This is a genomic window from Bifidobacterium sp. ESL0819 (assembly GCF_052606245.1).
On the sequence record NZ_CP199587.1, the window covers coordinates 288,358 to 1,211,103 of the forward strand.

At 59.3% G+C, this 922,746-nt stretch carries 710 protein-coding genes, 17 tRNA genes, 6 rRNA genes, 1 other RNA gene, 9 pseudogenes and 1 riboswitch (1 of these 744 only partly in view); of the genes and pseudogenes, 365 read left to right on the forward strand and 378 right to left on the reverse strand.

What is annotated here, in order from left to right; genetic code table 11:
- Positions 1-310: the beginning of an Rne/Rng family ribonuclease gene (locus ACUIAD_RS01330; RefSeq protein WP_445343424.1), read on the reverse strand. Its footprint begins 2,357 nt before the window's first position; the window shows 310 of its 2,667 coding nt (coding positions 1-310); it begins with the start codon at positions 308-310; its stop codon lies beyond the left edge, outside the window.
- 236 nt (positions 311-546) lie between these two features.
- Positions 547-1,776, reverse strand: coding sequence for a succinyl-diaminopimelate desuccinylase (dapE, locus tag ACUIAD_RS01335; protein WP_445343425.1), 1,230 nt, complete (start codon positions 1,774-1,776; stop codon positions 547-549).
- Positions 1,777-1,920: 144 nt separating this feature from the next.
- On the opposite strand from dapE, the gene ACUIAD_RS01340 reads away from it, so the two are divergent.
- Positions 1,921-2,865, forward strand: a complete 945-nt coding sequence (locus ACUIAD_RS01340) for an AEC family transporter (protein ID WP_110452823.1) — start codon at positions 1,921-1,923, stop codon at positions 2,863-2,865.
- 39 nt (positions 2,866-2,904) lie between these two features.
- Here ACUIAD_RS01340 and ACUIAD_RS01345 read toward each other — a convergent pair whose 3' ends face one another.
- From ACUIAD_RS01345 to ACUIAD_RS01380, 8 genes are all read right to left on the reverse strand, one after another.
- Complete coding sequence (locus tag ACUIAD_RS01345) at positions 2,905-4,269, reverse strand: Maf family nucleotide pyrophosphatase (protein ID WP_445343427.1); 1,365 nt, start codon at positions 4,267-4,269, stop codon at positions 2,905-2,907.
- Entirely contained in the window at positions 4,259-5,311 is a 1,053-nt protein-coding gene (thrB, locus tag ACUIAD_RS01350; RefSeq protein ID WP_445343428.1) for a homoserine kinase, read from the reverse strand. Before thrB ends, ACUIAD_RS01345 begins: the two co-directional genes overlap by 11 nt.
- The gene (locus ACUIAD_RS01355; RefSeq protein WP_445343429.1) at positions 5,311-6,651 is read right to left on the reverse strand and encodes a homoserine dehydrogenase; all 1,341 of its coding nucleotides are present in this window, start codon (positions 6,649-6,651) and stop codon (positions 5,311-5,313) included. The genes thrB and ACUIAD_RS01355 overlap by 1 nt, the downstream gene beginning before the upstream one ends.
- A gap of 110 nt (positions 6,652-6,761) precedes the next feature.
- The gene (locus ACUIAD_RS01360; RefSeq protein WP_445343430.1) at positions 6,762-8,333 is read right to left on the reverse strand and encodes a diaminopimelate decarboxylase family protein; all 1,572 of its coding nucleotides are present in this window, start codon (positions 8,331-8,333) and stop codon (positions 6,762-6,764) included.
- Between the two features lie 26 nt (positions 8,334-8,359).
- On the reverse strand, positions 8,360-10,117 hold the full coding sequence (gene argS, locus ACUIAD_RS01365) for an arginine--tRNA ligase (RefSeq protein ID WP_445343431.1): 1,758 nt from the start codon (positions 10,115-10,117) through the stop codon (positions 8,360-8,362).
- Between the two features lie 43 nt (positions 10,118-10,160).
- Positions 10,161-10,550 (reverse strand): Rid family detoxifying hydrolase, encoded by a 390-nt coding sequence (locus ACUIAD_RS01370; RefSeq protein WP_445343432.1) that lies wholly within the window; start codon positions 10,548-10,550, stop codon positions 10,161-10,163.
- A gap of 103 nt (positions 10,551-10,653) precedes the next feature.
- Positions 10,654-12,408, reverse strand: a complete 1,755-nt coding sequence (spxB, locus tag ACUIAD_RS01375) for a pyruvate oxidase (RefSeq protein WP_445343433.1) — start codon at positions 12,406-12,408, stop codon at positions 10,654-10,656.
- 269 nt (positions 12,409-12,677) lie between these two features.
- A tRNA-Arg gene (locus ACUIAD_RS01380) sits at positions 12,678-12,753 on the reverse strand.
- A 364-nt stretch (positions 12,754-13,117) separates the two neighbouring features.
- Here ACUIAD_RS01380 and ACUIAD_RS01385 point away from each other — a divergent pair.
- Positions 13,118-13,747: a hypothetical protein gene (locus ACUIAD_RS01385; RefSeq protein WP_181414514.1), complete on the forward strand. Its 630-nt coding sequence runs from the start codon at positions 13,118-13,120 to the stop codon at positions 13,745-13,747.
- A 29-nt stretch (positions 13,748-13,776) separates the two neighbouring features.
- On the opposite strand, the gene ACUIAD_RS01390 is transcribed toward ACUIAD_RS01385, so the two are convergent.
- From ACUIAD_RS01390 to ACUIAD_RS01400, 3 genes are all read right to left on the reverse strand, one after another.
- On the reverse strand, positions 13,777-14,742 hold the full coding sequence (locus ACUIAD_RS01390) for a tetratricopeptide repeat protein (protein ID WP_445343434.1): 966 nt from the start codon (positions 14,740-14,742) through the stop codon (positions 13,777-13,779).
- Positions 14,743-14,859: 117 nt separating this feature from the next.
- On the reverse strand, positions 14,860-15,891 hold the full coding sequence (locus tag ACUIAD_RS01395) for a hypothetical protein (protein ID WP_110452676.1): 1,032 nt from the start codon (positions 15,889-15,891) through the stop codon (positions 14,860-14,862).
- Positions 15,888-16,955: a hypothetical protein gene (locus ACUIAD_RS01400; protein ID WP_445343435.1), complete on the reverse strand. Its 1,068-nt coding sequence runs from the start codon at positions 16,953-16,955 to the stop codon at positions 15,888-15,890. The genes ACUIAD_RS01395 and ACUIAD_RS01400 overlap by 4 nt, the downstream gene beginning before the upstream one ends.
- An 82-nt stretch (positions 16,956-17,037) precedes the next feature.
- On the opposite strand from ACUIAD_RS01400, the gene ACUIAD_RS01405 reads away from it, so the two are divergent.
- A complete protein-coding gene (locus ACUIAD_RS01405) occupies positions 17,038-17,973 on the forward strand; it encodes an FKBP-type peptidyl-prolyl cis-trans isomerase (RefSeq protein ID WP_445343436.1) in 936 nt (311 codons plus the stop codon).
- Positions 17,974-18,065: 92 nt separating this feature from the next.
- Here the strand turns inward: ACUIAD_RS01405 and ACUIAD_RS01410 are convergent, their stop codons facing one another.
- The 15 genes from ACUIAD_RS01410 to ACUIAD_RS01480 all read right to left on the reverse strand — a co-directional run bounded on the left by ACUIAD_RS01410 (position 18,066) and on the right by ACUIAD_RS01480 (position 31,379).
- Positions 18,066-18,977 (reverse strand): cysteine ABC transporter substrate-binding protein, encoded by a 912-nt coding sequence (locus ACUIAD_RS01410; protein ID WP_110452678.1) that lies wholly within the window; start codon positions 18,975-18,977, stop codon positions 18,066-18,068.
- A gap of 82 nt (positions 18,978-19,059) precedes the next feature.
- Positions 19,060-19,935: an amino acid ABC transporter ATP-binding protein gene (locus ACUIAD_RS01415; protein ID WP_445343437.1), complete on the reverse strand. Its 876-nt coding sequence runs from the start codon at positions 19,933-19,935 to the stop codon at positions 19,060-19,062.
- Positions 19,928-20,602 carry an amino acid ABC transporter permease gene (locus ACUIAD_RS01420; RefSeq protein WP_445343438.1) on the reverse strand — a complete coding sequence of 225 codons (675 nt, stop codon included), beginning with the start codon at positions 20,600-20,602 and terminating at the stop codon, positions 19,928-19,930. The genes ACUIAD_RS01415 and ACUIAD_RS01420 overlap by 8 nt, the downstream gene beginning before the upstream one ends.
- A complete protein-coding gene (locus tag ACUIAD_RS01425) occupies positions 20,589-21,242 on the reverse strand; it encodes an amino acid ABC transporter permease (RefSeq protein ID WP_445343439.1) in 654 nt (217 codons plus the stop codon). The genes ACUIAD_RS01420 and ACUIAD_RS01425 overlap by 14 nt, the downstream gene beginning before the upstream one ends.
- A 431-nt stretch (positions 21,243-21,673) precedes the next feature.
- Positions 21,674-21,916, reverse strand: a complete 243-nt coding sequence (nrdH, locus tag ACUIAD_RS01430) for a glutaredoxin-like protein NrdH (protein ID WP_110452682.1) — start codon at positions 21,914-21,916, stop codon at positions 21,674-21,676.
- A gap of 230 nt (positions 21,917-22,146) precedes the next feature.
- Positions 22,147-22,956, reverse strand: a complete 810-nt coding sequence (nucS, locus tag ACUIAD_RS01435) for an endonuclease NucS (RefSeq protein ID WP_445343440.1) — start codon at positions 22,954-22,956, stop codon at positions 22,147-22,149.
- Positions 22,957-23,043: 87 nt separating this feature from the next.
- Positions 23,044-23,340 carry a F0F1 ATP synthase subunit epsilon gene (locus ACUIAD_RS01440; RefSeq protein WP_110452684.1) on the reverse strand — a complete coding sequence of 99 codons (297 nt, stop codon included), beginning with the start codon at positions 23,338-23,340 and terminating at the stop codon, positions 23,044-23,046.
- A 2-nt stretch (positions 23,341-23,342) separates the two neighbouring features.
- Entirely contained in the window at positions 23,343-24,827 is a 1,485-nt protein-coding gene (atpD, locus tag ACUIAD_RS01445; RefSeq protein WP_110452685.1) for a F0F1 ATP synthase subunit beta, read from the reverse strand.
- A gap of 8 nt (positions 24,828-24,835) precedes the next feature.
- Positions 24,836-25,786 carry a F0F1 ATP synthase subunit gamma gene (locus ACUIAD_RS01450; protein WP_445343441.1) on the reverse strand — a complete coding sequence of 317 codons (951 nt, stop codon included), beginning with the start codon at positions 25,784-25,786 and terminating at the stop codon, positions 24,836-24,838.
- Between the two features lie 3 nt (positions 25,787-25,789).
- Complete coding sequence (atpA, locus tag ACUIAD_RS01455) at positions 25,790-27,448, reverse strand: F0F1 ATP synthase subunit alpha (RefSeq protein ID WP_110452687.1); 1,659 nt, start codon at positions 27,446-27,448, stop codon at positions 25,790-25,792.
- Positions 27,449-27,494: 46 nt separating this feature from the next.
- Positions 27,495-28,322: a F0F1 ATP synthase subunit delta gene (locus ACUIAD_RS01460; RefSeq protein WP_445343442.1), complete on the reverse strand. Its 828-nt coding sequence runs from the start codon at positions 28,320-28,322 to the stop codon at positions 27,495-27,497.
- Between the two features lie 51 nt (positions 28,323-28,373).
- Positions 28,374-28,916 (reverse strand): F0F1 ATP synthase subunit B, encoded by a 543-nt coding sequence (locus ACUIAD_RS01465; protein WP_110452689.1) that lies wholly within the window; start codon positions 28,914-28,916, stop codon positions 28,374-28,376.
- A gap of 50 nt (positions 28,917-28,966) precedes the next feature.
- Complete coding sequence (gene atpE, locus ACUIAD_RS01470) at positions 28,967-29,194, reverse strand: ATP synthase F0 subunit C (RefSeq protein WP_015022486.1); 228 nt, start codon at positions 29,192-29,194, stop codon at positions 28,967-28,969.
- 131 nt (positions 29,195-29,325) lie between these two features.
- Entirely contained in the window at positions 29,326-30,141 is an 816-nt protein-coding gene (gene atpB / locus ACUIAD_RS01475) for a F0F1 ATP synthase subunit A (RefSeq protein ID WP_110452690.1), read from the reverse strand.
- Positions 30,142-30,332: 191 nt separating this feature from the next.
- Positions 30,333-31,379 (reverse strand): homoserine O-succinyltransferase, encoded by a 1,047-nt coding sequence (locus ACUIAD_RS01480; RefSeq protein ID WP_110452691.1) that lies wholly within the window; start codon positions 31,377-31,379, stop codon positions 30,333-30,335.
- A gap of 95 nt (positions 31,380-31,474) precedes the next feature.
- Between ACUIAD_RS01480 and ACUIAD_RS01485 the strand changes: the two genes are divergently transcribed.
- Positions 31,475-31,551: transfer RNA gene (locus ACUIAD_RS01485), tRNA-Met, on the forward strand.
- A 173-nt stretch (positions 31,552-31,724) separates the two neighbouring features.
- Here the strand turns inward: ACUIAD_RS01485 and ACUIAD_RS01490 are convergent.
- Entirely contained in the window at positions 31,725-33,251 is a 1,527-nt protein-coding gene (locus tag ACUIAD_RS01490; RefSeq protein ID WP_445343443.1) for a DUF2130 domain-containing protein, read from the reverse strand.
- 117 nt (positions 33,252-33,368) lie between these two features.
- On the reverse strand, positions 33,369-33,782 hold the full coding sequence (locus tag ACUIAD_RS01495) for a hypothetical protein (RefSeq protein WP_110452693.1): 414 nt from the start codon (positions 33,780-33,782) through the stop codon (positions 33,369-33,371).
- A gap of 836 nt (positions 33,783-34,618) precedes the next feature.
- On the opposite strand from ACUIAD_RS01495, the gene ACUIAD_RS01500 reads away from it, so the two are divergent.
- Positions 34,619-35,626, forward strand: a complete 1,008-nt coding sequence (locus ACUIAD_RS01500) for an aldo/keto reductase (RefSeq protein ID WP_445343444.1) — start codon at positions 34,619-34,621, stop codon at positions 35,624-35,626.
- 119 nt (positions 35,627-35,745) lie between these two features.
- Here ACUIAD_RS01500 and ACUIAD_RS01505 read toward each other — a convergent pair whose 3' ends face one another.
- The 3 genes from ACUIAD_RS01505 to ACUIAD_RS01515 form a co-directional block, all read right to left on the reverse strand.
- Entirely contained in the window at positions 35,746-36,711 is a 966-nt protein-coding gene (locus ACUIAD_RS01505) for a hypothetical protein (RefSeq protein WP_445343445.1), read from the reverse strand.
- Between the two features lie 193 nt (positions 36,712-36,904).
- Complete coding sequence (locus ACUIAD_RS01510; RefSeq protein ID WP_445343446.1) at positions 36,905-37,042, reverse strand: hypothetical protein; 138 nt, start codon at positions 37,040-37,042, stop codon at positions 36,905-36,907.
- Positions 37,043-37,059: 17 nt separating this feature from the next.
- Positions 37,060-37,362, reverse strand: a complete 303-nt coding sequence (locus tag ACUIAD_RS01515; RefSeq protein WP_445343447.1) for a hypothetical protein — start codon at positions 37,360-37,362, stop codon at positions 37,060-37,062.
- Between the two features lie 35 nt (positions 37,363-37,397).
- On the opposite strand from ACUIAD_RS01515, the gene ACUIAD_RS01520 reads away from it, so the two are divergent.
- The 4 genes from ACUIAD_RS01520 (at position 37,398) to ACUIAD_RS01535 (ending at position 39,964) form a co-directional block, all read left to right on the forward strand.
- Positions 37,398-37,889, forward strand: coding sequence for an inorganic diphosphatase (locus ACUIAD_RS01520; protein ID WP_445343448.1), 492 nt, complete (start codon positions 37,398-37,400; stop codon positions 37,887-37,889).
- Between the two features lie 149 nt (positions 37,890-38,038).
- A complete protein-coding gene (locus ACUIAD_RS01525; protein WP_445343449.1) occupies positions 38,039-38,485 on the forward strand; it encodes a DUF3290 family protein in 447 nt (148 codons plus the stop codon).
- A 3-nt stretch (positions 38,486-38,488) separates the two neighbouring features.
- Positions 38,489-39,133 (forward strand): DUF421 domain-containing protein, encoded by a 645-nt coding sequence (locus tag ACUIAD_RS01530; RefSeq protein ID WP_445343450.1) that lies wholly within the window; start codon positions 38,489-38,491, stop codon positions 39,131-39,133.
- A 267-nt stretch (positions 39,134-39,400) separates the two neighbouring features.
- Positions 39,401-39,964 carry a manganese efflux pump MntP gene (locus tag ACUIAD_RS01535; protein WP_445343451.1) on the forward strand — a complete coding sequence of 188 codons (564 nt, stop codon included), beginning with the start codon at positions 39,401-39,403 and terminating at the stop codon, positions 39,962-39,964.
- 1 nt (position 39,965) lies between these two features.
- Here the strand turns inward: ACUIAD_RS01535 and ACUIAD_RS01540 are convergent, their stop codons facing one another.
- Complete coding sequence (locus ACUIAD_RS01540) at positions 39,966-40,628, reverse strand: hypothetical protein (RefSeq protein ID WP_445343452.1); 663 nt, start codon at positions 40,626-40,628, stop codon at positions 39,966-39,968.
- Positions 40,629-40,791: 163 nt separating this feature from the next.
- On the opposite strand from ACUIAD_RS01540, the gene ACUIAD_RS01545 reads away from it, so the two are divergent.
- From ACUIAD_RS01545 to valS, 4 genes are all read left to right on the forward strand, one after another.
- Positions 40,792-41,622 carry a winged helix-turn-helix transcriptional regulator gene (locus ACUIAD_RS01545; protein WP_445343453.1) on the forward strand — a complete coding sequence of 277 codons (831 nt, stop codon included), beginning with the start codon at positions 40,792-40,794 and terminating at the stop codon, positions 41,620-41,622.
- 61 nt (positions 41,623-41,683) lie between these two features.
- Positions 41,684-42,331 (forward strand): endonuclease III, encoded by a 648-nt coding sequence (gene nth / locus ACUIAD_RS01550; protein ID WP_110452826.1) that lies wholly within the window; start codon positions 41,684-41,686, stop codon positions 42,329-42,331.
- A gap of 10 nt (positions 42,332-42,341) precedes the next feature.
- Positions 42,342-43,874, forward strand: coding sequence for an ABC transporter substrate-binding protein (locus tag ACUIAD_RS01555; RefSeq protein WP_445343454.1), 1,533 nt, complete (start codon positions 42,342-42,344; stop codon positions 43,872-43,874).
- Positions 43,875-43,918: 44 nt separating this feature from the next.
- Positions 43,919-46,660: a valine--tRNA ligase gene (valS, locus tag ACUIAD_RS01560; RefSeq protein ID WP_445343455.1), complete on the forward strand. Its 2,742-nt coding sequence runs from the start codon at positions 43,919-43,921 to the stop codon at positions 46,658-46,660.
- A gap of 340 nt (positions 46,661-47,000) precedes the next feature.
- On the opposite strand, the gene ACUIAD_RS01565 is transcribed toward valS, so the two are convergent.
- Both ACUIAD_RS01565 and rho read right to left on the reverse strand, forming a co-directional pair.
- A complete protein-coding gene (locus ACUIAD_RS01565; RefSeq protein ID WP_445337665.1) occupies positions 47,001-47,423 on the reverse strand; it encodes a chorismate mutase in 423 nt (140 codons plus the stop codon).
- Positions 47,424-47,727: 304 nt separating this feature from the next.
- Entirely contained in the window at positions 47,728-49,608 is a 1,881-nt protein-coding gene (gene rho, locus ACUIAD_RS01570) for a transcription termination factor Rho (protein WP_445343770.1), read from the reverse strand.
- Positions 49,609-49,874: 266 nt separating this feature from the next.
- Between rho and ACUIAD_RS01575 the strand changes: the two genes are divergently transcribed.
- Complete coding sequence (locus ACUIAD_RS01575) at positions 49,875-50,492, forward strand: TetR/AcrR family transcriptional regulator (protein WP_445343456.1); 618 nt, start codon at positions 49,875-49,877, stop codon at positions 50,490-50,492.
- Between the two features lie 61 nt (positions 50,493-50,553).
- Here the strand turns inward: ACUIAD_RS01575 and ACUIAD_RS01580 are convergent, their stop codons facing one another.
- The 11 genes from ACUIAD_RS01580 to rmuC form a co-directional block, all read right to left on the reverse strand.
- The gene (locus ACUIAD_RS01580) at positions 50,554-52,143 is read right to left on the reverse strand and encodes an NAD(P)/FAD-dependent oxidoreductase (RefSeq protein ID WP_110452706.1); all 1,590 of its coding nucleotides are present in this window, start codon (positions 52,141-52,143) and stop codon (positions 50,554-50,556) included.
- 138 nt (positions 52,144-52,281) lie between these two features.
- Complete coding sequence (locus ACUIAD_RS01585; protein WP_015022511.1) at positions 52,282-52,596, reverse strand: DUF2469 domain-containing protein; 315 nt, start codon at positions 52,594-52,596, stop codon at positions 52,282-52,284.
- Complete coding sequence (locus ACUIAD_RS01590; protein WP_258333204.1) at positions 52,596-53,699, reverse strand: GNAT family N-acetyltransferase; 1,104 nt, start codon at positions 53,697-53,699, stop codon at positions 52,596-52,598. The genes ACUIAD_RS01585 and ACUIAD_RS01590 overlap by 1 nt, the downstream gene beginning before the upstream one ends.
- Before the next feature lie 191 nt (positions 53,700-53,890).
- The gene (gatB, locus tag ACUIAD_RS01595) at positions 53,891-55,393 is read right to left on the reverse strand and encodes an Asp-tRNA(Asn)/Glu-tRNA(Gln) amidotransferase subunit GatB (protein ID WP_445343457.1); all 1,503 of its coding nucleotides are present in this window, start codon (positions 55,391-55,393) and stop codon (positions 53,891-53,893) included.
- 24 nt (positions 55,394-55,417) lie between these two features.
- Positions 55,418-56,971, reverse strand: a complete 1,554-nt coding sequence (gatA, locus tag ACUIAD_RS01600; RefSeq protein WP_445343458.1) for an Asp-tRNA(Asn)/Glu-tRNA(Gln) amidotransferase subunit GatA — start codon at positions 56,969-56,971, stop codon at positions 55,418-55,420.
- A 4-nt stretch (positions 56,972-56,975) separates the two neighbouring features.
- Entirely contained in the window at positions 56,976-57,272 is a 297-nt protein-coding gene (gatC, locus tag ACUIAD_RS01605) for an Asp-tRNA(Asn)/Glu-tRNA(Gln) amidotransferase subunit GatC (RefSeq protein ID WP_015022515.1), read from the reverse strand.
- Between the two features lie 43 nt (positions 57,273-57,315).
- Positions 57,316-58,305 carry an ABC transporter permease subunit gene (locus ACUIAD_RS01610; RefSeq protein WP_445343459.1) on the reverse strand — a complete coding sequence of 330 codons (990 nt, stop codon included), beginning with the start codon at positions 58,303-58,305 and terminating at the stop codon, positions 57,316-57,318.
- Positions 58,302-59,249, reverse strand: a complete 948-nt coding sequence (locus tag ACUIAD_RS01615; protein ID WP_445343460.1) for an ATP-binding cassette domain-containing protein — start codon at positions 59,247-59,249, stop codon at positions 58,302-58,304. The genes ACUIAD_RS01610 and ACUIAD_RS01615 overlap by 4 nt, the downstream gene beginning before the upstream one ends.
- Positions 59,246-59,971 (reverse strand): TrmH family RNA methyltransferase, encoded by a 726-nt coding sequence (locus tag ACUIAD_RS01620; RefSeq protein ID WP_110452712.1) that lies wholly within the window; start codon positions 59,969-59,971, stop codon positions 59,246-59,248. Before ACUIAD_RS01620 ends, ACUIAD_RS01615 begins: the two co-directional genes overlap by 4 nt.
- Positions 59,968-60,645, reverse strand: coding sequence for an orotate phosphoribosyltransferase (locus ACUIAD_RS01625; RefSeq protein ID WP_258333189.1), 678 nt, complete (start codon positions 60,643-60,645; stop codon positions 59,968-59,970). The genes ACUIAD_RS01620 and ACUIAD_RS01625 overlap by 4 nt, the downstream gene beginning before the upstream one ends.
- Positions 60,646-60,682: 37 nt before the next feature.
- Positions 60,683-62,035, reverse strand: coding sequence for a DNA recombination protein RmuC (rmuC, locus tag ACUIAD_RS01630; RefSeq protein WP_445343461.1), 1,353 nt, complete (start codon positions 62,033-62,035; stop codon positions 60,683-60,685).
- A 176-nt stretch (positions 62,036-62,211) separates the two neighbouring features.
- Here rmuC and ACUIAD_RS01635 point away from each other — a divergent pair, with 176 nt between their 5' ends.
- Positions 62,212-64,275, forward strand: a complete 2,064-nt coding sequence (locus ACUIAD_RS01635; protein WP_445343462.1) for a P-type ATPase — start codon at positions 62,212-62,214, stop codon at positions 64,273-64,275.
- A 103-nt stretch (positions 64,276-64,378) separates the two neighbouring features.
- Here the strand turns inward: ACUIAD_RS01635 and clpB are convergent, their stop codons facing one another.
- The 8 genes and pseudogenes from clpB to ACUIAD_RS01675 form a co-directional block, all read right to left on the reverse strand.
- Entirely contained in the window at positions 64,379-67,186 is a 2,808-nt protein-coding gene (gene clpB, locus ACUIAD_RS01640) for an ATP-dependent chaperone ClpB (RefSeq protein ID WP_110452715.1), read from the reverse strand.
- A gap of 159 nt (positions 67,187-67,345) precedes the next feature.
- Positions 67,346-68,161 carry a fumarylacetoacetate hydrolase family protein gene (locus ACUIAD_RS01645; RefSeq protein WP_445343463.1) on the reverse strand — a complete coding sequence of 272 codons (816 nt, stop codon included), beginning with the start codon at positions 68,159-68,161 and terminating at the stop codon, positions 67,346-67,348.
- A 66-nt stretch (positions 68,162-68,227) separates the two neighbouring features.
- A complete protein-coding gene (locus ACUIAD_RS01650) occupies positions 68,228-69,040 on the reverse strand; it encodes a YggS family pyridoxal phosphate-dependent enzyme (RefSeq protein ID WP_110452717.1) in 813 nt (270 codons plus the stop codon).
- A gap of 244 nt (positions 69,041-69,284) precedes the next feature.
- Positions 69,285-70,328, reverse strand: a complete 1,044-nt coding sequence (gluQRS, locus tag ACUIAD_RS01655; RefSeq protein WP_258333190.1) for a tRNA glutamyl-Q(34) synthetase GluQRS — start codon at positions 70,326-70,328, stop codon at positions 69,285-69,287.
- A gap of 88 nt (positions 70,329-70,416) precedes the next feature.
- The gene (locus ACUIAD_RS01660; RefSeq protein WP_110452718.1) at positions 70,417-71,763 is read right to left on the reverse strand and encodes a metal-dependent hydrolase family protein; all 1,347 of its coding nucleotides are present in this window, start codon (positions 71,761-71,763) and stop codon (positions 70,417-70,419) included.
- A 233-nt stretch (positions 71,764-71,996) separates the two neighbouring features.
- A complete protein-coding gene (locus ACUIAD_RS01665; protein ID WP_445343464.1) occupies positions 71,997-72,611 on the reverse strand; it encodes a GntR family transcriptional regulator in 615 nt (204 codons plus the stop codon).
- A gap of 320 nt (positions 72,612-72,931) precedes the next feature.
- Positions 72,932-73,054, reverse strand: coding sequence for a hypothetical protein (locus ACUIAD_RS01670; RefSeq protein WP_445343465.1), 123 nt, complete (start codon positions 73,052-73,054; stop codon positions 72,932-72,934).
- Positions 73,033-74,019 (reverse strand): annotated as a pseudogene (locus tag ACUIAD_RS01675) (PTS transporter subunit IIC). Before ACUIAD_RS01675 ends, ACUIAD_RS01670 begins: the two are co-directional and overlap by 22 nt.
- Positions 74,020-74,911: 892 nt before the next feature.
- On the opposite strand from ACUIAD_RS01675, the gene ACUIAD_RS01680 reads away from it, so the two are divergent.
- The gene (locus tag ACUIAD_RS01680; protein ID WP_445343466.1) at positions 74,912-75,289 is read left to right on the forward strand and encodes a hypothetical protein; all 378 of its coding nucleotides are present in this window, start codon (positions 74,912-74,914) and stop codon (positions 75,287-75,289) included.
- A gap of 53 nt (positions 75,290-75,342) precedes the next feature.
- Here the strand turns inward: ACUIAD_RS01680 and ACUIAD_RS01685 are convergent, their stop codons facing one another.
- Positions 75,343-75,744, reverse strand: a complete 402-nt coding sequence (locus ACUIAD_RS01685; RefSeq protein ID WP_445343467.1) for a hypothetical protein — start codon at positions 75,742-75,744, stop codon at positions 75,343-75,345.
- 101 nt (positions 75,745-75,845) lie between these two features.
- Here ACUIAD_RS01685 and ACUIAD_RS01690 point away from each other — a divergent pair, with 101 nt between their 5' ends.
- Positions 75,846-76,706, forward strand: coding sequence for an Ltp family lipoprotein (locus ACUIAD_RS01690; RefSeq protein ID WP_445343468.1), 861 nt, complete (start codon positions 75,846-75,848; stop codon positions 76,704-76,706).
- Positions 76,707-77,062: 356 nt separating this feature from the next.
- Positions 77,063-78,367, forward strand: coding sequence for a tyrosine-type recombinase/integrase (locus tag ACUIAD_RS01695; protein ID WP_445343469.1), 1,305 nt, complete (start codon positions 77,063-77,065; stop codon positions 78,365-78,367).
- A gap of 9 nt (positions 78,368-78,376) precedes the next feature.
- On the opposite strand, the gene ACUIAD_RS01700 is transcribed toward ACUIAD_RS01695, so the two are convergent.
- Entirely contained in the window at positions 78,377-78,682 is a 306-nt protein-coding gene (locus tag ACUIAD_RS01700) for a hypothetical protein (protein WP_445343470.1), read from the reverse strand.
- A gap of 137 nt (positions 78,683-78,819) precedes the next feature.
- Here ACUIAD_RS01700 and ACUIAD_RS01705 point away from each other — a divergent pair, with 137 nt between their 5' ends.
- Both ACUIAD_RS01705 and ACUIAD_RS01710 read left to right on the forward strand, forming a co-directional pair.
- Positions 78,820-79,365: a hypothetical protein gene (locus ACUIAD_RS01705; RefSeq protein ID WP_445343471.1), complete on the forward strand. Its 546-nt coding sequence runs from the start codon at positions 78,820-78,822 to the stop codon at positions 79,363-79,365.
- Positions 79,366-79,586: 221 nt separating this feature from the next.
- On the forward strand, positions 79,587-80,807 hold the full coding sequence (locus tag ACUIAD_RS01710) for an AbiH family protein (protein WP_445343771.1): 1,221 nt from the start codon (positions 79,587-79,589) through the stop codon (positions 80,805-80,807).
- A gap of 62 nt (positions 80,808-80,869) precedes the next feature.
- Here the strand turns inward: ACUIAD_RS01710 and ACUIAD_RS01715 are convergent, their stop codons facing one another.
- The 25 genes from ACUIAD_RS01715 to ACUIAD_RS01835 all read right to left on the reverse strand — a co-directional run bounded on the left by ACUIAD_RS01715 (position 80,870) and on the right by ACUIAD_RS01835 (position 102,433).
- Positions 80,870-81,109 carry a phage holin gene (locus tag ACUIAD_RS01715; RefSeq protein ID WP_445343472.1) on the reverse strand — a complete coding sequence of 80 codons (240 nt, stop codon included), beginning with the start codon at positions 81,107-81,109 and terminating at the stop codon, positions 80,870-80,872.
- 13 nt (positions 81,110-81,122) lie between these two features.
- Entirely contained in the window at positions 81,123-82,370 is a 1,248-nt protein-coding gene (locus tag ACUIAD_RS01720; RefSeq protein WP_445343473.1) for a GH25 family lysozyme, read from the reverse strand.
- A 66-nt stretch (positions 82,371-82,436) separates the two neighbouring features.
- The gene (locus ACUIAD_RS01725; RefSeq protein ID WP_445343474.1) at positions 82,437-82,751 is read right to left on the reverse strand and encodes a hypothetical protein; all 315 of its coding nucleotides are present in this window, start codon (positions 82,749-82,751) and stop codon (positions 82,437-82,439) included.
- Between the two features lie 11 nt (positions 82,752-82,762).
- Entirely contained in the window at positions 82,763-84,514 is a 1,752-nt protein-coding gene (locus ACUIAD_RS01730; RefSeq protein WP_445343475.1) for a hypothetical protein, read from the reverse strand.
- Positions 84,515-84,524: 10 nt separating this feature from the next.
- The gene (locus ACUIAD_RS01735) at positions 84,525-85,736 is read right to left on the reverse strand and encodes a hypothetical protein (protein ID WP_445343476.1); all 1,212 of its coding nucleotides are present in this window, start codon (positions 85,734-85,736) and stop codon (positions 84,525-84,527) included.
- Positions 85,733-86,611, reverse strand: coding sequence for a hypothetical protein (locus ACUIAD_RS01740; protein ID WP_445343478.1), 879 nt, complete (start codon positions 86,609-86,611; stop codon positions 85,733-85,735). Before ACUIAD_RS01740 ends, ACUIAD_RS01735 begins: the two co-directional genes overlap by 4 nt.
- 11 nt (positions 86,612-86,622) lie before the next feature.
- Positions 86,623-87,498: a hypothetical protein gene (locus ACUIAD_RS01745; RefSeq protein ID WP_445343479.1), complete on the reverse strand. Its 876-nt coding sequence runs from the start codon at positions 87,496-87,498 to the stop codon at positions 86,623-86,625.
- Positions 87,495-90,797: a phage tail tape measure protein gene (locus ACUIAD_RS01750; protein ID WP_445343480.1), complete on the reverse strand. Its 3,303-nt coding sequence runs from the start codon at positions 90,795-90,797 to the stop codon at positions 87,495-87,497. Before ACUIAD_RS01750 ends, ACUIAD_RS01745 begins: the two co-directional genes overlap by 4 nt.
- 15 nt (positions 90,798-90,812) lie before the next feature.
- Positions 90,813-91,130, reverse strand: coding sequence for a hypothetical protein (locus ACUIAD_RS01755; protein WP_445343481.1), 318 nt, complete (start codon positions 91,128-91,130; stop codon positions 90,813-90,815).
- A gap of 44 nt (positions 91,131-91,174) precedes the next feature.
- Complete coding sequence (locus tag ACUIAD_RS01760; protein WP_445343482.1) at positions 91,175-91,645, reverse strand: hypothetical protein; 471 nt, start codon at positions 91,643-91,645, stop codon at positions 91,175-91,177.
- An 89-nt stretch (positions 91,646-91,734) separates the two neighbouring features.
- The gene (locus ACUIAD_RS01765) at positions 91,735-92,286 is read right to left on the reverse strand and encodes a phage tail tube protein (protein WP_445343483.1); all 552 of its coding nucleotides are present in this window, start codon (positions 92,284-92,286) and stop codon (positions 91,735-91,737) included.
- Between the two features lie 80 nt (positions 92,287-92,366).
- Positions 92,367-92,762 (reverse strand): tail completion protein gp17, encoded by a 396-nt coding sequence (gp17, locus tag ACUIAD_RS01770; RefSeq protein WP_445343484.1) that lies wholly within the window; start codon positions 92,760-92,762, stop codon positions 92,367-92,369.
- Positions 92,759-93,130 (reverse strand): hypothetical protein, encoded by a 372-nt coding sequence (locus tag ACUIAD_RS01775; RefSeq protein WP_445343485.1) that lies wholly within the window; start codon positions 93,128-93,130, stop codon positions 92,759-92,761. The genes gp17 and ACUIAD_RS01775 overlap by 4 nt, the downstream gene beginning before the upstream one ends.
- Position 93,131: 1 nt before the next feature.
- Entirely contained in the window at positions 93,132-93,566 is a 435-nt protein-coding gene (locus tag ACUIAD_RS01780; protein ID WP_445343486.1) for a DUF6093 family protein, read from the reverse strand.
- 3 nt (positions 93,567-93,569) lie between these two features.
- Positions 93,570-94,064, reverse strand: coding sequence for a hypothetical protein (locus tag ACUIAD_RS01785; protein WP_445343487.1), 495 nt, complete (start codon positions 94,062-94,064; stop codon positions 93,570-93,572).
- Positions 94,061-95,044 (reverse strand): phage major capsid protein, encoded by a 984-nt coding sequence (locus ACUIAD_RS01790; RefSeq protein ID WP_445343488.1) that lies wholly within the window; start codon positions 95,042-95,044, stop codon positions 94,061-94,063. Before ACUIAD_RS01790 ends, ACUIAD_RS01785 begins: the two co-directional genes overlap by 4 nt.
- A 9-nt stretch (positions 95,045-95,053) precedes the next feature.
- A complete protein-coding gene (locus ACUIAD_RS01795; RefSeq protein WP_445343489.1) occupies positions 95,054-95,617 on the reverse strand; it encodes a hypothetical protein in 564 nt (187 codons plus the stop codon).
- Positions 95,618-95,707: 90 nt separating this feature from the next.
- On the reverse strand, positions 95,708-95,968 hold the full coding sequence (locus ACUIAD_RS01800; RefSeq protein WP_445343490.1) for a hypothetical protein: 261 nt from the start codon (positions 95,966-95,968) through the stop codon (positions 95,708-95,710).
- Positions 95,965-97,236 (reverse strand): VG15 protein, encoded by a 1,272-nt coding sequence (locus ACUIAD_RS01805; protein WP_445343491.1) that lies wholly within the window; start codon positions 97,234-97,236, stop codon positions 95,965-95,967. The genes ACUIAD_RS01800 and ACUIAD_RS01805 overlap by 4 nt, the downstream gene beginning before the upstream one ends.
- Before the next feature lie 3 nt (positions 97,237-97,239).
- On the reverse strand, positions 97,240-98,628 hold the full coding sequence (locus tag ACUIAD_RS01810) for a phage portal protein (protein WP_445343492.1): 1,389 nt from the start codon (positions 98,626-98,628) through the stop codon (positions 97,240-97,242).
- Positions 98,622-100,415: a terminase gene (locus tag ACUIAD_RS01815; protein ID WP_445343493.1), complete on the reverse strand. Its 1,794-nt coding sequence runs from the start codon at positions 100,413-100,415 to the stop codon at positions 98,622-98,624. The genes ACUIAD_RS01810 and ACUIAD_RS01815 overlap by 7 nt, the downstream gene beginning before the upstream one ends.
- Positions 100,415-100,795, reverse strand: a complete 381-nt coding sequence (locus tag ACUIAD_RS01820) for a hypothetical protein (RefSeq protein ID WP_445343494.1) — start codon at positions 100,793-100,795, stop codon at positions 100,415-100,417. Before ACUIAD_RS01820 ends, ACUIAD_RS01815 begins: the two co-directional genes overlap by 1 nt.
- Before the next feature lie 19 nt (positions 100,796-100,814).
- The gene (locus ACUIAD_RS01825) at positions 100,815-101,432 is read right to left on the reverse strand and encodes a bifunctional DNA primase/polymerase (protein WP_445343495.1); all 618 of its coding nucleotides are present in this window, start codon (positions 101,430-101,432) and stop codon (positions 100,815-100,817) included.
- A gap of 252 nt (positions 101,433-101,684) precedes the next feature.
- Positions 101,685-102,038 (reverse strand): HNH endonuclease, encoded by a 354-nt coding sequence (locus ACUIAD_RS01830; RefSeq protein ID WP_445343496.1) that lies wholly within the window; start codon positions 102,036-102,038, stop codon positions 101,685-101,687.
- Between the two features lie 125 nt (positions 102,039-102,163).
- A complete protein-coding gene (locus tag ACUIAD_RS01835) occupies positions 102,164-102,433 on the reverse strand; it encodes a Thoeris anti-defense Tad2 family protein (RefSeq protein WP_445343497.1) in 270 nt (89 codons plus the stop codon).
- A gap of 104 nt (positions 102,434-102,537) precedes the next feature.
- On the opposite strand from ACUIAD_RS01835, the gene ACUIAD_RS01840 reads away from it, so the two are divergent.
- Together ACUIAD_RS01840 and ACUIAD_RS01845 are read left to right on the forward strand one after the other, a co-directional pair.
- The gene (locus ACUIAD_RS01840; RefSeq protein WP_445343498.1) at positions 102,538-102,699 is read left to right on the forward strand and encodes a hypothetical protein; all 162 of its coding nucleotides are present in this window, start codon (positions 102,538-102,540) and stop codon (positions 102,697-102,699) included.
- Positions 102,700-102,798: 99 nt separating this feature from the next.
- Complete coding sequence (locus ACUIAD_RS01845; RefSeq protein ID WP_445343499.1) at positions 102,799-103,599, forward strand: hypothetical protein; 801 nt, start codon at positions 102,799-102,801, stop codon at positions 103,597-103,599.
- On the opposite strand, the gene ACUIAD_RS01850 is transcribed toward ACUIAD_RS01845, so the two are convergent.
- The 24 genes from ACUIAD_RS01850 to ACUIAD_RS01965 form a co-directional block, all read right to left on the reverse strand.
- Positions 103,583-104,038, reverse strand: coding sequence for a DUF488 domain-containing protein (locus ACUIAD_RS01850; RefSeq protein ID WP_445343772.1), 456 nt, complete (start codon positions 104,036-104,038; stop codon positions 103,583-103,585). The genes ACUIAD_RS01845 and ACUIAD_RS01850 overlap by 17 nt on opposite strands.
- Positions 104,039-104,175: 137 nt before the next feature.
- Positions 104,176-104,934, reverse strand: a complete 759-nt coding sequence (locus tag ACUIAD_RS01855; RefSeq protein WP_445343500.1) for a hypothetical protein — start codon at positions 104,932-104,934, stop codon at positions 104,176-104,178.
- Positions 104,931-105,224, reverse strand: coding sequence for a hypothetical protein (locus tag ACUIAD_RS01860; RefSeq protein ID WP_445343501.1), 294 nt, complete (start codon positions 105,222-105,224; stop codon positions 104,931-104,933). Before ACUIAD_RS01860 ends, ACUIAD_RS01855 begins: the two co-directional genes overlap by 4 nt.
- Complete coding sequence (locus ACUIAD_RS01865) at positions 105,221-105,406, reverse strand: hypothetical protein (protein WP_445343502.1); 186 nt, start codon at positions 105,404-105,406, stop codon at positions 105,221-105,223. Before ACUIAD_RS01865 ends, ACUIAD_RS01860 begins: the two co-directional genes overlap by 4 nt.
- Positions 105,403-105,603 carry a hypothetical protein gene (locus tag ACUIAD_RS01870; RefSeq protein WP_445343503.1) on the reverse strand — a complete coding sequence of 67 codons (201 nt, stop codon included), beginning with the start codon at positions 105,601-105,603 and terminating at the stop codon, positions 105,403-105,405. The genes ACUIAD_RS01865 and ACUIAD_RS01870 overlap by 4 nt, the downstream gene beginning before the upstream one ends.
- Positions 105,600-105,854 carry a hypothetical protein gene (locus tag ACUIAD_RS01875; RefSeq protein WP_445343504.1) on the reverse strand — a complete coding sequence of 85 codons (255 nt, stop codon included), beginning with the start codon at positions 105,852-105,854 and terminating at the stop codon, positions 105,600-105,602. The genes ACUIAD_RS01870 and ACUIAD_RS01875 overlap by 4 nt, the downstream gene beginning before the upstream one ends.
- Positions 105,851-106,108 carry a hypothetical protein gene (locus tag ACUIAD_RS01880; RefSeq protein WP_445343505.1) on the reverse strand — a complete coding sequence of 86 codons (258 nt, stop codon included), beginning with the start codon at positions 106,106-106,108 and terminating at the stop codon, positions 105,851-105,853. Before ACUIAD_RS01880 ends, ACUIAD_RS01875 begins: the two co-directional genes overlap by 4 nt.
- The gene (locus ACUIAD_RS01885) at positions 106,105-106,371 is read right to left on the reverse strand and encodes a hypothetical protein (RefSeq protein WP_445343506.1); all 267 of its coding nucleotides are present in this window, start codon (positions 106,369-106,371) and stop codon (positions 106,105-106,107) included. Before ACUIAD_RS01885 ends, ACUIAD_RS01880 begins: the two co-directional genes overlap by 4 nt.
- A complete protein-coding gene (locus ACUIAD_RS01890) occupies positions 106,368-106,778 on the reverse strand; it encodes a hypothetical protein (protein WP_445343507.1) in 411 nt (136 codons plus the stop codon). Before ACUIAD_RS01890 ends, ACUIAD_RS01885 begins: the two co-directional genes overlap by 4 nt.
- Entirely contained in the window at positions 106,775-107,287 is a 513-nt protein-coding gene (locus ACUIAD_RS01895) for a hypothetical protein (RefSeq protein ID WP_445343508.1), read from the reverse strand. Before ACUIAD_RS01895 ends, ACUIAD_RS01890 begins: the two co-directional genes overlap by 4 nt.
- Entirely contained in the window at positions 107,284-108,171 is an 888-nt protein-coding gene (locus tag ACUIAD_RS01900; protein ID WP_445343509.1) for a hypothetical protein, read from the reverse strand. Before ACUIAD_RS01900 ends, ACUIAD_RS01895 begins: the two co-directional genes overlap by 4 nt.
- The gene (locus ACUIAD_RS01905) at positions 108,146-108,550 is read right to left on the reverse strand and encodes a hypothetical protein (RefSeq protein ID WP_445343510.1); all 405 of its coding nucleotides are present in this window, start codon (positions 108,548-108,550) and stop codon (positions 108,146-108,148) included. Before ACUIAD_RS01905 ends, ACUIAD_RS01900 begins: the two co-directional genes overlap by 26 nt.
- A gap of 69 nt (positions 108,551-108,619) precedes the next feature.
- Positions 108,620-109,018 (reverse strand): DUF2493 domain-containing protein, encoded by a 399-nt coding sequence (locus ACUIAD_RS01910; protein WP_445343511.1) that lies wholly within the window; start codon positions 109,016-109,018, stop codon positions 108,620-108,622.
- Positions 109,011-109,388 carry a hypothetical protein gene (locus tag ACUIAD_RS01915; RefSeq protein WP_445343512.1) on the reverse strand — a complete coding sequence of 126 codons (378 nt, stop codon included), beginning with the start codon at positions 109,386-109,388 and terminating at the stop codon, positions 109,011-109,013. Before ACUIAD_RS01915 ends, ACUIAD_RS01910 begins: the two co-directional genes overlap by 8 nt.
- Positions 109,385-109,534 (reverse strand): hypothetical protein, encoded by a 150-nt coding sequence (locus ACUIAD_RS01920; RefSeq protein WP_445343513.1) that lies wholly within the window; start codon positions 109,532-109,534, stop codon positions 109,385-109,387. The genes ACUIAD_RS01915 and ACUIAD_RS01920 overlap by 4 nt, the downstream gene beginning before the upstream one ends.
- Positions 109,515-110,030, reverse strand: coding sequence for a single-stranded DNA-binding protein (locus ACUIAD_RS01925; protein ID WP_445343514.1), 516 nt, complete (start codon positions 110,028-110,030; stop codon positions 109,515-109,517). Before ACUIAD_RS01925 ends, ACUIAD_RS01920 begins: the two co-directional genes overlap by 20 nt.
- Before the next feature lie 211 nt (positions 110,031-110,241).
- The gene (locus ACUIAD_RS01930; RefSeq protein WP_445343515.1) at positions 110,242-110,400 is read right to left on the reverse strand and encodes a hypothetical protein; all 159 of its coding nucleotides are present in this window, start codon (positions 110,398-110,400) and stop codon (positions 110,242-110,244) included.
- Positions 110,387-111,202: a recombinase RecT gene (locus tag ACUIAD_RS01935; RefSeq protein WP_445343516.1), complete on the reverse strand. Its 816-nt coding sequence runs from the start codon at positions 111,200-111,202 to the stop codon at positions 110,387-110,389. The genes ACUIAD_RS01930 and ACUIAD_RS01935 overlap by 14 nt, the downstream gene beginning before the upstream one ends.
- A complete protein-coding gene (locus ACUIAD_RS01940; protein ID WP_445343517.1) occupies positions 111,202-112,128 on the reverse strand; it encodes a YqaJ viral recombinase family nuclease in 927 nt (308 codons plus the stop codon). Before ACUIAD_RS01940 ends, ACUIAD_RS01935 begins: the two co-directional genes overlap by 1 nt.
- The gene (locus ACUIAD_RS01945) at positions 112,121-112,339 is read right to left on the reverse strand and encodes a hypothetical protein (protein WP_445343518.1); all 219 of its coding nucleotides are present in this window, start codon (positions 112,337-112,339) and stop codon (positions 112,121-112,123) included. The genes ACUIAD_RS01940 and ACUIAD_RS01945 overlap by 8 nt, the downstream gene beginning before the upstream one ends.
- The gene (locus ACUIAD_RS01950) at positions 112,336-113,031 is read right to left on the reverse strand and encodes a hypothetical protein (RefSeq protein ID WP_445343519.1); all 696 of its coding nucleotides are present in this window, start codon (positions 113,029-113,031) and stop codon (positions 112,336-112,338) included. The genes ACUIAD_RS01945 and ACUIAD_RS01950 overlap by 4 nt, the downstream gene beginning before the upstream one ends.
- Complete coding sequence (locus tag ACUIAD_RS01955; protein ID WP_445343520.1) at positions 113,028-113,282, reverse strand: DivIVA domain-containing protein; 255 nt, start codon at positions 113,280-113,282, stop codon at positions 113,028-113,030. The genes ACUIAD_RS01950 and ACUIAD_RS01955 overlap by 4 nt, the downstream gene beginning before the upstream one ends.
- Positions 113,283-113,363: 81 nt before the next feature.
- Entirely contained in the window at positions 113,364-113,594 is a 231-nt protein-coding gene (locus tag ACUIAD_RS01960) for a hypothetical protein (RefSeq protein WP_445343521.1), read from the reverse strand.
- A complete protein-coding gene (locus ACUIAD_RS01965) occupies positions 113,591-114,421 on the reverse strand; it encodes a phage antirepressor KilAC domain-containing protein (RefSeq protein ID WP_445343522.1) in 831 nt (276 codons plus the stop codon). The genes ACUIAD_RS01960 and ACUIAD_RS01965 overlap by 4 nt, the downstream gene beginning before the upstream one ends.
- Here ACUIAD_RS01965 and ACUIAD_RS01970 point away from each other — a divergent pair.
- Complete coding sequence (locus ACUIAD_RS01970; RefSeq protein ID WP_445343523.1) at positions 114,381-115,106, forward strand: hypothetical protein; 726 nt, start codon at positions 114,381-114,383, stop codon at positions 115,104-115,106. The two genes, ACUIAD_RS01965 and ACUIAD_RS01970, sit on opposite strands and share 41 nt — an antisense overlap.
- Before the next feature lie 161 nt (positions 115,107-115,267).
- Here the strand turns inward: ACUIAD_RS01970 and ACUIAD_RS01975 are convergent, their stop codons facing one another.
- Both ACUIAD_RS01975 and ACUIAD_RS01980 read right to left on the reverse strand, forming a co-directional pair.
- Positions 115,268-115,690 carry a hypothetical protein gene (locus ACUIAD_RS01975; protein WP_445343524.1) on the reverse strand — a complete coding sequence of 141 codons (423 nt, stop codon included), beginning with the start codon at positions 115,688-115,690 and terminating at the stop codon, positions 115,268-115,270.
- A 1-nt stretch (position 115,691) separates the two neighbouring features.
- Positions 115,692-115,940 carry a helix-turn-helix domain-containing protein gene (locus ACUIAD_RS01980; RefSeq protein WP_445343525.1) on the reverse strand — a complete coding sequence of 83 codons (249 nt, stop codon included), beginning with the start codon at positions 115,938-115,940 and terminating at the stop codon, positions 115,692-115,694.
- Between the two features lie 131 nt (positions 115,941-116,071).
- On the opposite strand from ACUIAD_RS01980, the gene ACUIAD_RS01985 reads away from it, so the two are divergent.
- Both ACUIAD_RS01985 and ACUIAD_RS01990 read left to right on the forward strand, forming a co-directional pair.
- A complete protein-coding gene (locus tag ACUIAD_RS01985; protein WP_445343526.1) occupies positions 116,072-116,284 on the forward strand; it encodes a hypothetical protein in 213 nt (70 codons plus the stop codon).
- Between the two features lie 826 nt (positions 116,285-117,110).
- Positions 117,111-117,611 carry a hypothetical protein gene (locus ACUIAD_RS01990; RefSeq protein ID WP_445343527.1) on the forward strand — a complete coding sequence of 167 codons (501 nt, stop codon included), beginning with the start codon at positions 117,111-117,113 and terminating at the stop codon, positions 117,609-117,611.
- 150 nt (positions 117,612-117,761) lie between these two features.
- Here ACUIAD_RS01990 and ACUIAD_RS01995 read toward each other — a convergent pair whose 3' ends face one another.
- The 10 genes from ACUIAD_RS01995 to ptsP all read right to left on the reverse strand — a co-directional run bounded on the left by ACUIAD_RS01995 (position 117,762) and on the right by ptsP (position 127,674).
- Entirely contained in the window at positions 117,762-118,265 is a 504-nt protein-coding gene (locus ACUIAD_RS01995) for a GNAT family N-acetyltransferase (RefSeq protein WP_445343528.1), read from the reverse strand.
- 14 nt (positions 118,266-118,279) lie between these two features.
- Positions 118,280-118,846, reverse strand: coding sequence for a Panacea domain-containing protein (locus ACUIAD_RS02000; protein WP_445343529.1), 567 nt, complete (start codon positions 118,844-118,846; stop codon positions 118,280-118,282).
- Positions 118,847-119,285: 439 nt separating this feature from the next.
- Positions 119,286-119,359: transfer RNA gene (locus tag ACUIAD_RS02005), tRNA-Lys, on the reverse strand.
- Positions 119,360-119,454: 95 nt separating this feature from the next.
- A complete protein-coding gene (locus ACUIAD_RS02010) occupies positions 119,455-120,975 on the reverse strand; it encodes a formate--tetrahydrofolate ligase (protein WP_445343530.1) in 1,521 nt (506 codons plus the stop codon).
- Positions 120,976-121,015: 40 nt separating this feature from the next.
- Positions 121,016-122,542 carry a C69 family dipeptidase gene (locus ACUIAD_RS02015; RefSeq protein ID WP_445343531.1) on the reverse strand — a complete coding sequence of 509 codons (1,527 nt, stop codon included), beginning with the start codon at positions 122,540-122,542 and terminating at the stop codon, positions 121,016-121,018.
- 193 nt (positions 122,543-122,735) lie between these two features.
- Positions 122,736-123,308: a YbhB/YbcL family Raf kinase inhibitor-like protein gene (locus tag ACUIAD_RS02020; RefSeq protein WP_445343532.1), complete on the reverse strand. Its 573-nt coding sequence runs from the start codon at positions 123,306-123,308 to the stop codon at positions 122,736-122,738.
- Positions 123,309-123,515: 207 nt separating this feature from the next.
- Positions 123,516-125,060: a PTS ascorbate transporter subunit IIC gene (locus ACUIAD_RS02025; protein WP_110452726.1), complete on the reverse strand. Its 1,545-nt coding sequence runs from the start codon at positions 125,058-125,060 to the stop codon at positions 123,516-123,518.
- Between the two features lie 89 nt (positions 125,061-125,149).
- The gene (locus tag ACUIAD_RS02030; protein WP_024626949.1) at positions 125,150-125,422 is read right to left on the reverse strand and encodes a PTS sugar transporter subunit IIB; all 273 of its coding nucleotides are present in this window, start codon (positions 125,420-125,422) and stop codon (positions 125,150-125,152) included.
- A 78-nt stretch (positions 125,423-125,500) separates the two neighbouring features.
- A complete protein-coding gene (locus ACUIAD_RS02035) occupies positions 125,501-125,947 on the reverse strand; it encodes a PTS sugar transporter subunit IIA (protein WP_110452727.1) in 447 nt (148 codons plus the stop codon).
- Positions 125,948-126,024: 77 nt separating this feature from the next.
- Positions 126,025-127,674 carry a phosphoenolpyruvate--protein phosphotransferase gene (ptsP, locus tag ACUIAD_RS02040; RefSeq protein ID WP_445343533.1) on the reverse strand — a complete coding sequence of 550 codons (1,650 nt, stop codon included), beginning with the start codon at positions 127,672-127,674 and terminating at the stop codon, positions 126,025-126,027.
- A gap of 232 nt (positions 127,675-127,906) precedes the next feature.
- On the opposite strand from ptsP, the gene ACUIAD_RS02045 reads away from it, so the two are divergent.
- Together ACUIAD_RS02045 and ACUIAD_RS02050 are read left to right on the forward strand one after the other, a co-directional pair.
- Positions 127,907-128,173, forward strand: coding sequence for an HPr family phosphocarrier protein (locus ACUIAD_RS02045; protein ID WP_110452833.1), 267 nt, complete (start codon positions 127,907-127,909; stop codon positions 128,171-128,173).
- A gap of 52 nt (positions 128,174-128,225) precedes the next feature.
- Positions 128,226-129,284 carry a LacI family DNA-binding transcriptional regulator gene (locus tag ACUIAD_RS02050; RefSeq protein WP_445343534.1) on the forward strand — a complete coding sequence of 353 codons (1,059 nt, stop codon included), beginning with the start codon at positions 128,226-128,228 and terminating at the stop codon, positions 129,282-129,284.
- Positions 129,285-129,302: 18 nt separating this feature from the next.
- Here the strand turns inward: ACUIAD_RS02050 and ACUIAD_RS02055 are convergent, their stop codons facing one another.
- From ACUIAD_RS02055 to ffs, 5 genes and pseudogenes are all read right to left on the reverse strand, one after another.
- Entirely contained in the window at positions 129,303-130,463 is a 1,161-nt protein-coding gene (locus ACUIAD_RS02055; RefSeq protein WP_110452730.1) for a DNA polymerase III subunit delta', read from the reverse strand.
- A gap of 350 nt (positions 130,464-130,813) precedes the next feature.
- Positions 130,814-131,467: pseudogene (gene tmk / locus ACUIAD_RS02060) on the reverse strand (dTMP kinase); the annotation flags it as partial.
- On the reverse strand, positions 131,464-134,370 hold the full coding sequence (gene topA / locus ACUIAD_RS02065) for a type I DNA topoisomerase (RefSeq protein WP_445343535.1): 2,907 nt from the start codon (positions 134,368-134,370) through the stop codon (positions 131,464-131,466). The pseudogene tmk and the gene topA, both read right to left, overlap by 4 nt.
- 148 nt (positions 134,371-134,518) lie before the next feature.
- On the reverse strand, positions 134,519-135,538 hold the full coding sequence (locus ACUIAD_RS02070) for a phosphatase PAP2 family protein (RefSeq protein WP_445343536.1): 1,020 nt from the start codon (positions 135,536-135,538) through the stop codon (positions 134,519-134,521).
- Positions 135,539-135,634: 96 nt separating this feature from the next.
- An RNA gene (gene ffs / locus ACUIAD_RS02075) (signal recognition particle sRNA small type) lies at positions 135,635-135,725 on the reverse strand.
- 230 nt (positions 135,726-135,955) lie between these two features.
- Here ffs and glf point away from each other — a divergent pair.
- Positions 135,956-137,134, forward strand: coding sequence for a UDP-galactopyranose mutase (glf, locus tag ACUIAD_RS02080; protein WP_110452734.1), 1,179 nt, complete (start codon positions 135,956-135,958; stop codon positions 137,132-137,134).
- Between the two features lie 238 nt (positions 137,135-137,372).
- On the opposite strand, the gene ACUIAD_RS02085 is transcribed toward glf, so the two are convergent.
- Positions 137,373-138,515 carry an inositol-3-phosphate synthase gene (locus ACUIAD_RS02085; RefSeq protein WP_110452735.1) on the reverse strand — a complete coding sequence of 381 codons (1,143 nt, stop codon included), beginning with the start codon at positions 138,513-138,515 and terminating at the stop codon, positions 137,373-137,375.
- Between the two features lie 194 nt (positions 138,516-138,709).
- Between ACUIAD_RS02085 and ACUIAD_RS02090 the strand changes: the two genes are divergently transcribed.
- Entirely contained in the window at positions 138,710-140,956 is a 2,247-nt protein-coding gene (locus tag ACUIAD_RS02090; RefSeq protein WP_110452736.1) for a transglycosylase domain-containing protein, read from the forward strand.
- An 84-nt stretch (positions 140,957-141,040) separates the two neighbouring features.
- Here the strand turns inward: ACUIAD_RS02090 and leuA are convergent, their stop codons facing one another.
- The 8 genes from leuA to ACUIAD_RS02130 form a co-directional block, all read right to left on the reverse strand.
- Positions 141,041-142,951: a 2-isopropylmalate synthase gene (gene leuA, locus ACUIAD_RS02095; RefSeq protein ID WP_445343537.1), complete on the reverse strand. Its 1,911-nt coding sequence runs from the start codon at positions 142,949-142,951 to the stop codon at positions 141,041-141,043.
- 223 nt (positions 142,952-143,174) lie between these two features.
- The gene (locus ACUIAD_RS02100) at positions 143,175-143,795 is read right to left on the reverse strand and encodes a DUF5701 family protein (protein ID WP_110452738.1); all 621 of its coding nucleotides are present in this window, start codon (positions 143,793-143,795) and stop codon (positions 143,175-143,177) included.
- An 84-nt stretch (positions 143,796-143,879) separates the two neighbouring features.
- Positions 143,880-144,572 (reverse strand): L-ribulose-5-phosphate 4-epimerase, encoded by a 693-nt coding sequence (locus tag ACUIAD_RS02105; protein ID WP_445343538.1) that lies wholly within the window; start codon positions 144,570-144,572, stop codon positions 143,880-143,882.
- 94 nt (positions 144,573-144,666) lie between these two features.
- Positions 144,667-146,058 carry an MFS transporter gene (locus ACUIAD_RS02110; protein WP_445343539.1) on the reverse strand — a complete coding sequence of 464 codons (1,392 nt, stop codon included), beginning with the start codon at positions 146,056-146,058 and terminating at the stop codon, positions 144,667-144,669.
- Positions 146,059-146,160: 102 nt separating this feature from the next.
- On the reverse strand, positions 146,161-147,117 hold the full coding sequence (locus ACUIAD_RS02115) for a sugar kinase (RefSeq protein ID WP_445343540.1): 957 nt from the start codon (positions 147,115-147,117) through the stop codon (positions 146,161-146,163).
- Between the two features lie 236 nt (positions 147,118-147,353).
- Complete coding sequence (locus tag ACUIAD_RS02120) at positions 147,354-148,223, reverse strand: L-ribulose-5-phosphate 3-epimerase (protein ID WP_445343541.1); 870 nt, start codon at positions 148,221-148,223, stop codon at positions 147,354-147,356.
- Entirely contained in the window at positions 148,220-148,903 is a 684-nt protein-coding gene (locus ACUIAD_RS02125) for a 3-dehydro-L-gulonate-6-phosphate decarboxylase (protein ID WP_445343542.1), read from the reverse strand. The genes ACUIAD_RS02120 and ACUIAD_RS02125 overlap by 4 nt, the downstream gene beginning before the upstream one ends.
- Complete coding sequence (locus tag ACUIAD_RS02130) at positions 148,900-149,889, reverse strand: phosphotriesterase family protein (protein WP_445343543.1); 990 nt, start codon at positions 149,887-149,889, stop codon at positions 148,900-148,902. The genes ACUIAD_RS02125 and ACUIAD_RS02130 overlap by 4 nt, the downstream gene beginning before the upstream one ends.
- A 261-nt stretch (positions 149,890-150,150) precedes the next feature.
- On the opposite strand from ACUIAD_RS02130, the gene ACUIAD_RS02135 reads away from it, so the two are divergent.
- Positions 150,151-151,164 carry a sugar-binding transcriptional regulator gene (locus tag ACUIAD_RS02135; RefSeq protein WP_445343544.1) on the forward strand — a complete coding sequence of 338 codons (1,014 nt, stop codon included), beginning with the start codon at positions 150,151-150,153 and terminating at the stop codon, positions 151,162-151,164.
- Positions 151,165-151,273: 109 nt separating this feature from the next.
- Here the strand turns inward: ACUIAD_RS02135 and ACUIAD_RS02140 are convergent, their stop codons facing one another.
- From ACUIAD_RS02140 to ACUIAD_RS02195, 12 genes are all read right to left on the reverse strand, one after another.
- On the reverse strand, positions 151,274-152,362 hold the full coding sequence (locus ACUIAD_RS02140) for an aspartate-semialdehyde dehydrogenase (protein WP_110452744.1): 1,089 nt from the start codon (positions 152,360-152,362) through the stop codon (positions 151,274-151,276).
- 19 nt (positions 152,363-152,381) lie between these two features.
- Positions 152,382-152,945 carry an ACT domain-containing protein gene (locus tag ACUIAD_RS02145; protein WP_015022547.1) on the reverse strand — a complete coding sequence of 188 codons (564 nt, stop codon included), beginning with the start codon at positions 152,943-152,945 and terminating at the stop codon, positions 152,382-152,384.
- Entirely contained in the window at positions 152,942-153,775 is an 834-nt protein-coding gene (locus ACUIAD_RS02150; protein WP_445343545.1) for an aspartate kinase, read from the reverse strand. The genes ACUIAD_RS02145 and ACUIAD_RS02150 overlap by 4 nt, the downstream gene beginning before the upstream one ends.
- A 331-nt stretch (positions 153,776-154,106) precedes the next feature.
- Positions 154,107-154,712 (reverse strand): recombination mediator RecR, encoded by a 606-nt coding sequence (gene recR / locus ACUIAD_RS02155; protein ID WP_445343773.1) that lies wholly within the window; start codon positions 154,710-154,712, stop codon positions 154,107-154,109.
- Positions 154,712-157,663, reverse strand: a complete 2,952-nt coding sequence (gene dnaX, locus ACUIAD_RS02160; RefSeq protein WP_445343546.1) for a DNA polymerase III subunit gamma/tau — start codon at positions 157,661-157,663, stop codon at positions 154,712-154,714. Before dnaX ends, recR begins: the two co-directional genes overlap by 1 nt.
- Before the next feature lie 71 nt (positions 157,664-157,734).
- Positions 157,735-158,130, reverse strand: a complete 396-nt coding sequence (locus ACUIAD_RS02165) for an Rv3654c family TadE-like protein (protein WP_445343547.1) — start codon at positions 158,128-158,130, stop codon at positions 157,735-157,737.
- Between the two features lie 3 nt (positions 158,131-158,133).
- Positions 158,134-158,511: a TadE family type IV pilus minor pilin gene (locus ACUIAD_RS02170; protein WP_110452748.1), complete on the reverse strand. Its 378-nt coding sequence runs from the start codon at positions 158,509-158,511 to the stop codon at positions 158,134-158,136.
- Positions 158,498-158,878 (reverse strand): DUF4244 domain-containing protein, encoded by a 381-nt coding sequence (locus ACUIAD_RS02175; protein WP_258333198.1) that lies wholly within the window; start codon positions 158,876-158,878, stop codon positions 158,498-158,500. The genes ACUIAD_RS02170 and ACUIAD_RS02175 overlap by 14 nt, the downstream gene beginning before the upstream one ends.
- A gap of 185 nt (positions 158,879-159,063) precedes the next feature.
- Positions 159,064-159,606: a pilus assembly protein gene (locus ACUIAD_RS02180; RefSeq protein ID WP_110452749.1), complete on the reverse strand. Its 543-nt coding sequence runs from the start codon at positions 159,604-159,606 to the stop codon at positions 159,064-159,066.
- Positions 159,597-160,259 carry a Flp pilus assembly protein TadB gene (locus ACUIAD_RS02185; RefSeq protein WP_445343548.1) on the reverse strand — a complete coding sequence of 221 codons (663 nt, stop codon included), beginning with the start codon at positions 160,257-160,259 and terminating at the stop codon, positions 159,597-159,599. The genes ACUIAD_RS02180 and ACUIAD_RS02185 overlap by 10 nt, the downstream gene beginning before the upstream one ends.
- Positions 160,252-161,361, reverse strand: a complete 1,110-nt coding sequence (locus ACUIAD_RS02190; RefSeq protein WP_445343549.1) for a CpaF family protein — start codon at positions 161,359-161,361, stop codon at positions 160,252-160,254. The genes ACUIAD_RS02185 and ACUIAD_RS02190 overlap by 8 nt, the downstream gene beginning before the upstream one ends.
- Positions 161,358-162,179: an ATPase gene (locus ACUIAD_RS02195; RefSeq protein WP_181414499.1), complete on the reverse strand. Its 822-nt coding sequence runs from the start codon at positions 162,177-162,179 to the stop codon at positions 161,358-161,360. The genes ACUIAD_RS02190 and ACUIAD_RS02195 overlap by 4 nt, the downstream gene beginning before the upstream one ends.
- An 840-nt stretch (positions 162,180-163,019) precedes the next feature.
- Here ACUIAD_RS02195 and ACUIAD_RS02200 point away from each other — a divergent pair.
- The 5 genes from ACUIAD_RS02200 (at position 163,020) to ACUIAD_RS02220 (ending at position 170,665) form a co-directional block, all read left to right on the forward strand.
- Positions 163,020-165,266: an RNA degradosome polyphosphate kinase gene (locus ACUIAD_RS02200; RefSeq protein WP_110452753.1), complete on the forward strand. Its 2,247-nt coding sequence runs from the start codon at positions 163,020-163,022 to the stop codon at positions 165,264-165,266.
- A gap of 61 nt (positions 165,267-165,327) precedes the next feature.
- A complete protein-coding gene (locus tag ACUIAD_RS02205) occupies positions 165,328-166,407 on the forward strand; it encodes an NUDIX hydrolase (protein ID WP_110452754.1) in 1,080 nt (359 codons plus the stop codon).
- A 13-nt stretch (positions 166,408-166,420) separates the two neighbouring features.
- A complete protein-coding gene (locus ACUIAD_RS02210) occupies positions 166,421-167,116 on the forward strand; it encodes a thymidine phosphorylase (protein ID WP_181414517.1) in 696 nt (231 codons plus the stop codon).
- 247 nt (positions 167,117-167,363) lie between these two features.
- A complete protein-coding gene (upp, locus tag ACUIAD_RS02215; protein ID WP_110452756.1) occupies positions 167,364-168,002 on the forward strand; it encodes a uracil phosphoribosyltransferase in 639 nt (212 codons plus the stop codon).
- A gap of 587 nt (positions 168,003-168,589) precedes the next feature.
- Complete coding sequence (locus ACUIAD_RS02220) at positions 168,590-170,665, forward strand: FtsX-like permease family protein (RefSeq protein WP_445343550.1); 2,076 nt, start codon at positions 168,590-168,592, stop codon at positions 170,663-170,665.
- Here the strand turns inward: ACUIAD_RS02220 and ACUIAD_RS02225 are convergent.
- Positions 170,634-171,719, reverse strand: a complete 1,086-nt coding sequence (locus ACUIAD_RS02225) for a glycerophosphodiester phosphodiesterase family protein (protein WP_445343551.1) — start codon at positions 171,717-171,719, stop codon at positions 170,634-170,636. The two genes, ACUIAD_RS02220 and ACUIAD_RS02225, sit on opposite strands and share 32 nt — an antisense overlap.
- A 181-nt stretch (positions 171,720-171,900) precedes the next feature.
- Between ACUIAD_RS02225 and ACUIAD_RS02230 the strand changes: the two genes are divergently transcribed.
- Entirely contained in the window at positions 171,901-172,761 is an 861-nt protein-coding gene (locus ACUIAD_RS02230; protein WP_445343552.1) for an aldo/keto reductase, read from the forward strand.
- A gap of 604 nt (positions 172,762-173,365) precedes the next feature.
- On the opposite strand, the pseudogene ACUIAD_RS02235 reads toward ACUIAD_RS02230, so the two are convergent.
- The 4 genes and pseudogenes from ACUIAD_RS02235 to dnaB all read right to left on the reverse strand — a co-directional run.
- Positions 173,366-173,617: pseudogene (locus ACUIAD_RS02235) on the reverse strand (phasin family protein); the annotation flags it as partial.
- Positions 173,618-173,870: 253 nt separating this feature from the next.
- Positions 173,871-174,671: a type 1 glutamine amidotransferase gene (locus tag ACUIAD_RS02240; RefSeq protein ID WP_445343553.1), complete on the reverse strand. Its 801-nt coding sequence runs from the start codon at positions 174,669-174,671 to the stop codon at positions 173,871-173,873.
- Positions 174,672-174,697: 26 nt separating this feature from the next.
- The gene (locus ACUIAD_RS02245) at positions 174,698-176,092 is read right to left on the reverse strand and encodes a MurT ligase domain-containing protein (protein ID WP_445343774.1); all 1,395 of its coding nucleotides are present in this window, start codon (positions 176,090-176,092) and stop codon (positions 174,698-174,700) included.
- Positions 176,092-177,432 (reverse strand): replicative DNA helicase, encoded by a 1,341-nt coding sequence (dnaB, locus tag ACUIAD_RS02250; RefSeq protein WP_445343775.1) that lies wholly within the window; start codon positions 177,430-177,432, stop codon positions 176,092-176,094. Before dnaB ends, ACUIAD_RS02245 begins: the two co-directional genes overlap by 1 nt.
- A gap of 417 nt (positions 177,433-177,849) precedes the next feature.
- Here dnaB and ACUIAD_RS02255 point away from each other — a divergent pair, with 417 nt between their 5' ends.
- On the forward strand, positions 177,850-179,241 hold the full coding sequence (locus tag ACUIAD_RS02255) for an MATE family efflux transporter (protein WP_445343776.1): 1,392 nt from the start codon (positions 177,850-177,852) through the stop codon (positions 179,239-179,241).
- 141 nt (positions 179,242-179,382) lie between these two features.
- Here the strand turns inward: ACUIAD_RS02255 and ACUIAD_RS02260 are convergent, their stop codons facing one another.
- The 11 genes from ACUIAD_RS02260 to ACUIAD_RS02310 all read right to left on the reverse strand — a co-directional run bounded on the left by ACUIAD_RS02260 (position 179,383) and on the right by ACUIAD_RS02310 (position 196,013).
- Positions 179,383-179,721: a P-II family nitrogen regulator gene (locus ACUIAD_RS02260; protein WP_110452764.1), complete on the reverse strand. Its 339-nt coding sequence runs from the start codon at positions 179,719-179,721 to the stop codon at positions 179,383-179,385.
- 17 nt (positions 179,722-179,738) lie between these two features.
- Entirely contained in the window at positions 179,739-181,004 is a 1,266-nt protein-coding gene (locus ACUIAD_RS02265; RefSeq protein WP_110452765.1) for an ammonium transporter, read from the reverse strand.
- Positions 181,005-181,193: 189 nt separating this feature from the next.
- A complete protein-coding gene (ftsY, locus tag ACUIAD_RS02270) occupies positions 181,194-182,345 on the reverse strand; it encodes a signal recognition particle-docking protein FtsY (RefSeq protein ID WP_445343777.1) in 1,152 nt (383 codons plus the stop codon).
- A gap of 220 nt (positions 182,346-182,565) precedes the next feature.
- Positions 182,566-183,129 carry a hypothetical protein gene (locus ACUIAD_RS02275; RefSeq protein WP_445343554.1) on the reverse strand — a complete coding sequence of 188 codons (564 nt, stop codon included), beginning with the start codon at positions 183,127-183,129 and terminating at the stop codon, positions 182,566-182,568.
- Positions 183,130-183,295: 166 nt separating this feature from the next.
- Positions 183,296-183,991: an FtsX-like permease family protein gene (locus ACUIAD_RS02280; RefSeq protein ID WP_445343555.1), complete on the reverse strand. Its 696-nt coding sequence runs from the start codon at positions 183,989-183,991 to the stop codon at positions 183,296-183,298.
- 129 nt (positions 183,992-184,120) lie between these two features.
- A complete protein-coding gene (locus tag ACUIAD_RS02285) occupies positions 184,121-186,481 on the reverse strand; it encodes a hypothetical protein (RefSeq protein ID WP_445343556.1) in 2,361 nt (786 codons plus the stop codon).
- Between the two features lie 48 nt (positions 186,482-186,529).
- Complete coding sequence (locus ACUIAD_RS02290; RefSeq protein WP_445343557.1) at positions 186,530-187,219, reverse strand: hypothetical protein; 690 nt, start codon at positions 187,217-187,219, stop codon at positions 186,530-186,532.
- Positions 187,220-187,662: 443 nt separating this feature from the next.
- Positions 187,663-189,513: a SpaH/EbpB family LPXTG-anchored major pilin gene (locus ACUIAD_RS02295; RefSeq protein WP_445343558.1), complete on the reverse strand. Its 1,851-nt coding sequence runs from the start codon at positions 189,511-189,513 to the stop codon at positions 187,663-187,665.
- A gap of 48 nt (positions 189,514-189,561) precedes the next feature.
- Complete coding sequence (locus tag ACUIAD_RS02300) at positions 189,562-192,246, reverse strand: DUF7927 domain-containing protein (RefSeq protein WP_445343559.1); 2,685 nt, start codon at positions 192,244-192,246, stop codon at positions 189,562-189,564.
- Positions 192,247-193,251: 1,005 nt separating this feature from the next.
- Positions 193,252-194,286 carry a class C sortase gene (locus tag ACUIAD_RS02305; protein ID WP_110452773.1) on the reverse strand — a complete coding sequence of 345 codons (1,035 nt, stop codon included), beginning with the start codon at positions 194,284-194,286 and terminating at the stop codon, positions 193,252-193,254.
- 1,163 nt (positions 194,287-195,449) lie between these two features.
- Positions 195,450-196,013, reverse strand: coding sequence for a GNAT family N-acetyltransferase (locus tag ACUIAD_RS02310; RefSeq protein WP_445343560.1), 564 nt, complete (start codon positions 196,011-196,013; stop codon positions 195,450-195,452).
- Positions 196,014-196,148: 135 nt separating this feature from the next.
- On the opposite strand from ACUIAD_RS02310, the gene ACUIAD_RS02315 reads away from it, so the two are divergent.
- The 3 genes from ACUIAD_RS02315 (at position 196,149) to ACUIAD_RS02325 (ending at position 200,856) form a co-directional block, all read left to right on the forward strand.
- A tRNA-Lys gene (locus tag ACUIAD_RS02315) sits at positions 196,149-196,221 on the forward strand.
- Between the two features lie 1,652 nt (positions 196,222-197,873).
- Entirely contained in the window at positions 197,874-198,941 is a 1,068-nt protein-coding gene (locus tag ACUIAD_RS02320) for an SIR2 family protein (RefSeq protein WP_445343561.1), read from the forward strand.
- Positions 198,942-198,975: 34 nt separating this feature from the next.
- Positions 198,976-200,856, forward strand: coding sequence for an ATP-binding protein (locus tag ACUIAD_RS02325; protein WP_445343562.1), 1,881 nt, complete (start codon positions 198,976-198,978; stop codon positions 200,854-200,856).
- Between the two features lie 646 nt (positions 200,857-201,502).
- Here the strand turns inward: ACUIAD_RS02325 and ACUIAD_RS02330 are convergent.
- From ACUIAD_RS02330 to ACUIAD_RS02355, 6 genes are all read right to left on the reverse strand, one after another.
- Entirely contained in the window at positions 201,503-204,583 is a 3,081-nt protein-coding gene (locus ACUIAD_RS02330) for a cation-translocating P-type ATPase (protein ID WP_445343778.1), read from the reverse strand.
- 622 nt (positions 204,584-205,205) lie between these two features.
- Positions 205,206-206,714, reverse strand: a complete 1,509-nt coding sequence (locus ACUIAD_RS02335; protein ID WP_445343563.1) for a HAMP domain-containing sensor histidine kinase — start codon at positions 206,712-206,714, stop codon at positions 205,206-205,208.
- A complete protein-coding gene (locus ACUIAD_RS02340) occupies positions 206,702-207,433 on the reverse strand; it encodes a response regulator transcription factor (protein WP_445343564.1) in 732 nt (243 codons plus the stop codon). The genes ACUIAD_RS02335 and ACUIAD_RS02340 overlap by 13 nt, the downstream gene beginning before the upstream one ends.
- A 130-nt stretch (positions 207,434-207,563) precedes the next feature.
- Positions 207,564-208,388 (reverse strand): ABC transporter permease, encoded by an 825-nt coding sequence (locus tag ACUIAD_RS02345; protein ID WP_445343565.1) that lies wholly within the window; start codon positions 208,386-208,388, stop codon positions 207,564-207,566.
- Between the two features lies 1 nt (position 208,389).
- Complete coding sequence (locus ACUIAD_RS02350) at positions 208,390-209,247, reverse strand: hypothetical protein (protein WP_445343566.1); 858 nt, start codon at positions 209,245-209,247, stop codon at positions 208,390-208,392.
- On the reverse strand, positions 209,244-209,939 hold the full coding sequence (locus tag ACUIAD_RS02355; RefSeq protein WP_445343567.1) for a lantibiotic protection ABC transporter ATP-binding protein: 696 nt from the start codon (positions 209,937-209,939) through the stop codon (positions 209,244-209,246). The genes ACUIAD_RS02350 and ACUIAD_RS02355 overlap by 4 nt, the downstream gene beginning before the upstream one ends.
- Positions 209,940-210,616: 677 nt before the next feature.
- Here ACUIAD_RS02355 and ACUIAD_RS02360 point away from each other — a divergent pair.
- From ACUIAD_RS02360 to ACUIAD_RS02415, 12 genes are all read left to right on the forward strand, one after another.
- A complete protein-coding gene (locus tag ACUIAD_RS02360) occupies positions 210,617-210,883 on the forward strand; it encodes an N-6 DNA methylase (RefSeq protein ID WP_445343568.1) in 267 nt (88 codons plus the stop codon).
- 124 nt (positions 210,884-211,007) lie between these two features.
- Positions 211,008-212,297, forward strand: a complete 1,290-nt coding sequence (locus ACUIAD_RS02365; protein ID WP_445343569.1) for a DNA cytosine methyltransferase — start codon at positions 211,008-211,010, stop codon at positions 212,295-212,297.
- On the forward strand, positions 212,284-214,920 hold the full coding sequence (gene drmD / locus ACUIAD_RS02370) for a DISARM system SNF2-like helicase DrmD (RefSeq protein WP_445343570.1): 2,637 nt from the start codon (positions 212,284-212,286) through the stop codon (positions 214,918-214,920). Before ACUIAD_RS02365 ends, drmD begins: the two co-directional genes overlap by 14 nt.
- Positions 214,921-215,500: 580 nt before the next feature.
- The gene (locus ACUIAD_RS02375; RefSeq protein ID WP_445343571.1) at positions 215,501-215,968 is read left to right on the forward strand and encodes a hypothetical protein; all 468 of its coding nucleotides are present in this window, start codon (positions 215,501-215,503) and stop codon (positions 215,966-215,968) included.
- A gap of 35 nt (positions 215,969-216,003) precedes the next feature.
- Positions 216,004-219,336, forward strand: a complete 3,333-nt coding sequence (gene drmA / locus ACUIAD_RS02380) for a DISARM system helicase DrmA (protein ID WP_445343572.1) — start codon at positions 216,004-216,006, stop codon at positions 219,334-219,336.
- A 1-nt stretch (position 219,337) separates the two neighbouring features.
- A complete protein-coding gene (gene drmB, locus ACUIAD_RS02385; protein ID WP_445343573.1) occupies positions 219,338-221,113 on the forward strand; it encodes a DrmB family protein in 1,776 nt (591 codons plus the stop codon).
- Positions 221,095-221,754 carry a phospholipase D-like domain-containing protein gene (locus tag ACUIAD_RS02390; protein ID WP_445343574.1) on the forward strand — a complete coding sequence of 220 codons (660 nt, stop codon included), beginning with the start codon at positions 221,095-221,097 and terminating at the stop codon, positions 221,752-221,754. Before drmB ends, ACUIAD_RS02390 begins: the two co-directional genes overlap by 19 nt.
- Positions 221,755-222,313: 559 nt before the next feature.
- Complete coding sequence (locus tag ACUIAD_RS02395; RefSeq protein ID WP_445343575.1) at positions 222,314-223,384, forward strand: iron-siderophore ABC transporter substrate-binding protein; 1,071 nt, start codon at positions 222,314-222,316, stop codon at positions 223,382-223,384.
- 44 nt (positions 223,385-223,428) lie between these two features.
- Positions 223,429-224,478 (forward strand): FecCD family ABC transporter permease, encoded by a 1,050-nt coding sequence (locus ACUIAD_RS02400; RefSeq protein ID WP_445343576.1) that lies wholly within the window; start codon positions 223,429-223,431, stop codon positions 224,476-224,478.
- 44 nt (positions 224,479-224,522) lie between these two features.
- Positions 224,523-225,539 carry a FecCD family ABC transporter permease gene (locus ACUIAD_RS02405; protein WP_445343577.1) on the forward strand — a complete coding sequence of 339 codons (1,017 nt, stop codon included), beginning with the start codon at positions 224,523-224,525 and terminating at the stop codon, positions 225,537-225,539.
- A gap of 5 nt (positions 225,540-225,544) precedes the next feature.
- Positions 225,545-226,444 carry an ABC transporter ATP-binding protein gene (locus ACUIAD_RS02410; RefSeq protein ID WP_445343578.1) on the forward strand — a complete coding sequence of 300 codons (900 nt, stop codon included), beginning with the start codon at positions 225,545-225,547 and terminating at the stop codon, positions 226,442-226,444.
- A gap of 178 nt (positions 226,445-226,622) precedes the next feature.
- Positions 226,623-227,594 carry a siderophore-interacting protein gene (locus tag ACUIAD_RS02415; protein WP_445343579.1) on the forward strand — a complete coding sequence of 324 codons (972 nt, stop codon included), beginning with the start codon at positions 226,623-226,625 and terminating at the stop codon, positions 227,592-227,594.
- A gap of 209 nt (positions 227,595-227,803) precedes the next feature.
- On the opposite strand, the gene ACUIAD_RS02420 is transcribed toward ACUIAD_RS02415, so the two are convergent.
- The 8 genes and pseudogenes from ACUIAD_RS02420 to ACUIAD_RS02455 all read right to left on the reverse strand — a co-directional run.
- Entirely contained in the window at positions 227,804-228,394 is a 591-nt protein-coding gene (locus tag ACUIAD_RS02420) for an anthranilate synthase component II (protein WP_445343580.1), read from the reverse strand.
- A complete protein-coding gene (locus tag ACUIAD_RS02425; RefSeq protein ID WP_445343581.1) occupies positions 228,375-230,012 on the reverse strand; it encodes an anthranilate synthase component I family protein in 1,638 nt (545 codons plus the stop codon). The genes ACUIAD_RS02420 and ACUIAD_RS02425 overlap by 20 nt, the downstream gene beginning before the upstream one ends.
- A 450-nt stretch (positions 230,013-230,462) precedes the next feature.
- A complete protein-coding gene (locus ACUIAD_RS02430) occupies positions 230,463-231,911 on the reverse strand; it encodes an MFS transporter (protein ID WP_445343582.1) in 1,449 nt (482 codons plus the stop codon).
- Positions 231,912-231,951: 40 nt separating this feature from the next.
- Positions 231,952-232,875, reverse strand: a complete 924-nt coding sequence (locus ACUIAD_RS02435) for a nucleoside hydrolase (protein ID WP_445343583.1) — start codon at positions 232,873-232,875, stop codon at positions 231,952-231,954.
- Between the two features lie 34 nt (positions 232,876-232,909).
- Positions 232,910-233,728: an energy-coupling factor ABC transporter ATP-binding protein gene (locus ACUIAD_RS02440; RefSeq protein ID WP_445343584.1), complete on the reverse strand. Its 819-nt coding sequence runs from the start codon at positions 233,726-233,728 to the stop codon at positions 232,910-232,912.
- Entirely contained in the window at positions 233,725-234,573 is an 849-nt protein-coding gene (locus ACUIAD_RS02445; RefSeq protein ID WP_445343585.1) for an energy-coupling factor ABC transporter ATP-binding protein, read from the reverse strand. The genes ACUIAD_RS02440 and ACUIAD_RS02445 overlap by 4 nt, the downstream gene beginning before the upstream one ends.
- Positions 234,570-235,388: an energy-coupling factor transporter transmembrane component T gene (locus ACUIAD_RS02450; protein WP_445343586.1), complete on the reverse strand. Its 819-nt coding sequence runs from the start codon at positions 235,386-235,388 to the stop codon at positions 234,570-234,572. Before ACUIAD_RS02450 ends, ACUIAD_RS02445 begins: the two co-directional genes overlap by 4 nt.
- A 146-nt stretch (positions 235,389-235,534) precedes the next feature.
- Positions 235,535-236,185 (reverse strand): annotated as a pseudogene (locus ACUIAD_RS02455) (ECF transporter S component); the annotation flags it as partial.
- 178 nt (positions 236,186-236,363) lie between these two features.
- On the opposite strand from ACUIAD_RS02455, the gene ACUIAD_RS02460 reads away from it, so the two are divergent.
- The gene (locus tag ACUIAD_RS02460) at positions 236,364-238,307 is read left to right on the forward strand and encodes a PfkB family carbohydrate kinase (RefSeq protein WP_445343587.1); all 1,944 of its coding nucleotides are present in this window, start codon (positions 236,364-236,366) and stop codon (positions 238,305-238,307) included.
- 76 nt (positions 238,308-238,383) lie between these two features.
- On the opposite strand, the gene ACUIAD_RS02465 is transcribed toward ACUIAD_RS02460, so the two are convergent.
- The 4 genes from ACUIAD_RS02465 to ACUIAD_RS02480 all read right to left on the reverse strand — a co-directional run bounded on the left by ACUIAD_RS02465 (position 238,384) and on the right by ACUIAD_RS02480 (position 242,507).
- The gene (locus ACUIAD_RS02465) at positions 238,384-238,761 is read right to left on the reverse strand and encodes a hypothetical protein (protein WP_445343588.1); all 378 of its coding nucleotides are present in this window, start codon (positions 238,759-238,761) and stop codon (positions 238,384-238,386) included.
- Positions 238,762-239,143: 382 nt separating this feature from the next.
- Positions 239,144-240,112 (reverse strand): carbohydrate ABC transporter permease, encoded by a 969-nt coding sequence (locus ACUIAD_RS02470; protein WP_110452897.1) that lies wholly within the window; start codon positions 240,110-240,112, stop codon positions 239,144-239,146.
- Positions 240,109-240,945: a carbohydrate ABC transporter permease gene (locus tag ACUIAD_RS02475; protein ID WP_445343779.1), complete on the reverse strand. Its 837-nt coding sequence runs from the start codon at positions 240,943-240,945 to the stop codon at positions 240,109-240,111. The genes ACUIAD_RS02470 and ACUIAD_RS02475 overlap by 4 nt, the downstream gene beginning before the upstream one ends.
- A 224-nt stretch (positions 240,946-241,169) precedes the next feature.
- Positions 241,170-242,507, reverse strand: coding sequence for an ABC transporter substrate-binding protein (locus ACUIAD_RS02480; RefSeq protein WP_445343780.1), 1,338 nt, complete (start codon positions 242,505-242,507; stop codon positions 241,170-241,172).
- A gap of 478 nt (positions 242,508-242,985) precedes the next feature.
- Between ACUIAD_RS02480 and ACUIAD_RS02485 the strand changes: the two genes are divergently transcribed.
- The 5 genes from ACUIAD_RS02485 to ACUIAD_RS02505 all read left to right on the forward strand — a co-directional run bounded on the left by ACUIAD_RS02485 (position 242,986) and on the right by ACUIAD_RS02505 (position 247,923).
- Positions 242,986-243,384 carry a VOC family protein gene (locus ACUIAD_RS02485; protein ID WP_181414522.1) on the forward strand — a complete coding sequence of 133 codons (399 nt, stop codon included), beginning with the start codon at positions 242,986-242,988 and terminating at the stop codon, positions 243,382-243,384.
- Positions 243,385-243,674: 290 nt separating this feature from the next.
- A complete protein-coding gene (locus tag ACUIAD_RS02490) occupies positions 243,675-244,568 on the forward strand; it encodes a 3-hydroxyacyl-CoA dehydrogenase (protein WP_445343589.1) in 894 nt (297 codons plus the stop codon).
- 100 nt (positions 244,569-244,668) lie between these two features.
- Complete coding sequence (locus ACUIAD_RS02495; protein WP_110452892.1) at positions 244,669-245,562, forward strand: 3-hydroxyacyl-CoA dehydrogenase; 894 nt, start codon at positions 244,669-244,671, stop codon at positions 245,560-245,562.
- A gap of 349 nt (positions 245,563-245,911) precedes the next feature.
- Entirely contained in the window at positions 245,912-246,097 is a 186-nt protein-coding gene (locus ACUIAD_RS02500; protein ID WP_445343590.1) for a hypothetical protein, read from the forward strand.
- Positions 246,098-246,261: 164 nt separating this feature from the next.
- Complete coding sequence (locus ACUIAD_RS02505; RefSeq protein ID WP_110452842.1) at positions 246,262-247,923, forward strand: MFS transporter; 1,662 nt, start codon at positions 246,262-246,264, stop codon at positions 247,921-247,923.
- Positions 247,924-247,932: 9 nt separating this feature from the next.
- Here ACUIAD_RS02505 and ACUIAD_RS02510 read toward each other — a convergent pair whose 3' ends face one another.
- Entirely contained in the window at positions 247,933-248,343 is a 411-nt protein-coding gene (locus ACUIAD_RS02510) for a DUF4186 domain-containing protein (RefSeq protein ID WP_445343591.1), read from the reverse strand.
- A gap of 215 nt (positions 248,344-248,558) precedes the next feature.
- Between ACUIAD_RS02510 and ACUIAD_RS02515 the strand changes: the two genes are divergently transcribed.
- Positions 248,559-249,848, forward strand: coding sequence for a class I SAM-dependent methyltransferase (locus ACUIAD_RS02515; RefSeq protein WP_110452844.1), 1,290 nt, complete (start codon positions 248,559-248,561; stop codon positions 249,846-249,848).
- 210 nt (positions 249,849-250,058) lie between these two features.
- Here the strand turns inward: ACUIAD_RS02515 and ACUIAD_RS02520 are convergent, their stop codons facing one another.
- The 8 genes from ACUIAD_RS02520 to ACUIAD_RS02555 all read right to left on the reverse strand — a co-directional run bounded on the left by ACUIAD_RS02520 (position 250,059) and on the right by ACUIAD_RS02555 (position 259,363).
- Positions 250,059-250,604 (reverse strand): FMN-binding protein, encoded by a 546-nt coding sequence (locus ACUIAD_RS02520; protein ID WP_445343592.1) that lies wholly within the window; start codon positions 250,602-250,604, stop codon positions 250,059-250,061.
- 1 nt (position 250,605) lies between these two features.
- Positions 250,606-251,433 carry an ABC transporter ATP-binding protein gene (locus tag ACUIAD_RS02525; protein WP_445343781.1) on the reverse strand — a complete coding sequence of 276 codons (828 nt, stop codon included), beginning with the start codon at positions 251,431-251,433 and terminating at the stop codon, positions 250,606-250,608.
- Positions 251,434-251,477: 44 nt separating this feature from the next.
- Positions 251,478-252,644: an ABC transporter permease gene (locus tag ACUIAD_RS02530; RefSeq protein ID WP_445343782.1), complete on the reverse strand. Its 1,167-nt coding sequence runs from the start codon at positions 252,642-252,644 to the stop codon at positions 251,478-251,480.
- Positions 252,645-252,660: 16 nt separating this feature from the next.
- The gene (locus ACUIAD_RS02535; protein ID WP_445343593.1) at positions 252,661-253,971 is read right to left on the reverse strand and encodes an ABC transporter permease; all 1,311 of its coding nucleotides are present in this window, start codon (positions 253,969-253,971) and stop codon (positions 252,661-252,663) included.
- 21 nt (positions 253,972-253,992) lie between these two features.
- The gene (locus ACUIAD_RS02540; protein WP_445343594.1) at positions 253,993-255,267 is read right to left on the reverse strand and encodes a Fe-S-containing protein; all 1,275 of its coding nucleotides are present in this window, start codon (positions 255,265-255,267) and stop codon (positions 253,993-253,995) included.
- A gap of 13 nt (positions 255,268-255,280) precedes the next feature.
- Positions 255,281-255,901, reverse strand: coding sequence for an iron transporter (locus tag ACUIAD_RS02545; RefSeq protein WP_445343595.1), 621 nt, complete (start codon positions 255,899-255,901; stop codon positions 255,281-255,283).
- Positions 255,898-257,712 carry an FTR1 family iron permease gene (locus ACUIAD_RS02550; RefSeq protein ID WP_445343596.1) on the reverse strand — a complete coding sequence of 605 codons (1,815 nt, stop codon included), beginning with the start codon at positions 257,710-257,712 and terminating at the stop codon, positions 255,898-255,900. The genes ACUIAD_RS02545 and ACUIAD_RS02550 overlap by 4 nt, the downstream gene beginning before the upstream one ends.
- A 160-nt stretch (positions 257,713-257,872) precedes the next feature.
- Entirely contained in the window at positions 257,873-259,363 is a 1,491-nt protein-coding gene (locus tag ACUIAD_RS02555) for an amino acid permease (protein ID WP_445343597.1), read from the reverse strand.
- A gap of 303 nt (positions 259,364-259,666) precedes the next feature.
- Between ACUIAD_RS02555 and ACUIAD_RS02560 the strand changes: the two genes are divergently transcribed.
- The 3 genes from ACUIAD_RS02560 to ACUIAD_RS02570 all read left to right on the forward strand — a co-directional run bounded on the left by ACUIAD_RS02560 (position 259,667) and on the right by ACUIAD_RS02570 (position 264,680).
- Positions 259,667-261,130: an amino acid permease gene (locus tag ACUIAD_RS02560; protein WP_445343598.1), complete on the forward strand. Its 1,464-nt coding sequence runs from the start codon at positions 259,667-259,669 to the stop codon at positions 261,128-261,130.
- Between the two features lie 89 nt (positions 261,131-261,219).
- A riboswitch (Lysine riboswitch) is annotated at positions 261,220-261,398 on the forward strand.
- Between the two features lie 96 nt (positions 261,399-261,494).
- Positions 261,495-262,970 carry an amino acid permease gene (locus ACUIAD_RS02565; RefSeq protein ID WP_445343599.1) on the forward strand — a complete coding sequence of 492 codons (1,476 nt, stop codon included), beginning with the start codon at positions 261,495-261,497 and terminating at the stop codon, positions 262,968-262,970.
- A gap of 204 nt (positions 262,971-263,174) precedes the next feature.
- Positions 263,175-264,680: an amino acid permease gene (locus ACUIAD_RS02570; RefSeq protein WP_445343600.1), complete on the forward strand. Its 1,506-nt coding sequence runs from the start codon at positions 263,175-263,177 to the stop codon at positions 264,678-264,680.
- Between the two features lie 222 nt (positions 264,681-264,902).
- Here ACUIAD_RS02570 and ACUIAD_RS02575 read toward each other — a convergent pair whose 3' ends face one another.
- The 9 genes from ACUIAD_RS02575 to fbaA all read right to left on the reverse strand — a co-directional run bounded on the left by ACUIAD_RS02575 (position 264,903) and on the right by fbaA (position 281,490).
- Entirely contained in the window at positions 264,903-270,704 is a 5,802-nt protein-coding gene (locus ACUIAD_RS02575; RefSeq protein ID WP_445343601.1) for a discoidin domain-containing protein, read from the reverse strand.
- 564 nt (positions 270,705-271,268) lie between these two features.
- Entirely contained in the window at positions 271,269-271,961 is a 693-nt protein-coding gene (locus tag ACUIAD_RS02580) for a helix-turn-helix transcriptional regulator (RefSeq protein ID WP_445343602.1), read from the reverse strand.
- A 111-nt stretch (positions 271,962-272,072) separates the two neighbouring features.
- Positions 272,073-273,422 carry a D-serine ammonia-lyase gene (locus ACUIAD_RS02585; protein ID WP_445343603.1) on the reverse strand — a complete coding sequence of 450 codons (1,350 nt, stop codon included), beginning with the start codon at positions 273,420-273,422 and terminating at the stop codon, positions 272,073-272,075.
- A 54-nt stretch (positions 273,423-273,476) separates the two neighbouring features.
- Positions 273,477-274,823: a GntT/GntP/DsdX family permease gene (locus ACUIAD_RS02590; protein ID WP_445343604.1), complete on the reverse strand. Its 1,347-nt coding sequence runs from the start codon at positions 274,821-274,823 to the stop codon at positions 273,477-273,479.
- Positions 274,824-274,988: 165 nt separating this feature from the next.
- Positions 274,989-276,038, reverse strand: a complete 1,050-nt coding sequence (ilvC, locus tag ACUIAD_RS02595; RefSeq protein ID WP_110452859.1) for a ketol-acid reductoisomerase — start codon at positions 276,036-276,038, stop codon at positions 274,989-274,991.
- A gap of 264 nt (positions 276,039-276,302) precedes the next feature.
- Positions 276,303-277,664, reverse strand: coding sequence for an MFS transporter (locus ACUIAD_RS02600; RefSeq protein WP_110452860.1), 1,362 nt, complete (start codon positions 277,662-277,664; stop codon positions 276,303-276,305).
- Positions 277,665-277,963: 299 nt separating this feature from the next.
- Positions 277,964-278,932 carry an FAD:protein FMN transferase gene (locus ACUIAD_RS02605; protein WP_445343605.1) on the reverse strand — a complete coding sequence of 323 codons (969 nt, stop codon included), beginning with the start codon at positions 278,930-278,932 and terminating at the stop codon, positions 277,964-277,966.
- Between the two features lie 9 nt (positions 278,933-278,941).
- Positions 278,942-280,243 carry an adenylosuccinate synthase gene (locus tag ACUIAD_RS02610; protein WP_445343606.1) on the reverse strand — a complete coding sequence of 434 codons (1,302 nt, stop codon included), beginning with the start codon at positions 280,241-280,243 and terminating at the stop codon, positions 278,942-278,944.
- Positions 280,244-280,425: 182 nt separating this feature from the next.
- Positions 280,426-281,490 carry a class II fructose-bisphosphate aldolase gene (gene fbaA / locus ACUIAD_RS02615; protein WP_110452863.1) on the reverse strand — a complete coding sequence of 355 codons (1,065 nt, stop codon included), beginning with the start codon at positions 281,488-281,490 and terminating at the stop codon, positions 280,426-280,428.
- Between the two features lie 273 nt (positions 281,491-281,763).
- On the opposite strand from fbaA, the gene ACUIAD_RS02620 reads away from it, so the two are divergent.
- The 5 genes from ACUIAD_RS02620 (at position 281,764) to rlmB (ending at position 287,577) form a co-directional block, all read left to right on the forward strand.
- Positions 281,764-282,756, forward strand: a complete 993-nt coding sequence (locus ACUIAD_RS02620) for a nucleoside hydrolase (protein WP_445343607.1) — start codon at positions 281,764-281,766, stop codon at positions 282,754-282,756.
- 13 nt (positions 282,757-282,769) lie between these two features.
- Positions 282,770-284,179: an MFS transporter gene (locus tag ACUIAD_RS02625; protein ID WP_110452865.1), complete on the forward strand. Its 1,410-nt coding sequence runs from the start codon at positions 282,770-282,772 to the stop codon at positions 284,177-284,179.
- An 832-nt stretch (positions 284,180-285,011) separates the two neighbouring features.
- Complete coding sequence (gene dcd / locus ACUIAD_RS02630) at positions 285,012-285,593, forward strand: dCTP deaminase (protein WP_445343608.1); 582 nt, start codon at positions 285,012-285,014, stop codon at positions 285,591-285,593.
- A 107-nt stretch (positions 285,594-285,700) separates the two neighbouring features.
- A complete protein-coding gene (locus tag ACUIAD_RS02635) occupies positions 285,701-286,471 on the forward strand; it encodes a carboxymuconolactone decarboxylase family protein (RefSeq protein WP_110452866.1) in 771 nt (256 codons plus the stop codon).
- Between the two features lie 113 nt (positions 286,472-286,584).
- Positions 286,585-287,577, forward strand: a complete 993-nt coding sequence (rlmB, locus tag ACUIAD_RS02640) for a 23S rRNA (guanosine(2251)-2'-O)-methyltransferase RlmB (protein ID WP_110452867.1) — start codon at positions 286,585-286,587, stop codon at positions 287,575-287,577.
- 381 nt (positions 287,578-287,958) lie between these two features.
- Here rlmB and ACUIAD_RS02645 read toward each other — a convergent pair.
- From ACUIAD_RS02645 to ACUIAD_RS02655, 3 genes and pseudogenes are all read right to left on the reverse strand, one after another.
- Positions 287,959-289,368 (reverse strand): annotated as a pseudogene (locus ACUIAD_RS02645) (DUF4032 domain-containing protein); the annotation flags it as partial.
- A 170-nt stretch (positions 289,369-289,538) separates the two neighbouring features.
- Positions 289,539-290,666 carry an ABC transporter ATP-binding protein gene (locus ACUIAD_RS02650; protein ID WP_110452869.1) on the reverse strand — a complete coding sequence of 376 codons (1,128 nt, stop codon included), beginning with the start codon at positions 290,664-290,666 and terminating at the stop codon, positions 289,539-289,541.
- 286 nt (positions 290,667-290,952) lie between these two features.
- Positions 290,953-291,351: a carboxymuconolactone decarboxylase family protein gene (locus tag ACUIAD_RS02655; protein ID WP_110452870.1), complete on the reverse strand. Its 399-nt coding sequence runs from the start codon at positions 291,349-291,351 to the stop codon at positions 290,953-290,955.
- Positions 291,352-291,523: 172 nt separating this feature from the next.
- Between ACUIAD_RS02655 and ACUIAD_RS02660 the strand changes: the two genes are divergently transcribed.
- The 7 genes from ACUIAD_RS02660 (at position 291,524) to ACUIAD_RS02690 (ending at position 298,992) form a co-directional block, all read left to right on the forward strand.
- A complete protein-coding gene (locus tag ACUIAD_RS02660) occupies positions 291,524-293,545 on the forward strand; it encodes a serine/threonine-protein kinase (RefSeq protein ID WP_445343609.1) in 2,022 nt (673 codons plus the stop codon).
- Between the two features lie 61 nt (positions 293,546-293,606).
- Positions 293,607-294,530 carry a DsbA family protein gene (locus ACUIAD_RS02665; RefSeq protein ID WP_445343610.1) on the forward strand — a complete coding sequence of 308 codons (924 nt, stop codon included), beginning with the start codon at positions 293,607-293,609 and terminating at the stop codon, positions 294,528-294,530.
- A 110-nt stretch (positions 294,531-294,640) separates the two neighbouring features.
- Positions 294,641-294,714, forward strand: a tRNA-Thr gene (locus tag ACUIAD_RS02670).
- Positions 294,715-295,129: 415 nt separating this feature from the next.
- Positions 295,130-296,539: a G5 domain-containing protein gene (locus ACUIAD_RS02675; RefSeq protein WP_445343611.1), complete on the forward strand. Its 1,410-nt coding sequence runs from the start codon at positions 295,130-295,132 to the stop codon at positions 296,537-296,539.
- Positions 296,540-296,571: 32 nt separating this feature from the next.
- On the forward strand, positions 296,572-297,453 hold the full coding sequence (gene rsmA / locus ACUIAD_RS02680) for a 16S rRNA (adenine(1518)-N(6)/adenine(1519)-N(6))-dimethyltransferase RsmA (RefSeq protein ID WP_110452874.1): 882 nt from the start codon (positions 296,572-296,574) through the stop codon (positions 297,451-297,453).
- Positions 297,450-298,370 carry a 4-(cytidine 5'-diphospho)-2-C-methyl-D-erythritol kinase gene (locus tag ACUIAD_RS02685; RefSeq protein WP_445343612.1) on the forward strand — a complete coding sequence of 307 codons (921 nt, stop codon included), beginning with the start codon at positions 297,450-297,452 and terminating at the stop codon, positions 298,368-298,370. The genes rsmA and ACUIAD_RS02685 overlap by 4 nt, the downstream gene beginning before the upstream one ends.
- A 10-nt stretch (positions 298,371-298,380) precedes the next feature.
- On the forward strand, positions 298,381-298,992 hold the full coding sequence (locus ACUIAD_RS02690; RefSeq protein WP_181414521.1) for a LytR C-terminal domain-containing protein: 612 nt from the start codon (positions 298,381-298,383) through the stop codon (positions 298,990-298,992).
- 66 nt (positions 298,993-299,058) lie between these two features.
- Here the strand turns inward: ACUIAD_RS02690 and ACUIAD_RS02695 are convergent, their stop codons facing one another.
- Positions 299,059-300,483 (reverse strand): CCA tRNA nucleotidyltransferase, encoded by a 1,425-nt coding sequence (locus ACUIAD_RS02695; protein ID WP_110452877.1) that lies wholly within the window; start codon positions 300,481-300,483, stop codon positions 299,059-299,061.
- A 108-nt stretch (positions 300,484-300,591) separates the two neighbouring features.
- On the opposite strand from ACUIAD_RS02695, the gene ACUIAD_RS02700 reads away from it, so the two are divergent.
- From ACUIAD_RS02700 to ACUIAD_RS02720, 5 genes are all read left to right on the forward strand, one after another.
- Positions 300,592-301,233: an NUDIX hydrolase gene (locus ACUIAD_RS02700; RefSeq protein ID WP_375315008.1), complete on the forward strand. Its 642-nt coding sequence runs from the start codon at positions 300,592-300,594 to the stop codon at positions 301,231-301,233.
- Positions 301,230-303,443: a DUF6049 family protein gene (locus ACUIAD_RS02705; RefSeq protein WP_110452879.1), complete on the forward strand. Its 2,214-nt coding sequence runs from the start codon at positions 301,230-301,232 to the stop codon at positions 303,441-303,443. The genes ACUIAD_RS02700 and ACUIAD_RS02705 overlap by 4 nt, the downstream gene beginning before the upstream one ends.
- Complete coding sequence (locus ACUIAD_RS02710) at positions 303,440-307,654, forward strand: lipid II flippase MurJ (protein ID WP_445343613.1); 4,215 nt, start codon at positions 303,440-303,442, stop codon at positions 307,652-307,654. The genes ACUIAD_RS02705 and ACUIAD_RS02710 overlap by 4 nt, the downstream gene beginning before the upstream one ends.
- A gap of 241 nt (positions 307,655-307,895) precedes the next feature.
- A complete protein-coding gene (locus ACUIAD_RS02715; RefSeq protein WP_445343614.1) occupies positions 307,896-309,179 on the forward strand; it encodes an aminotransferase-like domain-containing protein in 1,284 nt (427 codons plus the stop codon).
- A 3-nt stretch (positions 309,180-309,182) separates the two neighbouring features.
- Positions 309,183-310,385, forward strand: coding sequence for a D-alanine--D-alanine ligase family protein (locus tag ACUIAD_RS02720; protein ID WP_445343615.1), 1,203 nt, complete (start codon positions 309,183-309,185; stop codon positions 310,383-310,385).
- Positions 310,386-311,191: 806 nt separating this feature from the next.
- Here ACUIAD_RS02720 and ACUIAD_RS02725 read toward each other — a convergent pair.
- Positions 311,192-311,542, reverse strand: a complete 351-nt coding sequence (locus ACUIAD_RS02725) for a hypothetical protein (protein WP_445343616.1) — start codon at positions 311,540-311,542, stop codon at positions 311,192-311,194.
- A gap of 108 nt (positions 311,543-311,650) precedes the next feature.
- Here ACUIAD_RS02725 and trxB point away from each other — a divergent pair, with 108 nt between their 5' ends.
- Positions 311,651-312,592 carry a thioredoxin-disulfide reductase gene (trxB, locus tag ACUIAD_RS02730; RefSeq protein ID WP_445343617.1) on the forward strand — a complete coding sequence of 314 codons (942 nt, stop codon included), beginning with the start codon at positions 311,651-311,653 and terminating at the stop codon, positions 312,590-312,592.
- Positions 312,593-313,055: 463 nt separating this feature from the next.
- On the opposite strand, the pseudogene ACUIAD_RS02735 reads toward trxB, so the two are convergent.
- From ACUIAD_RS02735 to rpmH, 8 genes and pseudogenes are all read right to left on the reverse strand, one after another.
- A pseudogene (locus ACUIAD_RS02735) lies at positions 313,056-314,048 on the reverse strand (ParB/RepB/Spo0J family partition protein); the annotation flags it as partial.
- Between the two features lie 607 nt (positions 314,049-314,655).
- Positions 314,656-315,621 carry a ParA family protein gene (locus ACUIAD_RS02740; RefSeq protein ID WP_445343783.1) on the reverse strand — a complete coding sequence of 322 codons (966 nt, stop codon included), beginning with the start codon at positions 315,619-315,621 and terminating at the stop codon, positions 314,656-314,658.
- 2,045 nt (positions 315,622-317,666) lie between these two features.
- Complete coding sequence (locus ACUIAD_RS02745) at positions 317,667-318,548, reverse strand: 16S rRNA (guanine(527)-N(7))-methyltransferase RsmG (protein WP_445343618.1); 882 nt, start codon at positions 318,546-318,548, stop codon at positions 317,667-317,669.
- A 431-nt stretch (positions 318,549-318,979) separates the two neighbouring features.
- Positions 318,980-319,621: a Jag family protein gene (locus ACUIAD_RS02750; RefSeq protein ID WP_445343619.1), complete on the reverse strand. Its 642-nt coding sequence runs from the start codon at positions 319,619-319,621 to the stop codon at positions 318,980-318,982.
- Between the two features lie 178 nt (positions 319,622-319,799).
- Positions 319,800-320,822: a membrane protein insertase YidC gene (gene yidC / locus ACUIAD_RS02755; RefSeq protein ID WP_110452889.1), complete on the reverse strand. Its 1,023-nt coding sequence runs from the start codon at positions 320,820-320,822 to the stop codon at positions 319,800-319,802.
- A 2-nt stretch (positions 320,823-320,824) separates the two neighbouring features.
- Positions 320,825-321,136 (reverse strand): membrane protein insertion efficiency factor YidD, encoded by a 312-nt coding sequence (yidD, locus tag ACUIAD_RS02760; protein WP_445343620.1) that lies wholly within the window; start codon positions 321,134-321,136, stop codon positions 320,825-320,827.
- A 107-nt stretch (positions 321,137-321,243) separates the two neighbouring features.
- Positions 321,244-321,636, reverse strand: a pseudogene (gene rnpA / locus ACUIAD_RS02765) (ribonuclease P protein component); the annotation flags it as partial.
- Positions 321,637-321,662: 26 nt separating this feature from the next.
- A complete protein-coding gene (rpmH, locus tag ACUIAD_RS02770; RefSeq protein ID WP_015022700.1) occupies positions 321,663-321,797 on the reverse strand; it encodes a 50S ribosomal protein L34 in 135 nt (44 codons plus the stop codon).
- Positions 321,798-322,128: 331 nt separating this feature from the next.
- On the opposite strand from rpmH, the gene dnaA reads away from it, so the two are divergent.
- The 8 genes from dnaA (at position 322,129) to ACUIAD_RS02810 (ending at position 334,163) form a co-directional block, all read left to right on the forward strand.
- On the forward strand, positions 322,129-323,874 hold the full coding sequence (dnaA, locus tag ACUIAD_RS02775) for a chromosomal replication initiator protein DnaA (protein WP_110451442.1): 1,746 nt from the start codon (positions 322,129-322,131) through the stop codon (positions 323,872-323,874).
- A gap of 414 nt (positions 323,875-324,288) precedes the next feature.
- Positions 324,289-325,413, forward strand: coding sequence for a DNA polymerase III subunit beta (dnaN, locus tag ACUIAD_RS02780; RefSeq protein ID WP_110451443.1), 1,125 nt, complete (start codon positions 324,289-324,291; stop codon positions 325,411-325,413).
- Positions 325,414-325,441: 28 nt separating this feature from the next.
- Entirely contained in the window at positions 325,442-326,704 is a 1,263-nt protein-coding gene (recF, locus tag ACUIAD_RS02785) for a DNA replication/repair protein RecF (protein WP_445343784.1), read from the forward strand.
- Positions 326,701-327,198, forward strand: a complete 498-nt coding sequence (locus ACUIAD_RS02790; RefSeq protein WP_110451445.1) for a DUF721 domain-containing protein — start codon at positions 326,701-326,703, stop codon at positions 327,196-327,198. Before recF ends, ACUIAD_RS02790 begins: the two co-directional genes overlap by 4 nt.
- Before the next feature lie 293 nt (positions 327,199-327,491).
- Entirely contained in the window at positions 327,492-329,531 is a 2,040-nt protein-coding gene (gene gyrB, locus ACUIAD_RS02795; protein ID WP_219997302.1) for a DNA topoisomerase (ATP-hydrolyzing) subunit B, read from the forward strand.
- Positions 329,532-329,664: 133 nt separating this feature from the next.
- Positions 329,665-332,292 carry a DNA gyrase subunit A gene (gene gyrA / locus ACUIAD_RS02800; RefSeq protein ID WP_258333111.1) on the forward strand — a complete coding sequence of 876 codons (2,628 nt, stop codon included), beginning with the start codon at positions 329,665-329,667 and terminating at the stop codon, positions 332,290-332,292.
- A 103-nt stretch (positions 332,293-332,395) separates the two neighbouring features.
- Positions 332,396-332,989 (forward strand): DUF3566 domain-containing protein, encoded by a 594-nt coding sequence (locus ACUIAD_RS02805; protein ID WP_181414367.1) that lies wholly within the window; start codon positions 332,396-332,398, stop codon positions 332,987-332,989.
- Positions 332,990-333,047: 58 nt separating this feature from the next.
- Positions 333,048-334,163 (forward strand): VanZ family protein, encoded by a 1,116-nt coding sequence (locus ACUIAD_RS02810; RefSeq protein ID WP_445343621.1) that lies wholly within the window; start codon positions 333,048-333,050, stop codon positions 334,161-334,163.
- Here ACUIAD_RS02810 and ACUIAD_RS02815 read toward each other — a convergent pair.
- A complete protein-coding gene (locus tag ACUIAD_RS02815) occupies positions 334,109-335,062 on the reverse strand; it encodes a DMT family transporter (protein ID WP_445343622.1) in 954 nt (317 codons plus the stop codon). The genes ACUIAD_RS02810 and ACUIAD_RS02815 overlap by 55 nt on opposite strands.
- 417 nt (positions 335,063-335,479) lie before the next feature.
- Between ACUIAD_RS02815 and ACUIAD_RS02820 the strand changes: the two genes are divergently transcribed.
- Both ACUIAD_RS02820 and ACUIAD_RS02825 read left to right on the forward strand, forming a co-directional pair.
- The gene (locus tag ACUIAD_RS02820) at positions 335,480-336,190 is read left to right on the forward strand and encodes a LytR/AlgR family response regulator transcription factor (RefSeq protein ID WP_046322082.1); all 711 of its coding nucleotides are present in this window, start codon (positions 335,480-335,482) and stop codon (positions 336,188-336,190) included.
- Positions 336,187-337,554, forward strand: a complete 1,368-nt coding sequence (locus tag ACUIAD_RS02825) for a sensor histidine kinase (RefSeq protein WP_110451450.1) — start codon at positions 336,187-336,189, stop codon at positions 337,552-337,554. Before ACUIAD_RS02820 ends, ACUIAD_RS02825 begins: the two co-directional genes overlap by 4 nt.
- Here the strand turns inward: ACUIAD_RS02825 and ACUIAD_RS02830 are convergent.
- The 10 genes from ACUIAD_RS02830 to ACUIAD_RS02875 form a co-directional block, all read right to left on the reverse strand.
- The gene (locus tag ACUIAD_RS02830; protein WP_110451451.1) at positions 337,518-338,567 is read right to left on the reverse strand and encodes a glycosyltransferase family 2 protein; all 1,050 of its coding nucleotides are present in this window, start codon (positions 338,565-338,567) and stop codon (positions 337,518-337,520) included. The two genes, ACUIAD_RS02825 and ACUIAD_RS02830, sit on opposite strands and share 37 nt — an antisense overlap.
- 175 nt (positions 338,568-338,742) lie before the next feature.
- The gene (locus ACUIAD_RS02835; RefSeq protein ID WP_445343623.1) at positions 338,743-339,414 is read right to left on the reverse strand and encodes a hypothetical protein; all 672 of its coding nucleotides are present in this window, start codon (positions 339,412-339,414) and stop codon (positions 338,743-338,745) included.
- The gene (locus ACUIAD_RS02840) at positions 339,407-341,836 is read right to left on the reverse strand and encodes a glycoside hydrolase family 3 C-terminal domain-containing protein (RefSeq protein WP_445343624.1); all 2,430 of its coding nucleotides are present in this window, start codon (positions 341,834-341,836) and stop codon (positions 339,407-339,409) included. The genes ACUIAD_RS02835 and ACUIAD_RS02840 overlap by 8 nt, the downstream gene beginning before the upstream one ends.
- A 245-nt stretch (positions 341,837-342,081) precedes the next feature.
- Positions 342,082-345,069: a glycoside hydrolase family 3 N-terminal domain-containing protein gene (locus tag ACUIAD_RS02845; RefSeq protein WP_445343625.1), complete on the reverse strand. Its 2,988-nt coding sequence runs from the start codon at positions 345,067-345,069 to the stop codon at positions 342,082-342,084.
- A 344-nt stretch (positions 345,070-345,413) separates the two neighbouring features.
- Positions 345,414-346,457: a LacI family DNA-binding transcriptional regulator gene (locus tag ACUIAD_RS02850; RefSeq protein WP_445343626.1), complete on the reverse strand. Its 1,044-nt coding sequence runs from the start codon at positions 346,455-346,457 to the stop codon at positions 345,414-345,416.
- A gap of 222 nt (positions 346,458-346,679) precedes the next feature.
- Complete coding sequence (locus ACUIAD_RS02855; protein ID WP_258333085.1) at positions 346,680-347,510, reverse strand: carbohydrate ABC transporter permease; 831 nt, start codon at positions 347,508-347,510, stop codon at positions 346,680-346,682.
- A gap of 53 nt (positions 347,511-347,563) precedes the next feature.
- Positions 347,564-348,430 carry a carbohydrate ABC transporter permease gene (locus tag ACUIAD_RS02860; RefSeq protein WP_110451759.1) on the reverse strand — a complete coding sequence of 289 codons (867 nt, stop codon included), beginning with the start codon at positions 348,428-348,430 and terminating at the stop codon, positions 347,564-347,566.
- 234 nt (positions 348,431-348,664) lie between these two features.
- Entirely contained in the window at positions 348,665-350,020 is a 1,356-nt protein-coding gene (locus ACUIAD_RS02865; RefSeq protein WP_445343627.1) for an ABC transporter substrate-binding protein, read from the reverse strand.
- A gap of 107 nt (positions 350,021-350,127) precedes the next feature.
- Positions 350,128-352,266 carry an alpha-galactosidase gene (locus tag ACUIAD_RS02870; RefSeq protein WP_445343628.1) on the reverse strand — a complete coding sequence of 713 codons (2,139 nt, stop codon included), beginning with the start codon at positions 352,264-352,266 and terminating at the stop codon, positions 350,128-350,130.
- A gap of 320 nt (positions 352,267-352,586) precedes the next feature.
- Positions 352,587-355,907, reverse strand: a complete 3,321-nt coding sequence (locus ACUIAD_RS02875) for an Ig-like domain-containing protein (protein WP_445343629.1) — start codon at positions 355,905-355,907, stop codon at positions 352,587-352,589.
- 716 nt (positions 355,908-356,623) lie between these two features.
- Here ACUIAD_RS02875 and ACUIAD_RS02880 point away from each other — a divergent pair.
- The 6 genes from ACUIAD_RS02880 (at position 356,624) to ACUIAD_RS02905 (ending at position 366,505) form a co-directional block, all read left to right on the forward strand.
- Positions 356,624-357,541 (forward strand): alpha/beta fold hydrolase, encoded by a 918-nt coding sequence (locus tag ACUIAD_RS02880; RefSeq protein WP_110451458.1) that lies wholly within the window; start codon positions 356,624-356,626, stop codon positions 357,539-357,541.
- A 531-nt stretch (positions 357,542-358,072) separates the two neighbouring features.
- Positions 358,073-359,597, forward strand: a 16S ribosomal RNA gene (locus ACUIAD_RS02885).
- Between the two features lie 407 nt (positions 359,598-360,004).
- Positions 360,005-363,072 (forward strand): 23S ribosomal RNA (locus tag ACUIAD_RS02890).
- A 165-nt stretch (positions 363,073-363,237) separates the two neighbouring features.
- Positions 363,238-363,354: ribosomal RNA gene (gene rrf, locus ACUIAD_RS02895) — 5S ribosomal RNA — on the forward strand.
- The 16S, 23S and 5S rRNA genes sit together here, the layout of an rRNA operon.
- Before the next feature lie 232 nt (positions 363,355-363,586).
- A complete protein-coding gene (locus ACUIAD_RS02900) occupies positions 363,587-364,882 on the forward strand; it encodes an MFS transporter (RefSeq protein WP_110451459.1) in 1,296 nt (431 codons plus the stop codon).
- 69 nt (positions 364,883-364,951) lie between these two features.
- Positions 364,952-366,505, forward strand: a complete 1,554-nt coding sequence (locus ACUIAD_RS02905) for a glycoside hydrolase family 32 protein (protein WP_445343630.1) — start codon at positions 364,952-364,954, stop codon at positions 366,503-366,505.
- A gap of 110 nt (positions 366,506-366,615) precedes the next feature.
- On the opposite strand, the gene ACUIAD_RS02910 is transcribed toward ACUIAD_RS02905, so the two are convergent.
- The 8 genes from ACUIAD_RS02910 to ACUIAD_RS02945 all read right to left on the reverse strand — a co-directional run bounded on the left by ACUIAD_RS02910 (position 366,616) and on the right by ACUIAD_RS02945 (position 378,056).
- Entirely contained in the window at positions 366,616-367,002 is a 387-nt protein-coding gene (locus ACUIAD_RS02910; RefSeq protein WP_258333088.1) for a nuclear transport factor 2 family protein, read from the reverse strand.
- Positions 367,003-367,124: 122 nt separating this feature from the next.
- Complete coding sequence (locus ACUIAD_RS02915) at positions 367,125-367,997, reverse strand: formate/nitrite transporter family protein (protein WP_110451461.1); 873 nt, start codon at positions 367,995-367,997, stop codon at positions 367,125-367,127.
- 82 nt (positions 367,998-368,079) lie between these two features.
- Entirely contained in the window at positions 368,080-370,902 is a 2,823-nt protein-coding gene (locus ACUIAD_RS02920) for an ABC transporter ATP-binding protein/permease (protein ID WP_445343631.1), read from the reverse strand.
- Positions 370,903-370,997: 95 nt separating this feature from the next.
- Complete coding sequence (locus ACUIAD_RS02925) at positions 370,998-374,456, reverse strand: FtsX-like permease family protein (RefSeq protein ID WP_445343632.1); 3,459 nt, start codon at positions 374,454-374,456, stop codon at positions 370,998-371,000.
- A 2-nt stretch (positions 374,457-374,458) separates the two neighbouring features.
- On the reverse strand, positions 374,459-375,160 hold the full coding sequence (locus tag ACUIAD_RS02930; RefSeq protein ID WP_445343785.1) for an ABC transporter ATP-binding protein: 702 nt from the start codon (positions 375,158-375,160) through the stop codon (positions 374,459-374,461).
- Positions 375,161-375,323: 163 nt separating this feature from the next.
- Positions 375,324-376,775: an ABC transporter ATP-binding protein gene (locus ACUIAD_RS02935; protein ID WP_445343633.1), complete on the reverse strand. Its 1,452-nt coding sequence runs from the start codon at positions 376,773-376,775 to the stop codon at positions 375,324-375,326.
- Entirely contained in the window at positions 376,753-377,451 is a 699-nt protein-coding gene (locus ACUIAD_RS02940; RefSeq protein WP_445343634.1) for an energy-coupling factor transporter transmembrane component T, read from the reverse strand. The genes ACUIAD_RS02935 and ACUIAD_RS02940 overlap by 23 nt, the downstream gene beginning before the upstream one ends.
- On the reverse strand, positions 377,448-378,056 hold the full coding sequence (locus tag ACUIAD_RS02945; RefSeq protein WP_110451466.1) for an MptD family putative ECF transporter S component: 609 nt from the start codon (positions 378,054-378,056) through the stop codon (positions 377,448-377,450). The genes ACUIAD_RS02940 and ACUIAD_RS02945 overlap by 4 nt, the downstream gene beginning before the upstream one ends.
- Before the next feature lie 219 nt (positions 378,057-378,275).
- Here ACUIAD_RS02945 and ACUIAD_RS02950 point away from each other — a divergent pair, with 219 nt between their 5' ends.
- The 5 genes from ACUIAD_RS02950 to ACUIAD_RS02970 all read left to right on the forward strand — a co-directional run bounded on the left by ACUIAD_RS02950 (position 378,276) and on the right by ACUIAD_RS02970 (position 385,454).
- The gene (locus tag ACUIAD_RS02950) at positions 378,276-380,390 is read left to right on the forward strand and encodes an ATP-binding cassette domain-containing protein (protein ID WP_445343635.1); all 2,115 of its coding nucleotides are present in this window, start codon (positions 378,276-378,278) and stop codon (positions 380,388-380,390) included.
- On the forward strand, positions 380,374-382,137 hold the full coding sequence (locus ACUIAD_RS02955; protein ID WP_445343636.1) for an amino acid ABC transporter ATP-binding/permease protein: 1,764 nt from the start codon (positions 380,374-380,376) through the stop codon (positions 382,135-382,137). The genes ACUIAD_RS02950 and ACUIAD_RS02955 overlap by 17 nt, the downstream gene beginning before the upstream one ends.
- Before the next feature lie 759 nt (positions 382,138-382,896).
- A complete protein-coding gene (locus ACUIAD_RS02960; RefSeq protein ID WP_445343637.1) occupies positions 382,897-383,493 on the forward strand; it encodes a TIR domain-containing protein in 597 nt (198 codons plus the stop codon).
- Between the two features lie 51 nt (positions 383,494-383,544).
- A complete protein-coding gene (locus tag ACUIAD_RS02965) occupies positions 383,545-384,690 on the forward strand; it encodes a toll/interleukin-1 receptor domain-containing protein (protein WP_445343638.1) in 1,146 nt (381 codons plus the stop codon).
- A complete protein-coding gene (locus tag ACUIAD_RS02970) occupies positions 384,684-385,454 on the forward strand; it encodes an SLOG domain-containing protein (protein ID WP_146208589.1) in 771 nt (256 codons plus the stop codon). Before ACUIAD_RS02965 ends, ACUIAD_RS02970 begins: the two co-directional genes overlap by 7 nt.
- 1,539 nt (positions 385,455-386,993) lie before the next feature.
- Here ACUIAD_RS02970 and ACUIAD_RS02975 read toward each other — a convergent pair.
- Together ACUIAD_RS02975 and ACUIAD_RS02980 are read right to left on the reverse strand one after the other, a co-directional pair.
- Positions 386,994-387,066 (reverse strand) — tRNA-Ala (locus tag ACUIAD_RS02975).
- A gap of 37 nt (positions 387,067-387,103) precedes the next feature.
- Positions 387,104-387,177: transfer RNA gene (locus ACUIAD_RS02980), tRNA-Ile, on the reverse strand.
- A gap of 104 nt (positions 387,178-387,281) precedes the next feature.
- On the opposite strand from ACUIAD_RS02980, the gene ACUIAD_RS02985 reads away from it, so the two are divergent.
- Together ACUIAD_RS02985 and ACUIAD_RS02990 are read left to right on the forward strand one after the other, a co-directional pair.
- Positions 387,282-387,890: a M48 family metallopeptidase gene (locus ACUIAD_RS02985; protein WP_445343639.1), complete on the forward strand. Its 609-nt coding sequence runs from the start codon at positions 387,282-387,284 to the stop codon at positions 387,888-387,890.
- Between the two features lie 455 nt (positions 387,891-388,345).
- Entirely contained in the window at positions 388,346-389,113 is a 768-nt protein-coding gene (locus ACUIAD_RS02990) for an SDR family oxidoreductase (RefSeq protein ID WP_445343640.1), read from the forward strand.
- 75 nt (positions 389,114-389,188) lie between these two features.
- On the opposite strand, the gene nhaA is transcribed toward ACUIAD_RS02990, so the two are convergent.
- The 3 genes from nhaA to ACUIAD_RS03005 all read right to left on the reverse strand — a co-directional run bounded on the left by nhaA (position 389,189) and on the right by ACUIAD_RS03005 (position 393,047).
- Positions 389,189-390,562 carry a Na+/H+ antiporter NhaA gene (gene nhaA / locus ACUIAD_RS02995; RefSeq protein WP_445343641.1) on the reverse strand — a complete coding sequence of 458 codons (1,374 nt, stop codon included), beginning with the start codon at positions 390,560-390,562 and terminating at the stop codon, positions 389,189-389,191.
- Between the two features lie 412 nt (positions 390,563-390,974).
- The gene (locus ACUIAD_RS03000; RefSeq protein WP_110451473.1) at positions 390,975-391,454 is read right to left on the reverse strand and encodes a Dps family protein; all 480 of its coding nucleotides are present in this window, start codon (positions 391,452-391,454) and stop codon (positions 390,975-390,977) included.
- A 219-nt stretch (positions 391,455-391,673) separates the two neighbouring features.
- Positions 391,674-393,047 carry a hemolysin family protein gene (locus tag ACUIAD_RS03005; protein ID WP_445343642.1) on the reverse strand — a complete coding sequence of 458 codons (1,374 nt, stop codon included), beginning with the start codon at positions 393,045-393,047 and terminating at the stop codon, positions 391,674-391,676.
- A gap of 156 nt (positions 393,048-393,203) precedes the next feature.
- On the opposite strand from ACUIAD_RS03005, the gene ACUIAD_RS03010 reads away from it, so the two are divergent.
- Both ACUIAD_RS03010 and ACUIAD_RS03015 read left to right on the forward strand, forming a co-directional pair.
- Positions 393,204-393,767 carry a peroxiredoxin gene (locus ACUIAD_RS03010; RefSeq protein ID WP_015021096.1) on the forward strand — a complete coding sequence of 188 codons (564 nt, stop codon included), beginning with the start codon at positions 393,204-393,206 and terminating at the stop codon, positions 393,765-393,767.
- 120 nt (positions 393,768-393,887) lie between these two features.
- Positions 393,888-395,639: an FAD-dependent oxidoreductase gene (locus tag ACUIAD_RS03015; RefSeq protein WP_445343643.1), complete on the forward strand. Its 1,752-nt coding sequence runs from the start codon at positions 393,888-393,890 to the stop codon at positions 395,637-395,639.
- A 148-nt stretch (positions 395,640-395,787) separates the two neighbouring features.
- Here ACUIAD_RS03015 and ACUIAD_RS03020 read toward each other — a convergent pair whose 3' ends face one another.
- Positions 395,788-396,801, reverse strand: coding sequence for a LacI family DNA-binding transcriptional regulator (locus tag ACUIAD_RS03020; RefSeq protein WP_445343644.1), 1,014 nt, complete (start codon positions 396,799-396,801; stop codon positions 395,788-395,790).
- A gap of 326 nt (positions 396,802-397,127) precedes the next feature.
- Here ACUIAD_RS03020 and ACUIAD_RS03025 point away from each other — a divergent pair, with 326 nt between their 5' ends.
- The 5 genes from ACUIAD_RS03025 (at position 397,128) to ACUIAD_RS03045 (ending at position 404,169) form a co-directional block, all read left to right on the forward strand.
- On the forward strand, positions 397,128-398,390 hold the full coding sequence (locus tag ACUIAD_RS03025; protein ID WP_110451477.1) for an ABC transporter substrate-binding protein: 1,263 nt from the start codon (positions 397,128-397,130) through the stop codon (positions 398,388-398,390).
- Positions 398,391-398,415: 25 nt separating this feature from the next.
- Positions 398,416-399,402, forward strand: coding sequence for a carbohydrate ABC transporter permease (locus ACUIAD_RS03030; RefSeq protein ID WP_110451478.1), 987 nt, complete (start codon positions 398,416-398,418; stop codon positions 399,400-399,402).
- 1 nt (position 399,403) lies between these two features.
- The gene (locus ACUIAD_RS03035) at positions 399,404-400,264 is read left to right on the forward strand and encodes a carbohydrate ABC transporter permease (RefSeq protein WP_110451479.1); all 861 of its coding nucleotides are present in this window, start codon (positions 399,404-399,406) and stop codon (positions 400,262-400,264) included.
- A gap of 101 nt (positions 400,265-400,365) precedes the next feature.
- Positions 400,366-402,486 (forward strand): alpha-galactosidase, encoded by a 2,121-nt coding sequence (locus ACUIAD_RS03040; protein WP_445343645.1) that lies wholly within the window; start codon positions 400,366-400,368, stop codon positions 402,484-402,486.
- A 45-nt stretch (positions 402,487-402,531) separates the two neighbouring features.
- Positions 402,532-404,169: a glycoside hydrolase family 36 protein gene (locus ACUIAD_RS03045; protein WP_445343646.1), complete on the forward strand. Its 1,638-nt coding sequence runs from the start codon at positions 402,532-402,534 to the stop codon at positions 404,167-404,169.
- Positions 404,170-404,576: 407 nt separating this feature from the next.
- Here the strand turns inward: ACUIAD_RS03045 and ACUIAD_RS03050 are convergent, their stop codons facing one another.
- Positions 404,577-407,336, reverse strand: coding sequence for a phosphoenolpyruvate carboxylase (locus tag ACUIAD_RS03050; RefSeq protein ID WP_445343647.1), 2,760 nt, complete (start codon positions 407,334-407,336; stop codon positions 404,577-404,579).
- Between the two features lie 306 nt (positions 407,337-407,642).
- Between ACUIAD_RS03050 and ACUIAD_RS03055 the strand changes: the two genes are divergently transcribed.
- Entirely contained in the window at positions 407,643-409,589 is a 1,947-nt protein-coding gene (locus ACUIAD_RS03055) for a threonine/serine exporter family protein (RefSeq protein WP_258333112.1), read from the forward strand.
- Here the strand turns inward: ACUIAD_RS03055 and trpS are convergent.
- On the reverse strand, positions 409,586-410,674 hold the full coding sequence (trpS, locus tag ACUIAD_RS03060) for a tryptophan--tRNA ligase (protein ID WP_445343648.1): 1,089 nt from the start codon (positions 410,672-410,674) through the stop codon (positions 409,586-409,588). The two genes, ACUIAD_RS03055 and trpS, sit on opposite strands and share 4 nt — an antisense overlap.
- A gap of 153 nt (positions 410,675-410,827) precedes the next feature.
- Here trpS and ACUIAD_RS03065 point away from each other — a divergent pair, with 153 nt between their 5' ends.
- On the forward strand, positions 410,828-411,211 hold the full coding sequence (locus tag ACUIAD_RS03065) for a DUF3073 domain-containing protein (RefSeq protein WP_110451485.1): 384 nt from the start codon (positions 410,828-410,830) through the stop codon (positions 411,209-411,211).
- A gap of 163 nt (positions 411,212-411,374) precedes the next feature.
- Here the strand turns inward: ACUIAD_RS03065 and ACUIAD_RS03070 are convergent, their stop codons facing one another.
- Positions 411,375-411,794: a sterol carrier family protein gene (locus tag ACUIAD_RS03070; RefSeq protein ID WP_110451764.1), complete on the reverse strand. Its 420-nt coding sequence runs from the start codon at positions 411,792-411,794 to the stop codon at positions 411,375-411,377.
- Between the two features lie 123 nt (positions 411,795-411,917).
- Positions 411,918-412,148 carry a hypothetical protein gene (locus ACUIAD_RS03075; RefSeq protein WP_110451486.1) on the reverse strand — a complete coding sequence of 77 codons (231 nt, stop codon included), beginning with the start codon at positions 412,146-412,148 and terminating at the stop codon, positions 411,918-411,920.
- Positions 412,149-412,302: 154 nt separating this feature from the next.
- Between ACUIAD_RS03075 and ACUIAD_RS03080 the strand changes: the two genes are divergently transcribed.
- Positions 412,303-413,064 carry a rhomboid family intramembrane serine protease gene (locus ACUIAD_RS03080; protein ID WP_258333090.1) on the forward strand — a complete coding sequence of 254 codons (762 nt, stop codon included), beginning with the start codon at positions 412,303-412,305 and terminating at the stop codon, positions 413,062-413,064.
- Positions 413,065-413,533: 469 nt separating this feature from the next.
- On the opposite strand, the gene crgA is transcribed toward ACUIAD_RS03080, so the two are convergent.
- Positions 413,534-413,974, reverse strand: a complete 441-nt coding sequence (gene crgA, locus ACUIAD_RS03085) for a cell division protein CrgA (protein WP_110451487.1) — start codon at positions 413,972-413,974, stop codon at positions 413,534-413,536.
- A gap of 90 nt (positions 413,975-414,064) precedes the next feature.
- Here crgA and ACUIAD_RS03090 point away from each other — a divergent pair, with 90 nt between their 5' ends.
- Both ACUIAD_RS03090 and ACUIAD_RS03095 read left to right on the forward strand, forming a co-directional pair.
- Positions 414,065-414,820, forward strand: coding sequence for a DUF881 domain-containing protein (locus ACUIAD_RS03090; protein ID WP_110451766.1), 756 nt, complete (start codon positions 414,065-414,067; stop codon positions 414,818-414,820).
- Complete coding sequence (locus ACUIAD_RS03095) at positions 414,821-415,936, forward strand: class E sortase (protein WP_110451488.1); 1,116 nt, start codon at positions 414,821-414,823, stop codon at positions 415,934-415,936.
- 293 nt (positions 415,937-416,229) lie between these two features.
- Here the strand turns inward: ACUIAD_RS03095 and pknB are convergent, their stop codons facing one another.
- From pknB to ACUIAD_RS03130, 7 genes are read right to left on the reverse strand one after another with little or no spacing between them, the layout of a single operon-like run.
- The gene (gene pknB / locus ACUIAD_RS03100; protein ID WP_445343649.1) at positions 416,230-418,392 is read right to left on the reverse strand and encodes a Stk1 family PASTA domain-containing Ser/Thr kinase; all 2,163 of its coding nucleotides are present in this window, start codon (positions 418,390-418,392) and stop codon (positions 416,230-416,232) included.
- The gene (locus ACUIAD_RS03105; protein WP_110451490.1) at positions 418,389-419,381 is read right to left on the reverse strand and encodes a serine/threonine-protein kinase; all 993 of its coding nucleotides are present in this window, start codon (positions 419,379-419,381) and stop codon (positions 418,389-418,391) included. Before ACUIAD_RS03105 ends, pknB begins: the two co-directional genes overlap by 4 nt.
- On the reverse strand, positions 419,378-420,841 hold the full coding sequence (locus tag ACUIAD_RS03110) for a penicillin-binding transpeptidase domain-containing protein (RefSeq protein WP_445343650.1): 1,464 nt from the start codon (positions 420,839-420,841) through the stop codon (positions 419,378-419,380). The genes ACUIAD_RS03105 and ACUIAD_RS03110 overlap by 4 nt, the downstream gene beginning before the upstream one ends.
- On the reverse strand, positions 420,838-422,382 hold the full coding sequence (locus tag ACUIAD_RS03115; RefSeq protein ID WP_110451492.1) for an FtsW/RodA/SpoVE family cell cycle protein: 1,545 nt from the start codon (positions 422,380-422,382) through the stop codon (positions 420,838-420,840). Before ACUIAD_RS03115 ends, ACUIAD_RS03110 begins: the two co-directional genes overlap by 4 nt.
- A 2-nt stretch (positions 422,383-422,384) precedes the next feature.
- Positions 422,385-423,953, reverse strand: coding sequence for a BofC C-terminal domain-containing protein (locus ACUIAD_RS03120; RefSeq protein ID WP_445343651.1), 1,569 nt, complete (start codon positions 423,951-423,953; stop codon positions 422,385-422,387).
- Between the two features lie 6 nt (positions 423,954-423,959).
- Positions 423,960-424,475 carry an FHA domain-containing protein FhaB/FipA gene (locus ACUIAD_RS03125; protein ID WP_375314986.1) on the reverse strand — a complete coding sequence of 172 codons (516 nt, stop codon included), beginning with the start codon at positions 424,473-424,475 and terminating at the stop codon, positions 423,960-423,962.
- A gap of 36 nt (positions 424,476-424,511) precedes the next feature.
- Positions 424,512-425,216, reverse strand: coding sequence for an FhaA domain-containing protein (locus ACUIAD_RS03130; protein ID WP_110451495.1), 705 nt, complete (start codon positions 425,214-425,216; stop codon positions 424,512-424,514).
- 229 nt (positions 425,217-425,445) lie between these two features.
- Here ACUIAD_RS03130 and ACUIAD_RS03135 point away from each other — a divergent pair, with 229 nt between their 5' ends.
- The 5 genes from ACUIAD_RS03135 (at position 425,446) to ACUIAD_RS03155 (ending at position 435,705) form a co-directional block, all read left to right on the forward strand.
- Positions 425,446-427,875, forward strand: coding sequence for a prolyl oligopeptidase family serine peptidase (locus ACUIAD_RS03135; RefSeq protein ID WP_445343652.1), 2,430 nt, complete (start codon positions 425,446-425,448; stop codon positions 427,873-427,875).
- A 155-nt stretch (positions 427,876-428,030) separates the two neighbouring features.
- Positions 428,031-429,338 carry a chloride channel protein gene (locus tag ACUIAD_RS03140; protein ID WP_445343653.1) on the forward strand — a complete coding sequence of 436 codons (1,308 nt, stop codon included), beginning with the start codon at positions 428,031-428,033 and terminating at the stop codon, positions 429,336-429,338.
- Between the two features lie 275 nt (positions 429,339-429,613).
- Positions 429,614-432,250 (forward strand): YhgE/Pip family protein, encoded by a 2,637-nt coding sequence (locus ACUIAD_RS03145; RefSeq protein ID WP_445343654.1) that lies wholly within the window; start codon positions 429,614-429,616, stop codon positions 432,248-432,250.
- On the forward strand, positions 432,247-434,577 hold the full coding sequence (locus tag ACUIAD_RS03150) for a YhgE/Pip family protein (protein ID WP_445343655.1): 2,331 nt from the start codon (positions 432,247-432,249) through the stop codon (positions 434,575-434,577). Before ACUIAD_RS03145 ends, ACUIAD_RS03150 begins: the two co-directional genes overlap by 4 nt.
- 36 nt (positions 434,578-434,613) lie before the next feature.
- On the forward strand, positions 434,614-435,705 hold the full coding sequence (locus tag ACUIAD_RS03155) for an alpha/beta fold hydrolase (protein WP_110451500.1): 1,092 nt from the start codon (positions 434,614-434,616) through the stop codon (positions 435,703-435,705).
- 21 nt (positions 435,706-435,726) lie between these two features.
- On the opposite strand, the gene ACUIAD_RS03160 is transcribed toward ACUIAD_RS03155, so the two are convergent.
- Positions 435,727-438,579 (reverse strand): heavy metal translocating P-type ATPase, encoded by a 2,853-nt coding sequence (locus tag ACUIAD_RS03160; RefSeq protein ID WP_110451501.1) that lies wholly within the window; start codon positions 438,577-438,579, stop codon positions 435,727-435,729.
- 120 nt (positions 438,580-438,699) lie between these two features.
- Between ACUIAD_RS03160 and ACUIAD_RS03165 the strand changes: the two genes are divergently transcribed.
- Both ACUIAD_RS03165 and ACUIAD_RS03170 read left to right on the forward strand, forming a co-directional pair.
- Complete coding sequence (locus ACUIAD_RS03165; protein WP_110416674.1) at positions 438,700-438,981, forward strand: metal-sensitive transcriptional regulator; 282 nt, start codon at positions 438,700-438,702, stop codon at positions 438,979-438,981.
- A 164-nt stretch (positions 438,982-439,145) separates the two neighbouring features.
- Complete coding sequence (locus tag ACUIAD_RS03170) at positions 439,146-440,510, forward strand: dicarboxylate/amino acid:cation symporter (RefSeq protein WP_110451502.1); 1,365 nt, start codon at positions 439,146-439,148, stop codon at positions 440,508-440,510.
- Positions 440,511-440,933: 423 nt separating this feature from the next.
- Here ACUIAD_RS03170 and ACUIAD_RS03175 read toward each other — a convergent pair whose 3' ends face one another.
- Positions 440,934-441,266, reverse strand: coding sequence for a glycoside hydrolase family 88 protein (locus tag ACUIAD_RS03175; RefSeq protein ID WP_445343656.1), 333 nt, complete (start codon positions 441,264-441,266; stop codon positions 440,934-440,936).
- A 260-nt stretch (positions 441,267-441,526) separates the two neighbouring features.
- Here ACUIAD_RS03175 and ACUIAD_RS03180 point away from each other — a divergent pair, with 260 nt between their 5' ends.
- Complete coding sequence (locus ACUIAD_RS03180; RefSeq protein WP_445343786.1) at positions 441,527-441,580, forward strand: hypothetical protein; 54 nt, start codon at positions 441,527-441,529, stop codon at positions 441,578-441,580.
- A gap of 74 nt (positions 441,581-441,654) precedes the next feature.
- Here ACUIAD_RS03180 and ACUIAD_RS03185 read toward each other — a convergent pair.
- Together ACUIAD_RS03185 and tgt are read right to left on the reverse strand one after the other, a co-directional pair.
- A tRNA-Leu gene (locus tag ACUIAD_RS03185) sits at positions 441,655-441,737 on the reverse strand.
- Positions 441,738-441,793: 56 nt separating this feature from the next.
- A complete protein-coding gene (gene tgt, locus ACUIAD_RS03190) occupies positions 441,794-443,092 on the reverse strand; it encodes a tRNA guanosine(34) transglycosylase Tgt (protein WP_445343657.1) in 1,299 nt (432 codons plus the stop codon).
- Positions 443,093-443,323: 231 nt separating this feature from the next.
- Between tgt and ACUIAD_RS03195 the strand changes: the two genes are divergently transcribed.
- From ACUIAD_RS03195 to htpX, 5 genes are all read left to right on the forward strand, one after another.
- Positions 443,324-445,216 carry a trypsin-like peptidase domain-containing protein gene (locus ACUIAD_RS03195; protein WP_445343658.1) on the forward strand — a complete coding sequence of 631 codons (1,893 nt, stop codon included), beginning with the start codon at positions 443,324-443,326 and terminating at the stop codon, positions 445,214-445,216.
- Positions 445,217-445,388: 172 nt separating this feature from the next.
- Entirely contained in the window at positions 445,389-447,356 is a 1,968-nt protein-coding gene (locus ACUIAD_RS03200) for a heavy metal translocating P-type ATPase (RefSeq protein ID WP_445343659.1), read from the forward strand.
- A 74-nt stretch (positions 447,357-447,430) separates the two neighbouring features.
- Entirely contained in the window at positions 447,431-448,927 is a 1,497-nt protein-coding gene (locus tag ACUIAD_RS03205) for an FAD-dependent oxidoreductase (protein ID WP_445343660.1), read from the forward strand.
- Between the two features lie 265 nt (positions 448,928-449,192).
- Complete coding sequence (locus tag ACUIAD_RS03210) at positions 449,193-450,203, forward strand: D-alanine--D-alanine ligase family protein (protein WP_445343661.1); 1,011 nt, start codon at positions 449,193-449,195, stop codon at positions 450,201-450,203.
- A 137-nt stretch (positions 450,204-450,340) separates the two neighbouring features.
- Positions 450,341-451,276, forward strand: a complete 936-nt coding sequence (gene htpX, locus ACUIAD_RS03215) for a zinc metalloprotease HtpX (protein WP_110451510.1) — start codon at positions 450,341-450,343, stop codon at positions 451,274-451,276.
- A 214-nt stretch (positions 451,277-451,490) separates the two neighbouring features.
- Here the strand turns inward: htpX and nagA are convergent, their stop codons facing one another.
- From nagA to ACUIAD_RS03235, 4 genes are read right to left on the reverse strand one after another with little or no spacing between them, the layout of a single operon-like run.
- Positions 451,491-452,789 (reverse strand): N-acetylglucosamine-6-phosphate deacetylase, encoded by a 1,299-nt coding sequence (nagA, locus tag ACUIAD_RS03220; protein WP_445343662.1) that lies wholly within the window; start codon positions 452,787-452,789, stop codon positions 451,491-451,493.
- Positions 452,790-452,828: 39 nt separating this feature from the next.
- Positions 452,829-453,617, reverse strand: a complete 789-nt coding sequence (gene nagB / locus ACUIAD_RS03225; RefSeq protein WP_110451512.1) for a glucosamine-6-phosphate deaminase — start codon at positions 453,615-453,617, stop codon at positions 452,829-452,831.
- Complete coding sequence (locus tag ACUIAD_RS03230) at positions 453,614-454,720, reverse strand: ROK family protein (RefSeq protein ID WP_445343663.1); 1,107 nt, start codon at positions 454,718-454,720, stop codon at positions 453,614-453,616. The genes nagB and ACUIAD_RS03230 overlap by 4 nt, the downstream gene beginning before the upstream one ends.
- Positions 454,721-454,725: 5 nt before the next feature.
- A complete protein-coding gene (locus tag ACUIAD_RS03235) occupies positions 454,726-455,064 on the reverse strand; it encodes an AGE family epimerase/isomerase (protein ID WP_181414374.1) in 339 nt (112 codons plus the stop codon).
- 299 nt (positions 455,065-455,363) lie between these two features.
- Between ACUIAD_RS03235 and ACUIAD_RS03240 the strand changes: the two genes are divergently transcribed.
- From ACUIAD_RS03240 to ACUIAD_RS03265, 6 genes are all read left to right on the forward strand, one after another.
- The gene (locus ACUIAD_RS03240; protein ID WP_110451515.1) at positions 455,364-456,482 is read left to right on the forward strand and encodes an ROK family protein; all 1,119 of its coding nucleotides are present in this window, start codon (positions 455,364-455,366) and stop codon (positions 456,480-456,482) included.
- Positions 456,483-456,605: 123 nt separating this feature from the next.
- A tRNA-Gly gene (locus ACUIAD_RS03245) sits at positions 456,606-456,676 on the forward strand.
- Between the two features lie 185 nt (positions 456,677-456,861).
- Entirely contained in the window at positions 456,862-457,242 is a 381-nt protein-coding gene (locus ACUIAD_RS03250) for a hypothetical protein (RefSeq protein ID WP_445343664.1), read from the forward strand.
- A gap of 667 nt (positions 457,243-457,909) precedes the next feature.
- The gene (locus ACUIAD_RS03255; protein WP_110451768.1) at positions 457,910-458,143 is read left to right on the forward strand and encodes a DUF2188 domain-containing protein; all 234 of its coding nucleotides are present in this window, start codon (positions 457,910-457,912) and stop codon (positions 458,141-458,143) included.
- A 191-nt stretch (positions 458,144-458,334) separates the two neighbouring features.
- Positions 458,335-459,147 carry a hypothetical protein gene (locus ACUIAD_RS03260; RefSeq protein WP_445343665.1) on the forward strand — a complete coding sequence of 271 codons (813 nt, stop codon included), beginning with the start codon at positions 458,335-458,337 and terminating at the stop codon, positions 459,145-459,147.
- Positions 459,148-459,178: 31 nt separating this feature from the next.
- Positions 459,179-459,934 carry an alpha/beta hydrolase gene (locus tag ACUIAD_RS03265; protein ID WP_110451518.1) on the forward strand — a complete coding sequence of 252 codons (756 nt, stop codon included), beginning with the start codon at positions 459,179-459,181 and terminating at the stop codon, positions 459,932-459,934.
- A gap of 6 nt (positions 459,935-459,940) precedes the next feature.
- Here the strand turns inward: ACUIAD_RS03265 and ACUIAD_RS03270 are convergent, their stop codons facing one another.
- Positions 459,941-462,166, reverse strand: a complete 2,226-nt coding sequence (locus tag ACUIAD_RS03270) for a cation:proton antiporter domain-containing protein (RefSeq protein ID WP_445343666.1) — start codon at positions 462,164-462,166, stop codon at positions 459,941-459,943.
- A 571-nt stretch (positions 462,167-462,737) separates the two neighbouring features.
- Between ACUIAD_RS03270 and ACUIAD_RS03275 the strand changes: the two genes are divergently transcribed.
- Positions 462,738-465,473 (forward strand): cation-translocating P-type ATPase, encoded by a 2,736-nt coding sequence (locus ACUIAD_RS03275; protein WP_445343667.1) that lies wholly within the window; start codon positions 462,738-462,740, stop codon positions 465,471-465,473.
- Positions 465,474-465,532: 59 nt separating this feature from the next.
- Complete coding sequence (locus tag ACUIAD_RS03280; protein WP_445343668.1) at positions 465,533-465,961, forward strand: nucleoside deaminase; 429 nt, start codon at positions 465,533-465,535, stop codon at positions 465,959-465,961.
- A gap of 9 nt (positions 465,962-465,970) precedes the next feature.
- Here the strand turns inward: ACUIAD_RS03280 and ACUIAD_RS03285 are convergent, their stop codons facing one another.
- On the reverse strand, positions 465,971-466,858 hold the full coding sequence (locus ACUIAD_RS03285) for a sulfite exporter TauE/SafE family protein (protein ID WP_445343787.1): 888 nt from the start codon (positions 466,856-466,858) through the stop codon (positions 465,971-465,973).
- Positions 466,859-467,042: 184 nt separating this feature from the next.
- Between ACUIAD_RS03285 and ACUIAD_RS03290 the strand changes: the two genes are divergently transcribed.
- The 4 genes from ACUIAD_RS03290 to ilvA all read left to right on the forward strand — a co-directional run bounded on the left by ACUIAD_RS03290 (position 467,043) and on the right by ilvA (position 474,259).
- Positions 467,043-468,017, forward strand: coding sequence for a ketopantoate reductase family protein (locus ACUIAD_RS03290; protein ID WP_445343669.1), 975 nt, complete (start codon positions 467,043-467,045; stop codon positions 468,015-468,017).
- A gap of 60 nt (positions 468,018-468,077) precedes the next feature.
- Complete coding sequence (locus tag ACUIAD_RS03295) at positions 468,078-469,988, forward strand: glycoside hydrolase family 13 protein (protein WP_445343670.1); 1,911 nt, start codon at positions 468,078-468,080, stop codon at positions 469,986-469,988.
- Positions 469,989-470,150: 162 nt separating this feature from the next.
- Positions 470,151-472,616, forward strand: a complete 2,466-nt coding sequence (gene otsB / locus ACUIAD_RS03300; RefSeq protein WP_445343671.1) for a trehalose-phosphatase — start codon at positions 470,151-470,153, stop codon at positions 472,614-472,616.
- Positions 472,617-472,993: 377 nt separating this feature from the next.
- Positions 472,994-474,259, forward strand: coding sequence for a threonine ammonia-lyase (ilvA, locus tag ACUIAD_RS03305; protein WP_445343672.1), 1,266 nt, complete (start codon positions 472,994-472,996; stop codon positions 474,257-474,259).
- A gap of 208 nt (positions 474,260-474,467) precedes the next feature.
- On the opposite strand, the gene ACUIAD_RS03310 is transcribed toward ilvA, so the two are convergent.
- Positions 474,468-475,223 (reverse strand): Sir2 family NAD-dependent protein deacetylase, encoded by a 756-nt coding sequence (locus ACUIAD_RS03310; protein ID WP_445343673.1) that lies wholly within the window; start codon positions 475,221-475,223, stop codon positions 474,468-474,470.
- Positions 475,224-475,868: 645 nt separating this feature from the next.
- Between ACUIAD_RS03310 and ACUIAD_RS03315 the strand changes: the two genes are divergently transcribed.
- The 9 genes from ACUIAD_RS03315 (at position 475,869) to ACUIAD_RS03355 (ending at position 486,739) form a co-directional block, all read left to right on the forward strand.
- Positions 475,869-477,393: ribosomal RNA gene (locus tag ACUIAD_RS03315) — 16S ribosomal RNA — on the forward strand.
- A 408-nt stretch (positions 477,394-477,801) separates the two neighbouring features.
- A 23S ribosomal RNA gene (locus tag ACUIAD_RS03320) occupies positions 477,802-480,869 on the forward strand.
- A 165-nt stretch (positions 480,870-481,034) separates the two neighbouring features.
- A 5S ribosomal RNA gene (gene rrf / locus ACUIAD_RS03325) occupies positions 481,035-481,151 on the forward strand.
- Between the two features lie 305 nt (positions 481,152-481,456).
- Positions 481,457-482,125 (forward strand): SDR family oxidoreductase, encoded by a 669-nt coding sequence (locus ACUIAD_RS03330; protein ID WP_445343674.1) that lies wholly within the window; start codon positions 481,457-481,459, stop codon positions 482,123-482,125.
- Between the two features lie 181 nt (positions 482,126-482,306).
- Complete coding sequence (locus ACUIAD_RS03335) at positions 482,307-483,059, forward strand: tyrosine-protein phosphatase (RefSeq protein ID WP_445343675.1); 753 nt, start codon at positions 482,307-482,309, stop codon at positions 483,057-483,059.
- A 437-nt stretch (positions 483,060-483,496) separates the two neighbouring features.
- On the forward strand, positions 483,497-483,661 hold the full coding sequence (locus tag ACUIAD_RS03340) for a hypothetical protein (protein ID WP_181414377.1): 165 nt from the start codon (positions 483,497-483,499) through the stop codon (positions 483,659-483,661).
- A gap of 981 nt (positions 483,662-484,642) precedes the next feature.
- Positions 484,643-485,461, forward strand: coding sequence for a hypothetical protein (locus ACUIAD_RS03345; RefSeq protein WP_445343676.1), 819 nt, complete (start codon positions 484,643-484,645; stop codon positions 485,459-485,461).
- Positions 485,462-485,506: 45 nt separating this feature from the next.
- The gene (locus ACUIAD_RS03350; protein WP_445343677.1) at positions 485,507-486,445 is read left to right on the forward strand and encodes an aldo/keto reductase; all 939 of its coding nucleotides are present in this window, start codon (positions 485,507-485,509) and stop codon (positions 486,443-486,445) included.
- Between the two features lie 42 nt (positions 486,446-486,487).
- Positions 486,488-486,739, forward strand: coding sequence for a hypothetical protein (locus tag ACUIAD_RS03355; RefSeq protein WP_110451533.1), 252 nt, complete (start codon positions 486,488-486,490; stop codon positions 486,737-486,739).
- Positions 486,740-486,770: 31 nt separating this feature from the next.
- On the opposite strand, the gene ACUIAD_RS03360 is transcribed toward ACUIAD_RS03355, so the two are convergent.
- Positions 486,771-487,616, reverse strand: a complete 846-nt coding sequence (locus ACUIAD_RS03360) for a nitroreductase family protein (RefSeq protein ID WP_445343678.1) — start codon at positions 487,614-487,616, stop codon at positions 486,771-486,773.
- 210 nt (positions 487,617-487,826) lie between these two features.
- A complete protein-coding gene (locus ACUIAD_RS03365; protein WP_445343679.1) occupies positions 487,827-488,105 on the reverse strand; it encodes a DUF4235 domain-containing protein in 279 nt (92 codons plus the stop codon).
- A 148-nt stretch (positions 488,106-488,253) separates the two neighbouring features.
- Between ACUIAD_RS03365 and ACUIAD_RS03370 the strand changes: the two genes are divergently transcribed.
- Positions 488,254-488,955 (forward strand): histidine phosphatase family protein, encoded by a 702-nt coding sequence (locus tag ACUIAD_RS03370; protein WP_445343788.1) that lies wholly within the window; start codon positions 488,254-488,256, stop codon positions 488,953-488,955.
- Between the two features lie 135 nt (positions 488,956-489,090).
- On the opposite strand, the gene ACUIAD_RS03375 is transcribed toward ACUIAD_RS03370, so the two are convergent.
- Positions 489,091-489,333 carry a hypothetical protein gene (locus tag ACUIAD_RS03375; RefSeq protein WP_146208591.1) on the reverse strand — a complete coding sequence of 81 codons (243 nt, stop codon included), beginning with the start codon at positions 489,331-489,333 and terminating at the stop codon, positions 489,091-489,093.
- 321 nt (positions 489,334-489,654) lie between these two features.
- On the opposite strand from ACUIAD_RS03375, the gene ACUIAD_RS03380 reads away from it, so the two are divergent.
- The 3 genes from ACUIAD_RS03380 (at position 489,655) to ACUIAD_RS03390 (ending at position 492,858) form a co-directional block, all read left to right on the forward strand.
- Positions 489,655-490,509: a carbohydrate ABC transporter permease gene (locus tag ACUIAD_RS03380; protein ID WP_110451537.1), complete on the forward strand. Its 855-nt coding sequence runs from the start codon at positions 489,655-489,657 to the stop codon at positions 490,507-490,509.
- Positions 490,506-491,342, forward strand: a complete 837-nt coding sequence (locus tag ACUIAD_RS03385) for a carbohydrate ABC transporter permease (protein ID WP_110451538.1) — start codon at positions 490,506-490,508, stop codon at positions 491,340-491,342. Before ACUIAD_RS03380 ends, ACUIAD_RS03385 begins: the two co-directional genes overlap by 4 nt.
- A 175-nt stretch (positions 491,343-491,517) precedes the next feature.
- On the forward strand, positions 491,518-492,858 hold the full coding sequence (locus ACUIAD_RS03390; RefSeq protein WP_110451539.1) for an ABC transporter substrate-binding protein: 1,341 nt from the start codon (positions 491,518-491,520) through the stop codon (positions 492,856-492,858).
- Positions 492,859-493,083: 225 nt separating this feature from the next.
- Here the strand turns inward: ACUIAD_RS03390 and ACUIAD_RS03395 are convergent, their stop codons facing one another.
- Positions 493,084-495,591 (reverse strand): TIM-barrel domain-containing protein, encoded by a 2,508-nt coding sequence (locus tag ACUIAD_RS03395; RefSeq protein WP_445343680.1) that lies wholly within the window; start codon positions 495,589-495,591, stop codon positions 493,084-493,086.
- 165 nt (positions 495,592-495,756) lie between these two features.
- Positions 495,757-496,776, reverse strand: a complete 1,020-nt coding sequence (locus tag ACUIAD_RS03400) for a LacI family DNA-binding transcriptional regulator (RefSeq protein ID WP_110451541.1) — start codon at positions 496,774-496,776, stop codon at positions 495,757-495,759.
- 206 nt (positions 496,777-496,982) lie between these two features.
- On the opposite strand from ACUIAD_RS03400, the gene ACUIAD_RS03405 reads away from it, so the two are divergent.
- Positions 496,983-497,585, forward strand: a complete 603-nt coding sequence (locus ACUIAD_RS03405) for a YesL family protein (RefSeq protein WP_110451542.1) — start codon at positions 496,983-496,985, stop codon at positions 497,583-497,585.
- 158 nt (positions 497,586-497,743) lie between these two features.
- Here ACUIAD_RS03405 and ACUIAD_RS03410 read toward each other — a convergent pair whose 3' ends face one another.
- Positions 497,744-499,504: a glycoside hydrolase family 13 protein gene (locus ACUIAD_RS03410; RefSeq protein WP_445343681.1), complete on the reverse strand. Its 1,761-nt coding sequence runs from the start codon at positions 499,502-499,504 to the stop codon at positions 497,744-497,746.
- Between the two features lie 420 nt (positions 499,505-499,924).
- Here ACUIAD_RS03410 and dnaK point away from each other — a divergent pair, with 420 nt between their 5' ends.
- The 5 genes from dnaK (at position 499,925) to ACUIAD_RS03435 (ending at position 506,199) form a co-directional block, all read left to right on the forward strand.
- The gene (gene dnaK, locus ACUIAD_RS03415; protein WP_445343682.1) at positions 499,925-501,823 is read left to right on the forward strand and encodes a molecular chaperone DnaK; all 1,899 of its coding nucleotides are present in this window, start codon (positions 499,925-499,927) and stop codon (positions 501,821-501,823) included.
- A 1-nt stretch (position 501,824) separates the two neighbouring features.
- On the forward strand, positions 501,825-502,571 hold the full coding sequence (gene grpE / locus ACUIAD_RS03420; RefSeq protein WP_445343683.1) for a nucleotide exchange factor GrpE: 747 nt from the start codon (positions 501,825-501,827) through the stop codon (positions 502,569-502,571).
- Positions 502,572-502,715: 144 nt separating this feature from the next.
- Positions 502,716-503,717, forward strand: coding sequence for a DnaJ C-terminal domain-containing protein (locus ACUIAD_RS03425; RefSeq protein WP_445343684.1), 1,002 nt, complete (start codon positions 502,716-502,718; stop codon positions 503,715-503,717).
- Positions 503,718-503,769: 52 nt separating this feature from the next.
- The gene (locus ACUIAD_RS03430; protein ID WP_110451770.1) at positions 503,770-504,309 is read left to right on the forward strand and encodes a heat shock protein transcriptional repressor HspR; all 540 of its coding nucleotides are present in this window, start codon (positions 503,770-503,772) and stop codon (positions 504,307-504,309) included.
- Positions 504,310-504,501: 192 nt separating this feature from the next.
- Positions 504,502-506,199, forward strand: a complete 1,698-nt coding sequence (locus tag ACUIAD_RS03435) for a DEAD/DEAH box helicase (RefSeq protein WP_445343789.1) — start codon at positions 504,502-504,504, stop codon at positions 506,197-506,199.
- 82 nt (positions 506,200-506,281) lie between these two features.
- On the opposite strand, the gene ACUIAD_RS03440 is transcribed toward ACUIAD_RS03435, so the two are convergent.
- The gene (locus tag ACUIAD_RS03440; RefSeq protein ID WP_110451548.1) at positions 506,282-507,394 is read right to left on the reverse strand and encodes a LacI family DNA-binding transcriptional regulator; all 1,113 of its coding nucleotides are present in this window, start codon (positions 507,392-507,394) and stop codon (positions 506,282-506,284) included.
- A 334-nt stretch (positions 507,395-507,728) separates the two neighbouring features.
- Here ACUIAD_RS03440 and ACUIAD_RS03445 point away from each other — a divergent pair, with 334 nt between their 5' ends.
- From ACUIAD_RS03445 to ACUIAD_RS03475, 7 genes are all read left to right on the forward strand, one after another.
- Positions 507,729-509,375 (forward strand): ABC transporter substrate-binding protein, encoded by a 1,647-nt coding sequence (locus tag ACUIAD_RS03445; RefSeq protein WP_219997298.1) that lies wholly within the window; start codon positions 507,729-507,731, stop codon positions 509,373-509,375.
- A 133-nt stretch (positions 509,376-509,508) separates the two neighbouring features.
- Positions 509,509-510,489: an ABC transporter permease gene (locus ACUIAD_RS03450; RefSeq protein WP_110451550.1), complete on the forward strand. Its 981-nt coding sequence runs from the start codon at positions 509,509-509,511 to the stop codon at positions 510,487-510,489.
- Positions 510,490-510,494: 5 nt separating this feature from the next.
- Complete coding sequence (locus ACUIAD_RS03455; RefSeq protein WP_445343685.1) at positions 510,495-511,463, forward strand: ABC transporter permease; 969 nt, start codon at positions 510,495-510,497, stop codon at positions 511,461-511,463.
- Positions 511,460-513,130, forward strand: coding sequence for an ABC transporter ATP-binding protein (locus ACUIAD_RS03460; RefSeq protein WP_219997299.1), 1,671 nt, complete (start codon positions 511,460-511,462; stop codon positions 513,128-513,130). The genes ACUIAD_RS03455 and ACUIAD_RS03460 overlap by 4 nt, the downstream gene beginning before the upstream one ends.
- 65 nt (positions 513,131-513,195) lie before the next feature.
- Positions 513,196-514,071 carry an alpha/beta fold hydrolase gene (locus ACUIAD_RS03465; protein WP_445337671.1) on the forward strand — a complete coding sequence of 292 codons (876 nt, stop codon included), beginning with the start codon at positions 513,196-513,198 and terminating at the stop codon, positions 514,069-514,071.
- Positions 514,072-514,113: 42 nt separating this feature from the next.
- The gene (locus tag ACUIAD_RS03470; RefSeq protein ID WP_445343686.1) at positions 514,114-517,851 is read left to right on the forward strand and encodes a hypothetical protein; all 3,738 of its coding nucleotides are present in this window, start codon (positions 514,114-514,116) and stop codon (positions 517,849-517,851) included.
- Positions 517,852-518,261: 410 nt separating this feature from the next.
- On the forward strand, positions 518,262-519,449 hold the full coding sequence (locus ACUIAD_RS03475) for a glycoside hydrolase family 1 protein (protein WP_258333094.1): 1,188 nt from the start codon (positions 518,262-518,264) through the stop codon (positions 519,447-519,449).
- A 219-nt stretch (positions 519,450-519,668) separates the two neighbouring features.
- On the opposite strand, the gene ACUIAD_RS03480 is transcribed toward ACUIAD_RS03475, so the two are convergent.
- The 3 genes from ACUIAD_RS03480 to ACUIAD_RS03490 all read right to left on the reverse strand — a co-directional run bounded on the left by ACUIAD_RS03480 (position 519,669) and on the right by ACUIAD_RS03490 (position 523,190).
- A tRNA-Ala gene (locus tag ACUIAD_RS03480) sits at positions 519,669-519,741 on the reverse strand.
- Positions 519,742-519,824: 83 nt separating this feature from the next.
- A complete protein-coding gene (locus tag ACUIAD_RS03485) occupies positions 519,825-520,505 on the reverse strand; it encodes a VTT domain-containing protein (protein ID WP_110451555.1) in 681 nt (226 codons plus the stop codon).
- Between the two features lie 1,128 nt (positions 520,506-521,633).
- A complete protein-coding gene (locus ACUIAD_RS03490; RefSeq protein WP_445343790.1) occupies positions 521,634-523,190 on the reverse strand; it encodes a dolichyl-phosphate-mannose--protein mannosyltransferase in 1,557 nt (518 codons plus the stop codon).
- 250 nt (positions 523,191-523,440) lie between these two features.
- Between ACUIAD_RS03490 and rsmI the strand changes: the two genes are divergently transcribed.
- The gene (rsmI, locus tag ACUIAD_RS03495) at positions 523,441-524,370 is read left to right on the forward strand and encodes a 16S rRNA (cytidine(1402)-2'-O)-methyltransferase (protein ID WP_445343791.1); all 930 of its coding nucleotides are present in this window, start codon (positions 523,441-523,443) and stop codon (positions 524,368-524,370) included.
- Here the strand turns inward: rsmI and ACUIAD_RS03500 are convergent.
- On the reverse strand, positions 524,334-524,783 hold the full coding sequence (locus ACUIAD_RS03500; RefSeq protein WP_445343687.1) for a variant leucine-rich repeat-containing protein: 450 nt from the start codon (positions 524,781-524,783) through the stop codon (positions 524,334-524,336). The two genes, rsmI and ACUIAD_RS03500, sit on opposite strands and share 37 nt — an antisense overlap.
- 8 nt (positions 524,784-524,791) lie before the next feature.
- Positions 524,792-525,403, reverse strand: a complete 612-nt coding sequence (locus tag ACUIAD_RS03505; protein ID WP_445343688.1) for a hypothetical protein — start codon at positions 525,401-525,403, stop codon at positions 524,792-524,794.
- 293 nt (positions 525,404-525,696) lie between these two features.
- Between ACUIAD_RS03505 and metG the strand changes: the two genes are divergently transcribed.
- The 5 genes from metG to gndA all read left to right on the forward strand — a co-directional run bounded on the left by metG (position 525,697) and on the right by gndA (position 536,255).
- Positions 525,697-527,568, forward strand: coding sequence for a methionine--tRNA ligase (gene metG / locus ACUIAD_RS03510; RefSeq protein ID WP_110451558.1), 1,872 nt, complete (start codon positions 525,697-525,699; stop codon positions 527,566-527,568).
- Positions 527,569-527,794: 226 nt separating this feature from the next.
- The gene (locus tag ACUIAD_RS03515; protein WP_445343689.1) at positions 527,795-530,815 is read left to right on the forward strand and encodes an HAD-IA family hydrolase; all 3,021 of its coding nucleotides are present in this window, start codon (positions 527,795-527,797) and stop codon (positions 530,813-530,815) included.
- A gap of 406 nt (positions 530,816-531,221) precedes the next feature.
- A complete protein-coding gene (locus ACUIAD_RS03520) occupies positions 531,222-532,178 on the forward strand; it encodes a TatD family hydrolase (RefSeq protein ID WP_110451560.1) in 957 nt (318 codons plus the stop codon).
- Positions 532,179-532,354: 176 nt separating this feature from the next.
- Positions 532,355-534,676: a KUP/HAK/KT family potassium transporter gene (locus ACUIAD_RS03525; protein WP_110451561.1), complete on the forward strand. Its 2,322-nt coding sequence runs from the start codon at positions 532,355-532,357 to the stop codon at positions 534,674-534,676.
- A 112-nt stretch (positions 534,677-534,788) separates the two neighbouring features.
- Positions 534,789-536,255, forward strand: coding sequence for an NADP-dependent phosphogluconate dehydrogenase (gene gndA / locus ACUIAD_RS03530; protein ID WP_445343690.1), 1,467 nt, complete (start codon positions 534,789-534,791; stop codon positions 536,253-536,255).
- A 433-nt stretch (positions 536,256-536,688) separates the two neighbouring features.
- On the opposite strand, the gene gnd is transcribed toward gndA, so the two are convergent.
- Positions 536,689-537,567, reverse strand: a complete 879-nt coding sequence (gnd, locus tag ACUIAD_RS03535) for a phosphogluconate dehydrogenase (NAD(+)-dependent, decarboxylating) (RefSeq protein WP_445343691.1) — start codon at positions 537,565-537,567, stop codon at positions 536,689-536,691.
- A gap of 86 nt (positions 537,568-537,653) precedes the next feature.
- Positions 537,654-538,316, reverse strand: coding sequence for a gluconokinase (locus ACUIAD_RS03540; RefSeq protein ID WP_110451564.1), 663 nt, complete (start codon positions 538,314-538,316; stop codon positions 537,654-537,656).
- Positions 538,317-538,742: 426 nt separating this feature from the next.
- Here ACUIAD_RS03540 and ACUIAD_RS03545 point away from each other — a divergent pair, with 426 nt between their 5' ends.
- The 5 genes from ACUIAD_RS03545 to ACUIAD_RS03565 all read left to right on the forward strand — a co-directional run bounded on the left by ACUIAD_RS03545 (position 538,743) and on the right by ACUIAD_RS03565 (position 542,693).
- Entirely contained in the window at positions 538,743-540,062 is a 1,320-nt protein-coding gene (locus ACUIAD_RS03545; RefSeq protein WP_445343692.1) for a GntP family permease, read from the forward strand.
- A 35-nt stretch (positions 540,063-540,097) separates the two neighbouring features.
- Entirely contained in the window at positions 540,098-540,937 is an 840-nt protein-coding gene (locus ACUIAD_RS03550; protein WP_110451566.1) for an alpha/beta fold hydrolase, read from the forward strand.
- A gap of 124 nt (positions 540,938-541,061) precedes the next feature.
- Positions 541,062-541,751, forward strand: a complete 690-nt coding sequence (locus ACUIAD_RS03555; protein ID WP_445343693.1) for a FadR/GntR family transcriptional regulator — start codon at positions 541,062-541,064, stop codon at positions 541,749-541,751.
- Positions 541,752-541,971: 220 nt separating this feature from the next.
- The gene (locus ACUIAD_RS03560; RefSeq protein WP_445343694.1) at positions 541,972-542,202 is read left to right on the forward strand and encodes a hypothetical protein; all 231 of its coding nucleotides are present in this window, start codon (positions 541,972-541,974) and stop codon (positions 542,200-542,202) included.
- A gap of 338 nt (positions 542,203-542,540) precedes the next feature.
- Positions 542,541-542,693, forward strand: coding sequence for a hypothetical protein (locus ACUIAD_RS03565; protein ID WP_445343695.1), 153 nt, complete (start codon positions 542,541-542,543; stop codon positions 542,691-542,693).
- A 380-nt stretch (positions 542,694-543,073) separates the two neighbouring features.
- Here the strand turns inward: ACUIAD_RS03565 and pgl are convergent, their stop codons facing one another.
- The 3 genes from pgl to zwf form a co-directional block, all read right to left on the reverse strand.
- Positions 543,074-543,865 carry a 6-phosphogluconolactonase gene (gene pgl, locus ACUIAD_RS03570; RefSeq protein WP_445343696.1) on the reverse strand — a complete coding sequence of 264 codons (792 nt, stop codon included), beginning with the start codon at positions 543,863-543,865 and terminating at the stop codon, positions 543,074-543,076.
- Between the two features lie 79 nt (positions 543,866-543,944).
- A complete protein-coding gene (locus tag ACUIAD_RS03575; RefSeq protein ID WP_110451570.1) occupies positions 543,945-544,952 on the reverse strand; it encodes a glucose-6-phosphate dehydrogenase assembly protein OpcA in 1,008 nt (335 codons plus the stop codon).
- Positions 544,949-546,430 carry a glucose-6-phosphate dehydrogenase gene (zwf, locus tag ACUIAD_RS03580; protein ID WP_445343792.1) on the reverse strand — a complete coding sequence of 494 codons (1,482 nt, stop codon included), beginning with the start codon at positions 546,428-546,430 and terminating at the stop codon, positions 544,949-544,951. The genes ACUIAD_RS03575 and zwf overlap by 4 nt, the downstream gene beginning before the upstream one ends.
- Positions 546,431-546,662: 232 nt before the next feature.
- Between zwf and ACUIAD_RS03585 the strand changes: the two genes are divergently transcribed.
- On the forward strand, positions 546,663-547,328 hold the full coding sequence (locus ACUIAD_RS03585; protein ID WP_445343697.1) for an HD domain-containing protein: 666 nt from the start codon (positions 546,663-546,665) through the stop codon (positions 547,326-547,328).
- On the opposite strand, the gene ACUIAD_RS03590 is transcribed toward ACUIAD_RS03585, so the two are convergent.
- The 4 genes from ACUIAD_RS03590 to ACUIAD_RS03605 all read right to left on the reverse strand — a co-directional run bounded on the left by ACUIAD_RS03590 (position 547,307) and on the right by ACUIAD_RS03605 (position 552,162).
- Positions 547,307-548,212, reverse strand: coding sequence for a hypothetical protein (locus ACUIAD_RS03590; protein WP_445343698.1), 906 nt, complete (start codon positions 548,210-548,212; stop codon positions 547,307-547,309). The genes ACUIAD_RS03585 and ACUIAD_RS03590 overlap by 22 nt on opposite strands.
- Before the next feature lie 82 nt (positions 548,213-548,294).
- Complete coding sequence (locus ACUIAD_RS03595) at positions 548,295-549,356, reverse strand: ATP-binding cassette domain-containing protein (RefSeq protein WP_445343699.1); 1,062 nt, start codon at positions 549,354-549,356, stop codon at positions 548,295-548,297.
- A complete protein-coding gene (locus ACUIAD_RS03600) occupies positions 549,353-550,588 on the reverse strand; it encodes an FtsX-like permease family protein (RefSeq protein WP_445343700.1) in 1,236 nt (411 codons plus the stop codon). The genes ACUIAD_RS03595 and ACUIAD_RS03600 overlap by 4 nt, the downstream gene beginning before the upstream one ends.
- A 101-nt stretch (positions 550,589-550,689) precedes the next feature.
- On the reverse strand, positions 550,690-552,162 hold the full coding sequence (locus ACUIAD_RS03605; protein ID WP_445343701.1) for a DHA2 family efflux MFS transporter permease subunit: 1,473 nt from the start codon (positions 552,160-552,162) through the stop codon (positions 550,690-550,692).
- Positions 552,163-552,322: 160 nt separating this feature from the next.
- Between ACUIAD_RS03605 and ACUIAD_RS03610 the strand changes: the two genes are divergently transcribed.
- From ACUIAD_RS03610 to ACUIAD_RS03620, 3 genes are all read left to right on the forward strand, one after another.
- Positions 552,323-555,817: an SNF2-related protein gene (locus ACUIAD_RS03610; RefSeq protein WP_445343702.1), complete on the forward strand. Its 3,495-nt coding sequence runs from the start codon at positions 552,323-552,325 to the stop codon at positions 555,815-555,817.
- A gap of 593 nt (positions 555,818-556,410) precedes the next feature.
- Positions 556,411-556,545 carry a hypothetical protein gene (locus tag ACUIAD_RS03615; protein WP_445343703.1) on the forward strand — a complete coding sequence of 45 codons (135 nt, stop codon included), beginning with the start codon at positions 556,411-556,413 and terminating at the stop codon, positions 556,543-556,545.
- Between the two features lie 285 nt (positions 556,546-556,830).
- Entirely contained in the window at positions 556,831-557,058 is a 228-nt protein-coding gene (locus tag ACUIAD_RS03620; protein ID WP_445343704.1) for a hypothetical protein, read from the forward strand.
- A gap of 136 nt (positions 557,059-557,194) precedes the next feature.
- On the opposite strand, the gene ACUIAD_RS03625 is transcribed toward ACUIAD_RS03620, so the two are convergent.
- Entirely contained in the window at positions 557,195-557,611 is a 417-nt protein-coding gene (locus tag ACUIAD_RS03625) for a glycerophosphodiester phosphodiesterase (RefSeq protein WP_110451578.1), read from the reverse strand.
- A gap of 804 nt (positions 557,612-558,415) precedes the next feature.
- The gene (locus ACUIAD_RS03630; RefSeq protein WP_445343705.1) at positions 558,416-558,700 is read right to left on the reverse strand and encodes a hypothetical protein; all 285 of its coding nucleotides are present in this window, start codon (positions 558,698-558,700) and stop codon (positions 558,416-558,418) included.
- Between the two features lie 263 nt (positions 558,701-558,963).
- On the opposite strand from ACUIAD_RS03630, the gene ACUIAD_RS03635 reads away from it, so the two are divergent.
- Complete coding sequence (locus ACUIAD_RS03635; protein ID WP_445343706.1) at positions 558,964-560,214, forward strand: MFS transporter; 1,251 nt, start codon at positions 558,964-558,966, stop codon at positions 560,212-560,214.
- Positions 560,215-560,465: 251 nt separating this feature from the next.
- Here ACUIAD_RS03635 and ACUIAD_RS03640 read toward each other — a convergent pair whose 3' ends face one another.
- The 12 genes from ACUIAD_RS03640 to ACUIAD_RS03695 form a co-directional block, all read right to left on the reverse strand.
- A complete protein-coding gene (locus ACUIAD_RS03640; protein WP_445343707.1) occupies positions 560,466-560,846 on the reverse strand; it encodes a hypothetical protein in 381 nt (126 codons plus the stop codon).
- A 98-nt stretch (positions 560,847-560,944) separates the two neighbouring features.
- A complete protein-coding gene (locus tag ACUIAD_RS03645) occupies positions 560,945-561,535 on the reverse strand; it encodes a hypothetical protein (protein ID WP_445343708.1) in 591 nt (196 codons plus the stop codon).
- Between the two features lie 529 nt (positions 561,536-562,064).
- On the reverse strand, positions 562,065-562,433 hold the full coding sequence (locus ACUIAD_RS03650) for a TIGR02328 family protein (RefSeq protein ID WP_445343709.1): 369 nt from the start codon (positions 562,431-562,433) through the stop codon (positions 562,065-562,067).
- 102 nt (positions 562,434-562,535) lie between these two features.
- Positions 562,536-563,276 (reverse strand): SDR family oxidoreductase, encoded by a 741-nt coding sequence (locus tag ACUIAD_RS03655; protein ID WP_445343710.1) that lies wholly within the window; start codon positions 563,274-563,276, stop codon positions 562,536-562,538.
- Between the two features lie 60 nt (positions 563,277-563,336).
- Complete coding sequence (locus ACUIAD_RS03660; RefSeq protein ID WP_445343711.1) at positions 563,337-564,869, reverse strand: UDP-glucose--hexose-1-phosphate uridylyltransferase; 1,533 nt, start codon at positions 564,867-564,869, stop codon at positions 563,337-563,339.
- Positions 564,866-565,945: a phosphotransferase enzyme family protein gene (locus ACUIAD_RS03665; protein ID WP_445343712.1), complete on the reverse strand. Its 1,080-nt coding sequence runs from the start codon at positions 565,943-565,945 to the stop codon at positions 564,866-564,868. The genes ACUIAD_RS03660 and ACUIAD_RS03665 overlap by 4 nt, the downstream gene beginning before the upstream one ends.
- On the reverse strand, positions 565,932-568,127 hold the full coding sequence (gene gnpA / locus ACUIAD_RS03670) for a 1,3-beta-galactosyl-N-acetylhexosamine phosphorylase (RefSeq protein WP_445343713.1): 2,196 nt from the start codon (positions 568,125-568,127) through the stop codon (positions 565,932-565,934). Before gnpA ends, ACUIAD_RS03665 begins: the two co-directional genes overlap by 14 nt.
- A gap of 49 nt (positions 568,128-568,176) precedes the next feature.
- Complete coding sequence (locus tag ACUIAD_RS03675; protein WP_110451585.1) at positions 568,177-569,082, reverse strand: carbohydrate ABC transporter permease; 906 nt, start codon at positions 569,080-569,082, stop codon at positions 568,177-568,179.
- Positions 569,082-570,038, reverse strand: a complete 957-nt coding sequence (locus tag ACUIAD_RS03680; protein ID WP_110451586.1) for a carbohydrate ABC transporter permease — start codon at positions 570,036-570,038, stop codon at positions 569,082-569,084. The genes ACUIAD_RS03675 and ACUIAD_RS03680 overlap by 1 nt, the downstream gene beginning before the upstream one ends.
- A gap of 131 nt (positions 570,039-570,169) precedes the next feature.
- On the reverse strand, positions 570,170-571,495 hold the full coding sequence (locus ACUIAD_RS03685; RefSeq protein ID WP_110451587.1) for an ABC transporter substrate-binding protein: 1,326 nt from the start codon (positions 571,493-571,495) through the stop codon (positions 570,170-570,172).
- A 297-nt stretch (positions 571,496-571,792) separates the two neighbouring features.
- A complete protein-coding gene (locus tag ACUIAD_RS03690) occupies positions 571,793-577,258 on the reverse strand; it encodes an endo-alpha-N-acetylgalactosaminidase family protein (protein ID WP_110451588.1) in 5,466 nt (1,821 codons plus the stop codon).
- A gap of 486 nt (positions 577,259-577,744) precedes the next feature.
- The gene (locus tag ACUIAD_RS03695) at positions 577,745-579,070 is read right to left on the reverse strand and encodes an MFS transporter (protein ID WP_110451589.1); all 1,326 of its coding nucleotides are present in this window, start codon (positions 579,068-579,070) and stop codon (positions 577,745-577,747) included.
- A 152-nt stretch (positions 579,071-579,222) separates the two neighbouring features.
- Between ACUIAD_RS03695 and ACUIAD_RS03700 the strand changes: the two genes are divergently transcribed.
- The gene (locus ACUIAD_RS03700) at positions 579,223-580,218 is read left to right on the forward strand and encodes a glycosyltransferase (protein WP_445343714.1); all 996 of its coding nucleotides are present in this window, start codon (positions 579,223-579,225) and stop codon (positions 580,216-580,218) included.
- Here the strand turns inward: ACUIAD_RS03700 and ACUIAD_RS03705 are convergent.
- Together ACUIAD_RS03705 and ACUIAD_RS03710 are read right to left on the reverse strand one after the other, a co-directional pair.
- Positions 580,191-582,227, reverse strand: a complete 2,037-nt coding sequence (locus ACUIAD_RS03705) for a DUF6541 family protein (protein WP_146208594.1) — start codon at positions 582,225-582,227, stop codon at positions 580,191-580,193. The genes ACUIAD_RS03700 and ACUIAD_RS03705 overlap by 28 nt on opposite strands.
- Before the next feature lie 18 nt (positions 582,228-582,245).
- Positions 582,246-583,169 carry a glycosyltransferase gene (locus tag ACUIAD_RS03710; RefSeq protein ID WP_445343715.1) on the reverse strand — a complete coding sequence of 308 codons (924 nt, stop codon included), beginning with the start codon at positions 583,167-583,169 and terminating at the stop codon, positions 582,246-582,248.
- A 220-nt stretch (positions 583,170-583,389) separates the two neighbouring features.
- Between ACUIAD_RS03710 and ACUIAD_RS03715 the strand changes: the two genes are divergently transcribed.
- The gene (locus tag ACUIAD_RS03715; RefSeq protein ID WP_110451594.1) at positions 583,390-584,136 is read left to right on the forward strand and encodes an SDR family oxidoreductase; all 747 of its coding nucleotides are present in this window, start codon (positions 583,390-583,392) and stop codon (positions 584,134-584,136) included.
- Between the two features lie 18 nt (positions 584,137-584,154).
- Here the strand turns inward: ACUIAD_RS03715 and ACUIAD_RS03720 are convergent, their stop codons facing one another.
- Positions 584,155-584,775: an isochorismatase family protein gene (locus ACUIAD_RS03720; RefSeq protein WP_110451595.1), complete on the reverse strand. Its 621-nt coding sequence runs from the start codon at positions 584,773-584,775 to the stop codon at positions 584,155-584,157.
- 348 nt (positions 584,776-585,123) lie between these two features.
- Here ACUIAD_RS03720 and ACUIAD_RS03725 point away from each other — a divergent pair, with 348 nt between their 5' ends.
- Complete coding sequence (locus tag ACUIAD_RS03725; protein WP_445343716.1) at positions 585,124-585,894, forward strand: GNAT family N-acetyltransferase; 771 nt, start codon at positions 585,124-585,126, stop codon at positions 585,892-585,894.
- A gap of 26 nt (positions 585,895-585,920) precedes the next feature.
- On the opposite strand, the gene ACUIAD_RS03730 is transcribed toward ACUIAD_RS03725, so the two are convergent.
- From ACUIAD_RS03730 to ACUIAD_RS03745, 4 genes are all read right to left on the reverse strand, one after another.
- The gene (locus tag ACUIAD_RS03730) at positions 585,921-588,194 is read right to left on the reverse strand and encodes an ATP-binding cassette domain-containing protein (RefSeq protein ID WP_445343717.1); all 2,274 of its coding nucleotides are present in this window, start codon (positions 588,192-588,194) and stop codon (positions 585,921-585,923) included.
- A complete protein-coding gene (locus tag ACUIAD_RS03735; protein ID WP_445343718.1) occupies positions 588,191-588,628 on the reverse strand; it encodes a MarR family winged helix-turn-helix transcriptional regulator in 438 nt (145 codons plus the stop codon). The genes ACUIAD_RS03730 and ACUIAD_RS03735 overlap by 4 nt, the downstream gene beginning before the upstream one ends.
- Positions 588,629-589,152: 524 nt before the next feature.
- A complete protein-coding gene (locus tag ACUIAD_RS03740; protein ID WP_445343719.1) occupies positions 589,153-591,024 on the reverse strand; it encodes an ATP-binding cassette domain-containing protein in 1,872 nt (623 codons plus the stop codon).
- Entirely contained in the window at positions 591,021-592,310 is a 1,290-nt protein-coding gene (locus ACUIAD_RS03745; protein WP_445343720.1) for an ABC transporter permease, read from the reverse strand. The genes ACUIAD_RS03740 and ACUIAD_RS03745 overlap by 4 nt, the downstream gene beginning before the upstream one ends.
- A 146-nt stretch (positions 592,311-592,456) precedes the next feature.
- Between ACUIAD_RS03745 and ACUIAD_RS03750 the strand changes: the two genes are divergently transcribed.
- Positions 592,457-593,200 carry a TetR/AcrR family transcriptional regulator gene (locus ACUIAD_RS03750; protein ID WP_445343721.1) on the forward strand — a complete coding sequence of 248 codons (744 nt, stop codon included), beginning with the start codon at positions 592,457-592,459 and terminating at the stop codon, positions 593,198-593,200.
- Between the two features lie 492 nt (positions 593,201-593,692).
- Here ACUIAD_RS03750 and ACUIAD_RS03755 read toward each other — a convergent pair whose 3' ends face one another.
- From ACUIAD_RS03755 to ACUIAD_RS03770, 4 genes are all read right to left on the reverse strand, one after another.
- Positions 593,693-595,030, reverse strand: a complete 1,338-nt coding sequence (locus ACUIAD_RS03755; RefSeq protein ID WP_445343722.1) for an MATE family efflux transporter — start codon at positions 595,028-595,030, stop codon at positions 593,693-593,695.
- 408 nt (positions 595,031-595,438) lie between these two features.
- Positions 595,439-595,526 (reverse strand) — tRNA-Ser (locus tag ACUIAD_RS03760).
- Positions 595,527-595,652: 126 nt separating this feature from the next.
- Entirely contained in the window at positions 595,653-597,095 is a 1,443-nt protein-coding gene (locus tag ACUIAD_RS03765; protein ID WP_445343723.1) for a catalase, read from the reverse strand.
- Between the two features lie 338 nt (positions 597,096-597,433).
- Positions 597,434-598,876 carry an Nramp family divalent metal transporter gene (locus ACUIAD_RS03770; protein ID WP_445343724.1) on the reverse strand — a complete coding sequence of 481 codons (1,443 nt, stop codon included), beginning with the start codon at positions 598,874-598,876 and terminating at the stop codon, positions 597,434-597,436.
- 176 nt (positions 598,877-599,052) lie between these two features.
- Between ACUIAD_RS03770 and ACUIAD_RS03775 the strand changes: the two genes are divergently transcribed.
- Positions 599,053-599,754 (forward strand): metal-dependent transcriptional regulator, encoded by a 702-nt coding sequence (locus ACUIAD_RS03775; RefSeq protein WP_445343725.1) that lies wholly within the window; start codon positions 599,053-599,055, stop codon positions 599,752-599,754.
- Between the two features lie 37 nt (positions 599,755-599,791).
- On the opposite strand, the gene ACUIAD_RS03780 is transcribed toward ACUIAD_RS03775, so the two are convergent.
- Positions 599,792-600,769, reverse strand: a complete 978-nt coding sequence (locus tag ACUIAD_RS03780; RefSeq protein WP_445343726.1) for a glycosyltransferase family 2 protein — start codon at positions 600,767-600,769, stop codon at positions 599,792-599,794.
- A 169-nt stretch (positions 600,770-600,938) separates the two neighbouring features.
- Here ACUIAD_RS03780 and ACUIAD_RS03785 point away from each other — a divergent pair, with 169 nt between their 5' ends.
- From ACUIAD_RS03785 to ACUIAD_RS03795, 3 genes are all read left to right on the forward strand, one after another.
- Positions 600,939-602,585 carry a glycosyltransferase gene (locus ACUIAD_RS03785; protein ID WP_445343727.1) on the forward strand — a complete coding sequence of 549 codons (1,647 nt, stop codon included), beginning with the start codon at positions 600,939-600,941 and terminating at the stop codon, positions 602,583-602,585.
- Positions 602,585-603,517, forward strand: coding sequence for a glycosyltransferase family 2 protein (locus ACUIAD_RS03790; RefSeq protein WP_445343728.1), 933 nt, complete (start codon positions 602,585-602,587; stop codon positions 603,515-603,517). Before ACUIAD_RS03785 ends, ACUIAD_RS03790 begins: the two co-directional genes overlap by 1 nt.
- 114 nt (positions 603,518-603,631) lie before the next feature.
- Positions 603,632-605,710, forward strand: coding sequence for a DUF6541 family protein (locus ACUIAD_RS03795; RefSeq protein ID WP_445343729.1), 2,079 nt, complete (start codon positions 603,632-603,634; stop codon positions 605,708-605,710).
- Positions 605,711-605,716: 6 nt separating this feature from the next.
- Here ACUIAD_RS03795 and ACUIAD_RS03800 read toward each other — a convergent pair whose 3' ends face one another.
- Positions 605,717-606,895, reverse strand: a complete 1,179-nt coding sequence (locus ACUIAD_RS03800; RefSeq protein ID WP_445343730.1) for an acyltransferase family protein — start codon at positions 606,893-606,895, stop codon at positions 605,717-605,719.
- A 139-nt stretch (positions 606,896-607,034) separates the two neighbouring features.
- Between ACUIAD_RS03800 and ACUIAD_RS03805 the strand changes: the two genes are divergently transcribed.
- The 10 genes from ACUIAD_RS03805 (at position 607,035) to rplI (ending at position 615,202) form a co-directional block, all read left to right on the forward strand.
- Positions 607,035-607,874, forward strand: coding sequence for an ABC transporter permease (locus ACUIAD_RS03805; RefSeq protein ID WP_445343731.1), 840 nt, complete (start codon positions 607,035-607,037; stop codon positions 607,872-607,874).
- A complete protein-coding gene (locus tag ACUIAD_RS03810; protein ID WP_445343732.1) occupies positions 607,874-609,148 on the forward strand; it encodes an ABC transporter ATP-binding protein in 1,275 nt (424 codons plus the stop codon). Before ACUIAD_RS03805 ends, ACUIAD_RS03810 begins: the two co-directional genes overlap by 1 nt.
- 38 nt (positions 609,149-609,186) lie before the next feature.
- Entirely contained in the window at positions 609,187-609,945 is a 759-nt protein-coding gene (locus ACUIAD_RS03815) for an IspD/TarI family cytidylyltransferase (protein ID WP_110451620.1), read from the forward strand.
- Positions 609,945-611,075, forward strand: coding sequence for an NAD-dependent epimerase/dehydratase family protein (locus tag ACUIAD_RS03820; RefSeq protein ID WP_445343733.1), 1,131 nt, complete (start codon positions 609,945-609,947; stop codon positions 611,073-611,075). Before ACUIAD_RS03815 ends, ACUIAD_RS03820 begins: the two co-directional genes overlap by 1 nt.
- A complete protein-coding gene (locus ACUIAD_RS03825) occupies positions 611,068-612,216 on the forward strand; it encodes a LicD family protein (RefSeq protein WP_445343734.1) in 1,149 nt (382 codons plus the stop codon). The genes ACUIAD_RS03820 and ACUIAD_RS03825 overlap by 8 nt, the downstream gene beginning before the upstream one ends.
- Before the next feature lie 61 nt (positions 612,217-612,277).
- The gene (rfbB, locus tag ACUIAD_RS03830) at positions 612,278-613,273 is read left to right on the forward strand and encodes a dTDP-glucose 4,6-dehydratase (protein ID WP_445343793.1); all 996 of its coding nucleotides are present in this window, start codon (positions 612,278-612,280) and stop codon (positions 613,271-613,273) included.
- A 139-nt stretch (positions 613,274-613,412) separates the two neighbouring features.
- Positions 613,413-613,709 carry a 30S ribosomal protein S6 gene (gene rpsF, locus ACUIAD_RS03835; protein ID WP_110451624.1) on the forward strand — a complete coding sequence of 99 codons (297 nt, stop codon included), beginning with the start codon at positions 613,413-613,415 and terminating at the stop codon, positions 613,707-613,709.
- 126 nt (positions 613,710-613,835) lie between these two features.
- The gene (locus tag ACUIAD_RS03840; RefSeq protein WP_445343735.1) at positions 613,836-614,453 is read left to right on the forward strand and encodes a single-stranded DNA-binding protein; all 618 of its coding nucleotides are present in this window, start codon (positions 613,836-613,838) and stop codon (positions 614,451-614,453) included.
- 36 nt (positions 614,454-614,489) lie between these two features.
- Entirely contained in the window at positions 614,490-614,738 is a 249-nt protein-coding gene (gene rpsR, locus ACUIAD_RS03845; protein WP_015021310.1) for a 30S ribosomal protein S18, read from the forward strand.
- A 14-nt stretch (positions 614,739-614,752) separates the two neighbouring features.
- Positions 614,753-615,202 (forward strand): 50S ribosomal protein L9, encoded by a 450-nt coding sequence (gene rplI, locus ACUIAD_RS03850; protein ID WP_110451626.1) that lies wholly within the window; start codon positions 614,753-614,755, stop codon positions 615,200-615,202.
- A gap of 152 nt (positions 615,203-615,354) precedes the next feature.
- Here the strand turns inward: rplI and ACUIAD_RS03855 are convergent, their stop codons facing one another.
- The 3 genes from ACUIAD_RS03855 to ACUIAD_RS03865 all read right to left on the reverse strand — a co-directional run bounded on the left by ACUIAD_RS03855 (position 615,355) and on the right by ACUIAD_RS03865 (position 617,736).
- Complete coding sequence (locus ACUIAD_RS03855) at positions 615,355-615,702, reverse strand: phenylpyruvate tautomerase MIF-related protein (RefSeq protein ID WP_445343736.1); 348 nt, start codon at positions 615,700-615,702, stop codon at positions 615,355-615,357.
- Positions 615,703-615,813: 111 nt separating this feature from the next.
- Positions 615,814-616,320, reverse strand: coding sequence for a GtrA family protein (locus ACUIAD_RS03860; protein ID WP_445343737.1), 507 nt, complete (start codon positions 616,318-616,320; stop codon positions 615,814-615,816).
- Between the two features lie 78 nt (positions 616,321-616,398).
- On the reverse strand, positions 616,399-617,736 hold the full coding sequence (locus tag ACUIAD_RS03865; protein ID WP_445343738.1) for an MFS transporter: 1,338 nt from the start codon (positions 617,734-617,736) through the stop codon (positions 616,399-616,401).
- 210 nt (positions 617,737-617,946) lie between these two features.
- Between ACUIAD_RS03865 and ACUIAD_RS03870 the strand changes: the two genes are divergently transcribed.
- Together ACUIAD_RS03870 and ACUIAD_RS03875 are read left to right on the forward strand one after the other, a co-directional pair.
- The gene (locus tag ACUIAD_RS03870) at positions 617,947-618,603 is read left to right on the forward strand and encodes a histidine phosphatase family protein (protein ID WP_110451778.1); all 657 of its coding nucleotides are present in this window, start codon (positions 617,947-617,949) and stop codon (positions 618,601-618,603) included.
- Between the two features lie 80 nt (positions 618,604-618,683).
- Positions 618,684-619,544, forward strand: a complete 861-nt coding sequence (locus ACUIAD_RS03875; protein ID WP_445343739.1) for a hypothetical protein — start codon at positions 618,684-618,686, stop codon at positions 619,542-619,544.
- Positions 619,545-619,595: 51 nt separating this feature from the next.
- Here ACUIAD_RS03875 and ACUIAD_RS03880 read toward each other — a convergent pair whose 3' ends face one another.
- The 3 genes from ACUIAD_RS03880 to ACUIAD_RS03890 form a co-directional block, all read right to left on the reverse strand.
- The gene (locus ACUIAD_RS03880; protein ID WP_445343740.1) at positions 619,596-620,603 is read right to left on the reverse strand and encodes a DUF805 domain-containing protein; all 1,008 of its coding nucleotides are present in this window, start codon (positions 620,601-620,603) and stop codon (positions 619,596-619,598) included.
- Between the two features lie 180 nt (positions 620,604-620,783).
- Positions 620,784-621,572, reverse strand: a complete 789-nt coding sequence (locus ACUIAD_RS03885; RefSeq protein ID WP_445343741.1) for an ABC transporter permease — start codon at positions 621,570-621,572, stop codon at positions 620,784-620,786.
- Positions 621,569-622,672 (reverse strand): ABC transporter substrate-binding protein, encoded by a 1,104-nt coding sequence (locus ACUIAD_RS03890; protein WP_445343742.1) that lies wholly within the window; start codon positions 622,670-622,672, stop codon positions 621,569-621,571. Before ACUIAD_RS03890 ends, ACUIAD_RS03885 begins: the two co-directional genes overlap by 4 nt.
- A 314-nt stretch (positions 622,673-622,986) precedes the next feature.
- Between ACUIAD_RS03890 and ACUIAD_RS03895 the strand changes: the two genes are divergently transcribed.
- From ACUIAD_RS03895 to ACUIAD_RS03945, 11 genes are all read left to right on the forward strand, one after another.
- The gene (locus tag ACUIAD_RS03895) at positions 622,987-623,991 is read left to right on the forward strand and encodes a LacI family DNA-binding transcriptional regulator (protein ID WP_445343743.1); all 1,005 of its coding nucleotides are present in this window, start codon (positions 622,987-622,989) and stop codon (positions 623,989-623,991) included.
- A 344-nt stretch (positions 623,992-624,335) separates the two neighbouring features.
- Positions 624,336-626,732, forward strand: a complete 2,397-nt coding sequence (gene nrdD, locus ACUIAD_RS03900; RefSeq protein ID WP_110451779.1) for an anaerobic ribonucleoside-triphosphate reductase — start codon at positions 624,336-624,338, stop codon at positions 626,730-626,732.
- Between the two features lie 69 nt (positions 626,733-626,801).
- A complete protein-coding gene (gene nrdG / locus ACUIAD_RS03905) occupies positions 626,802-627,524 on the forward strand; it encodes an anaerobic ribonucleoside-triphosphate reductase activating protein (RefSeq protein ID WP_445343744.1) in 723 nt (240 codons plus the stop codon).
- Positions 627,525-627,580: 56 nt separating this feature from the next.
- Positions 627,581-629,107 carry a glutamate--tRNA ligase gene (gene gltX, locus ACUIAD_RS03910; RefSeq protein ID WP_445343745.1) on the forward strand — a complete coding sequence of 509 codons (1,527 nt, stop codon included), beginning with the start codon at positions 627,581-627,583 and terminating at the stop codon, positions 629,105-629,107.
- Between the two features lie 68 nt (positions 629,108-629,175).
- Positions 629,176-629,248 (forward strand) — tRNA-Glu (locus tag ACUIAD_RS03915).
- A 41-nt stretch (positions 629,249-629,289) separates the two neighbouring features.
- A tRNA-Gln gene (locus ACUIAD_RS03920) sits at positions 629,290-629,361 on the forward strand.
- A 316-nt stretch (positions 629,362-629,677) separates the two neighbouring features.
- Entirely contained in the window at positions 629,678-630,853 is a 1,176-nt protein-coding gene (locus ACUIAD_RS03925; RefSeq protein ID WP_110451636.1) for an NAD(P)/FAD-dependent oxidoreductase, read from the forward strand.
- 305 nt (positions 630,854-631,158) lie between these two features.
- Positions 631,159-632,211 (forward strand): cytochrome d ubiquinol oxidase subunit II, encoded by a 1,053-nt coding sequence (cydB, locus tag ACUIAD_RS03930; protein ID WP_110451638.1) that lies wholly within the window; start codon positions 631,159-631,161, stop codon positions 632,209-632,211.
- Between the two features lie 62 nt (positions 632,212-632,273).
- A complete protein-coding gene (locus ACUIAD_RS03935; protein ID WP_445343746.1) occupies positions 632,274-634,232 on the forward strand; it encodes an ABC transporter ATP-binding protein/permease in 1,959 nt (652 codons plus the stop codon).
- 67 nt (positions 634,233-634,299) lie between these two features.
- Positions 634,300-636,111 carry a thiol reductant ABC exporter subunit CydC gene (cydC, locus tag ACUIAD_RS03940; RefSeq protein WP_445343747.1) on the forward strand — a complete coding sequence of 604 codons (1,812 nt, stop codon included), beginning with the start codon at positions 634,300-634,302 and terminating at the stop codon, positions 636,109-636,111.
- A 263-nt stretch (positions 636,112-636,374) separates the two neighbouring features.
- On the forward strand, positions 636,375-637,868 hold the full coding sequence (locus ACUIAD_RS03945; protein WP_110451640.1) for a cytochrome ubiquinol oxidase subunit I: 1,494 nt from the start codon (positions 636,375-636,377) through the stop codon (positions 637,866-637,868).
- 224 nt (positions 637,869-638,092) lie between these two features.
- Here the strand turns inward: ACUIAD_RS03945 and ACUIAD_RS03950 are convergent, their stop codons facing one another.
- Complete coding sequence (locus ACUIAD_RS03950) at positions 638,093-639,052, reverse strand: polyprenyl synthetase family protein (protein WP_445343748.1); 960 nt, start codon at positions 639,050-639,052, stop codon at positions 638,093-638,095.
- Positions 639,053-639,280: 228 nt separating this feature from the next.
- Here ACUIAD_RS03950 and ACUIAD_RS03955 point away from each other — a divergent pair, with 228 nt between their 5' ends.
- Entirely contained in the window at positions 639,281-640,753 is a 1,473-nt protein-coding gene (locus tag ACUIAD_RS03955) for a serine/threonine protein phosphatase (protein WP_445343749.1), read from the forward strand.
- An 8-nt stretch (positions 640,754-640,761) separates the two neighbouring features.
- Here ACUIAD_RS03955 and ACUIAD_RS03960 read toward each other — a convergent pair whose 3' ends face one another.
- Entirely contained in the window at positions 640,762-641,565 is an 804-nt protein-coding gene (locus ACUIAD_RS03960; RefSeq protein WP_445343750.1) for an IclR family transcriptional regulator, read from the reverse strand.
- A gap of 136 nt (positions 641,566-641,701) precedes the next feature.
- Between ACUIAD_RS03960 and leuC the strand changes: the two genes are divergently transcribed.
- From leuC to ACUIAD_RS04010, 10 genes are all read left to right on the forward strand, one after another.
- Positions 641,702-643,105, forward strand: coding sequence for a 3-isopropylmalate dehydratase large subunit (gene leuC, locus ACUIAD_RS03965; RefSeq protein ID WP_110451644.1), 1,404 nt, complete (start codon positions 641,702-641,704; stop codon positions 643,103-643,105).
- Between the two features lie 46 nt (positions 643,106-643,151).
- Complete coding sequence (gene leuD / locus ACUIAD_RS03970; protein WP_110451645.1) at positions 643,152-643,838, forward strand: 3-isopropylmalate dehydratase small subunit; 687 nt, start codon at positions 643,152-643,154, stop codon at positions 643,836-643,838.
- A gap of 112 nt (positions 643,839-643,950) precedes the next feature.
- Entirely contained in the window at positions 643,951-644,910 is a 960-nt protein-coding gene (locus tag ACUIAD_RS03975; RefSeq protein WP_181414386.1) for a CPBP family intramembrane glutamic endopeptidase, read from the forward strand.
- 167 nt (positions 644,911-645,077) lie between these two features.
- Positions 645,078-647,129 (forward strand): CPBP family glutamic-type intramembrane protease, encoded by a 2,052-nt coding sequence (locus ACUIAD_RS03980; protein WP_445343751.1) that lies wholly within the window; start codon positions 645,078-645,080, stop codon positions 647,127-647,129.
- 103 nt (positions 647,130-647,232) lie between these two features.
- On the forward strand, positions 647,233-648,282 hold the full coding sequence (locus tag ACUIAD_RS03985) for a lysostaphin resistance A-like protein (protein WP_445343752.1): 1,050 nt from the start codon (positions 647,233-647,235) through the stop codon (positions 648,280-648,282).
- A gap of 151 nt (positions 648,283-648,433) precedes the next feature.
- Complete coding sequence (murA, locus tag ACUIAD_RS03990) at positions 648,434-649,756, forward strand: UDP-N-acetylglucosamine 1-carboxyvinyltransferase (protein ID WP_110451781.1); 1,323 nt, start codon at positions 648,434-648,436, stop codon at positions 649,754-649,756.
- Positions 649,757-649,770: 14 nt separating this feature from the next.
- Positions 649,771-650,664 carry a lysophospholipid acyltransferase family protein gene (locus tag ACUIAD_RS03995; protein WP_110451649.1) on the forward strand — a complete coding sequence of 298 codons (894 nt, stop codon included), beginning with the start codon at positions 649,771-649,773 and terminating at the stop codon, positions 650,662-650,664.
- Positions 650,665-650,779: 115 nt separating this feature from the next.
- Positions 650,780-651,778 (forward strand): NAD(P)H-dependent glycerol-3-phosphate dehydrogenase, encoded by a 999-nt coding sequence (locus tag ACUIAD_RS04000; protein WP_445343794.1) that lies wholly within the window; start codon positions 650,780-650,782, stop codon positions 651,776-651,778.
- A 293-nt stretch (positions 651,779-652,071) separates the two neighbouring features.
- On the forward strand, positions 652,072-653,220 hold the full coding sequence (locus ACUIAD_RS04005; RefSeq protein ID WP_445343795.1) for a D-alanine--D-alanine ligase family protein: 1,149 nt from the start codon (positions 652,072-652,074) through the stop codon (positions 653,218-653,220).
- Positions 653,221-653,289: 69 nt separating this feature from the next.
- Positions 653,290-655,818, forward strand: coding sequence for a GmrSD restriction endonuclease domain-containing protein (locus ACUIAD_RS04010; protein ID WP_445343753.1), 2,529 nt, complete (start codon positions 653,290-653,292; stop codon positions 655,816-655,818).
- A gap of 26 nt (positions 655,819-655,844) precedes the next feature.
- Here ACUIAD_RS04010 and ACUIAD_RS04015 read toward each other — a convergent pair whose 3' ends face one another.
- Entirely contained in the window at positions 655,845-656,750 is a 906-nt protein-coding gene (locus ACUIAD_RS04015) for a mechanosensitive ion channel family protein (protein ID WP_445343754.1), read from the reverse strand.
- Positions 656,747-657,199 (reverse strand): GNAT family N-acetyltransferase, encoded by a 453-nt coding sequence (locus ACUIAD_RS04020; protein WP_445343755.1) that lies wholly within the window; start codon positions 657,197-657,199, stop codon positions 656,747-656,749. The genes ACUIAD_RS04015 and ACUIAD_RS04020 overlap by 4 nt, the downstream gene beginning before the upstream one ends.
- Positions 657,200-657,398: 199 nt before the next feature.
- On the opposite strand from ACUIAD_RS04020, the gene ACUIAD_RS04025 reads away from it, so the two are divergent.
- The gene (locus ACUIAD_RS04025) at positions 657,399-658,070 is read left to right on the forward strand and encodes a sugar O-acetyltransferase (RefSeq protein ID WP_258333102.1); all 672 of its coding nucleotides are present in this window, start codon (positions 657,399-657,401) and stop codon (positions 658,068-658,070) included.
- On the opposite strand, the gene ACUIAD_RS04030 is transcribed toward ACUIAD_RS04025, so the two are convergent.
- On the reverse strand, positions 658,030-658,842 hold the full coding sequence (locus ACUIAD_RS04030; protein ID WP_445343756.1) for an ABC transporter ATP-binding protein: 813 nt from the start codon (positions 658,840-658,842) through the stop codon (positions 658,030-658,032). The two genes, ACUIAD_RS04025 and ACUIAD_RS04030, sit on opposite strands and share 41 nt — an antisense overlap.
- 439 nt (positions 658,843-659,281) lie before the next feature.
- Here ACUIAD_RS04030 and ACUIAD_RS04035 point away from each other — a divergent pair, with 439 nt between their 5' ends.
- The 4 genes and pseudogenes from ACUIAD_RS04035 to rsmD form a co-directional block, all read left to right on the forward strand.
- Positions 659,282-660,307, forward strand: a complete 1,026-nt coding sequence (locus ACUIAD_RS04035; RefSeq protein WP_445343757.1) for a helix-turn-helix transcriptional regulator — start codon at positions 659,282-659,284, stop codon at positions 660,305-660,307.
- Positions 660,308-660,431: 124 nt separating this feature from the next.
- Positions 660,432-660,626: a 50S ribosomal protein L28 gene (gene rpmB, locus ACUIAD_RS04040; RefSeq protein ID WP_015021347.1), complete on the forward strand. Its 195-nt coding sequence runs from the start codon at positions 660,432-660,434 to the stop codon at positions 660,624-660,626.
- A 101-nt stretch (positions 660,627-660,727) separates the two neighbouring features.
- Complete coding sequence (locus ACUIAD_RS04045; RefSeq protein WP_445343758.1) at positions 660,728-663,202, forward strand: ATP-dependent DNA helicase RecG; 2,475 nt, start codon at positions 660,728-660,730, stop codon at positions 663,200-663,202.
- A gap of 10 nt (positions 663,203-663,212) precedes the next feature.
- Positions 663,213-663,818 (forward strand): annotated as a pseudogene (gene rsmD / locus ACUIAD_RS04050) (16S rRNA (guanine(966)-N(2))-methyltransferase RsmD); the annotation flags it as partial.
- A gap of 39 nt (positions 663,819-663,857) precedes the next feature.
- On the opposite strand, the gene trmD reads toward rsmD, so the two are convergent.
- On the reverse strand, positions 663,858-664,808 hold the full coding sequence (gene trmD, locus ACUIAD_RS04055; protein WP_110451658.1) for a tRNA (guanosine(37)-N1)-methyltransferase TrmD: 951 nt from the start codon (positions 664,806-664,808) through the stop codon (positions 663,858-663,860).
- Positions 664,809-665,086: 278 nt separating this feature from the next.
- Between trmD and ACUIAD_RS04060 the strand changes: the two genes are divergently transcribed.
- Positions 665,087-666,490, forward strand: coding sequence for an MFS transporter (locus ACUIAD_RS04060; protein WP_110451659.1), 1,404 nt, complete (start codon positions 665,087-665,089; stop codon positions 666,488-666,490).
- 28 nt (positions 666,491-666,518) lie between these two features.
- Here the strand turns inward: ACUIAD_RS04060 and ACUIAD_RS04065 are convergent, their stop codons facing one another.
- Positions 666,519-667,535, reverse strand: coding sequence for a YdcF family protein (locus tag ACUIAD_RS04065; RefSeq protein ID WP_445343759.1), 1,017 nt, complete (start codon positions 667,533-667,535; stop codon positions 666,519-666,521).
- 357 nt (positions 667,536-667,892) lie between these two features.
- On the opposite strand from ACUIAD_RS04065, the gene ACUIAD_RS04070 reads away from it, so the two are divergent.
- The 3 genes from ACUIAD_RS04070 to ACUIAD_RS04080 are packed head-to-tail and all read left to right on the forward strand — an operon-like array spanning position 667,893 to position 670,914.
- Positions 667,893-668,711 (forward strand): (Fe-S)-binding protein, encoded by an 819-nt coding sequence (locus ACUIAD_RS04070; protein ID WP_445343760.1) that lies wholly within the window; start codon positions 667,893-667,895, stop codon positions 668,709-668,711.
- Positions 668,708-670,213, forward strand: a complete 1,506-nt coding sequence (locus ACUIAD_RS04075; RefSeq protein WP_110451661.1) for a LutB/LldF family L-lactate oxidation iron-sulfur protein — start codon at positions 668,708-668,710, stop codon at positions 670,211-670,213. The genes ACUIAD_RS04070 and ACUIAD_RS04075 overlap by 4 nt, the downstream gene beginning before the upstream one ends.
- Entirely contained in the window at positions 670,210-670,914 is a 705-nt protein-coding gene (locus tag ACUIAD_RS04080) for a LutC/YkgG family protein (RefSeq protein ID WP_445343761.1), read from the forward strand. The genes ACUIAD_RS04075 and ACUIAD_RS04080 overlap by 4 nt, the downstream gene beginning before the upstream one ends.
- Before the next feature lie 119 nt (positions 670,915-671,033).
- Here the strand turns inward: ACUIAD_RS04080 and rimM are convergent, their stop codons facing one another.
- The 5 genes from rimM to ffh all read right to left on the reverse strand — a co-directional run bounded on the left by rimM (position 671,034) and on the right by ffh (position 675,145).
- On the reverse strand, positions 671,034-671,621 hold the full coding sequence (gene rimM / locus ACUIAD_RS04085) for a ribosome maturation factor RimM (RefSeq protein WP_445343796.1): 588 nt from the start codon (positions 671,619-671,621) through the stop codon (positions 671,034-671,036).
- A gap of 14 nt (positions 671,622-671,635) precedes the next feature.
- Positions 671,636-671,869, reverse strand: a complete 234-nt coding sequence (locus tag ACUIAD_RS04090; RefSeq protein WP_015021362.1) for an RNA-binding protein — start codon at positions 671,867-671,869, stop codon at positions 671,636-671,638.
- Positions 671,870-671,904: 35 nt separating this feature from the next.
- Positions 671,905-672,363, reverse strand: a complete 459-nt coding sequence (gene rpsP, locus ACUIAD_RS04095; protein ID WP_110451664.1) for a 30S ribosomal protein S16 — start codon at positions 672,361-672,363, stop codon at positions 671,905-671,907.
- 171 nt (positions 672,364-672,534) lie between these two features.
- Complete coding sequence (locus tag ACUIAD_RS04100; protein WP_445343762.1) at positions 672,535-673,497, reverse strand: endonuclease/exonuclease/phosphatase family protein; 963 nt, start codon at positions 673,495-673,497, stop codon at positions 672,535-672,537.
- A gap of 31 nt (positions 673,498-673,528) precedes the next feature.
- A complete protein-coding gene (ffh, locus tag ACUIAD_RS04105) occupies positions 673,529-675,145 on the reverse strand; it encodes a signal recognition particle protein (RefSeq protein ID WP_445343763.1) in 1,617 nt (538 codons plus the stop codon).
- A gap of 320 nt (positions 675,146-675,465) precedes the next feature.
- Here ffh and ACUIAD_RS04110 point away from each other — a divergent pair, with 320 nt between their 5' ends.
- The 4 genes from ACUIAD_RS04110 to ACUIAD_RS04125 all read left to right on the forward strand — a co-directional run bounded on the left by ACUIAD_RS04110 (position 675,466) and on the right by ACUIAD_RS04125 (position 679,869).
- Positions 675,466-676,776 (forward strand): ABC transporter substrate-binding protein, encoded by a 1,311-nt coding sequence (locus tag ACUIAD_RS04110; protein WP_110451667.1) that lies wholly within the window; start codon positions 675,466-675,468, stop codon positions 676,774-676,776.
- A 31-nt stretch (positions 676,777-676,807) separates the two neighbouring features.
- Entirely contained in the window at positions 676,808-677,743 is a 936-nt protein-coding gene (locus ACUIAD_RS04115; protein ID WP_110451668.1) for a carbohydrate ABC transporter permease, read from the forward strand.
- A 20-nt stretch (positions 677,744-677,763) separates the two neighbouring features.
- Entirely contained in the window at positions 677,764-678,645 is an 882-nt protein-coding gene (locus ACUIAD_RS04120) for a carbohydrate ABC transporter permease (RefSeq protein ID WP_445343764.1), read from the forward strand.
- Between the two features lie 99 nt (positions 678,646-678,744).
- The gene (locus ACUIAD_RS04125) at positions 678,745-679,869 is read left to right on the forward strand and encodes a glycoside hydrolase family 172 protein (protein WP_445343797.1); all 1,125 of its coding nucleotides are present in this window, start codon (positions 678,745-678,747) and stop codon (positions 679,867-679,869) included.
- A gap of 5 nt (positions 679,870-679,874) precedes the next feature.
- Here ACUIAD_RS04125 and ACUIAD_RS04130 read toward each other — a convergent pair whose 3' ends face one another.
- Positions 679,875-680,903 carry a LacI family DNA-binding transcriptional regulator gene (locus ACUIAD_RS04130; RefSeq protein WP_445343765.1) on the reverse strand — a complete coding sequence of 343 codons (1,029 nt, stop codon included), beginning with the start codon at positions 680,901-680,903 and terminating at the stop codon, positions 679,875-679,877.
- 4 nt (positions 680,904-680,907) lie between these two features.
- On the reverse strand, positions 680,908-682,485 hold the full coding sequence (cysS, locus tag ACUIAD_RS04135) for a cysteine--tRNA ligase (protein WP_445343766.1): 1,578 nt from the start codon (positions 682,483-682,485) through the stop codon (positions 680,908-680,910).
- Between the two features lie 90 nt (positions 682,486-682,575).
- Here cysS and ACUIAD_RS04140 point away from each other — a divergent pair, with 90 nt between their 5' ends.
- A complete protein-coding gene (locus ACUIAD_RS04140; RefSeq protein ID WP_445343767.1) occupies positions 682,576-683,301 on the forward strand; it encodes a type 1 glutamine amidotransferase in 726 nt (241 codons plus the stop codon).
- A 2-nt stretch (positions 683,302-683,303) separates the two neighbouring features.
- On the opposite strand, the gene ACUIAD_RS04145 is transcribed toward ACUIAD_RS04140, so the two are convergent.
- The 9 genes from ACUIAD_RS04145 to coaD form a co-directional block, all read right to left on the reverse strand.
- A complete protein-coding gene (locus tag ACUIAD_RS04145) occupies positions 683,304-685,268 on the reverse strand; it encodes an ATP-binding cassette domain-containing protein (protein WP_445343768.1) in 1,965 nt (654 codons plus the stop codon).
- 56 nt (positions 685,269-685,324) lie between these two features.
- Positions 685,325-685,984, reverse strand: coding sequence for a sugar O-acetyltransferase (locus tag ACUIAD_RS04150; protein ID WP_445342860.1), 660 nt, complete (start codon positions 685,982-685,984; stop codon positions 685,325-685,327).
- 30 nt (positions 685,985-686,014) lie between these two features.
- Positions 686,015-686,569 (reverse strand): acetolactate synthase small subunit, encoded by a 555-nt coding sequence (gene ilvN, locus ACUIAD_RS04155; RefSeq protein WP_110451675.1) that lies wholly within the window; start codon positions 686,567-686,569, stop codon positions 686,015-686,017.
- 14 nt (positions 686,570-686,583) lie between these two features.
- On the reverse strand, positions 686,584-688,524 hold the full coding sequence (locus ACUIAD_RS04160) for an acetolactate synthase large subunit (RefSeq protein ID WP_445342861.1): 1,941 nt from the start codon (positions 688,522-688,524) through the stop codon (positions 686,584-686,586).
- A gap of 216 nt (positions 688,525-688,740) precedes the next feature.
- On the reverse strand, positions 688,741-689,502 hold the full coding sequence (gene rnc, locus ACUIAD_RS04165) for a ribonuclease III (RefSeq protein WP_110451786.1): 762 nt from the start codon (positions 689,500-689,502) through the stop codon (positions 688,741-688,743).
- 142 nt (positions 689,503-689,644) lie between these two features.
- Complete coding sequence (gene rpmF / locus ACUIAD_RS04170; RefSeq protein ID WP_110451677.1) at positions 689,645-689,839, reverse strand: 50S ribosomal protein L32; 195 nt, start codon at positions 689,837-689,839, stop codon at positions 689,645-689,647.
- Between the two features lie 64 nt (positions 689,840-689,903).
- The gene (locus tag ACUIAD_RS04175; protein WP_445342862.1) at positions 689,904-690,524 is read right to left on the reverse strand and encodes a YceD family protein; all 621 of its coding nucleotides are present in this window, start codon (positions 690,522-690,524) and stop codon (positions 689,904-689,906) included.
- Entirely contained in the window at positions 690,521-691,210 is a 690-nt protein-coding gene (locus ACUIAD_RS04180) for a cell division protein (RefSeq protein ID WP_258333104.1), read from the reverse strand. The genes ACUIAD_RS04175 and ACUIAD_RS04180 overlap by 4 nt, the downstream gene beginning before the upstream one ends.
- Entirely contained in the window at positions 691,210-691,719 is a 510-nt protein-coding gene (gene coaD, locus ACUIAD_RS04185) for a pantetheine-phosphate adenylyltransferase (RefSeq protein WP_445342863.1), read from the reverse strand. The genes ACUIAD_RS04180 and coaD overlap by 1 nt, the downstream gene beginning before the upstream one ends.
- A 62-nt stretch (positions 691,720-691,781) precedes the next feature.
- Between coaD and ACUIAD_RS04190 the strand changes: the two genes are divergently transcribed.
- The gene (locus ACUIAD_RS04190; protein ID WP_110451787.1) at positions 691,782-692,093 is read left to right on the forward strand and encodes a DUF3039 domain-containing protein; all 312 of its coding nucleotides are present in this window, start codon (positions 691,782-691,784) and stop codon (positions 692,091-692,093) included.
- Positions 692,094-692,108: 15 nt separating this feature from the next.
- Here the strand turns inward: ACUIAD_RS04190 and ACUIAD_RS04195 are convergent, their stop codons facing one another.
- Positions 692,109-693,128, reverse strand: coding sequence for an aldo/keto reductase (locus ACUIAD_RS04195; protein ID WP_110451681.1), 1,020 nt, complete (start codon positions 693,126-693,128; stop codon positions 692,109-692,111).
- The gene (locus ACUIAD_RS04200) at positions 693,128-694,474 is read right to left on the reverse strand and encodes a nicotinate phosphoribosyltransferase (protein ID WP_110451682.1); all 1,347 of its coding nucleotides are present in this window, start codon (positions 694,472-694,474) and stop codon (positions 693,128-693,130) included. The genes ACUIAD_RS04195 and ACUIAD_RS04200 overlap by 1 nt, the downstream gene beginning before the upstream one ends.
- 107 nt (positions 694,475-694,581) lie before the next feature.
- On the opposite strand from ACUIAD_RS04200, the gene ACUIAD_RS04205 reads away from it, so the two are divergent.
- The 4 genes from ACUIAD_RS04205 to ACUIAD_RS04220 all read left to right on the forward strand — a co-directional run bounded on the left by ACUIAD_RS04205 (position 694,582) and on the right by ACUIAD_RS04220 (position 699,935).
- Entirely contained in the window at positions 694,582-695,220 is a 639-nt protein-coding gene (locus tag ACUIAD_RS04205; protein WP_445342864.1) for a Pr6Pr family membrane protein, read from the forward strand.
- 66 nt (positions 695,221-695,286) lie between these two features.
- The gene (gene rph, locus ACUIAD_RS04210) at positions 695,287-696,051 is read left to right on the forward strand and encodes a ribonuclease PH (protein WP_110451684.1); all 765 of its coding nucleotides are present in this window, start codon (positions 695,287-695,289) and stop codon (positions 696,049-696,051) included.
- A 35-nt stretch (positions 696,052-696,086) separates the two neighbouring features.
- Positions 696,087-696,776 (forward strand): RdgB/HAM1 family non-canonical purine NTP pyrophosphatase, encoded by a 690-nt coding sequence (gene rdgB, locus ACUIAD_RS04215; protein ID WP_110451685.1) that lies wholly within the window; start codon positions 696,087-696,089, stop codon positions 696,774-696,776.
- Positions 696,777-697,109: 333 nt separating this feature from the next.
- Entirely contained in the window at positions 697,110-699,935 is a 2,826-nt protein-coding gene (locus tag ACUIAD_RS04220) for a hypothetical protein (protein WP_445342865.1), read from the forward strand.
- A gap of 78 nt (positions 699,936-700,013) precedes the next feature.
- Here the strand turns inward: ACUIAD_RS04220 and ACUIAD_RS04225 are convergent.
- Positions 700,014-700,094: transfer RNA gene (locus tag ACUIAD_RS04225), tRNA-Leu, on the reverse strand.
- Between the two features lie 39 nt (positions 700,095-700,133).
- Positions 700,134-700,206: transfer RNA gene (locus ACUIAD_RS04230), tRNA-Thr, on the reverse strand.
- A 120-nt stretch (positions 700,207-700,326) separates the two neighbouring features.
- On the opposite strand from ACUIAD_RS04230, the gene ACUIAD_RS04235 reads away from it, so the two are divergent.
- The 20 genes from ACUIAD_RS04235 (at position 700,327) to ACUIAD_RS04330 (ending at position 726,355) form a co-directional block, all read left to right on the forward strand.
- Positions 700,327-701,451: a mannose-1-phosphate guanylyltransferase gene (locus ACUIAD_RS04235; RefSeq protein WP_445342866.1), complete on the forward strand. Its 1,125-nt coding sequence runs from the start codon at positions 700,327-700,329 to the stop codon at positions 701,449-701,451.
- A gap of 128 nt (positions 701,452-701,579) precedes the next feature.
- The gene (gene pgi, locus ACUIAD_RS04240; protein ID WP_445342867.1) at positions 701,580-703,277 is read left to right on the forward strand and encodes a glucose-6-phosphate isomerase; all 1,698 of its coding nucleotides are present in this window, start codon (positions 701,580-701,582) and stop codon (positions 703,275-703,277) included.
- Between the two features lie 220 nt (positions 703,278-703,497).
- A complete protein-coding gene (gene rplS / locus ACUIAD_RS04245; RefSeq protein ID WP_110451689.1) occupies positions 703,498-703,869 on the forward strand; it encodes a 50S ribosomal protein L19 in 372 nt (123 codons plus the stop codon).
- Between the two features lie 145 nt (positions 703,870-704,014).
- Entirely contained in the window at positions 704,015-704,779 is a 765-nt protein-coding gene (gene lepB, locus ACUIAD_RS04250; protein WP_445342868.1) for a signal peptidase I, read from the forward strand.
- Entirely contained in the window at positions 704,751-705,494 is a 744-nt protein-coding gene (locus tag ACUIAD_RS04255) for a ribonuclease HII (RefSeq protein WP_445342869.1), read from the forward strand. Before lepB ends, ACUIAD_RS04255 begins: the two co-directional genes overlap by 29 nt.
- Positions 705,495-705,533: 39 nt before the next feature.
- Positions 705,534-706,655 (forward strand): LacI family DNA-binding transcriptional regulator, encoded by a 1,122-nt coding sequence (locus tag ACUIAD_RS04260; protein ID WP_110451692.1) that lies wholly within the window; start codon positions 705,534-705,536, stop codon positions 706,653-706,655.
- A 103-nt stretch (positions 706,656-706,758) separates the two neighbouring features.
- Positions 706,759-708,372, forward strand: a complete 1,614-nt coding sequence (locus ACUIAD_RS04265; protein ID WP_445342870.1) for a xylulokinase — start codon at positions 706,759-706,761, stop codon at positions 708,370-708,372.
- Between the two features lie 63 nt (positions 708,373-708,435).
- Positions 708,436-709,128: an L-ribulose-5-phosphate 4-epimerase gene (locus ACUIAD_RS04270; RefSeq protein ID WP_445342871.1), complete on the forward strand. Its 693-nt coding sequence runs from the start codon at positions 708,436-708,438 to the stop codon at positions 709,126-709,128.
- A gap of 48 nt (positions 709,129-709,176) precedes the next feature.
- Positions 709,177-710,691, forward strand: coding sequence for an L-arabinose isomerase (gene araA / locus ACUIAD_RS04275; RefSeq protein ID WP_445342872.1), 1,515 nt, complete (start codon positions 709,177-709,179; stop codon positions 710,689-710,691).
- 198 nt (positions 710,692-710,889) lie between these two features.
- Entirely contained in the window at positions 710,890-712,896 is a 2,007-nt protein-coding gene (locus tag ACUIAD_RS04280; protein WP_445342873.1) for a pilin N-terminal domain-containing protein, read from the forward strand.
- A gap of 193 nt (positions 712,897-713,089) precedes the next feature.
- Entirely contained in the window at positions 713,090-713,917 is an 828-nt protein-coding gene (locus ACUIAD_RS04285) for a hypothetical protein (RefSeq protein ID WP_110451697.1), read from the forward strand.
- Positions 713,918-714,075: 158 nt separating this feature from the next.
- Entirely contained in the window at positions 714,076-715,599 is a 1,524-nt protein-coding gene (locus ACUIAD_RS04290; RefSeq protein WP_445342874.1) for a class C sortase, read from the forward strand.
- 129 nt (positions 715,600-715,728) lie between these two features.
- Complete coding sequence (locus ACUIAD_RS04295) at positions 715,729-716,577, forward strand: aldo/keto reductase (protein ID WP_445342875.1); 849 nt, start codon at positions 715,729-715,731, stop codon at positions 716,575-716,577.
- Between the two features lie 54 nt (positions 716,578-716,631).
- Entirely contained in the window at positions 716,632-717,429 is a 798-nt protein-coding gene (locus ACUIAD_RS04300) for an HNH endonuclease family protein (protein WP_258333106.1), read from the forward strand.
- Positions 717,430-717,638: 209 nt separating this feature from the next.
- Positions 717,639-719,633, forward strand: coding sequence for a family 43 glycosylhydrolase (locus tag ACUIAD_RS04305; RefSeq protein WP_445342876.1), 1,995 nt, complete (start codon positions 717,639-717,641; stop codon positions 719,631-719,633).
- A gap of 120 nt (positions 719,634-719,753) precedes the next feature.
- Positions 719,754-721,079, forward strand: a complete 1,326-nt coding sequence (locus ACUIAD_RS04310; protein ID WP_445342877.1) for an ABC transporter substrate-binding protein — start codon at positions 719,754-719,756, stop codon at positions 721,077-721,079.
- A 190-nt stretch (positions 721,080-721,269) separates the two neighbouring features.
- Positions 721,270-722,106, forward strand: coding sequence for a carbohydrate ABC transporter permease (locus tag ACUIAD_RS04315; protein WP_445343798.1), 837 nt, complete (start codon positions 721,270-721,272; stop codon positions 722,104-722,106).
- Complete coding sequence (locus tag ACUIAD_RS04320) at positions 722,103-723,071, forward strand: carbohydrate ABC transporter permease (RefSeq protein WP_110451704.1); 969 nt, start codon at positions 722,103-722,105, stop codon at positions 723,069-723,071. The genes ACUIAD_RS04315 and ACUIAD_RS04320 overlap by 4 nt, the downstream gene beginning before the upstream one ends.
- A gap of 25 nt (positions 723,072-723,096) precedes the next feature.
- Positions 723,097-725,247 carry a beta-galactosidase gene (locus tag ACUIAD_RS04325; RefSeq protein ID WP_445342878.1) on the forward strand — a complete coding sequence of 717 codons (2,151 nt, stop codon included), beginning with the start codon at positions 723,097-723,099 and terminating at the stop codon, positions 725,245-725,247.
- Positions 725,248-725,296: 49 nt separating this feature from the next.
- Positions 725,297-726,355 (forward strand): LacI family DNA-binding transcriptional regulator, encoded by a 1,059-nt coding sequence (locus tag ACUIAD_RS04330; protein WP_445342879.1) that lies wholly within the window; start codon positions 725,297-725,299, stop codon positions 726,353-726,355.
- On the opposite strand, the gene ACUIAD_RS04335 is transcribed toward ACUIAD_RS04330, so the two are convergent.
- A complete protein-coding gene (locus tag ACUIAD_RS04335) occupies positions 726,356-727,927 on the reverse strand; it encodes an MDR family MFS transporter (protein WP_445342880.1) in 1,572 nt (523 codons plus the stop codon). It abuts the gene before it with no gap.
- Positions 727,928-728,256: 329 nt separating this feature from the next.
- Between ACUIAD_RS04335 and ACUIAD_RS04340 the strand changes: the two genes are divergently transcribed.
- The 5 genes from ACUIAD_RS04340 to ACUIAD_RS04360 all read left to right on the forward strand — a co-directional run bounded on the left by ACUIAD_RS04340 (position 728,257) and on the right by ACUIAD_RS04360 (position 733,198).
- Positions 728,257-729,405 carry a phosphate ABC transporter substrate-binding protein PstS gene (locus tag ACUIAD_RS04340; RefSeq protein WP_110451708.1) on the forward strand — a complete coding sequence of 383 codons (1,149 nt, stop codon included), beginning with the start codon at positions 728,257-728,259 and terminating at the stop codon, positions 729,403-729,405.
- Complete coding sequence (pstC, locus tag ACUIAD_RS04345; protein ID WP_110451709.1) at positions 729,402-730,355, forward strand: phosphate ABC transporter permease subunit PstC; 954 nt, start codon at positions 729,402-729,404, stop codon at positions 730,353-730,355. The genes ACUIAD_RS04340 and pstC overlap by 4 nt, the downstream gene beginning before the upstream one ends.
- A complete protein-coding gene (gene pstA, locus ACUIAD_RS04350; RefSeq protein ID WP_110451710.1) occupies positions 730,352-731,332 on the forward strand; it encodes a phosphate ABC transporter permease PstA in 981 nt (326 codons plus the stop codon). The genes pstC and pstA overlap by 4 nt, the downstream gene beginning before the upstream one ends.
- 31 nt (positions 731,333-731,363) lie before the next feature.
- Entirely contained in the window at positions 731,364-732,143 is a 780-nt protein-coding gene (pstB, locus tag ACUIAD_RS04355) for a phosphate ABC transporter ATP-binding protein PstB (RefSeq protein ID WP_110451711.1), read from the forward strand.
- A 68-nt stretch (positions 732,144-732,211) separates the two neighbouring features.
- A complete protein-coding gene (locus tag ACUIAD_RS04360; protein WP_110451712.1) occupies positions 732,212-733,198 on the forward strand; it encodes an AEC family transporter in 987 nt (328 codons plus the stop codon).
- 4 nt (positions 733,199-733,202) lie between these two features.
- Here the strand turns inward: ACUIAD_RS04360 and ACUIAD_RS04365 are convergent, their stop codons facing one another.
- On the reverse strand, positions 733,203-733,406 hold the full coding sequence (locus tag ACUIAD_RS04365; protein ID WP_110451713.1) for a hypothetical protein: 204 nt from the start codon (positions 733,404-733,406) through the stop codon (positions 733,203-733,205).
- A gap of 207 nt (positions 733,407-733,613) precedes the next feature.
- On the opposite strand from ACUIAD_RS04365, the gene ACUIAD_RS04370 reads away from it, so the two are divergent.
- Positions 733,614-735,014, forward strand: coding sequence for an NCS2 family permease (locus tag ACUIAD_RS04370; protein WP_110451714.1), 1,401 nt, complete (start codon positions 733,614-733,616; stop codon positions 735,012-735,014).
- A gap of 693 nt (positions 735,015-735,707) precedes the next feature.
- Here ACUIAD_RS04370 and ACUIAD_RS04375 read toward each other — a convergent pair.
- Complete coding sequence (locus ACUIAD_RS04375; protein WP_110451715.1) at positions 735,708-736,715, reverse strand: G5 domain-containing protein; 1,008 nt, start codon at positions 736,713-736,715, stop codon at positions 735,708-735,710.
- 154 nt (positions 736,716-736,869) lie between these two features.
- Positions 736,870-737,214, reverse strand: coding sequence for a thioredoxin (trxA, locus tag ACUIAD_RS04380; RefSeq protein ID WP_445342881.1), 345 nt, complete (start codon positions 737,212-737,214; stop codon positions 736,870-736,872).
- Positions 737,215-737,385: 171 nt separating this feature from the next.
- On the opposite strand from trxA, the gene ACUIAD_RS04385 reads away from it, so the two are divergent.
- From ACUIAD_RS04385 to ACUIAD_RS04475, 19 genes are all read left to right on the forward strand, one after another.
- On the forward strand, positions 737,386-738,015 hold the full coding sequence (locus tag ACUIAD_RS04385; protein WP_110451788.1) for an NUDIX hydrolase family protein: 630 nt from the start codon (positions 737,386-737,388) through the stop codon (positions 738,013-738,015).
- Positions 738,016-738,038: 23 nt separating this feature from the next.
- Positions 738,039-738,896, forward strand: coding sequence for an alpha/beta fold hydrolase (locus ACUIAD_RS04390; RefSeq protein ID WP_445342882.1), 858 nt, complete (start codon positions 738,039-738,041; stop codon positions 738,894-738,896).
- A complete protein-coding gene (gene nudC, locus ACUIAD_RS04395) occupies positions 738,893-739,930 on the forward strand; it encodes an NAD(+) diphosphatase (protein WP_445342883.1) in 1,038 nt (345 codons plus the stop codon). Before ACUIAD_RS04390 ends, nudC begins: the two co-directional genes overlap by 4 nt.
- A gap of 87 nt (positions 739,931-740,017) precedes the next feature.
- On the forward strand, positions 740,018-741,616 hold the full coding sequence (locus ACUIAD_RS04400) for a L,D-transpeptidase family protein (protein WP_445342884.1): 1,599 nt from the start codon (positions 740,018-740,020) through the stop codon (positions 741,614-741,616).
- 39 nt (positions 741,617-741,655) lie between these two features.
- The gene (gene gcvH, locus ACUIAD_RS04405; protein WP_110451720.1) at positions 741,656-742,069 is read left to right on the forward strand and encodes a glycine cleavage system protein GcvH; all 414 of its coding nucleotides are present in this window, start codon (positions 741,656-741,658) and stop codon (positions 742,067-742,069) included.
- Positions 742,070-742,079: 10 nt separating this feature from the next.
- Positions 742,080-743,270 carry an App1 family protein gene (locus tag ACUIAD_RS04410; protein WP_445342885.1) on the forward strand — a complete coding sequence of 397 codons (1,191 nt, stop codon included), beginning with the start codon at positions 742,080-742,082 and terminating at the stop codon, positions 743,268-743,270.
- Positions 743,271-743,277: 7 nt separating this feature from the next.
- Positions 743,278-745,701, forward strand: coding sequence for a S9 family peptidase (locus ACUIAD_RS04415; protein ID WP_445342886.1), 2,424 nt, complete (start codon positions 743,278-743,280; stop codon positions 745,699-745,701).
- Positions 745,702-745,767: 66 nt separating this feature from the next.
- Positions 745,768-746,811, forward strand: a complete 1,044-nt coding sequence (locus ACUIAD_RS04420; protein ID WP_110451722.1) for a 3-isopropylmalate dehydrogenase — start codon at positions 745,768-745,770, stop codon at positions 746,809-746,811.
- A 707-nt stretch (positions 746,812-747,518) separates the two neighbouring features.
- Positions 747,519-747,806, forward strand: coding sequence for a TM2 domain-containing protein (locus ACUIAD_RS04425; protein WP_375314984.1), 288 nt, complete (start codon positions 747,519-747,521; stop codon positions 747,804-747,806).
- On the forward strand, positions 747,788-749,032 hold the full coding sequence (locus ACUIAD_RS04430) for a lipoate--protein ligase family protein (RefSeq protein ID WP_445342887.1): 1,245 nt from the start codon (positions 747,788-747,790) through the stop codon (positions 749,030-749,032). Before ACUIAD_RS04425 ends, ACUIAD_RS04430 begins: the two co-directional genes overlap by 19 nt.
- A gap of 124 nt (positions 749,033-749,156) precedes the next feature.
- Positions 749,157-749,876 (forward strand): Crp/Fnr family transcriptional regulator, encoded by a 720-nt coding sequence (locus ACUIAD_RS04435; RefSeq protein WP_110451724.1) that lies wholly within the window; start codon positions 749,157-749,159, stop codon positions 749,874-749,876.
- A gap of 41 nt (positions 749,877-749,917) precedes the next feature.
- A complete protein-coding gene (locus ACUIAD_RS04440; protein ID WP_258333107.1) occupies positions 749,918-752,212 on the forward strand; it encodes a transglycosylase domain-containing protein in 2,295 nt (764 codons plus the stop codon).
- Positions 752,213-752,346: 134 nt separating this feature from the next.
- On the forward strand, positions 752,347-753,708 hold the full coding sequence (locus tag ACUIAD_RS04445; protein ID WP_375314985.1) for an NADH:flavin oxidoreductase/NADH oxidase: 1,362 nt from the start codon (positions 752,347-752,349) through the stop codon (positions 753,706-753,708).
- 8 nt (positions 753,709-753,716) lie between these two features.
- The gene (locus ACUIAD_RS04450; RefSeq protein WP_110451725.1) at positions 753,717-754,460 is read left to right on the forward strand and encodes a polyprenol monophosphomannose synthase; all 744 of its coding nucleotides are present in this window, start codon (positions 753,717-753,719) and stop codon (positions 754,458-754,460) included.
- A gap of 218 nt (positions 754,461-754,678) precedes the next feature.
- Positions 754,679-755,554: a DeoR/GlpR family DNA-binding transcription regulator gene (locus ACUIAD_RS04455; RefSeq protein WP_110451792.1), complete on the forward strand. Its 876-nt coding sequence runs from the start codon at positions 754,679-754,681 to the stop codon at positions 755,552-755,554.
- 82 nt (positions 755,555-755,636) lie between these two features.
- Positions 755,637-756,920 (forward strand): galactose-1-phosphate uridylyltransferase, encoded by a 1,284-nt coding sequence (gene galT / locus ACUIAD_RS04460; RefSeq protein WP_445342888.1) that lies wholly within the window; start codon positions 755,637-755,639, stop codon positions 756,918-756,920.
- Positions 756,917-758,179 (forward strand): galactokinase, encoded by a 1,263-nt coding sequence (gene galK / locus ACUIAD_RS04465; protein ID WP_110451727.1) that lies wholly within the window; start codon positions 756,917-756,919, stop codon positions 758,177-758,179. The genes galT and galK overlap by 4 nt, the downstream gene beginning before the upstream one ends.
- Before the next feature lie 110 nt (positions 758,180-758,289).
- On the forward strand, positions 758,290-758,562 hold the full coding sequence (locus tag ACUIAD_RS04470) for an ACT domain-containing protein (protein WP_110451728.1): 273 nt from the start codon (positions 758,290-758,292) through the stop codon (positions 758,560-758,562).
- 10 nt (positions 758,563-758,572) lie between these two features.
- On the forward strand, positions 758,573-759,937 hold the full coding sequence (locus tag ACUIAD_RS04475; RefSeq protein WP_445342889.1) for a PFL family protein: 1,365 nt from the start codon (positions 758,573-758,575) through the stop codon (positions 759,935-759,937).
- Between the two features lie 14 nt (positions 759,938-759,951).
- On the opposite strand, the gene ACUIAD_RS04480 is transcribed toward ACUIAD_RS04475, so the two are convergent.
- Complete coding sequence (locus tag ACUIAD_RS04480) at positions 759,952-760,605, reverse strand: tRNA (cytidine(34)-2'-O)-methyltransferase (RefSeq protein ID WP_110451730.1); 654 nt, start codon at positions 760,603-760,605, stop codon at positions 759,952-759,954.
- A gap of 142 nt (positions 760,606-760,747) precedes the next feature.
- Between ACUIAD_RS04480 and ACUIAD_RS04485 the strand changes: the two genes are divergently transcribed.
- The 4 genes from ACUIAD_RS04485 to ACUIAD_RS04500 all read left to right on the forward strand — a co-directional run bounded on the left by ACUIAD_RS04485 (position 760,748) and on the right by ACUIAD_RS04500 (position 770,462).
- Entirely contained in the window at positions 760,748-761,752 is a 1,005-nt protein-coding gene (locus tag ACUIAD_RS04485; protein ID WP_445343799.1) for an A/G-specific adenine glycosylase, read from the forward strand.
- Between the two features lie 31 nt (positions 761,753-761,783).
- Entirely contained in the window at positions 761,784-762,452 is a 669-nt protein-coding gene (locus ACUIAD_RS04490) for a hypothetical protein (RefSeq protein WP_110451732.1), read from the forward strand.
- Between the two features lie 194 nt (positions 762,453-762,646).
- Entirely contained in the window at positions 762,647-766,213 is a 3,567-nt protein-coding gene (rpoB, locus tag ACUIAD_RS04495; RefSeq protein ID WP_445342890.1) for a DNA-directed RNA polymerase subunit beta, read from the forward strand.
- Between the two features lie 88 nt (positions 766,214-766,301).
- Positions 766,302-770,462: a DNA-directed RNA polymerase subunit beta' gene (locus tag ACUIAD_RS04500; protein WP_445342891.1), complete on the forward strand. Its 4,161-nt coding sequence runs from the start codon at positions 766,302-766,304 to the stop codon at positions 770,460-770,462.
- 387 nt (positions 770,463-770,849) lie between these two features.
- Here ACUIAD_RS04500 and ACUIAD_RS04505 read toward each other — a convergent pair whose 3' ends face one another.
- The 5 genes from ACUIAD_RS04505 to ACUIAD_RS04525 form a co-directional block, all read right to left on the reverse strand.
- Positions 770,850-773,261 (reverse strand): transglutaminase family protein, encoded by a 2,412-nt coding sequence (locus ACUIAD_RS04505; RefSeq protein ID WP_445342892.1) that lies wholly within the window; start codon positions 773,259-773,261, stop codon positions 770,850-770,852.
- Positions 773,258-774,502, reverse strand: coding sequence for a DUF58 domain-containing protein (locus tag ACUIAD_RS04510; protein ID WP_445343800.1), 1,245 nt, complete (start codon positions 774,500-774,502; stop codon positions 773,258-773,260). The genes ACUIAD_RS04505 and ACUIAD_RS04510 overlap by 4 nt, the downstream gene beginning before the upstream one ends.
- A 2-nt stretch (positions 774,503-774,504) precedes the next feature.
- Complete coding sequence (locus tag ACUIAD_RS04515) at positions 774,505-776,037, reverse strand: AAA family ATPase (protein ID WP_258333109.1); 1,533 nt, start codon at positions 776,035-776,037, stop codon at positions 774,505-774,507.
- Positions 776,030-781,468 carry an Ig-like domain-containing protein gene (locus ACUIAD_RS04520; RefSeq protein ID WP_445342893.1) on the reverse strand — a complete coding sequence of 1,813 codons (5,439 nt, stop codon included), beginning with the start codon at positions 781,466-781,468 and terminating at the stop codon, positions 776,030-776,032. Before ACUIAD_RS04520 ends, ACUIAD_RS04515 begins: the two co-directional genes overlap by 8 nt.
- 175 nt (positions 781,469-781,643) lie before the next feature.
- The gene (locus tag ACUIAD_RS04525; RefSeq protein ID WP_445342894.1) at positions 781,644-783,200 is read right to left on the reverse strand and encodes a serine/threonine protein kinase; all 1,557 of its coding nucleotides are present in this window, start codon (positions 783,198-783,200) and stop codon (positions 781,644-781,646) included.
- Between the two features lie 155 nt (positions 783,201-783,355).
- Between ACUIAD_RS04525 and ACUIAD_RS04530 the strand changes: the two genes are divergently transcribed.
- From ACUIAD_RS04530 to ACUIAD_RS04560, 7 genes and pseudogenes are all read left to right on the forward strand, one after another.
- Positions 783,356-787,975, forward strand: coding sequence for a PD-(D/E)XK nuclease family protein (locus ACUIAD_RS04530; protein ID WP_445342895.1), 4,620 nt, complete (start codon positions 783,356-783,358; stop codon positions 787,973-787,975).
- Complete coding sequence (locus ACUIAD_RS04535; protein ID WP_445342896.1) at positions 787,972-792,012, forward strand: UvrD-helicase domain-containing protein; 4,041 nt, start codon at positions 787,972-787,974, stop codon at positions 792,010-792,012. Before ACUIAD_RS04530 ends, ACUIAD_RS04535 begins: the two co-directional genes overlap by 4 nt.
- A gap of 127 nt (positions 792,013-792,139) precedes the next feature.
- On the forward strand, positions 792,140-792,880 hold the full coding sequence (locus ACUIAD_RS04540) for a GNAT family N-acetyltransferase (RefSeq protein ID WP_445342897.1): 741 nt from the start codon (positions 792,140-792,142) through the stop codon (positions 792,878-792,880).
- Positions 792,867-794,177: an MFS transporter gene (locus ACUIAD_RS04545; RefSeq protein WP_445342898.1), complete on the forward strand. Its 1,311-nt coding sequence runs from the start codon at positions 792,867-792,869 to the stop codon at positions 794,175-794,177. The genes ACUIAD_RS04540 and ACUIAD_RS04545 overlap by 14 nt, the downstream gene beginning before the upstream one ends.
- A gap of 27 nt (positions 794,178-794,204) precedes the next feature.
- On the forward strand, positions 794,205-794,942 hold the full coding sequence (gene dapB, locus ACUIAD_RS04550; protein ID WP_110451743.1) for a 4-hydroxy-tetrahydrodipicolinate reductase: 738 nt from the start codon (positions 794,205-794,207) through the stop codon (positions 794,940-794,942).
- 40 nt (positions 794,943-794,982) lie between these two features.
- Positions 794,983-795,888 carry a 4-hydroxy-tetrahydrodipicolinate synthase gene (gene dapA / locus ACUIAD_RS04555; RefSeq protein WP_110451744.1) on the forward strand — a complete coding sequence of 302 codons (906 nt, stop codon included), beginning with the start codon at positions 794,983-794,985 and terminating at the stop codon, positions 795,886-795,888.
- Positions 795,889-796,422, forward strand: a pseudogene (locus ACUIAD_RS04560) (MBL fold metallo-hydrolase); the annotation flags it as partial.
- Positions 796,423-797,028: 606 nt separating this feature from the next.
- Here ACUIAD_RS04560 and ACUIAD_RS04565 read toward each other — a convergent pair.
- Positions 797,029-797,217 (reverse strand): hypothetical protein, encoded by a 189-nt coding sequence (locus ACUIAD_RS04565; protein ID WP_445342899.1) that lies wholly within the window; start codon positions 797,215-797,217, stop codon positions 797,029-797,031.
- A 225-nt stretch (positions 797,218-797,442) separates the two neighbouring features.
- On the opposite strand from ACUIAD_RS04565, the gene ACUIAD_RS04570 reads away from it, so the two are divergent.
- The 29 genes from ACUIAD_RS04570 to ACUIAD_RS04710 all read left to right on the forward strand — a co-directional run bounded on the left by ACUIAD_RS04570 (position 797,443) and on the right by ACUIAD_RS04710 (position 831,063).
- Entirely contained in the window at positions 797,443-797,736 is a 294-nt protein-coding gene (locus ACUIAD_RS04570) for a WXG100 family type VII secretion target (protein WP_110451745.1), read from the forward strand.
- 427 nt (positions 797,737-798,163) lie between these two features.
- Positions 798,164-799,897 (forward strand): serine/threonine protein kinase, encoded by a 1,734-nt coding sequence (locus ACUIAD_RS04575; RefSeq protein WP_445342900.1) that lies wholly within the window; start codon positions 798,164-798,166, stop codon positions 799,895-799,897.
- The gene (locus tag ACUIAD_RS04580) at positions 799,894-800,337 is read left to right on the forward strand and encodes a hypothetical protein (RefSeq protein ID WP_445342901.1); all 444 of its coding nucleotides are present in this window, start codon (positions 799,894-799,896) and stop codon (positions 800,335-800,337) included. The genes ACUIAD_RS04575 and ACUIAD_RS04580 overlap by 4 nt, the downstream gene beginning before the upstream one ends.
- Before the next feature lie 715 nt (positions 800,338-801,052).
- Complete coding sequence (locus ACUIAD_RS04585) at positions 801,053-805,666, forward strand: Ig-like domain-containing protein (protein WP_445342902.1); 4,614 nt, start codon at positions 801,053-801,055, stop codon at positions 805,664-805,666.
- Positions 805,667-805,669: 3 nt separating this feature from the next.
- Positions 805,670-810,241 carry an FtsK/SpoIIIE domain-containing protein gene (locus ACUIAD_RS04590; protein ID WP_445342903.1) on the forward strand — a complete coding sequence of 1,524 codons (4,572 nt, stop codon included), beginning with the start codon at positions 805,670-805,672 and terminating at the stop codon, positions 810,239-810,241.
- A gap of 242 nt (positions 810,242-810,483) precedes the next feature.
- Positions 810,484-810,753 (forward strand): FHA domain-containing protein, encoded by a 270-nt coding sequence (locus ACUIAD_RS04595; RefSeq protein ID WP_181414401.1) that lies wholly within the window; start codon positions 810,484-810,486, stop codon positions 810,751-810,753.
- A complete protein-coding gene (locus ACUIAD_RS04600; protein WP_445342904.1) occupies positions 810,746-811,048 on the forward strand; it encodes a DUF5344 family protein in 303 nt (100 codons plus the stop codon). Before ACUIAD_RS04595 ends, ACUIAD_RS04600 begins: the two co-directional genes overlap by 8 nt.
- A gap of 119 nt (positions 811,049-811,167) precedes the next feature.
- The gene (locus ACUIAD_RS04605; RefSeq protein ID WP_445342905.1) at positions 811,168-811,686 is read left to right on the forward strand and encodes a hypothetical protein; all 519 of its coding nucleotides are present in this window, start codon (positions 811,168-811,170) and stop codon (positions 811,684-811,686) included.
- Positions 811,683-813,248 (forward strand): putative T7SS-secreted protein, encoded by a 1,566-nt coding sequence (locus ACUIAD_RS04610; protein WP_445342906.1) that lies wholly within the window; start codon positions 811,683-811,685, stop codon positions 813,246-813,248. Before ACUIAD_RS04605 ends, ACUIAD_RS04610 begins: the two co-directional genes overlap by 4 nt.
- 15 nt (positions 813,249-813,263) lie before the next feature.
- Positions 813,264-814,064, forward strand: a complete 801-nt coding sequence (locus ACUIAD_RS04615; RefSeq protein WP_445342907.1) for a hypothetical protein — start codon at positions 813,264-813,266, stop codon at positions 814,062-814,064.
- 429 nt (positions 814,065-814,493) lie between these two features.
- Positions 814,494-814,766 (forward strand): hypothetical protein, encoded by a 273-nt coding sequence (locus ACUIAD_RS04620; RefSeq protein WP_445342908.1) that lies wholly within the window; start codon positions 814,494-814,496, stop codon positions 814,764-814,766.
- 110 nt (positions 814,767-814,876) lie between these two features.
- On the forward strand, positions 814,877-815,449 hold the full coding sequence (locus ACUIAD_RS04625; protein WP_445342909.1) for a DUF805 domain-containing protein: 573 nt from the start codon (positions 814,877-814,879) through the stop codon (positions 815,447-815,449).
- A gap of 448 nt (positions 815,450-815,897) precedes the next feature.
- Positions 815,898-816,608, forward strand: a complete 711-nt coding sequence (locus ACUIAD_RS04630) for a hypothetical protein (RefSeq protein ID WP_445342910.1) — start codon at positions 815,898-815,900, stop codon at positions 816,606-816,608.
- Between the two features lie 196 nt (positions 816,609-816,804).
- Positions 816,805-817,128, forward strand: coding sequence for a hypothetical protein (locus ACUIAD_RS04635; protein ID WP_445342911.1), 324 nt, complete (start codon positions 816,805-816,807; stop codon positions 817,126-817,128).
- A gap of 208 nt (positions 817,129-817,336) precedes the next feature.
- A complete protein-coding gene (locus ACUIAD_RS04640; RefSeq protein WP_445342912.1) occupies positions 817,337-817,744 on the forward strand; it encodes a hypothetical protein in 408 nt (135 codons plus the stop codon).
- Complete coding sequence (locus ACUIAD_RS04645; protein ID WP_445342913.1) at positions 817,741-819,282, forward strand: hypothetical protein; 1,542 nt, start codon at positions 817,741-817,743, stop codon at positions 819,280-819,282. Before ACUIAD_RS04640 ends, ACUIAD_RS04645 begins: the two co-directional genes overlap by 4 nt.
- Before the next feature lie 18 nt (positions 819,283-819,300).
- Entirely contained in the window at positions 819,301-820,080 is a 780-nt protein-coding gene (locus ACUIAD_RS04650; protein ID WP_445342914.1) for a hypothetical protein, read from the forward strand.
- Positions 820,081-820,222: 142 nt separating this feature from the next.
- Positions 820,223-820,930 carry a hypothetical protein gene (locus tag ACUIAD_RS04655; RefSeq protein ID WP_445342915.1) on the forward strand — a complete coding sequence of 236 codons (708 nt, stop codon included), beginning with the start codon at positions 820,223-820,225 and terminating at the stop codon, positions 820,928-820,930.
- 286 nt (positions 820,931-821,216) lie between these two features.
- Entirely contained in the window at positions 821,217-821,771 is a 555-nt protein-coding gene (locus tag ACUIAD_RS04660) for a DUF805 domain-containing protein (RefSeq protein ID WP_445342916.1), read from the forward strand.
- A gap of 33 nt (positions 821,772-821,804) precedes the next feature.
- Positions 821,805-822,329, forward strand: coding sequence for a hypothetical protein (locus ACUIAD_RS04665; protein WP_445342917.1), 525 nt, complete (start codon positions 821,805-821,807; stop codon positions 822,327-822,329).
- The gene (locus tag ACUIAD_RS04670; protein WP_445342918.1) at positions 822,313-822,765 is read left to right on the forward strand and encodes a YbjN domain-containing protein; all 453 of its coding nucleotides are present in this window, start codon (positions 822,313-822,315) and stop codon (positions 822,763-822,765) included. The genes ACUIAD_RS04665 and ACUIAD_RS04670 overlap by 17 nt, the downstream gene beginning before the upstream one ends.
- Before the next feature lie 635 nt (positions 822,766-823,400).
- Entirely contained in the window at positions 823,401-823,673 is a 273-nt protein-coding gene (locus tag ACUIAD_RS04675; protein ID WP_445342919.1) for a hypothetical protein, read from the forward strand.
- Between the two features lie 110 nt (positions 823,674-823,783).
- Positions 823,784-824,356, forward strand: coding sequence for a DUF805 domain-containing protein (locus ACUIAD_RS04680; protein ID WP_445342909.1), 573 nt, complete (start codon positions 823,784-823,786; stop codon positions 824,354-824,356).
- A gap of 180 nt (positions 824,357-824,536) precedes the next feature.
- Positions 824,537-824,938 (forward strand): hypothetical protein, encoded by a 402-nt coding sequence (locus ACUIAD_RS04685; protein ID WP_445342920.1) that lies wholly within the window; start codon positions 824,537-824,539, stop codon positions 824,936-824,938.
- A gap of 3 nt (positions 824,939-824,941) precedes the next feature.
- Positions 824,942-825,382: a YbjN domain-containing protein gene (locus tag ACUIAD_RS04690; protein WP_445342921.1), complete on the forward strand. Its 441-nt coding sequence runs from the start codon at positions 824,942-824,944 to the stop codon at positions 825,380-825,382.
- A gap of 73 nt (positions 825,383-825,455) precedes the next feature.
- A complete protein-coding gene (locus tag ACUIAD_RS04695) occupies positions 825,456-826,688 on the forward strand; it encodes an FHA domain-containing protein (protein ID WP_445342922.1) in 1,233 nt (410 codons plus the stop codon).
- Positions 826,689-826,759: 71 nt separating this feature from the next.
- Positions 826,760-827,470, forward strand: a complete 711-nt coding sequence (locus tag ACUIAD_RS04700; RefSeq protein WP_445342923.1) for a hypothetical protein — start codon at positions 826,760-826,762, stop codon at positions 827,468-827,470.
- 747 nt (positions 827,471-828,217) lie between these two features.
- Positions 828,218-829,129 (forward strand): 4-hydroxy-tetrahydrodipicolinate synthase, encoded by a 912-nt coding sequence (gene dapA / locus ACUIAD_RS04705; protein WP_445342924.1) that lies wholly within the window; start codon positions 828,218-828,220, stop codon positions 829,127-829,129.
- Positions 829,130-829,191: 62 nt separating this feature from the next.
- Positions 829,192-831,063, forward strand: coding sequence for a ribonuclease J (locus ACUIAD_RS04710; protein WP_445342925.1), 1,872 nt, complete (start codon positions 829,192-829,194; stop codon positions 831,061-831,063).
- A gap of 102 nt (positions 831,064-831,165) precedes the next feature.
- On the opposite strand, the gene ACUIAD_RS04715 is transcribed toward ACUIAD_RS04710, so the two are convergent.
- On the reverse strand, positions 831,166-832,230 hold the full coding sequence (locus tag ACUIAD_RS04715) for a 2,3-butanediol dehydrogenase (RefSeq protein ID WP_110451797.1): 1,065 nt from the start codon (positions 832,228-832,230) through the stop codon (positions 831,166-831,168).
- A 115-nt stretch (positions 832,231-832,345) separates the two neighbouring features.
- The gene (locus tag ACUIAD_RS04720) at positions 832,346-833,122 is read right to left on the reverse strand and encodes a lipase family protein (protein ID WP_445342926.1); all 777 of its coding nucleotides are present in this window, start codon (positions 833,120-833,122) and stop codon (positions 832,346-832,348) included.
- A gap of 194 nt (positions 833,123-833,316) precedes the next feature.
- Here ACUIAD_RS04720 and pepN point away from each other — a divergent pair, with 194 nt between their 5' ends.
- The 3 genes from pepN to ACUIAD_RS04735 all read left to right on the forward strand — a co-directional run bounded on the left by pepN (position 833,317) and on the right by ACUIAD_RS04735 (position 838,127).
- Entirely contained in the window at positions 833,317-835,932 is a 2,616-nt protein-coding gene (gene pepN / locus ACUIAD_RS04725; RefSeq protein WP_445342927.1) for an aminopeptidase N, read from the forward strand.
- A gap of 134 nt (positions 835,933-836,066) precedes the next feature.
- On the forward strand, positions 836,067-837,443 hold the full coding sequence (gene glmM, locus ACUIAD_RS04730; RefSeq protein WP_445342928.1) for a phosphoglucosamine mutase: 1,377 nt from the start codon (positions 836,067-836,069) through the stop codon (positions 837,441-837,443).
- A 30-nt stretch (positions 837,444-837,473) separates the two neighbouring features.
- Positions 837,474-838,127, forward strand: a complete 654-nt coding sequence (locus ACUIAD_RS04735) for a peptide deformylase (RefSeq protein WP_110451801.1) — start codon at positions 837,474-837,476, stop codon at positions 838,125-838,127.
- On the opposite strand, the gene ACUIAD_RS04740 is transcribed toward ACUIAD_RS04735, so the two are convergent.
- Positions 838,076-838,807: an SOS response-associated peptidase gene (locus tag ACUIAD_RS04740; RefSeq protein WP_445342929.1), complete on the reverse strand. Its 732-nt coding sequence runs from the start codon at positions 838,805-838,807 to the stop codon at positions 838,076-838,078. The genes ACUIAD_RS04735 and ACUIAD_RS04740 overlap by 52 nt on opposite strands.
- Before the next feature lie 224 nt (positions 838,808-839,031).
- Here ACUIAD_RS04740 and ACUIAD_RS04745 point away from each other — a divergent pair, with 224 nt between their 5' ends.
- Complete coding sequence (locus ACUIAD_RS04745) at positions 839,032-840,150, forward strand: zinc-binding dehydrogenase (protein ID WP_110451802.1); 1,119 nt, start codon at positions 839,032-839,034, stop codon at positions 840,148-840,150.
- 123 nt (positions 840,151-840,273) lie between these two features.
- Here ACUIAD_RS04745 and ACUIAD_RS04750 read toward each other — a convergent pair whose 3' ends face one another.
- Both ACUIAD_RS04750 and ACUIAD_RS04755 read right to left on the reverse strand, forming a co-directional pair.
- Positions 840,274-841,404, reverse strand: a complete 1,131-nt coding sequence (locus tag ACUIAD_RS04750) for a glycerate kinase (RefSeq protein ID WP_445342930.1) — start codon at positions 841,402-841,404, stop codon at positions 840,274-840,276.
- Positions 841,405-841,592: 188 nt separating this feature from the next.
- Positions 841,593-841,805 (reverse strand): hypothetical protein, encoded by a 213-nt coding sequence (locus ACUIAD_RS04755; protein WP_445342931.1) that lies wholly within the window; start codon positions 841,803-841,805, stop codon positions 841,593-841,595.
- Positions 841,806-841,959: 154 nt separating this feature from the next.
- Between ACUIAD_RS04755 and ACUIAD_RS04760 the strand changes: the two genes are divergently transcribed.
- Together ACUIAD_RS04760 and ACUIAD_RS04765 are read left to right on the forward strand one after the other, a co-directional pair.
- Entirely contained in the window at positions 841,960-842,124 is a 165-nt protein-coding gene (locus ACUIAD_RS04760; protein WP_445342932.1) for a sugar diacid recognition domain-containing protein, read from the forward strand.
- Positions 842,125-842,185: 61 nt separating this feature from the next.
- Positions 842,186-842,812 carry a helix-turn-helix domain-containing protein gene (locus ACUIAD_RS04765; protein WP_445342933.1) on the forward strand — a complete coding sequence of 209 codons (627 nt, stop codon included), beginning with the start codon at positions 842,186-842,188 and terminating at the stop codon, positions 842,810-842,812.
- 12 nt (positions 842,813-842,824) lie between these two features.
- Here the strand turns inward: ACUIAD_RS04765 and ACUIAD_RS04770 are convergent, their stop codons facing one another.
- A complete protein-coding gene (locus ACUIAD_RS04770; RefSeq protein WP_445342934.1) occupies positions 842,825-843,532 on the reverse strand; it encodes a DUF4391 domain-containing protein in 708 nt (235 codons plus the stop codon).
- 193 nt (positions 843,533-843,725) lie between these two features.
- On the opposite strand from ACUIAD_RS04770, the gene ACUIAD_RS04775 reads away from it, so the two are divergent.
- A complete protein-coding gene (locus ACUIAD_RS04775) occupies positions 843,726-844,751 on the forward strand; it encodes an alpha/beta hydrolase (RefSeq protein WP_445342935.1) in 1,026 nt (341 codons plus the stop codon).
- Positions 844,752-844,864: 113 nt separating this feature from the next.
- Positions 844,865-845,068 carry a hypothetical protein gene (locus ACUIAD_RS04780; protein ID WP_110451808.1) on the forward strand — a complete coding sequence of 68 codons (204 nt, stop codon included), beginning with the start codon at positions 844,865-844,867 and terminating at the stop codon, positions 845,066-845,068.
- A gap of 49 nt (positions 845,069-845,117) precedes the next feature.
- On the opposite strand, the gene ACUIAD_RS04785 is transcribed toward ACUIAD_RS04780, so the two are convergent.
- The gene (locus ACUIAD_RS04785) at positions 845,118-846,488 is read right to left on the reverse strand and encodes a sugar porter family MFS transporter (RefSeq protein WP_445342936.1); all 1,371 of its coding nucleotides are present in this window, start codon (positions 846,486-846,488) and stop codon (positions 845,118-845,120) included.
- A gap of 307 nt (positions 846,489-846,795) precedes the next feature.
- Between ACUIAD_RS04785 and ACUIAD_RS04790 the strand changes: the two genes are divergently transcribed.
- Positions 846,796-847,752, forward strand: a complete 957-nt coding sequence (locus ACUIAD_RS04790; protein WP_445342937.1) for a nucleoside hydrolase — start codon at positions 846,796-846,798, stop codon at positions 847,750-847,752.
- 51 nt (positions 847,753-847,803) lie between these two features.
- Complete coding sequence (locus tag ACUIAD_RS04795; protein ID WP_445342938.1) at positions 847,804-849,192, forward strand: MFS transporter; 1,389 nt, start codon at positions 847,804-847,806, stop codon at positions 849,190-849,192.
- A gap of 163 nt (positions 849,193-849,355) precedes the next feature.
- Here the strand turns inward: ACUIAD_RS04795 and ACUIAD_RS04800 are convergent, their stop codons facing one another.
- The 5 genes from ACUIAD_RS04800 to ACUIAD_RS04820 all read right to left on the reverse strand — a co-directional run bounded on the left by ACUIAD_RS04800 (position 849,356) and on the right by ACUIAD_RS04820 (position 858,645).
- The gene (locus tag ACUIAD_RS04800; protein ID WP_258333120.1) at positions 849,356-849,484 is read right to left on the reverse strand and encodes a hypothetical protein; all 129 of its coding nucleotides are present in this window, start codon (positions 849,482-849,484) and stop codon (positions 849,356-849,358) included.
- A 248-nt stretch (positions 849,485-849,732) separates the two neighbouring features.
- Entirely contained in the window at positions 849,733-850,056 is a 324-nt protein-coding gene (locus ACUIAD_RS04805) for a hypothetical protein (RefSeq protein WP_445342939.1), read from the reverse strand.
- Positions 850,057-850,734: 678 nt separating this feature from the next.
- A complete protein-coding gene (locus ACUIAD_RS04810; protein WP_445342940.1) occupies positions 850,735-854,505 on the reverse strand; it encodes an RCC1 domain-containing protein in 3,771 nt (1,256 codons plus the stop codon).
- 241 nt (positions 854,506-854,746) lie between these two features.
- Complete coding sequence (locus ACUIAD_RS04815; RefSeq protein WP_445342941.1) at positions 854,747-857,998, reverse strand: RCC1 domain-containing protein; 3,252 nt, start codon at positions 857,996-857,998, stop codon at positions 854,747-854,749.
- A complete protein-coding gene (locus ACUIAD_RS04820) occupies positions 857,938-858,645 on the reverse strand; it encodes an InlB B-repeat-containing protein (protein ID WP_445342942.1) in 708 nt (235 codons plus the stop codon). The genes ACUIAD_RS04815 and ACUIAD_RS04820 overlap by 61 nt, the downstream gene beginning before the upstream one ends.
- Before the next feature lie 148 nt (positions 858,646-858,793).
- Here ACUIAD_RS04820 and ACUIAD_RS04825 point away from each other — a divergent pair, with 148 nt between their 5' ends.
- Positions 858,794-858,949 carry a hypothetical protein gene (locus ACUIAD_RS04825; protein ID WP_445342943.1) on the forward strand — a complete coding sequence of 52 codons (156 nt, stop codon included), beginning with the start codon at positions 858,794-858,796 and terminating at the stop codon, positions 858,947-858,949.
- Positions 858,950-860,133: 1,184 nt separating this feature from the next.
- Here ACUIAD_RS04825 and ACUIAD_RS04830 read toward each other — a convergent pair.
- The 4 genes from ACUIAD_RS04830 to ACUIAD_RS04845 all read right to left on the reverse strand — a co-directional run bounded on the left by ACUIAD_RS04830 (position 860,134) and on the right by ACUIAD_RS04845 (position 864,169).
- On the reverse strand, positions 860,134-860,697 hold the full coding sequence (locus ACUIAD_RS04830; RefSeq protein ID WP_445342944.1) for a hypothetical protein: 564 nt from the start codon (positions 860,695-860,697) through the stop codon (positions 860,134-860,136).
- A 353-nt stretch (positions 860,698-861,050) separates the two neighbouring features.
- Positions 861,051-862,469: an MFS transporter gene (locus tag ACUIAD_RS04835; RefSeq protein ID WP_445342945.1), complete on the reverse strand. Its 1,419-nt coding sequence runs from the start codon at positions 862,467-862,469 to the stop codon at positions 861,051-861,053.
- Positions 862,466-862,915, reverse strand: coding sequence for a MarR family winged helix-turn-helix transcriptional regulator (locus ACUIAD_RS04840; protein ID WP_110451817.1), 450 nt, complete (start codon positions 862,913-862,915; stop codon positions 862,466-862,468). Before ACUIAD_RS04840 ends, ACUIAD_RS04835 begins: the two co-directional genes overlap by 4 nt.
- Before the next feature lie 231 nt (positions 862,916-863,146).
- Positions 863,147-864,169 (reverse strand): LacI family DNA-binding transcriptional regulator, encoded by a 1,023-nt coding sequence (locus ACUIAD_RS04845; RefSeq protein ID WP_110451818.1) that lies wholly within the window; start codon positions 864,167-864,169, stop codon positions 863,147-863,149.
- A gap of 299 nt (positions 864,170-864,468) precedes the next feature.
- On the opposite strand from ACUIAD_RS04845, the gene ACUIAD_RS04850 reads away from it, so the two are divergent.
- The 5 genes from ACUIAD_RS04850 (at position 864,469) to ACUIAD_RS04870 (ending at position 876,373) form a co-directional block, all read left to right on the forward strand.
- Positions 864,469-865,335, forward strand: coding sequence for a carbohydrate ABC transporter permease (locus tag ACUIAD_RS04850; RefSeq protein ID WP_445343801.1), 867 nt, complete (start codon positions 864,469-864,471; stop codon positions 865,333-865,335).
- A complete protein-coding gene (locus ACUIAD_RS04855) occupies positions 865,332-866,300 on the forward strand; it encodes a carbohydrate ABC transporter permease (RefSeq protein WP_110452897.1) in 969 nt (322 codons plus the stop codon). The genes ACUIAD_RS04850 and ACUIAD_RS04855 overlap by 4 nt, the downstream gene beginning before the upstream one ends.
- A 104-nt stretch (positions 866,301-866,404) precedes the next feature.
- Positions 866,405-867,760 (forward strand): ABC transporter substrate-binding protein, encoded by a 1,356-nt coding sequence (locus ACUIAD_RS04860; protein WP_445342946.1) that lies wholly within the window; start codon positions 866,405-866,407, stop codon positions 867,758-867,760.
- A gap of 293 nt (positions 867,761-868,053) precedes the next feature.
- On the forward strand, positions 868,054-872,637 hold the full coding sequence (locus ACUIAD_RS04865; RefSeq protein ID WP_445342947.1) for a discoidin domain-containing protein: 4,584 nt from the start codon (positions 868,054-868,056) through the stop codon (positions 872,635-872,637).
- A 19-nt stretch (positions 872,638-872,656) separates the two neighbouring features.
- Positions 872,657-876,373, forward strand: coding sequence for an immunoglobulin-like domain-containing protein (locus ACUIAD_RS04870; protein WP_445342948.1), 3,717 nt, complete (start codon positions 872,657-872,659; stop codon positions 876,371-876,373).
- A 132-nt stretch (positions 876,374-876,505) separates the two neighbouring features.
- Here the strand turns inward: ACUIAD_RS04870 and ACUIAD_RS04875 are convergent, their stop codons facing one another.
- Together ACUIAD_RS04875 and ACUIAD_RS04880 are read right to left on the reverse strand one after the other, a co-directional pair.
- Positions 876,506-877,381: a class I SAM-dependent methyltransferase gene (locus tag ACUIAD_RS04875; protein ID WP_445342949.1), complete on the reverse strand. Its 876-nt coding sequence runs from the start codon at positions 877,379-877,381 to the stop codon at positions 876,506-876,508.
- 142 nt (positions 877,382-877,523) lie between these two features.
- Positions 877,524-877,596 (reverse strand) — tRNA-Arg (locus ACUIAD_RS04880).
- Between the two features lie 194 nt (positions 877,597-877,790).
- On the opposite strand from ACUIAD_RS04880, the gene ACUIAD_RS04885 reads away from it, so the two are divergent.
- Positions 877,791-878,816, forward strand: a complete 1,026-nt coding sequence (locus ACUIAD_RS04885) for an endonuclease/exonuclease/phosphatase family protein (RefSeq protein ID WP_445342950.1) — start codon at positions 877,791-877,793, stop codon at positions 878,814-878,816.
- Between the two features lie 8 nt (positions 878,817-878,824).
- Here the strand turns inward: ACUIAD_RS04885 and ACUIAD_RS04890 are convergent, their stop codons facing one another.
- Positions 878,825-879,136, reverse strand: coding sequence for an exodeoxyribonuclease VII small subunit (locus ACUIAD_RS04890; RefSeq protein ID WP_445342951.1), 312 nt, complete (start codon positions 879,134-879,136; stop codon positions 878,825-878,827).
- A 105-nt stretch (positions 879,137-879,241) separates the two neighbouring features.
- Positions 879,242-880,516: an exodeoxyribonuclease VII large subunit gene (gene xseA / locus ACUIAD_RS04895; RefSeq protein ID WP_445342952.1), complete on the reverse strand. Its 1,275-nt coding sequence runs from the start codon at positions 880,514-880,516 to the stop codon at positions 879,242-879,244.
- Positions 880,517-881,022: 506 nt separating this feature from the next.
- Between xseA and ACUIAD_RS04900 the strand changes: the two genes are divergently transcribed.
- The 5 genes from ACUIAD_RS04900 to ileS all read left to right on the forward strand — a co-directional run bounded on the left by ACUIAD_RS04900 (position 881,023) and on the right by ileS (position 895,331).
- Positions 881,023-886,512, forward strand: a complete 5,490-nt coding sequence (locus tag ACUIAD_RS04900; protein ID WP_445342953.1) for an acyl-CoA dehydratase activase-related protein — start codon at positions 881,023-881,025, stop codon at positions 886,510-886,512.
- 84 nt (positions 886,513-886,596) lie between these two features.
- Entirely contained in the window at positions 886,597-887,250 is a 654-nt protein-coding gene (locus ACUIAD_RS04905) for a sugar O-acetyltransferase (RefSeq protein ID WP_110451825.1), read from the forward strand.
- A 733-nt stretch (positions 887,251-887,983) separates the two neighbouring features.
- On the forward strand, positions 887,984-890,284 hold the full coding sequence (locus ACUIAD_RS04910; RefSeq protein ID WP_110451826.1) for a glycoside hydrolase family 3 N-terminal domain-containing protein: 2,301 nt from the start codon (positions 887,984-887,986) through the stop codon (positions 890,282-890,284).
- A gap of 153 nt (positions 890,285-890,437) precedes the next feature.
- Positions 890,438-891,712, forward strand: a complete 1,275-nt coding sequence (locus ACUIAD_RS04915; protein ID WP_445342954.1) for a glutamate-cysteine ligase family protein — start codon at positions 890,438-890,440, stop codon at positions 891,710-891,712.
- A 274-nt stretch (positions 891,713-891,986) separates the two neighbouring features.
- The gene (ileS, locus tag ACUIAD_RS04920) at positions 891,987-895,331 is read left to right on the forward strand and encodes a mupirocin-resistant isoleucine--tRNA ligase (RefSeq protein WP_181414417.1); all 3,345 of its coding nucleotides are present in this window, start codon (positions 891,987-891,989) and stop codon (positions 895,329-895,331) included.
- A 105-nt stretch (positions 895,332-895,436) separates the two neighbouring features.
- Here ileS and ACUIAD_RS04925 read toward each other — a convergent pair whose 3' ends face one another.
- Positions 895,437-896,384: an aldo/keto reductase gene (locus ACUIAD_RS04925; RefSeq protein WP_110451828.1), complete on the reverse strand. Its 948-nt coding sequence runs from the start codon at positions 896,382-896,384 to the stop codon at positions 895,437-895,439.
- A gap of 167 nt (positions 896,385-896,551) precedes the next feature.
- Here ACUIAD_RS04925 and ACUIAD_RS04930 point away from each other — a divergent pair, with 167 nt between their 5' ends.
- Complete coding sequence (locus ACUIAD_RS04930; RefSeq protein WP_445342955.1) at positions 896,552-897,508, forward strand: SPFH domain-containing protein; 957 nt, start codon at positions 896,552-896,554, stop codon at positions 897,506-897,508.
- A gap of 57 nt (positions 897,509-897,565) precedes the next feature.
- On the opposite strand, the gene ACUIAD_RS04935 is transcribed toward ACUIAD_RS04930, so the two are convergent.
- Positions 897,566-898,417, reverse strand: a complete 852-nt coding sequence (locus ACUIAD_RS04935; RefSeq protein WP_110451830.1) for a patatin-like phospholipase family protein — start codon at positions 898,415-898,417, stop codon at positions 897,566-897,568.
- Between the two features lie 68 nt (positions 898,418-898,485).
- Positions 898,486-899,271 carry a glutamate racemase gene (gene murI / locus ACUIAD_RS04940; RefSeq protein ID WP_110451831.1) on the reverse strand — a complete coding sequence of 262 codons (786 nt, stop codon included), beginning with the start codon at positions 899,269-899,271 and terminating at the stop codon, positions 898,486-898,488.
- 67 nt (positions 899,272-899,338) lie between these two features.
- Here murI and dapF point away from each other — a divergent pair, with 67 nt between their 5' ends.
- On the forward strand, positions 899,339-900,304 hold the full coding sequence (gene dapF / locus ACUIAD_RS04945; RefSeq protein WP_110451832.1) for a diaminopimelate epimerase: 966 nt from the start codon (positions 899,339-899,341) through the stop codon (positions 900,302-900,304).
- Here the strand turns inward: dapF and ACUIAD_RS04950 are convergent, their stop codons facing one another.
- On the reverse strand, positions 900,305-900,913 hold the full coding sequence (locus ACUIAD_RS04950) for a vitamin K epoxide reductase family protein (RefSeq protein WP_181414418.1): 609 nt from the start codon (positions 900,911-900,913) through the stop codon (positions 900,305-900,307).
- A gap of 72 nt (positions 900,914-900,985) precedes the next feature.
- On the opposite strand from ACUIAD_RS04950, the gene ACUIAD_RS04955 reads away from it, so the two are divergent.
- The gene (locus ACUIAD_RS04955) at positions 900,986-901,894 is read left to right on the forward strand and encodes a PHP domain-containing protein (protein WP_110451834.1); all 909 of its coding nucleotides are present in this window, start codon (positions 900,986-900,988) and stop codon (positions 901,892-901,894) included.
- A 64-nt stretch (positions 901,895-901,958) separates the two neighbouring features.
- Here the strand turns inward: ACUIAD_RS04955 and ACUIAD_RS04960 are convergent, their stop codons facing one another.
- Both ACUIAD_RS04960 and ACUIAD_RS04965 read right to left on the reverse strand, forming a co-directional pair.
- Positions 901,959-902,198, reverse strand: coding sequence for a DUF3107 domain-containing protein (locus tag ACUIAD_RS04960; protein WP_110451835.1), 240 nt, complete (start codon positions 902,196-902,198; stop codon positions 901,959-901,961).
- 88 nt (positions 902,199-902,286) lie between these two features.
- Positions 902,287-903,915 (reverse strand): phosphotransferase, encoded by a 1,629-nt coding sequence (locus ACUIAD_RS04965; RefSeq protein ID WP_110451836.1) that lies wholly within the window; start codon positions 903,913-903,915, stop codon positions 902,287-902,289.
- A gap of 103 nt (positions 903,916-904,018) precedes the next feature.
- Here ACUIAD_RS04965 and ACUIAD_RS04970 point away from each other — a divergent pair, with 103 nt between their 5' ends.
- On the forward strand, positions 904,019-905,509 hold the full coding sequence (locus tag ACUIAD_RS04970; protein ID WP_181414419.1) for an ATP-dependent helicase: 1,491 nt from the start codon (positions 904,019-904,021) through the stop codon (positions 905,507-905,509).
- A gap of 39 nt (positions 905,510-905,548) precedes the next feature.
- Here the strand turns inward: ACUIAD_RS04970 and ACUIAD_RS04975 are convergent, their stop codons facing one another.
- Positions 905,549-907,177: a zinc-dependent metalloprotease gene (locus ACUIAD_RS04975; RefSeq protein ID WP_110451837.1), complete on the reverse strand. Its 1,629-nt coding sequence runs from the start codon at positions 907,175-907,177 to the stop codon at positions 905,549-905,551.
- Positions 907,178-907,271: 94 nt separating this feature from the next.
- Between ACUIAD_RS04975 and ACUIAD_RS04980 the strand changes: the two genes are divergently transcribed.
- The gene (locus ACUIAD_RS04980; RefSeq protein ID WP_110451838.1) at positions 907,272-908,138 is read left to right on the forward strand and encodes a S16 family serine protease; all 867 of its coding nucleotides are present in this window, start codon (positions 907,272-907,274) and stop codon (positions 908,136-908,138) included.
- A 51-nt stretch (positions 908,139-908,189) separates the two neighbouring features.
- Positions 908,190-908,606 carry a DUF3052 domain-containing protein gene (locus ACUIAD_RS04985; protein WP_110451839.1) on the forward strand — a complete coding sequence of 139 codons (417 nt, stop codon included), beginning with the start codon at positions 908,190-908,192 and terminating at the stop codon, positions 908,604-908,606.
- Positions 908,607-908,755: 149 nt separating this feature from the next.
- Here ACUIAD_RS04985 and ACUIAD_RS04990 read toward each other — a convergent pair whose 3' ends face one another.
- Positions 908,756-910,300 (reverse strand): MDR family MFS transporter, encoded by a 1,545-nt coding sequence (locus ACUIAD_RS04990; protein WP_445342956.1) that lies wholly within the window; start codon positions 910,298-910,300, stop codon positions 908,756-908,758.
- A 121-nt stretch (positions 910,301-910,421) separates the two neighbouring features.
- Here ACUIAD_RS04990 and ACUIAD_RS04995 point away from each other — a divergent pair.
- The 9 genes from ACUIAD_RS04995 (at position 910,422) to ACUIAD_RS05035 (ending at position 920,983) form a co-directional block, all read left to right on the forward strand.
- Positions 910,422-910,495, forward strand: a tRNA-Val gene (locus tag ACUIAD_RS04995).
- Positions 910,496-910,596: 101 nt separating this feature from the next.
- Positions 910,597-912,291 (forward strand): DivIVA domain-containing protein, encoded by a 1,695-nt coding sequence (locus ACUIAD_RS05000; protein WP_445342957.1) that lies wholly within the window; start codon positions 910,597-910,599, stop codon positions 912,289-912,291.
- Positions 912,292-912,330: 39 nt separating this feature from the next.
- Positions 912,331-913,587, forward strand: coding sequence for a 1-deoxy-D-xylulose-5-phosphate reductoisomerase (dxr, locus tag ACUIAD_RS05005; RefSeq protein ID WP_445342958.1), 1,257 nt, complete (start codon positions 912,331-912,333; stop codon positions 913,585-913,587).
- Positions 913,584-914,813: a flavodoxin-dependent (E)-4-hydroxy-3-methylbut-2-enyl-diphosphate synthase gene (gene ispG, locus ACUIAD_RS05010; RefSeq protein WP_181414421.1), complete on the forward strand. Its 1,230-nt coding sequence runs from the start codon at positions 913,584-913,586 to the stop codon at positions 914,811-914,813. Before dxr ends, ispG begins: the two co-directional genes overlap by 4 nt.
- 101 nt (positions 914,814-914,914) lie before the next feature.
- On the forward strand, positions 914,915-916,567 hold the full coding sequence (locus ACUIAD_RS05015; protein WP_110451842.1) for an alpha/beta hydrolase family protein: 1,653 nt from the start codon (positions 914,915-914,917) through the stop codon (positions 916,565-916,567).
- A 15-nt stretch (positions 916,568-916,582) separates the two neighbouring features.
- Positions 916,583-917,305 carry a DNA repair protein RecO gene (recO, locus tag ACUIAD_RS05020; RefSeq protein ID WP_110451843.1) on the forward strand — a complete coding sequence of 241 codons (723 nt, stop codon included), beginning with the start codon at positions 916,583-916,585 and terminating at the stop codon, positions 917,303-917,305.
- A 3-nt stretch (positions 917,306-917,308) separates the two neighbouring features.
- Positions 917,309-918,103: an isoprenyl transferase gene (locus ACUIAD_RS05025; RefSeq protein ID WP_110451844.1), complete on the forward strand. Its 795-nt coding sequence runs from the start codon at positions 917,309-917,311 to the stop codon at positions 918,101-918,103.
- A gap of 165 nt (positions 918,104-918,268) precedes the next feature.
- A complete protein-coding gene (locus tag ACUIAD_RS05030) occupies positions 918,269-919,699 on the forward strand; it encodes an amidohydrolase (protein WP_110451845.1) in 1,431 nt (476 codons plus the stop codon).
- 87 nt (positions 919,700-919,786) lie between these two features.
- Positions 919,787-920,983, forward strand: a complete 1,197-nt coding sequence (locus ACUIAD_RS05035) for an MFS transporter (protein ID WP_110451846.1) — start codon at positions 919,787-919,789, stop codon at positions 920,981-920,983.
- 233 nt (positions 920,984-921,216) lie between these two features.
- Here ACUIAD_RS05035 and ACUIAD_RS05040 read toward each other — a convergent pair whose 3' ends face one another.
- Entirely contained in the window at positions 921,217-922,740 is a 1,524-nt protein-coding gene (locus ACUIAD_RS05040; RefSeq protein WP_110451847.1) for a glycoside hydrolase family 32 protein, read from the reverse strand.
- Positions 922,741-922,746 lie beyond the last annotated feature (6 nt).

Below are 922,746 nucleotides of genomic sequence, written 5' to 3' on the forward strand. Positions count from 1 at the left end.
CGTCCTGGCCGGAGTGGTCCTGCAAGTTCTGATCAGCCGACTGATCCTCCTTGGGCTTGCGGGCGCGACGACGACGGGCGGCAGAGGGCTTCGACTCGTCCTCCTCCTTGGCCTTGCGGGAGGTCTTGCGCTTCTCGGCTTCGACCTTCACAGGCACATCGGCACCAGCAGCGCCGGCCACCCTGACCACACGCCGTCCAGAGCGGCGGCGGGTGCCGGAACCAGGGGCCCCCTCGACCTGCCGTTCCTGCCCGCCGCTGATGGCGGACCTGCTATCCTTGGCATCCTCATTATTCGTTTTTTCGGGCACAATGCTCCTTGCGGCACGCCGCCTCGTGCCGCTCTCACGGTTCCGATCCGTCCTCACGCTGCACTCTCACTGCAGCCGCGCACCTGCGTACGCCCGATCGAAACGCCTTGGCAAAAAGTCTTCCTGACGCAGGCGGACACCGACGCCCGAACGGATTATTGGGTCTCCGTCCAGGGGGATCAACGCCTACGCTGCAAGTGGTCAGGCAGAACCACCGTCCTCTAGTATGGCACAGATCAGCAGCGGTCAGGTCCATTGAGCCAGTTGACCAGTATTGCTTCCAACCGGACCAGGTCATCCAGGGGCACCTGCTCATCGGCCTTGTGGGCCAGCAGAGGGTTCCCTGCGCCCAGGTTGACAGCTGGTAGGCCGAGGGCTGAAAATCGCGCCACATCAGTCCACCCCAGCTTGGCGCGAGGCTGCTGGCCTGTGGTCTGAGCAACCAGGTGCGCCAGCGAACGAGCCCAAGGCGAATCCAGACCCGGACGAGCCGCGGGCGATTCGTCGCACATGCGCACCGAAAATCCCTTGAAGACCCCACCCCGGGCCACATGCTCGCCATTGCCCAGCTCGGCGCCCGTACCCTGGCCCATCATCAGCTCCTTGGCCTGGGACAGGCTCTTGTCAGGGGCGAATCGGTAATTGACGTGCACCCGGCAGCGGTCAGGAATGACGTTGGTGCCCAGACCTCCCTCGATCATGGTGGCGTTGAGCCCCTCCCGGTAGTCCAGACCGTCCACCCGCACGGTAGCTGGGCGGTACTGCTCCAGTCGATTTAGAATAGGCGCCGCCGCGTGGATGGCGTTGCTGCCCATCCAGGCCCGGGCGGAGTGGGCCGTCGTGCCGTGGGTGATCAGATCGAAGCGCATGGTTCCGTTGCAGCCAGCCTCGATGGCGCAGTCGGTGGGCTCGCCGATGATGGCGAAGTCCCCCCGAACCCAGTCGGGATGGGCGGTCACCACTCGGCCCAGCCCGTTCAGATCGGCCTGGACCTCCTCATGGTCGTAGAAGACGAAGGTCAAGTCATAGACCGGCTTCCGCAAAGTGAGCGCCAGGTGGAGAAAGACGGCATCCGAGGCCTTCATGTCGGCGGTGCCCCTGCCATGCAGCACCCGGGAACCGGGGTGGGCGGCGGCCAGGTCGGCGCGGATGGCCGGGTCGCCGGGCTCCAGCCAGCGCGGGGGCAGGTTCCCATCAACCGGCACAGTGTCCAGATGACCGGCAAGGACGATGCGGTGGGGACGATCCAGCTGAGTGGAGGCCACGACCGTGTCGCCGAGCCGTCGGACCAAGAGGTCAGCGCGTGAGGATAGGGCCTTTTGAACGGCATCGGCCAAGGCGGTCTCCTGACCGCTGACCGAGAGCATAGAGGTCATGGACTCAAGCATCCTTGCCAGGGCCTGGGCTGGTTCAACCCCTTGGATGCCAGCGAGAAGATCGATATCCGTCTGCGTGTTCTTGACCATAGTGCCATGCTAGCGGGCCAAGGGGGCACGGATGGACCTGTAGCCCCATGAGCAAGGCCCAGGTGGCACAATGGGGGCGACGGAGGCGGCGGCACTCGGCTTGGAAGGCAGTCGTCCACCATGCGAGATGAGGAGGATGCCGGAGTGACTGGACTGCTCAGTGCCATGGAGGGATTTTTCATCATCGGCGTGGTCATCGCCGTGGGCTATGTGGCCGCCCGCTTCCATGTAGGCGGTCCCACGGCCCAGCTGGTGCTCAACAAATACTCCTTTTTTGTGTCAACGCCCTGCCTGATGTTCGCCATCCTTTCCAAGCAGAAGCTGTCAGTCATCTTCCACCCCAGCATCATTGTGGCCTTCCTGTCGGCGGCGGCCGTAGGCCTGCTCTTCGTAGCTATGAACGCCGTCAGCTTCCATCTGCCTGCTGCCGAAGCCACCATCGGCGCTCTCGACTCTCTCTATTTGAACTCCAATAACATCGGGCTGCCCGTGGCCGCATACATTCTGGGCGACCCCACTCTGGTGGCGCCTATCCTGGTCATGCAGCAGGCCCTGTTCACCCCCATCGGATTGACCGTCCTGGACGCGACCACCAGTGGCAGGCTCTCGGTCAGAACCATTCTCAAACAGCCCCTGAAGCAACCCATTCTCATCGGCTCCCTGGGCGGCATAGTGATTTCGGCCATCAGCGCCCAGACCGGCCATTTCGTCATTCCCGACTTCGTCTACAAACCCATCGACATGATCGGGCAGTCTGCTGTGCCCATGATCCTCATGGCCTTCGGCATGTCCCTGCGGGGTTCGCAACCCATGAGCCAGGGCACCAACCGTCGGGCCACCCTATGCACCGTGATCCTGAAGAATCTGATCATGCCCATAATCGCCTATCTGCTGGCCCGGTTCATGATGGGCTTCAGCGGAGCGGAGCTGTACGGGTGCGTGGTTCTGGCCGCTCTGCCTACCGGTCAGAACGTCTACAACTACGCGGCCCGTTACGAGGTGGGAACCACCTTCGCCAGGGACAGCATACTGCTGAGCACGATCAGCTCGCCTGTGGTCATCGCCCTGGTCGCTGTGCTTCTGAGCTGATGGGCGCGGTCAGGCCTCGAGCTTCTGCATAGGTCTTGTTCAGGCAGACTTCCGACGCCCTTCGGCCGCGAGAGCCTCCAAACGTTGCCGAAAATGCGGCCAGTCCTGGCCGAAGGCCTTCAGAAGGGGCAGATCCGCGACCTTGTTCATATCCACCCATTCCAAGGCGATGCTCTCATCGTCATTCATGTGCGGATCGACATGGTGGCCGGGACGCTCGAAGGCCAGGATGGTCGTGTAGCCCCAGGGACCATGGTCCTCCAGGTAGGAGCCCACAACCTGAATGTCCTCAGGGCGAATGTTGGCCTCCTCATAGCTCTCGCGCAGACCGCCCTCCAGGGGGTTCTCCCCATCGGAGATGGCGCCGCCCGGCACACCCCAGGTGCCCCCCTCGGCGCTCCAGCGTGCCCGGTGCTGCAGAAGCACGCTGACCGGTGCGCCCGTGCGGGCATCGCGCCGGGCCAGCAAGACGCCTGCAGCCCCGTTGAGTCCCCAATGTCGTTTGCCGCAGGCGCAGTCCACCCACCCGTCGCCAGGCTGATGAACGTTCTCCTCGGGGGCGACCAATCCTTCAGGACCCTGCAGCGATCCGTCAACGCGTCGCCTCTCAGGCAGAACCCGTTCGGCCCATAGGTCAGCCCAGGATATGCCCAGCTCCTGGGCCAGGGCACGCAGGGTGGGCATGCTCAATCCCATCACCCCGCTGGGATCGCCCTCGATGCTCTGAATGAAGGCGCTGCCCAACCCCTCCAAGGTGAAGGCCCCGGCCACCTCCAAGGGTTCTCCGGTGGCTACATAGGCCTGCATGGATGATTGATCGTAGTCCCCGAAGGTCACTTGAGCGCTGCTGACCGCTCGGACCCGACGGCCAGTGGCCAAATCAATCAGACAGTGGCCTGTGACCAAGGTGCCGGTCCGGCCGCGTATGGACATCAGCCGCTCCATAGCACGCTCCGGCTTGTGAGGCTTGCCCATGACGGCCCCGTCCACGCAGAACAGAGAGTCGCATCCCAGCAGAAGGGGCCCGCGCCCGGCGCCGATCATCCCGCCCCAGGTCCCGATGACCTGGCTCATGGGATTCCGGGTGGATGCACTCGAATCGTCCTGGCTCAAAGGCTTGAACGTGACCAGATCGCCCCGAGAGCGCCTTTCGGCATCCTTGACAGCGTCCATGGTCGCTTGTACAGACGATGCCTTGGCTTCGGCCAAGACACTGACGCGTTCGCGCGCATCCAGATCCTCCAGATGACAACCCAGTTTACGGGCCTGTTCAGCCAGCACAGCCGGTTCATTCACCCTGGAGGGTCGAATGATGGGGTCGATGCCAGCCTGGGAAAGAAGCCTACGTCTGGATGGAGAGGATGAGGCCAGGATAAGCGGGATATGCCTGTCTTCAGTGTTCACGATTGCCTTCCTGGTCCCGGTCCACCTGGACCCCCTTGCGATCCACGTCCAGCGACAGAATCCGCCAGCGGCCGGAATCCAGATAGTCCTTGGCGAGGGCCCGCAGCTCCTTTTCGGCATCCCCGTAGTGCAGGACGATAATGCAGGGGCCGGCTCCTGAGACGGCCGCAGCGTAACCGTGACGGCGCAGGAGCTGCAGAAGCTTGGTGGAGGAGGGCATGAGTCCGGCCCGGTATGGCTGATGGAGTCGATCCTGAGTTGCCACGAAGAGCCGGGCATTGGCCCCGGCAGCCTGCTCAGTCGCCTCGACCCCCTGGTCATCCAGTGACCCGGGGTTCAGAGCACCGGGAATCAGGGCTGCCCGTGACAGATTATGAACGGCATCCGCGTAAGGCACCCGGCCCGGCAGAGCCTGCCGGGCCTTCTGCGTGGACAGGTGAGCGCCGGGAACGAAGACCGTTGCTCTGATGGCCGGATCCACCTTGTAGCGCAGGGTGTGGTAGCCGCCCTCCAAGGGCACGCCCCCGGCTATGGGCAGGGAGCCCACCCCCTCGTCGGTAGCCAGATCGTATGAGACGGTCAGCCCCCCGTAGACGGCAGGCGCCACATTATCCGGATGTCCCTCAATCTGGGCGGCCAGTGCGAAGACGGCATCGCGGCGCAGGGGACCGGCATGTGCGAAGGCTGCAGCCGCCGCGATCCCGGCCACTATGGCCTCGGCGCTGGAACCCAGCCCCCTGGCCTGGGGTATGCGGTTGACGGCGCGCATGATGAACCCGAACCTCGGCAGTCCAAAGACCTGGCAGGCCAGCCTGAAAGTGGAGACGACCAGATGGGTCTCATCTCGAGGCAGGGTTCGTTCCCCCTCGCCCTTGATGACGACATAGGCGCTGGTGTCGCCCGGGTCCACGGAACGGGTGAAGACGATGTCGTCATGGTAGTCCAGCGCCAGGCCGACCGCATCGAAACCTGAACCCAGGTTGGCGCTGGTGGCTGGCACATGCACCCGAACAGTTGCCGGACCCTCTGTCACAGCGGCCATTATTGAGCCTGCCGATCAAAGACGCGCAGGATGGAAGCCTGCCCAGTGACCGAGTCGAAGGTGGAGATCCGCTCAACCACCTGTCGGAGGGCCACCTCATCGCACAGGTGGGTGACCACGCGCAGCTGCTGGATCTCGCCGCTGTAGCCCGGGTCGTGCAGGGTGGGCTTGATGTCCTGGTTGACTCCGTTGATGGAAATGCCTGCCTCGGAAAAGACCTGGGCGATGGCCGCCAGCACGCCAGGCTTGTCGTGGATCAGGAAGCGGACGGCAAAGGCGGCCCGGGATGAATCCAGAGGAGCCATGGGGATGTTGGCGTACATGGGGATCCCCGGCCCCATGCCATGCTGGACAATGTGGCGGGCTTCGGTGACCACATCACCTACAACGGCTGATGCGGTGGGCGCTCCGCCTGCACCCCGGCCATAGAACATGAGGTCGTCGGCGGCCTTGGCGGTGACGAAGACAGCATTGAAGCTGCCATGGACCGAGGCCAGAGGGTGGCTGTCCGGGATCAGCGCCGGGTAGACCCTGGCGGAGATGCCCTGTTCGCCGCATTCAGCCACGGCCAGAAGCTTGATGACACGGTGCTCGGTTCGCGCAGCCGCGATATCGTCGGCGGTGATGGCGCGGATTCCCTCCACTGGCACATCGTCCAGCCGCACATCGGTGTGGAATGCCAGCGTAGCCATGATGGCGGCCTTGGCAGCTGCGTCCAGCCCGTCCACATCGGCAGTCGGATCCGCCTCAGCAAAGCCCTTGTCCTGGGCATCGCGCAGAGCCTGGTCGAATTGAAGACCCTTGGTGGTCATCTCATCCAGAATGTAGTTGGTAGTCCCGTTGACGATGCCCACCAGACTGGTGATGCCGTCGCCCACCAAGGACTCCCGCAGAGGCCGCACGATGGGGATGGCACCGCCCACGGCCGCCTCGAAGTAGATGTCGACGCCCCGCTCTTCAGCAGCGCGGTAGAGCTCTGGGCCGTGCTGGGCCAGGAGGGCCTTGTTGGCGGTGACTACGCTGGCGCCGGATCCGATGGCCTTGAGCAGCAGGGTGCGGGCTGGCTCGATGCCGCCAATCAACTCGATGACGATGTCCGCCCGGGTGACCAGATCGGCCGAGTCGGTAGTCAGCAAGGATGGATCGATCCAATCATCCTTGGCCTTGTCAGGATTGAGGACGGCGATGCCCACCAACTCCAGGGGGCGGCCCACTCGACTGGCCAGATCCCGGCTCTGCTCCACCAGGAGGCGGGCGGTCTGAGAGCCCACGGTCCCGGCCCCCAGAAGCGCTATGCGTATGGGCCTGACGGCCTCCTGCTGCTGCATATTCTTGGGCATATGGATCCTCCATCCGCCCCAACGGGGCCGGTCACCGGGTGTTGCTTCATCTTAGAGAGCCAATTCGACACCCGCATTGACGCCATGAGCTGGTTCCACCGGGGCGCTGCTCATCCCTGATCCAAGGCCAGCAGGTCGTCAATGGTCTGTCGCCGCAGCATCAGATGGGCGCCGGACTGGTCCAGACCGACCACAGGAGGGATCAGGGCCTGGTTATAGTTGCTGGCCATGGTCCGTCCGTAGGCACCAGTCACCGGCACCAAAAGCAGGTCACCTCGGCGGATGTCCGCAGGCAGAAGCACCTTCTGCACCAGAATATCCCCCGATTCACAGTGCTTGCCCACCACACGGCCCTGAACCCTGTCCGCGCTGCCGTGCCGGTTGGCCAGAACAGCCGTGTATTCGGCCCCGTAGAGGGCCGGACGGATGTTGTCGCTCATGCCGCCATCAACCGAAACGTAGGTGCGCACGCTTCCGTCAGACAGGAAGACTGGCTTGACGGTGCCCACCCGATACAGGCTCATGCCGCAGGGAGCCACGATCCAGCGGCCGGGCTCGAAGGCGATGACTGGCATTGGTATGCCCAGTCGACGGTTGACGGCTGTCATGTCGGCCCCCAGACTGGTCAGGGTCTGATCCAGATCCATCCGATCCTCATCCGGAGTGTAGGGCACGGAAAAACCGCCGCCCAGATCCACCTCGGGCATCAAATATCCGTCGGTGGCCCAGAAGGTGTGCCTCAGCAGCATCATGCGTCGGGCGGCCTCGATGAAGGCCGAGGAATCATGGATCTGGGAGCCGATATGGGTATGGATGCCTACCAGTTCCAGTTCCTGCTCATGGGAGCGAATCTCCTTGAGCAGGGCGATAGCCGGTCCGTCAGCTAAAGCGGACATGGCTTTGATTCGGGCAGGATCAGCTGGTTCGTCGGATCCGTTGGCAGTCGAATACAGGGCCGAAGAGAACGGTGATACCACGGAATCGCCAGGAGCAGAGGACCGATCTTTCTTCGCGGCCGCCGAAGCATCTGCCCCGGCCTGTCCAGAGGCTCCAGGCTCAGGGCCAAGGTCCAGCAGGCCCACATCGGTGCCCTGGGGCAGCAGGGGGATGCCGAACTTCTGATCCTCATGGGCAGTCGAGATGTACTCGTGTCCGCCGGCATGCACGCCTACAGTCACCCGGAGCATGACCCTGGCACGACGCCCCTGCGCCCTTGCAGCAGCGGCGATTCGGGCAGGCTCATCAGGCGCATCGACGACGATGGCCCTATAGCCCTCCCTGACAGCCAGATCGATCTCCTGGTCGGACTTGTTGTTGCCGTGCAGAACCAGACGACGGCCAGGGGCGCCAGCAGCCTGGGCGATCAGCATCTCGCCCAGGGAACAGGTGTCGATATCCAGCCCTTCGCGCAGCATGATCCGCACGGTCTCCTTGCTGAGAAAGGCCTTGCCGGCATAGCTGACCCTGGTGGTCGCACCACCCAGGTCTCGCAGAGCAGCTTGGCGGAAGGCCGAGGCCCGTTCCGCCATCATCGCCGTATCCATCAGATACAAGGGGGTGCCGTAACGCTTGGCCAGGTCCTCCATTGAGCACCCATGCATGGTCAGCATGCCCCGGCTGTCCCGCTGCAGAGCGCCAGGCCAGAACCCGTCGGACCCCAGCCCGCACATCCGTGTTTCCATCAACGACCTCCCGGCGACTCTGAGGATTACATACGGTCCGGGGCCTGGACGCCCAGCAGTTCCAGGCCGTTGGCGATGACCTGCTGCACAGCGTCATTGAGACGCAGACGCGCCGCCGCACGGGCTGGCTGTGGATTCCTGTCCTCGTCCTGGTCCAGATCCGCTCGGCCGGTCGGCTCCATGGGCACCACGCGCTCCAGGTTGTACCAGCGGTGATAGACCCCGGCTAGCTGCTCCAGGTAGTGGGCCACCCGGTGTGGGGCCTTCTGGTCGCCGGCAGTCTGAACCACATTGGGGTAGAGGGCCAGAACGCCCAGAATATCGTTGTCAGCAGCAGTGTCCAGCAGGGACAGATCAGCTCCGGAACGGTCGATACCTGCCTGGGCTGCGTTTCGATCCACGTTTTTAGAACGGGCGTGCGCGTACTGCACGTAGTAGACGGGATTGTCGTTGGTATGCGAGGCCAGCAGGTCCAGGTCGATGTCCACGCTCTGGTTGTAGTCGGTGCGGGCCAGGGAGTACCGGGCAGCGTCCACGCCTACGGCATCCACCAGATCGTCAATGGTGACCACGTTGCCTGCCCGCTTGCTCATGCGCACGGCCTGGCCATCCTTGATGACATTGACCAGCTGGCCGATCAGGATCTGCATGTTCACCCCGGGAGTATCCCCGAAGGCCGCACAGATGGCCATCATCCGGCCGATGTAGCCGTGATGGTCGGCGCCCAGCATATAGATGGCCTCGTCGCAGGGGTCCTTGGCCCTGCGTCTCTTGTTCAGGTAGTAGGCGATGTCTGCCGCCACGTAGGCTGCGTGACCGTCGGATTTGATGATCACCCGGTCCTTGTCGTCGCCGTAGGTGGTGGAGCGGAACCAGGTAGCCCCGTCCTTCTCGAAGATGTCGCCCTTGGCCCGCAGCTCCTCAATGGCCCGGTCCACCTGGCCGGACTCATACAGACTGTTCTCATGGAACCAGACATCGAAATTGACCCGGAAGTCACGCATGGACTGCTGAATCTCTGCGAACATCATGGGCACGGCCCGGGTGCGGAAGGCCTCGCGCTGGGGGCTGTCACCCTCGGCGCCGTCCTCGTCGCGCACCCTGGGCATGGCCAGGATGTCCTGCCCCTCGTCGGCGGCTTCCTTGACCACCCGCGAGGCGATCTCATCAATATAGGAGCCCTTGTAGCCGTCAGCGGGCACGGGCTCGCCGTGCGCCGCCGCTACCAGCGAGCGGGAGAAGCGGTCAATCTGCGTGCCATGATCATTGAAGTAGTACTCCCTGACCACCTTGGCGCCGTTGGCCTCCAGGACACGGGCCATGGAATCGCCCACGGCCGCCCAGCGCGTGCCGCCGATATGGATGGGGCCCGTGGGATTGGCCGAGACGAATTCCAGATTGAGCGTGCGCCCGCTTAGGTGATCATTGCTTCCGAAAGAGGATCCCGCTTTCAGGACGGCATCGACAACGGCAGCCGCCGAGGCCGAGTCCAAGGCGATATTGATGAAGCCAGGACCTGCCACATCCACCTGCGCGATTCCATCGACCTTTCGCAGAGCCTCAGCCAAGGTCTGGCCCAGCTCGGCAGGCCTCATGCCGGCCTTCTTGGCCAACTGCATGGCGATGTTGGTGGACCAGTCCCCGTGTGAACGGTCCTTGGGACGCATGACCGCCAGATGGTCGTCATCAGGAACCATGCCGGGCTCCAGGCTTCCCAGGTGGCCTGACTGGGCCATCTGAACAGCGGTCGAAGAGATGATACGGGCAAGTGCTTCAGGACTCATGCCCTCAAGTCTAGCGACGGCGGGGACCAGCAACCGGCCTGTCTCAGGCCAGTGCCACAACCTCAATCTCGACCAGAGCCCCCTTGGGGATGTCCGCACCGCCAAAAGCCACGCGGGCCGGCCGCACAGAGCCAATGAAAACCTGGGAGTAGGCCTGATCTACCTGGGTGAAATCCTCCACCCGCCGCATAAGAATAGTGGCCTTGACCACCTTCTCCATACCGGTTCCAGCTGCATCCAGAATGCTCTTGATGTTCTTCAGGGCCTGAGTGGCCTGGTCAGCCGCAGTGCCATCCACAAGATCGCCAGTATCCGGGTCTATGCCCAGCTGTCCGGAGACGAAGACAAAGCCCCCGGCCTTCACGGCCTGGCTGTAGGCCCCCAAGGCCTGGGGCGCATATGGCGTGCCGATCTCTTCCGGTCCATCTTCCATGGATTCGTCCTTTCCTCAGGTCCGCCGCACCCACGCCGGGCCGAAGCCCCGGGCGGACACCGTCCACTATAGGAGTGTCCGTCCGGCAGAAGCGGTACCAGTCTCAGCCCTTGCTAGCCTCCTGGCCCATCCAGTAGGCTAGCGAGCGCAGATCGCCGGCCTCGTAGGTCTTGACGAAGTTCTTGACCTGGTCCGGATCCGAGCAGGTCTCCGGGAACCGCATGTAGCGAGTATCCAGAGGACTGGCTCCTGTCAGCTTGATGTCGATGACCGAAGACCTGTCGGCCTTGCGGGCCTCGGAGAAGGCGTGGCGGGCATCGGCCACCGTGCGCACGGTGAAGCCCAAGGCACCCATGCCCTCGCCGATCTTGGCCCAGTCAGTGTCGGGCAGGTCCACTCCGCTCAGAGGCTGATGGCTGTCATCGCGCTGCTCGGCCTCGATGTAGCCCAGGGAGCGGTTGGAGAAGACCACGTTGATGACTGGGGCATGGTACTTGAGCTGTGCCATCACCTCCTCGCCGAGCATGGCGAATCCGCCGTCTCCGCTCAGGGAGTAGACGGTCGATTCCGGATGCTCCAGCTTGGCGGCCAATGCGGCCGGCACGGCGTAGCCCATGGTGGCATGCTTGCCAGAAACGGTCCAGCGGTTGGTAGGCTTCAGATGCAGCAGACGCAGGAAATCGATATCCACATTGCCCACGTCTGGAATAACGATGTCATTGTCCTCAAGCTGCTGATCGATGATGTGGTAGACGGGCTCGGGCCTCAGAGGCGTGCGAGTGTCCTCGGCGAAGGAGGCCAGCCACTGATCCCAGTTCTCCTTGCTGCGCAGGCAGGCCCTGTAGAAGACGGACTCCTCCTGGTCCTGACCAGCGGCGGTTATCGCCTTGAGGGCCTCGCGGGCATCGGCCTGGATGGCCAAGACCACATTGGCCTGGAAGCGCTTGCCCAGCTTGACCGGATCCAGATCGATCTGAATGACCTTGGTGTTGGGAGTGACGAACATGGACCCGAAGGGGTTGTCCGAACCCACCCAGACTGTCAGATCCGAAGTATAGATGGCCTCCGTGGCGGTCTTGGTGGCTACACGTCCGGCCGACTGCAGGTAGGCAGGATAGGTGTCCTCCACGATCCCCTTGGCCGGGAAAGTGGAGACCATGGGCATCTTGAAGCGCTGGGACATGGCGACCAGCTCATCGCGGGCTCCGGCAGCGCCCTGGCCGAAGTACAGCAGCGGCGCTTTGGCGGACTGAATGATCTCCACTGCCTTGCTCACCTGGTCAGCCGCAGGCTTCAGAGGCTCCGGCTTGCGGAAGTTGGCCGCAGATGCCACTGGGCGGTCGTCAATCTCGGCCCAGGCCAGGTCCTTGGGAATAATGACCACGGAGACCCCATGGTTGGCGTAGGCCCGGCGAATGGCCTCGTCCACCAGGGCCGGCAGCCCTTGGGCATTAGTGGCGGCCCGGGCGAATACGGCCACATCGGTAAAGATTGGCACCTCGTCCATGGCCTGGAAGAAGTCGATGTTCATAAAGGCCTGGGGCACCTCGCCCACCAGAGCCAGCACCGGCACGCCGTCCTCACGAGCATCGTAGAGGCCGTTGAGCAGGTGGACCGCCCCGGGGCCCGACGAGCCGAAGCATACACCGATCCGGCCGGTCAGCTTGGCCTCTCCGGCGGCAGCCAGGGCTCCGGCCTCCTCATGACGGACCTGGATGAAGTCGATGCGCTCGCGCTCGTTGTGGATGGCATTCATCATGGAGTCGAAGGAGCCGCCGGGCAGACCGTAGATGCGCGGCACCCCCCACTGCTCCAGGACGTGAAGGACGGCATCCCCAGCATTGATTCGATTGGCCATGTGATCTCCTTTGCTTCACCGCGGAAAGGAGGCTCCGCCACAACACGGAAACGTCTGTCCTCCCCGACGTTCGGTCTTACCCTTTCACTATGGCACCTGAAAACGAGGATACAAGCGGGCCAGGGGCCATATTCCTCAAAAGCTTAGTGATTCACCACACATATGGCGCACGCATTTGATTATTCACCTGACTTGATGAGTGGCATTGCGAAAGGGAAAATCATCTCAAAGAAACCCCCTACGTGCTTGGTGCTCACAGAGGTTTGTTTTGGTGGGCTCGAAGGGATTCGAACCCTCGACCTTCTGTTCCGGAGACAGACGCTCTATCCGCTGAGCTACGAACCCGACAGCCACTTTCCAGTGGACAACAGAAACCATACTAGGACACTTTGCGCATTTTCGCACCCATGCGCGTCCTGACGTGTTGGCCTAGCTCCTGCCATTTTCGGCGTGTTACCGTAAAATTGCGCGTACCTGATAGGTATTGTGATGGCAAGGCCTCGTGTCACCGCCCCGGTTGCGCCATTGCATCCTCATGCGGTGGCACGAAGCCGCCAACATTCCCGGATGATCTTCTCTCGGGATAATTCACACAGTAGTTCCTTCACCCGGCCATCACAAGCGACCTTCACATACTTGGACTCTAAGGTGTGCTTTGGACAGTGAATGGTGGCCGCGCCCGGCCTACCGTACCATGGGATACATGGCCATTGATGAGGACGAGGACGATTTCGAATTCGAGCGCAGATTCTTTTGCCGAAACCTTCCTCGGGAGCTGCTCGGGGAGAGCCGGCCGACCCTGATCGTGCAGAGCTACTACGTTCATGAGGACAACTTCGCCCTTAGGGTGCGTCTGCAGGGCCAGGTGAACCCGGTGGTGCCCATGACGGCCCGAACCGATGCCCTGCACACTCTGCTTGAGGAAGGCGATCATTTCGATGCCGCCTCCATGACAGCCAAGGGTCCCTCCGTCGGCGGCACCCGCTACGAAGCCGAACGAGCCATCGATCCGGGAATCGCCCTGGAACTGATCCTGCGCGGCGGCATTCCCATCGTCAAGAACCGATATGGAGTCTGGCTGGACGAGGACTGGTGGAACCTGGATGTCTTCGGGGACGGCAACGCTCCCCTGGTGGTGGCGGAAGTGGAGCGGACCGGGCCAGTGACTGACCTGACCATCCCTGATTTCTGCGCCACGGAGATCACGGACGACGCTCGATTTTCCAACGACGGGCTGGCCGACCACCCCTTTGGCGAATGGGCGGCAGACTTCGACCAGGAACTCAAAGCCGAAGGGCCGCGCTTCCTGACCAACTTTGACGGGAACCGCGAGTCCTGACTCAGAAACCGGCCAACGTCGGCAACTGATCAGTACAACAACGTGGACAGACGGCGACGGGCCTTGGCCAGCCGAGGATCCGTCGGTTCAGGAATGACGAAGTACTCCAGCAGACGACGGCGGATAGGATCGGTCTGATCCCGGTGCCCGGCCAGAAAGTCCAACAGGCGATCAAAAGCATCCTGGATCTGGCCGCCGATCATGTCCACGTCAGCCACATCCAACTGGGCCTGCAGATCGTCAGGAGCATCGGCAGCCGCCTGACGGACCTTGCGGACATCGGCTTGGGCTGAACGGGCCATCAGCAGGCACTTGGCCTGTTCACGCTTGGCCAGATCGTCAGTCGAATCAGCCTGGACCACTTTGCCGTAAGCCTCGGCTGCAGCTGCGTAGTCGCCCTCTTGGGCCAGTCGGTGGGCCTCCTGATGGGCAGGTGGAACAGCATCAGCCGCTGCCTGGCCAGCCTGGTCGTCCTCCTGCGGATCGTTGGTCTCCTGGTAGGGGGCGCTCCCAGTGATGCCGGCCTTCTGCGCCATCTGGACCACCTGGGGAATGAGCTGCTCGGTGATCTGGTTCAACTCCTCATCGGTGGGCAGCCCCTGCAGGATTGGCATGGGCCGGCCGGCCAGCAGGGCAAACAGGGCCGGAGCTCCCTGCACCTGGAAGGTCTGGGCGATCTGCGGATAAGATGCAATGTCGATGCGGGAGAGCTGAATGCGCCCCTCCTGACCTTTGACGGCTTGGGCCAAACGGGTAGCCAGGGGGAAGAGTCGGTCGTCGGTGGGCACCCAAAGCAGGATCAGAATAGGGAAGGTGGCTGAGGTCTGGACCATAGCCTGGAAGCTGGATTCTGTGGTATCGATCACATAGCCGCCTGCAGCGGGCGCACCGCCCTGCTGGCCTGGCTCGGCATCGACCTGGTGTTTGAGCGCGCCCAGGTCGACCGCTCCTGCCAGAGAGAGGCCCGGCTGTCCCTGCCCGTCCTTGTTCGCCATGTCAGTCCTCCTTAACCATGCGGTTGCCGACTGCAGCTTCGGCCCGCTCTGGATTGCATACTCCTGGAAGCCAATCTAGTCCGAGGCGCGGGCGTTCACCTAGCGCAATCCCGCCACTCAGACTGCTTCCACCTTGATGGGCTCACGCTCGGCACCCACAGCCCTGATGGGCTCATGCGAGTCTGCCGAAGGCACGTAGAGGGCGATCACGTTGACATAGGTGACCTTCATGGTGCTGGTGGGCTTGCCCTGCCCGAATAGGGCCGTCTCGGCATCCGAGGCCGGCGAGGACTCACGGCCTTCACCCGCCTGCCGAGTCCAGACAGAATCGATGCGAGCCACGATCAGGTCTCCCCCATCGGAAGAGTGCATGACCCGCAGTTGCCCCTGTGCCGGAGCGAAGGTCTGCGACTGACTGCCCTTGTTGGCCTCGATTCCCTGCTGAACCACCTGAGTCAGCGTGCCAAGAGAAGTGCGGAAGTCATCCTGGGCGAACTCCTTGGCATACTTGCTGCTCTGGGGGTTCTGTAAAAGGTCGGCATAGCGGCGCACGGCCTCCACTGGCGTAGCCTTGAGCCCCTGATCGTCGCCCTGTCCCATCCTGGCGCCGATGGTGGCCACCGGGAACTTAGGCAACTGAGCTCCTTGGAAGAGTCGGGCCACCCCCCAGAGCTTGTAATTCTCATGGGCGGACTCCTGGTCCAGAACCAAGAGGCGCTTGGACTGCTGATCCTGTGTTGTGGTGGTAATCGAGAAAACCGAGCGCGGCCAGCCTGGATCACCGGGGATGACCGTCTGAGCGATGGTGGCAGGAATGGTCGTCTTGGGGTCCAGCTGCCCTGTGGCCTGAGCGATGGTCAGCTCGCTGGTGCGTATCTCCAGCTGAGGGCCGCTGACTCGCTGGGCCAGCCCGGCTGGGTCCTTGGACGCGTTCGCCTGATCCAGAACTGCCCCGATGCTCTTACGGATACGGGCCTCCTGGGCCGGAGTCAGGTTGGGCGCAGGAGCGGTGGTCGCGGTGCTCTGAAGCTCGGCTTGGCGGGCCTGGGGAACCTGCCCTTCGCAGCCGGACAACCCGGGCAGAAGGGCAAGAGACAAGGCCAGCGCCGCTGCAACCCCCACCCTGTTCATCTGCTTGTTCCCGCTCATCGGTCTTCCTCCTCCTCGTGAGCCAACCTGGCCAAGTAGGAAGCCATCTCCTGGTCGCTGATGACCGCAGTGGATGACGCATCGTCGGCTCCCCGATCGCCGCTGACAGTGCGGCCGCCGCCATTCTCCTGGCGATCGGCGACCAGGTTCCTGTTGCGCGGATCGATCACCGTCGGCGACTTGAGCGGGGATTCCGGATCTCCCTGCCGCTCTTGGCCACGAGCGTGACGCCGACCTGAAGCTGAGTAGCGCCACTGCCCCAGATTAGGCAGAATGGCCTTGCGCAGCGCCTGGGCCACACTGATCTCGGGAGATTCCTTAGCCTCCTGTTCAGGTTCGGCCTGCTTGCGGCGTTTGGCCGGATCCATGGCGAATACCGTGGCCGAAAGAACGGCCAGCAGGGCCAGCAGCCCACCGGCGAAGTAGAAAGGCATGGCGAAGTTGGGCAGCTTGTCCCGCTGCCAGAGCATCTCCAGCCCCAGGGAATGACCCTGAGGAGCCGCCACCAGCAGAACGGCCTGCGGATCGTCGGTTTTCAGGGACATGGACACGCCGCTCTCTTCACAGGTGACCCGTTTCCACATATCAGAATCCTTAAATGCCACTCCCTGATCATTTTTGACGGCCTTGCCGGGGCTGGTGTCCTTGCCGACGGACAGGGTCTGCCAATTATCCAGACCGCGCACCCGAGCCACGCCATGTCCGGCCGTCCAGCCAGATGCATCCTTTGCCGTAGTCAGAGCCATGCAGACGGTGGGCTTCTGTGATTTGCCATCCGCGGACCCGGAATTCCCAGTCGGCACCGCATCCACACGCATGGTCACTCTGCTGTCCACCAGGGGAAGCACACCTGGATCGGTCACTGCATAGGCGGCGTTCGTGCGCGCATGCGCATCCACATGAGCCGAAGGCTTCCAGACCGTGGCGTTGAGAATACCCAGCACAATGGACGCTACAGCCAGCAGGCCGAAGATGGGGGTGACGATGCCGCGCATGATGGTGCTATGGCGCGAAGGCTTGTCAGGCCGCGTCATCTCATAGGTTCCTTCGGGTACTTGCTTCATAGTATCGACATTCTACCTTCGGCTCCCTAATATCTGGTTGCTAGCACAGGGAAATCACCCATAAGCCCTAAACTGGTCTTCTATGAGCATCATCGCAAGGAAATCAGGCAGCAAACGTCTGCTGAGCATCATGACCGCTCTGGCTCTATGTCTTGGGCTGTCGGCCTGCGGCGGGAGATCTGACGGGGGCGGCCACTCGGGCGACACCATGCAGGGCGTATCAGCCAAAGGCAAACTTGGCAGCAAGCCCGACATCAGCTTCAAGACCCCCTTCAAGGTCAAGAACCAGACCCATCAAGTCATCCAGGAGGGCGACGGCGAGGTCATCCGCGACGGGGATCGCGTATGCGCAAGAAGCCTGGCCTTGGATGCCAAGACCGGCAAGGTGATCAACTCCACCTGGGACAAGAGCAGCCCGGAGTGCTCCATTGTCATCAGCAGGAAATCTATCCCGGCATTCTATGACACCTTCAAGGGCCTTAAGGTCAACTCCACCGTGGCCGTAGGCATCGAAGAGTCAGGCTCCGGCAGCAGCCAGGCAACCGACTCCTATATCATGGCCCTGACCTTCGTCTCCCGGTCCAGGAACCTGACCCGCGCCCAGGGCCAGAAGGTGACCAACCTGCCGAGCGACCTGCCCAAGATCAGTCTGGACGACAAGGGCAAGCCCTCCCTGGATCTCAACAGCTACCAACCCAAGGGAGGGCTGGTGGTCCAGCCCCTGATCAAGGGCAGCGGAGCCAAGGTCGGCCAGCATCAGAGCGTCAGCGCCAACTACACCGGCTGGCTGGCCTCCGACGGCAAGCAGTTCGACTCCTCCTGGGACCGGGGTCAGGCCAGCGACTTCAGTCTGGACCAAGTGATCAAAGGCTGGCAGCAAGGTCTGGCCGGCCAGACGGTGGGCTCCCAGGTCCTTCTGGTCATTCCGCCCGACCTGGGCTATGGCAGCCAGAAGCAGCAGAGCATCCCGGCCAATTCGACCCTGATCTTCGTGGTCGACATCCTGGCCGCCTACTGACCAGTCAATCCACTAACTCAGACAGACAGGGCCCGCTCCCATCCAGTCGCATTCGGATGGGAGCGGGCCCTGTCATAAACCAGACGGCCAGGTCAGTCCTTGCCGCCCTCGACCACAATCTCGTCGGGGTTGGCTGCGCTGCCGTAGACCGGCTCAAGGGTCTTGCGGTAATCCTCATGGAAGAACCGCTCCTGGCCCAGTTTCTCCAGCTCCTTATTGATGTAGTCCAGCAAGGGCTTATTCCCCTTGCGCACAGCCGGAGCGATGACCGCCTCGTCCCCAAGCTTGGTGATGCCGACCGAGAAGCCCTTGTTGGCCTTGGCCCAGGCCAGCACCTCGGTGTTGTCGGTGCTCATGGCATCGCCGCGATGGTCCAGCAGGGCGTTGTAGGCATCGGCGTACTGGTCGTACTTCTGCAGCTTGACTTCCGGATAGTGCTGCTCGAAATAGGGCTCAGCCGTAGTCCCCTTGGCGATGATCAGAGTCTTGCCATTCAGCTCCTTCACGTCTTTGATCGGCGCCGAATCCGGGGAGACCACGCCCAGGTAGACCTTCATATAGGGCTTGGCGAAGTCCACCTTGCGAGCGCGATCATCAGTAACGGTGAAATTGGCCAGGACCACGTCCACCTTGTTGCTTGACAGCACATCCACGCGAGCGGCCGGGTCCACCGAAGTGTATTCGGGCTTGACGCCCAGGTCCTTGGCCAGTCGCTCGGCCAGGACCACATCGTAGCCCTGGTTCCTGCCGTCCTTGTCCACGTAGCCGAAGGGGGCCTTGTCGGTGAAGACCGCCACCCTGAGCTTGCCGGACTTAGTGATCTGCTCCGGAGTGCGTGCAGACCCGGATGCTGCTGTGGAGCCGGAGCTGCTGCCCGAACCGCTTCCAGCGTCACTGGGGGTGGCGGCCGAAGGGCCGCAGGCAGCCATGGAAGCCATCATCGCGATCGTCGCCCCTGCGGCCAGCGTCGCCCGTATCAATCGGTTCACTACCCTTGCGGTCATGATCCCTCTTTTCCTGTTCTTTTTCCTATGGCCGCCCCTGGGGCGGTTCCGGCGAAGGCCGCCGGACGAATATGCGAAGTCCTCATCGGGACTTCAGATCCTGGTCCTGATCCCGCCTGCGCTCATAGGTGAAGGTGGACAGGAAGCGTTGCGCCCGGTCAGTGGCCGGGTGGGTGAAGAAGGCCTCCGGATCGTCGGACTGTTCGACCAGAGAGCCTCCATCCAGGAGGACGATGTGGTCGGCTATACCCCTGGCAAAGGCCATCTCGTGGGTGACGATCATCATAGTCAGCCCCTGGTCGGCCAGCTCCAGAATGACCTGGAGGACCTCGCGAACCATCTCCGGATCCAGAGCAGCGGTCACCTCGTCGAAGAGCATGATCTCGGGATGGAGGATGAGCGCCCGGCAAATGGCCACCCTCTGCCGTTGGCCGCCAGAGAGCTGGCTGGGCCAGGCATCCCTGCGGTCGGCCAGACCCACTCGGTCCAGCAGCTCCAGAGCCTCCTGACGTGCCTGGTCCCGCTTGCGCTTCTGGACCAGGACGGGCGCCAGGGTCACGTTGTCCAGAACGGTCCTGTTGGGGAAGAGGTCGTAGCTCTGAAAGACCATGCCGATCCTGGTGCGCAAGTCGGAGCTGCGACTGCCCGACATAAGGCCGCCAGGACCTCCGCTGCGCTTGCCCAGGGGGTGACCGGTCTCCACCACCTGACCGTCCAGAAGGATGCGGCCGCCCTGTATGGGCTCCAGCCCGGCTATGGTCCGCAGCAGGGTGGACTTGCCTGAGCCCGATGGGCCCAGGACCACAAAGACCTTGCCCTTGGGCACCTGGAAGGAGATGTCATTGAGCACAGGGCTCTGCGCCTGCGGATACTGCTTGACCAGATGCTCCACGGTCAGCACCGCCCGTTCCTCCTGGTCATCCTGTTGCCGGTTCGCCGTCGTTTGCCCCTCAGTCATGAGCCCACCTCTTTTCCAGATGCCGGGCCGCCAAAGACAGGGGCCAGCAGATGAAGAAATACATAAAGAAGATCACCCCGTAGATCCACAGGGTCGCCTGCGGATAAGCGAATCGGTTGGCATCGATGATCTGCTGGCCGACCTTGATGACTTCAATGACCCCCAGCAGGGCGGCCAGGGAGGTGGTCTTGACGATCCTGGTGGCCAGGTTGACACTCGCCGGCAGCAGTCGGCGCAGGGCCTGCGGAAGGATGATCCTGGAGAAGGTCTGCCAGGACCCTAGTCCCAGCACGTAGGCCGACTCCATCTGCGTGCGGGGGATGGACTCCAGAGCCCCTCGAACCAGGTCGCCCAGCTCTGCTCCGCCCCAGAGCACAAAAACCAGCAGGCAGGCGCCGGTGGCGTCAAGATTCAGGTTCCATGCCCTGGACAGCCCGTAGAAGGCGATGAAGAGCAGAGCCAGCTGGGGCATGATGCGGATGAAGTCCAGGTAGATCCTCATCAGGAAGCGAATCAGACGGTTGCGCAGGGTCATCAGCCATCCGGTCACCAACCCCAAGGGCAGGGAGAGCAGGACCGAGACGCCGGCTATCCAGACGGTCACCCAGAGCCCCTGGAAGAGTCTGGGCATGACCCCTGGCTGGAAAAGCACATCAACGCCGTGCATAGTCGAACCTCCGCTCAAGAACGGTCCCGATGACGGAGATGGGCAGCAGGATGACCAGATATGTGACGATGAGCAGAGTCAACGACTCGTAGGTGTCGTAGGAGGTACCCATCAGGTCCTTGGTGACATACATGACGTCGGCCAGAGCGATGGCTGAGACCACCGAGGATTCCTTAACCAGGAAGATGATGTTGGCCACCACGCCCGGTATGGCGCTACTCAGGGCCTGGGGCAGCACGATCCTTGACAGGGTCTGGCCTCGTGTGAATCCCAGGACGCGGGCTGACTCGATCTGCACCCGAGGCACCGCTTCCAGTCCGCCACGCATGGCTTCGGCCATGTAGGAGCCGCCCAGGAAGGCCAGCCCTACGATGGCGCAGGTCTGAGCGCTCCAGTTGACCCCAAGCTTAGGCAACCCGAAGTAGAGGAAGTAGAGCTGCACCAGGAGCGGGGTGTTTCTTGACAGCTCGATGTATACCCTGGCCACCTGCGAGAGCAAAGGGATCCTGAAGACCTCCAGCCCGGCGCAGACCAGTCCGAACAGCATGGAAAACACCACGCCGAAGAAGGAGATGAAGACCGTTACATAGGCCGCATTGACGAAAAAGTGCAGATTCTGCGCCATGAAGGTCCAATTCATGCCCTCGCCCCCTTACTCGTTTGCGTCCTGTTCATCGTCTCCTCTTCACTGCTTCCCGCACTCTTCCCGCTGACTGCCGCTGTCCGTCCCTCCCCCGCACGATTGCCGAATAACCCGAATAACTAGGCCACCGTCTGAGGCATACAATCGACAATCCTAGAGAATGCGAGCTGCTTTCCTCTGCTTTTCGATATACGAATACCGGATACCGCGTTATCATCCGCTCTCACGGGTGCCTGGACGGCCATCCATAATCATGCTGAGCCCATCAACCAAGCAGTGCCGAACCAAGGAATGCCGATTCACCAGGCACTTGCAGAACAATATTCAGTTAATTACCTGCCAACCTGACATTTATCAGCCCGACAGCTCACCAAGCTATCAAAAAAGCCCGGTCCACATATTCGTGAACCGGGCTCCGAGTCCTTTGATCAGGCGAAGACCTTGGCGCTCTGTGCTGCCTTCCTGATCAGATCGGGGCGATACCCGCTCCACGTCTCCTGGTCAGTGACTACGATGGGGGTCTGCTTGAATCCCTGGGCGATGAACCGGTCGATCAAGGTCTGATCCTCGGTCAAATCCACCTGCTCGAACTCCAGCCCCTGCTTGGTCAGCTGACGCTTGGTGGCATCACACTGGGGACAGTGCGCCTTGGTGTAGACCGTAATGGACATGTCCGCATCTCCCTTAGATATAGCCAATGACATCCCAAGCTCTATAGCCGTCTGCTTAGGACCTGATGTTTGCACTCTACACATTCCTAGGCGCCAGCACAATACCATCCGTAGTGGCGTGTCAGGCCATAAACCCCAACATCTAGTAGCCTTTGAGGTCTTGACCAGCCAAGGAAGGATCTATGTGAGATGCATGACATACTTGCCATCCACGACAGGAACCCCCCCCCTCAGAAGAGGGTCAGTTCGTTACTGTCGACACCCTTCATGGCCTCATAGTCCAGTATCAGGCACTCGAATCCCCTGTCCTCTGCGAGAACTCTGGCCTGGGGGGTGATGGTCTGGGCGGCGAAAATCCCACGGACAGGAGCCAGCAGAGGATCGCGGTTGAGCAGCCGGCAGTAGCGGGTCAGCTGTTCCACACCGTCGATGCCGCCATGCCGCTTGATCTCGATGGCCACATGCTGCCCCTGGCCGTCCACGGCCATGATGTCTACTGGGCCGATGGGCGTGGGGTACTCCCGGCGCACCAGCGTGGCTCCCGGGCCGATGCGGTCGATCTGTTCGGCCAGGTAACGCTGCAGATGTGCTTCCACACCGTCCTTGACCAACCCCGGATCCGTCCCCAGGTCATAGCTGTCGTCGGCATAGATCTGATAGAGCCTGATGGTGAGCACATCGCTGGATTTCACGGCCGAAACGCGCAGAACCTTACGAACAGGCCGACACTGGTCCTGATTCTGCTCCTGCTCCTGGGCGATCAGCGCATCGGGCGCAGCGGCTTCGACGACCTCGTCCGGCTCGGCCCCAGCCACGGAATCAGCCTTGATGCCTGCGCCGTCTTTGCCTGTCTCCTCGGGTTCGATCTCCCTGATGGTGCAGGGGGCGCACATCCAGTTCAGGGGTTTGTAGGAACCCAGCTCAGAAAAGATCAGACAGCTCATGTCGGCCTTGATCAGCAGGACGCGTCTGGCCGGCGGCAGGCTGGCATTGAGACGCCCGGAATATTCGGCGGAGCAGTCGGCAACAATGATTCGCACAGATGCCAATATATCAGTCGCCGTTCCGGGCGAAGAAGAAAAAGCCCGGCCGATGCAGGAGCACCAGCCGGGCGGAAAGGAAAGAAGTCAGGAGCGTTGTCCCTGAGCAGCATCCTCCAGGTAGTGGTCCACGGCCACAGTCAGCTTGTTGCTGTCGAAGGAGGCGAATCCGCCGTCCACATGGAAGGACTGACGACCGCCATCAGTGGCCTGAACCCGGATATTGCCCTCCTGCAGCAGGGTCAGCACCGGCTCATGGTCAGACATGATGCCCATGGACCCTTGGGTGCCGGGCACGGTGACCGACCGCGCCTGACCCGACCAAATGGGCCTGTCTGCCGAGACGATGTTGACCTGCATGGAGGCCTTGCCCGTGTCCGCCATGACTACCGGTATTCCTTCTGCATATCGTGCCACTTGTGCTCAAGGTCGTCGATGCCGCCGATGCCGGAGAATGCCTGCTCGGGCACGTCGTCGTAGGCGCCATCGCAGATGCGGGTGAAGGCCTCGATGGTCTCGTCCGCAGGCACGTAGGAACCCTTGCGGCCGGTGAATTTCTCGGCCACGTAGAAGTTTTGGCCCAGGAACTGCTCGATCTTGCGGGCGCGGTTGACAGTGGTCTTGTCCTCCTCGCCCAGCTCGTCGATGCCGATCAGAGCGATGATGTCCTGGAGCTCCTTGTTCCTCTGCAGAATAGCCTTGACTCGGTTGGCGCAGTCATAATGGGCCTGCCCCACATAGCGCGGATCCAGAATCCTGGAGGTGGATGCCAGTGGATCCACAGCCGGGTAGATGCCTTGGGAAGCGATGTCACGGCTGAGCTCAGTCGTGGCGTCCAAGTGGGCGAAGGTGGTCGCAGGGGCCGGGTCGGTGTAGTCGTCCGCTGGCACGTAGATGGCCTGCAGGGAGGTAATGGAGTGGCCCCTGGTGGAGGTGATCCTCTCCTGCAGAGCGCCCATCTCGTCTGCCAGGTTGGGCTGGTAGCCCACGGCCGAGGGCATGCGGCCCAGCAGGGTGGAAACCTCGGAGCCGGCCTGGGTGAACCGGAAGATGTTGTCGATGAAGAGCAGCACATCCTGGTTCTCCACATCACGGAAGTACTCCGACATGGTCAGGGCGGTCAGAGGGACGCGCAGACGGGTCCCCGGGGGCTCGTCCATCTGGCCGAAGACCAGTGCAGTCTTCTCCAGCACCCCGGCATCGTCCATCTCCCCGATCAGATCGTTGCCCTCACGGGTGCGTTCGCCCACGCCTGCGAAGACGGAAACGCCGCCGTGGTTCTGCGCCACGCGCTGGATCATCTCCTGAATGAGCACGGTCTTGCCCACGCCTGCGCCGCCGAACAGGCCGATCTTGCCGCCCTCCACGTAGGGGGTCAGCAGGTCGATGACCTTGATGCCGGTTTCGAACATCTGGGTCTTGGATTCCAGTTGATCGAAGGCAGGTGGATTCCGATGGATGGGCCACCGCTCGGTGACCTTGACCTGCTCACCCTCCTTCTTGTTGAGGATGTTGCCGGCCACGTCAAAGACGTGTCCCTTGGTCACGTCGCCCACGGGCACCATGATAGGCCCGCCCGTATCGGTGACAGTGGCGCCGCGGACCAGGCCGTCGGTGGGCTTCAGGGCCACGGTGCGGACCGTGGAATCGCCCAGATGCTGCTCCACCTCCAGCATGATGGTGGTCAGCGACTCGCCCTCGGTATTCGAGGACTTGCTCAGATTCACGGTCAGGGCATTGTAGATGTCCGGCAGGTGACCTGCCGGGAACTCCACATCGATGACCGAACCCTGGACTCGGGTGACGCGCCCCTTGGAGGCCGAATCCGGCTTGCGGCTCGCTGTGGTCGGCTGTTCTTGCTGTGCAACCATTGGCGTTCCTACTCTTCCTCTTTGTTGAGCGCATCGGCGCTGCCGACGATCTCGGTAAGTTCCTGCGTTATGGCCGCCTGACGAGTGGCATTGAGCTCGCGAGTCAGGTCGTCGATCAGCCCTTTGGCGTTATCAGTGGCGGTATGCATGGCATTCTGTCTGCTGGCGGTCTCCGAGGCAGCCGACGTGAGCAGGCATTCATGGATGCGCGACTGAATGTACTTGGGCAGAACGGCATCCAGCACCTCCTGTGAGCTGGGCTCAAAGTCGTAGATGGCCGCATGGCGGTTGCCTTTGGGCCCATGCTCATCCTCCGGCACGGGGGCATCGATAGCCTCCTCAGGCTGCTCCTGGTCAGGCCTGATCAGCTCCAGGGGCAGCATGCGCAGCACCCGAACCTTCTGCACCACCATGTTAATGAATTCAGTGAAGACGATGTAGAGCTCAGAGACGCCGCCCTTGGCCGCTGGAGTCATATACGTATCCAGCAGTGCCTGGGAGATCTCCCTGGCTACATCCACACCAGGCCGATCGCTTTCGCCCTCCCAGGTCTTGACGATGCTGCGGTTGCGGTAGCGGTAATAGGAGACGCCCCGACGTCCGTAGACGAAGAGCTGGGGCTGTCGGCCCTGCTGGTCCAGACGGGCCAGCAGAGACTCCGTTTCGCGGATGACCGAGGAGGTGTAGGCCCCGGCCATGCCACGGTCGGCCGTCAGCGCCAGCACGGCCACGCGCGGGTTCTTCTCGTCCTTCCTGACAATGGGGTGGCGAATGTCGTCCGTGTGGGTCACCAGAGCCTGAACTGCATCGAAGATCGCATCGGAGTAAGGCTTCGCCTCCAGAGCCACAGTCCTGGCCTTGGCGATATGCGAGGAGGCTATCATCTCCTGGGCATTGAAGATCTTCTCCAGCGCCGACGTGGAGGCGATCCTTGACTTGAATGCGAGTTGTGAGGCCATGGTCTACCGCTTCCCGGCCTTGCTGCCGCTCTTGCCATCGGCCACCAGCTTCTCCTGCTGGACGGCTACCGGCTGCTCCTGCTCCTGGTCGGCTTTGCGCCCGTCCAAGGTCTGGCCCTTGTGGGTCACGAAAGTCTTGGCGAACTCGTCCACGGCCTTGTCCAAGGCCTTTTCCGTATCGTCGGTGAAGTCCTCCGTGTCACGAATGGTCTTGAGGACGTCGGTGTTGTGGTCCAGATAGTCCAAGAGTCCCGACTCAAAGGGCAGCACATCCTCCAGGTCCAGGTCATCCAGCTTGCCATGGGTGCCCACCCAGACGGAAACGACCTGCTTCTCCATGGAGTAGGGCGTGAACTGGGGCTGCTTGAGCAACTCGGTCAGTCTAGCGCCACGGGTCAGCTGAGCCTTGGAGGCCGAATCCAGATCCGAGGCAAACATGGCGAAGGACTGCAGGGAGCGGTACTGAGCCAAGGAGATCTTCAGGGTCGAGGAGACCTTCTTCAGAGCCTTGGTCTGTGCGGCGCCGCCCACGCGGGAGACGGAGATGCCCACGTCCACGGCAGGACGCTGGTTGGCATTGAACAGATCGGACTGCAGGAAGATCTGCCCGTCGGTGATGGAGATCACGTTGGTCGGAATGTAAGCCGAGACGTCGTTGGCCTTGGTCTCGATGATGGGCAGGCCGGTCATGGATCCGCCGCCCAGATCATCGGAGAGCTTCGCGCAGCGCTCCAACAAACGCGAATGCAGGTAGAAGACGTCGCCAGGGTAAGCCTCACGCCCCGGCGGACGACGCAGCAGCAGGGAGATTGACCGGTAGGCCTCGGCCTGCTTGCTCAGGTCGTCGAAGACGATCAGGACGTGCTTGCCGCCGTACATCCAGTGCTGGCCGATGGCCGAACCGGTGTAAGGGGCTATGTACTTGAAGCCTGCCGAGTCGGAAGCCGGGGAGGCCACGATGGTGGTGTACTCCATGGCGCCGGCCTCTTCCAGGGAGGAACGGACCGAGGCAATGGTGGTGCCCTTCTGGCCGATGGCCACATAGATGCACCGCACCTGCTTCTTGGGATCTCCGGACTCCCAGTTGCGCTTCTGATTGATGATGGTGTCGATGGCGATGGCCGTCTTGCCGGTCTGCCGGTCGCCAATGATCAGCTGGCGCTGACCGCGGCCGATGGGTGTCATGGCGTCGATGGCCTTGATGCCGGTGGCCAGGGGCTCGTCGACGGGATGCCGGTGCATGACGTCGGGGGCCTGAGCCTCCAGAATTCTGCGACCCTCGCTCTTGATTTCGCCCAGCCCGTCAATGGGCTCGCCTAGGGGGTTGACCGTACGCCCCAGATAGCCGTCGCCGACGGGCACCGAAAGCACCTCGCCGGTCCTGTGGACTTCCTGGCCCTCTTCGACGCCTGCGAAGTCGCCCAGGATGACCACGCCGATCTCGCGGGCGTCCAGGTTGAAGGCCAGACCCAGCGTGCCGTCCTCAAAGGTCAGCAGCTCGTTGGCCATGCAACCAGGCAGTCCCTCCACATGCGCAATGCCGTCACCAGCGGTACGGACGTATCCCACCTCCTGGGTGGGGGTGTCCGTCGGCTTGTAAGACTCGACGAACTGGTCGAGCGCCTTGCGCACCACGGCGGGATCAATGGTCATTTCTGCCATGATCACTCCTTATTTCTGTTCTTGTTCAAGTCTTTAGGCTCCCTGCTCATCCTGCCACGGCCATCCGCCGGTTCAGGTGCTTCAGCTGGGTGGCCACCGTGCCGTCTGTGGAGACCGAGCCGTACTGGACTTTCATGCCGCCCAGTACTGAGGGGTCGACCACCGAGTTGATGTGAACCGGCTTACCCAGCTTGCGCCCGTAGACCTCCTGCAGGCGGCTGATCTGCTCGTCCTTCATGGAGATCGCCGTAGTGACGGTGACCATGACCTGGTCCATGTGCTCAGAGAAGCGATCCACCAGCCAGACAATGGTGTCCGGAAAACGCCGTCCGCGCAGATCGATTGTGGCGTTCAGAGCCATCTGCTCGGTGACCTCATGCAAATGCTGCCCGTCCAGGAGCGCCCTGAGCAGATCGGCTCGGGCCGTGGAATCACTGTACTCGTCCGAGAGCCGGAAGAGCACCAGGGGCATGCCAAGCAGAGCCGAATGAATTTCAGCCAATTCTCCGGCCACCTGGTTGGTAATGCCGAGAGCATCAGTGTAATAGCTGGCTGCGTCCACCGCCATGTCCTCAGCCGCGTTGGCGATGTGCACGACACGACTCCACTGACGATCAGCCAGGTCATGGAGAATATCCACAGTCAGCGGATCGGCCTTGTCAGTCAGGATGGTGTCGATTACGCGCCACTTGTCCTCTGACGGACGGGAGGGATCGGTCAGTGCACGCTCCAGAGGCCTGTTGGCATCGAGCAGAGTCACGAAAGCATAGAGCTCCGTAGCCACACGGAGGGCATCTTTCCCCTTGCTCTTGAGCAAAGGAGCATACTTGGCCCTGGTCTCCTTGTCGGAGCTCAGCGAAGTCTCTCCCCGCATGTCACCTCCCCTTTCGCGGAACGGTCGTTCCCGTCATTCGCCGATCCGTCATCATGCCTGCCGCTTGTCCGAGGACTGTCCATCCTGGTCCGCGATGATCGAGTCGATCATGGAGGACTGCACGGCACCATCCTGAAGCTGCGAGCCCAGGATCTTTCCGGCAAGAGCCGTAGCCAGCGTACCCACCTCGCCCTTGAGCGAGACCAGCGCCTGCTGCTGCTGGGACTGGATGGAGCGCTGGGCGTTCTCAGTGATCTGGTTGGCCTCGGTCTCGGCGCGGGACCTGGCATCAGCCACGATCCTGGAAGCCTCGGCCCGGGCGTCATCCCGAATTTGGGAAGCCTCAACACGAGCCTTGCTCAGCTGATCCTGATACTGCTTACGGGCCTGATCCGCTTCCTCACGAGCCTTGGCGGCCTTCTGGATGTTGCCCTCGATCTTAGTCGAGCGCTCATCGAAGATGGCCTGGAACTTGGGCATGAAGAACTTATAGAAGAAGACGGCCAAGATGACCAGGATGACCAGCGACCAGAAGATATCGTAAATCGGAGGAATAAACAGCTTGATCCCTTCGCCTGCCGCTAGAGCATACATTGGCTCCTCCTTTCCTTTATCGAAGCCGGATCATGCAAGAATCGCACGGCTCAGGCAATGAAGAGCGCTACGAATCCCAGCAGGGCCAGCACCTCGATCAGAGCCAGGCCGATGAACATGGTGGTGCGCAGCTGTCCGCTGATCTCAGGCTGGCGAGCCATGCTCTCGACGGTCTTGCCGACGGCGATGCCCAGACCCAGCGCGGGGCCGAGAGCTGCGATGCCGTATCCCAGGATGCTCAGATTGCCGGAGACCTCAGCAAGTGTGATGATGTCCATTTATTTTCCTTTCCTCCACCGTTGCCGGTTCTTGTATTGTGGTTCGGCCCCGACCCCCGTCTACTGGTCGGAACCAACGAATATGTAGACTGCGACCGCTTAAAACGCCGACCGCGGCTTGTTCTTTTCGCTCAACCTTCTTCAGGGTAACTCATGGAGATGTAAACCGTGGTCAGGATGGCGAAGATGTAGGCCTGAAGGGCCGCCACGAAGATTTCAAAGGCCGTCAGGGCGAAGCCCAGAACGAACCAGCCCACGCCAGCCAGGGCCAACACCTTATTGCTGGCCTCAACAATGTAGAACTGGGTAAAGGCTAGAGTAACCGCCACCAGCAGATGACCGGCGATCATGTTGGCGAAGAGTCGGATGGTCAGAGAGGCCGGCTTGACGATGACCATCTCCAGAAGCTGGATGGGCGTCAGGATGATATAGAGGGGCCAGGGCACACCCGCTGGGAAGAGCTCCGACTTGAAATAGCCCCAGACGCCCTGCTCACGGAATCCCGCTGCCATGTACTGGCAGAAAGTCCAGATGGCGAAAACCAGAGGCATGGTGATAGTGGCCGTGGCCGCTATGTTCATGCCTGGCACGATGCCGCAGAGGTTGAAGACCAAGATGGTCAAGAAGATGGTCGTGATCATGGGCACGTAGCGCTTGCCACGAATTTCGCCCAAGGTGTCATAGACGACCGAGTCACGGATGAACTCGATGACCCACTCAATGGCCCCCTGCCAGCGGGAAGGGATCAGCTTGGCCCTTGCGGCAGTGATTCCAAGCACCAGAAGAATGATGACCATGGCCACGAACCTGATCAGGATGATCCGGTTCATGGCAAAGGGCGTTCCCTGGAAAAGAATCTCAGGAGGCAGGAAATCTTCGATGGAAGGCAGCTCGCTCGGCTTGGCCATGGCCAGACTGAAAGCTTCACTTCCCATTGCCTCTAGCATCTATCGCCTCCTGAACGACACAGTGAACACTATAGCGCGCATGCGACTCATGGCTGCACCGTATGGGTAGTGTAGCCCACACCAAGAGCCACGGTAACCATACATTCATCCAGTGTGCCACAGATGGTGCCCGAAGGTCGAATCCGCCCCGCGGTGCAGACAGGCTGATGACGAATGAGATTCAATTGTCATCAACTATCAACAGCTCCAGGAATAAGCCCGTACCCGTCACCAGCCAAGGGACGATACCCGTCAGCACGTGGGCGTCCAGGAGCGTGCCTGATGGATCTGTCGGTGCCTAGTCGACCCGCCGCCCGCAGGGTCGGCACCTGGTCCAAGTCATAGGGGGTGGTCTCGTATACCCAGTTCAGCCAGTTGCGCCAGAGCAGGTTGGCATGTGCCCGCCAGGAAAAGACCGGCTCCAGTCTGGGATTGTCATGGGGGTAGTAGTTGACCGGGAAAGGCACCTGGTCCAGACCCTTGGCCATGTCGCGCTGGTACTCATGGGCCAAAGTGCCACGGTCGTACTCCCAGTGGCCCAGCACGAAGATCTCTGAGAAATCCTGGGTGCTGATAAGCCCGGGACCAGACTGGGGACCCCAGGTCAGCACCTGCAGATCCGGGCAGGCCCGCACCTGGTCCTCATCCACCCCGGCCCAGCGGGAGTGGGGCTGCAGGGCGATCTCGTCGAAGCCATTGGTAATGAAGCAGTACTCGTCTTGCAGGTACTGGGGGAAGACCCCGAAGACCTTGCGATCCAGGTTGCGCTTGGCAATGCCATGGCGGTAGTAGAGCCCGGCCATGGCCCCCCAGCACAAGTACATAGTGGAGAAAACATGGGTGGATGCCCAGTCCAGAATATGGGTCAGCTCATCCCAGTAGTCGACCTGCTCGAAGTCCATCTGCTCCACCGGGGCGCCCGTCACGACCAGACCGTCATAGCAGTTGTCCCGGAATGAGTCCAGATTCTCGTAGAACTTGACCAAGTGATCCATGCTGGTGTGCATGGCCTGATGGGTGGAGGTCTTCATGAAGTCGATCTCCACCTGAAGCGGCGATTTGGAGATCAGCCGCAGCAGCTGGGTCTCGGTCTGCACCTTGGTAGGCATCAGGTTGAGGATGACCAGCTTGAGCGGACGCATCTCCTGGCGCTCCGCCTCGTGGCTTTCCAGGGCGAAGATGCGCTCCGAATCCAGGATGGATCTGGCCGGCAATCCGGTGGGGATGGTGATAGGCATGGCTCCATTATCTCCCAAGTAAAGCCTGCCCACACACGGACTTGACAAGTGCGTTGGAATCCGTAACATAGATAACTGCTGTGTCGCACAGCCGACGCGGGGTGGAGCAGTTCGGTAGCTCGCTGGGCTCATAACCCAGAGGTCTCAGGTTCAAATCCTGACCCCGCTACCAGTAAGGCTCGGATTCATCTGGATTCCGAGCCTTTGTTGCTGTCTTGGCGTGCCTGTCGCCGATCAGAACAGTTGCCGACATGGTGCAGCCAGTCATAGCTGAACGACTCGACCGTAAAAGTCAGAGACAGCTGTCTGCATTCAACTCCTCACTTGGCTGCACCATTCACGTTCTCAGGCTCCTATGGCTTTGGACTTCTTTACTTCGTCGAACTTGGCCTTCATGGTCTCATTGTTTCTGGTCAGTCTTCGTATGGTCACGTCCTGCGCCTTGTTGTTGGCCAGACGAAGCTGGTTCTCAGAGCCCAGCAGGGCATCCTTGATCTTGTTCAGGTGGTTGATGGATTTATCGATCTCCTCTACTGCATTCTTGAACTTTTTCGAGGCGATTTCGTAATTGCGGCCAAAAGCGTTCTTGAAGGAGTCCAGCTCTTCCTCAAAATGCGTTATATCGATGTTCTGCGCCCTCTCCTCTTCAAGTTCATTCTTGTATTGCAGAGAGTTCTTGGCGGCATCCCGGAGCAGGGTGATTATCGGAATGAAGAACTGGGGACGGACAACATACATTTTCGGGTAGCGATAAGAGACATCCACGATACCCGTGTTGTACAGGTCGCTGTCAGGCTCCAGCAGGGAGACCATGATGGCATATTCGCAGTCCTTCTCTCGCCTGTCCTTGTCGAGCTCCTTGAAGAAGTCCTCGTTCTTGTGCTTGGTGGAGGTGGTGTCCATCTCGTTTTTCATTTCGAACATGATGGACACGATCTCCGTGCCGGAATCGTCCCAGTCGCGGAAGATGAAGTCGCCCTTGCTGCCCGTCCTGGCATCGTTGTCCTTCTCGAAGTAGGCATGAGGAAAGGCCGTGGACCGCAGCTTGTTGAACTCGATCTGGCAATGCTGCTCAAGCGTCTCCCCCACCATCTTGGTAGACAGCTTCGCCTTCAGATCACGCAGCCGCTCAATCTGATCGTCACGGTCCTGGATCTGGACCTCGTAACGATCCTTGAGCGACTTGGCCTCGACCTTGCTCTGCAGCTCGACCTTGTCCAGACTGCTTTTCAGCTCAGCTATCTCGGAATCCTTATCTGCAGCAACCGCCTGCAGCTGCGACTTCAGCTGCTCCTTGGAGAGCCTCTCCTCCGACTCCTTCTCAAGCTGCAGCCTCTCAAGCCTGCCCTTGAAATCGTCCCGCTCCTTCTCCACCGGACTCAGAGCCTGAGCAAGCTCCTGCTTCTTCTGCAACTCAAAAGCATCCAGCCGATTCTGCAATTTGACGATCTGGGCGTCTTTGTCCGCTGCCGCCTTCTGCAGCTCACTCTTGGAATTAGCCTCTGCCAGATCAAGCGCCTGCTGCTTCTCCGACTCTGCCTTGTCCAGCTTGGCGCTCAGATCGTCCTTCTCCTTTTCGACCTTCCTCAAGGCTTCTGAAACAGCCAGTTCCTTAGCGGCTTGCTCGGACTTCAGCTTTGCCTGCAACTCCTGTATCTGGGCATCCTTTGCGCTTTTGGTCTTCTGCAGCGTCTGCTCGGCCTGCGCCTGATCCAGTTCGCGGATCTTGCTATTCTCGCGTTCAGCCTGCTCAAGCCGTTCATGAAGCTGCCTGTCAAAATCCTTGTCACGTACCTGCTTCAGAATATCGGCGTATCCGGCCTCATCGATGGTGAACGCGGTTCCGCATTTGGGGCAAATAATCTCGGGCATCTGCACCTTTCCTTCTAAGCCTCTCTTAAAACCTATCTTTGCTTCAATCAGTTTGTACTGAAAACTGAGCGACTACGACACTTGATAAACAACTATATTTGACCTATGCCGATGCCATCACAAGGATTCGATAATCATGGACCAGGTGATGATCTGCCGAATCGCGCCACAGGCGCGGCGATAGTCTCCTGCCTGCCTTGCAGCATCGAAAGCTGCTGCCACGATCGGCTCTTCAACGCCAGCCGCCTCTGCAATCCACAGTAGCGATGCCGCGTTCTCCAATTTGTTGAAACAATCTTTCGCGCTGTTATTCGGCTTCCGCCGCGAATAGGCACCTGATCCGTAGGTTGCGTTATCTGCAAACCACTGCACCATATGCTGTTTTTCTGTTCTTGAACGTACATCCGGCGAATTGCCCACCTCGCGAATGTACTTATCGGAATACGGGTAATGCGAGCGCTTGAAACGCAATAAATGCGAAAAAGCAACGCAGCTCATATCATTTCCACTTGCCACGTCAGCCTTCTTCATTAAAGGTTAGCTTCAACTTTTCATTAATTGTATCAACTGAGAAAGAGAGCATGTCCAGTTGGAAACCAGCTCAGTCGCAATGCTCAGAACACGTCCATTTTCCAAAGACAGGGAATACGAAAAGGGAATACCGCATATGAACGTGTCAATAAACATCAATCATTACCCCTACGGCGGGTATATTCGAAATCCGGTCTCACCACAGCTCAGACTCAGGACTTCAAGATTGAGAACCGGCTGATCCAAACCGCTCTCGCAGAATCAAACCATCCTTATCAGCAATTCCAGAGTACCGGATCATAGCAACCAGACATACCATAAAAGACTCTTGTCGTTGACAAAGGGCGATAAGAAGACATTGCCTCTATAAATATTACAAATATTATTGTGTTTTCCAAATACAGAAAGAGCCAAAGCACATACCAATCGCGATAAGCTATAAAGTGGTACATTCGATTTTTTGAATCCACTGGCCGTCGGTCAGCAATGCTGCCTATATCAGCTCTGAAGGACAGAGGGAACAGCGGAGTCCAGGAAAGCATCTACGCGCTTTTGCTTGCTCAAAAGCTGCTGCGCAAATCCGACTTGGTAAGCCTCAACCCCAAATCCCAACCCTTGCTATCAATGAAGACCGCATTCACTCATATTCAAGCTTGTACTGCTTATATTCCTAGTCACAGCTCATAAATGGTAAGCAATAAAATGCCTTGGATGCCCCTTTGCCTAGTACCCTTTGCGTAGTACTTGTGCGCTCCCAAGCCAAAGAAGTAGACTTCCACCGACTCGAACTTGCTAGCATGATTGCATCTGCACCAAGGAAGGCCAAGGGGGTTCAAATGCAGTACACACAACTGGGCAAGACAGGCATCAACATATCGAAGATCTGCGTGGGGTGCATGAGCTTCGGCAAACCGGGCACCATGCATGACTGGACATTGGATGAGGAAGGGACTGACGCGGTCGTTGCGCACGCACTGGATCTGGGCATCACCTTTTTCGATACAGCCAACGGCTACTCGGCCGGGACCAGTGAAGAGTATCTGGGGAAGGCACTCAAAAGGCATTCAAGCCGCGATCAGGTGGTCATCGCTTCCAAGGTCTACTTCAACGAAGGGCGGCTCTCTTCCAAGGCCATCCATCGGGAGATCGAGGGGACGCTCAAGCGGCTGGGCACCGACTACCTGGATCTTTATATCATCCACAGGTTTGACTATGGAACGCCCATCGAGGAGACCATGGAAGCGCTGAACGACCTGGTCAGCGCAGGCAAGGTGCGAGCACTGGGGGCCTCAGCCATGTATGCCAGCCAGTTTCAGGACATGCAAAAAGTCGCCCAGGACAACGGCTGGACCCCTTTCAGCGCCATGGAGAACCACTACAACCTGCTCTACCGGGAGGACGAGAAGGACCTGATTCCCTTTTGCAGAAAGACGGACGTCTCACTCATGCCCTACAGCCCTCTGGCTGCCGGCCATCTGACACGTCCCACCTGGACCGCCGACACCCTGCGCAGCGCCACTGACAAGGTCTCGCGCGGCAAATACGACCGGGCCGAAGACAACGATCTGACCATCATCGACCGTGTGCAAAAAGTGGCCGAGCGACATGGCGTACCCATGGCCCAGGTAGCCATCGCCTGGCAGTGGGCCAAAGGCGTCGCCTCACCGATTATCGGCGCCACCAAGGCCCGCCATCTCGACGATGCCGTGGCTGCGCTGGATTTGGAGCTCACGCCTGAAGAGATCGCCTCCATGGAGGAGCCCTACCTGCCGCACGAGACAGTAGGAGCCATCGACAGCAACCCTCCTGAAGGCGTGGTGCTACTGGACGCGGAGGAGAATTAAGGCAATCCCCTGGCCTGAAGCGTGGGTGTTGGATCTAATGACTCATGATCTAATGCCGGGTCATACCTTTATCGCTGTGTCAGACCAAGGAAACAGCTGAAGGACAAGCCCTCATGGGCTCAGGCCAGCCTATACCCATCAGACCTGTCCGCATTCGCCAGATCCGCTGAATCATCCGAATTCTCGACTGCTCCCGGAACAGTCAGGGCATCGAAGCTCTCAGCATCTTCAGAAGCTGTCAGCGTATTCGACGTTCCCGATGCCTGCTGATTCTCGGATGTCTGCGAATTGACCATGTCTAAATCCAGTACCGTTTTATAATCACGATCCGCGTCAGACTGCGAATAGCCAAAGTGAGCCTCGTCCATAACGGAAATCAGGTGCATGCCCATAGGGCGCATGGTCGTCCAGGTAATCCCTCCCGACAACGCTCCACCAATGATCGGCACAGCCTTGGAAACCCCTGTGGCAAAGACTTTCTTAGTCATCTTTACGGACATAGTCTTGGCCACCGATTTGACGATCGGATAGATCACTCCCTTTGTCAAGGCCTTCTGCGGCAGACGCTTCAACACGGATTTCCCCAGTTGCGTAGAGATCAAACGCACCGCCGAACTGGCACCAGTAAGGCCAAGCATGACGCCGAGGTACAAAAGCAATTGATTCCCGATCACGCCATCATCCGGCAGGACGGCTTCCCAGAAATCCTCCTCTCCATACAGATAGGCGATCTCTTGCGCCGTTATCAAAACAAAAGCATAGAACTGGGCCACATCTGCTGGAATTGTGGCAGCCATGGTAAACCCACCCGGCACTCCAGCCAAGAAAGATGCACCGGCGGATTGCCCCGTTCGTTTCAGCACGATTTGCCGTGCCATCTTAAGAAGAATCTTCCGATCGCAACCGGCGGCCACTGGGCCCCTCTTCACTATGTCGTCAATGACCTGCCGTGGAGCACTGGCGAACTGCTCACGCAGAAACCGCTCACGATCCACTTTCATCCCTGGAATTCGCACAGCCTGATTCAGCACCACCATCAAAGCTTTTCTGCCATCTTTAGAGCTTTCGGTGTTTTCCTTCGCCATTGCTAACCTTCTCCGCCGCCATCCTTGGCCGATATTTCACGAGGTCGATTGTATCCAAGAAACCAGACGATCACATCCATAACTGCTCTGATAACGTGATCAGACGGGACATCGACGCTGAAGATTAGCTGCAAGATGCAGGAAAGCCATCTTCAGTACAGTCGCTGAACTCAAGCATGAGGCTGACAATCCATCAAGCAGCTGACCGGGCGGCCGCCTGCGGCACTGACCAAGGCCAGATATCGCGCGGCGTGGCCACCACCTTGACCAGATCTGCCGGGGCTTCGGTCATCGTGAACAGGGGACCGCCATGGATATCCGAACCAGCCATGATCCGTCCATGCTGAATCAGGATGCGCCCATTCTTTTCCAGAGCCCGGTAGCGGAATCACGCAGATCCAGGATTTGCCGGTTCTGGGCTTCGATGTAGGAGTGCGGCGATCGAGGGCCGACTGACTGGTCAACTTGACAAACGGTGCCCTTCCAGAGGACTTTTCCACAGTCCAGGATGATCCCAAACTCCGGCTGCTCGACAGTCACTACCAGCTGCCATGCCCAGCGATGCTCCTCAGGCAGAGCCCCGCTCTTCCAGATGGCTCTAGCCCTATTGCCGGAATGTGCCGCGGGACGGTTATGCTGTGTATGAGACATTCCTATGCTGTCCAGACCGAGAAGGAGACAGGACAATGGCAGAGACATTCGACGTGCTGGTCGAGATTCCCCGGGGCTCCCGCAACAAGTATGAGATGGACCACGACAGCGGCCATATCAGGCTGGACCGCACCCTCTTCACCTCCATGGGCTACCCCGACGACTACGGCTACATCGACGGGACCCTGGGCGAGGACGGCGATCCCCTGGATGCCCTGGTCATGATTCCCGATTCGGTCTTCCCGGGCTGCATCGTCGAATGCCGCGCCGTAGGTCTCTACCACATGGTCGACGAGGCCGGCGGGGACGACAAGGTCCTCTGCGTGCCTGCTGACGTCCGCTACGATGCCATCAAGGACATCGATGACGTCTCCGACTTCCACAAGCAGGAGATCAAGCACTTCTTCGAACAGTACAAGGCTCTGGAACCAGGCAAGGAGGTCATGCCCGGCGACTACTGGACCAATGCCGAGGCTGCCGAGACCCAGATCAAGGCTGCACGCAAGCGCCTGGCAGCGCAGCACTGACTTTTCAAGGCCGACCAGTCGGCGCAACCACCCCGGCAAGGGCCCAACCACCGCCCGAACCGGGGTTTTGCATGCTCAAATCCTCCCAAAACGCGTCCGGCCGTCTACGATTGCCAATTGCTGGTGCGCGCGCAACGGCAGGAGCGGCTATGACTTTCTATACGTACCAATACCTCAAGGGCGGTCAGACCAACTGGACCATGATCAGGATCATCGTGGTCGTCGTTCTGGCCCTGGCCTTCCTCTTCTTCCTGTTCATGTACTCCCGCCACCGCTGGAACCATAAGTACAAGGATCTGTCCATCATCCTGGCCACCCTGCTACTGCTGGCGGCGGCCATCCAGTACAGCGACTACACCAATCTGCGCACAGCCAGTCTGCAGAGCGGACAGCTGACCACGGTCATCGACAAGTCCGCAGCCAAGCTCAAGGTCAAACCTGAGCAAATCAGCATCAACGACACCTCGCGCAACAACGACATGATCATCAAGACTCCCAAGGGCTACTACACCCTGGTATTCAACAGCTCAGGCTCCGAATTCCTGCTGCAGCGCGCCTACCTGTACCGCCCAGACATCACCGTGATCGGAGAGTGACCCATGGATATCAATTTCTACGTCAACGTGGCCCTGAAGCTGATCGTCGGTCTGCTCTTCATCACCCTGCTCATCAATGTGACCGGCAAGGGGAATCTGGCGCCCACCTCGCCCATGGACCAGTTGCAGAACTACGTCCTGGGCGGCATCATCGGCGGGGTCATATACAGCGACAGCATCTCCATGGCCCAGTACATCGTCATCCTGCTGATATGGGCGGCACTGATCCTCATCACTCGATACGCCAAGACCCACATCCATGCAGTGGGCAAGTACATCGACGGCGAACCGGTCACCATCATCAAAAACGGCAAGCTGCTGGTCCAAAACTGTCTCAAGGTCAATCTGACGGCCAAGGAGGTGGACTTCAAGCTGCGAACCAAAGGCATCAACGACATCCGCGACGTCAAGCGGGGCATTGTCGAGCAGAACGGCAGCCTGACCATCATCTCCGAGGGCGACAAGGACGTGCGCTATCCGGTGGTCATGGATGGGCGGGTCAATCCCGATGTACTTGACGCCATGGGACGGGACGAGCACTGGCTTGACGAGCAGCTGGCCAAGCAGGGCATACGCAAGATCAGCGATGTGTACATGGCACGCTTCCAGAACGGCGAGTTCTACGCCGTCACCTACCAGGACAAGTAGCGCCGTCCACGCGGCAGAGAGCAGCCTGATTGTGACCCATGGCACATTAAAAGGCCGATTCGATATCCTGTCATGCTTGATCGTTCCAGCGCTGACAGGTAAAATCTAAGCCTATATTGTCATGGCGTAGCATGTGAACGGCATTCAACGAATTCAAAGCCGACTCCAATCGGCAGTTCCGCGCTGGACGCTCCCGAGGCGTAGGCGGGTTTGAGGAGACCTGGTCGAGGCCCATCCCTCCAGGGATGAACCCTTTCAAGGAATGCCGTGTTCTTCAGATTGCTGTTTATTGCCTTAGGTGTATCTTCTGACGCTTTTGCGGTCTCCATCAGCAAAGGACTGTCCGTGGACCGACTGCGGGCCCGCCATCATTGGCTGGTCGGACTTTGGTTCGGCGGGTTCCAGACTCTGCTGCCCCTGCTTGGCTACTTCGCAGCCTCCATGCTGCAGGACTCCCTGGCCGCCGTGGATCATTGGATTATCTTCGGCATCCTGTCGGCAATCGGGGTCAATATGATTCGCGAGGGCGTCTACGGCAAGGAAGAGGAAGCGAACGAAGAAGAGAGCTTCTCTTGGCGGCGAATGCTTCCTGCGGCCATAGCCACCAGCATCGATTCATTCGGCGTGGGTGCGGGCCTGGCCCTGCTGGGCATCAACGTCTGGCTGTCCGCGCTGGTCATCGGGCTGGTGACTGCTGCGGCCTCCGTAGTGGGGCTGCGCATCGGATACGCCGTCGGCTCACGCTGGCGCAAGCCGGCCAGAATCGCCGGCGGCATCATGCTAATAGTCATGGGTATCCAGATCCTTCTGGATCACCTGATGAATGCCTAGCTCAGATCGTCGTCTGGAGGACCAAGGCGGCCAGCACCACGCCGGCTCCAGCCAGAAGGATCGACATCAGCGCCAGACCAATGGCCCCACGCCGATCAGCTGCTTCCTGGGCCCAGCGATGGCCCGCAGTCATGAGCCCGAGCAGCAGCAACAAGGCCACAAGCACCACCAGGATCGATATCGGGTCAGATTGCAATCCCCTGATCAGCTCTGGCAGGAAGATCCATCCCGATGCGGCGACAGCAGTGACCCCGCCCATGGCGGTTGCAGAAATGCCTCGGATGACCATCCGCCTGTCCCGCCGCAGCATCTGCCGAACGAACATGAAAACAGCCAGGAGAGCCAGCAGGAATGCCGCAGTCGACAGCCAGACAGCGAAGGCGCCAGGTCCCTGCACGACCAAGGCCGGCACTAGGCAGATCAAGGTCAGCAGACCGAACATGGCCCGGTCGGGAGCGGGTCGAATGCCCCGGCCCACCAGGGGCCAGGAGGCCACCAGGGCCAATGCCAGCACCAAAACCAGGACGGCCTGCACCCATCGACCGATCCGAGGCTCCGCCAGCAAGCCCGCCGCTGTGCCCGGCAGAATCAAGGCCGCCAAGGCCAGCATCTGCGTCAGCGCGGGCGCGCGCCCATCCCGTGTTTCTTGTGCGGTCTGCGCCATGGGTCCTCCTGCCTGTCCCCGTCGGGGAGCCATACGTCACATCCTAGGCCAAGGCCATCCTGTGAACTCAGAGCCCCGGTGACGGGCCGATTGTACAATGATGACGACTGTTCAACGAATCCACTCCCGGTATGGATGAACGGACAGGGAAGAAGGTACCCCCGTGACGGATCTGACCTTGATGACCTGCGCCGAGGACCCGGCATCGGTTCTGCCAGCCTTGGCCCTGCTCTCCCATCGAGTGCGCGTTCTGCCCCTGGACGCCGCCTCTCTGGTAAGGATGCCCGAGGACACGGTGCTGCTGATCGATGCCAGCGACGACCTGGCCGAGGCCAAGACCCTCTGCAACCTAACCCGAGCCTCCGGTCTGTCCACGCCCATCATCCTGATTCTGAGCGAAGGCGGCTTCACTGTGGTCAATGCCAGCTGGGGCGTGGCTGACGTAATCATTCAGTCCGCATCTCCAGCCGAGGTCGAGGCCCGGCTGCGTCTGATCTGCCAGCGCGCGACCCCGACACGCAAGCCGGATGCCCATCCAGAGGAAGCCGAGGACCAGGTGCCCAGCGGTCAGGTTCGCTCGGGCGATCTGGTCGTGGATACCGAAAGCTACACAGCCCGAATCCATGGTCGTCCCATCAACCTGGCTTACAAGGAGTTCGAGCTGCTCAAATACCTTGTTCTGCATCCCGGCAGGGTCTTCACCAGGGCGCAGCTCCTCCAGGAAGTCTGGGGCTATGACTATTACGGCGGCACTAGAACTGTGGACGTGCATGTGCGGCGGCTCAGGGCCAAGCTGGGCAGTGAGCACGAGCACCTGATCGGCACGGTCCGCAATGTGGGCTACCGGTTCGACCCGCCCTCCCCGGCAAGGACAACCTCCGTCCCCAAGCCCACGCCGGATGCCGGGACCGACCCAGACCCAGCCGAGCAAGAGAACAGCCAGGCCGAGCGACCCAAGGAACCTACGAAGAAGAAAACCGATCATAGTGACTGATGCATCATCAAACCGAAAGCGCCCCCAGGGCAGGGAAAGCAGGGCCCGGCGTCTGGCCCGCATGCACGAGGAGTACCGCATCCTCTGCCAGGTCTTTCCCGAGGCAGTATGTGCCCTGCACTTCCGCAACCCCTTCGAGCTACTAGTGGCCACGGTTCTGAGCGCCCAGACCACCGATAAGCGGGTCAACTCGGTGACCCCCGAACTCTTTGAGCGCTACCCTGATCCCGCAGCCATGGCCCAGGCCCAGCCGACCGATCTGGAGGCCATAATCCACCCGGTGGGCTTCTACCACGCCAAAGCCCGCCACCTGTCAGGACTCTCCCTGATGCTGACAGAAGACTACGGCGGCGAGGTACCCCAGACCATGGAGGAGCTGACCAGTCTGCCCGGCGTAGGGCGCAAGACCGCCAACGTGGTCCTCGGCAACGCTTTCAATATCCCCGGATTCCCGGTGGACACCCACGTCACTCGGGTCACCGGCCGACTGCGCTGGCGGACCGACTGGCGCAGCACCCACCCCGATCCGGTCAAGATCGAGCATGAGATCTGCGACTGCTTCCCGCCCGAGGACTGGACCAATCTGTCGCACAGGCTGATCCTCCACGGCCGAGCCACCTGCCACGCCCGCAAGCCCGACTGCCTCCACTGCCCCCTGGCCGAAACATGTCCCAGCGCCGAGCTTCTGTCCGGACCAGCCTCCCGGTAGAATCAAAACCATGGCACGCGGCAGACACAAGCAAATCAGATCCGGAATCGTATTTCTCCTGGTACTGGCAGTGCTGACCGCAGGCACCTACATGGCCTGGCCCCTGGTGACAGGCCAAGGAGGGTGGCGGCTGCCGTGGAACCAGGAAGGTCCGGGCCAGGTCGTACGCATCCGGGCCCGTCAGGCCCCCGTCTCACTGGATATCCGCACCGAACCCGGACGATCCACTGACCAGGCCCTGATGAGCAACGTCTATCAGACCCTGACCAGGCCCGATGCACAGGGTCGGCCGACGCCCGGCCTAGCTCAGAACTGGGAAGTCTCCGCAAACGGACTGCTCTATACCTTCCATCTGCGCAAGGATGCCCGCTTCGCCGATGGACGCCGCCTGACCTCGGAGGACGCCCTCTGGTCCTTGCATCAGATCATCGACCACCAGTACCAGGGTTATCGTGACCTGGACGGACTGGCCAAAGTAACCGACCCCGATGAGGCGACACTGGTAATCGGATTGAAGAGCCCGAACGTCAGGTTGCTGACTGCCCTGAGCGGTCGTGCAGGCATTGTCTACGACCGCCAGGCGAGGGTCAACTACTCTACTCAATCAGCCGGTTCCGGCCCCTACCAAGTTGCTGATTGGCAGCCGGGCGCCAGTCTGACCCTGACTGCCAACCAGTCCTATCGAGGCCCGGACAAGGCTGCCATTCGCAAGGTGATCTTCAGCTATACCGGCAGCCCGCAGCAAACCGTCAAGGATCTGGACCAGGGACGCCTGGACGCTGTAGTGGACATGGATCCGGACACCGCCAGGCAGGCTGGCAAGGCATCAACCGCCACACCCAGCACAGACAATGTGGTCTTGATCTTCAACAACAAGGCATCCAGCGCACTGTCCGACCAGCATGTACGCGAGGCAGTCCGCTATGCCCTGGACCGTGAAGCACTGGCCAGGCTGGAAGGAGGCGCAGCCAAAGCGCTGGGCGGGCCGCTCAATCAGCTGAGCCCCGGCTATGATCCTGGTCTGCAGGCCTTCCCCTTCGACCAGGCCCAGGCGGTTCATCGGTCCTCCTATTACCGTCCGTCCTTCTTCCATGGCGGTCTGCGTCTGGTCTATTCCCGCGAATTCGGCAGCCAGGTGGGCGAGCTGATTCGTACGCAGCTCAAGGCAGTAGGCCTCCCCAGCCAGGTCTCCATGGTGGACCAGCCCGCCTTCCGCGACCAAGTGCTCAACCGCCGCGACTACGACATGACCCTGCTGGTCATGGACAATGACGAAATCGACCGCTTCGCCGACCCCGACTCCATCATGCTCTTTGACAACGTCGATATTCAGAACTCCTGGAAGCAGGTGACGGCCAGCACCGACCAGAACGTCTATGCCGAGCGACTGCGGGCCTTCGCCCGACAGGTCAGCGACCTCTCCCCCAGCGACTGGCTCTATCAGCGTACGCCCCTGGTCCTTAAGGCCCCCCGACTCCAAGGCATGCCCAGCTCTCTGCTGGACCGCTATCTGCCCCTGTGGAACCTGCGCGTCCAGGGGTGAAAAGGCCGGAGCCCCTTGTCACTGTTCGTCCATAAAATGCTGGTATGTCTGCTGAACACCAAGGAATCGTCAATGCCCATCTGACCCCCCTGCCTGACAGGGTGGGCGTGGATGGCCTGGAGGAAAAGTGGTGCCGCGACTGGGACGAGTCCGGCGTCTACCGCTTCCGTAATACCCGCGAGCGCTCCGGCGTCTACTCCATCGACACCCCACCGCCCACGGTTTCGGGACACTTGCATGTGGGGCACGTCTTCTCGTACACCCATACCGACGTGATCGCCCGGTTCAAGCGGATGCAGGGATACGACGTCTTCTACCCCATGGGCTGGGACGACAACGGTCTGCCTACCGAGCGGCGGGTCCAGAACTACTACGGGGTTCGCGTAGACACCTCGCTCAAGTACGATCCGGACTTCAAGCCCCCCTTCCACGGGACCAAGGGCAAGAAGATCAGCGCCAAGGACCAGGTGCCCGTCTCCCGGCAGAACTTCATCGAGCTATGTGAGGAGCTGACCGCTGAGGACGAGAAGCTCTTCGAGCGGCTCTGGCGGTCGCTGGGGCTGTCGGTGGACTGGTCGCAGACCTACCACACCATCGGCGAGCATCCCCGCCGTGTAGCGCAGAAGGCCTTCCTGCGGAACCTGGCCCGGGGCGAGGCCTATCAGAAGGAGGCCCCCGGGCTCTGGGACGTGACCTTCCAGACCGCCGTGGCCCAGGCTGAACTGGAGTCGCGCGAGTACGACGGCTTCTACCATCGGGTGGCCTTCCGATTCGCGGACGGCAGCCCTATCTACATCGAGACCACCAGGCCTGAGCTGCTGGCGGCCTGTGGCGCCCTGATCGCCCATCCAGACGACAAGCGCTACCAAAAGTACTTCGGTCAGAAGGTCTACTCCCCTCTGTTCAAGGTGGAGGTGCCCATTCTGGCCCATCCAGCCGCTGAGATGGACAAGGGCGCCGGCATTGCCATGTGCTGCACCTTCGGCGACGTGACCGACGTGCAGTGGTGGCGGGATCTGAACCTGCCCACCAGGTCCATCATCCAGCGCAATGGACGAATCGTCATGGACGTGCCGGATTGGATCACCGATGAAGGCGGACGGGAAATCTTCGAGCAGACCGAGGGCAAGACCACCTTCTCAGCCCGTAAGGTCATCGTGGACGCACTGCGCGAGTCCGGCGACCTGGACGGAGAGCCCAAGCCCACCAAGCGCATGACCAACTTCTACGAGAAGGGCGACAAGCCACTGGAGATCGTCACCTCCCGTCAGTGGTACCTGCGCAATGGCGGCACCGACCAGAAACTCAACAAGGAGCTGCTGGGGCGGGGCGAGGAGCTCAACTTCCATCCGGACTTCATGCGGGTGCGCTACAACAACTGGGTCGAGGGGCTGAACGGCGACTGGCTGATCTCCCGGCAACGCTTCTTCGGCGTCCCCTTCCCCCTCTGGTACCCGGTCAGGGAGAACGGCGAGACCGACTACGCCCATCCCATCACCCCGGCCGAGGACAGGCTCCCCATTGATCCCAGCACTGACGTGCCCGAGGGCTTCGAGGAATCCCAGCGTGACCAGCCCGGCGGATTCACAGCCGAAAAGGACATCATGGACACCTGGGCCACCAGCTCCCTGACTCCTCAAATCGTAACCCACTGGGCCGAACCGAGCGAGGAGGATCAGGCCCTCTTCAAGGCCACCTTCCCCATGGATCTGCGTCCCCAGGGGCAGGACATCATCCGCACATGGCTCTTCAGCTCCATAGACCGAGCCCACCTTGAGAATGGCTGCCTGCCCTGGAGCGACGCCACCTTGTCCGGATGGATCCTGGACCCGGACCACAAGAAGATGAGCAAATCCAAGGGCAACGTGGTAGTGCCCGACGAACCCATCAAGAAGTATGGTGCCGATGCCGTGCGCTACTGGGCATCCTGCGCACGGCTGGGTCTGGATGCCACCTACGACGAGGGACAGATGAAGATCGGTCGCCGTCTGGCCGTCAAGCTCCTCAACGCTGCCAAGTTCGCCCTGGCCATCGGGCGGGAGGACGAGAGCCATAAGGTCGCCCTGGCAGCAGAGGTCACCTGGGACCCCGCTGACGTAACGGTCCCGCTGGATCGCGCGGTCCTGGCCAACCTTGCACAGGTGATCGACCAGGCAACCAAGGCCCTCGAAGCCTACGAGCACTCCAAGGCCCTGGAGGCGACCGAATCCTTCTTCTGGGACTTCTGCGACAACTACATTGAGCTGGCTAAGAACCGTGCTTACGGAACTGCGGATGCCACCGGCAGGACCCCTGACCAGGCCCAGGTGCTCAGCGCCCGCACGACCCTGGGACTGGTCCTGGACGCTCTCGATCGTCTCCTGGCCCCCTTCCTGCCCTTCGCCACTGAGGAGGCATGGCAGTGGATGCACCAGGGGGAAGGGTCGGTTCACCGGGCCTCCTGGCCTCGTTCGGAAGACTACCAGGCAGCTGCCCAGGGCCAGGATCCGGATCTTCTAACCTGGGCAGGCAGAGCCTTGGCCTCACTGCGCCGCATCAAGTCCGAGGCCAAGGTCTCCATGAAGACCCCCATCCTCTCCGCCTCCCTCAGCGTGGCGCCGGAGGGCCTGGAAACCGTGAAGGCTGCTCTGGACGATATAGCAGAAGCAGGCAGGGTCACCGGGGATCTGAATTTGGTCGAGGAAGCAGCAGAGCCCGAGTCACCTGGGGCGACCGACGATGAGTACGGCATCCGGGTAGCCGCTAGCCAACTGGGCGAGCCCCCTGCCAAAAAGCCTCGCAAGTAAGATTCACAATCTCCAATACAGCCGGGGTGGACCAGCGATAAGGGCCACCCCGGTTATTTATCCGTAAGGCCGATTGCACTGCCATAATCAGCACAATCGTCTAATAGGCGGTGACTGCTGACCCAGCCGATAACCCATCTGCGGGCGGATACCAGGTCACCATCTCCGCGACTTCTCTAGAGCGCAGTATCATCAGACGGCAGGCACGACTCTGCCCGACGCTTTACAGAGGAGGATTCCTAGGTATTTACAGACAGGGCGGTCTCTCCTCATCGTCAATATTGTAGCCAGCGGTATAAGAAGCCAACCATGCCGTTGACCATTATCCCTGATGCGACTCTCAGCAGGAGCTGGCCTGACTGGCCAGTCGCTCGTGACCACGCTTGGCGGCATCGGCCACCAAATGCAAATAAGCCTCAGCCAGGTCAGGATCCAGCCCGCAATCCTCTGCCTTGCCCCGCAAGGTCGCCACCTGGGCAGCCTCCCGCTGCAAATCCGCCGAGGCGAATCCCGCTCGAGCCTTGAGCAGACCGATGCGGCGCGTAACCCGGAACCGCTCCGCCAGCATGGTGACAATGGCGGCATCAATGGTGTCTACATCAGTACGCAGCTCTGCCACCTGACGGGCAGCGTCTGCCTGGGGACCATCGCCCTGCACCTGGTCATCGATTACCGTTTCCTCTATGTTCGTTTTGCCCATGGAGAACCAGTTTAATCCGGCCCTTACAGCTTCGACGACCTGGCCCATGATGGAGTTCGACATTGTGTGCTCGAGTGAATACCGGCATCAGAGGGAGTCTTGTCGATGCGGATCGGAAAAGCAGACCCTGCCTTACTCACAACTAGTTAGCCATCCACTCCTTGACAGGCAGCACAGGCATGATTCAGCTGGTTATAGTCGGTCTGCCGGCCACGGATCCGCCATTGGTTGCATGAGAAAGCTGCAAGGTCCAGATGGATCCAATGCACCAAGGTGGCTGTCACGCACCACCGCATATGCATTGGGCCCCATCCACGAACCGAATCGCGAATGGGGTCCAATAAACGTATCAGGCCTCAGACCCGAGTCACTTCTGAGCAAGCATGGACTGGTTGATGGCCGCCAGGAAGTCTCGGTTGGTTGCGGTCTTCTTCAGCCTAGGCACCAGGGTCTGGTAAGCCTGCTCGGTTTCCATGCCGCCCAGGAGGCGACGCAGACGATAGACCACAGCCAGCTCCTCGGGTGCGGTGATCAGCTCCTCGCGTCTGGTTCCGGATGCATTGATGTCGATGGCGGGGAACATGCGCTTATCAGCCAGATCCCTGGTCAACCTCAGCTCCATATTGCCGGTGCCCTTGAATTCCTCGAAGATGACCTCGTCCATCTTGGACCCGGTCTCCACCAGGGCCGATGAGATGATGGTCAGGGACCCGCCGTTCTCGATGTTGCGTGCAGCGCCGAAGAAGCGCTTGGGCGGATAGAGGGCCTGCGCGTCCACGCCGCCGGAAAGGATGCGTCCGGAGGCAGGAGCCGAGATGTTGTAGGCGCGAGCCAGACGGGTCATGGAGTCCAGCAGGACCACTACATCCTGCCCCAGCTCCACCAGGCGCTTGGCCCGTTCGATGGCCAGCTCAGCCACAGTGGTGTGATCGCTCGCGGGCCGGTCGAAGGTGGAGGAAATGACCTCGCCTTGGACAGTGCGCTCCATGTCAGTGACCTCTTCAGGCCGCTCATCCACTAGAACTACCATCAGATGCACCTCGGGGTTGTTAGCGGTGATGGAGTTGGCGATGGACTGCAGGGTCAGGGTCTTGCCGGCCTTGGGCGGCGAAACGATCAGACCGCGCTGACCCTTGCCAATGGGAGCGACAATGTCGATCAGACGACCAGTGATGTTCTTGGGCTGGGTCTCCATCCGCATGCGCTCCTGCGGATAGAGAGGGGTCAGCTTATTGAAATGGGGCCGACCGGCAGCTTCTTCAACACTAAAGCCATTGATGGTGTCGATGGCTTGAAGAGGAACGAACTTCTGCCGCTGATTGCGGTGCTCGCCCTCCCGCGGCGGACGAATGGAGCCATGCACGGCATCGCCCTTACGCAGGCCGTACTTCTTGACCTGGCCCATGGAGATATAGACGTCGTTGGGTCCTGGCAGGTAGCCTGAGGTGCGCACGAAGGCGTAGGAATCCAGCACATCCACGATGCCGGCTACGGGGACCAGATCCTCGGGCTTGAAGCTCTCCCTAGGCTCATAGTCACGATCCCGGACGCTATTGCGGTGGTTGTTGCGGTTGCGCCGGTCGTTACGATCGTTGCGGTCATTGTGATCGCCCCGGTTTCGGCGATCATAGCCGTTATGGCGGTAGTCGCGCCCATCCTCGCCGCGATCCTCGTAGCTCCGACGGCGGGGCCGGTCATTCCGTGAGGGCAGAGCCGCCAGAATGTCGTCCAAATTGCGCACTGAACCGGAACCAGAGCCGCCGCGCTCTTCACTACGCTCACGCTCACTCCGGCCATGACTGGCGTGGGAGCTGCGGGATGAATCCATGCTGCGGTGACGACGACGGGATATGACCACGTTCTCGTCGTCGGCTACAGTACGGGGGAATCGGTTCCGACGCTCTGAGCGGTCGTTCTTGTGGTCGTCAATGCCCAGAACTTCAAAAAGATCTCCAACGGGACGCTCATCCTCGGACCCAGTGGTTGTGGACTTCTGTGCGTCTTGAGCGGAGGGTTTCGTATCCTGCCCGGCCTGGCCCCTGTCAGCTCCTGTCGGTTGCTGATCGGTGGTCTGGCTCCTCTTAGCCACGGCGGTTGCAGCCTTTGGCTTGCCTACGGTCACGCCCTCGGGTGCCTCGCCGCCTGAACGGGCCGCCTCGATCGTTTCGATCAGAACCGGCTTGCGCATGCCGGAAATGCCACGCAACCCCAGCTGCCGGGCCAATTCCTTGAGTTCGGGCAGCTTCATGGAATGAATATCTTGGCTTGTTGCCACTGTTATAATGCCTTTCCTTCGCTATGCCCAATTAGGCTAGGCAAATAGCTTGAGAATTTTGCGGGGGTGCCGCTCATGAAAATCCGATGCCGACTCGGCTTATCGAACTTCCACAAGCCTACAACGAGCGCACGACCGGTGCAAGAACCGGCCTGCGTGTCCAAAATTCATAGGCAAACCTCTACACTGGGCGTATGAATGACCGATCATCTCTGCGTGAACAACGACGGAGCGAATTCGTGACTACGGCCATGCGGGTCTTCGACCGGAAAGGCGCCGCAAAAACCTCCCTACGCGACGTGATCCACGCCATGAACCACGGCAGGGGCGTAGGAATGAGCGTTTTTTATTACTATTTCAACTCTAAAGACGATCTGATAGACGCCTGCGTACGCACCTACCTAGCCTCCTATGTGGACCATGTGGTCGACATTCTGCAGAACCCTGAGCTAAGTGTTCAAGAGGCGCTGAATGAGATATGCCCGCATCTGATAAGGGCCATCTGGAAGATGGATGTCATCTTTGCGGACAAGGCCAACTGGTACAACTACCTGAGCACCAACAGCAGTGTGATGGAGGGCTTCGTCAAGCAGATCATCGATCCTCTGACCAAGGCCCTGGATCGCTGGCTGGATCGGGGCGACCTGCCGCAGACCACGCTGACACGGACAGCAGACACCCGTACCGTAGCCTGGCTGATGGCCGACGGTCTTTCATCCATCGTCAGCAACGGCAGAGGAGCCGCCGGCCACCCGCAGATCAGAGAGATCGTCCGCCAACGTGTCCGCGAAAGCGTGGCCTTCTTCTCGCAGCTTCTCGGCCTGCCCCTGAAAGCGCCGGCCATCGCCCTGTCGTAAAGGCAAAGCCCCCGAACCACATGGCCGAGGGCTTGAAATCAAATGAAGACTTGGGCCCCGGCTACTTCTCCTCGTGATAGGACTTCTCGGTGTTGACGTTCCAGACATTGGTCTTATCGGCACGCCCCGATTTGATGTTGGCCACGGCTTCCATGGACGTGGCCATGGAGTGGTCCTGGTTGTTGTAATGGTGCTGCCCGTTGCGGCCTACGCAGTAGAGGTTGCCGAAGGAGTCCAGCCATTTGACCAGCTCCGGCATTTGGGCGTAGGTGTCGAAGTAGGCCGGGTAGGCCTTGACCACCCGCTCTCGGTGCGAGTCCAGCACATCGGCAGGACCGTTGATGATACCCATCCTCGTGAGCTCCTTGATGGCGAATTCAGTGGTCTGCTCATCGCTCATGCTCCAGAAGTCATCGCCTTCCTCGCAGAAGTACTCCAGACCGATCCAAACGGTGCCATCCACGTTCTTGACCATATAGGGACTCCAGTTGTTGAAGATCTGGATACGGCCCATCTTGTAGCCGGGGTCCTGCACATAGATCCAGCAGTCGGGCACAATGGGCGGATCGCCCAGGGTCTTGATCGAGGTGGTGTTGCGGATGCGCAGGTGGCGGACCAGCAGGCCAACGGTCACGAAGTCTCGGTAGGGCAGGCCCTGAGCCACCCTGACCATTTCCTTATCGGTGGAAGGCTCCTCATGGGCGATGGCCTCCACCAGATCCTTGATGGGCATGGAGGAGATGATCTGATCGGCCTGCAAGGTCACCTCCCTGCCATCGGCGTTGCGGTAGATCACGCCGGTCATGCGGCCATCGCTCTGGGTCAGCCCGACCACGCGGGCATCAGTGATCACATGGACTCCATGCTCCACATTGCGACGCTCCACAGTCTCCCAGAGCTGCCCTGGACCCAGCTTGGGATACCAGAACTCTTCAATAAGGCTGGTCTCGACCTGATGAGCGTCGCGCTTCTTGGGCAGAAGCTTTTGGAAGGCGTTCTTGAGCACGCCCATGATGCTGAGCCCCTTGACCCGCTGGGCACCCCAGTCAGCACTGATCTCGCGAGGATGGCGCCCCCAGAGCTTTTCGGTGTAGCCCTCGAAGAACATGGAGTAGAGCTTGCGGCCGAAGCGGTTGATATAGAAGTTCTCCAGATTGTCTTCAGGCAGCTTGTGGACGACGGACTTCAGATAGCTGAACCCGGCCTGCATAGTCAGCTTGAAGCCCAGGGCCCTGAGGGTGTTGACCGTCAAAGAGATGGGATAGTCGAAGAAGTGGTGGTTCCAGTAGATTCTGGAGACGCGGTGCCGTTTGAGCATGACCCTGTCGGTCTTCTCCGGGTCGGGGCCGCCGGGCTCCAGATCGTGATGGCGACCGAGTTTTTTATCGTCATAGGAGGGCGCTCCCTGCAGAGGCAGGACCTCCTTCCACCAGTCCATGATCCGGTCATCCTTGGAGAAGAACCGGTGGCCGCCGATGTCCATGCGGTTGCCGTTGTGCCGAACCGTGCGGGAAATGCCGCCAAAGGCATCAGTGGCCTCCAGCACGGTGACGTCATAATGCTCGTCGCCGCCGTCCTTGACCAGTTCCCATGCCGCCGTCAAGCCGGCGGGCCCTCCGCCGATGACGATCACGGACTGCTTGCGCTCCATGCCAACCTCCTGAAAACCGTATGAAATCATCACCACTGTACCCGGATCGTCCCCGGCCGGAGACTGACGAGGAACTTCCCACACGAATTCCCGCCATTGCGTGGAATAAACGTGATGATGCTGGCCCTTGCGCGCTGTTTAGCCCAGCGAGTCAGGGATGTCGATGTCTGTCTTTTGCACTTCCTCCACATTGACGTCCTTGAAGGTGACGATGCGGACGTTCTTGACGAACCTGCTGGACCGGTAGACGTCCCAGACCCAGGCATCGGTCAGCCGAACGTCAAAGTAGACGTCCTGCCCAGCGGATCGGACATTGAAATCCACCTTATTGGCCAGGTAGAACCGCCGCTCGGTTTCGACCACGTAGGTGAACAGCTTGATTACATCCCGGTACTCGCGGTACAGAGCCAGTTCGGCATTGGTCTCGTAGTTGTCGAGATCCTCGGCACTCATCAGCTACCTCCATTCGCGCGATCACGGCCATGGCCAAGCGTACGCCACCAGGCGCGCTTGGAACGCTTGGACTCAGCCGACCCATAGGCCCAATCCGACGCTGTATGCTCCTCGCCAGACTGCTCAACAACCGATCCTGCAGAGCCTGATTCCTCCTGCGCTGTCTCAGAGTCCGTCTGACCAAGGCCCGCCTTCCCATGATTATTGCTGTCGGACCCCGCCTGCTCTTCAGCAGATTTTCCTGAACGCGAACCGCCATCCCTGTCTGGATTGGCCTGGTCGCCTGGCACCTGCGTGTCCTGCAATGCCGGGACGGACCCCCCAGGTTCGGATTCGCTTATGACGCCTTCCCCATCCGCAGCGTAGCCGTGTGCGACAAGGGCCTCAGCCACGCCGGGATTGTCGCGGATGACATGCATGCCGAAGGCATTCAAAGAGCGTATGGGATCATATTCATCGACCAGTGCGTCCATGACGATCTGATCCTGATACTTGCCATTCTCGGCATCCCAGAGCGCATCACGGGAGGTTCCCGAGATCATGAAGCCCAGGGACTGGTAGACGGAGATTGACCGTGTGTTTTTCTCTGGCACAGCCACCCAGATCCGATGCAGGCCCAAGCCCGTAGGAGCAGCAGCGTACCCATAAGTCATAATTCTGGGCATGGCGTCGCGGGAGTACCCCCGCCCCCGGAAGTGCCGCCCCAGGACCACCTGGATCCTGGCCGAGCGAGACCAGCCGTCCACGTCGATCAGGAAGATCATGCCGATGACCCCCTTAGTGGCATCAGCGTCAGGCGAGCCGTCCTGGTCGGTGTCAGCATCAGTGACCATGGCCCAGGCCAGTGTGCGGCGGGACTCGGGATCGCCCACGCCCGAATCGCGGGCAGCCAAACCCTTGGACCAGGCCACTGACCGTCGTACCCAGGCGTTGACCACGGCCCGTTCGGCATTAGGCCCCTTGCCGGTGATGCCGGTGGAATTGTAGAAGGCCTCCAGCTGGTCCATTGCCGTCAGATCGGCGATGACCGCCGGACGCAGGTGCAACATCTCGCCCCGGATATAGGGGATCTCGATCCTGTCGGGCAGCTGTCCGTCCGCCATGTCGTCTGATCCATCGGTATGCGTTTGCGGTCGGTCGTTGCCCCTGCCGCTCATAGACATCACGTCACCTCCATGATCGCCACCCTGCGATGGCAATCAATTGTAATCCCTTGCCCCTGGGAAAATCATGAGAGGCTGGGCGGGTCCGCCTGCCCGACCCCGAGGCGATCAGGCCGACGGACCGGGCGCGCTCAGGACCGGGCTATGCGCTCCATAACGATCTTGCTGACCGCCTTGGCATCGGCTTGGCCCTTGGTGGCCCGCATGACCGCTCCGATAATAGCGCCCATGGGCTTCATATTGCCGCCTTTGAGCTTGGCCACAATGTCCGGGTTGTCCTTGAGGGCCTGATCGACAGCGGCATCCAGAGCCCCATCGTCGGAAACCACCTGGTAGCCGTGCTTCTTGACGACCTCGCTGGGCGTGCCTTCACCGGCCAGTACGCCGGAGACGGTTTGCTTGGCCAGCTTGTCATTGAGCTTTCCGTCTACAATCAGCTGTTCCACATCGGCGACATCCTGAGCCGAAATGGGCAACTCCTGCAGGCTGACCCCACGGGCATTGGCCTCGCGGGAGATCTCGCCCAGCCACCACTTGCGAGCACCGGTAGCCGTGGCACCGGATTTGACCGTATCCTCAATCAGATCCACAGCATCGGCGTTGACCGCGTCCTGCATCTGCCGGTCGGTGAAGTCCCACTCCTTCTTGAGACGGGCGCGACGTTCGCGCGGCATCTCAGGCATCTGGGCCTTGAGCTCTTCAATATGGTCCTTGGTCACATGGACCATGACCAGGTCGGGGTCGGGGAAGTACCGGTAATCGTTGGCATCGGTCTTGACACGGCCGCCTGCCGTAGTCTGTGTGGACTCGTCCCAATGGCGGGTCTCCTGCAGCACCTCGCCGCCGGACTCCAGCAGAGCCGCCTGACGGCGAATCTCGTAGGTCAGGGTCTTCTCGATGCCCTTGAAGGTGTTGACGTTCTTGGTCTCTGACCGAGTTCCCAGAGGGGCATCCGGTCCGGCATGCAGGGAGACGTTGACATCGGCGCGCATGTTGCCCTGCTCCATGCGGGCGTGGGAGATGCCCAGGGCCCGGACGATGTCGCGGATGGCCCGGACATAGGCCCCGGCCACCTCGGGGGTGCGTGCCCCGGCGCCCTCTATGGGCTTGGTCACAATCTCGACCAGTGGCACACCAGCACGGTTGTAGTCCACTAGGGAGTGGTCTGCACCTTCGATGCGGCCATCGGCCCCGCCCACATGGGTGTTCTTGCCCGCGTCATCCTCAACATGGGCCCGCTCGATGGGCACACGGAAGATGCTGCCGTCATCCAGCTCCACGTCCAGATAGCCTTCGCCGTTCAGAGGCTTGTCATACTGGGAGATCTGGTAGTCGCGGGGCATGTCCGGGTAGAAGTAGTTCTTCCTGGCGAACTGGCTCCACTCGTTGACCTTGCAATGCAGAGCCAGGCCAAGCTTGACCGCATAGTCGATGGCGGTCTTGTTGACCACCGGCAGGCTGCCGGGCAGGCCCAGGGAGACCGGAGTCAGCTGGGTGTTGGGCTCGCCGCCGAACTCGATATGGGCCGGGCAGAAGAGCTTGGTGTTGGTGCAGAGCTCCACATGGACCTCCAGGCCGAACACCGGGTCGTACTTGGCCACGGCATCGGCGTACTTCATAAGTTTCTCAGCCATTGTGATTCCGCTTCCTTCCGATGCCTACTTGGTCGAATCCTGAGCCAGGCCATCCAGCCAGGGGGTGGACAGCTTCCGGGAGATGGGCCCGCCCCACTGTTCCTCCAAGGCCGCCTCAAGAGCGGCGGCAGGCCGGTACATGACCTCGTCGCGCATCTGGGGGGCGAAGAACTGGAAGCCGACAGGCAGTCCATCATCGCTGAGCCCGGCAGGGATCGACATGGCCGGGGTGCCGGCCAGGTTGGCTGGAATGGTAGCCACGTCGTTCAGGTACATGGCCAGCGGGTCGTCCACCTTCTCGCCAAAGCGGAAGGCCGTGGTCGGCGAAGTGGGCGATACCAGGACATCGGCCTGCTCGAAAGCCTTCTCGAAGTCACGGATGACCAGGGTGCGGACCTTCTGGGCCGAACCGTACCAGGCATCGTAATAGCCAGCGGACAGGGCGTAGATACCCAGGATGATCCTGCGCTTGACCTCGTCGCCGAACCCGGCCTCACGAGTGGCGGACATCATGTTGGCAGCCGTCTGGGGGACGCCTTCAGGAGGCATGACCCGCAGACCATAACGCATGCCGTCATAACGGGCAAGGTTTGAAGAAACCTCGGAGGGCATGATGATGTAGTAAGCAGCAAGCGCGTAGGGGAAGTGCGGGCAGGAAACCTGAACCACCTCGGCGCCCATGGACTCCAGCAGGGAAACGGCCTCGTTGAAGCGGGCCTCCACGCCGGGCTGGTAGCCCTCGCCGCCCAGCTCCTTGACCAGCCCCACCTTGAGGCCTTTCAAATCGCGCCGCTGACCCTGGCGAGCAGCCTGGGCCAGAGGAGGAACCGGCTTGGGAATGGAAGTGGAGTCGCGCTTGTCATGGCCGCCGATGACCTGCTGCAGCAGAGCCGCATCCAGCACGGATCGGGAAACCGGACCAATCTGATCCAGGGAGGAGGCCATGGCGATGGCCCCGAACCTGGAGACGCCACCGTAGGTGGGTTTGACGCCCACAGTGCCAGTCAGGGATCCAGGCTGGCGAATGGACCCGCCAGTGTCGGTGCCCAAGGCCAGCGGAGCTTCGAAAGCGCCTACGGCCGAGGCCGAGCCGCCGCCTGAGCCTCCCGGGACACGCTCGGTATCCCAGGGGTTGTGCGTGGGCTTGAAGGCCGAGTGCTCGGTGGAGGACCCTTGGGCGAACTCATCCAGGTTGGTCTTGCCCAGAATGGGCATGCCTGCGGCCTTGAGCTTCTTGATGACGGTGGCGTCGTAAGGCGGCACCCAGCCCTCGAGGATCCTGGAGGCGGCCGTAGTGGGAATGCCCTTGGTAACGATCATGTCCTTTATGGCGATGGGAACGCCCGCCAGTTCCGGCAACCCCTCGGCACCTTCGCGGGCCAGGCGCTTGTCGAAAGCGTCGGCCTGCTCCAGGGCCTGATCGGCGCTGACCTGCAGAAATGCATCAATGCTGGGCTCAGCAGCCTCGATCACATCCAGATGAGCCTGAACCAATTCACGGCTGGAAACCTGTCCCGACCGCAACTGCGCGGCCATGTCGGAGGCGGATTGCTTAACCAATTCTTCCTGTGCGCTCATCGTCTCACTCCTCGCCCAGAATGCGCGGAGCCACGAACATGCCTGACTCGGTGACCGGCGCCCCTGAGAGCGCAGCCTCCTGGGTCAATGGCTCTTCGGCCTCATCGGGACGCAGATAGGCCTCCAGGGGGATGGGGTTGGCAGTGGGAGGCACGTCATCACCAGCCACCTCCTGGACCTTGGTGATGGAATCGGCGATCACGTTGAGCTCGCCCTTGAGGCGGTCAGCCTCCTGATCAGTCAAGGCAATACGGGCCAGATCGCCCAAATGCTTGATCTCTTCACGTGTAAAAGTTGGCATACCACTTATCATATGGGTGCTCTATGACACGCAGAAGGCAAAGTCAGTTGATGTCGGCCCGCCTGAAAACCAGGGTTCCTAGAGCGCAGCAGAGGGCAGTCCAAGCCGCCATGATCAGACCAGCCTGCCACCATGTGGGCCACCATCCGCCGCCTGCCTCTGTCGCCCGGTTCAGGCCTGAAAGAAAAGTGCCCAGAAGGCTGGCCGGCATCAGCCTCAGGAGGATCTGCAGTCCTGCGGCATGAGCGCCCGGACCCCACAGCAATCCCAGAATCAGTGGCAGGATCAAGGTCAGCCCCAGAACCAAGCTGATCCCGCCGACCTTGGATCGGCTCAAGGCTCCAAGACCCAGGCCCATCAAAGCGAAAAGGGCCAGCATGAGCGGGCCGCCCAGCAGATCAATCAGGACAAGCCCGGACTTGTCAGCAGGCAAGGGGCCAGATCTACCTGATGGAAGCAGGGTCTCAAGGATCCAGCTGAACAGCAGGCCCACCTGCGCCGCCAACCAGATCAGCAAGGCCAAGGCAAGACCCTTAGCCATCAGAACCATGCCTCGACGAGGATTGGCCATCAGCGTGCTCTCAATGGCGGCATCCGAAAACTCACGTGTAACGGCCAAAACACCCAGAATCCCGGCAACGATCATGCCCGGGAACAGACCTGAAGCGCCAGCCAGCCAATTCACGGCCATGGGTGTATGCAGGAGGTTGGCCAGTAGGCAGCCAGACCCCCGGTCGAGTCCAACCATGCCTCGAGCCGACCTGACGGCCAGGATGGTGCTCAACGGCTGCAAGAGCATGACGATCAGAAGCAGAACCCAGGTCGAGCGCTGGAAGCGCATCTTGCGCAGCTCCGCCCGGACCGCTCCAGAAAGTGTCAGCCGATTGGACTGACGGCACGCACCCAGAAAGGTCGAACATGGAGTCTGACGCAGCCAGACAAAGGCGGAACCATGCCGTGGGATCGCGTCATCAGGGTTCGCAGCTATGTTTCGCCTACTGCGGCGGGCTCGACGATCGCCGTCGGCACTCATAGCCTTGCCTCCGGCCTGCGCTGCAGCTCTCCCCTTCCTCCATGGACGACATCCTTATAAGCCTGTTCCAAGGAGATCTGCTCCTGCTGGAATTCATAGAGCACCACTCCCTCCTGGGCCAGGATAGAGGCCGTTGAGGCCAGAGGCGCGCCCTGGATGCGGAAGCGGGCGGCATCGGGCGGGCAATTCTCGTCTGGCGGCAGGCGGGTGATGCGTATTCCGGCAGCTGTTGCCAGAGCGGCTTTCAATTGGTCGGGCTGCGGCGTCACTGCATAGATGGACTCATGGGAGTGCTCGCCAATGAACCGGGCCACGGTCGTCCTCTCCAAGATCCGTCCTCTGGCAATGATGACCAAATCGTCGGCAATTCGAGCCATTTCACTCATCATATGGGAACTTAGGAGAACGGCCCTGCCTTGCGAGGCAAAGCTGCGGCAGAGGTCTTTCACTAGTTTGATTCCTGCAGAATCCAGGCTCTTAAGCGGCTCATCCAGAACCAGGTTATGCGGATCGCCTAGTAGCGCTGCGGCGATGGCCAGCCGCCTGCCCATCTCAAGAGAAAGGGAGCCCGTGCGTCTGTCGGTGACCGATTGCAGACCGACCATATCCAAAACCTGACCCACCCGTTGACGATCCAAGCCGTTGGTCGCTGCCAGGGCCAGCAGATAATCCTTGACCCTGCAGAAAGAGTGGGCGCTATGTGGGTTCAGCACTGCGCCCGCCGTACGCATGGGCGATGCGAGCCGAACGAAGGGCTGGCCGTCGAACAGGACCCTGCCTGCATCAGGGCGCACCAGTCCCAGAGCGATGCGGAGAGCGGTCGACTTACCGGCGCCTTTAGGCCCCAGCAACCCCGTCACCTGGCCGTCCTCGGCCGTGAAGGAGACGTGGCTCAGCGCCTTGCGGGACCCGAAGCGCTTGGTCAGTGAGTCGATGACGATCATGGCTGAGTTCCCTGGCCTGACCGACCCGCCACCCCGGCATGCTGACAGATCCAGGAATGCATGGCCACGGCGGCGGCAGCCCCGGCGTTGATGGAACGCACGGACCCGAACTGGGAGATGTAGACCACATCGTCGGCCAGCTCCAAGGCCTTCTCGGACAGGCCCGGCCCCTCAGCGCCGAACATGAGCAGGCACCGACGAGGGAAGCTATAGGTCTCCATGGGAACAGCCCCGGGGACGTTGTCAATAGCGATCATACGGGGCATGGATTCCCCCTGCCTGGCTGCCTCTTCCTGCAGTGTGACCGCCATGGTTGCTATGTCGGGATCATGTACCACGTGCTGGTAGAGCTCGGTCATCAGCGAGCCCTTGCGATTCCATTTGTGAGGACCCACTATATGGACGCGACGGACAGCAAAGGCGTTGGCCGTTCGGACCATGGAGCCGATGTTGAAGTCGTGGGTCCAGTTCTCCACAGCCACCTCAAGATCATGACGGCCCCGGCGATCCAGGTCGTTCCGAATGGCCTCGACCTTCCAGTAGCGATACCTGTCCAGGACGTTGCGGCGATCCCCCTGATCCAGCAGTTCAGGGTCATAGCGCGAATCCATTGGCAATGGCCTGTCGGGGTGTTCCTGGTTCCAGGGGCCAACCCCCACCTGCCGGAAGATCGGCTCATCTGACGCCATGGCCGCTCGGGTCACTGGATCGGGCTCCCTCATGAACGCTCCGAGGAACCTTCGGCCGCTTCGGCGAATTGATCCTCTTGGTAGGCGTAGATGAAAGGCAGCCGCCGCCGGGATCCGTCCACCGGATCGACCACCTGAATGCTGCCGTCAGTCCGGCCTCCCACCAATGAAGCGATGGCCAGCGTCTTCGCTCCCTGACGCTGGATGATCCCGCAGTCAAGATTGAGCTCGTTGTCCTTGTCCAAGGTGACCAGGGATGAGGTCTGCACATAGGATTTCCGGCCCAGCCAGGCGTCCAGCAGGATGACACGTCTGCCCTTGATGGACGGGCCTTTGATGGAGGGGTAGACGAAGTCCATAACGAAAGCGTCCAGATCCTGCCCACGCGAGGCTGCAGCATGAAGCATGGCATCGGCCAGTGGCACAGCAGCGGCGGTCAAGGCTCCAACTGCATCGAAGTCGTCGACTGAATAGCCGGCATCTTCCAGGGTGTCCAGAAGAACATGCCCGGCCAGTTCGGCCCCACGGTGATGGAAAGTGACCCCGCTCAGCTCAGTGAAGGGACGCCCGCCAATCTCCTCGGCCAGGAGTTCACGCAACTGGTCAACCGGCCCAGGCAGCTCCGTGTCCGATTCACGCCCGACCAGACCAGGCGACCCCGTGGGCCTGAAGGATGAACCCTCTTGTCTCTTCGTTGCCTCGTTCATGCTTATCAGATTAGCGCCGGAGGCCCCTAAGCGGCGCTCACTGCTCCTGGTCGGGCAGGACCTCCGGGGCGGTCAGCTCTTTGATGTTGCCCCTGTCCGAATCGATCACGCCGACCGATTCGATCACCTTGGAGGGGTCCATCTGCTGCAGCTTGCGGGCGGTGACCAGTACTCGCGACTCCAGGGAGGAGGCAAACCTGTTGTAGGCGGTAACCGTGGCAGTGATGGAGCGGCCTAGCTTGTTGGCCCGCTCGCCCAGAACCACAAAGCGGTCATAGAGCTCATGGGTAAGCGTAAAGAGAGTGCGGGCATCCTCGGACAGGTTCTGCTGTTGCCAGGCGTAGGCCACCGACTTGAGCACTGCCCAAAGGGTCACGGGCGAGGTCAGGGCCACTTTCTGCGCAAAGGCATCGTCCATCAGCGTGGGGTCCACCTCCAGGGCGGCCTGCAGAAGGGAGTCGTTGGGAATGAAAGCCACCACGAAATCTGGAGCCGTTTCGAAGGCGTTCCAGTACTCCTTGTCAGCTAGGACCTTGACGTGCTCGCGCAGGGCCCGGGCATGTGCCTGGAGCAGCTCGTCCCGGCGGCGCAGCTCGTCATCCGAGGCTGTGTCAGGGATCTCGCAGGCCCGCTGGTAGTCGGAATAGGGGGCCTTGGCATCAATGGGAATAGTTTTGCCGCCGGGCAAGTGGACTACCATATCGGGACGCAGGACGCGACCGTCCGAGGCTGTGACCACCACCTGGGTATCAAAGTCCACATGCTCCATAAGCCCTGCCGACTCGACGATATTCCTGAGCTGGGCTTCGCCCCAGGCGCCGCGCACCTTGTTGTTGCGCAGGGCCGAAGCCAGGGAGCTGGTCTCCTTGTCCAGCCGCCCCTGCTGCTCGCCCAGACTCTTGAGCTGCTGTCCCAGGGAGCCCATCTCCTGTTTGCGGCCCTCCTCGATCTGGGCCACCTTGTGTTGGAGGGCGTCCAGGTTCTTCTGCACGGGGGCCAGCGCCGAGAGCACCTTGCTCTCCTCCTCAAGGTTCTGAGCCTGCCTGCGTCGCTTCTCCTCTTCCTGAGCCTGAGCACGGCGACGCTCCTGCTCGATCCTGATCTGCTCGGCCTGCTGGGACTGGGCCAGCTGGGACTTGACAAAGGAGAGCTCGCGGTTCAGGCCATCCACCTTGGTCCGCGCCTCCACCAGAGCCGCCTCGGATCCGCGAAGCCGGTCCTGGGCCTGATCCAACTGCGAGCGCAGCTCATCCACTTGAACATCAGACCCCATGCTGACGGCCCTGCGGCCCTGGGCACGCCCCAGCACATATCCGGCTAACCCTCCCAGGACCATACCGATCAGCAGAAGAAGCACCACCATGACCACTGACGACGTAGAATCGAACATATGTTCTAGTTAACCCCGAGCGCTGGACCCGGAAGCCGGGTCGTTACGGCAGGCTGTCGACGATAATTCGAGAATTCGTTTTTTCCGCAAGGAATCGGCCTTAAGACCGGCGTCGGGCCGCAATGCAGGGCAGAATAGGGAACATCGAGGGGTTGTAGCAAGACCGAAGGAGATCCGTGGGTATCGATATCTTCCTGGCGATAGCCGATCTGGTCGTGGCCTGTGCGGTCACCTGGCTGATCCTCTGGTACTTCCTTATGCCGTCGGCTCATGTCAGCGGTCAGGGTGCAGGCGCAGGCTTTGCCGCGAACTTTCCTTGGCGCGATCCCGAGAATTGGGGCCAATGGGGGGCCGATCTGGACTCCCGCAGCCACCGCCTGATCAGGCCGACCATCGTCAGCGCCCTGCTGACTGCGCCTGTGCTGGCTCTGGATCTGTTCGATCGTTTCGGACCCGACATGATCCCTTCATGGCTGGCCAGCCCTTGGGTGCAGGCTATTCTGATAACCCCAGTCATCTTCTACTGCGGCCGCGAAATACTCATGGACGGATGGAAGGCCATGACCGAGCATCGCTGCACCCCTGACCTCCTGGCCATGCTGGCCACCAGTCTGGCCTACCTGTATAGCCTGGCCACATGCTTGGCCGGATCTCTGTTGCCGGAGGGCTCACGGTCCCCGTACTTTGATCTGATCGGCGTGGTCATCACCCTCCTGCTGCTGGCCAGAGTCATGAGTACCAGAATAGAAGCCTCCCTGGTGGCATCCTTGAACCATCTGATGCAGATCCAACCAGCTTCAGGCCTGGTGGCTGATCCCAAGCACCCGCAGACAGTTCCTGACCAGGTCCTTGAACGTGATCGAATCCGCCCAGGCGATCTGCTCCTGGTGCGCACAGGCGAGCGTCCAGCCGCTGATGGGGTTGTGGAGTCGGGGTCGGCCCTGGTTGACGAAAGCGAGCTGACCGGCGGCGACCGCCCCAGGGCATGCGGACCTGGCGACCGAATTCTGGCCTCAAGCAAGATTCTGGAAGGGCGACTGTCCATCCGTGTGGACGCCGCAGGCGACAACACCTATGCAGCCAAGCTCGTGAAGATCATCCCCCGGGCCCTGGTCGAGCGCTCCCCCGGCATGCGCAGGATGGACCGGATTGTCCACACCGCCATCGCCCTGATCATGATCCTGGCTGTCTGGACCTTCATGCTCTGGCTTATGCTGGGGCCGCAGCCCCATCTGGCCCACGCTGTAGGCAATGCCGTCTGCGTACTGACCATCGCCTGCCCCGCCGTCGCATCCATGACCATCCCCATGGCTTTCCGGACCAGCTTGGAGACAGGTCTGGCCCACGGTCTGCTCTTCACCTCGCCACGAGCCATGAACCACCTGGGCCAAGTACGCACGCTGATTCTGGACGATTCATCCCTACTTGATCCCAGCAACCCGGAAGACCAGGGAGTCCACGCGGAATCGCTCACTCGGGCCGCGACCCATCTGCGCTCCTTGCGGGTGGGCAGTCTGATCCTGGACGGAAGTCCCCAACCGGACGACAGGATTGAGCGGGCAGCACGTCAAGCGGGCGTAGATATGCTGATTACCCGGCTGACCCCCGAGCGCAAGCGCGAGTGCCTGGACCGGCTCAATCACGACCTGACCCGAACCAGCAGGGGCGTTCCGGCGGATCCAGCCGGTCAAGACGCCGCCTCCTCTGGGCGGCAGAGCCAGACCAGGCTGGTGGCCCTGGCAACTGCAGCAGCCGCTGATCATGAGCTGACAGCCAAAGCCCGGGTAAGCATCGCTTTAGGGCCCCAAGTTCAAACTGGCGCAGACGGCACAGACCTGCTGCAACCGGATCTTATTCTGCACCAGGGCGACTTGGACGGAACGGGCAGGGCCATCGAGCTGAGCCGAGCCACCGCCCAGGTCATCAGACAGAACCTGGTCTGGTCCACTGTCTACAACCTCGTCACCCTGGTCCTTGCCACTGGAATCTGCCAACCCCTCCTGGGCTGGATGCTCAACCCTATGATCGCAGCAGTAGCGGGGGCCATGTCCACCATCCTGGCCATGCTCAACGTTCGTCGCCTGCATCGGCTGCGACACCTGCGCCGCCGCTGGCTGCACCTGGCCCTGGTTGACACTGACCAGCTTCCGACGGTGGCGGCACGACGCCCCCAAGTCATTGTCGACAGCCAGTGGGAGTCCATGCAAGAGGGCAGAGATCCGGCGACCGCTATGGACTGAATCCACAGAGAACAGTCTGCGGCACAGAAAGGGGTCGGCACCCGGGGATGATCCCGGCGCCGACCCCAATTCATGAGTCATGAATGCTGATTGCAGCCTGGCCTCAGTGAGACTGGCCCTGGCCTTGATCATCGCCACGCGCGGCATGACGGCCTCGATCATCATCACGTCCGCCATCGCTTTGATCGCCAGCAGCCTGCTCGGCGTCACCTGTTTCGGCGTCACCATCAGCAGTCACACCGTCGACCGTGACCGAGTCGTCTACCAGATTCTCGGTAGGCCAGGCAGTCAGCTCCAGGTGGTCGCCTCCGGTCTGGTCCACCAAGACCGTATCGCCGTCGTGGACCTTGCCAGCCAGCAGCATCCTGGCCAGCTGATCGCCCACCTCGGTCTGCACCAGCCGACGCAAGGGTCGGGCACCGAATGCCGGATCGTAGCCCATGTTGGCCAACCACTCCCTCGCGGAGTCGGTGACGTCCAGGGTGATGCGCCGATCGGTCAGCCGCTGGGCCACCTGACGGACCTGAATGTCCACAATGGAACCCAGCTCGTCGCGGGTCAGGGGGTGGAAGATGACCAGATCATCCAGACGGTTGATGAACTCGGGCTTGAAGTTGGCCTGCACGGCATCCATGACGGCCTTGCGCTTGCCCTCCTCGTCCAGGTCGTCCCGGACCAGGAACTGCGAGCCCAGGTTGGAGGTCATGATCAGGATGGTGTTCTTGAAGTCCACCGTCCTGCCCTGACCGTCAGTCAGCCTGCCGTCGTCCAGGACCTGCAGAAGCAGGTCAAAGACCTCTGGGTTGGCCTTCTCCACCTCGTCAAAGAGGACCACCGAGTATGGCCGCCGACGCACAGCTTCGGTCAGCTGGCCGCCCTCCTCATAGCCGACATAGCCGGGGGCAGCGCCGATCAGCCGTGAGACCGAAGCCTTCTCCATGTACTCTGACATGTCGATGCGGACCATAGCCTTCTCGTCATCGAAGAGGAAGTCAGCCAGAGCCTTGGCCAGCTCTGTCTTGCCCACTCCGGTGGGACCCAGGAACATGAAGGATCCAGTGGGCCGGTCGGGATCGGCGATACCGGCACGCGAGCGCCGGACCGCGTCGGATACCGCATGGATGGCCTCCTGCTGGCCGACCACCCGCTTGCCCAGGTAGTCCTCCATATGCAGAAGCTTCTCGTTTTCGCCCTCCATGAGTCGTCCCACAGGGATGCCGGTCCAGTCAGCAACAATCTCTGCCACGGAATCCGCATCCACATGATCAGGGACCATGGGCTCCTGTGCGGGGCCTCCAGCGATGTCAGCTCCCTCGGGACCTGCTTCATTGGCGGCATTCTTAGCCTGCTCGGCGGCATTCTCCGCTTGGGCCAGCTGCTTGCGAATGCCAGGGATCTCTCCGTAGAGAATGCGGGAAGCCTTCTCCAGGTCGCCCTCACGGGTGGCCTTGTCGGCCTCGACCCGCTTGGCATCCAGCTGAGCGCGCAGGTCGCCGACCTTGTTGTGGCCAGCCTTCTCGTTCTCCCAACGGGCCTTGAGGCCGCCCAGCTTCTCGCGGGAATCCGCCAGCTCGGCCTGCAGCTTGCTCAGACGGTCCTTGGAGGCAGGGTCATCAGCTTTCTTCAGCTGCATCTCCTCCATCTCCAGACGGGTGACGCGGCGTTGAAGCTCGTCAATCTCCTCAGGCTGGGAGTCCAGCTCCATCCGCAGATGGGCAGCGGCCTCGTCAACCAGGTCAATGGCCTTATCGGGCAGCTGGCGACCAGAGATGTACCGGTTGGACAGCGTAGCTGCCGCCACCAGGGCGTCATCCCCGATGGTCACCTTGTGGTGAGCCTCGTAACGCTGCTTGAGACCACGCAGGATGGCCACGGTATCCTCCACGGAGGGCTCGCCCACGAAGACCTGCTGGAAGCGGCGCTCCAGAGCCGGATCCTTCTCGATGTTCTCCCGATATTCGTCCAAGGTGGTGGCGCCGATCAGACGCAGTTCTCCTCTGGCCAGCATGGGTTTAAGCATGTTGCCCGCGTCCATGGACCCTTCGACGGCACCCGCCCCGACGATGGTGTGGATCTCATCGATGAAGGTGATGACCTGACCGTTGGCGCTCTTGATCTCATTGAGAACGGCCTTGAGACGCTCCTCGAATTCGCCACGGTATTTGCTGCCAGCCACCATAGAGCTCAGATCGAGGGAGATCAGTCTCTTCCCCTGCAGGGTGGTGGGCACGTCGCCGGCCACGATACGCTCAGCCAGGCCCTCGACCACGGCCGTCTTGCCCACGCCGGGCTCGCCGATAAGGACCGGGTTGTTCTTGGTCCGCCGGGACAGGATCTGCATGACACGGCGAATCTCCTGGTCCCTGCCGATGACCGGGTCCAGCTTGCCCTCCTTGGCCTGTGCAGTCAGATCGGTGGAGTACTTCTCCAGAGCCTTATAGGTGCCCTCGGCATCTGGGCTGGTCACCTTGGCACCGCCGCGCACTTGTGGCACGGCCTTGCGCAGGGTATCGGCCTGCAGACCGCTTCGGTTCAGAATATCGGCAGCCTGCGAGGGACCTTGGGCGATGGCGATGAGCAGGTGCTCGGTGGAGACGTACTCGTCACCCATGGCCTGCATTTCCTTCTCCGCCTGGGCAAGGGCCATGCTGAGCTGACGGCTGGCCTGGGGCTGCGAGGCCGTGGAACCACTGGCCGACGGAAGGGCCACCAAGGCCTGACGGACCTCGGCTCCGACCCGCTGGCTGTCGCCGCCGGCCGCCTGGATCAGTCCAGGAACCACGCCGGACTGCTGACGCAGCAGCGAGTCCAGCAGATGGAGCACATCCACCTGGGGGTTGCCAGCCGCCGAGGCCGACTGGATAGCATCGCCTATGGCCTGCTGAGCCATGGTGGTGAAGTTTTCGTTCATAGAGCATCCTCCAACATTCTTCGGCGGGGCCAGCCGAGCCAGTCGGATAGTCCCCGTCACGGGTTCATCTGTCTTCTACAACAGCGAAAGAAGGATGCCTATTCCCAAACTTGAGTCCAATAGGCTCAAGTTTTTTAAGTTCCGTGTTTCTACCGCTTGCTATTCGTCGATGACCACATTGCGCAGGTACCCAATCCCCTCCACGCAGACCGTGGCCTCATCACGGTTTTTCAGCGAACCAGAGGCGTGCGGGGTCCCGGTCATGATGACGTCGCCGGGCAGCAGGGTGGCGAAGCTGGAGATGAAAGCGATCTGTTCAGGAATGGAGTGGATCAGGTTAGCGGTGGTGCCGCTGGCTTCGGGAACCTCTTCCCCATTGAGCTTGAAGGAGATCCTCGCATCTCGATAATCCAGGTCGGTCTCGATCCAAGGCCCGAGAGGGCAGGCGGTGTCAAAGCCCTTGCAACGGGTCCACATAGGATCGTCCTTCTGCAGGTCACGCAGGGTCACGTCATTGACGCAGGTGTAGCCCAGCACATAGTCCATGGCCTTGTTGGCGCTCACCTTCCGAGCCATCCTGCCCATGACGACGGCTACCTCTGGCTCATAGTTCATGTCTTTGCTGTACGAGGGCTTGACGATGGGATCGTCAGGGCCGATAACCGAGGTGGAGGGCTTCATGAAGAGCATGAGCTTCTCTGGAGGCTCCGGATTCGAGGACTGGCCGCGCTCGGCCATGTAGGCGGCATGAGCACGGTAGTTCTTGGCCGCCCCGTAGATCTTGGAAGGAATGACCGGGGCCAGAAGCCGCACATCCTCGTCGTCCAAGGGGTAGCGCTGGCCGGTGGGCTCGACCTGCTGGCCGGTCAGGGGGTAGCCGCTCAACTCGACCAGATAGTCCTTGCCGTCCTGCTTGTCAGTTTGAACAAAGGCGTATCGTGGGGTGTCCTTGTAGGAAAAGCGTGCGATTCTCATAGGGCACAGTCTAGCCCCAGGCGGGGCCTCCTGACAGGTTCAGGCTCCGAAACAGACAGCGGCCGGTCAGATAAAAGCCCGTGGGCCGAAGATGGCTGTGCCTACACGGACCTCGGTCGATCCCTCTGCCACCGCATAATCCATGTCTCCGGTCATGCCCATGGACAGCATAGTGCAGGCGTCGGTGCCCGGCTCCCCCGAATCCCTGATGCGATCGCGCAGGCCGCGCAAATGTGCGAATCCGCTTCTGATGACCGCCTCATCATCCACATGTGCGCCGACGGTCATCAGCCCCTTAAGCTGGATCCCCTCCATAGCGGCCAGCTCGTATGCCAGATCCAGAGCCTGATCGGGGGTGCATCCCGACTTGGCCTGCTCGCCGGACTCGTTGACCTCGAGGAGTATGCCCGCAGTTGTGCCCGCAGCCAGTGCCCGCGTGGCCAGCTTTCGAGCCAGCGAGGGCCCGTCGACTGACTCGACCGTGTCGACATATGGCAGGATCTTATTGATCTTGTTGGATTGGAGCTGCCCGATAAGATGGAAGCCCACGCTGGATGAATCACTGTCTGCAGCGTCAGCGCCAAGAGCCAGCCCCCTCTGCCGACAGAGCTCCAGCAATCCCTGGGCCTTGGCAGTGACCTCCTGGGGGCGGTTCTCGCCGATTCGACGCACCCCGGCATCAATGGCTGCCATGATCTCGCCTACATCGCGGGTCTTAGTGGCCGCCAGCAGCATCACCGAGCCTTCTTCTCGGCCGACGGAGTCCTCAGCTTTGGCGATCCTTTCAGCCACACGCTTGACCCCTTCCGCAATCTGCCTGGCTCGCTCCTGGCTGATCTGCCGATTGCCCAGATCCTTGTGGTCCATATAGGCGACCATGACCCGCTACCTCCTTAGAAATCCGGAAGCCTTGACTGAGGCCATGGTAGCCAGTGGCTCATACTGGAATTCACTCGAATCTCGGGCATCAAACAGCAAGACTGATGAACCGGAATCCATGAGTCACCTTACAAGGTCACGAATATTGCTCTTCAGCAGTCGCTCAACAAGAATTCCCGCAAGCCTGAAAGTCATCAGGCAAGCACTTTCGGCAAATCATCAGCGCAGCTCAGGGCCGGAGAACTCAAAGATTCGGCTTTGCGCCAGAAACGTTCAGCTTGCTCAGATCCAGCATTCGATCCTTGCGGTCAGCAGCCAGTGTGTTCCACGTGAAACCATCCAGCAGCTCCTGCGCACTCGCAGGTCTGGGCTGATCCAGGAGTCCCAGGAGCCATCCACAGACCCCCAGCACCTGCCTGGCTGACCAGCCGTCTTTTCTGAGCGAGCCCAGGTCCGGCGATCCGAAACGCTTGGACATCCTCCTGCCGTCCACGCCATCGATCAGCGGCAAATGAGCGTACTGAACACGAGGAGCCTGCGGCTGAAGATGATTCCTGATCCACATCTGAATGGCTGTGGACCTCAGCAGGTCTCTTCCCCGCACAATCTGATTGACACCCATGGCCAGGTCATCCACCGTCACCGCCAGCTGGTAGGAAACCAAGCCGTCCGCGCGCCGAACAACAACATCGCCGACCTGCTTGGGCAAGTTGAAGGACTGCAACCCGAAGACCAGATCGTCGAAGCGACAGACTGCATCCGACTCATCGGGCTGATCCGGGACTGCAATCCGGAGGCTGTGCCTCCGCCCCTGGGTCAGCCTTTCACCGACTACCTGACGGGAAAGTCCTCGGCAGGTGCCTGGGTAGACAATGAACCCGTCGCCTTCATTAGGCGCCGATGCCGCGCGGATGTCTGCACGGGAGCAGAAGCAGGGGTAAATCAAAGGCTGCCTGTCGATCAATTGCTGCGATTCCAGCTGCTGCAATGCCTTGCCGTAAGCATCGGCGCGCTGGGACTGGTAGACCACCTCGCCATCCCAATCCAATCCCAGCCATGCCAGGTCATCCATGATCCAGCGATCGGCATCCTTGACCACACGCGGCGTATCTATGTCTTCGATTCGAAGCCGCAGAACCCCGTCAGACCCTTGCGACCTGACACCCAGCCAGGCCGCCAGGCATGCATAGATATTGCCTAGATGCATCCGCCCAGTCGGCGAAGGCGCCAACCTTCCTACGACCTTGGTCTGGTCTGTCCGGTCCGCTCTCGGCTCTCCCATTTGCATACCGACATGCTTGCATACCACCCGGTCATCGGGAAACCATCAGTCGGTCACACTATTGCATGCCTCTGGATGGCCACAAAGCAAATGATCAGAAGCTGTCGAGCAGGCGGTCAATCTCCTCGAAGTGCTTGACCTCAGGCCGCCATACCGGCTTGCCGCGGACGATGACCAGCTTGGGATCAGCCAGCGTGCGCACATCCTCAGCGGGGTCCTTGTCCAGAACGATCAAATCCGCATCTTTGCCCGTGTCAACAGAGCCTGTGATATTGTCGAAGCCCAGGTTTCGCGCATTGACCTGGGTAGCGGCGTGGAAGGCCTGCGCCGGGGTGAAGTCGGCATACCGCACCAGATAGTCAAGCTCTCGCCAGGTACCGTACTGGGGCACGAAGGTCATGCCTGTGTCGGTTCCTACACCAACGGCAATGCCATGCTCATGAGCCTGCTTGGCGCTCTTGATCATGCCGTCGACGACCAGCTCGGAATTGCCGCGAACTATATCGCTGATCCCCAGCTCTTGCTGACTGATCTTGACCAGAGGCAGTCCGGCGGACAGGGTGGGGTCCAGAGCAGAGAAGCCACGAAGCGAGCGCGGATTGTCAAGGAAGAGCCCGATCATCTCGTCATCAAGAGCACTGCCATGCTCGATGGTGTCCACGCCAGCCTTGAGAGCGGCCTTGACCCCCTCTGGGCTCTGGGCATGCGCCGCAACCAGCACGCCAAACTCATGGGCCTCATCGCAGACTGCAGCCATTTCCTCCTCAGTCATCTGCGGGCTGCCGGCCTCGCCAAGCTTGGTGGCGTCGGTGACGCCACCTGTTGCGGCCACCTTGATGGCATTGACCCCATGGTCCAGATTCTCCCTGGTCCGGCGCCTGGCCTCTTCGGGGGAGGAACAGGACAGAGCAATGAAAGGATCGCCGTGCCCTCCGGGAATCGCCAGGAGAGGGCCGGCAGCCAGCATGCGTGGACCAGTCAGCTCATCAGCATCAATCCGGTCGCGCAGACGAACAGCCTCATAGCCCACATCGCCCAGGGTACGAATGGTCGTGACGCCCGAGTTCAACAGCGTAGAAACGTTGCCTTTGATCCTGGCGTCCATGAGGACTCTGCCGGCAGGGCTGTGCACCACCTTCAAGCCGGCACTGACCACACGCGGAGACAGGTCGGTTCCCCCAGACAGCGGCTTGCCGTCAGCAAAGAGATGGGTATGCGCATTGATAAGCCCAGGCGCCACAAACTTGCCCGTAGCGTTGACCCGGCGGTATCCGGAAGGCACATAGGCCAGCGGCGTGGGACAGACCTGCTCTATCCGGCCATCCGTGGACACGAGAACAGACATATCCTTCTGAACCGTGCCTTGTTCATCCCCAGTCGCGATATTGGCATGCTCCAGCACAAACGGTTCGCGCTTCGTCCTGCCTAGAAGACGCCCCATGGTCGTACCTGCCTTCCCATCTCCGATGCACTCTGCGAGGAATCAAGCGTATATTCTCAATACTATCCACTGCAGGACGAACCATTCAAGCATGACAAGCCTGACGCACAAGCAAAGGATGCCATTCCAGAAGCAGCCCGACAGCGGACTTTCAAAGTCATCGCCACAGATCGTTGACAACCTCTTTGAACGGGGAGCGTCACCCGGAGTCCGGATGCTGTTGATGACGAACTCTATTTCGGAATACGAAGGCGGTTGAAGAGCCACGCCGAATGCCACCACCGAACCAAATCCGTCGAAGACGGTGGAATCCATGGCCAGCAAGAGCCAGCCCAAATCCATATGAAAGTATCCAGCGACCGTGAATCGGTATTCTCGATGCGGACTACGGCCTCGTTTCTGGCGAGCCTGACGTCGTATTGTTCCTCAATGAAGCTATAGCGGGATCCATCGGAGAAATCATGCTCGAGTATTTCCGGAAACCGGGCAACCGACGGGTATGCGCAGATATAATTATGCAGATTGCCGCCGACACGGCGCAGTCGTTCCAGCTCGATCAGGTCTGCCTGAGCATCGATACCCAGCCTGGATGCAAAATCGGCATTCTCGACAATCCTGTTGCCAAGTACTCGCGCCTTGACTGTTCGGCCTAGGTCACGCTGCTGGCGCCAGAATCCCTCAATGTGGCCGTTGATCACCTCGCGAGAGGACGAGGACGACTTCAACCTGAAGGTACCCTTGCCCTGGCTGCGAACAATCAATCCCCCACGAATCAAATATTCTCTGGCATGGCGAACTCTAATGCGACTGACATTGCAGCGTGTGCAGAGTCCGGACTCCGTGGGCAACTGCGCCCCATCCCTTCATCCGTTTGACGCTTCCGCACCAATGGTCTCGCACGGACACACGCTTGGAAATTCCATCTACAATCGCAAAACCGACCCACCTGATTTCATGGCCTTCGTGAATTGAAATCCCACGACCTGCGCAAATCGGAGACTCGCTGTCCTCAATGATCGTAAAAGACCCTACCCGTTTCTGCCGGCAAATGGGCCAAGCAGCAATATTCTCCAGCTACGGATGGGCTACGGAACTAATATTCAAAATCAGTTAGTCCCATGACCCTTCCTCATCGCCGCCTCTGCCAACTTCAGATAGGACAAAGGCTTCAGATCCAGGCGACGGCTTCAGCCTTGTCAGTTGAGTCAGCTGCAGCGGCAATGGTCTTCTTGCGCTTGTTTATGAAGCAGGAAACCACATAGGCCAGGATCAGCACGACGATGATTCCCAAATCAGAACGGCGTTAGGAGCGAAGGTGAAGGTGACCGGGAAGTCCAGTGCAGGCTTGGCGTTCTTGACCAGGTGCCCGCTGATGCCCTTGAGGGCAGGAACGCTCTCGCCTAGGACCACACGAACATCCGCCAGGATGATGTAGACGCCGACAGAGAAAGTCGTAGCCTGCAGGACCACATAGACGATGAAGTCCTGTCCGTCGCTGAGCTTGCTCTCGATATAGCCGGGACCAGCGAAAAGCGCCACGATGACATAGATCACAGCCATGGACAGGGCCACGATGACTGTTGTATCGCGCAGGAAGCCCCGGTTCTTTGGGAAGCTGATATCCTCAGTTGATTTGGAAGGATGCTTCCTGCTGCGCGTGAGCGTAGCCACAAGGCCACCGTGGGCGATGCACGAGCCGCCGGTGTGCCCAGGGCCACATCGTCGGCATCAGTCACCTTTTTCATGAAAGGCTGCGGACTGCGGGCGAAAAGGTCGCAACCAGGCCCTGAGCGATTGAGCTACAGAGCAGGGTCTGCCAGGTGGAGAACCCGGCCGCCGCGAAGATGACGGTTATCACGTGGCCATATAGAAGGCCACGTATCCTGACAAGTACACATATTTGAAATATGAAGTTGCCGAAAGAAGGACATTGACAATCATTGCGAAGAAGAAGAGCGCAGCTACGGATCCGTACCTGACCAGAGCCGTGCCGACTATGGCCTCGTTATTGGGAACAACGCCCTGGAGATGGAAGGCATGCTGGAACATATTCCCAAGGGGGGTCAATGCATTGGTCACCACGCCAACGCCAGAGGCAAGGACCAGAAAGCCCGCGAAGGTCCGTATGGTCCCCTTCATGACATCCGTGGCAGACTTGCGCTGCAGAATCAGGCCGATCAGGGAGATCAGCGCAACGATGACGGATGCCGTCGGAAATGTCCAAAACCGGTGACCACGTCCGCTGCCTCCTCCCAATCGGCTACTCCCTTCCTATACATGACGGTGCCTTCTGCGAAACGCTGGTCCAGCAATTTGCCTCCTCGCATACGATGAAGCCCATCTGCTCCCTAGCGAATGATCGCGGAAGGATGGATACCTCCCTTGGAATCTTCGACCTCGAATTCCGCAAACGTTATAACAACATGACAATATGATGTCTACAGTTGTGTGTTCAAACGCCATATCGTTCAAGCACCATATTCCAAGCTTGCTAATAAGACCCGGGACGGTAGGATCGCCAGATAGGTGACCGGCCTCCACCCGCCAGGTCGATAACGCTGGAGTGGACAGCCAATCCCTTGCCCCTTTCCCCTGAAGACAGCAGAGGACTCCTAGGATCAGCACAAGGCTCGCAAAGAACCCGCTGATGAAGTAGTTGACCAGAGAGCCCGAAGCGTTGACAGTACAGAAGTGTTCGAAATCGGCGCGAACTCATTGGTCATGCGGTAGTTCGTGAGGTAGCAGGCATAGACGACCAGGTGGCCTGGGGCCGCTCAGACCAATTGCGGCAGCTTATGAGGCAGGACCCGACTCTGGGGAAAGATGCCGATAACAGTCGGTCCCAAAATCTTGGCCGGCTGATGCGGGCTCCTGATCCCGCGTCGAATATGAGCGCGACGAACATGACCTCGAACCCCTATCCCACTGCAATAGGGAGCCGACCAGTATGGTGACCCGTCAAACAATCTTTGACAAGCCTTGTACTAGCTCGCGTCCTACGATTGCTAACACGGAAGAGATCGGCCGCTTTTAACGCGTTGGTTACATCTCGTGTTCGCCACACCTGAACATTCAGGTACCTTCCAGCTGACTATGCCGTGCTCAGCTCCTGCTAGGCTTCTAGCAGCACTGACGACGAAGGAGTTCTATGCTGCAGATGGGGAAGGACTGGCGTGCTCTCATAGGGAATGCCTGCTGGTCATGGATCCTGGGGTACATACCGATGATCTTCAAGGCCATCTCCATTGCCACAACGAACTACAGTTTCGACGGCACATACATACTCAGCCAGGAAACCGGCCTAATCACGAAGAAGACGACGAACGTTGACCTGCGTCGCGCAAAGATGATCAACGCCACGGACAGTCCCTTCTCAGGCGGGTCGATAACCATCATGGAGAACAATGGCCGCTCCTACCAATTCCCGTACATCAAGCACGCCAGAGAAGTCGCTCAGGACCTAAGATCAGTGGCCGAGGAAAGCAGCAGACAGGCTGGCGACGTGAGAAACGTGATCATTGCCTAAGAAATGATCTTCAGTCCCCGCTTCGGCGGGGCTTTTCTTTTACGAAGATTTTGTCACACAAATGTCACACAGAATCGTGTTTCAGGCGAACTCCACGACCAATAGAAAAGCCCCGCAGCCTTTGCGGCTGTAGGCTTTTGACTCCGTGTCCCCACGGGGGCTCGAACCCCGGACACGCTGTTAAGAGTCAGCTCATCTACTGCCGGAAACGCTGCACCCTCGTCCACGAGCTCATCCGCTGTCAGCACGCCGACGCCACCAGGGACGGCGTTTACGGCCCGCGTCTGGAACGCCGGACGCGACGCGAAACCGCATTGAAGCTTGTCAACCCGATCGAATACCAGACAGCCGAAGTCATGCACGAAGGCGACCACTACCGGATCGCCTGCGAACTCGACGTCACCCTCCAAATCATCCAGGACCACCAGCGCATACTCGATTCGAGCCGCATGCATTGCAAAGCACAGAGCCAATCCCCATAAGCATGACCATCGTACAGAACAACTGGTAGCCTGCTGGTAGTCATAGAGGATGAAGAAAGAGGGATAAATAAGTCATGTCCAACGCCGAACAGACCCCACAGACCCCACAGACCCCACAGACACCCGTGCCCCCGTGGATGCAGCCGCCGGAGGAAAAGCCGATTTACAAGAGGGTCTGGTTCTGGGTCGTCATCGCCGTGGTCGCCATTCTTGCTTTTGCCGTAACCGCGGGATCAGACATCAAGCTGACCATCAGCGCCCCCAAGATCGAGACAGCCGGCATATCACAGCAGCTGAACAAGATGAAGAAAACCCCAAAGGACCCTGAAACCCCTGCCAACCCTAACCCTGACGATCACCAGGCGGCTCTGGCCAAGGCGCAAGACTACTCTGAGATTCTGCACAAGAGCAAACAGGGCATCTACGATGAGCTCACCAGCGAGGATAAATACACGCCCGAGGCCGCCCAGTACGCCATAGACCATCTCAAAGCCGACTACAACGCCAATGCCCTTGCCGAAGCCAAACACTACCAGAAAAGAATGCACATGAGCAAGCGGGGCATCTACGATGAGCTCACCAGCGAGGATAAATTCACGCCAGAGGCCGCCCAGTACGCCGTAGACAACCTCAAAGCCGACGACAACGCCGCTGCTCACGCCAGAGCCAAATATTGCCTGGAAATAAGACACGAGAGCAAGGAGGGCATCTACTACGACCTCACCACCGAGGATAAATTCACGCCCAATGTCGCCCAGCACGCCGTAGATAATCTCAAAGCCGACTACAAGGCCACTGCTCTCGCCGCAGCCAAAGACTACAAGAAGTACACGAACATGAGCCCAGCAGAAATCCGGCATCAGCTCGCCAGCCAGTACGGAGGTAAGTTCACCCCCGAAGAAGCGGCTTACGCCGTCCAGCACCTCAATCAGTAACCAGATCCCAACAAATCAGCCCCGCTCCGTCGGGGCTTTTCCTTTGCGAAGACTTTGTCACTTAAATGTCACACAAAATCGTGTTTCAGACGAATCCCCCAAATAAAGAAAAAGCCCCGCAGCCTTTGCGGCTGTAGGGCTTTGACTCTGTGCCCCCACGGGGGCTCGAACCCCGGACACGCTGATTAAGAGTCAGCTGCTATGCTATAATTCCCTTGTTGGCATTCCAACGATTTATCTCCAGAAATGGCTTGATTACAACGATTAACACCATGAACAGTATCCAATCGGTACCCGATCAGTACCCGAACGGATAGTATACATATAGTATACATTCGCAAAAATCAGGAGGTCCGATGGGCAGGAGCTCGACAGGCGTATACCGTCCTCGCGCGTACACGACAGCATCAGGAGAGACCCGATACCGGGCCATGGTCCCGATAGGCTACTACCCGTCAGGGGCACCCAAGCGCAAGACCGTCACCGCTGCCAGCTATCGCGCCTGCCTGCAGAAGCTCACCGACCTGCTCAAGGACATCCAGCAGCACGGCACCCCCAAGGAGCTCTCCTCGACTTTCGGCGGCTATGCCGAAACGTGGCTTGAAAACAAGAAGAAGGAAGTAAGACCCAAGACATACACGATGTACAAGACCATCTTGGACGTGCATCTGCACGAGTACGCCGGCTACCCCATCGCCAAGATCAAGCCCAGCATCATCCGCAGCCTCATCAACAACGCGCAATCCTACGACAAGCACGGAAACCCGAGCGGCCCGGCAGGACTCAGCCTGCAGAAGCAAATCCACACCTGCCTCAACCAGATCATGAGCGCAGCGCTCGCAGACGGGATGATAGACAGCAATCCCGTGCTTACCGTGCCTGTCCCCCACCGGGTCGGTGCCGAGAAAGAGCGGAAGGCCTTCAGTGTGCCTGAGATGAAGGCCATGTTGCGAGCAGCCAGCGACCCTGACCTGATGGACCCAGCCATCGGCGTGCGCATGTGGTTCCGTCTGCTTACCGGCATGCGACAGGGCGAAATACTGGGGGCCGAATGGGCCTCCTATAATTCTCGGAAATCCACCTACACCGTCGACTGGAAGCTCCAGGAAGTGCCCAAGGAGCACGGGTGCGGCACTCCGCACGACGGAGTCTACCCGTGCGGCAAAAAGAAAGCCGGCCTATGTCCGGAAGCCACATGGCGCATCCCCGCCAACTATGACCTGCGCCCTCTCGTAGGACTGTGCGCACTCACAAGGCCAAAAAGCCAGTCAGGCCGCGTCATCCCCATCATCCCTCCACTCAAGGCACTCCTCGCCCGCTACCGTAAAGCCGCAGGCAAGCAAGTGGTCAACGACCTGATCTTCCGTCACGAGGACGGCAGCCCCATCAAAGGCAAGGAAGATACTGAAGACTTTGATCATCTCATGAGGCTGGCCGGCATCAACCCCGCCGAACACACAGGCCATGAGACCAGGCACAGCGTCGTCACCCTGCTGGCAGCCCAAGGAGTCGACTTTCAACTCATTCGCGAGATCGTCGGTCACTCCTCAGATGCCATGGTGGAGCACTACCGTCACGCCGACGACAGCGAACGACTCAAAGCCATGGAGACGCTGGATGAGAGCCTGGGTCTGGAGCAGATCGGCTGGGCCAGCAAGTAGCCCACTCCTCTATATATGACTGTATCTGCGCTCTATCTCTCTGACTGTCTTCTCTGTGGCCCCGTATCGGATATCTGCGAGGTCTGCTCTGATCTGCTGGTGGATGGTTTCCAGGCGCTCGCGGTCCTGTCGGCTGATTCTGGCCTGCTGCTCCTGGTCGATGATCTGGTCGAGTCTCTTGTGCAGGAGGATGGTCAGCTGCTTCCGCTCGTCATCGGAGGCGGGTGTGTAGCCGGGATGGTTGTCGGGGATCTGGGAGATGTCATCAGGGATATAGGCCATACCTGGATGATAGGCCGGTATTGGCAGAATCATGCGGAAAGCAGATGCTCAGTTATTGCTACATGCACCACCACGCCATGGAAGGCAAAGCAGCCATCACCCTCAGCCAATACCTCGAATAATATCCGCCATCTGAGTGCGAAGGTAAAACAGCATGAGATACTGAAGATATGAGCTTCGATATGACCACATGGGTACAGATCGCAACCCTGATAATCACGTTTTCTACTCTGTTTTATGCGATCCACAAATACAATGACTCTCGCAGACCGCTCCTGTTCGTCTATACTTCGCTCGATACCATACACGAGAGCATTAGCACCTCTGGACCAGAAACAGTCGACACGAAAGCAGTCGTCTACTCCGTGAAGAACATCGGCAAACGCCCGGCCAAGAACATCACCATACGCATAAGCCCGCCGTTCCTGTCCGGGGAGACGGAATATTACGGCGACAGGATCAGCATACTTCTGCCGGATGAACAGCATGACATCTACAGGGATTTCCAACCCGAGTATCCTGACACGAGTCCGGAAAGCCCACTCAACAAGACCCGAACATTCTTTCTGCGATATAAAGCACCGGGTAAGTGGTTCATCCCATACCGGAATTTCCAGCGGATTCTCCCTGCTGACGCCTACTCCCTAAGCACCCAACGGCTGCAGTCCGCCGGAATATCGCGAACCATCCAGTCAAGAAGCATGCACAAAAGCTAACTCTTTGGTTTAAGCGCCATGCCGTCCGTATTGAATCGAGAGAGAACGACGGCATGGCAATTCCAGCCTACACGGCAACGACGGCACAGGATGGGCTGGTCGGAAAATGTGGATAAGTCGGATTCGGTATAACATTCAGTCGTAAATTTTTCCACAGTGCACTAAATGCCGCATTTCGGGAGAAAGGGGAGACAATTTTGTTACCAGATAGACAAGTGCTGGTGTTGGGGAACGGGTTCGACCTCCAATGCGGGCTGAAGACAAGGTTTGAAGACTTCATGCAGCCCCGGATCGCCAGGGTGAAAAAAATGGAGGATATACTGTCGTCTTCCGAAGATCTCCCGTTGATCACGGTCCGTGGGCCAGACGGCCATGAATTACACGGGAATAATCTATCCTATCTGCTTTGGGAAAAAGACCTTACCGTATGGGATTTCATACTTCTCGAAGATAAACAGAAACGCGCCTGGTATGATGTCGAAGAGTGCATTAAGGACTGGGTGAACTATAGCTCACCATCAGCCTCAAGCAAGCCGCACCTACGACAAATTTGCGACACCTTCGGGAAACCCGACAAAGATCATTGGCCTGATCTGCAGGGCCCAATAAAAGCAGACCAGTGTGTCCTGGCTTATGCAACGGATTTCTACAGATGGGACGGGCAGTATAGTACTCTTCTCGATATCCTGTCAGACCAGTTGCGTTACTTCGAGGGTTCGTTCGCGGCCTATATACTCGATCAAATCACGTTCAACAATCGTTATGCATCTTATGTAGATACTCTGATAGGTTGCCTGGCCAACGATGAAATGCCGGAACAGGTCCTCGACATAAATTACACCAAGGGCCGGTATTCAGCGAGTAGTAAATCCACTAACATACTGGACTTCAATTACACGGACCCGGTCAAACTAATGTGGGAAAACAGCCCGACCTGCTTAAACGTCCATGGTTTGGCCAGGGAAAACGACATCATCTTCGGCATAGACGGGACGAACGTGAACCCAGAACAGGAATCCTATGCGAACATCGTCAAATTCACGAAAACCTACCGTATCATGGCGCTCAACAATGTCCCCCACCGATCATTGGTCCGCCCCTATCTGTCCAGCGACCCGGACAACGCGACAAGCACAATCAAGTTCTTCGGGCATTCGTTGGCGGAAGCCGATTACTCATACTTCCAAGCTATCTTTGATGAGGTCAGCCTGTACGAAAGCAACACCCGTTTGATTTTCTACTACAACAGGAAACGACCGGATGGGGGAAACGCAAAGGAGGAGATGTTCGAGAAAGTCAACCACCTAATCACTACGTACGGGCAGACTCTCGACAACAAAGACCACGGCAAAAACCTGCTGCACAAGCTGCTTTTGGAAGGCAGACTGATTATCAAGCAGGTACCCTTAAATTCACGTGAAGTCTATATAGCAAACGATTAAACACAAAAAACGCCCCCGCTCCGGTTTCCCGAAGCGAGGGCGATTGTGTTATGGACAGGCCGCTACTTGCTGAGCGATGCTTTGGCCTCGCTACCTGCAATGCAGCCTGCGATGAGCACTCCCAGCGCGTAAATCGTAGTCACGATGGCGTCCGTGTGGGGCAGACCCCAGATGGGGCCGACGCTGTGGACGAAGGCACCCAGCAAAGGCAAGAACGCAAGTCCTACCCATTTGAGGATCTGGTAGAGCCAGTCGGGCAGCCAGTAGGGCCTGCCCTCGTCCTCGGAGTTCGTATCGGTCATATGTATCACCTCCTTAGTAGTGGAGTACTTCTCCGGCGTAGATCAGGCCTGGGTTGCCGGACCGGTAGCCGTGGAGCTGGCTTTGGGGGATGCCGAGTCTGGCGGCGATCCCGGAGAGCGTGTCACCGCGGCGCACAGTCACGGTCCGTCCTCCGCCTCCACCACCATTGCCAGTGGCGAGACGCTGACCGGGATGGATGATGTAGGGCGAGCTGATACCGTTAAGTCTGGCGACAGTGGGCCAGGAGCCGCCGAAGACGGCGCTCAGGCAGTCGCCGGGACGCACCACATAGATGCCGGACCCTGTACCTCCGCCCGTGTTGCCTCGCAGCCGCTCGTTGACTACGGCCATGACCTCGCTGTACCTGTTGCCCAGCAAGGCTCGCCTCTGCGGATCGTTGCCGTACTCGCCCCGGATCACTGCCGTGGCGAGACTGCCCACGTCACCGACAGGCGCACCCTGGGAGGGCGTAGGAGCCGGTGTGACGGGATTGGGCTGCGTGCCGACCGGGGCGTTGGCATACTTGGCCCAGGTCAAAGCATCGCCGTAGAACCAATTGACGTCCACGGCATTCCCCACACCGGGCACATGCCCCGTGGAGGAGTACTGCCAGGCGGCAGCGAAAGGCCAGGGTGCCACCGAGTAAGGCGGTGCCCCAGGGTCTCTCAAACGCTCACCCGTGTAGCCTCTCGGGTAGCCGGCCACCCAGAGCCCGTAGTCGGCTCCTGCCACGGCCCGCCAGTCGCCCGCGCTGATCGTGGACGCCGACATGTAGATGATCGGCTTGGTACCCCAGTATGAGGCCACCCGGTCAAGCCACCTCTTGGCCCACTGGGTGTCACCCCTGTGGGAGGCTGGTGGCTCCCAGTCGAGGAAGGGGATCACGCCCGCATGGACCAGGCCTCTGGCGTTGGATTGGGCGTTGAAGTGGTCGGCCTCTGCCTCCGGACTGTTGCCGTACTCGGGGCGCGCATAACCGTAAGCGCCTATCCTCAAGCCCGCAGCACGGTTTGCGGCAAGCTGGCAGTCCGCGGCGGGATTGACGTAGCCGGTCCCCTCCGTGATCTTCGTGATCGAGAACGAGGCTCCCGAGTCTCGGGCCGCCTGCGCGTTGTAGCAGCCCTGATAGGAAGCGTTATCGAAGCCCGCGTCGGCGTTTGCGATCCCGGGGCTGAGCATCGCCAGGACGGCGAGCGCCCCCACCATGATCCGCCCGTATCCGGGCTTGGCGCGGGCGTGCCGCGCATGAGACCATCGCATGCATATCCTCCTAATTTTTGGCATGAAAAAAGCCGCCCGGATGGGCGGCAGGACAGGTGATAGAGGTCAGTCGACGGTGGGCAGGGCCTTGATCTCCTCGTAGATCTTGGTCCCCGTCCCGTTGCCGCCTAGGCTGTGGTAGGCGCGGTAGACGCGGTCGGCCTCGTCCATGACCGCCACCGGGATATGCCCCAGGGGCACGTACTTGGCGTGGATCTCCAGCAGCTCGGCTCTCAGGAGGGTGCGCAGGCCCGTCTCCATGGCCTGATCACGCGCCTCCTCCTTACGGTGGCTTTTCAGCAGCCAGCCGCACAGACCGCCCACGCCCGTCAGGAGCATGGGCACGATGGATTCCAGCAGGGTCATCATCACGTCAGGCATCCACAGGCCTCCTAGTCAAGCTGACCGGCGTAGGGGAAGATGAACTGGGCAACAGCCCATGAGCGCGGGTCCCCTGAGTGGTTCATGAAATTGATCACCTGCGGGTCCGGATCCGTATCAGAGCCGATGAAAGCGCCAGCCGCGTAGGCGTACTGCATGGTGCACACCACGTTCATCCCGGCATGAGGATAGACCTTGCGGATATGTGCGACCTGCGTGTACTGGTTGTCGGGCAGGCTGCCTTGCACGGCCACGGTCATATAGCACATGCCGCCCGCGATATCCAGACGCGTGCGGTTCACGTAATTGCTGAAACCCGGGTAGAAGTCGATCCACTGGTCTAGAGGCACGTTAATATGCGGCGTGTAAAACTCGGAATTGACACGTATGCTTCCGTTATCCGTAATTGAATTAATAGCAATATGCTTAGCAGTTAAAGCAACGCTAGTCTCTCCATTATTGTCGTGGTCTACTGCAATTTCCGGCTGTTGCGTAGTGGTGCCCATAAAAAGCTTGCTGGACAGCCCGTCATGGTCTCCCCAGATCAGCCAGTACGGGTGCGTCGGGTCATCCCCGATGCCCTGCAGGCCGCCCAGGGTGGTCCCTTGGATCAGGGTCTGGCTCAGCTGGATGCGGTCGCCGCTGGAGGCGGTCTGAAAACCTCCCACGGCCTGCACCCCGTCCCCGGAGGCGCGGAAAAGATACTTGCCGTCCCTGCCCTTGGCCCAGAAACCCGACGAATCGAAACCCACCAGGCCGTCGGGAGTGGAAAACAGGCCCGACCTGACGATGGCGGCCGTCAGCATCCCCACATCGATCTCGTCGGCCTTGATCTTGCGCACGAGCAGCTTCTCCAGCAGCGCCTCGGACGCGGTCACCTTGTCAGCCACGACGGCACCGTCCGCCAGGCTGATGGTGCCCACGCTGCCAGCCACCAGCACCTGCTGCGCCATGAGCACATAGTCGGTGAAAGCCTGGCCGTTCCACACCTGGATGCCGGTCACATTATTGGCCTGGTCCAGCTGCATCCACAGGTCACCCAGGGCCAGCCCGTCGTGCGCAGGTTCGGATGCCGCGGCGATGATCCGGTTCTTCCCGTCGGCTATGGTCTTGGCCTGGCTGGCCTTGCGGCCGGCGTCTGCCGCAGCCTTGCCCGCGTCGGCGGCCACCTGGCTGGCGCTGGCTGCGGTCTGCTTGACCCCGGCGACCTCGTTGATGGCCTTCTGCGCCTTATCCTGCGCAGCCTGGATCTCGTCGGCACCAGCTACGCTCTTGACCGTCACGCTGATAGGCGCAGTCGGACCGGACCCGTTGGGTGCCGGGCTGCCGTCCTCCGCATGCGCATCATCCCAGGCTCGGGCTGTCACCTGATGGACGCTGCCAGCCTCATACGGGCCCAGCGGGACGGTGCCCTGGACCCGCAGCTGGCCAGCCTCCGTGCCGTCCACCAGGATCTGGACGTGGTCGAAGTCGGCAGGCACACCATCCCGAAGAGTGCCGTCCCAGGTGACCAGGATCATGCCTGCAGCCGAGTCCACACTCACGCCGGTGGGCATTCCCGGAGGGGTCGTATCCCCCACCCAGGGGGCGATGCCCTGCTCGCCTGCCATCTCGCCGGCTATCAGCTTGGTGCCGTTCGCCGTGGGGATGGTGACGCTGCCGATGTTGCCTGTCTGCTGCCGGCTGGCCATGTCCAGGGCTCCCGCAGCCAGGGCGGCCAGCTGCTCCCCCGGGGATTGCGGCGCGATCAGCGGATGCTGCACGATGCGCTCCTTACTGGTACGGATCTTCCAAAATATCGAAGGTCACTTTGGCCGTGTCGGTCTGGTCTCCGCTCAGGAGCATGACCGCAGTCCGATACTCTCCGTCCGGCAGACTCGGATAGCCTTGAATGCTCAGCGTGACCGGCATGCCAGGCCGCAAAGAGGCCGGTGACAGGGCCACATTGTCGGCGGTCTGGTCGCCGAAATGCACCTGCGCGGTGATCTGGATGAGCTTGCGCCGACCTGCCTGCAGCTGCGCCTGCGCGTGGGATTCGAGCACGGCCAGATTGTCGGTGTCCGTGTCCGAGTAGGTGGACTCACGCAGGATCTGCGGGTCCGGGCCGCTGGTGATACCCGACAGGTCCTGGGCCAGAGCCGTGAGCACGCTCTCATCGCTCCCAGCACCCGTCGCATACACCCGCTGGACCGGGGCGGCATGCGCCACCTGCAGGTCATCCAGCAGCGATGCACCCGGATGATAAGCCAAGACGACCGGAGGCGTAGACGCAAACAGCCTACGGTCCCCGTCGCTGCCGGCCTCGAAACGGATGCGCACATGCGACCCGTCCCCAGTCAGGTACGGGATGAAAGCGAAGTCCGGCCCGTCCTGCAGGTCGGCGATATCGCACAAGAGCTTCTTGCACCCGTTGTTCTGGATGTTCCAGGCTTTCCATGAGGTCTTCTGGCGTGTGCCTTTTTCGCCTTGGTAGGGCCAGTCGACGGGCAGGGTGCCGCCTTGCTTGCGGCTGGTGGCGTACAGGCCGGCCTCGCACATAATGCCCCGGTAGGACAGGCCGTCCACGCCGATCACATCCGTGCTCTTGCCGTCCTGGTAAGCGCCTTCCCGGACTACAAGCCGCTGGGAGAGCAGCTCCAAGGGCGAGGAGATGGGGAAGGATGTGTCCTGCTGCGTGTCCTGCCGCTCCCCTATCACGCCCCAGATGGCCGGGTCGCCGAAGTCGTCGCCCGCCATCGAGCCCGACCAGGTCAGACACAGGGCCCGCCTGGTCGAATCCAGCAGTAGGCTCCGCTGGTCAGGCGAGGAGGCCGGCAGGGCCGACCAGGGCAGCGTCAAATTGGAGGCGCTCCGGTCGCCGGGCTCCCGCGCCGTGGTCGTGAAAGACGCATCCCGGATGCCCACCTGCCATTGGAAGCTGGGCACGTCCACGGGGGCGATGACCTGCCCGTCGCGCGCGTCAGTCAGCCAGGTCCGCCAGCTCACTGGGCCACGCCCTCGTCGATGACCTCCACCGTGCGCAGCCCACGCCACGTGAACCTTGGCCGTCCCAGGTTCGGCCTGGCCAGTACATCCACCGTATGCGGCCTGCCGCCCTTGAGGACCAGGCTCCACTCCACATGCTGACGCGCCCACACATGCGACACCAGGCACTCGTCCAGGCCGTCGCCCATATCCTGATCGTCGACCACGGGCATCGCATAGAAGCTGCCCACCTGCTCCCCGTCCACGCTCGCTCGGAACGTGAAGCGCACGGTGACCATCCGGTCGGTGGGCATCATCCGCGTCACTGTCGGAGCCTGCGGCCACCATCTGGTGGACCAGTCCTGAAGGTTCGTTCCTGTATTACTCCCGTAGCCGATGCGGCCCATCCGAGCCCCATACGGGATCGCATAATCCACATCCCCATGCTCCATGGCCGACGCGGTGCTCATCGCACCGGCAGGCATCATCCGGTAGCCGACCACCAGGCCCCCGGCCTCCACCTCCGGCTCCACCGGGGACGCGGACGGCGTGCCCTGCTGCACCTTCACATGCACCTTGTTGTCAGGCTGGCCCGTGCAGGAGACGATATAGATCGCATCAATACGCGGGTAGGCAGAGTCCCCCGCATCAACCGTGTTCTCCGTGACCGGAGACCCTGCACCATCCCACCAGGCGATGCTCATGCCGTCCGCATCCCCCATGGAGCACACAGCCACCCCCGGGCTCACCCCGTAGCGCAGATCCTGACGGCCCGACACCACCAGGCCCGACACCACGCCAGGGCTCTCCCACTGGGCGGCGATCACCCGCCGGTGAGTCAGCGCATCACAACCCTGCCCCTCACTGTCCGGGGCCACACCCAAAGCTGTAGACATCAAAACCTCCTCTATAAGTACGTGTCACGGACGCCGACCGTCACCCAGCCCGATCCAGGCGACAGCAGCTGCACCGACAAAGACCCCATCGGCGGGATCGCAGGGAAGCCGCGTCGGGTGAGCCGCCTGCTCACATCCACGCCCCCCATGGACGCCGTCTGCGTCCGACAGTCCAAAACCAGTGGCACGCGGCCCACGCTCCCCGACCACTGCACCGATCTGCCATCCGAGCCCGCCAGTAGCACCCCGTCAGGCATCGGACCAGTCACCGTGATCACCGGATACGCCGTAGCGCTCCCCACATTGCGCAGCAGGGCCACGCTCTGCGGGCTCCCAGCATCAGCCCCATACGAGAGCGGATATGCCAGACCGAGGCCCTTATTCCCGTATGACAGGCCGCCGGACAAGGACGCTGTAGGGAAAAGCTGCACGTCCATCGACCGCCAGGACAGGCGCTCGGGACGACGGCACAGGACGGTGATCAGGCCCGTATCGGTCTGCATGGCGATGTTTTGTGGTGCCTTGTCGGGGAGCACCTGGAGCACCTCGCCCACCTGGTAGGTGTCCTCGGGAGGGTCCACGACCCGCAGGCGGACCAGCCGGTGCGTCAAAGCGCCCAGCAGGCCGCGCAGCTGCTCCAGCCTGCCCCGGTCGCCGGCCAGCAGCCGGTAGGAGATGGATACGGTGCGCGCCCCGTAAGCGATGTCCGCCTCGCCCACGTCATGGTCGCCGTCGCCCCACTTGCGGGGCGTGGCCTCAGTCCGCGACTCAGGAGTGCCATGCCAGCCGTCGATCTCCCGCAGGATCATCTCCCTGTCCCCGTCATCCCCGTACAGGCGGCACAGCTCCCGGTCCCCGCTCTGCGGGTAGAAGACCACCGTGCTCACAGCATGCCCCCTTTCCGCAGCAAGCCAGCGGTGAGATGCCGCACCTTGGCCGCGTCCAAAGCCGACTGCGCGTAAGGATCCTGCACCACATGCTGCTCGAAGGTGACCGGCTGCTCATACACGATCCGCGGCTCCTGACTGGCTGGCAGAGGCAGATTCGGGGTGATCGGCGTGGCCTCGTACTTCTGCACGTAGCCGCCTTCCGCGTACCTCTTGTAGGCACCCGAGTTGATTGCGTCGAAGAACCGCACCCCGAGGGCGCGGACCTGCGACTCCTTGATGACGTACTCGCCGTTGGACAGACGTGCCGCCACATCGTCGCTTGTCCCCGTGCCTGGCCCCACTACGAGGCCTCCGGTAGCCATGGGAGGCCCTCCCGGCATTCCTGGCAGCGGGCTGTGATAGTTGCCGGTGTTGATGTACTTGTCAATGAAGTTGCGCTCGAAGTTGATGGTCTTCGTCTGCACGGCAGGCATGCTGTCCACATACGCCCTGGCAGCCCTGAAGCTGCTATCGTTGGCGTTGATTATGCCAGTCTTGGGGTCGATGGTCCAGCCCTGCACCGCAGCCAGCGTCTGCCAGAAGGGATCCCCGTTGGCTTTCAGCTCGCCCGTCTTAGGCAGGATCTCCGCGCCGTTGGCGAGCGCCAGGGCGATGTCGAACTGCTTCTTGTCGAGGTCCAGCGTGCCGGTCTTGTGGTTGATCTTCACGCCGTTGACATCGGCCACCTTCTCAAGGAAGGCCTTGTCGTCCCCCTTGATCTGGATGGTCTTGCCGTCGTCAAGTGCTTTGGCCTTGGCTTTCACCTGCTCCAGCACGGAGCTGGCCTCGTCCTTGACCTTGAGGGGCTTGGCGTTGGCTTTCTCTATCTGGTCCATCAGGTCCTTGACCCGTCCCGAGGACAGGCCAACCGAGTCGGCGAAAGCGGCGGCATCGCCGTCGCTCATGCCCATGGCTTTCGCATAATCAATGACCTTCTGCCGACCCTGCTCCATGACCTGGGTAACCTTGTCAATGCCTTCGCCGTCACGGGCATGAGCCTCGGCGGATTGCTGAGCAGCTTCCACAAGGCCTCTCAGAGCATCCCTGTTGGCCTGCCCTTTTGCGGTGTTCTGATCCAGCGTCGCACCGTTCTTCTTCACCGCCTCATCAGCCGTCGTCAACGCTTTGCCCCACTTGGTATCCGCATCAAAGGCGCTCAGTTTGAAGCCGTAATACTGTTTCAGCGCGTCCACGGCCTCGCCCAGCGCAGAGGACTCCTCGTCCAGCCCTTTGCTGGATGCATTCAGCTGGTTTGACAGGATGGAGGAAGCGTCGGCGGCTTTCTGGGTCTGCTCGGCTGACTGGCCCTGCGCCTGAGCGTGCTGGCCGGCCGCGTCGGCTGCTTTCTTTTCACTCGAAGCCAGCTCGTCCTTGCCCTCCTTGTTGCGTTTCGTCTCTTCCGTGGAGTTCTTGTACTCCCTGGTCAGCTGGGAGAGCTTGGTCTGGCCCTCGGTGATGACCCCGTAGTACTGGCTGCCGGACTGCTTGTTGGCCTCTAAAGCCTTGTTGACCTCGTGGATGGCGTCCTTGTCGCCCTGTACGGCGCGGGCGAAGGTGCCTGCGCTGATGCCGCAGGCCTGGAGCATGTCGTCGAGAGTGTGGAAGCCTGTGTCGACGTATTGCACCCAGCCCCAGTCGACGTTGTTGTTACTGGTGATCATGTCGACGAGCTTTTCGCTGGCGTCTCCGCCTTCGGCCATGGCCTGGGTCAGCTCGTCTTGCGCGGCCTTGGCCTGTGCCGCATGGTCGGAAAAAGCCGTTAGCGCTGCTCCTGCCAAGCCTAGAGCGATCCCCCACGGACCGCCCAGCAGGTCGACGATGCCAGCGCCGGCGCTTTTGAGCGCGCCCATGCGCAAGGATGACCCGCTGGTGGCAGTGCCCACGCGGCGCATCTGCTCCTCGTAGGTAGCAGCTGACAGCTTGACCTGCTCCACCGCTGCACCGAAATGCCCCATCGCGGCCTGCACGCGCTGCACCGGGTCGACGACCAGGCCGAAGCTGCGGCTCAGCGCGCTGGTGCTCTGCGCCGTCTGTCCGAAGACCTTATGCAGGCCTACGCCGGCTCCGGCTGCCAGGCCGAGCATGACGACCGTCTGCTGCACCGGGGCAGGCAGGTCGCCGAAGGCTGTCACCAGCCTGGTGACCGACTGCAGGACGCTGCGGATGGGCCCGTTGGCACCGGACCCGATCTTGATAAGGGAAGTCTCCACCGCGCCGCTGAACTGCTCGATGTCGCCTTTCAGATTGTCGGTCAAGGCTGCGGCCTGCTTGGCGGCGAAGCCCTGCTGGTTGACCTGCTTGGTGTATTTGTTGACGCCTTCCGCGCCCTGCTCGTACAACGTGTTGCCCACGCTCATGGCCGCGTTGGAAAACAGGACGCCCATGGCGTTGGCCCGCTGCTCCGGGGTGAGGGCCGACAGCTTCTCCTTGAGCTGGCCTGCAAAATTCGCCAGGCCGACAAAATTCCCCTGGCTGTCATACATGCTGATGCCCAGCTGCTGCATCTCCGCCTTAGCGGGGCCAGAGGCACTGGTCAGGCCGATCAACGCGGACCTGAGCTGCGTGCCAGCATCGGAGCCGACGATGCCCTGGGAGGCCATCATGGTGATGGCTCCGGTAGTGTCCTCGATGCTCATGCCCAGCTGGCTGGCGGTCGTGCCCACCATTTTCAGAGCCTCGCCCATGTCGGAGACCCCGCCCTGGGCCGTGTTCGCGCCTGCTGCCAGCAGGTCGGCCACATGGCTGGCCTGGTTTCCCTGCAAGCCGAACTCGTTCAATGCGGATGCGGTAAGTTCGGCGGCGTCGGCGACACCCATCTGCCCGGAGGCCGCCAGGTCGAGGGCCCCGTCCAGTCCGCCCTGGAGGATGTCCGTCGTGGATACTCCGGCTTTGGCCAGCTCGTTGATGGCATCGGCGGACTCGGTGGCGCTGTACACGGTGCGCGCCCCGGCCTCCAAAGCCGCATCCCTGAGCCGCCCCATAGTATCGGCGGAAGCGCCGGTGTTGGCTTCGACCGCGCTCATCGAAGCGTCGAAATCCATGAAGGCCTTGACGGCTGCAACGCCCACGGCGGCACTCAGGGCACCCACGCCCAGGGCCACCTTCTGGCCCATGGCGGAGAACCGCTCGCCTTTGCTCATGGGGCGTTCCAGGGCTGTGGACAGCTCCGTGGCGGAGGCTGAGGCGGCCTGCATCTTGGCGGTGTAGTCCGTCGAGTCGGCCATGAGCCTGATGACGATGTTCTGGTTGAGCGCCAAAATGCACCTCCACGGTTATCTGGGGTTGAGTCTGGTGGTCTGCGAGTTGGGGGCTTCCACGATGCCGGATTCCTGGAAGCTGGCCATGGCTTTTTCGCGCATCTCGCTGACGAAGCAGGTTTCGACGGCAGCGCCGCTGAATGCTGCTCTCACGGCGTGCCTGTCGTGGCAGAAGCTGATGTCCATGCCGCAGACAGGGCACTTGTGGGCCCGTTCGTAGGTGTCCAGGGCCATCATCCAGTCGCGTTCGTATTCGTCCCATTCGATGGGATCGTCGGGGGTGGGCTGCCAGCCGAGCCAGCGCTTGTAGGAGATGCCCAGGCTGCGGGCCACGCGCAGCTGGGCCAGAACGTCGGGATGATGCGCGAGCCAGTCCGCTAGCCGATCAGGTCGCGCACCGCTTTTGGGAGCGCGTCGATGGGCGTGTTCAAAGTCTGGATGGTCTGGATCAGGTCGGCCACCTGGATGTCGGTCAGCGAGCCCATCAGCCCGGCCAGGTTCTCCCCTTCCAGGTCGATGTCCTCGCCGTCCTTGTAGCGGGCTTTGACCAGCATGCGGGGCACCGCGTCGGCGACCATGCCCTGCAAGTCCTTGACGGCCCTGTCGCCCTTGACCTGCGTATGGTCGATGACGATCGCGTTCCAGGGGCTGGAGGGCAGGCCCCGGAGGGTGAGCACCAGAGTGCTTTTGTCCAGGTCCCTGACCATGCCGGCCAGCCTCTCCTTGTCCTTTTGGCTTGGCTTGTCCTGGGCGGTGACCCGGTTGCTCAGGTCGATGATGTCGCTCATCAGCTGCAGGTCGGTGACGATCTCCACGTCCCTGGTGATGGGCTTGACGGCGATAGGCATGCGTGCTCCTTAAAAGTATGTGTGCTCCTGAAACGGGGGGGAAGGTCCCCGCATGGCCGGAGCACAGGGTCATGCGGGGAAGCAATGAATCAGGCCGCGACGGTGGCGGTCTCGTCATAGGAGCCGGGGGCCACTGAAAAACTGGTCTGGCTCTTCGTCAGGTTATTTTCCGCGTGGGCTACGGGTACGGTGATGCCGATCGTGACCTTGAAGACTGAGACGGTCTGTCCCTCCTCGAAAGCGAGCTGGGTCTTGTTGCGGCGGCGGACGAAGTAGCCCTGCACCCCCTTGCGCAGCGTCTCGAAGGCCTCGTTCGGCTCGTCCGTGTTCACGTTGTTGACGATCTGGAGGGAGCCGCCGTCGAACTTCTCCGCGCCGGGTATTTCACCGGACTGAGCGGAGGCCTCGCGGTCGTCCTTGATCATCTCCTGCGTGTGGTTCAGTTTCCACCCGGTACTGTCCAGGTATTGGGACAGGTTCAGATTCCCTTCTTTGTTCAGTTCGGCCACGGTCGGCTTGGACATGTCCTTGATGCCGTCGAAGCCGGGCACGAAGATTGTCAGAATGTTGCCATCCTCGATGGTCGCCGTGGGCAGTCCCGTCGCGACGGCGGGAGCGGTGGGGTTGGTCGTATCAGCCATTGGTTTCCTCCAATTGATTGGTTCCGGATATGCAAAGACCCCGCACGATGGCGGGGTCCATTGGTTCAGGTTTGGTTTGGTCAGGAGCTCCAGGCGAAGCGCCAGGTGAGCACGCGCATCAGGAAGGGGGCGGATGTTTTCGGGTCGGTCAGTTCGGCCGCGTACAGGCCGGAGTCCTGGTCGGGGATCAGCCTGCTGATCCTCCGGTCGGCGGGCTTGGCACCGTCCAGGGCGGCTTTGAGCCGGTCCATGGCGATGCTGATCCCGTCGCCCTGGCGGCCGACGACGCGGATGTCGAGCACCCCGTCATGGGAGACGGCATGCAGGTCCTCCGCCCCGCTGCGACCGGTCTCGGAGACGCGCACCACCACCCAGGGCGGGCTCTGCCCGGTGGCCACATCCTCATACACCGTCCAGCCGGGCATGGGGGGCACCAGGGCCATGACGGCTTTCCTCACCTCCACGGTCCGGCTCATAGCTTGGACGCCGCCTCTCTGACATACCGGGCGGTCGGCTCCAGCTCGGCCTCGCCGTGCTCATAAAACTTATGATGGCCGCCTCCACGGCTGGTGCCGAAGAAAGCCAAGTTGGCCAGGCTGGATGCGCCGCCCTGCTCGGGTCCGATATCCGCCTCAACGACCGGACCCCGCTCCTGCATGTCGTAATGGATGCGGATGCGGCGGAAGGCGTGGTTGCTGGAGGATTGCAGGTCCTCGCTCACGCTCTGCTTGATGTTCTGCGCCCCGTGCTTGACCGCAGCAGCGACCAGCGACTGGTTGCGCAGGGGCACGGCGGCGAGCGCCTTGGCCAGGTCCTTGACCTGGCTCACATCGATGGTCGGCATGTCAGTCCTCCTCGGGTATCTCCTGCACGTTCCACCGTCTGGCGGTCGCCAGCGTCTTCTCGCTCTGCATGTTGACCAGGCGCATGCACCTGCCCTTCAGGTCCGGGTCCTTGGAGTCGACCACTAGGGCCACGTCCTTCTCGCGCAGGCCCGTGGCGCTGATGGGCAGGTGCAGGTAGAGGCTCCATTCGGGCACGAGGCCGCCAATGTTGGAGGAGTCGCCGGACGCGGTGCTCACCTGTGAGGCCATGCCCCCGGAGGTCTGCACCTTGCCAGGCCCCTCGTACATGACCTCGCCGGTGGGCGTTTCAGCGCCCGTGACGGGGTCGACGGCTGGCTTTCCGGGCCGGCTGATGCGGATGGTGTCGGTCATGCGGCTTTCGGCGTAGGCGCGCAGCTTGGCCATGTCGGGCTGCCTAAACCGTCTTCTGGTCATGCTTCACCCCGTGATTCTGGCCATGAGAAACGGGTCACCATCAAACCATTCGCGGCGCATGTCGCTGCTGGCGGCTTCGCTTCGGGTGGTGCCGATGACGCCGATGCCGGCGATGACCGGGGACTGTCTGGCGGTGAGCCTGGACAGGGTGGCTTTCTCGGTGGCGGTCAGGTACAGGCCCGACTCCTCCACTTTCCGGCTGCCCCCGTCCATGCCGTCGTCCGCCTGCAGGTTCCATTGGGTCTCAGCATTCGGATTGGTGTACATGCGTCCGGCGCAGGCCAGGCACACGTCTTGCAGCTCCTCGGGCAGATCGTCGGGCAGTTTGCCTTCCTCGCCGGTCCAGTCGCGGCCGGTCTGGCTGCGGATCAGGTTGGATGCCGCCCGCAGGCACCGTTGGGCGCGTTTGCGGTCGGCATCCTCCTTGTCGGCGGGTATGTCCTCGCCCAGCCATTCGGCCAGGTCTTCAGGCTCGGCGAAGGCCGGGCGGGTGCTCACTTCGCGTCCTGGTCGCCGCTAGAGGCCTTCTTCGTGCCGGGCGCTGCCGGGGCTGCTGGGGTGACGAAGCCGGCGGGGTACTGCTTGCCCTTCTCCTTGACTCGGGTCAGCGGGTTGGCGACGGCGAAGCCGACGCGCATGACCACGCGCAGTGCCTGGGAGTCCTGCTGCATCAGGTTGTACACGACCTTGCCGTTCTCGTCGGAGATGACGCCCTGGTCGAAGACCTGGTAGCGGATGTCCTGGCGGACGCCGTACACGAATTTGGTCCAGTCGGCTCCCAGCAGGACGGCCTTGTCAGTGGTCCATGCGCCGTTCATGACCTCGTTGAGCGGGTACCCGTACAGGGTGGACGGCTTGCCTTGTGCAAGGGAGGGCACGTAGATGGGGGTGCCGTTCGCGTTGCGCAGGCCGGCCAGCCGCCAGCCGAAGCCGGGCATGGTGGCGAAGCCGTTGAGTGCGAACCCGGCCTCGCTGAGCTTGCGGCCCAGCTTGGTGACATCGTCGGCGAGGTCCTTGCCGGTTCCTTCAGGGACATTGTTGTCTGCGGCTGTGGCTCCGGCGAGGATGTCGGTGCCCCAAGAGGAAGGCTTGTCGATGCCGAAGATGGCGGCCTGGTCGACCTTCTTGCCCATGGCTTCAGCGATGAGCGGCTTGATGGTGTCCCATAGGTTGATCTGGCTGTCGTCCACGACGCTGTCGGGGATGGGCACGATGACGGCCATCTCCTCGGCGGTCATGGTCACGTCCTCCCACCCGGTCTTGGCAGTCTGCTTGAGGCCACCCTCACTTACCCAGTAAGCGTCGGGCAGGGATGCCAGGACGGGCTGTTTGTCCTTCTTGGCGCTCATGGGCACTCTCCTTGCCCGCGTCATGATGACGGAGCTCTGCGGCATGGCCTGGATGATCTCCTTGCTCACCTGGTCGGGGATCAGGGAGCCGGACAGGTCGTCGCGGGTGATTACGTTTGGTTCGCTCATGGTTGTCTCCTAGCGGTTGCTTTCCAGTGCGTCGCGCACCCAGTCCTTGGACTTGGAGGCTGTCGGATCGTTGCCTCCTGTCGGGTTGGCGCGCAGCACCGGGTTGGTTGGTTTCCTTCCCGCATCAGAGGCGGCCTGCGCTTCGATGCGTGCCGCGAGCTTCGCGGCCTTGTCGGCGATCTGCTCGGGGGTTCCTGCCCCGATCAGGTCATAGTCTTCCTCGCTCAGGCAGGGGTGCTTGGCGCGGGCTTCGGCCCATGCGGCCTTGGCCTGCACTTGGGCGAGCCTGTCTTGCGCCTCTTTCAGGTCGCGGTCGGCCTTCTGCCTGGCGGTGAGCTTCTCGTCCTCGTAGGCGCGGTTCTTCTGGGCGAGGTCCTCCTTCTCGTGGCGGAGGTTCTCGATCAGGTGCCAGGCCTTCTCCGGGTTGAAGTCCTCGCCGTTCCGCTCCCAAGGGGGTTGCTGCTTGGCCTCATCGTGCCCGCCCTGCTGATCCTCCTGCTGGGTCTGTTGCGTCTGGTCCTGTTCTGCGTCCTGTTGGGCGCTGCTCTTGACGGGGTCGGCTTCGTCGGCCATGGCTGCTCCTTTTCCGCCCGTCCTGCGGGCATGAAAAAAGCCACCGGGAACTTCCCGATGGCTGATAGGTGTGGTTGGTCTAGTTGACGGTCATGTGGACAGGTACTCTCTGAATGGCTCCAGCTCGATGAACTCGGGGTTTTCGGACATCCGTCTGACCTGGTCGGGGAAGCGTGTCTTCAGTTCAGGATGGCTTCCTGCAGCGTCGAGCGCGCTTTCGATGGCCGCCAGCGGTTCGCCTGCCGTTATGGCGTCCTCAGTGTCGCCCTCGCCGAACTCGTCGATGCCGCGGATCGCATCCAGGCACTGCCGGGCCAGGCCCATCATCTCCTCGAAGCTGATGTCGGTCATTTTTGCGCCTCCCTCCAGAATTTCCCTCGGCTGGGTCCTGCCGCCATTCTACCGTTCTCGGTCACTCTGGTGACCCCCTTGCCTCCGGCCGGGTAGGCGTGGTCGATGAAGAACCGTCCGCCGCGCCGGTAGGCCCTGACTTCGATCTGGACTCCGTCGACGGTTTTGCCGAACCGCCATAGGGACCGGCTGGTTTCGCCTTTCTTTGCCCAGTCGGGGTCGGCCATCACCCTGCCGATCCCGGCGATGATGCGCTGCCCGTCCCATTCCTTGGGGAATTCGGTTTTGCCGTTGATGCCGCTCCCGTACTGGTGTCCGCCTTTCTTGTGGACGGGGTCGCCGTGCAGGATGTGGTCCTGGGACTGTCTGCTCAGCGGTGCAGTGTTGCCCGGCCAGCTGCGGGGCATGGGCCGTGAGCCGCCGTCCAGGCTTCTGATCTTGCGCATCCACCCGTTCTCGGCCCGGCGTTGCATCGCTTGGCTGGTGCCGGTGCTGCTGGGGCTGTCCCGGTATGCGCCCTGCCGGCGCATGATGGGCAGGATCCTGTCGTAGGTCCTGGGCTCGCCCTTGGGCAGGCTTTCAGCGGCCCGGTAGTAGTCGTCCACGAACCTGCGTTCCTGCCTGTCCGGCTTCCAGTCGCCGTAGACGACTTCGACGGTGCACCCGCAGTGCGGATGGTAGGCTCCGCCTCCCCGCTGGGAGAGGGCCTTGCGTTCGCTGGTGTATACGGGGCCTCTGCCGACGAGCATGGCGCAGAAGGTGCAGGGGTTGCCGTCAGCGACCCTCCGGTAGCCGATGGCCCTGGGGTCCTTCCGCGCCCACTCCTGGACCGTGCCCCGCCCGCCGGCGAGGACGGCCTCATGGAACGCGCCGAGGAAGATCCGTCTGGCGGCCTCGTACGCGTCCTGCTGGGTCTGGCCCATGCTCATGTGCCATTTGACGTTCGTGGAGCCCATCCACTCTAGCTGGTCTCCGACCGCGTCCCTGTCGAATCGGGGCACGTCCACGCGGATGCCGCTCCCGCCTTCAAGCTCGGCCTGCCGGAATTGCGGCAGGTAGAGGAGCGCCTCCTGCTGGCTGATGTGGTACCAGGTCTCCAGAAGGTTGAGCATGGTCTGCTTCCAGACGGGCTGGCTGGCGTCCAGGTCGGCCAGGTTCAGGCTGGAGTCCCAGAGCCTCCTGGCCTGGCTGTCGGCGGTGATGGCGAGCCTGACCTGGCTGCGCCGGTGCTGGTCCGTGAGCACGGCCCCCTCGCTGGTGAGCGCCATGGCCTACTCCCCTGTGTCTGGATGCAGCTGCGCCGTATAGGCTTTCACGGCCATGTCGTCCGGGGTGGGATGGGCCTGCTGGTAGTCGCGCCAGGAGTCGGCCATGGTCTTGGTCACGCCGGGGATCATGTCCCACAGCTCCTGCTGGGGCACGCCCAGCATCTGCGCGGCCTTGCCGAGTGCGTCCACGGCCTGGCTCATGGTCCTGGTGTCCGTGTCCTTCCATATGGGGGTCATCCTGAAACAGGAGGCATCCTCGTCCCGGCCTTCCACGGCGGCGCACAGGCGCAGCGTGTCCAGGTGGCTGATGCCGAAGGACGCCCGGCGTTCGTTGCGTTTGGCATAGAAGCCCGCCCGGCTTTCCTCGATGCCCGCGTCGCCCACGTTGACCATCTTGCCGAAGGCGGTGGTGGGGGTCTGGCTGACTGCGGCCAGCTCCTCCACGTCGGACTGCTTGGACTCCACCAAGTTGCCCAGGTCCGTCTCCGCCAGAGTGCCGAAGCTGACGCCCTCGCCGCCGGCCAGCATGTCGTCCTGGCCCATCTGGACCTTCTTCGCGGCCCGCTGCTGGTCGGTCAGTTGCCCCATGTCCAGGCCGGTGGCGGTGCGCACCTTCCAGGAGTTGTAATGCTGAGCCAACAGCTTGTCGTAGTTGTCCTTGTTCAGTCTGGACGCGAGGGGGATGTAAGGCTCTACCTCGCCAGGGGTGCGCCCTTCCAGGTCCTGCTGGTTGGTGTAGCGCACCACGGGGCATACGGGGCTGCCGTGCGGGTCGGTCGCCAGGTGGGGCGTGCAGGAGACGAACGTGTAGGAGCCCTCCACCCGGGTCCACAGCCACACGTTCCAGCTGTCCCACAGCTCGAAGCTCTCCTGAGTGGGGCTGATCCTGCGCACCCGGAGGAAGATCTGCGGGAAGGTGTCGCTTGCCGGGTCGTCGTACAGGGCGATGGCCTCCCTGGGCGAATAGCAGTCGATGCGCGACTCCACGCCCCCGTCCGGCGCGTCCACGGCCCTGACCGCCGTGTAGGCGGTCCCATAGGCGAGGGCGGACTGGTGCAGGGCGATCTGCCGGCGTCCCATGCGGCTGCGCTCCCACGGCTGCCAGAAGTCGGCCTCCCGCTGCTGGTTGTCGGCCCCCTGGATGTCCACGCCCTCCAGGTAGAGGGTCTGGGCGAGGGTGGTGACCACCAGGCGCAGCCATGGGGTCTGACCCATGTCCCTGAGCATCCGATGCTCCTGGGTGGCTTTCTTGAGCCTGATGGGCTTGGGGTTCCACCGCCACCACCGGTCGATCCGGTTCATGGCGTTCAGCTCGGAGCCCCAGGCGGGCAGGAGCAGGCCTCGGAGGGCGTTCCGCGCCTCCTGCTCGGTGGAGTATTCGGTGGTCACCATACCTGTCCGCCTCCCTGCTTGCGGGTGTTGAGGTACTCGCGTCTGATCATGCGTGCGCCGATGGCGCATATGGCCAGGTCGATCTTTCGTCTGGACTCGCGCCCTTCCTTGGCGATGCTCATGCCCGCCCTGGTGGGCTGCCTGCGCGCGTTGAGCATGTGCTGGCGCAGCCGGGCGTCCCCGTCATGCGGGAAATCCCCCGCCGTGATGTCCGAGTAGGCCTGGTCGACTGCCGTGACGAAGCGTTTCTGCACGTCCATGCGCACCATGTCGAACATGACCGCATGCTTGTCCCGGCCTTGTGGCTGCGCCCAGACCTTCAGCCTCCTGCCGTAGTCCCTGTGCCAGGCATCGAAGAGCGAATCCCAGTAGCGCAGGCCGGTCTCATCATCCAATACATGGCTGGGGTCGCCCCAGAAGCCGACCACCCGGTAGTCGTTCATGGCCTTGCGGATCGCGTCGTCGACGCTCTCCCTGGGCACGCGCCACCCGTCGCCCCGCTTGCCTGCGGGCCGCTGCCACATGCCCAGCGGCTTCACGAACCCGTCGCTGACCCGGCAGGCGACCAGGCCGGTGGCGTCATCGTTCAGCGAGCAGTCCAGGAAGAGGGTGATCCGTTCGCCATGCTCCAGCATGAGGTCGGGCCGTTCGTTCGCATCCCATTCCTGGGCTGTCACGTAGGCGTCCTCCGGTGCCATGCACTGGTTGTACCATTTGCGCCTCGATTCGCTGACCGGGTTCTTGGGGTTGATGATCTCCTTGACGATGCGCTTGGTGGACAGCCAGACGGAGTCGCCTCGGATGTCCTCGATGACCCTGGGAATCGTCTCCTCGCTCATGGGCGTGTCAGGAGCGGCCTCAATGCTGTCGTACAGGAGCCCGAAATCCATGTATTTGGGCCGTTTGCCCAGGTCGTCGCTGTCCGGGTCGCCCTGCGTGCCCTCCCAGGCCTCCCTGACCCGCTGGGCGACTGAGTCCTCCCCGTCCCGGTAGGCGTTGCAGATGTCCAGCATCTTCACGCTCACGCTGTCCTCGCGCTTGGCCGTGTTGCCCGAGAGCACCCCGTCCATGTCCAGGCCGCCGTTCGAACTGTTCCAGTTCTGCGTCTCGTTGCGCACCAGGAAGGTGGGCCTGCCTCCCTCCAGAGCCAGGGGGCTGCTGGTGACGGCCTCGATCTGCCGGCTGTCGCCCATCGCGTACATGTTCAGCTTGCCCAGCTGGATGCCGTAGTAGCGTCTGGTCTCTGCCGGGATCAGGCCGGGCAGGAGCTTCATCGTGTTCTTCGTCTGCTCCTGGGAGACCGCGCACACCTGCACCCAGGCGTTCGGCTCGTCCCGGCCCACCGGGTCGCCGTTCGTCTGATCCCAATGGTCGAACGTCAAAGGAGCGAAGCAGCTGGTGACCGCGCCGCCTGCGGCCATCGGGTCCTTGCCCCAGCCTTTCAGCCGCTGGAGCACCGCATTGTCATGCAGTGGGTGCCCGGTGTCGTCAAGCGCGTAGTACCACAGCCAGAATCTGGCCTGCTCCGGTGTCCACTTCCACGGCGCTCCGGCTTTCGAGTCGCGCAGCCAGTAGCCGCTCCAGGCCAGGAAATCCCATCCTAGGGTGATCCTGGGCAGCAGCCAGCCGTCCTTGTCGCGTTTCCAGGTGGGGCCGATGCACACCGGTGCGGTATGCCATTGGGGTGCAGGCTCCGAGGCGAGCGACTCACGGTACCATGCCTTGATCTCCTCAAGCTCCCCGGAGCGGTCCGGGACGACCGACACCCGTTTGAGGAGTCTTGCCATCAGCCAGCCCCGTAAGCCTTCCCCCACCTGCTCTGCGCCACCGACCGCATTGTGGAGGAGCGGGAGCCGACGGAATCCATGCCCTCCTGCTCGTCGGGGATGTCGATCTGCTTCATCAGCGCCGCGAAATGCGCTTCGTCCTGTCGAAGGTTCACCAGCAGCGGGTGGGCTACGATCTGCCCCTGGCTGCCCTTCACCGTCAGATGGTCGCCGATGGCCCGACGCTCCTTGGCTATCCGGTCCTCCGTGTAGCAGGCGTTCTCCAGGATGCGCAGCTCCACGTCCGTGAACTCGATATATGCTGTCAGGTCCTTCCACAGGCGCTGACCCTTGCCGCCCTTGACCAGCCCCTGGGGCATGCGCTGAGTCTTCCTCGCCACAACGCACCCCCTAAGATGCTCACACGGCCAGTCTCCCGATGATGTCGAAAAGAAAAGTAAGATCCGCGAGCCTGGCCGGGCTGTCCCGCCAGGCGTGGCCCGTGTAGGTCATATACCGGCCCTGCGAGTAGGCTTCCGCGTCCATCAGACCGCGCACCTTGATGCCTTTGCGTTCGGAGCACCGGCCCCAGATGTGCAGGCCCTGTCCGGAGGGGCTGATCTCAATCCAGGTCCTGCCGGCCACGGGGGCGAGCAGCATCTTGGCCCAGTCGGCCAGGTGGCCCCGGGAATCGTAGCAGTGGTCCAGGTCGATGCAGGCGAACCCGCCGCCCAGGGCGAAGCCCAGGCCGTCCCCGACCGTGGACTGCTCTGCCGTGGGCAGGCTGGTCCAGGTGGACGGGTCGGTACTGGAGGCCGGGGACTCGTCGAAGCGGACCGGACGTTTGCTGGTGCCGTCGCCCCGGTGGACCAGTTGCCAGCGCAGCCACCGGTCGGCCATGGCCATGTCCGGGGGCACCGGCATCGTCCTGCCCGCCCGGTGGGCCCGCTGACGGCAGGCGTCCGAGCAGAATCTGCGCCGGCGACCCCTCCCCGCATGCTCGGAGAGCGGCTTGCCGCAGAACTCGCATCGTGTCATGCTTTAATTATATCGTGACATGGCTCTGAAAACAAGAAAACCAAGCGATATCAGGTATTGAATTCATTACGTGACAACAGTAAAAACATGGTTTCTGTCACGGAATGCAGAGCCTGGCGCATTGCCAGGATGCCCCTGCAAGCCACGGAAGCAGGCCTCAGAACAGCCAGCGCCATGTGACCCAGGAAAGACGGAATCCGGGCGAAAAACGAGTGGAAAGGCGCACGCATAATCGGAGGTGCTATCCGGCGGTTAATCCACGGTGCCCGGGGAGGTGCCCCCCACCCCGGGTGGAATCGATCCCGGATTTTTTTCGACGGGATGAAGCCTGGTTTTACGATACCATGAATTGCGCGCTGCGGTTTCCCTTGCTGTTTTGGCTTTGTGGCAAGCGCTTGAAAGCCATTGCAGGTTGTCCAGGCTGTTGTCGTCGCCTGGGATGATGTGGTCGCAGTCTGTTCCGATGCCGTTGCAGCCTTTGGCATGATGCTTGGCTTGGCATTGGCCGTTTGCTCTGGCTTTGACTTCGGCTCTGATCCGCTGCCAGTCTGGGGGAAGCCGGTCATGCCTGTGCGATGTGTTCCATCTGCTGCGCTTGCTTGGCATGGCCGCTCCTGGGTAGGTATAGGGATAGGGTGCCTGGCTCGCGTCCAGTGGTTGGGTTTGTGGCGTGGCCAGGCAAGTAGATGCCCGCAGGCGGAAGGAAATGGGAAAACCTGCGGGCAAGTGTGTTATTTGGCGATGGCTTTTCCTGTGGCGTCGCATAGCTGCCAGTCGTTGGACAGGAGCTCGATCTGGGTGGGGATCCAGGGGATGTATCCGTATCGGGATGCGGCGGTCAGGTAGTCGTGGGTGGGCTGTCCTGCTGCCCTGGTCGGGTAGTCGTCCTGCGCTTTGCGCAGCATGATGCCCACGTCCTGCTTCCAATGCGGAAGGCGTATAACGACGACCTCATCGCGATGGTCCTTGAGGTATTTGAGCGCCTGGTCGAATCCAGTCATGAGGCCTCCTTCGGTCAAGTGGTTCGGCTTATGCTGGTGTCATGTGTCAATATGATCCGGAGTGTCCGGTGCATCGTCATCGTCCTGGGACGACGTGCCCTGTGGTGTATCGCAAACAGCGTGCTGCAATCAAGGCCAAGCAGCGGAGGAAAGCCATGTGCATCACCATTATCTTGTATGCGATCATCATCGCATTTTTTATTGCAATACATATGCATCCGGAGATGATTCATGCGATTGGCGGCTGGATAGCGGGCATTGCTTGACTTATCCACAACCGTCTGATGCTGCCGTCAACACCTCTTATACTTGACTGTATGACGCATCCTCCACTTGGGTTGTATGAAGACGCGGAAGTCTTGATCATGGCCAAGACGTACCCTGTGCAATCACACGAGTACAACGAATTGGTCTGCACTGCAGGGCTGCGCGTCGATACCAACCCGTATACCCTGATCAGGCTGTATCCGATACCGTTCAGGCAGCTCGACCGTAAATCCCAGTACAGCAAATGGGAGGTGATCAAGGTCAAGATCCGCAAAAGAAAGAAAGACCATCGGCCGGAAAGCTATGGAGTAGACAGCGATACTATTCAACGGACCGGAATAAGAATCGGTACCCGACACGGGTGGAGCGAAAGATGCTCATACCTAAGCTCCTACTTGGATCAGACGGATGCCTGCACTCTCCTAGGCAACGCGAAAGCACACAAAACCGATGCCCAGTCGCTGGCTTTGGTCAAGCCGAGAGAGGTAATCACCACATCTCTAGACATCAACCCCGAATACGTGCAAGCGCGCAAGGAGAAGCCTAAAAGAGAGCAGGTTGAGACTCTGTTCGGGCAAACGCTTCAATCAGTCTGGCCGTCACCTGTGATACTTAAGTACACCTACCTGTGCCAAAGCAAACATTGCCGATCTCATACACAGTCGGTGATCGATTGGGAAGTACAAGCGGCAGCATATAACCAATGGGAGAAATACGGTCCCGATGAAGCAGTGAATTTCATCCGTAAAAAATTCATCACTGATGTCTGCTCTAGCAAGAAAGATCTGTGGTTTTTTGTCGGGAACGTGCATAAGCGCCCTGCCGACTTCATGATCCTCTCGTTCTTCTATCCTGATCGCGGCGTGGCGGATATAAGACAGCCTACCCTATGCGCCTAAGCAGTTCCTTTATCACGGAACGGTGGCATTGGCCCTCGTTCTTTTCGAAGCACAAGAGCAGTATGCGTTCCTGCGATGAGAGATCAGCCAGGTATTGCAGCGCATCCCTGGATTGTTCGTTGTTCATGGCCTTCTCGTAAAGCTGCTTGGCGTTTATCTGTTCCGACAGTGAAGATGAGGTAAATCCGGCCCTGTTGAACTTCGGGTTTCCGAGAGCCTTGAGATGAACGTAGTTGATCCCCTCCATGCCGAGCCACTGGCTGAGGTGGGCTTTGGTGAACCCGGGCTTATGCGACCATGGGGTGAGCCGTACATCCACCACGGTGGTGATTTCCCAGTCCGTGCAGTCCTTGACCAGGTCAGGAAATTCCTTGCCCTCATAGCCCCATCCCATGACCCGGCTCTTACGCCGGCTTAAGGTCTGCGGTCTGCTTTCCATCGTCAACACGCCAGTTCCATTCATCATCACAACCATTGTAGCTAAATGCAACATCAATGACAAAGGGCCGGACATCTCTGCCCGACCCTTACAATAAAACCAACTGTAGTTAAGTATCGCACTCAAGGTGCAATTTGTCAAGTGGCTAGGCGCATGTGTTCCGCGCATGCCAGCAGCTCAGGCTTGGCCCATTGCCATATGCCGCTGACATCCGTCTCCACTGGGTGCAGCAGGCCTCGGCTGTGCCAGTTGCTCACGTCTCCCCGCTTGATCTCGATGCCGGTCTCCTGGCTGATCCACTGTGCCGCGAGCTTGGGCTTGCCGGTGATGTACTGGCCGGTCATGCGCTCGCGCCTTGCCCGTCTGACTTCGGCCACCGCCCAGGTGCTGCCGCACTCCTGGCAGGTGACCATCGTGTCATCGGGCAGGCCGACGAGTTGGGCCCCGCATTCGGGGTTGAGGCAGCGTCCGTGGATGATCCGGTCCTGTGGCGGCGTGGTGCGCATCCTAACCCGGTGGAGCGCTCGGGTCATGCACTTGTAGTCTCGGCCTGAGTTTGGCGCGTCGGCGAGCCTGCCCATCCTGGCTGCCAGTTTGGAGAGCAGCTGTGGGGCTTTGCCGCCCCATAGTCCGATGTCTCCGGCCACGTCCTGGATGGTGTCCTCCACCTGGTCGTACAGGTCGGCGGCGCTGATGTCGATGGGTGCAGGTGCGAAGGCCGGGTGTGCGGCTCCCCCGCCGTGCGAGGCAAAACGGATCTCCCTCCGCTCCACCTGCTTGAGATCCCGCATGCCGAGCCTGAGCCCGTGGATGGTCTTGGCGAGCTCCTGCCGGTGGGTCTTGCAGAGAGGACCTCGTGGCAGGCCCTCGCAGATCGGACATTTAGCTTGGCTCACCGGTCGCTCCCCGCCTCGATTTTGTCCCGGCATTCGCGAAAGCCTCGGAAGAACTCGCTGATGCCATTGAACAGCATGCCTACCTCGTATCCACGTTTGCGCTGATGCCTGTAGTATTCCCGTTCCAAGTTCAACGCCTCCTGTATGACATCGGCCGGCAGGGTCTTGGGCACAGTCTTGGCGTGCTCCCATCGGCTTTCGTCTGGTTTGCTGACATGGTCGATGTGGTCGTCATCTGGTGCCCATGGGTTGAGCGGCGGATTGCTGATGTTCGTCGCTTTGTAACTCAAAATTCTGGTCCTTCCATGTCCAAATTCAGATTATCGGCTTGCTGATGTAACTCACGCGAGACCATCTCCCGCATGGCTTGGATGACGGCTGGCGAGTATCCGTATTTGCGTTGCAGCTCCTCGTCGGATGCATGCCTGCGGATGTCCTGCAGAGCCTTTTTCTGCTGGCTGGCGCGGGTCATGACTGCGGCCATATCGTCGAGATGACACATCCAGACGCGAAAAATGCCACGAACGCGAACAGGAAGGCCAGACCTATGAAACCGCTTGAGATAACGTACTTCTCCCGACCATGAAAAACCTGTGAAATGATGAGGCTCGCCACAGTGAGCACTATGTCCACTGCGAATATGATGATCGCCTGAAGTTCGTTGTTCATGACTCCTCCCTGAGCGTGGTGGCTTTCGTGTTCGGGCCCACGTCTGCAGGTACTCCGATGGTGGTGACGTAGCTGCCGGCGATGCATGCCACGATGATCCCGCACATGGCGGCACCGAAGCATAGCCCCGTGATTACAGTCAGCCATTCGTGCGTGCTGATGGCCAGCCCGATGCTGATGCCTTCGAGCATCATCATCATTGCCTGCAGTACGATCATCCAGTACTGAGGTCGGTATTTGATGATTCTCATGCTTTCTCCTCTAAATTTTTTGAATCTTCCGCGTCGGGTCCTGGGACCTGCTGCCACTCCTCGTCCAGATGCCAGTGCTTTGGGCAGTAGTCGCGTCCGTCCTTGTGCAGCCAGACGTCGTCATCCGTACCTACGAAGACCGCCACGGCGACTGCATAGCTTTCGCAGGAGCCGTATCTGCCATAGCTGGCGATCCGGTCGCATCCGGGCCAGTCGCAGGCCAGTGTGTGCGCAGGAAAGGCCATGTCGCTCATGACTGCTCCTTCGGGTCGGGGCCGGGCACTCGGTGGGGCCACTCGTAGTGCCAGTGTTCCGGGCAGTAGTCCTTGCCTGTAGCCGGATCGTGGAGGAAGTCCTTGTCCAGGAAGTCGTTGTACTCCTCGTCAGGCAGGTAGGCCCACTCGCTGACGGCCTGCTCGTAGGTGGCGTTGCCGCCCCAAGTGTCGTCCTGCGCGGTCTCCTTGCAGCCCGGCCAGTCGCAGGCGAGGCGATGATAGGTTAGCACGCGGTCGCTCATGATTCATCCCCAGTATGCTCTGAAACTGATTCTTTGCCGTCTTCCTGCCGTTTTCCCGTGCTGTCCGCACTCGGATTAGGGTTTGCGGCTGAACGGGGCTTGTAGGCCTGTTTAAATGCTTCGGCGTAACTGCGCGCGTAGTGACCGCCGTAAAAGCCATCAGTGGTGGCTGCCTGCGGGTCCTCTCCCTTGTCGATAGCCTCGCGCATGCGCCGCTGCATGGGTGTATCTGTCACCGGTGGTCGGTACGACAGGGCTCTCAGGCTGACGGCGATGTCCACCAGGGCCATCGAGGCCACGTCCAGAGCCCGGTAACCGTTGTTTCCCTCGCACTGCGACCAGTCGATGGCATCAGCCAACGTGTCGACCGGCATCGTTAATTCACTCATGTTTCTCCGCTTGCTCATGCTGCTCCTCCTAGGGTGTCTTTGAGGCTCATGGCCCCGATCTGCGTCTGGCCACGGCCCGCGAAGTGATAGCGCTTCGGGCGGTGCTTGGCGGGCTTGGGCGCTTCGATGGCCTGCCTGTGCGCGGCTTCCACGGCCAGTGCGTGCGCTTGCTTGACTGGCTGGTCTAGGCTGATCGCGTGGATCAGCTGCCTGCGGTAGGCGAGGGCATGCTCCGAGTCGATGCCCGCCTGGTCCATGAGCCGGCCGATCTCCGCCTGCTCGGGAATGCGTGCGGCTCGCATTCGTCTGGTGAGGATGTTCACGTCGCCGGAGCGCATCCAGTCGGTGCCCGGGTGGGAGCCGTAGAACTCCTCCACGGCGGCATTCGCATCACGCAAGGTCACCAGATCATCCAGTTCATGCCAAAACTGCTGAGCGTCCGAGTCTTCGAATGGTGCGTTGCCGTGGTGGGTCATGATCTTCGCGTACACCAGCGCAGCCTCGGAGTATTTGATCTGCTTGCTCATGCCGTCAGCTCCTTTCTCGTCTGCCGCTTTCGTTCCTGCTCTTGCTCTTGGGCTATCGCCCTCTCGACGACCTGCCGGTTATGGTTCAGATTCTGCTGGGAGCGGCTGGCTGCCGGTGCCCGCTGCTGGGCTCGAGGCTTGGGCTTGTTCTTCCAGCCCCCGTCGTGCAGCCACTTGCTGGCGGAGGGGATGTACTTGGGGTCCCGGTGCTCGTCGCGGAGCATCTGAGCCCCCTGCAGGAGGGCCACCAGGGTCACCCGCTCCGTGCCCGTCCGTCTGAGCACGCGCTTGAATTCCCTGACGGCAGCATCGGGGTAGTCGTGGTTCGGGTACAGGCTCCAGAACTGTTCGAAGCTTCTTGTCGGCTCCGAGGTGGGTTCATGGGTTTCGGGTTCGGATTCGCTCCGCCCCCCTTGGGGGGCTATAGGGGGTATCTGTTCCCCTGTTCCCCTGTTCCCCTGTTCCCCTGTTCCAGTGCGTAGACTCTCGTTGGGTCTAATTAGACTCTCATTAAACAGGTAGAGAGGGGTCTCGGAATCGGCGGAAGGACGCGGATATCTCGGCTTGTTCGGGTTCGGCACCCTCTGGTGCTTCCCCCAGTTCGTGATCGCCAGATAGGTGTTCCCATCCTGAGAATAAATCTCAATAAGACCACGCTCAAAAAGCGCCTTTAAACCCTCCTTGACTCTAATTAGAGTCTCATTAGAGTCTCGTAACATGTCCCCTGCGAACAGATCACCGACGATGTCCTTGAGGCTGAAAAGCCCTACGCCGTTGTCGTCCACATAGGACCACAAGCCGATGAAAAGCAGCCGGTCGGGGATGGACAGTGCGTCGATGTCGTCGCTGCGCCAGAACTCAGGCTTTATGCTCCTGATCCGCATTTTTCCTTCCTTTCACTGCTCGTTGGCATCCGCAGGACTGTGCGCGCCCTGAGACCATGTCCTTGCCCGCGTGGACTCCTATCCGCCCGCAGTCGCACAGGCAGGTCCACATGACCACCCCGTGCCTGTTGCCCGCATAGGAGAGCACAGTCAGCATCCCGTAACGGTCGCCCCGCAAGTCCTTGATGCGTTTTTGACAGCCGGGGAAACGGACCAGGGGCTTCGGGGTTCTGTGCAGGGCGGGCATGTCCTGCTTGGATGCACGCCCATCATGCTCGGGGTCGACCTGGTGCAAGCGGCGCGTATACCCTCGCCTGCCCGCGGTCGGCTCGCGCAGCATGCGGGCGATCTTGAGAGTCCGCTCGTCAAGCCACGTCATGACGCCCTCCCAACCAGGCAAGCAGGACAGCCGCCGCCAGCAGGGCCAGCGCACCCAGATCATCCGTACTCATGACGCGGCCTCCGGGTAGATCCTGGTCTCGATGCCGGCAGCCACAGCACGCCGGATCATGTCCCAAGTGCCCAGGCTCGGCCCATCGGCAGGAGCGTTGGGAAAGGCCAGGCACAGGTACGCACCATGGTCGACCATGGTCTGATTGCTGACCTCCACAGCGTCCTTGGGGTGCTGCTTGAAGTCAGCCGGGTACGTCTCCACCGCGGCACCCCTGTCACGTGCCAGTCGACGGGCCATGGCATCCACGCCGTCCGGGCACCCGCCTTGGATGATGACGAAATTCATGCCACGGCATATCTCGTGAATATCATCCAGCCTTTCACCCAACAATGCGTAGTCGTCCTGGGAGTCCCGTTTGCGTCCGCCAGTGACGATGATTCGCAGGTCACTCATGGTCAGCCTCCTCGTCGGGTGCTCCTGCGAGCCTTGCCAGGGTGTCCAGGTCCATGAGCACGTACTGGTCGCGCATCCGCTTGCCGCCCCTGCCGGGACGGTGGAAGACCACCATCCCGTAGTCGGCTCCCGCGTTCGCCGCCTCATCCTGCGCCTGCCCGAGCCAGATGGAGAGTTCAAATTTATTCCAATCTTTGCACTCCAGGATCAGGCTCTTTTTGTGGATGTACAGGCCCTTGATGTCGCCCTCGTCAGCTTTCCCGTGCAGGGCCTCCCGGTGGATCATGCCCTCCGGGTCGCCGATACGGGAACGCAGATAGTCCAGGACGGCAGTCTCGAACCTGGTGCCTTTCTCTTTCTGCCGGCTCATATCAGGCCCTCCATGTATCTCCTGTCACGCTCCAATTCGGCCTTCCGCTCGGCAGTCTCCTCGCGTCTGAGCTCGGCAGCCTCCACCGCATCCCAGTCGACCGGCTGCTCAATACCCGCAAAGGGATCAAAAGACCGGATCGTCATTGCCGGCACCTCCCCACGGGTCCTGCTGCTGGGCGGCGGGAGTCTGAGCCTGCTGGCCAACCCACTGCTGGGGTCCGCTACCCCACTGCTGAGACTGTTGGGGAGCCCGCTGCTGTCCGTTGCCGTTCCTGGTCACCTGGGCCGTGTTCCGTGTCAATGCGGGCCCGATCTCGTCCAGGCGCAGCTCCACGACTGTCCGGTTGTTGCCCTCACGATCCTGATAGGAGCGCTGCACCAGACGACCCTGGGCGATCACCCTCATGCCCTTGGCCAGGCTGGCCTGAATGTTGGAAGCCATGGGGCTGTATGTGGAATCCCAGGCTGAGCAGCGCATGAACAGCGTCTCCCCGTCCTCCCACTGGCCCGAGTTCCTATTGAACTGTCTTGGCGTGGATGCGATGGTCAGATTTGCAACCATTCCCCCGTTGGACGTGGTGCGCACCTCCGGGTCCGCCGTCAGATTGCCCACCACCGTGATATACGTGTCGCCAGCCATTAGTCTTCACCTCTAAAAACTTTGAAATTGATTGGATTGTCCTGAGTCTGAAAGCGACGGGTCGTACGATGCCGCTCCTCGGCCTCCTGATTGCACATGAAGCCATGCCACTGGGCACGGGCGCAGAAGGAGGAGTGGCACTTGTCGCATACGCCCGTCGCGGCGTGCGTGCAGTAGATGCACTTGCAACTGGGACTCGTCTGCAAGCTCATCAGCGGTCACCCCGATCCAGACACCAGCCCCAGCCCGCCAAGGCAGCCAGGTCGACAAGACCCAGCTGCGGGTGGACAAACGTCCAGATCGTCGAGAAGAAAGCCACTGTGCCGCATACGGCTGCGGCACACAGCCATAAAAGGTCAATGGGAGGCATCAGGAGCCTCCTGCTGGTCGAAGCTGGGCTGTGCAGGCTCCAGCTCGTGGGCCGTGGAAGCCTGCTCGATGACTGGATGGAACACGTCCCTGTAGTCGGGTGTGCTCTCATCGGCCGCCACGGCCGTTGCAGCGTTCACGCTCACCGGCAGGTAGGGGAAGACACGGCGAATGACGGTCTTCTTGGCCATCGCCTCATAGTCGGTCACCCAGGGGCCGCTCCCGGAGGCCTTCGACCTGTGGCGGATCTGATCGACCTCGTTTTTAGTCATGTGCTCGAACACGAACCCGCCCGTCATCAGCTGCGCGTCCACGAACACGTCGGTCAGAGTACTCTCCGAGTGCGGGGCGTCCCTGTTCTGCTCGAACGTGAAATGCTGCCCCGTCTCGTCCTCCCAGCTGCGGAACTTGTCGCCCTGGTAGACGGCCTGCGCGTGGATGCTTTTGATCTGCCCGCTGCGCCTGGCCAGGTCGATGATCCCCTTGTACCCAAGGATGAAGGTCGCCTGCTTGCCGTAAGGCAGGATGTACGCCCTGCCCAGCCCGTCCACGTCGGAAGGCTCCAGGCCCAGCGCCGAGCATTTCATGAAGCAGCTGAGCACGCTCTCCGGCTGGCATTCCGCCAGCTTCGGGTTCTTGTTGATCGTGGACACGCACAGCTGGTACAAGCGTTCACCACTCATGTTGTTGCCGATCACCGCCTGGATGCGCGGCCAGCTCTGCTCCAGCATCTCCCGCAGCCTCTTCTGCGGCTTCGCCGTCTGCAGTTGCTGCCCCTGCGTCCTTGTCGCCAGTTCACCCATCACTTGTCTCCTTTGATCTCTCGCACGTCCAGCTGCCGGTAGGAGGATGCCGCCACCATGTGCGCCGGCTTGCTCCTATGCCTGTACGTGACCCTGTACCTGCCGTCCGTCAGCCCCTCGCGGGAGCCGACCATCACCTTCAGCCGGTCTGCCAGGTCCTCCTTATGCTTTTTCGCGTCCTGCTCCTCGCTGCGCCAGTCCAGATAGTCGGACACCAGCGTTGAGAACGCCTCATCCGGCGCAGGCTCCACGCCCTGTTCAGGGTCGGGCCACATCTTGTCCACGTCTCCTCCAGTCAGCTCCGGCATCACACCCTTGAGCACAAACTCGTCCCAGAAGGACTCGCACGCCCGGGTGACCGCCCGGATGTCCTCCTCATCCCGGTCGACCGTGAACTCCAGGAACTCCCGGTTGCCCACCAGGGCGAACACGAACGCCCTCCGCCAGCCGGTCACTGCCAGATAATGCGTCACCTGCGTCAGGTAGTAGGCGGGCACGCCATCCTCCCAGTCACGGGCCCTGGATTCGCCCACCGTCTTGATCTCCAGCACGCTGCGCACGCCAGGACCGTCAGCAGGATCATGCACCACGCCATCCAGGCTCGCCTGCATGCAGGGATGCCCGCGGCTGCGAAACATGGCGTGAGGCTCCACCACACGCCAGCCGGGGTGCCGGGCACGGAACTCGCGACGCAGCTGCGGCTCCAGCCAGTTGCCCACCTTGATGGCAGGCTTGCCGCTGATATCCTCCGGCTGGCTGCGACCCGTCTTCTCCAGCCACACATCCAAAGGCGTCCGATACTTGTTCAGACCCATGATCGCCGCCACATCACTGCCGCCAACACCCTTGGCACGCTGCGCATGCCACTTCGCATCAACCTCGGCAGGAGAGCCCTTGAAACGGATCACATCAAACCCGTCACTCATCGTCGGCCCCCTTCCCGGAGATGCACTTGAGCGGCAAATGCTCCGCCATGTCCTCGTCGGTGACGAACTCACTCATCCAGGAGCGGTCAATCGGTGTCGGATGCCACGGGGTCAGATGCAGCCACTTGTCTTTGCCATCCTGGAATCGGACCCAGAGGTCGCCGTCCTCGTCCTCATACACGCCCACAGCATCAGGTATCTGCGTCATCACGCGGCCTCCGTGGTAAAAGTGGCTCCCTTGGAGGTAATCCTCAGGACCGATGCCAGCTCATCGCCGGGCTCAGGCGCTCTCCCAGTCACAAAATGCACGGGAGTCAAAGGCATCAGATTGGCCATATACTTATCGCTCTTGGCTGGCTGGTCGAGAGCATCAGGCTCCACAGACCGCCAAGGCCCGTCACCCGTCGACTTCGCAGACCTAGCCCAAAACTCACCCAAACCGTCCTTGTAAAAACCAGGCTTCACAGGGACCTTCACCTTGCGCCGCAAAGCAAAGGGAATCAGGTACAGGTCAATGAGCATGCGGCTGGGAGTATCCGTGACAACCTGCGGATGGTAATCATCCGGCCAAGTCTTATCCACGGTGTAGAGTCGGCCATTGACCACCACAGCGTCGCCATGGATCACATCCTTGACATCGATCCGGTCCCAGTCGCGCTCATCCCACACCAGGTCCAGGCTCTTCACGCCTCCCGTCAGCTGGAAAGAGCCGTCCTTAGAGCACAGCACTGTGTACCCTTCATCGCCCCTTTCATCGGAGCTGGCCATGCAGATCGCGACCTTTTCATCGAACCATAGGCCAAGCCGGCCTTCAACCACGGCACCGCTGTCCATGACAGCCCGCACATGCTTGCCCTCGTACTCATCGCGGCGCAAGTCCTCATACCATTGTTTTTCACTCATTTTCTTCCCTTACGTTTGATTGATTTGATAGCCATCCGTCGTCTCTTCAGCGAGCGCCGACGGTGTTTATGGCGACTGCTTATTGCGTGCATCCTGGAGTGGGTGATCAGCGCCCACCGGCTCACCTGCTCCAGACTGTCCGCCGCATCATCCAGCAGAGCATCCACCTCATCAGCGTCATAACCCTGATGCAGCCAGCCGCGCGTAGTAAACAGCCGGCACCGGATGTCACGGGGTGTGATCAGAGTCATCAGACCCACCCCCCAGCCCATACAAAGCACGAGTCGCAGGATCAAGACGCTCCAGCTCCAGCTGAGCCAGCTCAGATGGAGTCATGACGCCTGCTCCCGTTTTTTGCGGTCCGCTCGGAAGGGCCATGTCTCAACCTCGGCCTGCAGATCTGTAGCCAGGAAACCTCCGTTCTTGCCCGGCTTGGGCTCCCGGTACAAGTGGCCGAACCGTTCTTCGAAAACATCCTTGCCATACGGGGTGCGGCCCCTGGCCTGCTCCTTGTCCAGAAGCTCGAAAATCACCGGCGAATCCTGCGCCGCATTCCTGCTCATGCCGCCCTCCTCAGATCCTTGCTTTGGACGGCATCAAGCCGGTCCTGGCTGACATGCCTGGCGATCAGGCTCAAACCCTTGGCGGTCACCCTCACCTGCGGGGCAAACGCAAACGAGGAGCCATCCTTGAGCCGGCCGGTACTCTGATAGGCGCGCATCATCAGATGACCCGCATTCACCCGCTCCTGGGAGGCGACCCAATGACCGTCACGCCGATACACCCATCCATGTGAGGACAGCCAGTCCGCCAGGTCCCTGACGCGCATCGCGCAGCCGGCCCCGCTGAGCATCTTCGCCGCCTCAGCCACCGAGTAGGAGCCGGAAGCGTCAGCCAGCAGGTCCAAAGCCTTGGCCTTGGGCTGCAATTCGCCCACCCGCTTCTCAGCCACAGCCCTGGCCGCACGCTCATCCTTAAGAGCGGTAGCCAGACGGATCAGATAATCAGGGTCAGACAGGGTACGCTCGACCACATCCTCCGACATGTACGCACCATGCCTGCGGATAGAAGGCAGCACATCATGGGTCACCCAACGCTGGAACTCGCTAGCCTCCGGCTTGTCCGAGCGAAGCACGATCTTGTACAGGCCTGACTCGTTGACGATCCAGCCCTCGCCCTGACGACCTAGATTGAATCTAGACCGTTCATCCTGGTCAAGCCGCTTGGCCAGATCGGAGGCATTCTGGACCCCGAGCACTTTCGCCACATCGGAAAGCACCCACCAGGTCTGCCCCGTCTCAAACGTAAGAGTCCTTACTCGATGGCCCTTAAAATCAAAGGGCTGTATAATGTCAGTTGACATTGGATATTTACCTACTTTCTTTGTCATCGCCGCAGTTGCCGCTGCGGCATTCTTCTTTTGTGAGAGAATTTTTGATATGCACGATCTTGTGGACGCGGCAACGATTCTCGGAACGCTCGTCTCCATTGCCACGTTCGTCTTTGTCCTGGCCGACTGGGTCAAGAGTCTTCGTTCCGTAGTCGACTTCGCATGGAGTGCGTACGCCTGGGGTACGACCCCATACGAAGACGGACACACCACACGCCAGGTGTCCATAACCAATCTTGGCAAGGGCACCGCCCTCCTTGTCTTCATAGTTTTCGTTCATGCGACCGTGGTCCCCAAAGGCGAGCCACTGGTCCCGTCGTGGGTCGTGCGGCAGGGGACCGTCCTCAACTTCGACCTGGAGGACTATGACCCCGACCAGACCTGGATCCTCATCGGCTGGATATCAGCGGAAAACCGCGAGAAAGTATTCACCGAATGGACTTGCGCCAGCGAATCGTCTCCACTGGCCAACGCAGAAAGAGCATCAGCAGAAAAGCAGCGAACCAGAATTCGGAAGCGCATACGAGCACGACGCAACAAGCCACTGGGCCCAGGAAAGTGGAAGCGGTCATATTGCCTAGCAAAAGATTTAGAAACAGGAGGATATGAAGCAGCATTGCAACAAATGCACATATCACCGCCGTTTGATGCCATTTCTCCTTCGGGGATTCTCCGATGTACATAGAACGCAGAACAGCATCCGAATGCGCCCGTAGAACAGCCCCCAGCTGATCATCAGTGACGTATTCAATATTGTTCCTCGCCCCCATCGCCTCGGCTTCCGATAGCCTCCGACCCGTCTGTCCACGCACCGGACTTTGGCCCGTCTCGATTTGTGTTGTCATCTCACGCCGCCAGCTCGCTGTCAGCAAGACGCTGCCTGATCCAAGACTCGACAGGCAAGCCATGACCATTAAGGTGATAGGACACCGTACTGGTGGATACGCCCAGCAGAGCCGCCCAAGCACGCAGATTGCCTTCCACCCCATCCACCGAGATGATCTGCTCAAGCGACTTTGACGTGTTGTCGGCAAGAGTGATCCACTGGCAGTTTTCAGGGCAATAGTCGCCATCATTGTCGATGCGGTCTATGCTCAGCCCGTCACGGTAGCCGTTGCTTAACGCCCACTGCTCGAAGGCCTTGAAGTCATGCCATTGTGGGCATACCTTGATGCCGCGGGCACCATACCGGTCGTAATGCTGGTTGTTCGGCTTCTCGCAACGCCGCTTCATGCTGTCCCAAATGCAATACAAATGAGTGCGATCCATATCACGCCGCCTTACCTATAGGCAACAAGCAGAACTGTGCAGACGTGAACGAACTAGGGTCGTACCCAGCCAGGTTTGCAAAACGGTCAATATCTGTTAAAGAAAAGTCGACTCTTCCTGAAAGTCGACTTGACAAGGCATATCGAGAAATGCCCAGTGATTCGGCAACGGCGGTAGTTGTGAGCTTTTGAGCCGCCATGACTGCGCGAATCCTCGCAGCCACTATCTGATTGATGTTGGTAATGCTCATGGCTACATGATGACACTATTTACTGTCATTAGCAAGTCAGAATTGTGAAGATTTGTTTATTCGATGTCACTTGACATTATTTTTCCCTTGATTCGTGTACCATAGCACCTATGGGAATGAAAAAGATAGGTATGAGCGACTTCGGCTACCAGGTCAGCAAGGCTGTTAGAGCAGGCATGGGCGTACGCCGTCTTTCTGGAAGGGCGCTGGGCTCGCAGATAGGTAGGAGTTACACCTATGTGCAAGCCCGCATCAAAGACGAGAAGGAATGGGCACTTTCAGATATCGAGCGAATCTGCAACGCCTGGGGCATCACACCAGATGAGCTCCTTAATCAACACTGATTCAGTTTTCCCCATTGCCAGCGCCAGCTGCTCAATCTCCCCCATCACTAAGCGTCCAGGGTTTTTCTTTACCACCCGCGCTTTCGGGATAGATACCCCGAGACAGTCGGCAATATCCGACGCTGACATATCACACCAACGTATAACTACATGAGCTTCTTTAGCGGTGTACAACATACTCCAATCTAGTGTTTTGGCTTCTTTGCTTTACGTGCATCAGACACACTGACGCTCCATTACGTGTACACTGCTACTAGCACCTCCTTTCAGGTGTACATGATCGAAGGGGTCCAGCTTCTTGGCGGGAGAGGGCCCCTTTTTCCATGCCACCGGCGCTCCGTCTCCACATAGAGACCATGCAAACCAAGCGTCTTCACCAAACCAACATACTTTGTTCGAATAAAACCCGAGTTTGTTCGAATGGTGATTCAAAGATATGACTTCGCCGACCGGGTGTCAATTTGGTCTGGGTATGCCTTCGCTGGTCGCATTTTGTCGAGTCTGCGGTAGTGCACCGAGATTTGGCTCCTAGGTCATGCCGTCTGCGAGGCGGCGTCTTGTTTTGTGACTTGCACCACTGTACCTGACACACGAGAGATGACAAAACGTTACATCAACTGGTATTATTGAGGTTTCGACCCATAAAACAATCTTTGTCAAACGTTGTGTTTGCTTATGTCAAACGATTGCCAAATACGTCAAGAATCGTCGTATTTCACACCATTGTCACACTTCGTGTTCGCTACACCTGAAAATTCAGGATACTCACAGCTTGACATGCCCGGATGGTAGCCTCGTATCACCAACGTCGGTGAAAGGCATGACAGTGAGAGATTCAATCGGGAAGAATCTGAAGAAAAAAGCAACTGTGCTTGCGACCATTCTAGCGCTTGGGCTTTCTCTTGGAGCCTGCGGCGCTCAAAATGGGTCGGCGCAAGGGGCCGAAGGGCAGCAAAAGGCATCGCAAAGCAGCGGTACAAATTCGCAGAAGAAAGTGAGAACTTACACGGATGAGGACGTGGAGAACACCAAGGCTGAGTGTTCGAAGTTTAACCATCCGGGCGGCGATCTCATAGATACCGTGGCAGACACCAAGAACGTCCTGGACTACACCTCGCTGGGAGGGGTGATGAGCGAAGGCCTTGAGTCGGATGTATTCCAATGCGTCGTCAAACATCTGGATATCCCTCACGACGTTGTCAAAGAAATCAACATGAAGTCGGACGCCGCGCAGACTGACACTGTCGGGAACCTGAACATCAAATGGACCCATGAGGACGATGGGCTCATCGGCATCTACATGTCCACGCATAGCTTGGATCAATAGCAAAATAGGTACCCTGTACGCCATCTATGGACAGGCCCCGCTTCGGCGGGGCTTTTCTATATGCGCGCCGGAAGCGTTTTCCACGAAGTCTGAGGTGAGCCTATTTTTTCATTAAACAATTCTAATGAAACCGCGCATTGCCTAAGAAGTCTAGGCGCGTCGTAGACTCAAGCGAAGATCGTAGATCATCTTTTTACGGTCTGACGGCAAGGACCTGAAGCCCTGGCGCTCATACCAGCCGACGAGAGCATCATCCTTTGCCTGCACATATAAAAACCTTGTTGCACTGATTTTGGACACATTTAATGCTAATTGCTTCGCCTGTTCGACAAGCCAAGTCCCCAGCCCGCAGTGCTGCTTGCTAGAGCTCACGCCCAGTCTTCCCAGCAAGGCGACCGGAATATTGCTGCCTGACAAATCAGAGGACTTTGGCAAGTTGCTCTTCCTAAGATAATGAGACGTCAAAGTAAAGAATCCCGACACGTTTCCATCCGCATCGAGACAGACATGGACAACCGCCGACCCTGCTGTGTGAAATCGCAATGCCTGACTATGGAACCAGTCATCAATCTCGATTCGACCACAGCTGAACGAATCCACTTGCACAGCTTCAGTCAGTGTGGTCAGACTCCAACCAGATTGCAGCTGTGCCATGAGAGATGATCCTCCTAAGCGAACGTCTTTTCAATCCACTCCATGTCTTCTTCTGTTATGAATGTCTGAGTGGAGAGATCAGCCATGTATGGGATGAACTTCTTTTGACTCTCAGGCGGATCGACCTCGAGCATTTCGAAATACTTGCTGATACTCTCATCGGTGATGATTTCATCGGATGAGAGTCTGGCGTTTTTCCAAGGATCTTGCTCATGACTCATTTTTTCGAGCATGTCGCCTAGCGCATTATCATTAACATCGTCGACGCAGTCCAGAACCCTATCAATTCGGCACTTCTGAATAACACTGAGCTCAGTGTCCTCAGTCGCCTTTTCTTTGGGTGTCGGAATATGCCAGGACTTGATATATCGCTTACCGCGACAATACGGCCATATGCTGTCAACAACCGGGCCATGAGACCATGCGCTGACAACGTCATCGAAAAGTGGATCATCTGCCGCCGCAAGCGACCAACCCTTGCAAAGGTACATCAACTTTTGCAAAGCGTAAGTAGTAGTAGAATGCCCTCTTTCCTCACGCTTCGCTAAAATATAGCGTGCAACGCTACGAGCATCAACCATGGCAGAACACCTCCTCTTGACGATCACAAATTATGCGGACAAATACTATTCGTTCGTACCGCGGAATCACCCTCAACAGTCAAACGGATGCATTTGAGTTGAACACCGGCACAATCGCTGGTATTAACTTAACATACATTGCTGTGGATAACTAGATTTTGCTGTGGACAACCATGTGCATAAATGAAACTTTCACAAACCCGTTAAGCTGCAATCCAAATCCCACAATCAGATCATGCAACCTTCTATAGTGCCATATTTTCTACTAGAACTCCTCAATCATCGGCCCGCTTCGGCGGGGCTTTTTCTATGCTCCGGGAGTGTCGGAATAATCGGATGCAATTTAGTATACATTTAGTATACATTTTGAGACCTGCGGGCCTTGGCCCGAATAAAGGAAAAGCCCTACAGCCTTTGCGGCTGTAGGGCTTTGACTCTGTGCCCCCACGGGGGCTCGAACCCCGGACACGCTGATTAAGAGTCAGCTGCTCTAGCCAACTGAGCTATAGGGGCAGGGCACTTTCCAGAGCCATGTAGATACTATACACGGTTTCGACAGACCTGCAACACGGCGCGTCACAGGCCTACCGAATCCTGCCGTTGCTGGCTCAAACGATCTTGGGCATAGGTGTTGTCAGTGAGGTGGTCAGGTTCACCTGCAGAAGACCGGCCCCCGTATGGGCTTCGACCTTCTTCAGGGTGACTGTGCGTTTGTCCTCATCTGCCCGGTCATCGTCGGTCATAGTAGCCGGCGATTTGACCGCCACCACCGTCAGATCCTCGATGGGGATGCCTGCCTTGTTGCACAGCTCGGAGGCCGCCTGGAGACTGTCCTGGAAGCCCTCACGCTCAATAACGCGATCGGCCGGCACCCCGTAGGCGCTCCGGGCGATCCACCGAATTCGATCCGGCACGGACATGCCATGCAGGCTGGCTGTATCCGCCCGGGCGTTCGTGGGCTCCTGCAGGGCCTTGATCAGATCGTCCAGCTGAGGCTCAAGGGCCTTGCCCCCGTCACGGAAGAGATTGCCCGCAATGGGCTTGCGGAAGCCCAGACCGTCGGCGGTCTGTCGCAGGGAATCCACCTGGTCGTCCTCGCCCTCCCAGAGGTTGATCAGCGGGAAGGTGGAGATGCCCAGTCCCTCCAGACGGTGCACGTGGAAGGGATAGCGCCAGCTCAGCTTGGGATCGTCCTGCCATGTGGTGGCACGGGTGACGACCACGGCGGCGGCCGGCCACTGGGCGCCGTACTCACGGGCGGCGATGTCCAGCCACTTCTGGGCACCGGCATCAGCTCCATAGCCCGCCTCGACGACGACCACGTCGTGCCGGGCGCAGGCCATCTGCACGGACACCAGGCTGGGAATGCCGATAGAGACGTTGGCGAACGGTCCGCCATGCACATAGACTGGAGAACCCTCCAGAGTCTGAGTGAAGGCGGGTTTGACCGCGTCGGTCAGAATTCCGGTGATCCGCCACAGATCCACAAACTGCCCGAAGGTGACCGGAGAACCATCCAGGGTCCCCGCGACCATGGCAGCCACGCGCTGTTCGATCTCCTCCATGCTCCGGGAGAGCACCACAATCTGCATGAGCTCACAGGTGGGCGTCAGCACGGTCCGCTCAGGCAGGTCGCCCTTGCCGCGATCCACCGTGATCTGCCTCAGGGACCGGGAGGGGACCTCACTGACCCTGGGCACCAGAACAGTGTCCAACCGACCCTCGTCCACAGCCTTCTCCGCAAAGGAGACCAGCAGGTTCTGGGCGGATTCGATGGCCGCCATCTCCCCGCACAGACCCCAGTCCACCAGCTCAGGATGCGTCAGGGAGGACTTGCCGCCACCGGAGGCGCCGCCTTTGGACCCGGCTGCGGTAATGCCCATGCTGGGTTGGCGCAGGACAGCCGCGGCATCCACTCCCCGGGCGCGCAGGGCATCGATCAGGGCAATGGTGGTTGTTGTCTTGCCCTCGCCCCGCGAGGCCTTGAGCGGCGTGTCTGCGGTGACCAGCAGCACCCGTCCATGCTTGCGCGGCATGTCCGGATGCTCCCGCAAGTCCTTCAGGTAGCCAAAGGCGTCGATCTTGCCAAACAGGCCGTATGGCCTGACATAATCGTCGAAGTCGGTCATGGGGCTCTCCTTCTTTGTGGTCCTTGTCGATTCAGATGGCTCAGTTGTCTGACAGGTGGTATCCGTTGCGCATGCCCATGCTGACCGTATAAAGCACCTGGCCCAGCAGGTCATCGGTCTCCTTGCGCAGACGGTCGGCCATGTCCTGGTTTGCAGCCTCCAGAACCTGGCGGACCTTAGGGTTGTCCGTGCCCTTATCGGCGCCCTCCAGCCTGGTCACCTGTTCGTCAGCAGCGGCGATCAGACGATGGCCCTCGCCTCCAACGCTCTGCTGGTAGCGTTCGACTGCAGATGAAGTGCCGGCGAAGGCCGAGTCGCACAGTGCAGCAATCAGCCGGTCGGACCAATAGAGGCTGTCGGTGGAGACACGATCCGTAGCGTTAGCGAGATAATCAGGCGTACGTTCCACATTGGCATAGAAGGGAACCAGGGCGTTGAAAGCGTTGGACCCGTAGGACATCCACTGGATGGCCCGGCAGGATTCAGGCCGGTAGGGGCGCAGCTGGATCAGGGCCAGCTGGTCGTTGCGATTGATGCCAATGGGCCGGTAGAGCCCCTTGGTGTGCTCGTCGCCGGTCCGCCCATAAGGATCATATGGCGTGCCCTGATAGTGGGAGCTGAGCAAGTATTTGACATCCTCCACCGTGATCAGACGCTCGGGCTGGCGGCACCAGGGGATGTTGTCGCTGGTGGGAGCATGATCAGCATCCGGCCCGTCCCAGATCTCGTCATAGGGATTGAGGAAACGCTGCATGTACCAGGCGCGAGGCGTGTTGTACACATGGTCTGAATCGCTATGGGAACCAAAGGCATCACGGGGATTGAAGGGCGAGGCCGACTCCACAGCCAGATCCAGATGGTTGTCAGCAATGAACTCCCGCAGGTCGGCTGAGCAGAGGTGGTCGGTTTGATCCCCGAAAGCATCGTCCAGATCGAACTCGTCGATGCCCAGCTGATTGGGCATGGTCACATAGGAGTCATCGGGCACACGCTTGGCTATCCAATGGTGGCCGCCCACGGTCTCCATCCACCAGATCTCGTCCACGTCGCTGAAGGCGATGCCGTTCATCTCATAGGTGCCGTAACGCTCCAGCAGGGAGCCCAACCGCTGGACGCCATCCCGTGCCGAGTGGATATAAGGCAGGACGATGGTGACCAGATCCTCCTCGCCGATGCCTCCGGGCACCTCGGCCAGGTAGCCCTCATCGCCGGGATGGCCCTGGGCAGGGGTGAGCTCCACCAGCGGATCGGCACCCAGAACACGCTCGTTGGTAGTGATGGTCTCGGTGGCTGACATGGCCACGTTGTCGCTGTTGACGCCCGCTTCGGCCCAGAGCCCCTGATCAAGCACGGCGTTGGGCACCGAGGTGTAACGCATGGGATCCTTGGGCAGATCCATCTCCAGGTGGCTGATCACGCTGCGGTAGTGCCGAGGCTGCTGGTCGGGAGCGACCAGGACGAAACGCTTGGGACGGAACTCCCCGTTGGCTGAATCCTCATTCCGAGCAATAATGGTGGATCCTTCGTAACTGGCGTGTTTACCTATCAGAAGCGTGGTGCAGGGCATATAAACGTCTTCCTTTTATCTGGTCACGGTCAACTGTCATCACCAGCCTGGAGGTCGGGGAATACCTGTCCGCCCGACTGCGTGTGCAGACAGGGATGACGGCCGTCTGCGCACTTGGGGCATGGCCTCACTCTAGTGCCAGACCGCCCCAATATCAGTCCCAATATCAGGGGATGTGCGCTAAATCAAATTCTCATGCCTCGGCTGGCAGCCAGACCCGAGCCGCAGCCGCCGCAGGCTGAGCGGAATGAATGGCATGGACCAGGGCGTTCAGCCAGAATCCCTCTTCCAAACCAGCAAGAGCCTCCTGCGTGGCCCAGACCGAGAGCACATAGTCATGGGCCTGGTCTGGAGGGGTGGGACCGTTGTAGCGCATGAGCACAGCGGGATCGTCGGCGATCTCCTCCTCCATGACCAGCGGCGAGGCGGCCGAAGTCCGGCCCTGAGGCACGCCAGGAATCAGATTGGGCAGGTTTCTGGAGAAGTCCTCGGGAATGGACAGGACGGAGCCACCGTCCTCATCAGGCTGCAGGGCAGCCAGAGCTTCTACAGGCAGATTGGCCACGGACCAGTGGATCCAAGGGAAGCCGCAGACCGGCACGGAATCAGGATCCACCAACATCCAGTGCAGATATCGGGCCTCCTGGGGCACCCCTTCAAGCCGGAAGGGGAAAGAGACTACAGGACGTCCCTTGCGCGTGAGGGACTGAGGGGCGCGCTTGGCATACCGATCGGGAATGGTGCCGAAATCAGTGTTAATCCTCATGTCTCGATTCTCGCCCGCACAAGCGACGGGGTCAAGTGCATCCGCTAAAGAAGCTTGGCGCAATTAAGCCCAACGCACTGGTTCAAGAGTGCTAGAGCCGCCCGTTTCCTTTCCGCATGAAAGGAAACGGGCGGCTCTATCTTGTATTGGAGAAAGGAATCAGCCGAACCCTTCCTCCTGGCGCCTATAAGACGCGCTTGCGCATGCCTATTCGGCTTTCGCAGCCTCGGCGGCCTTGGTCTTGGCACGAGCGGCCTTGGCGGCTGCACGAGCCTGAGCCTTGGCCTCCTTCTCTTCAGCCTCGACACTGGCGATGAACTCAGCATGCTTGGCGGCAGGCATCCATCCGGTGTTGACCACCTTGACCTGCCAGATCCAGGCCAGGGCGAAGATCACCACAGCCATGACCACCAAGGCCACGGCCCCGACAGGGATGCCCAGCTGGGCCAGCTTGCCGACCACGGTGCCGTACCAGGCAAAGTCCGCATCGCCGAAGGTGGCGTTGGACAGGCCAAAGCTGCCCAGAACCGTCATCAGGATGGCCGGCAGGAAAGTGATCAGGAGACCATTGATGAAGCCGCCGACCACGGCCCCGATGCGGCCGCCGGTCGCATTGCCGAAGACGCCGGCACCGCCGCCATCGAAGAAGTGGGGCACCATGCCCGGCAGGATCAGGGCCAGACCCCAGACGGGCCCGAGCCAGACGGCGATGATGACCAGGGCCACCAGACCGCCGGCGAAGGAGGCCAGGAAGCCGATCAGGGACGCGTTGGCACCGTAGGGGAAGACAATGGGGATATCCAGGGCAGGACGGGCACCGGGGACCACCTTGTTGGCGATGCCCTGGAAGGCGGGCACCAGCTCGCCCAGGATGATGCGAACGCCGTAGAGGATGATGCTCACGCCGATGCCGAACTGCAGAGCCTGAGCGAAGGCGGCCATGAAGAAGGCTCCCCAGTTGGCCGGATGGGAGGGGAAGACGGCGAAGGCGACCTTGGCAGGCTTAAAGGCGGTCCAGACAGCGAAGACCAGGTAGAGGACGACCATGAGCAGGGTGGTGGAAACCATGGAATCACGCAGGAAGCTCAGCCCCTTGGGGAAGTCGATGTCCTCAGTGGATCGCGACTTCTTGCCCACAGCGCTGCCGACTGCGCCTGAGACCACATAGCCCAAGGTGTTGAAGTGGCCGATGGACAGCTTGTCGCTGCCGGTCACCCGGTTCATGTATGGCTGGGCAAAGGCGGGCATGGCCACCATGATCACGCCCATGAGCAGGGAGCCGATCAGCACGATGAGCAGGTTGTTGCCCTTGCCGAACCCAATCGAAAGGACCAGAGCCAGCAGGGTGGACATGAAGACCATATGGTGGCCGGTCAGGAAGACGTACTTGAGCGGGGTGAACCGTGCCAGCAGAATCATGATGATGAAGCTGAGCACGATGATGTAGGCGGAGGCTGCACCGAACTGGCTGGAGGCCTGAGCCACGATAACCTCGTTGGTGGGGACGACCCCGTGGGCGCCAGTGGCCTTGAAGACCAGCTTGCCGAAGGGATCCAAGGCGTTGGTCACCACGGTGGCGCCGGCGCCCAGAATCAGATAGCCCATGGCCGCCTTAAGGGCGCCAGAAATGACCTGGCCCGCGCTCCGTTTCAGAGCGATCAGGCCGATGGCCGCCACGATGCCAATCAGATAGGCGGGCACATTCAGAATCTCCTGGCTGATGAAGTTCAGCACCGCAAGGAAGACATTCATTGTTTGTCCTTACTATTTCTCTCTTGTTCTCAAACTTAAAAGAGCGAGCATTCCATCGGTCTGACGATGAAGGATGCCCGCCGGGCGCATCAGTCGGCGTACTGCTCCAGAATGCCCTTGATCTCGTCCTTGTCCATGAAGTTCTGGACAGTCTCGACCGGGGTGGTGGTCCCCTCCAGCTCGGGCGCCAGCTGGGGCGAAGTCAGCACCAGGTCGTTCATGTTGGCGGTGCCCTTGGCGCTGCCTGCGTCAGAGGTGGTCACAGTCACGTCCATGCCCAGCTCCGATGCCACCTGCTCCACGTTGACCTTGAGCAGAACTGAAGTGCCGATGCCGTTGCCGCATACGCAGAGAATATCCATGAGTTGCTCCTTTGTTCCTTGTTTGCTTCTACTGCTTCTTGTGTTTGCCATGCTGGAATCCGCAAAAGCGGGTCCCGCTCACGATTCGAGAATGGCGCGGACCTCGCCAGGAGTGCCGGCCTTGGCCAGCTGCTCGGTCTTCTTCGTGTCCGTCAGAGCACCGGCGATGGCGGACATCACCTGCAGGTGCTCCTGCTCATCCCGGCCGGCCAGACCGATCACTAGGGAGACCGGATCGTTGGCCTTGTTGCCGAACTCCACGGGCGTGGACAGCCTTACCCAGCTCAGGCCGGTTCCCAGAACCGCCTCGCTGGGCCGGGAATGAGCCAGAGCCAGACCGGGAGCGATAACGATGTAGGGACCCATCTTCTCGACAGTCTCGATCATCTGGTCCGTGTAGGCATCGGTGGTGAACCCCGAGGCCGCCAGCCTGTCGCCCGCCTTGCGGATGGCATCCCGCCAGTCAGTCGCCGGTACATCCAAGGCGAAGGATGTGTCGGGAAGGAAGGCTTGGAAATCCGTCATGTCTGCTCCTTGCTCGTGCTGTTTGACTTGATCGACTGCACCGGATCTGATGGGTCTGCACAAATCCGGTCGCCTGCTCACCACCCCTGGGGATGGTAGAACTCTCCGTCCAGAGCCTTGGCGGCGAGCGCCTTGGCCTCATCCATGGTGTGCTTGGCCAGTTCGGCGCGAACATCATCCAGGGCGACCGGAGTCATGGACAGGCTGGTCACGCCGATTCCAGCCAAAACCACGGCCAGGTCCGGATCGGCAGCAGCCTCGCCGCAGACTCCGACAGGCATGTTATCGGCCTGACCGGCATCAGCGATGAGCTTGATGGCCCTGAGGACGGCAGGATGCCAGGCGGTCTGATAGGAGGCGACCGAACCCAGCGTGCGATCTGCGGCCAGCGTGTACTGGGTCAGATCGTTAGTGCCAATGCTGACGAAATCGGCCACCTTGGCCACCTTGTCGGCCATCAGCGCAATTGAAGGAACTTCGGCCATGACGCCCACGCGCTTGAGCCCCTTGCTCTTGCCCAGACGGACGAAATAGTCAGCCTCATGTTCGTCGGCGACCATTGGCGCCATGACCCATAGGTCAGCATCCGTCTCGGCATCGGCCCGGGCCAGAGCCTCCAGCTGATCCTCCAGGACCCGGCTGTGGACCTTAAGCGTGCGCAGACCGCGCAGCCCCAGGGCCGGATTGGGCTCGTCGGCCTGGGTCAGGAAGGGCAGAGGCTTGTCAGCGCCGGCATCCAGCAGACGAATGACCACCTTGCGACCGGGGAAGCGTTCAAGGAGAGCCTGGTAGGCCTTGGCCTGCTCCTCGACGCCGGGTGCCTGCTCGTTGCCCAGGAAGAGGAACTCCGAACGGAAGAGTCCAACACCTTCGGCTCCATACTCCAAGGCCGGATCGGCATCCGCAGGCTTGCCGACATTGGCCAGGAGGGGAATCCTGGTTCCGTCCTTGAGCTGGCCTGGGCGGCCTCGCAAGGCCTTGGCCTGATCCGCTTCGCGACGGGCCTGCTCAGCTTTTTCAATCTGTTCCTGGGTGGGTTCAGCCGTCACCTTGCCGGCAGCGGCATCGACGATGACCGTCTGTCCGTCGGACAGCCCTGCCGCGTCCAGAGCGCCTACGACAGCGACGATCCCCCTGGACCGGGCCAGAATGGCGGTATGGCTGGTTGGGCCGCCCTCAATGGTGACAATGGCCAGAACCTTGGTCATGTCCAAGCTGGAGGTGTCGGCCGGAGACAGGTCAGGGGCGACCAGAACGAATGGCTTGTCGCTTTCCGGCACGCCCGGTGCCGGGACACCGAGCAGATGGGCGATGACACGCTGCCCAACATCATGCAGATCGTTGGCCCGCTCCCCCATGTATCCGCCGATGGCCTGGAGCTTTTCCTCAAAGTCGGCAAAGGCCTCATAGACGGATCGCTCGGCGGTCTTGCCACCGTCCAGCAGGGATCGGATCGAGGTCTTCAGGGCCGGGTCCTGAGCCATCTGAGCCAGGGCGGTCAGAATCGGAGCAGCATCCTTGGCCCCCTGCCCATCCTGGGCGGCCTTGGCGCGCGCAAGCAGGTCCTTGTTGACAGATGCCAGAGCGGATTCGACCCTGCTGAATTCAGCATCCGCCGTCAGGTTGTCAGGCCTCGCCTCATCGCCGGGCACGTCCAGTCCGGCCGCCATATGGATAACCGGACCAACGGCAACGCCGCGGCCAATGCCCACGCCTTGGATCTCCATGTCGCACTCCTTAGTGCCTGGCCACTGCACGAGAGCCGCCCTGAGGCAAACTGAACAACGGCAGTGGAAACGTTCTTCATGCAACGATGTTCAGTATACACATATTCATTCGTTTTTCAACGGTAATCGTTTTCTGTAATTCCTCTTTTGCAGTGGTAAGATAACCAGCGTATCCACCACCAGACTTGCCGGTGCGACAGGACCGGCCATATATTCAGGAGAGATGATCACCATGGCAACAGCACAACGTTCCACTGTCATCACCGACCCGGTGGGCATTCATGCCAGGCCCGCTTCGGAATTCTCGCAGGCCGCCGCCTCCAGCGGATGCAAGGTTACCATAGCCAAGGGCGACGGCAATCCTGTAGACGCCGGCAGCATTCTGATGGTCATGAGCCTGGGAATCGCCAAGGGCGACAAGGTCACCGTGACCGTCGAGGGCGACGAGGCCGAGACCGTGGCGGACTCCCTGGTCACCAAGCTGACCCAGGCCGAATAACTCCGTCACCAGAGGCAGCCGACATCAGCGGAAAGGATCTTCGAGGGAGCCAATGGGACAGACAGCGGACAACAAGCCTTCCATTGCCAACGTCGCAGCCCTGGCCGGAGTTTCGACGGCGACTGTGTCCCGTGTCCTTTCCGGTCATAGGCGCAAGAACGATGACATCAGTCGCAGGGTTAGAGCTGCGGCTGAGAAGCTTAATTACTCAGCTAACTTCGCTGCTAGCGCGCTCCGCTCGGATCGCAGCAGAACCATGGGGCTGATCCTATGCGGGGTCCCCACGGGCATGGCAGGGTCCATCCTGGATATGCTCAGCAGGAGACTGACCGAGCAGGGGCGCTATCTGCTGGTCATATCTGCCAGGGACGACCAACAGCGCGAAGCTGCCATCAGGTCCATGGCGGCCCGGCAGGTCGAAGGAATCATCGTCGTCCCTTCGCCGGATGACGACCCGGATGGCATGCCTGCCGATCTGCCATCCGGGCTGCCCATCGTCCAGGTCGGGGGCAGACCGCTCTCCTACCACACCAGCTGGGTCGGCATGGACCAGGCGGCCTCAATGCGGCTCATCATCGCCCACCTGGCCGAGCAGAACGCACACGCAGTGGCCTATCTGAGCCGTGAGTTGGACACCAGCGCGGCCACCGAGCTCTTCACGACTTTCTCCACCTTGACCAACACCCTGGGCATGACGCCTCAGCCGGACTGGGTCCAGTTCGGTCCCTGCAGCATGCGCCGCGGTTACGATGCCGTCATGACCATGCTCACTGAGGGAAACGACCATCCCGACGCCATCATCTGCGGGGACGACTCGTTGGCTCTGGGCGCTCTGATGGCCTGCAGCCAACTGGGCTTCCAGGTTCCCGACCAGGTTAAGGTGGCCGCCTTCGTGGACAGCCCGGCCTGCCAGATCAGCAGCCCGACCTTGACTGCAGTCAAGACCCCCATAGAAAGCATTGTCCAAGAGGTGCTGCGGCTGGTCGATGCCAAGGGACAGTCCATTCTCCCCTCCCATGTGGCTCTACCACCGGCGCTGGAGTGCAGGGAATCGACCTGGTCGCCAAGGATCGGCAGCAGTGATATGACCTTGCCGGGCACTTTTGCCTGATGAACCCTTGGTTTGGGCTTAGACCAGCAGGGTGCAGAAGAGGGCTTCGAAGACGAGGAGCGGCGAGCCGTTGGCGGCCAGCCTCCTGCGAGCTCGGGCAATCAGCTGAATGCGGTCGATGGCCCCCTGCCTGGAAAGCCTGACGGACAGATCGGCAATTGCTGCTCGATTCTCCAAATTGACCAAGCCAGCCTCCTCCTCGGCGCCGTTCTGCAGGACACCCACATCCCGGTAGACGCTGGCCAGAGTGCTCAAGTTGCGGTCCAGCACATCCCGGGTCAATCTGGTGACCCGTCGGCGAACCTGATCCTTGCCGCCCAAGGCATGATAGGCCCCACGAAGCTGACGGGGAATGCGTTCCTTGTCCTTAAGCCCATTGATCTGCCGAAACTCCCGCTCGTCCCTGGACACCTCATCGTCCACGGTGGCAGTAGCCTGATCCCGGGCCGCATCGACCACCCGACCAGCCAGAACAACGGCATCCGAAGCGCGCCGCAGGCCCAGCAGGCCCACCACCAGCTCATCACGGTCGGCCAGGACCTGATCCCTTGTGGCGTAGAGACGGGCGATGCCGATGTGCCCCTGGGCCAGACGGGCGGCCTTGGCGGCCAAGGACCGGTCCACCCCCACCTGATCAGTCAGAAAATCGGCCACTGCAGTGTTGGAAGGCACCGCCAGGTTGAGCACCCTGGTCCGTGAACGAATGGTGGGCAGCACGTCCTGGGCGCTGGGTGCGCACAGAAGCCAGATGGTATGCTCGGCGGGCTCCTCGATCTCCTTGAGCAGCACATTGGTAGTCCGCTCCAGCATTCGATCCACGTCTTCGATGATGATGACCCGCCAGCGCGAAGTTGATGGCATCTGCTCCGAGGTCATGATCAGCTCCCTGACCTCGTCGATGCCGATGGTGACCTTGTTGGTGGACAGTATGGTCACATCCGGATGGGTCCCGGCCAGTACCTGCTGGGTAACGCGGGTAGGCTGATCGCTCAATCCCTGGTCAGGGCTGATCAGGGCAGCTGCGAACGCCCGGGCCAGATTGGATCGCCCTGATCCAGGAGGACCGCAGATCAGCCAGGATTGCGCCACCTCGTCATGGCCCTGGGCCTGAGCGGCCACCGTCCGCTTGAGCAGATCAACCGTGGGCTGCTGACCCACGATGGCATCCCAGACACTCATCGCGTTTTCCGCAGGAGCCGGGACCGGAGCAGCCAGCGAGCGCGGGAACCCAGAGGAGCCGAATCATCATCAGCAGCACCGCCAACTGATCCTGCGTCCATGGGCTGACCGTACTGGTCGCCATCAGGCTGATCCTGCAAGTCGGCATCAGCCTCCGGTGCCTGGGACGTACCAGCGTCCTCAGTCCAGTCCGATTCGGCAAACGAATCATCGTCCTCATATTCTGCAGCCGATTCATCCTCGACGGCATCGTCCTGACCATCAGCGCCAGCGCCATCATTCTCATCATCAACATCAGAGAGTTCATCGTCGGCCTGCGGCAGATCCGGCTCGCGGCCTTCGACCAACTTATCCAGATCGTCTTGGATGATCTGCCAGACCTGGTCGATGGACTGAGTGGCGTCGATAACCAGGAACCGGTCGGGCTCCCTCTGAGCCAGCTGCAGAAATGCCTGACGCACATGCTGCTGAAAGTCGTCGCCAGCCGACTCCAGCCTATCGGGCTCATGATCCAGACGCAGCTTGGACTGGTCTGGATCTGCATCCAGCAGGTAGGTGCGCTTGGGCAGAAGGCCCTGACTGGCCCACAGACTCAGCCGACGGATCACATCCGCCGACAGATCACGGCCTCCGGCCTGATAGGCCACTGAGGAATCCAAGTAGCGATCGCAAAGCACAATGTCTCCTCGATCCAGAGCCGGACGCACAACCTGAGCCACATGCTCGGCCCGATCCGCCGCATAGAGCAGGGCTTCGGTCCTGGGGGCCAGGTCGTCGGAGGCATCAACCACATCAGTGCCCCCGGTCACGGCAACCGACGGAAAGGCGGCCAGACCGTGCAGAACGAGTTCCCGAATGGTCAACCCGACAGGGGTGCCGCCTGGCTCGCGGGTGACCAGGGATCGCAGACCGCACTCCTGCAGATAGTTGTGTGCTCGTTGAACCTGGGTGGTTTTGCCTGCCCCGTCCATGCCTTCGAAGGAAATGAACAAACCGTCGCTCATGCCTGATTCTCCGTAGTCTTGACAGTCTTGGTGGACTTGGCCTTCTGTGTGGCCTTGCGGGTGCGAGCAGACGACTTGGCGGCTGTAGATTTGCCGGACATCGATTTCCGCGTTGCTGACTTTCGTGCTGTCGACTTGCGGGTGGTCGACTTGCGGGTGGTCGACTTGCGGGTGGTCCTGCCACGCCGCTTAGCTGGTCCTGCCGCGCGCTTCTCCGCCAGCAGGCGGAAGGCCACCTCTGGTTCAATGGACTGGGCCGTGTACTGCTTGGGCAGGGTCCTGTTGGTCTGCCCGTCGGTGATGTAGACACCGTAGAACCCGTCCTTGATGGTGACGGGTTTGCCACTGTCAGGATCTGTACCTAGCTCACGAAGAGGAGGCTTGGCCGTACCCCGGGAACGCCGTCCATACTTGGGCTGGTCAAAGAGGGTCTTAGCCCCCGCCTGATCGATGGTGAAGATCTGTCCCTCGTCGGTCAGCGAACGCGTCTCGGTGCCGCCGTCAGCCTTAGTGGCCGTCAGGTAGGGGCCATAACGACCGTTGCTGGCTGTGACTGTGGCCTGGCTAGTTTCTCCTGTTTTTGCATCGGTCAGTTCGATGCTGCCCACCGTCCTAGGCAGGCTGAGCAGCTTCAGAGCATCCTCCAGGGTAACCGTGTCTGGATCCATGGTCTTGAAGAGCGAAGCCATCTTGGGCTTAGAACCAGTCTGCTTGGCTGTCCGTGCAGTCTTGCCAGTCGTCTTTTTCTGCTCAGCCGCTTCCTCTTCGGGGCTGATCAGGGCCACATAGGGCCCGAATCGGCCCTTGCGCACTTCGACCCGACCGCCGGTCTTCGGATCCTTGCCCAATTGTCGAGGACCGCCGGCATTGGCAGCGATCAGCTCATGGCCTGCCGCTACAGTCAGCTCGTCCGGAGCCATGGTTGGCGGCAACGAGGCCCGCTTGGGGTTGCCGTCGGCATCCAGGTCGGCTGTATCCTCCAGATAGGGACCGTATCGTCCGACCCTCACCTGCAGGCCATCGCCGATCTCGATGGTGTTGATCCTGCGGGCGTCGATGTCCCCCAACTGGGCCACCTGCTCCTGCAGACCCTGATGCGCCTGGTCTGCGTTCTGAGCAGCGCCCGGGCCTGAGCCAAAGTAGAACCGGGTAAGCCAATCCTTGCCTCGCTCCTTGCCATGAGCGATCATATCCAGGCCATTCTCCATCTGCGCCGTGAACTGGTAATCCACGTACTGAGGGAAATTGGTCTCCAACAATCTGACTACCGAAAAGGCCAGCCAGGAGGGGATCAGGGCACGGCCGCGCTCGTAGACGTACCCACGGTCGATGATGGTCGAAATAATGCTGGCATAAGTGGACGGCCTGCCGATCTCCTTGGCCTCCAGGGTCTTGACCAGGGAGGCCTCAGTGTAGCGTGCTGGCGGCTGGGTTTCATGTCCCTCAGGCTCTACGGCGGCGGCGCGAAGCACATCCCCCTTCTGGACCGGAGGCAGGCATGAATCCTCATCGGTCTGTTCTGAGCCCGAACCCACAGCTTTAAGGAAGCCCGGGAACTGGATGACAGTGCCTGAGGCCTGGAAGAGGGCTGCACCCTCCTCTCCGGCCTGTGCCGACAGACGGACGGTGGCTGTGGACCCGGTGGCGTCAGCCATCTGCGAAGCCAGGGTGCGCCGCCAGATCAGGGTATAGAGCTTGAGCTGGTCAGGGGCCAGACGGTCGGCCAGCTCCTGGGGCCTGTGGAATGTGGAACCAGCGGGCCGGATGCACTCATGAGCCTCCTGGGCGCCGGCAGTCTTGGTCACATACTGCTTGGACTCTGCCGAAAGATATTCGGCCCCATATTCACGCTCGACCCCTTTCCGGGCAGCGGCAATGGCCTCCTGGGAGAGGGTGACCGAATCCGTACGCATATAGGTGATGAACCCATTCTCATAGAGTCCTTGGGCGGCGCGCATGGTGGCCCGGGAGCTCATACCCAGCCGGTTGCCTGCCGTCTGCTGCAGAGTAGACGTAGTGAAGGGGGGCTGAGGACGCCGCCGATAAGGCTTGGTCTCCATACCCGTCACCGTGAAGTCCTGCTCCTTCAGCGCCTCAGCCAGGCTTCGAGCAAACTGCTCATCCAGCTGCAGGACCTGCTCCTTGGCGGCCGCTTCAGTCAACCGGCCCTTGGAGGTAAAATCCTTGGAGACCGCCAGCCGCCGCCCGCCCAGGCTGATCATGCGCGCCTGAAAACCGCCTGACGATGTCGATTTCCCGCCATCCTCCTGCACCAGATGCGCCAGCAGATCCCAATAGGAGGCCTTGACGAAGGCCATGCGCTCACGCTCACGCTCCACAATCAACCGAGTCGCTACAGACTGGACCCGCCCGGCACTCAGACCAGGGCCCACCTTGCGCCAGAGCACCGGGGAAAGCTCATAGCCATAGAGCCGATCCAGAACTCTGCGGGTCTCCTGGGCATCAACCATGTGGGCATCCACGTCCCTGGTGTGCTTGAGCGAATTCTTGATGGCCTCTGGAGTGATCTCATGAAAGACCATGCGCTTTACCGGCACCTTGGGTTTGAGGGTCTGGACCAGATGCCAGGCGATGGCCTCCCCTTCTCGATCCTCATCAGTGGCCAGGTAGAGTTCGTCGGCGTTCTTCAGCGCTTTCTTGAGCTCGGATACCGTGTGCTTCTTCTTATCATCCACGATATAATAGGGCTTAAAGCCATCGTTCACGTCTACGCCGAACTTGCCATAGGCCTTCTTTTGGGAGGCCGGGATCTGCGATGGCTGGGCCAGATCGCGAATATGGCCCACCGAGGCCATGACCGTGTAGCCCTTGCCCAGGTACCCGCCGATCTTCTTTGCCTTGGTTGGCGACTCAACAATGACGAGCTTATTGCCGGATGCCATGGCCTCTCCTTATATTGTGGTCTTTCGCACGCCATCTTACTCACGAGGTTCCGTAACCGTGCAAATCAGGGGGTCATGTGCACGTGTGTGTATCCCTGGGCCCGGTGGTGGATGAATCAGAGATATTCAGTACGCCCAGAGACCGACCTCAGTTATTTTGGGGCGGGGCCGGGGGGCGGCCGACAAGGCCCATCCTGGTCAGAGGCGAGGCCGTGATCTGCCTCATCGCCAGAACCAGACCCAACGTCACGGACAGAACCGCGGCCATCAGTATGACAGCCGAGCAGTGAACCCCATAGGCGGTCCATCGGGCGCCGATCTCCAGACCAGGACTGACCTGCCAGATGACATAGCAGGCGTAAAGAATCCCAAGAAATCCTGCTGCCAACATCAGAGTGGAGACAATCTGAATCGAAGCAGAGGACATTCGAGTCCCAGGGGCATCCATCCCGGTTCCTCGAGTGGCAGCCAGAGCGATAAGACAGAGACCGGCCGGAATAAGAATGCCCATGACCACGTCTGAGGGACGGTGCCAGCCCCCCTGCACCAGCGAGCAGCCCACCGACAGGTCAAAGGCGAACCCTACCAAGGCGACTAAGGCTCTCCAAACGCGCGGCACCACACACAACAGGACCAGGACTACCGCCAGAGCGAGGATGGTATGCCCGGATGGTGCTGAATTGGCTGTGGAGGCCTGAGTACGGATCAGCACAGGGCGAGGCAGGAAGCGCTTAAGGATACGCGCCGCCCCGTAGACCACCAAAGCATAAACAGCAACCTGCCCGAGCAGCCACCACCGGCGGTGCACTAGAACAACCGCCAGGGCTGAAAGACCCAGCACCACGCATATCGCTGCAGTCACATAAGGAATGGTGAACAGTCCCAGGTACGCCTTGGCCAAGGGCGCCTGGTCAAGAAAACCTCGAAAGTTAGTTAGGGCCATGTCGTCATAGGTCTGCCCTGACACAGTCCACACGGCCGCCCACCAGACCAATGCCGCCAGACCCAGACAGGCCAGGCCGGTGACCAGGCACAGAACCACGGCTGAAATCCGGGGGCGAGACGTCAAAGGATCCCGGTCAACATGACTCTTGCTCGCTTTGGTCTGCTCATTCGGGTCCCGGTACCAGGCCTGCTGTGCTTTGCCCTGCTTGTGCTTTTTGGTCATACCTCAAGACTCTATCCAACCCCTGGGTCGACAGCCGACACCTCATCAGACGAACGCGTTGTTTTCACGACTCCGGCCAGTTCAGTCGGTAAATATGAAAAACTCCCACGCACCCGCCAGAGGCCACTTACCCTTGCTGCATTCCTGCCCTGGGGGGATTGGGTGACATAACGCCACGTGAGAGCAAGTCACCATGATAGCAGACAGGTTCCACTTGTCCATCGGGAAGCGCCGACCCCTTCAGTCAGGTGCGCATTCGGTCGACATCGCCGCCTGCCGCTTGCCCGACCAGATCCGCCCGCTAGCATATAGACAGCAGGATCGCCGTACCTCAAGCGGCTGATCACGGATCAGGCCGGGCCCTGGCAATAGACAGACCCGGCATCACAGCGACAAGGGATGGATGGCTGAAGACGAATGGCTGACTTAGATGCTGATTTGGTGATTGTGGGCGCTGGCCTGTTCGGTCTGACCGTGGCCCAGCAGGCTGTCGAGCACAGCGGTGCGCGGGTGCGGATCATCGACGTGCGCGATCACATCGGCGGCAACGCCTACTCCTATATGGACGAGGAAACCGGGGCCGAAATCCACAAGTATGGTGCTCATCTCTTCCACACGTCCAACCGCAAGGTCTGGGAGTATGTCAATCGCTTCACCGAATTCACCGACTACACCCACCGGGTCTACACCACCCACAAGGGCGAGGTCTATCCCCTGCCCATCAACCTGGGCACCATCAACCAGTTCTTCCACGCCCACTACACCCCTGAGCAGGCCCGGGAACTGATCCGGGAGCAGGCCGGCGAGCTGGCCGGAACCGATCCGGGCAACCTGAACGATCAGGGGATCAGCCTGATCGGCCGCCCCCTCTATGAGGCCTTCATCAAGAACTACACGGCCAAGCAGTGGCAGACCGACCCCTCCCAGCTGCCTGCCTCCATCATCAAACGGCTTCCGGTGCGATTCAACTACGACAGCCACTACTTCAAGGACACCTGGGAGGGCCTGCCCAAGGATGGCTACACGGCTTGGTTCGAGAGGATGATCGACGACCCACGCATCCAGGTGAGCCTGAAAACCGACTTCTTCGACACCTCCCAGCCCTGGAACCGGGACGCTCTGGTGGGACAGGTCCCCGTGGTCTACACCGGCCCGGTCGACCGCTACTTCGACTACCGTCTGGGCGAGCTCAAGTGGCGGACCGTGGACTTCAAAGAGCGCCGCTACGACGAGGACGACCACTTCGGCTGCCCGGTCATGAATTTCTCCGATCCCGACGTGCCCTACACCCGTGCCATCGAGTTCAAGAACTTCAACCCCGAACGCTACGACCAGCAGAACCACGAGCGCACCGTGGTCTGGGAGGAGTACAGCCGATTCGCCGGCAAGGGCGACGAACCCTACTACCCCATCAACACGAGCGACGACCGCGCCCTCTACACCCAGTACAAGCAGCTGGCCGCCCAGGAGCCGAAGGTGGTCTTCGGCGGCCGCCTGGGCACCTATGCTTACTACGACATGCACCAGGTCATCAACTCGGCCCTGGATGCCTGGGACAAGCGAGTCGCTCCCTTGGCAGGCCCTGCCAAGGACTGAAACCGGAACCTGATTTCCGCCGACCTTCTAACGGCAATCCTTGGAGAGAGCCCAAGGCGAAGAGTCCGGCACGAGTCGAAGTCGGCAAATCCGGAGCCGCCGTTCCAATTAGAATACGAGAAGGCCGACCACTTACGATAAGCGGTCGGCCTTTTCCAGACCAGGAATCTGCCATTCATGCCTCCGGGACAACCGTTGAAGCGACGCCTCAGAAATCGATCAGACAGAATCCGCAGACTCAGGCGTGCCAGACGTCCTTGCCGTTCTCCTTGGCGGTCTTGACATCGGCATCCAGGGCGCTCTCGTCGCCTTCCACCTTGCCGACGATATAATCCTCGACCAGCTGGCGGGCCTCGTTGTCCTCATGCTGGACAGCGGGGGACTTCATAAAGTAGGAGCTGGGTGCCAGCACCGGGCCAGCCAGGTGGCGGTCCAGGGCGATCTTGGCGGCGCGCAGGGCATCAATGACGATGCCCGCTGAGTTAGGAGAATCCCAGACCTCCAGCTTGTACTCCAGATTCAGCGGCACATCACCGAAGGTGGTGCCTTCCAGACGCACGAAGGCGAACTTGCGGTCATCCAGCCAGGCCACATAGTCGGAGGGGCCGATGTGGACGTTGTGGGGATCCATATCGTGAGGAACGATGGAGGTGACTGCGCGCGTCTTGGAAACCTTCTTGGACTCCAGACGAGTACGCTGCAGCATGTTCATGAAGTCCATGTTGCCGCCCACATTCAGCTGGTAGGTGCGGTCCAGACGAACGCCGCGATCCTCGAAGAGACGAGCCATGACCCTGTGGGTAATGGTGGCGCCTACCTGGCTCTTGATGTCGTCACCCACGATGGGCAGGCCTGCATCGCGGAACTTCTGAGCCCACTCGGGGTCGGATGCGATGAAGACGGGCAGGCAGTTGACGAAGGCGCACCCGGCCTCGATGGCGGCGGCAGCATAGGCCTTATCGGCCTGCTCAGAGCCGACGGGCAGGTAGGAGACGAGGACGTCGACCTTCTTGTCGCGCAGAACCTGGGCCACATCCACGGGTTCAGCATCCGACTCGGTGATCATCTTGCGGTAGTACTCGCCCAGCCCGTCGCCGGTCGGCCCACGCAGAACCTCCACGCCCTTATTGGGGACGTCGCAGAACTTGTAGGTGTTGTTTTGCGAGGCGAAGATGGCCTCGCTCAGGTCCTTGCCGACCTTGAGGGAATCCACATCGAAGGCGGTCACGAACTCCACGTCACGAATGCGGTAGCCACCGAAGTTGGCGTGCATGATGCCGGGGATCTTGTCATCGTCCTTGGCGTCCTTGTAATACTCGACTCCCTGTACCAGCGAGGAAGCGCAGTTGCCCACGCCCGCTATAGCTACACGGATGCTCATACAAACTCCTCTGATTTACTGAGTTATTTCCAACCTAAGCATACCTTCTCCCCGTGGATGGCATGATGGAATGGATCCTCATATGCGCCCCCGCTGGCAGAACAGCCCCCCAAGGAAGGCGCAAACGTACGAAAACGATGAACGTTCAGCCCTAGGTCGAACAGTTTTCAGCCCGGCCGGATAGCGTAGTTAGCATGGCCAATCAGACTCGTTCAGTCAGTTCGACCTCACCCGCACGCAGGACCCAGTCCGGAGCGCACGGGGGCAGGAATCGCACTGACAAGCCCGTATCGCGACATGCTGACCAGCACCCTCAGGGTGGCGGACCTCGTCGCGGTCGGGGCCGCAAGTCGCATCGTTTGCTCAAGTGGACCCTGGCCCTGCTGGGACTGGTGCTGGTCGCCGGGGCGGCAGCCTTCGCCTACCTGTATCTGACCACTGAGATCATCCCGCCGGAAAAGCAGGCTCTGGCGCAAAAGACCACCGTCTACTATGCGGATGGCACCACTCCCATCGGGAGCTATGCCAATCAAAACCGGGAGATCATCGACTGCGCGGTCCTGCCCAAGTATGTGGGCAACGCGGTCGTCGCCTCGGAGAACCGCTCCTTCTACAAGGACAACGGCATCGACCTGAAAGGCATTAGCCGGGCGCTGCTCAACAACGTGACCAAAGGCACCCGACAGGGAGGGTCCACCATTACCCAGCAGTATGCCGAGCGCTACTATTTGGGCGAGACCACCTCCTACAAGGGCAAGCTGCGCGAGGCTATTCTCTCCCTAAAGATCTCCAGGACCGAGAGTAAGGACACGGTCCTGTGCAACTATATGAACACCATCTACTTCGGACGCGGCGCTTACGGGATCCAGGCCGCCGCCCAAAACTATTTCGGCAAGGATGCCAAGGATCTGACCATGCCTGAGTCAGCCATGCTGGCCGGCATCATCCCCGCCCCGGCCTCCTGGGATCCGGGGGTCAATCCCAAGCAGGCCGAATCGCGCTTCCGCCGTGTGCTGGCCATTATGGAAGAGGACCATTACATCAGTCATCAGGACCGGGCCAGCGCTCAAATGCCGCAGACCATCAAATACATGCCGCAGAACGTCTACCAAGGGCCCAACGGCTACCTGCTGCGCATGGTCCGCAACGAGCTGTCCTTGGGCAAAAAAGCTCCTTTCACCGCGGACGACCTGGATACAGGCGGCTACCGGATCATCACCACCATTCAAAAGGACAAGCAGGATCTGATGTTCCAGGTAACAAGCCCGTCCACAGGCAACAAGCATCTGCCAGCCACCCTGCAGACCGGAGGGCTCTCGGTAGACCCCAAGACCGGGGCGATCATCTCCTTGTATGCCGGGGACGACTACCTGACCCACCAACTCAACAACGTGGACCAGGCAACCTTCCAGGTGGGTTCGACCATGAAGGCTTATACGCTCTTAGGCGCCATCCAGGATGGGGTAAGCCTGGACACGGTCTTCAACGGCAATTCCCCGCGCACCTTCTCCAGCGTGGGCAAGTCCGTCGCCAACGCCGGGAATGTCAGCTACGGAAACATCAATCTCTATTCGGCCTTCGCCAACTCGGTCAACACGGTCTTCATGGACCTGGGCGAACACGTGACCTCGCACAAGATTGCCCAGATAGCCCACACAGCAGGCATCACCGGGAAGATCGACGATACAACCACCTTCGACACCCTAGGCGTGGACGCCCTCACGGTATATGACGTGACCCAGGGCTACGCCACCTTGGCCAACGGGGGACGACGACCCAAGCTGCACCTAGTAGCTCAGGTGAAGGATGCCAAGGATCAGGAGCTCTATACGGCCACGATCCAGTCGGATCAGGTCTTCAACGCCGAACAGGTGGCCCTGCTGCAGAAGGCCATGACCACTACGGTCCAGCACGGCACTGCATCCTATGCCCGTTCCCTGGGGCGGCCTATCGCCGGCAAGACCGGCACAGCCAATGACCAGACCGCAATCTCTTTCATCGGTTTCACTCCCTCGGTTCTGACCACCTTCGCCATCTGGAACCAGGGGGAGGACGGCAGCGCCCTGAAAGTGCCGGATCGCTATCAGAGCGAGTTCTATACGGTACAACTCTTCACCAAGTACATGAAGTCAGCCCTGGGCAACAGTCCGGTAGAGCGTTTCTCAGACGCTGAGGACCACGGCAGGATCGGTGGCCCCGAAGGCAACTGGGGCACTGGATCCAAAGCGAGCTATCGGAACACGCCCAACCGGGAATACTCATATGAGCCCCAGCAACGCGGCCAGCGCCAGAACAACGGGCGAGGGCAGTCCGGATCCGGCAGCGGTTCAGGTGCTGGCACCGGAGGCGGCACCGAGGGCGATGACAACAGCGGCAACGCTGAGAGCGGAAACGAAGGCAACACTCAGGGCAACTCCGAGAGTGAGCCGTCCCAACAGTAAACCATTGCAAATGACCAGGTCCGATCCGAGCGTAGCCCTGCGTCCGGATCAGACCTGAAGCAATGGTATGGGATCTCCTGCCTTTCAGCCGCGCTGGAAGCGGTTGAGGGCCGAGATGATGGCTTTGAGGGAGCTGGTGGAGATGGACGAATCAATGCCCACGCCCCAAATCACTCGGGACCTTGCCGGTTCACCCACTTGGCATTCCACGTAGGAAGCCGCCAAGGCATCCGTGCCGGCGGTCATGGCATGCTCGGCGTAATCGAGGACCGAGACGGTCTGGTCCAGGGACTTGAGCGCATCCAGGAAGGCCGCGATCGGACCATTCCCACGTCCCTGAACATGGCGGCGCACCTCTGGATCGCCTGGGACAAGCCCTCGGTCCAGCAGGGCGGCATCAAGAACCGTATCAGAGCCGTCCTCGCCGGAGGTGACTGCAACATTCAGCAGCTTGAAGCGTCCCCACTGGTGCAGGGTCTCGTCACGCTGATCAGCCATGGACTCGCCGCCGACCACGCTTCCCCCGGCCTCCACGGGCAGGTACTCGTCCTTGAAGAGCCGCCAGATGTCGGCATCCTTGACCTCGCGCTTAGTCCTATCGGCATAGCCCTGGACCAGCCGTTCGAACTCCACCTGGAGACGCTTGGGCAGGTCCAGATGATGGTTGGATTTGAGCAGGTAGGCCATGCCGCCCTTGCCCGACTGTGAATTGACTCGGATGATGGCCTCATAGCTGCCGCCCACATCCTTGGGGTCAATGGGCAGATAGGGCACCAGCCAGAGGAAGTCGTCGGGGTTGGCGTTGGCGCGCAGAGCCGCCTGCTGCCGGGCATCCAGCCCCTTCTTGATGGCATCCTGGTGGGAGCCGGAGAAGGCAGTAAAGACGAAGTTGCCGACATAGGGGTGCCGCTCGGAGACGGCGATCTGATTGCAGTACTCCACCGTCCGACGAATGCCGGGCATGTCGAAGAAGTCCAGCTGGGGGTCGATTCCCTGGACCAGCAAGTTCAGCCCCACAGTGCAGATGTCGACATTGCCGGTGCGCTCGCCATTGCCCAGCAGGCAGCCCTCCACCCGGTCAGCCCCGGCCAGCAGACTGAGCTCGGTGGCGGCCACGGCCATGCCCTCGTCGTTGTGAGGGTGCAGGGAGAGCACCACCGCATCCCGGTCCTTGAGGTTGGTGGATATGTACTCCACCTCGTCAGCAAAGACGTTGGGGGTGGTCATCTCCACGGTGTTGGGCAGGTTGATGATCATGGGGTGCTCCGGCGTAGGCCGGATCACGTCGATGACCGCGTTGCACACCTCTAGGGAATACTCGGGCTCTGCACCGGAGAAGGACTCAGGCGAGTACTCATAGGAAAGATCAGTGCCACCGGCATCGGCCTCCAGCGAGCGGCAGAGTTCGGCCGCATCCGTGGCCAGCTGTTTGATCCCGGCCTTGTCCTTGTGGAAGACGACCTCCCGTTGCAGGACCGAAACCGAGTTGTAGAAGTGGACCACGGCTCGTTTGGCCCCACGCAGGGCCTCGTAGGTGCGGCGAATCAGGTGCTCGCGAGCCTGGGTCAGGACCACGATGGTCACGTCGTCGGGAATCAGCTCGCGCTCTATCAGGAGGCGGATGAAGTCGTAATCGGTCTCGGATGCCGAGGGAAAGCCCACCTCGATCTCCTTGAAGCCCATGGAGATCAACAGATTCCAGAATCTCAGCTTGCGCTCGGAATCCATGGGATCGACCAGGGCCTGATTGCCGTCGCGAAGATCCACTGAACACCAGCGCGGCGCCCGCTTCAGCGTCTTGCCCGGCCAGGTGCGCTGCGGATAGTCAAAAGGCACCTGCTTGTTGTAGGCCACATACTTGTTGTAAGGCATGGCACTGGGTTTCTGCGGCGAACCCACGAACTTAGGGGGAGGCAGCAGCAGGTCGTTGTTCCCTCCATTGGACGCCGCGGCCTGGGCCGCAAGATCAAACACGGATGCACGATCCTGATCCATCTCTCCTCCTTCTTTCATTCGTCGGAAACCGCAATGCCACCCGGCCATGGGCGTTCAGGCAGGCCGAAACCGTACCGGGGGTGCCATTATCTTACCGGAGGTGAGCAGGGACATGCGGTCCGGGTCCGCATTCCGACGCAGAGCAAGGCGAGCGCACAGGGACTGGCATAATCTGTGGGTTGCCGGACGGTGCAGGCACCAAAGGAGCGCTCACTGCAAAAACTCACTGGAAGAGGGAGACTCCTCGACGTCCCTCGCAGTAGGCGTTGCCCAGCCAGGTGTGACGCGAGTTGGGCCAGACCGAACCAAGACGGGGGGCGTTCTGGCTCATCCAGATACTGGGGACGCGCCCATCGGCGCTGTGGGAGCCCAGCAGATTGAAGCCGTTCTTGATCGCCAGCCAGTCGGGATGCTGCGTGGCGATGGCCAGACCCTCCTCCAAGGTCAGAGGCAGACGATCGTCGGAGTCGATCAGTTTACTGGCCACGTCAGGTTCACGGTTGGTGTAGCAGGTGCCGGTGTGCGGATCCAAGACAATGTAGAAGGGTCCCTCGGGCGGCTCAAACCCGTTCTGAGGCATGAAGCTGGCGATGTCACGCGGAGGCATGGTGGTAAAACCAGCCATGCGATTTATGCTGGTCCGGGCGATCAGCGACTCAGGCGAGACCAGCTCCCGGGTGGGGATGAGCAGGATCTGCTCGCCCAGCTCAGTGGACTCCAGCGCGGAGATCAGGGGCTGGGCCAATGCTCTGAAAGCTGCAGCGCTGATGTCCGCCACATCCGGATAGCCCAGAGCCACGATCCGATCCAGTTGCCGCTTCACTTCTTGGGAAGATCTGGTCATGGCCTCCAGTGTAATTCGAATCTGCCGCGACGAGCACCCGCACCGTTCACATTCGCCTGCCGGAGCGAGGCATCCTAATCGTATTCAGTGTTGGCCGTACACGTGCTGGTAGCGGTCGTTCAGACTGGTCACGTCCTCGTCGGACAGGGGCACGGGCGTGCCGATCTGCTCAGCAGCCCACACCGTACGCGCCACCTCCTCCGTCATCGCTGCCGCCTTTACCGCAGCCTCGGCATCCGCACCGACCGTGAAGGGGCCGTGATTGCGCATGAGCACTGCAGGACAGCCCGGGTGCTCCGCCAGGGTTTCGACAACCCCACGACCTATCTGGTCCGAACCGATCAAGGCGAAGGGACCCACCGGCACCGGACCGCCGAACTCATCGCCCATCATCGTCAAAACGCATGGAATTGACCGGCCTACTGCCGCAAAGGCCGTCGCGAAAGTCGAATGCGTATGCACCACGCCGAACACATCAGGCATATGCCGGTAGATGTAGGCATGTGAAAACACATCCGAGGAGGGGGCGGCGGATCCGTCCACCACATGCCCCTCCAGATCCGTGACCACCATTGATTCCGGCGTCAACTGCTCATAGCGCACCCCTGATGGCTTGATCACCAGCAAGTCGGCCGAATGCAGACGCTGCGAAACATTGCCAGCCGTCCACACCACCAGACCCCACTTGATCAGCTGCGCATGCAGGGCAGCAACATGCGCGCGGACCAGACCTACTTCGACACGTACCTCATCAGAAAAATCAGCCAAGGACGTCATAAGAACCACCACCATCTCCAATATGGGGCCGACCCTTCCTGCGAAAAGCCGGCCCGGTTTGATTACCTGCACATGCAGACCATGCTGCGCACCCTCACAGGCTTTCCAGATCCTTGCCCTTGGTCTCCTGGGCAAAGAGGTATATGACGGCGCCAATGACCAGGCAGACACCGAAGAAAGTGAATGCCGTGGTGACAACGCCAATGTTGATGTGCTGGGAGACATAGTCGCCGCCGACCAGGAGCCCCATGAATATTGGGCCTACTATCTTGGCCGTGGCGCCAATGCCATATCCCAGTCCCAGTCCGGTAGAGCGGACATCGTTGGGGAACTGCTCGCCGCCGAAGGCGTTGAGAATGCCGAAGACACCGTCGGCGAAAGTCATGATGACCAGAACGGCAATGTAGAACTGCCAGCCTGAATTATGGAAGAAGGCCGCGTAAAAGCATCCCAAGGCCCCGATGATGCCGAAGGAGAACATAGTCCAGCGCCGACCGATGACATCAGCCAGCCAGGCAGAGCCGAATCTGCCTATGCAGTCGGCCACGGAGACGCCCATGAACAGGTAGGCCACCATTTGCGTTGAAAAACCGAAGGCATCCTTCATCAGCGTCTGACCCCAGGATTGGATGGCGAAGGAACCCAGAATAAAGCAGAAGGATCCGACCGAAATGATGGCCAACGGCTTTAAATGCTTGGACAAAAGCAGACGATAGCTGGCCTTCTGCTCCTGCTCGACCTGCGGCAGGGCACCGACCTGGTTCGCGGGAAGCTCAAGAGCCCATGCCAAGGCCTTGCGGGCATCGTCGTCACGACCCACGCTCTGATAGAAACGGGGCGACTCGGGCACCGTCGCCAACCAGAGCAGAAGGAGGACGGGGATAACGCCTAGGGCCACCAGCAAGCGCCAATTGTCGCCGATCAGACTCTGCGAGACGGATCCCAGAAGCAGACCCATGGGGATGAAGACCGAAGCCAGGCCGGAAAGCATGCCGCGCTGCTTGGCAGGCACGAATTCCTGGACGTAAGGGATGGAGATGATGTTCAGGCCGCCTACGCCGATGCCCACGCCGATGCGCAGGATGGCCAGCAGAATCCAGGCACCGTCAGGCAGGAAGATCGACAGAGCCGTGAAGACCACAAAGCAGAGAACACACCACTGGAAGGCATGCCTGCGGCCGAAGCGATCAGCCAAACGCCCCCAGAGAATGGATCCGATGACTGTGCCCAGCCCCGAGCAGGCCAGGATGATTCCAGCGGAGATCCCGGTCAGGTGCCAGGCCGAGGTCAGGAGGGAGACCACGAAACCGATCAGGAACATATCGAAGAACTCGGATATGTTGCCGGCTATGGCCAGACCGATGATGCTTTTTTGATGTCCGGTCAGGGGACGAGCGTCTATCTGCTCGTAAGCGGTCAGCGCCTCCCCGGCCTGCGTGACATGTGTATCACTCATAATGGGTGCTTTTCTTTCTCGAATGATCATGATGATGGCGGCCCGACCCCGGTATGGGTCTGGCCTGAGGATCCAGGCCGTCTTCTCCCTCTTTGGAGAAAGCTGCAGCGAACCCGGATCGTGAAGGAGCGATCAGCGATTGATGTCCCCGCCCAGCGGAATATCCAGTTCCTGAGCACGGATACGGGTCAGATCGCCCATATGCGTCAGTGCATACTCGGCGGCCCGCTGTCCCCACCTGACACCGCACTCCACATCATCGGAGAGGAAGCCGTGGAGAGTGGCGGCCACGAAGGAATCTCCGGCGCCGGGGCGGTCCACCACCGGAACCGTTGTGGTGACGTACTTCCTGATCCCCTTGGAAGTCCTCAGATAAGGACCATCCAGGTGATTGGTGGAAACGATGTACTCATTGCCGAAGCGCTGGTAGAGCTGTTCGCAGACCTCCTCTCCGGTCCCTTCGATTCCGAAGACGCTTTTGGCGTCCCTGATGGAGCAGAAGAGCATGCGGGCCTTATGAGCAATAGGCTCCAGAACCCTTCTGGCCTGATCTCCCGTCCAGAGCTTGCTGCGGAAGTTCACGTCAAGGGCGATATCGATCCCCCGCTTTTCTGCCTGTTCGGCTGCGTAGGTCACCACCTGGGCCGTGGTATCGGTCAGGGCCGCCGTGATGCCGGTCAGAAAAAGCAGACGGGTATCCAGCATCCGGTCCCAGTCATAGTCTTCGATCCCCGTCGATCTGAAGGGGGTGTATTCGCGGTCGTAGATGACATTTGCCGGCATGGGGGGCTCGCCCGGCTCCATGAAGTAGAGAGCGATTCGGCTGGCTGGCTTGCGAACCATGGTGCTTAGATCAACGCCCACGGATCTGTACTCGCTCAGGACGTATTCGCCCAAGTCCCCCTCCGGCAGCGAGGAGGTCCACAGGGTCCTGCGCTGAAGCTGAGCCAAGACTCCAGCTACGTTGGCCTCGGAACAGGCGGGGTTCATCAGGACCGACCTTGCATTCATCAGCCGCTCCCCCCTCCTGACCGTGAGCCTGATCTGCCCCTCTCCTATGGTCGAAAGGTCATATGCATGTTCTGCCATCACTTGCTCCTTGTCTACACGGTCGTTTTTCCAGCATGGACCACGACGTCCGTTTCAGTCCGTATTACGACCTCTTGCGTTCAGACTCGCACCGATCGGATCGACCCCTTTAGGGACGACTGCTGGCACCATAGCCTCCCTGCCGATGCCAATGGGGTGGAGGACCGGCACAGCCCACCCCGGTTCACAGCCGTGACGGCACCAGCCTTGGGGCCCTTACGGCTGTGACCTCTGCCTCAGTCTCTAGGGCCAAGCACCTCCATGCCAGCCCCTCGCAGCCAGGTTTCCACTTTCTCTTTTGCATTCATGACGATCTGATCGGCCTGGTCCGAATCATCATTCCACATCTCCAGCATGATCCGCCCCGACCAGGACTGCCGGGCCAGCTCGGCGAAAGCCGTGGGAAAGTCGGCGCAGCCCTCTCCCATGATGATGCGGCGCGGCTGTCCCGGTAGCACATCCTTGACGTGGATTGCCAGCATTCTGCCAGCCCCTGCCCTGAGCTCAGACACGGCATCCAGCTCCTGCTCGTAAAGATTGCCGATATCCGGGTACATGCTCAACCAGGAGGACCCGATCTGATCGCAGATGGACAGACCCTTGGCAATGGAGGTGATGTCATTGCCATCCACATTCTCTATGCCCAGCATGATGCCGGCCTGCGCCGCATACTCAGCCGCCTTGGCCAGAACCTCCACATACCTGGCGCGCTGGTCAGGATCAGGGTCCTCGTAGTAGGCGTAGTAACCGGCTACCTGGATCAGTGGAATGCCTGCCTCATGAGCCAGATCGATCGCCTTGAGGAAGATTTCGTAGGCCCGACGGCGGATAGTCGGATCGGCCGAGCCTGGGCCGACCTTGCGGTGGCAGCTCAGACAAATCCCTCCGACCTGGACGCCCTGGCGGTCTGCAGCCTGGCGGAGCGCGTAAGCCTGGGCGGCCGTCCAGTCCAGACGGGCCATCCGCTTGTCGCTCTCGTCGATGGACAGATCCATGAAGGTGAATCCATCGGCCGCCGCCTGGGATATGAATGCATCCCAGTCATCCGGTTCGGCGGGAGACCTCAGCGCCTTCTCATAGATGCCCAGGGTGATGCTGCCACTCATTGCGGCCACACCCTGCCAATGGTCTCCCGCAGTTCAGTGGCGGCGGCCAGGGGGTCATCAGCCTTGACAATGCCGCGACCCGAGATCACCACTCCGACGGGGACTCCTTGGAAGAAGGGCAGATCCTTGGCTGTGACTCCGCCGGTCACAGTGACCTTGAAGCCCATCTGATGCAGCTCAAGGATGCGGTTTTTGTCATCCTCCCCCCAGGTCAGCTTTCCGGCCGCTTCAGCATCGCGAGAACGGTGGACGATGACCTGAGTAGCTCCAAGTCGCCGCCATTCGTTCGCCTGTTCGGGATCGTAGGTCTCGCCAAGCTCAATCTGGACCTCGCCGCCAAACTCTTGGGCCACCTTCACCACCTGCTCGACGGTGGTCATGCTGGCACCGGCGACCACCGAGACCCAGCTGGCACCCGCCTCGAAGCAGGCGCGGGAGATGACCGCACCGGCCTCTGCGATCCTGACATCCGCCAGGATGGTCTTATTGGGATAGAGGGCGCGGATCTCACGCACGGCCCTGAGTCCCTCGGCAATGATCAGGACGGTTCCGCACTCGATGACATCGATCTGGCTGATAGCCGCGTTCAAGGGCTTCAGGGCCGATGGCATATCAAAGGTGTCCAGAGCGATCTGGAGTTGGGGACGTTCCAGAGTCTTGTCTGCCGCCATTGCGCTCATGCCTCCTTACGGAAGGAGAAGAAGTTGTGGGCGTTGCGGATGAGCAGCTTGTCCACATAGTCGGGATCAAAGCCTTCGGCGATCATGCGGGGGCCATCCACTGCAGGGTTGTAGTCCACGCCGCTCACAGAGCCGTAGACCTTCTGGTAGGAGCGCTTGCCCGAGTCCGTGCCCAGGAGGATACGGTCCTCATAGCCATCTTTCTTGAAAGCCTTGAGCTCCATCATTCTGTTGGAATCGGGCTGATACTTGATCCTGTTGGTGCCGTCGATCTCCAGGTAAACGCCCAGATCCAGGATCTCCTCCAAGTAGTAGACATCAGCATTGCGCTGGATGTGACCGATGGCGATCTGGTCGGCTGGAACCCCCAGTCCGATCAGGGTCTGAGCCTGTTCCAGGCCGCAGGTTCCATAGGTGGTGTGCGTGTTGATGGGAGCGCCGGTTTCGATGGCCGCCTTGGCAGCAGCCTCCATGCACTTATGCTCGAAGGGCGTGATCTCTCCGTAGGCAGTGCCGATCTTGATGACGCCCGCCTTATAGGGGCTGCGATCCACCAGGGGACCGGTGTAGTCGTTGCGATCTATGCCCTCGCGGATATCAGCGATGACCAGGTCGGCGATCTGATCCACGCTGTAGCGGTTGATCCAGTGTGACTGAGTCTCCAGGTAGACATGCTCCCGATGGAAGCCGGTGGCCCCTATGATCTGCAGATTCTCCACCGAGCGTGCCACCTCAGCCAGCTTCTCGATGTCGCGGCCGCAGTTGATGGGGCACATATCGACCACGGTGCCGCCCTGCTTGCTCCACTTCAGAGAGGCATTGGCGAAATAGCCGGCCTCGGTCTCTGCCTTCTCGACTGAATCCAGTTGATGGTCCTTGTCCAAGTAGACCTCACCAGCACCCACTCGGATCAGATGGTCGTGGCTGTTGACTACGCCAAGCGTGCTCGGATCGACATCTCCCAAAATCGTTCGTGCGAATGCCATATGAACTCCTTTGTTGTTGTGCTCTGCGACTTCGCGGCACCGGTCTTCAGGCTCTTCCTGCCAGTGCCTTTGACAGAGGACAGCCTATGTGAGTGATCAAAAAACAACAAGGATATCGATGAACATATGTACTTAACCCGTGAATCGAGATATATATAAATTCCAATATTGCGCATAGAAAGCCCGTTTTAGACCTAAGAGAGCATTCGAGTGGTTTTTTACTGATTTTGATAATATGTACATATGTTCAGCGATTTACAGATGATGACCACTTCGGATGCCCGCAAGCGGGTTCAGCTGCTTCTTCGCGTAGCTCGCATGTACTACCAGGATCACATGCTGCAGTCTCAGATCGCCGCAGAGACAGGCTATTCCCGCCCCTCCGTCTCCCGGATGCTGAAAGAGGCCCAAGAGCGAGGACTGGTGAAGATCTCCATTGAGAATCCGCTGGAGCGGCTTGAGGACCTTGAGTCCAGGCTGATTCGACAATTCAAGCTCCGTTGCGCTCGAGTCTCCGAGCCGCCGCAGGGATGCACCGGATATGACGTGGTACCACCAAGTGCGGCATCTCTTCTGGTTGAGCAGACCAGACCCGACTCTTTGATAACCGTCTCCAACGGCAACGCAGTCGCCTACACGGTCCGCGAAGTCCCCCTGCGAAACTGGTCAAAGTCCAAGGTCGTACAGATGATCGGCTCCCTGTCGCCAACTAATCCCATGACGGATTCGCCCGAGATATGCCACATGCTGGCCCAACGACTGGGCGGCAGCTACTCGACGCTGCCAGTGCCCATGGTCCTGTCTTCAACACCAGTGGCAGAGGCCATGCGCAAAGAACGCCAGATCGCCGACACCCTGACCCTGGGCGGGCATGCCGACGTTGCGGTAGTGGGAGTGGGGTCGGTCGAAGAAGGAAGGTCGGGGCACATTTTCAAAGACTACGAGAATGCGGCTTTCATCGAAGAGGTGACCGAACTCAAGGCCGTGGGACACATCTGCGGGCACCACATCGATGCCTGGGGGCGCCACATCCGAACCAGCCTGTGCGAACGCACTATATCGATTGAATTCGAACGCTTGAAGCGGATCCCCCTGGTCATAGGCGTGGCCTGGGGGCCGCAAAAGGTTGCCAGCATCCTTGCCTGTCTGCGGGCCGGGCTTATCTCGGCACTGGCCACCGACCGCGATACGGCAGAAGGGATACTTGAACTTGATCAACGGCAAGGTCAAGCAGACAGACAGGCCTCGGACCGAGCGGAGGCCAGGCAGAGCTGACCCTATTGCAGACCACCAGGCAGAAGGAGCCTGTCAGAGCCGGCCAGCGCATGCTCGAGGGGCGTACAGGATGCCTAAGGCGTGCAGAGCAATCAGCCCAAATGCCCGATCAGATCCTGTCGGCGAAGTGCTTGCGGGCGATCAGCTCGGCAATCTGCACGGCGTTGAGGGCGGCTCCCTTGCGCAGATTGTCATTGGCCACGAACATGGACAATCCCCTCTTGCCTTCCACAGCCTGGTCCTGGCGAATGCGGCCCACAAAGCTGGGATCCTTGCCGGCTGCATCCAGAGGAGTGGGTATTTCCGACAGGCTTACTCCAGGGGCTTTGGACAGCAGGTCATGGGCCTGATCAGGGGTGACGTCGTGCTCGAACTCGGCATTGATGCTCATGCCGTGGGCTGTAAAGACTCCTACCCGCACGCAGGTGCAGGAGGCGGCCAGATCAGGCAGGTGCAGGATCTTGCGGCTCTCATTGCGCAGCTTCTGCTCTTCGTCGGTCTCCCCGCTGCCATCATCGACCAAGTCGCCTATAAAAGGAACGGCGTTGAAGGCGATGGTGCGCACCACCTTGGTGGGCGGGGGAAACTCGATGGCCGATCCGTCAAAGACCAAACGATCAGCACCCTGCTCCACGGCGGTTTTGGCCTCGTCGCGCAACTGGAGGACGCCAGCACGCCCGGCTCCCGACACTGCCTGGTAGGAGGAGACAATCAGACGGCGCAGACCGTATGCCTTGGCTAACGGGCTCAGCACGGGCATGCAAGCCATGGTGGTGCAGTTGGGATTTGCCACGATCCGCCCGGGGATAAGGTCCAGGTCCTCGGGGTTGACCTCAGCCACAACCAGGGGGACCTCGGGATCCATCCGCCAATGGGAGGAGTTGTCGACCACATAGGCTCCGGCCTCGGCAAAGCGTGGGGCCCAGGTTCCTGAGGTCGAACCGCCGGCGGAGAAGATGGCCAGATCAATCCCGCTCAAGTCGGCCTGCTCCACATCCTCGACCGTGATGATCCTGTCACGCCAGCGCAACTGCTCTCCAGCAGACCGGGACGAGGCCATGAAACGCAGGTCAGCCACGGGGAAGTCCCGTTCGTCCAGCATGCGGCGCATGACCATGCCTACCTGGCCTGTGGCGCCCAGAACAGCTACATTGATGCCACGGCGACCGTCGCTTGCTAAATCAGCCTTGTCAGTCATTGCTCCTTCTCCTTTCCACTCAGCGACCCGTGCCGCCATAAACGACCGCCTCGACCTGATCGGCATCCAAGTGGAAAGCCGTATGAATGGCCCGTACCGCCTCGTCCAGATCCTGGATGGGCACCAGGGCGGAGATTCGGATCTCGGAGGTAGAAATCATGAGCACATTGATATGCCTGTCGCTCAAGGCCCGGAAGAAGGTGGCCGTAATGCCCGAGTGGGTCTTCATCCCCACGCCTACAAGAGTCACCTTGCCCACCTCGGGATTGATGTCGACTGAACGGAACCCCAGTTGCTCGCGGGAATCATCCAGCATGGGAACAACCTGATCAGCCTGAGCGGACGGCAGGGTGAAGGAGATATCCACGGTACCGGTGGCCGCCCCAGCCTGGACGATCATGTCGATGTTGATGCCGCCCTCGGCAAGGATAGTGAAGAGCTGTGCGGCTACGCCAGGTCGGTCGGGCACGGCCCGCAGGCTGACCTGGGTCTCGCTGCGGTCGTGGGCCACTCCTGAGATGATGGGTGACTCTGGGCCATTCAGGTCCGGGAACAGGTCGCCCATGGATTCGCCGTTGGTCATGTCCTTCCTTCCGTCATTTCCCGTTGCCTATCGGTGTGCGCAGCGGGACGATCCTGCAGCTGGCCGGTCTCCAAATTGGGAATCTTGTCGACATCAACATCGTCGGGCATAATCAGCGTGCCTGGACGGTGGGAGAAGGAGCTGCGCACGTGGATGGGCATACGGAAGCGCTGGGCATACTCCACGCAGCGCAGGGCCAGCACCTTGGACCCGCCAGCCGCCATCTCCAGCATCTCCTCATATGAGATGCGAGCAATCCTGCGGGCGGTAGGCACGATGCGGGGGTCAGCGGTGAAAACCCCGTCCACGTCGGTATAGATTTCGCAGACATCCGCATTGAGCGCCACAGCCAGGGCCACAGCCGAGGTGTCCGAGCCGCCGCGGCCCAAGGTGGTGGCATCGCCGTCTGAGTTAACCCCTTGGAATCCGGCCACAATCCCCACCTCGCCCCGGTCCAGGGCCTTCATGACCCGCCGGGGTCTGACATGGCGGATATGGGCGGCGCCGTAGCGTGCATCAGTCATGAATCCCGCCTGTGAACCAGTGAAGGAGTGGGCACGCTCACCCTGTGCGTGGATGCTCATAGCCAGCAGGCTCATGGAGATGCGCTCTCCCGCCGTCATGAGCATGTCCATCTCTCGGGCTGGAGGATTGGAATCCACATCCATGGCCTGATCAATCAGATCGTCAGTGGTGTCTCCCATGGCGGAAACCACCACAGCGATGTCATTGCCGGCGCGCTTGGTATCTATGATGCGCTTGGCCACACGCTTGATGGAGTCCGAATCTGCCACCGAGGACCCGCCATACTTCTGAACGATAAGTGCCACTGCTGTTCCATCCCGCGACGGTTAAGCCACTAGACCATCATCTGCAACATGCTGATTACATGGATTATACGAACGACACCGTTCTATCAGACCCCCTCCACCAATATGCGAAACGTGGGCCAGCGCAGACCGGCACAAACCCGGGCTGCAAGGCATGCTGCCTTTGCGTAACCGAAGAATGCGGGAAATGGTCTGACAGGCGACCCTACGGCTGCTTGCCGGAACCGTCATCGACAAGGATCCCGAAAAAACCGACCTCGGCAAGACTGATCCAAAGCCGAAGCGCGAAAGAGCAGCAGCGAAGAAAGCCATGGCTCGGCGACGGCCAGCCCTAAAGAAGGTCGCGACGGCCGGAAATCGCCCGGCCGAGGGTGATCTCGTCAGCATATTCCAGATCACTGCCGACAGGCAGACCGCTGGCCAGCCTGGTGACCCGCAGATCCAGAGGACCCAACAGCCGTCCCAGGTAGGTAGTGGTGGCCTCGCCTTCGATGTTGGGATCCAGGGCCAGCATGACCTCCTTGACCTGATCCGTGCCCAACCGCTTCAAAAGCTCGGGAATGCGCAGATCGCCCGGCCCGACGTTGGACATAGGATCGATGGCCCCGCCCAGCACATGATAGAGACCCCGGTATTCTCCGGTTCGTTCGATGCTCATGACGTCCTTGGGTTCCTCGACTACGCAGATGATGCTGCGGTCACGACGCGGATCCTGGCAGATGGGGCATGGGCTGGTCTCGCAGACATTGCCACATATCTCACAAAACCGAACCTTCTCTTTGGCTGCAACAATGGCATCGGCCAGGTCCTGAGCGCTGCGTCGATCAGCTCCCAGAATGTAGAAGGCAATGCGCTGCGCACCCTTTGGACCAATCCCCGGCAGCTGGGCAAAGGCATCAATCAGCTGTTGAATGGCTCCATCATAGGTTGCAGCCATCATTCACCTTCCTGTCGTTGCGCGTGCTCCTGTCGACGCCTTTGCACGTTGATCGGATTCTGCGGGTCATCAGCAGCAAAATCCTCCACCTTGGTCACATCAAACAATTTGGTCAGTTCATCCTGGTCCATGGCATTGTCTGCCCCAAGCCTGGCATCGTCCATGGAATAGACATCGTCCTCAGGATCCACGGAAGGCCCCGCAGCTTCTGAGACGACTCCAGCAGACGATGCCCCAGCCTGATCGGGCCCGCCGGAGGTCTGACTAGCGAAGCCTGCAGGCATCCTCCTGTCCTCAGACACAGAGGCCTTTGCCATTGACTCATCCGGTTTCCCGGCGGTACCCGAACCGTGACCACTGACCTGCTCGTCTGACGAGGTTGGGACACCGGTTGCCACCCCCGCGTCTTCGGGAACCGACCCGATCTCTGATCTCGGATCAGGGGTTGCAGCCGAGACGCTTCCCAGACCAGACGAATCAACCGACTTCGCAACTGCAAGCCCCTCATCCAAAGCTCCGCGGCTCTGACTGTCGGAATCTTGGCTGCCGGAGAGCTCTGTGGATGCTACTGAGGTGGTTCCGGAATCAGGCAGAGCCCAGGGATCCGTGTCATCGCTCATATCCGGCAAAGCCACTTTTTTAGGCTCATGATCCTTCCGACCAGCGGGTCCGTCGCTGCCCTCACCGGACTGCCAGGCCTTTTGTGGCGCATGAGTTGATGGCATAGGGCGGGCCCACGGATCATCGTCCGGCAATACTGTAGAAGCGGTAGAGCCAAAGCCCGCAGCAGGCAGCGATTCCGGGGATGACCGGACAGGCCCGCCGACCGGGTGGTGAGCATCGTCGGAGCTTCCGTCGTCTGGAGCTTCTCCAGGGGTGGACCTTCCGCCCGATGCCGAAGTTCCAGTCTCACCATCATGACCAGCCGAGGCCGTCATCTCCCTAGGGGCATGCCCCTGCTCCGTGGCCGCATGAGGCATGACCGCCGCTCCAAGATTCATAGTGGCCAAGCCAGCACGTGCCAGAGCCACCTCCTTCTTGACCTCTGCCCGACGCTGGGGAGACATCCTGTTAACGGACTCCACCGTCTCACCGTTGGCAGCCGTCCCTGACGGGGCGATCATGGTGGCCTGTCCGAACTCCTGGCGAGCGCGGACCATGACAATACGAGGCACCTTGGTCTCCCCGTCAACCGACTGCGCAGCCACGGCCATGGCGAAAGCATGCTGACTGAGCGGACGATCGAAGGTCATGGACAGCCGTTGGCGACCGGAGGGATCCGCTTTCATTGCCACGGTAGGCACCCGGTCCCGCACCACATACTGGCGCACCTCATCCGGCAGGGCAGCCACCAAGGCATCCCAGCGCTTATCCAGTTCCGTGCCGGTCGGCACCTCGGTTTCCTGCCCTTGCGCAACATTCTGCCGTGCAGTCCCAGTTGGTTCCGCAGACCGGGCGGATTCGGAAGGACTGGATGGCGTGGCCTGCCCCCCTGGCTGTCGAGTCGGCGAGGAGGGGGCTTCCATGCGCTCGGGTTGGACAGGGCGGGAGCTGGAAGGAGCCGACTGCCCGTCGCTGGCTTGCAGGCCCTTAGCGGAGGGATCGGAACGAGAACCGGCTACGGGCTGCGGCCCTGCAGAGGAGGCGGGCGCTGCAGCAGACGACGAGACTGCCCTGCCAGGCTGTTCGGGGCCATCAGCGCCATTGGCATGACTATACTGCGTCGTTCTGGACGGCCGGCCGTTCTGCTGAGCCCTGTCGGCGCCAATGAACCCGCTGCGGGTTGGCGCAGAAGCCGACGCATCGGCGGAAGCTGCCCCTGCGACCGGTGCCTGCTCCATAGGCTCGCAGCCGATTGCCAGCAGCCTGGCAGCCAGCAACTCCAAACGCATCCTAGGCGAGGTGGCTCCGTTCATTCCCGCCAGTGCATCGTTGATGATATCGGCCATTCTGGTCAGGACCTGTAGATCCAAAGCATCCGCCTGTCGATGCAGGTTGGTCACTTGGTCGTCGTCGGCATCCCCGCTGAGCACGCTTTCAGCCCGATCCCCCGCCAGCTTGAGAACCAGAAGGTCGCGAACATGGGCCAGCAGATCCTCGACAAAGCGCTGGGACTCGAACCCGCCGACGACCACCTTTTGAATGGCACCGTAGAGTCCGGCTCCATCGTGGGCAATCAGTGCGTCCACAGCTTCACTGATCAGCGCTGCTGGGGTAAACCCCAGCAGCGCTACCGCCGCATTATAAGTGATGGTGTGCTCGTCAGCGCCTACCATGAGCTGGTCCAAGACGGAAAGGGTGTCACGCACCGATCCGCCTCCGGCCCGCATGGCCAGCCTGAGCACACCGGACTCGGCCTTGATGCTCTCCTTTTCGCAAATGTCCTCAAGGTAGGGCCCCATGACTTCCTGAGGCACTAGGCGGAAGGGGTAGTGGTGGGTGCGGGAGCGGATAGTGCCGATCACTTTCTCCGGCTCTGTGGTAGCGAAGATGAACATGACGTGTTCCGGCGGCTCCTCGACGATCTTCAGCAGGGCATTGAATCCTTGCTGGGTGACCATATGAGCCTCGTCCAAAATGAAGATCTTGTAGCGGTCACGCACAGGGGCGAAGCCTGCCCGCTCCCTGAGCTCCCTGGCATCGTCAACGCCATTGTGGCTGGCTGCGTCAATCTCCACCACATCAATGGAACCGGGGCCTCCCGTGGCCAGATCCCTGCAGCTGTCGCATTCGCCGCAGGGATGGCTGGTCGGACCCTTGGCGCAGTTGACGCAACGAGCGAAAATCCTGGCACTGCTGGTCTTTCCGCATCCTCTGGGACCAGAGAAGAGATAGGCATGGGTCAGCCGGTTCTCATCCAGAGCTCGGGTAAGGGGCACCGTGACCTGCTTCTGACCGATGATGCCGTCAAAAGTGTCAGGCCGATACCGCCGATAGAGTGCTAGTGCCATGGTTCAAGGCTATCCATTTCTTTAGACACGTTCGCTTTCCTTCCTAAGGCTTCCCAACCCGCTTCCTTCGCTCATCCACAAGGTTCGGGGCCTGCCCGGGCAGACTGGACCAGGCGGGGCATCATCGGGATCCCGGTCTCTACCCCCACCGAGACCTTCACATCGCCTCCATCCACCTGACAGTCAGTCAGGACCCCACGGTTGAGACGAGCGACCCGGGAAGCCAGAGCACAGGGCTGCGTCTGTCCTTCGTCCAGGGCGGAAGCTGCAGCCAGCGCCGAGACGTCGGCACCGGTACGCGCACGTGTCCGGCAGATCATGAGATTGCCCAGCAGTACCGCCAAACCCAGCCCCAGGCCAACCAGAACCATCAGCATGATGCCCAGAACCGTGCCGGAGCCCGGATCAGAACCCCCTACCCATGAACCGGTACGTTCGACGCGCGTCCTTCTGACATGTTCAGGCATGACTCATTCCTCCAATATGGCCACGGCATCGCCATGGACCTGTGCAGGCAGCACGCCCATTGGGCCGGAAACCACTGGACATGACACTCTAACTGCCGTCTGCCCAGCTGACGAGCTCAGCCGCACCTGGGCATGCGGCCCGGCCATCCGGCTCACCAGCTCTCGGGAATCGCCCTTGCCCTGGGTGACGATCAGGTCCCTGGCAGCTGCGTTGGCCGCATCCTGACAGACCATGCCGATCCTGATCGTCTGAGTCAGCGTCAGCAGTAAAAGAGCGAGGACCATAACAGCGGGAAGAACGATGGCGAACTCGGCCGTTACTGTGCCGTTATCGGATCGCCACCGTCGTCTCCGCTCGGCCCCTCTTTCAGCCGACGGCACTGAGCGCCTTCTTCACTAAGCCCATCAGCAAAGTGCGCGTAGAGGAGGATTTGACAATGGCCAGCAGCACTCCGGCCAGCGTGGCGGCAACCACCATGATCACAGCGTATTCAGCAGTGATGGCCCCCGATTCAGGCCTTGCCAGTACTACGCTCAGCCGTGCATGCAAGGCACGCACTCCAGAGTCCACAGCCCGGCTGATGCGAACGTACAAAGCCGCCATGAAACGATTGGAACGTTGCCGCATTCTTTGAAGCCACCGGAATCCGGCATCTGCGGCAGGCCATGTCGCAGTCGGCACCAATTGGCCTCCTGCCTGTCTGGTCTGCAGATGGAAGACTGTAGCAATCTCCTGTGTATGTGTCATCGTTCTCACCTTTGTCTTTCCTTGTTTCCCCACCCCAGCGGACGACTGTTCCTCAGGGAATCGGCATCCGGTACCTTTAACTGTGCTCGGTCCGGTCCATCTCTGCCGTCTTGTCAGATACATGTGGTCGAGCGGACCTGCATCGGCAACCTGTGGACAACTGAACCCACCAGAGCTCCACACCCTCAGGACATCCCACCCACAAAGGCCGCAATGCAGGGAATGACTCCGATCAGCACGAAAGCGGGCAGAATACACAGCCCGGTCGGCACCAGCAACCTGACAGTGACCGTCGCCGTAGCCCGTGCCAGTACGCTGCGAACATGGTGATCCAGCCGGCGCATAGTCGTGTCGATACGCGTCAGGGGCGATGATCCCAAACGCCAGGACGGCTCCAGACAGTCAGCCAGAATCCGCATGGACCGCCCGTAATCAGGATCGCCGATCGCTCCCGACCAGGACAGAGCCCATCCGTTGCCACGTCCGAGCAGGTGAGCCACGCGAACCATTCGAAGCCCATAAGGACCTGGCAGCAGCCCGCCAACCACACTCAGGGCCCTGGGCAGAGAGGCCCCCTGACGAACAGCGACCCTTAGCAAGGCCAATACCAGGCTCAAGGGCGGGGTGAAGACCTGCTCATCGGCTAATCGCTCACCCAAGCCGTCGAATTCCACGAGCAGGATGGCCAGCATGGTCGACACTGCGGCAATCAGCGGTTTCAGATCCATAGATCCTCCCTGCCCAGATCGTTCATCAGCAGGTGCATCCAAACCATACCAAGAACATAGAAGGCCACTCCAAGGATCAGACATATGGTCCCTGGACCTGGGCGACAGAGGAAGGCCATTGGTCGTGCACCCATGAATTCTCCCATGATGATTGTCAACACTGGCAAGATCGACAGGAGGCGGATCGTGGCTTTGGGCACAGCGAAGGCTTTTTCCCGGGCCTCATCCAGAGCCGCCCGCCGCGTCTGCATGGCCTCCACGGCCCGCAGCCCATCCGAGGCCCGGCAGCCCAGGATGGCGCTGAGCCCATAGCAGGCCATCAAAGCCTGGGCCATAATCAGCAGAGTCGCTCCTCGTTCCTTGGGTAAGCATCGACTCTCCAGCATGGCCATGACACGTTCCCATGTGACCTCCCGAGTGGCGAACCGCCGCCCGGATGCCTCCTCGAAGGCCTCTACCAGTCCGCCCCCATTATCAACATAGGCAAGCAGGGAAGTGATCAGCCCCGCCAGGCCGAGCCGATCTGACCGTGCAGAGGATCTGACTGACATGACTTTCAGTCTTGCGGTCGCGACGCCGCTAGGCGGAAGCAGGGCCAGACCGGCAATAGCCGTCAACATCGCAGTCAGCCAGACCGCAGTCTCATCACCCATGATCCTCCTTTGCCATAGTTGCGCGCGCCGGGACGCTGGTCACAATGCCCCACCGCCTGGCGAACCCTGACCAAGCCGATCCATATGCAGCAGCCCCTCGGCCAGGCCAAGTGCAGACAGCCTCTCCAAGAAGCCGACCATCGGCAGCGGTTGTCAGTCGACCAATCTGGGCAATATGTCTATGACCTGCTGAACGTTCCAGATGGATAACAGCATCAAACGCCCCCTGTGCCAGAGCTGCCAGAGCCCTCGGCTGCAGCCCCGCCAGCAGCCCCAGAGTCGCTAGCCTGGAGGGAACGCGTTCCACATTGTCGGCATGCAAAGTCGCCATGCCTCCCCGATGACCAGAGTTGAAGGCCCGCAACAAATCCGCTATCTCCTCTCCCCGGCACTCGCCCAAGATAATCCGATCTGGCCGCATGCGCAGTGTGGCCTTGACCAAATCGACCAGCCCAACGCCCCCTGCTCCTTCAACGTTCGACTCTCTGGCAGCCAGGGAAACCATATTCCTATGACCGGCAATACGACCTAGCTCGCGAACTTCCTCCACGACGATCAGCCGTTGCTCCTGCGGGCACATACTCAGCAGGGCCCGCAGCAGCGTGGTCTTGCCGGCACCCGTGCCTCCGGTCACCAGGATGCTGGCTCGGTTGATCACCAGCGCCCGAAGGATGAAGAGCCAGCTGGCGGGGCACAGCCCCGCAGCAGCTAGCTCATCCAGACCGGGCGGATGCCTGTTGGGCAATCTGATGGAGATAGCAGCGCCCTCGGGAACAAGCGGGGCCAGTACGGCGTGGATTCGGATCCCCTCTCTGCTGGAAGCGTCGGCCATGGGACGAGCATCGTCCAGGCGACGTCCCAACTGAGCGCATAACTGCACAGCAAAGTCCCTTACAGCCTGAGGGCCTGTGAACCCAGGCCGGAGCAGGACCTCCTCCATGCCTGCGCCTCGATCGATCCAGACATCGCCCTGCCCGGTCACGGCGATGTCAGTCACCGCAGGATCGCTCACCAGTCCATCCAAGTACCCGAAAGTAGGAGGCTGAGCGAAATCGCCATCACAGAATGGACCTTCAACGCGTCCCCCATTCCCTGTGATCATCTGACAGTCCTGGACCGAATCGATTCGTGAGGCGAGATCTGATCTCCTTCTCTTTCGCCGACAGTTATCATCCGCGCGATCCGCTCCACCAGGGGGTGAAGAGCACGGACGTATGCGCGCGGCACCCGCTCCAGACCACGCCCATCCAAGACGGATGCCGACAGGTTCGGCTGCGGCTTGAGAACCGCGTCCAGCGATCGACCCAGGAACTCCTCTGCCTCCTCCGGGTCGACGCCATGACTGACCCAGTGCTGGATGGGCATCATCCCAATCACAGCCATAGGGGGTCTGCAGGCGATCAATTGACTGTTCTGGTCTCGATCACCAGCACCTCTGCGGCTCTTCAGCGCATGGAGAAGTGCCTTCGCCCGTGCAAGCCCCAGCACGGTCATGTCCACCATCAACAGCGAAGGCATTCCTCTCAGCGAGCGCAGATTGCCGAGACCCCGGCCCCGACCGGCATCAATCAACAGCAAATCAGCAAATCCAGCCATTGCGCTGACTGCTGCATCCACGTCCCACCAGCCTTGTGGAGGGGCGCTCCAGGGATCGTTGCTGAGCACCGGGATGCCATCCCAGATCGGCAGTTCCTCATGGAGAGCTTGCGGATCCACTCGGCCCAAGGGAGCTCGAATTCGCCCCAGACGCATGCCAGGCGCCCCCTCAATACCGACAAGTACATCCATCCCTCCGCTATCCAGGTCCAGATCTGCCAAAGCGCATGACAGGCCCATGTCCTGAAGCTGTTTGGCCATCAGCGCGGTCATGGTTGTCAGCCCAAGCCCTCCCGAGGCCGAGAGAAAGACCAGTCCAGTCACGGCGGACTCATATTCGGATCCTGAACCGCTACGCCCAATGCCCGTATCTTGGCCTGCAATCCGTTGATCGGACAGGGAAGATCGCCCGAGCCGATCGGCACCCTCATCCTGCAAGCAACCAGGTTCCGACGATCCCGACTGATCGAACTGTCGGACCATACCCGTCGCCCTCCCCGCTCGATGCTCCGGGAGCGACCCGACTGAATTAAAGGAGTGCGGAGTCCATTCAGGCTTCCACCCTCTCATGCCAACTTTTATAATCTTCTGCGGTCTGCCTATGCTCATTCCGGTCATGGCTACCAGCACACCCGCCCCTTGGCGACAGCACCAGCCCCCGGCGCTGATGTGGTCGAATGACCTCATGTCTCCACATTGCTTCATCGCCTCTGTTCACGAATGAATAAATATCACGACACGCCTGAAACTCCAGTATTTTCAGCTCCATGCCCGAGCGAAGGCCACAGATAATCACATAGAAACAACAGATTCCTTCAAACCTGGCGTACTTGACCTGTCGAAATGCACGAAATCACACAAAAGATCAAACGGGCAGCCTTCTCCGCTCTAACGCGATGGGCATGCTTGCCATTGGTCTCAAAACCGGCATAATGACATATACAAGGAAGGTTCGAGAACACGGAAGCCCACAAAGTGTATGGCCACCAGGACCGATACGTTGAACGGGTGTATTAAGACTTGACCGTTGCAACGATGATGTTGTGCAGAGATTCCCACCGAATCGACCTTGCGGGAACGGCCTCCTGCGGGGGCCGTTCCTATTTATCCACAGGCTTTATCGATAATTGCAGAGGACTGCATCTGCGAATAAAGTGCTATGGTATGGTTCAGAAATTTGACGCACCCTCCAAGGCCTTGCTACGTAGCCAGATCGCGGAGCATATTGCTGAGACCGACGGCAAGGCACGGCATGTATCCAGGCACTCGGATCATCCGGTCCCGCCCTTGCCTGAGGATCGCTATTTCGACCGGGAGCTAAGCTGGCTCAAGTTCAACAAACGCGTGCTTGAGCTGGCAGAAGACGAGAGCGTGCCCCTGCTGGAGCGCGCCAACTTCGCCGCCATATTCGCCAGCAACCTTGATGAGTTCTTCATGGTCCGCGTGGCTGGTCTGAAGCGTCGCGTGGACACCGGCATTGCTGTGACTGCCGCCAGCGGAATGAGCCCCCGTCAGCAGCTGAGGGCCATCTCCGAGCAGGCGCACAAGCTTCAGAACGAGCACGCCCACTATGTCATCGACCACATCCTGCCGGATTTGGCCGCCGAAAGCATCATCCTGCTGAGCTGGACGCAACTGAGCAGCCAGGAGCAGGAACGGCTCACCAACTTCTTCCGCAACCAAGTCTTCCCAGTCCTGACCCCACTGGCCGTCGACCCTGCCCACCCCTTCCCCTACATCTCAGGAAACTCCCTGAACCTAGCGGTCCTAGTGGAGAACCCAAGCTCAGGCAAGACCCACTTCGCTCGCGTCAAGATTCCCGACAACCTCTCCCGTCTGGTTCCTGTGGACGATCTGACCGACGAGGAGGGCCGGGAGGAACGCTATGGGTTCATCACCATGGAGAACCTGATCATCGCCCACTTGGAATACCTTTTCCCGGGCATGATCATCAAAGAGGCCCGTTCCTTCCGCGTCACTCGCAATGAAGACATTGACGTAGAAGAGGATGACGCAGAGAACCTGCTCAACGCCATGGAGAAGGAGCTGATGCAGCGGCGGTTCGGACCGCCCATCCGCCTGGAGATCTCCGACTCCGCTTCTCCCTTCCTCTCGCAGCTGTTGGCCAGCAAGCTGCGAGTCAACCAGGAGGAGGTCTATCGACTGCCCGCTCCCTTGGACTGCACGGTCCTGTTCGAGCTGCAGTCCATCGATCGGGCCGACCTCAAGTTCCGGCCCTTCATCCCCACCACCAACCGGCAGATCGCCGAGGTGGAATCCAGTCAAGCCCAGGACATCTTCGCCGCCATCCGCGAGCATGACATCCTCCTTCACCACCCCTATGACTCCTTCTCCACCTCGGTTCAGGCCTTTCTGGAGCAGGCAGCGGCTGATCCGCGAGTGTTGGCCATCAAGCAGACTCTCTACCGGACTTCGGGCAACTCGCCCATCATCAACGCCCTGGTGGATGCCGCGCACGCCGGCAAGCAGGTACTGGCTCTAGTCGAGATCAAGGCCCGGTTTGACGAGGAGGCCAACATCGCCTGGGCTCGTCAGCTGGAACGGGCGGGCGTCCATGTGGTCTACGGAATCGTGGGACTAAAGACCCACTGCAAACTTTCCCTGGTGGTCCGTCAGGAGCAGGACGGCCTGCGTCGTTACTGCCATGTAGGCACCGGCAACTACAACCCCAAGACCGCCCGCCAGTACACCGACCTGGGCCTGCTCACCTGCGACCCGGTGGTGGGACAGGACCTGACCCGGCTCTTCAATCAGCTGTCAGGCTATGCACCCAAATCCTCCTTCCACCGCCTGCTGGTAGCCCCACGCACAGTTCGTTCCGGGCTGCTGCAGCGGATCGCCCGCGAAGAGGAGACCGCCCTCAACGGCAAGCCTGCCTGGATACGAATCAAGGTCAATTCCCTGGTGGATGAAAAGATCATCGACGCCCTTTACCGGGCCAGCCAGGCCGGGGTTCGCATCGACATCGTGGAACGCGGCATCTGCTCCCTGAAGCCGGGAGTGCCTGGACTGAGCGAGAATATCCGCGTCCATTCCATCCTGGGACGGTTCCTGGAGCATAGCCGCATCTTCGCCTTCGCCAACTCACAGGGCCCCCAGATCGGTGAGGGCCCCTTGGCTGGGCCGGAGGTCTGGATAGGTTCTGCCGACCTGATGCACCGCAACCTGGACCGCCGCGTGGAGGCGCTGGTCCGCATCACCGCGCCTGAGCAGGTGCAGGGGCTGATCGACTATGTGGATCTGCAGATGGCCGATACCACCAGTTCCTGGCACATGCGGCCCGACGGCACCTACGAGCGCCACAGCAGGGACGATCAGGGCCGGCCTCTGGTCGACTCGCAGGAGTATCTGATCGACCGTCACACCCGAACCCCTAGGGCCAGGCGATAATGATGCGCCTTCAAGCCGACGGGCTCGCCGCCGAGACGTATGATCAGGATGGCATTCGGCCATGAGCAGGACAGTCGAGGCAGCCGGAGCCATTCTCTACCGGTGGCGCACAAACTTCCAAGGATGGATGAAATTCAGTGACGACGGCCGAGCGGCCCCAGGAGCCAGCCCCCGATCCGATCTCGATGAGCTGGAGCTCTGTCTGGTTCATCGTCCTAAGTACGGCGACTGGAGCTGGCCAAAGGGCAAGCTGGAGAATCGCGAAACCCCCATACGGACGGCCGTGCGAGAGGTCGGCGAAGAGACGGGCTGTCTTGTCCGTCTAGGGCCATACTTGGGGGATGCCGAATACCCGCTGAACAACGAGGGTCGGAGCCGGGGCAGCAAAGGCGGCCGACTCAAGCATATTCGCTACTGGATGGCCACACCGACCGACGCGAAACACGCCGCCGGTCAGAGCGCACTGTTAGGACCCATCCACCGGCCTGATTCCAGGGAAGTCGACCAGATACGCTGGGTCGGAGCCTATGAAGCCCGCAGACTGTTGACCCACCCCAGCGACAGAACCATACTGGATGCCTTCGTGGATCGGGTTGAGCAGGGTGGCATCCGAGCTCGTCAGCTGATCATCGTTCGTCATGGCAAGGCAGTGGCCCGGAAGGAGTGGACGGGCAAGGATGCAAATCGTCCTCTTACCCCCAGGGGCGCCGGAACTTCTTATGCTCTAGCACGTGAGCTGGCCTGCTTCGCGCCTGACCACCTCCTGTCCTCCCCCTGGATCCGCTGCGTGCAGACATTGCGGCCTTACGCCGATGAGGTCGGTCTGCCAGTGCAGATGGCTGCCTGCCTGACGGAATCCTCCTATCACAGCCGTCCCAACCAGGCGCACAGCTGGCTGGACAGGCAGATGGCCGACCTGCTGACGAGCAACAGAACCACTATGATCTGCATGCATCGCCCGGTCCTAGGGGGGATCTTCGAGCAGCTGCGCGGGCTGTGCTCCAGCGGATCGCTATCCAAACGCCTGCCCGATGACTCTCCCTTCATGCCCACCGGCAACGCCGTTGTCCTCAGTTTGACTGGCGACCCCAATCATCCGACCATCATCGACATACAGAAGGTGACTCCCCTTGTCTATTGACAGCAATTCCAGAATTGGCTCATCCTCGATCCGCTCTTCCCGCACGGGATTCGTAGCTTCCGGCACTGGAACAACCCGACCCTCACGCCCGGGCCAGCTGGATCCAGCCATCGCCGACCAGCTTTCCGGAGGCATGGATCCACAGCAGATCAGCGAGATGAGCCATGTTTCGGCAGCTTCCCTGTTGGATCGGGTCCACCACAGCGCCGACCCCGCCATCGTAAAACGGGTTCTGACCCTGGTAGACCGCGAAGGCGTGGATGTAGTGGCCGAGCTCTGGAGCGACAGCGATCCTGACTCCCTGCCGGGCATCCTTTGGCGGCTCTACATGCTCCGCAGCTGGATGCGTAGGGACGCTGATGGAATCAGTCGTCTGTGGCGGCTGGGCGAGCCCACCGACACCGCTGCATCAGCCATCGCGGGCGTTGACCAGGCTCCGGAGGCCGACGACATCATCCGAACCGCTGACTCCATCCTCTCCGGAGCCTTCACCGGCGACTTCGCCATAGCCCTGGAACGGGCCGGAGCATTCTGCGACGTGATCGCCCGCGGCATCAGGACCACCATCCGGGATGCCCAGAGCAGACAGCTGGACCATCAAGAGGCCAAGGAGGTCGACGCAGCGCAGCGCACCGTCAACTCCCTCAACCAGACAGCCCGTGACTTCATGCGTGGCGCCTCACTCTGGCGGCGAGGACGGCTGGAGTAGAATTCGTCACCTTTCAAGCCGGAAGCGTAAGCACGTCGTGAGCCCGGATCAGACTCAGGCATGCCCTACAATGGGGACTGCGCCGGACCATGGTTAAGCCCCGGGCTCCGTTTGTTGCCGCTTCGAGCGGCGTTTGCGCCGACAGGCGCTTGCATGGTTCGGCGTTTTCATTTCCATTCCCAAATCGAAGACAGCATGGCTTGCCGATCGCTACCAGAAGCCGACCCGCTGAGCTACGCTGAGAGGTATGGAACTTCACGTACTGGAACACCCGCTGATCGAGCATAAGCTGACCGTACTGCGGGACAAGAACACTCCTTCCAACACCTTCCGCGAACTGATCAGCGAACTGGTCATGCTGGAGGCCTACGAGGCCACCCGCAATCTGGACATCGAAGACCACCCCATCGAGACCCCGGTCGCTCCCATGGTGGGCAAGAAGCTCTGCTCTCCACGACCCATGGTGGTTCCCATTCTGCGCGCAGGACTGGGCATGCTGGACGGCATGACCCGGCTGTTGCCCACGGCCGAGGTCGGATTCCTGGGGCTCAAGCGCGACGAGAACACCTTAGACATCATCACCTACGCCAACCGTCTGCCAGAGGACCTTTCCGGCCGTCAGTGCTTCCTGCTGGATCCCATGCTGGCCACCGGCGGCACCCTGATCGCCGCCACCAAATACCTGGCTGAGCGTGGAGCCAAGGACGTAACTTCCATCAACATTCTTGCCGCTCCTGAGGGCCTGAATCGCCTCAAGGAGGAGATGGATTCCTCCATCAACCTCAAGGTGGTGGTCTGCGCAGTCGATCAGAAACTGAACGAGCACGCCTACATTGTGCCCGGCCTGGGCGACGCCGGCGACCGCCTTTACGGCGTCATCGACTGACCCAGCAACCTGACGGGGCATGCGCCCCATCTCTGCCGAGGATCCGAATCATCCGCGATTCGGGTCCTTTTTCAATGGCCGTTATACCCGTTCCACGGGTGCTGCGTGAGCACGATCATAGCCAAACTTAATAAGGCCCCTCTAGGCTGATTATCTGTGCAGACCAATAATCAAGCGGGCCAGTCATCCAGAGACAGGGCAACCGCGCCATGGGCCCTGTACTAGCTCGTAATGCGATTGCCCTGTCTGCGCGCAAAGGTTCGCTGGCAAAACGTGGCCGCCGTCAGAAACGCTAGACTTCCCTCCCCCCCCGTCAGCGGGAATAGGTTCGCTATGGAACCATCTCTACGCAAACTGTTGGCTCTGCGACGCCATAGAGCTTGGCGACCGATCATCATGCCTACGATCCTCCCGGCCTCCATCCTCTCGATCCCCATCCTCTTGCAGCCACCTCTCGCACAGGAGTGTCTAATCGCTGATCGCCACCCTGGTTCTCCCCTGGTCTGACCCTGAAAACACCCTGAGTGGGCCTTCGCCTGGTGTTGCAATAAGAACAGCAGCATTCAAGGGTGAGAAAGGAGCGCACTATGGAGGGCAAGTCCCTTTCCCTAGGTGGATCAATCACAGGAACCGGAGCCTCAGGACCGATGGGCGGGGGCGGCTCGCAAACCGCAGATCGAACCAAGGCGCGCACTCCTGGCCTGGCCTCCCTGGTGCGATCCTTTCTGCATGAGCATCGGTCCTCCTACACAGTCATGGTCCTGGCGGTCATGGCCGCTTCGGCCCTTACCAGCGCCTGGATCCAGGTAGCCATTGCCGCTCGGAAGGGCGACGGGATGCCAGATACGCACGCAATGAATTCCTACGACCGCGCTATGACCCTGTCCTTACAAGACGGCGCTTCACAGATATCCATAACCTACGCCTGCATATGCGGGTTCGTTTCCATCTTCCTGGTCATCACTTCCGTGGGGTTCCTGATCGAGCGCCGCCGTCGCGAGTACGCCATGATGCGGCTTTCCGGCGCCTCTCCCAGGACGGTAAGATTCATCTCCCTGCTGGAATTCATGATTCCGGTAGGCTTGGCCGCCCTCCTGGGCAGTTCGGCGGGATGCCTGCTGGTGCCGGCATTCGCCAAGTCTCTGATCAACTCAGGCCTTGAAGCGCTGGAAATGACCGCGCATCCCCACCCCATGGGAATTATCTTCGCTTTCGTGGGGATACTCCTGGCAGGCCTCTTAGGAACCTGGTTCGCCGCCAGGAGAATTACCGCGATCTCTCCCATCGAGGCTTTGCAGGACTCGGAGAATCGAGCTGGAACCAAGTCAATCGGCCCTCTTCGCCTGATAATCGCCCTGGCTGCCCTGGCTGGAGGACTGGCCATGGTCTATCACCGCTTCAAGGGCATGGACATTGAAATCCAGATCCTGGCCTCAACCGGCTGTCTGCTCGTCATCATCGGCACCCTGGCCCCAGTCCTGGTTCCGGCCTGCGCCAACCTGATCGGCATCCCCTTCCAATTGGCCTTCCGAGGTGCAGGTCTCCTAGCGCGGCAAAGGGCGCGGAAGGAAAACCGGAGCTCCACCGCCGTCGCGGTGCCGATCATACTGATGCTGGTCATCGTGACCGGAGTTGTAGCCCTGGGACGGTCCAGCTGGGCACAAGAAGCCATAAGCCGGTATAAGCCGGTCACTGCCGAAATCATGATCAATGCAAAGAGCAATGATCCAAGAGACCTGGAGCGCCAGCTTCGGGCCACTGCAGACATCGAATCCGCCGTCACCTATAGCGAGGGATCCTGGAAAACTGCAGACAAGGAAGATGCCGGCAGCAATGACGAACCTTCCGTCATGGCTATGCACGTCAACAAAGCAGGCAAGGACGTCAATACCATTAGTCCGATCTTCATCGAGGGCTCAGCTGCGGACCTGAGGTCGGGCAAGATCGCCGTCATAGCAAATGGCCGCACTCAGGAGAAAGACCCCATTGGCCGCAAGCTGACCCTGATCGACAGGTACGACAAAAGCCATACGCTGACCATCACCGCCGTAGTCGATATGACCCCGACAGGACAGATGGGCGAATACCTGATGACGGATGCCGACCTGTCGCAACTGGCGCCCGACAACAGTGGATCGACCACCCTAGCCAGGACCGCTCCAGGTGTTCGGACAGGCGATCTGATCAGTCAGCTCAATGCTTCATGGGATAAGAAGGGCATCAAGGCCTGCACCAAGAAGGAGTACATTCGTTCCGACATCCAAAGGTCAAAGGAGGTGCAGCGGGCCATGCCCCAGATGGTGAACGGGGCCATCGTCCTGACGGCCATATTTCTGATCCAGGCATGCGCCATCGCAGTCAATGAGCGCCGCCAGGAGAACCGAAGGATGCAGGCCGCCGGTGTTTCACGTGGAACATTGGTCTGCTCTTCGATTTGGGAGTCAGTGATCGATGCTCTTTCGGCCATCCTTCTTTCAGCCCTGGCCATGGCGGGAGTGCTGGCCGTCATATTCCATCAGCTGTCCGGCCAGATAGACATGAGCGTCGTGCCTCTCCCCTACGGCTACTTCCTGATCATGGCACTCTGGGCGATAGGTCTGGCCGCTGCGGCCTCAGGCCTGTATAGCTGGTTCAGCTCCCGGGCAGATACGACTCGAAGATGATCCCATCAAAGTCGGAGCTGGCAGCCTCTTGTGCGCGCTCGGAGCGGACGGTCCAGGCGATGGGCGTTCCACCTAGGAACCGGTACAGACGCATGGGCAGTGAGTGCCCGCTGTGCCACTCGCAGGCCACAAAGTCCGGTCGCCCCAGCCAATTGAAGAGAAGGGATCCAGCCATCCAGCGCAGAGCCGAGGAGCAGGTGCCCACCCGGCCGTGGTAGGGGGCGACAAGTTGCCCCCTGGTAATGCCGGGATGGTGAACCCGATACCAGACAAGGGCCAGGACGTTGAAGGATTCAATCACATAGGGGCCCTGATACCTGGACAGGAGAGCATCAGTTCGGCGCATAAGCTCGCCATCCAAGCCTTGGTCCATCTTGATCTCGACGATCAGCGGCACCCGGCCATCCACCAGAGCGAGCACCTCAGATAGAAGAGGCACATGCTGAATCTCAAGATCGTTGGGGCTTTCGTCCCCTCCTTCTCTTTCGGGACCACCGTCGTGGTCGGCAGAGCCCGAAATCTCTTCTCCGGGCTCAAGAGCCTGGGCTGGGCTTGGGCACAGAGGCACCCTCCGCAGCTGATCGTAAGTCAGATCAGCCACTGCTCGATTAACGCCAGCAACCCGCTGCAGGTCTCTATCGTGGATGACCACCACCTGGCCGTCCCGGCTGAGATGGACATCCAGCTCGATCCCGTAACCGGCCCTGCAGGCCGCCTCGAAAGCCGCCAGCGAATTCTCTGGCGCCACCACCCGATAAGGGTTGTCCGGAGCGGAGGCATGCCTGCCCAAGGGCTTTTCGGACGCAATCTTCAGACAGTCATGGATACGGTGCAGGTAGGCAGTCTGACCAGGGTTGGGATTGGTCGTCTCCATACCCGAGCCAGCATCGTGCAGACCCCTGTGGGCATAGGGATGCGAGGACAGGCCGAGAGGCTTTCTTCGTCCCGCAACCGATGAAAGGCCAGGGGCCAGAGCCCAGCACCAGGCTCCCAAAACTCCGCATCCCAGCCCTAGTGCTACCTTGCCGGCCAATCGTGCTTTAGACCCCATCATCGCCTCCAGCCATCAGCTACTTCACTATCCACGCTAGCATCGAAGGAGGGCTGAACGAGCTTTTCTGGCTTGACTTCAAGCTGCTTCAAGGTCTTATCCTTGAACAAGCAGAACATAGAGGCATACCCTGCCCTGAGCCAGATCCGCCCAAGCAATCCTGCCAAGAAAGAAGCACAATACCATGCAGAATGATCCATCCACCACCGTCCCGTCCATCAAGCTCAACAACGGCGTGCTCATGCCCATGGAAGGCTTCGGCGTCTACCAGATCACCGACCAGGACGAGTGCCGTCGCTCGGTCCTGGATGCGCTTGAAACCGGGTACCGGGCCATCGATACAGCTCAAATCTATGGAAACGAGCAGGCTGTCGGAGATGCTCTGGCTCAGAGCAGCATCGACCGCGACCGGATCTTTCTGACTACCAAGGTCTGGATCACCAACTACGGATATGACAAGACCAAGGCCTCGATAGAGGAATCCATGAAGAAGCTGGGCACTGACCACCTGGACCTGGTCCTCCTCCATCAGCCCTTCAATGACTACTACGCAGCCTGGCACGCACTTGAAGACCTCTATGACCAAGGTGTCCTGCGAGCTATCGGCGTCTCGAACTTCTACGCCGACCGGTATGTGGACCTGGTCAAGTTCAACAGAATCGTCCCGGCCGTCAACCAGCTGGAGACTCACATCTTCCACCAGCGCCCCCAGGAGCGCGCCTACATGGACAAGTACGGCACCAGGATCGAATCCTGGGGCCCCTTCGCCGAAGGCCGCCAGGGGATGTTCACCGATCCGACCCTGACCGAGATCGGGCAGGCGCATGGCCGGACCGCGGCCCAGGTGGCTCTGCGATTCCTGGCCCAGGACGGGGTTATCGTCATCCCCAAGACCACCCACCGAGAGCGCATGCGCGAGAACCTCGATATATGGGACTTCCAGCTCAGCGACCAGGAGATGGACCGTCTGCGGTCCATGGACACTGGAAAATCAGCCTTCATGAACCATGAGGATCCTGCCGTGGTCGAAGACTTCGCCGATTGATTTAGCGATTGACGGCCCCTGTGCAGATCGGGCTCCCAGCTTAGGCCTCGCCGTTGCGCCGCCGGCGCTTAAGGGCCCGATGCACCTGTGTGTCAAGGAGACTGATCCAAGGGGCACAGAGTCAATCGCAAAGAAGATCTGGCCGAGCGGACGGTCTTGCCCGGTGGCCAGGGACCAGTCACCATGGCGTAGGGTGCAGAATCCGCGTCGGCACGCAACTCGAAGAACTCACAGCAGGAGGCCTCAGGAAGAATCTGCAAGCACAGGGAGAGAATCTGCCCCACCTTAAAAGCGTGGACCCCGGAGCCTCGAACATGCGGCGCATGGCGACAGGAAACCAGGCCGTGGATGCTGCCGGACAGTTATCGCTTCGGATCATTTTGGCCATATGACGAACCCTGCCACATCAGTGCCGACGACCGGAGCTGACGGCTGCTGACCTTGATCAGCCCTGTTGACCTGCGATGGGATCACTGGAAGTGATGGGGATGAAACCGGTCCGTCGATTTGGCATCGGCGCCTTGGGGTTCTGGTCATGACGAAGAGGAGCAGCAGGAACAACATGAACCTCAGGCCGGGGCATGTCGACGGCTGGAGCGGGAGCGGCAGGTCGAGGCGCAGCGCTAAGGACTGGAGCAGGTGCAGCTGGCTGCGGCCCATCTTCGGCCGGGGCAGGTCGCTTCTGCCTGTTGCGTTTGAGCTCCGTATTGAAGATCTTCCCTTGTTCGACCGTCAGCTCGCCCTTCCTAACCAGGCCGTCAACGATCTCCTGGCCCTTCTCCACGCCTGTGGCCAGTGCCCCGATGCCAGCCAAAAACACCTTGTGCAATCCATCACCGATATGCAAATCCGACATGATATGCCTCCCAGCATTCATACGCCCTTGAAGTACCAGGCTTATTCGAACGGCTGCGCCCCTTTTCACCGCCAAGAAACGAGCAGCCATCTGCGATTACAGTCTAGCCGGATATTCCAAGCCGAACCGTGCAACACCATGGCGGGAAGGGCAGTCTGCGCCCTTCCCCGGCGCGCAGGCGACCGCCTCTGCCCTGACCCGAAAGCCGTGTGCGTCTCCTGCAGAGGCCAACGCCAGGAATCGCAGGCTCCTATCACCGTGGCCTTGATGCGGCAATACGGCTGGCCTGATCAGCCAGGGAGTCCAGACGCTCCAGTTCATTTTGACTCTTCTGGTCCACGGCTTCCTTCATCTGGACGAAGGTGCCCAGGCCGTACCGCCTTTCGGCCGCACTCTTGATAAGGAAGTCCGTGATGGCCGGATTCTTCGGCAGCAGCGACCCATGCATGTAGGTGCCGATGACCTTCTTCCATCGGGCCCCCTCGGTATGGTCCTTGCCATTGTTGCCGCGGCCATCTTCAGCCACCCTGCCCAGAGGTTGGGTACCCTCTCCCAGATAGGTCAGACCCGAGTGGTTCTCATAGCCGACCACCCTGCCGAAGTCCTCTGCCTGCTCCACCAGGTTGCCGATCATCCGCTCTGGTTGGGCGATGGTGTGCACGTCAAGGATGCCGACCCCCTCCAGGCGCTCATGGTCGGAGGTCTCGAAATAATGCCCGAAGAGCTGATAGAGCCCGCATATCATCAGCATAGGCACATCCTGGTCGGCCAGATCGTGCAGAAGTCCGCCCCGCTCGCGCAGGTCGTCGATGATCCGTTCCTGGCCATGGTCCTGGCCGCCGCCGCCAAGGACCATATCGATCCGCTCTGGCCATGCATCACCGGGATTGTAATAGCGGACCATGGGACGGAACCCATACAGCTCAGCCCTGCGGGTCACGCTGAGTATATTGCCCGAATCCCCATAGATGTTCATATCACGGTGGTAGAGGGAGAGGATCTGCAACGGCGGATGAACCCCTGTAGCCTTGGCCTTATCCTGCATCTGCGGCATTCCAGCGCTCCTTTTGGTTTGCTCGCTCATGCGCCCACCCCGGCATCGTCCACGCTCGTGACCCTGCCAAGGGCGGACCGGAGCCGGAGCATAGAGGTGTAGGTGCAGTAGATACGCTTGGGTCGGCCGGGATGCATCGCAAGAAAGGCTGCCAGAGCCCGATCCAGGTCGGTCTCGATCGCCTCCGTAGGCACCTGGTCATAGGCCAGACGCAAGGCCATGTCATAAGCCCGGGTGCCGGAGACCATGGCCACGCCGGTATCGCTGAGCGAGGTGAAGTCCACATCCCAGAGCCAGCTCATATCACGCCCGTCCGCATACTCGTCGCGGATGGCGATCATGGTGTCCTGTCCGGCCGGATCGAAGGAGGACAGCGCCAGGCGGAAGCCCATGGGGTTCTTGACCAGGACCAGCTCAACCGGCGCGCCCTGGTAGGTGATGACCTCCCCACGGCCGAAGGCGGGCGTCACCTTGGACAGGGCATCCATGAGCGCTGCATCATCTGGCTCCTTCTCCTCCAGAACGACTCTCACCAGCGCCAGTGCAGCAGCCGCATTGTAGAGGTTGTAGACGCCTTCCAGACGTAGATCGGTCTCCAGGATTCGGCCGTCCAGACGGAAGGCAGCCCTGTGGTCCATGACCCGTTCCAGGGTCACTTCGGCTGGCAGCCAGTGACCGTGCCGGACTAGGCGGGGAGCACTGCTCGCACCGGCACCGTCAGCAGCCCGGTCTGAGGCATGCATGTCGTCATCGGTGGGGAAATAGGTCAACAGGTCATCTGACAGGCCGAAGTAGGCCACGCCGGTCTGGGCCGGCGTCAGGGCGGCCAGGCTGGCGATGCGCGGATCCTCCCGGTTGAGGACGACCGTGCCCGTGGTGGCCTGGGCCACCTGACCCAACAGCCGGGCTGTAGTGTCGATTTCCCCAAACCGGTCCAGCTGGTCGCGCATGACATTGAGCAGGAGTGCATAGCGTGGCTTGACCTGTCGCACGAAGTGGACCGCATAGGCCTCGTCCAGCTCCAGGACCGCAATATCGGCATGCAGACGGCCTGACAGCCCCAGTGCAGATACCAAGGCCGAGACCACGCCGCGGGTGAAGTTGGACCCCGTCGGATTGGTGAAGACCTTGAGACCCAAGGACTCCAGCATGGAGGCCACCATTCGGGTGGTGGTGGTCTTGCCATTGGTTCCCGAAACCAGAACCACCCCGCGAGGAAGGCCTGACAGGGTCCTAGCCAAGAAGTCCGGGTCGATCCGCTCCACCACCCTGCCGGGCAGGGCCGAACCGCCGTGATGGGACAGACGCGAACCGAGGCGTATCGCCTTGCCGACCAGAAGGGCCAGGAAGGCGCGCCAAGGCCGACGGGGATGACCAGGCTGATTGGCAGGCTGCTTCTTGGAAGCCGTGGAACGCATGATCAGACCCCTCCCTGCTGATAGTCCTGGGGCATGTCCTTGAACTTGGACTTCTCGCCCAGGAAGGCCAGCTTGAAGGTGTCGGTGGGACCATTGCGGTGCTTGGCCAGGATGATGTCGGCCTCGCCGGGACGGTCCTCCTTGTCGTAGAAGTCAGGTCGATGGACCAGAAAGACCACGTCGGCATCCTGCTCGATGGATCCAGACTCGCGCAGGTCGGAGAGCATGGGCTTCTTGTCGTTGCGCATCTCAGGACCGCGGTTGAGCTGGCTCAGCGCCACCACTGGAACCTCCAGCTCCTTGGCCAGCAGCTTCAGAGCGCGTGAGAAGTCGGAGACCTCCTGCTGGCGGGATTCGACCCGCTTGCCCGAAGTCATCAGCTGCAGGTAATCGATGACCACCAGCTTCAGATCGTTGGTCTGCTTGAGCCGACGGCACTTGGCGCGGATCTCCATCAGGCTCATATTAGGCGAATCGTCCAGGAAGAGCGGGGCGTCCTGCAGTCTGCTCCAAAAAGTGTTCAGGGTGTTCCAACGCTCAGGGGTGATGTCGTCCGCCCGGCGCAGGGCCACTAGGGGGATGTCGGTCTCCGCCGAGATGATGCGCTGGGCCAGCTCGGTCTTGCTCATCTCCAGGGAGAAGACCACTGTGGTCATGTTGTTGTGGAGGGCTGCGGCGCGGGCGAAGTCGATGCCCAGGGTGGACTTGCCCATGGCGGGGCGACCGGCCACCACGATCATCTGCCCGGGCTGCAGGCCCTGGGTCACATCGTCGATGCTCTTGAAGCCGGTGGGCACGCCTCGCTCCATGTCGCCGTTCTGCAGCTTGTCCAGCTGGTCCAGGGTGTCATGGACGACCGGCCCGATGGCCTCGTAATCCTGACGGACCCTGCCAATGCTCATCTCGTAGACCTCGGCCTGGGCCAGATTGACGATGTCCTCGGCCTGAGAGCCCTCGGCCGAGTAGCCCAGCTGGGCGATCTTGGTGCCGGCTGCGATCACATTGCGCAGGATGGCCCGCTGGTGGACGATTTCGGCATAGTAGGTGGCGTTAGCGGCGGTCGGGACCGAGGCCACCAGGGAATGCAGATAGTCGGTGCCCCCCACCTTCTCCAGGTCGCCGGACTTGAGCAGCTCGTTGGCCACCAGAACGGCATCAACCGGCTGGGAGGCCGAGAAGAGAGTGACGATGGCCTCGTAGATGGTCTGGTGCTTGGGCTGGTAGAAATCGGATATCTCTATCATCTGGCTGACCTCGCCGATGGCGTCCTTGCTCATGAGCATGCCGCCCAGCACGGCCATCTCCGCATCGTCGTCATGCGGGGGCACCCGGTCGAAGAGCATGTCGCGGCCTGTCCGGGCATGATCGGTGGGACGCTGCTCGGGATGGGTGTAGTCGGTATAGTCGTCGGAAGCCATAGCCACGATTCTACGAAGAGAACCGTCCTTGACGGCCCCATGAGGAGGATTTCACCCAAGGCATTCACTAGGAGACCCAGGGCACTCTGGATATAGCTTCGAGTCGTTCCTGCATGTGTACAGAAAAATAAGTTATCCACATTCAAGGCGTGTCCTAGAGGACATGTGCGCAACTTATCCACCTCATGGGTATAACTCTGTGCAAAACTTGGGGACAGTCTTCCACATCATCAATCTAGCTTGCGCTCGGGCCTGTTCGGTGATACTGCATCTACCGGCAAGGTGTCCACGGACTGGGTTCCAGGGATTGTGTCTTCAGTCCAGAGCATTAGCATGGCGTCCATGCGCAGCCACAGGAACACCCCCGAAACCAAAAACGGATCAATCACGCCGGAAGAACGGCGGGCAACCTACCGGACCATCGCTGGCCTGGCTATACCCACTTTCGGCCAGCTGATCGCATCCCCGCTCTTCGTCATGATCGACACCGCTATCGTGGGCCACATCAGCGACTCGGCCCTAGCCGGGCTCTCCATCGGGTCCACGGTGGTGCTGACCACCGTAGGCCTGTGCATCTTTCTGGCCTATGGAACCACCTCCCAGGTGGCCCGGCTCATGGGCGCCGGCCGCCGCAGGGAGGGAATGCAGGCGGGGGTGGACGGCATGTGGCTAGCCTTCGCCATCGGCCTTGTCGTCTGCGCCCTGATCCTGGCTCTGAGCCGGCCCATCTGCAGCCTGATGGGAGCTCGGGGCCCGATCCTGCAGGCAGCGCAGACCTATCTGAATGCCCTGGTCTTCGGCCTGCCAGCCATGCTCCTGGTCTACGCCGCCAACGGTATCTTCCGGGGGCTGCAAAAGGTAAAGATCACCCTGGTGGCCGCCGTGTCAGGCGCTATCCTCAACACCGTCCTGGAGGTCCTGCTGGTCTTCGGCCTGCACATGGACATTCTGGGCTCGGGCCTAGCCACCCTGATCGCTGAGTGGGCCATGGGACTCTTCCTGACCATACCAGCCCTGGTCTGGGCTCGTCGAGAAGGCGCCCAGCTGCGACCTCGACTCTCAGGCATGGCGGCCAGCATGGGCGATGGCTTCCCGCTCTTCCTGCGAACCCTGGCCCTACGGGTCTGCCTGTTCATGACCGTGGTGGCTGCGGCTCACCTGGGCGAGCAGGTGCTGGCCGCCTACCAGGGGGTCAACTCGGCTTGGAACTTCGGACTGAACATGCTGGATGCCGTGGGCATCGCCGGTCAGTCACTGGTAGCCACCGAGCTGGGCGCCGGACAGCGGCTGCGAGCGCGGATCATGACCGACCTGTCAGCCAAGGCCGGCATGGCTATGGGCGTGCTGGTCGGGCTGGTCATGATCGCTCTGGGCCTCTTCGCCGCTCCCCTATTCAGCCCTACGCCGACCATCAGGTCGTTGATCACCGTGGGCATGATCGTCCAGGGTATCTTCATGCCCGTCGCCGGATGGATGTGGGCACTGGACGGAATCCTGATCGGGGCCGGGGACTATCGATACCTGGCAGCTACCTGCTCCCTGACGGCTGTGATCTACGTAATCGGGCTGCTGGGCATGACAGCTCTGGCCGTGAACTGGACGCCCACCTGGCGGATAGCCATGCTCTGGGCCGTTCTCAATATCCTCTTCATCGGCGTCAGAGCCATCTGCAATGGCTTGAGAACGCGCACCGATGTCTGGATGGGAACAATCGACCAGGCCGGCCAAGCCTGAAACAGTCACCTACGGCGAGCAAATGCGCAGAAGACGCAAGAACCCCACCGCTAAACCATGAAATTGGCCATGGCGGCGGGGTTGTGCAAAGCCAGCAAAGCAGTAATGGCCATGCCCAAGCGACGGCGGCAGACTGTTGCCTCAGATGGCGTCTACGCCGGTCTCTCCGGTGCGGACCCTGACCACCGAATCCAGGGTCTGCACCCAGACCTTGCCGTCGCCCACGGTGTTTGTGGCAGCGGCCTGAATGATGGCGTCTACCAGGTCATAGACCCGCTGGTCCTCGGTCAGCACCTCCACGCGCACCTTGGGGACCAGATCCACCTTGACAGTGCTGCCCCGGTAGATTTCCTTATGGCCGCCCTGCCGACCATAGCCCCGAGCTGACGAGACGGTCATGCCGTGCACGCCCACCTCTGTCAGGGCCTGCTTGACCTGTTCCAGCCGTCCGGGCTGAATAATGGCGGTGATGAGTTTCATGCTGCCTTCCTTCCTGATCAGTCCAGACCAGACCCGAACTCATAGGCGCTCTCGCCTTGGTCGCTCTGGTCGACGCCGATGATCTCCTGGTCCTCGCTGACCCTCCAGCCAATGGTCTTCTCCAGCGCAAAAGCGATCACGCCAGTTACTGCAGCCGCGTAAATAATCGCAATCAGCGCTACCAGGAACTGAACCAGCAGCTGCCGGAAATCGCCACCGGCCAGAAAGCCCGTGCCGGTACCAAAGAAGCCTATCAGCAGAGTGCCCAAGAGACCACCCACACCGTGGATGCCTACCACATCCAAGGAGTCGTCATAGGCGAAACGGAACTTGAGCCCGCAGGCCAGGCAGCAGACAAAACCAGCTAACAGACCGATGACCAGGGCCCAGAGCGGGGAAACCACGTCGGCCGCTGGAGTGATGGCCACCAAACCGGCGACCATGCCGGATGCGGCACCCATGGCGGTGTAGTGCCCCGTGCGTATCCGTTCAGTAAAGAGCCAGCCCAGAGTGGCGGCACTGGCGGCCATGGTCGTGGAAACCCAGGCATATCCTGCTGTGCCGTTGGCAGCGAAGGCGGACCCGGCATTGAAGCCGAACCAGCCGAACCAGAGCAGGAAGGCGCCCAGCATGACCATGGGCACATTGTGGGGCCGCATGACCTGCTTGGGGAAGCCTACCCGCCTGCCAATGATGAGCACAATGATCAGAGCCGCCACGGCTGCATTGATGTGGATGACCGTGCCACCAGCGAAATCATGGGCGGGGGCTCCGATGGCGTTGGAAATGGGACCGTCTGCCGAGAGCAGGCCGTGATTCCATACCATGTGGGCCATGGGCCCGTAATCCAAGGTGACCCAGAGGGCAACGAATATCATCCAGGTGCTGATTCTGACTCGCTCTGCCAGGGCTCCCGAGATCAGAGCCACGCAGATCATGGCGAAGGCGGCTTGGAAGGCGATGTCCACCGTATGCGGGTAGGCAGCGTTTGCGGAATCAAGCGAGGTGAAGACCCCATCCTTGGCTATGACCGTGTCCTTGAGCAAAAAGCCGGTGATGGGATCGCCGAAGACGCCTCCGATATCCTTGCCTGCAAAGGAAATCGACCATCCCCAGAGGGCCCAGATAATCCCCGTCACGGCAATGGCCAGCGTGGACATCATCATCATGTTGAGTACAGCCTTAGCCCGGACCATACCCCCATAGAAGAAAGCCACCGCCGGAGTCATCAGAAAGACCATAGACGCCGCTACCAGCATCCAGGCAGCATTTCCAGAATCCATGCCTACACCTCTCTTTTCCCCATCCATGCGATCAGCCCCCCCAACAAAGAGGACTTCCCTCTGGACAGCCTACGTCAGATTCTCTTCCACTTCCCGATTCATCAAACAGGAGCAGGATGTCGGTCAGGTCACCGCCGCATTACCTCCGAGTGACTATTGGATGACCACCTTATGACCAACTCGATCAGACTACTCGTCTCCCAGAATGCCGTCGACAAAGGACTCAGGGTCAAAGACCGCCAGATCGTCCGGCCCCTCGCCCAATCCGACGAGCTTGACAGGCACGCCCAGCTCTCGTTGGACAGAGACGACGATGCCGCCCTTGGCCGAGCCGTCCAATTTGGTCAGGACAATGCCCGTGACCCCGATTGCTTGGGCGAATACCCGGGCCTGGATCATCCCGTTTTGCCCCGTGGTGGCGTCCAGGACCAACAGAACCTCGTCCACGGGCAGGTTCTTCTCGATCACCCGTCGGATCTTGCCAAGCTGATCCATCAGATTGGCCTTGTTCTGCAAGCGCCCAGCCGTATCCACGATGAGAACATCAGCCTGATCATTTTTGGCTCGTTCCGCTGCTTCGAAAGCCACCGAGGCAGGGTCGGCGCCGTCACGATCGCTACGGACCACGGGCACGCCCACCTTGCCGCCCCAGGTCTCCAGCTGGTCAGCGGCGGCAGCACGGAAGGTGTCGGCAGCACCCATGACCACCGACTTGCCATCGGCCACGAAGAGCCTGGCCAGCTTGCCCGCCGTGGTGGTCTTGCCTGTGCCGTTGACGCCCACCATGATGATGACCGACGGTCTGTTGGCCTGAGGTCGGGCAGCGACCAGGGTTCGATCCATATTGGGGTCGACCAGATCGATCAGACGCTGACGAAGACCGCGGCGCACCGCTGCGGGATCCTTCTGTCCGGTAATCCGGGCATCGTCACGCAACTGTTTCACTAGCTGTTCGCTGGCCTCGGCACCCACATCCGCCATAAGCAGGGTGTCTTCCACATCCTCCCAGTCGGACTCACTCAGATGGTCCTTGGTCAGAATAGCAAAGAGGGCCTTGCCGAAGGGGTTGGGGCTCTTGGCCAGTCTGGCCTTGAGCCTAGTCATACGGGATGCGGATGCCTCCGGGCGGGCCGGCTCCTCCTGTGCTGACGGGCTGGCCTGGTTGGCCGTGGACGACTGACTGGACGCCTCTGAATCGATTGAGCCAGCTGAACCCGTAGAAGCGTCCGGATCGGCAGCAACACCTGATCCACGCGAGGCAGATCGGGCTGCCTGATCAGCCGACGAAGCTGCTGGGGAAGCCTCAGGTTGGTCTTCAGCATGACCCTTTGCGACACCCATCGTTGAGTCCGGGGACGAAGAAGAGCGGCCATCACCAGGCTCTTCCGCCCTGCCGGGGCGTGCGGAATCCCCCTGGGGCCGACGTCTACGGACCGCCGCCAGAATGCCGACCACTGCCAGCACTAGGACGATCAACACCGCGATAAGGATAAGCAGCTGCTGTGTTGTCATAGGCACCAGCCTAAATGCGAAAAGGGACACGGGCCTTCATCATGAACGGTCACTTTTCGCTCGGACGGCTCTTTTCCCTATGCGAAGCGCTCTCGACTGCAGGCATGATGTCGGAAGTGATGGGCTGAGGCTCCCGGCGCTGAGGGCGTGAGGGCTCAGGGCTGGATGATCGTACAGCGGAGCTCCTGGGAGCTGGGGGCCCAGAGGCCGCAGAAACCGACGGCACGACATTCTTCTTCTGCCTCGGGCTGACCGGCGATGCGGAATCAGTGCTTGGCGGTCGGGGCGGATTTATCTCGTCCGTGGAGCTGGAGGCCATCAGGCCCCGAACCTCCATCACCGAGGAGGAGTTGACATAGACCGGATAGGGACGTGCGAAATCCTCATCGGTTGGCGCATCCTGGCCTGAGCCAGGTGCGAAAGACAGGCGTCCTCCTGCTATCCGCGGCAGCTGGTTCTCTTGCTCCTGCCGACGACGGGCGGCCCGACGCACACGCTCATCCATAGACTGAGAGAAGGCACGGTCCTGGGACTCGCCACGCGCCAGGCGCATGACAAATACGATGAATGCCACCACCACCAGCACCCATATCAGGACAATCAGCCAAACCATACTTGCCATTCTGTCAGAAGAACTACACAGACGCGCTAAGACACGAGGAATCTATCGGCCTCTTTCACACTGGCTCGTTCATCGGCCTGCTCGTTTGGTCAGGCAAATCAAACCAATACCTTTCTATGACTGACCAGAGCTGCTGGGAAGCACATTCCCCAGTTGCTCACCACCCGAAAGAATGACCCGCCGACTGTCCAGGTTCGATTCGGGGCATCTCTGCCAAGGCTGCCAGCAGAAACAAGGCAGCGGCGATACGACGAGTAGAACCTGCTGTTTTTGGAGGAATGTTTGCAGCACGCAGAGATTCCGCGGGACTGATTCTGCTGATGGTTCGGATGGTCAGCAGCGTGCCGATCAAGGCCACCACTACTCCGCATGAGGTTCCTGCTGTCCAGGAAGCCAGCTGGTGGCTGGCGATAAAAGGCTGCCTGCCGATCAGGAACTGTGAGGTCTCCCAGGCGTAGAGGGGACGGGCCAGCAGAAAAGAGGCCGCCAGCGAGACCACGCTGGTAGCGAGCGCCAAAACGAGCACGCGCAGACAGGTCAGCGAGGTCAGCTGCCAGGGCGTGGCGCCTTGCATGGCTAACAGGGCGAGGTTGCGTCTGCGCTGGTTGATCACCGACGAAACGACTTGCAGAACGATCAATACTGCGGCAACGAGAAGCGCCACGAAAGGGATCATCAAATTTTGGTAGGCAGTGCGGCCCTGCTCGGCCATGCCGGGAAGATCGCCCAGGGCCTTGGCTGAAGAGAGCATCATGGCAAGCAGGCCGACCATGGTCTGCGAGGCGATCAGCACAAGCATCACGCCAGACCAGGCCAAAGGGGCATCCTTGAAATCTCGCAGAAGAAGTCGCATCAGATGCCCGCTTCCGACATGGGAACCTTGTCTGCTGCGGCTATACAACCGTTACGATATATGAAAAAGGTGCGTCCTTTCGCCCGGTAGAACCGGTGCTGAAAGGACGCGCCTTGTGATCAGGATTCTTCAGACAATAGGATTCGATGTGGTATCGGAATCAACCTCGGCACTGTTGCCATCCAGCAGCGTCGTTTTGCCTGTCACTTGAGACCCCGGTTCACCTGTCACCTTCACACTGAACTTCAATGTAAGGGTGTTCCGAGGATACAAGGCCAATGGTTTGGAGGTCACACCAGTCCCGTCACCATCTAGAGTGAACTGATCCGATATGTCCAAGGGCTTCGACGCATCAGTATCAGGCTTAGTGTAAACAGCACTTACCGAGCCCTGCAGCTTGGCATTGGGCCCCCACGTGTCCTTGATCGTCACCGTTGGGTTTTCGAAGGACGTGCGATCGTTATGAATAAGCACCTCATATTCAATCGTATCCCCTTTATGCACTGCCTTCCCCTCGAATGGATAAGCGTTCCTTGACACCGTCATGTACTTGCCAACATTCTGCACAAGGGGCACGAAGTAGGCAGGCCAGACGAATCTAGGTGTACCACCCATCGATGAGGTAGGAGTCTTCACATTGTATCGTTTACCATTGCCGTCGTCCGTCAACGGCGATACGCAACTGAGCACATTGTTCGGATCCCTGTCATCTACGATTCCCGGCAGACAGATGTTTCCATCTTTTGCACTTCCATCATTGAACCCAGAGAGACCACCTGTAGCTGTCCCGCCCATGTTATCTCCCCAGGAATATATACTTCCGTCTTCAAGGTTCAACGAGGCACTGTCCTTGTTGCCTCCTACGCTCACGGCTTTTCTGTGTTGAGGGTCCTCATCCGGGGTCCAGATCAAACCTGGTGAACTTTTCTCATTGAATGGCACGGCCCAGGTGATTTTGCTTCTAGAGGAAGACTCAACCCCACCTTCGTTACGACGGCCCCATCCCCAGACGGTACCATCGGACTTCACGAAATTACCGGCATAATATTCCATATTGAAGTCAACTACATTTTCTCCGGTGACCATATTTCCATCCATGTCGGGAGCATTCAACACCTTTGGCTCTACCCGCCAATGGTTGTTGTCCATATCACCGTCTGCAGCTTCCACCATACCTTTGCGGTTTTCGGCACCGCCCCAAGTCCAGAGCTTTCCATTCTTCGTCAGCAGCGCGCCACAGGCATATCCGCCCATTCCCTTGACATAACCACCATTATTTTTGATGACATTGTCAAGATATGGAACCTCCACAGGGGCATAACAATAATACTGCTGCTCGCTCCCGCCTAAACTGACGCATGGCTTGGTCAAGTCGTTTGAAGAGGCCGCATCCAGCTGTGCCGTGGTCAAGGCTCCACCACCGGTGAAATTCCTGCCCCAGAAATACACTTTCTGCTGGTCCGTGACAGCGTAATAGCTCTCATAGCCCGGGAACAGGTCTACAATCTTCTCATTGTTGGGGAATGCAACCTGAATCGGAGACAGGGCAACCCCATAGTTGTCGTCATTCAGATTTTTCGCATCATCATGATTCTCAACAGGCCAGCCCCTTTTACGTGTACGACTCCACTCGTCTCTATTCGAGCCATTGTGCTTACCAACACCTCTTTCACCATACTCATGCTTCCCGACGGTCCAAACCGTTCCGTCGTCCTTCAGGTAAGCAAAACCGTATTCCGTACCTGCAACGTCAATGACCTTGCTGGTATTATTCCCGCCAGGATAGGTTCCCACCGGTGCAGCTGGACCGTCTATAGGCTTCCACGTCGCTGGGGATTCGTTCGGATTTTTCTGATTAACATGATTAGGGATGCCTTCAGGGGCAGCCGTTTGATCTTTATAGACGCCATACACGCCTCCGGTGTGGTAAGACGTTGTATCCTCATAACCTGGCTGACTCCTTATGATCGCATTGGTCGGAAATGTCTGACCTTTCTGATCATTGTCACCCCAACCGTACACATTTCCGTAACAATCTACTGCCATCAAGGCATAGGCGGAACCGGCGACACGTTTGACACACCCGATCCCGCGCACAATATCAGGCTTGTGATAGTTATTCAGCGGAGAATTATCTCCTGTACGAACCTGGGCGCCGTATTTTTGCCATTTTCCATCGATGGTCCAGGAACCGTTCATGCCCGTGTCGGTCAACTTCTGTCCGCCCGAGTAGTAACCCCACATCCAAACATTGCCGGCCTTGTCCAAAGCGACCGTATCATCTAGGGCGTAGGTTCCCTTGACACCTGCACTCGAGCCGAAACTTGATGAAGGAGTCGTCACACTAACGGGATGCTTGCTGACATATGCAGCATCTGCATGAGTGACACCTGCAAACACAGCCATAGCCAAGGTCACAACAGTGACAGCCAACTTCACAGCCCTTGACCAGAACCGATGAGACTCATGCACTCTGAATGTACTATTCATCTAGATCACATCCTTCGGACCATACATGATTACAACTATTGCTCTTGCTCATCGTGTCTCACCTTTTACAATCAATGACAGACCGGTGGTCGTTCCGTTATAGGCGGATAGATCATCCTTTGACAACGTGCTATCCACATAGACACGCAGCGTCAATTTGCGCTCCGGATCCCCGGGCTTCAGATCGAGAGGCATGCGCATCTTCAGGTAGCCAGGCTTAGCAGGTTCATTCCTGTTTGGATCGCCCAGTTGTATTTCACCGTCAGTACCCAGTTTGCCGTCCCAGACCTTGTTATCGCCATCCAGTACCTCAAAGCGAAGTTGCGTAAACAAATCCGGATAGTACCTAACGTTCAATGGACTGTTTTGTCCCACGGAGGTCGGTGCCATGTGTTCTTTCACCTTACGATCAGGGTCTGTGTCCACGAACTTGATGGACAGACGCCCCATCTCCTGCTTCACCGAACTCACCCCTACGGTCCAGGTCTGAGGACCACTTGAAAAAGCATCCCTCAGATTAACGGCAATGGGCTTACCTGCCTCTCCGGTCGAAACCGGATCTGTTCCATCCTTCTGAGCGGCAGTCACCGTTACTTTAAATTCCGTGTCATCGGAAGCCGCCTGTGCATCCCTGAGTCCCAAAGCACGAACCCCTGTACCTGCCAACACAATCAATATCACAGCGACCGCCAGCATCAACTTGGCAACCGTCGCGTGATTCTTGAATAACCTACGCATTCCGCCTTCTCCTGCCATCACAACATACATCCGATATAGAGCAACGAATATCCTCAACCAAGTATGTAAGACTTCTATTGGGGACCGGACCTGCATCAACTCGCATCAATTGCCACTGCATAATGAATCACCTATTCAACTACAGAAGACCTTCATCACTGAGGACAACCATGAGTGAGCTCACAAAGCCACATCCCCACTCTCGGCTCCACCATCAAGTCTCATCTACTGGATAGAGCCATAATCAACACTGTCAATCGCAGATGGCAGGGATCCGGGACATTGCAAAAACTCGCATATGTCCCGGTCCATACCTGTATATGCAACCAAACAACGGATGCATCAACCTGTTGCAAGCGATTTCATGAATGATCTGAAATCAGTCAGCCGCATTGCGCAGAGAACCAATCCTGATTACGCACCGCTTTCCCAGGTTACTTAGTTCATGCATGAACAGCGCTGCTGGCATCACGCTTGCTACGCATGGAAGCAAGGTAGATGCAGACACCAGCTGCAACCATGAGCCCACCAACAACGACAAGGAACATGATTCCAGCCGCACCAGTCAGAGGCAACTGTGTCAAGCTCTTTACGTTCATAAGCTGGTAGCTGCCCTTAGTCGAGCTGGTCATCTGGGCCAGACCGTAGGGATCTGCAGCAAAACCGTACTCCAGAGTCTTCAACTCCTGCTCACCTGAGGCATCTGGACCATAAGTCGGGAGGATCTTGACTCCGAAGGACAGATCTTTCAGTGTCATGAAACCGTTAGGGGCTTCCGTCTCCTTGACCTGGTAATCATCTCCTGATGCCACGCCTTTGATCGCGAGGTTGCCTTGTGCGCCGGTCTCGACTGTGGTAACCGTCGAAGCAGGGGCGTCAGTAGCCATGGCCTTACGATACGAACCATCAGCAAGCTTTACGAACTTCAGATCGGCACCACCCTTGGAGATGGAGAACTTCGCACCTGCCAGCTTCTCGTTCGTTGCCTTGTTGATCTTGGTCAGATCGAAATTATAGGTATATACTTTGGCCTTGCCTTCAGGTGTCTTACCAGGACTTGCAGGTTCACCGGAGATGCTTGCATTCGGATCGTTTGAATATTCAAGAGATGCCGAATTGTGAACGTCGCCTGGAGTCGTATCAATCGCATTGGCGTTGAGGGTCGTATCATATTTGATCACAATCTGTGCACCTGCATAATGACCATCACCTTTAGTGATCAGATCACGGAAGAAGCTTGACAGGTCGAATACGATTTTCCCGCCATTGCTCATGTCGGAATCAGTCGTTAGGGCATAACCAGGAGTTCCTGCAGGAATGGTCGCAAGCACCTGATCGGTCCCCAACTTGTTCAGGGTCACCGTCACGTTCGCCTTGGCGGCATCAAAGGTCAGACCTTTCGTCAGAGTATCGTTCATCTTCAGGTCGTATGTGCCCGCATCATATCCCAGATAGGTCGGAACAGTTGCCTTGATGGTGAACCGAACAGTGTCACCCACATTGTAATCAGCTTTATCCGTGGTCTTCTGAGGGGTGCCGGGGGCTTCACCCTTGGCATCGATATCCTCAGTCATACCCTTCACATCCACGCGCGTGCCGCCCTCTGTTTTCGCGGTGGTGCTTACGAACATCGGAAGCGTTACGCCGTTATCCGCAGTATGTGCTGTCTTGTCCACCAGCACATATTCGCCCTGGGGTATACCGGTGAACTCCACCGTATCCGTTCCCTCAGCGGCCGTCTTCGTGATTGCTGAATCCGAATCGAACAGATTGCGGAAATCCGCATCCTTCCATAGATTGTTCAGGAACAACCTGACCTTGCCATCATACTGAGGCTTGCCGGCATCGGTCGGAGTCGTCGCTCCATCGGAACCAACTCCCCAGTTCGTCGCCACATAGGCAATGGGGTCCGTGGTCACACCATCAGGCACTGGATCCGTTCCGAACATGGCGGACAGCGCTTTAGTGCTACTTGTTTTCACCTGAGCGGGGTTGGCCACGGTCGCCACAGATACGGACCCTTCCCCACCCTCTTGCGCGGGAGGCAGCACTTGCGTATAGTCGCCAACCTTTAACGCTGTAAACGTGCGCCCGGCAGCATTATGTATCTTCAAATCGGCAGTTTGCTCAGCCGCATTGGCAGCAACTGCACCGGTAGCCCCCATGGCGAAGGCAGCTACTAGCGCTGTCGCAGATGCGACCAGACTCCTGATACTACACCTTGTCATTCCCTGTTTCCTTTCCTTAAATCGGGTGAAGACGAAACCGAAAGGATCCCTCAGCACCCAAACCATCAACCACCGGTCCGGATCACACCCTGCCGGACCGGCAGAAATTCTTCATCACCTACGACTCGTATACCTGTTCGCTGCGTATCCGGCACATACCAGGAACACGCCAAGAATCAAGGCCAATACCAGCCATAGGACATGACTCCCGCCAGTGAATGGCAGATGGGACACAGGATCCATGCCTTGTACGTTCACACGGGTTGTGGGTCGCTGTCCCGATTGCGGAGACTGCACACCATTGACAAGAGATGAACCAGAATGGGCATCGGACTTCACCGTAACGCGATATGAAACGGTCACCGTCTCTCCTGGGGCGACACCGCTTGAGTCCGACCAGGACAGAACACCTGAAGCCTCATCAAAGGTTGGCGCTGCAACCTTGTGATTGGTCACGCTCGATACGGCTGAAAGATCCATAGGCTTTCCGGCGCTACCCAGAACACCTGAAAGATCATCCTTCAGCGACGCATCGTATACGGTCACACCCGTCGAATTTCGATACGTCACCCGGTAGAACAGATCCTTGCCCTTCCTTACCGAAGACACACCTTCGGAAGAGGTTGCGGAACCAAAGGCACCCTTCCCCAAATCAACACTAGATACGTCATTCTTCACGCTGACGGAATCCGGTCCACGGTTATTCATGGCCTGATTGATCAACTTGTGATCGCCAGCAGGCGAATGATCTGCTGGGTAGGTCGTCACTTGAATACGGACGACAGCCTGTTGTCCCTTATCCAAGGTGCCCTTCCACACTACTTTCCCCGGCGAGGAAGCATCATTCCAGGTCACGACTCCAATAGGCGAATCACCCACTAATGAAGCGTTCTCGACAGAGGCGTCATCCGCTACATCATGCATGTCATCGGACACCGTCACATCGACAGGATCGGCAATTGCATCCGCCGGCAGCGGATTCGACACAGTCACCTCATATACATATCGTTGGCCAAATGCAACGGATGACCCCTCTGTCACTGGTGTCAAAGCACCGTCAGAGGACACGGCGAGAAGACGCTTGTTCACCTCTATGCGTCCCAGCCCGTTCGATGTCTTCGGCTCATCCTGCGAATAATCCGATACGAAGGTGTTCTCGATGGAACCCTGGTAATACGATGCGTCCTGGCTACGCAAAACCGTCACACTGTATGTCACGGTAACCTTGCCAGGCCCCTGAGCGGATTCACCCGGCACAGCGCCTTTCCAGGTCAGACGAGCGGCATCGACGTCAACCACAGGTGCACCCGGAGCAGCACCGGCCGGATCAGTAGAAACCTTCACATTGTCCACGGTCCCGCTCTGGGAATATGGCAAGACGCCTGAAAGATCATCAGCCAGCACAGTTTCCACAGCGCCACGGTTCGGGTTGACGGCCGTCAATGTGTATGTCAACCGCTGGCCTGGGAAGACGCGCGAACCCTCGGTATGATCAGCCGATTTTGATAACTTCAGGGGGATTGGCGTCCCGAAATGGTACACACCACCACGAGCGCTCACCAGTAGATTTCGGTAGCCAATACCATTCTCCGTGAAGGTGTTCGCCACCAAGGCGCCACCAAGCAGTCCAAGGGATCCGAACCCATCTTCACCGGCAGCATCCAGGGGCTGGAATGTCGCCCTCTGCGCTTCACTACCTTTAGCCGGAACCGCATACCCGGCCACACGCCCGGCACCAGCTCCGTCACGGTACCCGACGAAGACGGTATCACGACCATCCGGCGCATCACCGACAGCCACGGATGAGCCGAAATACTGTGCCCCTTCCTTGCCCTTCAGCGTTGAATTCACAGAACCATCAGCCACGTTGAATCTATACACGACACCGCGCTGTTCCGCCCACTGGGTCGATGAATCCCACGAGGGGTCACCTGCGAGCACCTGTCCGCCGTCGGAACTGAATGCCAACGAACGACCAAGACCCGCACGAGCGGTCGAGGCATTAGCCGCCGGATATGAGCCTTGGGCCTTATCCACATTCAAATCACGTACAAATCCGGAACCAGAGAACAACTGGACGCCACCAGTCAGACTGTCGACTCCTGCTACGGTACGTTCCTGGCCAGGAGCACCCAACGCCACCGAGCCGCCGTGCACGGCCACCGTCTGACCAGCCAGCGCCCCCTCCACTATCGAAGCATCGCCTTTCGGCGCCAACAGAGGAGTTGGAACCGAAGCAGCATCGGACAAATCCACGACGAACCCCATACCAGCATCATCGACATCATCAACGGTTGAATTCGGTGCCCCGATTACCAGAGAGTTCCCGTCCAATGCCAAGGACTCACCGAAGTTGTCAACCTCATACCTGTCCGAATCCGCCGGAGCGCCTATCGTGCGGACCAAGGAGCCGGACAGGTCAAATACCAAAACCTCCTGCGACCACTTAGCCCCGACCACGACGTACTGATCGTTCAAGGCCACCTGGTATCCGAATCCCGATACAGCGGCGGGGGCGGCTATCCTCACTGAACCGGCAGGTGCGGATGCGCTGTCGGCATCACCACTCCAGGCACTCACACCGTTACTGTCAGAAGACAAGGTCTGCACCACCACGGCACCGTCACCGGAACCCCCTGGCACGCCCTGCGACTCTACGTAGGCAAGCCGTTTACCGAATGCAGCAGCGCCATACCCGACGCGGTCTCCCCCGGTGAACCGTGCATCCTGCACCAGACGAGGGAAATCGGATTTATCGTTACCCGGCAACCGTGACCCTGCAACCAGGCCCGAACGCACACCCACACCGGTCGATCTGGCAATGTCACGCCCATCATCCCCACGCCGAGCCGCAGCGGTCAAGGCGAATGCGGACAAGGCAAGACACACCACTACCAGTATGCCAACTATAGGAAAACTCTTCTGCAATCTTCTCACTGCAGCCCCGCTAACATGAATAATCCAGCGCTCGTGGACAACTCCCTTTTGGGAATCTTTCCGAGAACGACATCATCAACGTCTCTTCCGAATTCCATATTACGAAAGAAGATAAAAAGATGCAAGTTGATTGATATATGCATTGAATATGCAACCTGGGTTTTCCTGACTCAAGTTGTAGAGAGCAATTGACTCTGTGTAGCACCAGGTAATCTGTTTACGCCGACTTCCGCTCAATAACTGCCTTTTACTAAGTTATTGCCGTGCAATCAGCTCCGCTCGCAAATACCGGATGAATGAACTCTGTCGGTATTATGACGATGGAATTTTCAATCAGTCACTTTAATAAAAGGTCACAGTTTATTGATTATTAACCACTAACAATCTATTAATTATTAATCACTGATTATTACTTCATTGAAGCAGGAGTAAAGGCGGCAGAAAGTCCTACTCTTTCATCGCTTGCCTGATCGTTCTTTTCCCCGTAGCCTTCAGACCCTTCGGGAACGGTTAGCCTAATTTTCTCCCCATCGACCGCATCATCCCCATGCACGCCAACAACCACGACCTGATAATGCTGCCCCTTCTGCTCTGCAGAATGCGACGACCGCTGTCCTGGAGTTCGCTCACAACCAGGTCATGAACCCCAGCACCCCACTCAAGACATGGAGTCTCCCGTACTCCCATACCGACGGTTCCGCCATTATCCAGTCACGGTCATTCGCATGATTCACACCTTCGCTGGATTCGACCATTCACTCATAAGCACTCCATGTACAGTCGGCACAAAAAGGGTACGATTACGCATCTTGCCTTTCCTGAATTCGCGCTTTTTCACAGTTTTGCACCTTCCGCGCCAAGGAACCGTCAAGATTTTCGCTTGAGGGCTGTCCGCGTACCAGGCCTTCGCGGCCGGACGAGCCCCCCAGCTGGCTCCACGGGCACGCCGGCCGCGTGCCGCACAATAAGACACGGGGATCTCGTCAGTCTGACCAGCAATAAGGCGAGCGCGGCGCACAAGACCGTCATTATCAGGATGAGCCTGCCGTCCTTCTTGGCATCCTTGGGAAACGGGATAGGATCCGGCATCGGTTCCCTATGCCCTGACACCAACAACCTATGCGTATTGATCCCATAGGGCGTGCAGGTCATCAGCGTGACCCTGTCCTGCCCGGCTTCTATGCGCAACTTGCTGGTATCGTTGGGCTCGATGACGATTATGCGGTCTACCTTGTACCCCATGGTCTTGCCCATGGACTTGATGTAAAACGTATCTCCCTTCTCCATCTCGTCCAAGCGGGTGAACATCGGGGCTCTGACAAGGCCGCGATGCCCCGTCACCACGGCATGTGTCGACGGACCGCCGACCGGAAGCGAGGACCCGTACAGGTGGCCGGCACCGGATGCCAGGACCTTCTGGGAGGTTCCATGGTAGATGGGCAAGTTGACCGATATCTTGGGTATGAGTATCGAACCCATGATTCCGTCGCCTTGATTCAGCTGGGACTGATAGACGGTATCCCTCTCTGAAGCCGTCTGGCCTTGGGTCGTCCCGCCACTGAAGGGGTCGATGATCTCTCCCAGCACCGGCTGTCCGGATGATGCAAGGTGCCTGTTATACTCCTCTGCAGCCTTCAGTGCCTCCTTGGCCTTGGGGTATGGCCAGCCAGCGACGTCACTATCGGAACGTGATACAAGGGCTTCCTGCTTTTGACTGTAGGCAAATTGCAGAGCGAAGGGAGCTGCGATGGTGCAAAGGCCCGCCACAAGGATCAGGATGGCGAAGATCTTCAGCCAGCGCGCGGCCCTACCGCGACGCGGCTCCTTCTGAAATACCAGGGCACGAAACCGGTCCGGCTCATCATGGGATTGACTGAAGGCCACGGAATCCGACCGCACCATGGACGTCGCCTCTTTTCATAATTCAAGGTCATCTGGTCAATGAATCCTGCAAGGACTGCGCTGCGCACCGAGCACCCTGACGCTTCCGCACCACTCTTCGAGTTGGAAATACCCAATCCGCCTGGTCGCAATCCAGGCAAAGGCTGGAATCCACATGGGCCTTGCACCTTCTGAATTGCAAGTTTACCCTTATGCCGCTCGGTGGGATTGTTCATCAAACCAACGGATCCTCATCTGTCACCGCATGAAACGACCACGACAGCCTCACGAACACCGAATACGAGTCACGCGCTTGGAGGTCCACAAACTTCACACCCGGTAACCGCCGCTTCATAACCTTGTCGGTCCTGTCCATGCGAAACCGTACAAATTGACACCCTTGATCCATGTCATATCCATCAAGGCCACCAATCAAACACAAATCTGCCGTCACCATATGGCAGCACAAGGCACTATAGGCAATCTGGACGCATCAGGCAAGTGGAGCAATACCACGAACGAAGGAAACCCGAGTCCAACCAACAGATATTCAGAAAAGTGCGATGATTGCCCCCAGAGTCATACCAGAGTCATATTTAAACGGCATGCGCTCATGCTGGATAACCGGGAGGTTGAACGCTGACAACAGTATGCTGTACGAACAAGCAGCAACGGCGTTGAGAATAGATGCCGCAAGCGATCAACGAGACTCGCCAATCCGCCCTTTCCGCGTGTTAGCCATCTCGAATGATGCTGGTCTTTTCTGCTTCGCCGGCGGCGTCCTATCATCATGAAGATAATCATTACCAACCAGGCTGCTGGGTAAGTGCATAAACCCCAGAACCTCGAACCGGTGACGAACGATATAACATGCGCAAGGATTAATGCCAGCGCGAAAAGACGACAGCAGCGACTAGAGGCTTATCGGACATCATGATATGCAACCAATTACCGTATCGGATGGCTTTCGCGCCGAAGATGTACGTCTCATAGCGGTTCCTTTGCCGTCGTACAGAATGCACAGAGTGTGCGTAGAAAATGATACACACTCACCAACACTCTCGGGATGCACCCCTTTAAAATAAGTCCGCATGCTGGATATGCATATACGTCTTGGCGAGAAGCTCGTTTCAGAGTGCTTATCCAGGAAGCAAACATGAAAACTGCTTTTGGATAAAGTTCGTTTATCGATCTGCTCGTTCCGAGGGCAAATCAATCCAATATCGTTCTACTGGCTGACCAGAGCTGCCCGGGAGCACATTCTCCAGTTGCCCGCCGCGCGAGAGGATGGTCCGGCGGCTGGCCAGATTCGACCGGGAGCAGGTGATCAGGACCCGGCTCATACCCAGAGCGGCCGCCCGTCGCAGACAGCCATCCAGCATCAGTCCGGCATAGCCCCGCCGGCGACAGCCAGGACGAACTGAATAGCCGATGTTGCCACCCGCGCGCAGAAGCGCCTGAGTCAGCTGCAGCCTCAGCTGAATTATCCCCACCAGTTTGCCGCTGGGCTCAAGGGCGGCGAACTGTAGAGCGGGCACAAATCCCGGCGGCAGATCATTGCCGCGCGCCTGACGAGCCACCTCGGGCAAGCCTGACCGACGAACCTCATCCAGGTTGTGACAGTCCTCCAAGGGGCCGAGCCCGGCCGCTTCATCCCGAGGCTGAGAACGGCAGGCCTGCAGATATTCCCATATCGCTTCAGCACACACCGCTCCTGGCTGGTCAATCCTCACCAGACGGATTCTCACGGTCCGCCTCCTCTGCCCAGTTCACGATCACCCTTTTATCAACAACAATCCGGCCTGCAGTTGTACCTCATTCTAAATAGGCGGCATGCGGCAGAACTGGAAAAATCCACAACAAACATGTAATGTTGAGATGTTGCCCCTCTGGCTCAATGGTTAGAGCAGCGTCCTTTTAAGTCGTGGGTTGTGGGTTCGAATCCCACGGGGGGCACTTTTACGCTAGGGTAGATTGAAGTTAATTTAACGCTCCGGTCTCATTCTTATCCCAGATAACTAATATTATTTCATAATGTGCAAAATCAGCTTTCCCCATACGGTTAACCCCTGCATATCGAACTTATGGAAGAACACGTACATAGATATCGAGGAGGAGTAAACCGTCAGAACTATATAGAGCTTTTGATAGTTTCTGCAGATAGGAAGGGGACATCTATACAGCTCACTCAACTCGGCAATCAAGCTGTATCCAAAAACCGAAGCAGCACAGCTAATCGACTTCAGCAATAACCAGACGGGTAATGCGCCGAAGGCACATTTTTGCATTTTGACTCATCATGCCCAGGAAAGAATTAGATCATTCATCTAATGTGCACTTTTCATACCCCACCACCATCAATGTTCTTAAGATACGCGGGATGACTCTTTCCCCGATAGAGGAAAAACACGTATAGCATACACTGCCACTAGCTGATGCGTGCATCAGACCGCAAACATGCTTTAAAATCTGAGAATCTACAATACTATCGGTGCAGCGAGCACAAACGCACTAAACCGCTTTAGGCACCACACAAGTACCGGACCTGTTTTTTGCGCATTGAATGGACGTATTGTAAGGCAAGAACAGCTTTGAATCGCCTCACGCAATAGCTTGGCGCTATGCTTCGAATGAACTGCAAGAAATGGTGCGCGATAAATACTCACAACGATATATAAGTTAGTATGATACCCAACCATAAGTTCAAAAGATCGATTGTTCTTTTCCAGCAGGGAACAGTGCATATTCATTTGGAATACGTAGTTACAGGCTACCGTGTCAAACGCATTCTAACTGATAACCTCCACCTCACTACCACCTCAACGCAAGGTCTAATTCTTACCGTCATATATCTACATCAGTTTTTCATACAAGAATTAATTATAGGAAATAAGACGCATGTCTGCGGCAATTCACAATATCATTACTATCACCATGCTCCATTCAGCACGTTCGGGCATACCGACGCACAATTATGGATACGCTAAACTATTAGGGAGCTTGGCTCCACTATTAAGATCACTGCAAAAGCGAAATCCCACCCAGGAATGCTAATTATCCGCTGATTTATTTTGTCTCTCCTAATTTTGACTAATCTAAGCAAAACCTAACAGTTGCCCGCGCCCGCCCCCGCATGAAGCTTTTGGTCAAGCGTCATCAGGGCATCTCATCTGACTACATAATTCATTACTTATCAACAATATCCCTATAACCACAACATGCATTTAGCTAGAATCGGGTGCAACCGATTAGCAAGACGACCAGTGTTTACTGACTCTGTTTCGAGCCTCATTAAAGTCGATTCAACATCTTCTATAGAAGATCAATTTGGGAAAGAGACTATTGAGTAATCTCCATCAAAAACAAATCGATTAGAGAGAATCAATAGACGCATTAAAGTACAAATAATGCCAAAACAATGGAATATTTATACCCTAAAATTCTGGTTTTGCAAAAATAGCAATCAATTATCATCATCAATAAAACCTGTCTCTTATTTTTGCGCGCCTATAATTTTTACTAGTTAAGCCTTTGATTATTATGATGTAATGTTGAAGAAAATAAAAGTATCTTTAAACTAAAGAATTATGATTACGAAAGAAAAGTAAATGTCTAGAAACATTGATAACGATTCCACCTTAAGTTTAGATATACAACAGCTACGGAAACTCTGTTATAGCAAACGACTGAATTTTCTTCTTGGAGCAGGGGCTTCGCAACCTGCCATACCAACCCTTGCAGACAATCTTCATCCGGATGAACTCATTGATACAATACGCGGTGTTTCTGCTAATCTTCTCTCAGGTTCGATTACAGGCGCGGAAAAGGTTACATTTCACGCATATCTCGGTTTCATATCTATGATTATCTCTATTCTTAACCTATCGAATTCGCGAGCAGTACCTAGATCCGCAAACATCTTCACCACAAACTATGACCTCTACGTCGAAGCTGCTATGGATAAAATTATGCAGAACAATTATGGCATTCTTTTCAATGACGGAGCAAATGGCTATTTCAAGCGGTATATTAACACCTTTAACTATGACCGCTCCTCAGCGCTCAGAGGACAATTCGATAATTATAATCACGAAACTCCAACGATCAGACTTATCAAACCACACGGATCCATTAATTGGATACAATTGACACAAGACAAAGATCAAGAACTTATTGAAGTGCGTAACCGCCCCGTAGACAAAACGGAAAAGCCATTTATTGTTCCAGCCGATAAATACGAATCGCAGCATACGATGGAGAGTCGACATTTCTTCGAGATGCTCCGTTTGTTCAATATCGAGCTGGATAAACCGCAATCAATACTATTTGTTATTGGGTTCTCCTTTGAAGATAAACACATAGCAAGTATGGTACGGAGGGCACTACAAAATCCAGGACTCCTAGTTTGTATCTTTGCCTACTCTGATGAGACTTGCAAATCTAGCGCAGGTAATTCAAGAAGAACAATTTCTAAGAATATTGGTAAAATATTAAGCCCTAACTTAATAATTCTCTCGCCAAAAGATGTTGCTAAGTTTTTAATTAAACGCAAAAAATACTGTCTAGCTAGTGTATGTTCCAAAGTTACCAAGAGCACATCAAAGGGCATACTACTGGACCTGAAGACCGTGACAAGGCTGCTCATGCCCGACAACGTCAGCAGCTTTTTCTCGTGATCAATGACAGTCGATAATTTAGGGAATGATAGGCATGAACGAGGCAAACTACGTAATTGGTGTCGTCATATCTGTCGAAGGAGACCGAACGCTGATAGGCACTTATGATCTGATTAATGATGATGAGATTATTCACAATGGTCAAATCCTCTATGGGCCACGCCTTGGAGCATATGTCACCATCAGACAGAACGATGTTAAGATCATTGCAAAGATTACTTCGGAAAAGGTCATAGACCAGCAAAATACCATTAGAAGTAACGAATTCGACAACAGATACAGCAAAAACTCCATCAACCGTCTCATCGGCGTCAAAATGCTTGGCGCAATCGAAGATCAGCAGTTCACCGTCACTAGCTCATATGCTCCAATGGTAGGTAACGAAGCTTACATCACTACACGGTCTGAACTTGCCAGGATTTATGCCATTGAACCAGGTACAGATAGCATCGCTATTGGCAGTGCTTTGCTGGAACGAGCAGAAGTACTTATCCCTATAAATGCATTTTTTGCTGGTCATATTGGCATATTCGGTAATACTGGTAGCGGCAAATCTAACACCCTTCACACGCTCTTTTACAAACTAATAAAGAGTAAATACAACAAAGGTATCCTGAAGAAGAGCAAGTTCACAGTCATTGACTTTAACGGCGAATACCGGAACAAAAATATTTTTGGATTCTCCGAAAATTCTATAGAACGCTACGATGTAAACACACGCACACAAATAGGCATGACTAAAAAGGTCAAAATCTCGGAAAACTACATCATCAATCCAGACGTACTCATCATGCTGCTCGAAGCGAGTCCTGGAGTGCAAGGACCGTTTATCAGAAAATCATTAAATTTTTTCAGAGAAATTAAGAAAGCTGATAACTTCATGCCATTATTCATGGGACTACTGGAAAAAATAATTCTCTCGGGCAACTCTGTACGAGATGATGCGTTTAAAGACTGGATTGAAATTACTGAGAAGTATTGCAAGCCAGCTGAACTCTCTAAAATTAAACAGATAATACATCATCCTAACGGTAACTGGGAAATACCAAAGGAGGGCAAAGATTCGGCTGACTGGATCGATGCAGGACCTCAAACAATTGCCCCTGAGCGGAAGCTGAGATTAGGATGGCAGCAACTAAGCGCGGCAATTAAAAAAAACTTCTCTAAGTTGAACCCTCTAGAGCGCTTATACGTGTTTTTCCTCTACGAGCAAGTTTATGCAACCGCTTGGAATAATGGCACTGATCCACAATATTTAAGTCCTTTGTTTTCACGGATGAAGACTAGATTTAAATCGTTAAATAAAGTTATTGATATTGTACCGGAAGCTCAGACTGGAAATACGGATCCTAATAGAAAACCTCTGACGATTTATTCATTTGTTCACGCAGACCAAGAAATCAAGCGCATTCTTCCTATGCTCATAGCCAACATGCTCTATGGCGAACAGAAAAAGGTGCAATCAAATACTCAGTCAATTACTGGAACCTCGCATCTCATCATTGACGAGGCACATAACATACTTAGCGACATCCAACGCGACAATAGCGATAACTGGCAAAGCCATCGGCTTAGTTCTTTCGAAGAAATCATCAAGGAAGGTCGTAAATTCGGCTTCTATCTTACTATCGCCTCTCAGCGCCCAGCCGACATATCACCGACAATCCTGTCTCAAATACATAACTATATCATTCATCGCCTTGTCAATGACAGAGATTTAAGAATGTTAGAGAATACTATGCCAACACTTGATCGTTCCTCCCTCGCGACTATTCCATCATTGGGCAAAGGACAGGTAGTCTTGACAGGAACAGCTTTCCCTGTACCACGCTTTGCGCAAATTGATAAAATTACAGATGTGGCTCCGGCAAGCGATGATGTCCTGCTTACAAAGTTATGGCATAACACGAAATAGAGGCAAATCATTTCCACCTAGCTGACAAGAAAAACAAAGTCTGACACCGTACAAGACTCTAACTCATGCCACATACTGGAACTCTCATCATAAACTCCAGTAGTGGCATTCTAATTTTCTCATCAAAGCTATATAAATCTTTGTACTCTTGATGCGAAAAGCCACAGCGATTTCTCGATATCAAAAATTTGTGAGCACGTACATCTGAACGGAAAATAGAATAATAGCAAATTCGCACTGAGAGCAAACTTCAACATACCATTTGAAACAGGCTGTGATTTTCGCCTTGATGTAAAAACCTAGCATCAGCTGACATCTGATCATATTCTCGCTACTACTGGAAATGTAGAAGAATACCAAGATTTTCTTTGAAATATCCCCACAATTTAATAGTCATTTTTACTTGGGTATTTTCATATTGTTCCAATAGTTACTTCTGTGCAAATACATACATAAACAAGGAGCCAAAATATCACCGAAACGCTCGGACAGAGAAAAGCAACGAAATTTTCTTAATTTATAGCTTCAAACAAGATTCAACTAGAAGTTAACGGCATGCGTGATCACATCAATATTGTGGATGTGCTTGCTGCCTCTCCTTAAAATGGGCAGATCATCCTAAACATTTTTATACAAGCGCCGGGAATCACGCCCGTATCCGTCTGACCGCCCAGTTGATCAATTTACGCAGCTCCGAGGCCACCAGGACCAGGGAGGCCAGGGCAATGCACTCCAGCCAGGCCTGGGACTGGAGGGGAACGGTGTCGAAGGCCTCGCCCAGGAAGGGCACATAGATCACCAGAAGCTGGAGCAGTATGGAGATTCCTATGGCGCCCCAGAGCCAGAGGTTGCTGAAGAGCCCCAAGAAGGCCGACTTGCGGGAGGAGCGGGAGGCCAGTGCGTTGAAGAGCTGGGCGAAGACCAAGATGGTGAAGCCCATGGTCCGCGCCTCCCTGATCTGCGCCTCATGGCCGATCGCCTGGACGGACCTGTCGGTAAAGAGGCCGCCGCTCAGGTGCATGTCCATGCCAATCAGGGTGACCACAGCCATGACCAAGCCTATGTAGATGATGTCAACCCACATGTCCCGGTCGATCACCCGGTCGTTGACGGATCGGGGCGGGCGGTCCATCAGATCGTCTGTCTGTGGGTCCACGCCCATGGCCAGCGCGGGGGCCGCATCGGTCAGGAGGTTGATCCAGAGCAGCTGGGTGGCCAGCAGCGGCACAGTCACGCCCGCCATGCCGGGCTGCGATATGCCTAGAAGCCCCGCGAAAACCACCCCGCCAAAGACCGTGAAGACCTCGCCCATGTTGGAGCTGAGCAGGTAGCGCAGGAACTTGCGGATGTTGTCGAAGATGCCCCGGCCCTCTCGCACAGCCTGGACGATGGTGGCGAAATTATCATCCGCCAGGATCATCTTGGCCGACTCCTTGGTGACCTCGGTCCCGGTGATACCCATGGCCACGCCGATGTCCGCGGTCTTGACAGCGGGAGCGTCATTGACGCCGTCGCCGGTCATGGCTACGACCTTGCCCTGATCCTGGAGCGATTCGACGATCTTCAGCTTGTGTTCGGGGGCCACGCGGGCGTAAACGGAGACCTTGGAGGTGGTCTCCCGAAGCTGGTCCGAGTCCATGGCATCCAACTGCTCGCCGGTGCAGGCCGGCTGGCCGGGTTTGATGATGCCCAGGTCCCCTGCGATTCTGGCCGCAGTAAGCGGATGGTCGCCGGTGATCATGATCGTTCTGATGCCGGCCTTATGGGCCTGGTCCACCGCATGACAAACCTCGGTGCGGGGTGGATCAATGATGCCGACCATACCCGTCCAGATCAGATTGCTCTCCAGATGGGCGCTTTCCTGGATCACCTTGTCGGCAGACAGGCGGACAGCCGGAGCATGCTGCAACATTCGAGGCAACTGGTCCGTCTGGTCTGTCCCAACTGTCCTTGACAGCTCCTCCCCCTCACCAGCTTCGGTCAGCGATGACAGTTCCTGGTCGGATACAGGCCGGAAGGCCTGTCCCAGGGTCCTGTAGGCATCCGCCGAGAGACTGCTGACCTGGGCAAGTATCCTCTCTCGATCGGCACTAGTCATAGGCCTGACCTGGCCGCTCTCGAGAATCCGGTCGCATCGGCCAAGCAGCACGTCGGGAGCACCCTTGCAGAAGAGTCGCGACCGCACTTCGTCGCCACCATTCGGGGCGGCCAGGACCGACATGAGCTTGCGCTCCGATGTGAAGGGAATCTCGGCCAGACGGCGGTAGCCATCAGCCTTGGCATCGGCTCCGACTTTGCGAGCGGCGACAATCAACGAGACCTCCGTGGGATCGCCGACAATCTGCCAGTGACCCTGCCCCGATCCAGACTGGGTCTGGGAATTCGGTTTGGCCTGGTCCGCCTGCCAGTGAAGGTCTCCGTCGTTGGCGATGGTCCCGACCATCAGAGTCTCTTCAACCGCTTCAACCAGAGATGAATCGATGGCGTCCGTCAGCTGTTGATCATCTGACCCACTGGCCTCGACCGGCTGCATGGCTCCCTCAGGAGCGTACCCGGTGCCAGTGAGTCGGACCTGTCCCGAGGGGACAACCACCCGCTCAACGGTCATCTCATTGCGGGTCAGCGTCCCCGTCTTATCAGAGCAGATGACCGATGCCGAACCCAGCGTCTCAACCGAGCTGAGCTTCTTGACGATGGCATGATGCTTGGCCATGCGCTGCACGCCCAGGGCGAGAACCACGGTCAGGATGGCCGTCAGCCCCTCCGGCACAGCAGCCACGGCCAGGGATACAGCCATGAGCAGGGAATCAATCAGGTCCTGGGTTGTCTGGAAGCCTTCCATCAGAGCCAGCGCCGCCAGAACCAGGACCGCAATCAGACAGACAGCCAGGCCGAGAAGCTTGGAGACCCTGGCCATTTCCTTTTGCAGGGGAGTGGGCTCCTCCTGGGTATCAGCCAGCATGCCGGCGATTTTCCCGACCTGGGTATCCATGCCGGTGGAGGTGACGATCATGCGTCCAGTACCCTGGGTGACTGCGGTACCGTTGAAGACCATGTTGGTCCTGTCGCCCAGAGCCTTGGGCTGGTCAAGCCGACCGGGCCGCTTGCCTACCGGCAGAGACTCACCGGTCAGCGACGCCTCGGCCACTCGCAGGCCCGCAGCCTGGAACAGTCTTCCGTCAGCACCGACCGAATCACCCTCAGCCAGAACCACAACATCGCCGGGGACAATCCTGCTGGTCTCCAGGCTGACCACCTGGCCATCGCGCAGAACCGAGGCACGCGGGGCCGTCATGCTCGCCAGGGCGTCCACCGCCCGCTCGGCCTTGGCCTCCTGAGCGTATCCCAGGGCGGCGTTAAGGATGAGGATGATCATGATGACGATGGCATCAAAGGGCAGGGGTTCGCCGCCTCCGGCTGCCGGGTGCGAGCGCTCCACCACCCAGGCCACTAGCGAAATGGCCGTGGCTGCCAGGAGCAGATAGACCAAAGGATCCTTGAACTGTTGGAGAAACTTCCGCCACGCGGGAACAGGAGGCGCCCCAGCAAGCTCGTTGGGGCCGAATTGTTCCAATCGACGAGCCGCTTCGGCCTCGTCCAGACCCTGGTTGGGATCCACGTCCAGAGCAAGGGCAACCTGATCGACACCTACTGTAGAGGGGTCCTTGAGGACGGGATCATCCACCCTGCTCTTCTGCCCAGAGTCCTGCCCTGCAGCCGGGGTCATGCTGTTATCTGTTGATTGTTCATGCTTGGAGTCGCTGGTCAACCCAGTCATGCCACTCTCCTGCTTATGCCACGGAGTAGTCAACGCTTCGGGGGCCTGCTGAAAGAAATCAAAGGCGGCCAGGCCAAAACGCTGCGTGGATGTTTACCAAGTTGAATTCACAATATACATAGAGATGACCGAAGTCGTCAAGACCTTTGCTCCGAGGCGAAGCAGCATGCGTTTCATACCGATGAGCACAAGACGTTGTGGCGACTTCCCATGCTTGTCGGCACAGTCGATTGCCGATGGCTCAATTCGGAGAGCCACTCCTCCCACAGTTGACGGATAGAACAATCCAGCAGCAAGTTGGGCTACTCTTCCTCTAACCTGCCAACCTACGTGCATTCAGCTCCTCAACCTGACCCTTGGCCAGATCTTCGGCAAACAAGGCCTGACAGGCAAGGTCACGGAGAAATACTAAAGAATGGCAAACTTTAGTAATCAATTACTAAAGTGATTACTAAAAGATTGATGTTTTATAATTATCGGTCCACGATTGACACTATTTCCTGGTCTTTAGCACTATGTAATTCTTGACCAGACACCAAGTTTGCCGTGAACGGCATCAACTCTGCTGAATTCACTGCACTGGAAAAGATACAGTGACTACTGCGCCATCGCCATCGGTAGCATTTCCAAGGGTCAGATGACCTTCTGCACTCTCCACAGTTGACCGGGCCGCAGCCAGGCCGATGCCATGGTGACCGCCGGAGCCGTGCCGACTGCTATCGGCCTGATAGAGCCATTCCGTGGCATGAACCAGAGCTCGGCTGCTGAATCCTGGACCCTGGTCACGCACGGTTACTACCAAGGCTCGCCTGCCCTCCTGGCCATCCTCCAGCCTCCAAGTCAGCCTCACCAGGCCTTGGTCCGGAGAATAGTCAGCTGCGTTGGCAACGATGTTCATAATCGCCCTGACAAGGTCAGCGGAATTACCGGAAATCTGACCAGTGTCGGAACCCAGGCGGTCTTCACTCTCAAGCCGCAGACCCCTAGCGCTTAGATAACCCCGGGCCTGGTTGTCGACCATATTCCTCAAGGCAACCGTTGTGACCTCGGATCGTCCAGAAGCGGTGCCCACAGAACCCTGGCTGATGGCCCGGGCATAGTCGGCCATTTCTGCGATGGCATCCTCGATGGAGTCCAGGTAGGACTGCTGCTCCTGGCTGAGTCCAGTCTCCCCCAGCAGGTCTGCGTTGCCTCGCATGATGGTTAGCGGCGTCTTCAGGTCGTGGGCCAGCGCCGCCACCTGCCGACGCTGGGACTCCTGGGCCGTCCAGGTCTTCTCCAGAGATTCCTTCAGCGTGGCGCGCATCCTGTCGAAGGATTCCAGCACCCGGTTGATTTCCAGCACGTTGCTGCGGGGTAGGGAGGCATCCAGATCCTGCCGCCCTATATCGTCAGCCACCTGGTTGAAGACCTTGAGCTTGGATGATATGACATGGGCCGCCCGCAACCCGACCAACAAGAGGGTGAGCAGCAAAGCCAACCCGTAAGACGTGAGCAGAAGGTTCTGAGGATTGGGATAGCGGTCACGGTCCTGCCTGGATGCCCACTGCGGCTGAACCCGATAGGCCAGGACGCATGGCCGCCCATCAGCTGTGGCATAGACGGCGTAGGTCGCATCCGGCTTCGCGCGAGTGGCCAGGGGCCGCCCCGTCTTCTTTCCTCGCTCTTCCGATGGCTTAGCTGCCCTATGTTCCCAGTGGTCGGCAGCCAGCTGGTCGGCCTCGCCAGCCATGCCGCCTTTCATATCTCCCCCCGTAGGATGCCCCTGGTGGTCATAGGTTCGATACCAATAGGCTGCGGGAATCAAGGATTCGTCAATAGCGGCCGAACGGCCGATGGATTGCCCCACCTTCTCCAGATGCTGCTCGCCATAGTTGGCCCAGAAGATGTCACCCCTGGCCCCCAGGTTTATCCAGACCATATAAATGCCGGCGAACAACAGAGCCAGAATCAGCAGAACATAGAGAAAATATCTGATGATCAGCAGAACGATGGGCATTCCCTTGCGGCTTGGCCGGCTCTTGCCGTTGATGCTCGGTTCCATCGGTGATTCGGGCACGCCGTCGGTCAGGCCACCCATTGGTAACCCACCGACCAGATGGTCCTAATGGGGTCCACCCCCAGGGCCTTAAGCTTGCGCCGGGCATTGCTCAGATGCACTCTGACAGCAGCCGTGGCATCGCTGTCCGTATCATCGGCTGCCGGATCATCCTCTGCAGCCAGGCAGGCCTCCCATATCTGCATGGGCGCGTAGGCCCTCCCTGGATGCTCTGCCAGCAGGGCGCATATGCGGTATTCTGCATCCGTCAGATTGGCGTTGCGCCCGTCCACTCTGATCTGCCGCGCCTGAAGGTCCATGTCCAAGGGGCCGAAATGCAGGAGGGGACGCCCGCGACGACTGCCTTGAGACAGCCGCGCCCTGACCTTGGCTCGAAGTTCGGCAATGCCGAAAGGCTTACGTATGTAATCGTCGGCGCCCAGGCCATAAGCCAGGACCGCGCTGTCCTCGTCAGTCTTGGCCGTCAGGAAGATGATCGGGCAGGATACCCGTTCCCTGATGAAAGTCAAAAGGGCAAAGCCGTCCAAGTGGGGCATCATGACATCGCAGAGGATCAGGTCGATCGAAGACAGGTCCATGTTTACGACCTTCCGCGACTCGTTGACCACAGTCACGGCATAGCCGTCCTTGGACAGGGCAGCCATCAGCAGGGTCGTGATCCTTGTATCGTCGTCCACCACCAGGATGGATGCCCGATGCCGATTGCTCCCGGGGGAACCTTCGGCGTGCACGTCAGCCACGATTGGCTCCTTTTCTGCGCTTGCAGACTCAGCCCACCCGCTTTCGAGAATGAACGCCTTGTGGGCCAGGTGTCTTGCAGGCCTGATTCCTAGGACAGATTTCTCACGGACGGAGGCCCTGCAATCCAGTCTAATCGCTGACCTTGCGCCGATCCTCGAACCTGCCGATCCAGAGCAGAAGGGTCAGGCCCAAGGTCAGGGTGAGGACCAGGCAGGGGACCAGATTGTCCAGAGCCGTCACGCCGATTGAAGCACGCAGACCTTCCCCTCCCGGCATAGTCAAGGCCAGAGCCTGTTCGATTCCCAGGGAACCGAACCTGGTAGGCCAGGTGAAGGGTATCCACTGGCTGATCCCAGGAGTGCTCTCGACACCGGATAAAGTACGGCCGTACAGACCATTGAAAAGGCCGCCAAGGGAACTGATGGATATCCCAGTGCCCAGGACCCCAATGGCGATGGTCGTGTTTCTGCCAAAGCGCAGGGCCAGAGCGATGGAGAAAAGGTAGAGGCAGAGGGAACCACCGGCCATGCCCAAAGTGGCGAGCGCGACGGCCGAGATTGGTGCGCCCGCTCCGCCTGCCAAAGCCATGGGTAGGCAGTATGCCAAAGCCGCTAAGGCCAGAGCCAGCAACCCCAGAAGCCAAAGCACCAGGATCTTGGCTGCCAGACCCAGACGGCGGCTGGGAATCCCCAGAAGGTTGGCCATGTCGCCAGCCTCACGCTCAGTCTCGATGTTTATGGCAACGACGATGGCGGCCATCAGGGGCATGAAGGCGCCCAAGACCTGGAAGAAGGCATCAGTCTCCAGACCAGGATCATAGGGAGCTGCAGCGAAGTAGGCGCTACAGATGAGGCCGGCCGCCAGTCCGCAGACGACATGGATGGCGATAAGCACAGATCCATGCAATCGCACGATTTCAGAGGCCACAACCCGGCCGACTGTCATTCCAGTCATGTCAGTTGGTCTCCTTCCGCGAGAACCAGATTCCTGTCAGGACGGACAGGAGCAGGAACCAGACCAGGCAGACCACCAAGGCCGTCAGACTCTGCCCGCCGAAGACAGACAGCGCAGCCTTGATCGGGCTGTTGTCCTCGGTCTCTAGAGGCACGCCATCAGGCATGACCTTCATGAAGGGCACCGGCAGGTTGATCATGGCGGCAGGCGGCAGGAAGGACCATAGCCGTTGGTTTCCCCAGAAGGTGATCGAGACCAGCAGGTCCACCATGTAAGGCAGACCGAATCCGATCAGAACACCGAACCGGGCGGTCAGTGCCAGTACCGTCGGTATCATCCAGGAGCAGGCCAGGACCAGCATCAGGGCACTGACTACGAAGTCGACTAGGGAGGGACCCTCGACCCAGGAAACGGCGACTATAAGTGCTGGCAGACCCAGAGCCAGCAGGGTGGCGATGCCGACCAGAAGCAGACAGTAGACGATCTTGCCCCACCAGATCAGAGCGGGCGCGGCGGGCAGGGCCAGAGTGGTTCTCCACTGCTGTTTGCCGTCAATGTTCGCCACGGCGACGCTTATCAGGGCAGTCATGGCCGGAAGAAGCAGGACATACCAGTAGTTGACCCAGGAGGGCATCCAGACATGCAGCCCGAACGCGAAGCACGCCACAATAATAATGAGCACCAGAGGAAAGGCCAAGGCCATCCGCCTGGGTGCGGCCGACCGGCCCTTCATGATCTCCGCTGCCAGGATCCTGCCAAAGGAAATGCTCTCACCCTGTGTTCCAGCCTTTTTCACGACTCGGGCGTCTGAAGTAGCCGTATCCTGCTGGTCGAATTGGTTGGCATTCATCTCGTTCATCGCGACCTCCTGAGCACGTCCATGAACAGCCCCTCCAGGTCCTCTCCGGCGTGCAGTTCATTCTCGTAGGCCAAGCGACCGTCGGCGATGATGCCGACATGATCCGCCAGGATTGACACCTCGGAGAGGATATGGCTGGAGACGATCACGCTCATCCCCTGCTGCGGGAAGCTGCGGATCATCCCCCTCAGCTCCTCGATGCCCAGCGGATCCAGCCCGTTGGTGGGCTCATCCAGGATCAGCAGACGGGGTTTGGTCAGAATGGCGTTGGCTATCCCCAGGCGCTGCTTCATACCCAAGGAGAACTGCCCAGCCTTCTTGGAGCCCGTATCGCTCAGCCCGGCAATGGAGAGCGCCTGGTCGATCCGCTCATCAGGCAGGCCAAACAGGGTTGTGCGCACCTTGAGGTTCTGACGGGCCGTCAAGTTGGGGTAGACGGGCGGCTGCTCGATCAGGGCGCCGATGTCGTAGAGGTCCTGCCGCGACCAGGGGTGCCCATCCAAAATCATGGATCCGCCAGTGGGGTGCAGCATGCCTGTGACCATCTTCAGGGTGGTGGATTTGCCAGCCCCGTTTGGGCCCAGGAGCCCGTAGACCCCGCCCTCAGGAACATGCAGGGACACCTGATCGACGGCCCTCTGCCCGTGGCTGAAGACCTTGGTCAGCCCCTCGGTCCGCAATATGTAACGCATGGTCAGCTCCTATTCGTTTCCGTGTGGCAGGAGCCAGACTAAAGACCGAAAATAAAGAAAGATAAAGGAGCAGGAACGAATTCTCACACAGCTATTAAGTCGAGGCAACCATGCTATTCCTGCCGGCTTTATCAGACTGATTGATTTGATCATTCTCTGTCGAGATCAATAAACAAATACTGAGACTGTTAATAAGTACGGTCTGACCGATGGCTTCATTATCTATCGAATATCGTACATACAGGAGCACCTAGAACACAAAGAATGCCAAATACCAAGGAGAGTCAACGGTGCAGAACTGCACAAGACCATCTTAAGAACGGCCAACGAGTTGCGAGCTTTTATGGACGGCCTTGGTTTCAAGTCCTACATTCTTAGACTGCTCTTCTACTAGTCCATATCAGAAAATCTGAGCGACTATTTAATGCAGCCAAACACGTAGCATGCAATAGCTATTTTGACTATGCACAGCTGTCTGACAAGCAGACAGAACTCCGGCAGCAACAAGGCAGTAGAAAAGAGTTTCCCATTCTTCTTTTTGGTCTGTTTGCCAAGATACAGACTAATGCTCCTCTGGCTGAAATTCTGAACAAGCCTCTGTACAGAATATTCAAAAATACTGATAGATCAGTTTTAGGACAGCTAGTGAAGATAACTTCAGAGGACATTTCGACGGCTTGGACATCGACAGCAACAAACTCGGCCCCACCCTGGTCAACCGCAACAAGAATCTCCATAGACTGCTACGCGCTATTGGTGGCATCCAGCTTGGGTCAGATGACAATGCTCAGATAGACACCTCCGGTGATGCTTATGAATCTCCAACGGACGTGTACTCTTCTCGGACAGGCAAATCCGACGCTGAGCTCTTTACGCCCCAAGCGGTCTCGGAACTGCTGGCCAGAACTGCCCTAGTCGGCAATATCCGTGTTAATAAGATATAAGAAAAGAAGGATTTCCTCGGGACAAGGCACGATGCAGGAAAAAAGATGACCGACAGTCTCATTTGAACGTACAGGTCGTATCCATACCGTACGGTAATTGAAACAAAGATTGTAAGGAAAATGCATGCTACGGGCGGATAAGCAGAGTAACTGCAATTTTATAGATCTCTTCGCGGGGGCTGGAGGCCTGTCCGAGGGATTCCTTCAGGCAGGCTTCAGGCCGATTGCGCATGTCGAGATGGACAAGTACGCCGCAAAGACGCTTGAAACCCGCAGTGCATACTACTATCTGAAGAACACTGACAATCTCGCTCTTTACAAAAAATATCTATCCAAGAAAATCAACCGTAACGAGTTCATGAAGCAGATCCCTGCAACCGTGACAAAGACTGTTATCAACCAGACATTGTCGAATGAGACACTTCCCTCCGTCTTCAAGACCATCGACGGCGTCATAAAGATGCGCGGCATTAAGAATATAGACGTGATTGTTGGCGGCCCGCCCTGCCAAGCTTACTCTATCGTCGGCAGAGCACAGAGCAGCCACATGGGGACCCCGATGGAGGACGACCCGCGCAACTACCTGTATAAGCTGTATGGACGATTCCTTAAGAAATACCAGCCGCGCATGTTCGTATTCGAGAACGTGACCGGCATCGAGACAGCCCAGGGCGGCACCATCTGGAAGAACCTGCAGAAGTACCTCAAGCGCGTCGGATACGAAATCGAATGCCGAGAGCAGAACGCACAGAACTTCGGCGTCCTACAGAACAGGCGGAGAATGATCATCGTCGGCTGGCTCAAAAACAGCGGCCTGGCATACCCGGACTTTGTGAGGAAAAAGTCGGATGCCGTGGTGAACGACCTGTTCACGGACCTTCCGAAACTGCATCCCGGCGAAAGCAATAACACCTATTCAAAGACAAGGCCGAGCAGATACGTGACTGAGACCGGCATCCGGACGAAAGACGACGTCCTGACCCTTCAGAACTGCCGACCGAACATCGAGCGGGACATAAGGATATATGAAAGAGTTATAGAGCTGTGGAACGACGGGCATAAGCGTCTCAACTACAACGACCTGCCCGAGGAACTGAAGACGCATAGGAACCGGCGCTCCTTCATCGACCGCTTCAAGATAGTCGAGGGAGACGAGCACTTCTGCCACACGATACTGGCGCACCTCTCCAAGGACGGCCACTACTTCATCCATCCGGATATCAACCAGCATCGGTCCATCACTGTGCGGGAAGCGGCACGCATACAGTCATTCCCCGACAGCTATTACTTCGAGGGGTCGCGTACATCACAGTTTGTGCAGATCGGCAACGCCGTGCCTCCCCTGATGGCAAAAGGCATTGCAGAAGGAATTCTCGCACAGCTTCAGGGGGAGGACACTAATGGACAGCGATAAAAACGGAAACCTGATCCTCGAGCAGTACAGCAGGTTCAAGCGCATGGAACTGAAAAAATCACCTTTCCACTTTCTTCTTGCAAACGAATCCCATATTGATCCGAACCCTCACCAGGCCAACGCCTTCTGCGCTGCCATCGACGCAATAAAAACGGGCGGCATAGTGCTTGCTGACGAGGTTGGACTTGGAAAGACAATCGAAGCGGGACTCGTCCTGCGCTACATGCAGGAATCTGGAGCGAAAAAGATTCTGATAGTGCTCCCCGCCTCCCTCCGCAAGCAATGGGAGCTGGAACTTGAAGACAAATTCGATATGAAGTCCGTGATCCTGGACAGGCTCACGTTAGAACATGACGCGGAGAACTGGCACGAGAAGCTTGCTGACAAGCAGAATTCCCAGATTGTGATTACCTCCTACGACTACTCGTCGAAGTTGATGAAACGGTTCCCTGATGTGAAATGGGATTCCCTTATTATCGACGAGGCACACAATCTGCGTAACCTGAACGGTACGAAGCGCGCGAAGAGACTATATAATCTTTCTGTCGGAATTCCAAAGATTCTTTTGACCGCGACCCCGCTGCAGAACTCGCTCATGGATCTATACGGACTGATCTCCTTCATCGATCCGAAAATCTTCGGCTCAGAGCAGGTGTTCCGGCAGCGGTACATGAAGAACGAGAATTACGACGACCTAAAGCGCAAACTTGCACCGGTGCTATACAGAACTCTTCGGAAAGACGTTGCAGACTATATGCATTTTGCAAAGAGAATCTGCAAGACCGTAGATTTCGAACTGTCACAGGACGAGATCGAGCTGTATGAACGGGTCAATCAGTTTCTCAAGAAGGAGAACCTGTATTCCATACCGGCCTCCAACCGCGGGCTGGTCATTCTTGTTATCCGTAAGCTCATGGCTTCATCCAGCTTCGCCTTAGTCGAGACATTCGAGGTACTGAAGAAGCGGCTCGAAAAGCTGTATGAGGGCACGAAGTCAGCTGACGCGCAGGAGGGCTTCGATCTCTTCTGGAGCTTTGTCGAGGACGAGATCGATGAATCCGGCTTTGAAGAAGTCGAAGATGAAGACACCGCCGCGCAGAAGGCATGCATTCAGAATGAAATGGACGAGGTCAATGCGATCATCGATGTGGCGAAGCGCATTAAGACGAACTCCAAAGTCACCGCTCTGAAACAGGCACTTAAGATTGGTTTCTCGTATCAGAGGGCTCATGGCATAGCACAAAAGGCTGTTGTGTTCACGGAGTCAAAGCGGACACAGAAATACATCGCTGCTGAGCTGCGCAGATCTGGGTACAGCGGGGAGGATATCCTCCAGTTCAACGGCGATTTCAATGATGCCGTGACTCGGAAAATCTATCAGGCATGGCAGGTGAAGAACTCCGGGAACACAAACTATGGACGGAGCGTCGAATATAAGCACGCCATTGTTGACTATTTCAAAGAGAACGCGAAGATACTGATTAGCACCGATGCCGGTTCCGAAGGTCTGAACTTGCAGTTCTGCAATACGGTCATCAACTACGATCTGCCTTGGAACCCGATGAAGATCGAGCAACGGATCGGTCGCTGCCACCGCTACGGACAACAGAACGACGTGGTCGCCATCAACCTGCTAAACACACAGAACGAGGCAGATAGGCGCGTCTACGAGATACTGTCAAAAAAGTTTGAACTGTTCGAAGGCATGTTCGGCGCCTCTGACATTGCGCTCGGTGCACTGGAATCCGGCACAAGCTTCGAGAAAAGAGTGCTGGACATCTATCAGCGTTGCAATACGACCGCTGAATTCAATAAAGCTTTCGATAAGCTTGACAGGAAGTTGAACGCGAAGCGCGACCAAAAGGCGCGCAAGCTCCGCGACATCCTGATCACGGAAAGTAGCGGCGCAAAGAAGCAGGCCCTCGAGGGAAGGAAAAAGGACATTGACCGTTATCTACGGGAAGTCGACTACTGGGGCAAGGTTCCCCAGCCCAAGGTATTCAAGGACACTCAGTACTGGAAGGTCGACGGCTGGGGCCAACAGGCCTTTGGCGCACACGGCTACCTGTTTCTCGGCGCGATGTGCAATAACACCGACATCCTCTTCCCGGCGCTGCTCCTGTGCGACCACGAGGGGAGATACGTCGACTTTGATGAGGACGATCTCGTGCCGGAACTGGAGAAAATCAGCGATTCTGCCATCCATTATTTCAAACCGACCGACGAGGAAAACGAAATACTGCAGCGAGCACATGAGAACCTCGTCTCTGAGATGCTAAATAGGCTTGAAAAGCAGACGGAACCTGTGCGGGAATACAACAGACGCAAAATCGAAAACTGGATTCACATCCAGAACGAACAGCTCGTCATGGAGTATCAGGAAATGAGTGCGGAAGTCGAGACTCTCCACACTGAAGAGCGGGCCTCAAACAATATTTACGAAAAGATGGACATCAGAAAAAAGACGAAACAGAAGGAGAAGAAGCTCGAGGAGCTCCACACTTCGTTCCATAAACGGAATAGTCAGTTCAGAGCCGAAGGCGAAAGAGAAATAGCAGAGTTCAACAAGGACCTTGAGATCGATAATCCCATTCTTCTGATTAGCATCATACTGCAGTTTTAAGCGATACAGCCATGCAGGAAAGAGCAAAGTCCGAGCTGATTTGAGTCAGCAAATACGATGAGAAGAAACTTATCGAGCCAAGCATTCTTATGTAAAATCCGGAGACCACAAACGACGACCCGGGCAGCAGAAACATGCTGGACGGTTAAATGTTTTTTATTGATCCGCCATACAGCAAGGTTCCGTATTCAAACAATTCGATGATGATGTATCATATTATTTGGTTATTCATGATGCAAGACCATCTCGCTCTACTGCATAAAATTGTTAGCAGACGATGGGTATCTGGATTTCCTTAGACGATAACGAGGTCTTCTAACCTAAGGGTTCTTATGTATGAGATCTTTGTAAGAACGTGTTTCATAGTTACTGTTACTTGGAGATCAATCAATAACGGCAACAATGATTCTAAACAATTCTCACTTGGCCATAATTACACACTCATTTATCCCAAAATCGAGGGATTGAAAACAGAGAAACTCAGTAATGCAGGTCATATCAGGCAGGCAAAGGTTGAAAAAAGCTATTCCCTGACCGGAAGAAGAATTAGTTCGCAACCCCAAAATCGGGAAAGCTCATTATGAAAGCTCTAAAAATAGCCACCAATGAAGACGAGTTTATATTGGATTCTTCTGTTGGAAGTGTTGCTACAGCGACAGTTGCACATGGAATGAGGCACAAGTGGGTAAGAATCAAATTTGAAAGCTGCACCTACACCCATTACAAACCCAGAACGGAGAGATTGTTCTTCATCATTCTTGAGGAAGATCCGAACATGTTCGGCTTGATCAAGCAACCGTTGAATCAGCTCAGCATGTTCTGGAAAGTCTCTCAATGGTACAGCCCTAACTCTCTCCTGGCAACCACGACCGTGAAATACACGGTTGATGCCAGAGCACTCAATGAAGTCAATAACAAGAAGACTGCTTCTAAGGCGTGTGAAGGCGTCCAGTGGCGCAGCCTCGCAGCGACAGCCAATCAGGATCAAACAACATGGGAGTACCGGCTCTCCCCTGACAATATTCATCCCGGGAACACCAACAAATAAACCCTCGGAACAACACATTCCGTAAAGGAGGACTAATGGTTAACAGATTTAAGTACGCCGAAGTACGGCAGAAAATTATAGACGCAATCCGAACCGACCTGATCGGCCCAAGTTCTTCGGAGGAAAAGCTGGATGAGAATCCGCGCTACGCATACCTTGTCGGCAAGCTCGAACCGCAACATGATGAGAATGCACCAGACGAGAACGAGCAGGAAATCGAAGCTGACATTGATCACGACAAAGGCGAGGACTTTACTTCAGGTAAGGATGACGACAATGAGCCGATATCCACTACGAAATTCGAGCTGCCGTCATCCATCGGCATCAGCTTCTACCTGGAAAGCAGTCTCGACTGCATCTGCCTGAATGTGACGTGGGGAGACTATACAAAATCAACCGAAAAGAACATCGACAAGGACGGAAAGGAACACAGCCACGCGGTTTACAAGAGGATCCCGGAGGAGGAAACCGTCCAAGTAAAGTTCAGTGACTTCGGGCGCACAAAGGACTACCCGCTTGTGCAGGATTCAAATGTACATGTCCATGTGTCGCGCATCCCGCTGAAGGACGGGTATTCTCTCATTACTGCCTATGTTGTGAACAAGAGGAGCAATCCGTCCAGCGACGTCGAGGGACTGATGTTCCAGGTAGGAATCAAAGCTCACGCGGAAGACGGTTCGGCGGTGTTCATCGCCGAACACATCTGCAGGAATGTTCTTGCGACTGATGAGTTCTACTTCGAACAGCGACCCATCATGGGACGCGGTAGAGGTTGCGCGGCCGTATGGGGAAATACTGTAAACAGCCGAACCAATTATGTTGAATCTGCATTCATTCCGGAATATGAGTATCCCGGTGTCAGTGCTGCACTCAAGGACTTTTCTTCTGAATATTTTTCGACTTGGCAGATGGCAGCCAAAGGTAAAAAGGAGGATACGCTACACAAGCTGAACACGCTTGCCGACTCATACGAGAATTGGATTAAAGAAACGCTGGAAAGCAGCCCTAGGATGAATGATCAGGAATTCCAGGGGGAGGTCGGGAATCTCGTCATCGACCACTGCCGAGACGCACTGCGAAGAATCCGGGACGGCATCCAGATCATTGAGACCGACGAGATTTCTTTTGAAGCGTTCAGCTTCATGAACAGCGTGATTTTCATGCAGAACAGCATCAAGAACTATGCGAAGAAGCATGGAAAAGGCATCGAATGCAATTTCGAAGAGTTTCTCGACCCAAATAACCCAAAGAACGAGTTCGCCTGGAGACCGTTCCAGATTGCCTTTATCTTGATGAATCTCAGGGGCATCGTGCATCCTGAAGATCCTGAGCGGAGAATCGTCGACCTACTCTACTTCCCGACCGGCGGCGGAAAGACGGAGGCCTACCTTGGACTTATGGCCTTCACTATCGCCAATAGACGTCTGAGAGCTTCTGATGCTGACAAATACAATCATGACGGCGGTGTGACCATCATTTTGCGTTACACGCTTAGACTGCTAACGACACAGCAGCGTGACCGCATCACAAGGATGGTTGTCGCCGCAGAGCTTGTCAGGCAGAAAAGCTATCCCCGTTACGGATCGGAGCCAATCAGCATCGGTTTCTGGGTCGGAGGTGGGGTGACTCCAAACAAGTTCGAAGACTTGAAAGAAAGGCCGGGAAAATCTTACGAGACACAAAGCCAAAAAAATCTGCTTTACAAGCAGCTTCTTACTTGCCCACTCTGTGGCAGACCCCTCACAAAGGACGATTTTTATATCTTGCCAGACGAGAAATCCGTAGAAATATATTGCTCGGACAAGCACTGCAAGTTCTATAAATATCCAAATACCAGAGAGCGTATCCCGATTCCAGTATACTTGGTTGATGAAGAAATCTACGCAAAATGTCCGACTATCGTCTTGTCAACAGTCGACAAGTTCGCAAGGCTGCCGTGGGACGTGAACACGAACGCTCTGTTCGGAAGAGTTGACCGCAAGTGCAGCCGCCATGGATATATTGCGATTGGTGTAAAACATCCGAAACACAGGAAGACAGCCAGCCTTCCTGCTGCAGAGATCACGCCAGTGAAACCGTTTCTCCCTCCGGAGTTGATTATCCAAGACGAGCTTCATCTAATCACGGGGCCTCTTGGAACTGTCTATGGTGCTTATGAAACAATTATTGAGGACATGTGTACCCACGATGGAATCAAGCCAAAATACGTGGTCTCCACGGCAACAATAAAAAACGCGGACAATCAGGCGAAAAGCTTGTACGCCAGGAATACAACGAAGCAGTTCCCTCCGAATGGCTTCGAGATCGGCGACAGCTTCTTTATACGGGAAATCCCGGTCGAAGAAGATCCATTCCGGAAATATGTCGGGATTTGTGCTCCTGGGCAGTCTATGAAGACGGCCTTGCTGAGAACTTATGCCATCATTCTGCAGGCAGCCTACACATTCTCCCTACAAGAAAAGTACAAGGACGTCATTGATCCGTACTACACCTTAATTGGATATTTCAACAGCATCCGAGAACTTGGAGGCACAGTCCGACTTCTGCAGGATGATATTCCTGACAGAATCAAGCGAATTCAAAAACGCTACCATTGCAAGAAACGACGTTTTCTGAATAAGAATGACGAGATAACATCCCGAATGTCGTCATGGAAAATACCAGAAAAACTCAACCAGCTTGAGCTGCCCTATACCGCAAAGGATTGCATTGACACAGCCCTCGCAACGAATATGATTGCAGCTGGCATGGATGTAGACCGGCTTGGACTCATGGTCGTTACGGGTCAGCCGAAGCAGAACTCCGAATACATCCAAGCGACAAGCCGTATAGGGCGTGCTCACCCAGGACTCGTCGTGACACTGTATAACGCATACCGTCCGCGGGACCTTTCGCATTACGAGAACTTCACTGGCTACCATGCGCAGCTTTACAGGTTTGTCGAAGGGACAACTGCCACTCCGTTCTCTGCAAGAGCACGTGATCGTGTTCTACATGCACTTGTTATTTCCGCGATAAGACTTCTATACCCGGAAATGGCTGACAACAAGGATGCCGCGGCAATAAATTCTCTGTCACAGGATCAAATCAATGCTGTGAAGATGATGATTCTTGACCGGATAAGGATTGTCAAGCCATCAGCGAGAGCTGATACGAATGAAGAAATTGACCAATTTATCGATTGGTGGAAGTCAAAGGCAACGCAGGACGACAGGCCTCTTCGCTATTACGTTTTAGGAACCGAAAAATATAGCAGGCTTATGAACGGATATGAACAACTTCATATCGAAAGCGAAAAGCCTACTTTACGATCGATGCGCGATGTGGAAAGCGCAGCAAATATGTACTACTACTACACGGAGGACTAATATGGCTGGATACTACAATAACAAACTCGGCGAATTGCGCCCGAATCAGATCATCACAACTTTTGGACCGGGATCAGTTGTAGATGCCGTCAAAGACTCTGTGACTATTCTTGATATCCCGTACTGGAGGGATAAAGGAAAGAGGATAATAGACGGTCGGCTTGCATCCTACCTGAACGTCGATGCCTTCTATACGCCGAGAACTACCTCCGCACATGACATACCTGTCGTTACTTTTCCTTACTGGCATGTTTGCTCCAACATCAAATGTGGGAGACTTTTTGACGCAAGAGAGGGTATCGACAATGATCTTGACAAATATCTGAAATATGGCGCTAGCTGCCCCGACTGCGGCTGGCGTGCCTATCCTGCCCGTTTCATAACAATCTGCGAAAACGGGCACATATCAGATTTTCCGTGGAAATGGTGGGTTCATCGCGGGAATACTCATTGCGAAGGCAAAATGAGAATGTACTCCACCGGAAATACGTCCACGCTGTCGGATATGTGGGTGAAGTGCTCCTGCGGCATACACAGAAGCATGAGCGGGGCCACGCAGGCCGGAAACTTCGAGGGGCTGTCTTGCCGCGGCATGCACCCATTCCGACCACATAGCGGAAACGAACATTGCGAGAAACCAGTCATCCCGTCACAACGAGGCGCATCGAACGTGTACTTTGCTGTGACCCGAAGTGCCATATCCATTCCGCCGTGGATCAACCCCCTGTACAACCTGGTAGACGAGCATCTTCGGGATATTGAACAGGCAAAAAAGATGGCTGTAAGACTCCTAGGCACTGAGGAAGAAGGTCTTCAGCAGATTTACGAAGAGTACTTTCATGATTATTCACGCGAGGAATTTGATGCAGCCTATGAGCGGCGCATGAATAACATCAAAGAGTTCACGGAAATCAAGCGGATGGAGTATGAGGCAATAACGCATCATGATGATCCTACCTATCAGTCGAACAAGAAGCATTTCAGGGCAGAGGAAGACGCTTTGCCTGAATACTTCAAACACTACTTCAACCGGATCATTCGCATAACAAGACTGCGTGAAGTGCAGGTCCTTCTTGGCTTCACTCGAGTTGATGCTCCCGATCCTGATGCGGACGAACAGCCGAATGTCGTCTACCTAGCAAAAGGCAGGGATGAACGCTGGCTTCCTGCTGTGGAAGTAAACGGCGAAGGAATCTTCATCGAATTCAACAGGCAAACGCTTGCGAAGTGGCTGGATGAACCGGTAGTCAGCGAAATCTCGGAAAAATATACCGTCTCCTATAGGAAATACTGTGAGTCAAAAGGGTGGACGATAACAACGAATCGCAATGCGGTTTATGTCCTCATGCATACCTTTTCCCATCTTCTCATCAAGCAGATGGCGATGTCGTCGGGGTACTCCTCTTCAGCAATCAGGGAAAGAATCTACTCCGGCGATAAGATGGCAGGCGTTCTGCTCTACACGGGAAGTTCCGACAAGGAAGGGTCTCTAGGAGGTCTTGTGGAGCTCGGTACGGCAGACCAGATGACAAGCCTCATACGGGACGCATTCCAAGAAGCCTTGGTATGCACGAACGATCCAGAGTGCATGAACACGCTTCCAGCAGGACAGAATTTAAACGGCGCTACATGCCATTCATGCTGCATGATTTCAGAAACTGCTTGCGAGAATGGGAACCGCATGCTTGACCGAGGACTCGTGGTTCCCCTTTCGGAACGGGAGGAGACTTCATATTTTCGGGAGCTGGTGAATGAGCTGTGTCAGGTGGAGATGTAAAAAGAGAAATACTTCTGAACACTATAAGGGCAGATGCCGCCAATGGTACCGACAATGCCACAGACCTCCTGCGCAGACAGCATCCAAGCTTGTCACCTATAGATTGCGCGGGAATAGCTGAGACAATCCAGTCTGCTCTGAACACAGAAAGCGCTGACAGAGTCTCGCTTGTCGTGACAGCACCGCCGTCGTTCAGAATTCGCGCAAAACCGACGATGACCGTTGTCCGATCATTGATCGAAGGAGCAAAAAGAAACATTCTGATTACCGGATACGCGCTTTCCTCGTATTTCTCGGAACTTACAGACATCATTATTGACAAAAGCCTGAAAGGAATTTTCGTCAAGTTCTTTATCAACAACATCGCGAAACAGCCAGAAGCAGACAAATTGCTTCGGTACAAGGGTCACTTCCTCAAGATCTACGACTACAGCAATGAGAAAGATAAGATGGCAGCTTTGCACGCCAAAGTCATTTCTACGGATATGAAACAGACTTTGATTACATCGGCAAATCTGTCATACCACGGACAAGAAGGAAATATCGAACTTGGAACACTGATTGAATCAGAGCAAACAGCGAAACAACTCGATGAAATAATGACACAGTTGATCTTCAAAAAAATATTCAAAGAAGAATGATACATGGGGTGATGACGATGTCGGATATTCGGGCGAAGGAACAGCAGCAGAGGCGGAACTGGATGGTTGTTTACTTTGTATGTCATTCAAGCACATACAGCCTTTCCATCAAGGATAAAATCTTGTCAGAGCAGAGACATTGATAAGCTTGCATCCGTCTTTGAGCGTTTTATGAATCTGGGACAAAATTAAGTACTAGCCTCCCTGAAAGACCTTGATATACGACGGTGCTCGCCGGGAATCATCCACCCCCTGCCGAGCACCTTTTCCAATGATGTTCACTTGAAACCTCCGTGGGATCCATTGGCTCTTATCTACGCCACACTGAAGTGGTTGGAGATCAGCTACTGAGCAGCAGAGAAGCCTAAATTCATTAGGTTACCCACGGCTTTGATTTCAAAGACTCTATGGTCGGCATTTGCCTGTCGGCCTTGCGTATGCTCCGTTTAACACACACAGCCAAGGAAATCAACTCTTTTCTTCCCGTCGCGCCGATGCTACATCTGGTACCTGGCTCTGGTGCACCATGCCAATTCGACAGCACGATCAAAGGAACCACATGCACATTCGACCATTCCTTTCCCTCACTCGATTCAAGCGCACTATCGCAATCATCCTGGTACTGGCAAGCGCCCTCTTCTTCCTAGGCGCCTGCGGATCGGGCTCGCAGGCAGACCAGTCCAACCAGTCAAAGGCCTCGGAAGGGCAAGGTTCCTTCCCCGTCAAGATCAATCATGTTTACGGCACCACCTCGATCCCTTCCAAGCCCAAGCGCATCGCCACCGTCGGATGGGCCGCTCCCGACAACCTCATCGCCTTGGGGGTCGTGCCGGTCAGCATCCAGAAGAACTCCTTCGGCAAGACCGTGGATGGAGGGTATCTGCCCTGGACCAAGGATGCCCTGGATGAGATGCATGTGGCCAAGGCGGATATGCCCAAGCTGCATGACGAATCGGACGGCATCGATGTCGAGGCCATCGCCGCGTCCAAGCCCGATCTGATCATCGGCCTGCTCTCCGGCATGACCAAGAAGCAGTACGACACCTTGAGCAGGATCGCGCCGACAATCGCCTATCAAGAGGTTGCCTGGGGCGACCCCTGGCGCAAGGTCATCACGTCCACAGCCAAGGCCATCGGAGAACCCGAAAAGGGCAAGCAGCTGATAGCCGACCTGGAGGAGCGCATCTCAAAGGTCGGAGAGACCCAACCGACCATCAAGGGCAAGACCGCGGCAGTTATGTATTTCGATGCCTCCAAGCTCTCTAAGTTCAGCGTCTACACCACCTCGGACGCCCGTCCGCAATTCCTGAACGACCTGGGCCTGGAGACTCCGGAGTCGATCAAGGAGGACTCCAAGAGCACCAAGGACTTCTACAAGGAGATCTCCTCCGAGCACGCCGACAGGTACAAGGATGTCGACATCATCGTCACCTATGGCACCCCGGACCTGCTTGAAGCGATGCGCAAGGACCCCCTCCTCTCCAAGATTCCCGCAGTCGAGCGCGGATCCGTCGTGGTCATCGACAATGACAGCGAGATGGCCAATGCCCTTGACCCCTCGGCCCTGTCCATCCAGAAGACGACCGACACCTACGCCGGGCTTCTGGGCGAGGCCGCCGCCAAGGTCTGATCAGGCCGCAGACGAGGTGATGAAAGAGGGAGAGGCGGCGATATATGCGATCGGGAGTGACTCTGCGCTCAGGCACCCGGCGGGCAGCCATGCATCGCAAGGGAAACGGACCCATGGTCTTGTCCATACTGATTCTGGCGGCCTGTCTGGTCATGGCCTGCGCCCTGTCCCTGGTTTTCGGCTCCCGTTCCGTCAGCCCTTGCGACATCCTCCACGCCCTGTCCGCCTCCTCGGATGACATCGCGGTCTCGGCCATCCGCCTGAGAATCCCCCGCACCGTTCTTGGCCTCCTGGTCGGTGCCGGGCTCGGGGTAGCCGGGACCCTGATGCAGGGCATATCACGCAATCCACTGGCAGATCCGTCGATTCTGGGCTTCAATACGGGGGCGGCCCTGGCGATCGTCTGCTCCATAGCCTTCTTCTCCCTATCGACGCCGGCCCAGTACGTCTGGGTCGGACTGCTGGGCAGTGCGACGACCGCACTGGTCGTCTGGACCATAGGCTCCCTGGGGCCATCCGGTCCATCTCCGCTAGGGCTGACCCTAGCCGGTGTCGTGATCAGTTCGGTACTGGGGTCTCTTACCTCCGCCATCCTTCTGCCCCGCGTCAATGTCATCAGCTCTTATCGCTTCTGGCAGGTGGGCGGAATCTCCGGCGCCCGGTTCGACCTCATGATGCCGGTCCTGCCTCTTCTCGCTCTTGGACTTATACTCGCCTTCTGCCTGACGCCCGGAATCAACGCCTTGACCCTGGGTGATCAGATGGCCGAAGGACTGGGTATGCATGTCGGACGTGTCCGCAGCCTGGCCTGGCTTGCGGCGATACTCCTCTGCGCCTCCTGTACGGCACTGGCGGGGCCGATTGGCTTCGTCGGATTGGTGGTCCCCCATGTGGCACGACTGCTCATAGGACCCGACTACAGGCGAATCATGGCCCTGAGCATCCTCATCGGCCCCCTCCTGGTGGTTGGTGCCGACGTGGTGGGCAGGATAATCACCCGTCCATCCGATGTGGAGGTCGGCATCGTCACGGCACTGATTGGGGCTCCCGTATTCGTGATTCTGGCCGGGCGCAGAAGAACCGCGGAGGTATAGGCATGGATGCTTGCCTCCTTCAGAAATCGCATAGACCCGATGCGATGACCGACCTGCAACGGATACGACAGACCCATACCGTTCGTTCACTGGCAGTCACCATCCTGCTTGTGGTACTCCTGGTTGCTCTCGCGCTGTCCGACCTGGTTCTGGGACACCGCACATACTCCATGAGCAACCTGATTGGAGCACTTCTGGGGCAGGGAGACGAAGGGACCAGATTCGTGATTCTCCAACTCCGCATGCCCAGGGCACTGATCGGCTGCGCCGCCGGCATCGCATTCGGCATGGCCGGAATTGGTTTCCAACACCTCCTGCGCAACATGATGGCCAGCCCGGATATCATCGGCATCACGGCAGGAGCCAACACGGCCGCCATCTTCGGCATTGTCGTATTGGGCCTGTCGGGCATGCCCTTGGCCTGCCTGGCGGTCATGGGCGGTCTCCTGACAGCCCTCCTGGTCATGGCCCTGGCCTGGCGCGGATCGTTCGACCCGACCCGGCTGATACTGATCGGCATCGGAGTGGCCGCAGGGTTCAATGCTCTGGGTTCCTGGCTGATGGTTCGCAGCAACCAATGGGACATCCAGGCAGCAACCCGGTGGCTGACGGGCAGCCTGGCCGATGCCCAGTGGTCCGATCTACCCATACTGGCAACAACAACCCTGGTCGGCGCCATGCTCCTGCTGGCACTCGACAGGAATGTCAGCACACTGCAGCTGGGACCGGAGATGGCCGCCGGACTGGGAGTCATGGTAAGCCGTGTCCAGTTCGAGGTGATTATCGTGGGTGTGCTGCTCCTGGCTGTCGCAACGGCAACCACCGGTCCCATCTCCTTTGTTTCGTTCCTCTCCGGCCCCATCGCCGCAGTCCTGGTTGGTCGGGGAACATCGGCCCTTATCCAGTCGGGCCTGGTGGGAGGTTGCCTGGTTCTGGGGTCGGACATCGTCGCTCAGCATCTGCCCACAACCCAGGTGCCGGTCGGCATCATCACCAGCATTGTGGGCGGACCCGTCCTCATCCTGATCATGGTCCTCATAACCCGCAGACAGGAGCTCTGACCATCATGACATCATCTCCGGCATACGACGCTTGGAGCAGCGCGCATAAGCTGGCTGCCTCGCACCTTCGCCTCACCTATGGCGGGCGTACAGTCATCGAGGACCTGAGTCTGGATATACCCCCACACACGATGGGGTCCATCATTGGACCCAACGGATGCGGAAAATCAACCTTCCTCAAGGCCATGGCCAGGATACTGAAACCAGCCTCAGGGACCGTCACGCTGGACGGAGAGCCCATCACCAGCATGCCCACCCGCAAGGTTGCAACGATTCTGGGGCTGCTGCCACAGAACCCGTCAGCACCCGCAGGCATCACCATCGCCGACCTGGTCGCTCGTGGCCGATACCCCCACCACCACTTCGTCGAGCGGTGGACGCCCAAGGACGAAAAGGCAGTGGAACGGGCCCTCGCCCTGACCGGACTGACCGATATGGCGGGGTGCCCGATCGACCGCCTATCCGGAGGCCAACGCCAGCGCGCCTGGATTGCCTTGACCCTCGCCCAGCAGACCGACATACTCCTTCTTGACGAACCGACCACGTATCTCGACATCGCCTACCAGCTTGAGGTACTTGACCTGCTGAGCACCCTGAACAGGCAGGAGGGCGTCACGGTGGTCATGGTTCTCCACGACCTGAACATGGCCGCCAGATATTCGGATTGGATCCTGGCCATCAAGGATGGCAGGAGGATCGCTTTCGGCGCTCCCGATAAGGTCATAAATGAGAGCCTGGTCAGCGAGGTATTCGGCATCGCATCCACCGTGGTGACCGATGGGTCCACCGGCACCCCATTGATGACCCCGGCACCCAGCCATAGTCTTGAAGCCCACTCTGGCGGGGCTGGCAATGTACACGTACACTGGGATGACCCGACAGGGCGACAGCAACCAATCCAATGATGTAAAACCCTCGATGTAAACCCCTCGTCCTCTTCTCCGCATCGCTAACACCAACGTCTCCGACCAGAAAGCCTCAAAACCACCGATTCACGAACCATGACAACCTGAGTGGAGCCCCATCCTCAGGCAACTTGACGTTCCGATCAACCCATAAACCTCAACCGAAAGATAGCCAGCCATGGAACACCAAGCCAACAACCAGCCTGTCCCTTTGATTCCCTTCCGCGTCTCCGTAGCCAGAGCGGAAACGCTCTCGCCCCACTTCAAGCGGATCGTCTTCCAGGGACCGGATCTGAAGATTTTTGCAGACGCTGGGTACGATGAGCGAATCAAAATCCTCTTGCCGCTCCCCGACGGATCCGTGCCGCCCCCTTCATTCTTCGAGGCGACCCCTGAAGATCCGCTTGCCTGGTACCAACAGTGGAAGACCATGCCCGCAGGGAGCCGCAACCCGCTGCGCACCTATACGGTTCGCAAGGTCAGGCCCGAGAGCGAGCAAATAGATGTGGACTTCGTCATCCACGACCATGCCGGACCGGCTGGAGCCTTTGCAGAGGCAGCAAGACCAGGCGATCAGGCCATCATCATCGGCCCCAATGCACAGGCCGGAGGACCCGTCGCGGGGATGGACTTTCACCCGGGCCAATCCAGACATCTTCTCCTGGTGGGCGATGAGACTGCGGTACCAGCCATCGGCTCCATAATGGACAGCCTGATCCGCGACCACTGGCAGGGAGAGGGGGTGGCATTGATCGAAGTCCCGACCGAAGAGGACCGTCTTCCGCTGCCCGAGCATGAAGGAATCCGCATAATTTGGACGACCTGCGACGAATCCGGGCATGGGCACGCCCTCACTGAAGCCATGCGCAACCTACTGGACGACCTGCCAATCCATCCGCCTACGGCCGCAACCGCTGAATCTTCCAAGGAATTCACAGAGGTTGATATCGACAAAGAGCTGCTCTGGGAGACTGCCGATGCCGCCCAAGCCGATACCTCCATTCATGCCGACGACCTGTACGCCTGGATCGCCGGAGAGGCAGCCACCGTCCGCGAACTAAGGCGCATGCTGGTCAGAGACCAGGGAATGGATCGGCGCAGCGTCTCATTCATGGGATATTGGCGCCAGGGCCGCAGCGAGATGTCCTGACCGCCCGACCCCGTGAGCGGGCGACCACCCTCGTCTTTTCCTGACCTGCAAGCAAAGAGCGATCACAGAAGCCCTTCTGACTGCGTGAGTAACAGGTCATGGGCTGCCGAATCGAATCCGCCACGGCATCTTGCAGGATTGATGGATAGGAACCACAGCCTTGCTTGCTGTGCGGCAGATTGGATGGAACCCCGTCCGGTTCTGATGAGTCAGTTCCCGTCAGATGAACCGCAGTACTCCCGGAAGAAATTGCCGATCACCCGGTGACCATACTGGCTGCCGATGCTCTCGGGGTGGAACTGAACGCCCTCCATGAGCGACCGGCCCCGCCTCAGACCCATCACATAGCCGTCCAGAAGCGAGCGCGCGCTGATCTCCAGATCGGCGACCTGACTTACCGAGGCCTCATCGGCAACCAGGGAATGGTATCTGGTCACATCGAAGGTATCGGGCAGGCCCTTGAAGCAGCCCCTCCCGTCGTTGCTTATCCCGCTCACCTTGCCGTGCTGACGACTGGAGGCCCTGACCACCCGTGCTCCGGCGTGTACCGCGATGGCCTGCATGCCCAAACAGATGCCGAAGACCGGCTTCCGTCCTGCTACCTGATCCAAAAGCTCCAGGTAGCCGCAGTCCTCCGGGCGCCCCGGCCCGGGGCCCAGAATGACCGCATCGAAGGCAAGCGGATTTACTTCTGCAAGGTGGTTCACCCGGACAATGGTCGTATCGGCGCCCAACAGGTCTACGTAGTTCTTGACCACGTAGACGAAACTGTCAAAGGCATCAACCAGCAAGACTTTCATGGGCCAGCTCCTTTCCGGTGATGGCCAGGTAGGCCGAACCCATCTTCTTCATGGTCTCCTGCCACTCGCTCTCAGGCTGGGAGTCCTCGACGATCCCCGCCGAGGCACGCAGGTGATAGCTGCCGGAATGGTAGGAGGCTGTGCGTATGCACAGCGCAGTTAGGACCAGACCGTCGAATCCGAGGAAGCCCACCGCCCCGGCATACACCCCGCGCGGGCTGACCTCGGTCTCCTCAATGATCTCCACGGCACGTACCTTGGGTGTTCCTGTCATGGTGCCGGCGGGAAAGGCGGCCGAGAAGACGTCATACTTGTCCAGACCAGACCGAATCCGGCCGATCACATCCGAGACCATGTGAATGACGTGGGAGTAGACCTCGGTAGTCATCAATCGGTCCACCTTCAAGGATTCAGGCGTGCAGCACCTGGCTACGTCGTTGCGGCCCAGGTCCACCAGCATCAGGTGCTCGGCCCGCTCCTTGGGGTCGCTGGTCAGCTGCCTGATGGCCGCCTGTCGAGCCTCTTCCTCTCCGGGATTGCCGACCGTTCCGGCGATGGGCCGCAGGGTTATATCGCCATCGGGGGTCAGCCCAATGAAGAGTTCGGGGCTGGCTCCGATGACATGCACTCCTTGGGGGGTCACGAAGTAATACATATAGGGGGACGGATCCTGCAGACGCAACCGCTGGTAGACCTGGAAGGGCGGAATACGAGAATCCACCTGGATCTCATGCCCGAGCTGGAGCTGATAGACATCGCCCTGGGCTATGTGCTCCTTGCCCTTGGCAAACCACCGATAGAAGCGATCCCGATCGATCGTGTCATGGGCCTTGTATGGATAGTCCGGCTCGATACCACCCTGGATGCTGCTTTGGGCGCCATCCACTTCAGGATATTGCTCCGGCGACGCGTCGGATTGCAACAGCTCCAGCACATCTTCTAACGGCGCGGATCCATGCCCGGTCTGGCCGCTCTCGATTGGCGCATTCGGAACCTGCGCACCAGACGGTGCAGAAGATCCGCGCTCTCGCAGATTTTCCTCACCCTCGGGACTGTCACATCCTGCAGGATCCTTATCGACATGGATCAGGGTGGCGCTGCAACCACCGGTTTTCAGATCCAGAGTGATGATTCCCCGATACAGCGTCAACGAGATGACAGGCAAGGCTGCATCCCTTGGTATGCGCTCCTCCAGATCCTCGATCATGAAGATGGTGTCATACCCGAAGTAGCCGAACCAGCCCATCCCGAAGGGGCCTTCGTGGTCGCCGCTGATGGCGAAGGAGGATTCCAGCCTCCTCAGCGCTGCAAAGACTTCCTGGATGCCGGGGACCGGAAGATGAACCACCCCCTGCTCAATCCGTCCGAAAGTCTCCAGCAGGCCCGTCAGCTGAGCATCGCCCAAAGGGTCGATGGTCATGACGTGGTCCGTCACGCTCACGGCCAGCATCGGTTCGAACCCGATTGCCGAGCGGTTCCGATCATGATCGGGGCCGCTCAGGGACTCCAGGATGAAGAGCTGATTTTCCCCATATAGGGTGCACAGCCGCCTATAGATGGCCAGGGCATCAAGGTCACTGGAGAACCGGTGGGATTCCATAGTTACGTTGATAGTCATTAGGGCACTTCCTAGGTCAAATACTGCGGTTGGGAAGCGGCAGCGATACCTCGCCTGATGCCGTTTCAGCGCGTCATGGATATGGATTTCCCATGGCAGGATGTCCGCAGATAGTAAAAGAGCAACCTCATGCACTGAGGCGAATACAGAAATCAGAAGAAGAACCGGCTACAACATCAACGCCATCGGGCATCGACATAGAAGAAGACACCCTTGGGCAACCAAGGCTGCAATGGTGTCGTTTTCTCCATGGCCACGATGCTAGAGCACCCGAATACATACGACCAGCCACCATCCAGAATTCGGACATTTTTAGACCAAAGACTGTTTATCCACCACCAGCGTTGTGAAAAATATGTCCAGCAGAATTCCGTCCACACCCTTATGGACAAGAACCGGGCCTAGGGGCAAATTCCCAGACCCGGTTCTCTCAATTAGCAGCTCGGAAGATCAGTCCTCGTCCTCAGCCACGCGGGAGTGGCTGTAGATCATCTTCATGGAGCAGATGAAGAGCACCAAGCCCAGCAGGATGATCACGCCGCCGATCATGAAGACATTGGCGTAGGTCGAAGCCAGGCCCTGCGCAGTGCCGGCCAGACTGCCCGAACCCATGGATCCGTTGGCCATGAGCTGGCCGAAGAGGGCGACGCCGATGGAGCCGGTGATGGCCTGGAGCAGATCGTTGAAGCCGAGCACACGGCCGGACTCCTCAGGTGCCACGGTCAGGGTCGCAGTGTCAACGATGGGCTGGTAGAAGAAGGAGGTGCCGAAGTAGTAGATGCAGGGCGCCACAGCCAGGGCCCAGATCTTGCCGGCGGGGATCAGGAAGGCGATGGCGATCAGGCCGCCGCCCATGCAGGCCAGAGCCAGGATGACCGAAGCCTTGCGCCCGATCTTCTGAATGATCGGCCCGGCAGCGAATCCCATGATGCCGGCCAGGATGATGGACCAGACCAGCAGGTTGGAGACCTTGGAGGAGTCGATGCCGTACACGTTCAGACCAATGGCGTTGACGCCCGCGTTCAGGGTGTAGCTGAAGAAGTAGCCAACGAAGATGACGGTCATGGTCATGGCGAAGGCCGGGTTGGTCAGCATCTTCGGAGTGATGAAGGGATTGCTGGCCTTGTTGACATAGACCAGGAAGGCCACCAGGGTCACGATGCAGGCGATGCCCCAGCCCCAGTTGATGTCAGTGAAGAACATGGTCACCGAAGCAGCGAACAGTCCGATCAGCGTGAAACCGATTCCATCGATCTTGGCGCCAGCTGCATGCTGGTCGGGCAGGTTCTTGGCCAGAACGGGGATGAAGAGGACAGCCACAATGCCTACGCCGAAGAGCCAGCGCCAGTCAAGCAGGGTCATGTAGCCAGCCAGGAAGACTCCCAGGGCAGCGGCGAAGCGGAAGACCGCGACGAAGACGCCGTACCAGAGCACGCGCTTCTTCTTCTCCACATACTTGGAGACCAGAACCAGGAAGATGGATCCGGAAACCTGCCAGCCGGCCGATTGCACCACGCGGGCGGCGATGACGATCCAGATGCTGAAGGTGCCGAAGCACCCCAGAATCGACCCCAGCACGAAGACGATCGTGCCCAGGATCATCATCTTCTTCAGGGAGACGAAATCACCCAGGGAGCCGTAGATGACGCAGACGATTCCCAGGATGATGCCGGGCAGCGAGGTGATCAGCGGAGCCAGATTGGCCTGGTTCAGCTGCTTGCCGATGTTCACGTAGATCATGCCGAAGGCCTGCTGCTGAAGCACGCCCAGGGTGAAGATAATCAGAACCACCGGGATGGCTACGCGGGCCATCTTGTTCATTTTTTCGAACTCCGGGGTCCCCTCCTCGGGAACGGGTATGCCATTCCTCTGCTCCTCGGAGACAGTTGACTCACTCATTTTTTCTTTAATTTCCTTTCGGTTCTTCGCAATGGGGAAGCTACTGACGGCGGACCTTGCCGACCTTGTCAACGAAGCAGGAACGGAACCTGTCCACGTCCACGTCCACGCAGACGCTGGCATTGGCCTTGCCGCCAAGGATGCCGTCGTAATCGACCACCGTGGCGCCCAGGGTGAGCGGGCTGGAGATCTCGACATCCACAAAGGCCTCGCGCATGGTGAACAGGTCTGGCTGAATCAGCACCATGGCGGCGGAGGGGTCATACATCTTGATCCCCTCCTCGATGTGCCCACCGTCATAGGACCGGAAGAGGGATGCGACCATGCCGCCCACTTCACCGGCTGCGTCCAGATCGTCCAGGTCTCCGGCGACCAGATGGGCCTTGCGACCGATGTCCAGGCCGACCATGGTCACAGGCAGCCCGCTGCGGAAGACCATCCTGGCGGCCTCTGGGTCGACGGAGATGTTGAACTCGCCATAGACCCCGATATTGCCGCGTCCTGTGGAGCCTCCCATCATGACGATCCGGTCGATGTGGTCCTTGACCTCCGGGAAGGTGGCCAGCAGCAGGGCGATGTTGGTCAGAGGGCCCAGGGTCAGGATGGTGACTGGCTCATCGCTCTCCAGCAGCACCCGCCGCTCCTCCAGGACCGCGTTGTTCTCGGTCAGCAGGCTGGCGTCCGGCTCAGGAAAGACGAATGACCCCATCCCCGACTTGCCGTGGGCTTCGGTGGCGAACCTGTTGTCGCGCATGAGCGGGGCCGCCGCGCCACGGGCCACGGGGATGCGCCTGCCCAGGAAAGTCAGCAGCTTCAGCGCATTGTTGGTGGTGTGGCCGATGCCCACATTGCCGGACACCGACGCTATCAGCCTGATGTCAAAGCCGGGTTCGTCGACCAGCATCGTAATGGCCGCAGCATCATCGATGCCGGGGTCCGTGTCGATGATCAGTGGTCTGGTCATTGCTTCACTCCTTTTGCTCTTGTCGTATCCAAACTCAAATTCCTGCCCCGCTTTGGGCCCGGCGGGCTGCATCGACAAAGGCGGCGACGGTGAAGACCGGGCCATCCAAGCCGATCTGCCGGGCCACCCGGGTGATGGGCGGAGGCGTCACATAGGCCTGCTTGAGCACATCCTCCCGGGCGAAAACCTCCTCGCGGCTGCCATCCAGCTGGACCCGGCCATGCTGCATGAGCACAACCCTGGGGAAGTTGCGGGTGACAAACTTCATATCGTGGGAAATGGTGATGCAGAGTCTGCCTTGGTCTTGCAGACGGGCGATGATGGCAGCCAGCCGATCATTGCCGGCCCGGTCCTGTCCGCACGTGGGTTCGTCGAAGACCACGGCGCCCGTGTCCATCATGAGGACGGAGCCGATGGCGCAGAACTTCTTTTCGGTGGGGCTCAGATCGAACGGATGATCATCCAGCCGGCCCGCCAGGCCCACTAACTGCGCCACCTGCTCCATGCGGCGCTCTATCAGATCCTGATCGACCCCAAGCTGCCGGGGACCGAACTCGAATTCCTTGCGGATGCTGTCCAGAAAGAGCTGATCGTCGGGATTCTGAAAGACGTACCCCACCTTGCGGGCCCACTGGGCCGTGTTCGCCGTAGCCAGATCGACGCCGTCAATCAAGATGCGACCACTGGTTGGTCTAAGGATGCCGTTCAGATGCTTGGCCAGGGTGGTCTTGCCAGCGCCGTTCTGACCGATCAGCGCCACAGGCTGATCACCTTCGAAGGTCAGATTCACTCCGTCCAGGGCACGATGGCCATGCGGGTAGACGTATTCCAGATGCTCCAGGTCGATCTTCATCGCAGCGCCTTCCGAATCATGCGTACCGCCTGGTCCTCGCGTACGGGCAGATCCGGCAGGTCGAATCCAGCGTCCTGCAAACCCCTGCCGAGTTTGACGTAATCCGGTATGTCAATCCCCCACTTCACCGTCTCGGGATCGGTGAAGACCTCCTCGGGGGTGCCCATGGCACGAACCCGGCCTGCCCCCAGGACCATGACCTGGTCGGCGCATCGAGCGACCCGCTCCATATCGTGATCGACCATGACTACGGTGATCCCCTCATGGTTGAGCCGCTTGACAATGTCGAAGATCTCCTCGCTGCCTAGCGGATCCAGCTGGGCTGTGCATTCGTCCAGAACCAGAATGTCCGGTTCCATGATCAAGGTCGAGCCCAGGGCCACTCGCTGCACCTGTCCGCCGGAAAGCTCCAGAGGGTTCTTGCCGAGCAGATCCCTGATATGCATAAGGGCAGCCACCCGAGCCACCTTGGCATGCATGGTTTCACGTGGAACCCCATGGTTGCCCAGCCCGAAGGCCAGTTCCTCGGCCACGGTCCCGGCCGTATAGGAGAGCTGATTGAAGGGGTTCTGAAAGACCAGTCCCACATGTCTGGACAGATCGGCAATGTTCGAAGCGGCTACGTCGATGTCCTCGATCCGAATGCTTCCCTTGGACTTGCCTACGAAATAGTGCGGAATCAGACCGACCAAGGCGTTGCACAGGGTCGACTTGCCCGATCCGTTGGCTCCGACGATGCAGAAGAAGCTGCCCTGCTCCACGCTGAAGCTCACCCGCTTCAACGTGCTTCGATCGGCATCATGGTATCTGAAGGAGAAGTCATCCACTCGTATGACCTCAGTCATGCCCGACCTCCCCATTGAATGGCCAAGGTGATCAGGCCAGCACGCGCGAGGCAGCCGAGCACCAGAGCCAGCACCAGAAAAACGATGAACAGGATGGTCATCACCGTGTCGCTGCGCCGCCAGACCACCTCCAGGTAGCTGGTCTGCCGCACCCCTCGGATGCCGAATCCCCGGGTCTCCAGGGTCATCCCGCGCTCCTGCGAATCCGTCAGAGAGGAAAGAACCACCGGCCCAAGCAGGGGCAGGAAGGCCTGCGCCCGGGAAATCAAGCCGCCGCCGGTCTCCAGACCACGTGCATGCTGAGACTGCTCGATGACCGCAATCCTGCGCTGCATCTGGGGGACCACATTCAGACTGGCCAGGATCAGGTAGCCGATCTTCGATGGCACGCCTATCTGCGTCAAAGCCGCAACCAGGCGACCCATGTAGGTAGTTTTATTGGTCAGGTAGAAAGACCCCAGGAAGACCAAAAGGGTTACTACGATTTTGGCCGCATAGAGGCTGCCTTCAAGGCCCAGCTCGGCAAATCCCAAGTCAAGAATGACCTTGGTGTTCCTCGGGCTATAGCACCCCTGAATAAACAGCAGCATGAGCGTGACGGGAATGCCGAATCCGAGCATGACGCCAGAGAAAGGCCGGAGCACCCGGGCCAGGGCCGCTGCTACGAAGAGGATGACGATGATTCCCAGACCCAGGGTAAAGTCCGGCCAAGCCAAAGTCGCAAGTCCCAAGGAACACACCCCAGCAATCTTGGCCATGGGATGCATGCGAGCCAGCGGAGAATCAGGAATCCCGTTTGATGCAGGACCAGGCATCAGCGTTCAGACCTTTGGGTACGTTCACGGTCCGAGTCCGCTGGATCGCCTGTCGATGAGCCACAATCAGATTCTGCCGCACCGTCGACCTTCCTCGGCCGGGCTGGACGCTCCTGACTGGACGCTCCAGCCGCTTCGCGTTCGTCGTCGTCTTCGTCCTCATCCAGGTCATCCAAATCGTCCAGATCCGCCTGGTCATCGCTGCCATCCAAGGCGTACTGGCTCAGGAAGCGCTTGGGGATTCGACGCACGATCACATAAGCGATCAGAACGGTAATGCCCTTGTCGATCAAATTTTCCAGCACGGAGGAGGAGAGCACCGAGATGACGATGTTCTTCACCGCCACCACCAGTGCAGCCGTGAGGACCGAAGTGCCGTTGACTCCGGTGGCGCCCCCATAGACGAGCACGGTGATCAGGGAGGCGGTGACCGTGTTGACCAGTGCGCAGGCCAGCCAGACCAGGACGACACCCCATATCCGTTTGAACAGCCCCGCCTTGACCATGTATCCGATGACCAGGCCGCACAAAACGCTGGAGAGCGCATAGGGCAGATAGACCGGATTGGCCACCAAAGCGAGGAAGATATTGGTCAGCAGCCCGCACAGGGCAGCCACCCAAGGGCCGGACAGACAGGCGATGACCGTGGTGCCAATCATATCCAGGAAGAGCGGCAGTTTGAGGGTGGAGCTCAGGGTTCCGCCGATGAGGTTGATGCCCACTGCGATGGGTATCAGCACCAAGGATTTTGTCGAGAACTGAGCAGTGATTCCTCTCCACAACGATCGCGCGCTCATAATCCGTACCGCCTTTGGTCCTTGAATGTCGATTTCTGCAGATGGCCGTCGCTCACAGCCAGATCCGCATCACCGCTTTGAGAAACCACTTTCGTAAACAACTTTCATTGACAGAGACTATCAACAGCTGTCTGGGGTGTCAAATGCGAAACCTCTGACGACGATCTCTCAGGTAAGCTTGATTCGCCAGATCCAACAGGCCAACGAAGCCATTCGCCGGAGCGTCAGAGATGAGGAGGACAGGAACCCTATGAACATCAAGGACATTGCCCAGCTTGCCGGCGTATCCACCTCGACGGTCTCCAAGATCGTGAATCACAGGGACGCGAGCATCACAGCCGCCACGCGCGACCGGGTCCTTGAATTGGTCAGGAAGTACCACTACACGCCTTACGGATCCTCCAAGCCCAACACCACCACCTGGAGAATCGGGGTCCTGCTGAGCTCATCCATCTCCATGGACTCCACCTTGGACGGAATCATCCAGCAGGCACAGAAATCCGGTTACGGGACCCTGGTCTTCAACAGCTACGGCGATCACGACCAGGAGGAGCGCAACATTCTTGCCGCCCTGGAGCATAGGGTGGATGGCTTGGTCTGGGAGCCGATCGACCGCGCAAGCCTGTCCTTGAAAAGCCGGATCGAGGCAGGAGGGATTCCCGAGCTCACCATTGGCCCCCTAGGAGACGACAAGACCGCGCTCATGCCCTACGAAGAGGCTGCATACAGTCTTACGGAAGAGCTGATCAAGCGCCGCCACACCAGCATCGCTTGCCTGCTCTCGCCGGGCAGACGGACCCAGAGCTTCCTGCACGGCTATCGACGCTGCTTGTTCGACCACAACCTCCAATACCACGCTGACATGGTCCTGGGAACCATCGACGAGGATCTGACCCGGGTATTGGAGAACCGGCATGTCACCGGAGTCGTGGCATCCCACTACCACCACGCCCTGGAATTCCTCCAGTTTGCCGAATCCATGCACTACCGCCTCCCCCAGGATCTCTCCCTGGTCTCGCTGATGAACGACACCAACGTGCACCTGCGCTACCCGGGCAGTCCGGAGATATCGTCCTACATCATGCGCAACGCCGACTTCGGCGCCTACCTGTGCCGACGGATCATCCACGCCATCGAACATGACTCCCATCAAAGCGAGGCATTCGACCATGTCTTCGCGCTGGAAGGCGAGCAGACCGTCGGCCGGCCCCCGGACCAGCAATGCAAGAAGATCGTAGTGGTCGGCAGCATCAACGTAGACACCTACCTGACCGCCTCCAGCCTGCCCAAGGCGGGCATGACCACCACGACCAGAAACTTCGCCTCCACGCCGGGGGGCAAGGCCACCAACCAGGCGGTGGGCGTGGCCAGGCTGCAGCATCAGGTCTCCCTGATCGGCAATGTCGGCAGCGATCCGGCTGCGGACTACATATACAAAACCATGAGGCAGGCCCGTGTGGATGCCACCGGCGTGCGCAGAGTCACCGGGGCGGACACCGGCAAAGCCTACATTTTCGTCGACAGCAAGGGCGAGTCGATGATCTCTCTGGTCGCCGGCGCCAACGAATCCCTGACGCCGGACGACATCACCGCGCGCGATCAGATTTTCCGAAACACCGGCTACTGCCTGATCCAGACGGAGATTCCCATGGACACTGTCGCCGAAGCCTGCCGGACAGCCAAACGTCACCATGCCGCCACTATCCTCAAGCCGTCATCCTGCAACCATCTGCCTGAGGACCTTCTGAATTCGATCGACATTCTGATTCCAAATTTCAACGAGCTGAACACTCTGATACCCGGACCGGAATCGGTAGTGGATAAGGCACAACAGTTCATTGACGGCGGGGTCGGCAAGGTCATCATCACCCTGGGAGAGCGCGGCTGCACCCTGGTCACTGCCAGCGGGCACAAGGACTTCCCCGCCCATGAGGCACGAGCGGTCGACGACACCGGCGCCAGCGATGCCTTCATCAGCGCTCTGGCTTCCTATCTGTGCAACGGATGCTCCCTGGACAAAGCCGCTCGGATCGCCAATCTGGCCGCCGGTTTCAGCGTCGCCCATGAAGGCGTCATCCCCTCCCTGATCAGCCGTCGCCAACTGGAGGGCCTGATCGACTGAGCACTCCGGGTGCGAGCAGGGTCATGTCTATCCGTCCTAATGGGCTTCGCTCTTCAACATAAAGCACATGTGCGCATCAAGAGGGTACGGTCTGGTCGTAAGTGTATGCGGCGACGACTTTGAAGAAACCATCGCAGAAACATATCAGCTCAATGCTGATGGCTGGATTTTCTTCGCTGACGCCATTACCTTGCGATGTGTCTGCCACCTTAAACAGGATTACCCCGTCATATTGGCAGGTGGCTATTTGGGCGATGGCGAATTGGACGCGGTCATGATGCCCAATGTTGATGCATCGTGTTACGCCGCGAATTGGCTTATCGAGCATTCCGATGGTCGCATAGGAATGACCGGCGCTTCTTTCGAAATCTACGAGAAGGATGCCATAGATCTTGATCCGACACCCCAGTGGCTTCGTCATATACAGGACAGAGACACAGACATGAGACTGCATGGGTATCCATTAGCCCTACAAGATCACGCCTTACAGCCTGATCGATTATTCGTCCCGTTCGTGAACTGATTGAAATAGAAGGCGAAAAAGCCGCAGAGATGCCGCTGCAAACAGTAAATATGCCTCAAGCATCATATGCGCCAACGATGCACTGGCTCTGGGCGCCTTGTCTACCTTGTCCAAGCATCACATTTCCGTACCGGAACCAATGCAAGCAATCGGCTTTGAGCGTCACACCACTATCCGATAACGGATAGACGAGCATTTCAACTCCTCCCATTGTCTCAGAGTCACACCCATCAGAGCTCTAGACAACACAAATAACCTAAATGCCTCATGCCCGAAGAGACGCCGTCATAAGGATATTCCAAGGTTTGTTTGGTTATTCTTTGACGGCTCCTGCGGCGAGGCCGGACTGCCAGTATTTCTGCAGGAGGAGGAAGGCGATGACCAAGGGGATGATGGTGATCAGGCTTCCGGTGATGACCAGGTTCTGGATGGCCTGCCCGCCCGCGGTGCTGGCCTGGTCCTTCCACTGGTTCAGGCCGATCGTCAGCGGGTACCAGTCCGCGTCCTTGAGCATGATCAGGGGCAGGAAGTAGTTGTTCCAGGTCGCCACGATCGTGAACAGGGCGCAGGTCACGATCCCCGGCGCCAGCAGGGGCAGGCTGATCGTGCGGAAGGTGCGCCACTCCGAGGCGCCGTCCACGCGCGCCGCCTCCAGCAGCTCCCCCGGCACCGCCTGGTCCGAGAAGATCCACATCAGATACAGGCCGAATGGGCTGATCAGGCTGGGAATGATCATCGCCCAGGGCGTGTCCGTCAGCCCCAGCTTCGCGAACAGCAGGAACTGGGGGACCGCCAGCGCGATGCCCGGCACGCTGATCGCGCCCAGCACCACCGCGAACACCGCCTTGCGGCCCGGGAACCGGAACTTGGCCAGCGCATATCCGCCCATCACCGCCAGCAGCGTTGCCCCGCCCGCGCCCACCACCACATACAGGAGCGTGTTCGCCAGCCAGCGGGCGAAGATCCCCTGCTGATAGGAGAACACCTCACGAATGTTGTCCCACAAGGCGAACGTTCGGCCCGGCCCCAGGCCGAACGTGCTCGTGAAGTCCGCCTGCGTCTTCGTCGCGTTCACCAGCAGGTAGGCGAAGGGGAACAGGCAGTACAGGGCGAACACGCCGCACGCCAGCGTCAGCCACACCGACCGGCGCGGATTCGACGGGTTCGAGAATCCGCTCGACGCCGCTCGACGCCGCTCCGCCCGCTCGTCCGCCGCCACGCGCCTAGCCCGCGCACGCTCGGCCGCACGCACCCTGCGGCCCTCAGCATCCAGCACGCTCATCGCATCTGCTCCCTCATGCTCCGCAGCTGCACCGCATACGCCACCAGCATCGTCAACGCCGCCATCACAATAGCCAGCGCAGCCGCATAATTGGACTGATTGCCCGAAAAACTCAGATTATACGCATACATGTTCGGCGTGTAATACGTCGTGATCGCATTGCCAGGCACCATGTTCTGCATCACGCTCGGCTCGTTGAACAGCTGGAAGGAGCCGATGATGCTGAAAATCACCGTGATCGCCAGCGAGCCCCGCAGCTCCGGCAGCTTCACCCGGCGCACCACCTGCCACTCGCTCGCCCCGTCGATCGCAGCCGCCTCATACAAGGAACGCGGCACCGTCGACAGCGACGAATAGAAAATCAGCATGTTATACCCCGTGAACTCCCACGTATTGATGTTCCCGATCGCCGCCAAAAGCACCGACGGCTGCAGCACATCCACATGCGTGCCCAGCCACGCGTTCAGCGAGCCCACCAGCCCGTACTTCGCCCCATACATGAACCCCCACACCAAAGCCGACACCACCGCCGGCACCGCATACGGCAGAAACGTCGAAATACGGAAGAACCGCATCCCATGCAGACGCAGCGAATCCAAGGCCAAAGCCATCAACGCCGACAAGCACAGCATGATCGGCACCTGCACCACCGTGAACACCACCACCCGACGCACCGACGACCAGAACTGCCCATCAGCCATCAGACGACGATAATTGGCCAACCCAACAAACACCGTCCCGCCAACCATCCGATGCTGAAACAAGGAAATCCACACCGCATACACCACCGGCACCACAAACACCACCACAAACACCAACGCAAACGGCCCCATAAACAACCAACCACGCCAACGGGCAGCCGTCCGCGAATGCTGCGGCACCGATGCCGTGTGACCGCCTGAGCTCACAACTCTCCTACCCATATCTTGACCCTTTTCAACAAACTCAAAATAACAGCGCGGCTATCCGCCTCTCGACAGGAACGTTTACATATAGGCAAGCGTTCCTGCCGAGGACAGTATGGGTTTCCTGTGCGCTAGCAGCTATTTGATAACAGCTATTTAACTGTGAAGCCCTGCTGACTTGCATATTTCTTCAAGCTATTCTGCCAATCGGTAATTGCTTGCTTAAAAGTGGATTGGCCATAGTAAGCCTTGGACGCATAATCGCCATAAATGCTGCTTGCATAAACATTAAACAGAATATTTTTGAAATGAGGATCGACATCTTTTGCGGCCTGCGACAGTACTTCGTTGAACTTTTGCCCGCCAAAATACTCAACAGCCTTGCCATCGCCCCCCTTGACAGACGTTGAATCCAAGAACTGCTTATCTGCCAAAGTCTTGGTATCGGCAGGGAATGCCCCAGCCCCAACGCGCAATTTGATAGATCCGCGGTCATGGGAGGCATATTGCACGAATTTGTATGCGGCATCAGCCTTAGAAGTCTTGTCGATCACAGCCAATACTGACCCTCCGTTTTCGGAGTTATGCTTATCGCCTTCATGCAGAACAGGCATGGGAGCAACTCGCCATTTACCAGCGGCCTGCGGAGCTGACGAAAGCAGATTCGGCGGCATCCAAGCCCCAATCAAAAGCGCGGCGGTAGAACCATCTCCTAAGCTTCTATTCCACTCATCCGACCACACGGACAGCTTTTTATTGACCAGATTCTCATCTGACATGCGTTGCCAAAATTCCAAAAACCGCTGAGTTCCTTTGTCACTCGAAAGGTTGATCGTTATATTTTGCCCATCGCTTGAGTAATCATATGGATGACCGCCAAAGGCCCATATCATGGCTTTGAAGAATCCAGCATCGCCGGAATCAGCCTCGATGTATGATCCGACTGCCTTTACTTTCTTGGCCGCCTCGTAATATTCGTCCCAGGTCTTCGGAGGTTCGGTCACGCCGGCCTTGTCAAAAACTTCCTTGTTGTAGAACATAGCCATGGGACCGGAATCCATTGGCAGCCCATAAATACCACCATTGATAGCAGATGAGGCCCAAGTTCCCTTTGTATAATCGTTCTTGAAATTACTGGGAACGTACTTGCTAATATCCTTAACAATATGCCTGATCTGAAACTCTGGAAGGTCTTCGTAGCTGAATTGGGCGATATCTGGCAAACCCGAACCTGCCTCTGAGGCATTGTTCAATGCTTTGTACTGATCATTGCCAACCCCGACATTGACTAATTTGACTTTGATATTAGGATACTTGGCTTCAAACGGCTTTATTACAGTTTGATATGTCTTTTCCCAAGCCCAGACTGTAATTTCCGTAGACCCTGTGGCATCTGATTGCCCCCCGGATTGAGAACTGCCGCATGCAGCCAAGCCCAACACTGACAATACGACTGTTCCGCTCGTCAGAATCTTTTTTACCGATATCATTGTTCCTCCCGCTATCCAGCGGCAATCGCATGACGCTTTTATGAATGAATCATCTTTGACTTCACGAAGCAACTTCAACATCAATGTTGATTTGACATTAAACCATACTCTAACACCTGCGCGTTAATACGCAACTACATGATCGCCAAACCGAACCTGACTGGACGCGGAAAATACCATTTAGGCCTCTGCAAAGGAGAAGACAATATTAAGCAGAGATATGGTGCTGTGCTCAATCAGCTCACCATCGAAAACAATTAACGATCATGACTATTATCGCCACCCAACTCCCTGTCAATCGCAAGAGCCTGTCCGCTTGTACGCAGTTGGGGGAGACTTCTGAAAATTTCAGACCTCATCACCTGGTTAGCCTCCATCACCTTGTGCCTTTGAACACCCTCCTCATATGCCCGGACGCCCAACCGTCTAGAGTAGACATCAGGAAGCGTTACAGCTTTAAGGCACCAAGGGAGCGGCCATTATGAAACCTATGTCTGGCTATGCCAAAGATCTGCAGCACTCGGGCATGATCGCCCGCGACTTGGACGAGACCATCGACTTTTACACCGACAAACTCGGGTTCGAGCTGGTCGGCATATACCCCAACGGCGAGAACCGCTGCGCCTTCCTGCGCCTAGGTCATTTGACCATCGAAACCTGGGAGGGTGAGCCTGCGCCCATGCGCACCGGAGCGATCAACCACTGGGCGCTGGATGCACCAGACATCGATGCGGCTTACGAGCATGCCCTGGAGATGGGATTGAACATCAGAGAGGACTCCGTCCAATCCATTCCCACCTTCTGGCAGCGCGGAATCCGCTACTTCAACGTCATTGGCCCCAACCAGGAGACCATCGAATTCTGCCAGATTCTCTGAATGCCACCCGCATAAGCTGCAAAAGCCACACCCAGACGCGCGAATCGTGCAGGCAGTATGTGCATGGCACCTTGCCGGATGCTGCGCTCTGGCAGGACTGCCCCATACGGGCAATCCCATGTGAGTAATAAGACACATTTATCTGTGACCGGCAAGGAACTGAACCCACCTGAATTTCCTTAGAAAATAGCCGTTTTAGGCACAAAACCCCTTGCTATTCGACTTGTGTCTTTCCGCTAAAATGAGCATTGCGTCCAACGCAGGATGCCAGATAATGAAAGAAGTTTCTCATGACGAACATTGAGAATGTCACGGTGGCCGGCGGCGGGGTGCTGGGCAGCCAGATCGCCTTCCAATCAGCATTCAAGGGCAAGAAAGTCACAGTCTACGACATCAACGATGAGGCCATTGCAGCAGCTGAGCAGCGGATCAAGAACCGTCGCGGCCTCTACAAGCGGGACATCAACGCCACCGACGAGCAGTTCGATGCAGGGCTGAATAATCTGAGCTACAGCGCAGACCTGGCTGAAGCCGTCAAGAACGCCGATCTGGTCATCGAAGCCGTCCCCGAGAAACCCTCCATCAAGCACAACTTCTATCAGAGCCTGGCCAAGGTAGCCCCCGAGAAGACCATCTTCGCCAGCAACTCCTCCACCTACGTCCCCAGCACCTATGCTGCCGACACCGGTCGTCCGGCTAAGTTCCTTTGCCTTCACTTCGCCAATCACGTATGGCGCATGAACACCGCCGAGATCATGGGCTCCGACCAGACCGACCCCGACATCTTCAACGAAATCGTGGACTATGCCAAGGAAATCGGCATGGTCCCCATCCCTCTCCATAGGGAGCAGCCCGGATACATTCTCAACAGCCTGCTGGTCCCCTTCCTGGAGGATGCCGGCTACCTCTGGGGCAATGACATAGCAGACCCTGAAACCATCGACAAGACCTGGATGATCGGCACTGGCTCGCCCGTTGGCCCCTTCGGCGCCTATGATGCGGTCGGCCTGCGGACCATCTACAACATCATCGAGGAGCAGAAAGGCGACGACCCTGGCTTCAAGCCCTTCCTGGAGAAGGTCCGGAAGATGCTCGACGAGGGGAAGACGGGTAGTGACGCGGGCCATGGATTCTATGATTATCCGAACCCGCGCTACAAGGATGAGGACTTCCTCAAGGCCTGATCGTCTGTCTGCCGCATCTGTGAGCCAGGCCCTTCCAAGACCTGACTCTATTATAGAAGAGCGTATCCAAGGATGGATACCACAAATGAAAGAGGTTTCTATGACGAACATTCATAATGTCACGGTTGCTGGCGGCGGTGTGCTTGGCAGCCAGATCGCCTATCAATCTGCCTTCAAAGGCAAGAAGGTGACGATCTACGACATCAACGACCAGGCTGTAGCGGCGGCAGAGGAGCGCGTCAAGAACCTGCGCGATTCCTACAAGCATGACATTAACGCCACCGACGAGCAGTTCGATGCAGGCCTGAACAACATGTCGTACAGCTCGGACATGGCTGAGGCTGTCAAGAACGCCGATCTGGTCATCGAAGCCGTCCCCGAAAAGCCCTCCATCAAGCACGACTTCTACCAGAGCCTGGCCAAACTGGCACCCGAGGATACTATCTTCACCAGCAACTCGTCCACCTACGTACCCAGCACCTTCGCACCCGACACGGGCAGGCCGGACAAGTTCCTGAACATGCACTTCGCCAACCAGGTCTGGCTGAACAACACCGCAGAGATCATGGGCTCCGAGCAGACTGACCCCAGGGTCTTCAACGAAATCGTGGACTATGCCAAGGAAATCGGCATGGTTCCCATCGTCCTGAAGAAGGAGCAGCCCGGATACGTCCTGAACACCCTTCTCATTCCCCTGCTCAACGCCGCCGCCCACCTCTGGGGCCACGACATTGCAGACCCAGAGACCGTGGACAAGACCTGGATGATCGGCACGGGCGCCCCCATGGGACCCTTTGCCATCTTTGACGTGGTGGGGCTGCGGACAGCTTTCAACATCACCAAGGAGCAGCAGGGCGACAACCCAGACTTCAAGCCCTTCATGGAGAAGATCCAGAAGATGATGGACGAGGGCAAGACCGGCAAGGATTCGGGACAAGGATTCTACACCTATCCTAACCCCGCCTTTGCTGATCCTGACTTCCTGAAAGCTTGACAGGACCGCTCTTTCACCAAGCAGAGCCCACCCGTTCCAAGGGATCACGTCGTGACGTGCCTCCCCCAACGGGCGGGCCCGTTTTTCATCCGGCACGCTCAAACGAAGCCGCCCTCACGATGCACATTGACTTGGGCACCCGACACCGGCCGACCCGGTACATTCCTAAACATGCATTACGCCGACTGAATCTAGCGGAGGAAAACCGCTGAAATCACGAGAAACGATCGGACGGATCCGGGCCTCTACAACCGAACCGTTCCATTTGCCCGGCAGATTGACATAGTCCCCATCCAGCTGCAAAGGAAGCAGCCTGACTTAAGTATTTAACACGATCCTGATGCTGCTCGTGAGCGCGCCCAAGCGCTCGTTCGGACCGCCTACAGCATCCACTGCCAACGCTGGAACGACAATCCTCAAGCCCAGCCTCTTCCCGAACGAGCTTAGAGAAGAGACCGATCAGAGCGTCTGCCATCCACCTGATCCTGACTACCGGAACCTCGGATTCCTCGAGGACTGGAGCGAAGCCTGCTAAGTGGGCTGTGAGTCTGGAGCATGGCCCTTTCGCAGTCCACAACAGAGGGCGTGGTAAGCTTTGTATTTATGACATTTTTGTGAAAACCGCTAAAGGAAGAGGCAGATAGGGAAATCACAAAGGCGGAAAAGAGGAACAACGGCCTAGTGGCCGGAGAAGGAACAATGGCAGAGGACGATAAAATTTCGGCTGCAAAAAAGAGCGGCCAGCGCGAGCAGAAACAGCGTGATCGACAGACAGCCAAGCAACTGAAGAAGCAGCAGGCGGCAGCAAAACGCAAGGCCCGCAAGCAGAATCCCAGGCCGCATCGCGGCTGGAGCGAGCGTCTGCATCTGACCGATATCAACGTAGTGGACAGATCCACACTCAAACGGGCCATCGCCGGCACCGTGGTCGGTAACTTCATGGAATGGTATGACGTGGGGGTCTACGGCTACCTGGCAGTGACCATTGGCCGCGTCTTCCTGTCCGACGCATCCGATGCCGTACAGCGGCTCTTCTCTCTGGGCGTCTTCGCCGTCACTTTCGTCGCCCGACCCCTGGGCGGCGTGGTTCTGGGCCAGCTGGGCGACAAGATCGGTCGCCAGCGCATCCTAGCCTTCACCCTGCTGAGCATGTCCGCAGCCACCCTGCTGATCGGCCTCCTGCCCAGCTATGCTGTTGTCGGCCCTCTAGCGCCCATTCTGCTCATCGTGCTCAAGCTGATCCAAGGCTTCTCCACAGGCGGCGAATATGCGGGGGCCTCGACCATGGTCACCGAATACTCACCGGATCGACATCGCGGCTTCTTCGCCTCCCTGTTGGATGTGGGATCCTATCTGGGCTACGCCTTCGGGGCGGCGTTGGTTTCCCTGCTGGAGTTCTCCATCTCCCCGCAGGCCATGCTGTCATGGGGCTGGCGCATCCCCTTCATCATCGCACTGCCACTGGCCGCCATCGCGGTCTACTTCCGGGCCAAGGTCCAGGACACCCCCGCCTTCCGTCAGGCACAGGACGCCAGCGACGAGAAAACCAAGAGCCAGCACAAGAGCCTGCTGGACCTGATCCGGGGCTATTGGCGGGAACTGCTCATGGCCTTCATCCTGGTGGCTGCAGCAAACACCCTCAGCTACACGCTGACCGCCTACATGCCCACCTACCTGTCGGGCACCCTGCACTACAACACGGCCCAGGCCAACCTGCTTTCCCTGCCGGTCCTGCTCATGGTGGCCTGCTGCATCCCCATCACCGGAGCACTGTCCGACCGCTTCGGGCGCAAGAAAGTCCTATTCATGGGGGCGCTCACCGGACTGTGCCTGTCCCTGCCGGCCTTCCGCCTGCTGGAGCGTGAGACCACTGGCGCCGTCTTCGGCGGACTGGTTCTGCTGGCCATCCCGGTCATCTTCTTCGTAGCCAACCTGGCCTCCACCCTGCCTGCCCTCTTCCCCACTGCCTCTCGTTACGGCGGCATGGGACTGTCATACAACCTGGCTGTGGCCGTCTTCGGCGGCACTGCGCCTGTCATTATGGAGGGTCTGGTAACTGCGACCGGCAAGTCTCTGGCACCTGCCTACTGGATTATGTTCACCTCGACCTGCGGACTGATCACTGTGCTCTTCCTGGCGGAGACCGCCCGGCGCCCCATGCCCGGCACCCTGCCCACCGTGCTCAATCGTCAGGAGGCGCGCGACCTGGTGGCCACACAGGACCGCAACCCCGATCTGGATGTGAAGACCATCATCAAGGACGCCGAAGAGAGCGGCGTGCGCAAGACACCGAAAAAGCTGGCTACTGAGGCGCGCAAGCTTCTGGGCCTTTCCCGCACAGGCGCTAAGAAGAAGAAATAGTGAGCGCTATCAGGCCGGGTGGATCGGATGGCTGACTAGGTCGCGCTCGATCCAAGCCATGACCAGCCTGGCCAGGACATCAACCTCTGCATCGGTCAGAGCCCGGCCGCGCGGAATGTGATGCCAGCGCTCAATGCACCCCCGGCAGCAGGTTGCTGTGGCATGCTGGGCCGTGAAGACCGGATGCCCACGGTAGGGGGTCTGTTTGCCATCCTTGAGCGGATGAGCAGGCCCCACACGCTTGGCCAGCATCTCATGGGCATGGCGGTCGATGGTATCCCTGCCCTTGGCGCGAGCATAGGCGCGATCCTTGGCCGATAGAGAGAATCCAGCCCGAAAGCGTGAATGTCCCAATCTGGCAAGAGTGTCCTGAGTCCAAGCTTCATCCGCACTGTTTATCGCTGAACCGCTGCCGGTCATTCCCTGGTCGCCTCCGTGTTCGGATTCCCTCTGGGATCCTCGTTCAGCCTTACCAAAGAGTCTGTACCCGATCAAGGTTTCCCATGCGGAATAATTCACCGAACATGGCACCAACAGGGACCAGTGTCGGGGGTAATGTGAAGACAGTACCTATATTCATCAACTATCAGACCCGCCATGATCTGTCATGCCCGGGTCACGAACAAGGGGGCTTCATGGCCAAAAGCAAGATGACTGTAGCCGAGATGATCGGGCTCTTCCTCACCCCTGACGCGCCTGTGCAGGTGACCGCCTTTGACGGGTCGGTCTTCGGGCAGGAGCAAGCGCCGCTGCATCTGGAAGTCAAGAATTCCCGTGCCATGTACTACATCACAGAGAACCCTAACGACCTGGGCTTGGCCCGCGCCTACCTGCAGGGCGATCTGGACTCTCCAGAGCTGCTGCCGGGCAACCCCTACCAGGTTCTCAAGGAGCTGATGGGCCTCAAGCACTTCGTCAAGCATCCCAGCAGGATGGAGCTGGCCCGTGCAGCTGCGGCCGTCTTCTCTCATGGTGTACGCGTACCCGAGCCGCCGGCCATCGAGGGGCCCTCCCTGGCCAAGCGACTGACCGAAGGCATCCGCCCCCACACCCGCCGGGGGGACGCAGCCACAGTCAGCTACCATTACGACCAATCCAACGACTTCTACCGGCTCTTCCTGGGCTCCTCCATGACTTACACCTGCGCCGTCTTCGAGAAGGCGGACAACAGCCTTGAGGACGCTCAATGGCACAAGCTCAACATGGTCTTGGACAAGATGCGCCTGAACAAGGGCGACCGTCTGCTGGACGTGGGCTGTGGCTGGGGCTCCATGGAGATCGCGGCGGCCCGCCGCGGCATTCACGTCATCGGTGTAACTCTGGCCGAGGAGCAGGTCGAATGGGCCCAGAACTGGATCCGCCAGGAGGGTCTGCAGGATCTGGCCGAGGTCAGGCTGATGGACTACCGCGACGTTCCTGAGTCCGGATTCGACGGAATCTGCTCCATCGGCATGATGGAGCATGTGGGCTACAAGCAGTACCCCTCCTACTTCAAGGAGATGATGGACAAGCTGCGCCCCGGCGGCATCCTGCTCAACCACCAGATCACCCGCACCAACTCCCACGACCACAAGAGGGCCGGCGGCTTCATTGACCGCTACATCTTCCCCGACGGCGAGCTGGCCAGCCCGGCCGAGATCGAACTGGCCATTCAGGACACCGGCTTCGAGGTCATCACCCAGGAGAACCTGCGTCAGCACTATGCGCTGACCCTCAAGCACTGGACCGAGAACCTCCAGGAGCATTGGGACCAGGCCAAGCCCATGGTGGGCGCGCCGAAGGCACGGCTCTGGGGCCTGTACATGGCCGGCGCACGGCTCAACTTCGAGCTCGACAACATTCAGATACACCAGTTCCAGTGCATCAAGCCCGATCCCGAGACCGGCACGGACACCTACCCGCTGCGGCCTTGGTGGGATCGCTAGTTGGCCTGAGGCGACCGATAGCTACGCGGCCGATAAAGCCATAAAGCTCTGAAAAGGGGTGGGGAGTCGAAACCTCGCCCCTTCTGTTTCCGCCACCCGTAAAGCCTGCTACTCGTACGTACAGCACGCCATCGCAGAGTTTAGCGGCCTGTTGGCGCTCTAAGGCATCGAATGCCGAACGTTGGGCGTAGCAGCCTTTCGGTTTGGATTTCAGGAAGACCTGTCCGCCGAAGCCTCCAGCCGAGCAAGGTCCAGGGCCTTGTTGAAGGCGTCCGAGGTCCAGCTGGCCCCAGCCACCTTTTCCACCTTGAGGTCCTTGAGCGGGCGCCCTTGGACTACGCCAGGCACAGCCTGGGCGAAGCGTTCCATATGGCCCCGCGAGATGGGCGAGTCGGAATGCCCCTGGACCTGGACCCGGCTCACCTGGCCTCCCGACAGGTCAAGATCCACATCGATGCTGTCAGCCCCGTCACGCCCGTACTTGCCCGTCAGAGCGTAGGTGCCGTCGTGATAGTTGCCCGTATCAGCCGGAGCGGTCGGCAGTCCATCACGGGAGACAGCCGTGGGATTGCCCTCGCCCACAGCGCCGGCTCCCGACTCTGGAGCAGAGCTGGCCTCGGCGCCTGATCCGGCGAACTCGTCGTCCATGGGCTTGGCCTGCTGGCTTCCGCAACCTCCTAGGAGGGAGCCGACCGCCACCAGCGTCGCTAATGTTGCCGAAGCCGTAACCAGTCCACGAGACTTGCTTGTGGCCATCTCAGCATCCTCCTTCTGATTCAGCGGCTGATCCCGGCAGAGACCCGCCTGTCTTGGCCATTTTAGTGGGATCATGGAAGCCCACCGGAATATCCTGGTCCCCGGAATCGCCAGGAGCTCCGCTGAAGGCCGGCCGACCTCCGGCTGCGAGGTAGGCGCGCTTGGCCTCCTCATCATTCCATTGCTCGCCAGCCAGCACACCGTGGTTGAGCATGATCTCCCGCTGAGCGCATGAAGCCACTAAAGCATCATGGGTGACCACGATCAGGGAGGTTCCCTGGTCATGCAATTGCCGAAAGAGGTCCAGCACAATCCGCTCATTGGCCTCGTCCAGGTTGCCAGTGGGCTCGTCAGCCAGAATCAGCTTGGGTTCGTTGATCAGCGCCCGGGCCACGCAGACCCGCTGCTGCTCGCCGCCCGAAAGCTGGCTGGGCAGGTGCCGGGCCCGATCCGCCAGACCTACCCGATCCAGGGCCTTCATGGCCTGGTCCTCATCCACCACCGAATGGTAGTACTGGGCCACCATGACATTCTCCAATGCGGTCAGATGCGGGACCAGGTAGAACTTCTGGAAGACCAGGCCGATCACGTTCTTGCGCACATCGGCCAGCTGGGACTGGCTCAAGTCCTCCAGCGGTCGCCCCTGCAGACGGACCGAGCCACGGCTGGGCGTGTCCATGCAGCCCAGAATGTTCATCAGCGTGGTCTTGCCTGAGCCGGAGGACCCCACCACGGCCAGCCATTGACCTTGCGGGACGCTCAGGTTCAGGTCGTCCAGGGCATGCAGATCACCGTAGATCTTGGAAACATGGTCCAGATCCAGCAGCATGCCGCCGCCCGACTGGCCCTCGCTCGCCTTTGCCTGCGTCATTGTCATTCCTCCCTCAGAACCAGGGCCGGGTCGATACGCGAAGCCCGGAGGACCGGCCGAATGGATGCGATCATGGATATGGCCACGCTCAGCAGGACCGTGCCCAGGGCCAGCCACCAGTTGAATCCCAGCGGCCGCTGGAAGACGGACAGGCAGAGCAGCCGGGCAAAGCCATAGCCCAGGGCTGTGCCGATCAGTCCTCCTGCCAATCCATAGCAGGCCGACTCTGCCAGAAACTCCATGGCTATTCCCCGCGAGGAGGCGCCAAGGGCCTTGCGCAGGCCGATCTCGCTGCGCCGCTGGGAGACGATGGAGGCCATGGTGGTCCCAACGCCCACAAAGGTCAGGACCAGCACCACCACCGAGACCAGCCAGAAAAGCGACTGGAGCATGGCTATGGTATGGCTGTCGCCCGCTGTGATCCTGGTGACCGGCCTGGCTTTGACCCCCATGGAGGTCATGTCGTTGATGTCGTTGGCGATGGTCTTTAGGCCAGACGTCATGGTGTTGACCGAGTATTCGATAACATCGGTACCCCTCTTGTCCCCGGTCAGGAGCTCCAGATCAGACAGGTCGGCGTAGATGATCCGATCCTCGGAGCCGCCGGTATCGACAATGCCCCCCACTCGAAAGTCACGGCCCTGGCCTCCGGCCTTGCCTGTGATGGTGACCTGTCCGGCGGGGTAGCCGATGGTCATCTGCTGGCCGGTGGTCAGCCCTAGCGAATCAGCCAGGTCCCGCCCCACCATGACCGAACCGGGCCGGGGCCAGGAACCCTCCACGCTCCAGTGACGGTTGAGCTGACGCACCTGGTCGGGATGGATGCCGGCCATCACGCGGGCGCCGGCATTGACCTGCACCGTCTCATATCGATAGGTAGCGTACCGGGCTGGGGCCTTGGCGGTCACCATATGGGTAGTATGGTCCACCATGCCTTGCTCGATGCCGGACCCGGACCGATTGCTCCCCTGAATGGGCGAGACGACCAGGTTGGCTCCGTAGGAGCGCATCTCCTGATTGATCTGCCTAGGGGCCTCGATGCAGACCGCCGCCAGGCAGAAGAGGGTGGCCGCACCGACCAAGGAGGCCACTACGGCCATCAGGGCCCGTCCCCGGCGACGAAAGACAGCCCCGAAGAGCATAGTCAGGAACATGCGGGTATTGGTCATATGGCTCTTATGGCGATCAGCGGCCATGAAGCACCTCCGCCGGCCGAAGCCGCAGAATCGATCTGATGGACGAGATGGATGCCAGCAGCACGGTCAGGGCCAGCAGCACGAAGACCAGCACAAAGACCATGGGCCTCATGGTAATGCCCGAGCCGAAGACCACCCTGCCTACGATCTGAGCCACTCCAGAGCCCAGCAGGGCGCCGACCAGAGCCCCGGCCAGGGCGATCAGGGCCGTCTCGGCCAGCACCAGTCTGGACACAGCCCCGTCGGTGGCGCCCAAGGCCTTGAGCAGGGCGAACTCCGAGGAGCGCTCGCTTATGGAGGAGGCCATCAGGTTGGCCACGGCTATGGCTGCCGCCAGCAGGCTGAGCACAGTCATCAGGATCATGACCGCCTGGGTCTTCTGCAGAACGTCGCCCTGCAGGGCTGCCACCTGTCTGACCTGCTTGGCCATGGATCCGGGGATGGCCTCTTCGATCTGGTAGGCGATGGATGAGGGGTAAGCCGTGCAATACCAGGTTTCCCATTCGTCCTGGGAGAGGGCAGCAGGGTTTCGTGCGGCCTTGCGGGCCAGGTCGTTCTCGGGCGTAGTCAGAGCCTTGACCTCCACCTGGTCGATCTGATCGGTCAGACCAGACATCTCCTGCAATGGCTTGGTGGGCAGGTAGAGGGAGGCGGCATCAGCATCACCGGAGTCGAAGATACCCACAATGGTGACGGTCCGCTGTTGATCACCCAGGTCGACCTTGACCTGGTCGCCAACCTGACGGCCGCCCAGCCGTGCAGCCAGTTCTTTGCCCATCATGGCTTCGGTCCTGCCGCCGGGCCCAGCCTCGTCCTTGGGCCAACGGCCTTGAACCTTCCACCAGGGCCGAAGACCTTTCAGACCTGCGGTGCTGCTCTCGCCGCTGTCCACCTTGACGGTCCGACCGAACCAGGTGCCCACCAAGGGGGCGCCTACCTGGTCCACGGTGCCGCGAAGGTCCAGTCGCGGAGCGAAGTCGGTGATGTTGTAGGCCCAGAAGATGGTCTTGATCTTGGGCACCTGGGACTCCTTGAGGAAAGCGGTGGGCGTGGACTCGTCGGCCGAGGAGCCGCCCCCCTGGTCGCCGTAGAGGTCGGAGACCACGGCATCCGCCTTGGCCTGGACCGTGATGTTGGATCCATAAGTGGACAGCTCCGCGTTGAGCTTGTCGCCTACGTCGAAGACCACCCCCAGCATGGCCGTAGCCACGCAGGCCGACAGGCAGACTGTGACGGCGATGAGCATTCTTCGCCCGAACTGGCGGCTGAATGACCGCAGCATCATTCGCATGAAGAACATACCAACCGCTCCCTCCCTCTCTCAGCTCTTGAAGTGCGATGACAGAGCATCCAGATCGGCGGTGCTGATCAGTATGGCGCCCCGGCCGGTCTTGTAGGGCAGAGGGACGGGATTGCAGCCGCCCTTGAACCCGATGGTGGCCAGGTTGATGGCTACGTCGCACTTCTTGCAGATGATCTTGCCGTCTTTTTCGTAGTAGCCCGCATCCCCGCAGTTCTCGCAGGCATCCAGACCGACACCATAGGCCGCGCCATTCTTGCGGATGATGATAAAGCGCATCTCGGTGCCGTCCTTGGCCCGGTAGCTGAATCGATGCAGGTGTCCATCCTCCACCTGGGAGAAACGTATGGTAGCCGTATCGGCAGTCAGGGAGTACCGCTCCGGAGGCGAGAGCACGGGCACCTGGTAAGCCTTGGCCGTTCCCACGGTCAGAGCCAGGGTGACGCCGATCATGGCCACCAGACTCCAGACCGCCGACGCCAAGGCCCTTCGGCGGAAGGCACGGTGGCTGCGATCGTCGGCTGTGGAGGCTCCGGTCACCGGCATGTGCCAGCCTGCAGCCAGGCAGGCCAGGACTGGAATGATGAAGACCAGAACCTGGGCAAGAACCAGGATCAGGTCGGCGTTGTATCCCAGGGCCATGACCCGGAAAGCCCAGCCGTGCAGAAGAATCAGGCCGGTGGTCTGCATCAGGGCCACCAGGGCTACGCCGTGCCGGACCAGCAGCAGGACCACCATGAGCAGGGCGGCCAGGAGGAAGGCTATCCGGGGGCAGGAGTTACGCATGGTCCTCAGAATGGCAGCCACCGTCACAGCGGCGGCCAGACCGAGCAGGAAGCCCAGGGCGCGCAGGAGCATGGCCGAGGTCAGCACAGGCTCCCCCGGCTCTACAAAGGCCGTAAGCTGCAGAATGACATCGGGCAGGGCTCGGAAGGTCGTCAGGGCTATGGCCAGGGCCGCCAAGCCGTTAGCCAGATCCATGGCCCAGGGGCGGCGATGCCTGTCCGCAACCAGCCGGTCGGCAGCCAGCACCACCGCAATGGCCGCCAGATCAGCCAGAACGCAAGCTATCAGGGTCGGGTAGTTGACCATGGTCCGGCGGTTAATAATCACGGTGGCGCGCAGGAGGGCAAAGACCAGCGCCCCCAGCACGCCGACCCCCAGGCCAATCAGTCGCCAGGAGGAGGAACGGGGCCGATCGCGGCCCTCGCCCACCCCTAGAAGCACGCTGAAAACCATGACCAGGAGGGCCGGAGCCAGCGTCCCCGGCAACACCGTGACAAATTGCTCAAGCATGGTGCATAGCAGCTTACCACTGGTGGGGCGTGTAGTCCCAGTCCCAGCTGACCACGATAGGCTCGGTCCAGAAGTGACCCTTCACGCCGGTCTCCGGGTCGACGTGCAGCATCCAACCCTTCTTCTCCGGGGAATCAATAGAATAGGTCAGCTTGTAGGATCCGGCCTTCTCCATCTTGATGTTGGCCCCGTAATGCGGGCCATCCGAGGCGTTCATCTGCATGAAGGTGCCGGACTGCTTGTCGTTGGGGTCATCCTTGTTCTGGATGGTGTAGTTGACGGTCAGATCCGGAATGAACTCGCCCTTGGCATAGCCCAGGTTGTTGTTGGGCAGGGCGTGAATATCAGCCTCCAGATGCAGGCTGGCATCGGCCGCCTTCAGACCCATGGATGCGGGCTCCATGTCGATGGGCTGGAAGAAGACTGTGCCGATGTTCAGAGGACCCTTCTGCTGATCGTCCGGCGGGATGGGAATCTCCTCGAATCCAGCCCCCTTGCCATCAGACTGGGAGCTGCTGGAAGCCTCAGGCGCGGGGGCCTCACGGGTGCCTGACCCGCTGGAGCCGCACCCCGCCAAGGCCAGAGTGCCTGAGAGCACCAGCGCGACCAGGGCGGTCAATTGTCTCTTCCTCATGATTGTCCTTCGCTTTTTGGTGTTTGCATAGATGCCGTGACCTCGGAGGGCACAGCCCCTTCGACGGCCTGATCGGCTTCCGTCTGATGGACGGCTGCCGACGGGGGCCCGCCGGAGTCCTGATTCGACCGCGATTGCTCCTGCTTGTGCAGGCGGCGGGTCGACACAATTGCCAGCACGACCACGACCAGGGCTGCCAGGATTTGAGCGCCGATGGTCTGCGTGTAGGGATACAGCCCGATCCAATCGCTGGTGGGCACCCCGGGCAGGTAGGTGGCCGGCACCAGGTCACCCTCGATCAGGGCATGGACGCCGCCCCCGGCGAAGATGACCACCATGACCGCCATGAGCAGACTGGTGATGATAAAGAAAGGCCGGATGGGAATTTTGACCGACGTGAAACGGATGAGCACGAAGACGATGACCAGCACTACGGCGGCAGCCGCAAAACCGGTCCAGATCTCCCGTCTGCCGCCCGGAGCCATGGCGAAGATGGCCTGGTAGAACATGACCGTCTCAGCCCCCTCCCGGAAGACCGCTAGGAAGGAGAGCAGGGCCAGGGAGATAACGCTGCCCTTCGAGATGGCAGCCACTGTCCGGCTTCGGATGTAGTGGTTCCAGGATTCCACAGAGGACTTGGACAGCATCCAATTGCTGGTATAGAGCAGCATGAGCATGGCTACCAGGGCCACCACGCCCTCCAGGATCTCCTGCTGGGGACCATTCCCGTTGAAGAGCAAAGTGAAAAGCAGGGCCACCAGCCCGCTGGCCACGAGGCCCGCTGCAATGCCCCAGTAGATGTGCCGAACTTTGTCTTTATGGCCGGACTTGACCAGGTAGGCAATGATGGCCGCCACCACCAGGATGGCCTCCAGCCCCTCCCTCAGCAGAACCACAAAGGCCTGGCCGAAGGCGGAGGTCAGGAAGGTCGTCCACCCGTTGACATGGTCCGCGGCGCCTCCGTCCAGAGTGGCCGCGTCTTCAATCAGCATGCTCTTGAGGTCGTTCACCAGGGTCTTGGCCGGCTTGCCCGCCACCATGGCCATCCGGGTCTCCTTGAACTGATATTCCACCTGAGAGACCCTGTTGCCGCTGATGGCGTTCATGACGTTCTTTTCGAAGCCCAGCTTTTCGTAATACTGGTAATAGGCCTTGTTGACCAGATCGGATCCCGCCTGGCCCTGTCCCTTGGAAGCCTGGGCGAGCGCCTGATCGAGAATCGGCGTCATCTCATGGGCCACCTGGGTCCAGGTCCGGTCGCCCTTGCCATTGTTCCGATGCTTCTTGGCTGCATCCAGCCGTTGACGATCCGCCTTGATCTGCTCCTGCTGAGCCTTGGCGTAGGTCCGGGGATTGGCCAGTCCTGCGGTGGCATCCAGCTGGGTGGACGCAACAGCCAGATCGGCCTTGAGCTTTTCACTGCCCTGAATAAGAGCCTGCCCGGCATCCGGGGCATAGGCCTGATTCTGCAGGGCCTGGAACTGGCCGTCCAGAGCGTTACGCCTGTCCTGGCCTAAGGTCGACTCCACGACCGAGACGAATCCTGAGCCCACGTAACCTACGTTGTAGGCTCCCATGAATTGCGAGGCGGCTCCGGCGCGATCCCCACGAGCATAGTCCTCACACCCTCGGTCCAGCTGGCGAGACACGGAGCTGGCCACCTGAGCCCAACTGTCGTAATCCGTGGCTCCGCTCGCCGCCATGGCCGACTGCGGGGTCTGCAGAACCAGGAACACCAGGGCCAGGAGCAGGCATGAGAACAGGGAGCCAGCGACCTTGGCAGCCCGTGTCCTGCCGACCTGTGCAACCATAGGCGATGATCTCCTTCGTCAGTGCCTCGTCATCGAACCTAAGAGCAACGAAGGTCGATTTGACAGCTACCGAAAAACAATCTAGCCCAAGCACAATATGAAAACCAGACTTGTTTATTGCCTCAACAGGCCATATAATTCGCTCTCGCCCAAGCCAGAATCAGTCGGCCAGCGTCGTCTCGCCCCGATGCTTCCACAGGCAAATGCCACCGAAGACCAACAGCCAGACCAATCCCAGTATGGCCGGATACCGGGTATCGGAAGCCAGGAAGAGGGATAGGTAGATCAGGATGAAGAAGACGATGGCAACCGTTCCTGTCACCCGATAGGCCGGCATGATAAACCCGTCAGGCATGAAGTCCGGGCTGGTCCGGTAGCGGCGGTGAGCAAGCAGGGTCAGGATGTAGATGAAGATTATGACCGCGCTGGAGCAGGAGGTGAACAGGACGAAGGTGTCTTCGAAGCCAGGCAGCAGATGCAGCAGGGGGGACAGGAGGATCAGCGCTCCGGAAAGGACGATGGCCCTGGCGGGCACTTTGCCGCGGCGCGAAATCGTATGCAGGCTGCGCATTACTGGAGAGCGGCCGACGCCGGCCAGCTGGAAGAGGTTGCGGCCAGCGGAATAGAGCAGGGAGTTCAGCGAGGAGCTGGCTGCGGTGATGACCACGAAGAAGACCAGAGCAGCCGCCCAGTCGACGCCGGCGTAACGGAAGACCATGACGAATGGCGAGGTGAAGCTGCCGTCGGCGTTGGGGCGGAAGGAGCGCCAGGGCACGATCAGCATGATGGCGATCAAGGCGCCCACATAGAAGATCAACACCCTCAGGATGATCTGGTTGATGGCCTTGGGCAGGACCTTGCGGGGATTCTGGGTCTCGGAGACGGTCACTCCCACGAATTCGATCATCTCGTAGGCGAAGAAGACCATCTGGAAGCTCATGAAGAAGGCCATCCACCCGTTGGGCGCCAGGCTCAGACCGGTGGTGATGTTGTCCAGGCCCGCATGGCCGGCCGGGCTGATCCGATCCTGTCCCGGCATGTGAACCGCCGGATAGTGGAATCCGGTGATGACCATGACCACGGCCGTGGCAATCATGGCCAGGATCAGGGTGATCTTGATCATGGAGAACCAGAACTCGGTCTCCCCGAAGACCCGCACGGCAATCAGGTTGACACACACCATGGCTGCCAGGAAGCACAGCTCGATCAGCCCCCGCCAGGCGCTCAGATCAATGCCGAAGGTGCCGAAGAAAGTGACGAAGTAGGTGCCCACGGCAGTCAGCTCGGACATGCCGATCAGGATGAGCACGATCCAGTAGGACCAGCCTGCGAAGGATCCCCAACCCTGGCCCAGGTAGCGACTGATGAAGGCGATGAAGGTGTGCTGGACAGGACTGCGATACATGAGCTCGCCGATGGCCCGCATGAGCAGGTACATGATCAGCCCCACCCCGATGTAGACCAGAATGATGGAGGGTCCGGTCAGCGCTATGGACTTGCCCGACCCCAGGAAGAGCCCGGTGCCGATGGTGCCGCCGATGGCGATGAACTGCACATGACGGTTGCTCAGACCGCGTTCCATGCCGTCGCCTGCCGAGGTGCCGTCACCTTGATTCTGCTGTGCCGAAGGGCCATTGGCCTTACGATTCATCTGACTGCACCTCCTTGTCTTCACAACCCATTTATTATCGCCAGCCAGCAAGGGACGCCCATCGAGGCCGGTAGGACAGCAATATCACAGAGGTGCCGATAACCGGGAACAGACGGCAGGCACCGACGCCCATGGTAGGACCAGACAGTCACCATTCTGTGAATTGACTGTCTCATATGGCGGACGCCTCTATTCCACAATGCAAAGGCATGGTCATCCAGCTCAAACGACTCCGATAGGGTTGGCCCTGTCAGCCGGCCATATTCAGCTGACAACTACCACCATCTAAGGAATGACATCCCCATGGATCAACCCAAGGAGTCGCAGAGCAAGGACCTGCGCAAAACCCTGAAGAACAGGCACATCCAGCTCATCTCGCTGGGCGGCGCCATCGGAACGGGACTCTTCTACGGGTCCGGGGAATCCATCTCATTGGCAGGGCCGGCCATCATCATCGCCTATCTGATAGGCGGTTTGGCCATCTTCATGATCGTCAGAGCCATGAGCGAAATGAGTGTGGAAGACCCCAAGTCCGGCGCTTTCAGCTACTACGCCACCCGCTACTGGTCCAAGCGGGCGGGCTTTGTGTCGGGATGGAACTACTGGATGAACTATGTGCTGGTGTCCATGGTCGAGCTCTCCGTGGTAGGCACCTTCGTCAACTTCTGGTTCCCGGCAATACCCGCATGGGTATCCGCAGCCTTCTTCCTGGTGGTCATCACGGCCGCCAACCTGATGGGAGTCAGCAAGTTCGGCGAGTTCGAGTTTTGGTTCGCCATCATCAAGATAGCGGCCATCATTGCCATGATCATAGGCGGCCTGGCCGTCGTGGTCATGGCCCTGCCCACGGCCAACGGCCTGCGGGCCTCCTTCGCCAACTGGTTCACCGTAGGCGGCGGATTCATGCCCAACGGACTCATGCGTCACGGGTCCAACGGCCAGTGGACCGGTCTGCTCATGTCGCTGGCGGTGGTCATGTTCAGCTTCGGCGGCACCGAGCTCATCGGCATCACCGCCGGAGAGGCCTCCGATCCGCGCCGGACCATCCCCAAGGCCACTAACGCCATCATCTGGAGGATTCTGGTCTTCTACATCCTGACGCTTGGGGTGATCATGGCCGTGGTTCCCTGGAATGCCATCGGCAAGCCCAACGCCCAAGGCATGGTCATCAGCCCCTTCGTCCAGATCTTCGACTCAGTCGGAGTCCACGCAGCCGCAGGCATCCTCAACTTCGTCTGTCTGACAGCGGTCATGAGCGTTTACAACTCGGCCCTCTACTCCAACTCCCGCATGCTCTTCTCCCTGGCTCGGCAGGGCAATGCTCCTAAGTATCTGGGACGGCTGTCCAAGGGAGGCGTGCCCTACGCAGGAGTGCTGACCTCGGCCTGCATCATCGCCCTGGCCGTGGTCGTGGTCTTCCGCTGGCCACAGTTCGCCTTCAACTACCTGATGAGCATCGCCACGATCTCGGCCATCATCAACTGGTCCATGATCATGGTGACCGAGATGCTCTTCCGGCGTGCTGTCGCCCGTGGCGAGGGCCCCGGCGACCTGGCGGACAAGACCGGCGAAAGCGCGCTGAACGCCCTGCACTTCAAGCTGCCCTTTGCCCGGGTGACTCCCTGGGCGGTCCTGGCCTTTCTGGCCATGATCGTAGTGCTCATGTGCTTCTCGTCCAGCTACCGAGTGGCCGTTATCGCCGGGCCCATCTGGCTGATCGTCCTCCTGGTGGCCTACCAGCTGACCCAGCGACAAGCACGGCAGTGATATAAGCAGACCTCACCAATCGTCATCGAAGACAGGGAAGCCGTTTGAGTCTTGTCTGAGAACCACTCTATGCTTACCCGTAATTGCAAAGCCACTGAAGAGGTCGCCGAACCTATCAGTAACTGGGAACAGACAGTGCGGTGTCGTGCATGCCCAGCGAAAGGAGGTCCGGCCGAAACGGTTCGGATCCGCCCATCCGCTCCGTTGGGCCCGGGTCGAACAGGTCCGGGACTGTCGCAACCCGAGGTTGCGGAGCGCTATGTACAGTGTCACGGACAGGCAAGCCACCTGGCTTCCGTGTGAACGGAGCCGGCCGAAACCGTCGTCATAGAGCTCTCAGGTCAGTTCGAGGAAAAGAGCAGTTATGGCGACCAGGCAGAGCGGAGAGGACACTCCTTCCGCATCCACCGATCGGGTCCAACGCAACCTCAAGACCCGGCACGTCTCCATGATCGCCCTAGGCGGCTGCATCGGCACCGGACTGTTCATGACCTCCGGCTCCACTATTGCCAAGGCAGGGCCAGGAGGCGCCCTGGTGGCCTACGCGGCCATGGGCGTCATGGTCTATTTTCTGATGACCAGCCTGGGCGAGCTGGCCACACACCTGCCTGTGTCGGGATCCTTCTCCGCATACAGCGCCCGCTACGTGGATCCGGCCCTGGGCTTTGCCATGGGCTGGAACTACTGGCTGAACTGGGCCATTACCGTGGCTGTGGACATCTCCACCGCCGCCCTGCTGATCCAGTACTGGCTGCCCAACACCCCAGGATGGATCTGGAGCCTGCTGGTCCTAGTAGTCATCTTCCTAATCAACGCCCTGACCGTGTCGGCCTTTGGCGAGGCCGAGTTCTGGCTCGCGCTGATCAAGGTGGTGACGGTGATCGTCTTCCTGGTCATCGGTCTGGCCATGATCTGCGGAATCATGTTTCGTCCAGCTGTGAGCCTGAGCAATTTCACCTACAAGGACGCTCCCTTCGTGGGAGGGTTCGCCGCCATTCTCAACGTCTTCCTGATCGCCGGCTTCTCCTTTCAAGGCACCGAGCTGATCGGGGTCACGGCCGGCGAATCCGAAAACCCCGGCAAAGCGGTCCCCAAGGCCATCAACGATGTCTTCTGGCGGATCCTGCTCTTCTATGTGCTCTCCATCTTCGTCATCGCCGCCCTGATCCCCTACACCAGCCCCAATCTGCTGAGCTCCTCAGAAGGGGATATTGCCATGTCGCCATTCACCCTGGTCTTCCAGCGGGCCGGCCTGGCCTCGGCAGCCAGCGTCATGAACACCATTATTCTGACCTCGGTCCTCTCGTCCGCCAACTCAGGGGTCTACGCCTCCACTCGAATGCTCTACGCCCTTGCCAAGGACCACTACGCCCCCGCCTTCTTCGGACATACCACCCGTCATGGCATACCCATGGCCTCGCTGGTCGCCACCCTGGTGGTCTCCCTGGCGACCTTCGCCTCCAGCATCTTCGGCCAGAGGATCTACATGTGGCTGGTGGCCGCTTCGGGACTGACCGGATTCATCGTCTGGATCGGCATCGCCCTGAGCCATTACCGCTTCCGCCGCGCATGGGTGGCCCAGGGCCATCGTGTTGAGGAGCTGCGATACCACGCCAAGCTCTTCCCCCTGGGGCCTATTCTGGCTCTGATCCTATGCGTCATTGTCATCGGCGGGCAGAACATCGAGGCCTTCGTCAACTGGAACTGGCAGGAAATCGGCATCACCTACATCAGCGTGCCCCTGGTGCTTGCGCTCTACCTGGGCTACAAGATCCGATACCATACTCGGATCGTGCCCTTGAAGAAGATGGATCTGAGCGGGGATCCGGAATCGCTATGAAAGATTTGCCAGCTACCATGACACATGGTGACCATGGAAGCCGAAAGGCCGCATCAATGGCATAGACTCCCTAAGCGTTCAAGGACCGGCTCAAGGACCCGGCCATATTGAATCTTTCCGGCATCCAGCCGGCATATCAGGAATCGCAATTTCAGCACGACCCCGGACTCCCCGGTGCGTCGCCCAGCCAAAAGGAGGAGGATCATGACGCAGAACACCAGCAATGCAGCGTCGAACATCAATCAATCCGACCGGGCCGGGCAAGAGCATCATGGCTACGGCAGCGTCAAGCGCAACCTCAAGACCCGCCACATCTCCATGATCGCCTTGGGCGGCTGCATCGGCACAGGACTGTTCATGACCTCCGGCTCCACCATCTCAACTGCGGGCCCCGGTGGAGGACTTCTGGCCTACATAGCCATGGGCGTCATGGTCTACTTCCTGATGACCAGCCTGGGCGAGCTGGCCACACACCTTCCGGTGTCGGGATCCTTCGCCGCCTACAGCGCCCGCTACGTGGATCCGGCCCTGGGCTTTGCCATGGGCTGGGACTACTGGCTGAACTGGACCATCTCGGGTGCCGTGGACATCTCCACCGCCGCCCTGCTGATCCAGTACTGGCTGCCCAACACCCCAGGATGGATCTGGAGCCTGCTGGTTCTGGTCATCGTCTTCCTGATCAACGCCCTGACGGTCTCCGCCTTCGGAGAGACCGAGTTCTGGCTCTCCCTGATCAAGGTGGCTACCATCATCGTCTTTTTGGTCATCGGCATGGCCATGATCTGCGGAATCATGTTCCAGCCAGCGGTCGGCCTGAAGAACTTCACCTACAAGGACGCCCCCTTCGTAGGAGGATTCCCAGCCATCATGAGCGTCTTCCTGATCGCCGGCTATTCCTTCCAAGGCACCGAGGTAGTGGGCGTGACCGCCGGAGAATCCGAAAACCCCGGCAAGGCGGTCCCCAAGGCCATCAACGATGTCTTCTGGCGGATCCTGCTCTTCTATGTGCTCTCCATCTTCGTCATCGCCGCCCTGATCCCTTACACCAGCCCCAACCTTTTGGGAGCCTCTGACGGGGACATCGCCATGTCGCCATTCACCCTGGTCTTCCAGCGGGCCGGCCTGGCCTCGGCAGCCAGCGTCATGAACGCGGTGGTGCTGACATCCATCCTCTCGGCCGTCAACACCGGGGCCTATGCATCCAGCCGCATGCTCTACGGACTGGCCAAGGATCACTATGCTCCGGCCATCTTCGCCAAGACCACCAAGAGGGGCATCCCCCTGGCGGCCCTGGTAGCCACGGTCTGCATGTCCCTGGCCACCTTCGCCTCCAGCATCTTCGGGCAGTCCTTCTACATGTGGCTGGTGACTGCCACTGGACTGACCGGGTTCATCGCCTGGATCGGCATCGCCCTGAGCCACTTCCGCTTCCGGAGGGCCTTCAAGCTCCAGGGACATGATCTGAGCGAGCTCAAGTATCACTCCAAGCTCTACCCTCTGGGCCCGGTCCTGGCCATGGTGCTCTGCGTCATCGTCATTGCCGGACAGGACATCCCCTCCCTGCTCAGCCTGAACTGGTCGCACATGGCCATGACCTACTTCAGCGTGGTTCTGGTCCTGGTCCTCTATTTGGGCTTCAAGTTCGTCAACCACACCAAGATCGTGCGCCTCAAAGACATGGACGTGTCCGGCGCCGAATCCGCCCGCTGAAGCAGCGGGCACAAAGGACACCTTTGAAGGGCCGCGTTCGGCATAAATAAGCGGTGCTCCCGCCCAGATGGTCGATTCCATCTGGGCGGGAGCACCGCCATGCCGGGGACACAGATCCCGTGTTCCAGCTGCTTCAGCTACTTCATCCGGGTCTGCCTTTCACTGGAACATGCAAGGCGATCCATCCGTGGGGCACGGGGATTGATATACCGAGCGAGCAGTTCACCGCTGCCTTTTCCTCCGAATCCACAGGAGCGCCAAGGCTCCCATCAACAGCAAAGCGGCAGCAGACAGCGCAAGTACAAGGACGGCGACACCTGTGGAGGTCAATGTTCCGGTTTTCCCTTCAGCCTGCTTCTGAAAATCAGCTACCTGACGAAGCAAGCCTTCGAGTTCACTGATAGCTGCATCAACCTGCGCCTGCGTAGCAGCCGGGTCAGTCATCACCTTCCGTGCCCCTGCCACAGCCCGTGCAAGACGCTCAGACAGTTCGGGAGAGCCTGCTACAGGCTGCAACTTTCCTGCCTGGTCGAGGACCGCCTTAAGACGACTCTTATCGACCTTCGCGGAACCATGGCCATCTGGATTCAAAGCCTGCAAAGATGCCTGCGCCTGCACCAAATCGAGCACTGCTCGATCCACCTGATCCTGAGTCGCGTTTTCATCGGCCAAAACACCTTTAGCTCGGCCTAGCGCTTTGGAAAATGCCTGCCATGACTGAGTGGTATAAGCCTTCTCCTGCAAAGTATCAGCCCTATTGACGGCTTCTTGCAGCGTTCGTTTATTGGCGGCAGGTCTCACCGAGGCTTTGCTCTTCAACCCTTTGATGGCTTGTTGCAAAGATGCCGTGGCAGCATCGACCGCAGCCTGTTCTGCTTCCGGATCAAGCTGAATACCCCGTGCCTTGTCAAGAGCAGTGCGAAGTGCAGCTGCCGTGTCCTCCGTATAATCACTCTGTTTGATTGAGCCTGCCTGATTGATCACCTCAGTCAGATGCTCTTTATCTGCGCGTTTCTTCAAAGCCTGCTGTGCAGCCGCAAGCTTATTGAACGCATCATCGACATCTTTCTGCGTCGCCTTTGCCTCATCCAGCACTGTTCGAGCGCCTTTCAAAGCTGAACTGAAGTCACCCCAGGTCCCTGGCGTGTAGTCTTCCTCGTGGAGGGCGGATGCTTCCTTGACTAGATTTGTAAGATTGGTCTTGTCGACTTTCTCTGCCTGGTCCGGAGCATGCACCTGCCATTCCGCTACGGCAACGCCAAAGGTTCCTGTGCCTTGATGAGGGTCCAGGACCAGGCGCAATTTATCAGTGTATACAGGGGTGAATTCGGCAGTGCTCCAACCGCCATGATCCGTGGCATGATGCCCCGGGTCATTGCGCACTGTGGCATAACGGGCATTCTCCACATCCCGGAATTTCCCATTCTCATCCAGATATTGGATCTTCCAATTCCTGGGAATTTCCAATCCGCCTTTACTGTCATTGACAGTACGGAAATTAGCCCAGAACTGCACTCTGCTGGAGTCGATGGTGATTTTATGCGGCCATTCGTATTCAGCATACATTCCATCAACCGCCGCTCCCCAGGATCCCCATACTTTGGCATTGACATCAGCATCATCCTCTGATGGCCAAGTGTCATCAATGAGTATGCCATCATTGAGCTTGCCTTGTGCAGGTGACCAGGATGCTTCAGCGCTGACCGATGAGGTCGCGGACTTTTCAACCCATCCCACTTCTTTTTGGTACCGATCTACAACATGAACAGTCAACTTGGCGCGCGTTCCTGCGGCGACATCAGGCACTGCTCCTTCAACCGAATAGTCGCCAGGACGCTGCAAATCAATGGCCGCCACCTGTTGGGCATCCCAAGTCACCGGCAGTCCGCTTTTGTGAACGCCGTTGTTGTAGATGCCTGTAACTGTGGAAGGCAGACGCAGAAGGGTCCTATCGCTCCCCGTATACACCGTCTGCTCACTTGACTCGATACCGTTGATAAAGGGACTGTGCAGGTCAGATCGGACCCATACCGTCGCTGTCGATTTCTGAGAGGCGCCGATCACGGTGCCAGTCAGCTTGAACTCTCCTTCTGCAGACACCATATCTTTCGTTACCTCAGGCCAAAGCACGGTCAGATTCCTTCGCCAGCCTCCGCCATAAGCCACTTCTACATTTGTCGGCAACTGCGGCACGTGGCCAATTTCAGTAGGCAAATCCAGGTCCGGCACAGTCAGCGGATCCTCCGCATAGGTTTCGAACTCACTGACTCCGACAATGGCGCCCTTGGGGAATACAGCTCGAATCCCATCGGTATCGACCTGATCAAAAAGCACGGTATTGGGCCCATCCTTATCGACACCGTAAACCGAGCCAGGCCGCAACTGTACATCCTTCCAGTTCCCGGAGGCCGCGTCATGGTATTGCAGCTTCCACGAACGAACCATGGGCACACCGCCATTGTCGGTCCAGAAATACAGCGAAGCCTTGCTAAGGGGGACGTGCCCGGGCCACTGCAACTGCAGCCACGGCTCCTCTCCAGTATGAGGATCCCCCCAATTGTTCCAGCTGAGATTAGGCGTGCCGCCATCGTTGGACGTATTGCCATCATTGACTACCTTGACATTCCCGCTCGGAAGGTAGCTATTGGTGTAGCTGGCTGTAGCCTTGGCCTGAGGAGCCGTATTGAATAGACCGTCTGATGGGATTCCATGGACCCGTACATCCGCATGGCCATTCTTCTGCCCATCCGATGCGGTCAGTCGTAAGACATAATCCCCTTCCAAATTGAACTTGACCGTTGTGGACGGCGAGGAAGGATCGGCGAATGTCGCCTTTCCCGGGCCGGAAACCTGGGCCCAATTCGTCGTAAGCCGACCGAAAGGCATACCATCATCCTTGACGACTCCGGATAGCTGTGCACCCTGCGAGCCGATTTTTGACACATAGGCCTGCACAGAAGGCGGCTGGTTCTCTGTTGTAGGTGCGGTGATGCCAGTATGGTAGGCCTCAATCTCTTTCAAACCAGTACGCGCACCAGGTGCATGCGTGAATGTGACCCTCAGCTTTCTGGCTTGTATTGCGGGGAATCTGATCAGGTTGTAATTGGCCTCGGGCACATTGGGTGATCGATATTGTTGCTCGACCTGCTTCCACTGACCCGTTGCGTCCTGATACTCCAACCGGTACAGAGTGGGTTCCGCATATCCCTGAACGGTAAAGTTCGCCGCTGTCTTATAAAAATAGAGACGGATTTCATCAATAGTCGGCTGCTTTGCCAGACTCACTTCTAGAGAATCGACCGAGTTCGGCGAACCAGCAGTCCCCCAGAAGGGTTCATTGATGGTGCTACCATCCACGGCGGCACTCGCTGGCTGATTCGAAGCCTCAAAGCTGGCTTTGACCTGGGCCCCGCGAGCCAGATCGGTACGGTCAATTGCTCTGGGATCAATGTTGCGGCCCGCCTTGGCGAAGATGTCAGTCACACGCGAATCAGCGGAATAGGTGACATTTTTGGCCTCTGCCAACGATTCGCGATCGAAAACGACCAGGGTTGCGGATGGATCTGCCTGATCACCCAACCGGGCCTTTCCTGTATGCGCATCATAAAGAACATGCGTCAATTTGTCCGAAGTCATGACTCTCCGCCCTGAAAGATAGAGGGAGAATCCTGCCGGCCCGTGATAATGACTGCCGTCCCGATCCCAAACGATTGTCATATCCTGCCCGTGGTAGCTCAGATTGTTGATCGTGAAATAGTTCCAACCTGGTATGGCTATAGGGTTCAGCTCGATTGTGGAATCCTGCCTAGGCACCAGACCTGCAACATCCTCGATCAAAGTCCAGTTCGTGGTTCCAAGCTGGGTGTGATGAATCCACGACCTATAGTCGATTCGCCCGCCATGTTCAGCGGTCGCCGTGTTCCAGAATTCATTTTGATCAGGATACCGGTTATCGCCGCCTTGATAGTGTGCGAAAGCATTCCAATACAGCAGTTTTTTGAACATTTGCTTGCTGATGTACCCCTTGTCGGAAGCATGATACCGACGAATGCCTTGCGCATAAATACGGAACAGGGGCACAGAATTGATCACGGAGAAATTGTTGGAGTAAGTTTTCCCCGGGTTGGCTTCAGCTCTGGCCTTGACGTCCTCTTGATTAGCGGTATAGAAGGGGAAGACAGGGAACTCATCGGCATCGGCGAACAGCCTCAGGGCACGTTCATAATCATCCTTGTAGTCGGCCTCCCCCTGAGCCGGCATCAGCCCAGCTGCGTATGGATAATAGTTGTTGTTCTCTTTCCACTTGGCGAATTGACCGTTGTGTTCCCCAATGAACTTGTGCTGAATGAGTTTGGTATCTGGATTCCAAAGCTGTTCAAGGATCTGCGAGCGGATCTCATCCGCGGTACGCGACATCGCCTCCGCGCCTTCACTGTTGCCCGCTGTGGCAAACGCCTCCGAAGCAGCCTTGGCGTTCGCCCAGACCCAAGCGCTTTCAGCCCTATCCATGGGTTCGCGTTCGTGCTCAAAGAAAGAGACAGCATCAGAATCATTGCCGGTCATGGAAGCCCAGTCCCAGTCGATAAGCTTGTTGCCGTTGCGATTGAAGGATGAATTCTTAGCCCCTATTAGAGCATTGACATCATTGCGCCCATAGGTCCCTATCGCTGAGGCAATATCGGCAGGGCCTCCATGCACCTTGAAGGATTCCCAGGCTGCATCGGTTATATATTGCGTGTAGCTGTTATTCCAGCTCGTTCCACCCGGGTTATCGACATATTGCCGGCTTTTGGATGTCTCGCCAGCCGCTACCCACGAGCCGTAAGCATATGTGGGATCACGAAGATACTTCAAATCATTGATGAACATGCACGTGGTCAGCACAATGGAATTGTTGTATCCGAGCACTCCTTCAATAGCTGCAGGGAACTGGTAGGTATTGCCCGGCATATTAGCATCAATGAAATTGAAACGGCTAAGCCACCACCGGTAGAAGACCGTCTTATCGATATTTGGTTCAGGCGTCTCAATATAGGGGATATTATCGGCCCACCATTTGTTATACGCGGTGACGTGAGCCTTATAGGCTTCTTCAGGCGATTCAGAACGGATGCGGCCATACTCTTGCTTGGAGGAAGGAAGCTCATCGGCAAGCAGCCCAAGCTGGAGTTTCCCGGTCTGCTCGCTGTTGGAGGAAAGGTGCAGATCAGCAGCAAGATGGCCATTCTCAGGACGCATGCCACTGCCCGAAAAGCGTGGATAGACAGTGGTCAAATCGCGGTTTGTCTTAACCACTCCAGTCAGCTCATCCCCATCTTCAACACTGGCAAGCGGCGATGTGGCGCGCAAAGTCACATCGTTCGCTCCGCCCTTGTTGATAATTCGGTATTGAGCGACAAGCACGTTTTCATTAGTGATGTACTTGACCAATTCCACGGATAGGGACGGATCATCCGTCTCAAAGCTGCCTCGCCAATAACTAGGGGTCTGCTTCCGCTTATCAGCAACCTCATGAACAGCCAGCTTTTGTTGTCCTTTATAAAAATCAACGGTAAAAGCGCCCTTGCTGCTGATCGTGTCCTTGTAGGCTATCTCGCCTCCAAACCCGAATACCGATGGTTCATGAGTACGCATATAAGCAGCTCGGCCGCGAGAAAATAGATACTGATTGGTATCTGCACCCTCGTAGGCATAGGTTCCGGCATCGTTGGTCCCCTTGCCGGTCGGCTGGTCGCCTTTTCTGGTGAGAATCCGATCAATCCAAAAATCATGATTAGTGTCTGTCCCCGCCCCCTGGGAAAGATCCTTGTCAAAGACCTTCGCAAGATAGCCAGCAGAGGGATCATAGGCCTGTCCGCTGGCTGGAATCGGATTATCCACACCTTCGAAATGGGGGTACCCGATCTCTGCATTCGCGCTGGAATACTCACTAGCAGACGCAGGCAGCACTCCGCCAGTGGCAAGCGTCGCCACTGCGGCAAAGGCGACCACCAGGGAGGCCAAGCCTTGAGATAATTTATACATACCATGTTCCTTTCGGGCGCATTTGCCGTCAAGCCATGTAGCAATCCACATCACTGTGAAAGAGCACAGCCCGTTGCCCAGCAATTTACCAAGCACAAAACAGCAAATGGCATTGATCTTGAAGCATCGAATTCAGTGTAAATCAGAGAATGCGCTTTCGCAAATCTAATATAGGATTTATTAACTTTGTTTTCGCGTTTTCGCTTTTTTATTTTCCTCGTATTACTTCCCTGTCGCCACACATGGACCGTCAAACATGCTGGCACTCATTGCTCCGCCTGATAACTGGCATCACCGACAGTGGCAGGCCCCAAGCGCTGAAACAATCAGGCCTTATTCGACCTCTCAAATGGTGGAGAGGGATAACCGAATCCCTGCGACAGCCTCGTTTGCAACTTTCCGCACAAACAATACGAGGCCGGGTTATCCCCTAACAATAGGCGCGCAGCGCTGCCGCACCCATGCTGACACCACGAGCATCCTGTACGGACCTGCCATTACACAAGCCGCTGGCTACATATTTCAAGATTCATATAAGGTCAATCGAGACACAAGAACGAGCCATTACACCATCCGAAGGTATCTATAGGCCGTGGACTCCGAAATGGACAGCAGCCTGGCAACCTTCGCCACCGAACCCTTGATGTTGAAACAACCCTGGTCATTCAACCGCCGTATCGCATCAAGTCGCTGTTCAGGACTCAATTGATCAATCCTCGCCCCTGCCTCGACGCAGGTTTGATCGATTACCTGTTCTATGACATCGTCCGCTGAAGCTACCAGGTTCTCTTCCTGCTGCTCGGTGTCATTATGGTCAGACACTGGGAAGTACATATCCTTCAACTGTTCGACCATATGCTCGATAGCCAGCAATGGCGTTTGATCGCTGTTAATACACAGTGCTCCGACAATCTTTCCTCGATGTCTTATCAGGTACGTGGAGGAGACAAGCAGGTTCTTGTTGGTGGAAGACCTTCCCCGGTATCCAACCACATAATCACTGCCATCAGGTGTCCCATCGCGCACGAGATGAAGCAAAAAATCGGTCGCCGGAGAACCGACTTCCCGAGAAGACACCTGACCATTAGCTATAGCAATGATCGAGTTCTTCGTATTGGCAACATCATGCAACGCTACTTCGGTTCTCGGCCCTAAAACCTCACCAAGGAAATTGACCAAAGGAATATACTGTTTCAGATATTGAGCATCATCTGCCGAATCAGACTCCTGATCGACTGTCCTGGCATTATGCACCATACGCGTTCACCCCATCGCATCTGTATACAACCGTATTTCACGCATACCTGCCCAGGCCAGAGGGTGGCCTCCCAAAACGCTGGCACCCTCCGACCTGTTACGGCAGTAGTTCTAAAGTAGGCCTTCTCCTTTGGCGATATAGGCGGACATCTCATCCCGGGGCACCATAGACCCGCCAGTGCACCACGCTATATGCGTCGCCCTGGCCATAGAAGCATCATCCAACCCGATCTTTCTGATGTACTCCCCGCCGCTCAGGACTCGCCATGGTCCCACAAATCCGGCAGCAGCCGAAGGCTCGATATTTATGCCTGATGCATCATGAAGACTGGCCTCAATACGGAAGAGCTCATCATCATCTATGGTGAGGAAACCGTCCACTAGACCTTGCATGGCCTTGCCCACGAATCGAGACGGGCGTCCACAGGCCAGACCATCAGCTGCAGTCACATTATCGATTCCAAAGTCCTGAACGCTTACCTTATCGTGCAGACCAGTGTATGTGCCCAAGAACATGGATGGGCAATGGGTCGGCTCAGCAAAGATGCAATGCACAGCATCACCGAAGACCGTCTTGAGCCCAAAAGCCACACCGCCAGGAGAGCCACCAACCCCACAGGGCAGGTAGACAAAGAGAGGATTATCCTGGTCCACTCGAACATCATAGGTGCGCAACTGGCCCGCCAGACGCCTTCCGGCTACGGCATAGCCCAGAAAGAGGGTGGTGGAATTTTCATCATCGATGAAGTAAGCCATGGGATCGGACTGGGCCTCTTTCCTGCCAGATGCAACTGCGACCGAATAGTCCGATTGATACTCATAGACATGAACGCCATTGGCGCGAAGCTTGTCCTTCTTCCATTGTCGTGCATCCGCCGACATATGCACACTGGCATCAAAGCCCAGAGCTGCACTCATAATGCCGATGGACAGCCCCAAGTTGCCGGTCGAACCGACTGCGATCTTATACTGGCTGAAGAATTTCTTCATAGCGGGCGTCGCCAGCTTGCGATAATCATCATCGACAGTCAACAGTCCGGCATCAATGGCCAGGTCCTCAGCATGCTTAAGCACCTCGTAGATGCCGCCTCGCGCCTTAATGGATCCGCTGATAGGCAATTCACTGTCCAACTTAGCCCACAACTGTCCCGGCAACTGTTGACCATATCGATTGCCCAGCGCTGCAGCCAAGCCCGGAACCGCGACAATCGGCGATTCTATGATCCCCATGGAACTCGCTGTGGCCGGGAACAGCGCCATAATTAGCGGTGCGAACCTCTTCAATCGATCTGCAGCGTCGTCAACATCCGTGACCGTCAGGCCCACGCGCTCAATTCCATCCTTTGCAGGCAAAACCTGATCATTGAACCAGGTCGTTTCTTGCTCCTGCATCAGTTCCTTCAAGAGCGGCAGGTCACTGGTCCATTGCGCAGCCGTTTTTCCGTGTATCAATTCATTCATGATTCGACTCCTTTTTATTCTCGCCAAGCCGTTGTCGTTTCTCGGCCAATCAAGTTAAACGACCAGACTCAGCAGCAAAGTAACTCCTAGAGCTATAACGGATGTGATCGATGTGCCGACTGTCAGTGTCTTGTAAGCCTGTGGAACACTTATATGCAAATATTCCTTGACCATCCAGAACAGAGAATCGGTCACATGCGTCAGCCCAATGGCGCCGGCTCCAATAGCCAGAGCCAGAATCGCAGGCGAAAGGCCGGGATTGGCCGCCAGCATGGGCAGCACGATGCCAGCAGCGCTGATCATGGCCACGGTGGCAGAACCGACAGCGAAATGCAGTATCAAAGCTATGAGCCAGGCCAGAATGATAGGGCTGACCGGCAAATGGGAGAAGGCCTTGGCCAGACCAGGCGCGACGCCCGAAGCCGTCAGTACCGCATTGAAAGCTCCTCCGGCACCGATGATCAGCAGAATTCCACCGATCGGGCCAAAGGAACCGTCAGTTATTTCTTGCAACTGCTTCAACCCGAACCCCTTGTTTAGCCCGAGGGACCAATAAGCAAACAGGAGAGCAATGGTCAAGGCCGAGATCGGATTTCCGATGACATTGATCCACTTCATCGCCAGAATGTCACTCGGCAGCATCCGTTCGCATATGGTTCTGGTCACCATGATCAACAGAGGCAGAAGAATAGTAAGCAAGGTGATGCCAAAACCAGGAAGCTTCTTCTCGCTCTCTTCATCAAAAGAGCCCATACCGCCTTCTTCGTCCTTTATCAGAGCAGGGTCATGTGCCGGTATGGCAAAATGCGCAAACAAGACTCCGCCGACTAGAACGGAGGGGACCGCAACGCACAAACCCAGTAAAATCACTGTCCCAATATCGGCATGCAAGGTCCCTGCGATTGCCGTAGCAGCCGGATGAGGCGGAAGAATGCAGTGCACCACCATCAAAGAAGTAGCCAAGGGAATGCCGATTTTGAGCCGTGATATGCCCGCCTCTTTAGCTACCACAAAGACCAAGGGCACCAGAAGAACAAAACCGACCTCAACAAAAACCGGTATCCCGCAAATTAAGCCAAGCAAGGCCATGATGATTGTTGCGTGCTGTTTGCCGAACACACGCAGCATGGTCTGGGCCAACCGTTGGGCCCCGCCCGAGACCTCCAGCAATTTGCCCAGAACAGCCCCGAATCCAATGATCAGTGTAAGAAATCCGAGGGTATCCCCAACACCCTTTTCTATAGTATCGATGATTTTATCCAGAGGCACCCGGGTAACAAACGCCACAAAGAAGGCCGCAATCAACAGAGCGAGCGATGGATGCATCCGGACCTTGACGATCAGCAGCACAATTAGAGCTATGGCAATCAATAAGACCACCAAAAGCGGACCAGTATCCATGACAACTCCTTTGTTTTCAGAACACTAAGTAAAGAAAATTTTACCGTTGTAACTATTTATTGTCAAACATAGCAGCAAATCGCTCTTGAAATATATCGGCATCAGGTCAAAAAAATCGCCGCCACATGGACGGCGATTCGCAAGAGGCCATAGGCCTCCTAGAGGTCACTGCACCTGGGAGCGGGCGATCTTGCCAGTGAAGGACTGGGCCTCATCGGCATCCTTGACGTCCTTGTTCCAGGAGAACATGGCGCGCAGCTTGGGGCCGACCTCCTCGATCTTCTCGTGGGAGTACTTCTCCTGGAGTTCCTTGAACTTAGGGGCGCCGGCATCCTGGTCGTCGATGAACTCCTTGGCGAAGGAGCCGTCCTGAATGCGCTGCAGCTGGTGGCGCATCCTGTCCTTGGTGGACTCGTCAACCACGGTGGAGGTGAAATCACCGTACTGGGCAGTGTCGGAGCAGGACCAGCGAGCCTTGTTCAGGCCGCCTTCGTTCATCAGATCAACCAGCATCTTGAGTTCGTGGCAGACCTCGAAGTAGGCGATCTCCGGCTGGTAGCCAGCCTCGGTCAGCACCTCGAAGCCGGCCTCGACCAGATGGTTGACGCCGCCCATAAGCACATCCTGCTCACCAAAGAGGTCGGTCTCGGTCTCTTCCTTGAAGGTGGTCTTGATGGCGCCGGCGCGCAGAGCGCCCAGAGCCTTGGCGTAGGCCAGGGTGATATCCCAGGCATCGCCGCGCGGATCCTGCTCCACGGCCACCACCACGGGCACGCCACGGCCAGCGACATACTCACGACGGACGATATGGCCCGGGCCCTTGGGGGCCACCATGAAGACAGGATGGTCGGCGCTGGGCTTGATGTAGCCGTAATGGATGTTGAACCCGTGGGCGAAGGCGACCGCCGCACCCTCCTTGATGTTGGGCTCGATGTCGTCCCGCCAGATGTTGCGCTGGTACTGGTCGGGGGCCAGAATCATGACGATGTCGGCCTCTTTGGTGGCTTCGGGCACGGTCTTGACCTCCAGGCCCTGCTCCTTGGCGAAGGGCACCGACTTGGAGTTGGCACGCAGGCCAACCACCACATCCACACCGGAATCACGCAGGTTCAGCGCATGAGCATGTCCCTGGGAACCGTAGCCGATGATGGCCACTTTCTTGCCTTGCAGAACCGAGAGGTCCCCATCCTTCTCATACCAGATCTGTGCTGCCATTATCTACACTCCTTTATGTGCGATCCAACCGGACCCGCTCTTCCAGACCGGCGAACGCAAAATACTGTGAATTCCTGTCGTTGTTCCAGGCGGACGATGCTCTTTCGATCGAGGCGACGGATTTTGTCCTTGACCCCGATCCGTACCCTGTGGATACGGTATGCCTCCAACCATACTCGTGATATGGCCAGATGGACTGTCCGCAATTCGTTGTTCGGACACCAGCGCGATTGGAGGAACCAGCTGGCGGGATGCATCCAGGGCTTACTTGGCGAAGTCCACATCCTTGGTTTCGTGGCAGGTCAGCACTGCCACCAGGCAGCAGACCGCCATAACGGCCAGGTAGAGCCCGACCGAGCGCACTCCCCAGTGGGAGGAGAGCCAGGTGGCGATGGTGGGCACGAAGGCCGCGCCCACGATGGCCGCCAAGTTGTAGCCGATGCCGGAGCCCGAATAGCGCACGTTGGCGTCGAAGAGCTCCGGCAGGAAGGCGCCTATGGGCCCGAAGGCGATGCCCATCAGGGCGAACCCGACGCAGAGGAAGACCATGACCTGGAAGGTGTTGTGATGGGCCATGAGCAGGTAGGGGAAGACCAGGCTGAAGACCACCAGCATGACGGAGCTGCCGATCAGCACACGACGACGGCCGATGCGGTCCGCATAGACGCAGGCCAGCACGATGAAGAGGGCGAAGACCAGGATGGAGACCATGAGCATAAGCAGATACTCCTGGTTGCTGAAGCCCAGTCCGCCGCCGCCCTGGGACTTGGGCTTGGTGCCGTAGGCCAGGGACCAGGTGGCCAGGGTATAGAAGAGGGTGTAGGTGACTGCGACCAGGAAGGTGGCCTGGAGCACCTGTCGCCAGCTCTTGCGGAAGACCTCCAGCAGAGGGGTCTTGACAACCTTCTGCTGATCCAGGGCCATCTGGAAGATGGGGGTCTCCTGCATGGAGACGCGCACAGCCAGCCCTACGACCACCAGGATGGCGGAGAGCAGGAAGGGCACACGCCAGCCCCAGCTCAGCATCTGCTCGGGGGTGCAGAACATCTCCAGCAGGAAGTAGGTTCCATTGGCCAGAAAGAAGCCAATGGGAGCGCCCAGCTCAGGGAATGAGCCGTAGAGCGCCCTCTTGCCTTCCGGAGCGTTCTCAGTGGCCACCAGAGCCGCACCGGACCACTCGCCGCCCAGGCCTATTCCCTGGATGAATCGGCACAGGCAGAGGACCACCACGGCCCAGAGCCCCCAGGAGGCATAGGTGGGCAGGACGCCGATCAGGACTGTGGAGCAACCCATGGTCAGCAGGGAGACCACCAGCGTGGTCTTGCGTCCCTGGCGGTCCCCGAAGTGTCCGAAGATCAAGGATCCCAGTGGCCGCGCGATGAAAGCGATGGCGAAGGTCAGCAGGGAGGCCAGCAAGGCCACGGTCGGATCGGTCTTGGGGAAGAAGAGCTTGGGGAAATAGTTGGCCGAAGCCGTCCCGTAAGCGTAGAAATCGTAGAACTCGATGGCCGTGCCGACCATGGAGGCCCCGATGACTGTGCGAACCGAGCTGCGGGTCACACGGGTGCGGCCGGACACGGAGGTTGCCGGGGCCGGGGAAGCAACACTGACGTCGTTTGCCGTCATCACTTCATCTCATCTCCTTATAGAAAAACCCCGCTGTCAGCAGGGTCTGATGCGATGAAGCCTATGCTCGTCCAGCCCCGCCTTCCGACGGGGTCGAACAATGAAGATTGCCGAGTCAGTCCGCCGGTGAGGACGGGCTAATAATTCGTGCGGACACGGTGCCGAATCGGCGGGTGTCTGTCAAGCTGGTCATCACGGCGAACCTCCCTTCATCATCCTCGAATCGGATGCGTTCTCTGTGCATCCGCATTGATGCCGACCATAGGCCTGACCTCAGTCGGTCCAGCGAGACTGGTCCACTATGTGGACGGGTGGATGTTGGAGTCAATGAAGAACCGTCCCGGAAATTCGTCGGAGATCACGGCCTGACGGTCGGCATACATCAGCGCACAGGAGAAGGAAAATCCTGCGGCCAGCGAATCCGGCGGCACCAGAAAGAGGGCTGTGGCCAGACCATCAGCCAGGCCCGTGGGGTGTTCGTTATCGTTTTCGCCGGCCACCACCCAGGAGGCCAGCACACGGTCAACCGGACGACCATCGATGGCATCCAGGATGTGGTGAAGCGCCGTCAGCCCTGCCGCGGCCGCATCCTCGGAGCGATCGGTCCAATGGCGGCGACTGGGTGCCGAGGCGCACAAGGAGCCACGGGACAGCTCGATCCGACCCACGCCTGCAGACAGATCGCTGGGATCCTCCATGGCGATGGAGACCAGGCGAGAGGTACGCATACGCATGTCGCCACCGGCATCGATCAGATACTCCTCGACCCGAGGTTCAAGCAGATCGGCAATCAGATCCACCAGATAGCCCTTGCCGACTGCCCCGAAATCAAGGCTGACCGGACCGGCAGTCATAAGGACAGTACCCTGACGCCTGAGGTCATTGCCCCAGGTCGGCCGCCCATGGATACGTCCCAAATGACCGGCAGCATGGGCCTGCAGCCGGAAGGTGGGCTGCCTGCCGTAGCCCAGACGGGTCAGATCCTCGCCCACCATGGGGTCCAAGGCCCCGTCGGTGGCGGAATACAGCCTGTCATATAAGTCAAAAAGCCCCTGGCAGTAGTCAGGAAAGACGAACCTGCCCCCATGAGGAGCCTGGGCCATTTGCGCAGGTATGGCATCCTGCCTGAACCGCGACAGGGCACGCTCGTAATCCTCGATCAGATCGGCAATGGCCCCGTGCAGCCGTTCTCCCAAAGGCCGATCCGTGGAGATGATAATTCCCGTGCCGACCGCCCCAGGGAAGGCGGTCAGGCAGGGCAGAGCCATGGAACTCCCTCAGCCGATCAGCGAGTGGATCTGTACGATCTGATCGCGGCCGGGACCAGAACCAACGGCAGAAATACGACAGCCGGACAGATCTTCCAGGCGGTGGATGTAGTCCTTGGCCTTGATCGGGAACTCCCCGAAGCTCTTGGCGCCGGAGATATCCTCGCGCCAGCCCGGCAGCTCCTCGTATACCGGCTGAGCTGATTGGAACTCGGCCTGGTCCACGGGCATCTGATCCACCCTGACGCGGGAGCCGTCGGACCGGGTGATGTCGTAGCCCACGCAGACCGGGATGGTCTCCAGACCGGAGAGAACATCCAACTTGGTCAGCACGATGTCGGTCAAGCCGTTGACCTGCACTGCATAGCGGCTGACCAGCGCATCGAACCAGCCGCAGCGGCGGGAGCGACCAGTGGTCACCCCATACTCGTGGCCCTGACGGCGCAGCCATTCGCCCTGCTCATTGTCCAGCTCCGTGGGGAAGGGCCCCTCTCCCACGCGGGTCACATAGGCCTTGGCCACGCCAACCACCCGGTCGATCTTGGTCGGGCCCACGCCAGTGCCGGTGCAGGCGCCCCCGGCCGTGCAGTTGGATGAGGTGACAAAGGGGTAGGTGCCGTGATCCACGTCCAGCATGGTGGCCTGCCCCCCCTCGAAGAGGACGTTCTTGCCTTGTTCCAGAGCCTGGTTGAGCATTAATGAGGTATTGGCCACGTAGGGCTTGAGCCGCTCGGCGTATCCCGCCAGCTCTTCAACGGTGGCTTCCACCTCAATGGCCCGGCGGTTGTAGAGCTTGACCAGCATCTGGTTCTTCTGATGCAGACTGGCCTCCACCTTGTCGCGCAGATGGTCGACATTGAACAGATCATGCACACGAATGCCCACACGGTTGATCTTGTCGGCATAGGCCGGGCCGATTCCGCGGCCTGTCGTGCCGATCCTATGCTTGCCCAGGAAGCGCTCGGTCACCTTATCCAGCGTCCGATGGTAGGGGGCGATGACGTGCGCGGACTCGCTGATCCTCAACCGGCTGCAATCAACGCCGCGGGACTGGAGTCCATCGATCTCTTCGAAGAGGGCGGCTGGATCCACCACGACGCCGTTGCCGATGACCGGGGTGATGGCCGGGTGAATGATCCCCGAAGGCAGGAGGTGGAGGGCGTACTCCTGGTCACCCACGACCACGGTATGGCCGGCATTGTTGCCCCCGTTGAACCTGGCGACGTAGTCCATGTGCTCGCCGATCAGATCCGTTGCCTTGCCCTTGCCCTCGTCGCCCCACTGGGCCCCCACGATCACGATTCCAGGCATACGATGCTCCTTATCCACTGGTCGCCATCCAAGGAAACGACGGCAGACCATCCATAGATGAGCCTAACCCTACGCATGGAGCGGAAGACGAACCGATCCAGGCATCATAAGAGCCGAACAGACTCAGCTGCCGATCGTGGCTTCCCTGCCCGCATGACCCTCCTCGGACGGAAAGTTGTCAATCATCTCATGGCACGTCCCGCGCTGCCCAGCTGCTGGCAGGCTTCGACTACACGCGCCGCCATCGCGTCCTCGGCCTGGCGTCCCCAGGAACGAGGGTCGTACTCGCTCTTGTCCCCAACCTCCCCGTCCACCTTGAGGACCTTGTCGTAATTGACGAACATGTGCCCGGCCACGGCTCTGGTGAAGGCGTACTGGGTGTCGGTGTCCACATTCATCTTGACCACGCCATGAGCGACGGCCGAGGCGATCTCTTCCGGCTGCGAGCCAGAGCCCCCGTGGAAGACCAAAAGAAAGGGCTTGTCGGCAGGGGCGCCCGGGGCGGGGATGCCGCTGACCCGTCCATCGGATATGGCTCTGGCTGTTCTGTCCTGGATCTGCCCCAGCAGGTCAGGCCTCAGTTTGACCACGCCGGGCTTATAGGACCCATGCACGTTGCCAAAGGTAAAGGCCACCATGTAGCGGCCGCGCTCGCCCAGCCCCAGTGCATCAACCACCTTGGGCCCGTCATCGGGCGAGGAATAGAGCCGCTGATCGATAGCAGCCGAGTGGCCGTCCTCCTCGCCGCCGACTGTGCCCACTTCGATCTCCAGAATGGTGTGGGCAGCGCGGGACAGCTCCAGCAGCTCAGCAGCCGCAGCCAGATTCTTCCGCAGGGGCAGGCCGGAACCGTCCCACATATGTGACTGGAAGAGCGGATCCTGACCGTGGGCCACCTGGTCCTTCTCGTAGACCAGCAGGGGCCGCACCCACTCGTCCAGGTATTGCGGGGCGCAGTGGTCCGTATGCAGGGCCACAGTGATGCTTGGATATCGGGCGATCACCTCGTGGGCGAATCCAGCAAAGGCAATGGAGCCAACCACTCGGTCAGCCAGGCGCTGTCCGGACAGGTAGGCAGCACCTCCCACGGAGACCTGAATGATCCCGTCAGACTGTGCTTCGTCCAGCCCCTGCAGGGCCGCATTCAGGGTCTGGGTACTGGTCACATTGATGGCGGGATAGGCGTAGGACCCCCGTCTGGCCGCGTCAAGCATCGCCGTATACCGTTCCGGAGTCGCTAAAGTCATACCCTCATTATCGTCGGCTGCAAGGAAAAGCGGCCGACAATCCGCAGCCGCAGACATCACCGATGGATTCGCTGGTCTCTGCTCTGATGGCGAACACCCCACGACGCACTTTGACAAGACCTCAAGTCGCATGTATTTTAGCTCCGTACAGTTTGATAAAACGTTACATCAAACAGGTTGTTTGTTTCACGGCAGTAACGAATCAGCCCAGGGAAGGCACGACATAGGTAACAGAGGGTTGGGGCAGCCCATTCTTCTGGGAAGGAGACCAACGTGTCAGCAAGCAAGGGAACCGTCCGCAAGATCATCCTGGATCTGGACACTGGCATCGATGACACACTGGCCCTGTCCTACGTTCTGGGCTCCCCGGATGCCGAACTGATCGGAATCACCGGCACCTACGGCAATGTAGTGCTCGACCGGGGCGTCGACAACGATCTGCGGCTGCTGGCCATGTACGGCAGGGAGGACATCCCGGTCTTCAAGGGGATCGATCACCCCAGCACTGCCGACTCCTTCAGCGTTCCGCCGGACTCCGAGATCTTCCACGGGGCCAACGGCACCGGAAATGTCGAGATCCCCGCGCAGACCGACCGGCAGGCCAGCCAGCAGAGCTCAGTGGACTTCATCATCGACGCGGTTCGCCGTTACCCCAAGGGCGAGCTGGTCGTGGTGCCTACCGGCGCTCTGACCACCATTGCTGCAGCCCTGGAGCAGGCCCCCGACATCGTCGACCGCATCAGCATTGTCATGATGGGCGGCACTTTGACCCAGCCGGGCAATGTGGGTCCCTTCGCGGAAGCCAACATCAACCAGGATCCCGAAGCCGCCAACCGGGTCTTCGCCACTGCCGCAGACATCACCATGGTTGGCCTGGACGTGACCACCCAGGCTCTAATGAGCCGCAAGGACACTGAGGCCCTGCGCGCCACAGGCACCAGCGCCGGGCGCTTCCTGGCAGACATGACCGACTACTACATCGACGTCAGCGAAAAGGAGAGCGGGGTCTACCTGGGCGGCTGCAACCTGCACGACCCTCTGGCCGCTGCCGTAGCCATCGACCCCAGCCTGGTCACCACCTTCGCCACCAATCTGATGGTCGAGACCGAGGGGCCGCAGCGGGCCCGTACTATCGGCAACCCCAGCAGACTTCTGGACCCGGTCAAGAACACCAAGGTGGCCCTGTCGGTCGACACCGAGCGGTTCACCCGGCGCTTCATGGACAGGCTTCTGACCCTGGTGAGCAAGACCGAGAGCGAACGATAGGAGGACGGCAGTCATGAGCGAATCCATCACCACCGGGGCTACCGAAGCGGCCATGGACGAGAACCGCCGCAGCACCAAGCGGGCCCTGCCGGCGCTGCTGGCCATCTTCCTGCTGGGCACCCTGATGATCCAGGCCTTCAACCTGGTCTTCCAGAATGTGGGCGACTCCCTAGGGATGTCCGCCAACGCCTCGCTGATCAGCACCCTGCCCGGGATCGTCCTGGGCGTGGTCTGCATGCTCTACGGAACCCTCTGCGACTACATCTCCCCTAGGAAGATGACTCTGTTCGGAGTGGGTGCCTTGATCATCGGCAGCCTCTTGGGCTTCTTCGGCTCATCGAACTTCTGGGCCGTCGTCCTGGCCCGCATGATCCAGACCGCAGGCGGTCAGGTGGCCGGATCAGTCTTTCTGGTCATGGCCATGAAGTACCTGAGCGACAAGGAGCGCGCCTTCTACCTAGGCATCTTCAACGCCGTCTACTACGCATCCTCCGCCGTGGGCATCTTCGCTGGCGGACTGATCACCTCCATCGATTGGCGCTACCTCTTCCTGGTGCCGCTGGTCTCCATTCTTTTGATCCCCCCGGTGCTGAAGTACACGCCGGACACCGGCATCAAGGGCGAGCGCATCGATGTCTTCGGCATCGCCCTGTTCGCGCTGATAGCCGGATTCGTGGCCGTCTACTTCTCCTTCCCGGCCACCTGGATGCTGGGGGTGCTGGCCGTCCTGATCCTGATCTTCGCCGGTTACGTCTGGAAGGGCGCCAACCCCTTCCTGAGCCGCGGATTCGTGACCAACGGCGCCTACATGGCTGTCCTCCTGGCCCTCTTCGTCTTCTACTTCTTCAACTTCGCCTGCGTGCCCATCTACAACGTGATTGGCGACCGCATCTACGGGATCTCCCTGAGCCAGGTCTCCCTCTGCCTGACCATCGTCTACATCGTGGCCACTCTGGTGGGCTGCCTGTCCGGAGCCATCATGAACGCCATGGGACGCCTGCCCATGCTGATCCTGTCTGCCCTGCTCATGATCGTCGGAGCGGCCGGTTCGGCCCTGATGCTCACCTCGGGCTTCTGGGTCCTGACCGCCTTGGCCTCGGTCTTCATCGCCGGCATCACCATGTCCTACACGCCCCTCTACGACTCCTTCTCGGCCACCCTGCCAGTGGACCAGAACGGACGCGGCATCGGCATCGGGGATCTGATGATGAACACCTCAGCCTCCATCGGGATGGCTGTATACAGCGGACTCATGGCCAATCCACAATTCGGGTCGCATGCTTTGGCAGGCGTCAAGACCGGCATCCAGGCCCAGGCGGCCAACATGTTCTGGGTCATGGCGCTGGCCGCCCTGCTGGCCCTGATCATCGTGGCCGTTTTCCACAAGGCCATGTCAGCCAAGGCTCCCCAGGAGCAAGGCTGATGTGACTGACACATACTTGGTCGGATGACCGCATGGCCTGGTCCGCTCTTCCCGGCTTTGGGGATGAGTCAGACCCAGGCCTGGCATCCGGCCGCTCGAACCGGGGAGGAAGCGGAGTTCGGACAGCTTTCGGCAATGTGTAGTCCCCCTCTTCCCTCAGCCGCCGAAAGCGAGAAGACCGCTCCCTCCCCCCGGTGGAGAACCCCCGTCATAGCCATAACTGGCGGGGGTTCTTCCATACCTTCAGCCCCAGCCTTCATGCTTTGCCTATGGTTCAGACCATGGATCGGAGCACAGCCTATGGAGATGTTCGAGTAGAGGGACCAGGGAATACAGCTGCACGGATTTTTCGCTCCCATCTTCAAGATCCGTCGGCCCTGGATCTTGAATCCAAGACAGGGAGCAGTTCAAGGGAGCTGAACCCGGTTTGGCCAAGCATCGAACGACTGATGGACTTGCAAGCGCCTGACTGCCCTGTCATGGCATTGACGAACGCAAATCCAGCCGCTGGCGGCAAGGGGTTTCACAAGAAACATTCGCAGACCAGTATGCACTCCAGAACAAAGAGAACCCGACGGTGCGTGAACACCGCCGGGCGAGAGAGAAGAAAGGGAAATCAGTTGTCGGACGGGGGTCAGCCGCCCGTTCGGTTTTTGTGCCGACACTTATAGTAAAGAACGCTTACCTTATGAGGACGATAGTGTTATCTGAAAATTCTCTGTGAATTCAGCAGGATCGGACGGCGGGCACAGGGCCGATTAGACTGGATTGCGGATGGTCTTCCGCCTGCCGAGAGACCTGCCGCCAACGACTCTGAAGGAGATACCTAGGCATGCTGCTCAGCGATCATGACATCCTGGATGCCCACCAGGCAGGACACCTGAATTTGGACCCGTGGACGCCGGCCATGGTCCAGCCCTCGAGCGTGGACGTACGACTGGACCGCTACTTCCGAGTCTTCAACAACCATCAGTACACCTATGTGGATCCCGCAGAGGACCAGGGTGCATTGACCGAGCAGTTCGAAGTGCCCAAAGACGAGCCTTGGATTCTGCACCCCGGCGAGTTCGTCCTGGGATCCACCTGGGAGTACGTCAAGCTGGACTCGACGCTGGCCGCGCGGCTGGAAGGCAAGAGCTCTCTAGGCCGTCTGGGCATTCTGACCCACTCCACCGCCGGATTCGTCGATCCCGGCTTTGAAGGTCACATCACTCTGGAGCTGTCCAACGTAAGCACGCTGCCGGTCAAGCTCTGGCCAGGCATGAAGATCGGCCAGATGTGCTTCTTCCAGCTCTCCTCACCCGCCCAGTACCCCTATGGTTCCGAGCACAACGGATCCCACTACCAGGGCCAGCGCGGACCGACCCCGTCCCGCTCCTACGTCAACTTCTACAAGGCCGACGTCTCGGACTGACTGCCCACAGCCATATCCACCGTCTCCTTGACTTCGAGCACACTTCAAGAGGTATAGCTGAATCTGCCGGAATGACCCGGACAAGATGACGGCAAGGAGATCAACCCATGGCAATCAAACAGACGGCGGGCCACGATCAGCTCGGCCGGTTCGCACCACAATTCGCCCATCTCAATGATGATGTGCTCTTCGGCCAGGTCTGGTCACGCGAGGATGAGCTTTCGGCCCGGGACCGCAGCATGATCACCTGCGCGGGCCTAATGAGCATGGGGCTCTTTCCCCAGTTGAAGAGCCATATGGTCATGGCCAAGAGCAATGGCGTCACTCGCGCTCAAATGGTGGCGCTGATCACCCATCTGGCCTTCTATGCGGGATGGCCCAAGGCATGGTCGGCTTTCGCCCTGGCCAAGGAAGTCTACGGCGAGGGCGACCGTGACGACAAGAGCCAGGACAAGGCTGCGACCGCAGCTGAATCCAGGACCGAGCCGGATTCAGGACCCTATCCCTTGGGAGATTCAGCTGACGGACCCAATTTCAGCGGCCATGTCTGGCTGCACCGCCTGACTGATCCGGACGCGGAATGCTCAGCCGGCAATGTGACCTTCGCACCTGGGTGCGTCAACCGCTGGCATACCCACCCACATGGCCAGCTTCTGATCGTCACCGCCGGGCAGGGGTGGGAGCAGGAGGAGGGCCATCAGCCCCGCAGGCTGAAGCCCGGCGACGTGATCTTCTGCCCGGCAGGCGTCAGGCATTGGCATGGGGCCTCGGGCCGGTCATCCATGGCCCACATCGCCATCACTCCGGTCTCGAAGGGACAGCCCCCTGCCGAATGGATGGAGTTCCCAGACCCTGACCAGGTAGCCGCTCTGGGGTGACCCGCGCGCCGATCCACGCAGCCTGATCTGCACAAGTACAGTGAGTCTTCGCCCTGCAGATATCGAGTCCGACGCATGCCTGACCGGTTCCCGCCTGCCTTTACACTGAAGACATGGCTAACAAGAAAGGCCCGACCAAGGGTTCGGGCGGCAAACACCGCAATAAACTGCGCGGGCGGGGGCCTACCCCCAAGGCCGAAGATCGTGTCTACCACAAGGCCTACAAGGCCCGGCAGGCGGCCCAGCGCAGGCAGGCAGCCGATCCGCGTCTGGCTGCCCGTCGCCGGGCTGACCGGTTCGCTTCCGATTCCGACGATCTGGTCATCGGCCGCAACGCCGTCCTGGAAGCCCTGCGCGTAGGAGTACCGGCCAGTCAGCTCTATCTGGCCGCCCGAATGGACCATGATGACAGAACCAGGGAGATCGTGCGGCTGGCCGGACAGGAGGGACTCAACCTGCTGGAAGCTGACCGTCTGGAGATGAACCGCATCGCCCGATCCAGCAGCCACCAGGGCGTGGTCCTCAAGGTCCAGCCCTACCAGTATGCCTCCCTGCAGAGCCTGGTCGACAGGGCCGAGAAGCGCGCGGCTGCACTGGAAGGGGCCGACCAGGCGTCTAGGTTTGCCGCACGTCCGCTTTTCATCGCCCTGGATGGGGTCACTGATCCGCAGAATCTCGGGGCCGTGATTCGTTCCGCTGCGGCCTTTGGGGCATCAGGGGTGGTTCTGCCCGAGCGTCGCAGCGCCTCGGTCACAGCTGCGGCCTGGAAGGTGTCCGCCGGAGCCGCCGCCCATCTGCCTGTGGCCCGCGTGGTCAATCTGACCAAGGCCATTCAAGGGCTCAAGGAGCGCGGCTACTACGCAGTTGGCCTGGACGGCGCAGGCAGCACCATAGTAGGCGAGACCGGCTTCGAGGCCGATCCTCTGGTGGTGGTCCTGGGCTCCGAGGGCAAGGGGCTGAGCCGCCTGGTCCGCGAGAACTGTGATGCCCTGGCCTCCATCCCCATTTCCAGCTCGGTGGAATCCTTGAACGCCTCGGTGGCAGCCGGTATCAGCCTCTACGCCGTAGCGATGGCACGCCGCCGTTCCATCAGCAAAACCAAATAGCCTTGCCATCAGCAAAACCAAATGGCCTTGGCAGGTATCGGCAATCTGGACGCGATCAGACCACGCGGCAACAGCCAGCATGCAACAGACCCTTGCCGCACACAAACCCAAGAGTCAGCTGGAGGCCCAGACCGCGTCATCCTGATCGTCCTGGTCGGCAGCCGCATCCAGGCTGCCGGGGGCGTAGACCGATCTCAGCGAGTTTCGGCCGCCATTCGTATCCTCAAAGGATGATTGCGACGGCACTCCCCCGCGCGCTCGATCACGATCCGTCTGGGCGTCTGCTCCGGCCTGGCCTCCAGCCTTGGTCTGGATGTTCATGTCACTGTTGTTCGCGTCTTGGCCGCCCACCTCGCGGCCACCTGCGTCCTTGCCGGTCCTATCATGCGAGGCTTGCCCATCCTGACCAGCCTGAGCATGAGTGCCCTGCCAATTCATCTCGTCATCCACCACACCGGCATCGGCCTCTTCATTGATGGTCCTCATGTCTTCGGAGTCCAACCGGTACTCGGGCAGGGATTCGCTGATATAGCTCTGCACGGCCTCGGCCATGGGCACGTCGTGACCGGCCTTCTCGGCCATCAGCCAGCGGTGGGTCAGCACTTCATGGAAGAACTGGGCCGGTTCGATCTGCGAGCGGTATTCCGGCGGGATCATGCGCACGGTGGGCTCGAAGACCTCGCGCATCCAATCGGTGGCCACAATCTCCAGGTCCTCGCCCTGTCGCCAGGTGGATGCCCGGTAGGCATCCAGATCGTTGAGCAGCCGCCGGGCCTGGTTCTCCTGCACATCCAGACCGGTCAGCCTCAGCAGCTTGCGGGAGGCATAACCGGCATCGACCACCCTTGGGCGCACCAGCACCCGGTTGCCATCCTCCTCGGTCTTCATCTCCAGCTCGTCTACGTCGAAGCCCAGATCGTTGAGCCGGTTGACGCGGCGCTCGATCTTCCACATCTCATCCGGATCGAAGCTGTCCACGTCTGTCAGCGCGCTCCACAGTGAGTGATAGCGGTCCACTAGCCGGTTGCCTACGCCGACCTCGTCCACCTCGCCAGCCAGCAGGTTGCCGGAACCCAGATCCATAAGCTCGCCGATGATGTTGGTCCTGGCCAGGTCGATGTCATACTCGCGCTGCCCGTCGGTCAGGCTTGGATGCAGATCGCCAGTCTCGGCATCGACCAGACAGGCCGAAAAGGCATCGGCGTCACGCAGGAAGAGCACGTTGGACAGGGAGACATCTCCCCAGTAGAAACCTGCCAGATGCAGCCTCACCAAGAGGACCGCCAGGGCATCGATCAGGCGCTCGGCCGTGTCCGGACGCAGATTACGGGCGAATAAGGCGCGATAGGGCAGCGAGAACTTGAGATGCTGAGTAACCAGCATGGCCTCCAGAGGCTCGCCCTCGCGAGTATGCCGACCGGTGACTACAGCGATGGGGTTGACCGTAGGAAGTTCCAATTTCTGCAACTTACGCAGGAGCTCATACTCACGCTCGGCCACCCGCTGGGTGATTTCCTTCATGGCGTAGACATCGTCGCCCACGTGTACAAAGCGGACCACGTGCCGGGAGATGCCTCTGGGCAGGTTGGCCAGCAGATCCCGAGGCCAGGTGGCCAAAGGCCGCTCCCAAGGCAGTGTGAACATCCTGGGATTGGAGCTGGTGGCCGTGATGTGCAAGGCAGCTGGCTCCTGCTCGGAAGAGGGATCGGCCGCAGTTTTTATCGAGGTGGCTTTCAGGGCACGGGGATCCAGAGAGGAGGCCGTTGCCCGGTTGATATTCACGCTAGTCATGCTTCTCCGTCCCATTGCCGCCCATCCTATACGGGAGGAGCCCCGCACGGATGCGCCGCGCGGGGCTCCTGGTCACCCGGTCAACAAGGAAAGGAAATGATATCGACAATCAATACGGGCTCTGCGGGTCGGCGGAAAACCGTTGCCGAATCGCAGAGTCGCAGGAGGGCTCAGTTCAGCCGCAGCTCGGTGGCCGGGGAGAACAGGTGCATCTTGGCAGGATCGATGTGGATCTTGACCACGTCGCCCACCTTGGGCAGGTCGCGCGGATTGACGCGAATGGTGGTCAGCTTGTTCTGGTCGGACATGACGATGGACTGCTCAGCCGCACTGTTGTCGGTTAAAATGTTGCCGTAGATGTAGCCGTCGGAACCCAGGTCCTCCACGTTGGCCACCTTCAGAGAGAAGGCTTCGGGCTCAGCGGCACCAGCCAAAGAAGCATCCTCGGGACGGAAGCCCACGACGATCTTGCCCTGATCGTCGGGGGTCAGCTTGCCGACGGCCTCGCGCGGCAGGCTGATGGTGTCCTCACCGATCTTGGCCTGTCCGTTGACCACGGGATGGATGTTGATGTTCATAGAGGGCGACCCGATGAAGCCGGCCACGAAAACGTTCTCGGGCCGATCATAGAGCTCGGTAGGCGCGCCAACCTGCTGCAGGACGCCCAGCTTGATGACGGCGATCCTGTCGCCCATGGTCAGAGCCTCGGTCTGATCGTGGGTCACGTACAGGGTGGTGACGTTGAGCTGACGCTGCAGGGCGGCGATCTGGGTACGGGTCTGGACACGCAGCTTGGCGTCCAGGTTGGACAGAGGCTCATCCATCAGGAAGACCTTGGGCTGCCGCACAATGGCGCGGCCCATAGCTACACGCTGACGCTGACCACCGGACAGAGCCTTGGGCTTGCGGTCCAGGTACTCGGTCAGATCCAGCACCTCTGCAGCCTTCTCCACCCGCTGGCGGATCTCATCCTTGGGTGTACCGGCGATCTTCAGGGCGAAGCCCATGTTGTCGGCTACGGTCATATGAGGGTAAAGGGCGTAGTTCTGGAAGACCATGGCGATGTCTCGATCCTTGGGCTGCATGGTCGTCACGTCCTTGTCACCAATCATGATGCGGCCCTTGTTGACCTCCTCCAGGCCGGCCAGCATGCGCAGGGTGGTGGACTTTCCGCAGCCGGAAGGTCCTACCAGAACCAGAAATTCACCGTCTTTGATGTCCAGACTGAGGTCACTGACCGAGGGCTCATCGTTGCCCGGGTAGATACGAGTGACGTGGTCGAATACCACTTCTGCCATTGTTCATCCTTTCATCGGCAGGTACGTGCCGAACGATCCGTAGTGAAGGGGTTGATGTTCACTGTGGTTTCCGTCCTGGGGTCAACACCGACATCGGCATGGCCATGCGACGGTTTTCTATTGTGCGGTTAAGAGAAACTCTCCCTTGAGCCAGTGCCTACTATACACCGATATACACCGATGCCTGAATTAGCCGTGCGTGCCGTTGACTATGATCGGGCTTGCCGAGATTGGCAGAAATCCCATGATTTCGCAGTTTCAGCGAACACACGAGAGCCTTGCTGGCTCAATCCTTGGGCTTGGCTGAATCTTCGGAACCGCGCTCGAAGACCGTTCTGGCCACATTGATCGCATTAATGACCCTTGGAAAACCCACGTAGGGAGCGCATTGAAGTATGGCTTCGACCACGGCCGCCTTGCTCAGCCCTACATTCAGGGCTCCCTGTATGTGAACAGCCAACTGCGGAGCCGTATCCCCCTGCGTAACCAGACTGCCTATCGTAACCAGCTCACGCTGCTGAAGATCGAGTCCTTTCCGGGTGTATATGTCGCCGAAGGCGAATTCGACTATCCAGCGGCCAAGATCCGGGGCTATGTCCTGCAGAGAGTCAATGACTGCCTGACCTCCCTTGCCGTCGATGGCGGCCAAGGCCTCAGATCCCTTTTCAAAACGCGAAGCTTCCATAAAGTCTATTCTTTCTATTGTTCTGCATATTTTCCCGCAGATAATATTGCATCGATGCCTGTTTACGCATTATACCATCGGCGGCCAAGCCTCCTCCGGCAATTGGAAATGCGACGAAACCGCAGAAGGCGACAATCAGGTCCTTTTCAACAAGGCGGGGCACAATGGAGATATGAGCGATCTTGAGGGATTGGATCTGAAGCCTGGACGGCTGGTCGGGGGCTACACCCTGATCGAGCCCCTGGGCGGCGGGGCCATGGGTTCCGTCTGGCGCGCGCGTGATGACGGGGGCCAGGACTACGCCATGAAGATCCTGCGGGAATCCCTGGCAGAAGACGACCAGGACTCACCCGACAGCCCAGAAGAGCGTAACCGCGCCTCGGCTCGCGAGCGCCTGCGGCGCGAGGCTCTGGCCCTGCAACGGATCCGCCATCCAGGCGTCTGCCGGATCGTGGATATGGAGCTTGATGATGCCTTGGCCTTCATCGTGACCGAACTGATCGAAGGGCGCAATCTGCGCGACGACGTGGCTGTCAATGGCCCTTACCGGGGCGACGACCTGGAACGGCTGACGCGGAAGCTGACCGATGCCGTCGCAGCCGTGCACCAAGCGGGTATCGTCCACCGGGACATCAAGCCCACCAACGTCATGATTTCGGTCTCTGGACCGGTGCTGGTGGACTTCGGCATTGCCATGGGCCAGGGGCAAAGCCACGTGACCCGGACAGGACTGGTCATGGGTACCCCTGGCTTCATCGCCCCTGAGATCATCGACGGAGCTGAGGCTGATCAGGGAACCGACTGGTGGAGCACAGCAGCCGTTTTGGCATACGCAGCCACCGGACGAGCTGTCTTCGGCACCAAACCCATGATGGCGGTGCTGGAACGCGAAGCCTCGGGCAATGCCGACCTATCCGGGCTGCCCATAGGTACCATGAAAGCCCTGCGATCGGCCCTCTCCCCTAACCGGACGGCGCGCTGCACACCCCAGGAGCTCTTGGAGGCCATCAGCCGGGATGCCATGGACCCGCAAGCCTGGCAGCTTGAACAGGACGACCAGGCTGTGAGCGGGCAGCAGACCGACGGGAAGCCAAACAAGGATCGTCAGGAGACGATGCGCCCTTTTGGCGACGACTCTTCGGAGGCTGAAAGACGGGCCGATGCCCCCACTATGCTCGTCGAGCCGGCAACCATAACCATGCCGTCGAGCGCGCAGGCTGATCCAGAAAGTCCGCGAACGGCCTGGTCACGGCTCCTGACAGACGGCAAAGCCGATGAACGAACGACCCTCCTGCCTGACTTGGAGCAGCCCACCAGCCTTTTGAATCCTCTTCCGGCGGCCGAGGAGCAGACGCAGACTTGGCAGGATCATCAGCCCCTAGCCGACCGTCAAGATCTTCAAGCCACCAGCCTCCAGGACCCGTTGCCGCCGGCCCGGCCCCTGCCCGACGGGTACCACAGCGGCACGAATGCCCACTGGCTGGGGGACCAGCCCGCCGCCCAGATTCGATGCCTGCGCTACCTCAATGCCGGAACCCCCTGCCTGGTCATGCTGGGAATGCTCCCTGCCCTGCTGACAGTACTGGCCCCGGTCTCGGCTCTGGCGACCGCCGGAATCCTCCTCTGGGCCCTCAGCACCGCAGGATGGAGCATTAAAGCTCAGATCGAACGCGAACTGCGCCGTGACGGCCCTCGGCGAGGCACTGACCGTCTGCTGAACGCAGCTGCCCTTCCCTGGCACCTGCTCAGGGGACTGGCAGCCGCCCTGCTGCGTCTGCCGGGCATAATCCTCATACAGGTTCTGGTCGCTCTGCCGCTGACCTGGGCGGGCATCCTCACCACTGTTCGTGCAGGCCTGACCCTGGGCGGGCATCTGCTGACCTTACCCCTGCCAGCGGCCAGACCTCTATCCGCGGGCGGACTGGCCATGGCTCTGGCGACACTGGTCGGCTGGCTGCTGACGACGCTGCCGACGAAGAATCGCTCAGACCATAAAGTCGGCAGCGGCAACATGGCCCTGCGTCTGGCGGCGGGCCGCATCCCCCTGGGACGCCAGGATCCCGAAGCGCCAGGCAATCCTCGCCGCGGGTGGATTCTGCTCCTGCTCTGGCTGCTGATTGTGGCCGTCCTGGTAGCCGGGCTGATCGTCCAGCCTTCCATGGACTGGTCCCCCATTCGCCTCCTGCGCGTCTAAGGCCACGCTCCACCCCTGGCGGCTACACTATGCTCAGTATGCCAAGGAAAGGATCCAGGTCATGTCCAAAGGCAAGCAGAACCGTCAGGCCGCGCTCAAGGCCCAGGAAGAGGCCCGACGGCTCCAAGAGGCCAAGGAACGACGCCAGCAGACCATGATCGGCGTCATCGTCACCGTGGTGATCATTGCCATGATCGCCCTGGGCGGATTCGTTTACTGGCGCAGCCATCGCCCGGTCAAGACCCAGGACCTGGAGCAGGCCCGTCAGGCTGTCGCACGGGTCAAGGAGAAGCCCTCGGCCGCCAACGACCAGGGCGGCTTCCTGATCAGCTCACAAGGGCTCAATAAGCCGGTGGCCAAGGCTCCAACCGTGGAGATCTACATGGACTTCATGTGCCCAGGCTGCGGCGCCCTGCACCGCGGGCTGGACTCCACCCTGACCGGTCTGGTGGATGCCGGGCAGATCAACCTGGTCATCTACCCCATGAGCTTCATGGACCGGCTCTCCACCGACAGCTACTCGACCAGGACAGGCACGGCCACCATCTACGTGGCTCAGCACGATCCCGACCATCTGCTGCCCTTCATCGCCAATCTCTACGCCAAGGACTTTCAGCCGGACGAGTCCGACTACCATCCCATCAGCAACGACAAGATTCGTCAGCAGGCCATCAAGGCCGGGGTCGATCCCCAAGTGGCCGACCAGGCAGTCAAGGGGCACTACCGGGCCTGGATCAAGGCCATGGATACCTATACCCCCCTGCGCAAGGAGCTCTGGAATCCCACCGGGGCCAACAAGGGGCAGATGAGCACGCCCACGGTGCGTATCAACGGCAATTACTGGGATCTGAGTGACCTGTCCCAAGCTGGCATGGACTACCGCTCAGGCCTGCTCAAGGCTCTGTGTCTGGACCAGGCCAAGGTGGGCGTCAAGGGAGCGATGCCTGCCATCGGCGCCTCCGGTCATCCGCGCTCGCTGGATTGAACCAGGCAGGTATAAAGAAATTTCGCGCCTAGCGTCCTCTTGGGCACACGGTGATGGTACGATATCATTCCGTACCGCGGCCCGGAATGCTGTTATGGACCACCGGGACCGCCTCCTTAGCTCAGTTGGCCAGAGCAGCCGCCTTGTAAGCGGCAGGTCGTCAGTTCGACTCTGACAGGAGGCTCTACGCTAGAAATGAACCAGCAAACCCATCTATTCAGCTTTGTCTCCAGGCGGGCTATAATAATGGATATTACCTGGATAATTACCTGGATAATTGCAAATACTTCCCTCGAGTAAGTCATTTCGGAGGCTTGTTCTCCGAAGTACGAACGGAGCCTTTTCCCCAACCAACTCCGTTCGTATCCGAGGACGGGATTATTCCCCTTCATTCCCGTCCTCTTGACGTTGACCTGTCGGCACAAGGCCCGGGTCTCAAAGAGCCGACCGGCCATTGATGGTCGGTCGGCTCTTTTATTGCGGCCCATCGGCAACAAATGTGGATATTTGCCCGACCTTGTTGATTGTGCGGCCTCGCTCCATGCCCGCGCCGCTAAAATTGCCTGGTACAGACAAGGCAGGAACGGGGAGGCGAGCGCATGGCCAGACGCTGGACACCGCGGCGTTTCGTCGTGCTCAGAAGAATCCGCGTGGTCTCCTGTGCCCTCCTGGTTGTTCTGGCCATGGTCCTGACCTTCGGCATCACCGCGCGCAAGAGCGTGGCGCTGAGCGTCAACGGGAAGACCAAAATGGTGACCACCTACGCCTACAGCGTGGACGGTCTGCTGCGCCAGCAGGGAGTCAAGGTCAAAACCCACGACCTGGTCGATTCCACATCCGGAGGCCAGCTGCGCAACCATACGGCGGTCACTGTGCGCTCCGCCTATCAGACCACCATCGTCATCCAGGGCCAGCGGGTGCCTTTCTGGACCACGGCCACCAGTATGGACCAGCTGCTGGGATTCTTCGAGGAGAACCGCAAGCAGGCCATGAAGGTCACCGTGGATGTGGGCAACGTCTATAACCAGCTGACCGGCGGTCTGGTCATCAACCAGGCGGGGCCGGTTACCGTCATAGCTGACGGGAAGACCTCGGTGGCCCCTGACGGCAAGCTTCCAGCAGCATCCATCCTGGACTCCAAGGGCATCGTGCTGGGCAAGGAGGACCGGGTCAGCGTGGAGCATGACCAGGGCGCCACTGTTCTGCGTGTCCAACGAGTCACCCACGGAAACACCCAAAGGACAATCCCCATAGCCTTCGCCACCAGGACCGTGGTCGACCAGAGCCTGGCGCCCGGTCAGACCCAGGTGCGGCAGGCGGGCGTAGCCGGTCAACGCCTGCAGACCATCCAGGTCACCTACGTGGATGGACAGGCTGAATCAGAGCAGGTGGTCAAAGAGGAGACCGTAGCCATGCCAGTGGATCAGGTAGTGGCCGTCGGTCCCGACAAGCCAAAGGAGGGACAGAACAGCGGACAGCAGTCCCAGGACACAGAGAAGAACTCCCAGCAGGCGCAGGAGACCCCCTCTCAGAGCCCTTCGTCCAGCCAGGATTCGCAGTCGCCATCGACACCAGCCCCTACGCCAGCACAGACCGCTCAGCCGAAGCCGCCAAGCACACCAGCTCCAACTAAGCCCGATAACAATCCAGCTCCGTCGCCAGCGCCAAGTCCATCTCCTGGCGGTCTTTGGCATGCGGAACCTGGTGTAGCCCAGGCCTACGCCGGGGGCGCCGCCGCCCAGCGCGGATGGACAGGTTCGCAATTCGATGATCTAGTGGCACTCTGGACCAAGGAGTCAAACTGGCTCTGGCATGCCCAGAACCCCAATTCGCCCGCCTACGGCATTCCCCAGGCTAACCCTGGCTCCAGGATGGCGCTATTCGGAGCCAACTGGCGTGACGATGCTGCTGTCCAGATTGATTGGGGACTCGACTACATCAGCAAATCATATGGGGATCCCAGCACGGCCTGGCGCCTCTGGAACGGACGTCATCCACACTGGTACTGACTCCTTACCACATCCACGAGCAACGAACCAACATGAACACTAAAATCGAAAGCGACAGTCTTCTAGGTGCCGCTGACATCCGACGCATCGCCGACCAGATCGACATCCACCCCACCAAACGACTGGGGCAGAACTTCGTCATCGATCCAGGAACCGTCCGCAGGATCGTGCGTTTGGCCGGGGTGGCATCCGGCCAGCCTGTTCTGGAGGTGGGTCCTGGTCTTGGATCCCTGACCCTCGGTCTGCTGGAGGCGGGCTGCCTGGTGACCGCCGACGAGATCGATCCCGTCCTGGCCCGGCAGCTGCCGCAGACCGTCCGCGAGCGCATGCCGGAGAGCCTGGACCGACTGACTGTAATCAACCGGGATGCCCTGACCCTGACCCCTCAGCTGGCAGGCGCCGCAGGCACGACCGCCGACCTGACTATGGTGGCCAACCTGCCCTACAACGTAGCCACTCCAATCATTCTGACCCTTCTGGCCCGGTTCGCCAATCTGAGCCGGTTCCTGGTCATGGTCCAGAAGGAGGTGGCGGATCGGCTGACGGCCACCCCGGGATCCAAGGTCTACGGCGCCCCCAGCCTGAAGCTGGCCTGGTACGGCCATGCCTCCCAGGCGGGTAGAATCGGGCGCCATGTCTTCTGGCCAGCCCCCAACGTGGACTCAGCCCTAGTCTCCTTCACCCGGGACAAGGATGGGCGCGAGCACAGCGACGAGGGGACGAGGGCCCGGGTCTTCTCCCTGATCGATGCAGCCTTCGGACAGCGCCGCAAGACCCTGCACGCTGCTCTGAAGGGGCTGGTGACCGCCGAAGCCTTCCAGGCTGCAGGCATTGACCCCGCACGCCGGGGGGAAACCATGACCATCGAGGAGTTCGTAGCCCTGGAGCAAGCCCGCCGCGAGGTAACCGCGTGAACCCTGCAGCCGAAAGGGACGGCATTGTCCTCTCCTGTCCCGCCAAGATCAATCTGAAGCTTCGTGTGGGACCAAGCCGAACCGACCTCGGAGGACGACACCGTCTTGACACCATTTACAGCGCCGTGGGGATCTGGGACCAGGTGGAACTGCGCCGGAGAGAGCCTGGCAGCGGCTTCCACCTGAGCTTGGAGGGCGATCACTTGGGCGACCTGGACCGCCGTGATGCTGATCCACGCGCCAACCTGGCCGTCAGGGCCCTCCTGGCCATGGCCCAGGCCACTGGGCATCAGCCTGATGTGGCCATTCACATCGTCAAACGGATACCTGTAGGCGCCGGGCTGGCTGGAGGATCCACGGATGCAGCCGGAACCATGCTGGGCCTGAACCAGCTCTGGAATCTAGGGATGCCTGCCGCCGAGCTGGATCGAATCGCTGCCGGTCTGGGCGCAGACCTGCCCTTCTGCCTGCATGGAGGGCTCAGCGAGGGCACAGGCTTCGGCCAGATTCTGGAGCCCCTGGATCTGGATGGTTCAAAGGTCCAGCAGCTGTCACGAGCTGGGCTGACCGGACATCTCCTGATCGGGGCCTACGAGGATCAGCTGAGCACAGCCCAGGTCTACAAGGCCTACGACCTGATCGGACCCGGCCCCCACGACCTGAACGACCTGCAGGAGACCGCCTGCACACTGCACCCGCGCTCGCGCCAGGCCTTGGACCTTGCCCGGCGGGCAGGCACCGGACCGGCCTTCGTCTCTGGATCGGGCCCCTCAGTGGTGGTCATGGCCCCTCGCCCCGAGCAGGCAATCGCACTGATAAGGCTCTGGCGGGAGCAGAATGCCGTGGACAGAATAATCGAGGCTGACTCTCCTGTCCTGCCTGGAATGGTCCCCCTGCGAGTCACCCATGAACAGTAGAGTAGGCAACATGACGAATCCCGAACCACTCGACGAACGCGAGGCCCGCAGGCAGTTCGTACGACGGCGGCAGAAGATGGTCTTCACCATAGTCGTCAGTGCTCTGGTGGCCATCCTGGTCATATGCAGTCTGATCATCTTCGGGTCCATCGGGCATACCGCCAAACACGCCACCATCGCCAAGCCCAACTATGGGGTTGCCGTGCCCTGCCCGCCTGACAAGTCCAAGCTGGTCAACCACCCCGACATCCGTGTACGGGTGCTCAACGGAACCAACAAGTCCGGTCTGGCCACTGCCCTGGCATCGGCCCTGCGCAACCGGGGATTCAACATGCAGGATGTGGCGGACTATCCAGGCAAGACCGAAACAGCCCGCACCCAGATACGCTTCGGGGCTTCGGCCATCGACCGCGGCTACACGGTGGGATCCCAATTCAACGATGCCATCCTGATCATGGACGACCGCAGCGACGATCTGATCGATGTGGTCATCGGGGCCACCTTTACCGACCTCAACGATGAGGACAGCACCTCTGTAGTAGGCCGCAAAATCGAAGCCATCAAGGGCTGCCGGGCCGACCCCTCCTCCATCAAGAACCTGCCCAAGGCCCCCAAGGCCTGATGCTGCCGATCCTGCATATTGCCGGATCTTCCAACCAAGGGCACCCAGAAAAGGTTTGCCCCTGGATCAGGCTTGGTCGGCGCCTTCTCTTTGCCACCAATCCTGCAGCTCCTGCTCGGCTGTCTGCTGATCGACCGGGCCCTGATCCAGACGGTAGTCCAGCATGTGCCGATAGGCGCGCCCCACCTGCGGTCCAGGCTTAAGGTCCAGAATCTGCATGATCTGTCGTCCATCCAAGTCGGGCCGAATGGCATCCAGATCCTCCTGCCGACGCAATTGAGCCACCCTGTCCTCCAGCTCGTCCATGGCGGACGAGAAGATCTGAGCCTTGCGTTTGTTGCGAGTAGTCGCGTCAGCCCTGGTCAGGCGATTAAGCCGCTCATAAAGCGGACCGGTCTCCCGGGCGTAACGGCGTACAGCCGCATCGGTCCACCGCTCGTCCACGTAGCCATGGAAACGCAGGTGCATGGAGATCAGGTCGCAGACATCGGCGATCAGGCGATGGTCGAAGTGCAGAGCCTTGAGGCGCTTGCGGGCCAGCCGGGCTCCGACTGCATCATGATGATGGAAGCTGACCTTGCCACCGGGCTCAAAGCGTCTGGTGGCGGGCTTGCCGATATCATGCAGCAAGGCGGCCAGGCGCAGGGTCAGATCCGGGGCAGGCACAGGTCCGTCAGGTCCCGTCTCCAGAGCAGTGGCCCGATCCACTACCATCAGAGTGTGCTCGAAGACGTCCTTGTGCCGGTGATGCTCGTCTATCTCCAGCTGAAGGGCGGGGACCTCGGGCAGAACGATGTCGGCTAGACCAGACTGCGTCAGAGCCTCGATGCCCTGGACGGGGTGATCGGCCAGCATGAGCTTGGTCAGCTCATCGCGAATCCGCTCGGCCGAGACGATGCTGATGCGTTCGGCCATGCGGGTGATGGCCTCTGCGGTCTCCGGGGCAATGGTGAATCCCAGCTGAGCCACGAACCGCACGGCCCGCATCATCCGCAGGGGGTCGTCGTCGAAGGACTGGCGGGGATCTACCGGGGTCCGTAGCACCTGCTTGGCCAGGTCGTTGACCCCGCGGTAGGGGTCTACAAAGACCAGATCAGGCACTCTCAGAGCCATGGCGTTGACGGTGAAGTCGCGCCGTGAAAGGTCGCCCTCAAGACTGTCCCCATAATCCACATCGGGCTTGCGAGAATCAGGATCGTAGGTGTCTCGCCGGTAGGTGGTCACCTCCACCTTGACCTCGGTTCCATCAGGACGCCGCCGAAGTGCGCCCAGGGTGCCGAATTTGCGCCCCATGTCCCAGAACCCCGACCCCCAGTGACGCAGGATGGGCTCGAACTGCTCGGGCCGGGCCGAGGTGCAGAAGTCCAGGTCGTGGGAGGGCCGGTGCAGGAGCAGATCACGTACAGGACCTCCTACCAAAGCCAGTTCATATCCCTGCTCGGCGAAGAGGCGCCCGAGCTCAATGGCCTCCGGCCAGACTTGGAAATCCACGCTCACCCTTTCCTATGGAGTTGATGCGCCTACTAGCATACCGTTACCCCACCTGCACATTACCTTACGTAAAGTTGGAGTATGATTACGCCCGCGGACATGGCGCGCATGCTTGCACATAGTGCCGACTCTGCGGGCACTCATGCCCGCGGCCAGCAGAGACGAGGCCATCTTGTGGAGACCGTAAGCGAACGTCTGGATCCGCAGGTCCGCGAGCGCATACAGGCCGAGGATGACGCCCCTACGCCTGCCCTCATGCCCCGGCACAAGCACGCTTCCGGTCCTTCCACTTTTGCCTCCCTGGATGCCCAGGAGCTACCCGTGGTGCGTGAGTATTCAGCGGGCGGATTGATCTTTGACCGGCACGACCGGGTGGCCATCATCGCCCGGCACTCCCGCTCGGGACACCTGGAATGGTGCCTGCCCAAGGGGCATATCGAGAAGGGGGAAACACCCGAGCAGACGGCCGTACGCGAAGTCCACGAGGAGACGGGGATACTGGGTAGGGTGACCGATTCCATCGCCACCATCGACTACTGGTTCACCGGGACCAATCAGCGGGTCCACAAGCTTGTTCATCATTTCGTCCTGCGAATGATAGGCGGATCCCTGAGTGTGGAAGGCGATCCCGACCATGAGGCCGAGGATGCCATCTGGGTGGACTTCTCCGACCTGACCTCAGTGCTCAGTTACCCCAATGAGCGTAAGATAGCCTGGCTCTACGCAAGGAAGTACAAAAAACAGCCATGATCCAGACCCCTCTGCGCCCGAGCGGGCGCATCAGCCAGCACACTCATGCCTTCGGACGATGGTCCCGGTGGACTCGAGTCCTACCGGCAATCGTCCTCCTGCTGGCCCTGGTGATGGCTCTCTGGCACCCGACACCAGCCCTGGCTGTCGCTAATCGCCAAAACTCGGCTGAGGTGGCCCTGCGCTGGTCGACGCCAGTGGTGAGCAACAAGTCCGGCTACTCACTGCGCGCCACGGTGACCAACACCGCGAACCGACCCATGGAAAATGCCCGTCTGACCGTGTCCACCAGCGCCCTTTACTCCTTCAGCTCCCGGGCCGATATGCAGGCCTGGTCCGAAGCCCACGCCCGCATCCCGACCCCGGACGTGCTGGGTACGCAGACAGTACCGACGATCCCGGCTGGGCAGAGCATCGAGGTTTCTGTCAACGTGCCCGCTGATCAAGACGCGCTCAAGAAGATGACCAGCTGGGGGCCCAAGCCCGTCCGGCTGTCCCTGAGCGACGATCAGGACCGAGTCCTGGGCGACGTCTTCACCTTTTTGACCCGAACCTGGGATGGCCTGCCCACCGCAGGCACCCCCGCCCTGTCCCTGACCATGGTCATGCCCCTGACCTCCTCGGACTGGAACATTGACGATAAGGCCATGACGGCGCTGATGACCCAGTCCGGCTCCGAATCCGAGCCAGGTTCGGGAAACGATAAAAACCAGGGCGTGACACTGACACGCCAGGGAATCCGACGTCAGGAGGATCAGAGCCAGCTGTTGACCAAGCACGGGTCCCTGCAGGCCCTGGGCGATCCGGTCTACCTGTCCACCTTTGCCAACCGTCCGCGGATTCAGGGGCTGATCCAGCCAGCCAACTTCGACATCACCGGGTACACCTCCCAGAATCAGGACCGCTATCCCAAGGCTGGGGTCACGCCAGAGTCCTGGAGCGCCCAGACCGCAGCCAAACTCTATCCTGACGCCACGCCTGGCGCATACGCTTGGCAGGGTATACAGGAGTGGACCATGGAGTCCATCACTACAGCCCGCCGTGCTGGCTACCAAACGATCATCGCCCCCCAGGGCTTCGAGGCCGGCGCCGGCACCTCCGCTCACACCGGCAAGTACACCATCGAGACCAAAGCGGGAAAAGTAACCGTCCTGTCGGCCCAACGCGAGCTCAGCAATCTGGCCAGAGGCCACCCCAGCTCCACACGTGCCACCGGAGAGCAGACCCCAGCGGGGCAGACGGCCCGCTTCATCGCTCAGAGCGCCTTCTATCAGATGGAACAGCCCTACGCCGAACGCTCCCTCCTAGTCTGCTTCGACGCTGACCAGGACACCCAGCAGGCGGACCGGATCATGACCGAGCTGGAGCGCGCCCCATGGATCAGCCTGGAGTCCATGAACAACCTGATGCAGGCGCCCGACTTCACTGGCGGGTCGTCAGGGCTGCTCAAAGCCCTGGAACTCGGCAGTGACAGCGACAACGCCAGACATGGCGATGGCTCGACAGGCACCTTGGACTCCCTGATCGCCAGCCGGGGCGACATCGACCGGTTCGCCACCTCCATCCTGGCTGACGGAAGGCAGGAGTCCCAACCCACCGCCAGTGCCACAGCAGGCAAGACCGACAGCCAGGCCCTGGCCCGCCAGGATGCTGACGCCACCGCCCGCCAGCCCAAGGATCCGCATCAGTGGCTGAACCAGCTGACCGCCGCCCACGACGACCTGGCTCTGAAGTCACTGGGCGGAACCGCAGCAGCAGCCGGTTTGGCAGATCAGGCCGAGGCTATATCCCACCGACTCCTGGACGGGGTCAGCATCACGCCCAGCGAGTCTCTGAACGTCGTCAGTGAGACGGCATCCATGCCCGTGACCGTCAGCAACAGCCACCCCTACCCTGTTCACGCCCGCATCAGCGCCCGAACCGACTCCATGGAGATCGTCACCTCGCGTATGGCGGAGGCGGTCATTCCCGCCCGGTCAGAAGCCCAGGTGACTTTCAAGGTCAGGGTGGCAGCAGCCGGCAGAGCCAATGTGGATATCGGCCTGCTGGACAGCCAGGGCCGACCCTTCGGCCAGGTGCGCCGGGCTCAGATCACCAGCAATCTAAGGCTGAGCGACATGAGCGGTCTGATTATCATTGTCATAGCCGTGCTCCTAGGACTCCTGGGGCTCTGGCGGCAGTTCCACCGTACGAAGGACCCGGACGAATGAGCTCCGTAGGGCGCAATTCCGCCATCATGGCCACGGGCACTGCGGCTTCCCGCGTGACCGGGCAGATTCGCACCATCCTGCTGGCAGCCGCCATAGGCACCACCGGAATCGCGGCCGACGCCTACCAGACCGGCGCCATGATTCCTCAGGTCATGTTCACTCTGATCTCAGGAGGCATCTTCAACGCCGTACTGGTCCCGCAGATCGTGCGCACCCTCAAGGAACGGGACGCAGCGGACCGGCTGAACAAGCTGATCACGGTCGCCATGGTCCTCATGGCCCTGCTGACCCTGCTGCTGATGCTGGGTACACCGGTGCTGACGACCATCTATCTGAACTCCAAGTGGAATCCGGCGCAGCGAGCCCTGGCCAACTCCTTCACCCTCTGGTGCATGCCCCAGGTTTTCTTCTATGGGCTCTACACGGTCCTAGGACAGATCCTGGCCGCCAAGGGCCGGTTCACTGCATACGCCTGGAGCTCGGTGGGCGCCAACGTCATCAGCTGCCTGGGCTTCCTGGTCTTCATCCTCCTGTTCGGCAACGCCCGCAATCAGCCAGTCGGCTTCTGGGACAATGGCAAGGTGGCCCTGACCGCTGGGGCCTGGACCCTGGGAGTGGCCTTCCAAGCACTGGTCCTCTTCATCCCCCTGATTATGAGCGGTTTCCGCTACCGCCCACGCTGGGGCCTGCGTGGAATCGGCCTGCGATCCATGGGCTCAGTGGCGGCATGGAGCATGTGCGTGGTAATCATCAACCAGCTGGCCAACGTGGTCAATGCCCGCATCAACAACGGCGCGCCTCTGGAGGGCAACCCCTTCGACATCGCCGGCAACGGCTCCTATCAGAACGCCTACACGATCTTCATCCTTCCCTATTCACTGGTAGCCGTATCGGTCAGCACGGCCCTCTTCCCCAAGCTGTCAAAGGCGGTTTCGGACGGCCGAATCGGGGATGCCCGCAATGATCTGAGTCAGGCCCTGCGCAACGTTGGACTGGTGATGTTCTTCTTCGCCGCAGTCCTCCTGGCAATTCCAGTGCCCATCACCCGAGCCCTGCTGCCCTCTGTGGGCGTCCATGAGGCCGTCCTGATCTCAGGGCCGCTGATAACCCTGTCCCTAGGGCTGGTCCCCTCGAGCGCCTTCCTGCTCATCCAGCGCACCTTCTACGCCTTCGAGGATGGTCGCCATCCGTTCATTTTCGCAGCCGTCTCCAATACCATCCAAGTAGCGCTGGTTCTGGTGTCCATACGTCTGTTTTCTCCCCGCTACTGGGCGGCTCTGGTGGGGCTGAGCCTGTCCCTGAGCAGCATTCTCAGCTTCCCCATCCTGGCACACATGCTGCGCAGCCCCTTGCAGGGGAATCTGGACGAACGCCGGATCCTGACCACCTATGCCAAGGCTTTCCTTGCTGCAGGGCTGGCCCTGGCAGCTGTCCTGACGGTCAAGACCCCGGTGACCCACCTGGTCGGCGCCTGGGTCCAAGATCGACAAGGCCATATGAGCTGGGTGCAGGCGCTCTTCATCTGCATAGTCATCACCCTGCTGGCAGCGATCATCTATGCCGTGACCCTGACAGCCCTGCGCACGCAGGAATTCACCCAGCTCTTGGTCGATCTGGCTCGTCGTCTAGGCAGGACTGCCCGGCACCCCGTCCGCAGCCTGGATGCCCTACAGGGACGGCCCTCCCGAGTGGCCGACCGCTCGGTCAGAGTGGTGCATTCCTCCTTCCCCGAGTCTACCCTGCCTGGCATGGACGCGGCGCTGGAGAACTTCGAGGAAGCCAGCGAGCCCGGCACTGATGAAGAATCCGCGATAGCCGGGCCTCCGCCGCCGCCCCAGACTCTGCAACCCGTTAGGATTGGCCCTAGAAACAGCAAGGTCCACCACGGGGTCGCCGACTACCGGCGGCGCCCCACTTCTGATGAGAGCTCGACAACCATGAACGCGCATATCGGAGACACCATCCTCGGCAGATACACCCTGGTCACCCTGCTCCGCCGCGCGAATGGTCTAAGCGCCTGGCGAGCCAAGGACAGGGTTCTGGATAGGGACTGCCAACTCTTCATCGCCAGGGATTCAACCTGCATGGACCGGATCAACGTCAACGCCTCCAGCCTGGCGCTGAGCAAGGACCGTCGCTTTACCCCGGTCTACCAGCTGCACACTCGTGACAAGGTCTCCCTGATTGTCACCGCCCCCGATGCCGGCATGTCCCTGAGGGATTACATGCACGGACCCGCTGGGGAGACACTCAGCAATCGGGCCATCGGCACCATCATGGGAGAGGTCTCCGAGGCCATGCGCACCATGCACGCCGCCGGCATGGTAGATTATGCGGTCTCCACGAGCACCATCAGACTGGCACCAGCCTCGATCACTCTGGCAGATGCCCCTATCTCGCCCATGCTGAAGCACCCGTCCGCTTCAACTGAGGAGGGCCTGACGGATGAGAAGTATGCCATACGCGAGCTGGCCGGCGTGCTCTATGCCATGCTGACCGGCCGGTCGGATCAGGACGGACGGCAGCCCAGTCTGCAGGAGCTGCCCGAGCACACCGCAGAAGAGTTCAGAATCATCTGCACGCGTGGGTTGGGCTTGACTAACGAACAGGGAGCTGCGCCGATTCCGCTGGTCACCCTGGCGGAGCTTTCGGCCCTGCTCAGCCCCTGGATCCCGCCCGAGGAGCTGACTGACAGCGATCTGATCTGGCCCGAGCTGGACGGCCGTGCCTCCATCGAGGCCGTGGCTCTGCGCCCCGTGGACCCCAAAAACGTACTCCCGCTTCCTAAAGGGCTGACCTCCTCGGCCCTGCCGGCCGCTCAGACCGTATCTCACTATGAGCCGCACTGGAAGACCAACCAACTGCTCTTCCCTGGCCGTAGCGAAATCGAAATGCTCAATCCAGAAGATACGGATACCGACCTCTTCTCGCTCTTTGACGAGCGTCAGCGGTTGCGCTCGCTGAACAGCTCCGCCCGCAAGACCGCATCCATGAATGTGAGCGCTCTCAGGGCGACTTCGGTCAGACCCGCAGCCATGAATGAGGATGAATCCAAGGCCGTGACTGGACGGATGCCAGTCGTTAAAGACGAACGACATGGACCGTCCGAGGCTCTCAGCGGCAACGGCGTGACTGCCAACAATCCTGTGGCACGAGGATTCTCCCAATGGGACTTCCACAAATCCAGCAGTGGGGAGGATGATGCGGCAGGCAGCCGCCAGGTCAAGGCAGCACCCAACCGGACCGCATCACAGGACGACAGGGGTACACATGCGCTCCGAACAGGAACTGCGGCCCCCGAACCTCCTGTCGCAGGAGAACCTGGATCCCGGAATGAACATTTCGGTTCCGCCGCTGTTTCTGACAGGACCAAGACCTTCAGCCAAGCCGCCCGAACCTCCAAGAACCCTGATTCTGACGAGGAACAACAGGCTACGCTCATGGAGCCGCAGCCTCCCAGTTTCACGCCTGGAATCCACGCCATGCCTGAGCCAGCGACCTATTCAGCACTTCCAGACGATGAGCAGGATAAGGACCTGGATAACGAGGCTGACATGGCCGACACCCGTCTATTCGGCCGCTTCACGACTCGCACAGTGGTCATTGCAATAGCAGCCGTAATCGTTGTGGTGGCCCTGGTCTGGGCCCTCTCGACCATTACCGGGTCCCGACCTAATGTCAGCAAAAATGAAGGCGGCTGGCCGGTCATGTCCAACGTTCCCTTCCCCGGCAAGACCAATGAGGGCGAGGAAGCAACTCCCTCCAGCAACGGCAATGGCGGTGACCAGACCCAGGCTGGAGCCGATACTCAGACTGACAAGGTCAGCCATGCCGACAAGGAGGTCAGGAAGGTTCCCGATCCGCCCAAACCCAAGAACACCACGGCCTATCAGTCGAATCGTCAGCGCTTCCTCAACAAGCCTGCCGGCCTGCAGGGCTATGGATGGTATATGCACCTGACCAAGCCGGAAGAGGTCTCCCGCCTGATCATCGTGGCACCTCAGAGCGGTGGCCATGCCCAGATCTATGCGAATTCCACAGCGGCTCAGCCCAATCAGGGACAGCCATTGGCCGACTTTAGCTTCGATCCTTCAGGCACCACTCAAGTCACCCTGCGCGAGCCGGTGACCACTCAGGACCTGGTCGTCTGGGTACCCATGGATGGCATGCCAGGAGACACTCTGCGCTTCACTTCCGTCCAGGCCTTCTAAGCTTGTCTGCGGGTCGATGCCCGAATAGCGAGCACTCCACGGGATCGACCTGCAGACCACCTGTTGACCGCCGCTGCTTGCAAACTCCATGGACCACCAGCCAGGCATGGCTGCCCACCCATTGATATGCCAATATCATGGGTGTACCGAAATGGTAATGTGTTGGATTTTTCCTCCAACATGACGCCTACAGGTAATACAGTTTCCTTAGACAATGGCGGCAGGAAGGCGGAAGTCAGTTATGGCGGATGATCCCAATATCGCATCCAAGGTCATCAAGAACGATCCCTGGTACAGCTCCTATGCGGCACGGGCCGAGCAGATGCGCGCCTCCGAAATTCGTGCTCTCTTCGCTGTAGCCAATCGGCCTGAGGTAGTGTCCCTGGCTGGCGGCATGCCCTACCTGGGCCGGATGCCCTTTGATAAGCTGGCCGACCAGCTTGGCGACATGCTGCGGAGCAAGGGCCAGGTGGCCTGGCAGTATGGGTCAGCGCAGGGCGATCCCCATCTGCGCGAAGATGTGCTGCCCATTATGGAGCTGGAAGGCATCAAGGACGTCCAGCCGGATGATGTGGTCATAGTCAACGGTTCCCAGTCGGGACTGGACCTGATCACCAGAATCATGTGCGACCCTGGCGATGTGGTGCTGGCTGAGGCACCCAACTATGTCGGTGCCCTGGGCGTCTTCCAGTCCTTCCAGGTCGATGTGGTCAATGTGGCCATGGACGGCGACGGACTGATCCCCGAGGCTCTGGAAGAGACGATTTTGGAGCAGCGCCGCCAGGGCAAGGCGGTCAAGTTCCTCTACACTGTGCCCAACTTCCACAATCCTGCCGGCGCTACCATGAGCGTCGAGCGGCGGCCGCACGTCATTGAAATCGCCAGAAAATACCACGTGCTTATCGTCGAAGACAATCCTTACGGACTGCTGGCATTCGACGGCCAGACCTATCCGGCCCTGCGCTCTTACGACTCGGAGGGCATTGTCTACCTGAGCAGCTTCTCCAAGATCATCGCCCCGGGCATGCGCGTAGCCTGGATGGTGGCGCCTCCTGGCATCCGACAGAAGCTGGTTCTGGCCAATGAATCAGCCATTCTCTGCCCCTCCAATATGAGCCAGATGACCATCACCACCTACCTGGACAACTTCGACTGGAAATCCCAGATCAACGATTATCGCGGGATGTACAAGGAACGCTGCGATGCCATGGACGAGGCTTTGAAGAAGTATCTGCCCTACTGTTCATGGCTGAAGCCCAAGGGCGGCTTCTACATCTGGCTGCAGATACCCCAGGGGCTCAATGCCAAGGACATGCTGCCCAGGGCGATCACTGCCAAGGTGGCTTATGTTTCAGGTACAGCCTTTTACGATAACGGCGAAGGGGCAGACCATATGCGCCTGTCCTTCTGCTATCCCACCCCCGATCGGATCCACGAAGGAATACGCAGACTGTCCACGGTCATCGAGAATGAACTCGCCACCGTCCGGCTGTTCGAGCCTGACAGTGGCAAGGAAAGGGGCTGAATCATGGCGGCCAAGCACAGCAAGACACCTCGGCAGCAGACCGGCGGCAAAACCTCGACAGCCGATAAGGCCAAGACAGTCGTGAGCGCAGCGACGACCACAGCAGCAAACACGGCCACTACCAAGGCTGCGGCCGCTGGCGAAGTGGCCAAGATAGCCAAGCGGACCTCGCACCGCTCCATCCGCAAGGCCACGCCGGTCACCATGGACGATGTCCGCTCCCTGGCGCGCGAGGCGGCCAAGCGCGCTGATAAGTCGCTCCTGGTTATCTGCGGCGGCCTCAGTCATGAGCGTGACATCTCCATCAGCTCGGGACATCGAGTCCAAGGATTCCTGGAAGAGGCAGGATGGACAGTACACGTACACGACATGGATGGTTCGCTCCTGCCATACCTGACCGATGAATCGACCCGCCCTGATCTGGTCTGGCCGCTGCTGCACGGCGCCAACGGCGAGGACGGCTCTATCCGTGATGTCTTGGAGATGGCAGGCCTGCCTTACATCGGATCCCGCGCCAAGGCCTCCCGGACGGCCTGGAGCAAGCCCATAGCCAAGAACGTTGTCCGTATGGCCGGATTGCAGACGCCACATTCCGTAACCCTGCCTGAATCCATGTTCCGCGAGCTGGGAGTCGAACCCGTTATTGATATGCTTCTTGGCTCGCTTGGCCTCCCGCTCTTCATCAAGCCCACCATGGGCGGCTCAGCCATGGGTTGCACCATGGTGACTGAGCAGAGCCAGCTTCCCCAGGCTTTGATCAACTGCTTCGCCTACGGTGATGTGGCCCTGATCGAACAGGCTGTCACAGGCACCGAGGTCTCCGTATCAATCCTTGAATTTGACGGACACCCATTGGTTCTACCCCCGCTCGAGATCTGGACACCCTCAGGCACCTACGACTTCGAGGCTCGCTCCACGCCTGGCCCAACAGAGTTTTATGTTCCAGCCCGGTTAGATGCCAAGACCACAGAGACTGTGAGTGATGCCGCGCTGACCGCTCACCGTGCTCTAGGACTCCGCGATATCTCACGCACCGATTTCATCGTCGATGCGCAAGGTCAGCCGCAATTTCTGGAGTCTAACGTGGCGCCAGGCATGACGGACACTTCGCTTTTGCCGCAATCAGCCTTGGCAGCCGACTACAACCTGCCAGAGCTATACACTGCATTAGTTCAATCAGTTTTGAATCAAAAACGAACTGACTGAGATCTCAAAGCCTGCTCTGTTCTGCCTATCATTTGGCCATCATGAGCAAAGTCCATGTGATGCGAGGTGTGCAATTTATGCAATATGCACCACATGGACCCGCAAGGCACAAGGTACGATGCACACGCGCAGAGACGAGAGTGCACAGGACAAGTACCAAAGCAAACAAGACGAACTACCAGACAGAGCAGCACACTTACTGTAAGGGCATGAACTACCACGGACTGGACATTACCCATGACGGACAGTGAATCCCGCCCGCTAAAGGCGTGATCCCAGCTACGATGTGAATCATATGACCATGGAGGCAGCCTTTATAAGATTGCAATCACTAAAGATTCAGCATTAATTAACACAAGAGATTTTGTCAAGACAAGCCCGACTGCATATTACAGATAGGCATCGTTGCTTGCATATCAGCGAAATAGGGTCACCCGTATTACTGCATCGAGAACGTTGAGCAAGATCTGAATCGGAACCCGAAAATTGCCACTCTACCGTCAATATTGCTATCCCGGAGCATTCGCCGCGGTTTGTTCGTACTCAACGCTGCGTGCACGATGTTTTTATAGGCTTTCATTGATCAAGCCATATTGCTGGTGACTGGCTGCTACCTTCCCTTGCGCCAAAACCCATTGAAAAAATTCGTTGATTCCATGCAAAACGGAAACACGCAGATCCCATCACATCTGTCCTTGTTTAAAGACCAGACAGTCGCAAGACCAAACAAAGGACCGAAACCGAACTGCCTCCATGATCATCATGATCGGCATGAGCAAGCTGACCACGGCCTTGCCAAATATGTTTTACTCGTCTCTGCTGCTTTCCCTGCTCTTGTCCTGCACATGCGAAGAATTCGTATCATATTCCTCCTGAGTTGAGGAAGCATGCCGTTCGGCTGTTCTAGCAGTCATATCTTCATCAGCCTCAGAATTTTTATTTATTCTCGAAGATTCAGCATTCAACTCGTCATCATTGTCATCAGAGCTTGGAGGGTTCCAAAAACGCCAGCTATGCCAGCTGTCATCCTTACTCTTATCGTCTGTTTGAGGACTTGGATGCTCCCGCATCAACCGTTCAACGCGGAGCATAAACCAGATCAGCACCAGAATCGTCCCAAGATTGGTTACGATGGCAATTATGACGGTTTTCTCCATGGTTCAAGAATAGCTGATCTTGTCAGCACCGAGCCTACGATGAGACAACCTGCATCCTTTTCGCCCACCGCGTGTGGCCCAGTCATCCTGCATGGATACAGTAGCGATATGAAGCAAACTGTTCATGATGCTATTGTCATAGGGTCCGGACCTGCAGGTTACACAGCCGCTATTTATCTTGGCAGAGCCGGCTATGCCCCGCTCGTTATTGCTGGAGCCCTATCGCCCGGCGGTCAGCTTATGAACACGACAGAAGTAGAGAACTTTCCCGGATTTCCCGAAGCTGTACTTGGCCCCGATCTGATGGATCAGATGCGCGATCAGGCCGAGCATTTTGGTGCTCGAATCGAATATGATGATGTCGTTTCTGCTGACTTGAGCGGAGACATCAAACGGATCATCACCGATGGCGGCGAAGAGCATCAAGCTCGAGTAGTCGTTATCACCACAGGTTCTCAATATCGTAAATTAGAGATTTCCGGCGAGCGCGAATTTTCAGGGCGAGGAGTATCCTACTGCGCCACATGCGACGGCTTCTTCTTCAAGGACAAGCCGATCGTGGTCGTCGGTGGTGGCGACTCGGCCATGGGTGACGCAGACTTTCTGACGCGTTTCGGCTCTTCCGTAACCCTGATTCACCGTCGCCAAGGCTTCCGCGCTTCAAAAATCATGGTGGATCGCGCCAAGGCCAATGCCAAGATCAATTTCCTCCTTGATTCGGTTGTCACCCGGATTAACGGCGATGATAGTGGTGTGACCTCTTTGGATATACGCAATACAGCCACCGGCCAGGAATCCTCTATTCCAGCGAATGGAGTTTTCGTCGCTATTGGATTCACTCCTCAGACTGCTTTCCTTAATGGTCAAGTTGATCTTGACCAGGACGGCTATATCTTGGTCAAGGGTGGATCAACAAAAACTTCCACACCTGGAGTATTTGCCGCAGGTGATGTGACCGACAAAATCTATCGTCAGGCCATTTCGGCTGCCGGCATGGGTTGTCGTGCTGCCTTAGACGCTCAGGAATATCTTACGAGTTTGGGTAACTGATAAGCCCTTATACGCCTCGAGGACAACAACATATGTGCCTGGCAGTTGACGATTGCCAGGCACATCGTTTATTAATTAGATAGACATCGCTGTTGAGACGAACTGCATATCTGATCTTTGTGCATAACCATTCAACTATTGGCGCTATGCAGCGGAGATACCGATCCAACCAGATATAAATACCCAACAAAATAACTCAGCTTATTAGTCAGCAGTGATTTGCAATCCAGCAGACTGGCAATAGCTAGGCATGTTTCGCCACAGCTTTCAGCCCTAACTGCAAACATGTCTGGTCGGCGAAAGGAATATAGTCACTACTACTGCCCAATTGCACTTGATGCAAGGCAAATACAGCGATTGCTCCTTAGCTCATACCAAACTCGATTAGGCTCTGAAGCAATCGCCAATATCAACTGCAGGATTTGGATAAGCAAACCCTGCAGCTGCATTTTTCAGAATGGTATCAAACCCAGCCGTTATCGTCCGAACGGCTGTTGTTGCTTGCGGGTTGATTCTTCTCCAGAAGAATCGCAACAATTCGGTCCATGTCTTCCGGCGAAGAGAATACGATTTCTATCTTCCCATGCTTTTTAGTGCCCTTTATAGCCACTTTCGTCTCAAAGTGACTTTCCAGATCCTGGCGCACTGGACTATTGGCCCAGACGTTTACCCTCGGCTTTTTTGCTTTCTGCTTCGCTTGCCCGGTCTGCAACGCTACGAGTTCCTCGGTAGATCTTACCGACAAACCCTCAGCAATGATCTTATCTGCTACAGCAGTCATGGACTTTTCATCCGGCAAAGTCAGCAAAGCCCGGGCATGCCCAGCTGACAGCACACCTGAGCTTACTTTTTTCTGCACACTCAGGGGCAGCTTCAGCAGCCGGAGCGTATTCGTGATTTGAGGTCTTGACTTAGAGATTGACTTAGACAAACCGTCCTGAGTCAACCCGAACTCATCGATCATCTGCTGATAAGCCGCTGCTTCTTCCAACGGATTAAGGGCCACTCTATGAAGATTTTCAAGCAAGGCATCACGCAACATGGTGTCATCGCTCGTTGTTTTCACAATTGCTGGTATGGTATCGAGGCCAGCCAATCGAGTCGCACGCCAACGACGCTCACCCATTATGATCTCATAATGGGTTGGCCACCGAAGATTTGCCTTGCTCTCATTTAACAGCGCGCTCGATTGTTCCTCACCAGCCGCAATGTCAGCAACTTTGGACTTAGCTCCCGCGCCGACGAGGGAGGTTGTTTTACCTCCGATGAATTGTGAACTGTCTGCAGGTGTGGATTTGCGCACCACTATAGGCTGCAAGACCCCAACTTCCTTAATTGAGCGCGAGAGCTCCAGCAGTTCGTCTTCGTCGAATATTTGCCGCGGTTGCTGGGCGTTGGGCCTAATATCATCAACACGCACTTCAGCCAGGTACCCACCTTGGACAGGCTTCAATTGCTCTCGGCTATGGTCATCCGCCTTATTAGGTGTGTTATTATCGCGTGACGTTGCAGTATGGTTAACGCTTTGCTGAGCTTCCAGTACTTGTGGATCGACAGCCTCGCTCGATTCCATTATCGGGGATGTTTCACGTGAAACATCTGTCGTCGCAGAAGCAAAGAATAAATCACTGGGGTGTTCCAAATTACCGATAGGCGGGACAGACCGGCGCTTAACAGTCCCTTTCGCTGTTGATGTTTCACGTGAAACATCCTCGTTCAGCGATTGGGAGATACTGACGCGCGTTTGCTTTGTGTTATGAGAATGCTTACGGACGCTGTTAGAAGAATTTCCCGAAGCCGCTTTGTGAGAGCTTGAATGACTTGAATGCACAGTACTGCGTTCTGGTTTTGCGCGGCCTTTTAGTGTGGTGTTCTTCGCTGAGTGCTGCATCCCATGCGATTCCGTATCCGGTTCTTTAAGCTCAGGATGCTGGCTAGCAGGATACGGTGCTTTATTATTTTGCCGCTGACTCATGCCAGCATTGATTTCATCCACTTCACCTGGCAGAGCGGGAAATAGAGCTCCTAAGCCCTTGCCTAACCGTGAACGGCTTGTCATGTCCTCACTCCCCCTGTCTTCTGTTGGCGATATGTTCCAGCACTTGCTCGGACCTCTGAGCGATTTCTAATGCCGCCTCTTCGTAGGCGATAGCTCCTGCTCCTTTAGGGTCATAGGTGACAACACTTTGGCGAAAGCTGGGAGCTTCAGAAATCTTGACTGAACGCGGGATTGTCGTATTAAGCACGATCTCCGGATAATGTTCCTTGACTTGATCAAACACTTCTTTGCTGAGCAATGTGCGTCTGTCGTACATGGTCAACAACATGGTCGAGATCACGAGATATGGATTATAGCTTTGCTGAACAAGTCCTATTGTATGCAGCAGTTGTTGCAAACCTTCAAGGGCATAGTATTCAGCTTGAACTGGTATCAATACCTCATTAACCGAACACATGGCATTCAGGACTAACAATCCGAGACTTGGCGGGCAATCGACCAGAACATAGTCATAATGCTGATGGCAGGTTTTGAGATAGTCGGCGACGGCTTTTTTCATTAACTGATTACGGTTGGGCATATCCGCAACTTCCAGCTCCGCACCACTCAAATCTATAGAAGAAGGGACAACTTCAAGGTTGGGAAATTCCGGGGAGACGACTTTAACATCGTTAATTCCGAGACGACCCTCAAGCACATCGTATGTAGATGGCATTCCAGACTCATGAGCCACACCCAATGCAGTAGAAGCGTTGCCCTGTGGATCTATATCGATGACCAACACACGTTCGCCGAATTCAGCAAATGCGCATGCTAAATTGACGGTAGTCGTTGTTTTCCCTACACCACCTTTTTGATTTGCGATAGCAATGTACCGCGTCTTTGAAGGGTGAGGGAATTCAGTTTGACGCAAGACCTGGTAGCGTGCAGAAAGATCTGCCATCTCCGCGCCGGACACCGAACCTGTCCCGTCAGCGAATATCCGATTCAGAATATCCGTTGCCGTCTCTAAACCTGATGTGTCCGACATATTTTGCTCACCAGCATCAGGAGTATTTCTCGAAACGGGTTTCACCTTCTTCGATGTGGTCACGAACCTTCCTCCTTTTGATAACCACTTAATTTTCCCGTCCTCGTTGGACATGTCAGAACAACCATAAGTTATGCACCTGCATTGTTCATAACTGTGGATAAATGTGGATAGCTTCCTTGTTGGTTCTACAAGCTACACATACTTAAGAATATTAAATCTGCCTTGTAATTATTGATAATTCTGACTCTTTCCATACTGGAAAATAGTCTGTGAAGCGTGATGTGGACAACTCCTCCGGTGCCCTTAAATTGTGCATAACTTACTATCAGACAAGACAGGTTTTCTATTATCCAAGTAACACGCAAAATTTATGAGTATAACTAAGGATCTCATTCATCTATTATTGAGTCGTTATAAACACGGCCGCAACGCTGCAATCAGTAATTTTGTACTACTCCCTTACACAACTGCCCAGCAGAATAGTGTTTCACGTGAAACATTCACATTAACATAAAAAGTAACCTGCCTGGCTGAAAGGCAACTTTGATAGTGCGTGGTTAAAGTATGTTAGTTATGATTTCAAAGCGTTTTCTATCGTAGCTGACGACTATAGCCTACATAGGCTTCGAAACGTTCTATCGAACAACTGATAATCCGTACCGATTATTGCGTTCTAGCTATCTAGTTTAGAATGCAGTATTACTGTATTTTGCTTGTTGTTAGAAAGACCAGAACTACCACCGGCTACATAAAAACGCATTTTTTCATTCTCGGGTTATCTTTTTAAGTCTGTTGCACTTGTCTGTCTTCCTGGTATTGCAGTAACTCAGACCTGAATTGCTGTGTATAACATTGATTGTTTCACGTGAAACATTCAGAACCTTTTGCATGGAAATCATTCAGCCAAGAAAAGGTGAGCGAATAAGTTACATGAGGTAGTATCCTAGAACATTCCGATCTTCATCAATGTCCTCTTTTAATATAAAGACATGATGGGCAGATGAAATAATTACACCTACAGCTTTCTATAATCAATCAAGCAAAGATAATCAAATGACATATATTTATTTAGAGGGAAGGCACGCACACCGATTGACAATGTTTCACGTGAAACAATTCTTAATGCTAGAAATGAAAATCATAAGTCGCTAACCAGCCGCCGGTTTATTACCACTCTACCAATGAACAACAAGTTAATCCATATCAAGCACTGACCCAGAGACGCTACTTTGCATCACATGATCGTTCACTCTTACGATTCCACAAAAGGCCACACATGAAATTATGAATTATACTTTTCAATAATGAACTTTGTGAGGACAAACCTACTAGAAAGATCAGTAACAATGGGATGACGAGACCTCCCTATCATTACAAGTACTATGAGCAGTGCAATATCGCAGCATAAGCTATTTGATAAGCACAACCAGTCAAGTGTAAATACAAAAGGTGAGCACTATAAAACAGATGAATTACCAATTGCAAATATCAAATGGCAGCATCGCCGGAGACTGCGGCTGCAAGTTATTAATCTGGCTTTACAATTGGATCGAAATACTCGATTCTCTGATAATCATTATCAGGATAAGACCAACAATATTTGGCAGATAAGACAAATAAAAGTACAATTCCTATCAGATAACGTATAAAGATATAGGGATTTATAAAAAAGAAAGGAGAAGGTTATTTCAAATAATGTAAATTGTGATAGACATCTGCTAGTTACCTTTTCTACAGAGTCGTAAAAGAGAAAATTGATAGCTCTGAAATGGCTGAAAAGACCATCGCAGATGAACAACATGAGGCGTAAAAGTGCAAGCCACACCTCTTCAACCAGGAAGTCGTCAATACATGACAGTAGTGACCTCTTAAGGTTCTGTCTATACAAAACCGAATAGATCAAACCTGTCGTGTCCGTCAATGAATAAAATCTCATCTTTATCATTGATAAACTATTCTCTAATCTTGCCGATTCATATCTCGTCGGCACCACAAACTTCGAACAGCCTATCCATCAAATCATGGCATATTAACTAGATGCTTTAACGCTTGTCGACAAGAACCACGTGAGTATCCTCAAGGCCAGCTGCAACAGGGGCCTGACACACTCGTGGATTCTCTCCATGACATTTCTTGATCTCTTTGGCAGCCTTATCAATCTCAGCCTGCGCCGAACGACCCTTCAGCGCAATAAGCTGGCCCCCAGATCTCAAAAGGGGCAGGGTCCATCCAGCAAGCTTGGTCATAGGTGCTACGGCGCGACATGTCACTACATCAAAAACCACTGGAACGGAAGGATTGGCATCACCATTTGCCGATCTTACTCCACCTACCGCTGTTGAGGAATCCTGCCCATCAGTTTCCTGGTAGCTGTTCTTCTTACTGGCTGTAGCCAAGGTTGAAAAACCTCGGTCAGTGGCTGAAACCAGACATTCCTCGCTCCGACGACGACTATGACGCCTACTGTGTGAACCTCTTTTGCTGCGCCTGGTTGATGCATGAGAGGATCGGGGGGTCAGATCTTCTGCACGCCTACGAAGCACTGACACATTAGCAAGGTGCAACTCATCAACAACTTCCTGCAGCCAGTGGATTCGCCGCTCCATTGGCTCAACAAGGAAAACCTTGCACTGCGGAAGACACGCTGCCAGTACAATACCAGGAAAGCCCCCGCCGGAACCTATATCCGCCACCGTTGCTGTCTGGCCTTCAGTAGTCAAGCGTTCTCGCACGAAAGGCACAATGGCAGCCGAATTAAGTATATGCCGCTCCCAAATAATGTCTTCATCGCGAGGACCAATGATGCCTTTCTCCACACCCTCACGTAAAAGCTTGTCGTGAAAATGCTGCATGGGTACCAAAGCATCGCCGAGCACCTGCCTCAAGAGAGGACTATCGTTCAGCTCATCGTCCACAACAGCCATGTAAGCTCCTCACATTCACATTCGACGTGCAGTCATTCACAAGCACTTGCCACGGCAGCGTCATACTGTCTCATATACAGCGGAATTGCACCCTGCCATAATCGAAAAACGCTGGATTCCAAAGACTGTCATCAACAATAGTTTTCAGTTACAAGAGAACGACGAAGGTCATACATCAGTATCCTAACGGAAACAGCACAGGAGACAGTCGCTAATAGCGGATCATCAACCAAGGGTATTCCTAAGAAGTAAACAACATGATAAACGTAAGCATCATCATGAAGCAGGCAACATTACGCACCTGGCAGGTGGCATGACCCTGGCCGATAGCCCAACATACTTAGACAGCATGGCTGCACCGAAAAGGACCTATCCAAAAAAGTGCTACGCCATAAATGCTTCATCGAAGTATAGCCCGTATAGCTTTACAGTCACTCCCTATCGGCATCCTCAGGATCGTCGTCAGTCGCGTAATCAGCCGAATCATCGACCTGACCAGTTTCATCCCCGTCAAGCGAAGCATCATACCCGACTGGCACATCCTCAACATCGTCAGACAGATCCTCGTCTTCGCCCTTAGCCTTCAGGTAGACAGTGACGTAACGGTGGGGCTCCTCCCCATGAGATCGTGACTTCAGCCCCTCCTCGCGGACCATGTCATGGACAATCTTGCGCTCGAAGGAGTTCATAGGCTTCATGTTGACAGGATCACCGGTTTCACGAACCTCATCGATCACGTCCAGAGCCTGTTCGCGAAGATGTTCACGCTTGCGCCTCAGGAAGCCGTCCACATCCACAATCAGATGGGATCGCTCTCCTATCCTCTGCTGCACGGCCAAGCGCGTCAGTTGTTGAAGAGCGTCAACTACCTCGCCATCCTTGCCAATCAGATGCTTAATGTCCGTATCGTCATCAGCCACAATCTGCACGGTCGGACGGTGGTTGCGTACCCCCATCTCGATATCGCCCTCGTAATCGACAATGTCCAGCAACCCCTCCAGATAGTCGGCGGCGACATCCGCCTCCTCATTGAGTTGCTCGATGGTCTTTCCCTGGTCCAGAGACTGAGACATCTATGCTCTCCTTACACGCGTTCACATCCGATTCATAACCTCAGGTCCACTGGACAACCTGGTCACCAATCGAGTGTCCAGTATTGAGGATACACGGACGTGGTGATTGCAGACTACTCCAGTATCCGCCCGACCGAAAGCTTGGTCACCACGCCGGCCACCACTGCCTGTAGCCGCATCAACGGCCACGACCTTTGCGATGGGGCTGAGAGCGCTGATGGGAGACATTTTTGTTCTTCCGGGCCTCCTCCTCAAGCCGTTTGGCCTCCATCAACTGCTCCTCTTCCAGAGGGATCAGCCCCTGGCGCTTGCGACGGGCGTTCTCACGGCGGTGATCCCGCTCCTCCTTGCTCTCGGCGGCCGGCGAACCCGGCGTGGGCATATGGCGAACCTGGAAGAGCGTTCGGCCCAGATTCCACAGATTGTTGGTCAACCAGTAGATCAGCACGGCGAAGGGGAAGTAGATGCCCGAGAAGATGTACATGACAGGGAAGATGAAGGCCATCATCTGCTGCATCTTGTACTGCGATCCCTGCATGGCCGACCTCGGCATGTTCCGCCGAACATTATGGAACTGCGAATAGAACATGGCCAAGCACATAAGCACGATGAAGACCACAATGACTATGCGGCCTGTACCCTGTGCGGACATGAAGTTGTCCGAAATCCGCAGCCCGAAGAAAGTGGTCTCTTCGAATTCTCGCGCCACCTGCCGATTGAAGGCACCCAGGGGTGCCCGCTTGCCCCGGGCAATGAAGGGTACGGCTGAAAGCACATAGAACATGGTCATGAAGACTGGGCCCTGGACCAGCATGGGCAAACAGGACCCCATGGGGTTGGCATGATTATCCTGGTAGACCTTCATGGTCTCCCGGCTCATGGCCTCTCTGCTGGCTGGATCCTTTTTATTGCGGTACTTGTTCTGGATCTTCATCAGCTTGGGCTGCATGGCCTGCAGCTTTTGCATGGATCGCAGCTGCTTGATGAAGAGCGGCAGGACGCACAGGTTGACGACCAACACCAACATCACTACCGAAAGCGCCCAGGCCATCCCCGGTCCCTGGTGGAACCCGAGGAAGGTCAGGAACTTGTGGCAGTAAGTCATGATGTAGGTCATGAGCCACTCGATAGGGTACAGGATCTTGTAGAAGAATCCGTATATACCAGTATCGAAGGTGAACGTATCATTGTTCTGGAACATTGTCAGGCCGTCTCCTTGTCTGGGGCCATGGGGGTCAGCCGGGCCTCCTCATGGGCCTTGGACCACGAGAACCGATAGAAGATGGAAAATCTTCGGGGCACGTCATCGATCCCGCCGTTGTTGAAGGGCGTGCATCGCAATAACCGCAGAACGGCCAAGATGGTTCCGCGTAAGGCTCCAAACCGACGCAGGGCGGTCAAAGCATACTGGGAGCAGGTCGGGTAGTAACGGCACCTCGGCGGCGACATGGGCGAGATGTGGCGCTGATACCAGCGGACTGCACTCTGCAGCGCCTGGGAGGCCATGCCGCTCATGCTCGGCATCCTTCCCTGGCTTCCACACCTTGAACCGATTGACGCTTGAACCTAGCGAGATGCAGACCGGGCTGTCTCTGCGCATCGAGACCTGCGGCAGTTTTTTCAGACTTGCGCATAAGGTCACGGAAGAGCCTGTCCACTTGCTCCTCCAGCTGCTGGTAGGTGGCTCCGGCAGCGCTGGGTTTGGCACGCATGACCAGATCACAGGAGGATGGCAGCAGGTCCTCTTTGGATCCGGCAAGTTGTCTGAATCTGCGCTTGACCTTGTTCCTGGTCACGGCCTTGCCCACATTTTTGGATACAGCAAGCCCCATGCGGCGTCTGCCTGCAGGCAGGATGTCATGCCGCCCTTCGTGCACAGCCGATGTCGCCGGCAGCGGGGTCGCCGTCCGGTCAGATCCGGGGATCAGATAATGAATAACCAGATCCCTGCTGCTGACCCTATGGCGTCGCCTGAGCACCGCCGTGAACTCCCGGTGGCTCCTCAGCCGCTCCACCTTCTGAAAAAGGATTAGGATCCGACTCAGGCGGAGAGCGTCCGACGGCCCTTGGCCCGGCGACGGTTGATCAGGGCGCGACCAGAACGGGTACGCATGCGAGCGCGGAATCCGTGCTTCATGTGACGACGACGATTGTTGGGCTGGAATGTCCTCTTCATATTTCGTTGCTCCCGTGTGTAGACATACTCGAGTACGGCTCGTTATGAGTCAAGCTATATCACGGTACACATGAGTAGGGACGGAGTCAAACAGGCTTCTGTCACCCAACTGGTGAGGACTGCTCATACCCTGCATAAGCACTGTCGTATCGGGAGAAAGAGCCTCCTTACTTATCCACAAATTACAGCACTGTTATTCACATTCAACGTAGATACAACACGCTATCCTGTGGATAACCACGCAAAGTCGGTGTAACAATGAGCTACTGTCGACTTAGAGAGAAGCAGAAAGATCGGAACAATCTGTCATCGAGAAGAGAGGAGCTCACTGATGGCGCAGGATCCGCTGGATGCCGCTGCCCAGGCTAAGAGAATCTGGGATTCGGTCCTGCAGGTGCTCCGCTACAGCAGCTCACTGACCTCAAGGGACAAGGGCTGGCTGGAGGACATCACCCCTGAGGCGGTCTTCGGCACTACCATCGTTCTGCGGGTCTCTTCCAAGGCCACCCAGGAGGCTGTACAGGGACCGCTCAGCCAGCCTATCCTCAACGCACTGCAGCTGGTCACCAACCAGGAAATGTTCCCGGCTATCAAAATCGTCTATCCAAAGCAACTGGCCAAACAGATGCCGGTCGATCAGCAGAGTGACCAACGTGCATCCGCCATGACCGGGTCCGCCCCGGGTAGTGGCGAGTTTCGTCAAGTTCCCAGTTCCGCTCAGGATGTCTACGGCGACTACCAGCGTCAGACCGGCGTTGACCAATCCTCCGGCTCGGAGGCTCACTCGGACTGGCGGACAGAGAATGGTGCGACCTCCAAGTCCCCGGTTGTTTCCATCAATGACTTTCATCAGGGCACTTATGTGCCCATGACCTTGGACATGCAGGCCGAACTGTCCGAACCTTCCTCTGTTATGAGGTCAGCGGCAGTCGATGATGCCGACCAGCAGAACGAGGCAGAGAGGACCGCATCCCGGCCCTCCTCATTCACTGTGCCCCGCTTCCCCATGAGTCAGAACAGGGTGGAGCGCGACCCTCAGACTCACCTGAACAAGAACGCTACCTTCGACACTTTCGTCCCAGGCGACTCCAACCGCTTTGCGAGGACTGTGGCCTTGGCCGTTGCCGAAGGCTCGGGCCAGGACTTCAACCCCTTGTGCATCTACGGCAGTTCGGGCCTGGGCAAGACCCATCTGCTCAACGCCATCGGAAACTATGCTCTGGTCAAGGATCCCTCGCTCAAGGTCCGATACGTCAACTCGGAGGAATTCACCAACGAATTCATCGACGCCCTGCAGAACTCCACCCAAGGGTCGGGCCAGATCGCGGAATTCAACCGTCGTTACCGGCAGGTGGACGTGCTCCTTATCGATGACATCCAGTTTCTGGGGGGCAAGGAAGCCACCCTTGACCAGTTCTTCCATACCTTCAACGCCCTGCATGATGCCAACAAGCGCATCGTCATCGCCTCGGACGTGGCCCCCAAGAATCTGAAAGGCTTCGAATCGCGACTGATCTCGCGCTTCGACTCGGGTCTGACTGTGGATGTCAAGCCGCCGGACCGAGAGACCCGGGTGGCCATCCTGCGAATGATGGCCTCCATGAACGGAGTCAGCATCCCCAACGAGGTCCTGGATCTCATAGCGGAACGCTTCACCGAGAACATCCGAGAGCTCGAAGGGGCTCTGACCCGCGTCACAGCCGTGGCCAGTCTCAATAATCAGCCTGTAACAACAGCCTTGGCTGAACAGACCCTGCAGGACTTCTTCTCTACAGACGTAGAGATCAAACCCACTGACATCATCTCCCAAGTGGCCAAGTACTTCCACCTCACCTTTGACGATATCGTCGGCCGCACGCGCACCAAGAACATTGCCCTAGCCCGGCAGATCGCCATGTACCTGGCTCGAGAAATGACCAGCATGTCCCTGGTAGACATCGGCGAGGTTTTCGGCGGTCGTGACCACACCACGGTCATGCATGCCTACACGCGTATCTCCAATGAGATGCAGGAAAAACGGGAGATCTACAACTACGTCATGGAGCTGACCGTCCGGCTTAAGCAACCGCAGAATTGATACGACACGCAGACGCTTATGTGGATCCGCAGAAAAAGATATCCACCTACTTATCCCCGAGTGTGGGCAAACCTTGGGATTAACCCACCGCTTTTCCGGGGACAAGTGGTGGATCATCAGCGAATAACCACCAGAATTTTGTGGATAAATCAGCAAAAATCTACTTTTGTGGATAAATTGGCTTTTTAGCCACATTCTTTTCACCACTTATCCACAGCGCTCTCCTGAGGTCTATCCACCTCGTTGCAAGGTTTTGCGAACTTATCCACACCATCCACCGGGCTTATTACGATGACTCTATGTATATTTATGCAATAATCACCATCTCACTCAATCGCATCTACCCACTCCAACCACATCGCTTGACCGATTGGATAGAATGAATCCAGTTCATTCATCGACAAGAAGGCTCCCATGAAAGTTGAAGTGAATTCATCCGCACTCTCGGATGCAGTGGCTTGGACCACCCGCATTATCCCTTCCCGACCAGCTTCACCGATTCTGGCAGGCATCAGAATGGAAGCCTCTGACGGAACATTGAAACTCTCTGCTTTCGACTATGAGGTTTCAGCAAGGAACCACATCGAAGCAGGCATCGACGAGTCCGGAACAGCCCTGGTACTAGGCAAACTGCTGGCAGACATCACCAAATCTCTGCCATCTGAGAAGACCTATCTGTCGACCGAGGGATCCAAGATGACCATTACCTCGGGCAAATCCACGTTTTCCCTGCAACTGATGCCTGACAGCGAGTATCCCGACCTTCCTGCCGCTCCCCAACCTATGGGCCAGGTAGATGCTCAGACCTTTATCCAGTCCATCTCCCAATCCACCGTTGCTGTTTCCCGAGAAGAGAGCCGGCCCGTCCTGACCAGCGTAAAGACCGAGATCACCGGTGACAAGGTGGTCATGACCGCTACTGACCGTTTCAGACTGTCCCGTTCGAGTTTCACTTGGACTCCTCGCGATGCCGATTTCTCTGCCTCCATGCTGATCCGGGGCTCACTACTGCGTGACATCGCCCGTTCCCTTGATGAGCACCAGAACGTGACCATGGATTATGAGGCTGACAACCCCACCATCATGGGCGTGGAAAATGCCGGGAAAATATCCACCACCCAGCTGATCGACGGAGAATTTCCGGCCGTGGATCGCCTTTTTTCGGACGAATACCCCATCCAGGCGGTCATCGCCCGACAGGATCTGATCGATGCCATCAAGCGCGTGGCCCTGGTGGCCGAACGCAATGCCCCCATTCGCATGGTCTTCTCCGGCAACGAGGTAACCCTAAGCGCAGGCACGGCGGACGAAGCTCAGGCCCATGAGGTTCTGCAGGCGGATATGGACGGTGAGGACATTACAGTAGCTTTTAATCCAAGCTACCTGATCGACGGGCTGGGTGCTATCGCTGAGCCCTTTGTCCGCATCAAGATGACTTCGGCGGTCAAGGCCGTAGAGTTCAACGGCCAGCAGGAACAGGACTCCGAGGAGTCCATGGACTACCGCTACCTGCTGGTACCCATGCGCTTCAACAACTGACCCCGAGCTGGTTCGAGGAATGATCGCCGTGCACATCTCCCGTCTGGTTCTGGATCACTTTCGTTCCTGGGAGCATTGCGTCCTCGATCTGGAGCCCGGTGTGACCATTCTGGAGGGTCGCAACGGCTTGGGCAAGACCAACCTGGTCGAGGCCATCGAGGTCCTGTCCACCGGCGGCAGTCATAGGACGTCATCTTCAATGCCCTTGGTAGAACGTGGGCAGTCCAAGGCCACCGTCAGGGCCAGACTGGAGCAGGACGGAACTGCTACCGACTATCAGCTGACCATTGTCGCCAAGGGAGCCAATCGGGGAAGAATCAACGGCGGCCCCTCGCTTTATCAACGGGACTTGGTGGGTCGGGTGCCCTGCGTAACCTTCAGCCCGCAGGATCAGCTCATGGTTTCCGGAGAGCCTGCGGCCAGGCGGGCCGTGCTGGACCAGGCCGGCAGTCAGCTCGATGCCGACTACTTCCAAGTCCGGCAGGATTTTCGTCATGTGGCTAGGCAGCGCGCGGCCTTGCTCAAGCAGCTCTCCCAGGCGGGTCATGACCCTTTGGGTGATGGACGTGATGCCGCCCTGTCCGGCCTTGAGGTCTGGACCGGGCAATTTATTCGTACCGGGCTGGAACTGAGTCGACGACGAGCGGCTCTAGTAGAGGTCTTGAATCAGCCCTTCGGCGATCTCTATGGTCATCTGGCAGGCTCTGATCAGGATGCTCGGTTGATCTACCGGCCCTCCTTGGAGGAGATCGGACCCGATAGACAGACAGGACCCGAGGTCGCCGAAGCTGTCAGCCGTCACTTTCAACGGATATACCCGGGAGAGGTGGCCCGGGGTAGCAATCTGATCGGTCCTCAGCGCGATGATCTGGTCTTCACCCTCAACGGCATGCCTGCCCGGGAGTTTGCTTCCAACGGTGAGATGTGGACCCTGGCCCTGGCCCTGAGACTGGCTCTGCTGCAGGTAGTCAAGGATCGTCGTGCTCTGGAGCCCATCGTCATTCTGGATGATGTCTTCGCCCAGTTGGATAGAAACCGCAGGGATCAGATTTTGGATTTTGCCCGTCAGCAGGATCAGGTGCTGATCACTGTGGCCGCCGACAGTGACGTTCCTTCTCTGCAGGGTACCAGGCTGGTGGATGTCTCCAGATTGAGGTCCTCGCAGCCATCCGATCCAGCTGCCCAAGACCCGGCCATTGCCAGTGCCATGCAGGACCTGCGCCGATCCAGAGCGACGGTTCACGGCGACTTGGCTATGCCGAATGGGTTTGAAAAGGATGACCAGTCGTGAAAGCGCCCATGGTTGAAACTCTGCATCTGGACCAGCGCCTATTGCCGTCCCTAGTCTTCGAGGGTTGCACGCGACGGGCTGCCACTCGTCGGCAGCGGGAGGACAACTCCCGTAAGGCTTGGTATGCATTCGGCAAACCTGGACGTGACCCAGCCAAACTTGGAGGCGTGGTGACCAGCTTGGCGGCCGGGAGCGGGTGGACCAGCCATCTGAAGGTGGCCCGGCTGCGCAACCAGTGGGACAGTGTGGTGGGTCCCGGCATCGCCGCCCATTCAAGAGTGGTCTCCTACCGGGAGGGCGTGTTGATCATCCAGGCGCAGACCACGGTCTGGGCCACCCAGCTGACCTACCTGGTCCCTCAGCTCAAGGCGACCATTGTCAAGCGGTTGGGTATGCCGGTCAAGCAGATCCGAGTGACTGGTCCTCACAACTATAGTTTTCGCCGTTCGCGGTTCGATCCGCCTGGTCGAGGAGTGCGCGACACCTATGGGTGAACCCATAATCGGCGAATACTCTCTTTTCAGCTTTCTGTAAGCCTAAAGTCCCCTAGCGCTGGTAATCTATAGGTCAGAGGGTCAAACGCTTCCAAGGCCCCTTTATGGACGATTTGGAACCTGGTGACCATGACTCGATCCCCCCGCTCGGCCACGAACGGAAGCTGCTTTGTCGTCAGTGGCCGACGATGGGGGTGCAGAAAGGACTATCCGTGGCAGATCTCAATACTGACCCGTCCCGGAACCCGAAAGAGGGCCGGGAACAAGAGGAGGACAAGCCTCAGGATGACGGCATGACGGGCCAGGATCGGCTGGACGATGCACAGTTGGATGACTCGCTTTCCCCCGAGCACTATGACGCCAGCGACCTGAAAGTGCTGGAGGGGCTGGAAGCGGTTCGCGTCCGTCCCGGCATGTATATCGGATCAACAGGCCCCAGGGGCCTGCATCATCTGGTCTATGAGATCGTCGATAACTCGGTTGACGAGGCTCTGGCCGGGTATGCCGATCATATTGAAGTCACCATCCTGCCCGATAATGGCATCCGAGTGGACGACAACGGTCGTGGCATCCCTGTGGACGAAGTGCCAGGCGAGGGCAAGAGCGGCGTCGAAGTGGTCATGACCAAGCTACATGCCGGAGGTAAGTTCGGCGGCGGCGGGTACGCGGTTTCGGGCGGCCTGCACGGCGTGGGCATCTCCGTAGTCAACGCCCTGTCCACCCGGATCGATGTCCAGGTGCGCCGACAGGGCTACCACTGGCATCAGAGCTTCCGCAACCAGAAACCCACGGCTCCCCTGTCCAAGGATCAGGCCATGGGGCCGGAAGAGAACACCGGCACATCGGTGACTTTCTGGGCCGATCCCAAAATCTTCGAGACCACGGTCTACGACTTCGAAACCCTGCGCAGCCGTTTTCAGCAGATGGCCTTCCTTAACAAGGGTCTGCGGATTACCCTGACCGACCTGCGCCCCAACGATCAGGCCGGCGACGAGGTGACGGGCGAGGAGCAGACCCCGGAGCAGAAGGGCCAGTCCGTCAGCTACCAGTACGCCAATGGCATCAAGGACTATGTGGATTACCTGGTCAAGGTCAGGAAGGCTACGCCTGTGGAGTCCGAGGTCATCGACTTCGAGGCCGAGGACCTGAAACTGGGCATCTCCGCCGAAGTGGCCATGCAGTGGACCACCGCCTACTCGGAGTCGGTTCACACCTTCGCCAATACCATTGCGACCACCGAGGGCGGCACCCACGAAGAGGGGTTCCGCGCGGCCCTGACCAGCATGATCAACCGCTACGCTCGGGACAAGAGCATCCTCAAGGACAAGGACGACAACCTTTCGGGCGACGATGTGCGTGAGGGGCTGACCGCCGTAGTCTCCGTCAAGCTGACCAACCCCCAGTTCGAAGGCCAGACCAAGACCAAGCTAGGCAACTCCGAGGCCAAGACCTTCGTTCAGCGGGTCATGACCGAGCGGCTGAGTGACTGGTTCGACGCCCATCCCGGCGAGGCCAAGGCCATCATCCAGAAAGCCATGGAGGCCTCCCGAGCCAGGATCGCTGCCAAGAAGGCCCGCGAGAACACCCGGCGCAAGTCCATCTTCGAGACGGCCGGCATGCCAGACAAGCTCAAGGACTGCCAGTCCAGCAATCCCGAGGAGTGCGAGCTGTTCATCGTGGAGGGCGACTCTGCAGGCGGCTCAGCCATCCAGGGCCGCAACCCCATGACCCAGGCCATCCTGCCCCTGCGCGGCAAGATACTCAACACTGAGCGGGCCAGCCTGGACCGCATGATGAAATCCGACACCATCGAATCCCTGATCACAGCCGTGGGCGGGGGATACGGCGAGGACTTCAACATCGACAAGGTGCGCTACCACAAGGTCATCATCATGGCCGACGCTGATGTGGATGGCGCCCATATAGCCACCCTGAATCTGACTCTCTTCTTCCGCTACATGCGGCCTATGATCGAGGCTGGCTACGTCTACGTGGCCATGCCGCCGCTTTACCGGCTCAAGTGGACCAAGGGACCGCACAGCTTCGTCTACACCGACGCAGAACGTGACAGGGTCCTGGCCGAGGGCAAGGCCTCCGGCCGGCAGCTGCCCAAGGGGGAAGGGATCCAGCGCTACAAGGGTCTAGGCGAGATGAGCTACCAAGAGCTCTGGGAGACGACCATGGATCCGGATCACCGCATCCTCAAGAAGATCCATATTGATGACGCCGAACAGGCCGACGAGACTTTCACCATGCTCATGGGCGACGAGGTAGAGCCCCGGCGTCTGTTCATCCAACGCAACGCCCACGACGCCCGCTTCATCGACGCGTGAGACAGAAGCCTCCCCTTTTCACCATTTGAGCTAAGGATCGATTTTGGCAGACGATAACAACAACGACAAAAGCTCGGACCAGGACGGCCTCAACCTGCCTGATGGGTCTCGAGAGCCGCTCAGCCCCCAGGAGATGGACAACACCGATTATGGTCTTCTCCAGGGCGAGCGGATTCAACCCATTGACCTCCAGCAGGAGATGAGGGAATCCTACCTGTCCTATGCCCTGTCCGTGATCGTGGAGCGGGCCTTGCCCGATGTCCGCGACGGCATGAAGCCGGTCCATCGCAGGGTCATCTACGCCATGTACGACGGCGGATACCGGCCCGACCGTGGCTATAACAAGTGCTCGCGCGTAGTGGGCGATGTCATGGGCAAGTACCATCCCCACGGCGATTCCGCTATCTATGACACTATCGTGCGTCTGGCACAGTCCTGGTCCATGCGTTATCCGCTGGTGGACGGCCAGGGCAACTTCGGCTCCCCCGGCGACGACCCGGCAGCCGCCATGAGGTATACCGAGTGCCGCATGGCTCCCCTGGCCATGGAGATGGTGCGCGACATCGACAAGGATACGGTCGACTTCATCCCCAACTACGACGGCAAGACCCAGGAACCAACGGTTCTGCCTTCTCGCTTCCCTAACCTGCTGGTCAACGGGTCGGCAGGCATCGCCGTGGGCATGGCCACCAACATTCCTCCGCACAACCTGCGCGAGATATCCAAGGGTGTGCACTGGGCCCTGGAGCATCCCGAGGCCTCCAAGGAGGAACTGCTCAACGCTCTGATAGCCATCATCAAGGGACCGGACTTCCCCACTGGCGCCACCATTCTGGGCCACAAGGGCATTGAACAGGCCTATCGGACCGGACGTGGCCTAATCACTATGCGGGCCGTGGTCAATACCGAGGAGATCCGCGGCAGGATGTGCCTGGTGGTCACCGAGCTGCCCTACCAGGTTAATCCCGACCGGCTGGCCTCCTCCATCCGCGAGGCTGTGCGCGACGGCAAGATCCAGGGCATCGCCGACATGCGCGATGAGACCTCGGGTCGTACCGGCCAGCGTCTGGTTCTGGTCCTTAAGCGTGATGCCGTGCCCAAGGTGGTTCTCAATAACCTCTACAAGCACACCCAGTTGCAGCAAACCTTCGGGGCCAACATGCTGGCCCTGGTGGACGGGGTCCCTAGGACTCTGAGTCTGGATGCGTTCATCCGCCACTGGGTGGAACACCAGCTTGATGTGGTCGAGCGGCGTACCCGCTACCTGAAGCGGGAAGCCGAGGATCGCGACCATATCCTGCAGGGGTATCTGAAGGCCCTGGACATGATCGACCAGGTCATTGCGCTGATTCGTGCCTCCAAGGATGTAGAGACAGCCCGCACCGGCCTGATGGAGCTGCTGGACGTGGACGAGGTTCAGGCCGATGCCATCCTGGCCATGCAGCTACGCCGTCTGGCTGCCCTGGAACGGCAGAAGATCCTGGACGAGCACGAGGATCTCATGCGCAAGATTGCCGACTATAACGACATTCTGGCTCACCCCGAGCGCCAGCGCACCATCGTGGGCGACGAGTTGGATGAGATCGTCGACAAGTACGGTGATGAACGGCGTACCCGTATCGTTCCCTATTCGGGTGAAATGAACGTTGAGGATCTGATCGCCGACGAACAAGTGGTGGTCACCGTTACCCACTCCGGTTTCGTCAAGCGAACCAAGGCTGACGAGTACCGGGCGCAGCACCGCGGCGGAAAGGGCATCCGCGGGGCCAGGCTGCGCGAGGACGATGTGGTGGATCACTTCTTCCTGACCAGCACCCACAACTGGCTGCTCTTCTTTACCAACAAGGGCCGGGTGTACCGGCTCAAGGCTTATGAGCTGCCTGAGGGTTCCCGTGACTCCAAGGGACAGCATGTGGCCAATCTGCTGCAGCTGGGCCCGGGCGAGCGGATCGAACAGGTCCTTTCCCTGCATGGCTACGACGATGCCGACTATCTGGTTCTGGCGACCCGGACCGGGCGGGTCAAGAAGACCCGTCTGGCCGAGTATGATTCGCCCCGTCAAGGTGGTCTGATCGCCGTGCGGCTGATGGAGCTGGGTACAGTCACAGACGAAGACGGGCATGAGGTGCCTCAGAGCGACGAGCTGGTGGGTGCTGCCCTCTGCAATGCCGATGACGAGATCATCCTGGTCTCCCGCAAGGGCATGAGCGTGCGTTTCCCGGCCGACGACTCCACCCTGCGACCCATGGGACGGCAGACTTCAGGAGTTCAGGGCATGCGGTTCCGTCCCGGTGATGAGCTGCTGAGCATGGATGTGATCGCCAAGGAGTCCGAGGATGACCTGCTGGTGGTCACCGACGAGGGATTCGCCAAGCGAACCGCTCTGAGCGAGTACCGCCTGCAGGGCCGCAACGGTTATGGAGTCAAGGCTATTGCCATGGTCGAAGGCCGTGGTTCTCTGGTTGGCGCCTTGGTGGTGAACGAGGACGATCAGATCATGGCCATCATGAAGTCCGGCAAGGTCATCCGCTCCGATGTGGCCGAGGTCAAGCGAACCGGACGCAACACCCAAGGGGTAACCCTGGCCAAGCCTGACAAGGGCGACGAGATTCTCTCCATCGCCCGCAATGCCGAGCGTGACGATCAGGAGGAGGATGCCAGTCAGACCGACCTGGCTTCCGCAGCTCCCCTGGCGGCCAAGGATCAGCCCATCGCCACCACCGGAACCGGCGACGGTCAGAGCCTGGCTCAAGGGGACTGAGTGGTCCGCTATCAGTCTGACAAGACTGATAGCCTCGTAAGAAGTCATGCAGGTCTAGCGGCGGTAGGCGCGGGCCATTGAAAGCAAGGATCAAGGAGTGCCGATGAGCCAGGATGATCAGAAGCAGGTCAAGGCCGGCAATCAAGGTGTCAGAAAGCCCCAGAAGGGGAAGACCAAGGCCGATGAATCCGCACAGAAGTCCCTTCGGTCTTCTTCACCGGCCACTCCTCCAACTTCTGCAGCCAGCAGAACGACATCTAGACGTTCTCTAAGAGCCACAGCTTCGGCTGCCGATCCTGTCAAGGTATCCTCGGATACACGTCCCCATGTGCCCCGGGCCCGGCGTATGCAGCTGTCCCTGACCCGGCTGGAGCCTTGGTCAGTAGCTAAAGTCACCTTCCTGCTGGCCATCGCCGGGGGCATCATTCAGGTGGTGGCCGCTGCCCTGCTCTGGTTCCTGCTCAACGCCATGGGGCTCTTTGATAATCTGACCCAAGTCATCTCCAAGACGGGCCTGGATGCGGGCGGCTTCGACCTGGGCCAAGTGCTGAGCCTAGGGACGGTTCTGAGTTCGGTGACCATCTTCTCTATTTTTGAGATTGTCATAGTAGTGGTTCTGGTCACCATTTTCGCCTTCCTCTACAACCTGGTCAGCTCCCTGGTGGGTGGCATCCACGTGACCTTGGGCGACGACTGAGCTCTTCGTCAGCGCAGTCAATCGGTCGATAGAACCGAGAGCGATTTAGACTGGGATTGTGCTCTCGACATACTTGGACTACTTCAGCGGATCCTTCGGCATATCTTTGGTCTTTTGGCCCCTGGCTTCGCTGATCCTGACCCTGCCCATTCTTGCCCTGATCTACAACCGTTATCACCGGCTTCGACTGACAGCAGCCATGGCAGCCTATCTGACCGTCTTATACCTGCTGGCCTTGGTCTTCTTCACCCTCTGGCCTATGCCAGACGACCGTGCCGCCTTCTGCGCCACCCATCATTTAAATCCCCAGCTCAACCCGCTGCAGTTCCTCACCGACCTGAGCACAGGCGGGCGGATGGCCCTGCTGCAGATCCTGCTCAATGTGGCTTTCTTCTTGCCTCTGGGCTTCATTATGGGTCGGGTCTTCCGCTGGCGCTTCATCCTGGCTCTGCCGGTCGCTCTCCTGGTCTCCCTCTTCATCGAGACGGCCCAGCTGACCGGGGTTTTCGGCATCGTGGGCTGCGCCTACCGACTCTTTGACGTGGACGACCTGATTTGGAATACTTCAGGCGCCATAATTGGCTACCTGGTGGCCATAGTGGCCAACAAACTGGTTCCCACCCGTCAGGCTGACGCCGCTCAGCTGGTCACCAACCCAGGGTTCATACACCGTGCCGTTTCCCTGGCTCTGGATCTGCTCCTGGCCACCATCCTGTCCATGTCTTTGGGGATGGGCGTGACTTATGCGATCCATCGCCTGGGCACCTATCAGCTGGACGGCCACTACTGCTTTGGCGGGTTGCTGATCTCTCCATCCGCTTTGGATGCGTTCGGAACTGTGGTGAATCTGGCCATGCTGCTGATTTTCGAACTGCTCATCCCTCTGTCCCGTCGTGGACGGACACTGGGCGCCACCTTCACCCACATGACAATCGAGACCAAGCAGCGGCATGGGTGGTCCCGCTTCCTCTTCTATCTGTTCAGGACTGCAGTCATCCTAGCCGTCTTCGGCCCTTGGACCGGCAGCGTTCAGATTGCAACGCGCATCCTGGCTCTGCTCCTGCTGGTCTTCTATCTGATCAAGCGGCAGATGCCCTATGACCTCTTGCCTGGGACAGCCTACCGAGAGGAAGACATAGGTGCAGAGGAATCCGCCGTCGACCGGCGGGGGTGAAGCCTGACCTCGGACAGGATGATTGCGGAGAAGATGATGGCGAAGCCCAGCAAATGGGTTGCCGTCAGCTCTTCGTGCAGGACCAGGACCGAGACCAGCATCCCGAACAGGCTCTCCGAGCACAGGATCAGCGAACCTTGGGCGGCTGGAACCCTGGAAAAGGCAATATTTTGGAAGTTCTGGGCCATCAGGGTTGAGATCAGCGTCAGATACATCATGGAGCCCAGGGTCGAAGGCGTGAAGTCGGCCGCGCTGGGCAGGGGATCGAAGATCAGCGCGCAGACCAGGAAGAGGATACCGCCGAAAAGCAGCTCCAGATAGGTCAGCGTGGGGGCATCGAACTTCTTGGTCAGGAAACCGGTGATGACCAGGTTGACGCCATAGAGCAGGGCGCCGGCCAGAGTCAGCAGGTCACCAGTGCTCAAAGACAGCCCCTGTCCCCCGCCGTGAGCCGGCAATGAGATCAGAGACACACCCAGAATGCAGATGGCAGCCGCGACGAAGTGGCGCAGGGCCGGCCGTCGACGTGCCAGGATCCAGACCAGGAAGGGCACAAAGATGCAGTAGGTCGCCGTAAGAAAGGAGTTGCGGCCTGGAGCGATGGTGGTCAGCCCCATCATCTGCAGACTGAAGGCCGCCCAGTAGCTGACCCCCAGGATCAAACCAGGGACCAGGGTGTGTATGGCCCCGGTTCTGCGCAGCCGTGGCAGCAAAAAGGGCGTCATGATGACGATGGCACACAGAATACGAATGCCCATCAGCCAACGCACGGTCAAGGTCTCCATGGCAACCTTTTCGAAAGTGTATCCGGCTCCCCAGGCGGCGGCGGCCATCAGCAGCATCAGACGAGCTAGCCAGGTGGAGGGTTTCCAGGACGAAGAGGGTGCGAAGGTAGACATGTTTTGACTCTAATCGTGCCCGTCCACAAGCGAGACTCGATTCGCAAAACCCGCCATCCGTCCATTCGACTGTTGGACTCTGCGCTGACTTATGCCACGAAGATGGCATCTGGACTCAGGCAGCACCATACGTCCAGTCTGTGCACGTAGGCGTGCAGACCGGCCGATCGTAAAAGAAAAAGCGAGCAGTGCAAGCCATGTTCGCTTTTCTCAAACCAGCCCATCATGGCAAGGTAAAGGTTTCCTAGCGCATACGTGTGGTTGAAGACCACTGAAATCGGGCTGTGGATCGCAGTTTGTTCGCGTTCGACTTTGGGTAATCAGGGTCTGCCATGCGGACATCTCCGATATCATGGAAGAACGGTGATAACGGCGGCCACGAGTCCTTGGCCGACGGGTTAAGGAGTGTGCACCAGGATGATCAGAATCGCAGTGGTGGATGACGATTCCATCAGCTGTCGGACCATGGTCAATTACCTGAGTCGTTATCGCAAGGAGCGTCAGGAAGAACTGACAGTCAGCGTCTTCACCGATGGCAAGGCTTTCGCAGATGGATACCGGCCTGTGTACGACATCCTTCTTCTGGATATTCAGATGACCCCCATGGACGGGATCGAAGTAGCTCACAGGGTACGCGCCCGTGACGAGTCCGTGGTCATCGTCTTCATCACTTCCGCCCCCCAGTACGCCATCAACGGCTATGAAGTCGGTGCTCTGTCATATCTGCTCAAGCCCTTGCCTTGGTTCGCCTTCTCCCAGGAGCTGGATCGATCCATCGCTCAGGTGCGCGGCCGCGTGGATCTGTCCATTCTGATTACCGAGGGCGCCCGATCCACCCGGATCCCTCTCAAGGACATCGTCTTCATCGAATCCGTCCGCCACAGCAGCGTCATCCACACCTTGGATTCCTCACTGACTACGAACAGCACTCTGAAGAGTCTGGAGGGCCAGCTGGACCAGCGGGGATTCTTCCGCTCCAACTCCTGCTATCTGGTCAATCTGGCCCATGTAACGGGCATGGAAGACCAGGACTGCATTATGTCCACCGGTCAGCGGCTGCGGGTCAGTCGACCCCGCAAGAAGTCTTTTATGACGGCTCTTACTGCTTACGTGGCAGGTCGGCCATGACAGCCACCCACATCCTCAACGCCCTGCCCGATATTCCCCGGCTCTATACGGCCATCAGCGAGTGGCTAGGTTGTCTGGTCTACCTGTTGGCCATCGGTCCGAGAGCCTCTCGTTTGCGGATGGCATCGGTCCTTCTGCCTGGTCTGGCAGTGCTGATCGTAGTTCAGTACTGGGCTGGCACCCTGCCGATCGCCTTCTGGATCATCAGCATGTGCCTGGCCGTGGCCTGCATGTATGCCATCATCATGCTGGCTTCAGGGTTGGGCGCGCTGGATGGGGCCTATTTGCTGGCTCGTGCCTTTGTGCTGGCTGAGCTGGTCGCCTCCCTGCACTGGCAGCTGGACTCCTTCATGCGGCCTGCCAGCCACAGCCTGTACGACCCGGCCTCCCTGATCCTCCTGGTGCTGATCTACGGTGGCGTAGGGCTGCTGGCCTGGATGGCAGAGCGGCGCAATTTCGCTAACGCTCAGCCTTCTGTGCCGGGTCGAAGCGTTTTCATAGCTGCAGTCATCGCGGTGGTCACCTTTGCCATGTCCAACCTGAGCTTCGTCTCTACCAACACCCCCTTCTCCGGTCGGGTCGGCCTGGAGGTCTTCTACATCCGCACCCTGGTGGACCTGTGCGGGTTCGCCATGCTCTATGCCCAGCAGGAACAGCTGCGGGAGAGCCATACCAGCGCCGAGTTGGCATCAATCAACGCTCGGGCTTACAGCCAGCATCGGGAGTACATGCGCTCCAAGGAGAATCTGGAGGCCATGGGCAGGCTTGCCCACGATCTCAAGCATCAGATCGCCGCCCTGCGCTCGCAGATGGATCCTGAGCACAAGTCCCAGGACTTCGAGGAGCTCGAGGCTGCGGTCGGACGATATGGGTCCCAGCAGCACACCGGCAGCCCTATCCTGGATGTGGTCATGTCGATCAAGGAGCGCATCTGTTCCGAAGAGGGGATCACCCTGACTATGGTGGCCGATGGCTCGCTCTTGGAGGGGATGTCGCCCATGGATGTCTCCACTCTCTTCGGCAACGCCTTGGACAATGCCATTGAGGCTTTGAGAAAGGTCAAGGAACCCGACCGCCGCCTGATCAAGGTGGCCCTGTATGCCCGGGGACAGTTCGTGGTGATCCGCATTGAAAACTACTTCGCCTCGTCCCTGAATTGGAAGGGCAATGGTGAGCTGGCCACCACCAAGACCAGGACCGACGATGGCCTGCACGGGTACGGGGTCAAGTCCATCCGTCATATAGCTCACCGATACCAGGGGGAGATGACCCTGCGCACTGAGCATCACTGGTTTAGTCTTTGCGTGCTCCTGCCGAGGGAGGGCGATCAGTTGAAGCCCATGGCGGCCTCAGCAGCCTTATAACCTAGACGGATGGCCAGACGGCCCGGCCTGCCTGGCATGTTGATCATCCTGCAGAGCAGGGTGGAGCGCACGTCGGAGGCGATGACGGGGGAGCGGTGCTCCAGCCTGCTCCAGAGCATGTCCTTGTTCTGATAATTGCTGGGCTTGCGAGAGAGGATCAGGAAAACCGAGGTCACCACGCAGTTGATGGACAGATAGTGGATCATATAACGATAAAGTCCATGGGGAACCGTCCCCGGATCAGGTGTGGAATCCGCCATAAGCCCGTTGACAAGCAGCAGTTGCGAAACCCGGGCGATCATGATCGAGGTCTGCACCGACTGACCTTGGCGCCCGGTGTGGTAACGGTAGAAATTCGTGTCCAGGTAGAGCAGGGTGTGCACCCAGGGCAGAGGCTGATAGGAGTAGATGAAGTCCACGTAATAGGTGTGCTCGGGCAGACGGGTATGAGCCTGGCGGAGTACCTCGGTTCGCAGAATCAGGGCATGCATGATCATGTACTGGGCCAGCCCGAACCGCCGCAGATGGTTCCAGTCCAGCACCTGCCCCGGGTCCATGACGCTGCGGAAGTTGATGACCCGCTTATGCTTGCGGCCTTCCTTTTCATAGACGTAGTTGGTGACTACCATGTCCACCGGATTCGTACGTCGCGACTGGTCGCGCAGCTGGTCCAGAACCAGACTCAAAGAGGTCGGGTCCACCCAGTCGTCGGCATCGACCACTTTGACGTAGCAGCCCCGGGTGGCTGCCAGGCCGGTGTTGACTGCGCCGCCATGGCCCTTGTTGCTCTGGCTGATCAGACGGACAGTGTGCGGATGGCGTGTCCGGTATGACTGCGCCACCTGCGCTGTGGCATCTGTGGATCCGTCATCGACCACGATGATCTCCAGATCGTCTCCCTCTCGGCTCAGGAGCGAATCCAGGCAGGTCGGCAGATGCTGGGCCATGTTATAGGCAGGCACGATAAAGGTGAGAACAGGTGGGCTTGTGGAGGCCGGTCGGTCAGCTGTCATGAACGATCACTTCGCAAAAGAATGGGTCGGCGGGTATGTCGGCGGGGTTGCCGTAATTCCGCCGGCGGCCGTGGTATGAGACCACTGTACATGATTGGTCTGAAGGAAAGGCCCCGCCCCTCTGGCTGCCGATGTATGCCGGTTCATTGGCAGTCAGGGAATCAGGGCCGGAATTTTACTGGTCGATGGCCTCGGACTCTGTGGGTTCTTGGCGGAAGATGACCTTGAAGATGGGGAAGAAGACCCAGAAGGAGATGGCCGAGTTGATGATCATGGTGACCAGATCAGCAATGGTGGTCCCTAGGCTGCCCCAGTTCAGGGTGTGCTGGAAGAAGCCATAGATAGGGTCCTTGTACCAGCCCTGCAGCGCCGCTGCGATGATGGTGATGATCACGTAAGCTACCAGGTACCAGAAAGCCGCCTTCCAGACCGATGAATTGGACTTGAAGGTAATGTTGCGCTGGAGGAAGAAATTGATGATCTGGGCGATCAGCAGGGTGATCTCCACAGCAAGGAAGTAGGCCAGGCCGCCTCCGCCGCCATGGCCGATGGATCCGGCCGCGTAGTCGAACAAGTAGTAGGGTTTGCCGCCGACGGTACCCATGCGCCAGATCTGGAAGTTGGTGCCCACCAGGGAAGTCTCGTTGAAGATGGCCTTGAGCACGGGCATGAGCACCAGCTGCAGGACGGTGACCCCGTTGGACAGGATGAAGAAGACGATGAACTGGGCCAGAGTGGTGTGCCGATCGCTGAACCGCCGCCACCAGCGGACGATCGCCCACTGCGAGGCCGTCGTCGCCTTCCCCTGGGTCGGCTGTCCGGCCTGCTGGCTGTGCTGATCACTCATGATTGAGCTCCTTTCCGGTCCTGTGGTTGGCGGACATGTTCCTGAAGAATCCGGCGATGAATCCGCCCAGTCCCCGCCATAGATGGCCATTGGGGATGCGTACGATGGCCTCGACCATGGCCGTGTCGATCAGTCCGTTGGTCATCTTGGCCATAGCTCTGGGGGGCATGTTGAGCAGGAAGAGGGTGTTCAGGTCGGGATTGCCGGTCTTGGCTTCGTGGCGTCTCTCGCTCTTGGTCAGGAAGCTGGCCACGAACCGTGCCAGGGCGCTTCTGGAGTCCTTCCAGGATGAGAGCGGGTCGTTGACCCCGAAGGTGCTGACGGCGCCCTGTCGGACCACCGGATGGCCGAAGAGGGCCGCTAGGGCGGCATCGTCGACATCCTTGACCCGGCCGGTCAGGTAGGCGCCCAGAGCAGGGTCGGGACTCTGCGAATCGACGGTGCCTTGGACCGTCAGATGCTCGCTCAGCTCCATGTTGCGGGCGTCAGACCCGATCATGATGGTCCAGTCGCCGGACTCGACCTGCCAGGAGTTGCTGGCTGTGTCGAAGTGCCGGAAAGTCGTCTGATCAAAGTCGATGCGGACCTGGGTTGATTGACCGGACTCCAGGCTGACTTTCTTGAAGCCCTTCAGCTCGCGGACTGGCCTGAGCACACCACCCTTGGGCGCCTGGACGTAGAGCTGGGGGACAGTGGCCCCCTGTCTGTCCGAGTCGTTGGTCAGAGTGAAGGTGACCCCCTCGTCGTCCACGGACAGATCGGCGTAGGTGAAGTGTGCATAGGACAGGCCGTATCCGAAGGGGAAGCGTTCCTCTACGTCGGCGGTCAGGTAATAGCGGTAGCCGACGAAGGGGCCCTCCCGATAGATCGACTCGTGCGCAGGGTCTGGGTACCAGTCGGCGCTGGGGCAGTCGGCGTAGGACTTGGGCCAGGTTTCAGCCAGGTGGCCGGAGGGGTTGACCCGACCCGTCAGTATGTTCAGGGTGGCTGAGGCCCCAGCCTGTCCGGACAGTCCTATGTAGAGCACGGCATCGCACTGATCGAACCAGTCGGTGGTGACGGGGGAGCCCGCCACCAGGACGACCACCAGGGGCTTGTCCGTTGCGCCCAGGGCCTTGATCAGGTCGACCTGGTTGCCGGGAATGTCCATGTGGGAACGGTCCAGGCCCTCTGACTCGCTGCGCTCATCCAGGCCCACGCAGGCGACAATCACGTCAGCTTGGCCAGCCGCAGCCACGGCCTGGTCGATCAAAGACCGGTTCTTCTCGCCATGGCGTTCGTAGCCCTGGCTGTAGGAGGCCAGCTCCAATCCGTCGCCGTTGCCCTGCCTGAGCAGGTCCAGCATGCTTTCCTGCTTGGCTGCGTTGACCTTGGAAGATCCGGATCCCTGGAACCTTGGGGTCTCGGCCATATCCCCGACCAGGGCGACCCGGGTGCCGGCGGCCAGTGGCAGGCATCCCTTCTGGTTGGCCAGAAGAACCGCGGATCCTTCGGCGATGCTCCTTGCCACCTGATGGTGGTCCTGTATCTGGTCCGTGGTCAGGCTCCCATCGGAGTCCATGTCGGCGTGGTAGGTCAGCTTGGCCAATTGCGCTACCTCTTCGGCCCGGGCATTCAGGTCGGTTTCGTCCAGGCTGCCCTCCTGCACGGCTTTGGCTATCTGGCGGACGGAGTCGTATCCGGCCTGAGGCATTTCAAGGGAGGAGCCATTGGCAGCTGCGGCGACAGCACTGTTGGAGCCGCCCCAATCCGAGACCACCATTCCGTCGAAGCCCCACTCGTTGCGCAGGATATCCTTGAGCAGGTGGGCATTCTCGTTGGCATAGGTACCGTTGACCATGTTGTAAGAGGTCATGATGGCCCAGGGGTGGGCCTGGCGCACGGCGATCTCGAATCCGGTCAGATAGAGTTCACGCATAGTGCGCTCATCTACTATGGAGTCGGATGCCTGTCGGCGCAGCTCCTGGCTGTTCATGGCAAAGTGCTTGGGGGTGGCGGCCACGCCCTGGGACTGGATGCCTTCGATAAGGCCTGCAGCCATATGACCGGCCACCTGGGGATCTTCGGAATAGTATTCAAAGTTTCTGCCGCACAGGGGGTTGCGCTTGATGTTCATGCCCGGGCCCAGGACCATGTTGACGCCCAAGCTTCTGGCCTCGTTGCCCAGCGCCTGACCCATGGTCTTGGCTAGCTCCGGATCCCATGAGCAGGCCACGGTGCCGGCTGTGGGGAAGCAGGTAGCGGGCTTGGACTTGCCCATGCCCAGATTGTCCCCTGATCCGGTCTGGCGGCGCAGACCATGCGGGCCGTCGCTCAGGACCATGCTCGGGATGCCTGCCCTCTTCAGGGCGCGGGTCGCCCAAGTGGATTTTCCGGAGAGCAGCGAGGCCCGTTCCAGAACTGTTAGATCCTTGACTTCCATAGTGTTCCTTTTCCGTGACGGGGGTTAGTCCTGCGGCGGGAGCCCTCGTTGCTTCCACGATCGGCCTCGAATTGGTGCTGGATTTCATTATTCGCCGACTGCCGAGGTCTGTTCGGGCGGGTTGCATAACCTGTTGTTTTCCCGGCATGGGTGCGCTGTCTGTACGCCAACAGGTGTGCTGATCCGCCCCCCGGCGGAAGGTGTATAAGTCCTTCCGGCGGGGGGCAAATCAACTGAGGTGGAGATCAGGCCGTTGGCCCATGGTCAGGGCTATTCTCCGACGGCGTGGTCTCCATGCTGGCCGGATCCTGGGCGCGGGTCTGTCGGGCATCGTCCGCCAGGTCGCTCAGCGTGCTCACATCGACAGCGCTGCGCCGTGCCTTGAATCTTCTGAAGGTCAGGTACTCCAGGGCCAGGAAGATCAGAGCCAGCACAGCAAGCGCCACATAAAGGGCGATCTGCCAGGTCGGGGTCTGTACCTTGGGGTCGCCGCTGGCGTACTTGTATCCATGCACGACTGTGTAGAGGATGTTATGGCTGGCCTGGCGCATGGCCTTGACCGAGGTGGCGCTCTTGTCTTTGACGTGGTTGGTTACATCCGTGGTAGCCAGCATAGCGTCGTTGCCGTTGCGGATCAGCTGATCGGCGTTCTGATATCCGTAGACGCCGAAGTAGTCGGTCAGCACCATGCCACGGAAGCCCCATTCGCCGCGCAGCACATCCTTCATCAGTGGCGCATAGGCTCCGGCATAGGTTGTGCCGATGTAGTTGAGTGAACTCATCGCAGCCTGAGCACCGCCATTGACCACAGCCATTTGGAAGGGCTTCAGATAGATCTCGCGAATGGTCTGTTCGTTGATCCAGGTAGCTAGCATGTTGAGGCGGTTGGTCTCCTGCTCGTTTAGAGCGAAGTGCTTCATGAACGCATAGACACCCTTGGATTTGGCTCCGGCGACCTCGTTGGAGCCCATGACGGCGTTGATTTGCGGATCCTCTGAGAAATATTCGAAGTTTCTGCCGGCAAAGGCGCTGCGGTGGATGTTGAAAGCTGGTGCATACCAACCGGAAACATCCATGTCATGGGCCATGGTGCCAATCATCCTGCCATATTCAGAGGCCAGGTCCGGATTCCAGGTGCAGGCCATGGAAGTTGAAGACGGGAAGCCCAGAGATCCGACCTTAGTGAAGTTGTTGTTCAGCGCAGCAGGTCCATCGGCATCAGTTAGCTCGATCTTGCCGATGCCTTTGACCGGTTGTGTCCCATACCCGCTCATAGCGATCAGGCTATCCATGTCCTTGACGCTGAGCTGGTCCAGGAGCTTTTCCCACATGGGGTCGTCATAGGACTTGTTGCGCAGCTGATAAAGCCTGATGCCGTTGCGGGCTCCCGTTGTAGGCATTGCGTCATCGGCCTTATCCAGCTTCTTGGGATGATAATTGTCATTATTCAGGAACCTGGCCTTTGCTTGCTCGGGCATGTCAGTGCTCTTTGGCGCTGCTGTGGCTTCTGCATAGTTGGCAAAATGACCAGCACGCGACAAGTAGGTCACGTTGCCTTTCAAATCGCCGAAATGATTGGTTGCCGCGACCTTATCGACTGAACGTGGATTGCTCTGGTTGTAGATGACGGATTTATTGATTGCAATAGCGTCCGACATAATGGGTCGATGGGAATCAGAGCGGATCGAGATTTCGTAGTTCCCCTGATCAAGTACGTAGGCCTTCTCCTGGTTGGCATCGTAAGAGGCCATATCCTCATCCTTGAAGGAGATAGGAATGGTCTGACTCTCTCCAGGCTTTAGGACCTTGGTCTTTTTGAAGGAGATCAGGTTTGCGCTGGCCTTCTCGATGCCGCCATCGGTGTATGGCGGATCGAAGTAGACTTCGACTGCGTCACGGCCGCTCGTTGTGCCTTTGTTGGTTACTGTCACATCGAAAGAGATTTTCCCGTTGTCGTGTTTGATGGGGCTCATACGCTGGGTGAAGCTCGTGTATGACAGGCCATATCCGAAGGGGTACTGGACCATCTGGTCGTAGTTGATCAGGCCTTCTTTGGCGGCTGTTTCCCAGAACCTGTACCCGACATAGATGCCCTCGTTGTAGTTGACGAAGGTGGGAGTAACGGTTTGTGGCTTGCCAGTGAATCCGGTGTAGGTAGCCTGATGGTCATCCATGTTGGTATATGTGAATGAACCAAAATTATGATAAGTCGGTGTTGCGCTCAGGTCGCGCACGAAAGTGTCTGAAGTCCTTCCCGAAGGGTTGGTTGTGCCCTTGATTACTTCGCCCAAAGCCGTAAATCCAGCTTGCCCCGGGGGCGGGCACCAGAGGACGGACTTGATCTGGGGATATTGACCCACAAAGTTCAGATTGAACGCATTCGCGCCATTGTAGACCAGAACGACTTTGTCGAAAGTACCGGTAACTTTGGCGATCATGTCCTTCTCGGGCTTGGACAACTCCAAGAAGCTCTGGCCGTTTTTGAAATCGGGAGCAGATTTATCGTTGTCATGGTAAGTGATGCCCTTGGCTTTCATGTTCATCGGAAGATCGGCACCTTCTCCGCCGACTCTGCCGATGACGACGATGGCGGTATCGGAGAAGTGCGCAGCATTGTCCATGAGCTTCTTGGAATATTTTGTAGCGTCTGGTTCCGGCAGTGTCCAATCCTGGGCGAACATGCCTACGGTCGGTCGGTCGGCACGGTAGTGCTTGTAGAAGTCGGACAGCTCGATGTTGGTCTTCAAACCTGACTGGTGAAGACCGTCAAGCAGGCTGGTGGTGGGATTATCGGCCGACATGGAGCCGGATCCTGTGCCGCCGTAGACGGGGTTGGTCGAGGCCCAGCCGAAGACGTTGACCTTCTGCTCTTCCAGAGGTAACGCATGATCGGTGTTCTGCAGCAGGGTGATTGACTCGCGTTGGATATTCTTGGCCAAATTCCTGGCTGCAGTCACCGTCGCAGGCTGTAGCTCATGTTTGCTGGTGGACTTGGTGATCAGGTTGGACAGGGGTCCCAGAAGCATGGTCGCCAGAGCCACAACGACAGCTACGAAGGCCACCAGCCAGGACTGGGAGTGGATCATCTTCCGGTTGGCTACGTTTTTGACGATGTGCTTGTTCACTGCGACTGTGATCAGCAGTGCCAGTATCAGAAAGACGCCGATGACCGTCAACTGCGGAATCAGCGACTTGAGTACGGCGACCACATCGCTCAGATTAATGTTGAGCATGTTCGCTACTTTCTTCCGTTCTCTGCCGAAGCTTCACCCGGTCACGACTATGGACCGGTCACGAAGTAGACGGAGCATTTGAGCTGTGATCCGCCTCCTGGGTGGGCGAGCGACCTTCAGCTGCATCGACACGCCTTTATGCCACGATTCCAGTCAACCATTCATGAGCTTTTTTATGGCAGTACATGCGTGAATTGTCGAATTTGCCGCATAACCTGATCTGATTTGCGATGTATGTTGACGAATATGCAATGCCATATGCGACCGGCGCCTAGAGGAAGGAATCGCAAATCCGGCGCTCATAAAGGCCTATGTCATGGGAACGGATTTTCTGGTCCCAGAAATCACTCTGCTTTCAAGGTTCCGGTCGATTCTCGTTCGATCAGGTGGCCTGGCAGTTCCACCAGCTTGTTCCAGTCAGCGGTCCGGCCGCGTCCTTGATCAATGTCGTCGATTTCCGTTTTCAGTAGATCAAAGGCCTTTTCCCCTGCCTTGAAGAAATCCTGGTGGATCGTCGTCAGAGAGGGGTTCCATATCTTGGCGATAGGATGGTCGTCGAAGCCTGCTACTGATACATCTTCGGGCACCCGACGGCCCACATCGTTAAGTCCACGGATGATGCCCATGCCGATCTCGTCATTGCCGGCGAAGATGGCAGTTACCTCAGGCTTCCTTCCCAATGCCGCCCCTATGCGTTTGCCGGAATCAGGATCCCAATCAGCCTTTATGGGTGCTGGCGCCGGCACTCCGGCATCCTCGCAGGCGGATCTCCAACCTGCCAAGCGGCTATACCCACCAGCGCCTCCGGGAATGCTGACGTGATACACGGTTTTATGCCCCAGCTCTAAGAGATAGGAGGTCATCGCATACCCTCCATCGCGCTCCTGCATGGAAATTTGAGTGACATCCGGCTTCCGGTTGCCGGCTATGAGAATGATGGGCAGGTCCTTGTTTATATAGGCGAAAGCATCGTCGCTGACTTGGTCGTAGTCAAGGAGCACAATGCCTGCTGGATTCTGGTCCAGAATCGATTGGATGCGTTGGCGTGACTGCTCGCCAGCCTCTGTGCTAAGGACACCGATATTTAGGGTGTATCCTGCCTTTTGCGCTCTCTCTTCGATGCCGAAGATGGTCTGAGACTGGCCGAATAAAGTGGTATTTGTCGATAGAACAGCGATGGTCTTGGTCCGCTCCTTGACCAAGGCTCTAGCGATGGGATTGGGTCGATAGCGCAGGAGTTTCACTGCCTTGGCGATTCTGTCGCGTTTTTCCTTGCTGACCCGTTCTGGGCTGTTCAGATACCGGGACACGGTAGGAACCGAAACCTGGGCCAGGACAGCGACATCTTTGATGGATGCCGGTTTATTGTGATCGACCGTCCTAGCCATACCAACTCCCATACCCATATGCCCGTCTCATGTCTGACCATCGGATGAGATGGATGCATATCTGCAGAATCAGACTGACGGATCGGCATCTGTTTGTCCGTCCTTTTGGCCGACCGCCGCTGTCGACTGGTTTACGGCCACTTTTTATAGTACATGGGGAGGCCGGACGCGGGCGGCGTTGTGCTGATACCCTGCCGCCAGCGTCCGGCCTCCTGTTTTGGTTTACTTCACTGCTCCACCGGTGATGCCCGAGATGATCTTACGCTGTGCCAGAGCGAAGATGATCAACAATGGCAAGCTCATCAGAATGATGTAGGCGAAGATCAGATGCCAGTTGTTCAAGTACAGACCTGCAGAGGCAACGTTGTAAAGGTTCAGCGGCAGCAGATCCATCTTGCCGGAAAGTATGAAGAGCGAGTAGAAGACGTCGTTCCAGATATAGAGAGTAACCAGAATGGTCGCCGTAGCGAGCGTCGGTCCTAGGAGGGGAAGGATGATCGTGAAGAATATCCTCATGGGGCTGGCTCCGTCCATGCGCGCGGCCTCCTCAAGAGAAATCGGTATTGTGCGGATGAATCCAGTGACGAAGAAGATGACCGTGGACAGGTAGATTCCGACGTAGACCCCGATCATTCCCAGAGCCGTTCCTGACAGGCCGATGATCTTGAGCAGCATCATAACGGTCACTACTGCCGGAGGCAGAACAAGGCCGGAGATGGAAAGGGCGTACACCACAGTCATTGGCTTGGTGGCTCGACGGGCAAGTACCCAGGATGCCATAGAGCCCAGCAACAGGGCCAGAAAAACCGAGGGCACTGTTACGATCACCGATCCGAAGAAGGCCTTGATCATTTTGCCGTCGGTGATGACGGTTGAGAAGTTCTGCAAAAGCTGCCAATGGCTGGGCAGACTCATTGTGGGGCGGATCGCCTCGGCCTGGCTTTTGCCGGCAGTAACGATCAGAAGCCAGAAGGGGACGCCTAAAAGGATCAGCATGACCAGAACCACCAGCGCTGCATGGATGATCGCTCCGGTTTTCGATCGCTTGTTCAACGTCGCGCTGCTTTGAGCCGGGGTGGTTGTATCCGGCGTGTAGGTTGCCGATGTCATAGGATTTTTGCCTCTCTTCTCCGTAGGTAGATGATCAGGGGGATGGCGATGATCATCACCATGACAAACAGGACCAGGCTCATGGTTGTCGACTGCGAGTAGAGTCCCTGGCCGAAGGTTCTCCAAATGAAGATGTTCAGTATCTCTGTGGATCCGCCAGGTCCTCCTCCTGTGGTCGCCTGGACGATGTCGAAGCCGTTCATGGAACCCAGGAGTGACGTGGCGACATTGAAAGTAAAGGCCGGTGCCAACAGCGGGAACTTGATCTTCCAGAATATCTGGCGTTTGCTTGCACCATCGATGCTTGCAGCTTCGAGAACGTCCGAATCGATGGTTTTGAGCCCAGCCAGGAAGATCAGCATGGACAAGCCCATCCATTTCCATCCGTGGATGGCTGCGACGAGCACGATGGTCCATGTGGTGTTGCCCAGCCAGGCCACGTCGACTGTCTGTCCCAGGAAGAAAGAGAGAATCTGATTGAGGGCGCCGTCGGATTTGAGCACAGCCTGCCATATGTAGCCGACGGCCAAGGCTGACATGATGACCGGTACGAAGAACATGACCCGTGCGAATCTGTTGATACGGGTGTCCTCTTCGAGAAAGACCGCCAGGATCAGACCAAAAGTGTTCTGGAATATGGCTACGAGAATGGCATAGACCAGGGTGATGCGCAGATCCCGCATCAGGGTGCCCGAACGGAACAGATCGACGAAATTGCTTACCCCGTTGAAATCAATCGTCTTGCCGAAGGCCGACCAATTGGTGAATGCGTAGATGAAATTCATGATCGTCGGGATGAAGAAGAAAATCAGCAAGACTACAAATGCCGGAATGACGAATTGCAGCGGGTAGTTCTGCTTCATGAGCGTTTTGATGGGATTGACGGGGGTGATCGATCTGTTCCTTCTTCGCCCTCCGTGAGGTGTGACCCCCTCGGTTGCATGGTTTACCATACTTATCTGCTTTTCCTTCCATGAGATGGGCATCAGGATCAGAAGCTCCGGTCCTGATGCTCATCAGATGCCGTGCATGATGACCGCTTCCGGCTGTTGTCGTGATACATGCAGCTACCGGAAGCAGGACAAAGACAGGAGTCTTTAGAAGTTCTTGGCTCCTTGTGCTTTAGCCAATTGAGCGAACTGGTCCTGGGTCGCCTTGGTCACATCCTGAGGCGACTTCGTGCCGTTGACCATATCGGCCAAATTGATGTAAAGGTCAGGGTTTGCTATGGCCAGAGACTGCATGGAGCCGACGCCGGTCTTGATCGCGGCTGCGGAATCCACCAGGGCCTGAGGAACCGAATCAGGGGATTTGACCCCTTTCAGCACGGAGATGATCTTCTGATCCTTGACGAAGTCTGCGTATCCGGTGCTCATCCAGTAGTTGATGAACTGACGGGATGCGGCTTCCTTCTTGCTGTCTTTGCTTCTGAAGGCCACCAGTGCGTTGTTCTGTTCAGGGATGATGGTTCCGATGTTCCCATCCTTGGAAATGGGGAAGAAACCGATTTTTTCATCCAAGGCCTGTTTGTCGTTCTTGGCCAGAGCCGCCACGGCATTGAAGAGCGAATTGACCTGGATGATCATTCCGGTCTTGCCGTCCCAGAGAGCTGCAGCCTGATCAGTGTCCTTGGCTGATCCTGCATCCTTGTTGTAGAGACCTTCGTCGAAGAGCTGCTTGTAGTTGTCGACTGCGGTCTGAATGGTCTTATCGGTGAACTTCTCTTTACCGGTATTGACGCGGTCCCAAAGGCCGTTCTGAGCTGCCTCGGCCAGTTGGACGGAGACTGCGTACTGGGTGCCCCATTGTGAGCCTGCCATTTCGAACAGAGGGGAGTTCACGCCGGGGACATTGGCTGCCTTGATCTTCTTGGCTGTCTCGACCAAGTCGTTCCAGTTCTTAGGCGTCTCTGTGATACCGGCCTTTTTGAAGACTTCCTTGTTGTAGAAGACGCCCTCAACTGGCGGGGTGGAGAAAAGGGCAGCATAACGGGTGCCGTCCACCACGCCGCCAGCATCGGCGATGCCTTGGGTATAGTTCTTCACCCAAGGCGCGTTGTCGAGCTTCTGCAACTTGTTCTGGGCGATGAAACCAGCCAACATGGATTTGGTGGGTTGCCAGAAGGCCAGATCGGGTGTATCGCCAGTCGTGATCTTCGTCTGGACATTCTGCTCATATGGATCGGGGATGGTCTGGACATCAATTTTGGCACCAGTAGCCTTCTCGAAGTTCGAGACTACTTTCAGCGGGATCTTGTTGGAATTCTGAGCCACCCACATTTTCAGCTGGACTCCGTCGAGTTTCTGCGTCGCTGCAGGCCAGTAATCCTTAGATGTCGTATCGGCACTGTCATTGTCTCCAGTCGAGGGATTAGAACACCCGACCAGGGAGAAAACCATGGCGCCGGTCAGAGCGATGGCCGCGCCGACTCGGGTTGCGTTGAATATCTTCATTGAAATTCCTTTCCTGTGTTCCGCGATCCTTCGCGGAGCTTTCTGCCCATCATGAATGGCTAATCGGAAACCCCGGCTCGGAGATGTTGACGCCCGCCGGTGATCCCCTATAGGCGACTTTGGCCTTGTCCCCCCTTTCTTGTGATCAATAAGGTTCGGGACGTGAATTGATGCTCTGGCGCTTGTAAATGCAGCTTGGCATTGTTCTGGTCCCAAAGGATTTTCCATGATGCGAATCGTTCGCTCGTTGGGAAGATGGTGTGGACGTCAACAGCTGACTCAGCGAAATCAGGTAGGGGCAGGGTCATATCACTTTCCGAGGCAGCGGGATCCCTGGCCCACACCGTCACTAGGACGCTTTGGTCATACCGAAGACCGAGGGCCATCGTCTTGTCTGTCCACCCAGGCAGTCCCATGGGCCAAAAAGGAACAGCTCTGGAAACGATGGGCTGGACGTGAAGCTTGTATGCCTGTACGGCTTGTGCAATCAGGCTGCGCTGGTCCTCATCCATGGCATTGAGAAATCCAGAAATGAAGAACCTGCCCAACATGCTGGTATTCAGGTTGAAGGCGATTTCCTCCAGGCTCATTGAAGCTTGTGGATAGGCCCAGTTGGCTGTCTGCTCCGGCACCGTCATCATTGGCGAAGCCACCGCGATCGGCGGATAGAGACGATAGTCCTGCTGGTCCGAAGTTGATTGGACGCGGAAGTGACTGGTCTGCATGTAGTCTTCGCGCATGCCTCCCGACGAGCAGTTCTCAAGAATCAGATCCGGATAACGCTCATGCAAGGCATCCAACCAGTCGCAGTAAGCCCGATTATGTCCCAGAAGTCCATCGCCCAAGCTATCGGCTCGGTTGTCGGTGCCAGCTCCGGGAGAGACGTTGTAGTCGAACTTAAAGTAGCCGATGCCGAATTCGCCGATAAGCCTGTCTATGACCGAGTCCATATACTTGCGAGCCTCATCGGTTCGGAAGTCAAGCAGATAACGGTCCTGTTCGACAATCCGCCGACCATCTCGCTGGAAGAAGGCCGTGTCCGGCAGGGCTGCGGCGATAGGGCTGCGCACGCCCACGACTTCGGGTTCCATCCACAGGCCGGGAACCATGCCACGTGAGATGATGGCATCGATCACTTCGGCGAATCCTCCTGGGAAGCGCGTCGTGGAGGGTTTCCACTCGCCCACTGACGGCCACCAGTCGCCGGAATCGTCATACCAGCCGCAGTCGATGCAGAAGACCTGTGCGCCCACTTCAGCCGCGCTGTCTATCAGGGGAAGCAGCTTCTCGGTGGTCGGGTCGCCGTTGATGGTATTCATGTAGTCATTGAAGACCACTAGCGGATATCGGTCTTTGGCCACATGCGTGCCGAAGGTCCGCCGATAAGCGATCAGGGAATCGTAGGCCGACTGAAAGGAAGGGGCCAGAGTGACCGATGCCGGCACGGACGTGAAGGATTGTCCTGGTGCAAGGCGTTTTGACCAGGAATGATCCTCATTTGTGGGTCCTGACAAGGCCATGTAACCATCGACGGTGTAGTCGCCAACCTCCCATCGCCAGGCTCCGTTGTGCTCAACTTGAAAAATCCAAGTGGCTGTATGATTCCTGTTGCACAGGACCGCCAGCGGAGCCTGGTGACCTGTTGACCAGGTGCCGGTGGAGATCACCTTGTATTCATTGCGTGGATTGTTGCCGGTCAGCTCCTGTGAGAGCTTAGGGAAGAGCTCTTCTGTTTTTTCGGCGTGCCAGCGATTTTCTCCCAACCAGGCGAAGTCGCCATGAAGGAGCTTCCAGCTTCCTGCATCCTGTTCCGTTCCGGGCGTGGATCCGAACAGGCTGACCCAGCTGGTGACCGATTCAAGGCTGATTGGGTGGTTTCCTATGTTGGTTACTGTTGCAAAGGTCCGAAACATGGTCTGATCGGAGGGGAGCTGATAGGTCACGTCAGCCTGAAGGCCAGCGGTTCTGTCCTCCATACGCACGCTTAGTGTTTTGATATCGTTTTCAGTTTTTCCAGAATTATGAGAGACATAGCGCATGCCAGCTCCTATTGAAGTGCTGACCAGCCTGTCGCAGGCAATCCAATGGCCGAAGCCGGCTGCCGTAATCTCCACAAGGGGCAGATTGTCGTCGATTCTCATGTCCACATCGTCAGACGTGATCCGACCTATGCTGACCGGGGCGTCATCATCCCAATGAAAGAACAAGGATAGACGATTATTGCCCCATTGAAAGTCATGTGTCATGATGTCCTCTGCCATATGATTGCAGCCAGGTCAGGTGCCGGTGGAGATCGTGATGGCCGATAACCGCAAACAACCTTCCCTGCTTATTTGCCGATCGTCCCTGCGGTCTGAAGGATGTTCGCATCCCGATGATCGCAAAGGCCAATTCCTAAATCACAGAGTAATTTGAAAACGTTATCGCGTCAATCAGGCGTGTCGTTCCAGCCCGAGTTGCGAGTGCATTTGCGTGTGAAGCGGATCTTTCTTTGGCCATCGAAGGGATGGCCAAAGAAAGCCGCTAATCCGACAAAGCCATGCAGTGTGTCATGATCGGCAGTGTGTCATGATCGCTTGCCGCGAGAATGCCGAGCCGCCAAGAAGGCCGGAATGGAGATTCCTGCCAACACGACGGTTGCAATGAGGATCAGCATAACCGCGGATCCAGTGGATGAAAGTCGGGATGCCTGATCTTTTCGTCCTTCTGCTTTCGCGCCCGGCCCTGGTTTGGCTTGTGGATCGTTCGCAGACGATGCATGTCCGGGTGTTCCCGGCGTCAAGCCGCTCTCCGATGTCGCTGGAATCACCTGAAGACGGAAGGACGAGCTAGCCTTTCCGAGACTCGCTGTGATCGTGCAGTTGCCAATTTCAAGGGCGGACAGCATGCCTTGGGGGTCTACCGTTGCGATGCGTGGATTCGATGTGGTCCAGGTAATGGAGGCATCAGATGATTCCTTCGAACCTATGGATGTCGATGCGGATGCTACAGCAGTCAACTGCGATTTCTGGCCTTTGCGAAGCGTCATTTGGCCCTGAGCCAGGCCGGGCGCATGGATAGTGATTGAACCGGGTTCTGATGGACGTGACTCCAGGTCTTCAGATGTCGGCGTCCCGGTGGTTTCAGGGTAGAAAACCAGGGAGTCGATATTCGGCGCCACTCCCCAGGAGACAGCGCCTTTGCCTGTTCCTGCCGGATCCCAATTGCCCAGTGACAAGGCCCCTCCATCCGTGGATACCTGCAGCGAACGGTTCAGGAAGCTTGTGTCGGAATAGGTATACCGGAACGAACCTCTGGCGAGTTCGGGCCCGTGAGCATTACCCTGCCGGATCTGAAGTCCCAGGTCCACGATTTGCGGGTTGTAGTCGTGCCTGCCGATGAAGGCATCGTTGGAGAATCTGACTGCCACCATATAGTCGCCACGAGGAACCGCGCCTGCCGGAATGGTCATGGCGCCGACATTGTGCGTATTCACCTGCGGCTTGTTGTTGCTGTCCGCAACTACTACACGGGTGCGATCGCCGTATCCGGCTGGTCCGCTTTCAGTAGTGGCGAACTGGTTTCCCAGACCGGCCACGTACTGGTGGTTCTCGGCATTGGACGAATTCTCGGTGATGACGCTTGCACCGCCGTTCAATTGTTGGTCCTCCGCTTGAAGGGCGATCGCCGAATGACGCAGATCCTTGGACGCGGCAACCTGGACGTCGCGTAGACTCACACCTGACCCAGAGAGGTCCAGACTGTTGATGCCCTCGCTGAGCGCCACCTGCAGGCTGGTGGATTGCAGGCCCGAATAAGCGGCAGTGATTCCTGGGAGGGCTTTGCCATTCAGATTCAGCGCAACGGGTGTCCCCTTGGCGGCCCGATAGACGAGTCTGATTGTGTGGTATCCCTGGGACCAGGCGTGGATGAAGGCACGAGCATGGCCTGATCGAAGGTCAGCGAACCCGCGAGTGCCTTCACTGGAGAAATCGAGCGATGCGCCGTCGACCAGACGAAGCTGCGTAGCCGGGTAGTCTACGGCATCGCTGGTTCCGTCGCGATCCTCAGGAACCCTGTACAGGAGGAACTTGTCAAGGGTGTTGTCCAGCGCCGTCGATCCATGAATGCTGATGGTGTGTCGCCCTTGAGTAAGGTTCATCTCCAGCTGGGCGCTTCCCCTATACAGCCATTTTGCTGCGTCCTTCATGGCCAGCTCGGCATGGTAGTTTAGTTCGCCGACAGTCTTGGCATCCACGCTGACCTGATTGGTGCCCGGGAATCCTGCATTGCCGCTGATCACTTGCAGCCTGTACCTGCCGTCAGCAGGCGCTTGGACCTCCCAGTCTGCTGTGGCCCCGTCCTTGAAGTTGCCGACATCGCCGTTGCCGGATGTCATGAAATAGCTCCATCCATTGCCTGAAGGCGTTTTGTCATAAGCGCGGGCGCCACCGGATAGATGGGTCCGTTCAGCTTCTGCAACCTGGAGGTTTCGGCCCAGCTGGTCATCCGTGCGCAATGACCGGTCCTGATGCGGTGTGACCACAAGCTGGTATGAGGCATACCTATCCACGCTGGTTGTGGTGACGTCGAGTGTGCCATTGCGTACTTGAGCATTTGAGAGCGTATTGACGACGCGAGGAGTTGCGGCGATCCCGTCTGGCCCGGTAAAGGCATTCTCGCGTACTTCGACATCCACTGTGGAGCCAAACCCTGCCTTGTCCAATCCCGTCAGTCGCACGGTCACTGGAATGTTGGCTCCGGTATTCTTCACTTGATCGGCGTTCTCGTCGTTGGCGCCTCCGTATAAGACCGTTCCCTTATGGTTGGCGGTATCCAATGCCCCGATGCCTTGGAGCGAGTCGATTTTGTCGCGGTGATCGGAATCCACCTGAACAGTCTGATCTCCTCGCAGGTCTCCGTACCATTTGAACTGCCACCATCCTGCATTGGCGGCATTGGCATTGGCCATATTGTCTGATAGGTTGCCTGCATAGTTCCAGTAGGCGGTCTCGGCCTGGACCTTGGTGTCCTCGAACATGCTCATCCATTGCACCAGCTGACCTGGTACAGACATGTCACGCAGCTCTCCGTACTCGGTGATGTTGATCTTTCTGGCAGGCACGCCGATGTCGTGTTCCAAGGCTCGGTAATTTGCGTAGTGGGTGCGATAGTTCTGCAGACTCTCTTTGCCTAGCTCATGCCAGACGAAGATATCCGGCAGGGTTCCCGCTTCCTTGGTGTGGCGCAGAAAAGCCTCTGATCTATTCTGCCTGAAGGATGAGTCCCCAGGGCCGGCTATGCGGGCGTGCGCTGCTGTGGGGCGCACCTTGCTTGGTTTTTCGCCGGTTTTATATTGTTGCCAGATGGTTTGTATCAGTTGGTAGTCTGCGTCCCAGTCGTTCAGGAAGGTTGTTTTGAACAGCGGGTTCTGAGCATCGTCGCCCGTGTAGTACCAGTTGCCGCCGTCCGGCTCGTTGAAGGGGATGAAGGTGTACTGGTCAGGATGCTCTGATTGGGACAGGATTTTGTTGACCACGATTTCGACGACCTCGCCATAATCCCAGCGCTCATTGGGCTGATCAGTGTAGGTGCCGTACTTGGGATCGCTGACAGGAACGTCAGTTACATAGGATCGGTCATCTCCTGGGCGTGAACCATGGTTATAGGACCAATCCGGGTAATAATCCTGCATGTATACGGCCAGCTCCCGTCCTCCATTTGCAAAGAACTGGTTCTCCAAGGCCAGGGCGTCTCCGCTTGGGTGTTGGGAGCCTGTTGGCGGCTTCTGCGAGGAATTTTCCACACGGGCGCCATCAAGAATGGCATCTGTCGGCGATCCCTCGTCGCCCAAGCCGTACAGGGTTCCCGAGGCTCCGCCGAGGAACTTTCCAGTTGTCTTGCCCATATCGACTTTGAGGACTTGTGCTGGTTTGGCTTCATCGGCGTAAGCTGCCGGCAGGACGCATGTTCCGGCCAGTAGGCTTGCGCTTGCTGCCAATGCTAAAAATGTCTGGTATTTTCCCATAATGCGTTTCTTCCATCGGAATGCAAGGCAATTGCTCGATTCGGACGGTTCAGGATCCGAGTGAGCGATGCCAAGAACTTCATTGTTCACGCGTTGGCCGTCTGATCCTCAACAGCAAGGTCATAATCGGCTGGGGTGCGTTGATAAGTACAAGGCTCCTTTCGTTTTATTGCTCGTCCTTCTTAGTGGATTTTTGCCGGTGACATCATCGACACGACAGGAAATAGCATATTATGAAAACGTTCTATCGTCAAATATTCGTAGATGATAAAGCCTTATGTCGCCTAAAATATATCACGTTCTGTATCGAGTCCTCAACATCTGGATAACGTTCTCACTATCTAGATGCAGCTAGCTATTTGCGAAGCCATTGGAGGGAGGAGAGGAAGGAAGATTAGGTAATTTCAGGGAAGGAAGCCAGCTCTGCTTCGACGATGATTGATCCGCTGGTTTACGAATATGCTCAGGCAATGGTCATTAATATTGAAATTAATAGGCGAATCAAGAAATATGCGGACTGTGCACGTTATACGCCTGGTTTCATCTTATTGAAGGTGATTTCAGCATGCTGGATGAGATATAGATAGAATGATTCCATGACTGGTCGCACCATGGCAGTTCCCAGCAGCTCCCGTCTGTATAGGGCGCAGATCAATGGCACGCACCTGGTTTTCTCGATGAATCCGGCGCCTCGCCGTGCTCCCATCATTCTTTATTTGCATGGTGGCCCAGGCGATGCCTGCATTCCGTTGACCATGCAGTACAACGCGGCCTTGGAACGTGATTTTCGTTTTATCAACCTGGACCAGCGGGGCAGTGGGCTGTCCTACCATCCTTTTGCGCCTGACGAGACAGTGACCATCGATTCGATGGTCGAAGATGTTCACCAGTTTGTGCTAGAGCTTCTTCATGCCTACATGCAGGATTCCCTGATTCTTATCGGTCATTCCTGGGGCAGCGTCTTGGGACTGGAAATGGTGAAGCGGTATCCCTCCCTTATCCGCAGCTACATCGGTCTCGGACAGGTCGTCAGTATGCGTGCCGCTCTCCGGTTACGGCGAAATTGGGGGCGACAGAGCCTGGGCCCTCGGCTCGGTTCGATAGTCAGTAGTGAGAGCGGGGCCGCTGACATGGTGCTGATGGTCGATGAACTGCTGTCTCGCGGCGGAGCTGCCATGCTGTTCGGATCCCTGGGACGGATCATGACCTACCTGCGCTCGCCGTACTACAACTGGTCACGTCTGCTCAACCATGCCAAGGGGGTGTCTCAATCCCGGGCGCGCTTGAATACTGAACTGGAGCAGGTCGATTTCAGCGGGCAGACCTCTTTCGGGGCGCCTGTCTATTTCATCAGCGGCAGGTATGACCGTCATCTGCCAGGCAAGCTGGTTGAGCAGTTTGCCGAAGGGTTGAAGAGCCCGCATCGGTTCATCCGTTTTGATCGGTCCGGACACTGCCCGCAATGGGATGAGCCTGACCGATTCGCAGCAACGGTTAAAGCCATCTGCCTGTAGCGCTTGATTAATAAGTAACGGCTGCCTCGTCGTCCGTGCTCATCCAAATGGTGGAAATACATCCTGCGAGGAGCTGAATCTACTAATATAAGTAATGGAAGATATTGGTTCGAGCCTCGCTGAAGAGTGCGCGGGGTTCCTGGATAGGCGAAGGTCGATGAAACGGGGACCGTGTCGATGAAGATCAACACGCCGTAGAATCCCCGGAATCATTGGGCTCCTCCTAGATTTTTCTATGCCAATTTGCAGAACGATTCGGGTTCGTGTAAGTTTGTCTCTTGCTGCTCAGCATGGCGGTTCTTCTTCCGGGTGGAGGTTGGATTGCTTGTTGGTGTGGTGGTGGTTTGAGAACTCAAGAGCGTGTTTGTGCTACTTATAGCTTTTTGATTGCCAGTCCGATGCCCGCCCGGCTGTTGTCGGGTACGTGGGAGCGTTGTGAGGGGTGTCGGGGTTTTTCGTGGGTTGGTTTCCTCCTTATGGAAGCTGGCCCGTCAATTATTGATGTGAGTCGTTTCGGCTTCTTCATGGTTTTTTGTGGAGGGTTTGATTCTGGCTCAGGATGAACGCTGGCGGCGTGCTTAACACATGCAAGTCGAACGGGATCCGCCAAGCTTGCTTGGCGGTGAGAGTGGCGAACGGGTGAGTAATACGTGACCAACCTGCCCCATGCTTCGGAATAGCTCCTGGAAACGGGTGGTAATGCCGGATGCTCCGCGCTGTCGCATGATGGCGTGGGAAAGGGTTTACCGGCATGGGATGGGGTCGCGTCCTATCAGCTTGTTGGCGGGGTGATGGCCTGCCAAGGCTTCGACGGGTAGCCGGCCTGAGAGGGCGACCGGCCACATTGGGACTGAGATACGGCCCAGACTCCTACGGGAGGCAGCAGTGGGGAATATTGCACAATGGGCGAAAGCCTGATGCAGCGACGCCGCGTGCGGGATGACGGCCTTCGGGTTGTAAACCGCTTTTGATTGGGAGCAAGCGAGAGTGAGTGTACCTTTCGAATAAGCACCGGCTAACTACGTGCCAGCAGCCGCGGTAATACGTAGGGTGCAAGCGTTATCCGGATTTATTGGGCGTAAAGAGCTCGTAGGCGGTTCGTCGCGTCTGGTGTGAAAGTCCATCGCTTAACGGTGGATCGGCGCCGGGTACGGGCGGACTGGAGTGCGGTAGGGGAGACTGGAATTCCCGGTGTAACGGTGGAATGTGTAGATATCGGGAAGAACACCGATGGCGAAGGCAGGTCTCTGGGCCGTCACTGACGCTGAGGAGCGAAAGCGTGGGGAGCGAACAGGATTAGATACCCTGGTAGTCCACGCCGTAAACGGTGGATGCTGGATGTGGGGCCCGTTCCACGGGTTCCGTGTCGGAGCTAACGCGTTAAGCATCCCGCCTGGGGAGTACGGCCGCAAGGCTAAAACTCAAAGAAATTGACGGGGGCCCGCACAAGCGGCGGAGCATGCGGATTAATTCGATGCAACGCGAAGAACCTTACCTGGGCTTGACATGTGCCGGACGGCTGCGGAGACGCGGCTTCCCTTCGGGGCCGGTTCACAGGTGGTGCATGGTCGTCGTCAGCTCGTGTCGTGAGATGTTGGGTCAAGTCCCGCAACGAGCGCAACCCTCGCCTCGTGTTGCCAGCGGGTCATGCCGGGAACTCACGGGGGACCGCCGGGGTTAACCCGGAGGAAGGTGGGGATGACGTCAGATCATCATGCCCCTTACGTCCAGGGCTTCACGCATGCTACAATGGCCGGTACAGCGGGATGCGACATGGTGACATGGAGCGGATCCCTGAAAACCGGTCTCAGTTCGGATCGGAGCCTGCAACCCGGCTCCGTGAAGGCGGAGTCGCTAGTAATCGCGGATCAGCAACGCCGCGGTGAATGCGTTCCCGGGCCTTGTACACACCGCCCGTCAAGTCATGAAAGTGGGCAGCACCCGAAGCCGGTGGCCCAACCCGTTTGGGGGGGAGCCGTCTAAGGTGAGGTCCGCGATTGGGACTAAGTCGTAACAAGGTAGCCGTACCGGAAGGTGCGGCTGGATCACCTCCTTTCTACGGAGATTATGAAATTCCTCTGCGTGGTCTGCGCGGGGGTCGTGCCTGCGGGTCCGGCTGTCTGGCCGGATGGCGTGGGCGTGCTGGCGTGGAACGGTCTTGAGGCTGTGGCATGGATGCGCTGTTGGGTTCCCGGATCGCCACCTTGTTTGGGTGGTGTTCCTGTCGCCCGTCTGGTTCCTGCGTGGGGTGTTGCCCCGTGGCGGGTCTTGGCGGCGCGCTGGTGGCTTGAGAACTGGATAGTGGACGCGAGCGGATGGCTGGCTTTGGGCTGGCTGTCTGCTGTATTGTTCGTCCGAGCCTATGTTGTTAGTGGGTTCGGGTCGATCGTTTTGTGATCGTTTAGTGTGATGATTTGTCGTCTGGCAGTTCGCAGTTGTTGTTGTCGTGGCATGGCCTGTGGTCGTGTTGTCGGCAAGGGCGCATGGTGGATGCCTTGGCAGACAGGACCGATGAAGGACGCGTGGGGCCGCGATAGGCCTCGGGGAGCCGCCGACAGGGCTTTGATCCGAGGGTGTCCGAATGGGGTAACCCGCCGGCTGTTATGGGCCGGCACCGCATTCGTGCGGGGGGTACGCAGGGAAGTGAAACATCTCAGTACCTGCAGGAAAGGATATTCCGTGAGTAGTGGCGAGCGAAAGCGGATGATGGCCAAACCGGTGCCGTGTCAGACCCGTCGGGGGTTGCGGCATGGGTGTTGTGGGACTTGGCGTCCGGGCTCCGACGGGCCCGGCGGCAGTGATAAAGCGGCGTGTGAGGCGAACGGGATTGAATTCCCGGCCGTAGAGGGTGATGGCCCCGTAGCCGAAGCCGCGCCGCCTGCCGGTTCTTGTTCCCAAGTAGCGCGGGACTCGTGGAATCCCGTGTGAATCGGCCCCGACCGTGGGGTAAGCCTGAATATTCCTGTCTGACCGATAGCGTACGAGTACCGTGAGGGAAAGGTGAAAAGCACCCCGGGAGGGGAGTGAAAGAGTTTCTGAAACCGTGTGCCTACAATCCGTCGGAGCCTTTCGGGGTGACGGCGTGCCTATCGAAAAATGAGTCTGCGAGTCAGTGGTGCGTGGCGAGGCTAACCCGTGTGGGGCAGCCGTAGCGAAAGCGAGTCCGATAAGGGCGTTCCAGTCGCGTGTCCTGGACCCGAAGCGGGATGATCTAGCCCTGGGCAGGTTGAAGCGCGGGTAAGACCGCGTGGAGGACCGAACGGACCTGGGTTGAAAACCGGGCCGATGACCTGGGGCTAGGGGTGAAAGGCCAATCAAATTCCGTGATAGCTGGTTCTCTCCGAAATGCATTTCGGTGCAGCGTCGCGTGAGTGCCTCCATGGGGTAGAGCTACTGGATGCTTGAGGGCCCGTATCGGGTACCGACAGCAGCCAAACTCCGAATACGTGCGAGGTGTATCGCGGCAGTGAGTCGGCGGGGGATAAGCTCCGTCGTCGAGAGGGAGACAGCCCAGATCGTCGTCTAAGGTCCCTAAGCGCGTGCTAAGTGGGAAAGGATGTGGAGTCGCATAGACAGCCAGGAGGTTGGCTCAGAAGCAGCCATCCTTGAAAGAGTGCGTAACAGCTCACTGGTCTAGTGGTTCCGCGCCGATAATGTAGCGGGGCTCAAGCACGCCACCGAAGACGCGGCAGCGCAGTTTGCTGTGCTGGGTAGGAGAGCGTTCCGCGTGGGGCGAAGCGGCGGCGTGAGCCGGCCGTGGACCGCGTGGAAGTGAGAATGCAGACATGAGTAGCGAGAGGCGGGTGAGAATCCCGTCCGCTGGATGACCAAGGGTTCCGGGGCCACGTTCGTCGTCCCCGGGTGAGTCGGGTCCTAAGGCGAGGCCGACAGGCGTAGTCGAATGGATGAAGGAGTCGATATTCTCCTACCGGCGTCAAGCCGTCCAATCCAAGACGCGGAAGCATGCCCTTACCTGCTTCGGAGGCTGGTCTTCGGACCTGCCGATGTGGCGGGACCGGCGTGTGGATGCGTGGCGGGTAGCGCAGGAGTGACACGGAACGGGAGCCGGGCCGCGGTGGTGGTTATCCGTGGTCAAGCATGCGGCGCGTCGGGCAGGCAAATCCGCCCGGCATGAGCGCGAGGTGTGATGATGGGGGGTCTTGTGCCCCGAATCCGGTGTGCCGTTCCGTCGAGAAAAGCTTCGGCGTGAGGAGTGGCGCCGCCCGTACCCTAAACCGACACTGGTGGTCAGGTAGAGTATACCAAAGCGATCGAGCGAATCCTGGTCAAGGAACTCGGCAAATCACTCCCGTGCCTTCGGTATAAGGGAGGCCCCTGCCGGTGAGGCGCCTTGCGCGCGGAGCCGGTGGGGGCGGCACAGACCAGGGGGTAGCGACTGTTTACCAAAAACACAGGTGCATGCGAAGACGTAAGTCGCTGTATATGCACTGACGCCTGCCCGGTGCCGGAAGGTTAAGAGGATCCGTCATCCCCTTCGGGGGGGCAGCGGTGAATTCAAGCCCCGGTAAACGGCGGTGGTAACTATAACCATCCTAAGGTAGCGAAATTCCTTGTCGGGTAAGTTCCGACCTGCACGAATGGCGTAACGACTTCCCCACTGTCTCGACCAGGAGCTCGGCGAAATTGCAGTACGAGTAAAGATGCTCGTTAAGCGCAGAAGGACGAAAAGACCCCGGGACCTTTACTATACCTTGGTATTGGCGTTAGGTGCGGACTGTGTAGCATAGGCGGGAGGCTTCGAAGCGGGTGCGCCAGCATCCGTGGAGCCGCAATGTGAAATACCGCTCTGTCCTCATCTGGCCTCTAACCTCGGCCGGTCATCCCGGCCAGGGACAGTGCCTGGCGGGTAGTTTAACTGGGGCGGTTGCCTCCCAAAGAGTAACGGAGGCGCCCAAGGGTTCCCTCAGCCCGGTTGGCAATCGGGTGTTGAGTGCAATCGCACAAGGGAGCTTGACTGCGAGACCGACGGGTCGAGCAGGGACGAAAGTCGGAGATAGTGATCCGGTGCCGGCGTACGGACGCGGCATCGCTCAACGGATAAAAGGTACCCCGGGGATAACAGGCTGATCATCCCCAAGAGTCCATATCGACGGGATGGTTTGGCACCTCGATGTCGGCTCGTCGCATCCTGGGGCTGGAGCAGGTCCCAAGGGTTCGGCCGTTCGCCGATTAAAGCGGCACGCGAGCTGGGTTCAGAACGTCGTGAGACAGTTTGGTCTCTATCCTCTGCGCTCGTTGGAATCTTGAGGAGCCCTGCCCATAGTACGAGAGGACCTGGGTGGACGAACCTCTGGTATGCCGGTTGTCGCGCCAGCGGCACGGCCGGTTGGCTACGTTCGGATGGGATAACCGCTGAAAGCATCTAAGCGGGAAGCCCCCTCCAAGATAAGGATTCCATGAAGCCCTACGGCTTCTGAAGACCCCATGCAGAACACATGGTCGATAGACCGGACGTGGACACCCCGCAAGGGGCGAAGCCGACCGGCACTAATGGTCGAAGACAACACAACAACCCGCCCCCGTAAGGGGCGGCGGCATCAACCCTGCTGCGCATCCTGCCTGCGGCAATGAGCACGAACATTCGCAGGCGATCGAAACGAAACACGCGTCCGCCATCCGGTCCCCAAGCCGCCGGAAACCCCGATCCTTGCAAGGGATCGGCAGAATTGAAGATTCGCGGCGGTCATGGCCTGGGGGAGACGCCCGGTCCCATTCCGAACCCGGAAGCTAAGACCCAGCACGGCAATGGTACTGCACCCGGAAGAGTGTGGGAGAGTAGCACACCGCCGCCACAACACCTAACAAAGCCCTGGTTGAGATAGTTCTCAGCTAGGGCTTTTCTATTGCCTATTAAATCTAATTTTTATATAAACTTGATCTCTATATTGTCTACCGAATCCAGTATATGGACATTAATAAATAGTACTATCTGTGTATGGCATATCATAATATATGACAACATAATGAAGTGTTGTTTTCTTTATAGGGGTAGGTCATAGAAGCCCTGCTCAGTTAGGATGCGATATGGATAAATTCAAACAATTATCTAAGAATGAGTCCTATATGCAGAGTTCAATGGGTATTTTCATGTTCTTCTGCGCATGGGGTATATGGTGGTCTTTCTTCCAGCGCTGGCTGGTGGCCGACATACATCTTACTAACACAGAAGTCGGTCAGATTTATTCAATTAACTCCTTTGCATCACTCATAATAATGTTTATCTATGGCATTGCCCAAGATGAATTGGGCATCAAGCGCCATTTGGCTATATTTGTCTCTGCCGTGGCAGCATTAGTTGGGCCTTTCGTACAGTTTATCTACGCTCCGATGATTTCTGGACCTCATCGCTGGGCAGGCATAGTGATTGGGTCAATCGTGCTGTCTGCAGGATTCATGTCTGCATCGTCATTGATTGAAGCTATTACTGAGCGTTACAGTCGAAAGTTTAACTTCGAATATGGTCAGTCTCGTGCCTGGGGTTCTTTCGGCTATGCCATTGTGGCTCTGGTAGCCGGTTTCCTCTTCAACGTGAATCCTCTATACAATTTTTGGCTAGGCTCGATTTTTGGTTGCGGCATGCTTGCTGTATATATCTTCTGGCGGCCGCAGGAACAGAAGGAAGTGCTTAGACAAGAAGCTGATCCGAATTCGCCAAGGAGTACCCCAACGCTGAAAGAAATAACGGGGGTGCTGCGGATGCCGTCTCTGTGGCTCATGGTTGTCCTGATCATGTTCACCTATACTTTTTACACAGTCTTCGATCAGCAAATGTTCCCGACTTATTACACGAGTCTTTTTGCCTCACAGGCTACTGGGAATTCGACTTATGGGATTCTTAATTCCATTCAGGTCTTTTGCGAGTCGGCGATGATGGGCCTTGTTCCAATTCTTATGCGGAAAATTGGAGTAAGGAATTCGTTGCTCTTGGGAGCCACAGTGATGTTCGTACGAATAGGTCTTTGTGGTGTTTTCCACGATCCATACACCGTGTCCTGCGTCAAGATGCTGCATGCCATCGAGGTACCGTTGTTCAGTTTGCCTACCTTCCGTTACTTCACTCTTCACTTTGATACCAAGTTGTCAGCAACTCTCTACTTGGTTGGTTTCCACGTTGCATCAAAGATAGGTGAAAGCATCCTCTCCACTCCGCTTGGCATGCTTCATGATGCTGCCGGGGATCGTGTTACCTTCCTAATTATCGCGGCCATAGTACTGGTGGCCCTGATTTATGGTTACTTCATTCTCAAGAAGGATGACGTAGATGTAAATGGTGACCCTTTTATCCGGGATAGTAAAAACGCCAAGGGCATCGATGCCTGAGCTCTGCCTTGCTGTATCAACAGGCAATTTCAATACCGCAATCAAATTAATTAACAGAAAGAAATAAAAATGGGTAGCACATACGAACCGGCTTTGCACCCGGTCAAGAATCATCAGGTAGAATTGTCCAAGGCCGAAGCCGGGGTCCATGCTTTGGCTGCCACCCGCAACGATCGCTGGTACCCGAAGTACCACATTGCGTCAGATGGGGGTTGGATCAACGACCCCAACGGCTTATGCTATTATCGCGGTCGCTGGCATGTTTTCTATCAACTTCATCCTTATGGAACTCAGTGGGGACCAATGCACTGGGGCCACGTTTCCAGTGCTGACATGGTTACTTGGCGCCGGGAGCCCATCGCCATGGCACCGAGCCTGGAAGAGGAGCGCAACGGAGTGTATTCGGGCTCAGCTGTGGTAGGTGACGATGGCAAGCTACGCTTCTACTACACGGCTAATCGTTGGGTGAACGGCAAGGACCGGAGCGGTGGCCAATGGCAGGTGCAGATGTTGGCCGAAGCTGTGGATGACGATGCCCGAGAGCTGCTGAAGCGAGGCATGATCATTGACTGTCCTCGAGAGAAGATGGACTCGCACTTTCGTGATCCCAAGGTTTGGAAACAGGATGGGGTCTGGTATTTAGTGCATGGCGTCAGTTCAGCAGACAAGCGCGGCCAGCTTTGGCTCTACCATTCCCAGGACATGGAAGAGTGGACCTTTGATCAGGTACTGTTCGAGTGCCCGGATGAAGACGTGTTCATGTTGGAATGCCCTGATTTCTTCCCACTGAAGACTCCTGGCGGCCAGGAAAAGTGGATTATGGTTTGTTCCGCCATGGGTGCACAGCCAAAAGGCTATATGAACCGGAATACCAGTAATGCCTGCTACATGATTGGCAGCTGGAAGCCTGGTGAACGTTTCCAGCCGGAGACAGAGCTCAAACCTTTGGACTGGGGTCAGAATTACTATGCACCACAGTCATTCCTAGCTCCTGACGGACGTAGGATCATGTATGGGTGGATGCGTCCTTTCACTCCACCGATTCCCATGGAGCGTGATGGCTGGTGCGGACAGCTGACGCTTCCACGTGAAGTTTTCCTGGGCGATGATGGAGATTTGCACACGGTACCAGTAGAGGAGATCGACCATCTGCGAATCAACGATAACGACCTGGGCAGTTCGACTCTCGCAACCAATGAGGAGAGAATACTCCTGGATGATGCCGAGGCAGAAGAGGTCGAATTGACCATCGACCTGAAAAGGTCTACAGCTGAGCGTTGCGGACTGAAAGTGCACGCAACTGAGGACGGATCCTTTGTATTCGTGGGTTATGATGACCAAAGCCGACGTGTCGTCGTAGATAGGATGGCAGTGTCCAGAGGCGATCGAGGCTATCGGTCCGCACCGCTTACGTCAGAGGAGCTGGCCTCCGGCAAGCTTGACCTTCATGTGTATATAGATCGCGGATCAATCGAAGTATTCATCAATAATGGCCGACAAGCGATCAGCGTATATAACTATCCGTCAGCCGGGCTGCGCTCGCTAAAGCTGGTGAGCGAATCTGGCGATATGCAGTTAGAGAGACTACAGATGCATCAGATAAGGGGAATAGGGCTCGAGTAAAGCAGTGTGGTTGATGAAGATTAAGGTGTAGTCTCCACAGAAACAAATGGGGAGGGGCCAGCCTTGCGGCAAGTGATGCTGCAGAGCCGGCCCTTCATCGAATTGGAGGGTTAGAAGAGCCCATTGTCATTACGGGACTGAATGTCTTCCACATTGTGTTCGATGATGTCCCAATGCTCAGCCAGCTGGCCGTCCTGCAGCCGGTAGATGTCGCAAACCTTGTTGACATGGCCGTTCTGTAGCGTGCACTTGAAGAAGACGTAGACCATGTCGCCCTCCCCGTTCAGTCTGATGATGTCGATTTGCGGTCCCAGAGCCAGAAACCCCTTGATGAACTCCAGGAATCCCGTTTTCCCGTCAGCACATGTGGGGTTGTGCTGGATGTAGTCGTCTCGCATGAACCTGTCGATATTGCTGGTATCTCCCCGGCTGAAAACCTGATCGTAGAATTCCTGCACCAGGGACTTGTTGGCTGCTGTCTTATCCTCGCTCATCATGTACCTCTGCTTTCTGTCTGTACATAGGTTTTCGAGTCTTTTCATGATAGAAGTCTTCGCTCAGGCTCGTAAGAGCGTCTGAGATCACGGTCGGCTGGTGGATGGTGGCCGACGGGAGGCTCTCAGGCCTTGAAGTGACGCTCGTCGTTCATAGTGGCGAAATTCAGGCCGATCAGAATGCCGCCGCCTATATAATTGCCCAGCATGGCCACCAGAACAACCAGGATTGCCTTCCAGGCGTTGACCCGCCCGAAGACGCCCAGGATGAGGAAGAGGGCCGAATCCGCTATCGAATGCTCGAACCCGCAGAAGGCGAAGACGAAGACGGCCACGACCATGATGATGCACTTGGTGAAGTCGTTGGAAAGCTTGCCGTTATAGACCATAAGCATGGCGATGTTGATGCAGAAGTTGCACAGGATGCCCCGCACGAACAGGTCGGCGAAGCCCATGGGGCCGCCGGAGACGTAGCCGGTCTTGGTCGCCGCGGCCGCCAGCATCTGGTCCAGGGTCGGACCGCTGACGATGGATGAGAAGCGCAGGATGACGGCCACAATCAGAGCTCCGGCCAGGTTGCCCAGAAGGCAAAGAACCAGGATTCGCAGAGATGCCAGCCAGCCCAGGCGCTTATGATAGGCGCCTATAGTGACCACCATCATGTTGGAGGTCAACAGTTCGGAGTTGGTGTAGTAGATCAGGACCAAGGCCCAGCCGAATGTGGTTGCTGCCAGGACCCGGCCTGCCAGGATCAGGCCGTGGTCGGCGGGATTCTGGCCGGCCTGGCCCATGATGACGAAGAAGGCCGTGAAGAAGATACCCACAAAGAGGCCGGCCATGGTGGCTCGCTGCATGTACTTGCCGGTCAGGGCGCCGCTCATGGTCTTCTTGCTCTCGACCACATCCAGGACGGTGCTGATGAAGGCCCGTCCGGGGAAGAGGGGCTGTCTGTTCTTTTGATCTGTTATCTGATTGGGTTGCTCATTCACGGGGTTCATTATGGCATTCCCGAGTAAAGAGGGGCCGCCCTTAGGGGCCTACTGTGCGGGAATTCACTACTTTTGCCAGTGTCGCTCAGCTTCACTCGGTGCGCAGAGCGGTGGCGGGATCCTGCTTGGCCGCCTTACGTGAGGGGATCAGGCCGCCGATCAGGGTCAGGATCACGCTCAGAATAACCAAAGCAATCCCTCCTGAGGCAGGCAGGGCCGCATTCACCTCGGTGGTACCCATGAAGTGGTGCATGATGCTGTTGGCCGGAATGATCAGCAGCAGGGTGATGCCCACCCCCAGCAGGCCCGCCAGAAGCCCGATGAGGCCGGTTTCGGCGTTGAAGACATTGGAGACGTTCCGCTTGGAGGCGCCCATGGCGCGCAGGATGCCGATCTCCTTGGTCCGCTCCAGAACCGATATGTAGGTGATGATGCCGATCATGATGGAGGAGACCACCAGCGAGACTCCGACGAAGGCTATCAGCACGTAGGTGATGACGTTGATGATGGTGGTGACCGAATTCATCATCAGGCCGACGTAGTCGGTATAGACGATCCTGTTCTTCTCTGCGGTCTTGTCGTTGTAGTGCTTGATGGAGTCGCCCACGGAATTCTTGTTCTCGAAGCTGTCCGTGTAGATGCTGATGCGGGAGGGGGCATCCCGAGAGATCAGGCCGAAATCGCTCAGGTTGTCGGCGTAGGTGCCTGTGGAGACATACTGGTTGTAGATGGCGACCAGGGCATCCTGCGGGGCGGTGGCGATGTATTGGTCGAAGGCCTGGGCCGTCTCCTGCTCGGCTGATGCGCCTGTGGGGATGCCTGCAGAACCTTGGGCTCTCGCAGCGGCCCCGGCCTGGCCTTGGGGTACCTGGCCGGCCATGGCTGAACCCTTCATGATCTCCTGGGCCATGCTGGCTTTCTGGCTGACGCCCAGGGATGCAATATAGGCCTTGGCATCGTTGGCCTTGGCGGCATCGTCGGAGGGGGCAAAGGCCATCCCGTTGAGGACGCTGTGACCCTGATCGGCCTCCTGGTCGGTGACGATGGGGCTGGTCTTGGCCTGGTCGATCAGATAATCGGTCAGCTGGCGAGTATACCCGACGCCCACCTTGAGCGGCGTGGCCTTGGCACCCTGGTTGGGGCGAACGATGCCGACGATCCGCAGCTGCAGACCCTGGTCGGCGGCCTTGGTCATCTGGTCAGTGCTGTCGCCGATGTAGTGATAGTGGCCGTCGGTCCCCTTGGCATACTGGTCCGCAGCGGGCACCAGGGAGAGCTTCTGGCCCATGGCTTTGGCGTATTGGATGGGTTTGGTGTCGACCTTGACCTCCTGGCCGCTGTTGAGCTTGTTCATCATGTCGGTGTACTGGCTGGAGGGAAGGATGCCCAGCTTGTAGAGACTGGTGACAGGCATCTGGTTGTTCTTGTCCAGCACCAGGACCACCTGATCCTTGGCCTTGGGCCAGGTGCCGTTCACCACCTGATAGTTGTCGGTCACCACCTTGCTGATGGTGGTCTTGGCATCGGCCCCTGGCATGATCTCGCCGAAGATCTCCGGGGCCTTGTTCTTCTCGGTCTTGCCGGTCAGATAGGACATCTGCATGGATTGGATGTCGCCCATGTCGCTGTCGGTGTTGGCCGTGGCCATTTGGCTGGCGGTGGAGCTGGCATTGTCCTGCCCGCTCATGGTCACATTGTCCGCAGAGACCAGCTTGCCATCCGGGTCGTGCTCGAACACCGAGAACTTGGTGGCATAGGAGTACTGGATGCCCACGGATCCCACGTATTGATGAATCTCGCTCTTGGGATTGTCCAGGTATTTTTTGAAGTCTGTCAGATTGTTCTGGGTGATGCTGCTGGTCAGGCTGGAGGCCCCCTTGATGCTGGAGTCGTCCGGCTGGATGGCCTTGAGATCCTTGTGAGCCTTGGCCTCCTTCTGGGATTCCTGGGCAGAGTCCACTATCTTGTTCAGATCGAAGGACTGCTCCTGAATGGTGATCGGGTAGGAGGTCATGGTCTCCCGCTGCACCTTGTCGATGTAGCGGTTGACCCCGGTGGACACTGACAGGATCAGGGCAATGCCGATGATGCCGATGGATCCGGCGAAGGAGGTCAGGGCAGTCCGCGCTTTTTTGGTCCGAAGATTGTTGAAGCTCAGTGACAGGGAGGTCAGCAATCCCATGGAGGCTTTGCCGAAGGTGCGGTGCCGGGCATCGCGGATGGGCACCTGGTCTTCGGGCAGGGGGTCGGAGTCGCTGATCACGGAGCCGTCGTGCAGCTCTACAATTCTGGTGGCGTACTGGTGGGCCAGCTCGGGGTTGTGGGTGACCATGACCACCAGCCTGTCTTGGGCCACCTCTTTGAGCAGGTCCATGATCTGGACGGAGGTCTCGGAGTCCAGGGCTCCGGTGGGCTCGTCGGCCAAGAGAATGCGAGGGTTGTTGACCAGGGCTCTGGCGATGGCCACCCGCTGCATCTGCCCGCCCGAGAGCTGATTGGGCCGCTTGTTCACGTGTTGGCCCAGTCCCACCTGCTCCAGGGCCTGCCTGGCCCGCTTCCGCCGCTCCTGCCGGTGCACGCCCGAGATGGTCAGGGCCAGCTCCACGTTGGATAGGATGCTCTGGTGGGGGATCAGGTTATAGCTCTGGAAGACGAATCCCACAGTGTGGTTGCGGTAGGAGTCCCAGTCCCGGTCCTTGTATTTCTTTGTGGAGGTGCCGTTGATGATCAGGTCGCCCTGGTCGTAGCGATCCAGCCCGCCGATGATGTTGAGCAGGGTGGTCTTGCCGGAGCCGGAGGGGCCCAGGATGGCAACGAACTCGTTGTCGCGCAGGTTGACGCTGACATCGTTCAAAGCTTGCTGGACGAAGTCCCCTGTTTTGTATTGTTTGGAGATGTGTTCGATCTGCAGCACCGTCGTCCTCCGCTTTCTGGATTCTCAATGGCATGGGCTCATGGACCCTTGAAGTGCCAGCTTACGCCATCAGCATGGGTAAATGCCGATATGGCCTAGTCCACCGACTTGAGAGCCTCCAGCATGTCCACATGCTTGAGCTTATTGTTGACCATCCAGCCTAGGCCGGCCGTGATGACGGTAATCATGACCAAGGGCACGACGAAAGCCACCCAGCTGATGGAGGGGTCAAAGAGGACGTTGTCCGGCGGAACGGTGGTGATGATGTAGTGGTGCAGCCAGGCCCCGAATCCGTACCCGGCCAGGACGCCGATGGCCGACAGGAGGATGGTCTCCCGGTAGATGTACATGGTCACCTCGCGATCGTAGAAGCCCAGCACCTTGATGGTGCTCAGCTCGCGAATCCGCTCCTCCACGTTCAGATTGGTCAGGTTGTAGAGGATGACCAGGGCCAGCAGGGTCGCCACGATGATCAGTACCTGCATGATCATGTTCAGGGACCTGACCACGGTGTCGATCTGGCTCATCAGGGTCGTGTTCTGCACCACCCCCTGGATTCCGTCGATGCGCATGAAGGAGGCAGCCTGCCTTCTGGTGTTCTCGGCGCTGGAGTCCTTGAAGGTGACCAGATGGGCGTTGGGCGAGAAGTCCTTATGGAAGACGGTCCTATAGGTCGATGGGCTCATGAAGGCGAAGTGCCCCAGGTACATCTCGCAGATGCCGTCCACCCGCATGGTCCTGTCCCTGCCGCCTGAATCCTGCAGGGTGATCCTGTCGCCAACCTTGGTCCCCGTCAGCTGAGCGATCCGCTCGGAGAGGATTACACCGTCGCCCTTGAGGCTCAGGGGCTTGTGCCCAGACCGGGTGTCCATGCGGATGAAGCCGTCCAGGTGGTCCGCGCTGGCCGGCGCGATCATGGTGATGGACTGCTTGTCGGCGTTGTGCCCGGCTGTCTTGCTCATCTCCTCGTAGCGCACGTTCAGAGAGCGGCTCACATCGGGCTTTTCCAGCTGTTTTTTGATGGATTGGCGCTGGTCGGTGGTGGCCTGGCTGTTCTCGGCAGCGATCAGGTCATAGCGGATCACCTGGCCGAACTGGTGCTCGTTGATGGCCGAGATGGACCCCTGCACGCCGAATCCGGCCATCAGGAGGGCCACTGACCCGCAGACCCCGAAAATGGTCATCAGCATCCGCTGCTTGTAGCGGAAGATGTTCCGGGCGGTGACCTTGTGGGTGAAGTTGAGTCTGTTCCAGATCAGGGGGATGCGCTCCAGGAAGATCTTCGAACCGGCGCTGGGCGGCTTGGGCAGGAGGAGGGCCGACGGCTTCTCGCGCAGCTCTCGCCAGGCGCTCAGGAAAGCCGGAACTACGGCGCTCAGGAAGGCCAGCAGGCAGGCCAGAAGGGTGATAGGCAGGTGGAAGCCGTAGCGGATGGGTGGCATATCGAAGGCATGGGCATAGGCCTGGTAGACGATCCAGGGCAGGAGGGTGTGGCCCGCGATGATGCCTAGAAGAGCGCCCAGGGCCGAGGCCGCGCCACCGTAAACCAGGAACTTGGCCATGACATCCCGATCTCTGTAGCCCAGGGCCTTGAGCGTTCCGGCGTTGATCCGCTCCTCATCCACGAAGCGCGTCATGGTCGTGAAGGTGACCAGGGCAGCCACCAGGTACATGAAGTAGGGGAAGATCCTGGCCAGCGAGTCCACAATGAAGGAGACGGAAGCGTAGACCTTGTAGCCCTCTGAGCCGGGCGCTTCTCGGCGTGAGTCCAGGGCGTAGACCGGCTTTTCCAGTCGGCTCAGCTGATCGGCCGCCTTATTCAGCTTTTTCTGGGAGTCGTCGATCTTCTTCTGGGCGTCAGGGCTCTCCCTGTTGAACTTGTCCAGTTTGGTCTGGTATTCCGCGGTTTTCTGGTCCAGAGTGGCCTGGGCTTGGTCGATCTGCTCCTGGGCCGAGGTGCGGCTGCTAGCCAGCTGTTGCCGGGCTTGGTCCAGCTTGGCCTTGCCCTGGGCTAACTGGGCTGAGCCCTGATCAAGTTGTGCCTTGCCCTGGGCCAGTTGGCGCTCGTCCTCATCCACCTTGGCTCTTGCCTGATTCAGTTCCTGGCGCTTTGTATCCAGGGTCTGCTGGTTGGCCGCAACCTGTGCCATGCCGGGGGCGTACTGGTCGGTCATAAAGGCATCGTGGCCTGCCTTGGCCTTGGCTGCCAGGGCATCAATCTGCGGTGCCTGCTGATTGAGCTCGGCCAGTTGGGCCTGAAGCTCGGCCTTTTTGCGGTTGAGCTCGTCCTGCTGCTGGGAGGTCAGCCCGGGCGTGGCCAGCTGAGCGTCAATGGTCTGAATGAGGCCGGTGACCTGTGCAATGCCCTGTCTGCATTGCTTCTGCGCTTCCTGGGCCTGGGCTACGGCTTGGTCAGCCTGGGCCTTGCCGCCCTCCAGCTGCTGACGGGAACTATCAAGTTTGGCCTGTCCCTGGTCGACGGCCTGCTGCCCCTGATCGGCTTGCTGTCTGCCCTGGGCCAATTGGCTGGCGGAGGACTGGTATTGCTTCTGCTCTCGGTCCAGTTCAGCCGAGCTTAGGTCCATCTCCTGCTGCCCTCGGTCGATGGCAGCCTGGGCCTGCACTGTTTTGGCGGCTAGCTGGTTCTTGGCGGACTGGATGCTCTGGGCACCCTGGTCCAAATCCTTTTTGGCCTGGTCCAGCTGCTGCCGGTTCCCTTCGAGCTCCTCTCTGGACTGATCCACCTGGTCTTGCCCCTGGTCCAGCTTCTTCTTGAGAGGGGCCTTGATGGCGTTCAGTCTCGCGGTGGGGCGTACCGACAAAATCCTGTTCAGATCGTCCTTGTGGGTCTGCAGGGCCTGGATGTACTGGTCGGAATAGTGGTCCCTGATCCGGTCCAGGTCCTTGAAGGTCAGGCGGGCGATCATGTACTCGTCCGAATCGAAGGCCCCGGGCGTGGTCACAGCATAGGAGTCCAGGGACCCGGATCCAGCAGTGGAGGGGCCCATGTTGACCTTGCTCAGGATCTCGGTTGACCTGACTGTGCCCACCACGCGAAGCCTGTGGTGTCTCAGGACCTTCCTGCCCAGCTGGTCGGCCTTTTCGTCTACCTGGATGCTGCTGCCGATAGGGTGGCTTTCGGCCAGGGCGGTGTCGACCGCTATCTGGTCAGGCCTGGCCGGCATGGATCCTTCGACCAGCTCATAGGTGGAGATCCGGCCGGGGGCGGAGTAGATGCGCAGGCTCTCGTCGGTCCCCTTGAGCACCACATCCTTCAGATACCCGTATTCGATTCCCGAATTGCCAGGGGCGGTATCGATCGCATCCCGATCCTCCTGGTCCAGCCCGTAGCTGCTGATGACCATCAGGTCGGCCAGATGGTGGCTGGACAGGTAGGCGTTGCCGGCCTGCCGCATGTCCGGCCCGGTCACGCTCAGTCCGACCAGGGCGAAGGAGCCTAGCGCCACCAGGCAGACGATGGAGATGAACCGTCCCAGAGACTTGCGCAGGGAGACCCGGATGTCGTGCCAGAGCACCTTCCTGACGGGCTGCATCCTCACCACTCCACGTTTTCGATGTCTTCAGGGCTGTCATTGGTCTGCACGGCCTGGACCCGGGCATCGTGCATGCGGATGACCCTGTCGGCGATGGGAGCGATGGCCGCGTTGTGGGTGACGATGACCACGGTGGCGCCCTTCTTGCGGCACTGGTCCTGGAGGATGCGCAGCACCTGCTTGCCGGTCCTGTAGTCCAGGGCGCCAGTGGGTTCGTCGCAGAGCAGGATCTTTGGGTTCTTGGCCACGGCCCGGGCGATGGCCACGCGCTGCTGCTCGCCGCCGGAAAGTTGGGCGGGGAAGTTGTCGATCCGATCGCCCAGGCCCACGTCGATCAGGGTCTGGACCGGGTCGGCGGCGTTGTCCACGATCTCCGAGGCCAGTTCCACATTCTCCCGGGCGGTCAGGTTGGCCACCAGGTTGTAGAACTGGAAGACGAAGCCCACGTCATAGCGGCGGTAGGTGGTCAGCTGCCGGGCGTCATAGCCGGCGATGTCCTTCCCGTCCACGATCACCTGGCCCTCGTTGCAGGTGTCCATGCCGCCCAGAATGTTCAGCACGGTCGACTTGCCCGCCCCTGAGGCGCCGAGGATGACCACCAGCTCGCCTTTCTCGATGGAGAAGGTGACGGCATTGTTGGCCACGATGGTCGTCTCGCCGGTCGCATACCGCTTCGTCTCTCCGATGACGTCGATATAGCCCATCATGCCCTCTCGTAACCCTGGCCGCGCGGCGGGGCCGTCCGACGCGAGGGACGCCCCCTGATGCTCTGTTCCCCACTACTGTATACGTTTGCGGGGTCCGGAGCATAGGAGAACCGCCTGCCGGGAGGCGTCATGTTTACCGACCTGGCAAAGGCTCGGAGGCTCAGAGGGCTTGCAGGAGGTTGCCCAGTCTGCGGCTGTCTCTGACCGGTCTGCCCTGACGGAAGGTGATGAACCGCTGGCAGGTCTGGGCCAGGAACTCCTGGTCGTGCGAGATGACGATCACCATGACCCCCAGGGAGCGCATGTAGCGGATCATCCCGGTCACCTGGTTCATGTGGAGCAGGTCCAGGCCGCTGGTGGGCTCATCCAGAACGACCAGACGCTTGCCCGAGAGTATGGCGGCTGCGATGGCCACCCGCTGCTTTTCTCCGCCGGAGAGGGTGTTGGGGTGCCGGCCCAGGAGCCGCTCCAAGTCCAGCTTTCGCGCCACCTCATTGAAGAGATCGGTCCGCCTGGCTCCAAGGAGCATTTCGCCTTCGACGGTCTCGCTGAAGAGCTGGTAGTTGACATCCTGAAAGACCATGTAGGAGTCTTCGACGCGCTCCCTGGCTGTCTGCTTCGTCCCATTCAGGCTGATTTCCGACCTGTCGCCAGGCTTGAGCAGTCCGGTCAGGACCGATGCAAAGGTGCTCTTACCGGCTCCGTTGCGGCCAATGATGCCGGTGATGTCCTCGCTGGAAAGGGTCAGGTCGTCCACATCCAAGGCAGGAGCCCAGTCGTGGTGGTAGGCATAGCTAAGATTCCTGACCCGGAGTAGGTCGGAGGCCTTCTCGGTGATGACCTTGGCAGGGGCGCTCGCATTCTCGGTTGCATCCAGGTTCAGCGCCCGCAGCCCCATGGCCTGACGGCTCGGACCATCCAGCCCCCTCATGGCGGCCGGGGTCAGGTGCTCCGCCAGCCTGCCGTCTTTCATGACCAGGAAGTCGTCGGCCAGGCCGTCCAGGTAGTAGAGGCGGTGCTCGATCAGGACCATGGTCAAGCCCTGGTCCTTCAGGCGGCGCAGAATCTGCGCCAGGCTGGCCACTGCCTCGACGTCCAGGTTGCCGGAGGGCTCGTCCAGGACCAGGATCTGCGGGTCCATCATGCAGGAGGAGGCGATGGCGATCATCTGCTTCTCGCCCCCGGACAGGGAGAAGATGTCCCGTTCCATAAGCGGGGCGATGCCGAAGAGGTCGGCCACCTGGTCTATGCGCTCCCGGATGGCCTCCGGCTGGACCCCGGTGTTCTCCAAGGGAAAGGCCAGCTCGCTGCGGACGTCGGTGGTGAAGAACTGTGTCTTGGGGTTCTGGAAGACCGATCCCACCTGCTCTGAAAGCCGGTAGATGGGCCGGGCCGTGGTGGGTTCATCCCCGATCAGGCACTCTCCCTCCAGCTTGCCCTCGTAAAGTTCGGGAATCAGGCCGTTGATGACCCTGGACAGGGTGGTTTTGCCACAGCCGCTCGGCCCGGTGACTACGGTCAGCCGTCCTTGGCCTATCCGGCAGGAGACCTCCTTGAGGGATGGTCTGCTGGCATCCTCGTAGGTGAAGCTAAGCCTGGTGCATTGCAACATAGGCTCCACATCCCATAAGGACCAGACCCAGGGCACACATGAGCGCATCCAGCCCGGTAAAGGCGATTCTTTCGATGGAGGTCTTGGGACCGGGGTCGCCGATCCCCCTAGTCAGGGCGGCCGAGGTCAGGTCGGAGGCCACATTGGTGGCGTTGTTGAGCAGGGGGACGTAGATGTACTCCATGGTTCGCATCGGATGCCGAACCATATCGCCGGTGGTGACCGCGATCCCCCTGAACTTCATGGCCCGTCTGATCTGGGCATAGTCATGCCTGACGGTCGGGAAGAAGCGGAAGAGCACGCTTACGGGGATGACCAGCCACTGGGGGGCATGGATCCTGCGCAACAGGTAGACCAGCTCCGAGACCTTGGTGGTGCCCATCATGAAGGCCGCGACCAGCATCAAGGGGAGAATCCTGCCCACGCCGACGAAGAGGAAGAGCAGGTAATGCCCCGGCAGATTCTCGGGAAAGACCATGGCCAGGGAGGCGCCCAGGGCGAAGACCAGACAGACCATAAGCCAGGCCTGGCCCTTCCTGACTCTGCCCACGATGACCTGGAAGCTGCAGAAGTAGATGTTGATGGCCAGAACCAAGGGTGTGGGCAGGGTGACGAAGATCAGAGCATTGGCGAAGATGACCAGCAGGAATCTGGTGTAGATGGAGATGGACCTCATTGCTTGGCGGGTATCCGGTTGAAATGCCGGTCAACGATCCGGGCGCCTATCCATGCCCCGAGCAGGGCGCCGACCAGGGTGGCCAGAATGCAGACCAGGAAGGTGGCTCCGGTGATGGGTGCGAAGACCCCGTCGATGTACTCCTGGCTCTTGCCTCGGCGGACCAGGCTGGCCACGTAGGCATCCTTCATGAACCAGAGGGGAAGCACGGGGCCGGTGCAGCCGAAGGTGAGGATGACGTAGCTCAGGTAACGGGCCAGGTTGGGACGGCTCTCCCCGAGCGAGGACTGAACCAGATCAGCCAGCAGGCCGCAGAAGGCGTAGGGGATGAAAGAGAGGGCGAAGTGGCCGAAGACCAGCAGGAAGAGGCCCATGATGACGCCGACAATGGTGATGGCCCCGAACCTGGGCACGCGGCGGATCATCAGCATGTAGACCGGGCCGGAGACCAGCCCGACCACAGCGGGGATGAAGAGGGAGGACAGGCCGGGCATGACCAGGCCCGCCAGGAAGACGGCGATGAAGTTGCCTATCGCCATGCTGACGAAATAGAGGGCCGTGAAAATGCCGACGTTGACCAGGTCTTTTGTCTTCAGTGCTTTCATAAAGGATCGCTCCCGTCTGGGTGGCGGTCGCTCGGCTCTAGGCCATATCCGCCGATGTCAGGTTGCGCCGTCAATTTTAGGAGGACTGCGCGGGAAAGTAAATGATAGTTTTTTATGTCTCTTGCCAGGGCTTCACAATAAAGGTATTGCCTGGCGCGCAGGGACTTTGTTAGGGTCCACTGAGAGGTGCGTATCAGAAAGGCGGCACGAAGGACAGGCATGATCAGCAAGCGACTACTTCATCTACCGGGAGCCAGGATGGGCGCCAGCCTTCTGCTGGCCTTCCTGCAGACGATCGGCGCGCTGGCGGAGATTCTCCTCCTGCCGGTGGCCATTGCGGCCGTGGGCCGTTCCCTTGGTCTGCCTGTTCCTCATGCCCTTGCCTGGGTGCCGGGTCGGCCCGGACCCCTGGCGGTCTTGATAGGCGGGCTCATCCTGGTTCGGCTTCTGACCCAGGCGGTCGCCAGATTTGTCAGCGCCCGGCTGGCCGAGGGGATGGGCAAGGCGCTCTCCCAGGCCCTGTATCTATCCGTGTTCGACCCCAACAGGCAGGAGGACGACCTGGGCGTTCCAGCGCAGACCTTCGCCAGGCTTTCGACCGAGGGGGTCAAATCGGTCGTCTCTTACTTCACGGCCTACCTTCCGGCCCTGGTCCAGACCGGCCTGATGCTGGTCGTGGCCCTGGCCGTCCTCCTGCCTGTCAGCCCCCTGGCTGCGGGGATCGTCGTGATTGGCATGGTGGCCCTGCCCCTGGCTTCCAAGCCCACTATGGGCGAAAACATCAAGGTACAGCTGGGTCAACTACGCAAGTACGACAAGGTCGGCGTCCATTTCGAGCACGCCCTGAGGGGGCTCAACACCTTGAAGATCTTCGGGGCAGACCAGCGGCAGGCCGACGATCTGGCCGAGGAGTCCGAGGGATTCCGCCGGATAACCATGGGGGTCCTGGGAGGGCAGCTGCGCTCGCTGATCAAGGCCGACGTGGTCATTTACACCAGCCTCATCCTGGCGGTCGCAGCCACGGTCCTGGTCGGGCAGGGCGGACCCGCTCGAGTGCTGTCCTGCCTGGTCGTCGCACTGGCCGGGGTCCGGCTCTTCGCTCCTGAGCGGCAGCTGGTCTACATGATGCATTCCGGCATGGTCGCCATCAAGCAGGGCAAGGCCATTGATGATATTCTCCAAGCGCGGCAGGGGGGCGACGAGAGGTCGACGGATCCAGGGACGACTCCTGAGTTGTGCAAGAAAGTGGCTCTGGAAACGACTTCGGCACCGATTCTGGGTGCATCTGAGGAAGCGGCTTCTGAAACGATTCTGGGGGCATCTGAGAAAGCGGCTAAGGAAGCGGGTCTTGAAACATCTGAGGAAGCAGTTCGGGAGTCTGGCACGGAATCCGCCTCGAAGTCTGCTCTGAAACCTGCATCGGATACTGTCCAAATGCCTGCACAGGGATCTGTCTCGAAACCTGCTTTGAGTGATGTCCAAATTCTTGCACCGGGTTCTGCCGATATTCCTGCATCGGGTTCAACTGATGCCAGGATGCAGAATGCTGGTTCTGTGCAATCAGGCTCGGAGCAGGCAGATATGTTTGACGACGATTCGTCGGGCATCCGCGCTCGCGATTTGACCTACACCTATTCTGACGGCTTCCAGGCCCTGACTGACCTGAACTTCGACCTGCCAGCCAAGGGGCATGTGGGGCTGGTTGGCGCTTCGGGCTCCGGCAAGAGCACCCTGGCGGGCCTGCTGTCCGGGCGCCTTCAGGGGTATGCCGGAGATCTGACCATTGGCGGGCGCCAGATCAGCGATCTGTCGCGCGAGGACCTGGTCGGCCTCCAGACCATGGTTCGGGGAACCGACCACCTCTTCACCGGGACCATCAGGTCGAACCTCGACCCAGCCGGACTTGGCTATTTGGATTCGGAGCTGCTGGATGCGCTGGACCAGGTCGGCCTGACCGGTCTTGTCCAGAGCAAGGGCGGGCTGGACGCTCACATCGACCCTGAGGGGGGCAACCTTTCCGGAGGGCAGCGTCAGCGCCTGTGCATTGCCCGCGGGCTCCTGCGGCGTTCCCCTCTCTATATCTTCGATGAGGCCACCAGCGCTGTGGATCGAGAGCATGACGCTACATTGGCAGCCCTGATGGATGCGCTGGGCAAGGAGTCCCTGGTCCTGACCATCACCCACCGTTTGGCCGGGGTCCGCAATGCCGATTCCATCCTCTTCCTGCAGAAGGGTCGTTTGGCGGAGAGCGGCGGCTTTTGCGAACTGATGGATGTCGGAGGCGCATTCGCGGCCCAGTGGAAGGAGCAGGCCCAGTATGAGGACGGGGAGTGATGACATGCAGCAGACCACCGGCAATCTAGCAATGATGCGCCGCATGGCCCGGCTGATGAAGCCTCTGACCAGCACGGAGGGCAAGGCCATCCTCTGCGGCAGCCTGGGTCACCTCTTTGCAGTTTGGAGCATGATGACTGCTGCTGCGGCCCTGATCGGCCTGGTCATGGACTGGCCACTACTCAATGGCCAGTGGGTGATCTGGGCACTCGTGGCGGTTCTGACCGCTCTTAGCCGGGGGGTCATGGCCTACGGGGAGCAGTACTACAACCACGAAATGGCCTTCAGCATGCTTCGCGATATCCGCACGACGGTCTTCGACAAGATGCGCTCCCTGGCTCCGGCCGGCCTGCGCGACCAGGCGCGCGGAGACATGGTGACGGTGATCACCAACGACATCGAGCTGCTAGAGATTTTCTACGCCCATACGCTTTCACCCATCGCCATCGCCTTATTGACTTCCTTGGCCAACCTGGCTCTGCTCACCTGGCTCTCGCCCTGGATTGGCCTGGCCGCCCTGGTCTCCTACCTCATCGTCGGTCTGCTCATCCCCATGCTGAGTGCTAGACCTACTTTCAAGGTAGCCGTGAAAGAGCGAACGGCCCAGGCCAATTTGCACTCTCTGCTTCTGGAGACCCTACAGGGCCGCACCGAGCTGGCGGGGTTGGGGGCTCTGGGGAATACCCGTCGCCGGGTGGAAGCCGCTACGGGCCAGATGCTGGATGCTCGGAGGCGCACCACTGAGCGGACCATCGCCAACGATATGGTCACCATCGTGGTCACTCTGATCTGCGCTGGAATCTTCACGCTGATGACCTGCTGGCTTGGCTCTAAAGGGTTGGTGGATCCGGCTCGAGGAATGATCGGGCTAGTCGGCTTCCTCTCTTCCTTTGCTCCTCTGATACCTGTGGCCCGGCTAGGCGCTGGCCTGCAGCCCACCTTGGCTGCCGCCCGGCGGGTTTTCTTGCTTTTGGATAAGGAGCCTCCTGTGCGCGAGGTGGAATCCGATCATGGGAATCCCCTGACGGAGTTCACCGGAGAGGAAGCCAGGGCAGTTTCCTTCTCCTACGCTGGCAAGACTGACACAGGTAAGAACGATCCAGGCAAGGCCGACCCGAATGAATATGGCGGTCGAATTGCGATTTTGGATAATCTCGATCTTTCCATCAAACATGGTGAGTTGATCGGCGTTCAGGGGGCCAATGGAGTCGGCAAGTCCACTTTGATCGACTTGCTGATGCGGTTCCAAGAGCGCAGCGGCGGGGATCTGACCGTCTCCAGCCTGCCTATCGAAACCATTCGCACCGCCGACTTGCGTGTCCAGCAGACACTGGTGAGCCAGGATACTTATATATTTAGCCTCACGCTGGCGGACAACATCGCCCTGGCCCGGCCGGATGCTAGCCGAGAGGATATTGAGCAGGCGGCCTATGATGCCTGCTTGGATGATCTGATCGACCAGCTGCCCGACGGCTTGGATCACCTGCTAGCCGACAACGGCTCGGATCTGTCCGAAGGGCAACGGCAAAGGGTGGCCTTGGCCCGCGCCTTTTTGAGTTCGGCGCCTCTAATGTTCTTGGACGAGCCTACAAGCAACATGGATGCTCTCTTGGAGGGCCGGGTTCTGACCAGCCTGATCGAGCGGAAGGGCGACCGTACCTGCCTGATTGTCTCCCATCGTCCCTCGGTCCTAGCCAGGGTTGATCGTCTACTGACCTTAGATGATGGCAAGCTTATCTCTGCGTGAACTCTAGCGTAGTGATGAGGCGCATAATACCGATCCAAACTTGTGATTGTCGCTATGATACTACTTACGCAATTCGGACCAGGATCGGTCCATTCCCAAACAAGGTTCTAGCTGTAATTGCTATATACTAGCCCAGTAAAAGGAAAGTGCGCTTCATATAAGTTCTGAGAAAGATATTTTACAACTTTTGCGTGTTCTCGCCGTGAGTACCGCTATATGATAATTTAATCAGAGCCAAACCTCCATCGGCCTTTCGTCTAAGCGTTGACAACAATGCAGAATGCAGAGTTAGATCGGATATATTGAAGATTGATAATATTAGGACAAGCATAGTTCATGGTCTGCAATCATCTAAAATTATTGGGGAAGCGCAGATTCCTTTTGACGGATTAGCGAGTGTGGGATCTATGGATACAGCATTCGACTTGTGTTTCGTCTCACAAGCTAAGATGGTATGGATTGCCTTGTTGAGCAGAGACTACATCATGGACACAGTCAAAAACTTACAAAAGTAAAAGAGTAGTTACGAGGTAGGATTAAGCTATTTCCCCGTCACTTTTTGATAAGACATCGAAACAAAGAATATGCTTACAGAATGATACGATGAGCTCAATTCTAATAAGTTTGAAGGGGAAAGTGCGTTAGTAAGTTTCGTTGTTTTACGGCTAAACTTATGTAAGTTTTAAATTAAAACATGTAATAGTGCGGATACGGGTGTTGTTAGAGTTCTACCTTAGAGGCATTTAACAAAGGAGAGAAATGTCGACTACTGCTGAGATGCTACGATTGCAGCGGGTTGCAGATCGGGCAGCGTCCAGGAAGAATGACCCCAAGCGCCACAAATGTTTTATTTCATATCATGTTGATGATATGCCTGAAGTCGAACAATTCATTGAGGTGTTTGGGTCTGAATTTATAGCCCGTTCAGTCGGCGTGACGGTTGATGATGATTTCGTTAATAGTGCTGATGAAGACTACATTAAACGTCGGATTCGTGAAAAGTATCTCACAGACTCAACTGTGACCATCGTTCTTTTGGGTCGGTGTACATGGACGCGGAAATTTGTTGACTGGGAAATATCTTCCTCATTGAGGAATGACACTAACAATAAAAGAAACGGACTGCTCGTCTACCCCCTTCCGTCTGTACAGAACTGGGCACATCTTCCCATGCGAATCGCAGACAACTGGAGTGCGGAAAACCCGGAAAATTCATATGCACATTGCTGTATGTACCCTCTATCCCTATTGGCTCTACGATCTGATATTGAAACCGCATTCAATAATCGAGTAGCGAAAGCTTGTTTTGTTAATAATAGCCGGGCGTTGCAAGAAGAAAATCTTAGCTGTTCATGATCTTGGAGTGCTTATTTATATAAATAATGTATAAATTATGGGAGTTCTGCTATGGCAAGCATATATAAAGTGCAGGTGATAGGATGTCAAAAAAGGCGCAAGAAGCTTCAAAATACAATTAATAATGAGCTTATAGAACTTGGTATTAATGAATCAGTAGAGGTTCGTTTGGGGGAAAATCCCGCAACCGGTGCAACACCGTCTCTCGTATTGCTCTTCGGCGGGAAGAATACAAAAAACGATGCGCTGATAAAGTCACAACTCCAAAGTGCTGTGAATCAAGGATTAGTAGTTATACCCGTCGTCAATAAATCCAAAAAATTTGGAGCTCAAATTCCTCATGAGGCATCTAAATTCAATGGTTTTAAATGGTCGAGTAAAGATTCAGCGAAGCAACTTGCGCGCATAGTGCTGGGGCAGCTCGGTATTGAGGAGCGCGATAGACGGGTATTTATCAGCCATAGGCGGGCTGACGGTCTTGCTGCGGCGGAACAATTACATGATGAACTGACTCATCATACGTTCAAACCTTTCATTGATCGGTTTTCGATACAACCAGGAGAAGCGGTTCAGGAAAAAATAGCAGACGTGCTTGAAGATTTTGCGTTTTTGCTATTGCTTGAAACACCTGATGCGCACAATTCGAAATGGGTCTATGACGAAGTTGATTATGCGCTCTCCCATGTAATGGGGATACTAATCATTCAATGGCCCGGAAAGCCTAAGCAGGTTCCTGGTAGCGCCGGTCTTCCTCGGCTGATCTTAAAACGGGGTGACATTGTAAAGGACGGACATGGATATGATATCTTCACTCCATCTGCAATCGTGAAAATCATTGATAAGATAGAAGAAGCTCACGCATACGCGATTGTAAGAAGACGAAAAAACCTTTTAATAGGAATTCAAGAATCTGCCAGAGATACGGGGGCTAGCTGTGTGCCTCTAAAGGATTGGGCGCTGGACATCACTGGTGCAAATAAAAAGCGCTCAATTGTTTGTGTGACGCCGCGGTTGCCGACTTGTGAAGATTTACAGCATCTAGATAAAATCCGAAACCACATTAATAAAAAGGCATCAGCCCAGCTTGTTCATGCCGCAAGGCATTTAAGTAAGTCGAGAAGAGGCCACCTTAAATGGGTTATTCGCGGTAAGAGACTTGATTTCTTTTCAGAGGACACGATTGGAGGCAAATGGTGAATACAGTTACTAACGATTTGAACAATCGGTTATCAGATTCGACTATTTTTATTTCCGCCAGCATTCCAGATCCGGAACGATGGAAGGGAAGCTTTGACCGTCTCGGGATAACTGATGCTGTGGTTGCGGTAGCGCGTGCTGTTCTCCAAAATGGCGGCAAATTAGTTACTGCAGCACATCCAACGATTGCACCTTTACTTCTTTATGTTGCTACGGAGCACTTAGGAAAGTATAAAATTGCTACGGAGCAATTAGGAGAGAGTGACACTGCTACGGAGCAGCCAGAAGAGAGCGACACTGCTACGGAGCAGCCAGAAGAGCGTGATCAGCGAATTATTGTTTATCAATCGAGAGCTTTCGAAGACGTTTTGCCTGTCGAGACAAAGAGATACCAGGATAAAGGAATAGGCGAGATTAACTGGACAGATCGAATTGGTGATGAGCCGCCGGACCCGAAATTCGCGCCCAGAAGTCTAAAAAAAATGCGTTGTCAGATGCTGACAGAATCAAAGCCGGTTGCAGCGGTTTTTATTGGCGGGATGAAAGGCATATCCGATGAATACAACTTGTTTCATAAGTTATACCGGGCCGCGCCAGTATATGCTTTCAGCCGACCTGGAGGAGAGGCAAGAAAACTAGTTGGTAAGTCACCAGAGAAGCTACAACCAGAACTAGCCAAAAGCGATGTTTACTCTACGTTGGCGCGATATATTGTTAATGATATAGCGTCTAAAGTGTCTAAATCTGCTGAACCGTCTAAGTAGTCTAATGTGTTTAAAGCACCTAGAGTGCCTAAAGCGGGCTAGTCTCCCAATGGCGCAGATTGATGCCTTTTGCAGGATAAGCGTATAGGTTAAAAGAGAACTTATAGTTTCCTTAAGGTTGTCCTATGGATCGTGGGCGCTCATGGTGGTTCAGGTGAGAGTTCAATCGTTCACCTGAATAAGAGCTGGTGTGAGGCTGAGCACACTTCCCCGGCCGGTCAACTTACAATTATACGTTGCCGGAGAGACGCATACGATTCGACTTGTCGTCGAATGGCTCTGCAGCAGGCATTAGCCGATGTCGCTGGCGGCGCTCAAGTATTAGCGCTGACTCTTGTGGGTGATAGTTCTGCCAAGTTAACCGGATCTCTTTTATCTTTGCGTCAATCCGCTGGATGGTTAATAGCGTTTATTCTTTATAAGCCGGTTGCAGCCACTATCTATGCCATCTGTTTCAGTATGAATTCGGGTAGAGCATTCGGCACTACAGAAGGTCAGGCATCCGGTTATTAGTTGGGTTTGCTTTCATGATTATGGCGCTATTTGCTCTTCCTGCACTATGGTATGTTTAACCGCCACAAAGACGAATCGGGCTGCTACCCGAATCGTAAACGGGTCGATAGCAGTCTGGGCGTAGTGGACCAACAAGACCTGGCCGATTGAATCAGTGAGCTAGTGGAAGGCTCCTATCTTACAGGACTACCCAGTGGCCGGAACCCCCATGCCTCTGTTCTCTTGATCAATTCATCATATTGAAAAGCCGTCACCGTTGGTGTGCTTAGCTATGCGAATGAACAGCATTGGATAAGTGACAATGCGGCAGGAAGGCCAAGATCCAAAAATAATCAGCAATGGTGAATATCAAGTGTTTCTTATTGTTTCAGAGGTCTAGGAACTGGCAAATACTACAGTGTAAATCGGTACAAAGGTTGAGGGTTGTCTTATCCTTTTCTGACTTATACAGGTTGCAGGATCGGTGGATCCTTTGCACTACGAATTTGGGATAATCTTCTGGACGATGGCAGGGCCAGAATCAATTGGGCATGAAATGAAGCAAGAATCGGCACATGGTATGGATGCTCTCAAAACGGGAATCCTAGAACTATAGGAATCTCAGTTTTCACCATACTTACGGTGCGGCAGATGTGCTTAGGGCGTCTGGGTACTGACTATACGTGCAGCGCCGGAATATATTTGGATATTTGGTCATAACTGACATACACGAATCTGGCTCTCTGGCATTTGAGCGGTGGGCATGTACGAGAGCCATGATTGTGCATTCGCTTTGTGCCATACATGCATCAAACATAGTGATTGCGAGCGGAGCCGATGCGAAGATTCCATTCACTTTCAGTCAATCCACGCAAGCGCCAGCGAGATCCTGAACACATATCGTGCCCTGTGGCCTGAAAGGCTGGGAGAGGTGGCGAACGCTGTGGACCAGGCAAGGTCTGCGGCCATCGTGTCCAATCGTGTCTGAACGACCAAACCCGGAAAAGCAAAAAGCCCTGAAAACTCAATGTTTCCAAAGCGATAAAGTGGAGCTAGCCGGATTCGAACCGGCGACCCTCTGCTTGCAAAGCAGATGCGCTACCAGCTGCGCCATAGCCCCGTGAATGTGAAAGAACTTCAACTGCGCAAGAAATGCGTGGGCCTGGGAGGACTTGAACCTCCGACCTCATCCTTATCAGGGATGCGCTCTAACCAGCTGAGCTACAGGCCCATGCCATGTGACCGAAGAATCACACAAATGGATAGCTTACCATAGCGTCCTCTCAAGTCAATCTCGGCGGCGTCGCGTCGCGTCTTGACGGAAGAATGGGGGTCATGAGGCGGAAACGGCGTGCGGAACCAGTCCGGTCGGAGCGGTTGGAGGTCGGTGGCGAGACTGTTCTGGTCATCAAAAAGCGGATCGCCAACGTCTATCTGCGCGTCAAGCCACCCGACGGCCATCTTGAGGTGACGGCGCCTTTGAAGCTTTGCGATGACCAGATCCGTGCCTTTATCGACGGCAAGCGTCGCTGGATCGCAACCACTAGAGAACGTCTGGCCCGTTCGCGCGATGTCTACGCCCAACCCGGAGCCGATGGTCAGCTGCCGCCAGAGCGGTCCGAGGCCGAAGCCAAGAGAATCCTCCGGGAGAGGCTGCCGACTCTGCTTGATCGGTGGGTCCCCGTGGTGGGTCGTCGGCCTGAGCGCATCAGTCTGCGGAAGATGAAAACCCGCTGGGGCTCCTGCACCCCTGCCACTGCCAGCATCCGGCTCAACACTGACCTGGCCTGGCTGGATCCTGAGCTGCTGGAGTACGTGCTGGTCCACGAGCTGACCCACCTCTACGAGCATGGTCACGGCCCTGGCTTCCGTGCGCGGATGGATCGCTATATGCCCGACTGGACCGAGCGCCGTCGTCGGCTCAACCGTTATCTGGCTTTGTGACCCAGAGGCTTAGATATCTGAAGCTATGACTTGCGGAGCCAAGAACTCCATGTGAGTCCTGAACTTGTGCACTGTGAGCTTGTAAATTATGAACCTACGGCATGCTGATGATTCCGCGTCCGAACCCCTGCTGGGTCTTCTGGTGTGAAGTTGGATTGGCTTTGGATGCGTCCTGTCTGCCCTGATCCAATCTGACTATACGTGCTGATTCAGCCCGATTTGACTTTGCTCTGTTCTGACTCAGCCAATCTGTTTTAGATTCGTGCTGATCCTACTCAGGGCTGGTGCAATGCGCCACATTCGTCTTCGAAGACAGGAGGGAGACTGCCGCAGCCCATGCTGGTGCGCTAGCGTTGAGGCATAGGGGCGGTCTGCAGCAGTTGGGTAGCGTCCCTGCGACCGGAAGATGCTTGTGGAGTCGATCCGAGGCAATCAATCATGAAGGAGCGGACAAGATGACGGAATCTCAGAAGACAATCAAGCGCGCCGTGGTGACCGGTGCCTCCAGCGGCATTGGCCAGGCTAGCGCGCAGGTCCTGGTGGACAAGGGCTGGAAGGTGGTCGGCCTGGCTCGACGCGAGGACAAGCTCAAGGCCTTGGCCGACCAGCTGGGTCAGCACTTCACCTATGAGGTCTGCGATGTGACTGACGAGGAGTCAACACAGGCGGCCGTCGATGCAGTGCTTAAGGGCGGGCCGGTCAAGGCTCTGGTCAACTGTGCAGGTGCAGCCTTCGGAAAGGATCCGGTGGCTACTTCCAGCCTGGACGACTGGCGCGGCATGTACGAGCTGAACGTCATCGGCACCCTGCGGGTCGTCCAGAAGCTGCTCCCGGCCCTGCAAGAGTCGGAGGGTACGGTCCTGGTCATCTCCTCGACGGCAGGCATTGAGCCCTACGAGGGCGGCGGCGGTTACTGCGCCTCCAAGGCGGCGGAACGAGTCATGGCCCGCATTCTGCGGCTGGAGCTGATTGGTCAGCCGGTGCGCGTGGTCGACATCGCCCCTGGCTTGGTCCACACCGATGAGTTCTCCCTGAAGCGCTTCGGCGGGGATAGCGACCGGGCTGATGCGGTCTACGCCGGGGTGCCCGACCCGTTGACCGCCGACGATATTGCCGGATGTGTCACCTGGGCCCTGGAGCAGCCCGACACCGTGGACATCGACCAGATTGTGGTCCGTCCCCGAGCCGAGGGCTCCTACACCAAGCTCTACCGTCGCAGCTGAGTCTGGAGTAGGGGGGGCAATTCTGTGGGGAACCACGGCTGGCATGGGCTGATTCTGACGGGGATGAGTCTTGTGTCAGGACGAGACGCGCCTGGCTGACCGTAGCCGACCAGGAATGGTCCCGACGGCCACGATGAGCACGGACAGGACTGACCCTGCCAGCACGCCCAGCAAGGCTGACTCCAGGTGAGGGGATCCAGCGAAGGCAAGGTTGGCGATCAGGAAAGACATGGTGAAGCCGATTCCACAAAGCTGGCAGAGACCTATCATGTTCCCGGTCGTGGAGCCGGCCGGTCGCCGCAACCCAAGATGACCTGCCAGGACCAGCATGGTCAGGATCCCTAGGGGTTTGCCCAAGGCCAATCCCAGCGTGGCGCCCAGAAAGACCCTGTCGGTCAGCAGTCCGAGTCCTAGCCGATCCAGGGAGATGGACAGCGAGAAGAAGGCGAAAAGGGGCAGGATCACCAAGGCGCTCAAAGGGGTCAGCAGGTGATCCAGCTTTTCGGCAGGCGATGATTTCCGACCGTAATCCGTCTCAGTCTCAGTTGTCTCAGTCCCAGCTGGTTTGGCATCAGCGGGGTTGGTTCCGGTCGACTCTGTCCCGGCTGGTTCTGCCCAGGTCGGTCTGTGCTCGGCTGGCGCAGTTCTGTTTGGCGCAGTATTGGTCGAAGACTCTGCTGCTTCCGCTTCTGTTGTGTCCGTTCCCGCATCGTTCGGCTTGGTGACAGGGGTCAATAGTCCCATCGCTACTCCTGCCAGCACAGGGTGGATTCCAGCCTTGAAGAGGCCGTACCAGGCCAGTAGACCGCCCGAAAGAGCGCCCAGCAGGCAGATCAGCATCAAGGGTCGCCAAATCTGGGCGGAACGGTTCGCCGCTCGGACCAGCAATGTCCAGACCATAAGGCCGACTAGGCAGACTGGCAGCCAGCCCGGTTGTCCCGAGCTGGAGTAGCCCAGAGCTATCAGCAGGACGCCGATCAGGTCGTCGAAGATGGCCAGAGTCATTAAAAAGGCCTGCAGGGCGGGCCCGGCCTTGGGCAGGAGCAGTTGTAGAGCTGCCAGAGAGAAGGCTACATCGGTGGCCGTTGGGACGGCCCAGCCACGCAACCCGGTAGGGGAGCCTTGGTTGAGCAGGCAGTAGATCAGAATCGGAACGGCCACACCGCCTAGGGCAGCCAGCATGGGCAGCAGGACCTGCCTGTGGTCGCGCAGAGTGCCCGTGGCAGCCTCCTGGCGCAGGTCAAGGCCTATGGTCAGGAAGAATATGGTCAGCAGCCCGTCCTGTATCCAATCCTTCAGGGGCAGGTTGAGTCCGCCCGGCAGGTCCAGAGGAACCCAAGCGGCCAGAGCGTTCAGCCCCGGCCCGATTTCTGGCAGATTGGCAAGAATCAGCCCGGCTAAGGCGCATACCATCATGAATAGGCCGGTGATCCGATCGTTTTCTGCCAAAGATGACAGGACGGCGAAGAAGTTCAAGGAATGAAGTCGGTTATGCTGATCCCTGTTAGATCCGTCCAGCCTATGTCGGGGATTTGATGGCTGGTTATTTGATGGTTTGGAATCCAAAGGTTTGGGATTCTGTTGCGAATTCGAATCGTCACAATCCTGACGACGTCTATTGACTGGGAATGTGGGCGTGGGCGACATGATGCTCCTGGTCGGGCGGGTAGGGTTCAGTCTTCCATGGCCGACCAGTCTTCCCGGCATGAGGCGGCGCCCGGCCGTCTCCCAAAGGTCAATTCTATCTCGTTCAAAGAGTTATGCCAGCGGCCCCGCACCTTTACGATGCAAGGCCGCTGGCATACCGCCTGTCAGGGCGGCGATGAGCTCTCAGAACTCAGTAATCGAGTGACTCAGTAACTCAGAACAGATGGCTGCGCATGAACCACTGGAAGTGCTCCAGCTCCTGCACGTGATCCTGCACGATGTTGGAGCTGATGACGTCCAGGTCGTCCAGCTCCTTGATGGCCTCGCGATCGCGCTTGATGAAGGTGGTGTAGTAGGTGTCCAGGGCCTTCAGGTAGTCCAAGGCATCCTGGCGGCCGGTCATGGTGATGCCATCCCAGTCGCGGTTCTTCATGATGTCGTCGGGACGTCCGGCGGGGGAGCCGCCCAGAGTGGCGATGCGCTCTGCGGTCTCGTCGGCCATGTTCAGCACCGAATCGACTTCGGGGTCCATCATCTCGTGGATGCCGATGAATTCCTTGCCCTTCATGTTCCAGTGGGCGTGCTTGAGAATCAGGGCAGTCTCCTGTTCCTGGCTCAGACGGCTCTGCAGGATGGCGATGACCTTTTCGCTGGTCGCTTCGTCGAGTCCCGGTACGGTGAAGTTCAATGCCATAATCGCTCCTTAGATTATGAAATCATGCCTATGGCCGGGTCAAGCCCGGCCCTGTATCTCCAGACTAGAGGAAAAGGCAAGGAAACGCTTGGATTTTGCGCGAATCATCCAGTGATATCGTTCACTGACCATTCGCTACGCTGACAGTCATTTTTCCTTGACTGGCATGAGGGGCGGCCGCCGGCTGACTGTAAGCCGAGCACAGGCTAGAGGAGATAGCTAGGCTTTGGTCACAGCATCGCCTCGACCCTCTTCGGATTGGCCGGCTTCGTTGTCATTATCATTGTCTTGGTCCTCGGCTTCCTGCCGCCGTCTGACCTCGATGGTCTCGATGCGCCGTCCGTCCACCTTGGTCACCACCATGTCATACCCGTCGTCGGAGTGGACCACGTCGCCCACCTGCCCCATCCGACCGGTTTGGGCCAGGAAGTAGCCAGCCAAGGTCTCGTAGGGGCCATCCTCCAGCTCGATCCCGGTCAGGTCCGCGAAGTCCTCGATGGTCATGCCGCCGTCGACCGTGGCCACGCCGTTGACGAAAGCAGTTGCCTGGGGATGGGCAGGGTTCTGCTCCTCGGGCAGGTCGTACTCGTCGCGGATGTCGCCCACCAGCTCCTCGGTCATGTCCTCCAGGGTGACGATGCCGTCAGTGCCCCCGTACTCATCGATGACGACGGCTAGGTGGATCCCCTTCTTGCGCAGCTTCTCCAGGCTGGGCAGGAGCTTGGATGTGCCGGGCAGGGCGATGCCGGGCCTGGTCACGTCGGCTACGGTCTTGGCATGGGGATTGCGCACGTCCATCAGGTCGCGCACGTGGACGAAGCCCAGCACGTCGTCAAAGTCGCGTCCGGTCACCGGGTAGCGCGAGTAAGGCTCATCGTGCACGAATTCGACCGCCTCCTGCAGGGGCATGTCCCCGGCGATGAATACCACATCGGCCCGCGGACGCATGACCTCGGCCACGCTGGTCTCCGAGGCGTCAAAGACATCGCCCAGGATCATCCGCTCGTCCTTGCTCAGGTTGGTGTTGGAGGAGACCAGCATCCGTAGCTCGTCGTCACTGACCTCAGTGTCGGTCTGCTGGGGATCGAAGCCCAGGATGCGCACGATGAGGTTGGTGTTCTTGCCGATCAGCCAGATCAGCGGCCTGCACAGGGTGGTGAAGACATCGATGGCCGGAACGACGGCCCTGGCGATGGCCTCGGTGCGCTGCATGGCGATCCGCTTGGGCACCAGCTCGGAGATGACGATGGAGCAGTAGGAGATGATCAGGGTCAGGACCACCGTGGTCAGGGTGCTGGCCAGACCCTCGTGCACGCCCCACCCTGTCAGGACGGGCACCACGTAGGGGGCGATGGATGACGCGCCGAAGGAGGCCGACAGGAAGCCCGTCAGCGTCACGCCGATCTGCACGGTGGAAAGAAAGGTGTTTGGGTCGCGGGCGATGCGAGCCACCCGGGCGCCGCGCGCGTCCTGCTGCTCCATCTGTTCCAGCTGCGAGCCTCGCAGGGAGACCAGCGCCAGTTCAGTCCCTGAGAAGACGGAGCCAAGCACAAGGAAGAAGAAAATGAGCAGGATGTTCAGCCATAATGCCATGCCTCCAATGCTAGGGTATGGACGCCCCATGTGCCTTATGTCACACCTAAGCGGTGAACTGCCGTCTTCCCCATACAGCGCTTCCTGACTAGCATGAAACACGGAGACAGGTTCGGCTTCAGGCCGACGTTCCCAACGCTCCCGAAAGGATTTTTCATGTCACAGCTTCAGCACGAATTGACTGAGTTCACCACGCAGGCCTACCAGGATAACAAGACCTTCCCGGTCTCCAAGAAGGATCTGCTGGGCCACTGGTCCCTGCTCTTCTTCTACCCTGCGGACTTCAGCTTCGTCTGCCCCACCGAGCTGGAGGATCTGGCCAGCAAGTACGAGGACTTCAAGAAGATCGGCTGTGAGATCTACTCCGTCTCCTGCGATACCGAGTTCGTCCACAAGGCCTGGCACGAGGCCAATGAGAAGATCGCCAAGGTTCAGTACCCCATGCTGGCTGATCCGACCGCAACCCTGGCCAAGGATCTGCAGACCTATAACGAGGCCGAGGGCAAGGCCGAGCGCGGCGACTTCATTCTGACCCCTGAAGGCAAGGTCGTGGCCTACGAGGTCATCTCCTCCAACGTGGGCCGCAACGCCGACGAGCTGCTGCGCCGCGTCCAGGCTTCCCAGTTCGTCTATGAGCATGGCGATCAGGTCTGCCCTGCCAAGTGGGAGCCTGGCGAGGACACCATTGAGCCCAGCCTGGATCTGGTCGGCCAGCTCTGATCCGCAGCGGCCAACATCGGGAACTCGCCGATCGGAAGCGACCAGGGCGGGTTCCCTTTTCTGTATTCACGATCAGCATCCAAAACAGCACATCCGTGCATTCCTTCGGAAGAGGCATTCATGACGGAAGACAAGAATCTCTATGACGTGGTAGTCATCGGCGGCGGTCCTGCAGGTCTGAGCGCAGGACTCTACCTGGCTCGAGCGCGGTATCGCACCCTGATCCTGGAGAAGGACGACTTCGGCGGCCAGATCACCATCACGGCCGACGTGGTCAACTACCCGGGCGTAGCCAGCACCGATGGCCGCAAGCTGACCGATACCATGCGCCAGCAGGCCCAGAACTTCGGGGCCGAGTTCATGAGCGCCGAGGCCACGGGCATTGAGGCTCAGGGCGACATCAAAGTGGTCCACACATCCCGGGGCGACCTGCGCACCTTCGGCATTCTGATCGCCACCGGCGCCAGCCCTCGCAAGATAGGCTTCCAAGGCGAGCAGGAGTACGCAGGCCGTGGTGTGGCCTACTGTGCCACCTGCGACGGCGAGTTCTTCACCGGGCGCGAGGTCCTGGTTGTCGGCGGCGGGTTCGCGGCAGCCGAGGAGTCGGTCTTCCTGACCAAGTACGCCACCAAGGTGACCCTGCTGGTGCGCGAGGAGGACTTCACCTGCGACGCCGCTGTGGCTGACGAGGCCCGGAACAACGACAAGATCGAAATCCACTACTCCACTGAGCTCAAGGGCGTCTCCGCAGGTCCTGGCGGGCTGGTCGAGGCCACCATTTTGGATCGGAAGAGCGGGCAGACCACTACCTGGAAGCCCCAGGACGGCGGTACCTTCGGCGTCTTCGTCTTCGCCGGGTACGTGCCCCAGACCGGCATGCTCAAGGGTGTGGTGGATCTGGACGATCACGGCTACGTGCTGACCCACGACTACCTGGAGACCTCGGTGCCGGGCATCTACGCCGCCGGAGATCTGCGGGTCAAGAATCTGCGGCAGGTCATCACTGCCACCGCCGACGGAGCTGTGGCTGCCGTGGAGCTGGAGCGCTATGCCTCCAATATGTCGGACAAGACCGGCCTGGTGCCACCCCGACCCGAGGATTCCCCTTACGCCCGCTCCGAGCGTCAGGCTGAAAACTCCGCCCTGGCCTCGGGCACCTCGCCTGCGCCGGTGGCCCAGGAGCACGAGCAGGCCCCGGCCAAGACCTCCGGCTTCTTCGGGCCGGACATTCGCAAGCAGCTGGACATGGTCTTCGGCAAGATGACTGGGAAGCTGGAGCTGGCCCTGGATCTGGACGGCAGCCAGGTCTCCAGGGAGCTGGAGGCCTTCGTGGACGAGTTGGTCGGGCTCTCCGACGGCAGGCTGACCTCCAGGGTCGACTCCCGCACGGATGAGGACGGCAAGGACTACGATCCCGCCAGCGACCTGCCTGATGCCCGGCCCAGCGTGCGCATCTGCCGGCTGGACGATCAGGGCGTCTCCCAGCCGACCGGACTGGCCTTCCATGGCGTGCCCAGCGGTCACGAGTTCAACTCCTTCGTCCTGGCCCTCTACAACGCGGCGGGCCCCGGCCAGCAGGTGGATCAGCCCACCTCGGACCGGATCGATGCCATCAAGGATCAGGTGAACGTGATGATGCTGGTCTCCCTGACCTGCACTATGTGCCCGACCACAGTCCTGTCCGCGCAGCGGGTGGCGGCCCAGAACGACAAGGTGCGGGCCGAAGCCTACGACCTGGCCCACTTCCCTGAGCTGAAAGACCAGTATCAGGTCATGAGCGTCCCCTGCATCGTGATCCGCAAGGATGGCCAGGAGACCGTGGAGTTCGGCAAGAAGTCCGTTCCTGAAATGCTGGATCTGATCGGGGCCTGACCCTGGGTCGGAGCCAGAACAGGGCCTGAAAGGGCGCTGGCGTTACCGCCTATGCGGCGATGGTGCCAGCGCCCTTTCTGATGCATGCTGCAGGTCGGCATTGATGAAAAATTATGGATGTTATCCACAATTTGTACGGTTTGCTTTATCAGCAGCCGCAGGAGTGACGGATGACCAGATCCGCCTTGATCAGCTGCACGTCGGGGACCTGATTAGGCTCTAAGGCCGCATTCATGGCGCAGGCGGCGATCTTCTCGGTGTTCTGTTGCATGGTAGTCAGCTGAGGCCAGGTATAGAGGGAGTCGATGGTGCCGTCGAAGGAGACGATGGCCACGTCCTCGGGAATGCGCAGTCCGCGCTCGTGCAGAGCCCGAAGAGCGCCCATGGCCTCCAGGTCCGATCCGGCGAAGATGGCCTGGGGCAGCCTGCCGCTGTCGATCAGATCCAGGGTGGCGCGGTAGCCGCCTTCACGCGTGAAGAAGGCCTGGCGGATCCTGCCGGCAGGAAGGTTGGCGTTCTGGTGGGCCGCATACCAGCCTTGGATACGGGCATCGCCGCGGTCGTCGGGAGAACCGCCAAAGAGCATGTCAACGCTGCAATGCCGGTGCTCGATCAGGTGTTGGGTGGCGGTCAGGCCAGAGTGGAAGAAATCGGTCGACACGCTCTTGGCATGAGTCACCCTGTGAGGCTGGTCCATGAAGACGAAACGACTCTCCTGCAGATGGGCCATGCTCAGCTGTGCGTAGCTGCGTGAGGATGAGAGGAAGATAGCATCGACGTTGCGTTCTATGAGCTGTCTCATGGCCTGCTCCTCCAAATCCGGGTCGCTGCGCACGTTCATAAAGAGGACCGAGTATCCCCGTCGCATGGCCACCGTCTGCAGCTCGTCGTAGATGCCGGCGCTGAAAGGGTTGGACGAATCCGGAACTATGACCCCAAGCATCTTGGAATACCCGGTACGCAGGGCTCGCGCCGTAGGGTTGGGATGATAGTTCAGCAGCTTCGCCGCCTCGTGCACTCGTTTGGATGTGGCCGGGGCCACGGCCCTGGGCCCGTTGTTGAAGACGTAGCTGACCACAGCCGTGGAGACATTGGCCAGCTTGGCCACATCCGTGCGTGTGGCCCTTCTGTGTTGTCGGTGATTTTTGTCGTTTGCAGCCATCCGAATTCGTTCCCATCTGCCTATGCGCCAATCTCAATTTATGCTACCCGGAATACAGAATCTACTCGAATTGATATAGCATCCGGTTCAGGTTTCCCGGTATCGTTGATTGGTCTGCACATGCTCTGCTATGACTAAAAAATCAAAGAAAATAGCCGCAAATATTGAGTTATCATCAGAGTTCTTGTTATCAAAAGAAACGCCGCGAACGATCAGAAACAAATATTTGACAGATTAATCTACTCGTGTATATTTAGAGACACGAAATCAGTTCCGGTTCTCTTGGAGCAGGTTCGGCAAAGAAGCAACCTACGAAGGAGTAGTTGATGAATAAGATCAAGACGGTGGCGGCGGTCGGCATCTGCTGCGCTATGGCAATAACCTCATTGGCTGCCTGTGGCTCTTCCTCCTCAGGGGGCAGGAAGACCGTGGAATTCATGACTATGCAGTCGACGGGAACCCCCCAGCTCAAGGCTCTTCAGGGTCTGGGCAAGAAGTTCGAGGCAAAGAATCCGGACATCGCCATCAAGATGGTTCCCGGCACCAATAACAATGAGAATGACATCAAGGTTCGCCTGGCAGGCCACAACCCTCCGGATATCTGGAACACCCACGGCTGGTCGCGCGACCGGTATGGCAACTTCCTGGAGCCGCTGCAGAACAGGCCCTGGGCTAAGCGACTCAAGCCGATAGGCAATGATGTCTTCAAGACCAAGGACGGCAAGTTCTACGCTCTTCCCGCCGACATCCAGGTTTCGGGCATCATGTACAACCAGACGGTTCTGGATGCGGTAGGCATCGATCCCAAGTCCATCGGCACCTGGGACGCTTTTGAGCAGGCCTGCACGAAGCTGAAAGCCGCCGGATACACTCCGCTCATCTCCTCTAACAAGGATGCGGGCCCCAACGGGGACATCGCCGACTACATGCTTCCGGGCATGTATGACGAAAGCCAGCTCAAGGATCTCTCCAAAGGCAAGTTCGATACCGCAGTCTACGAGAAGTACACCTCCAGAGTGGCCAAGTGGGCCAAGGATGGCTGGTTCAATGTGGACTATACCTCCGCCTCCCAGGATGACATCTCCAGGCTGATGGCCCAGGACAAGGTCGGTTTCTCCTTCCGCGCCAACGGCAGCTCCCAGCTGATTCAGTCCTACAACCCCAACGTCAAGCTGGGCATGATGCCGGTTCCCGCCGAGGTCGGCAAGCCCTACTTCTCGACAGGTGAGGACACGCTGACCTTCGGCGTCTCCAAGACCAGCAAGAACAAGGATGCGGCGCTGAAGTTCATCGACTTCATGGCTGAGCCTGAAAACCTGCAGAAGCTGGTCGACGTGAGCATGAACGATTCGGCTTTGACCGGCGTCAAGTCCGCGCTGGGGCAGTTCGAACCGACCTACAACTACTGGGTGAACGAGAAGAAGACCAAGCTGGTTCCCTTCTTCGACCGCAAGTATCTGCCCAACGGCATGTACAACACCTTGGCCAAGTCGACCGACGGTCTGCTGACCGGTCAGCTGACTGCACAGGCCGCTGCGGATCAGGTCAAGACCTCCTTCAACAGCCTGTATGGCCAGAAGTCTTCCTGATCAGCAGACCAAGAGGAGTCGAGTTATGACAGATAGTCGCTCAGGGGCGATTCCTTTGCAGGACACCCAATCCGGATCACCGTTACATGGGGATGGCAGGGATGCATCCGTCGGCCAGGGCAGGGGTCCCTCTCCACGTCGTCGCCGCTTCAGGGGTGCCTCGATCAATCTCTTCTATCTTCCTGCCGTCATCCTCCTGGTGGTCTTCATCATCTATCCGCTCCTGTCGGGGATCGGGCTTTCTCTGACCAACTGGGACGGGTACAACGAGGCCAAGTCCTTCGTGGGGCTGGCCAACTACAAGCAGATGCTGACCGACACCAATTTCAAGCAGGTGGTCATCAACACCTTCATCTACGGCATCGGCAGCACAGTGCTCCAGCAGATCCTGGGCTTGGCTCTGGCGCTGTTGCTGAACGCCAAGATCAAGGGGCGCACCCTGATCAGGGCCATCATCTACCTGCCTGCTCTGGTGGCCCCGGTCATCATGGGCATCATGTACTACTTCGTCTTCCAGTACCAGCAGGGCGCCCTGAATGCCGTCATGACGGCGCTGGGCCTGCACAAGGTGGCCTGGTTCAACAATGCGGGGTTCTCGGTCTGCATCATCGTGCTGGTGAATTCCATCCAGTTCGTCGGCGTCTCCATGATCATCTACCTGGCCGGTCTGCAGACCATGGACCAGGAGGTGGTCGAGGCCGCCGAAGTCGATGGGGCCTCCGGCTGGAAGAAGTTCTGGAATATCACCCTGCCTCTGCTGGCGCCTTCATTCACGACCAGCGTGGTTCTGAACCTGATCGGAGGACTGAAGCTCTACGACATGGTCAAGGTGCTGACAGGCGGCGGCCCCGGGTATGCCACCAACTCCATCTCGACCTATATCGGCACGATCTACTTCGACAACCAGGCGGCCGGGTATGCCTCGGCTATCGGAGTCTTCCTCTTCGTCCTGATTGCCATCGTGACCTGGCTGGTCAACAAGGGACTGGCCAAGCTGGATTGGGAGGCCTGACATGGCTAGCAAGAACACGAATGCGATGACCCCTGCCGAGCGGTCATACCAGCGTGGGCGCTGGGCCATCTACCTCTTCCTGGCCATCGTCTGCCTTTGCCAGCTGCTGCCCTTCTATCTGGCCATCACCACCTCGCTCAAGCCCTCGGACGACCTGAGCTCGGCCCTGAGCATGCCCACCCACGATATGGCATGGTCCAACTGGTCCGAGGCCGTCAACGAAGGCGGAATCCTCAAGTCCGTGCTCAACAGCGTGGTGGTGACCGTGGGGACGACGGCCCTGGTCTGCATACTGGGAGCGGCCGCTGCCTACCCCCTGGCTCGTCGTCTGACTCGGTTCAACAAGCTGGTCTCGGCCTTCATCCTCTCCATGATGATGATTCCGCCCTTGAGCATTCTGGTTCCCCTCTACTCCTTCCTAGTGAAGATCGGCGGGGTGAACAACTACTGGGGCATCATTGTGGTGCTGACGGCCACCAACCTGCCCCTGTCCGTCTTCCTCTACACGGCCTTCATCAAGGCAATCCCCCCGGCGATTGATGAGGCCGGTGAGCTGGATGGAGCCAACCGGCTCCAGGTATTCATGCGTCTGGTCCTGCCCATGCTCAAGCCCGTAACGGCGACCGTGGTCATCATGACCGGCTCGACAGTATGGAACGACTACGCCCTGTCCAGCTACATCCTGACTGATCCCTCGGCCCAGACCATTGCCCCTCGTGTGGCCTCCTTCTTCTCGGCTAATACCAACAATCTGGGCGTTGCCGCAGCGGCTTCCCTGATTGCTGCAGCCCCCATGGTGGTCGCCTACATGTTCCTGCAAAGGTATTTCATAGCGGGGATGGTTGCCGGAGCAGTCAAGTAGTCTATCAATCAGGACCCGCCCAATGGCAGTGGAGCGGGCGGCTGGTTCATCAAGCATCGTTGTTTTTGCACATTTGTGTCGTAGTTACCAAAGGATTTTTCATGCTCTTTCCACAGTCGGTCCGTTCGGATCAGCCACTCACCTGCATGGCCCTGGGGCCCATTACACCGGGTGCCGATATTCCTGATATCAGGGGACTGTATGCAGGCCCCGATCTGAATGGCTTGGAACAGACCCCCGCCCGGACGTCAAGCCATTCGCCCCTGCTGCTGGAGCATGCGCAGAACACCTATCTGCATCCGGGCCTGACCGGGCATCGGATCGTCTCGGGTCCCGAAGGCCTCCAGGCCGGACGCTCCTGGTCGCCGCGTTTTCTAGTGGAAGGCCAGCCCGGGCAGACCGCTGAGTCACTGACCATCAAGGCCTGTGACGAGGACGCTCAGCTTGGGTTGGAGACCAGGGTGGAGGCCATGGCCGGCGGTTCCCTGCGGATTCGTCATATCCTGCGCAACCTGGGCGCCGATCCCTTCCTTGTGGAGGGTCTGGAGGTTCGCCTGCCCCTGGATGACCAGCAGACCCAGATTCTGGACTTCGCTGGCAGGCACGAACGTGAGCGCAGCCCCCAGCGCCATGACCTGGCCGACGGAGCCTGGGTGCGCGAGTTTCGCTGGGGCCGAACCGGATTCGAGGGGCCCGTGATCATGGTGGGCACTCCCGGGTTCAACTTCCATCATGGCAGGGTGCTCTGCGTCCAGCCCGCCTGGAGCGGGAACACTGTGCTCCGGGTGGACCGGAACAGCGCCACCCCGGCCGGGGTCAGCGCTGGCGAGCTTCTTCTGCCCGGCGAGGTGGTTCTGGATCAGGGCCAGGAGTACAGCACGCCCTGGATTGTGGTCACGGCCTCCGACCATGGCATGGATCCGATCATGAACAGCCTGCACGCCTGGGAGCGTACCCTGCCCGAGCACCCCCAGGAGCAGCCGGTCATCCTGAACGTCTGGGAGGCCATCACCTTCAACCACGACTTCGAGACCCTGCGCGACCTAGCCGACCGGGCAGCCCGCATCGGGGTGGAGCGTCTTGTCCTGGACGACGGTTGGTTCCACCTGCGCCGGAACGACAGGGCCGGTCTGGGCGACTGGTGGGTGGACCCTGCCGTCTGGCCCCGGGGCCTGGAGCCTTTAGTTGATTATGTCCATAAATTAGGGATGCAGTTTGGCCTCTGGTTCGAGCCGGAGATGATCAACCCTGATTCGGATGCCTTCCGCAACCATCCTGAGTGGGTCATGAGGGCGTCCTCCAGAAACCCGGAGCTGCAGCGCAACCAGCTGGTCCTGGACCTGACCTACCCCCAGGCCTTCAACCATGTGCTTGAGGCTATGACCCGGGTTCTGGAGTCCTGCCAAATCGACTACGTCAAATGGGACCACAACCGCGACCTTCTTGAGGCTGGCTCCCAGGCTCATGGCGGCGCGCCGGCCATCCATGAACAGACCTTGGCTTATTACCGCCTTCTGGACACCCTTCGCGCTCGCTTCCCCAAGGTGGAATGGGAATCCTGCGCCTCGGGCGGCGGCCGCATCGATCTGGGCGTGATCGAGAAGATTCGCCGCTTCTGGAACTCCGACATGACCGACGCCCTGAGCAGGCAGATGATCCAGCGCTGGACCGAGCAGACCGTGGCACCTGAGTACATCGGTGCCCACATCTCCCAGCCCTCCTCACAGCAGACCGGCAGAACCTACAGCCTGGACTTTCGGGCGGGCACGGCCGTGTTCGGGTCCATGGGCATCGAGTGGGATATTCGCCAGGCCAGCGAGGAGGACCTGGAGCGGCTCAAGGAGTGGATTACCTGGTACAAGGCCAACCGGGGCTTCCTCCACTCCGGACGCGTGGTCCGCCTGGACGTGGCTGACCCCTCGGTCCTGGCTCATGGTGTGGTGGCCCCCGACCGCAGCCGTGCCATCCTAGCCCATGTCCAGTTGGATGAATCCCTGCATAATCGTGGTGTTTATCTACGTATCCCCGGACTGGACTCCAAGGCCCGCTATCGGCTGGCCTGGACTGGCCCCGCCAAGCCCAGGGCTTCACTGGAGCACCTGGATCCGACGGGTCCGCTGGGCGCCGCCGAGGTCAGCGGCACCTATCTGGAGCGCGTGGGCATTCGCATACCCCGCTGTCAGCCTGAGACCATTCGCCTGATCGACCTGGTCCGGGTCTGACCCGCCGCCATCTGCCACGCCACAGGGATGAAGGAGCGCTGAATCATGAACCCAACCAGCCTTAGCCTAGGAGAGCCGGACTGGATCACGCTGACTACAGATGCCGACAGGGAGACGGCGCCCGCAGGCAGGCCCTTCCGTACAGCCCTCGATGCGAGGGTCACCCTCACAGGCGGGTCTGCTCTCAAGGTCAGCCTGACCGCCGGCACCACCCCCATCCGGTCCCTGGCCCTGCGCTGGACCAAGCCCATGTCCTCCAATGACCTTTACCTGGGCGACGCCTGGGAGCGTGGCTACGGCCGCATGGGTTTCCAGACCATGCGCGCCAACCGGTTCATGCCCTGGTACTTCCTTGCTGCGGGTCAGGAGCAGGCCGAGGGGTATGGGGTGGCCACCGGTGCCAACGCCTTCTGCTTCTGGCAGGTCGATACGGCCGGCATCACTCTTTTCCTGGACCTGCGCAACGGCGGCGCTGGACTGGTTCTGGATGGGCGTAAGCTTGAAGCGGCCACCATCATCTGCCTGCAATATCCGCTCCAGGAGCGGACGGGCGGCTCGGTCTTTGTTGTGGCCAGTGACTTCTGCTCCCGAATCAGCCGCAACGGCCTTATGCCCCCCGTACCGGTCTACGGGAGCAACAACTGGTACTACGCCTACGGGGACTCCAGCCGCTCCCGGATTCTTGCCGATGCCGAATATCTGGCCGACCTGACTCAGGGCAACGCCCACCGCCCCACCATGGTCATCGACGACGGTTGGCAGGACCACCACCGGCTTGAGGACTACAATGGCGGCCCCTGGCGGCGTGGCAATGAGAAGTTCGGTGACATGGGCGCCCTGGCCGACCAGATCAAGGCCATGGGCGTCACGCCCGGCATCTGGTACCGCCCGCTCCTTAACGAGGACGAGACCATTGCCGACCAGTCCAGGCTTCCGCACAACGGATGCCTGGACCCCTCGAACCCGCAGACCTTGGACTACATCCGCCAGGACATTGCTCAGCTGGGGGAGTGGGGCTACCAGCTGGTCAAGCATGATTTCAGCACCTTCGACCTGCTGGGCAGGTGGGGCTTCCAGATGAACCCCTGGCCCAGCCAGGACGGCTGGCATTTCTACGACCGAAGCCTGACCAGCGCCCAGGTGGTCAAGCAGCTTTACCGGGCCATCTTCGAGCAGGCCACCAAGACCGGGATGCTGGTTCAGGGGTGCAATGTGGTGGGCCACCTGGGCGTTGGCTTCATGCAGATCAACCGGACCGGCGACGACACCAGCGGCCTGCAGTGGGAGCGGACCAGGCAGATCGGGGTCAATACTTTGGCCTTCCGTCTGCCCCAGAACGGGAGCTTCTACGCCACCGACGCCGACTGCGTGGGCATATCCGACACAATCGACTGGGAGCTCAACCGTCAGTGGATGGACCTCTTGGCGCGGACCGGCACCCCGCTTTTCTTTTCAGCTCGCCCCGGCAGCCTGACCGCCGACCAGGAGGGCCAGCTCAGGCAGGCGTTGGCCATGGCTTCGACCGGTGGAGTCCATGCCATTCCGTCGGACTGGCTGGTCAACGATTGCCCTGAAATCTGGACTGATGGCGGCGGCGTCCGCCAATACTCCTGGTATCAGCCAGCTGGTCTGGAGTTCACAGATATGCCCGAGCGTTACGACGGGTACCTTTCCGCTGTTTAGAAGTAGATGGCGGCCGTGCTGGTTGGGGATGCGCACAGCCGCCGGTTTGCCGGATTACAGTGATCGAAATCCGGCCTTACTCATGCGAAGTAAGTGGTTAGTATTCGATAGCGTCATCTACGGAGTCTTCCAAGAACCCTGCCGACCGCCTCCCATCACAGTCAGTGTAAGTCATTGATATCTGCACCTTTGTATAGTTGTTGCAATCCTATCACCGCGCAATAATTCTGACAGTTCAGCCTGTCAACGGTGGCACTCATAGCTGGCGCAATGAAAAAATGACGGTCAGTCCCGCGAGGGCTATTCAACCCTGGACCGGACCGGCCGTCATTTTACAGCTCCTGGATGGGAATTAAGGGGTGCACACTTGTTTTCATCCCCATTCGGCAGAACAAAGTGCCAGGCGATCAGCCGGTGTTCTGCAGGCCGGCGGCGACTCCTGAAACAGTGCAGAGAATCAGGTAGATGAAGTCGGCCTGCTGGCTCTTGCTGAGCTCCTCCTTGTCGTTGCGACGACGCAGGGCGCGCAGGGCGCGCACCTGGGTGACCGAGAGGGCATCCACGTAAGGGGAGCGGATCCGGATGGCCTGGCCCAGCACGTGGCGATGCTGCAGGGGCCACTCGTCGCCCACGATCTGCAGAACCCACTTACGGGTCAGCTCCATCTCCGAGAGGACCTTCTGGCTCAGGTCGTCCCGGTCGCCCAAGGAGAGGTACATCTTGGCGATGCGCTCGTCGGTCTTGGCCAGGCTCATCTCGATGTTGTCGATGAAGGTGCTGAAGAGCGGCCATTCCTCATAGGCCTGACGCAAGGTCTCCAGGTCGCCGAACTTTTCGCAGGCGGTGCCCAGACCGTACCAGGCGGCCAGGTTGATTCGTGCTTGCGCCCAGGAGAAGACCCAGGGTATAGTCCGCAGATCGTCCAAGGATTTGGCTCCCAGTCCGCGCTTGGCGGGCCGTGAGCCGATGGGCAGCAGGCCGATCTCGTTCAGAGGCGTCACGATGGAGAACCAAGGGGCGAAGTCCGGCGTATGCAGCAGGTCCAGGAAGCGCTCATGGGCGGCCTGGTCCAGCTTGTCGGCCATGTCCGCGTACTTCTCGGTCATAGTGGTGTTGCGCTCCTCCACGCTGGGCGCGGACTGGAGCAGGGTGGCCGCAGCCACGGATTCGATGTGGCGGATGGCCAGGACCGGGTTGCCGTAGCGGGCGAAGATGACCTCGCCCTGCTCGGTCAGCTTGAACCGGCAGTTGACCGAACCTACAGGCTGGGCCAGCACGGCCCGATTGGCAGGACCGCCGCCGCGTCCGACAGCGCCGCCGCGTCCGTGGAAGAGGGTCAGGTCGATGTCATGGCTCTCGGCCCACTTGGCGATGCGCTCCTGGGCGGAGTGCAGGGCCAGGGTCGCCGAGACGGGACCGGCATCCTTGGAGGAGTCGGAGTAGCCCAGCATGACCTCCATCTTGTTGCCGGTCTCCTTGAGCCGGGACTGGACCTCGGGGATCTTGATGATCTCCTCCAGCACGTCCACCGAATTCTGCAAATCTTCCAGCTGCTCGAACAGGGGGATTACATCGATGACCGGCACGTCCTCGGCATGCTCGAAGGCCAGCCGGTTAAGCTCGTAGACATCCTTGACGTTCTGCGCCGACTTGGTGAAGGAGATGATGTAGCGACGGGCAGCCTTCTGGCCGTTGCGCTTCTGGATGGCTCCCAGGGCCCGGAAGGTGTCGAGCACCTCGTGGGTCATGGGCTGCAGTTCGCCGCGCTCGCCATGCAGGCCGTGCTCGCGGATGTCCTCCAAAGCGCGGGCGTGGACCAGGGAGTGCTGGCGGAACTCCATCTCCACCATGTGGAAGCCGAAGGTCTGGGCCTGCCAGATCAGATCCTGCAGGGGACCGTAGGCCTGACGGACCGCGCCCGCCTTGGCCAGGGAGTCCTGGACCACGCGCAGGTCGGCGATGAAGTCGTCGCAGTCGGCATACATGAGGTCGGCGTCTCGCTGGATGGTGGCCTGGAGGCGGTCAGCGATGACCAGGACCACGGCACGGTGCAGCTCGTTGTGCGAGATGGTGGTGGCCCTGTCGGTCAGACGCTCGCTCATCTCCTTCTGATGGCTCCACAGGCTCCTCAGCTCGGGGCTGGGAGGCGTGGTGGTCACCTCCATGGTCATGTTGCGACCTACGGTGGTGGTCGCGTTGACCAGGGCCTCGAGCATGTGATCGGAGAACTTGCGGGCCACCCTGCGCGAGACCTTGGCGGTCACATTGGGGTTGCCGTCACGGTCGGAGCCGATCCAGCTGCCCGGGTGGAAGAAGGCGGGGCAGACGGGCTTGACCATGCCGGCCTTTTTGCCCAGCATCCAGTCGTCAAAGCGGCGATAGACCCTGGGAATGGTCTCGAAGAGCGTGGCATCGAAGATGTCCAGGATGGTGTTGGCTTCCTCGACGGGCGTCGGCTTCTTGGCTGCGATGGGCGAAGTGCGGAAGAGGGCGTCGATCTCGTTGTGCAGCAGACGCTCGTTCTCCTCCAGCTCGGAACCGCCCAGACCGCGACGAACGGCCAGCAGGTTGGCGATGCGCCGGATCTTGCCCTCCACGGCCTTGCGCCGCGCCTCGGTGGGGTGGGCGGTGAAGACGGGGTGGAACTCCAGCTTCTCCAGCAGCTCCGAGGCCTTGGCCGGGCCCATCTCCTGAAGGAGCTGGCTGTAGGCGCTGGTCATCTCGTTGATGGGGTCGGTGCCCTTGGCCTCAAGGTTCACCCTGCCTTCGCGCTCATGCAGGACCTTGACCCGGTAGTTCTCCTCGCAGAGGTTGGCCAGATGGAAGTAGGTGGTCAAAGCGCGGGCCAGCAGCTGGGAATCCTTGACTGAAGTGTTGTCGATCAGGGCCACAGCCTTGGCCAGGCCGTCCTCGTCGGGCACCGGATCCGAAGGGTGGCGGTTGAAGTGCTCGGCGCTAGCCGTCATCACGTCCTCGCGCAGTGAATCAAACCGTTTGAGCAGCTGTTGATCGAATTCCCCTAACACATCCCTGAGCAGCCGCAGGCACAAGGCCATATCCTCATCCAACGATTGAGGCAGTTTGCGTTCCTCCGGGCCCTTGGTTCCGGTGCCGGATGTGACCAGGGTCGCATCGGCAGCCGTGATTTGCTGATTACTGTCTGTCATCAGTCCTCCTTGTCGAATCGCAGGTTGCCCGGTCTTCGACCATTCCACGGCTCCTCCGCAGTTATTGGTGGTCGGCGTTGCAGGCCCACAGCCTTCGGTTCGATGGCTCGCGGCCTATTCTAGGACGCTTTCTGGTCAGATTCGTTTCATGGTCCCATGCGGCGGCGCAACGGCACGTGACCCGGGTGGAGTATGAATGTGAGTGTGAAGTTCAAGAGCAGGAGTTCGAAGGATGGCTATCGCGGCAGTGCCGCAGCCGAGGTCAGACGGGTCAGCAAGTACCACACCCATTCCATTCCGCTGGATATGGAGGACATTGAACGCGATTATGACAAGCCTATCGTCGAGGCCTGTATAGCGGCCAAGACCAGCCTGATCGTGCGGGTGGGCATGCTGGAGCTGGGGGCCGGCACCGGCAGCTTCCGTGTGCGCGAGATGATGCACAGGATTGCCTACCCCATGGGCGTGCATGTGCGGGCCGACATCAACCTGACCGACATCGAGGCCACCTGCACGGATGGGGTGTCCCGCATCACCGAGGTGGTGGACCTGCCTACCACCGGGGTCAACACCGAACGGATCTGGCTTCTGGAGCACTTTGCCGACTGGCTCAGCGTCAAATGCGGGCAGGCGGGGACCTACCACGCCATGTCGGTGGTCTCTCGGGAGCTGGTGGACAACCTGGACGAGCCGAATATCTACGCGGCGGCCCGCAAGGCGGTCAAGGAGGTGCTGGCCCAGGACCAGGAGGCTGCCAAGGCGCTCAAGGACGCGGTGGCAGCCGCCGTGCACAACCAGGACGAGATCAGCCAGAGCCGAATTGACGCGGCGGCCATAGACACCAGAACGGCCGCCGGTCTGGGTACCGTAGGCTCTACGCCTCGCTCGGAGGCCGTGCCGACCACCGCAGCCTCGGACGATTCAAAAGATTCCAGGACAGCTTCCGCTACTGCCGATGCTGTGGTCAAGGATTCAGATTCGGGTGTAGTTGGTTCTGCAGCAGCTGGATCGTCTGCAGCCAGCCGAAGCTGTGACTTTGGGGCTGAACCCATTGAAGATCGTGCGTCTGCGCGGCCTACGTCAGCACTAGGCCATGCGCAGGGGAAGGCCAGGTCTTCCGATGGCGCCGCATCCTCCGAACAGGCAGTGTCTTCCGACTGGTCTGCGTCTTTCAAAGAGTCCACAGACTCCAAAGAAACCGCATCCTCGGATAATGCTGTCTCCTCTGACGAGTCCGTCTCTTCAGAGCCGCAGGCAGTGGGTGGCATCACGGTCCGGCAGGCGCATGAACGCCTAGACCTGATCGAGCGACGCAAACCCCTCTATTCGCCCCTCTTCTCGGGCTTCGCCTCCGCCGTGGCCTGCGCGGCCTTCGTATTCCTGCTGGGCGGCGGCCCTTATGACATGGCCGGGGCTTTTGTCGGCGCTGGCATAGGTCAGTGGGTGCGCCGCCAGATGCTGGGCAGGCGGATCAACCAGTTCTTTGCCACCGGGCTGGCGGTCATCGTCGCTGCCCTGGCCTGCGTCGGCACGTTGAGGCTGGCGGGCTTCTTCGACCCCGTGGCCCTCAGGCACGACACGGCCTATATTGGCGCCATTCTCTTCGTCATTCCCGGCTTCCCCCTGGTCACCGGCGGTCTGGACATCGCCAAGCTGGACTTCCCATCGGGGGTGCAGCGCATCACCTATGCCTTCTCAATCATCCTGGTGGCCACACTTGGCGGATGGGCCGTGGCGAGGATGGTTATGCTCAATCCGCAGGGCTTTGAACCGATGAACCTGAGCCCCTGGCTGATGGCCGGGCTGCGCATGATCGCAGCATTCTGCGGGGTCTGGGGCTTCTCGGTCCTCTTCAACTCACCCCAGCGCATGGCCCTGGTGGCCGCCGTCATTGGCGCTCTGACCGACACCATGCGCCTGGAGATGCAGGACCTGCTCCAAGTCCCTCCGGAGATGGCGGCCTTTCTGGGCGCCTTCCTGGCCGGCATGCTGGCCACGGTCTGGCGCTCCTCGGTCCGTCATGGTCTGCTGCCGCCCCACTTGGGCTACCCAAGAATCAGTCTGACCGTGCCCTCCATCGTCATCATGGTGCCCGGCCTGTATATGTACCGGGCCATGTTCTACCTGGGGCAGTTCAATACGCTTAATGCTCTGGACTGGGCCTTCCGGGCCTTCATGGTCATCATCTGCCTGCCTATCGGCCTGGTCACCGCCAGGGTGCTTACTGACCGCTCCTGGCGGTACGACGTCTAGTAGCGCATGCCCATGGCCGAGCGGACCTGATCAAGTGTCTCCTCGGCTATCTGGTTGGCACGCTTGTTGCCCTCGACCAGGATGTCGCGCACGGTGTCCATGTCCTTGGCCAGCTCAGCACGGCGCTCGCGGTGGGGTGCCAGGAATTCGTTGACCGACTTGGTCACGTAGGCCTTGAGGGCTCCCGATCCGGCATTGCCGATCTCCTCGGCGATCTCCTCGGGCTTCCGGTCGGTCACCAGACCGGCTGTGGTCAGCAGGGCCGAGACCTGTGGACGGTTTATGGGGTCGAAGGTAATCCTGCGCTCGGAGTCGGTAGGCGATTTGCGGATCAGTTTGGCTGTTTCCTCCGCAGTGGCGCCCAGCATGATGGAGTTGCCATAGGACTTGCTCATCTTGCGGCCGTCCAGACCCGGAATCTCAGGGGTGTCAGACAGGATGGCATCAGGCTCGGGGAAGACCGGGGCCTGACCGGAGTAGCGCTCGTCGAAGCGGCGGGCGATGGTCCGGGTCAGCTCAACATGCGGCAGGTTGTCCTTGCCGATGGGGACCACGTTGGCCTTGCAGAAGAGTATATCGCAGGCCTGGTGGACCGGGTAGGTCAGCAGCAGACCGGTCAGGGCATGGCCGCTGGCCTCCATCTCAGCCTTGACGGTAGGGTTGCGGTGGAGCTCGGCCTCGGTCACCAGGGAGAGGAAGGGCAGCAGCAGCTGATTCTCCGCAGGAGTGGACGAATGGGTGAAGATCATGGTCTTCTTGGGGTCGATACCCGCAGCCAGATAGTCCAGGACCAGGTTGAGCACGTTGTCGCGGATATGCTCGGTGGTGTCACGGTCCGTGATGACCTGATAGTCGGCGATGACGATGTTGGTGTGCACGCCGCGATCCTGCATCTGAACACGTTCGCGGATGGAGCCGAAGTAATGGCCCAGATGGAGCCTGCCGGTCGGGCGGTCGCCGGTCAGCATGGTGTAGTGGCTCGGGTTCTTGTCCAGTTCGGCCAGCACCTGGTCAGAACGATGCTTCGCGGCTCTGAAGCTGTCGCTGATCTCGTTGCCTGCCGCTGTGACTTCTTCTTCCTGCATGGTCCCACCCTCGCCGTCGTGCCGAATGTCCTTCTGGGAATTGCTTTTATGGTAAAAGTCCGAGCCGACAAGATGCGTAGGTGGTACTCTCATAAATGATGCAAATTCACATTCAAGTTGCCTAAGTGCACGTTACCTGGCGAAGGGGGTCGGATGGGCCGCGGACGTCAGAAGGCTAAGCAGACGAAAATAGCCCGGAAGCTCAAATATCTGACAACGGACACGGATTACGACGAGCTGGCCAAAGAGCTCAGCAGCAAGGAACCCGGAACCAGGGGCAAGGATCCCTTCAAAATGGTTGAAGAGGAGTACTCCAAGCCGGATCCGCGCAAATCGGGGGGCCAGGACCCCGAGGATTCCCCGGACGATGATCTGGACGATTACGCCCGGTGGGCCGCTGAGGCTGCTGCCAAGGCCACCTCGGGGGAGATGCCAGCCACTCCCAAGCCGCACAAGCGCATACCCATTCCCATACCCAGCGCGCTCAAACACCACAAGGATCATAAGGCCTCAGCCAAGGGGTCGGCGGACAAGTAGCCCAAGCAGTCGGCTAGTAGAAGTGGCCGGTCGACAGAGGCAGCTGGCTAGCGGTCAAGGTTCCGGCCTGAATCCAGGGTATGGCTTCTGGCCACTTGTTGCTGTTTGCTATGTAATATTTGCGATTGTCAGCCATCGGTAGTCACCGTTGGTCGCAGTGTGGTCATACCAGCGGCAGCAGCTCGTGCAGATCGTCGCGCTCGCCTACGGCGCTGATGTGTCCAGCGGCGGCTTCTTCATTCCAATTGGTAATACCGGCTGCTAGCCGCAACCAGACATCAGGATCTAGCTCGATTACGTCAGGCGGGGTCAGATTGTGCGGATCGGATGCCGGCCCGTCCAGAATCTTGACGGCCCCCCAGGGGGCCACCCTGACCTCCACGCCGGGGCCGGGGGCCTTGATCTCCAGCATATGCAGGGAATAGCGGACGGCCATGGCTTTGCTGCGCCTATCCGTTTGGGGGGCCACCGTCAGTCGGTCACCCTCCGAGCCCAGATTGCTTGCGGCCTCCTTGGCTGCATCGCGCCAGGCCAGAAAATCCCGGCGGCCTTCTTCCACGTCTGCTTCCCGTATGGCACTCATGGTTCCATTGTGACGCGCCGCCCCAACAGACGTGTCCAGCATGCCGCGGTCAGGCATGAAAAAAAGGAATCCGTTGCCCTCACGTCCTTGACGCTGGTTCGGATTCCTTCCCGACCGAAACAGTCAGGCCTGTGCGCCCGCTTGAAGAGGGGTCTCGGGATCCTCAGACCCCTTGTCTTCCTCTTCCTTGGCCAGGCCTAGGTCGACTGGCGATGAGCTGTTCTCCCAAGGCTCCTCCCAGGGATCGTAATCCGGGTTCTGCTGCTTGTATACGAACAGAGCGACAACGCCGGCCAGCAGCGTGCCGAAGAGCAGAGCAAAGAACTTCCAGCCGTTTGAAGATGATTTCTCCATGTTTGGCTCCTTTCGACGACTTTCGTCGGTCCTGCCCACTTCGACCGACCTAGTCAACATCCTAGTGGAAAACGGCGAACTGTGGGGCACATCGATGCCATTGCGGCACGGAAACCGCACACCCTGGGCCGGGCGGTCGGGTAAGGTATGGTTCATGGTCAATGGAATGGGCACCGGTTTCGCAGGCGGAGGGAGCGGTCGAGGGCCGCTGGGACGAATCCGGCGGCGTTGGGATGACCAGGCGCCGGTGGTGACTGCGGCCATCACCATGATCTGCCTGGTGGCCTGGGTCATCCAGATGGCCCTGTACCTGCTGGCTCCGCTTCATTACCAGCAGCTTTTGTTGGGATACTGGGCCTTTGCGCCGATTGCAGCCATTCATGAGCCCTGGATGTTTGTGACCAACATGTTTCTGCATGCCACCAATGTTTCGCACATTCTCTTCAACATGATCACCCTATGGGTTGTGGGGCCGGTGCTGGAAAAACTGATAGGGCATGGACGGTTTCTGGCCCTCTACATGATCAGCGGGTTGGGCGGAGACCTGGGGCTCATGGTCTATGCGGTCCTAGTGCCAAGTGGATGGGGCACGTCGGCCATTGGGGCCTCCGGCGCGCTCTTCGGGCTGTTCGCCGCCATTCTGGTGGTTTACCGCCGTCTGGGGATTGACATCCGTTCCATGGTGGTCTGGATGGTCATCAACTTCTGCATGCCCCTGTTCGTGCCCGGCATCGCCTGGCAGGACCATGTGGGCGGTTTCCTGATCGGCGGCCTCTTCATGCTGGTCCTGCTGCGCATGGGCCGACCTGGCTCACAGTTGCGCGGCCTGCTCTCTTGGCTCTTGCCCACGTTGATCTTCCTAGCAGCCCTGGTCCTATTGGCTCTGGCCTGCAACATAGCCAACCCCATGCACTGAGGATCAGCGCCTACCTGCTGTTGACGGCCAACTAGCCTGTCTTCCGCAGTCAGGTCTTCATGCTTTCCTCGCCCAGGGTCGTGCTCTCGTCGCATGCTGCATCGCCTGCCTGGCTGTGCTCACGTGATTGATAAATGACATGGATGTCATCTATCCACATTTGTTGACAATCATGTGGATAACCTGGGAATAAGTATTCAGATCTGGTGCATATATACCGGTTAAAAGTGGATAAGTAAACCTAAAACCCTATTAGCAGTAGGGCTTTGGGCGGATCTCCTAGGCTGTCCACGATAAATTCGGGCGAGTGTGGATAACTTTGGTCCAAGCTTAGAGACAGTGGAAGAATAGGTACGGCCTGAGGGTTGAATCCGCACATGCACGGACACCCGGATGTGGGCGAGTATGCAAAAGACCCCGCAACCGTTCCTGAGTGCTTGCGGGGTTGATGAAGAACAATGCAGCTGGATCAGTGCCACCACATGGTCATGAGGAAGCCAATCAGCAGGATGCCGAAGCCCACGGCCAAGTTCCAGTTGCCGATGCCGGGGATCGGGAAGACATTGCCCCTAGTGGAGGCGATGTAGTAGACCACGATCCAAATCAGTCCCACCACCATCAGCGTGACGAAGAGAGGCACGAACCAGCGGGGATTGGCCTTGGTGTTCTTGATGGTGTCTTCTACGCGGCGGGTATTCTCCTCCTGGCGCTGCACGATGCGGCGCATCTGCGGAGTCATGTGCTTCTTGTCCACGCTCTGGTTGAGCACGGCCTCTACCTTATCCATGGACAGGCCGTACTCCTCGTCCTCGGCATCCTCGCCAGTGTCAGCGGTCTTACTCTCGGTCTCGGTCTTCGTGGCCTCGTCCACCGCCTCGTCCTCGTCATCATGGAGTTGATGCTCTGCCATGAGGTTATTCTCCTTCAGTAGATCTACTAAGCCATAGTAGCGGTTAGACTCGAACGTAATACTATCGCAGACAAGAATGAAGGTATGCCCATGGCCAGACGAACGGGACGGCACGGTGCGCGCAGGTCTCTGGTCGGCACGTTGTCCGTGGCTATAGTGCTGGCCCTGGTCGGGTTCATGCTAACCGCCAACATTCGCGTCAACAGGACGGTCACGGTCACTTCCGATACGGCCGGGCTGGTGGAGGAGCGCGAGAACAAGGCTGCTGAGCTGCGCAAGGACATCAACGACATGAGCTCCCAGATCAACGCTCTGAAAACCCTGACCGACGACGACAAGGACAACTCCGCCCAAGCCCGCGAAGACCCCGGCTCGGGCACAGTGCTCAAGGCCGTCCAAGGGCCCGGATTGACGGTGACTCTTGACGATTCCCCACTCTGGCAGCAGAAGGTGGGGTCCGACGGGTCGACGGCTAATATTAACGATTACGTCATCCACCAGCAGGATGTGGAGAGCGTGGTCAACGCGCTCTGGGCCGGGGGAGCCGAATCCATGAGGATCCAGGATCAGCGGGTTCTGCCCACCACGGCCGTGCGATGCGTGGGCAATGTGCTGCTGCTGCACGGTCGAAAGTACTCGCCGCCATATAAGATTTCAGCCATAGGGCCAGTCGATCGGATGACCAAGTCCCTGGATGCTTCGCCGTCCATCCGGATTTACAAGGAATATGTGAATACGGTAGGGCTAGGATGGGATGTCGAGTCTTCGGACAATCTGAGATTCCCCAAGACGACGGCTGTTCTGCAGCCCCTCCAGTATGCATCCTTAGATGAGAAGGCACGGTAAATGACGACAGAAAGTTCGGAGAACGACAGGACGTCGGTCGATAAACCGGCAGATAAACGACGAAACTGGCTGGTTGGCATAGCAGAGATCGTCGGGGAGCTGCTGATTACGCTGGCCGTCATCTGCGCCCTGTACGTGGTTTGGCAGCTCTGGTGGACCGGTGTGCAGTCCGAGCATCAGCAGCTGAAGGCCCGGGCTTCGACTTCTTGGAGCGACCCAGGATCGGGAGACACCCGCAAGGTCGCCAAGCCTCAGAATGGAACGCCTCCGGTGCAGCCCAAGCAAGCCTCTGAGGGCGATCTGATGGCTCAAATGTACATTCCTCGTTTCGGCGAGCACTGGGAGCGCAACGTGGTTCAGGGCACATCGCCTCGCCAACTTGCCTACGCAGGACTGGGACACTACACCAATACGCAGATGCCGGGCGAGCTGGGCAACGTGGCCATAGCCGGACACCGCGCCGGATATGGTGAGCCGCTAGGCCATGTGGACGAGTTGCGAGTGGGTGATGCCATCGTTCTGCGCACCAAGGATTACTGGTACGTCTACCACTACACCCGATACAAGATCGTCTCTCCCGACCAGGTAAACGTCATCGCTTCCAACCCCTACTCGCCTGGCGCGGCTCCTGATCAGCGCATGATCACACTGACCACCTGTGAGCCCAAGTACACTACGGCAACCCACCGCTGGATCAGCTGGGGCGAGTTCGATTACTGGGCCAAGGTATCTGACGGAGTGCCCAAGGAACTGCTGGGTGACCGGGGCGGCAATGTGGTATTTGCAGACGACAAGGGCTCGGTTATGGCTAGGATGGGATCCCTGCAGCCGGTACTCCTGGCCCTGGTGGCGGCCTATCTGATCATCTATCTGGCGGCCTTGGCGGCCTGGCGCTACCCGTTGCTAAGGCAAATCCGCGAGGGTGAGCGGCCACAGCCTATGGTCAGCATCTACGGCTGGTTGCTGCGGCACCAGTCCGGCATAGCTCCGATCCGATGGCTCCTGCTGATTCTGCTCTTGCTGGTTCTCGCCTGTGCCTTGATGGAGTGGGGCTTCCCGTGGCTGGCTAACAACGTGCCCATACTCAAACAGATGTCCAACTACTCCGCCTTCTGACCTAGGCGACATAGGAAGAGCGGCGGGGCCACAGGATCCAATATGACTCTGTGACCCCGCCGCTTATTGCTAATCATGCCTTGTCGACTGCCGGAAGTGATTGCTGAAGGCAAAGGTCTTGTCCAAGACTCTCCAGTGGCCATGGTCTGGTAGCCACGTCTTGTGGTCATAGTCCTAATGACGTGGACTCTGCAGTCATCGCCCTATTCATCCCGTATTCACTCTGCCTAGCCCTATATGACCCAACTCGATGGATCGGCGACAGGGCTGGCTGGGGCCACCGGTCCATACGGTCAGTTGGCGGAGCTGCCGGTGGCCACCATGATGGGGGTGTTGTCGTCCACCCGGCTGCCGACTCCGGGGTTTACGCCGGTCACCGTGTCCGAGTCCTTGCCGCTGGAGTTGATTCTGTCGGCGCTGACGCCGCTGTTGATCAGCTTTTGCCGGTAGCTGCCCAGAGTCTCACCCGAGAATGACGGGATGCTGATGCGCGTGGTCAGGGTGATGGTGTCCTTGGACTTGTCGAATGAGGTACCTGCAGCAGGAGTCTGGCCAGTGACCACAGCGTTATCACTGTTGGGGCCGTTGACCGTGATATTGACCCCCTGGCCCAGGGCGCGCTTGACCTCGCCCAGGGTCATGTTCCTGCCGGCATAGTCGTCTAGCTGCATGCCGTTGCTGACGTTGACCGTGATCATGGCTCCCTGCTGGATGGAGGATCCGGCTGCCGGATCGGTGCTGATGACCATGTCCTTGGACACGGAGTTGGAGGTCTGCTCGCTGATGGTGATGTTGAAGTGCAGGCTCTCGAGGATCTTGGTCGCATCGTCCTTGGTCTTGCCAGACAGATCAGGCACCTTGGTCATACCCGAGGAGATGTAGAGCAGGATGCTGGTTCCCTTGGCCACACTCTGGCCAGCGGCGGGATCCGTGCGGGTCACATGGTCCTTGGGCACGTCCTGGCTGTCTTCCACCGAGGCTGCGGGAGAGACCTTGAATCCGGCCTTCTCCAGGGCTCTGCGAGCCTCCTGCTGGTTCATGCCCTTGACATCCGGGATGGCCGTGTCCTTGGGGCCGGAGGAGAACCAGACGGTCACTGTGGAGCCCTTGGGAGCCATGCTTCCTCCCTTTGGGCTTTGCTTAGTGAAGGTACCTTTGGGCTCGGCCGAGTCCTGGTCATCCTTCTCCTGGTACTGGAATCCTGCGGCGGTGACTTTATCGCGGACAAGGGCCCGTGACATCTGCGCGTTGATGGTGGGCACCTCGGCCATCGGATGACGGTTTCGGCTCATGAAGGTCCACGCGCCCAATCCGATGGCTACCAAAAGTACAGCCCCCAGGACGGCGCCGATGATGATCTTCTTGCGCCGCTTGGATTTTTGCTGGGCCTTCCTGGTGGCAGTGCGCTCGGCTGTGGCGACACTGGCGGCGGCCGGGTTGAGCGGGTCCTGGACAGGGTTGAAGGCCTGTGTGGCGGCCGTCTCCTCTTCGGTCAACGGCATGGTGGCCGTTTCGGTCCCCTGCTCGGCATCCCTGCGGGCTTTGACGTTGGCCAGGTCGGTCAGCGGGTTGAAGGCGGCAGCCACTGGGGTTCCACCGTTCATGAAGGCCAGAATGTCGCTCTTGAAGGCGGCGGCGGTAGCGTAGCGGTTCTGACGGTCCTTGGCCATGGCCTTGGCGCAGATGGAATCCCACATCTTCGGCAGGCCGGGTACGATGGTGCTGGGCGGGGTCGCCATTTGGTTGACGTGCTGTAAGGCGATGGCCACGGCCGAATCCCCATTGAAGGGCGGCTGCCCGGTCAGCATCTCGTAGAGGACGCAACCGGCCGAGTAGATGTCGGAGCGCATGTCCACGCTTGCGCCGCGGGCCTGCTCAGGGCTCAGGTACTGGGCCGTGCCCACCACGCCTTGGGTTTGGGTTATGGTGGCGGCCGAATCGTCCATGGCCCGGGCGATGCCGAAGTCCATGACCTTGACGATGCCCTGTTCGGAGATCATGATGTTGCCGGGCTTGATGTCCCGGTGGATGACGCCCATGTGGTGGGAGTATTCCAATGCGTTCAGCATGCCCAGCATGACCTGCTCGCTGTCGCGCTGGCTCAGGGCGCCATTCTCCTTGAGGATGGACCGCAGAGTCTGGCCTTTCACGTACTCCATGACTAGGTAAGGCACTCGCTCATGATTGCCCTGGTCGTCAGTCAGCAGCTCCTCGCCCGAGTCGTAGATGGAGACGATGTTGGGGTTGTTGAGCAAGGCGACCGAGTGGGCCTCCCGCCGGAATCGCGATAGGAAGACCTCGTCGTTGGCCAGATCGGAACGCATGATCTTGACCGCGACCGTCCTTCCCAAACGTGTGTCCACGGCCTTGTGGACCTCGGCCATGCCACCGCGTCCGACCAGTTGTCCCAGAAGGTAACGTCCGTCCGCTAGGGACGACGGCAGTGTGATGCTCATAGGGTATCCCCTCCGTTCGTCGCTTCAAGGCCGCGCTGCGCGCTTCCTTTTCCATAGTGCCCCCAGACGGGCTTGAAGATGTTTTTTGCCGCGTGTGGCTTGCTCACGATGCGTCGAGGCGTGGGTGCGCGCGGGCTGATGATCTCCGTTTCGCCCAGCTGCTGGTCCAGAAGCCGCTGTTCGATCCTTGCCAGTGTGTGGGAGACTACCAGGGCATTCGCCGGGCGGTCTTGCGGGTCCTTGGCCAGCATGGACATGACGAAGTTCATGAGTTGGATGTCCACCGAGTCCGGCAGCGGCGGCACAGGATCGTTAACGTGTGCTGCGGCGATGTCCACCGGAGTGGCGCCGGTGAAGGGCCGGTGCCCGCAGAGACCCTCGTAGGCCACCACGCCCAAGGAGTAGATGTCGGACTGGGGAGTGGCCTGGAGGCCCTGGGCCTGCTCGGGCGAGATGTACTGGGCCGTGCCCACCACCATGCCGTCCTGGGTGATCTGCCCTTGGTTGGTGGAGTAGGAGACCCCGAAGTCGGTGATCTTGACCTCACCGGTGTCAGAGACCATGATGTTGGCCGGCTTGACGTCTCTGTGGATGACTCCATGGGAGTGTGCTACGTAGAGCCCCCGGGCCGTCTGGATCAGGATGGGCAGCAGCTCGATGGGATCCAGCGCGCCACGGGTTCGGTAGATGTCAGCCAGGGATTGGCTGGGCACGTATTCCATGATCAGGAATCCGATGCCGTCATGCTCGTAGTACTCGAAGAGGGCGGCGATGTTTGGATGGGCCAGGTTGGCGGAGTTGTGCGCCTCGGCCCGAAGCCGCAACAGTTTGGACTCCTCGTTGGTCAGGTCTTCGCGCAGAGCCTTTATGGCCACTACGCGGCCCAGCTCGATGTCGTAGCCCTTCCAGACTTCGCCCATGCCCCCTTGCGCAAGGCGGCGGTCCAGACGGTACCGTCGATGAATGAGCTGTCCCTGTATCAGTTTCACTTGGCAGCCTCCTGCATGACGCGTTTCATAATCGGCCCGGCGATCTCCATGCCATAGGAGGAGATTCCATGTACCACGACGGCTACGGCTACCTTGGGCTTGTCGGCCGGGGCGAATCCTATCATCCACCCGTCATTTGCCGTATTGCCCGTGCCGATCTGGGCTGTGCCGGACTTGGCGGCCACCTGCATGCCGGGGATGGCCAGATCGGGGTAGCTCTTGGTGATCACTGCTTCCATCATGCCGGTCAGGGCCTTGGCGGTGTCCGACGAGAAGGCCTGTGAGTAGACCGAGGGCGTTGTTTCGCTGATGACGCTCAGGTCGCTGGAACGCACCCGGTCCACTAGGGTCGGCTGCATGAGTTTGCCGCCGTTGGCCACGGCAGCGGCCGTCATGGCAGCCTGCAGCGGGGTGGACAGGGTATCCCCCTGGCCGATGGAGGCAAGGGCAAGCCGGTCCTGGGACTGGTCCTCGGGGAACTTGGAAGCCACGGCCTTCATGGGCCGTCCTGTGGAATTGGTCCCGTCCAGGGTGATGGTGGAGCCGTAGCCGAACTTGCGGGCCTGCGTTGCCAGCGTCTTGTCGCCTAGGGCGACCCCCAGCTGGGAGAAGGCCGTGTTGGAGGAGTAGGCCAGGGCATTCTCCAGGCTGATCTTGCCATTGACCCCGTTGGCCGTGGCAGTGGCGTTGGTCAGATTGTAGTTGGTGTTGGGCAAGGTGTATGAGGCTCCGGCCGGCAACTCGCTGTCGAGGTGGTAATGGCCGGACTCCAGGGCGGCGGCGGCTACGATCACCTTGAAGGTGGACCCGGGCGGATACAGCTGTGAGGTGGCCCGGTTGAGCATGGGGTTGTCTGAGCGGGAGGCCAGCTTCTGATAGGCTTGGGAAGCATCGCTGCTGTCGTGGGCGGTCAGGTCTTCGGGGTTGTAGCTTGGCGTGCTGGCCATGGTCAGGATACGGCCTGTGGAGGGCTCGATGGCCACTACTGAACCAGACAGATTGCCCAGCATGGCGTAGGCGGCCTCTTGCATCTTGGGGTTGATGGAGGTCTCGATGGAAGCGCCCTTGTTCTGGGTGCCAGTGAAGAGGGACTTGAGCCGATCCATCCACAGGCTGTCCGACTGGCCGCTCAGCAGACGGTCGCGCGAGGCCTCGATTCCCCTGTCTGCTGGGCTGGTGATGGAGTAGTAGCCAGTGATGGGCGAGTAGACGGCCCCCTTGTGGTAGTGCCGCTGGTACTGGAAGGAGTCGTTGATGGGGTCGGACTGGGCCATGACGGCTCCGTCCGATGTCAGGATAGCCCCTCGAGGCGCTGCGTACTCGTGGTAGAGGGCGCGCAGATTGCGCGGGTCCGAGTTAAGAGTCCCTGCCCGGATCACCATGATGATGGAGCTGGAAAGCCCCAGGATGACGAAGAGGACGATGACGGCGTTGAAGAGTTGACGCAGGGACTTGTTCACTGTCCACCTCCTCGAACCTGGCGAATGGGTATGCGGCCAGTGGCTGGCATGTCGTTTGCCTCATCCTGATCGGTCTGTTCGGCGGATCCTGCATGACGGCCGTGGGCCTGTTGTTCGCGGGAGGTTCTGTCGTCTGAGTCTGAGTCGTTCTGTCCGCTGCGCTGGCCGGTCTCCTGCTCGCGTAGGACGGCTAGGGCCTCGTACTTGAAGGTGTCCGAGCTGACCTCTGGTGCAGGCTTGTTGGCTGCGTTGGAAATGATGATCAGCAGGACAGCCAGGATGCAGTTGGCTACCAGGCTGGAGCCGCCTGCTGCCATGTAGGGCATAGTCAGTCCGGTCAGGGGAATGACCAGGGTGATGCCGCCTACCACGGTGAAGACCTGGAAGGCCATGGTGAAGACCAGGCCGGAGGCCAGGAGCTTGCCAAAGCCGTCCTTGATCTTCATGGCCGTGATCATGCCCGAGGCCACGATGACCAGATAGAGCGCCAGTACCACCAGCAGGCCGCTCAGCCCCAGCTCTTCGCCTACCGATGTGTAAATGAAGTCGGAGTTGGCCAGGGGGGTGATCCAGGGGCGTCCCTGGCCCAGACCGGTGCCTGTCAGCCCGCCAGCAGCCAGGCCGAAGATGCCGCGCACCAGCTGGCCGGATCCGCCGAAGGCCTTGCTGAACTCAGCGTTGCTGAAGGGGTGCAGCCAGGCATCCACGCGGGCGCCCACATGGGCAAAGATCATGGATGAGGCCACGGCCCCAATGACGAAGAAGACCGAGCCGATGGCGATCCAGCTGGTGCGGCCGGTGGCCACGTAGAGCATGGAGACGAACATGGCGAAGTACATCAGCGATGTGCCCAGGTCATGCTGGATGACCAGGACAGCCAGCGAAATCAGCCAGACGATGATGATGGGGCCAAAGTCCTTGATTCGGGGCATCCGCATGCCTAGGAACTTCTTGCCGCCTACGGCCAGCTGGTCTCGGTGATCGAACAGGTAGGCGGCGAAGAAGAAGGCCAGGAAGAGCTTGGCGAATTCGCCGGGCTGCAGGGTGTGCGACCCTACTCCTACCCAGATGCGGGCGCCGCCGATCTCGCGGCCGATGCCGGGCAGCATGGGCGACAGGAGCAGGACCAGGCCCACCACCATGCTCACATAGGAGAAGCGGCGCAGCAACCTGTAGTCACGAAGCAGCACCACCAGCAGCCCGCACAGGACCAGGGCCAGACATAGCCAGATCAGCTGAGTGAAACCCACTCGCGTAGACTGGCCGATCCGGGCATTGCGCAGGTCTATACGAGTGATCAGGGTGATGCCTAGTGAGCTCAGGATGACGATGCTGGGCAGGATGGCCTGGCTGCCGTAAGGCTGGTAAATCTCCAACAGGATCCAGAGGGCGATGAAGAGGGCGGCGGTGACTGCCAGCAGGGCGGCGTAGTCCCCGGGGAAACGGCCCGCTGCACGGGCGAACATCTGGAAGAAGCCGATGAACCCCACCAGTAGGGAGAAGAGCAGAAGGCCCATGCGGCGCAGTCGTGTGATGATCATGACTACTGTCGCCCGCCCTGGTCGGTTTCCGACGGTGAGGGCTCGACTGAGGGAGAAGCCGTAGCCTGGCTGGACTCGTCCTTGGCCTCCTTGGCGTGTTCGCGTTTGAGGTCGCCGGCCTCCTTGCGGATCAAAGTGACGTGCTCCTTGGCGTCGTCCATGCTGGAGACGGTGATGCCCTCTTCCAGTTGATCACGCCAGGACTGGGGAAGCCCCTTGACGGCGATGTCCGTGGTTTGCACCGGGTGGGAGAGCGAGAGGGCGAAGGCCTTGGTGGGCACGCCCTGGTAGATGGTCACACGGCCCTGGTCCGTGCCCAGGTAGTACTGTTCCTGACTCCATCGATAGGCAGCACCTGTGCCTCCGGCCAAGGCCAGAACCACCAGGGTGATGATGCCGGCCAGGATCAGTCGAATATGCCGATGCCGGGAGCGCTGACGCTTGAGCTGCTCCAGGTGCTCTTTGTGAATGGCGTTGGCCACGTCGGGATCGTAGGGGTCGGCTGAGGCCGAGCCGTCCTTCTTGTGGACGACGGGGATCTCGCTGGTGTCGGGCACATGCCGTTCGCCGCTCTCTTCTCGGGCAGCCGAGGGCTGGGCAGTGCGGCCGTCGTCATCCTCATCCTCCTCCTTAGCGGAATCCCGATCCTGGCTCAGGTCGGCGGCCCGCTTGGCAGGGGACTCCCGAGACTCATCGCGTAGGCGCGGTGCTGCTGCTACGGGTTCATCCAAGATGTCGGCCAGGGCCTCCAGGTTGGAGCTGGCTGCGCCGCCTACTAGAGGGGTCTGATGGGGCAGATTGAATGCATCAGCGTCCAAGGCCAGTGTGGCGTCGGCAATGACCACGGTCACGTTGTCGGTGCTGCCGGCCTTGAGGGCGGATGTAACCAACTGCTGGGCGCACTCCGCCTGGTCCGAGACCGAAGACAGCACCTCGGCGATGGTCGAGTCCTCCAGAACGCCGCAGAGGCCGTCCGAGCAGATCATCCAGCGGTCTGCGGGCAAAGCCTTGGAAATGGAGATGTCCGGGCGGGGATCGATGTCGAAGTCCCCTAGGACCCGCATGACCACGTTGCGCTGAGGGTGGTTGCGGGCTTCGGCCGGAGAGATGCGGCCGGTGTCGATAAGGTGCTGCACATAAGAGTGGTCCTGGGTCATCCGGATCAGCTTGCCCTCCCGCAGGAGGTAGCCTCGGGAGTCCCCGATATGGGCCAGCACCCAGGAGTTGTCGGCCAGAGCCAGGGCTGTGACCGTGGTGCCCATGCCTGATAGCCGGTGTTCGCGCTTGGCTTTGCCCACGATGGCATCATGGGCCGCGATGACCGAGGTCTCCATCATCCGAGCCAGGGCCTGCACGTCCTGCTCCCGGTCGTCGCGTTCGATGTGTGCCAGGGACCGGATGGCTATGGTCGATGCCGTATCCCCGCCTGCGTGGCCGCCCATGCCGTCGCACATGGCTATCAGGCGCTCGCCGGCGAAGGCGGAATCCTGGTTGTTGCTGCGTACGTACCCTACGTCTGAAACCGCTGTGGAGTAGAGGAACAGCTTCTGGCTCGCATCGTTCCTAGTCATGGGCGGCTACCTCAACTCGAAGGTGGTGGCTCCGATGCGCACGGGAACCTCCGCCGGTAGGATTGTCGGCGCCATGATTTTCTGCCCAGAGACGACGGTGCCGTTGGTGGATCCCAGATCCTCGATGGCCCATCGGTTCGATGCGGGGTCCTGGTAGACCCGCGCATGATGGCCCGAGACGAACTCGTCATCCAGCACCAGAGTGTTCGAGGAGGAGCGGCCTAGAGTGATGGGATGTCCGGACAACGGCGTGGAGGAGCCAGCCAGAGGTCCGTCGATGACGACCAGCAATGAGGGCTCGTCGCTTGCAGATTCAATCTTGCTGACCGGGGCGTCGGGCACGGATCTGGCGGCCGCCGGCAGCTTGCGCTGGGCTGCGCGCTGGCTGCGTCGACGGGTATGAGAAGTCTTAGGGCTGAAGGTCTCGATATCTTTGCGGAGCGAACGGATGGCCAGCCAGACGAATACCCATAGCAGAGCCAGGAATCCGTATTTGAGGATGGCGAATGTCAGTTCAGTCAGCATAATGATTCGACCTTACTTCAAGGTCTGGGCGACTTACGAATCCTGTTCCTGCGACGACGCCCAGTAGAGGATGCGGGTACGGCCGATGGTGATGGTGTTGCCGTCCAGCAGGGTGGCTGCGGGAACCTGATGTCCCTCCACATAAGTGCCGTTGGTTGACCCCAGATCACGGGCTACCACGCCCTTGTCAGTGATCTCGATTTGTAGATGCCGGCGGGAAATGCCCGCGTCGTCAATGACGATGTCGCAGGTGGACCCACGGCCGATGGTGGTGATGGGGGCGGTCAGCAGATACTGGCGGCCGTTGATCTCCAGCACCGGGCAGTCCTTGGACTCTTCCGGGGTGGTGACAGGCGCCGCGTTACCCTGGACTGACTCGGCGGACAAGTGGAAGTCGCCCTTGTTCAGGTTGAGATCCTCCTCGAAGACGACCACGACTGGACCGACGAAGGCATAGTGCTGGCTTTCGGCGTACTTGGTCAGGTTGTCCGCCAGCTCGTTGGCCAAGGCCTCCGAACCCCACTGCTCGATGCGGTCAAAGTCGGGGGTGGATAGTCTGAATCGGTACTCGTTGGGTGCCACAGTACGGTCGCGACCGACAGGCATGGCCTGTGAGTCTATCTCACGCTCGAGGGCGCTCGACAGATCGACGGGCTGTAGGTCCTTGGAGCCGAACTTCGAGAAGACACCGTTAACGGCGCCTTCTACGCTCTTCTCGAAACGATCGAGAACGCTCATAGTCATCCCTTTCCATATAACCCCTTCATAGTACGTGACCCTGTCGGAAGGAGGTAATGGGCGCTCGGATGCTTGCAATTTCTCCAATGAACAGGACCAAGCGAGCGCGAATGCCAGAATGGCGCATCGGGACAGAGGCTGATCGAATTCCCCTTTGGCACCTGGGCGCCTATCATCGTGGCAGACGCATGGTCATGGGGACCATGCCAGAGATATTTGAGGAGCGAGCATGGCCGAAGAGGTGGATCGGGCGATGGAGGCATATCCGCGGGCCAAGGCCCGGACCCTGCGGTTTACGTTGGGTGCGCCACGGTCGGCCTTGGCGGTGGGGGACGGCTCACGGGCCGTCTTTCTGCGCTCCGACGGGCCTGAGGACCTGGTGACCGGGCTCTGGCTGTCTGTCTTCGATCAGGAAGGCCGCCACCATGAGGTGCTCCTGGCCGACCCCAGGGTCCTGCTGGAGGATGCAGACCGGGAACAGGTGCCGGTCGCCGAGCTGGCTCGTAGGGAGCGCTCGCGAGAAGGTAGCGAGGGCATTGTCGACTACAGCGTGGATGATGCCGGGGATCGGGTGGTCTTTGCCCTTGGTGGCCGACTCTGGTTCTCGCTGATCGCCTCTGATGGTCTCACTGCCTCCACGCGGGCTCTGAGCCTGGAGCATGGTGACTTGGCTGTGCTCAATCCCGCCATCAGCCCTGACGGCACCATGGTGGCCTATACGACTGGTAGCCGATTGATGGTGGTTACCATCGGGCAGGACGCCGGGCAGGACCGTGAGCGAGCTGTCCTGGCTCTGCGCCCCGGTACTGATGATCGGATGCAGCTGGGGCTGGCCGAGTTCGTGGCTGGCGAGGAGATGAACCGCTACCGGGGGTTCTGGTGGTCACCGGACTCCCGGGCCCTGCTGGTCGAGCACACGGATTCTTCCGATGAGCCGATCTGGTACATCAGCGATCCGGCCAATCCTCAGGCCGGGCCGCGCGCCCGGCGGTATCCCCAGGCGCTGACTGCCAACGCCCGCGTCGGGTTGAGTCTGGTTTTCCTGGGCCATGATGATGCCGATCCCTGGGTGGGCGAGGTGGACTGGAACCGCCAGGTCTTTGAGTACCTGGCCGTGGTCCGTTGGCAGGAAGGGCATCGTCCCCTCCTGCTGGTTCAGAATCGTCGGCAAACCGAAGACAGGATCCTGGACGTGCAGGTGCCGGATGTCCGCCAGGGCTTGGATCAGGGCCAGGATATGACCTTGCTTGATCCCGAGGCGGCGCCCAAGGTGGCCACCAGGGTTCTGCAGGAGCACGGCAACGACCAGTGGATCGACCTGGTGCCCGGGTTGCCGGGCTACCGGCCCCAGGGCGGTCTGGTGGATGCCTGCATTGATTTAGAAGCCGACACCACACGGTTGCGCCTTGATGGGCGCGTATTCTCCCCGGCTGGCTGCCAGATTCGGCAGGTGCTGTCTGTGGAGGACCATGATGTGCTGGCGGTGGTCTCCACCGATCCTCGCAGTTTCGATCTGATGCGTCTGGGGTATGACGGTTCCATCCACGTGCTCAACCGGCTGCCCGGAGTGTGGTCTGCCTCGCGTGCCGGCCATGGCATCGTGGTCAGCGGACGGACCATGGCCTCGGCACAGGGGCAGGTGCGCCACTGCTACTTGGGCGCTGATGGGGATCTGGACCGCTTGGGTGCTGAAGGACTGGGCCTGGTAGGTGAAGCCCGCCCCGATAGCACCTTGAGATCGGTCGCTGATCCCGCTGCCTCGGGCCAGGTTGGCAGCCGACAGGAGCATCAGGATCGTCCTGATCGCCGAGCTGTGGATGCTGGTCATATTAACAGCCAGGGAGCCATGAGCGCCGTTCTTGCCGATACCAGCAGCGATCCCGGATTCACTCCCAACGTGGACTTCGTGCGCATGGGTCAGCACGAGCTGTTCGCAGCCATCGTCAGACCGTCTGAATCCAGCCCCTACGCCAGTGCAGACAGCCTGCCCGTCCTGCTCAAGCCTTACGGCGGACCTGGCGCCCAGCAGGTGGTCTTCAACCAGTCCTACTACTGGGAGTCTCAGTGGTGGGCTGATCAAGGCTTCCTGGTCCTGACCGCCGACGGCCGGGGTACGCCTGGTCGTGGTCCTGCCTGGGATCGGGCCATCTTTGAAGACATGGCCCAGGTGACTCTGGATGACCAGCTTGAGGCTCTGGAGGCCTTGCCGGACTTCGCTCCCGAGGCCGACCTGGGGCATGTGGCCATGATCGGCTGGTCCTATGGCGGCTTCCTGTCGGCCCTATCGGTTCTTCGGGCCCCCGACCGGATCCATGCAGCCTGCGCAGGCGCCCCGCCTACGGATTGGTCTCTTTATGACACCCATTACACCGAGCGCTATCTGGGCATGGACCCTGCCGTCTACCGACGCAATGGGATCATTGATGACGCACCCTCGCTGCGCCGACCGCTGATGCTGATCCATGGGTTTGCGGATGACAACGTCTCCGTCGCCAACACTCTGAGGCTCTCCGGCGCTCTGATGGCGGCTGGCCGTCCCCATACGGTTCTGCCGCTGACCGGCATCACCCACATGACCAACGACGAGACCGTGGCCGAGAACCTGCTTATTCTGCAGCGTGACTTTCTGCGGGAGGCCCTCAAGAACAAGACGGACTGATAGGAAGGCAGCCTTGGGAGCGACTTTGCTGACCTGTTGATGGGAAGGCCGAAACTGGTTGGGTTGGCTCTCGTGGCTATGAGCGCAAGTCGCACCTCGGAGGAGGCTGTTTGGACTAACGCTCTGCTGGCCGTTGCTTCCGCTAGATTGGGGTTGTGCATACCCAACGAAAGCCTGACCAGGCTTCAGATTCTGATCGCGGATTCCAGCTTCCCCGCAGCTGGGGCCTGACGGTTTCAGTGCTCTGTCTGGGCCTGCTGGTCGGATTTTCTTCTGGCTTGCTGGCAAGGTTCTTCGAGCTGATCCAGGTCGGCCTGTTGGGTTTTTCGGAGACTTCAGGAGCTCCCACAGCTGAAACGGTGCAGCCGATCAGAAGGCTGGCCTCGGTGACTCTTGCCGGACTTGTGGCCGGGCTGGTCTGGGCCTGGCTGCGGACGAGGACCAAGCTGGTTCCCTCGGTCGGCCAGGCCGTCAAGGGCGCGCCTATGCCCCCAGGGCGGACTGTTATCCATGTGCTCACGCAGATCTTCTTCGTTGCTGCTGGCGGCTCCATCGGCAGGGAGGTGGCTCCTCGCGAGGCCGGGGCCCTTCTGGGCGGTCTCTGGGCCAGGATGGGCCGACGGCTGGGGCTGCGTGATCAGGACGGTCCGCTGCTGGTCGCCTCGGCTGCTGGTGCAGGATTTGCCGGCATTTACATTGCGCCTCTGACTGGTGCCTTCTTCGGCATAGAGGTGCTGCTGCGGCGGGTGGATGCCGAAGTGGTGACGGTCAATCTGGCCATGTCAGCCCTGGCCACTCTGGTCGGGGGATCCATCAAGGGGTTCGCTCCATACTATAAGGTCGGCTCCGAGCCATTCCGGCCCGGGCTTATGGCGGTGGTTCTGTTGATCGGGCCGGTCATGGGACTGCTGGGGGCCGGATTCCGGCGGATGACCTCCTGGGCTGAAGCCCATAGGACCACTGGTCCTGCGGTAATCTGGCAGCTGACGGGGGTGGCTCTGCTGACCGGTCTGGTCGCTCTGGTCATTCCGCAGGTCTTGGGCAACGGCCGGGCCCTGGCTCAGATGGGGATGGATCAGCGGCTGTCCGCAGGGTTCTCAGGACTTCAGCTGGCTCAGTCGCTTGCTTCGCTGGTTCTCTTCGCGTTGGCCAAGGCTCTGCTGACCACAGCCACCATCCGTGCCGGGGCCTTCGGCGGCACTTTGACGCCTTCCATAGCTTTGGGATCCGCCACGGGCGCTGTGCTGGGCCTGTTGCTGGCTTGTCTCGTACCCGGCCTGCCGGTCTGGCAGTGTGCCGTGGTCGGTGCCGCCTCCCTGCTGGCAGCCTCACAGCAGGCTCCGCTCATGGCCATGGCCATGCTGATGGAGGTCTGCCACCTGCCGGTCATGGCCTTCATGCCCATGGGCTTTGCCGTCGCTCTGTCGATGGCGGTCTCACGCCTGTTCGCGGCCAAGGCATGAACCGTCGTCGGAACCCAGTGTCGTCCTGAGGGTCCGGCCCTGCGTGATGCCGAAAGATTTCGTTCATACTCATATACGATGAAACCACCAATGGTCACATGCATGCCCTGCCGCTTCAACTTCGCATGGGCATTCACGATCAGCTGACCGGTCTGGGCCAGTAAGGAAGGGTGGCTATACTCGGGCCGGATGTAGGTCCTGGGAGGACGAAGCCAATCCGAGCGGAGCAGGTCAATGCCCTGGTCCCTGGACAGACAAGAAGGAGGTGCCTGGCGGTGAAGACCGTGTTGGCCATCTTCAGGCGAGATCTCTGGCGGATACTGCGCAACCCCGTGGCCCTGGTGGTGACCATCGGCGTGGCCGTGCTTCCCTCCCTTTACGCCTGGTTCAACATCATGGCCCTTTGGGACCCCTACAGCAACGCCAAGAACCTGCCCGTGGCCGTCGTCAGCATGGACCGAGGGGCGCAATCCCCGCAAACCGGCAGGATCAACGCCGGCAGATCGGTCATTCAGGAGCTGCGTGCCCATAAAAGCCTGGGCTGGAAGTTCATGGATGATGACCAGAGAGCCATTGAAGAGGTCCATTCGGGCCAGTGCTACGCGGCCATCATCATTCCTGAACGATTCAGCGCCGATCTGGTCGGCATTGTCGAGGGGACCGGGAACAGGCCTGCTCTGAACTATTATGTCAATGAGAAGAAGAACGCCATCGCTCCCAAGGTGACCGACACTGGCGCCTCCACCATCGATCAGGAGATCAACACGGTCTTCGTCTCGGCCGTCAGCGATGCCCTGGCTGGGAAGGTCCTGCAGACCGCCGGCGATGCCAAGGGCGCGGCTGAGCAGAGCCGAAGCCAAATCGTGGGCGATTTGGGAGGAATCATCGACCAGCTGAATCGCACGGACGGCCAGCTTGGCCGAATTGATTCCACCATGGGCCAGGCCCGGCAGACTGTAGCCGGCTCTAAAAACGACATCAAGAACCTGCAGAGTCAGATATCGGCCACTCAGGCGACCCTGAGCAAGGCCCAGGATCATATGACCAGGACCCGCGATGACAGTCTTCGCTTCTCCTCTGCCCTGAACCAGACCCTGGCAGATGGGTCGGTACGGCTGTCCAGTGCGGTCACTGATGTGAATACGGTGGCAGGCGGGATCACGGCCGATCTGAACGCCACCCAGGACAAGGTGGACCGGGTCAATTCCGGCATGGGTCAGCTGGTCGATGCCAACGGACAGGCTGTGGACCGGCTTCAGTCGGGCCTGGATCAGTCCGGACTGCATCCAGGGGATCCGGCCTACGAGAGCATCCAACGGCAGATCGACGGTCTCAAAAAAACCAACCAGCAGCAGAAGGCATCCCTGGATGCCTTCAAGAAGAACTCATCGGCGGCTCTGGACTCGGGCAAGCAAGCCGCATCGGACCTGAGCTCGGCTATGACCAACACCGGCGGCACAGGCATCAATGCACTGACAACGGCCAGCCAAGGCCTAACGGGAACCACCATGCCCAACCTCCTTACCGGGCTGGACAATCTCAACGCCTCCAACGGTTCGCTCCAGGGCGCCCTGAGCAGCCTGTCCACCACGGCTGCCCAGACCGATGCCTTGCTGGACCAGCTGGATTCCACCATCGGCCAGGCCCAGTCGACCCTGTCCGCCACCAGGGCCTCCCTGGTCACAGTCAGGTCCGACCTGGAGGGGGTCCGCACCGATGTGGCCGCTCTAGGGTCCTCGGCCGCCTGGAACCGGATGTCCCAAACCCTGGGATTGAGCCCGGAATCTTTCGGGAAGGCCATGTCTTCGCCGGTCAAGCTGGCCTCGCATACGGTCTACCCGGTCAGCAACTACGGGTCATCCGTGGCGCCCTTCTACACCAATCTGGCCCTCTGGGTGGGCGGGTTCATCCTGATAGCCATCTACAAGCTGGAGGTCGACAAGGAGGGCATCCGCAAGTGCACAGCCACCCAGGCCTATTTGGGTCGTTGGCTTCTGCTGGTCTTCGTCGGCTTCTTCCAGGCGCTGATCGCTACAGTGGGCGATCTGATGCTGGGCATTCAGTGCCACCAGCCGGCGCTGTTCGTCCTGGCCGGGGTCTTCGCATCCTTCGTGTACATCAACATCATCTATGCCTTGGCCGCCTCCTTCAGGCATATCGGCAAGGCCCTGGCCGTGGTCTTGGTCATCCTGCAGATACCGGGCTCTTCGGGCATGTATCCCATTGAGATGATGCCCGACTTCTTCCGCAACCTGAACCCCTGGCTGCCCTTCACCTATGGGATCAACGCCATGCGCGAGACCATCGGCGGCATGTACGGCAGCCATTACTGGCAGGATATGCTCCACGTCTTCTGGTACCTGCCCGTAGCCCTCCTGATCGGATTGGTGGTGCGGCGGTACCTGCTCAACCTGAATGCCCTCTTCGACCGGCGTCTCGGCGCTACTGACCTGATGCTGACCGAGCAGAACCATTCGGCCGACCGTCGCCTGAGCCTGAGCAGCCTTGCACGCTCCATCCTGGGCGAGGGCGACTACCGTGCCATCATCAGGCGGCGGGCGCATCGCTTCCTGGCCCTCTATCCCACCCTGATCCGGGCTGGTCTGGCTCTGGTGCTGCTGCCGGTCCTCTTCCTGATCCTGCTGTTCAGCACCGAGGCCAAGATCGTCATGCTCATCGCCTGTATCGCCTCCATCGTCCTGATCGACGCCTACCTGATCATCGTCGAGTACATCTGCGACAGCTATGTCCAGCAGCTGGGTCTGGCAGAGCGTCCCGGCATGGACTTCCACGCCCTGATTCGCCCGCGCAGGCAGGGCTCTTCGGCCATGACCAGGCTGACCACAGCCGTGCGCGAATCAGTTCTGAACCGAGATGAGCAAGGCGCTCCCGAGGATGGTGACCGTCGATGAGGAATATCTGGAGGATCCTGCGCAAGGATCTGGCGGATGCCACCAGCAACGTCATCGCCATTATCGTCCTGATGGGCCTGATCATCGTCCCGGCTCTCTATGCCTGGTTCAACATCGCCGCCAGCTGGGACCCCTACAAGAACACCAAGGCCATCAAGGTGGCCGTGGCCAACACCGACAAGGGATACAAGTCCGACCTGATACCGATCAAGATCAATGTGGGGGAAACGGTCACCAGCACCCTGAGAGCCAACGATCAGCTGGACTGGAGGTTCGTCAACCGCGATCAGGCTCTGGAGGGGGTGCGCTCAGGCGAGTACTACGCCGCCATCGTCATTCCCAAGGATTTCAGCGCCGACATGATGACCCTATTCTCGCAGGACGTGAAGCACGCCAACCTTGAGTACTACCTGAACGAGAAGAAGAACGCCATCGCTCCCCATGTCACCGAACAGGGGGCCGACACCGTGGCCACGACCATCGACAAGACCTTCGTCAAGACGGTGGGGCAGGTGGGGATCGACCTGGCCAGCCAGGTCTTCACGTACTCCCAGAGCCCCCAGGTCCAGGATTACCTGGCCAGGACGACCGGCCATATCAATCAGATGTCGGAGCGGCTGACCACTGCCTCCAGCCAGGTGAATGCCTATGCGGGCCTTCTGGATTCCTCCGGAAGGATGATCGACTCCACCGGCAGGATTCTGGGTCGGTCCGACTCCGCCATGGCCGATGCCAGGAAGGCCCTGAACCAGGGAACCAAGGGGTCCAAGGATCTGGGCAAGTCCCTTTCCGGGTCGGCACAGGCGGTCGACTCTGCTCTTAGTCAGGCCTCGGGTGCCTATGACGCCATCGGATCCAAGATCGACGACGCCTTCGATAAGGTGGGTCAGCAGAGCGATGCCGTAAGCAGCCAGTTGAATGATCTGAGCGAACGGATCAGGGACTCGGCAGCCGACTACGACCAGATGATCGCCAGCCTGGATGCTCTGCGTGCCACGGTGGAATCCGACTCCAGTCTGACAGCGGACCAGCGCCAGGCTCTTCTGACTGCCATCGATCAGGCTCAGGCCGGAATGCGCGCGGCCCAGGCGGCCCAGCGCGACCTGGCTGACCGGATCAGCCAGGCCTCCCAGACAGCCAAAGAGGGTAAGGACAAGCTGGGTGGCCAGCGGCAGGATCTGAAGAACAGGATTGCCCAGGCCCGCTCCTCGGTGGATCAGGTTCGCACCCAGTACCGCAATGACCTAAAGCCCCGTCTGGATGATCTGGCTTCATCCATGGACACTGTGGTCACCTCGACCGACCGGCTGCTGACGGGCTTGGATGGAACCGTCAAGGGCGCCTCTGGACTGACGGGCCCTATGACCAACGACATCAGCCAGGCCAAGGACCAGCTGAGTGAGATCTCCCAGCGTCTGGACCAGGCCTCCAAGCAGCTGACCGACCTAGGGGAACACCTGACCCAGGCTTCACAGGGCGAAGATACGCAGGAGGTCAAATCCCTGTTGAGTGGGGATTCCGAAACCTTGGCCGCGCTTCTGTCCTCACCGGTCGGCATCCATCGGCATGCGGTCTTCCCTGTCATGAATTACGGGTCGGCCATGACGCCCTTCTACACCATCCTCTCCATCTGGGTGGGTGCCACCATTCTGGCGGCCATGATGAAGGTAGTCCTGTCCGACAAGAAGAAGGCCTTCGTTCTGCACCTGGACTCCCTGCAGGATGCCTGGAAGAGGGCCGATGACCTGGATGAGGATTCCGAGGTCAGCCGCTCCTGGGGAGCCTTCCGACCGGAGTCGCCAGGCAACGCCCGTCGCTTCGGCCTTCAGCTCTACCAGGAGTACTTCGGCAGATTCGCTGTCTTCGCCCTGCTGGCCATCCTCCAGGGCTGTCTGATCGCCTTGGGGGACCTCTTCTACTTGAAGGTCCAGTGCGTTCATCCGCTGATGTTCGTGCTGGTGGCGATATTCGCCTCATTCGTCTTCATGAATCTGATCTATACCCTGGTCGTCTCCTTCGGGGACATTGGCAAAGCTATTGCTGTCATCCTCCTGGTTATGCAGGTGGCTGGCTCGGGCGGCACCTTCCCCATGGAGACTTTGCCTGGCTTCTTCCAGGGGGTCTATCCCTTCCTGCCCTTCGTCCACGCCATCGGGGCCATGCAATCGGCCGTTGCCGGAGCCTATGGCATGGAGTTCTGGCGGGAGATGGCCATCCTGGCCCTCTTCCTAGTGCCTTCGTTGCTGCTGGGGCTGGTCCTGCGCAAGCCCGTCATCCGCTTCAATGACTGGATCGTCAGAAACCTCGAGAGCACCCGGCTTATGTAGGGCCGAGCCCAACAGAAGGTGGTATAGGGTGAGAGCATGAGCGTCCAACTGGTTGAGGAGCGTCGCTACGACCAAATCATGAAGGATCGTGTCCTTCCTGACCTGGCCTCCTGCCGCAGTGACGGATGGATGATCTCCCATGACGGCGGCGAGGACGGTGGAACCTTGTTGGACAAGGCCCATCTCAGCGGCGTTGATCCCTCACGGCTTTTGCATTACGTCTGCTATGACAGAACGCTTTTCCGCCAGGGCGCGGTGGAGTCCGGCTCCGCTCGCGTACGCGGGGCCGTAATCATCTCCTTCGGTTTTTCGGAATTCGCTGACAAATATCAGGAGATGGCCTGGTACTTCCTTATGCAGGGATATTCCGTCTGCATCCCGGAGCATTGGGGGCATGGTTTCTCTGGCCGAGGCGTGAACGACCCCAGCCTGATCTGGGTTGATCATTGGCATCGGTATGTGGCGGACCTGGCCGCCTTCTGCTCCCAGGTGGGCCAGCAGTATGCCCAGGACAAGCCCATGGTGCTCTATGCCCATTCCATGGGTGGCGGTGTGGCTGCGCGAATGCTGGAGACCTTCCCCTCCCTTATTGACAAGGCGGTCCTGTCGTCGCCGATGATTGCGCCACGTACGGGGTTCATGCCCTCGGTGGCCTGGACTGCTGCCAATGCCGCCTGCATGATGGGCCGCTCTCGCAGCATGGTCCCGGGATTTGGGCCGTTCCGTCCCGAATTGGACATGGACGATTACCCCAATGGCAGCCAGGAGCGGGTGGCCTGGACCCATAAGTTGCGGGCCAGAGAACTGCACTACCAGACCAGCGCCGCCACTTTCGGCTGGGTCAGGGAGAGCCTGGAGATGAGCCGGGCCATACTGCGGCCCGACAGGTGCAGTCGGGTGGAGACCCCTCTGCTGCTCTTCCAGGCACAGCCCGACCGTTTCGTGCTGCCGATGCCCCAGAACCGTTTTGTCGACCAGGTTCAGCAGGGCGGCTGCCAGGCCACGCTGGTGCGCATCCCGAACAGCATGCACGAGCTCTACCAGATGCCCGACAAGGTCCTGAGGCCTTATTTGGAACGCATCTTCGACTTTTTTGACCAGCCTTGGCAGCTCGCTGACGACCGCTGATCGGACGAAGAACGCGCAATCCTACTTGTTGAGCACCTTCTGCGGGTCTGCGTCGAAGGTATTGACGCAGTTCTGTGAGCAGAAGTAGTAGGTCTTGCCCTGGTAGTCGCGCTTGGCTGCGGCCGTGCCGGGGTCGATGGACATGCCGCAGACCGGGTCGGTGACCTTGTCCGCCTGTGCCTGATCCTGTTGCATGTCGTCATGATGATGGAAGAGTCCCATCTCATTTCCTTTCTCTTGGTTGTGTTCTTGGTGGGTGGAAATACTGAGGTCCCTGGTCAGGGCATCCATGTCGATTGGCTTGGCCTCTTTGACCGGCCTGGCCTTCAGGGGCGTATGCCGCAGCCGGTTGGCGTTGAGCACCACCGACAGGGAGGAGAAGGCCATGGCTGCACCGGCGATCATGGGGTTGAGCAGGAGGCCGATGAAGGGGTAGAGCATCCCGGCGGCGATGGGGATGCCCAGACCGTTGTACCCGAAGGCGAACCAGAGGTTCTGATGAATGTTGCGCATGGTCGCAGCAGACAGGTCGATGGCCTTGACGGCCGCGTTCAGATCGCCCGAGACCAGGGTCACGTCGGCGGACTCGATGGCCACGTCCGTTCCGGTGCCGATGGCCATGCCCAGATCGGCCTGTGCCAGGGCCGGTGCGTCGTTGATGCCGTCGCCGATCATGGCTACTTTGTGCCCTTGGGCCTGAAGGGCCTTGACGATGCTCGCCTTGTCTTCGGGATGGATTTGCGCCACTACCCGGGTGACTCCCACCTGGCCCCCGACCTGTTCGGCGGTGCCCTGGTTATCGCCGGTCAGCATGATGGTCTGGATGCTGCGCTTGTTCATGTCGTGGATGGCCTGCTTGGAGCCGGTCTTGACCTGGTCGGTCACTGCCAGGACCCCGGCAAGCCTGCCGTCGATGGATGCGAAGATGGTCGTACGGCCCTGGTCCTCCCAGCTGCGGGCGGTGTCGAAGAGGGATGGCGCGTCTGCCTGGTCCGCCATATTGTTCTCAAGTTCGATTCCCTTGCCTTCGAGCAGCCTGCGGTTGCCGACAAGGACATGCAAGGCGCCCCTGCCTGCTTCGAAGGAGCCGGAGGGGAAGGTCGCATCGATGCCTTCTCCGGTGACCGAATCGAAGTCCTCGGCCGGGACCAGCTCCAGGTTGCGGTCCTTGGCGGCCTGGACGATGGCCTGGGCCAGGGGGTGCTCGGAATTGCGCTCAGCGCTCGCGGCCGCCCTGATGAGCAGGTTTTCATCCATCCCCTGCACGCTCAAGGCATCAGCCAGTTCAGGTCGGCCCTGGGTTATGGTGCCGGTCTTGTCGAGGACGATGGTATCGACGTCATGGGCTCCTTGCAGGGCCTCTGCCGACCGGTAGAGCACCCCGGCACGGGCGCCACGTCCGGTGCCGATCGTCACGGACAGGGGAGTGGCCAGACCCAAGGCGCAGGGGCAGGCGATGACCAGGACCGAGACCGCCGCCACGATTCCGTATACGCCTCGAGGCATGGGGCCGAACACCCACCAGGCTACGAAAGTCCAGAGCGCCACCAGGATGACCCCGGGGATGAAGATGGACGATATGCGGTCGGCCAGTTTCTGGATGGGTGCCTTGGAGGTCTGGGCCGTTTTGACCAGCCGGATGATCTGGGCCAGAACCGTGTCCTGCCCTACCTGGGTGGCCTTGTAGCGCAGGGAGCCCGTGCCGTTGACGGTGGCTCCTACCAGGGAATCGCCCTCCTGTTTGAGGACGGGCATGGGCTCGCCGGTTACCATGGATTCGTCCACGGAGGATGATCCGGATATGACCTGGCCGTCCACTGGCAGCTTCTCGCCTGGATGGACCTGAATCACGTCCCCGACGGCCACATCGTCGACGGCGATCTCCTGTGTGGTCTCCTTGCCGTCCTGGCCGATTCTCACCACGGTGGCGGTCTTGGGCCTGAGCCCGACAAGGGCACGGATGGCATCGCCGGTGCCGCGCCTGGCCCGTGCCTCCAGGATCTGGCCGAGGATCATCAGGGTGATGATGGTGCCCACGGCTTCGTAGTAGGGTTCGCGGCTTCCCTCAGGCAGAAGTTGCGGGGCCACGGTGACAGCCAGTGAGTACAGGAAGGCCGTTGCAGTGCCCAGGGCGACCAGGGAGTTCATCTCCGGGGCCCGGTGTGCCAGGGCCAGCCACCCGGTGCGGTGGATGGGCCAGCCCGAGTAGAACATAACCGGCAATATCAGGACCAGCTGGACCCAGGGGTTCATCAGAACGTGGGGCATGGGCAGGAACATGCCGAACATGGCCGGGATGAAGACCGGGAGCGTGAAAACCAGGGCTACGATGAATCGCCTGGTCAGGTCGCGGATTTCTGCCGTGCGCTCCTGATCCGCCTCATCCTGGTCGTTGCCGCCATTGGTCTGGGCGGACTTGACGGATTCGGCCTGTTGCAGGTTCTCGTCTTGTGACTGGCTGCCGTGTTCCTGCTTGGATTGTGTCTCCGTATTGTCGGTCGTCGGTCCATCGGTGGCCCGGAGCATTCCGTGGAGCATGTTCATCCCGCAGGCGAAGGGGTAGTCGCCGGCCTTGGGCGGGGTCAGCTGGATGGTCGAGGTTTGAAAGGCAGGCAGGGTCTTGTCGATGTTGAAGTCGTTGAAGACCACGTGCGAGGAGCATTCTCCGCTCTCCTGGCGGTCGAAGACCAGTTTGACCGGTCGCCCGGCCTGGACCTGGATCAGCTGGGGGCTGTATCCGCCCTTGACTGTGATATGGACGGTCTGGATGCCGCCCTCATCCTTGGCCTGAGCGGCCTTTCTGGGCGCGAAGAAGTACCAGATGATGCCTGCTGTTATGGCCAGGGCCACGATAAGGACCAAGATGCTGCTCATGTGGCTCACTATACCCCCCAGGGGTATACTGATAGTGAATTTCGAGATGGGTTTCATGGATTTGGGTCGGTCCCGGCTCCGCCATGCAGGCCATGAAACAACCTAGGAATGGAGTACATCTTGCCCGGATATGCCAACGACAAAAAACGGACCATCACCAGACTCCGGCGTGTCGAAGGCCAGGTCAGGGCCATCGAGCAGATGGTCGAGTCGGACACCTACTGCATTGACATCCTCACTCAGATCGCCGCCTCGACCAGCGCCTTGAAGTCGGTGGCTCTGACTCTGCTGGACGATCACATGAACCATTGCGTCCGCGAAGCTGCCGAAAAGGGAGGCGAGGAGGCCGACGAAAAGATGGAGGAGGCCTCCGAGGCAATCGCCCGCCTGGTCCGTTCTTAGCAATCCTGGTCAGACAGGCCTAATACGCCAGGGAATAGCAGTCCATAAGCAACGGATATAGGCGTTCTTTCGTGAATCGCTGGACTCTCGTCTTTTTCCTGTTAGATTGAACTCCAGTCACGGGCCGCTCGGTCCTGGCAATGAGCGATCGAAGGGGAGAGGCAATGTCGGAAACGAGCTGGGATTGGGCGGCCCTGATAGTGGTCGTCATCCTCTTTGCGGGGCTGGCCCTGCTGAGCAGAAAGACCAAGGTCAACTTCAGTTGGCGGGTCATCATAGCGACGGTGCTGGGAATCCTGGTAGGTGTGGGCTTCTCCGGTCACACGACTTATGTGGGGGCATTCGGCAACGTCTGGTCCGAGGTCATTTCGGCCCTCGTAGTGCCGCTCCTGCTCTTCAGCATCATCGCCAGCATAGGCCGTATCGGCGGGTCCGGTCGGCTGAAAAACATCAGTCTGAAGACCATCGTTCTGCTGCTGGTCAACACGTTCACGGCCGCCGTGATCGCTCTGGTTCTAGGGCTGCTCTTCCAGGTCGGCAAAGGGTTCGATCAGGCTCTGCCCAAGGGGGCCAAGCCTCACGAGGTGCCGGGAGTGGTTGATACCCTGATCGGTCTCTTCCCCTCGAATCTGGCAGACAACTGGGCCCACAACCAGGTCATTCCTGTGGTGATCTTCGCCATCCTCCTGGCCGTCTCTTTGAATAAGGCCGCATCAACCTCTCGCGGGGAACAGAGTGTGGCCCCCTTCAAGGCTTTTGTGGAAGCGGGCAATGTGGTCCTATCCAAGGCCACTCAAATCGTGGTCGGTTTCACTCCTTATGCGGTCCTGTCCCTGATCGCCGCCGCGATCGGTCGCAGCAACCTGAAGAGTCTTCTGCCCCTGCTTGCTGTTCTTCTGGTGGCCTACCTGGGTCTGGCCATTCAGCTTTTCCTGGTCCAACCCCTGATTCTGGCCCTCGTCGGTCGGGTCAATCCTCTGCCCTTCTTCCGCTCCCTTTGGCCGGCGGGGGTGGTGGCCTTCACCTCTGAGAGCAGCATCGGCACCATTCCTGTCACGGTTCGTCAGCTGCGCTCGGCCGGGGTTCCTGAAGAGACGGCTTCCTTCGTGGCCAGTCTGGGAGCCAATCTGGGCATGCCCGGATGCGCCGGGCTCTGGCCCGTTCTCCTGGCTGTCTTCGCCATCAATGCCCAGGGGATTCCTTACACCCCCTTGCGCTTCGCTCTTCTGATCGTCTTTGCTCTGGTGGTTTCCGTAGGGACGGTGGGCGTGCCCGGTACAGCCACAATCACCGCCACCTCTCTCTTCACCGCGGCTGGCCTGCCCGTACCCTTCATCGCTATCATGCAGCCTATTTCCCAGCTGGTGGATATGGGCCGCACGCTGGTGAACGTGGCTGGTGCCGCCAATACCGCAGTCATCGTGGCCAGGACCGAGAATGAGCTGGACCTTGATCTTTACCAGGGCCGCAAGGTCTTCGACGACCAGGACATTGAAGAGGATAAAGAGATGCAACAGGCAGAAGACTAGGCCCGGATGCGTTCCATTCCTGCGCACATGAGCAGGAAGGCGCACACACCGTGCATGTCGTTGATGCTAGTGGGTCGCCGGCGGTATTCCTCATAGCTGCCGGGGCCGGTTCCTAACAGATGTCGCCGATGAGGAGGTCATCCTCCTGCTGCTCAAGGCTCGTTATGACTCCTCGTACTCCTTGTTGCCCCGCTTCCAGATAGGCCTTGTCCGGAATGCCTTGGGTCTACAAGCCTTGCAGGTGGCGGCCACGAAGAGACTGGTGCAGGAGTTCTCAGGCCAGTCGCCCTCTTTGCCAACGTTGTCGAGAACCTGCCATCAGCGGCCGTCGGGACCCGGATAGCGACAGACGGCAGTCAGCAGGTTGCCGGCCAGGTTTCGCATATCCTCGCGGTCCGGGTGCCCTGCGGCAGCAGTTGCGGTTCAGTGACCACTGTCATGGTCACCCAGTCGATGGACCGTCCCCCAGCATTCGGGCGAGAGGCCTGTTACAGGGTCGGCCCAGGGTTCTTTCCGGTCGGGATCATAGGCGTGCCGCCAGAGCCCGGTTTCAGGAACGCGGGTTTTCTTCTGCATCAGGAGGGCCTGCCTGACAGCCTCGTCCACCACATTCCTGCGTCCGAAGCGGGTGCCGTATTCCGCCATTATTGAGCCGCCCATATAGAGCTCGTCCAGCCGCATCCGCCTCGGTACTCCGTCGTTGTGCCAGAATCCGCCCTCGTCGTTCTTCGGATAGGCTCCAAGGTCGTCGGCCAACTGGGGTCCGGTCCGGTCTTGTACCGGGGGGGGGATCCGAAATGGTCATAGAGCGGGGCGAGGAGGATGCCTGGCTGGATGTCGTCCAAGCATGCGCGATCGTGATTGAGTACGTGGCCCTGTTCATTTCGCAATGCCGGCATCCTGCGTGGTGATGCAAGGGATCAGATCTATCGTCCCTTGCCAGAGGTGGTGCTGGAGCGGATTGACCAGGGCTTCCTTGAAGAGACATTTCCGGCGAGCATTTCGCAAAGTACTTCATGGCTAATGCCGAGGATGGGAAGATCGAAGAGATGATTGCCGCTCGCCTGTAAAAGCAGCTTGGCAGGCCTGAATATAAAAGACGCCGTCGACGAGGAAGACTCCTTGCCAACGGCATCTCGCTTCGTGCGAACGGAGGGAGTTGAACCCTCACGAGCATCAGCTCACTGCCACCTGAAGACAGCGCGTCTACCATTCCGCCACGTTCGCAGACAACTGGAAAGGTTAGCACGGTTGTCTGCACGGCGCAATGATGGCGTGTTGGTTCAACCTTTGGATCCGTGGGCGTAGAATCTCGCCAGCGTCTCCCGCTTGTACTCGTCGAAGTAGCCGCCGTCGATGGACTGGCGTATCTCGTCCAGCAGTCTCACAAAGAAGCGTTCGTTGTGTATGGTGGCCAGCGTGTAGCCGTTGAGTTCATGGGCGCGAAGCAGATGGTCGATGTAGGCCCGGGAGTAGTGGGTGCAGGTGTAGCAGTCGCAGTCCTCTTCGATGGGCCTGAAATCAGCCTTGAACTGGGCGCGCTTGATGTTCCAGCGGCCGTCACGGGTGAAGACGGCCCCGTTGCGGCCGCAACGGGCCGGGGATACGCAGTCGAATGTGTCTCCGCCGTTCTCCACGCCTGCGAAGATGTCGTCCACAGCAGCGATGCCCAGCACATGCCTGGGTCGGGATTCGGGCATCTCGTCGCAGATCCAGGCGCAGGTCTGCCCCAGCAGCCGTTTCTCAATAGCGCCTCCGATGCCTACGCCGTCGAAGTCCAGGGATGCAATCTGACGGGCGGCTCGTCGGCGCAGATCCTCATAGTTGGCCCCCTGCACTACGCCGAACAGCGCCTGGTAGGGTTTCCCGGTCCGCACCTGGGTCAGCCTGTGGTGCTCGTCCACACAGCGTTTCGCCCAACGGAAAGTGCGCTCCACTGACTGCTCTTGGTAGGTTCGGGTGTTCATCAGGGTGGTCAGCTCGTCGAAGGCGAACATGATATCGGCGCCGATGCGGTGCTGGATGCCCATGGAGATCTCAGCCGAGAAGCGGTGCCGGTCGCCGTTGAGCGGGGACTTGAAGGTGACTCCGTCCTCATCCACGAAGGCCAGGCGCTCCTTGCCTTCGGCGATCACTTGGTCCGACTTCATGCCAGTCACGTCCATGGCCAGGGTTTTCTTGAATCCCGCCCCCAGCGAGAGGACCTGAAAGCCGCCTGAGTCGGTGTAGGTGGGGCCATCCCAGTTCATGAACCGGGCCAGGCCTCCAGCTTGGTCCAGAATATCTGGGCCGGGACGTTCGAACAGGTGGAAGGCGTTGGCCAGAAGGACCTGGGCGCCCAGCTGCCGCATCTGTTCGGGCAGGACGGCCTTCATGGCCGCCTGGGTGGCCACGGGAATGAATGCGGGAGTGTGGATGTCTCCGTGAGGGGTGTGGATGATGCCGGTACGGCCGTAGCGGCGGCCATTGCGTCCCAGGCCTCCAGGGGTGTCGGACAGACGGTTCAGGGTCTCGAAAGAGAAAGCGGTGCGGTCGCCGGGTCGGCCTGGCGTGGCTCCCAGCGGGTTGGTGATCAGGCTCATGGCTCCACTGTATCCAAGACATCCAACCGTCCCCTGCTGCCCGGTGGGTAGTCGATATGACTTTCATACAATGTCCAGATAATATTCAGCATTCCAGCTCTAGACTTAGTAGCAATGCACGCGAGGACCCTCTTCGCCTGTGAGTCGGAAACGGCAAAAAGCGCAGGCGACGGGGTAGATTGACAAGCGTGACCGAATAGCAGGCAGCGGCATTGATCCGAAGGAGCAGAAATGGCTGAAGAGCACAAGGTCGACCCTTGGAAGGGCGGCGACGATGGTCAGTCCTGGCAGCCAAGCCACATCGAGCATGGGGCTGCCGATCAGGGGCAGGAGGCGGGAGCCTCCAAGGACCAGACCGACTCTGCGCAAACCTCCGTATCAGAAGAAGGCGATCAGCAGACCCAGGCCTGGGATCAGAGGCCTACGACCCCTATTCCTATGTCTGGTAGTGACGCCCGGGCCGCGACTACGAAAAACGGGTCGAATGACGATCGCAGCGCCGGGGCTTCAGTACCCGCTGTCAACGGCTCGACCGTAGGGCAGGATGCACAGACACAACAGCAGCCTTACTATCGGCCAGCGCCGGAGTATGGAGCCTATGCTCCTGCAGGCTCACGTCCATCTGCCAACGACGGACGGAATGGGGCTGCTGATGAGGGTCAGCAGCAGACGAGTCAGGGGTATGGCTCCGGTCCTCAGCGGGGCTTCTTCGGACAATACGGGTATCCAGGCCAGTTCGGTCAGAACGGCCAGGCGGGTCAGCCCGGCCAGAATGTCGGCCAGAACCCTCAGGGTGGGCAACCCTCGGGCCAGGGGCCCTTTGCGCCTTTCGGCTCCGGCGGCCCCAACGGCCAGCCCGGTCCTGCCAATAACGCCAGCAGCAGCATGAGCGGCACGGGCAAGTACGTCTTTACCGCCGTGGTGGCCGCCCTAGTAGCTGCAGCCCTTATGCTGGGCCTAGGCTGGGCGGCGCTGTCCAACGGATGGATCACCCCGCCTTCATCCCCCTCGCTCAGCGGAGTCTCCTCCAACTCCTCGGGTCAGGGCACGGCCAAGGTTCAGGGCGGTCAGGCTCCTGACTGGCAGGACATCAGCAAACAGGTCTCCGAGTCCGTGGTCTCCATCCAGGTGAAGGCCAAGAGCGGGGTGGGGGCCGGATCGGGCGCGGTCTTTGACACTCAGGGCCATGTGGTCACCAACAACCACGTGATCGATGGTGCCAAGGAGATCCACGTCACTCTCTCTAACGGGCAGATGTATACGGCCAAGGTTGTCGGCACCGACACCACTGCCGATCTGGCCATTCTCAGCCTGGATCAGGCGCCGTCCGATCTGAAGCCTGTGAAGTTCGCCGACTCCGAAAAGCTGGCCGTGGGCGAGAATGTCATGGCCATCGGCAACCCTCTAGGCTACGAGAACACGGCCACCACCGGCATTGTTTCGGCTCTGAACCGCCCGGTCTCGGTCCTGGATGAGAGCAACAACAACCCCATCGTGACCAATGCGGTCCAGCTGGATGCGGCCATCAACCCCGGAAACTCGGGCGGCCCCACATTCAACGCGGCAGGCGAGGTGATCGGGATCAACTCCTCTATCGCTTCCATGGCCTCCTCCAAGTCTGAGGCAGGGTCCATCGGCATCGGATTTGCCATCCCGTCAAACCTGGTCAAGCGGGTCGCCGGCGAGATCATCAAGGATGGCAAAGCCAAGCACGTCTCCTTGGGCGTCACCATCCAGAGCAGCACAGCCCAGGCAGACGGGGTCACCCGCGGCGGCGCCGAGGTCACCAATGTGGTTTCGGGCTCCCCGGCTGACAAGGCCGGGATCAAGGTCGGAGACACCATCGTGGCTTTCAATGGCCATGCCGTCAACAACAACTACTCTCTGCTGGGCTTTGTCCGAGCAGCCGCCTTTGGCGACTCGGTCAAGATCACCGTGGTGCGCGACGGCAAGACCGCCGAGGTGAACGCCACCCTGGACAGCGAGGAGCAGACCGTACAGGGCAAGCCCAGGACCAACAGGAGGAACTCGGACGGCAGTGGTCAGGACGGCGACTCCGACCAGGGCGGTTCGGGCGATGACGATGATTACATGGATCCCTTCCGCTTCTTCTTCGGGCAGTGATCCGGCACTAAACCCAGGGGCCGCATCCGTCACGTGGCGGGTGCGGCCCCTGGTCATATCCGTTGCTCATTGCCGGCCCTAGCGCGGTATAAGCTTGAAATGTCAAGAGCAGAAGAGAGCCGTGTTCCGGCTGCGGCTGCCGGGTCGACAAGCCCGGAGCGGGGAAGTGGTCATGTCAAGAATCCTGGGTTTTGCCAAGAAGGTCCCCATGCTTTGGGTGGTTCTGGCTTGCGGGCTGGTCATGGGCCTGCTCTGGCACCCCTATCGTCAGGCCGCTCAATGGCTGGTCGCAGCCTTGGTGACCGTCTCGCTGGTGGACACCCTCAAGGGGATGATCGATGACGTGCGCCAGGGCCACGTGGGCGTGGACATTCTGGCCGTGGTCGCTATCCTCTCCACCCTCGCCGTCCGGCAGTATTGGGCCAGTTGGGCCGTGGTCCTCATGCTCTACTCAGGCGATGCCATCGAGCAGTACGCCGGGAACAAGGCGCAGAACAACCTGACGGTATTGGTCCAGGCCGCCCCCCAGGTTGCCCACGTGGTCCAGGCAGGCCTGTCAGAGGGGGAGCATGGCCTTCCCAAGGAGAGCGACTGGAGCACGGTTGCGGTCGATAAGGTCCGTCTGAACGACCTTCTGGTGGTCAAACCCGGCGAGACCGTGCCTGTTGATGGCGAGCTGATCAGCTCCACCGCCACCCTGGACATGTCCACTATTAACGGTGAGCCCATGCCTCGCAGGCTCTACCAGGATGCCCAGGTCATGTCCGGGGCGGTCAATGGCTCGGGCACCTTCCTGATGCGGGCGCGGCAGCTGGCCCGGGACTCGCAATACCAGCGAATCCTCAGCCTGGTGCGTTCCGCTCAGAACTCGCGGGCTGCAGTCGTCAGAACAGCCGATCTGATGGCAGTCCCCTTCACTGTGGTGGCCTTCATCATCGCCTGCGTGGCCTGGATCATCTCCGGCGTGCCGACCCGGTTCGCTCAGGTCCTGGTCCTGGCTACCCCTTGCCCTTTGCTGATCGCCGCCCCTGTAGCATACATGGCCGGGACTGGAAGGCTGGCCAAGGCGGGGCTGCTGATCAAGACCCAGGACGTGATTGAGAATCTGGGCCGGGTCTCGCACATCTTCTTCGATAAAACCGGCACGCTGACCGTCAAGCGTCCCCAAGTGTCCCAGATCGACCTGCCTGGCGGTGGGGGGCAGGAGGTCGATACAGACCGGATACTGGCCATGGCGGGCGCTGTGGAGTCCTATTCGGTTCACATCCTGGCCAACGGGATCGCCGAAGCCGGGGCCGCCGCCAAGGAGCGGTTGCGGGCACAGAGCAGCGGTGAGATCCATCTGCATGCGCGGGAGGTTCGTGAGGACTCCGGCAACGGGGTTCAGGGACTGGTTGACGGCCATCAGGTCAAGGTGGGCAGAGCCCAGTTTGTGGCTGGCGGGCATCCAAGCGATTTATTCGGCCCCCTGGCACCTGATGAGATGGCCTCCTACATTTCTGTTGATGACGCCTTGGCCGCCCGGGTCGTCATGAAAGACGTGCCCAGGTCGGATGCCGCTCAGACCATCGCCCAGCTGCGGGAGTTAGGCATCACCCGTCTATCCATGGTCACCGGCGACAAGGAGGCCTCGGCACGGATCATCGCCGATCAGGTGGGCATCGCCGACGTGCGTGCTGGCCTCTTCCCTGAGGACAAGGCCGATCTGATCGCCAAGGCCTCCAAGGAGGAGCCCAACCGGCAGCCCTTCTGGGACATCTGGCTGTCTAAATTCCTGGGGGAGTCAGTGACTAAATCCATCACCATGATGGTGGGGGACGGGATCAATGATGCCCCGGTCCTGGCTGCCGCTGATGTGGGTATGGCCATTACCGACGGCACCACCACGGCCGCATCAGAGTCCGCGCAGGCCGTAATTATGAATGACGATATCGCTTGCCTGCCCAGGTCGATCACCATCGCCCGCAGGACCAAGCGGGTCATGCTCCAGGCGGTCATGCTGGGGCTGACGCTGGCTACGGTGGGCATGCTCTGTGCCGCCTTCGACCTGATTCCAGTGGTTGTCGGAGCCTTCACGCAGGAGGCCATCGATGTGGTTTCCATTCTCTGGGCTCTGACTGCGCTGATAGACCGGGACTGAGCTTGGTGAAAGTCCCGGGGATGGAGTCCGCCTGGCCCTGTTCCCGACCGTCGCTTTGCGTTAGGCTGACAAGCATGAGTGATAATAATGTCAACGATTCCACCATGCCCGCACCGGCCCGCGGCGAGGAAGCCGACTCACCCCTGCGCGTGGCCGTCATAGGCGCAGGACCTGCAGGGGTCTATGCCTCTGACATTCTGCTGCGGCAGCTTCGGCAGAAGGGTGCCGACCTGGGTCTGGGCGACCGGGCCCGGATCGACCTGTTCGAGAAGCTGCCCGTTCCCTTCGGCCTGGTCCGCTACGGCGTGGCCCCGGACCATCCCAGCATCAAGTACATAGCTGGTGCCTTGGAAAAGACCCTGGATAACCCCGAGATCCACCTGTATGCGGATGTGGAGTTCGGCAAGGACATCAATCTCGATGACCTGCTTCAGCGCTACGATGTGGTGCTCTTCGCCACTGGCGCTGTGGACGATCGTCCTTTGGAGATCGCCGGGCACGAGCTTGATGGCGTTCACGGGGCCGCCCACTTCGTCGAATGGTATGACGGCTATCCCGACGCTGACCAGGACTGGCCCCTGGATGCCAAGCAGGTGGCCGTCATCGGGGGCGGGAACGTGGCCATGGATGTCTCCAGAATCCTGATGCGGCGGGCCGACGACCTGTTGGACACTGACATCCCCGACAATGTCTACCAGGGGATTCAGGGCAACCAGGCCTGTGAAGTGCACATGTTCATCCGTCGCGGTCCGGCCCAGGCCAAGTTCTCAGTCCAGGAGCTGCGTGAGCTGGAGAAGCTGCCCGGAGTGCAAATCGTTATCGACCAGGAGGACTTCGACCTGGATCAGGAGACCATCGATCGGGCCGGTGCCGACAAGCTGACCCGGCAGATGCTGGAGGAGCTCTTCGCCATCAGGGAGATGGCCGAGGACATGGCTGAGGACGGCGGCGTCGACTTCGAGGGCAATCCTGCCGACCGCCGTTTCTATATGCACTTCTACCGGATGCCTGCGGCAATCATCGGCCAGGAAGGCAAGGTGACCGGCATTCGGGTGGAGAAGACCAAGGTTACGCCCGAGGGCACCATGGAGGAGACCAGCCGGTACGAGGAGTACCCGGTACAGGCCGTCTATCATGCCATCGGCTACAAGCCTGCCGAGGTTCCCGGCATTCCCTACGATTTCTCCGGCTATACCCTCTCAAATGTTCATGGTCGCGTGACTACTGCTCCCGAGGAGCAGGACGGACGACCCATCGACCGCCTCTACGCCACGGGCTGGGCAAAGCGAGGGCCTGTGGGTCTGATCGGATCCACCAAGTCCGATGCCCTGGAGACCATCGGCAACATGCTGGATGATCTGGCCGCCAGCCCGGCTCGCGGCCGTTTCGCCCAGGACCGGGACGACGATTCGATCGACCGTTTCCTGGCGGATAAGGGCATCCAGCCCATCGACTTCGCCGGTTGGAAGCGGATCGATGCCTACGAGCGGGCCGAGGGTGCCAAGGTTGGCCGCGAGCACATCAAGGTCATCGACCCCGACCAGCTCCGCCAGCTTGCTCACGGCGAGTAGGCGATCGCTCTTAGGCCTGTGTTGGCAATAGCAGGGCCTGGATGAGGTTCATGAATCCTCACCCAGGCCCTGTTTTCTTAATCCGATCTACGGGGGAGCGGCCTCCCGCAGAGTATTGCGATCGCTTATACAGTTGAATCGTCCCTTTATCCCTATTGTTCTAATGAGCGTGTGCCAGTCAAGCGTTGATGAACACACTCGAGATTCCTCTGGTCCACGGCAGGCGGAACCATACGGATAAGGGAACAGCCAGGAGGGCTGAACAATGAGGATAGCTGTCGTCTTTGGCGGAACCAGTTCCGAGCGCGAGGTATCGGTCGCCTCGGCTGTCGAAGTCATTCGTGCGCTCCGTGAACAAGGTCATGAGGCTATCGCCGTTGACAGTGCCCGCGGCAGGTTGAGCTTGGAGGAAGAAGGCAGGCTGGCCCTTTCTTCTTCGGCTTCGACTCCCATCCAGAATCAGCCGGGTGCCAAGCAGCTTGAAACATTGAAGCGGACCCATTCTGAGGTGAATCTTTCGTCGGCTGTCCTGGACTGTGATTTGGTCTTCCTGGCCCTGCACGGGGGGTCGGGTGAGAACGGGCAAATCCAGGCCCTTTTAGAGTTGGCTCAAATTCCGTTCACTGGGTCAGGGAGCACAGCAAGTGGCCTGGCCATGGATAAGGAACTCTCGAAGAGGGTGGCTGGAAGTGCGGGCATCCTCACCCCTGATTGGCTGACAGGCTCCGTCAGCGCAGGTGAGGTTGAGGATCGTTTGGGCTGGCCAGTAGTAGTCAAGCCGGATGCTGAAGGTTCCAGCGTCGGCCTGAGTATTGTGGGCAATCCTGACGGTCTGCCTGCTGCCATTCAGGAGGCGGCTGCCTATGGCCAGGTGATTATAGAGCGTTTCATTACTGGCAGGGAGTTCACTGTCAGTGTTCTGGACGACTCCGCACTTCCAGTCGGTGAAATCGTCAAACCAGACGGGCAGGTTTTTGACTATGCCTCAAAGTACCAGAAGGACGGGGTGGATGAGGTCTTTCCGGCCCGAATACCTACAAGCTTGGCTGAACGGCTCCAGGAGGGGGCCGAGACCATTCACCGAGTTTTCAAACTGCGTGGTTACAGCCGCAGTGACTTCATTGTGGATGAAGAAGAACAGATCTGGTTCATGGAGGCTAACACTTTGCCCGGCCTGACGCGGTCCAGTCTCCTGCCCAAGGCGGCAGCGGCAGCTGGTATAAGTTTTGGCGATCTATGCGAACGGATCTGTCAGCTGGCTCTGACTAAGGAATAAATCGCTCTTTGGCTTCATGAAAGTGTTCCCTCTAGCTGCTCCTCAGGTATATGTTTCAGGTCTGGCATGCATAAAACCAGTTGGACTTACAGGCTTCGTTCAGCAAAAATTCAGCGGCATTGTCTACCATGGAACCCATGAATGGCAAGCTGAAGGTTCACGGACATTTCAACGGCCTTAAAACGACGCTTTTGTTCGCCCTCATGTGGGCCGTCATCATGCTTATATGGTGGCTGACTGGCGGTCGCCAGGGGACGCTGGGCATCTATATATTCATAGGCCTGGCCACCACTTTCGGATCCTACTGGTTCTCCGACAAGGTGGCGATCGCTTCCATGCATGCCCGGCCGGTCAGTGAGCAGGAGGCCCCAGATCTCTATCGGATTGTCCGGGAGCTGTCGGGCAGAGCCGGCAAGCCCATGCCCCGCATCTACATCGCTCCCACCGACTCGCCCAATGCTTTTGCCACAGGCCGCAACGAGCGCCATGCTGCCGTCTGCTGCACTCAGGGGATCCTGCGCATTCTCAACGAGCGTGAGATTCGCGGGGTGCTGGGCCACGAGCTCATGCATGTCTACAACCATGACATTCTGACCTCTGCCGTGGCTTCGGCCATGGCCACGGTCATCACCTATCTGGGTTACTCTCTTATGTATTTCGGCGGCGACAGCCGGGACAGGGATAACGATTCCGGCGTCTTTGGCCTCCTGGGCGTGCTGGTCAGTTCGATTCTGGCACCCCTGGGTGCTTCCTTGATCCAGATGGCCATCTCGCGCACCCGTGAGTACGACGCCGACGAGGACGGCAGTCGGTTGACTGCGGACCCGGCGGCTCTGGCATCGGCGCTGAACAAAATATCCTACGGGTCTCAGGCAGTGCCCATGCCTCAGACTGCTGGCACCCAAAGCGCGGCTGCCATGATGATCGAGAACCCTTTCTCGGTCAAAGGGTTCAGTAGGTTATTCTCTACCCATCCTCCCACCGAGGAGCGCATAGCCCGCCTGATGCAGATGAGCCAGGAGATGGGGCAGACCCAGGTGAATTCCGGGCGTGGAGCCCAGGTGGGCTACTGAAAAACCAGAGGGCTGAGGCGTCCACCTGCTGATGGCGGTAGCCCCGCCTCTCTGCCCTTATCGATAATTTCGGAATTGGCCAAACGGAGTATACGCTAGGTCGGGCCTTGCATGGTGTTCTAGCCTTAGTGCTCTCAGTTGCGAAGAATCCAGCTCGTCATAGAGGCAGCTGGTAACCAGAGGTCCTTGGTACTCATGCTTTAGATCCGATGCTTTAGATCCGAATTCTGCGCCCGTTGCAGACCACGGTTTTGACGGACCAGTCGGCTGGGCTCAGGAGGAGAAGATCAGCCGCATAGCCGGGTGCCAGCAGACCCAGCGGAGCACCGGTGATCGGGTTGGGACGATCCAGTCCCAGCGCCCGGGCAGGTGTCAAAGTGGCGGCTTCCACAGCCTGGGGGGCCGGGAGTCCGATGAACTGGATGGCCCTGCTGACTGCCACATCCAGGGTCAGGGTTGAGCCAGCGATGGCTCCGTTGGAGGTCAGGCGGGCGTGGCCGCCCTTCACTGTTACGTCCAGGGAGCCCAGCTTGTAGGCGCCGTCCTCACAGCCGGTGGCCTCCATGGCATCGGTGACCAGGGCTGTCCGATGGGGGAAGAGCCTGAAGGCCAAATCGACGCAGGGGTCCTGCACATGGAAACCGTCGTTGATCAATTCGGCCGTGACCCGGGGATCCTGCATGGCGGCCGGAATAGGTCCTGGCTGACGGTGGTGGATGCCGTTCATGGCGTTGAAAACATGAGTGAGTATGCGTGCGCCGGCATCGAAGGCGCGGCGGGTCTGGTCGTAGTCGGCATCGCAATGGCCAACCGCAGGTACCACACCGGACCCGGCTAGTAGGGATATAGCTTCGTAGCCATGGTTGCGCTCGGGGGCCAGCGTCACCTGGCGTATGCAACCGTCGGCGGCTTCCAGGAGGCGGTCAAGAACCGCGGGTTCAGGGTCGCGCAGGCATTTGGGATCGTGCGCCCCCTTACGGGAGAGGGCGATGAAGGGCCCCTCCAGGTGGGCGCCCAGCACGTCGGGTCTGGAGTCCATTACCCGCCTGACCGAGCGCAGGTTGGTGCACATCGTGTCAACCGGGTTGGTGATCAGGCTGAGCACCTGCCTGGTGGTTCCATGGACCATATGACAGGCTCTGGCTGTACGAATGGCTTCATCCCCGTCATCGAATGAGTGAACCCAGCCGCCATGTGAGTGGATGTCGATGAACCCGGGGGTGAGGATGAAGCCGGTCGCGTCAATGAATTCGACGCCGTCCGTATTCGCATCGTGCGTATCGGACCCAGGCTGGAAGATGGAGGGCAGGCCGGCGGCCCTCAGAGCGGATTCCAGGCTCTCCCTGCCCTGCCCGACCTCTGCAATCTTGCCATCCAAGGCCAAAATCCAGCTATCTTCCCTGATGCCTTGGGCATCTATCAGCCTTGCACCGGTCAGAATAAGGGGATGGGCCGGTTCATGGAGGGATGACTCAACTGAGAGACCCGCTGACTCGTATACTTCCTTGGACATGTTTTTGGTCTGCCTTCTGTGCTTTGCTGATCAGGACGATCAGATGGACTGCCAGTCAGGCTTGTTGGCATATGCCCACTTGTAATAGTCACGGTTGCGCAGCCGGGAAGCGGCGGCCTCGTCTACGATCACGGTGGCGTGAGGATGCATCTGGAGGGCGGAGGCCGGGCAGAAGGACGATATGCCGCCCTCCACGCTCTCCGCCACGGCCTCGGCCTTGCCGGCCCCGAAGGCCAGGAGGACCAGCTGGCGTGCCTTGAGGATGGTCCCGATTCCCTGGGTGATGCAGTGGATGGGCACCTGGTCCATGTCATCGTCGAAGAAGCGGGCGTTGTCGATGCGGGTCTGTTCGGTCAGCGTCTTGATGCGGGTGCCCGAAGCCAGGGAGGATCCAGGCTCGTTGAAGCCGATGTGCCCGTCGGTGCCGATGCCCAGTATCTGCAGGTCGACGCCGCCAGCGTCCTCGATTGCCTGATCGTATGCTTGGCCAGCGTCCTTGATGGTATCCAGGTTCCCATTGGGCACCCTCACCTTGGCAGGGTCCAGGCCCAGGGGTTCGACCACTGTCCGGTCGATGGTGGACCGGTAGGACTGGGGGTGGGCCGGGTCCAGCCCCGCGTACTCGTCCAGGGCGAACCCGCGCACCTGGGATACGTCGATCCCCTCTTTGTGGACCAGATCGGCCAGCGCTTGGTATGCCGCCAGCGGGCTGGATCCGGTGGCCAGACCCAGCACGCAGTCGGGCTTGCGCCGAATCAGGTCGGCCGTGCAGCGGGCGTAGATTTCGCCGGCCTCTTCCTGGGACTTGACGATGATGATTTCGGTCATGATGCGATTTCCTTTCCAATAAAGTGGGATGGGCGGCCATCGGCGGCCATGCGTCCTGCCAGGGCGGCACCAATGGCTGCGATAGGCAGGTCAGCTGGAGCCAGACGCAGCCGGTCGGGCAGATTCAGCGAGGCGATGAAGTGGCTGCAGGCTGCGCTTTTATTAAGATGTTCGGTGACCAGATCCAGCAAGGGTTGACCGGTCCTGCTCATGCCGCCGCCAAGGATGATGACTGCTGGATCGATGGTCAGAGCCACGATCTGTACGGCTAGGGCAATGCCATGGCCGATGGTTTCCTGTACCTCTTGGGCACGCTGGTTCCCTCGGCCTGCCTGGGCGATCAGGTCAGGCAGGGGGTGAGTGATTCCCGGCCAGAGGGATTCCACAGCCGAGCCTGAGGCCACGGTCTCCAGACAGCCACGCTGGCCGCACTTGCAGGGAAGCTGATGGGCATCCACCGGAATGTGACCAATTTCACCGATTGCCCCGCTGGCTCCGTGTTCGATTCGCCCCCCGCGGATAATGCCCGCTGCCAGACCGGTGCCTAGGTTGATGAAAACCACTACATGGTCATCCTGGTCGGGCAGGGCCCTGGGGACGTCTCGTCCAGGCTCTGAAGCAGGGCGTCTGGCCTGGTTTCGTGCGGCTTGGGAATGAGGCGTGGTTCCAGGGGATATCAGGGTCTCGCCAGCTTGCGAAGCGGCCCCCAGAGCAGCAATGTTGACATCATTCTCGACCCGGACAGGCAGGCCGGTTGTTTTTGCAATGGCTGGCCCCAGAGCCATGTGGCGGATTCCCAGGTTGACGGCGTCGTCCACTATTCCTTGATTGGCATCAACCCGCCCCGGGATGCCGAGTCCTACGGTGACCGAGCCACGATTCGGGCCCACTTGGTCCAGCAGGTGGCGAATCAGCGTCACCGTGTCGTCATGAACCTTTTGGCCGCCTTCGTGCGTGGGGATTCGATGGCAGGCCAGCAGATGCTTGTCGCCATCCATGGCCACGCCCTCGATCTTGGTGCCGCCGATGTCAATTCCCAGGCTGATCGGGTCGACTTGGATGCTGTCTGTGTACGCCCTGGGATGCGGGGTCGACGTTGCCATCGATCTCAGCGGCCCTGGGCCTGGTCTGCACGTCCCTGTCCGCAGGGCTTTTTGACGGCTGCGGCCATGGAGACCGCCCGAGCGTTGCAGAGGGTTGGAGCGTACTGAGTGATCATCATGGCCAATTTGATCCCCTGGCCCGGCGTTGCCCTGTAAGGCTTGCGCTGGCCAGCCTGCTGGTAGCTGTTGAAATGCTTGGAAATGCGCCACTGATTGTTCCCTGCCCAGCTAATGACCTGGTCGATGATGCGTCCGGCGCGCTCGCGGTAGTCCTCGTTGTCCAGTAGGTATCGGGGATTTATAGCGGACGGTGAGACTCCCGAACGGTTCGGTGTCGTGGTCATGGCGATCGCTCCTTTGCTCGGCGGGGGGTTGCGGCTGCTCCCGCTATCTGTTACAGCGTAACACGTAATTGTTAGGAAACTGAACTTTTCCTGAATGCCTCCCCCGCATTCCTCTCTGTGCTGCTGGTGTACAGACTTGAAAACAACTGCTTTGGATGCCGTAATGGCGAGATTTGGACCTATCCGGGCAAGGAAGTTTACAATATAAGGAGCAAACATGGATGGGCATGGTCACGGGGTTCAATGCCTAATCCCCGTGGCGGGTCCCCGTTCCCGCAATATCTATCATCAGGCGAATCATGACCAACAATACCGGCAACCTTTCCAAAGCGCTGCCCAAGTCGGTGCGGCATCACAACCGAGCCATTCTGCTCAAGCTGCTCTACCCCGATGTCAGTATGACCAGAGCTGATCTGGCGCGCGCCTCCGGGCTGACCAGGGTCGCCATATCAGATATTGTGGCCGAGCTGCTGAGCGAGCATCTGCTCATGGAGGTGGGGTATAGCAAATCCACTGGGCCGGGTAAGCGGGGACGGCTGCTGCGCATCAATCCCGACGGACGCAGCATCCTGGCTCTGGACCTTTCCACGCCCTACGTCTTCAGGGGGGCGGTGCTTAACCTGACCGGGCAGGTGGTGGCGCGTGAAGAGATTCCCCTGACTGCCAACGGCAGGGTTCCCTTGGACTTGGTTGGAGAGCTGACCGATTCATTGATGCAACGTGCAGTCCACCCCATCATGGGCATCGGCGTATCCAGTCCCGGCATCGTCAGTGCTGAAGGCGTGGTGGATGATGCCACCAACCTTGGCTGGGTTCAGACCGACCTGCGCGGCTATCTTCATGAGAAGACAGGCCTGGAGGTGACGGTCAACAATGATGCCAATAATGAGGTTCTTGCCGAGCAGCAGTTTGGCTCAGGCCAGTCCGACCTATTGCTGGTCCATCTTGGCGATGGAGTGGGGGCAGGGTTGCTGGTCTCCGGCGAACTGGTGACCGGTTGTAACCGTGCAGCCGGCGAGATCGGCCATGTGGTGGTGGACCCTTCTGGTCCTCAGTGCCGCTGCGGCAAGCGCGGTTGCCTGGAATCGCTGATCAGCGTTCCCAAGCTGACTGCTGCAATGGACCGGGATCCTGACAATCTAGCTAGCATTCTGCGACAGGCTGGTGAGCTGCTGGGCCATGTTTTGACCATGTCTATCGGCCTTATGGACATTCCTCGTGTGGCTGTTCTGGGGGACTCCAGAGTGGTCAACCGTATCTTCCTGAGCGCCATGGAAAAGACCATGAATGATGCCCTGGCTACTGATTTCCGACGGCCCCTAGTGGTTGATCGTTCGGCCCTGGGTGAGGATGCCGCCTTGCTTGGAGCCTGTAGCACAGTGGTTGCCGACTTGATCGAGCCTGACGGCAGTGTCTGAAAGTAGAGTGAAGACCTGTCTCGCAATCGTGCCGGGAATTGGTGACTCGCGCACAACGCCGAGACCTGCTACCATAGTGACTCGCATGCGGTTGGCCGAGGTCTGATCCAGGTAGCCGGATTTGCGGGCGTAGTTCATTGGTAGAATGGAAGCTTCCCAAGCTTCAGAGGCGGGTCCGATTCCCGTCGCCCGCTCTCACGAGGAGCATTGGAATGCCGAAGAAGGCGATGGCTTATAGCTTCTTATTCATTAAGTAAGTATAAATGTTCCAGCTATAATTAACCATGAAAGGAACAAAATTGGCTGTTTTTTAGAGACTGCTGCTCTATCTCTTACACAACTAGTTGCAAAGTCTGTTGGTGATGGGGTTCTTTCAAAGGTGAAAGCGATTAAACTGCAAAAAGATCAGAATGCAATGGCCAATGCATATGATGCAATTATCAACGATTTAGTGCAGGATCGGGCCGAAGCTATAAGGATAGCTCAGGCGTGCAAGACAGAGGTTGATAGGATCGAAATCAGTGATGATGACATCAACCACTTACATAATACTATAGAAAAACTGATTAGAATTTTTGGAAAATATAGTGCTGAATTTACTGAGACTGCCGATCAAATAAATGCACTTATCTCGGTTGATACGCTCAAAGCTATACAGCTTCTTGGCTTCAACTATAAGGAAGCAATTGGAGAGCCACTAACAAGAATATGTGCGAATGCAATTCAAAAGAGTTTATCAGGGAAAATTGCAATTAATTAGTAACTAGTTTCATCGATATCTTTACAAAGAGGGAATCCGATCAACGCGTTTTGCGAGATGGGTTCGCCGCTCATGACATGTATAAATACAAATCGAATATGGATCTGTTGAGTCAGTCTTCAATTTCATCTGTACTATGCCTTGACACGTAGTGACCTGTGCAATGGTTTCCGAAATGCGGGCCATTTTGTGGATTATGGTGCGTTGGTGAACACGAATGATTCTTGTTAACTGCGTATAACTGTTCGGCGCCATTCGGTTGGTAAAGTGACCTTCTGCATTGGCAATGTTTAGGTGAGGATCAGGATATTCAAAATTCGACGCAATAGCGATGGTTGAAATTACGTGATTCAAGAATATTAGAAACTGAGCTAATGCTAGGGTTTCGACTTTTGCGGGCTGATCTATAGCTTTTCCGGCCTGTGGCTTTTCTTTTTATCATTGTCGCTTTCGTCGTTTTATTTATCCTCTCTTTTCTAAAGTTGTTTTGGCATAAATGCCATTCCTTCAGACCCCTATAGGTCGTAAAACTCGTAGCAAAGAGATTTCTTTTGCAAAATTAGTATCTGGCGATATTCCTGAAAATTCTGGAGTGTCGAAGCACGGTGCCTTGGGTTGGGCAGTGGAAGATGAGGGGGTACAGGGAAGTATGGAAAGGACGGCCATCATGGCTGATTATCACGTGCAATACGACGGGGAACGCGAACTCTGGACAGTCAAGCGGGCAGGGGCCTCGCGCGTCTCCCGCACCTTCGCCACCAAGGGGGAGGCCACCAAGCAGGCCAAGGTCTTTGCAGACCGGTCTGGCGGCGGCGAGGTCAACATCCATAACAAGGGCGGCAATAAAATCCGCGACAAGCGCACCATAGGCAAGAAGGATCCCCGAGATATCAAGGGCTGAACTCCAACTGAGCTCTGGGTTCTTTCGCTGCCATCGGGCTCTGTGCAGGTGCTGAGCGTTGCGGCGATAAGTAACTATGCCCTTTTATCAGCCCGGCAGGATGTTGGGATGGTGAAGCATTGGCTGCCGTCGCCTGTCTGCATGCGTCCGCCCCCATAGACTGAAACCAACCGTGAAAGGTGGCGAAGTCGATGGCCGATGGATTCAACCAGCTGGATCAGCAGCTGGCGGACAGCGGGTATGACGAGGGTCTGCCAGACTCCTTCCCTCCTCGCCCAGACATTGATGAGCGTCCCATTCAGATAGCCCATGCCAACATTTGGAGTCGGTTTGCGGCGGTTACTGGGCTGGTCTCGGCCCTGGCAGGCGCGGCTTTGCTGGCCCACGCCATAGCCCCATCCAGGCTGGGGGTCATAGGCCAGGTGGGCATCTCAGCCTGGGTGGGTGTGTCTGTGGGCTTTGCTCTGTTGACCATAATCCTGGTCGCCATAGCCCGTCACTCCGGACCGGTTCCGATCAACCGGCCATCGGTGGGTTCGACAGGCATTATTCTTCTGATCTGTGGAATGCTCTTGACTGTGGCAGGCCTGCTCATTGCCAACGCTTCCCCGAAGGGCATCATCAAGGCCCCCGAGCGTGACGAAGCGCCCATCAGCTCGCCCCAGGCCATGACCGGCGGTATTGACAAGGCTGCTGGACAGTGCGCCTCCGGCTGGCATGACATCAGCCTAGGCGGATATGTGGGCATCTCCCAAGCCCGGTATTGCACGGATACGACCATGGCCTACGTAGTCTTCGACAACGATTCAGCGGCTTCCCTGGCCAAGGGGCCCATCCGCGCCCGTGTGCCTGACCTGCTCTCCCGCTATGGAGGCGGGTTGAAGCCCCAGGACTTGTGGTTGCTGACCGGCAAGCGTTGGATGGTGGTGGGCAGCAAGACCCAGGTGACCGGACTGCAGGGCCAGTGGGGTGGCCAGGCCGAGCCGCTCATCAGTCAGCGTTGAATGACCGGACCGGTCGACTATCGTGGCAGGTATGGATCAAGCGCAAAAAAATGACGGCGGATTGGTAGGTCGGCCTTCCACGGTGGTGCCCGGACGTTTTGGCCAGAAGCTCAAGGTCGAGCAGGTTCGTTGGTCCCGCCAGCAGGGCACAGCCAACCCCTCACGGCCCATTTTTGTACTCATGCACGGCTGGGGCTCCAACGAGGAGGACATGGCTGACCTGATGCGCTACGTTGCCCCCTACAACGACTATGCATCGCTGCGGGCGCCCATGGTAGTGCCTGGCAGCGAGCGCGGCATGTTCGGCCCGGGCTACACTTGGTTCCACGATATGCGTCCTGAGCAGGAGGACCTGGACCGGGATGGCTACGCAGCGGCTCGCGCTATAGACGATTGGGTCGCTGCCAGCATCCCCGAGGATCGACCTGTGGTGGCCATGGGCTTCTCTCAGGGAGCCATGCTGGCTGTTCACCTGCTTCGGGTTAACCCTGAACGCTACCGGGCCTCCATATGTCTGTCAGGGTTTCTGGCTCCCGGCCTGGTGTCCGGCACCGCTCCGGCGGATGAGCGCCTGGCTGGCTTGAACAAGCCGGTCTTTCTGGGTTTCGGTTCGGATGACACCACGGTGCCCAAGTACGAATTCCGCGCCCTGGCCGCCTGGCTGGACGAGCACGTATGGCTGCACACCACCGAGTACGACCACTTGGATCATGCCGTCGACATGCGCGAGATGAACGACCTTCGCCAGTGGCTGGGCGAGATTGATGTGACTTCGGGCCTTATGTAGATTGGTTCACAGAGCCGAATCGGCGTCGACCTGCATGACGTAGACGTTGCGGCGCATCTTCCTGGCTGTTGTGCGCGAGATCTCCCCGGATTCGACCATGTCCTGGATCTGGCTCAGCTCGATGGCGTATCCCTCGCGCTTGGCTTCCTCAACCTGATCTCTGACGGCAGGCATGCCCGCGTATTCGGTCTTTCCCTCTGCCGATGATTCGATCATCTGGTGGTTGATGATGGTGTTCAGCAGGTCCTCGGTCTTGAAGCGGCCCTTGCCCAGCTCGGAGTAAAGCTTTTCGATCAGGAAGTGGTTCATCTCCGCCTGCAGGTGGCGCCCGGCGATGAAGACCTGGTCCTTGTCGATCTGCTGGGTCAGGTGCTTCAGGCGATGAAACTGGCTGTGCAGCAGGCCTTTGATGCGTCGGCGAGCCGTGTAAGCCCTCCAGCGCAGCTCCCCGCCCCTGTCCAGGTGGAAGAGGGATCCGGATATGGTGGATAGGATTTTGCGGGCAGCCTGTTCCTGGCTGCGCAGATTCAGGAGTTCCTCCTGGTCGTTTCCGTGCTCGCTGCGTTGGTCGAACAGCTGGGCATCAGCATCCCTATCAGCTACTGTCTCGGCTTCGGTGCTGGGTTCGGCATCGGTCTGGGTCTCAGACTGCGTTGATGCAGAGGGCTGCTCTATCTTTGTGTTTTCGCTCTTGAGCTTCTGCTCCAGCTGATCCTGGGCCTGTTCGATCCTGCTCAGCCGCTCCTCCATGTAGTCCTGCTCCCACTCCATGGTCTGCACCTGCAGATCCTGGAAGTCCTTGGGGGAATACTGCCCGATCTGCGACTTGAGTTTGGCGATGCGGTGGTTGTACTGCTTGATCACGTGCTGGATGGCCAGCCGGTTCTCGTCAGTAATCCTGCTGGAGAGCTCCCGAACAGTGCCTCTGAGCACCTTGATGGATTTTTCGACCTGCTGTGCCGGCACCTCGCTGTTTTGGGAGGGCGCCAGCAGCGGCAGGGCGAAGTTGGCTAGCACCAGGGTGACGATGATGACCCCCGCAGCCACGAAGATCAGCTCGCTGCGCATGGGGAAGGCAGATCCGTCATCGGTCATATAGGGGATGGTCAGGGCCAGGGAGAGGGTAATGGTCCCCTTGGGGCCGCCGAAGGTCATGACGGCCGCTGATCTCAGGAGCTTGCCTGTTATCCGTTGCCTGCTGCCGGTTTCGCGGTCCTTGGTGAAGATCAGGACGCTGGCTGTCCAGAGGAAGCGCAGCACGATCACAGTCAGGCAAACCAGGGTGATCGTAGCCACCAGCATCCAGTTGCTGACCCTCCGGTCTCGCCAGCTGGTGCCCATGGCCGCCGGCAGCAGCATGCCCAGAAGGACGAAGACCGCACCGTTGAGACTGAAGGAGAGCACCTTCCAGACGCTGGATGAGACAATGTTGGCCTTGGATGTGTTGGGGCCTACTCCGGTGTGGTCGAAACGGACCAGCAGCCCGGTGGAGACCACGGCCAGGACTCCGGACACATGCAGGATGTTCTGCCCGACCAGGTAGATCAGGAAGGGCAGGAAGAGCTCCAGCAGAATCCTGGTAGTGGTGGTTTCCCAGCCCAGGCGGCGAGCGGACTCGAAGAGCCAGTTGACCACAAAGCCCATGATCAGACCGAAGCCGATGCCGCCCACGAACTCGAGGAGGAACTCACCCAAGGCCTGGGGCAGGGAGAAGGAGCCGGTCACAGCGGCCAGGATGGCGAACTGGAAGCCGATGACGCCGGTGGCATCGTTGAAGAGCGATTCGCCAGCAAGTATTGAATGTTCGTCCGGCGTGAGGTCGGCGCTCTCACCCAGCGAGGAAACGGCCACAGCATCGGTGGGGCCCAGCGCGGCACCTAGGGCCATGGCTGCAGCAAGGGGGAACATGGGCCAGGCGGCGTGCAGGATGACACCCACCATGAGCATAGTCAGAGCAGCCAGACCAATGGCTAGAGAAAGGGATGACCGCAGTCCCTTGAGCAGTTCCACCTTGTTGATGGTGTGGGCCTCATAGTAGAGCAGGGGTGCAATGAAGAGGACCATGAACAGCTGGGGATCCAGCTGCATCCGCGGGAAAATGGGCAACAGGGCCATGACTGCGCCCAGGACGATCTGGACCAAGGGGGTGGAGATCCGTGGAATGAACCTGGAAATAAAGGAAGAGATGAGGACGGCAGCAAGTATGCACAGAATAAGGATGAATGTTTCCACGGGCTTCCTTTCCGCCACGCAATCCCGGGCGGGCTGCCACAGGCCCGACTAGCAGGGTTCGTTCGACCAATGAAGGAATCTCCGAGTGCAGGGTCGCATGAGGATCGACGTCGCATGGTCCAGTATACGGAATGTGCGTATCCAGGAACGGCATTAATGGACAATGTGCGCCAAGTTGACACTTCAAGCCAAAATGCTGGACAGAATGCGCTCGCGATAGGCGAACATTTGTGAAAATCCGGCCCGGGACTCCTCCTCGGCGCATGACGGGACGGCTCAATCGGTATACTCATGAAGACCGGGAAGGCTCCGAACCTCCCAGCGGGGCACCGCTTGCGGCGGCTGACCATGGAGCCCCATCTCTTGACCCTGGGGACTTACGCGCACGCTATTATTTCCCCGATGCTTCCGGACATCCCCCGGTCCTGAAGGAAGATTGCAAGAAAACTGCAGAGGGTCGCATGCGGGGACAAATGACCGATCCGGTTTGGAAAGGCCAGGTTGACCGATGACATCATCCATGACATCTACAAACATTAAGAATCAGAACGCAGCGGCAGCAGGGGCTGATATGCGTTTCGGCGACACAGATTGGCACAGCCTGGAGACCTCGGCTGTGCTGGAGACCCTGCGCACCGGGGACCAAGGTTTGGATACGCAGGAGAGCGCACGCCGACTGGAGCTCTTCGGTCCCAACAGCCTGGCCGAGGCCCAGGCCAAACCCCGTTGGAAGCTCTTCCTGGAGCAGTTTGCCGGCCCTCTGATCGCCGTCCTGATGGTCTGTGGCATCATCACCATTTTTCTGCAGCACTATGTGGATGCTGCAGCTATTTTCTTGGTCCTTATTCTCAATGCCATCATCGGCTACGTACAGGAGTCCAAGGCGGACAAGGCCGTGGAGGCCCTGACCACTCTGTCCACCCCTACCACGCGGGTGGTGCGTCAGGGCCGGATGGAGCAGATTGACGCCGATCAGCTGGTTCCAGGCGACCTGGTCCTCCTGGAAAGCGGCGATCGCATCCCCGCCGACCTGCGGCTGATCGAGGCCCTTCACCTACGCATCGATGAGGCTATGCTGACGGGCGAAAGCGAGGATGCCAAGAAGAACACGGATCCCGTGGACCGCGATGCAGCCTTGGGCGACAGGCGCTGCATGGCCTTCTCAGGCACCATGGTCACCAGCGGTCGTGGACGAGGGCTGGTGGTGGCCACCGGCTCCGACACTGAGCTGGGCGAGATCAACGATCTGGTCCATGTAGCCAAGGGCCGCACGCCCCTGCAGCGGATCATCCACCGCACCGAGGTGGGTATCGCTGTCGCCGTTATCCTGGTGGCCATCTTCGTCTTCATCGGCGGAGCCATTCTCAATGGTGATGCTACGGGGGCCTTCCTGTCTGCAGTCTCCTTGGTGGTGGCCTCCATGCCCGAGGCTCTGCCCATCGTGCTGACCGTGGCCATGGCCTTGGGGGTCTCAAGGATGGCTGAATACCATGCCATCGTCCGCTCACTGCCGGCGGTGGAGACCCTGGGCTCTATCACCGTCATCGGCTCGGACAAGACCGGTACGCTGACCCAGAACCGCATGACCGTGGAACAGTTCACCCTGGGCGGCGGCCATCCAGTCTCTGTCGAGGGTCTGGACCTGGGCGCAGCGGCTGTATCCGACGACGATCGCATGCGCGGTCTGGCCGCCCTTGCTCGGGCCGGGGCTCTGACCAATGAGGCCCACCGGCAGCCGAATGAACAGGGCGACATCGAGTACAGCGGCGACGCGGTCGATATGGCCATGGCCCGCCTGGCCGACCAGACCGGGGCCGTGACCGCTGAGGATTTGGACGCTCCTATCGTCATGGAGACCCCCTATGAGCCGGAGCTGCTTCACTCCATGACCATCCGCCGCAGCCCGGACGGTACCCTGACCCAATACGTCAAGGGTGCCCCGGATGCGGTCATGGCCATGAGTCGAACCATGCTGGATCCGGATGGCCAAGTCGTCCCCCTGGATACTCAGGCCGTCCATAAGTCCTACGAAGCCATGGGCTCCCAGGGGCTGCGGGTGATCGGCGTGGCCAGCAGGGTCCTTTCCTCTGACCAGGATCCCTCCTCCCGTCGTCGACCTGACGACCTGACCTTCCTGGGGCTTGAGGGCATGCTTGATCCGCCTCGACCCGGCGTGCGCGAGGCCATCGCCGAATGCGCCGGGGCCGGCATCCGCGTGGTCATGATCACCGGCGACCACCCGGTGACTGCTGCCGCCATAGGCCGACGCCTGGGTCTGGAGCACACCGATCAGGCGCTGACCGGCAGCGAGATGCTGGAGATGAGCGACGAGGTCCTCCGGGCCCGTCTGCGTGAGACCTCCATCGCCGCCCGCGTCTCCCCCCAGGACAAGCTGCGCATTGTGGAGGCCCTGCAGGACGAGGGCCATGTGGTGGCTGTAACCGGCGACGGCGTCAATGACGCCCCGGCGCTGAAAGCGGCCTCAGTAGGCATCGCCATGGGCCGTTCCGGCACCGACGTGGCCCGGGAGGCCAGTGATGTGGTTCTGACTGACGACAACTTCGTCACCATCACCCAGGCCGTGCGCCAGGGGAGGGTCATCTTCAAGGCCATCCGAGGGTCCGCTTACTTCCTCCTGTCCACGGCTGCAGCCGCCATGATCGCCGTGGGGGTCAATGTGATCGCCGAGGAACCCCTGCTCTTCCTGCCCCTGCAGATGCTCTGGATCAACTTCGTGACCAACGGCGTCCAGGACATCGCCCTGGGATTCGAACCGGGCAACGGGGATGAGCTGGAATCGCCTCCGCGTTCGTCTGGAGAGGGTCTGCTCTCGCGGGTGCTCTGGGCGCGACTTGCCGTCTGCGGGCTCTGGATGGCCACCTGCATTCTGGTCCTCTTCCGCCTCAACATCAACGCGGGGATGGATCTGGCCCTGGCCCGGACCATGGCACTGACCCTGTTGGTCCTCTTCAACTTCTTCGTCGCCATGTCGGCCAGGTCCGAGAACAGGTTGATCTTCCAGCTCAATCCTCTGGACAACACTTTCCTTCTGGTGGCCTCGTTTGTGGCCCTGGGCATCCATGCGGGGGCCATGTATCTGGCTCCGGTTGCAGGCGTTCTGGGCATGGCTCCGTTGAGTGCAAGCCAATGGCTTGTCTGTCTGGGCATTGGACTGACGGTCCTGATCTTCAGTGAGGGCGACAAGATGATTCGTGCCTTCCTGGCCAAGCGAGGCATTGACACGTCCGGGCGGCCTAAGGGCCATCTGCACCATGTGCGCCGCCGCATTGCAGGCATGATCAACTGAACTGATCTGTCGGGCTGGACTGTCAGACTGAACCCGTGCAAGAACGGTGGAAGGCGCCCATGGAGGAGGCCCTGCGGCTGGCCGGCCTGGCCAAAGAGCAGGGGGATGTGCCCGTGGGCGCCTTGGTCTTGGATGCCTCGGACCGTGTCATCGGCCGGGGCTTCAACCAGCGGCAGGCCCTGGGTCGCCCTCTGGCCCATGCCGAAATGGAGGCCATCAGGAGGTCCAATGCGGGCTGGGATCTGGCAGGGTGCACCATGGTCGTCACCCTGGAGCCCTGTCCAATGTGTGCAGGAGCCCTGATGGTCTGCCACTTCAGCAGGGTGGTCTTTGGCGCCTGGGATCCCAGGATAGGAGCCTGCGGGTCGGTCTGGGATCTGCCTCGTGACCCGCACGCCGGATCAAAGGTCGAGGTGCTGGGCGGTGTGTGCGAACAAGCGTGCGCCGGGATTCTTACTGACTTCTTCGCCAGTCGCCGCCAGGACTAATGCCTGTTTTTAGCGGCGGTTGTGATTGGCTCTGTACCGTTGGAAGGCCGGGGTGACCTGGAGGGCCGCCCAGATGCAGCGCAGGACAATCAGGCAGAGGTAGGCGGCGAACAGATCGGCGCCCACACGGGCGCTGACTCCTGATGCCGCCCAGGTGCCCACCGGTGTGGTCAGAGCGGCCACGATTCCTAGAAGCAGCCCTTGACCGGCGTGAACCAGGTGGTGGCGCAGGTTGGTGAACGTCCCCGACAATGAACTGGGCAGAATGGCCAGCAGGGAGGTGCCTCGTGCGATCAGGTCGCTGGCGCCCAGCAGGGCCAGGGCCGGCACGGCGATGGCTCCCCCGCCTACGCCCAGCAATCCTGACAGGGTTCCGATCAGGACGCCGACCAGCAGAATGATCAAGGCCACCGCTGGGCTCAGCTGGATGCTGCTCTCCCTGGAGGGTGTGGACAGCAGCTGCTGGGCAATGACAGCCAGCAGGAAGCACACGTAGAGCCACCTGAGCATCACCTCTGGAAGCCGGTCCAGCAGCCAGGTGCCGATCTGCGCCCCGATGACCGTGCCTACGGCAAGCAGCAGGGCGGCAAGCCAGTCCACATGCCCGCCCAGCGCGTAGGAGGCCACTCCGGCCAGCGACATGGGGATCATGGATGCCAGCGAGGTGGCCGAGGCCTGACGTTGCTGCAATCCGGTCCATACCAGTGCAGGTACGATGATCGATCCGCCGCCGATGCCGAACATCCCCGACAGGAATCCGCTGATCACGCCCACCAGGATCAGGATGGCCAGGGTCCGCCGGTCCGTCCCTCCGGCTCCTCTCTGCTCTTTCTGCATGGGTTCCAGCCTAGGTCGACGTCTTCTTCGGGCTGGCAGGATGTCCGCGTATGCCCCGATGGGCCTCGATCAGGCTTGGCGATGTCTTTCAAGGTGCGGGAATTCACGCATTTCAAGTCCGTATGTCCACCATGCGACCGTTGCCCTGGTTCCCCTCTGTAGCCTCGGCATACTGCTTGGTATCCCCCGGGCTGGTCCCCGGAGGTGCGTTGCCTATTCAAAAGAAGTAAGAGGGTGTATTTCGATGCGATATGCGGTCATCGGTGCCGGAGCCATGGGCTATCGTCTGGGCGTGCTACTGCAGGAGCAGGCCGGCCTGCAGGTGGACTTCGTGGATACTTGGATGCCCAATATTGACAAGGTTCATGACCAGGGAGGCGTCTATGTCTCCCGCGATCATGAGAATCGGCATCTGGTGCCCGTCAGCATTTGCACCCCCGAGGAATACAAGGGCGATCCCGACGTCTGGATCGTCATGCTCAAGCAGATGCAGCTGGAGGAGGTTCTGGATCGTTGCGCATCGCTTTTCCGCGACCATCAGGTGGTCTTCTCGGCCATGAACGGCTGGGGGCACTTCGACAAGCTGCTCAAGTACTTCCCCAAAGAGCGCATCTACGGCGGCACGGCCATGATCGGTACGGTCCTCAACGGGCCCGGTGACGTGGACTTCATCGGCAAGTCCGGGGCTGGCTCCGTGCATCTGTGCGCCATGACCGAGCAGACCACCGACTTGGAGCGCCGTATGGCCGAGGACTTCAAGGCCGCCAATCTCAACCCCATCCTGACCGAGAACTTCGAGGGCACCTGCCTGGCCAAGATCATCTTCAACTCAGTGGTCAACACCATATGCACCATGTACCAGATCACCATGGGCCAGTTCGTCTCCTACCCGGGTGCCAAGGATATGTCCCGCCAGCTGATTGACGAGGCCTATGACGCTTGCGAGCGGGCGGGCAAGCAGCTGATCCAGACCCGGCAGGAGACCCTGGATGAGGTGGACTACGTCAGCCGCGTGGGCAATCCCCTCCACTACCCCTCCATGTACCAGGACATGTCCAAGGGCCGCCCGACCGAGGTGGACTACATCAACGGCTATCTGGCGCGCCTGGGACGCGAGCACGACTACGTCTGCCGGACCCAGGAGTTCCTGACCCACGGCGTCCATCTGGCTGAGCTGGCTTTCCGCGTCCACCACCAAGAGCAGGCCGACCAGGGGTGAATGGGTGTTTTATAGTGGGGGTGGCACGAGGACGTCCGACCCCGTCCGGCCAGGAGGACGATGACCCAGGAAGAACGCATGCAGCTGCCCGACCGGGTGCGGACCAACGGAGCCACCCCCAATCCCTGGTGGGCCAACGCAGTGGTCTACCAGATCTATCCGCGGTCCTTCCAGGACACCAACGGCGACGGCTATGGCGATCTGCCGGGCATCACCCAACGGCTGGATTATCTGGCCGACCTGGGCGTGGACGTAATCTGGCTGAGCCCGGTCTACAAATCCCCCCAGGACGACAACGGCTATGACATTGCCGATTACCAGGACATCGACCCCATCTTCGGCACTATGGACGACATGGACGAGCTTCTGGACCAGGCCCACCGGCGGGGGATCAAGGTGATCATGGACCTGGTGGTCAATCACACCTCGGATGAGCACGCCTGGTTCCAGGCCTCCCGCAACAAGGATGACCCGCACGCCGACTGGTACTGGTGGCGCCCTGCCAAGGCCGGCCAGGAACCGGGGACTGTCGGCGCAGAGCCCAACCAATGGGGGTCCTACTTTGGGGGCTCCGCCTGGCAGTACGATCCGAAGCGGGGCGAATACTACCTGCACCTGTTTTCCAGGAAGCAGCCCGACCTCAACTGGGAGAACCCCCAGGTTCGGCAGGCCGTCTTCGACATGATGAACTGGTGGATGGATCGGGGCATCGACGGGTTCCGCATGGATGTGATTGTCATGATCTCCAAGACCGTTGACTCCGAGGGGCATCTGCCTGGCGAGGAGGGGTCAGCCATTGCTGACGGTCCCGTAGGACCCGAGGGGTATTCATCCTCGGCGCTCTTCTGCGTGGACGGCCCTAGGCTGGATGAATTCCTCAGACAGATGCGCAGCGAGGTCTTCCAGGGTCGGCAGGGCTACCTGACCGTGGGGGAGGCTCCCAGCCTGGCACCTGCCCGCAGCGGGCGGATCACCGACCCTGCCAACCATGAGCTGGATATGCTCTTCCTCTTCACTCAGACCGAGGTTGACACTGGAGGCAGCAAGTGGGACATCCGCCCCTTCCGGGTCTCCCGGCTCAAGGCGGTCATGGACGAGCAGCAGCAGGCTGTGGCCAAGGCTGGATGGGCCAGCCTTTACTTCGACAACCACGACCAGCCCAGGATCGTCTCCCGTTGGGGCGATACCTCCAGCGAGGAGCTGCGCTCGCGTTCGGCCAAGGCTCTGGGGCTTCTTTTGCATATGCATCGGGGAACCCCCTACATTTATCAGGGCGAGGAGCTTGGCATGACCAACGCCGGCTTCACCAGCCTGGACCAGTACCAGGATCTGGAATCCATCAACCTCTACCACCAGCGAGTAGATCGGGCGCACGAGCAGGACCCGGACTCCATGATGGACGCTTTGGCCTATATGAGTCGCGACAACGCCCGCACCCCCATGCAGTGGGACTCCACCAAGTTCGCTGGCTTCACGGCTTCTTATGCTCCCAAGGAGCCCTGGCTGGCCGTCAACCCTAATAGGGATAAGGTCAATGCCAAGACTGAGCTGCGCGATCCGGATTCGGTCCTGGCATTCTACCGTGAGCTGATCCGCCTGCGTCATACCAATCCGGTCGTGGCGGCGGGCGACTTCTCTCTTCTGGACCCCGAGGCAAACCAAGTTTACTCTTTCACCCGTTCCTTGGACCAGGCCCCGGAGCCCAAGTCGGGTCCCGAGGCTGCCAGCGTTTTGGATGCCCTGCCATGCCAGCGCCTTCTGGTAGCGGTCAACCTGAGCAGTCATCCGGCCTCGCTGCCGCCTCAAACCGCCCAACTTATGGGTCTGGACCAGACTGGATTCACCTCTATGGCCCTTGGGACGGTGGATCCCGACCGGATCCTCATATCCACCTACCGTCCGGAGCAAACCGCCAGCTCACTGTTGACTGGTCGCCTCTCCCCATGGGAGGGGTTCGTCTACCGACTCTGAGGAAAACCCCGTCGCCGACGCGCGTTCCCGGCTAGAGTGGAAGTCAGTGATGCCCTGAGGGGCCTGTGTGGACCGGTTGGGTCTCCAGGTCCAGGGGCGATGGGTCCGCGTAACGGTCAATCATGACGATTCCGCCGCGGACGGAAAAAGAAAGCGGGTTGCATGTCTCGTCTGATCATCGTTTCCAACCGTTTGCCCATGTCATTGCAAGCACGGGAGGACGGCTCCTATACCCTGCGCCAGAACGTGGGAGGACTGGCCACGGCCATTGGCCCCTATCACCGTTCCCATAAGGACAGTCTTTGGATCGGCTGGAGCGGCATCGATCCTCAGAAGTACTCGGAAAAGGAGCTGGACCGCATCCGGCAGGCCTACCGGGAGAGCCGGTGCATCCCTATCTTCCTGAGCAAGGAGGAGCTGAACGGATACTATGCCGGCTTCTCCAACAACACCCTCTGGCCGCTCTTCCATGACTTCTCGCATGAGGCCGTCTTCCGTCAAGAGGACTGGGAGATGTACCGCAAGGTCAACATGCGTTTCGCACAGGTGGTAGAGCCGCTCATCCGCAAGGGCGACACCATCTGGGTTCAGGACTACCACCTGATGCTCCTGCCCAAGATGTTGCGCGAACGCTACCCTGACGCCTCCATCGGCTGGTTCCTGCACGTGCCCTTCCCCAGCGCCGAGATCTTCCGCTCCCTGCCTTGGAGCCGGGAGATCCTTGAGGGCGTCCTGGGTGCCAACTTGATCGGCTTCCATACGGTGGATTTCTCAGCCAGTTTCCTGGCTTCGCTGCACAGGCTGCTGCCAGAACTGCCGGTCAACCGGGACGGCGTGGTCGAGATGCCTGACGGCCACCGTGCCGCCATTGACGCCTTCCCCATCGGCATTGACTACAACCTCTACCGGCGTACCGCCCATTCCAGTCTGGCCCGGGCCATGCGTCGAGGAATCGACGAGGTCTGCGGCAAGTCTCCGCGTCACCGCTATCGCACCTCGGTGACTGCCGAAGGGGTGGCGGCCAACGAAGCCGCCGCCTCGGACGCCAACTGGTGGAGCCACTACATGAAGGAGGACATCCCCGAGTCCACGCTGGCCAAGCAGGCGGCCTCCTCGGTGGGCAGCCGGTCCAACAAGGTCATCGTCTCGGTGGATCGGCTGGACTACACCAAGGGTCTGCCCGAACGCCTTCAGGCCTTCGGCCGCATGCTGGACAAGTACCCTGAGTGGGTGGGCCATGTCACTTACTACCTGCTGGCCACCCCCTCGCGCGAGGTCGTCGAGTCCTATCAGCGGCTCAAGGCCCAGGTGGACCAGCTGGTGGGCGAAATCAACGGCCGTTACTCCCTGTTGGCATGGACTCCCATCCACTACATCACTCGTTCCCTGTCCATCAAGCCGGTCTGCGGAATCTACACTGCTGGCGACGTAGCCCTGGTCACTCCTTTGCGCGATGGGATGAACCTGGTGGCCAAGGAGTATCTGGCCTGTCACGACGGACGCGACGGCACGCTGGTCCTGTCGGACATGTGCGGGGCTGCCGATGAGCTGACCGATGCCTTCATCGTCAATCCTTACGACATCGACATGGTCTGCGAGGCCCTGCACAACGCTTTGGAGATCACCCCCGAGGAGTCCAGGCAGCGCAACATCCGCATGCAGGCCAGGCTCAAGGTGCGCACCGCAGCCAACTGGTGCACCTCCTTCCTTGATTCTCTGCGGCAGGTGTCCGCTCCCGGCATGACCGATAGGAGATTGCGCATGGATCACCATAACGCCATCGTTCGCCAGTGGGACGGCGCCCATCGCCGTCTGGTCCTGTGCGATTATGACGGGACGCTGACCCCGCTGGTTCGCCGACCTGAGCGGGCCAAGCCTACCCAGTCCCTCCGCCGCCTGCTGACCCAGGTGGGGAGCAATCCCGATGTGGACTTCCTGCTGGTCTCCGGCCGGAGCCACCAGATCATGCAGGATTGGTTCGGCGACCTGCCGGTGGGGCTGATTGCCGAGCATGGCGCATGGAACCGCAACCTGCCTGGCAGCAGCTCGAACGAGTGGCAGCGGGCGCAGGGTCTGCCTGACTCCGATACCTGGCAGAAGGTGATCCGGCCCATCATGGAGGAGTCGGCTGCCAGGGTCCCTCACTCCTTCGTGGAGAGCAAGTCCGATGCGGTGGCCTGGCACTACCGGATGAGCGATGCCCAGGTAGCTGACCAGGAGCGCCAGGATCTGCTCCGTCGTTTGCGCGGCGTGGTGGTCGGCCTGGGGCTGATGATCATGGAGAATTCCAAGGTCGTTGAGGTTACCCCCGTGGCCACCAGCAAGGGCCAGGCCATCCTGCCCCTCGTCAGCAGCGGCGACTACGACTTCATGATGGCCTTGGGCGACGATGAAACGGATGAGACCATGTTCGCGGTCATGCCCGACAAGGGCTGGACCATCAAGGTTGGACCAGGTCAGACCAAGGCGCGGTTACGGGTCAACGACCCGACCGCGGTCACTCTGCTGCTGGCCGATCTGGGTGCTGGCGTGGCCCGCGACTCTGATGAGCCCGTGGCCTCCCACGACTTCCGCGATGATCATACCGTGGTCGACGAGGCGCATGCCCAGCTCACTGACGATAAGTAAGGGAGGCGGCGGTCAGTCATTATCGCTGACTGCTGGTGAATGCCGATAGCTTCATCGGCGCCTGCCAATGCTCGCAGCCCATCGGTGACAACCAGCGAGGATCGTCGGCGACTATTGGTCGCGGCGTTTTCGTTCGCCCTGCCGACCTATTATGCCCAGCTCGGTTGCCTCCGCAGCTGATCCCTCGGTTGCTTGCCTGTTCGTTGGCTTGGCTGTTTCAGCTCGGCATCCACCTTCGTCTAGTCTCCGTCTGTTCAAATGAAAGGGTGCTTGCCAAGCTTTATTTTGGGTTTTGTTTTAGTTTTCCAGTAAGCTTGGGCGTCCACCATGTTGACAGCCGAACCCGTTGATCGGGCCCGGCCGACCATACTTGGAGCATGGATACTTCAATAATCACGGCCTGTCTTGAGGCCGATCATGCTGCTGATCTGCGCAATGCTGCCCGTCGTCTGGAAGGAGTGGCACGCCATACCCTTATCGAGCAATCCGATGACCTGGGCGCTCAGATCGGACATCGCGTTCTGCTCAAGCCTGAGAATCTGCAGTTGACCGGATCCTTCAAGATCCGCGGAGCGTACAATAAAGTGGCCTCGCTGAACCAGGATGAGCTGGACCGTGGCATCGTCACCGCTTCCGCCGGTAACCATGCTCAGGGTGTGGCTTTTGCCGCACGCAGCAGGGGTGCAAAGGCCACTATCGTCATGCCCCGGATTACGCCGCCGCTGAAGGTCGATGCCACTCGGGCCTATGGTGCCGAGGTCGTCCTGCAGGGCGAGGTCTTCGATGAAAGCTCTGATTACGCCCTTGAGCTGGCGCGTGATCGCGGCATGACCTTTGTCCCGCCCTTTGATGACTACGAGGTCATCTGCGGTCAGGGGACCATCGCTATGGAGATTCTTCAGGATGTGCCCGATGTCACCGATATCGTGGTTCCGCTAGGCGGAGGCGGGCTGGGTGCCGGTGTGGCGCTCGCCGTAAAGACCTTTAAGCCTGATGTCAGAGTCATTGGAGCCACTCCGGTCGGGTCTCCGGCCTGGCGTGAATCCCTGACGGCTGGTCACGTGGTTGCAGCGGATCGAATGACCACAGCCGCCGAGGGCGTGGCCGTCAGACGTCCCGGCGATCTGAACTATGCTCTGCTCAGCCGCTATATGGATGATCTGGTCCAAGTGACTGAAAGCGACATCTCCGAAATGATCCTATTCATGCTGGAGAAGCACAAGCTGGTGGTTGAGGCAGCGGGTGCCGTCTCCCTGGCAGCCCTGGGCCAGTTGGATCTGCAGTCCGATGTCTTCCGGTCGGCCCCGGGACCGCATGTGATCGTCCCCATCATCTCAGGCGGCAACATCGACACGGTCACCATGGGTGCGCTCATTCAGCGGGGGATGATCTCCCGCGGGCGCATCATGCAGTTCGGCGTAGAGCTGCCCGATGTTCCCGGCCAGCTGGTCAAGGTGGCCACGGTTCTGGCCGATTTGCGCGCCAATGTAATCGAGCTGAACCATGATCAGTTCAAATCCTCCGGCCACTATGACAACGGCGTGCTCTTGGAGGTGACCGTGGAGACCAACGGTCCCGACCATATCACGCAGATCCTTGATACCCTGCGCAGTCGAGGCTTCCAGGTCCATCAGAACTACTGAGCGCCATGTCCCGATTGGGTCTGGTGCCCGGTGCCTGGTACCCGATGTTCTGGCGCAATGATAAACAATGATCATTGCCAGGAGAACAGTCAGAATGGCCGATGCCATCGCTGGGCTTGGCTGATGCGTCCTGCTGGTTCTTGCAGGGCACACTATGAATCTGCAGATCGTAGACCTGTCCTAGTAATCGTGCGGAGCGGTTGAGGAATCATCCCTGCCCGGCGATGGTCTTGTCGACGAGTTCGGGCAGTGCTTCTTCGATAGGTTCGTGGATGAGTCTGGTTGCCAAGGAATCGTATTGGGTCGAGCCCATATTCATGATGGTGATCGGCACGCCCGCCTGTGCTGCCACCGGCACCAGCGAAGCTGCCGGATACACTTCCAAGGTGGAGCCGATCACCCAGAACTGATCAGCCTGGCTGGCTAGCCTCATGCTCTTCTCCATGGCTCCTTCGGGCAAGGCTTGACCAAAGTAGACCACATCAGTCTTGATGATGCCGTCGCAAGGCATGTTGCCCTGGTAAGGCATGGGCTTGTGGCAGTGCGGGTCGGGCTCCTGATCAAGCTTGGCCATGATGTCGGCCGTCCGGTATGCCTGACCGCATTTCATGCAATGGGAGCTGCCGATGGTTCCGTGAAGGTTGACGATGACATCTGCGGAGTTGCCTGCTTTCTCGTGAAGGGCATCGAAGTTCTGCGTAGCCAGCAGGTTCAACATGCCTGCCTGCTCCAACTTGGCCAGTGCCTTGTGGGCTACTCCGGGCTGGGCTTTCCAGACGGGCGACTCCTTCTGCCACCGCCATGAATACTCCCGTTGCTTCCGGTCGCTCATGAACAGGTCCAGGTCATAGACGCTCATCTGATCTGGATGCTTGGTCCAAACCCCGTCAGGCCCGCGGAAATCCGGTATGCCGGCCGAGGTTGAGATGCCCGCACCGGTCAGTACTGCAATTGTTGTGCTCATATATCCGTCTTACCATTCGTCAATAGAATCCATGATCCGCCGACCAGCATGGTGCGCGAATGTGCAGCTACGTCAACATCTGTATTCGTGAAATGTGAATGACTACTGATCGAAGCTGCAAGGCGCAACACCACTCCGATGTATGGCCTGCCTTGACCGAACTCAAAAAGGACCATGCTGACACGCCGATCCCGCTGTGGCACGAACAATGCTTTGTGAATAAAATGTGCGCGTAAAGCCGTAATGGCCCACTGAGGCCCCACCACCCAGAGGCTCACGCATAAAAAGGAGCATGCAACGACACGCCGCGTGAAGACTTGTTATTGCTGGTTTTGAGGGTCTTTTCGTAAAGGCCGAGTTGCGTTTTGACTGGTTGATGGTAAGTTTGTCTCTTGCTGCTCAGCATGGCGGTTCTTCTTCCGGGTGGAGGTTGGATTGCTTGTTGGTGTGGTGGTGGTTTGAGAACTCAAGAGCGTGTTTGTGCTACTTATAGCTTTTTGATTGCCAGTCCGATGCCCGCCCGGCTGTTGTCGGGTACGTGGGAGCGTTGTGAGGGGTGTCGGGGTTTTTCGTGGGTTGGTTTCCTCCTTATGGAAGCTGGCCCGTCAATTATTGATGTGAGTCGTTTCGGCTTCTTCATGGTTTTTTGTGGAGGGTTTGATTCTGGCTCAGGATGAACGCTGGCGGCGTGCTTAACACATGCAAGTCGAACGGGATCCGCCAAGCTTGCTTGGCGGTGAGAGTGGCGAACGGGTGAGTAATACGTGACCAACCTGCCCCATGCTTCGGAATAGCTCCTGGAAACGGGTGGTAATGCCGGATGCTCCGCGCTGTCGCATGATGGCGTGGGAAAGGGTTTACCGGCATGGGATGGGGTCGCGTCCTATCAGCTTGTTGGCGGGGTGATGGCCTGCCAAGGCTTCGACGGGTAGCCGGCCTGAGAGGGCGACCGGCCACATTGGGACTGAGATACGGCCCAGACTCCTACGGGAGGCAGCAGTGGGGAATATTGCACAATGGGCGAAAGCCTGATGCAGCGACGCCGCGTGCGGGATGACGGCCTTCGGGTTGTAAACCGCTTTTGATTGGGAGCAAGCGAGAGTGAGTGTACCTTTCGAATAAGCACCGGCTAACTACGTGCCAGCAGCCGCGGTAATACGTAGGGTGCAAGCGTTATCCGGATTTATTGGGCGTAAAGAGCTCGTAGGCGGTTCGTCGCGTCTGGTGTGAAAGTCCATCGCTTAACGGTGGATCGGCGCCGGGTACGGGCGGACTGGAGTGCGGTAGGGGAGACTGGAATTCCCGGTGTAACGGTGGAATGTGTAGATATCGGGAAGAACACCGATGGCGAAGGCAGGTCTCTGGGCCGTCACTGACGCTGAGGAGCGAAAGCGTGGGGAGCGAACAGGATTAGATACCCTGGTAGTCCACGCCGTAAACGGTGGATGCTGGATGTGGGGCCCGTTCCACGGGTTCCGTGTCGGAGCTAACGCGTTAAGCATCCCGCCTGGGGAGTACGGCCGCAAGGCTAAAACTCAAAGAAATTGACGGGGGCCCGCACAAGCGGCGGAGCATGCGGATTAATTCGATGCAACGCGAAGAACCTTACCTGGGCTTGACATGTGCCGGACGGCTGCGGAGACGCGGCTTCCCTTCGGGGCCGGTTCACAGGTGGTGCATGGTCGTCGTCAGCTCGTGTCGTGAGATGTTGGGTCAAGTCCCGCAACGAGCGCAACCCTCGCCTCGTGTTGCCAGCGGGTCATGCCGGGAACTCACGGGGGACCGCCGGGGTTAACCCGGAGGAAGGTGGGGATGACGTCAGATCATCATGCCCCTTACGTCCAGGGCTTCACGCATGCTACAATGGCCGGTACAGCGGGATGCGACATGGTGACATGGAGCGGATCCCTGAAAACCGGTCTCAGTTCGGATCGGAGCCTGCAACCCGGCTCCGTGAAGGCGGAGTCGCTAGTAATCGCGGATCAGCAACGCCGCGGTGAATGCGTTCCCGGGCCTTGTACACACCGCCCGTCAAGTCATGAAAGTGGGCAGCACCCGAAGCCGGTGGCCCAACCCGTTTGGGGGGGAGCCGTCTAAGGTGAGGTCCGCGATTGGGACTAAGTCGTAACAAGGTAGCCGTACCGGAAGGTGCGGCTGGATCACCTCCTTTCTACGGAGATTATGAAATTCCTCTGCGTGGTCTGCGCGGGGGTCGTGCCTGCGGGTCCGGCTGTCTGGCCGGATGGCGTGGGCGTGCTGGCGTGGAACGGTCTTGAGGCTGTGGCATGGATGCGCTGTTGGGTTCCCGGATCGCCACCTTGTTTGGGTGGTGTTCCTGTCGCCCGTCTGGTTCCTGCGTGGGGTGTTGCCCCGTGGCGGGTCTTGGCGGCGCGCTGGTGGCTTGAGAACTGGATAGTGGACGCGAGCGGATGGCTGGCTTTGGGCTGGCTGTCTGCTGTATTGTTTCGTCCGAGCCTATGTTGTTAGTGGGTTCGGGTCGATCGTTTTGTGATCGTTTAGTGTGATGATTTGTCGTCTGGCAGTTCGCAGTTGTTGTTGTCGTGGCATGGCCTGTGGTCGTGTTGTCGGCAAGGGCGCATGGTGGATGCCTTGGCAGACAGGACCGATGAAGGACGCGTGGGGCCGCGATAGGCCTCGGGGAGCCGCCGACAGGGCTTTGATCCGAGGGTGTCCGAATGGGGTAACCCGCCGGCTGTTATGGGCCGGCACCGCATTCGTGCGGGGGGTACGCAGGGAAGTGAAACATCTCAGTACCTGCAGGAAAGGATATTCCGTGAGTAGTGGCGAGCGAAAGCGGATGATGGCCAAACCGGTGCCGTGTCAGACCCGTCGGGGGTTGCGGCATGGGTGTTGTGGGACTTGGCGTCCGGGCTCCGACGGGCCCGGCGGCAGTGATAAAGCGGCGTGTGAGGCGAACGGGATTGAATTCCCGGCCGTAGAGGGTGATGGCCCCGTAGCCGAAGCCGCGCCGCCTGCCGGTTCTTGTTCCCAAGTAGCGCGGGACTCGTGGAATCCCGTGTGAATCGGCCCCGACCGTGGGGTAAGCCTGAATATTCCTGTCTGACCGATAGCGTACGAGTACCGTGAGGGAAAGGTGAAAAGCACCCCGGGAGGGGAGTGAAAGAGTTTCTGAAACCGTGTGCCTACAATCCGTCGGAGCCTTTCGGGGTGACGGCGTGCCTATCGAAAAATGAGTCTGCGAGTCAGTGGTGCGTGGCGAGGCTAACCCGTGTGGGGCAGCCGTAGCGAAAGCGAGTCCGATAAGGGCGTTCCAGTCGCGTGTCCTGGACCCGAAGCGGGATGATCTAGCCCTGGGCAGGTTGAAGCGCGGGTAAGACCGCGTGGAGGACCGAACGGACCTGGGTTGAAAACCGGGCCGATGACCTGGGGCTAGGGGTGAAAGGCCAATCAAATTCCGTGATAGCTGGTTCTCTCCGAAATGCATTTCGGTGCAGCGTCGCGTGAGTGCCTCCATGGGGTAGAGCTACTGGATGCTTGAGGGCCCGTATCGGGTACCGACAGCAGCCAAACTCCGAATACGTGCGAGGTGTATCGCGGCAGTGAGTCGGCGGGGGATAAGCTCCGTCGTCGAGAGGGAGACAGCCCAGATCGTCGTCTAAGGTCCCTAAGCGCGTGCTAAGTGGGAAAGGATGTGGAGTCGCATAGACAGCCAGGAGGTTGGCTCAGAAGCAGCCATCCTTGAAAGAGTGCGTAACAGCTCACTGGTCTAGTGGTTCCGCGCCGATAATGTAGCGGGGCTCAAGCACGCCACCGAAGACGCGGCAGCGCAGTTTGCTGTGCTGGGTAGGAGAGCGTTCCGCGTGGGGCGAAGCGGCGGCGTGAGCCGGCCGTGGACCGCGTGGAAGTGAGAATGCAGACATGAGTAGCGAGAGGCGGGTGAGAATCCCGTCCGCTGGATGACCAAGGGTTCCGGGGCCACGTTCGTCGTCCCCGGGTGAGTCGGGTCCTAAGGCGAGGCCGACAGGCGTAGTCGAATGGATGAAGGAGTCGATATTCTCCTACCGGCGTCAAGCCGTCCAATCCAAGACGCGGAAGCATGCCCTTACCTGCTTCGGAGGCTGGTCTTCGGACCTGCCGATGTGGCGGGACCGGCGTGTGGATGCGTGGCGGGTAGCGCAGGAGTGACACGGAACGGGAGCCGGGCCGCGGTGGTGGTTATCCGTGGTCAAGCATGCGGCGCGTCGGGCAGGCAAATCCGCCCGGCATGAGCGCGAGGTGTGATGATGGGGGGTCTTGTGCCCCGAATCCGGTGTGCCGTTCCGTCGAGAAAAGCTTCGGCGTGAGGAGTGGCGCCGCCCGTACCCTAAACCGACACTGGTGGTCAGGTAGAGTATACCAAAGCGATCGAGCGAATCCTGGTCAAGGAACTCGGCAAATCACTCCCGTGCCTTCGGTATAAGGGAGGCCCCTGCCGGTGAGGCGCCTTGCGCGCGGAGCCGGTGGGGGCGGCACAGACCAGGGGGTAGCGACTGTTTACCAAAAACACAGGTGCATGCGAAGACGTAAGTCGCTGTATATGCACTGACGCCTGCCCGGTGCCGGAAGGTTAAGAGGATCCGTCATCCCCTTCGGGGGGGCAGCGGTGAATTCAAGCCCCGGTAAACGGCGGTGGTAACTATAACCATCCTAAGGTAACGAAATTCCTTGTCGGGTAAGTTCCGACCTGCACGAATGGCGTAACGACTTCCCCACTGTCTCGACCAGGAGCTCGGCGAAATTGCAGTACGAGTAAAGATGCTCGTTAAGCGCAGAAGGACGAAAAGACCCCGGGACCTTTACTATACCTTGGTATTGGCGTTAGGTGCGGACTGTGTAGCATAGGCGGGAGGCTTCGAAGCGGGTGCGCCAGCATCCGTGGAGCCGCAATGTGAAATACCGCTCTGTCCTCATCTGGCCTCTAACCTCGGCCGGTCATCCCGGCCAGGGACAGTGCCTGGCGGGTAGTTTAACTGGGGCGGTTGCCTCCCAAAGAGTAACGGAGGCGCCCAAGGGTTCCCTCAGCCCGGTTGGCAATCGGGTGTTGAGTGCAATCGCACAAGGGAGCTTGACTGCGAGACCGACGGGTCGAGCAGGGACGAAAGTCGGAGATAGTGATCCGGTGCCGGCGTACGGACGCGGCATCGCTCAACGGATAAAAGGTACCCCGGGGATAACAGGCTGATCATCCCCAAGAGTCCATATCGACGGGATGGTTTGGCACCTCGATGTCGGCTCGTCGCATCCTGGGGCTGGAGCAGGTCCCAAGGGTTCGGCCGTTCGCCGATTAAAGCGGCACGCGAGCTGGGTTCAGAACGTCGTGAGACAGTTTGGTCTCTATCCTCTGCGCTCGTTGGAATCTTGAGGAGCCCTGCCCATAGTACGAGAGGACCTGGGTGGACGAACCTCTGGTATGCCGGTTGTCGCGCCAGCGGCACGGCCGGTTGGCTACGTTCGGATGGGATAACCGCTGAAAGCATCTAAGCGGGAAGCCCCCTCCAAGATAAGGATTCCATGAAGCCCTACGGCTTCTGAAGACCCCATGCAGAACACATGGTCGATAGACCGGACGTGGACACCCCGCAAGGGGCGAAGCCGACCGGCACTAATGGTCGAAGACAACACAACAACCCGCCCCCGTAAGGGGCGGCGGCATCAACCCTGCTGCGCATCCTGCCTGCGGCAATGAGCACGAACATTCGCAGGCGATCGAAACGAAACACGCGTCCGCCATCCGGTCCCCAAGCCGCCGGAAACCCCGATCCTTGCAAGGGATCGGCAGAATTGAAGATTCGCGGCGGTCATGGCCTGGGGGAGACGCCCGGTCCCATTCCGAACCCGGAAGCTAAGACCCAGCACGGCAATGGTACTGCACCCGGAAGAGTGTGGGAGAGTAGCACACCGCCGCCACAACACCTAACAAAGGCCTCTGATGACACCCGTCACCAGAGGCCTTTCCACTTATGTCTCGCGCCCTATACTCTCTTTAGGCTCGCACTCGACAATGGCTGCCTCCCGGCACAAAGCATCAGGGGAAATAATAGACCACGGTTAGGCTGAGCATGAGAGATTATCCTGTACTTGTCTGCAATTGAAGATTTGAAGACACTAATGCGGTGCTTATGCTGATTTTATCGTCTGTCGTTTATGGTCCAGGACATCTAGAATGAGTAGCAACCGAATCAGGTACGCAAACAACTATGCGAAGAAAGCTGATGAGCATGGGCAAAAGAGTCATTCTTGTAGGAGCTACCGGCAGAGTAGGCGCTTTGACCTGCGAAGATCTGGTCAAAGCCGGCCACGAAGTGGTGGCCTGCGCACGAGGAGCCTCGCGGATTCCGGTCAGTCAGCAGGTGGAGCCCTTGACCTTGGACCTGCATGACCCGCTCTCCAAAGTCACCGACGCATTCCGCAAATCGCATGCTGAGGTTGTCGTCTTCACCGCAGGCTCGCGAGGCAAAGACATCAACCAGATCGACGCCTTGGGGGCTCTAAAAACCATAGAGGCGGCAAAAGCGGTAGGCATCACCAGGTATGTCATGCTGGGAGCCATGTATGCAGCAGACTGGCTGCGTTGGGAGCAGCCGCAGGTCAAACCAGCAATCGATGCTCTCGCTGACTATTACGTGACCAAGAACATGGCCGACCAGTACCTGATCAGTTCGGAACTGGACTACACCATCATCGAGCCGGGCAGTCTCACCGAGCAGGAGGGAACAGGGACCATTCAGGTAGAGCCAGATGGGCCTGGACCAATACCGATCGCCGACGTGGCACAATGCCTGGCTGACTGCGTCGACCTTCCCAAGACCTCAGGCAGGATCTACAACATCATCAAGGGCCGCACGCCCATCAGGCAGGCCCTAACCGCAAGCAGTGATTGAAACCCACCACGCTCCTTAAGAGAAGCGTCCGCCGACAGACTATGGCGTGTCTGCACTGCAGCGGGAATGGTACCTTGGTTGCAAGGCTTGCAGCTGTTGATCGCGCGCTGGAACGCGTTGCAGTGATCCTGCCGAAGGCGTGGATGGTTTGGAAGCAAGGCGCATCTTAAGGAGGTCGTTGATGAATATCACCAATTTTCGTGATTTGGGAGGCATGCGGACCATTCACGGCCGCCAGGTTCGTCCCTGCAAGTTCATCAGATCTGGGCAGCTGGTGGGTCTGGATGAGCAGACCAAACAAGAGCTCGTCAATCGTTACCAGGTGACGCAGGTTGTAGATTTCCGCAGGCCTTTCGAGATAGAGGAGAGCCCAGACGATCGGATCGAAGGCTTGACCTTCACCAATATCGATCTGCTTGAGCAAAGCGGCACCAACAGTGCCAGCTTGGACGATTTCGCCTCGTTGGGTTCGGCTGACCAGGTCAACGGCCACATGCTGAATGTCTACCATGATCTCGTCATGAGTCATGCGGCCCAGCAGGGATATGGGAAGTTCCTGCGTATCGTCGTAGAGAACGTCCACGGGGCGACCCTTTTCCACTGTTTCGCCGGCAAGGATCGCACTGGATTCGCTGCGGCCCTGGTCCTCTGGCTGCTGGAGGTAGACGATGACCAGGTGTTTGCGGACTATCTGAAGACCAACGAGGAGCGGGTCGAGGCCAACAAGCAATTGCTGGACCAATTCCGCGCACAAGGCTTCGATCAGGATTCGTTGGATGCGCTGCAGATTGCCCTCTGCGTCAGGAAGGAATACCTGGCTCATGCCCAACAAGCCATGATCGACGCCTACGGGGACGTCTTTACCTATGCGCGGCAGGCTCTGGGGTTCGGGTCAGACCAAGTAGATGCTCTGCGCCGCAATCTATTGGAATAGACATATAAGGTTGGATAAGCGGGGGCTTCACCATGGTCCCCGCTTGGTATATCTAAACTGACTGTCTTTCAAACACGCTGTTTCCAAGCTATGAACTGTCACCGTCTTACACCTGCCGGAAAATTCTGTCTTCTTCCTTCCTTGTTTATTGAGTTCGTACTTGGGCGATGATGAATAGTTTCTCGGGCATGGAAAGTCGTTGGACAAAGTGTCAGCCACGACCTTCGCCCCAGGCGACCATATTCTTCTTGAATCCGGGACTACCTGGCAGGGGCAGATACGCCCGAAAGGGGATGGGAACGACACGGGAAAATCGCCCTGGATTTCTATCCCTGCCAGACGGGTGGGCCTGCCTCGTATAAGGCGGCATGACGGCCTGTCATCAACGGCGGTGGGACTTATGGCTCGGGCTCCTTTAAAGGTATGTGCCAGGTGCGGTGCAGCTGACCAACCTGGAATACTGGACCATCAGGAACCTTGAAGTCACCAATGCCCCGGAACAGAACGACCGTGAGGGCTATAAGGAGTACGGTGACGCCCAGAGAGTCGGAATACTCCTGCTGGGGTTCTGGCAAGCTCTGGGATATCGGGTCCTTGGCTGATCAAGCGGCCACGGTAGAGCGAGGCTCAAGTGAGGCTTTGGGCGCCAAGCCTGGAACCTCGTCCAAGGCCACTGGCGACAAATGCCCATTCTGTGTCTCTTGTTCAAACAACCTTGCTCTGAAGCTGAAGAATTCGTCTTCAACCTCCTGCAACCGTCGTTTTCGGTCCAGGTCGATCCCTCCGCCTGTCCCGGTCAGACTGCCAGATCGAGAAGGCCAAATTACGGGTCTACCTGTTCAGGTTCGACATCAATAACAGCGCGGGGGCAGCGTAGTGGAACGGTTGAACAATATTGCTTTCTACATTGACGTATACAGGGCCGATTCGGGCTGGGGTCAGAGCATCCTTACCTGGGCCAACGGTCCTCTCAATACCGAGATGACCGAAGCCAACGATCAGCCACTGGCGGATTCGATGCTTTCTCGGTAGAGGGGGCCAAGCAGGCCTATGCAGACTTCCGGAGCGGCCTGTTGACCGTGCCCGCTGGGCATGAGTAAGCCTACCGATAAACACAGTCTGGCACTGTAGCTGCTTATTGCCGATATCTATATCAACTTCGGTGCAGAACGTTTCGGCTACCGCAAAGCCCGGGCAGGTTCCGGATTTGCAGGAAGAGGTCATGGCTGGCTATTCCGAGGGAAAGTTCATGCGGAAGACTGTGGATTGGACGGTCGACACGGCCTTGCAGACTCACGACGGCGTGTGTACAGTGCAGCAAAAGCTACAGAGCGATACCACCATGGTAAAAGCCCAGGCCAAAGTCGAGTCCGATCCGATACGTCCTTCGAATCCCTATCCGCCATGGATAAGTCTGTTGGACCGGCGCGGCAGGAGCTGGGAATGTCCACGGCGGTCAAGGCCGACCTGGCATCGGGGAAACAGGCGGATTCACCCTGGCTGGCTGGGATGATGGTCCCTCCAACGACACGGAGAACAGCACCCCCAGCGCCTATCACTTCCTCGGCGGGGTCAGCCTGCCTATGGGTGTCAGCAATCCCTCGAATCTGAAGCCCATTCAGGAGATCCGTACCTATCCCAGGTCTGAATCGGTCGAGCTGAAGATGCAGCGACCCGAGGTAATTCAGGACAGGAATACGCAAATTTCCTCCAGGGTCCTCACTGCAGCTCCCTTCCCGGTTCCGGATGACTGGAGCAAGGAGATCAGCTGGACCGTTGACCAAGGAGTTTCAAGGCGACCGTTATGGCTGAAACTCTCCGCTGTCGACCAGAGCGGGCAGATCCGGACCGATCAGGACATGCCCCTTGGGATGTACAGGATCACAGCATCCAGTTTCCGGATTGCGGCAGTTGCCGCAACTGTTGAGATTCATGTGGCGTCCCAGGCTGATGCTGCTTTTCTGACGCAGAAGATGAATCAGGCTAAGGCCGTCAAGCCTTCTGCGGGCCACCAGTTCACGGTTGCCAGCTCAACTGCATTGAGGACTGCGCTTGCCAATGCGGAACGGGGCATCGGCGATCCTGATGCTCTGCAGACCGAAGCTGACCAGGCTTTTGGCCAACCTGGGCGCAGGTCTTCTGGAGCTGCGAGAGGAGCCTTTGGCCGCGGATGGCGGTGCAGGCCATACCTCTGGCGCACCCATCAGCCTTGTCGTCCAGGTCATGGTCGGAAGGAGTCAGCCAATTCTTCATCGGACACCGGGAATACGGTCCTCAGCGCAACCGGCGCTTCAGTCCGTCCTGCCATTATGATCACCCTGGCTTTGCTTATGGCCGGCGCAGCGATCGCGGTTGCGGTTGTCCTGAGGCGTAGACACAACACTGATGAGCGCGAATCGTAGGGGTGCGACGATAGGATTGCATCAATTGGATTTCTAAGGAAAAACATGAAATATATGAATATTGGGGTCTCGGGCGTAAAAGCCTCTCGCGTAGCCCTGGGAGCCATGCGGATTAATGTCAAGTCGCCCGAAGAGGCCGCCGAGATTGTGCAGACGGCCCTGAAGGCGGGCATCGATTATTTCGATACGGCCGATTGCTATCACAACGGCGAGAGCAGCAGGGTGCTAGGTCGGGCCCTGAAGGATCTCGGCGTTGACAGGTCCAGTATCGGCATCCAGACCAAGGTCGGCATCTTCCGTGATCTGGACAGCGATGAAATCACGAGGTATGACTTCTCTGCCAAGCACCTGATTGCGGCTGTTGATCAGGAGCTGGAGAACCTCCAGACGGATTACGTCGATTACGTGCTCCTGCATAGGCCGGATACCTTGGTCGAGTTGGACCAGCTGGCGGAGGTCTTCAACACAATGCAGACCGCGGGGAAGGTTCGCCACTTCGGTGTCAGCAACGTCAATCCCATGCAGGTCGAGCTCCTCCAGAGCGGAGTCAGTCAGAGACTGGACGTCAACCAGATTCAGTTCGGGCTGGGGCATACCGGCATGATCCAGCAGGAATTCCATGTCAATATGATTGACGGGCCCAGCCTGGACCATGATGGGGGGCTGATCTCCTTCTCCCGGCTGAAACAGATGACCATCCAGGCATGGAGTCCCTTCCAGACGGGGTTCTTCGAGGGGGTCTTCATTGACAACCCCAAGTTCCCGGAGCTGAATGACTGCCTGGAGAAGGTGGCCAGGAAGTACGGTGTCAGCAAGAGCGCCATCGCTGTGGCTTGGATTCTTCGTCATCCTGCCGACATGCAGGTTCTGCTGGGGTCCATGACGCCCTCCCGTATTACCGAGATGGCTGCCGGAGCCGACGTGGAACTGACCGCCCAGGAGTGGTACGATCTCTACCTGTCTGCCGGGAACGACCTCCCTTAAGGCGATTCCAGCAGGCCAAGAGGTTCAGCATCAAGGTATTCCATGCATTATTTCACTCCCAAACGATGTGCCAGCACCTCAAAAATCATGTATCACGACAAGGCGAAAGCATTGCGGGCTGCTGATCAAAGTCTGATGGAGCGGGGTGCCCGGCTCTGGGTGTACCGCTGCCAGTATTGCGGTGCCTGGCATCTGACCAGCCATGAGCCGGGTTCATATGCCCGGGTGCCCTTCAACCAGCAGTTGAAACCGCACTCGCGGAAGAAGGGGTATAAGCCCAGGCATATGAAATGAGGAAGCTTCCGACCGCGATGATGCTGGCCGGTCATCGACTCATATCGAAGCCCTGTGCCTGGATGGATGGGAGCATGGGTTCATGGCCGTCTTTGGGACTGCAGGACTTGTCGGCGATGATCTGACTAAAGGACTTGCGCGGGGCGTCCATGTGGCGTAGATCCCGGTAGTAGAGTCTGACCGTTTCGTCAAAGTCCTTGAGGGCCTGATTCGCCTCACCGGGCCTGTCGGACTGGCCATAGGAGTTGATGAATATCTGCGCGGGTCGGGGCATGCGGGGCTTCATGAACGGATTCTGGTCGGGATGGCCAATGGCCAGGCCCAACACCGGGTAGACCAGGCGGGGCAGGTCAAGCAGATTGATCAGTCCTTCTACGTCGTTGACGACGCTGCCCAGTATGACGGCCCCCAGGCCCAGTGAGTCGGCGGCCGTCTCCATGGCATGCAGGGCGAGCACGGCGTCATTCTGGGATTGCAGGAAGGCGTACCCTGTATTGAGTATGAACGAGTCCGCATCGATATCGACGCCTTCTTGTCGGGCCAGGTCAGCATTGCGGCGCTGGTCTGCGAGGAAGATATAGAGAAGGGGTGCCTGGGACACGTAACCTTGATGCGCCATGTCGGCGATGGCCCGTGCCTTGTCGGAATCGGTGATGCGGATGGCGGACCATTCATTGAAGTACCGGCTAGTGGCGGCATGTTGGGCCGTCTCCTCCAGAATGGCAACCGTGTCAGGGTCTATTGCCTCATTGGTAAAGGCGCGGATAGTCCGGCGGTTAAGCAGCGTGCTGATGGTCTGGTTGGAGACGGTGCTCTCGGATTCGGCGGATTGACCGCCCTTCCCGGTTTCACCGGGGGATTGAATTGCAATAGTCATGGTGTCATTGTGACCATTGTAGGCAGGTGGACACAAGAACTGAGAAGATAATCTTGCTCTGAGAATAGTGACATAAATCCAATTGAGCGCAAGTATTCCTAGTGGCTCTGCTCTGATTGGAGGACGATGCGCCCAATCGCGGGAGCCGCCCGTGCACTTGCTTTCGTATGTGTTTGGCGGGCAGATTTGCGGCAGCCTGGTTAGCGCTGCCTACTTATGGCGCCTGTCGATCAGGGCCTGTGACCCGCGTTCAATCAGACCAGAAGCAAGCGTTGTCACAGCTGCAGAAAGCACTGCAAAGAGCAGCCCCGCCGTTGCGCTCTCTTGATCGCTCTCTTCGGTGTCCATGCCACCATTGCGCTTGCGTACCAGGCTGCCCCAGAACGCTTGGAAGAGCTTGCCGGCCACCAGCCCTGCGATGCTGGGAAGCGCGAACTTCAACGCCTTGTCCATAAGAGTCTCAGGATCAGATTCGACTGAAGAACGCATTTGACTCACCTTTTCATCTATTCGACTGAATGCGCTGACCAATTGGTCGGCCTGATTGCCCAGTTCCTGTTTTGCCATGTCCATATGGCCATTATTCCACGGTCCCCAGCCCTAATGCCGCTCACTCGTGCATGATAAAATCATGGCCATGGTACTTGCAGCGTTTGCATCAGGCAAGGATGCCTCTGACAATGGATATGCCGTACTTCTACGTCACGGGCAGACCGCGTGGAGCGAAACGGGTCAGTACACCGGCAGGACGAATCTTCCTCTGACTGCTGAGGGCAGGAACCAGGCAAAGGCAGCAGGCGAGCGTTTGGCAAGTGCTTTTCCAGAGGGATTCGATCCCGAATTTATTTTTTCCAGTCCCCTTCAGAGAGCCCAGGAAACGGCTCATTTGGCTGGATTTAATCAGCTTACTGATATGCCTGAGATCATGGAGTGGGATTATGGCCGCGCTGAAGGGCACCGACCAGCGCAGGTAAGTACAGCAATGAGGAGGGGTTGGCGTCTTTGGGCCGACGGCCCCCAGGCCTTACGTCGCTGCCCGGTCCAGGACTGGGAGACTGAACTGCCCTCTGGCGAGCATATCAAGGTCCATGTCACAGAGGGGGAAACCCTCAATCAAGTGGCCCGTCGCGCACGTAAGGTTGTTGATCAGATCGAGCCGGTTGTCCGTGCTGGCGGGCACGTTCTTCTAGTTGCCCATGCACATGTTTTGCGCATTCTGGTTACCCAGTGGCTGGATCTGGATCCGGACAAGGCTCAGCTTTTGCGTATGGATACAGCTCACTATGGTGTTCTAAGCATCTACCAGAATCAGCGTGTTCTCAAGCAATGGAATGTTTGAATCAGCATGTTCAGGAGTCGCTGACCGCCACGTGGATTGCTCTCTTGCGCTTGAACTGATATAGCTCCCCACCTCTTGAGATGCTGTGTTATGTATTGATCGCAGGCGATGTTGCTTGAATCATAAGCAGTTTGGTCATGCACGAAGTCCATTATTATTCAGCGCTTGCTGTTCAAACGCGAATACCGGCTGCATGTTCATAGAGTCCCTTGTTTCTTGCATTTGCAAACGTTCTACTATAATTTCTATTTTGCCTTTTGTGAGAAGGATATTTTCTCTGTAATAAGCGATTTTATAAAATGCCATCGTTTGCTTTTTTGGCATTTTCATGCATAATGAAATTGATGAAGCGAAAAGGCAGCAGGCAGGTTCAGACACCTGTTTGGCTGCTCCCAAAAGAAAGGCCTGATATGTAGGTGGTCGGATTCAAAGGTTATGGGATTCTGGCGGATGTGTATGTTCGTTGAAACATGCTGATCTAGACTGTCGGTTTTTCGTATCTAGATGACAATATCAGTATCGAAGAAGCATTGAAAATTGTGTGCACGGAAGTTCATGCGACTTTTAATTCTTGCCAATCGCCCTGCGCGGATCTGTGAAGATATATTCCTTAGCAGCTCTGACCTGTTGACTTCGGTCAGCAGTATTTGGACGATTTAGAGACACTGATTCATATCTCAATGAGGAGTATGGCTAAGAATGATTTCAATGGCCGGGAAAGCAGTCAAGAGATGGTGGGCGCTATTTGCCTTGCCTACTTTTATCGCTTTCATCATAGGTTTTATAGTTCCATTCCTGATGGGTGTGTATTTAAGCTTTACCAGATTCAGCACCGTAACCGATTCTCAGTGGGTTGGCCTGAGGAACTATGCAGCAGTCTTCAGCGACCCTGACTTTATTCATGCACTTTGGTATACGGTGCTTTTTACCATTGTCACAACGGTTGTTGTTAATGTCGCTTCTTTCGCGATTGCCTATATGCTGACGCGCGGCATTAAAGGATCCAACCTATTCAGATCCGTCTTTTTCATGCCTAATCTTATTGGCGGCATTGTTCTGGGCTATATTTGGCTGCTCCTGCTTAATGGAGTTCTGCAGACGTGGGGCAAGTCGATCACTTTCTCTGGAACATATGGATTCTGGGGGATGGTTCTTCTCGTTTGCTGGCAGCAAATCGGCTATATGATGATCATCTACATCGCTGGCATACAGACCCTGCCTGGCGATTTAATCGAGGCGGCAGCTGTTGATGGCGCCAACAGATGGCAGACCCTTTCCAAGGTCATTATCCCGTTGATGATGCCTTCTATTACCGTTTGCACTTTTTTGACGGTTACCAACGGGTTCAAGATGTTCGATCAGAATCTGGCACTGACCAATGGCGCCCCGTCCAATAGTTCTGAGCTGCTTGCATTGAATATTTACAGAACCTTCTATGGCCGTGCGGGCTTTGAAGGCATCGGGCAGGCAAAGGCAGTGGTCTTCTTCTTGATCGTGGCAGTCATTGCATTGGTGCAAAACAAGATCACGACCAGCCGGGAGGTAGAGGCATGAAAGCGCAGAACAAACATAACTGGCTATGGACCCTCCTGTTTGCCGCCATCTCCTTGGTTTGGATTTTCCCCATTGTTCTGGTATTCATCAATTCCTTTAAGCAAAAAGCCTATATCTCCAGAAATGCTTTCTCCATACCCAAGGGCAGAGCTTTTGTCGGCTTGGAGAATTATCGCACAGGAATCGAGCAGACCAATTTGTTCGTAAGCTTCGGCTGGACCATTGTGGTCACTGTGGGCGCTGTCTTATTGATTCTTGTTTGTACCTCAATGTGCGCCTGGTGGATCGTCCGAGTGAACAACTGGGCTGCTAAAACCTTATATACGCTGTTTCTGCTGAACATGATCGTGCCGTTCCAAATGGTGATGTTCACACTCTCCAAACTGGCTGACATGCTCGGGTTCAATACGCCTTGGGGATTGTGGTTCATCTATTTGGGTTTTGGAGCGGGGTTAGCTGTCTTCATGTTTACGGGAGTGGTAAAAGGGATTCCCAAGGAGCTTGAAGAGTCAGCCATGATTGATGGGGCCAGCGTTCCGCGGATCTTCTTCAGTATCGTTGTCCCTATAATGAGACCATCCATAATTTCGGTTGCCATCCTTGAGGCAATGTGGATTTGGAACGACTTCCTGCTTCCGTATCTGACTCTTGATATAAGCAAATACAAGACGATGAGTATTGCCATCCAATACCTCAGAGGCGGCTATGGCAGTGTAGACATGGGCGCCATGATGGCCTGTCTGGTCTTGGCTATCATCCCAATCCTTCTCTTCTATCTGCTCTGTCAGAAGTACATCATCAAGGGTGTTTTAGCTGGTGCGGTAAAGGGCTGACCTGTCAGAAAGCCAGCCCTTGCTTCCCCCCGTTGTATCTGCAGGCTCGGCGTGGTCGCAGTCCTCTGATCGTCAGAAGCGTATCGCGCAGGCCTTCACATTCCTGAATGGCTGCTGAAGCTGTCATGAAAACCAAGTCGTAATAGCGACTGAAAAAGAAAGATAGGAAAGAACAATGCAAAAAGTTCGGCAAATCATCATCACTGCCGTCGCTGCATCGTTGTGCGTAGGCATGACGACCGCCTGCGGCTCTGGCAGCGGATCATCCGATAAAAATGCAGACGGCAAGGTCTATTACCTCAATAAGAAACCGGAACATGCCAAGTACTGGGAGAAACTTGCTAAGCAGTTCCAGAAGGAGACAGGGATCGAGACAAAAATCACGACGAGTCCCAATTACGATGAGACGCTTCGATCAGAGATTGCCAAGAGTGATGCACCGACCATGTTTCAGGTGGATGGTCCGCCGAATCTTGAGCAGTGGAAAAAGTACGGCACCGATCTTTCCGACACCAAGGGGTACAAGGAGCTTACTGACAGCAAGTTGGCTCTGAAGGCTGATGACAAGCCGGTGGCGCTTCCATTTGCCATTGATGCATACGGGCTGATCTACAACAAGTCAATTCTGAACAAGTACTTCAAGTCATCGTGGGCAAGCGTGAAGTCTGTGTCCAAACTCAACAATTTCGAAGCGTTGAAGACCGTTGCCGATGAAGTACAGAAGCATAAGGATGACCTCGGCATCAAGGGAGCCTTTACTTCAGCAGGCATGGACGATACATCGGGGTACCGATTTAATTATCATCTGCCCAGTGGCCCTCTTTTCTACGAATACAAGGACAACAACTGGGATATGAACACGACCGTTCCCGCTGTGAAAGGCACCTATGCACCGAACATGAAGAAGATCTGGGATCTGTATATTCATGATTCGACCGTTCCCGTGTCGGCCATTTCGGGTAAATCCATGTCAGACGCCACTTCTGAGTTTGCTCTTGGAGAGGCGTTGTTCCTCCAGAGCGGCACCTGGTCATATACCGACATCTCCGGCCAGAGCGTCGAGGATTCAGATATCGGTGTTTTGCCTATCTATCTCGATGTGAAAGGAGAAGAGGAGCAGGGTCTGAATACTGTCACCAGCAATTATTGGGTTGTGAATTCCAAGGCTCCAAAAGCCAACCAGAAAGCAACCAAGAAATTCATTGATTGGTTGATTACCTCTGATGCTGCCAGGACTTCCATTTCTCAGGACATGGGCTTCCTTACGCCGTTCAAGACGTTCTCTGACAAGAAGTACGCTCCCAAGAATCCGATCTATACCGAATATACGAAGCTGAAAAAGGAAGGAAAGTACGACGTGTACGGCGTCTGTGCAGTGACGCCCTCCCACCAATGGCAGAAGGATCTGGGAAACGCAATGCTAAATTATGCACAAGGAACGGGTGACTGGGATGCCGTTCAAAAAGTGTTCAGCGACGATTGGGCCAAGGAATATAACCTGGTCTACAAGCAGTAAGGCCTGAATGACGGTGTCTCGCAGAGCCTACCGGGCTGCGTGGCACCGCTGAGCCTGTCTATCCGCCTCTAGTGCTTCTTCAGCGGTGTGAGAACAGCTGTGGGTTATTGCCCGTCTGCTTGCCCAGTTCCGCTAGTGCATGGTTGAAGCCGGACAGGGGAGGATGTAAAAATGGTGCCTGCCCAATTTTATTGGGCAGGCACCATTCGTTTGTATGGGTTGGGTTTACGATTGCTGAGCCCGAGTCAACACCTCGGTAAGGGCGCTAAGCACGGCTTGCGGTATCAGCGGGCTGGCTCCGGTTTCTTGGTCGCGCCCCGAGATCTTGTCTACTTCGCCTACCGACATGAGCGAAGCCAGGGAACCGTCTTTTTCGGCTTTGATGATGCAATAGGCTTCCTCTAAGGTGGTATAAGCGATTTGAGCATCACGCAGTACGGCGAATGACTCGCTCACTACCGATTTGGAAGCCACGATGACGGGCCTGTCCTTGGAGGGAAGAATGCATATGGTTGATGCTGCGGGAATCTTCTTCACAGAGATGGACAGCGTCTCGGTTGTCTCGTCGTAGTCGATTGCAGCTGCGCGATCATTGCCGTCAACCGTCACCCTGCATGTGCCTTTAGCGACGCCCCTGAACCTGATGGTCCAGTTACGTTCGGCCGGCAATGCCGCAAGATTCCCTTGGGCGCCTGCTATGCTCAGCTCTGTCAATTCACCGTCTTCATCCGACCATGACGAAGTAATTGACGTAGACGCGACATCGGATGCTTGCGGATTTTTGCATCCGGAGTCTTCAAGCATGGTGAAGTGGTTGCTGGCGCCTGGGAAGACCAGGATATCCAGATCAGCCGGATTGTCGGTGTCGTTGATGCTGCCGTCATCCGTCTGCAGCTTTTGCATGGGGACGATCGCTCCCGCTTTGGCAAAGACCGGCATGCGATCCAGTCCGCGCCAGACCTGCATGTATCGGCCTTGTGCCGACCCGGCCTCATACTTCGCGCCATCAAAGAAATCGAACCATGTTCCTTGGGGGAACCAGACATCAGTGTGGGCCTTCTGTACATCATGGCTCTGTGGCTCAGTGATGGGCGAGACCAAGAGTTCGCTGCCGAACATATACTGATTCTTGACCTTGTAAGCGGCTGGGGCTTCTGGATTATCCCAATACATCGGCTCCGCGATGGGCAGCCCCTCGATGGCGGCTCTCCAGTTCATGGTGTACAGATAAGGAATTAGACGGTGCCTAAGCCGCAGTGCCCGTATCATCGATTGCATGATTTCAGGGTGATAATTCCAAGGCTCCTTGCTGTTGAAACTCGAATCTGTCGAATGAAGCCGGTTGATGGGGCTGAAAACCCCCAGCTGATACCAGCGAGCTTCGAGTTCCTCATCACGGTAGCCGAACATGTGCCCGCCTATATCGTGGCTCCACCACCCATATCCGATGTTGCTGGCCGTTGCAGTGAAGTATGGCTGGAAGTTGAGCGATTTCCACGAAATGACCGTATCGCCAGAGAAGCCGATAGGATATCTGTGTGAACCGGGTCCCGCATATCTTGAGAAGGTCAGAGCTCGGGTTCCTCTGCGCGAGGAGTCAAGGTAATGCAGATAATTGAGAATCCATAAGGGATCCAGACCTTTTTGCCTCGTTACCCCACCCTGTTGCCAATCCAGCCACCAGAAATCGACGCCCTCATCTTCGAGGTCATGATGCAAATCAAGATAGGCGTGAACAAAGTCGGGATCGGTCAGGTCGAAATCGATGGTCTTCTCGTTTTTGGGGTCCAGCCCCATCGACTTGGCGGCCTTGGCGTAGCCCTGCTCGAAAGGCCGGATGCCATCTCGTGGGTGTACGTTCAAGGTTGTTCGAATGTTTCGTTTATGGAGCTCTTTCAGGAAACCGGCATGGTCGGGGAAGAGCTCCTGATTCCATGTGTACCCGGTCCAACCGGATCCGTACTTGGAATCAATATCCGTCAGGTGCCAGTCCATGTCGAGCACTCCGACTGCAAACGGGATGCCCTCGGCGTTAAATCGATCCATAAGTTCGAGATATTCATCCGCCGAGTATGGATAATATCTGCTCCACCAATTGCCTAGAGCGAAACGCGGGATTAGAGGCGTTGGGCCGCATAGCCGGTAGAAATCCTGGACAGCCTGCTTGTATTGATGTCCGTATCCGAATATGTACAGGTCGACATTGGGGTTGGACCTTGGGCGGATTGTGCCAAATGGACTCGTTGAGGATTCCGACGATTGCGTACGGGGGATGACTTCATTGCTCCTGGAATCATCGAGTATGGCCCACCCGTCGAAGGAGACGACTCCTGGATCGAGCGGTGCCTCGCCATTGACTCCATCAAGGGTTCGTCTGGTACCAAGTAGGTTGCCTTCCTGAGCGTCCTGATAATGCCAGGTGTTGTTGTGCGTGATAGGAACGTTTTTGACGGTTACGCTCAGCCCCTCCTTGCTGAAAGGCTTTTTGTCGTATACCAGATGCATCGTGGCGGTATCCACAATCAGTCTGTCGCCTTCGACGGTGGAAGTGTAATGAGGCTTGGCATCCCAATTGCGGTTCACGACTATTTGGGTCATCTCATCTTCGAAGTTACCGGAATCAGACCATTCAAGTCGCAGTAGGGAATCAGTGATGATACCTATCCGCCAATGCTGTCCGGTGATAGTCGAATCGGGATCCATCAGGGGATGGAAGGACGAACGACGTGACATGCAATGCTCCTTTGCTCAGCAGGTTGTATATATCTGTCATCTCTCAGCATACTATGCAAACATATTCATAGCATAGTAAGGCTTTAATTAGGCATAATTGGTAGATATAATGCTAACGTTTGCTATATAAGTCGTCTTCTCACTGACAAGAATGGGCGTCAATTGTCATGAACGCTTTTTGCAGACTGTTGTGGTCTCGCGAAGCAAGAGGCGGACAGGCGGTTTTTCGTACGGTTCTTCCAACGGATCGCCTTCGATTAGCGCCATCGTCTTTTTGGCTGCAGACTGTCCGTTGATGAAAGGGTCTTGGTGCAGTGTCGATAGGCCGATCTCGTCAGCGTAAAGACTGTCATCAAAACCAAGTATGGAAAAATCGTCGGGGACCTTGATGCCATATTGTCTTAAACGAAAGAGCACAGGTATGGCAGCTCGGTCGCTTTCGAAGAAAGCCGCTGTGCATGACCTGGCATCAGAAGTAAGACGACCCAGAATAGTGCTGGTCAGATCCTGCCCAGGGTCGACCTCAAGCACATAGGGGCTGATTGATTCGCTACTGGATCTGCAGGATTCAAGAAAAGCTTTTTTCCTGGCTTCAGAGCTGAAGTGCAGGTTCTTCGACTCGTTAAGCACAGTCACGTAGGCGATGTGACGATGACCGAGGGATATAAGATGCTCTACACCTGATTTTACTGCTTCGGCATCATCAATGGAAACAGTGGCGTTGAACCCCTGCTCATGCGGCGTATTGATGCCGATGACAGGAACATTCATCTCGCTTAGCTTGGCCACTTCTTCTCTGACGATGTTGAATGAGCAGACGATAACGGCATCGACGTTGCGCCGCATGGGAAGCTCCTCGAAAAAAACCTTGCGGGATTCGCCGTTGGAGATCCGGTAAATAGATATGTCATAGCCGGCGGTGTGGAACACGGAATCCAGTCCAGCAAGAATTTGCGAATTGAACCACTCGGTTGTCGGGTCGTTGGTAAGCACGGCGATTCTCAGGGATTGACCTGATTTCAGGGCTGTTGCGGATCGTGATATGCGAAAATTCAAGGTGCGGGCAGCTTGCATGACTTTGGCCTTGGTGCTCTTGGCAACCAGATCAGGTCTTGCAAACGTTCTAGAAACAGTTGATACGGAGACCCCTGCTGCATCTGCCACATTCTGTATTTTGACAGTCATATCGTGCCTCATTTTGTGTGCCTGAAAATACTGATACAAGTAAATGTTAGTTCACGATCTGTGCAACAGAGCAACGATTTATGGAAAGGAGTCGTTTGCCGTACTGCTGTCAGTGCGTCCGACGGATTGATGTTGCAGCACACTGGGCTGTAGTATGAAAACGTTGCATATCTTGCGGCATTAAGCATGACCAGGCAAGGAGTGGGATGGAGTTCCTGTCACCTGATTCAAAATTGATGCGAGGCCTGTCCGATCTGGTCGATGCCATCTGGATCAATGTCCTGATGCTGATAACCTCTATTCCGATAATCACCATTGGAGCAGCCCTGACTGCGGCTCAGCTTGCTTCACGACGCTCGCTGCAAGGCCAGGGAAAGGTCACGGTCAACTACTTCAGAGCGTTCAAGGAGAATTTTCTTCAGTCCACCCTTTTATGGCTCGTTTTCGGCCCGCTTCTGGCGATCCTGGTTGCTTCTTGGATATTTCTGCAGATCACGCCTCTGCTCATTCCCAAATTCGGGTTAAGCATCGTCTGGATTGTCGCTTTTGATTGGGTCTGGCCCTTGCAGGCCAAGTTCGCTAATTCTGTGGGTCGTACTCTATTCAATTCCTTGGTTTTCGGGTTTGCCTATCTAGGCGAGACCATAGCCATGATGCTGATTGATGTTGTTTATTTCGGTCTCGTGGCGGCTTCCTGGCTCTTCATGCCCCAAGGCTTGATCCTGCTCCTGATTCTGGGGTTTGGCCTCATCACGATGCTTCATGTTCCTCTTACCGAGAAGGTGCTCGTCAAGTATGAACAGGCGTAGCTGGCTGAGGTGCTTCAGCCCAGCCAGAGCGTGTATGGAGAACAGCGAAACCGATATGAGGTTTTGAAAAATAAAGACGATTTTCGAAGCGAAGCGCCGCCATCGAGATGAATCTCGGTCAATTGGCAGCGGCGCATCTTTCAGTTTAAGGGTCTCCCTTAGGCTTTGACGAGCCAGATGCTGGTATCTGTTGGAATTTTACCTTCGACCAGAGGCTCCGAGGTGAGGATGACACGGCCTTCAGGGACGTCCACCGGTTGCAGTGAGAAGTTGGTTATGCACACCAGATGAGCGGGCTTGCCGTCAAGAAGCGCCGAGCGCGTATAAGTCAGCACACCTTGGTTTTGATCAATAGATTCTATGGTCTGGCTGCCCGTAGCTGTCAGAAGCTGAGCTCTCAGTCTGATTGCCGTGCGGTACAGATTGAGCATTGAGCTCTTATCGCGGCATTCGACATCAACCGCGAATTTCTTGAACCATAGGGGTTGGGGAAGATGGGGATCGTCGGCAATGGTGCCGTCAGCCTTGGTCTTAGGAGAAAAGCCGAACGAGGCGCCCTGCCCGAAGTTTTCGTTCCATTCAGCTGGTTCCGGCGTATCCTCCGCATTCCAAGGCAAGGGAACCCTGCATCCGTCTCGCCCTTTTTCAGTGAACTCCCGACTTGATCTGAAGGCGGTCGGATCTTCCAATCGTTCCCATGGAATATCAGCGACTTCAAAGAGGCCAAGCTCCTCTCCCTGATAAATGTAGAGGGATCCTGGCAGAGCCGCCTCCATAAGGAAGCCTGCACGTGCGCGTCGATTGCCGGCAGCGCGGTTTTCCTTATAAGTCTGACCGTTTCGGAGCAGCCAGTCCTTTCCCAGTTGCTGAGTATCGAGGTCCTCCGCCTGGGGAAGCGCATACCGTGTGGCGGAACGGATAATGTCATGGTTGTTCATGACCCATGTAGTCGTGGATCCGGATTCCTTGGCCTCTTCCAGACCCCCCTTGATTGCCGTTGAAAACGCTTGGCAATTCCAGTCGGCCTTGGCGAATTCAAAGTTGAAGACCTGTCCCAGTTCATCCTCAGAGGCATAAAGGTGCTGGTGCTCCGGCACCACCCATGCTTCTCCAACGGCGAAGCGATGAGGATTGTACTCATTGAAGACCTGCCGCCATTCCTTGTATATATCATGCACCTCAGGCCTGTCCCAGAGCGGATGCTCGTAATTGTGGCTGGCTGATTGCTGCTGCACCGGCCAAGCGTCGAGTTCGGACAGAGGCTTACTGTCAAGATCCTTGGCCAGTCCATGCGCAACATCGATACGGAACCCGTCGGCGCCATGGTCGGACCAGAAGCGGAAGATGTTTTTGAACTCCTCGTGAACATCGCGGTTCTTCCAATTGAGATCCGGCTGCTCCTTGGCGAAGATGTGCAGATACCATTGCCCGTCTTCAACCTGTTCCCAGGCGGGGCCGCCAAAAAGAGACATCCAGTTATTGGGAGGGAGTTCCCCTTTTTCGCCTCGTCCCTTGCGGAATATGTATCGATCACGCTCGGCCGATCCGGGGCGGGCTTTCAGCGCCTGTTGGAACCACTTATGCTTGTTGGAAGTATGGTTCGGCACGATATCCACCATGATCTTGAGGCCAGCCTGGTGGGCCGCTTCAACCATGGCATCGAAATCCTCCATGGTGCCTAGCCTCGGATCGACGCTTTCATAATCAATGACGTCATAGCCGCCATCGGCCAGATCCGACGGGTAGAAAGGCGAGAGCCAGATGGCATCGATACCCAGCCCCTGCAGGTAGCTCATTTTTTCGGTCACGCCGCTGAGGTTTCCGATTCCGTCTCCGTCAACGTCTTTGAAGCTGCGAGGGTAAACCTGGTACACAACCGCCTGCTTCCACCAGTCATCGCTCAAGTTATTGGTTGTCATAAGGGGCATCCTTTCTGAATATATTCACCAACCCAGTCGGCAATTGACTAATATTGATAACGATAGCAAACAGGTCAGTACAACTTGAAGATAAAATACCTTTGATATACATGCAATTTTCTATCTGAAATGCTCATATCTTAAGCAAAATGTTGTGTAATACCTTTATTTTATGCATACGTTTGCATATTGATTATAGAGTAAAACGCTTCTCGTAAAATCAGTCCTTCCGGAATGGGAATAATATTTGCCAGAAGAAGTTGAGTGATGTAGGCTCAAGTTTCGGAGTGGTCATGGTGGCTGCTTACCCGGGCCGACGGGAGTCGGCCATCGGGACCACGAACGAAGCGCGAGCGGAGAACGTGAACGATGAGGTGCGGGGTCAGACCCCACGCCCAATTTCATCAGGAGGTAACGAGTATGGCACGTGCAGTTGGCATTGATCTGGGAACCACCAATTCCTGCATTGCAACCCTGGAGGGCGGGGAGCCCACAGTAATCGTCAACGCTGAGGGCGCGCGGACCACGCCGTCGGTGGTGGCGTTCAGCAAGTCCGGCGAGATTCTGGTCGGCGAGGTAGCCAAGCGGCAGGCAGTCACCAACGTTGACCGGACCATCAGCTCGGTCAAGCGTCACATGGGCACTGACTGGTCCGTCGAGATCGACGGCAAGAAGTGGACCCCTCAGGAAATTTCGGCCCAGATTCTTATGAAGCTCAAGAGGGATGCCGAGTCCTACCTGGGCGAACCTGTCACTGACGCGGTCATCACCTGCCCCGCTTACTTCAATGACGCTCAGCGTCAGGCCACCAAGGATGCCGGCAAGATCGCCGGCCTGAACGTCCTGCGCATCATCAACGAGCCCACTGCCGCGGCACTGGCCTACGGTCTGGAGAAGGGCAAGGAGGATGAGCGCATCCTGGTCTTCGATCTGGGAGGCGGCACCTTCGATGTCTCCCTGCTGGAGATCGGCAAGGATGACGACGGCTTCTCCACCATCCAGGTCCAGGCCACCAATGGCGACAACAAGCTGGGCGGCGACGACTGGGACCAGAAGATCATCGACTGGCTGGTCAGCGAGGTCAAGAACAAGTACAACGTGGATCTGTCCAAGGACAAGATCGCCCTGCAGCGGCTCAAGGAGGCCGCCGAGCAGGCCAAGAAGGAGCTGAGCTCCTCCTCGTCCACCAGCATCTCCATGCAGTACCTGGCCATGACCCCCGACGGGACTCCAGTCCACTTGGACGAGACCCTGACCCGCGCGCATTTCGAAGAGATGACCTCCGACCTGCTGGGCCGCTGCCGCACGCCTTTCAACAACGTGCTGCACGATGCCGGCATTTCGGTTCAGGACATCGATCACGTGGTGCTGGTCGGCGGCTCCACCCGTATGCCCGCTGTCAAGGACCTGGTCAAGGAACTGACCGGCGGCAAGGAAGCCAACCAGACCGTCAACCCCGATGAGGTCGTGGCCGTCGGCGCTGCCGTGCAGTCCGGCGTCATCAAGGGCGACCGCAAGGACGTGCTGCTGATCGACGTGACCCCGCTTTCTCTGGGCATCGAGACCAAGGGCGGCATCATGACCAAGCTGATCGACCGCAATACCGCCATCCCCACCAAGCGGTCCGAAGTCTTCTCGACAGCTGAGGACAACCAGCCCTCCGTGCTGATTCAGGTCTATCAAGGTGAGCGCGAGTTCGCCCGTGACAACAAGCCCCTGGGAACCTTCGAACTGACGGGCATCGCTCCGGCTCCGCGCGGCGTTCCTCAGATCGAGGTCACCTTCGACATCGACGCCAACGGCATCGTGCACGTCTCCGCCAAGGACAAGGGCACCGGCAAGGAGCAGTCCATGACCATCACCGGCGGTTCCGCTCTGCCCAAGGACGAGATCGACCGCATGGTCAAGGAGGCCGAGGCCCACGAGGCTGAGGACAAGCAGCGTCGTGAGGATGCCGACACCCGTAACGCCGCCGAGTCTGCCGCCTACCAGACCGAGAAGCTGGTCAACGACAACAAGGACAAGATCTCCGACGAGGTGGCCAAGGAGGTCACCGACAAGGTCAACGCTCTCAAGGAGGCTCTGAAGGGCGAAGACATGGACAAGATCAAGAACGCCCAGAGCGAGCTGATGACCTCTGCCCAGAAGATCGGCCAGGCCCTCTACGCCCAGCAGGGCTCCGGGGACGCCGCAGGCGCCCAGGGCGCTGCCAGTGCCGCTGGAGCTGCTTCGGGTGCAGGTTCCTCCTCGTCCGCCGATGACGACGTGGTGGATGCCGAAGTCGTGGATGACGACGACAAGAAGAAGGACGGCGAGTGACATGTCGGCCTTCGACAAGGATGATGCCGGGCCGCTGAAGGGCGACCCGGTTGCTCCCGGCGAATCGGACGGAAACGAGGCCAAGGCCTCTGACGCCGCCTCGACACCCGACCAGGAGACGGCTCGAGGCAGTCACGCTGACAAGGGCGCTGCAGACACCCGTCATGCGGATGGCCAGGCCTCGTCGGATTCCTCCGCCAAAGAGGAGTCGTCAGTCGATGCTCAGGCTGATGCCAATGCCACGGAGGCGAATGACCAGGCTGGTTCCGACTCGGCCGAAGAAGATGGTCATGACCAAGGATCGGGTGGGCTGACCCCTTTGGGACAGGCCAAGAAGGAGGCCGCCGATTATCTGGAGGCTCTCCAGCGTGAGCGGGCCGAGTTCGTCAACTTCCGTAACCGCGCCAAGAAGGAGCAGGACATCTTCCGCCAGCATGGCATCGTGGATGTGCTCACCGCCCTTCTTCCGGCCCTTGATGACATTGACCGGATCAAGGAGCACGGGCAGATGGACGACTCCTTCCAGGCCGTGGCCAAGAAGATCGACAAGACCTTCGAGAAGTTCGGCGTCGAGAAGTTCGGCGAAAAAGGCGAGGACTTCGATCCCACCAAGCATGAGGCCATCCTGCACAAGCCGGATCCCGAGGCCAAGAAGGAGACCGTTGACACGGTGGTCGAGGCGGGCTATCGGATCGGCGACCGGGTGATCCGGGCTGCAAGGGTAGTGGTGACCTCGCCCGGGCAGTAGCGGAAACGGTGATTGCGGATCTTCCGCAGGCTGAATCGACGCCTTCGCATGCGGCGGCGGGCGGGACCATACCCACCCAGCCGCCGCATGCGAAAGGGCGGTTCAATTCGATATATTCGTTGCTTATGAGGAAAGGAGACATGGATGGCTGAGAATGAATGGCTGAGCAAGGACTATTACAAGGTCCTTGGTGTCTCCAAGGACGCCAGCGAAGCGGAGATCACCAAGGCCTACCGCAAGCTTGCCCGCAAATACCATCCCGATCTCAATAAGACCAAGGAGGCCGAGGAGAAGTTCAAGGATATCTCCGAGGCCTACGACGTGCTCAGCAACAAGGAGCAGCGTCAGAAGTACGATGCCATCCGCCAGTTCGGCATGGGGGGAGCCCGGTTCGCCGGCGGCTCCGGCCAGGGCGGCTTCAACACCGATGCATTCTCTGACATCTTCGGTTCCATGTTCGGAGGTGCTGGAGCGCCTGGAGGCACCCGGATACGTTTTGGCGGTGGTTCGGGACAGCCGGACTTCGCCGACATCTTCTCCTCCTTCGGTGGCGGGGCTGGCGGCGGACGGGCCGCTTACCAGGAGGCCAGACCCAAGCCTGTCAAGGGCGAGGACCGCAACTCGCAAATTGGCTTGTCCTTCCGTCAGGCGGTCAAGGGGGCCACGGTCTCCCTGAGCGTGGGCGGCAAGCGCTTCAAGACGCATATCCCTGCTGGTGTTCGCAACGGTCAGCGGATCAGGCTGGCTGGCAAGGGTCGGCCCGGCAGGGACGGAGGCGCTCATGGCGATCTCTATCTGCAGATCAGCGTCCAGCCCAGCCAACGGTTCACCATGAAGGATAAAGACCTTGTCATGACCCTGCCGGTTACGGTATCCGAGGCGGCCTTGGGGGCCAAGGTCCAGGCCCGGGATATCGACGACCAGGTCGTCACCTTCAAGATTCCGGCTGGCTCCTCTAGCGGCGATGAGATTCGCATTGCCGACAAGGGGGTTCAGGACCGGCGCGGCAAGGGCGACCTGGTGGGGCGACTTGAGATCCGTATGCCCGGTCGGCTAGGCATGGCCCAGAAGAAGGCCATGCGAGATTTTGCCAAGTCCAGCGGCGACTTCGATGAGCAGATCGCCGAGGAACGTATGAAGATATGACGATCCGGCTGCCGGATCAAGGCGGAAGGAACAGCGGAAAGGAGTGATGATCATGGTCAGGGTGGATCCCGAGACCAGGCGGATCTATCTGGCCTGCGCTCGCGGTCTGGTGGCTGGGCGCATCAGCCTGGATGCTGCCGACGATGCCGGTTTGGACATCGAGTTGCCTGTCTTCAGCGTCGGCCAGGTCGGACAGTTGGCCAATATCCATCCGCAGACCCTGCGCCAATACGACCGGCTGGGCCTGATCGTGCCGAAGCGGACCGAGGGTGGTGCACGACGCTACTCCCTGCGGGATCTGGATCGGCTAGGCCAGGCCCAGCATCTGAGCCAGGACGAGTCCATCAACCTGGCCGGTGTGACCAGGATCCTGGCCCTGGCCGAGGAAAATCGCCAGCTGCGGCGCCAGCTGCGGCGCTCCCACCAGTCACAGGAATCCAGTATGTTTGCCGCTGCTGCTGACGGCCGAGTCGTCGAAGTCAGGCGGTCCAGCAGGGCCCGGCTTTGGCGGCAGGATATAGCCGACAGAGAGGCGGACCCCACGAACTCCAAATCATTGATCGTCTGGAGCATGAGCTCTTCGGGCAGGTGAGGGGCCTGTGCTATGGTTTACAGGTTGGCCGCTCGCCTAGGAGCTGCGGCTGATCGTCGCCTGAATGCTTTGAGTACGGGGTAACCGCTTGCGCGAAATTCGTCATTCTCTGCTTTGCACGCGGCCTGCGAACTGTCGACCGACAGTACCGTTTCTTCCCTGTTATGAAAGGTCATTGTGACTGCTTCGTCCATGCCCGCTTCCAATTCGTCCAATTCTGGCAAATCTGCCGTAGAGCCTATGACTTTCGATCAGCTGGGGGTGCCTGAGCCCTTGGTTCGCGTCCTAAGTAAGGACGGCAAGACGAGCGCATTCCCCATCCAACGGGACACCCTGCCTGATGCTCTGGCTGGCCGCGACATCCTGGGTCGGGGACGGACCGGTTCCGGCAAGACCCTGGCCTTCAGCATTCCTCTGGTGGCCCGACTGGCTGCCGACGAGGGAGGGCGGGTCCACCATAGCCGCGGAGGCGCCGCCGGGACAGGCGGTCTGCCCCGCCCGCGCGGTCTTGTTCTGGCTCCCACCCGCGAGCTGGCCAATCAGATCGACGAGGTTCTCAACCCCCTGGCTCAGGCCTACGGCATGCGGACTTGCACTGTTTACGGCGGGGTCGGTCAGGGTCCTCAGGTTGATGCCCTTCGGCGAGGGGCCAAGATTGTGGTGGCCTGCCCGGGACGCCTGGAGGATTTGCTCCGCCAGCACAGGCTCAGTCTGGAGGACGTGGAGATCGCTGTGCTGGACGAGGCCGATGAGATGGCTGACATGGGCTTCCTGCCCGCTGTCGAGCGGATTCTGGCCCAAGTGCGTCCGGGCGGTCAGCGCATGCTCTTCTCGGCCACCCTGGATCATGGAGTGGATGCCGTGGTCAAGCGCTTCCTCAAGGATCCCAAGGTTCACGAGGTGGATTCCGCCACCCAGCATGTGGATCTCATGACACACCACATTTTCGAGACGACGCAGGCCGCCAAGCATGACCTGGTCCGCACGCTGGCCGCAGGGCAGGGCAAAAGAATCCTGTTCACCAGGACCAAGTTCCAGGCCAAGAAGCTGACCAAGAATCTGATTGACAACGGCATCCCCGCCGCCCAGTTGCACGGCAACCTCTCGCAGAGGCAGAGGGACCGGAACCTCAAGGCTTTCTCGGAAGGTCTGGTCCGGGTCATGGTGGCCACCGATGTGGCTGCCAGAGGTATGGATGTCAGCGGGGTGGACCTGGTGGTCCAGGTGGACCCTCCAGCCGACTTCAAGTCCTTCCTCCACCGTTCCGGCCGTACGGCAAGGGCTGGCCACTCCGGCGACGTGGTGACGGTCGTCCTGCCCGATCAGCGCCGAGATACCCGGCGGATGCTGCGTATGGCCCATATAGACGCCAAGCCAGTCGAGGTCACGGCCAACTCCCAGGAGGTGGGCGACCTTGTAGGACCCCACGCCCCCCTGGTTGAGGGCTGGTCCTTGGAGACCGCCATGGCTGGAAGCCAAGGATCGCAGGACGGCAGGCAGGCTGGTTCTCGTGGTCGTCGGTCCAGTGGGCCCGCACGTAGGAGACGGGGGCACGATCGGTTTGACAGGCGGTCGAGAGGCTCTGGCCGGGGACGTGATGGTGATGGAAGGAGTCCACATCGCAAGCAGCAGACCGACAGTCTCGACGAGGATCGCCCCTTCGACGGGCGTAGAAGGCACAACCATGCCGACTCCAACCATGCCGTCCATGCCGGTGGCCACCGCGGCAAAGGCAATCGGAGCCGTGTGAACGGAGCTCTTGGGCGGGATCGCCACAATGGCAGTCGTTTCAACGGCGGCGGTCGTGGCTATCGCGGCGGTGATCGCAGACACAGGGGAGGCAAGCGCAGGAGGGATGACAATCCTTTCCGTCAGGCCAAGTCCCGCTGACCGCTTCCACTGCGAGGATATTCCTTTCGAACTCACCGACCGGCTCTGGCGGTCCATTGGCGGGGCAGTCAGACCTCATGATTCAGGCCATGGTCCCCTCACAGCTCTCCCGGAGCTCGACCTTCACGGGGAGTTCAGTGGAAATGGGCGGGTCCTCCGGTGATCCCAGACGTCTGACCAGGGTGGAGACGGCGGCCCGGCCCAGATCGACCATGGGCTGGCGAACCGTGGTCAGTCGGGGCTGGCAGACGGAGGCCTCCTTGATTCCGTCGAACCCGGTGACGATGACCTGGCCGGGGACGTTTATGCCTGCATCCGACAGGGCTCTCAGAGCCCCAAGCGCCATCTGATCGTTGGCGCACACCAGGGCTTGGGGGAGAGTGCCCTGCCTGGCCAGGCTGGCGGCGATCTGGTAGGCGACGGACTGGGAGAATTGCCCTCTGTAGATTGGCGCGGCGGAAGGCTCCAGCCCCTCTGACCTCAGACCTTCACAGAACCCCTCGTATCGTTTGCCATTGTCTGGAGAATCATCCATACCCGTCATGTAAGCCATCCGCCGCACCTGGTGTTTTTCGAACAGATGCCTGACCAGGGTGTACATGCCCTTGCGGTTGCTCACGCGGACCAGGTCGAATCCACTCTCCTGGCCGACCGGGGCATTGGCGATCATGACCACGGGCAGACGTTTGCGCAGAAAGGCCAGGACGCTGTCAGGCACGGACCTTGCCAGGACAATCAGGCCGTCCACCTTTTCCGACATACTGTTGATCAGCTGGGGGATGTCGCCATCTTTCCCCTTTAGACCGATGCTGACCATGAGGCTGAGGCCCTGCCGCCAGGATTCCAGTTCGCATCCCCTCAAGACCTCGTCGAAGTAGAGGGAATCAGAATTGCTTTCCTGTCCGTGGGGCGGGTCGACGACTATATCTGCGGCATCCTCGCTGATCAGTTCGAAGTCGTCAATATGGTCCAATTGGTCGATGTTGGGCAGGAAGAGGCCTATGGTATTGGTCCGTCGGGCGGCCAGGCTTCGTGCGCTGCCGCTGGGGAGGTAGCCCAGGAGGTTTATGGCCTTGAGCACTGTCTGCCTGGTTTCGGGCCTCACCCTCTCCGGGGTGCGCAGGACCCTGGAGACGGTGGCTATGGATACATCGGCCTCGCGGGCTACATCGTAGACGGTCGGTTTCCTTGCCATCCGCTTTCTCCTCTTTCATACATCTCATACAGCATATCATCGAAACGTGTAGCTGATCCCGGGATTTGATAGCGCTAACATTTTCCTTCTTATATGGCAACGCGGTTAGCTATATGAGTAAACAAGGGAAAGCATACGCTAAAAATTCCATGAGAGAAGCTGATTTGCGCATTTAAATGTAAGCGCATACACTAGAGGGTGCGATGGTCGACCCGGCCCGGACACAGGACGCCGTGCAGGTTCGGGAGCCCACCTGCGTATGCACGTGCCAACTGCGCCTCGATACCAAAGGACGGATCTGGCCCGTGAATGTCAATGTGGACAAAGGAGACATATGAGACGGAAAACAGTGGCGGTGCGGATCCTCGCAACACTGGTTGCAGGGGTCACCCTCCTGGGACTGGGGGCGTGCGGAAGCAATTCCGGAGGAACGCAGCAGGCTGCCGCAGGCAATCAGATCCTCTTCGGCGGTGACAGCGGCAATCCTACTTTCACCCGTAATTTCAACCCATTCTCGACCAGCAAGAGGATAGGCATCAACTTTATCTACGAACCCCTCGAGGTAGTCAACAGCCTCGATGGAACCTCAACCCCCTTCCTGGCCAGCGGGCACAAGATCGTGGACCCCAAGACCGTCGAGTTCCAGATTCGTGACGGGGTCAAGTGGAACGACGGCAAGCCCTTCTCGGCGCAGGACGTGGTCTTCACCTTCAACCTGGTCAAGAAGGATGCGGCCATGGACTCCCTCGGGGTCTGGCAGCACATCTCCTCACTGGAGGCCTCAGACTCCAAGGTGACCTTCCACTTCAAGGACAACGATGTGCCTGCGGTGTCGATCGTCAGCCAGCAGAACATCGTTCCGGAGCACGTCTGGAAGGATGTGAAGGACCCCCTCAAGTGGAACAATGAGAACCCCGTCGGGACTGGCCCCTACAAGTTGGGCACCTTCAAGCCCAACCAGTACACCCTGGCGAAGAACAAGGACTACTGGCAAGCCGAGAAGGTTGCGGCTGACACCATCGTCCTGCCCGCCTCAAACAAGCAGTTGGACCTTGTCAACAAGAAGTATGACTGGGCCTACTCCTTCATCAACAACGTGGACAAGACCTGGGTTGGCGCCGACAAGCAGCACAATCACTACTGGTTCCCCCCGGGTGGCACGGTCTCCCTTTATCCCAACCTGACCAAGGCTCCCTTCAACGACGTGAACTTCCGCAAGGGCCTCAGCTATGCCCTCGACCGCGACAAGATCGCCAAGGACGCTGAGGAGGGCTATGTGGACGGTGCCACCCAGACCGGCCTCATCCTGCCCAACCAGGACAAGTGGGTCAACGATTCCATTTCCAACAAGGGAAAGGTTTCCCAGGACGAAGCCCAATCCTTGGAGTACTTCGCCAAGGCCGGCTACAAGAAGCAGGGCGACCAGTTGGTGGACTCCAATGGCAAGCAGCTCGAAGTCAACATCACCGTGCCCAGCGGCTACACCGACTGGCTGCGCGGTGTGCAGACCATGCAGGGCCAGCTGACCAAGCTGGGTATTGCCGTCAAGCTCACCCAGCCCCAGCCCGCTGCATACACGCAGGCGCAGAACAACGGCGACTATGACCTCCTGATCTCCTCCTTCGGAGGTACTGGCAGCGTCTTCCAGGACTACAACGGCCTGCTCAACAGTGAGTTCGCGGTTCCTGTAGGTCAGTCAGCCAACGCCAACTTCGAGCGCTACAAGAACCCCAAGGCCGATGAACTCCTGGCCCAGCTCAAGCTGGCGGCCGATGAGAAGTCCCAGAAGGCCATTGTCGACCAGCTCCAGCAGATCGTCTACGATGATGTGCCTGTGATCGGTCTCTTCTATGGCGGTCTCTGGGGCCTGTTCAGCACGCGGAACTACACGGGCTGGCCCAGTGAGGACGATCCCTACACCGCACCCAGCACCTGGACGCAGTCGGTCCTCATGGTGGTAACCCATATCAAGAAGGCCTGAGAGGCCGGGCCCATCACAGGGCGGAAGGGAGCGGGCTGGGCCGGTGACGGTCCTGCCGGGCCGTGGGACGGCCGGCCCTCCTGGCCCCCCCTGGTGGGCCGCCCCCCGCCCCTGACGGATGAAAGGTCGTCACGTGCGATATTTTTTCGGGAAAATTGGTCTATTCTTCGTTACCCTATGGGCGGCCATAACCGTCAACTTCATACTGCCCAGGATGATGCCTGGATCACCTGCCGACGCGGCCATAGCCAAATTGTCACAGAACGGGCCGGTCACCCCTGAGGTCAGGGCTTCCATAGAAGCCCAGCTGGGCATGCCCAAGGGCAATCTGCTCAGCCAGTACTGGCAGTATCTGGGAAATGTGGTCCACCTGAACTTCGGCGTCTCGTACAGCAACTTTCCGCAGAACGTATCGGAGCTGGTGGGGGCAGCCCTTCCTTGGACCCTGACTTTGGTGGGGCTGGTTACGATCATCTCCTTCATCATCGGGACGGCACTCGGGGCTCTGATGGCCTGGAGGCGGGGGACCGCCGTGGACGTGACGGGTACGATCTCCAGCTCCTTCCTCTCGGCCTTTCCATCCTTCTGGCTGGCCCTCATGCTCCTCTTCTTCCTCGGTTACAAGGCCGGCCTCTTCCCGACCTCCGGCGCCTACTCGTCCACCGCGATACCCAACTTTTCGATGGACTTCATATCTGATGCCGTGGAGCATTCCATACTGCCGGCGCTGACCATTCTGCTGACCTCCCTGGGCAGCTATGTGATGGGCATGCGCAATACCATGATCAACACATTGGGTGATGACTACGTCACCTTCGCCGAAGCCAACGGACTGCGCCAGCGGACGGTCATGCTCAAGTACGCTGCCAGGAACGCCCTCCTTCCCAACCTGACCTCCTTCGGACTGGTCCTGGGCGGCGTGGTCGGCGGTTCCCTCCTGGTCGAGCAGGTCTTCAACTACCCGGGGGTCGGCCTACTCCTCTATCAGGCCGTAACCAACCAGGACTACCCCCTGATGCAAGCCATCTTCCTGATGATCACCATCAGCGTGCTGGTGGCCAACTTCATCGTGGACATTCTTTACGGGGTCCTTGACCCGAGGACGAGGAGGTGAGGGCGATGACGGACAGCATCGTCAGCACAGGGAAGCAGACTTCCGCACAGGGGAGCGGGAATGCCCCTCAAGGGCCGCAGGCCCGCCTCGCCAGGGGACAGAACCCCGTCCTTCGCGCCCTGGAGGTGATAGGCAAAGGATTCAAGACGGTCTGGGAGGTGCCCAAGGCCAGGTTCGGCCTGGTCCTGTTGGCCCTAATCGTCCTTTCGGCCCTGTTCGCCCCCTGGCTCAGCCCCTATGACCCCAAGGCCGGCGATTTCGAAGCTAGCATCGGACCTAGCGCCCAGCACTGGCTGGGTACCACCAGCAACGGGCAGGATGTCCTCTCCCAGCTCCTGTGGGGCGGGAGGGTCTCCGTCATGGTAGCCATGGTCTCCGGCCTCCTATCCACCTGCATAGCCGTGCTGGTGGGCCTGAGCTGGGGCTACATCCGCTCCTTCGCCGGGGAGTTCGTCGGTTTCATCGTCAACCTCTTCCTAGTCATCCCCTCCCTCCCCCTGATGATCATCATCGCCGCCTACCTCCAGAACGGAGGCATGAGCGTGATCATACTGGTCATCGTCCTAACCGGGTGGGCCTGGGGATCCCGGGTCCTGCGCTCGCAGACCCAGTCCCTGCGTTCCAGAGACTTCGTCACCGCAGCGGCCTTCAGCGGGGACAGCTCTTGGCGGATCATCTTCCATGAGATCTTCCCCAACATGCTCTCCCTGATCATCAACAACTTCTTCGGTGCGGCCACCTCCGGCGCCCTGTCGGAAGCAGGACTGGAATTCCTGGGCCTGGGCGACTCGACCACGGTCAGCTGGGGCACCATGCTCTACTGGGCCCAGAACAACAATGTGATCCTGACCGGCCAGTGGGCGCTCCTGCTGGCGCCCGGTCTCATGGTCGCCCTGCTGGCGGTCTCCATGACCTTCATCAACTTCGGTGTGGACCGCCTGAGCAACCCTCGTCTGCGCGAAGGGAAGGCATGATGGAACTGCTACGTGTCGAGAACCTGTCCGTCGAATATGACAGCCCCGACCAGGAACCGGTCAAGGCCGTCAACGACGTGAGCTTTTCACTGGACCAGGGTGAATTCGTGGGCCTGGTCGGGGAGTCGGGATCTGGCAAGTCTACCCTGGGCTTCGCCGTCACGCGACTGTCCAAGCCGCCGGCCCGGATCAGCAAGGGGCGTGTGCTCTTCGGGGGCAAGGACATTACCACCCTCAGCCAGGAGGAGCTCCGCCGGCAGCGGTGCGGGGGATTCGCCATGGTCCTCCAGTCGGGCATGAACGCCTTGAACCCGGTGCGGACCGTCCGCAAGCACTTCGTGGACATCTACAAGGCCCACGGGAACGTGGAGAATAAGGACTACGAGGCCCATTCCCAGCAGCTTGTAGAGAAGGTAGGTCTGCAGCACTCCGTGCTCGACGCCTACCCGGGCGAACTGTCGGGCGGCATGAGGCAGAGGGTCTCCATATCCCTGGCGCTGGCCTTGGAGCCCAAGCTCATGGTCTTCGACGAGCCGACCACGGCCCTGGACGTTCTGGTCCAGCATGAGGTGATGGGGACCATCCGAGAGCTGCAGAGGCAGGAGGGCTTCACCGCCATCCTGATCAGTCACGACCTCGGTGTGGTCCTCGAGTCCACCCAGAGGGTCCTGGTCATGCACAACGGGCGGATCGTGGAGGATGCCCCCAGCGAGCGGATCCTGACCGATCCCCAGGACGATTACACCAAGATGCTCCTCAGCCATTATGGTGACCCCAGAGCCGAACACGTTTCAGTGCCCGGTTTGAAGCCGCGCGATGAGGCCGATGCCTCCGGCTCGGTCGGCGGAACCCCATCACAGACCGACGCTGCGGATGACATGACGGTCACGGTGACCGGCGTCTCCAAAATCTATCCCGCCCGCAAGCGGGGCGAGGATTCAGTGACCGCCGTCAACAATGTCTCCTTCACCCTCTCCCCGGGTCAGTCCTTGGCCTTGGTGGGAGCATCCGGATCCGGCAAGTCCACCATAGCCAAAATGCTCACCGGTGTGGAAAGGCCCACCTCAGGCAACATCACCCTGGGTGGCAGACGCGTGGATCAGATGAAGAGGCGCAAGGATCTGAGGTCCCTGCGTTCCGACATCCAGATGATCTTCCAGGATCCCTATTCGGCCCTCAACCCCCTCCACACGGTGGAGTACACGCTGACCAGGCCCATCCTCAATTACACGGACCTGAGGGGGGACGATGCCCGCAGGCGGATGTTGGAGCTCCTGGACACGGTGGGCCTGACCCCTGTGGAACAGTATGCCGCCAAACTCCCCCATCAGTTGTCGGGAGGGCAGCGCCAGAGGGTGGTCATAGCCCGGGCGCTGGCCAGCAACCCCCACGTCCTGGTGGCCGATGAACCGGTCTCCATGCTGGACATGACCCTGAGGGCCGGAATCCTGGCCCTCCTCGACGACCTGAGGGTCCGGTTGAACGTGAGCATGCTCTACATTACCCACGATCTCCTGTCGGCCCGACTGATCACTGATTCGATCATGGTCCTCAACAAGGGCACGGTGGTGGAGCGGGGACAGACGGCCCAGGTCCTCCAGCATCCTGAGAACGACTACACGATCAAGCTGCTCGATGCCATCCCCAGCCTGCGGACGCAGGCCTGAAGGCGGCCCGCCACAAGCATCGAGACCACAAAGCTACAGGAGAAACAATGATATCCCACCATGTCGTGGACAGGGGCGTCCCCTTTGGGGACCTACCCCTGCCGGAGAACATCGAGGCTATGGTCATACATGCCCCCGTGGGTGACCTGACCGCCCTCCATGCCCCCAAAGGGGTAAGGGGGGCGCGGGGAGTGGCCATGATGATCCCCGGCTTCACCGGTTCCAAGGAGGACTTCTACCAGATCAGCTCCATTTTGGGAGAGGATGGTTGGGATGTCTGGTCCTACTCGCAGAGGGGGCAGGCAGACTCGGTGGCTCCTCGGGGGAGGAAAGCCTACGGAAGGCGATCCACGGCCGGTGATGCCGTGGATGTGGCCCGTATCCTGATCGAGCACACCGGGGCCAAACGGGTCCATCTTCTGGGACACAGCTTCGGCGGGGTGGTGGCCCAGGCTGCCCTACTGGCCGACCCTGACCTCTTTGCCAGCCTCGCCCTCATGTCGTCCGGCCCCCATGGCTGGCCGGGCCGAAAGGCGGACCTGCGTCAGCGACTGCTGGACCACCCTGGCGGGGACCTGTGGAGGCTGGACAACCCGGACAGGGCCAGCCTGCTGGACGAGGAGCTGAATCCGGAAGATAGATTCCAGCGCCTTCGGGCAGAGCAGACCAGCCGGGATCAGCTCATCGGAGCCATAGACCAGCTGGCCGACCTGCATGACAGGACAGAACGGCTGGCTGCCACCGGCCTGCCCATGATGGTGTTCCACGGCGAGCACGACGACTTCTCCTGGCCCCAGGACTGGCAGGCCAGGATGGCCCGCATGCTTGGCGCCCGCTACGAGGTGATTGCTTGTGCCGGCCATTGTCCCAACATCGACAGGCCTGAGGAGACGGCGGACCTCCTGGACGACTTCTGGGCTTCTGCGCAGGACAAACGGTGAACTTCAGCAGGAACAAGCCTATTAGCAATGAAAGCGGAGAAGATGAACACAGACACTCCACGCAGCAAGTCTCCCTACCACGGCGCAGGTGACGGCCAGGGAGACGGGGGCCGGATAAGCCAGCCCAAAGGCATGACCGTCGAGAGGGGGGACTTCTCGGCTTCGTTCAACCTCAACGGGGACCTGACGCTGATCAATGCAGGAGGCATCCAGGTCACCCAGTTCAGGCCCGGCATCCATGACCGTCCCCTGGCTGGCCTGTGGCTTCGCCGCCATCGGGAGGGGCGGATCGATTCCATCCAACTGACCGGATCAGGTTCCCGGGCCTGCTTCGATCCGGCAGCTGGCAGCCCCCTATGGGAGGGGAGGGACCTGGGTGTCCGCTGGCGGGTTCGGCTTCTTCCAAGTGCCTTATCCCCTGCGCTTTCCCGAGCTCTTCCATCTGGTGGCGAAAGCGGCGGGGCTGGCAGGGGGGCGTCCTGGACCTGGGAGGTGTCGGTCACGATTGACCAGAGTGACTCGACTGCCGTTAGTGAGAGGCAGGAATGGGAGCACGCCATCTTGTCCGACGATCTGTGGGACCTGGTTTCCGCCCAGGATCTGGCCTTGGTGGAGCCGTCCATGGCTGCCGGCGCCGAGTCCTACATCTCCCAGTACATCGCCTACCATGTGCAGGACGTCCCCAATTTCGGCAGCGTCCTGTCAGCCCGGCAAACGATGGGTTGCGCCCCTCGGCTTCCCCTGTACGTTACGGGAATCTCACAGGGATGCAGGGCGTTCATGACTGACGGCTACGATTTTTACGGGCTTGGTGCCCGTCTGGACGGTCAGCCCGCGGCCCTCGGCGATGCCGACTGGGACCGAGGGGGCATAGACCAGTATGAATTCGCCATGGCCTGCCTACTCTCTCCCAGGGCGCCTTTGACCCGGGAAGGCCTCACTTGGCAGGTGTGGAACACGGCACTGTCCGATTACAGGGGTGACTTGGGCAAGGCCTGCGCGGCCTGCGCGGAGGCCTCTGAAGAAAGCCGAAGCGACGATGACCAGGACTGGGGTGTGGCGAACGAGAACGAGGCGGATGGCAGTCCGTCCACCGGCACCCATGACTTCTCATCTACCTCTCCCGTTGCCTCACAGGCTGAGTCAGCAACCTCGCTCCTGATCTCTTCGGCGCTGCTGAATGGCGACCCCCTGCCTGAGGGTGAGTTCAGCCAACTGGGCGGAGGGCCCATCCTCCAACCAGAGGCGGACCAGACAGGCCATCTGCTCTCTTACTTCGGAGATGATGCCTGCCATGTAGTAAGCGCACGCAAGGAACTGGAGGTGGTCCGCTCCCACGGGCAGATTCTCCTGTCCGGCAACCCGGATACCGACCCGTCACAGCCCACCATGGCCGTCACCACCTACGCCGGGGGTGTCTTCGCATCACAAGTGGTCCTGGGCAACACCAACATGAACCAGCTGATTTCAGTCCAGAAGACCGGTCTGGGCCTCCTGCGCTCGCGGGGGGTCCGCATCCTGGTCCAGGTGGACGGTACTTGGCGCCTCCTGGGTGTTCCTTCGGCCTACATCATGGATCTGGGCGGATCCCGCTGGGTCTATCGTCTGGGTGATCGGACCCTGACGGTGTCCACCATCGCCCATCTGGGCAGGGCTGCCATCGACATCCGTCTGGAGGCCGATGGCCCGATCCGGGCCCTGCTGACGATCAGCCTTGAAGATCCATCCGCCTGGCTTCGGAAGTTCGCTCATGCCGATGCCACCCAGGGGATGGGGGGGTCCGTTTCCTTTGCCCCTGCACCGGGCAGCCCGGCGGCTGAACGTTGTCCAGGACTGAGATACGTCATCTCATCGTCCGACGCAAGGACCGGGGATGACAGCCCGCTCTTCGATCCAGGAGCAGGGGTCCATATCAGCGATCCGGCCATGGTCACCTTCCTGTCGGACGGGGGCCGGGCCTTGTCCGTCACCATCGCCGGATCCATGGATGGCGGCGCAAGCGAGGAGAATACGCCCGACGCGACCTTTGCCGGCTCCGAACGGAAGCTCCTCCATGCCCATTATCTGGCCATGACCTCCTTCATGCAGGGGCTGCATGTGGCAGGGGAGGGAAGATTCGCGGAATTCAATGATCTTCTGCCCTGGCTGGTGCAGAACGCCCTGGTTCACTTCCTGTCACCCCACGGGCTGGAACAGTATGGGGGCGCTGCCTGGGGTACACGGGACGTCTGCCAAGGGCCCCTGGAACTGGCCTTGACCTTCGGCCATACCGAGCTGGCCCGGACCATCCTCCTCAAGGTCTTCGCCCATCAGAATCCCGATGGCTCCCTGCCGCAGTGGTTCATGTTCGACCAGTATGCAGACCTCTACCAGCACGATTCCCACGGGGATATCCCGGTCTGGCCCCTGCTGGCGCTGGCTGAGTACGTCGAAGCGGACGGTAGGCCGGACCTCCTGGATGAGCCCGTGGCTTTCTGGCGGGATGATATCGCTCGTCCCTCCGCATCAGTCGGACCAGTCGAAGCTGCAAGTCCGGTCAATCACCGTGGTCCCTCGCCCAGCCTGCCCACGGTGGCCGACCATCTGGCTCGGACGCTGGACTATATCCAGTCGCATAGCGTCCCGGGCACCGACCTCTTCTGCTATGGCGAGGGGGACTGGGACGACACCCTTCAGCCAGCCCAGGAGTCCATGAAGAGACAGATGGCCTCCACATGGACCATCGCCCTCCTCTACCAGGCCTGCTGCGGACTGCAACCGCTCCTTGATGCCGCCGGCCGGACCGACCTGGCCTCTCGCTTTGCCGGTGAGGCTGCCAGGATCAAGGCCGACTTCGCCGATAACTTTATCTTCCAAGGGATCCTGGCCGGATACGTCAACTTCGTCAATGGCCAACCCCGTCCAGTCATACATCCCTCGGATACCAGAACGGGCATACGGTACAGGTTGATTCCCATGACTCGCTCCATCATCGCCGGCCTGCTCACACCTGACCAGGAGGCGGACCATGAGAGGATCATCGAAGGCGATCTTCATTATCCGGACGGGGTGAGGCTCATGGACCGCCCGGCCTCCTTCCATGATGGGGTGACCAGGGTATTCAAGAGGGCCGAGCAGGCCGCCAACGTGGGTCGGGAGATTGGCCTGATGTATACGCACGCCCATGTGCGTTACGCGGAGGCCCTGGGTCTGCTGGGCAGAACCCGCCTGGGTCAGGAGCTCCTAAGAATCAGTCCGGTGGGCCAGTTCCGCCGCCTGCCTACCAGCGAGCCTAGGCAACGCAACTGCTATTTCGCCTCGTCGGATGCCGACTTCCCTGACAGATACACGGCTGCCTCCCAATGGTCGAGGCTCAAGGAGGGGGCCGAGAACCCCGTAGGCGTGAGGGGAGGATGGAGGATTTATTCCTCCGGCCCCGGCATCTACTGCCGACAGGTGGTCCAGCACCTCTTCGGCCTTCAGCTGCACGATGGGCGGGTTGTCTTCGATCCGGTCCTGTCCCAGGAAGATGACGGACTGGAGGTGACCATGACCTTATTCGGCCGGCCGCGTACCATCCGCTACCATGTGGCTGGTGGGCCGGTCGCTGGACCAGAAGACACCGGCTCGGAGAGTGCAGGTTCGGACCGTCTGAGGGTTGAGGCTGATGGACGCAGGCTTGAGGGCCGGATCCTGGATCTGCCTTACCGCAAGGGCGGATTGGATGTGGCCCAGGACCAGTTGGCTGGAGCTGTCCATATCGACATCTTCCTCACGGTTGACGGACAGACTGTACGGTGAGTGCCGACGCCCATGTCTGTAACTGTCCGCCGACCCATGCCGGCGAGGAAGATAGCAGGGTGGCCAGTGTTCTGCAGCATGTCATCCGGCAGCCTTTCTCGGCTAAGCAGGCAGAGTGTGTGTGTATGCGTATGCGCAGAGTAAGAGTTCACAGTATGGCGGAGGAGGCTGGTGCCTCCATCGCCACGATGTCGTGCGCCTGCTGGCAGCCGAGTCGTGTAAGGGAATCCACCCGTCTGAAAGTGTCGGAAGCTTCCAAACGGTTAAATGACATGCTGAGTGCAAGTGTGCGCAATCTGGCCAGGGGACGACCGGCACCCCCGTCTGGAAAGTACGAACAGACCGGTTCATCGGGGGGGGGGAGTCCGGCAGGGTCCGCCCACCAAATCGAACAAGGAAGGTACATCCACATGCCAACGCCTACATACACCTTTCCACAGGACTTCCTCTGGGGAGCGGCCACGGCTGCCCACCAGATAGAGGGCAACAATGTCAACGCCGACTGGTGGGAGCGTGAGCACCGGCCGGACAGCGACCTCAGCGAGCCTTCGGGGGATGCCGACGACAGCTACAACCGTTACGCGGAAGACATATCCCTTCTGGCTGGTAGCGGATTGAACACATACCGCTTCTCAGTGGAGTGGGCCAGGGTGGAGCCTGAGGAGGGATTCTTCTCCCAGGCTCAGCTCCTGCACTACCGGGCCATGATCGAAGCCTGCCTCCAGGATGGGGTGACCCCCATGGTCACCCTGAACCACATGACTCTGCCCCGCTGGCTGGCCAGGCGAGGGGGCTGGCGCGATCCTGCCTCCACTGACCTCTTCGGACGGTACGTGGAGCACCTCATCCCCATTCTGGAAGGAGTCACCTGGGTCTGCACGATTAACGAGCCTAATATGGTGGCTCTGACCCAAGGGGGGCAAGAGGGCAACGACATGGCTGCAGCTTCCCTGCCCACCCCTGACCCGGTCATCTCTGAATCCCTGGTCAAGGCTCACAGAAAGGCTCGGGCAGTCCTCTCCCTCCTACCGGGAATCAAGTCCGGTTGGACCATTGCCTGTCAGGATTTCCAGGCATTGCCAGGCTGTGAGCAGGACATGGAGGAGTACCGCTACCCCCGCGAGGACTTTTTCACCCAGGCTGCACGAGGTGACGACTTCATAGGGGTGCAGGCCTACCTGCGCACCTTCATCGGCCACGACGGCCCCCGACCGGTCCCGGAGGATGTGGAGAAGACCCTGACCGGCTGGGAGTATTATCCTGACGCCCTGGGGGAGTCTGTGCGCCACACCTGGCGGATCGCCGAGCACACCCCCATCGTGGTCACCGAGAATGGAATCGCCACAGCCGATGACAGTCGGAGGGTCGACTACGCCTTTGACGCCCTGGCCGGACTTCATCAGGCCATGGATGAGGGCGTGCGTGTGGAAGGCTACCTCCACTGGTCCCTTCTGGACAATTACGAGTGGGGGTCCTACAAACCCACCTTTGGTCTGGTCTCCGTGGACCGCGAGACCTTCGAGCGCCACCCCAGGCCCTCCTTGGCTTGGCTGGGTCAGGTGGCCCGTTCGGGCATCCTTGCCCATCCCCGGGGCTAGCACAGGCACGGGCGCGAACGTCAGACCCCGGACCGACTTCGTATCGGCCCGGGGCCGGACGCTGGCACATGCCGCCCTCGCACTCATTGGTCGGCCGGGCGCGATGCCCCGGTCTGCACGGAGCCAAATCCAGATGTCACGGTGGATATAGATCGAGAGATTCAGCCGATGAGCCGACTGACGGGCCAAGCATGCATCCCTGGAATTACTGTGGAAAAGTGGAGCTGAGGGTAGTCGAAACCCCGACCTCTTCGATGCGAACGAAGCGCTCTACCAACTGAGCTACAGCCCCATTCGTTGCCCGACCGTAGCCGAACAACAGAAGCTCACTTTAGCGCGTGCCCTAGCCAAACGCAAAATATCCCAAGTCAGGTATCATTCCGCCTTGGAGCTGGCTTCTTCGGTGGAACCCTTGCTTCCAAACCTTGCCTTGAGCAGGCCGATGACCGTGGGCAGAACCGAGATGACCAGGATCAGGATGATGACCAGCTCAAAATGCTGCTGGACTGCGGGGATGCCGCCGAAGAAGTAACCCAGGAGGGTGAAGAGGGTGGACCATATCAGACCGCCCAGGATGCTGAAGGGGGTGAAGCGCCGCCAGCGCATTCCGGAAATGCCAGATATGAAGGGCATGAAGGTCCTGATGAAGGGGAGGAAGCGTCCCAGTACCACGGCCAGGGGGCCCCACTTGTCAATCAGGCCTTCGGTCTTGGCGATTCGTTCGGGGGTCAGCGACTTCACGCGCCCCGAACGGACGATGGCCCGGCCGAAGAAGTGTCCGATGAAGTAGTTGCTCTGGTCTCCAAGGATGGGGGCCAGCCAGACGACGGGCAGAAGCACGTCCAGAGCCATGCCGCTGGACGGGTCATGGGCGAAGACGCCGGCGGCGAAGAGCAGGGAGTCGCCCGGCAGGAAGGGCATGAAAACCACGCCTGTCTCGATGAAGATGATCAGGAAGATGAACCCGTAGGTCGGTACCAGCCCCATGGCGATCCAGCTCGCGATAGCGCTGCGCGGATCCTTGAGCAGGTGTATCAGCCAGTTGACGAACCCCATGAGTTGCGTTCCATTCCGTCGATGTGTGCTTGTCCAGAACCGAGACACACTTTAACAAGCTGATTACGGGAAATGGTCCGCACGGGTCCGATTCCTTGCGAGGACAACACAACCTATGAGCTGCCGGCCACGGTCCTATCGTCAGTTCTTCTACGCAAAAAAGGCAGGAAGGCGGTGCCGTCTACCATGCTGGTCTGGACGATTACCGGTGGGTGCTGGACATGCAGCTGAGGAACGGCCTCAAGCCCGTGGCCACCTTCTGCTGCAGGGATCTCCCCAGTATCTGTAGGAAGCTGGAGACTGGGGCAACCGCAATTGCGGCACCGTCCAGCAATATGCCGACTATGCGGCCATCCTGGGCAAGGCTCTAGATGATCGGGTGCAGACCTAAAAACCCCAAGCAGGCCTAGGCAGCCCTAAGCAACCCTACATGAACCCTGGTGCTCAGCCTATTCGGGCTGCGGTGATGGCGGTCATGCCCTCCGCATCTGCGACTACATGCGGCTTCTGGCAGCAATCCACCATCTGGATATTGTCAATGGGAGGGGAGACCAATCCATTCGTGTCGCTCTGGACGGCAGGTCTTGCACGTCGGTGACTCTGAGCATGCAGGCCAATCGTACCGATAGCGACGAACCGGGGGATCCGGCGACCAAGACCCAGGCTAGCCTGTTCGCCAGCGAAGCCTGTCTAGGCTCTGTACTGACCGGTACCCCCCCGCGACCAGCGCATCCATGATGCTGTCGGGAGCCTCACTAACTGAAGCTTCGTTCGTGATGGCGATCTGGAGCAGGTTCATTAATATTTGGAACGCTAGGCGCCAATAACCGGTCGACCAGCCGTGTGCGGGGTGGAAGCAAAACAAGTCCGACAGCTTCAGCCCGCGCTGGTCACGGGCGCAATCTCCACGCCCGCCCAAGAGGTTGGTTGGCAATATATCTCCTCAGTGTCCGCTGACTGCCCTGCTCTGCACCAAGCGCTTTGGGTCGATCGGGGTCGACTGTGGCGTTCAAGAGCAGCTTTGGAAGGATTTCGCTGCTGCAGGCGCAGACCATTTGCAATCGAGCCATCTGAAGACGACAGCATATAAACGCGGATACAAGGCGGTCGCGCATTCCTGCTTTTGTCTTAGATCCAGCTAGGCAGCCACATGTGCATTCGCCAGAAGTCATAGGGAATGGGAATGGCGGTCCACAGCGGGTAGAAGAAGACTGATGTCAGGCTCAGCAGGGCCAGGCCGATAATCATGGTTTGCCGGTAGAGGATGCTATCCGAGTCTTGCCTGAGCCAGTCGGCCACGTAACAGATTGCCAGGATCATCCAGGGCAGGATGACGATGGAATAGAAGGTGAAAGTGGTTCGATTCATATATTGGACCCAGGGCAGCCAGCCGGCCAGCATGCCTGCCAGCACCCCCCAGATCCTCCAATCTCCGTGCTTGACTACGACGGCGATGACGATGGCCAGGATCATGCAGATGCTGCCCAGCCACCAGGTCATAGGGTTGCCCAGGGAGGTGACGGCTGCCACACAGCGGGAATTCTTGGCCAATCCGCACAGGCCAGGGAAGCCATTGAGCTTCTGCCAGTAGAAATTGGTGGGCCTGATCTGCAGGGGCCATGTCAGAGGGTTAGCCATATATGGGTGCGGGGTGTTCAGGGTGGTGTGGAAATGCCACATCTGCCTGTGGTACTCAGCCAAAGATCGCAGCCCTTCCGGCAGCCAGGTCAGGCCCTGGCCAGGGTGTTCCGCGGCCCAACTATGCATGTAGGAATCACCGTGCAGGAACCATCCCGTCCAGGATGCCAGGTAGGTGCCTGCCCAGACCGGGATCATAAGCAAGGCCGCCGGTAGCCCGTCCTTGACCACGGCGCTCTGCAGCCAGAATCCGTATCCAGCCTGATGGCGCTCCCAGCCGTCCCAGAGCACTGAGATCAGAGCGAAGACGGCAAAGAAGTAAGCGCCCGACCACTTGGTGCCGGTGGCCAGGCCCAGCAGCAGGGCGGCTCCTGTCCGCCACCAGGACCAAGCGATGAAGGGACCGGTGGAGGCCACAGGCAGCTCAACCCGGCTCTTCTGCTCTTGGCTGCCCCGTGACTCAATAACTCTGACTCGGTAGTGCAGACGGAAATCAGCCTGGTCCCTGGCCCAGGATTGCCGCAGCTTGGTCCGGGCCCAGTCTCGATGGTCCATCAGGCATAGCCAGGCTCCCAGAGTGAAGATCATAACGAAGTTGTCCAGCAGGCCGGTACGGCTCATGACGATGCCCAGACCATCGATGGCCATAAGGAAACCGGCTGTCAGGGCGATGGGCAGGTTGTGAAAGAGACGCAAGGCTACTCGGCAGAGCAGCAGAATGGCAATGGTGCCGACCACGGCAGTGGCGGCTCGCCAGGCGAAGGGGTTGCCAGCTCCCCCGAACAGCCTGAGACCCAGAGCAATGCACCACTTGCCCACCGGCGGATGAACCACGTATTCGGCCTGGGGCAGCCAGCCGTTTGTATGCCCTTGGGCGAAGACCTGGTCGATGGGAAGGTTGAGCGGGCCGGCTTTTTTTGGCCAGTTGCGTGGCTCGCCGGTCATCAGCATGGTCCAGGAATCTTTGACATAATATGTTTCGTCGAAGACGATGGCCCGGGGGCTGCCCAGCCGCACCAACCGCAGGACTCCACCCAGAAGCGCCATGGATATGCAGGACAGCCAGCTCTTCTGTCGATGAGAGAGCCGGGAGGTCCAGTCGATCCGTCCCTTGGTGCGTCGACCTCCGAGTGTGTTGAGGATGGACATCATGACAGGGCGACCGGAACGGGGGGCGGCGTGCCGACCGTGTCTGGAGGAGCGATGCTGCAAAGAAAGCCCTGCCGAAGATGTCATCACCCCTAGATTAAGCCATACTGAAGGCATGATCAGCATGGATGGCCGGAGCGAAAAACATATGCAAGGCGGAGAGTACTACGCGAAGCAAATTCCTCGCAGTGTTTCACGTGGAACGGTGGTGCTGGCGGCTACACCTATTGGCAATGTCGCTGACGCCTCGGCACGCCTGGTGGAGCTGCTGCAGTCTGCAGACCTAGTGGCTGCGGAGGATACGCGGCGACTCTATGATCTGGCCAATCGGCTGGGGGTGCGTGTAGGCGGCAAGGTGATGGCCTATCACGACCATAATGAGCGGCGGATGGCTGATCCTATTCTGGATCAGGTTCGTGACGGAGCCTGCGCTCTGGTGGTCTCAGATGCGGGTATGCCCACCATCAACGATCCAGGCATGGCCATAGTTCGACGGGCTATCGAGCGAGGCATACCGGTCACCTGCGCTCCCGGCCCCAGTGCCGTGCTGGATGCCCTGGCTCTCTCCGGCCTGCCGACCGACCGCTTTTGCTACGAGGGGTTTCTTCCCCGTCGGCATCAGGAGCGGATGCGGCATCTGCGCACCCTGCGCAGCGAGGAGCGGACTATGGTTTTCTATGAGACGCCCCACCGCATCGATCAGGCTATGCAGGACCTTCAGGAGGTCTTCGGCTCTGACAGGCTCATGGCACTCTGCCGGGAGCTGACCAAGGAACATGAACAGATTCGACGGGGCACCATCGGCGACATTGTGCGCTCCCTCCAGGAGGAGCCTGCCCGGGGGGAGATGGTCCTGGTCGTGGCCGGCGCTTCCGCCTTGGAGGCCAGACGCAACGATCCCGATGCCATGGATGACCGGCGACTGGCGGTCCTGGCACGCGATCTGTCCCGATCCGAGGGCCTGCGGCTCAAGCAGGCCATCGCCCGGGTGGCTGCCGAACATCCCTTGGCTGATGGCAGCCTGCCCAACCGCAAGCGGATCTATGCCTTAGCCGTGGAAGAAGATAAGGAGGACTGATTTCCGCTCCCCTCATCCAACAGCACCTCCAGTGCTCTGCGCACGCCGGGCCCACCCAGCTGGGAGATGGTCTCCAGCAGGGCTGGCGAGGCGGCGGGGTTGGCTACCAGCCACCGGCGCAGTCGAGGCTCTTCTCGGGCGATGGTCCAGAGGATGCTCGGGTCGGTCGCAGGATCTGTGGCCATCAGTGCTGTGGGCACTAGGGGAGGCTCAGGTGGTGGGGTGCGGTCGTCAGTCATTGGTTCGAAGCAATCGGGCTCGTCTGGGTTCAAATCGTCTCCAGTTGAAGGGCACGCCCGGCTGGTGATGGCAGTCATGAGCCGGGCCATGCGTTCAGCAGAGGTTGATCTCCGACGGTCCCGGACCCGGGACTGGCGCCGATGAGCGCCGTGTCCGGGTCTGCGGCCCCTCATCGGCGGCTTCATAGGAGCACTTTGAGTCGTCTTATGGTCTCCAGCCCTCGAGCGTGGCCAGGCCATCGCGGATTGGAGGACAGGAGCGTCTCGCAGGATCCGCAGCTGACCTGATAGCGTTCCATGAGCTCATGCAGGACTGCCATAACGTCCTCTCCGTTGCATCGGCCTGAAGGGTCGCAGGCCAGATCACAGGCGGTCCAGAGCGGCGAAGTTACCCAGAGCTGCCCCAGCCTCATCAGGTAGCGGGCATCCAGCTGTCGCTGGTGAGGGCGCAGGGGCCTGCCGTGAACCGGTGTGCGGAAGTGGGAGTTGGAAATGATGTCCAAGGCATCAGGGAAACGGCCGTTGAGCCATATCCAGAGCGCCAGCCCGCCACAGGCTGCTGCTCCATAAGGAACCATAGGCATGACGATGGAGGCACGACCGTAGAGTCCTTCAGCCTGTTCGTTCAGATAGCAGCAGGATCGGTCCAGACAGGTTATGATTCCCTCATTCGCCAGCAGGCTGAGACTGAGCGGGCCGGGTAGGTCTCCGGTTTGGATCAGGCTGGGCAGCGGTTCAGGATCGGGGGCCGTGGTCCTGAGGTCAGTCGTAGGCGGACGGCTGCGGGTGCGCATCAGTGCTGCTCCGGATCGCGGGCCGAAACGTTGCTGGGCAGTGTCGGCGCGCGGTGCTCTGCCCGGCGGCTTTGTTGTAGCTCTAAGGGTGCGGCTGGCGCCAGGGGCAGTGGCAGGCATCCACGTCGCTCCCCCGAGGACGTGTTCTCGATTCATGGTTTGACTGTAAACGCTCGGGCCAGGGTTTGCCTGAGGGCGGGCTGAATTTGTGCACTTGTGGATAATCTGCCTGATCGTCAGCTGCCTTGTGGACGAGCGGGGGATTGTAGGCCGAAGCCGATAATCTTGCTGGTATGAGTCATATCCTTGTTTCTGTCGCCTGGCCCTACGCAAATGGGCCCCGTCACATCGGCCATGTCGCTGGGTTCGGCGTCCCCTCGGACGTCTATGCACGCTACGAACGCATGAAGGGCAATGATGTCCTCATGGTTTCGGGCACGGACGAGCATGGCACTCCCATCCTGGTGGAGGCTGACGCCGAGGGCGTGGGCCCCCAGGAGATCGCTGACCGCTACAACCGGGTCATCGTCAAGGATCTGTGCGATCTGGGGCTCAGCTATGACCTCTTTACCAGGACCACGACAGGCAATCATGAGAAGGTGGTCCAGGAGCTCTTCCGCCAGTGCCGAGCCAACGGCTATATCTATGAGGGTCAACAGAAAGTGGCCATATCGCCCTCCACCGGCCGCACCCTGCCCGATCGCTACATTGAGGGGACCTGCCCCATCTGCGGTTACGATGGCGCTCGCGGCGACCAGTGCGACAACTGCGGCAACGAGCTGGATCCGGACGAGCTGATCAATCCTGTATCCAAGATCAATGGGGAGACGCCCCGATTCGAGGAGTCCAAGCACTTCTTTCTGGATCTTCCCGCTCTGGCCGAGGCCAACCTGGCTTGGTTGAAGACCCGCAAGGGCTGGCGGAGCAACGTGCTCAACTTCTCTCTGGGACTTTTCAAGGAGGTCAAGCCGCGAGCCATCACCCGCGACATCGACTGGGGAATTCCCGTGCCTGTGGACGGATGGGTCGACGATCCCAACAAGAAGCTCTATGTCTGGTTCGATGCCGTTATCGGCTACCTGTCCGCATCCATCGAGTGGGCCCGTCGTCAGGGCGACCCTGAGGCCTGGCGCAAGTGGTGGAATGATCCTAAGGCTCTGGGCTACTACTTCATGGGCAAGGACAACATCACCTTCCACTCGCAGATCTGGCCCTCGGAGATTCTGGCCTACAACGGCCAGGGGTCCAAGGGCGGACAGCCGGGCTCCTACGGCGAGCTCAACCTGCCTGAGCAGGTGGTGGCCAGCGAGTTCATGACTATGGAGGGCAAGAAGTTCAGCTCCTCCAGAGGCATCGTCATCTACGTCAAGGACATCCTGGCACGTTATCCGGTCGATGCGGTTCGCTACTACATTTCCATCGCTGGGCCGGAGACCTCGGACTCGGACTTCACCTGGGCGGAGTTCGTCCGTCACAACAACGAGGAGCTGGCCGCCTCCTGGGGCAACCTGGTCAACCGCGTGGCCAACCTGCTCAACAAGGACTTCGGCAGCATCCCTGCCATCGAGCAATCCTGGCTGACCGAGGAGGACAATGCCCTGCTGGATCGCAGCCTGCAGGCCTTCGATGCCGTCGGGTCTTTGATTGAGCACCATCGCCAGAAGGCCGCCCTGGTCGAGGCCATGGCCTTGGTGGGAGACATCAACAAGTACATCTCTGCCCAGGAGCCCTGGAAGATCAAGGACGACCGGAATCGTCTGGCTGCAGTCCTGCACACCGCCGCTCAGGCCGTCTTGGACGCCAACACCATGCTGGCTCCATTCCTGCCCCATGCCTCGCAGCGTGTCTGGGAGACCATGGGCGGCGAGGGCACCTTCTCGCCTTTGCCTCGCGTCCAGGAGGTTGATGATCTGGATCGGCCCGACTTCCACTATCCCATCATCACCGGTGACTACCGGCTAGGAGAGACTGTCCATCCCTGGGCGCGGGAGCCCCTCAGGGACGGCACGCCAGTCGATCGGCCCGCGCCCATCTTCCCGCGCATTCCCAAGGAAGCCGTGCAGGAGGAACTGGAGCGTTTCCAGGAGGAGCTGGATCGCCGCAAAGCCAGAGAGCACGCCCGATTCGAGGCGGAGCAGGCCAAGCTGGGCGACCAGGGCAAGTGATAGTCGACGCGCCCGGGACAGCATCTGCGATTCACAGAGAACTTTGAGGTTTTCGGGCATTTCCTCCAAGGTAGCGCTGGTTATATTTGTTCTGTCGGTTGAAGTACTAGCCGATGGGGGCCATACGGCCCCGATAACTGAATCCCCTTCTTCTCTCTCTTCTCACCCGGCGGTTCTGCGAACCGCCGGGTTCTTTCGTCACGGAAGACCCATAGGATGAGTAACCATGAAAGTTGCCCAATTCGCCTGTGTGCTCTTCGACTTGGACGGGGTGCTGGTGCCCACGACAATCCTGCACAAAGCCGCCTGGAAGGCATTATTCGATCGGGTCCTGCCCGGAAACGTCCCGGCCTATACGGAGCAGGACTACTACGCCTATGTGGATGGCCGGCCCCGCTATGACGGTGTCGACGCCCTGCTGCGCAGCAGGGGCATCGAGCTGGACTGGGGCAGCCCTAATGACGATCCACGTCTGGACACCGTCTGCGGATACGGCAATCGCAAGAACATGACTTTTGAGCGGTTGCTGAAGCAAAAGGGCATCGATCCCTACCCGGACACGGTGGATCTGCTGAGGCACCTGCGCGCTGACAAGAAGCGTCTGGCCGTGGTGTCCAGTTCGCGCAACACGGCCGAAGTCCTCCAGGCTGCTGGAATCGCCGGATACTTCGACACTGTGGTGGACGGCAATCTCAAGGATGAGATGGGTCTTCAAGGCAAGCCTGCACCGGACACCTACGCCTATGCGGCCAAGGTGCTCGGACTGCGCAATGAGGATGCCGTTGTGGTCGAGGACGCCCTCTCTGGCGTGGCCGCCGGCCATGCGGGCAGGTTCGGCCTGGTTGTGGGCGTGAACAGGGGCGCCGGCCGCGAGCAGCTGCTCAAGGCGGGTGCGGACCTGGTAGTGAACCAGCTGATCGAGCTGGTCGACGACGATGCCAGCGAACGCGGGCAGGGTGAGGACCCCAGTCTGGATGAGGAGCGTTTCCCCGTGGATGAGTGGGGGCTCAGCGAAGTAGGTCGGCCTGATGCCGTCAGTGCCACGGTCTTTTCGGTCACCAACGGCTCCATCGGCGTCAGGGGCGAAGGCGGCGGGGAACGCTGCTTGGGCAACGGCACATTCCTGAGCGGCTTCCATGACACTTTCCGGATAGCTCATCCTGAAAGCGCCTACGGATATGCCAAGGTTGGCCAGCTGATTCAGGGGGTGCCCGATGCCTCGGATTTCACCCTCAAGGTGGAGGGGCTGCCCTTGGGCCGGCCGGAGAAGACTACTCAACGTCTGGACTTCCGAACCGGAATCGCGACCACCACCAATCTGTATGATCTGGGCCATGGCATCCATTTGAAGACTGTGCTCACTCGCATGGTCTGCCTGTATGACCGCAGCCTGAGCGTCTGCACGCTGACTGTGGAGTCTCCCGACCGGGACATGGCTGTGGTGGTCGAGGGGCCGGTCAATGCCGATAATCCTCGGCATGTCAACTCCAGCGACCCCCGCAAGTCGACCTTTGTGGACGGCTGCGGAATCCACGAGGTGTTGGACAATGCAGTCTATGGTGAGCTGAGTGCAGGCTGCAGGGTATTCCGCTGCAATAATTCACGGCTCAGCCTGGCCATGGGTGTCCGACAGTTCAGGGATGGTCGGCCTGTCGAGGGCTCTGGTTGGCGCATGGACGTGCCCAAGGGCGGTTCCACCCATCTGGTCCGTTACGCCGTCTACCGCAGTCACCCCATTCTTCCGGCTGGCACCAGCGGCAACGGTCTGGTCGTGCAGACCCGGGGCGAGGGTACCAGGAATCTGGTCGAGGACTGCCGCGATCGGCTGGAGGAGGTCAGCACCCTCTCTCTGGAGGAGCTGGAGCAGCGCCAGCGTGCATGGCTGGACCGGTTCTGGGAGCGGCAGGATATCCGTATTCAGGCCGACGATGGCGGTCGTACGCAACAGATGGTGCGTTGGGAGCTCTTCCAGCTGGCCCAGTCTACGGCGCAGATCGAGAACGGCGTGGGCGCCAAGGGCCTGAGCGGGTCCGGCTACAGCGGCCACTACTTCTGGGATACCGAGATCTATATTCTCCCCTTCCTGATTTATTCAGCGCCTGCTCGGGCGAGAGCCGTCCTCCACTATCGCTATCTGATGCTGCCCGCTGCTAGGCGCAGGGCCTGCGCCCTCAACCTGAACGGCGCTCTCTTCCCCTGGAGGACCATCGACGGCGAGGAAGCCTCCGCCTACTTCCCTACGGGCACGGCCCAGTACCATATTGATGCCGACATCGCCTATGCGGTGGCCCAGTATGTGCAGGTCACCGGCGATGAAGACTTCCTGCAGGCTGAGGGCATCGACGTCCTGGTTGAGACGGCCCGTCTGTGGATGAGCCTGGGACGCTACAAGGAGGACGGCCGCTTCCACATCCATTGTGTGACCGGCCCTGACGAATACACGGTCCTGGTCGACGACAACCTCTACACCAACCAGATGGCCCGGTTCAACCTCTTGGCTGCATACAAGTCCTACCAGCATCTGCGCGAGAAGCATCCCGACCTGATCGGCGCTATCCGTGAAAGGCTGCACTTGGGCGACGAGGAGGCCGACAAATGGTCAAGCGCGGCTGAGGCCATGTTTGTCCCCTTCGACGATCAGGAGGGGGTCCATGCCCAGGACGCCCAGTTCATGCGGCGGCCTCGCTGGCACTTCGACCAGTTCACGGCCAGGCCTCTGCTGCTGCACTATCATCCGCTGGTCATTTACCGGCACAAGGTACTCAAGCAGACCGATGTGGTCATGGCCCTCTACCTGCTCAGCTCCTGGTTTACTCCGGAACAGAAGCTGGCTGACTTCGATTACTACGATCCGCTGACCACCGGGGATTCGACTCTGTCTGCAGCCTCCCAGTCCATCCTCGCTGCTGAGGTGGGGCATGAACAACTGGCTATGCAGTACTTCCGTCGGTCCTTGTTTACGGACGTGGACGACCTGCATGCCAACACGACCGATGGCATCCACCTGGCCGCCTGCGGAGGCGTCTGGTCCAGCCTGGTCTGCGGCTTTGGAGGCCTGCGCGACACCGGCGGAACCGGGCTGAGCATCGACCCCCGCCTGCCTTCTTCTTGGCGCTCGCTGACCTATGAGCTGGAGGTGCGTGGCACCAGGTTCCAGGTTGCCGTGACACCAGACGGCGTCGATCTGAAACGCCTGTCAGGTCCTGAGCTGGATCTTCTGGTCCAGGGGCATCCTCGTCATATATGATCTGCAACTCCGGATCAGATGTGCCTGGAATCTGAGATGGCGTCGAGTGAGTCTCCTGTTGGTTAGGCGACTGCCGGGCTGATTGGAGGATGGCTGGAGCTGAAGCTGCAGGCTCGGGTGAGTCTGCAGTTTCAGGAACATCTTTTCATGAAGGCCATTCGCAAAAACCAGAAAGTGAAGATACCCGGCTCTGATTGGTCTGTGATCCCGTCCTAGGTTATTGCTGCTGTCTTCCCGCTTGCGGTATAAGTTGACGCACCTATTGAGGTAACCATGCATATCCGTCGGATTTTATTCATGCGAGGTATCGACATGACTGCCTGTACACTGCCGCCACTCCCTTTGGCAGAGGCGGCCGTCCGGGCGGGGCGCGGGTTGGACCGCACGGGTCCCTAGACTGTGGACCATGAGCAGGCATCACCGCGATCGCAGCTGGGCTCCTGACCCCGAGCCGCTGCCCGAAGGCATTGGGGTCATCGACGATCACACCCACATGGCCTCCGTGGTTCCTTTCGCCCAGGAGATGGACCGGCAGGCCAGGGAGCGCGGGCAGGATCCGGTCCCCGTCCGTACGGTCGACCAGCAGCTGGCAAGGGCGCGAGCTGTGGGCGTGCTCGGGGCCATCGACGTGGGCTGCGAGCTGCCCCACCTGCAGACGGCTGTGGACCTGGCCCTGGCCCATCCTGGGGTCGTTCACGCGGCCTTGGCCATCCATCCCAATGAAGCCGTTCTGCATGGACATCGAGGGGTGCCGGGGCCGGACGGACTGCCCCTGAAATATCAGCCCTGGCACGAGGTTTCTTTTGAGCAGGCGCTCGAGGAGGTCGCCCGCCTGGCTCGCGCATATCCTGAACAGGTGGTGGCCATTGGGGAAACGGGCATGGACCTCTTCCGAACCGGTCAGGGGGGCGAAGAGATCCAGCGGCAGGCCTTCCGCGATCACATCGCTCTAGCCAAGGAGCTGGGCCTGCCCATGCAGATTCACGATCGCGACGCCCATCGGCAGGTCATCGAGACTCTGCTGGAGGACGGCGCTCCTGAGCGCACGATCTTCCACTCCTATTCTGGTGATGCGCAGATGGCCCAGGTGGCCGCCGAACACGGCTGGTACCTGAGTTTTTCGGGGACGGTCTCCTACAAGGGCAACGAGGGAATCCGCCAGGCCCTGTCGGTGGTCGGCATGGACCACATCATGGTGGAGACCGATGCGCCCTATCTGAGCCCTATGCCCTACCGGGGACGCACCAATTCCCCCTACATGATCCCCTACACCCTGCGGGCTATGGCCGATGCTCTGGACTGCTCTCTGGACCAGGTGGCCCAAGCGACGGCGGCCACCACGCGTCGGGCTTACGGACTGTGAGGGATGTCCGGCGGACGGTGTCAGGCCGGGATTAGGCTAATACTGTGTCGCGCTCTGAATCGCTCCTGCCAAGTGTGGGGGGAGAGTGCTACGGTAGTCGTCGCACGTGTGCAAAAAACAGCAACATACGGCACCCGGAAGTAGATGAGTGAAGGCTTTGGCCGATGGAGGGCTCTATGGCGGATGAGCGGCATGAGTTGGCGGCTCAGGATGATGGCAGGGGCGCTGACGAACCACCCCGGTTATCCGGTGAAAAGGCGGCGAAGCCGACTGCGGCCCGTAGTGAGGGTCGCTTGACGAAAGAATCGATACTTCCCCAGGAAAGCTTCACCAAGGCTCCCAGGATTTCGGCCAAATCCCGTACCCGGGAGGAGGAGAACGAGCTCAAGCGGGTCCGACGCGAGGCGCAGCGGGCGGCCCAGCGTCGCCGCACTCCGCCAAAGGGGCCTCTGGGCCGCTGGTGGCGACGGGTGCAGTCCTCGCCCGACAGGATCAGCTTAGGCATGTGCATCGTGGCCTTGGGCGTGGTTTATGGGGACATCGGCACCTCGCCCCTGTACACCATGCAGGCCTTCGTGGCCGGGCAGGGCGGCATGGCCCGTGTGGACAGGGTGGCCGTGCTGGGCATGCTCTCCCTGGTCTTTTGGTCCATTACCCTGATCACTACAGTCAAATACGTCCTAGTGGCTATGCGCATCGACAACAAGGGCGAGGGCGGCATCTTCGCCCTGTACACCCTGGTCCGGCACTACGGCAAATGGCTGGCCATACCGGCCATGGTCGGCGGCGCGGCCTTCCTGGCTGATTCTGTGCTGACTCCGGCGGTCTCCATATCCTCGGCAGTCGAAGGTCTCAAGACCATCCCCGTCCTGACTCCCATATTCCGTGAAAACGGGAACCTGACCATGGTCATCACCTTCGTGATCATTCTGATCCTGTTTGCGGTCCAATCCCGCGGAACCGAGCGGATAGGCAAGGTCTTCGGCAGCGTAGTGATGGTCTGGTTCGCCTTCCTGGCCCTGATCGGCATCTATTGCATAGGCAACGACTGGTCCATCTTCGAGGCCCTGAATCCGGTGTATGGGATCCGCTTCCTCTTCAGCCCGCAGAATCCCGTTGGCCTGACCATCATGGGCACGGTCTTCCTGTCGACTACGGGAGCCGAGGCCCTCTATTCCGATATGGGCCACGTGGGCCGCGGCAACATCTACGCCACCTGGCCCTTTATCAACGTCGCCCTGGTCTTCAACTACTTCGGCCAGGGAGCATGGATTCTGCGCAACCGTGACAATAAGGCCTTGCAGGGCGTAGACGGGCTCAACCCCTTCTTCCAGATGATGCCCACCACCGTGCGCTACGTGGCGGTGCTTCTGTCGGTGACTGCCGGCGTCATCGCCTCGCAGGCCCTGATAACGGGCGCTTTCACCATGGTCTCAGAGGCCACCGGGCTCAACTGGATGCCCCACCTGCAGGTGCGCTACCCGGCTCGTACCCGTGGCCAGCTCTACATCCCCACCATCAACTGGGTCCTATGTGCGGCCACGCTGACGGTGCTGGCCATCTTCAAGGATTCCGAGCATATCTCGGCCGCCTACGGACTGGCTCTGACGGTGACCATGATCACCACGACCGTTCTGCTGGCTGACTACATCTGGCATGACGGCAAGCGTATGCTTTCCCTGCTCTTTGCTGTGGTCTTCCTGGCCATCCAGATCCTCTTCTTCATGGCCTCCATGGCCAAGTTCATGCACGGCGGCTGGTTCACTATGCTGCTGACCGCAGCCATCCTCTACATCATGTACACCTGGGACGTGGGCACCAAGGTGGAGCGCTCGCAGCGGCGGCATATGACGGCCAAGGAGTGCCTGCCCGCCTTGGAGATGCTCCACAACGACTTCCGCGTCCCTTATTATGCGGACAACCTGGTCTATCTGACCTCGGACGCGGAGATGCGGCGGCTGGACACCGACATCTTCTTCTCCATCTTCGCCAACCGGCCCAAGCGGGCCCGGGCCTGGTGGGCGGTGTCGGTCCAGACCACGGACGCCCCCTACACTCGCAAGTACTCGGTGGAGAACTTCGGCACCAACTATCTCTTCCGCGTGCGCATGAGGCTGGGCTTCAAGGTGGACCAGAATGTGGCCACCTACCTGCACCAGATCATGCACGAGCTGATCGACAGCGGCGAGCTGCCCAAGCAGCCCTCCATCTACCCCAAGGTGGACGAGGACCCGCAGATCGGCACAGTCACCTATGTGCTGGTCCACAAGGCCCTGATGCCCGAGTCCAAGATCGACTCCCGTGGCGCTCTCTCGCTGAAGGTCAAGTACGCCATCCGCAAGGTGGCGGGCTCACCGATCAAGTGGTTCGGTCTGGCTCCCTACAACCCCATCGTTGAGGTGCAGCCCCTGTTCGTCTCCACCCGGGCGGTTCCCAAGCTGACGCGCGTGGTTCTGCCATCACGCAAGATCAAGGGCGGCAAGCGTCACAAGGACTGAGTGAGTGGAATCTCACCCTATGGGCCTTGGCCCAAATCGGGTGCGGGCCATAGAATTGAGGGCATGGAACCTGGTGCCCGGCCTTTCCGGGCTACCGTCGAAAGGTGATGTGATGACACAAGCTCAAGCCAATATCGGAGTCGTGGGTCTGGCCGCCATGGGTGCCAGCCTGTCTAGGAACCTGGCCCGGCACGGCAATACCGTGGCAGTCTACAACCGCCACTATTCGCGTACCGAGACCCTCATCCGCGACCATGGCCAGGAAGGCAGCTTCGTTCCGGCCAAGACCTTGCAGGAGTTCGTGGCCTCGCTGACCAAGCCTCGCACGGCCATCATCATGGTCAAGGCCGGGGAGCCCACCGACCAGATGATCAATGACCTGGCTGACCTGATGGAGCCTGGAGACATCATCGTTGATGCCGGCAATGCCTACTTCAAGGACACCATCCGCCGGGAGAAGGCCATTCGGGCCCGTGGGCTGCACTTCGTGGGCTGCGGCGTCTCCGGAGGGGAGCAGGGCGCCCTGCTGGGACCCTCCATGATGCCTGGCGGGACCGATGAGTCCTGGAAGACCCTGGGGCCCATCCTGGAGTCCATCGCCGCCAAGGTCGATGACGAACCCTGCGTCACGCACATCGGCACTGACGGTGCGGGCCACTTCGTCAAGATGGTTCACAACGGCATCGAATACTCCGATATGCAGGTGATCGCCGAGTCCTATGACCTGATGCGCAGGGGCCTGGGCATGGAGCCCGAGGCCATCGCCCAGGTCTTCGAGGAGTGGAACCAGGGGGATCTGAACTCCTACCTGGTGCAGATCACCGCTGAGGTGCTCCATCACACCGATGCTGCCACCGGCAAGCCCTTCATCGACATCGTCACCGACCAGGCCGGCATGAAGGGCACCGGCACTTGGACCGTGCAGACCGCACTGGATCTTGCAGTGCCGGTGACCGGCATTGGCGAGGCCGTCTTTGCTCGGGGCCTCTCCTCCTCGCCCGAGCTGCGCAGCCAGGCGGCCCAGGAGGGTCTGAAAGGTCCTCAGCCCAAGGCTGTCATGGGTGACCTGGCTGCCGACCCCGACGCTCGCAAGTCCTTCATCGAGGACATTCGCCAGGCTCTGTACGCCTCCAAGATCGTGGCCTATGCTCAGGGGTTCAACGAGATGCAGGAGGGCGCCCGGGTCTACGGCTGGAAGCTGGATATGGGTGCCATCGCCCGCATCTGGCGCGGCGGCTGCATCATTCGAGCCAAGTTCCTGAATCGGATCTCCGACGCCTATGCCTCTGGTCGTGAGCCGGGCTCCTTGCTCTTCGACCCCTTCTTCAAGCAGGCGGTTGAGCAGGCCCAGGATTCATGGCGGCGTGTCGTGGCCAGCGCCACCCAGGCTGGCATCCCCATTCCAGTCTTCGCCAGCTCCCTGTCCTACTACGACGGACTGCGTTCCGATCGGCTCCCTGCCGCTCTGATTCAGGGCCAGCGCGACCTCTTTGGCGCTCACACCTATGGGCGCGTGGATCAGCCAGGCGCCTTCCACACCCTCTGGGCCGAGGACAAGTCCGAGATCAAGCAGGACTGAGCTTTCGCCGGAATCGAAAGGGTCCGCACAGCCGTTAAAACGGCTGTGCGGACCCTTTTGTCACCCTGTCATCAGATCTTGGCTATGGGGTTTCCCGGACCGCCAACCGGCAGCCGTCCGGTGGGGGCTGAACTTCATCGACTCTCCGTAGAGGGCCAGAGTGAGCATCCGCCGTCCTGCGGGCCAGGTCGCTCTTGTCAGTGCTGTTCAAAAACGATCATGTCAGGGGATCCTGGTTACGGGAAACCACTGCATTTACCTGTTTGCCGGGCCGGGGCGGCTGGATCCGCGGCCTGCCGCAGTTCGTCCAGGGCAGGCTGGGCGATGATTGCCGAAGCGGAGTTATTTCGCCCCTCGGATTTTGTTGATGACGGCGCCACGGTCTAGGTTCATCCGCAGGTTGGATGCTGATGTTATCCGGCCCGGGACTTGGTCACTCCTTGACGATGGGGTGGCCGCCGAAGGCGCTGCGCAGAGCGGATACCACCTTCATGGTCATGGGGTCCTCGATTTTGGAGGATTGACGGGCATAGAGAGCCGAGGTGATGGCCGGTGTGGGCACTCCCAGCTCCAGGGCGTCCGCGATCATCCATTTGGTTTCGCCGGTCTCATCGGCCTTGCCGGCGATTTCGCTCAGGTGTGGGTCCTCTTTCAGCGCCTGGGCCAGCAGGTCCAGCAGCCAGGACTGGATGACCGAGCCCTTGCGCCAGGATTCGATTACTTCGCCTGGCTCCTTGATCAGGTCGGAGGCCTCAAGAACCGCGTACCCTTCGGCCAGAGCCTGCATCATCCCGTATTCGATGCCGTTGTGGACCATCTTGGCATAGTGGCCAGCGCCGGTTCCTCCCGCGTGGACCAGACCGTAGTCCCCTTCAGGTTTCAAGGTGTCCAGGATGGGCCGGATTCGGGCCACATCCTGATCCGAGCCGCCGACCATCAGCGCGTAGCCCTTTTCCTTGCCCCAGATGCCGTTGGAGGTGCCCACATCCACCAGTCCTATGCCTTGAGTGGCCAGGGCCTTGGAATGCTCCTGGTCCTGGGTGAAGCGGGTGTTGCCCCCATCCACGACCAGGTCGCCGCGCTTCATCAGCTCTCCCAGCTGAGCGAGAGTGGACTCGATGGGTTTGCCGGCTGGTACCATGACCCAGATCACCCGGGGGGTCTCAAGTGCCTGTACCAGAGCTTGCAGGCTGTCCACATCCCTGCCCGAGTCTGGGGCGATGTCGTAGCCGACCACCTGGTGGCCGCCGGAGCGCAGGCGGTCTGCCATGTTCTTGCCCATGCGTCCCAGTCCGATCATGCCGATCTTCATAATGTCAGTTCCTCTCCCTTGACTGCAACAGTTGATGCTGACCGCGATGGTTGGAGGTTGGCCGCGGTCGGGCCGAATTGCCGGCGCTACTGGCGGGCTACCTGCCGGGCGCGTTCAGTATGGACCTGGACGGCGTGCGCCTTGACATCGCACTGCAGGCCTAGAGTGTCGATGACCTCCTCTGCTTCGATTTCGGGAGACATGCGCAGGCCCACGTCAATGGTCAGGTGGACCTCGTCCGGCCCCAAGGGCTCCAGGGTGTCGAACTGGGAACGCAGCATCTGCGGCTTCATGAAATGGCCCTGCCGCTTGGAGAGCCGTTCCATGATGGAGTCGTAGTCTCCGCTGAGATGAATGAAGACCACGCCTGGCATTCGCAGTCGATCACGATAGATCCTTTTCAGGGCTGAGCAGGTAACGGTCCCGGGCACACCCCGGCGTATATGGTCCGCGATCCAATTGTGGATGCTGTCCAGCCAAGGCCATCGGTCCTGGTCGGTCAGAGGGACGCCATGGGCCATCTTGTCAATGTTGGCCTGGGGATGGAAGTCGTCGGCCTCGGCCATGTCCCAACCCAGTTTGCTGCCGAGGTGCTCGTTCATGGTGGTTTTGCCGCAGCCGGAGACTCCCATGATGACCAGAACCGGCGTCGCTGCATCCAAATACCCTTGTGGTACTGTGTCGTCTACCACCGCAGGAACTGTGGCGGACCCTGCATGCCTCGTCTTCGTTGAATGGGGTGAATCCATGTTGTTTCCTTTCACTGCTATTCGCGTTTGGGGCATCCCCAGCTCCTGGATACTCGGCGGTGGCTCGGCAGTAACCATTATTTGTGCGGGCTAGGTTTAGTTAGCCGTATGTCTCACATAGTTATATTCATACAACATATCACTATACTAATATTAAATAGTACTTAATTGTGTTAATTCGAAAGCGTGTTTGCAAAAACGCACACTTGATTTTAGAATTTGATTATTAAGTAGTATATATATTAATAATTGATACTTTTAATACTATTTATAGTATGAAAGCGTCAATGAAACTACTGCTACAAGGTGGTATGTGATGGTAAGCATCTTAGGATGCCTATTCTTCGGAGGATGATGATGTCCAATATTGAAACGTTTGCAGCTGGCGCAGCAAAAGCAGCGCCAGTCGTCGCAAGCACCCCTAGATTGATTACTTGGGCTCTGATAGCGATTGCTCTGATTGTGCTCCTGATTGCATGGGCAAAAGTGCACCCCTTCATAGCTTTGCTGGTCTCCTCGCTTACTCTGGCAATAGGCGTTGGAGTGCCCGCTACGAAATCAATGGAGTCGTTCACCAGCGGATTCGGATCGACAATGGGTGGTGTGGGTGCCTTGGTGGCACTTGGTGCCATTGTAGGCAACCTATTGCTTGAATCAGGTGGAGCCAACACCTTGGTGGATCGTTTGCTCCAAGTCAGCAACAAAAAGCTGCTGCCTTTATTAGTGGCTCTGATTGCCGCCATTATCGGCATTCCCATGTTCTTCGAAATCGGTGTTGTGCTGCTGGTGCCTCTGGCCTTGCTTATCGCCCGCCGTTCCAAGCTCCCGGTCATGCTGATCGGCCTGCCTATGCTCTTCGGACTTGGTGAAATGCATGCTTTGGTGCCTCCGCATCCCGGTCCTCTAGCTGTTGTCGATGCTCTGCATGCTGATTTGGGTTTGACGATGATGTTCGGACTGCCAATCGCTCTGCTGCTGATTCTGGTCATGGGGCCAGTCGTTTCCCCCATACTTGCTCGTTTTGCTCCTGTCTATGCGCCTGAGGATGACAGTGACGAGCAGAATCCCGATCGTCCTAAGCCAAAGGGCTTCATGGTGATTGTCACGATTTTGCTGCCCGTCATCCTGATGCTGTTGAACACCGTGTGCGAGATTGCTCTGCCTAACCGGCATACGCCATTGCTTTCGATTATCGGTTTCCTGGGTACCCCTCTGGTGGCTTTGCTGGTGACTGTCATTGCTGCTTTCTTCACTCTTGGTCTGCCTGGCGGAATGTCCTGGAAGAGGATCATGGATGTTGTAGGCGGCTCTTTCGCACCCATTGCCGGGGTCTTGCTGATTGTCGGCGCCGGCGGCGGTTTCAAGCAGACCCTGGTGGATATCGGTGCTGGCGGAGTGGTTGCTAAGCTGGCTGGCGCTTTGAGTCTGTCTGCCTTCCTGATGGGCTGGATTGTAGCGGCTCTTATTCGAATGGCTACTGGCTCCGCTACCGTTGCCGCCCTGACTGCTGTCGGACTGGTCTCTCAGCTGGCTGTCGGCCTCGACCCTGTGCATCTGAGCCTGCTTGTGCTCGCTATAGGACTAGGTTCCGGTTTCCTCAGCCATGTCAATGATGCAGGTTTCTGGCTGGTCAAGGAGTACTTCGGGCTCACCGTGGGGCAGACGTTCAAGACTTGGTCGCTGGGTTCATGCATTGCCTCAGTGCTCGGACTCGCGATGGTGGCTTGTTGCTGGGTGATTTTCTAAGCAATGGCAAAAGCGTTGAATGAGAGGAAGTAGCGATGTCGGATGTAAATAGAAGAACGGCAATGCCTGTTCATGAGCGATATGGCCAGCTTAGCGCTTGGCGCTGGGAAGCGACAGCATCCCCCGAACACGCTGAAAAAAGCACGATAGTGGCCCTCCATGGGGTATATGATTCAGGACGATGCTGGTCCACCTTCGCTAGTCGGATGCCAGCAGAACGTTCCATTGTAGCTTTGGATCAGAATGCTCATGGCAAGACCCCATTGCTTGACGGCGATTTCAGGATGGAGACCCTGGCTGATCAAGCCATCTCAGCCATTGAGGACATGCATGCTGGACCGATAATCCTCGTGGGGCACTCGATGGGGGGAGTCGTAGCTCACCTGGTTGCCTTGGAAAGGCCGGATTTGGTATCTCGGCTGATCCTAGACGAGCCTGCATGGGTAGCCGGGGAGGTTGAGGCCGATGACAATGGTTTCCCCCTCATGCTTATGGGCAGAGCTCGGCAAATCAAGCGTTGGAGCGCTGGCGAACTGCTGATTGACGGCTGGAACAAAACGCGTGCCTGGGATCCTGTCGATGCAGGTACATGGCTGGACGCCAAGCTGGATGTCGATATCGAATTTGTGAACAGGCAGCATAACTGGCGAACTGCCGCGACTCCAGAGTCATTGCCTGATTTGCGCATGCCTTTCCTGCTAGTGGCTGGTGATCCGAATTTAGGCTCGGTAATTTCTGAAGAGTGCATGCAACGAGTGCGAGCTGCAGTTCCTGAAGCTGACGCTCATCGGTTGAACGCATCCCATGAGACACGCAAAGACAGGCCGGACGAGTATGCCGGCCTGGTCAAAGAATTTATTGAGCACGCTGACTGATAGCAGCGACGGAGGCGAAGTGGAGGCTTTATCGGATGATTTTCAAATAACCGCAAAGAGCGGTTGATATGCTGACGGTATGACGACTCATATGAACAAAACGGGTTCTCATGCTGCCAGATCCATGCATGATCAATTGCTCGATGAGTGGGGGATGGGTATCGTCAGCGGGAACATAGGCGTAGGTGAACATCTGCCGGAGCCTGATGTTGGCGATACCTCTCCCTCGCGCACAGTCACGCGTGAAGTGACGAGGGTGCTGGAGGCCATGGGTCTAGTGGTCGTCAAACGCAAGTCTGGCGCACGAGTCAATCCTCATGACATGTGGAACATCTTCGATCCTCAGATTATCGATTGGAGACTCCGAGGGCCACAGCGAGCGCAGACTCTGCACGAGCTCTCACAATTGCGTGCTGGTGTGGAGCCTTTGGCTGCCCGTTTAGCTGCTACACAGGCCACAGCTAATGATTGGGCGGCATTGACACAGGCATCGATTGACATGGTTGCATATAGTCAACAGGCCACTAGTCCCGAATATCTCAAGGCTGATGAGCGATTTCATTCCACCTTGCTCTGCTCGTCAGGTAACAGTATGTTTGCAGCCCTGCGCAAGGTCATCGCAGCGATTCTGCAAGGACGCACCAAGCATGAACTGATGCCCGAGCGGGCAAATGAGCGGGCGCTTCGCTTGCATGGGGATGTGGCCGCATACATCCGTCAAGGAGATGGGACTGCTGCCGAAGAGGCCATGCGTCAAATCGTGGATGAGTCGGATACGGCTATTGCACGGATGACCAGACAGCAGAGCAGCTGATATGGCCTGTGCGTATTGGTCCATCAACGAGTAGAGGCAAGCGTTAATCGGCCAAAGGCTCGCGGCTTGACCCTTGTCATGGTGCGCAGCCAAATTCGCTTAGCAATTAGGTTCTTTCACTGTACTTGCAGCGTCAGGCTTTTGCTTTACGGAGTTGCAGCGCACACCAAGGTTACCGGCGCAGTCTGGGATAACCTGATCGTCTGGAGCTTGATTCAAGATGCACGAGCCTGCCCTCCTGCGAGAAGTGATGGTGAATGCCGTCGGTGTCATTGCCGAGAATTCGGTGCATTCACACCTTTATGCGCTTGATGCGCAGCTGTACTACAAGTTCTCGGTAGTCGTGCCCGTCACCAAGGCTTTCGTCGAACAGGCCGACGTCAGTTTTCATGTCAACGCGCTCACGGATCTCGCTCCAGCAGATACGGATCGTGCGGACGTGCCCGAATAAGGCGCTTATATCAACAATAAGAGATCGGGGCCAAGTCTAGCTTTTACAGCCAGCAGGACAGCATTGACTATTACAACGATTATTTTGTCTCTTCCCTGCGTTTTCCGATCATGGCTTCCGGCATGCTCCTTGTTCTCGCTATTGTGCCGTCAGCCTGGAGCGCGCTGATCAGCGTGCGCGTGATGATGCGCGATTTCACAATCAATCTGAAGGTGGGGCTGAGCTATAGCAGACTTCGTCGGTATATTATGCGGGTCTTCCCATGATTGCATTGGTTGCTGTTGTCGCCGGCAGCTTATTCAAGACGCGGTTCCTGGCGAGGGAAGGATGCTTCGTTCATGGTCTATGGCTTGTGGGGAATGATCAGGATGGACTGGCTGGCCTTGCTTGCAGCATCGCTGTTTGAGCTTTTGCTGGTTGCCCCGGTCGCTCAATTAATCACCTGGAGGCTCAGGCATGTTCCTAACGCATTGGGTGTGCTGCAGCAATAAACAAGGTCATCGATCTCAACCTGGATCGCAAAACATTAAGAGGGGATCATCTTGAATCACTCTTTTTGAACATTTCTCGCTGACGGTCGCCGAGGGCGAGAAGGCCGCAATCGTGGGAGAGCCCGGCCTCGGCTAGAGCGCATTGCTGAATGTTCTCGGCTGCTCGATAGCGCTATACGGGCTCTTTTGCGCTGCTGGGCAGATCCTCGCGCACTCTGTCGGTGTTCATGCTCCCAGACCGAGTGACCATCAGGCAGCTGGAACATTTTTGCGCTTTTAGCCGTTGATGCGGATGGGCCTGAAAATTTCAGCGTCTTGTAGATAAGCAAAGTTTGAAGTTTTGAATTGTTTACATGTGCGCATCTTCTGTACGTCGAAACTCAGTGCAGCCCCGAGGCGGCATCGGCATCCAGGAGCCAGAGGGTCTCCACGGTACCCCTGGCATAAGAGGAGGGGACATGCGGGTCGTCTGTGGCTCCCAAGGCGGCGGCCACGGCCGAAGCCTTTTCGGCAGTTGATGTAAAGAGCCAGACCTTGGGAGTTCGGCGGATGAACGGCGTGGTCATGGTGACCCTGAGCGGGGGGGGCTTGGGAGAGTTGTTGACACCCGTCACCAGCAGATCATCATCCTGCAGCCTGACCTCGGGGCGATCGGGGAAAAGCGATGCATAGTGGCCGTCGGGGCCCACGCCGAAGACAGCCAGATCCATGCGGCCATCAGAGCCGAGCTGGTCGATGATCTCCTGCTGATAAGCGGCTGCAGCCTTGGTCAGGGCCTGTATGTTCTCATCCTGGTCGGCGGCCTCCACCTGAGCTGGGCTGCGGGTGTCCACAGGCATAGGATGCACGTTGGCCTGCGGCAGCAATCCCTGATCGATGAGCGAGCCGTACCAGGCTCGTCGTGCCTGTTCGTCGTTGCGATCCGGATCCTCCAGGCCCACGAACCGCTCATCGCTCCACCAGAGGTGGACCCGGCTCCAGTCCACGCTCCGGCTTAGAGGATCTGCGCCCATCCGGGCATAGACATCCGCCGCATCCCGCCCGCCGGTCAGTGCCAAGTCGGCTCGGTCCTGACGGGCCAGCAGGTCTCCCAGCTCCAGCAGAATGCGGTCTGCGGTAGCCTGATTAAGCAACTCGGTTGTGGCGTAGGTTACAGTACGACGCTCGGCCATCTGATCCTCCTTGCATGCAGGTGATGCTTGCCTCAGCCTACACCAAGGCGTTTGTACATGAATTGAATCGCCACGGGGTCTACTGGTGGTCGACCATTTCCCAGCCGGCGTGGATGACCTCCTGGTAGACCTCGTCAGGGTCCAACCGGCCGAGCTCCTCGCTCATGCAGTCCACGGCAGAGCGCAGGGGCATGGAGATGGTCTGTGGGGTCTGATCGGGCTGGTTGATTCGTGCCTGGTCGTCATTGTGGCGCTCCATGCTCATGACCCCGTCGGGGCGTTCGAAGTAGACGCCAGTGACGGCCTGGGCCTGCGGGTCGCGCTCAACGGAGACCGGCACCTTAAGTTTCAAGGCCAACCAGGAGGCCAACAGCTCCAATGGCAGGTAGTGGGCTTGGCCGGTCACCCTGACCGAACGGATGGGCAGGTGAGGCGGCTGCTGCACCATGGAGGTCAGCTGTGCCCGCCAGATGGTGACACTGGTCCAGGACAGATCCACGTCCTTGGCGCTCGAATGGGCAAGCAGCCCGGCAAAGGCAGCCTGGCGATCGTCGGCTTCCATCGCGTCGGTGATTCTGCTGGCGGCCATGGCTCCGATAGGGTCCTGCGATGGATCCAGAGGCGGGTTGGCGGGCCACCAGACCACCAGAGGGGCATCCGGTACCAAGAGGGGGATGACCAGGGCGTCGGAATGGTCCAGCAGAGCCGCCACAGGCCTGAGCACAACCACCTCGCCAGCGCCGGCATCCGAGCCGAAGCGGATCTCGGCATCCAGCGTGCGATCGCCGTCGTGGTCGGTGCTCTTGTAGGAGACGCAATCTTCGGACAGCTGTGCTGCAGCGATCCTCTTGTCCGCCTCCTGTTCGGCCTGATGGTCTTCGGCATTGGTCACTATGGCGATGACGCGGCAGGGGTGCTCCCGGCTGGCGGCGTTTACGGTTTCCAAGGCCGTCTCCAGATGGGCCTGCTCGGTGATGATAACCAGGGTCAGCACTCGTCCCTGGGCGGCCTCTCCTCGCTCCACGTGGAGCTCGTCGATCTCCCGGGCGATGGCGGAGGTGGTGGTGTTGTTCAGTCTGACGATCATGGCATCCTCCAGTGGTATCCGTCGCGAGCCAGCATTTGATCAGCCTCCCGCGGACCCCAGGTGCCGGCGCGGTAGGGCTGGGGCTGGCCCTGTCCTGCCCAGAACTCCTCAATCGGATCCAGGATCTTCCAGGACAGATCGACCTCCTCGGTGGTTGGGAAGAGGGGAGGGTCGCCTAGGAGCACGTCCAGGATCAGCCGCTCATAGGCCTCAGGGGAGGCTTCGGTGAAGGAACGCCCGTAGGAGAAGTCCATGTTGACGTCGCGCACCTCCATGGCCGAGCCAGGGGTCTTGGCCCCGAAGCGCAGGGTCACGCCCTCATCGGGCTGTACGCGGATGACTACGGCGTTGGCGCCTAGCTCCCGGGTGGCTGTGGCCTCGAAGGGCAGGTGGGGGGCACGCTTGAAGACGATGGCGATCTCGCTGACCCGCTTGCCCAAGCGCTTGCCTGTGCGCAGATAGAAGGGGACGCCCGCCCAACGGCGAGTGTCCACATCAAGTCTGATGGCCGCATAGGTCTCGGTGGTGGAGGAGCGGTCGATGCCGTCCTCATCCAGGTAGCCGACCACATGCTGGGAGCCCTGCCATCCGGCTGTGTACTGGCCTCTGGCGGTGTGGGCCGCCATATCCTTGGGAATGCGGACTGCGGAAAGAATCTTGGTTTTCTCGGCCGTCAGGTCTGACGCCGAGAAGGAGACCGGCTCCTCCATAGCGGTTAGGGCCATCAGCTGCAGGAGGTGGTTCTGGATGACGTCCCTGGCTGCGCCGATTCCGTCGTAGTAGCCGGCTCTGCCGCCGATGCCCATGTCCTCGGCCATGGTGATCTGCACGTGGGAGACGTAGTTGGAGTTCCAAACCGGCTCGAACATCATGTTGGCGAAGCGCAGGGCAAGGATGTTTTGCACGGTCTCCTTGCCCAGATAGTGGTCAATGCGGAAGACCGAATCAGGCTCGAAGACTTCAGAGACCACCCGGTCAAGCTCCTTGGCGGAAGCGAGGTCGTGGCCAAAGGGCTTCTCGATGATGACGCGGCGCCAAGCCCCTTGAGAGGAGTGGGAGAGTCCCGACTCGGCCAGCTGGCGAGCCACCTGCGGAAAGGCCTTGGGGGGCACCGACATGTAGAAGGCGTGGTTGCCGCGGGTGCCCCGGACCCGGTCCAGCTCCGATACTGTGGACGACAGGCGGTGGAAGGCTTCGGAGTCGTCGAAGCTGCCTTTGACGAAGCGCATGCCCTGGCTCAGATGCCGCCATGTTGAATCGTTGAAGGGGGTTCGGCAGTGGGCGCGGACGTTCTCCTCGGCAAAGGCGACGAACTGCTGGTCGCTCCAGTCGCGCCGTCCGAATCCGATCAGCCCGAAACTGGCTGGAAGCAGTCCCCGGTTGGCCAGGTCATAGACGGCCGGCAAGAGCTTTTTCTTGGCCAGATCGCCGGTGACGCCGAAGATGACCAGAGAGCTGGGTCCCGCGATGCGCGGCATGCGCAGATCGCGCGGATCCAGCAGGGGATTGCGCCAGGGCGCCTGCCGGGAGCCGTCCTCATCGGGAGGAGCGGGCCGGTCGGCGGAGCGCGCAAGTGATGAAGTGTCCATAGTGCTCCTCGTGAAATACCGTGATTCCTAGTCTACTGTCGGCGGCAGGGGGGCAGGGTTCGTTGTCCGCTGAAGTGTGATAAGCGTCGCAAAGGTCACATTTGAGGAGGGGATCCCTAGAATGGTCGGTATGATTCCCAATGTTCCCATGGCTGAGGCCCTGCACCGTCAGTATGCGCCCTCCCAAGCCGCCTATGAACTGATACATACCCACTGCCAGATCATTGCCGCGCTCGCGGTGCGTATGGCCGACCAGGTCAACGAGCGTCTGCTTCGTGGCGATGACCCTGAAGGGGTCCTGCCCGAGCGGCCGCTGGACCGTGACCTGGTCCGCACAGGCGCCCTGTTGCACGACATCGGCACCTATCGGATTCTCAAGGACGACGGTTCACAGGGCCGGCCCCTGGCTTTCCAAGGCGAGCGGTACATCGAACATGGGCTGGAGGGCTATCGACTGCTGCTGGATGCTGGAGTGGATGAATCGGTGGCCCAGTTCGCCCGCAACCACACTGGAGTGGGACTGACCCGCCGCCAGGTTGAGGAGGAGCACCTGAACCTGCCGCCTGACGACTATCTGCCGGTCAACCCCGAGCAGGAGGTGGTCATGTATGCGGACAAGTTCCACAGCAAACACCAGCCGCCTATCTTCGTCTCCGAGCCCACTGCTGCCAAGCGCACGGCCAAGTATGGTCCCGACAACCTGGCCCGCTGGAGGCAGCTGGTCGCCCGGTACGGGGTGCCGGATCTGCAGCCCCTGGCCAAGCACTATGGCATGACCATCGTCTGATCCGGCCGAACCAGCCCCCAGGAACTCCGGAAGCGACCACCGAATTCACGCAGCATCCACGGGTCTGGCTGGTAGGGGTCGACTGGATCGGTCCGGCAGGCGGCCACGGCTTTCAGAAAAGAGGCCATGCCCTGTGGCCCATAAGCATAAGGGGATGCGCACCAGACAGGGTTTCCCTCCAGAACGAGAGGCCGATCCGAGCTGCGGAGGAAGGCCAGATCCACGCTGATGGGAGCGGAGCACCGACTCCTAGCTGCCTGGAGGGCGCAGTCCTCGGCAATCGTTCGATGCCTGGGATCAAAGACGGCACCATCGAAGATTGTGGTAATGGCTCTGGAGTCTTCGCCCTCATGCAGGCAGTATCCGCTGGAGGCCGCGATCCGGCCCCTGTCGACGATGATCCGCCATTCCTCATGGATATCGGGCAAGTGGGTCTGAATGCGAATCAGTGATTGAGGAGGGGCTGCCCGCAGAGCATTCTGCAGGTCTTCAAGATTTCGTCGGGCTGCAGGCAGGCCTGATACCCGACCGTCGGCCAGCTGTGACCAGGGTCGCTGCCCCAAGTCCGATGGCAGTCGACGCCAGTTCAGAATGGCTTCAGCCGTTACGGTCAGAATCCTGCGTCCAGTCAGGGACTCGTCCAGCTCATCCAGCCATCTGGTCGGTGGGGCTGACAGGAGCCAGGAGGGACGGCCATGGGAGGCCAGCCAGGCGTTCTGGGCGATCAGCAGACCAGGGGTGATCCACACAGCTTCTTTGGCACCGACCTCCCGAATGGGTCCAAACCCATAGTGATGGTGCAGGATGATTCCCGGTTGACGACGTGGATCTTTATTGCAAAAATCGGCGTGTTCGACTTGGTCGGCTTTTAACTGTTCGGTCATGACCCGGGGTATCCACTCCTCATGCGTGATGACCGAACAGATCAGTGCAGTGCCGCCCGTCCTCTGTCGGGAATGTCGGGACTTAATCGACGATGAACCGGTCGTCGTAGGTGCCCTCGTCTACAGTGTCCGAACCGCCCGAGGTCAGGATGATCACGGCGCAGTCATGACGGCGGGAGACCCGCCTGAGGGTGGCCAGCAGGGTGTCCCAGTCGCCCGGCTCCAGTCCTTCAGTGGGTTCGTCAGCGATGAGCACGTCGCACTCGCAGCACAGGGCACGGGCCACCGAGGCCAGACGGAAGTCCAAGTGACGACCCAGGTCGGCGGTCTGCTTGTCCTGCAGACGATCCGGGAAGCCCACCTCATCCAGCAGGTGACGGGCCAGATTGTCTTTGGGACCCAGGAATGTGCGCCCGCTGGCCTCCATGGTGTAGACAAGATTCTGCACGGCGGTCAGGTCGCGTCTCAAGGCATCAGTGCCGAAGATGGCACCGATCTGGTGGCCGCGATAGTCAGAGGCAAGCAGCTGGCGCAGATCCGTGCCCCGGAAGAGCACGCTGCCTTGAGTGGGGGCGCGCAGGCCGGTCATCAAGGCCATCAGGGCGGCCCTTCCGGAAGGAGAGGTGGTCTCCACCGAGTAGATGCGGCGACGCTGGAATTCCAGATTGACATCGTCCAGGATCTGTTCAGGACGGCTCTTGATTTTCCGTGTGTAATCCACGTGCTTCAGGGAGAGCACCGGGTATCCGCCAGGAACCAGGACCGGCTGGCCATCAGTCTCCAGCAGCGGGTCCTCTTGATCGTCTTCGAGATCTTCGGCGTCTCCCTGGTCGATGACCACCTTGAAAGCGGCCAGCGATGCGTCTTCTTCCGAAGAGGCTTCCTCTGCTGGTTCTCCGTCCGCCTGCGCAGCTGCCTCGTCCTGAAACTCTTCCTGGGATTCCGGCTTTGACTCCGCGTCTGGTGCAGATAGCGGTTCAGCGCTGGTGCTCTCGCTGGTTTTTAGCGCAGAATCAGCCGCTGTTTGAACGGCTTTCTTCTGATCGTCTTGTTTCTGATCAGTCTTTGCCTGGTCGGTGGCCTTGATCTCACCCTTTTCCTGGGACTTTTCGTCCGGCTGCTGATCCGACGTCTTTTCGCTCATGCCTCGTCCTCCAGGTCGTTGGTGTATAGCTTGGCGGTTCTGAAGGCCGCTACCCTGGCGGCTGCTGCTAGAGCAAGGACCAGGCAGACGACCAGGCCGATAAGAATCATCTTCCAGATCAGACCGGCGTTAGGCATGCTGGCCAGGTTTCCCAGCCGGAAGAGCGACCGGCCCAGAGGCCGACTGATCGCGGTGCCCAGAGCCAGGCCAAGCACTAGTCCGGGCAGGGTAAGCAAGAGAGTCTCCAGGGCGAACTGCCAACCTAGCCGGGCCTTGTGGATCCCGATGGTGATGGCCATGCCGATTTCGTTGGAGCGGCCGCGCAGCATGAGGAACAGGCAGCTCAGCAGAACCAGCCCGCCCAGCAGAAAGACCAGGATGATGGCGGTTCGCGCCTGGTCGGCGGCCCGGTGGACCGGTTCCATCCGCCGCTGGTAATCCTTCAGGCTGGGGGAGTCGATGTCGTACTGCGAGGCCTTGAGTCCATCCTTGCGCAGTTCCTTGATGAACTTCTGGTAGGTGCTCGGCGAATCCAGAACGAAAGCCACGAACAGCTCATGGCCAGGGTCTCCCGGTTTGCTGGCAGTATCCAGCCCCAGCATGGCGAACGTGGGATAGGCCGTGTAGATGGCTCGATTGGCTGTCTGGTCGGCGGCCTTGCGGTAATGATAGATGCCCGAGACCATCAGCTTGACCTGCTGATCCTGCTGGTGTGGATCCTTGATGGTCAGGGTGTCGCCCACCTTGAGCTTGTTGGCCTGTGCCATCTGCTTGGAGATCAGCACGGTCTGGGTGCCGGAGGCATTCTGCGAGGCGTAGTCCAGCCCCTTGCCCTGGTCCAGCACGAATGGGCCGTGAGGCAGAGTGGGCTCAGCCTCCTTGTCGGAGACGCCCACCAGGGAGTAAGCGCCTGACTGGGGCAGTCCCTCCGGGCTGATGTCTGCAGTCTCATGGAAGTAGGCCTTGTACTGCATGCCATCCATCTGCAGACGCTGGGCATACTGGGAATACTCGTTCCAGCCCAGGGGAGAGGCCTTGGTCCCCTTGCGCGGGCTGATGACGGCATTCGCCTCCTGGGATTCGTAGTCTGTGGTACGTGCCTTGGTGTCAGTCTGGAGCACGGTAGCTGCCGTCGTGGCCAATGCCGCCACGACCAGGCAAGCCAGAACCGTGACCAGGCTCCGCGCCGCATGCCGCCTGATGGTGAACCAGGCGTTTTTGAGAACGAACATGACACCCTTCCTGATAGCGTTCCAGAGATGACCGGGCGGCCCTCTATCGCTGGCCTTAAGTCCGGTCGCCGTCCTCCAGTCTAGCCAGGGACGCTCCCAAGCTAGCGTTGCGAACTTGGAGCTTGCTGAATGCCTCGTTCGGCCTCCTGCTGGTCAGCGTGGGAGAAGTTGCGCACCTTCAGGGAGACGGCCAGAGCGGCCAGAATCAGCACGAGGGTGAAGACCAGTCCGTAGTGGGTGCCTCTGGTGAATGCCTGAGCTTTGTCAGCTCCGGCTGCCTGCCCCTCGCCCATGGCCAGCAGGGAGGTGGTGATGGCTGTGGCCACGGCGCCTACGATCTGCTGCATGGTGTTGATGATGGTGCTTCCGTCGCCGGACTGCGGGCCGCTCAGAGAGTTGAGCGCGTAGGTTTGGGCCGGTGACATGGCCAATGGGCAGCCGATCATCAGGATGATGTGGGCTGCCACTACCAGGGCTACAGGGGTGTGCGGGCCGGTGAACAGGAGGATGACCGTACCAAGCAGGGCGACAAGGAAACCGCAGCGTACGGGCATCCGGGCTCCGAAGCCGTCGTAGAGCCGGCCAGCGAAGGCCGAGACCAGGGCGTTGATGGCGCCCCCGGGCAGCATGAGGATGCCGGTCATGGCTACTGGCAGGAGCAGTCCCCGCTGCAGGAACTGGGGCAGTAGATACATGGAGGAGAGGATGACTGCGAAGTCAAGCATGACCAGAGTGGCACCGTAGCGGAAGGCTGGGATGGAGAAGATACGCAGGTTAAGCACCGGGTGCTCCAGGCCCAGCTGACGACGAATATAGAGGAACAGCGCAGCCAGGGCCACAACCAGAATGGTCAGGGTGACGGGGGAGAGCCATCCGTACCTGCTGGCCAGGCTGACGCCTGCCACCAGTCCGCCGAAGCCGACGATGGACTCCAGGATGGAGGCCAGGTCGGGCCGTTGGTGGGTGATGGTCCCCACGTTCTTCAGGAAGCAGACGGCGAAGACCAGGGCTACAACCAGGAATGGAGTGAAGAACCAGAAAATCCAGTGCCAGGTCAGCTTGCCTAGGATGATTCCGGTCAGAGTCGGGCCGATGGCGGGAGCGAACATGATGACCAGGGCGCACATGCCCATGACCGTGCCCAGACGGGCAGGCGGAAAGATCAGCATGGCCACGGTGAACATGAGCGGCAGGATCAGGCCCGTGCCGATCCCTTGGATCAGCCGTCCTGCCAAGAGGACAGGGAATGTGGGGGCCATGGCTGAGATCACCGAGCCTGCCAGGAAGGCGATCAGGCCGAAGATCACGGTCTGCCTGGTGGTGAACCACTTGGAGATCAGGCTGGAGAAGGGCAGGACGATGCCGATGACCAGCATGTACCCTGTCACCAGCCATTGTACGGTGGCAGCAGGAATCCGGAAGCTCTCCATCAGGTTGGGCAGGGCGATATTGAGCGAGGTTTCACTCAGCATGCCCACGAAAGCCCCGATCATCAGAGCGGCGATAGCCGGCCAGGGATGGGGGACGGCCGGTCGTGAACGGTGAACAGAGGCAGGGGTGGACGTGTTTTGCACGATAATGATCTCCTTCTTCAGACAAACAGCACGTCATCTTAGGGAGGCGGCAAATTTTTCGTAAGTCGGCATGTCTACTCGCTTCGCCGAAGGCGTGCCGCATCGGGACGGAAAAGGTTATGCTCAGAAATGGTCGGCAGCGACCATAAGGAGGGTGCGTGTGGATTGGCATGCAGCGGTCTACGGGTCAAGAGCTGGCGGTTCAGGAGGCCATGGCTTCTATGATCCGGGCGATGAGGAGGAGGGGCGGACCTTTGGCAACCCGGACCCCATCGCTGATTCCACCCTGCGTCGGCTGGGCGGCAAGGCCTACTTCCGTGCCCATCAGCTGCTGGATGATCGGCGTTTTACGGACCTGGGCCTACGGCATCTGGGGGCGCTGACCGTTCTCAAAGGGCGTGTGCCCGCCACCTATCAGCCGGATGGCGACTGCATGGTTCAGGCTCGTCTGGACGAGCAGGCCCATCGGGTCATCGACTCCTCCTGCACGTGCCGGGCCTTTGGGCGTCAGGGTTCTGCATGCAAGCATGTAGTCGCTCTGATCATGGCCTACAACGAGTCCAGCCAGGCCTTTGCAGGATCGGATGACTGGACTGGCGACGAGGATCGATCCCGGTCCGCCCGATCGACCTCGGGACCCTTGGCGGCCTACATGCACCGGCAGGAGGGTCGGCGGCGGCAGGCCTTCCGTGATCGCCAGCTGAGCCTGCTCAAGCAGGAGAACGGTCCGGCAGGCGGCCGCCACCTGCCCATCGGCTCGGTCGGACTGATCCCCGACCTGACCAGCGAACGCGGCGGCTGGCAGGTCCGTCTGCACATCACCTTGCCCTCCCATGGGGTCGTTTACCTGGTCAAGGATCTGCAGGCCCTGCTGCGCGCCGTGGACCATGGCGAATTCATGTCCTATGGACGGCGGCTGGCCTTCATTCATTCTCGTGACACCTTTGATGACCGGGCCCGGTCTCTGCTGACCATCCTGGAAAGGGCCGGCGCCATTCGCCGCAGTCTGGCCGAACAGGAGGGGGGCATGCGCCGTCGTCTTACGCGTGCAGGATTGGCGGGGATCCGTCTCAGCGATGACGAGGTGGCGCAGATCCTCGACCTGTTCGTGGACTCCGGGCTCGCCTTGGACTATACGCCTCCTGAGGATTCCTTCCTGCAGACCATGCCTGCCCCCGTGGTTGACGGAGATCCGGACCCTGGCATCGCAGTCAGCAAGGAGGCGGACGGCTACCGGATCACTCATGCTCTGGCCGTGGAGCGCTTCATCGTAGGCCAGGCCCATTCCTTCGTTATCGTGCGCCCCTCTCAGCTCGGCTTAGGGCTGGATCCGGGACCAGTCATTCACCGTTGCGGCGCGCGTTTTATGCGTCATCGTGACCTGTTGGAGACCCTCTGCCGCCCTGGTGAGGATCGGGATCTGCATCTGGATGCCGACGACCTGGACCTGTTCGCACGGACCGTCCTGCCTGACCTGGATCAGGGTGCCCAGGAAGGATCCGGGCTCTCGGCCAGCCTGCCCGAGGAGCTGGATGCCAGGCGGCGCCCGCCTTGCAGGATTGAGCTTTACCTGGACAGGGATCAGCAGGGGGTCAGCTGTGATCTCAAGGCTCGCTACGGAGATCGTCTTGTGCCCGTAAGCGCTGATCCCGGCTCCGAGGAAGGACGCGGCAGGGATTGGGAGAGCGAGTCTCTGGCCCGGCAGACGGTCCGACGCTATTTCCCCCTGATGGAGGAGGGGCTGGCTCGCATCCCCGAGGAGAACGAGGAGGCCATCCACACCCTGCTGACCCGGGGCCTGCCCGTGCTCAAGGGTCTGGGGCGGGTCTTCTCTACCCCGGCCTTCGACGGGCTCAGCGTCGTCTCTCACCCGCAGATCCGCGTGGGCGTGAGGGCGCGATCCGGTCTGGTCGAGATCTCGCCCATAGCCGATGAGGTAGGGCCTGATGAGGCTGCGGCTATTCTGGCTGACCATCGTCGCCGTCGCCGCTTTCATCGTCTGCGCAACGGGGCCTTCGTCGAGTTGGCTGATCTGAATACGGATGCGGTGGACACTCTGGCCGAAGACCTGGGCATCGATCCGGATGATCTGGCCAGGGGGCCGGTCAGGGTGCCAGAATTCCAGCTCGGCTACCTGGATGCGCTGGTGCCCGAGCAGGATCGTGATTCCAGCTTCCGTGACTACCTGAAGGAGCGCAAGCCTGACCCTCAGGGGTTCAGGATTCCCGACGGGCTGCGCGGGCAGCTCAGACCCTATCAGGTAGAAGGGCTGCGTTGGCTATCTACCTTGAGTGACCGCGGATTCAGCGGTATTCTGGCCGATGAGATGGGCCTGGGCAAGACCATACAGATGCTGGCCTACCTGCTCTCCCGTCGGGATCAGGCCAGGGATCGAGGACCTTCGCTGATCGTCTGTCCAGCCTCCTTGGTTTACAATTGGGAGGCCGAATGCCGCCGTTTTACGCCGGATCTGCGGGTGGCGGTCCTGGCCGGGGCGCGCAGTGAGCGTCAGGCTCTGCTGGATCAGGCGAAGTCCTACGACCTGCTGATTACTTCATATGATCTGCTCAGGAGGGACCTGGACCGGTATCGGAGTCTGCCCTGGTATGCCTTGGTTCTGGATGAGGCGCAGTACATCAAGAACCATGCCACCAAGGCTGCCCGGGCCGTACGGGCTCTGGACAGCCTGCACCGTTTCGCCCTGACCGGCACGCCCATCGAGAATCGGCTGTCTGAGCTTTGGAGCATCTTCGACTTCCTGATGCCGGGGATGCTGGGCCCCTACTCCCGGTTCCGGGACCGCTTCGAAATGCCCATACTCAGCGGCGATCAGGATGCCCAGTCCCGGCTTCAGGCCCTGGTCGGACCTTTCATTTTGCGTCGGCTCAAATCACAGGTGCTGACGGATCTGCCCGAGAAGATCGAAAACGTGATCAGCGTGCCCTTGCAGGGTCGTCAGCGCAAGCTCTATGCAGCCCTGGAGCAGGAACTGAGGGCTACGCTTAACAAGGAAAGGGATCAGGAGTACGAGGTAGGCAAAATCCAGGTGCTGGCTCAGCTGACCAGGCTGCGGGAGGTCTGCTGTGATCCGCGTCTGGTCTACCAGGATCAGGGCCGGGACCGGCGCGGCGATTCAGCCAAGCTGGATGCTATCGAAGATCTGGTGGTCTCCTGCCAGGATGCCGGGCGCAAGATGCTGATCTTCTCCCAGTTCACCTCATACCTGGACCTGATTGCCCAACGGCTCCGTCGGCTGGACGTGTCCTACGATCTGATCACTGGAGCCACCTCCAAGAAGCAGCGGCTGGAGCTGGTGGAACAGTTCAATAGGGATGCCACGCCGGTTTTTCTGATCTCCCTGAAGGCTGGCAATACCGGGCTCAACCTGACCGGAGCCTGTGTAGTGGTCCATGCGGACCCCTGGTGGAACGCCGCAGCCCAGGAGCAGGCCAACGACCGCGCCCACCGGATCGGCCAGACCCAGGACGTCAACGTCTACCAGATCGTAGCCAAGGACACCATCGAGGAGCGCATCCTCAATCTGCAGCGCAGCAAGAGTGATTTAGCTTCAAGATTTGTTGACTCGGCGGCATCCGCCGGAGCCTCCAGCATTGCCAGGCTGAGCAGAAAAGACCTCCTGGCCTTGTTGGGCTGAGTGAGTCGGGTCAGTCTAGATACTAGCCAAAGCAGACCTATAGGTTAGAACTATTTGTCGTAATTATAAAATGTCATCTTTTATCAGGCAAAGGAGGCTGATGGGATATCGATGTCATCCGATAAAAAGCCTGCAGCGCTAGGACCATATTCAGGGTATTGGCGTACTGGCAGGCTGCTGATCACCTCGGGCCGGCTGCCCCGAACCCCGAGACCAGCCATGCTCTCGCCCAATCCAAGGAATGCATGGGCTGTCCCAGTGTCATTGCCGGTTGCCTAGGAAAGAACTGGGGATTCCTGCTTGGGGGCGCTGTATTTCATCATGCTGCTGATTTGGGTTTTCGCTTACTCCACGGCCATCACCAACGACAGCGCCTCTTGCCTGCGCTCTTTCCACATAACCAAGACGGCGTTGTCTCATGATCTCTTCTACGGACTGGCTATAATCCGCATTTTGGCAGCCATCGCTTCTCGAGCTGAAAGACGCTCTTCAAGATCTCCGCTTTTATGATGATGACCAAGCTGATCATCAGCTTCGCCCTAGGAATGGCCATGATCGGATTGCGGAATATTCACAACAAGGGGTCTCCCTGATTGGGGATATCTGGTCAAGCAGAGACCATCATTCCCCTGTCCTTCACCCTGCTCTCCATGCGCTTTTTGCAGTCTCTGCCTGCAGTGGTCATCTCTTTGCGCGCGCATAACAAGAACATCGAAGCCGCACGGTAATAGCATTCGTGACATTGTTCCCGGTGATCTTCTTCTATGCTGTGTCCCTCGACCTGGCACTTGCACGCGATCAGGCCTTCGATGCCTGCCAGAGGAACGTGGTTATACAGCGGGACACGCTGTGCATTCGGACAGGAGAGATCGGAAATTGGTATTTTCAACCTGTTTCATATGGCAGAAGGGCCGAATCGTGGGGATGCTATGCATCGATTTCAGCCAGTCGCCTTGGAGAATTTTCCGGCCGCGACTAGGCGGTTCGACAAACCAAAGGAAATCCAGCCTCAAATGGTTGAACATGATGAAGCTGATCGGCCTGCCCGAGAGAATCTGTCTGTTTCTGCGGATGGCATGGGTGAATGGGTCACTGCGGCTATGGTTGCCAAGGCAGGACGGCAGCCTGATCATTTTGACGCCTCGGAAGGCTTAAGCATCATTCGCGATCCGGATGAAAGCGGATGCTTGATGGGTCAAAGAGGCGATTTCGGTGATTGCCAGACGATTTTGACCGGCTGATTCCTCTATCTGTCGCTATCTGCAGTTGGTTCGTCGAACCTGATTATCTGGGTCTGCCGCGCTGATAAGAAGCCCCGGCCTGTCAGAGGTTATTGCGACAGAACCGGGGGAGTCGAGCCATTCAGGTGGCTCGGGGTCAGTAGCTGGCTGAGGTGGGCCCCTGGAACCGGACCTTTAGCCCCCGGCCGTGATGAAGGAACATCTCTGCACCGTGGCGGTCAATATCGCGGTGGGTGAAGAGCATGCGGATGGCAAAGGCCGTCTGTACATCATCGGGCAGGTCAAGGAAGGCCTTATGGGCGTCCCAGCCATCGGCAGCGACGGCCTTGTTGGGCACGTAGGCGTACCCATAGCCGTCCTCGTCCACGTATCCCAAGAATGGCAGGTCCCATGCCTGGTGGTAGCTCAGTTGATCCTTGTACTCCTCGACCTTCTTGAGGGCCTCTTCGCTGATACCGTATTTGCGGGCAACCTCGTTGGCCTTGGCGGTCTTCGCGGCGGCATCTTTTTGGAACATGGAAGTATCAACAACAATGACTGTATCGTCTGCCATGACTGACCTTTCTGTCTAACTGCCTGCACGTGTGATAATCGACATCATGACCGTGCAGGGCCATGACCATTTGGGTGACTGTCCATCGTCGACAGTGACCCCTGGGTTCAGAATTCCTTCCACTTGCAAGGATATCAAATTTCGTCTGCGGATAGGGACAGGGAACCGTGAGGTTCGCCATAATCCTCGCCACTGATGCAGAACCGTCAGCCCAGAGCCTTGTCCTGATCCTTGCGATGTCGAAGCAGGCACGTCAATGCTAGGCCGAGGATGGCATTGCCGACAGCCAACGCTACAGGCATCACCATGTCTGAGCCGGAGGCAGCCAGGGTCGGGAAATCCGCAGAGGATTTCGCCTGAACATCAGAAGTTTGAAGCCTGCCATGACCCGCACCTGAGTTCCAGCCATGACTGAATCGGTTCCCCGTAGGGTGTCGGGCGCATTCCGCCAGCCGCAATCTACGCCGTCATCGAAGTGATTGGGCTCGTACAGGCAGCTGTGCTGAGTGGTATTGCGGATGCTTGAGGACTTGGCATGATCCTGGGTAAAGACGGCATCTTTCGCCTGTCGTCGGTATGGGCTGTTTGGTTGTTTACACCCATGACACCTGAGGCTGGTGGCAGCTTCGTTCCTGATGCCGAAGTTGCCTCTAGTCCGCCGTCATTGACTGTGGCATGCAGGCTGAGCCCGGTCTGACCATAGTAATCGGCTACATCCTTTGTCAGCATCGTGGTCGTTTCCGGCGGCATCGTTCTTGTCGAAAGGAGCGGTGCCGATGATGCGGGAGGGTGACTATGGCATCGTCAGTATCCAGCATGTCCTTTGTGCTCGATCTGCTGGCCGGTGGGCCAATGGATTGGACTGGCATTGACTGGTTCGAAGAGGCGGATTTTTCTGTTTGCACAGATTGAACCGCGCTGGACTGGGTCAATGAGAACTGGTCTGGTTTCGATGTTGCAGAGTTTTCCGTTGTCGCCTGGTCTTGCCCGTTTTTGACTGATGTCGCTGTCTTTTGTACAGCCTGCTGTGCTTGCGTCGGTCTGGGCATCTGCAGCCTGTTCGCCATCGGCCGCCGCCATGGTAGGCATCAACATGGCCATAGCTGGGTGTCCGGCCAGGAATCTTCCGCTCAAATTACCCTTTGCCGCGTTTCTCCTTTTGAGCGCCGACGACCATCCTGGGCGTCGGGCCGGGGCGTTCGCTTCAAGTCATCCGGTCGACTAGCTACGATGCTTCTTAGATTCTCCGATAATGATGCTATAAATCGATATACAAAGTTATTGGTTATGTTTCCTGTATTGCTGTGAGCCTGCGGAGAAAATTTGATTATGGGCAAAGCAAGGAATGGCGCATGATTGAACGCGATCTTCGCGGAGCAGCGGCGGCCGGGCCTCCAGGCCGCGGAATGCGCGAGCGGCTGGCCGTTTATGGTTTCTTCGTCATCATGGGCATCGGTACTTCCGCTTGGATCTCCCGACTGCCAACAGTCAAGGCACGCCTCGGCCTGCAGCCTTCGGGCCTGGCTCTGATGACTATCTTGGGCGGATGCGGTGCTCTGATCGGCATGCTGGTCTCAGGTGTGTTGACCGATCGGCTGGGCGTGCGCAAAGCCATGCTGCTGGCAGCCTCCACCTGGTGTATGGGCATGTTGATCGCTGCCCTGGCTGTCACTCTGCGCTCAGTGCCGGGGGTGGTGCTGGGGCTGCTCTTCAACTCGGCGGGTATCAGCCTTTGGGGGACGGTCAATACTGTTGAAGCTGGCGCAGTGGAGCGATTCTCCTCTCGGTCCATAATGCCGCGTTTCCATGCCTCATATAGTCTGGGCATGTTTCTTGCACTGGGTCTGGGCTCGCTCCTGTCTCATCTGGGCGTGCCCATTGGGGCGCATCTGGCGGTCAATGCCATGACCAGTCTGGCTCTGGTGGCCGCCTGCGTCCTGCTCTGTCCGGCTCAGCCACTAGGGGATTACCAGGGCGGCGCCGATGATGAAGGTTCGGATCAGCATGCTGATCCAGGGCGATCATCCGCCTTCGACAGGCAGCTGGCAGCCTGGGGCGATGCCTTGGTTCTTATGCTTGCCCTGATCAACGTAGCCCTTGAGGCTAGCGAAGGTGCCGTCAATGACTGGAGCGGGATCGGCCTGGTCGATACCTTCGGTGTCTCCGAGTCTCAGGCAGGTCTGGCGCCCACGATTTTCGCTGCAGCCATGATCCTCTCAAGGCTGCTGGGAACGCATCTGATCGAGCGGCTGGGGAACATGCGCTCGCTGGTTCTGACCCTGCTGGTCTCGGCTCTGGGCATCCTGGTTTACGCTTTTTCGCCCTCTTTCGGGCTGAGTCTTGTGGGTACCGGGATCTGGGGCGTCGGGGCTGCTCTGGGCGTGCCCATTGTCACTACTCTGGCAACCAGGGACCCGGCAATGGCAGCCCAGCGGGCTTCAGTCATCTCAACTGCCTACTACGGGGTCTCTTGGATCATTCCTCCGGCTATCGGATTTTTGGCCGATCACACCGGCATCAGACCGGCCCTGCTGCCTTTGGCGTTCCTGCTGGCGGCGGTCACCCTCCTGGTGCCCTCAGTGACTAGACTCACTCGGGAATGATGCTCTTTGACTGGCAAAACTCCGCTAACCGGTTGTCAGGTGAATCCAGAAGATAGAGCCGAGCAGCACAGTCCCTGGGCAGATACTCGGATTCGAACAGCCGGTCCCATACATTGCCATACACATCAGTGAATTTTATGGCCACAGCAGTCAGCCGGCGCCGGTCTTGACGATTTCCTCTATCCAGAAAGCGCGGGGATTCGAAGAGAGGCTGAGGGCAGATGGTAGGAAGGCTCCAGACGAATCGTTTATCAGGGTCCATAGAGATGACCCAGTCCCTCCGTTGGCAGTGTCCGCCAAGCGTGATGATGGCCGAATCCAGGCACCCGGTAATAGTCGGCCGTATTGTTCTGAAGACTGATGGCTTGTAAGCGTGTCTGCTGCAACAGATTCCAATGAACCAGGATCGAGACCTTACGGATGGTGCCCTCGCTGTGGTTAGTGATGATCAGATGTTCATCGGCCCCCTGCTTCTGATTTTCGGTCCGAGCGGTCTCGGACTCCCAAACATCAACCCGTGAAGCTTGCCTGAGCGAGGTCTGGTAGAGGTCATAGCTGCGCCGTTCATCGTCCTTGACGAAGGTTGTTTTCATCTGCCGGGCGGAGTACACGATGGTCGCAGGAATGGCCATAACTGTGGCTAAGACTGTAGTGGAATTAATGATTTATTTTTACCCTCTAGCATGTTCTCAATTAACAATTGGGGATGACTGCCTACAAGGGGCTATCGTCAGTATTGGAAAGTTTTGCAGCCCTCTTTTAGCTCTTTCTTAGTCACAGACGGATAATGGTCAAAAAGAAATCTGTCCATTTGCTTGATCGTTTTCTTAGCAGCATGTTTGTTCATGAATACCGCGTTACGACATGCTACCTGCCAAGGAAGCTTGGGCTCTACCCCATCAATGAGCCACTGAATAAGGTTCGGACGTATGAAGTTCACATATCCACCGACACCTGGCAGACAACCTAATTCGTATCCTCTGCCATAGGTCTCAGAAGCAATAAGCAGATGAAGTATGCCGTGCTCGATGAGATTGCAATATACAAGCCGGTTCTTGCGCTGGTAATCAAAGGGGATGTCCATATACCTGATAAATTCCGGCGATGCCATCATAATCATCTTGTCTTCGTCGATGTGGTGACAATACAAACCCTCAGAAGTGCGGGAAATTTTTCTCTTGGTAGGTGCTTTAATTTCCCCGGCTTTAAATCGTGCATAAGACTTCTCAGAAAAGTAATCGTCTGCCGCCCCTCCATATTTGGTCAAAAAAACATTCACGGCCTCTTGATAGGTACCCTGCAAAAGTTCAAGTCCGTACACTCAGACCCTCCTAGTTATATAGCTTGAGACTGATTTATAAACACAACGCCCAACGCCGCTGTCGTGCATCTTAAAGTTACCTCATCAAGGATAAAACATGTCACTCGATTAAAGCGAGCGGCTAATTTTGCACTTTGGGAAATGGGAAACCGGCATCAGTAAATTTGCCGGTGATCTTCTAGCCGAAGACACTATGCCTACGTCTCATTCAATGTTGAATAATCAAAATCCCGAAAATGATGGGTCTCAAAGGTTCTGGACGGGTGCAAAAGCGCTAGGGGGACAGCTCCGTACTAAACATGTCAGTAACGTGTTTCCCCATTCACCCTGTAGGAATCCGTATCAGAAAGACCATCATCAAGAAGTTGTTTAAAGGTACATTCCTATCTACGGGGCTGTTTTGTCAATATATGAGATCGGTAACATCGATGATGGTCATGGACACTTTGCTTCAACATCTGCAACATAGTCCAAAGCAAAATCGTACATCGTTGTTATAAGTGATCCTATTCTGTCTAGACGGCGACCGTCAGATGGTCAGATGAATGCCTTTTCCCGCCAGGTTTTTCAAGCATTTCTGTAGATAGGCTGGATCGTGCTCAGGATAGATGGGGTCCGTCAATGGTACTTCAGCCAGGTCCTCATAGGGAGGGCAATGCCTGCCGCGATAGAGGGGGTCGTACCAGGCAGGATCGGGATGGTAGCCGCGCTCGCGCATGGTCGCCATGACTAATAGATGAAACTGAAAGAGCTTGTATGGGGAGTGGAGAAAGACATAGTCAACGGTGGCATGCCGTCGTCCCCAGCCCAGTCCACGCAAGGCGGTGACCTCCCGGTGCTGGCCCAGCAGCTGCTGTCTGGGAAGCAGCGAGATCAGATCCTGATGCCACAGTCGCATGACGACCCCCCCTCGTCGGGGTCATGGGCGAACCCCTCCTTCATCCTAGCCGTTTGCATCACGGGAAAGCGGGCTGGCAGAGGGTGGGGTTCCGGCAATTCCTTATTGGGCGATGAATCCGCCGTCCACAACGAATTCTGCACCCAGCGCGAACTTGGATTCGTCACTGGCCAGATAGACGCAGATCTCGCCGACGTCATGAGGCTCGCCGATATGGCCCAGGGGTGTCAGCTTGCTCATCCTGTCCTCAAGGCTCTGGCTGATCAGAGGAGTCTTGATGAACCCGGGGTGGACCGAGTTGATGCGAACACCGTACCCGTTGTTAGCGGAATCCAGAGCAGCGGACTTGGTGAGCAGCCTGGTGCCGCCCTTGCTGGCGTTGTATGCTCCCGCCCGGCTCAGGCCCACGAAACCCTCGATGGAGGAAATGTTGATAATGGATCCGCCGCGGCCCTTCATGACCCGCATGCCATGCTTGGTACCCAGGAAGGTTCCGTTCAGGTTGATGGCGATGATCTTCTTCCAGTCATCGTAGCTTTCCTCGTCCATGGTGACGCCTTTGTCGCCGATGCCGGCATTGTTGACCACGGTGGTCAGCTGGCCCAGCTCCTTTTCAACGGTGTCGATGGTGGAGACCCACTGGTCCTCATCAGTTACATCCAGCGTATGGAAGACGACCTGTCCGGGGTGCTCCTGCATGAAGCTGCGGGAGGCATCGCTTTCCTTGATGTCCGCAAGGGCCACTTTGGCTCCCTCACGGACGAAGCATTCGGCGATGCCTACGCCCATGCCGCCGGTTCCTCCGGTGATGATGGCTACCTTACCTTGCAGGCGATCAGTCATATCTACTCCTTTATAGAAGATGTGCTGTCGTATTCCATCCTATGCGGTGACACGCACACGCTATCGATCGATGAATCCTAGTCCGAGCAGGAAAGCCCGGGTCTGCGCAGGATCCTTGAATACTGCGGTGTTGCCTAGGATTCGCTTGCATACTTCGCCCAATTCCCGGCGTATGGCCGAACGAATCCGTTGAGGATCGCGTGATCCCCTCAGCGTGAGCGTCAGCTCATCCCATTGATTGCGGAATGCCTTCAAGGACTCTGGAAGATCCTTGCCATCTTCCAAGGCCTGGGCAAGTCTCGTCAGCTGGGGCACCAAGCGCCCTGGCAGAACGAAGAGACCTTGGGCTTCGATTAATCCAATGGGCTCCTGCTTGATGGCGTAGAACTCAGGATGGACGTGGAATATGCCGTCCGGATACTGCTCGCTGACCCCGTTGTTGCGTAGAATCAGGTTCATCTCGTATCCCCGGTCAGTGATGAGCACACTGGGCGAGAGTGCTGATTGACGGCCCCGGGGACCCTGTGGACGGATGTTCAGAGCTTCGTCGGAGTAATCGATCCAGCCGCGCCGGATCCGGTCGCTTACCTCGATGATGGCATCCCGATCATGGTCTATCAGGCGGATTGCCGTGCCCGGCCAGTCCGGAATCTCGATCAGCATGCCAGACATTCCGGGCAGGGACATGGCCATTTTCGCTGGAGCCTTGTGCAGGGGCAGAATCTCTCCTCCGCCCTGGTAGTGGTCGTGGGCCAGCACCGACCCGCCGATTCCCGGCAGGGCGGCGTTGCACCCCAGGAAGTAGCCTGGGAAACGATCCACGAAGTCCAGAAGATTGCCAAAAGTCTCTCGGTCCACACGCATGGGTCTGTGTTCGGCATTGACGCAGATGCCGTGCTGGTCGAAGTAGCCGTAGGGGGAGAACTGCCAGAACCAGGGATGACCGCCAAGAGCCATGCCTAGAGTGCGCAGGGTGCTTCTGCCTCGTCCGGCGAAGCCTTCGTTGCTCCTGCATATGGTGCATGCCGGGTAGCCGTTGCCTACTCGATTGCCGGCTGCGGCTTTGGCCATGGTGCGGAACTCGGGTTTGGCCTGGTTGATGGTGATGATCAGGCCCTGGGATTCAAACCTGGGGTTACGATCCAGTTCGGCTTTTTTGATGTAGGTTGATGCGATCCCGTAGTCATATAGCCAGCGCATGGCGGCCATGGATCCCTTTTCAGCCTCGACGGCGGCGAACCTGTCGGCCACCTGGGATGGGGAACGAGTGATCTGGCCCATGAGGCGATCAGTGACCGCTGCATCCCGATCAGCCGTGAACACGCCTGCGGCGTGGGCGTCCCGGCAAAAAGCCGCCAGCAAGTCGGCGATTTCTTCGGCTGTGGAGCCTTGACTCGTCGATTCTTGCTCGCAGTCACGGTCGCTAGGAGTATAGGAGTTCAAATCCAGCAGCGCCAGCAGACGATTGCGCGTCCAGTCCGTGTCGCGTTCGTCCAATTCCAGATGCCGACGGGCAAAGTCCAGAAGGGCATCCAGATCTGCATCCAGGGCAGATTGTTTTTCAGATTCCCGTGGATCGGTCCGTGGGCTCATCTGGTGGCCTCCATGATTTGATTGACTATGCCGGCAGTCTGATCTGTGGATTTTTCCATCTGACGGGCCAGGGTCACCTGGGTGCGGCAGCGCACCAGATTGTGCTCAGGATAGGCGACTGCGAAGTAGGTGTCCCCCTGCAGGTAGTCGGTCAGGAATCGCATGCCGCATTCCTCGGTCATCAGCAAGGCGCTCAGGGGTAGCAGCCGGGCCTCCCGATCGGTGATGCTTGAGCGGACTGCCCCGATGAATCCTTGGGCGTAGGCTTGGAAAAGATTGGTGTCAAAGTGCACCTTTGCCAAGTCCTGCTCGTCCTCCAGCGCAGTGGAAGCTCCGAAACGGATGGAATCCCCGAAGTCGAAGAGCATCGAGCCGGGCATGATCGTGTCCAGGTCGATGATTGCCCTGGCTTGGCCGGTGGTCTCGTCCATGAGAATGTTGTTGAGCTTGGTATCGTTGTGGGTCACTCTCAGGGGGATGGTCCCATCTGCCAGGCCCTCCATCACGGTACCGTAACGGTCCGCGCCCTGTCGGAAGAAATCAATCTCCTCCAGGCATTCCTTGACCCGGCCTAGGCGGTCATTCTCGACAGCGGTCATCAGATCGCGGAAGCGCTTGGGCGTGTCATGGAAATGGGGGATGGTCACGTTCAGCTGGGAGGCATCGAAGTCGGCCAGATAATTCTGAAAACGTCCAAAGGCGTCTCCGGCGTTGCGAAAGACCTGAGGGTTGGGCACCATCTCGTAGGATCGCGTGTGTTCGATGAATTTGTAGACGCGCCAGGCACCTTGGCCGCTTTGGTACCAGGATCCGCCCTGATCGGTGGGCACGATGTCCAGGGTCTCCTGCCCCTGCGAGCGCAGAAAGTCGGTGACCAGCTCGATGTTGTGCATCAGAGCCGCAGTATCAGGGAAAACCGTGGTGTTCATCTGCTGCAGGATGTACCGATGCCGGTCGGTTCTGGCCAGGTAGGTGACATTGATATGCCCGTTGCCGTAGGGGGTGACGTCCTCCAGATTGCCCTCCATGGCGAAGTGTTCCGCCGCCTGACGCGGTGTGCTCTCATCGATTCTCATGATCCCTCTTTTCCGAAGGCAACGGCTGCCAGACTATGGCGGAGGGTTCCAGGTCAAGGACTCGGCTTGCTCCGCCGGGTAGATGGATCTCGGTACTCTGCTCCATTCCGCTGTTGTTGACCACGCAGAAGGTTCCGGCCTGCGGAAAGACGGCTACCTCGCATTCAGGATTGTCGCTGCTCCATTTCCGATACTGCCCCTCCTTGCGGGCCGCCCAGAACAGGGCTCGCTCCAGCAGGCGGGCGTTGACTGCCGAATAGGGCAGGCCGGACAGGTATACTCCGCGTCCGTTGCCATAGTCACGCACAGCCAGCTGGACCTGACCGCCATCGGCTTTGAGCAGCTCCGTACAACCATCGATGGGGTAGGTGTCGAGAATCGGATGGCCGAAGTCAGCAGGGGCATTCTCCGGCAGATCATGGATGATGAAGTGGTCCTGGATGGGTGGAGTGAAGTGTTTGTCCACAGAAAGCGTCCAGTAGCGCTCCTGATCCACGCCAAAGATGTCAGCCAGTTGGAAGAAGCGTCCCTGCCAGTCCAGAGCCGTGGGCTGGCCGACCCCGATCAGGCCGCCGCCGTTTTTCGTCCAAGTGCGCAGGATCCGTATCAGCTCGGGGTTCTTCCAGACCGTTCCGCCGCTGAAGGCGGTGCCTTCCGGCCCGCCGCAGATGATGACGTCGATGTCCGGGTCCACGCCATGATTCAGCAGATCGTCAAAGCTGATGAAACGGACGGAGACTCGCATGCCGGAGAGTGCCTCCAGGATGCCGTAGTAGGAGGCGGTCTGCTGATTGGGCAGGGCATGGGCCACGGTATAGGCCATCCAGGAGCGCATGGCCCCCCAGGAGTTGAGCACCGCCACCGTCAGCTGTGTGGCGGCTGGACGGCTTCCAGTGTGCCGGTGCAGGTCGCGGAACTCCTCGGCGATGGCTGCCACGGTGTCCACGAACTTGGGGAACTTCATCGCCAGCGAAGGGTAGCCGCCGTAGCCCATGCGCGATATGGGGCTGCGCAGGATGGCTCGTCGGGCCTTTCTCCAGTTGTCCAAGCCTTCAATGCTGGGGTCGTTGCCCTCATGGAAGGTGTCTGGGAAGAAATATGGAAGGAATCGTCCCTCGGTGTATCGGACGCCGGGGACGTCGGCGATCATGCGCAGGGTGGTTCCGTCGCCGACGGAACCGACCACGGCATCCAGTTTGAGATCGGAGAACCCGGGCCGATAGGGTTCGGTGCCGATCCACTGGTCGCCTAGGAACATCATGGCTTCCTTGCCGGCTGCGTGGGTCATATCGACCATGGTGGCCACATTGGCCCTTACAAAACGGCTGATGAAGTCCATCCAGTCGCGCTGTGTCCGCGTGGGGACCAGGAAGGAGGAATTGTAGGAACCGTCCCGAACGAAGTCCTCGGCCCGTGGGCGGTATCCGTATTCCTGTGAGAAATCCTCGATGGCTCTCGGGCTGACTGTACAGGCGTAGCCTAGCCAGTCGACGATCTTTTCCTGCTGATCCTGGTCGTAGAGCAGTGTGAACTGGTAGAAGAAGGTAGTGAAGCGAACCACATCGGTGGAGGGGTTCGCCTCCAGCCATCGAGCGAAGGCCTTCATGGCGAAGTCACGGGTGGCGGGGTGGTAGATATCCAGAGGAATCTGATGCTCCCGGTCGCCCCAGTCATTGGTCAGGTGGTTGTACATCTCCACTGGATCCCAGATGATCCGGGCCAGGAAGGTGACCGTATATTCATGCATCGGCATGGCGCCCTCGATGTGGACGCGGTCCAAGTCAGGATCCAGATTCCAGGATTCGTCAGGCAGCACCGCACCGGTGGTCCGGTCTATCACCTCCCAGTATCGGTGGGGGTCGTCATCACGGTTGGGAGTGAATTGCTGGTCGAAGAAGCCGGCCATCAGATCGATGTCGACCCGCCCGTTCTGAGCCACGACCCGATCGGTCAGCAGGAACACCTGCGGCGTCTCGTCCATATGCTCGCGGATCCACTCGTTATAGCCCCTGGCTGGGAAATATGCGCTATAGACTTTCTTCCCCAGCCCCAGCAATTCCTTGTCCAGACTGGTGCCGTCGGAGTTGCGGATGGCATCCGCCCCCCACCGTTGGCAAAGCTCCTCGGTTTGCTTGACGAAATGCTCTTCGCCGGGCAACGTGAATCGGCCTGTGGTGCTCATATGTCAGCATGCTCCTTCGCGGATGTATGGGTTGGTCGGTGGATGATCTTCAGCCCTTGACGGCGCCGGCGGCGAGACCGGCCTGCCAGAACCGCTGCAGGAACAGGAAGAGGATGATGACCGGCAGCACGCCTAGCAGGGCCCCCATCATCAGGGCGCCTCTGTCGTTGAAGGTGGGCAGGGAGACCATGCCATACAGACCCAGGGTCACTGGGTAGAGCCCTTCGCCGGAGAGCATCATCAGCGGCAGCAGGAAGTTGTTCCAGGTGGCTACGAACAGGAAGAGGAAGATGGTCACCATGGCCGGCGCCAGCAGCCTGAGGACGATGGTGAAGAAGATGCGCGCCTCGCCGGCTCCGTCGATTCTGGCTGCCTCCAGCAGTTCCGTGGGCACTGAACTCTGTGCATATACCCTTCCTAGGAAGAATCCGAAGGGCGAGACCGAACAGGGGATGATGATGGACAGCATGGTGTTGTCCAAATGCAGGGCCTGGAAGATGGAGTACTGAGGAATGGTCATCAGGGCGGCAGGCATGAGCAGGGACGCCATGACGACGGCCATCGCTATGCCTTTCCCGCGGAAGTTGAATTTAGCTGTTCCATAGCCGGCCATGACCGAGACGATGGTTCCGATCGCCGCAGATACGCCTGAGTAGATCAACGAATTGGCAACCCACTGCCAGAACCTGGTATGCGTCCAGCCCAGCAGCTTGCTGTAGTTGGTGGCGATGGCGCCAGGCAGGTCCTTGAGGCTCGATGCGAACCAGATGCCATTGCTGCCGATCAGCTGGGAAGGCGACTTGGTAGAGGCGATGATGGCCCAGTAGATGGGGAAGAGGAAGTAGATCAAGGTGATGATCAGGACGGCCACGGTGATGATCTTGGCCAGGTGGGAGGGACGCATGGAGCGTGGCAGTTCCTGGGTGGATCCGCTTCTTGAGTGAAAGATGCGCATTATTCGTTCACCTTCCTTTCAATCCAGGCGTAGAGGAAGGCCAGCACGCCGGCAATCAGGGCCATGACGATGGCGATGGCCGATGCCGGACCATTGCCCTTGGGGGTCAATGTCCCACGGGAGGTGTTCATGGCCATCATCATGGGCGTGAAGGAGTTGGAGATGCCCGGATCGGCTGTCTGCATGACCTGGGGCTCATTGAAGAGCTGGATGGTGCCGATGATGGAGAGCAGCATGGCCAGCAGAGCAGCGCCGCGCACGTTGGGCAGCTTGATGTGCAGGGCGATCTGCAGGCCGGTGGCCCCATCAATGCGAGCCGCCTCATACAGATCATGCGGGATGGCCTGCAGGGCCGCTAGGAAAATAAGCATATTGTATCCGGTGAAGGTCCAGGTGGTGATGTTCGCCATGGATGCCAACACGACCTTGCCGGCAAAGAAATCAACAGTGATGCCCAGGGAGGACAGACCCTTGACGATGGGCGAGATCTGTGGGTTATAGAGGAAGACCCAGATGATGGATGCGACCACCCCGGGGATGGCATAGGGCAGGAAGTATCCCAGTCGGAAAGGGGTCACATGCTTGACCATGTAGGAATCCAGCACCATGGCCAGCGCCAGGGCGGCGATGATCATGATGGGCACCTGAATCACGGTATAAATCAGCACTCGTTCGATCCCTGACCAGAAGTCGCCAGAGGTCACCACATACTTGAAGTTGGCCAGACCCACGAATTTATTGACCATGGTTCCGCCTCCATAGGCTCCGCCGCCCGAGGCGACATCCTGGAAGAAGCTGGAATAAATGGCATAGATGATGGGGATGATGAAGACCACGATGAACAGGATGCCGAAGGGGGCCATGAAAGCCCAGCCCGTGCGTTCGGCCCGTTTCACCGCATCCGAGCGTCCCGTTCTGCCCGGTCGGGCAGCTGACGACCGCCGTATAGCACTCATTCTGGGTACACCTGTCCTTGTCTTGAAGAGAAAATGTGATTATGGCCGAGCATGTTGAGGACCCGAAACACGTTCACCGGCTTCGGGTCCCAAACTTCGGGGATGGTCCCGTTCGGCCCTGATGGCGTCGATTACTTGGCGACGGCCAGGCCGTAGTCCTTGAGGGTGGCTACAGAGGTCGTCTGCGCCTGCGAGAAGATGTCGGCAACCTTGGCCTGCCCGGTGGCAGCCTTGGCGGCAGTTTCTGTCATGTTCGCAGATACAGAGGAGAAGCCAGGCATGTAGGTGAAGTCGCCCATGTTCTTGTTGGCTGTAGCGAACTCCTTCATGAGGTCCTGGCCGCCGAAGAAGGATGACCAGCTCTCGGGGGTCTTCGCATCCTCGGTGGTGGCGGCCAGCACGAGACCCTGGGAGGTCAGGTCCTTGACCTGGGTGTTGAACCAGTTGAGGAACTCCATAGCCTGCTGAGGATGCTTGCTGCCCTTGAGCACAGCGACGCCGGATCCGCCGTCGGGGCTGGATTTGCCGGAGTTGCCGAACCAGTCGCCCAGCTGGGCTACGCGCCAGTCGCCCTTGCCGGTATCGCCCATGGTGTCAACGATAAGAGGTGCCTCCCAGGCTGAGCCAACAGTGCCGATCAGCTGGCCGTTCTTGAGCGACGCATCGAAGGAGGGGTCCCAGCGGGGATTGGTTGGGGCGGCCTTGGCGTCCAGCAGCTGCTGATACACATCAGCCACCTGCTTGGATCCGTCGGTCTGAGTGTTCACCACCCAGGCATCGTTCTTCACGGTGTACCAAGGCTTGGTGGCGCCGGCCAGGCCTGGCATCATGTTGCCGGCTTCGTCGGGCTGGTAGGACATGATGTACTTGCCCTGTGCAGCCGTCTTCTTGGCGGTTTCGATCAGCTGATCCTTGGAGGTAGGCACTGAAATGCCCAGCTTGTCGAATTCGGCCTTGTTGTAGAAGTAGACCAGCGGGCCAGTGTCCTGCGGCAGGCCAAACATCTTGCCGTCAATGCCCATAAGCTTATAGGCGCCGGGGGAGAAGTTGCTCTTGTACTGGGAGGCCTCGTCGCTGACGTCCTCCAGCATGCTCTTGGTGTAGACTTCCGGCAGTTCGGCATAGCCCACCTGAGCCAGATCCGGTGCGTTGCCGGCCTTGACATCGGTCTCCAGCTTCTTGATCATCTCGGCCGACTTGCCGTTGAACTTGGTCGCCTTGACCTGGATGTTGGGGTGGGACTTGTTCCACCGCGCGACGATGTCATTGACGGGGGTCATGTTCGGCTTGTCCGGCAGCCGGTGCAGGTAGGTGATCTGCACCTTTTCGTCCGACTTGGAAGACTCGCTTTCGGACGAGGAATTTGACGCCCCCGATGAGCCGCAACCCGACAGGGCTATGCTCAGGGCCGCCAACGACGTCACCGCGGCAAGTAGTCGTTTCCTTTCAGATATCATTTCCCGCTCCTTTACGGTAAATGGCCGTCGTCGTCACTAGACGACCAGTCTCAGATTAACACACTCGGCCTAATTGTCAACACTATTTACAATTTACCGGCCTGTCTTCTTTGCATGGATGCCAAAAACAATTTTCAGGCTTGGCCGTGGTTTCGTCAGCTTCATGTCAGCCATGCCTGATGCTGATGACTTGTTGGAGGATTCGTATTAAGAGGGTAATTGCTTGTTGGCGATACAGAAAGGAGCGGCGAGGCACAAGACCTCGCCGCTCCTTTCAGTCAGGGTTATTGTTATTAGTTAACTTCGTTTCGCATGACTGCGTCTGGTCAGGAGAATTCCAGCGACCAGGCCGATCGCGGCTATGACCAGCAGGGAGGCCACCGCAACGCCTGTCGCCGATAGCCATCTGTTCTGTCCATGCGCATTGGGATCGGCTGGCTTCTGCTGAATATTCCCATTGCCGGCACCGAGACCGGAGCCAGCGCCGGTGATCGGATTCTTGCCAGGATCTGATCCCGTGCCGATGCCGCCTGTGCCAGTTCCGGGTGTTGCGGACTGAAGCCCACTGATGGCCGTCTGCAGATTGACGGCAGCCAAGGCCACCTGATAGGCCGTGGCCTGGTTGTCGGCCAACACCTGCTTGGCTTTGGACAGCTTGTCCTGCAAGGTCTTCCAGCTGTCTGGAGTGTAGTCGGCCTCCTTGAGTCCGGCAGCCTGATCCACCAGATCCTTCAGCTCGCCCTTGTCTACAGGTTCAGCAAGGGTCGGCAGAGCCCGATCGGTGGTTAGACGAAGCTCGGCTGCTGATACATAGCGATTGGCTTCCGAGCTGCTCATGCCAGTGGTTTCAGTTGCGGTCAATCTGACTGCGACCACATTGGAGACCGGGTCGAAGGAGATCTTCTGCCAGGTCGTCTGCGTGCTGAAGGTGCCGGTTATCTCCACAGGCTCCGACCTCTCGCTCCGGGTCAGAGTGACCTTGTAGCTCTTGATCTTGCCGTTGACCGAGTCGCCGCCCGGCCGTGGGAGGTAACGCAGCCCATTGACGGTGGCGGGCTCGTGCAGGTTGAATTGGTACCAGGCTGAGCCGTCCGCAAGGGCGTTTGCACCCCACTTGGTGTGCCAGTAGGTTGACGGCTTGCCGTCCTGAGCGTATTCCTTGGGCCCCTCGGTACCGCCGACATCGGGCTGTTCGCTGCCCACGGTAACCGCATAGCTATCCTTGGCTATGTCGCTGGCATCGCTGGCCTGCGAACCAGGTGCTGTGGCCATGTAATTCTCAAGAGCGGTCAGAATTCCGTAAGCACGTGACCAGTCCTGTGGTCCTGAGCCGTCCTTTTCGATCAGCAGACGGGCCTGATCCACCGTATGCAGGTAGGTCAGCCAAGCCTGGTCGCTGTACTTTGCCTGGCTGCCGTCGAAGCGGTCCCGTACCTCCTGGAGTTTGGCTCGCGCCTCTTCCTGGGTCTTGGACTTGTCTGGAAGCCGCTCGATGCGCAGGTTGTCCAGGACGAAGTCCTGATATCCGCCGAAGTTGGCCGCATCGCCGGATGTTCCCTGGCGGTCAGGTGCCTTGTCGGTCGAGTAGATGCCGAACCAGGAGGAATCCCGGGGTCCGCCAGTCAGCTCGAATTGGTAGTGGGCCGTTGTCCCCAGAGCCTTGTCGAAGGGTTTCAGCTGGGTGCGGGCTGGGTCGAACTCGCCCTGCCCTATGGCCAGAGCGTAGGAGCCGGTGGAGCCGGCCTGGTAGTCGAAGGAGATTCGGTAGGTGGCTCCGGTAAGGAACCGGGCATTCTGGGGAATGGTTTGGTAGACCAAGGTGTTGCGTTCGGTAAGACCGTTGATCTTGATCGACCAATCTCCTTGCAGCACATCATCCATCTTCTTGACATCCCAGCCCGCCTGAGTGTAGGGGGCATGAAGCTCGGACAGATGGACGCGGTTGTCCTCCACGCCCTCTGCGCCCGAGACCACAAAGGGCCATATGCCTTGGGCGTTGTGCTCGAAGTCATTGGTCAAGGTCTTCACGCCGCCATCTGCGTCCGTTTTCAGACCCTTGTACTCGTTCTTCACCACGCGCAGATTGTCGAAGTAGGCGGATCCATCACCTTGATGTGAAAGGGTCAGAATCGTATTGCCCTGATCTGGCGCTGTGAAGAAGACGTACATGTTCTGGAAGAGGCTGCTGCCGTCTACCGTGGCGCAGTTGGTGTTGTGGGGATCGGCCTGCACAAAGTTCCTGGCTATGCTGCGTCCAGTGGAGTTGGTGGCCAGCACCCGGTCACCGTTGCGGACCTCCAGGCGCGCCTGGCCGTCGCTGCGGTTGTCCACGCCCACATAGAGGGCATAATGTGCACCAGGCTCCAGATCCTTTATGGTCTGTGCTGATTCGACTCGGCCATCCAGCTTGAGCATAGGATTGCTGGAAGCGCTTTTGACGATGCTGGCGCTCCCGGAACCCTTGGACTTCCAGTTGTCCTCAAGGCTTTTCTTGCCGCCATTGAAGCCAGTGTCGACCAAATGGGAACCTGTGCTCCAGTCGATGTTTGGATTGGCTGAGGCCCCGCGATGAACCACGTAGGGGGTCCCCGCTTTGGCGTTCAGAGTGATCTGTCCGTTGACTACGGGTATATCCAATGGGTCGGTCTTGCCCTGGTCGCTCAGTCGGTAAACCTTGACTGTAGACAGATCGTGCCAGGAGTCGGGCAGCGTCCAGGTGGTCTTGCCGCCGCGGGTGTTCCAGTGATAGAGCTTCTGGTCGTTCGCAGACAAAGGCTTGCCTGTCTTGGCGTCCCAGAGCCATGGCAGCAGGTAGGACTCAGTGCCTTGGCCGCTGCCGTCTCCGGGCGAGACCGCTCCCTGCAGGATGGTTCGACCGTCCAGGGTAATGGTGCGCTCACGGTAGGCGGACGATGACTGGTCATTGGATCCACGGTCGATGACCACTTGGTGGCCTAGGTCGTCCTTCAGGATTATCCGCTCCTGGCCGTTGTTAGCTGACGGATCCTTGGGAGATTGCTGGTCCAAGGGGTTGTTGACCCAGCGAATCACCTTGAAGTGCTGGATGAACTTGGTGGACAGATCATGGGTGTAAAGGTTGGTTATATAGGCATCGTAATCGTTGCGGCCCTGCCAGCCTTCGAAGTCCTTCATGCTGTAGCCGCCTAGGAGAGGAGCATTGGCGGCGCCGCCGTAAGAGGGGTAGTCGCCGTCCCAGCTGTCCTTTTGGTGGTTGCGAAGGAAACGCATGACCTGGGAGTTCTGCCCCTTGCTGGTGTAGCCTCCGTAGGTCAGATCCGCCGCCCAGTGCTGGAAGGAGGCGTCATATTCGTTGGCTGCGCCGAATTCGGTGGCTACTCGCCAGCCGTTGTCGGTAATCATCTTCGAGAGCTTGCGGGTTTCCCAGGAGTCTTCGTTGCCGGAGGTCTGATTGCCCCAGACGTCCACATAGACGAAGTCCAGATTGTCGCCCACCTTTTTCTTCAGATCACCGAACCTGTTTTGGCGGGAGCCCGATGCCAGATCGTGGATGCCGTCGATGCCGACCGCCTGATCCAGCCAGTTCCAGCCGTATTGCAGGCTGCCGTCAGTCCGGCGGCGAACCAGATCCTCATTGAAGGCCTTGGCCTCAGGGTACATCTCGTCGGCGTTGACATGCACGCCGAAGCGGGCGCCATACTTGGCGCCCTCCTTCATCAGGGTGTTCATGTCCTTGGCGCCGCCCATTCGGGTGCCGATGTCTCCATAGTCCGGGTGTCCGGAATCATGCCCCTCGTTGGCGTAGCCCTTGAGCAGGACGGACTGACCCAGTCCATCGGTGTTGAGGGCCACCTTCTTTACATTGTCCAAGGTGCTGAGGAAGGGGTTCTGAGCCTGACTTCCGAAGTTCATGGCAATACGCCATGAAACCAGATCCGGCACTTCCTGGGCCCCATAAGGGTTGTTCATGATGGCCCGATAGGCGATGGCTCCGTCCTGCCAGTCGACCCTGCCGTCCTGGTTCTCGTCGCCTGTAATGGCTACGGCAATCTTGGGCATTTCGGTCTGTTCGACTGTGAAAGAGCGGTTCTTGGAGTCTCGAACCTGACGATGGTAGTACCAGGCAGGGCTAGACAGTCCGAGGGATGTTGACCCATGAACGCTGCTGGCGTCTGTGAGCACGCGAGTGTTCCGAGCGCCTCCGGACATTGAACTGCCTGCCGTGGTGCCGTCATGCTCGCTGTTGCTCCATAGCCCGGCGCTCAGTGACCCTCCCGAGACGAATCCGTAGGCGTAATCGGACTTGTTGGGATCGACTGTGGTGTCGTCAGTGACAGAGAAGGTGGTGTCGCCGGGTACCTGGGTGTTCGAGGACATGCGTGCACCAGTGAATTGGGCTCCGTCCTGATCGCTGCTGACGGATACCAGATCCTGTCCGGGCAGGGCTATGGTCTGGATGGGGTGGTCTTCTCCAGCAGCGTTTTCGATCTTGGTGATGTCCAGGTGCAGGGTGTTGGCCTTGAGCCAGAGGACCGCTGTCACTGTGGCATCGATATTCTGGTCGGGCTTTTGGGCGCGAAGCTGGTAGGTGGCTTTGTCTGTTCCCTGCTGGGTGAACGTCACGTCCGAATCAGTCAGATCCATGTCCACGCCATTGATGTTCAGACGACGCAGATCCTCATGTCGGCCGTACATGACCCTGTTGTCCAGCTTGGTCATGGTGTATTGAACCACGGACGGGAAGTGCTTTCTGACCTGCACGCTCATCTCGGAGGTGCTCAGGGTGACCTTGGCCTCTGGGGTGGCTTTGTTCAGTTGCAAGGATCCCAGGTTCAGGTCGGCGCGGTCCACCTGTATGTCCTTAGTGATGTCCTCGTAGCCCTGCTTGCCGATCTGCAGGGTGTATTTGCCTGATTTGATCTGCTTCAGGGTGAAGGCGCCTTCGGCATCTGTCAGTGTCGAGGCTCCCGTCGTATGGACCTTGGCCCCGGCGATGGCTTTGCCGTCTGCATCGACGATTCGTCCGACGACCGAGTGCAGATCGGCCGGGTCTTCCTTGAGCTTGAGCTTGACCTCAGTGATCTGGTTCTGGTAGACGCCAGCCTTCATGGCCAGCTTTCCGGTTAGCGCGCCAGCCATTGGACCGTAGTCGACGTCTTCGAAGGCCGCTCGCCCGTCTACGGTGAGCCCTGCGCGCTGACCAGTCCAAGTGATTCCTACCGTGGTCGGGGTATCCTGGGCCGGTGCCGGAAGTCTGGTTCCCGTGTACCACTGACCGTCACCGCCGTAGCGCTGCCAGAACCACCCCCCGGAGTCATAGCCGATAAAGAGACCGGAATTGGGATTACCGTACCCTAGATAGAAACCGAACCTGTTTTCTGTGCCAGGCTGGGGCGAGCTCATAGTAAGGGTCAGAGCTCCTGGTCTGGTGAAGTCGTAAGTGGTGGCGTCCACAGCGATGGCCGGGTACTGCTCGCTGGCCGTCGTGGAATTGCCATTGGCGGCTGAGGCCTTGAAGCGCAGCCAGCCATTGGACTTTTCCAGCACCTCGCCGCCCTTGACGGTAGTGGAATCCAGAGACCATTCGTGGTCTGCGGGATTGACGGGAGTAATCCGCGGATTGATGCCAGCAGCTTTCGTCCTTGCACTTGATCCTGTAGCCAGGGTTGACGGAGCATTGGCTTGGTACAGCTGACTCCCCGTGGTAGCGAAGGCCGGATCCGCGGCCCCTGCGGTGGCCAAGGCGAATACTGTCGCCAGGGTCATGGATATGATGCGTTTCATATTCTAGACAAGCCTCCTTGCCGTCCATGTGATGACGGGCGACTGACTCATAAGTTCGAGGAAGAGACTGCCTGGAACTACGACTTCATTATTGGGCCAGAACGTCACGTCAATGTCAAATGTAAGTGTAGTAAAGATAATGCTAGTGCACAAGTTGAGATAGGCTCAAAAATCAAGCTTGATTATTTGTATATGTACTTGTCATATTTTGGCAGCCAGGTTCTTTGAACCCTGTTTGCAGTCTCGGTGGCAGTTGATGCACACGGCTGAACTGGGCAACGGATGAGCAACGCCCCTCCCGTGCATTCATGAGTGCAGGATGGTAAGTCCATTGCCGCCTTGAGCTTCGGCCGCCAGCAGGTGAGGCTGGAGCTCAAGATCCACAGGCCGGTCAAGGTTGCCGGGAGGACATGGTCTCGCCATCCGCCCATAGCGGCTGAGCCAGGGGCGGCGAAACCATATGAGAGGGGTCGTTGCAGTGTTCGGTCAGCTGGTTTGAGCGGCCGATTGGCGCGTACCTTTCAGTGGAATAATGCCCAGGAACAAGGCCGCCACCATGATCAGGATGCTCAGACCGAACATGATGATGTAGCCGTGGGGCTGGTCAGCGATGGCGCCCCAGAAGAGAGCGGCGAAGGCTGAGGCCAGCGATCCTACCATCTGGATGCGGGAGTAGATGTTGGTGTAGTCGCGCGAGCCGAAGACCGCTGTAACCAGGATGGGCGTCTGCACCGTAGTGCAGGCGTAGACCAGACCGAAAGCAAAGGCTCCTAGCAGCAGTATCACGGGCAATCCGGGGAAGGCGACCATGAGGCAGACGCCGATGATGCCGCCGCCGATGCCCAAGCAGAGCCCGCCCACGATGCTGCCGTCGTTGACCATGCCCAGGATGACCTTGCCGATGGCTTGGCCGGCCATGCAGGAGGAGGCGATCAGGCCGGTGTAGGCCGCCATGGATGGCAGGGATGCCGCATAGGAGGGCAGGAACTGGTAGATGGTCTGGTTCATCGTGATCAGACCGCAGAAGAGCGCCAGCGCCCAGAAGGCAGGGGAATGCAAGGCCTGGGAAGCAGTCATGCCCACGGTCGAGGCGACAGGTTCCGAGCTCTTGTTGCCCTTGTCTACGGCGCCTGCGCTATTGGTGACTTTCTCAGCGGTCGTGGACTGCTGGTCGTCGACACCGTAGGGATGCAGGCCGATCTGCTCGGGCGTGCTGCGGATGACGAAGATGGTGAAAGGCAGGGTGACCACCAGAATGAGAATGGCGAAAACCAGGTATCCCCGCCTCCATCCATCAGGGGCGGACCTGATGATCATGGTGCCGATCTGGTTGAAGATTACCCCGCCTATGCCGGTGAAGGCCATGCACAGCCCGATGAAGAACCCGACCCGTTTGCGGAACCAAGCGTTGATGAGCGTGGGCACTGACAGATAGAGGATGGCCGGCATGCCGATTCCCAGAATCACTCCGCACAGATAGAACTGCCACATGGCGGATGATCGAGACATGCCCAGACAGCCCAGTCCAGCCAGGATGGTGCTTGCCGTCAGGACAATGCGCAGATCGTAGCGGTGCATCAGCCATCCGGCCACTGGCAGGAAGAAGACCATGGTGATGCTGAATATGCTGAAATACCCGGTGAATGCGGCCTTGGGAACATGGAAGTAGCTGCTGACAGGCGTGAAGAAGATGCCTGCACAACTGCAGACCAGCGATACCGGTATGGCCGTGAAGACGATGCCCGACAGCACGATCAGGTACGGATAAACAGCCTGTTTTCGTGATGAGGGCCTTGTCGGAGTCGTCGACATTGCTGCGACCTTCCTCTTATGGAATCGGAACAAGCCAACTGCTGCTTGGTTGGTATGCTCCCATTGACCTGTGGCTCGGCTGCTCGGATGTCCACTATGGGGAATTTAAGAACCAACTATAGTTCAGTATTTGACCCTCACCTATCGTTACAATGCACACTATGAGGTTTTTTGTCGTCGCTGTTGTTGTCTCCTACAACCGTTCGAAACTCCTTCAGGAGTGCCTGGATGGCATAAGCGGCCAGTCCCGCAAGCCTGATCAAGTCCTTGTCGTGGACAACGCCAGCGAGGACGGATCGGCAGACGTGGTCTTGTCGCACCCCTTGAAGCCTGACCTGATCCGTTTGCATCATAATATGGGCGGTGCAGGAGGGTTCGTGGCTGGAATGGCAGCGGCCCTGGCGAAGATCCCTCCTCAGCGCGAAGCCTACCTGTGGCTGATGGATGACGATGTGGTGCCCCAGCCTAATGCCCTGTCCGGTTTGCTCGATGCTGCCTCAGAGGCTCGCGCCGATAATGGCTCCTGGCCGTCCGTTTTGGGCTCTGAGGCTGTGTGGATCGATGGCAGAGTGCATGGGATGAACAAGCCTCGTCGACGTCTGCCGATCAGAAGAGGCAGACCGCAGCTGCAGGCCAGCGCCCATGCCTACCAGGTCCGCTCCCTATCCTTCGTATCCTGTCTGGTGAATGTCAAGGCCATCCAAGCTGCAGGAACCCTGCCGCGGGCTGCCTACTTCCTTTGGAATGACGACTTCGAGTACACTTCCAGACTGCTGAAGGCAGGCGTCGGCTATTACGTTCCTGCCAGTCGGGTATGGCATAAGACCAAGGTCTTTGGCTCCAGCGATGCCGACCCTGGTTCTCGCTTCTTCTATGAGGTGCGCAACAAGATATGGATGTTCCGATTCAGCAGAGGCAATTTCACGGCGATTGAGCTTCTGGCACTGCTCGTTGCTACTGGCAGACGGTGGCTTCTTACCCTTGTCAGGGCGCATGATCGGCGGCAGATCCTGCATTGTTTGTCTCGAGGATTCAAAGCCGGCATGGCTGCACGCCCTGGCAGCAATCATGATCTGTTTGCCCAGGAACCCGATGTTCAGGCACTGATCGACAGTGTCGATCAGGGGCGGCAGGCGGTGATTCGGTAGAGCTTCGCCCGGCCCTGGCTGTCGACCAGTCGAAGGGCTTGCGGAACGGGATGAAGGCTATTGAAGATCTGATGCTGGGGATCATTGACAACATATGGTCCGCCCATATCCGCATACCAGTCAATGTGATGATCGGTCAGGATCCTGCACACCTGTGGGTCTGAGTCTATGTGCTCGAAGTTTGTGGCCAGATAGGCATGATCGTGGTCCCAATTCATGTTCAGATGAGCGTAGAACGGTGTGGTACCGCCGACAGCTAGCATATATCCGCTGCCATTCCATGGGTCGGACAGGACTTGCTCGCGGGCTGACACATGACGGCCCATTCTCTTCATCAGCAGGAATTCGTCAGTTGACAGCATCGGGGCATCCGCGTTGTTGGCTGCGAAGGCATATGTCGAGCCCAAAGTCTTCTCCATGGAGTCCGACTGCGGATTCACGGCGCAGATCAGCACGGCTACCAGGGCTGCCAACATCACAGCCGGCAGCGATATCATCCTTTCGGCTTGCGGTGCACGGTGTTTCACGGCTTCGATGGCATGCTCCAGGGCCATGCACATGATGGGTATGGCCGCTACAGGCCAAGCAGAGAATAGGCGACGTTGATCCTTGTACCACAAAGCAGTAAGGATTTTGGCCCAATCGGCATGGGTGCCTGCGCAAGCCACGAAGACCAGGCCCAGCAGCAGGAAGGAGGACACAAGGATCATATCCTTTCTGCTGTGGTGCAGGCAGAGCACGATCAGAGCCAGGATCAAGGCCAGAGCCAGGGGCCAGTAGACCGGCAGCCGATGGTTGCCTGAATCGATGGGCTGCCCCAGCAGGAAGCGCATCATGGCGGATGGCAGGTCTTCCGTGGGCTGTGCCGGGCCGCCGTTGAGATGATCCGATATTTTCCGAGCGGGACCACGCAGGTACAGATTGTGGAAGATCTTTAGCCCTATAGCCAGCACGACCAGGAATCCCGCAGTCAACGCCCCGGCGGCTACGCGGAAACGATGCTTGTTGATTGTAGCCAACTTCCTTCCTGCCCGGATCAGCCAAGACAGCATCAGCGGCAGCACAAGAAGAGCGCCGGTCATCATGACCCTGAAATGGCAGAAGGAGACGGCGACGATGCTGAGAAGAATCCAGGCAAGGCCAACTGCTGATCGGTGGCTTTCCTGCCATCCGTGTGTACACCAGGACCAGGTAAGCGCAACGAAGATGGGCAGTATGACCTGGCCGGCGAACATGGAGTATAAGGTGCCCCAATCCAGCAGGAGGAAGGGGAAGCCCGCGCAGCATGAGGCGAGTACCGGTGCGAGCAGATCGCTCCATGCATGTCTGCCCAGCAGGGTTCTGATCAGAAAGAGCATGGAGACCGGCCATATCAGAGCAGCAAAGATCAGCCAGGTGCATGTGACGGCGCTGACTGCCGTCGCAGGTCTGTAGGCCAGCGCTCCCATGGCAGCGAATTCCTGAAATGCTATGGGGTATATTTCCCTGATGGGCGGCAGAGCGTGCAGGGATGAAGCCTGACCGGTGAGCACGATTCGTGCCACTACGTTGTAGTGGAAGACCGAGTCGTAATTTTGCGTGACCTGATCCGGCGAGGGCGCGGCATGCATCAGCCTGATGCCGATGTTGCAGGCAGCCAGCGCTGTGCCGATGACTGCCGGAAGGAAGTGCCTCAATCGAAGTCTGGGTTTTCCTTCATTCTTAGGAGGCGTAGAGGATTCTCGGCCAACTCCATTTGAAGTGCGAAAATGATCGAAAAGCTGACGTGCCAGGAGAATGACGGCAATGAGTATTATGGCCGAAAGCCCGTAGGAACGCCAGTTCCAGGATATGCCGAGCGGCTGGAAGAGCACGCCGTCAATGCCGGCAAGTGCGATGGAGGCCACAGGGCCAAGCGCTATTACGAAGATGGGTTTGCGGTAGCCCAGTGCTGTCACCAGCAGGCATCCGGGCAGGTACAGCGCTGTGATGATGAACAGCAGCAGTGGCCAGGATTGTTGCCAGGTCATCAGGGTTGATTGCATGAGTCACTTCTTTCGGCTGTCATTCACCGACTTCCCATGGAACCGGTTGAGCAGGGTGGTCATGATGGCATACAGACAGCCGCGTACTTGGTCCGGAAGCAGACGGTAGCAGGCGCGGATGAGAATGTTTCTGACATATTGTGTCGGGCTGATGAAGCCATCTTGCAGAAAATCGTTTTGGAGCCGCAGCTCGTCACGGAACATGCGCATGCCGCCTCTTCGATGATACATAGCCGTATTGGATCGATAAAGGACCAGAGGTTCCTTGATGTTGCCGATATGTTCGCCAGCGACCAGCATGGTTTCCCAAAGACGGTAATCTTCGAAGCGCCCGGCATTCTCCGGGTAACCGCCCACCCTGCGCACACTGGTTTTGCGAAAGGCCACACTGGGGTGGTGCAGGGGGGAATGCAGCGTAGCATATGTCCGAAGTTCGGATCCTCCCTCTGGCAGATATCGGATCCGGCCGGGAGCGTGCTCGTCTTTTGAAAACTCCTGGATGGCGCTGCCCAAGGCATCTAAACCTGATGAGGCCAGCAGGGGGATGAGCACGCTGAATCTTGATGGGCGGGATATGTCGTCGCTGTCTGCCCTGGCCACCAGTTCGTACTTGCAGGACTTCAACCCGATATTTAGGGCGTGGGCAAGGCCTTTATTGGCCTGCAGCCGCACAATCGTGAACTCGGGCATCTGATCGGCTCTGTTGGCGTGGACCAACTGCGTCTTCAGCCCAGTCGGATATCCATCAATCAACTGGGACAGTTCTCTGCTCAATGGACCGTCGCACACAATGACTACCTGATTGGGCATCAGGATTTGTTCGATGGTGTCGGATTTCAATGCGCGGGCAACGAAAGAGGGCGTGTCCCCGGCATAGACAGCCATCAGGAGGGAAAACGGAGTGCGACTCTGGTTCCTTGCGCTCATGGCAGTGCCGCCGCCTTTCTTCGTGGATTACTGCGTCGATTCTACATGCGCCCATGCTGGCGCGGTCCTGGCAGATCTGTTCTTCCCAAAAGGTCAGTCCATTACCACGTACTTGGTCATGATTGTTGGCGTGGATCTGGTTGCTGTAAAAACTTGCGCTTCCAGCGACTGGAGGTTGTACCATCAGGTCGATTGAAGATCAAGGAAAGGCGGGACTGCTATGACTGTTGAGGATAAGACAGTGCTGATCACCGGTGCTTCGTCCGGCATCGGGGAGGCCACGGCGAGGCTGTTGGCGCAGCGAGGGGCCAAGGTGGTGCTGGGCGCTCGCCGCAAGGATCGGCTTGATGAGATTGTCAATGATATCGTCCAGGCGGGTGGCCAAGCGGCCTCCGTGGCTTTGGATGTTACCGATAGGCAGGCCAATGAGGACTTCGTGGCTTTCGCCAAGAAGCAGTTCGGCGGGGTGGACGTGGTATTTCTCAACGCTGGGCTCATGCCTAACTCGCCACTGTCTGCCCTGCATGTGGACGAGTGGGAACGCACCATCGACGTCAATCTCAAAGGCGCGCTGTACGGCATTGCTGCGGCCCTGCCGGAGTTCACCGGGCAGCGTCACGGGCAGTTCATCGCTACCTCTTCGGTGGCTGGTCTCAAAGCCTATCCAGGCGGAGCGGTCTACGGGGCAACCAAGTGGGGTCTGCGTGATCTGATGGAGGTGCTCAGGATGGAGTCCGCCCAAGAGGGGACCCATATCCGCACCTCCACCATTTATCCAGCGGCCATTCGGACCGAGTTGCTGGATACCATCACAGACCAGCAGACGCTGGCCAATATGAACAAAACATATGACAGCTATCAGATCGATCCCGAACGGGTGGCTCAGGTGGTGGCCTTTGCCATTGATCAGCCTGAGGATACCAACGTATCGGAATTCACCGTCGGCCCGACCATTCAGCCCTGGTGAATTCCTTCGCTGCTGCCCTTAGTCCTTGCTGGAGGGAAGAAGACGAATGCCTGCTTGGGCCATGGCCTTTCGAGCCTCGACGCCCTGATCCTCGCTGACAGGGACGGTCAGATCCTCGAAGACCGTGACCTGGTAGCCCAGTTTTGCGGCATCCAAGGCTGTCTCCTTGACGCAGTGAGATTCGGCGATGCCGGCTACGTCCACCTGGTCGACTCCTGCCTGCGCCAGTGCGTCGGCCAAGGTGACTCCCGATGACTTGGCCGCAGCGAATTCCTCCCTGCTCTGGATTCGATCAGTGTTGTCCTCGATGCCTTCGAATCCGGAGTAGGCGGCGGAATACTGGCCCTTTTTGAAGTGATGGGCGATGCCCAGCTCCCGAATTCTGGGATGAAGCTCCGCCCCGGGTGAGCCGGCCACGCCGTGCTTGGGCCAGGTGTCCACAAAATCCGGGTGATCAGACCAATGGGATCCGGGTTCGATGTGCCAATCCTGGGTAGTGGCCATGTAGGCATAGTCTCCGGCATGGTCGTGGACGTAGTCGGCGATTTTGCCAGCTGTGGCGTTGCCCCCTTCGACTCCCAGCTCACCTCCTTCGCAGAAGGTCGGTTGAACATCTACGACAATCAAAGCCTTGGACATGGTGATCGCTCCCTTGGTCGATGCTGACGATAGGCAGAGGGAATACCGTTTGAAGCTCGGCAGGCATTCCTCTTACGGATCAGTCTAATTCTTGCAGATGCGTCGGTCCTCCCGCTTGCGTGCATGTGGACAGGTATTACGGCGGTTCCGCCTCCTGCGGCCAAGATGATAAAGGGGCAGCAAGGGAGATCAAACGTGGCTGCGTCATGCGGATCCATGCGAACTTTTGGGGTGTTTGCTTGGTATCCTAAGTGCCAGGATCGTACGGGGCTATAGCGGGTGCTTCCGGGGCTGCCTTCTTCCGTACGATGACGGAGCGGGCATCGTTCCAAGGGAGGAGATGCAGGTATGAGAATCAATGAGTTTGGACAACCTATTGGGGATATGATTTCGTTTGCCGGGGCCATGATGCCGGAGCCTGTCCAGTTGACCGGCAGAACCGTTCTGGTAGTGCCCTTGGATGAAAACCAAGACGATGCCTTCTATGAGCGGATTTTCGGTCCCCAATGCGACAAATCCATCATGACCTATAGCACTCACGACCTTTACCCTGATAGACCAGCATTCGACTCGGGATTCGCATCCATGCTCGAAAGTCGGGATCCGCTCTTCTTTGCTATTCTCCGCAAGCCGTCTGCGCCTGAACTTGGTGCAGATCAGCCTGCAGGCGGGAAGGACGCCGATATGAGCGAGCATATGAAGCTTCATGATTCGTCTGATCTGTTGGGCATGTATGCCTTGCAGCGGATAAGGCCCGACATGGGAAGCGCAGAAATGGGTCATGTCATTTACACTAAAGAGCTGCAGCGAAGCAGGCAGGCTACCGAGGCCCAATATCTGATGGCTCGGCATGTCTTCGAGGACTTGGGCTATCGCCGATATGAGTGGAAGTGCGACAGCCTCAACGCGCCCTCCCGGGCGGCGGCGCTGAGGCTGGGATTCAAGGCTGAAGGCCGGTTCAGAAACGACATGGTCTATAAGGGCCGAACTCGGGATACGGATTGGTTTTCCATAATGGATAGTGAATGGCCGGCAGTGAAAAAGCGGTTGGAGACCTGGCTTGATGATGACAATTTCGATCATGATGGCAGGCAGAAGCGCCGTCTGCAAGACTGCTGAACTTCTGCTGATCTGCATGCAGCCGCTTATGGTTGCACTGCTGCATCCTTGATAAAGCCGAAATAGGCATTCATGGCTCGGGCTGTGGGAGTGTCATTTCGGCGCATCAGTGCAAGCGGAGCCCCCTCGAATAGCACCTTGCCGCCCTCACTCCCGGCTCCTGGGCCCATGTCGATCACCCAGTCGGCCTGACCGATGAAGCGCAGATTATGTTCTATAGCGATCACAGTAAGACCTTTGTTGGCGATGAGGCTGCGCAAGAGGGCAATCTGCTGCAGGATGTTTGATTCATGCAGGCCGCTGGTAGGCTCATCCAAAATCAGCGTCTCATGAATTCCGTCTTTGAGCAGCTTGGCCAGCTTGAGGCGTTGCAACTCACCGCCCGAGAGCGTATCGAGAGCCTGCCCAACGGATAGATAAGACAGCCCGACATCCTCCAAGGCTCTCATGGCTGGGCCCAGCACCTCACGATATTGGCGTGAGGCCTCGCTGGCATTCAGTTTCAGCACCTGGGCGATGCTGAGACCGCGATATCTGGCAGACAGAGCCTGCAGTGAATACCTGGTTCCGTGGCAGCTTTCGCAGACAGTGCTGGTGTCACCCATGTAGGCGATATCCAGAGTGACGACTCCCTTGCCCTTGCAGACTGGACAGGCTCCGGCAGCGTTGAACGAGAAGAGTGAGGGGGACTCGTCTGCGGCTTTGGCGAAGGCCTTGCGCAGCGGGTCGAAGACGCCCAGGAAGGTCAACAGGTTGGAGCGTCCACTGGCCTTGATCGGCTTCTGGTCCAGGAGTATGGCATCATGCTGAGCCATGAAGCCTTCCCTGATCAGCGTGCTCTTACCTGAGCCGGCCACTCCGGTCACCACGGTCAGCATATGTCTAGGTATCTTGGCGCGGGCTCCTCTGACGTTGCGGGCAGTGACCTTGTCTATTGCATAGAAGCCGTGCGAAGGCGCCGCCGGTTCTTTCGCCGAGCCTGGATCTGACAGGGCTCTGCCAGTGGCTGTGCCGCTTTCCAGCAGAGACTGATAGTCCCCTTCAAAGACGATCCGTCCGCCTTCGCTGCCTGCTCCTGGCCCCATGTCGACGATATGGTCCGCAATGGCGATGAGCTCGGGGTCGTGATCCACGATCACTACCGTATTGCCCCTGTCTCGTAAGCCCTTGAAGATTTTCTTGATCCCGATCAGGTCATGGGGGTGCAAGCCGACACTTGGTTCGTCGAAGATGTAGAGAACGTCATTCAGGGGGCTGTTCAGGCAGTTGGCGATTTTCAGACGCTGTCCCTCTCCTCCGGAAAGCGTAGAGGTGCCGCGCTCCAGACTCAAGTAGCCCAGACCAACTGTTATCAGGTTGGCTGTCTTGCGCTCTAGGTCCTGCAGAATGGTGTCAGCCTGATCGTCATGAATCTTCTTCAGCCATTTCTGCAGGTCGGCCACACTCATGGCGGAGCAGTCGGCTATGTTCAATCCCGCGATCCTTGCCGAGCGGACCTTGGCGTTGACCCTGGTCCCTTGGCAGTCGGGGCACTGGGTGATCCGCGTTACCGGCTCCAGCTCATGCTGGTATTTGTCGTTGCTCTGATTGATGAAGGTCTTGGTGATTCGAGGCACCAATCCTTCATACATGGCTGTCTTATGCCAGGCGGGGCCTGGGTGTGCCGGTTTTTGCCTCTTGCCATAGAGCAGGAAGTCAAGGTCACCGCTGGTCCATTCCCGTAGGGGCAGATCGTTGTCAAAGTAGCCTGAATCCGTATACCTGGTCAGTCTCCAGCCTCCCGGCTGGAAGGTGGGAAAGTTGATTGGTCCCTGCTTTAGTGAGAGATCCATATTGAGCAGGTGATCAAGCAACAGACTGCGCACCGTTCCCAGGCCTTGGCAGGTCGGACACATCCCCGCAGGATTGTTGAAGGAATACGTCATGGAATACCCGATGAAGGGCTGGGCCATGCGGGAGAACAGCAGGCGCAGAGCCGTGTAGATATCGGTGTAGGTGCCTACAGTCGAGCGGGCATTGCCCGAGAGCTGCTTCTGGGTTACGACAATGGAGAAGGGCAGGTTGTCGATTCGCGCGACTTCCGCAGGTTGATACTTGGGCAGGAGCTGCTGAATGTAGGAGCTGTAGCTGCGGTTGATCATGCGCTGTGACTCGGCCGCCAGAGTGGAAAACACGAGAGACGACTTTCCTGAACCCGACAGGCCTGTGACCACGGTGATGGCCCTCTTGGGTATAGCCAGCGAGACTTGCTTGAGGTTGTGCGTGGAGGCCCGATCAATAAATATGCACTCGGTCCTCATTGGGCGACTCGCTCCTGGCGCAGCTTGGCGATCAGCCTGTTGGCAAGGGCAGCGAACTCTTTCTGTTCGTCTTCGGACCAGACTTGTCGGGCATCCTCCTCAAGGGTCTTATGCTGTTGATCGATGATGTCGAGCATGTCCCGGCCATCCTGGGTCAGGCTGGTCTCCAGCTCGCGCCGATCATGAGTATCCGGCATCTGTCTGATATATCCAAGATCGCGCAGCCTGCTCAGATTCTTGGAGACTTTGGATCGGCTCATGCCGAGCCGTTGTCCAATCTGCGAGGGCATGGACGCTCCTGTACGCAGAACGGTGAGTATGTCGAACTGCTGCCAGGTGATGCTTCCCGGATTGACCCTGTTGCGCTCTGCCACGAATTCGCACTGCAGATACATGAGAGCCTCGTAGAGGGAGGACGGCTTATTTAATTTCATTATAGAAACTATATCATATTGGAAACTGTCTGCTGATAGATTGGGCTCATCATGCATCAACTTCAATTCCGCCCGGTTTTCTTGGTCTGCTGAAGGGGTAGGCGGACTTTTTGACTGCATGCCTGAGCGTCACTCCACTGCACTCCGGTACCGAACACTTATGGATTTCCTTGTGCCAAGGCTGATCCTGAGTGGAATTCTGCTGCTTATAGAATGGCTGCGTATGTGCAGCGACTGATTATCCCGCTATCCGTAGAATCTAATGCGAACTAGGCTTTAGCGCATAGGGCCTTCTACCGGTTTCAAAGTGGACCTGATCGATGGTTGGATTGCGATTCCCCCGAGCAGGACTACACAGCAGCGAGACTTTGCAGTGCTGGCTATGATCTTCGAGTTGCTGGATTGTCAGGGCAAAGATCAGCCCGCCATTGTCGAAAGCTGTATCGCTGCTCGTGGATTGTGTCGGCCTACCTGGAGGGGACTATGCCGGATGCCCCCCAAGTTTATTGTTGTTTGTTTCGGGATCATCGAGAACCTTTGGCCAGAATTTCTTCCAAGGTCGCATCCGTTTGGCGTATGGCGCATTCTGACTGGGTCATGCCCAAGGGGGCTAAGGCCTTCCGCACCTCCGTCTCGCTTCCATTCATGACCCGTAAGGTTTTCCCGTCCAGAGTGACTGGCAGGTTGGCCTGCTTCAACAGTGCAAAGGCGTCCCGCCACCTGTTTGTATGGACCATGATGGAGGAGTGCCCGCGTAGGACTTCTTCCAAGGTCCCTTCCGCCTGCGTGTGGCCATGTGAGAGAATAAGGCAGCGGTCACACTGTGATGCTTCGCTCATATAATGCGTGGTTACCAATATTCCTACACCGTTGGCGGCTGTACGGTGAAGCTCACGCCACAAACGCATTCGTGATACGGGATCCATTCCCGAAGTGGGTTCATCAAGAACCAGCAGTTTTGGCTGGTGCTCGGCAGCGATGGCATAGGCTAGGAGCCGTTGGGAGCCAAGCGGCAGATTACCGACTGGTCGCTTTCCTAAAGAATCAGCATAGAGGGCGGTCCATCCGCGCGCTGCCACCTTATAGATATCAGCCGAAAACTGCATGTTTTCCCTAGCGCTCAATGCTCGGTAGAGTCCAAGGCCTTGAGGGACATATCCTATAAGTCGACGTGTGGAGAAGCTGGGCTTTCCCCCGAACATGGACACCCATCCCTTGTCCATGGTCTCAAGCCCAAGAAGAATCCTGATGAGCGTTGTCTTTCCTGCGCCGTTCCCGCCGATAAGCCCAAGTATCTGACCTGGGTTGACCTGCAGCGATACCTTATTGAGAGCCTTGAACGATCCGAATTGCTTGGTGATCGACACAGCGTTGACGCAGGGTTTGCTGGTATGGATGATGGATGCTGAAGCCTTGCAGGGCTTGTCTGTAGAATCCGATTCCGACGTTGCTGACGCAGAAGCAGTGGCATGCCCCTTTTCTTCGTCGGAGAGAAGAAAAGCGATGGATGCATTCTCCAAGTCAAAATCGGTGCGGCGAAAATCTTGAGGTGCTCTGCTGTCCTTTGGCGATGTCCAGATATAAACGGTATCGCCCCTTTGCCAGTTATGGTAGGCAACCTTTGAAGGGCGTGCTTGCAATGAGGTTCCGAAGGAAGATTGCAGGATCATCGGCTTTCCGATGTCGAGCGAGGCCTGCCATAATTTGCCTGGTGCATCGTTCTGCATAGCTTGCGGATCGCCCACATACAGGGGTTTTCCTTGGTTCATCAGATACAGAGTCGAGGCACGGGCCGCCTCGTCCAGATATGTTGTAGCGAACAAGACGGTCCTGCCCTCGACCGCTTGGGATGATATCAGAGCAAGAATGTCTTCGCGGCTGGCCGGGTCGACGCCTGTAGTCGGCTCGTCGAGCAGGAGGAGGTCGGGTTCGTGCAGTGCTGCCATGATTACTCCGAGCTTCTGGCGCATTCCTCCTGAGAGCTGCCCTCCCAATCTGTTCCGTGCGTCCATCAATCCTGCACTTTCAATTAAATAGTCAATGCGTTCTTGAGCGTGCGCAGAGTTCATATGGTAGGCGCCAGCGACAAACCGTAGATTTTCCAGCACGGTCATGTCGCGCCATACTCCTGAATCCGCAGGTTGGTAGCCGATGCGTTCCTTGCTGGGCAGTCCTGCAATCTTCCCGGAAGCCGCTTTCACTCGGCCAGCCAGCAGCTTCAGCAGAGTGGTCTTGCCCGCGCCGTCTCCGCCGGTGAATGCGGTCAGGCTGCCTGCAGAGAATGTCCCGGTGAAGGAATCAAGCGCTTTGACTCCATTAAAGGAGACATTGATATCCTTCAATTCAAGACTATTGTTCTGTCTGCCTATTTCCTTAACGTCCTGATCCTTGCTCATCGTGCCCCTCCTCGAGTGAGTAGGCGGCGCAGTTTCAGCGAGGCGAGGGAGAACAGCACCACTGCTTCAGCGGACAGTATCGTCACGGGCAGCCATAGCGACTCCCATGTCGACCCGCGAAGCATGATTCCCTGGGCCATCTGATTGAACCATGTAAGCGGAATTATGTACCCGATCCATCGAACTGATGCCGCCATGGATTCAAGCGGGAAGATGATGCCGCCAAGCAGCATTTGCGGCATGACAATCATCATTGCCATCTGTACAGCCTGTCCAGAGTTTTGGGATATGGTCGAAATGAAAATGCCTATGCCCAGCACTACAAACAGGAACAGGACTGTTCCCAGCAGAAATATCCAGAAATTGCCACGGAAGGGAATCCCGAATACCCATATGCCCAAGATGGTGATGATAGCCATGTCTGCCAAGGCAAGCAGGAAGTAGGGGGCTATCTTCCCGATAATGATGCTGAATGGGTTCAGTGGCATAACAGCGAGCTGTTCCAACGTGCCCTGCTCCCGTTCTCTGACCAGTCCGATACTGGTGATCATGGTGCCGATCAGCGTTATGATCAGGCCGATAAGTCCCGGAATCATGACAAAAGAGGTTTTCAAGTCAGGATTGAAGAAGATCGTCATGGCGGATGTGCTGGCATCATTGGAATGGGCACTGTTCATTTCCTTTGACATGTCGCTGTTCTTTTCCAAGGGCAGCTGAGGTCTTGGCGGTGCGGGCTGGCCCTTTGCCGCTGCCTGCTGGGCGGCGAGCTGATACTCCTGTAGTTGCTGCTCGAACTGTCTCATTTTTCCCTGCTGCGTTTTCAGGGCATTCTTTTTGGCTTCCTTTGCGTTCTGCTGCATATCTTCGCCAGCGAGCTGCAATACCGTTTTTCTGGCGGACTGCGCGGCGAATAGACCTGAACCGTCGATGTAGGCATGAGCGTCTGTCCCCAGAATTCCGCTCTGCTTATCTGCGGCATCGCCCTTTACGGTGATGACTGCATCCGCCTTTCTGTCTCGCAAAAGAGTCTCGGCGTCGTTTCTTCCATGCATATGCTCATCGGTGCTGGTGATGGTCATTCCGTCCTTGCAAGCATCGTATTGCTCCAGCTTTTCAGCGTATTGATCCGCGTTTTTTCCGATGACAATGACTGAAACCTTCTCAACTGAAAAATTCGCGGCATAGCCAAAGATGAACAGAAGAAGCACTGGCATGAGGATAAGCATGGCCAGAGTTCTTTTGTCACGCAAGAGCTCTCTGAACTCTTTGACGATCACGGCGGTCATGTTCTCTCCAATCACTCTGTCTCTCAGATCGGCCTTCGTGGCCGTTGCGCACTTATTCATCATCGATGAACAAATCGTATATTAGCACATATTCATCATTGATGAATTCTTGAGTTTCAGTTAGTATCTCCTATAGGAAATAAAGGATGGAGAACATGTCAGCCGCGGGAAAGCCAAGCACGCGAAAGTCGCTTGAAAAGAAGAAAGCAAGTCCTGATAAAACGGCGGTCAGGGCTGCTGAACGTGTAAACGAAGGGGATTGCTCTCGTAGACAGCGACGCGGGCGCCCTGGTAGAGCGAAGACTTCCGCTACGCGGGAAAACATACTTGAAGCGGCCTGCCGGGCGTTCTCCACCAGCTCATTCGATAAAGTCACTATGCGGGGGATAGCCCGGGATGCCGGTTGTGACCAAAACCTTCTCTACTACTATTTTGGCAACAAGGATGATCTGTTCTCTCGATCCGTTGAACGGATAATTTCGAGCAACCAGCTTACGGTCGATTTTGGTCTCGACAAACAGACTCATAAAGCGCCCTCGCGCATTTCGGGAGCGGAATTCATGAATCACTTATTCCGATTTCTGGAACATTCCCCGTCAGGAGAAACATATATACGCATAGTGCGCAACGCGGCAGGCAATGATCACGTCCTTCGCCTTTTGGTGAGCACCATATCGCAGCAACTCGCTAAGGCGCATCCTGGACCTGCTGATATCGATCATAAAGATGAACGCATGATGCTCATTGCATCGCAGATATTCGGCATCGTCGTTCTGCGGTATGTATTTCGGCTGGAACCACTGTCCTCCACGCCGACTCGGGAAGTGGAACAGGCCGTCGCGCCGGTGATCGACCATTACCTATATGGTGAAATCGATTTTTCAGGATGAGATCATGAATGGTTATGCCAAATTATGAGATTGACATTATTCTCGTGGTCTGAACTGCGCTTGTTGGAATGACTTACTCTATGAGCTGCCTTATCTCAGTCTGTCCCTGCAGTTATTCATCGCCTGAGTAAATAATCCGATACCACAAATGCAGAAATCCCATATGACTGGGTATCGCAGACCGGTTATTGGATGAACTTTTTTGAATTTAGAGATTGGGATAGTTGACTCATCATGAAATCCAACAAGAGGGGTCCTTGCCGGAATTCTCAATGCAGTTATTTAATCATTGGTTTAATGCACACTGGGGAGAGCAAGCGGACCGGACCATTTGTTGCATGGAATTCTCTCTATAGGATTGCTGCGTGTGCAGCGCGAGGCAATATCCTATCTCGCTCTTGTTGATTCAATCTTCTTTAGAATTTAGCAAGTCAGTCACGCAGGCTTGTTTAGGATTCTTGTCCTCGTGGCTTGACGTGGATAAGGATTCTCTTAATCATCCAGCATTTCTGTGGCATTCGGCAGCCCCCTTCGAATCCAGACTGCTTCTCGGCTGCAGACCAACACCATTCGGAATAGCTCAAGACCAAAGAGATACCAGAACCCGTCAAGCAGGGAAATGCTGAGGACGCAGAAAACGACTATTGTGCAGGGCAAGGCCAGGAATTCGACAAGGAAGAGAAAAGCGTTATCCAATACTGGGCGAAGGAAGCCTTCGGTAACCGAATCTGTTATGCTCTTGCAGGCGATATATCCCAAAAAGGGCAGAACGATTACATGCATCTGCGGCCACACCCTTGTGCTGATGCCTGGTTGCATCAACGGTATGACGCTTATGTAGATGAACGAAATGCAAACTGATATGAGGCCGATCATCACATTTGCAGATCGCATAACCTGCAATCTGCCGTGGACGTACTCAGCGCTTAGCCCAGAAGAGGCGCCTATCAGCCTGGCGACCAGAACCGCCAGCGACTTTGTATATGCCTCAGTGGGAATGAGGATGATGTACACGGCATTGTTCAATAACGCATATGCAGTATATGCGGGAATATCGAGTCTGCCGAAGCTTGAAGAGATGATGATGGTGGATATGTTCCACAGCATTACTGAAAGGCCAAGTGGCACGCACTGCTTCGTATAGGATTTCCACGAGTATTCATAGGCATGTCCTCTGACGGAAACCGATCCACGCATCTGATGCAAGAGCGGGAAAAGCAGCATCACGACCCTTGCTGTTTTTGATAGCAGCATTCCCAGGATGATGGCAAAAATGCCGAGATGCATGCAGAAAAGGAAGAAAACCGAAGCTGATAATTTAATTGAGAATTCGCAGAGATATATAGATAATACTGTTTTCTGCTTCTTCATATTCTGAAGGGCATATTCCGCCACCGTGCCCAAGGTGCTTATGGCATATGCGACTGTGGCCCACCTGACATAGGTGGTCATCATGTCTGCGGCATCCGGATTATGAATCATTGCAAAAGACACGGTTTGCGATGTTATGAAGAGTCCCGAACCAACGATCAAAACGAGAACACCGGTAAAGACGAAACATCTCGAGACGGCAGTGCGTATCTCTGATCTTCGACCTGCTCCTTCAAGCCTGCCGACTATAGTCCCGCAGACGTAGGCTGGACACGTGACCAGAGCTTCATACAGCCAGATGACTTGAGAGCCTGCCGAGACGGCTGACACCTCGCGCTCGCCGACAAAGCCGAGCAGGAAGGAGTCGCAATAAAACATGACGTTAAAAAGCATGCTTTGAAATAGCAGGGGCACTCCAATAGCCGCATTGCGCAAGCATGTTTTGAAAGTGTCGCTCATGTGCCGAGTCATCGCCCCGCCCCGGTTCCGAACTTGGCGGGGAAGCGACCGGTACCGGTGATTTGCTCAAGTAAGCTCACCTGTTGCAAAAATGCATGGGTATTAATTTCTAGCTGGTAACAGGGCTGAGCGTAGTTTCGCCCGCATTTGCCGTAATTCTTTAAAAGCATGGCCCTGAACTTTCTTCGTCTCGCCCTGCTCGCAGCGTCTGGTCGCCTCCGGACATCACTGTCTTTCGAGGCACTGAGGCGATGAGGACCCTTATGGCGACAAGACCGTCTAGCTCACTATATTAAACGAACAGCTAAGATCAAACAAAGCGGAAGAACAGGATCGACAACGCAAAGGATGGCAATGCCGATATATGAGCGTACAAAAAGAGTCTTGGACCACTGTCCAAGACTCTACTGGCGGAGGATACGAGATTCGAACTCGTGAGGGCGTGAACCCAACACGCTTTCCAAGCGTGCGCCATAGACCACTAGGCGAATCCTCCAAGGCTGCAATGAACGGGGCCATAGCCTGCGTTACCCTGATCAAGGCAACTAGGAAATAGTAACACAGGGCGGGGATTGCAGGCCAGTTCAGACGTGTCGTCGGCAGTCCCCGCTCTCTTGCTGTTCTACTTGATCTGGTCCATGGAAAGGCCGAGGGCCTCAGCCACGCGCTGGCCGTAGTCGGAGTCGGCCTGGTAGAACTGCCTGGTCTCGAGGACCTGGATCTCCTGGTCATCGACGGATCCCAGGTTGTTCTTGATGGTCTGGATCAGACGGTCCTTCTCTTCCGGGCTCATCAGCCTGTAGAGACGACCGGCTGCGGAATAGTAGTCCTTGTCATAGGGGCGGGAGTACTCGGTTTGCCCTTGGATGGCATCGCCATGCATGCGGGCATCGTTGTCCTCCACAGGACCACCCTTGCTGTTGGGTTCGTAGTTGACCGATCCATCCTGTCCCTGAGACATGAACCCATCACGCTCGTAGTTGTGGACCTCGTTGATCGGGCGGTTGATGGGCAGCTGTTCGTAGTTGGCGCCCAGACGGTAACGCTCGGCGTCCTTGTATCCGAATAGACGTCCCTGCAGCAGCTTATCGGGCGATGGCTCGATGCCGGGAACGAAGTTGGCGGGGGAGAAGGCCGCCTCCTCCACATCATCAAAATAGTTGGTCGGGTTGGTGTCCAGCACGAACTCGCCGATTTCAATGCGCGGATAGTCCTTCTTGGAGACCACCTTGGTCACGTCGAAGATATCGTCCTTATAGTCCAGCCCCTCCTGATAGGGCAGGATCTGTACGCAGACCTTCCACTTGGGGTAGTCGCCCCGGTCGATGGCATCATAGAGATCATGCAGGAGGAAGTCCGTGTCCTTAGAGGCGGCCTTGGCGGCGGTCTCATCGGTCATGTTCTTCACGCCCTGCTCGCTCAGGAAGTGGTACTTGACCCAGAACTGCTCGCCCTTCGCGTTGACCCACTTGAAGGTGTGGCTTCCGTAGCCGTTCATGTTCCGATAGCTGGCCGGGTTGCCCCTGTCGCCCATCAGATAAGTCACTTGGTGAACAGACTCGGGGGAGTGGGACCAGAAGTCCCACTGCATCTCCTGGCTGCGCAGGTGGGTGGCCGGGTCACGCTTCTGCGAGTGGATGAAGTCGGGGAATTTCAGGGGGTCGTTGACGAAGAATACGGGGGTGTTGTTGCCCACCACGTCGTAGTTGCCCTCCTGGGTGTAGAAGCGCAGGGCGAAGCCTCGCACGTCGCGCAGGGTGTCGGGATAGCCGGATTCGCCGGCCACTTGGGAGAAGCGCAGCAGGATGGGCGTGGTCTTGCCTGCTCCGTTGAATACGTTGGCCTTGGTATAGGCGCTCATGTCCTTGGTCAAGGTGAAGGTTCCCTTGGCTCCGGCCCCCTTGGCGTGAACTACGCGCTCTGGTATGCGCTCGCGGTTGAAGTGCGCCAGCTTTTCAAGGAGCTGATAGTCCTGCATGAGGATGGGTCCGCGGGTGCCCGCCGTCTGGCTATGGTTGTTGTCTGCCCAAGGCTGCCCCTCGTTGGTTGTGAGTTTGTCGTTCATATTTGCTCGATTCCACTGACATCTATGATTTTTGCGACCGACGGTTCCATGCGGGGCTGGGTCTGCGACCCGGCTCTTGGCTAACCGCGTGATCGCTGATAGCAGGACTCTTGATAAAATCCTGCTATCTTCCACCGTATCTGAAGCGGAATGGAGTTGGTGGATATGCGCGCTGAGCAAGAGGCAGATATCCTACTAAGCAAGCAAGGCGTTTATGGCACCGAAGAGTGACGACACCGAAGAGTGACGGGCCTGTTGCATGCAGAATTGCGGGGAAGCCGCCGGCATTGCCTTTTCCATCCGGCAAATGGCGGCGGCTCTCATCGGAGCACTGGCGCTCAGAGCATCTGTATCAGTTCGCCTACATCCTGGATGACCAGCTGGAGGTTGAGCCCGGTCAGGACGGCCACGACAATCCAGGCCAGGAAGGCCATCCATCGAGGGTTGGCGTACTTGCCCATGATCTTCTTGGAGGAGGTGAACCAGACCAAGGGGATCATGGATATGGGCAGGGCAACGCACAGGAAGACCTGGGAATAGACCAGCAGGCTATCCAGAGCGGACTCCTTGCCGCCGAAGGCTATGGTGCAGATCAGCACGGGAATGATGGAGATTACACGGGTGACCAGCCTGCGCAGCCAGAGAGGGATCCTCATGCGGATAAAGCCCTCCATGACGATCTGTCCAGTCAGGGTGCCAGTGATGGTCGAATTCTGACCGGAGGCCAGCAGGGCTACAGCGAAGAGGGTGGAGAGCAGTCCGGATGCGACCGGACCTGCGATGGTCTTGTCGCCAAGGGCGTTGTAGAGGGCAGTGAAGGTGTCCAGCCCTTCACCGTGTCCGAAGAACATGGCCGCACCCAGCACCAGCAGCAGGCAGTTGACCACGAAGGCTGCGGACAGCTGGATGTTGGAATCCCAGGTGGCGAAGCGGACTGCGTTGGCAACCTGGCCGTCGTCGTTTCGGTCGAAGTCGCGTGTCTGAACGATGGATGAGTGCAGGTAAAGGTTGTGCGGCATGACTGTGGCGCCCACGATGCCCAGAGCCATGGTCAGCTGTCCGTTGCCCAGGATGGCTTTGTCGGGGATAAAGCCGCGGAGGACCGCTGGCATATCGGGCTTGGCCAGGAAGACCTCGTAAAGGAAGACCGCCATGATGACCAGGATCAGGGTGGCTACGATGGCCTCGATGCGGCGGAAGCCGATCTTGGTCAACAGCAGGAGGATGAGCACATCCAGGACGGTCAGCGTCACGCCCAGGATCAGGGGAATGCCGAAGAGCAGCTTCAAGGCGATGGCACCGCCGATCACCTCGGCGATGTCAGTGGCCATCACGGCAAGCTCCGTGCAGATCCAGAGAGCGAAACTGACGCGGCGGCTGGTGTGCTGGCGGGTGGCCTGGGCCAGGTCCAGACCGGTCACGATTCCCAGCTTGGCCGACATGTACTGCAGCATCATGGCGATCAGGCTGGAAATAAGGATGACGCTCATGAGCAGGTAGCCGTATTGGGCGCCGCCGCCGATGGAGGTGATCCAGTTGCCGGGATCCATGTAGCCGACTGCCACCAGAGCGCCTGGGCCTGAGAAGGCTGCCAGGTTCTTCCAGAAGGATGAGGTTGAGCTGGGCACAGAGACCGTGGCGTTGATCTCCTCCAGGGAGCGCCCGTTGGCCGTCTCGATGATGGGACGGGATCGGTGCTGCCGACTCGATGGCGGGGTCCTGACTTCGGATCCGGCTGGGCTAGCGGACCCCGAGGCGGGTCGGGTCTTGGTGTTCGGCATGTCACCTTCCTTGATTCTGGACCATGGCGGTCGTGCGGCTGGCTATAGACTTCGACCCTTCGAAGTCTAATGGCGCTCGATGAAGAATACCAGAGATGAACTGTGACAATGTCGAAATATGCCTGCAGGGGTTGCTCGCGGGTCGTGCTATGGACCTGTGCTATAGACTGTGGAACATGGGAATCGCCGAACTGTCTTCCAGCGCCCAGGATTACCTCAAGGTCATCTGGGATCTTCAGGAATGGGATCACGGCCCTGTAAAGCCCACTGCGGTGGCCGAAAAGACGGGCATGAAGCAGTCGACGGTCTCAGGTGCGCTGGGCCGTTTGGTCGATGCTGGTCTGGTCGCTCACCGGCCTTACGGCAAGGTAGAGCTGACAGAGACCGGTCGTCGCTATGCGGTTACCATGGTTCGGCGCCACAGGCTGCTGGAGACCTTCCTGGTGCAGGTTCTCGGTTATGGCTGGGATGAGGTGCATGAGGAGGCCGACCGCCTTGAGCACGCTGTATCCGACAAGATGATTGACCGCATCGACGACTATCTGGGACACCCCACTGCCGATCCCCATGGTGATGTCATACCCTCGGCCGAAGGGAATCTGCCCCCCATACCTACAACCACAAGGCCCCTTTCAGAAGTATCTGCAGGGTCGACGGTACGTGTGCAACGAGTCAGCGACGAGGATCCACGAATATTGCGCACGCTCAGTAATTATCATATAGGACCTGGCTGTCTGGTGCAGGTGGAAAGTCGGCAGGCTGATGATGAGTTAGCCGTAAGTTTGACGGGCACGCGCCCCGGATCCGGTCTTACTTCGGGCGACCTCCTTGTGCTGCCTAGAGAACAGGCGGCACTGATTCAGGTAAACCTCGCCTGAACAAAAATCATTGGGCGATTTGTCGTATTGGACAGGGTCACTGCTCGCTGCGGTTGGCCTCGGGCTTTTGCTGATGATGGTGAAGATATGCGAATAAGTTTGAGGTATGAATGTAGGCTCTTCTGTCGTTTTTCGCTAGTACGTCGAGAATAATGCCGGCGATGATGGATAACAGGCCGACCAGAATTAACAGCACTGAACCGATAAGGGTAGGAATGCGCGGGACTGATCCTGTGCGCCAGAATTCAAGCATTACCGACAAGAGAAAACCGAAACCGACCAGGTCTATCAGCAAACCGCAGCCTCCAAAGAAGGGAAGAGGTTTGTACTCCCTGATCATTCTGAAAATGGTGGAAAGTACTCGGACTCCATCGCCTACGGTGTTGAGTTTGCTGTGGGAGCCCTTAGGGCGGTCGCGGTACTGAACGGGCATTTCATACAGCCGTAGATTCCTATCCAGGCTGTGTATGGTCATTTCCGTTTCCACTTCGAATCCATGGGACAGGATCGGGTAGCACTTCACATAGGTGAACGAAAAAGCTCGGTATCCTGTCATAATATCCTTGACGCGCGCATGGAAGATGCCGTTGATTGCGGAACGGACCAACCTGTTGCCGACGTTGTGGAAGGGTCTTTTGTTCTCCTGGAAGTAGGTGGAGCTTAGTCTGTCGCCTATCACCATGTCATAGCCCTCGAGGATTTTGTCGACCATGGCGGGAGCGCTTTCCGCTGGATAGGTGTCGTCGCCGTCGGCCATGACATACACGTCGGCGTCGATGTCTTCGAACATGGCTCGTATGACATTGCCTTTGCCTTGGCGCGGTTCCGGTCGGACTACTGCGCCCTTGGATTGCGCTATCGAAGCTGTCTTGTCTGTAGAGTTGTTGTCATAGACGTAAATACTCGCCGTTGGAAGTGCTTTGTGAAAATCGTCGATCACTTTTCCTATGGTCTGTTCTTCGTTGTAGCAGGGTAAGAGAACGGCAATAGTGACATCTTCCAAGGCAGGCTTCATGATTAACACTATACATATAGGGATTCTCAGATCGGGGCCGATATGGGATTATGGAATTTGTGGGCAATAGCAGAGGCATGTCCAATCCGCGTACCGCGCTCAGGTTAGCATAGACCACATGCAGCAGCTATTTGAAACTGGATCTGATGCCTGGAAGCAACTTGATGGCTTGAGCAAACGGCAACGTCGATTGGTTATTTCAGCAGTCAACTATCATTCGTTGATGCAGCCTGGTCGAGAACTGCTCTACAAGATCTATATGGGTGAAGACTGGCAGTATCCCCGCTTAACTGACACGTCGACTTTGAACGGTTCTCTAACTAAGGGAGCCGGACTTCAACCTGTAGTCGAATTCAAAGCCAGGTCAACATCCAAGCCTAAGACAGCCTTTGCTCCTCACTATTTTGACCAGCACCATCAATTGGTTGACTGGAATGAACGGTATGTGCTGCTTACGCCGGACGATGCCACTGATATGACGGTCAAGGCCCGGAATCTATCCTCTCGGCTGCCTATGCGCAACCAGATCTACAACTACTGCGAGCTGCATTTTCCTCTCCTGTTTGATCAAGTTCGCGAACTGCTCCGGCGCAGTCGTGAGAAAGCCGGATACCAGGCTATTGAGACTTATCGTCCCGATTCAACCAGCGACCTGTTCGCTCATGGGGCTGTGCATCATCCAGGCAGTCCCATCGAGCCTGGGCAACCGGACTCTTCGGCTCCGAAAGCTGTCATTATTGCCATGCATTGGCTGCAGCCTGGGGGAGCCGAGCGTTGGGCCATGGAAACAGTAGCTCTGGCTCGTAAAGCGGGACTATTGCCTATCGTCATCACCAACAACGACAGTCATCAGCCGTGGATTGTCAACGAGGATTTTGATGATGCCCTCGTCATCAACCTGACTTTTCCTGCACAGGAGGGCATCGGCGACGTGCCGCTGCTCAGGGCTCTGTTTGAGCAGTACAATATCCGAGGCGTCATGATTCATCACAATCAGTGGATGTATGACCGGCTCTGGTGGATCAAGCGGTACTATCCGCATACGTTCATTGTCGACTCCTTGCATATTCTTGAATACCACGACCGCGGTGGCTATCCCAACCAGAGCGTGAGCCGCGACCCTTATATTGATCTGCACCACGTCATTTCGCCCCAACTGCAGGATTGGCTGGTCAATCATCATGGCATAGCGGCGAAAAAGGTGGTTATGGCGCCCTTGGTTGGTCTGACTGCCGATCAAATGCATCCAAGGTACAAGGACCGCGTGCAACAGGGCGTCTTCCATGTCGCTTTTGTGGGAAGAATGACCAGACAGAAGCGTCCTGAGGCATTCATCAATGTCGTCAAGGAAATGGAGCGTCGTTTCCCGGGTCGTTTTCGGTTCATCATGCATGGCAGCGGCGATATGGACCTGGAGGTGCGCAAACTTCTGGAGAAATATGGTCTGGATCGTGCAGTGGAACGGCGCGATGTCTCTCAGCCGGTTTCTGCAACATATGATTGGGCGGACGCTCTGCTGATCACGTCAATCAACGAAGGCATTACTCTTACGACCATTGAGGCAATCAGTCGAGGCATGCCGGTGTTGAGCGCTGATGTCGGTTCCCAATCGACCCTGGTTCCTAGCCAGGGGCTGTTGCCTCGGCAATCGCTCGGGCTGGTTCGCCAATCGGTCCGTTCCTTGCAGAGGATGAATGATCATGAACAGGATCGCAGACGGTTGTGGACTGCGGAGCTGGAACGGCTTCAGGAGTTTTCAAGGAAGGAATCGGCCGACTCCTTCTTCACCCGAATGTTGGGAGAATGGGCGCAGTGATGAATGCTGTAGATAACCGACGGAATGTGGCTGCTGTCGTCGTCACCTTCAACCGCTTGGAAAAGCTGAAGAAGGTTCTGGCTTCTCTGGAATCCCAGACCTTCCTGCCCAAGGCTCTGATCATCGTTGACAATGCTTCGACTGACGGGACTGCAGATTACCTGCATGAATATCAGGATGCATTTTCTCTCAAGGGGAAGGTGGAGCTCCGCGTTGTCACTCTGCCGAAGAACGTCGGCGGGGCCGGCGGCTTCTCCGCTGGCATGCGAGAAGGCTACCGGATGGGTCTCGACTACGTGTGGATCTTCGATGATGACGGATATCCTGAGCCGGATGCCCTGGAAAAGCTGCTCGGAGGCTATGAACAAGCCACCAAGGCTTTGAGCCCGGATATTCCCTTTGCCTGCTCCTTGATCAAGTACATCGACGGGACCATTTCAGAAATGAACAATCCTGTGCCTACCTGGGACTGGGGCAGGTTGCGGGCCATGGGGCTCAGGGATCTGGTGCTGATCAATCAGGCGTCCTTCGTATCCGTGCTCATCCCGCGTTGGGTCATGGAAGCCTACGGACTGCCCTACAAGGAGTACTTCATCTGGTTCGACGATGCCGAGTACACGCTGCGCATCACCAGAGACTGCCCCGGTGTTCAGGTTCTCGATAGCGTTGTGGTGCACGATATGGGTGAGAACAAGGGGGTCAATTTCTCGATGATCAACGAGAAGAACGCCTGGAAGTTCGCCTATGGCATCCGCAATCAAGGATCCTACAGGCTGCATCACAAGAGCCTGGTCCATTATTTGCTTTTTTGCGCTCAGGTTTGGTATGCCATGCGATCCGGAGGAGTCGATAAGAAACTGCGCCGTCAGATGTATGGCAAGATGATCGAAGCTATACGGTTCAACCCGTCGATCGACTATCCGCAGTTGTGAACAAGGATACTGGCGTTCAAGAGGGAAATATCTACCATTTATGATTTTCGTCGTTCTGTTATCGAGGGCTCGGATCAAGCGTGACGAACATCGCGAAAGGAAACAGTAGAAAAGATGATGTGGCTTTCCTTCCTAGCATCAATGCTGCTGACTGCGGGCTTGCTATATATTCCGGGTTTTCTGCTGGTTTCCGCACTCGGATATCCTAGACGTTCCTCCTTGCTGCTCTCCCCGCCAATAGCCCTGGCGCTGTTTGGGATCTTGGAAATACTTGAACAGAAGATAGGCATAAAGAGCACATTCGCAACTGTGGCGGGCGTCTCACTCTGCATATCAGTCATTCCCCTGCTAATCAGAGTGATAGTGCGCAGACTTGGCGTGAATACGTTGCATCGCGATGTCAGTGCCACTGTGGCAGACGGTGATATGCAGAAGCGGCATGACTGGCCGGTGTTGTTTGGCTTCTGGGCGTTCGGGTTCTTCATTACTGCCCTGGTGTTGGTTCGTAATTTCGATGGTCCAGATTCATATTCGCAACTATTCGATAACGCATGGCACATGGGCATAGTCAGGAAATTCCTGACCACCGGGGATATGTCGCCTTTGACTTCTGGCACTATTGTTCCAACAGTCGGCTCATCCTTCTATCCAACTGGTTGGCACTCGCTGGTCGCACTGGTGGCTGGCGCTGTTGGTGTGAGTCCTTTGATTGCAGCGAATGCGGTCAATGCTTGCATTATTGCACTTGTGTTCCCCGGATCCATGTTTCTTTTGTCGAAAAAAGTGCTATCCGATTTGCGCCCAGCGATGGTTCTTTGCATGTGCACTACGTTGATGTTTACTGCATTTCCATGGCGATTTTTGGTGTTCGGCCCCTTGTATTCGAATCTGTTGTCGTTTGCGATACTTCCATTATCCATGGTTCTTTTCCTGAATATCCTTGATGCGAGGAGCAGCGGGAGGCGCCGAGCTCAAGATGGGGCATTGCTGGTAGCAACTATGGTCGGCGTGGCAATTACTCAGCCGAATGCGGTGTTTACCATGGGGATCTTTCTTGTTCCATATCTGATGACTCAAATACCGAGATATTGCGACTCCCCAAGACTCAGAGCCAAACGGGCTGTAATGGTACCAGTATTGAGCGTAGCGGTACTATTGCTGATCGCTTGTGTATGGGTTGGCCTTTACAAGGTGCCATTTATGCAACGGACTGTACGCTGGGGTTGGCCATCGTTCGAAACCAAGCCGCAGGCCATATTCGATATTGTCTTCTTGGGCTTTCATGATGCCGAGCCACAGTTTGTGCTTGGCATATTGGTAATGCTCGGATTCTTATATGTATTGATTCATAGAGAATATTTATGGCTGGGATGCTCACACATGTTGATGTGTTTTCTTTATTTCCTCTCGGCTGCTACTGATGGACGATTTAAGGCTGTGCTTACAGGATTCTGGTACCATGATGCCTATCGTTTGGGGGCTTCGGCAGTGTTCACGGGCATACCGTTGGCGGCTATAGGCCTATGGTCACTGATGAACATGATTGTCAAATTGCTTGATGGCGTTATGCTTGATGGCCATGATTCACGCCAGCGGATCGTGTTGTTTGCCGCCGTGCTTGTTGTCGTGGAAATTATGAATTTCTTCCCGAATTACCATATGCGCGGCAGCCACAGTGTCGATACGCCTTTCGGCGCTGTTACCAGGGATCTGCGCTATACAAATTCGAGAGACGAACCCAAGAGCTACACTGCTGACGAGCAACGCTTTGTTCAAGAAGTTCGTCAGGTTGTCCCATCGGGATCCTTGATTCTCAACCAGCCATACGATGGCAGCGTATATGCATGGGGAATCGATGATCTGAACGTCTATTACAAGGCATGGCAGGGCAATTGGCTGGGTAGGCCTACGGCCCAGAGCAGGTTGATCATGAACGGTCTGGCCTCCGTGAATGAGGATCAGCATGTATGCCAAGCTGTCAAGGAATCGCATGCGCAGTACTTGATGCTTCTTGATCGTACCGACTATAAGCCGGACCCTGATGACAAGGCCAAGGTGATTTCCGACTATGCAGGCTATAAAAAGCGTGATTGGCAGGGTGTTGACGCCATTCATGATGGCACGCCTGGTTTCACTCCGGTTCTTCAGCAAGGCGTTATGCGATTGTACAGAATCGATAGTCGCGCATGCTAGCTGAAGTTATTCAATAGGACTGTTGCGTGTGGTCTGATCATCTATGCCTGTATGCCTGCCGGTTGTCCTACCAGAGAGATGAATCCGCGAGACTGCTCTAGTGACGGGATTTACGACAAGGAAATTGTATACGTAACTGACAAGCATGAGCATGAGGAAAACGACGGTTATAGCGGTTGCTGAGAAAAACAGTTTAGTAAAGAGACCTATCGGCTCTGGGCTATGGAAAACTATGTCCCATAGTAGTGGCTTAATCAAAAAGTTCTCATGAATCAGATATATGCCCAGAGTAGATGGTGCAAGAGCAATGATGAGCTTGCTCCAAACGGTATCGGCACGGTTGTGTGTGCGAGTCTGTGCTATCCAGATGAATATGACGGTACCGGATATCACAGCAAGTATTGGCGAGGCCCCAGGACCAGCGGTCAAAAGGTTGGCTGGCGGATCGCCCAGGATAGCAGTTATTGAGTTCTGCCTGCCAAGTACGTGTGTGCCCACTACGCACAGGCCGAAGCTGACCACAGTGCAAATAAGTGCAGAATACCAATGGATGCGCGGCAGTCTTTTAGGGTAACGCCGGATGTTCGCGCCAATAAGATAAATGGCAATCAGATAACCGCAATCGGTATAGTACTGGCTCTGTGCATTGAGTATTCGCCATATCAGCGTCACCCAGATGATCATGACAGTCAGGATCCATGATTGTGCAGAGGTTAAATGATCCATAAGTTTGTTGATGAATGGGCTGAAAGCGGTCATGATGAAATATGCGCTCATGAACCAATAGGCTATTTCAGTGATGGGGAGGAAAGAGATCAGACCGCTTTTGATGGTCACTCCGGCCAGGTAGTGTTCAGGAATGGCATGGGTCCATCTCAGGAAAAGGAACAATAAAAATATGGGTGCTGAGTAGAGGAAAATCTGCATCCACAACTTCCACAGGCGTTTGATGGGGCTAGTCGTTTTAGTTGCTACAAAATAGGCTGATATGAGCACAAATAGCGTAACACCCACCTGGCCAAGAAAACTGAGAGCGTTGTGAGTCGATCCAGCCCACGTCCCCGTTTGCGCAGGATCGTTGTGTACTGCCCAGTTGTCATCGGCGAAAAAGTGGGTCGTGACAATAAGCAGCATCGCGACGATTCTCAGGAACTCGAATTTCCAGTCTCGTTGCTTGTTCGGCATAAGGCCTCCAGAACAGTCTTCAAACTTGGTCGTGGATTGCTGCGACTCTTTTTGATAGTACTCAAACCATTGTGTCAGTAATGAACAAAGGAAGCAGGGGAGTTCTTGTCATTGAGGGGCTCTGGTAGTCTGTACGGTTGTGAGAAGCATCGTAGATAGATTACGCCAGCGATACCACTATTCATTGGTTATTCTGCGTGAGCTTGTCAAGACTGATTTCAAGCTCAGGTATCAGGGATCCTTTCTTGGGGTTGCCTGGTCGGTTCTGCAGCCGCTGATGCTCTTTGTGGTCATGTATTTGGTCTTCGCTAAATTCCTCAGGATGACTGATGGCACGCCGACCTATCCTGTTGTGCTGCTTCTGGGCATAAGCTCCTGGCAGTTCTTCAACGAGTCGACTTCCGTAGGCCTGCGTTCGATTGTGGATCGCGGCGACCTCCTGCGCAAGGTGCACTTTCCCAATTACATCGTGGTGGTATCGGCTACCATGGGGGCGCTGATCAGTTATGGCATCAATCTGATCGTCGTCCTCATCTTTGCCATCTTCTGTAAGGTGCATTTCACTTGGAGAGTCCTGTTGCTGCCCATCAGCGTCTTCCAGCTGTATATTCTGGCCCTGGGCTTCACGCTGATCATGGCTACCATGTATGTCTACTTCCGCGATGTGTCGCATATCTGGGACGTGTTGCAACAGGTGATCTTCTATTCCATTCCTGTCATCTATCCTCTGACGGCGGTGTCAGGAATCCACCATTGGTGGGGCCCTGTCGTAGCCAAGCTGCTGTTGCTCAACCCCATTGCGCAATCCATTCAGGATATCCGGCATTCATTCATCGCGCCGGAAACCACCCCCACGGTATGGAGTAAAATCGACAATCCCTTCGTGGCCATGATCCCTATCCTGCTCACTGTGATCATAGTGGTTTTGGGCGTGTGCGTATTCCGCAAGTACAATCGCAAATTCGCCGAGGTGATGTGATGAGCAAGGCTGGGGAACCAATCCGTCAGAAAGACGATCGGCCCGTAGTCCTGTCCGTAGAGCATGTGGACAAGGTCTTTCGGCTGCCTACTGAACAGGCCACAGGACTCAAGCAGGCCTTTATCAACTGGACCCGCGGGATCAAGGGATACAAGGAGCAGCAGGTGCTGCAGGATGTGTCCTTCCAGGTGCATAAGGGTGACTTTTTCGGCATCGTCGGGCGCAATGGCAGCGGCAAGTCGACCCTGCTCAAGCTGATTTCAGGCATCTACTACCCTGAACGCGGCCATATCTCCTATACGGGCAAGCTGGTGCCATTCATCGAATTGGGCGTGGGCTTCAACCCGGAGCTGACAGGCCGCGAGAACGTCTACCTGAACGGAGCTCTGCTGGGATTTACCCCCAGCGAGGTCGACGCCATGTACGATGACATCGTGGACTTTGCTGAACTGCGCGAGTTCATGGATCAGAAGCTGAAGAACTACTCCAGCGGCATGCAGGTGCGCCTGGCGTTTTCGGTGGCAATCAAAGCCCAAGGCGACATACTGATCCTGGACGAGGTCCTTGCAGTCGGCGATGAGGCCTTCCAACGCAAATGCGATGATTACTTCACCGAGGTCAAGAAGGATCCCAACAAGACGGTCATCCTCGTCACCCATGACATGGGTGCCGTAAAGAAGTACTGCGACCGGGCGATTCTGATCAAGGACGGCCACGTAGTGATCAATGGCGACAAGGATGATGTCGCCAACCGGTACACCTTGGAGAATCTCAAAGCCCCTGACAAGCAGTCGGACAGCAACAAGCCCGGAGACGAATATCCGACTGGCCTCAGCGCTCAGGTGCCTCTTCTGCGTGCCTATCCGGTATCCTCCTCGGTCTGCAGGAGTTCGGATACCTTCCGCTTTGACGTGGAATACGACTGTGCTGAGTACGACAATCTCTATATGGCCGTTGCCATGCACGATACCCGGCGTGGCGGTATAGCCTATGACACGGGTGCCGATACCATACGTCTAAAGGACTGCGGGCATCGGGTAGTGCATTGTTCGGTACCCTTGAACATTTTCAACAATGGCGAATTTCGTCTTGTCGTGTCCCTGCGCGTGCGAGATGACGCGCAGACGGACAACAATGCTCCCACAAAAATGGTTGCCTTCACCAATGACGAGAACTCCTGCGTCTTTGCCATCAGAGACAAGCGGAACAGGGAATACGCTTTGCTGAGCGACCGCGGGCTGCAGATCAGTCTTCTGGGCGGCGAATCACTCTAGTCTGTCAGTTCTTGCAGCACTTTCGATAGAATTAGGGCATGAGTCGCGAAAGCCAGGGAAAGAAGAGCATGAATTCCCCAGATGAGCCCACCGTCAGGGTCGTCGCCCTGGTATTGGCCGGTGGGGTTGGCGCCCGTATGCGTGGACCGGTGCCCAAGCAGTTTCTGGTAGTTCGCAATAAGCCGGTACTGGTCTATACCTTGGAAGCTTTTCAACGGGCAGTGGCTGTCGAGGACATCATTGTCGTATCCCTGCCCGAGTGGACAGGGATCGTTGAGCAGTATGTCAAGGATTGCGGGCTGACCAAGGTCCGGTCCGTCTTGCCTGGAGGCGCCAGCGGATTCGAATCCATTCGTTGCGGTCTGCATTATCTGGAGGAGCAGTATTCTCCTGAGGACATCATTTTAATCCATGATGGTGTTCGCCCCTTGTTGACTGAAGAGGTGATCAACGCCAACATAGCCGGCGTGGAGAAATACGGCAATGCCGTCACCGTAGTGCCGGCAACCGAGGCCTTGCTTCATACCGATGACGGCGAGTCAAGTAGCCGAGTTGTTGAGCGCTCTCACATCATGCGAACCCAGACTCCGCAGAGCCTGCGTCTGCGCGATCTTTCACTAATCCATCGTCAGGCTGATGAGATGGGCATTCATGATTCAGTCGCTACCTGCACGCTGCTGATCGAAACTGGTCATGTGGTTCATGCGGTAGCTGGGGACAATTCCAATTTCAAGCTCACTAGTCCCGAGGATGTGGCGCTCTTCGAGGCTTATCTCGATGCAAGGGAAATGGCCTGATGACCGCGGGAAGACGAGTTGATGCAGCCATTCTGAAACAGGATGTGAATGACCTGGCTGATGCTCATCCGGACCTGTGGCGGCAGCTGGATGGCTGCAGAATACTGATGACCGGCGGAACAGGCTTTGTGGGTTCCTTCATTTTGCATCTGATGGCTGCTTTGCGCCGTCGTCATGGCTTGCATATCGATGTTCTTGCTCTGGTCAGGAGTCGGCAACGTCTGCGAGATGTTTTGGGCGGCGATTGGGAAGGCTCATGGCTGCAGATCGTGGAGCAGGATCTTCGCGCCCCCCTCTGTCTGAAAAACGAAGGGCCGGTGGAGTATTGCATCCATGCCGCCAGCAATGCCGACCCCGTGGCCTACCAATCCGATCCCTTGGGGACCATGATGACCAATGTTGTTGGGACTGAACAGATCCTGCAATATCTGTCAGGCCTGGACGCCAAGCCTTCCCGGATTGTTTATCTGTCCAGCATTGAAGCCTATGGGGGTCATAGCCAGGGGGGGATCCTCACGGAGGAGGATACGGGAAGCTTCGATCCGGCTGTGGTCCGCAACTGCTATCCAATCAGCAAGTTAGCCGCTGAAAACCTTTGCGCAGGGGCATGTCTGCAGCTCGGTCTTCCAGTGACCGTGGCGCGCATGGCCTATCTGTATGGGCCAGGTGACCGTCTCGACGATCCCAAGATCGTCACGCTTTTTTTGCGGATGCTTAAGGAGGGCAGGGACATCGAAATGCACAGTCCTGGTCTGCAGCGACGCAGTTATTGCTATATCAAGGATGCGGTCTATGGCATCATGCTGCTTCTGCTGCGTGGTCAGGATTGCACATACAATATCGCCAATGGCGAGGAGGTAGTCACCATAGCTGGGGTGGCTCAGCAATTGACACAGCTTTTTGGGCGCCCGGGCGGTCTGGTGCGGCAAGGGCAGCCCAAGCAGGATGAGCTTGCGCGCTTCTCGCCTCCGGAGGACAATATTCTTGATACTTCCAAAATACGAGCTCTGGGATTTGAGGCGGAGGTCGGGCTGGCTCAAGGACTGGAACGCACCGGTCGGTATTTCGGCATGCGGCCGGCCATATGGCAGGCCGACAATGTCGCAGTGAAAGGCATGGACAATGAATAGCCGTCTGATCGCCGACATCAAGGGGCGCCTGCCCATTTCCTCACGGTCTTTGCGGGGCTTCCGGGCGCAGGACGATGCCAGATACGCCCAACTCCTTCAGGTGATTGATGATCAGCAGAAGGCTTTAGGCAAGGCTCAGGAGAGTATTGACCGTCTGGAGAAGCAATGTCGTGGGTTGAATGAGACCCTGGAATACGTCCATGATTCGAATAGCGTCATGTATTGGCAGCTGTTCCGGGGAGATCATGAGACGACTGAGCAGGCTCAACTCAGATTCTTTAGAGGGTTGCCCAAGGCCGAAGGTATTCATGCGCTCTTCCAGGATGCAGAAGCCAGGCTGTTCGAACTCTTCGATCAGTTTTGCCGGGATCACGAGATCTCCTACTGGGGTACCGGCGGTACAGTGCTGGGCGCCTTTCGCCAGCGGGATTTCATCCCCTGGGATGACGATATTGACGTCTACATCACTCGTGAGCAGTTGAGCCGATTGGAAAAAGCCGTGCGTGAAGATGGCCGTTTCCGTGTCACAGTCGTCTGGGATTGGTATGTGCCATGCAAGCAGATCAGATTCCGGTCTACAGATGAGGCCAACCCCTGCTTCGTTGATCTTTTTCCGCTGGATTGGGTGTCGGACGATCCGGAGGATGCATGGCGGGTCTGCACCCAGGAGCGTGTGCAGTATGTCCAGGAAATCCGCAGACAATACGCGAGTTCCTCCTGGAGCCGGGATGTTTATATTTCCGGCGCAGATCCTCTGATACCCGCCTTGGAATCCGACCTGCACGCACACTTGGAGGATCTGGCGGCTCGCGTGTCCATCCTGCCCACGGCTGATGGGGCTACAGGATTGATCAGGGGCATTGAGAACATCGACGAGGTGCGCCCGTCCGGCCCCTACTTGACCGGTGACTGGACCGGTTCAACGACTCTGCCTTTCCGTGGGATCGCTGTTCCGGTGCCCAGCAATTATCGTGAGTACCTGAGTAAGGCCTATGGCGATTACATGGCTCTGCCGCGTGACATGCATTCTCATGAGCATGTCGCTGATGACTACATTGCCTCGCCCGAAGCGGTGCAAGCCATGCGTCGGATGCTTTCGGATGATGGGGAACGGACCCCTGACTATGAAGAACGAAAGTAAGGCATCCGGGCTTCGTTCGGGCAGTGTTGAGGACCATGAGTCAGCTGGGCCTTCATGCCTGATGGTTACTGGGGGTGCCGGGTTCATCGGCACGAATTTTGTGCGTTATGTGCTGGCGCACCATCCCGACACGCACATCGTAGTGTACGATCTGCTCACCTATGCAGCCAAAATAGATAACCTTCATGGCCTTATTCCCGATCGGATCGACATGGTCCACGCCGATATCTGCGATGTCGAATCCGTGGATCGCGCCATCCGCCAGTATCATGTCGATGCCATCGTCCATTTTGCGGCTGAGTCGCACAACGACAACTCCATCCAGGATCCGGAGCCCTTCATCAGGACCAATCTCTATGGCACCTATGTTCTGCTGGAAGCAGCCCGTCGCCACGATCTTCGCTTTCATCAGGTATCCACGGACGAGGTTTTCGGTGATCTCGACTTCGGTGATCCGCGCCGCTTCACTGAAACCAGTCCCTACCGGCCCTCGAGTCCATATTCGGCAACCAAGGCTGGGGCGGATCATCTGGCGCGTGCCTGGTGGCGCACCTATGGAACCCGGGTGACCATATCCAACTGCTCCAATAACTACGGTCCCTATCAGCACATCGAGAAATTCATTCCGCGGCAGATCACCAACATCCTGTCCGGAATCCGTCCGCGAATTTACGGCCAGGGTCGAGCGATCCGGGATTGGATCCATGTAGAGGATGATTGCCGGGCCATTTGGAGCATCCTGGTCCATGGCACGCCGGGCTCAACCTACCTCATCGGCGCGGATGGCGAGTTGAGCAACATGGAAGTGCTCAGGATGATCCTGCATCTTATGGGCCGCGGGGCCGACGAGTTCGATTTGGTGGCAGACCGGCCTGGAGGAGACCGTAGATATGCCATTGATGCGGGAAAGATACGTCGGGATCTCGGCTGGCGGCCTCTGCATCGGGACTTCGAGCAGGGTCTGGCTGAGACGATCGCGTGGTATAGCCGTCATCGCAAGTGGTGGGAAGGTGATAAGCAGGCTGTAGAGGCTCGCTATCGGAAGCAGGGACACTGATACTTGTGGCTGTACCACCCTTGGATGTAAACTAGGTGGGTTCCCGTCGTGGCCAGAGGATCGTTCTGCCATGATTGGGGTGCAATACACCCTCCTGTCACGGAAGGTCCGTGACCTGTAAGTCCAAAGGAGGTGGGTGATGTCTGCGCATAAGTATGAATTGATGTTCATCGCCGATCCGGCCATGGATGAGCGCTCGCTGAAGAAGCTGACCGACCAGTATCTCGAGGTGGTCACCAAGGAAGGCGGCTCTGTCGACAGCATCGACGTCTGGGGCCGTCGCAAGCTGGCATATGAGATCGACAAGCACAAGGAAGGCAACTACGTGGTGGTCGAGTACACCTGCGAGCCCTCCGCCAGCGCTGAGCTTGATCGTGTGCTCAACCTGAACGAGTCCGTCATCCGCACCAAGATTCTTCGCAAGGATGACAAGTAGGCAAACAGCAGGAGGGCGCCGAATCGTCGGCTGACATCCGGCCCTCGGGTCAAAAGGTCCGAAGGCGCGGGATCCGCCCCTCAGGAGGCCCATCCCCAAGTCCTCATCCCAAGGAAAGGTCGTGACATGGCAGGAGATACATACATCACCGTGGTGGGCAATCTCACTGCGGATCCGGAGGTGCGTACGACCTCCAACGGAGGCACGGTGGCCGACCTGACCATCGCGTCCACGCCCAGGCAGTTCAACAGGAACTCAGGGCAGTGGGAGAACGGCGACTCGCTCTTCCTGCGTTGCTCGGCCTGGGACTCCACCTACAGTCCCATGGCCTCCAATATTCAGGCCAGCCTGGCCAAGGGCATGAGGGTGATCGCCCAGGGTCGTCTGGTGCAGCGTTCCTATCAGGATCGTGAGGGCAACAACCGCACGGTCGTGGAGTTGCGTCTGGACGAGATAGGACCTGCGCTGACGCGGAACACCGCTCAGGTCACCAGGAACACCAATGTTGACGGCGGATCCCGTGGCGGTTTCGCAGGCTCCAGCAACGGTGGCTACCAGGGCGGGGCTTCCTACCAGGGCGGTGGTGCCGGTGCGGCATCGGCTCCTATGGGCCGTCAGCAGCCAGCACAGAGCCAGCAGGCCCCTGTTCAGGATCCTTGGTCATCGACCGGGTCCGGCGATTCCTTTGGATCCTTCGGTTCCACCGGCGAGTTCGGCGGTTCCGGGGACGAACCTGAATTCTGAAGTTTCATAGCGTCATCAGTCATTTAAGGAGTATCAATGTCACGTAAAAGGCCGCAACCGCCGGTCAAGCCCTTCAAGAAGAAGCCGAATCCTCTGAGGGCCGCCAAGATTCATACCATCGATTACAAGGACGTGGCTCTGCTGCGCAAGTTCATCTCGGACCGCGGCAAGATCCGTTCCCGCCGCATCACCGGCGTCACCGTCCAGGAGCAGCGCGAGATTTCCAAGGCTATCAAGAACGCCCGCGAGATGGCCCTGCTGCCCTACGCCACCAACGGTCGCTGAGGGAGGTCAGAATTATGGCAAAGGAAACCAAGGTTATTCTGACTGATACCGTGACCGATCTGGGTCACAAGGGCGATGTTGTCGCAGTCAAGCCCGGTTATGCACGCAACTTTCTGATCCCCCAGGGACTGGCCTTCGCCTGGTCCAAGGGCGCTGCCGCGCAGATCGAGTCCCTGCAGCGGGCCCGTCGCGCCAAGTCCATGGCCACCCGTGAGGATGCCGTGGCTGCCAAGGCCGCCATCGATGGACAGACCGTCGAGATCTCAGCCAAGGTGTCCGATTCAGGCAAGCTCTTCGGCGGCATCTCCAGCGATGCCATCGCCCAGGCTCTTCGTCCCCTGGCCGACGTGGATCCCCGCACCATCTCCGTGGAGACCATCAAGACCACCGGCGCGTTCCCGGCCACCGTAGCCCTGCATCCCGAGATCTCGGCCGCTTTTACGGTCAAGGTCGTCGCAGAGTAGCAAATCAGGGTCGGCGTTCGTTTTCAATTCGCCGATCCTGATCATCCCGTAACGATCCTTTTTGCAATAGGGATCTGGGCTTAAGCAGGAGGCCTTCCCGCAGCGGATAAATGCGCGGGAAGGCCTCCTTATGCGTTACTGGCGGCTGCTCACTAGAAGTTGCCACCGTTCCAACCCCAATCAGTAGTGGCCGTGTAACGGATGTAGGTGCGGTCCTTGGGGATGGACAGCTCTGATTCCAGGGTATCCATGATGGCCTTGGTCAGGCTTTCCCAAGCGGACTTGGGGACGTCGCTGCCGAAGACGTTGACTTCCACGTAGGCGGCAGGCCTGCTGTCGTCGCCGCCGAAGTAGATGGGCATGTCCGACTCGAAGGGGCACATGAGCCAGCCTTCGGACTTGCCGGGAACAGCGCTGATGGCCTTGCCATAGGCGGTCTTGATCCGTTCGCGCTGTTCAGCGGTGATGGGCGTGCTTGCATGAGTGTGGATAACGGGCATGATGCTTCCTTTCCGGTCCGTCCGGTATGACCAATAAGGGCGATTTGGCCCGTCCGGCGGATGGCCACTATATTGCCATATCCATAGTAGCTTCGGCCGGGTCGATGGAGGTCAGCACCAGCCGAAGGGACGATGACTCAGGGACCAGGCCCCCAGACGGTGGGCTACCGAACGCGGATTGACTGGTTTGCCCGGCGCCGGTGCGTCCAGCAGCCACTTGCGGATCAGGAAGTTCCAGATGGCCACCACCACGGTGGCTGTGATCTTGGCGATGTTGGAGTAGAGCAGGTAGCGGGCATGCATGGTGGTAATGGCATCCGGGGGCAGCATGGCAGTGCCCATCCACAGGATCGCCTCGTTGATCCCCAGGCCGATTACCGAAGAGACCAGGAAGACCGCCATCTCCATCCACCGGGCCATGTCCTCGCGATGCTTGAAAACGTAGCGCATGCTGGCCAGATAGTTGAAGACCAGCGAGATCAGGAAGGAGATAGCCCCGGCCAGGACGTTGTTCAGGTGCGGTCCCATGATCAGCAGGTTCATGATGCCGATGTCGATCAGGAAGGCGATGACGCCCACGATGCCGAATTTGAGCAGCTGTCCGATTAATCTACGCACGGTAGCCTATTCAATCATTCCCCCTGTGTTGGCGGGGTACTGTGGGCACCTTGTGCGCAAAAGCCTTACGTTATGCCCTTAGGCGGGCAACTCGGTCAGAATGGGTTCCTCGGTGCTGTTGCGGATCTGACGAAAGCCTACAAAGGCGATGGCCAGCGAGGTCAGAGCCAGTGTAGTGACCACTCCGAATCCGCCCTGGGAGCCGTAACGGTCGATGAACTGCCCGGCCACGGCCGAACCGGCCGAGGATCCGATCGAATTCATGGCGCTTAGCCAGGCCATACCCTCAGTGAAGCGGATGGGCGGCACCAGATGGAGCATGAGCTGGTTGCCGTTGATCCAGGTGGGCGCCTGACAGATGCCGATGACCAGGTAGATGGCCATGATGGTCCACAGATTCCTGGCGAACATGAAAGTTCCGATGCCCAGGTTGACCACCAGCAGGCAGAAGTAGAAACGCTTCCAGAGGGGGATGGTCCAGTTCTTGGCCCCGTAAAGCAGGGCGCCGACCAGAGAGCTGAAGGAGAAGCAGGCGAAGACGAACCCGGTCATCTGCTTCATTCCCTGCTCGGTGGCGAAGGCGATGATGGAGATGGACGCCGCGCTTTGGAAGGCTCCCAGGCCGAACCAGGTGGCGCAGACGGCGATCATGCCAGCGCTCCAGAAGGCCCCGCTGCTGCCGTTTCCGCCTTCTTGGGCCCGCAGACGAGCCACTTGCTGAGCCTGCCGCTCCCGGTACTCCTTGCGGGTGATGCCTTGGGCGCGGGCCATGTCCGTCTGCGAGGGCGGTTCGGTTTCTCGACAGGAGAGAAACATAAAGGCCCCGATCAGCACGCAGATCCCGGTGAAGGAGAAGGCCAGCACGCCCGAAATGACCGCCAGGATGGAGGCCAATGGGTTGCCGATCACCCACATGGCCTCGTCGAAGACCCCCGATAAGGACAGGGCCTGGTTGGTGGCTCGGTGGTCGCCGCGTAGCAGGTGCGTCCACCGGCTGCGGCTCATGGCTCCCCATGGCGGAATGGCCGCCATGAAAGGGGTGACCAGATAGAGCACCCAGGTGGGGGCGTGGGAGGTGATGGATGTAATCAAGACCATGGCTGCGACGACCCAGACCAAAACCGTGGGAATGGAGACCTGTCGTTGGCCGAACTTGTCGACCAGCTTGCCCAGCATGGGGCTTACCAGGGCCAGGGCTACGGCCTGGATGGCGGTCAGAGCTCCGGCCAGGGAATAGCTGCCGTAGTAGTGCTGCACCGAGATGGTGATGGTCATGCCCACCATGGGGAAGGGCATGGAGGCGATGACCGACCCCACCGCGAATCGCGCCGTGTGAGGCAGTCGCAGGAGCGCCGAGTATCCTCCGAAGATCCTGTGAACGGCTTCGACCAGAGCCGCCTTCAATTGCCGTGGCATGGGCTGTTCATCTCCCTTTCCTTGGGGCTTTCGCAGACCCGAAACATGTCTGCACGCAGGATTTTCCAAATGTGTAAAGGGTGTGGAGCTGATCGGGGGACTGCTACAGTGGTAACCATATCGGCGCCTGATGGGCACCATCCGGATACTGAGATTCTACCCCTCGCCATGGTCTTTCATGAGGCCCGCTGGGGGCCTGGGAGGTGGGTTGTGCCCGCGACGACCATTCATTTCGTCCGTCATGGCCAAGTTGATAATCCTGATCATATTCTCTATGAGCGATTGCCGGGATTCCATCTGTCTGACCGAGGCAGAGCCATGGTCGAGGCGACGGCCCGCTTTATGGCCGAAGCTCCCGGCATGCATGATCTGGAAGCCGTCTATTCCTCTCCGCTGGACAGGACCAGGGAGACCACGGCCATCCTTCTTGAGCAGATCAATCCCGGACGTGTCCGGCACGGTTTGAAACCCTTGGAGCCTATTTACGATAGCCGTCTGATCGAGGCCGGTAACGAATTTCGGGGCAAGCGCATCGGCCGTGGGCAAGGGGCTCTATGGCGGCCCTCCAACCTGCGGCTGATCCTGGACTTGCGCCGTCCCAGCTGGGGGGAGTCGTATCGGCAAATCGCCCGGCGAGTGGGTGACTTCGTTCGGCAGATGGTCCGCAGCCATCCTGATGCGCAAATTCTAGCCGTCTCGCACGAGTCACCCATTTGGTCATATCGCCACCTCTTGGAGACCGGTCATCCTGAGCACAATATGCTTCTTCGGGCTACCGCTCTGGCCTCGGTAACCTCTATAACCCTGGACTGTGATACCGGCAAAGTGCTGGGAATCGCGTACGCAGACCCGGCGGCAGGCGCGTGAAGACTGCCTGAGCGGCATAGGATGGCTAGGGATACTGTCGCGGATGACTGTCCGAGAACCTGATGAAGGAGCTGATGATCATGGTGGATGTACAGGCAAGCATGGAGGCGATAGCCGGACGGCCCGCCGTGGCTGAGGCAGCTGAGCAGGGGGCCAGACTTGTAGACCTTTGGCCTTTGACGGATGCCGGGCATCTGGCCAACGATGCCAAGTATGCGGAGGACCTGCAGGTGCGCATCAGCATGGTGCTGGCGCAGCTGATGACGGGCGGGGATGTGACCATTCCCGACGCTGAATACGTCTATGAGGGGGCTGAAGACATCCCCGGTCGTCCCCAGGAGCTGGTGGATGCCCTCATGGCGGCCAACGATGCCATCGAAGAGGCTGCACAGGCGCAAGGCGATCAGTCCAAGACGCTTGCGGACTTGGCTGAAACCCTGAGCAGCGGCTGGGATCAGGCTCGGCAGCAGGATGTAGCTGCCGGCGTAGTCAAGGCTGAGCAGTCGCTGAACGACCAGAATAAATTCCCCAATTCCCCGCAGGACGAGGAGGGCGTAGCGCGAGCACTGTCCATGAGCCTGATGATCTGCCGTGATCTACTTCAGCGCGCAGGCGCTGACCCTGACCATGCTGTGGCCGCCGCGCCAATCCTGGTCTATGTCAATGAGCTCAATGAGCGACTGGGCATTCCCCGGGGCTTCCTGTCCGACGAGGATGTCACCCGCGCCCTAGGGTTGCTGGATGATCCGGAGGCTTTCGCAGATCTGCTGGCCCCTCTGACGGGTGCTGAGTGGGACCATCATCGTCAGGAAGTGCTCTGGGATCCCGAGGAGGCCAAGCGCAAGGCCAAGGAGGATGACGAGCGCAAGAGCCGCGAGGCCTTGCAGGCCAAGTTTGCCCATGTGCCTGAGGAACCCAACAAGCCTCATATAGAACTTTGAAAACCTCTGCTCCTCGCCTTGGCATTTGTCAAGGCGAGGAGCAGCCTGGAATCAGCGATCGAAGCGGGCTCCTCGTGGATCGCTGGGCCGGGCCAGCAGAATGATCCCGGTGACGGTTCCGGCGATTATGAGCAGTATGCTGAAGCCTAGCAAGGAAAACGAGGATCCCAGTTGCCCGCTTACCACAGCCAGGATGGCGAAGACCAGAGGAATGCAGCCCACCAGATCGGATACGAAGGGCAGGAGTATCCAGAAGCCGGACAAGTTGGTGTCATGAAGTCGCCGTATGCCCACTGCCAGATTGGGTATGAAAAGTCCAAGGGAGACAAGGAAAGACAGGATTTGTCCCATGAAGGGGAATCCTGAGGTGATCAGCGCGAGCACGAAGTAGATGAGGAAACTCATCAGAGCGGGCCACCAGTATTCTCCTCGGGAGGCCCTTCCGGAGAAAACGACATACTTGACGAAGAAACGCTTGCAGGCATTTGCGAAGTCGATGCCTTGCCAGGGCGCGTTCAGTGGCGGCTCGCCGTTGAATCCGGCATCTGCATAGGGGTGGGCCGGATACTGCGGAACCTGGGGTCCGGGCTGGTAGCCTGCTTGATATCCCGATTGATAGCCTGTCTGTGACCAACTCCCGGGCGACTGATAAGTGTTGCCCGATGCATAGCCAGCCAGAGGGGTTGTGCCATTGGGCTGACCATTGGTCTGGGCACGATTCGGACCTTGCTCATAGGGCTCCTGCGGCTGTCTGTAGTGCTGCTGTCCATAGGGCTGTCGCTGGTTATAGCCGGGCTGCTGACCGTAGGCTTGTTCTTGGTAAGGCTGTCCTTGGCGATAATCGTTGGCGAGGTTCTCAGCCTCGCCGATCGGATGGTAGGTGTTGCTCTGATTTGAGGCTGCTCCTGTGTAGCTGGATTGTCCTGCTTGGGGCTGGTTCGGGTAGGCTGCGGGTCCTGAGCCGGTTCCGTTCACTTGAGCGTTCTGGGCCCAGCCGTTCGCCGAACTCTGCTCATTGGGACCCTGGTTCCCGCTGCTTGCATCATCTGGATAGCTCATGGATATCGTCCCTCTCATCCTCGGTCAAATAATCTTGGATCTTACTGATCCGTAGATTCCTATTATGGCAGGTCGGTCCTTCTGCTCGCCAGCCGTAGATAGCGCACTGGATAGTGAGCTCGCAACGCTCTTTTGGACCGGTCCGTCACATTCGATATGTGATTGTTGCCACAGGACGCTTCACTCGTCGTCCGAATTAACCATATCATCGTCGCCAGCATCGCCCAGCAGCAGACGTTCAGTCAAGGTAATCATGCCCAAGAGAAGGGCGGTCAGCAGGATGATGACCAGGGTGGCCGAGAAGATCAGCGGAGTTCTAAAGGAGTTGAATGCCGTCTGCAGCCATATGCCCAGGCCGTTCGTGGCGCCCAGATATTCCGAAGTGGCCGCGGTAGCGAAGACATAGGCGGCACTGATGCGCAGACCGCCGAAGATCTGCCCAGCAGCCACCCTCAGCTTGACGTGCCAGAGGGTCCAGGTTCGGGTTGCTCCGCAGTTCAGAGCCACATCCTGGTAGAAGCGCGGCACGGACTTGAGGCCCCGGTAGGTCTGGACCACGATGGGGAAGAGGGCGAAGACGGCCACGATGACCACCTTGCCCAAGGGTTCGAATCCGAACCAGATCACGAACAGGGGGGCGATGGTGATCAGCGGAATCATCTGTGCGCCTGCGATCAGGGGGTAGAGGGCATCGTGCAGGGTTCGCCAGCTGTAAAGAGCCAGGCCCGTCACCAGTCCTAGGGCCGTAGCCAGAAGGAAGCCCAGCAGGCCTTCAAGGGCGGTGATGGCGGTCGCGGGCAGCAGCTCATTCCAGGACTGCACCGTGGCAACCAGGATTTGGCTGGGCGCAGGCAGAGCTTGTTCGCTGACTCCTCCTAGGCGGGCAGCCAGCTCCCAGATGATCAACAGCGCCAGCAGAGTGAGTGCCGGGGGCAGCGCCCGGGCTCTGCTCCGCTCATGTTTCTTCATCGATCGGCTGCTTCCCGCACGTAGCGGTCAGTCCATAGATCCTTGGCCTGCGGGGCCTTGTCTGGGTCGCCCTTCTTGGCGTTCCGATAGGTGCCAGCCTTGAACTGGAAGTCCAGATAGTCCTGGGCGTCCTTGACGTTGATCAGTCCGCTGATGTTCTTTTGATCTGGACTGTCGACCCAGTATCCCTCCTTGACGATGCTTTCCATGGAGCGTTTGGCCAGGATTGGATCGATGGCTGATCCCTTGGTCTCCTGGACCAGGATGTCCGCTGCCTGGTCTGGATGGCTCAGGGCGTAGTCGTAGCCCTTCAGACAGGCTTTGACGAATGCCGTCAGGACGCGACGGTGGTCTTCCTGCTGCAGCCAGGAATTTTTGACCACAAAGCCCAGCTGGTCGGGGTTGCCTGGCACTCCCCAGTCGGCCTGGGTGAAGCAGTGCAGCGCCGGGCCTTTGAGCTCGCTCTCTATGCCCTCCCAGTTGGCGTAGAAGCCTGCGAAGTCACCCTTGCCGCTGGTCAGGGTGGCGAAGGTGTTGGTGCCGCTGGTCACCCGCTTGAAGTCGCCCTTGCCGCCTGCATGACGGATCATCTGCTTGACCACGGCAGTCTGTTCGGCCGAGCCGAAGCTGACGAAGGTCTTGCCGTCGAAGTCCTTGGGGGTCTGGATGTCGGTGCGTGAGGCCAGCGAGCACCAGCGCGCCACTGAGTGCTGTCCTATGTTGAAGACCTGCCGCAGATCGGCTCCCTGGGAGTTGAAGGTGGCCAGGTTGCTCAGCTTCGAGAATCCTACGTCGGCGACTCCGTTCTGAACGGAGGTTTCAGCTCCTGCCTGGGCCGTGGGCAGGATGGTCAGCTTCAAACCGGCTTTGTCGAAGTAGCCCAAGTGCCGGGCTACGTATATGCCGACGTGATTGGTGTTAGGCGTCCAGTCCAGCATGAAGGAGAGTTTGGCGCTGTCGTCAGCCTTGTCGTCTGCCCCCTTGGCTCCGCAGCCTGCGCCCGTAACCGTCAGGCAGAGCGCCGCTGCTAGGGCGAGCGCCCGTTCGATCAGCCTGTGACCGGAAATTCCCTTCAAGCTGCTGCTCTCCGACATGCTCATCACTGTCACCTTGCCTCTCCGGCACCTCTAGTGCCCATCCGCATCGGGGCTGCTACGGGAAGGTGAGGAGCCCGCGCGACGATCCGGTACGGTCTTGACCGATGGAATTCTGCGATGTGTGTCACGGCTGCTGCCACCAGCCGCGCGAACAAGACCACTCTAGTCCAACCCGGCCGATCCTGCCTCGCCGTGATGAAAGGCTGCATCATGTTACTCTATACTGGAAACTCACGAGAGGTCTGTGCGGGCCGGCCGCTGTCGGTCTCGTCCGGAGCAAGACAACCGATTTCGGTAGGCGTCGACGGAGGGTTCCCATGTCGGTGACCATCAGTGATGTGGCCAAGCAGACGGGCATGTCCGTATCCACGGTCTCCCAGGCGCTTAACGACAAGGGGCGCATCTCACCGCCCACCAGGGACAAGGTGCGCCGGGCGGCCATGGAGCTGGGCTACATCCCCGACAGTCGAGCTCGTTCCATGCGATCATCGCGTTCTCATGCCGTAGGTCTGCTGGTTCCTGATATCCGTAACCCCTATTTCTCGGAGCTGGTCTATGCTGTCCAGGACCAGCTCTACTCGGCAGGCTACGCGCCTCTGATTGGCGTGTCCTCTTGCCAGGCCAGCAGGCAGGAGGACTACTACCGTATCCTCCTGTCACGGCATATGGACGGCGTTCTGGTCGTGCCTGACGGGCCCACGTCGCCCATGCTGCGCACCATGCTGGCAAAGGAATTTCCCGTTGTCTTCGTGGATCGCCCTGACCAGACCCTGCCTGGTGTCCCTCTGGTGGATTCCGACCCTGTTCCCGGCATGGAAGCGGCCCTGGAGGCTCTGGCAGCCAAGGGATGCAGACGAGTGGCCTTCGTTCCGGGCCCAGAGAGTCGCTCCTATACTTTCCGCGAACGCGAACAGGCCTTCCTGGCTGGCGTGCAAGCCCACCAAGGAATGATGGAATTAGTGGTCCGCCAAGGGTTCGAGAACCGTCCTCGGGCGGCCGCGACCATGCGCAACCTGCTTGGCCAGGGTGTGGACGCGGTCATCTTCGGCTACTCTGCCGATGCCATCAAGGCCGTCGCCATGGAGTGGGACGGCGACCTGCGCTCGCGTGTGCCCCTGGTCTCCTTCGATGACCTGGAGGTCTTTCAGCTGATAAGTCCCCAGGTGTCGGTCATCTCCCAGCAGGTGGATCGCATGGGTCGCCAGAGCGTTGACATGCTTCTGTCCATAATCGAACCGAGGCGGCAGGCCCCGGAGGGCATGAGTGCGGATCGCCGTCTGCGCACCCGAACTCTCTTCGTGCCCCGGGGTCTGCTGGCCTAGATCCGCTCTTGCTTGATGAAGGGCGGGGCTCGACAAAATGCGTGCGTGTCGGGAGGCTGTGCCGTCCCTGTAAATGATCTCTGCCGACCTTTCGGCCATTTGGCGCCCTTGTCCAGACCCTCCAATCGGTGACTCTGTTCATAAAATATGAGAATTACTAAATATAGGTGACCAATCATCCTTGGGCACTACATATGGTGGTCGTGGCGTGATAGAGTGAGTCGTGTCAGCAATAATGACACCCATGTGATTCGCTGTTCCTGGTTTGGAATTTAGGAACGCCAAAGCAACTGCACATGAGCAATCGTATGAGGTATTGAGGAGTGACGATGGATACTGAGGTCATGACCGATCCCGTGAAGGAGCGTGGCATTTCGGATCGCGATGCTGTCGAAGGCATTCTGGTTGAGAAGCGCGACGGCCGGATCGTCGATTTTGATCCCGTCAACATCATGAACGCCATCGAAGCCGCCTTCAAGGATGTCAAGCACAAGGTCAGCCCCGAGGATCGCCAGCAGATCCGTGGTATGGCCCTGACCGTTCAGTCCGAGATCACCGATCGCTACACCAACCCGGTCAAGATCGAAGACATCCAGACCCTGGTCGAGCATGCCCTGGTCAATGCCCATCTTTACGAGATCGCGCGCTCCTATACCTCCTACCGTCTTGACCGCGACATTCAGCGTGCCAAGGCCACTGATGTCAACGAGGCTGTTCACCGCCTGACCAGCAAGGACGAGACCTTGGTGCGTGAGAACGCCAACAAGGATGCCAACGTTTACGCCACTCAGCGCGACCTGCTGGCCGGAGCGGTCTCCAAGGCCTCGGCCTTCGCCATGCTGCCCAAGGATGTCTCCAACGCCCACATGAAGGGCGATATTCACTTCCATGATGCGGACTACTCGCCCTTTACGGCCGAGACGAACTGCTCCCTGCCTGACTTCGGCGATATGCTGGCTCATGGCTTCGAGCTGGGCAACGCCATGATGGACTCGCCCAAGTCCATCGGCACGGCCGCCACACAGATCACCCAGATCATCAAGGACATCGCAGGTTCCCAGTACGGCGGCCAGACCGTCAACCGCTGCGACGAAATGCTGGACAAGTACGCCCGTCTGGACTACAAGAAGAACTATTCCATGGCTGAGGCCGTTCTGCCGGACGAGGAGCCCATCGACGTGGCCAAGGATGTCGTCCGCGGCCTCAAGGCTCGGGAGGCCGACTGGCTGCACCTGGACGATCGCGCCCCCATCGGCGAGGATGCCCCCTTCGATCTGGATGCTCCGCAGATCGTTCGCCTGCGTCAGGTCTATGCCAAGATCCTGACCCGCAAGAACATATACGATGCCATGCAGACCATGGAGTACCAGATCAACTCCAACCGTGTCAGCAACGGGCAGACGCCCTTCGTCACCGTTGGCTTCGGTCTGGGCACCTCCTGGTTCGCCCGGGAGATTCAGCGGGCCATCTTCCTGATTCGCATCCGCGGACTGGGCAAGGATCGCCACACCGCCATCTTCCCCAAGCTGGTCTTCACCATCAAGCATGGTCTGAACGCAGACGAGGGCGATCCCAACTACGACATGAAGCAGCTGGCGCTGGAGTGCTCGACTAAGCGCATGTATCCTGACGTGGTCTTCTACGAGAACCTGGTCAAGATCACCGGCTCCTTCAAGGCCCCCATGGGCTGCCGATCCTTCCTGCAGGGTTGGACCAACCCCGAGACGGGCGAGGACGAAGAGGACGGCCGCATGAATCTGGGCGTCGTCACAGTCAATATCCCGCGCATTGCTCTGGAGTCCCGCGGGGACAAGGATCGCTTCTGGAAGATCTTCGACCAGCGTATGGAGGTGGCTCACCATGCTCTGCAGTTCCGCATCATGCGCTGCAAGCAGGCCACGCCCATCAACGCCCCGACTCTCTATCAGTACGGCGCCTTCGGCAGGCTGAAGCCGACTGACAGCGTGGACACCCTCTTCCGCAACAGCCGCGCCACTGTTTCGCTTGGATACATCGGCCTTTACGAGGCCACCAGCGTCTTTTACGGCAAGGACTGGATGAAGGACCATAGCTGGGATCCGGATGGCAAGGAATTCGCGCTGAGCATCGTGCGCAGGATGAACCAGCTCTGCAAGCAGTGGGAGAAGGCCGAGGGATACCACTATTCGGTCTACTCCACGCCGGCCGAGTCGCTGACTGATCGCTTTGCTCGCATGGACAAGGAGAAGTTCGGCGTAGTCGACGGTGTGACTGACCACGACTTCTATACCAACAGCTTCCATTACCCGGTCTGGCTGCGGCCTACGCCCATGGAGAAGCTCAGCTACGAGCGGGACTTCCCCTACCTGGCTTCGGGCGGGTTCATCAACTACTGCGAGTTCCCCTCGATGCAGCAGAACCCCAAGGCCCTGGAGGCGGTCTGGGACTATGCCTACGACATCGGCATCGGCTACCTGGGCACCAACACCCCTATCGATCATTGCTTCGTCTGCGGCTATGAGGGTGATTTCGAGCCCACTGAGGAGGGCTTCAAGTGCCCCGAGTGCGGCAACGACGACCCCGATAAGTGCAACGTGACTAAGCGCACCTGCGGTTACCTGGGCAATCCCGTTCAGCGGCCCATGGTCCACGGCAGGCATGAGGAGATCGCCCACCGTGTCAAGCACATGGAGGGCGAGACCGGCCACGTGGTCCTCAAGGACGGATCCACCAAGGAGTGGTTCGACGATAAGGCCGAGTAGGCTCTGAAAAGACGCAACCAATGGCGGGCCGGGCAGTTTGCGGCCCGCCATTGTCATGAGGAGGACCGTATGACGGACAAACAGGGGGCCATGAGGAAGACAGGCGGTCACCGTGACTTCGCGGCTGATGAGCAGGGGCGCGGTCCAGGAGTCCCCTCTGGGCTGACCAACAATCCCAAGGCAGGACAGTGGGACGGACGTCGGCTTAGTCGGGGAATCGTGGCGGACTACAAGCGACTGGTCATGACCGATGGCGAAGGCATCCGTTGCTCCCTATACGTCAGCGGCTGCCCCTTCCGTTGCCAGGGGTGCTATAACTCATCCATCTGGGATTTCAGTGCCGGACATCCCTATACCCGGCAGCTTGAGGACCGCATCATCAAGGACCTGTCGCTGTCCTATGTGCAGGGCATCACCTATCTGGGCGGGGAGCCCTTGCTCAACACACCCATGCTGCTCGGCCTTTCGGAGCGGATCCGACGTGAGTTCGGCCACGAGAAGGATATCTGGTGCTGGACCGGCTACACCTGGGAAGAGCTGAACCGGCCGGGGGAGACTCCGGACAAAGCCCAGCTGATCTCCTATCTTGACGTGCTGGTGGACGGACGTTACTTGGAGAATCGGAAGAACAGCCTGCTTCAGTTCCGAGGCTCGGACAACCAGCGGATCATCGACGTGCCACGTTCTTTGGAGCAGGGCCAAGTGGTCATCTGGCCCAAGCTGCACGACCAGACCAGGTTCATTCCGGAGACCTACAGCAAGGACCGACAGCAGGAGCAGCAGCGAGGCTAATGCCGGCCCCTGCTCTGTCTTGGCCAACGTCGCCTTGCCGGGGCACAATGGGTGTCATGACTGATGAGCATGATCACGACGCTAAACCAGACCTGCCCAAGGACCTGAGGGTCCGCTTCTGCCCTTCGCCGACCGGCACCCCCCATGTGGGCATGGTCCGCACAGCCCTCTTCAATTGGGCCCAGGCCCGGCACTCGCATGGCACCTTCGTCTTCCGCATCGAGGACACCGATGCACAGCGCGACAGCGAGGAGAGCTATCAGCAGATTCTGGATGCTCTCAAGTGGCTGGGGCTTGACTGGGACGAGGGGGTCGAAGTGGGCGGTCCGGATGGCCCCTACCGGCAGTCCCAGCGCGGCGATATCTACCGTGATGTGGCCCGACAGCTGGTGGATGCCGGCTATGCCTATGAGTCTTACTCCACTGCTGAGGAGATCAAGGAGCGCAACCTGGCCGCCGGTCGTCCGGCCGCTTTCGGCTATGACGGCTATGACCGCGACCTGAGCAAGGAGCAGCGGCAGGCTTTCCGCGAGCAAGGCAGGCGCCCCGCCCTGCGCATCCGAATGCCCGACGAGGACATCGCCTTCAGCGATCTGATCCGTGGGCGCATCGAGTTCAAGGCCGGATCCGTACCTGATTACGTGATCGTGCGTCCCAACGGCGATCCCCTCTACACCCTGACCAACCCGGTGGACGATGCTCTGATGCGCATCAATGTAGTTCTACGTGGCGAGGATCTGCTCAGCTCCACTCCCCGGCAGATCGTCCTCTATCGGTACCTGATGAAGCTGGGCATAGCCCGAGCCATGCCCCTGTTCGGGCACCTGCCCTACGTCATGGGCCAGGGTAAGAAGAAGCTGTCCAAACGCGACCCTGAATCCAACCTCTTCCTACATCGGGAGCATGGCTTCATTCCTGAAGGACTGCTGAACTATCTGGCTCTGCTGGGCTGGTCCATCGGCCCGGACCGTGATGTCTTCTCCATGGACGAGATGATCGAGCACTTCGATATTCGCGATGTCAAGGCCAATCCGGCTCACTTCGACCTCGACAAGGCCGTAGCCATCAACGCCGAACACATCCGCATGCTGGAGCCGCAGGACTTTCTGAACCGATCCCTGCCCTACCTCAAGCGCGACGGGCTGGTGAGCGCTGAACGCTGGCAGGACCTGAGCGATCGGGAGCAGCGAATTCTGGCCGCTGCCGCCCCTCTGGTCCAGCCTCGTGTGCGCCTGCTGGGCGAGGTTTCCGGCATGGTTGGCAGTCTGCTCAGCCAGGAGGAGTATCTGGAACCCGAGCCGGATGCCCGCAAGCAGCTCAAGGACTCCGCCGGACAGGTCCTGGACCTGGCTATTGCCGCTCTGCAGGGTGTGCCCGACCAGGATTGGAAGACCGACCACCTGCACGATCTGCTCACTCAGGCGCTGGTGGAGGAGGGCGGCTACAAGCCTCGTCTGGCCTTCGGCCCGGTCAGGGTGGCGGTCTCAGGAAGGAGGGTCTCGCCTCCTCTGTTCGAGTCTCTGGAGATCCTGGGCAAGAATACAACACTCCGAAGGATGACCAACTTGCGCCAAAACCTCTGATCGGGTATATTTCTTTTTTGTTGTGCTACTGACCTGATGAACCGGGTTCGTACGCGGCGAAAAGTGAAGCCCCCGTCGTCTAGCGGTCTAGGACTACGCCCTCTCACGGCGCCAACACCGGTCCAAATCCGGTCGGGGGTACGACATGTGGCAATCGTCCAAGCAATTGTCGCAGACCCAATTGGGGTATGGTGTAATTGGCAACACAGGTGATTCTGGTTCATCCATTCTTGGTTCGAGTCCAGGTACCCCAGCGATAGGGACGTAGAGTCCCAAGGAGCGGAACACCGACACGGTGTTCCGCTCCTTTCCGTTTACGGATTATTATAGCTCCTAGGAATGTTTCCGGTTTGCAAAGCGGCGGCTGGATGCGTTCAATGGAATTGCCCGTGGTGTGAGCAAGCAAACAGAAAGAGGAGGCCCGGCAGACTGCTATGTCAGAGTTTCCGATGATGGAATCTGCTATTTTGAGCATAGAAGCTTGAGTGGTGGACCCAATCATCGGTTGATCGGGCGACATCACCCGGTATAGGAATCATTGTACGATTTTTTCGGTAAAGGTGTGTGATTATGACGACAATCATGGTGTTGGGAGCTGGTTATGCGGGTCTTCGCGCGGTCAAGAAGCTGGTTCGTGCAAAGACTGATGCCCGTATAGTCCTGGTCAATCAGAATGAATACCACTACGAGTCCACCCAGTTGCATCAGGTGGCGGCGGGGACCAAGGAGCCGGCGGACATAGTCTTCGACTTGCGCAAGGCCCTGCCTGATTCGGTGGAGCTGATCGTCGACAAGGTGGTTGGCATCGATCAGGACAACCGCCGGGTCAGTCTGGAGCATCATGACCCCCTTTCCTATGATTACTTGATCAATGCCCTGGGCTTCGAGTCCGAGACCTTCGGCATCAAGGGAGCCGATGAGTACGGGTGGCCCATTATTGATGTGGACACTGCCCTGGCGGCCCGCAAAAAACTGGAGCAGACGCTGGCCCGCTACCAGACCAGCCATGATCCGCTGGATCTGAGCATTGCGGTCTGCGGCGCGGGCTTCACCAGCATCGAATACCTGGGCGAACTGGTCTATCGGCTGCCTCAGCTATCCAAGCGTCTGGGCTTCCCCATGGATCAGGTCAAAGTGGATTGCATAGAGGCCTCGCCCAAGATTCTGCCTATGTTCAGCAAGGATCTGGTCGACTGGGCTGTGGATTACCTGCGCAAGCGGGGAGTTGCCTTCCACACCTCGACTCCTATCACCGAGGTCAGGGAAGATGCCGTTGTCTCCAATGATCAGGAGTTTAAGGCCCATACGATCATTTGGACAACGGGTGTGCGCGGCAGCCACGTTATTGCCGACTCCGGGTATAATCAGAAGCGTAACCGTGTAGTGGTCAGGGATGACTTGTCGGTGGAACAGCATCCAGAGGAGTTTCTGGTGGGTGATGTCAGCGCCGTTCCCGACCCCCAATCGGGTCGGCTCTACCCCACTACTGCACAGATTTCGATGGCCCAGGCTAATACCGCAGCCGCGAATGTCCTTGCCAGACTGCGAGGGCAGGAGCCCGAGCGGTTCACCTTCCGAAGCCTGGGGACCGTGTGCTCTCTCGGTCCCCACGACGGGGTTGCCGAAATCGACCGAATGGGTACGCTGAAGCTCAAGGGCAAGGTTGTTTCGGCTCTGAAGTGGATCGTCAACGAGCGATCGGTTCTGGAATTGGCCGATGTGCGTACCATGTTGGAGAGCAACTGAACCGCTGTTGCAAGGGGACGCAATGGGCAAGGCGATTAGGGGGAGGAGGACGGACATGGCTCATGTCATGGAGATGTTGCAGCATCGTTCTGTGATGGGAAGCATGTCCGTCCCTCTTTTGCCTCGGATCGGCTCATTCTTGTCCACGATGGCTCTTGGCCCAGTGTTCATTAACATTATATTGACTACCTCCTGCTCTTCCTCATCCTGGCGAAAATCGTGGCCGACTATGGCCCCCGCCAGGTTTGTGGAGATCCCCGTGCCAGCATGCGGATCGGCAGGAGCGAGAGGAGAGTGGTATTAGCATGAGTTTCCTACAAGGTTTCTGGTTCTTCATTATTGGCCTGCTTTTTGCAGGGTTCCTTCTGTTGGAAGGATTCGACTTCGGCGTTGGCATGGCCACCAGATTTGTGGCTCGCGACGGTGACGAGCGTGCCACTTTCATGAGGGCCATTGGCCCCCACTGGGACGGCAATGAGGTCTGGTTGGTCACCGCCGGCGGCGGTATGTTCGCAGCTTTCCCGCTTTGGTATGCTTCTCTCTTCTCGGGGTATTACATTCTGCTCTCGCTGGTGCTGGTCTCTCTGATCCTGCGTGGCATCTCCTTCGAATTCGCCTCCCATGCGCTGACCAGTCGTGAACGCGGCGTCTGGCAGTGGGCCAACTTTATTGGCTCCCTCTTTGCGCCCTTCTTCCTGGGCATGATGCTGACCAGCCTGATCCAGGGCATTCCCATGGACAAGGACGGTAATGCCTGGCCCGGGTTCTTCGACGTCTTCAACTGGCTGTCTGTGGTCGGCGGCATAGCTGTCGTCTTCTTCAGCTTCGTTCATGGCCTGCACTTCCTGAGCCTGAAGTTTGGGGCTGTGGAATCTCGGCGGATGCTCAACGTCAGTGAGAAGGCCTACTGGATCGCGTATCCTGCCCTGGTTGTCTTTGTGCTTCTCGCCATCTTCAACACTGATTTCTATAAGGCCCGCCCCCTGTCTACCTGGCTGATCACTGTGATTATCCTGGCATCGGTCATCGGAGGCCATGTTGCCGACTTCAAGAAGCGCGACGGCTATGCCTTCACTTGCTCAGGCATCACCTTGATGGCTATCATCGCCTTTATTTTCAATGGGCTCTTCCCGCGCGTGATGATCGCTGACGACCCGGCCCACAGCCTGCTGATCCAGGATGCCTCGGCCTCTCCGTTGACCATGAAGATCATGACTGTAGTGCTCTGCATCTTCCTGCCCATTATGCTGGCCTACTTCATCTGGAGCTACTTCATCCAGCGCAAGCGGCTGGACACCGATGGCATCCATCTGACCTCACCTGTGGCTTCTTCGGCCACTGTGGCTGAGACCATCTGAAAATCTAAAAGGGGGCAAGGGACAGTGCTGGCAGGATCTGAGCGTATCCAGAGGATGATGCATTGATCGACAAGAGTCTCTTCCGTTTCGACGGTATCCGGTTCACCCTGGGCCTGCTGGCTGCCCTGTCCCTGGTCCAGGGCATCGGTGTGGTGGCTCAGGCCTATGGGCTGACCCTGGCCTTGGTGCACATTTGGAAGCTTCATAACCTGAAGGTGCTGGTGGTGCCAGTACTGATCTTCTTGGCAGCCTATACCTGTCGACAGCTCTGTGATGTGGCCAAGGATCGTCTGGCTACTGACCGGGCTGATGCCATTGTGGCTGAGTTGCGACCGCGCATCCAAGACAAGGTCTTCACGCTAGGGCCCTCTGCTCTGGCCCAGCGTGGCACAGGCTCCGCTGTCACCATGCTGGTGGATGGACTTGATGAGGTCCGCACCTACGTGTTGACTGTTCTGCCAAAGATGATGGACCTCCTTTTCATCCCCTTGATCGTCCTGGTTGCGGTCTGGACACAGGATGTGACCTCCGGCTTCATTCTCCTGTTCATGCTGCCCCTGCTTATTTTCTTTATGGTCATACTGGGGCTGGCCGCCAGAGACCGCTCCAGTCGACAGTATGCCCAGTTCCGCAAGCTCAACACCAGGTTCATGGATACGGTCCTGGGTTTGCCAACTCTGAAAATGCTGGGCATCGACAAGGAATACGAGGACGAGATCTACTCGGTCTCGGATCGCTTCCGCAAGAGGACCATGAGCGTAATCAGGGTGGCCATGACCTCCACCTTTGCCCTGGACTTCTTCGCCACCTTGGCCATTGCCATCATGGCAGTCTTTCTGGGCAATAATCTGATCAATGGCAAGGCGGAACTCTTCCCTGCTCTGCTGGCTCTGATCCTGGCTCCTGAGTACTTTATGCCCATCCGCCAGTTCGGAGATGACTTCCACGCTACCCTCAACGGCAAGAATGCCTTGGATGACATCGTGGATGTGCTGGCACAGCCGGAGACCAGGCGCTTGGAGAAGCTAGACTGGTCCGGGTGGAAGAAAGACAGCCACCTGCGCCTGGAAGGAATCGACTTCGCCTATCCCGGCCCCAAGCCGGTGGAAAGCAATGCTTCGGCTGGGGCTCAGATGGATGCCATGGCTAAATCCGGGAATCAAAAGACCAGCAAGAAGAATAGCAAGTCAAAGACAGCCAAGGCTCATGACCGTAATGGGAAATCGATCTCGGTTGGGTCATCGCAAGGCGCTGAAGTCGGGACTGCCTCGGATTCTCGCATAAGCGGGGCAGAAGGCGAACCGGAGGAGCAGCCTTTAGCCCTGCATGGATTGGACTTCGATCTGAATGGTTTTTCCAAGGTGGCTGTTGTTGGCCGTTCGGGAGCCGGCAAGTCTACGTTGATGGATCTGCTGGCCGGCTTCGATCAGCCGAAAGCTGGCACCATTGACCTAGATGGTCATAAGCTAGAGCACTGCAATGTGGCTGCCTGGCAGCGGCATATCAGCTATATTCCCCAGAATCCCTTCATCTTCCATGGCACTGTGGCCGACAACATTCGCTTCTACAAGCAGGATGCAGACGATGCCGCAGTGGCACGGGCAGCTGACCGGGCTGGGCTGACCGACTGGCTTCGAACATTGCCTGACGGTCTGGACACTCGAATCGGCGAAGGCAACCGCGGCATCAGCGGCGGCCAGGCCCAGCGGATCGCTCTGGCCAGGGGCATCCTGGACCCTTCACGCGAAGTACTGTTCTTCGACGAACCCACCGCCCACCTGGACATCGAGACGGAATATGACCTGAAGCAGACCCTGCTGCCCATCATGGAAGGGCACCTGGTCGTCCTGGCCACCCATCGGCTGCATTGGCTGGCCAACATGGACTGGGTGATCATGCTGGAGGACGGACGAATCGTGACCCAAGGCGACCCCCACGAGCTGATAGGCCATGGCGGACCTTTGGATACTCTGATCGATGAGATGGGGGGGAACCAGATTGCCGACTACCAGCAGGACTGAAACCGTCGGAAGAGACGGCAGGGGATCGTCGAAGACGTCCCGCCGCGGCCGCGGACTGTCAGGCTACATGCATATCTGGCACCGGGACCATTGGTTCTGGCCCTACCTTCGACAGAACAAGGGGCTGCTTGCTCTGATCTTCTTCCTGGGGACCATTACCTTCGTTTGTGCGGCTGGACTGATGTTCACATCGGGCTTTCTGATCAGCAGGTCTGCCCGGCACCCCTACAACATCTTCGCCGTCTATGTTCCAGTGGTCCTGACCAGGGCCTTCGGCATTGGACGGCCCACATTCAAGTACTTGGAGCGCATCAAAAGCCATGACTGGGTGCTCCGGGTGGTCTCCAAGCTGCGCGTTCAGCTCTACCGCACCCTCTCAAGGGATGCGGCCTTTCTGAACGAGCATGAGCGTACAGGCACGGTTCTGGGCATGCTCTCGGACGACCTGGACCATCTGGAGAACTTCTATCTGCGCACCATCTTCCCCACGGTCGTAGCCTATATGATGTGGTTGGTGGTCACCATCGCCGTAGGCGTCTTCTCCTGGCTGACATCACTCCTGCTCTTCCTGCTTTTTGCTCTGATCCTGATCCTGGTTCCGCTGGTATCGCTGGCTTATTCAGACGGACGCTACGATATGGAGAAGGCACGGCGGCAGGATCAGTACACCGCAGTGACCGAGAGCTACATGGGTCTGGGAGACTGGGTGATCACCCACCGTCGTCGACGCTTCATGGACACGGCGGCCGAAGATTTCAGCGACATCGCCAAAGGCCGCAAACAGCAGAAGCGGTTCGAGCGCTGGCGCAATTGTGGCATCCAGATGATTTTCGCTCTTATGGTGGTGGCTCTGATCGTTGGGGCGGATCTGCGTATGACCAGCTCCGAATCCATTGCGGACTTTGCGGCAGCCGTGGTCCTGGCGGTTTTCCCTCTGGTTGACTGTTTCATCGTGGTCTCCCAGGCTGTAGCTGAGGTTCCCCTTTATACAGACTCGTTGGACCACCTGAATAGTTTGACCGAGCGGGTCGAGTCTCGTCAGATTGCACCGACTGCGCAGACCAGACTGGAGGGGCCGATCAAGTCAATTGTTTTCGACCATGTCAGCTTCTCGTATGGGCCTGACGACCCCTTGTTGCTCAATGATTTCAGCCTGCGGATCGAGGGTGGGCAGCGCGTGGCCTTGCTTGGCCCCAGCGGGGAGGGCAAGACAACAGTCCTGCAGCTGCTCCTAGGCGACCTGCGTCCGACCAGTGGTCGCATTCTGATCAACGGAATGCCTGTCGAGGCACTGCAGGATCAGCGTCCGGAGCTTTTCGGCTATTTGAACCAGCAGGCCTTCCTCTTCAACACTACGATTGCCTCTAACGTGCGTCTGGGTGCCCCTCAAGCCGATGATGATCAGGTTCGCCAGGCCTTGAAAGCTGTACAGTTGGATGAGGTTGTGGCAGACATGCCCCAGGGGATCGACACGCCGGTGGATGAGGCCGGGGGGCGTCTTTCGGGCGGCCAGCGTCAGCGTCTGGCACTGGCCAGAATCGTGCTCAAACGCACCCCGATCATTCTTCTGGACGAGCCGACCATCGGTCTGGATCCTATAACCGAGCGTCGGCTTATGTCCATGATCTTCAAAGTCAGCCAGGGTCGTACTCTTCTTTGGGTCACCCACCACTTGCAGGGACTTGAGGAAGCCGACCAGATCATCTTTATGCAGGATGGCCATATAGCCATGCAGGGCCGACCCGTCGACTTGTACCATGACAATGCTCGTTTTCGTGAACTTTATCGAATGGACGTCTCTGACGTGGACAAGGATACCTTTGGAGGGATATACTCAGAGAGGCAGTCAGATTCAGATGGACGAAATCCTGTTGAATGATCATCAGGCTGTTTCTGTGAGCAATGAATTTTGCACGGTTGTCGGGTCGCCGATCAGAGTGGTTGGCTTTTCGGCAGGTCAGTGCATGCCGTCAGTTTGTGAATTTGATGGTACGGAAGTCGGAGCTCGGAGAAACGTCCAGGTCGCGAGGTCAGGGAGAGCCGAAAGGTTCCTGTGGGCACAAGCCTGGTCATATCTGAATCCACCAGGGTCCGGTCCGCGCGCCCACGTCCGATGGACCACTGCAGAGATTGGGAGGAACGATGTTCACTGTATTGGGATTGTCTAGATTCCAGTTCGCCATGACGACGATATTCCACTTCTTTTATGTCCCCATGAGCATTGGTCTGGCCCTTGCGGTCGCGATCATGGAGACCGTCTATGTGGTGACCAAGAAGGATGTCTACAAGAAGATGACCATATTCTGGTCCAAGATCTTCCTGCTTTCCTTTGCGGTCGGCGTGGTCACCGGCCTCATCCAGGAGTTCCAGTTCGGCATGAACTGGTCCAACTATTCCAGATTCATGGGTGACATCTTTGGCGCCCCGCTGGCCATTGAGGCTCTGGTTACGTTCTTCCTGGAATCTACTTTCATCGGCGTGTGGATGTTCACTTGGAACCGGTTCAAGCCGGCTGTGCATGCATCTTTCATTTGGCTGACTTTCCTTGGTTCGACTCTGTCGGCTATCTGGATTCTGGCTGCCAACAGCTTCATGCAGCACCCGGTTGGCTTCGAGATCAGCCAAACTACCGGCCATGTGCGTCTGACTAATTTTGGAGCTGTCATATCCAACCCTCAGCTCTGGATCGAGTTTCCCCACGTCTTCTTCGCTGCTGTCTGCACAGGGGCCTTTGTGGTCATGGGCTGCAGCGCCTTCAGTCTTCTGAGGATGCATCTGGGCAACAAGAATAAGGCCGTAGCTGTCGTTGAGGCTGATTCAGAGAAGCAGGCTAAGGTAAACCTGTTCACCAAGTCCATGCGTCTGGCCGCCTTGGTTGGGCTTATCGGATCCCTCTGCGTGATTACCTATGGTGATCTGCAGGGCAAGTACATCGTGACCGATCAGCCCATGAAGCTGGCTGCTACTGAAGGCATTTACGAGGATACTGGCGATCCTGCTCCCTGGACGGCTGTGGCCCTGATCAACGAGAAGGATCACAAGGTCGACGGGTCGGTCGAGATTCCTGGTGCCATGTCGATGCTGGCTTACGGTAAGAGCACCGGTGCTGTCAAGGGTATGAATACCATTAATAAGGAGCTGCACGAGAAGTATGATGCCAAATACGGCAAGGACATGAACTACTACGTGCCGGTCACCACCCTATTCTGGGTCTTCCGTCTGATGGTCGGGATCGGGTTCTCCTTCGCGCTGATATCGGCATTGGTGCTTTGGTTCACGCGTAAGAAGAAGAACACCCTGTACACTTCGCGCTGGAAGCTTTGGATCATGGGTATCTTCACCTTTGCACCCTTCGCGGCAACGACCAGCGGCTGGCTGGTGACTGAGCTGGGACGCTATCCATGGCTGGTCTATGGTTTCCAGACCATTGCCGATGGAGTTTCGCCCACTAGCACCGTGCCAAACCTGCTCTTCACCTGCATCGTGTACTTCCTGCTCTTCCTGGTTCTGGGCGGTGTCATGGTCTTCTACACCAGGCGGACTCTTCATCAAGGGCCCTTCTATAAGCCGGATGAGGGCAATGAGCCGCAGACGGACAAGGTGCACGGCGCACCGGCCAGGGTGGCCTTGGCCTGAAGGTCGACTGGCTTAAAGCTTTCCTTGCCCTTCGGCTAATCCCCCGCTTCGAACCTTATGGTTTGGGGCGGGGGATTAGCTGTCATCGGGCATTGCTGTCAGCACCGGCCAGCGATCCCGAGCATGAAGTGCATATTGTGGAGGATGTTCGGTGAACGTCTGATACCGGACTGGACTCGCCTGTTTTGGTTTGACCACACAGGTTGGGGTTACAACGCTTTTGGTCAGACCTGAGCGATCAGCTTGGCCGTAATTCGCTGCAACAGCTCACGCAGGCTCCGGTCCATGGGGGAATCCGCCAAGCTGTCTGAAGCGTGTAGCAGATAGTCCTTGGCGATTTGCCGACTGCTCTTCATCAGCTGGGGATGGGCTCTGAAGTAGTCAACTACCTGGTCGGAATCGTCCTGCTGAACCAAGGCTCTGAAGTTCTCATCTTCTTGGAATCCCAACAGAACCGGCAGCGTGTAGATTCCGTCGCGGATATCCTCCAGCTTGGGCTTGCCGGTGTCTCGATCCAGATCGAAATCGTTGATGTCATCAATGATCTGGAAGGCCATGCCCAGATTGCTGCCGAAGTCTCTGGCAGTACGCTCCAGTGCCGGGTCCGTTGGCTGGCCATCAAGGCGGATCCCGGTCAGACATGACAGGCGGAAGAGGGCTGCAGTCTTGCCCGAGATGGCTCTGTTGTAATCGTCAACAGTGATATGGGTGTGATGGCGGTCGGACTCCTGGTAGAGCTCGCCTCCGACGATTTCGCAGACCGTACCGGCCTGCTCGCGGATAAAGTCCGTGTCGGGAGCGATGGAGGCCATGATCTCCATGTAGCGCGAGAGGATCAGATCCCCCAAATATATGGCGGCCTTGTTTCCTCGTATGGTGTGGACCGTGGGTTTGTTGCGGCGGATGGATGCATTATCCAGAACGTCGTCATGGACCAGCGTGGCCAGATGAAGCATCTCGATAGCGGCAGCGCCAGTGATGACAGTATCGTCCAAGCGTCCTTCGGCGCCTGTGCCGGCTCTTGCAAAGAGGATCACCAAGGCAGCGCGGATCATCTTGCCATGGTTGTCCAACAGTCGGCGGTAATCCTCCTGATAGGGGGCCACGTGGGTACGCTCTTGATGCAGGCGATCGACGACTCGCTCAAGATCCTTGCGTAACAGGAGCTCTTGTCCTTCTGCCATGGAGGTATGCTCCCTCTAACTCGTTGAGAACCGCAACTTAACTAATATACCAAGTTCAATACCATCCGCGGAGATTGTCGGCCCTGTTCCGGCTGTTACCGTGGCCAATGTGGCCAAGTTAACATTAGGCTGCTGTCACGATGCAGCGAAGCCTCTAGATGGGTTCTATTCGTAAGGAGGCTGCACAGATCGGCCGAGGAGCGAAGCCGGGTGAAGTAGGGTAGATGTATGAGTCAGCATTTCCACGCGGATCAGGTCTCCCCACAAGGCGGCGAGGGAGAACCTGATCGACCGCTGTCCGTTTCGGCTCGTCTGGGGCGGCTTCAGTTTCACTACTCGGGCAAATTCAGACTTCTGCAATTGGCCGACGTTCAGGAGGGCCCCAAGGTCTCCACGGACACAATCAGGCTGATAGGCGCGGCTTGTGATGCGGCAAAGCCTGATCTGGTGGTCTTCTCGGGCAACCAGGTGGCCGGTTATGACACCGCCTATGAGCGAACCTTTCGTAAAAGGCGTTGGAGCACCCCGTTGGACGGCATCTACTCTGCTGGTCTGAGCATGGGCGGCGCCCTGGGGCTCGGAGGAGCCTCGCTGAAGCGCTCCTCCAGGCTCCAGGATGGCCCGGCAGCTGTGGACCGCGAGGAATCGGAGCATCAGGGTGCCAGCAGGGACGCCGAGCGTGTACGTCGGCAGAACATCAAGCACACCGAGGATTTGGTTCGCAGAACCGTTGGCCTGATTACCGGCCCACTGGTTGAGCGTGGGATTCCCTTCGTCGTCACCTATGGCAATCACGATTTTCAGTGCGGTCTGGACACTGATCAGATGGATGCTATATATCGGGAAGTGCCCGGTTGTCTGAACCCTGAGGCTACAGTCGCTCATCCTGATCGGGTCCATGCGCTGATCGGCTCGGCTCTGCCCTCTCAGACGGCCTTCGTCTGTGCTCCGGGCACCTTCGCCCTGCCTGTGGCGGATTGCGACGGTCGCGGTGTGGTGATGGGGCTGGTCCTGCTGGACTCTGGCGACTATGCCCGTGCAGGCGGCTACGGCTCGCCTTCGGCTCAGGCCTTGGACTTTTTGGCGGCTGCTCCTGATCTTTTGGGCAACCGATCCATAGTTTTCCAGCACATGCCCATTCCCCAGTTCTATGATCTGCTCAAGCCGGTGCCAGCCACCACAGCCTATGCTGTCCAAGGCTACCGAAGTTTCGATTCCCGTTGCTATATCCTGGACGAATCGCGCACGTGTCCGGGCTCCTACTTGGGCGAAGGCGTCTCCTGCCCGGATGAAGACAGTGGCGAGTATGGTCTGCTGACCCGAAAACGGGGCTACTTCGCTCTCTTCGCCGGGCATGACCATCGCAATGGCTTCGTAGGGCGCAGTGGAGATCTGACCCTGGGCGCTACGCCCACATGCGGATTCGGCTCGTACGGGCCGGTACCCAGTAAGCGGGCGGCCCGGCTCTTCGAGTTCGACATCCGCCATCCCCATCACCCTCGCACCCAGCTCTTGGAATTCGGCCAATTAGTGGGGCGGCCCGGTTCCCACAAGGTTTACACCTTCGCCATGAGCCACGTGCCTACATCCACCGGGGATGCAGTCAACCTCTTGCGTCGGCCTGGGTTCTTGGCGGGCGGTTTGACGGCCCTGGCGGGGCTGATCGCCTCTTGGGGCTCCACTCGACGCGGTAAGGGCTGAGAATCCGCTCAGGCTCTACGACGGGCGGGGGATGAGGCTCGCAGCAGAGCTTCAGTCAGGTATTTGCCTGCGGCCATGACCAGGGGGGCGTAGCGCCTTCCTGGCGTCGTGGACATGCGGTTGACCGGTCCGGAGATGGATATGGCAGCCATGACCTGCCCGGATCCATTGCGGATGGGAGCCGAGATGGAACAGACGCCCTCTTCGCGCTCGTTGATGGACTCGGCCCAGCCGCGCTTGCGGACCGTGGCCAGAGTCGCCGCGTTGAACTTGGCGTGTCGCAGACCCTGATGGAGGCGCTCAGGCTCCTCCCAGGCCAGCAGAATCTGCGCTGCCGACCCGGCATCCATGGACAGCAGGGCGCCTACGGGGATGGAGTCACGCAGGCCCGAGGCTCGTTCCACTGCGGCGATGCAGACCCGGACATCGCCTTGGCGGCGGAAAATCTGGGCTGATTCGCCCGAACGGTTGAGCAGTGTATGCAGAATGGGTCCTGAGGCAGTCAGCAGTCGATCCTCGCCCGCGGCGGCGGCTAACTCGGCGAAGCGGGAGCCCAGGACGAAGCGGCCATGCACGTCCCGCAGAACGAAGCGGTGACGCTCCAAGGCGATGGCCAGTCGGTGAGCCGTGGGGCGCGCCAATCCGGTGGCGTTGACCAGCTGGCCCAGGGTCATGGGTCCGGTTTCCAAGGTGTCCAGAATGCGCACCGTCTTGTCCAGAACGCCGACGCCCGAATGAATCTCCTCCTGATGCACGGTCTGATCGTTTGTTGAGGGGTATGCGTCGTCGTCATTCAAAGAAAGCGTGTCCATGGTTGAATTATGCCATCTCAGTATGTGAAATGCAAAAGTTCATAACGGTTGGGCAGCTCCATACTCGGTGGTAAGAGGCCGGCGGGGTGCCGATAAGGTTGGCGCCCTGGCCGGTCGTAGACTTTCAGGAGGCGATATGGGACGCACAATGGCGGAAAAGGTCTGGACCGATCATTTGGTCAGAAAGGGCCAGGGAGGCGAGCCCGATCTGATCTACATCGATCTGCAGCTCATGCACGAGGTGACCAGTCCACAGGCCTTCGAAGGTTTGCGTCTGGCAGGTCGAAAGATCCGTCACTTGGACCAGGTCATCGCCACTGAGGACCACAACACGCCCACGATCGACATCGATCGGCCCATTGCCGACAAGGTCTCGGCCCTGCAGATCTCCACTCTTGAACGCAACTGCCGTGAGTTTGGTGTTCGTCTGCATCCATTGGGGGACGCGGACCAGGGCATCGTCCATGCTTTTGCACCCGTTCTGGGGCTGACCCAGCCTGGCATGACCATCGTCTGCGGTGATTCGCATACCTCGACCCACGGGGCTTTTGGAGCCTTGGCTTTCGGCATCGGAACTTCTGAGGTGGAGCATGTTCTAGCCACGCAGACCCTGAGCCTGAAGCCGTTCAAGACCATGGCCATCACCGTCCGAGGAGAGCTTAAGCCGGGCGTGGGCGCCAAGGACGTCATCCTGGCCGTCATCGCCAAGATCGGCACTGGCGGCGGACAAGGACATGTTCTGGAGTACCGGGGCGATGCCATTCGACGCATGTCCATGGATGCGCGCATGACCATCTGCAATATGTCCATCGAGGCCGGGGCACGGGCCGGGATGATCGCGCCGGACGAGACTACCTTTGCCTACTTGGAGGGCCGGCCGCACGCCCCCAAGGGAGCCATGTGGGAGCAGGCCTTGGACTACTGGAGGACCCTGCCCACCGATCCGGATGCAGTCTTCGACAAGGAAGTCATTCTGGATGCCGACCAGCTGACCCCCTACGTGACCTGGGGCACCAACCCCGGACAGGGCCTGCCCATTGCCGCCGATGTGCCTGTGCCTGGAAAGATCGCCGATCCGGCCAAACGCCAGGCAGCCCAGGAAGCCATCGACTACATGGGTCTGCAACCGGGGATGCCCATCCGGGACATCGCCGTGGACACCGTGTTCATCGGCTCCTGCACCAACGGGCGCATTGAGGATCTTCGCGCGGCTGCGGCCATCATGAAGGGGCATCACAAGGCCAAGAATCTGCATCGCGTCCTGGTGGTTCCGGCTTCTTCGCGGGTCCGCATTCAGGCCGAAAAGGAAGGGTTGGACCGCATCTTCGAGGATTTTGGAGCCGAGTGGCGTAACGCCGGCTGCTCCATGTGCCTGGGGATGAACCCCGACCAGCTGGTGCCGGGGGAGCGTTCCCTTTCCACATCCAACCGCAACTTCCAGGGTCGTCAGGGCAAGGGCGGCAGGACGCATCTGGCCTCGCCAGAGGTGGCCGCAGCGACGGCCATCAGGGGGACCATCTGCTCACCGGCCGATCTGTAAGCCCATCAATCATTCGTCATCGCCATCCAGCAGGCAGGAGGTCATCATGGAGCCACTTTCCGTTGTCACCGGGGTCGGGGTGCCCTTGCGCCGCTCCAACGTCGATACTGATCAGATCATCCCCGCCGTATTCCTGAAGCGGGTGAAAAAGACCGGCTTCGAGGATGCGCTTTTCTATGCCTGGCGAAGGGACCCGAATTTCGTTCTCAATCGGCCCGAATACTCAGGTGCTCGCATCCTGGTGGCCGGGCCCGACTTCGGCATCGGCTCTTCGCGTGAGCACGCGGTCTGGGCCCTGCGGGATTACGGCTTCCGGGTGGTCATCGCCCCCCGCTTCGCTGATATCTTCTATGGAAACACCGCCAAGAATGGTGTTCTGGCTGCCATCATGCCCCAGGAATCAGTGGAGTTGCTCTGGAAGCTCCTGGAGGAGGACCCCGGCACCGAGATGACCGTGGACCTGGGCGCTCGCACGGTCGTCTGCGCTGATGTGACCCTGCCCTTCCAGGTTGATGACTATGTGCGATGGCGGCTTATGAACGGCTACGATGACATCGATCTGACTCTGCAGCACGAGGATGACATCCGCGCCTATGAGCGTATGAGGGCCGAGCGCTTCCCCTTCAAGCCACGCACCCTGCCGGCCCAGCACCTGCCTGAGGAGCCGGTTGCTCCGGCCAGGGAGGGCCAAATCGACTGGCCTGGACCCTTGGCTGATCGCGGCATCATCTGACCGACTGGCCGGTGCCCTCATATGACAGGCTTTTACCCTTCCCTCGCTTAGCATGGACTATGACAGCCAGGTCGACCATGGCCTGCTGGCAGCGAAGAGGGGGCGGTTTATTATGAGGCACGGCAAAGGTGATGTGCACGGCTGGGGCGTCAGACGGGCGGTGAACGTTCTGAGCGCCTTCGCCTTCATTTATGTGGCCATTGAGACTCTGGCGGGCCTTTTGGGAGCCAAGGTGGTTCTGCCCGCCCTCTTCCCGCACGCTTCCAAGGCGGAGCTCAACGGTCATCTGGGGGACTGGGCAGTGGTCGCTTCTGTAGTGCTGGCCCTGCTGTTTGCTTTGATCAGTCAATGGCCGGTCATCGTGGGTCGCGAACGTCATGGCCAGGACCAGGTGCGATGGGTGACCGCTCGACGATTCAGCCTGCTGGCACTGATCATCGCCTTGGCTTGCTTCTTCCTCAGTCAGCTGGTGGCTGGGGTAGCCGACTCCGGGCTGAGGACTGTTCTCTCCGGTACTGGGCTGCATCCGCCGGCCGCGTCCGGCGACGGCAGCCTAGACACGCCTATCATGCTCTTCTACGGCATTCTTCTGGGGCCCTTTGCCGAGGAGCTGGTCTTTCGTGGGGTCATTATGAACGGCCTGCGTCGTTTCGGCCGGGTCTTCGCTATTATTACTTCTTCTTTGCTTTTTGGCTTCATGCATGGCTCCCTGGTCCAGGGTCTGTTCGGCTTCATTTCAGGCCTGGTTCTGGGTTATCTGGCCATGGAGTACGGGCTGGTCTGGTCCCTGTTGGTGCACATGCTCAACAATGCCTTCTCCTCTGGCCTGCTGGCCAAGTACATGCCCTTGGCACCCGAGGTGATCCGCATCGGATTGGGTCTGCTCATGATGCTGGTGCTGTTGATCGGGGTCGTCGGCCTGCTGGTCAAGCTGTGGGCCCTCCGGGATTACTGCCGCATCAATCGCGCTCCCAAGGGTATTTATGCCTCTTGGAGAGCGCCGTGGTTCCTGCTCTTCTGCCTGGCCTGCTTGCTGATGGCCCTGAGCGAATTCGTGCCGGGGCTGGGATGACCAGGCGGTCGATGGTGCTGGCTTATTGTCCGGATTCCGCTGGGGAGCGACAATGTTGGACTGCATCTGGTTTGTAGCGTCAATGACGTGAACGTGGGGAGCGATTCGTGCTGCCGGGCGACCTTTATGGCCGTTCGGTAGTGCATAGGGGGAAGGATCGTCGACGCATGATGGATGATGAGCATCGCAGCAGCGGTAGCCAGCCTGCCGATGTCCGATACAACCAGAAGCGCTGGAAGGTGTCACCTCCCTCTCTTGCCCTCAGAACCGCAAGTCGCACTGGTGGCGAGGTTTACGCCCGTTACTGGAACTATCGGGAGGAGCCTATTGACCCGCCGCAGCTGAGCCTGCCGGGGGAGGCTATGGATGACGGCGTGGCCCATCCAAGGCGTATCGCGCATCAAAAGAATACGCTTCTGCAAACTGCTGACGGGCGCAAGGGAGCCATGCCGGCCGGTCAGCAATCCTCGGCGCTCCCAGAAGCCGATGATTTTTCGACCTCGGTCACTACGACCAGACGGTTGAAGGTTCCTGCATTTACTCCGATTGATCTGTCGGTCGATGGGCGCGACCCGAACGGGTCCGACCAAGGGCCGGTCCTGCGGCATATGGCGGTTCGCCAAGAGTCGGAGGGTTCAAAGACCATGGATATTTTAGAACAGCCGAAGCAGCCTGTTGACAAGGTTGTCTGGTCATGGGCCGAGCCGGAGACGCACAATGCTCAGGTCTTCTCCTGGAGTATGCGCAAACGTCGTAAGCCGTCCGCAAGCAGACGCGCAGACAAGCCAGCAGCTTCCGCCGCCAAGGATTCGCCTGCTTCCGCCGCTTCTGTTGCCAAGCCGGTCAAGTCCAATTCGGTAGTCGCTAATGGGGCGCCTTCGACTTATCTTTATGAGAATTCGAGGCCTACGAAGCCTGATCGCGTGTCTTCTGCATCTGCAACCGCTGATTTGGCTGAATCGTCCGCAGCGCCGGTTCAAACGTATCCAGCTCCTATGGGGTTTGCTGATCGGCCGGTCATCGTACCTCGTTCGGATGCCGACTGGGATTCGCTTGTCACTGGCTTAGGGACTTCGGGCCAGGATGGCGCTCCTGCAAGATCCATTGTCGACGAAACCAATCATCGGCGGCGTTGGGCCTGTTTTGCCCCACGGGTTGTTGCCCGGCATGGGGCAGGCGTCAGCGTCGGCACCGACAGTCAGATGGCTTTATCCTCGGCTTCTGGCAGTCAGGAAAAGGTGCCCGCTCAAGTGGCTGACAAGTCCACCACCTACACAGCCAGTGCGAGGGTGCTGCACGCCGTTAATGGTCAGGCAGCCTTTGCCTTTGCCTACCTAACCATATCCGTTCTGGTGCTCATGCTCGGTTCATGGATGATCCAGCCAGTCCTCATGGAGCGGATCAAGTCTCCTGAATTCGTCTTCCTCCTATCCGACGGGGTTGCCCTGATGTCGGTCCTGATAGGGCTGACCTATGCCTGCATCTCAGAATGGAGCGTTATTCGAGGTGTGGATCAGCGAGGTCAGGACGCCGTCCGCTGGCGCACCGGCCGAAGAATGACGCCTGCGGCTCTGCTTGCCCTTGGAGCAGTGCTTCTGCTGGGCCAGGAAATGGTTCATGAACTGAATAAGTTCTTCAACTATTTCTGCCCACTGCTGCACATCCCTTCCTTGGCCTCGCGCAGCCTGCTGGCTACCGGAGCCTCCTCGCCAATGATGATCCTATATGCCTTTCTTGTGGTTCCCCTGGCTGAGGAGCTGGTCTTTCGTGGCATCATCCTCAATGGGCTTCGCCGGTTTGGGCGGGTCTTCGCCATCCTGACTGCGTCCCTGCTCTGCGCCCTGTCGCAGAGCGACGCTGTCTCCGGGGTTTGGATCTTCCTGCTGGGGCTGGCACTGGGGTACTGCTCTCTGGAGTATGGTCTGATCTGGGCAATAGGAGCCCGTATGGTCGGCGATCTGCTCTTCAGCGGCCTGCCCGACCGCTATCTGATCAGCGCCCCGCGTACCGTTCGCCTGTCGGCTTTGACAGTGGCGCTGGTGCTGGTCCTGGCTGGATTGGTTATGTTCTTTCTGCATCGCATTGGCCTGTTGGACTACTTGCGGCGTTATCGAGCTCCTCAAGGAACTTACGTTTCCTGGAGGCAGCCCTGGTTCCTGTTCTATTCGCTGCTCTGCCTGCTGCTGACCGTTGTCAAGTTCGTCCCCGGTCTGCTTTAGAGCGTGTCATATTGGTGCCGCCAGTAGTGGCGTAGACTTGGACCAGTTGGAGGCCGGTACCGGATGGCCACACCTGCAGAGGAGCATGGAAGGGCATAGTGATATGGGGCAGACAGCGACGGCCGATGCGCCGGTGACCGGGCAAACTCAGAAGCCCAGGCGTGGCGTGGCGGATTACGTATGGATGAGTGCAGCCAGGGTGATGCTCAACCATCAATCCGGCTTGTTGCTAGTATACCTGCTCATCGGCAACAGCGTCGGTTATCTGTTCGGTGTCATTGCTCAGATGGAGTGGAATGCCGTCTTCGATCCGGTGCGTGCCCACTCCGGGTTCATGTATATCATCGATCATGCCGAAGACGAATACGGAGGCATCATCAACCTGGTCGCCTCCTGCACCGCACTCTGCTTCCTGGTATTCGTACGCCGTCGCCAGATCTGCGACTCCGGCCCTCTGGGCATCTTCCACACCGATCTGCATCCCATGACCTGGCAGGTTCTGCTGGGGTGTTTTGCGCTGACGCTTACCGGGCAGACCCTGGGCGGCTGGTATCAGTCAGGCATGGACTGGACTACGGCGGGGATGGGAGTGCATCAGGCCTGGACCGCCGCCAAGCAGATTCAGCAGGCCTCAGGTACCATACCTATGTTCATCTACTCCGGCCTGCTGGCCCCCGTCATTGAGGAGATGGTCTTCAGAGGGGCCATCCTGCACGCATTGAAGCCCTATGGCCATGTCTTCGCCATCGTCACCTCTGCGGTCATGTTCGGCTTCTTCCACGGTGACCTTGGCCAGGGATTCTTTGCTTTCATCATGGGTCTGGTTTTGGGCTATCTGGCTTGCGAATACTCCATATTCTGGTCCATGGCTCTGCATATGTTCAACAACTTGGTTGTCATCGACGGGCTGGATTTTCTCCTGAGTTTTATGAGCGATGACATGTCCCTCTATATGAAAGTGCTTATGATGCTGGCAGGCATCCTGGCAGGCATCCTGGTCCCCTACCTGGGTCGTCATCGGATTGCCGCCTTCCTGCGGAACAACCGCACGTATACAAATGTCTATGGCGCCTGGGTCTGTCCCTGCTTCATCATCTTCCTGCTGATCATGGGCTTGACCATGCTCATCCCCTTTTTCTCGACGGGCAGCTGATCAGTGTCTGGCTGGTATGGGCGGATCTATGCCCGAGGCGACAATTCACGGTGTCCCCACACCCCCTGTGGCAGACTTGCAGATAGGGGCCGATGATGCGCCAAAGCCCGGCTCTGAGCGGATACGAGAAAGAAGCCGATGTATGCCCGAGATGAATACACAGAATGATGTGCTGCATGTGGTGGGCGGCAGACCCTTGCATGGCACCATACAGGTCCGCGGAGCCAAGAACTTCGTCAGCAAGGCCATGGTGGCTGCTCTGCTGGCTCCCGATGTGTCGGTGCTCAAGAACGTGCCCGAGATCCGCGATGTCCAGGTGGTCTCGGACCTGCTGAGGCTGCATGGCGTCAAGGTTGATGTGCGTCCGCAGGAGGGCGTGGTCACCATTGATGCCAGCCATGTGGAGCTGGCTGATGTGGCCGATGTAGACACCCTGTCGGGCTCTTCCCGCATTCCCATCCTTTTTTCTGGGCCGCTTCTGCATCGGATGGGCGAGGCGTTCATCCCCGTTCTGGGCGGTTGCCGCATCGGCAGCAGACCTATCGACTTCCATCTGGAGACTCTGCGCAAGCTGGGGGCCAATGTCGACAAGGAGCATGAGGCCGGCATCCACATCACCGCACCAGACGGTCTGCACGGAGCCAAGATTCACCTGCCCTACCCCTCGGTAGGCGCCACGGAGCAGACCCTGCTGGCGGCCGTCCTGGCCGAAGGCCGTACCGAGCTGTCAGGGGCGGCTACTGAGCCCGAGATCATGGATCTGGTGGCTGTCCTGCAGAAGATGGGCGCCCAGATCTCGGTGGACGTGGACCGGACCATCCGCATCGAGGGGGTGCCCTCTCTGAAGGGCTTCACTCATACCTCCCTGCCTGACCGCATAGAGGCCGCCTCTTGGGCCTCAGCCGCCCTGGCCACTCATGGCGACATCATGGTCAAAGGTGCCCACCAGCCCGACATGATGACCTACCTGAATGTCTTCCGCAAAATTGGCGGCCAGTTCGATGTACGCGATGACGGCATCCGATTCTGGCATCCAGGCGGCGACCTGCGACCCGTGGCCATCGAGACCGACGTACACCCCGGGTTCATGACCGACTGGCAGCAGCCCCTGGTGGTGGCCCTCACACAGGCCAAGGGCCTTTCCATTGTTCACGAGACCGTCTACGAAAATCGCTTCGGCTTCACCGAACCGCTGATTCAGATGGGCGCCACCATCCAGCTGTACAAGGAGTGCCTGGGATCCCTGCCCTGCCGCTTCCAGCAGCGCAACTTCAACCATTCGGCCGTCATCTTCGGACCCACCCCGCTGACTGGCCAGGACATCGACGTGCCCGACCTGCGTGGCGGCTTCAGCCACCTGATTGCTGCACTGACGGCATCCGGGCCCTCTACTGTCCATGGCATCTCCCTGATCGATCGCGGCTACGAGGACTTCCGCGACAAGCTGCTGGCCTTGGACGCGCAGATCGACTGATCCGGCAGACGCTGATGGCTTCCAAAGGCAAACCCTCCCCTCGGTCTGCAGTGCCTGCCCTGTCCGACCAACAGGTGGCACTGCTGGCCCGGCGGCACAGGTTGGTGGATCCGACCCGCTACTATCCCACTGGCCGCCGCACGCCGGCTCTGGATGAGATAGACGGTCAGCACCCTGTGGGCACTACCCGTCTATTGCGCGGGGTCTCCAAGGTGGTGCGTGACTCCTGCCGGGTCTATGCCTGGGGGCTGGAGCAGGTGCCGCAGACCGGCCCCTTTATCACCGCTGCCACCCATGTGACCCAGTTCGACGTTTTCATTCCCATGATGGCCCTCTTCCACCAGGGTCGTCGCCCACGGTATATGGCCAAGGCCGAGATGGCTCATTGGCCCTTGATCGGCAGCTGGTTTCGCATGGTGGGCATGCAGCCGGTCGAGCGTAAGTCCGGCAAGGCCAGATCGATTGAGGAGGAGTCGATCAGCATCATCACTTCGGGCAGGCCACTGACCATCTGGCCGGAGGGCACCGTGACCCGTGACCCCCTGAAGTGGCCCATGTCGCTCAAGCCCGGGGTCGGATTCATCGCCTTGGAGGCCTCGCGGCAGCTTGGCCGAATGGTTCCTCTTTATCCCAGCATCACCTGGGGGGCGGCTTCAATCAATCACAAGTGGCCCTGGCCACGGAAGAACGTGGTCATGTGCTATGACGGACTCCTTGACTATTCCGACCTGCTTGAAGATATGGATCAGTGGGGAACGGAACCCCCCAAGCAGTCCGTACATGCCCTCTGCGTCCGCCTGCGTGACAGGATGGAGGAGGTCATGGCCGAGATTCGCGGCGAGGAGCCCCCTGCAGCTGGATACTTCGATTACGTGACTATGACCCGTAGGCCCAGAAGCGAGCAATAAGGCCGGAACCCACATCCGATTCCCCTGTCTGGCGGTCGTGTCATAGGATGGGAGGGACAAGAATGAGATTGCTGGTCGGCGTTCCTGTGCGTACGGCATTATGCAAAGGAGAATGATGACGAAGATCGCGGTATTGGGAGCAGGCGCATGGGGAACCGCTTTTGCTCAGGTACTCGCCGATGCAGGCAACCAGGTGGTCATGTGGGACATCAACCCGGATGTCGTAGAGGAAATCAACAGTCAACATTCGAATGCTCGTCGTCTTCCGACAGTGAAGAGGCTGCCCGATGCCATCATCGCTGAGGGAGACCGGGCTAAGGCTGTTTCGGGGGCTGAAATCGTGGTTGTCGCCATAGCCGCCCAGCACGCCTGCGAGGCCTTGAAAGAATTTAAGGATCTGCTTGGTCATGATGCTCTTGCGGTTTCCCTGATGAAGGGGATTGAACGGGGCACCGACAGGCGAATGGATCAGGTGGTCTGCCAGACGCTGAATCTGGATCCGGTCAGGTTTGCAGCCGTCTCGGGCCCCAATCTGAGCAAGGAGGTAGCCGCCCGTGAGCCGAGCGCCACTGTGGTTGCCAGCGCTGATGCTGATGCTGCCATGAGAGTGGCCCGTGCCTGTACGACTGACTATTTCAAGGCCTTTGTCTCAGACGATGTGATCGGCTTGGAAATGTGCGGATCGCTGAAGAATGTCACTGCGCTGGCCGTAGGGATGTCACGGGGGGCTGGTTTCGGAGAAAACACGGCCGCCATGATCCAGGCCAGGGGTCTGGCTGAGCTCACCGCCTTAGGGGAGGCTTGCGGTGCCAAATCCAAGACTTTCGCTGGCCTTGCCGGAGTCGGCGATCTAGTGGCCACCTGCGGATCGCCTTTGAGCAGAAACTACACTTTTGGCTTTAACCTGGGCCAGGGCAAAAGCATTGAGGAAGCCACTCGCGTCAGCAAAGGCGTAGCCGAAGGCGTACCCACCACCGATGCTGTTGTCGCCTTGGGCAAGCGTTATCAAGTGGCGACCCCGCTGGCTACAGCTATGAGTCATGTACTGGATCAGGGACTGAGCTGCCGGGGCATGATTGACGAGCTGTTGGGCGGGCAGATCACTGCGGAATGAGTCTGGTGGCCATCGAAAAATTCTGAGGGCTATAGGGAATGCGAAGGCTGTGGAGCCTGAGCCATCAACCTTTTGATTGGCGATAACCGGTTTTCAGATCAAGCCGCGCGTCCGGCTTGCCAGGTTCGTGTATCAGTCCTGGCATGCCTGTTCGTGCCAAGCTTGTGGATGAGCGACTGCGTCCGGGCCGTGCTGCCTTGCGAGGGGATATTCTGCTGTCTTGAATGATGCATCTGCTCGGGCAGGTGCGTGAGGTTGAAAATCATGTCCAGGATGAGGAAAGCCGAGGGATGATGGTCAGGAAACGTGTTGTGGTGCTTTATGGCGGGCGTGCCGACGAACATTCCATATCCTGCGTGTCGGCGGCTGGTGTGCTCAATGCCATCGACACCGACCGATATGAGCCCATCCCCATTGGCATCACCAAGGACGGTCGATGGACCGTAGGCGGTCAGGACCCTAAGCATTGGGGTCTGGACGATGCCAGTCTGCCAACGGTGCAGATAACCGAAGACAGCCGTCCGGTCATTCTCGACATGGCCCGCGGCAGAGAGGGTTTTCTGATCGGCGACCATGCTGATCTGATTTCTGGCGCCCAACCTTCCAGCGCAGTCGGCTCCCTGGAGCCTTTGGGACATGTTGACGCGGTTTTCCCGGTGCTCCATGGCCCTTACGGTGAGGACGGCACTCTGCAGGGTCTGCTCGAAATGATGGGTCTGCCCTACGTCGGATGCGGGGTTTTCGCCTCTGCCGCATGCATGGACAAGCACTACACCAAGATCCTGCTCAGTCAAGCCGGCATACCTGTGGCTCCTGGCATTACCATAGACTCCCGTGAACAGCGGTCCGGCTCCGACCTGCTAGCCACAGTAGAGGAGGCGGGGCTGCATTACCCGCTCTTCGTCAAGCCTTCCCGTGCAGGATCCAGTTTTGGCGTGGTCAAGGTAGAAGAGCCCGAAGGTGAAACCCTGGCTGCCGCAGTCGACGAGGCCGCAAGACACGATTGGCGGGTCCTGATAGAGGAGGGCATCGAAGGACGGGAGATCGAGTGCGCTGTGCTCGCCTCCGGCAAGGACGGAAAGCCCCGCACGGCCTGGCCCGGCGAAGTGGTGCTGGACAAGGCTGATCGGGATGAGGCCTTCTATGATTTCGACAGCAAGTATGTAGACTCGTCCGCCTCCCATGTGGAGGTTCCAGCGGACCTGCCAGAGGAGACTCTTCAGAAGGTTCGCGATATGGCTGCCAAGGCCTTCAGAACCGTGGACGGCGCCGGTCTGAGCCGTGTGGACTGCTTTGTAACCTCTGAGGGCAGGGTCATCGTCAACGAGATCAACACCATGCCTGGTTTCACGCCTATCTCCATGTATGCCAAGGCCTGGGAGGCCACCGGGATTACCTACACCGATCTGATTACCGATCTGATTGAGGGCGTATCGGCCTGACTGTGACAGTGAGTGTTTCCTATAATGGAAGCGTCCGCTGTTGTACTCGCTGGTAAGGCAAGGTTCCCCATGAACGCTGGTCCCGTTAAGCTGCTGAGTCTGATTGCCGATAAGAGCAAGCGTTTTATCGTCCCAGTGTATCAGCGCCCATATTCCTGGGATGAGGAACAATGCGAGCAGCTTTGGAACGATGTGCTTGATATTGAGCGTTTAAACAAAAGATCTCATTTCATGGGCTCAGTGGTATGGATTCAAGAGGGCACCATGGGTGCCGATGGGGTGACACCTGCCCTCATTATCGACGGTCAGCAGAGAATCACAACTGTCGATCTTCTCCTAGCAGCCCTTGCTGACTATGCACGCAGTCATCAAGATCAGGGCAATGAGCTGCAGTTTTCCTGCGAAAAACTCAAAAGCGAATATTTGATCGATTCCTGCAGGAAAGGCGAAGGGCATTATCGTTTGTGCCTCTCGCAGGGTGATCGTGACACATACAGGTCTATCATCCATTATTTGGAAGATCCTAAGGCTTCGATTATGGGTGAATCCCATAGGCTCATCGACAACCTCCATTGGTTCAGTCATCAATTAGAGGACATGAAAGACCCGAACAGTGTGTGGGCCGGGCTCAGGCGCTTGGAGGTGGTATCGATCTCCTTGACCCAGGGTCAGGATGATCCACAGGCTATCTTCGAGTCCATGAACTCGACTGGCAAGGAGCTATCGACTGCAGATCTGGTTCGTAATTATGTACTTATGAGGCAGCCCTTGGAGATGCAGGGAAAGTTGTATGAAGATCACTGGAGAAGAATCGAAATAGCGCTTGGTGCAGATGCCTATGATGACGTTTTTGATGACTTTCTCTATGACTGGCTTGCCATTATCAATGCCCCCAGACCAGTGTCTGCACGAGACGTATACCGGTTCTTTAAGGACTATACGACCAACAATGGCTACGATAACGATGGCCAAATAATCGGACTTCTTGATCAGATGAGTAAGTTTGCCGGGTATTATTCGCGTATTACTTCGAGCTCGGGGGAAGATCCTGAAGTAGATCGATTGCTTGGCCGTATTCATGCTCTCAATATGTCCGTCATCAACCCCCTGCTCATGACCCTTTTGGATGATTACCAGGAGGGGGATGATCTCTTTAGCCGCAGTGATTTTGTATCCATGCTGAAACTATTGGAGAGTTATCTCTTCCGCCGCATTGCCTGCCAGATATCGAGCAATGGGCTGAACAGGTTTTCGCTTTCGGTCATTGCACGTCTCAGACAGATAAAGGAAGATGGGTCACCCGGTTATCGGCAGGCTTTCGAGGCAGCCTTGCTGGGCGGTGATGGAACAAGCCATCGGATGCCTGATGACAATGAATTTCGTCAGACTCTTCTTTCACGCGACTTCTATCCCTTTTCGCGTTGTTATTACATGTTGACAACACTGGAAAATGCGCACCATCCTAAGAATCCGATTGACTTTTCCTCAGGGAATCTCACCATTGAGCATATTCTGCCCCAGAATGCGCTCGCTCATGAACAGTGGCGGCAGATGCTGGGCTCTGATTGCGAAAGAGCCTTTGCTGAGCATGTTAATAAACTCGGGAATTTGACGCTGACCGCTTATAACTCTGAACTCTCAGATGGGCTTTTTGAAGCGAAACAGCGTCGAATTGTCGGCGGGTATCAGGATGAATACCTGTCTATTTCACATGGGTTGGGTGATGCCAAGACTTGGAACGCTGAGTCCATCGAGGCCAGGACGCGCCTACTGACAGACGAGGCCTTGACAGTCTGGCCTATGCCTAAGATCGATCGAGCGACTATCGACAGGTACCGATCTGATAAGCAGTCGAAAATTCCGGCAAAGACGGTTTCTTTGCACATGTTGAGTGCCAGTGGACTGCTGAAACCCGGCGATCAACTTGAAAGTCTCGCTCGCAAGTATGAGGCCAGTGCTCTCATAACTGAAGAGATGATGATTAAGGTCTCGGACGGGCGTGAATTTGACAGTCCCTCGTCAGCGGCTTCGCATGTTCTCAAATTGGCTGGGGCGAGCAGCAGCTCAATCAATGGCTGGACGTTCTGGGGACGTGGAGGCATCAGCCTTGACGATCTTCGTTCTCGTTACCGGGTCTCGCAAGGTGATATGGAGTCTTTGGACCGTTCGAAGTTGCGAGCCATGTTCTGGGATGGATTCGTTGACTTCTGTAAAGCCAGAGATGGCTTCATGACTACATTCGGCTCGTCCTTTACCGGAGCCGACCATACGGGATACCGGCTGAGTTTTGGATCCCCTGTTTCCGGCTGCAATCTGGCAGGTCTCATCGGCATCAGGGATGAGTACACCACTGTTGAATTTCTCTTTCACGATCCTGTGCGATATGCGGACTTCATGGATCACAGGTCTCAGGTCGAGAGCGATCTGTCAGGACAGGAGGGTGATTTGGACTGGGATGATAAGGATGCAGACAAGAAGTCACGCCACCTGACTTTGACCAGGCATACTGATTACAAACAAGATCAATGGGATGATGTCTATCGTTGGCTGGCCGGCGCCTTGCTGAATATGAAAAGTGTCGGCAGATACGTCCGCTAGTTATCCGGGACAAAAACCTACAGCAATCAGTTGGCTTGGTCTACACCTTTCCCCGATTGAAGCTCGGCCTCCTGGACCAGGTAATCCTGGCCGGCAAGAGCGCGGGTGGCGGCATCCTGCATGTCAGCGGCGATGATGCCCTGCTTGGCGAACATAACCACTTGGCCCTTAATGCCATAAGGGGTGAATCCCTGGAGCTGAACAATGGGCGGGTTGGCTGGCATGGCCATGTCCCTGGTCGCCTGGGACGCCACCTCTGCAATGGAACGTGAGGACCCGACTATATCGGCATCTCCCCGCAGGGTGAAGGGAACCGTGGTGGCGGCCTCGCCGGCCTCGGTGATTTTCTCAAGCGCCGTGGTGTTGAGGATGGAATTGGGGATCAGCAGCTGGTTGCCGGTCCTGTCGATGACGATGGTATGGCGCCAAGTCACGTCGCGGACAGTTCCAGTGGTGCCCTGGATGGTGATGATGTCGCCAGGTTGAACCACCTTGCTTACCATCAGTCCGAAGCCGCCGACGATATTGGCGATCGTATCCTTCAATCCGAAGGAAAGGGCCAGGCCGCTGACGCCCAGGGCGGCGACCACAGTGGAAGGGTTGATTCCGAATACGGGTTGCAGAACGGTGGCTGCTGCAAATATCCAAATCAGGGCGCGGACGATGTTCACGAAGATGGAAGCACTGGGCAGGTTGGTCCGTTCCAGGGCGCGCCGCATGGCCGCCGTAACGATCTTGGAGATCAACGCGGCGCAGACAGCCACGACGATCAGGAGGATGATCTTTCCGAAATTCTGGCGGAACCAGTAGATGACGGCATCGCTGAAGCTGGAGATGGCCTGTTCGGACCTTCCCATGGGGTTCTTGTTCGGATTGATGCCTGTGCTGGCCAGAGCTGGAATTTCACTGGCAAAATTGACGGTCAGATTCATGATGCCTGGTCCTCTGACTGGTTTCCTGTGCCGCCTGTCAGGGGCTTGTCCATCCACATGTGCGGGCATCCCTCGTCCTGGTCGTGAATGCCCATGTCGCGATACCCCAAGGACTTATAGAAGCCCTCCACCCGTTCCTGGGCATGGAGCGTGAGCCGGTCCGCCCCCTGGTTCCGAGCGGTTTCCTCCGCCTTGCCTACCAAATCGGCACCCAGATGCTGACCTCGGTAGGGCTTCAGAACGGCCAACCGGCCAAGGGTCCATGCCTCGCCCTGGTCTGGAAAGATTCGGCATACTCCGACGGGCTTATCCCCGTCATAGGCCACGATATGGAGACTGGCATCGTCGGTCCGGTCGAACTCGTTGTGGAAGCCCTGTTCCTTTACGAATACGGCCCTACGGATGGCCTTGGCTTCCTCGGAAATGGCCTCGCTCACCTCATATCGCATACTTCCTCCTCACCACGGCTCTCCGCTGCCTCCAATGTACCAAGCCCGATCCTTGGCGGGAGCGGATGTCCGCAACCGGATGACGAATGTAATGAGGCTATCGGCTGTCTGACCCAGACGGTTACATGGATAGGGAATCTGCAAGCGGCACAAACCCGCGGCAGCGACAGTGAAGTGATGCGGGAACGATGGGATGGCCATGGACAAGGACTCGAAACCGACAGGTGCGGCTGGCGGAGCCGGTAAAGGGGATCGGCGCTCGCAGAGGAAGCGGATGCTTGCTGGCGAGCTTTATGACGCTTCGGATCCCGAACTGGACCAGCTGCGAGTCAAGGCCCACGAACTTTGCCGCCTTTTCAACGCGTCTTCTGAGCAGGAACGGGACCTGCGCAGTCGGCTCTTGGACGAGCTGGTGCTCGAACATGGCCAGGACGTCGACTTTATGGGGCCCATCTACTTCGACTATGGATGCTTCACCAAGCTCGGCTCGCGCATCTTCGCCAATTTCAACTTCACTGTTCTGGATACCTGTCCGGTACAGATCGGCGACGATGTGATGATCGGCCCCAACGTCACCCTGGCCACGCCTCTGCATCCTCTGCGGTGGCAGGAGCGGAATCTGAGGCGCCATGAGGATGGCTCCCTTTACGACTACGAATTGGGCGCTCCGATCACCATCGGATCCAACTGCTGGCTGGCATCAAACGTGACTGTGGCCGGGGGAGTGACCATCGGCGATGGGGCGGTCATCGGGGCCGGATCCGTGGTCACCCATGACATTGCGCCTGACTCCTTGGCCGTAGGCGTGCCTTGCCGGGCGATTCGGACCATCACCGAGGCTGATCGGATGGATCTGCCAGGGCAGGGCTGAAGGCCTCCTGCTTTGGAGCAGCATCCATGATGGCCAGCTGCTGGGCTATAGTCTGTGGGTCTCCGCCTGGGCAGACTGCCTGAATGCGCCCGTCCTGGAGGAAGATGACGCGGTGTGCGCGGGCTGCGACGTTTGGGTCGTGGGTCACCATGAGGATGGTCTGGCCGCTTCGGACGGCCAGATCGAAGAGGTCCATAACCTCCCGTGAGCTATGGGTGTCCAAGGCGCCAGTGGGCTCGTCGGCCATGATGATCTCCGGACTGGCGGCAAGAGAGCGGGCGATGGCCACGCGCTGCTGCTGGCCTCCGCTCATGTCGGCCGGATAGGTATTGGCGTACCCCTCCAATCCGACGTTCGACAGGGCAGACAGGGCTGCCTGGACGGGGATCCTCCTGCCGCCGAAGAGGCTGGACAGCATGGTGTTCTGCAGGCAGGTGAAGGCGTTGACCAGGTTGTAGTCCTGGAAGACGAAGCCGATATGGTCGCGCCGGAGTCGGGTCAGCTCCTTCTCTTTCATCCGCGTCAGGTTCTCTCCAGCGATGGCTACTCTGCCCTGCCTGACCCTGAGCAGCCCCGCGGCGCAATAGAGGAGGGTCGATTTGCCAGCGCCTGAAGGACCCATGATGGCCGTCCAGGTCCCCGTCTGACATTCCAGGCTGATTTCGTCCAACACGCTGGTGCCCTGCTTCTGCCGGGTTCCGTAGTCGTAGCAGACCTTGTCCAGAATGAGCGGGGTCTGTGCGTACGGATCCTTGGTTGTCCCTTGCTGCATCCTTGCCTTCCTTTCGGTCGTTGCCTGCCCTGCCTTGGCTTCAATTCAGCTTGAATGAGGAACCCGGCAAGTGGCTCTTTCTCTATAAGACCATGGCGAGAGCACCTGTCAGGGTGTTTTCAGGGTCGAATCGGGGACGATTCAGGGTGGGGTCCGCAGAATTCGCATTCTCTCACGAAGAGTATGTATTGTGAACGCAGAAGGGGGCATTCCTTGCTGGAGGGGAGGGGACTGATGGACGCTCCGTCATCAGCTTGACGGGGATTCAGCGATCTCTTGCTTCCTTGGAACTGCAAGGATGCAACCATCGGTTGACGGCAAATATCGGTGTCTTTGCCGGGTGCAACCTCAAGCTGGTGGCGGTCGGAGCCCTGTGCGTTTCATCATGGTCTCGTTGCTGGTTGAATCGGCAAACTGCCGATCTGGAGAAAAGAACATTATGAGTTTCAGAACCAACATGCAGTACCTGCGTTCGCAGCGCAACATGACCCAGGAGCAGCTGGCCATGCTGGTGGGGGTTTCCCGTCAGGCGGTGTCCAAGTGGGAGTCGGACAAGGCATATCCTGAGATGGACAAGCTCCTGGCCATATGCGACCTGTTCGGCTGCACCCTTGATGACCTGGTCCTGGGCGACGTTCGGCATCCGGGTTCCGGACAGCGTGCGTCCAAGCCTGACCATCAGGGTGTCGCGCAGACGACTTCGACAACCCAAGCGACCATGCCTGTCCAATCGGCTGTGGAAGACGTGACCGGTTACGCCTCTTTCAGCAATGCCTACAGTCTGCGCATGGCTTCCGGCATCGCCCTTATCATGCTGGGACTGGCTTTCAGCGGTCTCTTCGCCGAAGTCAGCCAACCGACCGATGCACACAATGGTCTGGCTTTCCTCACGCTGATGATGGGTATCGTCCTGGGCCTGGCCTGTCTCATGCCGGCGGTTTCCGCCAGGAGGGATTTCCGGCGCAGGCATCCCTATGTGGCGGACTTCTATACTGATGAAGAGCGCTCGCGAGTATACCGTCAGTCTGCCTGGGAGCTGGTCTGCGGCCTGGCTGTCGTGCTCTTGGATATGGGGATCAACTCTGCTGGGTTCCTGGTCTGGGGCTGGCCCGATCAGGTCAGGAGATTCGTCTTCTTCCTCCTGCTGGCTCTGGGGGTCTTTCTGCTGGTCCATGCGGGAACAAGCCACAGAATGATGAATCTCCGGGCCTACAACAGACAGACCGATTCCGTCGACGACGATCACGGGGATGCCTATCGTTATGAGCACCGGATAAGCAATGCCATCAGCGGAACCATCATGGGCCTTTGCACGCTGGTAGCTCTGACCATGCTTTTTTCGGGCAATTATGACAACCTCTTCGGTTGGCGCATTCCATTCTGGGCCATCTGGATCATCGGCGGGGTGTTCTGCGGAGTGCTCCAGTCTCTGATCGGCATCTTCCGCAAGCCTCCTCATGCCTGAGACCACTGATTTGCCTTCCTTCGAGGGATGTAGTAGTCTTAACAAGTTGTGTGTTCAGCCGTAGCCTTGCGTTGCGGACAAGAACACCTGGGACGACTTGGAAAACAACGTAAAGGAAGTCATCATGGCAGCTCGTTGCGCGGTGTGCGGCAAGGGCCCGCAGACCGGTTACAGTGTTTCTCATTCGCATATCCGGAACAAGCGCATCTTCCGCCCCAACCTGCAGTCGGTGCACACCACCGTTGATGGTCAGAATGTGCGGCTACGCGTCTGCGTCAAGTGTCTCAAGGCCGGCAAGGTGCAGCGCATCGCCGCCTGAGTGCGGCTCGTCGGTCGTATTGGGACCCCCGGGGGCATAAGCTCCGGGGGTTCTTGTCATCCTGAGGGATCTTGGTAGGCGCTTGCGGGAGGTGATCGGGTATGTCGGCAGTGGCTCGTGTTGGTCTGCACAGCACTGTGGCCTCGCTGGTGGCCAACAGGCGTCGGGTGAGCGCTCTCAAGGCTCTGGGCGTGGTCACGGTGGGGGATGCGCTGACCTATTATCCTTTCCGCATCACCGATCCCATGCAGGTCACCACTATTGCCGGTATTCGGCTTGGCGCGCCCTGTGCCTTCGCCGCTCGGGTCGATCAGGTGCATTTGGTGCCGCTGAGCGGCCGCCGGGGCTTTCGGCTGGATGTGATGGTGGGCGACGCAGCCTTCGTCGGTAGTCGGGGCGGCACTCCGCTTACGGTCAGGCTGGTCTTCTTCTCTCATAGGAAGCCCTATATGGACTGGATGGTCCGTAGGCTTCAGATAGGGGCGGATCTGGTCGTGGCCGGTGAGCCCGGTGTCTATATGGATCAGCTCCAGTTCACCCATCCAGAGACCCTGGTTGTTGCTGATGCCGATCAGGAGGTTTCTGACCCTTCGCGGTCCGAGTCTGCCAGCCTTGACGAGGCTTTGGAACGCGTCAGTCGGCCGCGACCGGTCTATCATGCCAGCTCCCGCATCTCCTCGGACCATATTCACGATGTCATTCTGGGTTTTCTGCGTATGCTGGCGCATGCCGGTGGTTCAACTGGATCCATTCCTGTGGCCGGTGCCGCCGAAGAGGGGCAGACCAGTGCCGAGGTTCGCATCGATCCAGAAGCCTTGGGCCGGGCTATACCTGATGTGTTGCCCGAGCAGATCCGTGTCGATCAGGGGCTGATGCATCGTGCTCGTGCCCTTTTGGGCATGCATGCGCCCGATAGCTCTGACGACTTTGCCGCCGCACGCAAGACCCTGCGCTACGAGGAGGCCTTCGTCTCGCAGACAGCCCTTCTGCAGACCCGCCGTCAGACTCAGCAGCAGCCCACTTATCCATGCGCGGATTCGGGAGCTGACCGTGCAGAGACTCTGCCTGCTCGTTTCATCGACTCCCTGCCATTCCAGCTGACCGATGGGCAGCGTCAGGTCATCAATGATATCGGCGTCGACATGGCCCAGGATCAGCCAATGCAGCGGCTTCTTCAGGGCGAGGTCGGCTCCGGCAAGACCGTGGTGGCCCTGGCGGCCATGCTCCAAGCGGTCCAGGCCGGCCATCAGGCTGTCTTGGTGGCTCCGACCCAGGTGCTGGCTGAGCAGCACTACGCCTCCATCGGCGCCATGCTCAAGGCCATGGGCACTGATGTGACCGCCACTGCTGTAGAAGGCCGCCATAAGCCTGTGGACAACGTCACCATGATTCGTATGACGGATCAGCTGGTGCTGCCTCTGGTGCTGCTGACCGGAGGCATGAGACTTGCCCAGCGCCGCTCCGCCCTGGCTGTCTCGGCCTCGGGCCGTCCCTGCATAGTCATCGCCACCCATGCGGCCTTCTCCAGGACCTTCCAGGCTCCTAATCTGGCCCTGACCGTCATAGACGAGCAGCATCGTTTCGGGGTTGAGCAGCGCGAGGAGCTGCGCCGCAAATCCGACCGGGTGCCTCATCTACTGATCATGACTGCCACACCCATCCCGCGCACGGCCGCCATGACCTGGTTCGGCGATCTGGACATCTCCGCCCTGACCGAGCTGCCCAGCAACCGCAAACCAGTGCGCACCCACGTCATCGCCGAGTCTGACGGAGCGACCATGGGTGCTATGTTCCTGCACCTGCGTCGACGGATCGAGGCCGGGGAACGAGCCTATGTCATCTGCGCCCGAATCGACGAGGAGGATGACCCTTCGGCTGTCTCGGACCGCCCTGCACAATCCGCCGGATCCGATTCCCAGCCCCAGTTGTTGGCTGATGGTGACCAGGGGGGTGGCCAGCGTCCGCCCCTGCACTCGGTGGCCGAAATGAGCCAGCGTTTGGCCGTCCTGCCGCAGTTTCAGGGCATTGCCATGGCTACGCTGACCGGGCGGGATGACGATGCTGCCAAGAATGCCGTCATGGAGGACTTCGCCTCAGGACGCACGCCCCTGCTGGTGGCTACTACTGTGGTGGAGGTGGGGGTGGATGTGCCCCAAGCCTCCTGCATTGTCATCTTCGATGCCGATCGATTCGGACTCTCCCAGCTGCATCAGCTGCGCGGCAGGGTGGGACGCGGCGGCACTGACTCTTGGGCCTTCCTGATCTCGCGCGCTCCTGCGGATTCTCCGGCTGCCGAGCGGCTTGAGGTCATTCGCGATACCACTGACGGAGCCAAAATCGCCGAGGAGGACATTCGAATCAGGGGAGCTGGCGACGTGCTAGGTGATGCTCAGTCCGGCGGTCATTCCTCTCTGAAGCTTTTGCGGGTGGTGACCGATGCGCCTATGATCGCCTGTGCCCGTGCCCAGGCAGGCCAACTCCTGGAGTCAGACCCCGCTCTGGCCGGGCAGCCGCAGCTGGCTGGCGCCGTTCTGGACTTCATGAGGGGCAACGAGGGTTTCCTGGTCTCCAGCTGAAAGGACAACGGACCATATGCACATCATCGCCGGCCGATTCAAGGGATTCTCCCTTCCCGCTGCCCTCAAGGGCACTCGGCCCACTACCGATCGCACCAAGGAGGCCATTTTCTCCCGCTTGGAGTCCGAAGACCGGCTGTCTGGTGCTCAGGTCCTAGACCTGTTCGCTGGCACCGGGGCCTTGGGATTCGAGGCTCTTTCCCGCGGTGCGCAGAACCTGGTGGCTGTGGAGTCTTCTGGTCGTGTCGCCGGACTGCTGTCACGCTCAGCCGCTGGGTTGCGTCATCATCCGGCATGGGATTCAGACATGGATATTCGCGTCAGCAGGAGTCGTGCTGAGCGCTTTGCTCGTCCTCTCTCTTCCGGTCATGAGGATGCCGGTCTGTCCGAGGCTTGCTTCGACCTGGTTTTCATGGACCCGCCTTATGATCTGTCGACAGAGGACTGCCAAAGCATTATGACTGACCTGACTGCCCGAGAAATGGTGGACGATGGAGGCATGATCATTCTGGAGCGATCGACACGCACCCAGCCGCCCACGGCTCCTGAAGGATGGGCCATTGATCATGCTCGCACCTACGGGGAAACGGCAGTCTACTATATAACGGCCCGCTGATAGCCCCGCAATGTGATGGTTGATTCATTTAACAGCGGATCAGTTTGATGGCTGATCCTGAGATCTCGGATGAGTTTGCCGTGTATCCCAGCCCAAGTCCTCCAGGATGCGGCGGTCATGCTTATCGAGGGTGGAGCAGTCCAAACGAGCGATCAGGTCTGGACGGATCCGACTGGTTCGCCTGATGGCCTCGTCGCGCCGGAACCTGTCCACTCTTCCATGGTCGCCGCTGGTCAGTATCTCGGGCACGGAAATGCCTCTCCAGATCGTGGGTCGCGTGTACTGGCGATATTCCAGCAGTGGTTCGTCCCCGGTGTAGGACTCCTGCACGATGGATTCAGGATTGCCCATGAAGCCGGGCAGAAGTCGGGTGATCGCCTCCAGCATGACCGAGACAGCCACCTCGCCTCCATTGAGCACGTAGTCGCCAATGGAGTACTCTCTGACGTCAATTCCCCTGCTTCGGTAGTAGTCGGGGATGCGAGCGTCGTAGCCCTCGTAGCGGCCGCAGCCGAATATCAGCCTCTTCGTCCGTGACAGCCTGGTTGCATCGGCCTGGGTGAACAGAGGAGCGGATGGGTTGGGGAAGATCAGAACTGGTCCGACGGGATCAGCCTGATGGCTGTCAATAGATGAATCTGCCTTGGATGCTGTGCCACAGCTTCTGCCGCTGGGACTCTTCGCTGCTTCTTGTTGTCCTTTACCATCGGCGGTATCGGCTGTCTGGTCTATAGGCGGATGTTGTACAGCTGATTCGTCTGGCAATCCCAACAGATCGTCCAGGCATTGTCCCCAGATTTCGGGTTTCATCACCATGCCTGCTCCGCCTCCTACCGGCGTATCGTCCACGGAGTGGTGCACGTCATGGGTCCAGTCGCGCAGGTTGTGGGCGTGGATGGTCACCAAGCCCTTTTCCTGGGCCTTGCCCAGGAGGCTGAGTCCAGTCACGTCAAAATACTCAGGGAAGACAGAGACGATATCGATTTGCATGTCATCAACTCTACCCAAGCCTGGTTCGGGCCGGGCTCGGACGCGGATTGGTGCCTATGGGTGTTACACTAGCTGAGTCTTCAAGTCGCAGATGAAAAACGGCACGTTATGGCACTCGGCCATCGAACCGGTATCGGCTTGAGAGATGTCATCAACGCAGCCAGAGAGCTATAACCGTTGCGCAAACAGCAATGAGAGCGGCATCGGATGATGCCATGCCGTACGGATCCGTGGTGATGGCTATGTGAACAGTCTGATGCGTTAGGAGCGGACGGTCCATGGTCGACCATGTTGATAAAAGAACAAAACTGCTGATTACCGGCACTGCCGGGCTCGCCTTCTGCGGGGTGCTTTTGGAGACCTCGCTCAACGTCACTTTTCCGGAGATGACCCAGTACTTCAAAACCGGGCTGGGCACAGTCCAATGGCTGACCACCGGCTATCTGCTGGTGGTGGCACTGACGGTCCTGGCCGCTGCCTGGCTGGAACATTCATTCACGACCCGCGCATTGATTCTGGTCAGCGTCGGGATATTTCTGGGCAGCGACCTGATGTGCATCCTCGCCCCATGCTTTCCTGTCCTTATGGCGGGACGCCTCCTGCAGGGCATCAGCACTGGCATCGCTCTTCCCTTGGTGTTCTCTCTGATCATGAAAAAGGTTCCTCTTCACATCCAGGGTCGATACGTGGGCAGCGCTGGCATGGCGGTGGCTCTGGCGCCCTCCCTGGGCCCGACCTTTGGCGGAGCTGTTATCCAGGCCTTGTCCTGGCGAGCCATCTTCCTGATCGTGCTGCCCATTGAGCTGGTCTTCGGGGTCATAGCGCTCATCTCAGTTGATAAGGAGAGCGCCCACGTCGGCCCATTCGCCTGGATTCAGTTTCTTCTTCTGGGTGTTTTTCTTACAGGACTGACCCTGGGGCTGAGCACCCTGGATGTTCATGGTCCTATTACCTGGCTGTCCCTGTTCATCAGTGTCCTGGCCCTAGCTGCGGGGATTTGGGCTCTTACCCGCCAGCACGCCAGGCTGATCAACATCGCCGTCTTCCGGAACCGTATCTTTACCCTTGCCCTGATCCTCTACTTCCTGGTCCAGTTCGTTCAGATCGGCCTGACGTTCATCCTGCCCAACATGGCCCAGTCCGTCCTGGGAGAGACCTCTACCGTCGCTGGCCTGCTTCTGCTGCCGGGGAGCCTGCTCTCCGCGCTCTGCCAGCCTGTCACGGGCGGCTATCTTGATGGCCACGGCCTGCGTGGACTGCTCGCAGCGGGAAGCATCGCCTTCTTCCTTTCAGCCTTGGGCTTCCTGGTCCTCAGCCGGCATTTGTCCGTCGCGCTGATGGTTCTTCTCTACGCCTGCTACATGGTCGGTCAGGCTTGCGTCTTCAACAACCTGCTTACGGTCGGACTGCAGCATATCCCAGCCGAACTTGTGCCTGACGGCAACGCGCTCTTCAACACCCTTCAGCAGTATTCAGGCGCTGCCTCGACCGGCGTCTTGGCTGCCATCATCACTGGCATGCCCAAGGCCAGAGGGATCCATGCCGGAGCTCAGGCCTTCCAGTTCGGAGCCGTCTGGGCCTTCGTCTTCGTTTTTCTCATCGTCCTGGGCATCCTCCTGGTGGCATGGTTCATGGAGCGCAGCCTGGCCCGTCAGGATAGAGATGGGGTTCAGGTTGCATGACTTCTGATTCGCTCTAGGAAGTCTGGTGTTAGTGCAGGAGCGAAATGCCGATCCAGACGGCCCAGCCTATCGCAAGGACCAGGTAGGGCCACCAGTGCATGCGGGTGATGGCCACGAACTCCCGGATGAAGGCGGTCGGCCAGTAGTAGCCCTTGGTGTGCGAACCGATTCCGTCGGCATTCAGTCCCACCTTGCTGGCGTATTCGCTGGCTCGGAAGACATGGTAGTCGCTGGTGACCAGGGCCACCCGGTAATGCTCGGGTCCGGTTCCCGTCTCGTATCGGGCATCCAGTATCTGCTTGGAGAAGCGCAGGTTCTCCAGAGTTGTGGTCGACCTGTCCTCCATGATGATGGCCTCGGCTGGCACTCCGCAGGAGTTGCGCAAATACTGAGCCATGGCCCTTGCCTCGCTGGTGACCTCGTCGGGGCCTTGCCCGCCGGAGACTACGAAGCGTCCCAGCCGCCCCTGCCGATTCCAGAGATTTACAGCCTTATCCAGTCGTCCCTGGAGCAGCGGCGTAGGCTCTTCGCCGCGCAGACCGGCCCCGTGGATGATGATGTAGTCGTAGCGGCGCTTGCGGGGCAGCAGTCTGTAGAAGTTGGAATAGAGCAGCAGGGCCAGGAAGGAGAAGAAGAACCAGGTGGCTTCCAGGTCGACCAGCCCGGCCAGCTTCTGCAGCCAAGAGGGGGCGCCAAGTCCATCCAGTATTGGCGAAAGAATCATGTAGGCAACCACGGCCAGCGCCAGCAGTCCGGGCAGCAGAGTGGTCAGGGAGGCCCCCTCGTGTCGGATGACGATGACCGTATTGGCCAGGAGGAAACAGATCACCAGCAGGGGAGCGGCGATGAGCAGGATGACCAGGGGAAGGATCAGCCAGCGCATCCCGAACTGCAGAAGAAGCGCTCCGCCGAGGGTCAGCAGCAGCAGCAGAAACCAGATGGCATTGCGGAACTGCCGAGGCTCCTTGTGCAGGTCCCAGAAGAAGAGCAGACCGAAGATGATGGCGGGTGCATAGAGCAGAAGAAGCTGCAGGTGGTTGGACATGCGCCAATTGCCCCTTTCACGAGAATGACCGCACAGGGTCTGCCTCCACTGTAGCGAATCGGCCAGCAACCTCCCATCCTTGACATGCCGCGGGCTCTATGACCGCCGTGGTAACATACATGTGGTAGATTTCATATGTTCCAAAGCTGAGGATAGGCGATTCCCGGCGGTGCGAATTCCAGGTCGATACCGTGTAATGACGGGTCCTTTCAGGATTGCGCATCGGCGTCTGCGTGGGAGTGGACAGTCGCCAGACAACGATGCGTTTGAGGAATCAGGGGTTCAAGCAATCTTCAGCTCCTCCGCGATCCGGAGATGGTTCGTACCTGGCGTACAAGGTTGTAGAGAGGCGTGGCAATGAAAGTAGTGATATTCTCCACCTGCGTGGTGGACCTCATGTTTCCGAACGTGGGGAAGGCCATGGTGGAGGTGCTGGAGCGGTTCGGCTGTGACACCTATCTTCCCAAAAAGCAGATCTGCTGTGCCCAGCCGACTTTCAACAGCGGGTATGTCAAGGAGAGCATGCATGTCATGCGCAACGAGGTCGATGCCCTGCTGAGCGTGGATGCCGACTACATCGTGGGTCCGGCGGGCTCCTGCGTGAATATGCTCAAGGAGTTGCCCTTCCACCTCAAGAGCGACCCCGCTTATGCGGCCAAAGCTCAGACCATGGCTGACAAGACCTATGAGTTCTCGCAATTCCTTTACCGGGTGCTGGGCGTGCTGGATGCGGGCGCCGAACTGGACGCTGTGGCCACCTACCATCGCTCCTGCCACATGACCCGGCTGCTGGGGGAGCGGACCAGCCCCTTCGTTCTGCTGGACCATGTCAAGGGCCTGACCATGGTCCCCCTGCCTCATATCGAAAACTGCTGCGGGTTCGGCGGCATGTTCTCCATGAAGGAGCCTGAGATCTCCAAGCAGATGGTGGATGAGAAGGTGAACGACGTGCTCAGCACCAATGCCAGCGTTCTCATCTCCTGCGATCCGGGCTGTCTGATGAACATCGGCGGCCGCTTCAACCGGCGCGGCGAGAAGATCACCATCATGCACCTGGCTGAAGTGCTCAATCACAAGGTGGATATGAGTCGCGTCAAGTATGTGGACGGCCGCTCTGCAGGCGATGATGCCGTGGGCTCCGTCAGGGCTGCCAAGGAAGAGGGGGCTCTGGTATGAGCAGCATGGTCAACGGCAAGAAGGCTGCGCAGTATCTGCGGACCAGCAAGGCTCCTTTCCTGACCAGGGTCAAAGAGTCCGAGCAGGACAAATTCGCCCAACAGGCCGTGGCCAAGGCCCAGGATGCCCAGTGGGTCAAGCGGGAGGCCGCCCGCCAGGAACTGGGCAACTGGGAACAGTGGCGCGACCTGGGCGAGCAGATCCGACAGCATGTCATCCGTTACCTGCCTGACTACCTGGAGGAGTTCGCCGACAACGTGGAGAAGCGCGGCGGCCATGTTTTCTTCGCTCAGACCGACGATGAAGCCGCTCAGTACATCAAGCAGATCGCCATCGAAAAGAAGGCCAAGCACGTCGTCAAGAGCAAGTCCATGGTGACCAGCGAGATCAACCTGGATCCCACGCTGATGACTGTGCCCGGCCTGGAGGTGCTGGAGACCGACCTGGCCGAGTTCATCCTGGAGGAGGACGACTGGGATCAGCCCACGCATCTGGTCTTCCCTGCCCTGCACAAGAACCGCGAGCAGGTGCGTCGGATTTTCGAGAAGAAGCTGGGCTACAAGGGCGACAACGACCCTCAGCACATGGCGCGGTTCTCGCGCAAGGTTCTGCGCAAGCACTTCCTCGAGGCTGACATGGGTATCACCGGCTGCAACTTCGCCGTAGCCGACACGGGCATGATCAACCTGGTGACCAACGAGGGCAACGCCGATCTGGCCATGTGCATCCCCAAGACACAGGTGGTGGTCATGGGCATGGAGCGTCTGGTGCCGACCATGAAGGAGGCCGAGACCATGGACAACATGCTGGCCCGGTCAGCTGTCGGCCAGAAGCTGACCTCCTACCTGACCTACACTGCGCCGCGCACCGGCCAGGAGTCGGACGGACCGGACGATGTCTATGTGGTCATTCTGGACAATGGGCGCTCAAACGCTCTGGGAACGGTCTTCGAGCCCATACTCCAGTGCATTCGCTGCGCTTCCTGCCTGAACGTCTGCCCCATTTACCGGCACATCGGCGGTCATGGCTATGGATCCATCTATCCGGGACCTGTGGGCTCGGTGCTTTCGCCGGTGCTGGATGGAGGCTACGACGACTTCGGAGACCTGCCATACGCCTGCAGCCTGTGCGCAGCATGTACGGCCACTTGTCCAGTCAAGATCCCTCTGCATCAGCTCATGATCGAGCACAGGAGGATCATGATGGATGACCAGTCCGAGGCCAATCTGATCGACGATACGGTCATGAGGGTCATGGGCCTGGGAACCGGCCACTCCTCGCTCTTCCGCACGGCTCTTGGTCTGGATCACACCATGCTGACGCCCATATCCAAGAAGCAGCCGGAGACGGCCAAGAACCTTTTTGCCAGTGATCGGCATGTGGAATGGATGCCCTTCGTCTTCGGCGGTTGGACCAAGGTTCGTGATCTGCCTGATCCGCCTAAGCACGGGCAGAACTTCCGCAGTTGGTTCGCTCATCATAAGAAGGAGCAGCAGGCATGACCGATCGTGAGGTATTCCTGGACTATCTGGCCAAGAAGAGCGGCAGACCCCGTCATCAGCTCAAGGATCATCCTCTGGTGCCGGTCAACGACCTGCCGGAGACTACCCTGTCAGGCCACACGCAGGATGAGCTGCTGGAGATCGCTCGGAAGAGCAGCGAGGCCGTCCATGTGGACTTCCGTACTTGCACCAAGGCTGGCCTGCCCGCCGCCTTGGATGAGTTCATCGATTCGCGAAAGGATGACAGCGACCATGTGATGCTGCCCACCTCCGACCTCTTTGCAGATTTCGGTCTGGAGGAGTGGAGAGATGGACTGAACCCGCCGGCCACTTTCTGGAAGCCGGGAGCCAGCCGCGAGGAGAACATCAAGACAGCCGACCAGTCCGGGACGGCCATCGCATTTGCGGACTTCCTGTTGGCTGAGTCGGGCACCATCGCTGTAGCCACAACTCCAGGTCAGGGTCGAGCCTTTCACTTCCTGCCGGTGCACTATCTGAGCATCATCCGCAAGTCCAAGATTCTGCCCCGAACCCGGCAGGCCATGGACTACTACGATCCAGCCTTGGTCTCGGGCGAGCTCAAGACCTCCAACATCAACTTCATCACGGGCCCCTCCAACACGGGCGACATCGAGATGGTGATCGTGGTGGGTGTGCATGGCCCTCTGGATATGACATATCTGGTGGTTGAAGACATGTAGCTTTGCTGCATCCCCTGCTTAGGCAGGCGCATTTCCCGTAAGTGGGGAGTCAGCGGATCAAAAAAGGACGCTGGCTCCCCACTTACGGTTTTGCCTCATGGCTTTGCTGAAAGGCGCGTTCAGCCCAGGCCGGGCAAAAGTCCTCCGGGTGGATCAATGGCCACGTACCCGTTTTCAATGTCAACCTGAGGCACCAGGGCTTCGACGAAGGGTATCAGTCCCTCCACACCATCGTCGCTTTCTTCGGTGGTCATGCGGATCTGCAGCTGCTGCTGGGCTGCACCGTCCAGTACGTCGTTGACTTGACCGACCACTCGTCCGGCAGACTCACCCAGTGAGTTGCCCGGAGCCATGCGGACCTCGAGCCCGATCAGGTCTTCGGGGTACCAGGCATCCTCCTGCGCCAGCTCCTCGGCTGGATCAGCCTGGACATACAGTTCAACGCCGTTCAGTGCTTCGGCGGCGTTTCTGTCAGTTACTCCTTGGAAGAGGACGATCCAACGCTGTTTGAAGCGACGGGAGGAGACCACTGTGAAAACCTGTCCGTCATTGGTCTGCAACTGAGATCCGGATGCGAAGCGTCGCTCGGGCTCGTCAGTGTAGGCATATACGTTGACCTCGCCCTTGAGTCCCTGAGCGCGGCCGATACGGCAGACCCTCAGCAGTCTTCGCTGCTGAGGGTCTTGACCCTGCGGGTCGTGATTGATGGACCGGCTGGGGCTCACCGGCGTACGTCCATGATGTCGACGCGAACCTTGTGGTCGGCCAGGGCTTGGATTACGGTGCGGATGGCGTTGGCGGTCCTGCCGCCCCTGCCGATCACACGGCCAATATCCTCGGGATTGACCCGTACCCGCAACAGCTCTCCGCGAGAGTTTTCGTGGGACTTGACCGACACGTCATCGGGGAAGTCCACGATGTTCCTGATCAGGTGCTCAACGGCCTGTGCAAGCATGATAGCCGGTCCTTCCAATCCTCAGTAAATGTGCCTTACTCAGCTGCCTGCTCGGCCTGGGCGGCATCTGCAGACTCATCGGCCTTGGGGGCTTCCTTCTCCGCCTCGGCCTTAGCCTTGGCCTCAGCCTCGGACTTAGCGGCCTTGAGCTTCTGGGCTTCGTTCTGTGCCTGCTCGATGCGGGCTTGGGCATCCGCCTCGGCCTGTGGCACCTTAAGAGTGCCTTCCTTGCCGGGCAGATCCTTGAACTTCTGCCAGTCGCCGGTAATCTTCAGAAGGTTGAAGACGGGGTCGCTGGGCTGAGCGCCTACACCCAGCCAGTACTGGGCGCGCTCGGAGTCGATCTTGATTGAAGAGGGCTGGGTGTTGGGATCGTAGGTGCCGATCTCCTCAATAACCTTGCCATCGCGCTTCTTGCGGGAATCAACCACGACCACGCGGTAGAAGGGGTAGAACTTCTTGCCCATTCTCTTCAGACGAATTCTGGTTGCCAAAACGGCTCTCCTTGGTACTTGGTGTGCCCGGCGGCGTCTCCATGTGGGGCATGGCGGCGCTCCTGGCGTGTTCCTCACGGCCGTCGGAATGAGAGGGCTCCTCCGGACATGAATAACAGCAAAAGTATACCTCACCTAGGCGATAAGCCAGTTGATGAGCCTGTTTTGTATTCAGAGCCGACCAGGCAGGACCAGTTGGGCTATCAGTGCCCGGTGGTCGCTGCCGCTGATCCGAAGAGCATGCATGGATTGTGCGGTCAGGTCATCGTCCATCAGGATATGGTCGATTTCAATCAATGGTGGCAGCAATCGTCCCGAGGGAAAGGTTGGATGGCTGCCAGCCTTCAGGGACAGGGAGGCATCGCGCAGTCCCGACTGCGCCAGCATGGCCCGGAAGGTCGGGTGTTGCAGGGTGGCGTTGCAGTCGCCCATGACGATGGTGGGGGTGGGCGGCTGGGCCAGTTTGGCCAAGGCGGCGATGCCCATGCCCCACTGTCTGGCGCCGCGTTGAGGTGATTTGGGGTGAACGCTGGCCACTCGGACCGGTCCGCAGCTGGTCTTCAGCTCGACCAGAGGCACGGCCGCCGCTGGCAGGTCCAGGGCTGAGGGATAAGCAATCGCGGGCCGGGCCGCCGAGAGGATGACATTGCGTCCGCCGTTGTCATCGGGGCCGGCGGTTCCCTGCGTCAGGTAGGGCAGGAGCTGATGTATGCCTGCGGTCTGAAGCGATTCCAGCAGATTTCCCTTCACCTCCTGCAGGGCCAGCACTTCCACTCCATAGGAGCGCACGCAACGTACGACCTCTTCAGGATCGGCTCGGCCGAAGCGGCAGTTCAGAGTCATGACGCTCAGCCCATGATCGGAGGACGACTGGCCGGTCCGGTCTGTTTGAGGCAGCCGGTAGCGCAGGCGGTGGCAGCTGACCAGAGTAAGCTCTACAAGCGCCAGCAGGCATTGAAGCCAGGCATTCATAAGAACCGTCAATATCAATATGGCCAATAGGGGAACGGCCAATAGATCGATCAGAGCGATCAGCTCAACCAATGGGCGATGCCAATCAGTCCCAGCCGGCAGGAAGCGCAGGGCCATCCACAAGGCGATGAGCCCCAAGAGAATCCAGAGAAGGGTGTTCACGTGCCATTGTCTCCTGCAGGAGAGGAGGGGCCTAGCGGCCGCCGAAGAGACCGCCCAGTCCGCCGCCCAAATTAGGGGGCAGGTCCGGCAGGCCCTCAGGCATCTGCGGGGTTTCAGGACGCTTGGCGAAGGCTGAGCCGCCGGAGGATTTGCCCTTGCCGGACAGGCGCTCGCGCAGAGCCTTCTCTTCGGCCTCCCGCTTCATGGGATTGCCCGAACGGGAACCCTTGCGGCCCTTCTTGCCTTTTTTGCCCTTCTTGCCGCTGCCAGCACCCATGCCGCCCATGCCTGGGATCGAGCGGCTGCCATTGGTCATCCGCTTCATCATCTTGGCTGCTTGCTCGAACCGCTGCAGCAGACCGTTGACGGCCGAGACCGTAGTGCCAGCGCCATAGGCGATCCGGGCCCGCCGTGAGCCATCGATGATGCTGGGGTCTCGTCGTTCCTGAGGAGTCATGGACTGGATGATGGCCTGGGTCCGGTCCACCTCCTTTTCGTCGAACTGCTCAAGCTCCTTGCGGTGCTGGGCCATGCCTGGAATCATGCCCAGGATGCTCTTGAAGGAGCCCAGTTTGCGGACCTGCTGGAGCTGCTCCAGAAAGTCGTCCAGACCGAAGCTGCCCTCGGACATCTTCCCCGCGGCCTTGCGGGCCTCCTCCTCATCGAACTGGCGTTGGGCCTGCTCGATCAGCGTCAGGATGTCGCCCATGTCCAGAATGCGGGAGGCCATCCGGTCGGGGTGGAAGACCTCGAAGTCCTTGAGGCCCTCGCCGTTGGAGTCGAAGAGAATGGGCTTGCCGGTCACCGAGGCTACCGACAGGGCCGCGCCGCCACGAGCATCGCCGTCCAGCTTGGACAGGACCACGCCGGTGAAGTCCACGCCCTGGTCGAAGGCCTTGGCAGTAGCGACCGCGTCCTGCCCGATCATGGCATCGATGACGAAGAGAATCTCATCGGGGTGGACGGCATCGCGAATATTGCGCGCCTGCTCCATCAGCTCCTGATCCACGCCCAGCCGACCGGCCGTATCAATAATGACTACGTCGTAGAGTTTGTCCTTGGCCACCCTGATCGAGTCGGCGGCCACCTTGACCGGATCGCCCTTGACCTGTCCTGGGGCCGCCAGCTCGGAGCCGTTGGTCTGTACACCCGGTTCGGGAGCGTATACCGGTACTCCTGCGCGTTCGCCGACCACCTGGAGCTGGGTGACAGCATTGGGTCTTTGCAGATCCGCCGCCACCAGCAGGGGGGTGTGGCCGGCATCCTTGAGCCAGTAGCCGAGCTTGCCTGCCAGCGTGGTCTTGCCGGCGCCCTGCAGGCCGGCCAGCATGATGACTGTAGGCGGGGTCTTGGCGAAATTGAGCGGCCGATCCACTCCCGCGCCCAGGATGTCGGTCAGTTCTTCGTAGACGATGGAGACCACCTGCTGGGCCGGGTTCAGAGCCTTGGAGACCTCCTCGCCCAGAGCGCGTTCTCTGATGCGTCCGGTGAAGGAGCGCACCACATCCAGGGAGACATCAGCATCCAGGAGGGCGCGCCGGATCTCGCGGATTGTGCCGTCGATGTCGGCCTCGGTCAGCTTCCCCTTGGAGCGCAGATGGGTGAAGGCCTGGGAGAGCCGATCGGTCAAAGATGAAAATGCTGCCATAATGTCCCAAGTCTACCTGTCAGCCGGGAGAATGGCCGCTGGCCGCTTCTGGAATGAAATGATGGCTGAGCATGGATGCGTTCATTGCGACGAGGACAGCGCAAAGGATCGGAGAGGCTTTATCAAGCGGATTCCGGTGTACGTTGCGTCTTCTTGACATCAGCCTCTGCGAGCTTCTATACTAAGTCGAAACGATTCGACATCTCGGATGCATCGATGGAGATGGTCAGAGGCCTGCAATACATCCGAAGTCGAAACATTTCGACATGCTGAATCGCGGTAACTGGATGCAAGGATGCAAGAAAGTGTTAGGAGCCATCATGAAGATCAGAAGAGGGATCGGAGCGGCCTTAGCCCTGGCCATGTCGATCCTGCCGCTGGCGGCCTGCGGATCGGGGGGCGATGCCCCCCAGGAAGCACATCCGTCCAGCATCAAAATCTGGTACTACGAGGAGCCCAGCAGCGGTCAGGCCAGAGGCTGGCTGAAGGCTGCCGATATCTTTACCCGACAGACCGGCATCAAGGTGGACTTCGAGGTCAAGTCCTTTACCCAGATAGCCCAGAATGGCAGCCAGTTCCTCAACTCGGACGATGCCCCGGACGTCATGGAGTCCAATCGCGGCAATGGCTCGGCCGGGGTTCTGTCCACGCTGCAGCTGCTGACCGACCTGAAGCCCTATGTGCAGAAGTATGGCTGGGACAAGAAGGTGCGCGGCCAAGCGGCGGCAGTGGGCAAGTACGACAAGCGGGGCGTCATGGACGGGGATACCTGGTACGGGGTTTCCTCCTATGCGGAGATGCAGCGCGTCTACTACAACAAGGACCTGTTCGCCAAGTACAGGATTCCCATCCCGCGTACCTTTGACCAGTTTGTAGCGGCGCTCAAGGCCTTCAAGAGCCACGGGGTAACGCCCATAGCGGCCGATGCCCAGGAATACGGGGTGCTTTGGCTCTGGTGGCAGCTGGCCATGACCAAGGCCGATGCCCGCTTCGTTGACGACTGGCAGCTCTACAAGCATCCGGTCAACTGGCGCAGCGAGCCGCTGACGTTCGCCACCAATACCATCCGTGACTGGATCGACAAGGGATACATCTCCAGGAACGCCACCGGCATGAAGGCCGAGGACACGACAACGGCATTCATCAAGGGGACCTATCCCATCTACCAGACCGGCACCTGGAACCAGACCCGCTTCATGGAGCAGGTGAAGACCTTCGACTGGACGGCATCCATCTTCCCGGGGGCCAAGATGGTCGAGGGCTGCGCGGGCAACCTGCTGGTCATCCCGCAGAAGTCCCGGCGCAAGGATGCCGCAGCCCGCTATATCAACGTGGTCCTGTCCAAGGAGGTTCAGAACTACATCGGCAACAAGGGCGGCGTGCCAGTGGCGGCCGATACGGAGGCCATCACCAGCCCCAAGAGCCGTGATCTGGTCAACGAATACACCAAAGCCTCGGACGCCAGCCGGATGAGCTACTACCCCGACTACCCTGCGCCCAACCTGACCGACGCCATGCCGGCCGCCTTCCAGGAGCTGGTCAACGGCACCAAGAGCCCCGACCAGGTTCTGGACACCCTGCATAAGAACTACGACGACGGCGTCGCCCAGCTCGATCTGGATGACAACTGAGCTGCGTCAATCCGCCAAGGAGAGTACAAGCATGTCTGACACACATAGCAGGAAGAAGGCGCAGTCCCGCATCCCGGGCAGTGCGCCCTCACGGTTCGTCCCATATCTGATTCCCGGTCTGATAGGCATCGTGGCCATCGTCATCGTGCCTATTTTCTGGAACATCTATTTGAGCTTCACCCGTTGGAGGGGGGTGGGGCCGACCAGATGGGTGGGTCTGCGCAACTGGCGACGACTCATGGGCGACTCGACCTTCTGGGTCTCCTTCGGACACACCCTCTGGATCATCGTGGCCATCGTCATTATTCCCACGGTTCTGGGTCTGCTGATCTCCTCGGCCCTGACTGACGTGATCCAGAAGAAGTTCGGCCCCCACACCTCTTCGACCCTGCGGGCCCTCTATTACCTGCCCCAGGTTCTGCCTGTGGCCGTGGCCACCATCATCATGGGCTGGATCTTCCGGCCTGAGGATGGAGCCGTCAACGACCTGCTGACCAAGATCGGCCTGGGAGGACTGGCTCACAACTGGCTGGGTTCGACTACTACGGCCCTGCCCATCCTTATGGTCATCCTGATCTGGATCCAGCTGGGCTATCCCATCGTCATCTTCATGTCCGGACTGCAGCGGGTGGATCCCGAGCTCTACGAGGCGGCCAGCCTGGATGGGGCCAACTGGTGGCAGAAGTTCCGCGTCATCACCCTGCCCTCCATCATTCCCGAGCTGCTGGTGGTCATCCTCACCTCCACCATCGGCGCCCTGAAGACCTTCGCCCCGGTCTACCTGCTGACCAAGGGCGGGCCCGGCACCTCCACCATGGTTCCCTCCTACTACTCCTACAACCAGTTCTTTCAGGTGCAGCAGGTGGGCTACGGCGCCGCCATCTCGACATCGCTGACCGTGGTCATCGTCATCTTCTCCATCGTCTTCACCATCGTGCAGAAGCGCGTGCAAAAGAGCATCGCCTGAGGAAGGCAAGGAAGCGCATCATGAATAATCAAGCCACACTGCAAGCCGACGCCCGGGTATCCTCCCGGCACGCCCGTAGAATCCGCACCTGGGGGGACTGGGCCGGTCTGATCCTGCTGATCGCAGGAGCCCTGATCATGCTCTTCCCGCTGCTGATCCTGGTTTTGAACGCCTTCAAGACCACGGCTGACTACAACGCCACGGGCCCCCTGTCCGTGCCCGCCCACTTCAGCATGGACGGCATCATCTCCTTCTGGAACAAGAGCAATTTCCCGCTCAAGCTGGGCAACTCCCTGCTGATTTCCCTGGTGGTGGCTGTGGTCGGGGTCCTGCTTTCGGTCCTCAACTCCTTCGCCCTGGGCATCGGCAGAGTCAAGGGCAACACAGTCATCCTCCTGTTCATCATGCTGGCCAACATGGTCCCCCAGGAGGCTCTGCTCTACCCGCTCTACGTCATGTTCAAATGGATGGGCTTCTATAACTCCCAGTGGTCCATCATCATCATCTTCACCATTATTCAGAGCGCCTACGGCACCTATTTGCTCTCCTCCGTCTACGGGACCTTCCCCCAGGCCATCCTGGAGGCGGCCACCGTCGACGGAGCCTCGCGCTGGCAGATTCTGCGCAAGATCGTGCTGCCGGTGTCCTGGTCGACCATCAGCGTCCTCTTCGTCTTCTTCTTCATCTGGACCTGGAACGAGTACATGATCCCCATGGCCTTTCTGATGAGCGAGAAGACGCAGACCATCCCGCTGGCCTTGGCTACCATGCAGGGACAGCACACCATGGCTGCCACCGACCTGGCCTCCGCCTCCCTGCTCAGCATCATTCCCACCGTCATCTTCTTCATCTTCTTCCAGAGGAAGCTCTCGCAGGGGATAGTGGCTGGCGCTGTCAAGTAATCGCCGCTGCACAAGTACACTGACCATGGCCGCCCGCTGCAAGAAGGCAGAGGAGGGGAGCGGGCGGCCCGAACATGAAAGGCAACCACAACCATGGGCATGACCATGCCGAACATCACCAACGGTCTTGAGGCGCTGACCCGTCCATCCGGGGACCGCACCCGCTGCATCAACGCCGAGAATCCTCGGGGAGGCAAGGGCGAAGCGGCCATGACGGCCAGCAATCTGGGCCCCTCAAGGAAGGGGGCTCCCTGCCTGAAGAACATTCCTCCTGGCCAAGACATGGTTCTGGCCGACCTGTCCGGCGCTGGCGAGATCCGTCATATATGGATGACCGTGACCGACGCCACCTCGCCCACCGGGCCCAACGTCCTGCGCAATCTGATTCTGGAATGCTACTGGGATGGCGAACAGACGCCCTCCGTCTGCGTGCCCCTGGGTGACTTCTTCTGCTGTGGTCATGCCCAGGCCTGCCGGGTCGAGTCCGTGCCTGTGGCCGTCTATCCACGCCGAGGTTTCAACTGCTACTGGCCCATGCCTTTCCATGACGGGGCCCGGATTGTTCTGCGCAACCGGCACAACGAGCCCATCGAGGCCTTCTTCTACCAGATCGACTATGTGGAGAAGGACGAGCTGCCTGAGGAGGTCATGACCTTCCATGCCCAGTGGCGCCGTCAGCGGGTCACCGAACTTGGCCAGGACTACGTCATCCTGGATGGGGTGCATGGCCGAGGCTCCTACGTGGGCACCTATCTGGCTCTGACCGCTCTGGAGAGCCGCTGGTGGGGCGAGGGCGAGGTCAAGGTCTACCTGGACGGAGACAAGGACTACCCCACTTGGTGCTCCACAGGCAGCGAGGACTACTTCGGCGGCGCCTGGAGCTTTGCCGGGCAGGGCGCGGATGGCCGCATGCACGAGGTCACCTACAGCGGGGCCTACATGGGATTTCCCTTCCACTCCAGACAGCTGGACAACCGCGAATCCCAGTACTGGGATGCCGACACCCCGGTGACCAGGGGGTTCTACCGCTGGCACATCCCCGACCCCATTATTTTCGCCAGCGATATCAAGGTGACCTTGCAGCAGATAGGCGTGGACGAACAGGGCTACTTCGAACGTCAGGATGACCTGGCCAGCGTGGCCTACTGGTACCAGCAGGAGCCCCACCAGCCTTTTCCGCAAAAGGTGCTGGAGACGGGAGAGCGGGACCGCCGACCCCGTTGATTGGCTCAGGCGGCCTTCTGCTTCCGTCGGCTGAGGGAGGCTCGATCAATCAGTGTGGGGCGCTCCAGCAGGACTTGTCCAGCCAGGGATGCCCCCTCCTCCACAGCCTGGGTCAGCAGATCCGCAGCCTTGGCGCACAACGAGCGGGGGGTAAGGGGCATCTCAGAGATGCCCTGAAGCTCAAGAGTGGGGCTGGCCTTGCCTGCGGCGCAGGACAGAACAGCCACGTCATCGGGAATGCTCATGCCGTCTGAGCGCATGCGGACCACCACAGTGTCCAGCAGAGAGGGGCGGATCTGGCCGATCAGGCCATCAATGCGGCCGTGATGGATGATGTCCAGCACTTGCTGGGTGTAGGCCAGATCGCTGCCGGTGGGGCCCGGTTCAAGCCGTAGATCTACGCCCAGACGGCGAGCCCAGGTCTTGAGACTGCGTAGCAGGATAAGGCGGAAGCCAGAGCCGCGCCGGTATTCGCCCTTCAGATCCTCCAGAAAGAGCAGGCGTTTGCGTCCCGCTCTGGCCATGGCTTCCACCGCCATGCGACCCATCAGGTCGAAGTCCAGATCCACACAGGCGCATGCTGTGTGCCGCCGAGGCAACCCCAGTGCCACGCAGGGGCGTCCATATGAGGCGGCCTGGGTGGCGCGGATGTCATCGTCCACCAGATCCATCAGAACCACGCCATCGGCCAGATTGCTGCGAGTGACCCGTCGGATGTCTTCGACGCCATTCTCGGCAGTCAGCAGCAGGGAGTCATAGCCACGGGCATGTTCGCAGCTGGCCATCTCGATGAAGTAGTCTGCGTAGGAGGCTAGGTTCTGCCCGGAACGCAAGGGGGCGCTCAGGGCGACGATCTGGTTGCGCTTGGCCCGCAGCATCCTGGCGCCGGCATCCGGTGCGTAATCCAGTTCGTCGGCGGCCTGCATGATCCGCTGGTAGGTTCCCGGGGAGATGGGACGCTTGCCGGAGAATGCATAAGAGACTGTGCTGACCGAGACACCAGCCTTCCTGGCAACGTCGCGTATGTCGGACATGGGTTCAGCGGCTCAGATCCCAGGTACTGCCAGCTGGTGCATCCGCCACGGCCACACCGACCGCTGCTAGCTGGTCCCGAATGGCATCGGCACGGGCAAAGTCGTGATCTTTTCGCGCTTGATCGCGTTCCTGCAGCTGCTGGTGCACCAAGGCGTCCAAGGTGTTCATGGCTCGATTGTCACGGTCGGCTGCGGCTCCTGCCCAGTGGGGATCGAGGGGATCAAGTCCGAAGACATCCAGCATGGCTCTGACCTGGAGCAGGGCATTGGCCAGCCACTTCCGATCCAGAGCATCCGGGTCCGCATCCATGGCCGCGTTGGCTTGACGAATCAGCGCGTACAGGGCAGCCAGACCACCTGAGACGTTGATGTCGTCATTCATGGCCTGCACAAAATCCTCTGGCAGATCGTCCGCACCCAGTCCCGTTACCTGAGCACGCTCGGGCTGTGCTCCAAGGATTCGTCCGGCCCGGTCCACGAAGTTGCCGATGCGCTCGTAGGCGCCCTCGGCCTCCTGAAGGGACTGATCGGACCATTCCAGCATGGACCGGTACTGCACCGAGACCAGAGCGTAGCGCACCACCCAGGCCGGATGCTGCGACAGCACCTGGTCCACGGACAGCCCGTTGCCCAGGGACTTGCTCATCTTCTCGCCCTTCTGGGTCACCCAGGCTGTGTGCATCCATCGATGGGCGAATCCCCAGCCAGCTGCGTGCGACTGGGCCATCTCGTTCTCGTGATGGGGGAATCGAAGGTCAAGACCGCCTCCGTGGATGTCGAACTCCGCGCCCAAATAACGGTGGCTCATGGCCGAGCATTCCAGATGCCAGCCCGGCCTGCCCGTGCCGAAGGGGGTTTGCCAGCGGGCTGTGGCCGGATCGGTAGGCTTCGGTGCTTTCCACAGCGCGAAATCGCGGGGGTCGCGCTTGCCGGGCTCCTCATCGGCGTAGGTATTCTGCCCATCGGTGTCGATGCTGGGTCCCAGCCGGTCGTTGGCGGCGGCCTGTTCGTCAGCGGGCTGGGTGCCGGTCTGCTGGTGGGTCAGGGCACCATATTCAGGCCAGGAGGCCACGTCGAAGTAGACGTTGCCTGATGGACGGCCCTGCTCGTCGGGTACCGCATAGGCGTGGCCGCGGTCGATGATGCGCTGTATCAGGTCGATCATCTCAGGGATGTGCCCGGTGGCTCGAGGCTCGTAAGTGGGCGGCAGGACCCCCATGGTCTCGTAGGCATGAGTGAATTCGCGCTCATAGATGTAGGCCCGCTCCCACCAGCGCTGGCCGTTCGCTGCCGCCTTGGTCAGGATCTTGTCGTCGATGTCGGTCACGTTCCGGATCAGGGTCACTTGGTATCCCAGCCTGAGCAGCCAGCGTCGGATCACGTCGAAGGCCAGGGTGGTCCTGATGTGGCCAATATGGGGCGAGCTCTGCACCGTGGCCCCGCACACGTAGATGCCGACCTTGCCCGGGTCGATGGGGCTGAAGGGGGTCACCCGGTGATCAGCCGTATCATACAGACGCAGACCTGCCGCGGCCAGACTGACTGAAGCCTTGGAATCCTGCGGTTGCGAACTCGTATCCATATCCTTGAGCCTACCAAGGCTTGCTGACTGTCCAAGAGAAAATACCGAGCCTGCGGACCGACCCGACGGCATATGTGCAAGAATGGAGCCATGGCGAAACCTAGGGTGCTGGTAGTTCAGCATGTGGATTGGGAGAAGCCGGGCCGTATTCTTGACAACCTCCAGGAGTGCGGACTGGACACCGAGATTACCAATATCGTGGATGAGAAGAATCCCAAGCTGCCTCGCTCGCGTGAGCTGGCGGGACTGGTCATCATGGGCGGTCCTATGTCGGCCGACGATTACGCGCATTACCCCGGACTCAAGGCGGAGACCAAGCTTGCCAAGGCGGCGATGGCTGCCAACAAGCCCATTCTGGGAATCTGCCTGGGCCATCAGATTCTGGCGCGGGCACTGGGAGGCACCCTGATGCGGAACCAGGAACCCGAATACGGCATGGGGCCCATCCGCTGGGTGGGGCAGGACGACGATGTGGCCATGTGGAGCAAGAACACCGATGTGCTGCACTGGCATGCCGACCAGGTAACCCTGCCGCCGGAGGCTAAGCTCCTGGCACGCTCCCGCGCCACCAAGGTCCAGGCTTTTAGACTTGGGTCGGCATTGGGCCTCCAGTTCCACCTGGAGGTGACAGCGCCCATCTTTGAGGAATGGATGCAGGTGCCGAGCATGATCGGCACGATGAAGAAGTCCAAGATCGCTCGGATGCGCGACGAATTCATGGAGGGGATGCCGCAGATGCAGCCTCTGGCCGACGCAATCTTCTCGGCCTTTGCGGCCCGATGCTCGACCCAGGCCGCCCAGCTGGCTGCCGCCTGAGATTACTCCAGCTCCTCCCCGATGGTCAGCCACTTCTCCTCAAGCTGGTCCGACTGCCCGGTCAGATCCTTGAGCTTGCTGTTGAGCTCGTTAAGACCCTGGTAGTCGCCCGGGTCGTGCTCGGCCATCTGCCGTTCGAGATCCTTGCGCTGATCGGCCAGCTTAGCCAGCTTGCGTTCGATGGCAGAGGCCTGCTTGCTCAGATTTCGTTTGGCAACACGTTCAGCCTTGGCCTGATTGGAATCCCCGGCCTCTTTGGCTGATGCACGGCCCGGCGCATCCGCATCCTCCCGATCAGCCGATTCGACCATATCCAGGTAGTCTTGGACGCCGCCCGGCAGATGAACCACCTTGCCGTTGACCAGCGCGAACTGCTGGTCGGTCACCCGCTCCAGCAGGTATCGATCATGGGAGACCACGATCAAGGTGCCTGGCCATGAGTCCAGCATGTCCTCCATGACGGCCAGCATGTCGGTATCCAGATCGTTGCCTGGCTCGTCCATGATCAGTACGTTGGGCTCGTCCAGCAGGATGAGCAGGAGCTGCATGCGGCGCTTTTGTCCGCCAGACAGGTCGCTGATCCTGGTCATCAGCTGGGAGCTTTCGAAGCCCAGACGCTCCATCAGCTGACCTGGTGACACCTCTTTGCCTTCCACCAGATAGGTGGGCTTGTAGCGGCTGAGGACCTCCTTGATCCGATAGCGGCCGAGTTTCTCCAGCTCATCCAGACGCTGGGTCAGCACCGCGAAGCGGACGGTCTTGCCCACCTTGACGTATCCTGCCGTGGGAGCCACGCTGCCGTCGATCAGACCCAGCAGGGTTGACTTGCCCGCTCCGTTGGCGCCTACGATGCCGAATCGGTCGCCAGGGCCGATCAGCCAGGTCACGTCGTCCAGGACCTTGTGTCCGCTGATGGTGAGGGTGTCGGCTGCCGCAGTGCCTGGGCGGTCCTGACTGTCCCCATCTTCCCTGCCAGGATCGGCGGCCACGGTCACCGAGCCCATCAGAGAGCGCTCGGCATGAGGGGAGGGGACCCGGTCGTCCTTGCTGCCACTGGCGTCAGAGTCGGACCTTGGGTAGATCTTGGTCACGTCGACCAGGTCCACCACCTGCTTGCCCAGGCGTGATGTGGCCATCCGCTTGAGTTCCAGGCTGTTGCGCATGGGCGGCACGTCGGCGATCAGCTCCTGCGCGGCCTTGACATGGAATTTCTGCTTGGTCGAGCGGGCACGTGCTCCTCGGGTCAGCCAAGCCAGTTCCTTGCGGGCCAGGTTGCGGCGCTTGGTCTCAGCCAGATCCGCTTGGCGCTCGCGCTCCACACGTTGGAGCATGTAAGCGCTGTAGCCGCCCTCGAAGGGGTCGATGGTTCCATCATGCACCTCCCACATGGAGGTGCAGACCTCGTCCAGGAACCAGCGGTCGTGGGTGACCAGCAGGAGGGCTCCGGAATTCTTGGCCCAGCGGTTCTTCAGATGCTCGGCCAGCCAGTGGATGGTGAGCAGGTCGAGATGATTGGTCGGCTCATCCAGGGCCAGGATGTCCCAATCCTGAAGCAGCAGCCGTGCCAGGTCCACTCTGCGGCGCTGACCGCCTGACAGGGTGCCCACCTTGGCCTCCAGCTCCATGCCGCCCAGAAGGGACTCGACGATTTCGCGGGATCTGGGGTCAGCGGCCCATTCGTAGTCTTGACGATTCTCCAAGGCTGCCTTGCGGACCGTGTCCTCGTCATGCAAAGGATCACGCTGGTCCAGCATGCCGAAGGTGAGTCCATTGCGCATGGTCACCCGGCCCTGATCGGGTTCCTGGGTGCCTTTCAGCAGGTGCAGCAGGGTGGACTTGCCGTCGCCGTTTCGACCCACGATGCCGATCCGATCACCCTCGAAGATGCCCTGCGTCACATCCGTAAAGATGGTTTTGGTGGCGAAGGATAGAGCGACGTGTTCCAGACCGAGATCATAGATGGGCATGATTCCTCAATTTACCGCCAGCCTTGGATGGAATGAGCTGCGGGCTTTTCAGGTGCTTATTGGTCTTGGCCGGTCTCCTGGTCCCGCTGACGAATTCTGTCCAGATAACCGGTTCTGTCCGCACCGGTGATAGGCCGCAGGATAGTGCAAGGGTTGCCGACCGCGACTACCTGATCCGGTATGTCATGGGTCACGACAGACCCTGCTCCGATGACGGCTCCAAGGCCAATCCGCACTCCTCCCAGGACGACTACGTGTCCGCCCAGCCAGGCACCCTGGCATATCTCGATGGGTCGGGCCTGGCAGGCTCCAGCCTTTCGCTCCTCATAGTCCAGAGCATGGTTGGTGCAGAAGAGTCCTGCGCCGGGGCCTATCCACACGTTCCTGCCTATGGTGATCGGAGCGTTGTCCAACATGACAGCACCGTAGTTGATGAGCGTCTGGCTGCCGATCCGTATGTTGCAGCCCACCTCGCATCTGAAGTCCGGATTGATGACGACGTCCTGCCCCATCTGACCGAGCAGGTCTTCCAGGATCCGTCGGCGTTCCTGCTTCTGCCCAGGGCCCGTCCTGTTGTATGCCAGAAAGAGGTTTTCAGCCCGTTCCCTTTGGCGATCGATGTCGGGATGGGTGTCCTGATAGACCTGGCCGGATACCATCCGCTCCCATTCGACCCTGCCTGTTCGGCTCATTCCCGCCGTCACATCGTCAGTCATGCGTACCGCTTTCCATGATTTAAAAATTCGTCAGCGGCCAGTGATCTGGGAGCCTAGCACCTTCTCGCTCAGGGCCCGGGGACCGCGCGTGACAGCCACGGCGCCCGAACGGACTAGTTCGATGATTCCAAAGGGATGCAGCAGTCTCAGAAGGGCTTCCAGCTTGCCCTCGGCCCCGGTGGCCTCGATCGTCAGGGACTCGGGGTGTACGTCGACTACGCGCACGCGGAAGAGCTTGACGATCTCCAGTACATCGGACCGGTTGTGTTCATTGGCCTTGACCTTGATCATGACCAGCTCGCGTTCCACGGCCTCGTCGCCCTTGAGCTCGACGATCTTGAGCACATGCAGAAGCTTGTTGAGCTGCTTGATGATCTGCTCCAGGGGCACGGCCTCCACGTCTGCCGTGACCGTGATTCTGGAGATGTCGTCCCGTTCGGTGGATGAGACGGATAGAGAGTTGATGTTGAAGGCGCGTCGAGCGAACAGACCGGCCACCCTGGCCAGAACGCCGGGGCGGTTCTCAACCAGAACGGAAAGGGTGTGCCTTTCGGAGCCGGGCTTGGATGCTGGATAATTGGCCATGTGCTGTCCCTTTTCTACTTGTTCATGCGACCGGCGGCGTCGTTGGCCATGGCTGCCCGGTCGGCTCCGGTCTGCTCATGCGGCTCCGGCTGTTCCTGCTCCGGACGGATGCCCGCCAGGGGTTGCACGCCTGGCTTGTAGATGATGGTGTCGTTGGATGCGCCAGCAGGGACCATGGGCCAGACCATGGCGTCCTTCCAGACGCGGAAATCGATCAGGACTGGTCGGTCGGTCACTGCGTTGGCCTGGTCGATGGCCTCCAGGGCCTGCTCCTGTGTAAAGGCTCGCAGTCCTATGCAGCCATAGGCCTCGGCAAGCTTGACGAAGTCGGGGACGCCGTTGCCGTCTGTGGGCTTTGCGCCGCCGTCCTCCAGGCTGGTCTGGGAGTAGTGGCTGCCATAGAAGAGAGTCTGCCACTGGCGGACCATGCCGTAGACCGAGTTGTTGAGTATGGCGATGCGGATAGGCAGTCCCGCCTGTCTGGCCGTGGCCAGTTCCTCGGAGGTCATCTGGAAGGAGCCGTCCCCGTCGATCAGCCAGACGGACCTCGGATCCTCCTGTTCTCTGGTGCCGATGGCCGTGCCGATGGCGGCGGGAAGACCGTAGCCCATGGTCCCTAGCCCGCAGGAGGAGACCCAGGAGCGGGTGCGTTCGAAGTCGATGAACTGACTGGCCCACATCTGGTGCTGACCTACGCCGGATACCCAGATCGTGTTGGGATCGGCCTTGTTGCTCAGGGTCTGGACCACCCACTGGGGGGCCAGGGTGCCGTCCGGGCTGGGCTCGAAGGTGGTGGGGTAGTCGTGCCGCCAGCCGTCGATCAGCCGCCACCAGGGCTTGAGGTCGGGCTTGCCCAAGGTGCGCTGGGCTGCCTTGAGCGCTGGGATCAGATCGTCCAGCACCTGGCCCACGTCACCGACGATGGGCACGTCCGCCTGTCGGTTCTTGCTGATCTCAGCCGGATCGATGTCGATGTGGATGACTCGGGCCACCGGGGCGAAGTCCTCCAGGCTGCCGGTCACTCTGTCGTCGAAACGCGCGCCCACGGCCACCAGCAGGTCGGAGTGCTGGATGGCTCCGTTGGCGGCTACCGTGCCGTGCATGCCGGGCATTCCGAGAACAGCTGGATCGGAGTCAGGCACGATGCCTCGTGCCGGCAGCGTGGTGACCATGGGGGCACCAGTAGCTCGAACTAGTTCCTGGACCTGCCGACGGGCGTCTGACCGGACTGCGCCGCCGCCCACATAGAGGACGGGCCTGTGCGACTGGACCAGGAGCCGGGCGGCATCGTCCAGGACGTGCCCGTGTGCCCGCGTCACCGGGTTGTAGCCGGGCAGGATCATCTCCTGCGGCCAGGAGTAGAGCATTTTGCCGTTCTGGGCTGTCTTGCTCAGGTCCACCACCACCGGGCCGGGTCTTCCCGAGCTGGCGATGTGGTAGGCCTCGGTCATGACCCGGGGGATGTCCTGGGCCTTGGTCACCAGATAGGAGTGTTTGGCCACCGGGTAGGTGATGCCCACGATGTCGGCCTCCTGGAAGGCGTCGGTGCCGATGGAGTCCACGCCCACCTGTCCGGTCACCACTACCAGGGGGACCGAGTCCATCATGGCATCGGCTATGGGGGTGACCATGTTGGTCGCTCCGGGTCCGGAGGTCACCAGGCAGACTCCGACCTTGCCCGTGGAGACGGCGTAGCCCTCGGCTGCGTGGCCAGCGGCCTGCTCGTGGCGGACTAACGTGAAGTTGAAGCGCACCTGGTCGTCGATGGCGTCGTAGGTGGGCAGAATGGCCCCTCCCGGAACCCCGAAGACCTGGGTGACCCCAAGATCCTCCAGGGACCGAATCAGTGCCTGGGCTCCCGTCATGGATTCGCCCTGGGCAGGGACATCCTTGTCGTCATGGTTCCAGTTCTTGGGTACCGAGCTGAACGCTTGCAGAGGTGTCGGCAGACTCATGTTTCCTCTCGACCTCCAGACTGCGCGCCGACCTGCGGCCGTGCATGTCGAAATACGAACCTGTGGGAGCGTCGGCGAGGTAGGCGGACGAATCCCGATCAGGAGGAGGCACCTGAACCGTTCGTGACGGCAGGCCCCCGGTTATGCCCATAGTCTAAACAAGGGTCTGGTCGGAGTGCTGCCGCAGTACCGTATGCCGGAATTCCAGCCAGGGCCTCAGGAGGTTTGCTCGGCGTGCAGGGTCGCAAGCAGTTCCTGGTCGTCCAGTTGCTTCCACCCCTGGGCTGCAGCAGCCAGTTGGGCTTTTCGCTTGCTGCTGGCTCGGCCCTTGCCAATCACGGTCCCGCCGTCCTGCAGTCGCAGCTCTGCGGTGAAGACCTGGGCGTATTCCGGCCCGGAGACCGCCATGGTGTACCGGGGTTCGCCTAAGTCCAGCTGGTGGGCCTTGACCGTGATCGAGGTTTTCCAATCGAGTGCCGGCCCCTCGGTGGCTACCTCGGCCAGGGTGTCGTCAAGAAGGGTATGGACGGTGGCCCGGGCTCCCTCGATGCCGTGTTCCAGAAAGACTGAGCCGATCAGGGATTCGACGGTGTCGCAAAGTATGGAGTCCTTGTCGGCCCCGCCGTTTTCGCTCTCTCCCCGGCCCAGAAGAATATACTGACCCAGGTGCAGCTTCTCCCGCGCGATAGCCGACAGGGCCTCCTCGGAGACCGCCTTGGCCCGCATCTTGGCCAGCTGGCCCTCGGTCATGTCGGGATGAACCTTGTATAGGGTCTCGGTGGCCACCAGTTCCAGAACAGCATCGCCCAGGAACTCCAGCCGCTCATTATTGGGCATTCCCGGGTGTTCATGGGCGAAGGAGCGATGGGTCAGGGCATGCACCAGCAGCTCCGGGCTGATCCTGCCGCCCAGGGCCTGGAAGAGCTCCTCGGCCGCCTGGTTGCCGGGGTCCAGCTGCCCCTGTTCGTCCTGCTGCATATGTTTGTCATAGTCCTTCCTGGAGTGCCCTGTCTGCATGGCCCTTCTCGCTTTCTCGGCCTTTCCGCCTGATGATATGGAAAAACCCCTGCCACCCGTCGATGGCCGGGGTTCCCTCATTGCGTGCTGATCGCCGATTGGCTTACTTGCTGAACTGCGAACGAATTGCGTCACGGTAGACGCGCCCACGATACGTGCCGCAGCTGGGGCACGCCATATGCGGCAGCGCAGGAGCTCCGCAGTTGGGGCAGGTCACCGTAGCGGCGGCCTGGGTCTTCCAGTTGGCGCGCCGGGAATGGGTGTTGGCGCGCGAGGTCTTGTACTTTGGCAGTGCCATATTGTCCTCTGTTTCGATCGAATACTTCGAGCTTAAGCGTAGAGCAGTCTACCGCAACCTCCGGTCATTCGCCAGTCTGGCCGTTGCTGCCGGGGTTCTCCTCCTGCTCCAGACGCTGTTTCAGCCCCTCCAGGGCCGCCCAGCGGTCATCCAGCATCTCGTGGCGATGGTCAGGATGGTCATTAAGATCCATGCCGCACTGGGGGCACAGGCCTCGGCAGTCTGGTCGGCACAAGGGCTGCAGGGGGAGAGACTCCACCAGGGTGTCGCGCAGCAGGGCCTCCAGATCCATGAAGGCACCCCCCGTGGCTAGCGGGTAGGTCTGACCGCTGGCCTCCTCCTGATCGGCCAGGATCTCCTCCTTGCCATGGGTTGGCTCCGGTTCGGGTTCCTTGTAGGGGAAGAAGACCACCGGATCGTCCTGAATGCTGGTATTTACGGGTCTCAGGCAGCGGGTGCATTCCGTCTTCAGGGGCGCGCTGATGTGGGCCTGCAGCAAGAGTCCATCCACCAAGGAGTCGATGTTGCCAGCTACATGCACGGGTGTTCCTGCAGGGATGCCCACCACCTGGTCGCCGATGCCCTCCGGGGCTGGAAAATCACGATCTACCCGGGTGCTTTGTCCTGCTCGCGTCGACACCTGGGCCACTGAAACCGCCCAGGGGGAATCCTCCGGTCTGCTCATTCCCGTGTCTCCTTTCCCTCGTCAGAGGCTGACGCGTTCATGCTACGCGCCGCTTCCTGCTCACGCTGGTGGAGAACCTCCAGGCCGGCACGCACATCCTGGCTCATCTTGTTCAGCTGAGTGTCAAGCTCGCCCATGACTTGGTCTGCATATCCGTTGGCCCCCTGGACCAGACGGTCTGCCTGAGCCTGGGCCGTGTCGATGATGGTCTGGGCCTTCTGCCGAGCTATGGCCACTACGTTCTCCTGACCGGCTAGGAAGCGGGCCTGTTCGCCGGCCTCTTTGACGATGTCTGCAGCCCGACTCTGGGCGTCGGATACGGTGGCGTTGGCTTGAGTCTGCGCCGTGTTTAGCCGACGTTCAGCCTCCCTCATGAGCGCCGAGGCCCGCTCCAGCTGCACTGGCAGCATTTTCTTGAGTTCGTTGAGGTCATCGGTCAGCTCGTCTCGATCCACCTTGACCAGCTCCGGACTGAAAATGGGGGCCTTGGCCTCATCTAGCATGGCCTGGATCTTGTCGATGATGTCATAGACGGTGGTGAATTCCGATCGGGGATTCCTGCTGTCGCTCCGATCCTCCTGCAGATCGGGCAAGTCCTTCATATCGACTGTGCGCCTGGGGCCGCCCGCTCTGGTCGAGTCATCGATAGGCTCGTCATCGTCCTTTTCCTGGGCCTGCTCGTTCATTATTGGCTCTTTTCCGTGTGCAGTATGTCCTTGTGCAATGTGCTGGTCAGCGCGTCCACGACGCTGTTGGGGACCATGCCGGTGATGTCTCCTCCGTGCCTAGCCACGTCCTTGACGATGGTGCTGGAGATATGCTCCCGCATCGGGTCGGCCGGCAGGAAGAGCGTTTCCACCCCGGACAGCTTGCGATTGACCAGGGCCATGCCCAGCTCGGCCTCATAGTCCCCGTTCTGCCGCAGTCCCTTGACGATCACCGAGGCTCCAACCTGACGGCAGTAGTCGGTGATCAAGCCGTCGGTCGAGGTTACGGTGATGTTCGGGTATCCGTCCTGGTCCAGGGCATGGCGGATCATAGCCACCCGCTCCTGCTCGCTGAACATAGGGGTCTTAGCGGCGTTCACGGCCACAACTACGTGAACCGTCTCAAAGAAACAGGCGCAGCGTTCAATCACATCCATGTGGCCGGAGGTAACCGGATCGTATGAGCCAGGGCATACAGCGATAGTCATGCTTCTCAGCGTAGCGCGTCATAGGGAGCGAACGTGGAGGTTGCCGCCGTACCATGGATGTCATGACTGGAAGCAAAAGCAATCGCATGGAGGATCCAGAGCGGGAGCAGAACCCTGACCAGAGCACTGGCACAGCCGTTCTGGACCGTCCGGACACGGAGACCGCCGAGAAGACCCGTCTGGATGACCAGGGCGATGCCGATAGGTTCGCCCACTACGTCTCCCGTGAGCGCATCGCCGAGTCCAAACTGACCGGTCGACCCGTCGTGGCCCTCTGCGGCAAGGTCTGGGTGCCCAAGCACGACCCATCCCAGTACCCGGTCTGCCCGGACTGCAAGCGCATCTACGAACAGATGACCGGCGGCAGCCACTGAGCTGTCCAGTCTGCTTCAGGACTGGCGGTCCACGGCGATCCTGTCGATCGTTTTCAGCTCCTCCTGGCTGAAATCGGCCGACTGGACGGCCTTGAGGTTGTCGATGATCTGCTGGGGCTTGGAGGCGCCGATGAGCACTGAAGTGACAGCCGGGTCCCTGAGCAGCCAGGCCAGGGCCATCTCAGCCAGACTTTGGCCGCGTTGGCATGCCAGGTCGTTCAGAGCCTGAATCTGCCTCAACCGCTGAGGAGTCAGCGCAGACTCCTTGAGGAAACGACCGTCGGCCCGAATTCGGCTGTCCTCGGGTATCCCATGCAAATAGCGGTCGGTCAGCAGCCCCTGGGCCAGCGGACTGAAGGTAATCAGCCCCTTTCTTTCCTTCATTGCGGCCTCTTTGAGACCGTTATCCTCAATGGTTCTGTCGAAGATGGAATAGCGGTTTTGGTTGATGACGAAGGGAACGTGCATCTCGGTCAGGATGGCCGAGGCCCGTTTCATGGTCGGCCCGTCGTAGTTGGACAGTCCCAGGTAGAGGGCCTTGCCGCTGGTAACCGCCTGGGCCAGGGCGCCCATGGTCTCCTCCAGAGGCGTATCCGGGTCGGGGCGGTGGTGGTAGAAGATGTCCACATATTCCAGTCCCAGCCGTTTCAGGCTTTGGTCCAATCCGGACAGGAGATGCTTGCGCGAGCCGAGGTTCCCGTAAGGACCAGGCCACATTTCATATCCGGCCTTGGTGGAGATGACCAGCTCCTGGCGGTGGTGGCTGAAGCACCGCCGCAGAATGATCCCCATGTTGCGCTCGGCAGCACCCGGTCCTGGGCCGTAGTTGTCGGCCAGATCGAAGTGGGTGATGCCGTGATCGAAGGCCGTCGTGCACAGCTCCTGCATCCGTTCCAGTGGCGTGGCGTCGCCGAAGTTGTGCCAGCAGCCCAGGCAGATGGGCGGCAGTTTCAGGCCGCTGCAGCCACAGCGCCGGTAGGTTGTGGAATCGTACCGGTTCGGGTCGGGCAGGTAGGTTTCGGATTGCGCGCTCATCAGATGCTCCTGACCAGGGTGGGCAGGACCGGTTCGCCCTTCATCAGGCTCAGGGCGTTGATGGGCAGCTCCTCAAGGGCCTTGGCCCTGTGCTCTCGGGCATCCAGGACGGCCTGCCCCCCTTGGTAACCTGGCATGCTCTGACCATGGTCCACGTAGGTGACCAGCAGATCCCGCCAATCCTGCTCGGGTGCATAGGCGGCCAGAGCCTTCTCGGCGCCCGAGATCACATGCTCAGCATCGGCCACCCCGTTGTGGTAGGAACGGTAGGCCAGCTTGCGTCCTGGCACCGAGGCCTTGCCTGCCGACTTCTTGGCTACGGCCTCCATGTTCCCGTTGGAGTTCTCGCGCTCGGTCAGCTTGTAGACCATGGCACAGGTTGGGGCTCCCGAGCCGGTGACCAGCATGGTGCCCACTCCGTAAGAGTCCACCGGGGCGTCCTGCAGGGAGGCTATGGCGTACTCGTCCAGGTCGTTGGTGACGGTGATGGTAGCCTTGGTGGCTCCCAAGGAGTCCAGCTGGGCACGGACCTGCTGGGCCAGCGAGCCTAGATCTCCGGAGTCGATACGCACTCCGCCCAGCTCCGGTCCCGCCACCTCGACGGCCGTCCTGACGGCCTCCTCGATGGAATAGGTGTCGGTCAGCAGGGTGGTCCCCTTGCCAAGGGCCTGGATCTGCCCCTGGAAGGCCTCGCGCTCGCTGTCATGCAGGAGGGTGAAGGAGTGGGCTGCGGTTCCGATGGCCTTGAAGCCGTATTGCTTGGCCGCCAGCAGGTTTGATGTCCCTTGGAATCCGCCTACTATGGCCGCTCTGGCTGCAGCCACGGCCGCGTATTCGTTGGCCCGGCGCGCGCCCATGTCCATGCATGGCCGGCCCTTGGCCGCGGTGACCATGCGAGAGGCGGCCGAGGCCACGGCTGAATCGTAGTTGAGTATGGAAAGGATCAGGGTCTCCAGCAGTGTACATTCGCCGAAGCCGCCTTCGACCTGCAGAATAGGGGAGTCGGGGAAGAATATCTCGCCCTCACGGTAGCCGCGGATGGTCCCGGTGAAGCGGAAGTGCTCCAGCCAGTCGATGGTGGTAGGACTGACGATGCGGCGGTCGGACAGGAAGCGAAGCTCCTCCTCGCTGGGGTGGAAATTCGCCAGTGCATCCAGAATGCGTCCGGTGCCTGCCACCACTCCATAGCGGCGTCCCGCAGGCAGGTGTCGGGTGTAGACTTCAAAGACGGATCGGCGCCTGGCCGTACCGTCCTGCAGGGCTGCATCCAGCATGGTGTATTCGTACATGTCGGTCATCAGAGCCGTAGATGCTCCGCTGTTCTCACTATTGTTTTCGGCGTTCATATCTTCCCCTTTGTAGGTGGAAAAAGCCCTTGGTTAGCCCCAAGTCTAATCCTCTGCTGACTGCTTGGCTTGCCCTGCCCTCTCAAGGTCGGGCTAAGCTGGTCCGCATGAGATTCGTCGTGGGCATCTACCGATTGCTGATCGCCTTCTTCTGCCTGGGCGGCACCTACGAGGCCTGGCTGCTGGGGATCGGCAACAAGTGGGTCTATTTTACCTTCCAGACCAACATTGCCCTGGGCCTGGTCATGCTCTGGGCTGGTGCGGCCACCCTGCTCAGGGGCATCCAGCCCCCCGCCTGGCTCAAAGGCTGCCTGACGCTCTACATCGTCATCACCGGTCTGGTGGCCCTTCTGGTCCTGGGTTTGAACAGCACGGACTACAAGCTGGTCCTGGGCGTCCGGACTACGTTGATGATTCACGTCATCAGTCCCATCATGGCTTCCGTCGACTTCCTTCTGTTCGATCCCCATCGCCGCTTCCGCTGGCATAACGTGCTGACCTGGCTGATCTATTTCCCCTTCTACGTGGCCTTCGTGCTGATCCGCGCCGCCATCTGGCCTCATTCAGGACCGCAGCCAGACGGCGATCCGTACCCCTATGCCTTCCTGGACCTCGGGCACCTCGGCTGGGCACAGTTGATGATCAACATGGCTGAGTACCTAGTGGTCTTCTTTGCCCTCTCACTGGTCATCTTCCTGATCGATCGCATCCTGCCGGCCAAGACACCGCTGACCATCGATAGGTAGACAGCTGGCGGAATAATAGGGGCCAGACCAGGCAAGCCTGGATGGAACGAGAAAGGATCATCGCTGATGGTTGCTATCAAGGACATGCTTCAGGAGGGTGCCGTGCTGCGACCTGACGGCAGGGCGGCTGATGAGTTGCGACCGGTCGTCATTACCAGGCACTGGACGGAGGCTCCCGAGGGATCGGTGCTGATCGAGTGCGGCAAGACTCGGGTCATGTGCACGGCTTCTTTCACGCCGACCTTGCCCCGTTGGCGCAAGGACTCAGGTCTGGGCTGGGTCACGGCCGAGTACGCCATGCTTCCCAGGGCCACCAGCGACCGAACTGCGCGCGAGTCCGTCCGGGGAAAGGTCGGCGGCCGCACCCAGGAGATCAGCCGGCTGATAGGCCGCTGTCTGCGCGGCGTGGTGGATATGAAGGCCTTAGGCGAGAATCAGATCCAGCTGGACTGCGACGTGCTTCAGGCCGATGGCGGGACCCGTACAGCCTCGGTAACCGGCGCTTATGTGGCCATGGTCGATGCCCTCAGATGGGCCCAGGACCATCATCACATCCGCAACGCCGACAAGGTGATCAGGGATTGTGTTTCGGCTGTCTCAGTGGGCATCATCGATGGCAAGCCCATGCTCGACCTCCCCTATCTGGAGGACAGCCGAGCCATGACCGATATGAACGTGTCCATGACGGGAGCCGGCGACTTCATAGAGGTACAGGGAACAGCGGAGCATCGTCCGTTCAGTCGGCAGGAGCTGGGCCTTTTGCTGGACCTGGCCTCCAAGGGGAACAAGGAGCTCCAGGCTGTTCAGCGCAAGGCTCTGGCAACCGACTGATGCCCGGGGCAGGCATTTCAGCGAGGAGGATCAGCATGGGGCAGACCAGAAAAGTGGTTGTGGCCACGCATAACGAGGGCAAACTGCGTGAGCTTCGTCGCATACTTGACGACCTCCTGGCTGATGAGGGGCGGAGGATTGAACTGGTTTCAGCCGGCCAGCTGGGCCTGCCCGATCCGGTGGAGACCGGCGCCACCTTTCAGGAGAATGCTCTTCTCAAGGCGGAGCAGGCCGCCCGGGGATCAGGCCTGCCCGCGCTGGCGGACGACTCAGGGCTGGTCGTTGATGTGATGGGCGCCGCTCCGGGGATCCTCTCGGCACGATGGAGCGGCCGCCACGGCGACGACCAGGCCAACATGGACCTCTTGCTGAACCAGCTTCAAGACATTCCTGACGACCACAGGGGAGGGCGGTTTGTCTGTGCTGCCGCTCTGGTCGTCCCGGACGTGCCAGGGTACGCCGTCCGAGGGCGTCAGATGACCAGGATCGGCGAGATGCCCGGGAGCATCATCCGCCAGCCACGAGGGGAAAACGGGTTCGGCTATGACCCGATCTTCGTACCGAGGGATCAGCCGCAGGGCAGCGGCAAACAGCAACTGCTGACCACGGCGGAAATGACCTCAGACCAGAAGAACGCCATATCGCACAGGGGCAAGGCATTGGCGGCCATCATGCCCGTTCTCATCAGCTGGGTGCTGGGAAAAGACCATATCAAAGTCTCATAGGCCTGGCGGATGAAGAACTGCAAACGGCCGCGAAGCACCAGTTGTGAAACACCCCCATCTGAATCCCCGATCATGCTTTCAGTTTCGGTACTCTTGAATCATGTAAAGGGAAAAGAAGACATCATAAGTCAAGATCTGATACTTGAGCTCTGCAGTTGGTTGGCCTGCATTTTGGACAAATCAAGTATGCGGTTCATCTGATCTTGATGATGGTCTTCTTGTGATTCGGGGGGTAACGTATTGAGGCGATTGCAAGAACGGAGAGGTCGGGGCGCAGTACATGCGGGCCGCTCGATCATCGCTGCTCTGACAACCCTTCTGGCGACGCTTGCTATGGTTGTTCCGTTGGGGCTCAGCGCTTTGTCGGCCAATCAGGCCAGTGCCGCAGATGGGCAAGGCGAAACGGCAAGTGCAAAGCCTGTTCTCTATAAACTTCTGGCATATAACGACAAGATCGATTCCTATCAGGATGAGCTGCGTATGGACTTTGTCCTGCGTGTGAAACACCGCGCCTTCGATCCGCAATGTCAAAATGGGGACGATTCCTCTGCTTATGGAACGCAATCCTGCACTTTGTCCTTCTTCTACGAATTTGAGGGAGAGACCAATAAAACGCACTATCGGCGACTGCGCTATATGCAGACCATACCGTCGGACAGCAGTGATCCCAATAATCCAACCACTATTGCCAACCCTAGCGCCGGTGCAGTGAAATGGGCCTATAACCAGGATGAGTATTTTACGGTCCATAAGGTGATCAACTCTGGTCTCTATGACTTTTTGGTAATCTCCATAGAGGGAGATTTGTCGTATGGGGACAAAAACGACAACCCGCAATATTATCAGACGGGGGGATATCCTCAGCCGCTCAACCTCTATGCGGTTGTTGGTCCGCAGAACACCTTGACCTGCGGCTCTTCCCAGTGGGCTTACGGTGACAATGATTGCACTGACTTTCATGCTGAATCCTTGACCGGTTTAGGCGATACGGTTTCCAATATCACTGCAGATCAGGGGAAAAACATAAAACTGTATATGGGCGATTGCTACGCCAGCGATCCGAATCGCTGCAGCGGGCCTGCCTCCTTTGTCGGCTGGGACAATTATCCGCCGCTATGGAGCGGTCATCAGGCCAATTGGGGCCTGGTAACTGATTATGGGCTTTCAGTTGATCTGGGCAACAATCAAAGCCAACCCTATAGTCCAGGGGTGGCACCGCCTAAATCCTTCTTCGTCTTTTGGTTCAATGTCCGCGGCGGGAGCAATACATGCTCCAAGACCGATTCCTACTACTACCAGTGGGTTGGTCTTAAAAACAGCCAGTGGATGCCCGTCGATTCCTTGACCCCTAAGCCCGTACTGGTAGGCAATAAACAACAAATCAGCCAGAACAACCGAATGACAACCTCCTGGGGCATTCAATACAATGTGGCAACCAACAACCCCGATAACTCCGGCGTTCAGTCCTCGAATATAGCGCAGCCGGCGACAGGTCCGGCAAACGAGCTGAACGTGAACGCGGCAAATCCTACGGGTCCGCAAGCAAAAGACGGATCAATCGATTTCAAGCGCATCAAGGAGCAAGAAGGCTTCGACGGGTACTTCAAGCTGGTTACCTGGCCTGTGACCAGGAATATGAATGACACCGGGACCAGCAACAACTGCACGGTCAATCCTGAAGTATACAACCCTATGAATGTGGGCCTTGCCGGCATAACGGACAATATGGATGATGCCCAAAAGGTCAGGAATCTGGACACAGGGTGGACGATTGACACTGCCTTCTATAAGTTTGATGTGCCTCGTCCCAGTGATCCGACTATCACCAGTGTCGAGAATGGCGTCAACAGTCCTTGGGATCCCTCAGGAAGCGTCTATACCAGCAAGCTCAATCCTGTAGTCAGTGGTGAGTGCACTCCCTCCAATGACACCGCTCGTCCCAATAAGGTCACGCTTTACGGCGAGGATCCCAATAATGCTTTCAAGGAGGGGCAGGGCCAGAACGGCGAGGACTTGGTGAAAAACTCGGACTCCTGGGGATTCAAACTGGGAGAGACTGAATGCAAGCCCGATTCCACGAGCAAACAGGGAGGATCCTGGCAGATACAGGATGACAATGCACAATATCCGTCGCCCGATCCAGGCAACAAGTACAACAGGTACAGGCGATACCACGCCTGGGTGACCGAAACCGCCTCCGGGTTCGGGCTGACTTCGTTCTTCTCGAACATAAAAACAGCCTATTTCGTCTCCAATGAGAAGGCGCCTGGGGACAATCTCTCTGTCACAGTGCCTCATACGAAAAACGGGAATCTGCCGGCAAACTCGGTCGTCTCCTTCAAAGGGGAGGTGTCACCTATAAATACAGCCTGGACCTCAGGAAAACTGGGAATGGCCGATTCCAGCATGGCCATCTCCATGAAGCAGAATGCAGCTTCAGACTGGACCAGCCTGGTGACCACTCCAATCGGCACCTTCCAGAGGAATTCAGCGATCAATGCCTCGTCTACATATACGGATCCTGCATCACGCTCTGTATTGAAGGTGGTAAAGACGGCAGCGTCCACCTGGTCCTGGACGCTGAACATACCTGTTGACAAATTCAATGGCTATAACGGCGACGACCAAACGGAAAAGTACGCCTTCCGGGTTGTGCTGATCAATCCGATGAATGTCTCCTCAGATCCTGCCTTGATCAACCGAAAGGTCGATATCACTCCTACCACCCTGTCCTTGTCGCGGTTCGATGTCGCCCAGGTAGCCGGCAAAGCATATAAATATGTCAACGGAAGCAAGAAGGTTCCTGAGACCAAAGGCACCGTGGTCCATATAGTCTGGCCAGACAATACCAGCACGGACGTCACCGTGGGAGACCAGGGCTCATGGCAGACGAGTCCGCCTGAAGGCATAAAGCAGGGGGTGCTCACCGTTCAGGTTCCTTCTGATGATGCTGAAAGCACCGATTCCGCGAGCGGCAACTTCCGGGGCGGAAACGAGTCAGCTCTGAAGTCCTACACGCTGGAATCCCGGCCAATCATCTCCTCTCTGCCCTTCGCTGGAGGATGGCCGCTTTCCGCGCTCAAGATCCTGCTGATGCTGGTGCTCGGACTGGCCGGGTTTGTCGCCTGTCTAAGGAACAAACAGGAGAGCCGATACTGATTCTGACGGAATAACGCAAGGTCTGTCCTCACCTCATGAAGTTCGCATGAGGAGAGCGGACCTTGCTTGTAAATCCTGTGCGCGAGATGGGACTCGAACCCACACGTCCGAAGACACAGGAACCTAAATCCTGCGCGGCTACCATTACGCCACTCGCGCGTACGACATACCTTACCGGTCCGAAGGAACTGGTGAAAGAGCCACTTGACAGAATCGAACTGTCGACCTTCTCATTACGAGTGAGACGCTCTGCCAACTGAGCTAAAGTGGCCTTGGCCTCCTGCCCGGACCCGCCGGATGAAGACAACATGCTACATCATACTGGATGCACGAGATAAAAACGCCTTGGCTTTCAGTCATGGGTGTACAAGCTTCTTGACACAATGAAAGCATGGATCTCGATGATTTCTATGCCGTCATTCCGGCCGGTGGCGTGGGCACCCGGCTTTGGCCATTGAGCCGCCAGGACCGGCCAAAGTTCCTCTACGACCTGCTGGGGTCAGGCAAAACAATGATTCAGGGCACCTTTGACCGGCTGGCTGGCATCTGCGGGACTGATCATGTGGTCGTCTCCACCGGACAGCGACATGTGGACCAGGTTCGTCAACAGCTTCCGGATTTGGCTGAGGACGCGCTCTTCGCCGAACCTGTTCCTCGCGATTCCATGGCGGCCATAGCGCTGGCGACTGCCGTGCTGGCCCAGCGGCACGGCGGAGAGATCATCGTTGGCTCCTTCGCCGCCGACCACGTCATTCGAGACGACCGCGCCTTTGCTTTTTCGGTGGGCCAGGCGGTGGCTGCGGCCAGAGCAGGCTATGTGACCACCATCGGCATCGCCGCCTCCCGTCCGTCCACCGCCTTCGGCTACATTCACCAAGGACCCTCCCTGGCTGATCGCATTCCCGGGGCCCCGGATGCCCGCCTGGTCAGCGAATTCGTCGAGAAGCCGGATGCCTCTACAGCACAGGCTTACCTGTCAACAGGGGAGTACCGATGGAATGCCGGCATGTTCGTCATGCAAGCGCAGGTGCTCCTGGACTGTCTGAGTCGTTACAAGCCGGAGCTTCACGCCGAGGTCATGGCCATCGCCCGGGTCTGGGACCGGGATGAGCGTGTCCGCAGCCAGGCCATGGAGGAGCACTGGCCAGGCATCGAGAAGATCGCCTTCGACTATGCCGTAGCCGAGCCGCTATCGGCGGCTGGCGGCGTGGCTGTGGTGCCTGGGGGGTTCGACTGGGACGACATCGGTGACTTCAATTCAGTGGCAGGTCTGCTTCCGTCGTCCAATAGACGCAACATCAAGATTCTGGGGGATGCCGACCGGGTCATGTATCTGGATTCCGCTGGAGATATGGTCGTGCCCGGCGCCCAGCGCACGGTCGCCCTTCTAGGCGTGGATGACATGATCGTCGTCGACACTCCCGACGCTCTTTTGGTGGCCCCTCGGGCCCGGAGCCAAGAGGTCAAGGACATGGTAGCCAAGCTGGCCCAGTACGGCCGTGACGACATACTCTGAAAACAATCCAGCCGTCAAACAATATTGACCGATTTTGTTGTCTTCTGTCTGCTTTTGTGAGTAGTTTGGGGTACAGAACCGGGTGCTCGTCAGACCCGGCATCACGTCAGGAAAGGACCCGAACAACCATGGCCATCAATCCTCCAGTGGACGCTACCAGCACCAAGGCCTGGGCAGCCTTGCACCAGCACTTCGACGACATGCAGCGTCAAGGGATCGATCTTCGCGCATGGTTCGCCAAGGATCCGCAGCGCACCGAAAAGCTCAGCTTCGAGCTGGGCGATCTCTATATCGACCTGTCCAAGAATCTGATCCAGCCCGAAACCCTGTCCTTGTTGGCTCAGCTGGGCCGCGAGGTCGGTCTTGAAGAGCGGATCGAGGCCATGTTCACCGGTGAGCACATCAACAATACCGAGGACAGGGCTGTTCTGCACACAGCCTTGCGCCGGCCCGAGGAGGACCGTGGTCGTCTGATTGTGGATGGCCAGGATGTGGTGGGCGATGTCCGTGACACCCTCAGGCGCATCTACGCCTTTGCCGACCAGGTCCGCTCAGGAAGCTGGACCGGTCTGACCGGCAAGCGGATCACCACTGTGGTCAACATCGGCATCGGCGGCTCTGACCTTGGCCCGGTCATGGCCTACGAGGCCCTGAAACCCTATGCGGATGCAGGCATCAGTGCGCGCTACATCTCCAACATCGATCCCAATGATCTGGCCGAGAAGACACGCGATCTGGATCCGGAGACCACGCTCTTCATCATCGTTTCCAAGACCTTCACTACACTGGAGACCCTGACCAATGCCCGCCAAGCCCGCGCCTGGCTCCTGAAGAGCCTGGCTGAGCGCGGTCTGCTGTCCGAGGGTGGCGAGGACCGCTCGGCCGAAGCCATTCGCCGACACTTCATCGCCGTTTCGACTGCACTGGACAAGGTGCGTGACTTCGGCATCGATCCAAACAACGTCTTCGGCTTCTGGAACTGGGTTGGCGGCCGGTACTCGGTGGATTCCGCCGTGGGCACCTCCCTGGCTATCACCATCGGCCCGGAGCGCTTCGAGGAGTTCCTCAAGGGCTTCAACACTGTCGACCGCTACTTCCGCGCTACCCCTCTGGATCGAAACGTGGTAGCCCTGATGGGTCTGCTCAACGTCTGGTACGTCAACTTCTTCGGCGCCCATTCGCACGCCGTGCTGCCCTACGACCAGTATCTGCACCGCTTCCCGGCCTACCTGCAGCAGCTGACCATGGAGTCCAACGGCAAGTCCGTGCGCTGGGACGGTACGCCGGTGACCAGCCTGACCGGCGAGATCTTCTGGGGCGAGCCCGGCACCAACGGCCAGCATGCCTTCTACCAGCTGATTCACCAAGGCACTCGTCTGATCCCCGCTGACTTCATCGCCTTTGCCAATACCCCCAATCCAGCCAAGGATGGCGACCAGGACGTGCACGAGCTCTTCCTGGCGAACTTCCTGGCCCAGACCAAGGCATTGGCTTTCGGCAAGACCGCCGATGAGGTCCGCGCCGAGGGCACTCCCGAGGCCATCGTCCCGGCCCGGGTCTTCACCGGCAACAGGCCGACCACCTCCGTTTTCGGCGATGCGCTGACCCCGGCGGCCCTGGGCGAGCTGATCGCCCTTTACGAGCACATCACGCTGACCGAGGGCACGGTCTGGGGCATCGATTCCTTCGACCAGTGGGGAGTTGAGCTGGGCAAGAAGCTGGCCCGCGAGATCACGCCGGCCATCTCCCGGGATGATCAGGCGCTGGCCGATCAGGATCAGTCCACTAAGTCCCTGATCGCCTTCTACAGGGCCCACCGCCGCTGATGTCGTGCCGGGCCACTGCAGGTCCGCTTGGTGGTATATTATTGGACAGTTGTTTGCCGGAAGGGCAGTTGCCGCATGGGCTCCCTTCCTTTCAGGTCCAGCCGGATGCTCCGGCGGATCGGCACCCCCGACGGCAGACCGTCGGGTTCGTCCAGGATCGCCTCCTTTGGGGGTGCGGTCCATGTCATGGGTCGATGTGCGGCGGCCATGGAGGAACAGCATGAACGCGATTCAGGAATTTGACGCCAGCCACATGAAGCCTGCGGAGCAGATCCCCGACTTCCGCCCCGGCGACACCGTCGAGGTCAACGTCAACATCACTGAGGGCAACAATTCCCGTATCCAGGCTTTCACGGGCGTGGTGATCGCTCGCCAGGGCTCCGGCGTGCGCGAGACCATCCTGGTGCGCAAGGTCAGCTTCGGCGTGGGCGTCGAGCGTCGCTTCCCCCTGCACTCCCCGCAGATCGACTCCATCAAGGTGCTGCGTCACGGCCGCGTCCGCCGTGCCAAGCTCTACTATCTGCGCGGACTGCACGGCAAGGCCGCCCGCATCGTCGAGCGGCGCGACAACAAGGCTGAGGCTGCCAAGTAGAATTCGACCAAGGCGATTCAGCCCAGGCTTGGCCGCAGACACCCGGGATGCAATTCTCCCGGGTTTTTCTATGCTTGAGTGTGTACGCTATGAGGCATGAGGAGCCTACTTGCCTGCGGGTTTCGAGGGATGACAAGGAGTGAATATGGCCTTTCGGGACGAGGAAACGACCCCGTCAGGACTCTGGTATCCGGATGGCAAGCAGGCTACCTCAGCCCCGGTGCCACCCCGTCATGCCCTGGACCTCGGCGATGGGCGCGACTCCACCAAGAGCAGTCACCCGCGACTTGGCGAGCGTGGCTTCCTGCCCGAATTCCTGTTCGAGCTGCTGGTCTTGGTGGTCGTCGTTGTCATCCTGCGTGTCTTTTTGTTCAGCATCTACATCATCCCCTCCGGCTCCATGGAGAATACCCTGGGCATCGGGGACAGGATCCTGACCACCCACAGGCTGACCAGATCCATGGTGTCCCCTCGCCGCGGGGATGTGGTGGTCTTCACTGACCCTGCCGACTGGCTGGGTGATGAATCCAAGCCCAGCTTCGGTGGCAATCACCTGGTCAAGCGCCTTATCGGCATGCCCGGCGACACGGTGGCCTGCAAGGGTCATGGCGCCCCGGTCACCGTCAATGGCGTAGCTGTCGACGAGAGCTCCTATCTGCGCCCGGGCGTAGAGCCCAGCTCCTTCCCCTTCAGGATCAAAGTCGATCCTGGGTATGTCTTTGTCATGGGCGACAATCGCTCCAACTCCGCTGATTCACGCTTTCACAAGGAGGACGGCCACCATGGGCTGGTCCCCATGGAGAACATCAAGGGCACAGCACTGCTGACCTATTACCCTGTGGGCAGCTGGAAGCTGCTCAACAACCAGCACAAGGTTTTCAATGCCGTGCCCGAGCCTAGTCAGGGCTGAGACGACTGTGCGGAGGATCCTGCCGACCTTGGCTACCGAGATCGCTCTAGCGAGCCAGGGAGCCGAGTATGTGCTGGGCCTGGACGAGGTCGGCCGCGGGGCTCTGGCGGGTCCGGCCATGGTCGGCGTGGTGGCGATACGATCCGCCGACTTGCCTCATTTGAACGTCCCTGCCGGGGTGGCGGATTCCAAGATGCTGACACCTGCGCGTCGGCTGGCCATGTACCGTGACCTGGAGGACTGGGCTGCCGGCTGGGCGGTGGGATCCTGTTCCAACCATGAGATCGACCAGTGGGGCATTGTCCATGCTTTGGGCATTGCTGCCCTGCGTGCGTTGGTCGAGCTGGAGCATGGGATGGCTCTAGGGCCGGATTGCCGCCTGGCTGCCATCCTTGACGGTCCCCATGACTACATCACCCCGGCCGCCGACAGTTTTGACGCCCCCGATCTTCCGGCTCTGCCCAAGGTTTCCACCCAGGTCAAGGGTGATGTCCACTGCGCCAGTGTGGCTTGTGCGGCGGTCATCGCCAAGGTCACCCGTGATGATCTTATGGTCCGGCTGGCCGCCTCGGATCCTGCCTTGGCCCCCTACCATTGGGAGCATAACAAGGGCTACGGGTCGCCAGCACACCTGGAGGCCATTCGCTGTCTGGGGCCTAGCCGCCTGCACCGGGTCAGCTGGCATCTGCCTTCATCCGGTCCTGACAGAGGCTAATATCGGAACGGTCGACACGGCTATCGGGAAGAAGGTCACATGCCCGCAGGCAACGGGGGCAGGTCACGGTCCAAGCGCCCCTCCATGTTCGAGGTTGCCCGGCTGGCCGGGGTCTCCCACCAGACCGTGTCCAGGGTCATCAACAATTCCAAGGACGTATCTCCGGCTACGCGGATCAAGGTTCAGCAGGCTATCAGGAAGCTGGGCTACCGCCCCAGCAATTCCGCGCGTGCTCTGGCATCCAGCCGCAGCCGAACCATCGGACTGGTGGCTGGCGGCGTCAGTCTCTTCGGGCCTGTTTCATCGATTACGGCCATCGAGACCGTGGCCCGTTCCCATGGTCTGTTCATGTCGGTCATGATGGTGGACGAGTCAGCCTGCACCCTTGCCGGATTCCAGGAGCTCTGCGGCACCTTCCTGGAACAGAACGTGGATGCCTTCATCTTTCTGACGCCTACCGACACCATGTTCCAGGCCGCCTGTCGGGTGGAGGTAAGCCAGCCTCGTGTCATTGTCACTTCCACCCATGGCATCACCAGCGTCGAGGAAGCCCTGAGCCGCAGGCGGGGCGACGGCCGTATCGCCATGACCGGGATCGACCAGTGGGGCGCTGTGCAGCGACTGGCCCAGCTGCTGGTCTCCCGTGGCCATCGACGAGTGCTCTATATGGCTGGTCCTGCGCAGTGGCGGGATGCAGCCACCCGTCTGGCCTCCTGGAAGGTCGCCTGCGCCCGCTGCCGCATACGGACGGCTGTGGTTCATGCCCGAAGCTGGGAGGCGGGTGAGTCCTACACCCTCATGAACCATCTCATCGATCAGCGGGGCATGAACGGCACCTCCCTGCCCTCGGCCGTGGTCACCGCAAACGACAATCAGGCCGTGGGCGTGGCCCGGTCCCTGCAGGAGCACGGCATCCGCATCCCCCGCGACATCAGTCTGGTGGGCTTCGACGACGTTCCTACCGTGGACAACATGTTTCCGCCCCTGGCGACGGTTCGTCCACGCTTCGAGGAGCTGGGCGTGGCCACTATGCGGCAGGTCCTTGCCCTGCTCCACCAAGGGCAGGCTGTGGACTTCCCGGTCACTCATCATGGGGTGGGGTTGATTCAGGCGGATGTGATTCAGCGTCGGTCTCTGGGCTACGCAGCAAAGCGCGTCTGAACGCACTCGGCTCGCATCCCCTCGGGCTTGCCTGATGCTCTTGTCTTGGATACAATCGCAAATAGGCTATGTGAGCGTTAACATATCAGGCAAAGGAGCAGACATGGTTGTCGGCGAACAAGGCGTCATCGTTAGCGAACTGCAGGAGGGTGCGACCAGCCTGGGCATCGAATTCGGCTCCACCCGCATCAAGGCTGTGCTGATCGACCACGACTACCGAACGCTGGCCACCGGGGATGCCGAGTGGGAGAACCGGTTGGAGGACGGTCTCTGGACCTACTCCATGGATCAGATCCATCAGGGACTGCGGGCGGCCTACGCGGCCATGGCAGAAGACGTTCGTCGCCAATACGGGGTGACGCTGACCAAGATCGGCGCCATGGGAATTTCGGCCATGATGCACGGCTATCTGGCCTTCGACAAGGGTGGTCGGCTGCTGGTGCCCTTCCGCACCTGGCGCAACACCAACACCCGCCAGGCTCATGAGGACCTGTCGAAGATCTTCAAGATCAACATTCCTGAACGCTGGTCCATCGCCCACCTCTACCAGGCCATCCTGAACGGCGAAGAGCATGTGTCCAGGGTCGCCTACGTCACTACGCTGGCCGGTTATATGCATTGGAGGCTTTCCGGACGCAAGGTCATCGGCATCGGCGACGCATCGGGCATGTTTCCCATCGATTCCTCTCGAAAGGAGTTTGACCAGGGCCTGCTGGAAATCTTCTCCCGGCTGCCCCAGGTCCAGGCCCAGCCCTGGGATATCCACGACCTGTTGCCTGAGCCATTGACCGCCGGCAGCGATGCGGGCGCGCTGACCGCAGAAGGGGCCGCCCTGCTGGATCCCAGTGGTAATCTGCAGCCCGGCGTGCCCATGGCCCCGCCCGAAGGCGACGCGGGAACCGGCATGGTAGCGACCAACGCGGTTCGTCCCCGCACCGGCAATGTCTCTGCGGGCACATCCATCTTCGCCATGGTGGTTCTGGAGCATCCCCTGCGTGACTTCCACCCCGAGGTGGATCCGGTCACCACGCCGGCTGGGGATCCGGCTGGCATGAGCCACGCCAACAACTTCACCTCGGACCTGAATGCCTGGGTGGGGCTGTTCGGGGAATTCGCCAAAGCCGCCGGTCTGGAGCTCAAGGGGGATGCGCTTTACGCCACCCTGTTCAATCAGGCGCTCCAGGGAGACAAGGATGCTGGCGGGCTGATCAACTACTGCTTCTATTCCGGGGAGTTCCTGGCTGGCCTTGAGGAGGGCCGCCCGGTCTTTGCGCGCGGTCCCGAGGGGCGGATGACCCTGGCCAACTTCATGCGGGCCCAGCTCTTCTCGGCCTTCTCGCCGGTCACTATCGGCATGGAAGTGATGACCCGCCAGGAGCATGTCCAGGTGGACACCATGGTCGGCCACGGCGGCATCTTCGCCACGCCCAAGGTGGCCCAGCGAATCCTGGCCGCCGCCTTCAACGCCCCTATCAAGGTCATGTCAACTGCTGTGGAGGGGGGCGCCTGGGGCATGGCCGTCCTGGCTGACTATCTGGGTCATGCCGACCAGACCCTGGCTGACTACCTGGATGCCAATGTCTTTGCAGGCGTTCAGTCCACGACCGAGCAGCCGGATCCGGCCGATGTGAAGGGCTTCAGAGCCTTCTTTGACCGCTTTGCCAAGGGCCTGCCCATTGAGCAGGCGGCCGTGAAGACCATCCCCCTGCAGGGGTGAGACTGGGAACCGGAAACGTCAAGCGGCCGGATCAGCGGATCGGGCCGGGAAAAGGAGTTGCAGATGGTGTCCTTGGCTGATTATTCACCCGAGGTGCGCGACGAGGTGAAACTGGTGCGCGAGCAGGTGGCCACCTTGCACGCGCAGCTGACCAGGTGGAATCTGGTGGTCTGGACGGCAGGTAACGTCTCGCAGCGGTTGCGCTCTGCCGATCTGATGGTCATCAAGCCCTCGGGGGTGCGCTATGAGCACCTGACCCCAGGCTCCATGGTGGTCACCGATTTGGACGGCAACGTGGTGGACGGCGCTGAGGCCCCCTCCTCGGACACGCTATCCCACGCGTATATCTACCGGCACATGCCCGGGGTCTACGGCGTGGTCCACACCCATTCCACCTATGCCACTGCCTGGGCGGCCACCGGCAGGGACATTCCCTGTGTGCTGACCATGATGGGCGACGAGTTCGGCGGTCCCGTGCCCGTAGGCCCCTTCGAGCTGATCGGATCGGAGGCCATCGGCAAGGGCGTGGTCGACACCCTCAAGGATCATCCGGGCTGCCCAGCCGTGCTCATGCGCAACCATGGGCCATTCACGGTGGGAGGCGATGCGGAGGCAGCAGTCAAGGCGGCGGCTATGACCGAGGAGGTCGCCCATACGGTTTGGGCAGCTGAGCAGATCGGCACGCCCAAGCCCATCGATCCGGCTGACATAGCCAAGCTCAATGACCGGTATCAGCACGTCTACGGCCAGCACTGAGCTGGCTGGGCAATAGCACTTGACAAAGGCATAAGCAAAGGAGCAAGTATGAGCATGAACAATCCCTTCGAGGGCAAGGAGCTCTGGTTCGCCGTTGGTTCGCAGGACCTCTACGGTGAGGAGACGCTGCGCCAGGTGGGCATCCAGGCGGCAGACATCGCCAAGTCCCTCAACGACTCGGGGCGAATCCCGGTCAAGCTGGTTCTCAAGCCCACCCTGAAGGATTCGGATTCCATCCTGAACTTCATGATCGATGCCTCGTCGAACCCGGCCTGCATCGGCGTAGTGGCATGGATGCACACCTTCAGTCCTGCCAAGATGTGGATCCGGGGTCTGGAGAAGCTGCGCAAGCCGCTCCTGCAGCTGAATACCCAGCACCATGTGGAGATCCCCTGGGACACCATCGACATGGACTTCATGAACCTGAACCAGTCGGCCCATGGCGACCGTGAATTCGGCTACATTCTGACCAGGCTGGGAATTCCGCGCAAGATCGTGGTCGGCCACTACACCGACCCTGAGGTTGCCGACAAGATCGGCGTCTGGGCGCGCGCCTGCGCTGGCTGGGATGCCGCCAACAACATGAAGGTCTGCCGCTGGGGCGACAACATGCGCGATGTCGCCGTCACCGAAGGCGACAAGACCGAGGCCGAGAGGGTCTTCGGCGTCTCCGTCAACACCTGGCCGGTCAACGAGCTGGTGGATCATGTGAGCGCCGTCACGGACGATCAGATCAAGGATCTGATCGAGGACTACAAGCGCAGCTATGAGGTGGCTCCCGAGCTTCTGGACTCCCGATACGGCTCCCTGGTGGTGGCTGCCCGCGAGGAGCTCGGCATGCGGGCCATGATGGAAGAGGTAGGCGCCACCGCAGCCGTGGACAACTTCCAGGATCTTGGAGGCCTGCGTCAGCTGCCCGGCGTGGGGGCCCAGCGGCTGATGGCTGACGGGTACGGGTTCTCTGCAGAGGGCGACTGGAAGACTTCGGTTCTGATCCGGATCGGCAACGTCATGGGCTACGGGCTCAAGGGAGGCTGCTCCCTCATGGAGGACTACTCCTATAACTTCGTGCCCGGCCACGAGGAGATCATGGGCGCACACATGCTGGAGGTCTCGCCCACGCTGCTGACCGAGGGACGGCCTCGCCTGGAGATCCACCCCCTGTCCATCGGCGACAGGGAGGACCCGGTGCGTCTGGTCTTTACAGCTACGCCTTGCACCGATGCTGTGGTCGTTTCCCTGGCGGATGTACGCGAACGCTTCCGTCTGGTTATGAATGTCGTGGACGTGGTCGAGCCCGGCGGGTCCTTGGCCAAGCTGCCTGTAGCCCGTGCGCTCTGGAAGCCGCGGCCTTCGCTCAAGGTATCGGCTGAGTGCTGGCTGCGCGCCGGCGCAGCCCACCATACCTGCATGACCACTACGGTGGGCCGTGAGGCTTGGGAGGACTTCGCCCGGATAGCTGGCGTGGAGCTGGCCGTCATCGACGAGAATACCGAACCCCGGCGTTTCGAGGACGATCTGCGTGCGGCTGAGCTCTACCACCGGCTGGACAACCGGCACTGAGCACCTGCTCCAAGTAAAATTGCAAGACCCCGACCATTCAGTGTGGCGGGGCCTTTGCATATTCGGCTTGTCAGTTTGCGTTGTCTTTATTTTGCCGGTACAGTGATGATTAGGCAATGGGAATAGTGGCATGTCCAAAGGTTGACATATTGCCAACCCCCCTGAGTCGGGGAAGTGAACGGTTGGGGAGGCGAAGATGTGCCTGGCCATCCTGTGCCTTTTAATAAAGAAGGGAATGCGTGCATGCACATGCAACGAGATAATGAAGGGATAAGGCTCCCTAAGCTTTTAGGCTTAGCGGTTGCCGGAGCTACGCTTCTGGCAGGCATGGTTGTCTTGCCAGTTACTCAGGCTTCAGCCGATGAAGACTATGGATTCACTAGCGAGGACCAGTTTGTACCTGGCGCACTGGACGAAACCAAGGTCCCTCAGCTGACGGTCACCAAGTATCTGTCCATGACCGAGGGGTTTGCGCCTACCGGCTCTGCCGCTGATGGCAATAAGTTGAAGAATCTCACTCCTGCCCAGGGCATCCTCTTTAACGTTCAAGAGGTTCAGCCTAAGGGCGCCGGTAAGACCCTGGCTGATATTAAGGCCGATGACCCAGAAACCTGGGAGGCCAAGAGCGGGACGACGAAATTTGCCGGTGTCACCAATGGTCAGGGTGTCATTGACACCTGGTACCAAGGCGATGGAAATGGGAAGCCGACTAGTACAGTAGCTACCTTCCCTGCAGGCAAAGGTCATTACTATATTCTGAGCGAGAACACCGCCAATTCTCCTGCTTTCGATTCCTCGAATCCGAATAAGCTTGATCAGAACAAGTACAAGACCGCCGCCAACTCCTTCTTTGGTCTGCCCTATGCAACCAATGGGACGGATGCAAACCAGACTCGTGGTTTTGTCTACCATCTTCACCTGTATCCGAAGAACGTCACCAAGCAATCTTTCACTAAGACTGTGCAAAGCGTGCAGGATGCTAACGGCAACCCGAAGAATCAAATCACAGCAGTTGCCGGTGATACGATCACGTACAAGCTGTCTCAGAAGCTCTACAACGAAAGCTCTCCCAAGCAGAATGACGGTAAGCTTGATGTCAAGGAGCTGAAAGGCGAGGGCAAGGATGTAAGGATCGCCGATCGTATGTCAAGCTCGTTGCAGGGTAATCCAGACTCCGTTCAGGCTGATATTCGGGATACCACCGGCAAGGTTGTGAACTTGACAGCTGATGATTTCGCTAAGGATGTCAATACTAATAAGAATCCTGCTCGTCTGAACGACGCCACAAAGAATATGTTTGCTGATGTGCCTACGAGCGACGTGACTTACTGGGTATTCGACTTCTTTACCGCCAGTGGTGCTTCCAAGGCACAAGGCGTCGGAACATCGGAGATGGAGTTGGAGGTTACCTATACAGCAAAGGTGACCGCCAATGGCGATTCCACTGGCACCGGCGGCGTGGTTAACGACGCTGCATCTGACTACAGCGAGAACAAGAATGATGACGGTACGCCCAAGGATCCTGAACAGGATCATACGAATGTGACCAATGCCGCAATCGCTTTTGGCTCTGTTCAGAATGCGAACACGAGTTTTGCAGCCCTGCCCGGTACTGAATACCGTCTGGTTCAGAATGCTGATTCGATAGACAAGTATCTGGCTTCGGATGGTCAGTTCTATGCTGAGGGTGCCGCCCCAGCAGGTGTCCAGCTTTACAAGGCTACGGCCAACAATAAAGGTCTGGTAACCTTTGCGGCTCTGCCTATCTTTGGAGATGAAGCCAGGGCAGCTGACAAGACTGTCAAGAACGTCAACTGGCAGTTGGTTGAGACCAAGACTCCAGAGAATTGGCGCAACCCCGGCATCCCCTTCCAAACGATCACTTTCGCGGATGCAGGTAAAACCGAGACGCAGATCGTTCAGGAGTATGGGCGCAACGCCACTATTCAGCCAGATTATACCAAGCTGAACTTTGGTAAGTTCGATGCTCCTGCTGAGCAAATACCCGCAGGGACTAAGATGACCTTCAACAACCAGGCTGTCTCCAAGTACTTGGCTCACTACAAGACGACCGAAGGCGACTCGCCATTGGCCCTGCCTCTGACTGGTGGCCGCGGCATTGTGCTGCTGCTGATTGTTGGCGCCCTGATCATGGGCGGAGCCCTGTATGCCCGGAGTCGGCGTAATAACGCTGCTAGGGCCTGATGATCACGGTCACATCAAGTATCCTATGAGGTGACCAGGTGGCGGATGGTTCCTCCGTGAATCGTCCGCCATTTTCTTACGGACCGTGGATTTTGATCGGTTCGTACCTGTCGGAATGCTGGTCTGATTTCTTTTGGACTGGCGGATCCGACGTAACCACGTCGTCGAAAGGCGGCCTTGGAAGGGAAGGTTTATGAAGGGAATTGCCTTGCCGAAATGCCTTGCTCACCGGGTCTTGCCCTGTTTGATTGCGGCTTTGGCCTGTTTAGGTCTGGCTGCTTTTGATGTGACGCCGGCAGCAGAGGCGGCGACGGTCAACCCGACCCTGACGGTGCAGCTCAAAAAAGGAAACTCGGTTCAAGGTGGTCAGAATAGCATTCTGCCGAAGCCTCCTGTATCTGCAGGGGCAGGTTACGTCTTTCGTGCTCTGAAATTGGACGCTGCCACTCTCAAAAGCCGAGTAGAAGCGCTTGACAGCAATCCTGGTGTTGATAAGGCTCAAGCAGCCCTCAGCAAAGAGGTGGCTGCCAATCCGGATGCATTCAAAGACACGACACAGCCAGCTGAGTATTATGGCGTCTCTGACCAGGACGGCACCATCACCAATGCGTCTGAAGCGAAAGCCCAAGGCGTTTGGCTCACCGGAGCACAGCTTGATCTTGACACGCCTAGCCTGGTTGGAGGAAGCCCCGCTGTTTTTGACGGCGACTACTTCCACGCCTCATACTGGTTGGTCACTTTAGCGGCCGCACCCAAGGGAGAAAAGGTAAAGGTCGACCCTGTGGTCGTGCAGTTGCCGCTCTATCGGGAGCAGGGTGATGTCAATCCGCTCTATGATGTGACCATCAGCCCCAAACTCGTGACTGTGTCTCAAGAGGTCCCGATTGTGCGCCCCGAGCCGGGGAAATTGGCAGCCACTGGTGTATCCATGTTGGCGCCCGGCATTCTGCTCATGATCTTGGCCGCATTGGGCCTTTATCTGGCAGTGGTCGCCCGATCCTGGAACAGGGATGAGCGTTAGTTATCTCCATAGCAGTGCCGGGATGGTGTCACTGCTTGACATCGAAGGCATCTATGTGGATGCATAAGGACCGACGACATCATACAGGTGCCGCCGGTTCTTGCATGTCGAGGACTATCAAACTGGACTATTTGAAAAGCAGAATGGTGAAGGACGCAATGGACCAGGATTCTGACCCGGTGACTCTGGACACAACCCACGCTAATGACAAGGGCGATGGCGTCTCCAGCTCTTTCATCCATGACGCATCCCTGGCGGGTGAGCCTGCAGAAAAAACGGACATACCGCCTGTCTATCCTCCCAGTTCCGCTGCCGCGCCGACCGATGCCGCCCTGAAAGTCGATGAAGATCATGGGCCAGAGCAATCGGGCGCCTCAGATGCAATAGGGACTCCGATGAGGGTTTCGGGTGAAGCACGAATGTCGGCTCCGATAATCGCTGCGGCTGAACGTACCGACCAAGGCGAGGGTCAACAAGGAATTTCGGATCACGTGGCAGCGACCGCCTCCTCAAGTGCCAATGCCAGCCAGTCGGTGAAGACGAGCGGTCGAACGGCCTCCAAGTCAGGAAGGGGATTCGGGCTCCTGGAGACTTTAGGCTTCCTGATTGGTCTGGGAATCTTCCTTTACCCGTTGCTGGCTGCTTACGTCAATTACTCCGAAAATTCCGCCGCAGTGGACAACTATGATCAAATTGTGGCCGCACTGTCGCCAGCCCAACGCAGAGCCATGTGGCATGATGCCAAGCAGTACGATGATGAACTGGGCAAGCCCACCCTGAGAGACCCGTTCAAGTACGCAGAAGTCAAAGAGCCACTAGGCCGCTACTACAAGATCCTCAATGTGGACGGCAAGGGGATGATGGCCTACGTGGATATACCCAAGATCAATGTCAAGCTACCCGTGCGTCACGGTACCAGCGATGAGGTGCTCAGGGACGGCACTGGTCACATCGCCACCACCCATGTACCTACAGACAACCGGACTATTCACGCTGTCATCACGGGGCACACTGGCGAGGTCGGCTACATGCTCTTCGACAACCTGACCCAGCTGCGCAAGGGGGATGTCTTCCAGATACGGGTGCTTACACGTCATATGAGCTATAAGGTCGACCAAATCAAGGTCATTAAGCCCACCGATGTCAGTGCACTGCAGCCTGTTCAGAATTCCAACTATGTGACCCTGCTGACTTGCTACCCCTATGGCATCAATTCCCACCGCTTGATTGTCCGTGGGCACTACATTGGCGATGATGTGCCTCCAACCAGACCCAAGGGGGCGCCCCTCTACATGGTATGGGTGCTCCTGGCCCTTTTTGCAGCCTGCTTGTTGGGTTGGTACCTTCTTTCGCGTCGCCGACGCAACTGCCGCCGTGACCTGGAGCAGATGGAGCACCTGGGGTCTCGGGCGACAGCACCTGGGAGTGCGGGGGAGCCCTTGGCCACGATTATGGCCAGTCATGAGTACGAGACTCGATCAGCAGCAACTCGCCGTCGTCGGTTGATCAAAACCCGGAAAACCTGCAGCGCCTTTATGTGGCTGCTGGCCCTGCTCGCCCTCTTCTTCGCCTGGGGCTCCGTCGGAATGATGATGCGGATCAGCCTCCTGCCCGTGTTTGACCTTGGTTACCATTGGTTCGACACCCATCTGCTGTACTTCTTCGGCATCACCAAATACTAGGCTGGTGCATGGGCGGGCAGGTTTGTCCACATGGGCCTGTTCTATCGTGACCGTGCTTGTGTCTGGTCCTAGAATGGAGCGAGCATGGCCCGGCAGACTGCTGGGTCGCCTTCTGGGAAGGTGTGGACCATGACAGCAGTTCCCGACATTTTATTGTCTGATGGCAACCACATTCCGCAGGTTGGCCTAGGGGTCCTCAGAATCGACGATGATCAGACCGCGGGAGTGGTGCGCTCTGCCTTGGAACTGGGCTATCGTCACATCGATACTGCAGCTGGCTACCGAAACGAAGGGGGCGTGGGCCGTGGCCTCAAGGACTTCGGCTGTCAGAGTGGTCCTGATCGTGCCCGCCTTTGGCTGACCACCAAGCTGCGTGACTCCGAACAGGGCTATGACAGCGCTCTAAGGGCTTTCGACCGCCAGCTGGCCCTGCTGGGCTCCGACTATGTCGACATGTATATGATCCACTGGCCCACCCCGTTCGATTGGCGGGCCGACCAGGTCTGGCGCGCATTCCATCGCTTGCGTGATGAGGGGCGGGTGCGGACACTGGGGGTTTGCAACTTCCTGCCGGAGCATCTGGAACGTCTGCATAGGGAGACGGGGGAGTATCCCGCCGTGGATCAGATCGAGCTGCACCCCAGCTGGCAACAGCGCACGGTGACGGCTTTCTGCAGGAAGCACGGCATCGCCGTCCAGGCATACTCGCCATTGGCGCGCGGCGCAGACCTGGCAGCCGGCGGCGAAAGGCTGGAGAAAATCGCTCAGGCTCACGGGGTAACGCCAGCCCAGGTGGTGCTGCGCTGGCATATTGAAAACGAAACCATCATCATCCCCAAGTCTGTACACAGAGAAAGGCAGGCGGAGAACCTGGACCTGTTCGGCTTCAGTCTGACCTCTGCGGAACATGCCGCCATCGATGCCATGGACTCCTCCGTGCGTGCAGGACACGACCCTATGACCTACGCTTACGCCTGAACGCTATCATGGATGATTCATGCATGCAGTCGACATAGGAGGTATCGGCGGTAGATGACCGGTCCGAGACGCAGAAGATATCGGTATCGAGGCCGCGGCCGGTACGGTTCGTTCCGGCGAAATCCCGCCCCTGCCCGTTTCCGCCGCGAGTCGCTTACGGAACGGGTGCTGATCCTTCTGGTAGTGGCTGTGGTCCTAGGCATCTCCATCGGACTGATACTTCCTAGGGTCAACGGTGGTGTCGGGCGGCTGACCGGACGATATACGGCAACGGGCGATGCGGCTCAGACTCTGCAGGGCCTGACGGTGAACGATCAAAACCGACCCGGCCGCCAGTACCGGCGTGAGGCCTTCGGCTTCAAGGAGACTGATGAGGACGGAAACGGCTGCAACGTACGCGAGGATGTGCTGACCCGCGACCTGACTGACCTGCGTACCACGACTCCCGGCGGTTGCAAGGTAGCCAGCGGTCGTCTGCAGGACCCCTACACCGGACGGACCATCGAATTCGTCAGAGGGCCGAAAACCAGCTCTGCCGTGCAGATTGACCATGTGGTCGCCTTGGAGAACGCCTGGCGATCAGGAGCCAGCAAGTGGGATACGGCCCATCGCTACCGTTTTGGCAACGACCCCTATAATCTTCTTGCTGTGGACGGTCCGGCCAACCAGGCCAAGGGGAGCGCCTCGGCCGATTACTGGCTGCCGGAGAACAAGGACTATCAATGCTCCTATGTGGCTCGTCAGATAGCAGTCAAGGACAAGTACTCCCTGAGCGTCACCAGCTCGGAAAAACAGGCTATGCTGGCCGTTCTTCATACCTGCCCGGGCCAGCCGCTCCCGCAGGATCGCTGAGCGCCGGCCTTGCGCTGATAAGCGGTAACAGATTGCCATGTGCGGGTTTATTTGCATAAGAAGAGCTTCATGGCCTGACTGTTTACACTGAGCCGACCTTTACGGTGTGATACTATTATTAAGGTGTGGTACACAGTTGTACCAACTACATGGAAACCAGTCAGTCTCTGGTTCCATGACCGCGACCATAAGCAACAGGGAGGTTGGCTATGAGCGACAATATCGGCTCACATATACGAAAGAATGGACACTACATACGGGACCGCATGCTGGAATGGCGGAAAATAGCCATTCTGCTTGTCGCTCTGGCTACGATTATGGGTTTGTCCCTCGGAGCGCCAAAGGCGGTTGCCGCGCAGGAAACGGGGCAGAAGTCCGATTCTGTAGGCGGGAACGGCCTGATCGCCAATGATCGTTTCTGGGATGACGCTGACGGTAACCCAATGTATATGCAGGGCGGAGGGATTTTCGATTTTCCGGATCCTGCCACGGGGAAGGTCTCTCATTTTTGGTACGGTGTCCACTTCTCCCAGGCTGAAACTTATCGTCAGAACCCTACCCATGCGCTCACGGGCAATGATTTCGTCTCAGTGGATGTATACAAATCCGGCAATCTGACCGATTGGCGGTATCAAGGCGTGGCGTTGGACAGGGCGCAGGCGGATGCATTCTCCAGTGACTTCGGTGGTCGCCATGCAGGTTGGGTGTGCAGAATGGGGGTTGCGTACGTTCCTGAGTTGCACACCTATGCCATGCTTATCCAGCATGAGATGCCCACGGATGCTACCGGTCGCAAGTTTGATAAAAAAGTGCTGATCGCTACGGCCGATTCGCCTACTGGTCCGTTCAAGGCCCAGAGGCGCATCGACATGCGCGATTACGGGCTGGGCACCAGCAATACCGGGGACCAGAGCGTCTTTCAGGATGAGGACGGCACGGGTTATCTGATTTATTCCTATGGAAGTGGCCGGAGCAGTGTCTGGGCAGCCAGAATAGGCGCCAGAGACGGTCGAGTGGATCTGCTGGAACCCACCAAGCTCTACCAGGGCTTCGGGCGCGAAGGCAATGCGCTTTTCAAGCATGCTGGCCGGTATTATCTGGCTGGTTCCGATCTGTTTGGGTGGGATGCTTCCCGAATCCATTTTCAGGTAGCGGATCATATTTTCGGCCCATATCAGCCCGTCAATCGGACTGTGATCATGGATGGCAGCCAAACCGATTTCGGACACATCACTCAGACCGGTTTTTACTACACCTTGCATGGCAGCCGGGCAGAGACCGTCATCCACTGCGGCGATCGATGGGCTGATTTTGCGGGCAATGGGCTTGGCTACAACCAGTGGAATCCGCTGAGTTTTGATGATTCAGGCACGCCTCGCTTCAATTCGATGAGCCGGTGGAAGTTGGATGCAGGCACTGGCCTTTGGTCGATTGACGATGCCAATGATTACGTGCTCAACGGCTCCTTCGAAGCGGACAGGGTTGCGGTAGGCGAGCAGGGGTATAAGGATAAGGACGGTAAGTTGATTGACGATATCGCCGGATGGCGACGGGTCAATCCAGATGCTGTGACCAATGTAGCCGATGGCTATGGACGAGTGGGCGACTTTAACCTGCGGTTCGCCCCAGGACGATCCCGCAGCGCTTCAATCGTTCAGGATTTGGGTGCGGCGGGACACGTTCCCCTGCACGCGGGCCGCTTCCTTCTTAAACTCTCCTATGCGAACCCCAAAGGCATGGATCGGGCCAGGATTGCAATTGAATCAAGCGGGAAAACCTCGGAAATCGACCTGGCAGCCTCCACTGGAGCAGCCTGGAGGCAGGCCTCCTTGCCAGTTGATCTGACTGGTGGGCAGACCAGGATCACTATTGTGGCCTCTGGCAGTTCGGGCCAGACCCTGGATGTGGATGACGTGTCTCTGACAGGTGTGCCAGAAAAGGAGAATGAAACCGACGATGTGATTGATCAGGGCGGGAATGCGCTTCCGACGGGTCATGGAGGGTCCGCGTCCGGTTCTGCAGGGTCAGATAAATCCCTGCCAGCTCATTCCGTCGGCCGGAGCAAGGATCCATGCTCCGACTTAGCTGATACGGGCATCGATACAGGCCTCACTCCCGTTTTTGTGGCTGGCTGTGTGGCTGCGGGCCTTCTGTTGATGGTTGTGGCCAGGTACCGTCGGCGGCGTTTTGAGGCGCTGAATTGACAATCCAGAGCTACAGATTATACTTAACAAGACATTGGTACACAGTTGTACCAATAATTGGAAGGAGTAGGCGTCAAAACCTTATCAAGGACGTTTTCTAACCAATATGAAAGGTTCATCATGTATTCTGCACGAAAAATCCTGACCATGGGCGTCACCATGGTTGCCCTGGCCTCGTTCGCTGCCTGTGGAAGCAGCGGGTCTGGATCAGCATCGAAGCCAGCGGATACTAGCAAAGCCTCAGGGCGCATAGTCTTTTGGGGCTGGGGCAATGGCATCAAGGAAACCATTGATGCTTTCGAAAAGGCCAATCCCGGCATCACTGTGAAGTACAACAACACCGGCACTGCCGGTGACACTCAGGTGGCCTTGTCCAACGCAGTAGCTGCAGGCAAGGGCATTCCTGACGTCACCATGCTGGAGGATCCTACTGTCCAGCAGTTTGCGATTGAAGACAACCTGGAGGATCTATCGGGGTATGGGGCTGACAAGTTCGCTGACGATTTCACCCCGGGACCCTGGAACAAGGTCCAGTATGACGGAAAACCCTATGCGCTGCCCATTGATGCAGGTCCCGAGGTTTTCTTCTACAACAAGGCGGTCTTCGACAAGGCCGGCATTCCCGAGCCCCCTAAGACCTGGGATGAGTACTATCAGGATGCTAAGAAGATTCGAGCAGCAGGTTCCTACATTACCAACAACGCCGGCGACAAGAATGCCTATCAGCCTTTCACCGCGCAGGCCTGGCAAGCTGGGGCGCACCCTTGGAAGGTCGATGGCGACAAGATCACCATCAACATGACCAAGGATCCCGGCATGAAGCGGTATATCGATTTCCAGCAAAAGCTGATCGACGAAGACCTGCTCGATACCAAGACCGCCAACTGGTCTGATGACTGGAATAGGGCGCTTAACGATGGTTCGGTGGCCTCGCTGACCATTGGCGCCTGGATGCCCACCAATCTGGAGTCTGGTGCGCCCGACCAGAAAGGCAACTGGAGGGTTGCGCCTCTGCCGCAGTGGAAAGAGGGGGACAGCGTGTCTGCGGAAGATGGCGGTTCGGCTCTTGTCGTGCCTAAGAAGGCCAAGAACAAGGCGGCAGCTTGGAAGTTCGCCGAATATCTGACGCATGGCAAAGGAGCTCAGGTCATGGCTGACCAAGGCAGCTTCCCCTCCCTGAAACGTATCCTGAGTTCCGCTGATTTCACCAGCAAGAAGAATGAGTACTTCGGAGGCCAGGAGGTCAACAAGGTGCTGACCGAGGCAGCCAACCTCAAAGTCTCCAAGTTCCAGTACCTGCCTTACAACCCCTTCGCACAGTCAACCTATGGGGATTCCATCGGCAAGGCCTACATGAAGAAGACCAGTCTGGAGAAGGCCTTCGAGGACTATCAGCAGAAGTTGGTGGATCACGGCAACCAGCAGGGGTATCAGGTCAACAAGTGAGTGATGACTCAGGCGGCTGGTAGCAGCCGCCTTCGAACAATGACAGGAAAGAAGGACAGGCATCATGAGTGAAGCCGAAGGTTCGACTGCGCGGATTTTGGCCCACGCGCGGGATCATGGCCCTGGCGAAGCCAGCGGGAGGCACACCGGGGAGCGGCCTCACAGAAGCGACTGGCGGGGATGGAAATTCATGGGACCCTTTGTCCTGGTCTTCGTGTTCGTTTTCGTCCTGCCGGTGCTCTATGCCATCTATCTGAGCCTGTACGAGAAGCGCATGATCGGAGGGAACGTCTTTGTGGGCCTGGCCAATTACGTCAGGCTGATCAAGGACGGGCAGTTCTGGTCATCAGTTGGCCGTGTGGCGATCTTCACTGTGGTCCAGGTGCCCATCATGCTCTTTCTGGCGGCATTGATGGCGCTGGCTCTGGATTCGCTCAAGCTGCACGGCACACGCTTCTTCAGAATCAGCACTTTCCTGCCCTATGCGGTGCCTGCCGTAGTGGCGGCTCTGATGTGGGGATTCATATACGGAACCAAGTACGGAATGATAGGTTCCCTGAATCAATGGCTGGGCACGCATATCGACGTTCTGCAGCCCAGCGTGCTTCTGGCCGCCATAGGCAACATCAACACCTGGGAGTTCACGGGCTACAACATGCTGATTTTCTATTCCTCGCTGTCGACTGTGCCGCACTCGCTCTATGAGGCAGCGGCTATAGACGGAGCTTCGGAGTGGCAGATCGTGCGCAATATCAAGATCCCCGAGCTCAAGAGCTCCCTGGTTATCACGGTCATCTTCAGCATCATTGGCAGCTTCCAGCTCTTCAATGAGCCCTCGGTGCTGCAGACTATGGTTCCAGGCAACGCCATCACCACCTATTACACCCCCAACATGTATGCCTACAACCTGAGCTTCATGGGAGGCCAGAGCAACTACGCGGCAGCCTTGGCCATCGTCATGGCCATCATAACCATGGTCGCCGCCTATGCCGTCCAGCTCAGGGGAATGAAGGAGCAGATGCAATGAGCATGGTTGATACGAGGACTATCGACGGGGTCAAGGCTGAACGCATGCGTGCTCGGCGCGTAGCACGAGATGAGCGTGCGGAACGTCGGAGGGCAGCCCGAACAGGGTTTTCCAATCCGAACAATCCGCGGCGCAGCTGGCTGTTGACCCTGGTTGCTGGGATCTTCGCGCTCTACTGCTTGTTTCCTCTGATCTGGCTGGTCATCAATGCCACCAAGACCCAGTCGGATTTCATTGGCACCTTCGGTCTGGCCTTTGGACACAAGTTCGCCCTCTGGGACAATCTGCGCGAGGTATTCACCTATGAGGGCGGTATCTTCGGGCGCTGGCTGCTCAACACCCTGCTCTACGTAGTAGTGGGAGCCGGTGGCGCCACCTTGCTGGCCGTGCTGGGCGGATATGCCTTGGCCAAGTTCCGCTTCCCGGGCCGCCGCCTTGTCTTCGCAGTGGTCATCGGGGCCATCAGCGTCCCGGGCATCGCTTTGGCCGTGCCTCAGTTCCTGCTCTTCGCCAAGATCGGACTGACCGATACGCCCTGGGCTATGATCATCCCCAGTCTGATCTCGCCCTTCGGCCTGTACCTGATGTGGATCTTCTCCGACCAGGCGGTGCCTACCGAACTACTGGAGGCAGCTCGGGTCGACGGGGCCGGGGAGTTCCGCACTTTCTGGCAGGTCAGCCTGCCTCTGCTGGCCCCTGGGATCGTGACCACAGCGCTTTTCACTATTGTGGCCACTTGGAACAACTACTTCCTGCCATTGATCATGCTCAAGGATTCCAGTTGGTACCCGCTGACGATCGGGCTCAACAATTGGAAGGACCAGGCATCGACAGCCGGTGCCCATGCCATTCAGAACCTGGTGGTGACGGGCAGCCTGGTCACCATCATCCCCATCGTCGTCGCCTTCCTGTTGCTGCAGAAATACTGGCAGTCCGGCTTGGCTGCCGGTGCTGTCAAGGAGTAGCGGGAACTCGCAGACGGGATCAAGCATGAGCAGAACAGACCATCATGACCGTCGACAGCCCCAGCCCTATAGACCTTACCGCTGGCCGAAGGGCCCCGATGGTCATTCGAAGGGAATCTGGTTCGGGGGGGATTACAACCCAGATCAATGGCCGGAGCAGGTATGGGCCGAAGATGTTGCACTGATGAGGCAGGCTGGCGTCACCATGGTGACCCTGGGCATTTTCTCATGGGCGCGTCTGGAGCCCAGCGACGGAGTCTGGGAGTTTGATTGGCTGGATCGGGTGGTGGCCTTGCTGGGCGAAGCCGGTATCGCCGTAGACATGGCTTCGGCCACGGCCACGGCCCCATACTGGCTCTACCAGGCGCATCCTGAGGTGTTGCCCGTGGAGGCGGACGGGACCCTGGTCCATCCGGGCGCACGGCAGTCCTGGAGGCCCACCTCGCCGGTTTTTCGGCGCTATGCCCTTCGACTTTGCAAGGCCATGGGTGAGCACTTCCGCGACAATCCGACGGTGGTCGCCTGGCATGTGGGCAATGAGTATGGATGGAACAATGCAGCCGACTACTCGCAGGATGCTTTGAAGGCCTTCCGAGGCTGGTGCCGCAGGCGCTACGGCAGCATCGAGGAGCTTAACCGAGCCTGGGGCAATGATTTCTGGTCCCAGAGGCTGCAGGATTTTGATCAGGTACCCCTGCCTGAACATGCTGGCGTGCGTGACGCCTTTATCAATCCGGCACTGCGCCTGGACTTCCGAAGATTCTGTTCTGATGCGCTGATGGATTTTTTCTGTGCCGAACGTGATCAACTGCAGGAGCTTACCCCCGATAAACCGCTAACGACCAACTTCATGGTTTCGACGGACCAATGCGTCCTGGACTATGAGCGCTGGTCGCACCAGGTCGATTTCGTGGCCAACGACCATTATTTCGCCCAGGGACCCGGACATCTGGATGAGCTGCTCTGCTCGGACTCCCTGGTGGATGCCTATGCTCAGCGTCATCCCTGGTGTCTGATGGAGCATTCCACATCCGCAGTCAATTGGCGCATCTTCAACGCGTCCAAGCGCCAAGGCGAACTGATCCGGGACGCCCTGGCCCATGTGGCTATGGGAGCGGATTCGGTCAACTTCTTCCAATGGCGGCAGTCCGCCTTCGGAGCAGAGGCCTTCCACTCGGCCATGGTCCCCCATGCAGGGCCGGATTCGGCAATTTATGAACAGGTTGCCGATTTGGGATGCATTTTGCGAAGGCTCTCCCAGAGCGGACTGGCCGGGACCCGGTTGGAACCCTCGACTATGGTTCTGCTCTTTGATGCCGACTGCCAGTGGTCCATGGCGGATTCGACTCTGCCTGATCCCTCTATGGATCATTGGCAGCAGGTCTATACCTGGTATCAGGCTCTGCTTGACGTCGGACTCAGGGCGGATGTCGCGCCCCTGAAGGGGCAGTGGGAGAGTTACGACGTGGTGGTGTTGCCGGCCCTGATTCTGCTGGATCAGCAGCAAGCCGCCCGTCTGCGCGACTATGTGAGCAAGGGCGGTCGGCTGGTGGTGGACTTCGCCAGTGGCCTTATGGACGACCATATGCACGTCGGCTTGGGCGGATATCCTGGGGCTTTGCGGGATCTGACAGGTGTCGCTTCCCAGGAGCTGATCGCCTTGGGCACGAGCGACCAAGGCGGTGGATCCATCCTGGTATCAGAGGGCATTGAGGGCAATATATGGGTCAATGAGCCCTTGAGCCTAGAGGATTCGGTAAGGGTGCTGGCTCGCTACCAGGGCCGTCGTTCCTATGACCTCGACATGGCTGGGGAGCCTGCGGTGACCATTCATGGATATGGTCAGGGCCGCGTCCTCTATCTGGGCACGGGCTTTGCCAAGGAATCGCTGGTTTCGGTGATCAGTCGAATCTTCCCTCCTGATTTTCTCGCCGACGCCTCAGAAGCAGGGCTGCATAACGGTCGTGACGGCGATCCGCGGTTGGTGCACCTGATCAGATCCGGGCCACAGGGTCGGTATCATTTCTATTTCAGCCGGGAGTCGACGGTTATCAGAGATGTGGCCACCTCGGGCGAGGCCTTGGTGGTTCAACGAGCGACCCGGTGCGGGGGGGATGGTTTATCCGGCAATCGCTACACTATAGGAGTGCATGGTGTGGTGATCACCCGTCAGTAAATGTGATCGCCATAGTGCCTTGGAGGTTGTTCCATTCTAAGGAGTGTCTATGGCAGCGGATGAAGGACGTCCAGGCAAACGGATCACCCTGCGCGAGGTGGCCAGCAGGGCGGGTGTCTCGCTGAAGACAGCCTCCAATGTAATCAACGGCAATGGCCGTATGTCCAATGCGACCCGTGCGCGTGTGCAGCAGGTCATTGACGAATCGGGGTACCAGGTCAATGCCGCGGCCCGTAATCTGCACCGCAACAAAACCGGTATTATTACGCTGGCTGTGCCTTCGCTGACTCCTCCTTATCTGGCCGAATTGGCTAATAGGGTCATCGACAGCGCTCGTCTGCGGGACTATGCGGTATATGTCAGTACCTATGCCGAGGGGTCTGCCAAGGGGGCGCATGAGATTCTGGCCTCCTTTAACAGCACTATCAGCGACGGAATAATTCTTTCCATGTCGGAGCTTGAGCGATTCGCCGTGGAGGACCTGGATGTGCGTTACCCCTTGGTATGCGTGGGCGCACGGACTACCCATGGGGTGGCGGATCACGTCATGGTCGATGATGCCGAAGCGGCTCGGATGGCCGCAGAGTATTTGTTTGATCGGTCGGTGCGCTCGCTGGCGGTCATCGGTCTGCATGCGCCGCTTGACTATGGTCGGTTAACGGCTGCGATCGAAGGCAATGCCGAGCTCAGGATGAAGGGCGTGCTCAAGGCGATCCGTGCCAGGGGGTTGCAACTGGATGATCGGCTTCTTGGCGTAACCGGTTATGACTGGACCTTGGGCAGCGGGTACCTGACCATGCAGAGGATATTAGAGACGGGTGCGCCCTTCGATGGGGTGATAGCCCTCAATGATCAGCTGGCTATCGGTGCACTGTCAGCCCTGACTGCTTACGGCAGAGCCGTACCCGACCAGGTCCAGATCATCGGGTTCGACAACATCGAGGAGTCTGCTTATCTGCAAACCCCGCTTACTACTATGGATTCCTGCTTGCGGTGGATCTCACGGACCTGTGTCGACCGCGTCCTGGGACGTATCGGAGGCAGAGCTACGGCTCCCCAGGATCTGGTCATCGGATCGCGAGTCATAGCCCGCAGAACCACCCGGTGATCAGTTCTGGGCCTTGGAGTCGGCTGAGGAAGTGATAGCGACAGGGGAGTCGGTGTGGATGATGTGCATGTGGCGCAGGAGCATGCGGGTCATCTGACGACCGGAGCCAGCGCCGTTTCCGCGAACGCCGAAATAGACCAGCAGGACCATGCCCAAGCAGATCAGTGCCGATATGCGCAGGGCCCACTGCACGCCGAAGATGTTGGCTGCAATCTGGGTGGAGCGGCCGCCGCCCAAGGCGCTGTGGCGCAGGGTGGTGATGGTCTCCATGAGGATGACCAGTATGGGCGCTCCGACAGCTCCGGCGATCTGACGGGCCGTGTTGGTGACGGCCGAACCGGCTGAAACATCCTTGGGAGCCAGGTTGTTCAGGGACCAGGTAGTCAAGGGCATCAGGGTGAAGCCCATGCCGATCTGGCGGACAAACTGGCAGATGGAGACCAGGCCGATCCACGTGTTGGCACCAATCATGCTCATCGCGATGGTGCCCACCAGCAGGACCGAGCAGCCGGTCATGGCCACGGGCCGAGCGCCCCAACGGTCCAGCAGACGGCCGCCGAAGAACTGGGCGATGGCGGTGCCGATGGCCCCAGGCAGCATGACCAGGCCGCTCATGGTGGCCGAGAAGCCGCGGTCCGTCTGGATGTACATGGGCAGGATGACGGTGACCGAGCTGAAGGCGAAGAAGGACATGGAGGCGATGATGGTGCCCACGGTGAAGTTCTTGATTCGCAGCACATGCAGGTCCAGCAGGGGTTTGTCGTGGTGGAGCTGGCGAAGAACGAACCAGATGATCCCGATCAGGCCGACCAGCATAAAGGGCCAGGTCATGAAGGAAGTGATGGGGAAGTTCTCAATGTTGGTAAAGCCGAACATAAGGCCGCCGAATCCGAAGATGGACAGGGCTACCGAGAAGAAGTCCGCCTTGACGCTGGTGTCGCGCTGACCGAAGTTGTGCAGGCCGAAGATGGACAGGAGCAGCGCTACCGCTCCGCAAATGCTCAGCGTCAGGAAGATGGAGCGCCAGCCGTTGGCATCGGTCTGCCAGCCGCCCAGGGTGGGGCCGATGGCTGGGGCCACGCTCATGGCCAGGCCCACGGTGCCCATGGCCATGCCGCGCTTGGCCAGAGGATAGATGGAGAAGACGGTGATCTGCAGGACGGGCCACATGGTCCCGGTGCCCACGGCTTCCAGGACGCGGCCCAGCAGGACCAGGGCGAAGGTCTGCGACTGCCAGCTCAGCAGGGACCCCAGGGTGAAGACGGCCATGGAGGTGATGACGATTTGCCGAGTGGAGAAGCGCTTGGTCAGAAAGCCGGTCAAGGGCACCATGACGCCCATGACCAGCTGGAATACCGAGGTCAGCCACTGACCGGCGGTCAGGGTGATGTGGAACTCGTCCACAATGGTAGGCAGGGCCGAAGCCAGCTGCAGCTGGGTGAAGTTGCCCAGGAAGGTGATGACGGTCAGGATGGCCAGCGAAAGGAAGGCTTCATGGGTGAGCTTTCCGTTGACGAAGGCTCCATCCTTGCTGAGGGTCCGCCCTTGCTTGGCGAGCTCCTGCTTCCTCATGCACCACCACTTCCTTTGGATTCGGTTTTCACTGCGCATACCGCTCCCTGCGGTGCCGTCCCAAAAAGGAAATCAGGGCATACCGATACCGGTGACACTAAGAAAAGAACGAGAGAGCTAAGCGTCCGACAATGACCTTATAATATACCAGGCCGTGGATTGTGATTGGGTTTTTCCACACGGCTGACGCGGTTGTGAAGACCTTGTTTGACGGTCAGCGTTTCCAGTATGCTGTGTGAGGCGAGTTTCGGTAATGTGAATACGGGAGGGTCCGACACGGGCTGATGAGGACGGACGTTTGATATGCAACGGCGGTCAAGGTAGGTAGCATGCACGCACATGGTCACGGTCGTGGAAGATTCCCGGCCCTCCTCATGTCACTGGCAATGATGATTCCCCTGGCAGCCTGCGGCGACAACGTCCCCATCGAAGGCAGCGGAGCAGGCAATACTGCAGATCAAGCCTTGTTCCAGGGCGAGTTCGCCGGATCTGGCGCATCCTCCCAGCAGAGCGCCGACGAGGCCTGGATAGCAGGCTTCCGCAAGCAGCACCCGGGGGCGCGCATCTCCTATGATCCGGCGGGTTCCGGTGCTGGAGTCAACGCCTTCCTGTCGGGCTCGACCATCTGGGCTGGTACCGATGCGCCGTTGACTGCCGATCAGATTGAGCGCTCGCGTCAGATCTGTGGCTCCGGTACAGCCATTGACCTGCCCGTCTATGCCACTCCGATCGCCGTGGCCTACAATCTTCCTGATCTGTGGCCGAAGGGTTCAGACGGCCATCTGCGGATGGATCCGGCTCTGATCGCCAAGATCTTCTCCGGAAAGGTTACCAACTGGCGGGATCCGCGCATAGCAGCGCTCAACCCGGAAGCCAATCTGCCCGATCTTGACATCACCGTGATTCATCGTTCGGACAAGTCCGGCACCACGAAAAGCTTTCTGTCCTATCTGCACGATACGGCTGGGTCCGCCTGGCCTTATCCAGCGGGCGAGAATTGGCCCAATGACCTGGGACAGGGTGCCAAGGGCACTGCCGGCGTGGTCATGACCATGAACCAGGCGACGGGCACCTTCGGGTATGCGGACGCGGCCCAGACCACCGGACTGGGCACCGTGGCCGTGCAGGTGGGGAAGACCTGGCAACCGCCTGCAGCCAAGACCGTCGCCAACCTGCTGGATGCCGCCCAGCGGGATCCTCAGGCCAGCCAGCCTGGACGGGTGGTCCTGACCGTGGACCATCGCACCAGCCGTGAGCACACCTATCCCATCGTCCTGGTCTCTTACGACGTGGTCTGCACGGCCTATCGACATGATCCGGACGGGTCCAAGGCCCAGTTCGCCAAGGCCTGGCTGACCTATCTGCTGAGCGAGCAGGGCCAGCGCATGGCCGCGGCCAACGCAGGCAGCGCCGAGCTGGGGCAGGGACTGCGCAGCCAGGCCATGGCCTCGGTGGAGACCATCGGGGGGAAGGCATGACCGACAAACCAAACAAGACCGCAACCCTGAACAAGGCCAAGCGGGTGGACCAGATCTTTAAGGCCTGCGCCGCCGGTGCAGGCATCCTGATACTGCTGGCTCTGGCTGCGGTCACCCTCTTTCTGATCCTGCGCGCGTTTCCGGCCTTCACCGGAGATCCGGAGTCCCGCACCCAGGCCATACTCGCCCTGAGCGGTGGACGGGCGAGCAGTTTCCTGGGCTATGTGGGCCCGCTGGTTTTCGGCACCATTCTGATTGCCGGCCTGGCCCTGCTCTTGGCATTCCCCGTCTCGCTGGGCATCGCCCTCTTCATCGGCTACTACGCCCCGTCCCGCCTGTCCGCGCTGCTCAGCACAGTGATCGATCTGCTGGCTGCTGTGCCCTCGGTGATTTACGGACTCTGGGGGGCCCTGGTCCTGGTTCCCAATATCACCGGCTTCTGGCGCTGGCTATCCGTTCATCTTGGCTGGATTCCATTGTTTTCCGGTCCTGTCGCCGCCCCGGCCCGGTCCGTGGCCACTGTGGCCCTGGTGTTGGCGGTCATGATTCTGCCCATCATCACCTCGGTCACCCGCGACATTCTGGTCCAGGCTCCTCGGCTGCAGCAGGAGGCCGCCTTGGCTCTGGGAGCCACCAAGTGGGAGATGATTCGGCTTGCGGTCCTGCCCTTTGGCCGCTCGGGCATTATTTCGGCATCCATGCTGGGGCTGGGACGCGCCCTGGGCGAGACTATGGCGGTGCTGATGATCCTCTCGCCGGGCTTCAGCTACTCCCTGCAGCTGCTGCAGGCTTCAAAAAGCCAAACCATCGCCGCCAACATCGCCGCCCAGTTCCCCGAGGCGGACTCCCAGGGCGTGGCCCTCCTGGTGGCCACCGGTCTGGTCCTCTTCATCATCACCTTTATCGTCAACTATCTGGCGCGCAGGATCACAGCAAAGGCGGGTGCATGATGACAAGCCGAACTGATCGCGGACCGGTCATCGATTTTGATCGCTTCAGGCCTACCAGATCCTCCATTCGTGCGCGCAAGCGCAAGGACCGGCTGATGACCGTCCTGATCGGGCTCTCCTTTCTGGTCGCCCTGATCCCGCTGGTCTCGGTGCTCTGGGTCAGCCTGTCCAAGGGGATGCAACGGCTGACACCGGACTTCCTGATCCACAACATGAGCGGGGTAGTGGGCGGCAACCCCACGCCATCAGGAGGATACGGCGGCATCCTGCACGCGGTAATCGGCACCCTGGAGATCACCTTTGGATCCATGGTCATTTCGATTCCGGTGGGCGTCATGTGCGCGGTCTATCTGGTCGAATACGCTCATGGAGGCCGTCTGGCCAAGGCCATCGGTCTCATGGTGGATGTGATGAGCGGGATCCCCTCAATCGTGGCCGGCCTCTTCGCTTTCTCCATGTTCGCTCTGGTGGTCGGGCCAGGCACCGTCAATGGACTGGCTGGTTCGGTGGCCCTCTCTCTGCTCATGCTGCCCACGGTGGTCAAGACCTCCGAGGACATGCTGGCCGTAGTTCCCAATGACCTGCGCGAGGCGGCCTATGCCCTGGGGGTGACCAAGCAGCGGACTATTACCAGCATTGTTCTGCGCACGGCCCTGCCTGGCATCGTCTCGGGCACCATTCTGGCTGTGGCACGAGTCATCGGTGAGACGGCGCCCCTGCTGATAGCCTCGGGCTTCATCGCCACCACCAACCCCAACCTCTTCTCCGGGAGGATGACCACCCTGCCGGTCTTCGTCTACAACGAGTATTCCCAGGGTCTGGCCGTCTGCGGGCCAGGTGCTGACCCGGGATGTCTGACCGACATCCACATGCAGCGGGCCTGGGCGGCGGCCCTGGTGCTGATCCTCATCGTCCTGCTGCTCAACCTGCTTGGGCGGCTGGTCTCGCGCATCTTTGCTGTTGGGCGGGCCCGTTGAACACCGCCATGAGAGGAACGGAGGCCGGAACATGGGCCAACGAATAGACATCAGCCATCTCAACGTCTACTACGGAGACTTTCTGGCCGTTCAGGACGTGAACATGCGCATTCAGGCCAACAAGGTCACTGCTTTTATCGGTCCTTCCGGCTGTGGCAAGTCCACGGTTCTGCGCACCCTTGACCGCATGCACGAGATCACCCCAGGGGCGCATGTGAGCGGGCAGGTGCTGCTGGAGGGTCGAGACCTTTACGGACCGGATGTAGACCCGGTCGAGGTGCGACGGGATGTCGGCATGGTCTTCCAGAGGGCCAATCCTTTCCCGACCATGTCCATCCGGGAGAATGTTTTGGCCGGCATCCGGCTCAATAAGAAGCACATCGCCAAGTCGGACGCGGACGACCTGGTGGAGTGGGCCCTGCGCGGGGCCAATCTTTGGAATGAGGTCAAGGATCGCCTGGACAAGCCCGGCGTCGGGCTTTCGGGCGGCCAGCAGCAACGGCTCTGTATCGCCCGTGCCGTGGCCGTGCACCCCCAGGTCCTGCTCATGGACGAACCCTGTTCGGCGCTGGACCCCATCTCCACCCTGGCTGTGGAGGATCTGATCAACGAGCTCAAGCGGGACTACACCATCGTCATCGTCACCCATAACATGCAGCAGGCCGCCAGAGTCTCCGATTATACGGCCTTCTTCAATCTCAAGGCGGTGGGTCAGCCCGGCCACCTGGTGGAGATGGATGACACTACTACCATCTTCTCCAATCCGCACGAGGCTGATACTGAGCGCTACATCTCCGGTCGTTTCGGCTGAGACGGAACCGGCCTGCGCGGCCGCCCGTCAGTTATCATGGTTCCGGCATCCATGGAAGGAGAGACGGCATGGAAGTATTGCTGGAACCGGCCACCCTCTTGGGCATCATACTGGTGGGCTACCTGTTCAAGCGCTTTGGCCTCTTTCATCCGCTGGACTACCGGGTGCTGCAGACCGTTGTGTTCGACCTGGTCCTGCCTGGGGCCATCATCCACTCCTTCGCCACCAACCCTCATGATCCCAGCATGCTTTTGGTTTCGGCCTTCGCCTTCGTGGCCTCGCTCATTCCGCCCCTGGCCATCTTTCTGACAAGCAGGCATCGGCCCAAGGCTGAGCGGGCTTTTCTTATGCTCAACGGATCAGGCTTCAACATCGGATGCTTCTGCTTCCCTATGCTCCAGTCCCTGCTTGGCACGGCAGCTCTGGTGCCTGCCGCCATGTTCGACATCGGCAACTCGGTCATGGTTTCTGCCGGGACCAACGTCATGACCCAGGGGCTCCTGCATATTCGACCGGGCCGGTCCCTGGATCCTGCTGCGGGAGAGCCGGTCAAGCTGGATGACCCTGATGCCCGGAAGCTCCATCGCAAGGCTGCGGCCATCTCCATAGCCAAGGGCTTCCTGGGTTCGCCCTCCTTTGATACCTACATGGTCATGGTGGGCTTTACTTTGACCGGGGTCTCGCTGCCAGGCTGGTCGGCCCAGATAACCCGCCCCCTCTCGGCTGCCAACGCCTTCTGCTCCATGCTTATGGTCGGCATGCTCATGGAGCTGCCCGGCGGCCGGGATGACATCAAGGCCGTACTGCAGGTTCTGGCCTGGCGGCTGCCTTTCGGCATCCTGTTCGCTGCAGCTGCATGGTATTTACTGCCCTTCGGGCCTCTGGTCCGTCAGGCGGTGGCTCTGTGCTGCCTGGCTCCGACAGCGGTGTTCGCCACCATGTTTACCGACAAGGTGCTCGGCAACGCACGCCTGGCCGGATTTACCCTGGCACTGACTGCGCTGATCGGTGCCGTGCTCATGGTTTTGGCCCATCTGCAGATGGGCCTTCTTTAAGGATTCAGTCTTTCTTGCTGTCTTTGCCCTGGGCGTGGCGCTCCTGCTCCTGACGAAGGGTACGGCCTTCGCGGGTGCGCTGCTTGTTGACCGTGGCGGCTGCAATCCGCTCGGCGGTGCGCTCTTCCTGCCCACGATCGACTTCGCTGTCGTGTACATGCTGGTATTGCTTCTGATCGTCCTGGTCCCAGTGATTATCCCTGGCCATATGCCCCTCCTCGAAAGCGCAGTGCCCTACAGTTGATCCCCATTCTGGGGGACGGCTTCAGGGCCCTGCCTTTACGCTGATTATAGGCAGGCTGAAGGCTCTGCAGCGGTATTTGAGCTCGATAGGAGGGACTTGTAACAGAAAAAGCCGAGAGCTCGTGATATTCTTCTCATGTCTCATCGCCAAATAAGACAAAAAGGATCGAATATGCATAAGCTATTTCGGCTTTCGGACAATAATACCACAGTCTCTACGGAAGTGGTAGCAGGCATCACCACCTTCTTCGCCATGGCCTACATCATCGTGGTCAATCCCTCGGTGCTTTCCACGGCGGGCATGCCTTGGGGTGCCGTCTTTCTCGCCACTCTGATTGCTGCCATCATAGGCACCCTGATCATGGCGCTGGTGGCCAACGTCCCCTACGGCGTGGCGCCAGGAGTTGGACTGAATGCTTTCTTCACCTTCACTGTGGTCAAAGGGCTGGGCTTCACCTGGCAGCAGACCATGTGCATGGTCTTCCTGTGCGGCCTGATCAACATCCTGGTCACCGCCACCAAGCTCCGCAAGATGATCATCCAGGCTATTCCGCCCCTGCTCCAGCACGCCATCGGCGGCGGCATCGGCGTCTTCATCGCCTATGTGGGTCTGCTCAATGTGGGCATCATCAAGTTCACCCCCGACAAGACCTCGGCGGCAGGAGCCAACCCTGGGCTGACCACCTTCAACACCTCCGGTGTCATCCTCTTCGTCATCGGCTTGTTGCTGACCATCTTCCTGCTGATCTTCAAGTTCAAGGGTCACTTGGCCTTCATCAACAAGGGGGCCTTCGTCATAGCCATCATCGTGGTCACGCTGCTGGGCATCCCCATGGGGGTCACCAACATGGCCAAGTCGGTTGATCTGGGTCAGGCCTGGTCTCAGCTGCCGCAGACCTTCCTAGCCATTTTCAGCCAGGATGGATTCCCTGCCCTCTTCGCCGATCCAGCCAAGCTGCCAGTGGTTCTGGTGACCATCTTCGCCTTCTCCCTGTCTGACACCTTCGACACTATCGGCACCTTTGTTGGCACCGGCCGGCGCTCAGGCATCTTCTCCGCTGAGGATGAGCAGGCTCTGGAAAGCGGCCGCGGCTTCAGTTCCAAGATGGATAAGGCCTTATTCGCCGATGCTACGGCAACCTCCATCGGCGCCCTCTTCGGCACTTCCAACACCACTACTTATGTGGAGTCCGCAGCGGGCATCGCAGCAGGTGGTCGTACCGGCCTGACCTCGGTGGTCATCGCCATCTGCTTTGCGCTTAGCGCCGTCTTCGCTCCGTTGATCTCGGCTGTGCCCTCGGCGGCCACTGCCCCTGTTTTGGTCATTGTGGGCTGCATGATGATGAGCTCCTTCGCCGAGATTGAGTGGGGCGAGCTGTCTGAGGCCATACCGGCCTTCTTCACGGCCATCTTCATGGGCTTTGCCTACTCGATCTCCTACGGTGTGGCCGCCGGCTTCATCACCTACAGCCTGACCATGGTCTGCAAGCGCAAGGGCAAGGAGGTCCATCCCATCATCTGGGCAGTATCGGCCCTCTTCATCCTGGATTTCGTGCTCCAGGCTGTCCTCTGAAACAAGGTCTTCGATTCCATGTCTATCCAAGTCGTGCAGGATGCGGTCTTGTCGATCTGCTGGCTAGGGGAGACTGAGAGAGAACAATAAGCAATTAAGACAGCCGTAGGGCCTCGTCACATGTGTAGTGACGAGGCCCTACTGGTTTGTTATCTGGCTGAGTGTGGGTTCTCAACTGACAGTCTCCCGTCGTGAAGCGAGCTGGAATCTCTCGCTCGGCCCCTGGGAGGGGGGGAGAGTGCCGGTGTGGATTAAGGGGAGGAGTTGGCGCCATTTTTCATGGGCTGCGAAGTCCACTGAACCTCCAGACGGTGTCGCTATTCTAGGCGCGGATCTAACGGGCTGGTGCGAGGGCGGTCCAGCGCCCTCCTGATTGGCTCGGCAGTGCTTGGCTGGTTTCTTGCCTCCTGCGCGAACGTGAAAAAGTTGCCCAGTAGATAGGTATATCTTGACAAGGCAGCAAATAGTCTGCGTCGCATGGCCGTCCAAGGATCCTGGCTGGAATGGGTCGTGGTTGGTGTCGCCTATGCTGCTGGTCTTGTGGTGAGCAAACATAACATTGTTAAAGCCCAGAACGTGATTACAATGACCGCATTATTAGTTATTTTGCATTAGTGCGCTTGCATAGAAGATCCCCAGCAGACTAGTAGGAAGTCTGCTGGGGATCTTCTGGTTCAGGCGGTTTGAAACAGATCAGTACCAGTTGGTCGCTTGGGATTGGGCCCATGCACCGCAAGGGGTTCCGTAGCGGCCTTGGATGTAGCCCAGCCCCCAAACTATCTGGGTATGGGCATCGGTCTGCCAGTTGGGGCCGGCCGAGGCCATCTTGCTGCCGGGCAATGCCTGAGGAATGCCGTAGGCGCCCGATGGGTTGGAGGCGTTGGTCCGCCAGCCGGACTCCTTGTTCCACAGCTGAACCAGGCAGGTGAACTGGTCCTCGCCCCAGCCGCGCGAGGTGACCAGACCATGTGCGATGCTTTGGGCCTCACCGACAGGGACTGTAGTGGTGGTCGAGCCGGCCTGTGCGGGGGTGCCGCCACCAGTGCCTACTAGGATCACCTTATCGACGGGGACCGTCTTGACGAAAGAGGCAAAAATATTGCTGGTCAGATGCTTGTTGCCGGCCGCCGTGACCAGACTGGTGGTCTCCATAACACCGTTCTGTCCCTCCGTCTTGACCTTAGTGGTGCCTGCAGGGAGGGAGCTGGTCTTCTCTTCGATGGTGTTGAAGGGGATGGGCGACTCATCCGTTTTGACCTGGGCGCCGGCTCGGTCGATACGGATGACGGTCTTCTCGTTGACGCGGGTGGTCAGAGATGGGGTGATCTGATCTCCTGGCTGCAGGGTGATGTCCCCGGCCTCCAGCACGGACTTGACGTTGGTGAAGCCTGTTCCCAGGACCACCTTGTTCTTCCCGTTGATCTGCACATTCACATAGGAGGTGTTCGTGTTGGCACCACCCGCACCGTTGCGGATGGCCTGCCTGGTACTGCCGCGGGACACGGTGTCCAGATCCTGGGTGGCGGAATAGGAGGTCACCCCTGACTTGGCCGAGCTCTCGCTGGATGTGTAGAAGTCGCGCGAAACAAAGCCTGCGCCAACGACCATGCCGAGAACGGTAACACCTGCAGCCAACCGCAGCCACTGACGCTTGGTCAGGGCCTTGACCGCACTCATCCGTCCTCTACGGTGGTTCGCCATTACTCTCCTCTGTTGGACGACAGATCCTCAGTGACAGTCGATTTATCGTTTCCTATCGACTATCGGCCGCATGCTTCCGCTAGGGCCGAAATGGTCACTGGACAAACACAGCTCTACTCTAGTGCAAACCTGTCCTGGAGCCAACTCAACCAGCTCAGACCTGTGCCGGTGTTGACAAATCAGCCTTGCGCGCCTGGTCGATCAGGTCGTCCAGGTCCGAAGACCTGAGCGCTCCGGCTTGCTTGAAGATGATCTGCCCCTGCTTGGTGATCATCAGCGTGGGCACCGCCTGAATGTCGGCGGCTGCGGCCAGATCCTGGTTCTGGTCGATGTCCACCTTGCCGAAGACGATGTCGGTGTTGGTCTGCGAAGCCTTCTCGAAGATGGGGCCGAAGGCCTTGCAGGGGCCGCACCAGGTGGCCCAGAAGTCGATCAGCACCAGGTCGTTGTCCTTGATGGTCTGTTCGAAGTTTTCCGAGGTAATAGTCGTGGTGGCCATGATAATGCTCCTTGAAGTCGTTTGACTGTCGCGCGGGAAGCCCCCGTGCTTAGCAACCGCTTTCAACCAACAGCATTCCATCAAGGCTGGAGAAAGCGCTCGAATATGCTCTGGGTGGAGATGTCCGCCGGGGTTCCGTGGGCGGTCAAGCCTAATGCGGATAATGGAGCCATGCCAGTGCTGAACGACGAGATTCCCGATGATGACGACTTCGATGCCGATCGCGACCGAGGCGCCTTCTCCCACATCACCCCAGAGGACTTCAACAGGGGTTTTTCGGGCTCGAATCCTCCCGGATGGCTGGACCGTGATGCCATCGACCGTGCGCGCCGATGTCTCCCGATGGCCTATGTGGAGGTAGTGCCGGTTCGCGTGGACGAGATGAGTGCCGTCACCCAAGTGGGCACTCTTCTGCGCGTGGATGATCAGGGCAACATCGAGCGCACTCTGATCACCGGACGAATCCTTTACCACGAGACCATCAGGGAGGCTTTAGCCAGAAACATCGCCAAGGATCTGGGCCAGCTGGCCTTGCCTATGCTGCCTTCCAGCCCACAGCCCTTCACCGTGGCTGAGTTCTTCCCCACGCCAGGGGTCTCGGAGTACTACGATCCGCGCCAGCATGCCATCGCCCTGTGCTATCTGGTGCCGGTAGCAGGGGACTGCAAGCCCCAGGATGAGACGCTGGACGTGGAGTGGATCGATCCCAAGGGCGATATGCTGGAGTCATTCATGAGCCAGATGCCCGGCGGGCACGGCAAGGTGCTGCTGAGCGCTCTGACCTGGGCCGGTGCATTGTGAGTCGCAAATCGTTGGAGACGGGCATGACCATTGCCAATACCGTATATCGCCATGGGGAGGGGCTGCCCTTGGTGCTGGTCCATGCATTCCCTGTGGACCACCGCATGTGGGATCGGTGTGCGGCCTCGCTGATCGCGCAGGCTGATCGTGCGGATATGTCTCCCTTCCCTGTCTATGCTCCGGATATGCCCGGAGCAGGCGATAGCCTCCTGCCTGAACCAGCGGCCTGTGGTCCGGCAGACTCAGATGGCGCCCTGCCTGCTGCGCTGGATGCCATGGCCCGTGCCTTCGCGGGCATGGTCGCTGCCACAGGAGCGCAGAAGGCCATATGGGTCGGACTTTCCATGGGCGGCTACCTGGTCGAGGCCGTAGCCAGGCTTTATCCGCAGATGGTGGCTGGGCTGGCTTTGTGCGACACCACTATGATGGCTGACCGTCCAGCCTCCCGGGCCAACCGGCTGCGAATCGCCCGAACCTGCGAGGAGGATGAGACGCTTGATCCGGTCATGCACTTCGCCAGGCCCCAGGAGGGCGATTCCACGGTCAAGCGTTCACCCGTCTTCGTACAGACCATGACCGAATGGATATTGTCCCAGGATCCCAGGGGCATCGCCTGGCGGGAGCGGATGGCCGCAGGTCGCCCGGACCAGAGCGATCTGGTCGGCCGCATCCGGGTGCCTATGGCCCTGGTCAGCGGCCGCTGCGACCCATCCAGCCCCCCGCGTACCATGGAGCCTTTGGCTCAGGCCATGCGTCAGGCTGGAACCGATGTCACTTTCACGGCCATTGACGACTGCGGCCACTTCAGCGCCGTCGAGCATCCCGACCAAGTGGCCGCTGTACTGCTGGACCTGGTTCGTCGCGTAGAAAGGCAGTCATGAGCGGTCCTGAGACAGTTTTCTCCCCATTGGCCCTGACCGGGACCCTGCCCTTCCTGCCTCTGGCTCAAGGTGATGTGGATTACGACACGGCATCGCGGCAGCAGCCTGGTCTGCTTGGCCATCTGCTGGCTCAGGAGGGTACGGCGGTCATCCTGGTGCGTGGCGCCAAGGTGGCTGTGCCCAGAGGCAAGGGGGCGCTGGCTGGTCGAACCGGGGCCAGCATCCGCCTGGCCACCCTGCCTGCTGCGTACTTGCAGGTTCCTCTGGCGGGCTCATCAGACCAGTCTGAGCCGCCTTGCTACTACCTGGGTACGGCAGGCCGGCAGTCCTGGCTGGCTTTGGATCTGGATCTTGCCTGTGCCCATCACAATGCCGGGGGTCCTCTTGGCGGCCTGATTCAGGCCGCTGATCAGCGTTTCGACTGGCTCACCCTGCGTGAGTATGCCCCTCATGGTCGCCCGCGGCAGGTGGGTATAGCCACCTGCGCAGTCGCTCTGTCGCTATGGCATGGACGCCAGGTCTTCTGCCCTCGTTGCGGCGCGCCGGTCCGTCCCAGCCAGGCCGGCTGGGCCCAGCTTTGCCAGGGTGATGCCTCAGGGGATAGGCACACGCTCTTCCCCCGCATCGAACCTGCGGTGATCATGGCCGTAGTGGACGGCCATGATCGGCTTCTGCTTCAGCATAACCGGAAATGGGCTCCCGACTTTCGCTCGGTCACTGCCGGATTCGTCGAGGCTGGTGAGAATCTGGAGCATGCGGTTCGGCGGGAGACCCTGGAGGAGGTGGGTCTGAATCTGGGGGAGATGCGGTATCTGGGATCCCAGCCCTGGCCCTTCCCCTCCTCTCTGATGGTGGCCTTCAGAGCCAGATCTCTGAATACGGACATCCGGGTGGATGGTCAGGAGACCGATGACGCCTGCTGGTTCACCCGGGAGGAATTCGGCGGTGCTTTAGCATCCGGTCGGCTGCGCATACCACAGGCGGCTAGTGTGGCCAGGTACATGATTGAGCAGTGGTATGGCAGCGAGCTCTGATTCGTCAGTGCGGTGTCGCACTCCCGGACATGGTCTCGTCGTAAGATATTGCGAGGAATTGTCAGCAGCGAAAGGTGTGTTATGGCCATGGAGGGGCAAGAAGAGCCTCGTATCTCGGATGTCGGCCAGGCCGAAACTGTGACCATGCCGCCGACGACCGACAATGTGCCTGACCCTGTGGACCTGTTCGCCAACGGACAAGCCGATCGGGCCTTTGGCCCAGGTGCTGGCCACAAGGCTCCTGCGAGCAGTCATCGGATGCGCATCATCCTCGCTCTGTTGCTCCTGGCCGTGCTGATTCTGGTGGGTTGCTGGTTCGGCGCACACGCCTTCTTCCGTGAACGGGTGGCTCCTGGCGTCACCCTAGGCGGGCAGGTCATGACTGGTCGGACCAGCGACCAGGTTCGGCGTATCGTCGATCAGCAGGTCCATGACTCCCAGGTGGATCTTAAGGGTGAAGGCACTTCGGCAAAGGCTGGTCTGAAGGATCTGGGCGTAAGCGTGGATTCAGATGCCACGGTCGCCCGGATTATGAGCGCCAAGGGCTCTGCGGACATTTCCCGGCTGAATCCTTTCCAGAGGGAGGCGGTGCCGCTGGTGGCCGATCGCGATCAGCTGGCTATGAACAAGTATCTGACAGAGCGCTTCATCGACCGCCAGGACCGTTCCGTTCCCTCCACAATCGTCTTTGATTCAGGCGCACACGCCTTCCGTGCTCAGGAGGGTCGTGCAGGCAAGGCGCCTGAGCTCGGCCGCGTGCAGGATGCCGTTTCCTCCCTGATCGACGAACCCGGCAGACATCTGGCCGTAGGTGTGGTTTATAAGGACGTGAACATGCCGATCAGCCTGGACGCCGCCAATCAGGTGGCCTCTCAGGCCAATCAGCGGCTGGCCAAGGACCTGGTCATCAAGGGTGCGGATGACGATCTCATGACTGTGCCGGCAGCAACTGTGGCTACCTGGGTCAAGCCGGTCACCGATCTGGAGAAGGGGACCATGGAGCTAGGCTTTGATCGGCAGGCCATCAAGCAGTATCTGGACCAGGAGCTGGCCCGGCAGCTGGACCGGAATATGGTAACCGCTGTCAATGTCAAGAACACCAAGGGCGATGTAGTGGCTGAGATCACCAAGGGTGTGGACGGAGTCCGGGTCACGGATGCGTCCGCCACTGCGGACCTGGTCGTCCATGCCCTCGAACAGGGCGACACGAATCCAGTCCAGGCGCCCGCCGACATCACTCCCCACAAGGAGCAGACACGGGTGGCCCGCTACGACGTGCCCGACGGCGATGTCTGGATTCAGGTCAATCTCAGCAATCAGACAGCAACCGCCTACCACGGCACCACTCAGGTCAAGACGTTCCCCATATGCTCAGGAAAGCCCCATGACGGCAGATGGTCCGACACTGGTACCTTCTTCATCAATGTGCGCTACGCGGTCCAGACCATGCGCGGGGAGGGCTACGTCACGCCCAATGTCAAATGGATCTCCTACTACAACGGCAGCGAAGGCTTCCACACGGCCAATTGGAACTATGAGGGCATCGCCAGGGGCGACCCTGCCCAATACGGATCCCATGGCTGCATCAACATGTATGAACAGGATGCCAAGTGGATCTTTGACAATGCCCCAATCGGGACCATGGTCAAGGTGGAGGGCCAGGTTCCGGCGGGTCCGGCCCGCTAGGAGCGCTTGCCGCGGCAGACGGTCGAGTAGGCTGGAACCATGAGCGATGAACATAGCGATGGAACTTCCCGCCTGGATGTGCCCGACCACCTGCGGTATTCCCAGGATCACGTCTGGGTCGACCCCAGTCAGTCCCCGGCGCCCATGGGCGTGACCGAGTATGCGGCGGACCAGCTGGGAGACCTGGTTTTTCTGGACCTGCCTGAGACCGGCACGCACGTCGATGCCGGCGATGAGGTCATTGAGCTGGAGTCCTCCAAGGCTGTGGAGCCGGTGGTCTGCCCGGTGGCAGGCACCATAGCCTACGTGAACCGGGCAGCCTCGGACGATCCTGAGGTCATCAACTCGGATCCTTATGGGGAAGGCTGGATAGCCAAGATCGACCTGGAGGGCGATGAGCCCGATCTGATGAGCGCCGAGGAATATGCTCAGCTGCTGAAGAGCCTGAACTGACGGTTTGGTCGTGACCAGGCGATCCGGCAGCAATGAAAAGCCCCTACAGGTTCGGTCGGTCAGCACCACCTTCGATTCGGCTGTGCCTGGGGAGGGCATCCAGAGCATGCCTGCACCGGTACGTCTGCTGAGACGCGCGATGACCAGCGCTTTCGATCTATGGGTAGGGCTGTCCATCAATATGACCGGCCGCATGGGCTGGTCGGCTGATGTCCAGCCCTATGTAGGCTATGGAACCGAATCATATTCCCGGCTGATCTGCCGTACCATTCTGACTGACGGCCGAAGACGCGAGGATCCGGCCATTCGCGGCATCCGTGGCCTACTGACTGTGCCCGCACCCAGGACCAGGGTCAGACTGGCCATCGATAGCACCGCAATCGGAAGGGTTCAGGTGGGTGATTCCTCGGTCTACGACGCTGTAGATCCCAGCCGCAGCTTGAGCGCGAATGCAGTCTTCTCTGACCGATCGGGCTACCTGGATCTGGTGGCCGAGCACCGGCTGACCCCGGGTGTGCATCGGGTCTCCTACCAGGTGCGGGGACGCCCTGCTGTCGATGCGCCCCTTTACATCGTTCCTGGCCAGACTCCTGTCGGGGTCATATCCGACGTGGACGACACCATCATGATCAGTCAGGTGCCCAACCGCTGGAAAGCCGCTTGGAACCTGCTCCTGTCAAACCCTCACCGCCGTTCCTCAGTGCCGGGTATGGCCGTGCTCTACAACCGGATCCGCGACCTGGACCCCCGGATGCCTTTCTTCTATCTGTCGGCATCGCCTTGGAATGTGGAGGGATCCATACGCGGCTTCATCCGTGATCATGGATTTCCAGCCGGCCCCTTGCTGCTGCGGGATCTGGATCCCAGGCCCAAGACCTTCGTGCCCTCCATCGTGCAGCACAAGATGGAGTTCATTCGCCAGCTCATGGCCGACTTTCCCAAGATGCGCTTCGTGCTCATGGGAGACGACGGGCAGAGCGATCCCTCCACCTTCGCTCAGGTGGTGAGGCAATATCCGGGTCGGGTCCTGGCCATCGGCATCCGCCAGCTGAGCCCCCAGGAGACGGGTCTTGGGTCCCTGTCCAAGCGCACTGCCACGCAGCCGATGCCGGTGACGGATGTACCGGTCTTCTACGGGACTACGGGCGCCAACCTGATGCGAACCCTGCTGCCTTATCTGCGTCGCCGTTCCCGAATATAATCGCCCCATGAGTTTTTCGGCCGTCAATCCCGCCCCGCCTCGTGCACAGCGCAGTCCCGTTGATCGATGCTTCCATGGGGATCATTTCGAGGATCCGTACGAGTGGATGCGCAACAGGGGGGATTCTGCCACTAAGGCCTATGTGCGCGATCAGAACCGCTACTGCCAGGAAAGGCTTGCTGGTCAGGAGGATTCGCGGGCCACCCTGTTCAAGGAATTCACCGACCGTGTACAGCAGACCGATATGTCGGTGCCGACCCGAATGCACGGCTACTGGTACTTCTCCCGAACGCTTAAAGGCCAGGAATATGGGGTGCAGTGCCGTCTGCCGGTGCGTGGCCAGGATGATTGGGATCCTCCGGCCGTCCAGGCTGACGCAGAGCCTGGGTCCATGCCGGGCGAGGAGGTCATCTTCGATGCCAACGCCGAGGCTGAGGGCCATGACTTTTTCTCCCTGGGATGCCTGGACCTGAGCGCTGATGGTCGATTAATGCTATACGGACTGGATATTCAAGGCAACGAGCGCTACGACCTGCGCATCCGGGATCTGGCCGAAGGCCGAGACCTGCCCGATCGGATCGACCAGGTATCCTCCGGGGCGGTGCTGACTCCCGACGGCCGTTGGGTCTTCTACACCGGCCTGGACAAGGCCTGGCGACCGGACACGGTCTGGCGGCATAAGGTGGGCACTTCGTCCGACGAGGATGTCCTGGTCTATCAGGAGGGTGACGAGCGCTTCTGGGTAGGTCTGGGGCTCAGCTATGACGAATCAGCCATGTTGATCGCCACCGGGTCCAAGACCACCAGCGAGGTGCTCATGCTGGATCTGGATGACCCTCAGGGGGAGTTTGTGCCGCTGATTGCCCGCAAGGAGGGAGTTGAATACGACATCAGCCTGTCCCGGTTCGAAGGTGTTGGTCCGGCGGGGGAGGACCTGCCGGTAGCCGTGGTCTACCACAATGTGAACAATCCCAATTTCGAGGTGGATCTGATCGATCTGCGCAGTCACCGTCCGCCCTTCCACTTGGGTGAGGGGGTGCTGCTGGCCCAGGGCAGCCCCTATGGCTGCGAACGCTCTGGCGACCTGGCTTCCCTTCCGCCAGAGAAGCCCTATCGGGATCCGGCCAATCCTGCCATCCTCCAGGGCGCTCGCGGGCTGGGCATCGAGGGGCTGGGCATCCACCGCAGCTTCGTGGTCCTGACCTATCGCGCCGACAGTCTGCCCCATATGGCTGTTATCGCCAAGGACCAGGCACTGGAAGATCTGCAGGCGGGCCGTCCGTGGCGCTTTCGCGAAGTCCTGCCGGATCAAGACGGGGCCGGCGTTGACCGTCTCTACAGCATCGGCCCCACGGACAACCCCTCCTACCAGGCCCCTGGGCTGCGCTACATCCGCGGCAGCTATGGGACCCCGGCCGAGCTGCGGGAGCTGGATCCGGTCCGGGGTGTGGATCGGTTGCTCAAGCGGGCTCGTGTTCTAGGCGGCTTCAAGGCCGAGCGCTATGCCGAGCGTCGAATTCTGGTCCGTGTCAGGGATGGGGCTCTGGTGCCGGTTTCCCTGGTCTGGCGGCGGGGAATGCATCCAAAACTGGATGTCTGCGGAAGGACCGGGTTCGACGACACGGTCATTCAAGCCCCGGACCATCCCGAGCGCCGCCCTTGGCCGGACCAGGATCCAGACAAGTCTGCGCCCATGTTCATCACCGGGTATGGTGCCTACGAGATCAGCCAGGACCCGGGTTTCTCAACTGGACGACTCAGCCTGCTGGACCGTGGCGTGCTCTACGCGGTTCCCCATGTGCGCGGCGGCGGGGAGATGGGTCGCGCCTGGTACGAGCAGGGCCGTCGGCTGCACAAGGTCAACACCTTCCTGGACTTTATCGACGTGACTGCCGCTCTGCAGGCCCAGGGCTGGGCGGATCCTCGTCATACGGTGGCCAACGGCGGGTCGGCCGGCGGGCTGCTGATGGGAGCGGTGGCCAATATGGCCCCCCAGCTCTATGCCGGCATCGAGGCGGATGTGCCCTTCGTGGATGCGCTAACCACTATCCTGGACCCGGATCTGCCGCTGACCGTAACCGAATGGGACGAGTGGGGAGACCCCTTGCATGATCAGCAGGTCTACCGGTACATGCGTTCCTACTCGCCTTATGAGAACGTTCCTGACGCTGATCGGCGGCGTCGGATCTTCGGCGGCGACCACTTTCCTGCCATCCTGGTGACTACATCCATGAACGACACCCGAGTGCTCTATGTGGAGCCGCTCAAGTGGGTGGCCAGGTTGCAGGAGCCGCAGGTGGGAGCCGATGCGCTGATCAGGATCGAGGTCCAGGCAGGCCACGGAGGCATCAGCGGACGCTACCGGCAGTGGGAGGAACTGGCCTTCGAGAACGCCTGGTGCCTGTCCATCATGGTCCCCGGAAGTCGCTGAACCAGGCTTGTCCGGGATTCGGTCAGGGCCAGGAAACAGCCTCGGCGGGCTCGTTATGCTCGTGGTATGACAAATAGCAAGCAGAAAACATATCACATTGCGGTCATTGCCGGTGACGGCATCGGCAAGGAGATCGTTCCCCAGGCTCAGGCCGTTTTGGAAAAGGTTACCCGGGGCAAGGCTGATATTCGCTATGAGGACTTCGACCTGGGCGCTGAGCGCTACCTGCGTGATGGAGCTATTCTGCCCGACGAGGATCTGGACCGGCTTAAGCAGCAGGACGGCATCCTCCTAGGGGCCATCGGCGACCCCCGCATCAAGGCCGGCATCCTGGAGCGGGGCCTGCTGCTCAAAATGCGTTTCGAGCTGGACCAGTATGTCAATCTGCGCCCCTCCAAACTCTACAAGGGAGTGGTGTCGCCCCTGGCTAATCCGGGTGACATCGACTTCGTGGTCGTGCGGGAGGGCACCGAGGGGCTCTACGCCGGTGCTGGCGGTTCTATTCGCCGGGGCACTCCCCAGGAGGTGGCCACCGAGGTATCCATCAATACGGCCTATGGGGCGGAACGGGTCATCCGCTACGCCTTCCAGCTGGCCATGAAGCGTCGCCGCCGCCTGACTCTGGTCCACAAGAAGAACGTGCTGACCAATGCAGGAGACATGTGGCAGCGGCTGGTTGATCAGGTGGGCCAGGAGTATCCCGATGTGGAGCGCGAGTACCTGCACATTGATGCCTCCACCATATTCCTGGTGACCGAACCCAGCCGTTTCGACGTGATCGTGACCGACAACCTCTTCGGCGATATCCTCACGGATGAAGCGGGAGCTGTGGTGGGAGGCGTGGGCTACTCGGCATCCGGCTGCATCAACGCCTCGGGCACCTACCCATCCATGTTCGAGCCCATCCATGGTTCAGCTCCTGACATTGCAGGCAAGGGGATCGCCAACCCTACGGCGGCCATTCTCTCGGCGGGGATGCTTTTGGATCATCTGGGCTTCGAGGATGAGGCGGCCAGCATTGAACGGGCCGTGGAGGACGACATCGAGCGCTCCGGTTCCACCCAGCGGAGCACGAAGCAGATCGGCGAGGATATTCTGGCTCGTCTGTGACTTGGCCGCATGGCGGCTAGACTGGAGACATGACTATGGATGATGCCCCCCAGCCGGATCACCGGCAGTCGAGCGATATGCCGACAGCAAATCCTGGCTTTGGCACGCCTTCATCCCCGCCGGTGCCGCCCGGGCATCGGGAGTCTGCCGGAAGGGATGCTGTTGCCGGAGCAGCCTTGCCGGACCAGTCCAAGGCAGAAGCAGCTGATCGGCAACGACAGGTCCCAGGCAATCCTGCTGGACATCTGCATCAGACGGGTCAGCGCCCTTCTATTCAGTACCCTTACGGTGGGTATCCGACCGGTCAGGGCATGAATGTCCAAGGCATAAACGGACAGGGGGCCGGTGCTGGATATCCGTTTGCTCCTCAGAACGTCGGTCAATATCCGGGAGCGTATCGGTCAGGGCCCGATCGGCCCGGTCCGTATCGGCCCGCTGGGTATCCAGCCGGTCAGCAGTATCCAGCCGGACAGTATTCTGGCGGGCAGCATCCCGGCCGCCAGAGTCCCCAAAGACCCCATCAGCCGGGACCACCAGGCTATCCCGGCCAGTACTCGGCTGGCCAATACCCTCAGGGTGGATACCCCAGTAATCAATACCCAGCAGGTCAGTATCGCCGCAATCAGTATCCTGGAGGTCAGTATCACCCGCGGAACCCCACGCCCCGGCCTTACCCGGTCATGCCCCAAGACGGGTACCACGAGGCTATGCCCAACAGCAAGCGCCCCTATCCGATATCGCCCACCCCGCATAGCAAACTGACAGCCGGAATTCTCAGCCTCTTTCTGGGCTGTTTCGGCGTGGGCAATTTCTACCTGGGCAGGACCGGCCGGGGCGTGGCTCAGCTTATGCTTACCCTGATCGGCTTCTTCTTCTTCTTCCTTGGGCCGACTATCGCCATAATTTGGGGAATGGTCGAAGGCATCCTGATTCTGACATCCTCACCCGACTCTTTCTGGCATCGTGACGCTCGCGGATGGGAGCTGACGGATTGAAGTCGGCCCGCCTGCGTGGCGTCGGGAAGCAGGCGGGCGGCAAACTGGCCGCTGTAACCCTGACCTTGGGCGAAGATCCAGCCTCCTGTCCGGTCATTGCCTCCTGCAGGATTGACGGCGACTTTTTCACGGAGCCATCTGCGACAGCCTCCCAGGAATCCGAAGAGGATCGTGGACCAGTATCACGATTGGAATCCGTAATTTGCGATATGCCGCTGCCTCTTGATCCTGGTATGGCTCTGGAAAGGCTGGGCAGGGTCATGGCAGACGGGGACGGCCAGCGAATTGTCGGCGTTTCCGCATGGACCCTGGTAACCGCGCTGGAGCAGGCCCTGCCGACTGGGCTGGTCATCTTTAGACAAGGGGAGGTCCCGCTGCCATCATCGTCGGACCAGGCCTCTTTCCGGCAGTCGCAGCCGGACGAGGCCGAATGCCGTCGCCGCTGGTCTGGGCTGAAGCTGGATCTGATCAGAGATCGTCCACGGGAGCCGGTCATGCAGATGGCCATGGATCAGGCCCTCAATGATGCCGTGGCTCAAGGCCAGCTGCCGCCCACCCTGCGCATCTGGAACTGGTTGGCGCCAGCCGTGATCCTGGGACGTTTCCAGTCCTTGAGCCGAGAGGTCCACATCGAGCGGGCACGCAGTCTCGGCTTTGCGCTGGTACGCCGTTGCACCGGCGGTGGCACCATGGTCATCCAGCCTGACCGGGCCATTACGTATTCCCTCTATCTGCCTCTGGATTTCGTGAAGGGGGCGGACCTGATCGATTCCTACCGGATCTGTGACTATTGGTTGGTCAGAGGTCTGCGTATGCAGGGGGTTCAGGTCGGCTGGCAGGGCATGAATGATATCGCCTCCCCGCAGGGCAAGATAGGGGGCGCCGCCCAACGCAGGCTACCGGCAGGCTCCCTGGGGCCGGGCGGACTGCTCCACCACACCACCCTTTCCTACTCGGTGGATGCCGATCTGATGGCTCAGGTGCTCAACGTGGACCCCGAGAAGTTCCATGACAAGGCCGTGGCCTCGGTCAGAAGCCGGGTGGATCCCATCGACAGGCAGACCAGTCTGTCCCGTCAATCCCTGATCGATGCCCTTCTGGATACTCTGCCCTCCCTGGTGGAGGATCTGCGTATGTCTAGGCCTGCGCCCGAAGTTGAGCAGCGGGCCCGTACCCTGGCCCGGCAACGCTACGGCCGTGAGGAATGGACCGCTCAGATCGCCTGACGAGGCAAGGGGGTTGATGTGTATGGGTATAATCGTGCTCAGTCGCGTCGAACCCGGCGTGAGGTCATCAACCATGCGTGAGTCGGTGCAGACCCGCCAGACATGGCGAAAAGGAGTGAGAAGTATGGCGGTTCACAAGCCCAATGAGATTCCCGATGATGGGAACGCGCTCAGGCAGACCGCCCTATTCAAACAGGTGCACAAGCAGGACGCCGACCAGCTTCTGGACACTATGCGTGAGTTCACTTATGCCAAGGGGTCCACGGTCTTCCGACAGGGGGATACCGACCATCGCATGTATTTGCTGGAGGAGGGACGAGTCAAGCTGGTCCGCCAGTCGCCAGACCGTCGCATCCAACTGCTCAGCATCCACGGACGCGGGGAGATTCTGGGTGAGATTCCCGTCTTTGACCCTTCTGGCGGACCGCGTACAGCCTCGGCTGTGGTCATGGTCAACAAGACCAAGGTGGCAGCTCTGGATCACGATACCCTCTTCGACTGGCTCAACCAGCACCCCAAGGTGGCTGTGGACATGCTTCAGGTGCTGGCTCACCGCCTGCGAACTGATAACGAGCGCATCTCCGACTTGGTTTTCCTGGACGTGCCGGCCCGCCTGGCCAAGACCCTGCTGGATCTGGCCACACGCTTCGGCGAACCCTTCGAGCAGGGGCTGATGGTTCCTTATGACCTGACTCAGGAAGAACTGGCCCAGCTGGTCGGTGCCTCACGGGAGACCGTCAACAAGGCCCTGATGGACTTCTCCAACCGGGGATGGATATCTCGCAAGGGTCGCACCATCATCATTTTCCAGCCAGGGCCTTTGATTCGACGCTCGCGTATGTGAACGCCGCCGCCCGGTAGAGCCGACGGCCTAGGATGGAGACCATGCCCGAACAAAAGAAATCCATGTCGGTCAGGCGCTTCTTCACGCTGCTGCTGGCTTACCTCATCTTCTGCGTCGCAGGTGGCGTGGTCGTCTCTGGTTTCCTGCTTCCCGCTGTATTCGGCATCAACGCCGCCTCCAGGAATCTGATGCCTGCCTTGAAGACGGAGAACATCGACTTCAACGTTAACGATCTGCCTCAGCAGTCCCGCCTCTACGCCTCCGACGGGCATACGGTCATCGCCACTTTCTATGCGCAGAACAGGATAGTGGTGCCCATCAAGGATGTTTCCGACTATATGCAGAAGGCTGTGGTGGCCCGCGAGGACCGTCGTTTCTTCGAGCATGCCGGCGTGGACACCCAAGGCGTGCTCAGGGCTTTCATCCAGACCTACATCAAACAGGGCGACACCCAGGGCGGATCCTCTCTGACCCAGCAGTATGTCAAAAACGTGCTCATGAGCCAGGCTGAAGAAAACAACGACCCCATCGCCGAGTACCACGCCCAGGAGGAGACCATAGCCCGCAAGATGCGGGAGATGCTGATCGCGGTGCAGATGGAGAAGAAGTATTCTAAGGCTGAAATTCTTCAAGGGTATTTGAACATTGCCCAGTTCGGCACCAACGTCTACGGGGTTGAGTCGGCAGCCAGGCGCTACTTCAGCAAGTCAGCCAAGGACCTGGACCCGGGCGAGGCCGCCACCATTGCCGCCGTGACCAAGAATCCCGCCCGCTTCGACCCCACCGTCAATGTCAAGAACGCCCAGGAGCAGCGCGACATCGTTTTGGATCTGATGCGGCAGGAGAACTACATCAACCAGCGTCAGTATGACGAAAACAAGGCCAAGCCGCTGGATCAGATGCTGCATGTGCAGTCTGTGGACGCCGGTTGCCAGGCGGCCGGGGACGCAGCCTTCTTCTGTGATTATGTAACTAAGCAGATCCTCAACTCCAAAGAGTTCGGCAAAAGCCAGGAAGAGCGCAACAAGCTCCTCAAGGAGGGCGGCCTGTCTATCTACACCACCATGGACGTCAACGCCAATGCCGCAGCCATGAAAGCGGCCCGTGACACCATTCCCGTGGACGATCCAAGCGGCTTCGAAGTCACTATAGCGTCCATTCGCCCGGGAACAGGCGAAGTTCTGGGCTTTGGCATCAACCGCATCTACGATGCCACCCAGAACTCTGGGGGCGGCACCCGCACAGCCATCAACTATGCCGTAGACCAGATCGACGGCGGCGGATGGGGCTTTCCTGTGGGATCCACCTGGAAGCCCATCAACCTGGTCTCTTGGATGAAGGCCGGGAAATCCATCAACCAGCCCTTGCGCACCTCCACCGGATACCCGCAGGCCTCCTTCGCCTGCAAGACGGCGGACGGCACTCCCTACGGGTTCGGCACCGGCAGCTGGCATGTGGAGAACTCGGGCGGCGGCACCGTCTCGCCGGAGTCCCCCCTGCAGGGCCTGGTACGCTCGCACAACACCACCCAGGCCTCCATGGCCCAGCAGATCGGTCTGTGCTCCATAGCCGACACGGCCAAGGAAATGGGCTACCACAATTCGCCCAAGGATCAGATGGATATTCACTCGTCCAATACCTTCCAGCCGCCTATGACCATCGGCGCGGTTCAGGCATCCCCGCTGACCATGGCCAACGTCTACGCCACCATCGCCGCCAAGGGAGTGGCGTGCAGCCCCATAGCCATGACCAAGGTGATCGACAAGAACGGGCAGTCCGTCAAGGTGCCCAAAGCCAACTGCCATCAGGCCATCGATCCCGGCATTGCCGAGACCACTGCTTATGCGCTCAATCAGGGTGTTGTCCAGCCCGGAGGCGAGGCAGCAGTCACTCAGCTGGATGGAGGGCGCAAGACTTTCGCCAAGACCGGCACCCATGAGGACAAGTACATGCTGACGGGCGGGTTCGTACCCCAGGTTGCCGCCTATGTCACCGTGGGCAATGCGGAGGGTCAGGTCTCCTTCACCAACAGGACCATCAACGGACGGTCCATGCACACCTGGTACGGCATGTATATAGCCACGCCTGCCTGGAAGGAGTTCATGAACACGTACCTGGCCGCGGCCAACATCCAGCCGGACAACTCCTACGGCAATCCCGATCCCAGGTTCACCGGCGGGGTTCAACAGCCTCAGCAATCCCAACAGCGGGAACAGTCCCAGCAACGGTACACGGACAGCCAACGACAGACGAACCGACGTGGCCAAGGAAACCAGTCAGGGACTCAAAATACTGGTCCGGACCAATCGCAAACGGTAAATTCGCCAGAGGACTAGGGCCTGGTTGGATGGTCTTTCAACAGGTCCCGACAAGGTCCAGTGAAGGGCTGTGCCTACAATGAGACCATTAGGGATTCGTCGACGGGTGGACCACGAGGGGTGTGGACGCCCGCCGGGAGAGGCAGGAACAGATGGTCCAGAAATATTCAGAGCTGGATGACAAGGCCCCTCGGGCCGAAGGCCCGGTCAATGAGGATCAGGCAATACCCGGGCCGGTGAACGGCTCTGGCATATTGGATGTGTCCAAGCCGAGCTGGTCGTTTGAACCGGGTGCCGACGACGGGAAGAACAAGGCTGGCAAGGGTGCCAAGGGGATCAAGCCGTCCAAGAGAGGCAAGAAGGCCAAGAGGGTTCAAAAGGCCGGGAAATCAGGATCCGGCAAAATGCGGGAGTTGTCCCTGCCTGTGCTTTTCCAGCCCATGGACTTGCGCGACCAGCATATCCGCAACAGAATCTGGATGCCGCCCATGGATACCTATTCGGCCCTGCGGCACGACGGGGTTCCTACCAACTTCCACTATCAGCATTATGTGTCCCGGGCTTTGGGAGGTTTCGGAGTCGTCATCGGAGAGGCCACCGCCGTCAATCCTCAGGGGCGGATTTCCCCCTGCGATGTTGGGCTATGGAACGACGAGCAGGCCAGGGCCTGGCAGGGCATCGTCCGGGATGTCAAGGCCGCTGGAGCCGTGCCCATCGTCCAGCTCAACCATTCGGGCCGCAAAGGTTCCTCAGGGTGCTCCTCCATGGGCTATATCAATGCTACCGTGCCCGTGGCTGAGGGCGGGTGGCAACCCGTAGGCCCCAGTCCTATCGCCTACGGCAGGATGGCGGTCCCGGTCCAGCTTTCGCGGGCTCAGATAGCCTCCATTGTCGCTGACTTCCGCTCTGCTGCTGTCCGAGCCGTTCAGGCTGGCTTCCTTGGGGTGGAGCTGCACGCCGCCCACGGCTACCTGCTCTCTGAATTCCTCGACCCGTTGGTCAACCGCCGCAACGACGAATACGGGGGCGATCTGTCCGGCAGGATGCACCTGCTGATCCAGGTGACTGACGCTGTGCGTGAGGTCATTCCCTCGGGCATGCCCCTGCTGGTGCGCATGTCTGCAACCGACTGGGCGACTGGCGGATGGGGTCTTGACGAGACTATCAGCACTGCCAAGGTGCTCAAGCTGCACGGGGTGGATCTGATTGATGTTTCCACCGGAGGTCTGGTGCCTGGTATGAAGATTCCGGCTGCTCCCAACTACCAGGTGCCATTCTCCTACCAGGTGCGCAGCCAGGTGCTGATTCCCACCACAGCGGTGGGGCTGATCACCAAGCCCAAGCAGGCCGACCGGATCGTGCGCAAGGGCCTGGCAGATGCGGTCGAGATCGGTCGAGCCAGTCTGCGCGACCCCTATTGGCCGCTCAGGGCTGCATACAAACTGGGGCTGTCCGCTCAGCAGACTCCCTACCCTGAGCCCTACCGCCGCGGGGCCTACGGCACCGCACGCTGACAGCGGCCATGGATGCTGTTCGCTGCGGAGCGGGGACTATTGTGGTCATGCCCACGTATCAGGAGGCTGACAATATCGGGGTAACTCTTCCGCAGCTGATGGCATGCTGCCCCGAAGTAGATGTGCTGGTCGTCGACGACAGCTCGCCGGACGGCACCGGTGCCATGGCCGAGAATATGGCCATGCGCGATCCTCGTGTTCACGTGATTCATCGGCATGCCCGCCGTGGGCTGGGTCCAGCCTATGTGCAGGGGTTCCGCTGGTCTTTGGAGCATGGCTACGATCTGATCTGCGAGATGGATATGGATGGCTCCCATCGGCCCCAGGATCTGGCGAGGATGCTGGCAGTGGCTCAAGGCCCTGCACATCCGGGTCTGGTCATCGGCTCGCGCCGGGTGCACGGAGGCCGAACTCAACACTGGCCCTGGTACAGGGCTCTGATCTCGCGTGCGGGATCCTGGTATGCTCGCACCGCCTTGCGGTCCTCCGTACGAGATATGACCGCCGGTCTGCGTGTCTATCGAGCTGACGTGTTGAGGCGGATCGATTTGGGAAGGGTTCGCTCCAGCGGCTACGTCTTCCAGGTGGATATGCTGCGTCGAGTCCAGGCCATGGGCGTGAGCGTGGTGGAGGTGCCTATAATTTTTGTGGAGCGGGTCCGAGGAAGATCGAAGATGGATGCTGGGATCGTTCTGGAGGCCATGGTCCAGGTCACCCTGTGGGGATTTGAACGGCTGATCCGTCGAAAGTGACATCCGAACCTATTTGTGTTCGCTTTTATATGCGACTTTGTAGGGATTTGTTGGAGTCTTGCAGACAGATTGGGCCATGGTGAACAGATTCCTGCAAGAGCGTTGGTAGGCCTCTGGCGTATGGAAGAGTGATCCAAGTATGACAGGGACGTCGAATTCCGCGTTTGCTTTGGGACGGCGACCGCAGTCTGATGGCCGGCTTGCCAGTTTGGGCGAATGTGTGCGATAATGTTCGAATGATATCGTCACAACGCCAACACCTCATATTGAACCGGTTGCGTACTCGTGGCGCAGTCCGTATCACCGCCCTCTCCAAGGAGCTGGGCGTCTCCGCCATGACCATCCGCCGGGACATTGCCGACCTGGCGGACAAGGGTCTGCTCAAGAGGGTCCATGGAGGGGCCGTCACCACAAGCTCGCTTCTGGCTGAGCCGCTCTTCTCAGTCAAGTCACAGATGGACATGGGCCTCAAGGACACCATCGCCCGTCGTGCTATCGAATATGTCTCCCCGGGCGACGTCATCGCCATCGGGGGAGGGACCACGGCCTACGTCTTCGCCCAGCATCTCCTGGAGAGCCGTCAGTGCGCCGGAGTGACCCTGCTGACCAATTCCATCCCTGTGGCCGAGCTGGTTCAGGCCATGGAGAGCAAGGACGTCGAAGTCATCGTCACTGGCGGCGTCATCACCCGATCCAACTCCCTGGTCGGCCCCATTGCGGACAAGGTCATCGCCTCGCTGCGGGTCAACACGGTCTTTCTGGGCACCCACTCGGTCTCCATACCCCGAGGCTTCCTGATGCCCAACTCTTTGGAGGCGGCCACGGATATGGCGCTGATGGACATCGCCGACCGGACCATTATTTTGACCGACCATACCAAGTGGAGCTGCACCTCCCTGTCGCTGTTCGCATCCTTCGACCAGGTGGATACCGTCATCACCGACGATCAGCTTGACCAGGAGTCAGCCGAGTCCACGAGGTCTCTGGTCAATCGGCTGGTTCTGGTGCCGGTCAACCCCGAGGAAGGCCAGTCTCATGACGGTGCCTCCGCTGAGTCCGAGGCCGGTGCCAAGGAAGCGACCCACGCCCGATGAGCGAGCAGCCACACAAGGATGCGCCGGTTGCGGTGGCGGGTTGCCATGGATTGTCAATCATCACCGACGATGAAGGAGCAGCATGAAGTCAGAGCAGTATGTCCCCCAACGGTATGTTCCCGGCGACTATGCCAGGGAGCATATCCGCATCACTCCCACCAGGCTGGCCGACGGGCGTCGGTTCTTCTACTTGGATGATGATCCTGAGTACGTCTCGGGTCGCAAAACCAGGCGTTTGGATGACCCTCGTCCTCTGGCCGACCGGTTCGCCCCCCATCAGGATCAGGAGGGCAGGACGGTGCCCTTCCAGCCGCCGCAGATGCGCCGGGACCCTTTGACTGGGGACTGGATCCCCATGGCTACAGCCAGGATGAACCGGCCCATCACCGCCGGTCCGCAGGCTACGGCCAAGGGCAACCCTTTGGCTGCCAGAAAGCCCGGAGACCCCTACCAGGATGGGGAGATCCCCGATGTGGACTACAACGTGGCCGTCTTTGAGAACCGCTTCCCCTCCATGATGCAGGTGCCCGATACGCAGACGGCAGGCAAGCCATCCCTGGTGGACGGCAACCCCCTCTGGCCGGTGCGTGAGGCCAACGGGCGCTGCGAGGTGGTCTGTTTCGACCCTGACGAGCACGCCCTCCCTGCCGACCTGCCGGTCTCCCGTCTGCGGACGGTCGTGGAGGCCTGGGCCTTCCGCACTGCTGAGATCTCGACCATGGAGGGCATCGAACAGATCTTCCCCTTCGAGAACCACGGCCAGGAGATCGGCGTCTCGCTGGCTCATCCCCACGGACAGATCTACTGCTATCCCTTCATAGCCCCACGGCTGGAGCAGGAGTTGAGGCAGTGCGCCGACTATCGGGAGCGTACCGGCGGCAACCTCTTGGCGGACATCCTCAAGGCCGAGCTGGACTCTGGACGACGCCTGGTCTTCCGCAATGCCACCTGGGTGGCCTATGTGCCTGCCGCCGCCCGTTGGCCTTTGGAAGTCCACATGGCCCCAGTACGCGACGGGATTCTGAGCCTGGACCAGCTCAATGACCAGGAGCGTTGGGATCTGGCCGTCATGTATTCCACCCTGCTCAAGCGGGGCAACGCCTTCTTCGACAAGGGCGATGGCAGGGGGATGGATCTGCCCTACATCGCCGCCTGGCATCAGGCCCCACTGCACGATCCGCGGCGGGAGGACTACAGGCTCAACCTGCAGTTCTTCTCCTTCCGCCGTGCCGTGGACAAAATCAAGTATCTTGCCGGGTCCGAGTCAGGCATGGCTGCCTGGGTCTCGGACACCACCCCAGAGCGGATCGCTGACCGCTTCCGTCAACTGGGGCCTCTGGACCTGGAGAATGGAGAGGATCGATGACGACGAGGGCGGAATTCATACAGGCCTGGACCCAGGGTACGGACGGCCAAGGCGCCACCAAGGCCCGAGAGCTCTTCCAAAAGGTCTATGGAGTGGACCCTCAGGGCGTCTGGAGCGCACCCGGGCGGGTCAACCTGATCGGCGAGCATACGGATTACAACGCCGGGCTCAGTCTGCCCATCGCCCTGCCTACTCGTACCTATGTAGCCGTCAGTCCCAGGGCGGACAGCCGGGTGCGCCTGGTCTCCACCATGGATCCGGAGAATCCGGTCCAGACTGATCTGGATGGGCTTCAGGCCCGGGGAGTGAGCGGTTGGGCGGCCTATCCGGTCGGTGTGGCCTGGGCCCTGCAGCGGGATGGCTTCCCGCAGGTTCAAGGGTTCGATCTGGCACTGGCCTCCTGCGTTCCCGTGGGGTCCGGATTGAGTTCCTCGGCGGCCATGACCTGCGCAGTGGCCCTGGCCCTGGATGACCTGTTCGGTCTGGGGCTGGGAGGCAACGAAGCTGGTCGGGTCAGGCTGGTCCAGGCCGCCATCACGGCTGAGAATGATATGGCCGGCGCTTCTACCGGCGGCATGGATCAGAGCGCCTCCATGCGGTGTCAAGCCGGCTGCGCCCTGCGGTTGGACTGCAGGCCGGAACTGGATGCCATGAGCAACGTGCGTCAGGTCCCCTTCGACTTGAAGGCTGCAGGCCTGGAGCTGCTGGTTGTCAACACCAGGGCTCAGCACCATCTCAACGATGGCCAATACGATCAGCGCCGAGCCACCTGTGAGCAGGCTGCGCATCTGCTGGGGGTGGCCAACCTGCGCCAGTCGGCAGACCAGATCAATGGCGCTGCTGATCCTGCATCCGCCATGGCTGCGCTGCTGGGGCAGCTGTCCGATGAGACCATGCGTCGGCGGGTCCGTCACGTGGTCAGCGAGATAGGACGGGTGGACCGCTTCATCGAGGCCTTCGGCAAGGGCGATTACGCCTTGGCGGGCCGCCTTATGAACGCTTCCCATGACTCTCTGCGGGACGACTACGAGGTCACCTGCCCGGAATTGGATGAGGCCGTGGACGCGGCACGCCAGGGCGGGGCCTACGGAGCACGCATGACCGGCGGCGGGTTCGGCGGGTCCATCATTGCCTTGGCTGATGCTGGCAAGGGCTCCGATCTTGCCCGTGACATCACCGAACGATTCGCATCCAAAGGGTTCAAGGCCCCCGAAGCCCTGATTGCCCTGCCCTCCTCGGCGGCCGCACGCGAATCCTGAGCTGCAGACCTCTACGACCTCGCTTCTCCCTGCGCTCCTCTAAGCTGGGGAAGCGGGGTCCTGGTTTTCAGAGGGGCCGGTCAAGGGCGAGGTGGATGAGGAGGACGGTCATGGACAAGGCAATCATCACGGTGGTGGGCAGGGATGCCATCGGCATCATCGGCAAGGTCTGCACGGATCTTTCCCAGCAGGGCATCAATGTACTGGATATTTCGCAGACCATTCTGGATGGCTTTTTCACCATGATGATGATCGTGGACTGCACCGCCTGCCGGGATGATTTCGATGCGCTCAGCCAGCGGATGGAATCTTTGGGAGAGGACATCGGAGTCTCCATACGTTGCCAGCGCGAGGAGATCTTCACCAGGATGCACCGGGTCTGAGGAGGCGGCCATGATCACACGAGACGAGGTCCTGGAGACCAACGACATGATCGACCGGGAGCGCCTGGACGTGCGCACCATCACCATGGGTATCAGCCTGCTGGACTGCGCCAGCCAGGATGTGGACATGCTCTGTCGGAACATTCATCGCCGAATCGTCTCCCTGGCGGGCGACCTGGTGTCTACGGGGGACGCCATCGCCCGCGAGTACGGCATTCCCATCGTCAACAAGCGCATCACCGTCACCCCCATCTCCTTGGTCGCGGCCGGCGCCTGCCACACCGTGGAGGACTATGTGGCTGTGGCCAAGACCCTGGACCGCTCGGCCCAGGAGGTCGGTGTCAACCTGATAGGTGGCTATTCCGCCCTGGTCGGCAAGGGCATGACTCCGGCGGAGCGGTTGCTGATCAAATCCCTGCCCAGAGCGCTGAGCCAGACGGAACGGGTCTGCGCCAGCGTCAACGTGGGCTCCACCAGAACGGGCATTGATATGGATGCCGTAGCCCTCATGGGGCGGGTCGTCAAGGCCGCTGCCGAGAGCACCGCCGACTCGGACAGCTCCGGCTGCACCAAGCTGGTGGTTTTCTGCAACGCCCCTGATGACAACCCCTTCATGGCCGGTGGCTTCCACGGGGTCAGCCAGGGGTCGGCAGTCGTCAACGTGGGCGTCTCAGGACCCGGCGTGGTCAAGACCGCCTTGGAATCAGCCAAGGGAGCGGACTTCAGACAGCTCTGCGAGACCATCAAGCGGACGGCTTTCAAGATCACCCGGGTGGGGCAGCTGGTGGCCCAGGAGGCCAGCCGCCGCCTGGATGTGCCCTTCGGGATCATCGACCTGTCCCTGGCTCCCACTCCGGCGGTCGGAGACTCAGTGGGGGAGGTTCTGCAGACCATGGGTCTGGAGCAGGTGGGCGCCCCGGGAACCACCGCTGCCCTTGCCATCCTCAACGATCAGGTCAAGAAGGGCGGCATCATGGCTTCCAGCTCGGTGGGCGGGCTGTCCGGGGCCTTCATTCCTGTGTCCGAGGATGCCGCCATGATCCAGGCCGCGCAAGAGGGGAGCCTGACCCTGGAGAAGCTTGAGGCCATGACCTGCGTCTGCTCGGTGGGCCTGGACATGATCCCCATCCCCGGGGATACTTCTGCGGAGTCCATCTCCGGCCTCATCGCCGACGAGGCGGCAATCGGCATGATCAATCAGAAGACCACTGCAGTCAGAGTCATTCCCGTCATCGGCAAGCAGGTGGGCGAGTGGGCCGAATTCGGCGGACTCATGGGCGGTGGCCCGGTCGTGCCTGTCAATACCCGATCCTGCGCGGCATTCGTCAATCGAGGCGGACACATCCCAGCACCCATCCACAGCTTCAAGAACTGAGATCGTCCCGGAGTTCAGCGGCCGCCTTGGAATCCCAGTTGACGCCAGGCCTCGTAGATGGCAATGGATGCGCAGTTGGTCAGGTTCAGGCTGCGCAGGCTGGGCCGCATGGGCAGCCTGACCTGTTCGGCTACATGAGGGCCGGCCATGATCTCCATGGGATCGGGGATGTCGCCCGGTTCGGGGCCGAACAGGAGGATGTCGTCCGGCCGGTAGCTGACCTCGGTATAGAGCTTGTCGGCGTGGGCGGTGAAGGCGATGATCCGGCTGTCGGGCATGGAGCGGACCAGGTCGTCGAAGTCCGGGTGCAGAACCACGTGAGCCATGTCGTGATAGTCCAGGCCGGCCCGGCGCAGCTTGGTGTCCTTGAGGTTGAAGCCCAAGGGCTCTATCAGATGCAGGATGGTGCCAGTAACGGCGCACAGGCGGATGGCCGAGCCGGTATTGCCGGGGATTCGCGGCGAGTAGTAGCACAAGTGGGGCGTGGAGGTCTTCACTCGGCTGGCCTGATCGGCTTTCATCATGGCATCCACTACGGAGATGGGGTTGCCATGAGCGTCGGTGACCAGCTCGTCGGGACCATAGTTCGATTTGCGGTACCCGTACTCGTACATGCGTTCGACGGCGTTCGACGGGTCGCCGGACCGCTCCTGCTCCTGCCTGTTCATGAGGCCAACCTATCGTCGCCAACCGACAGGAGAGGCATTGGAGGTCGGCACCGGCGGGCAGAATACGGCGGTTGAATGAGGCAGATATCGGATGGTGAAGGGCGGTGTGATCATGGAGGGTGCGGAAACGGCCTTGACGCAGATGGAGCCTATCCGCCTGCGGCTGTTCGACTGGTGGAGCCGTTACGCTCGCGACCTGCCCTGGCGCTTTGGACGAACCACGCCCTGGGGGGTTCTGGTCTCCGAGGTCATGAGCCAGCAGACCCAGATGAGCCGGGTGGTGCCCTACTGGACGGCCTGGATGAGGGTGTGGCCGGATGCGGCCTCCCTGGCCGCCGCCCCTAAGGCTGAAGTCATTACGGCCTGGGGCAGGCTGGGCTACCCGCGTCGAGCCCTGCGTCTGCAGGAATGTGCGGAACAGGTTGCCGGCCGGTATGCAGACCGTCTGCCCCAGGATTACGACCAGCTGGTGGCCCTGCCTGGCATCGGCGACTACACGGCCAGCGCTGTCATGAGCTTTGCCTACGGCGAGAGGATCGCCGTCATCGACACCAACATCCGCAGGGTGCTCTCCAGAGTCTTTCTGGAGCGGGAATCCACCGGGGGCGCTGTTAGCCGAGAGGAGCGCCAGCTGGCCTGGAATGTTCTGCCTAAGGACGAGAGATCCGAGGATGCCGGTGCCGAGGGCGAAGGGCCGGAGGATGCCGGTGTCGAGGACAGCGGTGCCCAGGGGGATAGCGGCCGTCTGGGATTGGCTGATCCGCAGGTCCGATCGGCAGCTTGGCGGGAACCGGCCTCGGCCCGATGGAACCAGGCTGTCATGGAGCTGGGCGCCACAGTCTGCGTCGCTCGCAAACCGGCCTGCGATATCTGCCCCCTGGCTGGCCACTGCCGCTTTCTCAAGGCTGGGCTGCCCGGCCTGGGTGCAGGCAGGACCAGACCCCGGCAGCGCTTCGCGGGAACCGATCGGCAGATCCGCGGATCCATCCTCCAAGCGTTGCGGCAGGCTTCGGGCACGCCCCTTTCAAAGAAGGAACTGCAACCCCTGTGTGCGGACGAAATCCGGCTTGATCGATGCATCGTCTCCCTGGATGATGACGGTCTTCTCGAGATCGGTCAGGATGGCCTCCTGCGTCTGCCGAAGTGAAGGCCGCCCCCGGTGACTAGACTGGAGCAGTATGGCCAAGCGACGCATGAGCGAAAAGAAGCGGCGGATGTATCGTCGTCGAAGGATTGCGGCCGCCCTCCTGGCGGTGCTTTTTCTGCTGGTCTGCGCTGGCCTGGTCTGGGGCGTGGGGGCCGGCATCAGAGCCCTCCGGGGGGGCGATGGGCGCCAGGGGGCCTCGACCAGCGTCCATCAGACCGCAAAGACTAAATCTCAGGACAAAGACAAGGACAAGCAGGGCAAGGATCAGAAGAGGAATGCTGACAAGAAGCGTTCCTCTGGTGCTCCTGACTGCGGCAAAGAGGATCTGGCCCTGGAGCTGTCTGCGCCTAATCCCAGCACTGGGGTCGGCGGGTCCATCGACTTTACGGCGACCATTCGCCACAAGGGAACAGGGTCATGTCTGGTGGACGGCTCCGACGGCGGCCGGGTGCTGGTCATCACCAGCGGCGAGGATACCGTCTGGCGCTCCGATGCCTGCCCGGTTGGGGCCCGTGCCCTGCTCATGGCTACTGGAGACAAGGACATGCAGACCATCACCTGGCATGCTGACAGGAGCCAGGACAGCTGTCAGCCCGACCAGAAGCTGCCCCGGGTCAAGGCGGGCTCCTACCAGGCCAAACTGGTGCTGAAGGCTGATTCGCACGTGGTCTCCCAACCCGTGCCGATCATGGTTCAATAGCGGCTTTTCAAAGACGACACGCCGATTGCATGCAGGGCTTCTATCTGCTATTGTTCTGTATCTACATGAGGTGTGTCATATAGCGGGCATGCATCATCGAGGAGATGCCCGCGAATAGGCATATGGCGGCCGTTCGGCATCTCCCTGGGGTAACAGGAATGATCGAGTACGGCGAGCGATAAGGAACGTCCATTTTGGCTGCCAATAAAGCTGTAAGAAGTACCACCACCACGCAGGCACGCGCTGACGAACACGACATCAAACTGCATAAGGCCACCGATCGTGTCAACTTCGGGTCCATCCGCGAACCCATCGAGGTGCCCTACCTCCTGGGCGTGCAGACCGACAGCTTCGACTGGCTGGTCGGCAACGACCGGTGGAAGAAGCGAGTCGAGGAGGACCAGGTCAACGGGACCCATACCGTGGCCCCCGTCTCCGGCCTGGATGAAGTCTTTCAGGAGATCTCTCCCATTGAAAACTTTGCGCAGACCATGAGTCTGACCTTCTCGGATCCCTACTTCGAGGAGCCCCGTCACACGGTCCAGGAGTGCAAGGAGAAGGACTACACCTACTCCGCCCCCCTGTACGTGAACGCTGAGTTCGAGAACGGGGACACCGGCGAGATCAAGTCGCAGACCGTCTTCATGGGCGACTTCCCGCTGCAGACCCCCCACGGCACCTTCATCATCGGCGGCTCGGAGCGCGTCATCGTCTCCCAGCTGGTCCGTTCCCCGGGCGTCTATTTCGACCGCACCCAGGACCGCAACTCCGACAAGGAGATCTTCGGAGCCAAGATCATCCCCAGCCGGGGCGCCTGGCTGGAGTTCGAGATCGACAAGCGCGACGTGCTGGGCGTGCGCGTGGACCGCAAGCGCAAGCAGTCCGCCATCGTCTTCCTCATGGCCATCGGCATGACCAAGCCGCAGATCCGCAAGGCCTTCAAAGGCTACCCGCTGGTTCTGGACGCCCTGGAGAAGGAGACCATCGAGACCCAGGACGAGGCGCTGACCGACCTCTACCGCAAGATCCGGCCTGCGGACACCGCCTCGCCCGAGGCTGGCCGCAACCTGCTGGACTCCTTCTACTTCAACACCAAGCGCTACGACCTGGCCCGGGTCGGCCGTTACAAGATCAACCGCAAGCTGGGTCTTGAGGCCGACTTCAACGACCGCAGCCTGCATCCTGAGGACATCATCGCCACCCTGAAGTACCTGGTGACCCTGCATGCCGGCGGGCATACCTTCCCCGGCCGCCGCGACGGCCAGGATATCGAGCTGCGGGTGGACGTGGACGACATCGACCACTTCGGCAACCGTCGCATCCGCCAGGTGGGCGAGCTGATCCAGAACCAGCTGCGCACCGGTCTGAGCCGTATGGAGCGCGTGGTCCGCGAGAGAATGACCACCCAGGACGCGGAGGCCATCACCCCGCAGTCCCTGATCAACATCCGCCCGGTCAATGCCACCATCAAGGAGTTCTTCGGAACCTCTCAGCTGAGCCAGTTCATGGATCAGAACAATCCGCTGGCCGGCGTGACCAACAAGCGTCGTCTTTCGGCCTTGGGCCCCGGCGGCCTGTCCCGTGACCGCGCATCCATGGAGGTGCGCGATGTGCACCCCTCCCACTACGGACGCATGTGCCCCATCGAGTCCCCTGAAGGCCCCAACATTGGTCTGATCGGATCCCTGGCCACCTTCGCCCGGGTCAATCCCTTCGGCTTCATCGAGACCCCTTATCGCAAGGTCGTGGACGGCCAGGTGACCGACGACGTGGTCTACATGACCGCCGATCAGGAGTCCGAGCACACCATCGCCCAGGCCAACCAGGAGATCGACGAGACCGGACACTTCGTCGAGGACGAGGCCCTGGTGCGTGACGCCGAGGCCGAGGCCAAGGATGTGCCCGTCTCCCAGGTGGACCTGATGGATGTCTCTCCCCGGCAGATGGTTTCGGTGGGCGCCTCCCTGATTCCATTCCTGGAGCACGACGAGGGCCACCGAGCGCTGATGGGCACCAACATGCAGCGTCAGGCCGTCCCTCTGGTCAAGTCCGAGCGTCCCCTGGTGGGCACCGGCTCCGAGTGGCGTTCCGCCATCGACTCGGGCGATGTCATCCTGGCCGAGAAGCCGGGCGTGGTCACCTACGTCTCCGCCGACATCATCCGCGTCATGAATGACGACGGCACCCAGTCCTCCTACAAGCTGGCCAAGTTCCAGCGGTCCAACCAGACCACCTGCTACAACCAGGTCCCCCTGATCAAGGACGGGGAGCGGGTCGAGGCCGGCACGGTCCTGGCTGACGGCCCCGCCACCGAGAAGGGCGAGATGGCCTTGGGCAAGAATGTCCTGGTGGCCTTCATGCCCTGGAACGGCTACAACTACGAGGATGCCGTCATCATCTCCCAGCGGCTGGTCCAGGACGACACCCTGAGCTCCATCCACATCGAGGAGTATGAGACCGACGCCCGCGAGACCAAGCTGGGCGCCGAGGAGATTACCCGGGACCTGCCCAACGTGGGCGAGGACGCGGTGGCCAACCTGGATGAGCGCGGCATCATCCGCATAGGCGCTGAGGTCGAGGCCGGAGACATCCTGGTCGGCAAGGTCACTCCCAAGGGCGAGACCGAGCTGACCCCCGAGGAGCGGCTCCTGCGGGCCATCTTCGGCGAGAAGAGCCGCGAGGTGCGCGACACCAGCCTGCGGGTGCCCCACGGCGAGACCGGCACGGTCATCGAGGTCAAGGAGGTCACCCGCGAGGATGCCGAGGAGGACGGCGACGAGCTGCCCAACGGCGTCAACCGGATGATCCGGGTCTACATCGCCCAGCACCGCAAGATCACCCAGGGCGACAAGCTCTCCGGCCGTCACGGCAACAAGGGCGTCATCTCGAGGATCCTGCCCGAGGAGGATATGCCCTTCATGGCCGATGGCACCCCCGTCGACATCATGCTCAACCCCCTGGGCGTGCCCTCCCGTATGAACCTGGGCCAGGTCCTGGAGCTCCATCTGGGGTGGATCGCCCACTCCGGCTGGGACATCAGCCTGGACCCCGACCTTCAGGCCGAGTGGAAGAAGCACATTCCGGCAGGAGCCGAGAAGGCCGAACCCGGCACCGCCGTGGCCACTCCGGTCTTCGACGGCGTGCGTCAGGATGCCTTGAACGGCCTGCTCAAGACCACCCTGCCCAACCGTGACGGCGAGCGTCTGGTGGGCGACGACGGCAAGGCCGTGCTCTACGACGGCCGCACCGGCGAGCCCTTCACCAAGCCGATCTCCGTGGGCTACATGTACATGCTCAAGCTCCACCACCTGGTGGACGACAAGATCCACGCCCGGTCCACCGGCCCCTACTCCATGATCACCCAGCAGCCCCTGGGCGGCAAGGCCCAGTTCGGCGGCCAGCGCTTCGGCGAGATGGAGGTCTGGGCCCTGGAGGCCTACGGCGCTGCCTACACCCTGCACGAGATGATGACCACCAAGTCCGATGACGTGGATGGCCGCGTCCGGGCCTACGGAGCCATCGTGCGCGGGGAGAACCTGCCGGCGGCCGGCATCCCCGAATCCTTCAAGGTGCTGCTCAAGGAGATGCAGTCGCTCTCCTTGAACGTGGAGGTGCTCAACGCGGAAGGCAACGTGATCGAGATGAAGGACGAGGACGACGACCCCAACGCCGCTTCCGACGATCTGGGCTTCAACATCGGCGCCCGTCCGGACGCCGCCGCCAAGGCCGACCAGTCCGCTCCCGAGCCGGAGTACCGCTGAGCCATCAGTCACAGGGATGCCCGTCAGACGGGCATCCCGCCAAAAGGCAAACTTCAGAGCAGTTACAAGATCAGAGACAGGACACAGAGTGCTGGACGTCAATGCATTTGACAAACTGAGAATCGGACTGGCCACGGCCGACGACATCCGCGGCTGGAGCTATGGCGAGGTCAAGAAGCCGGAAACCATCAACTACCGTACCTTGAAGCCCGAGAAGGACGGCCTGTTCGGCGAGCAGATCTTCGGACCCACCCGCGACTGGGAATGCGCCTGTGGCAAGTACAAGCGCGTGCGCTTCAAGGGAATCGTCTGCGAGCGCTGCGGCGTGGAGGTCACCCGCTCCCGCGTCCGTCGCGAGCGTATGGGCCACATCGAGCTGGCCGCCCCCGTCACCCACATCTGGTTCTTCAAGGGCGTGCCCTCACGGCTGGGCTACCTGCTGGACATCGCGCCCAAGGACCTGGAGAAGGTCATCTATTTCGCGGCCTACATGGTCACCAAGGTGGATGAGGACCAGCGCCACAAGGATCTGCCCGACCTGCAGGACGAGTTCGACAATGAGATCAGCCAGCTGGAGAAGAAGCGCGACCTGGAGATCGACAAGCGCGCCAAGAAGCTGGAGGAGGACCTGGCCGAGCTGGAAAAGACCGACGAGGTCAAGAGCTCCATGAAGGCCCGTCTGCGCAACGGAGCCGAGCGGGACATGACCGCCATCCGCAAGCGCTACGACGACCAGATCCAGAGGATCACCGCCGTCTTCGACCGCTTCAAGACCCTGAAGCCCGGCGACATGGAGGGCGATGTGGATCTGTGGCGGGAGATGCAGGACCGCTACGGTGACTACTTCGAGGGCTGCATGGGCGCCGAGGCCATCAAGAAGCGTCTGCAGGACTTCGACCTGGAGGGCGCGGCCAAGGAGCTCCGTCACGAGATCGACACTGGCTCCGGCCAGCGCAAGGCCCGCGCCCTCAAGCGTCTCAAGGTGGTCTCCGCCTTCCTGAACACCGGCAACAAGCCTGAGGCCATGGTCCTGGACGTCGTCCCGGTCATCCCGCCCGATCTGCGCCCCATGGTGCAGCTGGACGGCGGCCGCTTCGCCACCTCCGACCTGAACGATCTCTACCGGCGCGTCATCAACCGCAACAACAGGCTCAAGCGCCTGATCGAGCTGGGCGCCCCCGAGATCATGCTCAATAACGAGAAGCGCATGCTCCAGGAGGCTGTGGACTCCCTCTTCGACAACGGCCGCCGCGGCCGTCCCGTCACCGGAGCCTCCAACCGCCCGCTGAAGTCCCTGGCAGACATGCTCAAGGGCAAGCAGGGCCGCTTCCGTCAGAACCTGCTGGGCAAGCGCGTGGACTACTCCGGCCGTTCCGTGATCGTGGTCGGGCCCTCCCTGCGCATGCACCAGTGCGGCCTGCCCAAGCCCATGGCCCTGGAGCTCTTCAAGCCCTTCGTCATCAAGCGGCTGGTGGATCTCAACTATGCGCAGAACATGAAGAGCGCCAAGCGGCTGGTCGACCGCGGCGACCCCGAGGTCTGGGGCGTGCTGGAGGAGGTCATCTCCGAGCACCCCGTCCTGCTCAACCGTGCGCCTACGCTGCACCGTCTGGGCATCCAGGCCTTCGAGCCCATCCTGGTCGAGGGCAAGGCCATCCACCTGCCCCCGCTGGCCTGCGCGGCCTTCAACGCCGACTTTGACGGCGACCAGATGGCAGTCCACCTGCCCCTGTCGGCAGAGGCCCAGGCTGAGGCTCGCTCGCTCATGCTGGCCTCCGACAACATCCTCAAGCCCGCCGACGGCCATACGGTCACCATGCCCTCCCAGGACATGATTCTGGGTCTGTACTACCTGACCAGCGTAGTGCCCGGCGCCAAGGGCCAGGGCCGGATCTTCTCCAGCCTGGCTGAGGCCCGGATGGCCCTGGACCTGGGTGAGATCGACATGCAGGCCAAGATCCTGCTGCGGGTGCCTGCAGACTTCGTCATGCCCAGGAACTGGGAGCCCGGCGACCTCAAGGTCGTCGACCCCGAGCCCGGCAGCCCTGACGTGGTCAAGGAGGAGGTCTTCAAGGACGGCTCCAGGCTATTCGCTACCAACTACGGGCGGGTCCTGTTCAACCAGACGCTCCCTGTGGACTACCCCTTCATCAACGAGCAAGTGCCCAAGGGCAAGCTGTCCGGGATCGTGGACGACATCGCTACTCGGTACTCCACCGCCCAAGTTGCGGCCACACTGGATGCCCTGAAGGATCTGGGCTTCACCCGGGCCCAGTGGTCCGGCGTGACCATGGCCTTCTCCGACATCGTGGTGCCGCCCGAGCGCAGCGAGATCGTCAACGAGTACCAGGGGCAGGCCGCCAAGGTCAACTCCCAGTACGACATGGGTCTGCTGACCGACGAGGAGCGCCGTCAGGAGCTGATCAACCTGTGGACCGAGTGCACCGACAAGGTGGCTGACGCCATGCAGGAGCATTTCACTCCGGACAACAACGTGAACATCATGGTCCAGTCCGGGGCGCGAGGCAACTGGATGCAGATCCGCCAGATCGCCGGTATGCGAGGCCTGGTGGCCAACCCCAAGGGCGAGATCATCCCTCGACCGGTCAAGTCCAACTACCACGACGGCCTGTCGGTGCTGGAGTACTTCATCTCCCAGCACGGCGCCCGCAAGGGTCTGGCCGACACTGCACTGCGCACCGCCGAGTCGGGCTACCTGACCCGTCGTCTGGTAGACGTCTCCCAGGACGTGATCGTGCGCGAGGAGGACTGCGGCACCATGCGCGGTCTGACCATGAAGGTGGCCGAGCGCGACGAGCAGGGCAACCTGGTCCTGGTCAAGGCCGCCGACGGCGGACCCTACTCCAGGCTCCTGGCCGCCGACGTCATCGACCCCAAGGACGGCAAGACCGTGCTCTACAAGCGCGGTGATGCACTGTCCATGGATGTCCTGCGCGACATGGTCGCCCACGGCGTGGAGGAGGTCAAGGCCCGTTCGGTCCTGACCTGCGAGTCCACCCGCGGGGTGTGCGCCAAGTGCTACGGCTGGTCTCTGGCCACCAACAAGCTGGTGGACGTCGGCGAGGCCGTGGGCATCGTGGCCGCCCAGTCCATCGGCGAGCCCGGCACCCAGCTGACGCTGCGTTCCTTCCACTCCGGCGGCGTGGCTTCGGCCTCCGACATCACCCAGGGCCTTCCCCGTGTCACCGAGCTCTTCGAGGCTCGTACCCCCAAGGGCGAGGCTCCTATTGCGGAGTTCCCTGGAACCGTCAAGGTGGAGGACACCGACCGTGGCCGCCAGGTGACCCTGACCCCGGACGACACCTCTGTGGAGGCGCTGACCTACCCGGTCACCCGCCGTGCGCCCATGATGGTCAAGGACGGACAGCACGTCGAGGCCGGCACCCAGCTGATCGAAGGCTCCGTGGATCCCAAGAAGATCCTGCGCATCCTCGGCCCGCGCGCTGCTCAGGTGAACATCGTCAACGAGGTGCACACGGTCTACCGCTCCCAGGGCGTGGACATCCACGACAAGCACATCGAGGTCATCGTCCACCAGATGCTCCGCCGCGTCACGGTCATCGACTCGGGCGACACTGATCTGCTGCCCGGCGAGCTGGTCGACCAGGCCAAGTTCAAGGCCGCCAACATGAAGGCCGTCAAGGCCGGAGGCAAGCCGGCTGCGGGACGCCCCGAGCTCATGGGCATCACCAAGGCCTCTCTGGCCACTGACTCCTGGCTGTCGGCCGCCTCCTTCCAGGAGACGACCCGCGTACTCACCGAGGCCGCACTGAACCAGAAGGTCGACGACCTGAAGGGCCTCAAGGAGAACGTGATCATCGGCAAGCTGATCCCTGCCGGCACTGGCCTGGCCAGGTACCGCAACGCCACCGTGGAGCCCGACAAGGCCATCCGCGACACCATCTACCCCAACTTCGGTCTGGGTGGCGGCGATGTGGATCTGAGCGACGCCGATCTGAACGATGTGGACTTCTCCAACATCGACTTCGGGGACCTGAAGCTGGGCGACGACTTCAACCCTGACGACTTCCTCAACGACCAGGGCGGCCAGAGCCATCTGGACACCCCCAACGTGCAGGACCCGTCAGCTGATGCCGACAATCAGACGGCTGCCACGGGCGCGGGATCCTCGGATGCCGCCGACGGCAGCGACTCTGCCCAGCAGCCGCCGCAGCAGTCCGGCGATGCCACCTTCTCCTCCTCGGAGGACCAGCGCTCCAATCAGTGAGCGTCTGAATAACTGAATAACTGAATAACTGGTAGTCGCAGATCCGCTTAGGCCTTATGATCCGGCCTAACGGATTGGGCTGCAGAATACGTGATAAAAAATGAGGGCCTTTACGATCCCAACGATCGTAAAGGCCCTTGTTTTGTTTTCCTCAGCGATCCGGGTTGCCGACGGACGGTAGCAAACGACGGCTGTCTGGTGACCGTGTCTACATCCGTGGTCCACGGCGCAGTAAGTTAGCCCTAGCTTTGCGTGTGAGCCCTGCCTCAGTGGGTTGGTAAGGTCTTGATTCTTAAAGCTCGATCGCAGAACACGCTCTCTTTGCTGCGATGTCATTTGTCTGAGCAAGGAGGAAACGCCATGGCGGGTCCAACCATGATAGGCAGGTCAGCGCAGGTGCCTAGGGGAAAGCAGAGTGCGCCAGCGTCGGGTTCGCGGCAGGGACGTCAGAATGGCGGATCGAAGCTTGTCTACCAGCTGCCAGCAGTCTTGGGCCTCCTGCTCATTGGAAGGGTTCCGGTCGAAAGAGGCCTGATCGGCCATGTCGCGCAGTCGATCAAGATCCCGGCGCAGTCCGGCCGACGAGGCTCCTGGCGGGTCGGTCAGAAGGGTCTGGGCGATCAGAACCGCCTGCTCGCTACGGGTGCCCTCCAGGGGCAGGCCGGTCTGTCTGCCCAGGTTGCCGATCTGTCGCCAGCCGGCGCGGATACGTGTCTTCGCGTCGCCGGTCGACCGGGCCCGACTGAGCAGCCAGGCCTTGATGCCTAGCAGGAGCAGAATCAGGAGAGCCGGCAGCCAGAGCGGCATGGTCCAGAGTGCCGCTTTGGCTATCACAGGTCCGTACCGCTTCCAGAAGGAGAGTGAAGACTGCAGGGATGCTTCCTGCCCGCCGACGGTAGTCCTACCCTGGGTGGCTCTGTCGTCGCGGGGAGGATCGACCAGCGGGGGCGGAGGCTGGCGGACCAGGGTGCGCGGATCGGGCGGCGTGGAGTCCAGGGACTTGTCCGGGGTCTTGGTCTCCGGCGGCGTGGGGTAGAAGGGGACCCATCCTAGTCCCTTCAGATTGACCTCCACCCAGGCCTGAGCATCACGTCCGGTAAAGTCGGTTCGGGTACTCCCATCCGACTCGGTCCTGGTTCGTGACCGACTGATGGCGCCGTCATGGTTCTTGGGCAGGAATCCCAAGACCACCCGGGATGGCAGACCCATCTGCCTGGCCAGGAGAGCCATGGCCGAGGCGTATTGCTCGCTGTCGCCCACCATGGCCTGGCCCTGCATCAGCTGATTGATCCGATAGTCGCCATGGCCGGAGGGTGAGGGGTAGTCTCCAGCTAAACCGTGGGAAAACCATCCTTCACGATGCAGCCGTTCTTCGATAGCCAGTGCCCTGGCGCCGCCGCGCACCTGCATGGAAGTCATGGAGGCAGCGGCCTTGGGTAGGCTTTCAGGGGCATCCGCCAGGGGAGGCACCTGGGCTTCTCCCGGATCGCTGTCGGCAATGCGACGGGTGCCGGGTCTGTCTTCGGCCAGGCCGTGCACTGTATAGCTGGATCCCGCCTGCAGGACCTGATCAGTCAAAGCCGTGTCCGTGGCTTTGTTGAAGTAGAGATTCTCCCGCTGCAGACCCTGAATCGGGTCAATGCCTTTGACCTGTCCAGCGGAAGGCAGCCAGGCGTGGTCGAATCCCTCTCGAATCTGGAAGGTTGCTGTAAATGACTTTCCGGCCGATTTGCTGTCTTTGGTCTTCTCAGATTGTGTTTCTGTGCGGATCTGGGCGCCGATGCGTCGGTAATCGGCGGCTCCTGCTCCCGAGGAGTCTGACAGGTTCCAGACCTTGCCGTCATAACGGTCCATGACGGCCATGCGGACCGGTGTACCGGCGGGGAGGTTACGGACCGTAACCAGGGTATCGTCGCGGTGGCGTTTGATATAGGCACGGTAATCGCTCAAGGGGCTGGTGAACTGGTAAGGGTTCATGGGTGGCTGATAGTGATCGCGAATGACCAGCCGTGTCGGGGCAGGCAGGAGTCCAGCGGAGAAAATCAGTCCGGCTGCCAAGACCAGGGTCAGGAGGGCGGATGCGGGTCCTTGCAGACGCAGCAGCCCCAGTCCGCTGGCAGACCAGATCAGCAGGAGCAGCCAGAGGACGCCGCCCGTCAAGGCTGGGTAGAGGCCTTTGCTGGTGCCCAGGGCCGCCGACACAGCCATGGTGGCCAGGACGGGCAGGGTGGATGCCAGGACGGCAACGGGGTGCGCTGGCCGTCCCAAGTTGCGGCCCAGGCCAAAGCGGGCCAGGAGTACGGCCAAATAACAGGTCCAGAGCATCAGTGTCCACAGGGCCATCAACCCGCCGGCTTCCTGGCCCAGGGGCGGGTCGATGGCTGCCAGGGTCTTGAAAGCGCTGAATGTTGCTGACCACCCTTGTGCCAGAGTTGCCCAGGTGGGCAGGATATGGGCTAGCGTGGTTCCATTCAGGGTAAAGATGGGGCCCAGCAGGAACTGGCCCGCAATCAGCAGCAGAGGCTGCAGAATGGCTGTGGCGATCCCACGGCGGGGGAGCATGGCGATCAGCAGTCCGGTCAGACAGGCGGCTGTTCCCACTGTCAGCCAGGAGGGCAGGCTACCGTATACCGGCAGCAGCTGCAGCCCAGCCAGCAGATCGAGCGCTGCCAGGGCAGCGATCGGAATGATGGGGGAGTGGCGCTTGGTCGGGTCGATGCTGGATTGCAGGCCAGCCTGGTCGATCAGGCGGATAGGCTCCTCCTGGGCTTGATCCATCCATGATGCAGATGTGCTCATGACTGGTTCTCCAAGAAGATGGGAAGGTCCCGAAGGCTGCCCAGAACGGCGCTGACCAGGCCTGGCTGCGTCTGTAGGCTTGGATGGGCATCCAGATCGGCGGCCAGCAGCATGACCGGGAATGTGTCCTGAGCTGATCTGTCTATCAGTGCTGAGGTTTGACGCTCGCCCAGTGAACCGGTCACCAGGATGGTCAGGCTGGTCCGCTCGGAAGCATCACCCAGGTCAGGCTTGCTATAGCTGTCCTGGCGAGGGCTGATGGCGCTGCAGGCATCCAGGAAGCTTCGGGGATCCTGCGAGGGCAGGGTGGTCCATGCGTGGGGATCGTCCGGTTCTGGGGCCAGTGCTTGCAGCCGACGGCCGTCAAGCAGGCATCGGCAGCCCAAGGAGGCGAAGATTTCAACTGCCAGTTCGAATTCATCCGCGTTTCGGTAGGAGTCGGCCTGCCCGTCCAGGATGAGTTCGGTTCTGGTGCGCACGGTGGGCTCGTACTGGCGAACCATCAGAGTGCCGGCCCGGGCAGTGGACAGCCAGTGGACCCGCTTTATGTCGTCGCCCGGAGCATAGGGGCGCAGGGCATGGAACTCCAGGTCGTCGTCGACGATGCCAGGGCCAGGATCTCCCTCCAGGTCGCGTTCCAATCCGGCCTGAAGGGGCGGCAGGGCCACTGTGCGAGGATGGATATAGAGTTTTCGAGCGTTGGTCAGGATCCGACGGCGGCGGATGAGTCCCAGCGGATCCCCAGCCTCCATCGTCACCGGGCCCAGGTCAATCACGCCACGGGACCTGGCTTTAAGTTTGAGGCGGATCTGGTGGCTCTGGCCGGGAGCCAGAGCAGGCAAAGGCGCCAAAGCGGTTCCCTGGCCGATTGTCAGGCCTACTCGACCGCGACGAGTTGAACGGCTGCTTGGGTTGGTCAGAACCAGGACCAGTTCAGCCTGGCCGCCCACCTCCAGACGGCCTTGATCAAGACTTGTTTCGGCACTGCAGGACAAGTTGCCTAGGCTCATCAACAACCCGAGCAGCAGCATGCTTACCCCCAGCAGGGCGCCCGCCAGCAGTTCACGCCAGCCTGTTGGAGCGAAGGCCAGAGCGCACAGAAGCGCAGCCAGAGCCATGGACCGGCCCAGGGCGGTGACGGACTGCCACAGATCAGCGGCCAAAACTCGCAGGCTGTGTCTGGATCCTGCCGAGGTTGCAGGTCTCGCTTCCGGGGCAGGTCGGCGGGAGAAAGCGGTCATGCTCACTGCTCTCCAGTCGGGACGGGGACCTTGGCCAGGGCTTCGGCCAGCGCCTGGTGCTCGTCCATGTCCGCCAGTCTGCTCTGGGCGGTCAGGATAAGCCGGTGGGCCAGGATGGGGTCGACCAGATCCTTGACATCATCGGGAATCACGTAGCTGCGACCCTGAGCGCAGGCCCGGATCCTGGCGCAACGGACAAGGGCCAGTCCGCCTCTGATGGAGGAGCCGACTTGGATGGCGGAGCTGTGCCGTGTGGCTTCGATGATGTGGATGACGTACTCCATGATTGGGGGAGCGCAGAAGACCTTGGAGGCGCAGGCGGCCATGGCTTCTACCTGGGCGGCGTCAACCACCGGGTCGACCAGTCCGGCCCTGTCACGGATGTCGGCCTCTTCAAGGATGCGCATGCTGGCATCGTGTCCAGGTGCCCCAAGCGAGGTGCGGATCAGAAAGCGGTCCATCTGCGCCTCGGGCAGGGCATAGGTGCCCAGTTGCTCGATGGGATTCTGAGTGGCTATAACCATGAATGGCCGAGGGAGTCGGTAGGTTCGACCGTCTACGGTCACCTGGCCTTCCTCCATGACCTCCAGCAGGGCTGACTGGGTTTTGGGGGAGGCTCGGTTGATCTCGTCGGCCAGGACCAGGGAGGCGAAGACTGGACCGGGTCGGAAGGAGAATCGTCCTTGAGACTGGTCGTAGAAGGTCACGCCGAGCAGATCGGAGGGCAGCAGGTCGGGGGTGAATTGAATCCGCTTGCAATCCACGGCAATGGAGGCGGCCAGGGCGCGTGACAGCTGGGTCTTGCCGGTGCCCGGATTGTCCTCCAGGAGTACATGGCCTCCTGCGATCAAGGCGGTGACGCACAAGGCAATGGTCTCCTCCTTGCCCAGCACTGCCTGGCCCACGTTGTCGACGATAGAGCGGAAGAGGCTGGCGAAAGCCGACACGTCTACGGCGGCCTGGCTGCTGCCTCCGGTCTGATCTGACCGTCTTTGCTTCCTGGTCCCAACTGCCTGATCTTCTGGTTCGGCGGCAGGCTGTTGATCCTGTCCGATCTCTTCCGTATCCCGAGGTTGGTCGGTCCCGACCTCATAAGGGAGGGCCGAGGTCTGCTCCAACTGGAGGTATCGAGTCTGATCGCTGGCGTCGACCATATCGGACCTTGCAGGAGCTGATGAGGACCGGGCTAATAGGTTACTGACCGGCTGGCGGCCGGGGATGGTCTCGTCTTCCACCATGGTGCTGTCTGACGGTAAGGATTCCGCCCTAGGCGTCTGAGTGGTTTTATGCCTGGCGGTCGAGGGGACGCGGCCGGGCAGGGTCCGATCGTCGCTCACAGCCGAAGGAGTTTCCTTCTGGCCCAGGCCGGACATGAGAGCCTGGCGCTGTCGCTTCAGCAGATCCAGCCGGTCGGCAAAAACCCGGTGCCCTTCACTGTTCGCCTCACGCGCGGTTGTGGGGATATTCCGTCTTGTCGCGTCATCCGCGATGGTGTCGTCCTGTTGAATGGGTTCCTGTGCGTTTTGTTCATCCATGGTCATTCATCCTTGTCTGCTCCGGGGACCTCTGACGAAGGGTTTTATTGCTTGGCTTGTCGGTCTCTTTGGGCAGGGTAAGCTCCTTGGTGGCGGAGGGCGAATGGCCTTCGGACCCCACTCCATGGATGCGAGCGACCGCCCGGAAGTTCAGTGTTGTGCCCGGCTTGGCTGACCCGGCGGGCAGCGTGATTGTTTCACTCACTTCCTGCTGGTTGCAGGGCAGGGTCCAGGACGCCTTGTCGGGATCAATACCTTCGATGTCCACCTGGATGTCCGCGCAGGGTCGGCCATGTTCGGCCCCAGGGTTCAGGACTAGCTTGACCTGGTTGTTGCCTAGGTACTCCAAGGTCTGGAATGCCGGCGGATCCGGATGCGACCAAGTGGATCCGGCGGCTGAGGCCACAGGTCCTGATCCCGCCATATTAGCTGGGGTCACGCTTACTGTGCAGGTGCCTCCTGCCTCATCATGACTCACGTCGAAGACCGCATTGGTGGAGTTGGCCGCGCGCCATCGTGGCGAACCGCAACCTGAACCCTCGCCGTGGACCGTATAGCTCTGGATGGGCGAGCCATGATTCTCAGGTGCACGCCAGGTGACAGTCAGTATTTCCTTGCTGTCGCCGTTCACGGTCAGTGCCTGTACACCTCCGGGAAGCGCGTCCGGTCTGGCTGCCGCCGGCGAGGAAGCGGGGGACCAGCCCACCTGGTTGTGGGCCTGAACGGTGAAGGAGTAGTCGTGGCCGTTGGACAGCCCATCGATCCGGCACGTGACGGCATTGCCGCAGGAGCGTTGACCTGAGCCTGCAGCTGAGGTGTAGGAGACTCGGTACTCGTCCACTGGACTGCCGTTGACTGCACCAGGCTCCCAAGCCAGGAGAACTGTTCCGTCGCCTGCCTGGGCGGCGCCCGCCAGCATTCTGGGGGCCTGTGGGCGGTCGATGATGCCCACGGTGATGGTGGCGGTGACCCGGCGACCCGGATCCCGGCTGCCATCTTCGACTGTGGCCAGGATGGTGTTGGTTGAGGCGCCGATGTCACGATCGGCTTTGATGGCGATCCGTCCGTTGCCCAGGTTGGTGGCTGTCAGTCGAGAGGCGTCGTCGCTGACCAGGCCGAGCAGGCGAAGCGGAGTGTCGGGGAAGGGGTTGAGGGCACCCTCGAACAGGTTCAGCTCCACGCTCTGTCCGGCCTTGAGCCCTACCTGGCGCGAGGGGACTGAAGCCAGAGGTCGGGTGGTGGCCACGATGCGGAAGGCCAGGACCGTATGCGCATTGCCGGATGAACTGGTGATGGTCACCGGCAGGGTGGCCTTGGTGCCGGATGTTGCGGTCTTGTCGGCGGCCACGTTCAGCTGGCCCCGGGGACTCAGACTGGCATGGATCGGCCCCTGGGGGTCACCAGCGGAGAAAGTGCCATCGGCCGGGTCGCTTCCCTGCGGCCAGCGGGTCATGGCGGTCAGGGAGATGGTCTGCGCCGGTTCCCCGGCCACCAGATCGATGACCGGTGCCGAGAGGACTGGCGGGGATGCTTTGCCGCCGAACACGGTGATGGGCAGAGTCAGCACCGACTCGTTGATGATGGCCTGGCCGCCTGGATCCCCGTCACGGACTGCAAAGGTCAGCGAGGCTGGGCCGGCATAATCCCTTGCGGCGGTGAATTTCAGAGTGTGCTCGTCCACGTAGGGGTCGGATCCGTCGGATTTGGTGGCCGAGACGGACTGGCGGGAGACGATTCGTGCGGTCTTGCCTGCACCCACCCTGACCTGATCGGCGATGTCGATGGTGATGCTTTGCCCAGCTCGTACTTTGAGGGCCGGAGCACGGGGTCTTAGGACCGGTGGGAATACTCCATAGGCAGGAACTTTCACAAAAGCCATTGAAGTGATGTTGTAGCGGGTATTGGTCACGGTGTAGGGCACGGCTCTGGCTTGATCGGTCAGATCGATGACCAGCTTGGTGGAGCCTGCTTCGCCGACCGTTCTGGCATGGGCCCTGGCCTCAGGATGAATTCCAAGGCGCAGATCATCAAGGGTGCCGGAAGGATTGCTGATGGAATCAGCCAGATTGACTTCCACGCTGCGCTTGTCCACCGTATCCTCAGGGGCCACCTGGTAATCCTGAGCTATGGGCGGCTGGATGGGGGCTTGGGGATCCGAGACTACGGTCAGGGTGGCCTGGTCGCTCAGTCCTGCCTGGTTGCGTGCCTGGTAGACCAGATAGGAAGTGCCTGGCTGCGAGGGGGCGGTCAGCCGGATCATGCCGTCTTCGACGCTGGCTTGGTCAAGGCCCTGGCGCTCCAAGTGGGGGCCCAGGCTCAAGGGGTCGTCGTCCCCTGAAATGTCGTTGAGCAGGACAGGTACGTCGGCCACGGTCCCGGGCCGCAGTCTGACCTTGTCATCCCGGGCGAAGACTCCGGTCACTGATGAGTCGGGAAAGACGCCGATGCGGATGCGCGCCTGGGCGCGCTGCCCCACCCAATCCTCCACGGCATAGGTGAACTCATCGGTGCCGTGCGAGTCGGGATAGGCTTCATAGATCAGGTAGTCGGCTCCGGCTTTGACGATCCTGCCCAGCTTGGGCACTTGGTTGCCTAAGCCGGACAAGGTGTCGCAGTCTCCATCGGGATCGATGCCGGTCAGCGGGACGGGGATGCGCACCTTGGTCCCGGCAGCCACCTGGGCCCGCAGATCCTTCGGGGTGGGTGCGGGCTTGTTGGATGCGTCAGAGGCATGCACCCGGAAGGTGATGGTGCCAGAGGCCGCGTTGCCCAGATCGTCCCTGACCGTATAGGTGGCCGGGAAGTCACCGGTGCGCTCGCTGGCCTGGTATCTGACCGTATCTCCGGATACGAAGGCCAATCCCGCAAAGGTGCGCTGATCCGTGGTCAGCTTCTGGTCCAGGGTGACGCTGGTCCCGTCAGCGTGTGTGACCTTGTCCATGACCGAAACCGTGACCAGGCCCGATGAGCGGACCCCAACCGTGAGATTCGGGGCCTTGGGCGCCGAGGCTGCCCTGTTCAATGAGGGAGGCTGCAGGACGATGGTTCCCTGAGCGCTGCCATTGGCGTTGGCGACCGTGTAGGCAATGCTCAGTGGTCGTGTGGGGATTTTTCTGGCCGACAGGTAGATCCGGCGATGGTCCACGATGCCCACTTTGATGCCGGAGTTCGGATCCACGTGCACATCGGTCAGGGCCAGTACTCCGCCCATGGGATCCAGGTCGTTGTCGAGGGGATCGACGATGGCGGTCTGGTCGGCACCCAGCAGGGCAACGTCGTTGACGGGAACCGGCGGAGCGGATCCGCTCTGGTTTCGTTCGGCTTCCAGCCTGACGAGTCCTTGGGTCTCCTGGTCGCCTTGGGCTACCCGATAGGGCACATAATAGGTGCCTGGGTTAGCAGCGGTGGCTGTGAAGGAAAGGCTCTCGGCGTTGACCTCCACCTGTATTCCATCGGGCTTGTCGACCTGGACCAAGCGAAGAGGCCGAGCAGCATTGGCATGTACGCTTCTGCTCAGATCCACAGTGACCTCTCGTCCGGGAGTGGCTTGGCGAATGACCGGATCGACCAGTGGAGCCAGCGTGTTGACGGGTCTGACAGTGAAATAAATGAGTCCCTGACCGCTCATGAGCCCGTCTGAAACAGTGACCTTGACGGCCAGACGACCGGAGGTGGCCGAGCCGGCGCTCATGGTCAGCTGTCCGTCAGCCCTGGTGGACAGGGATATGCGATCGGAGTTCACCGACTCGGCGCCGACCAGGGTCAACGGATCGCCCTCGGGATCCTCGAAGCCGGACAGGGCGTTGACGGTGGTCGTGGCCCCTTGCTCCACCTCGTACTCGGGAGGGGTGTCGTTCTGGACCGGTGCCTGGTCGCCTTGGTCCATCTTGGCTGGGGCGATGTTGAGGTCGATGCCGGCCGAGGAGACCTGTCCGCGTCCGTCGGTGATGGAGTAGTTGATTCGGGCCCGGCCGTCAGGTGCGTCGCTGGCATCCACCTGCAGATAGCGTCCGTTCATAACCGGAGTCAGGCGCAGATTACCCTGCGAGCTTCGCGCATCCTCGATCCGCAGAACCGAGCAATCGGTCTGGCGATCGTTGCGCAAAGGGTCCAGCAGGGCTCTGGATCCGGCCCGAATGCCCAGACTGTCATCCTGGGCCTGGATGGGCTGGGACCCTGATCGGCAGGTGGCTGCGAAACGCTGGCGATTGTCGGCTGAGTCCTGGCGTTGATCGTTGCTGTCCGCGTGCTTGATTTCCATGGTCTGCCACTGCGGCCGGATCACCTTGGTGGAGGATCGGGGGTTCCAGACATCGCCAGTCAGCACATCGTTGAGGATGACCCTCCGGTGGTTGGCCCGGAAGACCAGATCCGAGGTGGGGCTGATGGCCTCCAGTGTGGCGGGATGCGGCTGCTGTGACCGGACCTGTGGCACGGCTTTCCCTGTGGCGCACAGTCGCAGGAAGTTCCGTCCCGAGGAGGCCCAGGCCGTCCAGAGACATCCGCCCGAGGAGACCGGCTGGGCGGGTTGACCGCTGCCGCCGGTACGTACTGTCTCAATGTGATTCTTGGGGTGATCCAGTTCAACCAGGTGGACGCTTTCCTGATCGGTCAGGCCTGCCCAGGGTCCCTGGCGGTCCATATCGACTGGAGTGGACTGAAGCTGCAGGTCTCCCCGGTGCGGTATACGGACGGATCCCTGTGGCCAGTAAAGCCGATCGCCGGCCAGGAGGACGGGTCTTCCGTCGATGACGCTGAGCGCAGTGGCCCGGATGGGGGCGTGGCCAGTCAAGGAGTCCAGTTCACGGTGGGCCCGTGAGTCGGGTCCATCGATCCTGAGCACGACCCCGTCCGAGGGCCGGTAGGCGTAGACGACTCCGGAGGCATCCACAGTGACGGCGGCTCCGGAGCCCAAGGTCAGCACAGGGTCTCGGCGTTGCGTGTCCAGATTTCCCGGCGAGGCGGCCTGACCCACCCAGATCCTGCCAGTCCGCGCCTGGAAGAGGACCAAAGTGGGCCCGTTGATTATCCGCTGGACTCTGGCATCCGACCGGGTGGTGTCCCCTAGAGCAGCGGTGGAGGCCGCTATGGGAGCCATCCCTCCCTCACGGCCCAGGATGACCGCGTATCCACTCTGGGCCAGGTCGAAGTGATCAGTGCCCGTCGACAGGGCCACGTCCGCCTCTCCGATGTCGGGCTTGAACCGGGCGACCTTGCGCTCGTTCTGGGAGGTGATCCAGATGCTGCCGTCGTCCACCTGAACGGCACGGCGGTCCACTCCATGCACGAACAGGGCGCCAAGAACGAGCAGGATCAGCGCCGCCAGCGTGACAGCTAGGATGACGGCAGGGTTCCTGGCACGGACGGCCAGTGCATGCCGCAGACGCAGCCCGGCGCGGCGCATCCGCAGGAATCGTCCCCGCAAGTCCATAATTCCGTAAGTTCCTTTCCCGCACGACAGGGTGCCTGGGATATGCCTTTGCCTCTCCGTTGGGTCCCCGACCGCCGTCAATGCCCCTCTCTGACGACCGATTTTAGCTGATTTCCAAGGTCTTGGCAGTCTGTGAAAATCGGGGTGGTCGAATGCGGACTACAACAACCGTAGCTCATTGAGCTGCACAGATGATGGTCGGGTCCTGTGACATGCTCTGGTCGGCACGCACCAGAGTTACGCTAATGCAGGTCTGACCCCCCTGTGGATCGTCGATGCGGGCGGTCGGCTGTCGGGTCTGAACGCTTTGGCCATGGCCTCCGGTGCCGTCCTGGTCCAAGGGACGCCAAACATAGGTGTCTCCTGGCTTGGGGTCGGGATTGGTCCAGGTGAAAACTGCCGTGGTGCCCTGGTAGCGGCCCTGACCCTGTGTGGGCGAGGGAACAGGGCCCTCCTGTAGCTCTTGGGAGTCGCTCGAATTCGTCGGGTCTGGTGACTGCGCCTGTTGGGAGTGCGTCTGGGAGGAGCCTGTAGTCGGCTGTGAGCCTTGTTTGGCACCATTAGGCAGGCCGACAACCAGGGCCCAGACCAGGACTAGGGCCAGGACGGCAGCGAGAATCAGAGCCGGAAGAATCACACGGCGACCCCCGCCGGAAAACCGCCTGGCCCGGCTATGTTCATGGTCAGCGATCGTTCCCCTACCGGGTTGCTGACGTGATTCGGATCTGGCCCCTGCCTCGGTCCAGAGGGGGTCGGATTCCTTCCTTTCCGGCCGGCCCGCAATGGCTCCGACCTTGGCATGCGGACGTGCATCCGTCTTCGGATAGGGGTCGATTCCCTCGCCGATGAACGGCGTTGCATGGCCATAGAGCTGCTCCTGGACATCCTGAAGCGCGCGGCCGAACTCCAACGCCGAATAGTAGCGGTCGTCCCGGTCATGAGCCATGGCCTTCTTCAGAACCGCAGCCAAGACAGGAGAGGTCTCGCCCATGTGCAGAACAGGAGTTTCCGCTGTCATGATCAGCTGGGCCAGGTGACTTTCATTCCGGGCCTGGTAGGCGTACTCGTAGGGAGAGCGGCCAGCCAACATGCCGAAGAGCGAGGCGCCTAGGGAGTAGATGTCGCTGGCCTCCGATCCTCCCGAGCGATTTGCCAGGACCTCTGGCGCCGCCCAGGGTATGGAAAGCCCGCCGGTCTGTTCGCCTTCATAGATGCTCGACGAGATGCCGAAGTCGGCCAGGACGGGCAGGCCCTGGTCGGTGATCAGAAAGTTGCTGGGTTTGACGTCCCGGTGCAGGATTCCCCGTTCATGGGCGCAGCAGAGAGCCGAAGCCATGCGCACCCCTAGATCCAGCACGCCTTCCTGGTCCATGCCCCCGCTGAGCATGATGGACTTGCAGCTGCCGCCCGGAGCGTATTCGAGTACCAGGCAATCCCGTCCGTCATCGCTGACCAGGGCCTGGTGGATGCTCAGGATGCAGGGGTGGGTAGAGAGCTTGGCCAGGGTTTTGGCCTCTCGCAGAAAGAGCTGATGAGTCTTTCGGTCCATGTTGCTTTGGATGGCCACCTTGACTGCCACTGGTCGGTTGAGCCCCTCCTGTTCGTACAGATAGACGGCGGCGGTGCCTCCCAGGTCCAGGGGCCGCAGGAGCCGAAGCCCGGGCAGCGCCGGCGCCTGGTCCATGACTGGAGCCGCACCCGGGCGCTGGGCCTGGGAACCATTCTGCTGCAAGAGACACCTCCTGAGGACTCTGTCTGAGAACTGCTATCCACGATAACAGCACGCCGTTCCCGATCAGACCTCCTTTTCAGCTTCCTGCCGACACTACCGGACCAGTGGTCTTCGGGGCCTGTAGATGGACCATGCCGGACCTTATTCTTGAAGCTATGAGCAAGCAGTCGCCGGTGGATCCGCAAGAGGCCATGGAACAGGTGCGCGACCTTATCGGCGATCGGCTCCGGAATAAGGAAGGTCGGCCCACCAGGGCCCTGGTGGTGGCTGGTTCCCCCCGCAGCGGCAAGACCAGTCTGGCCACCCGTGCCCTGCTGATCGGTATGGAAAGGTTCGGCGATGGTGCGAGCATGGCTGTATCAGGTCGGACTGCGGCCGATCAGGTCAGCCACAGGGTCATTATGGAGCGGGGCAGGTCCGACCGAACTCGACCTGTGGGCACCTTGCAGGCCCTGGCTTTCCGTCTGCTGACGCGGTCCCGGCTATCCCAGGGCGGACATGATCCGCTTCTGCCCCGACTGCTCAACGGCGCTGAGGAGGATGCCCTGCTTCGGCAGGTCATGACCGTCCATCTGGAGCATGTGCAGGCGGGTGACGACTGCCCGGTCTGTCGGCTTCTGGAGCGATATTTCCGCAACGGGGCAGGCTGGTCGGCCGTCCTGGTCGGCGATGGTCAGGGACGGGTCGTAGGGGTTGCTGACAGATTCATCGCCCAACTACGGGATATGTTCGCCCGCATGACGGAATTAGGCCTGGACAGCGGAGATCGGGATCAGCTTCTGGACGCCTTGGCCGTCCAGCCCATGGATCCCGACCGCCGCGACCGGCTGGGTCTGCAGTGGCGGCTGGCCTTTGCCCTGGAGGATGAATACCGTCAGAGCATCACCAAGAGCTACCCGGACGAATTCCGCCTGGATCCCTCCATGCTTATGGCTGAAGCCTCCCGCAGCCTGGACGGCCTGGCTGGTGAGGATCTGCCCGACCTGCTGGTCGTGGATGACTGGCAGGACATCACCCTGGCCGGTATGGGACTGCTGCAGGGTTTGAACCAGGCTGGCTGCCGACTCCTTCTGGTAGGCAATCCCGACCAGTCGGTCCAGTCCTTCCGCGGCTCCTACCCGGAATTTCTGGCCAATCGTCTGACGGCCCTGTCCAAGCCCATGTCAGGTGCCGCCGCCCCTCTTCTGGCCCAGGACTTTGCCTGCCTGGGCGCCGCCACCGTGACCCTGAAACCTCGGAGGATGGTGGTGACGGAAGCGTCCGCAGACCAGACCGGAGACAGTCAGGGTTCAGATCCAGCAGCTCCCGGCTCCTATGCCGATCTGGTGGCTGCGAGGGTCAGTCTGGGCATCGCCGGGGTTGAGGAGGACGACACCCCCCTGCCTGACAGACCCGGCAAGCTGCCCGCCTGGCCCGGCGCCGGGCCGGTGGCATCCCTGGCTGCTGGCGGCAGTCTGATCCGTGACGGCAGCGTGCAGACCAGGCTCTTCCACACCCCTGACCAGGAGGATGATGATCTGGTCTGGCAGATCAAGCATGAGTTCCTGACCGACAAGCACGACTGGAACGACATGGCCGTCATCGCCCACGACAATGCGACCCTGCGCACCCTGGGTCGCAAGCTGCGCGTTCAGGGCGTGCCGGTGCGCTTTTCCTCAGTGACTCGTCCGCTCAGCCAGGAGCCTGCCATCCAGGGTCTCTTCGCCCTGGTCGAGCTGGCCCAATCGGTACTGGACCCCGTCGCCGGAAGCGACCCGGACGATCCTGCCCAGGTGGCTGCCTGGATCCGTTCGCGCCTGCGCACCCTGATGGCCAGCCCCCTTTTTCGTGTTCCCGCCACTGCCGCTCGTGCAGAGCGCCCTGTCAGGATGGAGCGTTTGGAGTCCATCATGGAGACCATGGCCGCATTGGTCCCCCTGTCCGCACAGCAGGGGAGAGAGCTACGGCAATCGCAGGGACCTTGCATGCCGATACCCCTGTCCGCACAGCAGGGGAGCGAGACGGACTCATCGGGCTCCTTGGACGATCTGCCGCTCCTGCAGCAGGTCTGGCAGACCTGGGTCGAGGACCTGGACCAACGGCGGGTTCAGCGGGACCGTTCATCCGGCATCAGCGTCGACGATTCCCTCTTGGCCAAGCACGACTCCTCTGAGCAGGGAGGCAAATCAGGCTCCTTCTCCAATGCGTCGGCCCCCGACCAGCCGGCGGATCTGGGCGACCGGCATGCTCCACGCCCGGCCATCCTGTCGGTTCAGGCCCTGGAGACCCTGCTGGTTCTGGACCCGGATGGCCGATCCTCGGGGATCATTCTGGAAGCGATGACCGCTATCGCCGGAGGGCGCAAGGAGGATCCTGACGTACTGGTCCTGGACAAGGCCCTGCAGGTCCTGCGTCTGACGGCCACCCGCATCGGCGCCCTGGAGGACCGTCAGCCCCAATATGTGCTCTGGGAGGCCTGGCGAAGTCTGGATCTGGCTGACGACTGGCAGCGGCGGGCCCTGATGGCCACCCAGGAGGGCGAGGAGGCCAACGACCGCCTGGACGCGCTCATGCGGCTTTTCCAGTACGCGGCTGGGTCCCGTCGTTTCCCCACGGTCGATGCCTTCATGGACCAGGTGCGCACCATGCAGATCGAGGCCGACTCCCTGGCGCGGATTGGGCCCATTGAGCATGCCGTCACCCTGACCACACCTGCCGGCGCTGCCGCCCTTGCCGCCGACTGGCCCCTGGTCTGGCTGCCCGCCGTCCAGGACGGGGTCTGGCCGAATCTGATTCCCCGCGACACCATGTTCGGAGCCGAGGAGCTGGCTGACCTGGTCCTGCATGATCGCATCGGCGACCCCCTGGCGGATACGCTCAGCCATGATCCTGCCTTGCGTTCCATTCTCTACGCTGAGAAGAAGGGTTTTCTGGAGGCGCTGACCCGGGCCCGGACTCAGGTGCGTATCAGCGCGGTCTGGAACGACGATCTGGTTCCTTCGGACTTTCTCTACGGCTATCTGCCTGAACGCTATCCGCGCACCGCCGACATGAGCCAGGCCGAGTTCAGCATGGTTGGCGCTGGCTCAGGCGACAGTGAGCGCTACGGGGGACTGGAAGCGTCTGCCAGAGGCCTGACGGCGGCTGCCCGTTCTATCCTGGCTATCCAAGCGCTGCTTCCGGAGGATCGGATCGACCGTGAGCGAGTGGATGATGCTGTGCAAACCCTGCGGCTGCTGGCGGAACAGGGCCAGGATTCGGCTGATCCCCGACATTGGCCATTCTTCTATGACCATGATCATGAGGGTGCCGCTGAGCCGGCCTCGAATGAGCATGCCCCAGATGAGCACTCCGCAGTTGAGCAAGACCCGGATGACGTGGTTTCGCTTGAACAGGACGCCGGATCAAGAGCCGTGGCCGCTGCCACAGGTGTCGCATCGATCACTGAAGGAGACCGTGCCCCTCGTTCAGCACATGCTTCCGTCAATCAAGCCACCCAGGCAGTTCGAACACACGAGCGTGACCAGCGCCATGAGCACCGGTCCGACCGCCAGGTGGTCCTACTCTCGCCGTCGGCTGTTGATGCCATCTGGAACTGTCCCCTGGAGTGGGCTCTAGCAGATCAGTTCTCCGGACCCTCTCCTTCCAGGGTGCCCACTGAGTTCGGCTCGCTGATCCACAAGGTGGCCAGCGAGGGCACAGCCCAGGGTCTGGACCGTCCTAGCGAAGGCAACCCGGATGTTCGCCAGCAGCAGGTGCGAGATGCGCTCCTGGACATTTATCAGCAGCTGGCTCCCCAGGAACAGCGCCTGCGGGACCCTGACGAGCTCTATGACCAGCGCGGCCGCAGCAGCCGGGTGGAATCCATTCTGGACAGCCTAGCCTCTTATTTCGTCCGCTCCTCGACGTCCGAATACGGCCTGGAAGGCAAGAACCCGGTCCCGGTCGGCGATCTGCTAGGCGTGCAGAGCGAACGCTCCTTTGACGTCAGCCTGTCCGTGGAGAACCTGGTTCCTCTTTGGCGGGCCACCTTCCCGGACAGACCTCTTGATGCCGACGGGCTTTTCGCCCTGATGTCCGGCCTGGTCGACGGCTTTCCCGCAGCTCTGGATGCCGGGACGACGGTCAGGTTGACCGGCCGCATCGACCGTCTGGAGGTCAGGTCCCTGCCCGAGGGCATCCGTCTGCGTCTGGTGGACTACAAGACCGGCAGAGTCTCCTATACCCAGGGTCAGCTCTTCAACGATCTGCAGCTGATCTGCTATCAGCTGGGACTGGCCTTCCCGCCCACGCCTGGCAGCAGCCCGGAGGCGGGTGCGGCCTGGAGCCTGCCCCAGGCCCCTGATCTGGACAGGACCGAGGGAATGAAGCTGAGCCAGTCTCTGCTCTTGCAGCTGCAGTTCCCGCCCAAGAACGCTCAAACGGGACTGCGCCGGGAGGAGATGGCCTACCAGCCGCCGCTGTTCGAGCGTGACAGGCTAGTCACTATCGCTCAGCCCAGAACCGGCATGCCCTCCCCGCTCGAGTCCAAGGCCGAGCCCGCCGATCTGTCCGAACAGGTTCCGCCTGGGGTGGATGCGGACCTGTGGGCCATGATCCGAGCCGCGCGGAACTCCTCCCAGGCTGTATGGGGGCTGACCATGATAGCCAGGATCTTCTTCGCTGCCGGGGTCAAGCTGACGGCTGGCCGGGATGATGCGGTCTTCGACCCTGCCCGTTGCCATCGGGCCGGCAATGGGCAGGCATGTCAGGCATGGCAGCTGGTGGCGCCCAATCTACTGGAGGATCAGGAATGAAGCAGACTGCCGAACAGTCCGCCATCGTCAATGCGGATGTCAACGAGGATCTTCTGGTGGTGGCCGGCGCCGGCTCGGGCAAGACCATGACCATGACCAGCCGGATCATCGCCCTGATCCGCCGGGGGGTGCCCTCCGAGCAGATTCTGGGATTGACCTTCACCCGCAAGGCCGCATCCGAACTCCAGTCCAGGGTGGGGGCGGCGGTCATCCGACGCGACCAGGGCAGAGGCGCCTCGGCCGTGGACCCTGAACGCAGCTTCCTCAAGCCGACCGTGTCCACCTATGACGCCTTCTTCCAGTCCATCGTGCGCCAGTACGGCCTGCTGGTGGGCATGGACCAGGACACTCGTCCGCTGAGTTCGGCAGGGGCCTACCAGCTGGCCTCACAGGTGGTCGCCGACCATCTGGATCTGATCTTTCCTGCCGGTGCCTCAGCACAGGATGGCCAATCCGACGATCTGGGCTCCTCAACCTTCTCGACCACCGTCAACCGGGTTCTGGGGCTGACCGGGGCGGTGACCACCTCCATGATCAGCAGCGAGTGCCCGGATTTCGACCAGGCTGTGGAGCGCATTCGTGCCTGGGACCGTGCCTTTGTGGATCGAGCCGACCAGCTGATCGGCGACCAGCCCGTGCCGAATGCCGAGCCCAGAGTCAGCGAGACGCCGCCCAAGCGCAGCAAGAAGGAGACTGACGAGCACTTCCAGGGCAAAATCAAGGCCTTCCAAGATAAACGGCAGAGCATTCGCCTCTACCGGGTGGATGCCATGCGACGGGCCGCTCTGACGCGCGAGAAGCTGCTGACTCTGGTCCAGGACTACCAGCGGGCCAAGCGCCAGGCCAATATGGCCGAGTTCGGCGACTTCACCCTGGCTGCCTTCCAGCTGGTCGACCGTTTCCCCTCCATCAGTGCCCAGCTGCGACGCCGCTACAGCCACGTCTTTCTGGACGAATACCAGGACACCTCCACTACCCAGGCCCTGCTCCTGGCGGCCATCTTCCATCCGCAGCGCCTTAGAGAGAAACAGGGGAGTGTGGATCAGGCTCCTGGCAGGTCGGCCGTGACCGCCGTGGGCGACCCCTTCCAGTCCATCTATGCCTGGCGTGGAGCCAGCCCCGGAGCCTTCCGCACCTTCCAGGCCCAGTTCGGCATGCTGGCCGACCGACCTGCCTCCGACAGCGGTTCCCTGTCTGGCGTAACCGCCTTTGGGCGCTCGCAGGATCAGGACCCGCTGACGCTGTCGCGCACCTTCCGCAACTCCAGCTGGGTGCTCAAGGCCGCCAACCAGCTGACCGTCCCCTTGCGCCATCGGGGCCAGGAGAGCCGGTCTGAAGCGGAACTGCGCGAGGTGGACGTGGCCAGGCTCCGTCCACGTGAGGACGCCGACCCGGGCACCGTTGGCCTCTTGGGCTACAGCACCGGCGGCCAGGAGATCGACGGCGTGGTCAGGTTCGCCCTCAGGGCCCGCGAGCTCTATGGCGATCAGGGCGATGCACCGCATGTAGCTGTTCTCTTCCGTTCCAAGGCAGCCCTTCCCAGGTACCGCCAGGCTCTCGAGGCTGCAGGGCTGAGCTGTCAGGTCGTCGGGTACTCCTCCCTCTTCGACCGGCCCGAGGTCATGGATCTGCGGGCTCTGCTCTCCCTGATCTGCGACCATACCGACAGCGATTCCCTGATGCGTCTGCTGGCCTCGGCTCGGTTCGGCATGGACGCGGCCGACCTGAGCGCTCTGGCCTCCCTGGCGGCAGGGGTCAATGAGGACAGCCAGTACCGGGCTCTTGTCCGTGCCGGCCTGGTTGAGTCCGACCCCGATCCGCGTCGTCGTCGCGAGGATTTGCACCGCTACCGTGACCAGGTCCCCAACGACGTCTTCCTGGTGGACCTGCTTTTGCGCGATGACCTGCCAGAGCTCTTGAAGAGCTCAGGTCTGTCCGCCAGGGGACGGATCCTAGCCGCCGAGGCCGCCCGGGTCATCTGCCAGGTCCAGGCTGAATCCTCGGCCCCCCTGCGCCAGGTGGTCATCGCGGCCATCCGTGCCCTGGACTTGGACGTGGACCTGGTGCTGGCCCGTTCTCTGGCCAATCCTGAACGACCTCTGGAGCCCAGCCAGGCCAAGGCGGGCATCCAGGCCCTGCTGGACCAGGTGGATGTCTACCTGTCCGAGCTGCCCCAGGGCCTAGGGCCCAGTCTGCGCGGGTTCGTCTCCTGGCTGTCCTCTCTGGATCAGAGTCCCGAACTGCCCACTGACGGAGACGAACGACAGGCCGACGTGACCCTGATGACCGTCCACCAGGCCAAGGGTCTGGAGTGGGATGCCGTGGCGGTGGTCGGGCTCAAACGGGGAGCCTTTCCCAGCAGCCAAGGCGATCGGCTCACCGTCAAGCCCGCCTTGGACCAGCCGGTGGTCCAATCTCCGGACGGCCCGGTCTACCAGTACAACTGCACGGCCCGTACCTGGCTGGTCGATCCCCAGTCCGTGCCGGTGCCGGTGCGGGCTGATGCCATGATTCTGCCACGCTTTCCTCACAACGCCCCCCTGGGAGCTGACCCTGAAGACCTGTTGGGCCGGATGGACCTGGCTGGCCTGGAGGAGGAGGCCATGGGCCTGTCTCGGGAGAGTGGGTTGGACGACCAGGCCGACCCGATCCGGGCCGATGCCATTGCCCCCTCTCAGCGCGAACAGTATGGACGGCGGCTGCTGGACGACGAGCGGCGGCTGATCTATGTGGCTTCGACCAGGGCCCGGCATGACCTGCTACTGACCTTCAGCCAGGACGCTCAGGCGGAGTCTGCGGCCTTGAACACGCCAGCTCCGGACCCGGATAAGGCCTCCAACTTCTGGACCGAACTGGTGGAGCTCTTCCAGGAAGAGCCCGATGCTGTCAAGCTGGAGCATTCAGAGGACGCGCAGGAGGGCGTGCCGACGCCGCCCCTGGGGCTCTTTGTCGGTGAGCAGGCCCAGTCCTACCGCCAGTCCATCGTCGACCGGGCCCTGGAAGAGGTGGATCAGGTCGCTGCCCGAGACGGCAAGCGTGACCAGGTGCTCTGGCCTCCGATTCTGAGTGCGCGGACCCGTGAAGCCTTGGACCGTTCGGCTACCTGGGTGCGCGCCGGGGATACGGGCAATCCCGCAATTCCTGAGGAGGGCGATGACGGGCTCTACGCCAATGCGGTCCGCGTCCTGCAGGTCAGCACGGGTCGCTTGGGGGCCGCTGGCGATCAGCTGCTCACGGACCTGGACCTATTGCGGAGCACTGGCCGTCGGATCCTGGGGCACGGGGCCCGCAGCGTCACCGCCATCCAGGCCGGCTCGGCAGAGGGCGATCCCAAGATGGAGAGGGATTACTGGCAGGGGCTGGTCAGACCCATGCCCCAGGTGGCTACCCCAAAGGCCGAGGCAGGCACCCGCTTCCACGACTGGGCCAGGCGCTTCATCCTGCCTGAAATCTCCGCACCTGAAGGACTGGTGGACCTGCCCGATCAGGCGGAAGCGCCGAATATGCTCGATGGTCCGTTGGGGCCTGGGGCCATGGCTGAGCGGGCGCGCATGCTGGACGGGCTTGATCGGGAGCGGGAATCCCTGGATTCCAAGGCCGATCCTGTGCAGGCCCGTCTGCTGACCTGGGAGCAGCGGCTGGCTGATTCTGACTGGGCACAGCGCACCCCCGTCTGGGTGGAACGGCCGATCGTGGCGGTGCTGGCAGGCTCCATCGTCAAGGGCAAGCTGGACGCGGTCTTCGCAGGGGGGCTTGACCCGGATCGCCTGGATGTCAGCTACACCATCGTGGACTGGAAGACCGGATCCCGGCCGCACGGAGAGGAGTCGACCAACCGCCGTCTGGTCCAGCTGGACTTCTACCGTCTGCTTCTGTCACGCTTGCAGGGTATCGGCCTGTCGACCATCGACGCCTGCCTTTATTATGTAAGCGAAGACCGGCCCCAGGATCGACTCGTCAGGGCCCGTGCCAGGACCGAAGAAGAAATTCTCGCATCCCTGGCCGAGGGCATACCCGAGCAGTCGGACGAGGACTGAGTCTGCGGCAGACCCCGCCAGATAAGGGCGATGGGTGCCGCGTATCAGCAATCATGAACAGCAGGCGATCGGCAGATGGCCACGGACCGTCGTAGGGCCGGTACGCCCGAATGGAGCAATGAGACAGATGACAACGTCGAGTAATCGTGACCATGCCTCCCGCAGGAGGGGGAGCGTGCAGATCAGACCCATGGTCTGGGCGGATATGCCCGACCTGGTGGGGACTTTTGACGCCACCTGGAAGGTGCAGGAGGATTCCGAGGGGACTGTGTCCCGGCTGAGCGCAGCCCACTTCATCCTGCATTACCTGGTGGGTGCCACCAGGGCCCGGATAGCTGTCGATGGGCGGGATTTTCTGGGAGTAACCCTGTTGGCCGAGGGACGTGGCGAACTGTGCTTTCCCCAAGCCGAAGAGGAGCTTGAGCAGGTGGACCAGCAGTTGTCTGCCACACCGCTGGGCGCTCAGACCCTGGACCGGGCCCGCCAGTGGCAGCTGACCGAGGTCAAGCTGGAGAAGCAGTGCGGTCTGGCCGTCCCGCCCCAGGCTGAACTGAGGCTCTTCCTGGTCTCCAGCCGCGCCCGGGGGCGCGGCGTGGGCGGCGCCCTATGGCGGGACACCCTGGAGCATCTGGACCAGGCAGGCATTGATCGCTTCTACCTGCATACGGACTCCTCCTGCGACGTGGGCTTCTACGACCATCAGGGAATGGAGCGGCTGGCCGAGCTCAAGGGGCGGGACCATGCTGCCTTCGCCGGGCGCGATCCCTCCGACGACCCGCAGTTCTTCGAGGGGATTGACGACATCTTTATCTACGGCGACCGTGTGAGCGACCAGCTGGGCAAGGACGGTGATCATGGCGGCCGCTAAATCCCCCTTCCTGCGCCTGTTCACTTACCCGGGCGCCGCTGGTTTCTGCCTTTCGGCCGTTCTGGCCCGCCTGCCCCTGGGCATGATGGGTCTGGGCATTGTGCTGGCCTTGAACAACATCTATGACAACTGGACCTCGGCCGGTCTGATGAGTGCCGTCTACACGCTCTGCGCGGCCCTGGTCACCCCCTTCTACGCCCGTCTGTTCGACCGGTTCGGCCAGCGCCGGGTTGGGGTGACCGCCCTGATTGTGCAGGCTCTGGCCATTCTGGGGTTCGCCATAGGGGCCATGCGCCGGGTTCCCCTGGGAGTGCTTTTCGTCTTGGCGGCCCTGATGGGTCTGACCCAGTTCGCCTTCGGAGCACTGGTGCGCACCCGCTGGGCCTGGGTGCTGCGCGATGACAAGACCAATCTGCTCAACACGGCCTACGCCCTGGAGTCGGGACTGGACGAGTGCGTCTTCATCCTTGGACCCATTCTCTCCGCCTACCTGGCCACCTCGGTCAGCCCGGTCTCCCAGCTCTACCTGCCCGCCCTGGCTCTGCTGGTCGGCGGACTGGCCTTCTTTGCCATGCGTTCCACCGAGCCTCCGGCCGTCGTTCGCATGGAGGCCGTTGACCAGTCGGCAGCGGATCATTCCCCGGTGGATGCCCACGGAACCGTTCTGCCAAGCGAAACCGACGGCCTCCGGGGCTCTCGCTCGGCTCTGGTCTACCCGGGCATCCTCCTGCTGGTCGTGATTTTCGTCATCTTCAACATGAGCTTTTCGGCTGTTGACGTCTCGGTGACCGCCCTGACCAAGTCCATGGGCCGCGAGGGTGCTGTGGGCCTGCAGCTGGCCCTGTTCGCCTTGGGCTCCCTGTGCGGGGCGCTGATCTTCGGCTCGGTCAGGCTCAAAGGATCCCGCTGGCGCTATCTGACGACCTTCCTGGTGCTGCTGACCCTGGGCTACGTGGTCTTCCGCCTGGTCATGGACAGCTTGGTCCTGCTGGGCCTGGCCGAGGTGCTGACCGGCCTGTGCGTCTCCCCGATCTTTGCTACCGGCAACCTGATTGTGCGCGAGAACGTGGATGCCCGTGCCCTGACCGAGGGGCTCTCCTGGCTGTCCACCGGCGGATCCATCGGCACCTCCCTGGGATCCACCCTGGCCGGAGTCGCCTTGGATCAGTTCGGGCCTCACGGCGGCATGACCATCCCGGCGGTGGTCACCTGCTGCGCTGTCCCTCTGGCCATGCTGGGCTGGGCCAGGAGCCGCAGAAGGGGTATGGTCGTGGAAAAGGGCGAAAATACGCAGTGAAATGAACAGCCAAGAAGGAGGCAGCCGATGATCCGCGTATCGGTGCTGGGCGCAGGCGGTCGCATGGGAACCGAGGTGGTGCGTGCTCTGAAGGACGCGCCGGATATGCAGACGGCTCTGCTGCTGGGGCCGGATGATGATCCGGCTGCCATCAATCCGAGCAATACGGATGTGGCGGTCGACTTCACCAGACCCGATGCCGTCCTGGGCAACACCTTGACCCTGATAGGGCAGGGGGTCCACACCGTCATCGGCACCACTGGCTGGACCAAGGAGCGTCTGGACCAGGTCAGGCAGGCCCTTGCTGAGCATCCCGGAGTCAGCGTCTTCATCGCTCCCAACTTCGCCATCTCCGCAGTGCTGGCCGACCGGTTCGCAGCTATGGCTGCCCGCTACTTCGAGTCGGCCGAGGTGGTTGAGCTGCATCATCCCGACAAGGTTGACGCCCCCTCCGGCACGGCTCTGGGTACTGCTTCCGCTATTGCCAAGGCTCGCCGTCAGGCTGGCATGGGCCCCATGCCCGACGCGACCCAACAGCCTGATCCTTCCCGGGGCCGGGTGGTTGACGGTGTTCATGTCCATGCCGTCCGCCTGCGCGGGCTCAATGCTCATGAGGAGATTCTCATGGGCAACCCTGGTGAGCAGCTGACCATCCGCGCGGACAGCTTCGAACGTGTCTCATTCATGCCTGGAGTCCTCCTGGCTGTACGCCGAGCCGGTAGCATCCCCGGCCTGAGCGTCGGTCTGGACCGCTACTTGTTCTGATATCCGCAGGATCGTCCCCATATGGAAGGAGCGTGAAGATATGACTGAGACTGGTGCCCATCTGCTTCCCCCTGCCCCGTTTGGACGGGTGATCCCCGCCATGATCACGCCTATGAATAAAGACGGATCCGTGAATTACGGGGCAGCCGCCGATCTGGCCCGCACCTTGGTGGCTGATGGGGCCGACGGCATCCTGGTCAACGGCACGACAGGCGAGTCTCCCGTCACCCACATGGAGGAAAAGGCCAATCTGGTCAGGGCCGTCAAAGATGCCGTCGACGTGCCGGTCATTTCGGGTGCAGGCTCCAATGACACGGCGCACACGGTACGCATGGTGGAGATGACCCAGGAGGCGGGGGCCGATGCCCTGCTGGTGGTCATGCCCTACTATTCGCGGCCCTCCCAGGATGGGGTAGTGGCCCACTTCCGTTCGGTCTGCCAGTCGGCTCAGCGGCCGATCATTCTCTACGATGTGCCTGGACGGACCGGACTGCACGTGGAACTGGATACCTACCGGAGGCTGGCCGAGCTGGACGGAATAACAGCCGTCAAGGATGCCACAGGCGACCTGGCCTCCATGCCTCGCAAGCGCCAGGAGACCGGCCTGACCTGGTATTCAGGCGACGACAGCCTCTATATGCCCTTCCTGGCCTTGGGTGCTGTCGGCGTCATATCGGTTATCGCCCATGTAGCCTCCGGACCTATGAAGCGCCTGGCCGATGAATTCGATGCCGGCGACCTGGATGGCGCAAGGGATTTGGCTGCACGTCTGGACCCGCTGGTCCAGGCTCTCAATGGTCAGGGTCAGCAGGCTGTCATGGCCAAGGCTGCTCTGAAGGCGGTCGGCAGATTGGACCAGACCGCCATGAGGCTGCCCAATCTGGGTCCCGATGAGGATCAGGTGGCTCTTGCCCGAAAGGGCATGAAGGCTGCCGGACTGATCTGAATTACTCCTGAAAGCAGCGTCGCTATCGCCTGTGGTAAGGGTACTCAGGCTGAGCAGCGTCTGGTGGCTCCTCCGAAGTATCGTAAGGGTTCCATGCGTATTGTCCCGCTGGGGGGTCTGGGTGAGATTGGCCGCAATATGAATGTGATCGAGTATAACGGTCATGTTCTGCTGATTGACTGCGGCGTGCTGTTTCCGGAGGAGGAGCAGCCGGGCGTGGATCTGATTCTGCCTGACTTCAGCTATATCAAGGATAAGCTGGATCGGGTGGATGCTCTGGTGCTGACTCATGGGCATGAGGATCATATCGGCGGGGTGCCTTATCTGCTGAGGCTGCGTCCGGATATTCCTTTGATCGGCTCGAAGCTGACTCTGGGGTTTGTTGATGCCAAGTGCGAGGAGCATCATCTTAAGCCCAGGGAGGTGGAGGTCAAGGGTCGTGACAAGCTCAAGGTGGGCCCCTTCAGCCTGGAGTTCGTGGCCGTCAACCGGCATCGGTCTCCTGCAGGACGCTGGACGACGGTCCGCTGCCCGCATCGGTCACGGCTCTTCCAGACCTGGCGCCGTCTCGATCAGGCAAAACAAAGAGCCCCAGCGCCAGTGCGGCCAAGGCCGCTGCCAAGAGCACCGCTTCCGCCAGCATGGCCGGGCGCACCCTGCTGCTCACGCTGGTCGCGTCTGCATCCTGGCCCGCCGTTGCGCCACTGCCAGCCCAAGCCGGTCTTCTGCCCGATCCGCCATGCGGATTCCGGCTTGCGGAAAGGTCTGCCGCTGCCCCGATTGGCCATGTCCTCCCTGAGACTGTTCAAACTTGAATTGATGCCTGAATCGTCTTCTCGACCCCCCTCTCTCCGATGAAGGGCGTCGTATGCCATACGTATCTCCCTGCAGCCTCGGCATGGCCCGGCCGAAGTCGAGAGCGGTATAGTAGCGGCCACCCCTGTCTCTTGCCATAGCCTTGTCAAGGATTTGTTTGAATTCCAACGAAGCCTCGCCCTGGCGCAGGCGTTGAAGTTCGCGATGCATGATGGCTTTGGGCCAGCTGGTCCTCGGTTCGCTACCCGGTATCCATGTTCGGAGGTGGGCCGCCCGGTCAACTTGCCGAAGAGGGAGCGGCCCAGGGAGTATATCGCTTGCCTCTTATCCTCCGGAACGGCAGGTCAGGATCTCGGGCGCAGTCCAGGGGATCGAGAGCCCGGCCAGGAAGTTGGCCTCACTCAAGAAGAGCTCATGGGCATCATGGCCGTAGACGCTTGCCCTGACGGCCACCCGGCGTGAAGGGGCCTCCTGCTCGTGCAGGTAGACGGATGATGTGGCTCCTCTGCGCAAAATGCGGACATGCCGATAACCCGGCAGATGTGGTACCGATACAGGCGCGGGCTCCCGAAGGCAGTCGTGCCATAAAACTAATATATTTGCAATTTTGTGGATTCGGCAGCTCGCTTGAATAGACGAAATTCCCAGTCTGTGATAAGCTTTTCTTGTTGTTGGTTGAGGCAGCTGATTGTTTTTGCGGGTTCATATCGGCTAATTCGTCCTATGAGAGGAAATGTTATGGCAAATGTATCGGTTACTTATGGTGATTTGGACGGCGCTGTCAGCGATCTGAAGAATGGGCACGATACCCTCGTCTCCGAATTGAATGCCTTGAAGAGCAAGATTGATGCCCTTGTCGCAAGCGGGTTCGTGACGGACCGCGCCTCCGGCGCTTTCCAGCAGTCTTATGAGGAATTCACCAAAGGAGCCACGCAGACCGTCGATGGTCTGGACGGCATGGAGAACTTCCTGAACAAGACCAAGCAGTCACTGTCTGATCTGGATAGCCAGCTGGCCAGTTCTTTGCAGTAGGTTTTCTGTCTGCGAGGGAAATATGTGCCTTAGACGTCTGCGGCATGGTTGCTCAAGACGTGTATAGGCGTATTTTGGCCATCTTGTCTTTAAGGCACGCCATCGCAGGCAATGGAGCTGTTTAGGCTCATTGCGGCTCCTTCTGGTCAGCGATGATCAGAAGGAACCGCAACTGTCTCTCTCCAGTGGCTCGTTGTAGTGCTATGAGAATCGGCCTGTCGGATGTGTACTTGCCAGCGGAATAAACGAGCCTGGATTGCCGGACTGCGATGTTCGCGTGCGAGCGTTCTCCGCAGGAATCAGAAACCTTGTTGAGGATTGGAGTGGGGCTTGATTCCGCATTGATGTCGGGATCGGGACTGTGGCTGATCCCTGAACACGCGGTTTCTTTAACGAAGTCGATCAATGGCTCAAACTGGAGAGAGATGTGGTTGCTGAGAATACGGTAATCGGCGGGCGGTATCGTATCTTGACGCAGATAGGCAAGGGTGGAATGTCCACTGTCTATCTTGCGCTGGATACATCATTGAACAAGCAATGGGCCGTTAAGGAGATCAGGCAGGTAACCGATCCCGTCAAGCGGGACATGATCATCAAGAGCATCACCGTTGAAGCCAATATGATCAAGCGCTTGGACCATCCGTCTATCCCTCGGATTGTTGATCTGATCGATGACCATGGCACGCTGTATGTCGTCATGGACTATGTGGAGGGCCGGACGCTCGCGGATATCCTGAAAAACGAGGGGCCGCAGCCTGAAGACCGTGTAGTCGATTGGGGCATCCAGCTATGTGACGCGCTTCACTACCTGCACAGTCGGAAGCCTCCGATCATTTACCGGGACATGAAGCCATCGAACGTGATGGTGACCCCAAGCGGAGCCATCAAGCTGATAGATTTTGGCATTGCCATTGAAATGGGAGCGGATGATGACCGGTCCTCACTGATCGGGGACGACAGGCAGCTGGGCACGCAAGGTTACGGTGCTCCCGAGCAATTCAGCGAAACAGGTCGCGTGGATCAGCGCACCGACATTTTTGCTTTGGGCGCGACACTATACAACCTGCTGACAGGCGTGCGCCCGCGTTCCGGAGCATTCAAACCAATCCGGGACATCGTTCCCTCCTTGTCTGCTGGCCTTGAAGAGATCATATCCGTCGCGACGCAGACCAACCCTGAGGCAAGATTCCAGAACTGTGCTCAGATGGCTTATGCATTGAGACATTACCGGGAGATTGATGAGGTTCATCGTCAAGCGCTCACCAAAAAATGGCGTGCGTTCCTTGCTGTCATAATCGCTTCAGCGGTCTGTTTTGCGCTTTCGGCATGTTCGCTGGGCATGGCGTATAGAACGCGCAATGGCGACTTCAGCTATTGGATGGATCAAGCCGCTCAGACAACGGTCAGCGCTAGAGCCGAAAACGACTTTGTCCATGCCGCCTCCATCAAACCGGACTCTGTCGACCCGTATATCGGGTTGATCAGTTTGTATAAGGCAGACGGTGCATTCGATCCACAAGAGGAGCATACATTCAATGCTGTGATCACCGAGCACAGCAATTCCCTGCGTAAGCATTCCGAGGACTGGTCGAGGCTGTGTTTTGAAACAGGAAAGCTGTATTGGTACTACTTCAAGGTGCCTGAAGACGCCAGAACAGCCTCAGGCTCCTCTATGACGGATCAGGAATCAATGAGGATGGAACGCATAAGGGCGGCCTCTCCCTGGATGCACGAGGCAGCCAAGAGCAAGGACTACAAGAAGGCAGAACTCGCGGATATCTACGCAGGCATAGCGGATTTCAACACGCAAATCGTCCCACTCATCAATGAGGGATCGGATGCCGGCAGATACAAGCCGTATGCAAGGCGCTTGCAACGATTGCTGGATGCTTCCCGCCAGGAGAGCAATGATGTTATTCGATTGGAAGCCGCCAATCTGACGTTGGACGCCTTGCAGATCTTTCCAAGGAAGTTCAGGGCGGATGGCATTGGCAAGGATCAGATGAACGCTTTGGCGGATCGGTCCGTATCCTTGGCCGCCTCGGTAACCCCTACGACTGCCTTGCTTGATGAGAGAAAAAATGAGGCCAATGAATCCTCAAAACAGGTTCGCGCCGCTATAGACAACGCCTTTGTGGATATCAAGGGGGATAAGCAATGAACGCCTGGTCCTGGAGAATGCTGGCTTTGGTATTTCTGGCGGTTGCCCTGGTTCTGGCGGTTGCCGCGATTGTGCTTTATAGGGTCCTGCATATACGCCAGGTGCGGGATGCCCTCACTGGCCGCAGCGAGGCTGCCGAAATTGAACGGATGCGCACAGCCAGGGCGGGTACATGGGCAATGGTCGGCTCACAACAGCAGACTGGCGATCTGGGTTTCAACCCGGGAATCGGGAACAGTCAGGATTTCGCCTCCTCCCAGCAGCATCCGGTGGAATTCGTGGTGCATTCGGCCGATGCATCATCGGAATCCGGGCAAATGAGCGCGCAATCATCAGGGGTTGATGATGACGAGCAGCAGACTTCTCTGATTGGCCATGGGCATGCCGAAACCAGCGCTCGCGATGATGAGGCCCAAACCACGCTTGCAGAAAGGTCTTGACACGATGGCGGAGCCCGTAAAAAGCACTAAGGCGATAAAGGTCCTTTGCTGCATGATGAGTTTTTCGGTTCTGTTTTGTCTCGCCTTGCTCGTATGGCAGCTGTTGCTTCCCACCCGTGCCTCTGCGGCGGAGATGAAGAGCGCCAAGGATCGCATATCCGTATCGATGACTTATCGGCAGATGAAGTCCGAAGATGACCTTACAGACGGAAAAACATGGATTGCCGCAGGGCCGCGTTCTGTTACGATGACCATCACTCCGCGGTCGGCGGATGGCGTCGATTGGCAATCTTCAAGCGATGGCTCGCTGGCAATCGAAGGCATCGGCATCTCCGGCAGCGGACCATGTCCAGTCCTGCAAAGCGACGATCCCGGACAAGGGCCTTCCCGGACCTATACGCTTAGATATACCGATGGCGGGGACAGCTCCCAAGGTGGTCAGGAATATTCGTTGGACAGTTGTCGGCTGAAATTCAGCTATACATTAACCTCGGGCAATGAAGGCGGGAGGGCCGAAAGCCTCAGCGGAGACTTTTCGGAAACGCTCAGTTCCATAGGTATGGCTGCGGTCGATAGCGAAGGCAAGGATATCGATTTTGCTCAGCACCCCAATTCCATAGTTGTGGATTCAACATCTGACAGAAGCCTCAGACTATGGGTATCCGGAGCTCCGAAGGCTGATCCGCTTTCCGGTTATTTCAGCAGCGTTGATACAGTGTCTCTTTCGTCACGCGACCCCTGGCTGGACCGTATAGTCAACATTGCCTTCAACAACCACAAGCGAGCCAATCCCAAGGCCGATTTTGCCCCCATGACCATAAGTCGGATTCCTCCGCATAACCAGGCCGATGACCCCAATCATCAGCCTCCTGTCAGCTTCTCTTGCGGGCGCCCCGCCTCATACTCGCAAAGAAGCGCTCGAATCGGCCAGGGCCATGGGGATCACTCAGGGGTCTGGAAGGTGCTCAACCAATCATGCAAAGCCGATATGAACAGGCTGCCGTACAATGCCAATGCCCGTTATGAGGCCCGCCTCCAAGATGAGCTTGCCCGCTACCTGCATCCAGCGGATGCCGGACAGGATGCCAACCAGCTTTCATTCATTTATGACACTGAAAAGCCTATGCTGACCTCTGCCGGCTATTTGTCCCACGGTCTTGAAACACACCCTGGAGATGATGATTTCCCCGTTTCCGACGGCGTCATGGCCTTTAGGGATCGCGTCATCAGGCTGAGGGCCAAGGATGTTCTTCCATCTAGGCCAACCGTCGATTCGAGTGGCAGCCAACACTACCCGCCGCGAATCAGGAATGATGGTCGCAGCGATCCCTATGCCTCCGGCTTGGGAAAGCTCATGTTGGACGGAAGCCGTTATGACGGCGTCGATAGTCGAGGCAATCCCCGAACTCCGGTTCCGTTGAAACAGTGCTCTGCTGATACCGGCGTTCGGGACGATGACGGCTGTGATTACTCTGTCTCCACAGGTTCTGATGAACAGGGCGAATACTATGACGTGGATTTCCGATCCTCCGGATATTACGATTTCAGCGCCATAAGGGCCAAAGTCGTTGATAAAGCCGGCAATGAAGATGACTTCTTCCTCCTCAAGAGCGGGCAGACGGATCGCTCCAAGGCTCCTAATACGGATGCAATGATTGGCAGGCTGCTGATCGATGTCAGCTATGAAACGCTCGGGGAGCCCAGGATCGCGGTTTCGAGTCGTTCCCCCGGCGCTTCCCGCAAGCCAGGCGCTGTGCCTCCTGACCCTTCCGGCAGTGGGCTGGACAGGTATTATTTCAATTCAGATGTCCGCTTGGCCGTGCAGACCAAAGACCAGTATTTGGCCTACTACCTCCGTACGCTGGCCAATGATCCCCGCAGAAATGTCGGCGTATTGAAGTATTGGCGCGATGATCTGCCAAATGGGTCCAACGAGGCCAAGACGGCCTGCAAGGTGGAGGAATCCAACATAACCGAGGATCGCAGCGAAGACTGGACGTGGAGTCTGGCCTGTGCAGACAGTGTCGAGCAGGTCAATGGAGCCAGCGGGTCCTATCCGGCCAATGGTAAATACACCTTTATGCTCAATGCGGATATTCTGCCTGGTTGGTTCGCTTCTTCAAGGACTCAGTTCGGTATCGATACCAGTGCTCCAGTGGCAGATGGATTTGAGGGTCCGCGTGGTGACGGATTGAAGATAATCCACAGATTCCCTATCAAGGGCTCCCATAAGACCATTGTGACCAGTCCCGGGGAAAATCATGTCCGGTTCAGGGTTCAGGATCTCCTGCCAAAGGAACAGAGGGGTGCTGATAAAGTCCCAGGAGCCTCGCAGGAGGGAGCATCAGGTATTGCCGGGAATTGCGCTGCGGGCACTTGCCATGGCACGGTCCAGGTTTCCATGCCTGCTCCAACCGATTTGCAGGGCAATGCCATAGGTGATTCTGCTGCAAGGACCATGACTATACCGGTGGATGAATACGGCTGGTTCACGATCGATCTGAAAGACGAAGGTTTATACGATCTGTCGAAAATTGTGCTGACTGCTACTGATTGGGCAGAGCATCCGGTTGACAGCGGTGATGGTGACCGGGCGCGGAATGTGCTGAAAGTCAGCCTCGACGAGTTGGTCAGCAAATATCCTGATGCCGCAGGCTTCAATGAAGCCTACGATGCCCTGGTGATCGACAACCCTCAGAACAAGCGGACGGCCCAGATAATACTTAGACAGGCCAAGTCTAATCCCGCTTCTACGGATCCTGCTTACTACTTCAGAGGCGAAGCGCTTGTCGACTTCAAAGTGAAAGACAGATGGTTCCCTCTGTACCAGGCTCTCGGTGACCAGAGCAATCAGAATTTCTTCCATGGCTCCGTCAGTCCGGCCGCTCCGACAGCATTCCCTGCAGTGTCGTTCGAACCTGATGCCTGGGTTCCTGACTCCGCGAGTCCGGACACTTGGGTGTTCCGAGGATATCGGGTTCCCCGTTCTGCCGCCAACCAGAACAGTCCCCATGAGGGGGTTTATGAGTTGGCGGTATCCTATGCTGGCCTGCAGTGCGACAGCAGCCGGTTCGCCGCATCCCAGCGTAAATTCGTCATTGACTATACAGGCCCCCAGCTGGGCAGCCTTCACTTATCAGCGACCACCCCCCATCATTGGCAATGGATATTCCCTACATCGCCCCTGCATGTGTCCTTGGACGGTGTCAAAGACCAGGTTTCCGGTGTAGATGCGAAGACCGTGTCCTTTACGGATTACCAGGGGGATGAGGCGACTCCCATGCTTGGGTATGACCCCTGGCTGGCCCGTCAGGATGCACAGACCCCTGAATCCACCTTGCGATTCGAATCCGATGAGGTCATTGCTTTCGACATGAACGCCGACAGCCAGCGTCTCAGGTTTGATGCCACATCGATAGCCGTCAAGGATTTAGCCGGCAACCCCTCATCGACTCATGCGCTGAGTTCATATGGCGGCAATCGAAGCGACATAGTCAACGACGCCCGGGGATATGCGGGCGCTGCCCTCGATCTTGTCGGTCCGAAGATCACTGTGGCCTATGACAACAATGATGTCAGAAACGGCAAGTATTACAAGGCCAAGAGGATGGCCACCGTTGTTGTTGATGAGTCGAACTTTGATTTCATAAGGGCGAATGACGGCAGACGCATCATCGTCGAATCAAGTGTTGATGGTCGCAAGACCCGACTTGCCGCCAAGGATTTTTCCAACCCAAGCGGCGATAAGCACACTTATCTGGCAAAGCTGGCCTGTGAGAACGATGGAGATTGGACCGTCGATGCCTCGTTGACCGACCCAGGCGAACACCAGGGGATTGCATTCCATGACGAATTCGTCATCGATACAACCAGGCCGGTGCTCTCGCTGAAATTCGACAACAATGACTGTAGAAACGGCATGTACTATAAGGCCCCCAGGGTGGCCACCATCGAACTGGTGGAGCGTAATTTCAGCAGCGGGGAATCAACGGTAACGACATCGGCCAAGGATGACGCCGGCCATGAGGTTCCGGCATCTGCGGGCGATGGCTGGTCGTATGCAGGAGATCCCACGAAGCACACCTTGGTCCAGCATGTATCGTTCAAGGGTGAATACCATTACACTCTTGAGGCCAATGCCACGGATTTGGCCGGTAACACGGCGGAAGCGGCGAAGGAGCCGGAATTCGTCATCGATATGACCAAGCCTGATCTTCATATCGAAAAGGTGGAGGACAAGACAGCATATGCGGGCACGGTAGCGCCCACGATACAGGTCGCTGACACGAATATGGATCAGAGCCGAACGACCTATGCGCTGGTCGGGGACAGGTGGGGCAAGGTCAAATCCACGGACCTGAACCCGAAAGAGTATGAGGAAGATAACGCCAGAACAATCGATATCCCTGATTTCAAGCGCAAGGCAGCAATCGACGATGTGTACACGCTGACTGCGACAAGCGAAGACATGGCCGGTAATTCCACATCGGTGAGCAAGACCTTCTCGGTTAACAGGTTCGGCTCGACCTACCTGTTTTCAGCGGGAACGTCCTCGATCAGGGGTGCGTATTTGAAGAAGGCGGTGCCTATCGCAGTCACCGAGCTGAATGTCAGCGGCATTGATTGGGGTAAGTCAGCCATCAGGTTGGCCAAGGACGGAAGCATCCATGCTGTTCCCGAATCCGATTATCGGATTGTCGACGATAGCGACAACGGATGGAGCAAACGAACCTATGAAATTCCTGCCAGGGTATTCAAGGGCGACGGCTACTACCGCCTGATGCTCACCTCCACTGATCGGGCAGGGAATCTGTCAGAGAATACCATGCAGCACAAGGATGCGAAGCGCAAGGGGGACGCCTCGGTGAACTTCGCAGTGGATTCGCAAGCTCCAACGGCATCAGCTCTGGGCATTGCCTCCAACGGAGTGTACTATGGGCAACAGCATAGAGTGGGCATAGATGCCAAGGATAATATGAAAGTTCGCTCCGTCCGGATTGATGTGGATGACAGGACACAGGGACGGTGGTCTGGCGATGAGCTCCTCAGAGGCGCGCAGTCCATTGATCTGCCGGCGGATGCTCATAATCACACGGTGACGGTCAGGACCGAAGATGCAGCGGGCAACATATCCTCGAGTACCTATCAGGGTGTGGTCGTCGCTTCAGACTGGTGGCAATACATCCGGGAGAAGGGATTGCTTTTTGTGCTGGTCATCTGCCTCGGGATTCTCATGGCGCTGGCGGCCTGCATCCTTGCGGCTCTGATCGTCAGACACCATGCGGCAATGGCCTATAGGCGCAATCCATTTGGCAGGCAGGAGCGGTGAGGCGTGAAAGGCCTTGTCAATATTCATGATGCCCAGTCGGAGGCTCGGTTTACGGCCTACCTGGATGTGCCGGGAGACTCGTCATTGGCTGATCTGCTTCCCTCTCTGGCCAGATTCGCGCAGGGAGCCACGGGCAGGAAGATCGATGTCGGTATCGACGGGCGCTGGGTGGACCCGCGTCTGACCATTGACCAGGTAGGTCTGCATGAAGGGTCATGGATTTCCCTGCTGTGCGAGGGGGCGACGATTATCGACCCGCGGGTTCGCTCGGCTGATGACCCAGCAGCGGTTCAGCTGCGCTTTCTCAGCGGATTCAATGCAGGTGCCATATATGACGTGCTTCCAGGCATCTTGAGGATAAGTTCCCTGATGGATCCTGAAAAAGTGTCGATCAGCGCTGATTTTCTTCTTGACGTTCATCCGGATGGCCGTCTGACGGTGGTGCCTAACATACGCGAGGGCACCGTGGTGAAAGTCGGCTTCCTGCACAGGCCCAAGCGGCAATTGCATTCCGATGTCTGGCTGAACGGGCATGAGCTGATAGAGCCGACCGAGCTGGACTATGGACAGGAGCTCGTGCTTCCCGAATGCATCATCAGCGTGACCAAGGGGCACCCGGATTCCGTGCCAGTCGACAAGGAAGACAGCCCGGGGCACTGGCTGTATACCCGGCCGCCGAAGATCAGGAATGAAGTACGGACTAGACGATATACGCTTCCCGGCTCCCCGACCCGTCCTGACAAGGCCCCAATACCGATCATGTCGACCCTGCTGCCATTGGCCATGTCCGTGGGGATGGCGGTCATTCTGAAGAATTATTCATATCTGGCTTTTGGCATCATGTCACCGGTGATGATGGTAGCTTCGTATTTCTCCGGCAATAACGGCATGAGGAAGAGATACAGGGCGCAGGTCAAACGTTACGAGCAGAGCCGGGACCGCATCAAGGAACAGGCCAGGCATGCGCTTGAAGAGGAAATCAGTGATGTGCGGGCCGAATACCCTGATCCCACAGCCCTGCTTGATCTATGCGCCAGCCATACTGCGCAGCTATGGAACAGAAGGGCCACGGACGACTCATGGCTTGGATTGCGCATAGGCACGGGAGATGTCAAGTCGCATGTATCCCTGGAAATGCCCGATAACCTTGAATTCGAGCGTGTCAAGACATGGCAGCTTCATCATTTCCCTGTCGTTGTGGATTTGCCGGATGCCGGATGCCTGGGGTGCACAGGTGAGCAAGCAGTCATCTTCCCGACAGTGCAGTGGATCGTCGCTCAGATGGCAGCTCTGCACTCAGCGCGGGACTTGTCGATATACCTGCTTTCGCCCAGGTCCAGGAAGCAACCGGAAGAGGGTCGGCCTGCTCCCATACCGGCGCAGATTGATTGGTCCTTCGCCCAATGGCTCCCGCAGCTGGTTCCGCGGCAAGGGCAGAATGCAGTACGCACGTTGGCTACCGGCATCGAAGACATAGCGATGAGAATTTCGGAGCTCATCGCCATGCTGGACGATCGCAAGGAGCTGATGCATGCCCAGTCCATGCAGAAGTGGGCGGGGCCATCGGTAGTTGTGGTGATGGAGCATGCGCATGTGCTCAGATCCATGCCTGGCACTATCAGACTCCTCAAGGAAGGGCCTCTTGTCGGCATGTACATGCTGTGCGTGGAGATCGATGAGAGGCTCCTGCCTGAGGAATGCCAGACCGTGGTGACAGGGGAGGCTGGGGAGCTGAAGGTCCGCAGCAATGTCTCTGATGATGTCAATGACATCATGCCCGACCTGGTCACACAGCAATGGCTTGATGCTCTTTCGCTGTCCCTGGCGCCTTTGGAGGACGGCAGCCCTGATGAGAGCCAGTCCGCCATTCCCTCGCAGAGCAGACTCCTGGACCTGCTGAAGCTGACGCCGACTCCTGAAGAGATCGAAGCCCGCTGGGCCGTGCAACCCCGCTCGACCTTCTGCACGATCGGTGAATCGGTTGACGGCCCCTTCGGCCTTGACATCGCCAAGGACGGGCCCCATGGGTTGATAGCCGGTACAACCGGCTCGGGCAAGTCGGAGCTGCTCCAGTCTCTGGTGGCTTCGCTGGCCGTGGCGAATAGGCCGGAATCGCTGAACTTCGTGCTTGTCGATTACAAGGGCGGTGCGGCCTTCAAGGACTGCGTCAAGCTTCCCCATACGGTCGGAATGGTCACAGATCTGGACAACCATTTGGTGACCAGAGCTCTGGTCTCGCTTGGCGCGGAACTGAACTACCGCGAACATCTTCTGGCCCTTGCCGGCGCCAAGGACCTTGACGATTACATGGACTTCCGGGAGCTCCGCCCTGATCTGACGGAGATCCCCCGTCTGCTGATCATTATCGACGAGTTCGCCTCACTGGCCAGGGAGCTTCCCGACTTTGTCACCGGCCTGGTGAACATTGCGCAAAGGGGCAGGTCACTGGGTATCCACCTTCTTCTGGCGACTCAGCGGCCCGGAGGCGTAGTCTCTCCGGAAATCAGGGCGAACACCAACCTTCGCATAGCCCTGCGCATGACGGACGACAGCGAAAGCCAGGATGTGATCGATGCCAAGGATGCATCGCTGATCAGCAAGTCCACGCCGGGCAGGGCCGTGGTAAGGCTCGGGTCGAATTCCCTGGTGCCCTTCCAATCCGCCAGGGTAGGAGGCAGGTATATCGACCCGAACGACAAGGCTGAGACAAAATCAGAGAAGCCCTTTGTCCGCGCGCTCTCCTTCCCCCAGATCGGACAGCCGGCTCCTGCGCGTCCCAAGTCGAAAGAGGGCAAGGGGGATGTAAGCGTAACCGACCTTATGAAGTTGGTCGGGAGCATCTGCGAGGTGGCCAAGGATGAGGGCATTCCCCAGCAGCGGCAGCCTTGGCTGCCTGCCTTGACCGATGAGATCGGTCTGGATGATCTGCCTGACAGTGAAGATGGTGATGCCCAGGCGAGCCTTCAAGTTCCCTTTGCCATCGGGGACTACCCCAAACTGCAGAAGCAAAGCACGGTTTTCCTTGATATGGCGACCTTCGGTAACCTCTTCATCATCGGCACGTCGCGCAGCGGCAAGACCACGGCCCTTCGGACCATAGCGTTCTCCGCCTGCGAAAGGTATGCACCCACGAAAGTCCAAGTCTACTGCATCGATGGCGGCAATGGCGGCCTCGCTCCTCTCACGGCCTTTCCCAATGTGGGCGTTGTGGCTCTGCGCAGCGAAACGCAGAAGATCGAACGGCTCCTGAACAAGATCGAAAGGGTGCTCAAGGCCAGGTCGGCCACGCTCTCCAAGGGCGGATACAGCAATATTGACGAGTTCAATCGAGGGCTTGACCAGGATCATGAGGAAGAGGCCCTGCCGCATATGCTGGTCATGCTGGATTCATGGGACGGGTACAATTCCGCCTTTGAATCCTATGACAGCGGTTCCCTGATCAGTCGCATACAGAACCTGATGCGGGAAGGGCCGTCGGTCGGTGTGCATTTCATCCTCACCGGCGACCGCTCGCTCCTGTCCGGACGGATGACCTTGCTGGCAGACAGCAAGATCATGCTGCGGCTGGTCGACAAGACCGACTATTCGGAAATCGGAATCCCCGCCAAGGAAATACCCGACAAGATGGCGAACGGGCGAGGTTACCAATCCGTTGACGATGCTGAGGTTCAGATTGCACAGATTCGCCGGGGGGCGGTGGGCCAACAGGAATCCGAGGCCATACGCGCCGCCGGTGTCGCGCTGGCTACTGGCAGGGACGCCGGCCTCTCGCGGTCCCGTCAGCCCTTCAACGTCGAACAGCTGCCCGACGAGATATCCTTCGATCAGGTATACGCCTTGGTCGAGGAATCCGAGTCCCTGGTCAACGGTTTGCTGCCTTTGGGCATCGGCGGCGAGGATAACGATCTTATTGCCTATGATCCGGTGGCGACGCCGATTCTTCCGGTTTTCGGCGGCATGCAGAGCGGCAAGACGACACTGCTGGTCTGGTTGGCCAACATGGCGCTGTACGCTGGGTACCATCTGGTCATCGCAGCCCCCAAGGACAATGCCCTGAGGCATTTCGAGGGGGTGCCCGGAGTCGTGCGCTTGTTCACGACCCCTGCGGACCTGACACAGGAGAATCTTGAACCATATGCGCGCAATGGCGACGAGAAGGCTCTGGAAAGCAGCACCGAAACGGGGTTCAAAGGCAATCTTCTGGTGTTCGATGACTGTCAGCTGCTCAAGGAGATTCCCGCCAGTGCGTGGATGCAGAACCTGGTTGGATCCTTATCGAAGAGTGACGCCTCATGCATCTTTGCTGGAGACATCATCGACTTTCCCCAGGGCTTCGGGAACTGGGGGTCTTCCATGAAGAAGATCAAGCAAGGGGTGCTGATCAGGCCTGAAGAGATGCTGTACGCCGATTTGATTGGAGCCAGATTAAAGCGCTCGCAGTTCAGCTCTGACATGCCTCGAGGCAGGGGTTTCGCACGATTCGGAACAACAACGGTGTCTGTGCAGTTTCCCGAGCCTGAAAGTGAACTGACTTTCCCCTTCCAGCCCCATATGAAGGGCGATGATATACCGTGAGCCGCAGGAAACAGAAAACAGGGCTGGCTAAAACCGCGCAGCCTGCCCGAATTATATCGGAGATCCCTAATCTGCCGCCCATTATGCAGCCAGAAGCTATTGGCAAATGGGATTTACATGATGGCTCCCTAACGCCAAGGCAGGTTCATGAGAGTCCTGCAGGCGGAGATGGCTCATCATATGATCTGGTGTTCTCGGACGGCCGCCGTGTGCCCTGTGCCCAGCGCTGCGTGGTTGGCAGAATGCCGAAACAACCTGGTGAGAATTATGACGCCTACTTAGTGGTGGATGATCCGTCCCAGCAGACATCGAGAAGGCATTTCGAGTTTGGAGTCACTTCCATCGGTCAGGTATGGGCCATGGATTTGGGATCGGCCAACGGGACCTTCGTTCTGTCAAACGGCACCTATGTTCGACTGCCGGAGAAGAAGCGAACCGTTCTGGCTGACAATGATGTGATTAGGTTCGGAGGGCTGAGCGCCAAGGTGGAGAGGAGAGCTGACCGTGGCTGACAAGGTTGTTGTTTCCAATGATGAATTGGACAGAGCCAAAAAGGGTCTGGAACAAGTCAAACAGATTCTTGACGATTTTTCAGGTGCGCAGGGGGACGAAAGTTCCATGGGCCATATGGACGTTTATTCCGAATATACCATGTTTATGAAGCGCATGAAAGATGCCAGTGGCAAGTACTCCAAGAAAGCCGGAGACTTTGCCTCGATGCTTCAAAACGTTATTGATCAATTTGGGGATCTTGACGCTCAATTGAGTCAGCAGGTTAAGCGGTCGGACGGGTCCGCTCAGAGATAGGTTGGAGGGAAGCAGCTATGGAAGGGGCCAGGATACAGTTCAGCATGGATATACCAGCCGATTGGAAGGTTATGGATTTCTCCCGTAGGGGGAGGCAGGATTATGCCAAGGAGCAGTCCATGAGAATCATCGAGCAGGTTCCTGCCTTGCATATTTACCGCAAGAAGCTTGAAGACACCCTCTTCAAGGAGCTGACGTCATCCTGGGCTATGGGTGTTCGATACGGAGCATCCTTGGCGGTGCCCACCACAGATGGTTTGCTGAGCGCCTCTATTACAGTGTCCGTTCTGCCTCCGCCTCCCGGCCAGGAGAACGTTTCCGTTTTTGATGCCATTGCCGCCACGGTCCATCAGAATGATGAAGAGTCGTCGGGGGATAGCGAATCCGACATTTCCCAGGTCTCAATTCCTGAGGCGGGTATGGCATTGCGGGTGCTGGGGCATCGTGTTTTGCGTCCTCAGGAAGCTGCCCAGGGGGTTAAATACTCGATTTTCCAAACGTATGTGCCTTTTGGCGGGCGTATTGTGCTGGTGATGGGGCAGACTTTTTGCATGGATGTGGAAACACAGCTTTTTGAGTTGTTTGATCTGATTACTGGTACGTTGTCGTTAAGGATTGATGGGGGTGATCAGCGATGAGTTTGAATGTCGACTGGAGCGTAGTCGGGTATCAGGCTGATCCCGTGCCGGGCAATCCTGATGGTGTTGATACTTGTGCGAAGATGTTGAAACGCAAAAAAGATTCGGTCGACTCGTTGGTTGATGTCTTGAACAAGATTATGCCTGACAAGGGCGGTTCGGTGTTTGTCGGGGATGCTGCAGAGCAGTATGCGAGGAAGCTGTCTCATTTTCCTGAAGATATGAAAAACCTGTCCCAGGGTTTGGAGGGTGCGCATCGCACTCTCAATTCCTGGAAGTCGAGCATGGAGGAGTACCAGAAGAAGGCTCATAAGGCGTATGATGATGCCAGGAAGGCAGGTAAGGAGCACAAAGAGGCTCAGCAGAACCTTGATGGAGCTTCTGCCACGGCGCGCAACGCGCATTCCGCTGAACATCTGATGCGTAATAGGCAGCAGGCAGGCGAGGATGTTTCCAATGCGGATGAAAAGAAAACCTTGGATCGTGTCCAGCAGGCTGACCAGAGTGTGATTAATTTCCGCAATCAGGTGAATTCCACTGGGAATTCGTATTGGAATGCCATGAAACGTCTATATTCGGCGATCGATGGTTACAATGAAGACGCAAGGAATACCGCGTCCTCGCTGCGGGGTTATCTGGAGAAGATGCCTTCGCCTTCTTTGTGGGAGAGGGTATATTACAGCAGCGCCTGGAGCGTTGTTGTCAAAGTGGCCGAGATAGGCGGCACGATATTCGGCATTGCTGCTCTCGTTCTGGGCTTCGGCGGCATTATCGGCATGCTTCTCTACGCTTTCATCGTGATCGGTTTTCTCAACGACTGGATGGCACATTCTGAGGGGGATGAAAGTGACAGTGAATTTAGGCTTTCTATTGCTTTTCTTATATTATCTCGTATTGGTCTTTGTGGTGAAGCGAAAGGACTTTTTTCGGGGCTTAAATTATTCAAAAGCGAGGGAAAGGGCATGTCGGTTCTTTCAAAGCTGAAGCTTTTTTCAAAGCTGAGGCTTTTGGGTGACCCGACGAAAAAAGGTGGTTATTTGGTTTCGCACTTTTCGAAGATGCTGGGTAAACCGAACGGCATCCTGCCGGTTTCGAAGTGGGCGGAGGAAGCCAAGTCCTTGGCGGCGACTTCGTCTAAGCGTGTGAGCATACCCCTGCTATGGCTGAAGGGGTTCGGGCGCGGAGTGTGGTCGTCTGCAAAAACTGCCGCTAGGAAGGCCTATGATTCAATGCTCTATACGTATATCAGGTTCGGCTACGATGGGTTCAAATTCGTTTCCTACGATGCGGGGAAAGCGGCCGCCAAGGTCAAGGGTTTTGTTGCCAAGAATGGTGGGGTGAAAGGTGCAGTTGCCGCCGTGCGGGAAAACCCTCTGTACGAGACCGTTACCAGCGGAATCCGTTCCGTGGCCAAAGACGAGGTCGATGCCATGAAGCGTCAGGTTCATAATCAGGATAAAGGCAGTGCCGGGTGGAGGACGTCGGTGTCTGAGGGTCTTGGTTATTTGAAGCCTTTCTCGCCGATGGGCGGGTCTTTGGGGTCCGTGCTTGCGCTGGTGTAGGGCGAAGGATGGGTGGTGGTGATGTCTGTGTCGAGTGGTGGGCGTGTTGGCGGGGTGTCGGATGGCGGTGAGGATCGTGTTGATGCGTCGTATGTTCTGTCGTCGATCATGTCGAGTGTGGTTAAGAGTGTCCCGCATGCGCGGCCTGGCTCTCGTGAGTTCTCCCTGGGCGGGGTGCTGTGGAAGACGGTGCTGTACGGGATGACCTATGTGGCCGGGTTCGCCTGCGGCTGGCTCGTCCTAACCGACGACGGCCAGGATTGGGTGCGCGCCTGGATAACTGACTCTGGTTTTCTTGCTGTGCTTTCCGGACTTGCTGTGGCTAACCTGTTGGGGCGGTATGAGAATGGGAAGGGGCGTCCGGGGCCTTGGTTTGTGGTCTTGTCTTTCCCGTGTGCTCCGGGGTTCGGCGTCTTATTCGGGGCTGCCGGTCGTACTTCTGGTGGCGTGTTCCGGTGGGTTCTGGTGTCGGTGGCTGTGCTGGTGGTTGTTGGGGTGTTGGTGTTTCCGTTGGTGATGCGGCTGGTGCGTAACGGGTTCTTGTCGTGGGCGGCGATGGTGGTGTTGTGTGTGGTGCCGTCTTGGATGCTGGCCAAGGCGACGGGGTCGGCTGGCGCGTCCTTGTTCTGGTGCTGCGTGGTGGGTGTTGTCGGCGCCTTGTGGTTCGTGCTGGACATGCGGGCGATCAGGGAGTGCGCGGGCACGCATCGTGATGCGGCTTTCGAGTGGCTGGCGGCCTGGGCGCTGGTGTGCGATCTGATCGTGCTGATCGCCTCGCTTCTGGGAGCCTCCAAAGATGGCGATGATGCCAGCTGATGATGTCTGAGTCGAGTGGCGGGCGTGCTGGTGTCGGCGGGGTGTCGGATGACGCTGAGGATCGGGTTGATGCGTTTGTCTTGTCGTCGATCATGTCGAGTGTGGTTGAGAGTGTCCCGCATGCGCGGCCTGGCTCTTGTGAGTTCTCTCTGGGCGGGGTGCTGTGGAAGACGGTGCTGTGCGGGCTGGCCTATGTGGCCGGGTTCGCCTGCGGCTGGCTTCTCCTGTTTGGTCAGGACCGGGATTGGGTGCGCTCCTTGTTGATTCAAGTTTCGTTTCCCGTGCTGTTCTCTTTTTGCTGTTGTGGTGGTTTGAGGGTGGGAATGGGCGTCCGGGCCTTGGTTTGTGGTTGTTGGGGGTGTTGGTGTTTGCGGTGGTGATGCGGCTGGCGCGTAACGGGTTCGTGTCGTGGGCGGCGGTGGTGGTATTGTGTGTGGTGCCGTCCTGGATGCGGGCCAAGGCGACGGGGTCGGTTGGCGTGTCCTTTTCTGGTGCTGCGTGGCGGGCGTTGTCGGCGCCTTGTGGTTCGTGCTGGGCATGCGGGCGATCGGAAAGTGCGCGGGCGCGCATCGTGATGCCGCTTTCGAATGGCTGGCGGCTTGGGCGCTGGTGTTCGGTCTGACCCTGACGGTTGCCTCCCTTATGGGAGACTCCAATGCTCTTGTGGGAGCCTCCAATGATGGCGGTGATGCCGGACGATGATGCCGGACGGCGGGCTGCGCCATGGGTGTGCTTGCGCTGATGTGGGTATCGGGCGTTCCGTCCCGATGGGCCGCCGGAACGTGTTTATGAGGAAAGGGAAGATGAAGATTATGGCTAGTGCTTTGCTCTCGAAGAGGCCCCCTCGCGTGGATGTGATGAAGGGGTACGAGCCCATGTATGATGCGACCATGCAGGAGTGCCTGCAACGGCCCTTCTACCTGTATGCGAGGGGGAAGGGGCGTTCCTGCCGCAAGGAGATATGGGTTTTCGCCGCGTTCATCTGGGTCTTGGACACCTGCCTGGCCCGCGTGTTCTCTTCGGGTATCTTGACCGTCATACCGGGGCTGTTCTCCCTGGCGGTGCTGGTGCCCATGTATGCCCTGACGGTGCGGCGTCTGCATGATCTGGCCCTGTCGGGGTGGCTGGCGCTCGTCCCCTATGTGCTGGAGGTGGTGGGCGTGGGTCTGATTGCCGGTTCAATGGTGTCGGATATGTTGAAGGGGCTGGAGGACCCGTCAGCTCCTTCGCCTTTGGGGATCATCGTCCTTCTTCTGGCCGTGGTCGTCCGGCTGGCCATCATGTGCGTCCCATCGCGTCGTCGTCATCCAGTTGTCGCTAGCGGAAGCCTTGGTGCGAGTCAGACTGGCGCGCCACAGTACCCAGGGGACCCGAACGGACGGTGACCCCCTGCTGCGGTAACAGGAAAAAACAAACCCCAACAAGGCGGGTTCGAGATAACGGACCGGCATTCCTCTAATGGAACCAGGGTGTCCGGCCGTCTGCTCGCGCCTGGTGAAACGGCGCCTGTCGGCCCCTCGGGCACTTTCTCTCTTGCTGACTCCGACTTCATGATCGAGGAGCTTGACCGCGAAAGGGCGACGGGATCGTGGAGCGGTTCCCCGTCCTCTGGCCTGGGAGGTGGCGGTGATGGCTGTGCCGAGCGGTGAGTGGACCGGCGCCAGCGGGGTGTCTGATGCTTTATTCTAGTGGAGACAGTGATGGTAGGAGTGGTTGGCAGCTGCTCTTTCCTTGCGTGATGTTGCTCAAGGGTGGTGTGTGATGGCTGTTGGTGTTTCTGGTTCCTTGCGGCTTCCTGCGGGGGGCTCTTGGCTGCAGAGGGCGTCTTCGGTCATGTCGCGGGTGGCGGGGTGCGCGCGTCATGCGGCTGCGGGGGAGCGTGTCTTTTCCCGTGCCGGGGTGGTGCGCAAGCTGGCGGTGTACGGGGCGGCCTTCCTGGCGGGGTTCGTGCCGGGCTGGGCCTTCCTGTACGACCAGGAGCAGCAGTGGGTGCGCGGTCGTTGTATCCTGTTTCTTCTGGTGGGCATGTTCTCGGGTTTTGCGATGTGGTGGTTTTTGGCACGGTTCGAGAGCCGTGGGGGGCGTCCGGGGTTCTGGTGCCTGGCGTTGACGATGCCGATGATGCCCTGCTGGGGGGTGATATTCGGCGCGATGACCGGCGAGAGTCCGGGGGTGATGCGCTGGGTGTTCATGTCGGTGGCTGTGCTGGTGGTTGCCGGGGTGACCTGGCTGCGGTTCGTGTCGGATTGGGTGCGTGGCCGTGTGGCGGCGTGGGCGGCTTCGGCTGTGTCGTGCGTGGTGCCGTCGTGGATGCTGTGCCTGCTGTTCGGTGGCTCTCCATGGTCGTGCCTGCCTTGGTGTCTGGCGGTGGGCGCTACGGGCGCCTTGTGGTTTCTGCAGGATTTGTGGGCGATCGACTATTGCGCGGGCGATGATCGTGATGCCTCCTTCGAGTGGCTGGCGGCCTGGGCGCTGATCTTCGACCTGATGACCCTGGTGGCCGCCCTGGCGCGCGGCAGCGACGCTGCACGGAATCAGCAATGAGCCTGTCCCGGTTTTTGGCCTGGCGGGCTGCGTGGCGGATTCGATGCTTTGAGCGGGAGGATGGTGTGTGATGGCTGTTGGTGTTTCCGGTTCCTTGCGGCTTCCTGCGGGGGGCTCTTGGCTGCAGAGGGCGTCTTCGGTCATGTCGCGGGTGGCGCGGTGCGCGCGTCGCAAAGGTTGAAAGGGGAGATTGATTATGGCTGGTGAGCTTAAGGTTTCGTATTTTGAACTCAGCATGGCTTCTCATGTTTTGAAGAATATTGAAGAGGAGATTGGTGATTTTTCGAGTGCCGAGGCTGATTCGGATTGCATGGGCCATTGTTTCGTGGTCAAGGCGTATGGTAATTGCATAGCCCGTTTGCATACGTTGAGCCGTAAATATTCGAGGAAGGCGGGTGACCTTGGATCGATGCTTGACAATGTGGCCGAGGAATTCCACGATGCGGACGACAGGATAGGGGACCAGGCTGGTCAGATACTTAGTTGCGGTTCGAATGTTGAGGCGGTGCACCGTGGCTGAGCAAGGCATCCACTTCAGCATGGCGGTCCCTGATGGCTGGGAGCGGATGGATCTTACCGGAAAGGGGAGGCGGGATTACGCTCGTGCGCAGGCCCAGAAGGCAGTGGAGCAGATACCGGCTTTGGCGGGCAAAAGGCAGGTGATAGAGGACAGGCTCTACCATGAGCTCACATCCTCTTGGGCGAAAGGCGTGAGGTATGGGGCCGCAATGGCGCAGCCCACTGCCGATGGGATTCTGGATGCTTCGGTAACCGTCTCGATTCTTCCCGAGCCTCCTCATCATGACGATGAATCTGTTTTCGAGGCGATATCTGCCACGGTTCATGAGAATGATGAGGATTCGGATGGTGATGACGAGTCGGATGTTTCGATGATCAATCTGCCGCAGGCGGGAAGGGCGGTGCGGGTTCTCGGGCATCGCACCTTGCATCCGGGCGAGGGCTCCCGGCCGCTCAAATATTCGGTCCTGCAGACTTTTGTTCCTTTTGGAGGCCGTGTGGTCGTGGTGATGGGGTTCACGTTTTCCTCTGATGTGGAGGATCAGTTATTTGAATTGTTCGATTTGATCACCGGCACATTGTCGGTATGGCTTGAGGAGGGGGGCGTTGACAGATGAGTTTGAATCTTGACTGGACCGTGCTCAAGTTCGCTGTTGATCCTGTACCCGGGGATCCGAACGGGGTCAGGCGGTGTGCCAGCGAGGCAAGCTTGAAGTGTCAAACAGTGGATTCCCTGAAAGATGATGTGAGCCGGATCAGGTCCAGTCACGACAATGGATCGGTGTTCGTTGGCAAGGCGGCGGACAGGTTTGTTTCCAGACTGGAGGATTTTCCCAGCAATCTTTCCAGCTTGTCGGATGGGTTGAGCGCGATTTCTCAGACCCTGTATTCGTGGGCCGACTGCATGGAGGATTGCCAACGCAGGGTCGGCAAAGCCCATGATCGGGCGGCGGATGCCCTGTCCAGGGCATCCGCCGCGAACTTAAAGCTGACTGGGGCTCTCGCCGAGACGGCCGCTGCCGGCAAGGCTTTGGTTATGGTGGACGAGGTTGGCGATGATGCGGATGTGCAACGGGCGCAGCGCCGTGCCGACGCCGCCCAGAGGCAGGTGGATTCCTTCCGCAGCCAGCGGAGCAGTGCGCTGGATTCGTATGGTAATGCCTGCCGTGATGCTTGCAAGGCTGTCGGCGATTATAATAACGGCGCCTTTATCGCTGCCCGCGGGCTGAACGGGGCGCTGGGCGATTTGCCTTCGGTCTCGGTGTTCGATCGTGTCTATTACAGCGATGCCTGGCGGACGATCGTCAAAGTCGCGGAGACCGCCAACTTGGTTCTTACCGTAGCGATGCTGTTTTTGGGGCCTGGGGGCATACTCGGCCTGCTTGCTTTCGCGCTGGCCGCCATAGGCTTTCTAAATGATCTTCTGGCTTATAGCCATGGAGATGAAAATAGGCGGCAACTAGCGCTTGGTTTTCTCTCAATGGTATTGGCTGGTGCTCCAGGTGCGTTAGGGAAACAGAGCGCTGCTGGTTTGCGGTTTTTTGCTGAGTCAAAGGGATTGCCGATGTATCAGCGGGTGATCGGCGGGCTGAATTCGTACGGCCGTAATTCCGGCATGATCACGGATTTTCTGTCTGAATACGGAAAGAACGATATGAAATTGATTCATGATAGCGGCATCTGGAAGGATGAGAAGGCAATTGAAACGCTCGGTATGGACATTGTCACTGAAAACAACAAGGAAGCGACCCGCTTATTCAATGATTATCAGTTAGAGGGCTTATTGCCGCGTGATTGGAAATGGCTGCTGGAGCAGAGCGACCTGTACGGGGTCTTCAATCCGGCGGATGATGCGACGATAATGCGGTATGGGCTGGATGCGAGCCGCGAGACTTTGCGCGCAGACGCCATGAGGAATGTGGCCCAGGATATGGTTGATGCAGCAAGGCATGTCGAAGACTATAAGGCTGAGGGCGCGCCCAGATTAGCGGCCGACCTGAAGGAGTTGGCCGGGTTGGCCGGCCTGCTTGCCCCGGTTAATCCGGTTCTTGGCCTGGCGGGCCAAGTGGCGAATTCGATCCTTGACCAGTATAGCCAATGCTTGGGAGCTGAGTCTACTTGGCGTGACGGGCCGAGAGGCGGCTTATATGCTTGAGCGGGAGGATGGTGTGTGATGGCTGGTGGTGTTTCTGGTTCCTTGCGGCTTCCTGCGGGGGGCTCCTGGCTGGAGAGCGCGTCTTCGGTCATGTCGCGGGTGGCGGGGTGCGCGCGTCATGCGGCTGCGGGGGAGCGTGTCTTTTCCCGTGCCGGGGTGGTGCGCAAGCTGGCGGTGTACGGGGCGGCCTTCCTGGCGGGGTTCGTGCCGGGCTGGGCCTTCCTGTATGGGGAGGAGCAGTGGATGCGCGACCGTTTTATACAGTTCGGCCTGGCGGGCATGTTTTCGGGTTTTGCGATGTGGTGGTTTTTGGCCCGGTTCGAGAGCCGTGGGGGGCGTCCGGGGTTCTGGTGCCTGGCGTTGACGATGCCGATGATGCCCTGCTGGGGGGTGATGTTCGGCGCGGTTACCGGCGAGAGTCCGGGGGTGATGCGCTGGGTGTTCATGTCGGTGGCTGTGCTGGTGGTTGCCGGGGTGACCTGGCTGCGGTTCGTGTCGGATTGGGTGCGTGGCCGTGTGGCGGCGTGGGCGGCTTCGGCTGTGTCGTGCGTGGTGCCGTCGTGGATGCTGTGCCTGCTGTTCGGTGGCTCTCCATGGTCGTGCCTGCCTTGGTGTCTGGCGGTGGGCGCTACGGGCGCCTTGTGGTTTCTGCAGGATTTGTGGGCGATCGACTATTGCGCGGGCGATGATCGTGATGCCTCCTTCGAGTGGCTGGCGGCCTGGGCGCTGATCTTCGACCTGATGACCCTGGTGGCCGCCCTGGCGCGCGGCAGCGACGCTGCACGGAATCAGCAATGAGCCTGTCCCGGTTTTTGGCCTGGCGGGCTGCGTGGCGGATTCGATGCTTTGAGCGGGAGGATGGTGTGTGATGGCTGTTGGTGTTTCCGGTTCCTTGCGGCTTCCTGCGGGGGGCTCCTGGCTGCAGAGGGCGTCTTCGGTCATGTCGCGGGTGGCGGGGTGCGCGCGACATGCGGCTGCGGGGGAGCGTGTCTTTTCCCGTGCCGGGGTGGTGCGCAAGCTGGCGGTGTACGGGGCGGCCTTCCTGGCGGGGTTCGTGCCGGGCTGGGCCTTCCTGTACGACCAGGAGGAGCAGTGGGTGCGCGACCGTTTTGTGCAGTTCGGCCTGGCAGGCCTGTTTTCGGGTTTTGCGATGTGGTGGTTTTTGGCCCGGTTCGAGAGCCGTGGGGGGCGTCCGGGGTTCTGGTGCCTGGCGTTGACGATGCCGCTAATGCCCTGCTGGGGGGTGATGTTCGGCGCGGTTACCGGCGCATATCCGGGAGTGATGCGCTGGGTGCTGGTGTCGGTGGCTGTGCTGGTGGCGGCCGCGGTGACCTGGCTGCGGTTCGTGTCGGATTGGGTGCGTGGCCGTGTGGCGGCGTGGGCGGCTTCGGCTGTGTCGTGCGTGGTGCCGTCGTGGATGCTGTGCCTGCTGTTCGGGGGCTCTCCATGGTCGTGCCTGCCCTGGTGTCTGGCGGTGGGCGCTACGGGCGCCTTGTGGTTTCTGCAGGATTTGTGGGCGATCGACTATTGCGCGGGCGACGATCGTGACGCCTCCTTCGAGTGGCTGGCGGCCTGGGCGCTGATCATCGACCTGATGACCCTGGTGGCCGCCCTGGTACGTGGTAGTACAGCTGCACAGGATCAATGAGGGCATTGCTGGTAAGGGAAGGTTTTTGGCCTTTTGACGTGCCTGTCGGGCATGTGGTCTGCTTGGCTGCAGTCGGGTTGGATGCCGGCTGTTTCATTTGCTGCTGCGCGGCGGCAAGTGGAGTCCTGCTAGTATAAGGAATCGTCCAGGCCTTTACTGGGCTTCAGGCCTTACGTGAACGATGTCTACAGCCGTAATGCAATTGACGCTGGTTGTCGACAATGAAGTTGGTTGCGGCGGAATCTGTTCTGGCTGGCCGCTCGAATTGCATGGAAGGAAAGGGACCATGGGTGTTGGTGTTGCCTTGTTTGAAAATAGACCGCCTCGTGTGGCGAAGATGAAGAGTTTCGAGGCCATGCATGACGCTACATTTCGAGAATGTCTGCAGCGCCCGCTCTACCTGTTTGCCCGGGGGCGGGGGAGATCGTGCCGCAAGGAGATATGGGTGTTCTTCATCGTTCTATCAATTGTAGAGCAGGGCCTGAGTAATGTATGCGGCGGGGGATCCTGGGCTCTCATCCCTCTGGTCTTCGACCTGATCATGGTGGTGCCGGAGTATGCTCTGGAGGTGCGGCGTCTGCATGATTTATTGTTGCCGGGATGGCTGACTTTGATTCCGTATGGTCTTATGGTTATAGCTACGATTGGGCTGGTGAAATCTCGAATGTTGACCATAGGTGGCGGTCCTTTTCTACTGGCTGTCATCCCGCTGCTCGTGTCGATGGTGATTCAGCTGGTCATCATGTGCACGCCTTCCCGTTATCGCCGTCCGTCCTTTGACAACGGGGCAATAGGGGCGGGAGTGAACCTGTCGGGTATGACCCGGCCTTGGAATGACTAGCCTGCACGGGTGGATTTATATAAGGAGATTGGGATGAGTGATACTGCTGCGGATGTGGAAGGACAGGGAACCGCTGGGATGGGTGTGGATGAGCAATTATTGCAAGGCCTTCCGACTCCCGTTGCCCGCATAATGCGACTGCTCGCTCAGCGGGAGATACCCTCGTATGTCAATGCAACCGGTGGCCCTGTACTGGTGCCGCTGGTCGATTGCGGCATTATGTTTGTAATGAGCAGAAGTCTGGATTCCATCAGTTTCAGGAGTCTGTGGAGCCGGGGATTCAGCTCCGCCAGGTATCGGGATGCGGTGAATGTCTGTGCCGAATGGAACCGGTCGGTTGGATATCTTAAGACCTATGCCACTGAACCTTCCTTAGAGCAGAACCAGGCCGTCAGAATAGTGGGAGTCGGGCAGATCATGTGCGACGAGCGGGATGAAGTACTGGGGCAGCGTCTTGATGATTCCATCTATCTCATACAGAATCTTTATGCTTGGGTGAATGATCAGTGCCCGGATCCCATACGTATACCGAATGCACCATATGGAAGAGGGGCATGAGCAAATGGGTCAGCCGATGAAATCCGTGGTTGATAATGACCGAATCAAGCGGTGGTTGGATGCCCAAGGCTACCGTGTCGAGTATTATGAGCTGTCCTGGGTCGGTTTATGGGGGAATATCCTGCTCGATTTCAGTGTACGTGGCACGTACGATGAGTATCTGGTGGTTCGTGGGACTGAGCGGGGCAGTCATCCGAATGTCCAGCATGAGTTGCTTGAGGATTGCTGCAATGCCTGGAACCGGGATTATGAGGGGCCGGCTGCCTATGTGCAGAGTTCCGAAGAAGGCCTGGTCTTCCGCACGTTGTTGGTGGTGAACTGCCAGGGCGGCATGGATGATGACCAGTTCGATCGCCTGATGAAGTATGCCATGGCGGGTTCGGATGGTTTCCTAGGCTTTGCCCAGGGGCAGCTGTCGAAGATAAGGATGGCCTAGGACGAAGTGCAGGATCAGGCGTGACCGTGGTTCCGGAGCGTGCACGCTGGCAGTAAGCCCCACCCGGGGCGAAATGCCTGACTTGGCGCTGGCTCAGGTTCTACTTTCAGGAAGGGTTGCGGAGGACGTCGGTGTCTGAGGCCTAGCTTCTTTGAAGCCTTTTCGTCGTTAGCCGCGTCTTTGGGTCCCGTGCTTGCGCAGATGTAGGGCGAAGTGTGAGGGGTGCTGCTGTCTGTGTCGGGTGGCGTTGAGGATCGTGTTGATGCGTTTGTTCTGTCGTGGTTCTTGTCGCGTGTGGTTGAGAGTGTCCCGCATGCGCGGCCTGGCTCTCGTGAGTTCTCTCTGGGCGGGGTGCTGTGGAAGACGGTGCTGTACGGGCTGGCCTATGTGGCCGGGTTCGCCTGCGGCTGGCTTCTCCTGTTTGGACAGGACCAGGATTGGGTGCGCTCCTTGTTGATTCAAGTTTCGTTTCCCGTGCTGTTCTCTTTTTTTGTTGTTCTGATCCTGTTGTGGCGGTTTGAGGGTGGGAATGGGTGTCCGGGGCCTTGGTTTGTGGTTGTTGGGGTGTTGGTGTTTCCGCTGGTGATGCGGCTGGCGCGTAACGGGTTCGTGTCGTGGGTGGCGGTGGTGGTATTGTGTGTGGTGCCGTCCTGGATGCGGGCCAAGGCGACGGGGTCGGTTGGCGTGTCCTTTTCTGGTGCTGCGTGGCGGGCGTTGTCGGCGCCTTGTGGTTCGTGCTGGGCATGCGGGCGATCAGGGAGTGCGCGGGCGCGCATCGTGATGCCGCTTTCGAATGGCTGGCGGCTTGGGCGCTGGTGTTCGGTCTGACCCTGACGGTTGCCTCCCTTATGGGAGACTCCAATGCTCTTGTGGGAGCCTCCAATGATGGCGGTGATGCCGGACGATGATGCCGGACGGCGGGCTGCGCCATGGGTGTGCTTGCGCTGATGTGGGTATCGGGCGTTCCGTCCCGATGGGCCGCCGGAACGTGTTTATGAGGAAAGGGAAGATGAAGATTATGGCTAGTGCTTTGCTCTCGAAGAGGCCCCCTCGCGTGGATGTGATGAAGGGGTACGAGCCCATGTATGATGCGACCATGCAGGAGTGCCTGCAACGGCCCTTCTACCTGTATGCGAGGGGGAAGGGGCGTTCCTGCCGCAAGGAGATATGGGTTTTCGCCGCGTTCATCTGGGTCTTGGACACCTGCCTGGCCCGCGTGTTCTCTTCGGGTATCTTGACCGTCATACCGGGGCTGTTCTCCCTGGCGGTGCTGGTGCCCATGTATGCCCTGACGGTGCGGCGTCTGCATGATCTGGCCCTGTCGGGGTGGCTGGCGCTCGTCCCCTATGTGCTGGAGGTGGTGGGCGTGGGTCTGATTGCCGGTTCAATGGTGTCGGATATGTTGAAGGGGCTGGAGGACCCGTCAGCTCCTTCGCCTTTGGGGATCATCGTGCTTCTTCTGGCCGTGGTCGTCCGGCTGGCCATCATGTGCGTCCCATCGCGTCGTCGTCATCCAGTTGTCGCTAGCGGAAGCCTTGGTGCGAGTCAGACTGGCGCGCCACAGTACCCAGGGGACCCGAACGGACGGTGACCCCTGCAGTAACAGGAAAAAACAAACCCCAACAAGGCGAGATGGACAGAGACCAGCATGGACGGCGCTGATACAAGACCGGAATCGACGATGGGCGGCTCGCCGGCGTTGAACGAGAAACTGCCGGCAGGGCTCCCGACCTCTCTTGCCCGCCTGGCTAGGATGCTCGGCCAGAGAGGCGTGCCTGTTTTCATTGATGCCGACGGCGATTCGGTTCTGGCCACCCTGCTCGAGGGCGAGGTGCTGTATACGCTGACTGCTGGTCTGGACTCCATCAGCTTCAGGAGTCTGTGGAGCCGCGGGTTCAGCTCGGCCCGGTACCGTGATGCCGCCAATGTCTGCAATGAATGGAACAGCGTTGCGGCGTGGACCAAGGCCTACGCCAGCGAACCTTCGGCGGAGGAAGACAGAGCCGTGCGGGTTTTCAGCGTCGGCCAGATTATGTGGGATGAACGAGAGGATGTCTTCGGGGCAAGGCTGGATGACTCGCTGAATACCATACAGGTCTTCTATGCCTGGTTGGGCGAGCAATACCCGGATCCCATACGTATCCCCAGCGGGCCCTATGGAAAGAGAGGCTGAATAGTGGCACAGCGTGATGTAGGACCGGCTGCCGTCGTCGACGATGACCGGATCAAGCGGTGGATGGATCAGCAGAATTTCCATGTCGAGTATCATGAGCATGCCTGGTTCGGAATGTGGGCCAATATCATGCTCACATTCGCTATGGATGGCGAGCATCATGAGTATCTGGTGGTTCGTGGGACTGAGCAGGGCAGCCATCCGAATGTCCAGCATGATTTGCTTGAGGATTGCTGCAATGCCTGGAACCGGGAATATGAGGGGCCGACTGCCTATGTGCAGAGTACCGAGGAAGGCCTGGTCTTCCGCACGGTGTTCGTAGTGAACTGCCAGGGCGGCATGGATGATGACCAGTTCGATCGCCTGATGAAGTATGCCATGGCGGGTTCGGATGGTTTCCTTGGCTTTGCCCAGGGGCAGCTGTCGAAGATAAGGATGGCCTAGGACGAAGTGCAGGGTCAGGCGTGACCGTGGTTCCGGAGCATGCACGCTGGCAGTAAGCCCCACCCGGGGCGAAATGCCTGACTTGGCGCTGGCTCAGGTTCTGCTTTCAGGAAGGTATGCGGATTACCTGCTTCCTTTCGCTTATGAGGGGGATTTCCGAGAAGCCAGGTTCTACTATGATTTGACCGGAGCCATATCCCTGCGCCGTGTTCTGCGGCATGGTATGGGTGCTGACCGGTATGCCGGGGTCTTGCAGGCCATAGAGGATGTGGCGCGGGTGTGCGCGGAGGAGCGCGCGGTTCTGCAGACGGTGCTCTGGCATCAGGATTATCTGTACTTTGCCGGTGATGACGCGGTTCCGCGAATGATACAGGTTCCCATCGTCGATGGGCCTCGCTTCGATGCCAGTCCCCTTTCGCTGCTTTTCAGACTCAGCAAGGTCGACACTGGCGCTTTTGGGCATCCGGAGTGGTCTCAATCGGTTGAGGCGTTCGTGCAAACAGGCAAGGACTTCAATGCGGATGCCTACCATGCCATGCTGGCATCGATTCTTCCGCCGGGCAGGTCCCGGACCCTGCCGGGGGGTGATGGCGCCAGCACCGCCTCCTCGGGCTCTGAGGCCCGGAGCCAGGTTGGTGCCGGGACGTGCCCATCCGGTACGGATCCGACCGGGAGTCATTCGGGTGAATCCCATGGCGAGGAGGATGAACGCTACTCGGAAACGATTCTCAAGCTACCGGAGGAGGGAGCTGTCGCGGAGGCTTCCTCTGGGGATCGAGTTCAGGAATCTGATGGCAATCCGGGAATTCGACTTTCGGATGAGGGCAATGATGGGGATACCATTCTGAAGGTGCCCCCTCATCCTGGCCAGGATATACGCGGGGCGGGTGAGGCCTCCGGCGTTTCCGGCGATGAAGGGCCGACCAGCCTCAACATGAGCAGGAGGCCCCGCTTCCGTGTCACCAGAATCCGGGATGGATGCCGTGTGGATTGCAGCCAGGATACGGCCACCATAGGAAGATCCGCCCAAGCTGACATCCATATGGGCGGCAACATGAACGTCAGCAGGATACATGCCCAAGTCAGCCGCCTTCCTGGTGGCGGGTTCGAGATAACGGACCGGCATTCCTCCAATGGAACCAGGGTGTCCGGCCGTCTGCTCGCGCCTGGTGAAACGGCGCCTGTCGGCTCCTCGGGCACTTTCTCTCTTGCTGACTCTGACTTCATGATCGAGGAGCTTGATCGCGAAGGGGTGACGGGATCGTGGAGCGGTTCCCCGTCCTCTGGCCTGGGAGGTGGTGTGTGATGGCTGTTGGTGTTTCTGGTTCCTTGCGGCTTCCTGCGGGGGGCTCCTGGCTGCAGAGGGCGTCTTCGGTCATGTCGAGGGTGGCGGGGTGCGCGCGTCATGCGCCTGCGGGGGAGCGTGTCTTTTCCCGTGCCGGGGTGGTGCGCAAGCTGGCGGTGTACGGGGCGGCCTTCCTGGCGGGGTTCGTGCCGGGCTGGGCCTTCCTGTACGACCAGGATGAGCTGTGGGTGCGGTACCGGTTTGTGGAGTTCGGCTTGGTGGGCATGTTCTCGGGTTTTGCGATGTGGTGGTTTTTGGCCCGGTTCGAGAGCCGTGGGGGGCGTCCGGGGTTCTGGTGCCTGGCGTTGACGATGCCGCTGATTCCCTGCTGGGGGGTGATGATCGGCGCGATGACCGGCGCATATCCGGGGGTGATGCGCTGGGTGCTGGTGTCGGTGGCTGTGCTGGTGGTTGCCGGGGTGACCTGGCTGCGGTTCGTGTCGGATTGGGTGCGTGGCCGTGTGGCGGCGTGGGCGGCTTCGGCTGTGTCGTGCGTGGTGCCGTCGTGGATGCTGTGCCTGCTGTTCGGTGGCTCTCCATGGTCGTGCCTGCCCTGGTGTCTGGCGGTGGGCGCTACGGGCGCCTTGTGGTTTCTGCAGGATTTGTGGGCGATCGACTATTGCGCGGGCGACGATCGTGACGCCTCCTTCGAGTGGCTGGCGGCCTGGGCGCTGATCTTCGACCTGATGACCCTGGTGGCCGCCCTGGCGCGCGGCAGCGACGCAGCACGGAATCAGCAATGAGCCTGCCCTGGGATGCGCTCTCTGCTTGGCTGAGTAGTGCTAGGTGATGGATAGGTGCGGATCGAATGCGTAGCGTGGGAGGCGGGCGCTTGGTCTCCAGTTGATTGATTCAAGGTATGAACGTATGGAGCGGTAACGACCGTCAACCATAGATAGAGACCAGCCTTAGAGCCTACCCATGGAGACATGGACGAACACAGATGGTGGATCCGGATCGGATTCTTGCAGCTATTCAGGAATTGACGGCAGACAGGCTCAAGGGGCCCGATGGAAAGAGCAGGTCGGTCTTGGTCGTCGATGGTCCACTTCGCAGCGTCGAAAAGGGGCTCGCTCGGCGTTGCTTTGCCGGTGGCATCCTGACGGCTGAAGAGCGGCCGGGCGTATTCCGCGTTCAAACTGGACTCCGCATACTCCAGGGCTGCATTGTGGAACCCTGCCTGGGCAGGATCAGAGAACCCAGGGTTTTCCTGTGCCTGCGCCCTTGCCGGGGCCAGACACATCAAGCATGCCTGAACCGCTCCGATGATGCAGTGCCTTGCGCATGCCAAGCTGTCCTCCGGATTCTGGCTGCTGGCGGCCGGTTGCCTGCCATATGGCTTATGCTGCTGAGTACCGTCTTTTCCCCCTCTTATTTATTGATTTGGGCAGGGACCGTGGAGGTTCGGCGCACGGTGCTTGTCCAAGACTGACAGGGAGGGGAGGGTGTCGCGAAGGTGATGAGTCCCCGTCTGCAAGTAGCGTTGAAGTATGTCTGAGCTCCAAACCCATCTGTTGGACAAGGCCCCGTTCGGGCGGGTCGTGCCGGCCATGGTCACTCCCATGAACCATGACGGGTCCGTGGATTTTGAGGCCGCTGGCAATCTGGCCCGCAGACTTGTCGCTGATGGGGCGGATGGGTTGCTGGTCAACGGCACCACCGGCGAATCTCCGGCCACCCACATGGAAGAGAAAGTCGATTTGGTGCGAGCCGTAAAGGATTCGGTGGACGTGCCGGTCATTTCGGGTGCGGGCTCCAATGACACGGCCCATACGGTCCGCATGGCCGAGATGACCCAGGAAGCCGGGGCGGATGCGCTCCTGGTGGTCATGCCTTACTACTCCAGACCCTCCCAGGATGGGGTTGTAGCGCATTTCAGGTCCGTCTGCCGGTCTGCGGATCGCCCCATCATGCTCTACGATGTACCTGGCCGCACCGGGTTGCACGTGACTGTGGATACATACCGTCGTCTTGCCGAATTGCCGCATGTCGAGGCAGTCAAGGATGCCACTGGTGACCTGGCCGCAGTTCCCATCAAGCGCAAGGAGACGGGGCTGATCTGGTACTCCGGCGATGACGGGCTGTATCTGCCCTTCCTGGCCTTGGGTGCCGTCGGCGTCATATCGGTCATGGCCCATGTGGCCAGCGGTCCTATGCAGGACCTGGCGACTCGGTTCGATCAAGGCGACCTGAAAGGGGCGCAGAGGTTGTCGACTGCCTTGGCGCCGCTGGTCCAGGCTCTCAATGGCCAGGGTCAGCAAGCAGTCATGGCCAAGGCCGCTCTGAAAGTGGCTGGTGTCTTGGACAGCACGACGATGAGGCTCCCTAATCTTGGGCCTGGCAAGGATCAGCTGATCCAAGCCGAGAAAGGCATGAAGGCTGCAGGGCTGATGCGTTCCTGACAAGCAAACAAGCGTCGCCCCCGTATCAGACGGGGGTACAGATAATGGAAACACAAGTGAGAATGGCAAAAACAAGGCAAGAAGACAGTACAAAGAGCAGAAGCAGAAGCAGCAAATCCTCTCCCAAGAACCGTAGCCGCACTCCCGGGCAGGGCAAGGGAGCCGGCAGGTCCCGGAATGAATCCCGTGGACGCCGCAATGGCTCCATCCAGCGTGGTAAGGGTACTCAGGCTGAGCAGCGTCTGGTGGCTCCTCCGAAGTATCGTAAGGGTTCCATGCGTATTGTCCCGCTGGGGGGTCTGGGTGAGATTGGCCGCAATATGAATGTGATCGAGTATAACGGTCATATTCTGCTGATTGACTGCGGCGTGCTGTTTCCGGAGGAGGAGCAGCCGGGCGTGGATCTGATTCTGCCTGACTTCAGCTATATCAAGGATAAGCTGGATCGGGTGGATGCTCTGGTGCTGACTCATGGGCATGAGGATCATATTGGCGGGGTGCCTTATCTGCTGAGGCTGCGTCCGGATATTCCTTTGATCGGCTCGAAGCTGACTCTGGGGTTTGTTGATGCCAAGTGCGAGGAGCATCATCTCAAGCCCAGGGAGGTGGAGGTCAAGGGCCGCGACAAGCTCAAGGTGGGCCCCTTCAGCCTGGAGTTCGTGGCCGTCACCCACTCCATTCCTGATGCTCTGGCTGTCTCTGTGCGCACCCCAGCGGGTCATATCATCGACACCGGCGACATGAAGATCGACCCGCTGCCTTTGGATCACAGGCTGACTGACCTGAGGGAGTTCGGCAAGCTGGGCGAGTCCGGCGTGGACCTGCTCATGGTCGATTCCACCAACGCCGAGGTCCCTGGCTTCGTCAAGCCCGAGATTTCCATCGCCCCAGCCCTGGACAAGGCCTTTGCCGAAGCCCAGCGCAAGATCATCGTGGCCTCCTTCTCCAGCCACGTCCACCGGGTGCAGCAGGTGGTTGACGCCGCTCACAAGTTCGGCCGCAAGGTGGTCTTCGCTGGTCGGTCCATGGTCCGCAACATGTCGATCGCCTCAGACCTGGGCTACCTGCATCTGCCCGAGGACACCGTGGTCGACCTTAAGGACGCCCATAATATCCCTGACGAGAAGATCGTCTACATGTGCACCGGCTCCCAGGGCGAGCCCATGGCGGCTCTGGGCCGCATAGCCGACGGGACCCACCGCGACATCACCATCAACGAGTTCGATACGGTCATCCTAGCCAGCTCGCTGATCCCCGGCAACGAGCACGAGGTCTACAAGGTCATCAACAAGCTGGTGCGCCTGGGCGCCAAGGTGGTCAACCGCGACAACGCGGCCATCCATGTCTCCGGTCACTCCGACGAGGGCGAGCTGCTCCACTTCTACAACATCGTGCAGCCCAAGTGCGCCATGCCCATCCATGGCGAGAACCGGCACCTGGTGGCCAATGGCCTGATTGCCGTCAAGACCGGCGTGGATCCGCAAAACGTGGTCTTGGCCGAGGATGGCGACGTAGTGGACCTCTACCATGGTCAGGCCGCCGTGGTCGGATCCGTGCCCTGCGGATACGTCTATGTGGATGGCGACTCCGTGGGTCAGCTGACGGACGACGAGCTGGAGCAGCGTCGAATCCTGGGCACGGAAGGCTTCGTCTCCGCCTTTGCCGTAGTCGACACCGAAACGAGCAAGGTCGTCTCCGGTCCCAAACTCTACCTGAATGCTGTGGCCGAGGATGAGAGCGAATTCAAGTCCATCAGCGCCCAGATAGTCGATCAGCTCGAGGATGCCATGGCCAAGGGAACAACCGGCACCTACCAGCTTCAGCAGCTGATGCGCCGTACCCTGGGCGGCTGGATCTCCCGCAAGCTGCACCGGCGGCCCATGATCGTGCCCGTGGTGGCCGACATCGCCACCGACGTGCAGCCGCAGGAATGACCATCGCTTACTGCAACTGATACCGAAGGCTCCGGCCGCCCAGATGGACGACCGGAGCCTTCAGTGTTATCAGCAGACAGCAGCGCTTACAAGCAGCAGCGCTTACAAGCTCACGATGATCTTGACGTGGTTTTCCGCATCCTCGCGCAAGGGGCGGAAGCCCTTGTCCACGATGTCCTCGATCTTGATCCGGTCGGTGATGAAGGTGGACAGGTCGATGTTCCGGTCATGGATGAGCTTGATGGCATCGGCATGATCGTTGGCGTATCCCATGGATCCTGACATCAGCTTCTCTCCAAAGCCCATCTCTGCGGATAGGTGCAGGGTGATGGGCTTGACATGGATGGCCACGACGACCAGGCTGCCCTGGGCCTTGAGTCCAGACAGAAGCTGGTGGACCACCGGTTCCGCACCGGCTGCGTCGAAGGCCACATCCGCGCCCCGGCCGTCGGTCTCGGTCTTGACGCGCTCCAGCAGATCCTCCTTGCTGGGGTCGATGACCAGGTCAGCGGCACCGGACTGCAGGGCCTTGTCCTTGCGGGCCTGGGAGAGCTCGGACATGATGACCTTGAGTCCCTTGGCCTTGAGCACGGTTCCCAGCAGCAGGCCGACAGGTCCCGCTCCGCCGACCAGGGCGGTCTGCCCGGGCTCGGTGTGGATCAGACGCACAGCGTGGTAGGCCACGGAGAAGGGTTCGATCAGTGCCGCCTGATCCAGGGGCAGGTCGCCCACAGGGTAGACGCGCTCGGCGGCCACCACCATGTGCTCGCTCATGCCGCCGCCCCAGCCGTTGATGCCGATGAAGCCCAGCTTGGGGCAGTCGTTGTAGTTGCCGGCCTTGCAGGCGGGGCATTCTCCGCAGGCCATCTCGGCCTCGACTACTACGGAATCGCCCACCTTCATGTCGGTGTGCACATCATCGGCAATGGCCTCGATGGTGCCCGAGATCTCATGGCCGAAGACCACCGGCAGGGTCTCCCCGGAGAGAGGGTGTGGGGTGTCTTTCGAGTTGCCGCCGTTTTGCTCACCGTCATAGTAGAGGTGAAGGTCGGAGCCGCAGATGCCGGTGAAGGCGGGGTGGATCTTAATGGTCCCGGGTTTGAGCTCGGGCTCGGGCACGTCCTCCAGCCGTACATCTTCCTTGCCGTAGTACATCAATGCTTTCATATCGTATATCCTCTCTGATATGCGTGTAGGCCCTGCATGGATGGAGTTGAATACCCAACGTGACATCCCTGCGGGCGGGTGATGCTCCCTCATCGAAGACCACCCGACTTTCATACTACCGCTGATATGCCTTCAAGGTGACGGGAGTTTCGGCCAGGACCTCGCCGCCCTGATCGAAATCGAAATCGCCCAGCCAGTGTCCGAACCTGCCGGGTCCCTTGCCGCACCAGACCACCCGAGCGCTTCGGTCAGCCTGTCCGCTCAGCAGCAGATTGGCGGTTCCGGTCACCCGGTCGTTATCCAGACGGTAGTCCAGGAATTTGTCGTCCCCGTAGTGGCAGGCGACCCGCTGACGCTGTTCCTGGTCCAGCACCCGCCAGGGGTCTACGGCGCAGAAGACTCTGGCGGGCAGGTCATGCTCCACTGCCTGGAGCAGGGCCAGGCCCCCGCCCAGGCTGTGTCCGGTAAAGAGCACCTTGCGGTCGGTTCCTGTCGTGCGTCGGGCCAGGTCAAGCGCCTGCTTTGCCAGGATGCCCGCCTGCTGCGTCTGTCCTGGTTCCCCGTTCAGCGGCGGCAGGAAGCAGGTCAGCGCGGCATGGACGTCGTGGCGAGGGTCGTCGCGCAGATTGGTGCCTGCATAGACCACGGCTATATGGGCATAGTCCGGACCATCCTCCAGGTTCCGGGCGACGATCATCCCCTCGAATCCGTTTTCGGGGCAGTAGCGGGAGCGCAGCACCCAGTAGCTGTCCAAAGCCGGATTCTCGAACTGGTGCAGGCCCGGCCTGGTCTTGACGTCTCCTCGGCCGATTCCGTAGGAGTACTGGCAAAGCATGTTGAGTTGCTGTGTGGTAAATCCGGCCCGGACCTGCATGCGCTCCCTTTCTGCCATACTCGTGAGCCATGGACCATGACCAACCGCCTGGAGGTCTGACTATTCCCGTCCGGACTGCGCCCTGAGAAAAGAGGAAAACCGTCCTTCTGGCCCGTCGGCGGGTGCCCGCATTAGACTTGACATGCCATATCCATACAGGACCTATGCCGATGCCGGTGGGGGCACCGGCATTCATGCGCGAAAGGAAATTCATGCCCGGAGCCAATCTGACTCGTGTGGAAGCCGAAGAGCGAGCCGTCGTCGTATCCAATGTCAGCTATAAGGTCCATCTGGACCTGACCAAGGGGCCTGCCACCTTCCCCTCCACGGCCCTGATCGCCTTTGATGCCCGGCCGGGGGAGTCAACCTTTGTGGATCTGATCGCCGACCAGGTCAGCCTGATCGAGCTCAACGGCCGACGCCTGGACCCGGCCCTGGCCTTCCGGGACGACCGAATAGCGCTCGACGACCTGAGCGAGCACAACCAGCTGCGGGTGGAGGCCCTCTGCCGCTACTCGCGCACAGGCGAGGGGCTGCACCGCAGCGTGGACCCCTCGGATGGCAACGTTTACCTCTACTCCCAGTTCGAGGTGCCCGATGCCCGCCGGGTCTACGCCGTCTTCGATCAGCCGGACATCAAGGCCGCCTTCGACTTCACCGTGGACTCCCCTGCATCCTGGACGGTCCTGTCCAACATGCCTCCCGCCTCTCATCAGGACCTGGACAGCCGCACCGCCGAGGGAACCCTGGAGGGCGGCCGCACCGAGGGCGTGACCCGCTGGGTATTCCAGACCACCCCGGTCATGAGCTCCTATCTGACCGCATTCGCCGCAGGCCCCTATGCCCAATGGACCAGCGAGTACCAGAACGAGGATGGACGGATCATCCCCATGGGCCTGTACTGCCGCCAGGCGTTGAAGGACTCCCTGGAGGGGGACGCCGAATACCTCTTCGACGTGACCAAGAAGGGCTTCGCCTTCTACGCCAAGACCTGGGACCTGCCCTTCCCCTGGGCCAAGTATGACCAGATCTTCGTGCCTGAATACAATGCGGGCGCCATGGAGAACATCGGCCTGGTCACCTTCCGCGACTCGTACGTCTTCGAGTCCAAGGCCACCGGGGCTCAGATCAACCGCCGTGTGGAGACCGTCCTGCACGAGCTGGCCCACATGTGGTTCGGCGATCTGGTGACCATGAAGTGGTGGAACGACCTGTGGCTGAACGAATCCTTCGCTGAGTTCATGTCGACCCTGGCCACTGCCGAGGCCACCGAATGGGCCGACGACTGGGCCACCTTCTGCTCCGGCGAGAAGAGCTGGGCCCTGACCGAGGACCAGCTGCCCACCACCCACCCGGTGGTGGCTCCCATCCGCGACCTGCACGATACCGAGGTCAACTTCGACGGCATCACCTACGCCAAGGGCGGTTCCGTCCTGAAGCAGCTGGTCGCCTACGTGGGCCGTGATCGCTTCTTCCAGGGCATCCACAACTATCTGACCGCCCATGCCTACGGCAACGCCACCTTGAAGGATCTGCTGACCGAGCTGGAGAAGACCAGCGGCCGCGACCTGGGCAGCTGGTCCCGGCTCTGGCTTGAGGAGGCCGGCATCACCACGTTGACCAGCCAGGTACAGACCGACGAGCAGGGGATCATCACCGCCATGCGGATCGACCAGACAGCCCCTGAGGAGCATCCTGTCCTGCGTCCTCACCGCCTGGCTGTGGGCTTCTACGACGAGGACCAGTCCGGCAAGGTGGTGCGTACAGACCGGTTCGAGCTGGATCTGGACGGCCAGGGAGCCGAAGTGCCCCAGGTCGTTGGCAGGAAGCGTCCGGCCCTGATTCTGATCAACGACGACGACCTGACCTACGCCAAGCTGCGTCTGGATCAGGATTCCCTGGAGTATGCCACGCAGAACCTCTACCGGATCGAGGACCGATTGGCCCGGGCCGTGGTCTGGCTCAGCCTGTGGGACATGACCCGGGATGCGCAGTTCCCTGCTGAGCGCTTCATCAGCCTGAGCCTGAAGGCTCTGGCCACCGAGCACCAGTCCACCACGTTCCGCTACGCTCTGTCTCAGATCTCCACGGCCGCCCACCACTTCACCGCCTCCCGTCGCCGCCAGCCCATGCTGCAGCTGGTAGCCAGCACGCTCTGGGATCTGGCCATGAAGGCCCAGCCCGGCTCAGACGAGCAGTTCCAGCTGATCCGCGCCTACCTGGGCTACGGGGACGATGCCGACTTCGAGGATCACGCCCGTGGCCTGCTGAGCGGCGACCTGAAGCTGGAAGGTCTGACCATCGACAACAACACCCGCTGGCTGATCATCCACGCCCTGTCTGCCCACGACCTGCTGGCTGAAGGCGAGATCGACCAGGAGCTGGCCGCTCGAGACACTACGGAGAACCGCGAGTTCGCCATGGGCGCCCGTGCTGCCCGTCCGACGGTCGAGTCCAAGGCCTGGGCCTGGGATCAGGCCCTGCATAACGAGGATCTGACCAACTCGCAGATCGAGGCTCTCGCAGACGGCTTCTCCGGCTCGGGGGATCAGGAGCTCTTCGCACCCTACGTGGATCGCTTCTTTGCAGCCGTGGACGAGGTCTGGACCCAGAAGACCTTCCACATTGCGGAGACCCTGCTCAACCCGCTGTCGGCAGGCGGGCTCTACCCGTCCAAGGCCGACCCGGCCGCCCTAGTCAAGGCGGGCGATGCCTGGCTGGCCGACCACGCTGAGGCCCCCAAGGCACTGCGCGGAATGATCATCCAGAACACGGAGTCCTCCCGGCGCATCCTCAAGGTCCGCGAATACAACGAGCGGCTGCGCTAGCGCCCTGTCCGCCCCGGCCCGAATGGCGCCGGGTCAGGGGCGGGGCCATAATGAATCTGTCGCCTGCATGCAGGATGGTACGTGAGGATCGGCGGGGTCGTCAGCGGCTCGGCAGCCGGGTTCGGAGGAGAGCAATGCCCAGATTATTCGGTACCGATGGTGTACGTGGTTTAGCCAATAGAGACCTGACTGCACAGCTGGCCCTGGATCTGGGCGATGCTGCAGTGCGGGTACTAGGCCGTGGCGCGGATCAGTCCGCGGGCCGCCGACGTGCCCTGATCGGCCGCGATACCCGTGTCTCCGGGGATTTTCTGGCTTCGGCCCTGGCTGCCGGCATGTCATCGGGCGGCTTCGACGTGATCGATGTGGGCATCATCCCCACTCCGGGCATCGCCTACCTGACCAGCGTGCTGAACGTGGAGATGGGGGCGGTCATCTCCGCCTCTCACAACCCCATGCCTGACAACGGCATCAAGTTCTTCGCGCGGGGCGGGTTCAAGCTTCAGGATTCCAAGGAGGACGACATTGAAGCGGTCCTTGGCCAGGACTGGGAGCGCCCGGTGGGCGAGGGCGTCGGCCGTGTCTCCCATGATACGGTGACCGCCACCAACATGTACATCGACCATCTGGTGGAGGCCGTGGCCCCTGTCGCTCCCGGCAAGACCCAGCCCAAGCCCCTGGACGGTCTGCGGATCGTGGCCGACTGCGCCAACGGAGCCACCTCGGTGGTAGCACCCGAGGCCCTGCGTCGTGCAGGAGCGGACGTGGTGGTCATCAACGCCTCTCCCGATGGCTACAACATCAATAAGCGCGCCGGATCCACCCACCCCGAGCAGCTGCAGGCCATGGTCCAGGCTTCGGATGCGGTCATGGGCGTGGCCTTCGACGGGGACGCCGACCGTTGCCTGGCAGTGGACGAAGAAGGGGACATGGTCAACGGCGATCAGATCATGGGCATCCTGGCCCGAGCCAAGCAGCGCGAGGGCAAGCTGGCCAATGACACCCTGGTGGTCACCGTCATGAGCAACCTGGGACTCAAGCTGGCACTGAAGCGGATGGGCATCGTCACCGTTCAGACGGCTGTAGGCGACCGCTATGTCCTTGAGGAGATGCTGCGCGGAGGCTATACTCTGGGCGGCGAGCAGTCCGGGCATGTCATCAACCGGGAGTTCGCCACCACGGGCGACGGAACTCTGACGGCCCTGACCCTGGCCAAGGAGGTCATGCGTTCGGGCAGGAGTCTCAAGGAGCTGGCCGCCGACTTCCCCCAGCTGCCTCAGCAGCTGATCAACGTGTCCGGGGTGGACAAGAACGCGGTCCACGCCAATGCCAAGGTCCAGGATGCAGTCGAAGCGGAGGAGCGGATGCTGGGCAACACTGGCCGGGTGCTGCTGCGGCCCTCGGGCACTGAGCCCCTGGTCAGGGTCATGGTCGAGGCGGCCACCCAGGAGCAGGCCGACCAGGTCTGCCAGCGGCTGGCTTCAGTTGTAGCCGACGAGCTGGCCATCTGAACAGAAGACCCAGGAAAGGCGGAATCATCCATGTTCGGCAGAAAAGCGGCCTTCGATGCCGATCTCAACCACCGAGTGGAGTCCATGCTGGCCGAGGCTGGCGAAGAGGAGCTCCTGCCTATCGTGCAGATGGGCGAGCCCGTACTTCGCCAGCAGGCCCAGCCCTACAAGGGTCAGCTGGCAGTCAAGACTCTGAGCAGGCTGCTCAAGGCCATGCGGGCCACCATGCTTGAGGCGCCGGGCGTGGGGCTGGCGGCGCCTCAGGTTGGCCTGGGCCTGGCAATCGCCGTCATAGAGGATCATGTCCGCGACGATGAGGATGATCCGCGTCAGATCGACGAACTGCCCTTCAGAGTCATCATTAACCCCTCCTATGAACCTATGGGGCAGGAGACGGCGGCCTTCTATGAGGGATGCCTGTCGCTGGAGGGATTCCAGGCGGTTCGGCGGCGCTGGCTGGACATCACGGCCAGCTGGGAGGACCGTTTCGGGCGCAAGCATCGCCAGCGCATGCACGGCTGGCCGGCCCGCATCTTCCAGCATGAGACCGACCATCTATCGGGCGAGGTCTACATCGATAAGGCCGAGATTCGCAGCCTGTCCTCCGATGACAATCTGAGCGAGTACTGGGCCTATGACCCGGTTCCCGCCGAGGCGGCACGGGAGCTGGGCTTCGCCCTCTGAGCCCCTTTGGTTCTCTGGTCCAGGGCCATATCTTCAGTCAGCTCCGGTCCGTCCCCCTTCAAGGGGGCCACTGGGTGCATGATCAGTTCTTCAGAGGCATGACGGCCAGGCTCCACAGCCTTGGGCAGGATCATATTGCCATCCACGCCTGGGTCCAGCCAGGAGTCCAGATTCTCATCAGGGATCAGCAGGGGCATCCGATCGTGCACTTGGGCAGCCTCTGCCGTGGCTTGAGTCGTCAGGATGGTGGCCGTCAGCAGCCAGGGTTGGCCTGGCTGAGCTCGCCACCAGGAGTAGAGACCGGCGATGTTCAGGGTGTGTCCGTCGGGAGCCTGGAAGTAATAGGGCTGGTGGTCAGGTGTCCATTCGTAGTAGCCGCTGGCCGGAATGATAGCCCTCCGACTCCGGGCCGAGTCCGCGTAGGTCCGCTTGGTCAGGGCGCTTTCCACTCGGGCGTTGTGGGTGGGGTAGGCCATGTGATCGCTTTCGGCCCAGGAAGGGACCAGGTTCCAGCGCGCCGGATGCAGGTGCCGTTGCCCGTGTCGGTCCTGGGCCACCAAGGCAATGATCGACCCGGGACTGATGTTCCAGGAAGGCTTGGGCAGTCCTGGAGCCTGCCGGGCGCCATAGCCTTGGGCCAGGTTGGCGTAGTCCAGGTCAGCCGCGAATCGTCCGCACATGAAGCCCATTCTATGGATGCCTGGAGCCTCCGTCGAGGAAACGCCGTAGGCCTTTTTCGGGCCAGTCTAAATGCTGATTGACCTCTCTTTCCTGATAGCATGAAAGCGGTCTGCGGCAGCGGTCATACATTGAGGGTCACCGTGGCCGCGGCGGAGTGTCCAACATTGTTTTTTGCCCTGCCTGGCACGAGGCCGGTGGCGGCATTGTGATTAGGAGATGGCTTATGCCTCAGAAGATCAAGGCGTCGATTGCCTACGGCATCGGCAAGGGGTTTGCCCAGCCCGAAGAGATCATCATTGACGACCCTATTGGCGCAGAGGTCCTGGTGGATGTGCAGGCCTCGGGTCTGTGCCATTCGGATCTGCATCTGGTAGAGGATGACGACAAGTTCTTCCCCTTCCCGGCTGTGATCGGCCATGAGATCGCGGGCATCGTCGAGGCCGTGGGCCCCGAGGTGTCCGGCATCAAGGTGGGCGACCACGTGGTGGCCTCCTTGGAGCAGGTCTGCGGACACTGCGCCAACTGTCTCAAGGGTCAGCCCCAGTCCTGCACCCAGCAGCAGGAGTGCGTGCGCGGAGCGGGCGAGAAGCCCCGCCTGTCCTTCCCCGACGGTCGGCCCATCACGCAGGCCTTCGGCACCGGCGGCTTCGCCGAGAAGGCTTTGATTCACGAGAACCAACTGGCCGTAGTCAACAATCAGGTCAAGTGGGATGAGGCCGCCTGCATCGGTTGCGCCACCATCACCGGAGCCGGCGCGGCCATCAACACCGCCCATGTGCGTCCCGGCGACACCGTGGCCGTCATCGGCACCGGCGGCATCGGCCTGAACATCATCTCGGGAGCCCGAATCTGCGGCGCCAAGCGGATCATCGCCATTGACCTGCTGGACAACAAGCTGGAGTTCGCCCGCAAGTTCGGCGCCACGGATGTCGTCAACTCCAAGAACGAGGACCCTGTGGCCAAGGTGCGCGAGCTGACTGACGGCGGCGTGGACCAGGCCTTCGAGGCCATCGGTCTGCCCGTCACCATGAAGCAGGCCTGGGACATGCTGGGCGTGGGCGGCACCGCCTACCCGATCGGCCTGACCAAGCCTGATGCCACGGTCTCGCTGGAGATCAACCCGGCCGACCTGCTGGTCCACCAGCGCGGCTTCAAGGGCGTTTGGATGGGTTCCACCAACATCAAGCACGACATCCCCATGTATGCCGACTTTGCAGTGGATGGACGACTGAACATGCATGACATCGTCAGCCAGCACATCAAGCTCAGCCAGATCGACGAGGCCTACAAGCAGCTGGTCAACGGCGAAGTCATTCGTTCCGTCATCACCGAATTCGACTGATCCTCTCCAGCTGTTCGGCATGACGGCTGGAGGTCATGTCGAACAGAGGTTCTGATTGCCAGGGGCTCCGGATGCGCAAGGCATTCGGAGCCCCTTTGTCGTTTCAGCAATCCCGGAGCCGGATCAGGATAGGAGCCTGCCGATGTTCTCAGCTGCTGCGGCGAGATTGTCAGCGGCCTTGGCCATGGCCTCGTCAAGGCTGACAGCCCCGGGGCTGATGCTGAAGATGGCGTCGATGCCCACCTTGTAGAGCTCTTCGGCCCCTGCGCCCACGGTACCTGCCAGGGCGATGACCTTGCAGCCGGGGGAGGACTCCTTGACGGCCCGGGCTGTGCCCATGGGGGTCTTGCCGAAACCGGTCTGGAAGTCGATGTTGCCTTCGCCGGTGAAGCACAGGTCGGCGCCGCGGGCCAGCTCCTTAAGGTGGGTGGTCTCTATGACAATATCGACGCCCGAGGCCATGACGGCCGGAGTGAAGGCCAGGAAGCCTGCGCCCAGACCTCCGGCTGCTCCTGCGCCCGGTCTGGTCTCCACCTCACGGTGCAGATCTTGGCGAATGACGGCTGCATAGTGGGCCAGGGCCGTATCCAAGGTGGCCGCCATGGATGGGTCCGCACCCTTTTGCGGCCCGAAGACGGCCGAGGCTCCTTCGGGGCCAGTCAGGGGATTGGTTACGTCCGAGGCCAGGCGAATCCGGGTGCTTGCCAGTCTTGAATCCAGCCTGGAGACGTCGATTCGGTCCAGTCGAGCCAGTGCAGCCCCTCCCTGACTCAGCTCACGTCCCTCAGCGTCCAGCAGCCGGGCCCCCAGGGCCTGGGCCATGCCGGCACCGCCGTCGTTGGTGGCCGAGCCCCCGAGACCGACGATGATCTCCTGCGCGCCCTGGTCCAGGGCCTTGCTGATCAGCTCGCCTGTGCCGTAGGTGGTGGTGACCAGCGGGTCGCGTGTCTGCTCGTTGACGAACTGGATGCCGCTGGCCGCAGCCATCTCGATGACGGCTGTCCGTCCGTCGCCGAGAATGCCGTAGCTGGCGGTGACGCTCTGGCCTAGAGGTCCGGTGACCTGGGCCTGGATCATATGGCCTCCGGTGGCATCGATCAGGGACTGAGCCGTGCCCTCGCCGCCGTCGGCCATAGGCACCAGGGCCATCTCGGCTTTGAGCGTGCTGCGTCGCAATCCGCGTTCAATGGCGTTCGCAGCCTCCTTGGCGGTCAGGCTGCCTTTGAAGGAGTCGGGTGCGATGATGATTTTCATGATTGTGACCTTTTCTGACTCGTCGATTCAGAGGACCGGATAGACCAGCATGGCCACCAGGGTCGTGGTCAGGCCCACCAGGAACTCAAAAAAGGAACCGCCTTCATCTGCTCGCCTACGCCGTCCACAATGGCTCGAGCTATCCGGTTGGCGGCTCCGTACTCCATCAAGATGCCCGCCAGCACACGCTAGCTGCCAGGACCCGAATAACCGTGCTTGTGACGCTCTGAGAGCCGGCTACAACGATGTTGACAGTCTGCCTCAGGGGAGGGGCCTCCGACCAGGCAGCCCACGATGGCTCCAGACATGCGCGCATAGGTGGTGTTGCGCTTCCTGAGAATGAGGATGATAGCCAGGGGCAGGCCCAGCAGGGCAGCCCACCATGACAGGGTGATGTCCATGTCAGTTCCTTTGATCTGTTCCTGTGCCGGGGACCAGGGTAGGCATCGCTGCAGATGACTGACCGGCAATGATCCTCTGCCTTTTCTCACTATCAGTGTGGCTCCGCCGAGCTCTTTTTGCCAGAGCACCCACACTCGAAAAGCAAAGGATAGCGTGGGCGAAAATGGTTCATGCACCATATTCATGAGAAAGCGGGCCATGACCATAGACCCTCCGACAGCGCAGACAATCGTCGATACCCTCAAGGATGTAATCGAATACAACAGCAATTTCTTTGACACTGCGGGAACCATGGCGGCCAGCACTGATGCTTCGTGACTGATGCTTCCGCGCATAGGCAGCTTCCATAGCGCGGATCGCCTGATTCAATCAGCGGATCATGACCAGCAATCTGATCAACCTGCTGACCCTTGAGTACAACGACAACGAATTAATGAACGCCTTGGCCCTGGCCCTTGATCTGGATCTGTCGGGTCCACGGCTGGCTCTGGCCGGCAGTGCTCCAGAAGTCCGGTTGGAAAGGCTCAACGGGGACAGGCTCTACGAAAAACTCTGCAAGACGTGCCTGTCCTTCGGGGTTGCTCTCTTCGCTGTAAGTTCCGAGGACTTTCGCATCTATGCGCCGCAGATGGGCACGGAGCTGCTGATCACATCAATGCCCGCTGAGCAGTGCCAGGCCTTTGTGGAGCAGGCCTTTGCAGGCCTGGCGCCGGATCGCATTGATCGGTTCGACAAGGTCCTCAGCGCCTGCACTCGGCACAACGGCAGCATCACGCACGCCGTCCAGGAGCTTTTCATCCATAAGAACACCATGCAGAGCCGGCTGGGTGCTCTGGCGAGAGAGACAGGCTACGATCCCCGCCACCTGAGCGATTGTCCTATCCTGGCTGCAGCTTTTGATCATCGCAAATACCTGGCCTACAAGGATATTCCCGACGAAAGCGCGGAGTCGGCGACCATTCTGAGACCGCTGACCAGCCTGAAAGGACGAACTAGTCCAGACTAAGCCCGGGTAGATTCAATGGTCATCGGCGGAGAGCTGCTTCAGTTCGGCTCGGACCTTCTGGAGCTTGGCGAAGGCCGTGTTGCGGTCCTGGGTGGTTCTGGCCCGGCCATGGTCCCCTGTCAGCTTGGTCTCCTGGGCCTTGAGCAGGTCGATGCGCTCGCGGACGGCGAGTCGGTTGTCCAGATCCCTGCCGTCAGTCTGGTCCAGGGTCACCTGTGCGCACAGGCTGTCCCAGACCTGGTCCATATCCTTGCCGACCAGGGTCAGATTGGTCTGATCTGCAGGGCGGGGTCTGCCCACGTGGAGCGTATGCCTGGTCTCATGACCGGCTTTGGCAGGCAGGGCTCGACGGACGGCCGGCGTGCAGACGGGACCTGCTTCATCTCGGTGGATGGCGATGAAAACCATGCCTGAGGAACGCATGGCGGCGATATGCTCCAGCACATCCTCCGGTACATCGGGGGTCTTCAAACCGACCGCCATGACCAGCACCTCATGGCAGTGCGCGCCATCCGTCACAGGGATGGTCCCGGGCCGCAGCAGAGCCAGCATGACGATTTTGTCGACGTTGGTGGAGAAGTGCTGACGCAGCCGTGAGGAGACGGGCGGTCGCGTGGTGAAAGCGCGCAAGGGCAAATCGCCCTTGGCTGCTGGAACGGCGGTGGTGGGCGGCAGGCCCAGGGAGAGGGCGGACACGCCTTCGTAGGTTGCGATTGACATCCTTGGCCTTTCTGTCGCTGTTTCCGTTATTTTACCGGCATGAGCAAGTTTCGGGTCGCGAGTGTCCGTTTGCCGGCAATGTATATTGGCTGTACATCCAAGAGAGCGCACGCAGGGACCTGAACGAACTATTGGCATGCGCAAGATCTGCGGGTTGGAGTGATGAGACTGAATGATGAGCGAAGATTCACGGATGTCAGGGATTACTGTAACCGACGAGGAACGCAAGCTCCTAGAGGGCTGGACCGAGATCGACGGGGATCTGGATGGCTGCAGTCCCGATACGGTTCGGGCCATTCTGGGCTCCCGGCTGGCTTTTGGACGCATGGATGCGCCCCGCTCACGTCACTGGCAGGTGCCCGAGGGAGTGGACTGCCTCAACGATATCGCTTATGTGGACGACGATCTGCGGGCCCACAAGCTGGATCTTTACCTGCCTCATGATGCTCTTCTGCGCAACGGCAGGGTGACCCCGGTATACATCGACATCCACGGCGGCGGGTTCATGTACGGCTATAAGGAGCTTAACCGTAACTTCTGCACCCACCTGGCCCAGCGAGGCTTTGCGGTCTTTTCGGTCAACTACCGGCTGGTCCCGAGAACGGACTTTATGGGCCAGCTGGATGATGTGCTGATGGCCCTGACCTGGATTAAGAATCACCTGAATGAGTATCCGGTCTCGTCTGATCGGATCTTTGTGACGGGAGACTCGGCCGGAGGCACCCTGGCCCTCTATGCGCTGGCAGTTGAGTCCGATGCCCAATTTGCGCGAACGCTGGGGCTGAAGCCCGCCGGGCTGCGGCTTCGGGGCGCTGCCTTCGTCTCTGGTCTTTTCGATCTGACTCCTTATGTATCGGTGGATCCGGCTGGTTTTCATCCCACAGGATCGCCCACCGATGCCCTGACCATGATCGCTCCATCCTTCTTCGGAAGCTTTGTTCGGGCTGGGGGCGATCGCCTGGCCGACTTAACGACCATGGTTGATATGGTCCGCCTGCCGCCGGTCTTTCTGAACACCAGCGCTGACGACTTTCTGCAGGGCGAGGCTCTCAAGCTAGCTGAAATTCTGTGCAGGAGGGGTCGTGACTTTGAGCTGCACGACCTGAGGCCCAACCGCTTGCAGGCCCTGGGGCACGTCTATCCGGTGGCTATGACCTGGCTGGAGGAGAGCATACGTACCCTTGATCAGATCCACGATTTCTCCTACGACCTGATTTGAACCTGTCCGCATGCCCGGTTCATCCGGTCGCTGGCTATGATGGAAAGAGCAAGGTGGGCATCGAAGGCGCTAGGCCCCCGGTGTCTGCACCGCCGTTTACAGAGGAGTGATTCATGGACGAGAAGACCTTGGTAGAGAAGCTGAGCAACCTGGAGACCATCGACCAGCTGGTAGATCTGTCCAAGCAGATCGGCAAGCCCCTGTCCTACGACGACGCGGATCGGCTCTTCGGCAGGATCAACCAGTGCAAGAACGATGTCGCACAGCTGGGCGGTGACACCATCGCCAAGCTGGCCAAGCAGGTCTTCGGCATCTGAATCGTCAGATCTCTTCGAGGGGCGGACCGATATCCGGTTCTGCCCTTTTTTATGCCCGGGCTCGAGCCTCCTGCTCAATCTGGGCCAGGCTCTTGCCCCTGGTCTCGGGCACCATGATCCATGCGAAAACCAGGGCGCACACATTGATCAGCGCGAAGAGCAGGTAGGTGCCGGTGCCGCCCAGCCGGGCCAGCAAAGTAGGGAAGACCAGGGAGAGTCCGAAGTTGGTCAGGTTCATGGCCACGTTGGCGTAGCCCATGCCCCGGCTCTTGACCTGCTGAGGGAATATCTCGGATAGGAGCAGCCAGGTGACCGGGGCCACCAGGCCCTGGACGAAGATCACATAGATCATCATCATGCCGATCATGATCCAAGCAGCCGTGCGTGACGCGTTGCCGGGGGCATCGACGAAGTGATAGCAGACCCCGATAGCGGCGAGGAAGACGATAGTGCCTGCAAGTCCTGCAGTCAGAATGACGCGGCGGTCGAAGCGGTCGATCAGTCCCAGGCCTCCAATGGTGGCCGCTATGGCCGAGACCAGGATGACAGGCACGGTTGCCACCATGGACAGGGAGGGGTCGAAGCCCAGGGTGTCAGTGAAGATCGTCGGCGCGTAGTAGTTGACGATGTTCAGCCCGGTCAGCTGGTTGATCATGGCCACGCCGATGCCGACGATCAGCACGCGCCGCAGCCAGGGAGTCTTGAAGCTGGCGGTCTTCGCGCTCGTCGGCTGCGACAGCTCCCGCATGGTCACCCGGGCCTCTGCCTCGTCGCGTGTGGACTCGAGGAAAGTCGCCGCCTGGACTGGTTCGCCCTGGCGGATCAGATGGGCCGGGCTGTCATGCAGGAAGCAGGCCAGCAGTGCCAGCAGGACGGCAGGCGGCACTAGGGCCCAGAGCATGGTACGCCAGTCGGCACCCATCCGGTCCAGGATGGCGTTGACGCTGACCGCCAGCAGCTGCCAGACCACGATCATGACCGAGTTGACCGAAACCACCCTTCCGCGTTCCGCAGTGCCGACCATATCAGCCAGGTAGATGGGCACGATGGTCGAGGTCATGCCGATGCCGGACCCGATGATCAATCTTCCCAGTTCAAGCAGGGTCAGGCTGGGGGCCAGCGCGCTCAGCAGGGCTCCGGGGATGGCCAGCAGGGCACCGGCCAGGATGATGCGCTTGGGGCCGAAGCGGTCGTTGAGCCTGCCTGCCAGGTAGGATCCCAACGCGGCGCCTATCAGCAGGGCGGAGGTGACCAGTCCCTGCTCGCCAGCCGTCAGGTGCCCACCTGCTCCTGAGCCCAGATTCATGCCGACCAGCGCGCCTGAGATGACGGTCAGGGTATAGCCGTAGAGGCCGCCAGCCAGCACGCCCAGAGCGGTCATCAGCTGCAGATTGCGCCGCTTTCCTTGAATCGCAGTCATGAGGTCCCCCTTCGCCAGTTCATACGGGCAGAATCAGTGTCATCATAAGCGCCTGGGGGAGTGGTCCGTCGGTTCAGCTCGCCATGGTGGACAAGGCAATCAGCCGGAAAACCACCTATCGAATCCGCTATCCGGATCCAGGTCGCCGGCGACGCGAATACTTGATGATGCTGTCCACGACTTGCGCCTGTCATGGGCAGCGAAACAGCTTGATTTCGCATATGATGAACAAGTATCCACAACAAGGACATCGTGGGTGCTTACGGCCATGGTTCCATACAGCCATGGCGATGAAAGGAAACATTGTATGCGCAAGCTGATTCTCGATCTGGACACTGGTGTCGACGACACTCTGGCTATTTCCTATGCCCTGGGCAGCTCTGAAGTTGACTTGATCGGCATAACGGGCACCTATGGCAATGTGCTTCTGGAGCAGGGCATCCGCAACGATCTGGCCATCACCGACCTGCTGGGCCACCCCGAGGTCAAGGTCTATCCGGGCCTGCCCCACGCCTCTAAGGCCGACTCCTTCGAGGTGCTTCCCGTCTCCGCCTTCATCCATGGAGAGAATGGCATCGGCGATGTGGCCATCCCCGACTCGGACCGTAAGGCGCAGACGCAGTCGGCCGTAGATTTCATCATCGATGCGGTCAATACCTATGGCAAGGATCTGGTCTACGTGCCCACCGGCCCCATGACCAACATCGCCGCCGCCTTGGCCAAGGATCCTGATATCGCTCAGCGCATCGGCTCCATCGTCCTCATGGGCGGGGCCCTGACCGTGCCGGGCAATGTGGACGCCTGGCAAGAGGCCAACATCTCCCAGGACCCGGATGCGGCCGATGTGCTCTTCCGCTCCGGCGCGCCTGTGACCATGGTCGGCCTGGACGTGACCCTGCAGACTCTGCTGACCTATAAGGAAACGGCCCGCTGGCGACAGCTGGGCACTGCGGCAGGCGCCTTCCTGGCGGACATGACCGACTTCTACATCAAGGCCTACGAGACCACCTCGCCCCACCTGGGCGGTTGCGGCCTGCACGATCCGCTGGCTGTGGGCGTGGCCGTGGACCCGACTCTGGTCACCACCCTGCCCATGAACATGAAGGTGGAGACCGAAGGCGCCACTCGCGGGCGCACCATCGGGGACGAGCAGCGGCTCAACGACCCGAATAAGACCATGCGCGTGGCCGTCGGGGTGGACGTACCCCGCTTCCTGGATGAGTTCATGACCCGCATCACCAGGCTGGCCTCCCAGGCTGACTGAGGTCCTCCATCCCCGGCAAGTTCACGCAAAAGAAAGAGAATTGAAGACATCATGTCCGAAAAGCAATCTACCGAGGATTCGACAGCCGTACGATCGCTGATCCTGCTGCTGATCACCTTCGTCCTGGGCACCCTGTGCCTGCAGGGCTTCAACCTGGTCTTTCAGCAGGTCGGCAAGGATGCTGGCGCTCCCGATCAAGCCTCGCTGATCACGGCCCTGCCCAGCATCGTCCTGGGCATCGTCTGCTTCATCTACGGATCCTTGGGCGACTTCGTATCTCTGCGCAAGCTGGTCACCTTTGGCTTGTGCATACTGTTCATCGGGTCCGTGTATGGATACGTGGCCAATACGGTCATGGCACCCAACATCTGGAATGTGATCGCGGCCCGGCTGCTGCAGACCGCCGGCGAGCAAGTGGCTGGCTCGGCCTACCTGGTCGTGGCGACCAAGTATCTCAAGCCCTCCCTGAAGGTGATCTTCTTCGGCATCTTCACGGCAGGCTACCAGGTGTCTGCAGCCATCGGCATCTTCGCCGCCGGTCTGCTCAGCTCCATAGCCTGGCAGTACCTCTTCCTGATTCCTGCAGTCACCATCCTCTTCCTGCCCATCCTGCTCAAGAGTCTGCCCACGGGCGGCGGCAACGGCGAGAAGGTGGACTGGCTGGGCTTCGTCATCTTCGGACTGGCCACGGCCCTGCTGACCCTCTTCTTCTCTTACACGGCCTGGTGGCTGCTGGCGGCCTCGGCTGTCTGCTACCTGATTTTCGCCCTATACATCAGCCGGGCCCGGAGCCCCTTCATCACTCTGGACTTCTTCCGCAACAAGCGCTGGCTGATGGGCATCGGGCTGATCCTGATCTTCTACTTCATGAACTACTGCATGTCGCCCATCTTCAATGCCATCGGGCGTGACGTCTACAAGGTGTCGACGTCTACGGTCTCCCTGCATGTGGTCTGGGCCTTCCTGGTGGCCGCCGTGCTGGGCACTACTTCGGGCGCCATTGTGGACAGGATCGGCCGCAAGTCGGCCATCATCATTGCAGCCAGTCTGATGATTCTGGGCTTCGCAGGATCCGCTCTGGCGGTCAATTCCGGTCTGCTGGCCCTGACGCTGACTGCCTGCGTCTATTATGCCGGGGTCGGCCTCCTGTATTCGCCCATCGTCTCCACCGTGCTTGACACGCTGCCCCAGGAGCAGTCGGGCCGCGGCGTGGGCATGAACGATCTGGTCATGAACGTGACCGGCTCCATCGGCATTGCCGTCATCGGCGGTCTGATGGGCAAGCCCAGTATGGAGGGCTTCGGCATCATGGGCGCCACCGGTCCGGCCGCCAACTACAGCAACCTGCTCCTGATCGGAGCTGCCGTGTCCCTGCTGGGCCTGGTTGTGTATTTGGTCTGCAAGAAGACCATATATGCCAAGACTGCCGACCAGCAGTAGGTCAGCCGCAGGTATATTTCTGATATAGAGCCATGGACCATCCGCTTTGCGATAAAGGGAGTTCCTCTCTCTGCCGCAGTCGGGTGGTCTATTGATATGTGTGATGAGGGCGCGGGAGGGTGTCGGCTTCCTCGCGGAATTGAACCCCTTAAGTGACGCTTGCCTATGTGCATGCTGTGCTGACTATGGGCAGGGCGGGATTGATCCGTGCCCGGTCTGAGCCGTTGTTTCCCTGGCGTAGTCGGTCCCCGTCACTGCCCACGCCCAAGCGGAAATCATTGTTCGTCTCCATCGGTGATCTGGTTGCATTTGACCGTATGGGTGGAGCGTTTCTTGGTGTCTCTGCTGGTCTGTTGTAGGGCTGCACAGCTTATGCTGTTGAAGTATATGGGTGGCCCCATTGGGTGGGGGAGTTGGGGCCACCCTGGTGGTCCGGGCTTTTGTGTCGGGGATAGTGATTGTCCGGACCTGCTTACACGAGGGAAGTCTGTATTTGCGTTGGCTGAGGGTCTCCAGCCGGTGGCGTCTGTCTGCTGCGGCTCATGCGAAGGCGAGCAGCCCTGCTGATACAGGGGTGGCAGGCCGTTTCCGCCAGCCAAGTGCAGCCGGGCTGATGGAGGGATACCGGTACGTGCTGCTGGTGTCGGGGGTCTGGACTGCCCCGTTCAGCGTCCAGTCGATGGTCACAATTGCCGTGCCGGGCATGTGTGCTGGCGTGGTCGCCTTCCAGGTGCCGTCCGAGGCTATGACTTGGGACCCATCTTCTTCTGCCGGGAGAATGTTGTTGAAGCATATCTCCGGTGTGGTGGGCGTGGCCGGAGTGATCTTGGTGTCTCCTGCGGCTGGCTTGGGTGCCTTCGGCAACGGTTTGTGGGTCGGCGCTGCTGCCTTCTACGCTGTCGAAGATGACTGTGTACGAAGCTGACTGTGCCTGCGGTTGGCTGTCGATGGCCTTGCCAGGCTCGGAAGCCGCAGTCGCAAGCGTGGTGGACGCATGCTGGAATGGGGGTGTGGCTAGACGAGTTGTCGTGCTGGCGGAAGCGTCTGTTCGCTGGTCTGTTGTGGCATCTTCCAACCTGACCGGTCGGTGCGCTGCTGCTCTGGCTGCGGCGTCGGCTGCAACAAGGCTGCCGATGATCATGCTGGCTGGAAGAATGACGATGACCTGCAAAAGGCTTACAACGATGGCTGACCGGGAAGACGCGTCCGGGTGGCACATGATAGGTTCAAACCCCTTTCCCAAGACAAGGCGGTCCGATGATGAAAAATCCCAAGTTTTTTCATCGGCTGCATGCCGGGCTCATTCCCGGTAGCTAGAAAAACGCTAGCATGCACAGTCGGGTCGGAATGGGAGCAACACCCGGGTAAATCAGGTAAAAAATGTTATGTCAAGTCCGGGATACGGCAGCTTCCTGCCAGGGGAGGGTAAATATGAGAAGGGCGGCTCCGCTGTGCTAGTGGATTGCGGAGCCGCCCTGTTGCGTCCGGATCATCGTTATTTGGGGTTGGATGCTTTCCGGACGTGCTTACTCGAGCCGAAGTCTACTGGTTCAGGCTTCTGGCCTGTCTCAAGCGTCGCGCCGCGATGGTAGTCGCGATGATGATCAGGCCGATGGCAAGGAGCAGGAGTATGCCGGTGCCGCCGGCTCGGGGCAGGACGCTGATGGAGGTGTACCGATAGATGTTGCTGGTGTCGGGGGTTTGCGCAACCCCGTTCAGCTCCCAGTCGATCGTCACGGTGACCGGTCCTGGCGAGTAAGGCGGCGTGGTCACAGTCCAGGTGCCGTCATTGTTTTTCGTAAGAGAGGTGCCTTCTGCAGTGCCGAACTGGACGAGCTTGGGAATGCCTGCTCCTCCGGGGAAGAGGGTGATCTTGCCTGGATGCTGATCCGGCTTGCCGTTGCTGTCGCGTCCCAGCTGAGCGAGGTCGTTCTTTCCCCAGCTGTAGAGGTTGCCATCTGATCCTATGGCTGAGGAGTGATTAGCTCCTGCCTGAGGTTGGATCAGGCTGATGCCGGCTGGAGCGTCAATTTTGGTGGGCGTGCGGTATGTAGTGCCGCTGGTGGTGCGTCCAAGTTGTCCCCACACGTTGTTTCCCCAGCTGTAGAGGTTGCCGTCCGATCCTACAGCGAGGCTAAAGTCATATCCCGCCACGAACCGGGTGGCTGTAACGCCTGAAGGCATGAAGACCTTGTGAGGGATGTTACTCAGATCGATATTGTTTCCTGACTGGCCTTGTTTGCCTCTTCCCCAGCTGTAGAGATTATTGTCGGAGCCGAGAGCCAGCGAGAAGAACTCACCCGTGCTGATTTGCGTGAAAGTGATGCCGTCTGGAATCAGGTTCATTTCGACGGGGTTAGGGTCATAGAACGGCGTGTTCGCATCATATGAGTGACCCAGTTGGTAGCTGCTGTTTAATCCCCAGGTATAGAATTTGCCATCGGAGCCCAAGGCATGGACATGCTGGCTGCCTGGTCCTGTGGCGACATTGGTGAATGTGATGCCTTGGGGTGCAGCTACTTTAAGAGGTTCGGTGCTCTTTGATACTGTCTTGCCTTGTCCTAGTTCGCCATTCGTATCGTCTCCCCAGGCGTAGAGGTTGCCATCGGAGGCTAATGCCATGGCGAAGGATTTGCCTGCGTAGACTCGAGTGTAGCGGATGCCTGCAGGCTGCGCGGCTGTGTGGGGGGCGAAGCCGTCATCGGTGCCGTTGGTGGGGGTGTAACGTCCCAGCTGGCCATAGTCGTTGCTTCCCCAGGTATATACATTGCCGTCTGAGCCAAGGGCTATGGCGAAGCTGTCTCCTGCAGCGGCCTGGGTATAGCGGACTCCGGCGGGTGTATCCACCCGGGCGGGCTCATTTGAGGTTTTGTGTCCAAGCCGGTAATTTTTATTGCTTCCCCAGCTGTAGAGGTTGCCGTCTGAGCCGAGAGCCAGGGAGTAGTCGTTTCCCGATTGGATCCAGGCGAAGCGGATTCCGCGTGTGCCTTGTGGCGGGGTGAGCTTGACGCTCTGGCCGCCGGTTTCGGGCCCTTCCTTCTTGTCGATGCTCCAGTGCGGGACGGGACTGAAGTGGGCGACCAAGGCGATGTCGCCGGTGACGGGCTGGTTGAAGTCGTAGGCTATATTGGAGCCCCCCTTGGAGTCTTTGAGGAACCAGCCGTCGAACAGGTAGCCGTCCTTGGCTGGATCCTTGTCGGGGCGGACGGCCTGATCGCCGTCCAAGACCTGCTGGGCCTCTGGCGTTGATGTGCCGCCTGCGCCATCGAAGGTGACCGTGTATTTGGAACCATCGTATTTGTAGGCTAGGTGCGCATCGGCCTGATGGTCGTTCCTGGTCCAGGTGACCGTTACGTCCACCTGGCCTTTTTTGTGCGCAGGGGTGCGGAAGCTCCAGACGCCGTCCTGCTTCTTGGTCAAGCCTGTAATCGGGGTTCCGTCCAGCTTGGCGCCGTTGAATTTGAATTCTTGGGTGAATTCCGCCTTGCCGGGGGTGGTTACCGGCGCACTGCTGGCGGTGCCGGTGCCCAGCTGGCCGCTGCTGTCGTCTCCCCAGCCGTAGAGGTAGCCGTCTGATCCCATGACCAGGATGTGCCTGTACCCTGCGACGGCTTGGGCATAGGCGACGCCGTCGCGGGTGTTCGCTTTGCCTGGCTGATTTGTTGATGCGCCACCCGTATCTCGTCCCAGCTGGCCGCTGCTGTTGTCGCCCCAGCTGTAGATGTTGCCGTCGGAGCCGGTTGCCAGGGAGTAGTCGTGTCCCGCGCTGACCTGCCTTGCTTTGATGCCGCCGGGCAGGGCCACCTTGCTGGGCTTGCCGGTGCTGCCGTTCCCCCAGCTGTATGTATTGCCGTCTGAATCAATAGCCAGTGCGTGGCGGTATCCTACGCTGACCTGAGCGAAAGCTGCTCCGGCTGGCGTGTCGGCCTTGGCTGGTTTCCAGTCGGATTCGCCGGCGGTCTCGCGGCTCAGCTGGCCGCTGCTGTTGTCTCCCCAGCTGTACATGCTGCCGTCAGATGCGACTGCAAGGGAGGCCTTGCCGCCTGCAGATACCTGAGTGATCTTTATGCCCTTTAGCAATGGCAACGGGTTCAGTTCTCGGTGAGTTAGACTTAATCCGTCGGTTTCGCGTCCCAGCTGGCCGCTGCTGTCATCTCCCCAGCTGTACACAGTTCCATTACTGCTTAAGGCCAGCGCATGGCTTGGTCCTGCGCTGACTTGAACAAATTCCTTTATCTCTCTTTTTTCTCTATTAATTACACTATATACAGTTCCGCCCATCAGTCTCGGCTTGGAAGGTGATTTGAAGGTGGTGTCCCCTAGTTGGCCTTTTTCATTGTTTCCCCAGCTGTAGAGACGGTGATTGATATCGATGGCTATAGCGTAATCGTCTCCTGCGCTGACTTGGAGGAAGCGAACGTCATTTGGCACTTCTATTCGTTCTGGCTGATTGGCAGGCGCGGTGGCGCTGGGGGTGCGTCCCAGCTGTCCCTTGCTGTTGTCTCCCCAGCTGTATATCGCTCCGGTCGAATCGAGGGCTAGCGAAAAGTCTTTTCCTGCGCTGAACTGGCTGATGCGAATATCGCCTATGGCCGGCGCAGTCAGGGTGGCTGGCGTGTTGCCGGAGGTAGGACCATGGCTAGGGGTAAGACTCCATGAATCGGGACCCTTGACCCAGCGGGCCGTCAGTGTGAGGTCTCCGGTGACGGGCTGGGTAAAGTCATATGCGAGGTTCCCGTTGAACCACCCGACAAAGGAAGCGCCTTTGCAGTAGGGGTTTGCAGGGCGTTCCACCCTATCTCCGGATGTGACTGATGCCTTTGGCGTCGTCGAGCCCATCTCGCTTTTGAAGGTTACCGTGTATGTCGCCGACGAGCGTGGCCGAACTGGGCTTTCATCGGTATTGCCGGAATCCTTGGGATCGCTTTGAGTCGGGGTGGGCGCAGGAGCAGGATCAGTGGATGGCGCCGGCTGCTCAGAGTTCTGTGGCGTTGGAGTGGTCGACGGAGTCTCTGATGTGTCTGGGGTGGCTGCGGGTGCAGAAGGCGTCGCGGGTTTTGCCGGCGAATCCTGTGAGGTTGCATTGCTGGAGGCGATGCCGGAATTCTGCTTGTTTACCCCAGAGTCCGCCGACCCCGTCTCCCTGGCGTCTTCCAGCGCGGCCGTTGCGTTCGCGTCGGACGCGCTAGGCTTGCTCGTGGCCGCATTGGCCGTAGCGACTGTGCCGGTAAGAAGGCCGACTGACAAAGTGACAGCGAGCAGCCGGCCAATGACAGTGGTTGACCGATCTGGCTTGTTCCGACGATGACGCATTATTGACGCATTCCCCTTCTTCATGATCACAGGCCCGTTATCAAATAATCCCAAGCAAAACGGGCAACCCGCCGGGAACATCCCCGACCTGACCTGAAACAACTTTATCACGTCTCTAGAAAGGGTAAATATGGAAAGGGCGGCTCCGCTGTGCTAGTGGATTGCGGAGCCGCCCTGTTGCGTCCGGATCATCGTTATTTGGGGTTGGATGCTTTCCGGACGTGCTTACTCGAGCCGAAGTCTACTGGTTCAGGCTTCTGGCCTGTCTCAAGCGTCGCGCCGCGATGGTAGTCGCGATGATGATCAGGCCGATGGCAAGGAGCAGGAGTATGCCGGTGCCGCCGGCTCGGGGCAGGACGCTGATGGAGGTGTACCGATAGATGTTGCTGGTGTCGGGGGTTTGCGCAACCCCGTTCAGCTCCCAGTCGATCGTCACGGTGACCGGTCCTGGCGAGTAAGGCGGCGTGGTCACAGTCCAGGTGCCGTCATTGTTTTTCGTAAGAGAGGTGCCTTCTGCAGTGCCGAACTGGACGAGCTTGGGAATGCCCACTCCTCCGGGGAAGAGGGTGATCTTGCCTGGATGCTGATCCGGCTTGCCGTTGCTGTCGCGTCCCAGCTGAGCGAGGTCGTTCTTTCCCCAGCTGTAGAGGTTGCCGTCCGATCCTATGGCTGAGGAGTGATTAGCTCCTGCCTGAGGTTGGATGAGGCTGATGCCGGCTGGAGCGTCAATTTTGGTGGGCGTGATGTCTGTCGTCTCGCTGGTGGCGCGTCCAAGTTGTCCCCACACGTTGTTTCCCCAGCTGTAGAGGTTGCCGTCCGATCCTACAGCGAAGCTAAAGTCATATCCCGCCACGAACCGGGTGACTGTAACGCCTGAAGGCATGTTGACCTTTTTAGGGGAGCTCATCCACATACCGTTTCCCATCTGGTTTTTGAAGCCGTTCCCCCAGGCGTAGAGATTATTGTCGGAGCCGAGCCCCAGCCCGAAGCCATCGCCTGTGCTGATTTGCGTGAGAGTGACGCCGGCTGGAATGTAGCCTGGATCGTCGCCGGGCCTAGGGTCATGATAGTAGTGCATTTTTTTGGGCAGGGGGTCATAGTGCGGCATGGCTACACCCGGGGTCGGATACAGTTGCTGGTAATTGTTGCTTCCCCAGGCGTATATGTTGCTGTCTGAGCCCCAAGCGTAGATGGTCTGGCTGCCTGGTCCTGTGGCGACATTGGTGAATGTGATGCCTTGGGGTGCAGCTACTTTAAGAGGTTCGGTGCTCTTTGATACTGTCTTGCCTTGTCCTAGTTCGCCATTCGTATCGTCTCCCCAGGCGTAGAGGTTGCCATCGGAGGCTAATGCCATGGCGAAGGATTTGCCTGCGTAGACTCGAGTGTAGCGGATGCCTGCAGGCTGCGCGGCTGTGTGGGGGGCGAAGCCGTCATCGGTGCCGTTGGTGGGGGTGTAACGTCCCAGCTGGCCATAGTCGTTGCTTCCCCAGGTATATACATTGCCGTCTGAGCCAAGGGCTATGGCGAAGCTGTCTCCTGCAGCGGCCTGGGTATAGCGGACTCCGGCGGGTGTATCCACCCGGGCGGGCTCATTTGAGGTTTTGTGTCCAAGCCGGTAATTTTTATTGCTTCCCCAGCTGTAGAGGTTGCCGTCTGAGCCGAGAGCCAGGGAGTAGTCGTTTCCCGATTGGATCCAGGCGAAGCGGATTCCGCGTGTGCCTTGTGGCGGGGTGAGCTTGACGCTCTGGCCGCCGGTTTCGGGCCCTTCCTTCTTGTCGATGCTCCAGTGCGGGACGGGACTGAAGTGGGCGACCAAGGCGATGTCGCCGGTGACGGGCTGGTTGAAGTCGTAGGCTATATTGGAGCCCCCCTTGGAGTCTTTGAGGAACCAGCCGTCGAACAGGTAGCCGTCCTTGGCTGGATCCTTGTCGGGGCGGACGGCCTGATCGCCGTCCAAGACCTGCTGGGCCTCTGGCGTTGATGTGCCGCCTGCGCCATCGAAGGTGACCGTGTATTTGGAACCATCGTATTTGTAGGCTAGGTGCGCATCGGCCTGATGGTCGTTCCTGGTCCAGGTGACCGTTACGTCCACCTGGCCTTTTTTGTGCGCAGGGGTGCGGAAGCTCCAGACGCCGTCCTGCTTCTTGGTCAAGCCTGTAATCGGGGTTCCGTCCAGCTTGGCGCCGTTGAATTTGAATTCTTGGGTGAATTCCGCCTTGCCGGGGGTGGTTACCGGCGCACTGCTGGCGGTGCCGGTGCCCAGCTGGCCGCTGCTGTCGTCTCCCCAGCCGTAGAGGTAGCCGTCTGATCCCATGACCAGGATGTGCCTGTACCCTGCGACGGCTTGGGCATAGGCGACGCCGTCGCGGGTGTTCGCTTTGCCTGGCTGATTTGTTGATGCGCCACCCGTATCTCGTCCCAGCTGGCCGCTGCTGTTGTCGCCCCAGCTGTAGATGTTGCCGTCGGAGCCGGTTGCCAGGGAGTAGTCGTGTCCCGCGCTGACCTGCCTTGCTTTGATGCCGCCGGGCAGGGCCACCTTGCTGGGCTTGCCGGTGCTGCCGTTCCCCCAGCTGTATGTATTGCCGTCTGAATCAATAGCCAGTGCGTGGCGGTATCCTACGCTGACCTGAGCGAAAGCTGCTCCGGCTGGCGTGTCGGCCTTGGCTGGTTTCCAGTCGGATTCGCCGGCGGTCTCGCGGCTCAGCTGGCCGCTGCTGTTGTCTCCCCAGCTGTACATGCTGCCGTCAGATGCGACTGCAAGGGAGGCCTTGCCGCCTGCAGATACCTGAGTGATCTTTATGCCCTTTAGCAATGGCAACGAGCTCGGTCGCAGGGGATCATATTTACTGTCGTATCCGTCCGAGGTATCGCGTCCCAGCTGGCCGCTGCTGGCATCTCCCCAGCTGTACACAGTTCCATTACTGCTTAAGGCCAGCGCATGGCTTGGTCCTGCGCTGACTTGAACAAATTTATTTACACCGCTTCCCTCTGAACTACTTATACTTATATTATTTATAGTTGCCCACACCAGTTTTGGCTTGGAAGATGATTCGAAGTTGCCGTACCCTAGTTGGCCTTTTTCATTGTTTCCCCAGCTGTATAGTTCGTGATTGATATCGATGGCTATAGCGTAATCGTCTCCTGCGCTGACTTGGAGGAAGCGAACGTCATTTGGCACTTCTATTCGTTCTGGCTGATTGGCAGGCGCGGTGGCGCTGGGGGTGCGTCCCAGCTGTCCCTTGCTGTTGTCTCCCCAGCTGTATATCGCTCCGGTCGAATCGAGGGCTAGCGAAAAGTCTTTTCCTGCGCTGAACTGGCTGATGCGAATATCGCCTATGGCCGGCGCAGTCAGGGTGGCTGGCGTGTTGCCGGAGGTAGGACCATGGCTAGGGGTAAGACTCCATGAATCGGGACCCTTGACCCAGCGGGCCGTCAGTGTGAGGTCTCCGGTGACGGGCTGGGTAAAGTCATAGCGAGGTTCCCGTTGAACCACCCGACAAAGGAAGCGCCTTTGCAGTAGGGGTTTGCAGGGCGTTCCACCCTATCTCCGGATGTGACTGATGCCTTTGGCGTCGTCGAGCCCATCTCGCTTTTGAAGGTTACCGTGTATGTCGCCGACGAGCGTGGCCGAACTGGGCTTTCATCGGTATTGCCGGAATCCTTGGGATCGCTTTGAGTCGGGGTGGGCGCAGGAGCAGGATCAGTGGATGGCGCCGGCTGCTCAGAGTTCTGTGGCGTTGGAGTGGTCGACGGAGTCTCTGATGTGTCTGGGGTGGCTGCGGGTGCAGAAGGCGTCGCGGGTTTTGCCGGCGAATCCTGTGAGGTTGCATTGCTGGAGGCGATGCCGGAATTCTGCTTGTTTACCCCAGAGTCCGCCGACCCCGTCTCCCTGGCGTCTTCCAGCGCGGCCGTTGCGTTCGCGTCGGACGCGCTAGGCTTGCTCGTGGCCGCATTGGCCGTAGCGACTGTGCCGGTAAGAAGGCCGACTGACAAAGTGACAGCGAGCAGCCGGCCAATGACAGTGGTTGACCGATCTGGCTTGTTCCGACGATGACGCATTATTGACGCATTCCCCTTCTTCATGATCACAGGCCCGTTATCAAATAATCCCAAGCAAAACGGGCAACCCGCCGGGAACATCCCCGACCTGACCTGAAACAACTTTATCACGTCTCTAGACGTGTCAGTATTGCCTTGATCACAGGATAACAGATATCATGAAACAGGCTGTCTGCCGTATGACCAATGCCTACTCTATTTGGTTCATTTATTCCTGCTGATGAAGCGGATGCGGAACACCGATGAGTCTAAGAGCGGGATGGACGGCACCGGCTCTGCGGACAATGAGCTGGACGCCGCAGGTGCTGCTGAGGCGGACTGGTCCCGGCTGATGCCGCCCAGGCTGATCCAAGCCACGAGTACGCCAGACTGCCCCGGATTGTAGGCAGACGTGGAGGACGGTGTCGGTCGAACCGGCTTTAGGCACGAGGATTTACAGCACGCGAAACACTGAGGATAAAGCTGATCGCCAGTTTTGAACGACAATATTCAGGTCATGGTTAAGATGGTTGAACGCTATATTTCGTGGCTGTCTAGTGCTTAATTGTCTCATGCGTTCGGTGATATTAATGATAGTCGCTCGAGTAGCACCACGGAAGGGAAGCATAGGCGTGGGCGAGGCTGAGACGTAATTGAGTATCAGCTAGGCGGAACTCAAACAGATGGAAGAGTTTGCGGCGAAAGTCGAGCTGGACGAGCCTGTGTCTGTGGTCTCTGGCTAGTGCTGGGCGTATGGATCTCAACCGTACGGTGGATGAGGAGAAGTTCTTCCGGTAGCTTCACAGGAATTCGAGCGGATGCGTCAGCGCAGTGCTGAGAACAAGCAGACAGCTCCGAAGACTTGGAAGGATCAGAGTCCGTACCAGTCCTGACGACGAGATGAGGCGGCTGGCTGAGCAGGAGTACTATGCTCGTTCTTCCGTCATACGTCAGCTCGTCCAGCAGTATGCGGCCGCATACAGGCGTCCTTCAGATTCCTGAATCGGGTAGCGTGTATAATCCTATTTGCGCCGTTTGCATTAAGCGAATGAGATGTGGTCTGGGCTGCGTCTGCATGTTAAGCGCAACCGCCGAAGTCAATCCTGTATGCAAGCACGGTGATTTATTTCCAAAATGCTCTGCATTGCCCATCTGCATCTATTCTGACAGGGTGAAATAGCTTCTGGGAGTATTGAAAACCCAGCCTGAAATCTTTGTGGAAGAGCAGAAGCGCTGATTCCTGTGATATTGGTTGCTGGTCCAGGTTTTAGGTTCGAGAGTCATAACAGTCATTGAAGTTTCCTCATTTTGTGGGGGAGGGGTGAGCACAATAAAGGGGATAAGAGGTATCTGTGGAAGATTCACAGACCCATGGAGGCGGCTTTAGGGAGCCATGCAGCATCTTTCGCAAACAAAAACAATGGCAGTCCCCACCGAGAGCAGACCATCCTAGGTGACAGACTTGTTGCCTCGTCTCCCACCAGCTAGGAGATTCCGTACGGCTTACGGTAGGGGAGGCATGCTTGCTGCCAAATTCATAGCCGCATCTGGCGAACCTCTCGCCGCTCGGTCGCTTCGGTGCCCCAGCTTTTATAAGTTTCGGATATGCGGGTCCAGCAACGCCATTAATTTGACTCCACTCTGCTGGTTGCATGAGAGCTTGTGCGGGTCGCCTTGCGCGATCTCGATTTGTGCAAAGGGGAAGAAATTCTGGCCGTTGCCTGCTGGGTAATTCATGTTGGAAGAAGAGCGCTGCATGGCTTTGCCGTCCACCTTGCATTGTCCGGCTTCCACCCGCTTGAGGTCGGCTCGCTGCGCAAGTACGTACAGGCTTCCCTTTTTGTCGGCAGCAATACTGCTCACGCTGCCGTCACCAGAAACTTTGTACTTGGTCAAAGAAGAAAAATAACTGGCGGCCTCGTTGACCGAGGGTTCTGACCGGGTCTGTCCCTGGCAGCCTGAAAGCAGGCCGACGCTCATCAGCATGGCCATAGCGGCCACCATTTGTTTTCTCCAAGTGGTTTCAGCTGTGCTCGCCTTGTCATGGAACCAGGACTGCAATGCTGTGAGCCGATGCATGCGCCCGTCGGAACCCGGCTGGGCTGCTTGAGAAGAATCAAATTTCATTTGACGGATAGCCTTTGTCTTCTTCATCGGTTCTCCTTAGTGAAGTGGGAGGCTTACGACACTGTTGACCAGATCCAGATTTGGTGAATCAGAAGAGCGGTTATTGAATTAAGTGTAACTCTCTGTTCATAGTACATGAATATGTACAGCTTATCTTGTCGGTGGTCGAACACTGACTCCATATATATAGCAAGCCTCTGCTCAGCCTTAGCGCTCGGTGCTCCGCTTTATCAATAATGATGCTCAGCCCGTCACCTTCCACACACAGCCACCCTGATTCCCTATTGCGCCTGGTGGAGCCGCCGGCGAAAACGAGATGAGGTTTTTGGGGTCTTGACTGACTGCCATTCGGGCATCCGTTTGGTAAATTCTCCCATTCCTCAAGCAGGCTGCGACTTATGAAAGCGACCTAGGGCGGCCAGGATCAGCAGAACTTCTAGGGTGCCGACAATCAACAGCAGGATCAGGGCATGCTGCGAGCCATTGATTGTGCCCAGATGCTGGTCTGCGACTGCGGCCTGGCCTGCTGCGACGATGGTGGCCGCCAGGCTGCTGCCGATGGCTGCGGCGAACTGCTGGACGGTGTTGAAGATGGCGTTGCCGTCGGCCTGCTGCTCCTGGCTCAGCCGGTGCAGGCCGTTGGTCATGATGTTGCCGAAGCTCAACCCGATGCCCAGCATGAAGAAAATATAGAGTATCAGGATGGCCATGGCTGTCAGCCGACGGGCCGTCAAGGCAAATCCCAGGAGACCGATCAGGGCAACAAGGCTACCGCTGATGATGGGGATGCGCGGGCCGAGCTGATCGTAGAGCCTGCCGGAGAGCGGAGCCAGAACGGCTCCGATCGCCGCGCCCGGCAGCACCACCAGTCCGGCCTGCAGCGAGGTGCAGCCATCAACCAGCTGCAGGTGGTTGGGCAGGATGAATGAGAGAGCCAGGGCGCTGATCTCGAAGAGGATGTAGGCCCCCACATGCAGGCAGAAGCGCCTATCGGCAAACAAGCGCACGTCGATGATCGGTTGGGCCTGATGCCGAGCACGGAGGGCGAACGCTGCCAGGGCGATGAGTCCAAGGACCAGCGCTCCGCCGAATCTCCAGGAGAGCCATCCTGCCGAGGCGTTGCTGATGCCGAAGATCAGGCCGGCAAAGCCTAGGACCATCAGGAACACGTCAAGCGAGCCCAGCTCGGCCGCTTCCCTGTCTGCCAACACAGGAACTGAGGGTATGCAGGACAGGCCGGTCACCAGCGAGATGAGCAGTATGGGAATCAGGATGACGAAGACGAAACGCCAACCGATGGTGGTTGCTACCAGACCGCCAAAGGTGGGGCCGATGGCTGGTCCGATGGCTGTAATCAGTGTGCCTACGCCCATCATGGTGCCGATGCGCTTTGTCGGGACCTGCTGGAGGATGATGTTGAACATCAGCGGCAGGGCGATGCTGGTGCCCAGCCCCTGTATGGCCCTGCCCAGCAGCAGGAGCGGGAAGACCGGAGCCAGCGCGTCGATGACCAGTCCGGCCAGGAAGAGCAGGTTGGCGCACAGAAAGAGGGTCCGGCTGCGGAATCGGCGCTTGAGAACTGCCGAGAGCGGGGTGATGGAGGCGACGACCAGCAGATAGAGGGTGGTCATCCATTGCACGCTGGAGGTCCCGATGCCGAAATGGCTCATGAGGGCAGGAAAGGTGATGTTCATGGCCGTTTCCACGATCACGCCGCAGAAGGACATGATGCCAGTGGCTACCACAGCGCCGATTACCTTGTGAGGGATTGCCGTGCTTTGCTCCTGGATTCGGCTCATGAGCGAGGCTCCTTCCCGGTCTGGGAGGCATCATCGGAATTCAACGCGATGAAATAGGCCAGCACGCGGTCGAAGGCAGCCAGATCATGCTGGTCGAACCGGCGCTCCATGGCCTTTTGCTGGTCTTCTATATAAACCCGCACTGCTGTCTGCAGGCCCCGGGCCTTGGCCGTCGGAGCGATGATGCGTTGACGGCCGTCCCTGGGATCCCGTCTGGCCGCGATCAGTCCGCTGGTTTCCATCCTCTGCAGGATTTTTGTCGTTGTAGACGGGCGGATGTCGAATTCCAGCTCGATGTCCCGCTGGGTATGGTTCTGGGACTCGCCCAGGAAGTCGATGATGGACATCTGGGTGCCGGTCAGTCCGTATCGAGTCGCGTAGGCGTCCATGGACCGTGACATGAGGTTGGCTGCCCGTTTGATCCGCTTGCCGTAGTCCTCGTGCAAAGGCTCTCCTTGGATAGATAGTTAGCTACCTAAGGAATAATCTCCTGGGTATGGACAAGCGTGCGTATCTGGGTGCTAATGCTGTAATGCTGTCTATGGATTCTTCTGCATACGTGGCTGAAATCTGCCGGATCGTTGCAGAAAACAGACCGGTGCCGGAGGTTTGACAGTTGCCTAGACCAAGAAGGATAAGGCCGGTTCTGGCGACACAGAAGGAGCTGCTTGTCCGACTTATTCCCGGCGCTGGCTGATGTCGCTGACTGATCCGCGCTGGATCAGCTTCGCTGGAACAAGCGTCTTGGTGTCTGTGGGCACGTATTCTCCCTCACACTGGAGCTTTACCTTGGCGAAGGCCTCGCGTCCGATGGTTTCGAAATCCATGCGCATGGTGGTCAGGCTCAATCTGGGGACTGTTCCGATCAGAGAATCGTCGACCCCGATCACGCTGACATCCTCAGGTACTCTTTTGCCGGAATCCTTGAGGCCTTCAATGGCCCCATAAGCCATCTGGTCGTTGGCAGCGTAGATGGCTGTGCAATCAGCTTCATGGGCCAAGGCGCGCCCCGCCTCATACCCGCTGTCTGCCTCCCAGTCGCCGATATAGGTCGGCGGTACCGGGATGCCGTGAGCGTGAAGAACGTCTCTCCAGCCCTTGGCCCGGCTCTCCGCAGCCCGTGAAGTCGAAGGGCCTGAGATGTGGTACACGGTGCGGTGGCCTTTCTTGAGCAGATATTCGACAACCGAAGTCGAGCATCCGTATTGGTCGGCATCGATGGTGGGGCAGTGAGCGGAAGGCTTCTCGGTGATGAGGACCACGGGAAGCTCCTTGCTGGGTCTGAAGCGATCAAAGTCGACGACTCTTTGTTCTAGTACTACTATGACGCCGTCGACAGGCAATCGCTTCATCTGCTCTACGATGTCCGCCAAGGTGATTTCCGACGAGTAGTTCACGACATGGACGGTTGCTGCATATCCGCATTCGGACGCAGCTTCCACAGCGCCATCCAGGATGCGTGCATTGCCAAATGTAGTGATATTGAACAGGACAATGCCAATATTGTTGAACCGGCCGTGTTTCAGCGCCCTGGCAGCGTAATTCGGCCGGTAACCTAATGCTTTCATGGCGTTCAGCACTTTTTGCTTGGTCTGGGGTCGCACGGCCGTGCTGTCATTGACGACTCGCGACACGGTTTGTGGTGATACCTCGGCAAACCGTGCAACGTCCTGTATCGATACCTGTTTCTTTCGTCCCATGCCTACCTGATCCAGCTCATGGGAGCTTGCCGCCATGTGTGCGAGCAGCCCCTTGGTGGCAGACAATATGTTTGCGACACCATTTTGATAACCATGAGTATATCAAAGATTGGAAGGATATTTGATACCGTGATACGTGCTATGATGATAACGAAAACATCCGGTGAACGTCCATTGTGGTTCAGTATGGTCGGAGCTTGATTGTTTGTGTTGTAGCACAGCTTCGAGGGAGAAGGTCAGATATGGCTGCTGTTGCTAGCGGCGATGCTACCCAGTCGAGTAGTGCGCCCCGGGGCCACATGGGTTCTCGTTGGCGTGGTTGGTTGTTTATGGGGCCGTTTGCGTTGGTGTTTGTGGTGGTGTTTGTGGTGCCGGTGGTGTATGCGGTGTGGATTTCCTTGTTTCAGCATCGGATGGTTGGCGGGACGGTGTTTGTTGGGTTGGCCAATTATCGTCGTCTGATGGCTGATGGGCAGTTCTGGTCGTCGGTGCGTCGGGTGGTGGTGTTCACGGTGGTGCAGGTGCCGATCATGCTGTGCTTGTCGGCGTTGATGGCTTTGGCCTTGGATTCGCTGCGTCTGCATGGGATGCGGTTCTTCCGTATTTCGACGTTTCTGCCGTATGCGGTGCCGGCGGTGGTGTCGGCTTTGGTGTGGGGGTTCATGTATGGGGCGAAGTACGGGCTGGTGGGCTCGCTGAACGCGTGGCTGGGCACGCATGTGGATGTGCTGCAGCCGTCGGTGCTTTTGGCGGCGATCGGGAACATCAATACGTGGGAGTTCACGGGGTATAACATGCTGATTTTCTATTCGTCGCTGTCGACGGTGCCGCGTTCCTTGTATGAGGCGGCTGCGATCGACGGGGCGAGCGAGTGGCAGGTGGTGCGCCGGGTGAAGCTGCCGGAGCTGCGGGGCTCGCTGGCGATCACGGTGATTTTCAGCATCATCGGCTCCTTCCAGCTGTTCAACGAGCCGAGCGTGATGCAGAACATGGTGCCTGGCAATGCGATCACGACGTATTACACGCCGAACATGTATGCGTATAATCTGAGTTTTTCGGGCAATCAGTCCAATTATGCGGCTGCGCTGGCTATTGTGATGGCGGCGTTGACGATGCTGGTGGCGTATGCGGTGCAGCTGCGGAGCATGAGGGAGCAGATGCGATGAGCGTGCTGGATGCTGAGGGCCGCAGGGTGCGTGCGGCCGAGCGTGCGCGGGCTAGGCGCGTGGCGGCGGACGAGCGGGCGGAGCGGCGTCGAGCGGCGTCGAGCGGATTCTCGAACCCGTCGAATCCGCGCCGGTCGGTGTGGCTGACGCTGGCGTGCGGCGTGTTCGCCCTGTACTGCCTGTTCCCCTTCGCCTACCTGCTGGTGAACGCGACGAAGACGCAGGCGGACTTCACGAGCACGTTCGGCCTGGGGCCGGGCCGAACGTTCGCCTTGTGGGACAACATTCGTGAGGTGTTCTCCTATCAGCAGGGGATCTTCGCCCGCTGGCTGGCGAACACGCTCCTGTATGTGGTGGTGGGCGCGGGCGGGGCAACGCTGCTGGCGGTGATGGGCGGATATGCGCTGGCCAAGTTCCGGTTCCCGGGCCGCAAGGCGGTGTTCGCGGTGGTGCTGGGCGCGATCAGCGTGCCGGGCATCGCGCTGGCGGTCCCCCAGTTCCTGCTGTTCGCGAAGCTGGGGCTGACGGACACGCCCTGGGCGATGATCATTCCCAGCCTGATCAGCCCATTCGGCCTGTATCTGATGTGGATCTTCTCGGACCAGGCGGTGCCGGGGGAGCTGCTGGAGGCGGCGCGCGTGGACGGCGCCTCGGAGTGGCGCACCTTCCGCACGATCAGCCTGCCCCTGCTGGCGCCGGGGATCGTGACCTGCGCCCTGTTCACGATCGTGGCGACCTGGAACAACTACTTCCTGCCCCTGATCATGCTCAAGGACGCGGACTGGTACCCGCTGACGATCGGCCTGAACCAGTGGAAGGACCAGGCCAGCACCGCGGGCGGGCAGGCCATCCAGAACCTGGTCATCACCGGAAGCCTGATCACCATCATCCCCTTGGTCATCGCCTTCCTCCTCCTGCAGAAATACTGGCAGTCCGGCCTCGCCGCAGGAGCCGTCAAAGAATAACCAAACAAACCAAAACCGTGCTATAGGCCTTGAGCCGTAGGACAGTGAAAGATATCAGTAGTCATGTGTTGTTGCAAAGGACAACAGAAAAGGAGATAGGGACAATGAGGTTCGAAAAGATGACGAAGGTCATAGCCCTGACAGGTGCTGTGGCCATGGCGTTCGGACTCGCCGGCTGCGGCGGATCCGGCAGCGGTTCCTCTGCGTCGGGCAAGGGCGGGAAGACCGAAATCTTGGTCTGGTCCTGGGATTCGACCCTTCCTCGAACTGTCAAGGGATTCGAAGCCAAGAACCCCGACATCAAGGTGAAGGTCACCAATGTCGGCACCAACAAAAAAGAGTACACGGCCTTGAACAACGCTCTGTCCGCCAACAAGGGCGCCCCTGACCTTGCACAGATCGAGTATTATGCTCTGCCTGAATATGCCACTCAGGACAAGCTGCAGGATCTGTCTGACATGGGCGCCTCCGGATACAAGAGCTTCTATACGCCGGGCACCTGGAATTCAGTGAATCTGAATGGGGGCGTCTACGCGCTGCCTATGGATTCGGGCCCCATGGCTCTGTTCTACAACAAGGAGGTGTTCGACAAGGCCGGAGTGACCGAGGTCCCCACGACCTGGGATGAGTATTACGAGGCAGCCAAGAAGATCAAGGCTGTTGGCTCCTACATCACCTCGGACTCAGGCGATGCAGGGTTCTTCGATTCCATGACCTGGCAGGCCGGCGCCAAGCCCTTTGCCACCAGCAAGGACGGCAAGACCGTCACCATCAATCTGACCGGTGATTCCAAGGTCAAGAAGTGGGACGACTACTGGCAGAAGATGATCAATGAGGACTTGATCAACACCAAGATTCCCGGATGGTCTGATGATTGGAACAAGGGCCTCAATGACGGATCAATCGCTTCTTTGCTCACTGGCGCTTGGATGCCCTACAACCTGCTGTCGGGTGCTCCTGATGCCTCTGGCAAGTGGCGTGTGGCGCAGATGCCGACCTGGGAGAAGGGCGGCAAAGAGAATTCCGAGAACGGCGGGTCTTCGCTGGCTATGATCAAGACCAAGGACGATGCCAAAAGCAAGGCTGCATATAAGTTCCTGGAATACGCCTGCCACAACGCCCAGGGCATTAAGACCCGTGTCGATGGCGGCGCTTTCCCGGCTGACAACAACACGCTGAAGTCCAACGAGTTCCTTTCGATGACCACCTTGAAGGATGCCAACGGCAAGGACAACGAATACTTCGGCGGCCAGAAGTTCAACGAGGTGCTGTCGCAGGCCGCCAAGAACGTTCTGCCTGGCTACCAGTTCCTGCCGTTTGAGGTCTATGCTCGCGGGATCTACGGCGACAAGATGACCGCCTTCACCTCCAAGTCGGCCACCCTGGATCAGGGTATCGCGGCTTGGCAGAAGGACCTGCAGAATTACGCCAAGCAGCAGGGCTACACGCTCAAGGAGTAGGAGTGACTCATATCAAACCAGCGTTGTAGCGCGGGTTTCCTTATTGCAGTGCCGGCCAGAGGGGCCCCAGGGTATTTTCCTTTGGTCTTCCTCCGGCCGGTTTTTCATACACATCGTCGTGTTCTCCCCGTGGCCTTCAACAAGGCATGAAGCGGGTAAGAGGTTGTGATCACGATCAGTACCAGCATGTTCCACAATTGCAGTGGTCATCTGTTCGATTGTCGTCGCGCAGCGAAGGGGCGGCGTCGACAATTCCTGTCTTCATCGTCTGAAGAACAATAAAAGGAATACTCATGAAATTCATGCGAACTATGGCGGTTATCGTAGCGGCGGCAGCGACTTCGACAGCCCTGGGCGGTTTTATGCCGGCCTATGCCGAACCTTCCGCACCAGCAACAGTGACGGTGCGGCCAAATCCCTGGTATGCCAATGGCCCATTTCAAGGCTGGGGCACATCATTGGCATGGTTTGCCAATGCCACAGGCCAATACGGTGAACCAGGGTCCATTACCCGCAGCAGCGGAAACCCCGTGACGGATGCCAAAGCACTGGAGTATGGCAAGCAGCTGCGAGAGAAGTTCTACACCAGTATTTTCGGCAAGGAAGGACTGGGGCTGAATAAGGCTCGTTTCAACATTGGCGGAGGCAACGCCTCAGACGTGGCTTATGGATACCCGTTCATGCGTCAGGGAGCGGCTGTTCCCGGCTACTGGGCGGAAGACCAGGATGGAAGCAAGGGGTTGTATGGTGGCGTAACTACCAAACAAGCCGACAAGAATGCCTTGGATCAGGCTTTTGATCCGACATCGGAGGATTCCTACGTGTGGGGTCCCAAGTCTTCCAAGAGCGACGCCGCCAAGTCCCTGCAGGCGCAGGAATGGTGGCTGAAACGCGGGGTCAAGGACGGCGATATCACTCATCTGGAGGCTTTTGCCAACTCAGCCCCCTGGTTCATGACCGAAGACGGATATGCCACCGGCGGTTTTCGATCCGGAGACAACAACCTCAAGGATCCCGAGAAGTTCGCCGGATACATGGCCAAAGTGGTGAGTCATCTGGATCAGTTGAAAGCTGACAACGGCAACAAGGTAAGGATCAATACGGTCGAACCCTTGAATGAGTCGGAGACGGCCTACTGGGGGACGCCGGACGGAAGGGCCTCAGACGATTGGCCCAGTGATCAACAGGCCCTGATCACACGCTATTGGGAACGGTACTATGCGGATAAGGACAAGTCCGTCACGCCTTATTCGAAAGCGGTGAAGAAGCCCCAGGAAGGCATGCACGTCGACAACGCCCAGGCTCAGCAAACCATTCTGGCCCTGGACAAGGCGCTCAAATCCGAAGGTTTGAAGGATGTCAAGGTCTCAGCGACGGATGCAACCGACTCCGGACAGTTCGTTGACTCCTACAACCAATATCCGCAGGAGGTTCGTGACGCGATAGGGCAGTACAACACGCATTCATACGGCACCAACCGTCAACGTGTGGCCAGGGACATCGCTCAGAGCGACGGCAAGGTCATGTCCATGAGCGAGGTTGACGGCTCCTGGCAGGGCGGCGGATTCAACCCCTACGGCTTCGACAACGGTCTGGGCATGGCAGGGAAGATCAACAACGATGTCTATGCGCTGCAGTCTCAGGATTTCACCTTCTGGCAGGTGGTTGAGGACCTGTACAACATGTCGACCGAGGACAAGGATGTCAACGGGAACCAAGCCAACCCTCAGGGTGAAAACACCAATTGGGGTACTGTCCTGATCGACTTTGACTGCACTGTTGCGGGCAGTGACGGAAAACTGTATTCCGAGCGCGCTGTGGACAACAACGGGGGCAGGACCACGGGCATCAAGCCTTGCTCCGTCGTAGTGAACTCCAAGTACAACGCGGTTCGGGCATACACCCAATTCATCCATGAGGGGGATTCGATCCTGGCCAATGATGCCACCAAGGATAATATGACCGCCCGTTCGGCCGATGGCAGGACGCAGACCATCATCCACCGCAACGACAGCGACAGCCAGCAGCGCCTGGTCATTGACCTTTCCAAATACGGCAGCATCGACAAGAATGCAAGCGGCAAGCTGTTCCTGACCACTGCGCCTGAACCCAAGAGCGATCCCTACGAGGCCACCATGGATTACATGAACGGGTACTCCAATCAGGAGCGTCCCGGAGCGGTCCATATCGATTCAGTCGCCAAGACGGCCACGGTTGAATTGCCTGCCCGTTCGATCGCCTCCATTCAGCTGTCGGGCGTGAGCGGCAAGTCCGATCAGGCAGGCGTGCAGGATGGCGAGAGCTACCAGCTTGTAGGGCAACAATCCGGACGAGCACTTCAGGCCCTTGGCGATGGCAGCCTGGCCATTGAAGATTCGGCGCCGGATTCAGGGGCCGGCGCAGCTCAGACCTTCGTCTTCCACCAGGTCAAAGCCCCTCGAGAGCGTCCGGAGCTCAAGCTGTATATCATCACCGATCCCACAGGGAAAAAGATATTGGGGGACCAGGGCACAATGGTCTCTGGCGCCGCTGACAAGGCAAATTCAGATCTGCGGCAGTGCTGGATATTCAACACCGAGGATGGATCCTCGTGGAGTCTGGTCAATGCAGCGAGCAAGAGCGCACTAGAAGTGAGCGGGCAGGCCACTGCTGCTGGTTCGCCGGTCGGGCTCTACGCTTCCAACGGCGGAGACAACCAGGCCTGGACTATGAGATCCACCAAGCCTTCGGGTGTGCAGCAGGTCTATGTCCAGGCTCGAAAGGGCGGACAGCTGAAGATGCCGACGACGGTCACTCCCTACTATCCTTGGGGCCTCGGGTCTCCGGTCCCCGTTCAATGGGATACCAGCATGATCGACGTCAGCAAGGAAGGTCGATATCAGGTGACCGGTCAGGCTGTCGACGTATTTGGCCATGCCGTCGCATGCAAGGCTGAAGTTTATATTGGCGACTTCACCGTCGCTGATCCGGTATCCGTCACCCTCTTGGTTGGCTCAAGCCGTCAGCAGGTGGAGGATGCAATCAAAGCGGCCCCGGTTTATGCGCATGTCGGAGCTTCCGAGGCTATGGAGGCGGACCGCACGGCTGTGAAGTGGGACTTCTCTCAGCTGGACGGGCAGCTTGCCGATGCTCATGCAGGCGACAGACTGACAGTCAAAGGACGCTTGGGGTTGGTCGGCGGCACAGGGTTGCCGGTGACGGCCTCTGTCTATCTGATGCAGGCCAAAGAGCAGAACATTGCCGACACCAGCAGCAACCTGACGGTCACTGACCAACAGACCGAGTACGGCAAGGCTGAACAGTGGAAGAAGCTGACAGACGGGGATACCGCCGCCGAGGCCTGGGTGACATGGAACTCCCAAGGCGATTACTCGCATAAGCCCACCGCCACTCTGGATTTCGGCCAGGAGCGGGAATTGGGCTCGCTGGTCATCACCTATGGCGACCACGCTCCTAGCCGCGCTCAGGCTGAATACAGCTTGGATGGTCGAACCTGGCTCCCTCTGGGATCAGCTGCCAGTCCAAAGCCCAGACAGACCGTGACATTCAAGGGCGATGCCCGGGTCAAGGCCAGGCAGGCCCGAATCGTCAACACGGTGCAGGGCGACTTTATGAACGCCTCCGAAATTCAGGCCTGGGCCATTCCGAAGGCTGATCCAGTGCATAATATCGCCCCCTCCTCCAGCTCTCACTTCAAGGTGAATGTGCAGGAAGGCTCGACGGCTGCGAAGGCAATAGACGGCGACAGCATCCACAAGGGCTGGTCCACCTGGAACCAGGCGGGAACCCCGGTTGCCACCTTCACCTTCGACAATCTTCAATCCATCAGCCAGGTCAAGACCACCTTCTTCCGGGATGGCCGTGCCTCCTGGCCCAAGTCCCAGACCTTGGAGTATCAGGACGACAAGGGCGCCTGGCAGAGGGTCGGCGTGAAGAGCGGCTGGTACGTCCAGCCGGGTTCCGGTGCGGATACCTCTACGGATGCGGACACTCCTGTGGCTGACTTCCGCATGTCAACGCCCATAGTCGCCAAAGCTCTGCGTCTGACCAATACCCTGCAGGATACGGGCGTCTATATCAACGTGGCGGAAATTGAGGTTTTCGGAACGCAGACGCAAGTCAAGGCTGAACCTATGCCGTCCGCAGACAAGGCCTTGGGCGATCTTCGCTTGGATGGCAAGACCATAGACGGGTTCCTTCCTGACAAGACTGATTACACCGTGCCGCTCCCTGCCGGTTCGCAAGGCAATCCGAAATTGCAGGCCTTTGCGCGCGACACTGCCGCTACGGTGAAGGTCAGGCATGTGAATGCCGAAGAGTCCGTTAAACGTGACGGGATTATTCTGGGCGGCAAGGATGTGATCACGGTCAATGCAGCTGACGGCAGCGGGAGCTCTGAGTACACCGTCAACTACCTTCCTTCCGTTCTTCAGAAACTGCTGGTCACGCCGCCCAGCAAAACCCGATATCTGCTCAATGAGCGGCTCGACCTGTCCGGCATGGCTGTCAAGGCTGTGTATTCAGGGCCAAGTGGAGAACCCGTCAAGGTGGATATCAGCATCAAGGATCCCGAATTGCAGATGAGCGGGTTTGATTCAGCACAGCCAGGCAGGAAAAATGTAACCGTGACCTACCGCGGTGTCAGTGCCGCCTTCCAAGTGGATGTGGTTGATGGCAATGCAGGAGATGCCGATTCACAGCCCGGCTCGAGTCATGGTTCAGGAGCCCCCGCTCATGCCAAGCAAGAGGGCGGCTCAGACGGTGGCAGCGCCTTGAGTCGGACCGGCGCGAATGTGACGCCAACGATTCTGGCGATCGTGGTCTGCCTGCTTTGCGCAGGATCAGCATTGGCTGCAGCTCGCCGTCATCTGAAATGATTCTGAGAAGAGGAAAGCGATGAAGCTCAATCGAAGAAACATATTGGGATTCGCCGCGGCAGTCGTCGCCTTAGCGCTCCTGTCGCCCGGATCTGCGGCTGTAGCCGCGCAGGAGAAGACGGAGCAATCCGGTTCCGCCGGATCCACTCGACAGAGAACCGTTCGGGATGATGATCTCCGGACCATATTGGATACCACGAGGATTGAGGATCTGCAGCCGCTGGCATCAGGTCATCGATCCGATGATCAGAGCACGGCGCCTTATGATCATGCAGAGCCCAACAAGGACGACGTGGATAGGCTCAAGCATGCGCGGTCTGCGGCCGAGGGAGTCCTGGCCTCAGGCTCTGCCGATGAAGGGGAGAAGGGTCAGGCCGGCAAGGACTTGAAGCAGGCCTTCGCCGCTGTGCGCTTCATCTACCATTACACTGCGGTGACAGGCACCAATGGCGACAGGATTTTCGACAACAAGGGCGATCTGATTCAGGCTCATGGCGCCGGAATCCAACGGGTCAGCGCTGCCCTTCTTCCTGCCGCTGATCGGGGCCTGGACGCGGATGGAGACGGATATGTCTACATTCTGTGCGGCGAGGATAAAACCAGCGGTCTGGTAGCGCATGGCGTGCGGATATACTATTCCGACGATCTGTGCAACTGGGTAGATAAGGGACTGGGCTTTCAGACTTATCAAGGCGACAAGGATCTGGCCGATAAATTGGCGGGCTCTGACCGCGTCTACCAGCGTTATTACAACGTGGCCAATCTGGAATCCGATCCGGATTACACGAACATCTACGGCCAGGATTTCAAGGCATTCTCCACGGACGCCTCCAATGCCAACATCTCAGGACCTCAGCAGGCCTTGGACTACCTGCTTTGGGATTTGAAGGCGCTGAGAGGCGACGGATCGGATCCGAAGAAGTCCAGCTGTGTCTTCGAGCGTCCCAAGATGGTCTACAACCCGGCGACCAAACGCTGGGTTATCTGGTTCCATGCGGATGGGCCGCGATACGGCAACGAGGCCACTGCAACCTATTCCAAGGCTAAGGCCGGGGTCGCCATTTCTGAAGGTTCCGATCCGGCTGGGCCATACAAGTATCTGGGTTCCTTCCGCATGAGTCCCGGCGTCAACCTCGGCAACCCTGGCATGGCGCGTGACATGAACCTATATGTGGACTCCGGCAAGGATCAGAATCATGACGGCGTCGATGATGCCTATCTGGTGTATTCCAGCAACGAAAACCGCGATCTGACCATCTCGCTTCTGGACAAGACCTACACCAAGCTGGTTGAGCCGAATGCTCGACAGCAAAAAGGCGTGGATGTCTCCGCAGGAGACACCTACAACATCGTGGCCAGCAATAGCAAGGAGTCGCCGGCTCCCTTCAAGTGGAACGGCAGATATTACATCATCTATTCGGGCACTACCGGCTGGGCTCCCAATGAAAACAAGTATGCGGTCAGTCAGGGCGATGATTTTCTGGGGCCTTACTCGGAGGTAGGATCGCCCTTCGTCAAGGGGAATGGCTGGAACCAAAGCCCGGCCAATTCCTTCTCGACTCAATCCAGCTCGGTCATTCCCTATGACCCCGCGCACGGCGTTTTCCTCTATTGGGGCGACCGCTGGTTCAACCCTGACACCGGAAATGACATCAGCCAATCCAGGTATGTGATGACACCGATGCAATTGGTGAACGGGCATGTCCAGGTGCTGCCGGCTGCCGACTGGAAGCTGTCCGGCATGGATAGGTATCAGGCCATCGATGTGGTCAATGCCGATCTGCCGATTGAAAGCAGTTCTGTCAGTCGGATCGTTGCTGCGCTGCCCAAGAGCCTGAGCGTCAGAGTCGGCGGCCAGACAGCCATCCGGCAGGCCACGGTCAACTGGGAGCCCTACTTTGGCGCAGACCGCCCGTACGGGCAGGTGACGTTCAAGGGGAAGCTGCCTGATTACCAGAATGCGCCTATCAGCTTCACGGCTTCCATCTATCCGGAAAACTCCCGTCTGTTCATTGACGTGGGCTCGGACCCTTCGAATGAGTCGAGCTACTACCGCAAGCTCAAAACCAAGGCTCCACAACTGATGAATGCAAACCGCAGCGACCAGGAATACACCGCTCAAGGCAAGTGGGGCCTGAGCAGCCGCAAAGGTACCGATGTCGAAGCATACGAGACCAGCCAGAACGGCATCTATGAAACAGGATACTGGGCAAAGTCCGGCAAGGACATACGGTATCAGGCGGATTTGCCAGCCGGTACCTATACAGTTCAAGCGGGCTATCAGGAGTGGTGGAACAACAAGCGCCAAACCGAGTTCTCGGTCGTCTGCCATGACAAGACCATCGGCAAGACGAATATCGTGCCTGTTCAGGCCGGGAATGCCACCGATCCGATCACTTTCACCCTGGATCATGCCGACAGCGTGACCTTCCTGACAAGATCCACAGGCGGCGGCGATCCCTTGCTGAGCTGGATAGGGATCTCTGCGCAGGATGATGACCAGGTGGTTTCAGTCCAGCAGATTCAAGGCATCAGAACATTCAAGCAGGGCAGTCAGCCCGAGCTTCCCGACAAGGTGAGTGTCAGCAAGGCGAATGGAGAAAGCGAGGAGCGGGCCGTGCACTGGCTGACCGATGCGTCGAGCTTGACCCTCTATGCGCCTACCGAGGTGCTGGGCACCGTAGAAGGCACGACACTGCCTGCCAGAGCCAGCGTTCAAGAGGTGGAGGATGGGCTGTCCTACTTCATTGATGTCAATGGAGGGGAGTCCTCGTCCACCTACAAGATGCTGAGTGCCTTGTACGATGGCAAATTGGCCAATGGTTCCGCAGATCAGGGCTTTGATGACCTGTGGGGCAATGCCTCTGGCAATTATGGAACGAAGGCTGACGGCAATGCCGATCCCTATGAGTCAGGCGTATTTGCCGGGGCTGATGGCAAGAAGGGGAATCTGTCCTACAAGGTTCTGCTGGCACCTGGCGAGCATCAGGTCTCCTTCGGTTTCCACGATTGGTGGAACCAGAGCAGGCCGACGGTGATCAGCTATTCCTATGACGGTCTTCCGGCATCCCGTGCAGAGAATCGATTGACGACCGCGACCGTTGACGGCGGACGAACGATCGCCTCAGGAAGAGTCAAGATTCCGCAGGGCTGGAACAAGGTAGTCACTTTCACCTTGGATTCCTCTACGGGGACTGGGCCGATACTCAATTGGATCTCCGTCAAGGGTTCGCTGCCCTTAGGACCAGTGCCTGTGCGGCAGCAGCCTGTGATCTCGGGAGCCTCCAATGCGAAAATCGATCAGGGCTCCAGCTTTGATCCTAAAGCCGGGGTCAGTGCAGTGGATTCCTTGGAAGGTGATCTTACCCAGGCAATTCAAGTACAGGGGTCCGTGAATAGCGCCAAGGCCGGGCAATATGCGCTGGACTACACGGTTGCTAATTCAAGGGGCAAACAGGCCTCTGAAAAGCGGATAGTCACGGTCAGCACCGTTGCAGGCAGCTCTTCCGACGAGCCGAAGGATCCGGGTGACAGCTCCGGCACCAATCCAGGTAAGGGTGCCGGTGTAAAGCACAAGACCGGAACGCAGAAGCATTCTGAGGGTTCGAGGCTTTCAGCGACGGGGTCGAACACGGAATTCTTCCTAGCGATGGCAGCTCTAAGCATGCTGTCGGCCCTGGTTTGCTTTGGGCTGATTCCGCATATCCGTCAACACAGGATGGAGAACAGACTATAGTGCATCATCCCGGTGCGATGTGAAATGATGATGCCCCTATCCTCAGGGATAGGGGCATCGGTCAATCTGCTGGACGAGCTGCCTAGCTATGTCAGACCGTGGTTAAGCCGGACCGTGTTCGCACCTGCTCGGTCAGACTTGCTTTCTGGCTACCATCGAGAAGGTCAGGGGGATCTGAGGCTGACTGCGAGGCATGACCCATCCCTCAGGGGTGGACTCGAGCATTGGCAGTGACTGCCAGTCGGCCACATCATGCTCGCCAATGGCCTCTATGGTCAGTCCGGCTTCCAGGAGGACGCTGCTTATCTCCTGGAAGTCATGAGCCCAATTGTGATTGGTGGTGTGCGTAATTCGGGGTTTCGTCTCGTCTTCGGTCGAGTCGACTGCCGACGTGTAGGTTTGATCCGTTTCATAGGTCGTTTCTGTTCCGCCGAAATAGTCTTGAACTATCGACAAGCCCTCATTGTCCAGGGCGAAAAGCAGGGGATGGTTGTCGCGGATCATAAATAGTCCACCGTCTGCCAGCAGGGAGGCTATTGAGCGAGCCCAGTCCTCCAGATCAGGAAGCCATGTGATCGTCCCGCTGCTGCTGACGATCACATTGAACGAGCCTTGTTGCTCGGGCATGGCGTTTGCGGCATAACGGGCATCGCCTTGGACATAGGTTATGGATGCGCCGGCCCGTTCAGACAGACTTCTAGCATAATCCAGCGAAGTGGGTGAGAAATCCAGACCATATACGTCTCGAGCTCCCAGACGCCACCATGACAGGGTGTCAACGCCTATATGGCATTGCAGATGCAAAAGACGCAACCCTTTGACGCCGTGTTCGGATAGGTGCGGCTTCAAAACCTCCAGATCGCGCAAGGTCGCTGCCGACAGGGCCGATGGGTCATCCGCAAAAGCGTCAAGATCTCCATAACCACCGTTGGCGTGCACAACAGCCCTGTTATTCCAGTTGAGAAGATTATCCTCTACATCCTCGTTCTGGTGCAATTCATGAGGCATGGTATTCCTTTCGGATGAGGCCTATCGACAGTGATCGAGCCGGTCAATGTTTAAAAAGGCTTTCAAGTGCAGATTTGTCAATCAAGTGCGAACACGCAGCTCTGCAATATTCTGATTATCCACTTCCTTGACAGATACAGGGTGCCCCGGATGCGATTCGAACGCACGACACCTTCTTTAGGAGAGAAGTGCTCTATCCCCTGAGCTACCGGGGCAACGGAAACTACTGTACCACGACGTGGGACTTGGGCAGGTCGCCGGTGTGCAGGCTAGCGCCTTACTCTTCGTGGAAAAGTCAGCACCCTATCCCCGCCCGCCATAGGATCATGGTTTACAATTGCTCAACGGTCGAGCTGACTGCGTGTCCCTTGGAAGGGGCCGAGTCGGCGATGATTTGCTGGAGGAGACCATGGCGAGATTCAGACAGTCCTTCCTGGTGAGGCATGTCTTTGGGTGGGTGGCTAGGCTGTTGGCGCTGGCAAGCTTGCTGGCTCTGGCGGCGAGAGCCTGTCCGGCATGGCTTTCATCGATGCCTTACCTGCCGGATCTGGCTGCTCTGACGCCCTGGTTCATCTTATTGGGCCTACTGGCCCTGATCCTCGCTCTGATGGCTTCACGATGGTTCACGGCTTTGGTGCTTATCGCTGCCTTGGCCTTGAACGTCTACTGGCAGTATCCCTTCTACCAGCAAGGATCCCAGCTCAATGGGCAAGCCGATCAGTCCATGACTGTTGAGCATCCTGACCGGTACGACAACGTGGCCCGGGTCATGACGATGAACGTCTACAAGGGTCAGACCGATGCCGATCAGGTAGTCAAGACCGTCAGCGACAACCGGGTCGAGGTGCTGGCTCTGCAGGAGGTCAGCAGGGATTTTGTGGACCGTCTGCACAAGGCTGGCATCGACCGCTATCTGCCGCACGAGCAGCTTTCCACATCTTCGAAGGAATACGCCAATGGCCTTTGGACGGCCGCGCCGATGCAGTCGCCCTCAAAGGACGACGTGGGTTCTCGTTCCTCCATGATGCCGGCGGCCAGCATCGACTTCGGCAGGGGAAAGACCAGTGTCAGATTCGTTTCGGTCCATACCACCTCGCCGCAACCAGGGAGCTGGAATGCCTGGCGACGCAGCGTGTCCGACCTGGGAAACCTGCGAAAGCATGAGCACACTCGATACGTGCTGATGGGCGACTTCAACGCCACCTATGATCATGCGGTCTTCCGAGACATGCTGGGGGAGCGGTTCAGTGATGGCGCACGTCAGGTCGGGCACGGCATGAGCATGACCTGGCCGGCCAACAGAGCCCCATTGCCCAGGCTGGCGGCCATCGATCATGTGGTGGTGGACCGCAGCATCAGGGCCAATCGGCTGCAGACCATACCTATCGCGGGCTCGGATCATGCAGCTTTGCTGGCTACGCTGATGGTGGAGTAGGGGGCTTTTCAGGCATCCAAATTGGACTGGGTGCCAGCCTGGGCTCCGGCGCTGGCCTGCTCCTCCTGGGCGGCATCGAGCTTGGCCCGCACCTGGCCCAGCAGCTCCTGGGCACGTTTGGCCAAGGCTTCACCGATTTCCCACTGACGCATGGAGGCATCCAGGTCCAGGCCACCTGCCTCCAGCGCTTGAACCGCCTGAATCAGCTGGTCTCGGGCCTGCTCATAGGGCAGTTTGGCGATGGTTTCGCGTTCCTTCTGACTCAGAGCCGAAGCCAATACCGGCTGATCCTTGCTTTGCTCCTCATCGGTGTCGCTCATGCCTGCTCCTCTTCTTATCTGATTTTTATCTGGTGCGTTATCAAATTGCAGATAGCGCGGATGGTTATCGCGGATGATTATATGTGGCTGAACATCTCGGACGGGTCACTGCCCGCTGACGACTCTGGTCTCGATTCGCCCCTCCTTGACAGTCAGAGTCAGATCCTGATCAGCCTGAACCTGCTGAGGACTGATGACTACCTTCCCATCCAGAGTCTGCACGACTGCGTATCCACGGTCCAGCGTGGACTGGGGAGAGAGGGCGGTCAGCGAGGACTGGAGCTTCTCCACGGTCAGGGATGCGTCGTCAACGATCCGCCGGAGGGCAATGTCCAGGCGGACCAGGGACTCGTCGACCAGCCGTTGGGGCTTGTCCAGCATGGTCTGTGGCTTGGTCAGGCTGGGGCGGTTGGCGTATCCTTCAATCAGCCGTGTCTCGCCTTCGACCATATTTTCGATACGCGCGTTTATACGCATCCGGGCTTCCTGGATGATCCCCTCCTGTTCGACCAGGTCGGGCACCACGCGCTTGGCTGCGTCGGTTGGGGTGGAGGCGCGCAGATCCGCTGCTAGGTCGATCAGAGTCCAGTCGTCCTCGTGACCAATGGCCGAGACGATGGGGGTGACGCAGGCAGCCGTGGCCCGGACCACGGACTCGTCTGAGAAGCCCAGCAGATCCTCGAAGCTGCCGCCACCCCTAGCCACGATGATCACATCCACAGCCGGATCGGCGTCCAGCTTCTGGATGGCCTCGACCACCTCAGGCGGACACTGAGGTCCCTGGACGTGGGCATGCACCACGGAAAATTCGATGGTAGGCCAGCGCAGACGGGCGTTGGTGATCACATCCCCTTCGGCTCTGGCCTTGGGGGCGCATATCAGGCCGATGCGCCGGGGAAATTCAGGCAGGGGAACCTTGTTCTCTGCATCGAAGAGGCCTTCGCCCTTGAGCTTGCGTCTGAGCTGATCGATCTGTTCCTTGAGGTCACCGGTGCCGACACGCTTGATCCGGTCGGCCATGAAGCTCAGACGGGTCTGCTTGATCCAGAGGTCAGGCCGCCCGTGCACCACCACCCGGTCGCCCTGGCGGAATTCCCGGGCCTGGGCGGCGAAGGCCCGAAAGCCCATGACGTTGATGGAGATGTCTTCGAAGTTGTCACGCAGGGTCAGATATGCTGAACCGGTACGGCGGGTGTTGATCTCCACGATCTGACCCTCCACCCAGGCTCCGGGCCAGCGAGCCACTGCGTCGTGGTACTTCTGGCTGAGCACGCTGACCGGCCAGGGGTCTTCCTCGGTGGTATCTCGAGCCAGGCGGGGCAGCTGATCCAGGGGTTTGGGTGCTAGTCCTGACGAGGCTGACCCAGCTGGTGCACCCATTGACCCGTGCATGTTCGAACCCATGTATGCTCGCACCTGATGCCTCCTGACCATCAATTCCGCCAGCCGACCAACTCATCTGGCATCGGCCTGTGCAGGATGGCATGCGGGTTGGTCAGTGAGGAAAACGTTCTTTCAGGGTCTCTCAATACGGGGACAAATCCATGGCCTCTGAAGGGCCTTCGCAAGATCTCTGCCGGCTGCTCATAAGTTGATTTCATCGTGGGCGCAGTTGTTTTCTACCCTTCCAGAGAGGGCCGTGGTTGAGGCGCAAGCGTGGAGGGCAAGGGTTGCGACCAATTCTTTGATCCACCTGCGCAAGTCTGAGGCTTGCCTGTCCAGAGGCGGTTTTGCTGGCGGCTATGTCGAAGTTGACAGCCTTGATTCCTCGATATCGCAGAAGTTATTCACAATCTGGCGGTAGCATAAATAGAGTAAGCTGGATATGATGTGGTGTCTGCTTTTCGAACCCATCATGCGGCGGTCTCACGGATTGAGGTTGTTTCATGTCTGATGGCGTCGACATAGCGGGTCGATATAAGGGGACAGGACCGCGGGATCTCCTGCGTGTGGGATTGGACATTGGTTCCACCACGGTCAAGGCCGTCGTTCTTGGCAGGGGTGACGGGCTGGATCAGGCGCTTTTCAGCGACTATCGCCGCCATCACGCCAATGTGCGGCAGTGCGTGGCCGAATTGGTTACGGACATCAGGCTTTCGTTATCCAAGGTTGGTCTGGCCGGCAATCCCATTAGTCTGGTGATCACTGGCTCGGGCGGGCTGGAACTGGCTAGCCAGCTTCAGGCGGAGTTCGCCCAAGAGGTCATCGCTGAGACCGAGGCCATCAACGCCACCTATCCCGAGGGGGACGTGATCATCGAGCTGGGCGGCGAAGATGCCAAGATCACCTATCTGAAGCCCACTCCTGAGCAGCGGATGAACGGGTCCTGCGCGGGCGGTACTGGTGCCTTCATCGATCAGATGGCCACCCTGCTCAACACCGATGCTTCAGGCCTGAACGATATGGCCTCAAAGTACAAGACCATTTACCCCATCGCCTCGCGTTGCGGAGTCTTCGCCAAGTCAGACTTGCAGCCCCTGATCAACGACGGAGCCGCCAAGGAGGATCTGGCTGCATCCATCTTCAACGCCGTTGCCACACAGACCATTTCCGGTCTGGCCTGCGGACGTCCCATTCGCGGCAACGTGATCTTTTTGGGCGGGCCTCTCTTCTTCATGAGCGAGCTGAGGGAAGCCTTTAAGCGGATTCTCCAGGACAGGGTCAGTCGCTACATCATCCCTGAGAATGCACACCTCTATGTGGCCTATGGCGCCGCCATTATGGCTGGTCGCCACGACCAGGATGACCAGGACAGTACTGCGCAGGTCAAAACTGACTACTCGCCAGAAACCGATGTGAACGACCCCTTCGGTCCGGCTTGGGGACTGGACCAGGCGGAGGTCGACAAGGCACGGTCCGAGAAGGCTTCGAACCTGGACACGATGGCTCTGCAGGATGCCATGCAGGATGGCCGCACCACCACACTGGTCAGCGGCGACGATAAAGTCCAGGCGGCCGAGACCGGCAAGGATGCTCGCCAGGATCAAGACATGCATTTTGATCTGACTTCGCTGGATGGCGTCCTTTCTGCATTGAAGGGCTTGGAGAACATGCCCTCCACGGCCAGAACGATCCGGCCGCTCTTCCTGACCGAAGACGAGCGCAGGGAGTTCAACGACCGGCATGGGGCCCAGGTCATCCCTACTGGTGATCTGTCTGGGGCCAAGGGGCCGCACTTCCTGGGCATCGATGCGGGCAGCACCACCATCAAGGCCGTGCTGATCAACGATGACAAGACCATCGTCTGGTCCACTTACGGGGTACATAAGGACAGCCCGCTGATCGCCGCCGCCAACATCGTTAAGGAGGTCAGGAAGTCCCTGCCGAAGGGCGCCTACATTGCCCGCGCCTGCGCTACTGGCTATGGTGAGGGCCTGGTCAAGGCCGGCCTGCATGTTGACGAGGGCGTGGTCGAAACCATGGCCCATTACAGGGCCGCCGAGGAGATCAGCCCTGGGGTCACCTCGGTCATTGACATCGGCGGGCAGGATATGAAGTACATCGCCGTAAATGATGGGGTCATCGATTCGATCTGCGTCAACGAGGCCTGTTCGGCCGGCTGCGGGTCCTTCCTGCAGACCTTCGCCCAGTCCATGGGCATCAGCATCCAGGAGTTCACCAAGCAGGCACTGGCCTCCGAGGCTCCGACCGATTTGGGCTCCCGCTGCACGGTCTTCATGAACTCCTCGGTCAAGCAGGCTCAGAAGGAGGGCGCCTCCCCGGAGGACATCGCCGCCGGGCTCTGCTACTCGGTGGTCAGGAACGCCCTCTACAAGGTCATCAAGCTGCGTGATGCCAACGCCCTGGGGCCGGTGGTCGTGGTCCAGGGAGGTACCTTCCTCAACGATGCCGTCCTGCGGGCCTTTGAGCTCCTTACCGGTCGCAAGGTGACCAGGCCCAACATTGCCGGACTCATGGGAGCCTACGGCGCCGCACTGACGGCCCGCATGCACTGCCCGCAGAATGACGAGGTCGAGGATCTTACTGTGGCCAGCTCTCACATGGCCGACGGGGTGGAGTCCGTGGGCAGCACGCCCACTACGCCTAATATGGCTCCGGCTTCTACCAAGTCACAGTTGTCACCGGCCGCCGTCAACAAGATTGCCTCTAAGAATGACCAGGGGTTCAAGACGACCATTCCTGACCTGAAGGTGCAGGACGGCCATGTGGTCAGCTCCATCCTGGCGGGGGACGATCTGGACAACCTCTCCATGATTACCACTCACGATGTCTGCAAGCTTTGTCAAAACCATTGCAAGCTGACCATCACCGAGTTCGAGGACGGCGGCCGCTATGTGACCGGGAACCGCTGCGAGCGTGGCGGAGACAAGAACAGGAAGCGCTCCGACAGGCCCAACCTCTACGACTTCAAGTACAAGCGGGCCTTCGCCTACCGCCGTCTGACTCCGGACAAGGCCACTAGGGGCGATATCGGCATCCCCCGTGTGCTCAACATGTACGAGGACTACCCCTTCTGGTTCACCCTGCTGACCTCCCTGGGCTTCCGGGTCATGATCTCCGGGCGGTCCAACCACGAGCTTTTTGAGAGCGGAATGGAGTCCATCGCCTCCGAGAACATCTGCTACCCGGCCAAGCTGGTCCACGGGCACATTCATTCCCTGGTCGACAAGGGCATCAAGACCATTTTCTATCCCTGCGTCACCTATGAGCAGGAGCTGGTTCCCGATACGGACAACCACTACAACTGCCCCATCGTGGCCAACTACCCAGTGGTGATCGAGGCCAACATGGCCGAGCTCAAGGAGAATGGCGTCCGCTTCATGCGGCCCTACTTCAACCTGTCCAACAAGGAGAAGATGGTTGAGCGGATCGTCAAGGTCTTCGCCTGGGCCAAGGTGAGCGAGGCTGAGGCCCGGACGGCCGTCCAGGAGGCCTACCGGGAGGACGCCCGGTTCAAGGAGGATGTCCGGCAGGAGGGACTTCGTGCCCTGGCCTACATGCAGGAGTATGGGGTCAAGGGTGTAGTCCTGTCAGGGCGCCCCTACCATGTGGATCCCGAGGTCAACCACGGCATTCCCGAGACCATCTGCTCCCTGGGCATGGCCGTGCTCTCCGAAGACTCCATCTGCGAACTGGACGTGCATGATATGCCCAAGCTGAGCGACTACATCATTCCTGCGGCAGGGGAGCGGGCCCTGGCCTCCAACAACCCCACGGCTGCCAAGTTCCGCAAGACCGTGCCGCGCTTTGGTGGCGACCATCAGAAGATGCCTCTGAGGGTGACCGACCAGTGGGCCTATCATTCCAGACTCTATTCCGCAGCCAGGTTCGTCTCCGAGTATCCCGACCTACAGCTGGTCCAGCTGGTCAGCTTCGGGTGCGGCGTGGATGCCATCACCACCGACCAGGTCCAGGAGATTCTGGCCGACAAGGGCGATGTCTACACGCAGCTGAAGATCGACGAGGTCTCCAACCTGGGTGCAGCCAAGATCCGCCTGCGCTCGCTGAAGGCCGCCATGGACGAACGCCACCAGCGGGATCTGCTGCAGGAGGACGGCGAAAATCAGAAGGAAGCCCCCGTCAAGGGACAGGCGCCTGAGAGGGTCTCGGTCAAGGATAATGCCGTGGTCAAGAATGTTGACCCATCGACTGACCTGGTTCAGGCGGAGGATTCATTTGACTCTCAAGATTCGCAGGACCCTGTCAGCCATATTGAAGCAGTGGATGCGAATGTCTCTGACCAGCCGAGATCCGATGGATTCCGATCTACCAATGCGCAGAAGATCAGCCTGTCCCGACGCAAGGTTGACATTGTGGCTCTGGCCCGGTTCGTAGCCCTGCACGACAAGAGCGATCAGGGTCTGATAGGCCTTCACCCGATGGGCATCAGGCCCATCCGGGAGACCATGGCCTCGCAGCAGAAGGAACGGGAAGCCGAAAGCAGGTCGGCAGACAGTTCCGCCGACCAGAGCAAAGACGTCCAGGCTGGCGGAGCTGCCGCCAAGCCGACCCTGTCCAAGTACGCTACTGAGCATCGCTTCACCAAGGAGATGGGGCATAAGTACACGGTTGTTGCGCCGCAGATGTCCCCTGTGCATTTCTCCCTTCTGGAGGCGGTCTTCTCTAGTGCCGACTACCACTTCGAACTCCTGAAGCATGCCACGGCCGAAGACATCAATACCGGTGTCAAGTACGTCAACAACGATGCCTGCTTCCCGGCCATCATCGTGGTGGGGCAGCTGGTCAACGCCTTCCTGTCCGGCAGGTTCGACCCGCACAAGTGCGCGGTCATCGTCACTCAGACCGGCGGCATGTGCAGGGCCACCAACTACTACGGCCTTCTGCGCAAGGCTCTGGCTGATGCAGGCTATGGCTATGTGCCGATCATCACGCTGAGCGTACAGGGGTTCAGGGCGAATCCAGGCCTTCAGGTGACCCCTGCCTTGCTTCACCGCGCTGTCAAGGCCTTCTATCTGGGCGATGCCATGATCGAGTGCCTGCTCAGGGTCCGCCCCTACGAGCAGGAGCCCGGCTCCGCCAACAGGCTCTACAAACTCTGGGACACGATCTGCAAGGAGACCATCGAGCATCATGGGTACTCCAAGACCGCCAAGAAGGTGTATGGCCACGGTTATCTGCCCTATGGGACGTTGATGAAGCGAATGATCCGGGCCTTCGACCGACTGCCCTTGCGTAATATCTCCCGCAAGCCTCGGGTGGGCGTAGTTGGGGAAATCCTGGTCAAGTACCATCCCGATGCCAACAACCATGTGGTCGACCTGATCGAGAGCCAGGGCTGTGAGGCCGTGCTCCCCGGTGTCTGCGACTTCATGGTCAACGGCATATCCAATGCTGAATGGAACGAGGAGATGCTAGGCACCGGTGGTCAGGTGGGCGTCAAGAAGATCGTCCTCAAGGCGGCGGATGCCTACCGTGCCCCCATGATCGCCGGCTTCAAGGCTTCCAAGGGAAAGTTCGACATTCCTGCCCACATCAGCGATCTGAGGGAGAAAGCCGCATCGGTCACCTCCCTGGGTGTTCAGGCCGGAGAGGGTTGGCTCCTGACCGGCGAGATCATCGAACTGATCCAGTCCGGGGCCCCCAACATCGTCTGCGCGCAGCCTTTCGCCTGTCTGCCCAACCATGTGACTGGACGTGGCATGTTCGGCAAGATCCGCAGAACCTACCCCGAAGCCAACATTGTCGCGATCGACTACGATCCCGGCGCTTCGGAGGCCAACCAGCTCAACAGGATCAAGCTGATGATCGCTGCTGCCAAGAAGCCAGGCGACCCGCAAAACACCACGCAGAGCCTCAAGGCTGACGTCGAATCCGAGGAAGAGGAATCGACCGGTCTGGATGCAGAGCAGGCAGGACACGTCCAGGATGAGGAGAAGGTTCTGGAGAGCCTGTAGCCAGGCCGTGGCCGGTGTTTGGGCCAACCCGCCTGTCATGAAAGTAGTTGAACCACGAAGATCAAGGAGAGAGAGGGGTTGCCTATGACCAGCCTCGAGGAGATCAAGGCTCTGCTGGACACCGATCAGATCTACATTGCCGATACGCCCGAAATGAAGCAGGTCCAAGATGCCCAGCAGGATCTGGTCTTCGACTTCAACGCCTGCCGCCCCACCCAGGTGGAGAAAAAGCGGGATCTCTGCCAAAGGATGTTCGGGTCATTCGGCCAGGACAGCTGGATTGAGGGACCGGTGCGGGCCAACTGGGCCTGTAACACTTACTGGGGGAGCAAATGCTATGCCAACTTCAACCTGGTTCTAGTCGACGACGGCCGAATTGACATAGGCGATCACACCATGTTCGGACCCAACGTCACCATCGTCACCACCGGGCATGCGATACGTCCCGATATACGTGCCTATGGAACGCCCCAGTTCTCGGTTCCGGTCGGCATCGGCAGGAATGTGTGGATCGGAGCAGGCTCCATCGTCATGCCGGGAGTGACCATTGGAGACAACACGGTCATCGGGGCAGGGTCTCTGGTCACCAGGGACATCCCTTCCGATGTGGTCGCCTACGGCCACCCCTGTAAGGTCGTCCGTCCCATCGATGACCACGATTATGAGTTCTACTGGAGGGATCGACGGTATCAGGCGCCTTATGATGCCAGGCCCTTCAGGATGAGTCAGGATGGCTGAACTAAAAAATAAGTGTTTGATTGACGCTTGCGGATCGGTGACAATTCAGCCAGTGGCCCTGGAAAGCTCTATTGTGATCAGCAGCGCTCTTTGGGTGTGCAGAAGCGGATGCCCGATTTCATGTCGTCAGAAATGGTCCGAGGAGATCTGTCGGTTAATCCAGCAGGCATCGGCAGGATATTGCTGTGGGTGACTCGACGATCCGAAAGTGCAGATGATCAGTGAAAAGATCTGGGTAATCAGCCTGGATTGCAATTCCTCGGTAGCGAGCCATGCAGCGGTTTTTGGTCTAGGAGCATCAATAAATCTGCATGGAAAGCACGGTATTTGCTGCATTGCAGGCTTTGAGAAAGTTAGTTGTCCGTTTCGGTTTATCAGCCGTCCGCCCAAGGCATGCGGATGCTGCTTTCGGATGCAGCGGATGCGGCTGGCCTGAACGGTCCAGTACGGGACCTGGCTGGTTTGGTCACCGTGCAGGAGGGCATCAACCCCCGGGCGAGCAGGTCGCCTGCCTGCTCAATTACTCGTCAAGGAGGTCAGACCCGACGCTTTCTATGAGAGCATCGGCTGGTGGCTGACGGGCAAGCTGACCCTCAGGCTCACGTGAACCAGGGTCGGCCCATGACCGTCGGACCCTGGGACTTGGCAAACATCGTTCTTTGGACCGTCTTTAGTCTGACCGGCTGCAAAGATATCAGTTAACGGGTTTTCAGCGAGAAAGGGAGGTGTCCAGATGGCAGCAAAGGAGTTGACGCAGAATCTGCCCTACTGCAATCCCGACCTAAGCGTGCAAGAGCGGGTGGCCGACCTGCTGGGCCGGATGACCCGGGAGGAAAAGGTGGGTCAGATGATGCAGCTGGATGCCCGCCAAGGAGTGGACAAGGAGGTGGTGGATCAGCATGCCGGATCCCTGCTGCATGTCTCTGCGAAGAATATGACCAAGGTTGACCAGGCCGTTCATCGCACCCGTCTAGGCATTCCCCTGCTGATCGGCGACGATTGCATCCATGGCCATTCCTTCTTTCGCGGGGCCACCATTTTCCCTGAACAGTTGGGCATGGCGGCCTCTTTTGATCCTGAGCTGGTCCGGCGTATGGGACGAGCCACGGCCCAGGAGGTCGCCGCAACGGGCATCCACTGGACCTTTTCCCCGGTGCTTTGCATCGCCAGGGACACCCGTTGGGGACGGGTGGACGAGACCTTCGGCGAGGATCCCTTCCTGATCGGCGAGCTGGCTTCGGCCATGGTGCGCGGCTACCAGGGCGGATCAGCCATGACCGGGAACCTGCCCAAGGATGCTGTGCTGGCCACAGCCAAGCACTTTGCCGGATACTCCGAAACCCAGGGCGGGCGCGATGCCTCCGAGGCCGACCTCTCGCACCGCAAGCTGCTCTCATGGTTCCTGCCGCCCTTCGAGCGCCTGGCCAGGGAGGGCGTGGCTACCTTCATGCTGGGCTACGAGTCCATTGACGGGGTTCCCGTCACCATCAACAACTGGCTGCTTAACGACGTGCTGCGCGGGCAGTGGGGCTACCAGGGCACCCTGATCACGGACTGGGACAACGTGGGCCGGATGGTCTGGGAACAGAAGGTGCAGCCCGACTACACCAGGGCCGCTGCAGCCGCCGTCAAGGCTGGCAACGACCTGATCATGACCACGCCCGATTTCTATCAGGGAGCCTTGGATGCACTGGATGCCGGGCTGCTGCGCGAGGAGGACCTTAACCGGGCGGTCAGGCGCATCCTGGCTCTGAAATTCCGTATGGGGCTCTTTGAAGATCCGCGTCTGCCCGATCCCGAGACTCAGAAGGCGGTCATCAACTCGTCTGAGCACCAGGAGCTCAACCTCCGGGTGGCCCAGGAGTCGGCGGTCCTTTTGAAGAACGACGGCATCCTGCCCCTCTTTGGCGGTGTGGATGCCGATGGCCGCCCCGGTGATGACTCAGCGCACAGCATCGCCCTGGTGGGTCCGCTGATCGACGATGCCCAGAACCAGCTAGGGGACTGGGCTGGCGGCTCGGGTCAGTGCGACTGGATCAAGGACCAGCCTCGGGAGATGATCTTGACTGTGGCGGACGGCCTGCGCCAGGAGCTGCCTGAAAACTGGCGGCTCAACTGCGAGCAGGGCGTCGAAGTGGTCCGTCTGGTTGATGACCCGGCGGGTCCACTCTTCCCTGACGGTCAGCCCAGGCCCAAGTTGGCGGCCCCGGCCAGAATCGATCAGGGCCGCTTCGACAGGGCCATCGACCAGGCTAAACAAAGCGACCTGGTGGTGGCTGTAGTCGGTGACGTGATCCAGCTGGTGGGCGAGGGGCGTTCGACTGCCACCCTGGAACTTTACGGTCCTCAGCGCGATCTTCTGGATGCCTTGGCGCAGACGGGCAAGCCCATGGTCATCGTGCTCATGTCTTCCAAGCCGCTGATCCTGCCCCCGTCCGCGCAGTCGGCCAAGGCCCTGATCTGGCAGCCCGACCCGGGCATGCAGGGCGGTCGTGCCCTGGCCAGGATTCTCACCGGCACGGTTGAACCCACAGGCAGACTGCCCATTACCTTCCCCAGACACGCCGGGCAGCTGCCGATCTACTACAACCAGATCCGAGGCCAGCACGGTGATCGCTATGCCGATCTGACCCAGGATCCGGCCTTCGCCTTCGGCCAGGGTATGGGCTACACCACCTTTGCCTACGGAAAGCCCTTGGTCGATGGACCAGACACCGTGGGCCCCGAGGATACGGTCAGGGTGACCGTGGACCTGACCAACACCGGCCAGCGGCCAGGCACCGAAGTAGTTCAGGCCTATATCAGCGACTTGGTAACCTCCGTCAGCTGGGCTGACCGCGAGCTCAAGGCCTTCCGAAGGATTCAGCTGGATCCAGGGCAGACTCGGAAGGTGGTCTTCGATCTTGCAGTGGCTGAGTGGACCCTGGTTGATGCCGACTGCAACCGTAGGGTCGAACCCGGTCAGTTCCAGGTGCTGGTGGGATCCTCCTCGCGTAGGGAAGACCTACAGGCTGTAACGGTGACCGTAGGGTGAGCCTGCGATCGACTGAGTTGCGGTTGTTTCGGATTGCAGCTGTTATAGGTCATGGCTGCTCCGGATGGCCGTCGGTCGGTTGACGGCCATCCGATAGCGGAACTCCTCGCGTGTTGGTTGCCTAGGGGCTGCGCCCGCTCCTACGATGACAGCATGAGGAAAAGCGTAGGCGCTGGGTATGCGCACCTGTTGACGGTCCCCAATCCTCGGCATGTGGCCAGCCTGGTTGACTACTTCACACGCGGATCCAAACCGCGGTCCCAGTGGCGGTTCGGTATTGAGATCGAACATCTGCCAATCCGCAACGATGGGTCCGATGCTCCGGTTCCCTATGAAGGGGAGCGGGGCATCGAGGCTCTGTTGTCTGCCTTGGAGCCCTGCTACGACGGCGATGCAGAATATCGTGAGGACGGTCATCTGGTCGGACTGAGTCGTCCTGGCTGCGTGGTCTCGCTGGAGCCCGGAAGCCAGGTGGAGTGTTCCCTTGGCCTGGTGCGGGACAGTCGTGAATTCGAGGACCTCTACCGACGCTTCCGTGCCGATGTCGATCCCATCGCCGAGCGGCTCGGGTTTCGCTTGGTCGAGTACGGGTACCGCCCGGCTGGGTCCTACGCGGACGTGAGCGTCAATCCCAAGGAGCGCTATGCGGTCATGAACACCTATCTGGGCCGCATAGGCCAGTGCGGACCCATGATGATGCGCAGCACCGCCTCCACCCAGATCAGCATCGACTACCAGGACGAGGACGATGCCATCGCCAAGATCCGTCTAGGCACGGCCATCGGTCCCATTCTGGCCTACTGCTTCCGCAACACTCCGATCTTCGAGGGAAGACGCAACCGCATGCCCCTGCGGCGCCAGCGGATCTGGGACTGGCTTGACACCCAGCGCACAGGCCTGATCCCGGGGCTGTTTGAGGATGGCTTCGGTTGGGAGAACTATGCCGTGGACATTCTCTCCACCCCGCTCATGGTGGCCGATGTCTCCCACACCCCTGAGGTGGATGGACCACAGGGGCAGCAGGTCTTCATAGCCTGGCATGAGAACGCCGGAGAGATTTATCCTGATCGGCGGCTCAATGATGCCGAGATAGCCCACATTCTGACCACGCATTTTAATGATGTTCGGCTGAAGAACTACATCGAGCTCAGACACTGGGATTCTCTGCCCATGAAACGTGCCAGCCGACTTCTGGAGGTCGTCGGCGGCATCTTCTATGACTCGGATCGATTCGCCAGACTTGTCGGGCTCCTGGACGGGGTGAGCGAGGAGGATGTGCTCCAGGCCAAGGCCGACCTGCAGGTTCGTGGCGGACAGGCCAGCCCCTATGGCCATTCCTTGGATTTCTGGAGGCAGGCCTTGGGCGCAGAGGACACTCTGGACGGTCTTCCGGGCGATCCACGCCATCCTGATCTCTTCCAGTCCTGACGACTATTTCGTTATGCGAACGGACGATACCGGTTTCCTGAGGATGGTATAATCTGTTCACCAATGGGCCTTGATCCGTTATCAGCGGGGAGCCCTCGGAAGAACGGGCTCGCTTGCAGCGATCCTCAGTAGAACCGACGGGTGGGCCCGCATAGCCCAGTTCAAGCGGTCCGGCGTAGGTCATTGGCCGGGCAAGCGAGGTGGTACCGCGGTGGGCCCCATGGTCCCTCGTCCTCGGCATGGCGACATGAACGACCAGCGAGGAGCGTGAACGGTGAATCAGACCACTGATACCCCAGATGCGACAAGTCAGGATGGCGAAGTCTATCCCAAGGCGGTGGTGGACCCGGCTCTGGCCAAGGTGACGCCCAACCCCTCCTTCCCCCACATGGAGGAGTCCGTTCTGGACTACTGGGATCAGGACGACACCTTTAACAAGTCGGTGGATCGCCGCCCTTCCGGCGATCACGCAGACAATGAGTTCGTCTTCTTCGATGGCCCGCCCTTCGCCAACGGCCTGCCCCACTACGGACACCTGCTGACCGGCTATGTCAAGGATGTCATTCCCCGCTACCAGACCATGAAGGGCCACAAGGTCAATAGGGTCTTCGGCTGGGACACCCACGGTCTGCCCGCCGAGCTGGAGGCCCAGCGCGAGCTTGGCATCGACAGCGTGGATCAGATCGAGCAGATGGGCATCGAGAAGTTCAATGACGCCTGCCGCGCTTCTGTGCTCAAGTACACCAGCGAGTGGAAGGACTACGTCCACCGTCAGGCTCGCTGGGTGGACTTCGACCATGGGTACAAGACCCTGAATGTCCCCTATATGGAGTCGGTGATGTGGGCATTCAAGACCCTCTACGAGAAGGGCCTAGCTTACGAGGGGTATCGGGTGCTGCCCTACTGTTGGAAGGATCAGACCCCGCTGTCCAACCATGAGCTTCGCATGGATGCCGATGTCTACCAGGATCGGCAGGACACCACCGTCTCCGTGGCCGTCAAACTCAGAGACGAGGATGCCTATGCGGTCTTCTGGACCACTACCCCTTGGACCGTCCCCACCAACCTGGCCATCGTGGTCGGCGCTGACATCGAGTACTCGGAGGTCAGTCCGGTATCGGGGCCCTTCGCGGGCAAGCGTTTCTACATCGCCACGGCCCGTCTGGGCGACTATGCCAAGCAGCTGGGGGAGGACTACCAGGTAGTTCGCACCCTCAAGGGGTCAGAGATGGAGGGATGGCGATACTGGCCGGTCTTCCCCTACTTCGCTGGAGGGCAGGCTGAATCCGAGGGTGGCACTCCCGGTCCCAATGCCTATACCATTTACACGGCCGACTATGTCGACACCGTGGAGGGCACCGGCCTGGTCCACCAGGCTCCCTACGGCGAGGACGATATGAACACCCTGAACGCCAAGGGCATTCGCAGCGTGGACGTGCTTGATGCAGGCGCCGTCTTCACCGAGCAGTGCCCTGACTACCAGGGCCTGCAAGCCTTCGATGCCAATATGCCCATCGTCCGCAATCTGCGCGCAGGCGACGGCCCCCTGGCACAGATCCCTGCCGAACATCGTGCCCTCCTCTTCCAGGAGAAGAGCTATGTCCACTCCTACCCCCACTGCTGGCGTTGCGGCACCCCGCTGATCTACAAGCCGGTTTCCAGCTGGTTCGTCTCCGTGACCAAGATCAAGGACCGTCTGTTGGCCCTCAACCAGCAGATCAACTGGATCCCTGAGAATGTCAAGGACGGCCAGTTCGGCAAGTGGCTGGCCAATGCCCGTGACTGGTCCATCTCCCGCAATAGGTTCTGGGGCTCGCCCATCCCGGTCTGGGTCTCGGATGATCCCAAGCACCCTCGGGTGGATGTATACGGTTCCTTGGATGAGCTCAAGAAGGACTTCGGCCGCTACCCGACCGATGACAAGGGGCAGATCAACATGCATCGGCCCTGGATCGACCAGTTGACCAGGCCCAACCCTGACGATCCGACCGGCAAGTCCACCATGCACAGGATCAGCGATGTGCTGGACTGCTGGTTCGAGTCGGGCTCCATGCCCTTCGCACAGTTCCACTACCCCTTCGAAAACAAGCAGTACTTCGAGGATAGGGATCCCTGTGATTTTGTGGTCGAGTACATCGGCCAGACCCGGGGCTGGTTCTACACCATGCACATCATGTCCACGGCCCTTTTCGACCGGCCGGCCTTCAAGAACGTGATCTGCCATGGCATCGTCCTGGGTTCCGACGGCCAGAAGATGAGCAAGCACCTGCGCAACTATCCGGATGTGAACGAGGTCTTCGACAAGTACGGATCCGATGCCATGCGGTGGTTCCTGATGAGCTCTTCCATTCTGCGCGGCGGCAACCTGGTCGTCACTGCCGAGGGCATCCGCGACACGGTCCGTCAGGTCATGCTGCCGGTCTGGAGTTCCTACTACTTCTACACGCTTTACGCCAACGCGGCCAACAAGGGCGCCGGCTACCAGGCCCAGGCGCTAACGCCGGACCGTGTGGGCGACCTGCCGGAGATGGACCGCTTCCTGCTGGCACGGACCCGTCGGCTGATCTGGTCGGTGCAGAAGGCCCTGGACGACTTCGCCATCTCGGACGCCTGCGATGCGGTGACCGACTTCATCGATGTGCTGACCAATTGGTACATCCGCAACAACCGCGACCGCTTCTGGGGCGAGGACCACCAGGCCTTCGACACGCTCTACACGGTCCTGGAGGCCTTCGCCCGAGTTCTGGCCCCGCTGGCGCCCATGGAAGCCGAGCAGATCTGGCGTGGGCTGACCGGTGGGGAGTCGGTCCATCTGGCCGACTGGCCCTTCCTGGCCGATGAGGCCACCGGGCAGGAGACCGAACTAGGACAGGTCCTGCGTGACGATCCTGCCTTGGTAGCCGCTATGGAGAAGGTCCGCGAGGTGGTTTCAGCCACTCTGGCCCTGCGCAAGGCCGAGCAGATTCGCGTCCGTCAGCCCTTGTCCCGGTTGACCGTGGTGGTCCGTGACCCCGATGCAGCCAGCCCCTATGTGGACGTGCTCAAGTCCGAGCTGAACATCAAGGATGTGGAATTCTGCACCCTGGATCAGGCCGGTCAGCACGGCCTGCGAATCATCCATGATCTCAAGGTCAATGCCCGTGCCGCCGGACCTCGGCTGGGCAGGCAGGTCCAGTTCGTCATCCGGTCCTCCAAGCAGGGCGACTGGTCCGAGCAGGACGGGCACGTGGTCGTCACCACTCCTGATGGACTTGTGGCCCTGGAACCCGGCGAATACGAGCTGGACAACCGGATCGAACAGGAGGACGGCTCCCAGGCCGATCGGTCGGCTTCTGCGGCTCTGCCCACCGGCGGTTTCGTCATCCTCGATACTCAGCTGGACGACGACCTTCTGGCCGAGGGCTATGCCAGGGATCTGATCCGCCAGGTTCAGGATGCTCGGAAGACCGCTGGCCTGGACATCGCTGACCGGATCCAGCTGACCCTGACCCTGCCCGAGGAGGATGTCCCCAAGGCTCAGCAGTTCAGCGATCTGATCGCTCGCGAGACCCTGGCGACCAGCCTGACCGTCCATGCCGGCGATCTGGACCAGCCTAGGATCGATCTGGTCAAGCCTTGATCGTAGTTAGACAAAAGGGCTTCCATCCTGTATCAGATGGAAGCCCTTTTCCTATGCCTGCGCTTAGCCGTGTACTGACATCTGAGCTGCCGTGCCGGCTGTTGATCAGCCCTTGACCTTGTCGCTGACCTGATCCAGGGTCTGCATATCCTGATCGCTCAGTTCCAGATGAGCAGCGGCCAGGAGAGCCGGCAGCTGCTCAGGAGTGCGCGCAGAGGCAATGGGGGCCGCGATACCAGGCCTTTGGTTGAGCCAGGCCAGTGCTACGGTGGCCAGTTCGACTCCATGGGTCTTGGCGATGCCGTCCATAGCGGCGACCACGTCCAGCCCCTCCTGGGTGAAGAAGTCCTTGACCATACCCTCGCGCTGCTTGCCCTTGAGGTCGCCCATGGTCCGGTACTTGCCTGTCAGGAAGCCTGAGGCCAGTGAGAAGTAGGGGAAGACCGCCAGATCCTCGTCCTTGGCAACCTGCATAAGGCCATCCTCATAGGTCTTGCGGTATACTAGGTTGTACTGGGGTTCCAGAGCCACCGGCAGGGTCAGGCCCTCCTTGCGTGCGATGCTGAACCATTCGCGGATCCGCTCCGGGGTGTAGTTTGACAGGCCGATGGCCCGGACCTTGCCCTCCTTGACCAGCTTGTCGAAGGCTTCAGCGGTCTCCTCCAAGGGGGTGGAGCTGTCGTCGAAGTGGGCGTAGTAGAGGTCGATCACATCCAGGCCCAGCCTGAGCAGGGATGCGTCGGCGGCGGCCTCTATGTTCTTGGCCGAAAGACCGGAGTACTGCGGGTGCTGACTGACCTTGGTGGCTACCAGGACTTTGCTGCGGTTGCCGTTCTTGGCCAGCCATCGTCCTAGGACGATCTCGGACTCGCCGCCGGAATGTCCGGGAGCCCAGGCCGAGTAGACGTCAGCTGTATCGATCAGGTTGCCTCCGGCTTGCGAGTATGCGTCCAGAACCCGGTCGGATTCGGATTCGTCGCTGGTCCATCCGAAGGTGTTGCCGCCCAGAACCAAGGGGAAGATTTCGGCATCGATGCCGCGTAGTTTTGCCATGTTCATCCTTTCGGTTTGAAGTCTTATTAAGCCGAGTCTATTACCGCTTTATCGTCAGAAGGGATTATTTAGTCGGGTTCATCATGTATGGTCATGATGGAAAAGGCCGGAATGCAGCGATTTGCAGGTCCGGAATTCAAAGGTTTTAAGCTCGAAGGAGAACACTTATGAGTTTAGGCGTTGTCATTTTGGCCATCCTGCTGGTCATCTTCCTCATGGGGATCTTCGTAGTGCCCCAGCAAAAGGCATACGTCATTGAGCGCTTCGGCAAGTACCAACGGGTGGCCCTGGCAGGCATCCATATCAAGATCCCTTTGGTGGACCGGGTAGCCACCAGAACCAACCTGCGGGTCGACCAGCTCAACGTCAAGCTGGAGACCAAGACCAAGGACAACGTCTTCGTCATGGTGGAGGTCTCTGCACAGTTCCGTGTGGAGGCGGCCAATGTGGCTACGGCCTACTACGAGCTGGTCAACCCGGAGGGCCAGTTGCGCTCCTACATGGAGGACGCCCTCAGGTCGGCCATTCCGGCCCTGAGTCTGGATGACGCCTTCGCCCGCAAGGACGACATCGCCTCCGATGTGCAGAAGACTGTGGGCCAGGAGATGCAGCGCTTCGGGTTCTCGGTCATCAAGACCCTGGTCACCGCCATCGATCCCTCCGGCCAGGTCAAGCAGGCCATGGACTCCATCAACGCGGCTCAGCGTGAGAAGGAGGCCACCAAGGAGCGTGCCGCGGCCCGCAGGATCGAAATCGAGACCCAGGCCAGGGCGGATGCCGAGAAGACCAGGATGCAGGGCGAGGGTCAGGCTAATTACCGCCGGGAGATCGCCAACGGCATTGTGGACCAGATTAACAGCCTGCGGGCTGTGGGCATGGATATCGATGCCGTCAACAATGTAGTCCTCTTCAATCAGTATCTGGATGTGATGCGCTCGCTGGCCGATTCCAGCAATGCCAAGACCCTGGTTCTGCCTGCGGCGACCCCCGGCGGGTACAACGATCTCTTCAACCAGATGACCGCTGCACTGATGACCGCTCAGAGCAGCCAGGACAGCAAGAATCCCCAAGACAGCAGCAGGTATACACAGACAGGGGGCGGGACCGAGGCATCGGTTCTCTAAGGTTTCAATAGAAGAAGCCGAAGACAGGCGCCGTTTACATGGCAGGCCCGGCGGGATTCAGCCTTTCAGGAAGTCGTTTATAGCCTCGGCTGCCCGATAGCCCTTGTCGTACATGGCATTGAGTCCCTTGAGTGACTTGCTGAGCGTGGTCAGCCCGCACAGACTGTCCGGGGCCAGGATGAGTACCTGGCCCTCCTTCTCAGCCTGTTTGGCCAGGGCCACCTCGTCGTTGTAGGTGCGATAGCGCTCCATCAGACGCTCGGCGGCCGCCGGATAGGTCTTGGCCAGGATTCGGGCCGGCAGGACATCCTTCTTCTGCTCGCGCAGAATATCCCTCTGCCGTGTCAGGACCAGAACGATGCGCTCATAGCCCTCGTCCAGGGCCTTGCGGATGGGGACTGGATCGGCGATTCCGCCGTCCAGGTAGGGCACGCCATCGATCATGTAGGGCTTATTGGCCACCGGAACAGTGGATGAGGCCTTGAGGACGTCATAGTTGTCCTGGGCCAGGTCTGACTTGTCGAAGTAAGCGGTGGATCCGTCAGTGGCGTTGCAGGCCACAATGGTGAATAGGGCAGGATTAGCCTTCAAAGCAGGGTAGTCCAGCGGGCATTCCCCATTATGGGCTGACAGTTTGCCATAGACGTAGTCCAGATCGACGAAGGTGCGCTTGGTCAGGAAGTTGCTCACACTCGCGTACTCCTTGCGGGAAGAGTAGACGGTGTAGAAGCGGTAGCAGCGCCTGAGCTGGCCTGATAGAAAAGAGGCCAGATTGGCGCTGCCGGCCGAGACTCCGTAACAGTGATCGAAGGTGATGCCCTGCTCCATGCAGCGGTCGAAGACTCCGGCTCCAAAGATGGATCGGTAGCCTCCACCTACGTCGATGACAGCTGTTCGTTTGCGTGCCATGGGCACCTCGTTTCCTGACAGAAATCTGCGCTTGATGACAGCTTATGCGTGAACGTTGGACAAGCTGCTCAGGGGCGGCAGGAGGCTAGAAGCCGCTTGGACAGATCCAGGATGGCCAGTGAGGGATCGGAATTGGCGATCTGTACCCTTCCGGGACCAGGGTCCTGGTTGAGGGCATCGTCTTGGGCCAGCAGATCCTTGAGGTGGCGAGCCGTTCCAGGGTTGCCGTCGATCAAGGCCAGGCTTGGCGGGCAGATTCGGGCGATGGGCTGTCGGAAGAAGACAAAGTGGGTGCAGCCCAGGACCAACGCATCCAAAGTCTGCAGATCATAGGGATCCAAATAACGGTGCAGGGTGGCATCGACTAGGGGCTGGTCATTCAGCCTGTCAGACTCCACAATGGTCACCAGATCTGGGCAGGGCTGGGTGAGGATGGTGTGCTTGCCGGAGAACCGTGCCATCAATTGGGAAAACTTGGACTCCTTCAAGGTCAGCGGGGTGGCCGTGACCAGAACTCGTTGGGGTCGGCCTCCGCCTCGTGTGCAGGCTAGTTTCAAGGCCGGCTCCATGCCGATGACCGGCACAGGGTAGCGTCGGCGCATCGCATCCACGCAGACGCTGGTGGCGGTGTTGCAGGCAATGACCATGGCTTTGACGCCCTGGTCCATGAATCGGTCGCCGATAATTTGACAGCGCTGGGCAATCTGGTCCGGCTTCTTGGTGCCGTAGGGGGCATAGGCGGAGTCGCCGAAGTAGAGCAGATTTTCCTGGGGCAGAAGGTTCTGGATTGCCGCAGTGACGCTCAGACCGCCGAGCCCGGAGTCGAAGATCCCGATCGGTGCATCTGATCCCATGTGATCTGCTCCTTTCACAGCCGAACAACCAGCCTAGCCTGTCGCCGAAAGGCCGTACGCTACAAGCATGAGTATTCCCCGGACTGTTTACAAAATGCAAGCCACTGGCAACGATTTCGTGGTCTACGCCGATCCCCGGGGGAATCTGGAACCCACCGGCGACCAAGTGCGATGGCTGTGCGACCGGCATTTCGGGGTCGGCGCTGACGGGGTCATCCGGCTGACTCACCCGGCCGATGTCAGCGACCTGAATCAAGAGCAGGTGGATGCCTGCGACCGTTTCGGCTGCCAGTGGTTCATGGACTACCGCAACGCGGACGGATCACTGGCCCAGATGTGCGGCAACGGGACGCGGGCCGTCACCCTCTTCGCTCAGAAGCAGGGACTGACGCCGACCATGGAGGGTTCCTCCTTCCTGCTGGGGACCCGAGCCGGGGTCAAGCGGATCGTTTCGCACGGTCCGATGAAGAGCGATGGCGAACATGTGTTCAAGGTCAAGGTCGGAACCTGGCGGATGGAATCGGTAGGGGAACAGCTGGTCGATGGCGGGGACCTATCAGGCTCGGCTCCTGGCACCATGGTGGATATGGGCAATCCGCATGTAGTCGTTCTGACCTCAGTCGCTGCTGAATTGGAGGCCAGAGGGCTGCCGGGAACCGTGACTGACCTGCTGTCCAGGACTGATCTGCCGGACCCGGGCGATCTGGACCTGTCTGCTTCGCCACGGGTCAGTCCCGGACTCGCCGAGGGGCAGAATGTGGAGTTCCTACGTCTGGATGCCCTGGATGCCGAGAATGGCAGCGGTCGGGCTACCATGAGGGTCTATGAGCGTGGAGTCGGAGAGACTTTGTCCTGTGGGACAGGTCTGTGCGCCAGCGGCGTACTGCTGCGAGCACTGACCGGAGCCGATCACTGGTCCATACAGGTAGGCGGGGGCCGTCTGAAGGTGGACGTGGATTCGCAGGATGTGTGGCTGACCGGACCGGCCAGAATGGTAGCCCGTCTGACTCTGGAGAATGTTCCCGGCTGTTGATCAGCCGAAGAGGGCGGAGCCTTCAACAGCGAGGACGATGGTTGCCAGGACAACCAGCCAGATTAGATCAACCATCAGATCGAAATGCCGCTGGTAGTAGGTCTGAAGCCATCCTGGCCTCTTGCGCGGCAGACCCTGCTGAACCACTGTGGCATGGCTGAACGCCATGAACTGCAAGCTGGTGGAGAAGGTCATGACCAGGCACCAGGGGCAGAGGGCGTGGATGACGAAGAGCGACTGGGTGAACAGCCAGAGCGCATAGGCCAGGGCGGCAAGCGAGGCCAGCCAGGTCCCTGCCGCCAGCAGTGCGGGCATCTTGATTCGGCACATGCCCACTACAGCCAACGTCAGGAAGACGGATTCGGCTATCAGTCCTAGGAAGGCATTGGGAACCGGCAGGGTGCCCAGACGAATCAGCTCTGCCTGGGGCGACTGGGCCACGGCTGAGCAGGAGACCACCGAGTTGATGTCGCAGCTCAGCTGGCCTTGGGGGTGACGTGCCAGCTGCAGGGTTTCCGCAGATAGGACCAGACTGGCATAGAGTGCCATGAACGATGCCAAGGCAGCAATCACATAGCTGGAAAGCGATGAAGAGGTCTGTTCGCTCATGGGGTCCATCACCTCGATGATTGGAGGGGTTGTTCTGGGACTGGAACGCGTTCACGAGTTTAGGATGGAGGTATGACGCATGAGGATACTGCCACGGTCTCCAGTCCGTTTGGAGTCGGGGCCGGATGGGACCTGCACTGCCATACCGTGTTCTCAGACGGCACCGAGACGCCTCGAAGGATGGTCGAGCAGGCGCAGCAGCAGGGACTGGAGGGTCTGGCCATCACCGACCATGACACCAACGCGGGCTGGGACCAGGCTCGACAGGCTGCGCACGACTTGGGAATGCCCCTGCTGCCGGGTACCGAGATCACCGCGCAGGATGGCCGTGTCTCGGTCCACATGCTGGCCTATCTCTACGATCCGAAGGATCCGGTCATTGCCGGGCTCTTCGCCAAGACCAGGGAAGCCAGACTGACCAGGACAAGGACCATGGTCGAGCGGATATCTCAGGATTATCCCATCACTTGGCAGGATGTGCTGGATCAGGTCAAGGAGGGGTCGAAGACCACGGTGGGCCGTCCGCATATCGCCGATGCCCTGGTCAAAGCCGGTATCTATGGCGACCGAAGCCAGGCCTTCGCAGGAGTCTGCTCCTCCAAAAGCGCTTATTACCTGCCTACGCCCTCGCCGACCACTCACCAGGTGCTGGAAGCGGTCAACCATGCAGGCGGCGTCCTGATCATCGCCCACCCTGGTGCCGTCAGCCGCAATGCCGTTCTGCTCTCCGACCGGCAGATCGCGGCTCTGGCCAGGGAGGGGCTTGGTGGCCTGGAAGTCTGGCATCGAGACAATCCGCCTGAGCAACGTCGACGACTGCTGGCCCTGGCCCAGCGCTGGGGACTGCTGGTGACCGGAGGATCGGACTGGCACGGCCAAGGCAAGCCCAACCGCATGGGTGAGAACAGCACCAGTGGTGAGGTGGTGGCCCGAATCGTGGACAAGGCCCAGGGATCTCGTCCTGCGGCTTGGAGGAATTAGCGAATACGGATCGGGGGCGGTCAGACCACAAGGATCCGGCCGCCCCCGTCAGGTGATCATAGCCTTATTCGGCGGAGCTTCCCAGGGCGCCGAAACCGACCGGATGAGTGGTGTCTGAACCGACTACTGCGTAGCCCAGTGACTCCTTGGGAACGATGATGTGCCGGCCCTTGTCGTCCACCAGATCGATGGGTCCGCCCTGGCTCAGGGCTTGGCTGATGTGGGCAGCCACCTCGTCGGCCTTGGCGTTGGTGCTGAAGTTGACCGTGCGGGCCACATTCTTGATGCCGAATTCGATATCCATTGCTACCTCCAAGGTTTTCTCCGTTGCCCAGTCCTGCCGGTCTACGGATCTTCCGGTCTCATTATTCGCTGACCCCGGTGATTACGCTCTAAGCGTCCTGGAGCGGCTTCTCTTGGGAAGAATTGGTCTCCGGGGGCGACGCTGATGCCTGTCCGTCTGTGACGATCGTAGGAGTCTGCTCGGGCAAGGGTTTTCTGGCGAGGACGATGGTCTCGGCCTGATCGTCTGCAAGAGCTTTGGATGACAAGGCTTCATGCGGTTGGGGAGCGGTCTTTCCTGCCTCAGCGGCATTCGAAGGCTGGTCGTCTATGGAAGGGTCAATATCGTCATCACCGGTGACTGGGTTGCCGATGCCGCGGAAATGATCGCTTAGGCCCGATTCTTCGTGCTGGGAGACAGGATCAACAGTTGGATGTCTGGACTGATCGTCACTGCCGATGTCGGCGCTCTGGGCCTGCCTCACGGGTTTCTGCCTTGCGTCAGAATGATCCATGGCAGTCTGAGTCTGAGCCAGGTCGGCCATATCCACCCTGCTGATGGCGATAGTGACCGAGCTTTCATCCACCGGTTCGGCGGAAGGCTCCTTGGGTGAAGCCGTTGCATCTGCCGAGGCGGGGTTCTGCCCTGGCTGCGGATTCTTCTGTATCTTCGCTGCAGAGGGGTCTTCAGAATTGTCGCCCTCCAGCAGCGTGCCCACAGTGATGGTAGAGGGTGCGCCATCGGGTGACGAACTGTGCGTCTGCTGCTCATGACGGGTTCGCAGGCCCTGCTCGTGATCGCCCAGCTGCTGGGCCAGACGCTCCACCTGGGCCTTGAACTGGACGATCCGTTCGTTGTCCGCCCGGTCCAAGGCGGTGATGAATTCGCCCACCTGCTCCATCTGCAGCCAGAGATTGGCTCGGAGCATGATCAGGTCATCCAGCCTGGCTCCCATCATCCTGCCATAGGCCGCTATGACTGCGTTTCGGCGGGACCCGTCCAGCTTAGCGAAGATCCAGGCCAGGTCGCGGGCAGGGTCGTTGACCTGCATGTCCTGCCATCCGTAGACCCCGCTCAGTCCTGAGCCTGCGTAGAGCAGATCGCCATCGGAGAATCCTCCGTGCACGGTGCAGGTGTCGAAGGACCAGAGTCCGTCGGTCGCCACGATGGAAGCCCAGGAATCAGTGATTTCCTCGGGCACATGGCCATCCATGCGCAGCCGCTTGATCCATCCTCGCAGTTGTGCCGCGATTTGGTCAGTGGAGAAGGCTGGATAGCCGTAGGTTTTCAGGAAATCAGAGCGCACCCGGTGGATGGCGCCGATGGCGGTGCCTGCGGCGGTGCATTCGTTGAGGGTCAGCAGATGGAGGGGACGGATTCGGCCCGGGCAGTGAGTCATGACGGCAACGGCTGTGGTACCAGTCCGACTGTCGTCCCGCTCGCCTGGCTGGTAGGCCAGAATGTGCTCGACCCGGAAGCCCATGGCTGCAATCTCTTTGGCATCGGCCAGGGCCTGAGCTGCTTTGACCCGAGCGCCCAGCCGACGTTTGCCGGCATCCGAGCTGGTCGCCCAGACATCGTAGACATTGCCGGTCGCGTCCTGGACTACGGCGCAGTCTACGCCCTGTGCACGGTCCAGGCTGCTGAGCTGGTCGCAGTCTCGCGCTCCGGTCATGGGAACGTCGGGCATGGCAGCCGATGCTAATGCAGCCAGGGTCAGCTTCGTTCGTTCACTCACATTCTCAAGGATAATACAAGGACTGTTGTGGATTCGGTTGTCCACTTGACCACATAGGCACGCCGCCGCCGGTTCCGGTACCGGTCTTTGGCACAATGGGGGTGTGCATGAGGATGAGGAACGATTGCTGGAGGGTCTGGATCCTGCCCAGCGACAGGCGGCCACCGTGCTTGACGGCCCTGTGCGGATCGTCGCAGGCGCCGGGGCTGGCAAGACCAGAACCATCACCCGGCGTATGGCTTATGCCTGTGCCAGTGGCAGCTGGGAGCCATCCAGAACCTTGGCGGTGACCTTTTCGGTCCGTGCGGCAGCTGAGATGCGCGATCGTCTGAACAAGCTTGGCGTGTCGGCCTCGTTGAAGGCGGTGACCTTTCACTCGGCGGCCTTGCACCAGCTCAGGCGGGTATGGCCTCAGGTCAGCGAGACCTATCCTCCCGATCTGATTGAGGATGTGGCTCCCCTGGTGTCATCAGCCTATCAGCGGGTCTGCGGACAGGAGCCCGATCCAGGCCAGATCAGGGATCTGACTGCCGAGATCAACTGGGCCAAGGTGGGGCTGATCGCTCCGCAGGACTATGTTCGCGTCTGTGCGGCCGCTCACCGTCTGCCTCCTGCCGGTCTGGAGGCTGATCGGATGGCCGACCTGTACACGGTTTTCGAGAGCTCCAAAGCCGCCCACAATCAGATGGACTTCAACGATATTCTCCTGCTGGTCTGCCACATATTGGAAGAGGACGGGCGGGCTGCTGCAGATATTCGAGACCGGATCGGCTGGCTGACCGTGGACGAGTACCAGGATGTCTCACCCCTGCAACACCGGCTGCTCAAGCTCTGGCTCAACGGGGGGCAGAACCTATGCGTGGTAGGGGACCCGGCTCAGACCATCTACTCCTTCGCTGGGGCCACATCCTACTACCTGCTGAACTTTCCCGGGGAATTTCCAAGCATCAAGGCCGATCTGGACCTGTCCACCGACTACAGGTCCACTAGGAAAGTGGTCCATTATGCCAACGGCATTCTGGCGCACTCGCCAGTGCGTGGCGACTATCTGAAGCTGACCTCGGCCCGTGAGGAGGGCAGCAGGGTCGCGATGACCCGTTACGAGGACGATCGTGATGAGGCTGGAGCCGTGGCTTCTCGTCTTGCCTCCATGATCAGAAAGGGGGCTCAGCCCGGCCAGTTTGCAATCCTGACACGGATCAACGCCCAGCAGACTCTGATCTGCCGTGCCCTGCACGAACATGGAATCGGATACCGGGTTCGCACCGAGTCAGGCTGGCAGAACCAGTCGGTCGATCTGAGCAAACAGGAGGTGCTAAAGCAGCTGGAGGGCGGCATGGGCCAGGGGAGGGTCACGGTCTCCACCATTCACGCCGCCAAGGGGTTGGAGTTCGCTCACGTCTTCATTGTGGGCTGTGCCGAAGGGCTGATTCCCTTTGGTTCACCGCCCGAGGGGGACGCCCTTGAGGAGGAGCGCCGTCTCATGTACGTGGCAGTGACCCGGGCCGAGGACACTCTGCATCTTTCCTACGCGGAACACAAGGATGGCAGTGCCTTCGTCCGACGCGCCCCCAGTCGGTTCATTCATCGCTGAGCACTAACGTCCCGTCCATCGTAGCGTAGGGGAATCGGTTCAGGCTTGGTCGCTGTCCGAATCGCCCCTGTCTGAGTCGTCCGTGTCCGGGTGGGCGCTGCCAGGGTCTTTGGAATCCGAGCCGGCGCTCTTCGGATTGCCAGGAGCTTCATGGTCTGAATGCTTCTGGTCGGTTGAAGCGTCAGAATCGGAATCGTCGGAGTCTGCAGGGGCGGTCGCATCGGCAGAGGAATCCTTCTCCTGGGCGTTCAGCAGTTTGTCCAGCTCGGCATCCCAGTCCACCGAGGCGGCGGTCTTTTGCTTGGACTGCCCCTCTGCAGCGGTTGATGTTCCTCTCTGATCGGCTTCGTCCTTGGCGGGCAGGGAAGGCAGAAGATCAGGGTGGGACCAGTGGCCGTCCCGGCCTTGGATTCCCTCGTCGGCGGTTATGCGCTCCCAGAGATCGGCAGCCTCCCGCAGCCGCTTGGGATGAAGATGCAGACCCAGCAGGGATTCGAAGGTCTGTTCAGCCGGTCCTCCCACAGCACGCTCGCGTCGGGTCATCTCCCGCAGCTGCTCAAGATGGGGCAGGTGGGCCATGCCGGCGTTCCAGACCACGCAATCCACCCAGCCGTCCACCAGGGCCAGCAGATCGCCTAGGCTGTGCAGGGCCTCCTTCTGTTCAGGGGTGTCCTCAATGCCGACGTTGCTGAGGTTGATGGCGCCGGCGATGGATTCGGGGTTGATCTGTTCGGCATCGCGCAGTTGGTCCTCCACGGCGTCCAGGTCGATGGAGACCCCCCGTGCATACTTTCCGATCAGGGCCTCGAAGCGCGGCATCAGCCAGGGGACAGCCGCGTAGAGCCGGGCGTGTGCGGCCTCCTTGAGAGCCATGTAGCTGGTTACCTCATCCAGATTCAACTCCAGGGATTTTGCGTATGACTTGATGTTCTGCGGTATGAGGGCGCCGGCGGGGTTCTTCAGCAGTAGAATGCCCTGGTCGAATCCCCCGTGGACCTCCTTGGCCAGCTCGCCGGCGGCCTGTCCCAGCTGCATAGCGAAGGAGGTATTTCCCAGCAGCCTCATCAGTGTGGTCGGGTCTTTCAGATTGTCGGGCAGTGGGATGGGCACAGGCCCGGCGAACATTCCCGAGATCTCGCCCTGGTCGAAGCCTTGGAAGCGCTGGCTTATGACGGAGGTCAGCGCCTCGCTGACCGCCTGGGCCACAGGTGATGCGAACTGGACCCAAGCGTCTATGCTGCCCTCGATCCATCCGGCACGGGTCAGTGCTTCGGCGTGGCCTGGGGCGGGGTCAAAGGCGCAGACGGTGTCCAACCAGAGGTTAGCCTCGCTCATGACTCGGGCCACCCGGTCGCTATCCTCGGCGGTGACGGTGGTATCGGACTGGTCGGCCCTAGTGCGCCCCAGTGCGATGTTCTTGGCCAACGCAACGTTGATGGGCCCCTGATCAGCCTGGGCCTCCATATCGGTCGGCGTATTCAGCCCCCCAGCCGTGAAAGCCTGGATCAGAGCCTGAACCTCGGCGGGTTTGGGCAGCTGATCGGCTCCCTGGGCCGCCATCTGGGATCGGATGGACTCAGGCAGCTGTGAGAACTGACTCCAGGCCAGCTCGCCCTGCACCGGGCCGAAGCACTCGATGAGCCATTGGTGGATTGCATTCTCGTCCATAGCTTTGTTTCCAGTCCTCGCCAAGGCAGGTTGCCCGCCGTCAAGGTTGACATCTGCCAGGATTATCGTCTTCATCAACCATAATATTGGAGCTATGACACTTCCGCACGGAAAATCGGATCACTGCGCCACAGGCGCATCCGAAAGGCAAGTCGGGGCGCTTGGCGGACCCACGCGCAAAATGCTGGTCGGCGGTCTTCTGGTCATTCTGGCCCTCTTGGTGCTTTTTCTTCCCTCGCCTTATACCATCGAGACGCCAGGACCCACCCAGGATGTGCTGGGAAATTCAAAAGGCTCGCCAGTCATCAAGGTGAAGGGCGGCCAGGTCCACCGTGACAAGGGCCGTCTGCTGATGACCACGGTCAATGCCCGCGGAATCCCCGGCTACCCGGCCTCCAACCTGGATGCCCTGGTTGGCTGGGTGGACCCCCATGCCGCAGTTCTTCCCCAAGAGGCTGTGGTGCCTCCCGGACAGAGCGTAGAGGAGTACAAGCGTCAGGAGCAGGGCGACATGCACGGCTCGCAGAAGGCTGCCTCGGCCCAGGCTTTGGCCTTCCTCAAGACCCATGGATATGACGTGTCAGGTCTGCAGTTCAGCATGAAGGTAGCTGATATCGGCGGACCCTCGGCTGGGCTCATGTACACCTTGGGGGCCATTGACATGATCACGCCGGAGCAGGAGACAGGCGGTCTGACCATCGCCGGAACCGGCACCATGGATCAAAAGGGACGGGTCGGGGCCATAGGCGGCATCCGGCTGAAGATGCTTGGAGCCAGACGGGACGGCGCCACCTGGTTCCTGGCTCCGAAGGACAACTGCTCGCAGGTGGTTGGCCATGTGCCCCAGGGGCTGCGCGATGTGCAGGTGGCCACTTTGGATGAGGCCTATAAGGCCCTAGTGGCTATTGGCCATGGTCAGGGGGAGGGGCTGCCCCGCTGCACGGCCGCTAAAGGCAGATAAGACAAGGCCGGCCCAATTGGTGAATTCCGGCAGTCTTGTTATGCTGAAGCCGTGGCTGAGACTACAACCTATACAGCGGAAGAGTTCGGTTTTCATCCCGGAGATATCGTTCAGGAATGGATGTGGGACGATGATGTCGATGACGGGATCCGGACCAGGATCGAGGACCTGACCGGCGAAGAGCTGGTGGACGAGGACTATGACGCAGCCGTGGATGGAGTCATCATCTGGTGGCGAGACGGCGATGCCGAGGACGATCTGGCGGACACCATCATGGATGCCTCGGCCATGATCAACAAAGGTGCGCCTTTCTGGGTGCTGACTCCCAAGCCCGGCAGACCAGGAGCTTCGGCGCCAGGAATCGTCTCCAATGCGGCCAAGACTGCAGGCATGAATGCGCTGATGCCCACTACCGTCAGCAAGGATTGGAACGCCACCCAGTTGCGGGCTTTCGGTAAGGGCAAGTAAGACTTTTGGCCGTCCAGGCGTTTCTTGCGGGTAGGTATATCGCGTAAGCGCCGATAAACGAGGTGGTGGGCATCGGGATCAACCGATGCCCACCACCTCGTTATCATTCATGAGGAATTCCCAGAGGAATCCCGCTGACCCAGCTGCCCCTACTGCTTGTCCTTCTCAGCAATCGCAGGAGCTGCCGTCGTGGCCTTGTTCTGATATTCGGCCAGCAGGGTATGCGAGCGGATGTCGCATAGGTTGGCCACCAGGGCCATGATCAGAATGACCAGGCCCACCAGGAATATCCAATGCAGACCATCGAAGACGATGGTGCGCGCCGGGCCCAGCAGTCGGGAGGGGATGCTCCCCGCCGTGGCTGGGTTGATCATGCTGTTCATCATATCCTCGGTCAGTCCCTTATGCTGAGGCACCTCGCGAGCAATAACCGTGTTCATGACGATGCCGAAGATGGAGACCATCAGGGTCTGTCCCAGGGATCGAGCCAGGGTGTTGAAGCTGGTCGAGGCACCCACGTCGCCTGAGGGCACCACGCTCTGAGCGGTGATGGTCGAGGTGGTGATGGTCAGACCGAAACCGAAGCCGACCACGGCAGAGATGAGCAGGAAGGCCCAGTAGGCGGTGGCCTGGGGGACGGCTATATAGCAGACGCAGGCTGTCAGGATGAAGGCCAGGCCTATGTTGGTGGCCCGATGCGGCGGGTGGTGCATGGTCAGCGGTCCAGCCAGATATGCGCCCAGGAGCCAAAGGATGGAGGAGGGTGTGACCACAAAGCCGCCCAGGGAGGGGTTCATTCCCAAAACAGACTGCATCCAGATGGGCATGTAGGTGTCGAAGCCCATGAGGAATCCCGCCACCAGGAGCATGCAGATGTTCTGTATGACGAAGGTCCTGATGCGGAAGAGCCGCGGGGGCAGGATGGGATCCTCCTGGCGGCCCTCCACATGGAGAAGCAGGGCAAAGGTGACCATGGTGGCGACGGCTAGGATCAGAGTGATTCGCACATTGCCCGCCGAACCCAGGCTCTGCAGGCAGAGCATCAGGCAGATCAGGCTGACGCTGAGCAGTCCGATGCCCATGTAGTCGATACGGCTTTCGCGCTTCTGGATATGCTCGCTCAGGAAGAGCTGGATCATGACGATGACCAGTAGTCCGATGGGCACGTTGATGGCGAAGACCCAGTGCCAGCTTATCTGCTGGACGATGAAGCCGCCCAGCAGGGGAGCGATGATGGAGGCGATGCCCCAGGCCGAGCCGTTCAGGCCGATCATTCCCGCCCGCTTGTCCAGGGGATAGATGTCTGCCAGGACCGTGTAGGTCAGCGGCTGGATGGCACCTGCCCCCAGACCCTGCAGAAAACGGGCGCCGATCAGCTGGGGCATGGACTGGGACAGGGCGCATAGGGTGGACCCGATTACGAAGACCAGCAGACCGATGGTCAGCAGCGGCTTGCGGCCGAAGCGGTCTGAAAGCTTGCCGTAGATGGGCGTGGTGACCGCCGTCATGAGCAGATAGATGGAGTAGACCCAGTTCATGATGGACAGCCCATGCAGGTCCCCGATGATGGTGGGCATGGCGGTGGAGACGATGGTCCCCTCGATGGCCGTCATGAATGTGGCGATGAAGACCGCTACCGTCACCAGGGTGCGGTTGGTCTTCCTGCCACTGCCTGTATCGACTGTCTGTGACAATCCGAACCCCCTGTCGTATGGTGTGTTTCTCTTCGTTTGCGGACAATGGCCGCGAATTCCTAGTGGATTATAGCCGCACCGTGTGGTCTTGTCACCGTGTAATCTGCTAAGGTGGTGTGCTGGTCCCGTGGCTCAGTTGGTTAGAGCGCCACCTTTACACGGTGGATGTCCCCGGTTCGAGTCCGGGCGGGACCACAGGGGTTTTGAGAAGGGCGTGCTCGGAGTTGCGTCTTAGCGCTCACGTAGAATCGATGCACTACGATCGTTGGCAAGAAAGGTCAGGAGGTCGATGCCTGATGTCAGCTAAGCCTGATGCCCGCGGAACCCAGGCGACCATAGCGCGCTCGGGCAAGCACAAGTGGGGATATGACACCAAGCAGGTGGATGCCTTCCTGGAGCGGGCTCACTCGCTTTATGAGAGCCGGGATCCTGACCTGACACAAGAGGAGATCGCCAACGCATCCTTTGATCTGTGCAAGAACGGCTATATCGTCACCCAGGTGGATGCTGCTCTCTCCCGATTGGAGAGGGTGATTTCCGACAGACAGACCAGTATGGAGCTTGCCCGGGTGGGCGTGGATGGATGGAAGAACAGAATGGTCAGTCTGCAATCCGAGCTGACCACTCATGCGGGCAGAGCTTCGGGCAGCGTCTTTAAACGCGGGGATCCTGGCATGCCTTCCTACGATTGCAAGCAGGTGGAGCGGCTGATTGAGCAGATTCTCAACAAGACATCGGATCTGCTCAACCTGCAGGAGGGGCGGAAAACAGGCTCGGACAAGCCAAAGAATACCGATATTACGGCCGATCGCGTCTCCAATGTCATCTTTACGCAGCGTCGGGGCTCCAAGGGCTATGACGAACGTCAGGTGGATTTCTTCTTGGCCAAGGCGGTCGAGCTCCTGGAACAGCTGGAATCCTTTGCCAGGGTCAGCGAGAAGTCCAAAAACCCTGGCCGCAGTTCGTCGACGCCTGCTGCTTCTGCACGATCGCAGTTTTCAGCGCAGAATTCTTCAGCCTCGGCCATTCAGCCTCTAATCGGGCAGAGCCAGACTCCTGCATGGAGCACAGCTGATGCCTCCGCTTCCGGACCGGTGGGGGCAGCTGTAGAGGGCACCCCGAACAATCCGGATGATTTTGCTCAGCTTCATCAGGCTGAAAGGGCCATCTTTGAGGCTCCGACAGCCAACACCCAGACGATGCCTTCGGTCAAGCCCAGCAGCTCTCTGAGCGCTCTGGCCTCGGCGGTCAACAAGCGGCTGGCACAAGACCGAGCTGGGGCATCCACGGGTGTTGGTGCAGCAGTTGCTGGTACAGCGCCTGCTGCATCTTCTTCAGCCAGACAGACCTATTCAGCCGGGACGGCGAACGGCGGATCTGCCGCTGCCCCTGTCAATTCCGCCGCTATGCCTGCCTCCGTCCCGCCTGCAGCGGCAGGATCAGCGACATCCGCGTCAGCTGCGCAGTCCGTGCCTATCAGCTACCCACCTTCTTCTTCGCCTACGACGCAGACGCCTTCGGTTTCCGTCTCATCCACTCCGGCCGCTGCTTCGGCAGGAGGGGCGTTCTCTCCCTCTGCTAGCACTGAATCGTCGAGACCCGCTTCGAATGGTGCTGATGATGACTGGTCGCCGGCGCCAGGAAGCACCTCGATTATCTCTTCACCCTTCGTTGACGGCCCTCTAGGAGCAGGCGGACCCTTGGGCAGCTATGATGATCCTGCACCGGAAGAGCCTGTCCCACAGGAGCGTCCCTCGGCTCAAACGACCGGAAGCGATAAGGATTCGCGCCAGTCAGTCTCGGACACACCCGACTGGGCCAAGCCGCGGTATTCACCAAACGCGCAGGGCGGTCAGAGCCAGGATCAGGATCCGGATTCCTATCTGGCATCCCTGGTCAACCAGGATCTTCCCAAGATAGAACTGGACATCCCAGATATTTCCTTCCCCGGTTTTGATGACGAGGGAGGCAAAGACGATAGCGGTCACTGAGTCATCGAGTGGTTGCGGAATCCGGAAGGCATGGCAGTGATGAGTGAGGGCAGGCAGGCTTGTTCGTCGCTAGGGCGTGAACGCACCTTGGAGGATTGGTCGCCCAGGAACGAAGTCAATGAGCCTCGCAGTCTAGTTATCCTGGGATCCACAGGATCCATCGGCACTCAGGCCCTGGATTTGATCAGTCGTCATAGGGATCGGTTCCAGGTGACCGGTTTGGCCGCTGGCGGCGCTCATGTCGAACTGCTGGCCCGCCAAGCGCGTGATTTTGGCGTGACCCGTCTGGCTCTTGCCGAGAATGCCCGGGTTCCGGCCCTGCTGCAGGCTCTCAAGGCCCTGGGATTGAATGGCATCCAGGTAGAGGCAGGCATGGAGGCGGTACAGGCTCTGGCTGGTTCGGGCAGCGATCTGGTCCTCAACGGCATCACAGGATCAGTCGGTCTGCGTCCATCCATTTCGGCTCTGCAGGCCGGATCGCAGCTGGCCTTGGCCAACAAGGAGTCTGTGGTGGCTGGTGGCCATCTGCTCTTTGACGCCCAGCTGAGGCCCGGCCAGATTAACCCGGTCGACTCCGAGCATTCGGCCATTTGGCAGTCTCTGCGTTCTGGGCAGCATGGAGAGGTGGCCCGTTTGGTGGTCACCGCCTCGGGGGGTCCTTTCCGGGGTTGGAGCCGCCAGGCTATGCGCAAGGTTACCCCTGAGCAGGCCCTGAATCATCCGACCTGGTCCATGGGCCCGGTGGTCACTATCAACTCCTCCACTATGGTCAACAAGGGTCTGGAGGTCATCGAGGCCAGTCGGCTTTTCCGCATCGAGCCCGAGCGGATCACTGTGGTCGTCCACCCTCAGTCCGTGGTCCACTCAATGGTCCAGTTCCAGGATGGCGCCACCATTAGCCAGGCTTCGCCTCCTGATATGCGTCTTCCCATTGCCCTGGGCCTTTCAGCTCCCGCTCGTCTTGACAATGTGGCTGCCGCCTGCGACTGGTCCAAGGCCAGTACCTGGACCTTCGAGCCCTTGGATGACCAGGCTTTCCCGGCGGTCAATCTGGCAAGACGGGCTCTGGGAAGCTGCGAGCCCATGACTGCGGTCTTCAATGCCGCCAACGAGCAGGCGGTTCGGGCCTTCCTGGATCACCGGCTGCCCTACCTGGATATTGTCGAAACCATCCGTTCAGTCATGGATGCCATGGAAACGCATCTTCCGGGAACATTCACATCCGTGGAGGTAATGGAGCAAGTCGAGCATGAGGCGCGTCAAAGGGCTGATGCTTTGATAGACATGACTGCGTGAGTAGCATTCCCAAGACCGAACAGTCAGCATCCTCCCAAGGGTTCCGTAAGACAGGCGACCAGGCCATCAGCCAGACTCCTCTGCATCCTCGCCGCCGCTCGCGTCGGATCATGGTGGGGCCTGTGCCGGTCGGCGGGGGCGCACCGATTTCGGTGCAGTCCATGACCAACACGGTCACCGCTGACATCAACGCTACCTTGCAGCAGATCGCCGAGCTGGCTGCCGCCGGCTGCGACATCGTACGTGTGGCTGTACCCAGCCAGGACGATGCCGACGCGCTTCCCATCATTGCGAAGAAGTCGCCCATCCCGGTCATTGCCGACATCCATTTCCAGAGCAAGTACGTCTTCCAGGCCATCGATGCGGGCTGCGCAGCTGTCAGGGTCAACCCGGGCAACATCCGCAAGTTTGACCAGGTTGGTCCCGAGATCTGCAAGGCCGCCACCGATGCAGGCATTTCCCTGCGAATCGGGGTCAACGCCGGCAGCCTGGACAAGGATATCTACGCCCGCTACGGCGGCCCAACCCCCGAGGCCCTGGTCGCCTCGGCCTTGCAAGAGGCCCACATGTTCGAGGACGTGGGTTTTCACGATTTCAAGATCTCCGTCAAGCACCACGATCCCGTCACCACGGTCCAGACTTACCGGCTTCTGGCATCCAAGGGCGACTGGCCCCTGCACCTGGGCGTGACCGAGGCCGGGCCTTCCTGGCAGGGGACCATCAAGTCCTGTCTGGCCTTCGGCGCGCTTCTGGCTGAGGGCATTGGCGATACTATTCGTGTTTCCCTGTCCGCACCGCCTGTGGAAGAGGTCAAGGTGGGCTGCAAGATTCTGGAGTATCTAGGGCTGCGCCAGCGCCACTTCGACATCATCTCCTGCCCCTCCTGCGGCAGGGCCCAGGTGGATGTGATCGAGCTGGCCAAGGAAGTCACCGAGGGGCTCAAGGACATCACCGCTCCCATCCGGGTGGCCGTCATGGGGTGCATCGTCAACGGACCAGGCGAGGCCAGGGAGGCCGACCTGGGGGTGGCTTCGGGCAACGGCAAGGGCCAGATCATCATCAAAGGCAAGGTGGTGCAGACGGTGCCTGAGGACCAGATCGTCCCCACTCTGCTGGAACGGGCTAAGGAAATCGCCGCCCAGATGGATGCCAAGGCGGCTGTCGAGGGTGAAACCTTGCCGGAGGTAGGGCCCATGGTGGTCCCGGTTACCGGCCGTGCCAGCTGAGGGCGTAAGCGCCATCCCCGCCACCGGTTACAATGGCCGACGTGTCCCAAGAGGTTGAGCGTTCCCTCCCCGCAAGCGGGTGGAGCAGGGTAAGACGGCTGATGACCAGTCTGCCTGTCTTCGTCATCCTCATGGGTCTGCTGGTCTCTGTCTCCCACCTGACCGCCGTCCCTTGGAAGTACGAGCCGGTGGACCAGAATTTTCCCACTCTGACTCCCGACACTGCAGTCACCTTCGACTGGCCTGCCGGGGTTGCCAGGGAGGCCATGGGGCAATACCAAGTCGAATCCCGACACCAGGAACTGAGCGTGGAAAGGCCCGCCACGGGCGAGCACCAGCGCATCAGAATTCTAATTCGCGCTCCTAAGGGCGCTTCGGGCCATCGGCCGGCTGTAGTCTTCATGCACGGCGCCGGTTACGGGACCTGCGACAACTCCTTCGGGGACGTGGCCCGGTCCATGGCCTCTGCAGGTTTCGTCACTGCTGTGCTGGACAAGCCGGTATGGTCCACTACGGATGCCGACAGGGACTATCCCGCCTCGGCCAGGGCCTATGAGCGGGTTGCCAATCTGCTGCGCGACCAAGATGATGTGGATGCCTCCAAGGTGGGCATCTATGCCACCAGCGAGAGCACTTGGATCGCAGCCATGCTGCTGACCATGGACCATCGGATCGCCTTCCAGATTCTGCTGAGCCCTATGGTCTATTCCCCGCGGCATGCCATGGGCTTCTTCGTGGCCCAGGACTTCGCCATTGCCGGGGCCAACCAGGGCTACCAGTCGGTGGTCCGTCGGCTTTTCAGCACAGATGCCACTCTCTTGGGCCTGAACAATCTGGACATCGAGCCCACCGACCGCTACACCTACGCCATCCCCACCCTGCTGGCCTACGGGGCCAAGGACGTGATGACCGCACAGGTGGAGGGGGTGCAACGCGTGCTGTCGAAGGCGCACGCCTCAGGCAACGAGAACGTCACTGTGCGTTCCTACCCGGTCTCCAACCATGTGCTGCGGCTGGGGGATGAGGCCCGGACCGGCACACCCCTTGCTGACCGCTACCAGCAGGACATGATCGACTGGGCGGTGGGTCAGGTTCATGGCCTGCATCAGACCAGCCCCAGTGTGGGAGGGGCCACCATCCACCAGTCCATCGCCGTGCCTACTGACCTGCGGGGGCGGCGCTCGCTGACCATCTATATGCTGGTCCTGCACCTGCTGACCCTGGTTCTTTTGCTGGCGGCCCTGGTCATGGCAGTGGTGGCAGGTCTGATGAAATTGTTCCGTCTGCGCAGGCGCAAGGACCCGGTTCTGGGCTTCAGCCATGGCTTCGGCGGCACCTTGGTCACCATCACTGGCACCACCCTGGCCACCCTGGTCCTTTTCGGAGCTGGTCTGGGTCAGGTCATCATGGCCGTGGTACGCCTGGGTTGGGGTGGCGTGCCCGACCAGGCTGGGGTCAGCTACTGGAGCTGGCCGGTCATCCAGGTGGTCTGTGCCCTGGTCATCTGGGCCTGGTCGCGCACCTTCGCCCGTATGGTCGAAGTAGCCTCCCTCAAGGGACTGGACCGATTGCCCGATCAGGTCCGCGCGAGCAAGGCCGGCGGCCCCAGCCTGCGTCAGCAGATGCGTGACATGGATCCCAGACCTGTTCTGGCCTCCACCCGTTTTGGCGTTGCCCTCTTCATCGTCACCACCTTGGCCATGTTCGGAGTCCTGCTGATCTTCGCCTTCTGGGGTCTGTTCATCTATCAATGAAAGGACGGGACCGCCGTGGCTATCTATCGTGACGAGGGCCTTGTCCTCAGAACGGTTAAGCTGGGCGAAGCCGACCGGATCGTGACAATCCTGACCAAGGGGCACGGCAAGGTCAGAGCCGTGGCCAAGGGAGTGCGGCGGACCAAGTCCCGCTTCGGCGCACGACTGGAGCCATTCATGCGTGACGATCTGCTCATCTCTAGCGGTCGGAACCTGGATATCGTCTCCCAGGCGGTATGTCTGGTCCCCTACGCCGATGCCATATGCGTCGACTATGACCTCTACGCCAACGGGGGCGTCATGCTTGAGACCGCCGACAAGCTGGTGGTGGGCGAGCACGAACCTGCCCCGGATCAATACCGTCTGCTGGTTTCCGCACTGGCCAGTCTGGCTGGTCACCGGCATGGCCCCCGTGACATCGGCGCATCTTACCTGCTGCGATCCCTGGCGATGGCCGGCTGGCGTCCCCGGCTGGATTCCTGCATCGTCTGCGGCCGGACCGATCAGCTGACCCACTTTTCGGTGCCTGGCGGCGGGGTGGTCTGCAGCCGGGACAGGACCACCGATGCTGTGGCGGTGGATCCTGCCACTCTGGCCCGCTTCCAGGCTCTGAGCAGCGGGGATTGGTCAGTGCTGGACGGCAAGGTCTCAACCCCCCTGTGCGATGGTCTTGTTGAGAAATGGGGCGAATATTATCTGGAGAGACCAATCAGGTCTCTGCGGCTATTAGATTCTTGAAGCATGAGCTTTGACCCGGTCGACTATACCTCCCTGGATGTGCCAGCAGCCCCCTTCTCCGACCCCGGACGGATCCCGCACTTCCCCAAGGGAGCGGTCCCGCGGCATCTGGGCGTGATCATGGATGGCAATGGCCGTTGGGCCAAGCAGAGGGGCATGGAGCGTACCGAGGGCCACCGGGCCGCCGAGCCGGTGGTCTTCGATACCATAGCCGGAGCCATCGAGGCAGGGGTTCGCTACCTGAGCCTGTACACCTTCTCGACGGAGAATTGGAAGCGCTCGCCGGCCGAAGTGCACTTTTTGATGGGTTTCTCCCGGGACATCATCCACCGTCGGGTGGCCCAGATGGACGACTGGGGGGTGCGCGTGCGCTGGTCGGGCCGTCGACCTCGGCTCTGGAAGTCGGTCATCGACGAGCTGGAGGCGGCCATGGATCGGACCCGGGACAACACCAGGATCGATGTGATCTTCTGCATCAATTACGGAGGCAGAGCTGAGCTGGCCGATGCAGCCACTGACATCGCCCAGGAGGTGGCGGCAGGGCAGATCAAGGGTTCCAAGGTGACTGAGAAGATGATTGCGCAGCACCTTTATAACCCTGACGTACCGGATTGTGACCTGGTCCTGCGCACTTCGGGGGAGCAGCGTACTTCCAACTTCCTGCCCTGGGAGGCGGCCTATGCGGAGCTGGCCTTCGTGCCTGAGCTCTTCCCTGACTGCGGGCGCGAGGTGCTCTGGCGGGCCATCGACGATTACGTCCACCGGGACAGACGCTTCGGCGGTGTGGAGAATGCCTGAGAAAACGAGACATCTCAATTTGTGAAGTTAGCCATAGTCGTCCAAATTTACACGTTCGAACTCTCTTGTAATGCTCTTGAACGGTAGTCTGTGTCATATCGCAGCGGAGCAAGCCATGTCTGCTGTGGAAATCAGGGCAGCAAACGAAGCGAAGGAGTGACAGGCGTGGACGATAAGCAACGCATCATGCAGATCATCGAGGACAAGTCACAGGAGTTCATCGATGCTGCCGACCATATTTGGGGTACTCCCGAGACCAGATTTGCCGTGAAGGAATCGGTTCAGCAGCACTACAAGGTGCTGGAGCAGGAGGGCTTTGACGTCGAGAGGGGCGTAGGCCATATGGAGTATGCCTACGTGGCGACCTGGGGCTCGGGCCGTCCAGTGATCGGCATCACCGGCGAATACGACGCCCTGGGAGGCCTCAGCCAGGTGGCTGATCTGGGCGAGCACAAGCCATTGGTCGAAGGTGGCAATGGACAAGGCTGCGGTCACAACATTCTTGGCATGGCTGCCGTAGCGGCAGGCGTGGGCATTAAGACCTTCATGGAGGAAAAGGGCCTTAAGGGAACCATCAAGGTCTTCGGCTGCCCGGCTGAGGAGTCGGGTTATGGCAAGGCCTTCATGGCCAGGGACAGGGTCTTCGACGGGCTGGACCTGGCCCTGTCATGGCACCCCTCGGATGTGACCCAGGCCTGGGGCTCCTCCAGCCTGGCAGTTCTGCAGGCCTACTTCGACTTCACTGGCGTGCCGGCGCACGCGGCTGCGGCTCCTGAGCTGGGACGGAGCGCCCTGGATGCCGCGGAGTTGATGAACGTGGGTGTGCAGTTCCTGCGTGAACACATGATCGATGAGGCCCGCGTGCACTACGCCTTTATCGATGCAGGCGGCGAGTCGGCCAATGTGGTGCAGTCCCATGCCCGGCTCTACTACTTCGTGCGCGCTCCCAGGATGGATCAGGCTCAGGATCTGTTCAAGCGTGTGGAGAAGATCGCCCAGGGTGCGGCCCTGATGACCGAGACCCAGGTCAAGGAGGAGTTCGACGCAGCCTGCTACAATTTCATCCCCAACCATCCGCTGACCGAGGCCATAGACAGGAACCTGGACGTCGTCGGCCCTCTGCCACTGGACCAGCAGGAGCTGGACTACGAGCGCCGCTACACCGACACGGTCCCCGAGGCCGGCAAGCAGCGGGTGCTCAGTCGTGCCAGGGCCGCCTTCTCTGATCTTTCGGAGGAGGAAGTCAGGAAGATGGCCGAGTCCACCATGGCTCTGAAGAAGTATCCCCTGGTCTTCACCGATACGGCATCGGGGTCCACCGACGTCGGCGATGTCAGCTGGCAGACGCCCACCGCCCAGTTCAGCGGCGGCTTCGAGCCCCAGGGCACCTCACCACACTCCTGGCAGTGGGCGGCCAACGGCAAGTCCTCGGTGGCCCACAAGGGTCTGCTGGCTGCTGGCAAGACCCTGGCTCTGACCGTTTATGATGCGCTGACCGACCCGGACCTGGTCAAGGCCGCCAAGGAGGACTTTGACAAGACATTCGCCGGCCAGGAGTACAAGGTCGTCATTCCTGACGATGTGATGCCCCACTGACCTACTGTTCGGGTGCCGTCGGGCCCTGTGACCCTTTGGATCACTTCGCCTGGCGGCTGTCGGCTTCGACTGAAGGATGACAGACCAATGGCAATCAAGCAATCCTCAAAAACGGCAAGCGGAACGCTGATCTTCTCCCTGATGGCGGGTTACTCGATCGTGTACATGGACAAGAACATGATCTCGACCGCCATCATTCCCATTTCCGAGCAGTTCCATCTTGACTCGGGTCAGACAGGCATCATCATGTCGGCCTTCTTCCTGGGTTACTCGCTCATGCAGATACCCAGCGGATGGCTGGCCGACCGGCTTGGAGCCAAGCGGGTGCTGATGGCATCCATGATCATCATCGGCCTGTTCAGCTACCTGTTCGGCCTGGCTAATGGTCTGATCTTCTTCATCATCGTCCGGTTCTTCGCCGGCATGGGTCATGGCGGCTATCCTCCTTCCTGCTCCAAGTCGATTGCGGAGAACTTCCCCCAGGAACGGCGCACCTTCGTACAGTCTTTGATCCTGTCGACCTCGGGCATCGGCGGCATTCTAGCCTTCGTCCTGGGCGCCAACCTGGTTGCCATCAACTGGCACCTGGCTTACGGCGTGCTAGGCACCCTCTATCTGCTGGCTTTTGTCTGCATCCTGATCTTTGTGCCCTCCCAGCCTCGCCAGCCCGAGGTTGATCAGAAGCCCGGAGCCAAGGGTGCAGGGTTCCTCGAGGTCCTGAAGAATCGGAATGTGCTGGTTCTCTTCGTGGCCATGCTTCTGCTCAACATCCTCCTGTACGGCAATATTTCCTGGATGCCCACCTTTATAAAAAACACCTTCGATCTCACGATCGGCCAAGCTGGCATCCTGTTGGCGGTCAATGCGGTATTCACGACCGTTGCGACCATCTATGCCGGTCAGCTGCTCTCGAAGCTCTTCCTGGGCAGGGAAAAGGCGGCCATCCTGGGTGCCGGGCTGATCAGTGCCATCCTGGTCGTATGCTTTGTGTTCTCGCGCAACATCTGGCTTTCCCTCCTGCTGCTGATCCTGGTGTCCTGCGTCTCCGTGGTGGCCTTCACTGGCATCTTCACCTGGCCCCACAAGATCATGGATCCGCGCATCATCGGCTCCGCCATTGGCATCATCAATACTGGCGGCACCCTGGGCGGATTCCTGGCCCCTATGATCATCGGCTATCTGGTCAAGGCCGCCGGCGGATCCTTCGTTGGAGCCTTCCTCTTCATGGGTGCGGCGGCCATCGCTTCCGGACTGATGGCTCTGCTGGTCAAGGTAGGCAGGTAAAGCCGAAGCTGGATCGGCCTGATTCTGGTTCCGAGGATCAGGTGTCTGGGACCGAGTCATGACTGCCGATCTACGGCAAGGAGTCATTGATAAAGGACTGCTGCCTCTTCTAGGATTTCCGATTTTTGGTTCTGACCATGGATGCTCAAAGGCGAGGCTTGCAAGGCAAAAGGCCTGCCCCCTGAGCGATTTCAGGGAGGCAGGCCTTTTCTATGCCGACTAGGGGAGCAGGATTAGCGATCCGGCTGTTCCCAGATGGTGCCCAGCCGGGCGATAGAGAGGGAGTTTATCAGGGCCTTGCCCTCGCCGGATTCGGCAATCAGGCGGATGCCGCGCGGCCCTTCGGCAGGGAAGGAGTAGGAGGACATGATCTCCAGTCCGTCGTTGACGACGACCTCGATCGAGCCCCGGTCTACAATGATGCGCAGCTTGAGCTTGCCCGAGGACTTGTCGACGGGAGCTGTGCGATAGCCGCGGTCCCCATAGGTGTTGCAGTGGCGGTCCAGCACTACGCGGCCCAGTTGATCGTCGTAGCAAACCAGCGTGTGGTCGCCGGATTGTGTCTTGTGGATCTCCAGACCGATGCGTTCGGCCTGGGACCTGTTCAGATCGATCTCCAGATTGATGTCGGCGGTCTGGGCGTCGTCCATCAGATCCTGGCTGCCGTTCACATCCAACTCGATGGGGCCGAAGTTCTGCTGGTCCTGGTCCAGGTTGGAGAATTCGCGCACGGGCAGGCAGCGCAGATGGTCGCTGGCCAGGGTAACCTCGCGGGGCACCGTGAACTGGCCGCACCAACCATCCTCCTGCATGGGGATGGGCTCGGTGAAGGGGCTCATCCATCCGAAGACCAGTCGGCGGCCGTCAGAGGCCTGGAAAGTCTGCGGTGCATAGAAGTTATGGCCGTCGTCCCAGAGATGGAATTCAGTCTCCTGATGGAAGTCGCCGCCGGGCTGCCAGCTGCCGATCACATAGCCGGCGTTGTTGTGATTGCGGGCTTCGAATCCGTGGGGCTTCAGGCCCATGGCCGAGTAGCAGATCACCCACTTGTCCTCCAGGGGGAACATGTCGGGACACTCCAGCATGAAGACCTGTGGGTCGGGGTGCCGGTAGATCACCCGGTCGAAGGTCCAGTGCTCCATATCCTTGGAGGTATACATCCAGATCTCGCCCCGATGAGCGGGGGTGCTGACTCCGAAGACCATGTACCAGAGTCCGCTCATCTTCCACACCTTGGGATCGCGGAAGTGCAGTATCCTGTCGTCGGGACAGGGGACTACCACTCCCTTCTTCTCGAAGTGGATGCCGTCGGAGGAGACGGCCATGCACTGCTCCTGGAGGTTGCCGTCGTCTTCGTTGACCCCGTTGCGCCAGCGGTGACCGGTGTAGTAGATGGTCAGGCGGCCGTCATCACCAACCACGGCCGATCCGGAGAAGACCCCGTCCTTCTCGAATTCCAGCGTGGGTGCCATGGCCAGCGGCTCGCGCCGCCAGGTGACCAGGTCGGCGCTGGAGACGTGTCCCCAGTGCATGTTGCCCCATTCGCTCCCGTAGGGATTGAGCTGGAAGTAGGCGTGGTAGCGGCCCTTGAAATAGCTCAGACCGTTAGGGTCGTTGATCCACCCTGCCTTGGAAGCGATGTGACACAGTGGATACCAGCGGTCATTGCGGGTGGCGAAGAGCCGATCGATGCTCTTCTGGGCCTTGTCCAGCTGAGCGCTCATATCGGCGTTCTCCTTGTTTGTTGGCTGGTTCATCCTTGA

Excerpts from the sequence above, each read along its gene's own strand:
- dapE (WP_445343425.1), bottom strand. The coding sequence starts at position 1,776 with ATGGTCAAGAACACGCAGACGGATATCGATCTTCTCGCTGGCATCCAA.
- thrB (WP_445343428.1), bottom strand. The coding sequence starts at position 5,311 with ATGGCCGCTGTGACAGAGGGTCCGGCAACTGTTCGGGTGCATGTGCCA.
- ACUIAD_RS01355 (WP_445343429.1), bottom strand. The coding sequence starts at position 6,651 with ATGCCCAAGAATATGCAGCAGCAGGAGGCCGTCAGGCCCATACGCATA.
- ACUIAD_RS01360 (WP_445343430.1), bottom strand. The coding sequence starts at position 8,333 with ATGGAAACACGGATGTGCGGGCTGGGGTCCGACGGGTTCTGGCCTGGC.
- argS (WP_445343431.1), bottom strand. The coding sequence starts at position 10,117 with ATGAGTCCTGAAGCACTTGCCCGTATCATCTCTTCGACCGCTGTTCAG.
- ACUIAD_RS01370 (WP_445343432.1), bottom strand. The coding sequence starts at position 10,550 with ATGGAAGATGGACCGGAAGAGATCGGCACGCCATATGCGCCCCAGGCC.
- spxB (WP_445343433.1), bottom strand. The coding sequence starts at position 12,408 with ATGGCCAATCGAATCAATGCTGGGGATGCCGTCCTTCACGTCCTGGAG.
- ACUIAD_RS01390 (WP_445343434.1), bottom strand. The coding sequence starts at position 14,742 with ATGGCGAACAAGGACGGGCAGGGACAGCCGGGCCTCTCTCTGGCAGGA.
- ACUIAD_RS01395 (WP_110452676.1), bottom strand. The coding sequence starts at position 15,891 with ATGAGCGGGAACAAGCAGATGAACAGGGTGGGGGTTGCAGCGGCGCTG.
- ACUIAD_RS01400 (WP_445343435.1), bottom strand. The coding sequence starts at position 16,955 with ATGAAGCAAGTACCCGAAGGAACCTATGAGATGACGCGGCCTGACAAG.
- ACUIAD_RS01405 (WP_445343436.1), top strand. The coding sequence starts at position 17,038 with ATGAGCATCATCGCAAGGAAATCAGGCAGCAAACGTCTGCTGAGCATC.
- ACUIAD_RS01410 (WP_110452678.1), bottom strand. The coding sequence starts at position 18,977 with ATGACCGCAAGGGTAGTGAACCGATTGATACGGGCGACGCTGGCCGCA.
- ACUIAD_RS01415 (WP_445343437.1), bottom strand. The coding sequence starts at position 19,935 with ATGACTGAGGGGCAAACGACGGCGAACCGGCAACAGGATGACCAGGAG.
- ACUIAD_RS01420 (WP_445343438.1), bottom strand. The coding sequence starts at position 20,602 with ATGCACGGCGTTGATGTGCTTTTCCAGCCAGGGGTCATGCCCAGACTC.
- ACUIAD_RS01425 (WP_445343439.1), bottom strand. The coding sequence starts at position 21,242 with ATGAATTGGACCTTCATGGCGCAGAATCTGCACTTTTTCGTCAATGCG.
- nrdH (WP_110452682.1), bottom strand. The coding sequence starts at position 21,916 with ATGTCCATTACGGTCTACACCAAGGCGCACTGTCCCCAGTGTGATGCC.
- ACUIAD_RS01440 (WP_110452684.1), bottom strand. The coding sequence starts at position 23,340 with ATGGCGGACACGGGCAAGGCCTCCATGCAGGTCAACATCGTCTCGGCA.
- atpD (WP_110452685.1), bottom strand. The coding sequence starts at position 24,827 with ATGGTTGCACAGCAAGAACAGCCGACCACAGCGAGCCGCAAGCCGGAT.
- ACUIAD_RS01450 (WP_445343441.1), bottom strand. The coding sequence starts at position 25,786 with ATGGCCTCACAACTCGCATTCAAGTCAAGGATCGCCTCCACGTCGGCG.
- atpA (WP_110452687.1), bottom strand. The coding sequence starts at position 27,448 with ATGGCAGAAATGACCATTGATCCCGCCGTGGTGCGCAAGGCGCTCGAC.
- ACUIAD_RS01460 (WP_445343442.1), bottom strand. The coding sequence starts at position 28,322 with ATGCGGGGAGAGACTTCGCTGAGCTCCGACAAGGAGACCAGGGCCAAG.
- ACUIAD_RS01465 (WP_110452689.1), bottom strand. The coding sequence starts at position 28,916 with ATGTATGCTCTAGCGGCAGGCGAAGGGATCAAGCTGTTTATTCCTCCG.
- atpE (WP_015022486.1), bottom strand. The coding sequence starts at position 29,194 with ATGGACATCATCACACTTGCTGAGGTCTCCGGCAATCTGAGCATCCTG.
- atpB (WP_110452690.1), bottom strand. The coding sequence starts at position 30,141 with ATGCTAGAGGCAATGGGAAGTGAAGCTTTCAGTCTGGCCATGGCCAAG.
- ACUIAD_RS01480 (WP_110452691.1), bottom strand. The coding sequence starts at position 31,379 with ATGCCTATCACCATCCCCACCGGATTGCCGGCCAGATCCATCCTGGAT.
- ACUIAD_RS01490 (WP_445343443.1), bottom strand. The coding sequence starts at position 33,251 with ATGCCCGAGATTATTTGCCCCAAATGCGGAACCGCGTTCACCATCGAT.
- ACUIAD_RS01495 (WP_110452693.1), bottom strand. The coding sequence starts at position 33,782 with ATGAAGAAGGCTGACGTGGCAAGTGGAAATGATATGAGCTGCGTTGCT.
- ACUIAD_RS01500 (WP_445343444.1), top strand. The coding sequence starts at position 34,619 with ATGCAGTACACACAACTGGGCAAGACAGGCATCAACATATCGAAGATC.
- ACUIAD_RS01505 (WP_445343445.1), bottom strand. The coding sequence starts at position 36,711 with ATGGCGAAGGAAAACACCGAAAGCTCTAAAGATGGCAGAAAAGCTTTG.
- ACUIAD_RS01510 (WP_445343446.1), bottom strand. The coding sequence starts at position 37,042 with ATGGCTGGTTCGGATATCCATGGCGGTCCCCTGTTCACGATGACCGAA.
- ACUIAD_RS01515 (WP_445343447.1), bottom strand. The coding sequence starts at position 37,362 with ATGTCTCATACACAGCATAACCGTCCCGCGGCACATTCCGGCAATAGG.
- ACUIAD_RS01520 (WP_445343448.1), top strand. The coding sequence starts at position 37,398 with ATGGCAGAGACATTCGACGTGCTGGTCGAGATTCCCCGGGGCTCCCGC.
- ACUIAD_RS01525 (WP_445343449.1), top strand. The coding sequence starts at position 38,039 with ATGACTTTCTATACGTACCAATACCTCAAGGGCGGTCAGACCAACTGG.
- ACUIAD_RS01530 (WP_445343450.1), top strand. The coding sequence starts at position 38,489 with ATGGATATCAATTTCTACGTCAACGTGGCCCTGAAGCTGATCGTCGGT.
- ACUIAD_RS01540 (WP_445343452.1), bottom strand. The coding sequence starts at position 40,628 with ATGGCGCAGACCGCACAAGAAACACGGGATGGGCGCGCGCCCGCGCTG.
- nth (WP_110452826.1), top strand. The coding sequence starts at position 41,684 with ATGCACGAGGAGTACCGCATCCTCTGCCAGGTCTTTCCCGAGGCAGTA.
- ACUIAD_RS01555 (WP_445343454.1), top strand. The coding sequence starts at position 42,342 with ATGGCACGCGGCAGACACAAGCAAATCAGATCCGGAATCGTATTTCTC.
- valS (WP_445343455.1), top strand. The coding sequence starts at position 43,919 with ATGTCTGCTGAACACCAAGGAATCGTCAATGCCCATCTGACCCCCCTG.
- ACUIAD_RS01565 (WP_445337665.1), bottom strand. The coding sequence starts at position 47,423 with ATGTCGAACTCCATCATGGGCCAGGTCGTCGAAGCTGTAAGGGCCGGA.
- rho (WP_445343770.1), bottom strand. The coding sequence starts at position 49,608 with ATGAAGCTGCCCGAACTCAAGGAATTGGCCCGGCAGCTGGGGTTGCGT.
- ACUIAD_RS01580 (WP_110452706.1), bottom strand. The coding sequence starts at position 52,143 with ATGGAGCGCAAGCAGTCCGTGATCGTCATCGGCGGAGGGCCCGCCGGC.
- ACUIAD_RS01585 (WP_015022511.1), bottom strand. The coding sequence starts at position 52,596 with ATGAGTGCCGAGGATCTCGACAACTACGAGACCAATGCCGAACTGGCT.
- ACUIAD_RS01590 (WP_258333204.1), bottom strand. The coding sequence starts at position 53,699 with ATGGCGGACGGACAGCTGCCCGACAGGATCGAGATCCCCTATATCCGG.
- gatB (WP_445343457.1), bottom strand. The coding sequence starts at position 55,393 with ATGGCTGAGAAACTTATGAAGTACGCCGATGCCGTGGCCAAGTACGAC.
- gatA (WP_445343458.1), bottom strand. The coding sequence starts at position 56,971 with ATGAGCGCACAGGAAGAATTGGTTAAGCAATCCGCCTCCGACATGGCC.
- gatC (WP_015022515.1), bottom strand. The coding sequence starts at position 57,272 with ATGCCAACTTTTACACGTGAAGAGATCAAGCATTTGGGCGATCTGGCC.
- ACUIAD_RS01610 (WP_445343459.1), bottom strand. The coding sequence starts at position 58,305 with ATGAGTGCCGACGGCGATCGTCGAGCCCGCCGCAGTAGGCGAAACATA.
- ACUIAD_RS01615 (WP_445343460.1), bottom strand. The coding sequence starts at position 59,249 with ATGATCGTCATCGACTCACTGACCAAGCGCTTCGGGTCCCGCAAGGCG.
- ACUIAD_RS01620 (WP_110452712.1), bottom strand. The coding sequence starts at position 59,971 with ATGAGGGAGCCCGATCCAGTGACCCGAGCGGCCATGGCGTCAGATGAG.
- ACUIAD_RS01625 (WP_258333189.1), bottom strand. The coding sequence starts at position 60,645 with ATGAACGAGGCAACGAAGAGACAAGAGGGTTCATCCTTCAGGCCCACG.
- rmuC (WP_445343461.1), bottom strand. The coding sequence starts at position 62,035 with ATGTTCGATTCTACGTCGTCAGTGGTCATGGTGGTGCTTCTTCTGCTG.
- clpB (WP_110452715.1), bottom strand. The coding sequence starts at position 67,186 with ATGAACGAAAACTTCACCACCATGGCTCAGCAGGCCATAGGCGATGCT.
- ACUIAD_RS01645 (WP_445343463.1), bottom strand. The coding sequence starts at position 68,161 with ATGAGAATCGCACGCTTTTCCTACAAGGACACCCCACGATACGCCTTT.
- ACUIAD_RS01650 (WP_110452717.1), bottom strand. The coding sequence starts at position 69,040 with ATGGTCGCCTATATGGACCACAAGGATCTGGGCAATCGGCAGATCAGC.
- gluQRS (WP_258333190.1), bottom strand. The coding sequence starts at position 70,328 with ATGCAAATGGGAGAGCCGAGAGCGGACCGGACAGACCAGACCAAGGTC.
- ACUIAD_RS01660 (WP_110452718.1), bottom strand. The coding sequence starts at position 71,763 with ATGGGGCGTCTTCTAGGCAGGACGAAGCGCGAACCGTTTGTGCTGGAG.
- ACUIAD_RS01680 (WP_445343466.1), top strand. The coding sequence starts at position 74,912 with ATGCTGCAGATGGGGAAGGACTGGCGTGCTCTCATAGGGAATGCCTGC.
- ACUIAD_RS01685 (WP_445343467.1), bottom strand. The coding sequence starts at position 75,744 with ATGCATGCGGCTCGAATCGAGTATGCGCTGGTGGTCCTGGATGATTTG.
- ACUIAD_RS01690 (WP_445343468.1), top strand. The coding sequence starts at position 75,846 with ATGTCCAACGCCGAACAGACCCCACAGACCCCACAGACCCCACAGACA.
- ACUIAD_RS01695 (WP_445343469.1), top strand. The coding sequence starts at position 77,063 with ATGGGCAGGAGCTCGACAGGCGTATACCGTCCTCGCGCGTACACGACA.
- ACUIAD_RS01700 (WP_445343470.1), bottom strand. The coding sequence starts at position 78,682 with ATGATTCTGCCAATACCGGCCTATCATCCAGGTATGGCCTATATCCCT.
- ACUIAD_RS01705 (WP_445343471.1), top strand. The coding sequence starts at position 78,820 with ATGAGCTTCGATATGACCACATGGGTACAGATCGCAACCCTGATAATC.
- ACUIAD_RS01715 (WP_445343472.1), bottom strand. The coding sequence starts at position 81,109 with ATGACCGATACGAACTCCGAGGACGAGGGCAGGCCCTACTGGCTGCCC.
- ACUIAD_RS01720 (WP_445343473.1), bottom strand. The coding sequence starts at position 82,370 with ATGCGATGGTCTCATGCGCGGCACGCCCGCGCCAAGCCCGGATACGGG.
- ACUIAD_RS01725 (WP_445343474.1), bottom strand. The coding sequence starts at position 82,751 with ATGCCTGACGTGATGATGACCCTGCTGGAATCCATCGTGCCCATGCTC.
- ACUIAD_RS01740 (WP_445343478.1), bottom strand. The coding sequence starts at position 86,611 with ATGTCTACAGCTTTGGGTGTGGCCCCGGACAGTGAGGGGCAGGGTTGT.
- ACUIAD_RS01760 (WP_445343482.1), bottom strand. The coding sequence starts at position 91,645 with ATGCCTATCGCCGTCAAGCCCATCACCAGGGACGTGGAGATCGTCACC.
- ACUIAD_RS01765 (WP_445343483.1), bottom strand. The coding sequence starts at position 92,286 with ATGGCTGATACGACCAACCCCACCGCTCCCGCCGTCGCGACGGGACTG.
- gp17 (WP_445343484.1), bottom strand. The coding sequence starts at position 92,762 with ATGAGCCGGACCGTGGAGGTGAGGAAAGCCGTCATGGCCCTGGTGCCC.
- ACUIAD_RS01775 (WP_445343485.1), bottom strand. The coding sequence starts at position 93,130 with ATGCCGACCATCGATGTGAGCCAGGTCAAGGACCTGGCCAAGGCGCTC.
- ACUIAD_RS01780 (WP_445343486.1), bottom strand. The coding sequence starts at position 93,566 with ATGACCAGAAGACGGTTTAGGCAGCCCGACATGGCCAAGCTGCGCGCC.
- ACUIAD_RS01790 (WP_445343488.1), bottom strand. The coding sequence starts at position 95,044 with ATGAGCGAACCAAACGTAATCACCCGCGACGACCTGTCCGGCTCCCTG.
- ACUIAD_RS01795 (WP_445343489.1), bottom strand. The coding sequence starts at position 95,617 with ATGGCCGACGAAGCCGACCCCGTCAAGAGCAGCGCCCAACAGGACGCA.
- ACUIAD_RS01800 (WP_445343490.1), bottom strand. The coding sequence starts at position 95,968 with ATGACCGACATCAGCTTCGAGGAGATGATGGGCCTGGCCCGGCAGTGC.
- ACUIAD_RS01805 (WP_445343491.1), bottom strand. The coding sequence starts at position 97,236 with ATGGCGCTCACCAGCGAGGGGGCCGTGCTCACGGACCAGCACCGGCGC.
- ACUIAD_RS01810 (WP_445343492.1), bottom strand. The coding sequence starts at position 98,628 with ATGGTGACCACCGAATACTCCACCGAGCAGGAGGCGCGGAACGCCCTC.
- ACUIAD_RS01815 (WP_445343493.1), bottom strand. The coding sequence starts at position 100,415 with ATGGCAAGACTCCTCAAACGGGTGTCGGTCGTCCCGGACCGCTCCGGG.
- ACUIAD_RS01825 (WP_445343495.1), bottom strand. The coding sequence starts at position 101,432 with ATGACACGATGCGAGTTCTGCGGCAAGCCGCTCTCCGAGCATGCGGGG.
- ACUIAD_RS01830 (WP_445343496.1), bottom strand. The coding sequence starts at position 102,038 with ATGCCAAGCAAGCGCAGCAGATGGAACACATCGCACAGGCATGACCGG.
- ACUIAD_RS01835 (WP_445343497.1), bottom strand. The coding sequence starts at position 102,433 with ATGACTGGATTCGACCAGGCGCTCAAATACCTCAAGGACCATCGCGAT.
- ACUIAD_RS01845 (WP_445343499.1), top strand. The coding sequence starts at position 102,799 with ATGGCCAAGACGTACCCTGTGCAATCACACGAGTACAACGAATTGGTC.
- ACUIAD_RS01850 (WP_445343772.1), bottom strand. The coding sequence starts at position 104,038 with ATGGAAAGCAGACCGCAGACCTTAAGCCGGCGTAAGAGCCGGGTCATG.
- ACUIAD_RS01865 (WP_445343502.1), bottom strand. The coding sequence starts at position 105,406 with ATGACCCGCGCCAGCCAGCAGAAAAAGGCTCTGCAGGACATCCGCAGG.
- ACUIAD_RS01870 (WP_445343503.1), bottom strand. The coding sequence starts at position 105,603 with ATGAACAACGAACTTCAGGCGATCATCATATTCGCAGTGGACATAGTG.
- ACUIAD_RS01875 (WP_445343504.1), bottom strand. The coding sequence starts at position 105,854 with ATGAGAATCATCAAATACCGACCTCAGTACTGGATGATCGTACTGCAG.
- ACUIAD_RS01880 (WP_445343505.1), bottom strand. The coding sequence starts at position 106,108 with ATGAGCGACATGGCCTTTCCTGCGCACACACTGGCCTGCGACTGGCCC.
- ACUIAD_RS01885 (WP_445343506.1), bottom strand. The coding sequence starts at position 106,371 with ATGAGCGACCGCGTGCTAACCTATCATCGCCTCGCCTGCGACTGGCCG.
- ACUIAD_RS01890 (WP_445343507.1), bottom strand. The coding sequence starts at position 106,778 with ATGAGCAAGCGGAGAAACATGAGTGAATTAACGATGCCGGTCGACACG.
- ACUIAD_RS01895 (WP_445343508.1), bottom strand. The coding sequence starts at position 107,287 with ATGAGCAAGCAGATCAAATACTCCGAGGCTGCGCTGGTGTACGCGAAG.
- ACUIAD_RS01900 (WP_445343509.1), bottom strand. The coding sequence starts at position 108,171 with ATGCGGATCAGGAGCATAAAGCCTGAGTTCTGGCGCAGCGACGACATC.
- ACUIAD_RS01905 (WP_445343510.1), bottom strand. The coding sequence starts at position 108,550 with ATGACGTGGCTTGACGAGCGGACTCTCAAGATCGCCCGCATGCTGCGC.
- ACUIAD_RS01910 (WP_445343511.1), bottom strand. The coding sequence starts at position 109,018 with ATGAGTGACCTGCGAATCATCGTCACTGGCGGACGCAAACGGGACTCC.
- ACUIAD_RS01915 (WP_445343512.1), bottom strand. The coding sequence starts at position 109,388 with ATGAGCCGGCAGAAAGAGAAAGGCACCAGGTTCGAGACTGCCGTCCTG.
- ACUIAD_RS01920 (WP_445343513.1), bottom strand. The coding sequence starts at position 109,534 with ATGACGATCCGGTCTTTTGATCCCTTTGCGGGTATTGAGCAGCCGGTC.
- ACUIAD_RS01925 (WP_445343514.1), bottom strand. The coding sequence starts at position 110,030 with ATGGCTGGCGACACGTATATCACGGTGGTGGGCAATCTGACGGCGGAC.
- ACUIAD_RS01930 (WP_445343515.1), bottom strand. The coding sequence starts at position 110,400 with ATGCCTCCCATTGACCTTTTATGGCTGTGTGCCGCAGCCGTATGCGGC.
- ACUIAD_RS01935 (WP_445343516.1), bottom strand. The coding sequence starts at position 111,202 with ATGGGTGAACTGGCGACAAGGACGCAGGGGCAGCAACTGCAGACGGCG.
- ACUIAD_RS01940 (WP_445343517.1), bottom strand. The coding sequence starts at position 112,128 with ATGAGTGACGGGTTTGATGTGATCCGTTTCAAGGGCTCTCCTGCCGAG.
- ACUIAD_RS01950 (WP_445343519.1), bottom strand. The coding sequence starts at position 113,031 with ATGAGTGAAAAACAATGGTATGAGGACTTGCGCCGCGATGAGTACGAG.
- ACUIAD_RS01955 (WP_445343520.1), bottom strand. The coding sequence starts at position 113,282 with ATGACTCTGATCACACCCCGTGACATCCGGTGCCGGCTGTTTACTACG.
- ACUIAD_RS01960 (WP_445343521.1), bottom strand. The coding sequence starts at position 113,594 with ATGAGCAGGAATGCGGCGCAGGATTCGCCGGTGATTTTCGAGCTTCTG.
- ACUIAD_RS01970 (WP_445343523.1), top strand. The coding sequence starts at position 114,381 with ATGTCAGTTGACATTGGATATTTACCTACTTTCTTTGTCATCGCCGCA.
- ACUIAD_RS01965 (WP_445343522.1), bottom strand. The coding sequence starts at position 114,421 with ATGACAAAGAAAGTAGGTAAATATCCAATGTCAACTGACATTATACAG.
- ACUIAD_RS01975 (WP_445343524.1), bottom strand. The coding sequence starts at position 115,690 with ATGGATCGCACTCATTTGTATTGCATTTGGGACAGCATGAAGCGGCGT.
- ACUIAD_RS01980 (WP_445343525.1), bottom strand. The coding sequence starts at position 115,940 with ATGAGCATTACCAACATCAATCAGATAGTGGCTGCGAGGATTCGCGCA.
- ACUIAD_RS01985 (WP_445343526.1), top strand. The coding sequence starts at position 116,072 with ATGAGCGACTTCGGCTACCAGGTCAGCAAGGCTGTTAGAGCAGGCATG.
- ACUIAD_RS01995 (WP_445343528.1), bottom strand. The coding sequence starts at position 118,265 with ATGGCACAGCTGCAATCTGGTTGGAGTCTGACCACACTGACTGAAGCT.
- ACUIAD_RS02000 (WP_445343529.1), bottom strand. The coding sequence starts at position 118,846 with ATGGTTGATGCTCGTAGCGTTGCACGCTATATTTTAGCGAAGCGTGAG.
- ACUIAD_RS02010 (WP_445343530.1), bottom strand. The coding sequence starts at position 120,975 with ATGACCGACTTCGACGATTATGTCAGGCCATACGGCCTGTTTGGCAAG.
- ACUIAD_RS02015 (WP_445343531.1), bottom strand. The coding sequence starts at position 122,542 with ATGCCCTGCACCACGCTTCTGATAGGTAAACACGCCAGTTACGAAGGA.
- ACUIAD_RS02020 (WP_445343532.1), bottom strand. The coding sequence starts at position 123,308 with ATGAGGATTAACACTGATTTCGGCACCATTCCCGATCGGTATGCCAAG.
- ACUIAD_RS02025 (WP_110452726.1), bottom strand. The coding sequence starts at position 125,060 with ATGAATGTCTTCCTTGCGGTGCTGAACTTCATCAGCCAGGAGATTCTG.
- ACUIAD_RS02030 (WP_024626949.1), bottom strand. The coding sequence starts at position 125,422 with ATGGATATTCTCTGCGTATGCGGCAACGGCATCGGCACTTCAGTTCTG.
- ACUIAD_RS02035 (WP_110452727.1), bottom strand. The coding sequence starts at position 125,947 with ATGACGGATTTCCAAGCCTTCCTTCCCGACACATCCTTCGCCTTGGAT.
- ptsP (WP_445343533.1), bottom strand. The coding sequence starts at position 127,674 with ATGGAGATCCAAGGCGTGGGCATTGGCCGCGGCGTTGCCGTTGGTCCG.
- ACUIAD_RS02045 (WP_110452833.1), top strand. The coding sequence starts at position 127,907 with ATGGCAACAGCACAACGTTCCACTGTCATCACCGACCCGGTGGGCATT.
- ACUIAD_RS02050 (WP_445343534.1), top strand. The coding sequence starts at position 128,226 with ATGGGACAGACAGCGGACAACAAGCCTTCCATTGCCAACGTCGCAGCC.
- ACUIAD_RS02055 (WP_110452730.1), bottom strand. The coding sequence starts at position 130,463 with ATGAGTGTCTGGGATGCCATCGTGGGTCAGCAGCCCACGGTTGATCTG.
- topA (WP_445343535.1), bottom strand. The coding sequence starts at position 134,370 with ATGGCATCCGGCAATAAGCTCGTCATTGTTGAGTCGCCAACCAAGGCA.
- ACUIAD_RS02070 (WP_445343536.1), bottom strand. The coding sequence starts at position 135,538 with ATGACCAAAAAGCACAAGCAGGGCAAAGCACAGCAGGCCTGGTACCGG.
- glf (WP_110452734.1), top strand. The coding sequence starts at position 135,956 with ATGGCTGACTTAGATGCTGATTTGGTGATTGTGGGCGCTGGCCTGTTC.
- ACUIAD_RS02085 (WP_110452735.1), bottom strand. The coding sequence starts at position 138,515 with ATGAGCATCCGTGTAGCTATAGCGGGCGTGGGCAACTGCGCTTCCTCG.
- ACUIAD_RS02090 (WP_110452736.1), top strand. The coding sequence starts at position 138,710 with ATGGCCAATCAGACTCGTTCAGTCAGTTCGACCTCACCCGCACGCAGG.
- leuA (WP_445343537.1), bottom strand. The coding sequence starts at position 142,951 with ATGGATCAGGATCGTGCATCCGTGTTTGATCTTGCGGCCCAGGCCGCG.
- ACUIAD_RS02100 (WP_110452738.1), bottom strand. The coding sequence starts at position 143,795 with ATGACCAGATCTTCCCAAGAAGTGAAGCGGCAACTGGATCGGATCGTG.
- ACUIAD_RS02105 (WP_445343538.1), bottom strand. The coding sequence starts at position 144,572 with ATGACGTCCTTGGCTGATTTTTCTGATGAGGTACGTGTCGAAGTAGGT.
- ACUIAD_RS02110 (WP_445343539.1), bottom strand. The coding sequence starts at position 146,058 with ATGATCATTCGAGAAAGAAAAGCACCCATTATGAGTGATACACATGTC.
- ACUIAD_RS02115 (WP_445343540.1), bottom strand. The coding sequence starts at position 147,117 with ATGGCAGAACATGCATATGACCTTTCGACCATAGGAGAGGGGCAGATC.
- ACUIAD_RS02120 (WP_445343541.1), bottom strand. The coding sequence starts at position 148,223 with ATGAGTGGCAGCATCACCCTGGGCATCTATGAGAAGGCGCTGAGGTCT.
- ACUIAD_RS02125 (WP_445343542.1), bottom strand. The coding sequence starts at position 148,903 with ATGAGCGCAATGGCGGCAGACAAGACTCTGGAACGTCCCCAACTCCAG.
- ACUIAD_RS02130 (WP_445343543.1), bottom strand. The coding sequence starts at position 149,889 with ATGGCATTCGCACGAACGATTTTGGGAGATGTCGATCCGAGCACGCTT.
- ACUIAD_RS02135 (WP_445343544.1), top strand. The coding sequence starts at position 150,151 with ATGATGACCACTTCGGATGCCCGCAAGCGGGTTCAGCTGCTTCTTCGC.
- ACUIAD_RS02140 (WP_110452744.1), bottom strand. The coding sequence starts at position 152,362 with ATGACTGACAAGGCTGATTTAGCAAGCGACGGTCGCCGTGGCATCAAT.
- ACUIAD_RS02145 (WP_015022547.1), bottom strand. The coding sequence starts at position 152,945 with ATGACCAACGGCGAATCCATGGGCGACCTGTTCCCGGACCTGAATGGC.
- recR (WP_445343773.1), bottom strand. The coding sequence starts at position 154,712 with ATGGCTGCAACCTATGATGGAGCCATTCAACAGCTGATTGATGCCTTT.
- dnaX (WP_445343546.1), bottom strand. The coding sequence starts at position 157,663 with ATGGCACTAGCACTCTATCGGCGGTATCGGCCTGACACTTTTGACGGC.
- ACUIAD_RS02165 (WP_445343547.1), bottom strand. The coding sequence starts at position 158,130 with ATGCCTGAACATGTCAGAAGGACGCGCGTCGAACGTACCGGTTCATGG.
- ACUIAD_RS02175 (WP_258333198.1), bottom strand. The coding sequence starts at position 158,878 with ATGACACATACACAGGAGATTGCTACAGTCTTCCATCTGCAGACCAGA.
- ACUIAD_RS02180 (WP_110452749.1), bottom strand. The coding sequence starts at position 159,606 with ATGGATCTGAAACCGCTGATTGCCGCAGTGTCGACCATGCTGGCCATC.
- ACUIAD_RS02185 (WP_445343548.1), bottom strand. The coding sequence starts at position 160,259 with ATGGGTGATGAGACTGCGGTCTGGCTGACTGCGATGTTGACGGCTATT.
- ACUIAD_RS02190 (WP_445343549.1), bottom strand. The coding sequence starts at position 161,361 with ATGATCACAGGGAATGGGGGACGCGTTGAAGGTCCATTCTGTGATGGC.
- ACUIAD_RS02200 (WP_110452753.1), top strand. The coding sequence starts at position 163,020 with ATGGTTCAGAAATTTGACGCACCCTCCAAGGCCTTGCTACGTAGCCAG.
- ACUIAD_RS02205 (WP_110452754.1), top strand. The coding sequence starts at position 165,328 with ATGAGCAGGACAGTCGAGGCAGCCGGAGCCATTCTCTACCGGTGGCGC.
- upp (WP_110452756.1), top strand. The coding sequence starts at position 167,364 with ATGGAACTTCACGTACTGGAACACCCGCTGATCGAGCATAAGCTGACC.
- ACUIAD_RS02220 (WP_445343550.1), top strand. The coding sequence starts at position 168,590 with ATGGAGGGCAAGTCCCTTTCCCTAGGTGGATCAATCACAGGAACCGGA.
- ACUIAD_RS02225 (WP_445343551.1), bottom strand. The coding sequence starts at position 171,719 with ATGATGGGGTCTAAAGCACGATTGGCCGGCAAGGTAGCACTAGGGCTG.
- ACUIAD_RS02230 (WP_445343552.1), top strand. The coding sequence starts at position 171,901 with ATGCAGAATGATCCATCCACCACCGTCCCGTCCATCAAGCTCAACAAC.
- ACUIAD_RS02240 (WP_445343553.1), bottom strand. The coding sequence starts at position 174,671 with ATGCCGCAGATGCAGGATAAGGCCAAGGCTACAGGGGTTCATCCGCCG.
- dnaB (WP_445343775.1), bottom strand. The coding sequence starts at position 177,432 with ATGCTCTTCGACCGGGTGCCCCCGCATGACGACGATGCGGAGATGGCC.
- ACUIAD_RS02255 (WP_445343776.1), top strand. The coding sequence starts at position 177,850 with ATGCGCAGCCACAGGAACACCCCCGAAACCAAAAACGGATCAATCACG.
- ACUIAD_RS02260 (WP_110452764.1), bottom strand. The coding sequence starts at position 179,721 with ATGAAACTCATCACCGCCATTATTCAGCCCGGACGGCTGGAACAGGTC.
- ACUIAD_RS02265 (WP_110452765.1), bottom strand. The coding sequence starts at position 181,004 with ATGGATTCTGGAAATGCTGCCTGGATGCTGGTAGCGGCGTCTATGGTC.
- ftsY (WP_445343777.1), bottom strand. The coding sequence starts at position 182,345 with ATGGGTGTCGCAAAGGGTCATGCTGAAGACCAACCTGAGGCTTCCCCA.
- ACUIAD_RS02275 (WP_445343554.1), bottom strand. The coding sequence starts at position 183,129 with ATGGTTTGGCTGATTGTCCTGATATGGGTGCTGGTGGTGGTGGCATTC.
- ACUIAD_RS02280 (WP_445343555.1), bottom strand. The coding sequence starts at position 183,991 with ATGCGACTTCTTCTGCGAGATTTCAAGGATGCCCCTTTGGCCTGGTCT.
- ACUIAD_RS02285 (WP_445343556.1), bottom strand. The coding sequence starts at position 186,481 with ATGAATAGTACATTCAGAGTGCATGAGTCTCATCGGTTCTGGTCAAGG.
- ACUIAD_RS02290 (WP_445343557.1), bottom strand. The coding sequence starts at position 187,219 with ATGCGTAGGTTATTCAAGAATCACGCGACGGTTGCCAAGTTGATGCTG.
- ACUIAD_RS02295 (WP_445343558.1), bottom strand. The coding sequence starts at position 189,513 with ATGGTTTGGGTGCTGAGGGATCCTTTCGGTTTCGTCTTCACCCGATTT.
- ACUIAD_RS02305 (WP_110452773.1), bottom strand. The coding sequence starts at position 194,286 with ATGGTGCGGTCGGATTCCGTGGCCTTCAGTCAATCCCATGATGAGCCG.
- ACUIAD_RS02320 (WP_445343561.1), top strand. The coding sequence starts at position 197,874 with ATGTCTAGAAACATTGATAACGATTCCACCTTAAGTTTAGATATACAA.
- ACUIAD_RS02325 (WP_445343562.1), top strand. The coding sequence starts at position 198,976 with ATGAACGAGGCAAACTACGTAATTGGTGTCGTCATATCTGTCGAAGGA.
- ACUIAD_RS02330 (WP_445343778.1), bottom strand. The coding sequence starts at position 204,583 with ATGACCCCGGCTGCAGGGCAGGACTCTGGGCAGAAGAGCAGGGTGGAT.
- ACUIAD_RS02335 (WP_445343563.1), bottom strand. The coding sequence starts at position 206,714 with ATGGGTGGCCTGACCGACGGCGTGCCCGAATCACCGATGGAACCGAGC.
- ACUIAD_RS02345 (WP_445343565.1), bottom strand. The coding sequence starts at position 208,388 with ATGACTGGAATGACAGTCGGCCGGGTTGTGGCCTCTGAAATCGTGCGA.
- ACUIAD_RS02350 (WP_445343566.1), bottom strand. The coding sequence starts at position 209,247 with ATGAACGAGATGAATGCCAACCAATTCGACCAGCAGGATACGGCTACT.
- ACUIAD_RS02355 (WP_445343567.1), bottom strand. The coding sequence starts at position 209,939 with ATGCGTTACATATTGCGGACCGAGGGGCTGACCAAGGTCTTCAGCCAC.
- ACUIAD_RS02365 (WP_445343569.1), top strand. The coding sequence starts at position 211,008 with ATGCTACGGGCGGATAAGCAGAGTAACTGCAATTTTATAGATCTCTTC.
- drmD (WP_445343570.1), top strand. The coding sequence starts at position 212,284 with ATGGACAGCGATAAAAACGGAAACCTGATCCTCGAGCAGTACAGCAGG.
- ACUIAD_RS02375 (WP_445343571.1), top strand. The coding sequence starts at position 215,501 with ATGAAAGCTCTAAAAATAGCCACCAATGAAGACGAGTTTATATTGGAT.
- drmA (WP_445343572.1), top strand. The coding sequence starts at position 216,004 with ATGGTTAACAGATTTAAGTACGCCGAAGTACGGCAGAAAATTATAGAC.
- drmB (WP_445343573.1), top strand. The coding sequence starts at position 219,338 with ATGGCTGGATACTACAATAACAAACTCGGCGAATTGCGCCCGAATCAG.
- ACUIAD_RS02395 (WP_445343575.1), top strand. The coding sequence starts at position 222,314 with ATGCACATTCGACCATTCCTTTCCCTCACTCGATTCAAGCGCACTATC.
- ACUIAD_RS02400 (WP_445343576.1), top strand. The coding sequence starts at position 223,429 with ATGCGATCGGGAGTGACTCTGCGCTCAGGCACCCGGCGGGCAGCCATG.
- ACUIAD_RS02405 (WP_445343577.1), top strand. The coding sequence starts at position 224,523 with ATGACCGACCTGCAACGGATACGACAGACCCATACCGTTCGTTCACTG.
- ACUIAD_RS02410 (WP_445343578.1), top strand. The coding sequence starts at position 225,545 with ATGACATCATCTCCGGCATACGACGCTTGGAGCAGCGCGCATAAGCTG.
- ACUIAD_RS02415 (WP_445343579.1), top strand. The coding sequence starts at position 226,623 with ATGGAACACCAAGCCAACAACCAGCCTGTCCCTTTGATTCCCTTCCGC.
- ACUIAD_RS02420 (WP_445343580.1), bottom strand. The coding sequence starts at position 228,394 with ATGAAAGTCTTGCTGGTTGATGCCTTTGACAGTTTCGTCTACGTGGTC.
- ACUIAD_RS02425 (WP_445343581.1), bottom strand. The coding sequence starts at position 230,012 with ATGACTATCAACGTAACTATGGAATCCCACCGGTTCTCCAGTGACCTT.
- ACUIAD_RS02430 (WP_445343582.1), bottom strand. The coding sequence starts at position 231,911 with ATGAGTGAGTCAACTGTCTCCGAGGAGCAGAGGAATGGCATACCCGTT.
- ACUIAD_RS02435 (WP_445343583.1), bottom strand. The coding sequence starts at position 232,875 with ATGACCAGACCACTGATCATCGACACGGACCCCGGCATCGATGATGCT.
- ACUIAD_RS02440 (WP_445343584.1), bottom strand. The coding sequence starts at position 233,728 with ATGAAGATCGACCTGGAGCATCTGGAATACGTCTACCCGCATGGCCAT.
- ACUIAD_RS02445 (WP_445343585.1), bottom strand. The coding sequence starts at position 234,573 with ATGACTGAGGTCATACGAGTGGATGACTTCTCCTTCAGATACCATGAT.
- ACUIAD_RS02450 (WP_445343586.1), bottom strand. The coding sequence starts at position 235,388 with ATGCCTGGTCCTGCATCAAACGGGATTCCTGATTCTCCGCTGGCTCGC.
- ACUIAD_RS02465 (WP_445343588.1), bottom strand. The coding sequence starts at position 238,761 with ATGCAGTCTCATGTCTGTGTCTCTGTCCTGTATATGACGAAGCCACTG.
- ACUIAD_RS02470 (WP_110452897.1), bottom strand. The coding sequence starts at position 240,112 with ATGAGCGTGCTGGATGCTGAGGGCCGCAGGGTGCGTGCGGCCGAGCGT.
- ACUIAD_RS02475 (WP_445343779.1), bottom strand. The coding sequence starts at position 240,945 with ATGGGGCCGTTTGCGTTGGTGTTTGTGGTGGTGTTTGTGGTGCCGGTG.
- ACUIAD_RS02480 (WP_445343780.1), bottom strand. The coding sequence starts at position 242,507 with ATGATATCGGTAAAAAAGATTCTGACGAGCGGAACAGTCGTATTGTCA.
- ACUIAD_RS02490 (WP_445343589.1), top strand. The coding sequence starts at position 243,675 with ATGACGAACATTGAGAATGTCACGGTGGCCGGCGGCGGGGTGCTGGGC.
- ACUIAD_RS02495 (WP_110452892.1), top strand. The coding sequence starts at position 244,669 with ATGACGAACATTCATAATGTCACGGTTGCTGGCGGCGGTGTGCTTGGC.
- ACUIAD_RS02505 (WP_110452842.1), top strand. The coding sequence starts at position 246,262 with ATGGCAGAGGACGATAAAATTTCGGCTGCAAAAAAGAGCGGCCAGCGC.
- ACUIAD_RS02510 (WP_445343591.1), bottom strand. The coding sequence starts at position 248,343 with ATGACCGGCAGCGGTTCAGCGATAAACAGTGCGGATGAAGCTTGGACT.
- ACUIAD_RS02515 (WP_110452844.1), top strand. The coding sequence starts at position 248,559 with ATGGCCAAAAGCAAGATGACTGTAGCCGAGATGATCGGGCTCTTCCTC.
- ACUIAD_RS02520 (WP_445343592.1), bottom strand. The coding sequence starts at position 250,604 with ATGGCCACAAGCAAGTCTCGTGGACTGGTTACGGCTTCGGCAACATTA.
- ACUIAD_RS02525 (WP_445343781.1), bottom strand. The coding sequence starts at position 251,433 with ATGCTGCTGGATCTGGACCATGTTTCCAAGATCTACGGTGATCTGCAT.
- ACUIAD_RS02530 (WP_445343782.1), bottom strand. The coding sequence starts at position 252,644 with ATGACCAATACCCGCATGTTCCTGACTATGCTCTTCGGGGCTGTCTTT.
- ACUIAD_RS02535 (WP_445343593.1), bottom strand. The coding sequence starts at position 253,971 with ATGTTCTTCATGCGAATGATGCTGCGGTCATTCAGCCGCCAGTTCGGG.
- ACUIAD_RS02540 (WP_445343594.1), bottom strand. The coding sequence starts at position 255,267 with ATGCTTGAGCAATTTGTCACGGTGTTGCCGGGGACGCTGGCTCCGGCC.
- ACUIAD_RS02545 (WP_445343595.1), bottom strand. The coding sequence starts at position 255,901 with ATGAGGAAGAGACAATTGACCGCCCTGGTCGCGCTGGTGCTCTCAGGC.
- ACUIAD_RS02550 (WP_445343596.1), bottom strand. The coding sequence starts at position 257,712 with ATGGTTGCACAGGTCGGCAGGACACGGGCTGCCAAGGTCGCTGGCTCC.
- ACUIAD_RS02555 (WP_445343597.1), bottom strand. The coding sequence starts at position 259,363 with ATGAATCGTAAGGCCAATGGCCCTTCGGCACAGCAGAATCAAGGTGAC.
- ACUIAD_RS02560 (WP_445343598.1), top strand. The coding sequence starts at position 259,667 with ATGGATCAACCCAAGGAGTCGCAGAGCAAGGACCTGCGCAAAACCCTG.
- ACUIAD_RS02565 (WP_445343599.1), top strand. The coding sequence starts at position 261,495 with ATGGCGACCAGGCAGAGCGGAGAGGACACTCCTTCCGCATCCACCGAT.
- ACUIAD_RS02570 (WP_445343600.1), top strand. The coding sequence starts at position 263,175 with ATGACGCAGAACACCAGCAATGCAGCGTCGAACATCAATCAATCCGAC.
- ACUIAD_RS02575 (WP_445343601.1), bottom strand. The coding sequence starts at position 270,704 with ATGTATAAATTATCTCAAGGCTTGGCCTCCCTGGTGGTCGCCTTTGCC.
- ACUIAD_RS02580 (WP_445343602.1), bottom strand. The coding sequence starts at position 271,961 with ATGGTGCATAATGCCAGGACAGTCGATCAGGAGTCTGATTCGGCAGAT.
- ACUIAD_RS02585 (WP_445343603.1), bottom strand. The coding sequence starts at position 273,422 with ATGAATGAATTGATACACGGAAAAACGGCTGCGCAATGGACCAGTGAC.
- ACUIAD_RS02590 (WP_445343604.1), bottom strand. The coding sequence starts at position 274,823 with ATGGATACTGGTCCGCTTTTGGTGGTCTTATTGATTGCCATAGCTCTA.
- ilvC (WP_110452859.1), bottom strand. The coding sequence starts at position 276,038 with ATGGCAGCACAGATCTGGTATGAGAAGGATGGGGACCTCTCGGTTCTG.
- ACUIAD_RS02600 (WP_110452860.1), bottom strand. The coding sequence starts at position 277,664 with ATGACGGCAAACGACGTCAGTGTTGCTTCCCCGGCCCCGGCAACCTCC.
- ACUIAD_RS02605 (WP_445343605.1), bottom strand. The coding sequence starts at position 278,932 with ATGGCTCTGCCCTGCCTGACCGCCTTCCCTGGGGCGGTCGGCACGGGA.
- ACUIAD_RS02610 (WP_445343606.1), bottom strand. The coding sequence starts at position 280,243 with ATGCCTGGAATCGTGATCGTGGGGGCCCAGTGGGGCGACGAGGGCAAG.
- fbaA (WP_110452863.1), bottom strand. The coding sequence starts at position 281,490 with ATGACTTTAGCGACTCCGGAACGGTATACGGCGATGCTTGACGCGGCC.
- ACUIAD_RS02625 (WP_110452865.1), top strand. The coding sequence starts at position 282,770 with ATGAGCGAATCCATCACCACCGGGGCTACCGAAGCGGCCATGGACGAG.
- dcd (WP_445343608.1), top strand. The coding sequence starts at position 285,012 with ATGCTGCTCAGCGATCATGACATCCTGGATGCCCACCAGGCAGGACAC.
- ACUIAD_RS02635 (WP_110452866.1), top strand. The coding sequence starts at position 285,701 with ATGGCAATCAAACAGACGGCGGGCCACGATCAGCTCGGCCGGTTCGCA.
- rlmB (WP_110452867.1), top strand. The coding sequence starts at position 286,585 with ATGGCTAACAAGAAAGGCCCGACCAAGGGTTCGGGCGGCAAACACCGC.
- ACUIAD_RS02650 (WP_110452869.1), bottom strand. The coding sequence starts at position 290,666 with ATGGCAGAAGTGGTATTCGACCACGTCACTCGTATCTACCCGGGCAAC.
- ACUIAD_RS02655 (WP_110452870.1), bottom strand. The coding sequence starts at position 291,351 with ATGGAAGCTTCGCGTTTTGAAAAGGGATCTGAGGCCTTGGCCGCCATC.
- ACUIAD_RS02660 (WP_445343609.1), top strand. The coding sequence starts at position 291,524 with ATGAGCGATCTTGAGGGATTGGATCTGAAGCCTGGACGGCTGGTCGGG.
- ACUIAD_RS02665 (WP_445343610.1), top strand. The coding sequence starts at position 293,607 with ATGTCCAAAGGCAAGCAGAACCGTCAGGCCGCGCTCAAGGCCCAGGAA.
- ACUIAD_RS02675 (WP_445343611.1), top strand. The coding sequence starts at position 295,130 with ATGGCCAGACGCTGGACACCGCGGCGTTTCGTCGTGCTCAGAAGAATC.
- rsmA (WP_110452874.1), top strand. The coding sequence starts at position 296,572 with ATGAACACTAAAATCGAAAGCGACAGTCTTCTAGGTGCCGCTGACATC.
- ACUIAD_RS02690 (WP_181414521.1), top strand. The coding sequence starts at position 298,381 with ATGACGAATCCCGAACCACTCGACGAACGCGAGGCCCGCAGGCAGTTC.
- ACUIAD_RS02700 (WP_375315008.1), top strand. The coding sequence starts at position 300,592 with ATGCTTGCACATAGTGCCGACTCTGCGGGCACTCATGCCCGCGGCCAG.
- ACUIAD_RS02705 (WP_110452879.1), top strand. The coding sequence starts at position 301,230 with ATGATCCAGACCCCTCTGCGCCCGAGCGGGCGCATCAGCCAGCACACT.
- ACUIAD_RS02710 (WP_445343613.1), top strand. The coding sequence starts at position 303,440 with ATGAGCTCCGTAGGGCGCAATTCCGCCATCATGGCCACGGGCACTGCG.
- ACUIAD_RS02715 (WP_445343614.1), top strand. The coding sequence starts at position 307,896 with ATGGCGGATGATCCCAATATCGCATCCAAGGTCATCAAGAACGATCCC.
- ACUIAD_RS02720 (WP_445343615.1), top strand. The coding sequence starts at position 309,183 with ATGGCGGCCAAGCACAGCAAGACACCTCGGCAGCAGACCGGCGGCAAA.
- ACUIAD_RS02725 (WP_445343616.1), bottom strand. The coding sequence starts at position 311,542 with ATGGAGAAAACCGTCATAATTGCCATCGTAACCAATCTTGGGACGATT.
- trxB (WP_445343617.1), top strand. The coding sequence starts at position 311,651 with ATGAAGCAAACTGTTCATGATGCTATTGTCATAGGGTCCGGACCTGCA.
- ACUIAD_RS02740 (WP_445343783.1), bottom strand. The coding sequence starts at position 315,621 with ATGTCGGACACATCAGGTTTAGAGACGGCAACGGATATTCTGAATCGG.
- ACUIAD_RS02745 (WP_445343618.1), bottom strand. The coding sequence starts at position 318,548 with ATGGCTGTTGTGGACGATGAGCTGAACGATAGTCCTCTCTTGAGGCAG.
- ACUIAD_RS02750 (WP_445343619.1), bottom strand. The coding sequence starts at position 319,621 with ATGTCTCAGTCTCTGGACCAGGGAAAGACCATCGAGCAACTCAATGAG.
- yidC (WP_110452889.1), bottom strand. The coding sequence starts at position 320,822 with ATGTTCCAGAACAATGATACGTTCACCTTCGATACTGGTATATACGGA.
- yidD (WP_445343620.1), bottom strand. The coding sequence starts at position 321,136 with ATGAGCGGCATGGCCTCCCAGGCGCTGCAGAGTGCAGTCCGCTGGTAT.
- rpmH (WP_015022700.1), bottom strand. The coding sequence starts at position 321,797 with ATGAAGAGGACATTCCAGCCCAACAATCGTCGTCGTCACATGAAGCAC.
- dnaA (WP_110451442.1), top strand. The coding sequence starts at position 322,129 with ATGGCGCAGGATCCGCTGGATGCCGCTGCCCAGGCTAAGAGAATCTGG.
- dnaN (WP_110451443.1), top strand. The coding sequence starts at position 324,289 with ATGAAAGTTGAAGTGAATTCATCCGCACTCTCGGATGCAGTGGCTTGG.
- gyrB (WP_219997302.1), top strand. The coding sequence starts at position 327,492 with ATGACGGGCCAGGATCGGCTGGACGATGCACAGTTGGATGACTCGCTT.
- gyrA (WP_258333111.1), top strand. The coding sequence starts at position 329,665 with ATGGACAACACCGATTATGGTCTTCTCCAGGGCGAGCGGATTCAACCC.
- ACUIAD_RS02805 (WP_181414367.1), top strand. The coding sequence starts at position 332,396 with ATGAGCCAGGATGATCAGAAGCAGGTCAAGGCCGGCAATCAAGGTGTC.
- ACUIAD_RS02815 (WP_445343622.1), bottom strand. The coding sequence starts at position 335,062 with ATGTCTACCTTCGCACCCTCTTCGTCCTGGAAACCCTCCACCTGGCTA.
- ACUIAD_RS02820 (WP_046322082.1), top strand. The coding sequence starts at position 335,480 with ATGATCAGAATCGCAGTGGTGGATGACGATTCCATCAGCTGTCGGACC.
- ACUIAD_RS02825 (WP_110451450.1), top strand. The coding sequence starts at position 336,187 with ATGACAGCCACCCACATCCTCAACGCCCTGCCCGATATTCCCCGGCTC.
- ACUIAD_RS02830 (WP_110451451.1), bottom strand. The coding sequence starts at position 338,567 with ATGACAGCTGACCGACCGGCCTCCACAAGCCCACCTGTTCTCACCTTT.
- ACUIAD_RS02835 (WP_445343623.1), bottom strand. The coding sequence starts at position 339,414 with ATGAGTGATCAGCACAGCCAGCAGGCCGGACAGCCGACCCAGGGGAAG.
- ACUIAD_RS02840 (WP_445343624.1), bottom strand. The coding sequence starts at position 341,836 with ATGGAAGTCAAGGATCTAACAGTTCTGGAACGGGCCTCGCTGCTCTCC.
- ACUIAD_RS02845 (WP_445343625.1), bottom strand. The coding sequence starts at position 345,069 with ATGCTCAACATTAATCTGAGCGATGTGGTCGCCGTACTCAAGTCGCTG.
- ACUIAD_RS02850 (WP_445343626.1), bottom strand. The coding sequence starts at position 346,457 with ATGGCTAGGACGGTCGATCACAATAAACCGGCATCCATCAAAGATGTC.
- ACUIAD_RS02860 (WP_110451759.1), bottom strand. The coding sequence starts at position 348,430 with ATGAAGCAGAACTACCCGCTGCAATTCGTCATTCCGGCATTTGTAGTC.
- ACUIAD_RS02865 (WP_445343627.1), bottom strand. The coding sequence starts at position 350,020 with ATGAAGATATTCAACGCAACCCGAGTCGGCGCGGCCATCGCTCTGACC.
- ACUIAD_RS02870 (WP_445343628.1), bottom strand. The coding sequence starts at position 352,266 with ATGACACATGACTTTCAATGGGGCAATAATCGTCTATCCTTGTTCTTT.
- ACUIAD_RS02875 (WP_445343629.1), bottom strand. The coding sequence starts at position 355,907 with ATGGGCAAGACAACTGGAAAGTTCCTCGGCGGAGCCTCGGGAACCCTG.
- ACUIAD_RS02880 (WP_110451458.1), top strand. The coding sequence starts at position 356,624 with ATGACTGGTCGCACCATGGCAGTTCCCAGCAGCTCCCGTCTGTATAGG.
- ACUIAD_RS02900 (WP_110451459.1), top strand. The coding sequence starts at position 363,587 with ATGGATAAATTCAAACAATTATCTAAGAATGAGTCCTATATGCAGAGT.
- ACUIAD_RS02905 (WP_445343630.1), top strand. The coding sequence starts at position 364,952 with ATGGGTAGCACATACGAACCGGCTTTGCACCCGGTCAAGAATCATCAG.
- ACUIAD_RS02910 (WP_258333088.1), bottom strand. The coding sequence starts at position 367,002 with ATGATGAGCGAGGATAAGACAGCAGCCAACAAGTCCCTGGTGCAGGAA.
- ACUIAD_RS02915 (WP_110451461.1), bottom strand. The coding sequence starts at position 367,997 with ATGAACCCCGTGAATGAGCAACCCAATCAGATAACAGATCAAAAGAAC.
- ACUIAD_RS02925 (WP_445343632.1), bottom strand. The coding sequence starts at position 374,456 with ATGCAGCCCGTCAGGAAGGTGCTCTGGCACGACATCCGGGTCTCCCTG.
- ACUIAD_RS02930 (WP_445343785.1), bottom strand. The coding sequence starts at position 375,160 with ATGGGCTATATCGACGTCATCGGAGAGACGAAGCGGTATGCGACCGGC.
- ACUIAD_RS02935 (WP_445343633.1), bottom strand. The coding sequence starts at position 376,775 with ATGTTGCAATGCACCAGGCTTAGCTTCACCTACGAGGATGCCAGCAGA.
- ACUIAD_RS02940 (WP_445343634.1), bottom strand. The coding sequence starts at position 377,451 with ATGAGGTCCATCTCCATCTACACCAGATTCCTGCTGGTCATCTTCGCC.
- ACUIAD_RS02945 (WP_110451466.1), bottom strand. The coding sequence starts at position 378,056 with ATGAAAGCACTGAAGACAAAAGACCTGGTCAACGTCGGCATTTTCACG.
- ACUIAD_RS02950 (WP_445343635.1), top strand. The coding sequence starts at position 378,276 with ATGATCAGCAAGCGACTACTTCATCTACCGGGAGCCAGGATGGGCGCC.
- ACUIAD_RS02955 (WP_445343636.1), top strand. The coding sequence starts at position 380,374 with ATGAGGACGGGGAGTGATGACATGCAGCAGACCACCGGCAATCTAGCA.
- ACUIAD_RS02960 (WP_445343637.1), top strand. The coding sequence starts at position 382,897 with ATGTCGACTACTGCTGAGATGCTACGATTGCAGCGGGTTGCAGATCGG.
- ACUIAD_RS02965 (WP_445343638.1), top strand. The coding sequence starts at position 383,545 with ATGGCAAGCATATATAAAGTGCAGGTGATAGGATGTCAAAAAAGGCGC.
- ACUIAD_RS02970 (WP_146208589.1), top strand. The coding sequence starts at position 384,684 with ATGGTGAATACAGTTACTAACGATTTGAACAATCGGTTATCAGATTCG.
- ACUIAD_RS02985 (WP_445343639.1), top strand. The coding sequence starts at position 387,282 with ATGAGGCGGAAACGGCGTGCGGAACCAGTCCGGTCGGAGCGGTTGGAG.
- ACUIAD_RS02990 (WP_445343640.1), top strand. The coding sequence starts at position 388,346 with ATGACGGAATCTCAGAAGACAATCAAGCGCGCCGTGGTGACCGGTGCC.
- ACUIAD_RS03000 (WP_110451473.1), bottom strand. The coding sequence starts at position 391,454 with ATGGCATTGAACTTCACCGTACCGGGACTCGACGAAGCGACCAGCGAA.
- ACUIAD_RS03005 (WP_445343642.1), bottom strand. The coding sequence starts at position 393,047 with ATGGCATTATGGCTGAACATCCTGCTCATTTTCTTCTTCCTTGTGCTT.
- ACUIAD_RS03010 (WP_015021096.1), top strand. The coding sequence starts at position 393,204 with ATGTCACAGCTTCAGCACGAATTGACTGAGTTCACCACGCAGGCCTAC.
- ACUIAD_RS03015 (WP_445343643.1), top strand. The coding sequence starts at position 393,888 with ATGACGGAAGACAAGAATCTCTATGACGTGGTAGTCATCGGCGGCGGT.
- ACUIAD_RS03020 (WP_445343644.1), bottom strand. The coding sequence starts at position 396,801 with ATGGCTGCAAACGACAAAAATCACCGACAACACAGAAGGGCCACACGC.
- ACUIAD_RS03025 (WP_110451477.1), top strand. The coding sequence starts at position 397,128 with ATGAATAAGATCAAGACGGTGGCGGCGGTCGGCATCTGCTGCGCTATG.
- ACUIAD_RS03030 (WP_110451478.1), top strand. The coding sequence starts at position 398,416 with ATGACAGATAGTCGCTCAGGGGCGATTCCTTTGCAGGACACCCAATCC.
- ACUIAD_RS03035 (WP_110451479.1), top strand. The coding sequence starts at position 399,404 with ATGGCTAGCAAGAACACGAATGCGATGACCCCTGCCGAGCGGTCATAC.
- ACUIAD_RS03040 (WP_445343645.1), top strand. The coding sequence starts at position 400,366 with ATGCTCTTTCCACAGTCGGTCCGTTCGGATCAGCCACTCACCTGCATG.
- ACUIAD_RS03045 (WP_445343646.1), top strand. The coding sequence starts at position 402,532 with ATGAACCCAACCAGCCTTAGCCTAGGAGAGCCGGACTGGATCACGCTG.
- ACUIAD_RS03050 (WP_445343647.1), bottom strand. The coding sequence starts at position 407,336 with ATGACAGACAGTAATCAGCAAATCACGGCTGCCGATGCGACCCTGGTC.
- ACUIAD_RS03055 (WP_258333112.1), top strand. The coding sequence starts at position 407,643 with ATGGAGGACATTGAACGCGATTATGACAAGCCTATCGTCGAGGCCTGT.
- trpS (WP_445343648.1), bottom strand. The coding sequence starts at position 410,674 with ATGCAGGAAGAAGAAGTCACAGCGGCAGGCAACGAGATCAGCGACAGC.
- ACUIAD_RS03065 (WP_110451485.1), top strand. The coding sequence starts at position 410,828 with ATGGGCCGCGGACGTCAGAAGGCTAAGCAGACGAAAATAGCCCGGAAG.
- ACUIAD_RS03070 (WP_110451764.1), bottom strand. The coding sequence starts at position 411,794 with ATGAGTGCCATACGGGAAGCAGACGTGGAAGAAGGCCGCCGGGATTTT.
- ACUIAD_RS03075 (WP_110451486.1), bottom strand. The coding sequence starts at position 412,148 with ATGGAGAAATCATCTTCAAACGGCTGGAAGTTCTTTGCTCTGCTCTTC.
- ACUIAD_RS03080 (WP_258333090.1), top strand. The coding sequence starts at position 412,303 with ATGGTCAATGGAATGGGCACCGGTTTCGCAGGCGGAGGGAGCGGTCGA.
- crgA (WP_110451487.1), bottom strand. The coding sequence starts at position 413,974 with ATGGCAGAGCATCAACTCCATGATGACGAGGACGAGGCGGTGGACGAG.
- ACUIAD_RS03090 (WP_110451766.1), top strand. The coding sequence starts at position 414,065 with ATGGCCAGACGAACGGGACGGCACGGTGCGCGCAGGTCTCTGGTCGGC.
- ACUIAD_RS03095 (WP_110451488.1), top strand. The coding sequence starts at position 414,821 with ATGACGACAGAAAGTTCGGAGAACGACAGGACGTCGGTCGATAAACCG.
- pknB (WP_445343649.1), bottom strand. The coding sequence starts at position 418,392 with ATGAGCATCACACTGCCGTCGTCCCTAGCGGACGGACGTTACCTTCTG.
- ACUIAD_RS03115 (WP_110451492.1), bottom strand. The coding sequence starts at position 422,382 with ATGATCATCACACGACTGCGCCGCATGGGCCTTCTGCTCTTCTCCCTA.
- ACUIAD_RS03120 (WP_445343651.1), bottom strand. The coding sequence starts at position 423,953 with ATGACTAGGAACGATGCGAGCCAGAAGCTGTTCCTCTACTCCACAGCG.
- ACUIAD_RS03130 (WP_110451495.1), bottom strand. The coding sequence starts at position 425,216 with ATGAGCGTTCTCGATCGTTTCGAGAAGAGCGTAGAAGGCGCCGTTAAC.
- ACUIAD_RS03135 (WP_445343652.1), top strand. The coding sequence starts at position 425,446 with ATGGCCGAAGAGGTGGATCGGGCGATGGAGGCATATCCGCGGGCCAAG.
- ACUIAD_RS03150 (WP_445343655.1), top strand. The coding sequence starts at position 432,247 with ATGAGGAATATCTGGAGGATCCTGCGCAAGGATCTGGCGGATGCCACC.
- ACUIAD_RS03155 (WP_110451500.1), top strand. The coding sequence starts at position 434,614 with ATGAGCGTCCAACTGGTTGAGGAGCGTCGCTACGACCAAATCATGAAG.
- ACUIAD_RS03160 (WP_110451501.1), bottom strand. The coding sequence starts at position 438,579 with ATGAGCAGCATCTTGGTCCTTATCGTGGCCCTGGCCATAACAGCAGGC.
- ACUIAD_RS03170 (WP_110451502.1), top strand. The coding sequence starts at position 439,146 with ATGTCGGAAACGAGCTGGGATTGGGCGGCCCTGATAGTGGTCGTCATC.
- tgt (WP_445343657.1), bottom strand. The coding sequence starts at position 443,092 with ATGAGCCTGATCACCAACCCGCTGGGAGCCACGCCAGGCCGACCCGGC.
- ACUIAD_RS03195 (WP_445343658.1), top strand. The coding sequence starts at position 443,324 with ATGGCTGAAGAGCACAAGGTCGACCCTTGGAAGGGCGGCGACGATGGT.
- ACUIAD_RS03200 (WP_445343659.1), top strand. The coding sequence starts at position 445,389 with ATGTCAAGAATCCTGGGTTTTGCCAAGAAGGTCCCCATGCTTTGGGTG.
- ACUIAD_RS03205 (WP_445343660.1), top strand. The coding sequence starts at position 447,431 with ATGAGTGATAATAATGTCAACGATTCCACCATGCCCGCACCGGCCCGC.
- ACUIAD_RS03210 (WP_445343661.1), top strand. The coding sequence starts at position 449,193 with ATGAGGATAGCTGTCGTCTTTGGCGGAACCAGTTCCGAGCGCGAGGTA.
- htpX (WP_110451510.1), top strand. The coding sequence starts at position 450,341 with ATGAATGGCAAGCTGAAGGTTCACGGACATTTCAACGGCCTTAAAACG.
- nagA (WP_445343662.1), bottom strand. The coding sequence starts at position 452,789 with ATGTCCAAGGAAGTATACGAGTCAGCGGGTCTCTCAGTTGAGTCATCC.
- nagB (WP_110451512.1), bottom strand. The coding sequence starts at position 453,617 with ATGACCGAAATCATCATCGTCAAGTCCCAGGAAGAGGCCGGCGAAATC.
- ACUIAD_RS03230 (WP_445343663.1), bottom strand. The coding sequence starts at position 454,720 with ATGGCAACGTCGACCCCGCATCCCAGGGCGTACACAGACAGCATCCAA.
- ACUIAD_RS03235 (WP_181414374.1), bottom strand. The coding sequence starts at position 455,064 with ATGACCACGACACCGAACCGTTCGGGAGTCTCACCGTCCGCTATAAAT.
- ACUIAD_RS03240 (WP_110451515.1), top strand. The coding sequence starts at position 455,364 with ATGACCAACAATACCGGCAACCTTTCCAAAGCGCTGCCCAAGTCGGTG.
- ACUIAD_RS03255 (WP_110451768.1), top strand. The coding sequence starts at position 457,910 with ATGGCTGATTATCACGTGCAATACGACGGGGAACGCGAACTCTGGACA.
- ACUIAD_RS03260 (WP_445343665.1), top strand. The coding sequence starts at position 458,335 with ATGGCCGATGGATTCAACCAGCTGGATCAGCAGCTGGCGGACAGCGGG.
- ACUIAD_RS03265 (WP_110451518.1), top strand. The coding sequence starts at position 459,179 with ATGGATCAAGCGCAAAAAAATGACGGCGGATTGGTAGGTCGGCCTTCC.
- ACUIAD_RS03275 (WP_445343667.1), top strand. The coding sequence starts at position 462,738 with ATGCGTTTCGGCGACACAGATTGGCACAGCCTGGAGACCTCGGCTGTG.
- ACUIAD_RS03280 (WP_445343668.1), top strand. The coding sequence starts at position 465,533 with ATGGAGGAGGCCCTGCGGCTGGCCGGCCTGGCCAAAGAGCAGGGGGAT.
- ACUIAD_RS03290 (WP_445343669.1), top strand. The coding sequence starts at position 467,043 with ATGCGATATGCGGTCATCGGTGCCGGAGCCATGGGCTATCGTCTGGGC.
- ACUIAD_RS03295 (WP_445343670.1), top strand. The coding sequence starts at position 468,078 with ATGACCCAGGAAGAACGCATGCAGCTGCCCGACCGGGTGCGGACCAAC.
- otsB (WP_445343671.1), top strand. The coding sequence starts at position 470,151 with ATGTCTCGTCTGATCATCGTTTCCAACCGTTTGCCCATGTCATTGCAA.
- ilvA (WP_445343672.1), top strand. The coding sequence starts at position 472,994 with ATGGATACTTCAATAATCACGGCCTGTCTTGAGGCCGATCATGCTGCT.
- ACUIAD_RS03310 (WP_445343673.1), bottom strand. The coding sequence starts at position 475,223 with ATGAGCACAACAATTGCAGTACTGACCGGTGCGGGCATCTCAACCTCG.
- ACUIAD_RS03330 (WP_445343674.1), top strand. The coding sequence starts at position 481,457 with ATGAGCATGGGCAAAAGAGTCATTCTTGTAGGAGCTACCGGCAGAGTA.
- ACUIAD_RS03335 (WP_445343675.1), top strand. The coding sequence starts at position 482,307 with ATGAATATCACCAATTTTCGTGATTTGGGAGGCATGCGGACCATTCAC.
- ACUIAD_RS03345 (WP_445343676.1), top strand. The coding sequence starts at position 484,643 with ATGGGTGTCAGCAATCCCTCGAATCTGAAGCCCATTCAGGAGATCCGT.
- ACUIAD_RS03350 (WP_445343677.1), top strand. The coding sequence starts at position 485,507 with ATGAAATATATGAATATTGGGGTCTCGGGCGTAAAAGCCTCTCGCGTA.
- ACUIAD_RS03355 (WP_110451533.1), top strand. The coding sequence starts at position 486,488 with ATGCATTATTTCACTCCCAAACGATGTGCCAGCACCTCAAAAATCATG.
- ACUIAD_RS03360 (WP_445343678.1), bottom strand. The coding sequence starts at position 487,616 with ATGACTATTGCAATTCAATCCCCCGGTGAAACCGGGAAGGGCGGTCAA.
- ACUIAD_RS03365 (WP_445343679.1), bottom strand. The coding sequence starts at position 488,105 with ATGCGTTCTTCAGTCGAATCTGATCCTGAGACTCTTATGGACAAGGCG.
- ACUIAD_RS03370 (WP_445343788.1), top strand. The coding sequence starts at position 488,254 with ATGGTACTTGCAGCGTTTGCATCAGGCAAGGATGCCTCTGACAATGGA.
- ACUIAD_RS03380 (WP_110451537.1), top strand. The coding sequence starts at position 489,655 with ATGATTTCAATGGCCGGGAAAGCAGTCAAGAGATGGTGGGCGCTATTT.
- ACUIAD_RS03385 (WP_110451538.1), top strand. The coding sequence starts at position 490,506 with ATGAAAGCGCAGAACAAACATAACTGGCTATGGACCCTCCTGTTTGCC.
- ACUIAD_RS03390 (WP_110451539.1), top strand. The coding sequence starts at position 491,518 with ATGCAAAAAGTTCGGCAAATCATCATCACTGCCGTCGCTGCATCGTTG.
- ACUIAD_RS03395 (WP_445343680.1), bottom strand. The coding sequence starts at position 495,591 with ATGTCACGTCGTTCGTCCTTCCATCCCCTGATGGATCCCGATTCGACT.
- ACUIAD_RS03400 (WP_110451541.1), bottom strand. The coding sequence starts at position 496,776 with ATGACTGTCAAAATACAGAATGTGGCAGATGCAGCAGGGGTCTCCGTA.
- ACUIAD_RS03405 (WP_110451542.1), top strand. The coding sequence starts at position 496,983 with ATGGAGTTCCTGTCACCTGATTCAAAATTGATGCGAGGCCTGTCCGAT.
- ACUIAD_RS03410 (WP_445343681.1), bottom strand. The coding sequence starts at position 499,504 with ATGACAACCAATAACTTGAGCGATGACTGGTGGAAGCAGGCGGTTGTG.
- dnaK (WP_445343682.1), top strand. The coding sequence starts at position 499,925 with ATGGCACGTGCAGTTGGCATTGATCTGGGAACCACCAATTCCTGCATT.
- grpE (WP_445343683.1), top strand. The coding sequence starts at position 501,825 with ATGTCGGCCTTCGACAAGGATGATGCCGGGCCGCTGAAGGGCGACCCG.
- ACUIAD_RS03425 (WP_445343684.1), top strand. The coding sequence starts at position 502,716 with ATGGCTGAGAATGAATGGCTGAGCAAGGACTATTACAAGGTCCTTGGT.
- ACUIAD_RS03430 (WP_110451770.1), top strand. The coding sequence starts at position 503,770 with ATGGTCAGGGTGGATCCCGAGACCAGGCGGATCTATCTGGCCTGCGCT.
- ACUIAD_RS03435 (WP_445343789.1), top strand. The coding sequence starts at position 504,502 with ATGCCCGCTTCCAATTCGTCCAATTCTGGCAAATCTGCCGTAGAGCCT.
- ACUIAD_RS03440 (WP_110451548.1), bottom strand. The coding sequence starts at position 507,394 with ATGGCAAGGAAACCGACCGTCTACGATGTAGCCCGCGAGGCCGATGTA.
- ACUIAD_RS03445 (WP_219997298.1), top strand. The coding sequence starts at position 507,729 with ATGAGACGGAAAACAGTGGCGGTGCGGATCCTCGCAACACTGGTTGCA.
- ACUIAD_RS03455 (WP_445343685.1), top strand. The coding sequence starts at position 510,495 with ATGACGGACAGCATCGTCAGCACAGGGAAGCAGACTTCCGCACAGGGG.
- ACUIAD_RS03460 (WP_219997299.1), top strand. The coding sequence starts at position 511,460 with ATGATGGAACTGCTACGTGTCGAGAACCTGTCCGTCGAATATGACAGC.
- ACUIAD_RS03470 (WP_445343686.1), top strand. The coding sequence starts at position 514,114 with ATGAACACAGACACTCCACGCAGCAAGTCTCCCTACCACGGCGCAGGT.
- ACUIAD_RS03475 (WP_258333094.1), top strand. The coding sequence starts at position 518,262 with ATGCCAACGCCTACATACACCTTTCCACAGGACTTCCTCTGGGGAGCG.
- ACUIAD_RS03485 (WP_110451555.1), bottom strand. The coding sequence starts at position 520,505 with ATGGGGTTCGTCAACTGGCTGATACACCTGCTCAAGGATCCGCGCAGC.
- ACUIAD_RS03490 (WP_445343790.1), bottom strand. The coding sequence starts at position 523,190 with ATGGCGCTTCTGGGTGGAGTCCTGCGGTTGGTGCGGCTGGGCAGCCCC.
- rsmI (WP_445343791.1), top strand. The coding sequence starts at position 523,441 with ATGCAAGGCGGAGAGTACTACGCGAAGCAAATTCCTCGCAGTGTTTCA.
- ACUIAD_RS03500 (WP_445343687.1), bottom strand. The coding sequence starts at position 524,783 with ATGAGGGGCCGCAGACCCGGACACGGCGCTCATCGGCGCCAGTCCCGG.
- ACUIAD_RS03505 (WP_445343688.1), bottom strand. The coding sequence starts at position 525,403 with ATGCGCACCCGCAGCCGTCCGCCTACGACTGACCTCAGGACCACGGCC.
- metG (WP_110451558.1), top strand. The coding sequence starts at position 525,697 with ATGAGTCATATCCTTGTTTCTGTCGCCTGGCCCTACGCAAATGGGCCC.
- ACUIAD_RS03515 (WP_445343689.1), top strand. The coding sequence starts at position 527,795 with ATGAAAGTTGCCCAATTCGCCTGTGTGCTCTTCGACTTGGACGGGGTG.
- ACUIAD_RS03520 (WP_110451560.1), top strand. The coding sequence starts at position 531,222 with ATGAGCAGGCATCACCGCGATCGCAGCTGGGCTCCTGACCCCGAGCCG.
- ACUIAD_RS03525 (WP_110451561.1), top strand. The coding sequence starts at position 532,355 with ATGGCGGATGAGCGGCATGAGTTGGCGGCTCAGGATGATGGCAGGGGC.
- gndA (WP_445343690.1), top strand. The coding sequence starts at position 534,789 with ATGACACAAGCTCAAGCCAATATCGGAGTCGTGGGTCTGGCCGCCATG.
- gnd (WP_445343691.1), bottom strand. The coding sequence starts at position 537,567 with ATGAAGATCGGCATGATCGGACTGGGACGCATGGGCAAGAACATGGCA.
- ACUIAD_RS03540 (WP_110451564.1), bottom strand. The coding sequence starts at position 538,316 with ATGGATTCACCCCATTCAACGAAGACGAGGCATGCAGGGTCCGCCACA.
- ACUIAD_RS03550 (WP_110451566.1), top strand. The coding sequence starts at position 540,098 with ATGTCGGATGTAAATAGAAGAACGGCAATGCCTGTTCATGAGCGATAT.
- ACUIAD_RS03555 (WP_445343693.1), top strand. The coding sequence starts at position 541,062 with ATGCATGATCAATTGCTCGATGAGTGGGGGATGGGTATCGTCAGCGGG.
- ACUIAD_RS03560 (WP_445343694.1), top strand. The coding sequence starts at position 541,972 with ATGCACGAGCCTGCCCTCCTGCGAGAAGTGATGGTGAATGCCGTCGGT.
- ACUIAD_RS03565 (WP_445343695.1), top strand. The coding sequence starts at position 542,541 with ATGGTCTATGGCTTGTGGGGAATGATCAGGATGGACTGGCTGGCCTTG.
- pgl (WP_445343696.1), bottom strand. The coding sequence starts at position 543,865 with ATGGCCGAGCGTCGTACTGTAACCTACGCCACAACCGAGTTGCTTAAT.
- ACUIAD_RS03575 (WP_110451570.1), bottom strand. The coding sequence starts at position 544,952 with ATGATCGTCAGACTGAACAACACCACCACCTCCGCCATCGCCCGGGAG.
- zwf (WP_445343792.1), bottom strand. The coding sequence starts at position 546,430 with ATGCCGCGCATCGCGGGACCCAGCTCTCTGGTCATCTTCGGCGTCACC.
- ACUIAD_RS03585 (WP_445343697.1), top strand. The coding sequence starts at position 546,663 with ATGGTCGGTATGATTCCCAATGTTCCCATGGCTGAGGCCCTGCACCGT.
- ACUIAD_RS03590 (WP_445343698.1), bottom strand. The coding sequence starts at position 548,212 with ATGACCGAACAGTTAAAAGCCGACCAAGTCGAACACGCCGATTTTTGC.
- ACUIAD_RS03595 (WP_445343699.1), bottom strand. The coding sequence starts at position 549,356 with ATGAGCGAAAAGACGTCGGATCAGCAGCCGGACGAAAAGTCCCAGGAA.
- ACUIAD_RS03600 (WP_445343700.1), bottom strand. The coding sequence starts at position 550,588 with ATGTTCGTTCTCAAAAACGCCTGGTTCACCATCAGGCGGCATGCGGCG.
- ACUIAD_RS03620 (WP_445343704.1), top strand. The coding sequence starts at position 556,831 with ATGGTTGAACATGATGAAGCTGATCGGCCTGCCCGAGAGAATCTGTCT.
- ACUIAD_RS03625 (WP_110451578.1), bottom strand. The coding sequence starts at position 557,611 with ATGGCAGACGATACAGTCATTGTTGTTGATACTTCCATGTTCCAAAAA.
- ACUIAD_RS03630 (WP_445343705.1), bottom strand. The coding sequence starts at position 558,700 with ATGCCTACCATGGCGGCGGCCGATGGCGAACAGGCTGCAGATGCCCAG.
- ACUIAD_RS03635 (WP_445343706.1), top strand. The coding sequence starts at position 558,964 with ATGATTGAACGCGATCTTCGCGGAGCAGCGGCGGCCGGGCCTCCAGGC.
- ACUIAD_RS03640 (WP_445343707.1), bottom strand. The coding sequence starts at position 560,846 with ATGGCCATTCCTGCGACCATCGTGTACTCCGCCCGGCAGATGAAAACA.
- ACUIAD_RS03650 (WP_445343709.1), bottom strand. The coding sequence starts at position 562,433 with ATGCGACTGTGGCATCAGGATCTGATCTCGCTGCTTCCCAGACAGCAG.
- ACUIAD_RS03655 (WP_445343710.1), bottom strand. The coding sequence starts at position 563,276 with ATGACTGATCGCCTGCAAGGTAAGGTAGCCATCATCACCGGAGGAACC.
- ACUIAD_RS03660 (WP_445343711.1), bottom strand. The coding sequence starts at position 564,869 with ATGAGCCCACGGACCGATCCACGGGAATCTGAAAAACAATCTGCCCTG.
- ACUIAD_RS03665 (WP_445343712.1), bottom strand. The coding sequence starts at position 565,945 with ATGAGAATCGATGAGAGCACACCGCGTCAGGCGGCGGAACACTTCGCC.
- gnpA (WP_445343713.1), bottom strand. The coding sequence starts at position 568,127 with ATGAGCACCACAGGCCGATTCACGTTGCCCGGCGAAGAGCATTTCGTC.
- ACUIAD_RS03675 (WP_110451585.1), bottom strand. The coding sequence starts at position 569,082 with ATGCGCATCTTTCACTCAAGAAGCGGATCCACCCAGGAACTGCCACGC.
- ACUIAD_RS03680 (WP_110451586.1), bottom strand. The coding sequence starts at position 570,038 with ATGAGTGCTATACGGCGGTCGTCAGCTGCCCGACCGGGCAGAACGGGA.
- ACUIAD_RS03685 (WP_110451587.1), bottom strand. The coding sequence starts at position 571,495 with ATGATATCTGAAAGGAAACGACTACTTGCCGCGGTGACGTCGTTGGCG.
- ACUIAD_RS03690 (WP_110451588.1), bottom strand. The coding sequence starts at position 577,258 with ATGAAACGCATCATATCCATGACCCTGGCGACAGTATTCGCCTTGGCC.
- ACUIAD_RS03695 (WP_110451589.1), bottom strand. The coding sequence starts at position 579,070 with ATGTCGACGACTCCGACAAGGCCCTCATCACGAAAACAGGCTGTTTAT.
- ACUIAD_RS03700 (WP_445343714.1), top strand. The coding sequence starts at position 579,223 with ATGCACACTATGAGGTTTTTTGTCGTCGCTGTTGTTGTCTCCTACAAC.
- ACUIAD_RS03705 (WP_146208594.1), bottom strand. The coding sequence starts at position 582,227 with ATGACCTGGCAACAATCCTGGCCACTGCTGCTGTTCATCATCACAGCG.
- ACUIAD_RS03710 (WP_445343715.1), bottom strand. The coding sequence starts at position 583,169 with ATGAGCGCAAGGAACCAGAGTCGCACTCCGTTTTCCCTCCTGATGGCT.
- ACUIAD_RS03715 (WP_110451594.1), top strand. The coding sequence starts at position 583,390 with ATGACTGTTGAGGATAAGACAGTGCTGATCACCGGTGCTTCGTCCGGC.
- ACUIAD_RS03720 (WP_110451595.1), bottom strand. The coding sequence starts at position 584,775 with ATGTCCAAGGCTTTGATTGTCGTAGATGTTCAACCGACCTTCTGCGAA.
- ACUIAD_RS03725 (WP_445343716.1), top strand. The coding sequence starts at position 585,124 with ATGAGAATCAATGAGTTTGGACAACCTATTGGGGATATGATTTCGTTT.
- ACUIAD_RS03730 (WP_445343717.1), bottom strand. The coding sequence starts at position 588,194 with ATGAGGACCGAGTGCATATTTATTGATCGGGCCTCCACGCACAACCTC.
- ACUIAD_RS03735 (WP_445343718.1), bottom strand. The coding sequence starts at position 588,628 with ATGAAATTAAATAAGCCGTCCTCCCTCTACGAGGCTCTCATGTATCTG.
- ACUIAD_RS03740 (WP_445343719.1), bottom strand. The coding sequence starts at position 591,024 with ATGAGCAAGGATCAGGACGTTAAGGAAATAGGCAGACAGAACAATAGT.
- ACUIAD_RS03745 (WP_445343720.1), bottom strand. The coding sequence starts at position 592,310 with ATGACCGCCGTGATCGTCAAAGAGTTCAGAGAGCTCTTGCGTGACAAA.
- ACUIAD_RS03750 (WP_445343721.1), top strand. The coding sequence starts at position 592,457 with ATGGAGAACATGTCAGCCGCGGGAAAGCCAAGCACGCGAAAGTCGCTT.
- ACUIAD_RS03755 (WP_445343722.1), bottom strand. The coding sequence starts at position 595,030 with ATGAGCGACACTTTCAAAACATGCTTGCGCAATGCGGCTATTGGAGTG.
- ACUIAD_RS03765 (WP_445343723.1), bottom strand. The coding sequence starts at position 597,095 with ATGAACGACAAACTCACAACCAACGAGGGGCAGCCTTGGGCAGACAAC.
- ACUIAD_RS03770 (WP_445343724.1), bottom strand. The coding sequence starts at position 598,876 with ATGCCGAACACCAAGACCCGACCCGCCTCGGGGTCCGCTAGCCCAGCC.
- ACUIAD_RS03775 (WP_445343725.1), top strand. The coding sequence starts at position 599,053 with ATGGGAATCGCCGAACTGTCTTCCAGCGCCCAGGATTACCTCAAGGTC.
- ACUIAD_RS03780 (WP_445343726.1), bottom strand. The coding sequence starts at position 600,769 with ATGAAGCCTGCCTTGGAAGATGTCACTATTGCCGTTCTCTTACCCTGC.
- ACUIAD_RS03790 (WP_445343728.1), top strand. The coding sequence starts at position 602,585 with ATGAATGCTGTAGATAACCGACGGAATGTGGCTGCTGTCGTCGTCACC.
- ACUIAD_RS03795 (WP_445343729.1), top strand. The coding sequence starts at position 603,632 with ATGATGTGGCTTTCCTTCCTAGCATCAATGCTGCTGACTGCGGGCTTG.
- ACUIAD_RS03800 (WP_445343730.1), bottom strand. The coding sequence starts at position 606,895 with ATGCCGAACAAGCAACGAGACTGGAAATTCGAGTTCCTGAGAATCGTC.
- ACUIAD_RS03810 (WP_445343732.1), top strand. The coding sequence starts at position 607,874 with ATGAGCAAGGCTGGGGAACCAATCCGTCAGAAAGACGATCGGCCCGTA.
- ACUIAD_RS03815 (WP_110451620.1), top strand. The coding sequence starts at position 609,187 with ATGAGTCGCGAAAGCCAGGGAAAGAAGAGCATGAATTCCCCAGATGAG.
- ACUIAD_RS03820 (WP_445343733.1), top strand. The coding sequence starts at position 609,945 with ATGACCGCGGGAAGACGAGTTGATGCAGCCATTCTGAAACAGGATGTG.
- ACUIAD_RS03825 (WP_445343734.1), top strand. The coding sequence starts at position 611,068 with ATGAATAGCCGTCTGATCGCCGACATCAAGGGGCGCCTGCCCATTTCC.
- rfbB (WP_445343793.1), top strand. The coding sequence starts at position 612,278 with ATGGTTACTGGGGGTGCCGGGTTCATCGGCACGAATTTTGTGCGTTAT.
- rpsF (WP_110451624.1), top strand. The coding sequence starts at position 613,413 with ATGTCTGCGCATAAGTATGAATTGATGTTCATCGCCGATCCGGCCATG.
- ACUIAD_RS03840 (WP_445343735.1), top strand. The coding sequence starts at position 613,836 with ATGGCAGGAGATACATACATCACCGTGGTGGGCAATCTCACTGCGGAT.
- rpsR (WP_015021310.1), top strand. The coding sequence starts at position 614,490 with ATGTCACGTAAAAGGCCGCAACCGCCGGTCAAGCCCTTCAAGAAGAAG.
- rplI (WP_110451626.1), top strand. The coding sequence starts at position 614,753 with ATGGCAAAGGAAACCAAGGTTATTCTGACTGATACCGTGACCGATCTG.
- ACUIAD_RS03855 (WP_445343736.1), bottom strand. The coding sequence starts at position 615,702 with ATGCCCGTTATCCACACTCATGCAAGCACGCCCATCACCGCTGAACAG.
- ACUIAD_RS03865 (WP_445343738.1), bottom strand. The coding sequence starts at position 617,736 with ATGCCACGGCAATTGAAGGCGGCTCTGGTCGAAGCCGTTCACAGGATC.
- ACUIAD_RS03875 (WP_445343739.1), top strand. The coding sequence starts at position 618,684 with ATGGTGGATGTACAGGCAAGCATGGAGGCGATAGCCGGACGGCCCGCC.
- ACUIAD_RS03880 (WP_445343740.1), bottom strand. The coding sequence starts at position 620,603 with ATGAGCTATCCAGATGATGCAAGCAGCGGGAACCAGGGTCCCAATGAG.
- ACUIAD_RS03885 (WP_445343741.1), bottom strand. The coding sequence starts at position 621,572 with ATGAAGAAACATGAGCGGAGCAGAGCCCGGGCGCTGCCCCCGGCACTC.
- ACUIAD_RS03890 (WP_445343742.1), bottom strand. The coding sequence starts at position 622,672 with ATGAGCATGTCGGAGAGCAGCAGCTTGAAGGGAATTTCCGGTCACAGG.
- ACUIAD_RS03895 (WP_445343743.1), top strand. The coding sequence starts at position 622,987 with ATGTCGGTGACCATCAGTGATGTGGCCAAGCAGACGGGCATGTCCGTA.
- nrdD (WP_110451779.1), top strand. The coding sequence starts at position 624,336 with ATGACCGATCCCGTGAAGGAGCGTGGCATTTCGGATCGCGATGCTGTC.
- nrdG (WP_445343744.1), top strand. The coding sequence starts at position 626,802 with ATGACGGACAAACAGGGGGCCATGAGGAAGACAGGCGGTCACCGTGAC.
- gltX (WP_445343745.1), top strand. The coding sequence starts at position 627,581 with ATGACTGATGAGCATGATCACGACGCTAAACCAGACCTGCCCAAGGAC.
- ACUIAD_RS03925 (WP_110451636.1), top strand. The coding sequence starts at position 629,678 with ATGACGACAATCATGGTGTTGGGAGCTGGTTATGCGGGTCTTCGCGCG.
- cydB (WP_110451638.1), top strand. The coding sequence starts at position 631,159 with ATGAGTTTCCTACAAGGTTTCTGGTTCTTCATTATTGGCCTGCTTTTT.
- cydC (WP_445343747.1), top strand. The coding sequence starts at position 634,300 with ATGCATATCTGGCACCGGGACCATTGGTTCTGGCCCTACCTTCGACAG.
- ACUIAD_RS03945 (WP_110451640.1), top strand. The coding sequence starts at position 636,375 with ATGTTCACTGTATTGGGATTGTCTAGATTCCAGTTCGCCATGACGACG.
- ACUIAD_RS03950 (WP_445343748.1), bottom strand. The coding sequence starts at position 639,052 with ATGGCAGAAGGACAAGAGCTCCTGTTACGCAAGGATCTTGAGCGAGTC.
- ACUIAD_RS03955 (WP_445343749.1), top strand. The coding sequence starts at position 639,281 with ATGAGTCAGCATTTCCACGCGGATCAGGTCTCCCCACAAGGCGGCGAG.
- ACUIAD_RS03960 (WP_445343750.1), bottom strand. The coding sequence starts at position 641,565 with ATGGACACGCTTTCTTTGAATGACGACGACGCATACCCCTCAACAAAC.
- leuC (WP_110451644.1), top strand. The coding sequence starts at position 641,702 with ATGGGACGCACAATGGCGGAAAAGGTCTGGACCGATCATTTGGTCAGA.
- leuD (WP_110451645.1), top strand. The coding sequence starts at position 643,152 with ATGGAGCCACTTTCCGTTGTCACCGGGGTCGGGGTGCCCTTGCGCCGC.
- ACUIAD_RS03975 (WP_181414386.1), top strand. The coding sequence starts at position 643,951 with ATGAGGCACGGCAAAGGTGATGTGCACGGCTGGGGCGTCAGACGGGCG.
- ACUIAD_RS03980 (WP_445343751.1), top strand. The coding sequence starts at position 645,078 with ATGATGGATGATGAGCATCGCAGCAGCGGTAGCCAGCCTGCCGATGTC.
- ACUIAD_RS03985 (WP_445343752.1), top strand. The coding sequence starts at position 647,233 with ATGGGGCAGACAGCGACGGCCGATGCGCCGGTGACCGGGCAAACTCAG.
- murA (WP_110451781.1), top strand. The coding sequence starts at position 648,434 with ATGAATACACAGAATGATGTGCTGCATGTGGTGGGCGGCAGACCCTTG.
- ACUIAD_RS03995 (WP_110451649.1), top strand. The coding sequence starts at position 649,771 with ATGGCTTCCAAAGGCAAACCCTCCCCTCGGTCTGCAGTGCCTGCCCTG.
- ACUIAD_RS04000 (WP_445343794.1), top strand. The coding sequence starts at position 650,780 with ATGACGAAGATCGCGGTATTGGGAGCAGGCGCATGGGGAACCGCTTTT.
- ACUIAD_RS04005 (WP_445343795.1), top strand. The coding sequence starts at position 652,072 with ATGGTCAGGAAACGTGTTGTGGTGCTTTATGGCGGGCGTGCCGACGAA.
- ACUIAD_RS04010 (WP_445343753.1), top strand. The coding sequence starts at position 653,290 with ATGAACGCTGGTCCCGTTAAGCTGCTGAGTCTGATTGCCGATAAGAGC.
- ACUIAD_RS04015 (WP_445343754.1), bottom strand. The coding sequence starts at position 656,750 with ATGAATCTGACCGTCAATTTTGCCAGTGAAATTCCAGCTCTGGCCAGC.
- ACUIAD_RS04020 (WP_445343755.1), bottom strand. The coding sequence starts at position 657,199 with ATGCGATATGAGGTGAGCGAGGCCATTTCCGAGGAAGCCAAGGCCATC.
- ACUIAD_RS04025 (WP_258333102.1), top strand. The coding sequence starts at position 657,399 with ATGGACAAGGACTCGAAACCGACAGGTGCGGCTGGCGGAGCCGGTAAA.
- ACUIAD_RS04030 (WP_445343756.1), bottom strand. The coding sequence starts at position 658,842 with ATGCAGCAAGGGACAACCAAGGATCCGTACGCACAGACCCCGCTCATT.
- ACUIAD_RS04035 (WP_445343757.1), top strand. The coding sequence starts at position 659,282 with ATGAGTTTCAGAACCAACATGCAGTACCTGCGTTCGCAGCGCAACATG.
- rpmB (WP_015021347.1), top strand. The coding sequence starts at position 660,432 with ATGGCAGCTCGTTGCGCGGTGTGCGGCAAGGGCCCGCAGACCGGTTAC.
- ACUIAD_RS04045 (WP_445343758.1), top strand. The coding sequence starts at position 660,728 with ATGTCGGCAGTGGCTCGTGTTGGTCTGCACAGCACTGTGGCCTCGCTG.
- trmD (WP_110451658.1), bottom strand. The coding sequence starts at position 664,808 with ATGCAAATCGATATCGTCTCTGTCTTCCCTGAGTATTTTGACGTGACT.
- ACUIAD_RS04060 (WP_110451659.1), top strand. The coding sequence starts at position 665,087 with ATGGTCGACCATGTTGATAAAAGAACAAAACTGCTGATTACCGGCACT.
- ACUIAD_RS04065 (WP_445343759.1), bottom strand. The coding sequence starts at position 667,535 with ATGTCCAACCACCTGCAGCTTCTTCTGCTCTATGCACCCGCCATCATC.
- ACUIAD_RS04070 (WP_445343760.1), top strand. The coding sequence starts at position 667,893 with ATGAAAGTAGTGATATTCTCCACCTGCGTGGTGGACCTCATGTTTCCG.
- ACUIAD_RS04075 (WP_110451661.1), top strand. The coding sequence starts at position 668,708 with ATGAGCAGCATGGTCAACGGCAAGAAGGCTGCGCAGTATCTGCGGACC.
- ACUIAD_RS04080 (WP_445343761.1), top strand. The coding sequence starts at position 670,210 with ATGACCGATCGTGAGGTATTCCTGGACTATCTGGCCAAGAAGAGCGGC.
- ACUIAD_RS04090 (WP_015021362.1), bottom strand. The coding sequence starts at position 671,869 with ATGCTTGCACAGGCCGTTGAGCACCTGATCAGGAACATCGTGGACTTC.
- ffh (WP_445343763.1), bottom strand. The coding sequence starts at position 675,145 with ATGGCAGCATTTTCATCTTTGACCGATCGGCTCTCCCAGGCCTTCACC.
- ACUIAD_RS04110 (WP_110451667.1), top strand. The coding sequence starts at position 675,466 with ATGAAGATCAGAAGAGGGATCGGAGCGGCCTTAGCCCTGGCCATGTCG.
- ACUIAD_RS04115 (WP_110451668.1), top strand. The coding sequence starts at position 676,808 with ATGTCTGACACACATAGCAGGAAGAAGGCGCAGTCCCGCATCCCGGGC.
- ACUIAD_RS04120 (WP_445343764.1), top strand. The coding sequence starts at position 677,764 with ATGAATAATCAAGCCACACTGCAAGCCGACGCCCGGGTATCCTCCCGG.
- ACUIAD_RS04125 (WP_445343797.1), top strand. The coding sequence starts at position 678,745 with ATGACCATGCCGAACATCACCAACGGTCTTGAGGCGCTGACCCGTCCA.
- ACUIAD_RS04130 (WP_445343765.1), bottom strand. The coding sequence starts at position 680,903 with ATGTCCGACATACGCGACGTTGCCAGGAAGGCTGGTGTCTCGGTCAGC.
- cysS (WP_445343766.1), bottom strand. The coding sequence starts at position 682,485 with ATGGATACGAGTTCGCAACCGCAGGATTCCAAGGCTTCAGTCAGTCTG.
- ACUIAD_RS04140 (WP_445343767.1), top strand. The coding sequence starts at position 682,576 with ATGGCGAAACCTAGGGTGCTGGTAGTTCAGCATGTGGATTGGGAGAAG.
- ACUIAD_RS04145 (WP_445343768.1), bottom strand. The coding sequence starts at position 685,268 with ATGCCCATCTATGATCTCGGTCTGGAACACGTCGCTCTATCCTTCGCC.
- ACUIAD_RS04150 (WP_445342860.1), bottom strand. The coding sequence starts at position 685,984 with ATGACTGACGATGTGACGGCGGGAATGAGCCGAACAGGCAGGGTCGAA.
- ilvN (WP_110451675.1), bottom strand. The coding sequence starts at position 686,569 with ATGGCCAATTATCCAGCATCCAAGCCCGGCTCCGAAAGGCACACCCTT.
- ACUIAD_RS04160 (WP_445342861.1), bottom strand. The coding sequence starts at position 688,524 with ATGAGTCTGCCGACACCTCTGCAAGCGTTCAGCTCGGTACCCAAGAAC.
- rnc (WP_110451786.1), bottom strand. The coding sequence starts at position 689,502 with ATGCAGCAGGACGAACAGGGGCAGCTGGACCCCGGCAACCAGGCGGCC.
- rpmF (WP_110451677.1), bottom strand. The coding sequence starts at position 689,839 with ATGGCACTGCCAAAGTACAAGACCTCGCGCGCCAACACCCATTCCCGG.
- ACUIAD_RS04175 (WP_445342862.1), bottom strand. The coding sequence starts at position 690,524 with ATGAGCAGACCGGAGGATTCCCCCTGGGCGGTTTCAGTGGCCCAGGTG.
- ACUIAD_RS04180 (WP_258333104.1), bottom strand. The coding sequence starts at position 691,210 with ATGAACGAGCAGGCCCAGGAAAAGGACGATGACGAGCCTATCGATGAC.
- coaD (WP_445342863.1), bottom strand. The coding sequence starts at position 691,719 with ATGACTATCGCTGTATGCCCTGGCTCATACGATCCGGTTACCTCCGGC.
- ACUIAD_RS04190 (WP_110451787.1), top strand. The coding sequence starts at position 691,782 with ATGACTGGAAGCAAAAGCAATCGCATGGAGGATCCAGAGCGGGAGCAG.
- ACUIAD_RS04195 (WP_110451681.1), bottom strand. The coding sequence starts at position 693,128 with ATGAGCGCGCAATCCGAAACCTACCTGCCCGACCCGAACCGGTACGAT.
- ACUIAD_RS04200 (WP_110451682.1), bottom strand. The coding sequence starts at position 694,474 with ATGAACGCCGAAAACAATAGTGAGAACAGCGGAGCATCTACGGCTCTG.
- ACUIAD_RS04205 (WP_445342864.1), top strand. The coding sequence starts at position 694,582 with ATGAGATTCGTCGTGGGCATCTACCGATTGCTGATCGCCTTCTTCTGC.
- rph (WP_110451684.1), top strand. The coding sequence starts at position 695,287 with ATGGTTGCTATCAAGGACATGCTTCAGGAGGGTGCCGTGCTGCGACCT.
- rdgB (WP_110451685.1), top strand. The coding sequence starts at position 696,087 with ATGGGGCAGACCAGAAAAGTGGTTGTGGCCACGCATAACGAGGGCAAA.
- ACUIAD_RS04220 (WP_445342865.1), top strand. The coding sequence starts at position 697,110 with ATGGTTGTTCCGTTGGGGCTCAGCGCTTTGTCGGCCAATCAGGCCAGT.
- ACUIAD_RS04235 (WP_445342866.1), top strand. The coding sequence starts at position 700,327 with ATGGATCTCGATGATTTCTATGCCGTCATTCCGGCCGGTGGCGTGGGC.
- pgi (WP_445342867.1), top strand. The coding sequence starts at position 701,580 with ATGGCCATCAATCCTCCAGTGGACGCTACCAGCACCAAGGCCTGGGCA.
- rplS (WP_110451689.1), top strand. The coding sequence starts at position 703,498 with ATGAACGCGATTCAGGAATTTGACGCCAGCCACATGAAGCCTGCGGAG.
- lepB (WP_445342868.1), top strand. The coding sequence starts at position 704,015 with ATGGCCTTTCGGGACGAGGAAACGACCCCGTCAGGACTCTGGTATCCG.
- ACUIAD_RS04255 (WP_445342869.1), top strand. The coding sequence starts at position 704,751 with ATGCCGTGCCCGAGCCTAGTCAGGGCTGAGACGACTGTGCGGAGGATC.
- ACUIAD_RS04260 (WP_110451692.1), top strand. The coding sequence starts at position 705,534 with ATGCCCGCAGGCAACGGGGGCAGGTCACGGTCCAAGCGCCCCTCCATG.
- ACUIAD_RS04265 (WP_445342870.1), top strand. The coding sequence starts at position 706,759 with ATGGTTGTCGGCGAACAAGGCGTCATCGTTAGCGAACTGCAGGAGGGT.
- ACUIAD_RS04270 (WP_445342871.1), top strand. The coding sequence starts at position 708,436 with ATGGTGTCCTTGGCTGATTATTCACCCGAGGTGCGCGACGAGGTGAAA.
- araA (WP_445342872.1), top strand. The coding sequence starts at position 709,177 with ATGAGCATGAACAATCCCTTCGAGGGCAAGGAGCTCTGGTTCGCCGTT.
- ACUIAD_RS04285 (WP_110451697.1), top strand. The coding sequence starts at position 713,090 with ATGAAGGGAATTGCCTTGCCGAAATGCCTTGCTCACCGGGTCTTGCCC.
- ACUIAD_RS04290 (WP_445342874.1), top strand. The coding sequence starts at position 714,076 with ATGGACCAGGATTCTGACCCGGTGACTCTGGACACAACCCACGCTAAT.
- ACUIAD_RS04295 (WP_445342875.1), top strand. The coding sequence starts at position 715,729 with ATGACAGCAGTTCCCGACATTTTATTGTCTGATGGCAACCACATTCCG.
- ACUIAD_RS04300 (WP_258333106.1), top strand. The coding sequence starts at position 716,632 with ATGACCGGTCCGAGACGCAGAAGATATCGGTATCGAGGCCGCGGCCGG.
- ACUIAD_RS04305 (WP_445342876.1), top strand. The coding sequence starts at position 717,639 with ATGAGCGACAATATCGGCTCACATATACGAAAGAATGGACACTACATA.
- ACUIAD_RS04310 (WP_445342877.1), top strand. The coding sequence starts at position 719,754 with ATGTATTCTGCACGAAAAATCCTGACCATGGGCGTCACCATGGTTGCC.
- ACUIAD_RS04315 (WP_445343798.1), top strand. The coding sequence starts at position 721,270 with ATGGGACCCTTTGTCCTGGTCTTCGTGTTCGTTTTCGTCCTGCCGGTG.
- ACUIAD_RS04320 (WP_110451704.1), top strand. The coding sequence starts at position 722,103 with ATGAGCATGGTTGATACGAGGACTATCGACGGGGTCAAGGCTGAACGC.
- ACUIAD_RS04325 (WP_445342878.1), top strand. The coding sequence starts at position 723,097 with ATGAGCAGAACAGACCATCATGACCGTCGACAGCCCCAGCCCTATAGA.
- ACUIAD_RS04330 (WP_445342879.1), top strand. The coding sequence starts at position 725,297 with ATGGCAGCGGATGAAGGACGTCCAGGCAAACGGATCACCCTGCGCGAG.
- ACUIAD_RS04335 (WP_445342880.1), bottom strand. The coding sequence starts at position 727,927 with ATGAGGAAGCAGGAGCTCGCCAAGCAAGGGCGGACCCTCAGCAAGGAT.
- ACUIAD_RS04340 (WP_110451708.1), top strand. The coding sequence starts at position 728,257 with ATGCACGCACATGGTCACGGTCGTGGAAGATTCCCGGCCCTCCTCATG.
- pstC (WP_110451709.1), top strand. The coding sequence starts at position 729,402 with ATGACCGACAAACCAAACAAGACCGCAACCCTGAACAAGGCCAAGCGG.
- pstA (WP_110451710.1), top strand. The coding sequence starts at position 730,352 with ATGATGACAAGCCGAACTGATCGCGGACCGGTCATCGATTTTGATCGC.
- pstB (WP_110451711.1), top strand. The coding sequence starts at position 731,364 with ATGGGCCAACGAATAGACATCAGCCATCTCAACGTCTACTACGGAGAC.
- ACUIAD_RS04360 (WP_110451712.1), top strand. The coding sequence starts at position 732,212 with ATGGAAGTATTGCTGGAACCGGCCACCCTCTTGGGCATCATACTGGTG.
- ACUIAD_RS04365 (WP_110451713.1), bottom strand. The coding sequence starts at position 733,406 with ATGGCCAGGGATAATCACTGGGACCAGGACGATCAGAAGCAATACCAG.
- ACUIAD_RS04370 (WP_110451714.1), top strand. The coding sequence starts at position 733,614 with ATGCATAAGCTATTTCGGCTTTCGGACAATAATACCACAGTCTCTACG.
- ACUIAD_RS04375 (WP_110451715.1), bottom strand. The coding sequence starts at position 736,715 with ATGGCGAACCACCGTAGAGGACGGATGAGTGCGGTCAAGGCCCTGACC.
- trxA (WP_445342881.1), bottom strand. The coding sequence starts at position 737,214 with ATGGCCACCACGACTATTACCTCGGAAAACTTCGAACAGACCATCAAG.
- ACUIAD_RS04385 (WP_110451788.1), top strand. The coding sequence starts at position 737,386 with ATGCCAGTGCTGAACGACGAGATTCCCGATGATGACGACTTCGATGCC.
- ACUIAD_RS04390 (WP_445342882.1), top strand. The coding sequence starts at position 738,039 with ATGACCATTGCCAATACCGTATATCGCCATGGGGAGGGGCTGCCCTTG.
- nudC (WP_445342883.1), top strand. The coding sequence starts at position 738,893 with ATGAGCGGTCCTGAGACAGTTTTCTCCCCATTGGCCCTGACCGGGACC.
- ACUIAD_RS04400 (WP_445342884.1), top strand. The coding sequence starts at position 740,018 with ATGGAGGGGCAAGAAGAGCCTCGTATCTCGGATGTCGGCCAGGCCGAA.
- gcvH (WP_110451720.1), top strand. The coding sequence starts at position 741,656 with ATGAGCGATGAACATAGCGATGGAACTTCCCGCCTGGATGTGCCCGAC.
- ACUIAD_RS04415 (WP_445342886.1), top strand. The coding sequence starts at position 743,278 with ATGAGTTTTTCGGCCGTCAATCCCGCCCCGCCTCGTGCACAGCGCAGT.
- ACUIAD_RS04420 (WP_110451722.1), top strand. The coding sequence starts at position 745,768 with ATGACAAATAGCAAGCAGAAAACATATCACATTGCGGTCATTGCCGGT.
- ACUIAD_RS04425 (WP_375314984.1), top strand. The coding sequence starts at position 747,519 with ATGCCCAACAGCAAGCGCCCCTATCCGATATCGCCCACCCCGCATAGC.
- ACUIAD_RS04430 (WP_445342887.1), top strand. The coding sequence starts at position 747,788 with ATGGGAGCTGACGGATTGAAGTCGGCCCGCCTGCGTGGCGTCGGGAAG.
- ACUIAD_RS04435 (WP_110451724.1), top strand. The coding sequence starts at position 749,157 with ATGGCGGTTCACAAGCCCAATGAGATTCCCGATGATGGGAACGCGCTC.
- ACUIAD_RS04440 (WP_258333107.1), top strand. The coding sequence starts at position 749,918 with ATGCCCGAACAAAAGAAATCCATGTCGGTCAGGCGCTTCTTCACGCTG.
- ACUIAD_RS04445 (WP_375314985.1), top strand. The coding sequence starts at position 752,347 with ATGGTCCAGAAATATTCAGAGCTGGATGACAAGGCCCCTCGGGCCGAA.
- ACUIAD_RS04450 (WP_110451725.1), top strand. The coding sequence starts at position 753,717 with ATGGATGCTGTTCGCTGCGGAGCGGGGACTATTGTGGTCATGCCCACG.
- galT (WP_445342888.1), top strand. The coding sequence starts at position 755,637 with ATGAAGTCAGAGCAGTATGTCCCCCAACGGTATGTTCCCGGCGACTAT.
- galK (WP_110451727.1), top strand. The coding sequence starts at position 756,917 with ATGACGACGAGGGCGGAATTCATACAGGCCTGGACCCAGGGTACGGAC.
- ACUIAD_RS04470 (WP_110451728.1), top strand. The coding sequence starts at position 758,290 with ATGGACAAGGCAATCATCACGGTGGTGGGCAGGGATGCCATCGGCATC.
- ACUIAD_RS04475 (WP_445342889.1), top strand. The coding sequence starts at position 758,573 with ATGATCACACGAGACGAGGTCCTGGAGACCAACGACATGATCGACCGG.
- ACUIAD_RS04480 (WP_110451730.1), bottom strand. The coding sequence starts at position 760,605 with ATGAACAGGCAGGAGCAGGAGCGGTCCGGCGACCCGTCGAACGCCGTC.
- ACUIAD_RS04485 (WP_445343799.1), top strand. The coding sequence starts at position 760,748 with ATGGAGCCTATCCGCCTGCGGCTGTTCGACTGGTGGAGCCGTTACGCT.
- ACUIAD_RS04490 (WP_110451732.1), top strand. The coding sequence starts at position 761,784 with ATGGCCAAGCGACGCATGAGCGAAAAGAAGCGGCGGATGTATCGTCGT.
- ACUIAD_RS04505 (WP_445342892.1), bottom strand. The coding sequence starts at position 773,261 with ATGAGCACATCTGCATCATGGATGGATCAAGCCCAGGAGGAGCCTATC.
- ACUIAD_RS04510 (WP_445343800.1), bottom strand. The coding sequence starts at position 774,502 with ATGACCGCTTTCTCCCGCCGACCTGCCCCGGAAGCGAGACCTGCAACC.
- ACUIAD_RS04515 (WP_258333109.1), bottom strand. The coding sequence starts at position 776,037 with ATGGATGAACAAAACGCACAGGAACCCATTCAACAGGACGACACCATC.
- ACUIAD_RS04520 (WP_445342893.1), bottom strand. The coding sequence starts at position 781,468 with ATGGACTTGCGGGGACGATTCCTGCGGATGCGCCGCGCCGGGCTGCGT.
- ACUIAD_RS04530 (WP_445342895.1), top strand. The coding sequence starts at position 783,356 with ATGAGCAAGCAGTCGCCGGTGGATCCGCAAGAGGCCATGGAACAGGTG.
- ACUIAD_RS04535 (WP_445342896.1), top strand. The coding sequence starts at position 787,972 with ATGAAGCAGACTGCCGAACAGTCCGCCATCGTCAATGCGGATGTCAAC.
- ACUIAD_RS04540 (WP_445342897.1), top strand. The coding sequence starts at position 792,140 with ATGACAACGTCGAGTAATCGTGACCATGCCTCCCGCAGGAGGGGGAGC.
- ACUIAD_RS04545 (WP_445342898.1), top strand. The coding sequence starts at position 792,867 with ATGGCGGCCGCTAAATCCCCCTTCCTGCGCCTGTTCACTTACCCGGGC.
- dapB (WP_110451743.1), top strand. The coding sequence starts at position 794,205 with ATGATCCGCGTATCGGTGCTGGGCGCAGGCGGTCGCATGGGAACCGAG.
- dapA (WP_110451744.1), top strand. The coding sequence starts at position 794,983 with ATGACTGAGACTGGTGCCCATCTGCTTCCCCCTGCCCCGTTTGGACGG.
- ACUIAD_RS04570 (WP_110451745.1), top strand. The coding sequence starts at position 797,443 with ATGGCAAATGTATCGGTTACTTATGGTGATTTGGACGGCGCTGTCAGC.
- ACUIAD_RS04580 (WP_445342901.1), top strand. The coding sequence starts at position 799,894 with ATGAACGCCTGGTCCTGGAGAATGCTGGCTTTGGTATTTCTGGCGGTT.
- ACUIAD_RS04595 (WP_181414401.1), top strand. The coding sequence starts at position 810,484 with ATGCCGAAACAACCTGGTGAGAATTATGACGCCTACTTAGTGGTGGAT.
- ACUIAD_RS04605 (WP_445342905.1), top strand. The coding sequence starts at position 811,168 with ATGAGAATCATCGAGCAGGTTCCTGCCTTGCATATTTACCGCAAGAAG.
- ACUIAD_RS04610 (WP_445342906.1), top strand. The coding sequence starts at position 811,683 with ATGAGTTTGAATGTCGACTGGAGCGTAGTCGGGTATCAGGCTGATCCC.
- ACUIAD_RS04625 (WP_445342909.1), top strand. The coding sequence starts at position 814,877 with ATGGCTAGTGCTTTGCTCTCGAAGAGGCCCCCTCGCGTGGATGTGATG.
- ACUIAD_RS04630 (WP_445342910.1), top strand. The coding sequence starts at position 815,898 with ATGTCGCGGGTGGCGGGGTGCGCGCGTCATGCGGCTGCGGGGGAGCGT.
- ACUIAD_RS04635 (WP_445342911.1), top strand. The coding sequence starts at position 816,805 with ATGGCTGGTGAGCTTAAGGTTTCGTATTTTGAACTCAGCATGGCTTCT.
- ACUIAD_RS04640 (WP_445342912.1), top strand. The coding sequence starts at position 817,337 with ATGGCGCAGCCCACTGCCGATGGGATTCTGGATGCTTCGGTAACCGTC.
- ACUIAD_RS04645 (WP_445342913.1), top strand. The coding sequence starts at position 817,741 with ATGAGTTTGAATCTTGACTGGACCGTGCTCAAGTTCGCTGTTGATCCT.
- ACUIAD_RS04650 (WP_445342914.1), top strand. The coding sequence starts at position 819,301 with ATGGCTGGTGGTGTTTCTGGTTCCTTGCGGCTTCCTGCGGGGGGCTCC.
- ACUIAD_RS04655 (WP_445342915.1), top strand. The coding sequence starts at position 820,223 with ATGTCGCGGGTGGCGGGGTGCGCGCGACATGCGGCTGCGGGGGAGCGT.
- ACUIAD_RS04660 (WP_445342916.1), top strand. The coding sequence starts at position 821,217 with ATGGGTGTTGGTGTTGCCTTGTTTGAAAATAGACCGCCTCGTGTGGCG.
- ACUIAD_RS04665 (WP_445342917.1), top strand. The coding sequence starts at position 821,805 with ATGAGTGATACTGCTGCGGATGTGGAAGGACAGGGAACCGCTGGGATG.
- ACUIAD_RS04670 (WP_445342918.1), top strand. The coding sequence starts at position 822,313 with ATGGAAGAGGGGCATGAGCAAATGGGTCAGCCGATGAAATCCGTGGTT.
- ACUIAD_RS04680 (WP_445342909.1), top strand. The coding sequence starts at position 823,784 with ATGGCTAGTGCTTTGCTCTCGAAGAGGCCCCCTCGCGTGGATGTGATG.
- ACUIAD_RS04695 (WP_445342922.1), top strand. The coding sequence starts at position 825,456 with ATGCCTGACTTGGCGCTGGCTCAGGTTCTGCTTTCAGGAAGGTATGCG.
- ACUIAD_RS04700 (WP_445342923.1), top strand. The coding sequence starts at position 826,760 with ATGTCGAGGGTGGCGGGGTGCGCGCGTCATGCGCCTGCGGGGGAGCGT.
- dapA (WP_445342924.1), top strand. The coding sequence starts at position 828,218 with ATGTCTGAGCTCCAAACCCATCTGTTGGACAAGGCCCCGTTCGGGCGG.
- ACUIAD_RS04710 (WP_445342925.1), top strand. The coding sequence starts at position 829,192 with ATGGCAAAAACAAGGCAAGAAGACAGTACAAAGAGCAGAAGCAGAAGC.
- ACUIAD_RS04715 (WP_110451797.1), bottom strand. The coding sequence starts at position 832,230 with ATGAAAGCATTGATGTACTACGGCAAGGAAGATGTACGGCTGGAGGAC.
- ACUIAD_RS04720 (WP_445342926.1), bottom strand. The coding sequence starts at position 833,122 with ATGGCAGAAAGGGAGCGCATGCAGGTCCGGGCCGGATTTACCACACAG.
- pepN (WP_445342927.1), top strand. The coding sequence starts at position 833,317 with ATGCCCGGAGCCAATCTGACTCGTGTGGAAGCCGAAGAGCGAGCCGTC.
- glmM (WP_445342928.1), top strand. The coding sequence starts at position 836,067 with ATGCCCAGATTATTCGGTACCGATGGTGTACGTGGTTTAGCCAATAGA.
- ACUIAD_RS04735 (WP_110451801.1), top strand. The coding sequence starts at position 837,474 with ATGTTCGGCAGAAAAGCGGCCTTCGATGCCGATCTCAACCACCGAGTG.
- ACUIAD_RS04740 (WP_445342929.1), bottom strand. The coding sequence starts at position 838,807 with ATGTGCGGACGATTCGCGGCTGACCTGGACTACGCCAACCTGGCCCAA.
- ACUIAD_RS04745 (WP_110451802.1), top strand. The coding sequence starts at position 839,032 with ATGCCTCAGAAGATCAAGGCGTCGATTGCCTACGGCATCGGCAAGGGG.
- ACUIAD_RS04750 (WP_445342930.1), bottom strand. The coding sequence starts at position 841,404 with ATGAAAATCATCATCGCACCCGACTCCTTCAAAGGCAGCCTGACCGCC.
- ACUIAD_RS04755 (WP_445342931.1), bottom strand. The coding sequence starts at position 841,805 with ATGGACATCACCCTGTCATGGTGGGCTGCCCTGCTGGGCCTGCCCCTG.
- ACUIAD_RS04765 (WP_445342933.1), top strand. The coding sequence starts at position 842,186 with ATGACCAGCAATCTGATCAACCTGCTGACCCTTGAGTACAACGACAAC.
- ACUIAD_RS04770 (WP_445342934.1), bottom strand. The coding sequence starts at position 843,532 with ATGTCAATCGCAACCTACGAAGGCGTGTCCGCCCTCTCCCTGGGCCTG.
- ACUIAD_RS04775 (WP_445342935.1), top strand. The coding sequence starts at position 843,726 with ATGTCAGGGATTACTGTAACCGACGAGGAACGCAAGCTCCTAGAGGGC.
- ACUIAD_RS04780 (WP_110451808.1), top strand. The coding sequence starts at position 844,865 with ATGGACGAGAAGACCTTGGTAGAGAAGCTGAGCAACCTGGAGACCATC.
- ACUIAD_RS04785 (WP_445342936.1), bottom strand. The coding sequence starts at position 846,488 with ATGACTGCGATTCAAGGAAAGCGGCGCAATCTGCAGCTGATGACCGCT.
- ACUIAD_RS04790 (WP_445342937.1), top strand. The coding sequence starts at position 846,796 with ATGCGCAAGCTGATTCTCGATCTGGACACTGGTGTCGACGACACTCTG.
- ACUIAD_RS04795 (WP_445342938.1), top strand. The coding sequence starts at position 847,804 with ATGTCCGAAAAGCAATCTACCGAGGATTCGACAGCCGTACGATCGCTG.
- ACUIAD_RS04800 (WP_258333120.1), bottom strand. The coding sequence starts at position 849,484 with ATGGAGACGAACAATGATTTCCGCTTGGGCGTGGGCAGTGACGGGGAC.
- ACUIAD_RS04810 (WP_445342940.1), bottom strand. The coding sequence starts at position 854,505 with ATGCGTCATCGTCGGAACAAGCCAGATCGGTCAACCACTGTCATTGGC.
- ACUIAD_RS04820 (WP_445342942.1), bottom strand. The coding sequence starts at position 858,645 with ATGTTCCCGGCGGGTTGCCCGTTTTGCTTGGGATTATTTGATAACGGG.
- ACUIAD_RS04825 (WP_445342943.1), top strand. The coding sequence starts at position 858,794 with ATGCGGAACACCGATGAGTCTAAGAGCGGGATGGACGGCACCGGCTCT.
- ACUIAD_RS04830 (WP_445342944.1), bottom strand. The coding sequence starts at position 860,697 with ATGAAGAAGACAAAGGCTATCCGTCAAATGAAATTTGATTCTTCTCAA.
- ACUIAD_RS04835 (WP_445342945.1), bottom strand. The coding sequence starts at position 862,469 with ATGAGCCGAATCCAGGAGCAAAGCACGGCAATCCCTCACAAGGTAATC.
- ACUIAD_RS04845 (WP_110451818.1), bottom strand. The coding sequence starts at position 864,169 with ATGGGACGAAAGAAACAGGTATCGATACAGGACGTTGCACGGTTTGCC.
- ACUIAD_RS04850 (WP_445343801.1), top strand. The coding sequence starts at position 864,469 with ATGGGTTCTCGTTGGCGTGGTTGGTTGTTTATGGGGCCGTTTGCGTTG.
- ACUIAD_RS04855 (WP_110452897.1), top strand. The coding sequence starts at position 865,332 with ATGAGCGTGCTGGATGCTGAGGGCCGCAGGGTGCGTGCGGCCGAGCGT.
- ACUIAD_RS04860 (WP_445342946.1), top strand. The coding sequence starts at position 866,405 with ATGAGGTTCGAAAAGATGACGAAGGTCATAGCCCTGACAGGTGCTGTG.
- ACUIAD_RS04865 (WP_445342947.1), top strand. The coding sequence starts at position 868,054 with ATGAAATTCATGCGAACTATGGCGGTTATCGTAGCGGCGGCAGCGACT.
- ACUIAD_RS04870 (WP_445342948.1), top strand. The coding sequence starts at position 872,657 with ATGAAGCTCAATCGAAGAAACATATTGGGATTCGCCGCGGCAGTCGTC.
- ACUIAD_RS04875 (WP_445342949.1), bottom strand. The coding sequence starts at position 877,381 with ATGCCTCATGAATTGCACCAGAACGAGGATGTAGAGGATAATCTTCTC.
- ACUIAD_RS04885 (WP_445342950.1), top strand. The coding sequence starts at position 877,791 with ATGGCGAGATTCAGACAGTCCTTCCTGGTGAGGCATGTCTTTGGGTGG.
- ACUIAD_RS04890 (WP_445342951.1), bottom strand. The coding sequence starts at position 879,136 with ATGAGCGACACCGATGAGGAGCAAAGCAAGGATCAGCCGGTATTGGCT.
- xseA (WP_445342952.1), bottom strand. The coding sequence starts at position 880,516 with ATGGGTGCACCAGCTGGGTCAGCCTCGTCAGGACTAGCACCCAAACCC.
- ACUIAD_RS04900 (WP_445342953.1), top strand. The coding sequence starts at position 881,023 with ATGTCTGATGGCGTCGACATAGCGGGTCGATATAAGGGGACAGGACCG.
- ACUIAD_RS04905 (WP_110451825.1), top strand. The coding sequence starts at position 886,597 with ATGACCAGCCTCGAGGAGATCAAGGCTCTGCTGGACACCGATCAGATC.
- ACUIAD_RS04910 (WP_110451826.1), top strand. The coding sequence starts at position 887,984 with ATGGCAGCAAAGGAGTTGACGCAGAATCTGCCCTACTGCAATCCCGAC.
- ACUIAD_RS04915 (WP_445342954.1), top strand. The coding sequence starts at position 890,438 with ATGAGGAAAAGCGTAGGCGCTGGGTATGCGCACCTGTTGACGGTCCCC.
- ACUIAD_RS04925 (WP_110451828.1), bottom strand. The coding sequence starts at position 896,384 with ATGGCAAAACTACGCGGCATCGATGCCGAAATCTTCCCCTTGGTTCTG.
- ACUIAD_RS04930 (WP_445342955.1), top strand. The coding sequence starts at position 896,552 with ATGAGTTTAGGCGTTGTCATTTTGGCCATCCTGCTGGTCATCTTCCTC.
- ACUIAD_RS04935 (WP_110451830.1), bottom strand. The coding sequence starts at position 898,417 with ATGGCACGCAAACGAACAGCTGTCATCGACGTAGGTGGAGGCTACCGA.
- murI (WP_110451831.1), bottom strand. The coding sequence starts at position 899,271 with ATGGGATCAGATGCACCGATCGGGATCTTCGACTCCGGGCTCGGCGGT.
- dapF (WP_110451832.1), top strand. The coding sequence starts at position 899,339 with ATGAGTATTCCCCGGACTGTTTACAAAATGCAAGCCACTGGCAACGAT.
- ACUIAD_RS04950 (WP_181414418.1), bottom strand. The coding sequence starts at position 900,913 with ATGAGCGAACAGACCTCTTCATCGCTTTCCAGCTATGTGATTGCTGCC.
- ACUIAD_RS04955 (WP_110451834.1), top strand. The coding sequence starts at position 900,986 with ATGACGCATGAGGATACTGCCACGGTCTCCAGTCCGTTTGGAGTCGGG.
- ACUIAD_RS04960 (WP_110451835.1), bottom strand. The coding sequence starts at position 902,198 with ATGGATATCGAATTCGGCATCAAGAATGTGGCCCGCACGGTCAACTTC.
- ACUIAD_RS04975 (WP_110451837.1), bottom strand. The coding sequence starts at position 907,177 with ATGGACGAGAATGCAATCCACCAATGGCTCATCGAGTGCTTCGGCCCG.
- ACUIAD_RS04980 (WP_110451838.1), top strand. The coding sequence starts at position 907,272 with ATGACACTTCCGCACGGAAAATCGGATCACTGCGCCACAGGCGCATCC.
- ACUIAD_RS05000 (WP_445342957.1), top strand. The coding sequence starts at position 910,597 with ATGTCAGCTAAGCCTGATGCCCGCGGAACCCAGGCGACCATAGCGCGC.
- dxr (WP_445342958.1), top strand. The coding sequence starts at position 912,331 with ATGAGTGAGGGCAGGCAGGCTTGTTCGTCGCTAGGGCGTGAACGCACC.
- ACUIAD_RS05015 (WP_110451842.1), top strand. The coding sequence starts at position 914,915 with ATGACCAGTCTGCCTGTCTTCGTCATCCTCATGGGTCTGCTGGTCTCT.
- ACUIAD_RS05025 (WP_110451844.1), top strand. The coding sequence starts at position 917,309 with ATGAGCTTTGACCCGGTCGACTATACCTCCCTGGATGTGCCAGCAGCC.
- ACUIAD_RS05035 (WP_110451846.1), top strand. The coding sequence starts at position 919,787 with ATGGCAATCAAGCAATCCTCAAAAACGGCAAGCGGAACGCTGATCTTC.
- ACUIAD_RS05040 (WP_110451847.1), bottom strand. The coding sequence starts at position 922,740 with ATGAACCAGCCAACAAACAAGGAGAACGCCGATATGAGCGCTCAGCTG.